General features: G+C 35.4%; 821 protein-coding genes, 3 tRNA genes, 2 other RNA genes, 8 pseudogenes and 3 riboswitches (2 of these 837 cut by a window edge). Of the genes and pseudogenes, 413 read left to right on the top strand and 421 right to left on the bottom strand.

Going from position 1 to position 922,746, the window contains the following annotated elements; genetic code table 11:
* Together SJY30_RS04960 and SJY30_RS04955 are read right to left on the bottom strand one after the other, a co-directional pair.
* Positions 1–1,282, bottom strand: partial view of a serine hydrolase domain-containing protein gene (locus tag SJY30_RS04960; protein ID WP_396634493.1) — the 5' portion only. 53 nt of this gene lie to the left of the window's left edge; only the first 1,282 of its 1,335 coding nucleotides appear in the window; it begins with the start codon at positions 1,280–1,282; its stop codon lies beyond the left edge, outside the window.
* A gap of 72 nt (positions 1,283–1,354) precedes the next feature.
* On the bottom strand, positions 1,355–1,759 hold the full coding sequence (locus SJY30_RS04955; protein WP_396634492.1) for a DUF2452 domain-containing protein: 405 nt from the start codon (positions 1,757–1,759) through the stop codon (positions 1,355–1,357).
* A 106-nt stretch (positions 1,760–1,865) separates the two neighbouring features.
* Here SJY30_RS04955 and SJY30_RS04950 point away from each other — a divergent pair, with 106 nt between their 5' ends.
* Genes SJY30_RS04950 through SJY30_RS04935 form a run of 4 tightly spaced genes read left to right on the top strand, consistent with a single transcriptional unit; the run spans position 1,866 to position 5,953 of the window.
* Complete coding sequence (locus SJY30_RS04950; RefSeq protein WP_396634491.1) at positions 1,866–3,377, top strand: FG-GAP repeat domain-containing protein; 1,512 nt, start codon at positions 1,866–1,868, stop codon at positions 3,375–3,377.
* A 5-nt stretch (positions 3,378–3,382) separates the two neighbouring features.
* The gene (locus SJY30_RS04945; protein WP_396634490.1) at positions 3,383–3,808 is read left to right on the top strand and encodes a 3D domain-containing protein; all 426 of its coding nucleotides are present in this window, start codon (positions 3,383–3,385) and stop codon (positions 3,806–3,808) included.
* A complete protein-coding gene (locus SJY30_RS04940) occupies positions 3,805–4,467 on the top strand; it encodes an N-acetylmuramoyl-L-alanine amidase (protein WP_396634489.1) in 663 nt (220 codons plus the stop codon). Before SJY30_RS04945 ends, SJY30_RS04940 begins: the two co-directional genes overlap by 4 nt.
* A gap of 22 nt (positions 4,468–4,489) precedes the next feature.
* Positions 4,490–5,953, top strand: coding sequence for a M14 metallopeptidase family protein (locus SJY30_RS04935; RefSeq protein ID WP_396634488.1), 1,464 nt, complete (start codon positions 4,490–4,492; stop codon positions 5,951–5,953).
* A gap of 70 nt (positions 5,954–6,023) precedes the next feature.
* Here the strand turns inward: SJY30_RS04935 and SJY30_RS04930 are convergent, their stop codons facing one another.
* A complete protein-coding gene (locus SJY30_RS04930) occupies positions 6,024–6,854 on the bottom strand; it encodes an OmpA family protein (RefSeq protein ID WP_396634487.1) in 831 nt (276 codons plus the stop codon).
* A 204-nt stretch (positions 6,855–7,058) separates the two neighbouring features.
* Entirely contained in the window at positions 7,059–8,150 is a 1,092-nt protein-coding gene (locus tag SJY30_RS04925; RefSeq protein WP_396634486.1) for a VWA domain-containing protein, read from the bottom strand.
* Positions 8,151–8,360: 210 nt separating this feature from the next.
* Here SJY30_RS04925 and SJY30_RS04920 point away from each other — a divergent pair, with 210 nt between their 5' ends.
* From SJY30_RS04920 to SJY30_RS04910, 3 genes are read left to right on the top strand one after another with little or no spacing between them, the layout of a single operon-like run.
* On the top strand, positions 8,361–9,368 hold the full coding sequence (locus SJY30_RS04920; protein WP_396634485.1) for an XdhC family protein: 1,008 nt from the start codon (positions 8,361–8,363) through the stop codon (positions 9,366–9,368).
* Positions 9,365–9,991 carry an NTP transferase domain-containing protein gene (locus SJY30_RS04915; RefSeq protein WP_396634484.1) on the top strand — a complete coding sequence of 209 codons (627 nt, stop codon included), beginning with the start codon at positions 9,365–9,367 and terminating at the stop codon, positions 9,989–9,991. The genes SJY30_RS04920 and SJY30_RS04915 overlap by 4 nt, the downstream gene beginning before the upstream one ends.
* Before the next feature lies 1 nt (position 9,992).
* Positions 9,993–11,081, top strand: coding sequence for an amidohydrolase family protein (locus SJY30_RS04910; RefSeq protein ID WP_396634483.1), 1,089 nt, complete (start codon positions 9,993–9,995; stop codon positions 11,079–11,081).
* 3 nt (positions 11,082–11,084) lie between these two features.
* Here SJY30_RS04910 and SJY30_RS04905 read toward each other — a convergent pair whose 3' ends face one another.
* Positions 11,085–11,231, bottom strand: coding sequence for a hypothetical protein (locus SJY30_RS04905; RefSeq protein ID WP_396634482.1), 147 nt, complete (start codon positions 11,229–11,231; stop codon positions 11,085–11,087).
* A 148-nt stretch (positions 11,232–11,379) separates the two neighbouring features.
* On the opposite strand from SJY30_RS04905, the gene SJY30_RS04900 reads away from it, so the two are divergent.
* Both SJY30_RS04900 and SJY30_RS04895 read left to right on the top strand, forming a co-directional pair.
* Positions 11,380–11,868: an RNA polymerase sigma factor gene (locus SJY30_RS04900; RefSeq protein ID WP_396634481.1), complete on the top strand. Its 489-nt coding sequence runs from the start codon at positions 11,380–11,382 to the stop codon at positions 11,866–11,868.
* 2 nt (positions 11,869–11,870) lie between these two features.
* Positions 11,871–12,470 carry a hypothetical protein gene (locus tag SJY30_RS04895; RefSeq protein WP_396634480.1) on the top strand — a complete coding sequence of 200 codons (600 nt, stop codon included), beginning with the start codon at positions 11,871–11,873 and terminating at the stop codon, positions 12,468–12,470.
* Between the two features lie 3 nt (positions 12,471–12,473).
* On the opposite strand, the gene SJY30_RS04890 is transcribed toward SJY30_RS04895, so the two are convergent.
* Entirely contained in the window at positions 12,474–13,091 is a 618-nt protein-coding gene (locus SJY30_RS04890; protein ID WP_396634479.1) for a GntR family transcriptional regulator, read from the bottom strand.
* Positions 13,092–13,261: 170 nt separating this feature from the next.
* Between SJY30_RS04890 and SJY30_RS04885 the strand changes: the two genes are divergently transcribed.
* The 3 genes from SJY30_RS04885 (at position 13,262) to SJY30_RS04875 (ending at position 16,758) form a co-directional block, all read left to right on the top strand.
* Positions 13,262–14,047, top strand: a complete 786-nt coding sequence (locus SJY30_RS04885; protein ID WP_396634478.1) for a hypothetical protein — start codon at positions 13,262–13,264, stop codon at positions 14,045–14,047.
* 1,289 nt (positions 14,048–15,336) lie between these two features.
* A complete protein-coding gene (locus tag SJY30_RS04880) occupies positions 15,337–15,795 on the top strand; it encodes a cold-shock protein (RefSeq protein WP_036154395.1) in 459 nt (152 codons plus the stop codon).
* A gap of 18 nt (positions 15,796–15,813) precedes the next feature.
* Positions 15,814–16,758: an EamA family transporter gene (locus SJY30_RS04875; RefSeq protein ID WP_396634477.1), complete on the top strand. Its 945-nt coding sequence runs from the start codon at positions 15,814–15,816 to the stop codon at positions 16,756–16,758.
* Here SJY30_RS04875 and SJY30_RS04870 read toward each other — a convergent pair.
* The gene (locus SJY30_RS04870) at positions 16,739–17,323 is read right to left on the bottom strand and encodes a pseudouridine synthase (RefSeq protein ID WP_396634476.1); all 585 of its coding nucleotides are present in this window, start codon (positions 17,321–17,323) and stop codon (positions 16,739–16,741) included. The two genes, SJY30_RS04875 and SJY30_RS04870, sit on opposite strands and share 20 nt — an antisense overlap.
* Positions 17,324–17,443: 120 nt before the next feature.
* Between SJY30_RS04870 and SJY30_RS04865 the strand changes: the two genes are divergently transcribed.
* Positions 17,444–18,997, top strand: coding sequence for a DEAD/DEAH box helicase (locus tag SJY30_RS04865; protein ID WP_396634475.1), 1,554 nt, complete (start codon positions 17,444–17,446; stop codon positions 18,995–18,997).
* Between the two features lie 94 nt (positions 18,998–19,091).
* Here SJY30_RS04865 and SJY30_RS04860 read toward each other — a convergent pair whose 3' ends face one another.
* The 4 genes from SJY30_RS04860 to SJY30_RS04845 form a co-directional block, all read right to left on the bottom strand.
* Complete coding sequence (locus tag SJY30_RS04860; RefSeq protein ID WP_396634474.1) at positions 19,092–19,478, bottom strand: hypothetical protein; 387 nt, start codon at positions 19,476–19,478, stop codon at positions 19,092–19,094.
* A 67-nt stretch (positions 19,479–19,545) separates the two neighbouring features.
* Positions 19,546–20,079 carry a carboxymuconolactone decarboxylase family protein gene (locus SJY30_RS04855; protein ID WP_396634473.1) on the bottom strand — a complete coding sequence of 178 codons (534 nt, stop codon included), beginning with the start codon at positions 20,077–20,079 and terminating at the stop codon, positions 19,546–19,548.
* A gap of 380 nt (positions 20,080–20,459) precedes the next feature.
* Complete coding sequence (locus SJY30_RS04850) at positions 20,460–21,302, bottom strand: helix-turn-helix domain-containing protein (protein WP_396634472.1); 843 nt, start codon at positions 21,300–21,302, stop codon at positions 20,460–20,462.
* A gap of 78 nt (positions 21,303–21,380) precedes the next feature.
* Positions 21,381–23,633, bottom strand: coding sequence for a TonB-dependent receptor (locus SJY30_RS04845; RefSeq protein ID WP_396634471.1), 2,253 nt, complete (start codon positions 23,631–23,633; stop codon positions 21,381–21,383).
* A 212-nt stretch (positions 23,634–23,845) separates the two neighbouring features.
* Between SJY30_RS04845 and SJY30_RS04840 the strand changes: the two genes are divergently transcribed.
* Positions 23,846–24,946, top strand: coding sequence for an alkene reductase (locus SJY30_RS04840; RefSeq protein ID WP_396634470.1), 1,101 nt, complete (start codon positions 23,846–23,848; stop codon positions 24,944–24,946).
* Between the two features lie 65 nt (positions 24,947–25,011).
* On the opposite strand, the gene SJY30_RS04835 is transcribed toward SJY30_RS04840, so the two are convergent.
* Entirely contained in the window at positions 25,012–25,296 is a 285-nt protein-coding gene (locus SJY30_RS04835) for a hypothetical protein (protein WP_396634469.1), read from the bottom strand.
* A gap of 183 nt (positions 25,297–25,479) precedes the next feature.
* Between SJY30_RS04835 and SJY30_RS04830 the strand changes: the two genes are divergently transcribed.
* From SJY30_RS04830 to SJY30_RS04820, 3 genes are all read left to right on the top strand, one after another.
* A complete protein-coding gene (locus tag SJY30_RS04830) occupies positions 25,480–26,109 on the top strand; it encodes an SDR family oxidoreductase (protein ID WP_396634468.1) in 630 nt (209 codons plus the stop codon).
* 146 nt (positions 26,110–26,255) lie between these two features.
* Complete coding sequence (locus SJY30_RS04825) at positions 26,256–27,446, top strand: PQQ-dependent sugar dehydrogenase (protein ID WP_396634467.1); 1,191 nt, start codon at positions 26,256–26,258, stop codon at positions 27,444–27,446.
* A 152-nt stretch (positions 27,447–27,598) separates the two neighbouring features.
* Positions 27,599–28,438, top strand: coding sequence for an aminotransferase class IV (locus SJY30_RS04820; RefSeq protein WP_396634466.1), 840 nt, complete (start codon positions 27,599–27,601; stop codon positions 28,436–28,438).
* 3 nt (positions 28,439–28,441) lie between these two features.
* On the opposite strand, the gene SJY30_RS04815 is transcribed toward SJY30_RS04820, so the two are convergent.
* On the bottom strand, positions 28,442–29,284 hold the full coding sequence (locus tag SJY30_RS04815) for a hypothetical protein (RefSeq protein WP_396634465.1): 843 nt from the start codon (positions 29,282–29,284) through the stop codon (positions 28,442–28,444).
* A 282-nt stretch (positions 29,285–29,566) separates the two neighbouring features.
* Between SJY30_RS04815 and SJY30_RS04810 the strand changes: the two genes are divergently transcribed.
* The 9 genes from SJY30_RS04810 (at position 29,567) to SJY30_RS04770 (ending at position 40,817) form a co-directional block, all read left to right on the top strand.
* Positions 29,567–29,758: a cold-shock protein gene (locus SJY30_RS04810; RefSeq protein ID WP_027067037.1), complete on the top strand. Its 192-nt coding sequence runs from the start codon at positions 29,567–29,569 to the stop codon at positions 29,756–29,758.
* A gap of 122 nt (positions 29,759–29,880) precedes the next feature.
* Positions 29,881–30,327, top strand: coding sequence for a KTSC domain-containing protein (locus tag SJY30_RS04805; RefSeq protein WP_396634464.1), 447 nt, complete (start codon positions 29,881–29,883; stop codon positions 30,325–30,327).
* Between the two features lie 31 nt (positions 30,328–30,358).
* On the top strand, positions 30,359–31,660 hold the full coding sequence (locus SJY30_RS04800; RefSeq protein WP_396634463.1) for a DEAD/DEAH box helicase: 1,302 nt from the start codon (positions 30,359–30,361) through the stop codon (positions 31,658–31,660).
* Positions 31,661–31,697: 37 nt separating this feature from the next.
* Positions 31,698–33,248, top strand: a complete 1,551-nt coding sequence (locus SJY30_RS04795) for an SDR family NAD(P)-dependent oxidoreductase (RefSeq protein WP_396634462.1) — start codon at positions 31,698–31,700, stop codon at positions 33,246–33,248.
* Between the two features lie 190 nt (positions 33,249–33,438).
* Positions 33,439–35,328 (top strand): hypothetical protein, encoded by a 1,890-nt coding sequence (locus SJY30_RS04790; protein WP_396634461.1) that lies wholly within the window; start codon positions 33,439–33,441, stop codon positions 35,326–35,328.
* 3 nt (positions 35,329–35,331) lie between these two features.
* Positions 35,332–36,165, top strand: coding sequence for a DUF2490 domain-containing protein (locus SJY30_RS04785; protein WP_396634460.1), 834 nt, complete (start codon positions 35,332–35,334; stop codon positions 36,163–36,165).
* Between the two features lie 21 nt (positions 36,166–36,186).
* A complete protein-coding gene (locus tag SJY30_RS04780) occupies positions 36,187–37,035 on the top strand; it encodes an MORN repeat-containing protein (protein ID WP_396634459.1) in 849 nt (282 codons plus the stop codon).
* 158 nt (positions 37,036–37,193) lie between these two features.
* Complete coding sequence (locus tag SJY30_RS04775; protein ID WP_396634458.1) at positions 37,194–40,193, top strand: WD40/YVTN/BNR-like repeat-containing protein; 3,000 nt, start codon at positions 37,194–37,196, stop codon at positions 40,191–40,193.
* A gap of 120 nt (positions 40,194–40,313) precedes the next feature.
* Positions 40,314–40,817 carry a GreA/GreB family elongation factor gene (locus tag SJY30_RS04770; protein WP_396634457.1) on the top strand — a complete coding sequence of 168 codons (504 nt, stop codon included), beginning with the start codon at positions 40,314–40,316 and terminating at the stop codon, positions 40,815–40,817.
* A gap of 95 nt (positions 40,818–40,912) precedes the next feature.
* Here the strand turns inward: SJY30_RS04770 and SJY30_RS04765 are convergent, their stop codons facing one another.
* The 3 genes from SJY30_RS04765 to SJY30_RS04755 form a co-directional block, all read right to left on the bottom strand.
* The gene (locus tag SJY30_RS04765) at positions 40,913–41,470 is read right to left on the bottom strand and encodes a DUF4494 domain-containing protein (RefSeq protein ID WP_396634456.1); all 558 of its coding nucleotides are present in this window, start codon (positions 41,468–41,470) and stop codon (positions 40,913–40,915) included.
* Between the two features lie 187 nt (positions 41,471–41,657).
* Complete coding sequence (locus SJY30_RS04760) at positions 41,658–42,332, bottom strand: LytR/AlgR family response regulator transcription factor (RefSeq protein WP_396634455.1); 675 nt, start codon at positions 42,330–42,332, stop codon at positions 41,658–41,660.
* Entirely contained in the window at positions 42,325–43,422 is a 1,098-nt protein-coding gene (locus SJY30_RS04755; RefSeq protein ID WP_396634454.1) for a sensor histidine kinase, read from the bottom strand. Before SJY30_RS04755 ends, SJY30_RS04760 begins: the two co-directional genes overlap by 8 nt.
* 189 nt (positions 43,423–43,611) lie before the next feature.
* On the opposite strand from SJY30_RS04755, the gene SJY30_RS04750 reads away from it, so the two are divergent.
* From SJY30_RS04750 to SJY30_RS04720, 7 genes are all read left to right on the top strand, one after another.
* Positions 43,612–43,893: an EF-hand domain-containing protein gene (locus SJY30_RS04750; protein ID WP_396634453.1), complete on the top strand. Its 282-nt coding sequence runs from the start codon at positions 43,612–43,614 to the stop codon at positions 43,891–43,893.
* Positions 43,894–44,040: 147 nt separating this feature from the next.
* Positions 44,041–44,760, top strand: a complete 720-nt coding sequence (locus SJY30_RS04745) for a DUF6090 family protein (RefSeq protein WP_396634452.1) — start codon at positions 44,041–44,043, stop codon at positions 44,758–44,760.
* 36 nt (positions 44,761–44,796) lie between these two features.
* A complete protein-coding gene (locus SJY30_RS04740; protein ID WP_396634451.1) occupies positions 44,797–45,840 on the top strand; it encodes a YHYH protein in 1,044 nt (347 codons plus the stop codon).
* Between the two features lie 11 nt (positions 45,841–45,851).
* On the top strand, positions 45,852–46,472 hold the full coding sequence (locus SJY30_RS04735; RefSeq protein ID WP_396634450.1) for a hypothetical protein: 621 nt from the start codon (positions 45,852–45,854) through the stop codon (positions 46,470–46,472).
* A gap of 237 nt (positions 46,473–46,709) precedes the next feature.
* The gene (locus SJY30_RS04730) at positions 46,710–47,501 is read left to right on the top strand and encodes a YHYH protein (RefSeq protein WP_396634449.1); all 792 of its coding nucleotides are present in this window, start codon (positions 46,710–46,712) and stop codon (positions 47,499–47,501) included.
* 5 nt (positions 47,502–47,506) lie between these two features.
* Entirely contained in the window at positions 47,507–48,130 is a 624-nt protein-coding gene (locus SJY30_RS04725; RefSeq protein WP_396634448.1) for a toxin-antitoxin system YwqK family antitoxin, read from the top strand.
* The gene (locus SJY30_RS04720; RefSeq protein ID WP_396634447.1) at positions 48,127–48,801 is read left to right on the top strand and encodes an SCO family protein; all 675 of its coding nucleotides are present in this window, start codon (positions 48,127–48,129) and stop codon (positions 48,799–48,801) included. Before SJY30_RS04725 ends, SJY30_RS04720 begins: the two co-directional genes overlap by 4 nt.
* 53 nt (positions 48,802–48,854) lie before the next feature.
* Here the strand turns inward: SJY30_RS04720 and SJY30_RS04715 are convergent.
* The 6 genes and pseudogenes from SJY30_RS04715 to SJY30_RS04690 all read right to left on the bottom strand — a co-directional run bounded on the left by SJY30_RS04715 (position 48,855) and on the right by SJY30_RS04690 (position 55,414).
* Positions 48,855–50,086 (bottom strand): annotated as a pseudogene (locus tag SJY30_RS04715) (IS3 family transposase).
* Positions 50,087–50,188: 102 nt separating this feature from the next.
* Positions 50,189–50,866: a type 1 glutamine amidotransferase domain-containing protein gene (locus SJY30_RS04710; protein WP_396634446.1), complete on the bottom strand. Its 678-nt coding sequence runs from the start codon at positions 50,864–50,866 to the stop codon at positions 50,189–50,191.
* A 42-nt stretch (positions 50,867–50,908) separates the two neighbouring features.
* Positions 50,909–51,907, bottom strand: a complete 999-nt coding sequence (locus SJY30_RS04705) for an NADP-dependent oxidoreductase (RefSeq protein WP_396634445.1) — start codon at positions 51,905–51,907, stop codon at positions 50,909–50,911.
* Positions 51,908–52,139: 232 nt separating this feature from the next.
* On the bottom strand, positions 52,140–53,537 hold the full coding sequence (locus SJY30_RS04700) for an NAD-dependent succinate-semialdehyde dehydrogenase (RefSeq protein WP_396634444.1): 1,398 nt from the start codon (positions 53,535–53,537) through the stop codon (positions 52,140–52,142).
* A gap of 18 nt (positions 53,538–53,555) precedes the next feature.
* Positions 53,556–54,296, bottom strand: coding sequence for an SDR family oxidoreductase (locus SJY30_RS04695; RefSeq protein WP_396634443.1), 741 nt, complete (start codon positions 54,294–54,296; stop codon positions 53,556–53,558).
* Between the two features lie 221 nt (positions 54,297–54,517).
* Entirely contained in the window at positions 54,518–55,414 is an 897-nt protein-coding gene (locus tag SJY30_RS04690; protein ID WP_396634442.1) for an AraC family transcriptional regulator, read from the bottom strand.
* Between the two features lie 163 nt (positions 55,415–55,577).
* On the opposite strand from SJY30_RS04690, the gene SJY30_RS04685 reads away from it, so the two are divergent.
* The 19 genes from SJY30_RS04685 (at position 55,578) to SJY30_RS04595 (ending at position 73,622) form a co-directional block, all read left to right on the top strand.
* Complete coding sequence (locus SJY30_RS04685) at positions 55,578–56,237, top strand: alpha-ketoglutarate-dependent dioxygenase AlkB family protein (RefSeq protein ID WP_396634441.1); 660 nt, start codon at positions 55,578–55,580, stop codon at positions 56,235–56,237.
* Between the two features lie 31 nt (positions 56,238–56,268).
* Positions 56,269–56,568, top strand: coding sequence for a putative quinol monooxygenase (locus tag SJY30_RS04680; protein ID WP_396634440.1), 300 nt, complete (start codon positions 56,269–56,271; stop codon positions 56,566–56,568).
* Positions 56,569–56,778: 210 nt separating this feature from the next.
* Complete coding sequence (locus SJY30_RS04675; RefSeq protein ID WP_396634439.1) at positions 56,779–57,453, top strand: NAD(P)H-dependent oxidoreductase; 675 nt, start codon at positions 56,779–56,781, stop codon at positions 57,451–57,453.
* Positions 57,454–57,461: 8 nt separating this feature from the next.
* Complete coding sequence (locus tag SJY30_RS04670; protein WP_396634438.1) at positions 57,462–58,469, top strand: zinc-binding alcohol dehydrogenase family protein; 1,008 nt, start codon at positions 57,462–57,464, stop codon at positions 58,467–58,469.
* Positions 58,470–58,600: 131 nt separating this feature from the next.
* Entirely contained in the window at positions 58,601–59,437 is an 837-nt protein-coding gene (locus SJY30_RS04665) for a DUF4437 domain-containing protein (protein ID WP_396634437.1), read from the top strand.
* A gap of 258 nt (positions 59,438–59,695) precedes the next feature.
* Complete coding sequence (locus SJY30_RS04660; RefSeq protein ID WP_396634436.1) at positions 59,696–60,169, top strand: Dps family protein; 474 nt, start codon at positions 59,696–59,698, stop codon at positions 60,167–60,169.
* 18 nt (positions 60,170–60,187) lie between these two features.
* Complete coding sequence (locus tag SJY30_RS04655; protein WP_396634435.1) at positions 60,188–60,457, top strand: UBP-type zinc finger domain-containing protein; 270 nt, start codon at positions 60,188–60,190, stop codon at positions 60,455–60,457.
* Positions 60,458–60,468: 11 nt separating this feature from the next.
* On the top strand, positions 60,469–62,115 hold the full coding sequence (locus SJY30_RS04650) for an FAD-dependent oxidoreductase (protein ID WP_396634434.1): 1,647 nt from the start codon (positions 60,469–60,471) through the stop codon (positions 62,113–62,115).
* Between the two features lie 12 nt (positions 62,116–62,127).
* Positions 62,128–62,994 (top strand): AraC family transcriptional regulator, encoded by an 867-nt coding sequence (locus SJY30_RS04645; RefSeq protein WP_396634433.1) that lies wholly within the window; start codon positions 62,128–62,130, stop codon positions 62,992–62,994.
* A 309-nt stretch (positions 62,995–63,303) separates the two neighbouring features.
* Positions 63,304–64,050: an enoyl-CoA hydratase/isomerase family protein gene (locus tag SJY30_RS04640; RefSeq protein WP_396634432.1), complete on the top strand. Its 747-nt coding sequence runs from the start codon at positions 63,304–63,306 to the stop codon at positions 64,048–64,050.
* Positions 64,051–64,246: 196 nt separating this feature from the next.
* Entirely contained in the window at positions 64,247–65,230 is a 984-nt protein-coding gene (locus SJY30_RS04635) for a zinc-dependent alcohol dehydrogenase family protein (RefSeq protein WP_396634431.1), read from the top strand.
* Between the two features lie 245 nt (positions 65,231–65,475).
* The gene (locus SJY30_RS04630) at positions 65,476–66,438 is read left to right on the top strand and encodes a 2OG-Fe(II) oxygenase (protein WP_396634430.1); all 963 of its coding nucleotides are present in this window, start codon (positions 65,476–65,478) and stop codon (positions 66,436–66,438) included.
* Between the two features lie 74 nt (positions 66,439–66,512).
* A complete protein-coding gene (locus SJY30_RS04625) occupies positions 66,513–67,301 on the top strand; it encodes an SDR family NAD(P)-dependent oxidoreductase (protein WP_396634429.1) in 789 nt (262 codons plus the stop codon).
* Between the two features lie 81 nt (positions 67,302–67,382).
* Positions 67,383–68,501 (top strand): esterase-like activity of phytase family protein, encoded by a 1,119-nt coding sequence (locus SJY30_RS04620; protein ID WP_396634428.1) that lies wholly within the window; start codon positions 67,383–67,385, stop codon positions 68,499–68,501.
* A gap of 184 nt (positions 68,502–68,685) precedes the next feature.
* The gene (locus SJY30_RS04615; protein WP_396634427.1) at positions 68,686–69,309 is read left to right on the top strand and encodes a MarC family protein; all 624 of its coding nucleotides are present in this window, start codon (positions 68,686–68,688) and stop codon (positions 69,307–69,309) included.
* A gap of 41 nt (positions 69,310–69,350) precedes the next feature.
* Positions 69,351–69,902 (top strand): NAD(P)H-dependent oxidoreductase, encoded by a 552-nt coding sequence (locus tag SJY30_RS04610; protein ID WP_396634426.1) that lies wholly within the window; start codon positions 69,351–69,353, stop codon positions 69,900–69,902.
* Positions 69,903–69,945: 43 nt separating this feature from the next.
* On the top strand, positions 69,946–71,853 hold the full coding sequence (locus SJY30_RS04605; RefSeq protein WP_396634425.1) for a monovalent cation:proton antiporter-2 (CPA2) family protein: 1,908 nt from the start codon (positions 69,946–69,948) through the stop codon (positions 71,851–71,853).
* Between the two features lie 353 nt (positions 71,854–72,206).
* A complete protein-coding gene (locus SJY30_RS04600; protein WP_396634424.1) occupies positions 72,207–72,824 on the top strand; it encodes a DUF6134 family protein in 618 nt (205 codons plus the stop codon).
* Positions 72,825–72,854: 30 nt separating this feature from the next.
* Positions 72,855–73,622, top strand: coding sequence for a patatin-like phospholipase family protein (locus SJY30_RS04595; protein WP_396634423.1), 768 nt, complete (start codon positions 72,855–72,857; stop codon positions 73,620–73,622).
* 11 nt (positions 73,623–73,633) lie between these two features.
* On the opposite strand, the gene SJY30_RS04590 is transcribed toward SJY30_RS04595, so the two are convergent.
* The 6 genes from SJY30_RS04590 to SJY30_RS04565 form a co-directional block, all read right to left on the bottom strand.
* Complete coding sequence (locus SJY30_RS04590) at positions 73,634–74,245, bottom strand: DEAD/DEAH box helicase (RefSeq protein WP_396634422.1); 612 nt, start codon at positions 74,243–74,245, stop codon at positions 73,634–73,636.
* 115 nt (positions 74,246–74,360) lie between these two features.
* On the bottom strand, positions 74,361–75,260 hold the full coding sequence (locus SJY30_RS04585; RefSeq protein ID WP_396634421.1) for an EamA family transporter: 900 nt from the start codon (positions 75,258–75,260) through the stop codon (positions 74,361–74,363).
* A gap of 140 nt (positions 75,261–75,400) precedes the next feature.
* A complete protein-coding gene (locus SJY30_RS04580; RefSeq protein WP_396634420.1) occupies positions 75,401–76,558 on the bottom strand; it encodes an iron-containing alcohol dehydrogenase in 1,158 nt (385 codons plus the stop codon).
* Positions 76,559–76,608: 50 nt separating this feature from the next.
* On the bottom strand, positions 76,609–77,241 hold the full coding sequence (locus tag SJY30_RS04575; protein WP_396634419.1) for a nitroreductase family protein: 633 nt from the start codon (positions 77,239–77,241) through the stop codon (positions 76,609–76,611).
* 10 nt (positions 77,242–77,251) lie between these two features.
* Positions 77,252–77,923, bottom strand: coding sequence for an NAD(P)H-binding protein (locus SJY30_RS04570; protein WP_396634418.1), 672 nt, complete (start codon positions 77,921–77,923; stop codon positions 77,252–77,254).
* Between the two features lies 1 nt (position 77,924).
* On the bottom strand, positions 77,925–78,509 hold the full coding sequence (locus SJY30_RS04565) for a TetR/AcrR family transcriptional regulator (RefSeq protein WP_396634417.1): 585 nt from the start codon (positions 78,507–78,509) through the stop codon (positions 77,925–77,927).
* A gap of 249 nt (positions 78,510–78,758) precedes the next feature.
* On the opposite strand from SJY30_RS04565, the gene SJY30_RS04560 reads away from it, so the two are divergent.
* The 3 genes from SJY30_RS04560 (at position 78,759) to SJY30_RS04550 (ending at position 82,683) form a co-directional block, all read left to right on the top strand.
* Entirely contained in the window at positions 78,759–79,970 is a 1,212-nt protein-coding gene (locus tag SJY30_RS04560; RefSeq protein ID WP_396634416.1) for a patatin-like phospholipase family protein, read from the top strand.
* Positions 79,971–80,091: 121 nt separating this feature from the next.
* The gene (locus SJY30_RS04555; RefSeq protein WP_396634415.1) at positions 80,092–81,132 is read left to right on the top strand and encodes a leishmanolysin-related zinc metalloendopeptidase; all 1,041 of its coding nucleotides are present in this window, start codon (positions 80,092–80,094) and stop codon (positions 81,130–81,132) included.
* A 198-nt stretch (positions 81,133–81,330) separates the two neighbouring features.
* The gene (locus SJY30_RS04550) at positions 81,331–82,683 is read left to right on the top strand and encodes a DEAD/DEAH box helicase (protein ID WP_396634414.1); all 1,353 of its coding nucleotides are present in this window, start codon (positions 81,331–81,333) and stop codon (positions 82,681–82,683) included.
* An 80-nt stretch (positions 82,684–82,763) separates the two neighbouring features.
* Here SJY30_RS04550 and SJY30_RS04545 read toward each other — a convergent pair whose 3' ends face one another.
* The 7 genes and pseudogenes from SJY30_RS04545 to SJY30_RS04515 form a co-directional block, all read right to left on the bottom strand.
* On the bottom strand, positions 82,764–83,624 hold the full coding sequence (locus SJY30_RS04545) for an RNA polymerase sigma factor RpoD/SigA (RefSeq protein WP_396634413.1): 861 nt from the start codon (positions 83,622–83,624) through the stop codon (positions 82,764–82,766).
* A 381-nt stretch (positions 83,625–84,005) separates the two neighbouring features.
* Positions 84,006–84,698, bottom strand: coding sequence for a nitroreductase family protein (locus SJY30_RS04540; RefSeq protein ID WP_396634412.1), 693 nt, complete (start codon positions 84,696–84,698; stop codon positions 84,006–84,008).
* A gap of 153 nt (positions 84,699–84,851) precedes the next feature.
* Entirely contained in the window at positions 84,852–85,766 is a 915-nt protein-coding gene (locus SJY30_RS04535) for a hypothetical protein (protein ID WP_396634411.1), read from the bottom strand.
* 5 nt (positions 85,767–85,771) lie between these two features.
* Entirely contained in the window at positions 85,772–86,191 is a 420-nt protein-coding gene (locus SJY30_RS04530) for a hypothetical protein (protein ID WP_396634410.1), read from the bottom strand.
* 425 nt (positions 86,192–86,616) lie between these two features.
* A complete protein-coding gene (locus tag SJY30_RS04525) occupies positions 86,617–88,644 on the bottom strand; it encodes an FAD-dependent oxidoreductase (RefSeq protein ID WP_396634409.1) in 2,028 nt (675 codons plus the stop codon).
* Between the two features lie 254 nt (positions 88,645–88,898).
* Positions 88,899–89,759 (bottom strand): outer membrane beta-barrel protein, encoded by an 861-nt coding sequence (locus SJY30_RS04520; protein ID WP_396634408.1) that lies wholly within the window; start codon positions 89,757–89,759, stop codon positions 88,899–88,901.
* A 318-nt stretch (positions 89,760–90,077) separates the two neighbouring features.
* Positions 90,078–91,379, bottom strand: a pseudogene (locus SJY30_RS04515) (Na+/H+ antiporter NhaC family protein).
* A 51-nt stretch (positions 91,380–91,430) separates the two neighbouring features.
* A riboswitch (SAM-I-IV-variant riboswitch) is annotated at positions 91,431–91,528 on the bottom strand.
* A 224-nt stretch (positions 91,529–91,752) separates the two neighbouring features.
* Here SJY30_RS04515 and SJY30_RS04510 point away from each other — a divergent pair.
* The 3 genes and pseudogenes from SJY30_RS04510 to SJY30_RS04500 all read left to right on the top strand — a co-directional run bounded on the left by SJY30_RS04510 (position 91,753) and on the right by SJY30_RS04500 (position 93,991).
* Entirely contained in the window at positions 91,753–92,592 is an 840-nt protein-coding gene (locus SJY30_RS04510) for an AraC family transcriptional regulator (RefSeq protein ID WP_396634407.1), read from the top strand.
* Between the two features lie 83 nt (positions 92,593–92,675).
* Positions 92,676–93,431: pseudogene (locus tag SJY30_RS04505) on the top strand (SDR family NAD(P)-dependent oxidoreductase).
* A gap of 26 nt (positions 93,432–93,457) precedes the next feature.
* On the top strand, positions 93,458–93,991 hold the full coding sequence (locus SJY30_RS04500; RefSeq protein ID WP_396634406.1) for a carboxymuconolactone decarboxylase family protein: 534 nt from the start codon (positions 93,458–93,460) through the stop codon (positions 93,989–93,991).
* Between the two features lie 126 nt (positions 93,992–94,117).
* On the opposite strand, the gene SJY30_RS04495 is transcribed toward SJY30_RS04500, so the two are convergent.
* The 3 genes from SJY30_RS04495 to SJY30_RS04485 form a co-directional block, all read right to left on the bottom strand.
* The gene (locus SJY30_RS04495) at positions 94,118–94,864 is read right to left on the bottom strand and encodes an SPOR domain-containing protein (RefSeq protein WP_396634405.1); all 747 of its coding nucleotides are present in this window, start codon (positions 94,862–94,864) and stop codon (positions 94,118–94,120) included.
* A gap of 122 nt (positions 94,865–94,986) precedes the next feature.
* Positions 94,987–95,361 carry a PleD family two-component system response regulator gene (locus tag SJY30_RS04490; protein WP_396634404.1) on the bottom strand — a complete coding sequence of 125 codons (375 nt, stop codon included), beginning with the start codon at positions 95,359–95,361 and terminating at the stop codon, positions 94,987–94,989.
* Positions 95,362–95,894: 533 nt separating this feature from the next.
* Positions 95,895–96,278 carry a Fur family transcriptional regulator gene (locus SJY30_RS04485; protein ID WP_396634403.1) on the bottom strand — a complete coding sequence of 128 codons (384 nt, stop codon included), beginning with the start codon at positions 96,276–96,278 and terminating at the stop codon, positions 95,895–95,897.
* 81 nt (positions 96,279–96,359) lie between these two features.
* On the opposite strand from SJY30_RS04485, the gene SJY30_RS04480 reads away from it, so the two are divergent.
* The 11 genes from SJY30_RS04480 to SJY30_RS04430 all read left to right on the top strand — a co-directional run bounded on the left by SJY30_RS04480 (position 96,360) and on the right by SJY30_RS04430 (position 105,399).
* Positions 96,360–96,764: a MerC domain-containing protein gene (locus SJY30_RS04480; protein WP_396634402.1), complete on the top strand. Its 405-nt coding sequence runs from the start codon at positions 96,360–96,362 to the stop codon at positions 96,762–96,764.
* A gap of 232 nt (positions 96,765–96,996) precedes the next feature.
* Positions 96,997–97,770 (top strand): DUF1080 domain-containing protein, encoded by a 774-nt coding sequence (locus SJY30_RS04475; protein WP_396634401.1) that lies wholly within the window; start codon positions 96,997–96,999, stop codon positions 97,768–97,770.
* Between the two features lie 88 nt (positions 97,771–97,858).
* Entirely contained in the window at positions 97,859–98,614 is a 756-nt protein-coding gene (locus SJY30_RS04470; RefSeq protein ID WP_396635308.1) for a DUF5995 family protein, read from the top strand.
* Between the two features lie 53 nt (positions 98,615–98,667).
* Positions 98,668–99,240, top strand: a complete 573-nt coding sequence (locus SJY30_RS04465) for a Crp/Fnr family transcriptional regulator (RefSeq protein WP_396634400.1) — start codon at positions 98,668–98,670, stop codon at positions 99,238–99,240.
* A gap of 14 nt (positions 99,241–99,254) precedes the next feature.
* Positions 99,255–100,436, top strand: a complete 1,182-nt coding sequence (locus SJY30_RS04460) for a low temperature requirement protein A (RefSeq protein ID WP_396634399.1) — start codon at positions 99,255–99,257, stop codon at positions 100,434–100,436.
* Between the two features lie 225 nt (positions 100,437–100,661).
* A complete protein-coding gene (locus tag SJY30_RS04455) occupies positions 100,662–101,144 on the top strand; it encodes a cupin domain-containing protein (RefSeq protein ID WP_396634398.1) in 483 nt (160 codons plus the stop codon).
* A gap of 34 nt (positions 101,145–101,178) precedes the next feature.
* On the top strand, positions 101,179–102,276 hold the full coding sequence (locus SJY30_RS04450; protein ID WP_396634397.1) for an L-dopachrome tautomerase-related protein: 1,098 nt from the start codon (positions 101,179–101,181) through the stop codon (positions 102,274–102,276).
* A gap of 132 nt (positions 102,277–102,408) precedes the next feature.
* Complete coding sequence (locus tag SJY30_RS04445) at positions 102,409–103,347, top strand: cyclase family protein (protein WP_396634396.1); 939 nt, start codon at positions 102,409–102,411, stop codon at positions 103,345–103,347.
* A gap of 19 nt (positions 103,348–103,366) precedes the next feature.
* Positions 103,367–104,575 carry an MFS transporter gene (locus tag SJY30_RS04440; RefSeq protein ID WP_396634395.1) on the top strand — a complete coding sequence of 403 codons (1,209 nt, stop codon included), beginning with the start codon at positions 103,367–103,369 and terminating at the stop codon, positions 104,573–104,575.
* A 263-nt stretch (positions 104,576–104,838) separates the two neighbouring features.
* A complete protein-coding gene (locus SJY30_RS04435; RefSeq protein ID WP_396634394.1) occupies positions 104,839–105,003 on the top strand; it encodes a Lacal_2735 family protein in 165 nt (54 codons plus the stop codon).
* A 42-nt stretch (positions 105,004–105,045) separates the two neighbouring features.
* Positions 105,046–105,399, top strand: a complete 354-nt coding sequence (locus tag SJY30_RS04430) for a DoxX family protein (protein WP_396634393.1) — start codon at positions 105,046–105,048, stop codon at positions 105,397–105,399.
* Positions 105,400–105,402: 3 nt separating this feature from the next.
* On the opposite strand, the gene SJY30_RS04425 is transcribed toward SJY30_RS04430, so the two are convergent.
* Positions 105,403–105,765: a DoxX family protein gene (locus tag SJY30_RS04425; protein ID WP_396634392.1), complete on the bottom strand. Its 363-nt coding sequence runs from the start codon at positions 105,763–105,765 to the stop codon at positions 105,403–105,405.
* A gap of 97 nt (positions 105,766–105,862) precedes the next feature.
* Here SJY30_RS04425 and SJY30_RS04420 point away from each other — a divergent pair, with 97 nt between their 5' ends.
* Positions 105,863–107,116, top strand: coding sequence for an NAD(P)/FAD-dependent oxidoreductase (locus SJY30_RS04420; protein ID WP_396634391.1), 1,254 nt, complete (start codon positions 105,863–105,865; stop codon positions 107,114–107,116).
* Between the two features lie 73 nt (positions 107,117–107,189).
* On the opposite strand, the gene thiH is transcribed toward SJY30_RS04420, so the two are convergent.
* The 6 genes from thiH to thiS form a co-directional block, all read right to left on the bottom strand.
* On the bottom strand, positions 107,190–108,302 hold the full coding sequence (gene thiH / locus SJY30_RS04415) for a 2-iminoacetate synthase ThiH (protein WP_396634390.1): 1,113 nt from the start codon (positions 108,300–108,302) through the stop codon (positions 107,190–107,192).
* A gap of 6 nt (positions 108,303–108,308) precedes the next feature.
* Positions 108,309–109,073, bottom strand: coding sequence for a thiazole synthase (locus SJY30_RS04410; RefSeq protein ID WP_396634389.1), 765 nt, complete (start codon positions 109,071–109,073; stop codon positions 108,309–108,311).
* A 1-nt stretch (position 109,074) separates the two neighbouring features.
* Entirely contained in the window at positions 109,075–109,728 is a 654-nt protein-coding gene (gene thiE, locus SJY30_RS04405) for a thiamine phosphate synthase (RefSeq protein ID WP_396634388.1), read from the bottom strand.
* 9 nt (positions 109,729–109,737) lie between these two features.
* On the bottom strand, positions 109,738–110,379 hold the full coding sequence (locus tag SJY30_RS04400) for a thiamine phosphate synthase (RefSeq protein WP_396634387.1): 642 nt from the start codon (positions 110,377–110,379) through the stop codon (positions 109,738–109,740).
* A 106-nt stretch (positions 110,380–110,485) separates the two neighbouring features.
* Entirely contained in the window at positions 110,486–112,345 is a 1,860-nt protein-coding gene (gene thiC, locus SJY30_RS04395) for a phosphomethylpyrimidine synthase ThiC (RefSeq protein ID WP_396634386.1), read from the bottom strand.
* A 62-nt stretch (positions 112,346–112,407) separates the two neighbouring features.
* Complete coding sequence (gene thiS / locus SJY30_RS04390) at positions 112,408–112,611, bottom strand: sulfur carrier protein ThiS (protein WP_396634385.1); 204 nt, start codon at positions 112,609–112,611, stop codon at positions 112,408–112,410.
* Positions 112,612–112,711: 100 nt separating this feature from the next.
* Positions 112,712–112,805, bottom strand: a riboswitch (TPP riboswitch).
* A gap of 274 nt (positions 112,806–113,079) precedes the next feature.
* Between thiS and SJY30_RS04385 the strand changes: the two genes are divergently transcribed.
* From SJY30_RS04385 to SJY30_RS04365, 5 genes and pseudogenes are all read left to right on the top strand, one after another.
* Entirely contained in the window at positions 113,080–113,973 is an 894-nt protein-coding gene (locus SJY30_RS04385) for a DUF4382 domain-containing protein (RefSeq protein WP_396634384.1), read from the top strand.
* A gap of 271 nt (positions 113,974–114,244) precedes the next feature.
* Positions 114,245–115,300, top strand: a complete 1,056-nt coding sequence (locus SJY30_RS04380; RefSeq protein WP_396634383.1) for a serine hydrolase domain-containing protein — start codon at positions 114,245–114,247, stop codon at positions 115,298–115,300.
* A 125-nt stretch (positions 115,301–115,425) separates the two neighbouring features.
* Positions 115,426–116,157 (top strand): annotated as a pseudogene (locus tag SJY30_RS04375) (NAD(P)-dependent oxidoreductase).
* Between the two features lie 19 nt (positions 116,158–116,176).
* Positions 116,177–116,743 carry a hypothetical protein gene (locus SJY30_RS04370; protein WP_396634382.1) on the top strand — a complete coding sequence of 189 codons (567 nt, stop codon included), beginning with the start codon at positions 116,177–116,179 and terminating at the stop codon, positions 116,741–116,743.
* 138 nt (positions 116,744–116,881) lie between these two features.
* Entirely contained in the window at positions 116,882–117,481 is a 600-nt protein-coding gene (locus tag SJY30_RS04365) for a DUF6642 family protein (RefSeq protein WP_396634381.1), read from the top strand.
* A 102-nt stretch (positions 117,482–117,583) separates the two neighbouring features.
* Here SJY30_RS04365 and SJY30_RS04360 read toward each other — a convergent pair whose 3' ends face one another.
* Entirely contained in the window at positions 117,584–118,462 is an 879-nt protein-coding gene (locus SJY30_RS04360) for a LysR family transcriptional regulator (protein ID WP_396634380.1), read from the bottom strand.
* 111 nt (positions 118,463–118,573) lie between these two features.
* On the opposite strand from SJY30_RS04360, the gene SJY30_RS04355 reads away from it, so the two are divergent.
* Both SJY30_RS04355 and SJY30_RS04350 read left to right on the top strand, forming a co-directional pair.
* On the top strand, positions 118,574–119,482 hold the full coding sequence (locus tag SJY30_RS04355; protein ID WP_396634379.1) for a DUF1338 domain-containing protein: 909 nt from the start codon (positions 118,574–118,576) through the stop codon (positions 119,480–119,482).
* 418 nt (positions 119,483–119,900) lie between these two features.
* Positions 119,901–125,921, top strand: coding sequence for an AAA-like domain-containing protein (locus tag SJY30_RS04350; protein ID WP_396634378.1), 6,021 nt, complete (start codon positions 119,901–119,903; stop codon positions 125,919–125,921).
* Positions 125,922–126,786: 865 nt separating this feature from the next.
* Here the strand turns inward: SJY30_RS04350 and SJY30_RS04345 are convergent.
* The 4 genes from SJY30_RS04345 to SJY30_RS04330 form a co-directional block, all read right to left on the bottom strand.
* Entirely contained in the window at positions 126,787–127,929 is a 1,143-nt protein-coding gene (locus SJY30_RS04345; RefSeq protein WP_396634377.1) for a hypothetical protein, read from the bottom strand.
* 183 nt (positions 127,930–128,112) lie between these two features.
* Positions 128,113–128,421, bottom strand: a complete 309-nt coding sequence (locus SJY30_RS04340) for a hypothetical protein (protein WP_396634376.1) — start codon at positions 128,419–128,421, stop codon at positions 128,113–128,115.
* A gap of 170 nt (positions 128,422–128,591) precedes the next feature.
* The gene (locus SJY30_RS04335) at positions 128,592–129,029 is read right to left on the bottom strand and encodes a hypothetical protein (protein WP_396634375.1); all 438 of its coding nucleotides are present in this window, start codon (positions 129,027–129,029) and stop codon (positions 128,592–128,594) included.
* 181 nt (positions 129,030–129,210) lie between these two features.
* Positions 129,211–129,405, bottom strand: a complete 195-nt coding sequence (locus tag SJY30_RS04330; protein ID WP_396634374.1) for a cold-shock protein — start codon at positions 129,403–129,405, stop codon at positions 129,211–129,213.
* Positions 129,406–129,911: 506 nt separating this feature from the next.
* Between SJY30_RS04330 and SJY30_RS04325 the strand changes: the two genes are divergently transcribed.
* Positions 129,912–130,382, top strand: coding sequence for an FKBP-type peptidyl-prolyl cis-trans isomerase (locus SJY30_RS04325; RefSeq protein WP_396634373.1), 471 nt, complete (start codon positions 129,912–129,914; stop codon positions 130,380–130,382).
* Here the strand turns inward: SJY30_RS04325 and SJY30_RS04320 are convergent.
* The 6 genes from SJY30_RS04320 to SJY30_RS04295 form a co-directional block, all read right to left on the bottom strand.
* Positions 130,375–131,616: a hypothetical protein gene (locus SJY30_RS04320; protein ID WP_396634372.1), complete on the bottom strand. Its 1,242-nt coding sequence runs from the start codon at positions 131,614–131,616 to the stop codon at positions 130,375–130,377. The genes SJY30_RS04325 and SJY30_RS04320 overlap by 8 nt on opposite strands.
* Positions 131,616–132,122, bottom strand: a complete 507-nt coding sequence (locus SJY30_RS04315) for a TlpA family protein disulfide reductase (RefSeq protein ID WP_396634371.1) — start codon at positions 132,120–132,122, stop codon at positions 131,616–131,618. Before SJY30_RS04315 ends, SJY30_RS04320 begins: the two co-directional genes overlap by 1 nt.
* A gap of 93 nt (positions 132,123–132,215) precedes the next feature.
* On the bottom strand, positions 132,216–132,644 hold the full coding sequence (locus SJY30_RS04310; protein WP_396634370.1) for a peptidylprolyl isomerase: 429 nt from the start codon (positions 132,642–132,644) through the stop codon (positions 132,216–132,218).
* 150 nt (positions 132,645–132,794) lie between these two features.
* Positions 132,795–133,337, bottom strand: a complete 543-nt coding sequence (locus SJY30_RS04305; protein ID WP_396634369.1) for a DUF4251 domain-containing protein — start codon at positions 133,335–133,337, stop codon at positions 132,795–132,797.
* Positions 133,338–133,394: 57 nt separating this feature from the next.
* Positions 133,395–133,721, bottom strand: coding sequence for a hypothetical protein (locus SJY30_RS04300; protein WP_396634368.1), 327 nt, complete (start codon positions 133,719–133,721; stop codon positions 133,395–133,397).
* Positions 133,722–133,838: 117 nt separating this feature from the next.
* Complete coding sequence (locus SJY30_RS04295) at positions 133,839–134,171, bottom strand: hypothetical protein (RefSeq protein ID WP_396634367.1); 333 nt, start codon at positions 134,169–134,171, stop codon at positions 133,839–133,841.
* Positions 134,172–134,399: 228 nt separating this feature from the next.
* Here SJY30_RS04295 and hpf (SJY30_RS04290) point away from each other — a divergent pair, with 228 nt between their 5' ends.
* A complete protein-coding gene (gene hpf / locus SJY30_RS04290; protein ID WP_396634366.1) occupies positions 134,400–134,702 on the top strand; it encodes a ribosome hibernation-promoting factor, HPF/YfiA family in 303 nt (100 codons plus the stop codon).
* 12 nt (positions 134,703–134,714) lie between these two features.
* On the opposite strand, the gene SJY30_RS04285 is transcribed toward hpf (SJY30_RS04290), so the two are convergent.
* Positions 134,715–135,056 carry a hypothetical protein gene (locus SJY30_RS04285; RefSeq protein ID WP_396634365.1) on the bottom strand — a complete coding sequence of 114 codons (342 nt, stop codon included), beginning with the start codon at positions 135,054–135,056 and terminating at the stop codon, positions 134,715–134,717.
* 423 nt (positions 135,057–135,479) lie between these two features.
* Between SJY30_RS04285 and SJY30_RS04280 the strand changes: the two genes are divergently transcribed.
* A complete protein-coding gene (locus tag SJY30_RS04280; protein WP_396634364.1) occupies positions 135,480–136,418 on the top strand; it encodes a TerC/Alx family metal homeostasis membrane protein in 939 nt (312 codons plus the stop codon).
* Between the two features lie 23 nt (positions 136,419–136,441).
* Here SJY30_RS04280 and SJY30_RS04275 read toward each other — a convergent pair whose 3' ends face one another.
* The 10 genes from SJY30_RS04275 to SJY30_RS04230 all read right to left on the bottom strand — a co-directional run bounded on the left by SJY30_RS04275 (position 136,442) and on the right by SJY30_RS04230 (position 145,621).
* Positions 136,442–136,696, bottom strand: coding sequence for an acyl carrier protein (locus SJY30_RS04275; protein WP_396635307.1), 255 nt, complete (start codon positions 136,694–136,696; stop codon positions 136,442–136,444).
* A 45-nt stretch (positions 136,697–136,741) separates the two neighbouring features.
* Positions 136,742–138,019 carry a beta-ketoacyl-[acyl-carrier-protein] synthase family protein gene (locus tag SJY30_RS04270; protein ID WP_396634363.1) on the bottom strand — a complete coding sequence of 426 codons (1,278 nt, stop codon included), beginning with the start codon at positions 138,017–138,019 and terminating at the stop codon, positions 136,742–136,744.
* Positions 138,012–138,461 carry a 3-hydroxyacyl-ACP dehydratase FabZ family protein gene (locus SJY30_RS04265; RefSeq protein ID WP_396634362.1) on the bottom strand — a complete coding sequence of 150 codons (450 nt, stop codon included), beginning with the start codon at positions 138,459–138,461 and terminating at the stop codon, positions 138,012–138,014. The genes SJY30_RS04270 and SJY30_RS04265 overlap by 8 nt, the downstream gene beginning before the upstream one ends.
* A 12-nt stretch (positions 138,462–138,473) precedes the next feature.
* The gene (locus SJY30_RS04260; RefSeq protein ID WP_396634361.1) at positions 138,474–139,256 is read right to left on the bottom strand and encodes an SDR family oxidoreductase; all 783 of its coding nucleotides are present in this window, start codon (positions 139,254–139,256) and stop codon (positions 138,474–138,476) included.
* An 18-nt stretch (positions 139,257–139,274) separates the two neighbouring features.
* The gene (locus tag SJY30_RS04255) at positions 139,275–140,330 is read right to left on the bottom strand and encodes a type III polyketide synthase (protein WP_396634360.1); all 1,056 of its coding nucleotides are present in this window, start codon (positions 140,328–140,330) and stop codon (positions 139,275–139,277) included.
* A gap of 24 nt (positions 140,331–140,354) precedes the next feature.
* Positions 140,355–141,062, bottom strand: coding sequence for a methyltransferase domain-containing protein (locus SJY30_RS04250; RefSeq protein WP_396634359.1), 708 nt, complete (start codon positions 141,060–141,062; stop codon positions 140,355–140,357).
* Positions 141,062–142,183 (bottom strand): NAD(P)/FAD-dependent oxidoreductase, encoded by a 1,122-nt coding sequence (locus SJY30_RS04245; RefSeq protein ID WP_396634358.1) that lies wholly within the window; start codon positions 142,181–142,183, stop codon positions 141,062–141,064. Before SJY30_RS04245 ends, SJY30_RS04250 begins: the two co-directional genes overlap by 1 nt.
* An 80-nt stretch (positions 142,184–142,263) precedes the next feature.
* Complete coding sequence (locus tag SJY30_RS04240) at positions 142,264–142,956, bottom strand: OmpA family protein (RefSeq protein ID WP_396634357.1); 693 nt, start codon at positions 142,954–142,956, stop codon at positions 142,264–142,266.
* Between the two features lie 26 nt (positions 142,957–142,982).
* A complete protein-coding gene (locus tag SJY30_RS04235) occupies positions 142,983–143,462 on the bottom strand; it encodes a lipocalin family protein (protein WP_396634356.1) in 480 nt (159 codons plus the stop codon).
* 182 nt (positions 143,463–143,644) lie between these two features.
* Positions 143,645–145,621, bottom strand: a complete 1,977-nt coding sequence (locus SJY30_RS04230) for a thiamine pyrophosphate-dependent enzyme (RefSeq protein WP_396634355.1) — start codon at positions 145,619–145,621, stop codon at positions 143,645–143,647.
* 122 nt (positions 145,622–145,743) lie between these two features.
* Between SJY30_RS04230 and SJY30_RS04225 the strand changes: the two genes are divergently transcribed.
* The 6 genes from SJY30_RS04225 (at position 145,744) to SJY30_RS04200 (ending at position 151,864) form a co-directional block, all read left to right on the top strand.
* A complete protein-coding gene (locus SJY30_RS04225; RefSeq protein ID WP_396634354.1) occupies positions 145,744–146,694 on the top strand; it encodes an isopenicillin N synthase family dioxygenase in 951 nt (316 codons plus the stop codon).
* A gap of 5 nt (positions 146,695–146,699) precedes the next feature.
* Positions 146,700–147,029: a translation initiation factor gene (locus SJY30_RS04220; protein WP_396634353.1), complete on the top strand. Its 330-nt coding sequence runs from the start codon at positions 146,700–146,702 to the stop codon at positions 147,027–147,029.
* Positions 147,030–147,139: 110 nt separating this feature from the next.
* On the top strand, positions 147,140–148,072 hold the full coding sequence (locus SJY30_RS04215) for a DUF1835 domain-containing protein (RefSeq protein ID WP_396634352.1): 933 nt from the start codon (positions 147,140–147,142) through the stop codon (positions 148,070–148,072).
* Positions 148,073–148,074: 2 nt separating this feature from the next.
* Complete coding sequence (locus tag SJY30_RS04210; RefSeq protein ID WP_396634351.1) at positions 148,075–148,941, top strand: nucleoside phosphorylase; 867 nt, start codon at positions 148,075–148,077, stop codon at positions 148,939–148,941.
* Positions 148,942–148,995: 54 nt separating this feature from the next.
* On the top strand, positions 148,996–151,032 hold the full coding sequence (ppk1, locus tag SJY30_RS04205) for a polyphosphate kinase 1 (RefSeq protein WP_396634350.1): 2,037 nt from the start codon (positions 148,996–148,998) through the stop codon (positions 151,030–151,032).
* Entirely contained in the window at positions 151,019–151,864 is an 846-nt protein-coding gene (locus SJY30_RS04200; RefSeq protein WP_396634349.1) for a substrate-binding domain-containing protein, read from the top strand. Before ppk1 (SJY30_RS04205) ends, SJY30_RS04200 begins: the two co-directional genes overlap by 14 nt.
* Position 151,865: 1 nt before the next feature.
* Here the strand turns inward: SJY30_RS04200 and SJY30_RS04195 are convergent, their stop codons facing one another.
* A complete protein-coding gene (locus SJY30_RS04195) occupies positions 151,866–152,294 on the bottom strand; it encodes a response regulator (RefSeq protein WP_396634348.1) in 429 nt (142 codons plus the stop codon).
* A 72-nt stretch (positions 152,295–152,366) separates the two neighbouring features.
* Positions 152,367–153,032, bottom strand: a complete 666-nt coding sequence (locus SJY30_RS04190) for a uracil-DNA glycosylase (RefSeq protein WP_396634347.1) — start codon at positions 153,030–153,032, stop codon at positions 152,367–152,369.
* Between the two features lie 157 nt (positions 153,033–153,189).
* On the opposite strand from SJY30_RS04190, the gene SJY30_RS04185 reads away from it, so the two are divergent.
* The 4 genes from SJY30_RS04185 (at position 153,190) to SJY30_RS04170 (ending at position 157,946) form a co-directional block, all read left to right on the top strand.
* Entirely contained in the window at positions 153,190–155,361 is a 2,172-nt protein-coding gene (locus tag SJY30_RS04185; protein WP_396634346.1) for a DNA mismatch repair protein MutS, read from the top strand.
* Positions 155,362–155,518: 157 nt separating this feature from the next.
* On the top strand, positions 155,519–155,923 hold the full coding sequence (locus tag SJY30_RS04180) for a thiol-disulfide oxidoreductase DCC family protein (RefSeq protein WP_396634345.1): 405 nt from the start codon (positions 155,519–155,521) through the stop codon (positions 155,921–155,923).
* 129 nt (positions 155,924–156,052) lie between these two features.
* Positions 156,053–157,147, top strand: coding sequence for a DUF748 domain-containing protein (locus tag SJY30_RS04175; RefSeq protein ID WP_396634344.1), 1,095 nt, complete (start codon positions 156,053–156,055; stop codon positions 157,145–157,147).
* A gap of 7 nt (positions 157,148–157,154) precedes the next feature.
* The gene (locus SJY30_RS04170; protein WP_396634343.1) at positions 157,155–157,946 is read left to right on the top strand and encodes a DUF1206 domain-containing protein; all 792 of its coding nucleotides are present in this window, start codon (positions 157,155–157,157) and stop codon (positions 157,944–157,946) included.
* Between the two features lie 6 nt (positions 157,947–157,952).
* Here SJY30_RS04170 and SJY30_RS04165 read toward each other — a convergent pair whose 3' ends face one another.
* Positions 157,953–159,254, bottom strand: a complete 1,302-nt coding sequence (locus tag SJY30_RS04165; protein WP_396634342.1) for a dicarboxylate/amino acid:cation symporter — start codon at positions 159,252–159,254, stop codon at positions 157,953–157,955.
* A 61-nt stretch (positions 159,255–159,315) separates the two neighbouring features.
* Positions 159,316–160,380 (bottom strand): chorismate synthase, encoded by a 1,065-nt coding sequence (aroC, locus tag SJY30_RS04160; RefSeq protein WP_396634341.1) that lies wholly within the window; start codon positions 160,378–160,380, stop codon positions 159,316–159,318.
* A gap of 227 nt (positions 160,381–160,607) precedes the next feature.
* Here aroC and SJY30_RS04155 point away from each other — a divergent pair, with 227 nt between their 5' ends.
* Entirely contained in the window at positions 160,608–161,474 is an 867-nt protein-coding gene (locus tag SJY30_RS04155) for a UDP-2,3-diacylglucosamine diphosphatase (protein WP_396634340.1), read from the top strand.
* Positions 161,475–161,477: 3 nt separating this feature from the next.
* On the opposite strand, the gene SJY30_RS04150 is transcribed toward SJY30_RS04155, so the two are convergent.
* Positions 161,478–164,393: an FAD-binding and (Fe-S)-binding domain-containing protein gene (locus SJY30_RS04150; RefSeq protein WP_396634339.1), complete on the bottom strand. Its 2,916-nt coding sequence runs from the start codon at positions 164,391–164,393 to the stop codon at positions 161,478–161,480.
* 90 nt (positions 164,394–164,483) lie between these two features.
* On the opposite strand from SJY30_RS04150, the gene SJY30_RS04145 reads away from it, so the two are divergent.
* Both SJY30_RS04145 and SJY30_RS04140 read left to right on the top strand, forming a co-directional pair.
* A complete protein-coding gene (locus SJY30_RS04145; RefSeq protein ID WP_396634338.1) occupies positions 164,484–164,963 on the top strand; it encodes a hypothetical protein in 480 nt (159 codons plus the stop codon).
* A 103-nt stretch (positions 164,964–165,066) separates the two neighbouring features.
* On the top strand, positions 165,067–166,185 hold the full coding sequence (locus SJY30_RS04140) for a redoxin domain-containing protein (protein ID WP_396634337.1): 1,119 nt from the start codon (positions 165,067–165,069) through the stop codon (positions 166,183–166,185).
* Positions 166,186–166,257: 72 nt separating this feature from the next.
* Here SJY30_RS04140 and SJY30_RS04135 read toward each other — a convergent pair whose 3' ends face one another.
* Positions 166,258–167,913 carry a hypothetical protein gene (locus SJY30_RS04135; RefSeq protein ID WP_396634336.1) on the bottom strand — a complete coding sequence of 552 codons (1,656 nt, stop codon included), beginning with the start codon at positions 167,911–167,913 and terminating at the stop codon, positions 166,258–166,260.
* Between the two features lie 127 nt (positions 167,914–168,040).
* Entirely contained in the window at positions 168,041–168,691 is a 651-nt protein-coding gene (locus SJY30_RS04130) for a rhomboid family intramembrane serine protease (protein WP_396635306.1), read from the bottom strand.
* 57 nt (positions 168,692–168,748) lie between these two features.
* On the opposite strand from SJY30_RS04130, the gene SJY30_RS04125 reads away from it, so the two are divergent.
* On the top strand, positions 168,749–169,645 hold the full coding sequence (locus tag SJY30_RS04125) for a lysophospholipid acyltransferase family protein (protein ID WP_396634335.1): 897 nt from the start codon (positions 168,749–168,751) through the stop codon (positions 169,643–169,645).
* A gap of 64 nt (positions 169,646–169,709) precedes the next feature.
* On the opposite strand, the gene glmM is transcribed toward SJY30_RS04125, so the two are convergent.
* Positions 169,710–171,098 (bottom strand): phosphoglucosamine mutase, encoded by a 1,389-nt coding sequence (gene glmM, locus SJY30_RS04120; RefSeq protein WP_396634334.1) that lies wholly within the window; start codon positions 171,096–171,098, stop codon positions 169,710–169,712.
* Between the two features lie 95 nt (positions 171,099–171,193).
* Here glmM and SJY30_RS04115 point away from each other — a divergent pair, with 95 nt between their 5' ends.
* The 7 genes from SJY30_RS04115 to SJY30_RS04085 all read left to right on the top strand — a co-directional run bounded on the left by SJY30_RS04115 (position 171,194) and on the right by SJY30_RS04085 (position 175,558).
* Entirely contained in the window at positions 171,194–171,790 is a 597-nt protein-coding gene (locus SJY30_RS04115; RefSeq protein WP_396634333.1) for an ACP phosphodiesterase, read from the top strand.
* A gap of 86 nt (positions 171,791–171,876) precedes the next feature.
* Positions 171,877–173,544 (top strand): gamma-glutamyltransferase, encoded by a 1,668-nt coding sequence (ggt, locus tag SJY30_RS04110; protein ID WP_396635305.1) that lies wholly within the window; start codon positions 171,877–171,879, stop codon positions 173,542–173,544.
* 74 nt (positions 173,545–173,618) lie between these two features.
* Positions 173,619–174,317 carry a hypothetical protein gene (locus SJY30_RS04105; protein WP_396634332.1) on the top strand — a complete coding sequence of 233 codons (699 nt, stop codon included), beginning with the start codon at positions 173,619–173,621 and terminating at the stop codon, positions 174,315–174,317.
* 78 nt (positions 174,318–174,395) lie between these two features.
* A complete protein-coding gene (locus tag SJY30_RS04100) occupies positions 174,396–174,590 on the top strand; it encodes a hypothetical protein (RefSeq protein ID WP_396634331.1) in 195 nt (64 codons plus the stop codon).
* Positions 174,591–174,638: 48 nt separating this feature from the next.
* Positions 174,639–174,992 carry a hypothetical protein gene (locus SJY30_RS04095; protein WP_396634330.1) on the top strand — a complete coding sequence of 118 codons (354 nt, stop codon included), beginning with the start codon at positions 174,639–174,641 and terminating at the stop codon, positions 174,990–174,992.
* A gap of 140 nt (positions 174,993–175,132) precedes the next feature.
* Positions 175,133–175,387 carry a hypothetical protein gene (locus tag SJY30_RS04090; protein ID WP_396634329.1) on the top strand — a complete coding sequence of 85 codons (255 nt, stop codon included), beginning with the start codon at positions 175,133–175,135 and terminating at the stop codon, positions 175,385–175,387.
* A gap of 9 nt (positions 175,388–175,396) precedes the next feature.
* Entirely contained in the window at positions 175,397–175,558 is a 162-nt protein-coding gene (locus SJY30_RS04085) for a GNAT family N-acetyltransferase (protein WP_396635304.1), read from the top strand.
* A gap of 9 nt (positions 175,559–175,567) precedes the next feature.
* On the opposite strand, the gene SJY30_RS04080 is transcribed toward SJY30_RS04085, so the two are convergent.
* Positions 175,568–176,335 carry an XRE family transcriptional regulator gene (locus SJY30_RS04080; RefSeq protein ID WP_396634328.1) on the bottom strand — a complete coding sequence of 256 codons (768 nt, stop codon included), beginning with the start codon at positions 176,333–176,335 and terminating at the stop codon, positions 175,568–175,570.
* Positions 176,336–176,474: 139 nt separating this feature from the next.
* Between SJY30_RS04080 and SJY30_RS04075 the strand changes: the two genes are divergently transcribed.
* From SJY30_RS04075 to SJY30_RS04065, 3 genes are all read left to right on the top strand, one after another.
* Positions 176,475–177,734, top strand: coding sequence for a putative DNA modification/repair radical SAM protein (locus SJY30_RS04075; protein WP_396634327.1), 1,260 nt, complete (start codon positions 176,475–176,477; stop codon positions 177,732–177,734).
* A 208-nt stretch (positions 177,735–177,942) separates the two neighbouring features.
* On the top strand, positions 177,943–178,719 hold the full coding sequence (locus SJY30_RS04070; protein WP_396634326.1) for a TIGR03915 family putative DNA repair protein: 777 nt from the start codon (positions 177,943–177,945) through the stop codon (positions 178,717–178,719).
* 211 nt (positions 178,720–178,930) lie between these two features.
* Positions 178,931–179,335, top strand: coding sequence for an OsmC family protein (locus SJY30_RS04065; RefSeq protein WP_396634325.1), 405 nt, complete (start codon positions 178,931–178,933; stop codon positions 179,333–179,335).
* A 13-nt stretch (positions 179,336–179,348) separates the two neighbouring features.
* On the opposite strand, the gene SJY30_RS04060 is transcribed toward SJY30_RS04065, so the two are convergent.
* Positions 179,349–180,353, bottom strand: a complete 1,005-nt coding sequence (locus tag SJY30_RS04060) for a sugar kinase (protein ID WP_396634324.1) — start codon at positions 180,351–180,353, stop codon at positions 179,349–179,351.
* Between the two features lie 181 nt (positions 180,354–180,534).
* Between SJY30_RS04060 and SJY30_RS04055 the strand changes: the two genes are divergently transcribed.
* Together SJY30_RS04055 and SJY30_RS04050 are read left to right on the top strand one after the other, a co-directional pair.
* On the top strand, positions 180,535–180,777 hold the full coding sequence (locus SJY30_RS04055) for a hypothetical protein (protein ID WP_396634323.1): 243 nt from the start codon (positions 180,535–180,537) through the stop codon (positions 180,775–180,777).
* A gap of 391 nt (positions 180,778–181,168) precedes the next feature.
* On the top strand, positions 181,169–182,209 hold the full coding sequence (locus SJY30_RS04050; protein ID WP_396634322.1) for an alpha/beta hydrolase: 1,041 nt from the start codon (positions 181,169–181,171) through the stop codon (positions 182,207–182,209).
* Between the two features lie 26 nt (positions 182,210–182,235).
* Here SJY30_RS04050 and SJY30_RS04045 read toward each other — a convergent pair whose 3' ends face one another.
* Positions 182,236–182,766, bottom strand: coding sequence for a hypothetical protein (locus SJY30_RS04045; protein WP_396634321.1), 531 nt, complete (start codon positions 182,764–182,766; stop codon positions 182,236–182,238).
* Between the two features lie 160 nt (positions 182,767–182,926).
* Here SJY30_RS04045 and SJY30_RS04040 point away from each other — a divergent pair, with 160 nt between their 5' ends.
* Positions 182,927–183,970, top strand: coding sequence for a ThuA domain-containing protein (locus SJY30_RS04040; protein ID WP_396634320.1), 1,044 nt, complete (start codon positions 182,927–182,929; stop codon positions 183,968–183,970).
* Positions 183,971–183,981: 11 nt separating this feature from the next.
* Here the strand turns inward: SJY30_RS04040 and SJY30_RS04035 are convergent, their stop codons facing one another.
* Entirely contained in the window at positions 183,982–184,449 is a 468-nt protein-coding gene (locus SJY30_RS04035) for a nuclear transport factor 2 family protein (protein WP_396634319.1), read from the bottom strand.
* 134 nt (positions 184,450–184,583) lie between these two features.
* Between SJY30_RS04035 and panB the strand changes: the two genes are divergently transcribed.
* Genes panB through SJY30_RS04015 form a run of 4 tightly spaced genes read left to right on the top strand, consistent with a single transcriptional unit; the run spans position 184,584 to position 187,207 of the window.
* Positions 184,584–185,402, top strand: a complete 819-nt coding sequence (gene panB / locus SJY30_RS04030) for a 3-methyl-2-oxobutanoate hydroxymethyltransferase (protein ID WP_036154808.1) — start codon at positions 184,584–184,586, stop codon at positions 185,400–185,402.
* Between the two features lie 43 nt (positions 185,403–185,445).
* Positions 185,446–185,913 (top strand): signal peptidase II, encoded by a 468-nt coding sequence (lspA, locus tag SJY30_RS04025; RefSeq protein WP_396634318.1) that lies wholly within the window; start codon positions 185,446–185,448, stop codon positions 185,911–185,913.
* Positions 185,914–185,946: 33 nt separating this feature from the next.
* A complete protein-coding gene (locus tag SJY30_RS04020; protein WP_396634317.1) occupies positions 185,947–186,645 on the top strand; it encodes an RluA family pseudouridine synthase in 699 nt (232 codons plus the stop codon).
* Between the two features lie 31 nt (positions 186,646–186,676).
* Positions 186,677–187,207 (top strand): DUF4252 domain-containing protein, encoded by a 531-nt coding sequence (locus SJY30_RS04015; protein ID WP_396634316.1) that lies wholly within the window; start codon positions 186,677–186,679, stop codon positions 187,205–187,207.
* Between the two features lie 8 nt (positions 187,208–187,215).
* On the opposite strand, the gene SJY30_RS04010 is transcribed toward SJY30_RS04015, so the two are convergent.
* Both SJY30_RS04010 and SJY30_RS04005 read right to left on the bottom strand, forming a co-directional pair.
* Positions 187,216–188,076 carry a DMT family transporter gene (locus SJY30_RS04010; RefSeq protein WP_396634315.1) on the bottom strand — a complete coding sequence of 287 codons (861 nt, stop codon included), beginning with the start codon at positions 188,074–188,076 and terminating at the stop codon, positions 187,216–187,218.
* Positions 188,077–188,091: 15 nt separating this feature from the next.
* On the bottom strand, positions 188,092–189,636 hold the full coding sequence (locus tag SJY30_RS04005) for a hypothetical protein (protein ID WP_396634314.1): 1,545 nt from the start codon (positions 189,634–189,636) through the stop codon (positions 188,092–188,094).
* Positions 189,637–189,781: 145 nt separating this feature from the next.
* On the opposite strand from SJY30_RS04005, the gene SJY30_RS04000 reads away from it, so the two are divergent.
* Positions 189,782–190,954, top strand: a complete 1,173-nt coding sequence (locus tag SJY30_RS04000; protein ID WP_396634313.1) for a 2-isopropylmalate synthase — start codon at positions 189,782–189,784, stop codon at positions 190,952–190,954.
* A 2-nt stretch (positions 190,955–190,956) separates the two neighbouring features.
* Complete coding sequence (gene leuB, locus SJY30_RS03995; protein WP_396634312.1) at positions 190,957–192,075, top strand: 3-isopropylmalate dehydrogenase; 1,119 nt, start codon at positions 190,957–190,959, stop codon at positions 192,073–192,075.
* Positions 192,076–192,077: 2 nt separating this feature from the next.
* Here leuB and SJY30_RS03990 read toward each other — a convergent pair whose 3' ends face one another.
* Positions 192,078–193,301: a peroxiredoxin family protein gene (locus tag SJY30_RS03990; RefSeq protein ID WP_396634311.1), complete on the bottom strand. Its 1,224-nt coding sequence runs from the start codon at positions 193,299–193,301 to the stop codon at positions 192,078–192,080.
* Between the two features lie 127 nt (positions 193,302–193,428).
* Here SJY30_RS03990 and pheT point away from each other — a divergent pair, with 127 nt between their 5' ends.
* Entirely contained in the window at positions 193,429–195,858 is a 2,430-nt protein-coding gene (gene pheT, locus SJY30_RS03985; RefSeq protein WP_396634310.1) for a phenylalanine--tRNA ligase subunit beta, read from the top strand.
* Here pheT and SJY30_RS03980 read toward each other — a convergent pair.
* Positions 195,845–196,489 carry a fasciclin domain-containing protein gene (locus SJY30_RS03980; RefSeq protein ID WP_396634309.1) on the bottom strand — a complete coding sequence of 215 codons (645 nt, stop codon included), beginning with the start codon at positions 196,487–196,489 and terminating at the stop codon, positions 195,845–195,847. The genes pheT and SJY30_RS03980 overlap by 14 nt on opposite strands.
* Before the next feature lie 149 nt (positions 196,490–196,638).
* Here SJY30_RS03980 and SJY30_RS03975 point away from each other — a divergent pair, with 149 nt between their 5' ends.
* Complete coding sequence (locus SJY30_RS03975) at positions 196,639–197,361, top strand: hypothetical protein (RefSeq protein WP_396634308.1); 723 nt, start codon at positions 196,639–196,641, stop codon at positions 197,359–197,361.
* A gap of 10 nt (positions 197,362–197,371) precedes the next feature.
* Here SJY30_RS03975 and SJY30_RS03970 read toward each other — a convergent pair whose 3' ends face one another.
* Both SJY30_RS03970 and SJY30_RS03965 read right to left on the bottom strand, forming a co-directional pair.
* Positions 197,372–198,499, bottom strand: coding sequence for a hypothetical protein (locus SJY30_RS03970; RefSeq protein ID WP_396634307.1), 1,128 nt, complete (start codon positions 198,497–198,499; stop codon positions 197,372–197,374).
* A 32-nt stretch (positions 198,500–198,531) separates the two neighbouring features.
* Positions 198,532–200,154 (bottom strand): ABC-F family ATP-binding cassette domain-containing protein, encoded by a 1,623-nt coding sequence (locus tag SJY30_RS03965; protein ID WP_396634306.1) that lies wholly within the window; start codon positions 200,152–200,154, stop codon positions 198,532–198,534.
* A 178-nt stretch (positions 200,155–200,332) separates the two neighbouring features.
* Here SJY30_RS03965 and SJY30_RS03960 point away from each other — a divergent pair, with 178 nt between their 5' ends.
* Positions 200,333–201,715 (top strand): transaldolase, encoded by a 1,383-nt coding sequence (locus SJY30_RS03960; RefSeq protein WP_396634305.1) that lies wholly within the window; start codon positions 200,333–200,335, stop codon positions 201,713–201,715.
* Positions 201,716–201,740: 25 nt separating this feature from the next.
* Here the strand turns inward: SJY30_RS03960 and SJY30_RS03955 are convergent, their stop codons facing one another.
* Positions 201,741–202,550: an SDR family oxidoreductase gene (locus tag SJY30_RS03955; protein ID WP_396634304.1), complete on the bottom strand. Its 810-nt coding sequence runs from the start codon at positions 202,548–202,550 to the stop codon at positions 201,741–201,743.
* 89 nt (positions 202,551–202,639) lie between these two features.
* Positions 202,640–202,738: signal recognition particle sRNA small type (gene ffs / locus SJY30_RS03950), an RNA gene on the bottom strand.
* A 133-nt stretch (positions 202,739–202,871) separates the two neighbouring features.
* Between ffs and SJY30_RS03945 the strand changes: the two genes are divergently transcribed.
* From SJY30_RS03945 to SJY30_RS03910, 8 genes are all read left to right on the top strand, one after another.
* A complete protein-coding gene (locus tag SJY30_RS03945) occupies positions 202,872–203,927 on the top strand; it encodes a glutaminyl-peptide cyclotransferase (RefSeq protein ID WP_396634303.1) in 1,056 nt (351 codons plus the stop codon).
* Between the two features lie 4 nt (positions 203,928–203,931).
* Positions 203,932–204,327 carry an acyl-CoA thioesterase gene (locus tag SJY30_RS03940; protein WP_396634302.1) on the top strand — a complete coding sequence of 132 codons (396 nt, stop codon included), beginning with the start codon at positions 203,932–203,934 and terminating at the stop codon, positions 204,325–204,327.
* Positions 204,328–204,344: 17 nt separating this feature from the next.
* On the top strand, positions 204,345–205,886 hold the full coding sequence (locus SJY30_RS03935; RefSeq protein ID WP_396634301.1) for a hypothetical protein: 1,542 nt from the start codon (positions 204,345–204,347) through the stop codon (positions 205,884–205,886).
* Between the two features lie 144 nt (positions 205,887–206,030).
* Positions 206,031–206,762 carry a LytR/AlgR family response regulator transcription factor gene (locus SJY30_RS03930; protein ID WP_396634300.1) on the top strand — a complete coding sequence of 244 codons (732 nt, stop codon included), beginning with the start codon at positions 206,031–206,033 and terminating at the stop codon, positions 206,760–206,762.
* 139 nt (positions 206,763–206,901) lie between these two features.
* Positions 206,902–207,081: a hypothetical protein gene (locus SJY30_RS03925; protein WP_396634299.1), complete on the top strand. Its 180-nt coding sequence runs from the start codon at positions 206,902–206,904 to the stop codon at positions 207,079–207,081.
* 89 nt (positions 207,082–207,170) lie between these two features.
* Positions 207,171–209,237: an ATP-binding protein gene (locus SJY30_RS03920; RefSeq protein WP_396634298.1), complete on the top strand. Its 2,067-nt coding sequence runs from the start codon at positions 207,171–207,173 to the stop codon at positions 209,235–209,237.
* Positions 209,238–209,282: 45 nt separating this feature from the next.
* Positions 209,283–209,951 carry a histidine kinase gene (locus SJY30_RS03915; protein WP_396634297.1) on the top strand — a complete coding sequence of 223 codons (669 nt, stop codon included), beginning with the start codon at positions 209,283–209,285 and terminating at the stop codon, positions 209,949–209,951.
* A gap of 153 nt (positions 209,952–210,104) precedes the next feature.
* Positions 210,105–210,743, top strand: a complete 639-nt coding sequence (locus SJY30_RS03910; protein WP_396634296.1) for a hypothetical protein — start codon at positions 210,105–210,107, stop codon at positions 210,741–210,743.
* Positions 210,744–210,771: 28 nt separating this feature from the next.
* Here the strand turns inward: SJY30_RS03910 and glyA are convergent, their stop codons facing one another.
* Positions 210,772–212,046, bottom strand: coding sequence for a serine hydroxymethyltransferase (gene glyA / locus SJY30_RS03905; RefSeq protein WP_396634295.1), 1,275 nt, complete (start codon positions 212,044–212,046; stop codon positions 210,772–210,774).
* Between the two features lie 248 nt (positions 212,047–212,294).
* On the opposite strand from glyA, the gene SJY30_RS03900 reads away from it, so the two are divergent.
* Positions 212,295–213,479: a hypothetical protein gene (locus SJY30_RS03900; protein WP_396634294.1), complete on the top strand. Its 1,185-nt coding sequence runs from the start codon at positions 212,295–212,297 to the stop codon at positions 213,477–213,479.
* A gap of 30 nt (positions 213,480–213,509) precedes the next feature.
* Here SJY30_RS03900 and ytxJ read toward each other — a convergent pair whose 3' ends face one another.
* Entirely contained in the window at positions 213,510–213,905 is a 396-nt protein-coding gene (ytxJ, locus tag SJY30_RS03895; RefSeq protein WP_396634293.1) for a bacillithiol system redox-active protein YtxJ, read from the bottom strand.
* A gap of 158 nt (positions 213,906–214,063) precedes the next feature.
* Between ytxJ and clpB the strand changes: the two genes are divergently transcribed.
* Both clpB and SJY30_RS03885 read left to right on the top strand, forming a co-directional pair.
* A complete protein-coding gene (clpB, locus tag SJY30_RS03890) occupies positions 214,064–216,664 on the top strand; it encodes an ATP-dependent chaperone ClpB (RefSeq protein ID WP_396634292.1) in 2,601 nt (866 codons plus the stop codon).
* A gap of 111 nt (positions 216,665–216,775) precedes the next feature.
* On the top strand, positions 216,776–217,369 hold the full coding sequence (locus SJY30_RS03885; protein WP_396634291.1) for a TetR family transcriptional regulator C-terminal domain-containing protein: 594 nt from the start codon (positions 216,776–216,778) through the stop codon (positions 217,367–217,369).
* 62 nt (positions 217,370–217,431) lie between these two features.
* Here SJY30_RS03885 and SJY30_RS03880 read toward each other — a convergent pair whose 3' ends face one another.
* Positions 217,432–219,069, bottom strand: coding sequence for a PorP/SprF family type IX secretion system membrane protein (locus SJY30_RS03880; protein ID WP_396634290.1), 1,638 nt, complete (start codon positions 219,067–219,069; stop codon positions 217,432–217,434).
* A gap of 84 nt (positions 219,070–219,153) precedes the next feature.
* Between SJY30_RS03880 and SJY30_RS03875 the strand changes: the two genes are divergently transcribed.
* Both SJY30_RS03875 and smpB read left to right on the top strand, forming a co-directional pair.
* Positions 219,154–219,696: a SixA phosphatase family protein gene (locus SJY30_RS03875; RefSeq protein ID WP_396634289.1), complete on the top strand. Its 543-nt coding sequence runs from the start codon at positions 219,154–219,156 to the stop codon at positions 219,694–219,696.
* A 69-nt stretch (positions 219,697–219,765) separates the two neighbouring features.
* Positions 219,766–220,227 carry an SsrA-binding protein SmpB gene (gene smpB, locus SJY30_RS03870; protein ID WP_348348682.1) on the top strand — a complete coding sequence of 154 codons (462 nt, stop codon included), beginning with the start codon at positions 219,766–219,768 and terminating at the stop codon, positions 220,225–220,227.
* Here the strand turns inward: smpB and SJY30_RS03865 are convergent.
* Positions 220,224–220,865 (bottom strand): protein-L-isoaspartate(D-aspartate) O-methyltransferase, encoded by a 642-nt coding sequence (locus tag SJY30_RS03865; protein WP_396634288.1) that lies wholly within the window; start codon positions 220,863–220,865, stop codon positions 220,224–220,226. The genes smpB and SJY30_RS03865 overlap by 4 nt on opposite strands.
* Positions 220,866–221,011: 146 nt before the next feature.
* Here SJY30_RS03865 and SJY30_RS03860 point away from each other — a divergent pair, with 146 nt between their 5' ends.
* From SJY30_RS03860 to SJY30_RS03830, 7 genes are read left to right on the top strand one after another with little or no spacing between them, the layout of a single operon-like run.
* The gene (locus SJY30_RS03860) at positions 221,012–221,986 is read left to right on the top strand and encodes a Gfo/Idh/MocA family protein (RefSeq protein WP_036154866.1); all 975 of its coding nucleotides are present in this window, start codon (positions 221,012–221,014) and stop codon (positions 221,984–221,986) included.
* Complete coding sequence (locus tag SJY30_RS03855) at positions 221,983–222,873, top strand: 3-hydroxybutyryl-CoA dehydrogenase (protein WP_396634287.1); 891 nt, start codon at positions 221,983–221,985, stop codon at positions 222,871–222,873. The genes SJY30_RS03860 and SJY30_RS03855 overlap by 4 nt, the downstream gene beginning before the upstream one ends.
* 23 nt (positions 222,874–222,896) lie before the next feature.
* Positions 222,897–223,550, top strand: a complete 654-nt coding sequence (locus SJY30_RS03850) for a YggS family pyridoxal phosphate-dependent enzyme (protein ID WP_396634286.1) — start codon at positions 222,897–222,899, stop codon at positions 223,548–223,550.
* 40 nt (positions 223,551–223,590) lie between these two features.
* On the top strand, positions 223,591–224,958 hold the full coding sequence (locus SJY30_RS03845) for an exonuclease domain-containing protein (protein WP_396634285.1): 1,368 nt from the start codon (positions 223,591–223,593) through the stop codon (positions 224,956–224,958).
* Position 224,959: 1 nt separating this feature from the next.
* Positions 224,960–225,820, top strand: coding sequence for an ion transporter (locus SJY30_RS03840; protein ID WP_396634284.1), 861 nt, complete (start codon positions 224,960–224,962; stop codon positions 225,818–225,820).
* A complete protein-coding gene (gene miaA, locus SJY30_RS03835; protein ID WP_396634283.1) occupies positions 225,813–226,733 on the top strand; it encodes a tRNA (adenosine(37)-N6)-dimethylallyltransferase MiaA in 921 nt (306 codons plus the stop codon). Before SJY30_RS03840 ends, miaA begins: the two co-directional genes overlap by 8 nt.
* The gene (locus SJY30_RS03830) at positions 226,726–227,214 is read left to right on the top strand and encodes a gluconokinase (protein ID WP_396634282.1); all 489 of its coding nucleotides are present in this window, start codon (positions 226,726–226,728) and stop codon (positions 227,212–227,214) included. The genes miaA and SJY30_RS03830 overlap by 8 nt, the downstream gene beginning before the upstream one ends.
* A 53-nt stretch (positions 227,215–227,267) precedes the next feature.
* On the opposite strand, the gene SJY30_RS03825 is transcribed toward SJY30_RS03830, so the two are convergent.
* From SJY30_RS03825 to SJY30_RS03765, 13 genes are all read right to left on the bottom strand, one after another.
* Positions 227,268–227,981 carry a response regulator transcription factor gene (locus SJY30_RS03825; protein ID WP_027067244.1) on the bottom strand — a complete coding sequence of 238 codons (714 nt, stop codon included), beginning with the start codon at positions 227,979–227,981 and terminating at the stop codon, positions 227,268–227,270.
* Positions 227,982–227,987: 6 nt separating this feature from the next.
* Entirely contained in the window at positions 227,988–229,571 is a 1,584-nt protein-coding gene (locus SJY30_RS03820; protein WP_396634281.1) for a sensor histidine kinase, read from the bottom strand.
* 83 nt (positions 229,572–229,654) lie between these two features.
* The gene (gene coaE, locus SJY30_RS03815; protein WP_396634280.1) at positions 229,655–230,239 is read right to left on the bottom strand and encodes a dephospho-CoA kinase; all 585 of its coding nucleotides are present in this window, start codon (positions 230,237–230,239) and stop codon (positions 229,655–229,657) included.
* The gene (locus SJY30_RS03810; RefSeq protein WP_396634279.1) at positions 230,236–231,201 is read right to left on the bottom strand and encodes a hypothetical protein; all 966 of its coding nucleotides are present in this window, start codon (positions 231,199–231,201) and stop codon (positions 230,236–230,238) included. Before SJY30_RS03810 ends, coaE begins: the two co-directional genes overlap by 4 nt.
* Positions 231,201–232,208, bottom strand: coding sequence for a glycosyltransferase (locus SJY30_RS03805; protein WP_396634278.1), 1,008 nt, complete (start codon positions 232,206–232,208; stop codon positions 231,201–231,203). Before SJY30_RS03805 ends, SJY30_RS03810 begins: the two co-directional genes overlap by 1 nt.
* 55 nt (positions 232,209–232,263) lie before the next feature.
* Complete coding sequence (locus SJY30_RS03800) at positions 232,264–233,070, bottom strand: enoyl-ACP reductase (RefSeq protein ID WP_133672896.1); 807 nt, start codon at positions 233,068–233,070, stop codon at positions 232,264–232,266.
* A 161-nt stretch (positions 233,071–233,231) separates the two neighbouring features.
* Complete coding sequence (gene recN / locus SJY30_RS03795) at positions 233,232–234,899, bottom strand: DNA repair protein RecN (protein WP_396634277.1); 1,668 nt, start codon at positions 234,897–234,899, stop codon at positions 233,232–233,234.
* Between the two features lie 55 nt (positions 234,900–234,954).
* Positions 234,955–235,848, bottom strand: a complete 894-nt coding sequence (locus tag SJY30_RS03790; RefSeq protein WP_396635303.1) for a DUF4835 family protein — start codon at positions 235,846–235,848, stop codon at positions 234,955–234,957.
* Complete coding sequence (coaBC, locus tag SJY30_RS03785; protein ID WP_396634276.1) at positions 235,841–237,046, bottom strand: bifunctional phosphopantothenoylcysteine decarboxylase/phosphopantothenate--cysteine ligase CoaBC; 1,206 nt, start codon at positions 237,044–237,046, stop codon at positions 235,841–235,843. The genes SJY30_RS03790 and coaBC overlap by 8 nt, the downstream gene beginning before the upstream one ends.
* A 5-nt stretch (positions 237,047–237,051) precedes the next feature.
* On the bottom strand, positions 237,052–237,378 hold the full coding sequence (locus tag SJY30_RS03780) for a DNA-directed RNA polymerase subunit omega (protein ID WP_036158283.1): 327 nt from the start codon (positions 237,376–237,378) through the stop codon (positions 237,052–237,054).
* Between the two features lie 17 nt (positions 237,379–237,395).
* Positions 237,396–238,223, bottom strand: a complete 828-nt coding sequence (locus SJY30_RS03775; RefSeq protein ID WP_396634275.1) for an outer membrane protein assembly factor BamD — start codon at positions 238,221–238,223, stop codon at positions 237,396–237,398.
* 119 nt (positions 238,224–238,342) lie between these two features.
* Positions 238,343–239,233, bottom strand: a complete 891-nt coding sequence (dapA, locus tag SJY30_RS03770) for a 4-hydroxy-tetrahydrodipicolinate synthase (protein WP_396634274.1) — start codon at positions 239,231–239,233, stop codon at positions 238,343–238,345.
* Positions 239,234–239,235: 2 nt separating this feature from the next.
* A complete protein-coding gene (locus tag SJY30_RS03765; RefSeq protein WP_396634273.1) occupies positions 239,236–239,769 on the bottom strand; it encodes a DUF6913 domain-containing protein in 534 nt (177 codons plus the stop codon).
* A 45-nt stretch (positions 239,770–239,814) separates the two neighbouring features.
* On the opposite strand from SJY30_RS03765, the gene SJY30_RS03760 reads away from it, so the two are divergent.
* The 8 genes and pseudogenes from SJY30_RS03760 (at position 239,815) to SJY30_RS03725 (ending at position 246,948) form a co-directional block, all read left to right on the top strand.
* Positions 239,815–240,600 (top strand): 5'-nucleotidase C-terminal domain-containing protein, encoded by a 786-nt coding sequence (locus SJY30_RS03760; RefSeq protein ID WP_396634272.1) that lies wholly within the window; start codon positions 239,815–239,817, stop codon positions 240,598–240,600.
* Between the two features lies 1 nt (position 240,601).
* A complete protein-coding gene (locus SJY30_RS03755; RefSeq protein ID WP_396634271.1) occupies positions 240,602–241,507 on the top strand; it encodes a bifunctional metallophosphatase/5'-nucleotidase in 906 nt (301 codons plus the stop codon).
* A gap of 14 nt (positions 241,508–241,521) precedes the next feature.
* The gene (locus SJY30_RS03750; protein WP_396634270.1) at positions 241,522–241,971 is read left to right on the top strand and encodes a GNAT family N-acetyltransferase; all 450 of its coding nucleotides are present in this window, start codon (positions 241,522–241,524) and stop codon (positions 241,969–241,971) included.
* A gap of 43 nt (positions 241,972–242,014) precedes the next feature.
* Entirely contained in the window at positions 242,015–242,437 is a 423-nt protein-coding gene (locus SJY30_RS03745; RefSeq protein ID WP_396634269.1) for a hypothetical protein, read from the top strand.
* A 798-nt stretch (positions 242,438–243,235) separates the two neighbouring features.
* Positions 243,236–244,078, top strand: coding sequence for a class D beta-lactamase (gene blaOXA, locus SJY30_RS03740; protein ID WP_396634268.1), 843 nt, complete (start codon positions 243,236–243,238; stop codon positions 244,076–244,078).
* Positions 244,079–244,204: 126 nt separating this feature from the next.
* Positions 244,205–244,819, top strand: a complete 615-nt coding sequence (locus SJY30_RS03735; RefSeq protein ID WP_396634267.1) for a fumarylacetoacetate hydrolase family protein — start codon at positions 244,205–244,207, stop codon at positions 244,817–244,819.
* A gap of 85 nt (positions 244,820–244,904) precedes the next feature.
* Positions 244,905–245,450: pseudogene (locus SJY30_RS03730) on the top strand (DUF4269 domain-containing protein).
* Positions 245,451–246,048: 598 nt separating this feature from the next.
* Positions 246,049–246,948 (top strand): helix-turn-helix domain-containing protein, encoded by a 900-nt coding sequence (locus SJY30_RS03725; RefSeq protein ID WP_396634266.1) that lies wholly within the window; start codon positions 246,049–246,051, stop codon positions 246,946–246,948.
* A 7-nt stretch (positions 246,949–246,955) separates the two neighbouring features.
* On the opposite strand, the gene SJY30_RS03720 is transcribed toward SJY30_RS03725, so the two are convergent.
* The 6 genes from SJY30_RS03720 to SJY30_RS03695 are packed head-to-tail and all read right to left on the bottom strand — an operon-like array spanning position 246,956 to position 252,435.
* Entirely contained in the window at positions 246,956–247,261 is a 306-nt protein-coding gene (locus tag SJY30_RS03720) for a hypothetical protein (RefSeq protein ID WP_396634265.1), read from the bottom strand.
* Positions 247,258–248,496 (bottom strand): cation:proton antiporter, encoded by a 1,239-nt coding sequence (locus tag SJY30_RS03715; RefSeq protein WP_396634264.1) that lies wholly within the window; start codon positions 248,494–248,496, stop codon positions 247,258–247,260. Before SJY30_RS03715 ends, SJY30_RS03720 begins: the two co-directional genes overlap by 4 nt.
* 6 nt (positions 248,497–248,502) lie before the next feature.
* Positions 248,503–250,494, bottom strand: coding sequence for an NAD-dependent DNA ligase LigA (ligA, locus tag SJY30_RS03710; RefSeq protein WP_396634263.1), 1,992 nt, complete (start codon positions 250,492–250,494; stop codon positions 248,503–248,505).
* A gap of 5 nt (positions 250,495–250,499) precedes the next feature.
* Positions 250,500–251,081, bottom strand: a complete 582-nt coding sequence (locus SJY30_RS03705) for a TIGR00730 family Rossman fold protein (RefSeq protein ID WP_396634262.1) — start codon at positions 251,079–251,081, stop codon at positions 250,500–250,502.
* The gene (gene prmC / locus SJY30_RS03700; RefSeq protein ID WP_396634261.1) at positions 251,078–251,947 is read right to left on the bottom strand and encodes a peptide chain release factor N(5)-glutamine methyltransferase; all 870 of its coding nucleotides are present in this window, start codon (positions 251,945–251,947) and stop codon (positions 251,078–251,080) included. The genes SJY30_RS03705 and prmC overlap by 4 nt, the downstream gene beginning before the upstream one ends.
* A 2-nt stretch (positions 251,948–251,949) precedes the next feature.
* Positions 251,950–252,435, bottom strand: a complete 486-nt coding sequence (locus tag SJY30_RS03695) for a GNAT family N-acetyltransferase (protein ID WP_396634260.1) — start codon at positions 252,433–252,435, stop codon at positions 251,950–251,952.
* An 87-nt stretch (positions 252,436–252,522) separates the two neighbouring features.
* On the opposite strand from SJY30_RS03695, the gene SJY30_RS03690 reads away from it, so the two are divergent.
* The 5 genes from SJY30_RS03690 (at position 252,523) to SJY30_RS03670 (ending at position 256,267) form a co-directional block, all read left to right on the top strand.
* Entirely contained in the window at positions 252,523–252,927 is a 405-nt protein-coding gene (locus tag SJY30_RS03690; protein WP_396634259.1) for a hypothetical protein, read from the top strand.
* Positions 252,928–253,092: 165 nt separating this feature from the next.
* The gene (ribD, locus tag SJY30_RS03685; protein ID WP_396635302.1) at positions 253,093–254,166 is read left to right on the top strand and encodes a bifunctional diaminohydroxyphosphoribosylaminopyrimidine deaminase/5-amino-6-(5-phosphoribosylamino)uracil reductase RibD; all 1,074 of its coding nucleotides are present in this window, start codon (positions 253,093–253,095) and stop codon (positions 254,164–254,166) included.
* A complete protein-coding gene (locus SJY30_RS03680; protein ID WP_396634258.1) occupies positions 254,159–254,761 on the top strand; it encodes an HAD family hydrolase in 603 nt (200 codons plus the stop codon). Before ribD ends, SJY30_RS03680 begins: the two co-directional genes overlap by 8 nt.
* Positions 254,762–255,646: an EamA family transporter gene (locus SJY30_RS03675; protein ID WP_396634257.1), complete on the top strand. Its 885-nt coding sequence runs from the start codon at positions 254,762–254,764 to the stop codon at positions 255,644–255,646.
* A gap of 18 nt (positions 255,647–255,664) precedes the next feature.
* Positions 255,665–256,267 carry an IMPACT family protein gene (locus SJY30_RS03670; protein ID WP_396634256.1) on the top strand — a complete coding sequence of 201 codons (603 nt, stop codon included), beginning with the start codon at positions 255,665–255,667 and terminating at the stop codon, positions 256,265–256,267.
* 3 nt (positions 256,268–256,270) lie between these two features.
* Here SJY30_RS03670 and SJY30_RS03665 read toward each other — a convergent pair whose 3' ends face one another.
* A complete protein-coding gene (locus SJY30_RS03665; RefSeq protein WP_396634255.1) occupies positions 256,271–256,669 on the bottom strand; it encodes an acyl-CoA thioesterase in 399 nt (132 codons plus the stop codon).
* A 202-nt stretch (positions 256,670–256,871) separates the two neighbouring features.
* Between SJY30_RS03665 and dnaA the strand changes: the two genes are divergently transcribed.
* From dnaA to SJY30_RS03650, 3 genes and pseudogenes are all read left to right on the top strand, one after another.
* Positions 256,872–258,296 (top strand): chromosomal replication initiator protein DnaA, encoded by a 1,425-nt coding sequence (gene dnaA, locus SJY30_RS03660; protein WP_396634254.1) that lies wholly within the window; start codon positions 256,872–256,874, stop codon positions 258,294–258,296.
* A gap of 12 nt (positions 258,297–258,308) precedes the next feature.
* A complete protein-coding gene (locus tag SJY30_RS03655; protein WP_396634253.1) occupies positions 258,309–258,761 on the top strand; it encodes a low molecular weight protein-tyrosine-phosphatase in 453 nt (150 codons plus the stop codon).
* Positions 258,762–259,483: pseudogene (locus tag SJY30_RS03650) on the top strand (SAM-dependent methyltransferase).
* 55 nt (positions 259,484–259,538) lie between these two features.
* On the opposite strand, the gene SJY30_RS03645 reads toward SJY30_RS03650, so the two are convergent.
* The 4 genes from SJY30_RS03645 to dapF all read right to left on the bottom strand — a co-directional run bounded on the left by SJY30_RS03645 (position 259,539) and on the right by dapF (position 262,653).
* Positions 259,539–260,168 (bottom strand): hypothetical protein, encoded by a 630-nt coding sequence (locus tag SJY30_RS03645; protein WP_396634252.1) that lies wholly within the window; start codon positions 260,166–260,168, stop codon positions 259,539–259,541.
* A 147-nt stretch (positions 260,169–260,315) separates the two neighbouring features.
* Positions 260,316–261,359 (bottom strand): endolytic transglycosylase MltG, encoded by a 1,044-nt coding sequence (mltG, locus tag SJY30_RS03640; RefSeq protein ID WP_396634251.1) that lies wholly within the window; start codon positions 261,357–261,359, stop codon positions 260,316–260,318.
* On the bottom strand, positions 261,359–261,883 hold the full coding sequence (locus SJY30_RS03635; RefSeq protein WP_396634250.1) for a GNAT family N-acetyltransferase: 525 nt from the start codon (positions 261,881–261,883) through the stop codon (positions 261,359–261,361). Before SJY30_RS03635 ends, mltG begins: the two co-directional genes overlap by 1 nt.
* Complete coding sequence (gene dapF, locus SJY30_RS03630; RefSeq protein WP_396634249.1) at positions 261,877–262,653, bottom strand: diaminopimelate epimerase; 777 nt, start codon at positions 262,651–262,653, stop codon at positions 261,877–261,879. Before dapF ends, SJY30_RS03635 begins: the two co-directional genes overlap by 7 nt.
* 127 nt (positions 262,654–262,780) lie before the next feature.
* On the opposite strand from dapF, the gene SJY30_RS03625 reads away from it, so the two are divergent.
* The 10 genes from SJY30_RS03625 (at position 262,781) to SJY30_RS03580 (ending at position 274,688) form a co-directional block, all read left to right on the top strand.
* Complete coding sequence (locus SJY30_RS03625) at positions 262,781–264,172, top strand: S1C family serine protease (protein ID WP_396634248.1); 1,392 nt, start codon at positions 262,781–262,783, stop codon at positions 264,170–264,172.
* A gap of 116 nt (positions 264,173–264,288) precedes the next feature.
* Complete coding sequence (locus SJY30_RS03620; protein WP_396634247.1) at positions 264,289–265,737, top strand: glyceraldehyde-3-phosphate dehydrogenase; 1,449 nt, start codon at positions 264,289–264,291, stop codon at positions 265,735–265,737.
* 145 nt (positions 265,738–265,882) lie between these two features.
* Complete coding sequence (locus tag SJY30_RS03615; RefSeq protein WP_396634246.1) at positions 265,883–266,506, top strand: tRNA (guanine-N1)-methyltransferase; 624 nt, start codon at positions 265,883–265,885, stop codon at positions 266,504–266,506.
* Between the two features lie 33 nt (positions 266,507–266,539).
* Positions 266,540–266,983, top strand: coding sequence for a GNAT family N-acetyltransferase (locus tag SJY30_RS03610; protein WP_396634245.1), 444 nt, complete (start codon positions 266,540–266,542; stop codon positions 266,981–266,983).
* A 17-nt stretch (positions 266,984–267,000) separates the two neighbouring features.
* On the top strand, positions 267,001–267,675 hold the full coding sequence (trmD, locus tag SJY30_RS03605) for a tRNA (guanosine(37)-N1)-methyltransferase TrmD (RefSeq protein WP_396634244.1): 675 nt from the start codon (positions 267,001–267,003) through the stop codon (positions 267,673–267,675).
* Positions 267,676–267,811: 136 nt separating this feature from the next.
* Complete coding sequence (gene rplS / locus SJY30_RS03600) at positions 267,812–268,162, top strand: 50S ribosomal protein L19 (protein WP_036154956.1); 351 nt, start codon at positions 267,812–267,814, stop codon at positions 268,160–268,162.
* Between the two features lie 646 nt (positions 268,163–268,808).
* On the top strand, positions 268,809–271,025 hold the full coding sequence (locus tag SJY30_RS03595; protein ID WP_396634243.1) for an NADP-dependent isocitrate dehydrogenase: 2,217 nt from the start codon (positions 268,809–268,811) through the stop codon (positions 271,023–271,025).
* Positions 271,026–271,138: 113 nt separating this feature from the next.
* Complete coding sequence (locus tag SJY30_RS03590; protein WP_396634242.1) at positions 271,139–273,538, top strand: TonB-dependent receptor domain-containing protein; 2,400 nt, start codon at positions 271,139–271,141, stop codon at positions 273,536–273,538.
* 3 nt (positions 273,539–273,541) lie between these two features.
* On the top strand, positions 273,542–274,462 hold the full coding sequence (locus SJY30_RS03585) for a DUF4249 domain-containing protein (RefSeq protein WP_396634241.1): 921 nt from the start codon (positions 273,542–273,544) through the stop codon (positions 274,460–274,462).
* On the top strand, positions 274,449–274,688 hold the full coding sequence (locus SJY30_RS03580; protein WP_396634240.1) for a DUF6095 family protein: 240 nt from the start codon (positions 274,449–274,451) through the stop codon (positions 274,686–274,688). Before SJY30_RS03585 ends, SJY30_RS03580 begins: the two co-directional genes overlap by 14 nt.
* Here the strand turns inward: SJY30_RS03580 and SJY30_RS03575 are convergent.
* Positions 274,685–275,377, bottom strand: coding sequence for a DUF4294 domain-containing protein (locus SJY30_RS03575; protein WP_396634239.1), 693 nt, complete (start codon positions 275,375–275,377; stop codon positions 274,685–274,687). The two genes, SJY30_RS03580 and SJY30_RS03575, sit on opposite strands and share 4 nt — an antisense overlap.
* A 104-nt stretch (positions 275,378–275,481) precedes the next feature.
* Between SJY30_RS03575 and SJY30_RS03570 the strand changes: the two genes are divergently transcribed.
* Both SJY30_RS03570 and SJY30_RS03565 read left to right on the top strand, forming a co-directional pair.
* A complete protein-coding gene (locus SJY30_RS03570) occupies positions 275,482–276,570 on the top strand; it encodes a M42 family metallopeptidase (protein WP_396634238.1) in 1,089 nt (362 codons plus the stop codon).
* A 21-nt stretch (positions 276,571–276,591) separates the two neighbouring features.
* On the top strand, positions 276,592–277,167 hold the full coding sequence (locus SJY30_RS03565; RefSeq protein ID WP_396634237.1) for an NUDIX domain-containing protein: 576 nt from the start codon (positions 276,592–276,594) through the stop codon (positions 277,165–277,167).
* Between the two features lie 27 nt (positions 277,168–277,194).
* Here the strand turns inward: SJY30_RS03565 and SJY30_RS03560 are convergent, their stop codons facing one another.
* From SJY30_RS03560 to rpsF, 8 genes are all read right to left on the bottom strand, one after another.
* On the bottom strand, positions 277,195–277,629 hold the full coding sequence (locus SJY30_RS03560; RefSeq protein ID WP_396634236.1) for an RbsD/FucU domain-containing protein: 435 nt from the start codon (positions 277,627–277,629) through the stop codon (positions 277,195–277,197).
* A 77-nt stretch (positions 277,630–277,706) separates the two neighbouring features.
* Positions 277,707–278,477, bottom strand: coding sequence for an SDR family NAD(P)-dependent oxidoreductase (locus SJY30_RS03555; protein WP_396634235.1), 771 nt, complete (start codon positions 278,475–278,477; stop codon positions 277,707–277,709).
* Between the two features lie 137 nt (positions 278,478–278,614).
* A complete protein-coding gene (gene hisS, locus SJY30_RS03550; protein WP_396634234.1) occupies positions 278,615–279,994 on the bottom strand; it encodes a histidine--tRNA ligase in 1,380 nt (459 codons plus the stop codon).
* A gap of 81 nt (positions 279,995–280,075) precedes the next feature.
* Positions 280,076–280,552: a DUF6495 family protein gene (locus tag SJY30_RS03545; RefSeq protein WP_396634233.1), complete on the bottom strand. Its 477-nt coding sequence runs from the start codon at positions 280,550–280,552 to the stop codon at positions 280,076–280,078.
* 61 nt (positions 280,553–280,613) lie between these two features.
* Positions 280,614–283,715 (bottom strand): TonB-dependent receptor domain-containing protein, encoded by a 3,102-nt coding sequence (locus SJY30_RS03540; protein WP_396634232.1) that lies wholly within the window; start codon positions 283,713–283,715, stop codon positions 280,614–280,616.
* Between the two features lie 103 nt (positions 283,716–283,818).
* Complete coding sequence (gene rplI, locus SJY30_RS03535; protein WP_036154978.1) at positions 283,819–284,271, bottom strand: 50S ribosomal protein L9; 453 nt, start codon at positions 284,269–284,271, stop codon at positions 283,819–283,821.
* A gap of 13 nt (positions 284,272–284,284) precedes the next feature.
* Positions 284,285–284,581 carry a 30S ribosomal protein S18 gene (gene rpsR / locus SJY30_RS03530; RefSeq protein WP_027067300.1) on the bottom strand — a complete coding sequence of 99 codons (297 nt, stop codon included), beginning with the start codon at positions 284,579–284,581 and terminating at the stop codon, positions 284,285–284,287.
* 5 nt (positions 284,582–284,586) lie between these two features.
* Complete coding sequence (gene rpsF / locus SJY30_RS03525) at positions 284,587–284,928, bottom strand: 30S ribosomal protein S6 (protein WP_036154980.1); 342 nt, start codon at positions 284,926–284,928, stop codon at positions 284,587–284,589.
* A 230-nt stretch (positions 284,929–285,158) separates the two neighbouring features.
* On the opposite strand from rpsF, the gene SJY30_RS03520 reads away from it, so the two are divergent.
* Positions 285,159–285,851: a LytTR family DNA-binding domain-containing protein gene (locus SJY30_RS03520; RefSeq protein WP_027067302.1), complete on the top strand. Its 693-nt coding sequence runs from the start codon at positions 285,159–285,161 to the stop codon at positions 285,849–285,851.
* Positions 285,852–285,906: 55 nt separating this feature from the next.
* On the opposite strand, the gene priA is transcribed toward SJY30_RS03520, so the two are convergent.
* Genes priA through nadC form a run of 4 tightly spaced genes read right to left on the bottom strand, consistent with a single transcriptional unit; the run spans position 285,907 to position 290,627 of the window.
* Positions 285,907–288,363, bottom strand: coding sequence for a primosomal protein N' (gene priA, locus SJY30_RS03515; protein ID WP_396634231.1), 2,457 nt, complete (start codon positions 288,361–288,363; stop codon positions 285,907–285,909).
* A gap of 2 nt (positions 288,364–288,365) precedes the next feature.
* Positions 288,366–288,755, bottom strand: coding sequence for a DUF2147 domain-containing protein (locus SJY30_RS03510; RefSeq protein ID WP_396634230.1), 390 nt, complete (start codon positions 288,753–288,755; stop codon positions 288,366–288,368).
* Between the two features lie 40 nt (positions 288,756–288,795).
* Positions 288,796–289,770 (bottom strand): YihY/virulence factor BrkB family protein, encoded by a 975-nt coding sequence (locus tag SJY30_RS03505; protein ID WP_396634229.1) that lies wholly within the window; start codon positions 289,768–289,770, stop codon positions 288,796–288,798.
* Positions 289,770–290,627 carry a carboxylating nicotinate-nucleotide diphosphorylase gene (gene nadC / locus SJY30_RS03500; RefSeq protein WP_396634228.1) on the bottom strand — a complete coding sequence of 286 codons (858 nt, stop codon included), beginning with the start codon at positions 290,625–290,627 and terminating at the stop codon, positions 289,770–289,772. The genes SJY30_RS03505 and nadC overlap by 1 nt, the downstream gene beginning before the upstream one ends.
* Positions 290,628–290,692: 65 nt before the next feature.
* Here nadC and rlmH point away from each other — a divergent pair, with 65 nt between their 5' ends.
* Positions 290,693–291,166 (top strand): 23S rRNA (pseudouridine(1915)-N(3))-methyltransferase RlmH, encoded by a 474-nt coding sequence (gene rlmH, locus SJY30_RS03495; RefSeq protein WP_396634227.1) that lies wholly within the window; start codon positions 290,693–290,695, stop codon positions 291,164–291,166.
* A gap of 25 nt (positions 291,167–291,191) precedes the next feature.
* Here the strand turns inward: rlmH and SJY30_RS03490 are convergent, their stop codons facing one another.
* The 6 genes from SJY30_RS03490 to SJY30_RS03465 all read right to left on the bottom strand — a co-directional run bounded on the left by SJY30_RS03490 (position 291,192) and on the right by SJY30_RS03465 (position 296,862).
* Positions 291,192–292,010, bottom strand: a complete 819-nt coding sequence (locus SJY30_RS03490; protein ID WP_396634226.1) for a type IV pili methyl-accepting chemotaxis transducer N-terminal domain-containing protein — start codon at positions 292,008–292,010, stop codon at positions 291,192–291,194.
* A gap of 165 nt (positions 292,011–292,175) precedes the next feature.
* Entirely contained in the window at positions 292,176–294,068 is a 1,893-nt protein-coding gene (gene serA / locus SJY30_RS03485) for a phosphoglycerate dehydrogenase (protein ID WP_396634225.1), read from the bottom strand.
* A 140-nt stretch (positions 294,069–294,208) separates the two neighbouring features.
* Entirely contained in the window at positions 294,209–294,868 is a 660-nt protein-coding gene (locus tag SJY30_RS03480) for an alpha/beta fold hydrolase (protein ID WP_396634224.1), read from the bottom strand.
* Positions 294,869–295,007: 139 nt separating this feature from the next.
* Positions 295,008–295,703 carry a DUF3307 domain-containing protein gene (locus tag SJY30_RS03475; protein ID WP_396634223.1) on the bottom strand — a complete coding sequence of 232 codons (696 nt, stop codon included), beginning with the start codon at positions 295,701–295,703 and terminating at the stop codon, positions 295,008–295,010.
* Positions 295,704–295,705: 2 nt separating this feature from the next.
* On the bottom strand, positions 295,706–296,311 hold the full coding sequence (locus tag SJY30_RS03470; protein WP_396634222.1) for a SatD family protein: 606 nt from the start codon (positions 296,309–296,311) through the stop codon (positions 295,706–295,708).
* A 98-nt stretch (positions 296,312–296,409) separates the two neighbouring features.
* The gene (locus tag SJY30_RS03465) at positions 296,410–296,862 is read right to left on the bottom strand and encodes a methyltransferase family protein (RefSeq protein ID WP_396634221.1); all 453 of its coding nucleotides are present in this window, start codon (positions 296,860–296,862) and stop codon (positions 296,410–296,412) included.
* Positions 296,863–296,921: 59 nt separating this feature from the next.
* Here SJY30_RS03465 and SJY30_RS03460 point away from each other — a divergent pair, with 59 nt between their 5' ends.
* From SJY30_RS03460 to SJY30_RS03440, 5 genes are all read left to right on the top strand, one after another.
* Complete coding sequence (locus tag SJY30_RS03460) at positions 296,922–297,509, top strand: non-canonical purine NTP diphosphatase (RefSeq protein WP_396634220.1); 588 nt, start codon at positions 296,922–296,924, stop codon at positions 297,507–297,509.
* A complete protein-coding gene (locus tag SJY30_RS03455; RefSeq protein WP_396634219.1) occupies positions 297,496–298,140 on the top strand; it encodes a DUF4337 domain-containing protein in 645 nt (214 codons plus the stop codon). The genes SJY30_RS03460 and SJY30_RS03455 overlap by 14 nt, the downstream gene beginning before the upstream one ends.
* Positions 298,141–298,300: 160 nt before the next feature.
* Entirely contained in the window at positions 298,301–300,115 is a 1,815-nt protein-coding gene (locus tag SJY30_RS03450; RefSeq protein ID WP_396634218.1) for a DEAD/DEAH box helicase, read from the top strand.
* 74 nt (positions 300,116–300,189) lie between these two features.
* Positions 300,190–300,960: a carboxypeptidase-like regulatory domain-containing protein gene (locus tag SJY30_RS03445; RefSeq protein WP_396634217.1), complete on the top strand. Its 771-nt coding sequence runs from the start codon at positions 300,190–300,192 to the stop codon at positions 300,958–300,960.
* Positions 300,961–301,011: 51 nt separating this feature from the next.
* Positions 301,012–302,703, top strand: a complete 1,692-nt coding sequence (locus tag SJY30_RS03440; protein ID WP_396634216.1) for an alpha-amylase family glycosyl hydrolase — start codon at positions 301,012–301,014, stop codon at positions 302,701–302,703.
* A gap of 10 nt (positions 302,704–302,713) precedes the next feature.
* On the opposite strand, the gene SJY30_RS03435 is transcribed toward SJY30_RS03440, so the two are convergent.
* The 3 genes from SJY30_RS03435 to SJY30_RS03425 are packed head-to-tail and all read right to left on the bottom strand — an operon-like array spanning position 302,714 to position 304,307.
* A complete protein-coding gene (locus SJY30_RS03435) occupies positions 302,714–303,079 on the bottom strand; it encodes a VOC family protein (protein WP_396634215.1) in 366 nt (121 codons plus the stop codon).
* 2 nt (positions 303,080–303,081) lie between these two features.
* Complete coding sequence (locus tag SJY30_RS03430) at positions 303,082–303,609, bottom strand: SRPBCC family protein (protein ID WP_396634214.1); 528 nt, start codon at positions 303,607–303,609, stop codon at positions 303,082–303,084.
* Between the two features lie 41 nt (positions 303,610–303,650).
* On the bottom strand, positions 303,651–304,307 hold the full coding sequence (locus SJY30_RS03425; protein WP_396634213.1) for a TrmH family RNA methyltransferase: 657 nt from the start codon (positions 304,305–304,307) through the stop codon (positions 303,651–303,653).
* A gap of 49 nt (positions 304,308–304,356) precedes the next feature.
* Here SJY30_RS03425 and SJY30_RS03420 point away from each other — a divergent pair, with 49 nt between their 5' ends.
* Entirely contained in the window at positions 304,357–305,043 is a 687-nt protein-coding gene (locus SJY30_RS03420; RefSeq protein ID WP_396634212.1) for an SIR2 family NAD-dependent protein deacylase, read from the top strand.
* Here the strand turns inward: SJY30_RS03420 and SJY30_RS03415 are convergent.
* Entirely contained in the window at positions 305,012–305,485 is a 474-nt protein-coding gene (locus tag SJY30_RS03415; protein WP_396634211.1) for a heme-binding domain-containing protein, read from the bottom strand. The genes SJY30_RS03420 and SJY30_RS03415 overlap by 32 nt on opposite strands.
* A gap of 34 nt (positions 305,486–305,519) precedes the next feature.
* On the opposite strand from SJY30_RS03415, the gene SJY30_RS03410 reads away from it, so the two are divergent.
* The 3 genes from SJY30_RS03410 to SJY30_RS03400 all read left to right on the top strand — a co-directional run bounded on the left by SJY30_RS03410 (position 305,520) and on the right by SJY30_RS03400 (position 308,565).
* Positions 305,520–306,083, top strand: a complete 564-nt coding sequence (locus SJY30_RS03410; RefSeq protein ID WP_396634210.1) for an adenylosuccinate lyase — start codon at positions 305,520–305,522, stop codon at positions 306,081–306,083.
* A 130-nt stretch (positions 306,084–306,213) separates the two neighbouring features.
* Positions 306,214–307,557, top strand: coding sequence for an adenylosuccinate lyase (purB, locus tag SJY30_RS03405; RefSeq protein WP_396634209.1), 1,344 nt, complete (start codon positions 306,214–306,216; stop codon positions 307,555–307,557).
* 126 nt (positions 307,558–307,683) lie between these two features.
* Positions 307,684–308,565: a mechanosensitive ion channel family protein gene (locus tag SJY30_RS03400; RefSeq protein WP_396634208.1), complete on the top strand. Its 882-nt coding sequence runs from the start codon at positions 307,684–307,686 to the stop codon at positions 308,563–308,565.
* A 76-nt stretch (positions 308,566–308,641) separates the two neighbouring features.
* Here the strand turns inward: SJY30_RS03400 and SJY30_RS03395 are convergent, their stop codons facing one another.
* From SJY30_RS03395 to SJY30_RS03370, 6 genes and pseudogenes are all read right to left on the bottom strand, one after another.
* Positions 308,642–309,451, bottom strand: coding sequence for a mechanosensitive ion channel family protein (locus SJY30_RS03395; RefSeq protein ID WP_396634207.1), 810 nt, complete (start codon positions 309,449–309,451; stop codon positions 308,642–308,644).
* A gap of 161 nt (positions 309,452–309,612) precedes the next feature.
* Positions 309,613–310,152 (bottom strand): DUF4252 domain-containing protein, encoded by a 540-nt coding sequence (locus SJY30_RS03390; RefSeq protein ID WP_396634206.1) that lies wholly within the window; start codon positions 310,150–310,152, stop codon positions 309,613–309,615.
* A 60-nt stretch (positions 310,153–310,212) separates the two neighbouring features.
* Positions 310,213–310,755: a DUF4252 domain-containing protein gene (locus SJY30_RS03385; protein WP_396634205.1), complete on the bottom strand. Its 543-nt coding sequence runs from the start codon at positions 310,753–310,755 to the stop codon at positions 310,213–310,215.
* A 106-nt stretch (positions 310,756–310,861) separates the two neighbouring features.
* Positions 310,862–311,416: a DUF4252 domain-containing protein gene (locus SJY30_RS03380; protein WP_396634204.1), complete on the bottom strand. Its 555-nt coding sequence runs from the start codon at positions 311,414–311,416 to the stop codon at positions 310,862–310,864.
* A 5-nt stretch (positions 311,417–311,421) separates the two neighbouring features.
* Complete coding sequence (locus tag SJY30_RS03375; protein WP_396634203.1) at positions 311,422–311,856, bottom strand: hypothetical protein; 435 nt, start codon at positions 311,854–311,856, stop codon at positions 311,422–311,424.
* Positions 311,843–312,353 (bottom strand): annotated as a pseudogene (locus tag SJY30_RS03370) (RNA polymerase sigma factor). Before SJY30_RS03370 ends, SJY30_RS03375 begins: the two are co-directional and overlap by 14 nt.
* Positions 312,354–312,575: 222 nt before the next feature.
* Between SJY30_RS03370 and SJY30_RS03365 the strand changes: the two are divergent.
* Positions 312,576–314,096 carry a S41 family peptidase gene (locus SJY30_RS03365; RefSeq protein WP_396634202.1) on the top strand — a complete coding sequence of 507 codons (1,521 nt, stop codon included), beginning with the start codon at positions 312,576–312,578 and terminating at the stop codon, positions 314,094–314,096.
* 27 nt (positions 314,097–314,123) lie between these two features.
* Entirely contained in the window at positions 314,124–315,593 is a 1,470-nt protein-coding gene (locus tag SJY30_RS03360) for a S41 family peptidase (RefSeq protein ID WP_396634201.1), read from the top strand.
* Positions 315,594–315,649: 56 nt separating this feature from the next.
* Here the strand turns inward: SJY30_RS03360 and SJY30_RS03355 are convergent, their stop codons facing one another.
* Positions 315,650–317,521 (bottom strand): TonB-dependent receptor plug domain-containing protein, encoded by a 1,872-nt coding sequence (locus SJY30_RS03355; RefSeq protein WP_396634200.1) that lies wholly within the window; start codon positions 317,519–317,521, stop codon positions 315,650–315,652.
* A 70-nt stretch (positions 317,522–317,591) separates the two neighbouring features.
* A riboswitch (cobalamin riboswitch) is annotated at positions 317,592–317,850 on the bottom strand.
* Positions 317,851–317,896: 46 nt separating this feature from the next.
* On the opposite strand from SJY30_RS03355, the gene SJY30_RS03350 reads away from it, so the two are divergent.
* From SJY30_RS03350 to SJY30_RS03325, 6 genes are all read left to right on the top strand, one after another.
* The gene (locus tag SJY30_RS03350; protein ID WP_396634199.1) at positions 317,897–319,069 is read left to right on the top strand and encodes an ABC transporter substrate-binding protein; all 1,173 of its coding nucleotides are present in this window, start codon (positions 317,897–317,899) and stop codon (positions 319,067–319,069) included.
* Positions 319,070–320,098, top strand: a complete 1,029-nt coding sequence (locus tag SJY30_RS03345) for a FecCD family ABC transporter permease (protein ID WP_396634198.1) — start codon at positions 319,070–319,072, stop codon at positions 320,096–320,098.
* A gap of 12 nt (positions 320,099–320,110) precedes the next feature.
* On the top strand, positions 320,111–320,896 hold the full coding sequence (locus SJY30_RS03340) for an ABC transporter ATP-binding protein (protein WP_396635301.1): 786 nt from the start codon (positions 320,111–320,113) through the stop codon (positions 320,894–320,896).
* 114 nt (positions 320,897–321,010) lie between these two features.
* Complete coding sequence (gene rmuC / locus SJY30_RS03335; RefSeq protein WP_396634197.1) at positions 321,011–322,360, top strand: DNA recombination protein RmuC; 1,350 nt, start codon at positions 321,011–321,013, stop codon at positions 322,358–322,360.
* A 34-nt stretch (positions 322,361–322,394) separates the two neighbouring features.
* Complete coding sequence (locus tag SJY30_RS03330) at positions 322,395–322,760, top strand: 6-phosphogluconate dehydrogenase (protein ID WP_396634196.1); 366 nt, start codon at positions 322,395–322,397, stop codon at positions 322,758–322,760.
* Between the two features lie 18 nt (positions 322,761–322,778).
* Positions 322,779–323,324, top strand: a complete 546-nt coding sequence (locus tag SJY30_RS03325; protein ID WP_396634195.1) for an acyl-CoA thioesterase — start codon at positions 322,779–322,781, stop codon at positions 323,322–323,324.
* On the opposite strand, the gene SJY30_RS03320 is transcribed toward SJY30_RS03325, so the two are convergent.
* From SJY30_RS03320 to zwf, 3 genes are read right to left on the bottom strand one after another with little or no spacing between them, the layout of a single operon-like run.
* A complete protein-coding gene (locus tag SJY30_RS03320; protein WP_396634194.1) occupies positions 323,305–323,586 on the bottom strand; it encodes a 6-phosphogluconolactonase in 282 nt (93 codons plus the stop codon). The two genes, SJY30_RS03325 and SJY30_RS03320, sit on opposite strands and share 20 nt — an antisense overlap.
* On the bottom strand, positions 323,498–324,031 hold the full coding sequence (pgl, locus tag SJY30_RS03315; RefSeq protein ID WP_396634193.1) for a 6-phosphogluconolactonase: 534 nt from the start codon (positions 324,029–324,031) through the stop codon (positions 323,498–323,500). The genes SJY30_RS03320 and pgl overlap by 89 nt, the downstream gene beginning before the upstream one ends.
* Positions 324,032–324,064: 33 nt before the next feature.
* Positions 324,065–325,597, bottom strand: a complete 1,533-nt coding sequence (gene zwf / locus SJY30_RS03310) for a glucose-6-phosphate dehydrogenase (protein ID WP_396634192.1) — start codon at positions 325,595–325,597, stop codon at positions 324,065–324,067.
* A gap of 184 nt (positions 325,598–325,781) precedes the next feature.
* On the opposite strand from zwf, the gene gndA reads away from it, so the two are divergent.
* From gndA to SJY30_RS03295, 3 genes are read left to right on the top strand one after another with little or no spacing between them, the layout of a single operon-like run.
* Positions 325,782–327,182, top strand: coding sequence for an NADP-dependent phosphogluconate dehydrogenase (gndA, locus tag SJY30_RS03305; protein WP_396634191.1), 1,401 nt, complete (start codon positions 325,782–325,784; stop codon positions 327,180–327,182).
* 10 nt (positions 327,183–327,192) lie between these two features.
* Positions 327,193–327,732, top strand: coding sequence for a DUF3124 domain-containing protein (locus SJY30_RS03300; RefSeq protein ID WP_396634190.1), 540 nt, complete (start codon positions 327,193–327,195; stop codon positions 327,730–327,732).
* A gap of 47 nt (positions 327,733–327,779) precedes the next feature.
* Positions 327,780–328,118: a ribose-5-phosphate isomerase gene (locus SJY30_RS03295; RefSeq protein WP_396634189.1), complete on the top strand. Its 339-nt coding sequence runs from the start codon at positions 327,780–327,782 to the stop codon at positions 328,116–328,118.
* Positions 328,119–328,129: 11 nt separating this feature from the next.
* Here SJY30_RS03295 and SJY30_RS03290 read toward each other — a convergent pair whose 3' ends face one another.
* Entirely contained in the window at positions 328,130–329,350 is a 1,221-nt protein-coding gene (locus tag SJY30_RS03290) for a Pycsar system effector family protein (protein ID WP_396634188.1), read from the bottom strand.
* A 39-nt stretch (positions 329,351–329,389) separates the two neighbouring features.
* Positions 329,390–330,667 (bottom strand): hypothetical protein, encoded by a 1,278-nt coding sequence (locus SJY30_RS03285; protein ID WP_396634187.1) that lies wholly within the window; start codon positions 330,665–330,667, stop codon positions 329,390–329,392.
* A 216-nt stretch (positions 330,668–330,883) separates the two neighbouring features.
* Here SJY30_RS03285 and SJY30_RS03280 point away from each other — a divergent pair, with 216 nt between their 5' ends.
* The gene (locus SJY30_RS03280) at positions 330,884–332,509 is read left to right on the top strand and encodes a long-chain fatty acid--CoA ligase (protein WP_396634186.1); all 1,626 of its coding nucleotides are present in this window, start codon (positions 330,884–330,886) and stop codon (positions 332,507–332,509) included.
* A 48-nt stretch (positions 332,510–332,557) separates the two neighbouring features.
* Here the strand turns inward: SJY30_RS03280 and carB are convergent, their stop codons facing one another.
* Positions 332,558–335,410, bottom strand: a complete 2,853-nt coding sequence (gene carB / locus SJY30_RS03275) for a carbamoyl-phosphate synthase large subunit (RefSeq protein ID WP_396634185.1) — start codon at positions 335,408–335,410, stop codon at positions 332,558–332,560.
* A gap of 89 nt (positions 335,411–335,499) precedes the next feature.
* Positions 335,500–335,661: a 50S ribosomal protein L34 gene (gene rpmH / locus SJY30_RS03270; protein WP_036155072.1), complete on the bottom strand. Its 162-nt coding sequence runs from the start codon at positions 335,659–335,661 to the stop codon at positions 335,500–335,502.
* Positions 335,662–335,928: 267 nt separating this feature from the next.
* Between rpmH and SJY30_RS03265 the strand changes: the two genes are divergently transcribed.
* On the top strand, positions 335,929–336,444 hold the full coding sequence (locus tag SJY30_RS03265) for a DUF2892 domain-containing protein (RefSeq protein ID WP_396634184.1): 516 nt from the start codon (positions 335,929–335,931) through the stop codon (positions 336,442–336,444).
* 2 nt (positions 336,445–336,446) lie between these two features.
* Here the strand turns inward: SJY30_RS03265 and SJY30_RS03260 are convergent, their stop codons facing one another.
* Both SJY30_RS03260 and SJY30_RS03255 read right to left on the bottom strand, forming a co-directional pair.
* A complete protein-coding gene (locus tag SJY30_RS03260) occupies positions 336,447–337,403 on the bottom strand; it encodes a lytic transglycosylase domain-containing protein (protein WP_396634183.1) in 957 nt (318 codons plus the stop codon).
* 65 nt (positions 337,404–337,468) lie between these two features.
* The gene (locus SJY30_RS03255) at positions 337,469–338,119 is read right to left on the bottom strand and encodes an alpha/beta hydrolase (RefSeq protein ID WP_396634182.1); all 651 of its coding nucleotides are present in this window, start codon (positions 338,117–338,119) and stop codon (positions 337,469–337,471) included.
* Between the two features lie 189 nt (positions 338,120–338,308).
* On the opposite strand from SJY30_RS03255, the gene SJY30_RS03250 reads away from it, so the two are divergent.
* Entirely contained in the window at positions 338,309–338,605 is a 297-nt protein-coding gene (locus SJY30_RS03250; RefSeq protein WP_133687887.1) for a GNAT family N-acetyltransferase, read from the top strand.
* A gap of 34 nt (positions 338,606–338,639) precedes the next feature.
* Here SJY30_RS03250 and mtaB read toward each other — a convergent pair whose 3' ends face one another.
* The 3 genes from mtaB to SJY30_RS03235 all read right to left on the bottom strand — a co-directional run bounded on the left by mtaB (position 338,640) and on the right by SJY30_RS03235 (position 341,645).
* Positions 338,640–339,968 carry a tRNA (N(6)-L-threonylcarbamoyladenosine(37)-C(2))-methylthiotransferase MtaB gene (gene mtaB / locus SJY30_RS03245; protein ID WP_396634181.1) on the bottom strand — a complete coding sequence of 443 codons (1,329 nt, stop codon included), beginning with the start codon at positions 339,966–339,968 and terminating at the stop codon, positions 338,640–338,642.
* A gap of 85 nt (positions 339,969–340,053) precedes the next feature.
* Positions 340,054–341,229, bottom strand: a complete 1,176-nt coding sequence (locus tag SJY30_RS03240; protein WP_396634180.1) for a GlmU family protein — start codon at positions 341,227–341,229, stop codon at positions 340,054–340,056.
* A gap of 146 nt (positions 341,230–341,375) precedes the next feature.
* Positions 341,376–341,645: a type B 50S ribosomal protein L31 gene (locus tag SJY30_RS03235; RefSeq protein WP_276492597.1), complete on the bottom strand. Its 270-nt coding sequence runs from the start codon at positions 341,643–341,645 to the stop codon at positions 341,376–341,378.
* A 182-nt stretch (positions 341,646–341,827) separates the two neighbouring features.
* On the opposite strand from SJY30_RS03235, the gene SJY30_RS03230 reads away from it, so the two are divergent.
* Genes SJY30_RS03230 through SJY30_RS03215 form a run of 4 tightly spaced genes read left to right on the top strand, consistent with a single transcriptional unit; the run spans position 341,828 to position 346,940 of the window.
* A complete protein-coding gene (locus SJY30_RS03230) occupies positions 341,828–342,355 on the top strand; it encodes a DUF4199 domain-containing protein (RefSeq protein ID WP_396634179.1) in 528 nt (175 codons plus the stop codon).
* Positions 342,356–342,401: 46 nt separating this feature from the next.
* Positions 342,402–343,361, top strand: a complete 960-nt coding sequence (locus tag SJY30_RS03225) for a glycosyltransferase family 2 protein (RefSeq protein WP_396634178.1) — start codon at positions 342,402–342,404, stop codon at positions 343,359–343,361.
* Between the two features lie 43 nt (positions 343,362–343,404).
* Positions 343,405–345,114 (top strand): phospho-sugar mutase, encoded by a 1,710-nt coding sequence (locus SJY30_RS03220; protein ID WP_396634177.1) that lies wholly within the window; start codon positions 343,405–343,407, stop codon positions 345,112–345,114.
* A complete protein-coding gene (locus SJY30_RS03215) occupies positions 345,114–346,940 on the top strand; it encodes an ABC transporter ATP-binding protein (protein ID WP_396634176.1) in 1,827 nt (608 codons plus the stop codon). Before SJY30_RS03220 ends, SJY30_RS03215 begins: the two co-directional genes overlap by 1 nt.
* Before the next feature lie 86 nt (positions 346,941–347,026).
* Here the strand turns inward: SJY30_RS03215 and SJY30_RS03210 are convergent, their stop codons facing one another.
* Entirely contained in the window at positions 347,027–347,611 is a 585-nt protein-coding gene (locus SJY30_RS03210) for a hypothetical protein (protein WP_396634175.1), read from the bottom strand.
* A gap of 139 nt (positions 347,612–347,750) precedes the next feature.
* On the opposite strand from SJY30_RS03210, the gene SJY30_RS03205 reads away from it, so the two are divergent.
* The 3 genes from SJY30_RS03205 to SJY30_RS03195 are packed head-to-tail and all read left to right on the top strand — an operon-like array spanning position 347,751 to position 349,263.
* Positions 347,751–348,293 (top strand): RNA polymerase sigma factor, encoded by a 543-nt coding sequence (locus SJY30_RS03205; protein WP_396634174.1) that lies wholly within the window; start codon positions 347,751–347,753, stop codon positions 348,291–348,293.
* 33 nt (positions 348,294–348,326) lie between these two features.
* The gene (locus tag SJY30_RS03200; RefSeq protein WP_396634173.1) at positions 348,327–348,833 is read left to right on the top strand and encodes a hypothetical protein; all 507 of its coding nucleotides are present in this window, start codon (positions 348,327–348,329) and stop codon (positions 348,831–348,833) included.
* A complete protein-coding gene (locus SJY30_RS03195; RefSeq protein WP_396634172.1) occupies positions 348,826–349,263 on the top strand; it encodes a hypothetical protein in 438 nt (145 codons plus the stop codon). The genes SJY30_RS03200 and SJY30_RS03195 overlap by 8 nt, the downstream gene beginning before the upstream one ends.
* Here the strand turns inward: SJY30_RS03195 and SJY30_RS03190 are convergent, their stop codons facing one another.
* Positions 349,264–350,286 carry a WD40/YVTN/BNR-like repeat-containing protein gene (locus SJY30_RS03190; RefSeq protein WP_396634171.1) on the bottom strand — a complete coding sequence of 341 codons (1,023 nt, stop codon included), beginning with the start codon at positions 350,284–350,286 and terminating at the stop codon, positions 349,264–349,266.
* Positions 350,287–350,441: 155 nt separating this feature from the next.
* On the opposite strand from SJY30_RS03190, the gene SJY30_RS03185 reads away from it, so the two are divergent.
* Positions 350,442–351,656: an RsmB/NOP family class I SAM-dependent RNA methyltransferase gene (locus SJY30_RS03185; RefSeq protein ID WP_396634170.1), complete on the top strand. Its 1,215-nt coding sequence runs from the start codon at positions 350,442–350,444 to the stop codon at positions 351,654–351,656.
* Positions 351,657–351,736: 80 nt separating this feature from the next.
* On the opposite strand, the gene SJY30_RS03180 is transcribed toward SJY30_RS03185, so the two are convergent.
* Entirely contained in the window at positions 351,737–353,329 is a 1,593-nt protein-coding gene (locus SJY30_RS03180; protein WP_396634169.1) for an amidohydrolase, read from the bottom strand.
* A gap of 167 nt (positions 353,330–353,496) precedes the next feature.
* The gene (locus SJY30_RS03175) at positions 353,497–353,997 is read right to left on the bottom strand and encodes a winged helix-turn-helix transcriptional regulator (protein WP_396634168.1); all 501 of its coding nucleotides are present in this window, start codon (positions 353,995–353,997) and stop codon (positions 353,497–353,499) included.
* A 275-nt stretch (positions 353,998–354,272) separates the two neighbouring features.
* Here SJY30_RS03175 and purL point away from each other — a divergent pair, with 275 nt between their 5' ends.
* Positions 354,273–357,986: a phosphoribosylformylglycinamidine synthase gene (gene purL / locus SJY30_RS03170; protein WP_396634167.1), complete on the top strand. Its 3,714-nt coding sequence runs from the start codon at positions 354,273–354,275 to the stop codon at positions 357,984–357,986.
* A gap of 79 nt (positions 357,987–358,065) precedes the next feature.
* On the opposite strand, the gene SJY30_RS03165 is transcribed toward purL, so the two are convergent.
* Entirely contained in the window at positions 358,066–360,663 is a 2,598-nt protein-coding gene (locus SJY30_RS03165) for a DUF6923 family protein (protein WP_396634166.1), read from the bottom strand.
* Between the two features lie 253 nt (positions 360,664–360,916).
* Between SJY30_RS03165 and SJY30_RS03160 the strand changes: the two genes are divergently transcribed.
* From SJY30_RS03160 to SJY30_RS03135, 6 genes are all read left to right on the top strand, one after another.
* Entirely contained in the window at positions 360,917–362,689 is a 1,773-nt protein-coding gene (locus SJY30_RS03160; protein WP_396634165.1) for an AMP-dependent synthetase/ligase, read from the top strand.
* A 301-nt stretch (positions 362,690–362,990) separates the two neighbouring features.
* Positions 362,991–363,422 carry a MarR family winged helix-turn-helix transcriptional regulator gene (locus SJY30_RS03155; RefSeq protein WP_396634164.1) on the top strand — a complete coding sequence of 144 codons (432 nt, stop codon included), beginning with the start codon at positions 362,991–362,993 and terminating at the stop codon, positions 363,420–363,422.
* A gap of 33 nt (positions 363,423–363,455) precedes the next feature.
* Positions 363,456–365,861: a 3-hydroxyacyl-CoA dehydrogenase NAD-binding domain-containing protein gene (locus SJY30_RS03150; RefSeq protein WP_396634163.1), complete on the top strand. Its 2,406-nt coding sequence runs from the start codon at positions 363,456–363,458 to the stop codon at positions 365,859–365,861.
* Positions 365,862–365,960: 99 nt separating this feature from the next.
* Entirely contained in the window at positions 365,961–367,151 is a 1,191-nt protein-coding gene (locus SJY30_RS03145) for an acetyl-CoA C-acyltransferase (protein ID WP_396634162.1), read from the top strand.
* A gap of 76 nt (positions 367,152–367,227) precedes the next feature.
* A complete protein-coding gene (locus SJY30_RS03140) occupies positions 367,228–369,039 on the top strand; it encodes an acyl-CoA dehydrogenase family protein (protein WP_396634161.1) in 1,812 nt (603 codons plus the stop codon).
* Between the two features lie 102 nt (positions 369,040–369,141).
* Positions 369,142–370,578 carry a pyridoxal phosphate-dependent decarboxylase family protein gene (locus SJY30_RS03135; RefSeq protein ID WP_396634160.1) on the top strand — a complete coding sequence of 479 codons (1,437 nt, stop codon included), beginning with the start codon at positions 369,142–369,144 and terminating at the stop codon, positions 370,576–370,578.
* Here SJY30_RS03135 and SJY30_RS03130 read toward each other — a convergent pair.
* Positions 370,567–372,369, bottom strand: coding sequence for a glycoside hydrolase family 15 protein (locus tag SJY30_RS03130; protein ID WP_396634159.1), 1,803 nt, complete (start codon positions 372,367–372,369; stop codon positions 370,567–370,569). The two genes, SJY30_RS03135 and SJY30_RS03130, sit on opposite strands and share 12 nt — an antisense overlap.
* Positions 372,370–372,472: 103 nt before the next feature.
* Between SJY30_RS03130 and SJY30_RS03125 the strand changes: the two genes are divergently transcribed.
* The 9 genes from SJY30_RS03125 to SJY30_RS03085 all read left to right on the top strand — a co-directional run bounded on the left by SJY30_RS03125 (position 372,473) and on the right by SJY30_RS03085 (position 383,620).
* Positions 372,473–374,686 carry a bifunctional alpha,alpha-trehalose-phosphate synthase (UDP-forming)/trehalose-phosphatase gene (locus SJY30_RS03125; RefSeq protein WP_396634158.1) on the top strand — a complete coding sequence of 738 codons (2,214 nt, stop codon included), beginning with the start codon at positions 372,473–372,475 and terminating at the stop codon, positions 374,684–374,686.
* A gap of 23 nt (positions 374,687–374,709) precedes the next feature.
* A complete protein-coding gene (locus tag SJY30_RS03120) occupies positions 374,710–376,233 on the top strand; it encodes a nuclear transport factor 2 family protein (protein WP_396634157.1) in 1,524 nt (507 codons plus the stop codon).
* Between the two features lie 4 nt (positions 376,234–376,237).
* On the top strand, positions 376,238–377,404 hold the full coding sequence (locus SJY30_RS03115; protein ID WP_396634156.1) for a nitrate/nitrite transporter: 1,167 nt from the start codon (positions 376,238–376,240) through the stop codon (positions 377,402–377,404).
* Positions 377,405–377,505: 101 nt separating this feature from the next.
* Positions 377,506–378,837, top strand: a complete 1,332-nt coding sequence (locus SJY30_RS03110; RefSeq protein ID WP_396635300.1) for a M28 family peptidase — start codon at positions 377,506–377,508, stop codon at positions 378,835–378,837.
* An 18-nt stretch (positions 378,838–378,855) separates the two neighbouring features.
* Entirely contained in the window at positions 378,856–380,463 is a 1,608-nt protein-coding gene (locus tag SJY30_RS03105; RefSeq protein WP_396634155.1) for a M1 family metallopeptidase, read from the top strand.
* Positions 380,464–380,569: 106 nt separating this feature from the next.
* Positions 380,570–381,685: a DUF2914 domain-containing protein gene (locus tag SJY30_RS03100; RefSeq protein WP_396634154.1), complete on the top strand. Its 1,116-nt coding sequence runs from the start codon at positions 380,570–380,572 to the stop codon at positions 381,683–381,685.
* Between the two features lie 142 nt (positions 381,686–381,827).
* Complete coding sequence (locus SJY30_RS03095; RefSeq protein WP_396634153.1) at positions 381,828–382,496, top strand: YkgJ family cysteine cluster protein; 669 nt, start codon at positions 381,828–381,830, stop codon at positions 382,494–382,496.
* A 9-nt stretch (positions 382,497–382,505) separates the two neighbouring features.
* Entirely contained in the window at positions 382,506–383,141 is a 636-nt protein-coding gene (locus SJY30_RS03090; protein ID WP_396634152.1) for an alpha/beta fold hydrolase, read from the top strand.
* A gap of 11 nt (positions 383,142–383,152) precedes the next feature.
* Positions 383,153–383,620, top strand: a complete 468-nt coding sequence (locus tag SJY30_RS03085) for a GAF domain-containing protein (protein WP_396634151.1) — start codon at positions 383,153–383,155, stop codon at positions 383,618–383,620.
* 67 nt (positions 383,621–383,687) lie between these two features.
* Here the strand turns inward: SJY30_RS03085 and SJY30_RS03080 are convergent, their stop codons facing one another.
* The gene (locus tag SJY30_RS03080) at positions 383,688–386,708 is read right to left on the bottom strand and encodes a ThuA domain-containing protein (RefSeq protein ID WP_396634150.1); all 3,021 of its coding nucleotides are present in this window, start codon (positions 386,706–386,708) and stop codon (positions 383,688–383,690) included.
* Between the two features lie 121 nt (positions 386,709–386,829).
* Between SJY30_RS03080 and SJY30_RS03075 the strand changes: the two genes are divergently transcribed.
* The 3 genes from SJY30_RS03075 (at position 386,830) to SJY30_RS03065 (ending at position 390,252) form a co-directional block, all read left to right on the top strand.
* A complete protein-coding gene (locus SJY30_RS03075) occupies positions 386,830–387,426 on the top strand; it encodes a YdeI family protein (RefSeq protein ID WP_396634149.1) in 597 nt (198 codons plus the stop codon).
* Positions 387,427–387,569: 143 nt separating this feature from the next.
* Entirely contained in the window at positions 387,570–388,994 is a 1,425-nt protein-coding gene (locus tag SJY30_RS03070; RefSeq protein WP_396634148.1) for an amidohydrolase family protein, read from the top strand.
* A gap of 13 nt (positions 388,995–389,007) precedes the next feature.
* Complete coding sequence (locus SJY30_RS03065) at positions 389,008–390,252, top strand: amidohydrolase family protein (protein WP_396634147.1); 1,245 nt, start codon at positions 389,008–389,010, stop codon at positions 390,250–390,252.
* A 342-nt stretch (positions 390,253–390,594) separates the two neighbouring features.
* On the opposite strand, the gene SJY30_RS03060 is transcribed toward SJY30_RS03065, so the two are convergent.
* Together SJY30_RS03060 and SJY30_RS03055 are read right to left on the bottom strand one after the other, a co-directional pair.
* Positions 390,595–391,221, bottom strand: a complete 627-nt coding sequence (locus tag SJY30_RS03060; protein WP_396634146.1) for a DUF998 domain-containing protein — start codon at positions 391,219–391,221, stop codon at positions 390,595–390,597.
* Between the two features lie 56 nt (positions 391,222–391,277).
* On the bottom strand, positions 391,278–392,177 hold the full coding sequence (locus SJY30_RS03055; RefSeq protein WP_396634145.1) for a sterol desaturase family protein: 900 nt from the start codon (positions 392,175–392,177) through the stop codon (positions 391,278–391,280).
* Between the two features lie 193 nt (positions 392,178–392,370).
* On the opposite strand from SJY30_RS03055, the gene SJY30_RS03050 reads away from it, so the two are divergent.
* Positions 392,371–392,847 carry a Dps family protein gene (locus tag SJY30_RS03050; RefSeq protein ID WP_396634144.1) on the top strand — a complete coding sequence of 159 codons (477 nt, stop codon included), beginning with the start codon at positions 392,371–392,373 and terminating at the stop codon, positions 392,845–392,847.
* A gap of 64 nt (positions 392,848–392,911) precedes the next feature.
* Here SJY30_RS03050 and SJY30_RS03045 read toward each other — a convergent pair whose 3' ends face one another.
* From SJY30_RS03045 to SJY30_RS03015, 7 genes are all read right to left on the bottom strand, one after another.
* Positions 392,912–393,565: a hypothetical protein gene (locus SJY30_RS03045; RefSeq protein ID WP_396634143.1), complete on the bottom strand. Its 654-nt coding sequence runs from the start codon at positions 393,563–393,565 to the stop codon at positions 392,912–392,914.
* 18 nt (positions 393,566–393,583) lie between these two features.
* Positions 393,584–394,000, bottom strand: a complete 417-nt coding sequence (locus SJY30_RS03040) for a VOC family protein (RefSeq protein ID WP_396634142.1) — start codon at positions 393,998–394,000, stop codon at positions 393,584–393,586.
* A 20-nt stretch (positions 394,001–394,020) separates the two neighbouring features.
* Entirely contained in the window at positions 394,021–394,566 is a 546-nt protein-coding gene (locus SJY30_RS03035; RefSeq protein WP_396634141.1) for a pyridoxamine 5'-phosphate oxidase family protein, read from the bottom strand.
* Positions 394,567–394,637: 71 nt separating this feature from the next.
* A complete protein-coding gene (locus SJY30_RS03030; protein ID WP_396634140.1) occupies positions 394,638–394,946 on the bottom strand; it encodes a hypothetical protein in 309 nt (102 codons plus the stop codon).
* Between the two features lie 140 nt (positions 394,947–395,086).
* On the bottom strand, positions 395,087–395,296 hold the full coding sequence (locus SJY30_RS03025) for a hypothetical protein (RefSeq protein WP_396634139.1): 210 nt from the start codon (positions 395,294–395,296) through the stop codon (positions 395,087–395,089).
* A 30-nt stretch (positions 395,297–395,326) separates the two neighbouring features.
* Complete coding sequence (locus tag SJY30_RS03020; RefSeq protein ID WP_396634138.1) at positions 395,327–395,629, bottom strand: hypothetical protein; 303 nt, start codon at positions 395,627–395,629, stop codon at positions 395,327–395,329.
* A 35-nt stretch (positions 395,630–395,664) separates the two neighbouring features.
* Positions 395,665–397,077, bottom strand: coding sequence for a carbon starvation protein A (locus SJY30_RS03015; RefSeq protein ID WP_396634137.1), 1,413 nt, complete (start codon positions 397,075–397,077; stop codon positions 395,665–395,667).
* A 69-nt stretch (positions 397,078–397,146) separates the two neighbouring features.
* Between SJY30_RS03015 and SJY30_RS03010 the strand changes: the two genes are divergently transcribed.
* On the top strand, positions 397,147–398,202 hold the full coding sequence (locus SJY30_RS03010; protein WP_396632131.1) for an IS110 family transposase: 1,056 nt from the start codon (positions 397,147–397,149) through the stop codon (positions 398,200–398,202).
* 382 nt (positions 398,203–398,584) lie between these two features.
* On the opposite strand, the gene SJY30_RS03005 is transcribed toward SJY30_RS03010, so the two are convergent.
* From SJY30_RS03005 to SJY30_RS02975, 7 genes are all read right to left on the bottom strand, one after another.
* Positions 398,585–398,935, bottom strand: a complete 351-nt coding sequence (locus SJY30_RS03005; protein ID WP_396634136.1) for a hypothetical protein — start codon at positions 398,933–398,935, stop codon at positions 398,585–398,587.
* Positions 398,936–399,197: 262 nt separating this feature from the next.
* Complete coding sequence (locus tag SJY30_RS03000) at positions 399,198–399,731, bottom strand: hypothetical protein (RefSeq protein WP_396634135.1); 534 nt, start codon at positions 399,729–399,731, stop codon at positions 399,198–399,200.
* Positions 399,732–399,857: 126 nt separating this feature from the next.
* Positions 399,858–400,025, bottom strand: a complete 168-nt coding sequence (locus SJY30_RS02995; protein ID WP_396634134.1) for a hypothetical protein — start codon at positions 400,023–400,025, stop codon at positions 399,858–399,860.
* Between the two features lie 603 nt (positions 400,026–400,628).
* On the bottom strand, positions 400,629–401,630 hold the full coding sequence (locus SJY30_RS02990) for a hypothetical protein (protein ID WP_396634133.1): 1,002 nt from the start codon (positions 401,628–401,630) through the stop codon (positions 400,629–400,631).
* Between the two features lie 403 nt (positions 401,631–402,033).
* Positions 402,034–402,759, bottom strand: coding sequence for a DUF2007 domain-containing protein (locus SJY30_RS02985; RefSeq protein WP_396634132.1), 726 nt, complete (start codon positions 402,757–402,759; stop codon positions 402,034–402,036).
* 155 nt (positions 402,760–402,914) lie between these two features.
* Positions 402,915–403,355, bottom strand: coding sequence for a hypothetical protein (locus SJY30_RS02980; RefSeq protein ID WP_396634131.1), 441 nt, complete (start codon positions 403,353–403,355; stop codon positions 402,915–402,917).
* Positions 403,356–403,470: 115 nt separating this feature from the next.
* Entirely contained in the window at positions 403,471–406,701 is a 3,231-nt protein-coding gene (locus SJY30_RS02975; RefSeq protein WP_396634130.1) for a S41 family peptidase, read from the bottom strand.
* A 68-nt stretch (positions 406,702–406,769) separates the two neighbouring features.
* Here SJY30_RS02975 and SJY30_RS02970 point away from each other — a divergent pair, with 68 nt between their 5' ends.
* The 8 genes from SJY30_RS02970 (at position 406,770) to SJY30_RS02935 (ending at position 416,846) form a co-directional block, all read left to right on the top strand.
* On the top strand, positions 406,770–407,450 hold the full coding sequence (locus SJY30_RS02970) for a methyltransferase domain-containing protein (protein WP_396634129.1): 681 nt from the start codon (positions 406,770–406,772) through the stop codon (positions 407,448–407,450).
* 1,050 nt (positions 407,451–408,500) lie between these two features.
* A complete protein-coding gene (locus SJY30_RS02965) occupies positions 408,501–411,737 on the top strand; it encodes a hypothetical protein (RefSeq protein ID WP_396634128.1) in 3,237 nt (1,078 codons plus the stop codon).
* A gap of 40 nt (positions 411,738–411,777) precedes the next feature.
* Positions 411,778–413,718, top strand: a complete 1,941-nt coding sequence (locus SJY30_RS02960; RefSeq protein ID WP_396634127.1) for a S9 family peptidase — start codon at positions 411,778–411,780, stop codon at positions 413,716–413,718.
* A gap of 33 nt (positions 413,719–413,751) precedes the next feature.
* Positions 413,752–414,480 (top strand): DUF2490 domain-containing protein, encoded by a 729-nt coding sequence (locus tag SJY30_RS02955; protein WP_396634126.1) that lies wholly within the window; start codon positions 413,752–413,754, stop codon positions 414,478–414,480.
* Between the two features lie 117 nt (positions 414,481–414,597).
* Positions 414,598–415,191, top strand: a complete 594-nt coding sequence (locus tag SJY30_RS02950; RefSeq protein ID WP_396634125.1) for a superoxide dismutase family protein — start codon at positions 414,598–414,600, stop codon at positions 415,189–415,191.
* Positions 415,192–415,265: 74 nt separating this feature from the next.
* The gene (locus SJY30_RS02945; RefSeq protein ID WP_396634124.1) at positions 415,266–415,802 is read left to right on the top strand and encodes an RNA polymerase sigma factor; all 537 of its coding nucleotides are present in this window, start codon (positions 415,266–415,268) and stop codon (positions 415,800–415,802) included.
* Between the two features lies 1 nt (position 415,803).
* On the top strand, positions 415,804–416,598 hold the full coding sequence (locus tag SJY30_RS02940; RefSeq protein WP_396634123.1) for an anti-sigma factor domain-containing protein: 795 nt from the start codon (positions 415,804–415,806) through the stop codon (positions 416,596–416,598).
* A gap of 65 nt (positions 416,599–416,663) precedes the next feature.
* Positions 416,664–416,846 (top strand): hypothetical protein, encoded by a 183-nt coding sequence (locus SJY30_RS02935; protein ID WP_299317897.1) that lies wholly within the window; start codon positions 416,664–416,666, stop codon positions 416,844–416,846.
* Between the two features lie 18 nt (positions 416,847–416,864).
* Here SJY30_RS02935 and SJY30_RS02930 read toward each other — a convergent pair whose 3' ends face one another.
* Positions 416,865–417,911, bottom strand: coding sequence for a VOC family protein (locus SJY30_RS02930; RefSeq protein ID WP_396634122.1), 1,047 nt, complete (start codon positions 417,909–417,911; stop codon positions 416,865–416,867).
* Complete coding sequence (locus SJY30_RS02925) at positions 417,904–418,608, bottom strand: glycosyltransferase (RefSeq protein WP_396634121.1); 705 nt, start codon at positions 418,606–418,608, stop codon at positions 417,904–417,906. The genes SJY30_RS02930 and SJY30_RS02925 overlap by 8 nt, the downstream gene beginning before the upstream one ends.
* Before the next feature lie 212 nt (positions 418,609–418,820).
* Here SJY30_RS02925 and SJY30_RS02920 point away from each other — a divergent pair, with 212 nt between their 5' ends.
* Positions 418,821–419,609 (top strand): DUF547 domain-containing protein, encoded by a 789-nt coding sequence (locus SJY30_RS02920; RefSeq protein ID WP_396634120.1) that lies wholly within the window; start codon positions 418,821–418,823, stop codon positions 419,607–419,609.
* A 126-nt stretch (positions 419,610–419,735) separates the two neighbouring features.
* Positions 419,736–421,979: an RND family transporter gene (locus tag SJY30_RS02915; RefSeq protein WP_396634119.1), complete on the top strand. Its 2,244-nt coding sequence runs from the start codon at positions 419,736–419,738 to the stop codon at positions 421,977–421,979.
* Between the two features lie 346 nt (positions 421,980–422,325).
* Here the strand turns inward: SJY30_RS02915 and SJY30_RS02910 are convergent, their stop codons facing one another.
* The 3 genes from SJY30_RS02910 to SJY30_RS02900 form a co-directional block, all read right to left on the bottom strand.
* A complete protein-coding gene (locus tag SJY30_RS02910) occupies positions 422,326–423,603 on the bottom strand; it encodes a tetratricopeptide repeat protein (RefSeq protein WP_396634118.1) in 1,278 nt (425 codons plus the stop codon).
* Positions 423,604–423,736: 133 nt separating this feature from the next.
* Complete coding sequence (locus tag SJY30_RS02905) at positions 423,737–424,504, bottom strand: DUF4331 family protein (protein WP_396634117.1); 768 nt, start codon at positions 424,502–424,504, stop codon at positions 423,737–423,739.
* Positions 424,505–424,525: 21 nt separating this feature from the next.
* Positions 424,526–425,236, bottom strand: a complete 711-nt coding sequence (locus SJY30_RS02900) for a DUF4331 family protein (protein WP_396634116.1) — start codon at positions 425,234–425,236, stop codon at positions 424,526–424,528.
* Positions 425,237–425,437: 201 nt separating this feature from the next.
* On the opposite strand from SJY30_RS02900, the gene SJY30_RS02895 reads away from it, so the two are divergent.
* Positions 425,438–426,643, top strand: coding sequence for an LETM1-related biofilm-associated protein (locus SJY30_RS02895; RefSeq protein ID WP_396634115.1), 1,206 nt, complete (start codon positions 425,438–425,440; stop codon positions 426,641–426,643).
* Positions 426,644–426,667: 24 nt separating this feature from the next.
* On the opposite strand, the gene SJY30_RS02890 is transcribed toward SJY30_RS02895, so the two are convergent.
* The 7 genes from SJY30_RS02890 to SJY30_RS02860 all read right to left on the bottom strand — a co-directional run bounded on the left by SJY30_RS02890 (position 426,668) and on the right by SJY30_RS02860 (position 430,697).
* Positions 426,668–427,432: a LytR/AlgR family response regulator transcription factor gene (locus SJY30_RS02890; RefSeq protein WP_396634114.1), complete on the bottom strand. Its 765-nt coding sequence runs from the start codon at positions 427,430–427,432 to the stop codon at positions 426,668–426,670.
* A gap of 34 nt (positions 427,433–427,466) precedes the next feature.
* The gene (locus tag SJY30_RS02885) at positions 427,467–427,832 is read right to left on the bottom strand and encodes a 2TM domain-containing protein (protein ID WP_396634113.1); all 366 of its coding nucleotides are present in this window, start codon (positions 427,830–427,832) and stop codon (positions 427,467–427,469) included.
* Between the two features lies 1 nt (position 427,833).
* Positions 427,834–428,172 carry a 2TM domain-containing protein gene (locus SJY30_RS02880; protein WP_396634112.1) on the bottom strand — a complete coding sequence of 113 codons (339 nt, stop codon included), beginning with the start codon at positions 428,170–428,172 and terminating at the stop codon, positions 427,834–427,836.
* Positions 428,163–428,453, bottom strand: coding sequence for a 2TM domain-containing protein (locus SJY30_RS02875; RefSeq protein ID WP_396634111.1), 291 nt, complete (start codon positions 428,451–428,453; stop codon positions 428,163–428,165). The genes SJY30_RS02880 and SJY30_RS02875 overlap by 10 nt, the downstream gene beginning before the upstream one ends.
* Before the next feature lie 21 nt (positions 428,454–428,474).
* The gene (locus SJY30_RS02870) at positions 428,475–428,756 is read right to left on the bottom strand and encodes a 2TM domain-containing protein (protein ID WP_368389755.1); all 282 of its coding nucleotides are present in this window, start codon (positions 428,754–428,756) and stop codon (positions 428,475–428,477) included.
* 143 nt (positions 428,757–428,899) lie between these two features.
* Entirely contained in the window at positions 428,900–429,352 is a 453-nt protein-coding gene (locus SJY30_RS02865; protein ID WP_396634110.1) for a pyridoxamine 5'-phosphate oxidase family protein, read from the bottom strand.
* A gap of 22 nt (positions 429,353–429,374) precedes the next feature.
* Positions 429,375–430,697, bottom strand: coding sequence for a 2TM domain-containing protein (locus SJY30_RS02860; RefSeq protein WP_396634109.1), 1,323 nt, complete (start codon positions 430,695–430,697; stop codon positions 429,375–429,377).
* A gap of 248 nt (positions 430,698–430,945) precedes the next feature.
* Here SJY30_RS02860 and SJY30_RS02855 point away from each other — a divergent pair, with 248 nt between their 5' ends.
* Both SJY30_RS02855 and SJY30_RS02850 read left to right on the top strand, forming a co-directional pair.
* A complete protein-coding gene (locus SJY30_RS02855; RefSeq protein WP_396634108.1) occupies positions 430,946–431,665 on the top strand; it encodes a hypothetical protein in 720 nt (239 codons plus the stop codon).
* Positions 431,666–431,897: 232 nt separating this feature from the next.
* Complete coding sequence (locus tag SJY30_RS02850; protein WP_396634107.1) at positions 431,898–432,545, top strand: SLATT domain-containing protein; 648 nt, start codon at positions 431,898–431,900, stop codon at positions 432,543–432,545.
* A 246-nt stretch (positions 432,546–432,791) separates the two neighbouring features.
* On the opposite strand, the gene SJY30_RS02845 is transcribed toward SJY30_RS02850, so the two are convergent.
* Positions 432,792–433,682, bottom strand: coding sequence for a LysR family transcriptional regulator (locus SJY30_RS02845; RefSeq protein ID WP_396634106.1), 891 nt, complete (start codon positions 433,680–433,682; stop codon positions 432,792–432,794).
* A 134-nt stretch (positions 433,683–433,816) separates the two neighbouring features.
* Here SJY30_RS02845 and SJY30_RS02840 point away from each other — a divergent pair, with 134 nt between their 5' ends.
* From SJY30_RS02840 to SJY30_RS02820, 5 genes are all read left to right on the top strand, one after another.
* Positions 433,817–434,209 (top strand): rhodanese-like domain-containing protein, encoded by a 393-nt coding sequence (locus SJY30_RS02840; protein WP_396634105.1) that lies wholly within the window; start codon positions 433,817–433,819, stop codon positions 434,207–434,209.
* Positions 434,210–434,221: 12 nt separating this feature from the next.
* Entirely contained in the window at positions 434,222–434,665 is a 444-nt protein-coding gene (locus SJY30_RS02835) for a GNAT family N-acetyltransferase (RefSeq protein ID WP_396634104.1), read from the top strand.
* Positions 434,666–434,898: 233 nt separating this feature from the next.
* Positions 434,899–435,465, top strand: coding sequence for a cysteine hydrolase family protein (locus SJY30_RS02830; protein ID WP_396634103.1), 567 nt, complete (start codon positions 434,899–434,901; stop codon positions 435,463–435,465).
* A 236-nt stretch (positions 435,466–435,701) separates the two neighbouring features.
* Entirely contained in the window at positions 435,702–436,163 is a 462-nt protein-coding gene (locus SJY30_RS02825; RefSeq protein ID WP_396634102.1) for a RidA family protein, read from the top strand.
* Between the two features lie 70 nt (positions 436,164–436,233).
* Positions 436,234–436,584: a nuclear transport factor 2 family protein gene (locus SJY30_RS02820; protein ID WP_396634101.1), complete on the top strand. Its 351-nt coding sequence runs from the start codon at positions 436,234–436,236 to the stop codon at positions 436,582–436,584.
* A gap of 220 nt (positions 436,585–436,804) precedes the next feature.
* On the opposite strand, the gene SJY30_RS02815 is transcribed toward SJY30_RS02820, so the two are convergent.
* On the bottom strand, positions 436,805–437,374 hold the full coding sequence (locus tag SJY30_RS02815; protein ID WP_396634100.1) for a peptidylprolyl isomerase: 570 nt from the start codon (positions 437,372–437,374) through the stop codon (positions 436,805–436,807).
* Positions 437,375–437,482: 108 nt separating this feature from the next.
* On the opposite strand from SJY30_RS02815, the gene SJY30_RS02810 reads away from it, so the two are divergent.
* Positions 437,483–438,607, top strand: coding sequence for a two-component regulator propeller domain-containing protein (locus tag SJY30_RS02810; protein WP_396634099.1), 1,125 nt, complete (start codon positions 437,483–437,485; stop codon positions 438,605–438,607).
* 99 nt (positions 438,608–438,706) lie between these two features.
* Positions 438,707–439,681 carry a carbon-nitrogen hydrolase family protein gene (locus tag SJY30_RS02805; protein ID WP_396634098.1) on the top strand — a complete coding sequence of 325 codons (975 nt, stop codon included), beginning with the start codon at positions 438,707–438,709 and terminating at the stop codon, positions 439,679–439,681.
* Between the two features lie 21 nt (positions 439,682–439,702).
* Here SJY30_RS02805 and SJY30_RS02800 read toward each other — a convergent pair whose 3' ends face one another.
* Positions 439,703–440,704 (bottom strand): LLM class flavin-dependent oxidoreductase, encoded by a 1,002-nt coding sequence (locus SJY30_RS02800; protein ID WP_396634097.1) that lies wholly within the window; start codon positions 440,702–440,704, stop codon positions 439,703–439,705.
* A gap of 53 nt (positions 440,705–440,757) precedes the next feature.
* Positions 440,758–441,027, bottom strand: a complete 270-nt coding sequence (locus tag SJY30_RS02795; protein WP_396634096.1) for an ArsR/SmtB family transcription factor — start codon at positions 441,025–441,027, stop codon at positions 440,758–440,760.
* 116 nt (positions 441,028–441,143) lie between these two features.
* Here SJY30_RS02795 and SJY30_RS02790 point away from each other — a divergent pair, with 116 nt between their 5' ends.
* The 6 genes from SJY30_RS02790 (at position 441,144) to SJY30_RS02765 (ending at position 446,512) form a co-directional block, all read left to right on the top strand.
* Positions 441,144–441,587, top strand: a complete 444-nt coding sequence (locus tag SJY30_RS02790) for a hypothetical protein (protein ID WP_396634095.1) — start codon at positions 441,144–441,146, stop codon at positions 441,585–441,587.
* Between the two features lie 120 nt (positions 441,588–441,707).
* Positions 441,708–443,180 carry a potassium/proton antiporter gene (locus SJY30_RS02785; RefSeq protein ID WP_396634094.1) on the top strand — a complete coding sequence of 491 codons (1,473 nt, stop codon included), beginning with the start codon at positions 441,708–441,710 and terminating at the stop codon, positions 443,178–443,180.
* A gap of 1 nt (position 443,181) precedes the next feature.
* The gene (locus tag SJY30_RS02780; RefSeq protein ID WP_396634093.1) at positions 443,182–443,556 is read left to right on the top strand and encodes a hypothetical protein; all 375 of its coding nucleotides are present in this window, start codon (positions 443,182–443,184) and stop codon (positions 443,554–443,556) included.
* A 108-nt stretch (positions 443,557–443,664) separates the two neighbouring features.
* The gene (locus SJY30_RS02775) at positions 443,665–444,144 is read left to right on the top strand and encodes a hypothetical protein (protein WP_396634092.1); all 480 of its coding nucleotides are present in this window, start codon (positions 443,665–443,667) and stop codon (positions 444,142–444,144) included.
* A 135-nt stretch (positions 444,145–444,279) separates the two neighbouring features.
* Positions 444,280–444,891 (top strand): alpha-ketoglutarate-dependent dioxygenase AlkB family protein, encoded by a 612-nt coding sequence (locus SJY30_RS02770; protein ID WP_396634091.1) that lies wholly within the window; start codon positions 444,280–444,282, stop codon positions 444,889–444,891.
* Positions 444,892–444,961: 70 nt separating this feature from the next.
* Complete coding sequence (locus SJY30_RS02765; RefSeq protein WP_396634090.1) at positions 444,962–446,512, top strand: NAD(P)/FAD-dependent oxidoreductase; 1,551 nt, start codon at positions 444,962–444,964, stop codon at positions 446,510–446,512.
* Between the two features lie 173 nt (positions 446,513–446,685).
* Here the strand turns inward: SJY30_RS02765 and SJY30_RS02760 are convergent, their stop codons facing one another.
* Positions 446,686–446,922 carry a hypothetical protein gene (locus SJY30_RS02760; RefSeq protein WP_396634089.1) on the bottom strand — a complete coding sequence of 79 codons (237 nt, stop codon included), beginning with the start codon at positions 446,920–446,922 and terminating at the stop codon, positions 446,686–446,688.
* Positions 446,923–447,423: 501 nt separating this feature from the next.
* Between SJY30_RS02760 and SJY30_RS02755 the strand changes: the two genes are divergently transcribed.
* Together SJY30_RS02755 and SJY30_RS02750 are read left to right on the top strand one after the other, a co-directional pair.
* On the top strand, positions 447,424–448,725 hold the full coding sequence (locus SJY30_RS02755; RefSeq protein WP_396634088.1) for a DEAD/DEAH box helicase: 1,302 nt from the start codon (positions 447,424–447,426) through the stop codon (positions 448,723–448,725).
* Positions 448,726–448,763: 38 nt separating this feature from the next.
* Positions 448,764–449,456 (top strand): Type 1 glutamine amidotransferase-like domain-containing protein, encoded by a 693-nt coding sequence (locus tag SJY30_RS02750; protein ID WP_396634087.1) that lies wholly within the window; start codon positions 448,764–448,766, stop codon positions 449,454–449,456.
* 524 nt (positions 449,457–449,980) lie between these two features.
* Here the strand turns inward: SJY30_RS02750 and SJY30_RS02745 are convergent.
* Together SJY30_RS02745 and SJY30_RS02740 are read right to left on the bottom strand one after the other, a co-directional pair.
* Positions 449,981–450,964 (bottom strand): SDR family oxidoreductase, encoded by a 984-nt coding sequence (locus SJY30_RS02745; protein WP_396634086.1) that lies wholly within the window; start codon positions 450,962–450,964, stop codon positions 449,981–449,983.
* Between the two features lie 38 nt (positions 450,965–451,002).
* The gene (locus SJY30_RS02740) at positions 451,003–451,383 is read right to left on the bottom strand and encodes a glyoxalase superfamily protein (protein ID WP_396634085.1); all 381 of its coding nucleotides are present in this window, start codon (positions 451,381–451,383) and stop codon (positions 451,003–451,005) included.
* A 126-nt stretch (positions 451,384–451,509) separates the two neighbouring features.
* On the opposite strand from SJY30_RS02740, the gene SJY30_RS02735 reads away from it, so the two are divergent.
* Positions 451,510–453,540 (top strand): S9 family peptidase, encoded by a 2,031-nt coding sequence (locus SJY30_RS02735; protein ID WP_396634084.1) that lies wholly within the window; start codon positions 451,510–451,512, stop codon positions 453,538–453,540.
* A 126-nt stretch (positions 453,541–453,666) separates the two neighbouring features.
* On the opposite strand, the gene SJY30_RS02730 is transcribed toward SJY30_RS02735, so the two are convergent.
* Together SJY30_RS02730 and SJY30_RS02725 are read right to left on the bottom strand one after the other, a co-directional pair.
* Positions 453,667–454,806, bottom strand: coding sequence for a peptidoglycan DD-metalloendopeptidase family protein (locus SJY30_RS02730; protein WP_396634083.1), 1,140 nt, complete (start codon positions 454,804–454,806; stop codon positions 453,667–453,669).
* A gap of 83 nt (positions 454,807–454,889) precedes the next feature.
* The gene (locus SJY30_RS02725; RefSeq protein WP_396634082.1) at positions 454,890–455,726 is read right to left on the bottom strand and encodes an alpha/beta fold hydrolase; all 837 of its coding nucleotides are present in this window, start codon (positions 455,724–455,726) and stop codon (positions 454,890–454,892) included.
* A gap of 127 nt (positions 455,727–455,853) precedes the next feature.
* Here SJY30_RS02725 and SJY30_RS02720 point away from each other — a divergent pair, with 127 nt between their 5' ends.
* The 5 genes from SJY30_RS02720 (at position 455,854) to SJY30_RS02700 (ending at position 459,240) form a co-directional block, all read left to right on the top strand.
* Complete coding sequence (locus tag SJY30_RS02720; protein ID WP_396634081.1) at positions 455,854–456,462, top strand: FMN-binding negative transcriptional regulator; 609 nt, start codon at positions 455,854–455,856, stop codon at positions 456,460–456,462.
* 100 nt (positions 456,463–456,562) lie between these two features.
* Positions 456,563–457,057: a CIA30 family protein gene (locus SJY30_RS02715; protein WP_396634080.1), complete on the top strand. Its 495-nt coding sequence runs from the start codon at positions 456,563–456,565 to the stop codon at positions 457,055–457,057.
* Positions 457,058–457,165: 108 nt separating this feature from the next.
* Positions 457,166–457,654 carry a DoxX family membrane protein gene (locus SJY30_RS02710; RefSeq protein WP_396634079.1) on the top strand — a complete coding sequence of 163 codons (489 nt, stop codon included), beginning with the start codon at positions 457,166–457,168 and terminating at the stop codon, positions 457,652–457,654.
* 152 nt (positions 457,655–457,806) lie between these two features.
* Complete coding sequence (locus SJY30_RS02705; protein WP_396634078.1) at positions 457,807–458,223, top strand: DUF2141 domain-containing protein; 417 nt, start codon at positions 457,807–457,809, stop codon at positions 458,221–458,223.
* Between the two features lie 81 nt (positions 458,224–458,304).
* Positions 458,305–459,240, top strand: coding sequence for a LysR substrate-binding domain-containing protein (locus SJY30_RS02700; RefSeq protein WP_396634077.1), 936 nt, complete (start codon positions 458,305–458,307; stop codon positions 459,238–459,240).
* A 3-nt stretch (positions 459,241–459,243) separates the two neighbouring features.
* Here the strand turns inward: SJY30_RS02700 and SJY30_RS02695 are convergent, their stop codons facing one another.
* Together SJY30_RS02695 and SJY30_RS02690 are read right to left on the bottom strand one after the other, a co-directional pair.
* The gene (locus tag SJY30_RS02695; RefSeq protein WP_396634076.1) at positions 459,244–459,663 is read right to left on the bottom strand and encodes a hypothetical protein; all 420 of its coding nucleotides are present in this window, start codon (positions 459,661–459,663) and stop codon (positions 459,244–459,246) included.
* A gap of 74 nt (positions 459,664–459,737) precedes the next feature.
* Positions 459,738–459,935, bottom strand: a complete 198-nt coding sequence (locus tag SJY30_RS02690) for a hypothetical protein (protein ID WP_036155302.1) — start codon at positions 459,933–459,935, stop codon at positions 459,738–459,740.
* 210 nt (positions 459,936–460,145) lie between these two features.
* On the opposite strand from SJY30_RS02690, the gene SJY30_RS02685 reads away from it, so the two are divergent.
* On the top strand, positions 460,146–461,414 hold the full coding sequence (locus tag SJY30_RS02685) for a D-alanyl-D-alanine carboxypeptidase/D-alanyl-D-alanine-endopeptidase (RefSeq protein WP_396634075.1): 1,269 nt from the start codon (positions 460,146–460,148) through the stop codon (positions 461,412–461,414).
* Here the strand turns inward: SJY30_RS02685 and SJY30_RS02680 are convergent, their stop codons facing one another.
* The 3 genes from SJY30_RS02680 to SJY30_RS02670 all read right to left on the bottom strand — a co-directional run bounded on the left by SJY30_RS02680 (position 461,415) and on the right by SJY30_RS02670 (position 463,248).
* A complete protein-coding gene (locus tag SJY30_RS02680; protein WP_396634074.1) occupies positions 461,415–461,915 on the bottom strand; it encodes a peptide-methionine (S)-S-oxide reductase in 501 nt (166 codons plus the stop codon).
* Positions 461,916–461,939: 24 nt separating this feature from the next.
* The gene (gene nudK, locus SJY30_RS02675) at positions 461,940–462,521 is read right to left on the bottom strand and encodes a GDP-mannose pyrophosphatase NudK (RefSeq protein ID WP_396634073.1); all 582 of its coding nucleotides are present in this window, start codon (positions 462,519–462,521) and stop codon (positions 461,940–461,942) included.
* Between the two features lie 73 nt (positions 462,522–462,594).
* The gene (locus tag SJY30_RS02670; RefSeq protein ID WP_396634072.1) at positions 462,595–463,248 is read right to left on the bottom strand and encodes a DUF2461 domain-containing protein; all 654 of its coding nucleotides are present in this window, start codon (positions 463,246–463,248) and stop codon (positions 462,595–462,597) included.
* A 135-nt stretch (positions 463,249–463,383) separates the two neighbouring features.
* Here SJY30_RS02670 and SJY30_RS02665 point away from each other — a divergent pair, with 135 nt between their 5' ends.
* The gene (locus SJY30_RS02665) at positions 463,384–463,656 is read left to right on the top strand and encodes a hypothetical protein (RefSeq protein WP_396634071.1); all 273 of its coding nucleotides are present in this window, start codon (positions 463,384–463,386) and stop codon (positions 463,654–463,656) included.
* A gap of 38 nt (positions 463,657–463,694) precedes the next feature.
* On the opposite strand, the gene SJY30_RS02660 is transcribed toward SJY30_RS02665, so the two are convergent.
* The 3 genes from SJY30_RS02660 to SJY30_RS02650 form a co-directional block, all read right to left on the bottom strand.
* Positions 463,695–464,492, bottom strand: a complete 798-nt coding sequence (locus SJY30_RS02660) for a TIGR00266 family protein (RefSeq protein ID WP_396634070.1) — start codon at positions 464,490–464,492, stop codon at positions 463,695–463,697.
* A gap of 67 nt (positions 464,493–464,559) precedes the next feature.
* Complete coding sequence (locus SJY30_RS02655; protein ID WP_396634069.1) at positions 464,560–465,069, bottom strand: hypothetical protein; 510 nt, start codon at positions 465,067–465,069, stop codon at positions 464,560–464,562.
* Between the two features lie 5 nt (positions 465,070–465,074).
* Complete coding sequence (locus SJY30_RS02650; protein ID WP_396634068.1) at positions 465,075–465,536, bottom strand: DUF4442 domain-containing protein; 462 nt, start codon at positions 465,534–465,536, stop codon at positions 465,075–465,077.
* A gap of 194 nt (positions 465,537–465,730) precedes the next feature.
* On the opposite strand from SJY30_RS02650, the gene SJY30_RS02645 reads away from it, so the two are divergent.
* The 7 genes from SJY30_RS02645 (at position 465,731) to SJY30_RS02615 (ending at position 472,094) form a co-directional block, all read left to right on the top strand.
* The gene (locus tag SJY30_RS02645) at positions 465,731–466,213 is read left to right on the top strand and encodes a DUF4870 domain-containing protein (protein ID WP_396634067.1); all 483 of its coding nucleotides are present in this window, start codon (positions 465,731–465,733) and stop codon (positions 466,211–466,213) included.
* 182 nt (positions 466,214–466,395) lie between these two features.
* A complete protein-coding gene (locus SJY30_RS02640) occupies positions 466,396–466,731 on the top strand; it encodes a PadR family transcriptional regulator (RefSeq protein ID WP_036158368.1) in 336 nt (111 codons plus the stop codon).
* Between the two features lie 2 nt (positions 466,732–466,733).
* Positions 466,734–468,524 (top strand): PspC domain-containing protein, encoded by a 1,791-nt coding sequence (locus tag SJY30_RS02635; protein WP_396634066.1) that lies wholly within the window; start codon positions 466,734–466,736, stop codon positions 468,522–468,524.
* A gap of 114 nt (positions 468,525–468,638) precedes the next feature.
* On the top strand, positions 468,639–469,370 hold the full coding sequence (locus SJY30_RS02630; protein ID WP_036155331.1) for a head GIN domain-containing protein: 732 nt from the start codon (positions 468,639–468,641) through the stop codon (positions 469,368–469,370).
* A 91-nt stretch (positions 469,371–469,461) separates the two neighbouring features.
* The gene (locus SJY30_RS02625) at positions 469,462–470,475 is read left to right on the top strand and encodes a dipeptide epimerase (RefSeq protein WP_396634065.1); all 1,014 of its coding nucleotides are present in this window, start codon (positions 469,462–469,464) and stop codon (positions 470,473–470,475) included.
* Positions 470,475–471,515: an aminotransferase class I/II-fold pyridoxal phosphate-dependent enzyme gene (locus SJY30_RS02620; protein ID WP_396634064.1), complete on the top strand. Its 1,041-nt coding sequence runs from the start codon at positions 470,475–470,477 to the stop codon at positions 471,513–471,515. Before SJY30_RS02625 ends, SJY30_RS02620 begins: the two co-directional genes overlap by 1 nt.
* Positions 471,516–471,647: 132 nt before the next feature.
* Entirely contained in the window at positions 471,648–472,094 is a 447-nt protein-coding gene (locus SJY30_RS02615; protein ID WP_396634063.1) for a hypothetical protein, read from the top strand.
* A 68-nt stretch (positions 472,095–472,162) separates the two neighbouring features.
* Here the strand turns inward: SJY30_RS02615 and trxB are convergent, their stop codons facing one another.
* Positions 472,163–473,146 carry a thioredoxin-disulfide reductase gene (trxB, locus tag SJY30_RS02610; protein WP_396634062.1) on the bottom strand — a complete coding sequence of 328 codons (984 nt, stop codon included), beginning with the start codon at positions 473,144–473,146 and terminating at the stop codon, positions 472,163–472,165.
* A 222-nt stretch (positions 473,147–473,368) separates the two neighbouring features.
* Here trxB and SJY30_RS02605 point away from each other — a divergent pair, with 222 nt between their 5' ends.
* Entirely contained in the window at positions 473,369–474,064 is a 696-nt protein-coding gene (locus SJY30_RS02605) for a LytR/AlgR family response regulator transcription factor (RefSeq protein ID WP_396634061.1), read from the top strand.
* Positions 474,065–474,070: 6 nt separating this feature from the next.
* On the opposite strand, the gene SJY30_RS02600 is transcribed toward SJY30_RS02605, so the two are convergent.
* The 5 genes from SJY30_RS02600 to SJY30_RS02580 form a co-directional block, all read right to left on the bottom strand.
* The gene (locus tag SJY30_RS02600) at positions 474,071–475,204 is read right to left on the bottom strand and encodes a formylglycine-generating enzyme family protein (protein ID WP_396634060.1); all 1,134 of its coding nucleotides are present in this window, start codon (positions 475,202–475,204) and stop codon (positions 474,071–474,073) included.
* Between the two features lie 48 nt (positions 475,205–475,252).
* Positions 475,253–478,444, bottom strand: a complete 3,192-nt coding sequence (locus SJY30_RS02595) for a glycoside hydrolase family 2 TIM barrel-domain containing protein (RefSeq protein ID WP_396634059.1) — start codon at positions 478,442–478,444, stop codon at positions 475,253–475,255.
* A 605-nt stretch (positions 478,445–479,049) separates the two neighbouring features.
* The gene (locus tag SJY30_RS02590) at positions 479,050–479,433 is read right to left on the bottom strand and encodes a VOC family protein (protein WP_396634058.1); all 384 of its coding nucleotides are present in this window, start codon (positions 479,431–479,433) and stop codon (positions 479,050–479,052) included.
* Positions 479,434–479,655: 222 nt separating this feature from the next.
* Complete coding sequence (locus SJY30_RS02585; RefSeq protein WP_396634057.1) at positions 479,656–480,069, bottom strand: VOC family protein; 414 nt, start codon at positions 480,067–480,069, stop codon at positions 479,656–479,658.
* Between the two features lie 4 nt (positions 480,070–480,073).
* Complete coding sequence (locus SJY30_RS02580) at positions 480,074–481,003, bottom strand: NAD(P)-dependent oxidoreductase (protein WP_396634056.1); 930 nt, start codon at positions 481,001–481,003, stop codon at positions 480,074–480,076.
* Positions 481,004–481,122: 119 nt separating this feature from the next.
* Between SJY30_RS02580 and SJY30_RS02575 the strand changes: the two genes are divergently transcribed.
* Positions 481,123–481,533 carry an Lrp/AsnC family transcriptional regulator gene (locus SJY30_RS02575; protein WP_396634055.1) on the top strand — a complete coding sequence of 137 codons (411 nt, stop codon included), beginning with the start codon at positions 481,123–481,125 and terminating at the stop codon, positions 481,531–481,533.
* 433 nt (positions 481,534–481,966) lie between these two features.
* Here the strand turns inward: SJY30_RS02575 and SJY30_RS02570 are convergent, their stop codons facing one another.
* The 10 genes from SJY30_RS02570 to SJY30_RS02525 form a co-directional block, all read right to left on the bottom strand.
* Positions 481,967–483,121, bottom strand: coding sequence for an SMI1/KNR4 family protein (locus tag SJY30_RS02570; RefSeq protein WP_396634054.1), 1,155 nt, complete (start codon positions 483,119–483,121; stop codon positions 481,967–481,969).
* 268 nt (positions 483,122–483,389) lie between these two features.
* Positions 483,390–484,151, bottom strand: a complete 762-nt coding sequence (locus tag SJY30_RS02565) for a DJ-1/PfpI family protein (RefSeq protein ID WP_396634053.1) — start codon at positions 484,149–484,151, stop codon at positions 483,390–483,392.
* A 57-nt stretch (positions 484,152–484,208) separates the two neighbouring features.
* On the bottom strand, positions 484,209–485,066 hold the full coding sequence (locus SJY30_RS02560) for an IS3 family transposase (protein WP_396632138.1): 858 nt from the start codon (positions 485,064–485,066) through the stop codon (positions 484,209–484,211).
* Positions 485,066–485,437: a transposase gene (locus tag SJY30_RS02555; RefSeq protein ID WP_024479941.1), complete on the bottom strand. Its 372-nt coding sequence runs from the start codon at positions 485,435–485,437 to the stop codon at positions 485,066–485,068. The genes SJY30_RS02560 and SJY30_RS02555 overlap by 1 nt, the downstream gene beginning before the upstream one ends.
* A gap of 185 nt (positions 485,438–485,622) precedes the next feature.
* Positions 485,623–486,318 (bottom strand): DUF4240 domain-containing protein, encoded by a 696-nt coding sequence (locus tag SJY30_RS02550; RefSeq protein ID WP_396634052.1) that lies wholly within the window; start codon positions 486,316–486,318, stop codon positions 485,623–485,625.
* A 134-nt stretch (positions 486,319–486,452) separates the two neighbouring features.
* Positions 486,453–487,106: a fructose-6-phosphate aldolase gene (fsa, locus tag SJY30_RS02545; protein WP_036155370.1), complete on the bottom strand. Its 654-nt coding sequence runs from the start codon at positions 487,104–487,106 to the stop codon at positions 486,453–486,455.
* A 55-nt stretch (positions 487,107–487,161) separates the two neighbouring features.
* Entirely contained in the window at positions 487,162–489,192 is a 2,031-nt protein-coding gene (locus tag SJY30_RS02540; RefSeq protein ID WP_396634051.1) for a transketolase family protein, read from the bottom strand.
* 518 nt (positions 489,193–489,710) lie between these two features.
* Positions 489,711–490,388, bottom strand: a complete 678-nt coding sequence (rpiA, locus tag SJY30_RS02535; RefSeq protein ID WP_396634050.1) for a ribose-5-phosphate isomerase RpiA — start codon at positions 490,386–490,388, stop codon at positions 489,711–489,713.
* Positions 490,389–490,503: 115 nt separating this feature from the next.
* Positions 490,504–491,391: a universal stress protein gene (locus SJY30_RS02530; RefSeq protein WP_396634049.1), complete on the bottom strand. Its 888-nt coding sequence runs from the start codon at positions 491,389–491,391 to the stop codon at positions 490,504–490,506.
* Positions 491,392–491,471: 80 nt separating this feature from the next.
* Positions 491,472–492,161, bottom strand: a complete 690-nt coding sequence (locus SJY30_RS02525; RefSeq protein WP_396634048.1) for a Crp/Fnr family transcriptional regulator — start codon at positions 492,159–492,161, stop codon at positions 491,472–491,474.
* A 116-nt stretch (positions 492,162–492,277) separates the two neighbouring features.
* Here SJY30_RS02525 and SJY30_RS02520 point away from each other — a divergent pair, with 116 nt between their 5' ends.
* The 11 genes from SJY30_RS02520 to SJY30_RS02470 all read left to right on the top strand — a co-directional run bounded on the left by SJY30_RS02520 (position 492,278) and on the right by SJY30_RS02470 (position 503,328).
* Positions 492,278–494,674 (top strand): heavy metal translocating P-type ATPase, encoded by a 2,397-nt coding sequence (locus SJY30_RS02520; RefSeq protein ID WP_396634047.1) that lies wholly within the window; start codon positions 492,278–492,280, stop codon positions 494,672–494,674.
* Positions 494,675–494,961: 287 nt separating this feature from the next.
* Positions 494,962–495,150: a cbb3-type cytochrome oxidase assembly protein CcoS gene (gene ccoS, locus SJY30_RS02515; protein WP_396634046.1), complete on the top strand. Its 189-nt coding sequence runs from the start codon at positions 494,962–494,964 to the stop codon at positions 495,148–495,150.
* Between the two features lie 145 nt (positions 495,151–495,295).
* Positions 495,296–497,494 (top strand): cytochrome-c oxidase, cbb3-type subunit I, encoded by a 2,199-nt coding sequence (ccoN, locus tag SJY30_RS02510; protein ID WP_396634045.1) that lies wholly within the window; start codon positions 495,296–495,298, stop codon positions 497,492–497,494.
* Between the two features lie 11 nt (positions 497,495–497,505).
* Positions 497,506–497,697, top strand: coding sequence for a CcoQ/FixQ family Cbb3-type cytochrome c oxidase assembly chaperone (locus tag SJY30_RS02505; protein ID WP_396634044.1), 192 nt, complete (start codon positions 497,506–497,508; stop codon positions 497,695–497,697).
* Positions 497,694–498,650: a cbb3-type cytochrome c oxidase N-terminal domain-containing protein gene (locus tag SJY30_RS02500; RefSeq protein ID WP_396634043.1), complete on the top strand. Its 957-nt coding sequence runs from the start codon at positions 497,694–497,696 to the stop codon at positions 498,648–498,650. The genes SJY30_RS02505 and SJY30_RS02500 overlap by 4 nt, the downstream gene beginning before the upstream one ends.
* Before the next feature lie 47 nt (positions 498,651–498,697).
* Positions 498,698–500,116, top strand: coding sequence for a cytochrome c oxidase accessory protein CcoG (gene ccoG / locus SJY30_RS02495; RefSeq protein WP_396634042.1), 1,419 nt, complete (start codon positions 498,698–498,700; stop codon positions 500,114–500,116).
* A gap of 18 nt (positions 500,117–500,134) precedes the next feature.
* The gene (locus tag SJY30_RS02490; RefSeq protein ID WP_396634041.1) at positions 500,135–500,581 is read left to right on the top strand and encodes a FixH family protein; all 447 of its coding nucleotides are present in this window, start codon (positions 500,135–500,137) and stop codon (positions 500,579–500,581) included.
* A 3-nt stretch (positions 500,582–500,584) separates the two neighbouring features.
* The gene (locus SJY30_RS02485) at positions 500,585–501,289 is read left to right on the top strand and encodes a sulfite exporter TauE/SafE family protein (protein ID WP_396634040.1); all 705 of its coding nucleotides are present in this window, start codon (positions 500,585–500,587) and stop codon (positions 501,287–501,289) included.
* A gap of 27 nt (positions 501,290–501,316) precedes the next feature.
* Entirely contained in the window at positions 501,317–501,808 is a 492-nt protein-coding gene (locus SJY30_RS02480) for a GTP-binding protein (protein ID WP_396634039.1), read from the top strand.
* A gap of 62 nt (positions 501,809–501,870) precedes the next feature.
* Positions 501,871–502,542 carry a DUF6851 domain-containing protein gene (locus tag SJY30_RS02475; protein WP_396634038.1) on the top strand — a complete coding sequence of 224 codons (672 nt, stop codon included), beginning with the start codon at positions 501,871–501,873 and terminating at the stop codon, positions 502,540–502,542.
* A 21-nt stretch (positions 502,543–502,563) separates the two neighbouring features.
* The gene (locus SJY30_RS02470; protein WP_396634037.1) at positions 502,564–503,328 is read left to right on the top strand and encodes a vanadium-dependent haloperoxidase; all 765 of its coding nucleotides are present in this window, start codon (positions 502,564–502,566) and stop codon (positions 503,326–503,328) included.
* An 80-nt stretch (positions 503,329–503,408) separates the two neighbouring features.
* On the opposite strand, the gene SJY30_RS02465 is transcribed toward SJY30_RS02470, so the two are convergent.
* Positions 503,409–504,230, bottom strand: a complete 822-nt coding sequence (locus SJY30_RS02465) for a universal stress protein (RefSeq protein WP_396634036.1) — start codon at positions 504,228–504,230, stop codon at positions 503,409–503,411.
* Positions 504,231–504,277: 47 nt separating this feature from the next.
* Complete coding sequence (gene hemN / locus SJY30_RS02460; RefSeq protein WP_396634035.1) at positions 504,278–505,639, bottom strand: oxygen-independent coproporphyrinogen III oxidase; 1,362 nt, start codon at positions 505,637–505,639, stop codon at positions 504,278–504,280.
* 187 nt (positions 505,640–505,826) lie between these two features.
* Here hemN and SJY30_RS02455 point away from each other — a divergent pair, with 187 nt between their 5' ends.
* Entirely contained in the window at positions 505,827–506,216 is a 390-nt protein-coding gene (locus SJY30_RS02455; RefSeq protein WP_396634034.1) for a DUF983 domain-containing protein, read from the top strand.
* Positions 506,217–506,222: 6 nt separating this feature from the next.
* Complete coding sequence (locus SJY30_RS02450; RefSeq protein WP_396634033.1) at positions 506,223–506,855, top strand: Crp/Fnr family transcriptional regulator; 633 nt, start codon at positions 506,223–506,225, stop codon at positions 506,853–506,855.
* A gap of 110 nt (positions 506,856–506,965) precedes the next feature.
* On the opposite strand, the gene SJY30_RS02445 is transcribed toward SJY30_RS02450, so the two are convergent.
* Together SJY30_RS02445 and SJY30_RS02440 are read right to left on the bottom strand one after the other, a co-directional pair.
* Positions 506,966–507,253, bottom strand: a complete 288-nt coding sequence (locus SJY30_RS02445) for a type II toxin-antitoxin system RelE/ParE family toxin (RefSeq protein ID WP_396634032.1) — start codon at positions 507,251–507,253, stop codon at positions 506,966–506,968.
* Positions 507,240–507,485 (bottom strand): type II toxin-antitoxin system ParD family antitoxin, encoded by a 246-nt coding sequence (locus tag SJY30_RS02440; protein WP_396634031.1) that lies wholly within the window; start codon positions 507,483–507,485, stop codon positions 507,240–507,242. The genes SJY30_RS02445 and SJY30_RS02440 overlap by 14 nt, the downstream gene beginning before the upstream one ends.
* 140 nt (positions 507,486–507,625) lie before the next feature.
* Between SJY30_RS02440 and SJY30_RS02435 the strand changes: the two genes are divergently transcribed.
* The 6 genes from SJY30_RS02435 (at position 507,626) to SJY30_RS02410 (ending at position 512,887) form a co-directional block, all read left to right on the top strand.
* Positions 507,626–508,426, top strand: coding sequence for a sulfite exporter TauE/SafE family protein (locus SJY30_RS02435; protein ID WP_396634030.1), 801 nt, complete (start codon positions 507,626–507,628; stop codon positions 508,424–508,426).
* A gap of 82 nt (positions 508,427–508,508) precedes the next feature.
* The gene (locus tag SJY30_RS02430; protein ID WP_396634029.1) at positions 508,509–509,924 is read left to right on the top strand and encodes a rhodanese-like domain-containing protein; all 1,416 of its coding nucleotides are present in this window, start codon (positions 508,509–508,511) and stop codon (positions 509,922–509,924) included.
* Positions 509,925–510,047: 123 nt separating this feature from the next.
* Positions 510,048–511,457, top strand: coding sequence for a rhodanese-like domain-containing protein (locus SJY30_RS02425; RefSeq protein ID WP_396634028.1), 1,410 nt, complete (start codon positions 510,048–510,050; stop codon positions 511,455–511,457).
* An 86-nt stretch (positions 511,458–511,543) separates the two neighbouring features.
* Positions 511,544–511,888: a rhodanese-like domain-containing protein gene (locus SJY30_RS02420; RefSeq protein ID WP_396634027.1), complete on the top strand. Its 345-nt coding sequence runs from the start codon at positions 511,544–511,546 to the stop codon at positions 511,886–511,888.
* Between the two features lie 96 nt (positions 511,889–511,984).
* Positions 511,985–512,605, top strand: coding sequence for a DUF3365 domain-containing protein (locus tag SJY30_RS02415; RefSeq protein WP_396634026.1), 621 nt, complete (start codon positions 511,985–511,987; stop codon positions 512,603–512,605).
* Positions 512,606–512,617: 12 nt separating this feature from the next.
* Positions 512,618–512,887 (top strand): cation transporter, encoded by a 270-nt coding sequence (locus tag SJY30_RS02410; protein ID WP_303599920.1) that lies wholly within the window; start codon positions 512,618–512,620, stop codon positions 512,885–512,887.
* Positions 512,888–512,919: 32 nt separating this feature from the next.
* Here SJY30_RS02410 and SJY30_RS02405 read toward each other — a convergent pair whose 3' ends face one another.
* Positions 512,920–513,795 (bottom strand): sterol desaturase family protein, encoded by an 876-nt coding sequence (locus SJY30_RS02405; protein ID WP_396634025.1) that lies wholly within the window; start codon positions 513,793–513,795, stop codon positions 512,920–512,922.
* A gap of 226 nt (positions 513,796–514,021) precedes the next feature.
* Between SJY30_RS02405 and SJY30_RS02400 the strand changes: the two genes are divergently transcribed.
* Together SJY30_RS02400 and SJY30_RS02395 are read left to right on the top strand one after the other, a co-directional pair.
* Positions 514,022–514,228, top strand: a complete 207-nt coding sequence (locus tag SJY30_RS02400; protein WP_396634024.1) for a DUF2892 domain-containing protein — start codon at positions 514,022–514,024, stop codon at positions 514,226–514,228.
* A 137-nt stretch (positions 514,229–514,365) separates the two neighbouring features.
* Positions 514,366–515,676: an FAD/NAD(P)-binding oxidoreductase gene (locus SJY30_RS02395; RefSeq protein WP_396634023.1), complete on the top strand. Its 1,311-nt coding sequence runs from the start codon at positions 514,366–514,368 to the stop codon at positions 515,674–515,676.
* 43 nt (positions 515,677–515,719) lie between these two features.
* Here the strand turns inward: SJY30_RS02395 and SJY30_RS02390 are convergent, their stop codons facing one another.
* Together SJY30_RS02390 and SJY30_RS02385 are read right to left on the bottom strand one after the other, a co-directional pair.
* The gene (locus tag SJY30_RS02390; protein WP_396634022.1) at positions 515,720–517,054 is read right to left on the bottom strand and encodes an OprD family outer membrane porin; all 1,335 of its coding nucleotides are present in this window, start codon (positions 517,052–517,054) and stop codon (positions 515,720–515,722) included.
* Between the two features lie 4 nt (positions 517,055–517,058).
* Complete coding sequence (locus SJY30_RS02385; RefSeq protein ID WP_396634021.1) at positions 517,059–518,096, bottom strand: c-type cytochrome; 1,038 nt, start codon at positions 518,094–518,096, stop codon at positions 517,059–517,061.
* A 186-nt stretch (positions 518,097–518,282) separates the two neighbouring features.
* On the opposite strand from SJY30_RS02385, the gene SJY30_RS02380 reads away from it, so the two are divergent.
* The 5 genes from SJY30_RS02380 (at position 518,283) to SJY30_RS02360 (ending at position 522,283) form a co-directional block, all read left to right on the top strand.
* Positions 518,283–518,810, top strand: a complete 528-nt coding sequence (locus SJY30_RS02380; RefSeq protein ID WP_396634020.1) for a DsrE family protein — start codon at positions 518,283–518,285, stop codon at positions 518,808–518,810.
* A 101-nt stretch (positions 518,811–518,911) separates the two neighbouring features.
* Positions 518,912–520,225 (top strand): cytochrome ubiquinol oxidase subunit I, encoded by a 1,314-nt coding sequence (locus tag SJY30_RS02375; RefSeq protein ID WP_396634019.1) that lies wholly within the window; start codon positions 518,912–518,914, stop codon positions 520,223–520,225.
* The gene (locus SJY30_RS02370) at positions 520,222–521,241 is read left to right on the top strand and encodes a cytochrome d ubiquinol oxidase subunit II (RefSeq protein WP_396634018.1); all 1,020 of its coding nucleotides are present in this window, start codon (positions 520,222–520,224) and stop codon (positions 521,239–521,241) included. The genes SJY30_RS02375 and SJY30_RS02370 overlap by 4 nt, the downstream gene beginning before the upstream one ends.
* A gap of 66 nt (positions 521,242–521,307) precedes the next feature.
* Positions 521,308–521,868, top strand: a complete 561-nt coding sequence (locus tag SJY30_RS02365; RefSeq protein WP_396634017.1) for a YeeE/YedE family protein — start codon at positions 521,308–521,310, stop codon at positions 521,866–521,868.
* Between the two features lies 1 nt (position 521,869).
* A complete protein-coding gene (locus SJY30_RS02360; protein ID WP_299800204.1) occupies positions 521,870–522,283 on the top strand; it encodes a DUF6691 family protein in 414 nt (137 codons plus the stop codon).
* A 14-nt stretch (positions 522,284–522,297) separates the two neighbouring features.
* Here SJY30_RS02360 and SJY30_RS02355 read toward each other — a convergent pair whose 3' ends face one another.
* The 15 genes from SJY30_RS02355 to SJY30_RS02285 all read right to left on the bottom strand — a co-directional run bounded on the left by SJY30_RS02355 (position 522,298) and on the right by SJY30_RS02285 (position 542,818).
* Positions 522,298–524,049, bottom strand: a complete 1,752-nt coding sequence (locus SJY30_RS02355; RefSeq protein ID WP_396634016.1) for a hypothetical protein — start codon at positions 524,047–524,049, stop codon at positions 522,298–522,300.
* Positions 524,042–526,255, bottom strand: a complete 2,214-nt coding sequence (locus SJY30_RS02350) for a tryptophan-rich sensory protein (RefSeq protein WP_396634015.1) — start codon at positions 526,253–526,255, stop codon at positions 524,042–524,044. The genes SJY30_RS02355 and SJY30_RS02350 overlap by 8 nt, the downstream gene beginning before the upstream one ends.
* A 23-nt stretch (positions 526,256–526,278) precedes the next feature.
* Entirely contained in the window at positions 526,279–527,583 is a 1,305-nt protein-coding gene (locus SJY30_RS02345) for a BatA domain-containing protein (protein WP_396634014.1), read from the bottom strand.
* A gap of 1 nt (position 527,584) precedes the next feature.
* Entirely contained in the window at positions 527,585–528,484 is a 900-nt protein-coding gene (locus SJY30_RS02340; RefSeq protein WP_396634013.1) for a DUF58 domain-containing protein, read from the bottom strand.
* 22 nt (positions 528,485–528,506) lie between these two features.
* The gene (locus SJY30_RS02335; protein ID WP_396634012.1) at positions 528,507–529,511 is read right to left on the bottom strand and encodes an AAA family ATPase; all 1,005 of its coding nucleotides are present in this window, start codon (positions 529,509–529,511) and stop codon (positions 528,507–528,509) included.
* A 12-nt stretch (positions 529,512–529,523) separates the two neighbouring features.
* Positions 529,524–530,144: a DUF4159 domain-containing protein gene (locus SJY30_RS02330; RefSeq protein WP_396634011.1), complete on the bottom strand. Its 621-nt coding sequence runs from the start codon at positions 530,142–530,144 to the stop codon at positions 529,524–529,526.
* Positions 530,145–530,240: 96 nt separating this feature from the next.
* Complete coding sequence (locus SJY30_RS02325; RefSeq protein WP_396634010.1) at positions 530,241–531,557, bottom strand: TldD/PmbA family protein; 1,317 nt, start codon at positions 531,555–531,557, stop codon at positions 530,241–530,243.
* A 25-nt stretch (positions 531,558–531,582) separates the two neighbouring features.
* Entirely contained in the window at positions 531,583–533,223 is a 1,641-nt protein-coding gene (locus tag SJY30_RS02320) for a TldD/PmbA family protein (RefSeq protein WP_036155444.1), read from the bottom strand.
* Positions 533,224–533,619: 396 nt separating this feature from the next.
* Positions 533,620–534,057 (bottom strand): DUF4262 domain-containing protein, encoded by a 438-nt coding sequence (locus tag SJY30_RS02315; RefSeq protein WP_396634009.1) that lies wholly within the window; start codon positions 534,055–534,057, stop codon positions 533,620–533,622.
* A 28-nt stretch (positions 534,058–534,085) separates the two neighbouring features.
* Complete coding sequence (locus SJY30_RS02310) at positions 534,086–534,835, bottom strand: LytR/AlgR family response regulator transcription factor (RefSeq protein WP_396634008.1); 750 nt, start codon at positions 534,833–534,835, stop codon at positions 534,086–534,088.
* A gap of 6 nt (positions 534,836–534,841) precedes the next feature.
* Positions 534,842–537,823, bottom strand: a complete 2,982-nt coding sequence (locus tag SJY30_RS02305) for a two-component regulator propeller domain-containing protein (protein ID WP_396634007.1) — start codon at positions 537,821–537,823, stop codon at positions 534,842–534,844.
* Between the two features lie 92 nt (positions 537,824–537,915).
* The gene (locus tag SJY30_RS02300) at positions 537,916–538,947 is read right to left on the bottom strand and encodes a hypothetical protein (protein ID WP_396634006.1); all 1,032 of its coding nucleotides are present in this window, start codon (positions 538,945–538,947) and stop codon (positions 537,916–537,918) included.
* A gap of 9 nt (positions 538,948–538,956) precedes the next feature.
* Positions 538,957–539,850 carry an SH3 domain-containing protein gene (locus tag SJY30_RS02295; protein WP_396634005.1) on the bottom strand — a complete coding sequence of 298 codons (894 nt, stop codon included), beginning with the start codon at positions 539,848–539,850 and terminating at the stop codon, positions 538,957–538,959.
* A 21-nt stretch (positions 539,851–539,871) separates the two neighbouring features.
* Positions 539,872–540,435, bottom strand: a complete 564-nt coding sequence (locus SJY30_RS02290; RefSeq protein WP_396634004.1) for a hypothetical protein — start codon at positions 540,433–540,435, stop codon at positions 539,872–539,874.
* Between the two features lie 235 nt (positions 540,436–540,670).
* The gene (locus tag SJY30_RS02285; RefSeq protein WP_396634003.1) at positions 540,671–542,818 is read right to left on the bottom strand and encodes a VIT domain-containing protein; all 2,148 of its coding nucleotides are present in this window, start codon (positions 542,816–542,818) and stop codon (positions 540,671–540,673) included.
* A gap of 195 nt (positions 542,819–543,013) precedes the next feature.
* Here SJY30_RS02285 and SJY30_RS02280 point away from each other — a divergent pair, with 195 nt between their 5' ends.
* Positions 543,014–543,475 (top strand): pyridoxamine 5'-phosphate oxidase family protein, encoded by a 462-nt coding sequence (locus SJY30_RS02280; protein ID WP_396634002.1) that lies wholly within the window; start codon positions 543,014–543,016, stop codon positions 543,473–543,475.
* 65 nt (positions 543,476–543,540) lie between these two features.
* On the opposite strand, the gene SJY30_RS02275 is transcribed toward SJY30_RS02280, so the two are convergent.
* Complete coding sequence (locus tag SJY30_RS02275; protein WP_396634001.1) at positions 543,541–544,299, bottom strand: sigma-70 family RNA polymerase sigma factor; 759 nt, start codon at positions 544,297–544,299, stop codon at positions 543,541–543,543.
* Between the two features lie 146 nt (positions 544,300–544,445).
* Between SJY30_RS02275 and SJY30_RS02270 the strand changes: the two genes are divergently transcribed.
* The gene (locus SJY30_RS02270; protein WP_396634000.1) at positions 544,446–546,953 is read left to right on the top strand and encodes a cation-translocating P-type ATPase; all 2,508 of its coding nucleotides are present in this window, start codon (positions 544,446–544,448) and stop codon (positions 546,951–546,953) included.
* Here the strand turns inward: SJY30_RS02270 and upp are convergent, their stop codons facing one another.
* Positions 546,954–547,607 (bottom strand): uracil phosphoribosyltransferase, encoded by a 654-nt coding sequence (gene upp / locus SJY30_RS02265; RefSeq protein WP_396633999.1) that lies wholly within the window; start codon positions 547,605–547,607, stop codon positions 546,954–546,956.
* A 280-nt stretch (positions 547,608–547,887) separates the two neighbouring features.
* On the opposite strand from upp, the gene SJY30_RS02260 reads away from it, so the two are divergent.
* From SJY30_RS02260 to SJY30_RS02250, 3 genes are read left to right on the top strand one after another with little or no spacing between them, the layout of a single operon-like run.
* A complete protein-coding gene (locus SJY30_RS02260) occupies positions 547,888–548,733 on the top strand; it encodes a universal stress protein (RefSeq protein WP_396633998.1) in 846 nt (281 codons plus the stop codon).
* Between the two features lie 16 nt (positions 548,734–548,749).
* Positions 548,750–549,592: a universal stress protein gene (locus SJY30_RS02255; protein WP_396633997.1), complete on the top strand. Its 843-nt coding sequence runs from the start codon at positions 548,750–548,752 to the stop codon at positions 549,590–549,592.
* 33 nt (positions 549,593–549,625) lie between these two features.
* Positions 549,626–550,465, top strand: coding sequence for a universal stress protein (locus SJY30_RS02250; protein WP_396633996.1), 840 nt, complete (start codon positions 549,626–549,628; stop codon positions 550,463–550,465).
* A gap of 18 nt (positions 550,466–550,483) precedes the next feature.
* Here the strand turns inward: SJY30_RS02250 and SJY30_RS02245 are convergent, their stop codons facing one another.
* Complete coding sequence (locus tag SJY30_RS02245) at positions 550,484–550,777, bottom strand: thioredoxin family protein (protein ID WP_396633995.1); 294 nt, start codon at positions 550,775–550,777, stop codon at positions 550,484–550,486.
* A gap of 119 nt (positions 550,778–550,896) precedes the next feature.
* Here SJY30_RS02245 and SJY30_RS02240 point away from each other — a divergent pair, with 119 nt between their 5' ends.
* The 4 genes from SJY30_RS02240 (at position 550,897) to SJY30_RS02225 (ending at position 554,438) form a co-directional block, all read left to right on the top strand.
* The gene (locus SJY30_RS02240; protein WP_396633994.1) at positions 550,897–551,730 is read left to right on the top strand and encodes a universal stress protein; all 834 of its coding nucleotides are present in this window, start codon (positions 550,897–550,899) and stop codon (positions 551,728–551,730) included.
* A gap of 5 nt (positions 551,731–551,735) precedes the next feature.
* Positions 551,736–552,584 (top strand): universal stress protein, encoded by an 849-nt coding sequence (locus SJY30_RS02235; RefSeq protein WP_396633993.1) that lies wholly within the window; start codon positions 551,736–551,738, stop codon positions 552,582–552,584.
* Positions 552,585–552,648: 64 nt separating this feature from the next.
* The gene (locus SJY30_RS02230; RefSeq protein WP_396633992.1) at positions 552,649–553,488 is read left to right on the top strand and encodes a universal stress protein; all 840 of its coding nucleotides are present in this window, start codon (positions 552,649–552,651) and stop codon (positions 553,486–553,488) included.
* A gap of 311 nt (positions 553,489–553,799) precedes the next feature.
* Positions 553,800–554,438, top strand: a complete 639-nt coding sequence (locus tag SJY30_RS02225; RefSeq protein ID WP_396633991.1) for a hypothetical protein — start codon at positions 553,800–553,802, stop codon at positions 554,436–554,438.
* A gap of 6 nt (positions 554,439–554,444) precedes the next feature.
* Here the strand turns inward: SJY30_RS02225 and cls are convergent, their stop codons facing one another.
* The 11 genes from cls to SJY30_RS02170 form a co-directional block, all read right to left on the bottom strand.
* Entirely contained in the window at positions 554,445–555,854 is a 1,410-nt protein-coding gene (cls, locus tag SJY30_RS02220; RefSeq protein ID WP_396633990.1) for a cardiolipin synthase, read from the bottom strand.
* A 212-nt stretch (positions 555,855–556,066) separates the two neighbouring features.
* Positions 556,067–556,252, bottom strand: coding sequence for a hypothetical protein (locus SJY30_RS02215; protein ID WP_396633989.1), 186 nt, complete (start codon positions 556,250–556,252; stop codon positions 556,067–556,069).
* Between the two features lie 666 nt (positions 556,253–556,918).
* The gene (locus tag SJY30_RS02210) at positions 556,919–558,073 is read right to left on the bottom strand and encodes a glycoside hydrolase family 5 protein (protein ID WP_396633988.1); all 1,155 of its coding nucleotides are present in this window, start codon (positions 558,071–558,073) and stop codon (positions 556,919–556,921) included.
* Between the two features lie 405 nt (positions 558,074–558,478).
* Positions 558,479–558,552: transfer RNA gene (locus SJY30_RS02205), tRNA-Pro, on the bottom strand.
* Positions 558,553–558,725: 173 nt separating this feature from the next.
* Positions 558,726–559,637: an alpha/beta hydrolase gene (locus SJY30_RS02200; RefSeq protein WP_396633987.1), complete on the bottom strand. Its 912-nt coding sequence runs from the start codon at positions 559,635–559,637 to the stop codon at positions 558,726–558,728.
* Positions 559,638–559,653: 16 nt separating this feature from the next.
* Positions 559,654–560,385 carry a M15 family metallopeptidase gene (locus SJY30_RS02195; RefSeq protein ID WP_396633986.1) on the bottom strand — a complete coding sequence of 244 codons (732 nt, stop codon included), beginning with the start codon at positions 560,383–560,385 and terminating at the stop codon, positions 559,654–559,656.
* 42 nt (positions 560,386–560,427) lie between these two features.
* Complete coding sequence (locus SJY30_RS02190) at positions 560,428–561,768, bottom strand: hypothetical protein (RefSeq protein ID WP_396633985.1); 1,341 nt, start codon at positions 561,766–561,768, stop codon at positions 560,428–560,430.
* Between the two features lie 341 nt (positions 561,769–562,109).
* Complete coding sequence (locus SJY30_RS02185) at positions 562,110–562,934, bottom strand: sugar phosphate isomerase/epimerase family protein (protein WP_396633984.1); 825 nt, start codon at positions 562,932–562,934, stop codon at positions 562,110–562,112.
* A gap of 7 nt (positions 562,935–562,941) precedes the next feature.
* Entirely contained in the window at positions 562,942–563,664 is a 723-nt protein-coding gene (locus SJY30_RS02180; RefSeq protein ID WP_396633983.1) for a gluconate 2-dehydrogenase subunit 3 family protein, read from the bottom strand.
* 3 nt (positions 563,665–563,667) lie between these two features.
* On the bottom strand, positions 563,668–565,389 hold the full coding sequence (locus SJY30_RS02175; RefSeq protein ID WP_396633982.1) for a GMC family oxidoreductase: 1,722 nt from the start codon (positions 565,387–565,389) through the stop codon (positions 563,668–563,670).
* 131 nt (positions 565,390–565,520) lie between these two features.
* Complete coding sequence (locus tag SJY30_RS02170; RefSeq protein WP_396633981.1) at positions 565,521–566,900, bottom strand: sialate O-acetylesterase; 1,380 nt, start codon at positions 566,898–566,900, stop codon at positions 565,521–565,523.
* 143 nt (positions 566,901–567,043) lie between these two features.
* Between SJY30_RS02170 and SJY30_RS02165 the strand changes: the two genes are divergently transcribed.
* Complete coding sequence (locus SJY30_RS02165) at positions 567,044–568,417, top strand: Gfo/Idh/MocA family protein (protein ID WP_396633980.1); 1,374 nt, start codon at positions 567,044–567,046, stop codon at positions 568,415–568,417.
* Position 568,418: 1 nt separating this feature from the next.
* Here the strand turns inward: SJY30_RS02165 and SJY30_RS02160 are convergent, their stop codons facing one another.
* The 7 genes from SJY30_RS02160 to SJY30_RS02130 all read right to left on the bottom strand — a co-directional run bounded on the left by SJY30_RS02160 (position 568,419) and on the right by SJY30_RS02130 (position 577,333).
* Positions 568,419–569,435, bottom strand: coding sequence for a LacI family DNA-binding transcriptional regulator (locus SJY30_RS02160; protein ID WP_396633979.1), 1,017 nt, complete (start codon positions 569,433–569,435; stop codon positions 568,419–568,421).
* 151 nt (positions 569,436–569,586) lie between these two features.
* A complete protein-coding gene (gene xylA, locus SJY30_RS02155) occupies positions 569,587–570,903 on the bottom strand; it encodes a xylose isomerase (protein WP_396633978.1) in 1,317 nt (438 codons plus the stop codon).
* A gap of 10 nt (positions 570,904–570,913) precedes the next feature.
* Complete coding sequence (locus SJY30_RS02150; RefSeq protein ID WP_396633977.1) at positions 570,914–572,401, bottom strand: xylulokinase; 1,488 nt, start codon at positions 572,399–572,401, stop codon at positions 570,914–570,916.
* A gap of 234 nt (positions 572,402–572,635) precedes the next feature.
* Positions 572,636–573,277 (bottom strand): response regulator, encoded by a 642-nt coding sequence (locus SJY30_RS02145; protein ID WP_396633976.1) that lies wholly within the window; start codon positions 573,275–573,277, stop codon positions 572,636–572,638.
* A 677-nt stretch (positions 573,278–573,954) separates the two neighbouring features.
* Positions 573,955–575,742: a PorP/SprF family type IX secretion system membrane protein gene (locus tag SJY30_RS02140; protein ID WP_396633975.1), complete on the bottom strand. Its 1,788-nt coding sequence runs from the start codon at positions 575,740–575,742 to the stop codon at positions 573,955–573,957.
* 65 nt (positions 575,743–575,807) lie between these two features.
* On the bottom strand, positions 575,808–577,034 hold the full coding sequence (locus tag SJY30_RS02135; protein WP_396633974.1) for a TolB family protein: 1,227 nt from the start codon (positions 577,032–577,034) through the stop codon (positions 575,808–575,810).
* A gap of 155 nt (positions 577,035–577,189) precedes the next feature.
* A complete protein-coding gene (locus tag SJY30_RS02130) occupies positions 577,190–577,333 on the bottom strand; it encodes a hypothetical protein (protein ID WP_157486566.1) in 144 nt (47 codons plus the stop codon).
* Between the two features lie 237 nt (positions 577,334–577,570).
* On the opposite strand from SJY30_RS02130, the gene SJY30_RS02125 reads away from it, so the two are divergent.
* Positions 577,571–578,023 (top strand): PA2169 family four-helix-bundle protein, encoded by a 453-nt coding sequence (locus tag SJY30_RS02125; protein ID WP_396633973.1) that lies wholly within the window; start codon positions 577,571–577,573, stop codon positions 578,021–578,023.
* Between the two features lie 172 nt (positions 578,024–578,195).
* Here SJY30_RS02125 and hpf (SJY30_RS02120) read toward each other — a convergent pair whose 3' ends face one another.
* The 5 genes from hpf (SJY30_RS02120) to sbnA all read right to left on the bottom strand — a co-directional run bounded on the left by hpf (SJY30_RS02120) (position 578,196) and on the right by sbnA (position 583,362).
* Positions 578,196–578,498, bottom strand: coding sequence for a ribosome hibernation-promoting factor, HPF/YfiA family (gene hpf / locus SJY30_RS02120; RefSeq protein ID WP_396633972.1), 303 nt, complete (start codon positions 578,496–578,498; stop codon positions 578,196–578,198).
* A gap of 104 nt (positions 578,499–578,602) precedes the next feature.
* Positions 578,603–579,001, bottom strand: a complete 399-nt coding sequence (locus SJY30_RS02115) for a VOC family protein (RefSeq protein ID WP_396633971.1) — start codon at positions 578,999–579,001, stop codon at positions 578,603–578,605.
* An 82-nt stretch (positions 579,002–579,083) separates the two neighbouring features.
* Complete coding sequence (locus SJY30_RS02110) at positions 579,084–580,571, bottom strand: Y4yA family PLP-dependent enzyme (protein WP_396633970.1); 1,488 nt, start codon at positions 580,569–580,571, stop codon at positions 579,084–579,086.
* The gene (locus SJY30_RS02105; RefSeq protein ID WP_396633969.1) at positions 580,528–582,345 is read right to left on the bottom strand and encodes an FAD/NAD(P)-binding protein; all 1,818 of its coding nucleotides are present in this window, start codon (positions 582,343–582,345) and stop codon (positions 580,528–580,530) included. The genes SJY30_RS02110 and SJY30_RS02105 overlap by 44 nt, the downstream gene beginning before the upstream one ends.
* Positions 582,346–582,348: 3 nt before the next feature.
* Positions 582,349–583,362, bottom strand: a complete 1,014-nt coding sequence (sbnA, locus tag SJY30_RS02100) for a 2,3-diaminopropionate biosynthesis protein SbnA (RefSeq protein ID WP_396633968.1) — start codon at positions 583,360–583,362, stop codon at positions 582,349–582,351.
* Between the two features lie 323 nt (positions 583,363–583,685).
* Here sbnA and SJY30_RS02095 point away from each other — a divergent pair, with 323 nt between their 5' ends.
* Together SJY30_RS02095 and SJY30_RS02090 are read left to right on the top strand one after the other, a co-directional pair.
* On the top strand, positions 583,686–584,150 hold the full coding sequence (locus SJY30_RS02095) for a (2Fe-2S)-binding protein (RefSeq protein ID WP_396633967.1): 465 nt from the start codon (positions 583,686–583,688) through the stop codon (positions 584,148–584,150).
* A gap of 46 nt (positions 584,151–584,196) precedes the next feature.
* The gene (locus SJY30_RS02090) at positions 584,197–586,401 is read left to right on the top strand and encodes a molybdopterin cofactor-binding domain-containing protein (protein ID WP_396633966.1); all 2,205 of its coding nucleotides are present in this window, start codon (positions 584,197–584,199) and stop codon (positions 586,399–586,401) included.
* 71 nt (positions 586,402–586,472) lie between these two features.
* Here SJY30_RS02090 and SJY30_RS02085 read toward each other — a convergent pair whose 3' ends face one another.
* Both SJY30_RS02085 and mqo read right to left on the bottom strand, forming a co-directional pair.
* Positions 586,473–587,306: a DUF6268 family outer membrane beta-barrel protein gene (locus SJY30_RS02085; RefSeq protein ID WP_396633965.1), complete on the bottom strand. Its 834-nt coding sequence runs from the start codon at positions 587,304–587,306 to the stop codon at positions 586,473–586,475.
* Between the two features lie 153 nt (positions 587,307–587,459).
* Entirely contained in the window at positions 587,460–588,935 is a 1,476-nt protein-coding gene (gene mqo / locus SJY30_RS02080) for a malate dehydrogenase (quinone) (RefSeq protein ID WP_396633964.1), read from the bottom strand.
* A 92-nt stretch (positions 588,936–589,027) separates the two neighbouring features.
* On the opposite strand from mqo, the gene SJY30_RS02075 reads away from it, so the two are divergent.
* On the top strand, positions 589,028–589,438 hold the full coding sequence (locus SJY30_RS02075; protein ID WP_396633963.1) for a hypothetical protein: 411 nt from the start codon (positions 589,028–589,030) through the stop codon (positions 589,436–589,438).
* A 92-nt stretch (positions 589,439–589,530) separates the two neighbouring features.
* On the opposite strand, the gene SJY30_RS02070 is transcribed toward SJY30_RS02075, so the two are convergent.
* From SJY30_RS02070 to SJY30_RS02040, 7 genes are all read right to left on the bottom strand, one after another.
* Positions 589,531–590,856 (bottom strand): DUF3570 domain-containing protein, encoded by a 1,326-nt coding sequence (locus SJY30_RS02070; RefSeq protein ID WP_396633962.1) that lies wholly within the window; start codon positions 590,854–590,856, stop codon positions 589,531–589,533.
* A 22-nt stretch (positions 590,857–590,878) separates the two neighbouring features.
* Positions 590,879–591,091 (bottom strand): DUF4266 domain-containing protein, encoded by a 213-nt coding sequence (locus SJY30_RS02065; protein ID WP_396633961.1) that lies wholly within the window; start codon positions 591,089–591,091, stop codon positions 590,879–590,881.
* The gene (locus SJY30_RS02060) at positions 591,088–592,026 is read right to left on the bottom strand and encodes an FAD:protein FMN transferase (RefSeq protein WP_396635299.1); all 939 of its coding nucleotides are present in this window, start codon (positions 592,024–592,026) and stop codon (positions 591,088–591,090) included. Before SJY30_RS02060 ends, SJY30_RS02065 begins: the two co-directional genes overlap by 4 nt.
* Before the next feature lie 43 nt (positions 592,027–592,069).
* Positions 592,070–592,510: a thioredoxin family protein gene (locus SJY30_RS02055; protein ID WP_396633960.1), complete on the bottom strand. Its 441-nt coding sequence runs from the start codon at positions 592,508–592,510 to the stop codon at positions 592,070–592,072.
* Positions 592,511–592,583: 73 nt separating this feature from the next.
* Positions 592,584–593,726 (bottom strand): efflux RND transporter periplasmic adaptor subunit, encoded by a 1,143-nt coding sequence (locus SJY30_RS02050; RefSeq protein WP_396633959.1) that lies wholly within the window; start codon positions 593,724–593,726, stop codon positions 592,584–592,586.
* 10 nt (positions 593,727–593,736) lie between these two features.
* Positions 593,737–598,074 carry a CusA/CzcA family heavy metal efflux RND transporter gene (locus SJY30_RS02045; protein WP_396633958.1) on the bottom strand — a complete coding sequence of 1,446 codons (4,338 nt, stop codon included), beginning with the start codon at positions 598,072–598,074 and terminating at the stop codon, positions 593,737–593,739.
* 77 nt (positions 598,075–598,151) lie between these two features.
* Complete coding sequence (locus SJY30_RS02040) at positions 598,152–598,553, bottom strand: hypothetical protein (protein WP_396633957.1); 402 nt, start codon at positions 598,551–598,553, stop codon at positions 598,152–598,154.
* Between the two features lie 388 nt (positions 598,554–598,941).
* On the opposite strand from SJY30_RS02040, the gene pta reads away from it, so the two are divergent.
* Positions 598,942–601,035: a phosphate acetyltransferase gene (gene pta / locus SJY30_RS02035; RefSeq protein WP_396633956.1), complete on the top strand. Its 2,094-nt coding sequence runs from the start codon at positions 598,942–598,944 to the stop codon at positions 601,033–601,035.
* 10 nt (positions 601,036–601,045) lie between these two features.
* Positions 601,046–602,233: an acetate/propionate family kinase gene (locus SJY30_RS02030; protein WP_396633955.1), complete on the top strand. Its 1,188-nt coding sequence runs from the start codon at positions 601,046–601,048 to the stop codon at positions 602,231–602,233.
* 99 nt (positions 602,234–602,332) lie between these two features.
* On the opposite strand, the gene SJY30_RS02025 is transcribed toward SJY30_RS02030, so the two are convergent.
* The 5 genes from SJY30_RS02025 to SJY30_RS02005 form a co-directional block, all read right to left on the bottom strand.
* Complete coding sequence (locus SJY30_RS02025; protein WP_396633954.1) at positions 602,333–604,270, bottom strand: OmpA family protein; 1,938 nt, start codon at positions 604,268–604,270, stop codon at positions 602,333–602,335.
* 9 nt (positions 604,271–604,279) lie between these two features.
* Positions 604,280–605,212 carry a type IX secretion system membrane protein PorP/SprF gene (locus SJY30_RS02020; protein ID WP_396633953.1) on the bottom strand — a complete coding sequence of 311 codons (933 nt, stop codon included), beginning with the start codon at positions 605,210–605,212 and terminating at the stop codon, positions 604,280–604,282.
* Between the two features lie 24 nt (positions 605,213–605,236).
* On the bottom strand, positions 605,237–615,448 hold the full coding sequence (locus SJY30_RS02015; RefSeq protein ID WP_396633952.1) for a gliding motility-associated C-terminal domain-containing protein: 10,212 nt from the start codon (positions 615,446–615,448) through the stop codon (positions 605,237–605,239).
* 929 nt (positions 615,449–616,377) lie between these two features.
* Positions 616,378–618,174 carry a ribonucleoside-diphosphate reductase subunit alpha gene (locus SJY30_RS02010; protein ID WP_396633951.1) on the bottom strand — a complete coding sequence of 599 codons (1,797 nt, stop codon included), beginning with the start codon at positions 618,172–618,174 and terminating at the stop codon, positions 616,378–616,380.
* Positions 618,175–619,449, bottom strand: a complete 1,275-nt coding sequence (locus SJY30_RS02005) for a ribonucleotide-diphosphate reductase subunit beta (RefSeq protein ID WP_396633950.1) — start codon at positions 619,447–619,449, stop codon at positions 618,175–618,177.
* A gap of 1,019 nt (positions 619,450–620,468) precedes the next feature.
* Here SJY30_RS02005 and SJY30_RS02000 point away from each other — a divergent pair.
* Together SJY30_RS02000 and SJY30_RS01995 are read left to right on the top strand one after the other, a co-directional pair.
* On the top strand, positions 620,469–620,828 hold the full coding sequence (locus tag SJY30_RS02000; RefSeq protein WP_396635298.1) for a hypothetical protein: 360 nt from the start codon (positions 620,469–620,471) through the stop codon (positions 620,826–620,828).
* Positions 620,829–620,907: 79 nt separating this feature from the next.
* The gene (locus tag SJY30_RS01995) at positions 620,908–621,384 is read left to right on the top strand and encodes a nucleoside deaminase (protein ID WP_396633949.1); all 477 of its coding nucleotides are present in this window, start codon (positions 620,908–620,910) and stop codon (positions 621,382–621,384) included.
* A gap of 20 nt (positions 621,385–621,404) precedes the next feature.
* Here SJY30_RS01995 and SJY30_RS01990 read toward each other — a convergent pair whose 3' ends face one another.
* From SJY30_RS01990 to SJY30_RS01955, 8 genes are all read right to left on the bottom strand, one after another.
* Positions 621,405–622,970, bottom strand: a complete 1,566-nt coding sequence (locus SJY30_RS01990; RefSeq protein ID WP_396633948.1) for a sugar porter family MFS transporter — start codon at positions 622,968–622,970, stop codon at positions 621,405–621,407.
* Between the two features lie 78 nt (positions 622,971–623,048).
* Positions 623,049–624,140, bottom strand: a complete 1,092-nt coding sequence (locus tag SJY30_RS01985) for a mandelate racemase/muconate lactonizing enzyme family protein (protein WP_396633947.1) — start codon at positions 624,138–624,140, stop codon at positions 623,049–623,051.
* On the bottom strand, positions 624,140–625,594 hold the full coding sequence (gene aldA / locus SJY30_RS01980; RefSeq protein ID WP_396633946.1) for an aldehyde dehydrogenase: 1,455 nt from the start codon (positions 625,592–625,594) through the stop codon (positions 624,140–624,142). Before aldA ends, SJY30_RS01985 begins: the two co-directional genes overlap by 1 nt.
* A 19-nt stretch (positions 625,595–625,613) precedes the next feature.
* Positions 625,614–626,384, bottom strand: coding sequence for an SDR family oxidoreductase (locus SJY30_RS01975; RefSeq protein WP_396633945.1), 771 nt, complete (start codon positions 626,382–626,384; stop codon positions 625,614–625,616).
* Positions 626,385–626,409: 25 nt separating this feature from the next.
* A complete protein-coding gene (locus SJY30_RS01970) occupies positions 626,410–627,426 on the bottom strand; it encodes a zinc-binding dehydrogenase (protein WP_396633944.1) in 1,017 nt (338 codons plus the stop codon).
* Between the two features lies 1 nt (position 627,427).
* A complete protein-coding gene (locus SJY30_RS01965; protein ID WP_396635297.1) occupies positions 627,428–628,564 on the bottom strand; it encodes a glycoside hydrolase family 117 protein in 1,137 nt (378 codons plus the stop codon).
* A gap of 854 nt (positions 628,565–629,418) precedes the next feature.
* Entirely contained in the window at positions 629,419–631,065 is a 1,647-nt protein-coding gene (locus SJY30_RS01960; protein ID WP_396633943.1) for a hypothetical protein, read from the bottom strand.
* Positions 631,066–631,374: 309 nt separating this feature from the next.
* A complete protein-coding gene (locus SJY30_RS01955; protein WP_396633942.1) occupies positions 631,375–632,418 on the bottom strand; it encodes a family 16 glycosylhydrolase in 1,044 nt (347 codons plus the stop codon).
* 293 nt (positions 632,419–632,711) lie between these two features.
* On the opposite strand from SJY30_RS01955, the gene SJY30_RS01950 reads away from it, so the two are divergent.
* Genes SJY30_RS01950 through SJY30_RS01940 form a run of 3 tightly spaced genes read left to right on the top strand, consistent with a single transcriptional unit; the run spans position 632,712 to position 635,436 of the window.
* The gene (locus tag SJY30_RS01950) at positions 632,712–633,695 is read left to right on the top strand and encodes a TRAP transporter substrate-binding protein (protein ID WP_396633941.1); all 984 of its coding nucleotides are present in this window, start codon (positions 632,712–632,714) and stop codon (positions 633,693–633,695) included.
* Positions 633,692–634,162 (top strand): TRAP transporter small permease, encoded by a 471-nt coding sequence (locus SJY30_RS01945; RefSeq protein ID WP_396633940.1) that lies wholly within the window; start codon positions 633,692–633,694, stop codon positions 634,160–634,162. Before SJY30_RS01950 ends, SJY30_RS01945 begins: the two co-directional genes overlap by 4 nt.
* Entirely contained in the window at positions 634,159–635,436 is a 1,278-nt protein-coding gene (locus tag SJY30_RS01940; protein ID WP_396633939.1) for a TRAP transporter large permease, read from the top strand. The genes SJY30_RS01945 and SJY30_RS01940 overlap by 4 nt, the downstream gene beginning before the upstream one ends.
* Here the strand turns inward: SJY30_RS01940 and SJY30_RS01935 are convergent.
* Genes SJY30_RS01935 through SJY30_RS01915 form a run of 5 tightly spaced genes read right to left on the bottom strand, consistent with a single transcriptional unit; the run spans position 635,419 to position 640,084 of the window.
* Positions 635,419–636,228 (bottom strand): alpha/beta hydrolase, encoded by an 810-nt coding sequence (locus SJY30_RS01935; RefSeq protein ID WP_396633938.1) that lies wholly within the window; start codon positions 636,226–636,228, stop codon positions 635,419–635,421. The genes SJY30_RS01940 and SJY30_RS01935 overlap by 18 nt on opposite strands.
* Before the next feature lie 3 nt (positions 636,229–636,231).
* The gene (locus SJY30_RS01930) at positions 636,232–637,350 is read right to left on the bottom strand and encodes a Zn-dependent alcohol dehydrogenase (protein WP_396633937.1); all 1,119 of its coding nucleotides are present in this window, start codon (positions 637,348–637,350) and stop codon (positions 636,232–636,234) included.
* Positions 637,340–638,608, bottom strand: coding sequence for an NAD(P)/FAD-dependent oxidoreductase (locus SJY30_RS01925; RefSeq protein WP_396633936.1), 1,269 nt, complete (start codon positions 638,606–638,608; stop codon positions 637,340–637,342). Before SJY30_RS01925 ends, SJY30_RS01930 begins: the two co-directional genes overlap by 11 nt.
* An 8-nt stretch (positions 638,609–638,616) precedes the next feature.
* A complete protein-coding gene (locus SJY30_RS01920) occupies positions 638,617–638,925 on the bottom strand; it encodes a 2Fe-2S iron-sulfur cluster-binding protein (RefSeq protein WP_396633935.1) in 309 nt (102 codons plus the stop codon).
* A 1-nt stretch (position 638,926) separates the two neighbouring features.
* Complete coding sequence (locus SJY30_RS01915; protein ID WP_396633934.1) at positions 638,927–640,084, bottom strand: cytochrome P450; 1,158 nt, start codon at positions 640,082–640,084, stop codon at positions 638,927–638,929.
* A gap of 197 nt (positions 640,085–640,281) precedes the next feature.
* Between SJY30_RS01915 and SJY30_RS01910 the strand changes: the two genes are divergently transcribed.
* Complete coding sequence (locus SJY30_RS01910) at positions 640,282–641,127, top strand: AraC family transcriptional regulator (RefSeq protein ID WP_396633933.1); 846 nt, start codon at positions 640,282–640,284, stop codon at positions 641,125–641,127.
* Positions 641,128–641,130: 3 nt separating this feature from the next.
* Here the strand turns inward: SJY30_RS01910 and SJY30_RS01905 are convergent, their stop codons facing one another.
* The 5 genes from SJY30_RS01905 to SJY30_RS01885 all read right to left on the bottom strand — a co-directional run bounded on the left by SJY30_RS01905 (position 641,131) and on the right by SJY30_RS01885 (position 649,882).
* Positions 641,131–642,522: a c-type cytochrome domain-containing protein gene (locus SJY30_RS01905; RefSeq protein ID WP_396633932.1), complete on the bottom strand. Its 1,392-nt coding sequence runs from the start codon at positions 642,520–642,522 to the stop codon at positions 641,131–641,133.
* A 14-nt stretch (positions 642,523–642,536) separates the two neighbouring features.
* Entirely contained in the window at positions 642,537–643,667 is a 1,131-nt protein-coding gene (locus SJY30_RS01900) for a 6-bladed beta-propeller (protein ID WP_396633931.1), read from the bottom strand.
* Positions 643,668–643,677: 10 nt separating this feature from the next.
* The gene (locus SJY30_RS01895) at positions 643,678–645,180 is read right to left on the bottom strand and encodes a DUF1501 domain-containing protein (RefSeq protein ID WP_396633930.1); all 1,503 of its coding nucleotides are present in this window, start codon (positions 645,178–645,180) and stop codon (positions 643,678–643,680) included.
* Between the two features lie 11 nt (positions 645,181–645,191).
* Positions 645,192–648,413 (bottom strand): PSD1 and planctomycete cytochrome C domain-containing protein, encoded by a 3,222-nt coding sequence (locus SJY30_RS01890; protein ID WP_396633929.1) that lies wholly within the window; start codon positions 648,411–648,413, stop codon positions 645,192–645,194.
* Between the two features lie 131 nt (positions 648,414–648,544).
* Entirely contained in the window at positions 648,545–649,882 is a 1,338-nt protein-coding gene (locus tag SJY30_RS01885) for a Gfo/Idh/MocA family protein (RefSeq protein ID WP_396633928.1), read from the bottom strand.
* 91 nt (positions 649,883–649,973) lie between these two features.
* Between SJY30_RS01885 and SJY30_RS01880 the strand changes: the two genes are divergently transcribed.
* The 9 genes from SJY30_RS01880 to SJY30_RS01840 all read left to right on the top strand — a co-directional run bounded on the left by SJY30_RS01880 (position 649,974) and on the right by SJY30_RS01840 (position 665,141).
* Entirely contained in the window at positions 649,974–650,849 is an 876-nt protein-coding gene (locus tag SJY30_RS01880) for a helix-turn-helix domain-containing protein (RefSeq protein WP_396633927.1), read from the top strand.
* Between the two features lie 112 nt (positions 650,850–650,961).
* A complete protein-coding gene (locus SJY30_RS01875) occupies positions 650,962–652,215 on the top strand; it encodes a glycoside hydrolase family 117 protein (protein WP_396633926.1) in 1,254 nt (417 codons plus the stop codon).
* 22 nt (positions 652,216–652,237) lie between these two features.
* A complete protein-coding gene (locus SJY30_RS01870; RefSeq protein WP_396633925.1) occupies positions 652,238–654,091 on the top strand; it encodes a DUF5060 domain-containing protein in 1,854 nt (617 codons plus the stop codon).
* A 389-nt stretch (positions 654,092–654,480) separates the two neighbouring features.
* The gene (locus SJY30_RS01865; RefSeq protein WP_396633924.1) at positions 654,481–657,774 is read left to right on the top strand and encodes a SusC/RagA family TonB-linked outer membrane protein; all 3,294 of its coding nucleotides are present in this window, start codon (positions 654,481–654,483) and stop codon (positions 657,772–657,774) included.
* 24 nt (positions 657,775–657,798) lie between these two features.
* Entirely contained in the window at positions 657,799–659,340 is a 1,542-nt protein-coding gene (locus SJY30_RS01860) for a RagB/SusD family nutrient uptake outer membrane protein (RefSeq protein ID WP_396633923.1), read from the top strand.
* A 75-nt stretch (positions 659,341–659,415) separates the two neighbouring features.
* Complete coding sequence (locus SJY30_RS01855; RefSeq protein ID WP_396633922.1) at positions 659,416–662,751, top strand: VCBS repeat-containing protein; 3,336 nt, start codon at positions 659,416–659,418, stop codon at positions 662,749–662,751.
* Positions 662,752–662,757: 6 nt separating this feature from the next.
* Positions 662,758–663,603 (top strand): family 16 glycosylhydrolase, encoded by an 846-nt coding sequence (locus SJY30_RS01850; protein ID WP_396633921.1) that lies wholly within the window; start codon positions 662,758–662,760, stop codon positions 663,601–663,603.
* Between the two features lie 7 nt (positions 663,604–663,610).
* Positions 663,611–664,024 (top strand): sulfatase-like hydrolase/transferase, encoded by a 414-nt coding sequence (locus SJY30_RS01845; protein WP_396633920.1) that lies wholly within the window; start codon positions 663,611–663,613, stop codon positions 664,022–664,024.
* Entirely contained in the window at positions 663,969–665,141 is a 1,173-nt protein-coding gene (locus SJY30_RS01840; protein ID WP_396633919.1) for a sulfatase-like hydrolase/transferase, read from the top strand. Before SJY30_RS01845 ends, SJY30_RS01840 begins: the two co-directional genes overlap by 56 nt.
* Before the next feature lie 29 nt (positions 665,142–665,170).
* On the opposite strand, the gene SJY30_RS01835 is transcribed toward SJY30_RS01840, so the two are convergent.
* The 12 genes from SJY30_RS01835 to SJY30_RS01780 form a co-directional block, all read right to left on the bottom strand.
* Positions 665,171–666,175: an L-rhamnose/proton symporter RhaT gene (locus SJY30_RS01835; RefSeq protein ID WP_396633918.1), complete on the bottom strand. Its 1,005-nt coding sequence runs from the start codon at positions 666,173–666,175 to the stop codon at positions 665,171–665,173.
* 33 nt (positions 666,176–666,208) lie between these two features.
* A complete protein-coding gene (locus SJY30_RS01830) occupies positions 666,209–667,252 on the bottom strand; it encodes an aldose epimerase family protein (RefSeq protein WP_396633917.1) in 1,044 nt (347 codons plus the stop codon).
* An 8-nt stretch (positions 667,253–667,260) separates the two neighbouring features.
* A complete protein-coding gene (locus tag SJY30_RS01825; RefSeq protein ID WP_396633916.1) occupies positions 667,261–668,706 on the bottom strand; it encodes a sulfatase-like hydrolase/transferase in 1,446 nt (481 codons plus the stop codon).
* Positions 668,707–668,720: 14 nt separating this feature from the next.
* Complete coding sequence (locus SJY30_RS01820) at positions 668,721–669,923, bottom strand: glycoside hydrolase family 117 protein (protein WP_396633915.1); 1,203 nt, start codon at positions 669,921–669,923, stop codon at positions 668,721–668,723.
* A 242-nt stretch (positions 669,924–670,165) separates the two neighbouring features.
* On the bottom strand, positions 670,166–671,884 hold the full coding sequence (locus SJY30_RS01815) for an arylsulfatase (RefSeq protein ID WP_396633914.1): 1,719 nt from the start codon (positions 671,882–671,884) through the stop codon (positions 670,166–670,168).
* Positions 671,885–671,959: 75 nt separating this feature from the next.
* Entirely contained in the window at positions 671,960–673,525 is a 1,566-nt protein-coding gene (locus SJY30_RS01810; protein WP_396633913.1) for an alpha-L-fucosidase, read from the bottom strand.
* Between the two features lie 171 nt (positions 673,526–673,696).
* Entirely contained in the window at positions 673,697–675,013 is a 1,317-nt protein-coding gene (locus SJY30_RS01805) for a family 16 glycosylhydrolase (RefSeq protein ID WP_396633912.1), read from the bottom strand.
* Positions 675,001–677,922, bottom strand: a complete 2,922-nt coding sequence (locus SJY30_RS01800) for a glycoside hydrolase family 2 TIM barrel-domain containing protein (RefSeq protein WP_396633911.1) — start codon at positions 677,920–677,922, stop codon at positions 675,001–675,003. Before SJY30_RS01800 ends, SJY30_RS01805 begins: the two co-directional genes overlap by 13 nt.
* 17 nt (positions 677,923–677,939) lie before the next feature.
* On the bottom strand, positions 677,940–679,619 hold the full coding sequence (locus SJY30_RS01795; protein WP_396633910.1) for a sulfatase-like hydrolase/transferase: 1,680 nt from the start codon (positions 679,617–679,619) through the stop codon (positions 677,940–677,942).
* Positions 679,620–679,623: 4 nt separating this feature from the next.
* Positions 679,624–681,024, bottom strand: coding sequence for a sulfatase-like hydrolase/transferase (locus SJY30_RS01790; RefSeq protein WP_396633909.1), 1,401 nt, complete (start codon positions 681,022–681,024; stop codon positions 679,624–679,626).
* A gap of 189 nt (positions 681,025–681,213) precedes the next feature.
* Complete coding sequence (locus tag SJY30_RS01785) at positions 681,214–682,779, bottom strand: arylsulfatase (RefSeq protein WP_396633908.1); 1,566 nt, start codon at positions 682,777–682,779, stop codon at positions 681,214–681,216.
* Positions 682,780–682,784: 5 nt separating this feature from the next.
* Complete coding sequence (locus SJY30_RS01780) at positions 682,785–684,263, bottom strand: sulfatase-like hydrolase/transferase (RefSeq protein ID WP_396633907.1); 1,479 nt, start codon at positions 684,261–684,263, stop codon at positions 682,785–682,787.
* 203 nt (positions 684,264–684,466) lie between these two features.
* On the opposite strand from SJY30_RS01780, the gene SJY30_RS01775 reads away from it, so the two are divergent.
* The 8 genes from SJY30_RS01775 (at position 684,467) to SJY30_RS01740 (ending at position 693,643) form a co-directional block, all read left to right on the top strand.
* A complete protein-coding gene (locus SJY30_RS01775) occupies positions 684,467–686,017 on the top strand; it encodes an alpha-L-fucosidase (protein WP_396633906.1) in 1,551 nt (516 codons plus the stop codon).
* Positions 686,018–686,103: 86 nt separating this feature from the next.
* The gene (locus SJY30_RS01770) at positions 686,104–687,111 is read left to right on the top strand and encodes a zinc-binding alcohol dehydrogenase family protein (RefSeq protein WP_396633905.1); all 1,008 of its coding nucleotides are present in this window, start codon (positions 686,104–686,106) and stop codon (positions 687,109–687,111) included.
* Between the two features lie 67 nt (positions 687,112–687,178).
* Positions 687,179–688,831 (top strand): UxaA family hydrolase, encoded by a 1,653-nt coding sequence (locus SJY30_RS01765; RefSeq protein WP_396633904.1) that lies wholly within the window; start codon positions 687,179–687,181, stop codon positions 688,829–688,831.
* A gap of 8 nt (positions 688,832–688,839) precedes the next feature.
* Complete coding sequence (locus tag SJY30_RS01760; protein WP_396633903.1) at positions 688,840–690,297, top strand: tagaturonate reductase; 1,458 nt, start codon at positions 688,840–688,842, stop codon at positions 690,295–690,297.
* A 17-nt stretch (positions 690,298–690,314) separates the two neighbouring features.
* Positions 690,315–691,142: an amidohydrolase family protein gene (locus SJY30_RS01755; RefSeq protein ID WP_396633902.1), complete on the top strand. Its 828-nt coding sequence runs from the start codon at positions 690,315–690,317 to the stop codon at positions 691,140–691,142.
* A gap of 3 nt (positions 691,143–691,145) precedes the next feature.
* A complete protein-coding gene (locus SJY30_RS01750) occupies positions 691,146–691,940 on the top strand; it encodes an SDR family oxidoreductase (RefSeq protein WP_396633901.1) in 795 nt (264 codons plus the stop codon).
* A 24-nt stretch (positions 691,941–691,964) separates the two neighbouring features.
* Positions 691,965–693,287 (top strand): L-fucose:H+ symporter permease, encoded by a 1,323-nt coding sequence (gene fucP / locus SJY30_RS01745; protein WP_396633900.1) that lies wholly within the window; start codon positions 691,965–691,967, stop codon positions 693,285–693,287.
* 11 nt (positions 693,288–693,298) lie between these two features.
* Entirely contained in the window at positions 693,299–693,643 is a 345-nt protein-coding gene (locus SJY30_RS01740; protein WP_396633899.1) for an L-rhamnose mutarotase, read from the top strand.
* A 43-nt stretch (positions 693,644–693,686) separates the two neighbouring features.
* Here SJY30_RS01740 and SJY30_RS01735 read toward each other — a convergent pair whose 3' ends face one another.
* The 7 genes from SJY30_RS01735 to SJY30_RS01705 form a co-directional block, all read right to left on the bottom strand.
* Positions 693,687–694,406, bottom strand: coding sequence for a 3-ketoacyl-ACP reductase (locus SJY30_RS01735; protein WP_396633898.1), 720 nt, complete (start codon positions 694,404–694,406; stop codon positions 693,687–693,689).
* 25 nt (positions 694,407–694,431) lie between these two features.
* Entirely contained in the window at positions 694,432–695,961 is a 1,530-nt protein-coding gene (locus SJY30_RS01730; RefSeq protein ID WP_396633897.1) for a Dabb family protein, read from the bottom strand.
* Positions 695,962–695,967: 6 nt separating this feature from the next.
* Positions 695,968–696,426 (bottom strand): heme-binding protein, encoded by a 459-nt coding sequence (locus SJY30_RS01725; RefSeq protein WP_396635296.1) that lies wholly within the window; start codon positions 696,424–696,426, stop codon positions 695,968–695,970.
* Between the two features lie 225 nt (positions 696,427–696,651).
* Positions 696,652–698,331: a sulfatase gene (locus SJY30_RS01720; RefSeq protein WP_396633896.1), complete on the bottom strand. Its 1,680-nt coding sequence runs from the start codon at positions 698,329–698,331 to the stop codon at positions 696,652–696,654.
* A gap of 19 nt (positions 698,332–698,350) precedes the next feature.
* Entirely contained in the window at positions 698,351–700,165 is a 1,815-nt protein-coding gene (locus SJY30_RS01715) for an arylsulfatase (protein ID WP_396633895.1), read from the bottom strand.
* A 13-nt stretch (positions 700,166–700,178) separates the two neighbouring features.
* Positions 700,179–704,378 carry a two-component regulator propeller domain-containing protein gene (locus SJY30_RS01710; protein ID WP_396633894.1) on the bottom strand — a complete coding sequence of 1,400 codons (4,200 nt, stop codon included), beginning with the start codon at positions 704,376–704,378 and terminating at the stop codon, positions 700,179–700,181.
* A 406-nt stretch (positions 704,379–704,784) separates the two neighbouring features.
* A complete protein-coding gene (locus SJY30_RS01705) occupies positions 704,785–705,648 on the bottom strand; it encodes an acyl-CoA thioesterase (protein WP_396633893.1) in 864 nt (287 codons plus the stop codon).
* Positions 705,649–706,375: 727 nt separating this feature from the next.
* Between SJY30_RS01705 and SJY30_RS01700 the strand changes: the two genes are divergently transcribed.
* The 13 genes from SJY30_RS01700 to SJY30_RS01640 all read left to right on the top strand — a co-directional run bounded on the left by SJY30_RS01700 (position 706,376) and on the right by SJY30_RS01640 (position 719,544).
* Entirely contained in the window at positions 706,376–706,978 is a 603-nt protein-coding gene (locus SJY30_RS01700; RefSeq protein ID WP_396633892.1) for a Crp/Fnr family transcriptional regulator, read from the top strand.
* 166 nt (positions 706,979–707,144) lie between these two features.
* Positions 707,145–708,959 (top strand): acyl-CoA dehydrogenase, encoded by a 1,815-nt coding sequence (locus SJY30_RS01695; RefSeq protein ID WP_396633891.1) that lies wholly within the window; start codon positions 707,145–707,147, stop codon positions 708,957–708,959.
* A 105-nt stretch (positions 708,960–709,064) separates the two neighbouring features.
* The gene (locus SJY30_RS01690; protein WP_396633890.1) at positions 709,065–709,838 is read left to right on the top strand and encodes an SDR family NAD(P)-dependent oxidoreductase; all 774 of its coding nucleotides are present in this window, start codon (positions 709,065–709,067) and stop codon (positions 709,836–709,838) included.
* Between the two features lie 39 nt (positions 709,839–709,877).
* Positions 709,878–711,092 carry an acyl-CoA dehydrogenase family protein gene (locus SJY30_RS01685; RefSeq protein ID WP_396633889.1) on the top strand — a complete coding sequence of 405 codons (1,215 nt, stop codon included), beginning with the start codon at positions 709,878–709,880 and terminating at the stop codon, positions 711,090–711,092.
* A gap of 59 nt (positions 711,093–711,151) precedes the next feature.
* Entirely contained in the window at positions 711,152–712,219 is a 1,068-nt protein-coding gene (locus tag SJY30_RS01680) for a phosphotransferase family protein (protein WP_396633888.1), read from the top strand.
* A 5-nt stretch (positions 712,220–712,224) separates the two neighbouring features.
* Positions 712,225–712,608 carry a hypothetical protein gene (locus SJY30_RS01675; RefSeq protein WP_396633887.1) on the top strand — a complete coding sequence of 128 codons (384 nt, stop codon included), beginning with the start codon at positions 712,225–712,227 and terminating at the stop codon, positions 712,606–712,608.
* A 54-nt stretch (positions 712,609–712,662) separates the two neighbouring features.
* Positions 712,663–713,418, top strand: coding sequence for an SDR family NAD(P)-dependent oxidoreductase (locus tag SJY30_RS01670; RefSeq protein ID WP_396633886.1), 756 nt, complete (start codon positions 712,663–712,665; stop codon positions 713,416–713,418).
* Positions 713,419–713,423: 5 nt separating this feature from the next.
* Positions 713,424–714,194 carry an enoyl-CoA hydratase/isomerase family protein gene (locus SJY30_RS01665; protein WP_396633885.1) on the top strand — a complete coding sequence of 257 codons (771 nt, stop codon included), beginning with the start codon at positions 713,424–713,426 and terminating at the stop codon, positions 714,192–714,194.
* A 73-nt stretch (positions 714,195–714,267) separates the two neighbouring features.
* Complete coding sequence (locus SJY30_RS01660) at positions 714,268–715,272, top strand: NADP-dependent oxidoreductase (protein ID WP_396633884.1); 1,005 nt, start codon at positions 714,268–714,270, stop codon at positions 715,270–715,272.
* A gap of 111 nt (positions 715,273–715,383) precedes the next feature.
* Positions 715,384–716,358 (top strand): NADPH:quinone oxidoreductase family protein, encoded by a 975-nt coding sequence (locus SJY30_RS01655; protein WP_396633883.1) that lies wholly within the window; start codon positions 715,384–715,386, stop codon positions 716,356–716,358.
* Positions 716,359–716,436: 78 nt separating this feature from the next.
* Positions 716,437–717,174 (top strand): 3-oxoacyl-ACP reductase FabG, encoded by a 738-nt coding sequence (gene fabG / locus SJY30_RS01650; protein ID WP_396633882.1) that lies wholly within the window; start codon positions 716,437–716,439, stop codon positions 717,172–717,174.
* A gap of 4 nt (positions 717,175–717,178) precedes the next feature.
* Complete coding sequence (locus SJY30_RS01645) at positions 717,179–717,643, top strand: MaoC family dehydratase (RefSeq protein ID WP_396633881.1); 465 nt, start codon at positions 717,179–717,181, stop codon at positions 717,641–717,643.
* Between the two features lie 80 nt (positions 717,644–717,723).
* Positions 717,724–719,544 (top strand): AMP-dependent synthetase/ligase, encoded by a 1,821-nt coding sequence (locus tag SJY30_RS01640; protein WP_396633880.1) that lies wholly within the window; start codon positions 717,724–717,726, stop codon positions 719,542–719,544.
* 252 nt (positions 719,545–719,796) lie between these two features.
* Here SJY30_RS01640 and SJY30_RS01635 read toward each other — a convergent pair.
* The 3 genes from SJY30_RS01635 to SJY30_RS01625 all read right to left on the bottom strand — a co-directional run bounded on the left by SJY30_RS01635 (position 719,797) and on the right by SJY30_RS01625 (position 722,151).
* Positions 719,797–719,874, bottom strand: a tRNA-Pro gene (locus tag SJY30_RS01635).
* Positions 719,875–719,913: 39 nt separating this feature from the next.
* Positions 719,914–720,002 (bottom strand) — tRNA-Ser (locus SJY30_RS01630).
* Positions 720,003–720,114: 112 nt separating this feature from the next.
* Positions 720,115–722,151: an HD family phosphohydrolase gene (locus SJY30_RS01625; RefSeq protein WP_396633879.1), complete on the bottom strand. Its 2,037-nt coding sequence runs from the start codon at positions 722,149–722,151 to the stop codon at positions 720,115–720,117.
* A 121-nt stretch (positions 722,152–722,272) separates the two neighbouring features.
* On the opposite strand from SJY30_RS01625, the gene SJY30_RS01620 reads away from it, so the two are divergent.
* Both SJY30_RS01620 and SJY30_RS01615 read left to right on the top strand, forming a co-directional pair.
* The gene (locus SJY30_RS01620) at positions 722,273–723,448 is read left to right on the top strand and encodes an acetyl-CoA C-acyltransferase (protein WP_396633878.1); all 1,176 of its coding nucleotides are present in this window, start codon (positions 722,273–722,275) and stop codon (positions 723,446–723,448) included.
* A gap of 17 nt (positions 723,449–723,465) precedes the next feature.
* Positions 723,466–724,218 (top strand): NlpC/P60 family protein, encoded by a 753-nt coding sequence (locus SJY30_RS01615; protein WP_396633877.1) that lies wholly within the window; start codon positions 723,466–723,468, stop codon positions 724,216–724,218.
* A 47-nt stretch (positions 724,219–724,265) separates the two neighbouring features.
* Here the strand turns inward: SJY30_RS01615 and SJY30_RS01610 are convergent, their stop codons facing one another.
* Both SJY30_RS01610 and gyrA read right to left on the bottom strand, forming a co-directional pair.
* Positions 724,266–725,528, bottom strand: a complete 1,263-nt coding sequence (locus SJY30_RS01610; RefSeq protein ID WP_396633876.1) for a tetratricopeptide repeat protein — start codon at positions 725,526–725,528, stop codon at positions 724,266–724,268.
* 40 nt (positions 725,529–725,568) lie between these two features.
* Positions 725,569–728,127 (bottom strand): DNA gyrase subunit A, encoded by a 2,559-nt coding sequence (gene gyrA / locus SJY30_RS01605; protein WP_396633875.1) that lies wholly within the window; start codon positions 728,125–728,127, stop codon positions 725,569–725,571.
* 259 nt (positions 728,128–728,386) lie between these two features.
* Here gyrA and SJY30_RS01600 point away from each other — a divergent pair, with 259 nt between their 5' ends.
* Positions 728,387–730,939, top strand: coding sequence for an ATP-dependent Clp protease ATP-binding subunit (locus SJY30_RS01600; protein WP_396633874.1), 2,553 nt, complete (start codon positions 728,387–728,389; stop codon positions 730,937–730,939).
* Positions 730,940–731,145: 206 nt separating this feature from the next.
* Positions 731,146–731,544 carry a hypothetical protein gene (locus SJY30_RS01595; protein WP_036155664.1) on the top strand — a complete coding sequence of 133 codons (399 nt, stop codon included), beginning with the start codon at positions 731,146–731,148 and terminating at the stop codon, positions 731,542–731,544.
* 12 nt (positions 731,545–731,556) lie between these two features.
* On the opposite strand, the gene SJY30_RS01590 is transcribed toward SJY30_RS01595, so the two are convergent.
* Positions 731,557–733,098, bottom strand: a complete 1,542-nt coding sequence (locus SJY30_RS01590; RefSeq protein WP_396633873.1) for an NAD(P)H-hydrate dehydratase — start codon at positions 733,096–733,098, stop codon at positions 731,557–731,559.
* Between the two features lie 268 nt (positions 733,099–733,366).
* On the opposite strand from SJY30_RS01590, the gene thrA reads away from it, so the two are divergent.
* The 8 genes from thrA (at position 733,367) to SJY30_RS01550 (ending at position 742,134) form a co-directional block, all read left to right on the top strand.
* On the top strand, positions 733,367–735,808 hold the full coding sequence (thrA, locus tag SJY30_RS01585) for a bifunctional aspartate kinase/homoserine dehydrogenase I (RefSeq protein WP_396633872.1): 2,442 nt from the start codon (positions 733,367–733,369) through the stop codon (positions 735,806–735,808).
* A gap of 23 nt (positions 735,809–735,831) precedes the next feature.
* Positions 735,832–736,758 carry a homoserine kinase gene (locus tag SJY30_RS01580; RefSeq protein WP_396633871.1) on the top strand — a complete coding sequence of 309 codons (927 nt, stop codon included), beginning with the start codon at positions 735,832–735,834 and terminating at the stop codon, positions 736,756–736,758.
* Between the two features lie 41 nt (positions 736,759–736,799).
* Positions 736,800–738,095, top strand: coding sequence for a threonine synthase (gene thrC, locus SJY30_RS01575; RefSeq protein WP_396633870.1), 1,296 nt, complete (start codon positions 736,800–736,802; stop codon positions 738,093–738,095).
* A 99-nt stretch (positions 738,096–738,194) separates the two neighbouring features.
* Entirely contained in the window at positions 738,195–739,280 is a 1,086-nt protein-coding gene (gene gcvT / locus SJY30_RS01570) for a glycine cleavage system aminomethyltransferase GcvT (protein WP_396633869.1), read from the top strand.
* Complete coding sequence (locus SJY30_RS01565) at positions 739,281–740,195, top strand: glutaminase (protein ID WP_396633868.1); 915 nt, start codon at positions 739,281–739,283, stop codon at positions 740,193–740,195. It abuts the gene before it with no gap.
* The gene (locus SJY30_RS01560) at positions 740,192–741,019 is read left to right on the top strand and encodes a sugar nucleotide-binding protein (RefSeq protein WP_396633867.1); all 828 of its coding nucleotides are present in this window, start codon (positions 740,192–740,194) and stop codon (positions 741,017–741,019) included. Before SJY30_RS01565 ends, SJY30_RS01560 begins: the two co-directional genes overlap by 4 nt.
* A 17-nt stretch (positions 741,020–741,036) precedes the next feature.
* The gene (locus SJY30_RS01555) at positions 741,037–741,327 is read left to right on the top strand and encodes a 4a-hydroxytetrahydrobiopterin dehydratase (RefSeq protein ID WP_036158489.1); all 291 of its coding nucleotides are present in this window, start codon (positions 741,037–741,039) and stop codon (positions 741,325–741,327) included.
* A 96-nt stretch (positions 741,328–741,423) separates the two neighbouring features.
* Positions 741,424–742,134, top strand: coding sequence for a YebC/PmpR family DNA-binding transcriptional regulator (locus tag SJY30_RS01550; protein WP_396633866.1), 711 nt, complete (start codon positions 741,424–741,426; stop codon positions 742,132–742,134).
* Positions 742,135–742,290: 156 nt separating this feature from the next.
* Here the strand turns inward: SJY30_RS01550 and SJY30_RS01545 are convergent, their stop codons facing one another.
* The 6 genes from SJY30_RS01545 to SJY30_RS01520 are packed head-to-tail and all read right to left on the bottom strand — an operon-like array spanning position 742,291 to position 747,502.
* Positions 742,291–742,818 (bottom strand): 1-acyl-sn-glycerol-3-phosphate acyltransferase, encoded by a 528-nt coding sequence (locus SJY30_RS01545; RefSeq protein ID WP_396633865.1) that lies wholly within the window; start codon positions 742,816–742,818, stop codon positions 742,291–742,293.
* Positions 742,819–742,876: 58 nt separating this feature from the next.
* Positions 742,877–744,004: an iron-containing alcohol dehydrogenase family protein gene (locus SJY30_RS01540; protein ID WP_396633864.1), complete on the bottom strand. Its 1,128-nt coding sequence runs from the start codon at positions 744,002–744,004 to the stop codon at positions 742,877–742,879.
* A gap of 5 nt (positions 744,005–744,009) precedes the next feature.
* Positions 744,010–744,708 carry an HAD family hydrolase gene (locus tag SJY30_RS01535; RefSeq protein WP_396633863.1) on the bottom strand — a complete coding sequence of 233 codons (699 nt, stop codon included), beginning with the start codon at positions 744,706–744,708 and terminating at the stop codon, positions 744,010–744,012.
* A complete protein-coding gene (kdsB, locus tag SJY30_RS01530; RefSeq protein WP_396635295.1) occupies positions 744,699–745,412 on the bottom strand; it encodes a 3-deoxy-manno-octulosonate cytidylyltransferase in 714 nt (237 codons plus the stop codon). Before kdsB ends, SJY30_RS01535 begins: the two co-directional genes overlap by 10 nt.
* Before the next feature lie 26 nt (positions 745,413–745,438).
* Positions 745,439–746,008 carry a DUF4126 domain-containing protein gene (locus SJY30_RS01525; protein WP_396633862.1) on the bottom strand — a complete coding sequence of 190 codons (570 nt, stop codon included), beginning with the start codon at positions 746,006–746,008 and terminating at the stop codon, positions 745,439–745,441.
* A 60-nt stretch (positions 746,009–746,068) separates the two neighbouring features.
* Entirely contained in the window at positions 746,069–747,502 is a 1,434-nt protein-coding gene (locus SJY30_RS01520) for an ATP-dependent RecD-like DNA helicase (protein WP_396633861.1), read from the bottom strand.
* A gap of 101 nt (positions 747,503–747,603) precedes the next feature.
* On the opposite strand from SJY30_RS01520, the gene SJY30_RS01515 reads away from it, so the two are divergent.
* The 3 genes from SJY30_RS01515 to SJY30_RS01505 are packed head-to-tail and all read left to right on the top strand — an operon-like array spanning position 747,604 to position 749,604.
* Entirely contained in the window at positions 747,604–748,254 is a 651-nt protein-coding gene (locus SJY30_RS01515) for a hypothetical protein (RefSeq protein ID WP_396633860.1), read from the top strand.
* Positions 748,232–749,068, top strand: coding sequence for a DUF3822 family protein (locus tag SJY30_RS01510; protein WP_396633859.1), 837 nt, complete (start codon positions 748,232–748,234; stop codon positions 749,066–749,068). The genes SJY30_RS01515 and SJY30_RS01510 overlap by 23 nt, the downstream gene beginning before the upstream one ends.
* A complete protein-coding gene (locus tag SJY30_RS01505) occupies positions 749,068–749,604 on the top strand; it encodes an RsmD family RNA methyltransferase (RefSeq protein WP_396633858.1) in 537 nt (178 codons plus the stop codon). Before SJY30_RS01510 ends, SJY30_RS01505 begins: the two co-directional genes overlap by 1 nt.
* Before the next feature lie 96 nt (positions 749,605–749,700).
* Here SJY30_RS01505 and rnpB read toward each other — a convergent pair.
* Positions 749,701–750,009, bottom strand: an RNA gene (rnpB, locus tag SJY30_RS01500) — RNase P RNA component class A.
* 109 nt (positions 750,010–750,118) lie between these two features.
* Between rnpB and SJY30_RS01495 the strand changes: the two are divergent.
* Positions 750,119–751,977, top strand: a pseudogene (locus SJY30_RS01495) (DNA polymerase III subunit gamma/tau).
* Here SJY30_RS01495 and SJY30_RS01490 read toward each other — a convergent pair.
* Genes SJY30_RS01490 through SJY30_RS01460 form a run of 7 tightly spaced genes read right to left on the bottom strand, consistent with a single transcriptional unit; the run spans position 751,972 to position 758,730 of the window.
* Complete coding sequence (locus SJY30_RS01490) at positions 751,972–752,319, bottom strand: transmembrane 220 family protein (RefSeq protein ID WP_396633857.1); 348 nt, start codon at positions 752,317–752,319, stop codon at positions 751,972–751,974. The pseudogene SJY30_RS01495 and the gene SJY30_RS01490 sit on opposite strands and share 6 nt — an antisense overlap.
* 6 nt (positions 752,320–752,325) lie before the next feature.
* Positions 752,326–753,699 (bottom strand): alkaline phosphatase family protein, encoded by a 1,374-nt coding sequence (locus SJY30_RS01485; RefSeq protein WP_396633856.1) that lies wholly within the window; start codon positions 753,697–753,699, stop codon positions 752,326–752,328.
* 1 nt (position 753,700) lies between these two features.
* Entirely contained in the window at positions 753,701–754,894 is a 1,194-nt protein-coding gene (gene eboE, locus SJY30_RS01480) for a metabolite traffic protein EboE (protein ID WP_396633855.1), read from the bottom strand.
* A gap of 5 nt (positions 754,895–754,899) precedes the next feature.
* Entirely contained in the window at positions 754,900–756,060 is a 1,161-nt protein-coding gene (locus tag SJY30_RS01475; protein WP_396633854.1) for a 3-dehydroquinate synthase, read from the bottom strand.
* Between the two features lie 7 nt (positions 756,061–756,067).
* Positions 756,068–756,967, bottom strand: coding sequence for a UbiA-like protein EboC (eboC, locus tag SJY30_RS01470; RefSeq protein WP_396633853.1), 900 nt, complete (start codon positions 756,965–756,967; stop codon positions 756,068–756,070).
* Position 756,968: 1 nt separating this feature from the next.
* The gene (locus SJY30_RS01465) at positions 756,969–757,877 is read right to left on the bottom strand and encodes a TatD family hydrolase (protein ID WP_084684702.1); all 909 of its coding nucleotides are present in this window, start codon (positions 757,875–757,877) and stop codon (positions 756,969–756,971) included.
* 1 nt (position 757,878) lies between these two features.
* Positions 757,879–758,730 carry an EboA domain-containing protein gene (locus tag SJY30_RS01460; RefSeq protein WP_396633852.1) on the bottom strand — a complete coding sequence of 284 codons (852 nt, stop codon included), beginning with the start codon at positions 758,728–758,730 and terminating at the stop codon, positions 757,879–757,881.
* Between the two features lie 121 nt (positions 758,731–758,851).
* Between SJY30_RS01460 and SJY30_RS01455 the strand changes: the two genes are divergently transcribed.
* On the top strand, positions 758,852–759,433 hold the full coding sequence (locus tag SJY30_RS01455; protein ID WP_396633851.1) for a tRNA-(ms[2]io[6]A)-hydroxylase: 582 nt from the start codon (positions 758,852–758,854) through the stop codon (positions 759,431–759,433).
* A gap of 8 nt (positions 759,434–759,441) precedes the next feature.
* Here the strand turns inward: SJY30_RS01455 and SJY30_RS01450 are convergent, their stop codons facing one another.
* From SJY30_RS01450 to SJY30_RS01395, 12 genes are all read right to left on the bottom strand, one after another.
* On the bottom strand, positions 759,442–760,332 hold the full coding sequence (locus SJY30_RS01450) for a Ppx/GppA phosphatase family protein (protein WP_396633850.1): 891 nt from the start codon (positions 760,330–760,332) through the stop codon (positions 759,442–759,444).
* A gap of 11 nt (positions 760,333–760,343) precedes the next feature.
* Positions 760,344–762,410, bottom strand: a complete 2,067-nt coding sequence (gene ppk1, locus SJY30_RS01445; RefSeq protein ID WP_396633849.1) for a polyphosphate kinase 1 — start codon at positions 762,408–762,410, stop codon at positions 760,344–760,346.
* Entirely contained in the window at positions 762,407–762,895 is a 489-nt protein-coding gene (locus tag SJY30_RS01440) for a histidine phosphatase family protein (RefSeq protein WP_036155722.1), read from the bottom strand. Before SJY30_RS01440 ends, ppk1 (SJY30_RS01445) begins: the two co-directional genes overlap by 4 nt.
* A 9-nt stretch (positions 762,896–762,904) precedes the next feature.
* A complete protein-coding gene (gene pdxH / locus SJY30_RS01435; protein WP_396633848.1) occupies positions 762,905–763,552 on the bottom strand; it encodes a pyridoxamine 5'-phosphate oxidase in 648 nt (215 codons plus the stop codon).
* Positions 763,553–763,630: 78 nt separating this feature from the next.
* A complete protein-coding gene (locus SJY30_RS01430) occupies positions 763,631–764,536 on the bottom strand; it encodes a ribonuclease Z (protein ID WP_396633847.1) in 906 nt (301 codons plus the stop codon).
* A 42-nt stretch (positions 764,537–764,578) separates the two neighbouring features.
* The gene (locus tag SJY30_RS01425) at positions 764,579–764,911 is read right to left on the bottom strand and encodes a ribonuclease Z (protein WP_396633846.1); all 333 of its coding nucleotides are present in this window, start codon (positions 764,909–764,911) and stop codon (positions 764,579–764,581) included.
* A 1-nt stretch (position 764,912) separates the two neighbouring features.
* Entirely contained in the window at positions 764,913–765,839 is a 927-nt protein-coding gene (locus tag SJY30_RS01420) for an aspartate carbamoyltransferase catalytic subunit (protein ID WP_396633845.1), read from the bottom strand.
* A 4-nt stretch (positions 765,840–765,843) separates the two neighbouring features.
* A complete protein-coding gene (gene pyrR, locus SJY30_RS01415; RefSeq protein ID WP_396633844.1) occupies positions 765,844–766,383 on the bottom strand; it encodes a bifunctional pyr operon transcriptional regulator/uracil phosphoribosyltransferase PyrR in 540 nt (179 codons plus the stop codon).
* 113 nt (positions 766,384–766,496) lie between these two features.
* The gene (locus SJY30_RS01410) at positions 766,497–767,225 is read right to left on the bottom strand and encodes a LytR/AlgR family response regulator transcription factor (protein ID WP_396633843.1); all 729 of its coding nucleotides are present in this window, start codon (positions 767,223–767,225) and stop codon (positions 766,497–766,499) included.
* The gene (locus SJY30_RS01405) at positions 767,222–768,256 is read right to left on the bottom strand and encodes a sensor histidine kinase (protein WP_396633842.1); all 1,035 of its coding nucleotides are present in this window, start codon (positions 768,254–768,256) and stop codon (positions 767,222–767,224) included. Before SJY30_RS01405 ends, SJY30_RS01410 begins: the two co-directional genes overlap by 4 nt.
* A 7-nt stretch (positions 768,257–768,263) precedes the next feature.
* Complete coding sequence (locus SJY30_RS01400) at positions 768,264–768,605, bottom strand: DUF4907 domain-containing protein (protein ID WP_396633841.1); 342 nt, start codon at positions 768,603–768,605, stop codon at positions 768,264–768,266.
* Between the two features lie 74 nt (positions 768,606–768,679).
* On the bottom strand, positions 768,680–769,672 hold the full coding sequence (locus tag SJY30_RS01395) for a Kelch repeat-containing protein (protein ID WP_396633840.1): 993 nt from the start codon (positions 769,670–769,672) through the stop codon (positions 768,680–768,682).
* 240 nt (positions 769,673–769,912) lie between these two features.
* Between SJY30_RS01395 and SJY30_RS01390 the strand changes: the two genes are divergently transcribed.
* Positions 769,913–771,253, top strand: a complete 1,341-nt coding sequence (locus tag SJY30_RS01390; protein ID WP_396633839.1) for a DUF4270 family protein — start codon at positions 769,913–769,915, stop codon at positions 771,251–771,253.
* On the top strand, positions 771,243–772,493 hold the full coding sequence (locus SJY30_RS01385) for an OmpP1/FadL family transporter (protein ID WP_396633838.1): 1,251 nt from the start codon (positions 771,243–771,245) through the stop codon (positions 772,491–772,493). The genes SJY30_RS01390 and SJY30_RS01385 overlap by 11 nt, the downstream gene beginning before the upstream one ends.
* Positions 772,494–772,945: 452 nt before the next feature.
* Here the strand turns inward: SJY30_RS01385 and rpsA are convergent, their stop codons facing one another.
* Complete coding sequence (rpsA, locus tag SJY30_RS01380) at positions 772,946–774,781, bottom strand: 30S ribosomal protein S1 (RefSeq protein ID WP_036155742.1); 1,836 nt, start codon at positions 774,779–774,781, stop codon at positions 772,946–772,948.
* A 265-nt stretch (positions 774,782–775,046) separates the two neighbouring features.
* Here rpsA and SJY30_RS01375 point away from each other — a divergent pair, with 265 nt between their 5' ends.
* Positions 775,047–775,427 carry a LysM peptidoglycan-binding domain-containing protein gene (locus SJY30_RS01375; protein ID WP_396633837.1) on the top strand — a complete coding sequence of 127 codons (381 nt, stop codon included), beginning with the start codon at positions 775,047–775,049 and terminating at the stop codon, positions 775,425–775,427.
* A gap of 50 nt (positions 775,428–775,477) precedes the next feature.
* Here SJY30_RS01375 and cmk read toward each other — a convergent pair whose 3' ends face one another.
* Both cmk and lon read right to left on the bottom strand, forming a co-directional pair.
* Positions 775,478–776,173: a (d)CMP kinase gene (gene cmk / locus SJY30_RS01370; RefSeq protein WP_396633836.1), complete on the bottom strand. Its 696-nt coding sequence runs from the start codon at positions 776,171–776,173 to the stop codon at positions 775,478–775,480.
* A gap of 28 nt (positions 776,174–776,201) precedes the next feature.
* Entirely contained in the window at positions 776,202–778,652 is a 2,451-nt protein-coding gene (gene lon, locus SJY30_RS01365) for an endopeptidase La (protein ID WP_396635294.1), read from the bottom strand.
* 261 nt (positions 778,653–778,913) lie between these two features.
* Between lon and SJY30_RS01360 the strand changes: the two genes are divergently transcribed.
* Genes SJY30_RS01360 through SJY30_RS01345 form a run of 4 tightly spaced genes read left to right on the top strand, consistent with a single transcriptional unit; the run spans position 778,914 to position 781,855 of the window.
* Positions 778,914–779,468: an RNA polymerase sigma factor gene (locus tag SJY30_RS01360; protein ID WP_396633835.1), complete on the top strand. Its 555-nt coding sequence runs from the start codon at positions 778,914–778,916 to the stop codon at positions 779,466–779,468.
* Complete coding sequence (locus SJY30_RS01355; protein WP_396633834.1) at positions 779,468–780,031, top strand: hypothetical protein; 564 nt, start codon at positions 779,468–779,470, stop codon at positions 780,029–780,031. Before SJY30_RS01360 ends, SJY30_RS01355 begins: the two co-directional genes overlap by 1 nt.
* A complete protein-coding gene (locus SJY30_RS01350) occupies positions 780,012–781,103 on the top strand; it encodes a hypothetical protein (RefSeq protein WP_396633833.1) in 1,092 nt (363 codons plus the stop codon). Before SJY30_RS01355 ends, SJY30_RS01350 begins: the two co-directional genes overlap by 20 nt.
* 26 nt (positions 781,104–781,129) lie before the next feature.
* Complete coding sequence (locus tag SJY30_RS01345) at positions 781,130–781,855, top strand: head GIN domain-containing protein (protein ID WP_396633832.1); 726 nt, start codon at positions 781,130–781,132, stop codon at positions 781,853–781,855.
* A gap of 46 nt (positions 781,856–781,901) precedes the next feature.
* On the opposite strand, the gene SJY30_RS01340 is transcribed toward SJY30_RS01345, so the two are convergent.
* From SJY30_RS01340 to glgB, 4 genes are all read right to left on the bottom strand, one after another.
* Positions 781,902–783,233, bottom strand: coding sequence for an MFS transporter (locus SJY30_RS01340; protein WP_396633831.1), 1,332 nt, complete (start codon positions 783,231–783,233; stop codon positions 781,902–781,904).
* Between the two features lie 61 nt (positions 783,234–783,294).
* Positions 783,295–784,104, bottom strand: a complete 810-nt coding sequence (locus tag SJY30_RS01335) for a M48 family metallopeptidase (RefSeq protein ID WP_396633830.1) — start codon at positions 784,102–784,104, stop codon at positions 783,295–783,297.
* Between the two features lie 36 nt (positions 784,105–784,140).
* The gene (locus tag SJY30_RS01330; RefSeq protein WP_396633829.1) at positions 784,141–786,543 is read right to left on the bottom strand and encodes a glycoside hydrolase family 31 protein; all 2,403 of its coding nucleotides are present in this window, start codon (positions 786,541–786,543) and stop codon (positions 784,141–784,143) included.
* Positions 786,544–786,626: 83 nt separating this feature from the next.
* The gene (gene glgB, locus SJY30_RS01325) at positions 786,627–788,522 is read right to left on the bottom strand and encodes a 1,4-alpha-glucan branching protein GlgB (protein ID WP_396633828.1); all 1,896 of its coding nucleotides are present in this window, start codon (positions 788,520–788,522) and stop codon (positions 786,627–786,629) included.
* A gap of 173 nt (positions 788,523–788,695) precedes the next feature.
* On the opposite strand from glgB, the gene SJY30_RS01320 reads away from it, so the two are divergent.
* The 4 genes from SJY30_RS01320 to SJY30_RS01305 all read left to right on the top strand — a co-directional run bounded on the left by SJY30_RS01320 (position 788,696) and on the right by SJY30_RS01305 (position 791,835).
* On the top strand, positions 788,696–789,277 hold the full coding sequence (locus SJY30_RS01320) for a collagen-like protein (protein WP_396633827.1): 582 nt from the start codon (positions 788,696–788,698) through the stop codon (positions 789,275–789,277).
* Positions 789,278–789,440: 163 nt separating this feature from the next.
* The gene (gene msrB, locus SJY30_RS01315) at positions 789,441–789,938 is read left to right on the top strand and encodes a peptide-methionine (R)-S-oxide reductase MsrB (RefSeq protein WP_396633826.1); all 498 of its coding nucleotides are present in this window, start codon (positions 789,441–789,443) and stop codon (positions 789,936–789,938) included.
* Between the two features lie 196 nt (positions 789,939–790,134).
* The gene (gene lpdA, locus SJY30_RS01310; RefSeq protein ID WP_396633825.1) at positions 790,135–791,526 is read left to right on the top strand and encodes a dihydrolipoyl dehydrogenase; all 1,392 of its coding nucleotides are present in this window, start codon (positions 790,135–790,137) and stop codon (positions 791,524–791,526) included.
* Between the two features lie 21 nt (positions 791,527–791,547).
* Positions 791,548–791,835: a DUF3817 domain-containing protein gene (locus tag SJY30_RS01305; protein ID WP_396633824.1), complete on the top strand. Its 288-nt coding sequence runs from the start codon at positions 791,548–791,550 to the stop codon at positions 791,833–791,835.
* Positions 791,836–791,952: 117 nt separating this feature from the next.
* Here the strand turns inward: SJY30_RS01305 and aroQ are convergent, their stop codons facing one another.
* Complete coding sequence (gene aroQ / locus SJY30_RS01300) at positions 791,953–792,369, bottom strand: type II 3-dehydroquinate dehydratase (protein ID WP_396633823.1); 417 nt, start codon at positions 792,367–792,369, stop codon at positions 791,953–791,955.
* 67 nt (positions 792,370–792,436) lie between these two features.
* Positions 792,437–792,955, bottom strand: a complete 519-nt coding sequence (locus SJY30_RS01295; protein WP_396633822.1) for an outer membrane beta-barrel protein — start codon at positions 792,953–792,955, stop codon at positions 792,437–792,439.
* Positions 792,956–793,166: 211 nt separating this feature from the next.
* On the opposite strand from SJY30_RS01295, the gene xerD reads away from it, so the two are divergent.
* A complete protein-coding gene (gene xerD / locus SJY30_RS01290) occupies positions 793,167–794,069 on the top strand; it encodes a site-specific tyrosine recombinase XerD (RefSeq protein WP_396633821.1) in 903 nt (300 codons plus the stop codon).
* Here xerD and SJY30_RS01285 read toward each other — a convergent pair.
* Together SJY30_RS01285 and SJY30_RS01280 are read right to left on the bottom strand one after the other, a co-directional pair.
* Positions 794,066–794,308 (bottom strand): hypothetical protein, encoded by a 243-nt coding sequence (locus SJY30_RS01285; protein WP_396633820.1) that lies wholly within the window; start codon positions 794,306–794,308, stop codon positions 794,066–794,068. The two genes, xerD and SJY30_RS01285, sit on opposite strands and share 4 nt — an antisense overlap.
* 405 nt (positions 794,309–794,713) lie before the next feature.
* A complete protein-coding gene (locus SJY30_RS01280; RefSeq protein WP_396633819.1) occupies positions 794,714–796,006 on the bottom strand; it encodes an NAD(P)/FAD-dependent oxidoreductase in 1,293 nt (430 codons plus the stop codon).
* Positions 796,007–796,106: 100 nt separating this feature from the next.
* Between SJY30_RS01280 and SJY30_RS01275 the strand changes: the two genes are divergently transcribed.
* The 3 genes from SJY30_RS01275 to SJY30_RS01265 all read left to right on the top strand — a co-directional run bounded on the left by SJY30_RS01275 (position 796,107) and on the right by SJY30_RS01265 (position 798,808).
* Positions 796,107–797,534, top strand: coding sequence for an amidohydrolase (locus SJY30_RS01275; RefSeq protein WP_396633818.1), 1,428 nt, complete (start codon positions 796,107–796,109; stop codon positions 797,532–797,534).
* Between the two features lie 124 nt (positions 797,535–797,658).
* The gene (locus tag SJY30_RS01270) at positions 797,659–798,153 is read left to right on the top strand and encodes an RNA polymerase sigma factor (RefSeq protein ID WP_036155776.1); all 495 of its coding nucleotides are present in this window, start codon (positions 797,659–797,661) and stop codon (positions 798,151–798,153) included.
* A 4-nt stretch (positions 798,154–798,157) separates the two neighbouring features.
* On the top strand, positions 798,158–798,808 hold the full coding sequence (locus tag SJY30_RS01265; protein WP_396633817.1) for a hypothetical protein: 651 nt from the start codon (positions 798,158–798,160) through the stop codon (positions 798,806–798,808).
* On the opposite strand, the gene SJY30_RS01260 is transcribed toward SJY30_RS01265, so the two are convergent.
* Together SJY30_RS01260 and SJY30_RS01255 are read right to left on the bottom strand one after the other, a co-directional pair.
* The gene (locus SJY30_RS01260) at positions 798,805–799,611 is read right to left on the bottom strand and encodes a lysophospholipid acyltransferase family protein (protein WP_396633816.1); all 807 of its coding nucleotides are present in this window, start codon (positions 799,609–799,611) and stop codon (positions 798,805–798,807) included. The genes SJY30_RS01265 and SJY30_RS01260 overlap by 4 nt on opposite strands.
* Positions 799,612–799,637: 26 nt before the next feature.
* Positions 799,638–800,279, bottom strand: coding sequence for an NUDIX hydrolase (locus SJY30_RS01255; protein WP_396633815.1), 642 nt, complete (start codon positions 800,277–800,279; stop codon positions 799,638–799,640).
* Between SJY30_RS01255 and SJY30_RS01250 the strand changes: the two genes are divergently transcribed.
* A complete protein-coding gene (locus SJY30_RS01250) occupies positions 800,278–800,997 on the top strand; it encodes a peptidylprolyl isomerase (protein WP_396633814.1) in 720 nt (239 codons plus the stop codon). The genes SJY30_RS01255 and SJY30_RS01250 overlap by 2 nt on opposite strands.
* A gap of 120 nt (positions 800,998–801,117) precedes the next feature.
* Here the strand turns inward: SJY30_RS01250 and SJY30_RS01245 are convergent, their stop codons facing one another.
* Together SJY30_RS01245 and SJY30_RS01240 are read right to left on the bottom strand one after the other, a co-directional pair.
* A complete protein-coding gene (locus SJY30_RS01245) occupies positions 801,118–801,729 on the bottom strand; it encodes a trimeric intracellular cation channel family protein (protein ID WP_396633813.1) in 612 nt (203 codons plus the stop codon).
* A gap of 3 nt (positions 801,730–801,732) precedes the next feature.
* Positions 801,733–802,458, bottom strand: a complete 726-nt coding sequence (locus tag SJY30_RS01240) for an RDD family protein (protein WP_396633812.1) — start codon at positions 802,456–802,458, stop codon at positions 801,733–801,735.
* 33 nt (positions 802,459–802,491) lie between these two features.
* Here SJY30_RS01240 and SJY30_RS01235 point away from each other — a divergent pair, with 33 nt between their 5' ends.
* From SJY30_RS01235 to SJY30_RS01210, 6 genes are read left to right on the top strand one after another with little or no spacing between them, the layout of a single operon-like run.
* The gene (locus tag SJY30_RS01235; protein WP_396633811.1) at positions 802,492–803,478 is read left to right on the top strand and encodes a stage II sporulation protein M; all 987 of its coding nucleotides are present in this window, start codon (positions 802,492–802,494) and stop codon (positions 803,476–803,478) included.
* Positions 803,441–804,379, top strand: a complete 939-nt coding sequence (locus SJY30_RS01230; protein WP_396633810.1) for a hypothetical protein — start codon at positions 803,441–803,443, stop codon at positions 804,377–804,379. Before SJY30_RS01235 ends, SJY30_RS01230 begins: the two co-directional genes overlap by 38 nt.
* Position 804,380: 1 nt before the next feature.
* On the top strand, positions 804,381–805,103 hold the full coding sequence (locus tag SJY30_RS01225) for a hypothetical protein (protein WP_396633809.1): 723 nt from the start codon (positions 804,381–804,383) through the stop codon (positions 805,101–805,103).
* A gap of 34 nt (positions 805,104–805,137) precedes the next feature.
* Complete coding sequence (locus SJY30_RS01220; protein ID WP_396633808.1) at positions 805,138–806,325, top strand: DUF4350 domain-containing protein; 1,188 nt, start codon at positions 805,138–805,140, stop codon at positions 806,323–806,325.
* Positions 806,315–807,313, top strand: a complete 999-nt coding sequence (locus SJY30_RS01215; RefSeq protein WP_396633807.1) for an AAA family ATPase — start codon at positions 806,315–806,317, stop codon at positions 807,311–807,313. Before SJY30_RS01220 ends, SJY30_RS01215 begins: the two co-directional genes overlap by 11 nt.
* A gap of 5 nt (positions 807,314–807,318) precedes the next feature.
* Complete coding sequence (locus SJY30_RS01210; RefSeq protein WP_396633806.1) at positions 807,319–808,653, top strand: DUF58 domain-containing protein; 1,335 nt, start codon at positions 807,319–807,321, stop codon at positions 808,651–808,653.
* A 1-nt stretch (position 808,654) separates the two neighbouring features.
* Here SJY30_RS01210 and SJY30_RS01205 read toward each other — a convergent pair whose 3' ends face one another.
* Positions 808,655–809,125 carry a hypothetical protein gene (locus SJY30_RS01205; RefSeq protein WP_396633805.1) on the bottom strand — a complete coding sequence of 157 codons (471 nt, stop codon included), beginning with the start codon at positions 809,123–809,125 and terminating at the stop codon, positions 808,655–808,657.
* A gap of 168 nt (positions 809,126–809,293) precedes the next feature.
* Between SJY30_RS01205 and SJY30_RS01200 the strand changes: the two genes are divergently transcribed.
* From SJY30_RS01200 to SJY30_RS01185, 4 genes are all read left to right on the top strand, one after another.
* Entirely contained in the window at positions 809,294–810,007 is a 714-nt protein-coding gene (locus tag SJY30_RS01200) for a pirin family protein (protein WP_396633804.1), read from the top strand.
* Between the two features lie 383 nt (positions 810,008–810,390).
* On the top strand, positions 810,391–811,650 hold the full coding sequence (locus SJY30_RS01195) for an ATP-binding protein (protein WP_396633803.1): 1,260 nt from the start codon (positions 810,391–810,393) through the stop codon (positions 811,648–811,650).
* Between the two features lie 88 nt (positions 811,651–811,738).
* Positions 811,739–811,957 (top strand): putative signal transducing protein, encoded by a 219-nt coding sequence (locus SJY30_RS01190; RefSeq protein WP_396633802.1) that lies wholly within the window; start codon positions 811,739–811,741, stop codon positions 811,955–811,957.
* Between the two features lie 89 nt (positions 811,958–812,046).
* Positions 812,047–813,281, top strand: a protein-coding gene (locus SJY30_RS01185; RefSeq protein ID WP_396633625.1) for an IS3 family transposase whose coding sequence is annotated in 2 segments (ribosomal slippage) — positions 812,047–812,383 and positions 812,383–813,281 — 1,236 coding nt in all. Because the reading frame shifts where the segments join, the coding sequence is not laid out codon by codon here.
* Positions 813,282–813,330: 49 nt separating this feature from the next.
* Here SJY30_RS01185 and SJY30_RS01180 read toward each other — a convergent pair.
* The gene (locus SJY30_RS01180) at positions 813,331–814,266 is read right to left on the bottom strand and encodes a DUF1080 domain-containing protein (protein ID WP_396633801.1); all 936 of its coding nucleotides are present in this window, start codon (positions 814,264–814,266) and stop codon (positions 813,331–813,333) included.
* A 196-nt stretch (positions 814,267–814,462) separates the two neighbouring features.
* Here SJY30_RS01180 and SJY30_RS01175 point away from each other — a divergent pair, with 196 nt between their 5' ends.
* Positions 814,463–817,894: a HEAT repeat domain-containing protein gene (locus SJY30_RS01175; protein WP_396633800.1), complete on the top strand. Its 3,432-nt coding sequence runs from the start codon at positions 814,463–814,465 to the stop codon at positions 817,892–817,894.
* 1 nt (position 817,895) lies between these two features.
* Here the strand turns inward: SJY30_RS01175 and SJY30_RS01170 are convergent, their stop codons facing one another.
* Positions 817,896–818,042, bottom strand: a complete 147-nt coding sequence (locus SJY30_RS01170; RefSeq protein WP_396633799.1) for a hypothetical protein — start codon at positions 818,040–818,042, stop codon at positions 817,896–817,898.
* Positions 818,043–818,126: 84 nt separating this feature from the next.
* Between SJY30_RS01170 and SJY30_RS01165 the strand changes: the two genes are divergently transcribed.
* On the top strand, positions 818,127–819,953 hold the full coding sequence (locus SJY30_RS01165; RefSeq protein WP_396633798.1) for a hypothetical protein: 1,827 nt from the start codon (positions 818,127–818,129) through the stop codon (positions 819,951–819,953).
* Here the strand turns inward: SJY30_RS01165 and SJY30_RS01160 are convergent.
* Both SJY30_RS01160 and mnmA read right to left on the bottom strand, forming a co-directional pair.
* Positions 819,943–820,884: an NAD(P)H-dependent flavin oxidoreductase gene (locus tag SJY30_RS01160; protein WP_396633797.1), complete on the bottom strand. Its 942-nt coding sequence runs from the start codon at positions 820,882–820,884 to the stop codon at positions 819,943–819,945. The two genes, SJY30_RS01165 and SJY30_RS01160, sit on opposite strands and share 11 nt — an antisense overlap.
* Before the next feature lie 89 nt (positions 820,885–820,973).
* The gene (mnmA, locus tag SJY30_RS01155; protein WP_396633796.1) at positions 820,974–822,164 is read right to left on the bottom strand and encodes a tRNA 2-thiouridine(34) synthase MnmA; all 1,191 of its coding nucleotides are present in this window, start codon (positions 822,162–822,164) and stop codon (positions 820,974–820,976) included.
* Between the two features lie 304 nt (positions 822,165–822,468).
* On the opposite strand from mnmA, the gene SJY30_RS01150 reads away from it, so the two are divergent.
* Complete coding sequence (locus SJY30_RS01150) at positions 822,469–824,496, top strand: fasciclin domain-containing protein (RefSeq protein WP_396633795.1); 2,028 nt, start codon at positions 822,469–822,471, stop codon at positions 824,494–824,496.
* A gap of 255 nt (positions 824,497–824,751) precedes the next feature.
* Here SJY30_RS01150 and yidC read toward each other — a convergent pair whose 3' ends face one another.
* The 3 genes from yidC to SJY30_RS01135 form a co-directional block, all read right to left on the bottom strand.
* Complete coding sequence (gene yidC, locus SJY30_RS01145; protein WP_396633794.1) at positions 824,752–826,605, bottom strand: membrane protein insertase YidC; 1,854 nt, start codon at positions 826,603–826,605, stop codon at positions 824,752–824,754.
* A 69-nt stretch (positions 826,606–826,674) separates the two neighbouring features.
* Complete coding sequence (locus SJY30_RS01140; protein ID WP_396633793.1) at positions 826,675–828,312, bottom strand: CTP synthase; 1,638 nt, start codon at positions 828,310–828,312, stop codon at positions 826,675–826,677.
* Between the two features lie 50 nt (positions 828,313–828,362).
* Positions 828,363–828,605 carry a DUF3820 family protein gene (locus SJY30_RS01135; RefSeq protein WP_036155820.1) on the bottom strand — a complete coding sequence of 81 codons (243 nt, stop codon included), beginning with the start codon at positions 828,603–828,605 and terminating at the stop codon, positions 828,363–828,365.
* A gap of 50 nt (positions 828,606–828,655) precedes the next feature.
* Between SJY30_RS01135 and SJY30_RS01130 the strand changes: the two genes are divergently transcribed.
* Positions 828,656–829,525, top strand: a complete 870-nt coding sequence (locus SJY30_RS01130; protein WP_396633792.1) for a hydroxypyruvate isomerase family protein — start codon at positions 828,656–828,658, stop codon at positions 829,523–829,525.
* Between the two features lie 406 nt (positions 829,526–829,931).
* On the opposite strand, the gene SJY30_RS01125 is transcribed toward SJY30_RS01130, so the two are convergent.
* From SJY30_RS01125 to guaA, 4 genes are read right to left on the bottom strand one after another with little or no spacing between them, the layout of a single operon-like run.
* Positions 829,932–830,468, bottom strand: a complete 537-nt coding sequence (locus tag SJY30_RS01125) for a DUF922 domain-containing protein (protein WP_396633791.1) — start codon at positions 830,466–830,468, stop codon at positions 829,932–829,934.
* A complete protein-coding gene (locus SJY30_RS01120) occupies positions 830,456–830,860 on the bottom strand; it encodes an OsmC family protein (RefSeq protein WP_396633790.1) in 405 nt (134 codons plus the stop codon). The genes SJY30_RS01125 and SJY30_RS01120 overlap by 13 nt, the downstream gene beginning before the upstream one ends.
* 1 nt (position 830,861) lies before the next feature.
* Complete coding sequence (locus SJY30_RS01115; protein ID WP_396633789.1) at positions 830,862–833,078, bottom strand: LysM peptidoglycan-binding domain-containing protein; 2,217 nt, start codon at positions 833,076–833,078, stop codon at positions 830,862–830,864.
* Between the two features lies 1 nt (position 833,079).
* Positions 833,080–834,612 (bottom strand): glutamine-hydrolyzing GMP synthase, encoded by a 1,533-nt coding sequence (guaA, locus tag SJY30_RS01110; RefSeq protein ID WP_396633788.1) that lies wholly within the window; start codon positions 834,610–834,612, stop codon positions 833,080–833,082.
* A 191-nt stretch (positions 834,613–834,803) separates the two neighbouring features.
* Here guaA and SJY30_RS01105 point away from each other — a divergent pair, with 191 nt between their 5' ends.
* From SJY30_RS01105 to SJY30_RS01090, 4 genes are all read left to right on the top strand, one after another.
* Positions 834,804–837,236 carry a TonB-dependent receptor domain-containing protein gene (locus SJY30_RS01105; RefSeq protein ID WP_396633787.1) on the top strand — a complete coding sequence of 811 codons (2,433 nt, stop codon included), beginning with the start codon at positions 834,804–834,806 and terminating at the stop codon, positions 837,234–837,236.
* A gap of 3 nt (positions 837,237–837,239) precedes the next feature.
* Positions 837,240–838,127 (top strand): DUF4249 family protein, encoded by an 888-nt coding sequence (locus SJY30_RS01100; protein ID WP_396633786.1) that lies wholly within the window; start codon positions 837,240–837,242, stop codon positions 838,125–838,127.
* Positions 838,128–838,205: 78 nt separating this feature from the next.
* The gene (locus SJY30_RS01095; RefSeq protein WP_036155832.1) at positions 838,206–838,931 is read left to right on the top strand and encodes an SIMPL domain-containing protein; all 726 of its coding nucleotides are present in this window, start codon (positions 838,206–838,208) and stop codon (positions 838,929–838,931) included.
* A 364-nt stretch (positions 838,932–839,295) separates the two neighbouring features.
* A complete protein-coding gene (locus SJY30_RS01090) occupies positions 839,296–839,841 on the top strand; it encodes a pyridoxamine 5'-phosphate oxidase family protein (protein ID WP_396633785.1) in 546 nt (181 codons plus the stop codon).
* On the opposite strand, the gene SJY30_RS01085 is transcribed toward SJY30_RS01090, so the two are convergent.
* Positions 839,838–841,211 carry an ArnT family glycosyltransferase gene (locus tag SJY30_RS01085; RefSeq protein ID WP_396633784.1) on the bottom strand — a complete coding sequence of 458 codons (1,374 nt, stop codon included), beginning with the start codon at positions 841,209–841,211 and terminating at the stop codon, positions 839,838–839,840. The genes SJY30_RS01090 and SJY30_RS01085 overlap by 4 nt on opposite strands.
* A 3-nt stretch (positions 841,212–841,214) precedes the next feature.
* Complete coding sequence (gene bshC / locus SJY30_RS01080) at positions 841,215–842,819, bottom strand: bacillithiol biosynthesis cysteine-adding enzyme BshC (RefSeq protein ID WP_396633783.1); 1,605 nt, start codon at positions 842,817–842,819, stop codon at positions 841,215–841,217.
* Positions 842,820–842,992: 173 nt separating this feature from the next.
* Between bshC and SJY30_RS01075 the strand changes: the two genes are divergently transcribed.
* The 5 genes from SJY30_RS01075 (at position 842,993) to SJY30_RS01055 (ending at position 850,559) form a co-directional block, all read left to right on the top strand.
* Positions 842,993–845,446 (top strand): M14 metallopeptidase family protein, encoded by a 2,454-nt coding sequence (locus SJY30_RS01075; RefSeq protein ID WP_396633782.1) that lies wholly within the window; start codon positions 842,993–842,995, stop codon positions 845,444–845,446.
* Between the two features lie 6 nt (positions 845,447–845,452).
* Positions 845,453–845,647, top strand: a complete 195-nt coding sequence (locus tag SJY30_RS01070) for a DUF4177 domain-containing protein (RefSeq protein ID WP_396633781.1) — start codon at positions 845,453–845,455, stop codon at positions 845,645–845,647.
* A 159-nt stretch (positions 845,648–845,806) separates the two neighbouring features.
* Positions 845,807–848,176 carry a DUF2339 domain-containing protein gene (locus SJY30_RS01065; protein WP_396633780.1) on the top strand — a complete coding sequence of 790 codons (2,370 nt, stop codon included), beginning with the start codon at positions 845,807–845,809 and terminating at the stop codon, positions 848,174–848,176.
* Entirely contained in the window at positions 848,160–849,386 is a 1,227-nt protein-coding gene (locus SJY30_RS01060) for a DUF3999 domain-containing protein (protein WP_396633779.1), read from the top strand. Before SJY30_RS01065 ends, SJY30_RS01060 begins: the two co-directional genes overlap by 17 nt.
* A gap of 216 nt (positions 849,387–849,602) precedes the next feature.
* Complete coding sequence (locus SJY30_RS01055; RefSeq protein WP_396633778.1) at positions 849,603–850,559, top strand: lipid A deacylase LpxR family protein; 957 nt, start codon at positions 849,603–849,605, stop codon at positions 850,557–850,559.
* Here the strand turns inward: SJY30_RS01055 and rimO are convergent, their stop codons facing one another.
* On the bottom strand, positions 850,560–851,864 hold the full coding sequence (gene rimO, locus SJY30_RS01050; protein WP_396633777.1) for a 30S ribosomal protein S12 methylthiotransferase RimO: 1,305 nt from the start codon (positions 851,862–851,864) through the stop codon (positions 850,560–850,562).
* A 51-nt stretch (positions 851,865–851,915) separates the two neighbouring features.
* Here rimO and SJY30_RS01045 point away from each other — a divergent pair, with 51 nt between their 5' ends.
* Positions 851,916–853,103, top strand: a complete 1,188-nt coding sequence (locus tag SJY30_RS01045) for a serine hydrolase domain-containing protein (RefSeq protein ID WP_396633776.1) — start codon at positions 851,916–851,918, stop codon at positions 853,101–853,103.
* An 83-nt stretch (positions 853,104–853,186) separates the two neighbouring features.
* Complete coding sequence (locus tag SJY30_RS01040; RefSeq protein WP_396633775.1) at positions 853,187–853,789, top strand: NAD(P)H-dependent oxidoreductase; 603 nt, start codon at positions 853,187–853,189, stop codon at positions 853,787–853,789.
* 9 nt (positions 853,790–853,798) lie between these two features.
* On the opposite strand, the gene SJY30_RS01035 is transcribed toward SJY30_RS01040, so the two are convergent.
* From SJY30_RS01035 to recR, 14 genes are all read right to left on the bottom strand, one after another.
* Positions 853,799–854,644, bottom strand: a complete 846-nt coding sequence (locus SJY30_RS01035) for a metallophosphoesterase (protein ID WP_396633774.1) — start codon at positions 854,642–854,644, stop codon at positions 853,799–853,801.
* A 15-nt stretch (positions 854,645–854,659) separates the two neighbouring features.
* Complete coding sequence (locus tag SJY30_RS01030; RefSeq protein WP_396633773.1) at positions 854,660–856,339, bottom strand: amidase family protein; 1,680 nt, start codon at positions 856,337–856,339, stop codon at positions 854,660–854,662.
* 4 nt (positions 856,340–856,343) lie between these two features.
* On the bottom strand, positions 856,344–857,165 hold the full coding sequence (locus tag SJY30_RS01025; protein WP_396633772.1) for a DUF2911 domain-containing protein: 822 nt from the start codon (positions 857,163–857,165) through the stop codon (positions 856,344–856,346).
* A gap of 59 nt (positions 857,166–857,224) precedes the next feature.
* Positions 857,225–858,181, bottom strand: a complete 957-nt coding sequence (ftsY, locus tag SJY30_RS01020) for a signal recognition particle-docking protein FtsY (RefSeq protein WP_036155858.1) — start codon at positions 858,179–858,181, stop codon at positions 857,225–857,227.
* Positions 858,182–858,268: 87 nt separating this feature from the next.
* Positions 858,269–858,421, bottom strand: coding sequence for a DUF4295 domain-containing protein (locus SJY30_RS01015; RefSeq protein WP_071340023.1), 153 nt, complete (start codon positions 858,419–858,421; stop codon positions 858,269–858,271).
* A gap of 35 nt (positions 858,422–858,456) precedes the next feature.
* The gene (gene rpmG, locus SJY30_RS01010) at positions 858,457–858,639 is read right to left on the bottom strand and encodes a 50S ribosomal protein L33 (RefSeq protein ID WP_027067805.1); all 183 of its coding nucleotides are present in this window, start codon (positions 858,637–858,639) and stop codon (positions 858,457–858,459) included.
* 21 nt (positions 858,640–858,660) lie between these two features.
* The gene (gene rpmB / locus SJY30_RS01005) at positions 858,661–858,900 is read right to left on the bottom strand and encodes a 50S ribosomal protein L28 (RefSeq protein ID WP_036155860.1); all 240 of its coding nucleotides are present in this window, start codon (positions 858,898–858,900) and stop codon (positions 858,661–858,663) included.
* 69 nt (positions 858,901–858,969) lie between these two features.
* Positions 858,970–860,220, bottom strand: a complete 1,251-nt coding sequence (locus SJY30_RS01000; RefSeq protein ID WP_396633771.1) for a competence/damage-inducible protein A — start codon at positions 860,218–860,220, stop codon at positions 858,970–858,972.
* Positions 860,220–860,558, bottom strand: a complete 339-nt coding sequence (locus SJY30_RS00995; protein WP_396633770.1) for an Hpt domain-containing protein — start codon at positions 860,556–860,558, stop codon at positions 860,220–860,222. Before SJY30_RS00995 ends, SJY30_RS01000 begins: the two co-directional genes overlap by 1 nt.
* Positions 860,558–861,169 (bottom strand): fumarylacetoacetate hydrolase family protein, encoded by a 612-nt coding sequence (locus SJY30_RS00990; protein ID WP_396633769.1) that lies wholly within the window; start codon positions 861,167–861,169, stop codon positions 860,558–860,560. Before SJY30_RS00990 ends, SJY30_RS00995 begins: the two co-directional genes overlap by 1 nt.
* Before the next feature lie 7 nt (positions 861,170–861,176).
* Positions 861,177–862,091, bottom strand: coding sequence for a carboxypeptidase-like regulatory domain-containing protein (locus tag SJY30_RS00985; RefSeq protein WP_396633768.1), 915 nt, complete (start codon positions 862,089–862,091; stop codon positions 861,177–861,179).
* A gap of 1 nt (position 862,092) precedes the next feature.
* Positions 862,093–862,869 (bottom strand): exonuclease domain-containing protein, encoded by a 777-nt coding sequence (locus SJY30_RS00980; protein WP_396633767.1) that lies wholly within the window; start codon positions 862,867–862,869, stop codon positions 862,093–862,095.
* 238 nt (positions 862,870–863,107) lie between these two features.
* Entirely contained in the window at positions 863,108–864,547 is a 1,440-nt protein-coding gene (locus SJY30_RS00975) for a 2-oxo acid dehydrogenase subunit E2 (protein ID WP_396633766.1), read from the bottom strand.
* A 90-nt stretch (positions 864,548–864,637) separates the two neighbouring features.
* Positions 864,638–865,258, bottom strand: a complete 621-nt coding sequence (recR, locus tag SJY30_RS00970) for a recombination mediator RecR (RefSeq protein WP_396633765.1) — start codon at positions 865,256–865,258, stop codon at positions 864,638–864,640.
* A gap of 203 nt (positions 865,259–865,461) precedes the next feature.
* Between recR and SJY30_RS00965 the strand changes: the two genes are divergently transcribed.
* Positions 865,462–866,949, top strand: a complete 1,488-nt coding sequence (locus SJY30_RS00965; RefSeq protein WP_396633764.1) for a sodium:solute symporter — start codon at positions 865,462–865,464, stop codon at positions 866,947–866,949.
* On the opposite strand, the gene SJY30_RS00960 is transcribed toward SJY30_RS00965, so the two are convergent.
* The 4 genes from SJY30_RS00960 to SJY30_RS00945 form a co-directional block, all read right to left on the bottom strand.
* Positions 866,946–867,305, bottom strand: coding sequence for a CoA-binding protein (locus SJY30_RS00960; protein WP_396633763.1), 360 nt, complete (start codon positions 867,303–867,305; stop codon positions 866,946–866,948). The genes SJY30_RS00965 and SJY30_RS00960 overlap by 4 nt on opposite strands.
* Before the next feature lie 393 nt (positions 867,306–867,698).
* Positions 867,699–868,709, bottom strand: a complete 1,011-nt coding sequence (locus SJY30_RS00955) for a beta-ketoacyl-ACP synthase III (RefSeq protein WP_396633762.1) — start codon at positions 868,707–868,709, stop codon at positions 867,699–867,701.
* A gap of 114 nt (positions 868,710–868,823) precedes the next feature.
* Positions 868,824–870,137: an ABC1 kinase family protein gene (locus tag SJY30_RS00950; RefSeq protein ID WP_396633761.1), complete on the bottom strand. Its 1,314-nt coding sequence runs from the start codon at positions 870,135–870,137 to the stop codon at positions 868,824–868,826.
* A 15-nt stretch (positions 870,138–870,152) separates the two neighbouring features.
* The gene (locus SJY30_RS00945) at positions 870,153–870,806 is read right to left on the bottom strand and encodes a TetR family transcriptional regulator C-terminal domain-containing protein (protein ID WP_396633760.1); all 654 of its coding nucleotides are present in this window, start codon (positions 870,804–870,806) and stop codon (positions 870,153–870,155) included.
* 370 nt (positions 870,807–871,176) lie between these two features.
* On the opposite strand from SJY30_RS00945, the gene htpG reads away from it, so the two are divergent.
* The 5 genes from htpG to SJY30_RS00920 all read left to right on the top strand — a co-directional run bounded on the left by htpG (position 871,177) and on the right by SJY30_RS00920 (position 877,563).
* On the top strand, positions 871,177–873,066 hold the full coding sequence (gene htpG, locus SJY30_RS00940; RefSeq protein WP_396633759.1) for a molecular chaperone HtpG: 1,890 nt from the start codon (positions 871,177–871,179) through the stop codon (positions 873,064–873,066).
* A gap of 97 nt (positions 873,067–873,163) precedes the next feature.
* Positions 873,164–874,582: a hypothetical protein gene (locus tag SJY30_RS00935; protein WP_396633758.1), complete on the top strand. Its 1,419-nt coding sequence runs from the start codon at positions 873,164–873,166 to the stop codon at positions 874,580–874,582.
* A gap of 154 nt (positions 874,583–874,736) precedes the next feature.
* Complete coding sequence (locus SJY30_RS00930; protein ID WP_396633757.1) at positions 874,737–875,372, top strand: MOSC domain-containing protein; 636 nt, start codon at positions 874,737–874,739, stop codon at positions 875,370–875,372.
* A 15-nt stretch (positions 875,373–875,387) separates the two neighbouring features.
* Entirely contained in the window at positions 875,388–877,181 is a 1,794-nt protein-coding gene (locus tag SJY30_RS00925; RefSeq protein WP_396633756.1) for a DUF885 domain-containing protein, read from the top strand.
* Positions 877,182–877,203: 22 nt separating this feature from the next.
* The gene (locus tag SJY30_RS00920) at positions 877,204–877,563 is read left to right on the top strand and encodes a MauE/DoxX family redox-associated membrane protein (protein ID WP_396633755.1); all 360 of its coding nucleotides are present in this window, start codon (positions 877,204–877,206) and stop codon (positions 877,561–877,563) included.
* A 50-nt stretch (positions 877,564–877,613) separates the two neighbouring features.
* Here the strand turns inward: SJY30_RS00920 and SJY30_RS00915 are convergent, their stop codons facing one another.
* A complete protein-coding gene (locus tag SJY30_RS00915) occupies positions 877,614–878,198 on the bottom strand; it encodes a hypothetical protein (protein ID WP_396633754.1) in 585 nt (194 codons plus the stop codon).
* Positions 878,199–878,413: 215 nt separating this feature from the next.
* Here SJY30_RS00915 and SJY30_RS00910 point away from each other — a divergent pair, with 215 nt between their 5' ends.
* A complete protein-coding gene (locus tag SJY30_RS00910) occupies positions 878,414–879,286 on the top strand; it encodes an AraC family transcriptional regulator (protein ID WP_396633753.1) in 873 nt (290 codons plus the stop codon).
* Between the two features lie 153 nt (positions 879,287–879,439).
* Positions 879,440–879,718, top strand: coding sequence for a TIGR03643 family protein (locus SJY30_RS00905; RefSeq protein ID WP_396633752.1), 279 nt, complete (start codon positions 879,440–879,442; stop codon positions 879,716–879,718).
* Here SJY30_RS00905 and SJY30_RS00900 read toward each other — a convergent pair whose 3' ends face one another.
* Positions 879,719–880,492, bottom strand: coding sequence for a S1/P1 nuclease (locus tag SJY30_RS00900; RefSeq protein ID WP_396633751.1), 774 nt, complete (start codon positions 880,490–880,492; stop codon positions 879,719–879,721).
* Between the two features lie 88 nt (positions 880,493–880,580).
* On the opposite strand from SJY30_RS00900, the gene SJY30_RS00895 reads away from it, so the two are divergent.
* The 5 genes from SJY30_RS00895 to SJY30_RS00875 all read left to right on the top strand — a co-directional run bounded on the left by SJY30_RS00895 (position 880,581) and on the right by SJY30_RS00875 (position 888,019).
* A complete protein-coding gene (locus SJY30_RS00895; RefSeq protein ID WP_396633750.1) occupies positions 880,581–882,842 on the top strand; it encodes a transglycosylase domain-containing protein in 2,262 nt (753 codons plus the stop codon).
* Between the two features lie 91 nt (positions 882,843–882,933).
* The gene (locus SJY30_RS00890; protein ID WP_396633749.1) at positions 882,934–885,132 is read left to right on the top strand and encodes a DUF5916 domain-containing protein; all 2,199 of its coding nucleotides are present in this window, start codon (positions 882,934–882,936) and stop codon (positions 885,130–885,132) included.
* Position 885,133: 1 nt separating this feature from the next.
* The gene (locus tag SJY30_RS00885) at positions 885,134–885,937 is read left to right on the top strand and encodes a Cof-type HAD-IIB family hydrolase (RefSeq protein WP_396633748.1); all 804 of its coding nucleotides are present in this window, start codon (positions 885,134–885,136) and stop codon (positions 885,935–885,937) included.
* Positions 885,938–885,969: 32 nt separating this feature from the next.
* Positions 885,970–887,244 carry a DUF819 domain-containing protein gene (locus SJY30_RS00880; RefSeq protein ID WP_396633747.1) on the top strand — a complete coding sequence of 425 codons (1,275 nt, stop codon included), beginning with the start codon at positions 885,970–885,972 and terminating at the stop codon, positions 887,242–887,244.
* An 82-nt stretch (positions 887,245–887,326) separates the two neighbouring features.
* Positions 887,327–888,019, top strand: coding sequence for a DUF4369 domain-containing protein (locus tag SJY30_RS00875; RefSeq protein WP_396633746.1), 693 nt, complete (start codon positions 887,327–887,329; stop codon positions 888,017–888,019).
* 58 nt (positions 888,020–888,077) lie between these two features.
* Here the strand turns inward: SJY30_RS00875 and SJY30_RS00870 are convergent.
* From SJY30_RS00870 to SJY30_RS00810, 13 genes are all read right to left on the bottom strand, one after another.
* Positions 888,078–889,312, bottom strand: a protein-coding gene (locus SJY30_RS00870) for an IS3 family transposase (RefSeq protein WP_396633745.1) whose coding sequence is annotated in 2 segments (ribosomal slippage) — positions 888,078–888,976 and positions 888,976–889,312 — 1,236 coding nt in all. Because the reading frame shifts where the segments join, the coding sequence is not laid out codon by codon here.
* Between the two features lie 102 nt (positions 889,313–889,414).
* Positions 889,415–889,687: a hypothetical protein gene (locus SJY30_RS00865; RefSeq protein WP_396633744.1), complete on the bottom strand. Its 273-nt coding sequence runs from the start codon at positions 889,685–889,687 to the stop codon at positions 889,415–889,417.
* A gap of 57 nt (positions 889,688–889,744) precedes the next feature.
* Entirely contained in the window at positions 889,745–890,707 is a 963-nt protein-coding gene (locus tag SJY30_RS00860) for a type I phosphomannose isomerase catalytic subunit (protein ID WP_396635293.1), read from the bottom strand.
* 84 nt (positions 890,708–890,791) lie between these two features.
* On the bottom strand, positions 890,792–891,199 hold the full coding sequence (locus SJY30_RS00855) for a 6-pyruvoyl trahydropterin synthase family protein (RefSeq protein WP_396633743.1): 408 nt from the start codon (positions 891,197–891,199) through the stop codon (positions 890,792–890,794).
* A 2-nt stretch (positions 891,200–891,201) separates the two neighbouring features.
* Positions 891,202–891,729: an isopentenyl-diphosphate Delta-isomerase gene (gene idi / locus SJY30_RS00850; protein ID WP_396633742.1), complete on the bottom strand. Its 528-nt coding sequence runs from the start codon at positions 891,727–891,729 to the stop codon at positions 891,202–891,204.
* 60 nt (positions 891,730–891,789) lie between these two features.
* Positions 891,790–892,743, bottom strand: coding sequence for a type IX secretion system membrane protein PorP/SprF (locus SJY30_RS00845; protein WP_396633741.1), 954 nt, complete (start codon positions 892,741–892,743; stop codon positions 891,790–891,792).
* Positions 892,744–892,748: 5 nt separating this feature from the next.
* Positions 892,749–894,770, bottom strand: coding sequence for a gliding motility-associated C-terminal domain-containing protein (locus SJY30_RS00840; protein ID WP_396633740.1), 2,022 nt, complete (start codon positions 894,768–894,770; stop codon positions 892,749–892,751).
* A 32-nt stretch (positions 894,771–894,802) separates the two neighbouring features.
* Positions 894,803–895,066: a hypothetical protein gene (locus tag SJY30_RS00835; RefSeq protein WP_396633739.1), complete on the bottom strand. Its 264-nt coding sequence runs from the start codon at positions 895,064–895,066 to the stop codon at positions 894,803–894,805.
* On the bottom strand, positions 895,047–906,266 hold the full coding sequence (locus tag SJY30_RS00830; RefSeq protein ID WP_396633738.1) for a beta strand repeat-containing protein: 11,220 nt from the start codon (positions 906,264–906,266) through the stop codon (positions 895,047–895,049). Before SJY30_RS00830 ends, SJY30_RS00835 begins: the two co-directional genes overlap by 20 nt.
* Positions 906,267–907,022: 756 nt before the next feature.
* Positions 907,023–910,733, bottom strand: a complete 3,711-nt coding sequence (locus SJY30_RS00825) for a beta strand repeat-containing protein (RefSeq protein WP_396633737.1) — start codon at positions 910,731–910,733, stop codon at positions 907,023–907,025.
* A 226-nt stretch (positions 910,734–910,959) separates the two neighbouring features.
* Positions 910,960–912,900 carry an OmpA family protein gene (locus SJY30_RS00820; protein ID WP_396633736.1) on the bottom strand — a complete coding sequence of 647 codons (1,941 nt, stop codon included), beginning with the start codon at positions 912,898–912,900 and terminating at the stop codon, positions 910,960–910,962.
* Between the two features lie 15 nt (positions 912,901–912,915).
* Positions 912,916–913,869, bottom strand: coding sequence for a type IX secretion system membrane protein PorP/SprF (locus SJY30_RS00815; RefSeq protein ID WP_396633735.1), 954 nt, complete (start codon positions 913,867–913,869; stop codon positions 912,916–912,918).
* A gap of 13 nt (positions 913,870–913,882) precedes the next feature.
* On the bottom strand, positions 913,883–917,545 hold the full coding sequence (locus SJY30_RS00810) for an Ig-like domain-containing protein (protein WP_396633734.1): 3,663 nt from the start codon (positions 917,543–917,545) through the stop codon (positions 913,883–913,885).
* Positions 917,546–917,934: 389 nt separating this feature from the next.
* Here SJY30_RS00810 and SJY30_RS00805 point away from each other — a divergent pair, with 389 nt between their 5' ends.
* Positions 917,935–919,524, top strand: coding sequence for a peptide chain release factor 3 (locus tag SJY30_RS00805; protein ID WP_396633733.1), 1,590 nt, complete (start codon positions 917,935–917,937; stop codon positions 919,522–919,524).
* 31 nt (positions 919,525–919,555) lie between these two features.
* Here SJY30_RS00805 and SJY30_RS00800 read toward each other — a convergent pair whose 3' ends face one another.
* Positions 919,556–919,870 carry a DUF3467 domain-containing protein gene (locus SJY30_RS00800; protein ID WP_396633732.1) on the bottom strand — a complete coding sequence of 105 codons (315 nt, stop codon included), beginning with the start codon at positions 919,868–919,870 and terminating at the stop codon, positions 919,556–919,558.
* A 56-nt stretch (positions 919,871–919,926) separates the two neighbouring features.
* Positions 919,927–922,746: the 3' portion of a DNA-directed RNA polymerase subunit beta' gene (gene rpoC / locus SJY30_RS00795; protein ID WP_396633731.1), read on the bottom strand. Its footprint extends 1,479 nt past the window's final position; the window shows 2,820 of its 4,299 coding nt (coding positions 1,480–4,299); its start codon lies beyond the right edge, outside the window — the gene reads right to left on this strand; its stop codon occupies positions 919,927–919,929.

The following is a 922,746-nucleotide window of genomic DNA, read 5'->3' as shown; positions in this document are numbered from 1 at the left end:
TCTGTTCTTTTAATCCGGTTCTGACGACCACAAGATCTTTTGAGGGTATAATGAAGATACGTTGCCCTTGAAATCCGTTTACAGAATACAAATCTCGTGGAATGTCTTCATACCTACCTTCGGCATTCAGCCAAAAGTGTGCACCGTAAGTTCCGTTAGAATTGATTGTAGGTTTTGCTACATAGTCTGACCAAGATTCTGAAAATATACGCTTCCCGTTCCAATCTCCCTTATTCAGATATAACAATCCAAATTTTGCCCAATCTCTGGTAGTTGCCCATCCGTATGAAGACAAAATATAGTTGCCAGATAAATCCGTCTCCAAGAGCATAGAATTCATTCCTATTTTATCAATCAGTTCTTTATATGGAAAATCTAAATATTCTTGATGGGAGCTGAATTGCTCTCTTAGAATACCAGACAGCAAATTTGTGGTGCCAGAAGAGTAGTTCCAAATTTCTGTTGGCATGGCTATTATTCTTTTATTACGTTGAGACAAAGTCATGTCAGAATCCAAGAAAAGCATTCGAGTAACATCTGAAATTTTAAAATAGTTCTCATCCCATTCCAATCCGCTTTGCATACGTAAAAGGTGATTCAATGTTATATTCGTTTTCGGATTCTTCATGCTGATTTCTCCAGAAAATGGCTTGTACTCCATATCAATTTTATCTTGATATTCTAAAATACCATAAAGCGTAGATAAAATACTTTTGGTCATTGACCACCCAAGAATTTTGGTATTCTTCGTAAACCCGCGAATGTAACGCTCTCCAATAATTTGATTTTTATGAACAACTAAAAGAGATCTTGTTTTTTGTTCTATATCCTTAAAAGCATTTTCAAAGGCGACCTCTAATTTATCATAAGCTACATTTTCTAAAACAGTATCGACAACACCGTTATTTCCATAGGGGAAAGGCAAGGTGTCTTTTACAATAAATCTATTGGGGACAATGTCGAAATTATGTTTAGCATATTCCTTATTGGTCAGTACTGCACCAATTCCTTCCTTATAAACTGCTGTTCTGGGCATAAGACCATATACCTTGGCCTTTGCAGATTTATTTTCATCTGACACCTCTGTATCTGCCAATTTAATCAAAGGCATATCATTATCGTTCAATGTAATGTCATCAGCATCTCTATTTGCAATAAAAACACTAGAAGCCATGTTTTTAGAAGCATAACCAGAAATTAGATTTAGTTTTGGGTAGTTAAAATATGCAGCGGCAATAATACCCACTAATACAATGCCTAAAATCAGCTTTGTTTTTCTCATTATTATAGTATTCTTTATGAAATTGAAATAAGCTGGTATTTTATTTTGATATATACTGCACTATTAACCCGATCATTTTATTTTTTCCCACGTTTTATCTGAAGTAAGCTTAAAACTACCAACATAGTCAAAGTTACATTCTTGAGGTAAAATCAATGATAGAAATGTACTTTCATCTTTTGCTTTATACAAATGGTATTCTTTACCAACAATAGGCTCAAAGCTGAATTTAGCACTGTATACTAGATTATTGTATTCAAAATTATCCATCAGTTTTTTATACGATTCTTGTAATGCTTCATATTCTGCCTTAAACTGATTATTGGCACTTACAATATGTGTATTCTTCCAAGAAGTTACATCTGGAGGAGTGATTTTTGGAGCCGATACTCCTGTTGCAAAAGGTGATAGTTTACCATGATACTCTTGAGTATCTTCATTGAAAACTACATTATCTGGTTTCTTTTCTTTTTTCATAGCCCTACAAATTTAAATAAAAGCAAGCATTTATATCTTGCTAGATTATAAACGTATGGGTATCTTCCATTTTCACTTATAATTTAAATACCATTATTGAATTCAAATGGATTTTAAGTCTTGTCTTTGCTTCATTTTATTGTGTTCGCTTTTTTCGTGTAATACGGAAAAGCCTTCTAGAGAAGTTGTTCTTTACAATAGCTATTGCGCTAGCTGTCATGTTGCTCCAGATATTCAATCATTACCTAAAAATATTTGGCAAGATTATGTTTTACCAGAAATGGGAGCTAGAATGGGTATTATTACACCAGAAAAACATCCCTACTATAAATTACCGTTTCATGAACAAATTGCTGTAATAAAAACAGGTGTATATCCTTCAAAACCATTGATACCTATAGAAAATTGGGACTTATTACAAAAGCATATTATTGAGCTTGCACCAGATAGTTTAAATAATGACAATGCCATTGTAGAAAGTACATCGCTATCTCAATTTAAAACCAAGCCCATTAGTCTTGATAGTATTGGAGGTAGCTTAATTACCTACATAAAAGTAGAGGACGATTCAAAAAATATAATTACGGGTACTCGTAACGGACAGTTAAACGAGTTTAACCTCAATAGAAAAACTTCTAAGTTATTAGGAGATTTTAATTCTGCCATAATTGATGCTAGAATACTTAACGATAGTATTTATGTCACAAATATGGGAAAGATGGACCCTAATGAAATCCCAAGAGGGCAATCTGTAGTACGCCATGGTAATGCTACCGCTGTTTTGCAAGATTCATTACATAGACCTGTACATGCCGTTTATTCTGATTTGAACAATGACGGAAATGAAGAAATTGTTATTAGTGAATTTGGAGATTTAAAAGGGAAACTGACTTTACTGGAAAAAGATAATTATGGTTTTTATAAAGAAAGAACGCTATTAGATGTACCAGGTGCATTAAGGGTTATACCTAAGGATATGAATAAGGATGGCAAAGATGATTTAGTGGTCATGGTGTCGCAAGGTGATGAGGCTGTTTATATTTTATATCAAGAGGATAACTTAGAATTTACAGCCAAGAAGGTAATACGCTTTAGTCCGGTTTACGGTTCTAGCTGGTTTGAATTAGTAGATTATAATGGTGATGGATTTGATGATATCATTACCGTTAACGGCGATAATGCAGATAAATCATTTGTAAACAAACCTTACCACGGTATGCGTATTCATATGAACGACGGTGAAAATAATTTTGAGGAAACCTATTTTCATCCTTTAAATGGAGCAACACGAGTAATAGCAAATGATTTTGATCAAGATGGTGATTTAGATTTGGCGCTCTTAGCTACCTTTCCTGACTATGAAAACCATCCTGAATATAATTTCGTGTATTTAGAGAATATAAACACTGAGCAATACCAATTTAAGCAGCAGCACTTTAACGACATTAAAATGGGGAGGTGGTTCTTAATGGATGCTGCTGATATTGATGCGGATGGTGATGAAGATATCGTTTTAAGTTCACTTACTTTTTCTTTTACGCCTGTACCAGAATATTTAGAAAAAGCTTGGAAAGAAAGTAAGACCGATCTTTTAATTTTAGAAAATAAGCTACATTAGTAGGTATGATAAAAAAATCTTCCATTATAATAATCTTGATAATAGCTTTAAGCTGTTCAGAGAAACCTATGGATGATAAGTATAATTGGGTTCCTATTAATGTTACCGCAACTGCGTATAACTCCCTGCCATACCAAACGTCTTATGAACACCCAGCTATTACTGCATGGGGAGATTCTATAAAACCCGGTCAAAAATGGATTGCTGTTTCTAGAGATTTATTAAAGAAAGGATTAAGCTATAATACCATGGTGAAGATAGATACCTTTGAGGGTATATTTTTGGTAAAAGATAAAATGCATTCTCGTTGGCGTAACCGTATTGATATTTATATGGGAGAAGATGTAAAGAAAGCCAAGGAATGGGGTAGACGTAAAATTACCATATCTTACGCTGTTGCTAAGGATAGCTTAGAAATTATTGAAGAATGAAACATCATATAATTTACCTTTTGTTCATTTGTATTTTAACTGCTTGTTCTTCTGCCAAAACTATTGTGGAGCATCCCATTACGTTTAATGAGGAGCGTAAAATATTGACGGTAGAATATCTACAAAATAGATATGGTTTAGAGCAAGATTCTCCTGAAATTGAACCTAAAATGATTGTTTTGCATTGGACGGTCATTCCCACTTTCGAAAAATCATTTGAAGCCTTTGACCCGGTAACCTTACCTAATTGGAGACCAGATATTAAAAATGTAAGCGGCTTAAATGTATCTTCTCAATTTATGGTAGATCGAGATGGTACTATATATCAGCTTTTACCAGAAACTACCATGGCGCGCCATGTCATTGGTCTAAACCATTGTGCTATAGGAGTAGAGAATGTTGGTGGTACCGAAGAGCTACCTATGACAAAAGCACAGTTGAATTCTAATATTTGGCTGGTAAAGTATTTGAAAGATAAGTATGATATCGATTATTTAATTGGACATTATGAATACAGCCTTTTTGAAAATCACCCACTCTGGTTAGAAAAAGATGAAGGATATAGAACTGTGAAAACCGATCCGGGAACCGAGTTCATGGGCAAGGTCAGGAATGCTGTCAAGAAATTGAATTTTAAAGAGTTACCAAAAACAAAATAGCAACAAAATAGAAGAACAATAAATGAAAAAATTATTACTCTCCATACTAAGCTTATGCACGTTTTCTGCATTTGGGCAATCAGACCATATTACCACTCAGTTGTACGACACTTATGAGAATTACAAAGAAAGTACCATTGGTAAAAGGCGAATTAAAAGAAACGACATACAACCCCTTATAGATAAGTTTTCTGCCAATGCTAAATTTAAAGTAAATACCGTAGGTAAATCTATTGGCGGTAAAGATTTAAGCTTGATTAGTATTGGTACCGGCGAAACCAATGTTTTTCTTTGGTCTCAAATGCATGGTAATGAACCAACGGCTACACAAGCTATTTTTGATATTCTTAATTTCTTTGAAAGTGCTGATTTTAAAGCAGAGAAAGATGCTATTCTTACCAATCTTACCGTTCATTTTTTACCAATGCTCAACCCTGATGGAGCCGAACTTTACCAACGTAGAAATTTGTTAGGGATAGATATTAATAGGGATGCGCTGCGTTTACAGTCCCCAGAATCTCAAACCTTGAAAAGAGTTAGAGATAGTCTTAATGCCGATTTCGGATTCAATCTTCATGATCAAAGCACGTATTATAATGCGGAACGTACGGAAAAACCAGCTACAATCTCTTATCTAGCTCCTGCTTATAATTATGAAAAAGATATTAATGAAACTCGTGGTAATGCCATGAAGATTATTGTTTTTATGAACGATATTCTTCAAAAATATGCTCCTGGGCAAGTAGGTAGATATAATGATGATTTTGAGCCAAGAGCTTTTGGAGATAATATTCAAAAATGGGGGACGAGTACTATTCTAATTGAATCTGGAGGATTTCCCGAGGATGTTGAAAAGCAAGAAATCAGAAAACTGAATTACACCTCTATTTTATCTGCCATTTATACTATCGCTCAAAAGTCTTATGAAGCTATCGATATTGATGAATACGAGAAAATTCCGGAGAACGATAGAAAGCTGTTCGATTTAAAAATTGTTGGCGCAAACTACGAACTTATGGGTAATACCTATAAAATAGATATAGGTATGAACCAGATCGAAGTTGATTACCCAGACCATAACTCTTTCTGGTATAGTAGTAGAATTTTAGATCAAGGTGACTTATCAACGTATTATGGTTACGAAACGTTAGATGCTACCGGTTATACAATCAAACAAGCAAAAGTGTACCCAAAGACTTTAAAAAACTTTAACGATGTGCAAGGATTAAATTTTACCGATATATTAAAACAAGGATATGGCTATTTACGTTTATCATCGTTCCCTGCTAAAAATATTAACTCACCTTACCCTGTTCATTTAATTGGCGAAAAATACACAGTTCCAGAATTGAATTTAATGCCGGGAATCAACCCGACTTTCTTCTTAGAAAAAGACGGAGTTATAGCTTACGCAGTAATTAACGGATTCTTAGTAGACCTTAATAAACCTCAGATCCAAGTACCAAATGCAATGATATTTAGATAACGAATTTAATTTTTAAACATAAAAAAAGGGAAGCAATGCTTCCCTTTTAATGTAAATAGAACTGTAATTCTTACATAGCATCTTCTGCATCTAAAAGAGCAAAGAATTTATCTAAGTTAGGTAAGATGATAATTTTAGTTCTTCTGTTCTTAGCCATGTTTTCTTTAGTGTCATTTTCTACTAAAGGTAAGTAGCTACTTCTACCAGAAGCGATTAATTGAGAAGGGTCAACATCATACTCTTTCTGTAATTTACGTACAATAGATGTAGCACGTTTTACACTTAAATCCCAGTTATCAGTAACCATTGGAGTGTTGATTGTTCTAGAATCCGTATGACCTTCAACCATAACTTCCATACTTGGCTCAGACTTAATTACGTCAGCCAATTTTTGTAAAATGTTGTTTGCTTTGCTGCTTACATTATAGCTAGCTGTGTTAAATAATAACTCATCAGAGATATTAATCATAACAACAGTCTTATCAATACTAACATTGATATCTTCACCTTCTTCAGAAATTGATTGTTTCAATTTATAAGAAACAGCCAAGTTCATTGAATCTTGTAATGTTTTTGCACCGGCTAATTTTGCAGGATCAACATTTTTCAATGTATTTCTCATCTTAGCTTTTGTATTGTTACTCATAACGGCAACATCATCAACACTTGTGAACTGGCTATCGTTCATCTCTTTTAACGAGTTGATTTTTGAATTGTACTCTTCTACACGAGCTTCAATTTTTGTCATTTGAGCTTGTAGCTCTTCTTTCTCAACTTGTGTCTTTTGTAATGTACTTTGAGTTTGAGATAAGTTATCTTCTAAAGCAACATATTTCTTTTTAGAAACACAAGACGATAAAAGTGCTACCGATACTATAGTAACTAAGGATAATTTTTTCATTTTGTTCTTTTTAATTAATATTAGTCTAATCGGTTTTATATACGGCACAAATCGATAAACGGATGTTTAAATGTTAATAAGAAAGAGCTTCGCCCTGCAAATTACTAGTGCAATGAGATGATTATCAATACGTTGTTTATTTCATATTAGAGCAAAAAAAAGAAGCATTTTCATGCTTCTTCTTATATTTTGTGTGAGAACTACCTATTCACAACCTCCTGTAAATCCGTTTGCACTAAACTTGGTCTGCACTGCACCTTGTCTAGAACCGGTATTGATTTCAATTGCTAAATTGTTTTCTCCGCTACCATCTCTTTTAGGGCTACAGTACTCAAATAAGTAAAAGCTATTGGCTCTTTCAGAAACCTTTTCAGAAATGTCTCTAAACGTTGTTTCCAATTCATCCTTATTGGTTGCAAAAACACTTGCTGTTTTACCTATGGCTGTTAAAACCTCAGTGTCTATTTCTGCTCCAAGACCTATACTAAAGAACGATATGTTAGCATTAGCCTCATTTACTTTCTTTAAAGCGGCATCCTCAGTATAACGTGAAGCTTGATCTGTACCATCTGTAAACAATACTACAGATGCAGCACCTATTTTACCACCTTCAGTAGATACTTTTACTAAATCAGACGCGATATCAGTGGATTTTATTACCGCACCATATAAATCTGTAGATGGGTCATTGCTGATATCATCTGTTATTCCGTCAACAGCTTCGGTAAGTTCAACTCTTGAAGATGTCAATTCATTTAACAAGTGTAATTCATCTTCACCATCAAACCAATAGATAGCCATTTTAACGGATTCATTAGCTGTTTCTGGCATAACTGCTTCAATGAAACTAGTAGAAGCCAATTTCAACTCTTCTAAGCTACTGCTCAATACACTATTACTTAAATCCAGTACTAGCAATGTGTTATTTGAGAAAATTTGAGAGTTTGGTGATATACGTGCCGATGATTCTGAAGTAGAAATCGTATTAAAACAATCGTCATTTCTACCTTGTTCATAAATTGTAAATTGATCTGCTGTTAAGCCAGGAACTGGATTTCCACCAGTATCGGATACTCTAAAAAATACAGATACTTTACCAGGTAGGGTAGTATATTGATCTTGTATAGATAGAACCAGTTCACCTTCTTCTAGTCCTAAACAATCATCTACCTCGATACCTTTTCCTAGTCCGTCTCCTTTATTTAGGTTTAAACTAACATCATCATCTGCATTACCACAAGAAACAAATAGTGCTATCACAAACAACACACTAAAAGACTTCAAGAAATTTTTCATATTAATTAATTATAGGTTCAACTAGCAGAACGGACAAAGTTTATTTAAATTATGGGGAATGAAAAAATAAATGTTAAAGATTGTTAAAACGGTAGATATTTGGTAGTTGAAATTAGGTGAACACCTTTATTTCCTTGGCTTTAAGGCAAATAGACTTGAGTGATATATGCATTAATTTTAGTACTTTAGAAGGTGTAAAATCTATGGTTAATGACTCATGAATTCAAGAAAATAATTAAGGAGTACAGCATTGCTAAATTGGCAAATTTAAAGTGTGTGCTTGCAACGGTCGTAGATTTAGATGGTTCTTCTTATCGTAAACCTGGGGTTCGTATGCTTATTCGTGAAGATGATGTAATGATAGGTGCTGTTAGTGGTGGTTGTGTAGAGAAAGAAGTTTTGTTTCAAGCACAATCGGTATTTGAGAATGGAATTACAAAACTAATGACCTATGATGGTAGGTTTAGATTAGGTTGTGAAGGTTTACTTTATATCTTATTGGAATCTTTTTCTCCAGATGAGGCTTTTATGACCGATTTTAACTTAGTTATAGAAAACAGGAAATCGTTCAAGCTTAATACATCTTATATAAAAGAATATGGCGATTTAGAAGGTTATGGTACATTTATAACTCTAAATTCAGTTACCTACACATTTAATTCCGGCACTAAGGAACAACAAAATAGTCTACACTTCTGCCAGACATTAGAACCTTGCCAACGCTTATTAATAATAGGAGGTGAGCATGATGCGGTTCAACTAGCCCATTTTGGATTAAGTATGGGATGGGAAGTGTACGTAGCCGTAACACCAAAAGAGAATAAAACTATTGCTGATTTTCATGGTATTGACGGATTATTGGACTTTGAACCAGAAGAATTTCCTGTTGAAACCATAGATAAGAATACCGCTGTTCTTTTAATGACACATAGTTATGTAAAAGACTTGAAGTATTTAATGAAATTAAAAAATAGCAAACCCACGTATTTAGGAATTTTAGGACCAATCAAAAGAAGAGAGAAATTGTTATCTGAATTATTGGAACATGATATGGATATTGATTTAGACTTTATTGAAAATATTCATGGTCCTGCAGGGTTGAATATTGGAGCTGAAACACCGCAAGAAATAGCAATATCTATTCTTGCAGAAATATTGACCGTAATTAGAAAAACACAACCCGTAATGTTGAAAGACAAATTGAAATCTGTTCATTGAAGAAAGATGTACATATAGCGGTTCTTATTATGGCAGCTGGTGCTTCTAGAAGAATGGACGGCATCAAGCAGTTAATGCCATGGAAAGATTCTAATTTCTTAATGGAAACCATTAAAACTGTTCAACAGACAAATGCAACATCAATTCATGTCGTACTAGGCTCAAACGCTGAATTTATCAGTGCTGAGTGTAATTTGAAAGAAAAAAATATTGAGATAATCGTAAATTCTAATTGGGAAAATGGGTTGGGCGAAAGTATTGCCCATGGGGTTAAAGTGTTACTTAAGCAAACACCTGGCTTGGACGGGATCTTAATTTGCCTAGCAGACCAGCCATTATTGAGTTCGGTATACTTAGATTCATTAATTGAAGAGTTTACAAAACATCCATCAAAAATCATTGCAACAAACTATCATAAAAAAGTAGGTGTACCGGCATTGTTTCCTAATTTGCTGTTCGAAAAATTAACTACTTTAAAAGGAGATTTCGGAGCCAAGGAAATTTTAAACAATGAAGGCAATGTAATTATTTCTTTGGATGCAGCAGATCAAATTATTGATGTGGACACAAACCTAGAATACCAAAATCTATTAAAGCGAACCAATAACTCACTTAACACTTAATATGATTAAATTAAAATATACATTCATTGTCCTTCTAACTACTTTACTATCCTCTTCAATATTAGCCCAAGAAATGGGTTTTGAAGAATATAACCCTACATCTACCTTAGTTGTTCCTGGTGGCGAAATTACCAAAGCAAAATTTCCTTTTATAGACGTTCATAGCCATCAACGAGATATGTCGGTCGAGGCTCTGAACGAATTAATTTCTCATATGGATGCTATGAACGAAGCCATAATGGTGAACTTAAGTGGAAGGTCTGGAGCAAGTCTCAAGGAGAAAATCGATAATATCAATAAAAGTTACCCAAATAGGTTTGTTGTTTTTGCCAATGTAGATTTTGAAGGAGCTAAAGATATGGAATGGGGCAAACAGGCTGCAGCCCAATTAGAACAAGATATAAAGAACGGAGCTAAAGGATTAAAGATTTTTAAAAGTTTAGGACTACGAAATAAAGATGCAGATGGTAATCGTTTGGCAATAGATGACCCCCGTTTAGACCCCATTTGGGCTAAATGTGCAGAAATGGGAGTACCGGTGTTAATTCATGCTGCTGATCCAAAGTCTTTCTGGGATGATATGGATGCTGATAACGAACGTTGGTTAGAATTAAAAACGCACCCTAGAAGAAAACGTACAGCTACTGACCCTGCGCCTTTCGAGCAAATTATTCAAGAACAACATAACGTGTTCAAAAAACATCCTAATACCAAATTTATAAATGCTCACATGGGTTGGCATGCTAACAACCTTAAAAAATTAGGAGAGCTATTAGATGAAATGCCAAATATGAATGTGGGTATATCTGCAGTAATTGCAGAGCTTGGTAGACAACCTCAGAATGCTAGGGCATTTTTTATTAAATATCAAGACAGGGTACTGTTCGGTAAGGATAGTTGGAAACCAGAAGAATTCCCTACGTACTTTAGGGTATTGGAAAGCAACGATGAGTATTTTCCTTATTATAAGAAGTATCACGCATTTTGGTCCATGTACGGATTGAACCTACCTGATGATGTGCTTAAAAAACTATATTACCAAAATGCGTTAAACCTAATTCCAGGATTAGATGCATCGCTGTTTAAATAGTAGTTATTCTTTTTTAAGTACAACGGCTTCGTCAACTACCGGAATATCTTTTACATCTTGAAAAATACCACATGAGACCTCTTTCTTAACTAAACTTCGTGTGGTTTTTCTTTTGGTCAACGCTTCAATTTCTGGATTTAAGAACTGCATACCTTATATTTATTTTTTTACTAAAACGCACATACATGTCTCATGTTGTATGAGTTAGCATGTTTTTACATTAATTTAAAAAAGAATTTACTTTAAAGTGTGACAAACTGTACAAAAGACATACTAATGGGTAAATAGATTTTTATAAATGCAAAAAGAAGAAGTCTTTACTGAATTAATACAAGAGCATCAGGCATTGTTATATAAGGTGACTTCAATTTACACCGAAAACAAAGAAGATCAAGATGACCTGTTTCAAGAAGTGGTCTACCAGCTTTGGAAATATTTTGACTCTTTTCGTAACGATTCAAAAATAACAACTTGGATGTATCGCGTAGCTATGAATACTTCAATCACATTTATTAAGAAAAAAAAGAGAAGACCAGATTCGGTCCCCATTGCAGATGTTTTTTTAAAGCAATCAGATACTAATGATGATGCGTATGACGAGCGATTAAAACTACTTTACCAGCATTTGAAGCATTTAAACACCTTAGAAAAAGGACTTATTTTTCTCTTATTAGAAGGTAAAAGCTATAATGAAATAGCAGACATTACTGGCTTGAGTGCCAGTAATGTTGGTACAAAGATATCTCGAATAAAAAAGAAATTAAAAACGAACATGACAAAACAGTAATCATGGAACTAGAAGAACTACAGTCCGCCTGGACACAATTAAGCGATGAACTAAATCATCAAAAAAAATTAACGAATAAAATCATATTAGACATGACCAAACAGAAATATCAAAACAAATTCACTACCATTACAAAGTATGAAACTTTAGGCGCTTTTGTCTGTTTTGCCATTTCATTTTTTGTTATTCTAAACTTTGGTAAATTAGATACGTGGTATTTGCAAGTTTGTGGCATACTTACTTTGTTATTTTTAATTGTACTACCTGTTATGGTGCTAACTACCTTAAAAACAATAAAGAACATAGATATTTTAAACGGCTCATATAAAGACAATTTAAAGTTCTACTTAAAGACTAAGAATAAACTTTTAAAATTGCAACAAGTAGGCATAGCTATCGGTTTTGTTGGACTCTTCTTTATAGTACCGGTCACGTCTAAAATTATTTCCAATAAAAATGTCTTCCTAACCAGTTTAAAAACAGAACAATATGTAATATTTGCTTTTACTATGATTGCTATGGTGTTTTTCTGCAAATGGGCATATAATGGTTACCTTAAAGTAACCCGTTCTGCACAAGAACTCTTACAAGATTTAGAGTAGTTTTTACTCGGTAAGTTTCTTCTGAACATAATTTAAAATCAACATCCAATTCATCTTTAGTAGGAGGGAAGCCGTAGGTACGTTATCGTCTGCAATTGCTGAAATAATGGATTCATGTTGATTGTCAGATTTGTTATAGAAAGAGTCATCATTTGTAAAGGCACGTTCATAAAAAAAAATACGTGTCTTTAGATCATGTAGTATTTTTAAAGCCAAGTCATTTTTGTAATTTTTGGTCAATAATCTATGAAACTCCAAATCTGCCTGTATTCTAGAAATAGCATCATTGGCATTTTCAAATACCTCTTGCTGTTCCTTAAGTTCAATAATATGTTCTTCGGTAAACTCTGAGTTTTCAATGGCCATGACTTCTAAATTTGCAACTAACTCATACAAATCTTCAGCCTCTTCAACATCTAATTCTGCTATTATAAATCCTCTATTGGGTACGGCTTTTATAATATGGGATTGTTGTAATTGGGTTAAAGCCTCTCTAATAGGAGTAACACTAACTTTTAAATGCCGTGCTAACGCTGCTAAATTAATGGTCTTTCCAGTTTTAAGATTACCTGTTGTCATTTCAGATAACAAATAATCCCGTACTTGATCTCTTAAGTTCATTTTTACCAGCATACATCAAATATAATATATCGTATACGATTTAATTCGTTTTAAGCATAACTTTTATAACCAAGTTCTATTTCATCGAAAATACAGCGTTAATATGCCTTCTATCAATACTATAATCCATTATTGAACGTTCCAAGGGTTCAACCTACAAATAAGAAAAAATGAAATATTTAAAATGGATATTTAAAAAGCCTATTATATTAATTACTGTTGTAGTTTTTGGTTATAGCTGTAGTGATGATGATACTGTTAATGAAGAAGTTAGTTTGACCCAATCAGATTTGAAAGCAGTATTAGAAATTGATGAAATTACCAATGGTGTTGACTTAGCACTTTTTAATTTAAATGCCAATGCTGAATCTACTGGTAAATCCTACAGTTTTGATTGTTATTCTGCCGTATATTCAGAAACCGGTTATGTTGCTACATTTAATAATTGTGTACTTAACGGTACCGAGAATGTAAATGGGGTGCTTACCGTAACTTATGATCTAGAGGATCAATCTGGTTCTTTTACTGCAAGTTATGATGATTTTTACATAGGAGACGTAAAAATTAATGGTTCAAGGTCGTTCGCATTTACCTCTAATATAGATAGTAGTGCAATAACCTTTGAGGTTACCAGTGATATGATTGCAGAGATGGAAGATGGTTCTATTATTTTTGATAAAGGTGTAAGGGCCACTACTTTAATTTTTGGAGAAGTAACTACTACGTTTAGTATTACGGGAAATTGGACAGTACAATATAAAGGGAACACCTATTATGTTACTGTAAATGATGCACTAACCAGCGCTATTATATGCTCTTATGTATCTGAAGGAGATATGGATTTAACAAAAAACGGATTAACAGTTAATGTTGATTTTGGAGATGCTACATGTGATGATGTAGCTACGTTAATTTACCCTAATGGAGTAGTAGAAGAGATTACATTAGAAGATTAAAACAATAATTTTACAAGAAAAAAAAAGGATAAGGCCGACAGGTTTTATCCTTTTTCTTTTTTTAGACTTAATCTCCGTCTAATTTATCCGTGTCTATTTAATATACAATTTGAAATAGAAGCTCATATTTAGATTTACATAAACTAGTGGGTATGATTTCTACTCGCAACCCATTGAATACGTTTGCTGTTTTTAAAATTGGAAAAAAATGTATTTCTTCTAGATTCTGTCGGTGTGTTTCTGATAAAAGTTCTCATGATGTTCGTTTTTTTGTCGGTGATTAGCCGAATTGATTAATGATTTAATATTGAATTAGGTATTCTTAGTGTGTATGATGTCTAGACGCCAACAATTGTATTCGTTTACTGTTTTTAAAATTGGTAAAAAATGAATTCCTTCTAGATTCTGTTGGTGTGTTTCTGATAAATGTTGTCATGATGTTCGTTTTTAGTTTCGGTGATTAGCCGTGTGATTGATGAATGATTGATGTTTTACTAATGAGTGTGATTTCTTGATGCTACCCATTGTACTCTTTTACTGTTTTTAAAACTTGAAAAGAAAGTGTTTCTTCTTGTTTCTGTCGGTGTGTTTCTGATGAAAGTTCTCATGATGTTCGTTTTTAGTTTCGGTGATTAGCCAAGTGATTGATGAATGATTAATTAAGGTATTATTAATGAGTGTGATTTCTTGATGCTACCCATTGTACTCTTTTGCTGTTTTTAAAACTTGAAAAGAAAGTGTTTCTTCTTGTTTCTGTCGGTGTGTTTCTGATGAAAGTTCTCATGATATTTGATTTTTAATTGATGATTAATAATTTTCTTATACTTACAAGACGACGAATGTTTTATTTTGTTACAGTACTATGCATAAAAAGGTACTATTTTTAACAAATTAATTTTATATTTTTAATTTAAAATACTAATAATCAGTGTTTTATGTTTTTAACCAAAAAATTAATTTTAACAATTCTTTTTCAAATTTCCTTTATTCTATAAATAATGGAATAGGAGAATGGGCAAAAAACCTTAAAATATTATTATATAATGTGATGACATATTCATTTTAAAAGGGAGTAGCTTAAAACTTTCATAGTTTGAGTCCTTATAATGCTAAATAATTGAAATACAAATCATATCTTTGTAAAATATTAAAGGGATGCACATAATTCTTGCAATGACCTTACAGCAAACGGAATAATAGTTTACTCAAAAACTTACCGTTCGTTATACACGTCAACACGTATTTCAATTCCTTTATTGCAAAATCTATTATTATCATTAAAATTACGAATGGCAAAATCGCAACAAACATTTAATAAAACTGAAAAAGAAAAAAAGCGCTTAAAGAAGCGTGAAGAAAAGAAGAAAAAAATGCTTGCTCGTAAAGCAGCTGCAAAAGAAAATGGTACTTCTGGTATTCCATTGGCTTATGTAGATTTCAATGGAAACTTGGTGGACACTCCGCCAGATCCAGCAATGAAAGTGGAAATTGAAGCTGAAGATATCGTTTTAGGTATTCCTAAGAAAGAAGAAGGTGATGTTGAAGAATTTGATCCGGTAAGAAACGGAAAGGTTTCTTTCTTTGATACTACTAAAGGCTTTGGTTTTATCATAGACGCAGAGAACAATGAAAAATACTTTGTTCATGTCAGTGGTCTTATTGATGAAATTATGGAAAACGACAAAGTTTCTTACGAGTTAGAAAAAGGCATGAAGGGCATGAACGCCGTTCGTGTTAAGAAGATTTAGTTCTAAATATTTTTAATGGTGAAAATGCAACGCAACACCGTTCTGGTAGTATTGTCATTTTTTGCCATTTATTTCATTTGGGGATCAACCTATTTATGGAATAAAATTGCAGTAACCGAATTACCTGCCTTTATGTTGGCAGGTATTCGTTTTGTTACAGCAGGTTGTCTAATTTTTATCATATCTAAGATATTAGGCTTCTCCCTTAAAATTACCAAACAGCAATTCAAGAATACTATTCTTGCAGGTTTTCTATTCCTAACATTTGGGAACGGAGTAGTTGTATGGGCGCTAAAATTTGTAGACAGCGGCTTTGCTGCATTAGAAGTTTCTGCACAGCCATTGGTTGTTCTGCTAATGATGCGGATTTTACAAGGCAAGAAAATACAACCTATGTCTGTTATTGGTGTAATTTTCGGTATCACAGGAATATTTTTGTTGGTCAGCCAGAAAGAAATTATTGCTCAAGAAGGCGCTATTTTAGGGATGGTATTGATTTTTATCTGTATGCTGAGCTGGTCTTACGGTAGTTTATTTGTTGGTAAAGCAGATTTACCTAAAAATTTCTTTGTAAATACAGGTTATCAAATGCTTACAAGCGGAATTTCATTATTAATCATCAGTACTTTATTTGGTGAAGAATGGATATCTCCTGCTTACTGGAGCACTCCGGTTATTACATCCATGTTGCTACTAATTATTTTTGGCAGTATACTTACATTTACTGCTTTCAATTATTTACTTCGTATCGTTTCCCCTGAAAAAGTTGCTACATCTACCTATGTGAACCCAATAGTAGCCATGACCTTAGGATGGTATTTTTTAAATGAAAATATTACATTACAGTCTGTAATTGCGTCTACAATTTTGCTTACCGGAGTATATTTTATCAACACAAAAAAGAGCCTCACTATTTTATCTCGCTTTTCTGGAAAACGAATTCCTAAGAAAGCGGAAGAATAATCTTTACAGGCTGTACTTCGCTTGGTTGCATTTTTTCTAATGTTATATCACCAATTCTTACCCGTATTAAACGTACTGTTGGAAACCCTACGGCCGCCGTCATTTTACGCACTTGGCGAAACTTACCTTCTGTAATTACAATACGTATCCATGAGGTGGGTCTATGCCTGCCAATTCGTAATTGTACATCAGCATCGGGCAGGGCAGGAGGTTCGTTTAGTATTATTACATTACATGGTTTGGTCAAATACTTTTTGCCGAATATGCCAATAGTTACTCCTTTAGATATTTCATTTATAGCTTCTGTGGTTATCAGCTCATCAAGCTGTGCTAGATATTCTTTTTCTATACCTGCTCTATTTATGGTATCACTTAATTTTCCATCCGTGGTCAATAACAATAGACCTTCAGATTTTTCATCTAATCTACCTACAGGCATTATTCCCTCTGGAAAATCATGAAGTTCTGTCAAAAATCGTTTTTTGCGACGTTGACGGTCTTCACCAGAAGTCATTTGACTTAGCACACCCACTGGTTTGTACACTTTATAATGTAAATGTTCCAATAATTTATACGTTTACGGCTAATATAGTTAACACATGGTCGCAAAAGGTACCCTTTTTAACCCATGTATTAGTAATGTTTTGCAGAGAATGTTACCTTTGTAAACTCCAGAGAAGATTTTATGCAAGAGACAGTTTTTGAATTACAAGATAGAAAGACCGATAAGGAACTTTACAGCTATCAACAAGGAGCTATTCAACAAATTTTTGACAAGTTCGATTCAGAACGAGAAGATTATCACCTTCTATACCAATTGCCTACCGGTGGTGGTAAAACAGTGATTTTTTCGGAAATAGTACGTCAATACCTCAAAAACCACAATAAAAAGGTTTTGGTAATGACACATCGTATTGAACTTTGTAACCAAACTTCTGCCATGCTTACTAGTTTTGGCGTTGTTAACAAGGTAGTAAACAGCAAGGCCAATCTTGATGACCATGAACGTTACAGTTGTTATGTAGCCATGGTAGAGACCTTAAACAATAGGTTGAACGATGACCAACTAGATATTTCCGATGTTGGTTTGGTAATTATTGATGAAGCCCACTATAATTCTTTCACCAAACTTTTTAAGTTCTTTGAAAACTCTTTTGTTCTTGGTGTTACGGCAACTCCTTTAAGTTCTAATAAGGACTTACCAATGAACAAAAACTATGATGAGCTTATACCTGGTGAAACCATAGAAAATCTTATAGCCAATGATTTCTTGGCAAGAGCGGAAGTATTTCAATATGACATGGGACTTACCTCTCTTGAAATTGGGTCAAATGGTGATTATACCGTAAAATCTTCTGCTGATCTTTATACTAGCCCGGCAATGTTAAATAAGCTTTTAGAAGCTTATACCAAACATTCTAAAGGTAAAAAGACATTGATTTTCAACAATGGTATTGAAACCTCTATACAGGTATACCATACTTTTCAAGCTGCAGGATTAAATATTATGCATCTTGATAATACCGCTACCAAAAAACAGCGTAAGCAAATATTAAAATGGTTTAAAGAAACACCTGATGCCATATTAACATCGGTAAGTATTTTGACTACAGGTTTTGATGAGCCTACGATTGATACTATTATCTTAAATAGAGCAACAAAATCGCTAACTCTTTACTATCAAATGATCGGTAGGGGCTCTAGGATTTTGAATAACAAATCTAAATTTACGGTTATAGATTTAGGTAACAACCTTTATCGTTTTGGACCATGGGGTGCAGATTTAGATTGGGGAGCTATATTCAAGTCTCCGAATTTCTACATGGACCGCATTAAGGATGACGAGGAAATTGAAAGTGATTTTAAGTTAGATTTATCTGAAGAGGTTAAGGCGGAATTTAAAAATTCTAAAGAAACCTATTTCGATATTAAAGAAACTTATAAAACAGCAACGTTTGCCGGAGAATCTTCTAAAGTGGTTTTAGAACGTTCTATTGCGCAGCATGCTTATATGTGTATTGAAAATAGTGAAGATGTTTACGATGCAATTGCTCTTGCTAAATTGTTAAAGGAAGATATTGATAATCGTATTCATGTATATGGTAAATGTATAAGCAAGAGTACTTATAATTTCTTAAGCTGGTTGAAAGATGATTACCAAAAGAAATTAAATGCTTATTTACGAGAAAATTTCGATAGGGTATTTGAAGATATCCATGGGCATCCGCCAGAAGATTAATCAAAGAAAAAAATTTTCTATTTCCATAGATATTATAAAAACAAAAAGGGCTGTTCTTTAAGAACAGCCCTTTTTGTCTATAGCTAATTACTTCTTATTCAACGATAAGACTGTATTGCGGAGTTGGGTTTAAAGGACAGAAATATACATATTCTCCTTTTTCCAATTTCGTTTCCTTAGAGTGACCTACAGTATTATTTTTAACCGCAGCTGTTACATATGCCGTTTGGATATGATTTTCTGGTTTAGAGACATCTTTTCCTTTTTTAACCAATACCAAACCAACATCTTTACCCACGTTGTTGTTCGCAACATCAAAAACATAAGTTCCCTCGCTAACTGTAATTGATTTTTGTGTAAACTCACCAGTTGTTTGCTCTAAAGCAATTTTCTTAACTGGTTGCTTCATCATTTTATCTTGAGCGTTTGCGTTGAAAGAAAATGCCAATACGATAACTAAAATTGATAATACTTTTTTCATGTGTTTAAAATTTAATGAGCTTTTGCTCTAATGAATAGATTAATAATTATTGTTTGTAAATTTGTATTTATAAAGCAACTGCCTCAGGAAAATCGACTGGCACCTGAGTAGTGCTATGTATGTAGTTTGATATTGTTTTGTCACCCACTAATGAAATGGTGTCAATTAAATTTGCTTTTGTATAACCGGCTGCAAAATAATTTTCTAAAAGTTTTTCATCTGTACGTCCTCTATTCTCTGTAACATTTTTTGCTAATTGAGCCAAAGCATCCAATTTGGAGTCAAAAGATGCTTTACCTGCTCTTAGTTCAAGAATTTGCTCATCAGTAAATCCGTTCATTTTACCTATTGCCGTATGTGCAGACAAACAATAGATACAGTTGTTTACTTCACTAACCGCTAAATTGACAACTTCTTTCTCTTTCGCAGATAATGATGTTTTTGCGTTGGCAAAATTCAAGTAGTTTTCTAATGCCGTATCACTATTTGCATATGTTGCATATAAGTTAGGAACAAAGCCCAAAGCTTTTTCTAAATTATCGAAAATCGCTTTATTGTTTTCGCTTACGTCTTCTCTTGTTGGTATATTAAATGTGCTCATATTTTTATCTTTAATTATTATTGATTTGTTCTTTAAATTATCTGGTACAAAGGTAGCTTCACTATGGAACTCTTATTAGGTAGAGACTTCCTTTCTACATGTCAATTTTTCCTTTATAAAAAAGAACCGAATGCTTTTGTTAGTCTTGAAGTACTATCAGAATCACAATAGTAATCTGACAAATGATTATGTTGACAATGCTTATCTACATTGATAGTGTTAGGTACAACCGTCTTCTTAGACGTAAATATTTCAATTAAATTGAAGATTGATTTGTGTTTTAAGTTCATGTCTTTGATGTTTTAATTCTACACTACAAAGAACTAGGTATTATGAATCTTAAAACGGGCAATTTTACCCGAGGTATTGTCAATTTTTCCCTAAAATGATTTTTTTAGTTGCTTCTTGAAATCAGACGGAGATTGCTGAGTTTGCTTTTTAAATAAACGACTTAAATAAGAGGCATCTTCAAAACCAATTTCATAAGAAATTTCTTTTGTGGTCTTATCTGTATAAATAAGTAATCGTTTTGCTTCAAGAATAATACGCTCATGAATAATTTGTAGGGGAGTGGTATTGAATTTTGAAAAGGTGTTTGAAAGTGTTTTAGGAGATTTAAATAACTTATCGGCATAAAAAGCAACCGAATGTTCTGATTTGTAATATTCTTCAACCAGCAAATTGAAGTTTCTGAGTAAATCTACTTTTATATCATTGGTAGCTTCACTAAACCCTTCTTTTGCTTTAAGTAGTCGCGTACTCATAATCATAAAACGAGCCATAAGCATACGAAGCATTTCTGCTTGAATGGTATCTTCGGTTTCTAGCTCATCAACAAACACCTCGTGCAGCGTATCAAACTTTCGTTGTTGTTTTTCTTCTAAATCTATAACGGGAATATGTGCGTTACTAAAAAACAATAACCCAGCGCAACTTACTTCTTGATCATGGTCTTTTATACAGTAAAACTCTCTGTTGAATTGATAGACGATTAAATTACTGCCTTCTGTATAATGTAAGAACTGAATTGGCGTTAATGCCAGCAAACTATGTTCTGAAATGGTATATGGAACACCATCGACTTCTATAGAAGCTTTTTGAGTAGTGGTTCTTATAAAAATATAAATCCCTGCTTGCTTTGGTTTTCTATAGGGTTCTAGTAATAATTCATTACCAATTTTCAGTAATCCACCAGTACTAAAATCTTTAAAAACTTCTTGCATGCTGCCTTGGTCTAAAAAAAGGATGATTCATTACAGAAGTAACAAATCATCCTTTTAAAATCTTTTTAGAACAACTCTTTAAAATCTAACAGCAACCTTGCCTCTTAAATAAAATGGAGTACCGGGAGTAAAATGAATTTCTTCGACAGAAGCTGGTTCATTGAATAATCTACTTTCGGTAGCGAATTGCGTTTCGTTCCATTCTGTATCAAAAAGATTTTCAACGATTACACCAACGGTCCAGTTTTTAATATGGTAGTTCAGGTTTAGGTCGGTAACAAAATATCCTTCCGCGACAATGCTATTATCTTCATTAGCCGCTCTATCACCTAAATATCTATAATTCAGGTTCCCTGAAAAATTGCCAATATCACTAAAAGACAATCCGCCAACAGCTGTAAAATCTGGCGCTAAAGGAATATAATCTTCACCGTCGACTTCTTCTGTACTTCTAGCATAGGTGTAATTAACATCACTATATACATACAACCAATCTAACATTTGGTAACGCGCACCAACTTCTACACCAACTCTTCTAGTTTTTCCACTTGGCTCAACAATACCTGCATCACCAACATACACAAACTCTTGATCTAAAAATAAGCCCCATAAGGTTGCGTTCAATACCAATTTATCCACTGGTTTAATTATAGTTCCGAAATCAACACCATATGCTCTTGGAAGAATATCTCTACCTTCATTTGCCGTAACAACACGGGCATCGTTTGAATGAAAACCTAAACCTGTTTTCAAGAATAATTGCCAGTCTTTATTTACTGCATAAATAGTGTTCAGTTTAGGACTCACTATTGCCTTGTTTTCGCTTTTGTTATCATATAATTGACTCAGTTTGTTTTCATAGTCGAAGTTGAAATAGTCGAAACGAACAGACGGATTAAAAGTCCAGTTACCTGTTTTATACTCACCGTCAACAAAACCGTACATATTGGTTTCATCTACATCACCAAAGGCAAATTGTTCTAAAACCGTCTTTCTGTTTAAAGTATGCTCTAAGGTTACATCATTTACGTTGTCGTTTCTAAAACCGATTCCTGCAGAATATTTAAATCTGTCATCTGCACCAACGGCTATATCTATTTGTTCAAAGACAGTTTCAGCTCCCATTACGGTTCTATCTTCATACTGGCGTATTTGGTCTCCATTTACTGGGTCTTCTAAAAAGAAGGTAAAATTTGAAAACAGTTCAAAATCATACTTACTCACAAAAGCCCTTGTTTTTAAGAACTGATCTTCACCTAGAAATTTAGTGTGATTCAACATTAAATTTGTTCTACTTGTTTGTCCGCCTTCAGTATCGTCTATAGCACCAAAACGACCTATTATACCTTGATCAATTGCGCGTTGTGGAATTTGTCCAGAAGCATCCCATTTACTTTGAAAATGCGATGCGGTCAAAGTTAATTCCTCTTTCCCTATATCCTTATAGTTATATCGTCCTAGAATATTTAAACGGTTAAAATTCTGTGGAGAATCAAATGGACCATCAGTTAAATACACCTCAGATGCTACATATGCGCTACTCTTACTACTTTCTAAAATATTGAAGAGACCTACAAATCTGTTTGTATTAAATTGTCCCGCTTCATAAGAAACCATACTCTTATCAATGCTTTTCTTAAGACTTAAATCTACATAACCAGCTGTATTGAAATCGCCTTTATCAGCGTAGTACGGACCTTTACCAAAGTTGATATTGTCTATAGTTTCTGGTATTACAAAGTGTAGATCGGCATACCCTTGACCGTGTGCATGCGATACCATATTTACTGGCATACCATCTACACTAAGTGCTACATCGGTACCGTGATCAATATCAAATCCTCTTAAAAAAATCTGCTCAGCTTTACCACCGCCGGCATGTTGACCTATTAACAGACCCGGCACTTTTCTAAGAATCTCTTGTGAAGATTTTACAGGGTCGTTCTGTACATCTATATTCACAATTTTACTCATCGCATCAACTTTAGAAACGACTACAACTTGGTCTAAATTAATGCTAGATTCTTCTAAAGAGATGCTAACTCCCTCTTTTAAATGGTCTTGATTTACTACAAGAATAAATGTTTTAAAACCTAAATTAGAAAAATAAATAGAGTCATTCACCGATGTAGAAGTGAGTGCAAATGTACCTGATAAATTTGTGTGGCTATGTTGACCTGATGTTTGATTAAAGATTCCTACATTTTCTAATGCAGTACCTTCAGTATCGGTAATATTACCTTTTAAAGTTTGGGCATTTACAATTGTTGTCGCACTTAGTATAAATAATAATATAGTAGACTGTAGTGCCCATTTGCGGCTATAAATCATAAAAAAAAGTTTAGAAAGGGTTGTTTTATCTCTACTTACGATAAAAATCTAGAAAGGTTTTATTTTTATTAGAAAAGCAAAAATATGATATAGGCGAAGCAATCTATTTTTTATACGTTTTATAACATTGTTTTAACGCTTAGAGTCAATAAACCACTTGTAATTATTTCAACTTTGTAAGACAAAAAATATACATTACAAAAAATACATATATGAGCGATCAAGCATTATTATCCCCTTTTCATAAAACTTTAAACTTAAGTAACAGGGTGGTTATGGCACCTATGACGAGAAGCAGAGCTGCTAATGAAGGCAATATCCCTACTGAAGATTTATATGTTTCCTATTATACGCAACGAGCTTCCGCAGGATTAATTATTACAGAAGGATCGCAGGTTTCTAAAGATGCCGTTGGTTATGTAAATACAGCCGGTATTCATTCAAAAGAACAAGTAGAAGGATGGAAAAAAGTAACGAAATCAGTACATGATAAGGGGGGTAAGATTTTCATACAACTTTGGCATGTTGGTAGAATGTCTCACCCAGATTTTCATAATGGTGAATTGCCTTTAGCGCCATCTGCCATAAACCCGAATGCACAGTCTTATACTCCAGAAGGATTTAAAGATACGGTTACACCAAAAGCCATGAGTATTGAAGACATTAAGCAAACGGTAGCAGATTTTAAGAACGCAGCTATAAATGCTATGGAAGCAGGCTTTGACGGTGTTGAGATTCACTCTTCCAATGGATACTTATTTCATCAATTTTTTAATGGAACGTCTAATCACAGAACAGATGAGTATGGAGGAAGCATAGAAAATAGAACTCGTTTCTTTTTTGAAGTGTTAGATGCTATTAAAGAGGCTATCGCACAAGAAAAAATCGGGGTTAGATTTAATCCATCTTTAAACGGAATGTTCGGTATTACTATGGACGAGGAAACGATTCCTACTTTTGAGCATATCATTAAAAAGTTGAATGACTATGATTTAGCTTATGTGCATTTATCTGAACCTTTTAACGATGTTTCTAATATACCGTTTGCAGTAAAACACATTGCTAAACATTTTAGACCTCTTTATAATGGTACTCTAATGATCAATGCAGGTTTTGACCAAGAATCTGGCAACAAGGTAATCGAAGAGGGTAATGCAGATTTGGTAGCATTCGGTAAACCGTTTATTTCCAATCCTGATTTGGTAGAACGGTTTAAACACAACTACCCATTAGCAGATTGGGATACCGATACCTTTTACACACCAGGAAAAGAAGGATATATAGACTACCCAACTTATGAAGAAAATAATTAAAATTCAAGACATAAAAAAAAGGGCAGCAAATGGCTGCCCTTTTTAATTTTACTCAGTAACACCTATTAAATATCATCATTATTATGTTCTAAATTTTCATTTTCAGCACCACCTAAACTATATAACTGGTTCTCTTCATCTTTTAAAGATTTTGAAACCTTATTTTGAGGAAGACTTCTACCAGGTATATCTAAATCTTTTCCAGCAAAATCAACTTTTCTATTTCTGTCGTATAATTGGCTATCATCACCATCATCCGTACGGGTGTTTTTCACCTTTTCTCCTAAAGCTTGTAAATCTTCTTGGGTAATATCAGAATTATAAGTCTCTGTTTTATTTTCAGTTTTCATATGTATATTTTTTTGAAAATTACCTTTTCTTATTTGTTCCTGTTAGCACAAAACAAATGGTTATGAGCTCAATTAAATAGGTTAGCTAAAAATGAGGAAACAAACGTTTAGCATTAAGATTTTCTTTTTACGAATTAATGATAGCTGTATATTTTAGTCATCTTGCAAATAAACAATTTGAAGATGGAAAATGTATTAGTTGCTGGTGCTAACGGTACCACAGGAAAAAAAATAGTTAACCTTTTAAAAAGTTCTCAATATTTTGAACCAGTAGCCATGGTGCGCAAAAAAGAGCAGCAAGAACAATTTGAAAAAGATAATATAAAAACGGTTTTAGGTGATTTAGAAAAAGACTTATCACATACTGTAGAAAATATTGACAAAGTAATTTTTGCTGCTGGTTCTGGTGGTAAAAAAGTGGTAGAAGTTGATCAAGAAGGCGCCAAAAGTTTAATTGATGTTTCTAAAAAAGCAAACATTAAAAAGTTTGTCATGTTAAGTTCTATGGGTGCAGATAATCCTGAAGAGGCTAGTGATTTAAAAGAGTACTTAAAAGCAAAACACAATGCCGATGAATACCTTAAATCTAAAAATTTAATGCACGCTATAGTTAGACCGGGATCTTTGACCAATGATGCTGGTACAGGTAAAATCGAGCTTAAATCTAAATTGAACAAGCAAGGCTCTATTACTAGAGATGATGTTGCACAAACACTGGTAAGGTCTTTACATGACGATGCTGCCATAAATAGTACTTTTGAAATTATACAGGGTGATACCCTTATAGGTAAAGCTATGGACGGCAACTCTTAAATATTAAAATATTGTTTGGTTGGTTAAAGTCTATCATAACTTGGTTATGATAGACTTTTTTTATTTATAATAACCTGCAACTACCTTTAAAAATCTAGATAATAAATCTTGTTGTGTATATTCGTATTAAATTAAACGACCTGAATATGAGAATTTCATTTTTAAGATTAGCTATGTTTTTATCCGTAGTTATAGCATTACACTCTTGTAAAGAAAACAAGAAAGGAGATAATAATAGTACGGAAAAAGAAGTTGAGCTTGATAGTACAGATTTAGCTTTACTAGAGCTGAATCTTCCAAAAGGTTTTCAAATTGAAGTATATGCTAGGGGAGTAGACGGCGCCCGTTCTATGGCAATGGGTGAGAACGGCACTTTGTTCGTAGGCACTAGAACAGAAAATAATGTATATGCTATACAAGACACCGATGGCGATTTTAAAGCTGACAATATTATAGTACTTGATACTATGGAAGTGCCTAACGGAATTGCCATGAGAAATGGTGATTTATATGTTGCACAACCAGGTAGCCTTTGGAAATATCCAAATATTGAAGACCAAATAGATGGTGAGTTAGAAAAGGAATTGATTTATGATGATTTTCCGACGGAATTTCACCACGGTTGGAAATACATAGCCTTTGGACCTGACGATAAATTATATGTACCGGTAGGTGCACCATGTAATATTTGTAACCGTACCGATGAAGATGAACGTTTTGCGACGATTTCAAGAATGGACCCTGATGGAAGTAATAGAGAGATTTATGCCAAGGGAATTAGAAATTCTGTCGGCTTTACGTGGCATCCAGATACAAATCAAATGTGGTTTACAGATAATGGTCGCGATATGTTAGGTGATGACATTCCACCTTGCGAACTTAATAAAGTTACCGAAGCTGGTCAGCATTTTGGGTATCCATTTTGCCATGGTGGCATTGTAAAGGATCCAGAATTCGGAGATCAAAGACCTTGCTCAGATTTTGTTGAACCTGCTCTGCAGTTAGGTGCTCATGTTGCGCCTTTGGCTATAAAATTTTATACAGGTACCATGTTCCCAGAAGAATATAAGGGCAAAGCTTTCATTGCAGAACACGGTTCTTGGAACAGAAGCAAGAAAGTAGGTTATAGAATTATGATGGTTGATATTGAAGATGGCGAAGTTATAAATAACGAGATTTTTATTGATGGCTGGTTAAACGAATCTGAACAAAAAGCTTCAGGTAGACCTGTAGATCTGTTAGTTTTAAAAGATGGCTCTATGCTTATATCAGATGATTATGGTGATGCTATTTATAGGTTATCCTATAGTAATACAGCTTTAGCCAGCAACAATTAATAAATAGATAAGATGTATAAAGAAGCAGCCGATAAGGCTGCTTTTTTTATGCAACTACATTAGAGTTAATTATTCTGTAACTATATTTATGTTAATTTATACATAGTTGTAACCTTATACTCCTTTAATACATAATAGGTTTTTAAAACAAAATGAGTTATCCAGATAAAGTTTATTTAAACGGACAGATTGTAGATTCTGCTGAAGCTAAAATTTCTGTCTTTGACCGCGGATTTATTTTTGGTGACGGTCTCTATGAGGTTATGGTTCAAATAAATGGAAATTTCTTTTATGAAAAAGAGCACCTTGCAAGACTGCAATCCGGTTTACATAAAGTTAATATTGATTTTGATGTAGCTATTCTTAAAAACGAAATACCCAAATTATTACACGCTGCTCAATTGACAAATTTGGACTGTATGCTATACATACAGATCACTAGGGGAGTGGCACCGCGACAACATTCTTTTCCGTCAAACATAAAACCAACAGTAATGATGTATGCTGTACCAAAAGTTTTACCTGAAATAAATTTGGTGAATGCACATGTAATTACAAGAAAAGATTTTAGGTGGTCTAGATGCGATATTAAAATGACCTCTCTTTTAGGAAATGTAATGCTGAACGAAGAAGCTATGCAGCATGAATGTTATGAAACCATTTTACATAGAAATGGCGTTTTTACAGAAGCATCTCACAGTAATTTATTTTTTCTAAAAGATGGAGCAGTATATACTCACCCAGCAGATGAGCATATTCTTAATGGTATTACCAGAATTGTAGTCATTGAACTATGCCACTTACTTGGTATTAAAATTATAGAAGAAGCCATTAAGGTAGCTGAAATTGATAGTATTGATGAAGCCTTCTTAACAGGTACCAGTACTCAAATTGCAGCTATTCAAAATATTGATGACCACCAGCTATATTCAGGAAATAAAAAAGGCCCTATTACAAAAAGATTGCAAGAGGCCTTTTTAAAACTAAAATAGGTTTTACTCTACCATAAAATAGGTAAAGAACTCATCTGTATTTTTAATGTTCATAAGGTTTAAAATATAGCACACTTCACTTAAATCAGAAAAATCCAATCCGCCTTCAGCAACACTTTTATTTAAATATCTGCCGTCCTTACCATTATATTCATTTCCTAAACGAATAGCAGTATTCCAAACTTTGGTCAAGTGTTCATCGTTTAATTTAGATTCCCAATCAACCTTGCCATCAGACTTTAAACCCGGTGTACCATTGCCCACTTCATTACCATCTGCTATTTTATGGTAGTCCGTTACAGTTTGAACATACTTTAATTTAATTGGTTCAGTAACAGATTCGTTCCAATCACTATGTTGAACTACATGAATACTTTCTCTTATATTTATTGCAAGGTTCTTTTCTGAAAACTTCTTAACCCAGTCTGCAGTAAAATCTGATTGCCCAGCTTCAGCTATCCAAATTGAACCGCCATTTTCAATAATATTTAATGCTTTAGTCACTACTTTGTCGATAGATGCTTCCCATTTCTTGTCCGCATCTGCCCAATTACTTTGAAACGCCATTTTCATTAATTCATTTGGCGGTACATATAATCCTTTTTGAATGCCATAAGTACCAGCAACAGCGAAGTAATTTAAATCTTTGTAATCTGGGTGTTTTAAAAGTGTTGCCAAACCGGCTGCAGTGTGTAAATCGTCTATATCTGTTTTACAATCTAATTGAACTAGCAGCAAATCTTTAGAAATATTGAATTTAGGTTCTTGGGCTATAACACTGTAAGAAATAAATAATGTATATAGTAGCCCAAACAGGACATTTTTGAACAAGAATAAGTTTTTCATTGAAATGAGTATTGTATGTTGTTATGAAGTTGTTTCTACTAAAGTATTATAAATTATGATTATACAATTGAACATAAATTCAATAAACCAGTTATTTTTTTAGATTTGGGATAGCTTATTTCAGAAATAATATGACCGCAAAACTTCTATTAACTCAATTTAAGTACGAAAACTCTTAAAGTCTTCACAAAAAACAGATATAAAAGAACTTTAAACGCTGTTTCTCAACTATTGGGGTCATCTTTGACCCTTAATAAGTATTATAAATTAAATTACATTACAATGAGTAAAGGAACAGTAAAATTTTTCAATGACACAAAAGGTTTCGGTTTTATCACTGAAGAAGGAGTTGAAAAAGACCACTTTGTACACATTTCTGGTTTAATCGATGAGATTCGTGAAGGCGATGAAGTTGAATTTGAACTTAAAGAAGGTAACAAAGGTTTAAACGCAGTGAACGTTAAAGTTATCTAAGACATATATACTTTCAAGTTTAAGAAAAAGCCCTTCAGAAATGAAGGGCTTTTTTATTACTCATTTTCAATGCTCTACGTCAAAATAAAGATGTAGTTTCGCACCCGCAAAAAAGCTGCATTATGAAGCGTATTAATGAATATAAGAAACTCTTCGGGGTTGAAAAAGAAATTGAACTTAAAGCTCTTAAGTCTACCTATAGAAAATTGGTAAAAGAATGGCATCCAGACAAATTTCAAGAGGGTGACGACAAAAGAGAAGAAGCAGAGGTTCAAAGCCGTCGTATTATTGACGGATACCACTTTTTAGTAAGTATCGCTCCTGAAACCAAAGAAGCTAATAAAGAAGTATACAACGAGTCTATAAACTCTGGCGTTGCCGATTTTCAGCATAATGGTTTGGTATTAGAAGTTACTTTCGTTGATGGTGCTACGTATGAGTATTTTGGCGTAACTAAACCTATTTTTCAGAAAATGATCAATGCTAACAAATTGAACAGATTCGCGAAAAGAACAATTTTCCCAAATTATTTGTACAGAAAATCGAAACGTGACCTTCAAGAGGCATAATCGTATATAAATTAATGGTTATCAAAGACGCATGAAAAATCAAAAAGAGATTTTATCAAAATTGAATATTGATGCGTTAAATCCGATGCAAGAGAGTGCGTTAGATGCTATCTCATCATCGAATAATACCATTTTAATTTCTCCGACCGGTACAGGAAAAACATTGGCTTTTCTTTTACCGGTTTTAGATATTTTAGACCATGACGACCCTGAAGTTCAGGCATTGATTTTGGTTCCTTCTAGAGAATTGGCCATTCAAATAGAACAGGTCATTCGTAATATGGGTACTGGTTTTAAAGTGAATGCAATTTATGGTGGCAGACCCATGTCAAAGGATAAAATTGAACTAAAACATACTCCTGCAATATTAATAGGTACTCCTGGTAGAATTCTTGACCATTTCTTTGCAGACCGTTTTACTAAAGATCATATTAAAACTTTGGTTCTTGACGAATTCGATAAATCTTTAGAAGTCGGCTTTGAAGAGGAGATGAGTGAGATTCTTGCAGAGCTTCCAAACCTTAAAAAACGTATTCTTACTTCCGCAACTGAAGGTGTTAAGATACCGAAATTTGTAGGTATGGAAAATCCGAAGCGTGTCAATTTTCTTAAAAATGATAGACCACCACAACTTACGATTAGCACTGTTATTTCAGAAGATAAAGACAAATTAAAAACGCTTGTTCAACTCCTAAAATACATAGGTGAAGAACCAGGCATTATTTTTTGTAATTACAAGGATAGTATTGAAAGTGTTAGTGATTATTTAAGCCAACAACGCATTCAGCATGAGTGCTTTTCTGGTGGTATGGAACAGAAAGACCGTGAGCGTGCTTTAATCAAATTCAGAAACGGCAGTAGTCGTATTTTGATTGCGACAGATTTAGCCGCAAGGGGAATTGACATACCTGAATTAAAATTCATTATTCATTACGAATTACCACATAGAATAGAAGAGTTTACCCACCGTAACGGTAGAACCGCGCGTGTAAATGAAAAGGGAACTGCATATGTTTCGCAATGGAACAAAGAATCGTTACCCGAATTCATTAAGAAATCCAAAGGAATAAACATAAGTAAAACCAATAGGATAGGAGACCCTATTTGGGAGACCTTATTTATTTCTGGCGGAAGAAAAGATAAAATATCAAAAGGTGATATAGCAGGACTTTTCTTTAAACAAGGAGGATTGAACAGAGAAGAATTAGGCGATATTGAATTAAAGCAAGATTGTGCTTTTGTGGCAGTGCCAAAGAACAAATCTGACCAACTTGTAAATCAATTGAACAATTCCCGTTTAAAAAAGAAAAAAGTGCGCATTACCGTACTTTAATAATTGTTAGTATTTTTGCCCTTTTTAAGGTAGTATGATGAAGGATAAACAACACGAAAACGAAACTGAAATCGATTTAACAGAGATTGAAAGTTGTATTAAAATTTTAAATAGATTGGTAAACGATACCAATCAGATATTTGAAATTCCAGAAGAGAGACGCATTGCCTTAATTAAAGTAGCTGGCCAATTGTCTCGCCCTAGTAAACAAGAGTTTGCGAAAAGGGTAAAAGATGCCAAAAGAAACGCTAAAAGAAAGCAAGCCGTTCGTGACAAGCATGCACGTAAAGAAACTGGTATTCGTAGTGCCCGTGAAGCTCATGTATTTGTTGCTCCTAAATTATTACCCGCTGCTGAATTGGCAAGCAAAGATTTACCAGAATTGACCACTCCCCGTAATTGTTACGTTTGTAAAACAGAGTTCACTAAACTTCATCACTTTTATGATACCATGTGTAGCGATTGTGGCGATTTCAATTATGCGAAAAGATTCCAAAATGCCAATGTAAAAGGTCAAGTTGCGGTTATTACGGGATCTCGTTTAAAAATTGGTTATCATATTACATTAATGTTACTGCGTGGTGGCGCAACTGTTGTTGCAACCACACGTTTTCCTATAGATTCGGCGCTTCGCTTTTCTAAGGAAGAAGATTTTATGGAATGGGGGCATAGACTGAAAATTCATGGTTTGGATTTACGTCATATACCTAGTGTTGAAATATTCTGCAATTTTATAGAGCAGCAATATGATAAGCTAGATATTTTAATAAATAATGCGGCACAGACTGTACGTAGACCGGCTGGTTTTTACCACCATCTTATGGCAAATGAAGAGAAAGAAATCTCTTCACTACCTAAGTTTGCACAAATGGTATTAAGTGATCATGAAAGTTGCTTACAAGAATTAAAAGGATTTAGTAAACAAGCATCACCAAATCAAAACATGCCGGTTACTTGGCACGGACCTGAACCTGGTATTGGTATACGAGCTTCTGCAAAGCTGTCTCAGATTCCGTATAGTTTTGATAATGCATTAGTAGCCCAAGAAGTTTTCCCAACGGGTGAATTAGATGCCGATTTACAACAAGTAGATTTGCGTAAAACAAATAGCTGGCGCTTAAAGTTAGGCGAAATAGAAACCACTGAAATGATTGAGGTTCAATTGGTTAATTCCGTAGCGCCTTTCGTTTTATGTAATCGCTTGGCAGAGTTGATGAAGAAAGAGAATACGGGACAGAAACATATTATTAACGTAACTGCGATGGAAGGTAAATTCCACCGTTTCTTTAAAGAATCTCGTCACCCACATACCAATATGGCGAAGGCTGCCTTGAACATGTTAACACATACTGCTGCTGGGGAATTAGCAAAAGACGGAATCTTCATGAATGCAGTCGATACGGGTTGGGTAACTGACGAAGACCCTGCAGAATTAGCTAAGAAGAAACAAGAAGTACACGATTTTCAACCACCCTTAGATATTGTTGACGGTGCTGCTAGAGTAATGGATCCACTTTTTGACGGTATCAATACGGGTAAACATTGGTGTGGTAAATTTTTAAAGGATTACTTCCCAATTGATTGGTAATAATATAATGATTTACAGTTTTTATTACTTCATTCTCAATTGTTTAAAAACATTTAATAAAAAGTTAATATTCTTACTGTTCTAATTTACTAGTCTGAATCTATTTTCGTTTTTTTGCGACATGATTAGGCTAACTATCAAAGTATTACTACAATTTCTTGTGTTCATTATCATCGGAATATCAATTCCCATGAATGCACAAGAAATACAAACCTATAACGGACCTTTACAAATAGGGAAGTATAACGGTAAAGCAACGTATTCTTATAAAATTGTTGAGAACGACACCGTTCTTGATGGCGATTTTACAGTACTACGTTCCAATCTTCAAGAACTCTTAGAGAAACAAGATTACTCCTTTCAATTTAAGGGTGCTTTCGTAGACGGTACGGCAAATGGTCCTTGGAAATTTCAATTCGGAGAATTCAATTCTAAAAGTCAGTCTGAGGTTATTGATTATCAATACCGTGTCTTAGTAAGTGGAATTCAGAAATCTGCTATCGGTAAAATTAAAATGGGTAAGCCCAATGGTAAATGGACTATTGTAGAAGAAGAAATTGAAAATTCCGAAATATCCAAGACCTTATTTAAAAGTGTTATTTCTTTTGATAATGGTGTACCACAGCAAAACTTTAGTATTAATAACGAAAACTATACATTGGTAGGTAGATTTCTACGAGATGGTTTGGCGCATGACGAGTGGTCCTTGTTTCCTTCTAATGGTATGGACCAATCTGAAAGCTGGTTTTTTAAAGATGGTCTATTACAATCTATTAGAGTAGATGATGAAAACGACCATAAAACTATAAAGGCTTACCAAGGGTATAACGGTAAAACTAAAATCATCAATCTAAACGCGGGTTATATTAATGCTTTAGAAATTCAACTTTCGCAAGTAGATGTTGATATTCTTCATCATAATAGTCTACCTGAACTTTTAAAGCAAAATGCAGCACGTTATCAAGAAGTAGATGAGATATTATCTCAATTGGGTAAATCAAAATTTCTACCAGAGTTAAAAGTAAAGGTTCCTTATTACCCGCTTGATTCCTTAGAAATCACTAAAGTTGATAGCATTGTATCTTATTATAAAAAAGCACATGAGTTAGGTGAGTCTATCTTGCATAATTCACAATTGAACATCTTAAGATTATCCGATAACAATACTGCTTATCAATATAATACGGTAGTTCAATTGAAGGAGAATTTCTTAAATCCTATTCAAGAAATTGTAAGTTATGATTCATTGGGCATATTGGAATACACTTCTCAAGAGCAATTAATCAATCATGTGTTTGCTAACGGACTTCCAAAACCTCAAATGGATATTGAGATACAAATAGATAGTGTTATATCTTCTAAATCTTATACAATTCCTTCAAGCGTTTCAATATCTGCTGACACTCCCAACATAGAAAAAATTGAAGCTGTTGCTAAAATGGGCTATGATGGTATATTATCTATTGCAAATGAAGTAAAAGAAACACTTGCTCAAGAAAAACGACAAAACGAATTGGCTAGCTTGGAAGAAGAAATCATTATTAGAAATGATTCAATGATGATTTTTATTGATTCTACCAGTTCAAATATTCCTTTAAAATACGCGACAGCCTTAAAGCAACTGAAGTCTTTTACCAGTAAAACCATAAACGACTATTCTAAAGTGAAATCTGCAGAAAACAGATTAGCTTCTGCTAGAACAACTGTTGAATGTCTAAATAATTTAAACGAGTTATCTAAGACGGTTTCACAAATGCCAGTATATCAAACTACAATTAAAGAAAGCTATACTGATAGAATTTGGAATCCGTTTATGGCAACTTTGATGGATGAGGATATTAAAAAACGAATAACATCAGCTTATTCAAAATCGCTAGAACCTTATTTCTTAAATGAGATAGACCAACACTTGTCTTGCGATAGCACTAAAGAATTAAACAGCACTATCAATGCTACATATACCAAGATTTTAGAATTAAAAGACCAGGACACCAAAAAACTTGAACGCAAGTTAAAGAGGCAAAAAGACCCTATTACTATATTAGAAATGTTGAATGTACAAAACACTGCAAAGCAATAGCCTATGAAAACGTTTCGTACATATAGTTTAAAGCTTAAATTCTTATTTTTGTTTTTTCTAGTATTTCAAGGATTTTCACAAGAGAAAGAGGCTGTAGAATTGCCTGAGTATTCAAAATATAAAGATTTAGGTACAAAGACCTGGATCAATACTTATGGTAATATTAGAATTGGTAAACGCTTATTTTGGGATGCGCAAACTCACCTTAGATTAGAGGAAACAGAAGCTACACCATTTTTTGGTCAGGTAGCCCAGGTATATAATAGACATGCCATTGGGTATATTCACTCTAAATATTTTAATGTTCGATTAGGTGGAGTTTTACGTTTAAATTTCAATACTGATGAAGCTTCTACAGATCGTAACTTAGTACCAGAATGGCGTATTTGGCATCAATATCAGTTTGCACAATCACTTGCAAGTATGATGATTTATCATCGTATTCGTATAGAACATAGATGGACGCAAGGTTTTGCCGAAAATAGTGAATACATCTTTAGAAATCGTTGGAGGTATATGTTTAGAATGAAAATTCCTCTGAACAATCACAAGTTAAAACCAAAAACTTTTTACGTTGCACCAGAGGCAGAATTGATCATGCAAAGTGGAAAAGCGGTTGTTGCAAGCCCTATGGAAGATTTACGATTAACCACTACACTAGGTTATATTCTAACGCCAAGATTAACAGTTGCGGCAGGAGCAATGTATTCCCAAGGGCAAGATTTAGCTAACGGAGGATATTATAAGCAAAGCTGGGCAATGAGATTTCATGTTTACTATTCTCCTGATTTTAGAAAGGTAAAGAACAAACTTCCTGAAATTCACTTAACGGACTAGAGGGTCAGTAATAAGAAAAGTATGAAAAAAAAGGATATTACATTATACAGTTTGCTTGCTATCATTTCTGCACTAGCTCTTTATTTCGGAGTTAAATCCAGTACTCTAGAAAATGAGATAGGGGAGAGTAGCAAGGCAAAAGAGGAATTGGATGTACTTGTAACCGGTAATAAAGAATTAGTGGCAATTGATTCTGTATTAATGGAAGGTGATTATAATAAAGCAATTGAATCTTATAATACCACACTTCAAAATCATGAAGAGCTGAACAGCGTTATTCCTTTACGGATTGCCCTGGCTCAAAAATTAATGCAAAATAATACGGTAAATACTTCTGAAAAGGGAACTGAAAAAATCTCTGTAGATTCAATTGCTATAGCTCCGGTTTCGCAAAGTGAAATAAGAAGTATTGATTCTCTTAATTTTGCCCTAGAAAAAGCACGAGTTCAGTTAAATAACATGCGTAAGCAACTGAACAATAAATCTTTTGGTGAATATCTGAGTTTTACTAGTAAAAAAGGAACTGGTCTACATTATGTAGGGCAAGTGAAAAACAATAAGGCCAATGGTGTAGGTATTGCTGTTCTTGAAACCGGTAGCAGGTATGAAGGTGAATGGAAAGATAATTTACGTGAAGGCAACGGTACTTTTTATTGGCCTGATGGTGAATATTATATTGGCAGCTATAAAGATGACATGCGAAATGGTGAGGGAACATATTTTTGGCCTAACGGTGAAAAATATAAAGGACAGTGGAAAAACGACAAGCGAAATGGCAAAGGTATTTTTCACAAGAAAGAAGGCTCTGTTATTAGTGGCATTTGGGAGAATGATAAGCTTAAGGAAGCGGACAAATTGAACAAAAAATAGTACCGGAATTTATTTTGCTTAAATTTTATCAAATAATTAGTTCTAATCTCAATAAAGAATTGTCAAAATAAGAAAATCGCAAAAATCATCTTGAACGTATGTTTTGCGTAATGGTTTAAGTAACTTTAGGTCTTAACCAAACTATTATTCAAACCTAAATGAAATCGTTCTTCCGTTACCTAGCCGTTGCATCATTTGTATGCATTTCTTCATCCCTTTTTTCTCAAGATTTTTCAGCATTGCAGTATCGTACTATTGGTCCGTCAAGAGGTGGTCGTGTTACCACGGTTACTGGTACACCTGTTTTACCTGGTACTTTTTATTTAGGAGCTTCAGGTGCTGGAGTATGGAAAACCGATGATTACGGTACATCTTGGAACAATGTTTCTGATGGTTTTTTTGATACGCCCTCTATTGGAGCTATTGAAGTTGCCGTCAATGACCCTAATATAGTTTATGTTGGTACTGGTTCTGATGGACTTCGTAGTAACATCATTAGTGGTAAAGGAGTTTATAAATCTATAGACGCGGGAAAAACCTGGGATCACATAGGGTTAGCAAAAGCAGGACAAATAGGAGCGGTTGAAATTGACCCTACCAATAGCAATATCGTTTGGGTTGCAGCAATTGGCGATGCATTTAAAGCGAATGAAGAACGTGGTATTTATAAAACTATAGATGGTGGTGTTACTTGGGAAAAGATGCTACACATATCTAACACAACCGGATTTGCAGATATAGAGCTATTACCCGGAAACCCTAATATTGTTTATGCTGCTGCTTGGAAAGCACAACGTACACCTTGGACTATCATATCTGGAGGAGAAAACAAAGAAGGAGGAATCTATAAATCTGTAAATGGCGGTAAAGATTGGATTAAACTAGAAACAGGATTACCACAAGGACTAATCGGTAAAATAGATTTAGCAGTTTCAGCAGTAGACTCAAGTATTCTTTATGCGGTAATTGAAGCTCCTGGTGATGAAGGCGGAGTATACAAATCTGTAGATCAAGGTAAAACCTTTGTACAGACATCTAGCAATAAAGGTTTGGTGAATAGACCTTTTTACTATACTAACATAGAATTAGATCCTACCAATCCTAATATAGTGTATTCAAATGCCAATCCATTATTAAAGTCTACCGATGGCGGAAAAAATTGGACGATGATGTCGGTTCCACACGGCGATAATCATGATATTTGGTTAAACCCTAATAATCCAGATTTACTAATACAATGTAATGATGGTGGTGCCAATGTTTCTCATAATGGTGGTAAAACATGGTCATCACAATTCAATCAGCCAACGGCAGAGATATATCAAGTTGCTGTGGATGACCAATATCCTTATTGGATCTATGGTGCACAACAAGATAATACCACCATTGCCATACCAAGTTCAGCACCTAGTGGAACTTCCGCTCAGGGTACGCAGGTTATGATTGAGGTAGGTGGTTGTGAAACTGGTCCGTCAATCCCAAAACCAGGAAATCATAATATCGTTTATAACAATTGCAAAGGTCGTTTTAGTGTCTATAACAAAATTACTGGAGTAGGTAGGGAATATTCTATTGGTGCTTCTAATATTTATGGTCATAATCCTAAAGATTTAAAATATCGTTTTCAACGTGTTGCTCCTGTTCATGTTTCGCCACATGATCCAGATGTTGTGTATATGGGTTCGCAGTTTGTGCATAAAACAAGGAACGACGGTGTTATTTGGGAAACCATTTCTCCAGATTTAACCGCATTTGAAGCTGATAAGCAAGTGATTTCCGGCAGTCCGATTACCAGAGACATTACCGGTGAGGAATACTACAGTACTATATATTCCATAAGAGAATCAAAAATTAAAAAAGATTTAATCTGGACAGGATCTAATGATGGTGTGGTTTCTTTGACTCAAGATGGCGGACAAACTTGGACGACCGTAACGCCTAAGAAAATGCCTAAAGGTGGTAGAGTGGAGTCTATTGAACCTTCTCAATTTAATCCTGCGATAGCATATATATCTGTAGATAGACATTTATTAGGTGATACTAGTCCGTATTTCTATAAAACGGTAGATTATGGTAAAACTTGGGAATTATTGAGTACTGCTACAAACGGAATTCCGTCTGACTATACAGCTAAAGTATTACGTGAAGACCCAGAAACCGAAGGTCTCTTATATGCAGGTACTGAATATGGCATGTTCGTTTCTTTAAACGATGGAAAAGATTGGAAATCTTTTCAGCAAAATTTACCGGTAACACCAATTACCGATATCATTAAACAAAGAGGCGATTTAGTTTTAAGTACCATGGGACGTGGTTTTTGGGTATTAGATAACATTACCTCTTTAAGAGATTCTGCTATTGCTAATTTAGACGATACTCCTGTATTGTTTCAACCAGATAATACCTTTAGATATCGTACGCCAAGAAGAGCAAAAGGATTTCCTGACTATCCTTCAACGGGAGTTCTAATTGATTACTACCTACCAAAAGAACTTAAAACCGAAGTACAATTAGAAATTTTAGATGCGAACAAAAAATCTATAGCAACTATTACTAGTGATTCAACAAAGGCAAAATCCACCAAAGAGGAAGTAGAAAATATGGGGCTCAGTATGTCTTTCACTTATTATGATACAAAACTTGAAACTAAAAAAGGCATCAATAGATTTCAGTGGGACATGAAACAAAAAGGAGCATGGAGCGACAAAGAATCTAGAAGCTACAAAAATGGACCATTGGTATTGCCAGGAACTTACACGGCAAGACTGACTGTAGGTAAAGAAACATTTGAGCAACCATTTGAAATTCTGGTTGATCCAAGATTAGCAGAAGAAGGCATCGATGAAACAATTATAAAAGAACATTTAGTTTTTGAAAACAAAGTGTTAACACTATTGACCCAGGCAAGAAAATTTCAATCGCAATTAGAGAAAGAAATCAAGAAAAGCACAGGAGACAGAAAAATTTCTTTAGAGAAAACATTAAAAGAAATCAAGAATGATGAAGGGGCTTATCCGCAGCAAATGCTAGTGCCTCAAATTGCCTATTTATCTTACATCGTTGGCGGTGTCGATAAAATACCCGGCAATGAAGAAGTAGAGCGTTTAAAAGAGCTTGAAGACCAATTGGCATCATTAAAATCTAAAACTGCATTATAGCTTTTAATCGATTTCATTATTAAATCGATATTTTGATATAATTCTTTGAGATAATTAATTCATCAATGTCATTAATACTATCCTTGGATCTATTTTACTTTTACTTAAAATTCAAATGTAATGAGCAGAGGGTTTGTAAAAGAAGAAGATCAGGAAGAGATACCTATGGTGCCGCCTAGGGCAGATTTACCTGACGGAGCCGTTAATTACGTTACCAAAATCGGGCATACTAATCTGTTGGCAGAAAGGAATGGCTTATTGGTTGAAAAAGAATCTTTACAACATGACAATGAGAATGAAAGACGTATTGCAAGTAATTTAATCAATGCTAAATTACAATTACTGAATGAGCGAATTGCAAGTGCTAAAATTGTAGACCTAAAAGAGCAACCACAAAATGAAATTCGTTTCGGTGCCACGATAACAGTAGTAATTGATAATGCAGAAACACCACAACAATTTCAAATAGTTGGTGTAGATGAGGCAAACATAGCGAAAGGTAAAATTTCGTTTCTATCACCTATTGCACGACTATTAATTTCTAAACATGTTGGTGATACTGCAACATTGAAATTAGGTAAAGTAGAACGTGTTTTTAAAATTATAGAGATATCGTACACGTAATAAACACAGTCATAAAAGCAGTAAACTTCATATTGATATAATTGAAAAGAGGACCCGATGGGTCCTCTTTTTTTATGCTATATATTTAAAAGTGCTTATTCTTCGCTTGACATTACATCACTCAACTCCAACTCTTCATCCATTGAATTATTAACAGGAACCGAATCTTTCAACACATTGAATTTTTCTACGCGCTCCATATCGTCTTCTTCACCAGAGAAATAAGGAAAAACATCCATAATTGGAGATTCTGCTATCGACGGTATAGAGTATTCACCCATAGTATCTTTCATTACACTTATGGTATTGTCATAGGCCTCTTTTACATCATTTGCCTGTATTAATAAATACATGTTCGTTTTACGTTCTTTACCGCTTTCTTCGTCAAAAGCAATTAAAGAAACTTTAGATTTAAACCACCTATCTGAATTTTCGAAGGGATGAATCTCAGCAAAATTCGCCACCTTAATATTAGTGATTTTAATTTCTTCGGTATCGCTTAAGTAAACCGACATTTCTTCGGTAATTCTACTCTCTGCTTCGGTATAAGAAATGGCATCAACCAAAAATGGCTCTGTTTTCACCTTTAACATTCCTGAAGCTTCGTCTAGCTTTCTATATTTTATTTTACACTCGTACCACGTTGCGCTCATAATTTCCTTTTATTTTGGGGTGCTAAATATACTTCTTAGTCATAGTTTGAAACGGCAAAAAAAGCAATAGATATTCACAATTTAAAAGAGATGAGTGTAGTCTACTTAAAATTAGACACTTAGAAATTTTAAATAAATTCTGAAATATTGAGTAATGGAATAGTATAAAACTGGAAAGAATTACGAATTAAAACAATTCATCTTTTACCCGGTCATAGTAAGAATCACTAACGGGTATCATAACATCTGACAGTAGTAAATCTCTACCTTTTAAGCCGGTTACACTGTTTTTATTAATGATATATGATCTATGCACCCTCATAAACATAGTACTGGGCAACTCTTGTCCTAAGGCTTTTAAACGTTGATTACTTATAATTTTCTTATCAGCCATATGGAAGGTAACATACTCGCTATCGCTAACTATATACTGAATATCTTCAAATTTCACCTTATGTAAATCATAGCCGGATTTAATAGTAAATGAATCGGACTTTTCTACTATTTTATTGCTTTTTACCTTATTTACAGCAGTAATAAAACGTTCAAACGTTATTGGTTTTAATAGATAATCTACTGCATTTAATTCATATCCTTCCAAAGCATATTGAGAGTATGCTGTGGTAAAAATTATCTTAGTATTAGCATCTACCATTTTAGCAAAATCAGTCCCCTTAATCTCGGGCATTTGAATGTCCAAAAACAATACATTTACATCATGTTCTTTCATTAATTGTAAAGCCTCTAACGGATTTTCAGCCTCACCTACCAAATTCAAAAAATCTAATTTTTCGACATAACTTATCAGTAGGGCTCGTGCCAATTCTTCGTCATCTACGACTATACAATTTATACTATTCATTCAACTGCAGTTTTAAATTCACTTTAAAAGCCTCTGTGGTTTCATTAATTAGTAATTCATGACGGTTTGGGTATAGAATTGCCAAACGTTTCTTTACATTATCTATACCAATACCGCCAACATCATCTTTTACTACCTTAAATTCAGGTTTACTGTTCTCTAGCTCAAAATCAATACTACTTTCGGTAGCAGTAATTTTAAGATTAATAAAGGTTCCTGTTACTTTTTCAATATTACTATGCTTTAAGGCATTTTCCAAAAAGGGTATAAATAACATAGGTACTATTTCAACATTCTGATTTTTAATAGAAAATAATGTATTTATAGGATATGTTTTACTACTCTTAAGACAAAACAATTTTATATAATTTTCAATATAATCTATCTCCTTGTAGAGTGGCACAATTTCTTGCTCGCACTCGTATAAAACATACCTAAGCATATCTGACAAGTAGCTAATACTCTGTTGTGTTCTTCCAGAATCTATAGCAGACAATGCATATATATTGTTCAAAGCATTGAATAAAAAATGCGGATTAATCTGTGATTTCAATAGCTTCAACTCTGTCTGCAAAGCCTCATTTTTATTGATTACGATTTCCTCTTCTTTTCGCCGAGCAAATAAAAATAGTTCAACAAGGGTAGCAATCACATAAGCTAAGGCAATTAGTAACAAATTGATAAAATACCTTGAAGGTGGTCTACGATTAATATCTAATGGTGGTCCATCTTCAAATCTAGGTCCCGTTCCTGGTCCGCCAGCTCCGGGTCCTTGTCCAAATCCAGGACCAGGCATCTGTCTTATCGTATTTTCAGATCCTAGTATCTGATCAGGAACAATATTGGTTAAAATTAGCGTGACCACAAAAACCGTAATTATAGAGACTATAGTAAATGCTATATACTTTTTTTTAAGTAATAATTGTGGAACCGTATAGTAAATCAATATCGCAATTACTACAATCTGAAATAAGAGTGCCAATCCATTCTCAACTGCAAATTGAATATCACTGCCACTAAAAATCCAAGCAATTGACCAAATCAGTAACCATAGGGCTACATGAAATATAAAATTCTTATGTCTGTTCATGATGCAAATAAAAGGAATAAAAATTCAAACATACCCCGTAAATATGGCGATAAATAGGTTATAATAAAGCGTTCGCTGTTTATTATATGGCATTCACTTAAAAGTAAACAGCAAATACTTAATGCGCTCATATTACATTGAAGTTTCTCACATCTTTGTATTCGAATATTAACTATAAAATTAAAATATATGAAACGTATTACTTTAAAAACAGGATTACTATTTGCAATGTTAGTTGCATTTGGAACTGTAGCTGTTAACGCACAATCTAGAGGAGAAAGAAAAGAACCACCTACATATGCCAAACTTTTAGAAAAGATGGATGCAGATGAAGATGGTCAGCTTTCGGAAGATGAAGTAAAAGGTCCTTTAAAGGATAACTTTTCTGAAATAGATGCCAATGAAGATGGTTTTATTTCAGAAGAAGAATTTGACGAGGCTCCAAAACCAAAAGGAAGACCTAGAAATTAATTTTTCTCTCATTTTAAATAAATATTTGAATCAATAATTTTTGTTGAAGTTAGCCCAAAGCTTCATGAGAAATTATGAAGCTTTAATTTAAAATAAGAAGGTAAATACAAAAGTATGGTCTTATTCAGAAAGGTTAGAAGTAAGTTATTGAAACTAGAAAAATTTAAAACGTATTTCATTTATGCTCTAGGTGAAATTTTATTGATTGTGGTGGGTCTTTTAATTGCCTGGAAAATCAATAATATGAATGAGACTAGAAAAAATAGAGTTGTTGAGATTAAAATATATAAAAGTTTAAGCCAAGAATTAGATACGAATTTGGTTGTTTTAGATAGTGCTATTGTAGAATACACAAGAAGTATACAAATGCTTCAAAATACCATTAATTATCTAGGAACACAGCCCAATAAATTAACACAGGATGCAAAATCTCTGATAGTAAATTTAAATTACAACAAGACAATAGTAAGAGATGAAGCCATTAATTCTATCAATGCTACCAATAAATTTGAGTTTATTGAAAGTGATTCACTTAAACAATTAATTTCTGCTTACCCTAACGAATTAGATAGTTTTAATAATCAACAAAACAAGATTGAAAATATAATTACAGATCGTTTGAAACCCGTAATAGAAAAACACATTTCTCTTATGGAAATTTTGCCGCAGAACAGTTATAATTATCAACGTATTAAAAATTTTGGGAATCAGTCTAATTACCCAGAACTACTTGTTAGTCGTGAATATCAAAATAGTGTAATAGACAGATTACTACAGACCAAGGGTCAATTGACGATTGCTAAAAACTTAAAAGAGAAAACAAAAACAATTGCCACAAAGTTGAATCAAGAATTGAACAGACCTTAATTCCTTTAAAATAATATCAATTTAAACCATTAAACTATGATACAGATAAATAAATATCACGTTTTAGCTTTCTCTATTTTCACCTTTGCCATTATGAGTTTTGTTGGCTGTAGTAGCGATGATGCCTCTTCAGATGATTTGGTGACCGAAGGTGGTGAAGATACTACTAATAATAACTCTACAGATGAAGAAACAAAAGTGGTAAGCGTAGATGCTACATTTTTTTATACCGAAGATGGGTCGGTTACCATAACCACGGTACCATGCACATTATCAGATGGTACAGAAACTGATTGCTATCAAATAGTAACTACCAGTCTACCTGGAGATCATGAAATGGGACCTTGGTGCCCCGGTAATATTGAAGATGATGCTACAGCAGGTGGTATTTGGCTAGAAGGCGGAGAAGTATATGATGTAGATGGTGCTTTCGTTGAAAATATGGCAACATTCTATAATGATCCAAATTGGTTGATGTACGATGCCAACGGTGATATTTATATTACCAATACCCAAGAAGATTGTGAAAATGCAGCCAACCCTAATGTTGGTGACGAATATGAGAATTTTTGTGTAGAATGTCTTCCTTCTTATATAACCGATCTAAGTCAGACTTGGACAATACCTATTACCCCTGTAATACAAGAAACAGCTGTATTTTTTACTACTGGTGGTGGACCAGGTGGTCCGGGAACAACTTCAGCTCCTTCAACACGTGGTGTTGCCTTAAATGGGATTGAATTTTCTGCTCCGGCGCCTGTTGATAATATATTGGGTGCTTATACATTAGCTCCTTTTGATGATGCTGGAGGACATATCAATGTTAATCAAGGATACCATTATCATGCTGCTACAGGTTTTAGCACAAAAATTATTCAAGAGGATGGTCATGCCGCTTTAATAGGTTATGCTCTAGACGGTTTCGGTATTTACGAACTAGCGGACAGCAGTGGTGAAGAGGCTACTGGCTTAGATGAATTAAGAGGGCATACAGATGATACAAGAGGTTATCATTATCACGTAGATGCAGCAGGGAACAATAACTTTATTGATGGATTAAAGGGTGCGTACGTAAATTAAAAATTAAGGATATGAAAAAGTATATATCAGTTTGTACCATAGTGCTATGTTCCATGCTAGGTTATGCTCATAACCCAGATGTCTCTACCACAATGTTAGTAGAGAAAGAAAATAATATTTGGGTACTTCAGATTAGTTCTTCCTTAACGGCTTTTCAGCAAGAAGTGCGAACACATTTTTCTGAAACTCCGTATAAAACCCCCGAGGAGTTTCAACAAATGGTATTGGAGCACATTAAAAACAATTTGGATATTAGCTATAACAATGGTTCAAAAATTACCTTTGGTCAAGGCATAGTAAAGCTAGGTCATGAAACTAAAGTCATATTCGAAGTATTTGGAATACCTTCTAATTTACAGTCCTTACAGGTAACAAACACCACCTTTAAGGACATTGGTAGAAGCCAAAGTGCATTATTCATTTTTAAAGATGGCTTCAGTAAAGATCAGTTTATCTTAAATAATGATAACGAGCATTCTTTAGAACTCAAAGCTAGCGGAAAAAAGTTTATTGAGTCTAACAAACTGAAAGCAAGCTTCAATTCTACATTTGCCATAATAATCGTAATTAGTCTTTTGGCATTCAGCTTTATCGTTCAAAAGACCATTCTTTCAAAAGTTACTATTAAATAGACAAACTATTACTATCAGTGACTAGATATTGATAATTACAGCATATTAAAAAATCATGAACTTTAAAACATCGGTCATTCACTTAATACAATCGGTAGTTCACTGATTATTGAAAATTCCATATAAACATATGATTATACTTGTGCTGTAAACTTAAATGGTCATAAAAAAAACACAGATATTTCCAACTAAGCATACATTGAACGACACTTATAACACCCCATTAAATCAATAATTATGAGAAAAAATAGTTTAAATAGAATACCAAAATCTTCGCTAATTATAGCCTTGTCATTTATAACACTTTTAGCATGTAGTAGTGATAGTGTAGATGATGATGTTCTTGAAGATATTGTAAGTTCTGATAGTGAAGAGGAAGATGAAGAAATTGCTACTGAACTGCATGCTGCATACAGTGCTTTTAATACAGATGCAGTTACTATTTATTTAGACGGATCTGAGGTAGTCATTGAGACCACAGGTTTGCCTAATCATGAAACTGTTTATTGGGGAGAGGGTAATTTTCTTTATAGAGAAGAAGATGATGTGGATAAAACCCCTAGCATTATGTCCAGCAATAATAATGCAACAACTATTCGTGTAGATGCTACTCCTAATTTAACGGGGAGCACTGTAGAAACAGAATTGAATACTATTGGTATAGCTGTAAGTGGTTCCTCAATTTTTAATGATCAAGAAGGTGGTGGGGCGTTAGACCAGGCTGCAGGCAGTTTAGACTGGACAGGTGCTCATATTGGTCCTGGAGTTTATCATTACCATTTAGAGCCTAAAGCTTTTACGGATGATGATGATAACCTAGTAGGTATATTATTGGATGGCGTTTTTCTTTACGGAAGAAAATGTAGTGCAACCGGAGATTATCCTACGGATTTAGATGCTTCTGGCGGACATACTTCCACTACACAATATACCGATGGTGAAGAGGAATATCACTACCATATCATTAATGAAGTATATTCAACAACAGGTTCACACTTGGCTTTTGCCGGTCCATACCAAGGATATTAATATTTATGAAATTCACTTCTCTTAATTTATTCGTTTCGCTTTTGTTCATTTCATTGAACAGCTGTAAACATGCACCTGAAACAACAGAAAATAAGGAAGAGCAATTGGTTATTGAAAATGTAACTAAGTTTAAGGAAGAATTAGAACTAAATCAATTAGAAGGTACATGGTATTACAAAAACTCACCTTATGAGGGGTATTCAATAGCCTTACATGAGAATGGAACTTTAGCTGAAAAGGTGGGTTTTGTAAAAGGAAAAAGAGAAGGGGTTGCTCAAAGATGGTCTGATACCGGAATTTTAAGATTAGAATACCATTATAAAAACAACCGTTTAGAAGGCATTTATAAAAGTTGGTGGGAAAACGGACAGCTGGCACAAGAAGCTACGTATGTAAACGGTAATATGGAGGGAGTAGAAAAGAAATGGTACGCAGATGGTCAATTAGCTAAAGAACGCCAGTTGGTCAAGGGGAAAGAAGAAGGTCTACAAAAAGCATGGTTGCAAAACGGAAACTTATACGTGAATTACGAAGCTAAAAACGGACGCATATTTGGTTTAAAAAGAGCAAATTCTTGCTATCAATTAGAAGATGAAGTTGTAATTAGATCAGAAAACGAATTATTATGAACAAGACGGTACTTTCTATAGTTGTTATACTTCTTTTTACTGCTTGTAAACAAACGGTAAAAAAAGAAAATATTCAGGTAACCGAAACCAGTAGGGTAGAGCACTTGCCATTTTATAATGATGAGTCATTTACACCTCATTGGATAACTCCAAATACGGAAGAAGAGAAGCAATTTCATAAAATTCCTGATTTTAAATTGATAAATCAGTTAGGCGATACATTGACCCAGAATTCTTTCGAAAACCAAATTTATATTACTGATTTCTTTTTTACTACTTGCCCTGGTATTTGTCTTAAAATGACGAATAATATGACCAAAGTACAAGAGGCTTTTTTAGACAATGATGAAGTAGCTATTCTTTCACATTCAGTAACTCCTTCAATAGATTCGGTATCCGTACTTAAAACATATGCCGAAAAAAACGGAGTAATAGATTCTAAATGGCACTTGGTGACCGGTGATAAGAACGAAATTTATAATTTAGGAAGAAATGAATATTTTGTGGAAAATGATTTAGGTATTCCTAAGGATATTAATGATTTCCTACACACAGAAAACTTTTTACTCATTGATAAGAACAAACACATACGCGGTATCTACAACGGACTCAACCGAGCTTCTATAGCGCAATTGATTACCGATGTTGAAGCATTATTAGAAGAAAGTTGATAGATTGATTAAATAGTGAGTCGTCCTAAAATAGGTTGACAGTTTTTAAATAATTAAATCAATCCTGCGAAGCTAGCTTCGCAGGATTTTTTGTTGTGTATAAAATTAGGTGTTTCATAATTAAGACTCAAGTGGGGTCTTTTGCTATTATACGTTTTTATAGATTCTTTGATAAGCTGTCTTAATTCTCTTGCTGTATTACATTTATGAATCAAGAACTCTGTTTTTAAAATACCATTTACACGTTCTGCTAAGGCATTTTGATAACAGTCGTATCCATCCGTCATTGATGGTATGACCTTAGATCTTTTTAGTTCTCTTTGGTATGTAGCAGAGCAGTATTGTAGACCTCTATCAGAATGGTGTATTAATCTGTTAGAAGTAACTCTATTCTTTACAGCCATTTTCATGGCTTTTACTACATTTTCCGTACTCATATCATCACTTAGATGATACCCCATAATCTTTCTGCTAAAAGCATCTGTAACTAGAGAGAGATAATGAGTTCTTTCTCTGCTTTTGATATAAGTTATGTCACTTACAAAATACTGTTCTGGTCTTGTAGCAACTGAACTTTTCATTAGATTAGGATACTTTCTTAGCCAATGTTTAGAATGAGTAGTTTTTGTATAGTTCTTTTTTGGTTTTATAAGCATTGATTCAGATCTGAGGTAATCGAAAAGTGCATCCCTACCTATCTTGACACCTACTATTTCAAACTCAGCCTTGAGCAGATAGTAGAGTTTTCGAGTACCAAGTCTGGGCATTTCTTGACGTATTTTTGAAACTAATGGTAATTTGAGCTAGTTCACGAGCTCTTTTATCAGCACGTTTTTCTGCTTGATAAACAGCTTGTCTACTTATCCCAAACAATCTACAGCAACGCGATAGGCTTAGCTCTTGTTGTTGTCGGACTCGTTGGATTGCTTGGGTGAATACTTTTTTCTGATGGAAGTACCATACTGCTGTTCAGAGATGTCGATCATCGTGTTAAGCACTTTGTTCTTGAGCTTCTCATCAGAGAGTTCTCGTTCCAAACGCTTAATTTTCTGAGCTGGAGTCTCTTTGGATTTTGGCATTTGATGCTTAATTGGGTTTGTCCAGTCTAAGGTACCGTGTTTACGCAACCAAACCAAAACAGTACTCCTGCCTTGAATACCATAAGCCTTTTGAGCTTGCTTGTAAGTCATCTCGCCCTTTTCTACTTGGGAGATGACGGCTAATTAAAGCCTAAATTGTAATCGCGCTGAATGCGCTTATTCCCTGGGTTCTCTGAAGGTTTCATAAATAAGTCGAATTTGTGTCAACTTATTTCAGGACGGGACATAGTAAACATAAAAAGCCCGTAAATTAACTTTACGGGCTTTTTCATTTAATATTCTGAATGCTATTTCAAAGCTGCCAATAACTTCTCTGCAACCAATTCAGATGATGCAGGATTTTGACCTGTAATTAAATTACCATCTTGAATTGCGTATGCTGCCCAATCTTCTTTTTTAGAATAGATTCCTCCATTTTCTTGTAACATGTCTTCTACTAAGAAAGGAACAACTTCTGTCAACTGTACAGCCGCTTCTTCACTATTTGTGAATCCGGTTACTTTCTTACCTTTTACTAAAGGATTTCCATCAGTTCCTTTTACACCCTTTAAGGCTGCAGGCGCGTGACATACAAATGCTACCGGTTTCGCTTGCTCATTAAATGTTTCAATCAATTTAATTGATGTTGCATCGTTCGCTAAATCCCATAAAGGTCCGTGACCACCTGGGTAGAATACCGCATCAAAATCAGAAGCATTTACGTCTGCTAATTTCTTTGTATTGTTTATAACGCTTTGCGCATCTTTATCATCCTTATAACGCTTTGTATCTTTTGTCTGAGCGTCTTCAGAATCACTACTTGGATCAATTGGCGCTTGACCACCTTTTGGTGTAGCTACCGTAATCTCAGCGCCTTTGTCTAATAATGCGTAATACGGAGCAGCAAACTCTTCAATCCAAAATCCTGTTTTTTTTCCTGTGTCCCCTAATTCATCATGAGACGTTAATACAAATAATATTTTCATTGTTACTTTATTTAAGTTATTAATTTATAGTTAATTAAATAGTTATACCTTAACTATCATTTTACCTTTATTCTTTCCATTCATCATATCTAAAAATGCTTGTGGCGTATGCTCAAAGCCTTCTACAATGGTTTCTTTGTAAGTTAATTTACCTTCACCCAACCAGGTAGATAATTGCTTCATGGCTACAGGGAATTTGTCCGCATAATTAGAAACTATAAAACCTTGCATTAATGCACTATTCTTCACCAAGAATGGTTGAACAGCTACTGCCATTGGAATTTCTGTTTTATTATATACCGATATAGCACCACAATTAATAATTCTTGCAAACTGATTGATATTGAAGAGAACAGCATCCGATATTGGTCCGCCTACATTATCAAAATAGATATCTACACCGTTAGGGGCTGCTTCTTTTATGGCAGCTTGCAAATCTTTAGTGGTTTTGTAGTTGATACCATGGTCAAAACTGAATTCTGATTTCAGCATCTCAACTTTTTCATCCGTACCGGCAATACCGATAACATTCAACCCTAGAATTTTACCTATCTGACCTACAACACTACCTACGGCTCCTGCAGCACCAGATACTACCAAAGTTTCGCCTTTTTTAGGCTTCCCAATTTCATGAAGACCTAAATAAGCTGTTAATCCCGTCATACCGACGATACCTAAATAAGCACTAAGTGGAGCTTTACTTTTATCTATTTTCTGCAAGCCTTCGCCGGTAGAAACCTGCTTTTCCTTCCATTGTAATAATCCTGATACAAAATCTCCTATACTGAAATTACTGTTTTTAGACTCAACTACTTCCGCAACCACGCCGGAGCTTATGGGCTCATCTAAATTAAATGGAGGTACATACGACTTCGCATCGTTCATACGACCTCTTAAATATGGATCAACAGAAATATATTTGGCTTCTAATAAAAGTTGACCTTCAGAAATGCTGGAATTTACATCAGTTTCAACAAATTCAAAGTCAGAAAGGGTAGGAGTACCTACCGGACGTTTTTTTAAATTAATGGACTTATTCATAAGTTTTTATTCAAATTCTATTCTAAATTATTGTCAAAGAGATAAATGATTGTAAATGCTATTATAGTTATACTTTGCTATAACATACATCACAATTTGAATCTATATCTTTTAAGACATTTCAAAGATATTACAAAAAAGAATGAACATTCATTTTTTAACGAAAGTTTATAAAAAACACGGTTATACTAAAAAAAAAGGGCAGTCATTTGACTACCCTTTTTTATACATTTTATTCATCATCTATTATTATGATGGACTTCACATTTACGAACTCTTTCATACCGAAACCGCCATGTTCACGTCCATAACCAGAGTCTTTTACTCCGCCAAATGGCATTGAAGGTTCAGCTAATCCGAAAGAATTAATAAAAACCATTCCTGTATCAAAATGTTTCTCGGCTAGTCTGGTAGCTTTCTCAACATCCTTCGAAAAAATTCCTCCACCAAGACCAAATCTACTATCATTTGCTATGCGCATAGCGTCTTCATTATCCTTTGCTTTTATTAGCGAAGCAACGGGTCCAAATAACTCATCGTCATAAGCGGGTTGACCTGGTTTTACATTACTTAGTATGGTAGCAGGGTAGAAGTAACCTTCTCCTTCAGGAATTTTTCCTCCGCACAATACATCGGCTCCTTTTTCTACACTTTCCTGTACTTGCTCTTGAATTTTATCTCTAAGATCTTCACGCGCCATAGGTCCTAACTCGGTATCTTCATTCTTAGGATCTCCAACTTTTAAAGCATCCATCGCCTTCACAAACTTTTCCTTGAACTCATCATATACTTTTTCTGTAGCGATAAATCTCTTTGCGGCAATACAAGTTTCTCCGTTGTTATAGATACGCCCCATTACACTTTTTTCTACGGCTAAATCTATATCTGCATCATCAAGTACCAAATAGGCATCATTACTACCTAATTCCAACACTGTTTTCTTTAATTGTGCACCGGCTTTTTCTCCAATTTTTTCACCTGCCACAGGGCTACCCGTTAAGGTAACACCACGTACCAGTTTATGCTCTATTATAGCGTTTGATTGCTCGTGCTCAATGACCATGACATTGAAAAGACCTTCTGGTAAACCTGCTGTATCAAAGATTGATTTCAATAATTTGGCAGTGCCTGTTACGTTAGAGGCGTGTTTCAATAAAATACTGTTACCTGCCATTAAGTTTACTATTGTATATCGTAATACCTGATAGCTTGGGTAATTCCATGGCTGTATTCCATATATAATCCCAATAGGTGAATATGTTATTATTCCTCTACCGTTATCTAACTTGCGTTCTTCGCTTTTTAAAAATTCTGGGGCATTCTCTGCTGAATAATTACAGATAGAAGTACATAAATCTACTTCATGATTGCTCTGTGAAAGCAATTTACCCATTTCATCGGTCATTAACTCAGCAAGTTCTTTCTTGTAGTTCTGAAGCTCTTTACCTATCGATTTTATAATCTCGCCGCGCTCTTCAATAGATTTTGTTTTCCATTTTAAAAAGGCTTTGTGAGACTGTTGAATGCTTTCTTCAACCTGTTCATCTGTCATGTAGGTGTGTGAAGCAATCTCTTTGCCCGTTGTGGGATTTATTGTCTTGAATGTATCTTGTTTTGTTGTCGTTGACATATTTTTTTCTTTAAATTATTATTGTTGCTCACTTGGTACCAAGTAAACGTCATTGATATTAACTCTTTCAGGCTGAGTTAATACATAGAAAATAGAATTCGCGATATCTTCGGCTTCTAAGGTTTCCATTTTCTGCATTTCTTTCATTTTTTCCTTAATATCTTCATCTGAAATGGTGCTCGTTAAGTTAGTGGCCACAGCACCTGGTTCAATAGATGTAATGTTGATGCCATATTTAGGTGCCAATTCTTGACGAAGCCCTTCTGAAAACATTTTTACCGCAGATTTTGTAGCACAGTATACTGCTCCACCAGGAAAATATCTATTTGCCGCCATGGATGAAATATTAATAATGTTCCCACCTTTATTTTCTTTTAATGCAGGTAAAACTGCTGCTACGCCGTTTAATACACCTTTAATATTGACATCCACCATTTTGTCCCATTCATCTGTTTTCAATTTTTCAACAAATGATAAAGGCATTAATCCGGCATTATTTACCAAGCCAGATACTTTGCCGTATTCTTGCTTGGTTTTTGAAACCACTTTTTCAAAGTCATCCTTTTTGGTTACATCACCTGGCACGACCAAAGCTTGACCTCCATTTTTTACGATGTCAGATTTTAGGTCGTTCAATTCATCTTCACTACGTGCCATTAACACTACTTTGGCTCCATTTTCTGCTAGTTTTACTGCAGTTGCTTTACCAATTCCGCTAGATGCTCCAGTTATAATTATTACTTTATCTTCTAAATTCATTGCGTCTTTTTTTGATTTCAAACCAAGTTACGCTGAATGAAAGATGTCTTTTAACTAGATTAAAATAAGAATTGACGGAAAAGGAAATGAATTAAAATTTACCGTTTGTGAGTTAAAAAAAACGGAGGATCTCATATCCTAATAATACACAATAGAACAAAATATATGCCTTAGCGAAAAAAGTAAATAGTGCCTTTGTAGTGAAGTTTAAAACTAATTATTTAAGCACTTATGGTAGATGTACAAGATGCTCTTTTTAATAACATGTATTCTCCTTTATTTTTAAAATCACGAATAGATGAACCTGTATAGCGCTTAAAGGTTTTTGAAAGGTGACTTACATCTGTAAAACCTAAATCATCTGCTATTTGGGTCAAGGTATAGTCTGAATTTAGCAGGCGAATTTCTACAAGCTTTAATTTTGCCTTAATGATATACTCTCTTAAAGACATGCTCACTTGCTTTTTAAAATATTCACTAACATAGGTAGGTGACATCATAAAAACATCTGCCAAGTTCTCAACTTTTAACAATTCTGTCTTATGAATATTAGAATTTATATAAGCGAGCATTTTAGTAATTCTATCATCTGAATTATTTTTTGCCAATTCAAAATAACTACTCTTTTTAATATTACGGATCAGAATTTCCAGTATACAAGTCATTAAACTAGTCACTAAATTTATAGACTCTTTCCCATAATTTCTAGACTCTTGAAGTATCATCTCAATAAGGTTTTCAAGATAATTACGGTCTAATTCGTTCTTAATGATATCACCCGGCAGCTGATTGTAATTAGATAATATGTACGATGCCTCTTTAAACCACTCATTTCTATCAATAGTTATTCTATTCGCATTTTTAAAGAAAGAATCGGTAAACTTTAAAAAGACAAAACGTGTCGGTTTTTCAATGGTAAAAGAATGGCATTTTAACGGAGGCAATAAAAATATGCTATTCTTGCCATAGGCATAATCATTGTAGTTGATGCACTGGGTACCTTCACCTTCCTTTATTAAAACCAGCTCAAAAAAATTATTCTTAACGGGTCGTTGTTTCCAATACGCCAACTCAATTTCTTGTATTTCAAAAGGTTTATACGCTTCTAATACTTGCATTTTTAGGATAATTAAGTGATATATGAACGAAAATAATGTAAAACAGTTACTCGTTACAGATATTAACCTTTATTTATACCATTTAAACCTCCGTAACTACTTCATGATACTATCAAAGCCAGTATCTTTGTAATAATAGATGATTACTAGATGTTATTTTCAAATGGATTTATTTAATCAAACCAATTTATTTTCAACAGAAGAAGTCCGTAAAACAGTATATGATTTACCAGGAGCGGATATTACGTTGTTCGAAAATTTCTTCAGCATTGAAGAGAGTAACAAGCTGTATAAAAGTCTACTTCATAATACGCCTTGGCAGCAAGAACAAATTAGCATTCACGGTAAATTGCTAGATTATCCTAGATTGACAGCTTGGTATGGAGATGTTGACAAAGACATTAAACACACGAATACAAAAAGTAAAATGCATTTGTGGAATAACGATTTACTTTTCATTAAAGAACGTATAGAAAAGGAAGTACCTATTAAATTTACACGCTGTTTGCTCAATTATTATCGCGACGGAAAAGATAGCGTAGACTGGCATCAAGATTATAAAGGAGAACAACGAAAAAATACGGTCATTGCTTCTGTTACCTTTGGTGCAACCAGACCCTTTCAATTAAAACATGTATCAAGAACAGATTTAAAACGATTGGATATTCCATTGGCAAATGGTAGCCTTCTATTGATGCAAGGCGCTACCCAGGAAAATTGGAAACATAAAATACCGAAGACCGCAAAACAGATTTCCCCAAGAATTAACCTAACCTTTAGGTGGGTCGGTCAATTTATCCGCTATCAATCTTTACTTTTATAGTTCTGACTTTAGAACCAATTTACAGCATCTTATGAAAAAATCTTATTTAACCTTAGTAGTACACATTTTAGTAAAAGAAGAATTTAGAGAAGAAATAAAAGCCGAGTTGCTAAAACTTGTTAGTCCCACTAGAGGAGAAGAAGGTTGTATTGCCTATGACTTACATCAAGATAACGATAACCCCAATCTGTTCTTATTTCACGAAAAATGGGTGAATCAAGATTATTTGACCAAACATTCGCAAAGTGACCACATTGCGGCCTATAGACTTGCTTCTAAAGATAAGCTTGAGAACGTTTCTGCTTATAAAATGACAGAGCTTACCAATTAGAATTGTAATTATAAAGGCTTAACATTAAATTAATGTATTAAAAACCGGTAATTTTACCTGTAATAAGCTCGTTTTGGCAATATTTTAAGATTTCGCCACTTAAAAACCTCTATTTATACCTTATTCTCCTTTTTTTGTACTCTATTTAGAGTGTTTTGTGTATATATCTTTGTCTTCATTAAATCTATCAATTACAAAAAAGACATAATAATGAATACTCCAAACATAGCACAAGAAGATATATTAAACGCATTTAACTACAGACATGCTACCAAAGAATTTGATGCGTCAAAAACATTAACCGATGAGCAAATCAACTTTATCTTAAAAACAGCAAATTTATCTCCAAGTTCATTTGGATTTGAACCTTGGCATTTTATCGTTGTACAGGATAAGGAATTACGCGAACTTTTAAAGCCTGTAGCTTGGGGCGCTCCCATAAAATTAGATACTGCTAGTCACTTTATTTTAGGTCTGGCAATGAAGGCGCCTATGGTAAAGCATAATGCGGCGTATATTGAACACATGATGAAAGAGGTAAAACAAATGCCCGAAGATGTGGTAGAAGTATACTCTAAGTTTTACAGAGAGTTTCAAGAGCGTGATTTTAACTTAGATACAGACAAGAAGTTATTCGATTGGTCATCAAAACAAACTTACATCGCTCTAGGTAATATGATGACTGCGGCTGCACTTACAGGAGTAGATTCTTGCCCTATAGAAGGTTTTCACCAGGAAAAAGCAGAGGCATTGCTTAAAGAGAAATTTGGCGTAGATACGGATAAATACGGTTTAGCTTTTATGGCTGCATTCGGGTACAGAAAGGCAGATCCGGAATTTCCTAAATCTAGAAGAACATTAGAGGACATCGTAACTTGGAAATAAGAACTAGTATGAAAGCAATAGGTTACAAAGAGAATCTTCCAATTGACAATATAAAGTCTTTACAAGATGTAGAATTGGAAACTCCAAAAGCTACGGGAAGAGATATTTTGGTAGAAATAAAAGCTATTTCCGTAAATCCGGCAGATTATAAGGTACGTGCAGGAATGCCTGCTGAAGGTGACAACTGGAAAGTTATTGGCTGGGATGCAACGGGAATTGTAACTGCTGTTGGAGAAGATGTAACCTTGTTTAATGTTGGAGATGAAGTTTGGTACGCAGGCGATTTTACTCGTCAAGGTAGTTATGCAGAATACCAAATTGTAGATGAGCGTATTGTGGGTAAAAAACCTCAAAGCTTATCTTATGCTGAAGCTGCTGCATTACCATTAACAACACTTACAGCCTACGAAATGTTGTTTGATAGATTACAGGTTTCTAAAGACGATGCCAATAAATCTATTTTGGTCATCGGTGCTGCCGGTGGTGTAGGTTCTATTTTGGTGCAATTGGCTAAAAAACTGACGAAGCTGAACATTATTGGTACAGCTTCTCGAGAAGAAACTACGTCTTGGTTAAAAGAATTAGGTGTAGACACGGTTATTAACCACAGAAATAAATTGAGCGAAGAGTTCGAAAAATACAATTTACCGGCTCCAGAATATGTAGTAAGCTTAAATGCTACGGAACACCACGTAGATGAAATTGCTAAACTGATTAAACCTCAAGGTAAATTCGGATTTATAGACGATCCAAAATCGTTAAATGTAATGCCTTTTAAAGGTAAAGCGGTTTCTACGCATATAGAGTTAATGTTTACACGCTCTATGTTTCAGACCGGAGATATGATTGAGCAGCATAATATATTGAACAAAGCTTCTGAATTAATCGACAACGGAACTATTAGAACTACGTTAGGAGAAAATTTTGGAACTATAAACGCTGAAAATCTTAGAAAAGCTCATGCTTTTTTAGAAACAGGTAAAGCAAAAGGTAAAATTGTTTTAGAAGGATTTTAAACACATTATCATAAATGTCACTTCGAGTGTTTTTATTGAAAAAGCATGGAAATAAAAATGTATCGAGAATTTGGGAACACGCTTGCTTTTCGATTTTAAACAATTTTAATAGAAAAATTAAAGATATCAAAATGAAAAAAACAATATTACTTGCATTAGCAATAATAGCAACGGCATATACAAGTGCGCAAACACCAACAACGGATCCTGCCAAATCTGTAAATGAGGTGGTAACGGCAGACAATGTAGAATGGGGTTGGTTAAACCCGTTACGTGGAGACAAAAGTCCGGCTGCCGGAAAACTATGGGGAGATCGTACAAAAAATGAACCTGCAGGATTTTTAGTGAAATTTAAAAAAGGATTTTCATCTCCACCACACATTCACAACATTACTTATAGAGGTGTAGTAATACAAGGTTTATTACACAATGACGATGAAAAAGCAGAAAAACAGTGGTTGCCAGCAGGATCTTATTGGCAGCAACCAGCAGGAGAGGCACATATTACAGCAGCTGATGATAACGAGAATATGGCTTTTTTGGATATTCAAGAAGGACCGTATTTGGTACAACCAACATCGGAAGCTTTTGATAATGGCGAAAGACCAATTAATGTAGACAAAACCAATATGGTTTGGCTAAATGCTAACGATATTGAATGGGTTTCTGCAAAAAGTAATGTTGAAACTGCCTTTTTATGGGGAAGCCACGAGAAAAATCAATTGCGTGCAACACTTTTAAGATTACCCGCAGGCTTCAGAGGTAAAATAAAAAATTTGAGTCCTAATTTTAGAGCAGTTGTTATTTCTGGTGGTATAACTCATCAGTTCTCTAAAAAGGAAACTAAAAGTCAATTAGATGCTCCTTCCTATTTTGGCGCAGAAGAAAACGCAACCTCAATCATTTCAACAGCTAAAGAAACGGTTCTTTATATTAGAAGTAATGGTGATTTTGAAGTGACTATGTAAACTATTTAGGTTTACATATTTCACTCATCGTCTTAGTAAACAACCCTATTACCTGTACGAACCAAGCTTAAACATGTTCATTTTTTTTAAGAATAGCATAATTCGTAAAACAAATCTTACAGATTAAAAAATAGCGATTGAAAGCATTAATAATTATTGTAAATGAGCTATTTACAAGTTGTGAAGAACTAGCAAAAATCAATTTCTATGCTTAATTTGTTTGAGAAGTTTAAGAATTAAATAAAAAGACAAGAAAATATGAAAACGAACATCGGAATTACAGAGGAAAATAGAGAAAAAGTCGCTGAGCACTTAGCAAAAGTTTTAGCGGATGAATATGTACTTTATACCAAGACCTTAAGGGCTCATTGGAATTTAGAAGGTATTGATTTTCATACAAAACATGTATTCTTTGAAGATCATTACAATGCTATTAAAGAATTTATTGATGGCGTAGCTGAACGTATTAGAAAAATAGGTCATTATGCACCAGGTACTCTAAAACAATTTTTAGAATTAACTCATTTATCAGAAGAAATAGAAGGTGATAATTCTAGTTTAAATTATATGAAAGAACTATTAGCAGATCATGATACTATTATAGTCGAAATCAGAAAAATTATACCAACTATTGAAGAAGATTTGAAAGACGTAGGTACAGCAGATTTCTTAACCGGACTTTTACAAGAACATGAAGAAATGGCTTGGATGTTACGTGCTAGTGTAAGTTAATTATAATAACAATATTTCATGGAGCAAGATGCATGTGTTCATATTAACGCTATTTCAGAATTAAAAACTGCTACTGAGCACGTATGTGAAGAATGTGTAAAACTTGGCGATGTCTGGGTACATTTACGTACATGTCAAGAATGTGGTGTTACACTTTGCTGTGACGATTCTAAAAACAAGCATGCTACCGCTCATTTCAATACAACAAGCCATCCCGTTATTAGTTCTGCCGAACCTAACGAGAGATGGCTTTGGTGTTATAAAGATGAAGCTTTTGTTTCGTATTAAACCAACCAATTATGATAGATCCTAAATATCCAGAACTTACCGATCTGCAAGTAGAGAAACTTAAATCTTACGGTGAAATCGAATTTTATAAAGAGCCCACCGTGGTGTTGGACTTTGGTGATCAACATTACGATTTTTTCGTAGTGCTTACTGGCGGAATTAGAATTATAGATCCTGACAAAAAAGATGACAGTCTTACCATTCATAGAAGGTATCAATTTTCCGGTTCAAGTAGTATTTTATCTCATAGAACGGTTGGTGTATGTGGAGAAACTTTAGAAAATACACAACTAATACGAATTAGTCCCGAAAAGCTAAAAAGTGCCATTGCTAAATTCAGCGATATTAGCGATGTACTTTTAAATGCCTTTTTATTGCGGGAAGATGCTCTTAAAAACAACGTTCAAGGTATAAAACTAATAGGTTCTGAACATTCTAATGAAACGTATGCTATCCGAGATTTCATGGATAAAAATGATATCTGGTATAATTTTATAGATTCTGACAGGGAGGATAGATTGGTACAAATGTTAGATACATTCAACTTAAAGGAATCGGATTTACCGGTATTGATCAATAGTCAGAATAAGATTTCTATTCGCCCATCAATTGATGAAATTGGTATGTGTACAGGAGTTCGGTTAGAACTAGATGATGAAATTTATGATGTTTTGGTCGTAGGCGCTGGACCTGCAGGTTTAGCTGCTAGCGTATACGCGTCTTCAGAAGGATTGAGTGTATTGACCATTGATAGTAATTCTCCTGGCGGACAAGCTGGCAAGAGTTCTAAAATTGAAAATTACCTGGGATTTCCCACAGGTATTTCCGGTCGGGATTTAGCCAACAACGGCTACATTCAAGCTCAAAAATTTGGCTGTACTATTTCGGTACCGCACAGAGTGGAAGGCATTGAACGTAAAGAAGGTTACTATGAAATCAACTCTAACAACACTTCAACCTTAAAAGCCAAAACGGTAATTGCTGCCACCGGCGCTGCATATAGAAGACTTGCTTTAGAGGGAATTGAAAAATTTGAAGGCTCTGGTATATACTATAGCGCCACATCTATGCATGCCAATATGTGCAAGAATACTGAAATAGGTATTGTTGGCGGTGGTAATTCTGCGGGACAAGCAGCATTATTTTTAGCCAATTATGCACACAAAGTTTATGTAATTATCAGAAATGAGGATATTGGTGCCAAAATGAGCGATTATTTGGTGCAACGCATCATCGCTTGCGAAAATATTGAAGTATTGACCAGTAGTAACGTGGTTAAAGTTGACGGGGATACGTATTTAGAAAAGGTTGAAATCAAAAAGAATGATACATTAATTGAGAATAACATCAATTACCTGTTCACTTTTGTTGGCGCCAAACCCTGTACCGAATGGCTAGACAATATTATCGATACCGATGAAAAAGGCTTTGTGCACACGGGTCTCACCATTTGCGATAATGCCCTTAAAAGCGAAACGGTATTCAACAATAGAAAACCTTATACATTCGAGACTAGTTTACCCGGACTCTTTGCTGTGGGCGATGTGCGTTCAGGTTCGGTAAAACGTGTAGCTTCGGCAGTAGGCGAGGGGTCTATTGTGGTGAGTGACATCCATAAGTTTTTAGCTCTGGAAAACGAAGTGAAAACCGTAAAGTAACCTTTTATATTCATGGCTAGAACTATTATAGAGAATATCGTGATTGCGAAATACAAAGACCAAACTTTTTTTGAGTTTTGTAAATACACGACCATTCGTTTTTTTGAAATTGTATATTTCGAAAAAGGAACAGGAACTATTAAAATAAACGGTAATACCGTACCCTATACTTCTAACAGTGTTTTTGTTTTTATTCCTGACGATATTTACATCGTAAACCCTGATTCTGCCACCACCACAGTGGCTATAAAATTTTTAAAGAGCTTTTTTAGAAAAACATCTGCGCTAAACGAAACTTTACCGGTTAACGATTGGTTTCGAAAAATCGAAGAAATACTAAATAGCGAAAGTCACCAGCTTCGTGAAATGCAATTTGAATCCGAATCAGATAGGTCGCACTTGGTTTCCTTAATAAATATGGTTGCGACTGAATATATGAGAGAGCAGACTTTTGATATTTTCATTATTCAAAATTCCGTATCGGTTATTCTACATCTTATTGCTAGAAATATTCAATTCATTAATACGGCAGATACGGTAAAGAATGTGAAGTCATCTAAAATTCAACAAATCATCAACTACATTCACGCCAATATTTACAATTCCGAATTGCTTACCACCAAAAGTCTGGCAGAGGAGTTTCATATGTCAGATAATTATATGAGTGAATATTTTAAAAAGCATACTGATGTTTCATTAAAGAAGTACATCATCAACTACAAGTTAAAACTTGTTGAAACCCGATTAAAGTATACCGATATGCAATTTTCAGAAATAGCATTGGAATTGGGCTTTACAGATTCCAGTCATTTGAACAAGACCTTCCAAAGCTATAAAAGAATGACTATCGGTGCTTATAAGGCTAGTATTTCTGTATAAACTTTACATAAAATATTTTAAGTCAGTATTAGTAATGGTTCAAAGTAATCGCTACTAATACTGGCTTTTTTATTTCATCTACTCAGAAAAATACCAATTACCTCTTTTTTTACCAAAACCACTTTGTTTTATACCCATTTTAAGCTTGTGTCCCCAAATACCTTTGTACTGTAATTAATACAGAACGAATATCAACCAAAAATAAAATATTATGGACTACAAGAATTTTAAACATTTACGGCAAAACAAACAGGAGGAATTTTAACAATTGATATCAACTTTGGACCAGTAAACGTACAAGGACAAGAAATGCTAGCAGATTTAAGCAGCCTTTGTTTACGCTTAGAAAGAGATAGAAGTGTAAAAGTGGTAGTTTTTGAATCTTCTAATCCAAATTATTGGGTATGTCATTACGATACGAACTTATTAAAAGATATGTCTACAGAAGCTGTTCCAAGAAACGAAGTACAATTATTGGACTTACAAGCTGTATTAGAACGCTTAAGCAACGTACCACAAGCAACTATAGCAAAAATTGAAGGTTTTGCAAGAGGAGGCGGACATGAAATGGCGTTAGCGTTAGATATGCGTTTTGCAGCTAAAGGAAAGGCTAAGTTCATGCAGATGGAAGTTGGCATGGGAATTTTACCATGTGGAGGTGGAGCGTCTCGTATGCCTAGACAAACAGGATTAGGAAAAGCACTAGAAATTATTCTAGGAGCAAGAGATTGGGATGCCGATGAAGCTGAAAAATTTGGGACTATAAACAAAGCATTAGACGCAGATGAAATTGGAGCTTATGTAGATGCCTTGGCGCAACGTATATCACAATTTCCAGCAGATTCTATTGCCGCTAGTAAACGTGCAGTATATGCATCTATAGATTTACCAATAAAAGAAGCTTTAAAAGAAGAAGCATACCAATTGTTTCAAGCTACGAGTAAAACTCCTGCAATAAAAAGATTTGCCTATGCAGATGATAACGGAGCACAGTTTGACCATAACAACCAGAAGAACTGGGAACAAATGGTTATGGATATTCAAGAAGTGAATTAAGGCGCTGAGCGCCTTGCGCAACACGCTTTAAGCTTAGCGCATATCGCTTTTAAATTTTTGAGTAAAGCGCGAAGCCTACTACGTGTAGCGCATAGCGTACAGCGAAAAACCAACAACCAACAACGAACAACCAACAACGAACAACGAACAACGAACAACGATTAAAGATTAACGATTAACGAAATAAAAAATAGATATGAAAGCAATGTTATTAAACAGTTACGGAGAAAATGCAAATTTTGAAGTTTCAGAAATAGCGAAACCAGCAATAAAAGAAAATCACGTTTTAGTGAAAATAGCGGCATCTAGTGTCAATACTATTGATATGATGATTAAAAATATGGGGTCAGATTTACCATTGTCACCAGCTTTACCAGCTTTATTAGGTATGGATTTTTCCGGAGTAATTGAAGCTGTTGGAGAAGGTGTAGAGGGTTATGCTGTAGGAGATGAAGTATACGGTTGTGCTGGTGGATTAGCAGATTTACCTGGAACATTAACAGAATACATTGTAGCCGATAGTAGTTTAATTGGTCACAAACCAAAAGACTTGACTATGCGCGAAACTGCAGCTTTACCTTTAGTAGCTATTACAGCTTATGAAGGGTTGACAAGAGCAGGCGTAAAAGCAGGTCAAAAAGTATTAATTCATGGTGGTTCTGGCGGTGTTGGTCATTTAGCAGTACAACTGGCTAAATATTTTGGAGCAGAAGTTTTTGCTACTGGTACAGGTGACAAACAAAAAGCAATTGTTGAAAAATTCGGGGCAACCTTTATCGATTTTAAAACTGAAGAGGTAGCAGATTATACAGCAAAATATACTGATGGTGGTTTTGACGTTGTTTTTGATACTGTTGGTGGTCCAAACCTGACAAGTTCTATGGAAGCGATTGCCTTAAACGGACACATCTCTACAACGGTTTCCTTGTTAGAAATCGATTTAACTCCGTTGCACTTCAAAGGTGCATCATTACACGTGGTTTTTATGTTGATTCCGATGTTACATAACTTCAAAAGAGAAGATCACGGTAGTATTTTAGAAAAATTAGCTGAAATTTCTAACGAAGGTCATTTAACTCCGATTGTTGATGAAAATCAATTTTCATTAGAGCAAGTAGGTGATGCTTACGCACACTTAGCTAGTGGTACAGCCATTGGTAAAGTTGTGGTTGAAAACTAAATAATAGTAAATAAAGTATGTAGTAGGATTAGAGTTGCAGGCTCTAAACATGTCGATTAATATGTTCTGTTGAATGCCCCAGAAATGGGGCATTTTTTTACTTTAAAACAAAACCTTGAAATTTACCTAAACAACCGTTTTTACTACCAAAAAATTACTGCTGTCTCATACTACCTTTGTTATCAGAATAAGTAATTAAAACCAAAAATACTTTTAAAGCGGTTTTGGTGAAAAACAAATATATCATGAAAACAATAACAAATACAAATGCACTCGCACAAGCTCGTGCGCTTACACTACCAACTCGCGAAGCTTCACTAAATCGTGATCCTTCTGTATCACAATTTTGGAATAGTAACCGAGAGTTGCTTGAAGATGCTTGGAGCGAATGGGAAATTGAAAACAAAGACGGTTTGCTAGTTCCTGATGAAACCTTACTTGACCCAAAATTAAGAAAAGCTATAAACGATGCTTGGGAAAATCCAGAAAAGGAAAATGCTGTTGCTGATTTATGGGAAGAGATTATTCCTGGGGTATATTCTGCTCAGTTTTTTGATTTGGAACGTCTAGCTGATTTTCGAAAATATCTGGAAGCTACGGTAAATTCTGAAATTCCAAGACGTGCACCTTATGGCATTCAGTTGAATCGTTATGGCGTTATGTTAGACCCACGTTCAGAGGGTCATCTTGCTGCACCTAATTTTCAGGCTTTTTATAACGAAATCATGGATCGCTATATGCGTCCGATCGCCCGTTTATTACTAGGTACCTATGGCTATGATAACCAAACCTTTGGTTTTTCTATTCAGTACAATCCAGATAAGGATAAAGATTTGCATGCCCATACGGATGCTTCTGCAGCTACCTTGAATATTAATATTAACTTACCTGAAGAAAAATTTACAGGTTCACAAGTCGATTTTCATGATCGATCAACAGGTAAAGTGGTTCAAACTATCTTTGAACCCGGTAAGGCAATAATTCATACTGGCAAAGTACCTCATGCTACCCATCCAATTACAAGTGGACAACGTAGTAACTTGGTTGTATGGCTGTATGGAGATCGTATGCAAATACCACGAGGAGGTGCAAGTAGTTATGGCAGCGTTGATAATTCAACATCAAAAGTTGTTGCGGCAGAAAATATTACGGCTCGCGAGCGTTGGAGTTTACCAGAAGGTCCCAAAGATACCTTTGCACCGTTTTAAAAATAAAAGAAAACAGAATTTTGGCAGAACATATTCTGCCAAAATTCCATTTATAAAATACTAAAGTCTAAAAAATGAAACATATATTAATTACGGGAAGCACAGACGGTATAGGAAAGTTACTCGCGCTTCGTTTGGCGAAAGAAGGTCATTTTATTGGCGTTCATGGTAGAACGGATACTAAATTAAAAGCTACTGTAACCGAAATCAAAGCGGAATCAAAGAATGACAATATAGTAGGTTTTCTAGCTGATTTCTCAAATTTGTCAGACGTTAAACAAATGGCAAAAGAAGTTGCTGAAAAAATGCCGAAAATTGATGTTTTGGTAAACAATGCCGGTGTTTTGAAAACTAAAACTGATACTGCTTCGAACGGAGTAGATGTTCGTTTAACTGTTAACTATTTAGCACCATATCAATTTACAAATGCGGTATTACCGTTATTGAAAAAGTCAGATACACCTAGAATTGTAAATCTTAGTTCTGCGGCACAATCTCCAGTTTCTTTAAGTGCATTAAAAGGTGAAATGAGTTTAGGGGCTAATGATGCCTATGCACAAAGTAAGTTAGCTTTGACCATGTGGAGTTTTGATTTAGCTGCGAAAGAACCTAGTATTTTGGTTGTTGCCGTAAACCCAGGTTCGTTATTGAATACTAAAATGGCAAAGGAAGCCTACGGTCAACATTGGTCTCCTGCAGAAAAGGGAGTAGATATTCTTTATGATTTAAGTATGACCGACAAAGCGAAAACAAATGCTTATTTTGATAATGATAAAGGAGGTTATGCTCAAGCACACCCAGATGCCTATGATGATGAAAAAATTGAAGAATTGGTTGAGTTAACGAAGAAATTGATTAAATAATTTTCGCTTGCTATAATTTGAAATGACCATAGTATTAGACGTACTTTCGCAAGTATAAATTTTAGTTTTCAAAATCCATACATGAGCTTTGCAGTACGAACATTTCTTTCAATAATAGGATTATTTATTGTTTCTGCTTGTGGTAATATTAAAAAATCACCACCAAAAGATACCGATATCAATTTGCATTTTATAGATGAATATGTTTTGCCTGACGAAACAATATTTGCCACCACTAGGGTAGGTGGGTTATCAGGTATAGATTATGCAAATGGAATTTGGTACGCCATTAGTGATGACAGTGATTTTCCCCGCTTTTATAGCGCCAATATTTCTTATGATATTAACGGATTTGATTCGATTGAAGTAACATCCGTTACTCATTTTAAAGATTCAATTGACGAAGTAATAACAAAAGGAATTGTTGACCCTGAATCTATAAGATATGATGATGGATGTGTTATTTGGACAAGTGAAGGAAATATAAAGAAAGGTCTGAGACCTTTCGTACGCATTTCAGATTCAGTCGGTAATTTTGTGAAAGAATTGAATCTTGCTAATCGCTATTTACCTAATGACAATTCAGACATGGGACCTCGCCATAACGGTGTTTTTGAAGGAATAACTTTAAGTCATCATAGAAAAGGGTATTGGGTTGCGATGGAGCTCCCTTTAAAAGAAGACGGAGTTGAACCTACTTTAGAAGAAACAGACTCACCTGTAAGAATAGTTTATATTAATAAAAAAACAGGGCATTCCGAAAAGGAAATAGTGTATGAATTGGACAAAGTTGCACGTCCTGCAGTTAACGGTGATACATTTGAACTAAATGGTATTGTAGAGATTCTAGAGTACGATACCAATAGATTTTTTGTACTAGAACGTTCTTATTCCATGGGATATTCTGATGGAGGAAATACAGTTAAAATTTACGATGTTGAGGCTTCAAAAGCGACTGATGTAAGTGGTATGAATAGTTTAAAAGGTGAGCGCTATACCAAAGTAACAAAGAAGCTTTTATTCAATTTTGAGAATATTAGAAATGAATTAACCAACGGTATTGTCGACAATATTGAAGGAATCTCTTTTGGTCCAGACTTTGCAAACGGTAATCGCTCTTTAATAGTGGTAGCCGATAATAATTTTAGCCTGTATGGTCCGCAACTTAATCAGTTTATATTGTTTGAAGTAGCTAGGTAACTTATATTTAATCGAATAACAGAAACCTAATCATGAATAACTTATTACCTGATTTTCATGAAATGTGATAAGTTCTTAAATAGCTGCATATTCAAGAAAATATAATTATTCTTTAAAGCTTTAAATAGTTTAGGAAGTTTCATTATAAATCTTGTTCTTGCACGATTAAATTCCGCTTAAAATAATGGATGATTTAATTACGTTTTCTATTGCTGTTTTTACTGGTTTTTTTGCCATTACTAACCCAATATCTAACATGACCGTTTTTCTATCTTTAACCCAAGGGGCAGATGAAAAAACGAAAGCCGATATCAATAAAAGAGCAAATTTAATTGCCTTTATCATTGTATTGGTATTTGTCCTTTTAGGAAAATATATTTTCGAATTGTTTAATATTAGTATTCCCGCCTTTAAAATTACAGGTGGTATCTTAATATTTTATATCGGTTTTGACATGCTGCAATCAAAACAATCTAATGTAAAGAACATCAAACACGTAAATATTGATGAAAATATTGCTGTTTCACCCTTGGCAATTCCTATTCTAGCTGGTCCTGGCACTATTGTAACCGCTATGAACTTTGTTTCTAATTCGCAACCTGTTCATATAGCAATCGTTATCGCTGTTTTCGGTTTCATGAGTATACTTACTTATCTGACTTTTAGGCTTAGTAACTTAATTGTGCGATTGGTTGGTTACAACGTTATTTCTGTTATCGGTAAGATTATGGGTTTAATTATTGCCATCATAGGAACGGGTATGATTATCGAAGGAATAAAAATTTCCTTTAACCTGATTACAAAATAATACCTAAATTAAAGGATACTTTTTTTACAACGAATTGGAATATGAAGAAGGTACTTGTTTTATTTGCCCACCCAAAGTTTGAAAAATCAAGAGCGAACAATGTATTGGTGAATTATATCAAAGATAAAGAAGGTGTCACTTTTCATGACTTATATGAAGAATATCCAGATTTTCATATTGATGTTCCTTTTGAAAAAAAGCTGTTAGCGGAACATGATGTTATTATTTGGCATCATCCTATGTATTGGTACAGTTGTCCGCCGTTATTAAAACAATGGATTGATATGGTGTTGGAATTCAATTGGGCATACGGTCCAAAGGGAAAGGCATTATCTTCTAAAATTTGTTTAAACGCTATTACCACAGGGGGCAACAAAGAATTATATTGTACCCAAGGAACAAATAGCTATACCATTACCGAGTTTTTAAGACCTTTTGAACAAACTGCCAATTTGTGTTTAATGCACTATCAAAAGCCATTTACCGTTATGGGCACTTATAAATTATCTGATGAAGATCTTAAGATTTACGGGGAGAATTATAGCATGTTAATAGATCAATTACAAAATAAAGAAGCCATTGTAACCACATAAAAGGTATTTAGTTTTATAAACTTAACCAACCAACTAACCAATTATGACCGGAAGTCTACTTTTTGATGCCATTGTTTTTTTATTGGGAGCAATCATTTGCGTTTCAATAGCCAAAAGATTAGGTCTAAGTTCTGTTTTAGGGTATTTAATTGCCGGCGTTTTAATAGGTCCGTATGTTTTAGGTTTTATTGGTGAAGAGGGAGAAGATATTCTTCATTTTGCTGAGTTCGGGGTGGTGGTGATGCTATTTTTGATCGGACTCGAAATTGAGCCAAAGAAATTCTGGAATATGCGTAAAGCAATTGCCGGTATGGGCGGATTGCAGGTTGGGGGTACCATGATCATAGCGTTCATATTTTTTACCCTTTTAGATTTTGAATGGAAAGTAGCCTTGGTTATTTCTATGGCAGTAGCATTATCCTCAACTGCCATTGCAATGCAGACTATTGATGAAAAAGGACTCATGGAGACTACCTTCGGTAATTCGGCATTTTCTATATTGCTATTTCAAGATATCATCGTAATATTCATGTTAGGTGCAAATCCTTTACTTTCAAATTCTGATAGTGAAGCTGCCATAGACAGTCATGAAGCATCCGGTAATCTTTTAGACGGCTTGCCCATGGGCTACCAAACACTGGCGATTATCTTATCTGTAGTGTTAATTATAGGTGCAGGTCAATATTTGATCGTACCCATGTTACGAAGAGTTGCAAAAACAGGAGTTAGGGAATTGTTATTCGCCTCTGCTTTGTTAATTGTATTCAGTATATCCTATTTAATGGAATATGTTGGTCTATCACCCGCTTTAGGTGCGTTTTTAGGTGGCGTTGTACTTTCTAGTAGCGAATACAAACATGAACTTGAAAGTAATCTTGAGCCTTTTAAAAACCTGCTATTAGGTTTGTTTTTTATAGCTGTTGGCGCATCTATTAATTTTGTGGTCATTGCTAAAATTCCGTTGACCATTGGCGGTATATTACTAGCAGTAATATTGATTAAAGCATTAATACTATTTATTACCGGTAAAGTATTTAAACTTAAGCTTGACCAAAATCTACTACTAACATTTAGCTTGGCGCAAATTGGGGAGTTTGCATTTGTTCTGCTATCCTTTGCATTTCAATTGAATATACTGGATCAGGAACAGATGGATATTATGCTTGTAATAACAGCCCTGACCATGTCCATTACCCCAATCATAAGTATTATAAACGAACGATTTATATTACCAAAAATTGGCACAAAAGAGTCCATTAAAAGACCCATGGACCATATTGCAAAATCTCAAAATGTTATTCTGGTCGGCTTCGGTCATTTTGGTAGTACGGTTGGTCGTTTTCTAAGATCTCATGGTATTGAAGCCACTATTCTAGACCAAGATTCTAACCGTGTTGACTTTCTTCGTAAAATGGGGTTTGAAGTATATTACGGCGACGCCACACGTATAGATCTATTAGAATCTGCAGGTATTGCACAAGCTAAAATATTAATTTGCGCAATTGACAACCCTAGTGTTACCAAAGAAATCACAAAAATGGTAAAAGAAAAGTACCCGCATGTTGAACTCATGATTCGTGCTCAAAATCGGTATGATGCCTATGAATATTTGAATATGGGCTTCGAAAATATTTATAGAGAATCTCTAGATACATCTTTATCATTGGCCAAAGATGTATTGAGCAAGCTTGGCTTTAGAAAATATACCTTAAACCAACAGGTACAGAATTTCATTAAATATGATGAAACAAGTTTAAGAAGATTGGCAGCTGAACCAAAAGGAGAAGAGAACTATATTTTTAAAGCTCGTAAAGAATTAGAGGAGCAGGAACGATTGTTGGAAGAAGATTTTAAAAGGGGTATCGTCGAATACGATAATCATTGGGACAGTGAATCTATTAGAGAGGTATTAAAAGACCAACAAAATAACAATTCTTCACCTACCAACTAAAGTCTTCTAAAAGGCTATTTTGTACTTCTATAAAATAGGCTAATTCATAGACAGAATGTGTCAATTCGTCTATTTCTAACTCGATAACCAGCTTATCGATCAAGCCACAAGTGCATTTACATTTCAAAGTATTGAACGTTAAATTAAAGTTTAACCTTTTAAATTTAAAACGTTGAAAACAAATACCAAAACATATGTAGTACTAGGATTATTTATTATTGCATTCGCTTTGCCAAGTACAGCACAAATAAGTAAAAGAACAACATGATATTCGTTAGGTTTATAAAAACCCAAATTACTTACTTTTACCTTAGCATTGCAGATTGCAATTAAGAACCCCTTTACACGTAAAGATGTCATTAATCAATCATTTCATTTTAGTATGTACGTTTCTTTTTTTAGGATCAATTGATTCTATATCAAAAGATGTAAAGCCCCTAAAAAACACTATTTTCTTTGATATTGTACATAAAGACAATGTAATAGGTAGTTTAAAAGCTTCAAAAACCATTAAAGATTCTAAAATTCATTACCAAAGTGTAACTACCATAAACACGCGCATCTTCAAAGAAATAGATGTAAATTATTTGTACAATGTTATCTATGAAAATAATAAATTGAAGAGGGCTAATGTACTTATAGATGTCAACGATAAACCCTATGCCGACATTCTTACCAATTGGGAAATAGATTATTACCAGATTTCAAAAAACGATAAAAATGAGTTAGTGATTCAAGAAGATATTAAGTACGCTACCATATTGCTATATTTTGTGGAACCAGTAGACATAGAACGGTGCTATTCTGAACAAGATGGAAGTTTTAATACGATTATACCTTTAGGCAATCATTCGTACAAAAAAATAAATGCTAAAAACAACGAGAATATTTATCATTATAAAGATGGCTTTTTAGAAAAAGCGGAAATAAATGGAGGATTGATAAAATTCAATATTGTTGCTCAAAAATGATTATTTTAAGAAATATAACGTAGAACAGTTATGACAAATACCGGATTAGTACTTTCAGGCGGTGGCATACGTGGTGTAGCACATATTGGTGTAATAAAAGCCTTGGAAGAACATGGTATTTATCCAACCCATATATCTGGTACTAGTGCGGGTTCTATTGTTGGCTCATTATATGCAGGTGGTGTAAAATGGGAAGATATTTTAGAATTCTTCAAAGTAATTCCTATTTTTCATGCCAAAAGATTCGCTCGTAAAAAACCCGGTTTTATAGACACCGAGAAGTTTTATGATGAATTTAAAAAGTTTTTCCCAATCGACAAATTTGAATCACTTGCTAAGGAGCTTTTTATAACAGCTACGGATATCGTTAAAGGGGAATTAAAGATTTTTGATACTGGTGAATTGATAAAACCAGTGCTTGCATCTGCAACTTTTCCTGGTGTTTTTTCGCCTGTTAATATTAATGGGTCTTTCTACGTAGATGGTGGTGTATTGAACAACTTTCCTATTGAGCCTTTACAACCACACTGCGATAAAATAATAGGCAGCTATGTAAACGCGCTAAAATCCAGTAAAATAAAAGATTTTAAACATTCGTACAATGTATTGGAAAGAGCGTATAAAATAAAATCAGCATCAGAATCCATAGCAAAATTTTCAGAATGCAATTTTGTAGTTTCTCCCGAAGAGCTTTGTGAATATGCAACTTTTGATATGAGATCTATAGATGCCATATTTGATATTGGCTATAATAGTACTATAGATGTGCTACGCAAACAAGGATATTCTAAGCAATAGGAAGGCTTATATTATAGCTTTACATGACTAGCACGTTCCATAAAATAATCTTCAAAACGCTCTAATTTAGGATGCTTTTTTTCTGAATATATCACATATTGACATTTCATAATACTTTGTGCAACCGTAATCATTGCTGTATAGTCTGATTTCTGAATTAAAAAATCACCATCATCAATACTACAGATCTTCAATTGTGACGTACTTACCCCATTCAATAAAAACAACTTGTGTAGGGTAGTAGGTGTTGTTATAAGTATATCTATACCTTCAAATATTTCTGATTTTTGAATATCGATATGCAATTCCTTATAACTGGCATATAGTCTCATATCCGTATACTTGGTAAATTCAAAAAACTCATCATAAAGTTCCAGTACCTTTTCTTTATTCTCAACCACAACAACAGCTCTTGGCGCATTGCCTTCGGCTTTACATTTTAGTTTCTGTAATGTTGTCAATATTAAGGTTGTAGTTTTACCACTTTCCTTTGGAGCTGTACAATATACATTTGCTCCGCTTTTAATTACGGGAATACTTTTCTTCTGGAAAGAAGTTGGTTCTGTAATGGAAAGGTATTCTAGTCTTTCTAATAAGTGTTGATTCAGTTTCTTAAATGACATTTGCTACTTTAAACTAATTAAACATACTATAATGCTACAAAGATACAGTCTACCAACGGGCCAACCTTATTATAGCACTCTATTTTCTTGTGAGAAGAAAGCAATACAGAATTTCTTATGAATAAAGAATAAGAAAGACACCAAGCAAAATACCCGTTAACGGCACTAATTTTTTACGCTTATTTTGTTCTTTAAAGATAAAACCGCCAACGACTACAGCTATCAATATTTGACTACGCTTTATGGCTGAAAGTAGCATTATCAATGCATCTGGATCTTGTAATGCTTTAAAATAAAAATAGTCTGCCGTTTGTAAAAGAATACCCACCGTAGGTATTGTCCACCGCCATTTAAAAGATCCTTTTAAATTAGCATTGGTAGCTCTTGTAATGACCACTACCATTCCTATAATCAACATGGTGTAAGTACAGAACCAAAATTGAAGGGTAGGGGGATTCAGATTTAAACTTTGTATTAAGAACTTATCATACAAACCACTTGATGCTCCTAAGAAGGTAGCTCCAATAATTGCATATATCCATTTATTACTTTTAAAATGAATACCTTCTTTTTTACCAATTCTAGAATAAAGAAATACTGAAAAAATAATTAGGAAAAACCCAATCCACTGCCAGAAATTAGGTCTTTCCTGATAAATGAAAATCGCACCGATAAAAGTAAAAAACGGACCTGCAGAACGTATTGGGGTTACAATGGTAATGGGCAAGTGTTTTAAAGCTTGATATGCCAATATCCAAGAAGAAGCCATGATCATGGCTTTTATAATTATGAACCCATGTGTCTTCAAAGAAATATCAGATACAAATAAATCAATTTCCTGTAATTCTTCAGGATAGTATTTTGAACCTACGAACAGTGGCAAAAACAATAAAAAACCAGCGATTAAAGTGCCTAAAAGAACAGAAAAGGCATCATTACCTTGTACGGCATGTTTTTTACATAAGTTATGTAATCCTAAAAAAAGCGCTGCTAAAAGTCCGAGGTACATCCACATAATGCGCGCGAAGATATTGGTTTTTGACTATTCTGCCTTCGAGATAAGACATTCATATGTGATTTTTAATTGGCACAACCAGAAATAAAAAAAGGGCTGTCTAAATTAGACAGCCCTTTCTAAAAAATACTTTGCTTAATCTAATAAGCCATTTTCACAATCTTCTGTGCATCTTCTGGCATTAAAGCTTGACGTTCACCTAATTTCCATCCACGATCTGTAAATCGCTTAGAAATTTCTTCAGCAGTGCCTTCATACTCTTTAGTGTAATCAGACAACTTGGTATCTATACCTAACTGTTGAAAAAATTCTTCGGTCTTTTCAATGGCAGCATATGCTTTGTCATCGATACTACCTTGGGTAATATTCCAAACGCGTTCACCGTACTGAGCTAATTTTTCTTTTTTAGCTTCAAAATTATATTTGTAGTGACTTGGTGCAATTACAGCCAATGTACGTGCGTGGTCAATACCGAATAAAGCAGTTAACTCATGACCCATCATATGCACAGCCCAATCACCAGGCACTCCTTTTTGTATTAATCCGTTCAATGCCATTGTACAGCTCCACATAAAATCTGCTGCTGGTGTATAATCGGTAGGATCTTTCAATACTTTAGGAGCAACTTCAACTAATGTCTGCAAAATACTTTCTGCAAATCTATCTTGTAAAGATGCACCTATTGGGTAGGTCATGTATTGCTCCAATACATGTGTGAAAGCATCTGTAATTCCGTTTGCTAATTGACGTTCAGGAATTGAACTAATAACCTGTGGGTCTAAAATTGAAAACTCAGGAAACAATCCTGGTCCGCCCATTGCCAGTTTTTCTTTGGTTTCCGCTCTTGTAATTACGGCACCTGAATTCATTTCAGAACCTGTTGCAGGCAAGGTCAATACGGTCCCAAAAGGCATTCCTTTTTTGGTTCTCACCTTTTTAATAAGTATATCCCATGGGGTGTCTCCATCATAAACCGCTGCTGCAGATAAAAATTTTGTTCCATCTATAACAGACCCACCACCAACTGCTAATAAATAGGTGATGTTTTTGTCCTTTATTACCTGTAAGGCCTCCATTAGTAAGGCATATTCAGGGTTGGCAGGTATACCACCAAACTCTATAACATCTACATTAGACAACGCTTTGGTAACTTGTTCGTAAATACCATTTTTCTTGATACTACCGCCACCGTAAAGCATTAATACTTTAGCATCTGCAGGAATTTCACTTTCTAATTTCGCTATGGTATCCTTTCCAAAAATAATCTTGGTAGGGTTCTTAAATTCAAAATTGTTCATTTTCTCTCTTCTTTTTAAATTGTACTATCTATTTATGGTTTGATAAACGATTACTCTATAACCGTTACCAAATCTTTCATTGGTTTTCTAACCTTTACTAGATTAACCAACCAATCTTCACTTTCATTTCTATAACCTAGTGGTAACAAAACAGCACTACGTAATCCTTTTTCGCGTAAGCCTAAAATTTTGTCTACCGCAGAAGGATCAAAACCTTCAATTGGAGTAGCATCTACCTCTTCAAAAGCTGCAGCCGCTATCGCTTGTGAAAAAGCGATATATGCTTGTTTCGCAGCATGGTTAAAGTTTTCTTCTTCATCTTTTTGTGGATAAGAATCTAGCAACATCTTACGATAGTTTTCCCATCCTTCGTTCTTAAAACCTCTAATCTCATTGGTTAGATCGAACATATAATTGATTCTATCTTCGGTATAGGTATCCCAAGCTGCAAAGACAAGTAGGTGTGAACAATCTGTAATCATAGATTGGTTCCAAGCTACAGGTCTTATCTGTTCCTTAATATCTTGGTTTTTAACCACTATAATTTCAAAAGGCTGTAAGCCGCTTGAAGTTGGGGCCAAACGCGCTGCTTCTAAAATACGTTCTACTTTATCTTCGGCTACTTTTTCACCGTTCATAGCCTTAGCGGCGTATCTCCAATTTAATTTATCTAATAATTCCATTTTAATCTTTCTATTTTAAGTTGCGTTTTGCTAATTGTTCTATATCGTTAGATGTTATAATAACATCGGTATTACTCGTTGTATTTGCTAAATTCAACATCGCCTGAGCAATGCTTTCTGCATTGATAATTCTATATTTTTTCAACGGACCAATAAATAAGGGCTGAATGGCTTTAAATACTATTAGTCCTATTTTTTCAAGTGTTCGTTGTTCATCTCTTTCCCCGCCAATTAATGACGGTCTTAAAATTGATGTATGGGGTATGCCTTGGTTGACAACATCTTGCTCCATTTCTCCCTTTGTTCTATTATAGAACACCTTACTTTTTTTATTTGCACCCATTGCAGATACCACTAAGTAGGTGGATATTCCGTTTTCTTTCGCCAATTTTGCTGCAGCAACAGGTATACCGTAATCAATGTCTTTGTAACGTTTTTTATCTGGAGTTTTCTTTGCAGTAGTACCTATACAACAATACACTTCGTCTGCTGTAAATTCTTTTCTAAACTGTTCTAAGTCTAAAAGATTTCCTATAAACTGCTGTACTTTACTTGGCAAGCCCTCAATTCTGGATCTAGAAAATAATTTTATAGTATCGTACCTATCGTCAATAAGTAATTTCTTCAACAATAATCCTCCTGTTAAACCCGAAGCTCCTAATATGATGGCTGTCTTTTTCATTTTATTTACACGTTTTAATGCTGCTCCATGCAGCTTCATAAGCCTGGTCTAAATGCTCCTTATCCAATGTTACAGAACCTCGGTTTTGAGTAATCATTAAAAATGAAAGCGGATTTATTGAATAGGCATATAACATATAATCTGACAATGGTTTTATAACACCCTCTTTTTTACCACGTGCCCATAAATCGAGTAGGGGTTGCAAGTGCTTTATGCCTTCTTTCCTGCTAGCTTCATCTATCATTGGGGTATTATCACATTGCGCTAGAAACATGGCATCGGCGCTTTCCTTTAACTTGAACTCAGCTATACGTTTCCAAATTACTTTAAATCCTTCTTCAACCGGCATGGTTTCATCATATGTGGCAAATGCATATGCGGTATAATTAGCCTTTACCTCTATATAGGTTTTATTTACCAGATCTTGTTTGTTTTCAAAATATAGATATATGGTGGCAGGAGATACACAGGCCATTTTTGCAATCTTACTCATTGGTGTGGCATGAAATCCATCATTGTTCACCAACTCAATAGTTGCATTAATTAATGCGTTTCGTTTATCTATGCTTTTCTGTAATGCTGCCATAACTATGATTTCTTGGTACAAAACTACAAAAAATGAACGTTCATTCTTTTTTATTAACACAACTTTAATTTAAATATCGTGGTGGGATCAAAAAAAACATAATATCCTTATAATTTCTAAGAAGATTCTACAAACAAGTTATTTCTTATTTCTCTAATTTTAGAAAGCGCAATAAAGGTAGTTCCCACGTCCTTTTTTTGAATTTTTAAATTGAATCTCTTAACTTGATTTCCTAAATTATTATTTAAGATGTACAAAATTCTATCTCTTGACGGTGGTGGCAGTTGGGCTATTATTCAATTACTTACCTTAAAAGATAGATATGGCAATTTAACGGGTCACGATATTTTAAGAAAATTTGATCTTGTAATTGCCAATTCGGGTGGTAGTATCGTTCTTGCTGCTTTAGCTGAAAATTATACCATTGACAAAGCCATTTCACTTTTTAAAGAACAGAAAAACCGAGAGCTTATTTTTCATAAGAACTCTTTTAAAGATCGTTATTTTCCTGTTGACTATTTAGGACTTTTTAATGCGGGATTTGGACCAAAATATAGTACTACCAAAAAAAAGGAAGCTTTTGAAAATCTATTCCCACAGATTGATGAAATACAAATGGATGAAATTCCTAAACTCATTGGTAAAGCATCCCTCAAAATAGTTATTGCCACATATGATGCTTTAAATAATCGTGCAAAATTCTTTAAATCGTTCTCAACAAACCCAGATACTTACGATTCCGTTAGACTTACACAAGCTATAAACGGATCATCTAACGCCCCTGTTCAATATTTCGATTTTCCGGCACGTTTTAAAGCGAAGCAAAGTGATATATATTATGAGTTATGGGATGGTGCCTTAGGCGGATTCAATAACCCTATTCTAGCCGGAATCATAGAAGCCTATAAGCTAGGAGTGGATTTAAAGACCTTGCGCATAGTTTCGCTTGGTACAAGTAATTCGCTGATGTCTGCAGATGCTAAAAAAAACTTTTGGGACTGGAAACAGATTGCGGTAATATTTAGGAGAAAGAAATTTGCTTTTTCTAAATGGAAACCACAATTCAATTTCTTTAAAGAAACCGTATTGCACCAAGCAAAAACTATTTTATACCAACCACCAGATACGGCCAACTATATTGCTATGATGTTTTTACAGGTAGCTACGAACAAAGCACTTAACGAGCAAATTATACGTTTATCACCTTTAATTCATTATGATGAACACACCGAAAACTCAATAATTCCTTTAGTTCAAGATTTATATAAATTAGATATGGATCTAACTAAAGATGAAGAAATTGAAACATTGATCAAATGTTTTGATGCTTGGAAACGCGGAAAACTATATAATCAGCCTATAGAATTCAAAGTGGAACGAAATAATAATCTATCTCTCATCAAAGGCGATAAATGGTATCGAGAGGGTGTGGATAGGTGGAGGAGTTGGGAAAATGTATAAATTCATATTTTATTCAGCGAAATGCCGTAAAATATTATTTATTGTGTTAAATTTAACATTAATGTAACATTGTTCATTTACAACGGCACTGTTATATATTAATTTTTAACACTATATTTTTATGAAGAACACTTTTAAAAAAACTAACAAATTTTTGACTTTAGGTTGCGCTTTTGGTGTATTATTATTCACTTCTTGTACAGACGAAACATCGGTATTGAATGCAGAAGAATCGCAAGAAGCAAAACCTTTGGAAATCGCTTTAAAAGCGCCAACAAATTCCCCTATTATCATAGATGATCTTGGAGTTACAGATTTGCAAACGGCAAAATCAAGTAATGCTACCAAAGGTCGTTACAACATTACATTAAAGTATTTATTACCTCCTACGGAAAGACAAGTTGAAGTATTTGAAGCTGCTGCAGCAAGATGGGAACGTATAATCATCAAAGATGTGCCAGATGTTGCTGGTCCAATACCTTCAGCTTTTGCCGGTTTTCCAGATATTGATGCTATCGATGATTTGGTTATTGAAGTAGCTTTGGCACCAATTGATGGACCTGGAGGAATTTTAGGTCAGGCAGGACCTCAATTCGTAAGAACGGAAGATTTTCTGTCCTTGACAGGAGTTATGTTCTTTGATGTTGAAGATTTAGATTTTCTTGAAGAGATCGATTTGTTCGAAGAAGTTATCGTACATGAAATGGGTCATGTTTTAGGCGTAGGTACACTTTGGAACACGGCTCCGTTCGGATTTGACAGAACGCTAAGAGCAGGACCTGATAGCAATCCTTACTTTACTGGTAAAAAAGCAAATGTATTCTGGAACGCAGAAGGTGGTACAGATGAATTACCAATTGAGAATATGGGTGGTCCTGGTACAGCATTAGGGCACTGGAGAGAGTCTACCTTAAATAATGAACTTATGACAGGCTTTTTAAATCTTGGAGAAAATCCTTTAAGTAGAATAACAGCTGGATCTATGAGAGATTTAGGTTATAGTTCAGCTTCTGTTGGAGAGTCTTATGACTTACCTCGAGGTACTCAAGGTGTTGACATCAATGATCTTGGTGATTTTGGAACTGATGAAAATCAAGGTTTAAATATTGCTAAAATGGAAGAATTAGTTCCGTTAAGAGGTTTTGTAAACGTTAAAAAGTAATGCTAAAATAGTATTGGTTTTTACTGAGAACACTACACATACAAAGCTTGCATCATTAAATTATGATGCAAGCTTTTTTTATTATATCCTAAATAAAACTTATTTCTCTTAAATCATCCTAATTACTTTAATTATAACCTTTTGTCGCTAATACCCTTACCTAGTAAAAGTGTACCTATCTTTGCATAAAATTATTTTATGTCAAGCCAATTTGCGGATTTAGGAATCAATATTGAAATTCAACAGAGTTTAAAGGAATTACAAATTTCTGTACCTACAGATATACAGAAAAAATGTATTTCTGTTGTTCTAAATAAAAAAGAAGACCTTGTTGCATTGGCAAAAACCGGTACGGGTAAAACCGCTGCTTTTGGCTTACCATTACTGCAATCAATCAAAACGGAAAGTTCAGTCTTACAAGCTGTTATATTGGCACCTACTAGAGAATTGGCACAACAAATACACGCCAACCTAATTTCATATGCAAAATATAGTCCGGCAATATCAATTGCCGCAGTATGCGGTGGTATACCAATAAAACCTCAAATAGAACGCTTAAAAGAAGATACTCATATTGTAGTAGCTACGCCTGGTCGTTTAGTTGATTTAGTGAAACGCGAGGCTATTGATATTAAGAAATTAAAGTACTTGGTTTTAGATGAAGCCGATGAAATGGTCACTGCTCTGAAAGAAGATTTAGATACCATTATCGAAGGTATTCCGAAATCTCGCCGTACACTTTTGTTTACGGCTACCATGTCTGGAGCTATAAAGCAGTTGGTTCAAAATTACATGTCTAAACATGTGGTACATGTAGAAGCTGATATGTCTACCGTTGGTCATCAAGGTATTGATCATAAATATGTGGTAGTTGAGCCCATTGAAAAATTAGATGTGCTTATGCACTTTTTAAATACAAAAGAAGGGCAACGTGGCATCATTTTCTGTAAAACAAAAGCGGCAGTAAATAAGTTGGCTAAAAAATTAGCTATAAATAAATTTTCATCAGGTGCTTTGCACGGTAGTTTATCTCAAGGGATCAGAGACCGAATAATGGGGCAATTCAGAGAAGGGTATATCGATATATTGGTAGCTACCGATTTAGCCGCGCGTGGTATCGATGTAAAAGAACTTGGGTACGTAATTAACTATCATTTACCTGACACTTACGATGCCTATGTTCACCGTAGCGGAAGAACCGCCAGAGCAGGGGAGAAGGGACTTTCATTAACCATTCTACAAAAAGAGGAAGTTGCAGAAGTATTTGATTTTGAAAAAGAATTAGGTATTTCTTTCTCAAAATACCAAAAGGCAGATGCACAGAGTATAGAAGAAAACAATACATTGCTTTGGGCAAAGAAAATATTTAAAACCAAACCTAACCGCGAGGTATCTGAAGAATTTAAAACTAAAGTAAGAACCATTTTCCATCACTTGACCAAAGACGAATTGGTAGAGAAAATATTGGCGAACCATATAGCCCAAACTACTAGTCTACCTATAAAACCTGAAGAGCCGAAAAGGAAAAAAAATAAGAATGGGAACAGTTAATAGTTTTCGTTTACAACATCTTAATGCATAAAAAAGCCGACTTAAATAAGTCGGCTTTTTAATATATTTTAAATTGTCTTCTACAAATATGCTTTCAGTACTTCGTTTTGAGATTTATTTCGAAGCTTACGAACGGCCTTCTCTCTTATCTGTCGTACTCTTTCTCTTGTTAGATCAAAAAGCTCTCCAATTTCACTTAAACTTTTAGGACTTCTTTCTCCAAGACCATAATACAGCTTAATAATTTCACTTTCCCTATTCGGTAACGTATTTAACGCTTGATCAAGATCTGTTTTAAGAGAATCCATCATCATATTGGCATCGGGTCTGTTTGCGTCTTTATTACTTACTACATCATATAAGTTAGACGATTCCCCTTCCTGAAAAGGTGCATCCATAGACAAGTGCTTACCTGAATTCTTTAAAGCAAGTTTTACTTGTGTGCTACTCATATCAAGTTCTCTAGCTATTTCAGTAGTACTTGGTGGTCTTTGTAACGATTGCTCTAGCGTAGAAAATACTTTATTGATCTTACTAATTTCCCCAATTTTATTGAGTGGAATACGTACCATACGAGATTGCTCAGAAATAGATTGCAGTATAGATTGTCTGATCCACCATACGGCATATGATATAAACTTAAAACCTCTGGTTTCGTCAAAGCGTTTTGCTGCCTTTACCAAACCAATGTTTCCTTCATTGATTAAATCTGAAAGTCGTAAACCGCTACCTTGATATTGTTTTGCCGTAGATACTACAAAACGTAGGTTGGCGTTTACTAATGTTGTTAGGGCAACTTGATCTCCTTCACGTATTCTTCTTGCCAGCTCCACTTCCTCTTCGGCGGTAATCAAATCAATTTTTGATATTTCTTGAAAGTACTTTTCTAATGATTTAGTGTCTCTGTTTGTAATTTGTTTGGTGATCTTCAGTTGCCTCATATATTATTTTGTTTTTTATAGTTACTATAATTTAAATTTTTTTTGATGAATTCCTAGTAAAATTTAATATTTATTAAAATTATATTAGTAAAATATTGAATTTGGCTAATTAATTTCATCAATTTACTACTGAGTAGTGTTATTTTATCAAATTAATAAAATTAAGGGAATCTCTTTTAGGATGGAGAAAAGGAACTCTATTTATGCACACAGAATGATTCATATTTTGCATACAATATTTAAGTGTTTTTTTGAGGTCGAGGTTTCATCTTATAAATTTAAGATTAATAAAAAGGAAACAGTTTTATACTTTTAATTTAAAAATAAAAATCCTATCTAAATTTCTATTAGATAGGATTTAAAATATCTTTACTTAAAGTTTTACTCGTAAAATTCTGAAATAGCTTCTATCGGTTTTCTTTCAATATTTGGTACGTAAGTTGGCGTCTTAGGGTAACCTACTGGCAACAGCAAAAATGCTCGTTCATTGCTTGGTCTATTCAATAGTTTTGCCAAAAAATTCATGGGGCTAGGAGTATGAGTCAGTGTAACTAAACCCGCATTGTGTATTGCAGTTATTAACATACCTGCGGCAATGCCTACAGATTCATTAACGTAGTAATTATTTACCTTTTTACCATCGTTATCTAAATCATGTACTTTCTTAAAAACGATAATAAGCCACGGTGCATCTTCTAAAAAGGGCTTGTACATATTTGTACCCATCGGCTCAAGATCTTTTAACCAACGGTCGCTCATTCTACTTTCATAACTTTCCTTTTCTTCTGCTTCGGCAGCCTCTCTGATCTTTGCCTTTAATGTAGTATTAGAAACAGCACAGAAGGTCCAAGGTTGTTTATGCGCACCAGACGGTGCGGTAGAAGCCGTTTTTATTAAAGTTTCAATTACTTCTTTTGGTACAGGTGTACTTGCATATTCTCTAACGGATCTTCTTTCATCTAAATGTTTATAAAAGTCCTCACTTTTGACAATGAGTTCTTCTTTCGACAATGCATTTTCTTTATAAAGTACATGTGTATGCCCGTTAATAGATATATGAGATTCAGTTGCCATTTTTGAAGTAAGGTTTTAATTGCAAATTCTATTCTCAAAGATATTGCTTTTTCATTGATCTTAAAGGCTGTACAAATCGACTTTAGAATGGGTTTTACTATATGTTAATTATCAGTGTATACGCCTTTTAATGATATAGTTTACAGTATTCGATTAATTATAAGATGGCAATTCAACAACATAAGAATCTACAGAAGTATCATTTTCGCTACCGCTCCAATCAGAACCAAAAAGTACTCGTGTACCTGTTGGGCTAATAACCGCATGTGGTTCTCCCCAATAATTGAATTCCTCTTCATCTGCTCTATGATGCCCTATTCTATATACTTCAACATTACCTGGCTCAACACGAGCAATCACTAGCTCTTGATCTAACAATGCCTGACCATCTCCTTCAAAGCCTATCATTGAAGCAGCAATCCATCCCGGGTTTTTATGGGCTACTGCAGAAATATGGGTTCCCTTTTTTGGATATGCATATCCTAAATCTTCTGATATAACCGGTAAACAATCACCTGTATTTAAATCATAAGCAATGATATTTCCTTGGCATCCACCATTTGGTCCTGAATCAAAACTAACGGAAAAATCGGTATCCGTACCATCTACCATTTTTCCTAAACATGAATGCTCTGGTTTACTCTTATTTAGTCTTGCTTTAAAATTACCGTCGGCATCATATGACGATACATTATGATAAAACAAGCTTCCACTAGGTGCTGGCATAGCTGCTGTATAGTTTACATCATCTAGATTGAAGGTTACAAGTTCTTCAGTTGAAAATCTATAGGAATACGTTTCGCTATTATCAAATCTAAAGCCTATAACATCAGAATCCCAAGACATCATTTGTACATCATTGCCCATACTGATGCTTCCCGTATTATTAGTAAGTTCTTTTAGATTCACAAGCACCTCCTTATTCCCAGAAGACACGGAGTACTTTATAAATTCATCTGTAACCGAGTCTAAATAATATAGAATATCAGGGTCGTCAAAATCCCAAAATAATTGGTCCAAATCATCTGGGCGCACATCATCTAGGTTCCTAATAAACCCATAATTCATTCCGCCTAACAATTGATGTACTCCATTAATTTGGTCATATAAATCATTTTAGATTCATCGGCGTTCCATGCCTGTATATTACTATACATAGGTTTTATTACACCGCCAGTACCAGCATTTGAAATTCTACGAATAATAGTTCCAAAAGACGGATCTACTATAGTTTCTAAATAATCTGGTTTTGCAATATCTTGCATAGGGTGTGGTGCAAGGTCGTTTGCAATAAGTGTGGTTACTACGTCTACTGGTGTTGTATTTTCATTAGAAGTTGTCTCTAAATCTTCCACATCTTCAACCGATTCTTCTACGGTCTCCGTTTCAGTATCACTACTAATATTTTCCAACAAAATGGCTTCTTCATTGGTACAACTTAATAAGGCACAACTGAGACTTAATAACCATAGGTAATTCTTAGATTTTCGCATAGCGTTATATTTTGGGGTTATGCTATGTACGTTTAGAAATATGGATGTAGTTGTTAAAGCAATGGTTTTCTGAAATTTGAGTTTTATTTTTCGATTTTTAAGGTCTTAAAAATGTATCGTAAAAAAGTAGTTTTCAGGTTAGTTTTAACACTAATTATAACACTCACCATTGGTTGTCGTAGTGATAAAAGTGATTTGAAAGAGGAAGTAGCGATTGCGATGAATTAATACCTCAATATACCTCTAGAAAAAGGAAATATTTTAACAGGTGTTAGTTGAGACCGATATAGATGGGGACTTAGGTTCCCCATCAGGCTTTATGGATTCTACCGATAAAATTTTAAAACTAACGAATGAAAACGGAGCGTTCATATCTCTAGAAGATTAATTCATTTTACCATATGACTTCACTTGTTTTTGTAACATTAAATTTCCGCAGCTAATCTACAAGCCTGATTTATAGCACGTTTAGCATCTAATTCGGCAGCAACATCTGCACCACCAATTACATGTACATTCATGCCTTTTGTCTGCAATGGTTCTAAAAGTTCTTTAAATGGTAATTGCCCTGCACAAATAACCACAGTATCTACTGCAAGTATTTTCCGTTCATTATTTTGAGTATAGTGCAAACCTTCATCATCTATTTTAGTATACTGCACTTCATTGATAAACTGTACATTTTTCTTTTTCAATGTTGACCTATGAATCCAACCTGTGGTTTTACCCAAATTACCACCAAACTTACCTTTGCTGCGCTTAAACATATATATTTCTCTAGGCGAGGGCTGTATTTCGGGTTGTATATTCTCAATTCCACTACGAGCTTCTAAAGTCTTATCAATTCCCCATTCTTTGAGCCAAGCATTGATATTTAATGCCGTACTTTCACCTTCATGGGCTAAATATTCAGATACATCAAAACCAATTCCGCCAGCACCGATAACGGCAACACGCTTGCCTACGGGTTTTTTAAATTTTAATACATCTATATAGTTAAGAACTTTTGGGTGGTCTACACCCTCGATTTTCGGAGTTCTTGGTTGTATACCAGTCGCTAAAATAACTTCATCAAAGTTGCCATTCTTTAAGTCTTCGGCAGAGACTCTAGTATTCAATTTTACAGTTACATTATGCAACTCTAGTTGTTTATTGAAATAACGAATGGTTTCGTAAAATTCTTCTTTACCCGGTATTTGCTTAGCCAGGTTAAATTGGCCGCCAATTTCTTTTTCGCCATCAAAAAGAGTAACATCATGCCCACGTTGTGCTGCGATTGTAGATGCAGCCAATCCTGCCGGTCCTGCACCAACAACGGCAATTCTTTTCTTTGTTTCTGTTGGATTATAATTAAGGACTGTCTCATGACAAGCTCTTGGGTTTACCAAACAACTAGCAACCTTTCGTTGAAAAACATGGTCTAAACATGCTTGATTACAACCAATACAGGTGTTTATCTCATCTGCCTTATTTGCTTTAGCTTTATTGACCCACTCTGGATCTGCTAAAAATGGTCGTGCCATTGAAATCATATCTGCATGACCTTCCGCTAAAACTTGCTCAGCAGTTTCAGGCATATTTATTCTATTAGACGTAACTAACGGAATAGATAATTCTTCTTTCATCTTTTTGGTCACCCAAGTAAATGCCGCTCTAGGTACCGATGTTGCAATAGTGGGTATACGGGCTTCATGCCAGCCAATTCCTGTATTTATGATTGTAGCTCCGGCTTTTTCTATTTCTTTACCCAAGGCTACCACTTCTTGCCAAGTGCTTCCCTTTTCTACCAGATCTAACATTGATAAGCGATAAATGATGATAAAATCTTGGCCTACCGCTTCTCGTGTTTGTTTTACTAATTCAATTGGTAAACGCATTCGGTTTTCATAACTACCACCATAATTATCGGTACGTTTATTAGTTCTTTCTGCAATAAATTGATTAATTAGATATCCTTCAGAACCCATAATTTCTACGCCATCATAACCCGCTAGTTTTGAAAGTTTAGCCGAATTTACAAAATCACGTATGGTACGATTAATACCAGATTTATTGAGTTTAAATGGCTTGAAAGGGGAGATGGGGGACTTGATAGCCGATGGCGCCACCGCAAAAGGATGATAGCCGTACCTACCGGCATGTAGTATTTGCATACAGATTTTACCACCTTCTTTATGCACGGCATCGGTAATGACCTTATGATGTTTCGCATGCTTTTTAGAGCTCATACGTGCAGATAAAGGGCCTGTCCAACCTTGCACATTGGGCGCTATACCGCCGGTTACAATTAATCCGACTCCGCCTTTTGCCCGTTCGGCATAATATGCGGCAATTTTATCTATTCCATTTTTTTTTTCTTCTAAGCCGGTATGCATAGAACCCATTAAAATTCGGTTCTTTAGGGTGGTAAAACCTAAATCTAAAGGCTCAAAAATATGTTTGTATTTGGTCATTTCACTACTAATTAAATTCAATTTACTATGCATGCATAATAGTTCAATATACGTTTAAAAATTGAACAACATCATATATGCTATATTTTTTTGATTCAATTACCTACAAACCATTATAAAATATCTTTACAATTACCTGTGGTTCATAGAGCTGAACAAAGTATTATTAGTGTGTACTATTTTACTAGCAGATATAATAAAACCCCTATTAAACTATTGTTCAATAGGGGTTCAATATTCTAGCTCTTGAAGTGTTATTCTTTATTAGCCTTTGCAAATTTATAGGTAATACCAATATTTAGCCCGAAAGAAGAATAAGGAACTTTTTGAGATAACTCTTTTGTAGTATCTGTATTCGTATTCGACAATTCATCTACATAAGTCGTTTTCTTGTTAATACCTTCTGGTAAATTATCAATGGAATAAAAACCACTAACGGCAACCGTATCATCTGGAAGTTTAATATCTGTATTAAATTCTGAAATTTCTGAGTCTTTACGCTTTAAACTAATACCGTAATACTCTACTTCTGCAAAAAGACTAAAGTTAGCATCTAAATTATGTCTATAACCAAGCGCACCTACAAATCCTAAAGGAAAGTGGCCATGAAAGTCTTCTTTGTAATTGGTCTCGGAATATGACCCGTTAGGTACACCTAAAGCTTCGGCCTCTGCTTCAGAAAATACAGATTTTTGATAGATAACCCCCTCGGTTTTTCCTCCTAATTTTATCAAGGCTCCAAAACGCCCGTAAATATTGTTGGTAAATTTGTATACCACAGATGCAGAAGCACCAAAAGCACGTGCTCTTGCCACTGCATTAACTTCTGTAGATGGTAAATCTACTATAGAAACATCTTGATCGGTACCATGTAAATACCCCACGCCTAAATCGAAACCAAAAGAATCATCAAAGAAATAAGTTCCTCTAAGTTGAAAATTTGTTCCCTCACCGTAACTTCCATAAGAGTTTTCCATTGTAGAAGTATTAATGCGTTCTCCTAATTTCATGGTCGCGCTACCAATTGCATATCCAGAACTTGCAGATACCTGCCATTGCCCATAAGAAATAGTACTTACCAAAACAGCTGCACAAACAGCGATCAAGTGTTTCATAATAAATGATTTATAAATTGAAAATGGATTAAAAACTAATTATATTAAAATAAAAGAAAATTACACTAGTGTCTGACTAGCAACGTTTTAAAGAGTTATAGAAAAACATGAGCATCTCTATTGTCAGTGTCTTTTAAATTAGTTTATCAAAATTACTTTTTTAGGCAACCTTCCCATATCTATGTCTGTAGTTTAACATTCAATTTAAAATTCACATTTAATTTCTATATGATTTTTATCAAAAAATCAAAAAACAGGAAGTTATATCGAACATAATCACATTTTATTGGGAATTTATAACTCTTTCAACAGTTAGCCTTAAGCATTATTCTTTGCCCTAAGACCAATAAATAACAGTGTGTAAATAAAAAGCAATACCAAATACCAAGTGTTGCTTACCAAATCTAAATAATCGATTTTTCCTTTAGAGAAGCTTAAAATCATTAAGACCTGTGCTCCATAAGGAAGCAAACCTTGAAAAATACATGCGAAAATATCTAAGATAGAAGCCGTCTTTTTATTATCTAAATGATACTCGTCATTAATGGTTTTTGCAATTGGTCCGGCAATTATAATTGAAACGGTATTATTGGCTATTGCCATATTAATTGTACTCACTAATGTGGCTATACCGAATTGTGCCGATTTCTTATTTTTTATCAGCTTTCTAATATTGACCAATATAAATTCAATTCCACCATTTCTTTCTACCAATGCCGCCAATCCTCCGGTCAATAAAGACAAAAGAAATATTTCTGTCATATTGGTAAATCCCGTGTAAGCGATTTTGCCGGATTCAATCAGAGTAAAATCTTGATAAACAAGACCTAGTACAACTGCAGCTATAGCGCCTAGTAAAAGCGTTACAAAAACATTGACTCCAACAATAGACAGAACAATCACCAATACATACGGTAAAATCTTTACAATATCATAGTTATAAACGGTGTTTTCAGATGTAACGGATTCTAATCCTAAGCCTTGAAAAATTAATATGGCGATGGTAAATATCGCTGCTGGCACAGCAATTTTAATATTCTGTTTAAACTTATCGCTCATTTTACAACCTAAAGATTGAGTTGCTGCAATAGTTGTATCTGAAATTACAGATAAGTTATCACCGAACATACTACCGCCCAATAACGCCCCGCATAAAATTGCCAGCTCTGCATTGCTTTCTTCGGCTAAACCTACTACTATTGGCGCCAACGCTACGATAGCGCCAACAGAAGTTCCTGTTGAGACAGATAAAAACCCGGAAATAATAAAAATGCCCACATATATGTATTATATAGCTATAAGATCTAAACCAAGGTTTACAATGGCATCTACACTACGTGTTTCATAGGTAATTGCTGCAAAAGCACCTGCCAATAAATAGTTAAGGCACATCGTTAATATCTTATCATCTCCACAACCTTTTAAAAGCGTATCGATTTTATCTGATATCGATTGCCTAAATAGTATGAACGCTACTACAATACCCACAATAACCGCAATAGGAGCGGGTAGGGCATAAAAATCATTTTGATAAATGCCTACACCTAAAAACGTAAATACAAATACGAACAAGGGTATTAAGGCAGAAAATTTTGGGATCTTGTTTTTGGTACTTTCCATTTCTCTTTCTTCATAATCAAAAAAGGAAATAGCTAAAAATTAGAAGGATTATGAACTAACATTTGTTCCAATTAATTGGCTTATCTATTTAGCACCTTGCTTGTTTTTGCAGGTTGCTATCTCCTTTTTTGAGATTCTTGATAACAATTTTAAGGCGGCAAAAATAAAACATAATACCGCTTGGCAAATCTTAAAAAAGGTTAATTTATCAATACCTATTTTTTAGAATATGCCGACGAAGCTTTTAATGAAATCGATTATTAATACATGCCACTTACCATAATTTATTTGAAAGTTTCTATTTATAAATACGTCTTAAAAGGTGCACGAATATAATTTTATTATTGATTTGGAGAATATTAAAAAATACCACTTGCACAAAGATGATTATTCGAAATTACATTTCGATTTTCTTGATGCAGAAGCTTATTTTCAAAAACATAGTACACCAAGTTCAAAACCACATAATCACAGCTTTTATCAAATTATCTGGTTTAAAGAAAAAGGCAGACACTATATTGATTATCAAGTAGTAGAACATAAAGAGAATACCTTGTTCTTTATTAATAAAAATCAAGTACACTATTTCTGTCCAGATTCACCAAACAAGGGACAGCTATACCATTTTAATGATTATTTCATAGAACGTTTCAATACTGATTTAATGAAACGGTTTTCTTATTCCATATTTAATGAAATTGGAAATCCGTTTGTCACCTTGTCCGCTGTAGATGTCAAAAAGCTTACTATGCTTTCCTCTGCTATAGACATAGAATTAAAGACCAAAAATTATTTTCACAAAGAACAGGTATTCTCTTTTTTTCAAACTTTATTATTTCAAATTGAACGATTAAAGAAAAAACAAAATGCTTTTGGTGTAGATACAGATAAGGAACACTATACAGCATATCAATTTAAACAACTCATTTATGAAAATATGGAATCTTTTTTAAGCCTAGATGAGTATTGTACCAAACTCAATATCAATGTTAAAAATTTAACCTCATTAAGTAAAAAATATCTGTTAGATACACCAGCGAACATTATTCGTCAACTAAAAATCTTAGAAGCCAAGAGAATGCTGGCAAACCATAAGATTACGGCTAAAGAGGTTGCATATGCCATAGGCTTTGATCAACCAACCTATTTTACAAAGTATTTTAAAAAAGAAAACGGACTTACACCCAAGCAGTTTCAGGCATCATTACCCTAATTTACCATAGGTTTGCGCTTAATTACCATTTTTACCCATGACATCTCATGAACTTTGTATCAAATAAAAAAAATACAAAAATCATGAAAAAGCAAGCATTGATAATTGGAGGAACTACTGGAATGGGAAAAGCCACCACTAAACTATTAATAAATGACGATGTAGAATTGATCGTTGTTGGTAGACCTGGTAAAAATTTGGAAAGTATTGAAAAAGAACTTTCTTCTATTGGTTCAATAAAAACGGTAGCTCTTGATCTTAGTGACCTTACAGCTGTTCAAGAATTTACTAATTCTATTAAGGAAATCGCTCCTGATTTAAAATATCTTTTAAATGCTGCCGGTTATTTTAGTCCTAAACCGTTTTTAGAGCATACCGAGCAAGATTACAACATCTATCATGACTTCAACAAAGCATTCTTTTTTATTACCCAGGCCGCTGCCAATGTAATGAAAGATAATGGAGGTGGTTCTATTGTAAATATAGGATCTATGTGGGCCAAACAAGCCATTAAAGCTACGCCTTCATCTGCTTATTCAATGGCTAAAGCTGGTCTTCATAGCTTTACTCAACATTTAGCAATGGAGTTGGCAGAATTTAATATTAGGGTAAATGCAGTATCTCCTGCAGTAGTAGTTACTCCAATATACGGTGCCTTCATAGAATAAGATAAAATTGAGGAAACATTACAGGGTTTCAATGCTTTTCACCCAATTGGCAGGGTAGGTAGACCACATGAAATCGCCAAAACCATTCACTTCTTATTATCTGATGAAACTGCATGGGTTACAGGTGCTATCTGGGATATTGATGGCGGTGTTATGGCAGGTAGAAATTAACACATCTCTAATTTTAAAATATAAAAATGAGCACATTTCCGATATTAAAAAAAGAAGATGTAAGTGAAGCGAACAAGGAAATTTTCAATAACCTTGAAAAGGGATTAGGATTTGTACCAAATATATATGCCGCTATGGCACATTCAGATAATGCCCTAAAAGACTACTTACAATTCTCAAACGCTAAAACTTCTTTAACGGCTATTGAAAAAGAAGTAGTTGATCTGGCCATTAGCCAAGTTAATGGTTGCAGGTATTGCCAATCTGCACACACTGCAATTAGCAAGATGAAAGGTCTTAATGATGATCAGATTTTAGAATTAAGACATGGTAAAGCTTCTTGGGACAAGAAGTTGAATGCCTTATCTAAAGTTTCTAAAGAAATAGCAATCAATAGAGGTAAATTGAGCAATACAAGTTTAAACGCATTCTATGATGCTGGCTATACCAAAGAGAACTTGGTTGATTTAGTAATCGCAGTAGGTATTATTACTGTAACAAATACTTTTCACAATCTAACGGATGTTGAAATAGATTTTCCTTTAGTTGAAAGTATTTAATAAAATCTTTGAATTGATCGAAGGTTCTACATAGATAAATAGAATTTTACTTATTAAAAAAAGGCTAGAATTGCTTCTAGCCTTTTTTTAATTTCCTTTATCCAAATATTTTATTTGAATAAGACCCTATCTCTTTTTAACCCAAGAATCAATACCGAAAGCTTTATTTAATTCTGATATAAGTTGCTTCTTATTAGATTTGTTCGAGCAATCAACAGGTACGCTTATATAAGTTAAACCTTTTGGGTATGCGCCTTGTTCATGTGTGTACCCTAAAGCTTTTAGTTTTTTAATAATTGTAGCTATGTTATTCTGATCTTTAAAAACACCCACCATAGCCATACAGTTCAATTCTATAGTTGTATTGGCTACTGATGCTGTTTTTGAACTCTCTGTTAATACATCTTCTTTTTCTACAATCGGTTCTTTAATTTCTTTTGACCCAAAACCAGTATTTACTGTGTCTAACATTGTTTTTACAGATTCAGTCGACAATGTATTTTTAGGTTTATCTACTATTTCTTGCTTAATGTAAGAGTCTACTTTATCATCTACTAAATCAGCCTCTGTAAGTGTCGTATCAGAAATAATGATCGCTATTTTCTTATTAGGATCAATTGCATCTTTTGCAGGTATTGTCACCGGCATATAAGTGTCTGAATTTTTATATACGTACTCTCGATCTTCTGAATGATATGAATCAGGTAATTGTTCTTTCGATGTTTCCAAATCAGGAGTAGCCTCTGTCATTTCATTCTCATTATTAAACATATACATGTAGATGAAAATAGAGAATAGGGCTATTACGGCAATGGCAATTGCAAAGTCCCATCTACCTTGTTTAGTACTAAAAATATCTTTATCGGGGGTCATGGTTATGTGTATGTTTTGAGATACAAGAATTTACTAAAAAAGTAAATATAACCAATCTAAATATTATCTATGCCCATAAGATGCTATTGCCATGTTTAATTATTGGCAAGAAAGTTACAAGTTCAACTAACTTTTTTACCGTACATATGATAGTAAACGGAATCTATAGCATGGTGTATATCTGTTTTTGTAAATGGTTTGCTAATAAAATCTATACAACCAAGCTCTCGTGCCACTTCTTCAAATTCTTGTTTAGTAGAAGTTGAAATAAAAGGCAACCTATTACTGAACATTTCTAAGAACGATAGTCCGTTCATTCCAGGCATTTCTATATCGGAAATAACAAATTGTGGTTTATTTATCTGTATATGCACCCAGGCATCATATGAGTCTTCAAAGACTGTAACCTTACCAACCAACGGATGCGTTTTGGCAAGCTTTTCTGCTAATGACAACCACAAATGGGAGTCATCTACAATTACTAATTCAAGTTTCATTTTTCTGAGTTTGAGGTTTGAAAGACGAAAAGTACCCCATTGCTTCAGATATATAAATTAATTCTGTTGAAAGGTGTAAAAGTATCCGTATACGTTAAAATAAGATGTAAAGAATACTATTAAATGGATAATTTTAGAAGAACCTACGTCCCTTCGAAACACAATAATTAATAGCGAACAACCTCAAAATAAACCTATTAAACATTGTATCAAAAACACAGTTTCTATATCCACACAAGGGTCTGAGTATTTAATTTTCAATTGTCGAATAAATTAAAATTCGGGCTATTGTTATCAATAACCCGAACTTACCTTTATAGCTTTTTTAAATTCATTCCACTAAAAAAATGCAATCATCAATGTTATTAGCAATGTTGGAAAAATTAATTTAAGCCAGCTAAATTCACGACTTACTTGATAAAATTTAACATTGTGTTTTGTCCAGTCTACCGAACTCTCTGATTTTTCACTGAACATTTTGTCATAAAAGCCCAATCTTAGATTTTTATGAAGTTTCCATCGAATCTACATTTTTATGACACAAAACACTCTTCACATCTGCCCTGAATCAATAACTGCGTAACTTCAATTTTTCTGTTAGGTATTTGTGGTAGTGGTACGGTAAAGGTCAAACAATCTACCCTTCCACAGCTAAGGCATTGAAAATGGGGATGCACATCATTATGCTCAGTGGAAGTACAACCATTACATTTTGCATACCACTTTAAGCCTTCTTTCCCTAAAAAAGAATGTAGAATACCATCATCTTCTAACTTGTCTAAAACACGGTAAATAGTGGTTTTATTAAAGGTATCACCCAACTGTTCAATTAATGCTTTTGCAGAAATAGCTACTGAACTAGTATTGAATTCATTAAGTAAAACTTCTACTGCTTTAGTCTTTCTAATTACTCCCATAAAACAAATATAACGCAACCTTGTTGCATTAACTAATATTATATCTACATTTGCAACTTAGTTGTATTAACAAAAACTTCAATGATATTAATTAAACAAAAATCTGACCTTCTTGGCACTGTTGCAAGCTCGTTATGTTTAGTGCATTGCATAGCGACCCCATTCCTTTTTTTAGCACAAGCAGGTTCAGCAGCTTGTTGTGACAGTCCGCCGACATGGTGGAAATTTATGGATTACCTGTTCTTGGTAATTTCATTTTTTGCCATTTTGTGGTCCACAAAAAATACAACGCTTACATTAATAAAGCCTTTAATGTGGTTAAGTTATATCATGTTATCAATTATTATTCTAAATGAAAAACTAGAGTTATTTTATATACCCGAAGCTGTCATCTATATTCCTGCTGTTGGGTTAATCATATTACACCTGTACAATAGACAATTTTGTAAATGCAACACTGAGAAATGTTGTATACATGAATCTTAAAAAGCACCTAGAAATTATTAGTCTATTATTATGAACAATGTACTACCCTACGTAATGCTTAAGTAATTAGTGGTTAAAGGGAAAACTGCCAATTTTCATATGACTTTTAATTGTAGCATACAATTACAATACTTTTCAAGTCTAAATATTAAATTATTTTAATTTGCAATCATTACTTTAGTTAAGACATTACCTATCGGTACTCAATAACCCATAATTTTAGAATATACCAATGACCAAATATTCCCTTTATACTTTACTGATTTTGCTGTTCGCTTTCAATTCTTGTAAAACTGAAAAGAAAAAAGATTTTACAATTGAACGTTCTAAAGATATAGCAGCTAAAAACAAGGCTCACAATGAATTATTGGATATTGAAAAGGAACAGGGTTGGAGCTTACTTTTTGATGGTAAATCATTAGAAGGCTGGCATCTTTTCAATAAACCAGATTCTACACAATTCTCGGCGTGGGAAGTTAGAGACGGAATGATATTTTGTAATGCTACGGATGAAAGTAAATTGTTTGGAGATTTAGTGACCGATAAGGCTTATGAAAACTACGAGTTGCAATTCGATTGGCAAATGGCACTTAGAGGAAACGGTGGCGCATTTATCAATGTGCAAGAAACCCCTGATTACAAAGCAACTTACAATACTGGTGTTGAGTACCAGTTATTGGAACCTGAACATATGGATACCAAAACTCCTTTAAAAAGACCTGGAACGATTTGGGGATTAGCGCCACAATTAAATACTGTGGAAGCCAACCCAGTTGGGCAATGGAATACCACACGAATTATTCAACAAGATGGTAAAATTCAGTTTTACCTCAATGGCATACTAACTGCCGAAGAAGTAATAAACTCCGCCGCTTGGAAAAATAAAGTTGCCAACTCAAAATTTAAAGATGCACCTGGCTTCGGTAAAGCAACCCAAGGTAAAATTGCATTTCAAAATTGGTATTTTGAATCTTGGTTTAGAAACATAAAAATCAGGGAATTATAAAAATCTATTTTATAGTATTTAAACTATTAGAAATGAATACTTTTAATGTAATTTAAAACATAGCATTCATAAATTTCATTTTTAGAAAATCAGCCGACCGACCACCATACAAGAAGTCTTACATCAATTAGACGAAATCATAGATAATGCCATCGCCAACAATGATCGTATTGGGTATTTCGCTTTTTTATACCGAAGGGTAACTGCAGAAATATTAAAAGAAGTTCAATTAGGTAATTTTGAGGATAATGCCCGTATGGAAACTTTTGATGTTGCCTTTGCCAACTACTATATAGATGCTTACAAAGGTTATACAACAAACCAACCGATCAGTAAATCTTGGCAATTTGCATTTGATACCAAAAACGATCTATTGACCATTTTACAACATATTATGTTAGGTATCAATACCCACATTAATCTTGATTTAGGATTAGCAGCAAGCGCTGTAATGCTAGGCAAAGAAATAATGGAAATCGAAAAGGACTTTAATACGGTAAATACCATTCTTGGCAATATCGTCAATGAAATGCAAGACCGCCTTAGCCGTGTATCTCCTTTATTATTTTTACTAGACATCGCCGGAAAGAATACCGATGAAGAAATCATTAACTTTAGTTTAGCCAAAGCCCGCGAATTATCATGGATTAATGCAAATCTACTTTGGGGATTAGGCGATGGTCACCAAGATGACGCTATTCATCAAATGGACAACACCGTGTTAAGACTTGGCGAATTCATAAAAGCCCCAAAATCTAAAATTGTTACTTACGCTCTAAAGTTTTTAGGCAAGTTTGAAGAAAAGAATGTAGGTCTGGTAATTTCCAAACTAAAAGCTGATTAACCATAATTCAAACTTTATTTCCGTTTTTAATTAAGTAAAGATAAATTTGCTTTATGGAAGACCAGTTACAGTTACTAAGACAACATTTTGAAGAAATCGTTTCTTTAACTGATGACGAATGGAATCTTATTAAATCGCACTTTGAATTTAAAAGTCTTAAAAAGCACCAATTCTTAATACAAGTAGAACAACCTGTAGACTTTGAATATTGGATTATCAAAGGCTTGGTAAAAGCGTATTCCATAGACGAAAAAGGCAAAGAGCACATTCTTCAATTTGCTATGGAAAACTATTGGGTGAGCGATCATTACGCTTTTCAACATCAAGAACCAGGTACTATTTTTGTAGATTGCCTTGAAGATTCTGAGTTCTTTTGTTTGTCTTTAGAGAACAGAGAGAAAATTTGCTTAGAAGTACCAGCAGTTGCCAACTTCTTCAGAATTAAATCAAACCACGGTTACATCAATCTGCAACAAAGAATCTTGTCTTTGCTTACCATGACCGCAGAAAGCAGGTATGAGTACTTATTAAATAAGCTTCCATTATTAATACAACGCGTTCCTAAAAAATTAATCGCTTCCTATTTAGGTGTATCTAGAGAGACTTTAAGTCGTTTTAATAATTAATTATAGGGTTAGTGATGAAAAATAACTTGTTTATAAAACCAATAAAAATTAGAAGTGACCAAGAAAAGCATAGACAAGCTACATGGATTGAGCTTTTTATCGATTTAGCCTTTGTACTTGGTATTTCACAAATAGGAGAAGTATTTTCAGAAGGATTTAATGGCAACACCATAATTTACTATGGGCTTTTATTTCTTTTGTTTTTCTGGATTTGGAATCGGTTTACGTGGTATGCATCAATGTATGACAATGATGATGTACCCTATCGTATATCTTATTTAACACTTATTTTTCCTGTTCTAGGTATAGCGAGTGAAATTGAAAATATTCTATTAGGTAATTTTTATAACGCAATACTTTATTATCTATCCATAAATCTAATTTTGATTTATTTATGGAGTAGAGTACTTCGTAAAGCTGAAAAGTACCTTGGCAACGCCAAGTTCTTTTTGGGTGGATATTTAATCAGTACAGTTCTTATAGTCACCTCTTTATTTTTATCTACTCACTTTCAAATTATTTTTATCATAATAGGTTTTCTATCAGAATTATTAGGACCGGTTTTAGGTTGGTATGTTAATAGAAGTAAAATACCTATACACTCAAATCACGTAATAGAAAGACATGGCTTATTTACAATTATTTTACTAGGGGAATGTTTAGTGGCAATTTTTTCAAATTTTAACAGTGTCATACAATCAGAGTATTGGTATATTCTTATTGTTTCATTTGTAATTATACTATGTTTATGGTGGTTGTATTTTGATTGTGGTTATGGCTATTCTTCTAAACTCTCAAAAAACGCCGCCAGAGTTTTTGAATTTGGCTATGGTCAATTTTTCGTTTATCTCTCGGTTGCACTTGCAGGAATAGCTCTAGAGTATTCCTTACATAGCATCAGTGGTCATTCTGTCCACTATGATATTTTACCCGGTCAAATTGTTATGTGTTCTGTTGGTTTTTTTATTTTCGCACTAAGTGCTGTGCAACTATTTGTCTCCAAGGATAAACCTTTCTTGGTATATGTACCTAGAATTTTGGTTAGTATAACACTTATTGGTTTGGGGGTATTATCTATTTTAAAACAAAATAAAAATTTTATAGTTTTTACTTTGTTTTTACTGTTGCTATTAACAATTAATGATGTGTACCAATGGGCTAAATTTAATTTGGAAAAGTCTAAAAATCAAACATAAATTGCCTTGAGTTTTTTCCATATATAAATAGAAATAGGAGCTAGAATTATCAAAAACTAATTGCTTTTGATTACACGTGTAGTATTTCGACAGCTATATTCTTCAGTATTAATAATTATTTCATAATCAAAAGTGATATACATCACAAAAAATCCGTGATGTATGTCCTCGCACACCCCTTTGTTTTCATAGAATTTTGTATCGAACAATTAAATACAATGTACTATGAAAACTACAAGAACACTTTTTCTATTATTTACAGTTATTGCCATAGGCTTTAACGCTTATGCGCAAGAAGACAAAAGACCGTTAATGGGTAACTCTTACGGTATTATCAATATTGATGAATACGTAACACTACTTCCTAAAGACCACAACGGTATCATCAAAGACATCAGACTATTAGACCGTGAACACGCAGGTGTTAGAATCTTTCGGTTATATGACGAAGTGCCTATGCACTACCACGCAAAATCTGATGCTTACCTCTACATTTTAAATGGCAAAGCAGAATTTTATGTAGCCGATAAAGGTCCTGTTGTTGCAGGAAAAGGAGACTTATTGTTTTGGGGAAAAGGCACAGCACACGGAAACGGAAAAATTTTAGAAGGTCCATTAGACGTACTCGTTTTTGACGCAATAGCCAGAGATCCAAGCGATGTTATTTGGGTAGACCCATCAACGCAAAAAAAGTTTTTTGGCAACTAAGTAAATCATATTCAATTTTAAAAAAATAATAACGATGAAAACAGTAACAATTATAAAAACAGTCTTGTTCGCATTTGTAATGAATTTTACACTATTAGCACAAGCACAATTAGAAACTATAGCAATATTTCCAGAATCTAGACCAGGGAATATAACAGTGTCTAATGACGGGAGAATATTTGTAACAATGAGTGCCTTAAGCGCTTCAAAATATATGGTGAAAGAAATTTTACCAAGTGGGGAAGCCATTCCGTTCGGAGATAAAGAGTGGATTGTAAAACCAGAAAATGGAAGTATAAAAGGTATCAATTCAACCATCGGAATTCAAGCTGATGCAAATGGAATCCTCTGGGTATTAGATATGGGTAACGTAAAGCAAAATCAGGCCCCCAAATTAGTTGGATTTGATTTAGTTACCGGTAACGTAACAAAGGTGTTTCCTATTCCGAATACGGTATTGTCATCAAAACCTTTTTTACAAGATTTTGTGATTGATGTAAAAAATAACACTGCTGTAATTGCAGATATGACCGATGCCTTAAATCCGCCAATTGCACCAGCTTTTGTCGTGATTAACTTAGAAACAGGTTATATAAGACGAGTTCTGGAAGGGGATGCGTCATTTTTGCCTGCTGATGAACCAGTAAAAATTCACGGTAGATTAGTATCGCATAAAAGAAAAGACGGTACTACCATCCAGCCAAGATATCCATTAAACCCAATTTCTATAGATGATGAAAACAAGTATATCTACTATGGTGCAATGGGAAATACTAAGATTTACCGCATTTCGTCTGCTGTTTTAGCGGATGAAAGCAAGCAAGATAGCGACCTTAATAAGTACATCGAGTTTTATGCCAACAAACCAAAATCTGACGGATTTAAAGTGGGTGCAAACGGAAAAGTATATGTAACCGATGTTGAAAATTCAGCCATTGTAGAAAGTACGCCTTCTGGAATGAAAACCATTGCGCAATCCAAAAAAGACCTGTCTTGGCCTGATGGTGTTGCCATACACGGAAACTATTTGTATATCGTAGCAAATCAGCTTCATAATCTGCCTTTATTAAATGAAGGAAAAGATGCCAGTAAACCACCTTATTTGGTATTAAAAATGAAGCTTCAAGATTAAATAAAATTAAAAGTAAAGTGATGTATGCGCAGTATTAAATGTGACATACATCACTTTAAAATGGTGATGTACATCCTCGCACACACCCTGCATTAATCGGAAATTTGTATAAGAAATTTAAAACATATTAAAATGAAAACAATAGTAAATACATTAAAAACAATTGCCTTAGCAGCTACACTTTTTACTGCTTTAAGTACAAACGCGCAACAAGTACCAACGTCACCTTATGGTGAAGACGATGAAATTGGTGCACTTAATCTTTTAAATGAAGAAACAGTTTTGGATGCCGTAAAATTGGTTAAAAAAGGAAAAGTATACCGCTTAGGAATGGTAGTAAATGCAGAAACTGCAGCTTTCCGCCACAGATATTTTCATATAGAAACGTTGCAACCAGAAACTGCTGCTGCAGGTTCTAATAAATTCACCTACGTAGATGATCAATTGATTGGTTGGACAGGTGTTGGGTCTCAAATAAACGGATTGGCACATTATGGTAGAGACAATGTGCATTATAACGGACATAAAGTTGAAGATTTTTTAACCGTTTCTGGTGTTAAAAAATTAGGGCTAGAAAAATTACCTCCAATTGTAACTAGAAGTATTGTTTTAGATATGCGCTCTTACTACAATCAGGATATTGTAAAAGAAGGCACTGTTTTTACAGTAGAAGACATTGAAAAAGTAGCCAAAAAACAAGGCATTGAAATCCGTAAAGGAGATGTGGTTTTGTTTTACACAGGATGGACCAAATTAATGGGTAAAGATGACAAACGCTATTTAGCTGGCGGACCTGGAATTGGTACGGAAGCTGCACATTATTTAGGTAAAAAAGGAATTGTTGCAGCAGGTGCAGACAACTGGTCTTTTGAAGCAGTACCACACGAAAACAGCGAACTTTCTTTTCCTGTAAATCAAATGATGGCAACCGAATACGGTGTACAAGTATTGGAAAATATTCTTGTAGATGAGTTGGTTGAGGATAAAGCTTGGGAATTCCTTTTTGTATTAGGTCACCCTTTATATGAAGGCTCTACGCAAGTACAAATAAACCCTGTTGCCATTAAATAACAAAAAACAATTAGAAATTATGGAAACATCAACAATACATAGAGATACTACGGTAGCCAAAAAGAAGCGTTTACCAGCAGCATTATGGGCATTGACCATAAGTGCATTTGCCATAGGAACAACGGAATTTGTAATTGTAGGTTTATTATCTACCGTTGCAAGTGACCTAGGCACATCATTAACATCAGCAGGATTATTAGTAAGTCTGTACGCCATTGGTGTTGCTATTGGTGCACCCATATTAACTGCATTAACAGGTAAAATTCCAAGAAAACAATTATTAATGGGTATCATGTTACTATTTATAATTGGTAACGGTTTAGCAGCTATCTCACCAAGTTTTGAGTTGTTGCTATTATCTAGAGTTGTAACAGGTTTTGCTCACGGTGTATTCTTTTCTATCGGGTCTACCATTGCAGCGAGTTTAGTACCTAAAGATAAAAGAGCAACTGCAATTTCGATAATGTTTGCCGGTCTTACGGTAGCCATTGTAACCGGAGTGCCTTTAGGAACATACATCGGTCAGAATTTTGGGTGGAGAGCAACCTTTATTGGTGTTGCTTCATTAGGATTAGTAGGTGCAATAGTTAGTTTGGCTTTGGTTCCTAAAAATATCAAACAATCGGCTCCATTACGACTTATAGACCAATTAAAAGTGATTAAGAATCCGTCTATTTTATTGGTGTTAGCCATTACTGCATTTGGTTATGGTGGTACCTTTGTCACCTTTACCTACTTAACTCCGCTATTAGAAGAAGTAACTGGTTTCTCTTCAAATATGACTAGTGTATTTCTTTTAATTTATGGTATTGCCATCGCAATTGGGAATATCATAGGTGGTAAAGTCTCTAACAACAAACCAGGCAAAGCCTTATTGGTCATGTTTGCTTTACAAGCCATCGTATTGTTTGTGTTATACTTCACCGCTTCTAGTCAGATTTTTGCCATCGTGACCTTGTTTTTTATGGGAATCCTAGCCTTTTCAAACGTACCTGCATTGCAATTATACGTGGTGAAAATGGCGGAGAAATACTTGCCAGGAACCGAAGATGTAGCATCTGCCTTAAACATTGCAGCTTTTAACGTCGGTATTGCTATCGGCGCTTATGTAGGCGGAATGGTTGTAGAATCGAGCTTGGGTATTGAAGCAACACCTTGGGTAGGTGGTATGCTGGTGATTGTGGGTTTCTTGTTAACCTTGGTTTTATTCAAAAAAGAAAAAATATAAATCGTTCACTCGCATTTTACTATTGAGATTGTTGTTTATTCAATTTATCTCAATAGTATTTGTTTTTAATCAGAGTGAATTTTAAAATCAAACCTTACTTTATTACTACGCATTTTTAGAAGAATGTTTAAGGTCTAGAAGTCAAAGGTGGTTTAAATTGAACATTTTACCTTAATTGTTCAACAATAATTAAAAATAATTAAACATTTAGTATATTTATATTAGTTAAGGTTATAACCATTAATTTAAACTAAAATTAAATTATGTTCGGTATATTTAAAAAGAAGTCTGAAATCGATAAGCTACGTGACCAATACGCAAAGCTCTTAAAAGAAGCCCATACTTTATCTACAACAAATAGGAAAATGAGCGACCAAAAGACTTTTGAGGCAGATCAAATCATGAAGAAAATCGAAGAATTATCGTAGATAAGATCAAAACAATAATAGTTGTCATTTTAAATCCACTCAATGATCATACTTAATGTTGCGGTATTTTTATCCAGCTTTGCTTTTATATATTATGGTTTTGAATGTTTGACCTCACAGAAAATGAAAGACGAGTTTGCGAGATTTGGTTTAAATAACCAACGCATGCTTACTGGTTACCTTCAACTACTAGGAGGGTCAGGACTTTTATTGGGGTATTTCTTTTCTCCAATATTGGTTTTTGTATCTGCATCTGGTTTAGCACTGCTTATGTTTTTAGGCTTCGGTGTTAGAATTAAAATCAAGGACAGCATAGCAGAATCACTACCCTCATTCATCTTAGGACTAATTAATGTATTTATTTCGGTAAGCTATTATAATCAGCTCAATTTTTAGTCTTTATACAAAAGCAATTACCAAACATAATGTCAAAAATAAAGCTGCAGGAAAAGATTTAAACAAAGGGTCTTTAATTTTAAAATGCATTACAATAGAACCTAACAGTAAAGCTGCCAAACCCAACGCTGCCGGTTGTGTCAATACAGGCACCCAAATACCTATTAAAAGTAAAATCGCTAACGTTACTTTTAAAAAACCAACAACATAACACATCATTTCCGAAAGACCGTAGACCTTAAATTCCTCTATAATCGTTTTTGCATTTCCACCACGCCATTTGGTTTCTTTTTTATTCTGTATCAGCCAAACGTTCAATATGCTAAGACCAACTATTATTTGACAAACAATAATTAAATAATTCATTTTAAAGTAGTTTTGTAGTAAAGGTCATTATCAACCCTATTTCAAAAATACAAATTTTGTTTATATTTATACAATATTAGTTAAACAAAATTGTAAAATGAATAAACAGGATTATAAAATACATATTGTAGGTGCCGGAATTAGTGGCTTAACGGCAGCAACTGTGCTTGAACAAAACGGATATTTTCCTGTAATAATTGAAGCTAGCGATAGGGTAGGCGGTAGAGTTAAAACAGATATTGTAAACGGGTATCAGTTAGACCACGGCTTTCAAGTATTATTGACCGCATATCCGGCTGCTCAAAAATATCTTGACTATGAATCTTTAGAACTGCAGAATTTCTTGCCTGGAGCATCCATTTTTAAAAATAAAAAACAAGAAATAATCGGTGATCCGCTTAGAGATGCATCTTTATTATTTTTAACGCTGTTAGCTAGCGTAGGTACTGTTTCAGATAAGTTTCAAATTCTTAAGTTAAATACCAACCTAAAGAAAAAATCCATCCAAGAAATTTTTTCAGGTGAAGCGCAAACGACATTGTCTTATTTGACCGATAAAGGTTTCTCTTCTAAAATAATAGATAATTTCTTTACTCCTTTTTTTAGCGGAATTTTTCTAGAAGACGAGCTAGAAACTTCTAGTAGAATGTTCGAGTTTGTATATAAAATGTTCGGTGAAGGTGATGCTGCAGTACCAAAAGGAGGGATGGAAGAAATTCCTAAACAACTACTCCATCATTTAAAAAATACGGTTATTAAATATAATACCTCTGTATCTTCTATTAGCGATGACAAAATTAAACTTGGCAACGGAGAAGAAATAGAAAGTGATTTTATCATTGTCGCCACAGAAGCAAGTAACTTGATTCAAAATTTAAAGAATCAAGCCATTGAATGGCAGAGCAGTGATACACTGTATTTTGAAACAGAAAATAGAACGATTAAAAAGCCTTTAATTGGTTTGATTGCCAATAAAAGTGCTGTCATTAATAACATCTTTTATCATACTAGTCTTGAAACAACTACAAATACAGATAAAGAATTACTTTCTGTTACGGTTGTTGATAATCAAGGTTTATCTGGTAAAGCTTTAATAGATCAGGTACAAAAAGAATTAAAAGATTTATGTGGTATTACCTCTTCTAGGTTTATAAAACACTATCGTATACCTAAGTCACTACCAAAATTAGGTGAGTTGAACTATAAGATTTCACCGTCTGAAACACGCTTAACGGAAACCATTTATTTAGCGGGAGACGTTCAATTAAACGGTTCGTTAAATGCGGCAATGTTGGCGGGAGAAAGTGCAGCTCTCGGTGTACTGGAAAACTTAGAAGGTTTGTTTAAATAATAAAGCTTAAAAAAAGGCTCAATAAAAACAGTTAATTCGTGGTTATCACTATTTCTTAGCATTTAGCGTTGCGTTATTCCCAATTATTAGCCCAATCTTTCCAGACCACATCAAGTCCTTGCGACTTTAGCATAGCGGTGATTTCTTCCGTAGGTCTTTCATCGGATATTTCAAACTGTTCTAAAGATTCGGGCGCTACGGCATACCCACCGGGATTGGTTTTAGATTCCGCGCTAATTGAGGTGATTCCTAAATTGACAATATTATTTCTAAAAATTTCGCTTTCGCGGGTAGAAATGGATAATTCTACATCTTCATCCAATAATCTAAAGGCACAGATGAGTTGCACAAGATCGGGATCGGTCATTTCAACCTTCGGTTCCAATCCACCGGAATGTGGTCGTAATCTTGGAAAAGAAATGGAGTACTTGGTTTTCCAATACGTTTTCTGCAAATACTTTAAGTGTAAGGCAGTAAAAAAGCTGTCGGCTCGCCAATCTTCCAAGCCAAATAAAGCCCCTAATCCAATTTTGTGAATTCCGGCTTTACCCAATCGGTCTGGAGTATCCAATCGAAAATCAAAATTAGATTTCTTGCCTTTTGGGTGGTGTTTTTTATACTCATCCCTATGATAGGTTTCTTGATATACCAATACGGCATAGAGTCCGCTTTCTAACAATTGCTCATATTCATCTTGTAGCAAAGGCTGCACCTCTATGGTTATATTGGCAAATTGCGAACGAATCAGTTTTAAGGCATTATCGATATAATCCACACCAACTGTTCTATTTGCCTCACCTGTCACTAATAAAATATGGTCATAGCCTTTAGATTTTATATAGGCTACTTCTTTTAAAATTTCAGAGTCGGTCAAGGTTCTACGCGGAATTTTATTGGTCATACTAAAACCGCAGTAGGTACAAATGTTCTGGCATTCGTTACTTAGATACATGGGTGAGTACATTTGTATGATATTGCCAAAGCGTTTTTTTGTCAGTTGGCGACTCAATTGCGCCATTTGCTCCAAATAAGGTTTTGCAGCGGGCGATATCAATGCTTTAAAATCCTCTAAATCTCTTTTCGTATTTCCCAAAGCCCGTAATACATCGTGCTCGGTTTTAGAAAAAATACTTTGTAAGGTTTGATCCCAATTATAAGTATCGAAAATATCCTTAAAACTGCCCATATTACTTTAATTCAAAAAACTGGTTAACGGACTACTGGCTGCTGCTTTTTTGTGAACTACCGGAGCCAACTTTGCTTCATATGCCATTCTACCGGCGGCTACTGCCATTTTAAATGCTTTTGCCATTTGTACAGGATTCTGGGAAACCGCTATCGCCGTATTGACCAAAACGGCATCTGCCCCCATTTCCATAGCAAATGCAGCGTGCGAAGGTGCCCCGATCCCGGCATCTACAATTACCGGAACATTACTTTGATCAATGATGATTTCTAGAAAATCTTGCGTTTTCAATCCTTTATTACTTCCTATAGGGGCACCTAAAGGCATAACGCACTGAACACCCACTTCTTCCAGACGTTTGCACAACACGGGATCCGCATGTATGTATGGCATAACCACAAAACCTAACTTCACCAACTCTGTTGCTGCTTTAAGCGTTTCAATAGGGTCGGGGAGTAAGTATTTTGGATCGGGATGTATCTCTAACTTCACCCAATTGGTTTCAAGAGCCTCACGAGATAACTGCGCTGCAAATACCGCTTCTTTTGCCGTACGCACTCCCGATGTATTCGGTAACAAATTAATATGTGAATGGTTTAAATGCTGTAAAATGTCATCTTGCTCATCTTCAACGTCCACTCGTTTTAAAGCCACCGTAACCAATTCACTTTCAGAAGTTAACAAAGCTTCTTTCATTATCTTAGATGAACTGAATTTTCCCGTTCCCGTAAACAATCTGGAGCTAAACTTTTTATCTGCTATCTGTAACATATTATTTTCTTTTTTCTTCGGATATCCAACGTTGCTCGTCAAGCGGACCTCCATTGATCAATTTTTTCAACTCTGGTACCTTATTGAAATTACGGGTCACCTCACCAGACATGGCAATGCCATGTACACCTGTTTTCATAATTTCATTAATATCTTCTGCAAGAATACCGCCAATGGCAATAACGGGTACTTGCGCTTTCAGTTCTTCGAGTATGGTCAAGTAACCGTTTAAGCCCAAGACGGGACTCAAATTTTTTTTGGTCTCTGTAAATCGAAAAGGACCTAGACCTATGTAATCCACTTTCTTTGCGACTAAAGCTTCACAATCTTCAAGCGTATTGGCGGTGCCACCGATTATTTGCCAAGACGCTAGTTCTTTTCGGGCGGTAACAGGGCTAGTATCGGTTTTACCCAAATGCACTCCGTCTGCTTTAACCGCTGCCGCCACTTTGTAGTAATCATTGACAATTAATCGTGTTTGATATTTAGAGGTTATTTCCCTTGCTTTTTGTGCCGTACGCAACACTACACTTTCTGGCTGATTTTTTAGTCGTAATTGCACCAATTCAATACCAGAGGTACAGGCTTTTTGAATATGCTCTAAATGCTCTTGTGGTGTTTTACCTTGAGAGATATAATGTAAGGTTGGTATCATATTTTTTAACTATAACTTATAATTTTTATTTCTGATGGATGCTTTCTTCTGCTCCTGAACAGCAGTATCATAGTGCTTTTTCAGCGACACAAAGCTCTCTACCGGTTTTTCCATATTCCACACTCCGCCTAACACTCCGATGCCCTTATAACCGAGCGCTAACGTTGGTTTTACCGTTGCATTGTCAATACCGCCCATACCAACGATCAATTTATCAATAGTGTTAACATCGAACCCTTTACCCTTGTATCCTTTTTTAGAAATGGATGAAAAAACGGGACTCAGTAAATGATAATCGAATTCAAACTCGCAATCTTCTAAAACTTTTGGATCGTGAAAAGAAGAGCTTATGGTTTTACCGTACATATCTAAGCTTTTGAAATACTGACCAAGGTTGTCAATATGGTCTATTCGCATTTGCTCTTGAAAATGTAAACCTTTGAGATTGTAATCATTGATCAATTGATGATGTAAGTGCACCACGATTCTATCATGATATTTTGAATCAATCGCATTCAAATAATCGCAATGTTCTTCATAGTTTTTAAAGGGTTTTCTCAAATGATAATAATTCAAGCCCTGCTGAAACAGTTCATGTAAAATGGCTATCTCGTTGGGTATATCTTTTTCTGGTGCTATTACTACGATCATTTTTTCTGAGTTAAGGATTGCAATGAAAATCCTTTTGCTTTTTCTGCAAAAGATTGAAGTGGAAAGCCTGCCCACGCTTTTTTCGCGTGGGAACTTTCTTATGCATTTACAGGTAGACTTCTGAACCTTTTTGTTTAAACTCTTCTGATTTTTCGTCCATACCCTTTTGTATTACTTCGTTATCTACAATATCATTGGCAGCGGCAAAATCACGTACTTCTTGAGAGATTTTCATGGAGCAGAACTTTGGTCCGCACATAGAGCAAAAATGCGCTATTTTGGCACCTGCGGCAGGTAAGGTTTCATCATGATATTCGCATGCGCGTTCGGGATCTAGCCCCAAATTAAATTGATCTTCCCACCTGAACTCAAAACGGGCTTTGCTCAATGCATTGTCTCTATGTTGAGAACCGGGGTGCCCCTTTGCCAAATCTGCGGCATGGGCAGCTAATTTATACGTTACCACACCCACACGAACATCTTCTTTGTTAGGCAACCCCAGGTGTTCTTTTGGCGTTACATAGCATAACATGGCACAGCCGTACCAACCTATCATGGCGGCACCTATACCAGATGTTATATGATCATAGCCCGGTGCAATATCGGTCGTTAAAGGGCCTAATGTGTAAAATGGCGCTTCATCGCAGACATCGATCTGTTTTTCCATATTTTCTTTAATCATATGCATGGGTACGTGCCCAGGACCTTCAATGAAACATTGAACCTCGTGCTTTCTAGCGATCTGGGTCAATTCTCCTAAGGTCTCCAACTCTGCAAACTGTGCCTCATCATTGGCATCTGCCACTGAACCTGGGCGTAGCCCGTCTCCTAAAGAAAATGCAACGTCATATTGTTTTAGTATCTCGCAAATATCTTCAAAATGCGTGTATAAAAAACTTTCTTTATGGTGCGCCAAACACCATTTTGCCATAATTGACCCACCACGGGACACGATACCGGTTACTCTTTTGGCCGTCATAGGCACGTAGCGTAACAAAACCCCAGCATGTATGGTAAAGTAATCTACTCCTTGCTCTGCCTGTTCTATTAAGGTATCTTTAAAAATCTCCCAAGTAAGATCTTCTGCAACCCCGTTTACTTTTTCAAGTGCCTGATAAATTGGTACGGTACCAACGGGAACGGGAGAGTTGCGAATGATCCATTCACGGGTTTCATGAATATTCTCGCCCGTTGATAGATCCATAATATTATCTGCGCCCCAACGGCATGCCCATACGGCTTTTTCTACTTCTTCTTCAATAGAAGAGGTTACGGCAGAATTACCGATATTGGCATTTATCTTTACCAAAAAATTACGCCCCAAAATCATAGGTTCTGCCTCTGGGTGGTTAATATTAGACGGTATTACGGCACGACCTCGAGCTACTTCTTCTCGTACGAATTCGGGTGTAATTTTATCAGGAATAGATGCCCCGAAATGCTCGCCCTTATGCTGTTTTCTTATTTGCGTCATTTCATCTATACGCTGATTTTCACGTATAGCAATATATTCCATTTCTGGGGTAATGATTCCCTTTTTTGCATAGTGTAGTTGGGTAACGTTTTCTCCTTTTTTAGCCCGTAACGGTTTCTTCAGCAACTTAAAACGCATGTGATCTAAACTTTTATCGTTTAATCGCTCGTTGCAGTATTTAGATGAGAATGTATCCAATTCTTCTACATTACCTCTTTCCCTTATCCAGTTTTCCCGTATCCTTTCTATACCGGCATGTACATCTATAGCTATATTGGGATCGGTATAGGGGCCAGAAGTATCATATACGGTTACCGGTTCATTGGGTGTTTTCTTTTTGGTCATTGAATCTATGGTATCCGTCAGGGTAATTTCGCGCATGGCTACTTTGACCTCAGGATATAATTTACCTGGCACATAGATTTTTTTGGAATTTGGAAATGGTTTACGGGTAATGCCACCTTGTTTTGGTGCTGTGTCCTTATTTTTCATCTTGGCGATAGTGTTGTTTGGTTTTTATTTCTTTATGCTGTTTCTTAAAATACGAGGATTGATCAACCACCTTGGGTAGCCCTAATGACCAGAACTTCATCATTTTGTTGCAGCGTAGTCGTGTTCCACACTGTTTTGACAATGATATTTTCGTTGACGGCTACGGCTATACCGTTTACCGAAATACCCAGTTCACTAATGATTTCTTGTAAAGTAATAGTTGCCTTAAAGAGGCGAGGGGTGTCGTTTACGATGATGTTTATCATTTTTAAATTGCTTTATCAAAGCGCAAAGTGCTACTTTGATGTGTTTACGATGTAAACGGAGTGCATTAAAAAATGAATTGAAAAATGGAAAGTACAGGTATTGAACCCGTTAACTTTTCCCTACGTTGATATTAATCAAATCAGGTTCTAAGGATATTTCTCAAACTATGAAATAGCTACTCCTAAAGTTTACATGGCTAAGTTAGGAAATTGAAAGCTAACCTGTGCTTTACAGCTAAAAAAAATTGCTAGACTAAATAGATACCTACATTTTTAGATATTTGACTACCCAAAAAACTTAATCAAGAGTAGTATCAAATTTTTAATAATATGTATTACAACACCTTTAAATATCGAAAAACATGCTATACATCGAATAACTTTAATTTCAGGCAAGATTCTGCCGTTATTAGTTGTTTGAATTAATAGAGTACGCTAATTTTAAAACAAACCTACAAATTGATAAAAATGAAATTTATAAAATCTAACATTTTAGTTATTGCATTTATTACCTTCAGTACCCTAATAATGAGTTGCTCAGATGACAATGACGTAACTTCTGATTATGGCAGGCTATCGGTTAAATTGACCGATGCGCCCTTTCCTCATGATTTGGTAGCCGAAGCCAATGTCACCGTATTCAAGATCGATGCCAGGTACAAAGGTGATGTAAATTTAGATGAGGAAATGATCGATAGTACAAGTACATCGGTAGAAACAGATGGTGATAACCGGTTTATCGTACTTATGGAAGACGAGGTGCAAGTAAACCTTTTAGAGCTTACCAATGGTGTTACCGAAAATTTAGCCAACCTAGAAGTACCTGTTGGTACATACGACCTAATTCGTGTTTATGTGGAAGGTGTAAATGTGGTACTTAAAGATGGTACTATTTATGATTTAAAAGTACCAAGCGGATCACAATCAGGAATCAAAGTTTTTGTTAAACCTGGTATAACCGTAAATGGCGGATTGACATCTGATCTTTTATTGGACTTCGATGTTAGTAGGTCTTTTGTAGCAAAAGGCGGTACTCGAAACATTACCGGCTTTAATTTTAAACCGGTGATCAAGGCAAGTAATTTATCTACTGCAGGAACACTTGTAGGTTTTGTTACCGAGTTACAAGAAGAAACACCCGTAGGTGTTGAAGGTGCTCAAATAGCCTTATTTAGTGCAGATACGCTAAATACGACTACCTTTACCGATGTTGATGGCAGTTATATGCTTATGGGATTAGATGCGGGATCTTATACCGTTGAAGTCGAAAAGGATGGCTATATCATGCAAACCGCAGATAACGTTCAAATTGATGCCGCTAATAAAACCGTTCTAGATTTTGAACTGTCTATAGAAGATTAATAATTACGCTCTATTTATATACGAAGCGGGATAATTATCCCGCTTTTTTTATGGGCACTAATTTCAACTGAGACTACCTTTTTAAAATAATTAATGCTGTAACCAATTGAATAATAAGTTTATAAGAAAAACCATTCACTAAGGCATCACTTATTAAAAACGTAAATCTCTCAATTCACACTCAATAAATTACAGTTCAGTAAGTCCCAATTCATTTTTATCCTGAATCAAAATATATTTACATCATACAAAACACCAATGGGACAGCATCATGAAACATACCAAACCAAAGACCAGTAAGAAAAAACAAATATTCAGAATCATATTATTTGCCAGTACCTTCATTTCTTTATGGTTTGTACCGTGGATTTTAGTGAAAGCTTGGATCTTACCCTTACCGAATACGGTACAAGAGCAAGTAGATCAAACCTTAGGTTACGGATTTGACGGAGTCATTGTATATGTAGATGAAGCCGGTAAACCTCCTGCGTTTTATGGCGCTGGTTATCATAATACTGAAAATAAAATTCCCGTTAACCCAAAAGCACTTTTCAAAATTGCCAGTATCAGTAAATTATATGATGCCGTAGCAATTACCAAATTAGTCCATGACAACCGTTTATCGCTTGATAAAACTCTTGCCGATTACTTTCCTGAGCTTGTTGAACAAATTGAAAATGCAGAAAAGATCACCGTTAGAATGATGGTACAGCACAGAAGCGGCATCCCTAATTTCACCGATACACCAAACTTCTGGAACGAGCCGCCAAAATCTAGTGAAGATGCTTTAGCTCTTATTTTGGGTAAGCCTGCTGATTTTGCACCTGATGCTGACTATGCCTATTCCAATACCAATTATCTATTGCTTTCCATGCTAGTAGAAAAGGTAACCGGCAAGCCTAATTTTCAGTTTATAAAGGAAAACATACTAGTGCCCTTGAATCTTCATAATACTTACGGCTCTATGAACGAAATAGATATGGATGATTTAATGAGCGGCTATTATGTTGGTGTTGAAAAGGATATTAAAACGACCGATTATCGCTCTATGATTGCATCTGCCGAAGATGTGGGAATCTTCTTGAAATCTTTAAACGATGGCAGTTTACTTAATGAAAAAGAGATGAAAATATATGCATCTATCTACGAATTTAATCATGGAGGATTAATACCGGGCTACCAAAGTATGGCTGAATATCATAAGGATATTGACGCCGTAGTGGTTCAATTTATGAACACGACCGATTTTGAGGGCTATCATTGGAATTTACTACAAATTACACATAGTAGAGTGGTTAAAATATTACGTAAAGCAAAACAACTATAAAACCTTATAACTAACTTAAAATTAAACATATACAGACTAAAATCTGTAACAATTTTAGTATTTCATCGTCTTACAATCAAATCATCAATCAAATCTTCAATCAATCAATCAATCAATCAATCAATATGAAAGTTTTAGTGGTCGGCGCCAGTGGCGCCACGGGTAGTCAGTTAGTAGCACAACTTCTTTTGCAACAGCACTCCGTCAAAGTAATTGTACGTTCTTCTCATAAGCTCCCGAAATCATGGAAGAACAATGACAATATTCAAATTATCACTGCGAGTATTGCAGCATTAAGCAATGCTGAAATGGAAAATATAGTCAAAGATTGCGATGCTGTAGCATCGTGTTTAGGGCATAATTTAACCTGAAAGGGAATCTATGGCCAACCCAGAAAATTGGTTACCGATGCTACAAAACGCCTATGCGATGCCATACAAGCCAATACATTAGAACGTACTACAAAGTTTGTTCTAATGAATACGACCGGAAACCGTAATCGTGATTTGGACGAACGGATTTCTTTTGCACAAAAATGTGTCATAGGTCTGCTCCGCCTATTACTTCCGCCTCATGTAGATAATGAAAAGGCGGCAGATTATTTAAGAACCCAAATTGGTCAAAACAACAAAGCCATTGAATGGGTTATTGTAAGACCAGACGGATTAATAAACGAAGAGCAGGTTAGCGATTATGAAATTTTTCCTTCACCTACACGTAGCGCCATATTTAATGCTGGTAAAGTGAGCCGAATTAATGTCGCTCATTTCATGGCTAGTCTCATTGGTGATAATAAGCTTTGGAATAAATGGATAGGGCAGATGCCGGTTATTTATAATTCATCGCAAGACAATTAATTAAATAGCATATAACAAGATGGAAAGACTTATAAAACAGTTAGAAAAACAACATTCAGGCATAAAGGTTCTAGCCCTTTTTTTACTCACCAATATCGTTTATGCGTATATGCTTTTAGTTACCATTCCGGCAACGATGGAATTCTCGAACGGATTACAATTATTGGATATGATGCCCACAGGATATGATTTAGAGGTTGTAAAAACTCTTTTCAACACATTAGGAGATACCGGTCGCCAAACGTATCTCATCAAACAAATTCCTGTAGATATGATGTACCCATTACTCTTTGCTATTTCTTATGCTGCAATACTGGCTTATTTCCTCACCAAACTACCTAAATTGAGCCCTAAATTCCTTTATCTGTGTCTATTACCCATAATTGCGGGTATAGCGGATTATTTTGAAAACATCGGTATTATTACCATGCTAAATGCCTACCCAACTGTTACAGAGACTTCTGTAAACATCACCAGTATATTTTCAATTATTAAAAGTAGTGCTACCACTATTTATTTTTTAGTTTTAATGGTCGTCTTGATGATACTTGGTTTTCGTGAGTTGAAATCTAGAAGCAAAAATTAGCTACATTAACAAAACCCAATAACTATCAATGGGAGGGAGGCACTACCTATTACCAACCATATTTATCCCAAAAACGCTAAAAAGAATAAAACAGTTGCAGTAATTTTGTATTTCATACACCCCAAATAATACAAAAGCTTGTTAGAGAAAAGAAGACAATTACCCCAAGAACAATTAACAGATGAAGACCATTTCATTTACTGTTTAGAAGGTGTCGATGATATAGAAACCGAACAACTTACCGAAGCACAACAAAGCTTGGAACAGCTCGCCATGAAATATGGCATTGCAAGTATCTACAAAACGTGCGATACCATAGAAGGACTAGAAGATAGTCTAAACGCATTGGTGTTAGATGATCATAATTTTAAGGATTATGAGATTATTTATTTAGTGATGCATGGCGAAGCAAATAGTATCTGTCTAAATGATTACTACTATACCTTACAAGAAATTGCAGAAATCTTTGAAGGTCGTTTAAAAGGCAAAATCCTGCATTTTTCAAATGCAAAAATCCTGGATTTTGACGAAGAGGAAGCCCAGTACTTTTTAGATATTACAAACGCCAAGGCCGTTTCTGGCTACGGAAATGCTCGTAACGGTGTAAGCAGTGCAAATCTTGATAAAGCATTCTTTAACTTATTCAAAGAAGATGATGATATGTTCGAGGTCGTAGAAGAGCTGCACCAAAGACATTACAATGTCTGTAAAATGTTGGATTTTAGATTGTATTATTAGAAACGCCATCAAACTCTCATTAAATTTTGATTCTATAGTAACATGTAGAATCAACTGGAGTTCTCTTTAATTAAACTTATAACTTTTCAACTTAAAACGAGATTACAAAATCTTTAAAAAATAAGGCAGAGCTATATTTGTATTTGCCTTCTTCCAAACCGCAAATAGCTCGGTTTCCTGTGGTACACTGTTTAATTCAATAAATTTAATGTTATCGTTCTTGTCATCTCTAAGAGAGTTGGGTACTATAGAAACACCCAAACCGCCTGCTACCAATTTAAAAATAGTAGGGGCATGTATGGATCGATGTGATATTTTAGGAGCAAAACCATGGTCATTGCAAAGCGCTACAATTTGGTCATAATACATTTGACTATTCTCATTTGGGAACAGAACAAAAGACTCCTCTGATAATTGCGAAACGTCTTTAAAATTCGCTTTAGATATGGCATGTTCTTTAGGTAGAACCAAGGTGAATTTTTCTTTGAATACCGACTTAATTTCCATGGCAGGGGAAACAATATTAGAGCGTATGAACCCAATATCAATGCTGCCTGCTTCCAAAGCGGAAAGCTGATCAGTGTTACTTAGATCGTTCAGGTAAAATTCTATATTCGGGTGCGTCTCGGTAAATTTTTTAATAATAGGAGGCAGGTATTTTTGCATGGCGGAACCTACAAATCCTATTTTAAGTAATCCTTGTTTGCCAGAAACCGCAGATTTCCAACGTTCCATAGACACCGTAGCCTGATTTTGAATCAGCACCGCTTCTTGTTTAAAAAGAATTCCCTCAGCACTTAAACGTACCTTTCTATTGGTGCGTATAAATAATTTCTTCCCCAAAATAAATTCTAAACGCTGTATTTGTTGGCTTAAGGCAGATTGAGATATGTACAATTTCTCTGCCGCCTCTCGGTAATGTAAGGTATCTGCCAATACCAAAAAGTAGTGGAGGTGTCTAAATTCTAATTGATTAGTCATACTTATCAATAAACATACAATGTTAATTGTTTATTGTTAAAATAGACAAGAACTTTGTACAATAATTATAGCTAAACTAATCTTACCATCAAATCTTAATACCTGCGGACTATGAATTTTGAACAGAATACTGCTTTAGATAAAGTGTTAACAGCTTTGTTTCTTCCCTATAAAAAAAGTGTAACCGATGTAGAAAAAATTACCAATGCAATGATCGATGCCAATATGATCGCTAACGAAAATGAGATTATAAACGATCATATAGCGTTTCGTACACTTGGTGTTCCTAATTTGGGGATTTCTTCTTTTGAAAAGATATTTTTACACTACGGATATTCTAAAATGGATTCCTATCACTTTGCTGCTAAAAAATTAGATGCCTATTGGTATGCACCGCCAAGTCCAGAATATCCTAGAATTTTTATTAGCGAGTTAAGAGTAGAGGACCTTTCTAATCAAGCGCAACGTATCATTTCTGAATATACCAACACCATCATCGCCGACCCGATAGATGCCATTGATTTAGACGACACCCAGGCTGTTGGAGATTTTTTCTATAAGCCTTTATGGAAGTTGCCAACATTAGCTGATTTTCAAAAACTATCGGAGGAAAGTGAATATGCAGCTTGGGTAATTTACAACCGCTATTATTTAAATCATTATACTATTAGCGTTCATGATTTGCCTTCTCCATACAATTCCCTAGAGGTTTTCAATGAATTTTTAAAAGGATTGGGAATTGTCCTAAATTCATCTGGCGGAATTATAAAAACCAGTAATGATGGCTTATTACGTCAAAGTAGTTCGGTAGCCGAAATGGTAGACGCGACTTTTGCCCATAACGAAAAAATGAAAATTTCAGGAAGTTATGTGGAATTCGCAGAGCGTTCTATACTACCGGAATTTAAGTCTTTAGACAAGAATGATATTCAAAGGGAGCACAGAAGAGAAGGTTTTGAAGCTGCAAATGCTGATAAAATCTTTGAAAGCACCTATTTAGAGCAAACTTCTAAGAAGTAATAATTTTTACTATCGAATAGCGCCAGTTTGTTGAATTGGCTCAATATTCGCAATAACTTACCGCTATTTTATATCACGACAAATTATGATTCATTTTTTGAATTATAATGTTCCGCTTTATGTAACTATAACTTCGGTTACGGCATAAAATATGAAGGTCTGGGAGACCTTAATATTTTTAAGCGAGATGGAGCGCTGGCAAAGTTGTTACAATCTTCATTGATTTTTTTCTTTCTAAAAACTTTCTTCTCTAAAGGTAATGGAATACTTATTATGCGAACCGACGGTAGGAGGGAGGTCAATGTCTGTGGAATGGTTTTCTTACTATAATTTTTATTTATATAACGGATTTTCGTAATTGGTTACTTGTTAAAAATCTTTATATTTCATTTCTTAATTTTTAAATCTGAAATGAAAAATGAGCGATGATAATTCAGGTGAAGTTGCAGCAATTGCAGGATATTTTAAGCAATACGAAGTATTCGCCACTAATATCTATGATTATTTATTGAATAACAAAATCGAATGGATTGAATTAGCTTGTAGTGAAGCAGGTAAATTGGATGATGTTTTGATAGGGTTAGAGGATAAAATAATTGCTTATCAAGTCAAAAATATTGCTTCATCAAAATTCTCTTTTTCATCCTTTACTTCTTCTGAAACTGAAAGCATCTTAGAGGGCTCATTTATAGGTTGGAAAAAACTAAAAAATCAATATCCCAATCACAAAATTGATGCTAAACTAGTTACATCGCAAAGTCCATCTGAAAATGATAGAATAGGCTCTTATAGAGGGAATCCTAAACCGACATTTAAAAAATTTATTTCCAATTTTTGGAGTAAAATAAAGTCAGGAAATTATACTCTTGATAATTTGCCACTTGCTTGGAAGGCCGTTTTTGAGGAGCTTAAAACTAAAACAGAAGCTAGTGAGGGCGACTTAATTCAATTCATCAAAGATTTTGAGTTCATTTTTGAGTATGACACAAATAATGTGCAAATTTTAGACAGTTACATATGGAATAAAAGGAAGATAGATATTGATAAAATTGCCAAATCTATATTTGAAATAATTGGGCGTAATGGAAATGTTAAATTAACCAAGGAGAAAATACTTACCGAATTTGGACTTGGGCATAGGTATGAAACCCATTTCAGACATTCATTTTTTATTGATGAAATACATTATCAACCAATAAATGATACCCTTGAGAAACTAAATGAATTGACTGAAATCGATGATAGAGGTTATATTGCACTAATTGGAAACGCTGGTTCTGGAAAATCAACCTTGCTAACAAAATGGATAAGTAACTCTAATCATAAAATTCTCAAATATTACGCATATGTAAACAAAGACATGAACTATAGTTCTGGTTTTCGAGGAGAAGCGAAACTGTTTTTAAAAGATTTATTGGTCCAAATTAGAGAAAAAGGTGTTTCCTTACAGGATAGATTGCCGACAAATGATATTGAAGACCTTCAAAAACATTTTAAGGAAGAGCTTGAGAAAATTTCTTGGAGCGGTGTAAAAACATTTATTTTAATAGATGGATTAGACCATATCGAAAGGGAACAAAATATAAATAAAAGTTTAATATCTATTCTTCCTTTACCAGAACAAATCCCTGAAAATATATATTTCATACTTGGAACAAGAACGATAGAAAGATTAGATGACCTTCCTCCAAGAATCAAACTTGATTTAATGGATAGGGATAGAGTAATTACTATAAAACCTCTATCTGAAGAACAAGTCGATAATCTTGCAAAATCATATGATTTAACCCTAAATCAAAATCAGTTAGAAAAGCTTTATTTTAATTCAAAAGGACATCCTTTATTTCTGAGATATACAATAGAAGAAGTTTTAAGTAAAGGATATCAGAATTTTGAAAAAATAATTGATGGAAATATTTTTAGTGGAGATATTTATGATGAGTATAGGGTGTTCTGGAGTAGCATTAAATCAAATGCCAAGTTTGTTGAACTGCTAGGAATCTTATCAAGATTTAGATATTCTTATATAGATATTAAACTATTATCCAATTTCTCATTCTCAAGAGAAGAAGCCGAAGAAGCAAAAAGAATGGCCGAACATTATTTCTTTAAAAAAGGAAACTTATGGCAATTTTTTCATAACAGCTTTAAAGAATTTCTTATTGAAGAAACAGCCAAAGATATATTTTCAGCCGAATTCAATAATAGCTTAAATACTCAGTATCATCTAAAAATATATGAGGGTATAAAAGACATAGATGATGAATACAAATGGAACATTATTTACCATTTGTTTCAAGCTGAAAAGTTTGATTTAATAGCCGAAATGGTATCTCAGGAGTACTTTAGAGAACAATGGTTTGCCTATAGAAATACTAATTATATTAAAGATGACATTAAGCTCGTAGCCCAAGCGAATGGTTTTACGAAAAACATAAAATCTCTTCTAATTTGTTCTCTATCGGAATACGAACTTAGACAAAGAATTAACAATTTTACTCCAAGTTTGTATTATGAAACCTATCATGAACTATCAATGATAGACTTAGCAAATTCTTTCATATACAATAATGTAGAGTTATTTGTAGAAAAAGAAGTCGCATTAGATTATTGCTTATTACTATATAAGAAAGGCTATAATGAATTAGCTAGAGAGATTTTTCAAAAAGCTGAACCTACTTATATATTAAACAACGTTAAGGAAGTATCGGCTAGAAAAATGTCCAGAGAGTCTGTATATCAAATAGACGAAATTGATTTGATTAGTACTTGGGCTAAAGCTTCAAGTTTATTTAACCCTGTTGAGGAGATTGTTGAAAAGTTAAGACTTTTTGAAGTTGTAAAAGAATACCCTGCGGATGAAGGAAGAGATGTTCTATCTGAATCCATTAATGAGATTTTACATTTTAGAATTGCTGAGAATGATTGGGAAGGTCTCAAGGAACTTATCCTTTCTGTTCAAAATCTAAGTATCGGTGGAGATTTATTCTTCTGCTACTTTGAGATTGTTTGGAATTTGAAAAATGAAGATGATTTTTATGTGTACTGTAAAAGCGAACTTTCAAAATGGAAGGTAACCAATAGCAATATAATTAATCTTAGATTGGCCCTATTTCACGTACTAATCAATAAAGATTTAGAGAAAGGAAAGATTGTTTTTGAAAAATTAACGGAACCAATAAACAAGGATATAGGTAGTTCAATTAACCATTATAATTTATACAATTACGTTTTCAATTATTCAAGGCTATACTATATAATTCATCAAGATTTTTCGGTTAATACCATTACTCTCATACCAGATTTAAGAAGTCGATATTTAAAAGCGTTTTGCAATGAATATGCGGAACTAGGTAAATCATACGCTTATATTCATCATGAAAAAAAGGAAGCTTCGATTGAATTCGTTTATAGGCTAAAGCAAATATTCAATTATTTCCATAATCATGTTACAGATAGAGGATATGAATATTCAATTCATGAAAATAAAGCAGATATCATAAATCTTATCTTAAGACTTTCTTCAAAAATTTCAGATGAATTATTAAATAACATACTTTCTGAAGTTTCCCTTGAATGGAATAAAAATGAGAGGTATTGGAGAGAGGGCAAACAGCAAGAAGTAATAGATTGGGTTATTAAATGTCAAAAGAATAATAATTGGTGCATAAATCATTTAAAAAGGCTTGACAAGTCAATTTTCCAAGATGGGTATAATACGGACAGAATTGAAAAAGGAGTATATCAAATTAAATTATGGTCGCTATTAGGTAAAATTGAGGAAGGAAAAGAAATTTTAAGTCAGTTAATGGAAATTTCACTCGATGTTAGAGGAGAAAAAGACAATCAAATCGATTACCTAGTCGATTGGTTAGGGAAGTTTGAGGAAGTGGATTCTAATGAGTTAAAATATTATTTAGAAAGGTTAGATTCAATTTATCAAAAAGTTAATTCAGCTTCACATACACCAGCCAAAGAAATTTTCACTTATTCACTTAAAAAGGGCAATGGGTTTGAAATGTTCAAGTATTTGTTAATGGAAGGGCTTGTCGAATTAAATGATGGTATAGAAATCTTATTAGAACACTTTCTTAGGCAGTTTCCAGAGAAGAGGTCTCTGATAGTTACTTTATATATAAGATTAGTCATCGCATTTGATAATAATCATCATAGTAGAAATAGCTTTTTTAATAATTTATTAAAGCTTGATTTATCAATTTTAGAAATTAAAAAAATAGTTAAGGATATTAAGGTTTATGCAATTCTGGAACATCAAAATGATTATTTGGGCAAGCTTATAAAATATTGTAATAACAATGAGTTTGATTTAACGGAAACTGGATTGAATGATTTAATGATTAAAGAAAATCGAGACACAAGTTCTCATTTAACTCTTCAAGATGGGACAACTTATTCTAAAGATGAAGCAATTGAATCGTTTAAAGATTATAATCAATTGGTTGAAGCAATGAGGAGCGAGAAAGAGCATGGCTATTTTCGGTGGATTAGTGTTATTGAAAAACTATATCCACATTTAAGTTTGGTAGAATTAAAATCAATACTCGAAATAAAAAAATTCGATAGTACTGATTTGATTAAGATTGCGAATTTTTTTTATGATAAAAGAGACTTTGATACTACAAAACAAATAATAGAAAATGCATTAAGTCAAGCTACTTATAATAGCTGGGGAGAAGTATATGATGATGGTTTAAGGGTTAAGGCGTACTCTCTATATCATAAAATTGAAGACCAAGAATTTGTTCAAAATAAAGCGCTAAAAGATTTTTCTGAAAACTTTAAAATTGACCATGAATCTATTATTGGTAAGTATGATTCTATATTTAAACTTATGTCCGATGACGTGGAGATTGAAGATATACACAATGAAATTATTAACTATAGAACCCAACTTTTAAAATCTCATTATATAACAGAAGGAACTCCTAAAATAGACGGTGATTTAACAAAAGAAGAACTACTTTATCAAACTATTATTTTCTTAGTGGAAATACCATGTAGGTTTGATGATTTTATCAATGAAATTTTACTAAACAACTTTCATGACAACAAAGATTTAATCAAAGTATTGTTGCAAAAAATATATGTCAAACAGTACTACAACACTTTCATAAAACTTGTGGCAGGTATTAGTTTAATTGATGTTGAGTACTTAAAAGAGTTTTCAACTGAGATAACTAAGATGCTTAATCATGAAAGATTTGATATTCACAATATAGCCATTAGAGTTTTGAGAAGAATGGATATGGACATAGAAAGTTTATTTGATTTAAAAACAAAGAAAGAACCCTTGACTTATACCTTAAAATTGGAAGGGAAAGGCGGTTTGATTCTAAGTGAAGAAGAAAGAATTGAAAGAATTGACAAAAGAGGTTATTTGCCCGAAACTGAAAACCCAATTGAATATGTTTGGATATATAGAGGAGAACTAGAATTAATAAGTGAAAGCACAGAGTACGAGCTAATTAATTTAGCTACAAGAGTAGTGCAACATTCAAAAAATAATGTTATCCCCGAGTGGTATAGAGACTTATCGGAAGAAGAATTAAGAAATTTGTTTGATAATAGATTTAGAGTTAGAACCACATATTTAAGACCAAGAAGTCAAGCAGTAATAAATGGGATGATGATTGTCTTGAAGGAATTAGTAGAGCTTAAAAAAATTGATAAAGAGTTGGCGATATATATATCAAATATTTTTGATGAAGCCTTATACTATCTAGCGCCTTATGAAAAGCCACAGTTTATATCATCGATATTAAAAAATGACAACTACGCACCATCTGCTGATAAAAAATGGGCTCATGAAATATCAGATGAATATTTAAATGAAACATTAAAGTTTGAAATTACCGAGGACTATATTGTTCTTGCAGAAACGACCATGATTAAAGGTCAGGGTGACGGGTATACAACTGAAAATCGTCAATCTTTCGTTGATGTATATGACAATCAAGTCGATTCTAATTTAATATTTTCAAGTATAAAGAAATGTTATTATGAGAATTATGAATTTGGGGATACTACAAGTAGTATTTGTTATTATAACTGGTTAATGACTTTTAACAACAAAAGGAATTGGTTGGCTTTTAACGCTGATTTAGCCAGATTTATGGGTTTGAAACTAAGTTCTGAAGGGAGTTTTAGATGGTTGGACGCAGATGACCAGTTGGTAGTTGAATCCGTTCATTGGCAATCAGGAGAAGAATACAATAATAGTCGAAACTTACATTCGGAAACGGGAAGTGGTTGGCTAGTTGTAATTACAAAAAAAGGGTTTGAAAAACTTAAAAAAGCTTTAGGACAAGAAACTCTATATCAACATAAAAGAATTGAAAGAGAGTTAAAGTTTATTCAACGCAACTATGATACCTATATACATGAAAGGGATTTTAATTATAAAATAGTAGAATTGTAAGGGTTTATAGTGAATTCTGGATTCAAATTTTTAAAATTACCTTGGTCTTGGCCGGCCTAAGAGAATTTTAGCTAAATAATAGGCGAGGGGAGCGGCCATATTCTAGAGGGCTGGTACTAAGGTTTGTTGTCCAATTTAATGTTTCAAAGAGTTCAAAGCGGTCTTAAGAGTTAGAATGCTTTCTAGAATATAGCGACTGACCCGAACACCTGCCTGCCGGCAGGCAGGTTGTTTCTAAATTCCGATAACTATCGAAACTGTAAGCCTTGATTTTCTTGACTGCCGACAGTCAGGTTTGTTTCGCAGCTACATCATCTCGCTCAAAGTATACTTTGCCGTATCAATAAAAAAAGTTAAACATTACACTTAATGGTTACAATTTTTAAATTCTATTTTACATAATATTAGAAGTGCCTAAAGAAAAGATTCAATGATGACGAGAGGTTAGCAAGGGCTAAGAAATTATCTCACGAGATTTTTAAGCTGCCGAGAATGCTTTAGAAAAAAATATGATGTACATTTTATCGAATACTCAAATTTTAAATGTAATTAAAAGTCTTGCTTTTAAATTCGTGACAAACAAGATTAGCCAGTGGCTGATATTATTTGGTGGCGAGATGAAACGATTGACTTAGTTGCCTAAATTAGAATATAGTTAAACTTACCGTAGTTTCGTTTTTACATAATTACTTAGTTATAATTCTCCTGCGGACCTTATAACGTAACTATGTAAAATAGCGCGGAAATGCGCTATCCACAAAACTACTATAATTGTTCTATAATTTATATTATGTAAAATAGACTTTTTGAGACTCCACTATTGTATACTTATTTCATTGCAATTGTCAACATTCAAAACCTTAAGTTATTTAGGCATAAACTTATTATGATCAGACTTATCGAAATCTTTTTGTGTACCAGATTTCAGTTCATCTAGTTTTGCTTTTTCTTCTGCAGCTTTAATCATTTCTGGAGTTTCTTGTTCTTTACTTACCCAAAATTTCCACCAAGGTTTAGATTTCTTGGTCGTCGCCGGTGCTTTTTTCTTTACAGCAACTGGTTCTATGTTCTTAATGGTTTCTTTGACAACTTCTTTTGGTGCATTTATTGGCTTAGATTCACTTGGTATGGCCGTCGCTGTTGGAGCTATTAGTATACCATCATGCAAAAACTTAAACTGTACTTTACTTGATGCCAATGCCTGAGAAATGGTTTGTAGCATTTCGTTCTTCTCAATCTGCTCTATGATAGAATTGCATTTATTAATTAAAGTTTCATCTTTAACAATAGCCTTACTTAATTTAAAGGTTATTTCACCGCCAAAAGATTTACGTTGCAATATCATAAGCATAACCTGCTGAAAAGATGTATTTATATCGGTTACCAGTTCTTCTATATTCTTACTTTTTAGTTCAATACCATAGTTTTGCGCCTTATTCTCAGAAATAACAAAATTATCTTCCGATTTATTTTCTGGTAATTTCTCTCCTCCCATGGCAACCACTTCTCCATTTTGAACCAAAAATACCTTATCTGAAATAGGATCTTGCTGCGGATTATCAAAGTACTGTTTTACGACCACTGGTAGCTTTAAACGCATCTCTGAATTAGCATCTATAGCCATCAACATACCTTTAAAAGGAATACCAACCATCAGCGTATCGCACTTCAGCTCTGCCGCAATCTTAATCATGAAATCCTTATCCAATATCTTTTCACTGGCGTATTCATTACCTTCGGCAAATAGTATTTTTGACCCCTCTGCATCTGTTATTTGATATGCTACATCTATTGCTTTTAAATTCGTAAGCGCCTCTTTCTTAATTCCCGGAAATCTATTATATAAATCTGACTCATCCGAAGCACCTTCATACACTATGGCATTACCGCTATCTTTACCATAAACCACAACAGGAGCTATAATGTCATTAAATAAAAATTCTTTAAACTGTAGTTTTTCGTCTTTACTGTAATTAGCTGTTTTTAAGATAGGTAATAACGTCTCCATTAAAAGGTCATTTAAAATTGTGGTTATATATACAACTTTTGTATACACGTTTTAGTGTACCAACTCCCCTATTTCAAATACTTGTCACTACCCTATTATATCTTAAATAATTAGCACACAACAAATAGGCACAAAAAAACCGCTCATTTCTGAGCGGTTTTCATAAATATTATACGGTTTATGTTATCGGTTTAAAACATACTTTGCTACTTCTAATTCCAAATCATAACATTCTTCTATTTGGCGTTCTATATCATCCATACTTTCCATAATAGAAATATCGTTCTCTTTCAATATTTCAAGTAAAGCATCGGTGCTATTCGCTGTACGATGTATCGTAGTTTTTAAATCTTCCTTTTTTTCAAAGCCTTTAGAGGTCTGTGGTTCATATAAATAAGATTCCATTTTCAATAATAGTTGCGCTACCGATTTTCTTTTTCTTTCTAATTCGGATAAAACAGTTACTTTTTGGGAACTCAATGAAATTTTCATAAACCAATTATTTTATTGAATTAACGTGTCATATTACAATTGATTGTGTTTAAAAATGAATTTTCCTCAAAAATTAGACCTAATACACAAAAAACCATATAAAGTTTTTAAATAAAAAAACCGCTCATTGCTGTACGGTTTCATATGTACTATTAGAAAAGTAATTACTCTTAGAAAAGTCCTTTCGCCTTATTAAGTAAGCTGCCAGCATCGCCACCAACTAAACCGCTAAGACTTTCTAAACTGAATGCAGCGTCTGAAGCTTCATTCGATTCAAACTTTTCTTTAAGGCTATCTACTAAACCTGGTGCTACATTACTAGCTTCCGCTTGTGCCTCTTCCGCATTCATACCTTTGCTCTCTAGTATTTCAGCTAGTTTACCTTTCAAATTTTGAACGATGCCACTGTCTTCTGTTGCATTACCGTCATTTGAAAATAAGCTTGTTACCGCACTTAAATCGCCGGCACTTACTTTTTCCATAAGACTGTTGATCAGCGAAGATGCTCCCTCTTCAGCAGCTCCGCTAGTTGCTTCAGAATTTAAAGAATTTGCGCTCATTGTTTCTTGCAATTTTTGAATTGCCATTTGCTTTAATTGATCTAACATAGTGTTTATAATATATATAGTTAATAATGGTATTACATTTGGTTAACAAGGCGTTACAAGATTGCACTTACCTTGAGATATCTATAAAGATAGTAGACATTTAATAGAAACGGCTGCCTAGCACCGCATTTGGGTTTTTACCAAATAAAAAGTCCGTCATTGCTGACGGACTTTTTGAAGTTTATTCTATAACTCTAACGTTAACTGCGTTTAAACCTTTTTTTCCTTGGGTTAGTTCGAATTCTACTTCATCGCCTTCGCGAATCTCGTCGACTAATCCTGAAATGTGAACGAAATGATCGTTCGTTGAACCTTCTTCCGTAATAAAGCCATAGCCTTTTTCATCATTGAAGAATTTAACTGTTCCTGTACTCATAAATGTAATATAATTTGATATTAATAATTACTTGTGAAATTGCAATTATAATGCCAAAAATTAAAAACTATCTTAATTTTATTTTTTTATACCAGCTGCATATGAGGTAATGGGTATTACATATCATATAGAAAACTTACCGATCCAACCCTAGTAGAATCCCCATTTTACAAGGAATTTTAAAAAAATTAGGATCACTTAAATAAATGCTTTATTTTAGTATCGTAAAATAATAAACGTGACGACCAAACCTAACTTTGTGCTCTTATCCGAAAACAATACTTACTACGTTGAGTACCTTATTGGGCATCTTGTTTTAGCGAACAGTATTACGGAAGCTGTTATATTTGAATCGCAATCTCAAGCCATAAAGTTTCAAAAATACCTATACAAGAATTGTAGTGTTCGCTTTTCTGTAAATACCTTTATCGCTTAATCTATATCCTTTAAAAGATTGTAATTCCATTTACCATCATTCATAACACTAACTTTTCAAAATTCTTATCATGAAATATATTGCGTTACTTTTTATAGCCATTACAATGGTTTCTTGCCTTTCTAACGACAATGATCCTGTAACGACGGAACCCGTTGATTATACCGAAATAAACGAGAAGGAAATTAACGAATATTTGACCGCAAATGAATTAAATTCTGAAACTACAGCCTCTGGCTTACATTATATTATCGAGAATTTAGGGGATGGGCCTAAACCTGCATCAGAAACCGCAAATGTTACGGTAGCCTATAAAGGTTACTTTTTGGACGGTACTGTTTTTGACCAAAATAATAACGGCTTTAACACTGACCTTAATAAGGTTATTGCAGGTTGGACAGAAGGTATACAACTATTTAACGAAGGTGGTAGCGGCGTATTACTGATACCTGCTCACTTAGGTTATGGTAGTTTTGATTTCAGCGGTATACCTGGTGGATCGGTTTTAATTTTTGACATTGAATTATTATCGGTTAATTAAACGAAAACGCATCAATAGACATCTTTGCTGTACGTACTTGTGTAACTGAGCCCACTTGCTCGGTCCACGCAAAATAGAGGGTTTCTTCAACCATTTCCATTTGAGGGAATCCAGATTTACGGGAATCTGCCATTTCAGTAATCAATTGTTTCTTGGAAGTTGTGCCATCTTTATGTACATTCATAGCTATGAATAATGCGGTTTTGTCATTGGCTTCCATCCAACTTACAACAGCTTGGTCTTCATTCATCCATAACACATCTACCCGACCCATAATAGCGCCTTCCGCAACTATGACCGGTTTTGTAAATTCGGCTCCACCATCCGAAGAAAAAGCAATTTGTACTTTTTGTTTTTTTGATGCTCCGGTAAACCATGCTACTACCAAATTATTCCCCAAAGCATCTACTTTAGGTCCGTTGACCGGGCAGCCTTTTATCTGCCAATCATCTTTATGAATTACCTTGGGTGCAGTCCACTCCCCTTCCACTTGACGAACAATACTAATATCTCGAATTTCATTATCTGAGCGATCTCTATAGATTACAACAGGACCATTATCGGTTATTGCGGAAGTTGTCTGGCAGCAATCGCAGGTTCGTGCATCCAATTCATATTCCTGCAATAGTTCTCCCGTTACAGAAACCACACCTGCTCTAAGTGTCATAGCTCCTCGCTCCCCTGCTTTATTTTCTTCGGTATTTCTACCATCTAACCAATTCACAAAAAAGTTATTGTAATATGGCACGATGCTTACAAATCCATGCTCCGTAGGTGTACCATCTGTATGTAAAGGCATGTCTGTTTTCCAAACAGTTGCACCTTTAGGCTTCACGTTTATCTTTATATCATATGAATAGGTGCCTTCAGTAGATTTTTTTAATATGTGAGACCATAAATAACCGTTGTTTTCGGTAATCATAGGGTAATCTGCCCAATTTACGAACCAATCTGTATCACTCAGTACATTTTGTGCTTCTTGCCACTCGCCATCAATCAATTCTGAAAATCGCATGGTAGAAATAGTATCATTGGAAGTTTCTACCCATGAAAGTAATGCTACATCTTTATTGGACATTAGGTGTGGCAATGCACTTGATGCCGAAGCGGGAGATTTTATTTCTTGCACTACAGCTACCGGCACTTCTGCCTTTGGTATTTTTGATTCTTCCTTGCAACCCATAAGCAAGCTAGCTACTACAAAAAGAACTACGGAACTAATATTTAATCGCATTACTGTACTGCTCTAAGTTTTTCAATCATTTCTGGACTATCCCATTTCAATCCGCCATCAAAACGCAATACCTTCTCCCCTAACTTATTATATATAAATGTTGCTGGAAGGGCACTTACATTTTCTTCTGCATACACACCATTAAATTTTATAAATTCTAACTGAAATCCGCGTGACTCTTTAAACTTCACGATCTTTTCTATGGACTGATCAGACGCAAATAGAAAAACATAATTTTCATTAGCTAATATGGTTTGGGCTTTTTCCATTTCCGGCATTTCTTCTATACATGGCCTACACCATGTAGCCCAATAATTTAGCAAAACTCGCTTACCCTTGTAATCGCTTAATTCTATAGGGTTACCCTCTATATCTTCATAAGTAGAAGTAGCCACTTTTTCTGAAATGGTTTCCTTTTTTTCAGGTTGGGGCTTCGTGATTTTTTTCTCTTTACAACCTATAATCACAATCGCGGTAATAAGGAATATCAGTGTTCTTAAATGCATATTCAAATATACCATTTAGCACTATGAAACCTATAGGCTTAGAAACAAAAAAACCGCCTTGTAGGCGGTTTTTCTTATAATGTGCAATACGTTTTATTGAACTTCAACCAATTCTAATTCAAAGGTTAAATCTTCACCTGCCAATGGATGATTTGCATCTACAACGATGTCATTTTCGTTTACTTCCGCAACACGTAATTGTCTTTCGCTACCATCTGCATTTGTTGCCATAAGTGCCATATCTACTTTTGGTTCCATATCTGCTGGTAAATCAGATTTTTGAACTGTTTGAAAAAGCTCTTTTTGCTTTTCACCGTATGCATCTTCTTTAGCGATAACGATAGTTTTCTTATCATTAACCTCCATATCAAGCAATCCTTTTTCAAAACCTGGTATTAAGCTACCTTGTCCTAATTTTACATCTAATGGCTCTCTACCTACTGAACTGTCAAATGTTTGACCATTACTTAGTTTACCCGTGTAATGTACTTTTACTTGACTATCTGCTTTTACTTTACTCATACTATTGAATTCTACTATTTAACAAAATTGAAGTACAAAGGTATTGTTCTTAATAGGGAATAACGAAGATTATAGTAAAACCTTCCGTTTTTAGGCGCTTCTTAACATTATTGGAGGAAAAATACGGGTAAATTACTAGTTTTAAACAGGTTATTGCCCTTTATCAATAGCATTTACACTACCGTTATACTGAATCGAATTTCTATTTGCCATATTCACAGAAATTACACAAGACAAATTGGGAAAGATATCTACATACACCATATACCTGTCTGATGAATTATTTATTTGAAAGCTGATGGTATACTTTTGCTTATCTGTATTGAATTCTTGAACATAATTCTCCCGAAGTCCGTTGAACTCTATTCCTGTAGCAGAGCCATAACCACCTCCAAATTGACGCTCACCAAAATAAGGTAAATTAGCCGATACACTATCACCTTCTATCTCTAAAAAATTACCGGTACCTGTTAAATCTATGCGTGAAATAGTACTACCAGGAGGAACAAGTCCGCCATTAGCAATTGCAGCCATACCTTGTGTTACCATCGGATTTGCAGAAGTAGCCGTAAATTCAAAACTTTTCGATGAAACTAAAGCATGAATAGGGTGTGAATCGCTAATAATCGTTTTTGACGACTTGCAACTGCATAACATAAAAAAGACGCTAAATAATAAAAGTGGAGTTTTCATAAATACGATGTGTTCATTCTCTTTCTACACCACGAAATCTATGCCAGAAGATAAATTTCAATCTTCAAATTCTTCTTCTTCAAATTCTGTATTTACCAAAACCGATCTCTTAAAGTCAACAGTTCTAGATTCTTTATATAATGCCTTGATCATACGTTGACGCTTTCGGTCAGATATATTTAAAGTATCCAATCCTTTAATCTTTTGCTTTAACGCCTCTCTTTGCAGCATTACAGCAGTTTCATAATTAGGTTCGAACTGAAACATTACCGGACCTTCGTCTTCTTCATTGGGCTTTGTAGTGGTAGAATCTTTCGATTGGGCGTACGACAAAGTAGTACAGAAAAATGTGCAGCAAATAGCTAGCCGCATAAAACTTTTCATATCAAATTCATTAATGTTCTAGGTCTAAATTAGTAACATTATTTTAAAATGATACATAAACAAGCATGTAATAGAGAAATAATTATATCTTTTACCAATTACCTAAGAAATAGGTATTTAAACGGACTGTTTTGCCTGCATTGGTTTTCTGAATTTCAAGGTATATTCCATAAAATCAAATTCTAGTTCTGAAGTTTCTCGAATATGATAATTCACCATTTTAAACTGTTCAGGTAAAATTTCATTTGTGGACTTCAAATATTCTAAAAGTAACTTATTCGCCTGAGAGAGTTTCGAAATCCTACTCTTTAAATACGCTTTGGTTTCAAATAATGCTACTGTAGTTGGTTCATATAAATAAGATTCTACCCTAGTTTTAAAATGGTGGATAGTATTTTTACAACGTTCCACTTTTCCTAAACAGGTAGATTTATCTTTTATATTCTCCATAGCAATCAATTTTAAAAAATTGTAAGAATTTACTTCAAGATAAGAAAATAGGATTATATTTAAACCATGTTTTCGTAAGTTTAACTTTACTTTAAAATAAACGCCATTTAGCTAACGTTTTAAAAACAAAAGGGTTAATAAAACTTAACCTTTACAACGATTAATATTAAGTTTTTTTTAATTGTAATATATTGTTGAAATGAGTACCTTAAACTAAACTTTTAGCCTATGAATATTAATTTTGAATACGATGATGTTAAAGCAAGCAACCGATTAGAGATAATGGCTGCTGAGAAATTAGAGAAATTATTGGATAAATTCGATTTTATCGTTAGATCAGATGTTTTCTTTAAGAAAGAAAACACCTCTTCTCCAGATTCAGGTATGGTGTGCAACATACGTTTGAGTGCTCCGGGTCCTCGCCTATTTGCACAGTCGTCTTCAGATAGTTTTGAAGCAGCAATTGCTTCCTCTATTGAAGATTTAAAAAGACAATTAGAAAAAAGAAAAGCAAAAATGCAGTCTCATTAGACTGCATTTTTTTTATTGTTCCATCTTATCCTCCGAATCAGTATGGTTCGCAATTACAGATTGTACCCGTTCTGAGAATGGATTCTTTTTCAATTCTTGAATTAAACGCCTTCTTCTTGCATCAGATATATCAATAGAATCTAGAATTTCTTTCATTCGGTATTGATGTGCCAAACGACTTTGCCTTAAAGCTACTCTTTCAGAAGCAGTTAATACATAATCAGTTTCAAACTGATTCAAAAGCATCCGTTGTTTTACCCTTGCATCTGACTTTAAGGAATCTTGTGCGTGAGCTTTTTGCAAACCCAAAATAAGGCATAGCAAAAAACCACAAAAAATGGTTAGTTTTTTCATTTTAATAGCTTGTTCTACCCTAAATTTAAGACAAAAAAATTATACTTCTCTTGATTTCAAAATAAAATTGCACTTCATCGAGTAAAAAATGTCCTTTATCCGACAGAATACATTTATTACATTTTTAGGGCTTAAAACCTATTGATTATCAATACGTTGAAAAAACTTACGTATTATGTTGTCTACTTTAAAGTTGACAAAATAATGCTTATATCTACATTTTAGCAGTACTACCATCAATTTATAGCTTCAATTTTTAAGATTAAATTATTACAGGATTACATTAATGAAATATATTTATCTATTCGATATTTGTCATCCAAAAAGAAATATTTAAATATTGATTTATAATAGTTGAACATTTTTAAGAAATGGAATTGTTAAAGTCAATTTTTAATACCTTTGCAACTTCAAAAAAATTCTATGATAGTCTGGATCGCTTTTATTGCATTTGTTCTTATTTTCCTTGCCTTGGATTTGGGTGTTTTTCACAAGGATGAACATGTTATAAAGTCTAAGGAAGCCGGAATCTGGACCGCTATTTTCGTAACTGTGGCTTTTGCTTTCAGCGGCATAATCTATTGGGTTTTTGATGCTGGGATTGTTGCCAACCCAACGGGACTGACTCCCAACGACGCTGTATTAAAATATATTACAGGGTATCTTATTGAACTTTCTCTTAGTGTAGACAACGTTTTTGTTATTGCAGTGATATTTTCTTCTTTTAAGATTCCGCCATTATACCAGCACCGCGTGTTATTTTGGGGAATTTTAGGTGCTATTGTCTTTAGGGCTTTAATGATATTCTTTGGTGTGGCACTTATTACCAAGTTTGAATGGATTATTTATGTATTCGGGGTATTCTTGCTTTATACCGCATTTAATATGTTAAAGGGTGATGACGATGATTTTGATCCGAAAGACTCTTTTGTATTTAAGCAGATAAAAAAAATATACCCGGTTACTACGACTATGCACGGTCATGATTTCTTTGTAAAAAGAATGGGACTTAATGCTGCTACTCCCCTATTTGTAGCCCTTATTGTTATTGAACTTACCGATATACTTTTTGCCTTGGATAGCATACCTGCAATTCTAGCCATTACCGCAGATCCTTTTATCGTATTTACCTCTAATATATTGGCTATTTTAGGATTGCGTTCTATGTACTTTTTAATTTCAAGAATGCTAGAGAAATTTAAGTATATCAACTACAGTTTGGTAGTCATTCTCGCTTTTGTAGGGTTGAAGATGTTGTTCTCCAATTATATACATTTACCTGAATGGGTTTCATTGACCGTAATCTCAGTTTCATTAGTTGCAGGTATACTAGCCTCTGTACTAATTAAGGATAAAGCATAGATTTCCATAAGAACTCAAAAGTTTTATTTTTCCAATAGCTTGGTGTCGATAATTGCCATGGCATCATTTACTGTTTGCATTTTTTCCATGTCTTCATTTTCTAGACGGATGTCGAAAGCATCTTCTACATCGAGCACAATATCGACAAGATTTGCAGAGTTGATGTTTAAATCGTTCATGAAGTGACTTTCCTGTTCAATGTCAGTAATTGCAACGTCTTCGGGAAGATAGATTTTAATAATCTCTTTCAATTTTTGGTATTTTTCTTCTTTAAACATATATAAATTCAATTAAAAATACTATTTGGTATAATTATGTTTTTATTAATCTTTATTAAATGCCTTAAATATAACACAAGCATTTACATCCCCGAATCCAAAACTAGCTTTTGCGATTACTTTGGGAGTATATTTTTTTGTTTTCCGTGGGATGCAAGATTCTGATATCAGCTTTGAAATCTCCGGATGAATATCTTCACAGTTCACATTCTTAAAAACTACCTGCTCTTTAAACTGTAATATGGAAGCAACACTTTCAATACTACCAGCGGCAGCCAAACAATGACCCACCGAACCTTTAAATGAATTGATGTACGGAAAATCTTCATGTGCTCTGCCTAACGCTTTACTCCAATTTTCTATTTCTAGTCCGTCTTTAGATGTTGCGGTCAAATGACCGTTAATAACATCTATATCAGAAGCTTCAATTCCTGAATGGATTATGGCATTTCTAATACAACGTTGCACCGCCATACTATTTGGTGCGGTCATGGACCCTTGCCCAATTTGTCCGCCACTATTGATTTCTCCTCCCATTACCTCTGCATAGATATGGGCACCGCGCTTTTCTGCGCTTTCCACGGACTCTAATACCAATGCTCCTGCTCCACTACCAGGGATGAATCCGCCAGCTGTTGCACTCATAGGTCTACTTGCCTTGGTTGGATTGTCGTTATATCCGCGAGGTAAAATTCGCATCGCATCAAAACCACCCCATACATACGGTCCACTATCACTACAACTACCTGTCAACATAATTTCAGCTTTCCCTTGACTAATTCGGTCATAAGCCATTAGTATACCCTCGGTACCCGTGGTACATGCTGCGGAGTTCGTGGTAACTTGATTTCCGCAACCTAACAAACCACCTAAATAGGCACTTATGCCGCTTGCCATAGTCTGTGTTACCGAAGTACTGCCAAGCCTACGTACATTGCCCTCATCAATTAAATGAATGGCTTCCCTAAATTTATCGACGCCTAAAATGCTCGTTCCAAAAATGATTCCGCGGTCCCAACTTGACTCATCTGTTGTATTTTTCTCTAAACCGGCATCTTTCCAAGCATCCATTCCAGCGATTACACCATACACGATTCCCGTTGCATTCAGCCCTCTGCGCTCTAAAGGCGTAAAGTAATTATCTATAAGCTTATCTTTTACCAAAGGTTCTCCCGCTACTTGACAACCAAAACCAAGCTTCTCTAAATTGGGTTGATGCCGTAATCCGCTTTTACCATCTAGCAAAGCAGTTGTAAAATCAGTAAGTCCTACTCCGTTTGGTGCACATACGCCCAACCCCGTAATTACAACGCGTCTATTCATTTGCTATACCTATCATGCCCGCTAAAACTCCTTTACAGACCAGTTTATCGTCTTCATTATACATTTTTACTTCACATTTTATTTTCTGAAATCTAAAGTAGACTAATTCCGAAACCACCTTAACACGTTCACCAGGAAAAACAGGTTGCAAAAATTCCATTTGTGAGCTGCTCATACCTATCGCCATATTCCCTATCTCAGACTTTTTCCCTAATAGATATATACCCAAACATACCAAACCGATTTGTGCACAACATTCGGTTAAAATCACTCCCGGTGTAACAGGATTGTTTTTGAAATGACCTTTATAAAAATCTGCATCGGGTGAAAACCTATAAGTACCCTCAGCGCCTTTAGCATCTACATGCAAAATCTCATTTACAAAAAGAAATGGTTCCGTGTAGGGTAAACGATTCAATATCCAATTATAAGACTCTTTCATCAGCTATAAAAATTACATCAAACTTTCGCCGCCATCAACTTTTATGACGGTTCCCGTAATCCATTTTGCTTCATCCATAGTTAACAAATACACTGCATTTGCAACGTCTTCGGGCATAGTCAGTCTGTTCTGCGGATTTCTTTTTAATGCATTTTCTTTTATTTTCTCGTACTCGGGAATCATAGATAAAGACTTTGTCATAGTAATACCTGCTTGTATGCAATTTGCCTTTATACCCATTGGCGCAAACTCCAAAGCAATACTTCTGGTCAATGCCTCTAAGGCTACTTTAGCCACTGAAACTGCACTGTAATTTGGTAATGCTTTTGTATTCCCCTCACTTGTAAATGATATAATGCGAGCATCATCAGCAAACAAATCAGCCATTGCCAGTGCTTTGGTCCAATCGTACAAACTCAAGGCCATAGCATCAAAAGTGATTCTAAAATCGGTATCGACCAAAGTTGGTCTATTTTCTGAATACATGGGCTTCAACGTTCCTTTTGCAACACTATGTATCATCACTTTTATCTGATGCCTTTCCGGTAACTGTTGCTGCATATCTGAAATGATAGCTGCCCGTTTATCGGCATTCAATACATCTACATTCATTGCTATCAACTCATTTCCGTAAGAGCGAATTTCATCAAAATCTTTTTCTATCTCATCCATTGCCGCACGGCGATCACGATGCATGATTATAATATGATAGCTGTGACTTGCTAATTTCTTTGCCGTAGCCAGACCAAGTCCACTACTTCCTCCTAATATTAAAGCCCAATAGGTATTTTTCATAATTGTTCTTTGATTATACTACCACTCTATCAATACCCGTTGTGCCGAGAAACCGGGACCAAAACTCAATATCAAACCTTGCTCACCTGCTGCTATGTTTTTTTCTAAAAAACGCTCTAAGACGTACAAAACAGTAGCACTGCTCATATTACCATAAAGACGTAATACCTCACGGGTATCATCAATATTTTTACCTAAAGCACCAAATAGCGATTCTACTGTTTGTACTATCTTTTTTCCGCCAGGATGAAAAATTAAATGGTCCACTTTTTTGATATCACTTCCATACTTTTCTAAAAACGGATGTACGATATCGGCAAAATGATTAGAAATCGTTTCTGGTACCGCCGGATCAAGAATCATTTTTAAACCATGATTGGTTAAATCAAATCCCATCATTTGTGTAGCATCCTTAAAATGATACATTTCTTCTCCTATTATCTTGGGACCTACAGCATCTTCTTCAGAGGACAACAACACGCAGGCTGCCCCATCACCGAAAATAGCGGCGCTCACCATATTCGCCATTGAATAGTCTTGTAACTGAAATGTTGCTGTGGGACTCTCAACAGAAACTAATGCGATACGCTTACTAGGATTTGATTTTAAGAAGTTATGGGCATAAATAAGTCCCGATACGCCAGCTGCGCAACCCATCTCCGTTACAGGAAGCCTAACCACATCTTGCCGCATTCCCAATTCATTTATCAAATAGGCATCTAAGGACGGAATCATAATGCCCGTACAACTTACCGTAATAATATAATCGACTGAAGACGCATCCCAATCACTTTTCTTTAATGCGTTTCTGAGTACATTGGCACCCATGCGCTTAGCTTGCTTACTGTAAACTTTGTTTTTATCTTCAAAGGAAGTCGTTATGAATACGTCTTCAGGTGGCATAATAGAATACCGCTTATCTACAGCAGCACCCTCAAAAATCTTTACGACCTTTCTAGAGAAACGCTCCTCTTGTCCGCTTAGCCAGAATTCTACAAGCGGTATAATATCCTTGGTATCTCTAGAATACGGTGGCAGTTCTTTGGTAACACTAACAATTCTTGTATGATTCATAGTTATTCTTAATCTTCAATCTACCTATTTATTTTTTAAAATCCATACATATCTAAAAGCCCATTTCCATTTAATGATATGAGATGCATTGGTAACCTGGGTAGCAAAATGCTGTAATTCTTCTTTTTTAAATGCCCTACGGATGGATAACAGTCCGTCTTTCTTTGCAATCTTCGTTTTAATGAAAAAGAAACTGAATGCTTTAAATAAATAATAGGCTATGGGACTACGCTCCAAATCATTTATGACCACCCCTAGTTTTGCGATATCTACGAACCGATTCACAAACTTAATTACGCCTTCATCCGAAAAATGATGCAAGGTCAAAGTCGTCATTACCACATCAACATCCCATCCAGAAAAATCAGCACTTAAGATGTCGGTATTCATGTAACTAATCTCAGGGTAATCCGCCGAATATTGCTTTGCTAATTGTAAGCCCTGTTCATTAAAATCTACACCAATCAATTTAAGGGCTACATTCCGCTTTCTTGCTTGTTCAGCTAGCTTTCTAAGCATAGTTCCTTCCGCACAACCCATGTCTAAAATCGTATACGATTCTTCACCTTCCTTTTCAAGTAACTCAAATACAGCATCTAAGGTAATACTATAGCCCCCAAGCAACCTATTTACCCTATTAATGTCTTGTAATATCGTTTCCAACTCATCAGTGGTACCTGAAAAGGTATCCATAATCTCCACTTCACTACTTCTTTGCGTAAAATCTACCATTATGATATTAGTTCTCCATGGGTTTTAGAAATAATAAACTTCAATAATGATTTCGATTTTCCGACGGATTTAATTCCCATGGATACTAATCTCTTATTCATTAAAATGCTCTGTAATTTTCTACCGAACCACAAACGTTTACCAAAAGCTTTTGACCAAGCCTTTTTATAATCTATTTCCAATTCATTGCGATTATAACCAGATTCGTTAACATATTTTAAAATCAACTCTGAAGCTATTTTTGCACTATGAATAGCCATGGCCATACCATTACCACAAAGTGGATGTATAAGCCCTGCCGTATCGCCACACATTAGCATGTGATCTACCACGTTATCTTTTTCGTCAAAGGCTATTTGAGCAATGGTCATAGGTTTCTCAAAAATAGGAGCTGCATTTGACAGAAACTCTTGTAAATATGGGTTTTCAGCAACCACAGCGGTATTGAAACTTTGAATATCCTTGTATTCTTTAAAACTTTCATAATTAACTAGATAACAAAAATTGACCGCTCCGGTTTCCGTTTTTGATAGTCCGCCATAACCACCATTAAAATTGTGTAAAGCCACTACATCTTCTTGAAAATCTTCAAGTTCATAATGTGCCTTAACCGCTAACCAAGATTGCTTTTTCTTACTGAAGTCTCTATTTAAAGTTTTATCAATAACAGAACGTTTACCATATGCACCTATGGCTATTTTAGAAGAATAGCATCCAAACTTAGTTCTGATGGTAAAAATGTTTTCTTTGAAAACTGTTTCAATCACTTTTTCAAAATAAAACCGTACACCAAGTTCCTGTGCTCTTAAGTATAACAATTGGTCAAGCGCATATCTACTTATACCAAATCCGCCCAAGGGTAAATCGGTCTCGGCAATATATCCGTCTGCTGTACTTATTTGAAATTGTGAAATATCCTTAGCCCCATTAGCCTTTAAGTCAACTCCTAATCGTTTTAAATACGGTTCAATTTCTTTAGATACATATTCACCGCAAACCTTATGATGTGGATATTGCTGCATTTCAATAACGGCGACATTCAATCCTTCCAAAGCCAAATGAATAGCAGCAGTCAAACCTGCCAATCCACCTCCAATAATTAGTATGCCATGCTCTTTCACTGCATGGAAGTTACACCAAAAACAAAAAAGCCCCGCAAATGCAGGGCTTTAATTTTAACTCAATACTAAATTTATGCTTCTTAGTTAGTTTGTGTTTGTGCTTCTTGTTTTAAAGACTCACTAGCAACAATTGCCAACTCTACGCGTCTATTTTTAGCTTTACCCTCAGTAGTAGTATTATCTCCAACAGGTTGTGCTTCTCCATACCATTTTGTATCAAAACGGCTTGCATCTATACCTTGACTGACCAAATAGTTCGTTACAGATTCGGCTCTTTGCTTTGACAAGTTTAAATTATACTCATCTGCACCGGCACTATCCGTATGTCCTTCAACCAAAATATTTGATTTTGGATATTCCTTGAATATACTTACCAATTTATTCAAAGTAGTTGCTGATGTACCTTGCACATTACTTTTGTTGGTATCAAAATAAACACCGGCATCTTCATTAAAAGTAACATTAATACCTTCACCAACACGTTTTACTTCCGCACCAGGAATTTCTTCTTCAATGCGCTCTGCTTGGCGGTCCATTCTATTACCAATGTAACCACCTGCAGCACCACCTATTGCGGCTCCTAAAATAGCACCAAGTGCGGTATTATTTCCGCTACCTACATTGTTACCCAATACCCCACCGATAACTGCTCCTCCCGATGCACCGATGACGGCTCCTTTTTGTGTTTTATTTGCGTTTTTTACTGTACTACAGCTCATGACCAAAGCAAGAGCAAGAAAGTAACTAGTTCTACGTAATATCATTGTTTTCATATGCTTATTTTAAATTTTAAGTAGGTTTATTTTTTACTGAATTCGTAAACGACATTTACCGGAGCGCCTTCTACCATGACATTAGATTTTAAAGTCATAGCATTTTCGGTTAGGTTTTCAATATTTAATCGGTAACCTGCACCTCCAGAAATATCTTGATTTTTTGCATTTATAAATTTAAACTGCAATTGACTGGTGTAGTTTTCTTCACGCTCCACAACAGACCATCTAATGTAACGATCTCCACCGGTACAAAATGTTGATGGGGCAATTGTATATCGACCCGTACTATTGTTATCACGAAAGAACCACTCACTGCCTTCTAGGCATATATCTTCCACATCATTGAATAATACAGCTTTTACATTTCCAGTATTCCCTTCAAAAGAAACATTGTTCAATGCCCATGTGCCGCTTAATAGGTTGCGTTTTGCTCTAGCGTCTTTAGACACTGAACATGAAAATGCCAGAAGTACCGTTGCAAAAAGTAAAATTATTTTTTTCATAAATAAAATTGTTTAGGTTTAATCTTTATACGTTTAATGTATTTTACTGGACTATGAAATATTAATTTTTCGACCAATAACACTGCAAAGATGCCTCTAAACAATGCTACTTATTACCTCTTTCAACAAAATTGTTGACCGGTTTACGACCTATAAGAATATGAAGTGCTTAGTTGACTCAATCAGTAAGCAATCAGTTCCTTCAAATCAGATTCAAATCTAGACTTGGCAAGGTATTGCTGTTCTAAGTTAGCATCAAAAGGAATAGGAGTTTCCAAACTACCCACTCTTTTAATGGGTCCATCTAAATACTCAAAGCAATTTTCCATTACCATAGCAGAAATATCACTGGCAATACCACCAAACAAGCTATCTTCTTGAAGAATAATCAATTTTCCTGTTCTTACGACTGAATCATAAATAGCCTTGGTATCCAAAGGCTGTAAGGTTCTTAAATCTAAAAGGTCTGCTCGTATTTCTGGATTATTCTCCAAAGTTTCTAATGCCCAATGCACACCAGCACCATAGGTTACAATGCTAACCTGATCACCTTGTTTTAAAAGACTTGCCTTACCTAATGGTAACGAATAGTAATCTACAGGGACTTCTTGATAGATACTTCTGTACAATGTCTTGTGCTCAAAAAACAGAACAGGGTTCGGATCTTCGATTGCAGTGGTCAACAAACCTTTTGCATCATAAGGAAATGCAGGATAGACTACTTTTAGACCGGGAGTTTTAGTGAACCACGCTTCATTAGTTTGTGAATGAAATGGTCCGGCAGCAACACCACCACCACAAGGCATTCTAATTACAACATCTGCTTTTTCGCCCCAACGGTAATGACTCTTCGCTAAATAATTAACTATAGAGTTAAATCCGCTACTTGCAAAATCTGCAAATTGCATCTCCACAACCGCCTTCATTCCGTTAATGGATAATCCCATAGCTGCCGATACAATTGCCGACTCACAGATGGGTGTATTACGTACGCGCTCTTTGCCAAAGTCATTTACAAAACCGTCGGTTATTTTAAATACACCACCATACTCTGCAACGTCTTGCCCCATGATGACAAGATTGTCAAATTTCTTCATAGACTGTCGCAACCCTTCAGAAATAGCATCGACTAGACGAATATTGGTTACAAATCTACTTGGTCTAATTTCTTTTAAATCAAATTTTTGATATACCTCACTTAATTCTTTACTTTCATTAGGTGTAATCGTATCTTCACTAAAGGCTATTCTTAGATGTTCATCTATTTCAGCCTGAATATCTGCCTTGTAATTGGCTATACTTTCTTCAGTCAACAACTTCTCGTCAATAAGATATTGGGTATAATTCTCTAAGGGATCTTTCTCTGCCCAAGTATCTAAAAGCTCTTGAGGTACATATTTTGTTCCGCTTGCTTCTTCATGCCCTCGCATGCGAAAAGTTTTAAATTCTAACAACACCGGTCTTGGATTTATTCTCATATCCCTAACCAAATGAGAGACTTTAAAGAAAACTTCTAGGACATTATTACCGTCGATGATATGGGATTCCATTCCGTAAGCGACACCTTTATCCGCAATATTTTTACAACGAAATTGCTCTTCTACAGGAGTTGATAATCCATAGCCATTATTCTCTACACAGAAAAGCACAGGTAAATCCCACACAGAGGCCACATTCAGCGCTTCATGAAAATCTCCTTCGCTGGTTCCTCCTTCCCCTGTAAATACAGCGGTAACCTTCTTTTCCTTTTTTAATTTATGTGCAAGTGCTATACCATCTGCCACCCCTAATTGCGGACCTAAATGTGATATCATCCCTACAATCTTAAAATCTTGTGTGCCAAAATGAAAACTACGATCTCGCCCCTGGGTGAATCCACTTGCCTTTCCCTGCCATTGCGCGAATAATCTATACAACGGAATCTCTCTTGTCGTAAAGACTCCGAGGTTTCTGTGCATGGGAAGTATGTATTCCTCACTACTTAAGGCAGAAGTAACACCTATGGAAATTGCTTCTTGACCAATGCCACTAAACCATTTAGAAACCTTGCCTTGACGTAGCAAAATCAACATTTTCTCCTCAATCATACGAGGTTTAAGCATTGATTTATAAAGTGTTAACTTAATATCTTGAGCTACTTTAAAATCGGTGTAATTCATTAATCTGGTCAGTTTATGCTATTAAAATATAAATGTAACAAAAATGCTTATAGCAAGTATCGATTATAACAACGCTTATAAATGGACAATAATTATTAATTTTACGTAAAATCTTTTAAAGTATGAGTTTAGTACCTAGTGTTGATTTGACGGATTTTCTTTCGGAAGACCCAAAAAGAAAACAAAAGTTTATTGATGAAATTGGAAAAGCATTTGAAGATATAGGATTCGTAGCATTAAGCGGACATTTTTTATCCGAGGAATTTGTGGATACCTTATATTCGGAAATTATGGAATTCTTTGATTTACCTAGTGATGTAAAAGATGGATATGAAATAGAAGGTATTGGTGGGCAACGCGGTTATACTTCATTTGGTAAGGAGCACGCTAAAGGTAGAAAAGAAGGCGATTTAAAAGAGTTTTGGCATTTTGGACAATATGTAGAAGATAATGATGAATTAGAAAAGGAATATCCTGCAAACGTCATAGTAAAAGAACTTCCAAAATTCAACGAAGTAGGAAAAGAAACTTACAAAAGACTAGAGAAAACCGCTAGATACGTGTTAAGGGCTTTGGCTTTACATTTAAATTTAGATGAATTTTATTTCGATGATTTCATTAAAAATGGAAATTCAATCTTGCGACCTATACATTATCCACCAATTACATCTGAACCTAAAAACGCAGTAAGAGCCGCAGCGCACGGAGACATTAATCTTATAACCCTATTGATGGGCGCGCATGGAAAAGGATTGCAGGTACAAAACCATGACGGAGAATGGGTCGATGCCATTGCTAGACCAGATCAATTAATGATCAACGTTGGCGACATGCTTTCTCGCCTTACAAACAACAAACTTTTGTCTACCATACATCAAGTAGTTAATCCGCCAAGAGAACTATGGGGCACATCTAGATATTCTGTTCCATTTTTCATGCACCCTGTTAGTGAGATGCCTTTAAATTGCCTGGAGAACTGCATTGACGAAGACCACCCCAAGCTGTACGAAGATATTACAGCTGGCGAATTTTTGCATGAAAGATTAATAGATCTTGGGTTAATTAAAAAGTAATTATTATGGATCTTAAAGACCAGTTAAAGAACTTATTTCCCGATCATGAGGCTGAGGAAACTCCCGTTGAAAAATTAACGGATAACCCTATTTGGCTTCAAGATGACCCTATTATATGCAAGTATGAAAAACGTAAAGGCAAACCGATAACAATTTTAGAAGGATACAACGGCGCCGATGAAGATTTTAAGAAACTAGCCAAAGAATTGAAGACCAAACTTAGTGTAGGAGGCAGTTTTAAGGATAATAAAATTATTATTCAGGGCGATTATAGGGATAAAATTATGGCAATACTTAAAGATAAAGGCTTTTCTGTGAAGCGAGTAGGTGGTTAAATATCTAAAAATTCTACCTTAAAATTTCTATTTGCTTTCTGTTAAATAATTTTATAACGTTGTTATTAGTATTATTTTTAATCTAACAAACAACCTAAAACAAACCTGGTATGAGTTCTCTCTTGCACATAACCAATGGCGATGTTTTCACCGAACGTCTTCAAAATTTGAAAATAGATGGCGATGTCATTACATGGCGCGAAATGCTATGCGAAGGACAAACGCTACCTAATGTGGGTACGGAATCTTTTTGGAAAGCTCGTTTTGAGTTCCTTCATAAAAATTATAAGGTTTCTAAATCTTGGTTCATAGAAAAGACCCTAAAAGAATACAGGTCTTTATGTAGCCACAAACAACAAGACCACATCGTGCTTTGGTTCGAGTATGATCTTTTTTGTCAGGTAAACATGCTTGCTGTAATTAGCTGGTTGTTAACGCACAGAAAATACGCCCAAATATCATTGGTCTGTAGCGGTAAAGAAGACAATACCGATAAATTATATAGTCTTAACGAACTTTCTGACCAACAATTAATGGGGCTATATAACAATAAAAAGGTGTTGTCACAAGATGATACGGAGTACGCAGATTATGTATGGCAATTATATTGCAGCAACAATCCTATTCGTTTAGAAAACTTAACGGACTTTGAAAATTATCAATTTGATTACCTAGGTGATGCCGTTAAGACTCATTTAAAACGTTTCCCTAGCATCAACAACGGTTTAAATGAAATGGAGAATACCATTTTACAACTTGCAATTGACAGGAAACCAAAATCAAAAACGGAATACATGGATGTTATACTTAAAAACCAGGGTAACCTCGGTTTTTCTAACACACAATATGACCGTGCAATAACAAGGCTGAAACCGTTAATTACAAGTCTTAACCCTGTTCGTCTTTCTAAAAAAGGAAAGGAGATTTTAGATGGTCAAACCAGCTATTATTCTTGTATTCAAGACAACGACGTGTATTTAGGGGGTGCTTTAAAGTACAATTTCCTTTACAATACCAATACTAACCGAATCTTAAAATTATAAGCATGCAACTAAAGCCTGCTGAGCTAGTCATCAACGAAGATGGCAGCATCTACCACCTTAACTTACTACCAGAAGATATTGCAAACACTATCATTACTGTAGGTGACCCAGATAGGGTTCATCAGGTATCTCAACATTTTGATACTATTGAAGTAAAGAAAGGAAAGCGTGAGTTTCACACCCATACGGGACATTTAAACGGCAAACGCATTTCAGTTATTTCTACAGGTATCGGTACAGACAATATCGATATCGTTTTAAACGAATTAGACGCCCTAGTAAATGTAGATTTTCAATCTAGAACGCTTAAAGAAAAACATACTTCTTTAAATATCATTAGAATCGGTACAACGGGTGCCATACAACCAGATATTCCCATAGATTCTTTTTTGATCAGTAAATATTCTATTGGGTTTGATGGCTTATTGCACTTTTATGAGCATGATAAAATCAACTTTCCAGATATAGAAGATGAATTTATCGCACATACCTCTTGGGATTCTTATAAAGCGAGACCATACGTACTCTCTTACTCAGAAAAACTTGGCAAATTGTTTAGCGATAATCGTATACGATTAGGTTTCACGGCAACAAATACCGGGTTCTACGGTCCACAACAACGCCAATTAAGAATTAAGCCTAGCCAAATGGAATTAATGGAGAAGTTATCGACCTTCAAATTCAAAGAGCTTAAATTAACCAACCTAGAAATGGAAACTTCAGGTATCTATGCCTTGGCACAACTCTTAGGTCATGAGGCGGTTTCTATGAATTGTATTTTAGCCAATAGATCAACAGGAGAATTTTCAGTTACGCCTACAGAATCGGTTGATTGGTTAATAGAATTTTGCTTGAACCGATTGGCTTAACATACTTTTACAATATTTTGATATTGTACTTCTTATTTTTACGCAAACCTTATCATGAAAAAAGACAACTTTAAGCATAGAGACATAAATTGGCTTTATTTTAATGAACGTGTTTTGCTTGAAGCAAAAAGTACCGACACGCCATTATTGGAGCGACTTAAATTTCTAGCAATTTTTTCATCCAATTTAGATGAGTATTTTAAAGTTCGTGTTTCGCAGTTGCGTCAAATTAAGCATTTAGATAAAAAGTTTCGCAAGAAATTAATGTTCAAGGCCAACACCACGTTACAGCATATACTTAAAACAATTAATGAGCAGCAAATTGAATTTGGTAATGTAATCAAAGCTACACTTGCTGAATTGGAAACACATCATATATATGTTCGCAACCTCTCTAACTTTACCAACGAACAAAAGCAATTCTTAAAATCGTTATTTGACGAACGTATAGAAGAATTTTGTGCGGTCCACAAAGAAAACTTAGAATTAACCGATGGAGCCCTTTATTTAGCTGTTGCTCACCCTAATCAAGAATATAGTATTGTTGAGATACCAACCCAAGATCAAGACAGATTTATAAGTTTACCTGGAGCCGGACACCAATTTTGCTATTTAGATGATGCCATTCGATTGAATATTCAAAAATTAATACCTCAAAAAGAAATTGTTGGCTGCTATTCTATTAAACTTTCAAGGGATGCTGAACTCTATTTAGAAGATGACTATTCTGATGTAGAATTAGTCGAAAAAATCTATAATTCGCTAGATAAACGTTTATACGGACAAGCAACGCGTTTACTTTATGACGAAGCAATGCCCAATTGGTTGCTAGAATCATTGAAGAGGGATTTTAAATTGGGAACCGTTGATTTATCACCCGGTGGAGCATATCATAATTTGTCTGATTTCTTTTCTTTTCCACTTCCGGAAGGAACGGAACATTTACAATATCAGGATAAACCAGCTTTATCACATCCAAATTTATCTACAACCGAAAATATCTTTGATTGCATAGCTGCAAAAGACCAATTGGTACATTTTCCATATCAAGATTTTAAGGTAGTGGAAGATTTCTTGACCGCAGCAGCTACAGACCCTATGGTCACCACTATAAAAATGACTATCTACCGTATTGCAAAAACCTCTACGCTAGCAGATGCTATTTTAACTGCATTGGATAATAATAAAGAGGTCACTTTATTTGTAGAAGCCCAGGCTAGGTTTGACGAAGCAAATAATATAAAATGGGGACGCATTTTTGAGGAAAAGGGAGCCAAAGTCATTTTTAGTATCCCTCAAGTAAAAGTACATTCTAAAATTGCAATGGTTTTCAGAAATGAAGATGACAAAGTAAAACGATACGCATACATAGGTACTGGTAATTTCAATGCTAAAACTTCCAAAATATATTGTGATCACGGGCTATTCACCGCCAACAAAAAAATAACCAAAGATTTAGGGCAGGTTTTTCAGGTTTTGGAGCGAAAAATAATAGTTCCAAAGCTAAAACGTTTATTGGTTTCTCCTTTTACCACCAGAATTACATTTTTAAATCTAATTCAAAACGAAATAAATACTGCACGAGAAGGCAAAAAAGCAGCCATTACCGCAAAAATGAACAGCCTTGAGGATTCTGATATGATCAGGGCATTGTACCGAGCCGTTAATGCTGGTGTAGAAGTAAGACTGATCGTTAGGGGATTCTGTTGCTATTTGACCGCCAATGATGATCTTAGTGAGGGTATGAAAGATAATGTTTACATCACTAGTATTGTAGATCGCTATTTGGAACACGGCAGAATTTACCTGTTCGAAAATGAAGGCGATGAATTAATGTATATTGGTTCTGCAGACTGGATGACCCGTAACCTAGACCGAAGAATTGAGGTTTTAACGCCTATACTAGATGCTGATATTTTTGAGGAATTAAAGCACATTTTAACCTTGCAGTTAAATGACAACCAAAAAGCCCGTGTATTAGACTTAGAAAACACCAACACAAAAGTAGCGCAATTACCCAATGAAGAAAGTATACGCTCTCAGTATGCCATTTACGATTACCTTAAAAACAAACTAGATGAAAACCGTTAGAATTATAGGTGTACCAGAACATTTTAATCTTCCTTGGCACTTGGCTATCGAAGAAGGGGCTTTTGAAGAAAGAGGAATTAATTTAGAATGGACTGAAATACCCGAAGGTACAGGTAGAATGAGTGAAATGCTTAAAAATAAGGATACCGACCTTGCAATCATCTTGACCGAAGGTATTGTAAAAAGCATCACTGAAGGCAATGAAGTGAAATTTATACAAGAATATATTGCCTCTCCCCTTCTTTGGGGTATTCATGTAGATGCTAAAAGACCTTTTACTGCGCTAACCGATTTAAAGGATACTACGGCTGCTATTAGTCGTTATGGTAGCGGAAGCCACCTCATGTCTTACGTTCAAGCCACAGAGATGGGTTGGGATATCAAAAAATTGAAATTTGAATTGGTGAACAATCTCGATGGTGCCGTTCAAAGTTTATCTTCTGGTAGTGCCGATTATTTTATGTGGGAACGTTTTACCACTAAACCCCTAGTAGATAGCGGTGTTTTTAAACATTTAGGTAATTGCCCTACACCATGGCCTTGTTTCGTTTTGGTAGGTACTGATTCATTTTTAAAAGAAAACGAAAGTATATTGAATCATATACTTGAAATCATTAACATGTATACCGTCGAGTTCAAACAAATACCTAGTATAGATGCTACCTTAGCCAATAGATATCATCAAAAGTTAGAGGATATACAAGAATGGTTGCAATTTACGCAATGGAGCCAAAAGCAACTACCGGAAAATACCTTGAAAAGAGTTCAGCATACTTTGAAGGAACTAAATTTAATAGACAAAATAGTTCCCGTATCAGAAATATTAAAGTAAACTAGATTGCCGCTAAGCTAAAATGTTTTTGAATCAACGCTTTAAACGTATCATCGGAAAGAGGTTTTTGAGCAAAATCGGCAATATACTTATTGGCAATTGCGCGCTCTTTATCTTCTTTGTTATCACTTATGGTAACTAGAACTATCGTGATTTGCTCTTTTAATTTTTTAGGTACAAGATCCTCGTAAGCATCCATAAATTGCCAACCATCCATAACCGGCATTCTCAAATCCAACATGACCATACATGGCAATTCTAATTGCTCTTGACCTTTACCGAGAATGAAGTCTATGGCTTCTTGGCCATTTAACGCAGAATTGATGTTTACATCCATATCCAATTTATTAATAAAGATGGAATGTAAGAAGTTGCTCGCATCGTCATCATCTACCAACAAAATGGTATTTAACCTGTCTAAATTATTCATAATGAGTTGTTATTAAGTTAGAAACCCAAAATTGTACCCCAAAGTACAATCAAAGTCTAATAAATATCTAACTTACCAAGTTATGCTTTTATTGTATACATCATCCAATATTTTATTACACGACGAAAAATGTTGGTTTCCAAACCAATATCCACGATTGGCACTTAAAGGTGAAGGGTGACCTGATGACAATATAACATGTTTTTCTGCATCTATAAGTTTCATTTTCTTCTTTGCAAAGCCTCCCCACAACATAAAAACGATTTTTTCGCTATTTTCTGAGAGTTTTGAAATAACTGCATCGGTAAAAATCTCCCAACCTTGTTTTTGATGGCTTCCGGCTTCATGCGCCCTAACCGTAAGCGTAGCATTTAATAGCAAAACACCTTGTTCGGCCCATCGCTCTAGATTTCCGCTTTCAGGATAGGGAATATTTAAATCGCTTTCAATCTCCTTAAAAATGTTTACTAACGAAGGTGGATGCTTTATACCGTCTTTTACAGAAAAACACAATCCATTCGCCTGTTCAGGACCATGATAAGGGTCTTGACCAATAATTACTACTTTGGTATCCGGAAAAGCGCAATAATTAAAAGCTGAAAAAATATCAGAAAATTTAGGATAACACGTGTATTGGTTATATTCTTTTTGCACAAATTGCATCAAGTTTTTAAAATAAGGCTTATCAAATTCTTGCTCCAATTGATTTTTCCAACTTTTATCCAATTCTATATCCATAGCTTTTCTCTTAAACCGATTTAAAATCAAAGTTACTATTAACCTTGTCGTAAATCAATGCCTATTCAATATCGCCCAACTTCCACTGAGTTCAGCGTATTCAAGTTTATAAAATTTCATTGTCAATGCGTACCTTTGCAATTCATTTAAATAGAACGTGGCAAACATACATACGAAAACATTACAAGATTTAGAATTCCCTTCTGTATTACAACAAATTTCTGCGCGTTGCCATACTGAACTAGGTAAACAAGCGGCATTGGAAATTGCTCCGTTTATTACTGGCGAGGTCATTAAAGTAGAACTAGGCAAAACAGCAGAATATTTATCGTCGCTAATTAGTGAAAACCGAATTCCCAATCATGGTTTCGACGCTATTAATGCCGACCTGAAACTTCTAAAAATTGAAAATACAACGCTAGAGTTACAAGGATTCAAAAGAATTGCAAGCATATGTACCACAGTTGTTCAGCATCAGAAATTCTTTAAAAAATTTAAAGAGTATTATCCGCTTTTATATGATTTTGCCATAGCATTGGAACAGAATACCGAAATTCCCATATTGATCAATAATGTTATCGATCGGTTCGGAGAGGTCAAGGATAATGCATCTAACGAGTTATTTGTCATTAGAAGGCAAATTAATGCCGTTCGTGGAAAAATAAGCCAAAGCTTCGGCTCTGCATTGAACACCTACCAATCATCAGATTATTTAGATGAAATTAGGGAGTCTGTAGTGGAAAATAGACGAGTTTTAGCGGTTAAGGCAATGTATCGCAAGAAAGTGAAGGGTGCCGTAATGGGTACTTCTAAAACCGGGAGCATCGTCTACATTGAACCTGAAGCTGCTCTAAAATATAGTCGCGAACTCAATAATCTGGAATTTGAAGAGAAGGAAGAGGTTCAGCGCATACTTAAACAATTAACGAACCAAATAAGACCATTTAGAGCGCTTTTAAGCGACTATCAGAATTATTTAACTCAAGTAGACGTAATTGCCGCAAAAGCAAAGTACGCAGAAGATATTAACGCCCTATTGCCAAAAATCAATTCTGACAACAGATTGTTTTTGCGAGATGCATATCATCCACTGCTTTTTTTAAATAATAAGCGCAAAGGTGAAAAGACCTATCCGCAAACAATTGAACTGCATGACGAAAATAGAATCATAGTCATTTCCGGTCCCAATGCTGGCGGTAAGAGTATAACATTAAAAACCATAGGTCTACTTCAAGTAATGCTTCAAAGCGGAATGTTGATTCCCGTTCATGAGAGAAGTGAAGTTTGCTTTTTCAAAAAGATTCTAACGGATATTGGAGACAACCAAAGTATTGAAAATCATTTAAGTACATACAGTTACCGCTTAAAGAACATGAACCAATTCTTAAAGCGTTGCGATAATAACACTTTATTCCTTATCGACGAATTTGGTACTGGAAGTGATCCAGAATTAGGCGGTGCCCTTGCCGAGGCTTTCTTGGAAGTGTTCTACGAAAGAGGCTCATACGGCGTAATCACAACTCATTACGCTAATTTAAAAGCATTGGCCAACGAATTACCGCACGTAACCAATGCAAACATGCTTTTTGATGGTAAAACACTAGAACCTACCTTTCAATTGATTTTAGGACAAGCAGGAAGTTCGTTTACATTTGAGGTTGCCCAAAAGAACGGCATTCCCTATTCTCTCATTAACAAAGCCAAAAAGAAAATAGAGCGCGGCAAAGTTAGGTTCGATGCTACTATTGCCAAACTGCAAAAAGAACGGAGTAAAATGGCACAAACGGGCTCAAGGTTAAAAGAGGAAGAAAACAAGGCCAGGGAAGAGAACGAAAGATTGGAAAAGCTAAATGCTAAGATAAAATCTAAACTAGAAAACTACCAAGAACTTTATGATCATGACCAGCGTATGATTCAACTGGGCAATAAAGTTAATGTTGCCGCAGATAAATATTTTCAGGATAACAAAAAAAGACCTTTGGTTTCAGAATTATTGAGAATCGTTGAAACCGAAAATAGCAAGCGAAAGAAGAAATCTGCAAATCAAGCCAAGGCTGAGCGAGCTAAAAAAGCAAAGGTGGCTCAAGAAGTTCAAAAAGAAGTAAAGGTTATTCGTGAGAAGAAGAAGGTTGAAAAGAAAAAAGCCATTTTCAAGGAAAAGAATAAACCAAGACCTGTTTTTAAAATTGGTGACAGAGTTCGTATGTTAGATGGTAAAGCTGTAGGCAGTATAGATTCGCTTGAAAAAGGGAAAGCTATTGTCAACTATGGCATATTTACTACCAATGTTAGTGTAGACCAACTTGAAATGGTCCAAAAGAAGAAATAACGCTATATTTCAGCTAGTTACAAATAATCGTATACGATTATTATGGGTTTTTAAAACTACTTTTAGTAGTCATTTCCATTTAATTTTGGAATAATAATCGCGATTTATTATAGAAATGTTATGAGTTGTTGATTAAAAATTGTTTTAATTTTACAAGGTGAATTCAAATAAAAAAATCATTCTTTTTGATGGTGTTTGCAACCTATGCAACAGTAGTGTTCAATTTGCTATAAAGCGAGATGAAAATGATGTTTTTAGATATGCTGCTATTCAAAGTGAAACTGGCGAAAGGTTATTGACCGAACGAAATATAGATACCAATAAAATTGATTCCATCATTCTTATTGAACCCAATATCGCCTATTACACAAAATCTACCGCTGCGCTGGAAATCGGGAAAGATCTGAAAGGACTTCGCACTATTTCATCCATTTTACTTTGGCTTCCCGAGTCATTTAGGAATATCGTATACGATTTTATTGCCGCAAATAGGTACAAATGGTACGGTAAAAAAGAGGCTTGTATGGTTCCTACTAAAGAACTGAAAAACAAATTCTTATAATTAGTATTTATCAGCGGGTTGCACCTTTTTTAATTCTGATATTAAAACTTTTATCTCAATCACCCCATAATTCTATACTTCTCATTTCATTGCCTTATATTCTGGTCGTTGGATATTAAAGTGAATAGTATGAGCAAAGTAAAGAGAAAACGCTACAAGAAGAAAAGATATGTATTACCGGTAGTATTCATATTACTTGTTATTATTATTCGTTTGTCTCTCCCCTATCTTGTAAAAGATTATGTTAATAAAGTTCTTGCAGATATACCTGGTTATTATGGTCATGTTGAAGATATCGATATTTCGTTAATCAGAGGAGCATATACTATACACGGTATGTTTCTAAATACTGTTGAGGGTAATACTGAAATACCTTTTTTAGATTTTAAGAAAACCGATATCTCTGTTGAATGGAATGCTTTGTTCAAAGGTAGAATCGTTAGTGAAATTGAAATGCAGCAACCTACGATTATTTACGTTTTTGAAGATCAACAACAAGACACCACCACAGTAGCAGATACGAAAGATTGGACCAAAGCCTTAACTGATCTGGTGCCAATCGATATTAATCAATTAACTATAAAAGATGGAAAATTTGCTTTTGTACAACTGCAAGCGAACCCAAATATCGATTTAAATTTAACCAATGTACAGTTAACCGCTTCTAACTTAAGAAATGTTATAGAAAAGAGCAGGACTTTACCTTCGTCCATTAACGCGACCGCAATTTCCATCGGTAACGGAGATGTATATCTAGACGGCAAAATGAATTTGGTAAAGGAAATACCAGATATGGATATCGAATTTGGTTTGGAGAATGCCAATGCTAAAGCACTTAACGATTTTACAAACCATTACGCCGGTATAGACTTCGATGAAGGTTCTTTTGATCTATTCGGAGAACTTGCCATTGCCGACGGTTACATGAAGGGCTCTTTTAAACCTATTTTAAAGAATGCCAAGCTAATCGGAAAGGATGATGGTTTTCTTAAAACCCTATGGGAAGGATTTGTAGGCTTTTTCAAATTCGTTCTAAAAAACCACAAAAAAGATACTCTTGCCACCAAGATACCCGTTGAGGGCAATTTAAACAATGTTAAAACCCGAGTTTTGCCTACGATAACAAGAATATTTAGAAATGCATGGATTCAAGCTTACAAAGATGTCATTGATGACGATCTTGATTACCAAGATGCCACGCAAGGTGCAGATATGCGTAAATGATAAAACCATGAATCGAAAAATAAAGAAATTAGCCTTGATTGGTTATGTAGCAAAAGGAGCGGTATATATTACAACGGGTATTCTAACATTTTTGACCACTATTGATATGGGTGGTCAAAAGGCAGGTAAATTATCTACTATTGATTATTTGGAACAACAAAGTTTTGGTGCATCTATTGTTATATTATTAGGGCTAGGGCTGTTATGCTATGCTTTATGGCGATTATTACAAGGTATTACAGATCCCGAAGGTATTGGTGCCGATCCTAAAAATATGGCTAAGCGGATTGGCTTTGCGATAAGCGGAATCATTTATGCTGGTCTGGGATTTATAGCTATTGCTGACGCATTGGATTTAAATCTCTTTTCTGGAAACGAAAATTCAAAATCATCTTTTCTTACCGGTACTACAGGTTCTTTAATATTCATGGGAATTGGGATTGGATTAGGTTTAAAAGGTATATATCAATTCATCAAGGCATTTAAAGGTGAATTTCTTGAACCATTTAAAATAGACTCCCTTGCTTCTATCAATAAAAGAAAATTTATCAAAAGAATTGGTTATGCAGGTCTCATTTCTAGAGGCATTGTAACGAGCATTGTCTCCTATTTCTTCATTAGAGCAGCAATAAATATCAAAGAGTCAGGCTCCGAAGAACTTAAAGGCACTTCAGAGGCTTTCTTTTTTATCCAAAATCAAATGTTTGGCAAATATTTGTTAGGTACGGTAGCTTTAGGCTTGGTTTGTTACGGACTGTTTATGTTCAGCACGGCCGCTTATCGCAGATATGATGACTAAACCAATTTATTTTTTGTAATTATCATCCCAATTCTTGACTTTCGGTTCGTTTAACTTACCTACCGATTTTGCTACCATCATAGAAACAGATGCATCTCCAGATACATTTATGACCGTTCTGCACATATCTAAAGGTCTATCTACGGCGAATATCAATGCCAGACCTGCTTCAGGTATACCTGCCTGAGCAAGAACTATGACCAACATGACCATACCGGCTCCTGGTACGGCAGCACTACCTATAGAGGCTAAAGTCGCTGTTACGATTATACCTAATTGTGCGGATAAACTTAAATCCATACCAAAAGCTTGGGCTATAAAAACAGCAGCAATGGCTTGGTATAAACTTGTTCCATCCATATTTATGGTAGCTCCGATAGGGAGTACAAAACTTGTTACTTCTTCATCTACACCTAAGTGCTCTTCTACCCTTTCCATCGTTACCGGTAAGGTGGCGGCGCTTGAACTCGTAGAAAAAGCCAATAGCTGAGCCGGTGACATACCTTTCATAAAAGTACTGGGAGACGTTTTGGTAAAAAGCCAAACCATTATTATGTAAACCCCTAGCATTAGCGAGAGCCCAAGAACAACACAGAATGCGTACCAGGCCAAGGCTTTGAATAAATCTAGACTTGGCGATTCTACGATCAGTGCAGCCAACAAGGCAAAAACACCATATGGCGCTGCAAGCATTATTAAATCTATGAGTTTTAGAATGACTTCATTAAATCCATCAAAGAATTTTTTAACCGGTGTTGCCTGCTCTTCGGGTATTAAAATAAGCCCTATACCAAAGAAAATGGCAAAGAAAATAACTTGTAGCATGTTTCCATTATCAGAGGCTGCTGCAAAAATGTTACTTGGCACCAAATCTTCCAAGGCTTGTAAAGGACCAGCTTCCTTTTGTTTTTCTGCCTTACTTTTAATGGCATCGGCATCTCCTTTATAGTTATTTACCAACTCTATTCTAGTAGCCTCTGTAATCGAAGAACCAGGTTTTACTACGTTTACGACACCTAAACCAATGGTGACCGCTATCACCGTTGTAGCTATATAAATACCAATGGTTCGCCCGCCCATTTGAGAAAGTTTCGATATATCCTTTAAATCGGATACCCCTTTTATTAAGGATCCTAATATGAGAGGAACCGCAATAAGCTTTAATGAGTTGATGAAAATATTGCCAAATGGTTTTATCCAATCCGAAATAAAATTTGGTCCCCAATCTAACTGAACCATAGCCAAAGCAAATAACACTCCCGCTAGCATACCTATTAGAATTTGCCAATGCAACTCAAGCTTCCTCATATAATAATTAGTTTAGGGAAGTAAGATAGTATTTTGCCTTTAAAAGTGCTAAAAACGTACCCTATAATTTAATGGTACGGTTAAGAAGTGTATAGTCTGCCAATACTAAAGCCGTCATAGCTTCCACTATTGGCACTGCTCTTGGCACTACACAAGGGTCATGCCTGCCCTTACCTTGAGTTTTAACGGTATTGCCCTCTTTATCAATTGTTTCGTAACCTTGTATAACGGTAGCCACTGGTTTAAAGGCCACATTAAAATAAATATCCATGCCGTTACTTATACCGCCTTGAATACCACCACTGTGGTTGGTCTTGGTAGAACCGTCATTATTAAACTGATCGTTATGTTCGCTACCTTTCATCTTAACTCCCTCAAAACCACTACCGTACTCAAAGCCCTTAACTGCATTAATAGACAACATGGCCTTGCCCAACTCTGCATGCAATTTGTCAAAGACGGGTTCCCCTAAACCAATTGGTACATTTTTGGCAACACAAGTAATGATTCCGCCAATGGTATCTCCGTCTTTTTTAATGGATTTGATATATTCTTCCATTTTAGAAGCCATTTCTGTATCAGGACAACGCACGTCATTTGTTTCCGTTAGCGATAAATCCAATTCAGTGTAATGCTTGCCCAAACCCATATCCCCTACTTGAGATACAAAGGCCTGTATTTCTATTCCTTTCAAAAACTGTTTTGCTATGGCACCTGCCACTACTCTACTCGCTGTTTCACGAGCAGAACTTCTACCACCACCACGGTAATCCCTAAATCCATATTTTTTATCGTACACGTAATCTGCATGCGATGGCCTGTATGAATCTTTGATGTGACCGTAATCCTTGGATTTCTGATTGGTATTGTGAATTGCAAAACCAATTGGCGTACCCGTAGTTTTCCCTTCGAATATTCCAGAATAAAACTCTACTTCATCTGGTTCCTTACGTTGGGTAACAATGGCAGATTGACCAGGTTTACGACGATTAAGGTCATTTTGTATGGCCTTAAAATCAATTTCTATTTCAGATGGACAACCATCAATAACTCCACCAATAGCTCTTCCATGAGATTCTCCAAACGTGCTTACCCTAAATATGTTCCCAAAGGTATTTCCGGCCATAATAACTATGTTCTAAATGATATATTACTGGTTGTAATATTTACAATTCAACTAGACTCAAAGGTAAATCTTAAATGCTGGAAAGAAAAATTTAAAAAGTGGTTAATGTTAGCTTAACCTTACTCTTTTGTGATAATAATTATTTAACGTTATCATTAGATAATAATGACCACTTAAGTGGTTGTACAATGTACTGTTAGGTTTAGTTTTGTTTAAAAATTATCCCCTTGAAAAAACGCAGACTCGAAATTGTAGTTTTATCAGACGTACACCTAGGATCTTATGCATGCCATGCCGAAGAATTATTAACGTATTTATCAAGTATAGAACCTAAGACCCTTATTCTTAACGGAGATATACTTGATGCAAAGAAAATGCGCAACAATTATTTTCCGCCCTCTCACCTAAAAGTGATCAAAAAAATATTCTCGTTGGCAGCAAAGGGCACCGTTGTTCATTATATTACTGGTAATCGTGATGAACCTTTTCGTAAAATAGACGACATATACATGGGGGCTATACAAGTTTCCAATAGACTTTCCTTAAAACTTAACGGTAAAAACACACTATTTTTTCATGGTGATATTTTTGACTTTTCATTTCGCCATTCACATTGGTTATTAAATTTTGGGGGATTTGGTTTTGACACACTGTTAAAACTGGCAAAATTAAAGACTAAAGGATTGGCATTATTTGGAAAGAAAAATAAACCTTTCTCTAATCCAGAATTAATAAATGGCAATCGTGATCCCGAGCAAATTGCATTGTTCGAAAAAAATGTTGCCAAAATGGCCATTAAACAGCATTATGACCATGTCGTATGTGGACATAGCCATGCCCCTAACAAACAACTTTTTGAAACAAAAAAAGGAGAGTGCTTATATCTAAACTCAGGAGATTGGGTTAAGCATATGACAGCCCTTGAGTATTCATTTAAACGTTGGAAACTATACCGCTATGAAAATGACAAGCTAACTTCTTTCTATATGGATGAAGAATTAAAGGCTATGAACATGAACGAACTTATAGCAACGATTACACAACGTAAGCAGAGGGAAATAAATCAAAAAGAAAGAAATGGTCTTAACGACTAGGTATTACACTAAAGCTTCTTTCAATATACTTACCGGATGTTTTGCTATTCTCTTGGTACCATCAAATATTTGATGCCTACAACTAGTACCGTTGGCTGCAATTATTGTTTCAGCGGATGATTTTTTTACAGCTGGAAATAATTTTAAAGACCCGATTTTCATACTGGTTTCATAATGTTCTTCTTCATAACCAAAAGAACCCGCCATGCCACAACAACCAGATGCAATAATGGTGACCTTGTAATTCGTAGGAAGATTCAAAACATCAAACGTAACTTTTTGATTACTCAATGCTTTTTGATGACAATGGTTATGAATTTTTATATCTCTATCTTCTTCTGTAAAGTCGGATGAATTTAAATTTCCATTTTCAATTTCTTTTGCCAAAAACTCTTCTATCAAAAATGAGTTATCGGCTATTTTATTCGCTATTTCTTTATTCGATGTCATACGTTTGTATTCATCTCTAAAAGACAAAATGGCCGACGGCTCTAAACCTAAAATAGGCAAACCTGCATCTGCAAACTTTTTTAATTCTTGGGTATTCTTAATCGCCAACTTTTGAGCTTGCTTTAAAAAGCCTTTTGAGAGAAACGTTCTTCCACTTTCTGCATAGTATAATTCAATTTCGTAGCCAAGTTTAGATAATAGCTCAATTGCATCTTTACCTACTTCAATATCTAAGTATTTAGTGAATTCATCTATAAATAAAACGACTTTACTCTTTAACTTAGTCGACTGACCACCATATTTTTGTAAGTGTTTATCGAAATTAAAGCTATAAACCTTTGGTAAGGTTCGTTCTTTAGCCACTCCGCTAGTCTTTTTCAATAATCCACCAAGAATTTTGGAATCATAAACAGCATTTGTTAAACCAGAAACCTTACTCCCCAATCCATTTAACTTGGTATTATACGCAAATAATTTACCTCTTAAAGAGTACCCGTTAGCCTCTTGATATTGATATAAAAACTCTGCTTTTAAAGTGGATACATCTACGTTACTTGGACACTCACTTGCACAAGCCTTACAGCTTAAACAAAGATCAAAAGCTTCTTTGATTTCTGGACTGTCAAAACTATTTTTCGCCAAACTACTTGGGTTCGTCAAAAACTCTCTCAAGGTATTTGCCCTGCCTCTAGTAGTATCTTTTTCATTTTTGGTTGCGTGGTAACTTGGACACATGCCACCGTTCATGTGGTGGGTCTTTCTACAATCACCACTTCCATTACATTTTTCAGCTGCTTTTAATATCCCTTCGCTATCCGAAAAATCCATCAAGGTCTCTATCTCCGGTTCTTTACGGTCAACCTCGTACCTAAAAGACTTATCCATAGGATAGGCATCTACAATCTTACCTGGATTAAAAATACCTTTAGGATCAAAATAAGTTTTAATCCTTTTAAGAAGTTCATAGTTCTTATCACCTATCATAATAGGGATAAACTCCGCACGAACGATACCATCACCATGCTCTCCGCTAAATGAACCCTTATATTTTTTAGTCAATTTGGCAACATCTGTGGTTATGTTTCTAAATAAACTTACATCTGTTGACTTTTTAAGATTTAGAATAGGTCTTAAATGCAATTCACCAGCACCTGCATGAGCATAGTATACCGCGCTCTGACCATAACCTTTCATAATTACCGAAAACTCCGTAATAAAATCCTTTAGATCCGGCAGGGCTACCGCAGTATCTTCTATGCAGGCAACGGCTTTCATATCCCCAACAATATTTCCTAACAGACCCAACCCTGCTTTTCGCAACTCAATGGCTTTTGGTATTTGATCACCATATAGCACAGGATTGGAATAACTGAGTCCAGATTTGGCTATAGTCCGTTGTAATGATGCTACAGCTTCTTTTAGTTCAGCTTCTGTGTGTGCAGATACTTGTAGCATTAATAACGCAGCTGGGTCACCTTCTACGAAAAAACGGTTTGCCAATTGCGCCCTGTTATTCTTTGTACAATCTAAAATGACTTTATCCATCATTTCACATAATTGTAATGGATGTTCCATAACAGGAACTACATCCATTAAGCAATCTTGCAAAGAGGTATAATGCGTAACTACCATTACAGATAATGCCGGTGGAAGATCATCTAATTGAATCGTTATTTCAGTTGTAAAAGCTAAGGTTCCTTCACTGCCACACAGCAATTCTGCCATATTAAAATAAGGCAATTCCCCTCCTAGCACAACTGATTTCAATAATTCGTCTACAGCATATCCAGTACTTCTTCTATGAATTTCAGGCTTAGGAAAATGCTCTTTTATTTCAGATGCTATATCTATATTATCTAGCTCTTTAAAAATATTCTTATAAAGTGATGATTCAAGTGAACTACCTAGCTGTTTTTGCTTGAATTCGGTTGCTGTTATCCTTCCAAACTCAGCTTCGCTACCGTCTGAAAGTATGGTTTTCATTGAAACAACCTTATCTCTGGTTACCCCATATTGTATAGATGTAGTACCAGAAGAATTATTACCTACCATACCACCTACCATACACCTATTAGAGGTTGACGTATTGGGTCCAAAAAACAATCCGTATGGCTTTAGATATTGATTCAGCTCATCTCTAATTACCCCTGGCTGAACTGTTACTTGTTTCTTAACTTTATCCAGACTTATGATTTTGGTAAAGTGTTTTGACACATCGACCACCAAACCATCACCCACACATTGCCCTGCCAAAGAAGTACCTGCCGTTCTAGGTATAAGCGAAACGTTTTGCTCGTTGGCAAACTTTATTATTTTTTTGATATCATTTACGCTTTTTGGAAAAGCAGCTCCTAACGGTATTTTTCTATATACCGAAGCATCTGTAGCGTAAAGAGTTTTGGTGAGATTGTCAAAACGGACATCTCCTTCTATATCTTGTTGTAACTTTGACAGCGAATTATTATTCAACGTAACACAATTTTGATTGCTAAATTAAGTTTTATTGTGTGAGCTACATTACAAATAGCCTCATTTTTCATCACAAAAAAGAACAACTATATGAAGATTTTAAAAGGTATTACCGTATTCATTTTTATGGCAACCTGTTCGCTATCTGCCCAAGAAATCGCGAATCATGCCTTAGGATTACGTTTAGGAGATAGCGACGGTTTTGGTGCAGAGGTCAGCTATCAAAAATCATTAACACGAGACACAAGACTTGAATTTGATCTAGGATGGCGAGATAGCAGAAATTTCAACGCCTTTAAATTAGCCGGCCTTTACCAGTGGGTACGACCAATAGAAGGTGATTTTCAATGGTATTACGGAGTTGGAGGCGGATTAGGAAGTGTGGATTTTCCTGGTGACGATGGCGGGCTATTCGTTTTCGCAGCCGGTGATATCGGTATAGAATATAATTTCGATATTCCTTTGATTCTATCTTTAGATTTTAGACCCGAATTAGGGGTTACAGGCTATAACGGGTTTTCCGATAATTTTGACTTTGATATCGGACTCGGTATACGCTACCAATTTTAACACCGAATATTTTATTCTTAAAAAGACCTTTGGCCATTGCGTTAGAGGTCTTTTTTTATATCCTATATATAAGTACATTTGCAACTTAACCTAAGTGAAATTTATGAAACATAGTATTTTAATACTGCTTGCAGGAGCCTTATTGTTCAGCTGCAACTCAAAACCAGAAGGGTTTACGCTCAATGGTAAATTAAGAGGCGAAATGACAGATGGCACTCGTGTTTTCTTGAAAAAAATAGGAGAAAACAATCAACCAATGGAAGTTGATACCGCCACTACGACAAATGGTGAGTTTACTTTTACCGGAAAATCCGATATCCCAGAGCTTCATTACATATTCGTTGAACAATTACCTGGGTATACCGCTGTTATACTTGAAAACGGAGAGATTCAATTTAGCGCACAAAGAGATAGTATGGGCTTTGCAGATATAAGCGGAACTTTTCAAAATGACACTTTCGCAGATTATATGGAGCAATCAAGAGAGATATCTCTTCAAGCACAATCTATACAACTAGATATGAAATCTGCATCTGGAGAGTCTGCTTTGGCACTACAAGATGAAATGAAAGAACTTCAAGAAGAGTACAAAACTTTTGAATTGGACTATGTAAAAAGTCACCCTAAGGCATTAATTTCAGCTTTAGTATTAGATAGAGCCGTTGCTACCAAAGCAGTTGAACTAGAAGAAGCCGAAGAAATTTACAAAACGCTTTCAGAAGAGATCAAAAACTCTAAACCCGGAAAGCAAATACAAAAAGGTATTGAAAAACTAAAGGCTTCTGAGGCTGCTGGCAAAAACTCAAGCATTGGCGCTAAGGCTCCTGAATTTTCAGGTCCTAGTCCTGACGGAACCGAACTTGCCTTAAAAGATGTAATGGGAAAAGTCACCTTAATCGATTTTTGGGCAGGATGGTGCAGACCTTGTAGAGCTGAAAACCCTAATATCGTTGCGGTTTACAATAAATACCATGACAAAGGTTTAAACGTTTTAGGTGTTTCTTTAGATAGAACCGAAGAAGCTTGGAAAAAAGCAATTGCGGAAGACGGATTGGTTTGGAACCACATCTCTAACATCGCATACTTTGATGATCAAATTGCCAAGCTTTATAATGTTGATGCCATACCCGCTGCATTCTTATTGGATGAAAACGGAGTTATCGTTGCCAAAAACTTAAGAGGTCCTGCACTTGAAGCTAAAGTTGCCGAACTTTTGAATTAAGATATTAGTATAAATGAAAAAATCCCCAAGGTGAATGCCTTGGGGATTTTTTTTGTTTATATTTTATTCTATTTAGAACTTATTATAATAATCATTGAACGTTCCGGTAATGGTTGCGCCATTGGCTTTCGATACAGAACCCCATATGGCAGCTATAGGATTATCACCCAAGAACTCCAATGTTGCTCCTTCCTCTAAAATTATATCTCCATATACAGCCATGGTACCTTCAACCCTAAGTGTTGATCCGGCTTTAACGATAACATCTCTTTGACGATTTGCCCTACCTATGACGATAGTACCGTTCATCTCGAATAAACCATTTTCATTTATAGTCAAATCTTCTTTAACCGTCCAAGAACCACATAGTAATAAAGAACCGTTAACGGTAATCGAGTTAAATCTTTTTGAACCTGAAAATGCTTCCTCATTTCCTTGAGCAACTGTATAGGTAGAGCCACCGCTAAATGTCGCTAAATTTTCACAGCTACTTACTAAGCTTTCTGTCGGTCTATTCAATTTTATAATTTGAAAACCTGATTTTCCTGATGCGGCAAAAATATAATCACCTTTAGACGCTACATAATTAATTGAGCCTGTTAGCTCAATAACACCTACGGCAGAAGCATCACTACCCATATTCTCAGACAGACTCAATCCACCAGCTCCATTTGCCATCAACAAAATATCCTCGTTAACCGCAACACCATTGGTAACAATTTCACCTGGCTCTGCATTTTCAGGACTTGTAAGTATGGGTAGATAATCTATAAAATTACCTGACGCTGCACTGTAGACACCGGCTCCTTTACTACCTTCAGAAACAATAATTTTGTCATCTGAGAAATCTAGGGTTCTTTTAGCATCAATACCGAAATCAGAATCTATACTTATACTTCTAACTTCATTTAAAGTTACATCTAAGAAACTTACACCGCTTGCCGCATCTAACACAGCCATTTCATTTCCATTATACGCCACAGAACGTAAATCTGAAAAAGCGGCTTCACTTATAACACTTAAATCATTTTTGTCATAAACTACAACAAAACCATTTTGCCCACTGGTTACCACTGCTTTGTTATCTATAATACGAACATCTGTACCATTAAAACCTTCTTGAAAAGCATATGTTATATTGGATGTATTAATTCTACCACCACTAACCTCTATTTTAGCGATTAAGGAATTTGCTGTAGCCGTAACAGATTGTTCAGCATCTACACCACCTGCAACATAGATGTAACCATTATCGTAAGCAATGGAATTTAAATCTGCATTGGTGTAATAAACCCTAGATGTTACTACAGGATTATTAGGGTCGCTTATATCTATTACATCTACTGCTCCTACATAATCCATACCAACGGTATTGTAGGATACATAACCGTAATTACCATCTAAAACTACATGTGTAGCTGCTAAGTTCTCACCATTAGTGAACGATGGTGGTGCAATTTGAGCAACTAAGGTAAGCGGATAATCACCGGCCTCTTCTTTGCCCGTTAAACCGGATCTTTTTGCACTGTTTGTTGGATCTTCATAAATATCCAATACTCCGGCACGCTCGAAACTAACACTATTATCAAGCTTAGATTGATTCGTTTCGGTTACTAAATTATCTTCTGGATTTTCAAAAACTGTGGTTTCATCACTACAACTTGCCGCAAAAAGCGAAACGAAAATAGTGTAAATCCATACTTTTCTTACAGATAAGTTTGATTTCATTTTAATTGGGGTTTTTCAACTAACGACCCCTACCGCCCTATTGTTGTCTATATACAGGGAAAAACGATGAAATACACATTTTTAAGGTAAAATATACACTTTATCTATAAAATCATTAAAAAGTAATCTAAATCTTACCCATTTTCTCTAAAACCAACAGCAACAAAATAGGTAAAGCAAGTAAACCAACCATAAGGGTATCTGTTTGCAATAAACTAGGCATAAATAATAGTGTAGTCAAATAACCTCCTATTGCACCACCAAAATGTGCAGTATGCCCAATATTACCCAATCTTTTTTTCATGCCATAAATAGAATATAACAAATAGCCAATACCCACAACATAAGCCGGTACAGGAATTGGAATAAACATTATGCCCAAACGCATCTCTGGCTGAAGTAGAATGGCGGAATATAAAACACCGGTTACCGCACCACTCGCCCCCACAGCCGAATAATAGGGTTCGTCTTTATGAAAACTCAATGCTAGCAGACTACCGCCTAAAAGACTTACACCGTATATAATCAAAAACTTTGTAGTATTAAACCAATTGATAACAACACCTGCAAAGAAAAAAAGAGTCAACATATTAAAAAGCAAGTGAGAAACATCTACATGTAAAAAGCCCGAAGTTGCCATACGGTCTTTTTGCCCCGCCTTGATCGCCCCAATACTGAATTTATATCGCTCGAAAAAAGTGGTATCGTTGAAACCCTTTATCGACACTAATACATTTGCCGCTATTATCGCTATGGTCGCTATATCCATGTTGTACATTGTCCACCCTTTATTTGGCGTCAAATATAGTTATATTTGCCCATAATTTTTTTGAGAATGCAACTATTGGCCTTTGTTTTAATCTATCCGTTTTTATGGGTAGTTTCTATTTTGCCACATCGACTATTTTACGGTTTATCCGATATTGCCTGTTTCTTCATATACCGTGTATTTGGTTATAGAAGAAAAGTGGTTCAAGAAAACTTAAACTTGGTATTCCCCGACAAGTCTAATGAAGAACGCCATCGTATTGAAAAAGATTTCTATAAACACCTTTGTGATATGTTTTTAGAAATGGTAAAAACAATGAATTTAAGCAAAGAGGCCGTTGCCAAAAAATACCACCTTGTTAATCCAGAAGTTTTACTGGAGATAGAAAAAGAACGAAGCATTATTATTTTATGTGCACATTATGCCAATTGGGAATGGAATGTTAGCATCAACAATTATGTTAACTCTAAAGGATATGCGGTTTACCAAAAAATCAACAACTCTTATTTTGATAAATTTATCAGAAAAGTAAGAGCACGCTGGAATACCACTTTAATAACCCAAGCACAAACTGCAAAAACGGTTATTCAGAATTATAGAAATAATATTAGAGCGACTTACGGTATGGTCAGCGACCAATCTCCACAAGCGCACAAAGCTCATTATTGGACAGATTTCATGGGTATCACCGTACCAATTTTTAACGGCGGAGAAGCTTTGGCACGCAAAACCGGATTGGCTACCGTTTTTCTAAAAGTAAGTAAGGTAAAGCGCGGGCACTACAAGGCTGAGTTCACCCCTATTTCCATAAATAGCAAAGAAACCAAAGAACATGAAATTACGAACAAATTTTTAAGACTTACCGAAGAGCAAATAAGAGAACAACCAGCATATTACCTATGGACCCACAAACGATGGAAACATAGGGGTAAACAGCCAGCAGCATTTGCCGATGTTCTTTAAAATGAATAAAAAAACCGGAAGTAGTTGAACTGCTTCCGGTTTTTTATATCAACTGGTTTTAAAACTATAAACCTGCTATAGCCTTTATTTCTCCGATTATTCTATCTGCAAGACCATCTGCTTCGGTCTGACTTTTAGCTTCCGTATAAATTCTAATAATAGGCTCTGTATTAGATTTTCTAAGATGCACCCAGTTTTCAGCAAAGTCAACCTTTACACCATCAATCGTAGAAATTTCTTCAGCAGCATACTTCTCTGCCATAGACTTCAAAATGCCATCCACATCCAAACCAGGTGTTAACTGAATTTTCTTTTTACTCATAAAGTAGCTTGGGTAGCTCGCTCTAAGCTCTGCCACTGTACCACCTTTTTCAGCCATCAACATTAAAAATAACGCTGTACCTACCAAAGAATCTCTACCGTAGTGACTTTCTGGGTAAATGATACCTCCATTACCTTCACCACCAATAACGGCATTATTCGCTTTCATTTTAGTAACTACATTGACCTCACCTACTGCCGCAGCTTCATAGGTACCACCGTGTTTTTGTGTAATATCTCGTAAGGCACGAGAAGATGAAAGGTTAGAAACCGTATTACCTTTGGTTTTGCCCAGTACATAATCGGCACAAGCAACCAGTGTATATTCTTCTCCAAACATTTCACCATCGTTACTTATAAATGCCAAACGGTCAACGTCTGGATCTACAACGATACCGAAATCTGCTTTTTCTTTAACTACTAAATCGCAAATATCTTTTAAGTGCTCTTTTAATGGCTCTGGATTATGTGGAAAATGACCGGTAGGCTCACAATACAACTCAACCACTTCCACTCCAAATTCCTTTAAAAGTTTTGGTATCGCAATTCCTCCTGTAGAATTCACTCCATCAACCACAACTTTAAATTTCGCTTTTTTCACCACTTCGGTATCTACCAAAGACAGGTTTAAGACTTCATCTATATGTATATCGATATAACTGCCATTCTTGTTTATTTCCCCTAAATCATCGACATCTGAAAAATCAAAATCTTCTTTTTCTGCTATTGCCAAAATTTTAGCACCTTGGGCAGCATCTAAAAATTCTCCTTTTTCATTCAATAGTTTAAGTGCATTCCATTGCTTCGGGTTATGACTTGCGGTTAAGATGATACCACCATCAGCATTCTCCATGGGCACCGCTATTTCAACGGTTGGAGTTGTAGATAAATCTAAATCTACCACATCTATACCTAAACCTACCAAAGTAGAAACTACAAGGTTTTGAATCATTTCGCCAGACAAACGTGCATCACGACCAATAACGACTTTCAACTTATCCTTTTTAGAATAGTCTTTCAACCAAATTCCGTAAGAAGCCGCAAACTTTACTGCATCAATAGGTGTAAGATTGTCTCCTGGCTTTCCTCCTATGGTTCCTCGTATTCCTGAAATAGATTTTATTAGTGTCATATAATCTTAATAAGTTTTTTGCAAATATAAACGTATCATACTAATCACTATTGCCCTTCTTTGTAAATTCGACACTACAAGCATAATTTGATCCAATGAATTTCTTAGCACATATTTATCTCTCTTTTAATGATAAAGAAATAACCATAGGTAATTTTATAGCTGATAGTATTCGTGCCAATAAATTTGAACACTTACCTACTAGAGTTCAAAACGGTATAAAATTACATCGATATATAGACTCATATACCGATTCTCATCCAATACCTAAAATAAGCAGCAAACGCCTTCATGCAAATTATAGCCATTACAGTAGGGTTATCGTTGACATTTATTACGATCATTTTTTAGCCAAAAATTGGTCTACATATTCAGATGTTCCATTAGATATTTTTGTAAATGATTTTTATGACCTTTTAGAAGACAATTTCGAGATATTACCTATTGGTGTCAAGAAGATGATGCCTTATATGATTACCGACAATTGGATTTTCAATTATTCTAAAATGGACGGAATTGCTCGTGTACTGAACGGTATGAACCGTAGAACGAACAATAAATCTAAAATGAATTCTGCAATCATTGACCTTGAAGAGCATTACGATGCTTTTGAAGCAGAGTTTACCGAATTCTTTGAAGAGCTAATTACTTTTTCAAAACAAAAATTCAAATCATTTACAAATAAAAAATAATTATTAAAATATATGAACCAATATTTTAAACTCAATTATTTAAACTATAAATTTAACTAACTATGAACCAACTAAAATTAGTATTAATGCTTACCGCATTCGTAATTTTTAGCAGTTGCAAAGAGAATCTTGCAACACCAACAGGCACAGTTACCGAAAAAGCAATGGTAGTATCTGCTCGCGAAGAAGCCTCTAAAATAGGTAGTGATATTATGGAAAAAGGCGGTAATGCTTTTGATGCCATGGTAGCCACAGAAATGGCTTTGGTAGTCGCATATCCTTTTGCGGGAAACCTTGGCGGCGGAGGATTCATGGTATATAGAAAAGCAGATGGTGAAGTCGGTGCCTTAGACTATAGGGAAAAAGCTCCTTTATCTGCACACAGAGACATGTATTTAGATTCATTAGGTAACGTAATTCCCGGTAAAAGTACTTTAGGCGCCACTGCCGTTGGTGTACCCGGTACAGTTGCAGGTATTATTGAAGTGCATAAAAAGTTTGGTTCACTTCCTTTAGAGGAAATCATGGCTCCGGTGATTGCTCTAGCTGAACGTGGTGTAGTAGTTACCGCTAATCAAGAAAAACGCTTGGCTAGTCAACGAGATAAATTTATAGAAGTTAACAGTGACAGTACTAAGTTTGCTACAGAATTCAAAACAAATGACACTATTAAATATCCTGCATTGGCAAATACATTTAAAAGCATTGCAAAGTATGGTAGAGACGGATTCTATAAAGGTGAAGTAGCTCAAAAACTTGCCGCTTTCATTCAAGATAAAGGGGGGTATATTACTGAAGAGGATTTAGAAAAATACCAGGCGGTATGGAGAGACCCAATTACATTCAATTATAAAGACCTGCATATCATTTCTATGAGCCCGCCCAGTAGCGGTGGAGTAACCATCAACCAAATATTCAAAATGATGGAAAATTATGACGTTGCTAAATTTGGTCACAATTCTCCAAAAATGATTCAATTATTCACAGAAGCTTCTAGAAGAGCTTATGCTGACAGAAATTACTTTTTAGGTGATCCTGACTTTGTTGAAATTCCGTATGATAAATTATTGAGTGACGATTACCTAGCCGAAAGAATGGCTGATTTTTCTTTTGACAGGGCTACTAAATCTTCTGAAGTTGAACATGGCAATATAGAAATCGTAGAGAGTATGGAAACCACCCACTACTCTATTGTAGATCAAGAAGGTAATGCCATATCGGTCACCACGACACTTAACGGCGCTTACGGCTCTAAATTATATTCAGATGAGCTTGGTTTCTTTTTAAACAACGAAATGGACAATTTCAGCTCTAAAGCAGGCGTACCCAACATGTTTGGTCTTGTAGGTGCCGAGGCAAATAGTATTGCTGCAGAAAAAAGAATGTTGAGCAGTATGACCCCAACTATTGTTGAACGTAATGGCAAATTATGGATGGTTGTCGGAACTCCAGGAGGATCCACAATAATTACCGCTGTGGCACAAACTATTTTAAATGGATATGAATTTAAAATGAGTATGCAAGATGCCGTCAACGCCCCTCGTTTTCATCATCAATGGTTACCGGATATGGTCATTTTTGAACCGGACGGATTTTCTTCTGAATTAAAAGAAGAAATGAAATCTAAAGGATATATCATTAACGAAGAAAGAACACCTATTATAGGTAAAGTCGATGCTATTCGAGTTTTAGCAAATGGCAAACTTGAAGGAGGCGCAGATAAACGTGGAGATGATGCCGCTGTTGGTTTTTAATCAACTCTTAATTTGATTTTATTCAGGTTTTAAATTTTATACAACAATTTATTATTGAAATATTTAAACACATTATGCTAAAGAAATTATTTAAGTTATTAGGTATCCTTTTTTTACTAGCTGCAATAGGCTACGGAATATTATATTACCTCTATAACGAACCTTTGCCCACCGGAGAATCTGGACCAGAAGCTGATGCTTTGGCATACAGAATGTTCGATGCACTTAATTATAAAAATTATAACAACACAAAGGTATTGGAATGGTCTTTTAGAGGCGACCACCATTACATCTGGAATAGAGAGAAGGAGATTGTTACCGTTTCTTGGGACGACATTGTTGTTCAATTAGATTTAATAACCCCTTCTTCAAGTACAGCAACTATTAACAATGCATCTGTTGCTTATGAAAAAACACAAGATTTAATTGAAAAAGCACAAAGTTATTTTAATAATGATTCTTTCTGGCTTGTAGCTCCATTTAAAGCTTTTGACCGAGGTGCCGAACGATATTTAGTGGATATGGAAGATGGCTCAGAAGCATTATTGGTTACATATACCCAAGGCGGTGATACCCCGGGAGATTCTTATATGTGGATTATTGAACCTAGCGGAAGACCTAAGAGCTTTAAACTTTGGACAAAAATCATACCTATTGGCGGTGTAGAAGCTACATGGGAAGAATGGGTAAAAACAGAAAGCGGCGTCTTTTTACCTACACAACACAAACTTGGTCCACTCTCTATTTCTATGGGCGAAGTTAGTGGGCGATAACCACTATGATATTGCTCCAAAACAAAAAATAATAGGGCTTACTGAGTTAGCTTAGGACACCAACATAAAATCATTTTCATGCAAGATTATAAATTTCCATTAGATTTTACTTTCCACATTGGCACTTTATCAAATGATTTTTCGGCCGTAGACGCCAATGGAAAAATGGTTGCGTATGTAAAGCAAAAGCTTTTTAAATTCAAGGAGAATGTAGGTATTTATAAAAATGACAGTAAAACCAATTTACTATACAATATTAAAGCTGATAGGTGAATTGACTTCCCTGCATGCTATTCCTTTTCTGACCCTACCGGTAAAGAGTTGGGTAAAATAGGTCGTAAAGGATGGGCTTCTTTATGGAAAGCGCATTATGAGGTGTTTAATCAAAATAAACAATTAAAATTTACCATTAGAGAAGAGAACGCCTGGGTAAAAGTAATGGATGGTTTGGTTGGTCAAATTCCTATTATCAACCTATTTACAGGTTTATTTCTTAATCCCGCTTACTTAGTCATCAATGGAAATAATGAGACAGTGGTGCGCTTATCTAAAGAAAAATCATTGGTTGGTCGCCGTTTTAAGGTTAGTGAAGTAAAAAAACTGAGCGGTAATGATGATGATATTATCATAATGAGCTTAATGATGATGGTATTGCTAGAACGTCGTAAAGGCTAAACCCCTGTAAGTTATTAACATATACCCCCTTTGACTTTAAAAGTATACGAAGCTTGAGAAATCATTTTAGAATTTTTTAGAAGACTACCTAAATGATGAAAAATGAAGTAATTTTAAGTTCTTAAAGAAAATTTTAGGTTATGGAAATTAAATTAATCACACTCAATGAAGTCACATCAGACATTCAATCTCAACTTACGGAACTATATAAGCAATTAAATGCAGATTTGACGCAATTGGATATTGCGAGTGCATTATCTGATTACAACACCACTGAGGCCGTAATCTGTATGGATGAAGATAAATTAGTCGGTATTGCTATGATGGCAAAATACAAGGTAGTATCCGGTCATAAAGGTATGATAGAAGACGTAGTTGTTTCCTTTGACTATTGAGGTCAAGGCATTGGAAGAAAGCTAATGGAAAAACTACTAGAACAAGCAGAATCATCAAAACTAGATGATGTATTATTATTTAGCGGTCACCACAGAACCGCTGCAATTTCCCTATATAAAAGTTTAGGATTTAAGCTGAAAGAAAGTGGAATGTATATTAAAAAATATTAAAGCTATAGTTTAATTAACCTTCTTAACGTGTTGTAATTGATCTTTTAACTCTTTCATAGACTCTTGCAATTGTCGTAGTAGTCCGCTATCGGTAGTAGCATCTACATTAAACGTTATTTTACTACTTACTTCCCAAATTTCTTGAATTTGAAAAGGCTTAATATCATAAGGTGGATATGTTTCGTTCAAAGAAATTAATGTTACATTATTTGAATTTGGTCGCTTCTCAACCTTTTTAACCATTATAGAATCTTGTAAAACTACCACGTACATTTTATTCGCGCTTATATAGTCTATATGTTCAATAGCCCTAGCTAAAACCCACTCACCCGGATGTAAATTCGGCAACATACTATCACCCTCTACCTGAAACCCGCGATAAGTTGCATTTCTAAATTCTGGAATAGGTAAATCAAAAGCCGGTAATTGTTGATACCAACTGGTATCGGAAATATTTTGTGGATATCCTGCCGCTGCTTTCGCATTCACCAAAACCATGTTATCCCTTTTCGCCGAATCTACCGTTACCACCTTAGGTATTACGCTTGTCTTAGACGTCTCTAAATACTGTTCCTCACTCTCACCAAATAACCACAATGGGTTGATCTTAAACTGCTTTAATAATTCTGAAACCACCTTACCGGAAAGTTTTGTTCTACCTCGTTCTATATCTGCAGTTGTACTAGAGACTCCGATTAACGTAGCAAAATCTGCCTGTGTATAACCCAGTTCCCGTCGTAAATCCGTAAATCGTTTTAATGTCAATTCGTTTTCCATAATATAGCTTGGTATCAATCAAGTATTTAGCATTCTTGATACTTCAAATATAGTGATTATGGATTATATCCAAAATATTATTTGGATTATTTCCATAATTAGGAATTATTCCATAATTTTGGATTAATTACAAATTGATATGGATTTTAATAGAATAAAGGAAAAATTAAATATACTCGCGGATGCCGCTAAATATGATGTGTCTTGTTCTAGTAGCGGTAGCAACCGTAAGAATAAGGATAATGGCTTAGGAGATACCGGAAACGGAATTTGCCATACATATACAGAGGACGGTCGCTGTGTTTCTTTATTAAAGATCCTACTGACCAATCATTGCATTTTTGATTGCGCCTATTGTGTAACACGTAAAAGTAACGACATACAACGAGCTGCTTTTAAAATTCAAGAGGTGGTGGATTTAACCATCAATTTCTATAGAAGAAATTACATAGAAGGTCTGTTCTTAAGTTCTGGTATATTTAAAAGTGCCGACCATACGATGGAAAGACTAATTGCTGTGGCTAAAAAATTGCGTGAAGAAGAAAATTTTAACGGATACATTCACTTAAAGTCTATACCAGGCGCCAGTGATGAACTAATGTACGAGGCCGGTTTGTATGCTGATCGTTTGTCGGTCAACATCGAAATCCCCACTATCTCCGGCCTTAAACTATTGGCTCCAGACAAAAAACATGAAGATTTCATTAAACCTATGCAAAAAGTAAAAGATGAAATTATTCGTTATAAAGAAGAGCGAAAAATTATTAAAAGCACTGCCAAATATGCCCCTGCTGGGCAAAGTACCCAAATGATAGTAGGCGCAACTGGCGAAAGTGATAAGGATATCATGTACTCTGCAACTCATTTTTACAAGAATTATAAAATGAAACGCGTGTATTACTCTGGTTACGTACCCATCTCTACAGATAGCAGATTACCTTCCTTAGGTTCCGAAGTTCCAATGCTTCGTGAAAACCGACTATATCAAACAGATTGGCTACTTCGTTTTTATGGTTTTAGCGTGAACGAAATCTTAGATGCGGACAATCCTAATTTAGATATGGATATAGACCCCAAACTAATGTGGGCACTTAGAAACCTAAATTATTTTCCTGTAGACATTAATAAAGCCGAACCACGAATGTTAGCAAGAATTCCTGGAATAGGAATGGGGTCTGTTCATAAAATTATAAGTGGTAGAAAGTACCGTAGTTTAAACTGGGAACATCTTAAAAAAATGGGAATAGCGCTTAACCGAGCTAAGTATTTTATCATCTGTAATTCCAATGATTGGGAACGAAGAGATTTAGATGCTTCCACGATAAAGGGAAAGATATTACAATCTCAAAATGGAAAATTCAAAAATCAATATAACAATCAATTATCATTATTTAACTAAAGTATAACTTAATAAATATTTTCGACTATGGAAAATCTAAACAACACTCTTGATTCACAGAATTTATCAATTTTTAGTACTGTGGTTGACCGTAGTCAAAGTCAAATTTTAGCCCTGGGATACCAAATGGTATTATTAAAAACTAAAATTAAGAAAAGGCTAAAAATTGTATCTCGAATCTTTTTCTTCAACTTCTAAAACTGTTTATATGAATACTTCAAAAACTTTAGTTTACGATGGTAGTTTTAATGGTTTTTTAACCGCTGTTTTTGTCGGCTTTGAACAAAAATTATCTCATGCCGATATTCAAAAAAACAGTCAATTTCAAAGTGGACTGTTTGCTGATACCGAAACTATTTTCACCAATATTGATAAAGCACAACGCGTTTGGAACGGTGTGCTAAAAAAAAGTAATTCGGCAATAAAGAACATATACTTTGCTTTTTTAAGTGAGCAGAATAATATTGAGGCCCTAATCTACCATTATATTCAAAAGTTAATGGGAGGCAGGTATCTAGGCGCTACGGATTTTAGCGATGCGGGTGTTTTAAAGATTAACCAATTAGCGCATAAAGTAGGAAGAGAAAAGCATAGAATGGAGGCTTTTGTACGGTTTCAATTGACCAAGGATGATGTTTATTTTGCCAATATAGAACCAGATTTTGACGTGTTGCCATTAGTATCCAAACACTTTAGAAATAGATATGCGGATCAGCAATGGATTATATACGACCTAAAACGCAAATATGGTATTTTTTATGATTTACAAACCGTAGAAATTATTTCGCTTGATCTTACTGATATTCATACTAACAGTATGGAGAAGAGCGATGCCTTTACCCATGAAGAATATGAATATCAAGACTTGTGGAATAACTACTTTAAAAGCACCACCATTAAATCTCGTATTAATACCAAATTACATGTACAACATGTACCAAAGCGTTATTGGAAATACTTATCTGAAAAAAAGGAAGCGGTATAATATATAAAGAAACGGACTTATACACTATATTCTCATGTTAATACCAAATTTTCTCTAACAGACAATTAAACCTTTTCTTCGCTATACTCCTATTAAAACTTATGTGGTGATATAAATCATCTTTTAATTACAACCATACATGTAAATTTGATATTTATAATACTTATGAAAGCAACCTAGACTGTAGCTTTTTATAAAAATTAGCTTTACCATGCACTATCAAATTTCTGCCACTTCCGTTTTTAACAATGATGCAAGTATACTTGTTAAAGAAGCCAATATTAACTTTGGCACTACCGTTAAAACGGCAAACGGTCTTCCTAATCCTGCAGAATTGTTCTTAGGTTCATTTGCTGCTTGCATGCTTAAAAATGTAGAGCGCTTTTCTGAGATGATGAAGTTTACTTATAAACGAACAACATTAGAGGTAAAAGCAGAAAGACTTGATAACCCGCCTAGAATGGATAATATAGTGTATAGTTTAACCATTTTTAGCGACGATATTAAATTAAATACATCGCTTTTGAAAAAGAATATTGAAAAACACGGCACAATTTATAATTCTGTAAAACTATCATGCAATATATCGGGTACGATTAATACCATTCTCCAATAAAAGAAGCTTTAAACTATCGCTTAAGTCTTCCGGTAATATTTCCTGCAATTATATTATTGACCTCATTAACGGTAGCAAAATTGACGTCTCCTTCATAGGTATGTTTTAAAGCACATGCAGCGCTGGCAAACTCCATAGCTTTATAATCTTCATATTCTTGTAACCCATAAATTAGTCCTGCCGCAAAAGCATCTCCCGTACCTATACGATCAACTACATGGGTAATGTCAATATCTTCGGTTTCCCTAAACTCATGACCGTTCCACATTCGTGCTCTTATTTTATGCCAAGAGGAGTTCAGAGACGTCCTTATTTTATCGAATACTTTTTCAATACTTGGAAATTCTTTCATTAACTGCTTGCTAGCCTCAATAAAGTCATCATTTTCATAACCAAAGTCCGTTCCTAAAACCTCGTTGATTTCATTTACACCTCCAATAAATATGGTAGAATAATTTAGTAGTTCTATAAGTGCTTCTTTAGGGTCTTGACCATATTTCCATAAACCACTACGGTAGGTTGGATCAGCAGAAACAGCTAAACCTTTTTCCCTAGCTAATTTTAAACCCTCTTTTAATACGTCAAAAGCTCCTTGAGATAAGGCTGGTGTTATCCCTGTCCAATGTAACCATTCGCCTCCTTCCAATGCAGTTTCCCAGTTAACTTTAGATGAATCTATTTCAGAAAATGCGGAATGGGATCGGTTATAAGAAATCATGCTAGGTCTAATTACGGCTCCCACCTCTAAAAAGTAGACTCCCAAGGGTCTTTTAGATTTAACTACCGCTGATGTATCTACTCCAAACTTTTGAATATAGGTCAAAGCAGTATCTCCAATAAAATCATCGGATACGGCACTAATATGTTTTACATTCCCTCCAAAATTAGAAATGGAAATTCCTACATTCAATTCTGTTCCTCCAAAAAAAAATTCAACAATATTAGATTGAACAAACTTCTTATTACCCCTTGGTGAAATTCGCATTAATACTTCACCGAATGTAATGACCTTACCCATAATATAAATTTTATCCTAAAATAGCCATTGCACAATTAAAAACCATAGTTGTTAAAAAATATATCAAAACAAGAGATAAATGAATGATATCTATGCAACAAAACTGTTATGAAATACTACAATTTATATAATACCTATGTTATAAGTGCAACCTTCTTCCTTATTTATTTACTTTGTTTATATGAAGTCTACAATAAAACATGAGTGGAGAAAAACGGAGAAAGGTATTTATATGCCAAAAAATAAACCTGAGCTCATTAATGTTCCAAAATTTCAGTATTTGAGCATACATGGAGAAGGAAATCCAAATAGTTCTCTTTTTACAGAACATATTCAAACTTTATACAGCGTCGCTTATACTATTAAAATGACTTTGAAAAAAATGACAATTGTACCTGAAAAGTATATGGATTGGACGGTTTAACCATTAGAAGGTAAATGGGATATTTCTGAAAGTGCAAAAAAGAATTATAAAGGCGTACTAAATAAAAATGAACTGGTTTATAATTTAATGATTAGGCAACCGGCGTTTATTTCTATTGATTTTTTTAATGAAATGCTAGAACATACTAAAAAAAAGAAACCACAAAGACTTTTAGAACGTATACAGTTTATAAAGAAATTTATTTATCTGATTTTAGAAAGGTTGCTGAAGAGAAGTTAAAAACCGTTTTACGTTTTCAATTAGAGGTATAAAAATTTATGCAATATATCATAAAGCAAAATAAAAGTTAAGACAGGCACCTTACACCAATAATTAGAAATAGGAAAAATATCTTCGTAGCACCCATATTCATCATCAAATCATCAACAAAATGCAATTAAGGAATATCATTTTCTTTTTCATATTACTTACCACTAGTACATCTTTTGCTCAAAAAAAAATTGCTGAAGCTAAGTTTATTAGTATTGGTGGTATTGAACAGTGGATTACCATTAACGGAAGTGACATCAGCAACCCTGTAGTGTTGTTAATACATGGTGGTCCGGGTAGTAGTATGAGTCATTTTAAAGATGATATCTATGCTGAATGGCAGAAAGAATTTACCATTGTTCACTGGGACCAGAGAGGTGCCGGTAGAACATTTGGCAGAAATTGCCCTAAAGAAATCAATGATGAATTCTATATTAACAATCTGCTATCTATTTCAGATATGACCAATGACGGTATTGCTGTTACTCAATATATACTTAAACGTTTAGGTCAAAGAAAAGTGATATTGATGGGCACTTCTTGGGGTTCAATTCTTGCTACGAAAATGGCGCAGAAACATCCAGAATTATTTCATGCCTATATTGGTCATGCTCAATTTGTGGATTTTACTAGAAATATTGATGACGCCTATTCACATGTATACAAAATAGCAAATATTAAAGAAGATACCCCTACCCTTTTAAAACTTAAAGATTTAGGTCCGCCTCCTTACCAAAAAGCTAAAAACTACGGTCAACTTTTACGTGTAGTAAAACAGTTTGAAAAAGAATTTGCAGATCCTGCCCCATCTAACTGGTGGAAAATTGCTGCAGAATACGAAAACAATGAAGATAGTAGAGATAGATATAACGGTGATGATTACTCCTTTTTAAACCTTGTTGGTGACCAAACTATTGGCGTACCCTCCATGGTCAGCAACATAGATTTTAACAAAACCGCACTAACCTTTAAACTACCAATATTCATGATTCAAGGGGAACATGATATTTTATGCTCTCAAGAGTTGAACAAACCTTATTTTGAAAAAATTAGGGCTCCAAGAAAAGAATATGTAATCGTTTCTAATGCAGCCCATGGATTTAATGAGCATATTGTAAAGAAGCAATATGAAATTGCAAAATCGCTCCGTGTGCAAAATTGAAATATGCAATCTTCAACACAAAAGAGCTACTTACCTGATCTCTCACCAATAAAATGGTCGCTTTTTGCTTTAAAGAGCACATTAAATGTGGTTAAACTACCATAAATACGGGTAATGTACTGCTGTAAGTCTATTTTTTCCTGATCATCTAAATTCTTACTTGAATTTATTTTTTGCTCCATAACACGTATACGATCACGTACCATTACTATTTTATGAAAAAATGTATTAATAGGTATTTCTTTGTTACTACCGCCGCTTTCACCTGGCTCTAAAACTATATTTCCGCCTTTCCATTTATCTGCAATAGCTACACGCTGGGTTGCATCACTCCATTTTTGTAAAATAGCAACCAATGAACTTTCTACATCAAAAAAACTTACGGTATCCACTTCATTATCAATAGCTTCAATAACTTCAAAATCAGCATCAATCTCAATAGTTTCCAATCCTTTATCCATGAATGCAACCCAATACATATTGCTAGACACATTAGTGATTACTCCCTTACCATATTCTGCATGTAATATTCTAGATCCTATTCCTAATATTTTCATTGTACTTTAATTTTGTTTCATGCTAATTTAAGATCAGTTTTTATCATCAGCAAAAAGAAATCTACTTTTTGTTCTTTACTTATTGTAGTCTGTTTTTTGCCATCTTAACTTCTTCATGTACATTTAAAGTCAACTTTAGAATTAACCATAACACACCAACATGAAAAATTTAATGGCAGTTGTTTTATTTAGCTTTTTACTTACAGCTTGCGGAGAAAGAAAAAAAGAAACTGTAGAGCAAGTTCAACCACCGGCTAAATTAAAAGCTTTGATTATTGACGGACAGAACAACCACTACGTCTGGCCAAAAACTACCATGATGATGAAAGATTATTTAGAACAAACTGATTTATTTACCGTAGATGTTCAAAGAATGGACTCTGTTTGGTTGGGTATTAAATATAATAAGGATAGACCAGAAGCTTACCATTCATTTATAGAAACTTACCCATTAGAAGATAAGACCTATCATATTTCCGAGAGTCCGATTCAGACTTCAGACTTTACATTTAATTTCAATGATTATGATGTTATTATTTCTAACCTAGGTGCCGATTCACCATTGTGGCCAGAGGAAACTAGAAAGGATTTTGAAGCCTTTATGAATAACGGTGGTGGTTTAGTGGTTGTTCATGCAGCCGACAATGCTTGGGGAGAATGGGAAGAGTACAATAAAATGATCAGTTTAGGTGCATGGGGAGGACGTGATGAGAAGTCTGGACCGTATGTATATTATAACGAAGCAGGTAAAATTATAAAAGATCCGTCTGAAGGAGTTTGTGGCTCTCACGGACCGCAGTATGAATTTCAATTAACAACTAGAGCCCCTGAACATCCTATAATGAAAGGCATACCAGAGAAGTGGTTGCACACACCAGACGAAATGTACGAACGTATGAGGGGACCATTCGAAAACGCTACAATATTGGCAACTGCTTTTGCGGATGTGGAGAAAAACGCTCCGCCGTGGGACCCTAACGTAAAGGGCTTAGGACAGAATGTACCGCAGTTAATGGCTATTAATTATGGTAAAGGACGTGTATTTCACTCTACATTAGGGCATTTTGATTACTCGATGGAATGTGTTGGTTTTATTACAACTTTACAACGTGGTGCTGAATGGGCAGCAACAGGAAAGGTTACTCAAGAAGTTCCAAAAGATTTCCCATTAGCTGATGCCTCAAATTCAAGACCGTGGAAATAGTATGTTATAAATTAGTCTGAAACCGGCTTGCAATCTTCCTTTCTTCTAGAATCAACTAGATAAATAATTTTCCAAGCATCTTCTTCTTTAAATAGTTGAAAGGAGTTAACGCCGCAATGACTGAATTCGCCATTGTACCAAAATTCATATGGCGCCCAAACGTGCGCCATACCGCCATCAATTTGTATTTTATAATCCAGAATCTTTTCATGAAAAGGTATAGAATCTGGTGTGGTAATCATAAAATTTATTAAATCATTAAAATTTGTATCACGAACGATCATCTTGCCTAGCACATTTAAATTTACCGTTTGCATTTTAATATCGGCATCTACAACACCCTTCATCGCAAATTCATTTTTACCATTTAAAGCATAAAAAAAAGTCTCTACCGCATACTTTACCTTTACCTCTTCTTCTATTTGGGCATTAACCAAACTATATGTCAAAAATGCAAATAGAATAATGATATTTTTCATGTTTCCGCTTCAATTACTGATTCACTGTAAAATTAATTAAATATTAATTGTAATCTTTTAAATGGATTCTATATCGTTAATGCTTAATCTCAGTAAAACTCCTTACTTTTATGCTTGTTAATCAATATTGAAATATGTCTGTAGCTAAAAAAGAATACAAAAGAGTCACTGTAAAATCATTAGTAGAAATGAAGAAGAACGGAGAGAAAATCTCCATGTTGACTGCATACGACTATTCAATGGCCAAAATTGTAGATGCCGCGAAAGTCGATGTTATTTTGGTTGGCGATTCCGCTAGTAATGTAATGGCCGGTCATGAAACGACTTTACCTATTACATTAGATCAAATGATTTATCATGCTTCTTCTGTTATTAGAGCAATTGACAGAGCATTGGTCGTGGTTGATTTACCATTTGGAAGTTACCAAAGTGATCCCAAGGAAGCTTTGCGTTCTGCTATTAGAATTATGAAAGAAAGTGGTGCACATGCCGTAAAATTAGAAGGCGGCGCAGAGATAAAGGAATCTGTTAAAAGAATTCTTGCCGCTGGTATACCCGTAATGGGGCATTTAGGTTTAACACCACAGTCCATCTACAAGTTTGGCACCTACACGGTTCGTGCTAAAGAAGAGGAAGAAGCTGAAAAATTAATGGAAGATGCCAAATTACTAGAGAAACTAGGATGCTTTGGTCTGGTTCTAGAAAAAATACCAGCTCAATTAACAAAAAAGGTCTCCGAAAGCTTAACCATACCAACCATTGGTATAGGTGGTGGTAAGCACGCTGACGGACAAGTTCTTGTAGTGCATGATTTATTAGGAATGACACATGAATTCAATCCTCGTTTTCTACGTAGATACATGAACCTTTATGAAGAAATGGGCAATGCCATTTCTAATTATGTAAGCGATGTAAAAAGTCAAGATTTCCCTAATGATGAAGAGCAGTATTAAATAACAAACACTTTTGAAGCGTTCTAAATATTTTAGTAAATTCTTGATTCTAATCATTGTTTTAATGACGGTTGGTTGCGATCAAGTATCTAAAGAACTAACACGCCAAAAAGTAGAGCCAGAAGTTTTTATTCCTGTTATAAAAAATCATTTGATTCTTACAAATGTGGAGAATACAGGTGCTATGCTTGGCTTTGGACAGGACTTCCCTCCTATTTTAAAGAGATTTCTGCTACAGGCATTACCAATGTTATTACTATTGATAATGCTCTATAGAATTATGAGCAAACCCAATTTAAATTTTCTATTGATTGTTGCCTTTGCTTTGGTCATAGGTGGCGGATTAGGAAATTTAATAGACCGAATTGCTTATGGGTCCGTCACAGATTTCTTTCAGATTAGATTAGGCGTACTGAGAACGGGAATATTCAATATGGCTGACGTCGCAGTAACCATTGGCGTTATTATGTTTATATTTTTAATAATAAGAGGAAAAAAACTGGCAATTTAGGTAGTACAATAATTAATTAGATAAGACTAAAATTTGTCGAAAAAACAACATTCTACCGTAGATAACCTTCAAGTACTATTTGAAGACAATCACTTAATAGTAATCAACAAACGCCCTGGTGATATCGTACAAGGTGATAAAACTGGCGATAGACCGTTAAGTGACACCGTAAAAGCATTTCTAAAGAAAAAGTATAACAAACCCGGCAATGTATATTTAGGAGTTGTGCATCGTTTGGATCGCCCTACATCTGGTATTGTAGTATTTGCCAAAACCTCTAAAGCTTTACCTAGGCTAAACAAAATGTTTGCAGAGAAAGATGCAAAAAAAACCTATTGGGCAGTGGTAAAAAATTGTCCAAACGAAGCTGAGAAAAGATTGGTTAATTATATGAAGCGAAATACGAAACAAAACAAATCTTACGCCCACATCAAAGAAGTTCCAGATAGTAAAAAGGCAATTTTAACGTACCGCATCATAAAAAAATTAGATAGATATTTCCTTTTGGAAGTTGATTTGGAAACTGGTCGTCACCATCAAATAAGGTCACAGCTTACTGCCATTGGCAGCCCTATTAAGGGCGACTTAAAATACGGATTTGACAGAAGCAATGCTAACGGCAGTATTCATTTACATGCTAGAAAACTGCGTTTGATACATCCGGTAAAAAAAGAACCTCTAGAAATTATAGCTCCTCCTCCAAATGACCCTATTTGGAATGCGTGTCTTTAATTTTCTTACTTTTAGCACAAACACTATAACCATGTTAAAGAAACTTTTCGTCTTAATTATATTCTTAGTAATTACTTCTTGCGGTAGCTACAACTCTATTGATACATTTTATAACGCACATAAAAATGATAATCAAGTTACCGCGGTGCGTGTACCACAATTCATGTTATCTATGATAAGTGAAATCTCTCCAGAAATGAAAGCTATGGTAGGAAATACCAAAGATTTAAGATACATGCAATTTCCAAGCACAACGGCAGATAGAACCCAATTTTTAAATCAGCAAATGAACGGCATTACAGGTAACTCTTTTATTGAGGTATTTAGAAAAAATGATAATTTAAAACGTAATGTAGTTTCTGTACGTGAAAAAAAGAATTCAGTAAAAGAGATATTGATTTACAACAACGATAACCAAAACGGTTCGTTTTTATATTTCAATGGTGATTTTGACCCTGTAAAAGTTAGAGAGATGGCTAAAAATGAACAGTTTACCAAATTCGGAGATAATATAATCAATCAATTTGGAGCTAGCACACCCGGTATCAATTCACAGAACTAAGAATAACTTTAAGTCGGTTTTTTAGAACGTATACTTTCTATTACCACCGAACTTAAAATAAGTATACCTCCTAAAATTGTCGTTCCTTTTGGTATTTCAGATAAGAAAATAGCTCCTATCAAAATGCCATAAACAGGTTGCACACTACTCAATATACTTACGGTTGTAATATTGAAATGCTTAAACGTCATCAAGAACATGGTATGACCAATTGCCGTTGTTAGCACTGCTAGTGCAACCAAAACTTCCCATTGATTTAAAAGCGTACTTGTTGGTACCGAAAATAAGAAAGGAAATAAAACAACGCCAACAATTGCAGTCTGATATGTCATCAACATTGAACCATTATATTTTGAAACTTTTTGCTTCAAAATAATATTGCGCAACGCGTATGCAAGAGCAGAAAATACGCCAAAACCGATAGCAATGGTATATGAATTTTCAAAATCTAAGGTGGGACTAAGAAAATACATTCCGGTAAGCACTAAAAAAGCAAGTAGTAAATGCACTAATTGAAACTTGGTTTTTAAAAGAATAGGTTCTAAAAACGCCGTTATCACTGGGTATGTAAATATAGAAAGCATACCTATTGCCACATTAGATAACTTTAATGCGTAGAAATAAGTTACCCAGTGTACTCCCATTAATATTCCACTTAGAAAAATTACCGGAGCATCTCTTTTATCGATTTTTAAACTGAATCCTTTCCATTTACAATATAGGAACAATGCCAAAAAAGCTAGTATTGCCCTGGCACCAATTGCAACAGGCACCGACAACTGAACATAGCGTCCTAAGGCACCAGACGTAGCTACAAAAAGCATGGCGAGGTTAATTTCCAATAAATGCTGAAGGTGATTACTTTTCATCTACATAAATTTCACCTAACGTGATTTTTTCAACGCTTTTTCTCGCATAATTTGAGAAACAGGTTTATTCTGCAAATGACTCTCTAACCATGATAAAATATCCAAGTATAAGAAAGCCCTTTTTTCATACGGATGATCCTCGTACTTTTTAAGTTCGTTGTATAATTTTTGAAATTCAGCTTTTAACTGGTTAGGGTAAATACCGCCTAAACTTCTAAGAAACTTGATCATCTCTTTTTGTACGGCATGCATATCATCCATCTTCAATAAAAACTTATACGTGCTTTTTAATTGAACTTCTAAATGATAGTCCATACCCGCCTCATAATGAGCAACTAAACTTAACACACGCGCAAAACACATTAGGTCTTCTCGCATTTTTAAGTTCTTATTCTCAATAATCTTTTTTAAATATTGAATACAGGTTTTATTATCTCCAATACCAAAATACAGACATGCTATTTTATAATAAAGAACCATTACATGGTGCACATCTATTCTATCTCTATGCTTGTTGATACCATATTCAATAATCTTCACCAAGTACAACCCTTTTTCAAAAGTACCTTCAAGAAAATGCAGGTTTAATTTATTGGCATTTAAATACATAAATACCAGAGAATTAATATTGTCGTTATTTGGAAATTCTTTTTCTTTTATTGTAATCTCCAAACGCTCCAAAACTTCCTTAAACTGAGAACTATACTGAACATAAAAAAGAGATTCTAACAAATAATGATTCCCTTTTAAGAAGAACACCGGATTTAGATAAATCATGTCCTTATGATCATAGAAAAGATCTACCCATTTACTGGCATATTTAAAACAAGACAAGAAATCTTGGGTTAAAAAACTATACCATAAATGAGCTTTGTATAGCCATAACTTTTCTCGAAAGCCTAAATCTTCAATATTATATAAAGGTAAGTGGTCATTAAAATATGTTTTAACCTTTTGATAATCTTCATCGCTGCGCACATAACCTACTTTCAACATCATACCATATAGCTGTAAAGATAAATTTGACAGCTTACTGGTCATTACATTATGACCCGATAATTCTTTGGCCTGTATAGCTAGTTCATCTGCTCGATCAGGTATACTTCTTGTAATGTACTGAGTTTCAATTATCTTTTCTAGCTCAACAATTTCATAAGCTATATTCTTCTCTTCATTCTCAATAGCGATGCCCTTTACTTTATCCAAAATTTTCAAACTCTGTTTGTAAAGACCTTTTTGATATAAAATAGTGGCAAAATCTAACTGTTCCCTTATTTGAACCCTTATATTCTGATTAACAGGATTTAGCCTTAAACTAACCAATATTTGCTTATATAAATGTGCTTTTAAATTTGAAAGTTGCGCTTTCTTGACAATACCACTTTCCAATATCGTTTTCTCATCATAGAGTTTAATTTTATCCAATAAATTGAACAGCGCCAAAAATTTGGCGTCGGTATTCACCCCTAATCTGCCTACATAAAGCTTAAATTGACGCTTCTCAGATTTAGAAAGTGATTTAACTAAAACGAACAAAGCATCTTTATGCGCATTTGTCATCGTAAAAAATTGAGTTTAAATTATTGAAATTCAATGTTTTATACACCTAAAAAACTGACTTAACGTTGTAAACATGTTTACAAATTTTCTAAGCCTTATGTTTAAGGTTATATATTCGTTTGACGAGTAAAACTACGTAAATAATATGAGTAAAGATATCGTTCAAATATTTGACACAACTTTAAGAGATGGAGAGCAAGTACCGGGCTGTAAATTAGACCGTGAACAAAAATTGGTCATTGCTGAGCGCCTAGATGTACTAGGTGTCAATGTAATTGAAGCCGGTTTTCCTGTATCTAGTCCAGGTGATTTTAAATCTGTTGAAGCCATAGCCAAGCTCGTTAAAAACGCTACTGTTTGTGGATTGACACGTGCGGTCAAAAATGACATTGAAGTTGCAGCAGAAGCTCTTAAACATGCTAAAACACCAAGAATACACACTGGTATTGGCACATCTGACTCTCATATTAAATTTAAATTCAATTCTAATAGAGATGCTATCATAGAACGTGCGGTTTCTGCCGTCGGCTATGCAAAAACCTTTGTAGAAGATGTGGAGTTTTACGCAGAAGATGCCGGTCGTACAGATAACGAGTTTTTAGCCCGTGTTTGTGAGGCGGTCATTAAAGCCGGGGCGACCGTTCTTAATATTCCTGATACTACAGGGTATTGTTTGCCAGATGAATATGGTGCTAAAATTAAATACTTACGTGAAAATGTAAAAGGAATAGACAAGGCCATACTATCATGCCATTGTCATAATGATTTAGGATTGGCAACTGCAAATTCTATTGCCGGTGTCATTAACGGCGCAAGACAAATTGAATGTACCATAAATGGTATAGGTGAGCGCGCAGGTAATACTTCTTTAGAAGAAGTTGTTATGATTATGCGCCAACATCCAAATTTAAATTTTGACACTACTATAAATAGTAAATTACTTTACGATACCAGTTTAATGGTTTCTCGTAAAATGGGTATGATGGTACAACCTAATAAAGCTATTGTAGGTGCCAATGCATTTGCTCATAGCTCTGGTATTCATCAAGATGGCGTCATAAAAAATAGAGAAACTTATGAAATTATTGACCCTGCGGATGTAGGTGTTACCGAATCTTCTATTGTTTTGACCGCTAGAAGTGGTAGAGCTGCCCTAGCCTATAGAGCTAAAATAGTGGGTTACGAATTAACAAAAACACAATTAGATGACGTGTATCAAGAATTCTTAAGATATGCGGACACTAGAAAAGAAGTAAAAGATGATGATATTCATCAAATCATAGAGACTTCAAATATAGATTTACAAAGTATTAGCTAATTATGCATTTAGACATTGCGGTTTTAGAAGGAGATGGAATTGGACCTGAGGTCGTTGAACAATCAATTAAGTGCTTACGTTCTGTTGAAGAAACTTTTGGACATAGCTTCACCTTTAAAAAAGGACTTATTGGGGCGACTGCCATAAAACAAACAGGTAGCCCATTGCCAAAGGAGACTCTAAAATTATGCAAAAGCACTGATGCCACTTTATTTGGTGCTTTGGGTTTACCGGAATTTGATGATGACCCAAAAGCAAAAGTATGGCCAGAGCAAGGTCTACTAAAATTGCGTAAAAAATTAGGATTGTTCGCCAATATTAGACCTGTAAAGGTTTTTCCTTCGTTGGTAAAACAATCACCACTTTCAAAAACCCAAGTACAGAATACAGATTTAGTTATTTTCAGAGAGCTTGCCGGCGGAATTTACTACGGTGAAAAATCTGTTGATGAAGAAAAGAATTCTGCTACTGACACTTGTACTTATACAGAATCAGAAATTAGCAGAATTGCGCATTTGGCATTTAAATCTGCCCGTTCAAGAAAAAAGAAGGTGACATTGGTAGATAAGGCCAATGTACTTGAAACATCTCGTTTATGGCGACGTGTGGTACGTTCAATATCTGAAAGTTACCCAGATGTAACATTAAATTGCCTATTTATAGACAATGCCGCTATACAGATGATTTTAAACCCTTCTCAGTTCGATGTTATTTTAACCGATAATATGTTTGGTGATATTCTTTCTGACCAAGGTAGCGTTATTGCAGGGTCTATAGGACTTTTACCTTCGGCATCGGTAGGACTTGAGTACGCCATGTTCGAGCCCATACATGGTTCTTATCCAGATGCAGCAGGTAAAAACATCGCTAACCCCGTAGCTTCAATCTTGAGTATGGCCATGTTATTACAACACTTTAAAATGAACGAAGAATCTGATGCCGTCGTTGCTGCAGTTTTAAAATCATTTTCCAAGAAAATCGTTACTCCAGATATTTTAGGAAGCTCTAAATATGGCACCAACTATGTAGGTGATTTTATTGCCGACAACATCATGGAATTAGACGGAAATTTCAATATCAACGATGAAAACATCGGGCTAGGAAAATCTACGATTATCTAGTTTTATTCGTTTTGCAATTTAGTGATGAGTTGATTAAAATCTGTTTTAAACTCTTCGTATTTATCACCCGTTGCAGGACCATTAAAGCCTGTATGAATTTTTCTAACCTTACCTTTTTTATCGATAAATATGGTGGTAGGATAAGAAAGTACATGGTTTAACATTGGTAACTTCTCTTGAGCTTTTTGTTTGTCATAGGTGCCATATTGCGCCAATAAAATAGGATAGTTAACACCTACCCTATCTTTTAATCTTTTTATTCCTTTAATTGCTATTTCCTTGGTTTTGGCTGATTCAAATGCTAAACCAATAACCTCAATGTCACTATTGTCCTTTAAATAATCCACCAAAAATTTGGTTTCATCCAAACAATTAGGGCACCATGTTCCCAATAACTGAACAATAACGGTCTTGTCTTTATATTTTTCATCACTCAAAGAAATCATTTTGCCTTCAGTATCAGGAAAAGTGAAAGCCAATTTGTCATAACCCTCATTTAAAAAAGTTAATGAATCCGGGTCTGGCAATTCGAAACCGTCATTTCTAGTAGCAACAAAAGGTTCTTTAAAATGATTGCCTGAGTAAAAAACACCGTTCATGGTAGAATCTGTAATCCTGGCATTGAACAAAAAAGCATGCGCACCGTCAAAAGCAGATAATTTTAGAGAATCACCATCAACTACACCCTCTAAAAACCTGTAATCTCCTGTTGTAGTTCTAAAGGTACCGGTTACCTTATCATTTTCTTGCAAGAATATTCCTTTACCTACATACTCTTCCTCTAAGTTTGGACTAAAATACGTTTCCCAAATACCCGAGATATTTTTATTTAAATTTTCGCTTGTGATTTTGAATCTTTCCTCTATTCCATATACCGCTTTAAATGGTACAATTCTTTCTAAACTTTCTTTGACAAACTGACCTTCAATAGTATTTTCAGTGAAAGTACCTGCCAAATACCCTTCAAAAACCGGTGTCTGCATTATTATAGAGTCACCCTTTATTTCTATTTCGTCTATATCAATTACTTCTTCGGCATTAAATACCTGCATTGCATAACCCCCATCGGTATTCTTATTAACTTTTAAATTAAAAGGCAATACTTGATTATCCATTACCTCTAACTCTACAAGCCATTGGCCTTCAGATAATCGAACATCTTGTCTATTCTCCTTACATCCAACCAACAACATTAAAACCGACAGTAATCTAATACCAAATTTCATAGCTCATTTTTAAATTAACTTCTAATAAACAATTAAAAAGGCAGAATTAAAAATTTAAATAAACAGTTCATAGCTTATTGAATGTATTAGGGCATTGTTTTATCTTTGCGAACTATAAATTTTTTGAATGAAAATATCATATAACTGGCTTAAACAGTTCATACAAATAGATTGGGAATCTAATAAAACCGGAGAACTTTTAACCGATTTAGGTCTGGAAGTTGAAGGAGTGGAAAAATTTGAATCTGTTAAAGGCGGATTAAAAGGTATTGTTGTAGGTCACGTATTAAGTTGCGAGAAACATACAAACGCCGACAAACTCAATGTCACTATGGTAGATATTGGTTTAGATGCCCCAGTACAAATTGTATGTGGAGCAAAGAATGTTGCTGCTGGCCAAAAAGTACCGGTTGCTACAATCGGCACCACACTATATACCGCTGAAGGTGAAGCTTGGACCATTAAAAAAGGAAAGATAAGAGGAGAGGAAAGCTTTGGAATGATCTGCGCAGAAGATGAGTTAGGTCTTGGTACTAGTCATGATGGTATAATGGTCCTTGACAAAAAACTTAAAGCCGGTACACCATGTTCAGACGTTTTCGATATTGAAGAAGACGAGGTTTTTGAAATTGGCTTAACCCCGAACAGAGCAGACGCTATGAGCCATTTTGGTGTAGCAAGAGATTTGAAAGCCGGACTCAAACAAAAGGAAATCACAAAAGAATTGATTACCCCTTCTACAAGTCATTTTAATATAAACGATAGGTCTCTAAAAGTTGATATTGATGTAATAAATACCGAGTTAGCCCCACGTTATTGCGGAGTTACCTTAAGTAATCTAATTGTTCAACCATCTCCTACTTGGCTGCAAAACAGACTTAAAGCCATAGGTCTTACACCAAAAAACAATGTGGTAGATGCCACAAATTACGTTTTACATGAACTTGGGCAGCCATTACATGCTTTTGATGCTGCAAAAATCAAAGGAAACAAAATAGTTGTCAAAACATTAGATAAGGGTACTAAATTCACGACACTTGACGGAGTTGAAAGAACGTTACATGAAGATGACCTGATGATATGCGATAGCGAAAAACCATTGTGTTTGGCAGGTGTATTTGGAGGATTAGGGTCTGGAGTTACAGAAGAGACTACTTCAATATTTCTAGAAAGTGCTTATTTCAATCCTGTATCCATAAGAAAATCAGCAAAAAGACATGCGTTAAATACAGATGCGTCTTTTAGATTTGAACGTGGTATCGATATTGAAAACGTAGAATACAGTCTTAAACGTGCCGCTCTTTTAATTAAAGAAATTGCCGGTGGAGAAATAACGTCTGACGTTTACGACCTTTACCCTAAAAAACACCCGAATTTTGAGGTGTTCTTGGCTTTTGAAAAAATCAATAAGCTGATTGGGCAAGAAATACCAAAAGACACTATTAAATCAATATTAGCATCTTTAGACATTAAGGTCAAAAACGTAACTGAAGCAGGTATGGGTCTTGAAGTACCTTCTTACCGTGTAGATGTTCAAAGACAAGTAGATGTCATTGAAGAGATTTTAAGAGTTTACGGGTATAACAATGTAGCTTTTGGTCAAAAATTAAATGCATCTATTGCAACTACCGAGGCAGCCGCAGATCATACCATTCAAAACACGATTGGTAATGCATTAGCATCAAAAGGTTATTACGAAATTTTGACCAATAGCCTAACAAACCCTGATTATACTTCATTATTGCAAGACGAAGATGAGGAACGTAAATCTATAGAAATCATCAACCCACTAAGTGGCGATTTATCCATTTTAAGAAAAACTTCTTTATTTTCGGCATTGGAAGCCGCCAGTTATAATATTAATCGTAGAAGAGCGAATCTCAAATTATTCGAATTCGGAAAAACTTATTATGCCAAAGGAGACAAAAGAATTGAACCGAAATATTTAAGTATATTAATAAGCGGAGACTCAATACCGGATAGTTGGACAAATAAAGCGGTTGCCACAAACTTTTTTGAACTCAAAGCTATAGTACAAACAGTACTTTATAGACTAGGGTTAACCGATTTAAAAAGTAAGCCAACTACTTCAACTTTATTTTCTGAAGGATTATCATTGACCCATAAAAAGAAAGAATTGGTTTCTTTTGGGCTGATAAAAAAATCAATACTAAAACAATTTGATATAAAACAAGATGTGCTGTTCGCTGATTTTGATTGGGGTGCTGTTCTAAAAGAAATTGAAATATCACCGGTAGCTTATAAAGAAATTCCAAAACACCCAGAAGTAAAGAGAGATTTTGCGCTTTTACTTGACAACAAAGCTAGTTATAAAGAACTGTACGACCTTGCATTCAGCGCAGAGCGTAAACACCTAAAAGATATGACGCTTTTCGATGTATACGAAGGAAAGAACTTACCACAGGGAAAGAAATCTTATGCTGTGAGCTTTACATTACAAGATGATAAAAATACTTTAACGGAAAAGCAGATAGAGAAAATAATGTCTAAGCTACAGCATACATACGAGCGTAACCTAGGTGCTACTTTACGTTAACCAAAGCATTTTTTCCAGGAACTAAAACGGTATCTACTTCATGTATGATGCCGTTAGACTGGTTGAAATCTGCCGTAGTTATTACTGCACTATTACCAAATGTGTCTGAAAGAACTATGTCTATACCTTTTAAAGTCGCCGTTATTTTTTCTCCTTGAATGGTAGTAAACTTTGCAATACCATTACCCCTGCACATTGCTTTTAATATTTTAGAAGCAGATAGCTTATCTGCAATGATATGAAAAGAAAGCATATCTTTTAATGCTTTCTTATTTTTAGGATCATATAATCTATCGATAGTATTTTTTGATAATTTTTCGAATGCAAGATTAGAAGGTGCAAAAACAGTAAACTCTCCCGTATAATCTAAGATTTTATCTAGATTTGTTGCTCTTAGTGCATTCAACAACGAAGAATAATTAGCATAAGACTCCGCTCGTTCCAATATTGACTTTTCGGTTTGAATAGTTGAAATAAACTGCTCGAATTCAATATTAATTACATTATCCTGTGCATTGGTCTCTACCCCAATAAATAGGGAGCACAGGGACACGAGGAATGTCCATATTTTCATGATAGTTGGTTCTTTAGGGCTAAATGTTCTTAAAATCGATAAACTGTTCGATTTCATCGTCAATATACAATTTGTATGCCTTAGATACCTAACCGATATTCCTCATTTAATTTCTTTTAACATTTTATTAACTTTTTATTAAGTTAAACAAGATTTTTCAAAATTCACTAATTGTTTAACTTTGAGTGTATTGCTAAAAAAAGATTATGCTTTTACCTAAAACGAATATTGAACAAAAGTTATCTAAAGTTAGAAATAAGCAGATTTTATCTGATGAGACAAGAATGAAAGAAGTCTATGACATTCTTTCTAATCTTGATAATGAACTAGAGAGAATTGAAGATAATATCACAACCAGCAGGGGTATTCCATTTAATAATTTCAATATTGATTTATTGGATAGTGGAAAGATTTATCACATTGACGAAATCAAACAAATTTGCATCGATTATAGATTACGATTTTTAGATACAAAATATTTTAAAGGACAAATTCCCGCAGAGGCGTTGTCTATAATAAAAACGTTAGAGAAAGAACATGACCTGGAAATAAAAGCGTTTAAAATAATAGCCCCGTCTAAACTTTTTAAACTTGAAGATAAAGACGATCCATTATTATTTGCGCCTATAGGTAATGGCTACCACTATTTAATACACCAATGGGGCAACGACTTGCACCCATTACGTAAATTATTAATGTGGCCGTTTAAAAGTATTGTTAACCTTGCTTTTTTAGTTTTTTTAATAAGCTTTGTAACCACATTACTTATACCTGACGGACTGTTTTCTAAATCAAGTTCAAATGCTCAATTTTGGATTTTGTTCTTCTTCATGTTCAAGTGTATTGCCTCGGTAGTAATATTTTACGGATTTGCAATGGGCAAGAACTTTAATCCGGCTATTTGGAACAGCAAATACTTTAACAGCTAAGACTATTATACTATTTGACAAATATGGTTTTAGGTACACCATCTAAATCAATATTATCAATTAATTTAAAATCAGGAGCTGGAGTAATTCTTAAAATACCACCTTTATCTGTCTGACCATTTTTCTCATAGCCTATTAGAATATAATTGTTCTTTTCATCGTAAGCAATTGCCGATGTATTTGCTATACTATATTTCATATTTAACTCAGTATCTGTCAAGAAATTTTCAAATATATATACAACGGTACTATTCTTTTCAAAGTCGTAAATTGCCGGCACCTCTTCTATCTCGGCACTTGGCATGTTTTTTTGAAAATAAAACTTACCGCTATTATCAATATAATAATCCGTCGTAGTTATAAAACCCGGTTCGGTATTCTCACCATAAGTAGTGTACGACTTATCTAAAGTAACTGGGTCTAAAATAGTGTGAAATTCTGGATAGCTGATAATAACATCTCCACTGCTATTGGCAAATAAACGCTGTGCATCTAAGCCCAAATCCAATTCCATTAATATTTCATTGGTATTCAAGTCTATTACAAATAAATAAAATTCATCTGTAATGAATTCGTTCATTGTCAACACAAATAATCTATCAGTTGAAATGACTACATTAACGGGCTTTTTGTTCAAAGAAATTTCGGTCGGGTCATTGACCGAACCAATTAGTGAATTGGTACGCACAACAAATTGTTTGTCCTTACCAAGCAATTCTTTCTCGTAAGCTATTGCCAACATCTCATTTGAATGAGCCATCGATAGCACATCTATATCACATGGATTAATATCCTCAAAAACCGATACTGATTCAGAGGTAGCATTTTCGGCATTGAACCATTGTAATGTTGCCTTACAATTGCTTGTCGCATAATAGCTTATGCCTGTTGGAGTTCTATACGTTATAGCGTTTGAAGGAATATCATTAAATGAACTCAATGTACTTTTTACAGCAAATTCTTCGATACTAGATCCAACAACAACCCCATTCAAAAAATTGTTATTTTGAATAAATACAGTGTATTCAACTTTACTATCCGTAATTATTAATTCTTCATCAACTTGATCAGAAGATTTTTCGCATGCAAAGAAACTAAAGGCCAGCACAAAGCAAGCCACATATTTGTAGATTTTCATAAAACATCGATTTGGGTTAATCTATTCTATGCTTATTCAGCGTACATTTTGTTACGCTGATCTTTTAAAGCCTTGTCAGACATATATTCATCAAACGTTGAATACCTATCAATGTTGCCTTTAGGAGTTAATTCTATGATTCTATTTGCAACTGTTTGTGCAAACTCATGATCATGTGTAGTTAGCATTACAGTTCCTTTAAAGTTCTTAAGAGAGTTGTTGAATGCCGTAATACTTTCCAAATCTAAATGGTTTGTAGGTTCATCTAACATTAATACGTTGGCACGCATTAACATCATTCTACTTAACATACATCTTACTTTTTCACCTCCTGAAAGTACCGTACATTTCTTAAGCGCTTCTTCACCGCTAAATAGCATTTTACCCAAGAAACCACGTATATATACTTCTTCGCGTTCTTCCTCGGTTTTAGCATATTGGCGCAACCAATCTACTAAATTGATGTTACTTGTAAAAAAATCGGAATTATCTGCTGGCAAATACGATTGGGTTGTAGTAATACCCCATTGAAAGGTGCCTTTATCCGCTTTTTTGTTACCATTGATAATTTCATAGAATGCAGATGTTGCTCTAGAATCCCTTGAAATAACGGCAATCTTATCACCTTTTGCCAGGTTGATATTTATGTTATCGAAAAGCAGCTCTCCTTCATCTGTTGATGCTGAAAGTCCTTCTACATTTAATATTTGATCACCGGCTTCTCTCTCGCGATCAAAAATAATTGCAGGGTACCTTCTACTTGAAGGTTTAATATCATCTACTTTTAATTTAGACAACATTTTTTTACGTGAGGTTGCTTGCTTACTTTTTGCGACGTTTGCACTAAAACGAGCAATAAATTCTTGTAGTTCCTTTGCTTTTTCTTCTGCCTTCTTGTTTTGTTGCGCACGTTGACGAGCTGCTAATTGGCTACTCTCATACCAAAACGTATAGTTACCTGAATATAAATTTAATTTTCCGAAATCTATATCACCGATATCAGTACAAACCGTATCTAAAAAGTGACGGTCATGACTTACTACTATTACGGTATTTTCATAATCTGCCAAGAAATTCTCTAACCAACTAATTGTTTCATAATCCAAGTCGTTGGTAGGCTCATCCATAATCAACACATCTGGATTACCGAACAATGCCTGTGCCAAAAGTACACGTACCTTTAACTTTGAATCTAACTCAGACATCAAAGTAAAATGCATGTCGGCATTTATACCTAAGTTAGACAATAAAGCGGCCGCATTACTATCTGCGTTCCAACCGTTCATTTCTTCAAACTTTACCTGCAACTCCCCTATTCTATCTGCATTTTTATCATCATAATCAGCATACAGGGCATCAATTTCCTTCTTTATTTCATAAAGTGGTTTATTACCCATTACCACAGCCTCTAAGACCGTAAAATCATCGGCAGAGTTATGGTTTTGCTCTAATATTGACATTCTTTTGCCAGGTTCTAAATGAACATGACCAGAAGTGGGATCAATTTGACCTGCAAGAATTTTTAAAAAAGTAGATTTACCAGCACCGTTGGCACCAATGATACCGTAACAATTACCTTGGGTAAAAGCAACGTTTACTTCATCGAACAATACTCGTTTTCCAAATTGAACAGAAAGATTAGAAACAGATAACATAGAAACAAAAATTTAAAAATCCGTGCAAAAATACTGAATTTATAGGCTTGGGGTACCTAGTTTTGTGTCAAATTCCATAAAAGATTCTTAAGTTACTTATATGAACATTTAACTAGCTATTAACAAGTACTGGTGTTTTGGTTTGTTATTTTTGAATGTTACCAGTTCCATATACTATATGATAAGAATTTTACTCTCTACATGTGTAGCTCTTTTAGTGGGTTGTTCAACCGCAAAAAAGGATTCTGACACCGTACTTTTTGCCGGTGAAATCGTTAATCCTACGAGTGACCAAGTAATTTTATTAAAAGGAGGAATTAAAGTAGACTCTGCTAAACTTGACGACAAAAACCGATTTAAGTTTAGACTTAATTCTATTGAAAACGGACTGTACCATTTCAATTTAGCCCCAGAACATCAATACGTTTATCTAGAAAAAGGTGATAGCCTTATGGTAAGGTTGAATACCATTTATTTTGATGAGTCTTTAGTTTTCTCTGGCAGTAATGAAGAAACGAACAATTTTTTACTAGAGTTATTTTTGGCTACCGAAGAAGAGGATGCTGATATGTATTCTGAATATTACAAATTAGAACCTTTAGATTTTTTGGATAAGGTATCTTCTTTAAAACAAGATAAGGTCGATAAATTAGCCGAGCTAAATTCTGAGAGTCAGCTTTCTAATGAAGCTATAAAATTATTGAACGGCAGTATAAATTATACGTACAATAGGTATAAGGAAATTTACCCTTTTAGACATAAAAGCAAAACTGCAGAAGAAAATTTTCATGAGTTGCCCCAAAATTTTTATGATTATAGAAATCAATTAAATTATGGTGATAATACTCTTACATACCTTAGACCTTATTATGATTTTATGAAAGCTCATTTAGGCAACTTAGCATATATGAGCTGCCTTAAAGGTTGCACTAAAGAACACAAACAAAAAGGTAAACAGTTACATTACAAAAAACATAAACTACACCTAATAGACAGTCTGGTAGTCGAAAAAGAATTAAGGGATAATCTTTTTAGAAATGTTGCTTTTGATTACCTTCTTAAGAAAAAAGATGCGCCTGAAAACACAGAGATTTTCTTAAATGAATTCAAAAAGGTTTCTAAAAACAATATGCATATCGAAGAAATTGAAAATCTTTATCAGGGTATAGCAAATCTTCAACCTTCTAAGACTATACCTAACCTGAACGTTATAAATTTTGAAAACGATACTACCACGCTAACTGAAATAGCAGCAGATCGAAAAGTATTATTTTATTTCTGGTCTGGCACTAACCGCAGACAATACAAAAACATTTTCAAAAGAATAGCCATACTCAAAGAGAAAAAGCCCGACCATGAACTTATTGGCATCAATATTAAAACAGAATATGCTCAGTGGAAAAACATCATTGCCAACCAAGGTGTTGACCCTTCATTACAATATCAAAGTAACGACTTTAAAGAATTAACTGAAAAACTGGTTTTATACCCTATGAACAAAGCAATAATCACTGATAATTCGGTTATTGTAGATGGTTTTTCCAATATTTACAATAATTAAGACATTGTCACTTTTTTAAGGGGAATCAATGTGAACTATGATTCATAAGTAGCTTCTCGAACCAAAGACCAGGTAGTAGATTTTTAAGCGTCAAAGAGAATTTTTGAATAAATGAACCTACCTTATAATGCGGCTTCGGGTTTTTAGTCTGTATTATTTTTGCTATTTTTTTTGCGACATCTGTAGGATCACCTCCACTATCAACATCTGCATCAATAGCCTCTAAGGTATTCTTATATGCCTTTTTATATGCAGAATCATCATAAACCGGAGTATGATATCTACCAGAAGCAATATTAGTTGCAAAATCGCCGGGTGCAAGCGTAGTAAGATGAACTCCAAAAGATTTTGTTTCCATTCTATAACTTTCCGTTACAATCTCTAAAGCCCCCTTAGAAGCTGAATAAATACCTCTAAACGGTAACCCCATATAACCTGCAATAGATGTAATGTTAATGATAAGACCTTCTTTCTGCTCACGCATTACAGGCAAAACAGTATTCATCACATTTAAAGGTCCGTTGAAATTGGTTGCAAATGCTTTTAATACTTCCTCATGTGGTGTTTCTTCCATAGGGCCAGTTATACCTACCCCAGCATTATTGACCAATACATCAATTCTACCTTCAAGTTCAAGTAACGATGCAATACAACTTTTAATAGTGTCTATATTTCTAACATCCATCTCTAAAAGTGGAAAATCAGAAAATGAAGGATATTTACTTTTGCTGCGTGTTGTACCGTAGACTTTATAGCCTTTTTCCTTTAAATGTATACCTATTGCTTTGCCAATACCTGAAGACCCACCTGTAATTAGTACTACTTTTGTTTTCATTTTATAGAAAATAAGCGATGCTAAACGTTATATAGAATTGGTTATGAATGTGTTACCTAAAAATAAAACATTTCACTTTAGGGCACAAAAAAAGGCAAGCTACCTACATCGCACCGCTACGACCGTATACCCTTGCTGCGTTCCCACCCTGGGGGATTCTACAGGAGCTGGTCGTGTAGGACTTGCCGGGTGCAAATATACAATCTTTTAAAACTTTGACAATCCTTTAGTTTCTTATTTTTATGAATTAAATTGCCTATAAATAACAAGAAAGCCTTCTTGTAGTCAAATACTACATCAACTTAAACACCCATTTTCTTAATGAAAATTATTAATTATTTCTGTATCGTTCTTATTACCAGCTTATTTACTGCATGTGGCAGTGGCAATCAAAAAGCTTCTTCCCTATTCGAGATCAGTTTAGAGAAAAATGTAAACCAGGTTCAACTAAATCAAGAAATTGGTATAAGTATTAAAAATAAAAAGGAAAAAGAGATAGAAAGCGTAGCATATAGCATTGACGGCATGCCTATTCCTCTTAATAATGATAAAATAAAATTTAATTTACCAACTTTAGGAAACAAAGTGTTGACCGCGAAAATCACTTTTGATGGAGAAACCGTAGATATCAACAAAAACCTAAAAGTACTTTCAGATAAAGCTCCTGAAATTTATACGTATACTATTATTAAAGAATACCCGCACGATACAAAATCTTATACACAAGGCTTAGAATTTCATAATGACACCTTATATGAATCAACTGGTAAAAAGGGGCAATCATTTTTAAGAAAACTAGATTTTAAATCAGGTAAGGTATTTGAGCAAATAGATTTAGACGAAACTTATTTTGGAGAAGGCATCACTATATTAAATAATAAAATCTTTCAACTTACTTGGCAAAGTGGATTAGGGTTTATTTATGACCTAAACACATTTGAAAAATTGGATAATTTTCAATACGGAAAAAGTCGCGAAGGCTGGGGATTAACCAATGATGGCTCTAAAATTTTTAAAAGTGATGGTACAGAGAAAATTTGGTTTCTAAATCCTGATACCATGACAGAAGAAGGATATATAGAAACCGTAACCAATTCTTCTATTTTTAATTCTGCTAATGAGTTGGAGTATGTTGACGGTAAAATTTACGCTAACGTATATCAAAAACCTAGCGTAATGATTATAGACAGCAAAACAGGTGCCATTGAAGGGGTTATTAATTTCAGCGGATTGAGCGATATGATTACCAAAACCGAAAATTGGGATAAAACCAACTACGTGCTTAATGGAATAGCGTATCACCCTGAACGAAAAACATTTTTTGTTACCGGAAAGTTTTGGGACAAAATGTTTGAGGTGCAAATTGAGAAAAAATAGCAATATGGCATTTCAAAAAGAGCTCATTGTTTCACATGACGACCTAGACGATTTAAATCATGTCAATAATGTACGCTATGTACAGTGGATACAGGACATCTCTAAAGAACATTGGCAAACAGTTGCTACTACAAAAATGCAGCAAGATGTCATTTGGGTAGTTCTAACGCATCATATAGAATATAAACGTGCAGCAGTATTGGATGATCCTATTATTATATCAACTCACATAGCATCAAGTTCTGGCGCTAAATGTGTTAGAATTGTAGAGATGAAACACGGCACAACTAATAAATTACTGGTTAGATCAAGTACAGAATGGTGTCTTCTTGATAGTAAATCCTATAGACCTATACGAATTCCTGAGGAGATCAAAGAAATTTTCCTTAAACTTAGATGAAGTAAAACCTTTTTATTGTGCACCTTAGAATCTTGATTATACTTTCTGCCCTATTTGCTCTTCTTTGGGGTACTTCATGTAGAAAAGATTTTGAATACGCTGAAAGTAATGGTCACCTTTCTTTTTCTAGAGACACCGTTTACCTTGACACTGTTTTCTCAAACGTAGGTAGTAGTACGTATACTTTAAAAGTGTATAACGATACTAAAGATGACATCATAATACCTAATATATCTCTTAGAAATGGTAGCGAGAGCTTTTACAGACTAAATGTTGATGGTGTTGCCGGCAAAGAATTTGTAAACACACCAATTTACGCTGAAGACAGCCTTTTTGTATTTGTAGAAACTACAATAGATATTACTGATAATTCACTCAATGAATTACTTTATACCGATGCCATTCTTTTTGACAGCGAACCATTTCAGCAAACCGTTGAATTGGTAACACTGGTAAAAGACGCTATATTTCTTTATCCTATTGATGCTAATGACAATGTTGAAACTATAGTTTTATATAATGATGAAACAGGTAATCCTATAGAGATAGAAGGTTTTGAATTACCCGACACTCACTTAAATTTTAATAGAGAAAAATCATACGTTATCTATGGATATACTATTGTACCAAAAGGTAAAGAACTAGTTATTGACCCTGGTACAAGAGTTCACTTTCATGAAAACTCGGGTATTTTAGTACAAGAGGAATCTACCATTACTATTAATGGCGAATTAAGTTCTGACGATATTCTATTTGAAAACGAAGTTATATTTGAAGGAGATCGATTAGAGCCAGAATTTGATGATATTTCAGGACAATGGGGCACAATCTGGATTAGTGCAGGCAGCACAAGCAACACCATTAATCACTTAACTATAAAAAATGCCGAATTAGGATTATATGTAGAAGGACAAACTAATGAACCAGAAAAAACATTGACCATCACCAACAGCCGCATTGTTAATAGCTCTAGATATAATCTTTGGGCCAGAAGCGCGAACATTGACGCTTCTAACCTAGTTTTAGGATCATCTGGCAATTCATCTCTTTTAATTGAAAACGGTGGTAGCTATTCTTTTACTCATGCTACTATTGCAAATTATTGGAACAAGGGTTTCAGATTCAACCCCAGTGTTACCATAAGTAATACTTCTAAAACCAATAGCGAAAACGGTTTTGATTTGCTTGAAGCGGATTTTAAAAATTGCATCATTGATGGTAACAGCTCTAATGAGATTTCCCTTCAAGCAAACAACGAACACGCATTTAATTACACATTTCAAAATTGTTTTATAAGGTTTGATATAAATCAATCTGCAACCAACGAAGATATACTTTATGATTTTGAAAACGAAGAGCACTATCTTAACGTAATTCTTAATGGAGAGTTAGACTATTTTAGTCCTGTAGATAATGATTTTAGAATTGGATTGGACTCTGAATTAATCAATAAAGGTGACATTAACTCCGCCATTACCACCCCGTTTGACATTATAGGAACTGCTAGAATTCCCGATCCTGATATGGGTGCTTATCAATCAATAGAGAAAGATCTATAAGCCAATCTGACAATAATTTGAAGGTTTTTTCTCTCAGAACCCCTATAGGTGCTGATTTTATAAACATGTCCTTGGTTTTTATAAGGACATTCTAGGTATTCCTTTTCTAACCTATGTTTAATTTCGTAGTACACACCATTTTCATTGAGCTACACATACACCATAATAGACCAAGATGCTGTTTCTAATTTGCAGTTAAATGCATTTTTAGAAGAATACGGTGATTTTGAGTTTTTAAATACGACAAGCAATCCTTCTGAAGGATTGAATGATATCTTAAAGTATTCCCCAGATATAGTTTTCATTAATCTGAACAACGATTATGCTTCTGTATTTTTAATGGTAACAGAGATTCACCAGTACCTTAAAGAGCTCCCAATTTTAATTGGTATTGCTTCAACAAAAAACTACGCTTACGATGCTATAAAAAATGGCTTCTTCGATTATTGGCTTCAACCCTTTAATGAATTTGATATTCGTAAGTCTTTATTGAAATTGAAAAAAAGAATACCAAAAGAGAAGGAGCCCGCTACAATTTGTTTAAAATCATATAATGATTTTCAGTATTTAAATACAAACGATATTCTTTACTTAAAGGCAGATAACAATACCACCGAATTTTTCATGAAAGACGGTACAATTATTAATGCGTTTAAAACGTTAAAAACTTTTCAAAACACTTTGCCTGAGAATTTTATGCGTATTCACCAAAGTTATATTGTAAATACAAGTTATGTTTCTCGTATAAATTTCGGAAAATCTATCTGTGCAATTAAAGCAGTAAACGAGAATATTCCTTTTTCAAAAACATATAGAGAGAATATGAACAACCTTAAGAATATTCTTTCTAAAAACACTCTTTCTTCATTAAATTAAAGAATTCTCTCACAATTGACTCGTTTACTAACAGAATCAGGTCATCTACTTAAGACTTAAAATACGCTATTCTTTGCTAAACGAACGGTAGTACTTTGGTAGTATCATAAACCAAAAACCCCTAAAAAACAGAAACAGTATGAAAAAAGTTACAAGTATTTTAGCAATTGCATTAATGGCATTAGGTATGGCTACAGTAGTCATTGAAAACACAGCTAACGAATTCGATTTTCTAAATGATATTTCTAATGCATTGACATGTAATGATTGTGATGCACCAAAAGACGATAGAGGAAATTCAACAATGAAAATTGCATAAACAAGATTTAAAATATTAAAAAGCCTTTAACGAGTTCGTTAAAGGCTTTTTTTATACCTTGGTTTTTTCATACCCTTAAAATCATTTTTTTGAACAAACCTCATTTTTTCATAATACTACTACTATTACAATGCTTTAGTTGTTCAAAAAAAGAACCCGCTAAGTCTGTACAAGAAACAACAAACTCAAAAGATAGTATCTCTATCTGGATAGCTGAAAGTAATAATACCAAAACTACTGAAGAACAAAAATTAGCGCTACAACTAAAAGCTTTTAACCTAGCGGAAAATACAAACAACGATTCCTTAAAAGCATTATATTTCTCTAAACTATCGATTGACCAAAATTTTATTACCGATAGCTTATTGTACCGTAAAGTAAATAAAAATGCCATTTCCGTAAATAAAAGAATTAATGATTCTGTAGGAGTAGCAAACGCTTACTGGGATTTGGGAGCTTTCTTAAACAAAAGAACTATAAAGGATAGTGCATTTTTTTATTACGGAGAAGCACTAGATATATTTGAAACTACTGAAGATAAATATAGTGCTGGGCAATTGCATTTGAATATGGCGGTCATTCAGATGAAAATCAAAGATTATATAGGCAGCGAAGCAAATACCATAAAAGCTATTGAACATTTTAAATCAATTAAGAACGACATTAAACTATCTAATTGTTACAATATTTTAGGTATCGTTTTAAATGATTTAAAAGAATATGATAAATCACTTTCTTATTACAAAGAATCATTATTTTATTTAAAAAAAACTTCTAATTCAAAAATTGAAGAAGCCAGTCTAATTAATAACATTGGAGTTACCTATAGGAATAACAAACAGTATCCACAAGCAATTGAAAATTTTGAGAAAGTTTTAAGCACAAATAACTTATATACCAAGAGCCCAGGCCTATATGCTAAAGCAATGAGTAATCTTGCCACTGCAAAATTATATAGTAAAGACACCGTAAACGTTGAACGTTTATTAATTAAAGCCATAAAAATAAAAGAAAAATTAGATGACACCGGCAGTTTGGCGTCGAGCTACCATAGTTATGCTGAATATAAGGCTTACGCCAGAGATACATTAATGGCAATTAGCAAGGCTAAATTGGCAGAAGAATTATCAATTACAGGTAATTCAAATGAGCAGCTTTTAAAAACATGGCAATATTTAGCGATTTTAGATAAGCAACATGCTTCTGACTATTTCCAAAAATTCACAAAACTTAACGATAGTCTACAAATTGCAGAACGTAAACAATTGAACAAATTTGCCCGTATAAGTTTTGAAACTGATGAATTTATTGCCGAAAATATTGAGCTTGAAAGTGAAAAAGAAACGCTGTCAAAACAAAAACAAATTTGGATCGGCATTGCTACAGGATTCTTTTTACTTGGTTTATCTATCTATATTATAATTAACCAACGCGCAAAAAACCAGAAACTTAAATTTGATCAGCAACAACAGGCGAACAACCAAGAGATATTCAATCTAATGTTAATGCAGAAGCAAAAGGTTGATGAAGTTAAGCGTTTAGAACAAAAGCGAATTTCAGAAGAATTACATGATGGGGTTCTTGGTAAAATGCTTGGCGCTCGTATGATTCTTACCGGTTTAAACAAGCGCGCAACAGACGAAGCAATTCAAGAAAAATCTAAAGCACTTGGGTCTTTACAAGAAATTGAGAATGAAATTAGGTCTATCTCTCACGAATTGAGTCATAGTGCATATCAAAAAATAAATAATTTTACAGATTCTGTAGAAACACTTCTTGCCAGTAACAAGATTAAGAAAATCAAAACTATCTTTATTTATAATGAAGATGAAAACTGGGATAGCCTAGATGGTGAAATTAAAATTAACGTATATCGCATTATTCAAGAAACCTTTCAAAATGCCATAAAACATTCTAAGTGCTCATACTTTGAGGTTACTTTTTATAGAAATGATGTTGATTTTAAAGTTATTATGAGCGATAACGGAATTGGATATAACGTTAACAAAGGAAAAAAAGGAATTGGTATTAGAAATGTAACCTCTAGAATAGACAAGCTAAACGGCACCTTACATATAGATTCCGCTGAAGGGCAAGGAACAACTATTTCTTTGAATATTCCAATTAAAGTCAATATTAAAAAAAATGAGAAATAATAATACGTAATTTTATAACGTTAATAAAGAATAGAATCTTAAACTATGGACACTATAAGAATTTTAGCGGTAGATGATCACGAAATGACAGCGCTTGGATATAAATATATCTTAGAAGATTCTGATTTTAAAAATTTTAACGTTAAGGTAGAAATTGCAACTAATTTTGAAAAGGGTAAGGCTAAGATAGAAAGTTCTAAACGCGCAGTGCCTTATGATATTATTCTTTTGGATATTCAATTATTCTCACCAGAATCAAAAGACCCTAGAACCGGTATTGACCTAGGAATGGTCGCAAGAGCAGAAGTACCTAAATCTAAAGTGGTATTTATGTCTTCTTATAGTGATAATTATAGAATCAATAATATTTTCAAAACCGTAAACCCAGATGGGTATATGGTAAAGTCAGAAATTGATGAAATGTCGCTCAAAACAATGGTAGAGACCATTGTGGGTGAATCTCCTTATTACACCGCTAGTGCGCTATCTGCCATACGTCGTAGAATGTCTACAAATATCGTTATAGATGAGCAAGACCAAAAAATACTTTACCACCTTTCTCAAGGCATACATACTAGAGATATAGCACCGTTAATAGGTTCAGCGAATACGACGGTAGAGTCAAGAAAAAGACAGCTTAAAGCTCTGTTCGATGTAAAAAACGGTAATGATCTGGCGCTCATAAACGAAGCAAAAACCAGAGGTTTCCTGTAACGATGAAATATATAAATATTTGATAATCAGTAATTTAAAAATTAATTTTAAATTTTATCAGTATATCCTCCATAATTCTAAGGTTTTCCTAGGTAAGATTATAAAGAGAGAAAAGTATCTTTATACTATAGAATGCTATAAATTTCCACCTATATGCCTTTTAATTACGAAAATTTTATCAATAATTCTAAATTAGAATTTACAAAGAAAATTGCCGGTATAGATGATTTTCTTTCCGATATTGGTTTTTATTACTTTTCTGATGTAAAGCTGAACAATAAGCATATCACTTTTAATTCTATTAGTTTAGTTTTGGAAGTATCATGTAATTTAGACTTACTTGAACTACTATCACACTTTAATACAGGTAGATGGGGTAATAGTGGTACAGAAGAATCTCCATTACAACATGCATTAGATGTTTTAGATTTAAAAAACAAGTACTCCATAGATATTGAAGAACTTACCTTTTTTTTAAATGATACCAGTATTGTTATTAAGCGTATTTACGACAGAAGTATACCAAGACAATTAAATGATATTTTAAAGCAAATTGCATTTAACTATGTTTTTTTAACAAGAGGTCTTACTCAAAAACCATATGAAATCTTTGTTCCAATATTCGAAGATATTATCGAGAATATAGATGCAAATGAAGAACCAACTAATACCGCTCCAAAATCATATTCTGAATTCTGGGGAATCTACCTTGACAAGGAAGACGAAGCATCTATTTACGATGTTCATAAAAATACTTACGTAAGAGGAGATTTAGAGTTTTTATCGGAATAAAAACTCTAAATCTTTTTTTAATTTTTAATTAAGCATTAAAAATTGGTCTAGTATTCATCATTGCATTTACTTTAGACCTTACTTCTTTTATAATAGCTTCATTTTCAGGATTTGAAATTACCTGATCAATTAAATCTACCACTTTTTCCATATCGCTTTCCAATAAACCCCTAGTGGTAATTGCTGCAGTTCCAAAACGAATACCAGAAGTTACGAATGGCGATTTATCATCAAATGGAACCATATTTTTGTTCGCTGTAATATCTGCTAAAACTAAAGCCTTCTCTGCATCTTTACCTGAAATATCTTTATTTCTAAGATCAATTAGCATCATATGATTATCAGTACCATCAGAAATGATATTATAACCACGCGCTACAAAAGATTTAGCCATTGCATCGGCGTTTTTCTTTACCTGAGCTATATATGTAGCATATGAATCTGTCAATGCCTCACCAAAAGCAATTGCTTTACCAGCAATAACATGCTCTAAAGGACCGCCTTGATTTCCTGGAAAAACAGCCAAGTCCAATAAAGCGGACATTTTTCTTAAGTTTCCATTTTTCAATTTTATCCCAAATGGATTTTCAAAATCCTTGCCCATCAATATCAGTCCACCTCTAGGTCCCCTCAATGTTTTATGAGTAGTTGTAGTTACAATATGACAATGAGGAATTGGGTTATTTAAAAGGCCCTTCGCAATCAATCCTGCTGGGTGAGAAATATCGGCAAGAAGTATAGCATTTACACTATCAGCAATCTTACGAAAACGCTCAAAATCCATATCTCTAGAATATGCAGATGCACCGGCGATTATTAATTTTGGCTGCTCTTTTGTGGCTACTTCTTGAATTTTATCATAATCCAATCTTCCTGTTTCTTTATCTACACCATAAAATACCGGAGTATACAATCTACCTGAAAAATTTACAGGAGAGCCATGTGTAAGGTGACCACCATGAGATAGATCAAAACCTAAAATTTTGTCTCCTGGCTTTAAACATGCATGATACACAGCTGCATTTGCCTGAGAGCCTGAATGTGGTTGCACATTGGCATATGCTGCACCAAAAAGCTCCTTAGCCCTATCTATTGCTAATTGCTCTACTTTATCTACTACTTCACACCCACCGTAATATCTTTTTCCAGGGTAACCTTCGGCATATTTATTTGTAAGTACAGAGCCTTGCGCCTCCATTACTTGCGGACTAGTAAAATTTTCAGAGGCAATCAATTCAATTCCGTTGATTTGACGTTGCTTCTCTTCTTCAATAAGATCAAAAATTGTGGTATCGCGTTGCATGGTACTTTATCTTTTAAATAAGTAACAAAAATACAAATAGCGTAAGTAATGAAATATAAAAAAGAGTACAATCACATAACTTTTTTATCAAAATAAGTTAATAACTATCCATTGGTAAGATGCTTACAATCTACTTACCTCTAGTAATTCATCGAAAATATACTATACTTAATCGCTTTGCGTTTAACAATAACACTTTTATGGCATGGCTGTTGAATAGTTATTATAAATTCTAAAAAATAATAGATATGAAAAAATTTCTACTATTTAGTTTGATCGGACTACTACTTGCATGTAGTGGTGTTAAAAAAACACAAGAGGCTCTTAACTCTGGCAATTATGAAACCGCCATTAACAAAGCGGTAATGAATATTGCAGAAAATAAGACCAAAAAAAGCAATCAGCAATACATTATTCTTTTAGAAGAAGGATATAAAAAAAATACTGAGAGGGAGCTGCAGCATATTAAATTTTTAAAAAAAGATGGCAATGCGGCAAACTATGAGGAAATATACAACAGTTACAATAGATTAAAATCTATTCAAGAGCGTATTCGCCCTTTACTGCCATTATATATACAAGACGAAAACAGAAAAGCAAATTTCATTTTCAAAAATTACGGTGATGATTTACTGGCCGCTAAAGCTGAGTTATCTGAATTTTTATATTCAAATGCCACTGCTTTACTTAAAGACGCAAACTATAAATCCGATTTTAGAAAAGCTTATAACGATTTAAATTATTTAGATGAAATCAACCCTAATTACAAAGACGTAAAGGTCAAAATAGACGAAGCGTATTTAAAAGGACTAGATTACGTTATCGTTAACATGACGAATAATACAGATCAGATTATACCAAAAAGGCTAGAAGATGAATTATTAAATTTAAATACTTACGGATTAAATTCTAATTGGACAGAATACCACACCAATAGAATACAAAATCAATTGTATGACTACCAAATGGAAGTGTCTTTTCAAGATATCAATATTTCTCCCGAACAAATTAGAGAGAAGCAAATTAGTAAGGAAAGACAAATTAAAGATGGTTACACCTTTGTTGAAGATCGTAATGGTAATGTAGTAACAGACAGTCTTGGCAACAGCATAAAGGTCGATAAGTTTAAAATCGTTAGATGTGATTTCTATCAATTTACACAGTTTAAGAGCGCCCAGGTAACGGGTGTAGTTAGTTTTATTGATTTAAAAAAGCAACAGAAAGTAAATCAATACCCTCTTTCAAGTCAATTTGTATTCGAGCATGTTTATGCAAATTATGATGGGGATAAAAGAGCGCTAGATAATGACTTAGTATCTCTTTTACAACTTGCAAGGGTGCCATTCCCCAGCAACGAACAAATGGTCTATGATGCAGGAGAAGATTTAAAGAATAATCTTAAGACCATATTGAATACACAACGTTTCAACTAGTAAAAAAGCCCCGTATTAACGGGGCTTTTTTTATACATATTGTTCTAGCTTAATATCTGATATCGCCCCATGCGAATCATGAATGACCACTACCCCATTCTTAATAATTAAAAGTTGAGGAGATTGATGCATCACTCCAAATTCTGAAGCTACTGCATTAGAAACATCCCTATTCGCCAACAAATCTAAGAAGTAAAGATCCATTTGCCCATCTTCCAAACCATAATTGCTTTTAAACATATTTAAAACCATTCTACTGATTCCACAAGATGTGGAGTGCTTAAATATTACCTGAGGTCTACCTTTAGAGGCTATTTTGATATTATTTAGTTGATCTACAGTATTAAGAGGTATCCAAGGAATTTCAGATGAATTTTCTCCATCATCACTCTTTGAACCACCAAATAAACCACCAAATATTCCCATAAAATTCTTAATTTAATATTGTCTTTTCAACGAACAGCAACTGACTAATTGTCATTCATTTTTTATAATCAACAGCCATTTTGTCTTACAGATACTATTGGTAAGGTTGTTGACTATTTCATATCAAAAGTATTACAAATAACATAAACCGAAAGAAAATGAATATAAATAATTTCACTATAAAATCACAGGAGGCTATTCAACAAGCCCAGCTGATTGCCCAAAATCAAGGACATCAGCAAATTGAGAACGAACATATATTTAAAGCCCTTACCGAGGTTGAAGAAAATGTGATGCCCTTTTTAATCAAAAAATTGGGAATCAACTTTTCTTTGGTTCAACAAATCATTGAAAAAGAGTTAGCTAGCTTTCCTAAAGTGGAAGGTGGCGATATTCAATTTTCAAGAGAAGCCGGTAAAACTTTAAACGAGGCAAGTATCATCGCCAAAAATATGGAAGATGAATATGTTTCTATAGAACACCTCTTTCTAGCTATTTTAAAATCTAAAAGTAAAATAGCCCAAATTTTAAAAGATCAAGGAGCAACAGAGAAGCATCTTATTGCTGCTATTAGCGAATTGCGAAACGGAGAGAAAGTTACTTCTCAAAGTGCCGAAGATAGTTACAACTCACTAAAAAAGTACGCCAAGAACTTAAATGAACTTGCTGATAGCGGTAAACTAGATCCGGTTATTGGTCGTGATGAGGAAATTCGTAGAATCCTTCAGATTCTATCGAGACGTACAAAAAACAATCCTATTCTTGTTGGTGAGCCAGGTGTTGGTAAAACCGCTATTGTAGAGGGTTTGGCACATAGAATAATTCAAGGAGATATTCCCGAAAATCTAAAGGATAAAGTAATTTACTCCCTAGATATGGGCGCCTTAATTGCAGGTGCCAAATACAAAGGGGAATTTGAAGAACGTTTAAAAGCAGTTATAAAAGAAGTTGTGAGCGCAGATGGTGATATCATCTTATTTATTGATGAGATACATACACTAGTTGGTGCAGGTGGCGGTCAAGGAGCCATGGATGCTGCAAATATTCTTAAACCAGCGCTAGCAAGAGGTGAGCTGAGATCCATTGGTGCAACGACATTAGATGAATACCAAAAGTATTTTGAGAAAGATAAAGCCCTAGAAAGAAGGTTTCAAAAAGTTGTCGTAGACCAGCCAGATACCGAAAGTGCAATTTCGATTCTTAGAGGTATTAAAGAGAAATATGAAGCACACCATAAGGTTCGCATTAAAGATGAGGCGGTTATTTCTGCAGTAGAACTATCGCAACGATATATTACAAATAGATTTTTGCCGGATAAGGCTATTGATCTTATGGACGAGGCGGCTTCTAAACTTAGAATGGAAATTAATTCTAAACCTGAAGAATTAGATGTTTTAGATCGTAAGATTATGCAGATTGAAATTGAAATTGAAGCAATCAAACGCGAAAACGATAAGCAAAAATTAAAGATATTAAATCTAGATTTAGCTAACATAAAGGAAGAACGAAACGAAATTTTTGCTCAATGGGAAAGTGAAAAATCGGTTGTTGACAATATTCAGCAGACAAAATTGGATATTGAGAATTTTAAAGCCGAAGCCGAACGTGCCGAAAGAAATGGTGACTATGGTAAAGTAGCGGAAATCAGGTACGGTAAAATTAAAGAAGCACAGGAAAACCTGACTAAATTGCAAGATGATCTTGCCGAGCAGCAACATGCAGGAACCCTGATTAAAGAAGAGGTCACTAGTGATGATATCGCTGAAGTAGTCGCAAAATGGACAGGTATACCTGTTACTAAAATGTTGCAAAGTGAACGCGAAAAACTATTAAAGCTTGAAGAGGTGCTTCATAAACGCGTAGTTGGTCAAGAAGAAGCTATTGAAGCGGTTTCTGATGCTATACGAAGAAGTAGAGCCGGTTTACAAGACTCTAAAAAACCTATTGGTTCGTTTCTTTTCCTAGGAACAACAGGTGTTGGTAAAACCGAGTTGGCTAAAACATTGGCATCTTATTTATTTGATGATGAGAATGCCATGACAAGGATAGACATGAGCGAATATCAAGAAAGACATTCGGTCAGTAGACTTGTTGGTGCACCTCCAGGATATGTAGGTTATGATGAAGGCGGACAATTAACCGAAGCCGTGCGTAGAAGACCATATTCTGTGGTGTTGTTAGATGAAATAGAAAAAGCACATCCAGATACGTTCAACATCTTATTACAAGTATTGGATGAAGGTAGACTGACAGATAATAAAGGTCGTGTTGCAGATTTTAAAAATACGATTATCATCATGACCAGTAATATGGGTAGTGATATCATTCAAGATACCTTTGAAAATGCAGTAGACGTTTATAGCGCAACTGAAGCTGCTAGAGTTGAAGTACTAGGTTTATTAAAGAAAACTGTAAGACCTGAGTTTATAAATAGAATTGATGACATTGTCATGTTTACTCCTTTAACAAAAGACAACATCAAAGAAATTGTAAGACTTCAACTAGATAGTTTAAAGAAAATGTTAGACCATCAACAAATTACTTTAGATGCTACAGAAGAAGCTATAGATTATTTGGCAGAGAAAGGTTACGACCCGCAATTTGGCGCAAGACCTGTAAAAAGGACAATCCAAAAAGAGGTTCTGAACAATATGTCCAAAGCTTTGCTAAGCGGAGAAATTAAAGCCGATAGCGTTGTATTACTTGACGCCTTTGAGAATGGTCTAGTTTTTAGGAATCAAGAGGAAATTACAGTCTAAATTTTAAAAATTTGTTAGAAAAGCGTTCATATGAAATATATGAGCGCTTTTTTTATGAACAATATATACCATACAGTATAGATTATTTATCTTTACATAAAACAGTCTATTATGTCAACCAAAGCCGAAAGAACTACCGCATTTATTATTGAGACTGTCGCACCTGTATTCAACAAACATGGGTACGTAGGCACCAGTATGAGCGATTTAACCGACGCCACCAATTTAACTAAAGGTGCACTTTACGGCAACTTCGAAAATAAAGAGGCTCTTGCCTTAGCTGCGTTTGAATACAATAGAAGCTTATTGCTTACTGGTATCGATGAGCACTTATCAATTGAAGGTAATGCCATGGCTAAAATTGAAAATCTTCTTGACTTTTATAAAAAGTATGACATTTTTACAATGAAAATGGGTGGTTGCCCTATTTTAAATGTTGGCATAGACGCTCAACACAATAACAAACTACTTGCTGCCGCGGCAAAAGAAACAATTAAGGAAATTGAGGGCAAAATAGCCTTGGTCTTCGAAAACGGCATTAATAACGGAGAGTTTAAACTACCAGTTTCGCCACTACAGTTCTCAAAACAACTCTTCACGATTATTCAAGGAGCAATTTCAATGGCTACCATTACAAAGGACCGTAAATATTTATTGAACACGGTTACGTATTTAGATGTATTAATCAAAAGAGAATTAAAGTAAATTTCAATACTATTCTTGACTTTGTACTAATAAATAACATTATCTGACAACGGATAAGTTTTCTACTCACCCGTTACCCTGAATATCCATATTTTATCAGTGTATTTTCCTCCAAGTTTGGAATCTCTTGCTTCTCTTGCACCTTTTATGAAGTTGTATTTAGCCAGGTATACGTAATTATATTTATTCTTTTGTCTAAAGAACGATTTAGCATCAATCCCCTTCTTATGCATATCCGCCAAGAAAGCATCCAAGTACTTTTTAGTACCAAATACATTTGCTATCAGGTAATATCCAGGCTCTAAAGAACCCTCTTTAGTTACTTCTTCATATTTCTCTCCTGCTCTTACCTTTACAACTTCATTTCTCATTGCCATGGCTTCACTTTGTGCAATTGAATCTTGTCTCTGCTTTTGGGCTAGTGCTACAGCGGCAGCCTCCTTTTTCATTACTGCTGCTATTGAATCTTGCTGCTTCTGCTGTTTTAAAGCTTTAGCTGCTGCTATTGCTTGTTCTTTTCGTGCAATTTCTATAGAATCTCTTTTTCTTCTAATATCTCTCCTAGATTCCTTAACAACCAATTTAGAAGTATTCGTGACATTTTGAATGGAATCTTTAATTCTCTTACTTTCTATAAGAGCTAAACGCTCCTGCTTTTTTGATTCTCTTTTAAGAGCTAACTTTTCTGCTTTAGACAGTTCATTAGATACAACGGTATTCTCTTCTTGTTTAACTAGCGCTCCCTCTTTTTGTTTTTTCTCTTCTGCAATTAATTGTTCTTCAAGTTTTTCTTCAGGAGTTTGTAGTGTTCCTAATTTATAAGATGTCACCAATTCAAACGATGGATCTTGACCTTTTAAATCTGAACTTGTGCCTACTTCTATTAAGGCACCAAAAGAGAAGCGTTTAAAGAAACGCCCTCCTACACCACCGGAAAAGCCGTAGAAACTATTATAACCTGCTTGCGCCCAATATTTGTTGGTTGTTAACAATGCCGTCATTCCCACTTGATTGTCTAGTCCCGGAATAGTCTTATAATACAGCATAGGTCTTAAAACAGAACTATCATCCGTGCTCAATACACTAACGGGAACATCATAACTTACCAAAGCTTGAAACATTCTATCTTCAGGACTTGTATTTCGTTCATTGGAAGAGAAATTATAGTCAAATAAATTCTCAGATACCAAACCAATATTGAATCTATCAATACTCAAATTAACTCCTGGTGCCATTTGCAGAATAAAATCATTTTCTGCTGTAGTCTGTAACGGGTTAGGAATAAAAAAGCGATCATCTGCCAATTTCTGTTGAAAAGCAAAAACGTTTAAACCAACTCCTAAAATAATACCTTCACTCAACTCTATTGTATGAGCGTAGTTAAGAGCCGCACCGGTATTTAAGAAGATTCCTGTATTATGCTGAAAAAAACCAACACCAGCAGCAGATACATCATTTAGTCTTGCTGTATAATTCAAGAATAATGAAGTTGGGTCCGCATCATAAGATTGCCATTGCCATCTAGTCCACAATGCTACTGAAGAGGGGTTATTACGGTCTAAACTATAAGCAGGATTTATTAAACTACTGTTATATTCAGTAAGATTTTGTTGCCTAAAATCAGTAGGAAGTACGACTTCTTGAGCCTTTATACCTAGAACTACAAAACCAATAAGAAGTGCCCCACAAATTTTTTTCATATGCAAAAAAACAAAAAATAGACTATTTATAGTACTATTTTGAACTAATTTTAGTTATTAAATCAATACACCAAACAAAATTTCATGAAAGCATTAAAAATTGTTCTTTTAATTTTTCTGGCAATCAATCTTTCCTGCAAAGATGAGCCAGTTATTGATACATCGCAAGAAGAAACTTCAATTTCGACATTTTATCTTATAAGACATGCCGAAAAGAATAGAAACAATCCTGATGATTCTGACCCTGAACTCAACCAAAAAGGTTTGGGCAGGGCTATGCATTGGGCAGAAATTCTTGCCGACACAGAGTTGAACGCTATTTATTCTACAGACTATAACAGAACCGCAATGACAGCAGCACCTACTTCTGTTAAGCAAAATATTGATGTGCAGTATTACGACCCTAGCACTATTGACATTGCTCAATTTAAAGCCGACAATTTAAATAGCAATGTTTTAATCGTTGGTCACAGTAACAATACTCCTGAATTTGTAAATAAATTAATTGACAAACAAAAGTATTATGACATTGATGATAGCGAAAACGGAACTTTGTTTATCGTTAAGATCATTAACGGCATATCTTCAGTAGAAAAATTAATTTTCAACTGTAACTGTCCAGATTAAAATAATATCGTTAGCAATAACTTTTAAAAGGCTAAGACATTCATTCAAATGTTCTTACTTTTGCCTGTGATGCAGAATACAATAAACATTAAGAACAAAAGAGCTCGTTTTGAATACGAGCTTTTAGATAAATATACGGCAGGTATCGTTTTAGCCGGTACCGAAATTAAAGCTATCAGAGAAGGTCGCGCGTCTATTTCAGAGAGTTTTTGTGAATTCAATGATAGAGATGAGCTATTTGTTATTAACATGCAGATAGACGAATATTCCCATGCATCTCACTTTAACCACAAACCAAAAGCTGCGCGTAAATTACTATTACAGAGAAGAGAACTTAAAAAACTCAGTAAAGAAGTAAATACCTCTGGTTTAACCATAGTACCCCTTCGTGTTTTTGTAAACGAAAGAGGCTTTGCTAAAATGCAAATTGCATTAGCGAAAGGTAAAAAACTTTACGATAAAAGAGAATCTATAAAAGACCGCGACAATAAGAGAGATCTTGATCGTATAAAGAAGAATTTTAACGGCTAGTTTTTATTCTCTAACAATGGTACAAATCTAAATGAACCGTATTCTGTCTTAGAGAATTCCTTTTCTGTAGTTCTCACGAACAATGTCATTATCTGTTCTTCAAAACCTATGGGTATCACCAACCTACCCCCTACTTTTAATTGCGATAATAAAGCTTTAGGAACCGAAGGTGCGCCTGCGGTTACAACAATACGATCAAATGGAGCTTCTTTAGGCAAACCTTTATACCCATCCCCGAAAATGACCTGTTTAGGACGGTAACCCATTTTTTTGAAGAAAATATTAGTCTTTTTAAATAATTCCAGCTGTCTTTCAATGGTGTAGACTTTTACCTTTAATTTCAAAAGTACTGCGGTCTGATAACCACTACCGGTACCAATTTCCAAAACTTTTTGCCCTGGCTCAAGTTCTAATAATTCAGTTTGAAAAGCAACGGTATACGGGTGAGAAATTGTTTGGTTCGCAGCAATAGGAAAAGCTTTGTTTTGATAGGCATGCCCCTCAAAACTACTATCTATAAATAAGTGTCTAGGTATTTCTCTAACAGCATCCAGAACACTTTTATCAGCTATTCCTTTGTCTATCAATACTTGCGCTAAATGGTTGCGCATTCCCCTGTGTTTTAAGGTATCTTTCAATGGTAGTCGGTTTGTCCTTCAAAGTTAATAAAGTTCTTTAAACGACGGAAGAACCAACGAAAACTTATATTTATTTTTTCTAAAATTGAAATCTTGCATAGGATAAAAGTACCTAACTATGCGTATTTTTGAGGAAAACGAAACAAATGTTAAAAGTTGGTGTTTTAGGAGCTGGGCATCTAGGTAAAATCCACCTTAGACTTCTAAATGAATCTAAAAAATATGAACTCGTTGGTTTTTACGATGCCGATAGTTCTAATGGAGAAAAGGTTAGTTCGGAATTTGGATATACTTATTTCAAAAGTCTTGATGATTTAATTGATGCCGTTGATGTCGTTGATATTGTAACCCCTACCCTTTCGCATTACGATTGTGCAAAAAAAGCCATCGAAAAAAGTAAGCATATTTTTATTGAAAAACCTATTACACACACCCTAGAAGAAGCTAATTCACTACTTGAACTAGAAGAGGAATTTGGAGTAAAGGGACAAGTGGGACATGTGGAGCGTTTTAACCCTGCATTTACTTCTGTAAAGCACGCTATAAAAGACCCCATGTTCATTGAAGCCCATAGATTGGCTGAATTTAATCCACGAGGCACCGATGTGCCCGTTGTTCTAGATTTAATGATTCACGATATTGACGCTATTCTAAGTGTTGTAAATTCTGAAGTAGTACAGGTAAATGCTAGCGGAGTTTCGGTAATTAGTCAATCTCCAGATATTGCAAATGCCAGATTAGAGTTTGCTAACGGATGTGTAGCAAATTTAACGGCTAGCAGAATCTCTTTAAAGAACATGAGAAAATCTCGTTTCTTTCAAAAAGACGCTTATATCTCGGTAGATTTTCTTGAGAAGAAAGTGGAAGTCGTGAAAATGAAAGATGCCCCTAAAGAACCGGGAGATTTTGATATGATTCTACAAAACGCAGAAGGTATTAAAAAACAGATTTATTTTGAAAACCCATCTATCGAGACTAATAACGCTATTTTAGATGAGCTAGAATCTTTCGCAGACGCTATAAACAATAACACAACTCCTGTTGTAAGTTTAAAACAAGGTACACAAGCGCTAAAAGTTGCGCTACAAATTATTGCAGCATTTAATCCAAATAAAATATGAAGACAATTGCAGTTATAGGTGCAGGAACAATGGGCAACGGAATTGCCCACGTATTTGCCCAAAACAAATTTCAAGTTCACTTAATTGATGTTTCTAGAGAAGCTTTAGATAAAGGTCTTGCCACCATAGCCAAGAATTTGGACAGAATGGTAGCTAAAGAAAAAATAACGATATCCGATAAAGAAAATACACTAGCAAATATCAAATCTTTTACAGAATTGAAAGCAGGCGTATCAAAGGTAGATCTTGCTATTGAAGCTGCCACGGAAAATGTAACCATCAAATTAAAAATTTTCAAAGAGCTTGATGATGTCTGTGATGCAAATACCATTTTAGCATCGAACACTTCTTCTATTTCCATAACTCAAATTGCCGCAGCTACCAATAGACCTGAAAAAGTTATTGGAATGCATTTTATGAATCCGGTTCCCATAATGAAATTAGTGGAGATTATTAGAGGCTATAGCACTTCTAACGAGACCACAACTTCAATTATGGAGCTTTCTAAAGAATTAGGAAAAATACCGACAGAAGTGAACGACTACCCTGGTTTTGTTGCTAACAGAATTTTAATGCCTATGATCAATGAAGCTATTGAAACATTGCATCATGGCGTTGCAGGTGTTGAAGAAATAGATACGGTAATGAAATTAGGTATGGCGCACCCTATGGGTCCGTTACAATTAGCGGATTTTATAGGATTAGATGTTTGCCTTTCTATTTTAAACGTGATGTATGACGGATTCAAAAATCCTAAATATGCACCATCCCCATTACTTGTAAATATGGTAATGGCAGGAAAAAAGGGAATAAAATCCGGTGAAGGGTTTTACGATTATTCCGCAAACAGAAAAGCTGAAGTTGTATCAAATCAGTTCACTAAATAAAGCATTCTAGAATTGAAGTTTATATGTCTATAAAAGAAAACCTATTAGCCATTAAAAAAACCATTCCTGATACCGTAACCTTAGTTGCCGTATCTAAAACAAAACCAATGTCATTTATTCAGGAAGCTTATGATGAGGGGCAACGTGTTTTTGGAGAGAACAGGGTTCAAGAAATGACAGAAAAGTGGGAGAACCTACCAAAAGATATTGAATGGCATATGATCGGTCATTTACAGCGCAATAAAGTCAAATACATGGCTGAGTACGTTTCTTTGGTTCATGGGGTTGACAGCCCAAGATTATTGGCAGAAATTAATAAGCAAGCAGAAAAACACAATCGTACCATCTCATGTTTACTTCAGGTACATATTGCCGAAGAAGACACAAAATTTGGGTTTAATGAAGAAGAAATACTTGAATTGGTAGCCAACGAAGAATTTAAGGCTTACAAAAATGTAAAGATTGTAGGTCTAATGGGCATGGCAACCTTTACTGATAATGACGATCAGGTTCGCAAGGAGTTCAGCGGTTTAAAATCACTTTATACAAAACTTAGTAATAACTATACCGATTTTACTACCCTCTCTATGGGTATGAGTGGTGATTATAAAATCGCAATTGAAGAAGGCAGTAACATGGTACGTATAGGAAGTAGTATCTTTGGGTCTAGAAATTAATATCTAAAACATTACTACCCCACAAATTATATTATAATACATGTACGCAATTTTAGATATTGAAACTACCGGAGGAAAATTTAATGAAGAGGGAATCACCGAAATTGCTATTCACAAATTTGATGGACAAAAAGTAGTTGACAAATTCATTAGCTTAGTAAATCCTGAAAGGGATATACAACCATTTGTGGTTAAACTAACAGGTATCAATAGTAAAATGCTTAGAACGGCACCTAAATTTTATGAGGTTGCCAAACGTATTATCGAAATTACGGAAGATACCGTAATTGTAGCCCATAATGCCCAGTTCGATTATAGAATTCTAAGAACCGAATTTAGACGTTTAGGCTATAATTTTGAACGCAAAACCCTTTGTACCGTAGACCTATCTAAGCTTTTGTTACCAGATGCGGAATCATACAGTTTAGGTAAATTGGTACGATCCCTAGGTATACCGGTAAGTGATAGACACCGCGCTAATGGCGATGCTTTGGCAACTATAAAATTGTTTAAACTTTTACTTGCCAAAGATTCTGAAAAAATAATAATCAAAGACACTATAAGAAAAGAAACCCAAGGTGAACTTTCTGAAAAACAATTGGATATTGTGCGAGACCTACCGAACAAAACCGGAGTGTTTTATATGCATAATAAAGATGGAGACATTATTCACCTTAGCAAAACAAGCGATATAAAAAAGAGGGTCAATCAGATATTCACCAAGACCAATGATAAATCTAGAAAGCTAACCAAGGACACCAAAAAAGTTACTTTTGAACTTACGGGTAATGAACTTGTTGCTATTTTAAAGGAACATGAAGAACTTTTAAAACTGAGACCTAAATACAGTAGCATTCCTAAAAAAAGAATGTATAGCCACGCTATTTGCAAAAGCATAAACGAAAATGGTTATTTTTCTTTAGACATTAAACCTTATAGAGAATGTAAAGAACCATTAGGGCTTTTTAACGGTGTATTCAGTGCTAAGAATTATTTATATAAAATTACCAAGGAATTTGGTCTTTGCGAAAAAGTAAACGGTATCAGTGAAGCTCGAAATAATTGTTCCGCCTATGATGATGGTAATTGTAAAGGCGCTTGTATAAACAAAGAAGACGTTGAAGAATACAATAAAAGAGTTATTGCCGCAACTACACAAAACAGCATTAAAGCAAATAAGGTTGTTGTGGTTGACAAGGGTAGAGAAATTGGGGAACAAAGTGCTATTTTGCTTAAAAATGGTTCTTTAGTAGGATTCGGATTCTATGATTTGAACTATCAAATAAATAATATTCATATCTTAGAAAGTATAATTACACCAATGAACGGTACTCGTGATGCTAATTATCTTATTGAATCTTATTTGAGAAAGAAGCGGGTACTTAAAATAATTGAAATAAACGATTAGTTTGAAGCAAGACGAAAAACTATCACCTTGGAAACATAAAATTCATGAAATAATTTATGAAGCAGATACCCCTATGGGTAAATTGTTCGATATTATTCTCTTCATAATTATCATTTTCAGTGTTATTCTTATCATGCTAGAAAGTGTAAAAGCTATTGACGCAGAATACCATGAAATTCTATTTGTACTTGAATGGATCGTTACCATTTTCTTTACCATTGAATACATAGCACGAATTATTTCTATAAGAAAACCCAGTGCCTATATATTCAGTTTTTACGGTATCATAGATTTCCTATCTACTATACCACTTTACATTTCCTATATTTTTGCGGGATCACAAGTTCTCTTAGCCGTTCGCGCATTTAGGTTATTACGTGTTTTCCGTATTTTAAAACTTGCTCGTTTTCTAGGTGAAGCTTCTCAATTAAAAAGAGCATTAAAAGCGAGTAGAGCGAAAATTACCGTATTTCTATTTGCCGTACTTATCGCATCTGTTATGATGGGTACTCTAATGTATTTGGTAGAGGGTGATGAAGCTGGTTTTACAAGCATACCTACAAGCATATACTGGACCATTGTTACACTAACTACTGTTGGTTATGGCGATATTGCTCCTATAACACCACAAGGGCAAGCAATTGCAACGATAATTATGCTATTAGGTTATGGTATCATTGCCGTACCAACAGGTATGGTTACTGCTGAATTCTCTAAACAAAATAGAGATGACACTTCTAATCTAAAAGAATCTGGGAGTTACGTTCATGTGAATACACAATGTTGCCCAACATGTAGCAAAGAAGGTCATAGAGATGATGCTACTCATTGTTATAACTGTGGATCTATTTTAAATGAATAAAATTCTTATATCGGTAGTTGGACCAACAGCCATCGGGAAAACCAAATTGGCTATAATTTTAGCTCAACACTACAGTACAGAAATTATATCAGCCGATTCTAGACAGTTTTTTAAAGAAATGAATATTGGTACTGCCGTACCAAGTTTAGAAGAGCTATCTCAAGCAAAACACCATTTTATACAACATAAGAGTATTACCGAACAATACACTGTGGGTGATTTTGAAAGAGAAGCCATTCAAAAACTATCCGATCTTTTTAAAGTTCATGATGTGGTAATTATGGTTGGTGGTAGTGGTTTGTATGTAAATGCTGTTACGGATGGACTAAACAACTTCCCTACTGTAGACCCATCGATTCGTGAAGATCTAAATACCAAATTGGCAGAAAATGGTATTAAAGCTCTACAAAAGAAGTTAAAACAATTAGACCCTACATATTTTGAAAAGGTAGATATTTATAATCCCCAAAGAGTGATCAGGGCGTTAGAAGTTACCATTGGTAGCAGTACTCCCTATTCATCGTTCTTGAACAAACCAAAAACAAAAAGAGCATTTAAAGTTCTTTCTGTAGGTCTTAAAGCTGAGCGACCTTTAATTTATGAACGCATAAATCAACGTGTAGACCTAATGGTTGAAGCTGGTCTCTTAGAAGAAGCTAAAAGCTTAATTAATTATAAGGACTATAATGCTTTGCAAACTGTAGGCTACAAAGAGCTTTTTAATTATTTCGATGATGAATGGACCTTAGAGTTCGCTATATCTGAAATAAAGAAAAATACACGACGATTTGCTAAAAGACAACTCACTTGGTTTTTAAGAAACAAGGACACCAAATGGATTGAGTATAATTATACACCTAAAAGTCTTTTACAAGAAATTGATAATGAAATTGTAAATTTAAAACATGGTTAAAAAGCAAATCTTATTCTTAATGGGTGTTTCCGGTAGTGGCAAATCTACCATTGGTCAACTGTTAGCAGAGAAATTACAATTTCCTTTTTTTGATGGTGATAGTTTTCATCCAGAAGCGAACGTGAAAAAAATGAGAGAAGGTCAACCATTAAACGATGATGATCGCCAGGGTTGGCTAGAGAAACTTAATGAGGTAGGTATTGAAAATTTAGAGACTGGCGCTGTTATAGTTTGCTCTTCCCTTAAGGAAAAATACAGAACTATACTTGGCAAAAATTTAGAGAACAAACATCAATTTGTTTTTTTAGATGGTAGTTTTGAACTCATAGAAGCCCGACTAAACAAACGAGAAAACCATTACATGCCAAAAGGCTTATTGCAATCTCAATTTGATGATCTTGAAACTCCAAAAGATGCACTTACAGTTTCTATAGATCAAACTCCCAATGAAATTGTAAAGGATATTATAGAAAAGTTATAAAACAAAAAAGCATCCCAGTAGGACGCTTTTTTATTTTATAGTTCTTGGTAAGATTACTCACCTTCAGTCTTTACAACTAAACGGAAACCTTCACCATGTATGTTCAATATTTCAACTGTATCGTCAACCTTAAGATACTTACGTAGTTTAGCAATATAAACATCCATACTACGAGATGTAAAATAGTTATCATCTCTCCATATCTTAGTCAGCGCAAGCTCTCTTGGCATTAAATCATTTTCATGTAAAGCCAATAAACGCAATAACTCATTCTCTTTTGGAGAAAGTTTGATTGATTCCTCATCTTTATATTTCAAGAATCTTAATTTAGAATTCAAGTGGAAACCACCAATTGTAAATTCAAATTTCTTGCTATCCGCCAATCCGTTAGAAGCTTTTCTTTGAAGAATCGCTTTTAATTTCATAAGTAGAACTTCAGAATCAAAAGGCTTGTTCAAATAATCATCTGCACCAGCTTTATATCCTTTAAGAACATCTTCCTTCATTGTTTTTGCCGTCAAAAAAACAATTGGAACATTCTCATTCTTTTCACGAATTTCTTTCGCTAACGTGAAACCGTCCTTATAAGGCATCATCACATCTAAAATACAGATATCATAATTATCTTTTTTGAACTTCTCAAATCCTTCCATTCCATTCTTGGCCAAAGTGACATCAAAGTCATTCATTGACAAATAATCCTTCAATACAATCCCAAAATTTGGGTCATCCTCTACTAAAAGTATTTTCTTGTTTATTGTTTCCATATATTTTTATATTAACGGCAGTTTTATGTAAAATGTACTTCCTTTTCCTTTTTCACTTTCGGCATATACTTCGCCTTGGTGGTCTTCTACTATTTTTTTAACGTAAGACAATCCTAATCCATGTCCTTTAACGTTGTGCAAATCTCCTGTATGCTCTCGATAGAATTTTTCAAATACTTTCTTGACCACAGCCTTGCTCATACCAGCACCTTGATCTTGCACTTTTATTATAATATAATTTTTAGCTCTTTCTGTAAATACATCAATTTTTGGTGCTTCTTCAGAATACTTGATCGCATTGTCCAACATATTTACAATTACATTGGTAAAATGCATTTCATTCGCTAAAACTTCACATCGTTCAGCATCTAAATGTGTGTGTATATATCCGCCTCTATCATCAACTATTAATTGAACGTGAGTAATAGCGTCTTCTATAATGTCGTGAACGTTAACCCTATCCTTACTAATATCAAGCTGATTCTTTTCAAGTTTAGAGATTCTTAATACATTTTCAACTTGAGCATGCATTCTCTTATTCTCATCTCTGATCATCTGTAAATAGCGCATAACCTTTTCTTGATCAGTTATAATCTTAGGGTTTCTAATCGCTTCAACAGCAAGATTAATAGTCGCAATGGGAGTTTTAAACTCATGCGTCATATTATTAATGAAATCTGTCTTTATTTCAGATATCTGCTTTTGACGTATCAACTGATAAATTGCCCCTGCATAAGCTACCACTATGATAATTGTAAATAACAGCGAAAGAAGCGCCAGACCTAAAATAGACTGTACCAAGAATCGTTTTTTCTTTGGAAAGGAAACTAACAAATCGAAATTTGATACTCCTTCAAAATCCACAAACATGGGAGATTTATAGATGTTTGATTCTGCATATTTAAATTTGGTAGATTTCACTTTGGTCGGTAGACCATTGCTATACACTCCATACTCAAAAGCAATATCAACACCTCTGTTCTCCAATTCTCGTTGCAGCAACAATTCAATTTCTTGCTTGGAAACACGCTTATGAATAGGTACACGCTTTGCATGAACCATAAACATCTCTTCCATGGCGGCCTTTTCCATTTTGTTAAGACCCCCAATTTTTTCAATCCTTTGAATAGGATTAAAACGTGGCGTATTTCCTTCTAAATCAAAATCTTCCCTAAAAATCGATGTAGTTCGTTTACTGGTAAAATTTTTAATGATAGTGGTATCCGCACCATCACTACTATCAAAGAACGTAGACGAAATACCATAATCTTCTTCTAATATACCGTGTTCATACAGTAATATCTCATTAGAATTGATATCCCTATCAATAAAGAAAAAATTAGTCAGCTGAGCACCTTTAAGCTCTCCTCCAATACTATCCTTTGCATGTAAATACCTATCGAAGTAGTTTTTAGATTCTCTTTCGGTAATTTTATTGGTGACGCTGTTCAATGCTTCTGAAACACTACTAGAGAATTGTTCTTCTCCACTATCTATGGATTTGCTAATCCAGAAACTTTGAACGAAAATCAGACCAATAAGTGAAAGGCTCATTAAAACCACTAAGAGCACAAATAACTTTTTGTTCATTGGGTGTTAAAATTAAAGATTTAACAGTTAGAGGGTAGTACGTTTAACCTAACCTTAACAAAAATGTTAAAATTGCTAAATTACTAACAGTCAGAGAGGATAGATGCGTGAACTTGTAGCACTTTTGACCTAGTTCTTTCTAAGTCAGTATTTTCAATTACATAATTGGCTAATTCTAATTTTGTTTCATCATCAAGTTGATTGTTCATACGTGCTTCAACCTGCTCTCTTGTAGTGTTATCCCTATCTAACACGCGATTGACACGGACTTCTTTGGGAGCGGTTACCAATATGACATCATCATAGAGTTCTTGTGCCTTATTTTCAAACAACAAAGCTGTTTCTTGAATTACATAGTTTGTATCTTGATCACTTGACCAATCTATAAAATCTTGCCTCACCACAGGATGCACTATATTATTGAGTTTTGCCAATAATTCTGCATCATTAAAAACTTTACCAGCTATATATGATCTGTTTAACGTACCACCCTTAAAAGCCTCTTCCCCTAATAAAGCAACTAATTGGTCATGTATAACTTTGGAAGTATTCATTAAGTATTTCGCACGTTGATCTGAATCATAAACTGGAATACCTAACTCTCTAAACATAGTAGCTACCGTAGATTTTCCGCTACCTATTCCTCCTGTTAAACCTATTATCATCATTCTCTTCGAAGTATAAATTCAACTTCATTTGTGCTGATTACAGCATTGTTTAAACTTCTTGGATACTTTACCAATTTTACAGATAAGGTATTCTCATTCTCTTTTGAGAGCCTAGCATAATCTGCCTCTACAGAAAAATCTCCTACTTCCAATTCCTTCAAATGCTCTAAAGTACCCTGACACCGGACTTCAACTATTTCTGGAAAAGTACGAACCTTTACATTTTCTGGTAGGTTGATTACCTGAACAGGAACTTCTATTACTTGTTCAGAAAATTTAACCACCTTACCAGAGAGTCTAACTTTTTTATTTGAAAAAGTTGTTCCTTTTAATTGTTCCGGTAATTGTAAGGCTATTTCATTTGAGAATGAAGTATTTATATAATCAGACTTAAACAATGTCGTTCTAATTTGTTTTATAGTATCAATTTGACTTTTAGGGCCTGAAATTTGAATTGAATCCGGCACTACTTCAATCTCCCCTTCCAGAATGTGGTTTGATGCAAAGGTCATGTCTACCATTGCTTTTACTGGTACTTTCTTTGTTTCTAAAGATGTAAAATCAAAATATATAGCATCACTATCAAAATCTGTTAGTATGCTATAATTATTAAGCTGAGATTCTAACTGAATTCTAATTTGGTCTGATGTTAAATAGTAGGCACCATCTTTATGCATCACCTTACTAACATCTAACTTTACCTGCTTGGGTTTTAATTCATATCCTAAAAATTGAAATCCAGCTGCTTGAAGACGTACTTCAATTTCATCTTTTGGAGTATTTGCTAATAAAAATTCGTCCGGAACATTTACATATTCCACTTGAAAAGTAGTGTTATTTGTATAGGTAAGCGATAACTTATTGATTAACCAAGCGAGTGAAGCACACAACAAGAACACAAGAAAGACTTTTACCTTTCTTTTCTTTAGTCCTGTTTTTATCCACTCTACTAAACGTTCCATCAATTCACTCTAAAAAATAATTTCGGAAAAATTTCCTCTGGCTTTTTATTTGAAGAATTAATATACAAGGTTGATTTTAAAAATCCGTATCCATATCCAAAAAATTGTATCGCTGTTGCTACCAGTGATAAAATTGCCACTTTTAAATTACGAGTTTTTAAAAGCGCATCTATAAACAAAACTAAAAAGAATGTTGAATATATAAACCACGGAATTTTGAAACCTACCAATGCCAATAATACCGATACCAAAAATCCTAAACAAAATACAGTTGGAAACCAATAGGTAATCTTCTTGGTCTCTGGATGCCACTTATTCAATATAGGGCGTACCATACCAAATTTATTTACCTGAATATAAAATTTGTTCCAGTCTATTCGCCTTTTATGATACACAAATGCTTCTGAAATCAATTTAGTTCTATACCCTTTATTCCAAATGCGTATGGTTAGATCTGGATCTTCACCGGGGTGAATATTTCCATAACCGCCTACTGTACTAAAAGCTTCTTTAGAGATACCCATATTAAAACTTCTGGGCTGAAATTTATCCACTGCTTTTTTACCACCACGAATTCCGCCTGTGGTCAAAAAAGAAGTCATAGCATAGTTAATTGCTTTTTGAACGGTAGAAAAAGATTCATGTGCCGCATCCGGACCGCCGTAGCAATGCACATAATCTTCTTGTAAACTCTTTTCTGCTTCTACAAGATACTGCGATGGCAAAATACAATCAGAGTCCAATACTATAAAGTAATTGCCATTTGCCCTAGCCATACCGTAATTTCTAGAATCACCAGGACCAGAATTTGGCTTCTTATAATATGAAATAGTTAGATCATCTACATACTCACCTATAACTTCTTCAGATGAAATAGTAGAACCGTCTTCGACGATAACCACCTCAAAAGTTTTGTCATAGGTTTGTAAACGTAGACTATCCAACAGTTCCTTAATTTCGTTGGGTCTATTGTATACGGGAATGATAAAAGAAAACGATAAGTCCATTTTTACGCTCCTTAAATGAATAGGCTCCAATGAAATTGGAATATTAAAATCTTGATTAAAACTTCTCTATAACTTCTTGACTAACTCCTGTATTAGAGAAACCACCGTCATGAAACAAGTTCTGCATTGTCACCTTTCTGGTAAGATCAGAGAATAAGGTTATGGTATAATCAGCACAATCTTGAGCTGAAGCATTACCTAACGGAGACATTTTTTCCGCATAACTGATAAAGCCGTCAAAACCTTTTACTCCTTGTCCTGCAGTTGTTGCAGTTGGTGATTGCGAAATGGTATTTACACGTACGTTTTTCTCTTTACCAAAGAAATAGCCAAAGCTACGGGCAACAGATTCTAAATACGCTTTGTTATCTGCCATATCGTTATAATCCGGAAATGTTCTTTGCGCAGCCATATAAGTCAAAGCAACAACACTACCCCACTCGTTCATAGCATCCGCTTTATAAAGTGATTGTAATACCTTATGAAAAGAAAGCGCAGAAACATCCCATCCTTTAGCCGTAAAATCATATTTTTCATCTGTATAAGCACGACCTTTACGTACATTAACAGACATACCGATTGAATGTAGTACGAAATCTATTTTACCTCCTAAAATTTCAACTGCCTTTGCAACTAAATTATCCAAGTCTTCAACACTTGTAGCATCTGCAGGTATAATTTCTGATCCTGTTTCTTTTGCCAATTGGTCTATCTGACCCATTCTCATAGCAATTGGGGCGTTTGTCAAAACAAAAGTACCACCTTCTGCGTGTACCGTTTGCGCTGTTTTCCACGCAATAGAATTTTCGTCTAATGCTCCAAAAATAATTCCCCTTTTACCTTTTAATAAGTTATATCCCATGATGGTTGATTCTATAGTTAGATTTAAAATTCAAAGATATCCAAAATATGTTAATAGAGAATTTAAGTACTACTTAAAAACCCTAAAACAACAGTCTTAATGTAGTCGCGTAAAATCTCAATCGGCACAAGACCAATCACATTTTTCAAAAATGTAATGTTTTATATATTTGAAGATGCACTTAAAAGTTCTTTTGCATGTGCCAATGCAGAATCAGAAAGATCTTTACCGCTTAGCATATGAGCCAACTCTACCACTCTTTCATCATTGGTCAGCTGCTTTAAATTGGTCATTGTACGCTCTTTACCTTCGGTTTTAAAGACTTTGAAATGGTTGTTTCCTTTTGATGCTACTTGTGGTAAATGCGTAATAGAAAATACTTGTAGATCCGCACTCATATCTTTCATAATATCTGCCATGCGGTCAGATATTTCCCCAGACACTCCAGTATCTATTTCATCGAACATTATAGTTGGCAACTTTTCATACTTGGCAAGTATGGATTTGATCACCAACATTATTCTTGACAATTCACCACCAGATGCTACTTTCTTTAATTCGCCATAACTACCACCCCTATTGGCGGTGAATAAAAATGAAAGCTCATCTTTACCTGTAACTGTAAACGCCTCGGCAGCGCTTAATTTTATTTCGAACGATGCACTTGGCATACCTAATAGCCCCAAATCGGATTCCAATTTTTTCTTAAGTTGAGGAATTACCGAATTTCTTTTTTCGCGTAACAGAACAGCCTTTGATTCCAAAACAGCTTCCATCTCTTCTATTTCCTTTGTTCTAGCTGCAATTTTATCATCTAAATTGGCAGTTTCAAAAACTTTATCAGCAAGATCGTTCTTAATGCTAATCAACTCAGCTATATCGCTGACATTATGCTTTTTCTGTAAATTATACAGCAGCTGTAATTTATTATTCACCTGTTCTAGCTGATCAGGGTTCGCCTCTACCCCTTCTTGAAGACGCTGCAATTCTGAACTCACATCATCTAGTTCTATCATTACGGATTTTACACGCTCAAACAAATCTTTGTAGCTAGACCCAAAATCTATCAGTTTTGAAAGTGATTGGCGCATTTCTGTTACTAAAGTCAAAACCCCTATTTGCTCATCATTGAACAATTGGTCTCCTTTAGATAACTGCTCCATAATCAACTCCACATTGTTCAGCTGCTCATATTCTTGTTCCAGCTCTTCAATTACTCCTGCTTTTAAGGGTGCTTTTTCTAACTCTTCCAGCAAAAACGTGTTGTAATCTTGTTCTTTGTTGGCTGTGCTTTGAAGTTCAATAAGTTTCTCTAATTCCTTCTGCGCTTTACGATAAGTTTTTAAATCTTTTCTATATGCCGTTAATCTTTTTTGATTGTTTGCGAGCGCATCTACCAATTTTAACTGAAAGTCATTTTCAGTAAGCTGCATAGTTTGATGCTGAGAATGAATATCTATTAGGTTTTCACCCAATGTAGATAAGACCCCTAAAGTTACCGGAGTATCGTTTACAAATGCCCTAGACTTACCACTTGGTAAAATCTCTCGCCTAATGACCGTACTATCATCATAGTCCAAATCATTTTCTTCAAAGAAACTCTGGAGTCCGTATGTGTCTATCTTAAAGGTACCTTCGATAATACATTTCTGATCTTTAACCCGTAAAGAACTTAAATCTGCACGTTTACCTAACACTAAAGATAATCCGCCAAGTAAAATAGATTTACCGGCGCCAGTTTCACCGGTAATAACCGTGAAACCTCTATTGAAGTCTACTTCTAGACAATCAATTAATGCGTAATTAGAAATGGAAAGGGTTGAAAGCACACGTTAGAATTTTAGATTCACAAAGGTAATCTATAATTCCGTTTTGTAAAATGGTTCAATATTTAATATCGTTCCAAGTTGTAGCGTATAAAGGAGCAATTTTATTTAAGGTTTCTTTCAGCTTTATAATATCAACTTTTGGTCCATCAGAGAAAATATTCTTTATCTCTTCTGATTTTGCATCAAAAAAAGTTGAAATCAAAAAGGCATTGGGCCTTCTATTGATCATGGTCTGAAAAAGATTCATTGTACCTGCGATTACTTGCTTACCCGTGCTGTTGTTATCAGGCAATATATCTAGCCCTTTTCTGTGGTAGTTATACATAGCAATACGGTACTCCCTATAGGTATTCGATAAAAGATTATCAATTAATTCAAATCTACTTCTGTTAGAATCGGCTGACTGGCTCCATCCCGCAGAGTTACTACCTTGTGCCTGTGTAACAATATTCTGTGCTTTTCTAAAAAACTCAGTTCCGCCTTCCAATGAAAACGTATCGGCATCTAAACCTAATATAACATATGCGTAATACGCCATGACACTAACCAAATTAGACTCGAACTGATTCTCATTGAAAATCATCGGCTGAAATTCTATGTATTGAAAATTGAACGCATTGTCCTTATAATTAAAAACCGGTGTAGCATATGAAGTATTATAAACAGGTCTTGAAGACTGTATTTGAATATTACCACTAAAGCTATTTGATTCGTAAGAGGTGATAGTAATGAACATTTGCGCATTTACCCTTTCATTCTCTTTATAAACTCTATTTGTCCACTTGGTTTTATTGATAAAATCATTCAACGAACGCTCTAATGTCTTAAAAATCTGCTGATCACCTTGAGTAAGCTGATCTGAATTGACCGTAACCGTACAAGTTAATTCTTGAGCTTTTATATTTAATCCAATAAAGGTGAAAAGTAATAGAAATACTGCCTTACGCATATCGTCTTTTAATAATTTCATTGAAGATATCCACGGCAACTTCTGCCTTGGTCTTTAGTTCAAACGCTGTAATGTTAGAATTGGTATCTATAAATGAAATTTTATTGGTAACGCCGCCAAAACCAGCGCCTTTATCCCGCATAGAATTCAATACGATGGCATCTAGGTTTTTACGCTTTAGTTTACCTTTTGCATTTTCAATTTCGTTTTCAGTTTCTAGAGCGAAACCAACTAAGAACTGATGCTTTTTATGATCACCGAAGGTTTTTAAAATATCTTTATTCTTTACCAATTCAATAGTAAAGTTTTCTTCGGATTTTTTAATTTTCTGTTCTGCAATGGTTTTAGGTCTATAATCTGCAACCGCTGCTGCACATATAACAATATCAGATGTTTCATAATGCATTTGAGCACTATGATACATATCGTCAGCGGATACCACATTGACTACGTGAATATAATCATGAGTAACAGATAAGTTTGTTGGTCCGGTCACCAAATACACTTCGGCACCAAGGTTTGCAGCTGTTTTAGCGAGTTCAAACCCCATTAATCCAGAAGAATGATTTCCTATAAAACGTACAGGATCAATAGCTTCATAGGTTGGACCTGCAGTAATTAACACTTTTTTACCTGACAAAGGCAAGCCTTCCGATAGTCGCTTCTTTATAAAGCTTATGATATCTTCAGGCTCGGCCATTCTACCTTCCCCATGTAAACCACTGGCAAGTTCTCCACTTGTTGCAGGTATAATCATGTTACCAAATGAAGCAAGAGCATCTAAAGAACTTTTTGTGCTTGGATGCTTATACATATCCAAATCCATAGCCGGAGCAACGAAAACCGGACATTTAGCCGATAAATAGGTAGCCATTAAAATATTGTCGCAATTACCTGTTGCCATTTTAGACATGGTATTTGCAGTAGCTGGCGCAATCAACATCAAGTCTGCCCAAAGCCCCATTTCTACGTGATGATTCCAATCTACCGTATTCTCTTCTGTCTTAACAAAATCAAGGACTACGGGATTTTTTGCTAAAGTAGCAAGGGTGAGCGGGGTAACAAAAGAGCTGGCGCTATCGGTAAGTATGACCTTAACGTTAGCGCCAGCTTTTATAAATAAACGAACTAAGAATGTTGTTTTATAAGCAGCAATTCCTCCGGTAATTCCTAAAAGAACATTTTTGCCGTTCAACATATTTCTTAAGCGTCTTTTTCTGTGTTTCTATGGTAGATTTTATCCATCAACCACTCTTCTACCGCCATTGCGTGTGGCTTAGGTAATTTTTCGTAAAACTTAGAAACTTCGATTTGTTCTTTGTTTTCAAAAACTTCTTCTAAACTGTCACTATAAGTAGCAAACTCTTCCAATTTCTCTAAAAGCTCTTTTTTAATTTCAGAATTGATCTGAACAGCACGTTTTGCAGCAATTGAAATAGCCTCGTAGATATTTTCAGTTGGCTCATCAAACTCATTACGGTTAATAGTTACCGTAGATACCGATGCCTTAGAGTTTTTTAAATCGTTCATATTCATAATTAAATTATTTATTTTGATTCAACGGTCTGCGCTTGCATACGTTGTAATTCTTTATCGATTTTTTCAATTAAATCTGTAGCTTCCTTATCGAATTTAGATTCTGGAAACTGCTTTTTCATTGCAGCATGTGCCGCCTTTGCATTTATTAAACGCTCTTCCTTTAACTGCTCAAAACTATTTACAGCCATATGTGTTAACGCTTCAACCTTTACAAACATTGCCTCTTCCCTAAACGGAGAACCAGGATTATCTGACACAAAGTTATCACTAGCCGCTACTGCAGATTTAAGCATATCATAATTGAACTCGCCCAATTTATTATACTGCTTTAATATCTCAAACGCTTTTTCCTCTTTCTTTGTTGTAAGTTCTTGCGCCATAGCATTTGCTTCTGCATAGAACTCAGATTCAGAATATGTGTTAATGAAATTCTGCAATTTCAATAACGCCTTGTCCGTATCGGTCTGATCTAAAGAATAATCTGGAGATAACTCATAGAAACTTTTAGCCCCTAAAAAACTAGCTTCTACCATTTTGTCACTTTTAGGATATGATTTCACAAAACGCTCAAACTGGTAGCCTGCCATGTTGTAATCTCCTCGCATAAAATAACTGTTAGCTAAGAAGAACATAACACGCTCACCTTGAGGCTTACCTACATACTTGGGCGCAATTTGCTCAAGTAATCTATTAGCCCTTCTAAAGTCACCTTCTTCGTAGAAAGTTTCGGCCATGTCGTATTTCGCTTTTACATCATCGTTCTTAAGTACTTTTTGGTACTCGCTACAAGATTGTAAAGCAATGGCAATCAATAGTAATGGAAAAACTCTCCTCATTTTAAAAAACATTTTGCAAAATTAGTGATTATCAATGGATTTAAAAAACATTTTAAACCAATAAAAGTACAGGCTTTACACCACAAGAATGTCCTACTAAGTGAAGATTTAACGAATATTTATGCTGGTATGCGTATCATAGATTCCATAAATGAAACAATTCTATGCTTTAAAGCATCACTTGCCGTAATTAATGGTAACCTCACAAAGGGTTTTGCCAAGCCTAAATATTCAAAAATAACTTTGATACCTGCTGGGTTTCCTTCTTCGAAAATCAACTTCATACCATCTTGCATTTTGTAGTGGTAGCTATAGGCTACTTCTGTATTACCATCTAATCCTTCATGAACCATTTTTGAAAATTCTTCTGGTAAACCTTGACCAATAACTGAAATTACCCCGTCACCACCGGCAACTATTGTTGGTAATGCCGAAATATCATCTCCAGAAAGTACTAAGAAACCTTCTGGTCTTTTTGATATGAGTTCCTGAACTTGAGTCATATCTCCGCAAGCTTCTTTAACCGCAACGATATTGTCAAATTTCTTTGCCAAGCGTACTACTGTCTCTGGTAACATATTACTACCGGTACGACCTGGTACATTATATAAAATAATAGGTAAGGGCGATGCTTGCGAAAGTGCTGCGAAATGTTGATAAATACCTTCTTGCGTAGGTCTGTTGTAATAGGGTGAGACAGATAAAATGGCATCATACGCAGATAAATCTGCAGACTTTAGCTCTTCTACCAATGCCATGGTATTATTACCACCTATACCGATTACTAAAGGCAAAGCACCTTGGTTTGCTTCTTCTACGGTACGCATGACCAATTGCTTTTCTTCTTTTGATAAGGTTACCGATTCAGCAGTGGTTCCTAAAACCACCAAGTAATCTATGTTGCCTTCAATATTAAAAGCTACAACTTTTTTAAGAGCCTCTACATCTACTAATCCATCTTCTTTAAAAGGCGTTATTAACGCTACTCCTGCCCCCCTTAAATCTTTCATAATTAAATCTCTTTAAAAATGCCCAGGTACTTTTTCAATTCTTTTTTAAATATCTGAAAGTCCTTTAATGGCGTATCTAACATTAAATCATTGTAAGTAGGTCCCACTTCTTTGAACCCTACTTTTAAACGAGCCTTCGCTTTCACCGACATTAAATTCAACAACAAGCAATCCTCATTATAATAATTCACTAATAGGTCATATTCCCGTCCTAAAAACTCTAGGGCATAACTATTTTCAATTTCACCGTTCCACCCTAAGTCCTTATCTGAAAAGACAGGAGTGGCATATGGCGAGTTTTTATCGAAAATGCGCTTATATCCAATAATTTTAACTGCATTGGGGTGCAATGACAACTCTTCTTGAAACTGAAAAAACACTTCAGATTTCTCAAACCTATCTAAATCCACAATACAACCTACAGAACGTATTCCTTTACCCTCACGCGTTACAGCAACTGGTGTTGCCAACAGTTGTTTTAATATTTTACGGCCCGATTTCCGTTTAAACTTGTCCTTAATTCCTTTTAAAAACATGTATTTTTACATTTAGACAAATGTAAATAATATCCCTGCAACTATATGGCGAAGTTAAAACACTTTGGTAATTTAAATATAAAACATTATGTTATATTTATAACATTTCTTGGTTTGGTATCTTGTAATAGCAATGCTGAACACCTTACTGAACTGACTGGCAGTCAAATAGCAATTGACACCACTTATGCTACAGTTGATAGTATTCAAAAATTTATTCAACCCTATCATGATCGTGTTGAAAGTATTTTAGATAGTACATTGACATATGCACCTTATGTTATTTCAAAAACCGATGGTAAATTCAATACAACCGCAGGTAATTTAATGGCGGATATTGTACTTAGTGAGACCAATCCTATCTATAAAAAACGTACCGGAAATAGTATTGACCTGGTGCTTTTAAACCATGGCGGTATAAGATCGATTATCTCTAAAGGAAATGTTACTTCTAGAACAGCTTATGAAGTCATGCCGTTTGAAAACTCAGTGGTTGTCGTAGCACTTAAAGGTACATCTTTATTAAAGTTGGCAGATTACCTTGTTAAGTCTAAAAGAGCGCACCCTGTTGCAGGTATGCAGCTTATTCTCAATAAAGACAATTCGGTCAAATCTTTTACGATAGACGGAAAACCTTTAGATAAAGACAAAACTTATAATGTAGCCACATCAGACTATTTAGTTACCGGCGGTGATAATATGAGCTTTTTTAAAGAAGCACTTTCTAAAACGGAAACCGATTATAAAATACGTAATGCCATGATAGATTTCTTTTCTAAAGTGGATACCCTAACCCCAAAAGTAGACTTAAGATATTATCAATTACAGTAAAATGGAAAGAAGAAAATTTATACGAAACACTGCCGCATCCACTAGCCTATTAACCCTTGGTGGTTTGGGACTAAATTCTTGCAACGTATCTAAAAAGAAACACATTACCATTTTACACACCAATGATGTGCACAGTCATGTTGATGCTTTCCCCAACGACCATGCAGATTTCCCCGGGTTGGGAGGCTTGGCGCGTAGAGCGGGTTTAGTAGACAGTATAAGAAAAGAGAATCCGAATACTTTTCTTTTTGATGCGGGCGATATTTTTCAAGGTACCCCCTACTTCAATTTTTATGGTGGTGAACTAGAATTTAAATTAATGAGCATGCTTAATTATGATGCCATTACAATTGGAAATCATGATTTTGATAATGGTATTGACGGACTCTTAGCTCAAATGCCCTACGCTAAGTTTAATTTTATAAGTGCCAATTACGACTTTTCCAATACCGTTTTAGACGGATTAACAGAGCCCTACAAGATTTATGAAAAAGACGGAATTAAAGTTGGTGTCTACGGATTAGGGATTAAACTAGACGGTTTGGTTACAAAACAACTCTTTAAAGAGACTGAATTTCTTGACCCTTATGAATTGGCTACCGATATGGAAACCAAGCTTAAAGAAGAGGAAAAATGCGATTTGGTTATTTGCCTTTCTCATTTAGGATACGAATATAATTCTCAAAAACCAGATGATTTAAAACTTGCCAAAAGAACAAAATACACCGATTTAATTATTGGCGGGCATACCCATACCTTTCTAGATAAACCAACTATTGTTACGAACGCCGCAGAACGAGATGTATTGGTAAATCAAGTAGGTTGTTTTGGGGTAAATTTGGGTAGAATTGATTTCTATTTTGATAATAGCACTGTTAACGCAAACGGTTATACAATTAAAGTCTAAAAAAGAGACCTCTTATGCTTTACTATAAACGTTGCGCTAGCGATAACGAAAACTTTAAAGAATTAGTTGCCTTACTTGATGCTGATCTGGCACTACGAGATGGAGACGAGAATGTTTTTTATGCACAGTTTAACGGTATTGATGCGTTGAAAAATTGTGTAGTTTTTTATTCTGATGAAACCCTTGTTGCATGCGGTGCATTCAAGAAATTCAATAAGGATTCCGTTGAAATTAAACGAATGTATGTACAACCAAGTTTTCGAGGTAAAGGCATTGCCTCAAAAACACTCGTTGTATTAGAAGAATGGGCAAAAGAATTAAACTATTCATACGTTGTATTAGAAACCGGATTACGCCAGCCGGAAGCCATAGCACTTTATAAAAAGAATAATTACACAATTATCGATAACTACCCTCCGTACGAGCACATGGCAAATAGTGTTTGTTTTAAGAAGGTGTTGTAGATTTTCAATTAATACAATTATAAATAACAATCTAACAAGTAAAATGAAATACAATTATTGGTTTATAATTACCCTTTTTATAATTTCATATAATGCAAATTCGCAAAAATGTAAGGTTTCGAAAGACCCTTTCACAAATAAAAAGACTGTTGAATTTAAGTTTAAGGAAAGGTTGATCTTTTTTGAACTTAAAAATAGTGCAGTTAGATTCGAATTTGAATTTAATTTTTCTGGAGAAAGAGATTTTGTTTTCAAAAAAGGAACTAGTATTTATTTTAAATTTCAAAGTGGGAAGATGCTTGAGATAAAATCAGACAGAGATTGCCCACCTACTATTGAAAATAAAGGTAAAGCAACTTCAGCACCTGGTGGCTTCTCATTTCCCGATAAAAATTTCACTTCCTACTTTCTTTCCTTTAAATTAAGCAGAGAAGAATTGGAGATACTTTCAAGTGAAAGTATATAATATATCAGAACTCCGCATGTTAATGGCGGGCAAAGAGACATGGAGGCTAAAGGTTGGGTAAAAAAGAAAGCTAAAGCAATTAAAGATGGTTCCGAATGCATGATTTTACATTTGTAAAAGGAGAAATTTTATCCCGTAATATTTAGTGTTTTTTGGAATTAAGTACAAAATGCTTTATAGTTTCTTTAGATTTAATAAAGCAATCCCAATTGTTTTTGTTATTCATTCTCGAATATATTTTAACTAACATCAAAAAGTAATTTTCTGAATGGGTTGCTGTAACAATTTTTAAAATTGGTTATCTCTTATGAAAACCAAACCATGAAAAGAATTTTTACAGCAATCTTTACACTTATATCTGTATAGAACTACGCTCAAACAAAAACAGATTATCTTAAAACCAATCGCATTGACATAAAAAAGGGTGAGCTCAAATTTTCTCAACAAAATTTTAACATCATTGATTCTGGAGTCTACCATGGCAGAATAAAAACCGAGGTCGCTGAGCATGCCTTATTTGCTTCTTAATCGAAGGATAGTACTATTAAAATATTAATTATTTTAAACAGAAATTAGCGTAAATCACCTTTAACGTGTTTTTACAGACCAGTGAAAACTTATATTAATAGACTCGGAAAACAAGCATCCTTTTTGAAGAAATGAAATAAGCACGTGGTTGTAAAATGACTGATTAAGCAATATTGTAACTTCATCACTATTTTCGGGTCAATGGTTTTAAATAATATAAAACCGATTGATAATTATTATATTCATTTTTTAATACAACTCAATTACTAAATGAAAATAGGTATACTGCTATTTCTAATCGTTTGTATCGCTTCTTGTAAAGACCAAAAGAATACTTCACTTTTGGATGAATCAAAATCGAATAGTACTAAAATAAATAAGTTTGAATTTCAAACTATAATTGATTCTAATAATGTTAAAGGATCTGTTTTAATCTACGATTCATATAATAACACCTATTATTCCAATGACTTTGAGTGGGCTACACATGGTAACTTACCCGCATCCACTTTTAAAATCACAAATAGTATTATTGGCTTGGAAACGGGAGTTATTGAAAGTGACAGCACCATCTTTAAATGGGATGGTAAAGAGAAATGGTCAAACTTTTGGGAGCAAGACCTAGTTCTACGAGATGCCTTTCAGTTTTCATGTGTACCATGCTATCAAGAAGTTGCTGCCAAAATTGGAGTTCAACGTATGAACGAGTATGTTGAAAATTTACAATACGGAAACCTAAAAATAAATGCTGATAACATCACCGATTTTTGGTTAGAGGGTGATTCTAGAATTAGCCAAATGCAGCAAATAGATTTTCTAAAACGATATTTCAATGACCAGCTACCAATATCCAAGAGAACCAAGAATATTATGCAAGATGTCATGTTAAATGAGAAAACAACTGATTACAAGCTCAGTGGTAAAACAGGATTGTCTAATACCAACAACCAATATAATGGCTGGTTCATTGGCTTTATTGAAGTTAAAAACCATGTTTATTTCTTTGCAACCAATTTAGAACCTATTGATAACAATATAGACCTTAACAATTTTATAAAAACTAGAAAAGAGGTTACCCTTGCGGCATTAAAAGAGTTACAGGTCATTAAATGATTTGATGATATCAAATAGTCTTAAAACAAAAATGCAGATTCTTGTGATTTCAATAAAAAGAGGTTACTACACTTGATTTAATCATTAATTTCACTCCAAAAATAAATATACACTAACACCACAAGCATGAAAATTATAGGTATAGGCAAGAATTACGTAGTTGATAAATCTGAAATAGACGGATTAAAGAATGATACGCAACTCATATTTACAAAGCCAGATTCTTCTTTAGTCACTGATAGTAAAGATGTGGAATTTCCTGCAATTACCAATCAACTGATTTACGAAGTAGAATTAGTGATTAAAATAGGAAAAACGGCTAAAGATGTTACCGTAGAAGAGGCTAATTCATACATCTCTGAAATAGGTATTGGTATTGATTATACCGCAAAAGATGTACTTACTGCTAGTAGAGATAAAAAAGGACCCTGGGCTTTGGCTAAAGGTTTTGATGGCGCTTCACCTATTGCTGGTTTTAAGCCTGTTGCCGATTTTCCAGAATTAGACAACATTAATTTTGACTTAGTAATTAACGGTGAAAAGAAACAGGTTGGTAATACTGGATATATCATTTATAACTTTGCTGAAATCATGAGCTTTGTTTCTACATTTATGACATTGAATCCTGGTGATATGATATTCACAGGAACCCCTGCTATAGGTGCAGGTGAAACATTTAAAGGTGACCATTTACAAGCTTCTATAGAAGGAGAGTTATTATTGGATTTCAAAATGATTTAAAAGAATATATGAATCACGATTTATATTTATAGTTCATCTGTATTTGTAAATCGTGATTTTGTACCATAAAAATAGTTGACTATAATTGACCATTGATTTTGAAAATATAGATTATTTAAAAATCGGAAATGAGCGACAAGTAAGCGCGTATAATGACATTATACAGCACAAAATTCTAGAACATCTTAAATTGTACTCGCCTATTGTAACTGGTACCATACCCATTGAAATAGATATACCCGAAAGTGATGTTGATATTATTTGTGAATGTAACGACCATGATAAATTCGCTTCTGTTGTAACTCATCACTTTTCTAAAATGCAAGGCTTTCACATTTATTCAAGTAAGTAAAACAATAAAAAAGTTACAATTGCGGAATTTAAAACCGACCATTTCTTATTTGAGATATTTGCTCAAAACACTCCTACCAAGCAGCAAAATGCATATTTACATATGATTACCGAGCATGCTATTTTGAAAGAAAAAGGTAAAAACTTTAAACAAGAAATTATAAAACTAAAAGCTAGCGGTTTAAAAACCGAGCCTGCTTTTGCCAAGTTATTAGGTATAGAAGGAGACCCTTATGAAGAACTTTTAAAGTTAAACCAAAATTCTATGATTAATAATTAATTATAGAATCATAACTTTCTAAGAACTAATATTTTTTACTTGAAAGAACCAAGAAGAAAATAGAGTTAGGTTTACCTCAACATAGTCAGATTTTTTTAAAACTTAGATTTAATCCCCTATTCAATTAACAAAACATCGAATTGATTACCCGTACTAACCACAATACATTTTTGTTGACTTTATATAACCCAGGTTAATATTGAAGACCAAATTATTGATACATCGCCATTTGTTGATGTTGATCAATTATAAAATCAAGCCTAGCTTCTTCGACAAATATGTTATATTAAATTTATTCTTACTTGTTATATTGTAAATTCGTACATACTTATTACTTAATAGTGTTTGAATGAATTTTGTTTTCCTCCTAATAGCAATCTTCGGATTAATTTTAACTGCCTTAATACTTTTAAAAAAGGACGTTAATAAATTACCTCAGCAATTTTTAGCTTTCTTCTATTTTATTTTTTCTCTTTACAACCTTCAAACATACATTATTACCGATGGTTTGTTAACCCAATTTAGATGGTTTTATTTCTGGCCTTTGCTTCCTTACAGTATCATTACTGTACCTATATATTTTTATTTTAAATCAGTAATGGATGATAAGTTTATATGGAAATGGCAATACCTATTACTTTTTGTTCCATTTATGATAAGCCTTATTGATATCGTCATTGTTTTCTCTAAACCGGCATCTTACTATAATCAGATTGTGGAAAATGCCATTAATTTCCCTAGCAAACGTTTTAGTGCACAATATGGATTGTTAAGTTTAAATGAACATTATAGTCTACGTCATTTATGGCAAATAATATATTTGCTATCTCTTATACCCTGGTTAAGAAAATTTTTAAAAATAAATCCGAATGATAAATTAAAGGTCATTCTTAATAGATGGTTGCTTTTGTTTTATTCCGCATTAATCTTAATGGCTTTTATTACTTTGTTTTTTGGAATAGAAAGAATGTTAGGTCTCAATACTTTGAATATATCAGCAACGAGCTTATACCGTTTACAGATTATATTGCTTCTAGTCTTATTACTGATTAGCATTGCTCCTTTATACTTTCCTTCTATTCTCTACGGATTTCCCAAAAATCAATTATTGATATCATCCTCTATTTCAAATGATACCAATGTAAGAGAACGGATATATGGATTAGATAATAAGGAATTACAAAAGTCACTCACAAGAATAGAACAACAAGGTGCATTTTTAAAACCAGGTTTCAACCTAAAAGCGTGTGCAGAACTTTTACATGTGCCACCCTATCATACAGCCTATTTTTTCTATCAGACTAAAGGCATCAGTTTTACTACTTACAGAAATAATATAAGAGTAGAAAAAGCAAAGCAGCTTATCGATTCGGGGTTTCTAGAATCGAATGATCTATATACTCTTATTTCTGCATGCGGATTCAGTAGTAAAAGTGATTTCGAGAAGACTTTTGAAAGATTGACAACTACTAGTTACCACGTATATAAATTAGGGTGATTACATACTAGCCATTATTTTCTAAAATATAATTAACAATCACCTTAAGCTCTTCGTCTAAGGTAATTGTTGGATATTCTTTTTTTGCCAGCCTGTACCAATATCCGGGATTAAAACGGTCGCCTTCTTTTCTATGCAAATAGGCATGTAACCAACTACCTAAAGTATTATGCATATCCTGTGCTATGTTATGAGAAGCTTCCCAATCGCCTTTAGCATCGTACCAAGCCGCTTTTAATGCCTCTGGCCAATCTTTTGGAACACCGGAGAGTTCTAAACTTCTTTCAAATTCTACGTAGGTCTCCGGTTTCATTTTACTACCCGTTTAATAAGTTTTTCTACCGTTAAGCCTTGTCCTATAATAGAGAATACAACAACTATATAGGTTATTACCAGAAACGCATCTCTATACATTTCATCAGATAAACCTAATGCCAATGCTATAGAAATACCTCCACGCAAACCACCCCAGGTCATCACTAAATTAGTTTTCGGAATAAAATCTAGTTTCTTTTCAAAGAATTTAATAGGAATCAATAACGATAAATATCTACAAATCAATACTACAGGAATAGCCAATAACCCCGCAATCACATATTCTGTTTCAAAAGACAGTACAAGCATTTCCATTCCTATTAAAACAAATAGCAAAGTGTTCAATAAAATATCTAACAGTTCCCAAAATTTATCTACATAGGTTTCGGTCGTTTCAGACATTGCAGAGTCACGCACCGTATCATTACCCACTACCAAACCTGCAGCAACCATGGCCAAAGGGGCTGACAAATGGAATTTTTGCGCTATCAAAGTACCTACCATTACCGTTGCCAAGGTGATGATTACTTCTATATCATAATCATCTATAGATTTCATGAGTTTCCATGTTCCCCAACCTAAGGCTAGACCTAATGCCAACCCACCGATTACCTCAACTCCAAAAAGTTCTAAAATATCTAACGGACTAACAGCTACTTCTGTTGCCGATGCAAGCTGAAAAATAGTTAAGAAAACAACTACCCCTACCCCGTCGTTGAACAATGATTCTCCTACAATTTTAGTTTCCAGTTTCTTTGGCGCTCCTGCTTTTTTTAATATTCCCAATACGGCAATGGGATCTGTAGGTGAGATTAACGAACCGAACAGCAGACAATAGATAAAAGAAATATCCATTCCTATCAATTGTAGTAAATAATACATGCTTGTACCTACTAAAAAGGTAGATACCAACACCCCTAAGGTTGAGAATACCAATATAGGCCAACGCTGTACTTTTAATTGCTCGAAATTGGTATGTAATGCACCTGCGAACAACAAAAAACTCAACATAATATCAAGCAGTACAGATTTAAAATCTATTTGGGTAATAATATATCGTTCCGCGTTGATCAAGGTGTCATCGATATAACCTATTAAAAAAACTGCCAATGTAAACAGAATTGTAATCAGCATTAAGCCAATACTGTTAGGTAGTTTTAGAAAACGAGCATTTATAAAACCAAAAATTGCCGATAGAAATACTAATACTGAAATTATTGTAAAAACGTCCATAGTTGTTTATGCTAACATGTTTATAAAATCTTGCTCACTGATAATCGGTATGTCCAACTTCTCTGCTTTGGTTCGCTTACTTGGCCCCATTTTATCTCCTGCAACCAAAAAACTGGTCTTTGATGATATCGAAGAACCTACCTTACCACCATTATCTTCTATTTTCTTCTTAAGTTCATCTCTACTCAATATCTCAAAAACACCTGATACTACAAAGGTTTTCCCCGCTAAAGTATCGGTCTGGTTTTGTAATTTCTCTGCAGATATTTCTAATTGCACTCCGTAACTACGTAATCTTTCTATGGCATCTTTATTCTTTTCATTTGCAAAAAAGTCTATCACACTTTGTGCTATACGATCACCTATTTCATCTACCGAAGTCAAGTGCTCTATAGTTGCTTCTTTTAGCGCATCTATATTCTTATACGCTTTTGCCAATTTCTTTGCCACGGTCTCCCCTACAAAACGAATACCTAAGGCAAACAATACACGATCAAAAGGCACTTTTACCGATTCTAATACTCCTTTGACTAAATTTTCGGCGGACTTCTCAGCCATTCGCTCTAGAGGTAAAATATCTTCTTTGGTGAGTTTATACAAATCTGCATAATCGTCTATTAAACCTTCTTTAAATAACAACTCTACAGTCTCACCACCTAAGCCCTCGATATCCATTGCCTTTCTTGAAATAAAATGCTGAATACGACCCGTTATCTGTGGAGGACAACCATATTCATTAGGGCAGTAATGTTTAGCATCGCCTTCTGTTCTAGTCAACGCTGTTCCACATTCCGGACATTGATGTATATACTCGGTAGGTTCGGAATCTGCAGGTCTTTTGGTAAAGTCAACAGCTATAATTTTTGGAATAATTTCCCCTCCCTTTTCTACAAATACGGCATCACCAACACGAATATCTAATTTTGCTATTTGATCTGCATTATGCAATGAAGCTCTTTTGACCGTTGTACCAGCCAATAAAACAGGTTCTAAATTCGCCACAGGTGTAATTGCCCCTGTACGCCCTACTTGATATGTAATTTCATTCAGGGTTGTAGAAACTTGTTCCGCCTTAAACTTATATGCCATTGCCCATCTTGGAGCTTTAGAAGTAAAGCCCAATTCTTCTTGATTCTGAAGACTATTTACTTTGATTACTACTCCGTCTGTTTCATATGGCAATTCATGTCTTTTCACATCCCATTCCTCTACAAATGCCATAACTTCATCTGTGGTTTGACAAAGCTTTGCAACGGTTGGCACTTTAAAACCCCATTCACGGGCTTTCTCTAACATGTGAAACTGAGAATCTATATTCAAGTTTCTACCTACTATACTATATAACAAACACTCTAACGGTCTTTCTGCAACAGCACTACTATCTTGAAGCTTTAAACTGCCTGAAGCTGTATTTCTAGGGTTCATATATGGATCTTCGCCGTTTGCTATGCGCTCTTCGTTCATTTTCATGAATCCGTCAAAAGGCAAAACGATTTCTCCACGTATATCAAACTTCTCAGGGTAATCTCCCTTAAGTTGCAGCGGAACAGATTTTATCGTTTTAATATTATTGGTAACATCGTCTCCCTGAATTCCGTCACCACGAGTAACCGCCTTTATCAGTTTTCCTTTTTCATAGGTAATACTGATAGATGCACCGTCGTACTTTAACTCGCACGTAAAAGCAACAGGCACATCGCCTAGGTTACGCTGAATACGTTTCTCCCAATCTTCTAAATCTTCTTTGGAGTACGAATTATCTAAAGAATACATTCTGTGCTCATGAACTACTGTCGCAAAATTCTTAGTGATCATTCCACCAACACGAAGTGAAGGTGAACTGGCATCATAGAATTCCGGATGTTTTGCCTCCAAATCCTGTAATTCTTTCAATTTCATATCAAAATCATAATCAGAAATGGTCGGAATATCCAACACATAGTAATTATGATTATGCTCTCGTAACTCCTTTCTTAGTGCTTCTATTTTTACCTTCATATTCCTTAAAGCTGCTCTTTATTAATCCACTTTGGTGTTGGTAACGGAATGTAATTTTCCATTTTTTCTAGTAATGAATTTATATCATCGTCCACCAAAATAGTATTTATATGTTCTTGTTTTACAAAACCTTCTTTGACCATATCATGCATCATCTTTAAAAGGGAATCATAAAATCCGTTTGTATTTAATATTCCTATCGGATATTGATGTAATCCCAATTGAGACCAGGTCAACATTTCAAAAAATTCCTCCAAGGTTCCAAATCCGCCAGGTAGCATTAGTATTCCGTCAGATAGATCATGCATCTTCAATTTACGTTCATGCATGTTTTGGGTAACTATTAATTCTGTTAACCCCTCATGAACCACTTCTTTCTTTTTTAGAAATACAGGAATTACTCCTATCACCTTTCCTCCATTGTTTAATACTCCTTCAGCTACTTTACCCATGATGCCTATTTTAGCACCACCATAAACTAATTGAATATTATTCTTCCCGAAAGTCTCTCCTAATTCTGATGCCTGTAAACCATATGCAGAATCAACACCTTCACTACTGCCGCAAAAAACTACAATACTTTTCATTTTCTTATTCCTTTTATCATGCGGTCATTGCCAAACATATCTTTACGTAACTCTATAGTCTTAAAATTAGATTCTTCTAATAAACTCATCGTTTCTTTACCTAAATACTGATTAATCTCCAAATACAAACATCCGTCTTCATTTAGATGGTCAGCTGCAAAATTAACTACTGCGCTATAAAACTTTAACGGGTCTTCATCAGGAACAAAAAGTGCCAAACCAGGCTCATGGTCTATGACATTATTCTGCATTTCTTCTTTTTCTAATTCTCGCACATATGGCGGATTAGATATAATGATATCAAACTTCTGGTCTAATTCTTTTGTTACCGTTTCTTTATCCAGAGACAGTATATCCACTTTGAAAAAATTTACGCTAGCACCAAGTAATCGGTTATTTTCATCTGCTACTTTTAAAGCTTCCGTAGAAATATCCAACCCAAATACTTTTGCATTCGTCAAATTCTTATCCACAGAAATTGGAATACACCCACTACCTGTACCCATATCCAAAATAGTCAATGATTGTTTTACATCTTTTACATCATCCAATATCCAACGAACCAATTCTTCAGTTTCAGGTCTTGGTATTAATACATGTTCATTGACCTTAAAATCTAGGTCCATAAAATATGATGTTCCAATAATATGCTGAATAGGATTTTCTAGTTTTAATTCAGATAAGGCTTGAAATATAACAGTCTCCTGTTCTTTATCTATAATCAACTCTGGTTGAATTGCCAGAACAAAACGTTCTAAATCAAAATAATGCTCAATTAGTAAATAGAAGAAACTATTTACCTCGTCCTTACCATAAATAGCATCTAATTCTAAATGAAATATATTTTTAATCTCCTTTAATAACACAGTTACAATTTTTTAAGCATGAATACAGGACAAGAATAATGACCCGTATCTCCCATTCTGCCTTCTATATATTCAAAGCCCATTTTCTTGTATAATTTCTGAGCAGCTTCCATACTAGGTAATGTCTCTAGATAACAAGAATCAAAGCCATATTCTTTGGCACGATTTAAACAAACGCTTATCATTTTATGCCCTAAACCCTTACCTCTAGCCTCTTTCAAAAAATACATTTTCTGAAGCTCACTTACATTACCCTCATAATTATCTAATTGAGCTATACCTGCACATCCCAAAATAGAACCATTCTCTTCTACAACAAAATAAGTTGCCTTAGGCTTCTCATAATGTTCAAACATGTTATCTAATGAAGGGTCTTCATATGCTGTCCCCACTTTTGGAACACCCATATCAGCTAATACCTGTCGTATAACTTTGGCTACTTGAGGGTTATCTTCCTTTCTAATTTCACGGATAATTACATTTTCCATAAGAATAAGGCAATAGGTTTTAAAGTACTATTTTTGAGGTGTGAAGATACGTTTTGTTAACAATTATTAAAAAACAGACCTTTAGTTATGTTCAATTTTTTTAAAAAGAAAAATACCCCTCCTGAATTTGAATTTATAAAATCATACCCACATAAGGATAAGTACTTTTCACGTGTAAAAAAATGGGACTGGTTAAATACCGAACAAATTAATCTATTTGAAAAAGACCATACCGGAAAGATTAAAATAATAACAATGGATTATTGGTCACAAGAAATGTTTTTAGATGCAGATGGAAAAACAACAATACAAGAATATTTACATGTTCTTATAAAACAATTTCAAGATAGTAAAATGAAAATTCCAAAAGATTTGGATGAGTTTATGATAGAAACTTTGTGGAGTTTAAAAACTGATTTAGGAGCTATAGAATTTACAGATTCACCTTTTGAAATCGATTCTGAATTTAAAAATCCCATTTCAAAAAATTAACTATTGAGAAAATTGAGTTGTTTAGAAATAAATACGAACGTTGTGGTTAATTAATTAGCTTAAAATTTAAAGTTATATATCTGACTATACTTACCATTGATAAAATTAATTTAATTAGAAAGCTAAAGTTTGATGTCCATTAATAATCTAGATACCAACAATTCAATGCCGTTAAATAGAGATGCGCTTTCTACCGATGAAACCTATATGCTTCGTTGTATACAGATAGCAAAGAACGGACTAGGATCAACAGCACCCAACCCTATGGTAGGCGCTGTAATTGTGCATAATGATAAAATTATTGGCGAAGGATTTACTAGCGCATACGGTGGCTCTCACGCTGAGGTCAATGCAATTAACTCCGTTTCTGATGTTTCGCTTTTAAAATCATCTACCATTTATGTAACCTTAGAACCTTGTTCTCATTACGGTAAAACTCCGCCTTGTGCAGATTTAATCGTAAAAATGGGAATACCTAAAGTTGTTATAGGTTTAAAGGACCCGCATGAAAAAGTAGCCGGTAAAGGAATTAAAAAATTAGAAGAAGCAGGTTGTATTGTACTAGTTGGTATTCTACAAAAAGAATGCGAGGAACATCACAAACGCTTTCTTACTTTTTTCACTAAAAGACGACCATACTTAATTTTAAAATGGGCAGAAACCGCTGACGGATTTATTGCTCCTGAACGGTTAAAACGTGGAGAAGAGAAGAAACCCTATTGGATCACTAATACAAAATCGCGACAATTAGTACATAAATGGCGAAGTGAAGAGGCTGGTATTTTGGTAGGCACGAATACGGTCTTAGATGACAATCCGCAATTAAACCTAAGAGATTGGGACGGCAAAGCACCAACACGCATAGTATTAGATAGAAGCCTAAAAATAACAACGGATTATCATGTTCTTGACGGAAAGCAAAAAACCATAATTTGCACCGAAATAAATGAACGCAAAGATGATATTGCCGAAGTAACTTATAAAGTCTTAGATTTTAATTCTAACATACCACAACAAATGTGCGATATGATGCACGAAGAACAAATACAAAGTGTCATAATCGAAGGCGGATTACAAACACTTCAAAGTTTTATTGATGCTAACCTTTGGGACGAAGCAAGAATTTTCAAAGGAACAAACAGATTTTCTAAAGGTATTGCCGCACCCAAAATATCAGGACGAAGACTAAAACAAATTCAAATTTTAACCGACCAACTAACCATAATACGTAATGATTAAAAATATCATATTTGATTTTGGAGATATCTTCATTAATCTAGATAAGCAAGCCCCTTTATTAGAAATGGCAAAATTCGGATTCACCGAATTGACCCCGGAATTGGATACTATTTTTAAAGAATACGAAATGGGATTAATGGAGTCTGATGAATTTGTTAATCGAATACAGGGTATTTTTACCAATGCTTCTGAAGATCAGATTAAAGACGCATGGAATTCCATTATTTTAGATTTTCCTGAAGAACGCTTAGAATTCATTGAAAAATTAAAAAACGATAATAAATACCGATTGTTTTTATTAAGTAATACCAATGATTTACACATAGACAAAGTGAAAGAATCCATGGGATTGGAACGCTTCAAGAGATTTAAAAACTGTTTTGAGGTTTTCTACCTATCTCAAGAAATGAAAATGCGCAAACCTAATGCAGATATTTATGAATTTGTCTTAAAAGAAAATGAATTAAATGCAAATGAGACGTTCTTTTTAGATGACACTAAAGAAAATACAGATGCCGCTTCTAAGCTAGGTATACATTGCTGGAATCTTCAAGTGGGTAAAGAAGATGTTCTAGAAACTTTAAGCCATCTCTAAATGATGTATTTAGCGCTTAGCATTCTTTTTTCAAGTCTAATCTTCGTTATTTTTAAATTGTATGCCAAATATCAGGTTCAAACGATATATGCCATAATTACCAATTACTTTGTTGCTTGCACTGTAGGTATCATTTATTATGATGAGCCCATACACCTTGCTGAAATACCACAGAAAAGTTGGTTCTGGGGAAGTGTCGCTTTAGGTCTTCTTTTCATACTGATATTCAATTTAATGGCAGCCACCTCTCAGAAACTGGGAGTATCCGTTGCTTCGGTTGCTACAAAAATGTCGTTAACCATACCGGTGCTATTCGGAGTGTTCTTCTATAAAGAATCACTTGGAGTATTAGAAATTATAGGAATCATATTAGCCTTATTAGCCGTTTACTTTACTTCATTAAAAGAAAAGAAAATCAAAGCAGAGAAATGGGCTTTTGCACTACCTGTTTTGGTCTTTCTAGGTTCAGGTACTATCGATACCAGTATAAAGTATTTTCAAGATGCACATATGCCCGAAGAGGAATATGCCTTGTTCTCAGCTACGGTTTTTGCCGCTGCAGGTATATTCGGTTTATTCTTCATAGCATTTAAATCTACCAAGCAACGACTTAAAATTAATTTCAAAAATATACTTGGCGGTATTTGCTTAGGTATACCTAATTATTTTTCCATCTACTTTTTATTAAAAGCGCTACAACATCCTACGTGGAACAGTGCTGCGGTTTTTACCATAAACAATGTTGCTATTGTTATGTTCTCAACTTTGCTTGGTATTTTACTTTTCAGAGAGCGCCTAACAATCAAAAACTGGTTTGGAATAGGATTGGCTATCTTTAGTATCATTCTGGTCGCTTTTGGTCAGCAACTAATGACTTTCATTTAAAATATACCGATTACTACAATGGACGACTATAAAACAATCGCCAAACCATCTGGTCCTATTTTGTTCAAAGAGCGAAAGAGCAAGTTTTATGGCTATTGTTTTCCTGTTTCTGATGAAGAAACGATTAAAGAACATATTGAAGCTCTTAAAAAAGAATATCCCACAGCAAACCACGTATGCTATGCTTGGCAAATGGGTATTGAAACAAAATCATATCGCGCCAATGACGATGGTGAACCAAACAATTCTGCCGGTATGCCCATTTATGGTCAATTACAATCTTTTGATGTAACAAATACCCTAGTTGCAGTTGTTCGTGTTTTTGGTGGCACAAAATTAGGAGTAGGCGGATTAATAAGTGCTTACAAAGAAGCCGCTAAGCTAGCGTTGGAAAATGCTATAATAGTTACCAAGGTTTTACAGCAACAATTATCAGTAACTTTTGAATATTCAGAAATGGATGTTGTAATGCGTTTGGTAAAAAAACACCAATTGAATATCGTATCTCAAGATTTACATTTAAAATGCAAAATGATACTCTCTATCAATAAGAGTGATTTCAAAAAAACAATGAACCTTTTAAAAGCTCATCACAAATTAGAAATAAGGGAAATTGAATAATTTTTAATACTCCAATTTATCTAAAAGTATTTGCGGACATCTAGTAGGTCTTTTACGCTCCATATCCATAAAAACCAAAACGGTATTTGCCGTAGCTAATAATTCTCCTGCCTCATTCGTAATTTCATAATCAAATTCAATTCTTACAGCCGGTTTTTTATTCAAAATAACTTTAACGGTTATTAAATCATCATACAAAGCCGACTTCAAATATTTTATGGACAAACTTATTACCGGAAGCATAATTCCGCCTTCCTCCATGCTTTTGTAGGAAATACCCAATGCCCTTAACCATTCAACTCTTGCCAATTCTAAATATTGAGCATAGTTACCATGATAGACAACCCCCATCTGGTCAGTTTCTGAGTATCTAATTCGAAAAGAAATTTCGTTTGTTCGCATTTATTTCAAGTAAAAAGTATATATTTAAAAGCTCCCCCTTTGAGTAAGCGAACATGAGAAAAAAAAAGGTCAAATTCAATGACATTCGATTTTTTTTTTCAATATTTTGTTCACATATTTGCCCAAGTTGAACGAGAACCTATATTGATTTTTTCTAATCACTTATAGCTCAACACTAACCATTAAAAGAGTATAATTTATTATGAGTGTTACTGCAAATTCCGTATGGAAAAACTGTTTGGTGTTTATTAAGGATAATATCCAACCGCAGGCATTCAAAACATGGTTTGAGCCCATTAAACCGATTAAACTTTCAGAGAAAGCATTAAGTATTCAAGTGCCAAGTAAATTCTTTTACGAGTGGCTAGAAGAACATTATGTTAAACTTTTAAAAGTTGCTTTAACCAAAGAGTTGGGTGAATCTGCAAAGTTGGTCTATATTATTAGAATGGAAAACACCTATGGTAACAAAGAGCCTTTTACAGAAAAGATTCCAAGTTCCAACAGAGGTGCAATGGCGGCCCAAGAAATGGATGTTCCGATTAAATCTAAAAATCCAGAATTACGCAATCCGTTCGTAATTCCGGGTATTAGAAATATCAAAATAGAATCGCAGTTAAATCCTAATTATAACTTTGACAATTTCCTTGAAGGTGACTCAAACCGATTAGCCAGATCTGCCGGTATGGCCGTTGCCAATAAACCAGGTGGCACATCTTTTAATCCGTTATTGGTTTTTGGTGGTGTAGGTCTTGGAAAAACTCACTTAGCTCATGCTATTGGTGTTGAAATAAAAGATAAATACCCTGAACGTACTGTTTTATATATTTCTGCGGAGAAATTTACACAACAGTATATTGAATCCGTTAAGAAAAATACCAGAAATGACTTTATTCATTTCTATCAGTTAATAGATGTATTGATTATTGATGATGTACAATTTCTATCAGGTAAATCTGGTACGCAAGATGTATTCTTCCATATTTTCAACCATCTACACCAAAACGGAAAACAAGTTATTTTAACTTCAGATAAAGCGCCTGTAGATATGCAGGATATTGAACAACGTTTACTTTCTCGTTTCAAATGGGGATTATCGGCAGAATTGCAGAGTCCTGATTACGAAACAAGAATCTCTATCCTAAAGAATAAATTATATAGAGATGGTGTTGAAATACCTGAAGATATCATTGAATATGTTGCTAAACATATTAAAACAAATATTAGAGAATTAGAAGGTGCCATTATTTCCCTAATAGCACAGTCTACTCTAAATAAAAGAGAGGTTACTATTGAGCTTGCTCAACAGGTTGTAGAAAAGTTTGTAAAGAACACCAAACGCGAAGTATCTATCGACTACATACAAAAAGTAGTTTCTGATTACTTTGAAATGGACGTTGCCACTTTACAATCTAAAACAAGAAAAAGACACATTGTACAAGCAAGACAATTAGCCATGTTCTTTGCCAAGAAGTTTACTAAAGCTTCATTAGCAAGTATTGGTTCGCAAATTGGAAAAAGAGATCATGCAACTGTTTTACACGCATGCAAAACTGTTGACAATCTTGCCGAAACCGATAAGCAGTTTCGCAAATACATAGATGACCTTACTAAGAAATTTTCTTAAAACTTACGTTACATGAAAGTGTTGATGGTTTGCCTGGGTAATATATGTAGGTCTCCATTAGCAGAAGGCATTCTAAAAAGTAAAGTTGACGCTACTAAAATTTTCGTAGATTCGGCAGGTACCGGAGGTTATCATATTGGTAATGCTCCTGACCCAAGATCGATTAAGGTAGCCCATGAACATGGTTTGGACATAAGCTCTCAAATTTGCAGAAAATTTACCGTTTCTGATTTTGATGCTTTTGACGTCATATACGCCATGGATAAAAGTAACTATGCCAATATCATAAGTTTAGCAAGAAATAATGATGAGGTAGAAAAAGTAAAGCTTATTTTAAATGAAATAAGTTTATCTGATAAAGAAGTGCCAGATCCATATTATGATGCTGAAGACGGATTTGAAAATGTATTTCAAATGATCGACCAAGCTTGCGATCGTATAGCAGCGAGATTACAAAGTAAATAAATGAGTGTGCAAAACGGAAAAACAGGACAAGTATATTTAATACCTACAACATTAGGCGATATGCCACCTTTAGAGGTTTTACCAATCTCAATTAAACAAACAATTGAGAAATTAGACCACTACGTGGTTGAAAATGAAAAAACCGCTCGCCGTTTTATCAAAAAAATCAGCCCTAGAAAATCGCAACCAGACTTAAAACTATTTGTTTTAAACAAGTTTACGGAACCTGCCGAGATTCCAAGTTTTTTGAATCCGTGTTTAGAAGGTTTCGATGTAGGAATACTTTCTGAAGCCGGTTGCCCAGGTATAGCCGATCCAGGCGCTGCAGTAGTTAAAATTGCACACGACAAAAATATTCAAGTAATACCTTTGGTTGGCCCTCTTCCATTCTATTAGCTTTGATGGCAAGTGGCATGAACGGTCAAAATTTTGCTTTTAATGGCTACCTACCTATTGATAGTTCTGACCGTAAAAAGTATATCAAGAATTTGGAACGCAGGTCTAAAGAAGAAAACCAATCTCAACTATTTATTGAAACACCCTACCGTAATAACAAAATGCTAGAAGAGCTTATTAAAACATTAGCTCCAAGCACAAGAATATGCGTAGCTGCCGATATTACATTACCTACGGAATATATTAAAACCAAGACTGCTATACATTGGAAAAAAGAGAATGTAGATTTACACAAAAGACCTGCTATCTTTATCATTCAGGCATAAAAAAACCTTGACAAATAAATGCCAAGGTTTCCCATTTTCATATCTACTTAAACTCTTATATTCTAGGATTACGCTTTCCCTCTACCATAGAAACATCATAACCAGCAAACTTTTTCATGTAATTGGAAATACTGGTACCATAACCATCCGAAAGCTCCATACGACCGTGAGATCTTAGATACAACTTTACATTACCAGGTCCTGCTAAATGTGCAGCAGCCAAAATACCGGATTCCGTTATTTGAATGCCATTCATTTTTACACCAACATAACGCTTAATATCTCTTCTTAAAATCCATTTGTTACGTGACGTGTTCACCTGAAATACTTTCTCTTGCAACACAGGGTTGCTCAAAAACTGATCGCCATCATAAACACCAACCAACTCTAGCGTACCTAGACCAAATTGATACTTACCCAAGTAACCAAAAGTATTTATCACAAAATAATTGCCTTGAGACTCTTTAAAAGCCAATGCTTCTTTAAAGCCTATAAATTGACTACCAAGAAACGGGGGAGCGATTTGATAATTTGCCAATAAAGCCTCTTCCTGAGGATAAGAAACCAAAAAAGATTCCTTCACTTTTAACTGCTTAGGCACTTCAACCGTAAAAGGTTTAAACCCATAACCAGATAAAACAAAAATCACAATCAGAGGACAACTTGCTAATATCCATCTTCTCATATCATATATTTCTTAAGACTTACGGCGACTACTATTTGCTTGCTTAAATTTCTGCGGCAAAGGTAGACCTGAATTTATAAGACTTTAAGAAGGTTCTGTTAAAAGAATACAGATTTAGTTAAGAAGTTCTAAAATTCGGATGAAAGCTTACCTCTTGATTTTCTGAGCGTTGATCCATCGGATGTACTGCGCTTTATTTCGGTTGTGTTGCGTTAAATTCTCTGCAAACATGTGATAACCGAACTTTTCTACATTTGCTACAAAATAGTAATAATTGTGCTTTTTAGGGTTCAAAACCGCATCTATTGCAGTAATATCGGGCATTGCAATAGGACCAGGTGGCAAACCTGCATATTTGTAAGTATTATATGGAGAATCCATTTCTAGATCCCTGTAGAGCACTCTTTTAATTATAGTATCAAAATTTCCCGTTTCTTTCTTAATTGCATAAATAACGGTAGGATCTGCCTGCAACAACATTTTCTTTCTTAATCGATTCAAATAAACCCCTGCAACCGTAGGTCTTTCATCAACTTTTGCGGTTTCTTTATGAACAATAGATGCTAAGGCAATTACCTCATTTGGCTTTAAACCAAGAGCACTCGCTTTGTCTTTACGAGTATCGGTCCAAAAGCGATTGTATTCTTTTAACATTCTACCTCTGAATGATTCTGCAGATGTATTCCAAAAGAACTCATAGCTATTAGGGATATACAATGCTATTTTATTGGCGTCGTCAAATCCGTTTGCCTTCAAAAAATCTTTATCATTGAAAGCCGCGACCAATGAAATGCTATCCGCCTCGATCTGACCTGCAATTCTTCCCGCTAAATCATTGATATTTTCTTGATTGTTAAATGACACTTTAACAGGTAAGTTTCCACTTCGTAAAGAATTTACAATCTCATTATTGTTCATTCCCTTACCTAATCTATACCTTCCTGCCTTAATATTACCTAAATATCCTTTTCTATCTGCAGCTGACTCAAAAGAATCAAAATCTTCCAATACGGGAGAAAGTCGTTCTTTTAAATCCTCAATAGAAGCATCCGTAGGTATGAAAACTATAGCTTCTTCATTATTCAAACTAGTGTTCGGAGTAAAGAAAGTTCCGTAAACCGTATAGGCAAAAATTCCGCCTCCAATTAAACCTAAGAGCACTATGCCCAGTAAAATACGTTTGATGTACATTAATTATTTATTTTTTGCAATAATACTTCATTCTTATAGGTATCCTTAAACCGTACCCAATCTTTCTTAACTCCAATTTCTTGAAATCCTAGTTTTTTGAATAAATGCAGACTTGGTGCATTCTCCTCTAAAATATTTGCGTAGATCTGCTTTAACCCCAAAACATTAAATAGGTAAGTACACAATAGCGTAATAGCCTCTGAACCTATTCCCCTATTTCTTTGACCCTCATCTAATACGATTATTCCAATTCCTGCCCGATTATGATTTGGCTCAAAATCAAAAACATCAATTAAACCGACAGCTTTATGATCTTTAGAACATATTACCAGCCTTAATTGCTTTACATCATAAATATCTCTGTGAGCACTATCTAGGTAAAGTTGCAACACATCTTTAGAATACGGTGTAACCGTACCGCTCACTTCCCAAACACCGGTATTATTCTCAAGTTCGTACAAAAAATCAAGATCTCTTTGCTCTAAAGCCCTTAAATATATTTGTTCTCCTTTTAATGTTACCACGTTAGCTCTCCTTTAAATACTTGCTTCGCCTCTCCTTTAAGAAATATATTACTATACACACCGTCCTCTTCTTCAAAGGTCACTTCTAGCTGACCACCTAATGCATTGACCGCAATGCTCTTATCTTTTGTATTACCTAGGTGATACATACTTAATGCAACTGCAGTTACCCCTGTACCACATGATAAAGTTTCATCTTCAACGCCACGTTCATAGGTTCTTATATCAAATCCGCCTTTGGTATTTGCCTCTACAAAATTGATATTACTACCCTTTTCTCCGTAGACACCATAACGCATTCGCGCACCTTCTTTAGTGACATCAAAAGACTTTAAATCGCTCACCATTTGCACATGGTGCGGCGAGCCCGTATTCATAAAGAGGGCACTTGATTTCTCTTTTATTTCTTTTACATCTATCATTTTAAGACTTACCACATCATCTATAATGGTTGCTTCATGAAGCCCGTCTACAGCAATAAAAACAGTATCCTTCTTTATAATTTCTAGAAAATGGGCAAATGCAACAATGCATCTTCCCCCATTACCACACATACTACTCTCGTTTCCATCGGCATTATAATAGACCATTTTAAAATCGGTAGCCTCGTCATTTTCCAGTAAAATAAGTCCGTCAGCACCTACCCCAAATCTTCTATGGCAAATTTTAGCTATTAATTCGGTATTATCCTTCGGAAATTCTTCGTTTCGATTGTCGATCATCACAAAATCATTACCGGTACCCTGATATTTATAAAATGTATTTTCCATACTATAATAAAGTCTCAAAGATAGCACATAATTACGTTTTGCTTGGTAGTTAAAAAGTAGTTAAACGCTTATGAAATAGTATAAAAACGAGTAATTTTGTGCATAATACGTTAAATCTTTGATAAATATGAAAAGAATAGCAAGTCTCTTGTTTATATCTGTTTTCGCCGGTGCAATTACATTGGGTGCTTACAAACTATTTTTCGAGAAGGAAAATTTCACCGTCATTAGTCAAGAAAACAATGGCGGTATTGTAAATGCAAGCTACACACCAACTTCTGCAAGAGGTGCCGGTATCAATGAGGTGGATTTTACCGTTGCGGCCGAGAATACCGTTAATGCCGTGGTCCACGTAAAGAATATCACTATAAGTAAAGCTCCTACCACTATTTTCGATGTTTTTTATGGAACCAGTAGAAGTGCGGTACCACAAGTAGGAACTGGATCAGGTGTAATTATATCTTCTGACGGATACATTGTTACCAATAACCACGTCATCAACAAAGCCACTCAATTACAGGTAACTCTAAACAACAATAGAACATACAAAGCCGAATTGATCGGTACCGACCCAAATTCTGATATTGCTTTAATAAAAATCGACCCTAATGAAAAGCTACCTTACTTAGCTTTCGGCGATTCTGACCATACCAAAATTGGCGAGTGGGTGTTAGCCGTAGGTAATCCCTTTAACCTAACTTCCACTGTTACCGCAGGTATCGTTAGTGCTAAAGCTCGTAATCTTGGCAAAAATCAATCTTTCATACAGACCGATGCTGCTGTAAACCCAGGTAATTCTGGTGGTGCCTTAGTAAATACTAATGGCGATTTAGTGGGTATCAATACGGCTATTACCTCACAAACAGGTTCTTATGTAGGATATTCTTTCGCAGTACCTAGTAATATTGCAAAAAAGGTCGTTCAAGACATATTGGAATACGGTAACGTTCAAAAAGGATTTATGGGCATTAGTCCTGCTCCAGTAAATACCAGAGATGCTATAGAAAGAGGTATCAATAATATCGACGGAGTGTTTATTGAATTGGTAGAAGAAGAGTCTGCAGCGGAAGAAGCTGGAATCGTTGTCGGTGATATTATTAAAAAAGTCGATGAAATTGATGTACATAAATATCCTGATTTAACCGGATATCTTTCAACAAAAAGACCAGGCGACACTCTAGAATTTATTGTTGATAGAGATAAAGAACTACTTACACTTCCTTTAATATTAAAAGAAAGACAGAAGTTAATAGTACCTGAAATGGGTTTAGAAGTTAGAAACCTGACCGAACACGACAAGAAGGTTTACAAGACAACATCTGGTGTAAAAATCACCGGAGTACCTGAAAGATACAGAGGTTACGGCTTGTCTGAAAAAGTAATTGTCAAAGTAGACGATTATGAAATAGGAAATATCGATGACGCTTACACCGCTTTTGCAAGCATTTCTAAATATGGAAAAACGGTTATTGTTATGGTAGGCTCAAATGGTGAAAGAGACCGACTGATCTTTCAATAATAATTCAAGTAAAAAATACAGCCTTCGTAAAAACGAGGGCTTTTTTTTGAAAAATATTTATTTTAAGTGGTTAATTTTTCTAGTTTTGTGCGAATTCTAAAAATAATCAACAAATTATGGCTCCACAAACCACATTTGAAAAAGAGCTGGCATTTCAAGCAGATCGCAGAAAAGCTACGACTGAATTTATCAAAATCGTTAGCGATTTATGGTACGATAAATCTATTGAAATTGTCCTTTTTAAAAATCAGGTTATCGACAAAAATGTAAGTGACATTATTCATTTACATGAGTACGCAGGTGAATTTGTACAGAAACCGATATCTATTTTTGATTCCGTAGAAATTCTTCGGGCTATTTCAGATATGATGCTTCCGCCATCGAAACTGGATATTGGCAAACTAACCTACGAATACCATTCTGACACTAACATCTTAAACAACGTAAAATCTTTTGTAATAGATAAATTACAATCGGCACAAGATTTTAAAAATATAGAACCTAAAGATGTTGTCTTATACGGTTTTGGTAGAATAGGAAGATTAGTTGCCAGAGAATTAATGTCTAAAACAGGTAAAGGCAATCAATTACGATTAAGAGCAATTGTAGTAAGAGGCAAACCAAGTATTGAAAACCTTGAAAAAAGAGCAAGTTTACTTAGAACCGATTCTGTACATGGTATTTTTAATGGTACGGTAAAAGTTGACTACGCCAATCTAAAACTTATTATCAACGGCACAACGGTACATGTTATTTACGCAAACATGCCCGAAGAAATCGACTATACCAAATACGGTATTAACGAAGCCTTGATCATTGATAATACCGGCGCTTTCAGAACCAAAGAACAATTGGAAAGACACCTGCAAGCAAATGGATCATCTAAAGTGCTATTGACTGCACCAGGAAAAGAAGTACCTAATATTGTGCACGGTGTAAATCATTTAGAAAATGATCCCGATAACACCAACATTTTTTCAGCAGCATCTTGTACAACAAATGCCATTACACCAATACTAAAGGCTATTGAAGAAACTTTAGGTATCGAAAAAGGACACTTAGAAACTATTCATGCATATACCAACGACCAAAACTTGGTAGATAATATGCATGGTAAATATAGAAGAGGTCGCGCAGCCGGACTAAACATGGTAATTACCGAAACCGGTGCTGGAAAAGCGGTTACAAAGGCATTACCTTCATTAGATGGTAAACTGACATCTAACGCTATTAGAGTTCCTGTTCCTAACGGTTCTTTAGCTATTTTAAATCTTGATGTAAATCAAAAAACATCTTTAGAAGGCGTAAATAGTATGATTAAAAAGTATGCGTTAGAAGGTGATTTGGTAGAACAAATTAAATACTCTTTAGATAAAGAATTGGTATCTTCAGACATTATAGGCACCTCTGCGCCATCTATTTACGACAGCATGGCAACTATTGTATCGGAATCTGGTAAAAACGTTGTTCTTTATATTTGGTATGACAATGAATACGGTTATTCTCACCAAGTAATTCGTTTGGCAAAGTATATTGCAAAAGTTCGTCGTTTTACCTATTATTAATCGTCATATTGAAAACATCTATTTGATGATTTCTTACGTAATTAAATAAACAGTTTTATGCTTTGTACTTTTTTTTCTTTATTCAATAATTATAAAGTACTTTAGTCGACTCTAAATTATTCAAATTAACCTAAGAATCTATTACATGAAGTTTTATAGAATACTATTGTTACTGGTCTTTATTTTAGCTAGTAATGTACAATTTGCACAAGATACTGAAGAAGAGCAAGATAAACTATCTCTTGACGAAGGTCCGATCAGCAATCAGTTCGATTATATTGCAAAACGTTCAGGAAATTATAGAGCCGATGGTGTTAGATACGAGGTGGTAAAAGAAACCAATCTTTTTAAAATACGTAGAAATGTTTTGGATTCCATAGCCGCTATGAATAAAAAAACTGGCGAGCTTAAAACTACTATTGCAGAGCACGAAACTACTATTACATCCTTAAATAAAAAATTAGAAGAAACTACTACTAATTTAGGGGCGGTTACCGAAGAAAAAGATAGTATGTCTTTCTTAGGTCTACCTGTTTCAAAAGGGACTTATAATTTTGTTCTTTGGACAATAATTGGAGCATTGTTTTTAACGCTAGGTTTATTTATCTATAAATTTAGAAATAGTAATATTTTAACCCAAGAGGCAAAACAAAACCTTTCTGAACTAGAAGTTGAATACGAAGACCATAGAAGAAGAGCTTTAGAGCGAGAGCAAAAAATAAGTAGGCAACTACAAGATGAAATTAACAAGCAGAAGAAAACTAAATAATTAAAAGCTCCTTTATGGAGCTTTTTTTTTGATATGACACAAATAAAAAGAATTACAATAGCAGAGATCAACGACATCTTATCTCTTTTTGATGGATATAGAGTGTTTTATAAAATGGATTCGGACATCGATGCTACCACCAAGTTTTTAAAAAATAGAATTGCGAAAGAAGAATCTATCATATTTGTAGCGTACAAAGACAATATAGCCGTAGGTTTTACACAATTATATTACACTTTCTCTTCTGTAAGTTTACAAGAATCCCTCATTTTAAATGATTTGTTTGTTCATGCGGATTATAGAGGAAAATCTATTGGTGAACAATTACTTTTAAAAGCGCAAGATTTTTGCAAACAGAATAGCTATAAAGGACTAGCATTGGAAACAGCTATTGACAATCCTGCTCAAAAATTATATGAGAAATTAGGATGGGAAAAAGATTACCATGCTTTTCACTACTTTTGGCAGGTTAAATGATGATGCAAGATTAAAAGATGCGAATAGATATTATTACCGTATTACCTGAATTACTGACCAGTCCGTTTGAAGCCTCCATTTTAAAAAGAGCCATTGATAAAGGATTAGTTGAAGTCCACTTTCATAATATTAGAGATTACACCTCTACCAAATACCGTAATGTTGATGACTATCAGTTTGGCGGTGGTGCAGGTATGGTTTTAATGATAGAACCAATAGACAAGTGCATTACCGAATTGAAGTCGCAACGAGACTATGATGAAGTTATCTACATGACTCCTGATGGCGCTACCTTAAATCAGAAAATGGCAAATACACTTTCTATGGTAGAGAACATTATAATTCTTTGCGGGCATTATAAAGGAGTAGACCAACGCGTAAGAGATGCTTTCATCACCAAAGAAATATCTATTGGAGATTATGTATTATCCGGCGGAGAGTTAGGTGCTGCAGTGCTTTGCGATTCTATTATTAGACTACTACCTGGTGTATTGAACGATGAAACTTCTGCCCTGACGGATACTTTTCAAGACGGTTTATTAGCCCCGCCGGTATACACCAGACCTGCGGTATATAAAGGAATGAAAGTACCGGATGTATTATTGAGCGGAAACTTTGGCAAGATTGAAGAATGGCGCGAAAACCAGGCACATGAGCGCACAGAAAATTTGCGACCAGATCTTCTAGAGTAGCATATTTATAATTCTTTAAGAAAAAGCATATAAATGCTTGTATGTTTTAATTTTAATATTAATTTTGCACCCTGTTAGAACAACCTCTGACGATAATCGTGAATGTTGCTTTAATTTAATTCCAATTAAATAGACAATGGAATCATTAATAAAATTTGTACAAGACGAGTTCGTAGCTAAAAAAGATTTTCCAAAATTCTCTGCTGGTGATACAATCACAGTATACTACGAAATTAAGGAAGGTGAAAAAACAAGAACTCAGTTCTTTAAAGGTGTTGTAATACAACGTAGAGGTTCTGGTTCAACAGAAACTTTTACTATCCGTAAAATGTCAGGTACCGTAGGTGTTGAGCGTATCTTCCCTGTAAATTTACCAGCATTACAAAAAATTGAAGTTAATAAACGTGGTAAAGTACGTAGATCTAGAATTTACTACTTCCGTGAGTTAACTGGTAAAAAAGCTAGAATTAAAGAGGTAAGAGGATAAATTTCTCTCCATTATAATATTGAGCACTGTTTCATTTTTTGAGACAGTGCTTTTTTTATGAACAAAAGTGAATAACCCCTGTTCATAAAGTGTTGATTAATAAATATTTATAAATTTTACATTTGAATTGTAATTTTTTGTAAATTGTAGTGTAATCAAGAAATTGGAGTGACGAAAAAACCAATTTTAAAATTACTACGAAGTTTACGTTCTTACGTATTGCTGTTCTAATTAAACATTTAATTAATATTGAATGAAGTAATTTTTAAGACTATAAGCTGTCGCCTATAGCACTTAAAATGAATTGAATTATAGAAAAACTATATACTAGGTTTCTATTTTACAATAAAAATGGCAAAGAAGAAATGATGTGTAGATGTTAGGTTACGTACCTGAGAATCGAAAAACATTTTAAAACGTTGAATTAGTGAAGCGGGTGCAATCAAGGGTTGCCGTTCTAATAAAAAATTAGAACAAACTGTCCGTAAGCTTTTTCTAAAAAGCCATATCATTGTATGCGTACATTGATATGGCTTTTGTTATTTAACAAAACTTCTTCCCTAGCCTTAAATATTAAGGCATCTCCACGTTTTAAAACTTTTAGAATATCGTATATTTGTTCCGCTTAAATTAAAACAAACTGCACATGTCCAAAATTTTTTACACTAAAACAGACGAGGCGCCAGCTTTGGCAACAGAGTCTTTTTTACCTATCGTTAAAGCATTTACCAAATCATCAGGAATAGAAATTGAAACCAAAGATATTTCTTTAGCTGGTAGAATTGCCGCTACATTCCCCGAGCTTTTAACGAAAGAACAACAAGTGACCAATGATTTGGAAGAATTGGGCAATATGGCAAAACAGCCTGAAGCAAACATTATAAAATTACCTAATATTAGTGCTTCTGTTCCGCAATTGAACGAGGCTATTAAAGAATTACAATCTAAAGGTTACAAATTACCTAACTACCCAGACGAGCCTAAGAATGACGAGGAGAAAGAAATTAAGGCAAAGTATGACAAAATCAAAGGTAGTGCAGTAAACCCTGTATTGCGAGAAGGTAACTCTGACCGTAGAGCACCTAGAGCCGTAAAAAACTATGCAAAGCAAAATCCGCATAGTATGGGTGCTTGGAGTGCTAGCTCTAAAACGCACGTTGCTTCAATGGGTGAAGGCGATTTTCAGGCAAACGAAAAATCCTTGACATTAAACGAACCTACTACGGTTCAAATAAAATTGGTGTCAGAGGGTTCTGAAACAATACTTAAAGACAACCTTGGCTTGCATAAAGGTGAAATTATCGATGCAACGGTAATGAATAAAACGGCTTTATTAGATTTCTTACAAAAAGAAATCAAAGATGCTAAGGATAAAGGTGTTCTCTTCTCTGTGCATTTAAAAGCCACCATGATGAAGGTGTCGGACCCAATTATTTTTGGTCATGTTGTAGAAACTTTTTTAAAACCTGTCTTTGAAAAATATGCAGACACTTTTGACACTTTAGGTGTTAGCCCTAATGACGGTTTAGCAAGTCTATACCAGAAAATCGATAAACTTCCAGCTAGCGAAAAAGATGCTATCAACAAAGATCTAGATGAAGCCCTTGCAAACGGCCCTGATTTAGCTATGGTAAATTCTGATAAGGGAATTACCAACCTTCACGTTCCTAGTGATATAATTATAGATGCCTCTATGCCTGCTATGATTAGAAACTCTGGTCAAATGTGGAACAAAGAAGGTAAAGCGCAAGACACTAAAGCCGTTATTCCTGATAGTAGTTATGCAGGAATATACAGTGCAACTATAGACTTCTGCAAAGAGCATGGTGCTTTTGACCCAACTACCATGGGTACTGTACCAAACGTAGGACTTATGGCTCAAAAGGCTGAAGAATATGGTTCTCATGATAAGACTTTTGAAATAAAACAAAACGGAACCGTTCAAGTTGTTGACATAGCAACTGGTAAGGTTTTAATAGAACATTCTGTAAGTACTGGAGATGTTTGGAGAATGTGTCAAGTTAAAGACGCACCTATTGAAGACTGGGTAAAATTAGCCGTATCAAGAGCTAAAGCAACGAATGACCCTGCTATTTTCTGGTTAGATGAAAATAGAGCTCATGATGCTGAACTAATTAAAAAAGTAAATACTTACTTAGCAAAAGAAGACACTGCTGGTTTAGATATTCAAATAATGTCTCCAATTAAGGCTACTGAATTTACTTTAAAAAGAATGAAGGCAGGTAAAGATACCATATCGGTTTCGGGTAATGTTTTACGTGATTACCTTACTGACCTTTTCCCGATTTTAGAGGTTGGTACAAGTGCAAAAATGCTTTCTATTGTTCCTTTAATGAACGGAGGCGGACTATTTGAAACAGGTGCTGGAGGTTCTGCTCCAAAACACGTAGATCAGTTTATAGAAGAAGGACATCTTAGATGGGATTCTTTAGGTGAATTCTTAGCTCTAGGGGTATCATTGGAATTCTACGGAGAGAAAAATTCAAACACAGCCGCTAAAGTTCTTGGCGACACTTTAGATAGCGCCACAGAGAAATTTTTATTGAACGATAAATCTCCGTCAAGAAAAGTAAAAGAAATAGATACTAGAGGTAGCCATTTCTTTTTAGCTAAATACTGGGCAGAGGCTTTAGCATTACAAGATGATAATGCTGAGTTAAAAACAATATTTTCTAAAGTTAGTGCAGAAATCAATTCTAAAGAATCTCAGATTCTTACGGAATTAATAGATGCTCAAGGTTCTAAACAAGACATAGGCGGTTATTACAAGCCAGATGCTGCTCTTGTTGCTGAAGCTATGAGACCTAGTAAAACTTTAAATGGTATTTTAAACTCCATTTAATCTTATAAGAATATTTACAAAAGACCTTTAACTTTAGTTAAGGGTCTTTTTTTTGTCTTTTAATTAGTTGTAGGAGTGTACCCTATTTCTAAGTATTTTTACTAAAAAAATTGATGAAAGGATATTTACCGTTTATTCTCATCTCATTGCTTTGCTACTCTTTTTCTTTACAGGGGCAACAAAAATATACCTTAAGTGGTTCAATTTCTGAATCTAGCAGTAACGAAACGCTTATAGGTGTTACGGTTGCCATACCCGAATTAAGTACCGGTGTCACGACAAATGAATATGGTTTTTATTCTATATCCTTACCTGAAGGCACATATAAGGTTCTTATTAGCTACTTAGGCTTTGAAGATATCATTAAAGAAATCGAACTAACCGAAAATAGACGTATAGATTTTTTATTAGAAGAAGAAGCCGAACAGTTAGAAGAGGTCGTGGTAACCGAAAATGTGGAAAAGATGGATATTAGAAAACCACAAATGAGCGTTAACACACTTTCAATGGGTACGGTTAAAAAAATACCGGTAATTCTAGGTGAAGCCGATGTTATCAAATCCATATTGCTATTACCGGGTGTTACCAATGCCGGTGAAGGTGCTTCTGGATTTAATGTTCGTGGCGGGGCAGCTGATCAAAATCTAATCTTATTAGATGAAGCCATTATCTTTAATTCATCACACTTATTCGGATTTTTTTCTGTTTTTAATCCCGATGCCATAAAAGATGTAAAACTCTATAAAGGTGGTATACCTGCACGTTATGGTGGTAGAGTTTCATCGGTATTGGATATATTTCAAAAAGAAGGCAATAGTAAAGAATTTAAAATGAACGGTGGTATTGGTGCCGTTGCAAGTAGATTATTAATAGAAGGGCCTATTAAAAAAGATAAAGCTGCATTTCTTATTGGCGGTAGAGGATCGTACGCCCATCTTTTTCTTCCTCTTTTCGATGTGGACAATACCGCCTATTTTTATGACTTGAACACTAAATTAAATTACAGATTAAACGATAAGAATAATATTTTTCTATCTGGTTATTTTGGTCGCGATGTCTTTGGCATCAATGATAGTTTCGTTAATACCTACGGTAATACTGTAGGTAACTTTAGGTGGAACCACTTATTCTCAGACAAGTTATTTTCGAACTTATCTTTAATATATTCCGATTATTATTACGGACTTAAATTAGGTTTTGTTGGATTTGATTGGAACTCGGGCATCAAAAATTTCAATATCAAATATGACCTTAAACACTATGCAACCGATAAATTACAAGTAAACTATGGCTTAAACAACGTGTACTATCAATTCAACCCTGGAAAAATAGAACCTAGTAGTGACGAGTCTGGTATCTTAGAAGAGCAACTCATCCAAAAATATGCTAATGAATTTGCCGCTTACGTAGATTTTGAACACAGAGTAACCGACAATCTGAGTTTGGGTTACGGATTACGTTTTAGCCATTTTATGAGACTGGGTCAAGATGAGCTTAATGTATACGCAAATGACAACCCTGTTGAATTTGACCCTTTGTTGTTAATTTATAAAGAAGCCGAACCTATTGATGTTATTAATCCGGGAAAAGGAACCACATTATCCAACTTCAGTAATTTTGAACCAAGAGCATCTTTATCATACACATTAAACGAGACCAGCTCCATTAAAGCTAGTTATACAAGATTGGCTCAATATTTACACTTATTATCAAATACAAGCTCCCCTACTCCTTTAGATGTATGGACGCCCAGCGGGCCTTTTACAAAACCACAATTGCTAGATCAATATGCCTTAGGATATTTTAAAAATATAAACGAAGGGGATTTTTCTTTTGAAACAGAGGTTTTCTATAAGGACGTTCAAAACAGAATAGATTATATAGACGGGGCTAATTTAATTGCCAACAATGCCATTGAACAGGTTATTTTAAATGGTGAAGCAAGAGCCTACGGACTAGAAGTTTTACTACGAAAAAACGAAGGTAAACTTCAAGGTTGGTTAGCATATACTCTATCTAAATCAGAGCAGCGAACGCCAGGTAGAACATCTTCTACAGATAATGGTCGCAGTAATATTGAAACCGGTATAAATTTTGGAAATTGGTACAACACACCTTATGACAAAACCCACGACATCTCTATGTTCTTAAGCTATGATGTAAATGGCAAATGGAGTTTTAGCGGTAATTTCACCTACCAGACAGGTCAACCTACCAACTACCCAATCGGTCAATTTCAGTTTCAAAACTTAACCGTACCTTATTACGGTCTTAGAAATACACAGCGATTACCGGCATATAATCGCTTAGACCTGTCGGCCACATTAACTCCTAGAAAGAATAAAACCAGAAAAATAAAAGGAGAATGGGTTTTTAGCCTATACAATGTTTACAATAGAAGAAATGCAGCCTCTATCAACTTTAGAAGAAACGATAATACTGGCGCGAACGAAGCCGTTCGTACATCTGTATTCGGCATCGTACCTGCAGTTACCTATAACTTTAAATTATAATTAATGAAAAGCTATATATTTCTAATACTTACAGTTATATTTTTCGCATCATGCGAAGATGTTGTTGAAGTAGAGCTTCCTGAAAACGATACCAGACTTATTGTGAACGGGGTAATTAGAGTTAATGAAAACGAAGAATATCTACCAATTGAAATAGTGGTTTCAGAGAGTAGTTCCTTTTTTGAAGAAAATACTGTTGCAACCATTAAAAGCGCTATCATTTTTTACGGTACTCCCAGAGAAGATGCTCCAGAAATTTTAGAAGGTGGCGGAGTATCTAATTTAGCGGAAGTTGAACCTGGAAGCGGAAAATGGGTTCCGGACCCTTCATTCGATAGCGACCAAAGAATTAGAGTTGACAATATCGACGAAGGTGATGTTTTTCAATTGATAATCACAACAGACGATGAGCAATACTTGGCAACTACCACCTATGTAAAATCGGTACCAATAGACTCTTTAGAACAAGGTGAAGAAACTCTTTTTTCAGGTGACGAAACAGAAGTTATCGTAGCGTTTACCGATCGTGCAGGTAGCGACGATTTTTACCTTTTAGATTTAGATTTTGGTGAATTTCTAGTAACTGAAGATGAATTTTACCAAGGGCAGACATTCGTGTTTTCTTATTTCTATGACAATGAACTTGAACTAAACACCAGCTCTGTAGTAGATGTCAGTCTTATTGGTGTAGATGAGTCTTTTTACAATTATATGAACCAAATTATAGTACAGTCCGGTGGTGACCAAGGTCCTTTTCAAACACCTGCTGCTACGGTACGTGGCAATATTATAAATATTACCGGTATCGATAATGACGAAAATGTTGACAATGTTAACAACACAGATAATTATGCCTTAGGTTACTTTGCAATCGTAGAAGAATATAAAGACAGTATAACCATAACAGAAAATGAGACGAACTGATAAAGATGTACTTGTTAACGGCTTAAAGAAATTGGCAATTACCGTAGTTCTTATGTTTACCGCCCCAATAGTTTTATGGCAGGCGTTTAAAAATCAAGAACACTTTTTATTTTGGCCTGTATGTATCATTGGCGTAATCCTTGCGTTCTTTGCAGTTAGAACAGGTTTTAAAGGTATTATGACAATAATGGACTCCATGTTCGGAAAGAAACAAAAATCATCTTAATCTTTAGGTATTTTTGTAGTTCTCTTCCACTTATTATACAACTTATCATAGTCGTAATCTAAAACAGTTTCTTGCCGCTCTAATTTACCTTTAGAGAAAGCACGTTGTAAAATATCTTCAATTAAGTAATCTTCCTCAATTAGATCTGGGTGAAATTCTTCTTTGATACTAATACTAAAAAGCTTTGCCGTGGTATTGTACCAAAATGCACGCCATCCGTTTCTTAAATCCTTTACCAAATCAAAAGCCGTAGTACCTGTTTGCCTATAAATTAGTTTAACTAAAATTTGACCCTCTGTACGCGTTAATTTTTTCAACTCTTCAGAAAACTCCTCTTCAATAAACTTCTGTACTTTTTTAGTGTACTTTTTACGTTTACGATTGTTCTTCATATTCGATAGACTATCGTTCAACTCTACCAAACGCTCTGCCGCCATTTTTGCATACGGATATACTTTTTGCGTTTTTCTACGTAAAATGTAATACCGTAATTTTTCGTCGTAAGATGAGAATTTAAGTTTACCAAATACATAAGCTTCTTGCAAGGCTATTGAACTTTGAACCAAAGAATCACCAGCAACAATAATCATCTTTTCCGTAATGGAATCAAGTTCCTGTTCTTCAACCTGGGCATTGCATATGGTCATGCTGCTGAATAGTAAAAAAAGAAGTAAAAAGTTATATTTCATTACCATAGGCTTAACAAAAGTCTTGCCAAAATTAACGATTATTAAAGAAGGTTATTACTAATACAACGCTAATATTCTTAAGTTTGTATTCTAAACTTATTTTAATGGCTAATAAAAAAATAATTACTAAAAAGTCTGAAGACTTCTTTGAAAAATACCTGAATAATGCTGCCCCTACAGGATATGAGTGGGAAGGGCAAAAAATATGGATGGACTACCTAAAACCTTATGTAGATACATTTATTACCGACACATATGGTACTGCTGTGGGCGTTATAAACCCTGATGCTAAATATAAAGTAGTTATTGAAGGACATTCTGATGAAATTTCTTGGTATGTAAACTATATCACAGATAACGGTTTAATTCATGTCATTAGAAATGGTGGTAGTGATCACCAAATAGCTCCTTCTAAATGGGTCAATATCCATACTTCTAAAGGAATAGTAAAAGGTATTTTTGGCTGGCCTGCGATTCATACCCGTAAAGGAGATAAAGAAGAAACTCCGAAAATCGAGAATATTACGGTTGATGTTGGTGCCACAAATAAAGAAGAAGTAGAAAAACTAGGGGTCCACGTAGGTTGTGTAATTACTTACCCAGACGAATTTCAAATTCTTAACAAAAACAAATACGTTTGTAGAGCTATAGACAATAGAGCTGGCGGATTCATGATTGCCGAAGTTGCTCGTTTATTGCATGAGAATAAAGTTGAGTTGCCATTTGGACTTTATATAACAAATTCTGTACAGGAAGAAATAGGTTTACGTGGTGCTGAAATGATTACACAGACTATTAAGCCAAATGTTGCCATTGTAACAGATGTTTGTCATGACACCACCACACCTATGATTAAAAAAGAGGTACAAGGTCATACAGAAATTGGTGCTGGCCCTGTAATTTCTTATGCGCCTGCAGTTCAAAACAAGTTGCGCGAACGTATCATTAAAACAGCTGAAGATAATAAGATACCATTTCAAAGAATGGCCGCGTCTAGATCTACAGGTACAGATACCGATGCTTTTGCCTACAGTAATGGCGGAGTTGCTTCTGCATTGATTTCTTTGCCCCTACGCTACATGCACACAACGGTAGAAACAGTTCATAAAGATGATGTTGAAAATGTAATTCGTTTAATCTACGAAACACTCTTAACAATTAAAGACGGAGAAACTTTTAGCTACTTCGATTAAATTTATATAATCCCTCTTTTATTGGAGGGATTTTTTATTTCTATGGATGAATTAATAGACATTCTTGATGCTGACGGTAACATGACCAATACAACTGCCATGAAATCCGAAGCGCATAAAAACGGTTGGTTTCATCAAACCGTTCATATTTGGTTTTATACTTCAGATGGAAAAATTCTAATCCAACAACGTGGTAAAGAGAAAGATGTATATCCGTTACTGTGGGATGTATCCGTTGCCGGACATATTGGTGCTGGAGAGGACATCATAACATCTGCATTACGTGAAGTACAAGAAGAAATAGGTTTGACAATTCTACCTTCTGATTTAGAAAAAATAGGCATTTTCAAATCCGTAAAAAAGCATTCTGAAATATTAAAGGACTATGAATTTCATCATACATTTATTACTAAGCTAAAATTACCTTTTAGTGCACTTCAAAAACAGGACAGTGAGGTTGAGGCATTAAAACTAGAGTCGATAAAACAATTTAGCAAAGCAGTGATAGACACTTCAAAATACAATTATGTTCCCCATGATATTTCTTATTATAAGACTATACTTAAAGAAATATCCAGTAGAAACAAAAATGTATAGCCTTTATTTTCTTCTAAAAATGTTCAATTAAAAACCAGATTCTTCAGCCATTTTTACAACGCCAACAGTTAAAATCAAATTAGCGAAACGTCTTTGCTCACCTGTTTGAATAATCAGCGTGGTGTTTTCATCTCTAATTTTATCATAAAAAGCCCAACGTTCCATTTCATCCCAAGTCACATCTCCCAACAAATTTTTATTGGCATCATGAATTTCTGCATTGGCTTCTGCAGGCTTTTCCATTACTATAGCACCTTGTACAGGACAAACTTCTAATACACCTTCCAACACAGTAAGTGCATCTAACAATCCAGGGCGAAAGTTTAAATGGACCGTTGTTGAATTAGGACCTGTCATTGCACCAACAGGTAAATTACCATCTGCAATAACCACTTGCGCAAAATGACCTGAGCGCCCAAGCGCTTCCATAATTGTAGGATGAATAACCGGAGTCTTAAGCATAATTATATTTTTATAAGTATGAGAATAAAAAACTAGTCACCCTAAAGCGACTAGTTTTACAATGATTTTATCGAATATTACATGTTGTAAACTCCGCCATTTATATCAAGCGTAGCTCCAGTAATAAAGCCATCATATTCAGAGGCTAAATACAACACAGCTCTGGCAACATCATCTGCATTACCAGCTCTTTGAATGGGAATACCTTTTGTAGTTTCTGCTGCAGATTCTTTGGTGGTATGTGTATTGTGAAATGAGGTACCTAAGATAAGTCCTGGTGCAACTGCATTAACTCTTGTTCCCTGAGGTCCCAATTCTGATGCAAGTGCCCTTGTATAGGTTAAAATAGCTCCTTTACTGGTAGAGTATACCAATGATCCAGGGTGACCGCCTTTACGCCCAGCTAAAGATGCCAAGTTTACAATGCTACTATTTTCATCCTTTGCCAAATATGGTGCTGCTGCTCGTGTAACGAACATCATTGAAGTCAAATTAATATCCATCACCTTGTGCCAAAATTCTGTTTCCATTTCGCTTAGCAACTTTCTAGCTACTAAAGACCCGGCATTATTTACAAGAATATTTAGACCGCCTAAAGCTTCAACCGTTCTTTCAACTAATGCGTTTGCATCTTCTTCTTTAGTTAAATCTCCAGATATTGCAATTGCTTTTAAACCCTTATCGGTCGCGTACTTTACCAATTCATTTGCAGTATCTGAACTAGAAAAATAATGAATAGCAACATTGGCACCGCTATCAATAAAGTGCTTGGTAATTGCCTCTCCAATTCCTTGAGCACCGGCTGTTATGAGTATATTTTTTCCAGATAATTTGTTACTGTTCGTCATGACGTTATAATTATAAAACTTGATTCAATATTGATTTAATCCTATATTAATTGTACAATATAAAATTGCACAACCAGATTGGTTAACCAAATATAATCAAAAATGACTCACTAAACTTTTATCTGATTTTAAAGTAGTTAGCTCAAGTAATTTACAAAGTCTGCAACTTTGTTTAAACTATACTTTTCTTGTGTACCTTTTTTCATGTTTTTTACAACGAATGAATTCTCATCCAACTCTTGTTCCCCAATTAAAACTACATAAGGTACATTACGATTATTAGCATATTTCATTTGCTTTTGCATCTTAGCACTAGAAGGATAGATATCGGCTTTAACACCTTGCTTACGTAATTGACTTACCAGTTTTAAGGCAGCCATAGCTTCTTTATCTCCAAAATTGACACATAGCACTTGTAGAGATTGGTCAATTGCCTCTGGGAAGAGCCCTAAATCTTCTAACACCAAATAAATACGATCTAGACCAAATGATATACCTACTCCACTTACGTTCTTCAAACCAAAAATACCGGTAAGGTCATCATAGCGACCGCCACCGCCTATAGATCCCATTTTCACACCCTCTGGCGCTGCAACCTCAAAAATAGCTCCTGTGTAATAATTAAGCCCGCGCGCAAGAGTAACATCTATAGATAAATTAGCGGATTGCAAGCCTAAAACAGCTATGGTTTCTAAAATAAAACGAAGTTCTTCCAAACCTTTTTTACCTTCTTCAGAATCTTTCAATAAGGCATCTAAACGCTCTAATTGCTCATCGTTACTACCTTGAGGTAAAAATAATGGAGATGCTTTTTCAATTGCTTCCTCAGAAATCCCTTTAGAAAGCATTTCTTTTTTAACTCCGTCCTCCCCTATTTTATCCAGCTTATCTAAAGCAACGGTAAAATCTATAAGTAAATCTTTAGCTCCGATAACTTCTGCTATACCTGCTAATATTTTTCTATTATTCATTTTTATGGTTGCCCCTTCCAATTTTAATTCGGAAAATACGGCATCATATAACTGAATCAATTCCACCTCTTGTAATAAGGAATCTGACCCCACTACATCGGCATCGCATTGAAAAAATTCTCTAAATCTTCCTTTTTGCGGTCTATCCGCTCTCCAAACGGGTTGAATTTGATAACGCTTAAAAGGGAAATCCAACTCGTTTTGGTGCATTACTACGTACCGTGCAAAGGGAACGGTTAAATCATAACGCAAAGCTTTTTCAGTAATCTTTGGAGCAATACTGTTTGAATTTTTATCTGTGTAAGTAGCATCATCTACCTTTCTAAGAAAATCTCCAGAATTCAAAATCTTAAAAATCAATCGATCACCTTCTTCTCCATATTTACCCAATAACGTATCTGAATTCTCAAAAGAAGGTGTTTCAATAGGCTGAAAACCATACGTTTGAAAGTTTCTTTTAATGATGTCAAATATATAATTACGTTTTGCAATTTCTGATGGATTAAAATCGCGGGTTCCTTTTGGTATGGATGGTTTCTGTGCCATTATTTTTTATTGTATTACAAATATAGCCTTCAAATAACTAAGACAATATTTCTACAGTATGAATACTAGATTATTATTGTTTTATTTGGTAACGATTACTTTTTCGAACCATTTATACAATTCTCCTTTTGTTATAACCGCTCCTTGCTGAAGTAACAAAAACTTGTCTACATTTTTATCATCAGTATAAGCTTTTGCCGCTGTCAAGTATTCTACGAAATCTGATTGCCAATTTCTCTTGAACCAGTCAAAACCTATTGAGGTAGTTAAATCAATCTCAGGATTCATCACTTTTACCGATATCAATTTCATTTCTTTTTCGGTTAAATGAAAAAGGTGCATTTGCTTATCTGAAATATTCTCTAAATAAGAAACTTTACTCAACACTCCTTCCCATACCAAATCGCTAAAAATATCTAACTCCTCCTCAGCTACTTCTGGTTTATCCTTTTTTATAGTTTCCCATTCATCGCCAGTAATAGATTGTGTTGCCAGAAAATTTATAAATTCTGGATGCAACTCTTCTAATTGCTCTTTTGTTAGCCTCGTATATTTCATTTTGCAAAAATAAAAAGCCCCAACATATTTGTTAGGGCTTTTACAACTTAATTTTAAAAACTTAGAAGATATATCTCAATCCTACTTGTGCTTGCCATCTAGATAACAAACTAGCATCAAAACCAAAGGTTTCAGTCAAATCTGGACTAAACGTATATGTTGGCACGTTTGTATCCGCATCTACAGACACACCAATTGGTTGTACTGCATTAGGCTGTTGTACCAAGCCCCAATCAGAACTGATCATATTACCAATGTTCAACACATCAACACTAAATTGAATGGTATTGGTTTTACCTTCAGATACTGTGATTTTATAGTCTTGTAAGAACTTAACGTCCCAACGACCTCTCCATGGCGCTAAAGCTCCGTAACGCTCTGCATATTGACCTCTACGACCACTTAAGTAATCGTCTTGAGCAATATATGCATCAAAAGCTGTTCCTTGACCGGCACCAGAAAATTGCATTTGACCTATTTCTGCAGATGTGGGCACATAAATTAGGTCATTGATACCAGAACCGTCACCATTAATATCACCACCATAAGTATAGTTGAATCTACCACCTTGAGCATATTCAAAGAACGTAGAAAGTGTAGTAGCCCATTTACCGTATTGCCAGTTTTTACTAGCTACACCAATAAATCTATGCTTATCTCCATATTTTGATGGCGCTAGTACATCTGCATTGGCATCATTGATAATTGGGTTACCTGCAAAAGCATCTGATGTTATCTCTGCTTCAATTGAATTCACATCTTTAGCATCTAAATAACTATACGCCATCATAGCATACAAACCATTGCTGAAGTTTTTCTGAGCTTTTATAGATGCATTCCAAATTCTTCCTTTATTAGAGTTTGTAAAAACATAAGGACCAGCCCCTAAACCAAAGCTGTTTAATAAATCTCCTTCAGTATATGTTGCTCTTGTATCAACACCAGATAAATTACCTGATGGCGAAGTCAATGCCCAGTTTTGTACGTGAGGACCATTGATATCTTTTGTATACGATACATCTGCAGTTAACACAATACCATTATCTAAACGCTTATCTGCACCTAAATTTGTTCTCCATACTTGTGGAAACTTATAATCTGGATCAACAGCCTGCAAGAAAAATACGTCTGGAGAAGAAATCTGATTTCCTAACCATACGAATGGGAAACGACCGGTAAACAGACCAGATCCACCACGCAATTGTAATGATTTATCATCATAAACATCATAGTTAAAACCAACTCTTGGTGAAATCAACCAATCGTTAGAAGGCATTTGCGTGTTATCTATGAATACGGTTTCACCTGTATTAGGATTTTGGTATGGCTGATCAGCTATAACAAAACCTCTATCAATAACATCTTGTGCTTTCTCTGCAGAGTCAAAGAACAAAGGCTTATCAAAACGAACACCGTATGTTAATTTGAATTTCTCATTTACATTCCATTCATCTTGAACATAAAAAGCCAATTGACCCACATTCGTTTCTGCCAATGCCCAACCTTCACCATCTGGTACAGCATTATTTGCATTAAATGTTGCTTGTGGACCAGCAAAATCATAAGATGATGCATCAAAATCCGCGATATCTACACCTCCAAATAAATCAAAACCATAAGCGGTTAGGTTAAATGAATTATCGAACATAAATTTCTCCAAAGAAAAACCAACTGTATACGTATGGTCTCCCTTATAAAAATTTAAGTTGTTAGTAATCTGCAGTACTTTTTGATCTAGTCTGTTATTTGCGGAAAATGGTTCATGACCGGCAATAATATAGTTAGAACCATCTTTTGTAATGTTTATAGAAGGTGCTGGAGTAGAAAACGGATTTCTATAATCGTCAAAGTGGGTATACCCAACTTGTAACTTGTTTGAAGCCGTTTCCGATAAAGTCGAGTTCAATTCAACTTGAATAGACTTTAAGTCATTATTTATCTCATATCCTGAATTCTGAAACTGTAATGTGTTTGCATTAGGACCTCTAAATTGTATTGCCGTTGGGTGCGCAGGTTTCTCTTTTGAAGATTTCAAAAAGTTATAAATAACAGCCAAACGGTTATTATCATTAATATTCCAATCTAATTTAAAAAGACCTTTGGTGGATTCTGCATCATGTGTAAAACCTTCATAAGCTCCTGGATTATAACCCACCGCCAATAACTGATTTTGTACATTAATTAAGTCACTTTCCAATACCCTAGATTCGTTAATTGCACCAGAACCTGTATTTGGCACCCATCCGTTAGTACCTAAATCTGTACGTTCATCTCTTTCAAAGTTTGCGAAAAAGAATAATTTGTTTTTTACAATTGGTCCTCCAATACTAACTCCGTACTGACTTTGATCAAGTTTAGGCTTAACGATGTCATCGCCTTTAATCTTACCACCGGTCATATCTTCATTTCTGAAAAAACCATACACCGTACCATGAAATTCATTAGTACCACTCTTTGTAACCGCATTTACAGAAGCTCCTGTAAAACCAGATTGAGTAACATCATATGGTGCCGTAGATACTTGAATTTGCTCAATTGCATCTAAAGATATTGGTTGTGAGTTTGTTTGACCACCTGGTGTAGCTGCATCTAAACCGAAAGGGTTGTTGAAAATTGCTCCATCCAATGAAAAGTTGTTGAACTGGTCATTTCTACCTCCAAAAGAATTACCACTAGCGGTAGGCTCTAAACGTGTAAAATCTTGTGCTGAACGTGAAATAGTTGGCAAACGAGTTAATTCTCTTCTACCTACACTAGTTTCTGCACCTGTTCTATCGCTACTAAAAGTACCTGAGCGATCAGAAACAACCGTTACTTCGTCTAATGCCTGACTTTCACTTGCCAATTTAACATCAACGTTGAACGTTTGCCCTAAAGACAGATTTACGTCTGTAAGTTGATAAGGCTTAAAACCTACATAAGAAATTTCAACCGAGTAAGGACCACCAACACGAAGGTTCAATAGGTTGAATCTACCATCTTCATTGGTAATTGATCCGTATTTTGTTCCTGTTGGGGTGTGAATAGCGACAATATTAGCGCCAAATAGTGGTTGATCTTGATCATCCATTACCAAACCTCTTATATTAGAGGTAGTAACCTGACCATAGGTTGCACTTACAAAAAGTAGCAACAACAATTGAAAAAGCAAGCTGTTTTTCATTTTAATTGGTTTTGAGTTATTTATGAGTTCTTTAACAAAAATACCAATAAAAAAAGAGCTATGCACGCATAGCTCTTTTTAATTTATCAACTTAGATAGTTAATTATTTCTGTTCGGCAACTACTTCGAAACCAAAATCAACAATTACCTCACGGTGTAATCTAATTTGTGCATTGTAAGGTCCAGTTCTTTTAACTGCACCACCTTGAATGCTAATGAATTTTTTGTCAATTGAATGACCTTCTTTTTCAATTGCATCAGCTAAATCACCATTAGTAACAGAACCGAATAATTTATCGGCTGCACCAGTCTTAGCAGTGATTTTCAATTCTAAAGCTTTTAATGCTTCTTCTACTTTCTTAGCAGCATCAACAACTTTTTTATCTTTATGTGCTCTTTGCTTTAAGTTCTCAGCTAAAACTTTTTTAGCAGAAACAGTAGCCATAGTAGCTAAGCCTTGAGGTATAAGGAAATTTCTTCCGTAACCGTTCTTAACATTTACTACGTCGTCTTTAAAACCTAAATTTTGTACGTCTTCTTTTAATATAAGCTCCATGATTCTTTTCTTATTATTTTAATAAATCAGCAACATATGGCATTAACGCCAAATGACGAGCTCTCTTTACGGCTTGTGCCACTTTTCTTTGATACTTCAATGAAGTTCCTGTAAGTCTTCTAGGTAACAATTTACCTTGCTCGTTTACCAACTTCAATAAAAAATCAGCATCTTTATAATCTACGTACTTAATACCAGATTTTTTAAAACGACAATACTTCTTCTTAGTGTTGGTCTCAATGTTTAATGGAGTAAGATATCTGATCTCTCCATCTTTCTTTCCTTTTGCCTGTTGTTGTAATGTTGCCATAATACTTAAGCTTTAGCGGTTTTGTTTCTTGTTCTTCTTTTTTCTGCCCATGCAATTGCGTGCTTGTCCAATTTAACGGTCAAGAAACGCATAACACGTTCATCTCTTCTAAACTCTTGTTCGTAAGGTGTAACTACCTCACCAGAGTTAGTAAATTCAAACAAGTGGTAAAATCCACTTTTTTTGTTTTGAATAGGATAAGCTAACTTCTTTAGCCCCCAATTCTCTTTAGCTACCATTTTGGCGCCATTGTTAATTAAGAAATCTTCGAATTTCTTAACTGTTTCCTCTATCTGAACATCAGATAGAACGGGATTCAAAATGAAAACAGTTTCGTAATGGTTCATATTATATTTGTTTTTAAGGAGTGCAAAAATAGATATTTTTTTAAAATAATTATAAGAAATATGAATATTCTTCGTTATTGAATGGTAACAACATATAAAATTAATCCAAATCTTAAATATTATATCATTACCAATTACACGATCAACAGCGCATTGTTCACATCTTTTGTTGCAGTTCAGCATGTTTTTTCGGTTATTTGTCGATGATTTAACCCCACAAATCAACCCTTATGAAGTTAAGAAGTATCATCGTTGACGACTCATCCATGCAAAGGATGGCCGTTGCCAAGTTGGTAAACAATCATCCGAATTTGACTATGGTAGCTGAATACAGTAATGCTATCGAGGCTAAAAACGGAATCAAGAACCATGAGATAGATCTTATTTTTCTTGATGTTGAAATGCCAATCATTACAGGATTCGACCTACTAGAGTCCCTAGAAAACAGTCCTCAGGTAATTTTGATTACCGGTAAACCAGATTATGCACTTAAAGCATTTGACTATGATGTAACGGATTATTTACATAAACCGATTACCATGGCACGTTTTGACGCATCTGTCAAAAGAGCTGTAGCAAATTACGAACAATTGCACAGAGTCAATGAAGACGAAGAGCATATTTTTGTAAAGAGTAACCTAAAGAAAAGAAAGGTTATCTTGAATGATATTAAGTGGATCGAAGCACTTGGTGACTATATAAAATTAGTAACTGACGAAGCTAATATCGTAATCTTATCAACAATGAAATCTTTTGAAAAGCAATTGCCAGAAGATAAGTTTTTAAGAATTCACAAATCATATATCATTAACCTAGAAAAGGTTGAAAAATTCAACAGTAAGAATGTTGAAGTTAGCGGTAGATCAATACCTCTAAGTAGAAATAAAAAGACAGAACTAGCCGAAGCGCTAAGTAACGTATAATATATGGTATAATTTTACTTTCAAAAAAGACCGCTAATTAGCGGTCTTTTTTAGTTTATATATGGTCTACATTATATATGACCCTTACACTTCTATACATTGCCACGGCTTTAAATGATTTTTCTATTCGTCTAATATTCGCTTTTGTTTGCGCAAGTGAATGTGCTTTTTGAACTTTGATTACAATATGTTTCAAATATTGATTTCTAATTCTTGCTACCGGCGGATATTCCGGTCCTAATACGGTACCTCCAAAATTAGTACGTAATGCACCTGCAAACCAATCTGCAGCTTCATTTAGAATATTGTAATTTTTATGTTTAAATGTAACTTTGATAATTCTATTTACCGGAGGATATTTAAACTGCTCCCTTTCATATAATTGTTCTGTATACATACCCTCATAATCACCGGTGGTTACCTGTTTTAATATTTGGTGATACGGATTATAGGTCTGAATAATTACACGACCTCTTTTCTTGGTGCGCCCTGCCCTACCCGATACTTGAGTCAATAATTGATAGGTTCTTTCATGAGCACGGTAATCTGGGAAATTCAAAAGTGAATCTGCATTCATTACACCCACCAAATTCACGTTTCTAAAATCTAGCCCTTTAGTTACCATTTGGGTACCTACCAAAATATCCAATTCTTGCTGTTCAAAAGCGGTAATGATCTTTTCGTAACCGTGTTTACCTCGCGTAGTATCCAAATCCATTCGACCTACTTTAGCTTCGGGAAATAATTCAGAAACTTCATTCTCTATTTGTTCGGTACCAAAACCTTTGGTATCCAAATCTGGACTACCACATGCAAAACAAATTTCGGGCAATGCTGTATGATGACCACAGTAATGGCAACGTAATTGTTTTCTATATTGATGATAGGTTAAACTAACATCGCAATTTGGGCATTGCGGCGTATGACCACATGTTAAACACTCCATTAACGGTGCAAAACCCCTTCTATTCTGAAAAAGTATGATTTGTGCACCTTCTTGCAGGGTCTCTTCCATTTCCATAAAAAGACGTTCAGAGAAATGACCTTTCATTTTCCTTTTTCTCGATGCTTCTTTAATATCGACTAACTCCATCTCAGGCATGAGCACATTACCATAACGTCTGGTTATTTCTGCATAGCCGTATTTACCTGTCTGCGCATTGTGGTAGCTCTCTACACTTGGTGTTGCAGAACCCAACAGAATATTTGCTTTATGTAAATGTCCTAAAACTATTGCCGCATCTCTTGCATGATATCTTGGCGCAGGATCAAATTGCTTAAAAGAACTCTCATGCTCTTCATCTACAATGACCAACCCCAACTTACTAAATGGCAAGTACATTGCAGATCTAGCCCCAATAACTAATTGAGCCTTCGGTTTTGCCTGCAAAACATTTTGCCAAACTTCTACACGTTCTTGTACATTATACTTAGAATGGTAAATAGCGATTTTTTCACCAAAATACTCTTGCAGTCTACTAATCAATTGTGTGGTCAAAGCAATTTCAGGCAAGAGATATAATGCTTGCAAACCTTTTTCTAAACATTCTTCTATCAGCTTTACATAAACTTCGGTCTTACCAGAAGATGTCACTCCTTTTAACAAGGTAACTTTCCCCGTTTCGAATGAAGATTTAATATCTGTCAGCGCAGCCTGCTGGTATTCATTTAATTCTTTAGTTTCAGAATTATCTGCTTCACCGTCATAATTTATCCGATCGGTCTTAATGTAATATTCTTCTAGAATACCCTTATCTACCAAAGACTTTATCACTGATTTAGAGCTATTGCTAGATGCTTCAAGTTCAGTAACCTTGATCGGATGCTGACTTCTACCCTGTAACTGAAATAAAGAAAGTACAACTTGACTTTGCTTTGGCGCCCTGGTCAATGTTTTTAAAAGTTCTTCTAGTTTTTCGTCGGATGTATGCTCTGCACCTAATTTTACATACCTAACCAACTTTGGCTTGTATTGCTCATACACCTCTTCTTTTAATACGATTACTTTCTTCTCCAATAGTCGCTGAAGAATTGGCAAGACATTTTTACGCTCTATAATGGCGGAAACTTCTTGAACTTTCAATATAGTTTGATGTTGCAAAGCTTCGAACACCAAAAACTCATCATCTAAAAGATTGGTTTCGTCTATTTCATATTCCGTATTTCGAAGTACCAATGTTTCGCTCTCCAATAAAAATGCACTAGGAAGTGCACTGCGAACAACTTCGCCTAAAGTACACATGTAATAAGACGCTATCCATTCCCAATGTTTTAATTGAATTGGGTTTACAATTGGGTAATCGTCTAATAATTGATGTATTTCCTTTGCCTCATAGACTTCTGGTGGATTCTGATGAATACTCTGAACTACACCGGTATATATTTTTGATTTACCAAAAGGCACCGCTACACGCATTCCCGGTTGCAGTAATGCTGCCTCTTCAGCCGTTACACTATACGTAAAACTTTTTTCTAGAGGAATTGGTAATATTACATTAATAAAGTTCGCCATAGTTATCCTTCCACCCGTAGCCATGTTTGGGTTCTATAGATAAACGCCAAATAACCACGGACTTTCAACTCATCTGGATTATCTGGATTTAACCATATCTTAAACCGAAAAGTCATTGCTTGCTCTGGATCAAATAAACGCTTTCCTTTCCATTCCCCATCATCATTAACCTCGCCACCGGTAATAATTTCCATACCGGTTACAGGTTTATCTTTTAAGTCTCCGTCACATTTATCACATATTCTATCTTCTTGCCCTTCTTCCAAAATCTTAACAACCTTGCCATACATTAATCCGTCTTTTTTATAGATTTCAATAACGCCTTTTGGCAGACCGGTGCGGTCATCAATAGTTTTCCACGTGCCAAAAACCGACTGTGCAGAAATGCTCATTGAAATAAATAATGTAAAGAGAATAATTAGTTGTATTGTTTTATTTATCATTTCTTTTAGTGAATTTACGTAATATGTTGAGAGATGCATTCAGCTCAAAGCCAAGTAGCAATATATTAGAATTTAACCATATGTAGACCATTAAAATCAATAATCCTCCTAACGCTCCATATAATTCATTGTATCTAGCGAACTTTTCAACATAAATACCGAAAAGATATGAGGTTAGCAAAAACAGTACTGTTGTCATTAAAGCGCCAAAAGAAAAAAACTTTGCCTGCTTACCTTCACTAGTTCCAAAATAATAAAGTATGGCCGTCGTCAAATACGATAGTATAATAAAGAACAACACCTTTGCGATCTGCACACCCACCACTTCATCTTCGCCTAAGGTATACCCACCTCGCTTGGCGGCAAACTCAGATAAATAGCCTAGTACATAAAACTCAAAATAGATATACGCTATAAAACCAACAATTACTAAAATTCCTAAAATCAAGCCTACCATTAAAGCATATAAATATTGTCTGAAAAAATGCCGTGTCAGCTCTATATGGTATGATGTTTCAAAGCCACCGAATATGGAATTAACCCCGTTCGCAATTAAAAAAATAGATAGTAGAAAAGCAGATGACAACAAGCCACCTCGCTTCTGATCTTTTATCTGTGTAAATACTTCACCAAAATAATCACCTGTTGCACTCGGTAAAAAGGACTCTAAAAACAATTGGAACTGCACATCAAAATCGCCATGCTCAATACTTATATATGATACCAAAAAAGGAACTAACGTTACCATAAATATTATCAACGGAAACAGCGCCATAAAAAGACTAAAAGCAATAGCACTTGCACGCGTAGACAACGTACCCCTTAATATACCAAGCACATACATCTCAATTAGGTCATAAACAGAAAGCCCTTCAAAACCGGGTAGCCTGATTTGTTTTAAAAATCTAACGAACCAATTTACAATAGGTATTTTCTCTAGCTTTTCTTCGACCTCTAAAGACATTAAACCGCTTTTAAACTCAAATCTAAATTATAAACCGAATGCGTCAATGCCCCTGAAGAAATATAATCTACCCCACATTCTGCATACTCACGTATGGTCTTTTCATTGATACCACCAGAAGATTCGGTTAAACACGTATTACCTATTAATTTGACCGCAGTACGCGTATCGTCATAATTGAAGTTATCGATCAATATTCTATATACGCCCTCTGACTCTAAAATTTCCTTGATCTCATCTAAGTTTCTAGCTTCAACGATAATCTTTAAATCACGACCCGTTTCTTTTAGATAGTTCTTTGTCTTATTGATTGCTTTGGTAATACCGCCTGCAAAATCAATATGATTATCTTTTAACATGATCATGTCATACAACGCAAATCTATGATTTTCGCCACCTCCAATTTTTACCGCCCACTTCTCTAGCGCACGTATACCTGGGGTAGTTTTTCTAGTATCCAAAATCTTTGTACCCGTACCTTTTAAAAGGTTAACGAACATATTGGTCTTTGTAGCTATTGCACTCATTCTTTGCATAGCATTCAACACCAAACGTTCTGCTTTTAATATACTTTGTGAACTACCTTCTACATAAAACACAATATCACCGTGACTTACCGAAGTACCATCTTCTATCAATTTCTCTATCTTTAAATTAGGGTCAACAAAATAAAATACAAGTTCAGCAAAGTCTACCCCAGCAATTATACCTTCATCTTTGACCAATAATTTTGCTTTACCTGTCGCGGTATCCGGTATACATGCCAATGAACTGTGATCACCATCACCTACATCTTCTCTAATGGCATTTGCTATGATTAATTTTATTTCTTCTTTAAATTGTTCTTCTGAAATCATATGTATTAAGTCTATTGTATTGCTAATTTACAAATCCATTTGCGAAATTGATTTACTTTTGGCATATGACTATAAAACTTTTAGCCATTGGCAAAACCGATAGCTCTCAATTACAAGAGCTCATTGAGGTATATCAAAAACGATTGAAACATTACATCAATTTTGATATTGAATTGATACCTGATTTAAAAAAAACAAAAAATCTTTCGGAAGACCAACAGAAAGACAAAGAAGGTGAGCTTATTCTTAAAAGATTATCTGCTACAGATGTTTTAATACTTTTTGATGAAAAAGGAAAACAATATACCTCTGTTGAATTTTCTACCTTTTTACAAAAGAAGATGAATTCTGGCATTAAGCAAGTAGTATTCTTAATTGGCGGGCCTTACGGTTTCAGTAACGAAATATATGCGAAAGCTTCTGGAAAAATAAGTTTATCTAAAATGACCTTTAGCCATCAAATGGTTCGCTTATTTATAACTGAGCAAATTTACAGGTCGTATACCATTTTAAAAAATGAACCTTATCACCATCAATAGTATCCTTAATGAGCATTATTTCTGCTTAGGCTTGTTTTTCAAGAGATTTCACCATATTCTCAGAAACACCTTCTAAATCTGTAAGTTCTTCCATTAGAAAAGAGATAAGCTCTTCTTTATGCTCCACATTCTTTTCAATTTTAAGCACGTGATTGTAGTTCTTAATATTTTTCATGTGCCCATTAAAAGCATGTGTTTGGTGCCACGCTATTTCTTTTAATTTCTGATTTTGACTTGTGATTTTTTTAATTGAAGGGTTGATAAAAAAGAATATTTCCAATATTAAAATCAGTAAAGAAAAAACGGCCAGCTCTAGTTCTATAATCATCAATGTACTAATATCCTCTTCTGAAGCTTTTTGAAATTGACCCACTATAGTATCCATAACCACAAGAAATTTATCTGCTTCTGCAGATAAGATTTCTAAATCAATTAATTCTAATTTATTAAAGTCGTTTGTTGATTCTAGTATGAAATTTAGATGTGGTTCTAACCTATCAAAGTTTTTTTGAATTTCAACATTGTCCAATTTTGGAATACCTGTGGCATCATTTCCACTTTTCAAAGCTCTATTGGCATTAGAAATTTGAGTCATTGCCAAACGTAACTTACCGTAGTCGCAAGTACCGAACCTACATTCGTAAACGCTCTTAACTATTGATTGTGACAACATTCTTTGCCTACCTGCCACATTTATTCTTAAGGCATCTTGCCGCTGTCTAGCTAAAGAATATTGTATTATAGACTGTATTACTATCGTTAATACAATTACCGTAAAAACCAGCAGATAATAGTTATTGAAACTTTTACCAGATTTTAATTTCGATAAAATCTTTTTCCACATAATTAAAGATATTTCCTACAAACAATAGTTGTGTCATTATCATAACCTTTAAGATTTAGAAATGTTGTAACAACTAACAAAAAATTGAACAAAAAAAGTGCAAGTTTCTCAACTTGCACTTTAAAATATTTTTTTGAATACTAAATCATATATATCAAAAGAAAACTAGTACAATACCCTAAACTTAATTGTATTCTCAACTTTTCTTAAAGCCTTGATTACATCTTTATTATATTCTTTATCTAAATCGGTAATTACATAACCCACTTCACTATCCGTAGAAAGGTATTGACTTGAGATATTTAACTCATACTCTGCCAAAACCTTATTTATTTTAGCCATAATACCCGGTACATTCTTATGGATATGTAAGAATCTGTGAGATTTATTTTGTTTTGGCAAACGAATATTCGGGAAATTAACCGCATCTACCGTGTTACCAGAGTTAATGTAATCCATAATTTTATTAGGAACAAAATCAGCAATATCACGCTGTGCCTCTTCTGTACTACCACCAACATGCGGTGTAAGAATCACATTAGGAAAACCTTGTAATTTTGTTTGAAACTCACCATTACTTCTTGGCTCATCGGGGTAAACGTCTACCGCTGCACCACCTACATGACCACTTTTTAAACCATCTGCCAAGGCATCGATATCTACAACGAAGCCTCTTGAAAGATTAATTAACATGGCTCCTTTTTTCATTTGCTTTATTTCACGCTCGCCTATGAAATTCTTGTTTGCCTTATTATCATCTATATGCAAGGTAACAACATCAGATACATTTAATAAATCTTCTAATGAATTACATTTAACGGCATTACCTAAAGCCAATTTATCATCTACATCATAATAATACACACGCATACCCATAGCTTCTGCTAAAACCGACAATTGTTTACCGATGTTACCATAACCAATAATACCTAAGTTCTTACCACGAACTTCTCTTGATCCTGCCGCAGTTTTTTGCCATTGCCCTTCATGAATTTCGCGACTACGATCAAATACACTTCGCATTAGCATAATAATTTCACCAATAGCCAATTCTACTACAGACCTGGTATTACTATAAGGAGCATTGAAAACTACAACACCTTTTTTCTTGGCAGTCTCTAAATCGATTTGAGTGGTACCTATACAAAAGGCACCGACTACCAATAATTTATCGGCAGCGTCTAAAACCGTCTGTGTCACCTGTGTTTTAGAACGAATACCAAGAACGTGAACGCCCTTAATTTTTTCTAAAAGTTCTTCTTCAGATAAACTATGTTTAATCAATTCAACGGAGAAACCGTCTTCTGATAAATTATCGAATGCAGCGGTGTGCACGTTTTCTAATAATAGAACCTTGATTCTATTCTTTGGGTACGAGATATTTCTTGGCAACTTGTTCACAAATAAAAATTCATCTAAACTTGGTGTAACATAATCCGCATTGTCAGCGGCTTTTTCTCTATGCACGTTTTCGGTATATGCAAAAAACTTATCTGCAATACCTGCTTCGCGCATTACATAATCACTGTAACCATCTCCTATTACTTGAACTTCACCGTCCAAATCCATCTGCTTTAGACAATCGATCTTGCCGTTATGCTGAGATAGTACATTCTTTTCATCGAAACCGACGATATTTCCGTCTTGGTCGAATTTAAACGTATTTGCATACACTCGATCAGATGGTATATTGTATTCTTTTACAATAGGATCAATAAACTCTTTGAAACCACAAGATATTACATAGATATCATCCGCGTACTTTTCAAAAAACTCTTTATTAGCGGCGATGGACTTAGAAATTTTGTTTCTAAGATTTTCTACCAAACCGTCTAAATCTTCTTTTTTAGCATGTAATAACTTAATTCGACGTTCCAAAGACTCAGTAAACGAAATATCACCGTCTATACCTAAATTGGTAATTTTCTGTATTTCTTTAATAACTTCGTCTTTGTTGGATCTTCCTTCTAAAGTCATTTCGGCAAGAACATCCAATGCCTCTACCCTAGTCAACGTACTGTCAAAATCAAAAACGTATTTTCTACTAACTTCTACCATTATTCTCTTTTGGTTGGATAAGAATTTTTGTTATTAAAATAAGAAGCAAAAGTAAAAATTTAATTTATCCTGATAAATGTTATCTTGTAAATAAAACAAAAAGGTTATGTTATGATGTAATTTGACAAAATGACAAACTTTTAGTCTAAAAACTGAAGAACCGATAATGAGAATTCTTTTGTTTTATATGTACCATTATGATTGCCGGGCACTCTTTTTAAGCTACCAAATTTAAAAGCGTTACTTAATTCTTGCGCATTACCGTTATCATTATCATCATCTCCACAAATAACCAATACATCAACTCCAATTTCATTTAGCTCACTTATTGCTGTTACCGGTTGATACTTTTGCTGTAAGTGCAACGATCGTAAATCTGCATTAATAGATTTAGCATAGTCTACAGCACCTTTGGTTATTTCATTTACATCGCCATTAAAAGCTTTAGCGAACATGATTCTTCTGTCCCAATTTGGGTTGGTAAAATCTATTCCCATTCCGCCCAGAACCGCTTTTTCTATTTTATTTTCTAGGGTAAGTAATTTTACCAAGACAATACTTCCCCTAGAATAACCTATTGCCTTATATTTCTCAACATTTAGATGATTCATCAGCAGTATTAAATCTTTTACTTCGGCATTGTTTTGATATGCTACTTCCCTTTGCGGCTTATCAGAATCACCATTGCCACGTAAATCGGGAATGATTACTCGGTAACCGGCATCAATCAAATCTTTTTTTAGAGCTGTTTTTTCCCAAGATTCTCTAGAGTTTATAAATCCGTGTAATAATATAACCACCTCACCTTTACCTTCATCGGTTTAGACAATCTGTACACCATCAAATGATTTAAATTTGTTTGATTGAGAGTTAATTACATGAGAGAAGATTATTAGTAAAAAACAGAGTAAAAAATATCTTTTGGAAATTATTTCTTATTTAAGATATATACAGAAGACCTGCTAATATAGCTAAACCAAAACTCACTAAAGTTCCTATTAAAATGTACTCTGTTAGCTTTCTATTATTGCGTTCTTTTAGGTCATTGAATCTAAAAACCGATTTTGCAGTTATCAATAAACCAATAACTTCCCACCTACCAAGCACTATAAAAATCAGAACAAATAAACGTTCTATTATACCAATATACTTACCGGCATTGGGGAGCGATTTGTGATCTGTTTCGATTTGATTAGACATTCCTTCTAAAATCATACCCATGATAATTGCTGCCGGATAGGTTACAAATACAATTGCCGTTACCAAGTACCAATCTAAATTTTCGAATAGCGATAAAGTATGAGCATATAAATCGGTATAAAAAGCACAACAATAAATAACAAGAATATGTAATACTTGATCTATAAAAAAAGGAACATTTTTACTCTTGAACAATTCATTGGCATACAGTTTTAGCACATCTATACCAAAATGTGCTACGGTAACGGTCAATGCTATTTTAAAAAGTGACAAGTCCCATAAAAGAAGCATATATAAAGCGAAATGTAATAGTACATGCCCGTATAGAAATTTAGATTTTAACTTATTCGCTTGTTTGTGAAGTACCCATCTTGTAGGTTGTAAAACGAAGTCTCCAATTAAATGAGCCAATATTAGTTTTATGAAAATCAACATATTTATTTACCGGTAATTAATTCTTTATAATATGACAATACATCTAAAACCAAATCTAATCTTGCTCTTTTTAAACGCTGACTTACAGCAGACTGTTTGATACCCAACTGTTGTGCAATTTCTTTTTGTGAATATTGCGGGTAGTCTAGCGACAATGTTACAATTTCAGCAGAAACAACACTCCAATTATCCATAAAATCCAAAGCTAAACGTAACATTAGATTCAATGTACGATCATGTTCTATTTCTCCGGTTGCAATACTTAGGTTGACCTTACTTTCTTTAAGTGTTTCAAAATTACGCCCAGAACGCTGATATGCTGGTCCGTTAGATTCTGTTACACCAGTGCCAATATAGGTCTCCAAACCTATACCTATGCCCATTCTTACATCTAAGCCTTTAATTGTTTTCAGCATTGCTTTTATACGAATAGCCGTGAACAAGGCATTTTTTTCTGTAACCTTTAATTGAAATTCATCACCACGATAAATCTCCCAATTCATTGGCGATGCTCCAAATTGTTTGAAATAATCCTTTAATAAATCCATCCATTGAGCACTAGGGTGGTTTTCAGAATTAATTATATCTCCGGTAATTATAGCTATCATGATTATTAGTTAAAACGCTAATATATTAAATTATAAGCAAATTAGATAATATTTGTCATTATAAGCGTAGTCAATAATGTAAACAAACAAAACTCGAATTAAAACCAGCGTCTGGTTAAGATACAATAATCTTTAAAGGAACGCCCAAATTTATTTAAGAGAATGCGTTCTTCTGGTATAATCTGAAAACGGTTCATATAGCTTACAAACCCCGCAGCGATCAATATGTTAAAAGCATTACCCAAAAATACACCTAAGGCCAATAGCAAAAGTAGTAGCGCTAAATACATAGGGTTTCTAGAAAATTTAAAGATGCCATTAACCACCAAGTTAGAAGCTTTATCTGGTTGAGTTGGATCTATGGTGGTACTTGCCTTTCTAAATTGAAACAAAGCGAAAAGTGCGATTACTACTCCCAAACCGATCAAAATCTTTGTTAGCAATAGCCTACCAAAAAAATCGAAATAACCGATCGGTAAAAATTTTGCCAACAAATACATCAACAATCCAAAACATACAAACACTAAAGCAGGTGGTACTTTTAACTCCATTTTATAAAATTACTACTTTTGCTGCTGTAAATTCACAAACCAGATTCCAAATTGTTCCCATGAAGCTCGTTTTTGCTACTCACAATCCCAACAAATTAAAAGAAGTTCAACCTTTGGTCCCTTCCCAAATAGAACTTATAAATTTAGAAACCATAGGCTGCACTACAGATATACCGGAAACAGCGACTACTTTAGAAGGTAACGCCAAAATAAAAGCGGACTTTGTAACCGATAACTATGAACTATCTTGTTTTGCAGATGATACAGGACTTCTAGTGAAATCGCTCAACGGAGAACCCGGCGTATATTCTGCCCGTTATGCCGGCAGCCATAATGACGCAAACGCAAATATGGACAAGCTATTGGAAAATCTTAAAGGCAAAAAGGATAGATCTGCATACTTTAAAACCGTAATTGCTTTAAACCTCAATGGTAAAACACATATATTTGAAGGAAAAATCGAAGGTGTGATCACCGAGAACAAAAGCGGTAAAAACGGCTTTGGATATGACCCTATTTTTCAACCAAACGGGTATAAAGAAACATTTGCCGAATTACCGCTAGCCACTAAAAATGAAATAAGCCACAGGGCACAAGCATTTAAAAAACTGATTGCATATTTAAACAGTATTCATGTTACAGGGTAAAAAAAATAATGAAACGGTAGAGGTATCGGTTGCATCTGAACGTGCAGAAGCTATAGGCGGTGTACTTATAGCACTATTCGCTGCACTAATGGCCATATCACAAATGGTAAACGGCGAGCTAGAAGAAGAGATGATGATCGCACACAACAACGTTGTAAGTTATTCTAGTTGGTATCAATCTAAAAGTATAAAAGAAAGCTTAAAGGAAAGTGAACTCGATTATTTAAGCGCTTTAATTGAAAGTGGTATTGTTACAGGTGATAAAATTGAGCCGATCGAACTTAAAATGGCGCAAGTTGAGAAAAAAATAACTAAATACAAGTCAGAAAAAACAGAAATACTTTTAGGTTCTTCTGTGGTAGGTAAAGAAAACTGGGTTCAGGACATTGAAGGTAAAATGGGAAAAATCACCGGAGTAAAACAATGGGAAAAACTAACCCAAACCTATGATTACGCTACCAAAAAATTTGACTACGCACTACTATTTTTTCAAATCTGTATCGTTCTAGGTGCCGTATGTATTATCATATACGACAATCCTGTTTTACAAAAGGGACTTATAGGCTTAATGATCATCTTTGGTATTACAGGTACTTTTCTTTCTATATATGGCTATACACTGGCACCGTAAGATTACTTTTCAATTAAATTATACCGATTCAATTATTAGCAGTACCTTTGCCGCTTAATTAACGCCGCTGGTATAGCATGTGTTGCCCTGAGTCTAAATAGGTTATATACGATAATCGCTCTATGCAACATTCATATTTGCGATTTAGTATAACATATTTATGACAAAGTTTGAAGCACTGGGACTAGAAAAGTCCTTATTAGATGCTATTACTGATATGGGTTTTGAAACCCCATCAGAAGTACAAGAAAAAGCAATCCCAATTTTATTGGAAAGTGAAACCGATTTAGTTGCCCTAGCGCAAACAGGTACGGGAAAAACCGCAGCATTTGGTTTTCCATTAATTCAAAAAATAGATAGTAATAGTAGAACCACACAAGGTTTAATACTATCCCCTACTCGTGAGCTTTGCTTACAGATTACCAAAGAAATGCAAGCGTATTCTAAATACGAACGTAATGTCAATGTAGTTGCCATTTATGGTGGTGCAAGTATTACAGAACAAGCAAGACAAATTAAAAGAGGTGCTCAAATTATTGTAGCTACCCCAGGTAGAATGAAAGATATGATCAGCAGACGTCTTGTTGATATCTCTAAAATCGACTATTGTGTTCTTGATGAGGCAGATGAAATGCTGAACATGGGCTTTATGGAAGATATTAAAGAAATTCTTTCTGGCACACCTAATGATAAATCTACATGGTTGTTCTCTGCAACAATGCCTAGAGAGGTAGCAACCATTGCAAAGAAATTTATGCACTCGCCACAAGAAATTACTGTGGGAGCTAAAAATTCTGGTGCATCTACTGTACAACATGAATATTATGTTGTTGGTGGTAGAGATCGTTACCCTGCATTAAAAAGATTGGCAGATACCAACCCAGATATATTTTCTGTAATTTTCTGTAGAACAAAACGTGATACTCAAAAAGTTGCTGAAAAATTAATAGAAGACGGTTACAATGCCGGTGCATTACACGGAGATTTAAGTCAAAACCAAAGAGATTTGGTAATGAACTCTTTCCGTAAAAAGCAGATTCAAATGCTTGTTGCAACTGATGTTGCCGCACGTGGTATTGATGTTGATGATATTACACACGTTATAAACTATCAATTACCAGATGAGATTGAAACATACACTCACCGTAGTGGTAGAACCGGCAGAGCTGGTAAATCTGGTATCTCTATGGTAATCGTTACACGTAGCGAGCAACGTAAGATAAGAGCAATTGAGAATAAAATCAATCAGAAATTTCTAGTAAAAAAGATTCCTACGGGAATGGAAATCTGCGAGATTCAATTATATCATTTAGCAAATAAGATTAAGGATACAAAAATTAACGATGATGTTGATGCCTACCTACCTGCAATCAATGATGTCTTAGAAGGTATTGATCGTGAAGAATTGATTAAAAAAATAGTTTCTGTTGAGTTTACAAGATTCTTCAACTATTATAACAAATCTAAAGACTTAAATTCTTCTGATAACGGTAGAGACCGTGACAATGGTAGAGCAGAAATACCTACTAGTGGCGCAGTACGTTACTTTGTTAATGTTGGTGAAAGAGATGGTTATGATTGGATGTCCTTAAAAGATTTCATTAGAGATACTGTAGGCTTGGGTCAAGAAGATGTTTTCAAAGTTGACGTAAAAGAGAGTTTTTCTTTCTTTAATACAGAGGCTGAAGTAACTCAAAAAATTCTAGATAAGTTCACGGACTTTAAAGTTGACGGTAGATTCGTAAACGTTGAAGTTTCCAAAAACCCTGGTGGTGGCGGTAACCGACGAAGAAGCGGCGGTGGCGGCGGCTTTAGAGGAAAAAGAAGTGGCGGCAGAAGAGATGACGATCGTGGCGGAAGAGGCAGAAGAGATGGTGGCGGCGAGTCTAAAGGAAGAAGACGTGACCGCAGCGAATCTAGCAGTCCTAACTCCGGGAAAAGACGTAGCAACAAAAGAAAGGGAGATTTCTTTTAGTTAATTGTATATTAAAAATACGCTTCGGCGTATTTTTTTTGTTTTGTTTGCAACCTAATTACGTAGTTAGTACAATGAAATACTTATTATCGCTCACATTTATAATGTTATCCTTTTTAGGGTTCTCACAAGAAACGGAAGAAGGTCAACGCCTTAATGCCGTTGTTATAAACGCACAATCTAACGAACCACTAGAGAGTGTTCACGTTGTAAATCTTAACCAAGTTTTTGGAACAATTACCAACGAGAAAGGTGAATTTTCAATTACAGCAGCAGTAAACGATACGTTATATTTTTCCTTTTTGGGTTTTAAGTCTCAAAAAATCAGGGTAACGAACGATATGTTCAAATTTGAAAATACTGAAATAGCATTAACAGAGCTTGCTTATGCTCTTGAAGAGGTTATTGTTAGACCATATCAGCTTACCGGGTATCTTGAAATTGATGTTAAGAATCTTCCAATCAATAATGCTTATCAGTATAGTATTTCTGGCTTAGGGGTGAGCTATGAAGGTGGAAATAAAAACCCAAGTGCAGTTACAAAGGTTTTGGGCGCCATATTAAACCCAGCGGATTTACTGCGAAATCTCTTTGGAAAAAAACCTGCGCAAATGCGTAAACTGAGACAAATGAGGGAAGATGAAGACATTAGAAACCTTCTCGCCTCTAAATTTGACAGAGAAACACTTACCGAGTTCCTTCAATTGGAAAAAGTAGATATTCAAGATATATTAAATAACTGTAATTATTCTAAATCTTTTATCACTACAGCCAATGATCTTCAGATACTTGACGCTATAAGTAGTTGCTATGAGGAATACAAAGTTCTCAATAGAAAGAAATAATATTTTTAAAAGTGAATTCCTTGTTATAGCTTTATTGCAAATAATAGGGAAATGAAAAACGTATTCTTACTAGGGCTAATATTTATAGCATTGGTTTCTTGCCAACCCAAGAGCAAGGAAAAATCAGAAACAATTGCCGTAGCTAAAGATTCCGTTGAAGTCCCCAAAAAAAATCCCAATTTTCAATGGGAAGCCGCTACCGTTTACTTTCTTCTTACAGACCGTTTCAATAACGCAAATACAGCAAATGATTTAAATTTTGAACGTGATGAAGAAACCGGAAAACTAAGAGGTTTTTTAGGAGGGGATATTCAAGGGATTACCAATAAAATTAAAGAGGGATACTTCACCAATCTTGGTGTTAATGCTATTTGGTTTACTCCTGTGGTGGAACAAATTCATGGCGCGACTGATGAAGGCACTGGAAACACTTATGCGTATCATGGCTATTGGGCAAAAGATTGGACAGCCCTAGATCCTAATTTTGGAACTAACAACGATTTAGACACACTAATAAAAACAGCTCACGAAAACGGAATCAGAATTTTATTGGATGTTGTTTTGAATCACACTGGTCCTGTTACTGAAGAAGATCCCGTTTGGCCAGATGAATGGGTACGCACCTCTCCTACTTGTGAATTCACTACTTATGAAAATACTACAGCCTGCACATTGGTAGCAAACTTACCAGATATACGGACCGAATCTGATGCTGCCGTAAATTTACCAGATGCCTTACTTGCCAAATGGAAATCTGAAGGTAGATTAAGCGAAGAGCTAGATGAACTTGAATTATTTTTTGACCGGACTGGTTACCCTAGAGCTCCTCGTTTTTATATTATTAAATGGCTTACCGATTACGTTAATAAATACGGTGTAGACGGTTTTAGAGTAGACACCGTAAAGCACGCTAATGAAAACTCATGGGCAGAGCTTTACAAAGAAGCTACACTGGCATTTGAACTTTGGAAAAAGAAGAATAAAGACAAGGTTTTGGACAACAACCCTTTTTATATGGTTGGTGAAGTTTATAATTATGGTATTTCTGGTGGACAGGAATTTGACCTTGGCGACAAAAAAATAAACTACTTTGATAACGGCTTCAAAAGTCTTATAAACTTTGAACTAAAGACCGATGCTAAAAAAGATTATGAAACTATTTTCACAAAATATAGCAAACTACTACATACTAAGTTTAAAGACAAAAGTGTATTAAATTACCTTACCTCTCATGACGACGGTCAGCCATTTGACCAAGAAAGAGCCAACCCAAAAAGGGCTGCTAATGTACTGTTACTTACTCCAGGAGCTTCACAAATCTATTATGGCGATGAAACTGCCCGTAATTTGATCATTGAAGGCACACAGGGTGATGCAACATTACGTTCTTTCATGAATTGGGAAGAATTAGACAGTATACCTAAAGTAAAGGAAACGCTTACCCATTGGCAAAAACTTGGAACTTTTAGAAATGACCACCCAGCAATAGGCGCAGGTATTCACAAAAAAATCTCAAAATCCCCATACGTTTTTAGCAGGTATTTCGCTAAAGATGAATATGTAGATAAAGTCGTAATTGGTTTAGACCTTGCAAAAGGAAAAAAGACCATATCGGTTAAAGGTATTTTTGGTGATGGAACAAAACTTTATGACCGTTATTCGGAAACCGAAGTTATAGTAGAAAATTCTAAAGTTGTTTTAGATAACGATTCTGAAGTTGCCTTACTGGAGCTAAAAAACTAAGGGTCACTTACTAGGAATTTGAATGTACGGCAATTTTATTTCCTTCCGTGTCTTTTAATAGACCCATAAATCCGTGTCCTTCGCCTATTTCGGTTTTGGGCTGTAATACTTGTCCGCCTGCTTTTTCAACCTTGCCTAAAACAGTTGCAGCATCTTCACATGCCAAATATACTAGCACGCCATCAGTTAAACTAGGCACATACTGCTCATGCTGTACCAAAGCCCCGTTTGCCTGACCAATAGTTTGTTTATCCGGGAACAATCCCATTACAAATTCCCCAAAATTATTTACCGTAATGGAAACATCTAAGATGGATTCATAGAACTTTTGAGCTCGTTCCATATCTGCTACGGGAATTTCAAACCATGCTATCATATCTATTTATTTAAATTAGTTTTTAGATTCTCCAGTCCTGCTTCAAAATCCTTGCCTACCATTTTATCCATTGACATGAACAACATCATAATACTCATAGGAAACTTATTCTTTCCTGAAAAACCCCATGTAACTTTACTTTTATTTACTTCATACTCTTCAAGCGTCATATAACAATCAGATTGAGACTTATAGGGCTTTAAAAATCGTAAATCTTGTTCAATACGCTCACCTTCCACTATTCTAGTAATTTCTTGCTCCCCTTCACCTACCTCCTTATTACCGTTCCAATGGCTGGTAGCACCTACCTCTCCATCAACTCCGGTAAAACTAAGCTCCATATTTGGGTCTTTTCTAGCCCATGGCGACCATTCTTGCTGTTTCTTTAAATACTTTAAATGACTCCATACTTGTTGCGGTGGATGTTCTAATTCTATGCTTCTAGAGACATGATAACTTTTGGGAGCTATTAATGCCAGTAAAATAATCAATACCAAAATTACTCCTAGAATTATGAATACAGTATACATATTTTAGTTAATTAGTTGTTGATGAACAAGTTAAACAAAAATTAATTATCAGACTTATATCTTTCTAAAATGTCATCAATACTTTTAATTGACTTTTTTGTCCAATCCAACCGTCTTTCCAACATTTCTTCTTCTGTTAGTCTCCACGCTACATCTGATGCTTTTAATTGCGAGGTTAAATGTTGTAGAATAATAGCCGCAGAAACAGATATATTAAGACTCTCTGTAAAACCAACCATCGGTATTTTTAAATAAGCATCTGCATTTTCTAGCACATAATCGCTTAACCCGCTTTTCTCGGTACCAAAAAACAATGCTGTTTTACCATCTAACTTAAAATTTTGTAATAATGAACTATCTGCATGCGGACTAGTAGCGACGATTTTATATCCCGTTTCCCGTAACGAATCAATTGTTTGTTTTGAATTTTGATACCGTTTTATATCTACCCATTTCTGAGCTCCCATAGCAATTTCTTCATCTAAATGTTGACCGTTTCTATCTTCTATTAAATGAGCGGTTTGCACACCAAAAGATTCACAACTCCTTACCACCGCACTGGTATTGTGCATTTGAAACACATCTTCAACAGCAACGGTTAAGTAATTTGTTCGTTGTGCCAATATATCAACAAACCGTTGTTTTCTATTTTCAGAAATAAATTCTTCTAAATACTCTAAAAGCTTCACATCAATCATACGCCCAAGATAAGAAAAGTATATTTTTATACATATTTAGAACTTTGCCATGAAAAACATTGTCATATTAACAGGAGCAGGAATTTCTGCCGAAAGCGGATTAAAAACATTTAGAGATGCCAACGGTTTATGGGAAGGCCATGATGTTATGGAAGTTGCCACACCTGAAGGGTTTCAAAAAAACCCAGAACTGGTTTTAGAATTTTACAATCAAAGAAGAAGACAATTACTTACCGTTGAACCTAATGCCGCACACAAGGCTTTAGTTGATCTAGAAGCAAATTTTAATGTACATATTATCACCCAAAATGTAGATGATCTACATGAACGCGCAGGTAGTTCTCAGGTACTTCATTTACATGGCGAATTATTGAAAGCTAGAAGTATGAACTCTACCAGTGAAATCTTTGAACAAAAAAATGATTTATTATTAGGCGATACCTGTAAAAACGGATATCAATTAAGACCACACATTGTCTGGTTTGGTGAAGCCGTACCTCTTTTAGAAGACGCAATCTCTATCACCGAAAAAGCAGATTATTTGATTATTATAGGAACTTCTATGCAAGTATATCCCGCAGCAAGTTTAATAGATTTTGTTGACAGCGCAACGCCCATTTATTTTATTGACCCAAAACCTGCCATATCAAAAACCCATAAAAACAATTTGACCATTATAGCCGAAACTGCAGTAGCAGGAACGCCTAATTTGGTTGCTTCCCTAATTGATAGATGATTCTAGTCTGCCTTACCCATTCAACTAACTTAACCTCTTCGTTGGCGGTAAGTTCAGAATCTTTATGGAATAGGGTATATTGAGACAACGGCATATTACCATTGACTACTTCTTCCTCTATCTCTTCCAACAAATGATCTTTCTTATCTATAGAGTAATTTTCCCACTCAGAAAAATTTAGGTGTTCTTTACCTTCTTTAACATGATCTGCTAACAAAAATGAAATAGGCGCTATATTGTTGTACCACGGGTACTCTGTATTGTTGCTATGACAATCATAACAAGAAGTTTCAAATACGTTTTTAAGTTCTGGCGTAGGATTCGTCTGCGTTATAAAAGCCTCTGTATGGTTACCTGCTGTGATATTTTTGGTAGGACTGAAAAATTGCATGGCAATAAACACAACAACTACACCTAGGCTAATTTTTTTTAGTAATTTCATATTTGGGGGAAATGAAAAATAAAGATACAATTTTATGACAAAGGAAGAGCTTAAAGAAGCACTGAATTATGTTAGCGCCTCAAGAGAAAACCGTAGTAAAATGGCATCTAAAATTGAAGGTGACCCTAAGCTAATTCCTATTCTCATTGAAATAATAAAGGATGATATAGAGCCAATTTCATGTAAAGCTGCATGGGTGCTAGAATATGTAGCTAAAAAAGATTTGCAGCTCATATATACACATATTGATCCTTTCCTTAATTCCCTAAAACATATTTCTTTAGAATCTTCCATACGTCCCGCTTCAAAAATTTGTCAACTTCTTACTTTAAATGAGTTTCCTAAAAAATCTAAAACAACTCTACAAACTTTATCTGTTAGTCAATTAAATATAATTACAGAATCTGCCTTCGATTGGCTCATTGGCGAACACAAAGTTGCACCAAAAGCTTATTCCATGACTACGTTACTTTTAATAGGAAAAAGGATAAAGTGGATTCACCCAGAACTTAGTCAAATACTAAAACAAAGTTACGAATGTGGTAGTGCCGCATATAAGGCACGCGCCAGAATGACTTTAAAGGTTTTAGAGAAATAAGTAAAGGAATTAAAAAGCCAGCTCTCATTGTTCATTAAATGCCATATTTTGACCATAACTTAAAGCAAATAAGGTTTTAAACTTTAATGCGTTTAGGTATATTTGCCCCTTAATAATTTAACCATTGACTATGTCTCTAAATGCATTAAATGCCATTTCACCTATTGACGGTCGTTATAGCTCTAAAACCAAATCATTATCTGCTTACTTTTCTGAAGAAGCTTTAATAAAATATAGGGTTAGAGTAGAAATAGAATACTTTATTGCGCTTTGCGAGATTCCATTACCACAACTTTCTAATTTCGATACTTCAAAGTTTGATACACTTAGAAAAATATATACCGATTTCTCTACTGCCGATGCCCAAGAAATCAAGGAAATAGAAAAAACCACTAATCATGATGTTAAGGCTGTTGAGTACTTTATAAAGAAGGCGTTTGACACATTAGGCATTTCAGAATTTAAAGAGTTTATCCATTTCGGATTAACTTCTCAAGACATAAACAACACAGCTATTCCACTTTCTATCAAAGAAGCAATGAATGATGTTTATGTACCTCAATATTTTGAGCTAGTTGAAAAACTAGATGTATTAACTTTAGAATGGTCAGATATACCAATGTTGGCAAGAACACACGGCCAACCAGCTTCACCTACCCGCTTAGGAAAAGAAGTTATGGTTTTTGTTGCGCGTTTAAAAGAGCAGTTTAATTTATTGAACGATATTCCTAGTGCCGCTAAATTTGGTGGAGCTACAGGTAATTTCAATGCTCATTTAGTTGCATATCCATCTATAGATTGGAAAGCATTTGGACAAGAATTCGTTCAAGAAAAATTAGGACTTCAACATTCGTTCCCAACTACTCAAATAGAACATTACGATCATTTGGCTGCTTTATTTGACGGTCTTAAGCGTATCAACACCATTATCTTAGATTTAGATCGAGATTTTTGGACATACGTGTCAATGGATTACTTCAAGCAAAAAATTAAAGCAGGTGAAGTTGGATCATCGGCAATGCCACATAAGGTTAACCCAATAGATTTTGAAAATTCTGAAGGTAACCTGGGTATAGCAAATGCTATTTTTGAGCACTTATCCGCTAAACTTCCGGTTTCTAGGTTGCAAAGAGATTTAACCGATAGTACCGTATTAAGAAACGTGGGTGTTCCTTTTGCACATACAATTATCGCTTTTCAATCTACTTTAAAAGGCTTGAACAAACTACTCTTGAACAAAGAGAAATTTGAACAAGATTTAGAGAATAATTGGGCTGTTGTAGCAGAAGCCATTCAAACGATATTAAGACGTGAAAGCTACCCTAACCCTTATGAGGCTTTAAAAGGTCTTACACGTACCAACGAGATAATCAATAAAAATTCTATAGCAAACTTCATAGATACACTAGAAGTTTCTGACGAAATAAAGAATGAGCTAAAACAAATATCCCCTAGTAACTATACTGGTATTTAAGCCTGTTTTAATGCATTAAAACTTTTCTTTAGTCCATATACTTCATATCGCCCGTTTTGGGCGATATGCATTTTAGATTGTGTCACTCATCATATATATTACAAGTGAACACAAAACTAAAATTGCATGCAAACAAATTTCTCAGTTGAAGAATCAGTTAGTAATCTATGGGAAAAACTAGATGGTTGGTTAGAATCTATTGTTTTAAAATTACCAAATCTCGCTATGGCGATTTTGGTAATGGTTCTTTTCTATTTTCTAGCAAGAGGGATACGCAAAGTTCTTAAAAGAACGATATTAAAAAAAATACATCAGGTTTCCATTCAAGAAATCATAGCTAAGGTGGTATTCGTTACCATTATTTTAATAGGGTTCTTCATAGCCCTAGGTGTCCTAGACCTCGACAAAGTATTAACGAGTATTTTAGCAGGTGCAGGTGTCGTAGGTCTTGCCGTTGGTTTGGCTCTACAGGGAACACTTAGTAATACTTTTGGCGGACTAATACTTTCTTTTATGCCGCAGCTTAAAATCAATGATTTTATTAATGCCGATGGCGTGTCTGGCTTTGTTACCGAAATAAGTCTACGAAACATTATATTAAAACAACCAGATAACAATGTAGTGGTTATACCCAATTCTAAATTCATAGATGGCTCGTTCACCAATTACTCCATGAATAAAAGAAACAGAATTTTTGTGAATTGTGGTGTTGGTTATGAAAGCGATTTACAAATGGTAGAAGACTTGACCGTAAAAATCATTAAGGATAATTTTAAACAGAACGATGACGAAGAGGTAGAATTCTTTTTTACAGAATTCGGTGACAGTTCAATTAACTTTATGGTACGTTTTTGGGCAGACTGTATCAATGTAAAACAAGAACACGCGGCAAGACACAAAGCCATTAAAACCATCAAGAAACATTTTGATGAGCGTGATGTCAATATTCCATTCCCAATCAGAACATTGGACTTCGGAAAAAACAATCTACAGATTGCTAAAGATTAAATACCTATCATAGAGCTAAATTAAAAAAGCCCGTTGAGCAAGTTCAACGGGCTTTTAATCAACTAACTAGACTAATTTATTTACTAATATTAACTTCGTGTGGGTAAGGAATTTCAATACCTGCACTATCCAATGCATTTTTGGTTCCTTCAATTGTTGCAAAGTATACATCCCAGTAATCTTCTGGCTTACAGAAAGGACGTACAACTAAGTTTACAGAGCTATCTGCCAATTCAGATACGTTAACTGATGGAGCAGGATCTTGTAATACTTGTGGATTTGCCTTCAACATAGCTAATAAAACATCTTTTGTTTTTTGCAAATCAGAACCGTAGTCTACACCAACTGTAGTATCAACCCTAATCTTACCTTCTGCAGTATAATTTACAATGTTACCGTTTGCCATTGCACCATTAGGAACAATTGCAAGCTTATTTTCTGGTGTTATTAATTTCGTAGTAAAAATCTCAATTTCTTTAACACTGCCAAGAACACCTTGTGCTTCAATTAAATCTCCTATTTTATAAGGTTTAAAGATGATAAGTAAAACACCACCGGCAAAATTAGATAAAGACCCTTGCAATGCCAAACCAATTGCCAAACCTGCTGCCGCTATAACTGCTGCAAAACTGGTAGTTTCAACACCTAATGTTGATATAACTGTTATAATTAAGAAGATTGTAAGTGCCCATTTCACTAGACTTAACAAGAACTTCTGTAATGATTCATCGTAATTCTGTTTGGTCATCCCTTTTTTAGTGACACCAATTAACTTTTTTATCACCCAAGATCCAATGATATAAATAACAATAGCCAAAAGAACTTTTGGTCCATATTCCATTGCCATTCCAATTCCTTTGTCAATCCATACTTGTGCTTTTTCCATTTTTTAATGTTTGTTAGGTTGTTTATAATATATTCTCATTTATTATGACACCAATTTTATTGATTGGTCACATGAAAATATAGGTAAACCTTAATTTTAGCAAATAAAAAACCCGCTACATTTACGTAACGGGCTGTATTTAAATTAAATATACCTTTAATTTAACTTTTAAATAAATCTTCAAGTTGTTCTAAACCTTTTCCTTTGTAATCAGATTTTTCTACTGCCTTAATTAATTGCATTAAACTTGCTGGGTTCATATTATCGCCCAAAACCCTAACCAGTACCAAACCTTTTTCATCATTGTCGCCGTATATAACGAGTTCATCAATAATGTCATCATCGCCTTTTAATTGTATAGTGGCTTTTCCAAATGGTGTATTCATTTTCATTAACTCACTGAAATCATCACCTTTAAGTATAGAATTTATCGCATTTTTCTGAACTAGATAATCTGCTTCGTTTTCAGGTTTTTTCTGAAATGCTAAAATGTTTAATTTCTTTAATGATGACGCCGCCTCTTTTTCAGACTCGGTCAAATTCGCTGTTTCCAAATTTAACAGGCTAGAAGGCAAATCAAAAGACATAAAATTAGGGTTCTCAGCATTTGCAATATAATATTGCTGTAAACTCTGTTCTGAAGAGCATGATGTTATGGCTAAACCGATTACCACCATTATTGCCCAATATACATTTTTCATACTATGTTTTTAAAATTAGAAAAAGGCCTCCTTTCCATAGAAGACCTTTATAAATCTGTATTATTTTCCCGATGCCTTGTTCAAATCTTTAGGCAAATCCATTTTACTGGTCAGCGTTCCTATTTTATTTAAATCGATATCACCGGTAAGGCTCACTAAAACCGTTTCCAGCTTTCTTCCATTACGCCCTACTTCTACATTTTCCAAACCACTAACAAACATTAATAATTCTGATACATGATCTTTCTTTTTACCGTCTTTTACATAAAACTTTACGTTGACATCTTCATCTTTAACACGCATTAACTCCTCCAATTTAGAAGATTTAAGGTATCTTTTAACCGTTGAAGACATATCTGCAGAAACTGATGAATCTTCGGTCATAAAAACCTTTACGTTTCTTAATCCGCTGGCTATTTCCATAAATTCTTTAGCCTCGGCGTCATCACTCATTCCTCCAAATTTGGAAACAAGGTCTATCATACCTTTGTTTACGATTACAGACCCTACATTATCCATATCTTCATATTTATCAAATACAGATTGTGAAAAACCCAATGCGGGTAAAATTGCCATTAAAAATACTACTGCTACTTTTCTCATGATTGTTGATTTTAGTGCCGCTACCTAATTTAGGTTTTGGCGATTGATGAATTGATATTTATTTTAATAAGAGTGCATAATTTATAACCACAACACTCTTAAATTTTTAATTTCCCTTTTTTGCCGCCTTACCTAATTGATCACCACCTGGTAAATCCATTTTGTCGGTCAACTTAGATACTGATCTTAAATTGATATCACCGGTCAAAGACAGTAGCACTGTTTCTAATTTTTTACCATTGACATCTATATCCATATCTTTAAGACCAGTAACGAACATTAAAAGTTCTTTTACATGATCACTATCCTTACCTTCCTTTACGTAGAACTTTACATTAGAACTACCGTCACGAACTCTCATTAGTTCTTCAAAAGATGAGCTTTTAAGCCTATTCGTTACCCAACCATCTACATCTTTAGATATTGCTGCGTCTTCTGTAGTAATTACTTTAAAACTGGTAATTGAGTTTACCAGCTCAAAAAATTCTTTTGCCTCTGGATCATCTGAACTTACGCTCATTTTGCCTAACATTTGAAACATTTTTGGTTGCATGGCAACAAAGGTTACCTTATCATTATCCTCATATTTCTCAAATATATCTTGAGCATTGATTATTACAGGGGCTAACACCAAAAGTGTTAATACTAGTATCTTTTTCATTTTAATTATTTTTTCGTTAAAAATTTATTCGTTGTTTTTTCAAATTCCTCTAAATGGTTTAGTTGTTCTGTACCCTTATTGAAATTCATTGCTAATAAGGCCATTGCCTCTTTTGCAGATTCTATTTCCTCTGGTGTATACTCATCTGCTAAAGTAACTGGAGCCGGTGTAGGCTGATAAAAATAAAGCCCTACCGTAAAGACTGCTATTGCTGCAACGGATACCCATTTCAAATAATTTTTTCTAGGTTTTAATGGCACCTGCTTTGTAAAGCGTTCTTCTTTTGCTTTTGTAAAGTAATTGAACAAAGGTGCGTGTTGCTCTAAATGAGGAGCAATATCATCCCCTGAAAAATACGTTCTAAGCGTTTCTTCTTCTGCAACTGTTGTAGTTGCTTCAAAATACTTTTCTATTAATTTTTCTATTTTATGCAATTCCATAATTATGCTTTTCCATTAATTTTTCCCTAACGGTTTTTCGAGCTCTTGATAAAGCTACACGTACTGGCCGTTGGTTTCATATCCAACAATTTTTCTATTTCTTCATATTCATACTGTTCCACATCTCTCAATTGTAATACCATTTTTTGTTGTTCAGGTAATTCTTCCATAATTCGTTCTACCCAATTGATGCTATCTTTTGCTTCTAACTGACCTTGAAGAGATGTATTAGCATCCGTATAATTTGTATGTACCAATTTCAAATTACCGGCTTGCTTAGATTTTAATCTATCCAAACAAAAATTCTTGGTCATGGTCATGGCAAACGCTTCTACATTTTTATAGCTCTCCATCTTATTCTTCTTAGACCACAACTTAATTAATATCTCTTGTGTTGCATCTTCGGCTTCTTCCGTAGAAACCAATAATCTTTTGGCCATACGGAACAACTTATCCTTGAATGGTAATACAGTATTTAAAAACTCCGCTTGTTTCATTTTGGTTTGGCTGTTCGTAAACTTTCTTATCGGTTTACAAAAAGAAGACGATACTGAACGATTTTTGTTACAATTAATTTTTATTTCTTTGACTTGTAAGTAAATTTAACATCCTTATACTAATTATATACGTACTTAATTAAACGTTTATTTTCAGCATAATAATCGATACTCCATAATTTTGAGTATTTATAACCTTGAATTATAATTTAAAAAGAAGCTATGAAGAAATTTTTCTTGTCCCTCCTTTGTTTAGGAGTTATTGTTACTTCTTGTAATAATGATGATGACACTATTATTGAAGAAGAAGAAATTGAAACTCCCGAAGAAGAAGAAATCGCAGAAGTAGATATCGAAGTCCAAAACTTTTTTTGGCAAACCTTAAATTTATATTATTTCTGGCAGGGTGATGTGCCAGATTTGGCAGACGATCGTTTTGATACACAGACGGCGTTTGAAGAATATTTATCAGAAAATGAAGACCCCGAAGCCTTTTTAGAGAATAAACTATTGTTTTCTGAAGACCGATTTACCTTTTATAGTGATGACTATACCGAATTAGTTAATAGTTCTGCGGGAGTATCTAAAAGTAACGGATTACAATTTGGGTTAGGTCGTATAAGCGGTACTGATGATTTATTTGGCTTTGTGGAATATATCGTAAAAAATTCTGATGCATCTAATCAAGACATTGAAAGAGGTGACTTGTTTATTGGTGTTGACGGCCAAACAATAACGGTAGATAATTATATTGAATTACTTTTTGGCGACAATGACACCTATGCCTTGAATATGGCTGAAATTGTTGACGGTGGCATTAGCCCGAGTGACAGAAAAGTTACTTTGACCAAATCTGAAGGCTTGGTTGAAGACCCCATTCACGTAAGTAATGTTATAACCTCTGGAGATAAAAAAATTGGTTATTTAATGTATAACCAATTTGTATCAGGCTCTGAAGATGCTTTGAACGCTATTTTCGCTGACTTTTTATCACAAGGTGTTAATGAAATGGTGTTAGATTTAAGATACAACCCTGGCGGTAGAGGTTCAACGGCTGCTGTTTTGGCAAGTTTAATAAAAGGGACTAATACCTCAGACTTATTGTATAAAACAGTTTATAACGCAAAATTACAGGCGCAGTTCGACGCCAGTTCTACAGAGAATTACTTTGTTAATACCACAGGAACTTTTGATGGAAATTCTGATGCACCTCTAAACACATTAAACCTTAGTACTGTTTACATCATTGCCACAGAAAGTTCTGCTTCAGCGAGTGAATTGGTAATGGTAGGTTTAGCACCTTACATGAATGTTATTCATATTGGCGGTACTACTGTTGGCAAAAACCAAGGTTCAGTTCTATTTGTTGACGACCCAGAAGGTGGTAATGTTTATGATCCTGAGAGAGTAGAAAACATCAACCCTAATGTTCAATGGGGCTTGCAGCCAATTATAAGTCAAGTTGAAAATAGTGCTGGTTTCTCTGATTATGTAGATGGTTTGGTACCAGATATTGAACTAGGTGAAGATGTTACTAACTTAGGTGTACTTGGAGATGAAAACGAACCATTGCTGGCTAGAGCTATTCAAGAAATAAATGGAAATGGCGCAAAAAGGAATTTTGAAGTAGTCATTCCTGCGAACTTAGTTTCCAGTTCTAAGCTTTTCGACCCAAGAAATACTTCATTACTTTTAAATAACAGCGTACCTATTTCTAAAATTCCTGTAACTGAAGAGAAATAAATTTAAAATATTTCAGTTTCCCTAACTATGAAGAAGATATTAGTATTATTAGTTGCTGCAATAGCATTCTCTTGCTCTAAAGATGATGATTTATCTTTACCGAATTCCGTAGATCCTGATGGCTCTGCTGATGTTGAAGTGCAAGATTTTATGTGGAAAGCCATGAACTTTTGGTATTTCTGGCAAGCAAATGTTGATGATTTGGCAGATGACCGTTTTGAAAATACAGACACAGGAAGAGCTGAATATACCGCGTTTCTTGATTCTGAAGATGACCCTGCCGCTTTCTTTGAAAGTAAATTACAGTATATAGAAGATAGATTCAGTTTTTATAACGAAGATTACCGTGAACTAACCAATTCACTTGCAGGCATTTCTAAGAGTAACGGATTAGAATTTGGTCTTGTTCAGTTTCAAGACAGTGACGAGATTTTTGGTTTTGTTCGCTATATTATTCCTAATTCAAACGCTGCAACGGTAGAGATTCAACGTGGAGACCTTTTTACAGGAGTTGACGGACAGACGCTGACTACATCTAATTATATTAATTTACTCTTTGGTGAAAATGATACCTACACCTTAAATATGGCAGATTTTGATAATGGTAATTTTACACCTAACGATGTAGAAATTACGCTTACCAAAGAAGAAGGTTTAGCCGAAAACCCCGTACTACTTTCTAAATCATTTACAATTGGTGGTGAGAATATCGGTTACATTTTATACAATCAATTTACTAATGAGTATGATGATGATTTATATTCTGCTATTAAAGATTTAAAATCTGCAGGCATTACCAATTTGGTAATGGATTTACGTTATAACCCAGGTGGATCAGTAAATACTACACGCTTATTGGCCAGTATGATTTACGGTACCAATACGTCTGATTTATTTTTAAGAAAGCGCTATAACGATAAGCTTCAAGAGCAATTCAACGATAGCCAATTAGAGATTTATTTTGCAGATAAGGTTAACGGAGAAACTATAAATTCATTAGGTTTAACCAAACTGTATGTACTAACCTCATCAAGTTCCGCATCTGCAAGCGAATTATTGATAAATAGTTTAGAACCTTATATAGACGTCATTCAAATTGGTGATGTAACTAGAGGAAAAAATGAATTCTCCACTACCCTAGTCGATGATCGTGATAATTCATACTTGTACACTCCATCTAGAGTGAACGAAATTAATCCTGATAACCAATGGGCAATTCAACCTTTAATAGGTAGAAACGAAAATGCCGATGGTTTTTTTGACTTTACAAGCGGTCTACAGCCAGATTATGAGTTAAAAGAAGATTACAGTAATCTTGGAATTTTAGGTGAATTAAACGAGCCTTTGTTAGCTAAAGCGATAGAGATTATTACGGGGACTACAGGTAAACGTGACTTTACAGTACACCACCCTATCAATATATTTAGCAGCTCTAAAGAAAATAGCCTTATGAGCGATAAAATGGTTGATGATACTGTTTATGATTTAGAGTTCTAAAATACACCAAATCATAAAAGAAAAAAGGACAGCCAATCGGCTGTCCTTTTTTTTAATTACAAACTCAACTTAAACCCAAATCGAACATTTCTACCCTTCGTAGTAAAAGAAACCACTTCAGTATATTCTTCGTTTAAAATATTATCCACAGCTAAAAACGCTATTAAATTTGTACAAAACTGATGCCTCAATTGTAAATTGGCCAAACTAAAACTATCTAAAGTTACGTTTGAAAATGTAGCAAAATCAGTATCGGTTCGATCGGATACGTACTGATAAGAGAGTCCGACAAATGTCTTCTCTTTTATAGTATACCCTATAGTAGCGTTAATTTTACTTTTAGGTACTCTCAATGTCAAATCTTCTTTTGAATTGGTATAAGTATAATTAGCATCAAAAGTTAGCCCTTTAACTAGTTCTGAATTAAAGCCTACTTCTACCCCATCGAAATGTGCTGTTTCAGCAGAATTTCTATACTGACTTTCAAAAGTTGTAAAATCAATTGTAACAAAATCAATTCTGTCTTCTTCGGTTCTATTAAAATAGAGTGCATTAATGATAAACGCATCTGAAATTTTAAATTCAATACCTCCTTCTAAAGTAGTATCTTCTTCTGGATCTAAACCAGGGTTCGCCCCAAACGGACCATATAATTGCGATAAGTTTGGTGCAATGTATGAAGTTGCATAACTACCCATAAACTTTAAATACCCATCATTAATACTAATTCTGTATGACGGATTAATATTATAAATGAAATTAGAACCGTATTCGCTGTGATTGTTTAATCGAACACCAGCATTTACATTAATTCCCTGCTCGCCTACGTATACCGCATTTAAATAAGGATCTACCGTATTAGAATCGTATTCCTCGCTAAACAAAGTTTGATTGTCTATATAATTTACACCAACTATAGTATGAATGTTATCTGAAAACGTGTACTTGTTAAAAACATCTAATACATAAGATTGTGAGTTATAAGTTGCCGGAAAGCTAGATTCGAACGATCTCGTAATCTGATTATATGCTGTATTTACATTAATACTTCCGTTTTCATACCCAAATTTAGAACTTAACCCAAAACGCGACTGCTCACTTGTAAAATAGTAATCAGCATCTTCAATAGGAAAACCGTTATCAAAATCGCTATTCAATTTATTATAGAAGGCCGTTGCGTTTATCTCAAAGCGTTGAGAAAATTGATACCCTACTTTTAAGTTACCATCTATTCTAGAAAGTTCGTCTGACTCCCTACCTATTGCAGCCGATAATCCATCTGTAAATTGATGTCCTCCAGATGCTAAAACTGATAATTTTCCATGCTTAGCTGTTAAGTTTACCGTATTCGAAATATCAGAAATATTATAATTCTGATCATCTTCCGTTTGGTTGGTTCCAAAACTTGAAATAACATCAAGTGCAAGACCTTCTTTCTTCGCTTTCTTCGTCGTAATATTAATTACTGCCGTTGCTGCTGAATTTCCATAAAGCGTGCTCGCTGCGCCTTTTAAAATTTCAATACTTTCAATTTGAGCAGCGTTCAATAATCTTAAATCATACTCTGCACTTGTGCTCGATGGATCAGATACTTGAATACCATCGATAATAATTAGTACTTGACGATTATTACCACCCCTAACAAAGGCCGAAAGGTTCTGACCAGCATAACTTCTGGTACCGTTAATTTCAATTCCGCTTTTAGTGTTGATAATTTCAGCAACTGTACGTCCCTGATTTTGTTCCAATTCTTTTTGAGAAATGGTAATTACGGTCTTACCCGAATTTTCACGCTTTAATTCAAAACGCGAATCACTAACGACAACCTCATCTAATTGTAACGTTTTTGTAGAATCTTGCTCTTGCTGTGCTCCTACCTTTGCACATAACAATACAGTGACCGCAGGCCACAATAAATAATTTTTCATTCGTTTAAATTCATAAACGGGAGCGTAGTATGTCTGTACCCATACGCAAACCTTTATCCCGAAAGTTTAACAATGTTCGTTTGAATAAGGCAGGTCTCCTGACTTGTTTAATACTATTCTGCCTTCCCATGTTTTCCAAACCCGTTTGGATCCCAAAGTGACTTTGAAGAAAATAGTACCTTCTTAAAAAGAAGTATCAAACAAAATCTATTTGCCAATAGATAGGTTCGAAATAAACTTACAGTTGCGGGAACAGCTCTAGATTTTCACTAGATTCCCTTTTAATCTCATTACAAAAAGTAACGAGAACCAAAATTCACGGCGAAAGTAAACATTTAGTTTAATCTTTCCACGTAAACTTTTATAATACTACTTTTGAAAAATAGACGAACTACCACTATGTTTAAAAGCTTACTTTTTATAGGTTCCCTTCTTTTTTTATGCGGATGCAAGCAGAAGAAAAAAGAAACAATTTTCAATAATGCCAATGATAGCAGTACTTCTATAGAATATGCCAATGGTTTTAAAATTGAAACCCAAAGCAATGGTATTACTATCATTAAGGTCTTAAAACCTTGGGCAAATGCAGAGACTACACACACATATGCTTTGGTTCCTAAAGAAATACAAGCAAGCATCACCTTAAACAAAAATGATTATGATGCCATAATTGCAACTCCTGTAGAACATATTGTGGTGACCTCTACAACTCATATTCCAGCTTTAGAGGAATTGGGAGTTTTACATCAACTTATTGGCTTTCCAGATACCAAGTACATTTCTTCTTTAGCTGCACGAAAATTAATTGATGCCGGAAAAATAAAAGAATTAGGCATCAATGAAAGTTTAAATACCGAAGCTGTTCTTGCACTGCAGCCAGACTTGATCTTCGGCTTTGCAATCAATGACGGTAACAGCACCTATGAAACTATACAACGTGCTCATATTCCGGTAATATATAACGGCGATTGGGTAGAAGAAACGCCCTTAGGAAAAGCGGAATGGATCAAATTCTTTGCTCCTTTTTTTAATAAAACCAAAAAAGCCGATATTATTTTTAATAAAATTGAAACTTCTTACCTAGAAACAAAAAAACTAGCTGCTGAAGTTGAAAATAAGCCTACGGTTTTGAGCGGAGCCATGTTCAATGATATCTGGTATTTACCTGGCGGAAAAAGCTGGGCTGCGAATTTTCTAAAAGATGCCAATGCAGATTACCTTTGGAGCGCTACAGATGAAAACGGAAGTCTTTCTTTAAGCTGGGAGAGTGTTCTTGATGTGGGTAAACATGCCGACTACTGGATCGGACCTGCACAATTAGCCACTTACAAAGAAATGGAAGCATCAAGTCAGCATTATACACAGTTTGATGCATTTAAGAATAAAAAAGTATTTACAACCGCAAATACAAAAGGTGAAACTGGTGGAACTTTTTATTATGAATTAGCCCCACAGAGACCAGACCTTGTATTAAAAGATTTAATCCATATTTTACACCCTGGATTATTACCCGATTATGTACCCTATTTTTTTAAACCACTGCTTTAATTGTCAAAACAATATACATATAGCTTTCATTTTATAACCTTGCTGGTAGTATTGCTTTTATGCTTTGTTATCAATATATGTTTGGGCTCTGTAAACATTTCGTTTATTAAGACAATACAAGCATTATTTGGAACGGTTACTGAAGATTCTTCTTATTATATCATTTGGGAATATAGACTACCAAAAGCCATAACAGCCATATTGGTCGGTGGCGGTCTCTCACTTAGCGGATTGTTAATGCAAACCCTCTTTAGAAATCCTTTAGCCGGACCCTATGTACTTGGTATTAGTTCTGGTGCTAGCCTGGGTGCCGCCCTATTAATTATGGGGACATCGCTGTTTTCTGGCGTATTCACCTTTTCAACCTTCAATGATATTTCCTTGGCGATTGCATCTAGTCTTGGTAGCTTTTTGGTATTATCATTAGTGCTTGTGGTTGCGGCAAAAGTAAAAGATACCATGGCTTTACTGATTATAGGGCTTATGTTTGGCAGTATTACCGCTGCTATTGTTAGCGTACTTTCTTATTTCTCTAAAGCTGAAAAATTGCAACAATACATTTTTTGGTCTTTTGGCAGCCTAGGTAATTTATCATGGATGCAATTATTGATAATTGCGCTCTGTGCGATAACAGGTATTTTTCTCAGCATCATATCCATAAAACCACTAAATGCTTTTTTACTTGGTGAAAATTATGCCAAGAGTCTAGGGATAGGGTTGAAAAAATCGCGGTACATCATCATAGTAGCTACAGGGTTACTCGCAGGATCTATTACCGCCTTTGCCGGACCTATTGCCTTTGTAGGCTTAGCCGTGCCACATATTAGCAAACAAATATTTAATACTACAGATCATAAAATTCAAATTCCTGCCGTACTTTGCTGTGGCGCCATTTTAATGTTACTATGCGACACCATTGCTCAACTACCTGGCTCGGTGAGTGTTTTACCAATAAATGCCATTACTAGTATTTTTGGAGCTCCGGTGGTAATTTGGTTATTGGTTCGTAAAAGAAAAATGATATTCTAACTTTAAACTGACATCATCACTACAAGCACAAAACATAGCACACTTTCAATCAATCAATTAACCGTTGGGTATGATGACAAAGTTATTGTTTCCAACATTTCTTTTGAATTGATTAAAGGAGAACTAGCGGCTATTGTTGGTATCAACGGAATTGGAAAATCTACTTTATTACGCACTTTAGGCAATTTTCAACCAAAAATTTCCGGTTCTATATTAATTGAGGGAAAAGATTTATCTACTTATAATGAAATACAATTAGCATCTAAAATAAGTGTAGTTCTTACCGAATCTATTGCATCAAAAAATTTATCTATTTATGAGCTATTGGCTTTAGGCAGACAACCATACACCAATTGGCTAGGTAAATTGACCGACGATGATATTTCTATCATAAATAACAGTATTGACCTTTTAGAATTAGAACCTTTTCTAGATAAAAAATGTTTTCAACTGAGTGACGGACAGTTGCAACGTGTACTTATAGCCAGAGCTTTAATTCAAAATACCGATATTATTTTGTTAGACGAGCCCACTACTCACTTAGATTTATACCACAAAGTTCAAATTTTAAAGCTGTTAAAAACTATTGCCCATAAAACCAATAAAGTAATATTATTCACAAGTCATGAAATTGAACTTGCTATTCAATTATGTGACAAAATGTTGATTTTAGACGGAAGAGAAAATGCATTTGATGAGCCTTGTAAATTAATAGAGAACAAAAATTTTGATACCCTATTTCCTAAAGACACCATTTCTTTTGATGCAAATACCGGTTCTTTTAGAATTAAAAAGTAGTTATTTCATCATTTATAAGAAATTCAATTAGGTATGTTAATTAAAAACAGACCACCTCTTTTAATCTTTACTGCCCAAACAAGTATCTTTACCTGAGAATATTCCAATACATTAATGAACGAAATTTATATTTACTTGATCATCGGTATCCTCTGCCTTGCCATTGGATATTTTTTAGGTAATTATATTCAGCTTTTAAAAACAAAATCTAGGCAAAGCACATTAGAAGAAAGAGAGCAGCAAATGCTCAATAACCTTTCTGTTTTTCAAGATAGATTAAAAGATAGCGAGACACAAAAAGTACAACTACAGTCAGACAAAGAACAGTTAGGCAACCAAATAGTTCGTTATCAATCGGATATAGAAAATTTACAGCTTAAGAATAGAGAGCAGAAAGAGGAAGTTGAAAAGCTTCAAGAGAAATTCACTAAGGAATTCGAAAATCTTGCCAATAAAATACTGGAAGAAAAAAGCTTAAAATTTACAGAACGAAACGAGAAAAACATCAAAGACATTCTTACTCCATTAAATGAAAAAATTCTTCTTTTTGAAAAGAAGGTTGAAGAAAGTCAAAAAGAAAACATCAGTATCCATTCTGCCTTAAAAGAGCAGTTACTTAATCTACAGACCCAGAATATAAAAATTACTCAAGAAGCAGAGAACCTGACTAAAGCATTAAAAGGTGACAGTAAAATGCAAGGCAATTGGGGCGAGCTTGTATTGGAGCGCGTATTAGAGAAATCGGGTTTGGAAAAGGACCGCGAATACAACGTGCAACAAAGTTTTACTCGTGAAGATGGTAGCCGTGTATTGCCAGATGTTATCATAAACTTACCAGATGGCAAAAAAATGGTGGTGGATTCTAAAGTATCCTTAACCGATTACGAGCGTTATGTAAATGCTGAAGATGATTTTAAAGAGAAGTATTTAAAAGACCACCTAAACTCATTAAGAAGGCATGTAGATCAACTATCCGCCAAAAAATATGAAGATTTATATGAAATGGAGAGTCCGGATTTTGTTTTAATGTTCGTACCCATTGAACCTGCATTTGCAATTGCCATCAATCAAGATAGTTCTTTATACAATAAAGCTTTTGAGCAGAATATTATTATTGTTACTCCTTCAACACTTCTTGCTACATTGCGCACAATTGATAGTATGTGGAATAATGAGAAGCAACAACGAAATGCTATTGAAATAGCGCGGCAAGCTGGTGCTCTTTATGATAAATTCGAAGGCTTTGTTGGCGACTTAATGAAAGTAGGCAAAAAAATGGATGATGCTAAGGATGAATACCGTGGCGCAATGAACAAATTGGTCGATGGGCGCGGTAATATTATCACTAGTATAGAAAAGCTTAAAAAAATGGGTGCGAAAGCGAAAAAATCCATTCCGGAATCTCTAATTAAACGTGCCGTTGAAAATGACGATTTCGAAGAAGAACCTAAATTAAAATTATAAAACCATCCATTAATTATATATTAAAACTAAACACATGAAAAAGATAGTATCATTACTTTTATTAAGCGTAGTAGTTATCGGTGCGCTGTATTATGCCTTTATATACTTTGTTACCTTTAGTGAAGGTGTACGTTCAGGAGAACTTATTAAAATAAGCCGTAAAGGAGTTATAGCTAAAACTTGGGAAGGCGAAATAAGCCAAGGTATTTCAGGCGCTCAAATATTCTCTTTTTCAGTATTGGATAAAGACAAAGATGTAATTGAAAAGTTACAGGAATATCAAGGTCAATATGTTAAAGTAAGTTACGTAGAACGTTATGCAACTTTCTTTTGGCTGGGTGACACTAAATACTTTGTTACCGAGGTACATGCAGAAAAATCACCTCATTTTAGAAATTAAGAAAGAAATAGAAAGACCATGGAAAAATTTAAAAGTGTAAAAGCGTCTAGAGTTTCTATTACAGAGTTAATGCTACCTTCCCACTCCAATTTTGGAGGAAAAGTGCATGGCGGGTATATATTGAACCTAATGGATCAAATTGCCTTTGCATGTGCTTCTAAACACTCTCAACAGTATTGTGTAACCGCTTCCGTTAACCGAGTAAACTTTTTAAACCCTATTGAAGTTGGCGAACTAGTAACCTTGAAAGCTAGTATAAACTATACGGGTAGAACTTCTATGGTAGTTGGTGTTCGTGTAGAATCAGAGAATATTACATCTGGCACTAAAAAGCATTGTAACTCGTCGTACTTTACCATGGTAGCAAAGGGAACAGATGGTAGAAATGTTCCCGTACCAGGTTTAATTATTTCTGACGACCAAGGTATTAGAAGATTTGCTCGTAGTAAATACCGTAAGCTAGAGGCTCAAGAAAGAGATACCAAATTTGAATCTAAATCCTTTAATTCAGAAGAATACATTAAGGAATTGGAATCTGAAAATATCAAGATTGAAATGAAGTAAGAAGCTTTGCCGCGGCAGCATCTAAAAACCAGACCAAGTCTTTTGTTTTAGGTGCTACGTGACTTGCCGGATAATCTAAATATCCTTCTTCCCTATCCACTATTATTTTCACTTTTTCAGCCTTACTTTCCCCTGTTACCAAGAAAGCAACAGTTTTAGCATTGTTTATGATTCTACCAGTAAGAGATACGCGTCTTTGACCGGATTCTGGGTGAATGGCCAGCCTCACAATTATCTGGAGAAACCCAAAGATTAATTTCATGAGGAAATATTGATGCCGTGTGCCCATCGTCTCCCATACCAAGAATCACTAAATCGAATTGAGGTAGACCTAATTCTTTTGGCAATTCTTTATCCAATAGCTCGCCATAACGCTTAGCTTCCGTTTTTGGATCATCTTCACCTTTTATTCTATGTATATTTTCTTCTGGTATATCTACCTTAGAAATAAGGTGCTCAACGGTCATTTTATAGTTACTTTCATCATCGGTAGGTGCTACACATCTTTCGTCTCCCCAATATAAATGAATGTTCTTCCAATCTACATCATCAGCAAATTCCTGCGCTAGAACATCAAATACAATTTTAGGGGTACTGCCACCTGATAAGGCAATATGAAAATCTTTCTGAGTACCCGATTTTTCAATCAAATACTTAGAAAAGTCTTCAGCAACCTTTACTTTATTTTGATAAACTTTTAATTCCATCTTAACTAAATACTTTAATTAACTTTCCAACAACTAGCAAATTACACAGTAACCAGATTCATCTGCCAAATTCTCGCAAGGGTTTCTCCACTCGCCTACACCTTCAATAAGCTCATTTGCATTCTCTGGTCCCCAAACTCCGGCCGCATAACCGTACATTTTAACATCCTTACCGTTATTCCAATAATCTAAAATTGGATCAACAAATGCCCAAGCAGCCTCTACTTCATCTGCTCTTGCATATAAAGTAGTATCGCCTTGCATTGCATCTAACAACAAACGCTCATAAGCTTCCATTACATTTGTTTCTGTTAAACTAGAATAATAGAAATCCATATTCGCTCGCTCAACCTCAAACCCCTGCCCCGGAACTTTTACTCCGAACTTAATTAAAATACCTTCATCTGGTTGAATACGAATGACCAACTTGTTATCCTTATTGCTGATACCAGATTCTTTAAAAATTTGATGATGCGGTGTTTTAAAATGTATGACCACCTCGGTTACTTTAGTAGGCATGCGTTTTGCCGTTCTCACATAAAAAGGAACATCTGCCCAACGCCAATTATCTACAAAGAACTTAACTGCCGCAAAGGTTTCTGTGGTTGAATTTTTATCGACTCCGTCTTCTTCGCGGTATCCTTTTACTTCTTTACCTTCTATTTTAGAAGCTACATATTGAGCTCTAATGGTATTTTCATAAAGTGTCTTTTCATCGTTCATTATCTTGAGGGACTTCAATGCCTTCAATTTCTCATTACGAATTTCTTCTGCATCAGCACTTAACGGAGGCTCCATTACGATTAGCGCAACAATCTGCAATAAATGACTCTGAAACATATCTCTTAATGCTCCAGATTTATCATAGTATCCACCCCTTTTTTCAACACCTACACTTTCAGCATTTGTAATTTCTACATGGTGAATATAATTTCTATTCCAAAGTGGCTCAAAAATGCTGTTGGCAAAACGAGTTACCAATAAATTCTGAACTGTTTCTTTTCCTAAATAATGATCGATCCTAAATATCTGACCCTCTTCAAAATAGGTGTGCAAACCATCATTTAGTTCTTTAGCTGATTCTAAGCTATAACCGAATGGTTTTTCGACAATAATTCTTCTCCAACCGGTAGTTTCATCATTTAGACCCTGATCAGACAAATTTTTTGCTATCGGTTCATATAAACTTGGTGGTGTAGACAAGTAAAACATGTGGTTGCCTTGCGTACCATATTTTTGATCTAAATCTGAAATACGCTTTTCTAAACGCTCGTACGATATATCGTAATCCGAACCCAAATCTTCATAAAAAAGCTTATCAGCAAACTTCTGAATATAATCCGCATCAAATTCTTCACGCTCCTTTTCCAAATAAGGGCTTTCTAAAACCACCTTATTCCTAAATTTTAAATCGCCTAAATCACTCCTACTTACACCCAACACCACAAAATTATCAGGTAAGTCATTTCCCTTATATAAATTAAATATAGCCGGTATAAGTTTTCTTGCCGTTAAATCTCCAGATGCCCCAAAGATTACGAGCATATGATTTTCTGTCTTTTTCATTATAGGTTGATATTCTTTATTCTTCAAATATCTTAAAAAGTAAGCCATTATCGGGCGTTATTAAGATACAATTTGGATTTAAAGTCAATATTTTAAATTATTTTTGGTTCACATTATGTTACTAACAATAAATAATTAAAAATTGTAACATTTTGATGTATTCTAATTATAAAACATTCAATTTATGTACGATTTTGGTTTAGTAGGTCTTGGAGTAATGGGACAAAATTTTATTCTCAATGTTGCCGACAACGGATTTTCTGCCTACGGATATGATTTAGATGATGAGAAAGTAGAGGCTTTAAAGACCTTAGGAGGAGATGTAGACAAAGTTAGTGCATCTAGCAACATAAAAACATTCGTAAAAAACCTTAAGCAACCACGTAAAATAATGCTTTTGGTACCTGCTGGTAAAATTGTTGACGGAGTTATAGAATCACTATTACCACATATCGATAAAGGAGATATTATTATTGATGGTGGAAATTCTTTCTTTACCGATACCGACAGAAGAGAATCTTATTTGCAAGAAAAAGGAATTAACTTTTTTGGCGCAGGAGTTTCTGGTGGTGCAAAAGGTGCCCGTAAAGGCCCTAGTATTATGCCAGGTGGTTCAAAATCTGCTTACGAGCATATTAAACCAATTTTTGAAGCTGTATCCGCTAAATATAACGGCGAACCATGTGTTGCTTATTTAGGTCCAAAATCTGCCGGTAACTACGTAAAAATGGTTCACAATGGTATAGAATACGGATTAATGCAGTTGACTTCTGAAATTTATGATGTTCTTAAAAAAGGAGGAGATTATAATAATGATGAATTACATAGCACTTTTGCAAAATGGAATTCAGGAAGATTACAATCTTTCTTAGTTGAAATTACTTCTGAAATTTTCGAACAAAAAGATGATTTAACAGATGGTAGCTTAGTTGATCAGATATTAGATAAAGCAAAACAAAAAGGAACCGGTAAATGGACAAGCCAAAATGCAATGGACCTCGGTATTCCTGTACCGTCGATAGATGTGGCTGTTAGTATGCGTGAACTTTCCGCTTTAAAAGACGAAAGAATTAAGGCCGACGCTTTATATGACAGACCAACTGTAGTGCATATGGATAAGGAGAAGTTAGAAGTTCTAACAGAAAAGGCATTATACTTCTCGTTTATAATCACCTATTCTCAAGGTCTGCACCAATTAGCAGATGCCTCTAGAGAGTATGGTTACGACTTAGATATTTCTGAAATCGCTAAAATATGGAGAGCAGGTTGTATTATACGTGCCGGTTTATTAGCAGATATTACAGAGGCATTCAAAGCTGAACCTACATTGTCAAATCTATTACTTTCTCCAAATTTTGTAGATAACGTAAAAGAAACGGTAGGTGCTGCAAGAGAATTGGTTGCATTTGGGGCTAAAAACGGTATTCCGTTACCTGGCCTATCAAATTCACTTACCTATTTTGATGCGTATACATCAAGTAAATTACCATTAAACCTAATTCAAGCGCAACGAGATTACTTTGGATCTCATACTTATGAGCGTTTGGATCGTGAAGGTATTTTTCATACAGAATGGGAAGATTAAATAACATCATTTGAAAAAATTACATATATCTTTTAGTAGCATTTGCCTTTTAGCTGTTTTCACAACTACAATACTATCTTGTAAGCAAAAATCTAAAGAAGAGGTTCCTGTAGAAATACTGGATAATCATACTTTAGACAGAACGGCAAATGCTACTTTAAATGATTCTCTTACCAGGCAAGTGTATGTTCCTATATATTCTGATATTTACAATCAGACCAGAGATTCAAGAACCTTGCTTACCGCTACTTTGAGCATTAGAAATACCAGCTTAAAGGATAGTTTGTTCGTTAGTAAAATTGACTATTACAATACGGAAGGTGATTTGGTACGAAGTTATATTGACTCCCCTATTTACCTAACCCCAATGGAATCTATAGATTATGTTATTGAACAACAAGATACTTCTGGTGGTAGTGGCGCTAATTTTTTAATTGATTGGTATTCCAAAAAACGATTGAACCCATTGTTTCAAGCTGTAATGGTTGGCGGTTTAGGTGCTCAAGCCTTTTCTTTTACTACGGATGGAATTGAGATTATCGAAGAATAGCTTTTACTACTAAACAGAACTAAAGTCTTATTATCACACTAACCTACATGTATTCTATTTATATTATTGAATTGTCTAAAAAAGTGTTCACCGAAAACAAAAAATTTCGGGAAGCTAATCCGCAGTTCAACGGAGTATTAGAATGTTTATATGTTGGTATGACCAGTAAAACACCAAAAGAACGTTTTAACCAACATAAGAACGGTACTTTAAGCAAAAAAGGGCACAACATTTCTTCTAAAATTGTACAGAAGTACGGTTTATATTTAAGGGGTAGCCTATTTAATCACCTAGACCCTATAAAATCAAGAGCTGAAGCATTAAAAATGGAAGAGCAGCTGGCGCTTGAGCTTCGCCGCAAAAGATACGCAGTTTGGTACAATTAGGAATAAATCGGTTATTTTGGCAGAGGTGTTACAGCATCTAAAAGTTCATCTTCCATACCGTAATATTTTAGTGCAAAGCCAAATGCTATAACAGATAAAATTACACCAATTAGAAATACGGTATACGTCCACCGTAATAACCTATATTTCTCTTGCAATACTTTCCCCAGATAATACAAATCCATACTCAAAGAATCATAAATAGATTCTTTATTTTTTATAATATCTCTTAGTTTCGATTTAAAGTCTGCCAGCTCCATAGTATGAAAATTTCCGAAGAACAAGAAATTGGTATCCTTCTTCTTAATTTCATCTACTACAACATTTGTATTATCCACCTTTGGTCTTGTTGCCAGTACTGACATAATCATTGAAGCGATGCTAAATAGAACAAATATTACCGTTGGATAAATGAGATATGAATTTGAAGGGGAATCCAATTTTGGTATCAAATTTGCCAATAACAAAGAAATGATAATTGCATTTACAGACAATAGAATATTCGCCTTGGTATCTGCAATATCACTCAATTTAATATGATTTCTAAGCTCTATACGATATAAGGATTGAATAGCCCTTTGCGGACTCTCATCTTTTAACCTAGCCTTTAAAATTTCTTTTTTTTCTGTTTTTTCAGCTTTCTGTAATCTAGATATTAACGATAAGATATTTTCTTCTTTCTGCTCTTGCCAATTTTCCTTCGCAAAGTCGGTATAATATCGATGCTCTATTCTAAGCTTTTCTAAATAATTTAATCTCCATGTATATAAATCAGGATTGTTGTCATTAAAATTCTCCAATTCCAGTCGCAATAATTGAAGCAGCTCTTCAAAATCTTCAGATGCGTAAAACCAGGTACATACATCCTTTACAATTGCTTCGGCATCATTGATAGGTTTATCATTTTTCCATGCACTTTCTATTAATTGAACTACAACATCAATATCTTTTTGTACACATTTTTTTTCCTTCAAAAAAGTAGTAGCCAAATGTATACTTTCTTGAATATAATTATCGTAATCTATAGCATAACCTGAATGAAGAAACCATATTGCCAAAAGTACATTATTTGCATTTATACTTTCATCAGTTGAAAATTCCAATACCTTTTTGGCTTTGTTGACGGTTTTATTTGCATACCCCTGACTATGAAATAGAAAGTTCTTATTCATCTGTTCAGACAACAAATTTTTTATATATTTTTCAGATGCTACTACGGTAGTTTCATTCATAACTTCAAGTTTGTTGCTTTTTAAAATTTTACGCGAAGACTACTCTCCAATACAATTAAAACATGTCATTTGAGCTTCGGTCATCTTCCCATCTTCAGACCCTTTTAAAGCTTTGGTCAATACTCCACTTTTTACTAAATCTTGTTGAAATAAAATAGCATAGTCTATAAGATGGTCTCGTCTGCTTTTAATTTTAGTAATGAGTTCTTTTCCATCCAATTTATAAATCTCATCTGGCCATACAGAGAAAGATGACGCTATAGCCTCATCAGTTAATAATTGCTGTAATTTTTTAGCCTCTTCTTCAAATACAGATTGTGGAATATCTCGCATAAAATAAATATCAAATGGAGAAATAAGACCGGACAAAAAATCGATTTCTTTTTCAAAAGATTGCACTTCTGGCAGAAATGCGTTATTAGAAATTATAGTTGGTAAAACACCTTCTAAATTAAAAAAGGCATTATCTCGATCACATGGTAACGGAATTGCATTTATAGAATCCCCAACATGCTCTATTGCCCAACCCCATTGCTTGGCATGACGATCCCAATCACCTATCAACAAATCAAATAAACGTGCTCTAACCAAAGAACTTACATTAATACTAACTCTGTTCGGATACTTAATTTTCAACTCCTGTAACTCTTCTGTATCCATTAAAAAATCAACATTTTTAATGTTCAACCAGTTTGCATTTCCCTTGGTTTCATATTCTAAGAGAAAAAGTCGGTTCCCATATTTAGCATTATAATCTGATAACTGCTCCTGCTTTGGCACAAATACCAACTTTGGATTTGTGTTTAGAATTTTTGCTTTTTCCGAAAGTTTTGCTACCACCAATGCAGCATAAGGGTGTTGTGCAGAAATACCATCCACAACAATATTTTCTATACCCAATGTCTTAGCTACTTTTGGCACTAAAGGCGAAGGGTCTTTAGAGACACTACGCAATGTCATTAAAGTACCATCATCCTTTTGCAGTTTTAAAGAGTGCGTTTGTTTACCGCCACCTTCTTCCAAAACCTTTACATTACCAGACATATCATTTAAGTACAAAATAGGAACGCTAACAGGTGCAGACCATGCCTTTCTATACTGCTCGCCCTGCATTACGTTTTTTAGACTATTACCTTCATATAAAGTACTTGCCGCAACTAGTACAGAGTCATATTTTTTAAAATCAATTTCATTAACATCAGCAGCACCTATAATTTCACAAGTATCAAATATTCTATCAGTACTAGATAATGACCAATAGGTCAATCCCAAGAATACCGATAATAAAAGGACTACAATGAATACTACTTTTTTCAATCTCTAGAAATTTATTTCTTCGAAACAAGTTTACAGATAAATAGTAGTTATGGATTATCTGATAAAATTATTTTTTTAATCTAAAAGAGTATACGCCACATTATGAGCGAACCATAATATATTCACTACTTATAATGTTAAAATTGTGACGATTTCTCATTTTAAATTCATTAAATTTATTGGTCAAGCAATTATTATAACTTAAAGCATGCTTTTATGAACGGATTAATAATGGATTACCCACTAACCACCACTACCATATTAAATTATGCAAGGAGTGCTTTTCCTGACAAAAAATTAATCTCTTATCTACCAGATGGAAGCCGGCATGAATACACCTACGGTCAGTTATACAAACGCTGCTGCCAGCTTGCCAATGCATTGAGGAATAAACTCGGTATCACTAAAGGCGATATGGTAGGCACTTTTGCTTGGAACCACTATCAACACGTGGAACTGTATTATGGAATTCCTGGTATTGGTGCCGTCTGTCATACAATCAATATCAGATTATCATCTCAACAAACAGAATTTATCATCAATCATTCTGAAGATAAGGTCATTTTTCTTGATGCTACCTTGGTTCCCCTTTTAGAAAAAATTGCACCTAAATTAGAGACCGTTGAAAAGTTCATAATCATCAACGCCCCAAAAGGTTTTACTACAACCCTACCAAATATTATACATTATGAAGATTTAATTGGAGAGCAATTGGAATCTATAGAATGGCCTGAACTAAATGAAAATGATGCCAGCGGTATGTGCTATACCAGTGGTACCACTGGCATGCCTAAAGGCGTGCTATACTCCCACAGATCTACCTATTTACACGCAATGACAATTCTCACACCAAATGCGGGCAATTATAGCAACAGGGATATTATACTACTCATTGTTCCTCAATTTCATGTCATGGCTTGGGGTTTTCCTTACATGTGTCTTTTAACAGGTTCAGATATGGTCATGCCCTCTTTACACTTAAGACCAGATGCTATTATTAGAATTCTAGAAAGCGAGAATATAAATAAGGCCAACGGCGTACCATCTATTTGGAGAGGTGTTTATGAGGAAATGAAAAAAAATCCGCCAAAGAAGAAATTGGCTTTAGAAGAATATTTAGTTGGTGGCTCAGCATTATCGGCAAGTCTTATAGAAAACTTTGAAAAGGATTTTGGTATAAAAGGGGTTCAAGCCTGGGGTATGACAGAAACCTCTCCACTTGGCACCGCCAGTAGACTTCAGAAAAAACATGAAAGCCTAAATGAAAAAGAGCAAATTAAAATACGAGCCAAACAGGGAATTGAATTTCCAGGTATAGAAATGCGCATTGTTGGCGATGACGGAAAAGTAGCAACACGAGATGGTAAAACGATGGGAGAATTACAGGTAAAAGGTGCCTGGGTTATTAAGTCTTACTTTAAGACCAATAGCAGAGACAATTTCACTAAAGACGGTTGGTTTAGAACAGGTGATGTCAGTACTATTGATGAAAATGGATATATGGAAATAACCGATCGAACAAAAGATTTGATTAAAAGTGGTGGTGAATGGATTTCTAGTGTTGCTCTGGAATTAGCTTTAATGTCTCACCCAAAAATTAGAGAAGCTGCCGTAATTGCCATACCTGATAAAAAATGGTCAGAAAGACCTTTGGCTACATTAGTTTTAGCTGATACTGATAATCATGTATCTGTTGAAGAACTAAAAGAATATTTAACTAAAGATTTTGCCAATTATCAAATTCCCGAGAACTATACCTTTATTGATGAAGTACCAAAGACCAGTGTAGGTAAATTTGACAAAAAAGAAATAAGGAGATTATACGCAGAAGGGAAACTCTAATATCTTTAAAGTTTCCCTCCTACTTATAACATCAGTCCTATAATCGGACTATTTACTTAAGTACATTTTACGTCTAGCATAAAGGTTATAAAACTCATCATCTTTTAAGCTATCAATAAATAAAATGCTTTCTCCTGTACTTTTCATTTCAGGACCTAAATTCTTATTTACATTAGGAAATTTGTTGAAAGAGAATACCGGTTGCTTAATTGCAAATCCTTCTAATTGAGGATTGAAATTAAAATCTTTAACTTTCTTCTCACCTAACATCACCTTAGTCGCATAATTTACATAAGGTTCTTTGTATGCCTTTGCTATAAAAGGAACCGTACGAGATGCCCTAGGGTTCGCTTCAATAATGTAAACGATATCATCTTTAACAGCGAATTGTATATTGATAAGACCTACGGTGTTTAGAGCTAAGGCAATTTTCTTAGTATGATCTTTAATCTGTTGCATTACAAATTCACCTAGATTAAAAGGTGGTAAAGTTGCATTAGAATCTCCGGAGTGAATTCCACAAGGTTCAATATGCTCCATAATACCAATAATATACACATCTTCTCCGTCGCAAATGGCATCAGCTTCCGCTTCAATTGCTCCATCCAAATAATGGTCCAACAACAACTTATTGTTTGGTATTTTTCTAAGAAGATCTACAACATGCTCCTCTAGTTCCTCTTTATTAATTACAATTTTCATTCCCTGACCACCTAAAACGTATGACGGTCTTACTAAAAGTGGAAAATCTAATTCATCTGAAAGCGTCAGTGCCTCATCTGCAGTTTCTGCAACACCGAATTGAGGGAAAGGAATATTATTTTCCTTTAAAAGATCAGAAAAGTTACCTCTGTCTTCCGCCAAATCTAATGCCTCAAAACTAGTTCCTATTATCTTAACACCATATTTAGAAAGCTTTTCAGCCAACTTAAGAGCCGTTTGCCCACCTAACTGAACAATTACCCCCTCTGGTTTTTCATGGCGTATAATATCATAAATATGTTCCCAGAAAACTGGTTCAAAATATAATTTATCTGCGGTATCAAAATCGGTAGAAACCGTTTCTGGGTTACAGTTAATCATAATAGTCTCATAACCACACTCAGCAGCTGCCAATACACCATGTACACAGCAATAATCAAATTCAATACCCTGACCAATTCTGTTTGGTCCAGATCCAAGAACTACAATTTTCTTTTTATCTGTTACTATACTATCATTTTCTACATAACGGGTACCATCAGGTTTCTCTATTTCTTCTTCAAAAGTAGAGTAATAGTATGGTGTCATTGCCTTAAATTCCGCAGCACATGTATCTACCAATTTATAAACTCTATTTATGTTAAGCTCGGTACGTTTATTATACACTTCACTTTCGTAACAATCTACCATATGGGCAATTTGTCTATCTGCAAAACCTTTTTGCTTTGCTTCTAACAATAGGTCTTTTGAAAGTGTGGCAATCGTATACTTAGAAATCTCTTTTTCCAAAAAGTAAAGCTCTTCATATTGCTTTAAGAACCACATATCTATCTTGGTGATTTCATGTATGCGACTTAAAGGAATTCCCATTTGTATGGCATCATAAATAACAAAAACACGATCCCAACTTGGTACAGTAAGCTTGCTAATGATTTGCTCGTAATTCTTATAACCTTTTCCATCGGCACCTAAACCATTACGTTTGATCTCTAAAGATTGTGTTGCTTTATGAAGTGCTTCTTGAAAAGAACGCCCTATACCCATTACTTCACCCACAGATTTCATCTGCAAACCTAAAGTGCGGTCAGAACCTTCAAATTTATCAAAGTTCCAACGTGGTATTTTTACAATTACATAATCTAACGTTGGTTCAAATAATGCCGATGTTGATTTTGTAATTTGATTGTCCAACTCGTCAAGCGTATAACCAATAGCTAATTTAGTTGCTACTTTTGCGATAGGATAACCTGTCGCTTTTGAAGCCAATGCCGATGATCTAGATACTCTAGGGTTTATTTCAATTGCTATAATTTTCTCTTCTTCGTCCGGACTAACAGCAAACTGTACATTACATCCTCCTTCAAAATCACCTATACTACGCATCATATGTATAGCCATATCACGCATTTTTTGGTAAGTCCTATCCGATAGGGTCATTGCTGGTGCAACTGTTATAGAGTCTCCGGTATGGATACCCATTGGATCCATATTCTCAATAGCACATATAATAACAACATTATCATTTTTATCCCTAAGAAGCTCTAACTCATATTCTTTCCACCCCATAAGGGCTTTATCGATCATCACTTCATGAATTGGGGAAATCTCCAGACCATAACTCAACTGCTCATCAAAATCTTCTGGTTTATAAACAATTGACGCTCCTGCACCTCCTAATGTATATGAAGCTCGTATTACTAATGGAAAACCAAACTCTTGAGCTATTTCTTTACCTTTTAAGAAAGATGTCGCTGTTGCCTGTGGTGCCATGCCAACACCTATTTTTAACATTAGTTCTCTAAATTGCTCTCTATCTTCAGTAATGTTAATAGCATCGATATCAACACCTATCAACTCTACACCGAAATCTTCCCAAATTCCTTTTTTATCTGCTTCAATACAAAGATTCAATGCCGTCTGACCTCCCATAGTTGGTAAAACCGCGTCAATCTGAGGGTGTGCTTTCAAAATCTCTAAAATTGATTTTGTAGTCAATGGTTTTAAGTACACATGATCAGCCATTGAAGGATCTGTCATAATCGTTGCAGGATTACTATTAATTAAAATAGTCTCTATACCATCTTCACGTAACGAACGTAGAGATTGACTACCTGCATAATCGAATTCACATGCTTGACCGATAACAATAGGACCTGATCCTATTAGTAAAATGGAGTTTAAATCTTTTCTTTTTGGCATTTTATAACAATTTAATATGGGAATTGGACAAAAAAAAGGTGCTACTTTCAGAAAAGTAACACCTAAATATTTTTAAAACAATGAAATCATTATTTTTTATGGCTTGGTTCAGAGGAAACAGTTAATTTCTTTCTTCCTTTTGCTCTTCTTCTTGCAAGAACTTTTCTTCCATTAACGGAAGCCATACGCTCACGAAAACCGTGTTTGTTCTTTCTTTTTCTCTTTGATGGTTGAAACGTTCTCTTGCTCATCGCCTATATAATTAAATGCTTTGTATTAATTTTGAAATTTGCCCTTTTCATTGGACGGGTAAAACTGGGCGCAAATATACAAAGAGTTTTTGCTTTAGCAAGGGTTATGAAAAAAAATATTTTTATAAATCCGTACGTCACAAAACGAAGCTTTTGATTAATTTTGCCCGAATTGAAATTTAGCGCTGTAATCGCTTTATTTTAATAGGGTTTCAATAAAAACCAAAAAGCTTTTTTAACCATCAACTAGATTAATAAACTTAAAATATGTTCAATAAAAATTTAAAATTAATCATAGCCGGACTCATAATCGCCTATTCTGTGTATCAATTTATAGAAGGTAATATTGGAAATGGCATATTTTTAATCTTGTTATCCTTAATTTTTATCTTTCTTTATTTTAGAAACGAGATTATTCTTTTAGCTTTTTTAAAAATGAGAAAGCAAGATTTAACCGGTACTAAAAATTGGCTAGATAAAATTAAAAATCCTGAAGCGGAATTAACTGTTAAACAACAAGGATACTACAACTACCTACACGGCATCATTTTTTCGCAAACCAATTTGACCCAAGCAGAGAAGTACTTTAAGAAAGCCCTTAAACTTGGATTAACGATGGATTATGATGTTGCTATGGCTAAATTAAGCTTAGCAGGTATATCAATGCAAAAACGCCGTAAGAGAGAAGCAACTATGCTACTAAACGAGGCTAAGAAATTGGATAAAAATAATATGTTGACGGATCAAATTAAAATGATGCAACAACAAATGAAGAAAATATAATTCTATTTAGTTTCTCTGTAATATCCTTTATTAGGAATTTCTATAGTATACTTTTTACGAGAATTATTATTTAAATGCGCCTCTCTCAACCAAGGATTGTGGCGCTTTAAAATTTTATAGTTGATTTCATATTCTTGTGCAAAATCGGCAAAATTACTTACTGGTTTATCTATTTCAACATTGAATGTCGGTACCGCTTCGTACATATCTTCTTTTTCGATATGAAAACCATACTTTTCTGGATTGGACAAGATTTCTTTAATTGCCATAATTCTAAATACATATCTACCGGTTTCGCTACCAAGTAACAAATCCCAGTAATTATCTACTTGCTGAATACCCATGTATTTATTAATAGCTCCAGGACCTGCATTATAAGCTGCTGCAGTTAAAGCCCAACTACCATATTTATTTTTCCATCTATTCAAATATTTACAAGCTACCTCTGTAGACTTTTCTAAATGGTAACGCTCGTCTACGTTTGAGTTCACTTCTAACCCATACTCTCTACCTGTTTCTCGCATTATTTGCCAAAAACCAGTTGCACCTGCTGGCGAAACTACATTTGTTAAACCGCTTTCTGCTACAGCTAAATACTTAAAATCATCTGGAATGCCATTTTTCGCTAAAATTGGCTCAATAATAGGAAAGAATTTATTTGCTCTTTTAATCAATAGAACTGCATTAGATTGCCAATACGTATTTACCAAAAATTCGCGATCTATACGCTCCAATATTTCAGGATCTGACTGAGGAACAACTTCTCCTGCAAAATTTAGGTTCTCTGGTATATCTATAGATGATATTTTATAAGCTTTAGCTACATTTTTCTGAACACTATCATTTACAACCACTTTGTCATTACTTGCAACGCCATCCGTATTTCCCACAGCAAATATCAATGTACCCGCAACAAATACAACACCCAACAACATCAATATATTTTTAATAGTCTTCATGAATTTTATCTTTTATTTTATTTCTATCAACTTTCTTGTCTTTCAAAGGTATATATAGAACTATTTTATTCCAAAATAATTGTTGCCAAGTTCTCGTTAAACCACTTTGCCCTATGTATGATCATGGTATGGGTGCCGTTGGATACAGGAATGCAGTTACTAATATTTTCTATAGGAAAAACGGTATCTTTTTCGCCATGTATATGCACTAACCTCTCACATGGTACCTCTTGCTTCCAATTTACCAGCTCGTTTATAGACCAATCTATATAACCTTTGTCTCTTACGGATAAATACTTTTCATATAACGAAAGACGCTTGGTTACACTTTCACCAAAAGCATACTTTGCAAGTAATTCTACATTATTGACCAAACCTGTTGGAAGAAGTTTATGAACACTCGTATATCTTGCAAACAACATACGTTTTGGCAACTCATACCTTGTTTTTACGCTAGAAATAATTATCACCTTTCTAACATCAATGAAATTAGTCATTTCTTGAACTAGGAGCCCTCCCAATGACACCCCTAGCAACACCACGTTCTTATGCTGTATTTTACTACACATATGTTTAGCATATTCACTAAACGAAATACCCTTTGTAGGAATATTCCATTCTAGTAAATGAAGCTTAAAACTTTCATCTGGAAGTTTGATATACTCAAAAATAGCAGGACCTGCTGCCATACCAGGCATACAATACACATGAATCATAATAGCTAGTATAGTTACGAAACGTATTAAAAACTAGGAAATTAAGTATTTTTTAACTACTTTTGTAAGATAATGCGAAAAACTCATGTATTCACATGAGTTATATTCTGTACGGCATTTATTAAAGACTAATTACGATATGAGAACATCGTAATTTTTTTGTCTAATAACAACACTAAAATTATCTATATGAACGATGTTATCATTAATGACAACTCTTTTCTGCGTCAATTCGAAACTACCGTAGATGGTCATTTAGCCAGAATTGAATATTCTTCTCAAGAACGCAAGGTATTCCTTACCAAATTAGTTGTTCCAGAAGAAATTACAGATGAAGATTTCAGAGAAAACTTTATCAAAGCCGTTCTAAGTATTATTCAAGAAAGAAATCTTAGAGTTGTTCCAACAAGTCCTCATATAGCAGGATTTCTTCGTAAAAACAGAAGACAGTACAAAGAGATGTTACCAATTGGTATTCGAATCTAAAAAATTTAAAAGCCTTTCAATTGAAAGGCTTTTTTTACGCTTCTATTTTTTCATTTACAAATTCGAATCTCACTAACCCATCTGCATCAATCTCGGTAAGCTTTACTTCATGCAATGTGTTTACCAATTCTGGATTCCATGGAGATTTCACTTTTACGTAATTCTCGGTAAACCCGTGAATATACCCTTCTTTATTTTCCCCTTCAAATAACACCGTTAATTCATTTCCAAGCTGACTCTCATAGAATGCACGTCTTTTCTTTACTGATAGTCCACGCAACATTCTACTCCTTTTACTCCTTACCTTATTAGGTACTACACCATCCATAGTAGCAGCAGGCGTATTATCTCTTTCTGAATAAGTGAAGACATGTAAATACGAAATATCTAAATCATTCAAAAAATGATAGGTTTCTAGAAAATGTTCCTCGGTTTCTCCCGGAAACCCCACAATTACATCAACACCAATACAGCAATTTGGCATTACCTCCCTAATCTTTTCAACCCTTTCTTTATAAAGGTTGGTCATATAGCGACGCTTCATCAACTTTAGAAGATCATCACTCCCACTTTGTAAAGGAATATGAAAATGGGGTACAAAAGTTTTACTTTGAGAAACAAACTCAATTGTCTCATTCTTTAATAAATTTGGCTCTATAGATGAAATACGCAAACGATGAATACCATCTACGTCATCTAATGCTTCAACCAATTCTAAAAAAGTATGCTCATGCTTTTTATTACCAAACTCACCTTTACCGTAGTCACCTATATTTACTCCGGTTAAAACAATTTCTTTAATTCCTTGCTCAGAAATATCCGCAGCATTTTTTAAAACATTTTCTAAAGTATCGCTTCTAGATATGCCACGTGCTAACGGAATTGTGCAATAGGTACATTTATAATCGCACCCATCTTGAACTTTCAAGAAAGCTCTTGTTCTATCGCCAATAGCATAACTACCAACGTAAAAATCAGCATCGGCTATTTCACAAGAATGAACCTTGCCGTGATCATTTTTGGTTAAATCATTTATGTAGTCAGTGATTTTAAATTTTTCCGTTGCGCCTAAAACCAAATCTACTCCGTCTACATCAGCTAATTCTTCTGGTTTTAATTGTGCATAACAACCAACAGCTGCTACAAAAGCATCAGGATTTATCTTTTGTGCTTTTTTTACAATAGTTTTAAATTTCTTATCGGCATTATCGGTTACAGAGCATGTATTAATTACATACATATCCGCTTCTTCTGAAAAATCTACCCTATCAAACCCCTCATCTGCAAAACTACGGGCTATGGTAGAAGTTTCCGAAAAATTCAACTTACACCCCAAAGTGTAAAAAGCCACCTTCTTCTTCATCTAAATAATCTATTTGAATGTGCAAAAATAATTAAACTAAACTCAGCCATAAAATTCCAATTCGCTGAATTTCAGACTTAACTACTTAATACTTTCTCCATTTCTTTGTTAATTCGAAAACGTGGGTTAGAATATCAGCTTCAACTTCATTAAACTCCACCCCTCTTCTAGCCATCATCACCTTAGCAGCATCAAATGCTTTTGCTGGCTGATATGCCGTAAACCCAGACGCTCCGCCCCAGCTAAAACTTGGAACAAAATTTCTAGGAAATCCTGGAACATATATATTGGAATTCACCCCAATTACCGTTCCCGTATTAAACATGGTATTAATAGCGGTCTTACTATGATCACCCATCATAAGTCCGCAAAACTGCAATCCCGTTGGCTCAAAACGCTCTGTTGCGTAATCCCACAAACGGACTTTAGCGTAATTATTTTTAAGATTGGAATTATTGGAATCCGCGCCAATATTACACCACTCTCCTAGTACGGCATTCCCTAAATAACCTTCATGACCCTTACTTGAATATCCAAAAATGACGGAATTACTTACTTCACCACAAACTTTACTATAAGGTCCAATAGTAGTAGCACCATAAAGCTTACCTCCCATTTTAATTATAGCATTATCACATAGCGCTAAAGCTCCACGAACAAGACTACCTTCCCAAATTTCAGCATTCTTTCCTAAGTAAATAGGTCCGTCAGTAGCATTTAAAATACTAAATTCCACCTTCGCTCCCTCTTCTAGGAATATACGCTCTGGATGTATTAATTTATTGGTATCTGAAATTGGCTGACTCTTTCTTCCTTTTGTAATAAAATCGAAATCAGACTGTAAGATATCTGCATTTTTATCGAAAATATCCCAAGTATTATTGATTTGAACCAAATCATTTTTGAATTCTATAACAGTAAAACTACTTAACTCATCAGAATTTTTAACCGATGCACTAGAATAAGCTATTATTAAATCACCTGACTTTACTACCTCATTCTTTTTTAACGAATGAATTGTTTTTATTAAACTATCGGACGGCAAAACCGAAGCATCTATGAATATATTTGAATCTTCTAATTTAACCGGATACTTAATACTCAAATATTCTTCAGTTAAAGAAGTTACTGAGACCTTTAAATAAGCTTCCCATCGTTCTTTCAAGGTCATTATACCTATACGTATTTCAGAAACGGGACGCGTAAATGTAAAAGGTAAAAGATGATTCCTACGAGGACCATCAAAAAGAATAAAGTTCATACAAGATGATTTTTTTTTTCAAAATTAACAAATAACCCTAAAGCATCTATACATTATAGATAACTTCCTTTATTTAAAAGTTAAATGCAAAAGAAACGCCTTCGAAAATTTCGAAGGCGTTATATTTATTAGAAGAAATAAAAATACTATTCTTCTTTTTTCTCTTCTTTAACAAATTTCTTGTACTTGTTCTTGAACTTATCGATACGACCTGCTGTATCCAATAATTTAGATTTACCAGTGTAGAAAGGATGAGAAGTTCTTGAAATTTCCAATTTAACTAATGGATACTCAACTCCGTCAACTTCTAAAGTCTCTTTAGTATTCGCTGTTGATTTTGTTAAAAATACCTCTTCGTTAGACATGTCCTTAAAGGCCACGATTCTATAATTTTCTGGGTGTATGTCTTTTTTCATTTTAAAAACTTTAACGCACCCATTCCGACGGGCACTCATTTTAAGGCTGCAAAAATAGTGAAATTCTACAAACAGACAATTACAAAACTAAAAAAAATATTAAAATTTAATTTTATCACTTTTGTAACATATTATCTCAATAACATACTAATATACAAAACAACCTATAATCATTATATATCATGGAAGAAAATCAACCTAAAACAGGAAAATTTGCAAGAACATACGGCTTAGTATTAGGTATACTTACCATCACCTTTGCCGTAATGCTATATGTAGCAGGCTTACAATACGAACAAAGTCTTGCGCTATTTGCTGTGAATATAAGCATAATGGTAGGTGTAATTGTATTTGGAATTTACAAGTTCAGAGAGGCGAACAACAATTTACTGACCATAAGCGAGGCAATAAAAGTTGGAATAGGTATTGCTTTGATTGGAGCAATTATAGGAATCATTTATCAAATGATATTTATAAATGTTATTGAACCTGATTTCATGACTAATATGATGGCTGCCCAAAAAGCGGAAATGATTTCTAAGAACCCTAGTATGACCCAAGATGAAATTGACGCAGCTGTCAAAATGATGGAAAACTTTTCTGGTCCATTTTTAAGTGCTGCAATTAGTTTAATCAGTGCTTTATTTTTTGGGCTAATAATTTCCCTTTTAGGTGGTTTAATCTTGAAAAAAGAAGAAGCTGCTTATTAATGCTAAGTAATTGTAGTATTTTTGGAGACAATACCAGAAGTCGCGCATGCAATTATCAATAGTAATTCCTTTACTTAACGAAGAAGAGTCACTTAAAGAACTTCATGATTGGATTGTATCTGTAATGCAATCCAATCATTTTTCATATGAAATACTGTTCGTTGATGATGGTAGTACAGATAATTCTTGGAATATCATTTCAGAATTGTCAAATCAAAATCCTTCGGTAAAAGGAATCCATTTTTTACGTAACTACGGAAAATCACAAGCATTACATGCCGGTTTTAAAGCCGTAAGCGGAGATGTTATTATTACTATGGATGCCGATTTACAAGATAACCCTGAGGAAATTCCGGAGTTATATCATATGATAACCAATGAAGGCTATGAATTGGTTTCTGGATGGAAAAAGAAACGGTACGACTCTATCATTTTTAAAAACACACCATCAAAACTATTTAATTGGGCAGCTAGACGCACATCTGGCGTACGACTTCATGATTTTAATTGTGGCTTAAAAGCATACGCAAAAGACGTTGTTAAAAACATTGAAGTCTCTGGTGAAATGCATAGATATATACCCGTGCTTGCAAAAAACGCAGGTTTTTCTAAAATTGGAGAAAAGGTCGTAAAACATCAAGCTCGTAAATACGGTAAAACAAAATTTGGAATGGAACGTTTCATTAATGGATTTCTAGATTTATTGACCATTTGGTTCGTATCTAGATTTGGTAAACGACCTATGCACTTATTTGGCGCGTTAGGCGTTTTAATGTTTTTAATCGGGTTTGGATTCGCCATCTATTTAGGTATAGATAAGTTATTCATCAACAAGTTTGGAAGATTGATTACAGACCGCCCACAATTTTATATTTCACTGATAGCCATGGTCATAGGAACTCAGTTGTTCTTAGCAGGGTTTATAGGGGAAATATTAATACGTTCTAAAAAAGAAGAAAAAAGATATATCGTTTCAGAAGAATTAAACACAACACTTTTAGAATAGTAAAATTCTTACTAACTTAAATGCACATAAAACTATAAACCAAATGGATAACATCCTTGATACCGCTAAAACCTGGTTAACCGATTTTTTCGACCCAGCTGTAAAAAAAGAAATTGAACACCTTATCGCTAACGACAAAGAAGAACTGAACGACCGTTTCTATAAAAATATGGAATTTGGTACCGGTGGTATGAGAGGCGTTATGGGCGTAGGCACAAACCGTATTAATAAATATACCTTAGGTAAAAGTACACAGGGTCTTAGCAACTATTTAAATAAAGTCTACAAAGGCGAGGAAATTAAAGTAGTTATCGCTTTTGATTGCCGTCATAATAGTGACACACTTGCAAGAACGGTGGCAGAAGTCTTTTCTGCCAACAATATTAAAGTTTACTTATTTTCAGATTTACGTACTACCCCAGAACTTTCGTTCGCGGTAAGACATTTAAATTGTCATGCGGGTATCGTATTAACGGCATCACATAATCCACCAGAATACAATGGTTACAAAGTGTACTGGACAGACGGAGGACAAATTGTACCACCACAAGATGGAGAAATTATTTCTGAAATCAATTCTCTTGATTTTGAAGATATAAAATTCAGCCCCAATGATAGCCTTATTGAAGTAATAGACAAAGAAGTTGATGAAGCTTTTATATCCCAATCTGTTGCAGCAGGTAATTTTAATGCCGCTGGAAAAGATGACTTTAAAATTGTATTCACCTCATTACACGGAACTTCAATTACCGCTATTCCAGAAGTATTAAAACGTGGTGGGTATGAAAATGTAACTATCATTGAAGAACAAGCTAAACCTGACGGAAATTTCCCTACGGTTAAATCTCCCAACCCAGAGGAATCAGAAGCACTTTCTATGGCGGTTAAAAAAGCTGAAGAAATTGGTGCAGATATGGTTGTGGGTACAGATCCAGATAGTGACCGTTTAGGTATTGCCGTTCGTAATCTTGATGGTGAAATGGAAATTGTTAACGGAAACCAAGCTATGGTTTTAATGACAAAATTCCTTTTAGAAAAGAAAAAAGAAATAGGATTTAAAGGCAATGAATTTATTGCGACTACTATAGTTTCTACCCCAATGATGGAAGCTATGGCCAAGGCATACGGCGTAGAGTTTAAAACTTCTCTTACCGGGTTTAAATGGATCGGTAAAATGATCAAAGATTTTCCAGATTCTGAGTTTATTGGTGGTGGTGAAGAGAGCTTTGGTTATATGGTAGGTGATTTTGTACGCGATAAAGATGCGGTTACCTCTACCCTATTGGCATGTGAAATTGCTAGTCAAGCAAAAGCTAATGGTAGTTCTTTCTACAAAGACCTAATTCAATGTTATGTTGATTATGGCTTTTACAAGGAACATTTAGTTTCTATTACCAAAAAAGGAATTAGCGGTGCTGAAGAAATTAAGCAAATGTTGATAGATTTCAAGGAAAACCCTGTAGAATCTGTTGCGGGTTCTAAAGTAAAGTGGATTGAAGACTACAACACGTCAATTGCTAAAAACGTTTTAACTGGCGAAGAGAAAACTATTGATATTCCAAAATCTAACGTTTTAATTTACGAAACCGAGGATGGAACTAGAATAGCAGCAAGACCAAGTGGAACAGAGCCAAAGGTAAAATTCTACATCAGTACAAATACCAAATTAGAAAAAACTGAAGATTATAAAAAAGTGGCAGCAGAACTTGACAATAAAGTCAAGAGTATTCTTGCTGAGCTTAATTTAGCTTAATGAACTATTTCAAAAAGATTCTTCGCTTTGCGAAGCCTTATAAGATATATGCAGTTTTAAATATTATATCTAACATCTTTTATGCACTGTTTTCAACATTGGCAATGATTTCATTATTTCCAATGTTGACAGTGTTATTTGACAAAACAGAAGAAGTATACACTAAACCGAAATGGAATGGCATATCTGAAATAAAAGATTTCGGCATAGACTATTTAAACTATTTTGTAACGGAAAGAAGTAAAGATAGCGACCCTGGAGAAGTGCTCTTGTTCATGGTTGGTTTAATTATCACTATGTTCCTTCTAAAAAATCTTTTTAACTATTTAGCTATGTATTTCATTACGTTCTTACGTAATGGCGTACTTAAAGATTTACGTAACGAACTCTACGAAAAGACTGTAGAATTACCTATTTCCTATTATTCTGAAAAGAGAAAAGGCGATACTATAGCCCGTATCACCTCTGATGTGTTAGAAATTCAACATTCATTTTTGTCCATTTTAGAGCTGATTGTCAGGGAACCGTTAACTATAATTTTTACAATTATAGCCATGCTCTCTATTAGTCCGAAATTGACTTTGTTCGTTTTTCTATTTCTTCCGCTTTCGGGTTTTTTGATTTCCTTAATCGGAAAATCGTTAAAACGAAAATCTGACAAGGTTCAAAGTGAGCAAGGTTACTTTCTATCTATTCTTGAAGAAACCTTAGGAGGATTACGAGTTATAAAAGCCTTTAATTCAGAATCTGTATTTGCAAAGAAATTTCAAGCTTCAACTAAACGTTTTTTTAATTTTTCAAATAGCCTGCTAAATCGACAAAATTTGGCATCCCCTACAAGTGAATTTTTTGGTATTGCAGCCATTGGCGTAATTCTATGGTATGGCGGACAAATGGTCTTAGTGGAAAAAACTCTTGAAGGCAGTTTGTTTATTACTTACATGACTTTGTCATATCAAATATTAACTCCTGCTAAAGCTATTAGTAAAGCTTCTTACAGTGTTAAAAAAGGTAACGCAGCAGCAGAACGTGTAATGGAAATTTTAGAAACTGAAAATCCTATTTCTGAAATTGCAAATCCTATAAATCAAGAAACCTTTGATACAGCTGTAAACATTAACAACATCTCTTTTAAATACGAAGATGATTATGTATTAAAAAATTTTAACTTAACAGTTGAAAAAGGGAAAACCGTTGCCCTAGTTGGGCAATCTGGTAGTGGTAAAAGTACCATAGCCAATCTTGTTACTCGCTTCTATGATGTTAATGAGGGTGAAATTAGCATTGATGGCAACAACATTAAAGACCTTAGTAAAAAGTCTTTACGTGGTTTACTGGGGTTAGTTACACAAGACTCTATCTTATTTAATGACACGGTTAAAAACAACATCGGATTAGGAAAAGAGAATGCCACTGATGAAGAAATTATAGAAGCTGCAAAAATTGCCAATGCACATGATTTTATAATGGATTTACCCAATGGCTACGATACCAACATTGGTGATAGCGGCAATAAATTAAGTGGCGGACAAAAACAACGCCTATCTATTTCTAGAGCGGTTTTAAAAAATCCTCCAATCATGATTTTAGACGAAGCCACCTCTGCTTTAGATACCGAAAGCGAGCGCTTGGTACAAGATGCTCTTGAAAAGATGATGAAGAACAGAACTTCTATTGTTATTGCACATAGACTTTCTACTATACAAAATGCAGATACTATTGTTGTACTTCAAAAGGGAGAAATAGTTGAACAGGGTACTCATGCAACGCTATTAGAGCTAAATGGTACTTACAAAAAACTTGTACAAATGCAATCTTTGGTATAAATTTTTATACCAAATTATTCCTAAAAATTATACATTAAAAAAGCCATCTTTTCAGATGGCTTTTTTAATGTATTTTTGATTCTAAACTATCGAGCCACTTTAATATCTACAATCATAATTTGACCGTCGTTACTTTTCATTTTAATAGCACCTTTATGTCCTGCTGCATTCTCAAATAATACAATAGTCGGATAATCTTGAGGACCCATTGCCTCATCTTCATTCTCAATAACTAAGTCAACAAGTGCACTTTCGTCAGTTATAGCATCAAATTCCTCAACCGTCATTTGATCTGCCGTATTTTCCATTTTGGTCGTTGTACCACCTTCTATTTGCTCATCTTGAAACAAATCATCAGGACTCATCCAAAATAAGAAACCAGGATTTGACGGACTCATATCATACCATGCCAAATCAATAGTTGGTGCAATTTCAGCATCAATTTCATTATAAGTGTATAAACTTCCGGTTATTGTAGAAAAGAATCGTTTTGAGTCCAATCCTTCTGTATCTACTTCAAATTCAACATTTTCATAAAGCATAAAACTAGCAAGTTCTGCAACTTCCTCTTCACTTTGCTCCATAACATCTTCGTCATCATTACTACATGATATTATAGATAATGTAGATACAAAAAGACACATCAATAAAAAATTTTTCTTTAAAGTCATAAAATTAAGTTTTGGTTTATTTTAGAACGAATAGATTAGTAAAATATTAGGTTTAGATGCAAAAAGCATTAAAACTTAATCAAAAGATTAAACCTTTGTTTAACTTCATAGTCTAAGGATAAACAAACCTCAATTCTAGGTGATCGAAGAGGAAGAATTAGTATTAGATTTAAAAACAAAAAGCAAGCAGGCGCATGCTTTTGAGGTATTGGTAAATACCTTCAAAGAGCGGCTGTATTGGCAAATACGAAGTATTGTACTAAATCACCAAGACGCAGATGATGTTTTACAAAATACCTTTATTAAAGTTTATAAAAACATAGACGGATTTAAAGGAGACAGCAAACTTTTTTCTTGGATGTACCGTATTGCAACTAATGAGGCTTTAAATTTCATAAAAAAACGAGCTAAACTGCAAGGAGTTTCTGATACTGATTATCAAGATAAATTGGTATCTAACTTAGAAGCAGATGTATATTTTGAAGGTGATGAAATTCAACTTCAACTTCAAAAAGCTATTGCAACGCTTCCTGAAAAACAAAAGCTAGTTTTTAATATGAAATACTTTCAGGAGCTGAAATATGAAGAAATTTCAGAAATACTGGACACTTCCGTAGGTGGTTTAAAAGCATCATACCATTTAGCTGTTAAAAAACTAGAACAGTATTTGAAAGAAGATTAAACCTTTTATATAATTGATTGTCAAACTAGTATCATGAATAAAAACAAAAATAATCCGTTTAAAACTCCAGAGGGCTATTTCGATAGCTTTGAAGATAAACTAATGGATAAATTATCTAAACCAGAAAGCGTTATCCCAAAGGATAGTGCATTTGAAGTGCCTGATAATTATTTTGAGTCTTTCCATGATACTCTTAAAGGAAAACTTGAGAATGAGCCAAAAGTGATTCCGCTTTTTCCTATTAAAAAAATAATAGCCGTAGCTGCCTCAATTGCCGCTATTGTGCTCATAGCTTTAAATTTTAATTGGAATACTCCAAGTGAATTAACTTTTAGCGATTTGGCGAATACCGATATTGAAGCCTATTTTGAAAATAATGATTTTGAACTTTCACCATATGAAATTGCAGAAGTATTACCTGTAACGAATACCGAATATTCAGATATTTTAAACTCACCTTTAGAAAGTGATCACCTTTTAGATTACTTAAATGAAAATGTAAGTGATTTCGATGAACTAAATATTGACTACAATGAATAAATTTATAATAATCATATTCTTATTTGTAACCACTTTCTCTTTTGGACAGAGAAACCAAGATTGGGAGAAAATAAATACTTTAAAAGTAGCTTTCATTACTGAAAAGCTTTCTTTGAATACCAAAGAAGCCCAAGAGTTTTGGCCAGTATATAATGAGTACCAAAAGAAAAGAAATGCTTTACGTAAAAAAAGTCATCATGAAATTAGAAGTAAAATCAAAGACTCTGATGCCTTAACGGAAAAAGAAGCCAAAAATCTCTTAGCATTACATATTCAAATTGAAGAGGAAGAAGAAGCTTTGGATACTAATTTTCTTAAAAATGTTAGTACAGTAATTTCAGCTAAGAAAACACTGCTATTATTAAGATCAGAAGAAGAGTTTAAGCGTCAATTAATGAAGCAATATCGCCATAACAAGGGCGGTAAATAACTACTTAAAGATTAATTTAGATATACGATTCTTACCAGCAGCATAGGCGATGGAATCATTTTTAAAACGTATAGTAAAGAAAGGCTCTTTTGATAGTTCTTTCCAACTTTTACCCATATCAGATGAATACGATATACCTGTAAAACCTATAGCTACAAGCCCATTTCCATTAGTACCTGGCACAAATTGCACACAACTTTTGTAACCCGGTGCAATTCCGTCAGCTACCAAGTTCCAAGTTTTTCCTCCATCTTTGGTAATCGCTTTATTAGCTACAGCATTATCTGGGTCAGTGTAATCTCCGCCAATGGCAAATCCTAAATTTTCATCATAGAAATCTATGGAATAAATACCCTCTGTTGCTTCCGTATTTCTGATGGGAGTTTGATAAGTTTCCCATGATTCCCCCTTATCCAAAGAAAACAGAATTCTTCCAGTTGTGGTCGCCATCCAAATAGTATCCCCTATTGTTTTGATATTAGTGTTACTTGCTGCATAAGCTCCTTCACCATCAATACCTTCCGGTAATTGAGAGCATGGCAATTTTGTCCAAGTAAGTCCACCATCCAAAGTTCTAATAACACTTAAACATCCGTTTACAGAATCTCCTATGGCAATTCCGTCCTTATCGTTCATAAAAGTCATGGCATCATAAAAAACACCTTCTCCCTCCTCTTTATAAACTAGCTCCATTCTACCGTTTTCCCCTGTTTTATAAAGGAGTGCAGGCGACTCAATTGAAAGCATAAAAAAATCGGTATTCGTATGAGCTACTGCCCTAAACGAAGGTACACTTGTGTGGTATTTTTCGATATTTGCCCGTACTTTACCAGTAACCAAATCCACAGTACCAAACGTGCCTTTATTTGCAGCGAATGCCAAACTATTACCCATCAATTCTATAGCCCTAATACTTAAAGAATCTGAATATATGGTTTCAATATCTACCGTATTAAACGTAGTTGGATGCTTACTTTCTGAACATGAACACATCAAAATGATTAAAAGAAAAATATAACGCATAGGATTATGGTATAAAGTTGCTCAAAAATAAATGGAATCGCTTCTAAAACAATACCTTTGCAGCCATAAATTTTTGAAGGACATAAGCCTATCTAATCGATAATCAATACAATGACGGCTTCAAACCTTCTGATAAAGTAATAATAGCTACTCTAATGAAATTACACAGAAATTTGGTGTTTGCCGTAATAGACGCCTTAAACCTTATCTTCAACGAAAACGAATATGCCGATAAGGTGGTTCAAAAAGTACTACGATACGATAAGCGATGGGGCTCTAGAGACCGAGGTTTTATTGCCGAGACCACTTATGAAATGGTACGCTACAAACGTTTATATACTGAAATAGCAGAGGTAAAAGCTCCTTTTAGCAGACCTGATCTTTTTCGTATGTGGGCTGTTTGGGCAGTTTTAAAAGGTATTAAATTACCAGATTGGAAACAGATAGAACCTACACCTGAGCGAAGAATTAAAGGAAAATTCGACGAGCTTTCTCAAATTAGAAAATTTAGAGAAGCTGTGCCGGATTGGATCGATGAGTTATGTGAAAAAGCTTTGGGTGAAAAATTATGGACCGAAGAGCTAGCCAAACTAAATCAGCCTGCAGAAGTAATATTGCGTACCAATACTTTAAGAACAAACAAAGAAGAATTGCGTAAAGCATTATTGGACGAAAATATTGTTGCCGAACCTATAAGAGGGTATGCCTCTGCCTTAAAATTGGTTGAAAGAGCAAATGTTTTTGTTACCCAAGCTTTTAAAAACGGAATGTTCGAAGTACAAGATGCTTCATCACAATTGGTTGCCGAGTTCTTAGATGTGGAACCTGGGCAACGTGTGGTTGATACTTGTGCCGGTGCCGGTGGAAAATCACTACACTTAGCGGCATTAATGGAAAACAAAGGGCAATTGATTTCTATGGATATTTACGGCAGTAAATTGAAAGAACTTAAAAGACGTGCCAGACGTAATGGCGCACACAATATTGAAGTTCGCGAAATAGATTCTACAAAGGTATACAAGAAACTTTATGGTAGCGCCGATAGAGTACTTATTGATGCACCCTGTACGGGGCTTGGAGTACTAAGAAGAAATCCGGATTCTAAATGGAAAATGAAGCCTGAATTTCTTGATAAAATTGTAAAAACCCAGCATGAAATCATTAGAAACTATAGTAAAATAGTGAAACCAGGCGGAAAAATGGTTTATGCTACTTGTTCTATTCTTCCTCAAGAAAACAGCCACCAAGTGCAGTCTTTCTTGAAGTCTGAAGAAGGAAAAGATTTTACTTTGGTAAGAGACAAAAAGATATATGCTTCTAAAAGTGGCTATGATGGCTTTTATATGGCCTTGCTAGAAAAAAGTATTTAAGCCTTAGATGCATATAAATAAAAAAGCCTTTAAATTTGAATGAATTTAAAGGCTTTTTTTGGCGGATAGTATTTAGTTACCTAATCTTTTAAAGTAGGATATTCAATACCCAATTGCTCCAAATAAGTATCGTACTTTGTTTCGTCATAATAGTATTTTTCCAATTCTGAACGAAACTGATCTTGCTTATCCTTGTTCAAATAAATTGGAGGTAAATCACTTTCAGAAATCATAGGGCGATACTTTGTCTCTTTTTGCTGCTCGTTATTAAAATAATCCCATGCACCTTCTAATAAATCTGGCTTCAATAAAAAGTCTATTATAGTCATAGCCTCTACTTTTGCACCTGCCACTACCCCTTTATGGGCAATTGGTGTTGCCATTGTTATAGCGTTACTCCAATGATGCCCTTGCAATCCTGGGATGTTAGATGGATACCTCAACGTTACCGTGGGTACCTTCCAAGAAATATCGCCAATATCATCTGATCCACCACTAATTGGTTCCAAGACCGGCAGTCCTAATTCTGCCAATTTAAGCGGTAAACCTTCTATCTTTTCAGAATTCACTTCTTTTTGCACTGCCTTAGCCAGTTGTTGATCTGCTTCAGACCAATCTGGCAATCCTACTTCTTTTATATTGGAATACATAGTTTCTGCAATGACCTTATTATAATGTCTTGGCCATGCCGTACCTAAAACCTTAGAAGTCATTGTAGTTCCTGTCATTAATGCTGCGCCTTTAGCCATATCATTAGCCATGGCGTACATTTCCATAATTCCCTCATACTTAATATCTCTAAAATAGAACCATACCGCCGCTTTTGACGGTACCACGTTAGGTTGATCACCAGCATCCGTAAAAATAGAATGCGAACGTTTTAAAGGATGTAGATGCTCTCTCTTATAATTCCAAGCAATATTCATTAACTCTGCAGCATCTAAGGCACTTTTACCTCTCCATGGCGAGCCTGCGGAGTGAGCAGCTTCACCATCAAACGAATATTCTACAGATATTAATCCCGTACCTCTTGTTGGTCCATAAGAAACACCAAGATTATTACCAACATGTGTGAAAATGCACATATCAATATCATCAAAACGCCCATCTCTTACATACCATGCTTTAGCAGCCACTAGCTCTTCTGCAATACCTGGCCATACCAGTAAGGTTCCACCTATATTTTCGCGTTCCATTATTTTCTTTACCGCAAGGGCCGAAGTTATATTCATAGGTATACCGGAATTATGACCTTCGCCATGACCCGGTGCTCCTTCAACTATCGGCTTGTGATAAGCAACTCCTGGATATTGAGATGCCTTAGGTATACAATCCACATCACTACCCAAAGCAATTGTTGGTCCTTCTCCATTACTCCAAGTGGCGAACCAAGCTGTAGGAATACCAGAAATCGAGTGCTCTATTTCAAATCCGTTTTCCGCTAAAATTCCAGTTAAGTATTTAGAAGATTCCACTTCCTGAAATCCTAGTTCTGAAAAGCTAAAAATCTTATCGACCATAACCTGAGCAAGCTTTTTGTTGTCATCGACCAACGCCGCTACTTCGGTTTTTAATTTTTCAATTTGTTTTTTTGACTTTTTCTGCTTCGCATAAGTAAAGCTTAAGGTGAGTAAACAGCATGCGACTGCTAATAGCGTAGTTCTTTGTTTCATGATGGTTTTTTGAATTAGTTGCTAGAAGTTACATAAATTGATGATTACATATGCATAAACAATCAATTTTTGTCTAATTCAAAACCTAAGTAATCTATTTTAAAATAATACGGATTATACACGGCATTAAAATCCATATTTAAAAACTTAGAATAATTTTCAAAAAACTAAAAAAGTGGCAATTGCTGATTTTGTGGAACTTTTGGAGCTTCCTTTTCTTCAGCATCTTTTTTAATCTTCGGAGTTTCCTTTGCTTTTGGCGCTTCTTTTACTTCTGGTACCTCTGTTATTTCTGGCTCTTCGTTTATTTCTGATATTGTATTGACTTCTACAACTTCTGATATTACTACCGTCTCAGCTAGTTGGTTCTGTCCCCATTGAGTTATTGCTTCAACAACCGGAAGTAGTGATTTACCCAACGATGTCAATGTATATTCTACACGTGGCGGAATTTCACCATATAAAGTACGATCCAAAATACCAGAACGCTCTAAAGACTTTAATTGCTTGCTTAACATCTGCCGATTAATGCCTTCTATTTCCGAAAAAAGCTTATTAAATCTATTGGTACCTTTATTAACGTGATACAGAATAATTGGCTTCCACTTACCACCTATCATTTCCATACCATAATCAAGTGCTTGAGTCTCAATATTTTGTTTCGCCATACTATTTGCAATTTTCCAACAATTAAATTATACTGTAAATTAATAAACTTAACTTTAGTCTAACAAACATACTATTTATATGTTTATAGTTAAAATCTAATTTTCAGACTTTAAAGTATTGCTTTATAAATATTTTAAAGCCAGCCAATAAAGATAAAACAAAATCTTACTTATTTCATTAACAATTACTGTTTAAAAGTGTTTCAATTTACCGTAAATAGTAGCTAGTAAAGTCTTAATTTTGTAATTCAAAAATCAATACCAGACACACTACAATGATTCACTTTTTTGGGGAACCTAGCAAAAAGGTTTTTGCGGTACAGACCGCTAAGGAACTATCATCTGAAGATATAAGTAAACTTATATGGTTGTTCGGCAACCAACCTAAAATAAATGCGGCGTCTCTTGACGCCTTTTTTGTTGGTCCTAGAGCCGCAATGATTACTCCTTGGAGTACCAATGCCACTGAGATTACTCAAAATATGGGAGTTTCGGGAATTATTCGGATTGAAGAATTTAATGCCGTAGCAGAAGAATTTTCAGGATTCGACCCTATGATTTCTCAGAAATACAGCACATTAAATCAAGAGGTATTCGATATTCATATAGCACCAAAACCTATCTTAAATATTGAAGATATCGCTGCCTTCAACAAACAAGAAGGCTTAGCCCTTAACGATGAAGAAGTTGATTATCTAGAAAACCTGAGCAAGAAATTAGGTAGAAAACTTACCGACTCTGAGGTATTCGGGTTCAGCCAGGTAAATTCTGAACACTGTAGGCACAAAATATTCAATGGCACTTTTGTCATTGACGGTGAAGAAATGCCTTCTTCGCTATTTAAGCTGATTAAGAAAACTTCTCAAGAGTTTCCTAATGATATCGTTTCTGCTTACAAAGACAATGTTGCGTTTGTAAAAGGACCTAGAGTAATGCAATTTGCTCCCAAAACAGCAGACAAGCCAGATTACTATCAGGAGAAAGAGTTTGACTCCGTAATTTCTATTAAGGCGGAAACACACAATTTCCCTACTACTGTAGAGCCTTTTAACGGTGCCGCAACTGGTGCGGGTGGAGAAATAAGAGATAGACTAGCTGGAGGTAAAGGTTCTTTACCTCTTGCTGGTACGGCTGTTTACATGACAGCATACTCTCGCTTAGAAAAAGAAAGACCTTGGGAAAAGGGAATGAAAGAAAGAGATTGGCTATACCAAACACCAATGGATATTCTTATAAAAGCTTCTAATGGTGCTTCTGACTTTGGGAACAAATTTGGACAGCCTCTAATTTCCGGATCGGTTCTTACGTTCGAATATGATGAAGCTTCTACTCCGTTTGAATCTTCAGAAGATAAGACTTCGGCTTCGCTCAGTCACCGTAGGCTGGGTTACGATAAAGTAATAATGCAAGCAGGTGGTATTGGGTATGGTAAAGTTGAGCAAGCTATTAAAGATAAGCCAGAAACAGATAACAAAATTGTAATTCTAGGTGGCGACAATTACCGTATAGGTATGGGCGGTGCCGCTGTTTCTAGTGCTGATACGGGTGAATTTAGCTCTGCTATTGAACTTAATGCCGTACAACGTTCTAATCCTGAAATGCAAAAAAGAGCTGCCAATGCCATTCGTGGTATGGTAGAAAGTGATGAAAACACCATTGTTTCTATCCATGATCACGGAGCCGGCGGACACCTGAACTGTTTATCTGAACTTGTAGAGGAAACTGGTGGTAAAATAGATTTAGATAAATTACCTGTTGGTGACCCTACCCTATCCGCTAAAGAAATTATAGGAAACGAATCTCAAGAACGTATGGGTCTTGTAATCGGTAAAAATGATGTAGACCTCTTAAAACGAATTGCTGACCGTGAGCGTTCACCAATGTATGAAGTTGGTGATGTTACTGGTGACGACCGTTTTACTTTTGAATCTAAAACCAACGGTGCTAAGCCTATGGATTTAGCGTTGTCAGATATGTTCGGTAGCTCTCCCAAAACAGTGATGACAGATAGTACCGTAAAACGCGATTATAAAAATGCAGCGTATTCATTGGAATTTTTCCATGATTACCTGGATGCCGTTCTTCAACTAGAAGCCGTTGCCAGTAAAGATTGGCTTACAAACAAGGTTGACCGTTGTGTTGGTGGTCGTGTTGCAAAACAACAATGTGTTGGTCCGTTACAACTACCGTTGAACAACTGCGGGGTAATGGCGTTGGATTTTAAAGGAAAAGAAGGAATCGCCACTAGTATTGGGCACTCTCCTATTTCTGCATTGATTGACCCTGCTGCAGGTAGTAAAAATAGTATTGCGGAATCATTGACCAATTTGGTTTGGGCTCCGCTTAAAGACGGATTAGCTTCTGTATCACTTTCTGCCAACTGGATGTGGCCTTGCAAAAATGAAGGTGAAGATGCACGACTATACAAAGCTGTACAGGCTGTATCTAATTTTGCTATCGATTTAGGCATTAACGTACCTACGGGAAAGGATTCCCTTTCCATGAAGCAAAAATATAAAGATGGTGATGTTATCTCTCCTGGTACCGTAGTAATTTCAGCTGCCGGTAATTGTAGTGATATTACTAAAGTGGTTGAGCCAGTTTTACAGAAAGGCGCTGGTTCTATCTACTACATCAACCTATCTAAAGATAACTTTAAATTAGGCGGTTCTTCTTTTGCCCAAACTAGAAATAGTATTGGCAACGAAACTCCTACCATCACTGATTCGGCTTACTTCAAAACTGTTTTTAATTCTATTCAATCTTTAATTAAAGAGGATAAAATAGTTGCAGGACATGATGTTGCTTCTGGCGGATTAATTACGACTTTATTAGAACTTTGTTTTGCCGATACAAATTTAGGAGCTCAATTAGATTTAACCGGACTTGGAGAACCAGATACAATTAAAGTATTGTTTTCTGAAAATGCAGGTATTGTTTTTCAATCTAAAGATGATAGCGTTGAAACTATATTGAAGTCTAAGAATATTGATGTCAGAAAAATTGGAACAGTTTCTAATGAAGCAACACTTACCGTTAAAAACAACGGTATGGAAATGGGACTTAACATTGAAAGCCTTCGTGACACTTGGTTCAAAACATCGTACTTACTAGATAATCAGCAAACTGCAAACGATTTAGCAAAAGATAGATTTGATAATTATAAAGTTCAGCCTTTACAATACAAATTTCCAAGTTCAGCAGCTATAACACTACCAAACCGTTCAGAAATTTCAAGTAGACCAAAAGCAGCTATTCTACGCGAAAAAGGAAGTAATTCTGAGCGTGAAATGGCAAATGCTATGTATTTAGCAGGATTTGATGTAAAAGACGTTCATATGACCGATTTAATTTCTGGTCGTGAGAATTTAGAGGATATTCAATTTTTAGGTGCTGTTGGTGGTTTCTCCAACTCTGACGTGCTAGGTAGTGCAAAAGGATGGGCCGGAGCTATTAAGTATAACGAGAAGGCAAACACGGTTATAAAAAACTTCTTTGCCAGACCAGATACGTTATCTGTAGGTATTTGTAACGGATGTCAGTTGTTTATGGAGTTGGATTTAATTAATCCTGAGCATGAATCCCACGGTAAAATGACGTACAACGATTCTCATAAGCACGAGAGTAATTTTACATCCGTAGAAATTCAGAAAAATAACTCTGTAATGCTTTCTTCTTTAGAAGGTAGTAAACTTGGAGTATGGATTTCTCATGGTGAGGGTAAATTTGCTTTACCACTATCTGAAGAGAATTATTATATTGTAGCTAAATATGGTTACGAAGGTTACCCGGCAAACCCGAATGGTAGTGATTTCAACACCGCTATGCTTTGCGATAAAACTGGTCGTCACTTAGTAACTATGCCACATATAGAACGTTCTATCTTTCCATGGAACTGGGCACATTATCCAACGGATAGAACTGATGAAGTTTCACCATGGTTAGAAGCGTTTAAAAATGCTAAAACGTGGGTTGATAATCAGAAATAGCCATTGCATATTCATAAAAAAGCAAAAGCTGTGCACTCCCATGTCTGGGGTACACAGCTTTTTTTACAACCAAAACGTATTATCTAACCAACAATCTACCGCTCCATGTTTTTTCACTAGAGTTTTGTAGTTTGTATAGGTATAACCCTGGGAATAAGTCTTTTCTTTTTATCGTTATTTCATTCTGCCCTGCTACACTTTCACCTTCCATATGGTGGTTACCAAGTAATCTGCCACTCAAAGAATAAATATCTAACTGATAGGTATCTGCCTTTTCTTCAAAAAAGTATAAACTAGAACTTTCTATCATTGGGTTCGGATATACAATTGACTTATTCAAATCTGAATCTACAAACTCTTGACCCAGCTCACGATTATGAAAATCTATATTTTGTAGCTCGATAGACTTCTCTTCTGCATATCCATTTTCGGCAACTAGATTAAAGGAAAGTACTTTTATATCAGAGAAATCAGTACCCGCATCTAAGTCATTTTTAAAATCGGTTGCAGATAAGGTATATTCACCCATTTCACCATCTAAGCCAATACTAGTTTTATATATTGAACCGTCACCCTTTATCAACTGCACATCTAAATTACCGGTTCCTTTTGCCTCAAAACTTACTTTACCATAATCACTTAAATTTACAGCGGTAAACCTAGGGCTCAAAGCACGATACACACCTAAATAAGTACTTGTAGTGCCTTCTAATTTTATATTTCTTTCTATAGGATAACCATCACCTACATAAGGACCATCGGCGGGCAAAACTTCATACGTTTCAACATTGGTATCATTTGCCAAGTCATCTAGACCCCATGGTGCATCTGCTACGAACAAGTCGTCTGGCGTGGTACCTAAACCTGCACTTATTCTAAAACCAAGATCGAACAAGGTGCCGGTTTTAAGAGCAACGGCATCTAAATATCCATCTATATCCGCTGATACCCCCAGCACTTCGGTATCACTGGTTTCAGTAAGCTTTAAGCCACCCTCCAAGTTAATACTTTGCGAATTATTATTGTTTACGATATTCAGTAACACTTCACCATTTTTATAGCTTGCCGACTTTACGAATACCGGCGGAGGCGTTGACCCGTTGTACTGCGTGATATCAGCATTAACCTCTAGTAGATTTAAAATTTCATCTGCCAATAACAATAAATCGTCTACGGAATTCGACCAGATTTGAAAATTGTAATAAGATGTCTCATTGGCATAGGCATCAATATTCCAATGCGATTCTATCGTAAATTTATCATCGTCATTTACTCTTGCTGAAAAAGTCAATGCGAATTCTAAACTACCATCAGGTTGTTTAATGATCGACTTAATAAAATCTTTTTCACGTAATTGAATATTAGAAACCGATAATAATTGCGCACCAAGAAAACGATCACAAATGAACTTGCTATGCTCATAAACCGCATTATCTGTTTTAATGACCATTAACGACCCTAAATTTTCAGTACCGCTTAGATAATCAACCGAATAAATATCGGAGGCGTTTGTTAAATCGAGTAAATCTGAAGGCGAAGATTCTATAGTACTTGTTTCACCAACGATACCCAGTGGCACTAAACTGCTTAAAGGAATTTCATTTATCGCGGTTTTAGAACTTAATCCGTAATAAGCATTCTTAACTACTTTTTTTGCCGTTTCTTTATTAAAGACATAATTGGATTTAGCCCTATTAAAATTTCTTTTACTAATTAAATTCGCCAATCTATCATTACTTTCCAAGCCTCCTTTACTGGCACTGGAAGTAGTAACGATTACAGGGCATGATGCCACACCAGAACATGAAGGATCGTCGCAATCCACTAGTCCATCACCATCATCATCTATTCCGTTCATACAATCTTCTTGCGGTACGGGAGCTGTTGGGCAACGTGCACCATCATTACTAGAAGCTGCCGGACCAAACGCAAAAATATTAGAGTTCATATTTCCATTAGAAATATCTTGAACATTCTCTATTTTATATACAGACCCGGTTTGGTTAGCAGATATGTAAAAGTTACCATCTACATCAAAATAAACCGCACCAAAAGTGTAGCTTAAACCTTCAAGAATAGGCACTTCCCCTAAATTATAAACCTTACCGGTTGCAGGGTCGATTTTATATAGTTTTCTTGATTTCCCTTCTACTGTGTATAAATTGCCATCTGCAGCATTAAAAGCCCAATCTGCAATACCAAGACTTTGACTTAATTCAAATGCACCCAAATATTCTAGATATGTTGGCGAAGCAGGATTGATATCGACTTTGAAGTAAGAGAAACCTCCTGCCTTAAAATAATAAACACCATCAGGTGAAATATCACCGACATATTTATTACCTGTTGGTAATTCTGGAATTGTATATTGATTTACCGTGTAATCTTTTCCAATTCTTACAATTGTGCTTGATGGGGTAGATAGGTATCCCCATAAATAACCATCGGTTGCATTATAACCAACACCGTTTACATTGCCCGGTGTTATATTTTCTGCAACTAAATAAGAACTACCCGACGCAAGATCTAAGGCATAAATATCATTATATTGAAACAAATATGCATTGTAATCGCAATTGAACGGTTCGGTTTTAGCACTAATGCCAAATGGTAAAATAATACCGGCAATGATGATTGTTAACTTTAAGTACAATTTAGGTAAGTAGTTTTTTTCCATTATGCTACAATTTGGGACAAATAATATTTCTCAAATCTAAAATATATTTTTAAAGAATTTTCTTACAAATATTTAAGACGTATACATAACACGTTCAAATACAATTTATTGTAGATAAATGGTAAAATTCGACGTATGATATGCTAATAAGCTCTAATTAAGAATATTGTAATGAGATGCTGATTTATTTAACAATACAATTTTAAAATATGGAGTTCTTTCACTATTTTGCAATTCTTATTAGAAATTAAGTATGCAAAAAGTTACCCGTCTTTTTGACTTTCCATATTATCAGCTTGAAAAGCATGCCTTAAAAGAGGCATTGGTGTCAAAAACAAATGGCGAGTGGATTAAAACATCTACTCAAGAATACATAGATAGAGCAAACACTATTAGTCGAGGGCTTTTACGCCTTGGGGTAAAACCCAATGACAAGATTGCCGTAATATCACTTACCAATAGAACGGAATGGAATATTATGGATATTGGCATTCTTCAACTAGGCGCACAAAATGTTCCAATTTATCCGACAATCTCAGAAGAGGATTATGCATATGTGCTAAATCATTCAGAGGCAAAATTCTGTTTTGTTTCTTGTAACGAAGTACATGAAAAAGTATCTGCAATTAAAGATCAAGTTAAAAGTTTAGAAAATATTTATTCTTTCGATGAACTTTCTAACTGCGATAATTGGGAAAAAGTTCTTGAATTAGGTGCCGATACATCTAACCAAGGCGAGGTAGAAAATTTAATGAACACGGTTACACCTAATGATCTGGCAACATTAATCTATACCTCTGGTACGACCGGTAGACCTAAAGGTGTTATGCTATCACATAACAATTTGGTAACTAACGCTATTGAAAGCTCTAAACGCTTTCCAATAGAAGATGGCAAAACCAAAGCATTAAGCTTTTTGCCCCTTTGTCATGTTTATGAAAGAATGTTGATTTACCTATATCAATATAGAGGGGTTTCTATTTATTATGCAGAGTCTCTTGAGAAAATAAGCGACAACCTTAAAGAAACCAGTCCGCATGTAATGACAGCGGTTCCTAGACTTTTAGAGAAAGTATACGATAAAATATATACCAAAGGTACAGAGCTTACCGGCATAAAGAAGAAATTGTTCTTTTGGGCGGTGGACATAGGACTGGAATATGAACCATATGGACAAAATGGTTGGTGGTATGAAAAGAAACTATCTATAGCGAGAAAATTAATTTTCAGTAAATGGAAAGAAGGTTTAGGAGGAAACCTTGGCTTAATAGCATCTGGTAGTGCCGCATTGCAACCACGATTATCAAGAATATTCAATGCTGCTGAATTCGGACTAATGGAAGGCTACGGACTATCTGAAACTTCGCCGGTAATATCAGTAAACGATATGCGCGAAGGAGGATTTAAAATCGGTACTGTTGGTAAACCCATTGGACAAACCGAAGTCAAGATAGCCTCTGACGGTGAAATCTGTATTAAAGGCCCGCAAGTAATGATGGGCTATTATAAAGATGAAGAAAAAACCAAAGAGGTCATTGTAGATGGTTATTTCTTAACTGGGGATATCGGTGAACTGGACAGCGAAGGATTCTTAAAAATTACCGACCGCAAGAAGGAAATGTTCAAGACCTCTGGTGGTAAATATGTAGCGCCACAGCTTTTAGAAAATCGTTTTAAGCAATCAAGGTTTATTGAACAGATTATGGTTGTTGGTGAAGGTGAAAAAATGCCCGCAGCTTTAATTCAACCAGATTTTGAGTTTTTAAAAGAATGGGCTTCAATACATCATATTACAGTTTCTGACAACGCCAGTCTTATAACCAATGAAAAGGTCTTAAAACGATATCAACAAGAAATTGATGAGGCAAATGAAAAATTTGCGAAATGGGAGAAAGTAAAACAATTTAGACTTACACCAGATGCATGGAGTATGGAAGGCGGACACCTTACCCCTACCATGAAGTTGAAAAGAAAAATTATCAAGCAGAAATACATGGCGCTATATAATGACATCTATGAGCATTGATAGTATTTAAAAGCTATTTTACAGGTAATAAAAACACCCAATTAAGATTCAGAAATGATACTTACTTGGGTGTTTTTAGTTATAAATGTTCATTTCATTAATCGCAATACCATATAATGAATACTTCATTCTAATCCTATATAGTCAATAAACACACCGCTATATTATGTAAATGGCAAAATATCATATAAATAATTATGAACTACTATTTCTCTATAATTACTTCTTAACTAAAATTTAAACTAAATTTATTATGCATGCATAATAAATTTTCTTATATTTGAAAACCAACTAAAAGAGTATGAAAGATGCAACAATAGATTATGCATTAAGAGCTACTTGGCAAGCAGTAGCAAGAATGTATAATGAAGAAGCAAAGAATTTTGATTCTACTATGGCTGTTGGCTTTACCTTATTGAGTATTGATCCAAAGACTGGCACACCATCTACTTCACTAGGTCCAAAAATGGGAATGGAGGCTACGAGCCTTTCTAGAATTTTGAAGAGTATGGAACAAAAAGGTTTAATACTAAGAAAACCAAACCCAAAGGATGGCAGAGGGGTTCTTATTTACTTAACCGATTTTGGTTTGGAAAAAAGAAATGATTCAAAAAGTACCGTTTTACGATTTAACGAGGCAGTAAAAAATGAAGTCACCGAAGAAAAATTAGAATCTTTTTTTGAAGTCACCGATGCCATCAATAAGCTTATTGCAGACAAAAAATTATTTTAAAACAACTTATCAAATTAATACAGCATAAAGTACATGAACAAGCACATTAAAAAAGTAGCAGTAATTGGCTCAGGAATAATGGGTAGCGGTATTGCCTGCCATTTTGCAAATATTGGCGTAGAGGTTTTATTGTTAGATATTGTTCCTCGTGAACTAAATGACAAAGAAAAAGCGAAAGGTTTAACCTTAGAAGATAAGGTAGTTCGTAATAGAATGGTTAACGATGCTTTAAAAGCAGCGTTGAAATCTAAACCATCTCCTATTTACCATCAAAATTTTGCAAATCGCATCACAACAGGAAACTTGGAGGATGATATTGCAAAGGTATCTCAGGTAGATTGGATTATCGAGGTTGTTGTTGAACGTTTGGATATCAAAAAACAAGTGTTCGAGAATCTTGAGAAGTACCGTACACCTGGTACACTTATCACTTCTAACACTTCTGGTATTCCAATCAAATTTATGTCTGAAGGCAGAAGTGAAGATTTTCAAAAACATTTCTGTGGTACTCACTTTTTTAATCCTGCACGTTATTTAAAACTTTTTGAAATCATTCCTGGTCCAAAAACAGATGCAGATGTATTGAGTTTCTTAAATGGTTACGGTGAAAAATTCTTAGGTAAAACTTCTGTTGTTGCTAAAGATACACCTGCATTTATAGGTAATAGAATAGGGATATTCAGTATTCAAAGTCTTTTCCATATGGTAAAAGATATGGATATGACAGTAGAAGAAGTAGATAAATTGACAGGTCCTGTTATTGGCAGACCAAAGTCAGCTACATTTAGAACTGTTGATGTTGTTGGGTTAGATACACTTGTGCACGTTGCAAATGGTATTTATGATAACTGTAAAGACGATGAGCGTCACGATTTATTTAAACTACCTGGTTTCATCAACACAATGATGGAAAATAAGTGGTTAGGAAGTAAAACGGGACAAGGTTTTTACAAGAAATCTAAAAATGATAAAGGCAAAACTGAAATATTAACGATTGATTTAGAGACGATGGATTATCGTTCTAAAAAGAGTGCGAAATTTGCCACTTTAGAGTTAACAAAAACAATTGACAAAGTGGTTGATCGCTTTGCTGTTCTTTGTGGAGGAAAAGATAAAGCAGGTGAATTCTACCGTAAGAGTTTCGGGCAGTTGTTCGCTTATGTTTCTCATAGAATACCTGAAATAACAGATGAACTTTATAAGATAGACGATGCTATGAAAGCTGGTTTTGGTTGGGAACATGGTCCTTTCCAAATTTGGGATGCCGTTGGTCTAGATAAAGGTCTTGAATTTATCAAAGCTGAAGGGTTAGAAGCTGCAGCTTGGGTTCAAGAAATGAAATTTACAGGTAAAGATTCTTTTTACTCCGTAAAAGAAGGAAGCACTTATTTTTATGATATTCCGAAAAAATCCATGGAAAAGATTCCTGGTCAAGATGCGTTTATCATATTAGATAACATTAGAAAATCAAAAGAGGTATTTAAAAATGCCGGTGTTGTTGTTGAAGATTTAGGTGATGGAATTTTAAATGTAGAGTTCCAATCTAAAATGAATACAATTGGTGGTGATGTTTTAAATGGCCTGAACAAAGCCATAGACATGGCCGAAAAAGATTTTCAAGGTTTGGTTGTTGGTAACCAAGCTGCCAATTTCTCTGTAGGTGCAAATATTGGTATGATTTTCATGATGGCGGTTGAGCAAGAATATGATGAGCTTAACATGGCTATTAAATACTTTCAGGATACGATGATGCGTATGCGCTACTCCTCTATTCCTACTATCTCTGCTCCACATGGTATGGCATTAGGTGGTGGATGTGAAATTTCATTACATGCAGATAAGGTTGTTGCGGCAGCTGAGACGTATATGGGTCTTGTTGAATTTGGAGTTGGTGTTCTTCCTGGTGGAGGTGGTTCAAAGGAAATGGCTTTACGTGCTCAAGATACTTTCAAGAAAGGTGATGTGGAATTAAACGTATTGCAAGAGTACTTCTTAACCATTGGTATGGCTAAAGTATCTACTTCTGCTTACGAAGCTTTTGATTTAGGATTACTTCAAAAAGGTAAGGATATTGTAGTGGTCAACAAAGACCGACAAATTGCAACTGCAAAGGCGCATGCCATGTTAATGGCAGAATCTGGTTATACACAACCAGCAGCCCGAAACGATATCAAAGTATTGGGAAAACAAGCGTTGGGTATGTTCGTAGTTGGTACTGACTCTATGGAGGCTAGCCATTACATTAGCGAACATGACAAGAAAATCGCTAATAAACTTGCCTACGTGATGGCAGGTGGCGATTTATCAGAACCTACGCGAGTATCCGAGCAATATTTATTGGATATAGAGCGTGAAGCTTTCTTATCGTTATGTACCGAAAGAAAAACTTTGGAGCGTATTCAGCATATGTTGAAAACGGGTAAGCCGTTACGTAATTAGAAATACGTAGCTATTAACCTCTGGTGATAAGCCAGAGGTCAATTATAAAACAACAATTAAATGCTAATAGCTAAAAGCTAATAGCCTAAAGCATAAAAAATGAAAACTGCATATATAGTAAAAGGATATAGAACTGCTGTTGGAAAAGCTCCAAAAGGGGTTTTCCGTTTTAAGCGTACAGATGAATTGGCTGCCGAAACCATCGAATATATGATGAAGGAATTGCCGCAATTCGACAAAAAACGTATTGATGATGTCATCGTAGGTAATGCAATGCCAGAAGGTTCTCAAGGTTTGAACATGGCAAGGCTAATTTCGTTAATGGGATTGGACATTGTAGATGTACCAGGTGTAACGGTAAATAGATTCTGCGCATCAGGTTTAGAGACTATTGGTGTTGCTGCTGCTAAAATTCAGGCCGGTATGGCCGATTGTATTATTGCTGGTGGCGCAGAAAGCATGAGTTCTGTTCCTATGACCGGTAACAAACCAGAACTAAACTATGACTTGGCAAAATCCGGTCATGAAGATTACTACTGGGGAATGGGTAATACTGCTGAAGCTGTAGCAAATGAGTACAAAGTATCTAGAGAAGATCAAGATAACTTTGCTTACAATTCTCATATGAAAGCATTGAAAGCACAAGCAGAAGACCGTTTTCAGAGTCAGATAGCTCCTATTGAAGTTGAGGAAACTTATTTGGATGCTAATGGAAAAAAAGCACATCGTAAATATACAGTTACTAAAGATGAAGGACCTAGAAAAGGAACTTCGGTAGAGGTTCTAAATAAACTTCGTCCTGTGTTTGCCGCTGGTGGAAGCGTAACTGCCGGTAACTCATCCCAAATGAGTGATGGTGCAGCATTCGTATTAATCATGAGCGAGGAAATGGTAAAAGAATTAAATATTGAGCCTATTGCTAGATTGGTTAATTATGCAGCTGCAGGTGTACCACCAAGAATTATGGGTATTGGACCTGTTGCCGCCATTCCAAAAGCATTGAAGCAAGCAGGATTAAAGCTAAACGACATAGATTTAATTGAATTGAACGAAGCATTCGCTTCACAGTCGTTAGCCGTAATGCGTGAATTGAATATAGATCAAGATATCGTAAACGTAAATGGTGGTGCTATTGCACTTGGTCATCCTTTAGGATGTACGGGAGCAAAGTTATCTGTTCAGTTATTTGATGAAATGCGTAAAAGAGATATGCAAGGCAAATACGGAATGGTTACCATGTGCGTAGGTACAGGTCAAGGAGCTGCAGGAATATTTGAATTTTTAAATTAACAATTTTACTAATTATTATTAGAGTATTTACTGAATACTTTATTCTAATTACTTTATACTAAATACTATTTATAACATGAGTACAGATACAGCAAAAAAAGATATTCTTAGAGGAGGACAGTTCCTTGTAAAAGAAACCAATTGTGAAGATGTTTTCACACTTGAAGATTTGAACGAAGAGCAACGCATGATGCGTGAGAGTACCAAAGAATTTGTTGACAGAGAGCTTTGGGCACATTGGGAGCGTTTTGAAAATAAAGATTATGCTTTCACTGAAGAAACTATGCGTAAAGCTGGTGAGTTAGGATTGTTGAGTGTTGCTGTACCAGAATCTTATGGTGGTATGGGAATGGGCTTTGTTTCTACTATGTTAGTATGTGATTACATCTCTGGAGCTACTGGTTCTTTCAGTACTGCTTTTGGTGCGCATACAGGTATTGGTACAATGCCAATAACCCTTTATGGATCTGAGGAGCAAAAACAAAAATATGTACCAAAATTAGCTTCTGGAGAATGGTTTGGCGCTTATTGCCTTACTGAGCCAGGTGCTGGTTCTGATGCAAATTCAGGAAAAACGAAAGCTGTACTTTCTGAAGATGGTAAATCTTACAGTATTTCAGGACAGAAAATGTGGATTTCAAACGCAGGTTTCTGTAACATGTTCATCGTATTTGCACGTATTGAAGACGATAAAAACATTACTGGTTTTATTGTTGAAAATGACCCTAGTAACGGAATTACTTTAGGTGACGAAGAAAAAAAATTAGGTATTCACTCCTCTTCTACTCGTCAAGTTTTCTTCAATGAAACAAAAGTTTCTGTAGAGAATATGCTTTCTACTAGAGGAAACGGATTTAAAATTGCAATGAATGCTTTAAATGTTGGCCGTATTAAATTAGCTGCTGCTTGTTTAGATGCACAACGAAGAGTTATTGGAGAAGCTACAAAATATGCTAACGAGCGTATTCAGTTCAAAACTCCTATCATGAATTTTGGCGCTATTAAATCTAAGATTGCTGACATGGCTACTAGTGTTTATGTTGATGAATCTGCGAGTTACAGAGCTGCCAAAAATATTGAAGATCGTATTGCTATTCGCGAAGCTGAAGGGAATACACACCAAGAGGCGGAATTGAAAGGTGTTGAAGAATACGCTATTGAATGTTCTATTCTTAAAGTAGCAGTTTCTGAAGATTGTCAAAATACTACGGATGAAGGAATTCAGATTTTCGGTGGTATGGGCTTTAGTGCCGATACGCCTATGGAATCTGCTTGGAGAGATTCTAGAATTGCACGTATTTATGAAGGTACCAACGAAATCAATAGAATGTTGGCGGTAGGTATGCTTGTTAAAAAAGCGATGAAAGGTCATGTTGATCTTTTAGGTCCTGCAACTGCTGTTGGTGAAGAGTTAATGGGTATTCCTTCTTTTGATACTCCTGATTTTTCAGAATTATTTGCTGAGGAAAAAGATATTCTAAAAAGATTAAAAAAGGTATTTTTAATGGTTGCCGGTTCTGCCGTTCAGAAATATGGTCCAGAATTAGAGAAACACCAACAATTAATGTTGGCGGCATCTGATATTCTTATTGAGGTATATATGGCAGAATCTGCTTTATTACGAACAGAGAAAAATGCAAAACGTTTTGGCGAAGAAGCACAAGCTACACAAATAGCTATGTCTAAATTATATTTATTCAATGCAACTGAAACTATCATCAATAAAGGAAAAGAAGCTATTATTTCTTTTGCTGAAGGTGATGAGCAAAGAATGATGTTAATGGGACTTAAACGTTTTACAAAATATACAAACTACCCTAATGTAGTTGCCTTACGCACACAAATTGCCGATAAGGTTGCTGCAGACAACGGTTATACGTTTGACTAATTCAGATTACCTTTTGTTGTTTGGTAACTTGAATATTAAACCGTCCCAACTGGGGCGGTTTTTTTGTTTGGTAAACATTGATATTGCGACTATTTTTAAACTATGAACAAGAAATTACTAGAGCAGGTTTATAACACTTCAGATTTTAATTCAAACGGGCATCAATTAATTGATCAACTGACTTCACATTTACAGGATAAGCTACATACATCTTCCCGTAATGCCATTGATTGGAACAATCCGGAAAATGAACTTGAATTTTGGAGAGATTTTTTATCTAACGGAAATAGTGAGGATTTGTTCAAAGAAATCACCAATAGAACCACACATATTCACCACCCACATTATATTGGTCATCAAGTGAGTCCGTCTGCGCCCATCACAGCATTAACAAGTTTAATTAGTTCTTTATTAAATAATGGAACAGCGGTTTATGAAATGGGAATGTCTTCAAATGCAATTGAGCGAATTATTGTAGAGTTCATTTGCCAAAAAATTGGGTTCAATGATTTTTCAGGAGGATTTTTAACTTCTGGGGGAACCTTAGCGAACCTAACTGCATTATTGAGTGCTAGAAAAGCCATTACAAAGCAAGATATCTGGAATGAAGGCAATCAAAATCAACTGGGAATTATGGTGAGCGAAGAAGCTCATTACTGCGTTGATCGGGCCGCAAGAATCATGGGATTAGGCGAACAAGGTATTATTAAAGTTCCTGTTACAAAAGGGTTTAGCATGGATACCGATGTTCTAGAAACCAAACTTAATGAAGCAATTGAAAATGGTATAGAAATATTTGCTATTGTTGGTAGTGCACCTTCCACTGCAACTGGAATATTCGATAATCTTGAAATCATAGGTGAGTTTGCTAAAAAACATCATATCTGGTTCCATGTAGACGGTGCCCATGGTGGAGCGGGAATTTTTTCTAAAAAATATAAGTATACCCTTAAAGGTATAGAGCAAGCGGACTCAGTTGTAATTGATGGACATAAAATGATGATGATGCCGGCATTGACCACTGCCCTACTCTTTAAAAACGAGATTAACGCAAAAACTACTTTTAGTCAAAAAGCAGATTACCTATTATCTGATTCTGAACATGAAGATTGGTACAACTCTGGTAAACGCACATTTGAATGTACCAAAAACATGATGGGTATTCACTGGTTCACACTCTTAAAACTATACGGAGAAGAAGTCTTTGACGCCAATGTCACCCATCTTTATGATATGGGTGCGCTATTTGCAAATTTAATTGATCAAGAACGAAATTTTGAATTGGCACTTCAACCAATGTCCAACATAGTATGTTTTAGATACTGCCCACCAAATTCAGATACAGAAAGTCTAAACGCCTTAAATATAAAAATTCGCCAATTTCTTTTAGAAGATGGCGAATTTTATATTGTGCAAACGAAGTTAAAAGGAATACACTATTTACGTATTACCGTTATGAATCCCTTTACGACAGAGCAACATTTTAAAGCCCTAATTAATAAAATCAAGGCTTATGTCAACGATTTATTATTCTCTTAGAGACTCCATCATTTGATCTTCACTATCCTTTTTAGAGAAGTTAATAGCACACTCTATCAGGGCTAAATGTGAGTATGCTTGAGGGAAGTTTCCTAACAATCTTTTGGTCTTAAAATCAATATCTTCACTGAACAGACCTAAATGATTACTATAACTCAATAATCGTTCAAAATATTCAAGTGCTTTCTTGCGTTCTCCAATTTTGAACAAGCTATTTATATACCAGAATGTACATACTGTAAATGAGGACGATGGCAAACCAAAATCATCTTCATTCTTATAACGGTATAGCAACCCGTCATTACTTAATTCTTTACCGATTGCATTAACCGTTTTTACATAGCGCTCATCTTTAGCTTTTACACATCCATAAGATTCCATCAATAATACGGAAGCATCTAGCTCTTTGGAACCGTAAGATTGCGTGTATGCCCCTACTTCCTCATTCCATGCATTATCATAGATATCTTTCCAGATTTCAGCTCTAATTGGTTCCCATTTTTCAATTTTATGTTTTTTACCGAACATCTCTGCCACTTTTATAGCACGATCTAAGGCTGTCCAACATAATACTTTCGAGAAGGTAAAATGCCTGTCTTCAGCACGAAACTCCCAAATACCTTTATCGGCATCTTTCCAGTTATTGCTAACGATCCAAACGATTCCTTTTGTTATCGCCCATAAATCCTCGCCATTCTCAATATCAATGCTGAATTTCACCATCTGCTCATATATCACATCCATCAGAATACCATAAATATCATTCTGTTTTTGGTGGTATGCCGCATTACCAATACGTACTGGTTTTGAGCCTTTATAACCAGCTAAGTGTTCTAGTGTTTCCTCCGTTAGTTTTTTCTCCTTATTAATTCCGTACATAATTTGCAGCTTCTCTGCTTTATCCGGAATTAAATCTATAATGAATTGTAAATAGCGTCTAGCTACATTCTTGTGCCCTAGTTCAGATACAACCTTAATTACCATAGATGCATCACGTATCCAACAGAAACGATAATCCCAGTTACGTACTTCACCAATAGTTTCTGGTAATGAAGTCGTTGCCGCCGCAAGTACGGCTCCGGTTTTATCATAGCTCAAAAGCTTTAATGTTAATGCACTTCTAGAAATCTCATCGTTAAACTTTTTATACGTTGGTGTCAAATTCGTCCAATTCAACCAATATACCTTAGTATTCTGTAAATCTAAATACGCTCTTTCCGTAGTCGGTAGCAGTAATTTTTCATTATACCCCATTAACATAAACTCATCTTGAACGAGCTCTAACTGAACACTGTTGGCAACTGACTCTTTATTAAATGATGTATACAAGAAAACGGTATCAAATTTTACGTCATGGGTAAGACTAGCAATAAAATCTTTTTTAATAAAGGTTTCCGTAGTACCCATTGCATATTCTAACTTTGGATCATACAATACAGAAAAGCTAGGTTTACCCGATATATGCTTAAAATAGCGTACCAGTTCTGGCGGAGAATGATACTTTTTCTCCTCTTTACGGTATCTAGGCATAAAATCATGAATTTCAAAATGGTCGTTACCAGATTTGAATGATGTGATTAAAATATTTGTAAACTGTTCATATTTCTGTGAGATTTCATAGCTGTCATCTACATTAATCTCAAAACTTCCACCAATATTTTCATCTAATAATTTGGCAAATACCGACGGACTATCAAATTCTGGTAAACAACACCAGTCTATACTTCCTGTCTTTGAAATTAATGCCGCACTTCTACAATTCCCTATTATTCCGTAGTCTAAATTATCCATTCAATAAAAATCTTGATTCATATGAGGTTTCAATTGGTATTGCCCTCCTTTTTCCCGAAATTTAGAGAAATAAATATCAAAAAGTAGCAAAAAAAACTCTTTTATGGCGAAAACTATCATTATCTCAAATAGACTACCTGTACAATTACAAATTAGCAATGGAGACATTACTGCAGTGCCAAGTGTAGGTGGACTGGCTACTGGAATGAAATCTGTACACTCTGGCGGTGATAGCCTTTGGATCGGTTGGAGCGGATTGACGGATGAAGAAATACCAGAAGAGTTGATACCAAAAATCGATAGCGCACTCGCTGAACACGGTTCTTCTAAAGTTAACTTGACAGAAAAAGAGGTCGAGGGATTTTACTATGGATTTAGCAATAGGACCGTTTGGCCACTTTTCCATTATTTTTTAGAGTATTCTGAGTTTGAATTGGAAAGTTGGGAAATTTATAAAGCGGTAAACCAAAAGTTTGCCGATGCCATTCTAGCAAAAGCGGATAATGAAGATACCATTTGGATTCATGATTACCAGCTGATGTTGGTACCACAAATGGTACGTGCAGAAAGACCGGATATATCTATCGGGTTCTTTTTACACATTCCTTTTCCTTCATTTGAAATATTTAGAACATTACCATGGCGTAAAGAAGTTTTACTAGGTTTGCTGGGTTCAGATTTAATTGGTTTCCATACCTATGACTACGAACGTCACTTTTTAAGCTCTGTACGTAGACTATTGGGCTTAGAAGTTAGTTTTAATGATATCTATCTTGATGATAGAGTGATTAAAGTAGACTCCTTCCCAATGGGTATTGATTATAAAAAATTCAGTGAAGCGGCCAAAGAACATTCCCAACGCAGCGAAACTGAAAAATCTGAACTGCAAAAAAGATTGGACACTCATAAAAAATCTGCACCTGATGCTAAATTCTTTTTATCTATTGACCGCTTAGATTACACTAAAGGTATTGCAAAACGTTTAAATGCCTTCGAGTATTTCTTGAATAAATATCCACAATACAAAGAGAAAGTAAGACTTATTATTCTTGCCGTGCCTTCACGTTCCAATGTGCCACAATACCAATTGCTAAAACGTGAAGTAGATGAGTTGGTAGGTCGTATAAACGGAGAGCTTTCAACCGTTAGCTGGACCCCAATTTGGTATTTCTACAGATCTATGCCCTTCGATAATTTGATTGATTTATACACTTCTTCAGATATTGCTTGGTTAACGCCAATTAGAGATGGTATGAACTTGGTAGCCAAAGAATACATTGCTACCAGAACCGATAAGACGGGAGTACTAATTCTTAGCGAAATGGCTGGTTCTGCCAATGAAATGAACGAATCATTACTGATTAACCCTAACAACTTTGAACAAATAGCAGATTCGCTTTATGAGGCTATCAATATGCCTGAAGAAGAGCAAATTTCTAGAAATACCCTATTACAAAAGCGATTGGAACGTTATAATGTAGAAAGGTGGGCTAACGACTTTATGAATTCCCTAGTGGGACAACAAGAGAAAGATCAAACCTATAAGTCCAAAAAACTATCCGAAAGTCTTATGGATACGGTAATGGATGACTATAAAAAAGCCAAAAGAAGATTAGTATTCTTAGACTACGACGGTACTTTAGCAGGTTTTCACCCAGACCCGCAAAAGGCATCTCCCGACGAAGAATTGTACAAGCTTTTAGACCAGATATCATCTCAACCAAATACAGATATGTATTTAATTAGTGGTCGGGATAAAGAAACGTTTACTAAATGGTTCTTACCAAAAAAATACAACATGATTGTTGAGCATGGTGTGTGGATCTCGCAAGGGGGCGAAGAGTTTAGAATGTTAGAAACCGTAAAGAAAGACTGGATGGAGAAGATTTTACCGGTATTGGAATCTTTTGTTGATCGTACTCCCGGTAGTTTTATTGAAGAGAAAAATTACTCTTTAGCATGGCATTACAGAAAAACAGATCCTGATTTTGGTCAAAAGCGTTCTGTAGAATTAAATACGGTACTTACTAGTCTTATTGCCAATGACGATTTAAGCGTGTTAAACGGTAATAAGGTAATGGAAATAAAAAGTAGTAATGTGAATAAAGGTAGAGCATCTATGCGCGTGTATACGGAACACGAGTACGATTTTGTTTTCGCTATTGGCGATGATTGGACAGATGAGTTTATGTTTCAAGAACTGCCCGAAGATTCTATTACTGTGAAAGTAGGACGCCAAAAAACGCAAGCAAGGTATTTTGTTGATAACACAAAAAATGTTCGTACAATTTTGAAAAGATTTGCCGACGAAGGATAACGCTATTCATATTCCACAAAACAATGAAACAAATTCTCAATTTTGCATTTGTAAGCGTTTTTTTCTGCCTTAACTCTTATGCCCAACAAGGCACTGAAGTTTATGTGACAGATTTAAATAGGCCAAATGATTCTTTAAAAATTGGAACTCCAATTAATATTTCTAACAACGAAGGTTATGATAATCAGCCTTCGTTTTTTTCTAATGACAAAATTCTATTCGCATCAACTAGAAATAATCAAACTGATATTGCTCTTTATGATGTAAGGGATAAAACAACAACTTGGCTTTCCAATACACCCAATGGCAGTGAATACTCTCCTTTAAAAATTCCTGAGAAAGTGGCTATTTCAGCCGTGCGTTTAGATGAAGATGGTTTACAACGTTTATATGAGTATAATATAAAGACAGGTGAATCAAAGATTTTAATACCAGATTTAAAAGTGGGCTATCATGTTTGGTATACTAAAGATATCATCGTATGTACGGTATTAATTGAAAATCGTATGGATTTGGTAGTGTATAACCTAAAGGAGAACACCCATTTTACTGCACAAAAAAATGTAGGTAGGTCATTGCATAAAATCCCCAATACTGAGCTAATTAGTTTTATAGCAAAACGCGGCCAAAATGCCATTGTTAAATCGCTAAATCCTAATTCTAAAGAAGCTAAGGATATTATTAATCTTTTAGGGGATAGCGAAGATATTTCTTGGATGAACGATGGTCGATTGATTAATGCCTATGAATCCATAATTCTGTCCTTTGATCCCAAAGTGGATACAGAATGGAAATTAGCATACGAAATCAATGATCCAGATGTCAACGGAATCTCTAGATTAGCGATTAGTCCAAAAGGAAAATACCTAAGTTTTGTTTCAAAAGATTCACAAAAAAGTATTGTTAACAAGCAAGTAGAAACCTTTAATGCGCGAGACGTAAAAGCATTTGCCAATTGTTTTTCCAAAAATGTTGTAGTTAAAAACTACCCAAGGGACACACTGTACGTTGGACGGGAAATTTTAAAGGAAAAGTATCAAAACTTTTATGACCGTACGCCAAATATTGATGTAAAAGTATCTTCTAGAATTCATTTGGGAAAGACTATTATAGATAAAGAACAGATAACCATTGGCGATAGACAATTTCATCAAGTTGCCATTTATGAGGTTGACGGACTTATAAATAGCATGACTTTCTTAAAAGATACGTCAATCGATAAAAATCCAGAAGTACCTGTACAATATCAACTTGAAGCTTATAATGCTAAAGACATCAATGCCTTTTTAAGTTCTTACGCCAAAGACGTGAAAGTTTATGGTGCTAACGGCGAACTAAGAACAGAGGGTATTGAAAATATGCGAAATGACTATGATCGCTTTTTTAGTACTACCACAGACCTTCATTGTGAAACTAAGAATAGGATCGTAATCGGTAATATAGTTATTGATGAAGAATTCATAACCATAAAAGGGGATTCTTATACTGCAATAGGTATTTATGAAATTGAAAATAATAAAATAGCCAAGGTTACTTTTTTACATTGATCTATTGAAGCAAAAGCTACATATTCTCCCCATCATAATTCTTTCGCAATTTGCCTGCACCTCTACTTGGTTTGCCGGTAATGCGATTATTGAATCACTGACTAAAAAGTTAGATTTTGGTCCTGAAATAATTAGTTATGTCATATCATCCGTTCAATTCGGATTTATAGTAGGTACATTAATTTTTGGCATTCTTATGATTGCGGATCGTTTTTCACCCTCAAGGGTGTTTATGATTTGTGCGTTTCTTGCTTCTATTTCAAATCTATCTTTAACCTACCCGCAATTAAATGTGGGCGGATTGCTATTAGCCAGATTTAGTACAGGATTCTTTTTGGCAGGCATCTATCCCGTAGGTATGAAAATAGCCGCAGATTATTATGAGAAGGGTTTAGGCAAAGCACTGGGATATTTGGTAGGTGCCTTAGTTCTTGGTACAGCTTTTCCTTTTTTGATTAAAGGAAGCCCATTTGCAAGTCATCCAGATAAAGTAATTATGTTAACCTCTGGTATTACCGCTTTGGGCGGTTTATTACTCTTCTTACTTGTACCCAACGGACCCTACAGAGTTGCAAGCGCAACATTGAAGTTAAGTGCAGGACCCAAGCTTTTCCAAAATTTTGAATTTAAGAAAGCTGCATTCGGCTATTTTGGGCATATGTGGGAACTTTATGCTTTTTGGGCATTTACACCTATTGCAATTCAATGGTTTGCCATAAAGTCCGGCAGTAATATTTCCGTATCACTATGGTCTGGAATCGTTATAGCGCTCGGCGGATTATCATGTGCCTATGGCGGCATACTTTCTCAGCGCATAGGTAGTAAGAAAGTGGCTCTTGCAGCCTTAATAGCATCCGGCTTTATATGCTTGATCTCGCCATTGCTATTTTCGCTTCCCATCTATTTATTCTTAGTAGGTTGGTGTTTATGGGGTATTGCAGTTACTGCAGACTCACCCCAATTTTCAAATTTAGTGGCATCCGCAGTAGCTCCAGAATTAAAAGGCACTGCTCTTACATTGGTAAATTGCATTGGTTTTGCTATTACAATCATCAGTATACAACTTCTAGGATCACTTCAATCGATCATTCCTATAACTCTTTTATTTATCCCTTTAGCTATTGGTCCGTTATTAGGAGTATACTATTTACTGGCAAAAAAGAATAACTAATGCCTACATACTTTGTTTATGATAATTATGGTCAGCCCTATATTTTACTTAAATTTAGAAACCGATTACCTATACTAACATTACTCACCAAAAAACTTGCAATGAAAAAGTTCTTATTACTCACTCTATTAACCTCAGCTATTACGCTAACAGCGCAAACAGATCAACGTATTTATGATATTATCGATGCCGTTTCTGCTGAGCGTATTGAAAACGATGTTACCAAACTTGCCAATTTTGGAACCAGACATACTTTAAGTGACACTGTCTCAACTACGAGGGGAATTGGAGCTGCTAGACGTTGGATCAAAGGTGAATTCGAAAAAACCTCTACTGAATGTCAAGGTTGCCTAAACGTTTTCTTTCAAAAAGATTTAGTCAAAAAAGGCGCAAACGATCGCATTGTAAAAGATGTGGAAGTAGTGAACGTTCTTGCCATACAAAAGGGAACAAAATACCCTAATCGCTATATTATTATGAGTGGCGATATCGATTCTCGCGTTAGCGACCCTAATAACTATACAGATGATTCGCCCGGTGCCAATGATAACGCCAGCGGTATGGCAGGTACGTTAGAAGCTGCTCGTGTTTTGTCTAAATATAAATTTGAAAACAGTATCATTTACATGGGGCTTTCAGGTGAAGAGCAAGGTCTTTTTGGCGGTGGCGGTATTGCCAAATACGCTAAAGACCAAGGCTGGGAGGTTATTGGTATATTCAATAATGATATGATCGGTAACATCAAAGGTGTGGATGGTACCATTAGTAATGTTGACTTTAGAATTTTCTCTGAGCCAGTACCACCTACTGAAACAGAAAAGCAACGTAAAGCCAGGCGTTTTTACGGTGGCGAAGTAGATGGTGTATCTAGACAATTGGCACGCTATGTTCATAAAAACGTAAAGCAATACATGCCAGAAATGAATCCAATGATGATCTATCGTTTAGATCGCTTTGGTCGTGGTGGTCACCACAGACCTTTCAATGATGCTGGTTTCCCTGGTATTCGTATTATGGAAGCTCATGAAAACTATACACAACAGCACCAAGATATCCGTGTTGAAGATGGTATTGCCTATGGCGATGTTCTTGAACATGTAAATTTTGAGTATGCCGCTAAATTAACGGCTGTTAATGCTATAAATATGGCATCTATAGCTTGGGCCCCTCCTTCCCCTAAAACCGTCAAAATTGGTGGTATTGTTGAACCTGCAGCCAAATTTCAGTGGAGTAAAGTTGATGGTGCCAAGGGATATAAAATATATTGGAGAGATACGACCTCCCCAACATGGGATTACAGCAGATACGTGGGCGATGTTTCTGAATTTGTTTTGGAAGGCATTGTTATCGATAACTTCTTCTTTGGAGTTTCTGCGGTTAGTGAAGACGGATTTGAGAGTCCGGTTGTTTTTCCTAACGGAATTTTCAGATAAACCAAAACCACGTAACTCATGAAAAAAATTATAGCTACACTGGCTTTAGGCATATGCTCTTTTTCACAGGCACAAACCTTTACTAAACAAGATACCCTTAGAGGCAGTATTACCCCTGAACGTGAATGGTGGGATTTAAATTATTACCATTTAGATATTGACGTGAATCCTGATGATAAATTTATCAGCGGAAGTAATACCATTCGCTACAAAGTATTAGAACCTCATCAAGTACTACAGGTAGATTTGCAACCGCCATTGCAAATTGAAAAAGTGACTCAAGATGGTGAAGAATTGGAAGTTGTACATAACATAAATGCTCATTTTATTCAACTTGTAAAACCCCAAAAAGAAGGCGATTACAATGAAGTTGTTGTTACGTATTCCGGTCACCCAAAAGAAGCGGTGAGAGCTCCTTGGGATGGTGGATTTTCTTGGAAAAAAGATTCAAATGGCAAAGACTTTGTAGCTACCTCTTGCCAAGGTCTGGGCGCTAGTGTATGGTGGCCAAACAAAGACCATATGTATGACGAGGTTGACAGTATGTTAATCAGTGTAAAAGCGCCTAAGGGATTAATGAACGTATCTAATGGTCGTCTTAGAAGTGTTGATAAAGAAACCAATACCTACAACTGGTTTGTTTCCAACCCTATTAATAATTATGGTGTTAATGTAAATATTGGCGATTACGTTCATTTTGATGAGATATATCAAGGAGAAAAAGGTGCCCTTGATATGGATTATTATGTTTTAAAAGACAACCTAGAGAAAGCTAAAGAACACTTTAAGGATGCTCCCAAAATGATGAAAGCTTTTGAATATTGGTTTGGTCCGTATCCGTTCTATGAAGATTCTTTTAAACTAGTTGAAGTTCCATATTTAGGTATGGAACACCAAAGCTCGGTTACTTATGGCAATCAGTACAAAAAGGGTTATTTGGGTAGAGATTTATCCAATACGGGTTGGGGTCTAAAGTTCGACTTCATTATTATTCATGAAGCCGGTCACGAATGGTTTGCCAATAACATCACCTATAAAGATGCTGCAGACATGTGGGTCCATGAAGGGTTTACCTGTTATTCCGAAAGTTTATTCTTAGACTACCATTACGGTACTGAAGCTGCAAATGCCTATGTACAGGGTATTAGAAACAACATCAGAAATGACAAACCTGTTATTGGCATTTATAATGTAAACCATGAAGGTAGTGGCGATATGTATTATAAGGGTTCAAACATGCTACACACCTTACGCCAAATTGTAAATGATGATAGAAAATGGAGAACCATTTTACGCGGCCTCAATTCAGAGTTTTACCATAAAACCGTAACTACCGATGAAATCGAAAATGTCATCGCCATAGGTATGAAAAGAGATTTAAAACCTTTCTTCGATCAGTATTTACGAACCACAAAAATCCCTGTTTTCGAATACAATGTAAAGGGCAAAAAAATAGCGTATCGCTTTACCAATACCGTTGACAATTTTTCCATACCCTTAAAAGTGTACATCAACGACATCGCAGTTTGGATAGAACCTACTACGGAATGGAAAACCGAGAAAATAAAAGGCAATTTAACTTCATTACGAGTAGATCCAAATTTCTATGTTGAAACCAAAAATTAGATTACTTTTTATTTCGTATTGATATTTAGCGTTCATCTTAATTTATATAAGGTCAATTTCTTTTTTTAATTACAGTAGTTTTGCTGCTGTCATTTTTTAACGCTACATGAAAAAAGCACTTGCCAGATATAGAAATAGTGCCTTCAGAAATTTTATAAGAAGGCACTCAAAATATGCGCCAATTATATTTTTCGTTGGCGGATTTATATTTGACACCTTGACCCTTGGTCGTATTGACCGTACCTATGACTTAACGGTATTATGTCTGCATATGACCTCGTTATCTATAACGCTATATCTCTATAACCTTGTGGATGATGGAAAATGGAAAAATACCTTTCTTGAACGATACGAAGAATATTTACCCCTTGCCATTCAATTTTTTTTCGGTGGGTTATCTAGTGCCTATGTCATCTATTTTTCAAGAAGTGTTTCTTTATCCAAAACAGCATCGTTCTTTATCATTCTTGTTTTACTACTGATTGCAAATGAGTTTTTAAAAAAACGAATTTCAAACAAATACCTTCAATTTGGGGTTTACTACTTTATTAGCTTCACGTTTTTCACATTTATGATTCCTGTATTTATAAAGGAACTGAATACTACAATTTTCTTGATTTCAGGAGCAGTCAGTTTAATTAGTACATTAGTTCTTCTCATTATTATCTATAGTAAAAGCCCAAGTACCAGAAGGGAGATTAAACTGGGTAAAATGGTTTTTATCATCATTTCCATTTACGGTATTATTAACCTATTCTATTTCCTAAAATTGATTCCGCCCGTACCCCTGGCATTAGATAAAGGAATTGTGGCTCATGAAGTTATTCAAAAAAACGGAAACTATGAGGTTACTTATGAGTCTGAGGAATCTTTAATTTTTTGGCGTAAACATAAATTGGATTTTAGTTATTCTCCAGACCAGCGTGTGTATATTTTTTCTTCCATTTTTGCGCCTACGGACTTAAAGAAGTCCATTTTTCATAGATGGAGAAGGTATAATACATATACCAAAGAATGGGAAAACGTTGATGATATAGGTTACGATATTACCGGCGGTAGAGATGGTGGATTTAGAGGATATACTTATAAAACCAATGTAACACCTGGTGAATGGGAAGTTCAAGTGCTTACTGAGGAAGAGCAAGTGTTGGGTGTTATAGGTTTTGAAATAAAAACTAGAACCGATCAAAATCCTTTGCGACTCAAAACCTCAAAATTTTAGGATTTCACACTGTTTACATCATAAATTTTTAACTCTTTAAACAGAGCTAAATAATTCCGTTTTACCTGAAACCATTAATATTATTTTTAATTGTTAGGGGTGTGAAAACATAGACTACCTTCGTACAACCTTAATCTCATAAGTGACAATATATCAAAAAGTTCAAGCGGTTAATCATATTTTCAACCAATTGGATAAGGAGTTAGGCTCCTTTCAACAATCTACAGGACTTAGCTGTGTAGCCAATTGTGGTCTATGTTGTTTAAAACCGGACATCAATGCTACTGCATTAGAGTTTTTACCACTAGCCTATCACCTATTAATACATGGGGAGACGGAGCGATGGTTAGAAAAACTTCAAAATAATAAAGACAATAAAATATGTCCTGTATTAAACGAAATCATCACACCTGACTCCAAAGGCTATTGTTCTGAATATGCGCATCGCGGACTCATTTGTAGACTGTTTGGTTTTTCTGCTATGTTGCACAAAAACAATAAACCCATATTAGTTACTTGCAAACCTATTAAAGAACAAAAAACCGAAGCTTTTAATAAGGCCAATGCTCATATTGCAGCTAATAAAAATTATCCACTTATTAGTAATTACTATATGCAGCTGCGCTCTATAGATGAATCTTTAGGAGAAGAATTGTTCCCAATAAGAATTGCAATAGAGAAAGCCATCCATGCCGTTTTAGCATATTACGCCTATAGAGAACTACCCAGTAAAGACAATATAGTTAAATGTAGATTACTTAAAAAAGAGATTAAGCGTACCTTTATCAATAGTTTAATAATCGTTACATAAAAGATTATTTTGAAAATATACGCTATTAGTGGTTTAGGTGCTGACCAAAGAGTTTTTAATCATTTAACTCTAGATTTTGAATTGATCACTATAGATTGGATTACTCCCCACCAAAACGAACATATTAAAGAATATTCTAAAAGGCTTAGTAGTGTTATTGACACCAATGAAGCGTTCTGTTTGATAGGTGTTAGTTTCGGTGGATTAATTGCAACGGAAATAAGTAAAATGCTTCAACCGAAAAAAGTAATTCTTATTTCTTCTGCACAAACAAAAGATGAGTTAAGACCGATTTATAATTGGGTCGGCAAATCTAGAATTTTAAAATTTATTCCTACGTTTCTATTTAACCCACCAAGGTTTCTTGCTAAATATATTATGGGAGCCAAAAATTCTAAATTGTTTTATGAAATATTGGATGATACGGATTTTAGCTTTGTAAAATGGGCGTTACAAGAATTTACCGCATGGCAAAACACAGCACGATCCTCAAGAGTTCTTAAGATAAACGGTACAAAAGACAAATTGATTCCGCCCAAAGGTACTACTAGAACAAAGCTTATTGAAGGTGGAGAACATTTTATGATTGTAGATAACGCAAATGAAATCAGCAAAATCATTAATTTTGAACTTAGAAATACTTAGCTTAAAACCATATGAACAATCCTAAAGAATTCTTAGCAATTGTTAGCGCCGAACTAAAGGAGAATACTCCAAACTGGGACAATCTTCTAAAATTGATTTTAGAGCATTTTAAATGCGCTACCGGTACGTTACATTTTTTAGATAAAGCGTCTTTACTACAGCTTCAATCTCAAGTAGGTATTCCTGAGTTTTTAATTCCTAAACTATCTACTATTCCTATTGGTAAAGGTATGGCGGGTATTGCGGCAGAAAGAAGAAAACCTGTTGAAATGTGTAATCTACAGACTGATGATTCTGGTGTTGCTAGACCATCGGCAAAAGATACCAAAGTAGAAGGATCATTAGCTGCACCGTTAATGTATAGTGATAATTTATATGGAACTATTGGTATTGCTAAACCGGTACCTTATGATTTTACCGAAACCGAGATGGACTTACTCATGCAGATTGGTGAATTGATAAGCAAAAAATTAAGCTAACATTCTCACTCATATAAATAAAAAAAGCCCGCTGATTAGCGGGCTTTTTAGTTGGTTAAAATTGTTATTATTTTTCCTTTTTGGCAGGTATGGCAACAGATTTAGAACCTGTAAGCGGTATAGTACCTTCGGCACCTGCATCTGTATAGCTAGCCGTAATCACCAACATATTACCCGGTGCAGATGATTCTGCCGTTATAGTTCCTTTTGCAGGTAATGATTTCTCTTTTTTATCATCTCCGTTCAATGAAAGAATATACAATCCGATCTGTCTAGTTTCATCAGTTGTAATATTTGGGTGTGCAGGCATAGTTACTTCTCCCCAAACTCCTGAACCACCTGTTTTCATTTTACCTTGCAAGTATTTCAAGGCATCTTTACGCTCTTTGTACTTTGCTGCAATATCCTTGTAATTTGGTCCTATAGAAGCTTCTGCTTCTTTATGACATGTTTTACAATCCATTGCTTGGGTCAGCGCTTTGCCAGTAACGGTTGCAGAGACTTGTTGGTGTCCCATACTCATAGCCACCTTATCCATTCCTTCTAAATAGTCCACACTTACAAATATATTGTCGCCATCAATTTCAGTACCATCTGCATCAGTTACAGAAACATCGTATGCAATTTTCTGACCTGGTAAGTAAAATACCGGTGCATTATCACCTAAAGAAATAGTAACCTCTGGTCTTGAGTTCCCTGCGACTATACTAGTACTTTCACTAATTGCCTCTTCTCCCTTATCATCTGCTACAGTTACCTTTAAATTATAGACTCCTGCATCTTCATAGCTATAGCTGACTTGTGGCTCTGTAGTTTCTTTGGTCTCACCGTTACCAAAATCCCATATATATTTTATGGCATCATCTTCACGGTCACTTGCTTTTATAGTAGCAGAAACGATTAACGGAGTTTTTCCCGCTGTTTCACTAACCATTACTTCACTGATTAACGGTGGTCTATTACCTCCGTTAAATTCAATATATCCTAAAGAAGAATTTGCATTTTGAGAGAACCAACCACTACCGTATTCCAACAGATAGATTTTACCGTTAGGACCTACTTCCATATCAATTAAACTATTGACCTTAACCTCAGGAGCAAAAGGTTCCATTTTACTGAAATCTCCATTTTCATCTAAATGAACGGCAAACATCCAACCCCGCATCCAATCATAGATAATTACCTTTCCGTCATAATAACTCGGTAGTTTTTCGTCACCTTGGTACATATCTGAGTAGTAGGTAGGTCCTGCCATTGCATTTCTACCTCCTGTAGCTGTTTGCGGGAAATCTTGAGAATCTACGTAGGGATAATATACATACGCTGGCATTGCAGGTGGCAATTCTGTTAAACCCGTATTATTACGAGAGTTATTTATAGGTTTTTCAGGATCAAATGCCTCACCTGTTTTACCTGTTTCATAGTCGTATGCATTATATGCAAAATTGTTACCTATAAACAATGGCCAACCAAAGTTACCTGCTTTTTTAGCTTGGTTCATTTCATCATACCCTCTAGGTCCTCTTACACCTAAACTATCGGCTCTAGCATCAGGACCGACATCTCCCCAGTACAGATATCCTCTTTTCATATCTATAGATATTCTATACGGATTTCTGTGACCCATGGTATAGATTTCTGGTCTCGTTTTATCTGTTCCTACCGGAAATAAGTTTCCTTCTGGAATATCGTACGTACCATCTTCTTTCACTTTAATTCTTAAAATCTTTCCACGTAAATCATTGGTGTTTCCTGAAGAACGACGAGCATCATACTGCTCATGACCTGGAATATCATTTAAAGGCGCAAATCCGTTATTTACATATTTCACTCCTTTTTCATTAAATGGTGTTGAATTATCCCCTGTAGAAAGATATAAAAAACCATCTGGACCAAAAGCTATTGAACCTCCCGTATGACAGCAAATTTCTCTCTGACTGTCTACATCCATTATTACTTGTTCAGACGCTTCATCAAACTTTCCATTCTCAAATTTAAATCTTGACAAACGATTAATCCACTTATCACCTGTTGGGGAATAGTATAAGTAGATCCAATGGTTATTCGCATAATCTGGATCTTTTTGCAAACCCATTAATCCTTCTTCTGCATTAACGCCTGGTGTATTTAAAGTTTTGCTATAGACATCTAACTTTAATACTTCATTAAGCTCTTTTGTTTCATCATTGTATAGTATTACTTCTCCCCTACGCTGAGCCACAAGTACATCTCCGTTAGGTAAAACCGTCATTTCAGTAGGTTCAAAAAACTGACCTTCGCTCAAAGTTACTTTTGCAAAACGATCTGCATCCGGTGGTATTTGAGAGGTCACTTTAGAAAAGTCTAATTCCAAATTTTCACCTATGGCATATTCGATTCCGCCTAAAAGATGCTTTAAAAATAAATCTTCAGAAAAGCTGGCATCGGCATGACCGCCACCTGTGTAGAATGCACGACCACCATCAAAATCATGGTACCAAGCAATGGGATGAAAATCTCCATTTTGCCCACCCTCATAAGTAGACTCGTCTAAAGTCATTAATACATTTACATCTGGATTGATGTTTTTGTAGTTATACAATTCATCTGTTCTTGTCCACACAGAGTCGGTAAAAAACTGTGTAGCTTTAAAGTTCTTGTCTTTAATAATGAAATCAGCCGTTGGCATTCCCTTTGGATGGCTCAAAAATTGTGCTCCTGCTAAATCATTATACCAACCCCAATCATACTCTGTATCCGCCGCGGCATGTACACCAACATAACCACCACCAGCTTGTATGTAGCGCTCAAAAGCTGCTTCTTGGTATTGATCTAAAACATTACCTGTTGTACTTAAAAAGATTACCGCAGCATATTTTTTTAGATTATCATCTGTAAACAGTGCTGCATTTTTAGTGGTGTCAACGGCAAATCCGTTTTCTATTCCTAGCTTTTGAATGGCTGCAACACCAGCAGGTATTGATTTGTGTTCAAATCCCATAGTTTTTGAGAATATCAATACCTTGGGTTTTCCTTCTCTTTTATTGCCACCGCAAGAGACAATAATAAGCGCAAAGCCTAAAAGCAGCGCATTGAAGATTTTTTTCATACGTTAGTTGTTGTTAAGTTGAGTAAAATATTGCTAAAAATAGGGCGAGTTACTTTATTAACCAATACTTTATTTTAATCATTGTACTTTTATGATACATTATTAACCATATGGTACTATTATGCTAAAAATACCGGAGCTGTATTTTAAAAATGACATTGAATTTAAGGATTGGTTGCACAATAATCATACGGAGCACACAGGTGTTCATCTCATTTTTTACTCCGTTGCCCATGAAAATGAAAGTATGCGTTGGGAAGAAGCTGTGCGGGTTGCATTATGTTATGGCTGGATCGATAGTACGGTCAAAAGTTTGGGCAATGGCAAAAGACGGCAATATTTCTGTCCTAGAAAACCTAAAAGTGTATGGAGCAAGGTAAACAAAGATCATATCAAAGAATTGAAATCTAGCGGACTAATGCATGCAGCAGGACTAGCATCTATAAAGGTTGCCAAAGCCAACGGTTCCTGGTCTTCTCTAGATGATGTAGAGAACGGTGTTATTCCCCAAGAGCTACAAATGGCATTTGATAAAAATCCTAAAGCTTTTACCAACTTCAACAACTTTACACGCAGCCAACGTAAAAGCTACCTTTATTGGTTAAACCAAGCAAAGCGCGAAGAAACAAGAAACAAAAGAATTGAGGGAATCATTCAACACGCCGCTGAAAATATTAAATACCGAGATGGTGGCGGTTGGCAATCTGATAAAAAATAAAAATTATAGGTCTTTTACTATTACATTATAAAAAGACCATACGTTCATTATCAATGCAATAATTCAATTTGGATAATACTGCATATGCTAATATTCACCATATTTTCTTTTTATCTTAACCATATAAAATTGCCTTAAATACTATGAATTTATCGAAATTGATATGTGCATTAACCTGTTGTTCTCTTCTAATATTTACGGGCTGCAAAAACGAAAAACAAACCAAATATGACGTTCTTATAAAAAACGGAAATGTAATTAATTTGGAAGATGGTTCTATTTCTACGGTTAGTATACTCATCAACAATAATAGAATAACCAAAATCAGTACTGATACCAGTTTAACTAATATTGTGGCAAAGACTACTATTGATGCTACAGGTAAATTTATAGTACCAGGCTTTTGGGATAATCACACTCATTTTAGAGGTGGAGATTCTTTAATAAATGCAAATAAAAACTTCTTAAAGCTCTTTATGGCAAATGGCATTACAACAGTTCGTGATGCCGGTGGTGATCTTACCTCATCTGTTTTAGAATGGCGAAGGGCTATTGCGAACAATGAATTGGTAGGACCCACCATTTTTACATCGGGACCAAAAATTGATGGACCAGGAGGTACTTGGGCTGGCTCGTTAGAAGTAAATACTGATGAAACTATTACTAAAGCTTTAGATTCTTTGCAATCTATACCTTCTGATTTCGTAAAGATTTATGATAGTCGCATTTCTGGTGAAGATTACTTAAAGGTGATACAAGAAGCCGAAAAACGAAATTTAATTACATCGGGACACATGCCCTTTACAGTGGAGCTTGACGCTACTATTGATGCAGGTATTGATGCTGTTGAACATTTATATTACATTATGAAAGGGTGTTCTAACAATGAGAAAGAAATCACCCAAAAACTGATAGCTAAAGAAATAGGGTTTTGGGATGCCATGCCCCTACTCCAATCTTCATTTTCTGACTCGACCGCTTTAAAAACATTCGAGCATTTAAAATCGAATGACGTATTTGTGGTACCTACACTACATATTGGCGGAGTGCTTAGCTATTTAGATGAAGTTAATCATACGAATGATGCCTATTTAAAGTATATGAGCGACGGTATTCGGCAAACCTATAAAGGTAGGATTGACCGTGTAAAAAATGCAACAGATAAACAAGTTGCCGATAGAAAAGCTTTGGACCAATTCTTTGGTAAACTTGCATTGAAATTAAACGAAAACGGAGTATCTCTTTTGGCAGGTTCCGATAGTGGTGCTTACAATAGTTACACCTACCCTGGTATTTCATTACATAAAGAAATGGAAGCTATGGTAGCTACAGGAATTCCTCCACTAGATGCGCTTAAATCTTCTGCATATAACGGTGCTAAGTTTTTAAAGCAAGATGCTGATTATGGAACTATTTCTGAAGGTAAAATTGCTGATATTGTTTTACTCAACAGTAATCCTTTAGAAGATATTAAAAGTACCAAAGACATCTTTATAGTTCTTTCCAATGGAAATCAACACACAAAAACCGACTTAGATAATTTATTGACCTCTGCAACTGCCAACTAAATTCAACTCAATTATGAAATCATTTTTATTTGTTTTTATTTTCTCTTCATATGCTTGTTTTGCTCAAACACTCTTAAAACCAGACCGCATATTCGACGGTACCGAAATGCACAATGATTGGGTGGTTTTAGTGGAAGGAAATCAAATTTCGTATGCAGGTAGTGCTAACGGAATAACCCTGCCGAACAACACCAGAGAAATAGATTTGACCGGCAGTACTTTAATGCCTGGAATTATTGAAGGTCACTCCCATGTTTTATTACACCCATACAACGAAACCGATTGGAATGATCAGGTTCTAAAAGAATCGCCTGTTGAACGTGCAGTTAGAGGTACCGTTCATTTAAAGAATTCTTTAATGGCCGGGGTAACCACCATGCGAGATTTGGGTGCGGAAGGTGCCGGTTATACTGATGTTTATTTGAAGAAAACTATTGACAAGGGAATTATAGACGGACCACGTTTATTGGTTGCCGGACCTGCAATTGTAGCTACAGGAGCATATGGACCAAAAGGATTTCACGACGGTGTAACTGTGCCCTTAGGTGCTGAAGCTGCAAGTGGCGTTGATCAGTGTATTGAAACCGTTCGCAGACAAATGGGAAACGGTGCCGATTTAATAAAAATATATGCCGATTATCGCTGGACTCCCGGTGCCGATTCTAAAGCCACATTTTTACAGGAAGAAATTAATGCCATGGTTGCAACTGCTACTACAGCAGGTAAATATGTAGTTGCACATGCCGGTACACCGGAAGGTATGAAAAGAGCTATTCTTGGTGGCGTGGAAACCATTGAACACGGTGACGGAGGAACTATGGAGATTTTTAAAATGATGAAAGAAAAAGGTATTGGCTTGTGCCCTACTATAGCCGCAGGCGATGCCATAACACAATACCGAGGATGGAACAAAGCGACCGACCCAGAGCCTGAGCGTATTCAACAGAAACGCAAGTCTTTTAAAATGGCACTGGATTCTGGTGTACAAATTGTATTTGGTGGTGATGTAGGTGTTTTTACTCACGGAGAAAATTACCGTGAAATGGAATTGATGGTAGATTACGGAATGAAGCCTTTAGCGGTATTAAAATCTGCTACCTCTGGTAATGCCAGTATGTTTCATTTAGACCAATTAGGAAGCCTTAAAGAAGGGTTTTTAGCTGATATTATTGCCGTAAAAGGGAATCCGGTAGAAGATATCTCTTCTGTGAAAAATGTATCTTTTGTAATGAAAGATGGGGTAATTTATAAGGAGTAGTTGTTGGTTGTTGGTTGTTGGTTGTTGGTTGTTGGTTGTTGGTTGTTGGTTGTTGGTTGTTGGTTGTTGGTTGTTGGTTGTTGGTTGTTGGTTGTTGGTTGTTGGTTGTTGGTTGTTGGTTGTTGGTTGTCACTTCGCTTTCGCTCAGTGACCTTTATAGAATGTCATTGCGAGCGCAGTGGGGCTATCTGCTCTTTTGGAACACGTTCGCTTCGGCTAAGCTCAGTGATCAAAAATCGTTTTTCGTTTTTCGTTGTATTTAATACTAACTACTTTGTACCTCATACTTAGTACTTTTTACTTAATACTCTTTACTTAATACTTTGTACTCGACACTTAATACTATTTTCCCGTATCCGCGCCAATTCGCAACGCACTACAAACCATAAAAACAATAAAAGAGGTTTCTATTGTCCGTTGTAAAATTCCTCTGTAACCTGAATTGGGGTCGGAAAATAGAGAGAATATAAAAATGCCACTTACTATTCCCGTGATCATTGCTATTTGAGATAAACGCTCGTAGTTCTCAAATTTCTTTAACCCTAATCCTATGCCAATTAAACAAATTGGAAAAAAGATATAAGTCAATGAAGCCACTGCATTATGTATAAGTTGTGCAAGACTAGAGTTGATGACATCTGTTGGGCACCCGGCATCACACGGAAATATTCCTACCAAAATAGTTCCTAGTCCGTAGAATAATGCTAACCCGAAAAAACCGGCTACGATGAGTTTTGAACTTGGTAGTTTTCTGGGGGCACTAAAACAGAAAATGGTAATGAGAATTCCGCTAGGTATATATCCGAAGTATTGCAGGTATCGTCCGTACTCCGTGTTTATTGCAAAAGATTCACTTATGTACTGACTTACTACACTGTAGTCTTCTATTAATAATGGACCAACGATGGCGGCTATCGCAAATAAAATTACTCCTAAAATTCCTATGTATGCTACTAGTTTATTGGTCATTCTACTGGTGGTTGGTTTTTATATGACGCTCAAAAGACCTTTATGTTACATAAAAATTATAATTCTGCCTTATTATGCTCTTCCCACTCCCTTCTCAAATCTGTAGAAAGCATACTGGTGCCATCATGTTTCCAGCCTGGTGGTTTTGTCAAATATTTAAAGCGGTTTACAATGGAGGTTTTAGAAGTGAAAAAATCTCCCAGCATCTTGTACCACTCTCCAAAAGCTATTTTTATAGGATTGTAGGTATCGATATTTGTAACCAAACCGTAAACCGGTTTTTCCACCTCTGGTTCAAAAGTGCCAAATAACCTGTCCCATATTATGAAAATTCCAGCATGGTTTCTATCTAAGTATTGCGGATTGGTAGCATGGTGCACCCTATGGTGACTAGGCGTATTAAAAACAGCCTCAAACCACTTGGGCATTTTAGTAATGAATTCGGTATGAATCCAATATTGATAGATGAGACTGACGGACATCTGCACCAAAACCATCACCGGATGAAAACCAATGAGAATTAATGGCGTCCAAAAAATGAAGGTGTAAAATCCTCCAGACCACGATTGCCGTAATGCGGTGCTTAAATTGTAATTTTTTGAGGAATGATGCACCACATGACTCGCCCAAAAAAATCGACTTATATGACTAGTTCTATGAAACCAATAATAACATAAGTCTTCTGCAAAAAGAAGTATTAACCAAGACCACCACGCAAAAGGGATTTCAAATAGATGCCAAAAATTATACAACAAGTAGAAAAACCCCAATGCAATACCTTTGGTAATTAAACCTATAGCAACATTACCCAAGCCCATTACAATAGATGTACCGGCATCTTTAAACTCGTAGTCATGTAATTTTATTTTTACCGATAGTATAACTTCCAAGATAACAGTCACCGTAAAAAACGGAATGGCATAGTGTATTAAATTAGGAATTTCAGGAATTTGCATGCTTATATAATGTCATATTAACCTCCCTAATTTACGAATCTAATTTGTGAACTACAATTACTTTAAAAAGCAACAATTATCATTCATAAAATTCAATAATAGTATAAGCAAAACATATAGCTTATGTAACTTATGTTACCCATAAACATTGACTTTGTGCGTAATTTTACACTATAATTAAAACAACAGAATTATGGAAACTTTAAATAAAAACGTGGGATTAGGTCAAGATTATAAAATAGAAATCAGTGATAAACTAAATGTTCTTTTAGCTAATTATCAAATTCATTATATGAATTTGAGAGGTATGCACTGGAATGTAAAAGGGAGCAATTTTTTTCTTTTACATGAGAAGTTTGAAGACTTATACACTGAAGCTACGGAAACCGTTGATGAGATTGCAGAACGCATTTTAACTTTAGACCAGAAGCCTTTGCATACGTTTGAAGATTACTTGGACAATAAAACCATTAGAATTATCAAAGAAGTGTCTGACGGTGCTACCGGTATTTCTTTACTTATAGATAACTTAAACGAGTTATTAATTCAGGAAAGAGAAATTTTAGAAATCTCTTCTGATAACAATGATGAAGGTACTGCAACTTTAGTTAGTGATTTAATATCCGGACAAGAAAAATTAATCTGGATGCTTAAATCTACATTAAAATAAGCAACATTTTCAGTTATACAAAAGGGCAAAAATCTATCAAGATTTTTGCCCTTTTTTTATTGTATTAAACTTGGCTGAAATTAGTACCTCTGCCTGTTCGTTTTTCTATTTCCAAAGCTCTTTTGTAAAACTCACGAAATTGCTCTTTACTATATTTTGCCCGCATAGCAGATAGCACATCAGATAGACCAAGGCTGCACCAATCCCACAGCATGGTATCAAAATTATAGGCGTACATTTGATTTTTCACCTCGGCTCTTATAGTATCTACTTCATTTGCTGTGAATCCGTTTTCTAGAAGTCTTTCTAAAGCTCGTTGCTCATTTTCTTTGGTAAACTCCGTATCTAGATAAGGCTCTAGAATCCAATCCCAATTCCAATTTTGTGGTATAAGTCTAATATTGTTACTATCTGCAAACCGTTTTAGTTTTTCTTTGAGTTCTAACGAAATAAATATGATATCGTTTTTTACGTGCACTTTGCAAACTGTAAAATCAACCGACATGCAATCTATATCCTTAGCAGAAAGTATAGCTGTTGGGTATGCAATTGATGGCTCAAACGGATATTTAGTAATTACAATTTCACTTTCCCGTATTTCAGATTCCCCAATACCACATAGTAGTTTTTTAGTATTGAAAAACTTTAAAGACCTATTAGAATTCAATGAAAATTCTTTCCTCTTAAAATTGAATATGTCTTTTAGAAATTTCCACATAGTAACCAAACAAAAATTCTATTGTTGCTGCTGTTGTTGTTGCATTTCTAATGGTTCTAACAGATCCCAAAGGTTCCCATATAGGTCTTCAAAAACCGCTACCATTCCATAGGGCATTTTTTCTGGTGATCGTACAAATTTAATTTTGCGTTCCATCATTTTGTAATAGTCCCTCCAAAAGTCATCAGTATACAAAAACAAGAATACGCGACCACCTGTTTGATTTCCAATACTTGCCAGCTGTTTTTCATCATCTGCCTTTGACAGTACCAAAGAACATTCTCTTGATCCTTGTGGTGCCACAATAACCCAACGTTTACCATCGTCCAAGTCGGTATCTTCAACCAGTAAAAAATCTAATTTGTTGGTATAAAAATCAATGGCTTTATCGTAGTCATCTACTACTAGTGCTATACGTGCTATGCTTTGTTTCACTCTGTATTTCTTTCTATTGATTAATTACCAAGAATATTCGTTTCAAATCCGTCTATGCTTTTGGTATTCTTATTTTTCCAGTATGCTTTAATTTTTTCTTCTCCCTGCTTACTAGACCAATCGTTTAAGGTGGTGCGTTCTTCCTTAAAATCCATGAACGGAACAGCAAAACCGCAAGATGTCTGTACCAGGTCTACCTGCATTTCAATAATCTGTCTAGCGCCGGTATTCGCAGGAAATAGGTCTACATACTTTGCAAACTCTTGATCCCTTTTATGGTATATACCCGCAGTACCATACAATCGTAAAATTATAGGTTTTCCTTCAAAGGCGCAGAACATAATGGTCATTCGGTTGTTCTTTATCAAATGTGCCGCAGTTTCATTACCGCTACCGGTGAGATTTAGCCAAACTATTTTATTTTTATCGATTACCCGAAATGAGTCCGTTCCCTTTGGGGACACATTTACATTCCCCTCAGCAGCAGCCGTACCCACAAAAAATATCTTTTGCTTTTCTAAGAATTTTTGTAAATCGGGAGTGATGCATTCTAGTTTCTTTCCCATGTTTATTTGTTTAGTGGCTTTTGATTATATGTTATTTGACCTAAGTGAAACTATAAAATTCTAAAACAATATTACAGATAATTCAGATCTATAAACATCCAAGCATATAATAGCAACTTCAAGGTCATTACTACAGCGAAAGAAGCTAGTAAACTATATAAAAACTTCTTCTTGTGATTTTTAAATTTACGGTTTATATAGTACACTTGAACAGAAATAAACAGTAACAAGGCAACAATAGCCAAGCCTATCGCTGTATAAAAATAGAACACCATAACCATGTCCTCAAGGATGTTAAATACTACATTGAGTGCTTCTAAAATATCGTCTACGGATTGAAATCCGCTACCACTCGTAAAACCGTCATTCGTAGTGAACAATACTCTTATTTCAATAAGAAATAACACTGCATTGAACAGGATATAAAGTATGAACCAGGATATCTTTTTGAGTATTTTAATCAATATTTATTCTTTAAATCTTAATTCCATTTGTTACGGAGAGTATGCTTAGTTGATCATTACTCTTGAATCACCCCCTCAATTTCCTTTTGCAAACCTCTTTCCGTAACCATAATATCCTGCATCATAAACATTATAAGTTCTTTTTTGTCAAAACTGGTGTCTTTTATATTTGGATAAAGGAAACGCATTAAAAATTGAGTTTTTGATGTCAACAACTCTGTGTGATCTTCAATATTTGCCAAAGCGGAAACTCTATCGTATTCCAACAATTCAATTTTTGAACTAGAAATAGCTTTTCAAGAACTAATTCTAATTTGAGGTATTTGAACTCCATTGACTTTCATCATGACATCGAAAATAGAAATTGTATCATTCTTTTTGTAAAATTCTAAGGTGTCGATTAGTGTTTGCTGTTGAGGCATTTTTTTCTTAATGTCTTCGTTGGTCTCCTTCAGTTCCTTTTCCATTGATACAAAGATTTTATTCATATACTTTGCATCTTTACGATCTTCATTCCAATTATTGATAAAAAGTGCTATCAAAATACCGACAATAATCGTAAGTATCTCTTTAAAAAATTCTATAATAGTTTTATTCATATTGTAAGTTTAGTTGGTATTGAAATATCATGTAATTACAACGCACTTGTTCCATCTTTCAACTTTCTAAAAAATAGCACTGTTAGTACAGCAGAAATTCCAACACCTATCCAATTAGAAATTTCAATATCCAATCCTAAACCAACATTTGGGTCATAAAAAATATAGGAACCAACCACAGTTGTAATAAAAAATGCCGGAACCAATGCAATAATATAATGCGTTTTCTTTTGATATAAATATACAGCACCGATCCAAAGAGCAATGGCAGCAGTTACTTGATTTGCCCATGAGAAGTACCTCCATAATAGTTGAAAATCCATATTTGTAAGTATAAATGAAACGATAAAGAGCGGAATAGCTACCATAAATCTATTCTTTAATACTTTCTGGTCTATATTCAAATAATCTGCAATAATCATGCGTGCCGCTCTAAAAGAAGTGTCTCCTGATGTAATAGGTAATACGATTACACCCAAAACGGCTATGGTACCACCAATGGTTCCTAAAGAAATGGTAGCTATTTTATTCACCACAGCGGTTGGTCCGCCATTTTGTAAAAGCTCATTTAAAGAATCTCCATCTAAAATACTCATAGACGCCGCTGCCCAAACCATGGCAATAGCGGCTTCAAGTATCATCATACCATAAAACACTTTTCTACCATCTTTTTCATTGTTGATGGTACGTGAAATTATGGGAGATTGCGTAGCATGAAAACCTGACAAGGCACCACATGAAATGGTCAAGAAAATTACCGGAAAATAAGGTATGTTCTGCGGATGCATATTTTGAAATGTAAGCTCTGGAATAGGATTGCCTACAACGAACATGCCTATGCAAATACCAATGGCACTTAATATGAGCAGCAAACCAAGCACAGGATAAATTTTACCTATGATTTTATCTATTGGTAATAAGGTTGCAACTATGTAATAGAGGAATATGGCGAATAGTACAATGGTCAAATAGCTTGTTTCTGAACCTATAACATCATTAATCATATTTGCGGGAGCAGTCACAAAAACCGTCCCTACTAAAATTAGCAGTAATAGCGCAAAGAAGTTTACAACGTGGCTAAACGATTTTCCTAAAAAACGAGATGCTAGTGCCGGTAAATGTGCACCACCGAAACGTAAAGAAATCATACCGGTGAGGTAATCATGTACAGCACCAGCAAAGATGGACCCAAGCACGATCCAGATAAATGCGATGGGACCATACAAAGCACCCAATATGGGACCAAAAATGGGACCTACACCTGCAATATTCAGAATTTGAATAAAAGCATTTCTATTACTGTTCATGGGTACAAAGTCCACCCCATCTTCCATAGTATGTGCGGGAGTTTCTTCTGTTTTATTTGGTTGAAATGTTTTATCTACAAATCTGCCGTAGATGATATAACCTAACACCAATAGGATAATGGATGTAATAAATGTAATCATGAGGGTGTTTTAGCATCGATGAAAAAGCAGCAAGTCGAGTATCTTTAAAGTTCTCTAAAACAATAAGATATGAACACTCAACAAACTGCTTGCCCGAAGTTATACATTGGTATCGATATTCACAAACGAAGTTGGAAAGTACATTGTGCAACAGATCTGTTCGCTGGTAAGTCTTTTAGTATGTCACCCGACCCAAAGCAATTACATAGTTATGTTTCAAAACATTTCAAGGAGTATGAAGTTACCGTAGCTTATGAAGCTGGTTGTTGCGGTTACCACGCTCATCGTTGTTTTGAGAGTTACGGTTGGCGAAGTCTGGTAGTCAATCCAGCAGACATTCATAGAAAGGGCAAAGAGAAACATACCAAGACCGATAAGATAGATGCGCAGTTGATAGCGAGAGAGTTGAAGGATAACCGATTGCAGAGTATCATAGTGCCGGACAGGAAACGTGAAGAACTTCGTAGTCTGTTCAGACGCAGAAATGACCTTGTAAAGGATTTCAGAAGGGTCAAGAGCTATATAAAGATGCAATTGTTGTATTTCGGAATCAGGGAACCTGAAGAGTTCGACAATGACCATTGGAGCCATAAATACAGAAATTGGTTGGATGATATAATGTTCGAGTACCCAACGGCGAAGGCCACATTAGAGAGTAGAATGCGTTTCTTCCGTTTTGTGGACCAAGAGCTTCGCGATGTGTCCACACAGCTAAGAAGGTACTGTAAAGTGAATTATAAGAAGGATTATCTATTACTGAGAAGTATACCTGGTATCGGAGGTATCGTGGCCTGTGGCATATTATGTGAACTAGGGGATTTAAGACGTTTCAAAAACATTAAACATTTGGCAGGTTACGTAGGTCTGGCACCAAGTATGTATCAAAGCGGAAACAGTCAAAGGACAATGGGAATGACCCCACGTGCAAACCGCTTATTGAGAAGTTATTTTGTAGAGGCATCTTGGCAAGCGATACGTGCAGACCCCGTAATGCAGGCCTATTATCGTAAACATCAAGGCAAGAACGTAAAAAGTATCATTGTCAAAGTAGCTAGAAAGCTACTAAGTAGAACCTTGGCGGTAATTAAAACAGAAGTTCCATATACCATTGGGGTTATTGAATAATAAGCAGAAAAACTAATAAAATAAAAATCATAACAAAGCTCTAATATAGTAGTGAGAACCGTATCACAAAACAAAACCCGTGACCTGTACTATTTAGGATCACATTTTTAGCAAGTGACCGGTTTTATTATAATTTATAATCATACAGATGCCGGTGACGTTTCAAGTTTCGAACCGATCACACATAGGAGTGCGAGCAAGTTATATTAAAAGAAAAAAAGGTGGTTTAAGGCAAAAAAGAAAATATTAATTAACTTTAAGAAACTGGACTAAGGCTTTTCATAGGAGGTTTTTGTTTTGAGCCTGTTAATGGATTTATTAACGAAGTCTGGTCTTCAGTTCAACAATTAATAACCAGTCTCAATTCAAAGCAAACTTAATTTTATTTTTTAAGATTCCGTTGAAATAAATGCTTGATAGTCCTTTTTGGAATATTTTCTAAATTCAAATCCTTATGACCAAATTCTATTGGTAGTAAATATTGGCTATTGTTATGCTCTTTTATTACATAAACTGTTCTAATTTTCAATATTGAATCTGATTTATAATCAATAATTTCCTTTGTTGTAGTTCGTTTTTTTCTACCTGTATAAACTTCTAATTTAACTTTAATTGGTTTAAGCGTAAGGATGGAATCCAAAAGCTCATACTTTCCATAATAATCTTTAAAAATACTTTTCCCTCCATAATCACTGATGTCATTCTGTATTTTGATGAATTCATTATTATTCAATAAAACAATTTCGGCAACATTATTAATTCTATAACTTTTAAAAGATAATGAGTCTCCTTTTTTAATTAGATTGTTCTTTAATTCATTTAACTGAGCCTAAGACTGATTCATGCTCATTAAAAAAAAGATTATATAAAATATATTTTTCATAAAATGTAAATAACGTTCTAGTTTTTACTTGCGCCTAAATGAAAAAGCCAGTTGCGAAACCTAGTACCAATTTTATACTTAAACCTTTAAGCTCTTCTTGCAATAGGCATTCTTACCCAACGTTTTTCCCTTTTTTCATTAATAATTTTGAAATTCTATTGTTATTGGTTAAAAATATAGCTCCAATAAAAATATTAAATCCACAAGTAAACCACCTGTTATAGTCGATAGATAAGTTCAAGATTATCCTTGAACTTTCGTCCAATTTGTTTGTCCAAACTTGCTTTTTAAACTCTAAAAAACAGTAGTTTAAAAAGGGAGCAATATTGTCAACGATCATTAAAAGTCCAATTATTATTATTATTCCAAATTTAAAAAGTCCAACCTCGTTTAGATTTTTCATATCAATTATTTGGGAATCAAACCCTTTACTAAGTCTAAAGAATTTAATTAATCTATCCGTTTTGAACAGAAAAAAGAAAACAATTAATCCTATAAGAACCAAGTGAATTATACTAATTATAAATTCGAACAAATCAAATCCAAAATTAACCGTCATTCTTGGCTGTAATCGATATATAAGAGTTGTAAAACAATAAATTCCAAAGATTTTAATTATAACTCTGAAAAGGTCAGTTATGGTCATTCTATCAGTTTTTTAAGGTATTTAAGCTGCTATTTTTCGGACTAATTCTGACTTTAAATTTATAAAACTCATATTTGTTTAAGAACAGAGCTAAAATATTAGTCTACTTAGTTGGCTGAAACAGTTTTATTTTTTTATCCGCTCAATAACAAACATGATAACCACTGACAGAATAGCCACTACAATTGCTTTAACCCAGTCAATTTCATCTTTTGCAAAAGCATCATAAATAATAAAACCGGTTGCGAAACCTAATACGAATTTTAAATTTTGAAGAGTGAATAAGTTTTTCATTTTGTGGTGGATTAGCTAAGGAACTAATGTTAGTCATCCCCAGCAGATTCAAACATTGTCCAATTTGTGTTACTTGCGTTATATGTTATTGGCAATAGTATTTTTTACTATTATTTCACTAAGTTTTTGAATATCAGCTTCCTTAATTTCATTCAAGTCAAACGTAACTGTAATGCCGCTGTCTTTTTAATTTGATTAAAACTCTATGATTTTGAAGCCCAAGAGTAAATTCTTATAACAGCTCCTTTTTTGTTCCATTGAACATAATTTTTAAACCAAAACATTTTACTGAAATATATCACTTGTAGAAAAAAACCAATAGCACTTATTCTTTTGTTCAGTTTTGGATTTTCAAATTCAAATAATTCAAAAATACCCACCAAAATAAAAAATAAAGAAAGGAATAGAATGAATATCCAAATCCAACTTTTCATATTGTCAAAATGTATCTTTTTCTTTTCCATTTCCGTTCAAATGATATTATTGCTTAAGCTCCGTAAGATAAGTAGGATAATTGTGGGCGTGAGAAGTGTAGAAAGGTATTAACAATTTTATTTTTATATGATTTGCTACAGTACATGTTAGCATTGTATAAAAGATTAATCATTTAATTAGTTCCCCTTTATAATTATAGTTTTCCCTTTTTATGTATTCTCCATTTTCGTCATAGATATATTTAGACTTTACTCTTACCTTCTCATCTTTGGTCTGCTTACCATATCTATCGTAATATAGCACCTCGTTTCTTGACATATTTTTATGATATGTTACAATTCCCATAGCTTTTTCTTTAGAAGGGTACCCTGATTCATCCGTAAAGTAAAAACGTTTATTCTTTCCGTATTCATTAAAATCCCTCATGTCAACTTTAGCATAACCCAAACTGGAACTATTAGCTAATTTACCATGACTATTAATAAATTCTTCTCCATAGAATTGACCGTTCTGATCCATATGGAAAATAACTTTTGCATAGCCATACTTTCCATTTTCCAGTATCCCCTCTTCATTTCTATTTTGACGTGATGATATGAAACCGTCTTTATTATAGGTGAAATGAGTAACTTTAAATCCATTTGGGTCTGGTATAGTGTCAAGGTTTGAGTTAAATCTAATTTCCGTCAATCTCCTATTTTGATAATCTCTATCCACTTTGTAGATTGCAACACCGTATTGGTTTATTAATCTGCCTTCATGGTTATAATTTTCCTTTCTTACCCAAAAGCCAGACTCATTTAATAAATATTTGTGTAACCAGATACCACTTGCATTTATAATTCTTTCTTGCTTTTTATTTTTAAATATTTCCTCATAATAATTGTCATAATATTTTCTTTCTAAAATATGTGCTCCAAAATTTGAATTTGAACTTTTCTTGCCTGCAACAAAATACTCTACCGTTTTTAGCCTTTCATCATTGTCGAAAGTAACTTTATAGCAATTAATTGATTTGATTTCATCTTCTGACAATTTTATAGTAGGCTTAACCGTTCTATTGGTATGGTCAGAATTCCAATTCATATAGTATCCACTTTCATTTTGACTATAAATTTTTAATGCTGCAATAAGTGCAATTACCGTAAAAAAAATTTTCTTGTAATTCATTATGTTTCTTTTGCTTGTTTTTAATGGTTTAGCTAAACGTAGCGCGGAGGCGAAAAAGCTTTTCGTTTCCTTCTGCCTGCCGTTAGGCAGGTCTATGCATGAAGCTAAAGGTTAATGTTTAGTTTTATTTTTTCTTCTCTAAAGCTAGATCCAGAAGATTTGCTGGCTTTATAAAAATACGCAAACCTTAGCTTTTATAATCTAATCTCGTATTGTTTATAGGTTGTTTTAGCACATGTTCTTTATGGTTTAAAATCCGTCTCACAGTCATAGCAATGACTTTTTTTCGAAATAAATGTAAGGGGAATTCCAACAAAGAGTATAGCTATAGCCATTGCTCTTCTTGATGGTTTGGGTTTTGAAACTTCCGTTGAGCCACAACTTGGACATTTTAATTCTTTCATTAATAGTTTCCACGCATTAGATTTGAACAATAAATAGTTAATGACTCAGACTTCAGGATTAATTCTTTTTGGTTAATCTCATATTCATATTTTCTTTCAAGCAGAAAGTCCAATGTGTCAATTTCCGAAACTTTCATAACATTGTTTTCTAGTTTCCATTTACCATTTATTCTAGATGAATTAAAACCAGGAAATTGTACATTTCCAGTAGTTTCAAAGTTTAATTTCTCCGAGCATGCACCAACGAAGCGAATTTGTATTTGATCCGATAAGGTATACGGAACGTATTCTTGGTTTTGATAAACTATGTAATCCACACACCAATTTCGCTTGGTTAAGAGTTCTAAATCAGTCGGACGATTTAAATATCGATAAACGAATAAAGTCGAGGCTAATATGATAATAATGGTAACCAACGAAAAAAGTAAAAATTTCATTCTTTTTTGAAATTTTGGGTTTTCGATTGTCTTTTCAATTTCACTTTGTTCAGGTTGTTTTTCCTTTTCTGCAAGTCCACTTTCCTCTATAATTTCCCTAGCTCTTTCTAAATTAGATTCCGCTACTTGAAGTCGCACACCACCGATTGCTTGTGAAAGAAAATTATGTACCTGAACGGTATTTTCGTCGAGAACTCTACAATCAATATCTTCTGATTCTAGTTTAGATTTGACCACTGCCAGTTCGGTAGGGAACATGAAGGTCATTAAGGTTTTAAAATTTTCCAATATTTCTGAAATATGTGCTAAGGGTCTCGGAAAACCGTCAGTACGGATTAATATGCGTTAATTTTTGGTTTAGCATAAGCCTAAGCAATTCCGAATGGATTCGGAGGTAGTCGAATTCGCAGTAATTACGGTTATACATTGATCTGCGCAGTTTTTTAATCAACTATAAACATTTTTTCCATTCCGTTTTTTCCATTTTGGTAAATATAATTTCCTTTTCTCTCAAAAATTAGATTTGCTTTTTCTCCGGTTTTTTTGTCGATTTCCCAGTATTTATTTCCCTCAAATATAAAAACAGCAGACGAGCCATCTTGTCCGTTGCTAAAATCATAAACTTTATTTCCTCTTTTTTCTAAAAATAAATCTTTCGAATTATTTTTTCCAACCGCATATAATTTAGTTCCCTCAATAATAAATACTTTTCCGCCTTTTTCTCCTTTTTTAATTTCATAAACGCCTTCTGAAATAATTTTTCCAGCCTCGTCTGCAATTTTTTCAGTTAAAGTTTTGTCAGGTGCTGTTTCATCTTTTTTATTTTCCGATTTGCAAGATGTCAAAAGCGCAATTACAGTTAATAAAGTCAATAATTTTCTCATAATTTGTATTTTAGCTTAAATTTGTTTCAAATTGCTTAGAACAATCCGATAAGCATACCAAGGTACGTTTATCCCTTTTAAATTATTCGTTTAAAAATTCTAAATAAGCGAAACACTACTCCACCTCCTTCATCAACACCTCAATAGATTTCTCCAATTGCTCATCAATACCTTTTGCAATTACTTCCGGCTGATTTTTCACAATAATTTCTGGGTTGGTTTCATTGTTTTCCATCCATTCGCCTGATTTGTTTTTAGCACTTACGGGTACTACGCCCCAAACGCCACCATTGGGTAAACGTTCCCAACCAGCAAAGCTACAGGTACCCGGCACAGGCATACCCACTGTTTTACCGATCTTCAAATCGACATAGCCACTTGCAAAACAAGATCCATCACTGTACATAGATTCATTGAACATCGCCAAGGTCGGTTTTGTCCATCTAGAGGTTGGTTCGCCACCTACTACCCTAGCCTCTGTTTCATAAGATAGAAATGGAATTCCGGTAAAGAACATTGCCAGATCGGCTACCAGGTCTCCACCGCCATTAAAGCGGGTATCTACAATAACTCCTTTTTTATCATTGAATTTACCCAGCATTTCTTCATAAATGGTACGGTATGGTCCGTCGCTCATGCCTGGTATGTGTACATAGCCCAATGTACCGTTACTTTTTGCCAATACTTCTTTTTCATTATTTTTTACCCAACGATCATATAGCAATCCGTTTTCTACACGTAAAGAAATAGGCTTTATGGTCAACTGTTTTCTCTTGCCTTTTTCATCGACAATATCTAGCAATGTAAAATTGCCCGCAATTCGGTTTAGGTAGAAAGCGGCATCGGTAGACTCGCCTATGGTAACACCATTGATTTGCTTGATTATAGTACCTGGCTGTATATCAAATCCTGCTTTGTCTAATGGTCCGCCTTTAATGACTTCCGTAATTTTCAATCCGGCACCTTTATAATCGTAATCCATGAAAACACCTAACGATGCTGTTTGATCTCCGTTTTCGATATTGGCGGAGAAACGACCTCCGGCGTGACTCACATTCAGCTCGCCTAACATTTCTGAAACCATTTCAGAGAATTCAAAACCATTACCAATATGCGGTAAGTACTTCTCGTATTCGGTACGCATCGCTTTCCAATCTATACCGTGAAAATTTGAGGTGTAGAAAATACCGTTGGTACGCAACCAAATATGATCGAACATATACTTACGCTCTGCATCGGCATCTAAAACCATTTCTGCCTTTACTTTTACCGGTTCTGTCTTACTAGTGGCTACATCAACTTTAGATATACTACCGTCAGATAATAAGAACAGTTGCTCTTTCTTGGCATCCCACTGTAAACTTCCTGATTTCGCATCTAAGGCTATAAGCATTTTCGTACTCTTGGTACGTATTTCGGTTTCCCAAAGATTCAATCCTTTTTCAAACTTGGTCAGGTAATACAGTTTTTCTCCGTCTTTAGAAAGTACGGCATCTGACAGTTTAGAGGAGTGTATGGTTAAACGCGCTTTTCTGCGTTCTACATCTTCCAAATCGAATTTCACCGTTTTTACTTCCTTTTTTTCGTCTTTCTTAACTTTCTTCTTTTTATCATCAGATTTGGCTTCGTCCTTTTTTTCTTCGGCAGCCTCTTTTATCATTTTCAACAAATCGTATTCTTCTTTTGTATTATTGAACTTATCCCAAGACTCTTGGTTCAAGAACATGGTATACACATCTGTTTCAAAAGAACCACTGGTCGCATAACTTTTAAGTCCGTCGCGATTAGAGAAATAGATAATCTGACTACCATCGTTCACCCATTTAGGTAAAAAATCATAATAACCGCTTTGAGTCAAGTTTTTACGCTGTTTACCATCTTTAGAAATCAAAAGCAACTCGGTATTATTCAACGAAACACTCCAATCTACCAACAGCCACTTACTATCCGGACTCCACTGGTAATACTGATCACCGTCTTGCATGTGAATCACATTGTCAGGAGTCATTAAAGTAGTAATTTCTTTCGTTTTCAAGTTCTTCACCTTTATCGTTCTTCTACCTTCTACATAGGCAACATAGGTGCTATCTGGCGAGAATTCGGGCAAATAGATATCTTCTTTTGAAGTGACCAATGTATCTTCTTTGAATAACGTTGCCGCAAAGAAATAAGGTTCTTCTTTTCGGACTTTAGAAGATGTAAATATGCTCCATTTACCATTACGTTCACTAGAGTATGCAACAGATTTACCATCAGGCATAAACTTTACAAATCGTTCTTGTTCTGGGGTATTGGTGATACGTTTTGTCAATGAACCATCTACCGAGGTTACAAAGACTTCTCCTCTGCTGATAAAAGCGATTTCTTTACCATTAGGTGCAACATCCATTTCTTGAACACCACCGTTTACAGATACATATTTTATAGAATTACTGTCTTCTTGCGTTCTAACTATTATTTCTACCTTCTTAGCACCTTCACCGGCTTTTAGCGTATAAATTTCTCCATCATAACCAAATGCCAAAGTATTTTCACCAATACTTAATGAGCGAACCGGATGTGTCTTTAAACTGGTATGCGCAGCAATTTCAGGCGGTCCCGTCAACGACATGGAAAAGACATTAAAAGTACCTTCTTGCTCGCTTAAATAGTAAATGGCACTACCATCTTTTGAAAATACCGGATTGCGGTCTTCTCCTTTAAAAGTGGTAAGTTGTTTATGTTTTCCGGTGGATGGGTCATACGACCAAATATCTCTAGTTATAGCAGAAGTATGATGCTTTCTAAAGGTATCTTCATATCCCTTCTTATCGTGATACACCATCTTGCTACCATCGGTATTTACTTGTGCATCTTCTACGGGCACGGTCAACACTTGACCAACTCGCCCACCACTTACGGGAACGCTATATAATTCGGGCTGCGAACCTGTTGGGTATTGGCGATGCTCCACTATATCTAACCGATTTGCACCAAATAACACATCTGAATCATCGGCAGAAAAACTATAGGGAGTTTCGTCATTACTATGATAGGTTAATCGTGTTGCTTCGCCGCCTTGGGCATCCATCACATAAACATCAAAATTGCCATATCTATTAGAGGCAAATGCTATCTTATTTCCATTTTTACTCCAAACTGCTTTATAATCATGGGCAGAATGATAGGTTAACTGCTTTGCTAAACCACCTTCTGCAGGTACCGTAAATAGATTGCCTTTATAAGTAAATGCTATTGTAGTACCATCGGGAGAAATTGCTGGGTAACGCGCCCATTTAGGATTCGTTTGTGCCGTGCATACATAAGTTAAGCATACCGTTAAGGCGGTCAAAAAAGAATATTTCATACGTTTAGTTAGTTGGTCTATAGTAGTTTCGAAAGATAAGGATTACAATTCTTTGCTACAATCTATGTATGGTCATTGGTATGCTTTTGTACATACTTTGCCAAAACCCAACAAATCTGTATAAATTTACTATCGCAGATAATCATGATACCACAGTGAAAGAAGAAGAAAATTATTGGACACAGCGTTATACCGAAAAACAAACAGGTTGGGATATTGGCTACCCTTCTACCCCTATTAAAGAATACATTGATCAGTTAACCGACAAGACCATTCAGATTTTAATACCGGGAGCCGGAAATGCGTATGAAGCGGAATACCTGTGGAAAGCAGGATTTAAAAACATTCATATTTTAGATATCTCTAAAATTCCGTTACAAGAATTCAAAAAAAAGAATCCGAATTTCCCAGACGAAAATATGCATCAATCAGATTTTTTCGAATTCAAAGGGCAGTACGACCTTATACTAGAACAGACTTTTTTCTGCTCTTTTGTGCCCACTGACACCAATAGAAATACCTATGCCAAACACATGGCTGAACTACTAAAACCAAAAGGAAAATTAGTGGGACTCTGGTTTAATATTCCCTTAACCGACAACATGGAAAAACGCCCATTTGGCGGAAATAAAGATCTGTACACCAATTATTTATCACCCTATTTTAAAACGATCACTTTCGATCTCTGTTATAACTCTATTAAGCCTAGGCAAGGGAATGAGTTGTTTGGGATTTTTGAGGTTCGTTGATGGTTGTCCGTTGTCCGTTGTCAGGTCACTTCGGCTACGCTCAGTGACCTAAACACCTATTGTCCGTTCGAGCGCAGTCGAGAACTATTGGTGTCCCAAATTGACAGATTGCAACGTCGCGAAAAGCTCCTCGCAAAGACGTCTTTAAAACTGCAAACTGTTACTGCCTACTGAAATACGCTCAGTGACCTAGACAATGTTGTAACTAATAATCATAGAAACATTAATTAAACAGGTTGCTTCGCGCCTCGCAAAGACGTTTACGATAATCACATAGTATAACTGCAACTGAAAACTGGTACTGCCTACTGAAAACTCACAACAAGCCGCTTTATCACTTCGGCTACGCTCAGTGACCTGACTAAAATCTTGTCCGTTCGAGCGCAGTCGAGAACTTTTGGTGTTCCAAACTAACAGATTGCTTCGTGCCTCGCAAAGACGTTTACGATAATCACATAGTATAACTGCAACTGAAAACTGAACACTGAGAACTGATACTGCCAACTGAAACTGAACACTCATAACTAGCCGCATTATCACTTCGGCTCCGCTCAGTGACCTGACTTAAATCGTGTCCGTTCGAGCGCAGTCGAGAACTATTGTTGTTTCACTTAAACAGATTGCTTCGTGCCTCGCAAAGACGTTCACGAGGATTGCATAGCATAACTGCCTACTGAATACTGTTACTGCCAACTGAAACTGAACACTCACAACAAGCCGCATTATCACTTCGGCTACGCTCAGTGACCTAAACACCTATTGTCCGTTCGAGCGCAGTCGAGAACTATTGTTGTTCCAATTCAACAGATTGCTTCGTGCCTCGCAAAGACGATTAAAAAAACTGCAAACTGAAACTGACATTAACGAAGAACCAACAACGAAGAACGAACAACGAAGAACGAACAACGAAGAACGAGCAACGAAGAACGAGCAACGAAAAACTGTTAAAGAATTACGGATAATTCAAAACCGCATACTGTTAACATCCTTTTAAGAATACTTCCCTTTCTTTTCCGCTATTTTTAAGCACATAACTAACAAACCACTCAAATGACTTCAAGATTACTCTCCTTGCTGGTGCTTTTTGCAACTTTTTTCGTTTCTGCACAAGAATTTAAAATGGACATGGTACAAGACATGAAACCCCGTAACATCGGTCCCGGTGGTATGAGTGGTCGTGTTACCAGTATTGATGTCGTAAATTCCAACCCTGATATTATGTATGTAGGTACCGCTTCTGGCGGATTATGGAAATCTACTTCAGGAGGCATAAAATGGGATCCTATTTTTGATAAAGAAGTAACCGCTTCTATTGGTGCCGTTGCCATTCAGCAAAGTAACCCGTCTGTAATTTGGGCTGGTACAGGTGAAGGTAATCCCAGAAATAGTTTGAATGGTGGCTACGGGGTATATAAATCTCTCGATGGCGGTAAGACCTGGAAATCTATGGGTCTTGAAAAAACGAGACATATTCATAGAATTAAAATCGACCCAATGAACCCGAATACGGTTTATGTTGGTGCCATTGGCTCTCCTTGGGGCGAGCACCCTGAACGTGGAGTCTTCAAAACTACTGATGGTGGCGAAACTTGGGAGAAGGTTCTTTTTGTAAATAACAAAACGGGGGTTGCTGATCTTATTATGGATCCAACCAACCCAAACAAGTTAATCGCTGCCATGTGGGAACATAAGCGTGAGCCTTGGTTCTTTAATTCTGGTGGTTCTGGTAGTGGTCTATACATTACCCATGATGGTGGTAAGAATTGGAAAAAACTTAGTGAAGAAGATGGTCTGCCTGCTGGCGATTTGGGTAGAATTGGTGTTGCCATTGCTCCTGGTAAGCCCGATGTTATTTACGCTTTAGTGGAAGCGAAAAAGAATGCGCTGTACAAATCTGAAGATGGCGGATTTAAATGGAAGAAAATCAATGATAAGAACGATATCGGTAATAGACCTTTTTACTATTCCGAAATATATGTAGATCCTGAAAATGAAAATAGAGTTTTTTCTGTGTTTACATACGTGAACGTTTCGCAAGATGGTGGTAAGAACTTTACACAATTAATGCCTGCTTACCGTGCAGATAACGGTGTTCACCCTGATCACCATGCATTTTGGATTCACCCAGAAAACGGACAGTTTATGATGGACGGTAATGATGGCGGATTGAATATTTCTAAAGATGGTGGAAAAACATGGCGTTTTGTAGGTAACCTACCGGTTGCGCAATTTTACCATATAGCAACTGATAATGAGTATCCTTATAATGTATACGGTGGTATGCAAGATAATGGTAGCTGGAGAGGACCTGCTTATGTTTGGAAAGCTCAAGGAATTCGTAATAGCTACTGGCAAGAAATAAGTTTTGGTGATGGTTTTGATGTGGTACCCGATCCTGTAGATTCTAGATATGGTTATACCATGAGTCAGCAAGGTAACGTACAACGTTTTGACCATGTTACGGGTAATAATTACATTGTACGCCCTACTCCGCCAGATGCTGAAACTGAACTTCGCTTCAACTGGAATTCGGCAATTAGCCAAGACCCTTTTGATAATAGCACCCTTTATTTTGGTAGTCAGTTTGTACACAAGAGTACAGACAAGGCATTGACTTGGAAAGTAATTTCTCCGGATTTAACTACGAACGACCCTGAAAAGCAAAAGCAAAGTGAAAGTGGCGGATTGTCCATGGATGCAACGGGAGCAGAAAACCACACTACTATTTTGGTAATTGAGCCATCACCTATTGAAAAAGATATGTTATGGACAGGTTCTGATGATGGTCGTGTACATTACACTCAAAATGGTGGAGAAACTTGGACCGAGGTAACCGCAAATATTAAAGGCCTACCAAAAGGAAGCTGGATTCCGCAAATAAAAGCATCTACCCGTAATAAAGGTGAAGCACTTTTAATCGCTAATGATTATAGAAGATTCAATTACACTCCGTATGCATACCGCACTAAAGATTATGGTAAAAGCTGGACAAGAATTGTTGATGCTTCTGATGTAGAAAGCTATACGTTATCAATCATAGAAGATCCTAAGAATCCGAATTTGGTATTTTTAGGTACCGATGATGGCTTATATGTTTCTTTCAATGCAGGTGAAAAATGGCAAAAATGGACCGAAGGTTTCCCAACGGTTTCTACAAAAGATTTAGCTATTCACCCAAGAGAGCATGATTTGGTGATCGGTACATTTGGTAGAGCTGCATGGGTTTTAGACGATATTCGTCCCTTACGCGCTTTGGCTGCTGATGCAACCATTCTAAATAAAGACATCGAATTATTTACGCCTCCAACGGCATATCAAGCTGCTTATCAACAACCAACAGGAAGTCGTTTCGGTGGCGACGGACTGTATCAAGGTGAAAACAAAAAGTCTGGCGCTATGATTACCTATTATCTAAAAGAAGGTAAGAAAGCTGCTAAAAAAGGAAATCCAAAGGGTGATAAAAAAGAGAAAGATGCCGAAAAGACATCCGAAGAAAAAACAGAGAAAGTAGAATTAACAGGAGTTCAAAAGAAAGACTCCGTACAGTTCGATTTTTACGATGGCGATAGATTAATTCGTACCTTAAAATACAAGACTCCGGAAAAAGCAGGTTTCCATAGAATTTACTGGAGAATGGATGAAAAAGGTGCGGACAGACCTTCAAGAAAAGTAATTACCAAAAAGAAAGAATCTGGCGGTTTAGATGTAAAACCAGGAACTTACACTATCAAAATGCTTTTTGGTGATATGGAAGAAGAAACTAAAATTACAGTAGCTTCTGACCCTCGTTTAAACGTTTCTACCGTAGCTATCAACGAAGCGTATGACAACGGAAAAGTTCTAGAATCATACATGCAAAAAGCTGCGGATGCCGTTCAGCAATTAGCAAAAAGTAAAGATACCGCAGAAAAGTTTCAAAAAGAACTAAAGAAGGAAGATGATAAAAAATACAAAGAGCAGATAGATGCTTCTAAAGATATCATCAAACAAATAGATTCTGTAACTGCAATCTATTTAGGCAAAGTTGATAAACGACAAGGTATTACCCGTAGCAAAGAGATGACGGTAATGCAGCGTTTACAAATTGCAAGACGTTATGTTGGTTCTAGACAAGCAGGTATGACAGCTACAGAAAAGCAGCTTATGCAATTTGCAAAAGAGGAACTAGAAGGAGCTCTAGACGAAACTAATTCATTTTTCTCTACTAACTGGAAAACTTACAGATCAGCTATGGAAAGCTTAGAGCTTTCTCCGTTCAAGGAAGTCGATACTTTTAGCTTAAAATAATTCTCATAATATTAGGCATACTCACTTAAAACCATCAATTATGAAAAAATTATTCGCTTGTTTTGCCATAGCTCTTATATGGAGTTGTACAGAAAAAAAAGAAGTTCAAAAGGAGGAGCAAAAAGAAGTAGAAATCACCAAAATACCCAATAAATATTCCATAAAACAAATGATGGATAATGAAGCTATTTCTGGAGGTAGTTTTTATCGTGATAATTCTAAATTATTGGTTTCAAGTAATAGGTCTGGTATATATAACATGTACACCGTGCCTACCACAGGTGGTGAGTTAACGCCCATAACACAATCTGACAGTGCTTCTATTTTTGCGATTTCCTATTTTCCTAGAGATGAGCGAATGCTTTTTAGTATGGATGGTAATGGTGATGAAATATACCATATCTACATCCGTAATCTAAATGGTAGCCTTACAGATCTTACGCCAGCCAAAGGTGCTAGGGCTAGTTTTCAAGGATGGGCAGAAGATGACCAAAGTTTCTTTTTTACATCGAACAAGCGAGATGCAAAATACATGGATCTGTATCAAATGGATTTTCTTAATTATTCGCCTAAATTAATTTTTAAGAATGAAGAAGGATACGAAATTGGAAACCTTAGTAAAGATGAAAAATATCTGACGTTGGGTAAATCTTTAAATACCAACGATTCAGACTTATACCTATATGACCTATCCACAAAGAAGAAAATTAAGATCAATAAAACGCAAAGTGCGAATAGTAGTCAAGATTTTTCTCCCTCTGGCGATGAACTGTATTACACCACAGACGAAGGCAGTGAGTTTTCATACTTAATGAAGTATAACATTGCATCTGGCGCGACCGAAAAAGTGATTACCCGTGATTGGGATATTTTAGGTAGTTACTTTACAGATAATGGCAGTTATTTGGTCACCTATATCAATGAAGATGCAAAGAACACTATTGAAGTGATGGATGTAGCCACTATGAAGAATATTGATTTACCTGAGTTTGATGCCATGGCAATAACCAATGTAGATTTCTCAAAAGACGAAAAATGGATGCGTTTTTACGCAGGTGGCTCACATACTCCAAGTAATTTATATGTCTATAACCTAGAAACGAAAGAACAGAAAAAATTAACAGATGTTCTGAATCCTGAAATTAAGATAGATGATCTTGTTTCTGCTGAAGTAGTTCGTTATAAGTCTTTTGACGGAGTAGAAATACCCGCCATTTACTATAAGCCTAACCAAGCAAATGCCGATGCAAAAGTACCCGCTTTGGTTTGGGTTCATGGAGGACCGGGCGGACAAAGTAGACAAAATTTTAGTTCTTTCATTCAATACCTTACCAATCATGGGTATGCTGTACTTGCTGTAAACAACCGTGGAAGTAGCGGCTACGGAAAAACGTTTTACCAAATGGATGATCTAAACCATGGCGATAAAGATTTAAAAGATTGTGTTGAAGGTAAAAACTGGCTTGCGGCTCAACCTGAAATCGATGCCGATAAAATTGGGATCATAGGTGGTTCTTATGGTGGTTATATGACCATGGCCGCATTGACATACACTCCTGAAGAATTTGCAGTTGGTGTTAACTTGTTCGGAGTAACCAATTGGATAAGAACACTAAAAAGTATACCACCATGGTGGGAATCTTTTAAAGATGCTCTTTATTTAGAATTGGGTGATCCCTACAGTGCAGATTCTGTTCGTTTAAAAGAAATCTCACCTCTTTTTCATACCGATAAGGTAACCAAACCTTTAATTGTACTGCAAGGTTCGCAAGATCCACGTGTGTTACAAGTTGAATCAGATGAGATTGTTGCAGGGGTAAAAAAGAACGGAGTTCCTGTAGAATATGTTCTTTTTGAAGATGAAGGACATGGTTTTGTCAAAAAAGAAAATCAGATCGAAGCCTACAGTAGGGTTTTAGATTTTTTAGATTTGTATTTAAAGAAAGATAAAGCCACCCCAATTGAGGCGGGTGAAGAATAAATCTAAAAATAGAGTTACACCTTAAATTAAAGAATGAGGAAAGTTATTACGTTACTAGTATTATTAACAGCAATTAGCCATACCAATGCCCAAAGTGAAGTTACTGGTGAAGACGATTTTGGTAGTTGGTTCATGTATTTTGGAACCAATAAAATTGCCGATAAATGGAGTATACATACCGAAGCGCAGTTTAGATATTATGAAATGGCATCTAACTTTAATCAGTTATTGCTGCGTACGGGAGTAAATTATCATATTAATCCTAATGCTATTGCCACTTTGGGGTACGGTTTTATTGGTACCGACCCTACCTTTAGGGAATTTGATGTTCTTGGTGATGATGCCATTTTTGAAAATAATGCTATTTCAGAGCATCGAATTTTTGAGCAGTTTATTCTAAAAAACAAAGTATGGGAATTTAAATTTGAGCATCGCTACCGTTTAGAGCAACGCTTTGTTCAAAACAACGCCACCGGTATCAGTAATACATTACACAGAGCTCGCTACAGAATTCAAATGACCTTACCCCTAACCGATATTTTTTTCCTGAATTTCTATGATGAGATCTTTATCAACCTACAAGACGATGCCTTTGGTCAAAACCGTGCGTATGCTGCCTTGGGAGTTAATGTAATCGAAGATTTAAGTATGCAATTTGGGTATTTAAAAAATCACTTTAGCGAGACTAATTTTGACCGTTTTCAAGTAGGCTTATTTTATAACACAGATTTACGTGGCATTTTTAAAAAGAAGGAGAAATAGGTTGAAATCGCTTAGATTCCTTTACTTAATTCATTCCTGTTAAAATCAATTGGAAATGAGCAAATGGAATAACTTTTAATATGTAACTTTATCGAATAACCTTAAAATACTGTAATAATGAAAATATTTAAAATTGAATTGGCGTTGCTAGCACTACTGTTAGCTTTTGGATGCAAAGAAGTTAAAAAAGAAGCATCTGAAGCCAAAGAAGAAGTTGAAGAATTGATGGATGAAGCAAAAAATGAAATGGATGAGGATGAAACCGTTGTTAAATTTATGCTAGAACCAAAAAGCGATAGTAATGTAAAAGGTGAAGTAACCTTTACCCAAGATGATGATGAGGTAGAGATGGTAGCCATGTTATCTGGCTTGTCTGAAGGCGAGCACGCCATTCATATTCACCAAACTGCAGATTGTACTGCAGCCGACGGTTCTTCTGCAGGAGGACATTGGAACCCAACAAACGAACCACATGGTAAATGGGGTGCCAGCGAAGGATACCATAAGGGCGACATAGGTAATTTTACCGCTGATGCCGAAGGTAATGCCACCGTTGAGTTTGAAACTGATGAGTGGTGTATTGGTTGTGACGATGAAAATAAAAATATATTGGGCAAGGGTGTTATTGTACACCAAGGTGTAGATGACTACACTTCTCAACCTAGTGGTGCCGCTGGTGCACGTGTAAGTTGCGCTGGTATAATTGAATAGAGTCAATAAAAAATATGATAAAAGCTGTTCTTAGAACAGCTTTCTTTATTTTTATCCGATTTAAAAAATTTCATATGCAATTAGACCTTTTGGTTGACCAATTCAAAAAGAAAGACCCCTCGGCTTTCGAAAAGCTATATGGCATGTATAGTGAAAACATTTGTGGTGTTATAAATACTATCGTTAAGAACGATGCACGTTCGCAAGAAATATGTCAAGATGTATTTATTAAAATCTGGAATAACTGTGATAGTTATAACTCAGGTAAAGGAAGATTTTTTACATGGGTTTTGAATATCGCCAGAAATGCCGCTATCGACGAAATACGCAGTAGGTCGTATAAAAATGAAAAAAAGAACCTTAGTGCAGATTACTTCGTAGGTATTTTACAGCACAAGGAAGAAGAAGAAACTTCATCTGTAGACACTAAAGGTCTTAGAAACTTAGTAAAGAATTTAAAGGAAAAATGTGTTCAGATCATTGAACTGTTATATTTTAGAGGATATACGCAAAAAGACGCTGCAGAAGAATTAGAAATTCCGATAGGTACTGTAAAAACAAGAAACAGAAGTTGCATTTCCCAATTGAGGGATAATATGGTCGTAAGATAGTATGGATTTAGAAAAATACATAGCATCGGGAATTTTGGAGCTTTACATAGCCGGTACACTTTCAGAAAAGGAAAATCTGGAAATTGCCAATTACGCTAAAGAGTACCCAGAAATTCAGAAAGAAATAGAAGCTATTGAAGCTTCAATATTAGAGTTGTCTAGAAAGGCATCACCTGGTTATAATTATTCATTTGCAGCATTAATGAATAGAATCAATGGTGAGGTCAAGGTAGTTGATATTAATGAGAAGCGTAGCTCACCGTTCTTATCCTATATTGGTTGGGCGGCATCTGTTCTATTGGCAGTAGGTCTTTTTTGGATGTATCAGCAGAACCAAGATTTAAAATCTGATATTGAAATTGTAGAAAAACAAAATGTAGATTTAGAACAGCAAATTGCAGATACCGATTCTTCATTAGAACAAACTCAAGAACTTTTAAATACCCTGCGTGACCAAAATATAAGCGTTATAGCGTTAGGAGGACAGGAAGTTTCACCTACTTCTTACGCCAAAGCGTATTGGAACAAAGAAAATCAAAAGGTATTTATAGATGCAAAAGGTCTACCTGAACCACCAGATGGTTTCGTATACCAGGTTTGGTCTCTTAAGCTTTCTCCGCTCACCCCTACCAGTATGGGGCTGCTAGAAGATTTTGCTGCGGATGAGAACAAGGTTTTTGCGTTGAATAACCCTAACGATTCTGAAGCATTCGGTATTACCCTAGAACCTGCAGGTGGTAGCGATTCTCCAACATTAGAGCAATTATATACGCTTGGTGTAGTAGCGGCTTCTTAAAAATTAATTTCAAAGTATAATGGGCGGTTTTTAAAAACTGCCCATTTTTTTACTATTTTGCCACCATGGATTTAAAGAAACTTTTTGGAACCGTTTTAACCCTATTAGGTATTGGCGGACTTGTTTATACTGCAATTTTATTTGGTAATAGTACTGGCACCACTAAGCAGCTAATCGTTTTTGGCGTATTGGGTGCTATATTTTTCTTCTCAGGAATAGGATTAATCAGAAATACCAGTAAGAACTAAAACGGCAAATGTTTTAGATTACCTATCTTTCTTTACCCGACTAAAACTTAAACTTTTTACCAACCATTTCGGTAAGGTTTTATGCGGATTCCTCTTTTTAAGATTCAGAAACAACCCTAATGATTTTAGAATGGGTACTTTATGCGTTTCTACCAATTCTATCAACGTACCATCGGGATCTTCCATATAACTGAAATGACCCGCGGCATCGCCCATATCAAAACTATTGGCACTGTCTACGGTAAAAGGATAACCATTTGTCTTTGCTTTTTCTCTGATTAAACCCATACCCGACACATCAAAACATAGGTGTATGTACCCCAAGTCTCCCCACAACCTATTTTCAAATATATTAATTGGTGTTCTATCTAAAACCTGAATAAGTTCTAGTTCTGTAGGACCAAGAAGATCTCCGAATCCGCCAACGGACTTTCGTTCTTGAGAAAGAATTACTCTTCTATATTTTTCTGTGGTATTATCGTTTTCAAGTGTTTCAATAGTATCGTGTGCTTTTACGGTATACCCTAACATCGAACTATAAAATTCGATGGAATTTTTCATATTACTAACGCCAATTACAGCGCCTAGCACTCCCCCATTTTTTGATGGTTGTTCGCAAAAAACATAATGATCTTCAACCATTTGAACCCTATTACCAAAAGGATCGGTGAAATAAAAACTAGATCGATATGAATGACTGATCGCTGAGAGGTTAGACACTTCTAAATCCCTCAAATACGAATGCATTTCAATCAGGTTTTCACATCTAATTTTCATTGCATAAATACCTAAATCCCCAAGCTGTATAGGATTAATAGCAGCAGTGGGAGTCCGATTTTTGAACTGCCAAATTTCCAATCCGCCGCCACCCTTCATATTTAACGATAAGTAGGCTTCTCGTTTTTCAGCCTTACCATTGGTATACCTTGTCATCAATGAAGCAACAGCCTCATCTTCAAACAGCAAAATATCAAAACCCAAATGCTTTCTATACCAATTAAACACTTTTTTTACATCGAGAACACCAATCCCAATTTGCTGAATTCCGTTTATAATCTCAACCATTGTATGGGGTACGTATCAATTTGTTATGGAGTGTTTTGAGTTTATAACTTGGGTATCCAAATTTAAAAAGCACTACTAAGAGAAGGTTTGAAAGGTTTACACGCAAGTAAGAGTTAGATTCATATTTACGGGCAGAAACTATCAAGTCATTTTTAACGATGGTATAGGGTACATTTTCTTTTTTCATCCTTCGGAAAAACTCAAAATCTTCCATTAGAACCTGATGCTCATCAAACTTCCCCAATTGGTTAAAAACCTCTTTTTTAATGAAAAGACATTGATCTCCGCCACCGGTAAACAATCCGTCCTTCGCCGTGAACAATGCATTTACACGCAGGTACCATTTGTCTTTATCAAACTTATATGAAAAAAAGCCTGCGTCATTTTCATTTTCCAAACTAGTTAAGATATCATCTATAAAACCGCTGGGCGGTACAACATCTGCATGTAAAAAAGTGAAAATTTTTCCTTTGGCAATTTGAGAAGCCTCGTTCATTTGGGCCGCCCTACCTTTATTTGTGCAATATAGTAACTGTACTTTTTTGTTACATTCCAAATTCTCAATAGCATCTGAATTACCCGGCGATATGGCTATTATAATTTCTAAGAGTCTTTCATGCTCTAAAAAACAGGCAACATTAAAGAGTCGTTGCAGGTTATTAAATTCGTTATGTGCCGGTATTATTATACTTATCATAGAAATAACCAAGTCATAGTTGCTTTCAATAGAACGAAGACTATCAAATATTTATATTTACGCCTTACTTACGCAAATTGCACAAAATAGTTTTAAAACTGCCTTAAAAATTTTAAAATAAATTAATGTAATCAATTAAATAAAAATTCGACGAACATTGCACGAACCTTTAGACTATTATTACGTAGCTATAGATATCATAAATTAGTACTATGAAACTTAAATTTTATTTTCTTGTTACGTTATTTGCTTTATCATGCACAGCAAAAACCAACCTTCAGGCACAAACAGAAACCGAAACCAAAACAGATTTCAACGAATTATCCGAATCGTTTTTACAACGGATAATAGATGAAAAAGATACGCAAGAAATACAAGATATTTTAGCGAACACATCTATTGAAGAATTGGATAATGCTTTAGATACCAATGATAAGCGATTGGCTTTTTGGCTGAATATTTACAATGGCTATATTCAAGTGATTTTACAGAAAAATCCAGAATTGTATGATGACCGAGGTAGTTTCTTCAAGTTAGAGCAAATAAAAATTGCCGGCGAAACGGTTTCGTTCGCAAAAATAGAGCACGGTCTCATTAGAAAATCGCAATGGGAATATGGCTTAGGCTATATACGCAAGTGGTTTCCGAATAAATCTGAACGTAAATTAAGGGTAGACGAACCTGTTTTTAATGTTCATTTTGCTTTAAATTGTGGAGCAAAAGATTGCCCGCCGGTAGCAATTTACGAATGGCAACGTTTGCAAGAACAGTTGAATATCGGTACCAAAAGACTATTAGAAAAAACCAGTGAATACGATAGTGAAACAAATGTGGTTAAAGTTACTTCGCTTTTCAGTTGGTTTAGAGGCGATTTTGGCGGAAAAGGCGGCATCAAGAAAATATTAAAGGAAAACGAAATTATACCTTCTACCAAAGGTGTCGATATTGAATACACTAATTACGATTGGACTCTATATCTTGATAATTTTATTGAACTGTAATTTGAACATCAATTTAAGAGCGCTAGTTATTATTAAAGAAATTTACTTCGCTCTTAATCGTCTCTTTTTACCATGTTTACAATGTAGAGTGGTAAATTTGTAACCAAAATAGATATTATATATTCTATGAAGGTTAATTTCGGCTTTCTTAAAAAGCTTTTTATCGTACTGTTTATCTTGTTAGGCGTGCTAGCCGCATCTAAGCTTGATGCGCTGCAATTCTCGTTCGATTTTAGCCAATTTTTCCCCGAAGAAGATCCTGATCTAGCCTTTTATGACGATTATGTAGAAGAGTTTGGTACAGATGATAATTTCTTGCTTATTGCAGTAAAGAATGAACCAAATGTTTTTCAGAAAGAATTTTTAAACAGTTTTCAAGCATTTTCTGAAGAGAGTAAAACTTTCGAATATGTTCTAGAAAGTAGTTCGTTAACCTCGCTATCTTACCCGCTTAAAACTTCTTTTGGCTATACCACACTACCCATTATTCATGTTGACGACCCTTCGCAATACCAAAAAGACTGGAACAAAATAAAAGAAGATTCTCTTTTTATCAACGTACTTGTCGATGAAAAACGACAATCTTTGGTTGTAGCTCTAGAGACTGAAGATAATTTAGATTACAAGCAGTCTGAGCTTCTTCTAAATAGCATTAGGTCTTCTCTAAAAGAACATAATTTACCCGATTATCATATACTAGGCAGGGCTTTCTTTTATGAAGCCATTGTTGAAATGCAAAAAAGCGAAGTACTTACAACCACTATTGTAGCTTCTATTTTAGTTTTTATAATTCTTTTACTGGTTTACCGAAGTATGCCCGTGGTTTTAATATCTGTTTTTTCGATTGCCATGTCGCTTTTGCTCTTTATGGGGCTATTGGGTTGGCTAGGTAAAGAACTGAACGCCATGGCAGCATTCTACCCAGTACTTATGCTTATTGTAGGTACTTCTGATGTTATACACCTTACGGATAGTTACATTAGAAAGTTACAAACAGGTATACCAAGATATAAGGCAATTACCTCTTCGCTTAAAGAAGTGGGCATGACCACCCTACTGACTTCAATAACCACAGCAGTGGGTTTTGTGACATTGCTTTCATCTCGTTTGGTAAGTATTCAAGAATTTGGCATTAACGCTGCTATTGGTGTACTTGTAGCTTATGTAACCGTTATTTTCTTAACAGGATCATTATTGATTTTTTTACCCGAAAAATCACTCATAGGGCGTAAAAGTATTTCTCAAAATTGGGTAAATTACTTATTAAAGGTCAATACGTTTACCAAAAACTATCCAAAGGCAATAATAGCGGGCACATTCGTTTTTATAGCTATGTGCGTTCTAGGTATTTATTTGGTACAGACCAATCAAGAATTAAAAAATACCCTGCCTGCAGAGAGTAAGATAGCCATGGATTTCGATTACTTTCAAAATAACTTTTCTGGCTTTAGACCTTTGGAAATTGCCGTTATGAGTACCGAGGGTAATAAGGTGACAGATTTTAAAGTAGCCCAGGAAATAGAAAAACTTTTAGTTTATTTAAAAACATTTAAAAGTATTGGCAACCTACAATCTTCAAACCTACCTTATAAAATTTTCAACAAGGCGAACAACCTCAACAGCGCTGCATACTTTACCCTACCCAAAGATGAAAAGACGTTTTTAAAATATCAAAAAGACACACGTAAATTCGCTCGTAAACAGTTAATTAAATTTGTAAATACCGATGAAACCATTGGCCGCATCAATGGTAGATTACAAGATATAGGTACAGATAATTTAAAAGTGGTTTACAATGATATCGAGCATTTTTCTAAAACCCAATTAGACACTTCTCTCGTTGCTATAAAAGTTACGGGTAAAAGTATATTGTTAGATAAAAATTCCGAATACATTAGAAGTAGCCTTTTAGAGGGGTTACTTTATGGGTTATTGGTCATTGGTGTTATTATGGCCTTTGTATTCAAGGATATAAAGATCTTTCTTATTTCATTGGTTCCAAATGTTCTACCTATTCTATTTGCCGGCGGAATGCTTGGGTTTTTAGGGATACCGCTAGAAGCATCGCTCTCTGTAGTATTCGCCATAGTTTTCGGTATCGCCGTTGATGATACCATTCACTTCTTAGGAAAATATAAACTAGGTATTAGCCAAGGATTGGATAAAGAGGCCGCACTTGAAAAAACATTTGCACAAACCGGTAGAGCACTGGTTATTACAACCATTATTCTCTTCTTCGGATTTATGGTGATGTTATTCTCCATACATCAACCTAGTGTAACCATAGGGTTGATTATAAGTGTAACCTTGGTAACAGCTTTAATACTGGATTTGCTATTACTACCTGTACTACTAAGAAAACTGATTTAGTTAGCCTTATTGGTACGATCTAATGTTTTCTGTAAAGACCTATAGGCTAATATTGTTTTGCCAACCATTAAAATCATTAAGCTAATCCATAATGTAAAGAGTAGGTATTCCATAACACTAATTGTTTTACTTGATTACTAATTCTAGTTCACATATTTAAGATGCTGGGGCATTTTAAATGTATTTGGTCGATAAATATATACATTTCATCTATACGCCTGTTAAAAAAATCCAAATTTTCGATGAAATGCGTAATAATAACAGCGCCACGATTTTACGTCGCAGCGCTGAAAAAAAAACAATCCAACCTAAAACAAACATGAAATGAATATAATTGGGCAATCAATTACAAATCATGGACTTGCTTTTCCATACCGGGACCTAATTCATAAATGGCCCCAATTAATTCTCCTTTTAATTCTTTGACTCTTTCTTCTTTTCCATTCGCTTTATATACCTCAGCAGCCTGGTACAACAATGCAGGTTCAAATGTTTTACCGTATACGTAGGTATCCATAATTTCCATTGCTTTCTCTTTGTCTCCGTTCTTTAGAAGACTATACCCCAACCAGCTATAAGACTCTGGCGTTGGTCTATTATACACTTCTCTCTGTGCCAAAATCAAGGCACTATCATACTGTTTTGTTTCGCCTATGTAAAGACCTAAGTTGTATGCATTGTACATATCTCCATAAGCCTTGTTCTTGACTTTTGTAAAATATTCATCCAAATTTTTTGTTCTTATCAAGTCGTTACCTATATGATCTGCTATTTCTGCTTTTAATAAGAAATAATCTGGAGCATTATATGTTTTGGTGACCGAATCTAAAATACGAATTGCCTCTTCTGCGTTCTTGTCGTTTGAGAATACGATCCATGCAATTCCCTTTTTGGCATATGCATTGCTATTGTCAATCTCTAATGCCTTTAAATATTGATGGTAAGAATCTTTAATTCTACCGGCATGCCCATAGTAATCACCAAGGTTAGTATAGCTCCATAGCATTAAATCTTTATTCTTCGCCAACTCGGCTTTCGTTCTGGCCTTTTCCATAAAATTTATGGTCGTATCTAAATCACCTTTATAATCGTTCCATTTAGCTACACGAATCAAATAACCGAAATCTGACATGTTCTTTAAACTATCTAAATAGCTTTCTGCCTTATCGTAATTACCTAGTTCCATATGAAGATCAAAGTACAAACTTTGGGTCTCTGTTTTACCTCCACCTATTGCCGCGGCAGAATCTGCCAACTGCAATGCTTCTTTAAAGCGATGCTGAGAAATAAAATTTCTAGCTAATGATCTGTAAAAACCGGGTTTACCAATATTTGCGATATCAACGGCTTTTTTTAAGCTTTTTTCTGCTTTCATTAAAAACTCGATATCACCGGTTTGTTTAAAATATCTATTATACTCCCCGCCTACTACGCCAAAACTGGTTAGCTGCATACTGTCCGGTCTTATCTTAGAATTCCATAAATCAAAATATTTCGACGTGGTCTTTATCTCGTTTGCTACTAAATACTTGTCGTAGTCTTTTTTATTAGCAACTGCGTCTTGATTTTTGGTACCACATGATGATACCAGTATTACTATTATTAAAAGCTTAATTAATTTCATAAGGTTGTTTTTTTGTGGATCGTTTAAAATAAGGGGAGTCTTTTCAACTCCCCTTTCCCTTCTTTTTCATAAACAATTAGGGTATGTGCCTATCTTACCTACATTTAACAATAGGTAAGATGAAAGCAACTTTTTATTCTGGCGCGCCCAAGTATGGGAACGTAGTACCTACAGTAGCGGTTAGCCCAACGCCATCTGAGGTTAATCTTGGTAAATCTGCCATACCATCATCATCGGTATCTTGACCACTAAAACGATTTCCTTCCATACCACCGAACAATAATATCAATGACACATCAATTACATCATCTTGAGGAGTTCTTCCTGTCAACGCAACCTCATCACCATCTGGAACCAAAATTCTACCATCATCATCTGCATCTGTACCTGGGTTAAAATATGTAGTCGGTAAATTGGGAGCAACCTCTAGTACATCGGCAGCTAAATATCCTGTCAATGTAGGTGCATCTAATCCTAAAATGTTGTTCTCATAGTTTACATCTGCAGGGTCAGCTCCTAATATGTTCGCATAAACATCATGATATGCCTCTAACCTTGCTTCAAAACCTGCTTGAAAAGTAGCTGCCATTTCTGAAGGAATAGACACGTTATGTGCATCTTTAATATCTCCATCTGCACTTAATACGGTATTAATACCTGGTCTACCCATAAAATCTACTTGGGCATACGTACCTGTAAAGTCTGGTGCCATTGGCTCCATTGCATCTTCACATGGTGCACATGTACCGCCACAATCTACTCCGGTTTCATCACCGTTCATTATACCATCATCACATGTTGGTGTAATTACTACTGGTGTGTTGTCATCATCGCTACAAGAAGCTAAAGCTGCTACTGCCAAAAGAGACAAAAACGTATATTTTATATTTTTATATTTCATCGTTATATTTTTAAGAGTTTATTATTGTTTTACGTTTGTAGTTACCCATGTTTTGTACACTTCTAAACCAAGTGCATTCTGACCAGTTGTAGCACCTAAAAGACTATTCGGAATTTCAACAACTACGGCCATTGTATTGGCACCGTCAAAAGCATCAACAGCAGTTTCATCGTCGTCATCGGTAGAATTTGGATCACCAGCCGGTTTAAAACCTAAAGGGGCCGTACCACCAATAACTTCATTGAATTGAAAGAAATCAAAGAAAAAAGCATCTTGTCTAGGCCCTGCAAATAAAGAAACTCCGCTATCGGTAGTTTCTACAATAGCAGTTTCTGCAGAAATATCTACCGAACCTAATGGTGCATCTACCATAATCGCTCCGTTTAATCCTGTTTCGCTAGGCGCAACCGGACCAAAGAAATACATTTTACCATCTCTTGGTATTGCCTGTATTACTAAATCTTCTACCAAATCATTATCGGTATCGATATTGATTTCCAATAATACATTCTCATCAAATGTACCATAAGCCAAATCTGGCAATACATTAGATTGTAGATCTACCGCAAAAACGGTATTGTCTGAACCTTCTGTTGGTTCAAAAGCATAAAAATCGGCAATGTCTGCCGTGGTTCCCATAGAGCTAGGCGCATCAATATGATCTGCCGCAACTAAAAGACCTCCTACTAGAGCCAATGCCCCAAGTCCCATAAATAATTTTGATTTTTTCATTATCTCTTTTTTTAGATTAGAATCACCCTTACTTACGGAGTTAAAAACGGAAGGTTCATTTTTTTTAAAAAATATTAATTTTTTATTTTTAGCTATGCCCTTAGAATTATAAAAAAACCTTGGTATACCCTATTATGTAACTATTTGTAAATAAACGTGAACTAATAAATAGCTAACTTTGCAGTGTTAAATTATTAAGATATGAATCCGTCTTCCTCTGGTTGGATCGAGAAATATGGTTCGGTTGTTCAAAAACACCAAGACGAATTTCCAACTTTTGAAGTGTTATACTCTACGCTTAAAAAAAGCGGATTCGTATATGGGCTAAATTCTAGTATACCAGGTTTCATTGAATTGGAGCACACCCTATCTGAAGACGAAAAAGCGAAAATCAATTTATTACACGCCCTATACTTTACCTACCGTATTAAAGGTGACAAAGATTATTCGATTTTTATAGAGCGGGTATTTAAATTTTACGAAATACTGAATATTAGCCGAGCAGGTTTTTTTGACAAGTGGTTTACCGGAAACAAAACTTCTGCCAAGCTTGAAAAACTCATGACTTCAAGAATTTATATTGAAGACAATATTATCAGTAAAACTTTCAATAGTCTTATTACCAATTCTCTTTTATTTATTGATGTACTGCTTTTTAAGCTTTTTTTAAATGAATCTATTGATTTAAAGAAGAAAGCTGAAGAGATAGAATACCTAGCCATCAACATTACATATGATGCCTTAAGCTCTAAAGAGCAAGACAGAAAAGATAATAAGCTTTCTCAACTATTAGCCTCTTCGTTAACCTATATTAATTGTGCAGAGAGTAGTTTTGATGGATCTTACCGTAAAAGATTGCTTGATAATAAGGACAACTGGGAAAATAAATACTTGCTTGACATAGCTTGCCTTACGGTTTGGGAAGATCATTCTTTAGATTATACCGAATCTGAATTTATCTTCGGAATAGGAAAAGACTTAGGATTCGATAGAACCATTATCTCAACATCAATTACCGATGTTACCGAGTTCTTTAAACTCAATTTTGATGTCATACCCTATTTAAAGGAAAAGAACCTAGCACAACAGTTTTACGACAGTATGGGTAAAATCGTAAAGAAGTTGATTCTACGAAATAGCAAACGCCTGCTTAAAGAGCTTTCACAAAGTGCAGAGTTAGTTGCCCTGCTGTCAAAATCTACAGTTAGGGATTTAAGTAATGAAGAAAAGAAAAAGGTACAGAATCAACTTTTAGATATTTTTAAAAGTATTCCGTCTTTAGCTATATTCATACTACCTGGCGGAGCTATTTTACTTCCGATATTCATTAAACTGATACCCAAGCTATTACCATCGGCATTTGATGAAAATAGAATTGACGAGGAAGAAGATTTATATCGTAAATAACTTAATATCAGTATATTAATTATTTTATTCTAACCAAAGCTTAAAGTCTTTTACTTTTTCTCTACTCACAATAATTTCATGATCAGGATTGTTCTTTAGCTTGATTTGTAATCTAGAATTGGTGTAAGATACAATGTCCTTAATGTGATCTATATTCACAAAGAACTTTCTACTGACCCTAAAGAACATCTGTGGTTTTAGTTCCTCTTCTAGCTGTTCTAAAGTAGTATCCAATAAATAATTGCGACCATCTTTAGTAGCCGCATATGTACCTTTGTTTTCACTATAAAAACATTCTACATCTTCTGCATTTATAATTTTTAAATGCTGACCTACCTTCGCCGTAAATCGCTTTTTATATTCGCGCTCGAGCGGATTTACCAATAATTTCTTGATATCTTCAAAATCTAAAGCGATTTTACTTGGCTCATTTGCAGACTTAAACAGCTTTCTATATTTATTGACCGCCTGCTCTAGATCTTCATCATCAATAGGTTTCAATAAATAGTCTATACTATTCAATTTAAATGCTTTAAGGGCGTACTCATCAAAAGCGGTAGTGAAGATGATAGCACTGTGAACCTCTATAACATCAAAAATCTCGAATGAGAGTCCGTCCGATAATTGAATATCCAAGAAGATTAAATCTGGGTGTTCATTGGTCTGAAACCAATCTATGGCCTCTTCTACAGAATGTAGCATTGTAGAAACGGTCAAATCTAAACTATCTAACATTCTACCCAACCTGCGTGCTGACGGTTTTTCATCTTCTATTATAATGGTTTTCATGGTCTGGTTTTATGGTTTACTAGAATTATATGCTTTAATCGTTATATGAATTTATGTATTTCTGAATCTTACGTTCCTCCCACCTCTTCATGTACGCTGAGATATTGCCATAAACAATAATTCCATGAATAGCCAGTATTATCCCCCAAACAATGGTGGTACCGTAGACATTCCAGTTTATCCAATCTAAAAACTCAGGATTACCGAATGCTTCTTTACTTACCAAAATGAAAACGAACTTATGTCTTAAGACGTACAACATGATATTTATAATCAAAAAAACCAATACGTGATTATAGAAGCGCTTTATACTTGCCACTTTCTCTTTTGCTCTTTCATACTTAGAAAAACTACTGTCCTCGCCATTAGAAAGATAATCGTTTGCTCGTTCAGTTTTCATTTTATCTATATTTTTCAGCATCTCGTTTATCTTGCTCTACATATTTATTGATCTGGCGCTGCTCCCAATCTTTGCTAAAGAAAGGACTATATCCAAATACTCTAGCGGCATGAAATGCCAAACCTATTCCCCAAAAAAACGGAGTAGTTAAAGTACCGATGTTAAATAAAGCCTCTGTGAACGAAGCTCCGCCAGACATAATCCCCATAATGGTAATTGTCATAATAAACAGATTTACGAGTACGTAAACAAGTAAGTGAATATAAAACCCCTTTATCTCTTTTACCTTCTTTTGGGCTCTTAGTAATTTATCCGATTGTTCAAATTCATTTAGCTCCATCTTCTTGTATTTTCCTCTTTTTGTAAAAACTCTTGTAATTTTCTTTCTTCCCAGTCTCTGCCCGTAAACGGATTCAAGTTAAAGATTTTATTTGCTTTAAAAAACAGGCTAATACTTAAACCGAATACTACCCAAAGAAACCAGGCATTTCTCCATTCATTAAAATAATAATTGATTGTCGCTACAATTATGATGGTTACGATAGCCGATCCTACTTTTCTATAAAATTTTCTAATTTCTTCAACTCTTGCTTTTGCTCTTGTATATTTTGTGTTTTCCATGATCTTTAGTCTTTTAGGTTATTATTCTTGCATGAATTCTTTGATCTTTCTTTCTTCCCAATTCTTACCGAATAACGGGTTATAGTCAAAGGCATAAAGTCCGTTCATTAATAGACCGAATCCCCAACCAAGTGCCGGAAAAATAAACCAAAGAAAACTTGTAGTATTATAATTGATATATGCTAAAAATGGTATGACGATACAGTAGGCCAATAAATTACCGTAAAAGCCTTTTATAGCTTGTACTTTTTCTTTTGCCTTTTCATACTTATAATTGCTGTCTGTTGTGAAGTTTGATTCCATCTTTTTAAAGTTTTAGTGATTACTAATTTATTTCTATACTTCAAATTTCGGCAGATCGTACAGGTTTTGAAAAAATGAAATACCCAGTTGTAATTTTTCACGACTGAATTGTAGAAAGCATGTTCTTAGACTATTTAGAGACCTTAAAATCCGTAGTTTTTCTTTGCGCTGGCAATCTGGTCCTCTTCTGTAGTTTCGGGGAACAGTATGTATTTAGGAGCAATTATAGGCTTAGCACTGGTAATGCTAATCTTCGTTATTGAACTAAAAGGGAACTTGCCTTCGGTTAATACCAACAATACATTTTTCATCTTAGCGTACTCTTTACTAGCTGCTGTAATAATTTCAGCCTCTCCTTTCAATTGAAAGCCTTTCTGCATTAAAATATCTATAAAGCTGATACAGATGTGTTTATTTTGTTGAATATTCTTAACTGTTTGTGGTGAAGCTATATTTGCTATTATAATCATGTTATCTCCAAAACAACTGAATATTTCTTTGGGTGACACGTTAGGTATGTTATCGGCAGAAGAGGTTGCCAACCAGCATAATACACTATCGCTTATAGCTGCTTTTATCTTTTTTGTTAGCTTCATAGTGTTTCACTTTAAAATTCATTCAGAATCTATCATCTTCCATATATTGTTTTATTTTTCTTTCTTCCCAGCCTTTACCAAACAGCGGATTATAACCATATGCTTTTAAACCATGGGCTATTAAACCAATACCCCAACCCATAGCAGGGAAAATAACCCAAACAAAACTGGTCGTCTTAAAATTTATATAGGCAAGAAAAGGTATAACAATACAATAAGAAGTAAGGTTACCATAGAATCCTTTAATGAGTTCTACCCTTTCTTTCGCTTTTTCATAGCGCTTAGCGCTTATATGCGAGTCTTGTGTTTCTCGAAAAGAAATTGCACTCTTAAGCATAGGTAAACGCACCTTAAACTCTTTAGCGGTCTTAAAAATCTGCATTTCCTTTTTTGTAAGAATGGCATAACGCTGACGAATGTTCTGTAGCCCCACACCACTACTCTTTTTAACTACTTGTTTTTCTTGTAAATTGTTGACCACATACAAGTACCCGTCTTCTTCATATATTCTAATATGTAATGGTTTTGAAGAGGTTACCACATTATGCTTTACCGCATTCTCTAATAACAACTGTAGGGATAATGGTACTATTTTAGCCTCAGGATCTAGTGCCTCATCAGGAATTTCAAATACGATACTATCTTCAAAGCGCATTTTTAGAAGACGCACATAGGTTCTTGCAAATTTTAGTTCTTCGTCAACGGAAATAAGATTTTTGCTCTTCTGCTCCAACACATATCTATATACTTTTGAAAGCGAAGTCGTAAATTTTTGTGCCTGCATAGGATCTTCTTCTATAAGGCTGGTCAATACATTTAGGCTATTAAAAAGGAAGTGAGGATCTAACTGATTCTTTAAAGCATCGAACTTTGCAGACGCTGAACCTGCAATAATTTTTTGTTCTTTTACCTTGGTATCTTGTAAGGCTTTATAGAAATAAAAAGCATGTAAAAACAATGAAACTACTAGGGTAACCAATAGCGCATAGAAGTAATATTGTATCCTTTCCCCGGCTACGTACTGTTCAAAGCTTTTACCAAATATATAGATTTCAGTAAACGCTCTTACAGCGCCAAACCCTAATACCGTAAGTACAATAGAGCCAGCGGCACCGTACCATAACCGTTTTTGGGTTTCATTCTCCCATGTATACTTTTGAGAGATATAGTCACTGAAATACATATTCAACATAGATAGCACAAAAGAGTAAAGAAAGGCTATACCGATAAATTGTAATTCGCCATACGTGGTTATATTTTCCCAATCTGATAAAAGCAGCCGAACCAGTTCCATAACTAAGGTTATGATCAATGCTGTTCTAACTACCTTTAAAAAACTACTCATGTTTGTAAGCTTAAATTGATTGCTTTCTAATTTTTAAAATTAGGGATTTCCTTTTAGAAGTCTATTTATTTTTATAATTGCCCTAATAAAAGCAAACATGAAACTTTTTCTACTTAATTAATAAAAATATATTCTGAATTGTACTATCTAGTAGCTGAACTGTATTTTAAACTAACTGAAACTATTGTTATCTAATTGATATATAATATTCTTGATCATTAATATTTTATAAAAGATATATATAACATATGTTTGATATATTCTATATTGGAGGGATATATAACATTAGTGTTATATATACTATTGTTGTGTTTCATACTAAAAAAATCCAAATGGAAATAAACAAACTAGAAAAATCACTTTTTTCCAGATGGGCGAAAAGAAGACCAGAAATGGCTAAAGATGGAGTGATTAATGAATCTGAATACACAAAATGTAAAATAAAAGTTTTATACATTTTGAAAGAGGTAAATGACTGGAAAAATGGAGACTTGAGGGAGTTTGTTGCAAAAGGTGCTAGATGGAGAACTTGGAATAATATTGCGAGATGGCAAAACGGAATTCAAAATTACTTCGACAATGGAATTACAACGTTTAAAAATTCAGTAAATGAGAATGACCGAAAAAAAATCTTAAAAACAATTGCTGTTTTAAATTTAAAAAAGGAATCTGGTGGACCATCATCTAATATGGGGCAAATTTGGCACCACGCTAATGAAGATAAAGATTTATTAAAAGAACAAATTGATTTATACGATCCGAATATAATCATATGTTGCGGTACGGGCGGAATTGTTTCAGAACTTCAATTATTTGAAAACATCGGAGAGTTTAAGAAAACCTCAAACGGTACTCTGTTCGCTAAGAGCGAAGAAAAACTAGTTATTCAGTATTTACACCCACAATGTAGAAAAAACAAAAAACTTCTATTTGACAATTTACTAAGTTCAATAGAGGAAATAAAATAAGTACGAAAACACAACAATGGCTATAGCAAATAGGGCAAAAAGTGAGTAACTTTATGCTTAAGGCATATTTACTAAGTCCGCCAAATCTTTTGGATTTGTCAATTAAAAAAGAAAAAAATAATTACAAAACAAAAAGCTCTGGCTAGCAGACCAGACGGAAACGAAAAGATTCCTTGCCTGCCCTACTTGCCATAGCCGAGACGTTACCACACATTTGAGAAAAACATAGCGAATGACAAAAAGTTTTGAGAAAGAAAAAGGAAAGGAACATTTAGACAAAGGATTTCTTGAGGAACTAAAACATAAAATTTGGTCTACTAAAGGAACTCGATTTACAGCTGATACTCGATTAAAAACAATCGCAAAGTATTCAACTTTGAGTATAAGTTTTCTTTCTGCTTACCTGATAATTTTTGGATTGGTATCTGTTTATAATTTATATAATCCAAATGCGATTGATGCGAATGTAATAGCATTTACGATTACAGCCTTGTCTATTTTAGTATTAGTTTTTTCATTAATAGAAAACGCACAAAACTATCCTGTAAAAGCTAAAAATTTTCACGATTGTGCATTGGATTTAGCTGACTTATATAATGAACTTCAAAATTATAAGTCTTATGAAGAAAATGCTTCTGAAAACGAAAAAATGGAATTTTGCAATAGAATTCAAAAGGAATATCAAAATATATTACGACGCTATGAAAACCACGACCCAATCGATAATAACAAATTCAGAATAAAATTTCCAGATTATTATAAAGTAAAATGGTACGATTGGATATGGACACATATTTTATATTTTGTAAATACTCGTTTGATTTACATTGTAATGATGTTAATTCCCGGCTTAATTTTATATTTTATAATAACGAAATAATTCGAACAGCTCGAAATGTAACGCAGAAAAACGTGTAGTACCAACGTATACAACTCATAGCTAGTCAGTTGCTTAGTCGAAATTAAGGTGTGTTTGGAAAGTCGACAAATTTTTATAATTGACGATTTCCAAAAAAAAAGATAAATAGTAAAATATAAAAATCTGGCTTGTGTTTTATCCAAAAATTCTCGCTTATTTCAGTGCTACATATCATATACGAGACCGCCATCGGCAAACTCAAAAAAATTATTCCTTAGAAAAATCCTCTTCGAAATTGGAAATAAAATCATTGACATATTTTTTGATTTTATCCGCTTTGCGAAAAACCAAATAATGAGTTCTCTTCAATCCGTTTTTTCCAATTCTTTTAAAAATCAAATCGTCAGAAAGTTTAAAAGATTTTAACGCCCATTTAGGCATACACATTATTCCCATATTGGCATCAACCATTTCCAACGCGACTTCGGTTAGAGGAATTGCAGATATCTTTCGTGGCGTAATTTTATTAGGCTTTAAAAATTGCTCGTAAACCGAGACTGTTTCCAAAGGAAAAGAATGGATGATCAAATGTGCATTCGAAAAATCATTTACATCCAAAAAATCGACACTGTTCAAAGGATTTTCTTTATGCATTATTGCAAAAATCTCATCTTCATACACCTCAATACTAGACAAAATCTCGTTTGCTGGTTTTGAAGTAACTATTGCAATATCAATATCATTCGACAAAATCTTCGAAATTGGTTGATGTGTAGCTTCAAGAATCAAATCAACTTCTATATCTGGATATAAAAGCCCCATTTTTTGAATAAAACTAGAAAGACCTTGATAAAAACTGTAACATTCCGTACTTACTTTAATAGTTCCGGCAGAACCACTTCGTAACTGCTCAATGCTCTGAAAACCCTTTTCGATACTTTTAAGAATAGAATTTCCTAATTTGTAAAGTTCGCCACCTTCATCGGTTAATTGCCATTTATTCCGTACCCTATTAAAGACCTTGAACCCTAAACGTTCTTCTAATTCCTTTAACTGATGGCTCAACGCCGATTGCGTTAAAAACAACTTTTCGGCAGAATTGGCAATACTACCTTCTTCCGCTATTGTTTTTATCAACCTAAAATATTTGATTTCCATAAGGGGCTAAGTTAATTATTTGTTTAAACGCTGTAGCTGAAAAAAATTCAGTCTTAGAATTAAAAGCTTCAGGTTCAATATTTGAAATTGGAGTTCAGGCAGCACTAATTTTGACGAAACAAAAACATAAAATCATGCAAAAACAAATTGAATTTTACGAAAACAAACTTGCTTACGAAATGGACCCATCTGATTTATGGGACGCTTTGGAGAACAACGAAAACATGGTAGCTTTAGATGCCCGAAAAGCTTTTGGTTTTGAAAAAGAACGCATTCCTACTGCCATTAACATTCCGCACAGAGAGATGAACGCAGAAAACACAAAACATTTGGACAAGTCAAAAACCTATGTTTGTTACTGCGACGGAATCGGCTGTAATGCCTCAACAAAAGGCGCGTTGAATATGGCAAAACTCGGTTTTAAGGTAAAAGAATTGATGGGAGGAATAGAATGGTGGAAATTTGACGGCTATGCAACTGAAGGTACGAACCCTACAAATGGTTCAAAAATGGAATGTGCCTGTTAAAAACCACTAAGGATGGAAATAAGATTTGCCGAAAAAAAAGACTTGCCACAAATTATCGAATTATGCGCTGAGCACGCTGATTACGAACGAGCGGAATATGAAGTAAAGAATAAAGCTGAATTATTGAACGAGTATATTTTTGGTCAAAATGCCAGTGTAAAGTGTTTGGTAGTAGCACAAAAAAATTCGATTATTGGGTATGCTACTTTTATGAAACAGTTCTCAACTTGGAACGCCGGTTTTTACATCTATCTTGATTGCCTATACCTAAAAGCAGATTCTAGAGGATTAGGCTTAGGGTCAAATCTTATGAAAAAAATCAAAGAATACGCAAAGGCAGAAAATTGTATTGTCATACAATGGCAAACCCCTAATTTTAATCGAAAAGCAATAGATTTTTATCGAAAAATCGGTGGGACCTCCAAAACTAAAGAAAGGTTCAGCCTAGAAATCTGAGAACGGAAAAGCCAGTAAATAACAATGGGCATAAGAAATAAAAAGCTTTGATGCTTGCCCAGGTGTAGCTGCGTAAACGAAGTCTACAAAGCCTTATTTTGAGTTTTATCATTAAATTTAAAAACAAAAAATAAGGCTTAATCATATGCCAAAAAAAAAATGGCTTATGTTCAAAAATTTAGTGAACTGCCCGTATACTAACCATTGTACTTAATTTAAAAAACAACTACACAATGAAATTAAGAGATAATAATCCTGCACTAATTTTAGTCGATGTACAAAAAGCATTTTTAGACGAAGAATATTGGGGAGGAAATAGAAACAACAAAAACGCTGAGATCGTTTGCGGCAAAATTTTGAAGAAATGTAGAGAATTGAAATTACCTATATTTCATATTAGACATAGCTCCACGAATCTAAAATCCAAATTAAACCCAGCAAATAAAGGATTCGAATTTAATGAAAATGTAACACCCTTGGAAAATGAACCAATCGTTACTAAAGAAGTTAATAGTGCATTTATAGGAACTAACCTTAAAAAGCAACTAGATCAATTAAGCATTGACACGCTAATTATTGTAGGTATAACTACAAATCATTGTGTATCTACAACAACTCGAATGGCAGGTAATTTTGGCTATGAAACGTATTTAATTTCAGATGCTACTGCAACATTTGACAGAATTGGTATTAACGGAGAAAAATATGACTCTGAAACTATACATTTGACAACACTCGCTAATTTAAATGAAGAATTTGCAACTGTTTGGAACTATGATAAATTAATATCAGAGCTATAGTAAAATGATCAAAGAAATAAAAGCCTTTTATGTATCATTCATAAGAGTTAAATTAAATGTCTCAGGGGTATTTGCCAAGAGCGTCAAATAATTAGTATTCATCTTTTAGAATAGAAAAATAATAAGCTTTAGCTTCATCGCAGACCTGTCTGCCGGCAGGCAGGCGGAAACAAAAAGTTTTCTAAATATCGTACTACGCTCTGGTAAATCGTTGTGCACCAAATTAAATAAAACAAATGAGCCCAATTGAAATATTAAAAACTATCGGACTTCAATTACCTAATATATCAACGCCAGGAGGAAGTTACGTTTCTGTAAACATTAGAGAAAATATAGCTTACATAGCTATTCAATTTCCAATTTTAAATGAAGAATTTAAATTTCAAGGACGTTTAGGAAATGAAATTTCGACCGAAGATGGTTACAAGGCGATGGAATTATGTGCCTTGAACGTTTTAGCTCAAGTGAACAAGAAAATAGGGTTTGATAAAGTTGTTGGACTAAACCATATAGACGCATACTTTCAACCAAGTAAAGATTGGGATGAATCGCCCAAAGTAGTTGATGGGGCTTCAGACTTATTCGTAAAGGTGCTTAAAGAAAAAGGTAAACATTCTAGAGCAATTTTTGGAGTTGAAAAGCTTCCTCGAAATTTTAGTGTGGGACTAACAGCTTCATTCACCATTAAAAAAAGTTAGCATCATCAGCGGAAGTAAATTTTCAATATTAAAACAAAATAAGCTAAATCAATAGAAGAAAGCCTGCCTTATGAATGAGATATTAAAAAAGGAAGTATGCCTTTCATATTTGAAAAAATATGCGGAAAAGGACCTAAACAATATCGAAAAAATGTTTTCTGAAGACATTGTATTACGTGACTGGAAAATTCGCGTTGAAGGAATAAAAGATGCACTTGCAGAAACACGTAAAAATTTTGAAAATGCAGATACAATAGAAATTGAAGTGCTATCTACATATGAAAACAAAAACACCGTAGCGGCAGAATTGAAAATTATAGTTGACTCCACTGAGATACTTTATGTTGTAGATGTAATAACCATTAATTCTGAAGGTAAAATATCTTCAATTCGTGCATATTTAGGTAGAGGCGATAGTTAAATGAAACTAAGAACTAGCTATTGGAATGAAATTAAACGCTATTTTCATTTCGGATTGAAAAATAAAAGTGCTACAAAAGATAGGATTACCTACGTTGCCGAAAGTAAATACCAATTTGCTTTGTACTAATTATAGCAGAACATTTTTAACTTCAGGAGATAAAATAGCCTAATCTTAAAAAAGTATTTTTTAGGATTACATTACATAAACCACAAATATTCTATTGTTTAAGGTCATGCCGTAATTCTTTTAATCTTTTAGAGGATACCTTCACTATTGAAATATCTAATGGTAAAGGTGTAATCGGCGTATCAGTTGAATCTTTTGGTACACCAACTAATTCGTCAACTACATTCATCCCTTTTAAAACATTACCAAACACAGTATAATCACCATCTAAGCGATGTAGACCATCTTTATTTTGTACAATATAAAACTGACAACGAGCCGATAATTTTTCGGCATTGCCATCTCGCCCTGCTCCTACTGCACCATAAGTATGTGTAAGTTTTGAATCAAATTCTGGCGCTAACAAATATTCGGGGTCATTAAATCCTTCCGGAGTATCTGGGCAACCACCTTGTGCTACAAAATCTGGAATTACCCTATTAAAGGTCAACGAATCCCAATAACCTTCATTTGCTAATGCTATAAAACTTGCTTTATGATTGGGAGTCTCGTCATGCAACCAAACCAAAATTTCTCCTTTTGGAGTGTCTATTTTACCTATTTCATATGATTTACATGCCGTAAACAATACAAATACCATCAAATACTTTAAACACTTCATGTAGCTATTATTTAGTAGTCAGTTAAAGTAGTAAAAATTGATGTGATAAAATTTACACTTAAATTAAAAGCAGCTAAAAATTGGTTAATTTCAAGCAAAAAATTGAAGATGAGCATTAATAACAAAAGATTTATTATCGGTTTTTCTTCAACAATTACCATTCTATTCTTAGTCATTATCGTTTCCTGTAATGGACAACAAAAAAAACATTCTCACAGTGTCATCAATAAAACAGCAGGAACATCATTTAAAGATTCGTTGTTACAACAAACAGAATTAACTAAAAATAAATATCAAAGTCCATTTCTTCAATCAGAAATCAATATTCCCATAAGCGAATTTGTTCGGAGGATATTTCAAGATAAAAGTGGAAATCTATGGTTTGGCACCAATGGAGATGGTGTTGCAAGGTATAACGGTTCTACTCTTGATTATTTTTCTATCGATGAGGGTTTTGGTGGCGTCGCTGTTAGGGGAATCATTGAAGATAATGACGGAAATATTTGGTTTGGCACCGAACGCGGTATAACAAAATTTAATGGCAGTTCTTTTATAAATTTTACAGAAAAAGATGGACTTAACAATAATAATGTCTGGAGTCTTTTTATGGACAGTAAAGGTATCATTTGGATAGGTACTTTAGAGGGAATAAATTTATTTGATGGTCAAAAATTTACTTCGTTTACTTTACCAGAATCCAAACCAGATTACAACAGAGGTGTTACAAGTGCTAAAATAGTTCATAGTATAATGCAAGACAGTAAGAATACGATGTGGTTCGGTACTAACGAAGGTGCTTATTATTATGATGGAAAATCATTATTTAATCTTTCAGAAACCGACGGATTATGCAATAACGCTATTAATGACATTTTAGAGGATAAAAATGGTAACATTTGGTTTGCCACTCATTACGGAGGAGTTTGTTTTTGGGACGGAAAATCTTTCACTAAAATTGCTACAAAAGAAAGAGAAAACAGTACTGAAGTTTGGAGCTTATTTGAAGATACAGCTGGTAAAATTTGGTTTCCCATTGAAAGTTTTGGTGTTTACAGATACAACGGTACAATAGCAACAAATTACAACGAAAAAGACGGACTTAAAAGTGGCGCTATACAATGTATATTTGAAGATAATGAAGGGAGAATTTGGCTGGGCGGCTATATGGGATTGTTCCGTTTTGACGGAACTTCTTTTTATAGCGTAAGTCAAAATCAAATCTTAAAATATTAAATTTCAACTATTTAAAAATTAAATGCTTATTAACTATAAATTAAAGTTGATCTTTAAAAGAAAGATAAGTCTTAGAAATAATATTATTACACGTTAAAAATGACTAAAATTATAGATACTCCAGAACAAAACAACCTCAAAATAGGTATGGCTCAAATCTCACCAGTTTGGCTTAATAAAGAAAAGACGATTGATAAAATCAAGGATTATATCATTAAAGCTGGTGAAGATGATTGTGAGCTTGTAGTTTTTGGTGAAGCTCTATTACCTGGCTATCCTTTTTGGGTTTCCATGACGAATGGTGCTCAGTTTGATTCTAAAGTGCAGAAAGAAATTCATGCTCATTATGTTAAAAATTCCATTCAAATAGAAGCGGGTGAATTAGATGATATCTGTGTGCTTGCAAAGCAACAAAAGATTGCCATCTATTTAGGATTAATGGAGCGTGCAAAGAATAGAGGTGGTCACAGTATTTACTGCTCGCTAGTTTATATCAATAGTGATGGTGAAATTAAATCGGTTCACAGAAAATTACAGCCAACCTACGAAGAGCGACTTACATGGGCGCCTGGTGATGGTAATGGTTTACGAGTTCACGAATTAAAAAACTTCACCGTTGGTGGATTAAATTGTTGGGAAAATTGGATGCCTCTTCCACGCACAGCCTTATATGGTTTAGGAGAAGATTTGCATATTGCCGTCTGGCCAGGTTCCGATTACAACACTGCTGATATTACACGGTTTATCGCAAGGGAATCTAGATCGTTTGTAGTTTCCGTTTCTAGTTTAATGAGCAAAACCGATTTCCCTAAAGACACACCACACTTAGATACTATTCTTGAAAACTGTCCTGATACTTTGGCAAACGGAGGTTCTTGTATTGCCGGGCCGGATGGAGAATGGATCTTACCACCGGTTATCGACAAAGAAGGTCTTATTACAACGACAATAGATTTTAATAGGGTGCTTCAAGAAAGACAGAATTTTGATTCCGTTGGGCATTATTCACGACCAGATGTAACAAAACTCACCGTTAATAGAGAACGACAATCTACCGTTGAAATAAAAGATTAAAACAGAGAGCAGTTATTTCTGCTATCCATTCAGTTCTTTCATAATTTCAGCAAACAAATGGTAAGACTTAATACGGTCTTTGCCATCATAAATATTGGTTACCGCTATAAGTTCATCTACTTGCGTATCTGCAATAAATTGTTGTACCTGCTTTTTAACGGTCTCTTTACTTCCAATAAATGAATACTTCAACATTTGTTGTACAGACGGATTCTGACTTAATTCGCGTATATCTTCTGTCATATCTACTGGTGGCTGCATAAAACCTCTATTTCCTGTCAACAAACCAACGATCATTTTGTAAAGCGATGTTGAAATACGTTCTGCTTCTTCATCGGTATCGGCTACGATAATGTTCACCCCTGCCATAGTATATGGCTTTTCTAACTCACTCGATGGCTGAAACTCATTGTGATAAATTTGCAAGGCATTCATTAAGTGTGTCGTTGCGAAGTGACTGGCAAATGCATAAGGCAATCCTTTTTTAGCTGCTAAGTGAGCACTATCTGTACTTGAGCCTAAAATATATAAGGGCACCTCCACACCTTCCGCCAAAGTAGCACGTACTTTTGCACCTGCATTTTCAGTAGAAAAGTAACGTTGTATTTTTTCAATTTCTAAAGGAAACGACTGTGCTGCCTGATAAAAATCTGAACGTATGGCTTGTGCCGTCAATTGATCCGTACCTGGCGCGCGACCTAGACCCAAATCTATTCTGTTCGGATATAGAATTCCTAATGTCCCAAATTGCTCTGCTATAATTAATGGGGAATGATTTGGCAACATAATTCCGCCAGATCCTACATGTATCGTTTTCGTTTCTTCGGCAATCTTTCCTATTAATATAGATGTTGCGCTACTACCTATAGCTATGGAATTATGATGCTCTGCCAACCAAAAACGGGTATAGCCAGATTCTTCCGCTGCTTGCGCAAGAGCTACGGAATGATCAAAAGTGTCTTTTAGCGTAGTACCCTCAGATACTATAGCTAAATCCAATATAGAATATTTTATATTTTTCATTTAGATAAATTCATTTATATATTTAAAAGTATCTATATATCTATTTAAAAAAATTAAAGGTTTTGTAACCTCAACAAGTAATTATCCCACACTTCATGATTCAAGGTATAATTATAATTACGACCTATTTTGTGTTTGTTTATCAAGCCTGCTTCTACAAGCTTTTTTACATGGTGACTAATAGATGGTTGTGCTAAATCAAGCAAATTACAGGCTTTGGTACATTCTACCTTACCTTGGTTATTTTGCATGTACTGCAACAATTTCAACCGATTTACATCACTTAACGCCTTAGAAATTTTCTCAACCTGTTTTAGTTCCATGATGTGTTTAATATATTGATACATGCAAATGTATTTATAAATATTAATTAAAAATAAAAATTGGCAAGACCTTAATAATGATTAACTTGACCTTAAGAATAATACTACAACTATAAATGAATAAAATCACTCAAGCACCCCATATTGCCTTTTGGATTATAATTCCGATTTTACTTTTAATTCCGTTTCTAAATTTTGACAAAACATTTGAAATTAATATTCATGACACTTATTATGTATTTGATATTATTTATATAGCTATAATTTTATCAATATTTTCAGGATTTATAGGGCTTGGATATTGGGTGATTTTCAAAATAAAAATGCAACTAATTAATTGGCTAACCCTTGTACATGTGATTGTAACAATTTCAGGATTCCTTGCTATAATGATTATTAATCTTTTTACACCTGAATTAATTCAGGATGATTCATCTTCTAATTTTGCATCTTTTCTTGGATTTCGGACAATATCATTTTATACCATTTCCATATTAATTTATACACAGCTATTCTACCTTTTTAATATCATAATTTCTCTTTTTAAAAAATCGATTTAATCGGTATAATTTATGCGTAATTGTCAACATGTTAACATTGTGCCAAAGCTTAGCAATTACATTGGTTTTTTAATAAATGATTTAACTTTACCGTATTAAAATCAATACTCACAACCACCAATGAATCTTACCATAGAAAACATACTTCTAGTAGGTTCTCTTCTGCTATTTATTAGCATTATAGTAGGTAAGACCTCCTATAAGTTTGGGGTACCTACATTAATCCTTTTCTTGGCTATTGGTATGCTGGCAGGTTCTGATGGTATTGGCGGCATTCAGTTCGACGACCCTAAGCTTGCACAATTCATTGGTATAGTATCTCTTAACTTTATTCTCTTTTCTGGTGGATTAGATACCAACTGGAAATCAGTAAAACCGATTTTAAAAGAAGGTTTGGTACTTTCTACCTTAGGCGTTTTACTTACTGCACTTACATTAGGTACTTTTGTGTACTACATTACAGATTTTACCATTTACGAGAGTATGCTTTTGGGATCTATAGTTTCATCAACCGATGCCGCCGCAGTCTTTTCCATATTACGTTCAAAGAACTTAGCGTTAAAAAGCAACCTTAGACCTACATTAGAACTAGAAAGTGGTAGTAACGATCCTATGGCCTATGTACTAACACTTGCTTTTTTAACCTTGGTCATTAATCAAGATTTAAGTGTTCTTTCCATCATGCCCCTATTTTTGCAACAAATGATACTGGGGGCTATAGGTGGATTTGCTTTTGGTAAATTGAGCGAGATTATCATCAATAAAATTAAACTTGGTTTTGAAGGTTTGTATCCGGTATTGGTAATCGCTCTAATGTTCATCACCTTTTCAGCTACAGATGCTGTTGGTGGTAACGGATTCTTAGCCATTTACATTTGTGCCGTATATTTAGGTAATCAAGATTTAATACATAAATCAACCATTTTAAAAATGTTCGATGGTATGGCTTGGTTAATGCAAATTGTATTATTCCTAACCTTAGGATTACTGGTTTTTCCGTCGCAAATAATTCCATATTTAGGCATCGGATTACTAATTTCAGTATTCCTCATTCTAGTAGCAAGACCAGTTGGTGTTTTATTGAGCCTCATGTTCTTTAAAATGAAAATGGGACGTCGGTTTTATATTTCATGGGTGGGTTTACGAGGAGCAGTGCCTATTGTATTTGCCACCTACCCCCTACTTGCAGGTATTAACAAGGCGAATATCATTTTCAGCATTGTATTCTTCATATCGGTATCATCAGTACTAATTCAAGGTACTACATTGTCTATTTTTGCGAAATGGCTGAATGTTGCTTTGCCTGACGAAGTGAAACCTATTGCAGAAAATGACAGGTATATTCTCAATCTACCGAAATCTGCCATGGAAGAAGTTATAATTTTGCCAAATAGTTTTGCGGTAGATAAACGTATAATAGATTTGCACTTACCAAGGGCGTCATTCATTGTTATGATCAAACGAGATGGAACTTTTGTTAGACCTGGCGGTTCTACTACTATTAAAGCTAATGACATTCTAGTGTTTCTGCTAGATAACGATGAAAGTTTAAAAGAAGTTACTGTAATTCTCGACCAAGCGGTTATTGCTTAATATGAAAAGTACAAATAACATATTTAGAGTTCTTTTACTCGTTACAATTTATTGTTTCGGAATATATAGTTCTGCAAATACGTTACCATTTTCTAAAGAGGTTTTAGGAAGCCTAAGCAGTAATAAGCAATCCTTATTCAAAGAATCTACAAAGACATTATCTCCGCATGCACAGCAATCTGAAATTTCAGTTTCTGATGTTGCCGAAGTATCATCTCCGAATTACAAATTACCGTTCACAATTTTCAACTCACATTTAAATAACAGTGAGTTACGCTTTGTAGCAAAAATTAAGCAGTACCAACTGTTTGCTAATACGTTATTGATAAGACATAGAAAGTCTGATCTCATCTTCCCGTTCCATAGTTTCTGGTAATACATTTTTTTAAAGGTCATCATTTTGGTAACCACATGTAACTATTTGATATGGTGTTATTTAAAACATCATACAGAAAACAATATATCATATTTAAAAAATTAAAAAATGGAATTAGGAATAGCCGCTATTGGTTTAGCATCCGTTGCACTTTGTGCAATGCCTTTTGTTGTAACTAGCAGAAGTAGAAAAACGAAAGAAAAACAAATGATGACATCTCTTAACGATGTTGCCAGTAAACATAATTGTAAAATAACGGAACATGAAATTTTTGGTCACTACGCCATAGGTGTTGATGCACAGAAAAAATTCGTATTCTTTATTTCTAAAAATGGTGATGTTTTAAATCAGCAATACGCCGATTTATCTACCATTAACACCTCTGAAATTGCCAACATCGGCAAATCGTATGCTAGAAAAGAGAAAATAACAGAGCGTTTACTTTTGAATCTTTTTTCTAAAAAGGCAAATGAACCCGATACCGTTTTTGAATTCTATAATGCTGAAGTAAACTATCAATTGAGCGGAGAGTTTCAGTCTATAGAAAAATGGAACAAGGTGATTAAGAACTTGCTTAAAAGCAATTAGTATACATCAACAGAGTTCTCTTTAATTATAAAAGCGAGTAGATAATCTCATAAAAAAAGGTTAGCTATTCGCTTTTGTTTTTTAAAGCGTTAAAATTTTATTAGCTTGTAAAAGCACATCTGCAATAATTAGAAAATGAAATTATTTGATATAAAGGTTGACCATAGTAAAAACTTACTTCCGAAGGGTGGCACAGTTAATTACTACGGAAAAATACTTATCCAACAGGAAGCTGAGAAATACCTAGCCAAGCTGCTTAATAACATAGTTTGGAAGAATGATGAAGCTATCATCTTTGGTAAAAAGATTATTACCAAACGTAAAGTAGCTTGGTATGGCGAAAAACCATTCGAATATACTTACTCTAATACTACAAAACAGGCTTTACCATGGACGACGGAATTACTGGAACTGAAACATAAAATAGAACAAGAAACGGGAGAAACCTTTAACTCGTGCCTTCTAAACTTATATCACGACGGTAGCGAGGGTATGGCTTGGCACAGCGATGGAGAAAAAGACCTAAAGAAGAACGGAGCCATTGCTTCTCTTAGTTTTGGCGATGAACGCAAATTCGCTTTTAAACATAAAGAAACTAAAGAGAAAGTAGAATTGGTTTTAGAACATGGCAGCTTATTGATTATGAAAGATGAAACGCAAACAAATTGGTTACATCGATTGCCGCCAACTACTAAAAGTAAAAACCCTAGAGTAAATTTGACTTTTAGAACTATTGTGGAAAAATAGAACTACAATTCTCCTTAGCATTTTTGATTGGCTAGCGTGCTCATCATAATTTTTACTTTAATTTTGCAGTATGGTCAGAAATGTACAGTTGCGGTTATCATTAAAGGAAGAAGGCACACCTAACGGATTAGAAATTCGCGTGGCAAAGTACTTGGGACTCAAAGATGGCAACTTTAAAATTAAGGTACTTCGTAAATCTATAGACGCTCGTAAACCTAAAATTTTCTTTAATTACAAACTGGCAATTTATATCAATGAACCCGCCCCTAGCGATACTCTTGATTTTAAATATAAAGATGTCTCGAACGCAAAACCAATTCATATTGTTGGTTTCGGACCTGCAGGTATGTGGGCGGCGCTGCGTTGTTTAGAAATGGGTTATAAACCTATTGTTCTTGAACGAGGTAATAATGTAAAAAATCGTAGAAGAGATTTAAAAGCCATTAATCAAGATCATCAGGTTAACCCAGAAAGTAACTATTGTTTTGGTGAAGGTGGTGCCGGTACGTATTCTGATGGAAAATTATATACACGTAGCCTTAAACGTGGCGATGTTCGTCGCATATTTGAAAGTTTAGTTTTTCACGGTGCTACCGACCAGATTTTGGTAGATGCCCATCCGCATATTGGCACGAACAAACTGCCTAAAATTGTACAGAATATTCGTGAAGTAATTCAGCATCATGGAGGTGAAATTCACTTTAATACTAAGGTGACCGATTTCATTATTAAAGACAATACCCTAAAAGCGATAGTTTTAAACGAAACCGATGAAATGGCTGTTGAACGTGTGATCTTGGCAACGGGACATTCAGCTCGCGATATTTTCGATTTACTTCATAAAAAAGATATTGCTCTTGAAGCAAAGTCATTTGCTATGGGAGTTCGTGTAGAGCATCCGCAGCATATTATAGATAGTATTCAGTACCACTGTTCTGGTGACCGTAGCGAATTGCTACCAGCAGCTTCATATAGCTTGGTGGAACAAGTGAAAGACCGTGGCGTGTATTCATTCTGCATGTGCCCTGGCGGATTCATAGTTCCTGCTGCAACATCACCTGGTGAGGTCGTGGTGAACGGAATGTCTCCGTCAAAACGAAATAATCTATATGCAAATTCGGGTATCGTGGTTGAAATTAACGTGGATAAAGATATTCCCAAGTACGAAAAATTTGGAGCGCTTAAAGGATTGGAATATCAAAAGAACTTAGAACGATTGGCTTTTACATCAGGTGGAAGAACACAAACTGCTCCCGCACAACGATTGACGGATTTTGTAGAAGGAAACCTTTCTGTAGATTTAAATCCTACTTCATATCAACCAGGACTCAACTCTGCTCCACTACATTCACTATTACCCAAACTTATAGGCAGTAGATTACGCCAAGGCTTTAAAGCCTTCGGTGATAAAATGCATGGCTATTATACGACTGAAGCAAATATCGTAGGAGTAGAATCTAGAACCTCATCACCGGTTAGTATCCCAAGAAATGAAAAATTAGAACACCCTGTGATCAAAGGTCTTTTTCCTTGTGGTGAAGGTGGTGGTTATGCTGGTGGAATCGTTTCTGCCGCTATGGACGGAGAACGTTGCGCCGAAGCTGCAATGGCTGGACTTTAATTGGTTGTTGGTTGTTCGTTGTTGGAAAATAAAATTTTGCGTAGCTAAATTGTTATTGCCTGTAGTCTTTCCTCTCTACTCTATTTTCTCTTTTCTACTTTATACTTTGTACCTAATACTTAATACTCATTACTCAATACTGTAAACCATAACTGGCAACTGAACAATAGAACTTACGCCATCTTAGGCTTGTTCGCTTTAGTCAAAAAGTTCAAATCCCTTTTGATTCTTGAGTTTTTGAATTTGTATAGTCTAGCTACTTCTGTATTAGATTCAGCTTTTACTTCATTCACAGTTTCTGTAACAATACTCATTTCAATAGTTTCAACCTTTACTTCTTCAGTAGAGTTCTGTGCTTGAGCAGTAAAGCTTAAAAAGATGATGAAGATTGTTGCGATTATTGTTTTCATGACTTGCGTTTGTTACAATAATAGAACGCCGCAGACCTTGTTTTACTAGGTGATGAATCGCTGAAAAACCCCTAATACTCGTTACTTGACACAAGTTCGGGTAAAGTGTAAAATCGCATCGATAAACGACAGCAACCCAAAAAACACCTTACCGATAATTGAGGTCGTTAACCGACAAATGATGTTTTAAATACAAGTTTAAATACAAGCGTAAACTCAAAAATTAAGTTCAGAATGAGTTGTTCGTTGTTCGTTGTTCGTTGTTCGTTATTAGAAATTATAATATTTAGCTACGCTAAATACGCTTGATCAAGAACTAATCAAAAAAATCTATTCTCTATATTCTATTTTCTAAACTCTTAATACTTCTTACTTTGAACTACCTAGCACTTCTTACTTAATACTTATTACTTAATAATTTGTACTTTGCACTTCGTACTTTAATCTCACTTTATATTTCCTTCCACATTAAAGCGTACCTTTGCATCTTATTAATATTTTATGACATTTAAAGAACTCGGCCTAGCCGAACCAATCCTAAAAGCATTAGAAGCTGAAGGATATACTCACCCTACTCCAATTCAAGAACAATCTATTCCTATATTACTCCAAGGCAAAGACCTTTTGGGAGTTGCGCAAACAGGTACTGGTAAAACAGCGGCCTTTGGTATTCCGATCTTACATCAGTTATACGAGGGTATCAGTTTAAGACAGACAAAGCGAAAAGTAAAAGCTCTTATTGTAACACCTACCCGTGAACTTGCTATTCAAATTAGCGAAAGTCTTACCGCATATGGTAAGTATACAGGGCTACGAAATACCGTTATTTTTGGCGGAGTAAAACAAGGGAAACAAGTAAACGCACTTAGAGGTGGCGTAGATATTTTAGTGGCTACTCCGGGTCGTTTATTAGATTTAATGAATCAAGGTTTTATTTCTTTTAGAGATTTAGAGCACGTAGTACTTGATGAAGCTGACCAAATGTTGGACATGGGCTTTATTCACGATATCAAGAAAATCATTGCAAAATTGCCCCCTAAAAGACAATCATTGTTCTTTTCGGCGACCATGCCAAAAGACATTGTGGAGCTTTCTAGAAAAATGTTGGGCGATTTTGAACGCGTTACTATTAAGCCAGAACAAGCTACAGCAGAAAAAGTTGAACAGGGAGTTTATTTTGTTAGCAAAGCGAATAAGCCTAAACTTTTAATTCACCTTATTAAGGAGAATCCTGAAAATACCTTAATCGTATTCTCAAGAACCAAGCATGGCGCAAATAAGATCGTAAAGAAATTGGACCAAGCTGGCATACGTTCTGCTGCTATTCACGGTAACAAATCGCAAACGGCAAGACAAAAGGCATTAAAAGCTTTTAAAGACGGAGATCTAAAAGTTTTGGTTGCTACGGATATCGCCGCAAGAGGAATTGATGTAGAGGACTTATCGTTAGTAGTAAATTACGATTTACCTAATGTATCTGAAACTTATGTTCACCGTATTGGTAGAACTGGGCGTGCAAATGCTAGTGGTATAGCACTTTCATTTTGCGATAAAGAGGAAAGAGCTTATTTACGTGATATTGAGAAATTGATAAAACAATCTGTACCACGTATGCCAGAACATCAATTTGTAGATGCCGATACGCCTTCTGATGATCAACCGATGCCACCGAAAAAAAAGCAAGGCAATTCGCGTAACAAAAATAGAAACAGAAATAGACCTGGTGGTAACAACTTTAGAGGAAAGAACAATAGAAATACAAGTAGACCAAAAAAAAGAAATGACTCTAGCAGAAGCGAATAGCTTCTGATAGTGTCATATTCATACTAATACTTCTCATTATGAAAAAGCAAATGGTGATTTACGGTAGCGGTCGCCATACCGTACCATTCTTAAATTATATTGCTAAAGCTACTGGCAAGGAAAAACCGAATATGTGTTTTATTCCTACCGCCAGTGGAGAAGACGAGCAGTATATTGCTTCTTTCTATGATGTTTGCTCTCAGATAGATGTTACTCCACATGTTCTTTCAGTTTGGATCAACTCTTACGACCAAAAAGAATCTTTCGAGGAGATTATTTCTCGTATGGATGCTATTATTGTTGGTGGAGGTAACACCTTGAATATGCTTGCCATCTGGAAAGCCCAAGGTATTGATGTTGCACTTAAGAAAGCTTATGACAATGGCGTAGTTATGGGTGGCGGCAGCGCTGGTTCTTTATGCTGGTTTAATGGCGGTACTACAGACTCTAGACCCAAGGAATTAAGTATCGTTGGTGGTATGGCGTTTATTGACAAAAGCCACTGTCCGCATTACAATTCTGAAACTTCACGTAGACCTTTGTATTTCGATAATATTAAAACAGGCAAACTATCGGATGGTTACGCCTGCGACGACCGTTCTGCCATTCATTTTATAGATGGTGAAGTTCATACTTCAGTTTCCTTAAACGATGAAAATCATTCTTATTACGTGTATTTGAAAGATGGTGAAATTGTTGAAGAATTGATACCGAGTACTATTTTATCTTAGGTACTTAGAGTTACAACGGTTGTAATTAATTTTTCCATTGTAACAATTATCAAATTATTATACATTAGAAACCCACCCCTAGCCCCCCCCAAGAGGGGAATAGTTTGAACATAATTTTATTCCTTCGCGATAAATTTCACTTATCGCTTTTAAATTACTTTTTAATCAAACTAGTAATCAAAAACGTGTATCTCCCCTCCTGGGAGGGATTAAGGGGTGGGTAATACGGATGGTGAATTATTCTAACAATCCACTCATCAACTTTTAATTTTTTTCAAACAAACACCCTAAACTATCATATAGAACAACTTGTGAAATTACACAGTTGAAACCCACCCCTAGCCCCTCCCAAGAGGGGAATAGTTTGAACATATTTTTTAATCCTTCGCGATAAATTTCACTAATCGATTTTAAATTACTTTTTAATCAAACTCGCAATCAAAAACGAAAATCTCCCCTCTTGGGAGGGGATTAAGGGGTGGGTAATACGGACGGTGAATTAAACTACTTGTTCTCTCGAAAAACTACAAACCTTTATAAGCCTTCAACACATTCTCAATTTTAGCCTCGGTGTCTTCATCTATATTCTGATGCTCTGGATTCTCTTTCAACCATTTAACAGTTCTTTTAATTCCTTCGGAAAACGGAATAGTTGCCTTAAAACCAGGTACAAAGGTTTTAATTTTCGTATTATCGAACAAAACACTTTCTCCTTTATCAGCCAATAACGTTCCAGTAAATGATGGTTCAACTTTACATATAAAGTCTGATGCTATGTGTTCTACTTTAGCTTCTTTACCCAATGCATCGGCTAGGATTTTATAAATCATATTCCAGCTTAAAACCTCATCTGAAGTAATGTGAAATGCGTGACCGATTGCTGTTTGTAATCCTAATAATCCAACAAAACCTTTTGCAAAATCGTCTGAATGGGTTACCGTCCATAGCGATGTACCGTCGCCGTGAACAATAATTTCCTTTCCGTCTAAAATTCGCTGTGCCGTGTTATATTTATCAAATCCTCCGATTGCAATTGGTATTACAGTATCATAGGTCAATGAAGGTCTAACAATCGTGATTGGAAATCCTTCTTCTCTATACGCTTTTTGTAATCGGTCTTCACATAGTATTTTATTCTCAGAATAGTCCCAAAGCGGATTATGTAGCGGAGTAGATTCCGTAATTACAGGATAACTTAAAGGGGTTTGATAACAAGATGCCGAGCTAATAAAAATATATTGCTTGGTCTTCCCTTTGAATAATTCAATATCACGCTCAATATCATCGGGAGTAAAAGCTATCCAGTTCACCACCACATCCCAGTCGTGCTTCTTAAGTTCAGTAAGTTCTTCCGGTTTGTTAATGTCTCCAATAATAGAATGTGCACCTTCAATCTCAACTTTGGCTTTTCCCCTATTCAATACATATAATACTATTCCTTTGGCTACAGCCAATCTACTGCTTGGTGTACTGATATTCCCTGTTCCTCCTATAAATAATACCTTCATTTTTATATTTTTATTCTGATAATCAATTTAATAACACGCTACACATCTCTATAAAATGTCAATCCGTTTTTGAAAGGGTCATAAAAGGCAAACTCTCGTGTACCCCAGGCTGTTTCCCTTAACAAGGTATGTGCATGAAAAACATCTACCCTAGAATACTCATTATATAAGGCTTCGATATTTTGAGAGACAATACGTAACAATGGTCTGTCCATTTCCACTTCCCACATTTTTTTATCGTGCCATTGCAAATGAATTTCTATATCATCTCTTAATATACCTGCGTATTTAGGGTTCTTAGCATCATCGGCAAAAGCAATTCTAAAGCCCAATCTATTCATATAAAAGTCTAGCGCCTCAACAACATCCCAAACTGGTAATACAGGATGAATTTGATGTAAAAATCCTTTTTCTTCCATATTGTGAAAATACAAAAAGGATTAAAAAATTGAATATTAATACTTACTCAATTCTACAAAATACCGATTCATTTATTTAAGTATTTCGCTATCTTCATAGCATAGTTTCAAACCAAACTCTACACTATGAAAATTTTTATTAAAACACTCTTTCTTCTATTTTTTACGACATCGATTACCGCCCAAGTTTCTTCTAATCTTGAGCTTACCGATATTTTTAATATGGAGTATGTTTCTGACCCTCAGATTTCTCCTGACGGTAGTAAAATTATCTATGTTAGGAACTTTAAGGATATTATGACCGATAGAAATTTATCGAACCTTTGGATTATTAATTATGATGGTTCGCAAAATAGACCTTTGACTACTGGTAACCAGAACGACTACTATCCTCGTTGGTCGCACGACGGTAAAAAAATCATCTTTAAATCGAACAAAGAAGATGAAAAAATGAAATTGTATCTCATGTGGATGGATACTAAAGAGATTGCCCCATTAACCAATACACCAAAAGCTCCTAGTGCCGTAAGTTGGTCTCATGATGACCGTTACTTAGCTTTTACCATGTTTGTACCAGAAGCTGAACAATCTATTGTAAAACTACCGGCAAAACCAGAAGGCGCAAAGTGGAATACCCCGCCAACTTATATCGACAAATTAAATTATAGAGGTGACGGTCAAGGTTATATAAAAGGTGGACATACGCAAATTTTCACCTTATCTATCGATGGTGGCACACCTAAGCAATTGACGACAACAAAGTTTGACCATGGTGCTCCTGTATGGGCAAAAAACGACAGAACGCTTTATTTCTCTGCAAATTTTAATCCTGATGAAGCCTTTGAGCCTGCCAATAGCGAAGTGTATGCCTTGAATATTGCTACGGCAGAAGTTTCTCCATTAACATCTAGATATGGTCCTGATAGTTCTCCACAAGTATCCCCTGATGGAAAAATGATTGCCTACACCGGTAACGATGATAAGTTGCAAGGGTACCAGATCACAAATCTTTATGTAATGAATACCGACGGAAGCAATTCTAAACTTCTTTCTGGAAATTTTGATAGAGATATTGCCAATGCACAATGGGCTAATGACGGCAAAGGTCTTTATTTTCAATATGATACGGAGGGTGCTACTAAAATAGGGCATATCACATTAGACGGTAAAGTAACCGCCCTTGTTGAGGGACTTGGCGGATTGTCTTTAGGAAGACCTTATAATGCTGGTGATTTTACGGTTTCTAAAAATTCAAGATTCGCCTTTACGTTAGGAAATACCGAACACCCATCAGACCTTGGAGCTGCCGATAAAAAAGGTTCTAAGCGATTAACTTTTGTTAATGATGACCTTTATTCTTTTAGAGATTTAGGCAAAACCGAAGAAATTTGGTGGGAGTCTTCATTCGATCAACAGAAAATTCAAGGCTGGGTGGTGACTCCGCCAAACTTTGACCCTAATAAAAAATATCCTTTTATTCTTGAAATTCATGGCGGACCATTTACCAGTTACGGTTCTGTATACAGTGCAGAAATACAAGCTTACGCTGCTGCTGGTTATGTGGTGCTGTACAGTAACCCACGTGGAAGTACCAGTTATGGTGCTGAATTTGGGAATTTAATACACCATGACTACCCTAACCATGACTATGAAGATCTTATGAGCGGTGTTGATGCCGTTATTGAAAAAGGATATATCGATACCGACAATCTTTTCGTGACCGGAGGTAGTGGCGGTGGAGTGCTTACCGCTTGGATAGTGGGAAAAACAGACCGATTTAAGGCTGCCGTTGTTGCAAAACCGGTTATCAACTGGACAAGCTTTGTACTATATGCCGATGGTGCCGCATTTTTCTCGAAATATTGGTTCGGCAAGAAACCTTGGGAAGATCCAGAAAACTATTTTAGACGCTCTCCATTAATGTACGTTGCCAACGTAACTACCCCAACCATGCTATTAACCGGAGAAGAAGATTACAGAACACCTATTGCAGAATCTGAGCAATTCTATACTGCATTAAAATTAGAGGGAGTAGAAACGGCTATGGTACGTATACCAGGTGCAGGACATGGTATCGCCAACAGACCTAGCAACTTGGTAGCCAAGATTGCAAGTGTTCTTGCTTGGTTTAAAAAGTATAAAGATACAGACCAGTAAAACATTTATTTCATCATTTACCTGTATTCGTAATGACTAATATGAACTAATACGGTATCGATAAAACCGATAAAGCCTTTTAATTTTAAAAATTAAAAGGCTTTTTTTTATTGTTTTATGTAGCGGTCAATCAATTTCAGAAATTAAACCTTTATAAATGAAAGCTCCTTTACCGTCTTTTAATCGAACATGTGCCCAATTTTCTGTGTACCCTAGTAGTGACACTGTATCATTTCGCTTGATTTCGCCCAAAATTGTACCCGAAACAGTTGGTGCATTTCTAATATTAGCAACTTTGGAAGATATCTTTGAACGTTCAGCCATACCAATTAAAGGTTTATAACTTAGACGCTCTGTAACTTTAACAAATGGTAGTGGATTTATCGCTCCTTTACCCGTTTTATAAATACCAAAATGCAAGTGCGGTGCAGTGGTTCTTGCATTACCCGTATTACCAACTAAACCCAAAGTATCACTAATTTCAACTTTGTTTCCCGTTGAAACCAAAATAGTATCTAAATGGGCATAATAAAGAGATTCGCCAAAAAGTCCCGCTTTAAGCCAGACTTGCTTTCCTCCTAAACCTCTTTCTCCTGTAGAGCTAACCCTACCTGCTACGGCTGCAACAACTGGTGTTTTTCTTTCCGCAAAAATATCTATACCCTCATGACTTCTTGCTCCACCATCTCTTGCCGCTCCCCAAAAACTTTGAACCGCACTATTGCCTTTTCCTAAAACGGGAAAACCAAAACTAGGCGTATTATAAATTTCAACGGAAAATAAACCTTGCGACTTTAATTCTGGTAGTATTAAAACCTTATACACCCCGCTTTCTACAATCGTAAATTTTAAGTTGTTCTCGCCATAATTATTATGCATAACGTCTTTTAGGCCACCATCTTCGTTTAATTTCAATAGGTCAATAAAACATCTTGTACCTAATATTTCATTATTGATAATTATATTAAATATGACCCCTTCCTCTAAAAATAGATTGTAGGTGTATACCACTAATCGATTTTTAAAATATGCACCCTGTTCTACATAAGGTAAGCGAATTTGTAAACTATCGTTTTTACTAGCTAAAAATTCTTTATGCCACTTATTATAGCTCAAAGAATCTTGTTTCTCAAACTCCCTTGCATATAATTCTCTAGCGGTAGGTTTTACAAAAACATCGGTTATATTTCTTATTTGATTACAGCTGGACACAGCGATAATCATTACGATCATAAAAAACGTTCTAACTTGTAGTCCTATTTTCATTGAATCTATTGTTTTACAGATATATAGAAATAAAAAAAATCGAATCAAAAATGATTCGATTTTTTTTACAAGAGTATTGTTAATTACTTTTTTAAGAACGAAATCAATATTTCATTCAACTCATCTGAGTGGGTTACATTGAGTCCGTGTGGGGCACCTTCAATAACCTCTAACGTACTATATTTAATACCGTCATGTGCCTGTTTTGCCGACGTCTCTATAGGTACGGTAGCATCAGCATCTCCATGAACTATTAATGTCGGTACCGTTACATTTTCCAACTCTGGTCTAAAATCGGTATGCATCCAAGCTAACGCTGCTTGTATAGTTGCCCTTGGCGATGCAAATGAAGCAATGGTAAAATCGTAATCTAATTGCGCCTGACTTATTCTTTTACCTTCGTTTTCCTCAAAATTATAGAATCCTTTATGAAATTTTTCTTTTAAGAAGCCTACTCTATCTTTCTGTAGCATATCTATAATTCCATCTAAAGCTTCTTCTGGTACTCCCGCTGGGTTATCTGGTTTTTGTTTTACTAGCGGAACAATTGAACTTATCAATGCTGCTTTAGCTATTCTACTAGAACCGTAATCAGTTAAATAACGAACAACTTCTCCTCCACCCATTGAAAAACCAACGATAACGGCATCCTTTAAATCCAATTCTTCAATGATTGCATTTAAATCACTCGCTAATGCTGAATAATCGTAAGCATCCCATGGGGAAGACGATGTTCCAAACCCTCTACGGTCATACGATATACAACGATAGCCTTCCTCTACTATCTTCCATACTTGTTGTTCCCAAGACTTACGACTTAATGGCCACCCATGAATTAAAATCACCGGTTGTCCACTTCCGTAATCCTCATAAAATATATCTACTTTTTCTTTTGCTTTTGTATTTGTTATAAAAGGCATATTCTCGTTTTAAAATTCATAGACAAGATAATTAGTATCACGTTAATTATGTAACACGAAAGATTAAATAATTGGTTCTAAAACCATTTGCTCAAAACAGTTATATTTACGCAGAAAACCAGACCACATGTTTATACCTGAGCACTATAAAAATACGGACACTAAAGAGATTCATGATTTTCTAAAAAATAATAGTTTCGGTATACTCATAAACACCATAGAAGGAAAACCTTGGGGTACGCACATTCCTCTAGAACTATCAAAGAATTCAGAAGATAAAGATATCTTGGTAGGCCATATTGCCACGGCGAATTTGCAAAGTAAAAACTTGGTAGATGGTGACGAAGTACTCTGTATTTTCAATGGTCCGCACAGCTACATATCTTCCTCATGGTATAAAGAAGAAGAGGTTCCTACTTGGAACTATATAGCCGTTCATGTCTATGGTACCATAAAAATTCAAACATCAGAAGAATTGCTTCGATCTTTACATGAGCTGGTAGATAAGTATGAACAACAGTCAGAACATCCTATCTCGTTAAATAACATGTCCAAAAAAACAATGCGACAGGTAAAAGGGATAATTGGTTTTGAAATTGAAATCAATGACATACAGGCTGTCAACAAACTATCTCAAGGTAGAGAACATGATCACCAAAAAATCATACATGAACTTGATAATCAAGGTTCCCCAGAAAAAGCTGTCGCGGAAGAAATGAAAAAACGAATGCCTTAAAATCATTTAAACCAGTTAATATAAAATGGTTTAGAGTGTTTATGCTATCTTCATTTCATCTACTTTTAATTATAGTAATTATTTCTTTAAACCTATAGCAATGAGCGAAGTGAAATCTATTTATAAATTCGATAAAAATTTTAACCGTAAAGAATGGCAAATTGTCAATGATGGTGTTATGGGCGGTTTATCAATGGGGCTCATTCAAGTGAATCTTGAAGGTAACGGTGTTTTCAGCGGACATGTATCTCTTGAGAACAATGGTGGTTTTTGCTTAGTTAGACATGATTTAGAGCGTATTCCAGTAGATGCCTTTTCTAAATTTGTTATCACAATTAAGGGTGATGGAAAAAAATATGCTTTCCGCTGTAAATCTGGAGAACACCAAAGACATACCTATAGCTTTGATTTTAAATCTAGCAATGAATGGCAAACGATTGAGATTCCTTTTGATGAGATGGAAGCGGTTTTTAGAGGTGAAGAATTAAAATTACCCAACTACCACGGCGACTTTTTAGCTCAGATCGCTTTCATTATAAAAAATGGTGTTGAAGAAGATTTTACCCTCGAAATAGATAGTATTGCATTGAAATAATGCGAACCTCACTTTTAAATTAATCATTTTAAAAAAATTGAACATTGATTTTTATCATCTATAAATTCCTTAAATTTTTATAAGTTTAAGTAACCAATACTTAAACCTATGTACCATCAGCTACAACCCATTAAAAAATTAATTATTCCGTTTAGGGTAGATGCATTATTGCCTAATTTTCTAATATTGATACCTAGGGCAATCACTGGCTATCTTCTTTCTTTTGTTTTTGCAATAAATAAATTTGGTACTCCATGGACTCCTGATTCCATGGGTTTAGCTTATTTTGAGGTTTCCGATTGGTTTGTTGCATTAGTAACACAATTTGGATTTCCATTCTCTTTAATGCCAGAATTGTTCGCTTGGTCTGCGGGATTAACAGAGGCTCTTGGTGGTATTTTATTGATAATAGGATTAAATACGAGGTTGACCGCATTCTTTATTACCGTAACTATGTTCACTACTATAGTCTGTAGACCATGGGATGGTTCTTGGAACATAATACCCACATTTATTTTTTTCTGCTTAGGCTTATTTTTTATGGGCTTCGGCTCTGGAAAATTTGGACTTGATTACTTAATTACAAAAAGGATATAGAAATTCACTTCTTTTAAAATCAGAGTTTTTTGTAACAGTACTCCCTTATTACAGTTCAGTAACACATTTCTACAATTGGGTTCATCACTTTTTTAAAACATGCATTTATAAGGCATCTTTGAAGCATCAATTAATCTTTAAAACCTTATAAAATGAAAAAGTTATTATTTACAATTACCGTATTTGCAATGAGTTTTACAATGAATGCCCAAGAAGAAACCGGCATAACATTAACCGTCGTTATCGAAAATGTATTGAACAATGAAGGTCATATATTAAGTGGATTGCATAATGAAACAACCTTTATGAAAGCGGAAGATATTAAAACCAGTAAGAACAAAGCTGAAGCAGGAGAGTTGATTTTAACTTTTGAGAACATACAACCTGGTGATTACGCATTTTCAGTATTACATGATGCAAATGACAATAACCGAATGGACTTTGCAAACAATGGCATGCCTACAGAAGATTATGCCATGAGCGGTAGATTACCAATTGGTGCCCCAACTTTCAGTGAAGCAAAGTTTACCATAGAAGGTGAGGATAAAGAATTATCGCTTCGTTTTTAGAGGTTGTTTAATATTTGATCATCTGTTGCCAATAGGTTATCATAATGGTTTTTAGTAATTTTATAACCTTATACTATATACATGACCATTACTCAATTACAATATGTGCTTGCCGTTGCTGAATACAAAAATTTTACACTCGCCGCCGAGAAGAGTTTTGTAACGCAACCAACTTTAAGTATGCAAGTACAAAAGCTTGAAGATGAATTAGATATACTTATTTTTGATCGTAGTAAAAAACCAATCACTATTACCGAAGTCGGTAAAAAAATTGTAGCACAGGCAAAAAATATTGTAAACGAGGCGGCACGTATAAAAGATATTGTAGAGCAAGAAAAAGGATATATTGGTGGGGATTATGTTTTGGGAATCATCCCAACTATAATGCCCACTTTATTACCGATGTTCCTGAAGAATTTTATCCAGAAATATCCGAAGGTAAACCTGATTATCAAAGAACAGAATACCGAGAGCTTAATTCAAAATATTGAAGACGGGCATATTGATGCCGCCATTGCCGCAACACCTTTAGAGGTAGATTTCATTACCGAAAGACCTTTATATTATGAGCCTTTTGTTGGTTATGTACCAAAAGAACATCGTTTAGGGAATAGTACACAGATTACACCAGAAGATTTAGATATTGAAGACATTTTACTACTACAAGACGGGCACTGTTTTAGAGAAGGTGTTTTAAATCTTTGTAAAACTCCAAAAATTGGCGGAGATCATTTTAGTTTGCAAAGTGGAAGTTTTGAAACGCTAATCAATCTTTCTAATGAAGGATTGGGTATGACGCTACTACCCTATTTAAATACGTTAGAACTTGATGATGTAAAAAAGAAAAACCTGAAGTATTTTAAAGAACCTTCGCCTGCACGAGAAGTTAGCCTTATTTACCACAAAAAAGAACTAAAGGTGCAGATTACGGAAGCTTTACGAGATGTTATTACAGGTATTGTTCGTGGTGCAATCGCTTTTCAAGATGTTAAGATTATAAGCCCTATTCACAAATAATACCTATTGTTTTTCAAACCTGTACAAACAACCTTCAATGCATATACCTGGGTAAGATGGCGATAGCGTTAATCTTGTTTTACGCTCATTGAAATCTGCGCTATAGCCTAGTGTATCTTTTTCATTTTCGGTTACAAAGTACAGATAAAGCGCTTCGTCTGTAATTTCATAATCGCCAGAATTCAGTACTTCTTTATTAAAATCGGTTCTTTCATATGTACCCAATTCATCGAAGAAATAGCGATACCCTTCTTCAACATCTTTCCATTCGGTAGCACCACCAGGACTAACATAAGAAGCTGTCAAAAGCCACTCACCTACCAAACTAGTATCGTCAACAGGTGTGTCATCATAAGGCATGTCGTCATTTTGACATTGCATTAAGAATAACAAAAATATCGCAACCGTAAATTTAATAGCCATTGTGTCTTTTAATGTAAGATGCAAATAAAGCTATAGGTTGCGTAAAAAAAAGAGCCACTTTACGTGGCTCTTTATTATGCTTTTAAATAAACTAAACTTTGATGTAATTCTGGTTTATCAGTTATAAAACTTTCTAACCAAACTTTTAACTCCTCTACCTCTTCGGGTAGTAACGTCGTTAAGGCTTTTTTCAACTCTTTACAAAATAGTAAGGTATCAAAACTAACCTTTTTAAGTACTGTTTTACTATACTCTAGCATAGACTTAGACATTTTGTTGATAGATTAATAGATTTGTTGTTGTTGTTGTTGTTGTTGTTGTTGTTGTTGTTGTTGTTGTTGTTGTTGTTGTTGTTGTTGTTGTTGTTGTATAAAGGTAAACAGAAATGCAGTTGTAATATTGTATACAAAAAGTTAAAGTAATTACTTACATGTTAAATTTTTATCGCATTCATAAGTATGCAATTTTGTAATTTCGAATTCATGAAAAATTTTCTTTTTATTATAGTTATTTTAATACTTGTTTCCGCCTGTACCTCAACAAAATCTATTATACGAAAAGATTTTAACCAACAGTTGTCATCTTCATTTTATCAAAATCAGTTTACCGGTGTTTTGGTAATAGATGCAGAAACGAAAGACACTATTTATACCAATAACAGTCATAAGTATTTTATTCCTGCCAGTAACACCAAAATTTTTACACTTTACGCAGCGCTTAAAACCTTGCCAGATCAGATACCGGCTTTGAAATATATTGAAGCAAATGACACTTTGTATTTTGAAGGTACTGGAGACCCTTCTTTTTTGCATCATTATATAAAAGATTCCACAACTCTAAAATTTCTTGAGAGATATAACAACCTGATATTTGTTGCTAACAATTTTCAAGATGAAAAATACGGACCAGGTTGGGCTTGGGACGATTACCAGTACTATTATTCTGCAGAGAAAAGTGCGCTACCCATAAATGGTAATGTAGTGATGACGTATAGGAATCCGGAGCTTATGGTTTCTCCTGCTTATTTTAAGGACAGTGTTATTCAATTGACAAACAAGAATAACCGAAATGAATTTTCTAACACCTTTTACTATCCAACTCAGTCTAGATATACTCTTGAAACGCCGTTTATCACGAGTAACTTTACTACCAAATCAATTTTAGAGAGTCTATTGAATAAAAAAGTAGGAATGAGTACTGCTATGCCCTCTGGAAAAAAACAAACTTTGTATGGTATTTCATCAGATTCACTGTACATGAGAATGATGCACGAAAGCGATAATTTTATTGCAGAACAGCTTTTACTCGTATCTGCAGGTGTTCTCACAGACACCTTAAATGGGAAATTATCTAGAAGTTATATTTTAGAAAATGAACTAAAAAATTTAAAACAAGAACCTAGGTGGGTAGATGGATCGGGACTCTCACGATACAATTTGTTTACACCGCAAAACATGGTCTCGGTTTTAGACCGGTTACATGAAATGGTACCTCAAGAGCGTTTATTTTCTATTTTCCCTGCCGGGGGATTATCGGGTACTTTAAAAAATAGATTTGCAGGAGACGAGCAACCTTATATCTATGCCAAATCTGGAAGCCTTAGTAATAACTACTGCCTTAGCGGATACTTGGTTGCAAACTCAGGAAAAACATTGATTTTCAGTTTTATGAACAATCACTTTAAACAATCTACATCAGAAGAGCGAAATAGGCTTGAACAAATGCTTCAAACACTAAGAGATACCTACTAACTATTGAACTTTTGTTGAAACATGTTTGGTATATTTCTCTTTGAACAACTTAATTTTAGGGGAAATATGAGTTCTACAAAAAGGCTTCTCTGTATCGTTAAAATAGTAATTATGGAAACGTTCTGCAGAGGATTTAAATACCCCAAATGGAATAACTGCGGTAATCAACGGAGTTTCAAAATCTTGTTGTAACTCTTTCATAATAACAGCTAAAGTCTTTTTATCATACTTATTAAAGTAATAAATACCTGAACGGTACTTTTTTCGCATAGAATGATTTTCGGTGCTTTTATGGGTGTCTAAATGAATAGCTACTAAATCTTTTAATTCTATAATCGAAGCATTATAGTGAACAATTACAGCCTCGGAAAAATCTGTTGGGTTCTCCTTCGGAGCAATGAAGCCTTGTTCCACTTTTTTAACACCGTTGAGTGACATAAATACCGCTTCGGTACACCAATGACAACCACCTCCAAAACCGACTTTAAAGATTTTATGCATATTAGAAGAGTCGCTTATAAAACTTTAAACTAACGAAGTCAACTTTGCATGCTGTAACAGCATAATGGTTTTTGCATCTTTAATTTCTCCACTAGCCACCATTTTCATAGCATCATTAAAATCTAACTCTAAAACCTCGATATTTTCGGTTTCATCATCTGCACCACCGCCATCGCTTACTTTCATGCTATCATCATACTCACCAACAAATAAATATAAAATTTCAGTAACAGATCCGGGCGACATATAGGTTTGAAATACCTTTTGAACATTAGTTATTTTATACCCGGTTTCTTCTTCGGTTTCTTTACGAACACAATCGGCAGGGTCATCGCCATCTAAAAGTCCAGCGCATACCTCTATCATCATTCCGTCTTCATTACCATTCACATATGTTGGCATTCGAAATTGCCTGGTAAGCACAACGGTCTTCTTTTCTGAGTTATACAATAAAATAGCAGCACCATTACCTCTGTCGTAAGCTTCTCTATGTTGAGTTTCCCATGTACCATCAGGCTTTTGATACTTATAGCTGTATTTATTAAGTGTATACCAGTTATCTGATAGCAATTTCTTTTCTACGTCTTTTATGCTTCCGTTTTTCAATTAACAAGTTTTAACCATTGATGTATAAATATACCGAGAATCATAAAAATAAATCGCTAATCGTTTGAAAATATTAAACTGTAATCGCCTTGTTCAAATAACGCCTAAACGGAAGCATTTCTTTATAAGCGTTTATTAGTTCATCATCAAAAGAAGCCTTTTTGGTTTCTTTTGTGAAAAACTCTTGAAAAACGGCAAAAGTCTTATTTTTGAGCAGTTCTATATGTTTATGATCTTTATCAAAACCTTTGGGTGCGTTGGTTAATTTGGCATCTTCGTATAGATTACCGAAACGAGTTTTAAAAGATTTATTTTTCAATATTTTCACTAATTCTTCTCCGTCATAATCTATAGCATCACGAACACTTCGCAATACTTTTGGTTCTGGTCGCCATAATCCGCCTGCGAAAATGCAACGTTCAATACCTAGTTCAAAATAGAAATCTGCTGTCTTAGGTTTTTTGTCAAATCCCGCTCCGAAATGGTCTTTGTATACCGGTTTGTTAGGGTGAAACATCAGATTATTATTAATACGGTTAATTCCCTTTTTACCTGGCGTATCATAATACTCATCATCAATAGCCGACAGTCTTTTATTCATACTATTAAGCCAATCGATATACTCATTACGAACTTGATGGTACCATTTACGATTGGCATCCATCCATTCTTTAGAATTATTTTTCTGTAATTCTTTTAGAAATTCTATTTGATTTTGAAAACTCATTCTTTGGTTGTTGGAAAATTAAAATATAAACTCAAGCTCAAAAATCAAATTCAAACTCAAGTTCAAACTCAAGTTCAAGTTCAAAAATCAAACTCAAACTCAAACTCAAAAAATAAATTCAAATGTTTTTAAACTTTGTACTTAGTACTTTTTACTTTGTACCTTCTGCTTTTGGCTTTTGGCTTTTGGCTTTTGGCTTTTGGCTTTTGGCTTTTGGCTTTTGGCTTTTGGCTTTTGGCTTTTGGCTTTTGGCTTTTGGCTTTTGGCTTTTGGCTTTTGGCTTTTGGCTTTTGCAATAACTACAATTTAGCTTCGCTAAATTCTCCTAAAATGCCTGAATCAAAACAAGTATATTCTCTATATTCTTTATTCTCTTATCAAAATATAAACAAACTACTTAATACTTAATACTTTGTACTTTTTACCTAGTACTTTCCACTTAATTCTTAAAACCCATTATCTCCGCCAACAATGTCACCAAGTGTACCTAGAATACTACCTTCTCCTTTATCTTTTCCTCCTCTTGGTATTGATGCTAGCACTCTTCCGGCTAATCTGCTAAATGGTAGTGATTGAATATAAACAGTTCCTGGTCCGCGTAAGGTTGCGAAGAATAAACCTTCTCCGCCGAAAACTGTATTTCTAATTCCGCCAACGAATTCAATATCGTAATCTACTTCTTTCGTAAAACCAACGATACAACCGGTATCTACTTTTAAAACTTCACCAGGAGCCAATGTTTTTTTAGCCAATGTGCCACCTGCATGAACGAAAGCCATTCCGTCGCCTTCTAATTTTTGCATGATGAAACCCTCACCACCAAAAAGTCCGCGACCTAATTTCTTTGAAAACTCAATACCAACGGATACTCCTTGTGCTGCGCATAAAAAAGCATCTTTTTGACATATAAAGCGACCGCCCATTTCAGATAAATCAATTGGTAGAATTTTACCCGGATACGGGGAAGCAAAACTAACTTGCTTTTTACCCTGACCTATATTCAAAAATGCCGTCATGAACAGACTCTCACCTGTCAACATTCTTTTTCCTGCTGAAAAAATCTTACCTAAAACGCTATTGTCTTGATTGCTACCATCACCAAAAATGGTGCTCATTTTAATATCGGTATCCATCATCATAAAACTACCAGCTTCGGCTACAACTGCCTCTTGCGGGTCTAGCTCTATTTCAACGTATTGCATTTCTTCTCCAAAAATCTCGTAATCTATTTCGTGGGCATTCATTCTTATATTGTTTTTGATTGATGCTTATAAGTTGATGAAAAGAAACTTTTGTTACAGCTAAACCTTATTATTTTGAAAGAGATTTTAATAATTGTTCTGCCTTTTGCGAGCCAATTAGGTATTTTTCACCATTGATAAGTGTAATAGCTACTCCTTCCCCACCCTTTACATTATAGACTGTACCGTACTTTTTGGTTTTTCTGATACCATACCCTACAAAATTATAATTAACTATCTGTTTTTCTACTACTTCATTAAAATCAATGACTTTGCTAAAAAATAGTAGATGATGAATTTTTATATCCTTATCTGAAACCAATACTTTAAGTTTTGATAACGCAATAAATAATATGGTAGCTACATAAATTAGGAAACCAATAAACTGAATAATAGACACACTACCCGATACCCAAGAAACACTTACATTTCCTGAATCACCAGAAGTGTAACCGCTAAATACATATAGAATAATACCTAAAAGATTAAAAAATGCTAAAATTATTGGAGCAAGTATGATCAACCACAGCCACCATTGGGTAAATTTCTGAGTTTCTTTGAATCTTATTGCTCTTTTCATTGAAATTACTTTTTCTGCTTCAATCTAACCGTCCATTCAAACTTAAAGGTACTTACCACTACTCCATCTGCATTTACTCCTACAGATTTCATCCAAATTGTTTGTCCTTCTCCGGTAGCAATCGTTTTATCTAAAGCTTCTTTAATTAAGTGTCCGTCTTCACAAGTAAATGTAATTCTACCTGTTGCTTTCTTTGAAAAATTTGCGGTGTTGTTCGCTACCAACATAGAAATTTTCTTTCCTGTTGCTTCAATTTGGTCTATCATTAAAGCCCCGGTCGTCAATTCTGCTGCCATACCTTGAACAGTCCAAAACATAGAATTAAACGGATTCTGATTGAACCATCTGTGCTTTACCGTCACCACTGACCTGTTTTTATCTATTTCCTTTAAACGTACCCCGCACCACCATGCAGACGGTAGCTTAAAAAAGGAGAACATATTGATTTTACTAGGTGTTACCGCCATTTTATTCTAAAATTTGGGTAAAAATAGCTATAATTTACTCCATTCTAAAATGTTAAAATATTGTTAAATATTAGTACTATGCGTTACATAGTACCTTTTTTTAGACATATATTTGCATAGGAAGTTAATAGGTAATCAAAGTAATTAGCTTTCGCATAGTATTAAAATCAATCATCATCAGTAACGAATCAATCATGACAGAATCAGTAACAAAGCACGAAAGAAACCTCTCTGCATTAATACATGCAAGTACGTTTTCTAAATTCTTTATTCCGTTCGGGAACTTCATCATTCCCTTAGTATTATGGACAGCGAACAAAAAAGAATATGAGTTTGTGGATCATAACGGTAAACAAGCTTTAAATTTTCAAATAAGTATACTACTCTACTCTATTCTTGTAGGTATGGTTAGTATTCCATTTTTCTTAGGCGGATTTTTACCTAACATTTTCGACTTTGATAATTTCGGACTAGTCAACTCTCATAGTTTCAACAGTATCAACTTCAATTTTGACACCGATGATCTATTTGGTCCGTGGATGGTTCCTGTTGCACTACTAGGTCTCGCACAATCGGCATTATTTATTATCAACATCGTGTATACCATACTGGCTACTATAAAAACAAATGAAGGGGAAGTTTTTGAATATCCTTTCACTATAAAATTTATTAAATAGCATCATCAGCTTACATTATATATTGGGTATTCATCACACCCTTAAGAGTTTATTAATCAATCAAAAATCAATCAGGATGTTTATTCATCGAACAAAAAACGAACAGTTAACCTATGCAGACAATAGAGACAATGGAGCAATCTCCCGGGAAAGCGGGACTGCATAAAAAGCAAAAAGAGATTATGAATGTAGAAAATACAAAAGCACAAATGCGTAAAGGGGTTTTGGAGTATTGCATCCTGTCCATTTTAAATGGGCATGATAAATATGCTTCTGAAATCTTAGCTACGCTAAAAGATGCTAAAATGCTTGTAGTGGAAGGTACTATATATCCGCTACTGACCAGATTAAAGAATGCAGGACTTCTGAACTACCGTTGGGAAGAATCTACTTCTGGACCGCCAAGAAAATACTATACATTAACCGAGACCGGTAAAATATTCCTTAAAGAATTAGATACCACTTGGGACGAATTAAGAAAAGCCACCAACCTGGTAACCAACTCAAAAAACAGCTAATCATGAACAAAACAGTAAATATAAATTTAGCAAACATGCTCTTCCATATAGACGAAGAGGCATACAATATAATGCGTAGGTATTTAGAATCTGTAAAACGTTCTTTTGCCAACACACCGGGCAGCGATGAAATCATTGCCGATATAGAAGCTCGTATAGCCGAACTTTTTCATGACAAATTAGAGAATGAAAGACAGGTTATCACTCAAAAAGAAGTAGATGAAGTTATTGCCATTATGGGGCAACCAGAAGATTATATGGTAGATGAGGACATCTTTGAAGATGAACCTAAAACCAAGTCTGCTTATACTAAAGAAAGAGTAAAAAAACTATATAGAGATACAGAAAAGAAATATGTTGCGGGTGTATCTGCAGGCTTAGCACATTACTTTGGTATTGACCCATTGTGGATTAGATTACTTTGGATTTTCTTGACCATTTTTACATGGGGCGGATTTATCTTCATTTACGGATTACTTTGGATCCTTATTCCTGAAGCTAAAACTACGGCTCAAAAATTAGATATGAGCGGTGAAACGGTCAATATCAGTAATATTGAGCGTAAGGTTAAAGAGGGTTTTGATGACGTAGCGGATCGTGTAAAAAGTGTGGACTATGAAAAAGTAGGCGACACCGTCAAAAAAGGAGGTAAAACAATTTTTGACACCTTTGGTGATATTGTAATGTTCCTATTCAAAATCTTCGGTAAATTCATTGGTATACTTTTGGTTATCATTGGTGCCGCAACATTGATCGGTCTTTTTGTAGGCATGTTTACCGTTGGTATTTTAGATATCATTCATGTACCTGGTATTGACTTTTACAATGTCGTAAACTCTACCAACCTACCTATTTGGGTAGTATCGTTATTGGCATTTTTTGCCATTGGTATTCCGTTTTTCTTCTTAATGTATTTAGGATTAAAAATATTGGTAAACAACCTAAAGTCTATTGGTACGGTTGCTAAATTCTCATTGTTAGGTTTATGGTTGATCTCAATTATATGTTTGGTCATATTCGGCATTAGAGAAGCTGCAGCACACGCATATACCGGTAGCACATCTGTAGAAGATGAGATTACAACAGTAATACCAACCGATACTTTGAACATTAGATTGGTTTCTACGGACGAGTATGATCATGAAAATGATATGAATCTGGGAGATACTTTTCTTTCTTACGATGAAGCGGGAAATAAAATTTTAGTTTCTGATGATGTAAGATTTCGTATTCGTAAATCTAAAGATACCCTGGTTCGTGTTCAAGTTAGAAAAGAAGCGGACGGCCCATCTAATAGAGAAGCAAAGGATATCGCCAGTCAAATCGTATATGAATATGAAGTAAGTGGTAATACGATTTCTTTTGATGACTTTTTAACCACACAGGTTCCTAAGTTTAAAGATCAAGAAGTTCGTGTAAACATATTTTTACCGGTAGGTACTATTCTAACTTATGACCAGACAAATTCTAGAGATTGGATTACGACCGTTAATACTGATAGAGATGTTGAAGGCCTAGAAGGCTATATCTGGAAAATGACCGAAAGCGGAGAGCTTGAATGCCTAGACTGTCCTGAATTCATTGAAATGGAAGATGAAGATGACGACAGCTCTAATCGCATCAACATCAATGAAAATGGTATAGACATTAATATCAACGATAATGGTGATAAAGGAAAAATCATCATCAACGAAAATGGAATAGACATTGACGTTAACGATAATGGAGAATCATTTAAAATGAAGTTAGACGAGAACGGTGTAAAGGTTGACACAAATGATAGTATCAATTAATTACAGTTCAGACATCTAAAACAACAATTCAGTATTTAATACTAGTAAGAGAATAGAAAAAAAATCATTTTTACATCATCATAATATATTAATCAATCAAAAAAACGAACAATCATGACAACTTTAGTAAGAATAACAGTAGCACTCGTATTAGCCCTATTACTTTCATCTTGTGGCTTTGACATTAACTTCGGCGATTTTGGATCTGGCGAAAAAGGCAATGGCGTAGTTGTTGAAGAAACCAGGGAAATTACCGGTGAGTTCACAGAAGTTTCCAGTTCTGAAGGTTTAGAAGTATTTGTTACCCAAGGCTCTGATTTTGATATTGCAGTTGAAGCAGATGAAAATATTATTGACTTGATCGGTACCGATATTAAAAACGGAAAATTAAGAATTCACAGTATAGAGAATATTGGTAGAGCAACCAAAAAAGTATACGTGACCATGCCTAATGTAACCAGCTTACGTGCATCTAGTGGAGCTCACTTAACTACTGAAAATAAAATTCAGTCAGATAAATTAGAGGTAGATGCAAGTAGCGGTGCCATTATCAATGCAACCGTGCTTGTTACCAATATGGATATAGATGCCAGTAGCGGTGCAAATATCTCTTTAGAAGGTACAGCAAAAGAAGTTTATGTAGACGCAAGTAGCGGAGCAAATATTAGAGCTAAAGACTTAACAACTTTAGTAGCTAATGCAGATGCCAGTAGTGGTGCAAATATTAGCATTGATGTTACTGACAATTTAACAGCTGAAGCTTCTAGTGGCGCCAACATATCATACAAAGGTGATCCTTCTGTTCAAAAGAACAAATCGGTTTCTGGTAGCGTGCACAAATACTAATAATCACATCAATCAATTCAACTTTAAAACCCGCTGAAATATCAGCGGGTTTTCATTTTTTAGTTAATGAACTCATCTGTATATTAGTAGTATGCAAGTACACTTAAAAAAATATACATTACCATTAAAGCACACCTTCAGTATTTCAAGAGAATCTCATGATTTTCAAGATACTATGATCGCTTCTTTATCTTTAGACGGAAAAACAGGATATGGAGAGGCAACCTCTAATCCGTATTACAAAATTACCACGCAGAGTATGATGGATGAAATTAACGCCATATCCTCTGAAATAGAAGCATTTGACTTCACAAAGCCAGAAGTCTTTCATGCATTTTTAATAAGTAAAGGATTATCAAACTTTGCTATCTGCGCTTTAGACTTGGCTGCTCATGACCTGTATGGAAAATTACTAGGTAAACCCTTGTACGAGATTTGGGGCACAAGCATTGAAAAATACCCTACTACAAATTTTACTATCGGGATTGCATCAATTGACGTTATGCTAGCCAAAATGAAGGAGATGCCCTGGCCTATCTATAAAATCAAATTAGGCACTAGTGATGATGTTGCCATTGTTCGCGAATTACGAAAACATACAGATGCTATCTTTAGAATAGATGCCAATTGTGCTTGGACGGCAGAAGAAACTATTTTTAACGCTCCGCTCTTAAAAGATTTGGGAGTGGAATTTTTAGAACAACCATTAAAAGCTGATGATTGGTCTGGTATGGAAGAGGTTATGCACCATAGTGTGTTACCCGTAATTGCCGATGAAAGTTGTATTGTAGAAAGCGATGTAGAAAAATGTGCGCTACATTTTAGTGGTGTAAATATTAAACTGACCAAGTGTGGCGGACTCACCCCTGCCCTACGTATGATAAAAAAGGCTAAGGAATTAGGTATTAGTGTTATGGTTGGTTGCATGACAGAATCTACCGTAGGCATTTCAGCTATTGCGCAGTTGATTCCGCAATTGGATTATGTAGATATGGACGGTGCTTTGTTATTAAAAAGTGATATTGCAACGGGCGTTCATATTGAACCTGACGGTAAAGTTATTTTCCCAAAACTTGCCGGTAGCGGTATACAATTGTTAGATTGATGTTTACGATTGATGAATTTCCTGATAGAACTATTGTCATAAACGGTAAAGAATACCTATACTTTGGTGGTACCTCTTATTTAGGATTACAGACCGATGCTGATTTCCAGTCCATATTCATCAAGAACATCAAAAAATATGGCACAGCTTACAGTGCTTCCCGTAAATCTAATATTAGAATTTCCATTTTCAATGAAGTTGATGCCCACCTAGCAGAAATAGCGGGTAGTGAAAGTTGTGTAACCATGTCCTCTGGTTATTTAGCAGGACAATTAGTTTGTGATTATTTCAGCAATAACGATTATCAGTTATTCTATGCCCCAAATACACACTCGGCATTATACAGAAACAAACAAAAGGTACTTGAAAATTGGATTGAACTTGAAAATGCCATTAAAACAAATACAAACAAAATACCCGTTCTTTTTCTAGATAGTATTGACTTTAATGGCGATAATTATCCCGATTACACTTTCCTTAAAAATCTCGACTTAACCGATATTATTCTTGTCGTTGATGATTCTCACGGAATTGGAATTACCGGAAAAGATGGCGGTGGCAGTTTTAGGTTTTTACATACACTTCAACCAAAAGAGCTATTGGTTTCTTGCTCTTTAGGAAAAGGGTTTGGTATTCAAGCGGGAGCGATATTTGGAAGTAATAATATAATTAATGCGCTAAAAAACACCCGCTTTTTTGGAGGTGCAAGTCCCGCAACACCTGCTTCTTTAGCAACTTTGAAGGATGCTGAAGAACTTATTAGTTCAAAAAGAGCTCAATTACATAAGAATACCGAGCTTTTCATATCAAAATTATCAAATTCCTCACTTTTTGTGTCTGCAAAAGGGCATCCTACCTTTAATTTTCAAAATAAAGCATTAGCCAATTATTTAGAAGATAATGGTATTATAGTAACCTACTTTAAATATCCTACAGAAAATGATTCCCTAATGAGTCGTATAGTTTTGAGCGCTTATCACACAGAAACAGACATTTTTAAACTTTGTACTATTCTTAATTCATACTCTCCAAATCTATAGTAATTATCATAATTATCTGTTTATCATTATGTTATTCTTAATTTTAGTATGTAATTTTTATTAAATTCTGATATATAATTCGTATCTTTTTATTACACATTCAACTCTTTTATTAACTAACACCTTATCACTATGAAAAAAATTATAGGTTTGGTATTGTTGATGCTCATATTGGTTTCAGCAGCCTCTACAAATTCTATCAATGAAAACTACATGCACACCATACAAGGAACTTGGGAGCTAGAAAGTTTTTATAATTACGACGGACAACAAGTTATAGATACTGTACCTACAGCAGATGGGTACAGACAGGTTAAAATGTACTATAACGGTAAAATTATGTGGACCAGATATGTACCAGTTGACAAAGTAGGTAGATTTGGTTACGGCACATATAATATCACAGATGACCAACTCATGGAAACCTTGGAATACGGTGATAACGAAATGATACAAGCCATGGATACCATGCGTATTTTCACCTTTGAACTTCAACTTAGTGATGACAGGTTCAGTCAAATTAGCTTGGATGAAGAAGGGAATAGAACCTTCTCTGAGAACTATGTAAGAATAGACTAACTAAAATCAATCTAAAAAAAAGAGCCCATTCAAATGAATGGGCTCTTACTTCTATATAAAATTATCTCTTACAATTTATATTGGTCTGCAACTGCTTCTTCAACAGAACCAATAGACGCTAAATAGCGTTCTGCATCTAAAGCTGCCATACAACCTGACCCAGCTGCCGTAACCGCTTGTCTGTACTCTTTATCTTGTGCATCTCCACTTGCGAAAACACCTGGCAAATTAGTTTTTGTCGATTTACCTTTAGTGATAAGGTAACCAGTTTCATCCATATCTAATTGACCTTTGAAAATATCGGTATTCGGCTTATGACCGATTGCGATAAATATACCTGTTATAGCTATTTCTTCCTTTTCGCCGGTTTGGTTGTTTACCATACGTAGACCTTCAACAACTTGGTCTCCTAAAACCTCGTCAACTTCTGTATTGTAACGTACGTCTATATTCTCAATGGCCTGTATTCTATGTTGCATAGCCTTAGAAGCTCTCATCTCATCTCTACGAACCAGCATGGTTACTTTATTGCAAATTTTTGCCAAATAAGATGCTTCTTCTGCCGCGGTATCTCCCGCACCAACAATTGCCACATCTTGCCCTTTGTAGAAAAAACCATCACAAACCGCACAAGCAGATACCCCACCGCCACGTAAACGTTGCTCGCTAGGTATATTTAAATATTTAGCCGATGCACCTGTAGAAATAATGATAGTCTCCGCTTCTATTTCCTTATCGTTATCTGCAACAACCTTGTGTATACCTCCCTTTTCCTTCGAAAACTCTACTGAGGTAATCATACCGATTCTTACTTCGGTACCAAAACGTTCGGCTTGTTGTTGCAATTGTACCATCATGGTAGGCCCATCGATACCCTCTGGATATCCTGGAAAATTATCTACTTCAGTTGTGGTGGTCAATTGACCCCCTGGCTCCATACCTGTATACATAACAGGTTTTAAATCTGCACGGGCAGCATAAATTGCCGCAGTATACCCTGCAGGGCCAGATCCTATAATCAATGTTTTTACACGTTCTATTTTATCAGACATAATATCAAGTGGTTCTATTAAATTCTCTATTACAAAAGTAGGTTTTTGAGCTAAAAACTTACAATATAGTTATCAAAAGTTTTTATACGAATATTAGCTATGAAGATAACTATTTACTATTTTTCGCCTGTTTTTCTAACTTTTAAGAATTTATTAAATTTAGAAAAAACGAACTTTCCCCCATTCTTTACGTATGTACAGTAGAACTTATATGATTATTGAATGAAAACCTTTAAATGCGCAATTATAGAAGACTCCAACACACAGCGGATGCTTCTAGAGCAAATTTTAGATAAAAATAAAAACTTAAAAGTTGTACATTCTTCTAGTGCAACGAATGAGAGTTTGGCTCTGGTAAATGATCTAAAGGTAGATTTTTTATTTTTGGATATTGAAATGCCTGTCATGAACGGATTCGAGTTTTTAGCCGGACTCACCATACAGCCACAAGTTATTATCACCAGTCATGATCAAAAATACGCGCTTGATGCTTTTGAGTTCAATGTCACTGATTTTCTTTTAAAACCATATAGTAATTCAAGATTCGATACCGCAATCGCAAAAGCAATCGATAAAATCAAGGCTATTAAAAAGAAACAGCCTGAGAGTAAATTAGTGGTAAAGCACAATCTTAAACAAGTTGAACTTAATGTACATGGTATTTTATATGTGGAAGCTCTAGGCGACTACGTTAAGGTCGTTACAGAAGAGCGCAACTATGTTATTTTATCTACCATGAGCGCTTTTAACAAAAGATTGGAAGCCGATAAATTTATCAGAATCCATAAATCATACATCGTTAACCTAAAAATGGTGGAACGTTACAACCACGAGTTCATCGAAATCAAGAACAAAAAAATACCGATCAGCCGCGCTAAAATCGTAGAATTAGATCAACTATTAAACTGCATAGATTAAGATCTATTATTCAGTTATCATATCTACTGTTGCAACTGTTCTAAACCCGGTATGTTCTAAAGAAGAGTCCATACTAGACCCCATTCTAGCAGATACACGGTAACTTGCACAATAAGATGCACTGCATAAGAACGAACCTCCTTTTATTACACGTTCTTTTGCTAGCGGATTATTTGGCGTAAACGGACTTTCCGCTCCTTTAGGGTTCACCAATACCGTATTTGTAGCTTTTGTTTCTTTATAGTAAGTAGTATTATACCAATCACTCGTCCATTCCCAAACATTACCTGCCATGTCGTATAGCCCATATGCATTTGGTGGATAAGATTTTACCGGCGCACGCAACTCAAAACCGTCTGCAATTGTGTTTTCTACTGGAAACTCGCCCTCCCAGGTATTTGCTTTTTCTTCTAAAACAGATACATCATCGCCCCAATTGTAGATGGTACCATAAGAACCTGCTCTAGATGCCAATTCCCACTCTGCTTCTGTTGGTAAACGTCTATTTGCCCATTCGCAATATGCCAAAGCATCTTCGTAAGATACTTGTACCACCGGGTAATTATCTTTTCCCTTAATACTACTTTTAGGTCCGTTTGGGTGTTTCCAATCCGCACCAATGGTCCAGTTCCACCACTGAGAGAAATCGTATAAATTAGGTACGGATGATTTTGCTTTTTTAAACGTCAACGAACCTGGTTTTAGAATAGAGTCATGTGGCTTTTCTGTACCGGCAGGCACTTGTTTTTTCAACTCTTCCCAATCTATTCCCCTTTCTGCGACCGTAACATAGCCTGTAGCTTTCACAAATGCGGCAAATTGGGCGTTGGTTACTTCTGTGGCATCCATAAAAAATCCGTCAACTATAACATCTATAGCCGGTTTTTCATGATCCATTGCAACCTTATCGCCGTTTACCGCTCCTTGTTTAAAAGTTGCACCAGAAACCCAAACCATACCTTCCGGCGTGGTAACACTTTCAGGTTTTTCACCTAACAATTTATATTCAACTGTAGGAGCAGGCTTTTCTACCTTGGCTTTTGCTTCTTCTTTTAATACGTTCTTCTTGGTTTCTGGCTTACAGTTAACCATACTCAATAACAGCAAACCCAAGCCTAAAAACTGTCCTTTTTTATTCATACCCTAAATATACTTTCTCCTATTTAAATTCTGATATATTTTATGAATTTAACGTATCGGACTAATTACGTAATCAAAAGAAAGGTTTTCTGGTTGTATCTGATATTTTTCCATTGGTAGCAATCCCCAGCTATTATCTCCACCAACACCCATTTGACTGTGATCTATATTAATATTTATTAAGTCTCTTGTAGGTATATCATAAGTATGCTGCTGTCTTTTCTGCATACCTTCATCAAAATCTGAATTTAATTGATGGTGTGCACTGAAAGAAAACAATTCTGGAGCAGTGATTTTTATTCCTTTCCCTTCCCTATTTTCAAATGACAAGGTTCTAATATCCGTTCTGTTTCCATTTTCCTGCGGACGGATATATTTAAAATATAAATCGGATACACTAGCGTTATATACACCAACTAGAGCAGAAGTATTACGATCTACATAATTTTCATGCTCTCCACTACCATACCATTCTACCTGATCGTAACTGTTATCTATAATTAGGTTATTTCCAAATCTTGGTAAAATTGGCAAGTCGTTTTCAATACCCATCATCTTAGTACTTACCAATATTTCGCCTTTTGTATTAATGGTATACATTACGGTTACCTCTCCATTTACCGCAGGTAAACTATAGGTGGCATTCAATTGTAAATCGTTTCTAATTTTAAACGGATTAGCGGTAAGCCTAACAGCGTCTATAACCTTCTTACCTTCATTAGATTTAACTATTAGACTCTTTAGCTTTTGAGTAACTGTAGCATCTTTCCATTTCTTCAAACGTTTAGGCATATTGTAGCCATAATCATTATCGTTAGGTGCTCGCCAGAAATTTACGGTCGGTCCTTTTTGTAATAGATTACCCTGTCCATAATCTATAGAAGACAATGTACCGTCTTTACTATTGAAACCGATTTCAAATCCGTCTCCTGTAACGGTAATGATATCTTGTTTTTTAGTCACTTTTAATCCGTCAATATTTTCTTCGAAAACAGATGGTTTAAAATCCGTTAGTTGAAATTGCTCATACGCCAATAAGTAGTGTTCAGGTAATAAGGCACTTTCTTTTTTTGTGGTCATATACACATTCAAATGATATTCAGAACCTGTATTTGGTAATTCTAGTAAGTCTATTCGAATTTCTTTAGTTTCATACGCCGCGATATCGACATCAGCAATTTTTCCCTTACCTACTTCTACCCCATTCTCTAACAATTCCCATGAAAAAGCATATTCCGAAAGATTCGTAAAATCATACATATTTTTCAGACTGATTTTTCCAGATTTCGGATCCTCAGCTGTAAACTTTACATATTGATATACTTTCTTAACCTCATACAAAGCCGGATGCGCAGAACGATCAGGATCAACCAAACCATTCAGGCAGAAGTTATTATCGTTCTGTAATTCCGCTCCGCCTAAATCTCCTCCAAAGGCATAAAATTCTACGCCTTCATCATTTATTGCTTTTATACCTTGATCTACCCAATCCCAAATGAATCCGCCTTGCAATACATCATACTTTTCAATAGCATCCCAGTACTCCTGTAAATTACCAACGCTATTTCCCATAGCATGGGCATATTCGCATTGAATTAAAGGTCGCTTTGGGTTATTTTCAGCATAAGCAATTGTTTCATCCACCCGTGCGTACATAGGCGCTTGTATATCGGTATTCGAGAAATTTGTCGCTCCTTCATACTGTACTGGTCTAGTGGTATCGTTTGCTTTCAACCAATCATAAGTATCAAAAAGGTTTTGACCATTACCGGCTTCATTACCTAAAGACCATGTAACAATCGAAGTGTAATTTTTATCTCTTTCGAACATTCTAATAGTTCTATCTAAATGCATTTCTCTCCACTCTGGTCGGTATGCCGGGTGAATGGCAATTGCGGCTTCATCGCCGTCTAAACCTTGGTTGGTTGCACCCATACCATGAATTTCAATATTGGCTTCATCAACTACATAAAATCCGTATTTATCTGCCATTCTATAGAAAAACTCGTTCTTTGGATAATGGCTGCAACGAATAGCATTGATATTATTTTGCTTCATTACCTGCATATCTTTCAAGGTAACTTCTTCGCTAATCACATGACCGGTAACCTCATCATGATCGTGCAGGTTTACACCCTTTATCAAAACCGGCATACCGTTTACCAAAAACTGATTGTTCTTAATTTCTATTTTTCTGAATCCGATTTTAGAACTGATTGCTTCGGTAGTATTTCCTTTTTTATCCTTCAAGGTAAATAGTAGCGTGTATAGATTTGGCTTCTCTGCATTCCAAGTTTTTACATTGGGAATTTCTTGTGCGAATTTCACTGTAGTCGCACCTTCAATAATGTCTACCTTTTGATCTACTTTAAAGACTTCTTGTGCCCCATCTAATAAAGTAATTTCTACTTGAGCACTTTTTTGCTTTTTGCCCGTATTTGCCAGTTCTAAATCTAAACTAAATTTACCGTTCGTATAGGTTTCATCTAAATCTGCCACCACAGTATAATCTTTAATGGTCGTTTTATTGGTGGCATACAGATAGACATCTCTATCGATACCGCTTAAACGCCAAAAATCTTGATCTTCTAAATAACTCGCATCTGACCAACGTAATACTTGTACAGATAAATCATTTTCGCCCTCTTTTAAGTATTTACCAATATTGAATTCTGCAGGTGTTTTGCTACCCTCACTATAGCCAACCATTTGTCCGTTAACATAAACATACATGGCACCGCTTACACCACCAAAATGTAAATACACTTCTTTTACTTCCCAGTTTTCAGGAATTTCAAAACTACGTTTGTAACTACCTACGGAGTTGATATCGTGAGGAATAAATGGAGGATTCTTAGGAAATGGATACACCACATTTGTATATATCGGTGTACCGTGACCCTTTAATTCCCAGTTAGATGGCACCGTAATTTTATCCCAACCAGATGTATCATATCCTGATTTATAAAAAGTAGTTGGGCGCTCTGGTACACTTGCCGAATAGTTAAAATACCACTCTCCATTTAAAGATTGATAAAAAGAAGAATTCTCCCAGCTTTCATTTGCTAAAGCCGACTCTGCATTCTTATAACGATATAAAGATGCTGTTGGCTCTTCTCTATTAATTTGAAAAATTTCTGGATTCTCCCACTCCGGATTTTCCCATTTTGGGGCTTGCGCGTTTATAAATACGGTGAATAAAAAGATGCCGAGTACGCAAATTTTAATGCAGTTTTTCATGTTCAAGTAAGTTAGTTTTAAAATATACGAATTCATCAACAGAATAATGATTTCGTAATTTTAGAGATTGTTATCAACGAAATTAGCATTGAAGTACATAAAATATTGAGCACTACAAATAATTTCATCTTTGCAAAATACAACTAAACTTGTATTTCTGAAAACGATAATATCCTTCACAGTTCTTCTAAGTAGAGGTATAACAAAGCTATTATCCATAACCGCTTAATAATGCGTATTGTAGCAACCAAAAATAAGGTTTTCATTTTTTTAAGCGCTATACCCCTATTGTAACTTAAAACTTACATAAGCATACACCTTGTAAATTCTACTTAATTCGTATCAGCACTTTTATGTTTGGTTATTGATCTGTATGGTTTGGCTATGAATAGTACGGGAGCAAACTAGCGTTTGCTTTCCGCCCCACACATAGCGAAATCTTTTGGTTTTGTTTTTTTCTGTAAAGCGAGATCCCAAAGATTTGGCGACACTATAAACCTGCCTGCCGGCAGGCAGGTATACACAGACCTTGGCGTTTAAGCCCGAAACCCGTATTGTTTATAGGGTGTATTGTAAACTGGCTTTTCCGTCCGAGTAAAGTCCATTTACTTATAATCCAAGACTTGTTTTTCGAATGTAGAACTGTCTTTAAATGCACATAAATTACCATCAGGGTCTAGGAATTTTGCTATTGTACCCCACGAATGTTCTTGATAGTCCACCGTTATATTGTTCGAAGTCAATTTGTCCGCAAGTATTTTTACGTTTGGGACATTCATGCGCAAACACATTTTTGCCCGTTCCGTTCCAGTTTTTTGTCCGTTATATTCATCATCCAATTCCACCATCAAATATGCTTGTCCGAATTTAAAACAAGTTAGATTTTCACTCACAAACATTCTTTTAAGACCTAAAATATTTTCATAAAAATCGACACATTTTTTGTATTCAAGAGTATATAATATTATTCCGGTTCGGTCAAATTCCATGATACAATTATATTTTTTTTAGCTTTTTTACAAAACATCTATAAAGTTAATTAAAAGAAACTTGAACCAGTTAAAAAGCAATTCGCTTCTATTGTATATGTTGTTGAAATGATACATTTTATAAAATTTAAACTTCATACAACAGTCGCTTAATCACTATTCAAAAAACTCTAGGTTTAACATAAAAGCCCAAAGTTTTTTTTTGTAATCTGTAGGTAATTGTCATTCAAAAATATAGTCATTATCTACAAAACTCTTAAATTCCAACGGGTTATTACTATAGTCTAAAATAAACAAGGTTTGTTGCTCTCCTTTTTTATTTTGATATCTCTTCTGTGGTTTTATTATAAACGCAATGTCATGTTTCTCTAATCTATCTTTTATGACCTTAAAAATCGTATTATTTACAATACAACCAAAATGCGGAATAGGAACCTTTAAGTCTTCCACTCTTCCACAATAGTCTAGATTAGGTATATTATCTGATACATGTGCAGACAATTGGTGTCCGAAAAAATTAAAGTCAACCCAGCTCTCTGTTTGCCTACCTAATTCACATCCTAAAACAATATGATAAAATTTAATGGTACTTTTTATATCCTTTACTTTAAAAGCAAGATGAAATTTTGTTTCCATAATCTTAATATCCTTTTTTTAATGATACTACGTTTCTTAATTCTTCATTTTTCAAAAACAACTTGTAATTTTCGGTAATTTGCTCTGTAGCTGTTTCTACATTTGTTAAGCTTGCTACATGCGGTGTTATTTGAATTTTTGGATGCCTCCAAAACCTATGTTCTTTAGACAAAGGCTCGTTTACAAAAACATCTAAAAACGCCCCAGATAATATAGCATCATCAAGTGCATCTATTAAATCAGCATCAACTACATGTTCTCCTCTACCAACATTAATTAGAAATGAACCTTTGGGTAATTTTTGAAAAACGTTTTTATTTAAAATCCCTTTGGTTTTATCAGTTAACGGCAATAGATTAATTAGATAATTTGAATTATCTAAAAACGAAACAAATTCACTTTCTCCACTATAACTTTCTACATTTGTAATCTGTTTTTTAGAGGTACTCCAACCTTTGACACGAAAACCTACTTGCGCAAATTTTTCAGCAACATAACCTCCAATTTTTCCTAAACCCAAAATAGAGATGGTCGTTTCATCTATAGTTTTATAGTTATGCTGTTTCCAAGTATTCGCTGCTTGCTGTTGTATATAAGTTTTGGCATTTTTTAAATCTAACAGAACAATGGCGAGTAAAAATTCCCACATATCGTTTGATAACCTTTCATCAACTATACGTGTAATTATATTTTCGCTATTAATTTTCTGCGAAGCAGTAATATGCTGAATTGAAGCGCCTACGGATTGGATAATTTTTATATTGGGAAACTGCTCGAACACATGTTTGATCGGCTTCCAACATATTACAAAATCCACTGTCTCTTTATTCTTTACATTTGGGTATACTTCAATTGTAGCATTCGGTAATTTTTTCTTTAATGCCTTTTTCCAAGGTTTAGGGTCTTTGTTTTCAAAGATTAGTACTATACTCATACATTTTAGGTTTGATACAAATGTATTATATAGCCCTTAGAGCCAAAAATCGATTAATTTGTAATTATTTATATTTACAGTCGATTACGTTTATTTTAAATAAAATATAGATTGATTCAATGGTAGACGATATAGATTTACAACTTATTGATATTTTAAAAGAAAATTCACGATTGTCCTTTGCTGATTTAGGCAGAAAAGTGAATTTATCTCCATCAGCTGTAAGAGATAGGGTTCAAAAATTGGAAGAACATGAAATAATTAAAAAATATAGTATACAATTAGACCATAAAAAACTTGGAAACGATATAGAAGCTTTTATTCTCTTGAAAGTTTTTCCTGGTCAACTCAAAAATGTCCTTGAAAAAATAAATGATTTTAAAGAAATTAAGGAAGCACATAGAATAACGGGCAATCAAAATATTCACTTAAAAGTCGTTGTGAAAAATCAAATATGCTTACAAGAATTATTAGACCAGTTTATGGTTTTTAGTGACACTAATACTTTTCTCATATTATCTAAAGTATAGTGCTAATAATTGTTAAAAGTTAGTATAAAAGTAGAAAGATCTTACTATTCGATTACCATTTAAACTTAGACTTATTTCTTAAAATACACCCACTTTGAGTTTAAAATTTAAGCCTATATTTTTTAAACACTTTGTCCATTTTCGAGCTGTATAGAAAAGCGTTTTAGCTTGGTTCCAATCCATTCCCAAGGGGTTACTCTATTTGCCCAAACCAACAGAACCTAGTCAAGAACTCTTAAAAGGCTTATGCCTATAGTAATTCTTAAATCTATGTCTATTGCGTATTGTATTCTAATTTTTTCTAGTGTTTAAATAAATGAGCAATAGCGGATTTATACTCAAAAGCCTTTCGGTTTTGCACTGACTTTTGTTTTCTTTTAAATACTCATTTATCTTTTAAACCGCTTATATTTATGTACCGTATTAAACAAAATTATTTTTCAAAACCATTATTTAAAACATCTTTGCCGTCATTTATTTGTTGCAAAAAATCAGTTAGATTTTCTGCTAAACATCTAATTTTTATCTCATCTGCTCCAAAGGCTATGATTTGTCCAGATGTGCCTTTGCTACCAGGTGCAAAGTCCATAGCTACAAAATTACCTCCACCATCTGTCATAAAAGGAATCCAATAAGGATTGGTGTACATTCCTATAGTTTTTCTGCCATCGGCAGAGTTGTTTCCTGTCAAATCGACAAGCATCCAGTTAGGGTCATCATAAATTTTTTTCCAATTTTTCCATTCCTCTATAATTTCATTAAGTGTCATCAGGTTAAATCCGTTACTATTCAAACGAGCATTGGGTATTTGATAAAACGTTTTAAGGTTTTCTGGAAAATCAAATTCTGTAAGTTCTTTAAACTCTTGGTATTCTTTTGAGTAATTTGAAATTTCAATAGGTTTAGATACTTCAACATCTACCAACTGTTTCCACAAGGCAAATAATCTTTCTTCGTCAAATTGGGGTAATTCCGTTCGAATGTATTTTTTAATATAATTCTGTTTTTCTTTGGCAATTTTTGCTTCTTGGTATTGTTTAGGTGCATTTTTATATAAATAAACTCCCATATTTTCATAAGGTTTATTATCTATCAACATACCAGAATTTACCCATTTCTGTGAAAATTGTCCTTTACCTAAAGTAAGCATAAACTGTGGATTAGGATTAAGTTCTGGTTGCCTTTCAAATTGACCATTATTCTTATATTCCTCAAGTGTTTGATATTGATTTTCAAATATGAAATCCATCCATAATTTAAAATTACCTTTATTTTCAAAATGCATAGCAACTATTTCTTTGTTAGACAAATAAGCAAAAGCATCATAAGGTAATCGATCGCTTTTCGGTGTAATAATGAATAATTTTAAAACCTTATTTTCTAATTCGCCTGATAATCGCTCCAATAAAATATCCCTAAACCCCATTTTGTCATAAGCTTTGTAGTTTCTTGATGTTGCCCTTTTGTGATCAGAATAATCTTTAAAGTCAAGTTCTGGAATTCTTTCAAATGAAATTCTATTGAATTCAATATCTTGAAAATTCAATTTTTTCAATTGATTGTTATAGGGAATGGATTCTGTGTTCATTTTATTCGAGCAATCGATAGTTATGAGAATTATGAATATCCAATATTTCATTTGGTTTTAATTACACTTAACGTATTTGAGTATGGAACGTAGCGTGCAAAAAGACACTAACTTTTCGGATTAACACAGAGCCGAATTTTTATATTTTGTTTTAATTTTTCTCTTTTTAAAAGCCAAATTAAAAATTTGGCGGTCTTAGTAAATAAGCACAAACCTTTCGATTAAGCACTTATTAGCTATGTTTTATACACCGTGTTGTAAGCCGTTTTTATTCTGTTTTACTAATCAATTTCAGAACTTCATCAGCTACAAATTTCCCGCTATTTGCAAAAGAGGCTGTAATTAGTCTATTTTCAGAATCAACGATTTCATAATTTGTTTTCTTTTCGTGATTATATACTTTTAGATTAGCACCTCTTTTTTTTAATTCGGTTTCCATATCATAAGGTAACAACTTTCCATAATCTGATTGTTTCATTATATTTTTTTCATTCCACGTAGGAAAACTTGTCATTGTTTTGTTTTTTACCAGATATTCACCTGATTTTAATTTCACATCGATAAGTGTAGCAGTTCCGTGACCGATTGTCCCAATAATTCCACCTGAATCATATATTTCCGATATTACACGAAGAATGTCTGCATTTTTATGAGTGTCCCAAAATTGTCCATATCCTCCTGGAATTATAACAGTCGAATATTCCTCAGGATTTATTTCTATTGGTTTTAAACTATTTTCCGTTTTCTTTTTGAATAATTTACTTTTGATGATTGATTTAACTAAACTTGTTGTATCTCCGCTATGATAAATTGGGATTTTTCCTCCTTTCGGCGATACAATATCAATTTCAAGATTTTTTTCAGAGAATTTATTGAAAGGAATTGCCAATTCAATTAAATAAGTTCCATTTGGTTCATTTTTCATTTCATTAACGTTGGTTGTAATGAAAAGTACTTTGGTTTTTTCATTACTTTTATTACAAGAAATGATCAAAAAAGACAATAGTAATATTGTAAAAATCTTATTCATAGTTCTATTTTTATCAAATGTCACGTCCTAAAATACGGCTACAGGTTAATATTAGTTTTAGGCGGCATATTGATGCACGTAATTAGGTGTTTTATAATCTAAAGATAAATGCAATCTTTTAGAGTTGTATAGTTTGATTGCATTTTTGGCTGCTTTTTTAGCATGAACCACACTGGTAAATGTCTGGTCAAGAAAAAATTCATCTTTTAGAATACCGTTTACCCTTTCGGCCAGGGCGTTTTCGTAGCAATGGTTTTCTTCGGTCATACTGATCTTGATTTTCTTTCTTTTTAGTATTTGGGTATAGACATTACTGCAATATTGAATACCTCTGTCCGAGTGATGAATAAGTCGGTCAATGTTCTTGGCATTGTAAATAGCCTTATTTAAAGCTCTGACACAACCTTTTAGTTCTAGGCTATCACTTAGGTCATATCCAACGATTTTACGTGAGTACATGTCCGTTATCAATGCTAGGTAACAGAATCCTTTAATGGTTCTGATATAGGTTATGTCGGAAGCCCATACTTGATTGGGTCTATTGATTTTCAAGTCTTTTATGATATTGCCATACTTGTAAAAGCGGTGATATGAATTGGTGGTTCTAGAGGAGTATTTCTTTCTTCTAATGAGCAATCGATTTTCTCTTAGGATACGGAACAGCTGGTCTCTGCCTACTTTTAAGTCGTACTTATGAAACTCATCTTTTAATGATCTCATGAGTTTCCTGGTACCTTCTCTAGGTAGTGTTCTTCTGCTTTTCCGAACAAGTTCGATTATATCCCGTTCTATCTGTTTTTTGATAACAAAACGTTTTTGGTATTTGTAATAGGCATCTCTTTTCAGATCAAAGGCATTACAGATAGTACCAATTGAATACAGCCTTTCATTACGGTTTATCGGTGCTACTTTCATCAAGGCTTTATGTTTAAGTTTTTTTTTAATTCTTCAACATCTCTATAGCCCAGGTTCTCGGCAGCTACCTCGAGATAGCTATCGGTCACCAGTTTGTCCAGGTCCTTTTTAATAAGAAGGTCCTTAAGTTGTTTCAACTCTTTTTGAAGGGCTTTGATACGGGAAAGTTCGTCGTCTGTTTGCACGGTTACACGGGTGTTCATTAAATCTTTACGGTCATACTTCTTGATCCATACGTTTATAGTACTGGATTGTATACCGTAAGTTAATGCAATTTGTCTTTTTGAATGGTTTCCTTTGGTAAGTTCTGCCAAGACTTTGAGCTTGAAGCTCTCACTATAGCGTTTTACATATCCATCATTTTTATACATATACTTGAAGTGTTTTGTATACATATTTCAGGACGGGTCAAAATGTTCGTTAACGTGTTTGTATATGGTTTGTTGCGTGGTTTAGCACGTAATTTAGCAAATAAAAACTGAAAAGAAAATCCGTGAGGATTTTCGTAAGTAGGCTAGAACTAGCAATAAATTATATACGGTGTTGCCACCAGTTTTTAATTCCACATTTTCTCAAATAACTTCGGGCAAATCGCTTTCATAGTTTCAGGTTCTTCCTCTTTCCAAGTAAACTCAAAATTCGGATAATTCCCTTCGTTAGTTTTGAAATCATCAGATATATAATCGTATAGTTCTTTCCCTGTTTTATTTTCAAACGCAGTTAATGCAACATACCAAAAACTTTCAAAATCATAATATTCTTCGCCTTCTACAAATTCCGAAATTAAACTGTCTGGATTTTCCTTTGCTTTATAATATGTGTCTTTTCCTCGTGATATAATCCAATTTCTAAAATATTCAAACCCATCGTCCGAACAACCACCATTCATTATATATCCAGCACACCACATTTCAGAGTTATAAGTATCGTAAAGAAGTTTGTCAGTTCTTAATCGGAAACCAATCATTTGTTTTGGTGTCAATTTTTCAATTTCTTTGACTAAAAACCTTTCTTGAGCATTTTTATTTTTAGTATTCTTTACTGAAGAGTCGACTATATTCCAAAATATTGTTTCGTCCAACATTTCACTCGTTTTCTCAATTTCTTGATTATAATTTTTTGGTGTTTCTTTTTTGGTTGATTCTTTCTTTCCAAAAAGTTTGTCAAATATTCCCATTTGGTTATTATTTTTCGTGTTTTGATTACAACTTAATATCAAAAATGATGTAAATATTATTGTCGTGAGTTTCATTTTTCAAATTGGTGGCAACAATCTTATATGTGCACAATTGCACATATATCTTTTATATCCCTACTAATATAAAACAAAAAAACCATCACTTTTCAGTGATGGTTTTTAATATTAAATTGATTAAATCTTACGATTTAGTTTCCTTTTTGGTAATCTGCCAAGAACTTTGCCAAACCGCTATCAGTTAATGGGTGCTTTAATAGTCCGGTAATTGAACTTAAACCACCGGTCATAACATCAGCTCCAATTTTAGCACAGTCTATAATATGCATTACGTGACGTACAGATGCTGCTAATATTTCAGTTTGGTAACCGTAGTTATCATAAATCATACGAATATCTGCAATCAATCCTAATCCGTCTGTTGAGATATCATCTAAACGACCAATGAAAGGCGATACGTATGTAGCACCTGCTTTCGCAGCCAATAATGCTTGACCAGAAGAGAATACTAACGTACAGTTAGTTCTATATCCTTTATCAGAGAAATACTTGATCGCTTTTACTCCTTCTTTGATCATAGGTACTTTAATTACAATCTGCGGGCTAATTTTAACCAACTTCTCGCCTTCTGCGATCATACCTTCGTAATCTGTTGAAATAACCTCTGCACTTACGTCACCGTCAACTACATCACAAATTTTCTTGTAATGTGCCAATATATTGTCTGCACCTGTAATGCCTTCTTTAGCCATTAAAGATGGGTTTGTTGTAACCCCATCTAAAATACCCATATCTTGAGCTTCTTTGATCTCGTCTAAATTCGCTGTATCTATAAAAAATTTCATATCGTCTTAGTTTAAATTTATTATGAATGTCTTTTGGGCATCCCCTAAAGATTATTTACTTTAAAAAATCTACTACTTGTTGGTATACTTGCTCTCCCGTAAATCCGAATTTCTCGTCAAGTACCGTTGCCGGTGCAGAATAACCGAAATGCTCTAAACCGAATACTTTTCCGTTTGGTCCCGCTAATCCTTCCAAGTTTACAGGTAGACCTGCCGTAAGGCCGAATACTGGTTTGTTTGGCGGAATCACTGCTTCTTGGTATGCTTCTGACTGTTGTCTAAATATACCTTCTGACGGAATAGATGCGATGTTCACTTTCAAACCTTCTTTCTCCTCCAATAATTTTGTCGCCGCTACCAAAGTAGAAACCTCAGAACCGTTCGCAATCAAGATAATATCTGGATCGGCTACTTCTTGTACCAAGTAACCTCCTTTTTCAGCGTTTAAAGCTTCCTCATAGCGATTACCGCTTTTTGCAGGTACATCGCCAATACCTTGTCTAGATAAAATAAGTCCGGTAGGAGTTTTTTGGTTTTCCATTGCCATTTTCCAAGCTACGTTGGTTTCTTGAGAATCTGCAGGACGCAACGCTACGAAACTTTGCTCGTGGCTATGGTTCTTTAATTTCTCTAACAGACGTATTTGAGCTTCTTGCTCAATTGGTTGGTGTGTTGGTCCGTCCTCTCCTACTCTAAAGGCATCATGTGTCCAAACAAACTTCACCGGTAATTCTTGAATACAGCTTAAACGAATTGCTGGCTTCATATAATCAGAAAATACAAAGAATGTTGCTACTACTGCCATTACCCCGCCGTGAAGCGCAATACCGTTTGCCATAGTCGCCATGGTCAATTCAGCAACCCCAGCCTGTAAAAATGCTCCAGAGAAATCACCTTTCTTTAATACACTGGTTTTCTTTAAGAACCCGTCTGTTTTATCACTGTTCGATAAATCTGCAGACGATACGATCATATTCTCTACATTCTGCGCCAAGTAAGCCAATACATTAGATGAAGCCGCTCTTGTAGCCTGACCTTCTTTTTGCTCGATAGAACTGAAGTCTAGGTTTGGTAATTTACCTTCTAAGAAACCATCTAATTTTGCAGAAAGCTCAGCATTTTCTGAACGCCATGCATCAATCTCTCTTTTCTTAGCCTGTGCTTCGTCTTTCTTCTTATTGATAATGCCTTCGTAGTACTCCTCTACTTTTGAATAAATATCAAAAGGGTTATCTACATCTGCACCTAAATTAGCCAAGGTTTTCTCATAATCTGCACCTGTATTGCCAATTGGCTTACCGTGTAGTTCTGTATACCCTTCATACGGAGTACCATCTGCAGTTACACAACCTTTACCCATAATCGTTTCACCGATTATTAAAGTTGGTTTTTCTGTTTCTGCATTGGCATCGGTAAGTGCTTTTCTTATTTGATCATGATCATGACCGTCAATAGTTACTACTTTCCATCCCCATGCTTCATATTTCTTGGCAGTATCTTCTGAAGTTACCTCATCTGTTTTTGATGATAATTGAACATCGTTAGAATCGTAGAACATGATAAAGTTGCTTAAGCCTAAGTGACCTGCAATTCTACCTGCACCCTGAGAGATTTCCTCTTGTACACCTCCATCAGAAATAAAACCATATATCTTATGGTTCATCCAATCTCCAAAACGTGCCTTCAAGAAATTAGCGGCTACTGCTGCACCAACACCCATGGTATGACCTTGACCTAAAGGACCGGATGTATTTTCAATACCTCTTGCAACATCAACTTCTGGGTGACCAGGAGTTACCGATCCCCATTGTCTAAAATTAGATACATCGTCTTTAGAGTAATTACCCAAAAGATAATACTGAGCGTACATTAAAGTAGATAAGTGCCCTGCATCCATGAAAAAACGGTCACGGAAAGGCCATTTCATATCAGAAGGATCGTAGTTGAAAAATTCAGAATATAAAATGTGCATGTAGTCTGCTCCTCCCATTGGCCCACCTGGGTGTCCAGAATTTGCCTTTTCTACCATCGCTACAGCTAATGCCCTTATATTGTCGGCTGCTAATTGATCTAGTTCCTTGTTCATTATATTATTAGATTATTTTTCAGGTTCGTGTTTATTTTACTATCTACAAAATTCTCCCCCAAAGATACTTTATAATAGGCGCTAATTAAAATATTTCAACTAACATAATTCTATAGTATTCAAGTATTAAACCGCTGATTACTTCTTAATTAACACAATACCTCTCTCGAAAGGGTTTTCGGAAAATGCAATATCTTCTTGATTTTGACTCTATAGCAGTTTAGCTCCTATAAATTAAGGAGTTACCAGTTAGTACTAGTTGATTTTTCTTTTATGGGATTTGAAAAGAAATGTACCCAAATGTGAAATGCACACAACAGTCTTTATCATCTTAAAAAGTAATATCACATTATATAGACATTCTGTATCCTTGAAAAAAAGCATTTTCAGCTCTTTCAACATCAAACCTATGACATGTGGATGCTAAAATGAATACAGTTCAAAGTACAGAAAACCGTAACCTGTGATTGGTTTTACCTGTATATGTTTATTCAGACAGTATATAAAAAGCCTAATCGCTATCTCTTTTTCACCATAGCCTGGTCCCCTTTTCCTATAATTACCAAATCAGTTGAAGTCAAGAATAAACCGGTTTCTACTATACCGGGTATGGTTTTTAATTGTTGCTCTAAATCGGTCAACGTTATATCAGTGTCCCAAATATCAATATCAACAATATCGTTGTTCTCATCGGTCTTATAGTCGTCATTGCCGTTCTTTCGTTGTACCGGGCTTAAGCCTATACCTCTCAATTCTTCAATAATCAATTGGGTTGCGAACGGTATGGTCTCAACAGGTAACTTGAACTTACCCAGTTTAGAAACACTTTTAGAGGAATCTGCAATTATAATATTCAAATTAGAATTATGGGCAACGATTTTTTCGCGTAATAATGCTCCGCCTCCTCCTTTGATCAATTGAAAATCTTCATCAACCTCATCTGCACCATCTATGGTAACATCCAGCCTTTTTGCTTCTGCAAGTGTTATTACATCAATACCCAGCTTAGTTGCTAGTTTCTCTGTTTCGTTGGAAGTTGCCACGGCTTTGATTTCCATGCCGTTTTGCACCATTTCACCAATTGCTTCAATCATAAAAAATGCCGTAGAACCTGTCCCTAGTCCAACTGTCATTCCTGACTTTACATATTTTACCGCCTCTAATGCTGCTACTTTTTTTTCGTTTACCGCGCTCACTTTTAGTACAAATTATAGTTTATCTGATGCTAAAGATATTTAGAAATAATAGATAGCATTACCCAAACTATAAAGTAATATTCAAAAAATTACGATTTAGACCTTTTAAACCACACTAAGAAAAAAGGTTATAACGGCTAACACTGGTGTTATTCTCAACAAGTTGTAATGATAATAAAGGAACATGACAGCAAAATGTAGACCTACCTACGATATAATCATTACATAAATTTCTTAGATAACCGTTTACATTATTAGACATAACAAGCAATTGGCAGTTAGTATGATTAACATAGCTTTTTAAAGTAGGGCTTAAAGAAGTTTCTGTATCCAATTTGTAAAAATCATGAGAGATGCCGCCTAACTTATCAGTAATAATTTGATGATTTATCTGCTGTAATTCCATTATCTGATCAGTTGTATTTTGCATACTCGCAATTTGTATCGCGCTATTAAAATACTTTGCCAAATTTACCACAGGGTTTAATTCATCTCCCTTAAATAAATGATTTTGTTCTGAAATGACGGAGATGGAATGCAAATTTTCAAATGGAACCCTTGGCGGAATTACCATTACAGGACACTGATAGCCATGATTTAATATTCTTACCGTATTTCTGCCAAAAAATATAGTTTCATCATCAGCACCACCGCTAGCACTCATAATGATATAATCAATTTTTCGATCTTCTACCACTTCTTCAACTTCATCTACCAACATTGAAAAAGTAGAAATAGCGGTGTATTGATGAAGCGCATTTCTGTATTCTTTTTTAATACGATGTATCGTTCTACGCAACCCTTTTTCTGAGGCGGATTTAGCAGAACAACCCTTGTTCATATCCGATACCCTACCTGCCATTAAGCGATTACTGTGCATTTCTGGTGTGTAGGCATTTAAGAAGTAAAATACACATTCAGATTCTGCAAACAATTGCAAGGCATACTTTGTTGCGTTCCATGCTGCTAACGAGAAATCGGTCGGTATTAAAATATTTTTCATAAATGAGGCTCATCATTTGACTATAAAAGTAGTTTCACCAATGAATTGAAACTATGACATTTATCAACTTCGACAATTATTTAAAAACCATCTACAAGTTCTTGTAAGATGTCCTCTTCTAAAACTCCGATCTTTTTCCCTTCTGTCTTTATAAGTCCCTTTTTCTTAAACTCCGAAATCATACGTATTAAAGATTCGGTTGCAGCCCCTACTATATTGGCATAATCATCTCTACTTAAGGTCAATGACAGAAATCCGTTTTCATCTTCTCCGTAATTTTTCTTTAAATATATAAAGGCTTCCGCTAGGCGTTGTTTTACCGTTTTCTGAGACATATTCACAATAACATCATCTGCCTCTTTTAAGTCATGAGCCAAATGACGCAATACTTCCAAAGAAAAATTAGGATTCGTATTCAGGGTATTGGATATTATTTCTTTTGGTATAAAACAAACTTCCATATCATTTATGGCCATAGCACTTAAATTGGTAAAATCTTCAGCAATAACAGAACGTTGCCCCATTATCTCGCCTTTATTGGTCAATTTTACAATTTGCTCTTTACCATTGCTGCTTAATTTAGACAACTTTGAAACACCGTTTCTAACACAAAAAACGCCATCTAATTTTTGCCCCTCTATAAATAAAGCTTCTCCCTTTTTAATCTTCTTGGATATTTTAGCGTCCGATACCCTTTTTAATTCGTCTTTGTTCAATGCACGGAGTGAATTAAATTGTCTAATGATACAATTCTCACATCTATTTTCCATGGCTACATTTTTAAATATGTAGCAAAATTACACAAGCCCCTAATTGTAATAAGTGACAATTATCATATTTTAAAAAGTGTTTCATTTTCACCTTTGTATCATATTAGTTAATAATTATGCAGGCAGATACATGTTTTCATTGCGGTGACCCTTGTGATAGACAGCTTATAACATTTGATGAAAAATCATTTTGTTGTGCGGGTTGTAAAACCGTGTATGAAATTTTCTCTACAAACGATCTATCTCATTATTATGAACTACAAGAAGCCGCAGGCTCTACACCTAAAGCCATTGAAGGAAAATATGATTTTTTGGATAATGAAGAAATCATAGCTAAACTTACAGAATTCAATGACGGTAATATTCAAATCATTAACCTATATATACCGACTATTCACTGTAGTTCATGTATTTGGATTTTAGAGAATTTGAATAAACTGAACAAGCACGTTACTAACTCTCAGGTAGATTTTCCAAAGAAAACCATTAGGGTTACTTATAAAAATGAAGATTTCAGCTTAAAGAACTTAGTCTTGCTCTTAGCGAAAATAGGGTATGAACCTTATATTTCACTAGAAGACTTTGAAGGTAAAAAGAAAATAACGGATCGTAGCCTGATTTATAAACTTGGCGTTGCCGGCTTTGCTTTTGGTAATGTGATGTTTTTATCTTTTCCAGATTATTTTGACCTTGGATCTAGTGCTGCTTCTGGCGGTGAGTATTGGCTGAACAAATATCAAGATTTATTTAGATGGATGATGTTCATCTTTTCTCTACCCGTTGTCTTCTATGCCGGATGGGATTATTTTGTATCCGCTTATAAAGGGTTACGGGCTAAGCTTTTAAATATAGATGTACCTATTGCCCTTGGCATTTTAGTACTATTCTTAAGAAGTACGTATGACATCGCCTTTAACTTGGGGAGCGGGTTTTTCGATTCCCTTACCGGACTCGTATTCTTTCTACTACTAGGTAAATTTTTTCAACAAAGAACCTATAGCTTTTTATCTTTTGAGCGCGATTATAAATCATACTTCCCTATTGCAATTACCAGACTAAATTTAAAAGGTAAGGAAGAAACCGTACCTGTTCAGGAAATTGAAAAGGGTGATAGAATAATGATCCGTAATGAAGAGATGATTCCCGTTGATGGTACTTTGGTATATGGTAACGCACAAATAGATTATAGTTTTGTTTCTGGCGAATCTGAACCTGTGTCCAAAGAAATTGGAGAACAAGTTTTTGCAGGCGGTAAGCAACTGAACGGTGTTATTGAAATGATTGCTTTAAAATCTGTTTCTCAAAGTTACCTGACCCAATTATGGGGCAACGCTGTTTTTAAAACGGATAAGGTAACCACTTTTCAAAACCTTACCGATAGCATTGGTAAACGTTTTACCATTGCCGTACTTTCTATTGCATTTATTGCAACCGCTTTTTGGCTTTACTATGATCCGTCTAAAGCTATGAACGTTTTTACAGCGGTATTGATTATTGCTTGCCCGTGTGCCATAGCATTGGCCTCACCATTTACCTTGGGTAATATGCTACGTATTTTCGGTAAAAAGAAATTCTATATTAAAGACACCCAAACTATTGAGCGTTTGTCAAAAATAGATACTGCTATTTTTGATAAAACGGGTACCATTACCACTTCTCAAAAAAGTACGGCCCATTATGAAGGTATGCCATTATCTCCTGAAGAAGAATCTATTTTAAAGAACACTATAAGAGCTTCTAACCACCCTTTAAGCAGATCTTTATATGATCTACTTAAAGAGCAGAATATCATTACATTAGACGAGTACGAAGAACATGTAGGTAAAGGACTTGAAAGCTCTAAAGACGATATAAACATGAAGATCGGCTCTGCCAATTTTGTAGGTAAAGGCAGTTCAGAAAATCTATTGGATACCTCTATATACATCAGCTCTAACGATGCCTATAAAGGAAGGTATGTTTTTCAAAATCAATATCGTGACGGACTTTCAACTGTATTCAAAAACATGTCAGCATCAATGAATCTAGCCATACTTTCTGGTGATAACGAAGGGGAAAAGGAACGCTTAGAAGCATTACTACCAAAAATGACTCCGTTATACTTTAACCAAAAACCAGAAACAAAACTAGACTTCATAAAATCGTTACAAGAACAAGGTAAAAAAGTTTTAATGGTAGGCGACGGATTAAATGATGCCGGAGCTTTGGCACAAAGTAACGTGGGCATTGCCATATCTGAAAATATCAATGTCTTCTCCCCTGCTTGCGATGCCATTTTAGATGCCTCTAAATTTCAGCAACTCTACAGCTATATACTTGCATCTAAAAAAGCAATGCGCATTATAAAAATGAGCTTTGTTTTATCTTTACTTTATAACTGTGTAGGACTTTATTTTGCCATTACCGGACAGCTAGAGCCAGTAATAGCCGCTATTTTAATGCCTTTAAGCTCTATCAGCATCGTTATTTTCACTACGCTAATGACAAACCTTATTGGCAGAAAACTTTCTTAAAACAGTTTTGGGCAACACAAAGCCCATGTTATTTTTTAAAGAAACAACCGTTTTGGTTTAACAACGTATCACTTCAAAAAATTTATCGGCTTTTTTAACAAATAAACTATTCATATCATCTATTTCCACAGACTGTTAAAGTTAACAAAATCAATACTTAACAACTATCAAATCACCCCATAACCTATTAACCTTTTTTACTTTTCTAAGAATTTTTTTAAAGTATGACAATTGTCATTTTCTAAGGTTGACAACCCTCTTATTTTTACACCATAATTCAGGTAGGTATGAGTGTTATTTATATTTTATTGGCAATTAGCCTTGTGGTGGCAATTATCTTTTTTGTCGCTTTTATCGTATCGGTCAGGCAAGGACAATATGATGATGCTTACACACCTTCTGTACGTATGCTTTTTGAAGATGAACTGGTGAAACCTATGAAGGAAACAGGAAATGTCGTGAAGAGTGAAGAGTGAAGAGTGAAGAGTGAAGAGTGAAGAGTGAAATAATAAATGAACGGGTGGAACATATGCAAATTAATAGGAGTCTCATCTCTATTTTCTTTTCTCTCTGTTCTCCATTTAATAAAAATAAAATCCAACTAAATAAACAAGTATAATTATGGAAGTACAGCAGTTTTATTACGATAACAAAATCGTGAAAAATTTCCTTTATGCAACCATGTTCTGGGGCATTGTGGGTATGTCTGTAGGCTTATTGTTAGCCTTTATGTTCATGTTCCCCAATGTAACCGATGGCATATCATGGTTAAGTTTTGGTCGCTTGCGCCCGTTGCACACCAACGCGGTAATTTTTGCATTTGTAGGTAATGCTATTTATGCAGGAGTATATTACTCTACACAACGTCTATTGAAAGCACGTATGTATAGTGATTTTTTAAGCAAATTTAATTTTTGGGGATGGCAGTTGATTATTGTTGCAGCTGCAATTACATTACCGCTAGGTTATACAAGCTCAAAGGAATATGCCGAACTTGAGTGGCGTATAGATTTAGCCATAGCAGTGGTTTGGGTAGCATTTGGTGTTAACCTAATAGGCACCATGATCAAAAGAAGACAGCGTCACCTTTATGTGGCTATCTGGTTTTATTTGGCAACCTTCGTTACGGTAGCCGTACTTCATATTTTCAATAGTTTAGAGCTACCTGTAACCGCATTTAAAAGTTACTCTGTGTATGCGGGTGTACAAGATGCATTGGTACAGTGGTGGTACGGTCATAATGCAGTTGCATTTTTCTTGACTACACCTTTCTTGGGTCTTATGTACTATTTTGTACCTAAAGCTGCAAACAGACCAGTATACTCTTATAGATTATCTATAGTACATTTCTGGTCATTGATTTTTATATATATCTGGGCGGGTCCACATCACTTACTATATTCTGCTTTACCGGATTGGGCACAAAATTTAGGGGTTGCCTTTTCAATTATGTTACTGGCTCCATCTTGGGGTGGTATGATCAACGGTCTACTAACATTAAGAGGTGCATGGGATAAAGTACGTACCGATCCTGTTCTTAAATTTATGGTCGTTGCAATTACCGGTTATGGTATGGCAACTTTTGAAGGACCAATGCTTTCACTTAAAAATGTAAACGCAATTGCCCACTTTAGCGATTGGATCATTGCTCACGTGCACGTAGGTGCATTAGCTTGGAACGGATTCTTGACCTTTGGTATGATCTACTATTTGGTACCTAAAATGACCAAGAACAAATTATTCTCTATTGGTTTGGCAAATTTTCATTTCTGGATCGGTACACTAGGTATTATTCTATACGCTTTGCCGATGTATGTTGCCGGGTTTACCCAAGCCTTAATGTGGAAAGATTTTAACCCCGATGGTACGTTGGTTTATGGTAACTTCTTAGAAACCGTAAACGAGATTATGCCAATGTATTGGATGCGTGCCATAGGTGGTAGTCTATATATTGTAGGCGCATGTGTTATGATCTACAATGTAGTACGTACTATTAAAGCTGGTAGCGTTATAGAAGATGAACTGGCAGAAGCAGCAGCACTTACAACAGTTTCTAAACGTAGAACCGCTGGTGAAACTTTTCATACTTGGTTAGAGCGTAAACCTATTCAATTGACCATTTTAGCAACAGTAGCTATCTTGATCGGTGGTATCATACAAATTGTACCTACCATTTTGGTAAAGTCAAACATACCTACCATTACTAGTGTAAAACCATATACACCATTAGAACTAGAGGGTCGTGACCTATATATTCGTGAAGGTTGTGTTAGTTGTCACTCACAAATGGTTCGACCGTTTAGAAGTGAGGTAGAGCGTTATGGTGAATATGCCAAGGCAGGTGAATTCGTTTATGACCACCCATTCCTTTGGGGTAGTAAACGTACAGGTCCAGATTTATTGAGAGTTGGTGGTAAATACTCCGACAACTGGCACTTGAACCATATGTACGATCCGCAAAGTACATCATCTGGCTCTATCATGCCCGCATATGCTTGGTTGGTTAGAGATGAGCACGACAGAAGCGACATACAGGCAAAAATGGAAGCTATGGTTACTTTAGGTGTTCCTTATAAAGTAGAGGATATTGCAAATGCCCAAGCGTCAATGGATGCTCAGGCAGAAAAAATTGAAAAGAACTTATATAGTGATCCCGATTTTGCGAAATCTTACGAGGCAGACAAAAAATATGCTGCCGAAAACGGTGAAGAATTCATAGAAATGCGAGACCGTGAAATTGTATCCTTAATTGCATACCTACAACGTTTGGGTACCGATATTAAGATCAAGGAAACCGGTGAATTATTATCTGATAACTAAAACAAAAAATCATGTTCAAATTTGTAAAAGGTTACATGGAAACTATTGATGGCGTAGCAACCTACCCCATGATATCATTACTGATCTTCTTTGTGTTTTTCACACTTTTATTTTGGTGGGTCATTACAGCGTCAAAATCATATATCAAAGAAGTTAGCGAATTGCCTTTAGAAGAAGATAACCAACAAAACAACTCATTATGAAAAACAATACAGCATGGTGGTTAAGAATAACCGTCGCCTTTTTTCTGGTCATAGTATTTATGGAAATTTACATTGATAGCGGCGATAAACCTGCTTTTATAGCATACCCAACAATGATGTTTGGCTTTATGGCACTCATTTTATTGCTTTTAATAGCAATAGCCTTTATAGTTCAAGCTATTGAGAATGTTATGTATAACACGCTTGACGAAGAAGCCAAACTTCGTTATCTAGAAGCCAAAGAAGAAAAATGGGAATGGACCTGGGGTAAAAAAATGTACAACAAAATGTTGGGCAGTAAACCCATTGAGTCAGAGGAAGAAATCATTCTTGACCACAACTACGACGGTATACGTGAACTTGACAATAATTTACCGCCTTGGTGGGTGTATTTGTTCTATGCTTCTATCGTTTTCGGTGTTATATATCTAGCTCGTTTTCATGTGTTTAATGATTATGACCAAGACCTGGAATATGAACAAGAAGTTGCCGCTGCTCAATTAGAAATTGAAGCCTACAAAAAAACGGCTAAAGGGCTTGTCGATGCAAATACTGTTGAGTTGTTGACCGACGCTTCTGATATTAGTGCTGGTAAAGGCATTTTTGAAAGTAACTGTGTTGCCTGTCACATGGCAGATGGTGGCGGTGGTATTGGCCCCAACCTAACCGATCAAAACTGGATTCTTGGCGGAGGCATTAAAAATGTTTTCAACACCATTTCAGAAGGTGGTCGTGACGGTAAAGGTATGATCGCTTGGAAACAGAACTTAAAACCTGCCGAGATTGCTCAGGTAGCTAGCTATGTTCTAACTTTTCAAGGTACCGTGCCAGCCAACCCTAAAGCGGCAGAAGGTGATATTTGGGTAGATCCTAATGCGCCAGCCGAAGAAGTTCCGGTTGAAGTGGAAGCAACAGAGGTAGTTATTGATTCGGCTGCGGTTACAATGAACTGAGTACAGTGAGAGGGTAATACCTCTCAAAGCCTATAAAGAGAGAAACAATGTCACAAGATCAAGATAATTTTAGAGATTCCATCGGTACCATTAAAGAAGATGGTAAACGGGCTTGGGTTTTTCCAAAAAAACCAAGTGGTAAGCTTTATGAATACCGTAAGTATGTAAGCTATGTACTTCTTCTTTTCTTGATTGCGTCTCCCTTTATAAAAATAAACGGCAACCAATTCTTGATGTTCAATGTATTGGAAAGACGTTTCAACATCTTCGGGTTTCCATTTTATCCTCAAGATTTTCACCTCTTTGTCATTTCAATGATCATAGGTGTGATTTTTATAGCACTGTTTACTGTTGCCTTTGGACGTATTTTCTGCGGATGGATGTGTCCACAGACTATTTTTATGGAAATGGTTTTCCGTAGAATAGAGTATTGGATAGATGGTGATCGTGGTGCGCAAATAAAATTAGACCGACAAGAATGGAATGCCGAGAAAATACGTAAGCGTGTATTAAAATGGTTTATATTTTTTATCATTTCGTTTGTTATTGCCAATGTATTTCTTGCATATCTTATAGGTAGTGATCGTTTAATACAATACATCACAGATGGTCCTGCCCAGCACCTAAGTACCATGGTATCTTTATTAATCTTTACAGGTGTATTCTATTTTGTATTTGCCTGGTTCAGAGAGCAAGTTTGTATCATTGCCTGCCCTTACGGTCGTATGCAAGGGGTTCTTCTTGATAATAAATCTATCGTAGTCGCTTATGATTATGAACGTGGCGAAGCTGAAAACGGCAGAAAAAAATGGCGTAAAAACGAAGATCGTGAAGCATTAGGTAATGGCGATTGTATAGATTGTAACCAATGTGTAAACGTTTGCCCTACAGGAATTGATATTAGAAATGGAACGCAACTAGAATGTGTAAACTGTACTGCCTGTATTGATGAGTGCGACACTATTATGGAAAAAGTGAATCTGCCAAAAGGCTTGATTCGCTATGCAAGTGAAGTTGAGATTACCAAGAAAGAGAAGTTCAAATTTACTCCTCGCCTAAAAGGATATACCGCTGTTCTTGTAATTTTAACGGGAGTTCTTGTTGGTATGATGTTCTTAAGAAATGATCTAGAGGCTAATATTTTAAGATTACCTGGTCAGCTTTACGAACACAAAGAAGGCAATATCATTAGTAATGTATACACCTATAAATTAATGAATAAGACTACCAAAACAGTAGAAGACGTTCATTTTGAATTGATATCGCCAAAAGGAGAAATTAAATTGGTGCGTAACGAGAATTTTAATGTAGATGCAGAGGCTTTAGCAGAGGGTACCCTATTCATTGAGATTAACCAGTCTGCCTTAAGCGGAGATAAGAACAACCTTAAAATTGGGGTGTACAGTAATGATAAGTTAATTGAGACCACTACGGCTCGCTTTTTAGCACCACGTAGTTATAAATAATGCTTAAACAGAAATATTATGAAGATTAATTGGGGTACCGGTATTGTAATTGCCATAGTAGCATTCATTAGCTTTATTATGTTTTTTGTAATTACAATGACTACCAGTCATGATGCTAATCATGATTTGGTTACTGAAGAATATTATAAAGCCGAACTTGGTTACCAGAAAGAAATAGATGCTGAAAGAAATGCCAGTATTGCCGCTTCACAAATAGAAATCAAAAAATCTCCAGAGGGTTTACTCGTAATTTTTCCTGATGGATATGATGATACCAATGTTAAAGGTATCGTATCCCTATATAGACCATCCAACAAGAATTTGGATTTTAACTTGCCCATTAGTTTATCCAATTCACATTTGCTCATACCTGACAATCAATTGTTGGATGGTCGTTGGGATATAAAAGTTTTTTGGGAACACGAAGAAAAAGAGTTTCTTCATAAAGAGGGTATTACATTTTAAATTATGCTATTATCTGCCCTCATATTAGGTCTTATGGGAAGTTTGCACTGCGTTGGTATGTGCGGACCCATTGCCTTTATGCTTCCGGTAGATAGAACCAATAATTACAAAAAATTCGGACAGATATTTATCTATCACTTTGGGCGTTTACTTGCCTATGGTATCATTGGTCTTGTATTTGGTCTATTAGGAAAAGGATTGTCCATCTTTGGAATACAACAAAAACTTTCTATCGCTATTGGTATTATAATGATACTGGTTGTTTTAATTCCGTATAACACCTTCAATAAATACAATCTTTCAAAACCCATTTACAAAATCATATCAAAGGTTAAGAATCAATTAGGCAAAGAGCTTAAAAAAAAATCTCCAGATACCTTCTTAACCATAGGTTTCTTAAACGGATTTTTACCCTGCGGTCTTGTATACATGGCTCTTTTTGGATCTATTGCAATGGGTGATGCTTTACAAGGTAGTTTATACATGATGCTATTTGGGGTAGGTACTTTACCCCTAATGACCGCCGCCATATATTTTAGCAATCTATTAAAAGGGGGCATCCGACAAAAAGTACAAAAAGCCATTCCTGTTTTTGTCATTATCATTGGTTCACTTTTTATTCTTAGAGGTCTTGGCTTGGGTATTCCTTATGTATCCCCTGCTCCTGTTACACAATTAGTATCTAGTGCCATAGAATGCCATAATTAATGGCGATATCCAAATAAATCTATTCATATGAAACCGTTACCGAACGAGATTGTACTTCGCCCCAGGTTTCAATTGCAGATACCAAAAAATAAAGAAAATGTTCTTAGCAAGTTTGAAGGATTAAAACAGGACCCTTTTTTAGTGAAACGACTAGATGACCATGTATTTATCAAATTCAATCAAAAAGAGCATCACTTTTGGTCGCCACAATTACATTTAGAAATAGATGAAGTAGATGATATCAGCTGTAAATTATATGGCGTCTTTGGTCCTAACCCTACCCTATGGACCTTCTTTATGTTTGTACACTTTATAGTCGCTACTTTATTTATAATTATAGGTATTTGGACATATTCAAGTGCATCTTTAGATAAAAATTACCACATACAAGTTGGTCTTATGGTGCTATTGGTACTCATATGGTTTGTGTTATATTTCGCCGGTAGAAGCGGTAAAAAGAAAGGCAAGCCACAAATGCAACAATTACTGGACTTAATGCAGAATGTTCTTACAGCATAAATTTTACTTTTTTTAAACTCCTCACTATATTTAAAATACCAGAATAACTAATGAACAAACGAATGAAACACATATTACTTTTAGTACTAACACTACTATTTTTTAGTATAGAAATTACTATTGCCCAACAAAAAAAAGAAGAACCAAAAGGTGTTGAAAATGTTGCCTATAAATGGGGTAAAATGGCTTTGAATGCAACAGCATCGGATACTGAAAAATTTAAACCCAGACCAACAATTACTTCTCGATATTTAGGATTAATTTTCATATCTATTTTTGACGCGTGGTCACGCTACGACGAAAATGCAATACCGGTTTATTTAAAAAATACCGAAAGAAGACCTATAGCAGAGCAAACACTTTCTAATAAAGAAATTGCTATTAGTTATGCCGCTTATGGAGCCATGAAAGAATACTATTATTCTGATACAGAAATGTTTAGAAAGTTTATGGTTGAGTTAGGTTTAGATCCTGACAATACATCACTAGATGCTACTACTCCTGAGGGCATAGGAAACTTAGCTGCAAAAGCAACTATTGAAGCTAGAAAAAATGACGGGAGTAACCAATATGGTGAAGTAGAAGGTTCTAAAGGAATGCCATATTATGATTATAGCAATTATTCCCCAGTAAATTCGGCAGATGAAAATACCGACATTAACCGTTGGCAACCTAAATATTTCTCTGATGGACATGGTGGACAATATGCACCCGGATGCCTTACGCCCTACTAGCAAAAAGTAACACCGATTACAATGACATCTGCCAACCAGTTTAGACCAGGACCACCACCAATGTACGGTTCTGAGCAATTGAAAAAAGAGGTTCAAGAAGTGGTTGAACTGCAAGCCAACCTTTCTGATGAAGATAAAGCGTTGGTAGAGTTTATGCGTGATGGACCACAATCTGTTCAACAAGCCGGACATTGGCTAAAGTTTGCACAGGACGTTTCTCGTCGTGATAATCACAATCTTGATCAAGATGTAAAAATGTATTTTTTAACTGAAATTACCGCCATGGATGCCTTTATAGCTTCCTGGGATTCTAAAATGTTTTACGACTATGCACGCCCTTATGCTTTGGTTCACGAATATTATAAAAATCAAACTATAAAAGCTTGGGGCGGACCCGGAGTTGGAATTGTAGAAATGAAAGGGCAAGAATGGAGACCATACTCTCCAGATATCTTTTTATGTCCGCCATTCCCTAGTTATACTTCTGGGCATAGTACCATAAGTGGTGGTTGCGCAGAAGTACTACGACTATTTACCGGTGATGAGTACTTTGGTGAATCTGTAGAATTAACACCTGGAACTTTAACTGAGAATGATTCTACTTTTTTCGGAAAACCAGTAACCATAACTTTTCCCACATTTACAGAAGCGGCAAATATGGCTGGTATGTCTAGAGTTATGGGCGGTTATCACATTCAAGCGGACAATGTAGCCGGTTTAGAATTAGGTAGAGATGTGGCTAAACAAGCATGGAAATTCTATAATGAGCATTTAGGCAATCGATAAGTGTTTCTAGAAACAGCCTTAAATAAATAAACCCAAGGCTTTCGCCTTGGGTTTATTTTTGTTTACAGTTAGATTAATATCTATATTTTAAAAGTGATAACCGGTATTCTAGCATGGTTTACTACATCTTCGCCAATACTACCATTAAATAAATGTGAAATACCCTTACGACCGTGAGTAGGCATTGCTATGGCATCTGCTAAAATGGTATTTCCATAATTGAGAATACCTTGTTCTACGCTGTAATCGTTGTAGATTTCTACTTGTTGTGCCGAGTTGGCCTTAGTTAAAAACTTGTTTATTTTTTGATAGGCATCTCTATTACTCAAGAACTCATCATTTGGCGTATTAATGAAAACAACCTCCATACTAGCTCCTAACATTTCCGCAAATTCTTTTGCTTTTTGAAAAGCAGGTAAATTATCATCATTAAAATCGCATGCAAATACAAAACGATCTAAACTTAAATTTGTAATCTCTCCTTTAATTACTAAAACAGGCACGGTAGCGTTACGAACTACTTTTTCAGCATTAGAACCAATAAACATTTCTTCCAGTCCGCTAGCTCCATTAGAACCCATTACTATTAAGTCTGCATCATGTTCTTTTGCAATGCTATCCAACTCACTAAATACTTTATAATGTTTAATTACCGGAGTTACGGATAAGCCTTCTAAATATGGTTTTTCTAAAAATTCTTTTAAATTCTTTTCTGCCAATTTCACTAGAAAAACGGTCTGCTCTATATACATACCATCTGGTGATGATAAAATAGCCTGATTTAGTTCTAGCATATGAACTACCAATAGCTCAACATCATGTTTTTTAGCTAAATCTGCAGCTGCTTTTAGTGCTTGTTCCGATTGTTGTGAAAAATCTGTAAGTACGATTATTTTTTTCATGGTAATTTTATTTAGCGATAATTAAGATTAGAGACTTTTTACTATTATTAAATTGTCATAGAAAACAACTTGGTTTCTGGTTTTTTCTTTTGCAATGGTAAATCAAAAGCCATACACACATTTCTGACGAACGGTCTACCCTTTTCGGTAATTTGAAGACTGCCTGCGGTAATGGTCACTAATTGATCTTCTTCCATTTCCTTTAATCTGTCAAGAATACTATTCATTTGCGGCAGATGTAATTTATATTCGCTCCAAGAGGTTTCAAACTGACACATTAAATTTAATATATGCCTTCTTATGATTTGGTCTTCATCCGATAAAATATGACCTCTATATAATGGAATAATATCGTTTTCCACTAAATTTTGGTACTCTTCAACATTCTTTACATTTTGCGCAAAACCGTACCAACTGTCACTTATACTAGATGCCCCTAAACCTACCATTAAGTGGGTATTAGAACTGGTATAACCCATAAAATTTCTATGTAAATCACCGTTTTCCATAGCCTTATAAAGTCCGTCAGTAGCTAAGGCAAAGTGATCCATTCCTATTTCATGATAACCAAATTTCAACAACAGTTCTTTGCCTACTTCATATTGTCTTCTTTTCTCATCTCCCGCAGGTAAATCCGCATCATTATAACCACGTTGACCATTACCTGCTAACCAAGGCACGTGAGCATAGCTATAAAAAGCAATTCGGTCAGGTTTTAATTCCTTAGTTTTTTCTATAGTGTATTCCACATGTTCTAATTTTTGATGTGGAAGTCCAAAGATGATATCATGACTCACAGATTCATAGCCTATTTCTCTAGACCATTCTGTTACATTCTTTACATTTATAAACGGTTGAATTCTATGTATTGCCTTCTGTACCGTTTCATTGTAATCTTGAACACCAAAGCTCACTCTTCTAAAACCAACATCATACAAAGCTTGTAAGTGCTCTTTGGTAGTATTGTTTGGGTGACCTTCAAAACTAAACTCGGCATCAAATGCTTTATCTGCCAATCTCAAAATGCCGTCAATTAAGTATTTTAAGTTCTCTGGGTTAAAAAAAGTTGGTGTTCCCCCACCTAAATGCAACTCTTTAATAATTGGCTTTTCATCAAACATAGCACTATATAGTTTCCATTCTTTTAAAACAGATTTTATATAAGGCAATTCAACATCATGTCTTTTTGTAATACGCTTATGACATCCGCAAAACGTGCACATACTTTCACAAAATGGTAAATGTATATACAGACTGATACCAGATACAGAATTGCTAACGTGAAAACTCTTTTTCACCGAAGCTTCCCATTTTTTTCCTGAGAAGGTATTAATGTCCCAAAAAGGAACTGTAGGGTAACTAGTATATCTAGGTCCTGGTACATTATACTTTTGAACAAGCGAACACATAAACTTTTAATTTAGTCACAAACATACATGTCATTGCCTGTATAAAATATGATTTATATCAGTTCAGCTATTTATGAAAAAAGATAACTTTCAAGAGAAACTAAAGCACCAATAGACCGGCTTATGTAACCAATGTTACAATACTAAAAAGTAAGATCTAATAGTTTTGTTTTTAAATTTAAAAAGCATGTTACCACAGGGTTCTAAATTGTACAGTATTATTTTTTTGAAATGCCCACGATGCCACAAAGGTGAGTTCTTTGAAGCTAATCCTTATAAATTAAGTAACTTCAATAAAGTAAAGGAGCGTTGCCCAAAATGCGATTTAAAATATAGCATTGAACCTAGTTTTTACACGGGTTCTATGTACGTGTCATATGCAGTTGGTATTGCTGTAGCTGTTGCAGCATATGTTTTGACCTTGATTTTTGGTTTAGAGCTTTCTATAGGCGCATTATTTGTAGTAATAGTTACCGCTTTGGTATTGGCAATGCCTTGGATCGCTGCTGTTTCTAAATCTATTTGGGCGAATATATTTTTTAAATTTGATAAAGAAATAGCAAACAACATTAATTAACCAAGAATGATTCAAGACTTAAAGGAAGAATACGGAAATATCTTTGAAGAAGAGCTGATCAATGAAATTGTACAGGTAGGTACGTTTAAAGAAGTACAAGAAGGTTATAAATTCATGGAAATAGGTGACTACATTAGAGGTATGCCTTTATTGATATCTGGAGTCATTAAAATTTTAAGAGAAGATGAAGATGGCGATGAACTATTGCTGTACTATCTAGAAAAAGGCGATACCTGTTCTATGACCATGGCTTGTTGTATGGGCGACAAAAAAAGTGAAATAAGAGCTATAGCCGAAACAGATGCAAAATTGATTATGGTTCCTATTCAGAAAATGGAAGAATGGACCGGGAAATATAAATCTTGGAGAAACTTTGTTTTCAATAGTTATCATGTTAGATTAAATGAACTTTTAAGCACTTTAGATAATATCGCTTTCCAAAAGATGGATGAACGCCTAATTGGCTATCTAAAAGAAAAAGCCAGAGTAACAAAAGACAATATTATTCATAGTACCCATCAAGATATTGCCTACGACTTACATAGTTCTAGAGTCGTAATTTCCAGACTTTTAAAGAAGCTTGAAGAAATGGGAAAAATTAAACTTCACCGTAACTATTTAGAAATTTTGGATTTATAATGCCTTTGTGCTAAGAACAAAATGTTTAGCAATCTAGTATCTACTTTTAATTTTTTAACAAAAACAGTGTTGCTTAGGTTGTGTTGGCTATAGTGCTTTTCGTGTTCCGTTTAGAGCATATTATTTACATCTTGTTTTCCGACAATTGCCATTATGTCAACAATATCATTATCAATTTTGAAGTAAATACTATCCGAACCGCAAACACATCTTCGATACCCTCCTTTAATAAATTCGACAGATTCGAATGAATATGGTCTTTTTGCTATAATGTCAAAATATTCGAAGAATGTTTCAAAATATTTATCCGCTTGTTGCATTCCAAATTTAACGACTCCGTACCGATGAATCCGTATTAGGTCTTTTTTAGCGTCGTTACTTAACCTATACTTTGTCATTAAGCATAGCCTTGGATTGCGCTAAAATTTGCTCTTTGCTGTCATTGGTAAATCCGCTATTTTCAGCCTTTTCCAATTTAGCTCTAATCCAGTCAATTTCGATTTGTTGGTTTCTTGCCTGACGAATTAGGTCATTTACAAGTTCGCTTTTGCTTGAATACTCTTGATTGTCTACTTGCGTTTTTAACCACTCATCATTCGGTTTTGTGAAAGATATGCTCTGCCTAGCCATGAGAATATAATTTTGATGCTAATTTACACCAAAAATGAACCAAATTCAAATTTTTGTAATATTGCAGCTAATACCTCTGTAACTAATGTTACTGCGCAGGTTTCCGCACCACTCTACTTTTGTGATATCAAATACATCACATGGAAATTTTGCAAATTCTTGGTTATATCAGTGCCTTAATTATAGGTATTTCATTAGGCTTAATTGGTGGTGGCGGTTCCATTTTGGCGGTTCCTGTTTTAGCTTACCTATTTTCAATTAATGAAAAAGCTGCAACCGCTTACTCCCTTTTTATTGTTGGTGCAAGTGCATTGGTTGGTGGTTGGCAACAGCATTTAAAAGGTTATGTAGATTGGCGTACTGCCATCGTATTTGGTATTCCCGCTATTATTGGTGTTACCCTGGTAAGATACTATGTGGTCCCTGCAATGCCCGATGTTTTATTTCAAATTGAACACTTTCAATTTACACGTAGAATGGCAATGTTCGGTCTCTTCGCCATTTTAATGATTCCTGCTGCTTACGCTATGCTTAAAACTGAAAAGAATACGACCAAAGTTGGCAATGTCTCTTATAACTATCCATTGATCTTATTAGAGGGACTCATAGTAGGTAGCATAACCGGATTAATTGGCGCTGGTGGCGGATTCTTAATTATTCCCGCATTGGTGATATTGGCGAATGTTAAAATGAAAGTTGCCGTAGGTACTTCTTTAATCATAATTGCCATTAAATCTTTAATGGGTTTCTTTTTAGGCGATGCAATGAACATGCTTATCAATTGGAAGTTTCTTGCCATTTTTACATCATTATCTTTTGTCGGTATTTTTATCGGTAGTTACCTCAGCAACTTCATAGATGGTAAAAAATTAAAGAAAGGTTTCGGCTATTTTATTCTTGTTATGGCTGCCTTTATTTTCTACATGGAATTCTTTAAATAAAATTTCGCTTATGTGACTAATGTCACTGTACACGTTTTAAAGAAAGGGTAATTTTATGTTGTAAATCAAAATATAAAACAACATGAAAGTAGAACAAATTTATACAGGATGTTTGGCACACGCTGCCTATTATATAGAAAGTAATGGTGAAGCTGCAGTATTTGATCCGTTAAGAGAAGTACAGCCATACCTTGATCGTGCAAAAAAAGACAATGCGAAAATCAAATACGTTTTTGAAACCCATTTTCATGCAGATTTTGTAAGTGGACATTTAGATTTACAAAAAAAGGTAGGTGCAGAAATTGTATTTGGTCCTGGTGCAAAACCTAATTATAAAGCTACTACGGCAAAGGACAATCAAATCTTTAAAGTGGGTGATTACAAGGTAAAAGTGATTCACACGCCTGGTCATACAATGGAAAGTACCACTTACTTATTAATAGATGAAAAAGGAAAAGAGCATGGCATTATCACTGGCGACACCTTGTTTATCGGTGATGTTGGTAGACCAGATTTAGCACAACACGTAGTAGCGGATTTAACCGAAGAAAAGCTCGCTGGTTACCTATACGATTCTCTACGCAATAGAATTATGCCACTGAGCGATGATTTAATTGTGTACCCTAATCACGGTGCAGGTTCTGCTTGTGGTAAAATGATGAGTAAAGAAACTACCGATACGTTAGGGCATCAAAAGAAAGTAAACTATGCCTTAAGACCAGATATGACCAAAGATGAGTTTATCAAAGAACTTTTAACAGGACTCACAACGCCTCCTGGGTATTTTCCTAAAAATGTTTTAATGAACATTCAAGGGTACGAGAGTTTAGATAAAATTATGGATCGTGCCACTACCCCATACAGTCCCGAAGCTTTTGAGGCTGTTGCAAATGAAACTGGCGCCTTGGTTTTAGATACCAGAAATGCAGAAGATTTTTCTAAAGGTTTTATTCCTAATAGTATCAATATAGGACTTGAAGTTAGTTTTGCGCAATGGGTTGGTGAAATGATACCAGATATTAAACAAGAAATTTTATTGGTCACTTACAAAGACAAACAAGAAGAAGCCATTACCCGTTTAGCAAGAGTTGGCTATGATCATACCGTTGGCTTTTTAGATGGTGGTTTTGATACATGGAAAAACTCAGGAAAAGATTTTGAGGTAAGCAAAAGAATTAATTCCGATGAATTAGAAGCTGAATATAAAACGGATAAACCTTTAATCATTGATGTTAGAAAAAAGAGCGAATTTGATTCTGAACACGTGGTTGGTGCAATCAACGTACCATTAAATGAAATTAACCAGCATCTATCTCAGTTTCCAAAAGACAAGCCCTTTGTTTTACATTGTGCCGGTGGGTATAGGAGTATGATCGCAGCTTCAATTTTAAAGCAAAGAGGATGGAAAGATTTTACTGATGTTAGAGGTGGTTTTGAAGCTATTTCAAAAACAACACTACCTAAAACCGCATATGTTTGCCCATCAACACTTTTGTAATATTCAAGACTAAATCAGCGCTGAAAAATCAGCGCTGTTTTACTTCTAAATACCTATGTAACCTAAGTTACTGTGTAGTCCTTTTTACCATTGTAGTTTTGTATCAATAATAAATATGAACTTATGAAAGTAGAACAAATATATACGGGTTGTCTTGCGCAAGGTGCTTATTACATTGAAAGCAATGGCGAAGTCGCCATTATTGATCCTCTACGAGAAGTACAGCCTTACATCAAAAAAGCTACGGCAGACAATGCTAAAATCAAATATATTTTTGAAACTCATTTTCATGCAGATTTTGTTAGTGGTCATGTAACCTTGGCCAAAGAAACTGGTGCAGAAATCATATATGGTCCAAAAGCGAATCCGTCTTTTGAAGCTATTATCGCAAAAGATAATCAAGAATTTAAACTAGGGGATATTAGTATTACCGCTTTGCATACACCTGGTCATACAATGGAAAGTACCACGTATTTATTAAAAGATGTATCAGGTAAGGACTATGCTATCTTTAGCGGAGATACCTTGTTTTTAGGTGACGTTGGCAGACCAGATCTTGCTCAGAAAATGGGCGAACTAACTGAGCGTGACCTTGCCGGATTCTTATTTGACAGTCTACGTGAAAAAATTATGCCTTTAGCAGATGACGTAATCGTTTACCCTGCCCATGGTGCCGGTTCTGCATGTGGTAAGAATATGATGAAAGAAACAGTAGATACCTTGGGCAACCAAAAGAAAATGAATTATGCCCTACGTGCAGATATGACGAAAGAAGAATTTATTGATGAAGTCATAAACGGCTTACTGCCACCACCTCAATATTTTCCTTTAAATGTAAAATTGAACAAAGAAGGGTATGAAGATATAAAAGAAGTCTTGGTACGTGGTACAAGAGCTCTTTCTCCAAAAGCCTTTGAAGCTGCGGCAAATGAAACCGGAGCCATAGTTTTAGATGTTCGTCATCAAGATGATTTTGCTAAGGGCCATATTCCACGTTCCATATTTATAGGCTTGGATGGTAGTTTTGCCCCATGGGTAGGTGCATTGATCGCAGATGTAAAACAACCTATTGTACTGGTAACTCCAGTTGGTATGGAAGAAGAAGCGGTTACTAGATTATCAAGAGTTGGTTTTGATGGTACGCTAGGATATTTAGAAGGCGGCTTCGATGCTTGGAAAAAAGCTGCAATGGAATATGATACTGTAAGCCAGGTAGATGCAGGTGAACTTAAGAAAGCTATTGAAACCGATCACGTACCGGTATTCGATGTTCGTAAAGAATCTGAATACCTTTCTGAACATATTATCGATGCTAAAAATACACCGCTAGATTTTCTAAATGATCATTTAGCCGAGTTTCCAAGCAAAACTTCATTTTATGTGCATTGTGCAGGTGGTTACAGAAGTATGATCGCATCATCTATTTTAAAAAGTAGAGGAATTCATAATCTTATAGATGTAAAAGGCGGATTTAAAGAAATTAAGGAAGCTGGTATACCAGTGACTGAATTTGTTTGTCCTACTACATTATAATTTTTATTGGTTGGTTAAAGAAAGGAACGGTCATATACCAAGACCGTTTCTTTCTATTGTTGAATATTAATTTTAAATAAAATACTATGTCATTTTTAAGTTCACTCTTTGGTAAAAAGGAAGAAACCGCAGGTAATATCACTATACTGAACAAGAACGAATATGCTACGCAAATTATAGCTAATAATATCAAACCTATTGACGTTAGAACACCGTCTGAATATAATGGTGGTCACATTAAAAACGCTATAAACGTTGACTTTTTTAACGGTGGTAACTTTAATGCTTACTTTGAAAAAGTAAATAAAGAAAAACCGGTATACGTATATTGTAGATCAGGTGCAAGAAGCCAAAAAGCAGCTCGTAAACTATTAAAAATGGGCTTTACACAAGTATATGATCTTAAAGGAGGTTATACTTCATGGAATTAAAATCAAAAGCTATCTTTAATAGGTGGCTTTTGGCAGTTTTATCTACTGAGGATCATAAAATTCGAAGGCAATCAACATAGTTTAAATGTGATACTTATGAAAAATATCTTTTTAATGTTAGCGATTATTTTTGCAATTGGCTGTAAAGATTCTCCAAAGGTTAAGCAAGAAGTTCTAGAAAATACTGACAATACCTCTTTGTCTGAAATAGATACTAAAATAAACGATAGCCTACTTTTAGAAAAAGGTAAATTGTATGCCCAAACTACCCAGAAAGTATTAGGTAAGAATCTTATGCTCAACATTCAAAAAAATGGTCCATTAGGTGCTGTAGCGTTTTGTAATGAAAAGGCATATCCTCTAACAGATAGTATGGCAATTGTTCATCATGCTAAAATTAAAAGGGTAAGCGATAAACCTAGAAATCAAAATAATAAAGCAAGTAAAAAAGAGCTTGAGTATATTGAGTTTTTTAAATCAAAAATTAATAACAACGAGTCTTACGAACCTATAGTAACAAATGAGAATGGAACAACTAATTTCTATTCCCCTATTGTAACTAATACCATGTGCCTAAATTGCCATGGTGTACCAGAAACAAATATCGACCCAAAGGTTACCCAACTTTTGAACGATAAATACCCATATGACGAAGCTGTAGGCTATAAAGAAAATGAGGTTAGAGGCATTTGGAGTATCAGTTTTAAAGACGAATAAAATAAATAAGATATGACATCAGTAATTCCTATCCAAAATTTAAAATGTGGTGGCTGTGCCAAAACAATTATTTCTAAATTAGAAGAGATCCCTACCATAACCAATGTATCGGTATCAGTAGAATCATCATCAGTTTCTTTTGATGCTTTAAAACAGGAAGATATTGCTACTGCAAAAACTAAATTAAAGGCTATTGGCTACCCAAGTCTAGATCAAGAGAATTCAGTACTATCAAAAGCGAAGTCCTTTGTAAGCTGCGCAACAGGTAAACTATCAGACTGATTTTGAAAATCTAAAGAAGAAGTAATTACGTATTACTTCTTCTTTGTTTTAAACCCATGGGTCATCTGCCCTAAAAAGTCTTGCGGTAAATTCTCATCTCCTGGGTAACCTAATTTAACATCTCCGCTATCTTCCGGTATATAGTTCGTTTTAAATATATAATCCCACAGGCTTAAGCTGATTCCGAAATTTACACCATAAGTACCCTCTGGCAAATCATATGCGTGATGGTACAAGTGCATAACCGGATTATTTAAAATATACTTCAAAGGTCCCCATGTAATTTTAATATTAGAATGGTTAAAATGACCAATTGCTATAGCGGCAAAATGGACGATATAGGCTTGTTCTGGCTCAAAACCGCCAAGAATCATTACACCAAAAGTCTTCAGCGGTTTGTATAGAATATTCTCCATCCAATGGTAACGTAAATGAGCTGCAAAGCCCATTTCTTTTACACTATGGTGTACTTGATGAAACTTCCATAGAAATGCATACTTGTGTAATAATGTATGTGTAAACCATTGCACAAAATCTAATACGATAAAGAACAATAACAACTGCCCCCACATTGGCCAACCAGAAATATCTATTAATGCCAAACTATTTGCTTTTACACCAATATCACTAAAAAACACTTGTAGTAATTTATAAATACCACTTATGGCTATGGCAAATAGAAAGAAGTTGAAGAACATATAAAAACCGTCTAACCAAAAGTCTTTTCTAAACACCCCTTGTTGTTTTCTCCAAGGAAAAACAATTTCTAACAGCCAAACTATAAGCGATATAGATATTAAACCCCAAAAGTAATTAAGATACCAGGGCACTTGAAAAATGATTGATTTCCATGTCCAACTTAAAGTTCCTGTTATCGCATTTAAAAACGCTTCTATATATGCTTCCATTCCTATAACGCCTTTTGCAAAAATACTGTAATAATTATGGCCTTGCTGTAACTAAAGTTACATTAAAAACCACGGTCAGCCATTAGTTTTGAGGTGACCAATATCATATGTCACATTCTTAGTTTATAGTACTTTGGTAAAGTATAAGATGTATCAAGTACTATAACTATTGATTATGTCTACTATATAGTGTCAACATTACAAATAATATTTAAAAAATAATATCATGAAAAAGAATATGGGAACCACAGACAAATTCATAAGATTTATTATTGCAGCGATACTTTTGATTGCATTTTTCACAGAAGCCATAACAGGCGTTTTGGGTTATGTGGCATTAGCAATAGCAGCTATTTTCATTTTAACTTCTTTTGTAAGTTTTTGCCCTCTGTATACACTATTTGGCGCTAATACCTGTAATATAAAAAAATAAGGCTAGCCTAATTATAATGTTTTATTTTAGAAATACATCATTATGAATTATGAGCTTCATTATTCTATGTAACATTTGTTACATAATATTTATTTTGTATCTGTTATATTTATCAAATTCATAAAAATAAAAGCAAAATGAGTTCACATCATCAGGTATTAATTATTGGGGGAGGTACTGCAGGTATCATGGTAGCAGCACAGCTTCTTAATCAAAAGAAAGCAAAAGACGTTGCAATTATTGAACCCGCAGATACGCATTATTATCAACCTGCATGGACTCTAGTAGGTGCCGGCACCTATGACTTTGACAAAACTGCCCGCCCAATGTCATCGGTTATCCCAAGTAATGCTATTTGGATAAAAGATAAGGCAACAGGTTTCGACCCCGAAAATAATATTGTACACACTGCCACAAATGGAGATATTACATATGATTACTTGGTAGTTGCACCAGGTCTTGGGTATGATTTTAGCTTAGTGCCTGGCTTAGGCAAAGCTATAGATAAAGGTGTTGTATGCAGTAATTATACAAACCCTAAACATACTTGGGATGTTATTAAAAACTTCAAAGGTGGTACCGCACTTTTTACGCAACCAACAACCCCGATTAAATGTGGTGGAGCACCCCAAAAAATAATGTACTTGGCAGAAAGTCATTTTAGAAAAAGTGGAATTCGTAAAAAAACCGATGTCATTTTCGCTACTGGTGGTACTGTTATTTTTGGCGTAAAGAAAATAGCAAAAACCTTAATGGAGGTAGTTGACCGAAAGGATATTAACCTAAGGTTTCATCACAAACTTGTGGCTGTTGATGGTGATAAACAAATTGCCTGGTATGAAATGGGTCAAGAAATTACCGCTGGTGGTTGTGTGGTTATCTCTAGCAACAAGGTCGATGACTTAAAATTAGACGAAAAATTTCAATATAATTATAAGGACGTAAAAGTTAGCGTTGATGGCAACCGTTATGGAATTCATTATGATATGATGCATACCGCTCCACCTTCTGTAGCTCCCAAATTTGTAAAAGATTCAACTTTAGTCAACGCTGCGGGTTGGTTAGATGTTAACCATCAAACTATGCAACATAATAGCTATGCCAATATCTTTGGCTTAGGAGATGTCGCTGCCTTACCTACTGCTAAAACAGGAGCCGCAATTCGTAAACAGGTGCCTATCGTAGTTGACAACTTAAACCTTTTAATGAATAGTCATAAAATGGGAACTAAATCTTATAACGGATATTCTTCTTGCCCACTAGTAACGGACTATGGAAAAATGGTGTTAGCAGAATTTGATTATGATAACAACTTTACGCCAGATCCCAAATTGAAAAGAATGCTCATAAACGATTCTTCTAAAGAGCACTGGAGATTATGGATGCTAAAAAAATACGGACTACCCTACTTATACTGGAATAAAATGATGAAAGGTCAAGATGTTTAATTTTAAAAAATCTCTGTATACACAGAGATTTTTTTTATACCCTTTAAAAATTGTAATTAAGAATGACATCTAAGTGAAACATATCTACCTTATTAAAATATAGATTGGCATTGTCCGGTATATCACCATTACCAATTTTAGAGGTCAACAACAGTTCTGGCCATAAGCGTTTGAACTTTTTAATATCGAAGAAAATATCAAGATTAATATGCGTATAATCTGGCATAGCATACTTATTTAAAGTAGCATCGGTTGGATCTGGTTTCCAATGTTTTCCAACACTTAAGATCGACATAAGATTTAGATCTTTTGAAATGGTAAAGTCTTTTTTATAATTGAATACCAAAGCATGATTGTCTGCTGAACCTTCGCTACGTTCTCGCTTTTGAAAACTGAATAAATCTTCTCTACCCCATTCTCTTGGCGATATAAATTGACCGTGCGGTAGTATTCTATTATATGCCAAAGAAACCAGTCCTACTTTATTTTTATACCCAATTTTCAAGCCTAAAACATCTGCAGTTTTCTGATTATAATAGCGAAGTGAATCTACACTGCTACCACCTTCACCCATCTTATTTTGATGTAACCACTCCCCTTCTAACGTCAACGATTCAGATATCTTATATGCAGGTTTTATATAGAACGAATTGAATATATTGTCTACATATTGGTTCCATATTTTTACATTAAAATCGTTAGTTACTTCAAAATCGACATTTGCCAATAAAATATAATCGGATGTCGTGTTGTCTGTATATTGAGATGCACTACCAAGCTTATTTCTACCTACAGGGTATGTACCTATACTTTCACCAATACCATAAAACTCTCCCGTGGAGCGTGGTGCTATTTCATTTAATATTCCAAACTGAAACGATGTCTTTTGATTTTTGTATTTATACCAAAAACCTTGAACCAAAGTGGGTATCATTCTACCATCTTCAGGATTAATTAAGGGCGTATTTATTTTCATCCGCCCAAGCGTAAATGAATGATGAGCTAGGTGATATTTTGCATACAGTTCTCCTAATAGAAAAACAGCATCATTTTTTAAATCTATCCTATCAAAAAGTCCTTCTTCATATCTACTTAATCTACCTGTAGTAGCATCTGCAATAGTTAAATCTTGCAGACCCAAATTTGTTGAATTATATAGAGCAGCCCCTATTTCCAAACCCTTAAATAATTTATACTGATATTTAAGTTTACCTCCTGTCGCTAAAGCATTAAAGTCTTTTAATTCCCTTTTATTTGACGTCATCATGTAATACGTTCGCCATTGTCCAGATAGGGTTCCTTTATTCTTTACCGCAACAGTATCTTGTGCCATTGAAAATATAGGCAAACAAAAAAAGAACAGATATACTAATCGCATGGGGTTACTTTGTTTTGGTAATTCCGTATTCCTTTTTGTAAAAGTCCATTATCGGTAAAAAAGGTCCGTATTTGTGCTGTTCTGGAGAAAAATCGTCTACCCACGGACCATAAGGCGTAGAAACCGGTTTTAGTTTCTTGTCAGGATAATCGTTTTCGGTATTTAATTTATGTGGTCTAGAAAAACTATTGATATATCCTGCTACATGATACGCTTCTTCATCGGTTAGTTTGGGGTTATCCCAAGTAGCTTGTAGATATGGCATGTTGCTTTTAATAAATTCCGCAGATGTAATCACCCTATTCATACCTGCACCATCGTTAAAACTATCCGGACCCCAAAGTGGTGGATACGTGTAGCTTTTACCATCGACCGCATTAAGAACTCCCGCTCCATTTTCACCATGACAGATGATACACTCTTTTTCATATACCTGACTTCCCTTTTCTAGATTTACCGCTACAGAAGGTATCTTTATTTTTGGATATCCTTTAAACTCTGCCTTTCTATTGTCGGGTACATCTTCGCTCAACCAATTCATATATGCCACAATCGCTTTCATTTGGTCAGAATCTCCCGGAAGCATTTTGCCGTTCATACTACGCTCCATACACCCATTTATTCTATCTTCAATAGTACCTACTTTATTACCTCGGCCACCAAACTGAGGAAATCGTTCAATAATACCTACCCAAGAACCAGAGCCCGCCTGTGTCCCTTTTTGTAAATGACAGTTGGCACATGCCAAATTATTTCCACTATATCGATCTTCTGCACGCGCCGCATTCGGTCCCATATACTTTGAGGTTTCTGCAATAAGGTAATACCCCTTTTTCACTGTCGCAGACATAGTAGGTAATTCTGCCATGGCATCTTTAGGTTGCCAATCATCGTTAGCTGCTATTTCTTCAGCTTCAATAATTATATCATTTTCGGTGCTTGGTTCATAAGTAATCAACCATGTAAATACAATGCCTACCAAAACAAAGACTATCACAAATAGCTTAAAAAGTTGTTTTGCCAATACCTGTAGTTCATTCATAGAAATGTAATGTTAGGCTAATTTAAATAACGAATCTATAAATTAACCTTGTATGTGAAAGTAACTCAGGTTACAATTACGTTAAAAACTTTAATTTACTTTTATTCCTTTTAAAAATAGCGGACATTAGAGATAAATAACATTTACATTCTAACTACACTAGCTATTTTAAAATCTCAAGAACACATGAAAAAAGCACTTCTAATTGCAATAGTACTTATGGCAGCAAAAATGACAACCGCCCAAGATTGGACCACACCCATTATTGATGGTTATGGGAAAATTAAAGAATTTAAGGATGTTGCCGTTCAGGCTGACCCTAACAAAGAATATAATCTTGTATTTGATCTTAAAGATGAACGTGAGTTAGATGGTATTAATGTTGGCTATTTTAAAATTGCTAGAATGATAAATATGTTAGGTGCAGGTGGTGTTTCTGCCGATAAAGTAAATATAATCGCTGCTGTACATGGTGGAGCTACTTTTACTGCCTTAAACGAAGCTAAATACAAGGCTAAATATGAAAAGGAAAATCCAAATGAAGCGGTAATAAAGTTATTAAAGGATTACGGGGTAGAATTCTATGTGTGCGCACAAGCTACCGCTGCTAGAGATATTACCGCTGAAGATTTAAACCCGAATACAGAACTAGGACTTTCTGCTATGATGGTTCTTGCCAATTACCAAATGGACGGGTATACTTTTATGCCATAATAGTTAGTTTTAATACTAATTTTTTGTTTTATGCAACCAATGTAACATAAGAAAAATACACCGTTTCGTATCTTTGTAGTCATTCGTAAAAAAGGTTGATTATGGAAAATATAGATGCTGCAAGATTACAAATGGCGTTCACTCTTATTTTCCATATTGTTTTTGCCTGTATTGGTATGGTGATGCCATTTTTCATGGTAGTTTCGCATAAAAAATGGTTAAATACGCGTAATCCAATTTACCTGACCTTAACGAAGTCTTGGCAAAAAGGTGTTGCCATTTTCTTTGTCACGGGTGCAGTATCTGGCACTGCTCTTTCCTTTGAACTTGGTCTTCTTTGGCCAGAATTCATGAAGCATGCAGGACCGATTATCGGTATGCCATTTTCTCTTGAAGGTGCCGCATTTTTTGTGGAGGCCCTCGCGTTAGGATTTTACCTTTACGGATGGAAAAGGATACCTGAAAAATTTCATTGGTTTACAGGAATTATTGTAGGTGTTTCTGGCGTAATGTCTGGTATACTGGTTGTATCTGCCAATGCTTGGATGAACGCCCCATCTGGTTTTGATTATATCGATGGAGAATTTTTGAATATTGACCCTGTAAAAGCGCTGTTGAATCCTGCTTGGTTTACACAAGCCTTGCACATGACTTTGGCAGCATTTACCGCAACCGGATTTGCAGTTGCCGGTATTCATGCTTATCAAGTATATAAAAAACGGAATGTTGAGCTTCACAAGAAGGCATTTAAAATAGCAATTACATTTGCAGCCATTGCTGCTATCTTACAACCTTTAAGTGGCGATTTATCAGCCAAGGATATTGCAGAAAGACAACCCGTTAAATTAGCTGCAATGGAAGCTCACTATGAAACCAAAAAAGGAGCTCCGCTCTACATTGGCGGAATTGTAGATAGCGAAAAACAAGAAGTTAATTATAAAATAGAAATTCCCAATGCGCTATCATTTCTTGCTTTCGGAGATTTTAATGCCGAAGTAAAAGGTCTGAATGACTTCCCTAAAGATGAGCAACCTAACGTTGCCATGGTTCATTACGCTTTTCAGACCATGGTAGGTTTGGGTTCGCTTCTAATGCTAGCTGGTATTATATTTTTCATAGCTAAATTCAAAAAGAAATCGTGGTTTGATCTGCCAAAATTTTGGCTCTTATTTTCCTTACTTGCCCCCATGGGTTTCATTGCTCTTGAAGCTGGCTGGATCGTTACCGAAGTTGGTAGACAACCTTGGATCATTCATAATATTATGAAAACCAAAGATGCCGTTACCCCAATGCCAGGTATCGTATTCAGCTTGTACACATATATTGCCGTTTACACCATATTAACAATTGCGGTTACTTGGTTAATGGCAAGACAAATTAAATTTTTGAACAGTATTAAAATTGATCAAGCATGATATACGTTGTACTAGCTTTTCTTGCTGTTTCTTTATTTCTTTATGTTTTATTGGCAGGTGCAGATTTTGGTGCGGGAATCATTGAATTGTTTTCGTCAAAGGAAAACCAAGCCATTAATAAAAAGACCGTATACCAAGTTATGGGGCCCGTTTGGGAAGCAAACCATATTTGGATTATCATATTGATCGTGATTTTATGGATTGCCTTCCCCCATTACTACAACATTTTAGTGCTCGCACTACATATTCCGTTGACCTTGGTGTTACTGGGTATAACCCTTAGAGGCGTGGCGTTTGTTTTTCGTTATTATGATGCGTATAAAGACAGTTCACAAATTTTATATGATTGGATGTTTAAAACCTCAAGTCTAGTTACGCCAATATTCTTAGGCCTTACCATGGGCGGCGTGGTCAGTGGAGATATTATCAATCCGTCGCAAATGGAGCAACATAGTTTTTTGGAAGTTTATGTACACTCTTGGTTGAATGTTTTTTCAATTTTAACCGGTTTTTTCTATGCTGCCCTCTGTGCATTTTTGGCTTCCGTTTTTCTTATTGGTGAGGTAGACGACTTTAGTAAGACCATGTACATGAGAAAAGCCTCTATTGCCACCATTGTCGTAGTTTCTTTAGGTTTTATTACATTACTCTATGGGTATTTTACAAACATTGCCTTTGTGGTAAATTTTATTGGAAATATATATTCCATTTCTGCTATTATTTTATCCGGAATTTTGTTGTTCCCTTTGTGGCAGAGTATTAAAACGGGACGAAGAATTATATCTAGAACATTAGCGGGACTCCAAATATTCTTAATCCTATTTGCAGCAACTATTACGCATTTCCCAAACATTCTTTTCACCACGACCGGAAGCATAAGTATTCTTGAACAACCTGTACCTGATAGTGTTATGAATGTTTTAGGAATTTCACTTCTAATTGGTGGTGTTTTAATCATACCCGGTCTCTTCCATTTATTAAAATCTTTTAAGTTAATTAAAATATTAGAGCGTTAGTTTCTGTAACATTAGTTACCTACCAAGTCTTTTTTATTCCATTTCTTTGCATTTTAATTTATTTCTATGAATTTACTATACGATCCCTGGCCGTGGTATGTGGCAGGACCTTTAATTGCCCTAACTATGTTTATCTTATTATATATAGGTAAGCAATTTGGCATGTCATCTAACCTTAGAACCATGTGTTCCATTGGCGGTGCAGGCAAATACTCCGATTTCTTTAAGTTCGATTGGAGAGCTCAACGATGGAATTTAATTGTTGTGATCGGTGCTATTATTGGCGGCTTTATCGCTTCTCAATTCATGTCCAATAACACGGTTATTATAAATCCTGATGTTGCGCAACAACTTTCAACTGATTACGGAATTGAAAGTGCCGGCGAGGCTTATTTGCCTACGGAGCTTTTTGCAATAGAAAACCTTAGCGACCCTTTTGTGTTGGCTGTTTTAATTATTGGAGGATTCTTAGTGGGCTTTGGTGCTCGTTATGCTGGGGGCTGTACCAGTGGGCATGCCATATCCGGATTAAGTAATTTACAGTTGCCTTCCCTAATTGCCGTTATCGGTTTCTTTATTGGTGGTCTAGTCATGATTCACTTGTTATTCCCTCTAATATTCAGTTAATATGAAATATATAAGTTATTTGACCATAGGTATCTTTTTCGGTATCATCATGTATAAATCTGAAGCTGCATCGTGGTTTCGTATTTATGAAATGTTTCAGTTTGGGTCTTTCCATATGTATGGGATTATAGGTTCTGCCCTTGTTATTGGAGTGATCGGTGTGCAAATCATCAAAAAATATAAGATAAAAGCGATTGGTGGTAATGAGATGAATTTACACCCTAAAACTAAAAGTGTTGCCCGTTATTTAATTGGTGGTATTATTTTCGGATTAGGTTGGGCATTAGCTGGTGCTTGCCCCGGACCAATGTATGTACTTGTAGGTGCTGGCTACTACTCTATTCTGGTTGTTATTGGTGGAGCTCTTTTAGGTACTTTCGTTTACGGATTGGTAAAAAATAAATTACCTCATTAAATTAATAAAGTGATTTAGCCTTCGGCGGATAATTTTGGTGAAAGCCATAACCACCCTACCCCTAATAAAAAGAGGATATAAAATACTAGTAGAGAAACAGGACGGTCCACAACAACCGTCCTGTTTTTTAGAGTTTCTTTTTCGAATTGATTTTTATTTGCTGCTATGTTCGCGGTACTTTTTAAAGCTTTCCAATCTTTATGTTCAAAAACATAGTATGAGAAGTTCGTACTATCATTTTCAACTTGCATTGAATTCCAACCTGTTTTCTTCGGATAAACAGTACCTGAATAGTGACTAGGCAGCAATACATTTTGAACAAGCGATACCGAAATACTATCTTTATTTATAATACCGAACTCCTCTAAATTTGTTCGAATCTCAAATTGAAATGGCTCGTCTATTCTAGGAAATTTCGTATTGGATTGCCATGAAACTACCTGCCCTTTCTTCTTTGCAATCTTATCTAAAATGGTGGTCCAAACACCATGGTATACTTCACTTTTACCATTCAACAAAAGCTGATAACTATTTAATAGTGTTGTTGTTGCAATTTTACCATTTCCTATTTGTCTATACGCTGCCAAGTTTGATGCTCCGCCTAAATGAATTGACTCTACTAATAATTGCTCATTAAACTTATACGGGTACTTTTCTGTTTCTGCAGCATAAACTGGTAATTTCACAGTGTTCATCCTATCACGTTTAAAATTAAAATAAGCATCGTTGTTTCGACTATTAAACAGAAAATCACTTGGTTGAATAAATAGTCCTAAGCCTTGTTCTTCAATACTTGTTTCAAACCTTTTTCTAATAGTATTTCCAAGACCCGTATATGTTTCAGCATCAACAATTACAATATCAAAATTTTTAAGGGTCTCTTTGGTAAACTGATATATAGGTAGCGTAGGCGTATTGAAATATTCAAACTTATATTTCCCTTTTGTCAACTGACTTCTAACAATAACTTCATGGCCAGATTCAGCCAAGAAATTCTTTAGATATTTGGTCTCAAACGTGGGGAAGGTATTTAAAATCAAAACCCGTAACGGTTCTTTTCTCATCACCTCTATAGGTAACGGATTCGTTTCTAAAACAACACCTGTGCTATCTTTAACAGCGAATTGATATACATAAGCTCCAGCTACTTTTGGACGAGTCTTCAGGTTAAAATCCGCATTCTTATCTTCAGTAATCTGAATAGAGTCTAACCCGTTATTCCTTGAATCTTGTAGTACTAAAAATGACTTTTCAATTGGTTGAGAATAACTTCCAGAAACCTTTAATTCTTCACCTAATACAAGCTGTTCCGTGTAGTTCAGTTGTGTTACTCCCATTGGAGCAGCATTAGGAATGTAGGTAGTTGGAATACTATCGAACAAATAAAAATCATACGGTTCTACACCATCACCTAGTACAATAACATTGGTAAGTGAATCGAGCTCTTTACGAATCGATTTTTTAGGATTATAATCTAAAACCTTTATTCCCTCATAACGGTTTAAAAGACTGTCTCTTATTATCCCATCAAAATTATTGGTCAACACTACTGCCTGACTATCATTAATTTCCACCTCTTGTGTAGGCTCTAGAATTAACACAGCCAATGCCAAGACGGTTATTAAAGCAACAATAGTATTTACTACAAACCGACCACTATGCTTAGTCTTCCATTCTTTCCAAACATAGCTATTAAAAACTACTAATCCGCCAAGTAAGATGGGGATCATGAGCTCTTTTTGCAAAAATGAGAATCCATCAATCATACACCTCTAGTTGTTTTAGAAATAATGAATTGATGTCATCTGTATACTCTTTTTTAGCCCCAGGTATTTGTGGTGTTTTGGGTAAAGCTGCTAATAATCCCTTTTGTACGAATTTATAATTAGCCATTGTACGCTCCGTATTATTTTCAATTCCTTTTAAACCCTGTAACACTTGTAAATACTTACTTGGGTTAAGTATAGCCAATTGAGCCAATTCATTGCCTGCAGCTGCAAAAAGGGAATTATCAGCCTCATTAAAAGTGCTTTCTTGCTGAATGAACTGTTCTAAGCGAGCAACTGCATTCTCAAGTGCTTCAAAAGGACTTTCCACCTCTTGAGATTCGTTTTTTCTGTAATTTTTAATATCCTTTATTTTACCGGTAAGTCTGCTGTCCTCCTTTATTGGTGGTGGATCAAAACCTATTCTGTGTACATAAATACGAGCACTGTTTTTTATTTCTTGAATATATTTTAAAGCTTCATATTGAAATGGTAATGACTTTTCTGGCTCGTTTAATCGTAGGTGTAATTCGGCATCCCACATAATGCTTAATGCCTTTCTTAATTTTGTTTTCAAAGATTCTTCAAACAGAGTAGATTCCTCAGGATCATCATGATTATGAAGATAGTCGTGTAATGGATCTTCTGCTTCTTCGGGATCATTTTCTTCATGATGTTCATGCTGTTTTACCAAGTTATGCTCGTTATCGTCATCATGGTCATGCATGAATTCTTTTATTACATTTTCTTGATCTTCAGCATGATCATGGTCCTCACCTTCTTCATCGCTTTCGATCCCTTCTGGAGCTTCTTCCATTTCAGATTCATCGCCCATAAACTGACCATATTTTAAGCGCAACGCTTTTTGGTCAAACCCCAGTTCATTACTTCTCGACTTAAATTCGGTCATCGTAATGCTCGGTTTATCTTTTATCAACTTCTCGGTATCGATAATCAACTGTCGCTGACTTCTAAAATAATCGGGCATTTGATCTACGCCCAAAGTTCCTTCCACACCATATTGCTCACCAACAGTATCTTTAATTACAGCGAAATATGTTTCACTTCGTGCTACGTTTCGTTTTGGCTGTTTTTCATCAAAGGCTTCGATATAGAAATAGAGCTCATCGCCTACTTCCATTTTCAGGGCATTTAAATCCAGTGTTTTGGTTGCTCGTATTGATTTCGTTCCTTTTAAAATGGTTTCCTTAAAATTCAATTTCTCTTCCCTAAACTTGACCGATTCTCCCGATCCTTTACTTACAGTTGCTATGATATAAGCTTCGTCAATTCCGTAATCATCGGTAATTGCACTTTGCAGTTGTACCACCTTTTTATCAGAAAAATCAAAATACGTGTACTGCTCCAATCCTAAAATCTCTATTTCTGGAGGATTATCTGGTATCGCTTCCAACGAGAATAAATCTGATGTAAATTCAATACCGTCTTCATTCTTGAATTTGAAACTATAAAATCCCGATTCTAACAATACTTGCTTAATACGATACCCGTTTTCACCTTTTTGCAACGGAATTAGTTCCCCCATGCGGTCTAGGTAGACTTCATGAACAGGATTATCAAATTTCAACAACCACTGAACTGTAGCGTCAGCAATTGCCTTAATATTTGGGTTGCTTACCACAATAGTTCCTTTTCGTGTATAGGATGGATAAGTAACACTAATATCTTGACTAGAAATTTTTGGAATGATGGACTTCTCACTAATACTATCTGTTGCTATAAACTGAAATTGTGTTTCGTTAGTAGCATTCCTTAAAACGCTTTCTACGCTTTTAAACAAGTCTAATTTCTGAACCACAATACCAAGTAATACCAACCCTAGCGTAACCATTAGCGCCTGTTTTAATTTATTAGGCGGATGAATAGCACCTAGCCTTTTGCTAAGCTCTTCTGATACTTTATAGCGTTGTAATTTGGCGAGATTTGATAATGTATCTTCTGGCTGCAACAATAGTCCCGTACTAAACGATGCTTCATCTACATGTGCATCTATATAAGTGCTTGTGGTAGCTAAATTATGTTTCCAAGGCTTCTGTATAAAAAGCACTGCGACTACCGCAACTACAAAGCTTAAAACGCCAAGCCATAGATTTTTCGATACTAAATAGAAAAGAACAGCAATACCTACAGCATACAAGGCAGCTTCTGCGTATGACAAGATTTGCCATCGCCTGTGAAATTTCATCAAGTGTAGTTTACCTGATTCCATTACTGTTTTCGTTTATAAGCCACAAAGCGTTCTACAATCAATAATACTAGCAGAACAATCCATAAATACGGATTCAGATTCCAGCTGGCTTGGTGTGTTTTCGATTCTTTATTATCAATAAAATTTGTTTTTAAATCTGCTTCGGCAACTGTACGAATATCAGCATTAGCTTGTAGTTCACGTAGCTCTTCATCGACATCTAAAATGCTTAGTAGGTTCTCTGTTAATCGCCCGGAGACTGCATTTTCTGTCGTGATTCTTTCTGTTATATAAAATGTACTTTCATTTTCACCATTTGTTATTAGTGAATTAGAAATGGAATCGTTCTTAAATATAAGTGTCTTTCGAGCTGTAACTGGAGCAGGCTTAGTGCTCAACCAAATCATTAAATCCGCTTCCTTATTCTCCAATAGTTCGCTATCTAAAAAACTTTCGACTTTTATTTCTCTATTCAAGTAAATCGATAAAGCCTCCAATGCTGCTTCAATATAGGTTTTATCGGTACTTAGACTATCGGCGTAAGCCAAAGAAACTTCTAAAGCAGATTGTTGAATTAAAGGGACTTTTACTGAGTTTAAACTTGAGCTTGAACTTGAAACCTGTAAACTATCACCATTTGATGTCAGTTGGTATGCATCTCCTATTTCAATATTCTTCTTTGCTATTTTTGAAATCACCGAACTATTGCTAGCTGTAAATATGGTAACACTTTCCTCAGTCTGATATGCTAATAAAGGCTTCTCAACAGTTTGAGCCGAATCCAAAACTATCCAATTGATATCATGATTGGTTTCTGGCCTAGCTCCTTTTAATCCTTTTGCATATCCATGGGTAAAAACAATAATACTATCTGTTTGCAAAGCATTCATTTCTGATGCTAACGACCAGTAATCGGCACTTTTAAAATCTTCTGAATTGGCATATTTAATATCGTTTTCAGGTAAACCTGATTGTAACAATCTTATCTCTTGATCTGCCTGTAAATCAATAAAACGAGCCATGAAATTTTCATTCTTTGCTAATTCAGGTTCAATAATATAGGTCAGTTTGCTGTTGTTTACCTTTGATTTCCAATGCGGTTTTGCCATGACCAAAGTAATCAGCGAAATAATTGCCATACGCAGTAGCAGCAACCACCATTCGTTTAATTGTATACTACTAGATTGTCTTGATTTTGATTCTGATAGCAGTTGAACACTACCAATTTTTATAGTTTTCGCTTGCTTTTTACTCCATAAATGGATGGCTATCGGAACCAAAAGTCCCAATAAAGCCCATAAATATGAAGGTTGTGCGAATGACATATTAACCGAGTCGTTTACGTTGTTTTAAAAATAATAGTAATGCTTCACCCAAGTGTGCATCCATACGAAAGACATGGTGATCAATACCATTTGAAAGTAATTCTTCTTTAACCTTTTTCAATCTACTTTCTAGGGCAGCCAAATATGCTGTTTTAGCTTTTTCGGTATCTACTTTTACTCGTGCCCCTGTTTCCCAATCTTCGAAAGTGATGTTGGGACCGTAATTAAAATCCATTTCAGCTGATCCCATCACCTGTAGTACCACAACTTCATTTCTGGCAGATTTTAATCCTTTGATAAACTTTGAAATCTCCTCACCTGTTTCATACATATCGGTTAAAAAGAAAATCAATTCTTTTCCTCCTCTATTCGGAATGCGTTTATTAGAAATATGGGTTTCTGGCCATTTACCAGAATTAGAAAGATTAATTAATTCTAGCAGCAATCTGTTGTAATGCTTTTTATCTGCCTTGGGGTAAATACTGACCACATCATTTTCATTGAGTGCGAAAAGACCAACAGCATCTCCTTGCTTATGAGCCATATATGCTAGTGTAGCCACCAAGAGACGTACAAAATCAACCTTCGACAAATCCTTTTCTTTATGCAGCATTGAAGCACTGGCATCGACAATAAACTTAATGGTTACCTGACTTTCTATCTCTGACTGTTTAATGTAATACCTGCCCGAACGTGCCAACATTTTCCAGTCCAGCAATCGTAAATCATCACCTGGTTCATAACCTCTATACTGACTGAATTCCATACCAGGACCCACACTTGCACTTCTATTTAAACCAGACGTAAAGCCCTCGACCACAATTCGTGATATCAAGGAGAGTCCCTCAACCGTATTGATGACCTCTGGTTTTAATAAATCGTGATAGTCCTGTTTTGCCATGTACTAGGTAATGGAGCGTTGTTTATTTGCCTTTTATTTCAATTGTGTTCAATAAATGCGTTGCTACTTTATCTGAAGTTATGCCTTCTGCCTCTGCCCTGAAATTCACCAACACCCTATGGCGAAGCACTGGTAACGCTACACTTTTAATATCGTCTAACGTAACCGATAACCGACCTGATAACAATGCATTAGCCTTTGCCGTTAAGATCATTGCTTGACCTGCACGCGGACCTGCGCCCCAATCTACCCAGTCTTTAACATAAGAATCTGTTGTGGTTTCCGGTCTTGTAGCACGAATCATATCACTCACAAAACTGATGAGTGCATCGCTTATAGAAACTTCGCGAACTAACTGCTGCAATCGTACAATATCATCACCAGAAATAACCTTATTCAGTTTCTTTTTTATACCTCCGGTAGTTGCCTTTAATATTGTTTCCTCATCTTTCTGAGTAGGATATCCAATTTTTATATATAGTAAAAAACGATCTTGTTGTGCTTCCGGCAAAACAAAGGTTCCCGATTGTTCTATAGGATTTTGTGTCGCTAGAATAAAGAACGGTTTATCTAAAGGATATGTTTTATCTCCGTAAGTAACCTCAAATTCTTGCATCGCTTCTAACAATGCCGCCTGTGTTTTCGGTGGAGTACGGTTGATTTCATCCGCCAGGATAATATTGGAAAAAATAGGTCCTTTATTGAACTTAAAGAACTTTTTGCCTGTGGTATGGTCTTCTTCCAATATCTCTGTACCGATAATATCCGAAGGCATTAAATCGGGTGTAAACTGAATACGTTTAAACTTTAAATCGATGGCATTTGCCAAAGTTCTGATCATTAAGGTTTTTGCTAAACCGGGTACTCCTTCTAACAAAGCATGACCACCGGCTAAAAACGTAATCAATAATTGCGATACGGTTTCTTCTTGACCGATAATCACCTTTCCTATTTCTTGCTTTAAAGCATTCAATTTACTGGAAAGCACTTCCACCTCATCTGCAATACGTTGTAATTCTTTATCCATTCAAAAATGCGTTTATGAGGTTAAGGCGTACATGACGATGTTTACCCCAAACCGTGTATTGTCTATTTTATACCAACGTTTATTTCTAAAATCATAATCCCATTCGCAGCCGTAATCTTTATTACTATACAGCACCCCTATTCTTCCATTGATGACAATTGCCTTTAAATAATCATGCACCAAATCATCTCCCCAGCCGTTCAGCTCTTGTGATGTGGTTGGCGGACCGTCTTCAAAGTCAAAGAATATGGTATAGATTTCGTGGTCGATGGGTATTTTTTTTAATGCGGAAGGACCAAATATTTCTTCCATTTGGCGTTCAAAAGATTTAGCGAACAATCCGTCTATATCATGATTGCAATCATCTGCAAAAACGAAACCTCCGTTACGCACATATTTCTCAAAATTCTCTTGTTCCTTTTTAGTGAACTCCACCAATTTATGTCCTGAGATATAGCAAAACGGACTCTTAAAAATATCATCGCTGGCGAGGGTGATTATCTTTTCTTGAGTGTCTACTTTTAATGTAGTGTACTCTACCAATGAATTCAACAAATTAGAAGGCATACGTTGATCCACATCCCAATCGCCGGACTCATACTGTAATCTCGTGAAGAAAAATTCGTTACTCAAGGGCAATTGATTTGTGTTTTTATTCCGATAGAAAAAAGAAAAAACTGGTTGTCGTGACGTGTCACAAACAACCAGTTTAGATATTCATAATGTCATTTATACGGCATCTGAAAGACTGGTGAACGTAAAGTCACGAACCTTCATATATGGTATTAGATTACCATTGATACGTACTTGTTGCCCAAGGGTTTCCAAATTGTTTAACATGATGATCGGACTTTCATTAAACCTGAAGTTTTTTACAGGGTATTTAATTTCTCCGTTCTCGATGTAAAACGTTCCATCCCTTGTTAGTCCCGTATATAATAAGGTCTGCGGGTCAACGCTACGTATGTACCATAAACGTGTTACCAGAATTCCCTTTTTGGTACTCTTGATCAATTCTTCTAAACTTGCATCGCCACCGGTCATAATTGCGTTAGACGGAAAAGGAACTGGCTCAACACCTTTCTCTTTCGCCCAAAAACGATCATAAGCCAAGTTTTTAACAACTCCGTTTTCAATCCAGCTTGTCTTTTTAATTGGTTGCCCTTCGCCGTTCCAAGTTGCTGTAGGCACTTCCGGATTCAATGGGTCTGAATAAATATTAACGCGTTCGTCAACTATTTTCTCCCCAATTTTATTTTTACCATCTGGTGCAGACATAAAGCTTCTACCTTCATCTGCAGAACGTGCATTTAATGATCTAAACATATTACGCAACAAATCTGCCGATGCAGCTGGTTCTAATATCACTGTATATTTACCTGGCTCTATAGCTTTTGCTTCTCTAGATAATATTGCCTTGTCAATTGCTGTTTTTGCAGCTTCATTAGCATCGAACTTATCTACATCGTTAAAATCTCTTTTAACCCAACCAGAACCGGTACCGTCATTGGTACGCATGGTTACCGTAAAATCGACATCTGTAGATTGGTTGTAAGCGAACAATCCCTTAGAATTGATCATTGCATTAAAACCAGCGGAATCATTTAAAAAACCTGCTGCGGTAACATCTTTTGCAGCTGCAGGAACAATACTGCTGCTCGCTACTTCTGCTCTATATTCCGGAGTTACATTGGCAGTTGATTCACTATATGTAATTGCTTCATCATACATTTGCGGACCTAAAGGTTCCATAAACTCAGGATTCTCAGGAGATAATTGCGCCAATTCCTCGGCTCTTCTTACTACCTTTTCTAATGATGCATCATCGAATTCATCAATAGTTGCCGTACCTGATTTTTTACCAAAACTAGATTGTACCGCCAAACTTTGATTGGAACTGTACCCAGATGTAGATACCGTATTTCGTGCATATCTTATATTACCGCTGTTATAACCGCTTAAATTTATCTCGCAGGTATCGGCTTTGGAAAAGCTCAATGCTTTCTCCAATATTTTTCTTGCTTCTTCTTTTGTATAAATTGCCATTGTTGTTCTTTTTTGAGTGAAACAATTAAATGTTTCTACCAGTGTTAATTACGTTTACATCATTGAACCTGGCAGTAGAACTACCATGAGATACTGCGCTCACCTGAGAAGGCTGCCCTTTACCATCGAAGAATGTACCGAACAAACGGTAATCATCTTTATCGCAAATCTTAACACATGAATTCCAAAACTCTTGGGTATTTGATTGGTATGCTACATCTTCTAACATGCCCACGATTTCACCATTTTTAATTTCATAGAAAACAGTACCACCAAATTGGAAATTGTAACGTTGCTGATCTATGGAATATGATCCACGACCCGCTATATAAATACCTTTCTCTACATCTTTGATCATTTCAGAAATAGAATATTTCTCTTTGCCCGGCTCTAAAGAAACATTAGGCATACGCTGAAACTGAACATCGTCCCAGCTTTGTGCGTAGCAACAACCGTGAGATTCCTCTTCACCGATCATATGTGCTTGGTCACGTATCGCTTGGAAATTTGTCAGTACTCCGTTACGTACCAAATCCCACTTCTTAGCTTTCACTCCTTCATCATCATATCCAACAGCCCCTAAAGAACCAACTTGGGTCTTATCTGCAACAAGGTTTACAATATCGCTACCGTATTTAAAATTGCCCGATTTCAACTTATCTAAAGAGGCAAAACTAGTACCGGCGTAATTTGCTTCGTAGCCTAATACTCTATCCAATTCTAATGGGTGACCTACAGATTCGTGAATAGTCAGTCCAAGGTGATTCGGCTCTAATACCAAATCATATTTACCGGCATCAACGGACTTTGCCGTTAGTTTTTCTTTAGCTTGTTTCGCTGCCATAGTAGCATCTTCTACCATGTCATAACTATTTCTGTATAAACGTAACCCTGCAGGACCTTCAAGTTTTTCAGATTCTAATCCGTCTAAATACTCATACCCCATACCTACGGGAGCACTCATATTCTCTCTAGTCTTAAAAGTACCAGCAGCCTTGTCAACTGCAGTTACCCTTAATGTTGGCCACAAACGGTGTATATCTTGATCTATATAAGAACCATCGGTAGATGCAAAGTATTTTTGTTCATTTACCATGAATAAAGCGGAGTTCACAAAGTTTGCTCCGTTATCTAAAGCGGCTGCATTTGCGCTTAATAAAAGGTCTACCTTTTCTGAAACAGGTACTTCTTTAAAATCCTTTTTGATTGGTGTTTTCCAAGAAACTTCTCCGTAAGCATTTACGGGAGCCAATTTTACCGGCTCTTTTTGAATTTTAGAATTTGCTTTGGCAATTGCAACAGCTTGTTCTGTAGCTTTTTTAATACCGTCTTCGGTAACGCTATTGGTTGAGGCAAAACCCCAAGTTCCATTAGCAATAACACGAATACCGATACCGAAAGATTCTGTATTTACAACATTCTGTACTTTATCTTCCCTAGTAAAAACATATTGGTTCAGGTACCTACCAATTCTGGTATCTGCATATGTTGCTCCTAAAGATTTGGCGGTGTTCAATGCCACATCTGCCATTCTCTTTTTTACCAAGGTATCCATACCAGGTTCTAGTAAAGCCTCCGTGGGGATGTCATTTCCTAGCAATAATGATGGCATCATTAGTGCTCCGGCACCCAACCCGGCGTACTGTACAAAATCTCTTCTTTTCATGTGTTAGTTTTATAGTGTTTCAATGTTGTTAGCGTTGTTCTTTAAGAAAACAACTATTTCTAAGCTTACCATATGTAATAAGGACAACTCGTGAATATCCCTTCTTACGGTTAGTTTGAAATATGTAACTGAATTCGTGCCCTCTAAAAATAGTTAGGCTTTTGAAACTATTATGTTAACCTTAACATAAATTATAACAATTAGTACCGCTTTTGAGAATACTATAAAATTGGGGTAGTGATTTTTTGTTCTTCGGAAGGGTGAATTGAAAAATAAAGGATGGGCAGTCTTGATTAGATTTTTAAAATAATAAATATAAATTTAACTAGCCATGATTATCGCCGATATAATTAAAATCAGAAGCCATTTATTGATAATATCAAATTAGTTTTACTTTTAAAATATCTTCTGATCATATTTGTAATTCTTCTCATTTGGAAAATTACCTTTTAAATCAGGAAAAATTAATTGCAAATATTTATAGTCTCTTTTGTCATAATATTTTATTGAACTTAAAACATATTCAGTCAAAACCTCATTTGCAACTTCAACAAAATAAACTGGAAAAATATCAATTAACCCAACTATTTTCTTATTTAATGGTACGGTTCCGTCTTTATATTTATCTGTGTAATTACGAACTAAAGTTGACGTTAAACCATTAGGTAGTCCTGATATAATTAGTTCTGGTATATTGAAATTTTCGTAAATCCCAGTTGAATAACCAAAAGGAGTAAATCCAATTTTCTCCATAACATATGTTGTGTTATATCCATATTTAGAAATATTGGTGTTAACCTTTTTAAAATATTTGTCTTTTTGATTTTTATCCATATTAGTTTTCAATAGTTTAAAATTCCCCCTACCTATGCATCTTATCTAAAATCTCAATAATCTCAGTTTTCTTACGAACAGAAACAGGAACATTCTCTCCATTCTTCAACATTAAATAACCTCCATCGGTTTTTATATAGGCACTGATGCATTGCAAGTTGACCAAATGACTTTGATGAACACGTACGAAATCGTGACTACTTAAAAGTTCTGCGAAGTACTTTAAGGTCTTTGTTACAAATATCTTGCGTTTGTCTTGAAGATGAAAAATGGTGTTATTACTATCCGATTCACACCTTATTATATCATCTAAACTGACAATGATAATTTGATCTAGCGTATGTAGCGAAATCTTGTTCGGCTTTTTCTCTGGCGCTGCAATAGTTTCCTTTAAAATCTGTAAACGTTCTTTATTGGGTTGTAACTGCTCTTTTGCTCGTGAAATGGCTAGGCTTAAATCGGCATTTGAATAAGGTTTTAATACATAGTCGATTGCGGCAAACTTGAAAGCACGAATTGCAAATTCATCACTTGCAGTTACGAATATGATTTTGGATTTTAAATCCGGAAAAATCTCTAAAATATCAAAGCCCGTACCATCACCCAACATAATATCCAAAAACAGAATATCTGGCTGATTCTTACGCAGTACCTTGGCGGCTTCCACTACACTCTGGGCCGTTGCGATAATTTCAATTTCTGGGTGTTGCGTCTCAATATCCTTCTTTAAAAGGGTTAACGCGTCAATCATATCTTCTACTATTATCGCTGTATGCATAGGTGTTTAATAATCTGTTAGTAAAGGTATTTTAAAAGTAATCTTGGTACCTTCAATACTACCATCTTCATTTTTGATTTCACTGATATGCAGGGTATTGGTACCTGCAATTGATTCTAGCCTTTCTTTGGTAACGGTCAATGCCATAGATTGATGGTCTGTTTTTGGCTTTTCGCTTTGAGATTTGAAAATACCTAATCCGTTATCAATAATACTACATTGTAAATGGGTCTCGCTAGTACTAAAACCTATCTCAAGTTTGCCCGGTTTATCGCCTTTCAATATACCATGTCTAATTGCATTTTCTACAAATGGCTGAATTAACATTGGCGGAATCAATATCTCTTCTGCATCGGGGTTGGTTTGAACATCAATTGTATACTCAAAAGGTCTCTGAGCCATTAACTGCTCTACTTCTACATAATGCCGCAACGCCTTAATTTCTTGGTCTAAATTAATATGTTCTTTTCTAGAATTCTGTAGTGTTTCTCTCAATAATATGGCGAAGCTGTTTATGGTGGCATCCATCTTTTCTGGCTTTCTGCCTGCCATCGCTTTTACTCCATTCAACACATTGAATATAAAATGCGGATTCATTTGTAATTGAAGCGCTTTCTGCTCTAAGGTTAGCAGGTAATTCTGTGTTTTCAACCGTTCTTGCTCCGCTTTGTTCTTAGCTTTTATCTTACGAATATAATACCATCCTATACCTAACAATACAACAATTGCCAATGCTAAAACTGACCATTGAAACCAGTCTTTTTTATACAGCGGACTATCAATAAAAAAACCGAAATTTATAGGTTCACTTTCTTGCCATCTGTAATTTCTAGATTGTACTTGAAAATTATGAGATCCATAAGCCAAACCCGCAAAATTTTGCTTGTTCTCTTTTACCCACGGACTCCACTCCGTTTCATCTAATCGTGTTCTGTACTCAATTTCATTTGGGTGATCCACATCTACCGTTCTGAATGAAAAACCTAGTTGCGTTTGTTCGGGCGTTAATTGTAACACCTTGTTACTATTTGTCCAGTCTTTTAGAACTATAGAATCTATACTTTTATACCGCTCTTCTACTCCCGTAAAATAAACTGTTGGCGGTAAAGATGCCTTTTTGCTTTCACTAGGCACATGTTTAGTCAATCCGTAAATGGCACCAAACCATAGATTTCCAAAGTCATCTTTATCTACGGCATTTATGCAGGTTTCTATTCCTAAAAACCCGTCATTTCTACCAAAGTGATAGACGTCTAAAATTTCGTTATCAGGATTTAATTCTATTTTATCCACTCCCCTTTCGGAACCTGCCCACATGTACCCTTGGTCATCGAAAATGAGCTGATAAATGTTATTAGAAGACAAATTCTTGTTTCCTTTTAATTGTTGAAAATTTACAGGGTTTGTGCTATTTGCATACCAAATACCCTTACCCGATGTACCTAAGAAAATAGTATCGTCATGAAACAAAATGTTATTAACTGCGGTCTGTTGCTCTAAACCGGTTTCAATACTGGTCACCTTGTTATTTTCTATATATCCTAAATGACCATTTTGTGTGGAATACCACAGATTACCATCTGGTGCTTTTACCATGCCTTTTATCAGCATATCGGTAATACCACTTCGCTTAGAAAAGGTTTTTCTAACCACAAGGCTGTCATTATTTGAATAGTAATTGAATTTCACAATACCGTGGGCATAGGTTGCCGCCCAGATATAATCATCTTCGGCAATTACGGTACGTACCCAATCTGACGGAAAACCTTTGCTTTCATCAATGATATGATTGGTGGTTCTTTCTACGGAAACCGTATCTATCTGTATCAAAAAGGTTTCACTAGAGGAAAAAACCAAACTATCGACCATTTTAGTTTCTCGAAATAAAAGCCCTCTATTGTCTGATCCTGCCCAAATATTGCCTTTTGAATCGCTATCGATTGTCTTAATTTTGACATCGAAAAAAGTACCCTTACTTGGTAAGGAATGAATACCCGAAGAATCTATTTTTGCCAAACCAGCTTCTGATGTGGAAAACCATAATCCGTCTGCAGCATTATGCACGGCATAAACCCGATTTCCTTTAAGACCTGATCTTTGATTATAGTGCTTAAAATTATTCTGAAAGTACTTGTAAAATCCGCCACCAGATGTTGCAATCCATAAATTGCCATTGTCATCTTTGACTACCTTACGTATATGCGGAGTTGCCAAACCACTAGCTGTATTCAGTTGCTTGACCTCAGCGAATTTATTCGTTTCTACAATCGCAATTCCCTCATTATCAGTTGCTATCCATAATTCATCTTTATTTTGGATTGACATGGAATTGATACGCGATGGTTCTGACATTAGAAACTTGTCATCGTTAATTTCTTGATCAATGATAAAAATACCGTCATCGAAAGTCGCCGCAATTATTTTGTTTTGATGTGCAATAACGGACTTGAAGTTATTGACTTCTAATTTTATTTTTTCTGTTGCTGAATCGCTTAATTCATTCAGTTTCCATAGCCCGTTATTGGTTGCTAACCAATAGTCATTTCCATCAAAAAGAATGGAATTGATTTCGCTAGCATCTATTTCAGGATTGATAACAACCTTACTTAATTCTTTGTTTTTAGAATAGCTATAGAGTCCTTTTTTGGTACCCACATACAGCACATTTCCAGTAGTGTAGATTTGAAGAATTTGTGGGGAATTAAAATTTACAAAGTTGTTCTTTATTTTTATGGAAAGTCCTTTTCTTGTTCCCACAAAAAGAGAGTCATTTGCGGTATATAAGGCATCAATATAATTAGAAAGTAATCCATCACTTTCATTCCATACTTCAAATGTTTCTCCGACAAAATTTGCCAATCCGCCACCTTGGGTTCCTAGCCATAGATAACCCATTTCATCTTGTACAATATCATATACTTGAGACTGCGGTAAACCATCTGCAATGGTATATGCTCGTAACTGGCTATTTTGCGCAGCTAAGTGCATTGTTTCAAAAAAACAAAATACCAATAAGACGTATGTTCTAAGCAGATTCAAATATGTGTTCTATTTTAAGTAATTACCTAACGTTATATTGCCTATAATATTTGATACAATGACGGGTCTCGTATGTTTGTATTTTGGTACTCACTAGTATCATTAGCCTGCAAAATAGGTGCCAATACACAGAGTACAGTCGTTTTACCTTTAATTTTAAGTGTATTGCCTTTTACACTGCTTCTCCAACGGAATTTTTCTATCGGAATGTTCAATTTAAACAATACCTCAGCCATTTCTGGAGATTCTGATATCCAATCCATTATTGCTTCTTTGTCTTCTAAAGTAGGTATATCATTTGTGTTGTCAAAAGTAAATTCCCAATCTACCGGTATATTGAATTTAAAACTATAGGCTTTACCAAATGAAGTTTCTTGTCTTGTCTTTAATGCCGTAAACCAATCGATAGCTACATCAGGATATTCTTGTTGAAACTCTTTTGCAAGATGCGCAGGACCCAAAGATTCTGCTGTTGGATAGTAGCCGTAATAAGGCTTTGCCAAATAATGATCGGCATATTTACCGCCGAATACATTAAAATATGAGGACGCCACTACTTGCTCTACTTTAAACGTATTTTTCAATTCTTGAAGTAAGGGTTGATTTTCCCCTAATCCGCACGAATGAAATATGATTTTAGAGCCACTGGTAACATCATTACAAATTGTTTCTATGCTATTCGCACGAATGGCATTCTGCAAACTTTTCTCCGTAATACGCTCACCATTCTCCCTGATTTTCAACGACATGCCCAACCAGGCATTACTATGACTTACAATGTGTATTTCTTTAAAACGTACTTGATTTTCTTCTGCATTATTTAAATAACCTACAATCTCATCAATAGCATATAAGCTATCTACAATTGGCATTCCTTGTTTTTCAAAATACTGCTTGGCATTGCTATAATAGGTGTTATCACCTTCATCAAAACCAGCAATAAAAACAATAGCTTCTTGTACCATTTCTTTTTTGGTAGGTGAAGCAAGTGCCGCCTCCGACTGTTGCGAAAACGGCTTCTTACTACCTAGCATTAGCACACTAACCAATACTATAATTAAACACTTATTCATAATTATTTTTTAAAAGTCTATACTAACTAAAGCATCATCCTTAATCTCACGAACTTCTTCTTTTTTGGTCAACTTAGAGCCATTCCATACATACGAAGTGGTAATGAATTCTACGTTGTTTTGAGCCAATGCATCATCAAGTGTTTTGATGTTTTTTGTAATGGTCGTTTTCAGTAAAATAGTACTCTTAACGCCTTGCATATCCGACGGAAAAACAAAAGACTCGGTCTTTAAGTAATTGGTGTCTGCATAATCTATTAAATCCGCCACTTTCTTGAATCTACCATTATTCCAAAATAGGTAGCTTTTACCTACTTGGTAACCTGTGTCTTTATCAGCTAAATCTACCGTAATCACATCTTCTACATTGAACAAACCTAAACTACCGTGGTTTTCAATATGAACCGGAATCGCAGCCAAACTATCTAACACCATTTTGTCTAATTGTTGTCCGTTTTTAAAGGCACGTAATTGGTATTTTACTTCTGTAATACCTGATTCGTTTTTGGCGCTACTTTCATAACCGTACACAAACTTCACTTGGTTGTCTGCAATACTCCCAAAAGATTTTTGAGCGATCATACCTCCCCAAACCCATCCGGTTTCATTGCCTGTAGTTACTCGGTACCAGTGACTATTGATGCCATCTATTTCTTTAGAGTACATGCTTTTTTCCCACAGTACCATTTTAGTTCCAATATCTAGAAGTGTTACTTTTTTACTTCTAACAGATGGCTTTTCACGAAGAAATACTTTGTGAGCCAATAAATACTCATAAGTCAGTTCTTCTGCAGGAATATCTTTATCCATCACTTCAAATTCTACTTGTTCTATACTTTGGGCGAACATGTTTACAAATGCAAATAAGCATAGGAATAAGGCACTTTTCTTCAAATTTTTCATAATTCTAAATTTTAAGGGTTATTAATAATTAATTGCTGTTATAGCGTCTTCAGTATCAAAATCATCGTCGTTCCAGGCGATGCTTCTAAGTACTTTAATGTCTTTAATAGTAGCTGTTTCTGTGTATTCTAATGCTGCTCTTAAAATGGTTCCTTCTTTACCGAATAATTGGTTAGGAAAAATGTAGTGTATGTCTAAAATAGGTTCGTAGGCATACTCATTTTTTATACTTGGCAACGCGATAAAATCATTGTCATTACTTACCAAATAATAGTACTCTTCTGTACTTGAACAACAAGCGTTATATTCTAGTGTTACTTTTAAGATTTCATTGATATCTTCTAAATCCGGATTACTTAAAACCGAGATGCGTATTTCATCTAATAAACCGAAATCTGAGATAGATAATGTTGCCACAAGACGCTCTGGATTGTTTGATTCGATTATATCTACCAACCAGGTGTCTTCCTCTTCTTGACCACTACTTCTTTGGTTTGTAATATCGTAGGTATCCGTTAATTGAAACTCCTGTGCATTGGTGATACAAATGCTGAATAAAAAGGCGAATAAGATTAAATTTTTCATACTGTTATTTTTAGTTGTTTTCTTTCTACACTACTAAATTACAGTAGAGACAGCGCTCTTAAGAGGGTGTTCTAGTATTCGTAGCACCTCATCTAGAATTCGTTGAATATGCTGTAATTATTTATTCTGCACCTGTTCTTTATTGAGTTTATTACAAAAGAAAAACCTGCAAGATTTTACAAATCTCACAGGTCTCCTCCTCCTTTCGGAGAACCAACTAACAAAAACTAACTACCTATTTTTTCAACGTTAACGTCATTTCTTTTTTAACGGATTTTAAACTGATTTTCTCCAATTCTGATTGCATAGTTTTATCAATTGTCCAGCTACCATTTTCTAGTTTCTCTACACGTATCACCTTGCCTTGTTCATTGAATTTTATGCGTAAGCTTTCATACTTTTTTAAGTACTCGGTTATTAGTTTGGTATACATCACTTTGAACTCCATCGTCAATTGTCTTTTTACATTCTTCTCTATTTCGTTTTCAAAATCTATGGTAAATGTGCGTTTAAATTTGCTACTCTCTTTTACCTCAGCTTCTGCACCAACGGCTGAATTATTTACATTGTTAGGCATTGGTAACGGTTGCTTCACTTTGGTCAATGAGCCGTCCTCATTTACTATGGCTTCATCTACCGCTACAAAAGAAGTGTAGTTGGTAAGTAGGTTGTATTTTAACCCTAAAGCAACTACCTCACCTTTTACGTCTTCATTGAACAAGTTTTTATAATCATCTAACTCCGCTATTTTCTTTCTTGCCCATAAGTAACGTAATGCTTTGTTCTGCTTACTTAAATGCCCATCAGATACATTATACACTTCTCTAAATCGCTTTTTACCTTGATAGCCGGTTACTATAATTTTCCCTTCTGCCTTGCCCCTATATTTTCCATGGATAACTACTGGTCTTGCCGCAAATACATCTGGTATACTCTTTTGGGCTAGGTCATACATATCAAAGCCTTTTGATTCTATTTTTACTCGTGTTAATAATGGTGTAGAAATGTATTTAGCAAAGTCTTTGGCTACTTCTGCCGCTTCTTCAGATGTCGTTGCAATAAAGGATTCACTATTAGAAACCTTTGCCATACCTTCTATTAAATACCTATTGACGCTAGAACCGATACCGAATGTAAATACATTGGCTTTATCCAAATTTGAGCTGATCAGCTCAAAAGCTTCTTTTTCTACACTTACATAGCCGTCAGTGATAATGACCATAGAACGGGCACTTCCCATATCTTTTCTAGGTAATTTATATGCCTCGTGTAATGCACCTAATAATTGGGTGCCACCACCGCCTTGACCATCGGATAAAAAACGAATGGCTGCTTCAATATTCTGCTCGGTCGATTCTACCGGTGTGGGGCTAAAAACAGTTGAACTAGATGCGAATAACTGAACATTGAAGGTGTCGCTCATTCGTAAATTGCAAAGTAGGTTTCGCATTAATTGTCTTGAAACTTCTAAAGGGTATCCGTTCATAGAACCAGATACATCTACAATAAACAAGTACTCACGTGACGGAATATCTTCTAACTCCACATTTTTACTTGGCTCCATTTGATAGGTAAAGAAATTCTCGTCTTCGCCCTCATACATCAACAATCCCGTTTGTATCTGGTTACCTCTTAGGTTGTAATTTAAAATGAAATCTCTGTTCGACGGATTTATATTATCCTCGGATAAAAAGACTTCTGCTGTTTTCGCATTAGGATGCTTTACGGTTACTTTATGACTAGTGCTATTTATATTCTGAATGATCATACCCGCATTCAAGGTTACCGTCATATCAAAATCAAAACTATCTGCAATACCCTTTGCCGTGTATGGCATATTGAAACTCTCTTCATTTTGAGTGCTCTCACCAGTAAACCTTGGACCCACAACACCTGGTGCTATAAATTGATATTCCCCATTTACAGGCACCAATATTTCTGTGTAATAGATATCTATGGCAATTTCATCGCCAGGCATAATATTACCCACATTCATTTTAAACACGTTGGGTCTGTCTTGGTCTAACTTCGCTGCTCGCTTGCCTTCGCTTAAAGCCGTTTCATATACTTTTTGGGCTTCTTGCTTTTCAAATATTTTGGCATTTACAATACGGTTACCAATAGTCATCTGCATTTTATGCACCGCTGCCTGTGTAGAAAGCGGAAATATGTATTTAGCTTCTATTGCCTCTGCTCCCTTATTTTGATATACCTGCGTTACCCTAACATGAGCAATAGTACCAGATATTTCAACTTCTGTTTTTGAAGATTTTAAAGGAATAACCGCATCTTCTGTAGATACCAATAAATACGGACTTTCATTATCTTGAGAAAAGCCTGTGAAGATGGTGCAACACAGTAAAAAGGTGTAAAGTAGTTTCATGATCGTAGTTTTAGATTATTATTATTTGAAGTCAAATCTAACTGCGAACTACTCGTAAAATGGGTGCCTTTTAGTATTCGTTGGCTATGAACTAGAATTCGTAGTTCACTTTAGCTTTTCAACTACTGACGAATATCATGTATCACTAATTCAATCATTTATACTTTTATCGCATCAACAAAAAACAATAAGGTCATGAGAAGAAATTTAGATGAAAAGGAATGTGTAGCATTACTAAAGCTAAACTACATTGGTAGACTCGCCTATATTTCTGGTGGATGCCCACATATTGTACCTATTAACTATTTCTACGATTCAGATACAAATACTCTTACAAGCTATTCTTCTGAAGGTCATAAGATTCAAGAAATGAGAAAAAATACAGCTGTTTGTTTGTTTATTGATGAAATCGTCTCTATCGCAAAATGGAAATCGGTTTTAGTTCAAGGCACTTTTGAAGAACTTTCGCGTATTGACGCCAAGCATATGCTACATGAATTTTCTGAGGGAGTCAAGAACGTTATCTTAGATAAGTATGGAGAACATCCGAAATACATCAGTGAATTTTCTGCAAAAATTGATAATCAAGATAAACCAATTGTTTTTCGTATTCATATTAACGAAATGAATGGTAAATCAAGAAAAGCAGATATCTAAAAACCGTAATAATCACTATTAGAATATTATAAAAACTCCCGAATTTATTTAGAGTTTTTGCAATCTTAATTGCTATCTATAAGAAATCTCTTCTCGAAACTATTCTTAAGCAGTTGTCTTGCAGATGCCAACAACTCTTCTACCTGTTCTTGGGTTGTTTTACGTATGTACGCTATTTCTTCTGTAGTTAAACCCTCGTTAGTAAAGAGTTCAAATACCGTTCTCATTGGCAGGTTCATTTTATCTAATATTAATTGTACATGGTTATATATACGTTCTTTATCTAATGTAGCATCTAACTTATCTGCCAATTTCTTTTCTTCCTCGGTTATAAATACATGATTAAGAGAATAATTGCTTTTATCTAAAGACTTATCATCCATCTCATCTAAAAGTAAAAAGTCACCATCGGCGTCTTGTGTATAATTTTCTTCCATGGCATCCCATTCTGGTTTGGAATAGGTATCTATATTATCAAAAAATACATGATCAAACTCCTCCTCTACCAAACTATCCTCTAATAGCTCATCTACTTTTTTGAATAGAAAAACATGCAATTCATTTTCACTTTTTATATCATCGATATTATCATACACTTCTATAAAAAGTTGATCTGTAAAATCGCTGGGGTTAAACATACCTTTATTTAACTTTCCATTTGCAATGGCACTATTCAACCTTTTAGACACATATCTGTAAATTTGAGGGAGTACCTTTAATAGTTCTGTATTGAAAGATTCTCTATTCTCTTTTCGTTTATAAGAGACCAGTTTAGAATACGTTTCTTTCATTATTATTCTTATATCATTCATGGCAGTTTCCATAATAGTTTATTTTTAAGGTTATTACACTATAAAATTGCAATCTTATAGGCGTAAATCATATGATAAATATCAGTGACTTCCCTAAAGATTTCAGATACCTTAGTACTTGATATGCCTTTTACAAATTAGTACCGAAAAACAATAATATGATCAACCCTACCGACTTTGGAATTACCGGACTCACAGACCAACAGATTGATGCTTCTAAAGAAAAACACGGTGTAAATTCTTTTAATTACAAAAAAGAAAATAGCTTTTTAAATGCCCTAAAAAGTATTGCTAAAGAGCCCATGGTCATATTATTACTCATAGCTTCATCTATATATTTCATAACCGGTAATTATGGTGATGGCGTTTTTTTGGCTTCTGCCATTGTTCTTGTTGGCTCCATATCGCTATTTCAAGATTCTAGAAGTAGAAAGGCTCTAGAAAATCTCGAAAACCTTACCCACCCAAAAAGCAAGGTCATACGTAATGGTGCCGTTGTAGAAATTGATAGTCAAGATATTGTTGTTGGTGATTTTCTTATGGTTGAAGAAGGCACTACCATTTCTGCCGATGGCGTTATAGTTCACTCAAATGATTTTTCTGTAAATGAATCCATATTAACCGGCGAATCACTTTCTGTATATAAGGACGCCACAAGTACAGATAATTTAATTTTTACAGGAAGTACCGTTGCTAGCGGATTGGCAATTGCCCAAATTACAGCAATTGGCAACTTAACCAAACTGGGAAAAATAGGCAAAAGCCTTGAAGACATCACCGAAGAAAAAACACCTTTGGAACTGAAGATTTTCAACTTCGTGAAATTAATGTCCATCTTGGGCGGCGTTGTATTTCTACTCGTTTGGGGAATAAATTACCTGCGTTCTGGTATTGTACTAGACAGTTTACTAAAGGCATTGACCTTAGCCATGAGTATTTTACCTGAAGAAATTCCTGTAGCATTTACCACTTTCATGGCATTAGGCGCGTGGCGATTAATGAAAATGGGAATCGTCGTAAAACAGATGAAGACCGTTGAAACCTTAGGTAGCGCAACTGTTATTTGTACTGATAAAACGGGTACTATTACCCAAAACAAAATGGCTTTAGCCAAACTGTTCACATTAAAGACCGGTAACATAGTAAACACTAAAGATATTTTAGGCGATAATGAAAAAGAACTTATAACTACTTCTATGTGGGCAAGTGAACCAATACCATTTGACCCTATGGAAATTGCAATACATAATGCATATGGTACCTTAACAGATAACGATGAGCGCCCCAATTATAAAATGGTTCATGAATACGCCTTAGGTGGTAAACCGCCAATGATGACCCATGTTTTCCAGGATGATGAGGGCAACCAAATTATTGCCGCTAAAGGTGCGCCTGAAGCTATTATAGCAGTAGCCAATCTTACTACTTCTGAAATTGAAATGATACAAAACACACTTACCGAATTAGGTAAAGACGGATTTAGAATGCTTGCCGTGGGCATGGCGATATTTGAAGGAGAAAATTACCCAAAAGAACAACAAGATTTTAAATTTGATTTTAAGGGAATTATCGCCTTCTATGATCCGCCAAAAGAAAACATCTCACAAGTTTTGAAGGACTTTGATAGTGCTGGCATACAAGTGAAACTGGTTACTGGTGATAATGCTAATACCGCTATGGCAATCGCCAAACAAATCAATTTTAAAGGATACGAAAAATGTATTTCTGGCGATGAGTTAATGCAACTAACAGATACCGAATTACAAGAAAAAGTAAAGCACATCAACGTATTCTATAGAATGTTCCCCGATGCGAAACTGAGAATTGTAAATGCATTAAAGAAAAACAATGAAGTTGTTGCCATGACCGGTGATGGTGTAAATGACGGCCCTGCTTTAAAGGCTTCACATATTGGTATTGCCATGGGTAAAAAAGGCACCGAAATTGCCAAGCAAGCGGCATCCCTTATTTTGGTTGATGATGACCTATCTAGAATGGTAGATGCCGTTGCCATGGGTAGAAAAATATACACCAACTTAAAAAAGGCAATTCAGTATATCATCTCTATACACATACCCATCATTCTTACTGTATTTATACCCTTGGCGTTACGGTGGATCTATCCAAATATATTTTCACCCTCCCATGTTATTATTTTAGAATTGATTATGGGACCAACATGCTCTATCATTTTTGAAAATGAACCTCTAGAGAAGAACCTCATGTTCAAAAAACCGAGACCTTTTTCAACTACTTTCTTTAACTATAAAGAATTAACTACCAGTGTTATACAGGGTTTAGCAATAACTATGGGTGCATTAGTAATTTATCAATATACAGTGGCTGTTGGGTTCTCTGAGAATACGACTAGAACTATGGTTTTTACGGTGTTAATAGTCGCCAATATCTTTTTGACTTTAGTCAATCGTTCTTTCTATTATTCCATATTTACAACCTTGAAATACAAAAATAATTTGGTTCCGCTAATTATAGGTTTAACGATCATTCTTTCATTAGCGATAATCTATATACCTGTGTTAGCCATCTTTTTTGAATTTGAAAGTCTAACGCTATCTCAGTTAGGTTTGACCATTATTATAGGTGCCATCTCCGTTCTTTGGTACGAATTTGTAAAAGCAGCAAAACGCGCTAAGAAAAAAGTATGATTATAGCTTTTCGCCATATGCTAAATCACCAGCATCGCCTATACCCGGTATAATGTAACCGCGAGCATTCAATTCTGGATCTACTGCGGCAATCCATAAGTGAGTATCGGTTGGGAAAACACTTTTTACAAAGTCAATACCTTGCTGAGAGCCTATAACAGAGACAATATGAATTTGTTTGGGCGTACCATGTTTTTGTAGACCTTCCAATACATTTTCTAAGGTTCTGCCTGTTGCTAACATAGGATCTGTAAGTACAAGAACCTTACCTTCTAAAGAAGGTGCAGCAAAATAATCGACTACAACTTCAAAATCATCTTCGTTGTTTTTATGTTTACGATAGGCTGATATAAATGCGTTTTCAGCCGCATCAAAATAATTTAAAAGCCCTTGGTGCAATGGTAAACCTGCTCTTAATATAGAACATATAACTACTTGATCTTGGCTTAAATGCATGGTCTTATTACCAAGCGGAGTTTCTATATTTTTAGAACTATATGATAGTTCTTTACTGAATTCATAACCGAGTACCTCTCCTATACGCTCTATATTTCTACGAAATCGCATAGGGTCTTTTTGAATCTTTACATCGCGTATTTCTGAAATAAACTGGTTGAGAACTGAATTTTGGTCTCCTAAATTATGAATGGTCATAAATGCTATTTTTTAAGGTACTGCTTTCAAAAATAAAACTTGTCATTATGAAAATGGCTATTAACGACCTCAAGTTTTTTAAAAATATAATGAAACTGTATACGACAATATATTACCCATACTATCTTCATCTAGATTTACGATTGTCTTTCTTTTTGTTAAAATATTGAAAATCAGCTACTAAAAAGCAAAACTTATGATTTGCTTTTACTGCTTATGATATTTATCATAGGTTTTTTTCATACCCTCCAATACTTTTAAGTATCAATAAAAGAAAGCTATGAAAAATATTCTCATTCCTACAGATTTCTCGAGCAATGCTGATCACGCGATTGCATATGCCCTTAATATTTTTAAGTGTGAGCGTACCAATTTTTATTTTATACATGCATATGCAGATGAAGTATATGGACCATATCATAATGTAGACAAGGATACATTCGACAAACAAAAAAATAGTATTGCTGAAGAATCTGAGAATAAATTACAGAAGCTTGTTGCGGATACGCAAACAAAAACACATAACCCGCTTCATAAATACGAGGCAATTTCATCTTTTGAATCTCTGGTTGATGCCATTAACGATTTTGCCGATTCAAAAAATATCGACTTAATAATTATGGGTACCAAAGGTAAAACCGCCAGTTCTAAAATCACCTTTGGCAGTAACACCGTGCAAGTATTTAAGTACGTGAAATGTCCGGTTTTGGCTGTACCCGATCAATATAGTTATAACCAACCTAAGAAAATACTATTTCCAAGTAACTACATGCTTCCTTATAAACGTCGAGAATTAAAACTACTGGATATTATGGCAGGAGAGTTCAAAGCAGAGGTTATTAGTTTATACATCTCTGACTTTGAAGATTTAAGTCTTAGACAACTAGATAACAAAAAATTCTTAGAAGAATCTTTACCCCATGCTAGATTATCATTTACAAGAACCGGTGTCAAGAACAGGGCACATGCGATTACCGAATATATAAAAGAGCATGATATAGATTTACTAGTAATGGTTAACTCAAGACATTCTTTTTTAGAAGATTTACTATACCAATCCACTATTGATGAAATGGGTCTTTCATCTACTATTCCGTTTATGGTAATGCAAAATCTACCCCGCTAATTAAAGTTATTCTACTATGAAAAAGATACTGATTACAACAGATTTCTCAGATAATGCATGGAATGCCATTTTTACTGCATTAAAAGTGTACACAGAAGTAGATTGTCATTTTTACTTACTGCATGCTTATGAACCAACACCTTTAAATTTAATGGGCTCCAAAAGCCAACAAAGGATGGGTGTTATATATGATTCGCTTTCAAAATATTCTGTAGAAGAACTCCAAGAGGTGCTCTCATATCTAGAAAAAAACCACAAAAACGCAAAGCACCAATTTACGACGTTATCAAAACCAGGAAATTTAGAAGACGCAGTGGAGTCTGTATTGAACAAAAATGATATCGACATGCTAATTATGGGTACACAAGGTGCCACTGGTGCCAAAGAAGTTTTCTTAGGTAGTAACACGGTAAAAGTATTAAATCTAATAAAAAGCATTCCCATTCTTGTGGTACCGACCGGTTTTAATTTTCAAAGCCTAAAGTCAATACTTTTCGCAACTGATTTTAGCGCACCCTACACCAAAAATTTATTTGACCCTATTATCGAGCTTAGTAAGCTTTGGAATGCCAATATTGAAATAGTGCATGTGGCTATAGAATTCATTTTAAATGATCATCAAGAGGCACATAAAGAAGTTTTAAAGGAACGATTAACCGGGTTCGATATTAAATTTAAGAACATACCTTTTGAAATCAATATTTCTAAGAGTATTGACCTGTATGCTGAAGAGAAAAATTCAAGCTTCTTGACCATACTACGCCATCAACATACTTTTTGGGAGAATGTTATAGGCGAACCTGTTGTAAAAAAAATCGCTTTTCATTCAAAAATTCCGGTTTTATTCTTACCCCAGTAACAGGTCATCTTTTCTAATATTTAAACTACTACAATGAAAAATATACTAATACCTACAGATTTCTCAGATAACGCTTGGAACGCATTGGTTTACGGAATTTCTTTTTACCAGAAAACACACTGTAATTTTCATATTGTTCACGTTAATGCCATTAATACAACTGCTAGTGGAGAAGCTGCGATGTACGTATCTCCAGAAATTTTAGAGACCTCAATATTGGCAGAGAGTAGAGAACAACTTAAAGCTCTTAGTAAAAAAATAGAACAACTACCACTAAACGTTAAGCATGAATTTCATTTTAAAGCTATCTATGGCTTTTTAACTGATCAGCTTAAAGATTTTGTCAAAGAAAAGAGTATTGAACTTATAATAATGGGTACAAAAGGGGCCTCTGGTCTTCAATCTGTGGCTATGGGTAGTAATACAGGTAATGTTATTACAAAAGTACCATGTACATTATTAGCTGTACCAGAGGATGCTACTTATGATAAAGTAGAAGAAGTAGGTTTTCCGTCCGATTTAAATTTATCATACGACGTTAGAATACTTGATACCATCAAAGATATCATCCTGCTAAAAAAATCTGCTTTACGATTGCTATATGTTTCTAGTAAAGGTGAAGAACTAAGTGCTAATCAACTAAAAATTAAAAATTTATTCCTAGATTATTATAAGGAAATGGAATGCACCTTTCACGAAGTTACAGGGAAACATATAGATGAATCTGTTCAATGTTTTACAGAAAGTAGAGATCTAGATATGCTCATAATGGTCGCAAAAAATCTAAACTTTTTAGAGCGTATTCTATTTAGACCGACTGTTGAAAAAATAAGCTATCACACGAAAGTGCCATTCTTAGTCATACACGAATAATACTGAATAGCTTAAGCATTACATATGCTCTTTTATGGCTATTCTAATATCTTCGATTGGCATTACACCTGTATGCCGCCAAAGAGGTGTACCGTTCTTAAAAAGTATTAAGGTCGGTACACCTTTAATTTTATATCTTCTTACTTTTCCCTTTTCAATTTCTACATCTATTTCAATGCTTTGTATTGCTTCACCGAACTCCCCAACCACTTGGTCTACAACTGGTCTTAATAATTTACAAGGTACACACCAAGGTGCATAAAAATAAACCAATGTAGGGGTAGTCGAACCTATACTTTTTCTAAATTTCATTTACATCGATTTTGTATTTGCTTCTTAATACTAGCTATTAAAAAAAGAACTACTAATGACCAATATCATACTATTTGTAATCTACAGTACCTAATTTTAATTCATCAAATGACAGTACTATGACACGTATTCTATTTCCCACAGATTTCTCTCAAAACTCCTTAACAGCAATACGTTACGGACTCACTTTATATAAAGATATAAAATGTACTTTTTATCTTCTGAATAGTTATATGCCACCTGTTTACCATACCGAATATTTAATGGGGAGTCCGGCGCAAATAGGTCTTGGAGATCTTGTACAGCAGAATTCTCAAGACAACCTTGAAAACCTCAAAGAGAAATTACTAAAAGAATTTGATAATCCTTTACATACTTTCATTACCCATTCTGCGCTAAACGTGCTTTCTAGTGAAGTTACCAGAACGGTGGAAGCCGAGGGTATAGATATTGTTGTAATGGGAACCCAAGGCGCTACAGGTGCCAAAGAAATTTTGTTAGGTACCAATACAGTGCACGTTATCAAAAATTCTAAATGTCCAGTTTTGGTCATTCCTTCAAAATTTGAATACGAAGCACCTACGCAAATACTTTTCCCAAATGATTTTGAAGTGTCATTAGATAAAAAAAGTTTGGCACAATTATTAAAGATCACCAATTCTCACGTATCGCAAGTAAATGTAATGCATGTTGATACTGGGGATGTTCTTACTCCTACTCAGGAAAATAATAAAAAACAATTGAGTAAAGTATTATCTGAGAGCGGATTTTTCCATGAAGTTAAATGTAATGAGATTATTGCGGCCATAAATGAATTTCAGATAAAGCAAAAAATAAACTTATTAGTCATGGTACAAAACAAGCATACCTTTTTAGAACGTTTGTTTATTGAGCCTGTAATCAAGAAAATAGGCTTTCATGTAACAGTGCCATTTTTAGTAATTCCACAATAATAACTATGAAAACCAAAAACATTCTTGTAGCAACAGATTTTTCTAATAAAGCCTATAACGCGCTTTTTTATGCTACCCAAATTTTTGAATCAACAGCATGCACATTTCATATAGTTCATGCCTATGATGATATTATTTTGAGTGCAAAAAACGCACTATTTACAGGTAAGAAAGAGATGGAGCTTTTAGAAAAACAATCTCAAGAAAACTTGACAAAAACAGCACATAAAATTGTACTTGACACGGGTAATGAAATACACAAATTCAATACCATTTCTAGTAATGGAAGTCTTGCCAGTGTAATATCCAAAACGATTGATACTCATGATATTGATTTGGTAGTTATGGGTAACAAAGGTAAAACAGGCGCCAAAGAATTATTTATGGGCAGCAATACCATTCAAATTGCCAATACTATTACTACATGTCCCATTCTGGCCATACCTAGAGAGATTGCCTTTAAACCTATTGAAGAAATCGCTTTTGTTACCGATTATAAAAAAGGATGTACTAAAAATTCGATTTCTATGTTGTTAGATATCGCGTCAATTTCAGATGCTTCAGTTGCAGTTCTGCATATTAATGAAGAGGAATTAATGACTTCTAAACAGGTATCCAATCAAAAACTATTAGATACCTGCTTATTAAATACACCGCACAGCTATGATGAGATTTGGAACTATGCCGATAAGGCAAATGTTATTCAGGATTTTATAGCTGAAAGAGAAATCAATATGTTGGCAATGGCGTATCATAGAAGAAAATTCTTTGAACGTTTTTTACATGAACCCGTAATTATGGATTTAAGTATCTATGCCACTATTCCGTTTCTGATTCTACCGGTACAAGACTGATATTTATCATAGTTATTCAGTTAACTGGACAATATATTTATAGAACAATCTAAATCATTTAACAATGAACAAGCGTATTTTAATACCTACCGATTTTTCTAAAAATGCTTTAAACGCAATTAGATATACTGTTGATTTGTACGCCAAATTAAACTGTGACTTTTATTTTTTAAATGTATTCAGTTTTGAAAAGTACACTACTAATAGCTTAAATATACCAGAAGAAGGGAGCGCCGTATATGAGCAAGCAAAAGAGGATTCTGAAAAAAACTTTGTGAAGCTATTAGATACCTTGGCCTTACACCCAGAAAACCTTAAGCATAATTATTATACCGAATCTACATCTAATTTCCTATCAGAAGCTATAAAGAAAATTATAAGTGAAAAAGACATTGATTTAGTGGCTATGGGAACAAAAGGGGCTACCGGATCTAAAGGTGTGTTATTTGGTAGTAATACTGTAATGGCAATGGAAAAAATCAGGGAATGCCCAGTGCTTGCAATACCTGAGCATGTATCATTTATGTCTCCTAAAGAAATTGTTTTTCCTACAGACTATAAAGATGTATACAAAAGATCAGAATTTAGATACCTTATAGAATTGGCTAATATGCATCATGCTGAAATTGCCATTTTACATTTAGAAAAGAATAAAGGACTTACTAAAACTCAACAGAGCAACAAGCAATTGTTATCATTAATATTAAGTGAGACCGCACACCAATTTCACACACTTACCGAAAAAAATCTAGGTAAAGGTATACAGAGCTTTGTTGAAAGTAGAGAAAGCGATATGGTGTCTTTCATAAACCGTAAACACTTCTTTTTTGGAAATGTTTTCTCTAGACCCTTAATTAAAGAGATTGGTTATGATAGTGATGTTCCCATACTAGCATTACATTAAGATGTTTTAGAATTGATACCTACAGACAAATAAAATAATCATAACATATTTTAGACATCCTTGGTTGATTGATGTCTAAAGTTAAACCGTCAAAGAATTCACTTCATAGGCGGTTTTTTTATTACAAATTTTTGCATTAAGATTTAGAGATAATAGCGATTCAACTGCCATATTTATAATTTGAAGAAAGTATTGACCTATTCTTTAATATGCATTTATATTCTTGTTTACTGTAATAGAGAACTGATAATAGTCATTTTTACAAGTTCGTGTATAAAGTATCTTCGAAAAAAATAAAACATACCTGTGCCATGAAAAAGTTTATTGTTTTGTTCTCTTTAATGTTGATGGGCTGTTCTTCTATTAGTTTAGTAGAAAACTGGAAAAACCCAGATATCGTAATATTCAATGCCAATAAGGTCCTAATTGTAGGTATGGCACAAAATGATGATACACGAGAAGATTTTGAAACCAAATTACAAAAAGAATTTACTAGTAGAGATGTAGAAGCATGGCGCAGTATAGACATTTTCGACCTTTCGCTGACCGATTCCCGTAAGACCGAAAAAGAACTAGACGATGTGGAACAAAGTCTTTTAGACAAGGATTTTGACGCTATTTTACTTACCAAAATCATAGGGTCTGAAAATCGCGAGAACTTTGTAAAATCTATCTCTAGATGGGATGACCACCAGTCTAGATTCAACGATGATTATTTAGAACATCAAGGTATTTATTACGATGACAACTACTACGACCAATATACAATTTATCATGCAGAGACTACTTTATATTGCATTTGTGAAGGTAAAGAAAGAGCTATGATATGGAGGGGAATCATCGAAATCACTGAGCCTAACAATATTGATAAGGCAATTAAAGATTACGTTAAAATGATTATCGTTGCGATGGAAGATCAAGATTTGGTTTTTACTTCTCAAGTGGAATAAGTAAATCTAGAACAACGGACTCAGTACTTTGCCAACACCTTCTTTAAGCTTTTTGCCCCAAGACCTTTTAATATATTCATCATAAAATAGCTCATTGCTTATTTTACAATCATTTAAAAAGTCTTCTTTTAAGAGCTTAGCCATTTTTTCATGATACATAATTGCATTTACCTCATAATTTTGCTCAAAGCTTCGGTCATCTAAATTTGCTGTACCTATGGAAGATATGGCGTCGTCGCTCACCATAATTTTACTATGTAGAAAGCCGTCAGGGAAAAGATATATCTTAATACCTGCTTTTAAAAACAGCTCAAAATAAGAATGTACAGACCAACTTACCACCTGGTTATCTGCCTTTTCAGAAACTAGCAACCTAACATCTACCCCACTCAATGCTGCAGTTTGCAATGCCCTTACCAATGCCTGCCCTGGTATAATATATGGGTTGGTAATATAAATATAGTTCTTGGCCATATTTATCATAGAAAAATAAATTTGCTCTAACACCGGAAAATCATCATCTGGTCCACCGGCAACAATTTGTACCAATTCATTAGTATTGGCATCTGGTTCAGCAGGAAACGGAAGTTTTATAGGTTCTAATAATTGTGTACTTACCAAGTACCAATCTGTCATAAAAACTTGATCTAGTTGTGTGGCTGAAGCACCTTTAAGCCTTAAATGCATATCGTGCCATTTACCTAGACCTACTTGACCTTTTAAATATTTATCAGAAACATTAATACCACCTGTAAAAGCAACTTTGCCATCTACAACGATGATTTTTCGGTGGTTTCTAAAATTTAAGGAATAAAAATACCTCCCAAACTTGAATGGTAGAAAAGAATATACTTCTACACCAATTTCTATAAGTTTCTTTAGATATTTCTTGCTTAAAGAAAAACTACCGATACCATCATAAATTAACCTAACAACGACTCCATGAGCAATTTTTTCCTCAAATAGTTTTAGTAATCTAGTAGCTAAGTCCCCGTCTTCAAAAATGTAATATTGAATATGTATTCTGACTTTTGCTCCTTCTAATGCCTCAAATATTGTTTCAAAGGTTGTTTTGCCGTTTTTCAGAATTTTCAGATCATTACCTGAAGTTGGTGGAAAATGAGAATTCTTATAACTAAGTGTCATCAATTTACCATACTTACCATCAAATACATTTTTCTGTTCGGCATTTGGCTTAGGTAATCTTTTGAACAAGTCTTTTTGATTCTGAATAAGTTTGTACCTTCTTCTATTTCGACCTAATAATAAATAAAGAAAAATACCACCCACAGGCAGTGCAAAAATGGTTAAAAGCCAAGCCAAACTTTTGGTTGGTTTTGCCCCATATAACAAAATCGACAATACTATAGACAATGCTAGTAATACATAAATACCAATAAAAATTGAAGTCCACATCTAATGCTTTTTAACAAATTTTTTTCAATTGTCTAATTTGTTTAAACTACAATTTAAGTATGATTAGGTTATAAAAACATGATAAATATTAGGATCCCTATAACGTGACCAGCATTATGCGCAAATTTAGACGGGTTTTCCATATCTAACAATGTAGAGAATTAAAAACAGAGCATAAAAAAACCGAGATTTTCATCTCGGTCTTTTCTAAACTATTTTAAAGCCTTTCTAAGTTTTGCTTTTTTGTTTTCAAGCCTTTTGACCGAAGTGCTCAACTTGCTTTTTACTTTTTTGATTTCACTTTTCTTAGCATTTTTCTTTTTTGCTTTCTTTAATTCGCTTTTTAGGCTTTCTACTTTTTTAGCTGATTTGGTAACTTGTTTAATCTCTGCTTTCATTCCTTACTTAATTTATATAGTGTTTAATTTAAAAACTTAGTTATAAAATTGTAGTCCGCCCTGTAATATACAACACAAAGCTAGCTAGTTTATGGTTTTTATCGTTACAACCATACCACCACAGTGTAATTTAATTTACACAAAATTAACATTAAATTTACATTGATCCAACATTTTTACTAATTTATTACTTCAAGTGAAACTAAAATCCTACAGGTTTTATAAGTTCAATCAACTTTAGATAAAGATGGCTTTGTTTATAATTTTTCAACTCTTCTACCCAAAAACATTATACTGTAACTGAATTAATTTGATAATACATTTATATGATTTGGTAAATTAATAGCTAAAAGAATATGAAGTAATGAAATTAAATTTTAAAAGAAAGCTCTAATGAAACTACTAATACAAACAGTAATGGTTCTGAACCATATCCGTTTTAAACGAAAACTCGTAACCCTACCTGTTAGCAAACCCGTACAGAGATCTGATTATTATACAAGAATACCTTAAAAATCTTAGTTATAGTTAGACTAAGCAACGTGCTTGTTAAACTAGAAAACTCTATCTAAAGATTTTAAGGTATGTGATAAATTAATGGGCTATACTTTTGCGGAAATATTATAGTTATTTCTATTATCATGTGATTGCTAATTAATCTAAAAATTACCTCGTAGCGTTGACTATAGCTTCTGCAATTTCTGGGTAAACCCATTCTAATGTGTTCCTATTGAAAAGACCAAATTCATCGGCATTACCATTGTCCCACCAAATAGGACAAATACCGCGCTCAGCGCATAACTCAGCATAATATTCTGCATGTGCTAAACGATCTGCCACGTTATTTGCAAATGTAGAGCCCCATTCCCCCATTACTACTGCCCTATCTTCGGTCTCGAACTTATCTTGAATGGTATTAAATTCTTGTGTTAACTGCTCCTTATCAGCGTCTGAACCCCAAGTTAAATCAGTACCCGCTAAAGAGAATAAATAAGGGGAATAACTATGAATAGATACAATTATATTTTCATCATTATTAGGAACTAGATAATCTTCTAAGACATTGTCACCAGTGCCTGCGGCATAAGTAGAAACCATAATTTTTCTAATTGCATTGTTGCCTCTCGTAGCACGGATTGCATCAACACCTACTTGGTGATATTGATTTACAACATCTCGACCTTCGGCAGTACCACCTTCCCATTCTTCAGGAGACCCTTCGTGGCGTGGCTCATTTAACGTTTCAAATATTACATAGTCTCCATAAGGTTTAAACCTGTTGGCTATCTGTGTCCATGTTTTTGTTAATCGTTCTTTTACAGCTGGTGCATTTTCATATGTAGGTACAATCCACTCATCATCATGATGAATATTGATGATGACATACATGTCATTACTTAAAGCAAAATTTGCTATGTTTTCTACCCTATCTAACCAATCCGATTCTAATATATAATCTGGCGCATCGCCTGTATGAAACCGCCAAGTAACAGGTAATCGTAAGGTTTTAAATCCTTTTTCAGCAACTGCATCAATCATTGCCTTTGTGGTTATAGGATTTCCCCATGCGGTTACATCTATATCTTCAGTGTCAAGAGTATTACCCAAATTCCAACCAGAGCCCATGTCCAGCACAAATTCTTTGGGCGATATATCTCGCATATCACCATTAATGACTTCACTAGGCATACCATCGTTTTCAGGGGTTTCAATACCGTCGGCACCTTCTGTCGAACTATTATTTACTTGATTTTCTGAACTTGAGCATCCTATGAAAATAGTAATACTGAAAAGAATTAAAAACGAGAAAAAATTTTTCATTTGTGGCTTCTTATCCAAAGAACAAATCGTGTGTGATTATTGCACACTTGTGACTTGTTTTTAAATTAATGAAATATAAGCAATTAAGAAATGAAATGCTATTTAAGACAAATACGTACTTTATTAAGGTTTTCTTGATTAAAGCGTGATTTAGATAACACTAATAAACCCTCGGTGCAAATAACAAAATGAAGGCTATCGCCTTCTTACTTTTTTGATTCCAATCGCTTACATAGGCAGAACAAAAGAGGATTTAGATAATCCTTATAAACCCTCGTTGCAAATGACAAAGTGAAGGCTATCGCCTTCTCACTTTTTTGATTCCAATCGCTTACAAAAACTATGTTTTTGACACTTTTGTAACCAAAAAAGTGAACCATTCACATGGTTCACTTTATCGCTTTGTCGGGATGACAGGATTTGAACCTGCGACCACTCGACCCCCAGCCGAGTGCGCTACCGGACTGCGCTACATCCCGAAAATTCAATGGAAGAAAATCTCCCTGATTTTATCTAGTTTTTCAACTGCCTAAGATTCACTGTAGTGCAGTTCGTCTTGAGCGGAGTCGAAGGGCTACATCCAGAAAATTCCGATTGCAAAAATAGAGAAGTTCTATAGATTAGAATCTATCTTTTACAAAAAATTGAAATACTATCTCAAAGAAACGATCCAGTCTATCATACGCTCACCCCAATCTTTTAAATGCTCATCATGTAAACCTAATCCGAATCCGTGACCGCCTTTTGGGTAAATATGCATCGTTGCAGAAATACCTTTATCCTTTACCGCTTTATAGAATAACAAGCTATTTTCTACGGGTACTACGGTATCATCTGTGGCATGGAGTAAAAAAGTTGGTGGTGTTTGTTCGGTAACTTGTTTTTCATTCGAAAAATACTCTACCATATCAATCATAGGGTTCTCGCCTATTAAATTATTCTTTGAACCCTGGTGTGTCACTTCGCCAAATGATATTACTGGATACCCTAACGCCATAAAATCTGGTCGTGCACTTTCTTCATCTATACCATCAATTGACTCATAAACCTTTTCATTAAAATGTGTTCCTAAGGTAGATGCTAAATGTCCGCCAGCTGAAAACCCAATTATTCCAATCTTATCAGAGTCTACATTAAATTGTTCTGCGTTAGCACGAACAAGCTTTACCGCTCTTTGAGCATCTATAAGTGGCACGTACTTTTTGTCGATCTGTGATACATCTGACGGTAAACGATATTTTACCACTATCCCAGCAATACCATTGCTGTTTAAAAATTTTGCAATATCTGTACCTTCCCAATCATAGGCTAAAATTCCATATCCGCCACCAGGAAAAATTAAAACTGCTTCTCCTGTTGCATCTCGTTTTGATGGTAAATACACCTCAATAGTAGGGACTTGAACTTTGCTAATTCGTAAAATTTCCTTTTGCTCATGTACTTCTTTTTCTAAGCTCTTTATCTGGTTAGGAATTTTATCTTTTGGCCATAATTGCATAATGGTATCTTGCGCAGCGGCATTACCCATTATAATCAGCATTAACAACAATAGTGTGTTTTTCATACGTAGTCCACTAAGGTTATTCGCAATCCCATTTAAAGTTGGCTATAGGGTCATGCGATGCTCCTTGTAAATTATAGTGCCACCACTCTGTTCTGGTAGACCAAAACCCATGTTTTTCCATGGTTTCCTTGAGTAACTTTCTGTTATCTAAAATTTCTTGAGGTAAGTCAAAATTATCATGATATGCGCGTTTACCAAAAAAATCAAAATCTGACGGCATTTTCACTTCATCACCATCTAGTGTAACCAAAGTAATATCTACTGCTCCTCCCTTATTATGAATAGAACCTTTAACTGGGTTTGCTACGTACTGCGGATTAGGTACTATTTTCCACATTTTATATTGTACAGAATTAGGTCTGTAGCAATCATAGAACTTTATTTTTACTCCGTGCTTTTTAAATTCTTCATTGGCTTTTAGCAAAGCCTTTACCGTTTTTGCCCTGGTATAGCATTCACCACAATCGTATACCTGCTCTTTCAAAAAATTATTATCTGTAGCATATCTTAAGTCATACGCAAAGCCATCGCTATAGTCTGCTAATCGCACGAATGTAGTATCTGAAACCCCTTCTAAGCTTTTAAATACAGGTTTCTCTACTTTAGGTTCTATTATGGAATCTATTACAGTTTCTAAAATTTTCTTTGTATTGGCAGTTGTACTTGTATCTTTTGTTTCTTCTTTACACCCAACACAAAACATCAAAATTGACAATATCAATACTCCTAAAAATCTAATCTTAAACATGTTCTAATTTTATTTAGGTTTCAAGATACAGATTTTTAACTATTAATTATCTGGAGGAAAAAGGACGATTGTTTCTAAAATATCTGGTTGATCATTAGAAGAATCTAAAATATTACCTAATAAACTTTGGTAAGTTCTTCCTTGAATTTCAAGGGAAATGGAATATAAATTTATTTTATCTAAAAAAAGATTTGAATATTTTTCAATAATTTCTTCTGGTAGTTTACCTACTGTATGCATTTTTTTATTTGTAGTGTTTACCGTCCAATCGGTGTAGACATAACTTCCATCTTGAAAATTTTCTTCATATTTCCAATTACTTCCTGACCTAATAAAACTTATATCTGTATCAAAACTAAAGTCATAAACAGTTTGGTTTTTCACCGAGAAAGTAGGTTTTTCCAAAATTCTAATTTGCTCTAAAGGCAGTTGACTTTTTTCATAATATCGATAAGCATATCCGCTATTCATGGTAAGATGAAAAGAAGTTGTATAATAGTCAAAACCTGGAATATAACCAATTCGGGACATTTCAGGTGAATTAAAATCAAGCTCAACTACCATTTCAAATTTATTGCCAAATTCACTCTTAGTTTCGAAACCTCTAGATACACTAAACAAGTATGAATTCTCAGGCAATTGTGTTTCCAAAGTACTTGTGAAATTCTGATAATCATTATAGTCTAAAACTAATTGATCAGTTGTTTCATCAACTTCGAAAAAAATATATTTCTGACTTCCTTCATTATCTCCAATATAATATAAATAATTATTGTTGGGGGTAAGTTCAATATTTTCGAGGATTATTTCATCTGAGTCAATTGGATTGTAATTTGCGGTCACCACACGTTGTTCGCCATAAATATTATATTTCTTTACACCAGGAATATTCGTTACGGTAATTGAATAGGGTTTACTTTTAGAACTATTAATTTCTAGCTTTTTGTTATTATAATCACTTTTCAAGTTATCCATTGCACTATTAAATTCAAAATCAGAATGGGTTGCAAAACTCCAGTCCATACCGATAGGAATATCGGTATAAGTTTGTAATCTGTTAATAGTCGAATTATTATTCTGAGATAATGTAAGTGAAGTTATTACTAAACTCTCAGTTGCAATAAGAGTAGTATCAAGAGCGGTAAACACTAAAATATCGTCTTTTTCATAAGCTTGATAATCTAATAACTTCCCATTTTGATTGTGAATAACCAACCAATTGTCTGATTCCGAAGTTTCAATATAAGAATTAGGCTTATAGGTAAAATATGTTATTTCATTTGACAACTCTAATTCAGGACTTATTTGATTTGTCTCTTCAATTTTGTCACAATTTGTAAAAATCAATATTAATAGAATCGATATATATTTAATTATTTTCATCTTTGAAATATTGATTTTTTATTTAATATTAATCCATTATGATTTTTCGAAGGATTAAAAATACCCAAATGGATTCATTGATAAAGAATAACGTAGTATGCATGATAACTATTGTAACCACAAGATTCTTACTTCAATAATTATATTATAATCTTTTGAAGAAATAACAAAACAGAGCTAACCTAAATAACTATATTAGAATTATTAAAAATGTGAATTCTACTTATTCTTTCTACTACTTGCTATTGTTTTTTTAGTATGTTTTTCTAAAAAATAGATAAATAAAAAAACCTCCTATTCAATTAAAAATAGAAGGTTTTGCATTCAAGTTGGTAGTTGGTTTACTTCAAGGTTTTTAAATACGTCAGGCTCTTTGGAACTTGGGTCACCACATTTTTAGATTCATCTTCTATAAACATGTATTCAATACCTAATTTTTTAGCCTCTGCAACTATGCCTGCAATATCTATTTGTCCTGTTCCCAAGACAACATTGGTATCATCTTCTTCATGACCGGTATTATTACCTTCAATACCTTTTTCCATATCCTTTAAATGTAACAGCGTAATTTTCTTAGGATATTTCTTCATTAACGCCAACGGATCTGCACCACCATGTTGCGCCCAGAATACATCTAGTTCAAAAGTAAAGTCTTTAGCATTCTGTGCCATATAGTCAAACAATGTTCCATTTTTATAAGGTCTAAATTCATACCCATGCGGGTGATACGCCAATACGAGTCCGTTCTGTTTTAAAATCTTGCCAGCTTTATTGAAGACTTCCGTGGCATGTTTGGTTTCTTCTAGATCCCATTTGTTATCATCATGAGGTACCCATGCACACATTACATATTTAGCTCCAAAATCTTTGGCATTTTCTATGACCTTGTCTACATCATTCTCCAAGTCATCGAACCCAGCACCTACACTCACTACCTCTAGATCACTTTCATCTATTAAAGCTTTAAAATCTTCCAATGGCATATCATAGGTTTCGCCACCTTCAATTTTGGTTATTCCCCACTCATTAATCAATCCTAGGGTATTAGAAACATCAATTTTAAATTGATTTCTAAGGCTATATAACTGTAAACCTACCTCTTGGGCTTGCGCTAAAAAACCACTACCCAAAAGGATAGTGGCAATCATTATTTTTTTTATCATCATTTATCAATTACGTAAGTAAATTTCCTTCGTCATCCCACTCTGCCTTAACATTACGCTGACTTTGGTCTACGCACTTGGCTATCCATTCTGGGTCATAAGCAACACCGTGTTGGTCTAATACATCTTGCGGCACACCATCCCAAACGTTTGGTGAATTTCCCTTATAACCTAAATCCGCAATACCAACTTTAGAAGTATAGTAACCTGTAACGGTTAAACCACGCATGGTATAGAAAAATTGAATTTCTAATGGTTGCTCGCTTAAAGGTTTCTCTGTATCATGCCAGCAAATTTCATCGCAAATCTGTTTTTTCTGCTCTAAGGTAGCCGACTTAAATTCAGTACCAAATTCAGTATTGCTCTTATGATCCAACCACATTAAGCCTCCTAATAGTATAGGAGCCATTTCTGGAATATCTTTACCCATAAATTCTACTAGCGCTGGCACTTCAGCCTCTATAGGACCACCATGTGGCTCTTTTGGAGGTAATATCACTACACTTAAAGCTGCAATAGTTTCCATCTCATGCTCGTTGAACAATTGCTCTGCATTTAACTTTTCTATACGTTCTAATTCTGCCGGTGTTCTGCCAAAATACTTTTCACTACTAGCTACTATATCTTGATCTACAGATTCGCCATTTTCAGTCTTACATGAATTGAAGACTAGCCCAGATGTTGCCGCAGCACCACCGAGTATTAAAGTTTGTAAACTCTTTCTTCTATCCATCATTTAAATATTTTGTGCCTTTAATTGTTCAATGATATAATCTGATGCTCTCCAAGAAAGCGCCATAATCGTCCAAGTACAGTTCTTATCCGCTTGAGAAACAAAAACCCCTGCATCTACTATAAATACATTGTCCGCATCATGTAACTGTTGAAACTTATTGGTAACCGATGTTTTAGGATCATCTCCCATTCTAGTAGTACCAACCTCGTGAATAATCTCACCTGGTTTGTTTAATCCGTAATCTTTATCCTTACCTGGTTTTTCACCTAAATAATGACCACCCATATTATGAATAATCTCTTCAAAGGTATCTTGCATGTGCTTCGCCTGATTTACCTCGTATTCTGAATGTTTATAGTTAAAATTCAAAACAGGAATACCAAATTGATCTACGGTCGTAGGGTCAATTTCACAGTAATTGTCCTTATAAGCAATCGCTTCGCCACGACCACCAAATCCTATTACAGAACCGTAGTATTTCTTTACATCATCACGTAAGCTATCTCCATATCCTCCAGATTTTAATCCGAAGTATTGGTTCATGGCATTCGGGTCCCAACCAAAACCGTAGTTTGGCTGACCCATACCACCCCAAACTTCTATGTGATATCCTCTGGGGAAATTTAATTTAGAATTATCTCCCCACCATGGTGAGTACACGTGCATACCACCTACACCATCTTCATTATATGAAGTTTTTCTGTTCATTAACCCAGGTATTACGCCCGATGCACTTGATCCTGTTGAATCATGTAAATACCTACCAACAAGGTTGCTACTATTTCCTAATCCGTTAGGGTGTTGCTTACTTTTAGAGTTTAAAAGTATACGTGCAGAACTACATGCAGATGCAGCCAGCACGACCACTTTACCTCTTAGTGTATATTCTTTTCTATCTTCTTTGTTAATGTACGATACACCTGTAGCCTTACCTTCTTCGTTGGTAAGAACCTCACGTACCATTGAATTCACAAATAGTTTTACTTGACCTCCACTCTTTTGAGCGGGAAAGATCAAACAACTACCTGCTGAGAAATCAGCATATATCTGACATGATCTGCTACATTGCCCGCAATAAAAGCAAACCCCACGATCTTCGTTAATTCTTTTGGTCAACATTGAAAGTCTCCCGGGAATTACCGGTATGTTCGACTTCTTTGCGCCATTGATATAAAACAGTTCGTGTAATCTTGGTTTCGGGGGAGGAAGAAAGAATCCGTCAGGATCGTTTTCTCTACCTTCATTGGTGCCAAAAACACCAATTAACTTGTCTAATTTATCGTAATATGGTTTTACATCTTCGTATCCTATTGGCCAGTCATCTCCATGACCATCACGCGATTTTCCTTTAAAGTCTTTTGGTCCGAAACGTAACGAAATACGCCCCCAGTGATTTGTTCGTCCTCCAAGCATTCTTGCTCGCCACCACTTAAATTCAGTGCCTTCTGCATGCGTATATGGCTCTCCTTCTACTTCCCAATCTCCCCAAGACATATCCCATTCACCAAAGGCACGGGTTGTTCCTGCTCCTCTTCTTGGCGAATCATATGGTTGTTTTAGTTGGGTCATGGTTTTTGGGTCGGCAGGGTCAAAAAACGGACCGGCCTCTACAACTGCTACGTTTAAGCCTGCATCTGCCAATTGTTTGGTAGCCATACCACCACCAGCTCCTGAACCTACGATGATTACATCAAAGATTTCTGAGGATTCTTTTATTTGCATAATTTGAGATTAGTTGATGATTACAATTTAATTCTTTATTAAAATAAGAGCCTTGTTTTTAGCTGAATAACATGCGTTACTGGACGGACGGATATTTTTTAAGCACCATAGTCCATTTTTTAGCAATTTGGTTATTCACTAACAAAGGTTGAAGCAGGCAATCCAGCAGCATTGAACAAAGTTCCTATGTCGGTACTTTTAAAAGCATATCTTACACCTGTCGGATTTTTCACTTCTTTTGAGCTTAATATTACTTCTTCGTTTTTCAATTTTGCCTTTGCAGGAAACCATTCTCCGGCTGCATTTGAAACTTCAAAAAATGTTATTTTCTTTCCTTTATTATATAATCCGTCCGCGTTGCTGAAGCTCACTTTTAACTGATTACCGTCTAATTCAAATGATTTGTAAAGCGGACCATAAACTTCTTGATCTTGTAATAATCCGTAGTGATTTTTCAATGCGATATTCGCCAATCGTAAGCCTACATCTTGCTTGTTCAATGGATGAATATCTTCTGTGGTACAAATATCACTAGTCATCGCCATTCCTATATTTTTCAATGCTAAAGTTCTTCGTTGCTGGTCGCGTACCATACCACCCGCAAACTCTTGGTCATACTTAAATGGCGCAATTTGCACGTAATAAAACGGAAAATCGTCATTCCATTCTGCTCGCCAAGATGTAATCATTTTACTAAAAAGTTCATGGTAGCTTTCTGCGTTTGCTGTATTGGCTTCCCCTTGATACCAAAGAACGCCCGCTATTTTAAACTTGGTTAAAGGTGCCGTCATTCCATTATATAATGTAGATTTCTCAACAGTTACCCATTTATTTGTCTCGACCTTTTTATGTGCTTCAACCAATTCTGGGTGTGCTTTGAAAACATTGTCTGGTGTCCATACCTCAGCGCTTGATGCGCCCCATGCGTTATCTATTAATCCTATGGGAATATTTAATTCTTTTTGAACTTTTCTCGCAAAGAAATAGGCGACCGCACTAAAGTCTTGCATGGTTTCAGGTGAACAAGCTACCCAAGTTCCCGCTACATCTTCTTGAGGATATTTAGCGGTTCTCTTGGCAACCGTGAACAATCGGATATTGGGGTAATTGGCATGATCGACTTCAAAATCTCTATTTGCAATTTTACTGTTTGCACTCCATTCCATATTACTTTGTCCAGAACAAAGCCACACCTCACCTATTAAAACATCTTTCAAAGTAATTTCATTGCTTTTCCCTTTAAAGATTATTTGAAATGGCCCGCCTGCTTCAGGTGTTTTTACTGTAATCTTCCATTTTGCATCATTGCCAGTTTTGACGTCAACAATCTTATTGTTCCAACTTGTATAAATCGTAAATTCTTCATTAGGATCTGCCCAACCATACAAGAACACATCGGTTTCGCGTTGCAATACCATTTCATTAGAGAATATTTTAGGAAGTGTAATTTCAGCTTTGGCAAAAGTTGTCATCACCAAGCACAGCAACATCAAGGTATAGCGCAAATTCATGTAGTCATTAAGATTTTGATTTAAATATACTTAAATAAGACACACGTTAACAAATTCACAATCAATCAATGCTGTTTTTAAAGTATTCGCTATATTAACTACATTATTCGTCTTGTTTGTAATCTACTTAAACTCAACTTGTCATGCCTAACCAGCCAACATTACTAAAACGTCGAAATTTTATTAAAGCTGCTTCGGCATCTTTACTATTTACTTCTTTACCCGCCTTCGGATTCAAATTTTTCGCGAACGAAAAGCAAAAAAAAGTAGCACTTATTGGCACTGGTTGGTATGGCACTGGAGATTTATTACGTCTTATTCAAGTAGCGAATGTAGAGGTGATTGCGCTGTGCGATGTTGACACCAATCAATTAAATACTGCGGCACATTTAGTTTCTGAGCGGCAAAAAAATGGTAAAAAACCAAAACTTTTTTCTGATTATAGAGCTATGCTGAAAAGCAATCAATTAGATATTGTTCTTATTGGCACACCTGATCATTGGCATGCCTTAACGTGTATTGAAGCACTTAAATCTGGAGCTCATGTGTATGTTCAAAAACCCATAAGTGTTGATGTTATGGAAGGTGAGGCTATAGTCGCTGCCGCTAGAAAATTCAACAGAGTTGTACAGGTGGGTACTCAAAGAAAAAGCACACCGCATTTAATAGAAGCTAAAAAGAAAATCATTGATACGGGTTTACTTGGAAAGATAGGGCATGTAGATATGTGCTGCTATTATCACATGCGTGCAAATGGGAATCCGCCTGAGCAAGAAGTACCAGATTTCTTTGATTATGATATGTGGACAGGTCCCGCACCTATTAGACCTTATGATGGTCTACCACATAAAAGATGGTGGCGTACATTTCGTGAGTACGGAAACGGAATTACAGGTGATATGTGTGTGCACATGCTAGATACCGTTCGTTGGATGCTAGATTTAGGATGGCCCAAACGTATTAGCTCTGAAGGTGGAATATTTGTTCAGAAGGATGGTAAATCTAACATCTCTGACACACAATCTGCAGTGTTTGAATATGACGGACTTAACTGTAATTGGCAACATAGAACATGGGGAAACCCTGATGATCCGGAATATCCTTGGGCATTTAAAATCTATGGAGAAAAAGGTGTTCTAAAAGGTGATGTAATGAAGGCTGAATTTGTACCCGTAGATGGTAGTGAATCTATTCGTTTTGATGTTCTTTATGAAAAAGAGAAATACCCTGAAGACTTATCTGAAAAAGACATTGAATTACATGCCGCACCCGCAACTCGTAGGCATATGATAGATTTCTTAAATGCGATTAAGAACAATACAAAACCCGTTGCCGATATTGAAAACGGACACATTTCTACCGCTAGCTGTATTTTGGCAAATTTATCGATGGATTTAAAAAGACCTTTAGCGTATGACCCACAAAGTAGAACGGTAATAAACGACCCAGAAGCTACTGCATTATTGCAACGAGACTATCGTGGACAATGGGAACACCCACACCCAGACACGGTGTAAATTATTGTAATTTTTTGGTGGAATCCCTTACCAGCAAGCTCGTCTTCACAACTTTAGTCTCGTAAGGCAAACCAGGATTTTTAATTCTGTTTATCAGTAGTTTAGCTGTTTGCTCGCCTATATATTTACCATGCTGACTTACCATTGTAAGTGACGGAGTTACGTATTTAGATAACTGTCCGTTTGTAAAACCAATGATCGAAATATCATTTGGCACGTTATATCCTCTTGCCTTTACCACTTCTAAAACTTGAACAGCAATGAGTTCATCTATACCTATAATCCCATCTATGGTTTTATAATTCAGTAAAAATGACATCAATAAATCTAAATCATCTTTAACTGTCAAATTAATAACCAACTTAGGATCAAACGGAATATCTAATTCTTCTAACGCTTTCTTATACCCTAGCAATCTTAATTTACCAACGCTTGAACTAGATATAGGGTTAACGACCGCTATATTTTTACAGCCAATATTTATTAAATACTTAGTAATTTTATAGCCTGCTTCAAGATCATCTACAACTACTTTATCGCACTGCACATTTTCTGAAACCCTATCAAAAAGCACTACAGGAATATCATTATTGATTACATCTATTAGTGCTTCATGCGTGTCTTCATTCTGGCTTTCTTCCGCTAGAGACATAATAACACCATCTACCGTACCGGCATCAAAAAATTCTAGCGTCTTTGTTTCTTTTGCTTTAGACTCGTTACTAATGCAACTTATAATATTATAGCCACTTTCATTTGCCACTTTCTCTATACCATATAGCACCTGAACAAAAAAGTAATTTAAAATATTGGGCACAACAACACCAATGGTCTTTGTGCTTTTGTTCAATAGATTAAGTGCCAACCTATTAGGCTTATAATGCTTTTCTTTTGCGTATGCCTGAATTTTTACCTTTAGGTCATTGCTAATCTCATGACTATCATTTATCGCTTTTGAAACGGTAGAGATAGAAACGCCAAAATGCCCGGCAATATCCTTTAAGGTTACTTTTTTCATAATTTATACTGCAAAATAACAGATTTAAATTGACATTTAAATTATGTAGAAAAAGCAAAATGTCCCTGAGGTAAAAACCTAGGGACATTTTGATTCCTTTTAGATAAACTCCAATACCCAAAAAGCTACGATACCTAAAGGGATAAAATAATTATATGTATTGATTAATGATGTTCTCAAACAACTCTTGCTTACCACTCTGCAATTCCAACTCACCATTTTCTTTGGCAATATTGTAAAGATCTTTCATATTTAACTTACCGGTTTCAAAATCTTTTCCTTTACCAGAATCAAAAGAACTGTATCTGTTTTCACGTAACTTGTTATATGAAGACGATTCAATAATTTTATCTGCAGTGATCAAAGCTCTTGCAAAAGTATCAGCACCACCAATATGTGCGTGGAAAACGTCTTCCAAATCCGTACTGTTTCTTCTTATCTTGGCGTCGAAGTTTACTCCGCCACCTTGCAATCCACCAGCTGCTAAGAATACCAACATGGCTTCTGTCGTTTCTTGAATGTTATTTGGGAACTGATCGGTATCCCATCCATTTTGATAATCACCACGGTTCGCATCCATACTACCTAGCATACCAGCTTTTGCCGCTACTGCTATTTCATGCTGAAAAGTATGCTGTGCCAATGTTGCATGATTTACTTCAATATTCATTTTAAAATCGTTCTCCAAACCATATTCTTTCAAGAACCCAATTGCGGTGGCACAATCAAAATCATACTGATGTTTCATTGGCTCCATAGGTTTTGGCTCAATAAAGAAATTGCCTTTGAACCCTTGGCTACGGGCATAATCTCTTGCCATAGTCAAGAATTGACCCATGTGATCGACTTCGCGACCCAAATCCGTGTTCAACAAAGACATATAACCTTCTCTACCGCCCCAGAAAACATAATTCTCACCACCTAAGGCTATGGTTGCATCTAAGGCCAATTTAATTTGACCACCTGCTCTTGCCAATACATTAAAATCAGGATTGGTAGCAGCACCGTTCATATATCTTGGGTTTGAGAAACAGTTTGCCGTACCCCAAAGTAATTTCTTACCAGATTCTTTTTGTTTTTCTTTTAAGTAGTCAGTGATCGCTGCCAACCTCTTTTCAGATTCTGCAAAAGTTGGTGCTTCTTGAATTAAATCGAAATCATGAAAACAGTAGTAATCAAATCCTATTTTATCAAAGAATTCAAAAGCAGCATCTGCCTTATCTTTTGCTGCTTGTATGGCATCAGAGGATTTATCCCATTCAAAACTCTGTGTACCTGGACCAAATGGATCTGAACCTTGACCACAGAACGTATGCCAGTATGCCGTTGAAAACTTAAAGTGATCACGCATGGTTTTACCTGCCACTACTTGATCCGGATTATAGTATTTAAAGGCTAAAGGATTGTCAGATTCCTTTCCTTCAAATTTAATTTTGTCTATTCCTTTAAAATATTCCTTGTTTGCCATTATGTTGATTTTATAAGTTGTTCAATATTAATTCCAATTCATTTTTCCAAGTTGCATATGCTTCTTGGTATGCCGATTTATCTTTCTTCGGACTAAAAGTCATTACATAATCATTATCTAAAATTGCCTTACCGAATGCTTCAAAATCACCTTTATAGAGATTCGCAGCTCTTGCCGCACCAATTGCCCCTGTAGTATCATAAATTTCAATATCATACCCAATTAAGGTTGCCACAGTATTCGAAAAAATTTCTGAACGAAAAAGATTGTCGTTACCGGCACGCATAACATTCACTTTTATACCGTCTGACTCCATGATTTCCATACCGTAGACAAATGAAAAAGCAATGCCTTCTAATGCAGAACGACACAAATGACCTTTACCGTGATTATTTAAATTTAGGTTGAGAATTCTTGTACCAACATCTTTGCTTTTCAACATTCTTTCAGCACCATTACCAAACGGAATCATAGTTACACCATCTGAGCCAATTGGCACTTCATTTGCCAATGCATTCATCTCTTCATAAGATGCAACGTTAAGATTATTCAATAACCATCTGTATTGAATACCCGCTCCATTAATACAAAGTAGTTTACCAATTCTGGCTGGTTTACCAGGTGAATAATTTACGTGTGCAAAGTTGTTTACACGAGAGCTTTCTTTTACTGAAAGATTATCTGTCACGGCATATACGACACCCGATGTACCACCAGTAGCAGCAACTTCTCCAGGATTAAAAACATTTAATGTCAATGCGTTATTTGGCTGATCGCCTGCTCTATATAATATGGGTGTACCCGTTGATAATCCACTTTCTTTTGCCCCTTTTTCATTTACTTTAGATTGTACTGAAAAAGTATCTACGATATCAGGAATCATTTCCTTATCCAAACCATACTCATCTAATACCAAATCAGCAATTTCATCCTTTTTAAAATCCCAAAAAATACCTTCTGATAAACCAGATACGGTTGTATTTACCACACCAGATAATTTATAGGCGATGTAATCTCCAGGAAGCATCATCTTATAAATCTGCGCGTAGATTTCAGGTTCATTTTCTTTGACCCATTTTAATTTAGAAGCTGTAAAGTTTGAAGGGGAATTTAGAAGATGTGTATCGCAAGTTTCTGCACCTATTTCTTCATAGGCTGTTTGACCAATGCCTACTGCCCTACTATCACACCAAATTATAGATTTTCTTAGGGCATTTCCTTCTTTATCAATAAGCACTAGACCGTGCATTTGATATGATATTCCGATACCAGATATATCAGATTTGCTAATATTTTCTTGTACACATAATTTCTCGATACCGCTACAAACGTAGCGCCACCAATCTTCTGGACTTTGTTCCGCCCAGCCATTTTTTACAGCTTCCATAGACATTTCTGTCTCTGGCTCTGTAACTACTCCAACACTTTTTCCCGTTGAAGCATTTACCAAAGCAATCTTAATAGATGAACTTCCGATATCTAATCCTAAATGGTACATAAATACTATAAATTGGTTTGCTGTAATAAGTTAAACCAAAAATAGGTACTATACCGACCATTCGATATTTGTACTACGAAAAAGTATCGTCGATCAAATTATTAAAAATATAATGATTTTAAATACAATTCATAATAAACTGAATTTCAGATACTTGAACCTATTCTAAAAATCAATTTATTTTCGAAAAGGTTTTCGTACTAGGCTAGAAATCAATGGGTAGCAATTCGAACTTTAATACTGTTCTAATTGATTTTGAAGCTGCTCTAACTTTGAAAGTGCTTCAGATTTTGAATTTACATCTAGCTTCAAATAAATATTCTGAATGTGAAAATTAACCGCACTGGGCGTTACAAATAACTTTTGCGCAATCATTTTATAAGTTGCTCCTTGACATAGAAAGTCTACAATCTGATTTTCTCTTTCCGAGAAAAACGCAAATGTCTTTCTATGAAAATTGCTAATGATTTTCTTAACGATATCATTGCTCATAGCGGCACCTTCAGTTTCTATGCTACGTAAAGCATGTTCTAATTTATCTAAAGTCAATGGTTTTGTCAAATAACCGTTTGCTCCTTTCTTGAATGCATTTTTAATAATGTCAAAATCATTGATTTCACTGAACATGATGATTTTTACTTCCCAGTCTTTTTTCTTGAAAAGCTTAATGGCATCTACCCCATTCATATCTTCCAATTCAATTTCCGATAGAACAATATGGGGTTTGGTAAACTTGTAATCTTTAATAGCATTTTTGGCAGATGTATAACTGCCTACCACTTCATAACCATCAATATCTTCGAAATGATTTTTATAAACAGAATGTAATGTGATATCTTTTTCTAATACAATTATTCTAATATTTGAATTTTTCATGATTTCCATAGTTTTTGAAGCTATCGTTCAAAATAAGAACAATAACCAACGTTAGTTTTGAGTAATCTCAAGAACCTATTAAAAGGTTTGAATAACCAAACAATAGCTATGTTTTATAAACCAATAGTGTATGCTACAAGTTCATTTTTACATTAAAAATCGACAAAGGTCGCCTAGAAGAACAGTCAAAAATAGACCGCTTGTCGCTATTGTTCAATTAAAATATTAAGTCATAAACGAATAATCGTCAATGAGTTAATTCATTAAACCGAGGCGTTTGCCAAACTTTGAATCATTGAGATTTCGGAGTTCTAAAATGATAGAAATCTTGTGAAGAAAAAAATGTGTTTTGAAACCGGAATTTAGTAGGATAAATTCTTTCATGGTTGGGGGGATTTGGGGTTATACAATTGGGTTTGAATCTTTTGGTGATCGAAAGATATATATTAAAATAATATACCCGTTGAAAACATCAGAATTTTCGTTCAAATGCACCATTTAACAATACAAAACGGTCATTCATCGATTGTTAACCCTTAGTTTAACCGAAAAATAACCTCTTAAAATAAAAATAAAATAAAGGAGGGGCCCCAGTTATCCCCCCGGACAACACCCCTCCTTTTATTAACAATTCAAATCAACCATATAACCGTAAAGGCTTATAGATTTTTAATAAATTACTCTATGCTTATATCATCATCTTCAAAAGTATTAGATGCCGTAGCTGTTGTTTCGCTTACTTGCATGATCCATTTCTCTTGATTGTATTTTCCATTTAAATTTGTGCTTGCAGCCATTTGCGCATCGTTTTTGTAATCGTAGTCTGCCAAATACACATAATACAAGCCGTTTTCTTTATTGTAAAATTGTTTAGGATCTAATCCTTTTTCACGTAATTCTTTCATGAAAGCATTCATATACTTTGTTTGGCTGTATACATTTGCAATTACATAGTAACCAGAATTCATATCTATTACATTAGCATCTACCAACATCTTTACCGGTAACTCTTTAAAATTATCTCTTGTGGATGGAAATTCTTTAAAATTCGCTCTTCTAGATGAAGTTGATGTAGTATTCGATACCACAGATGAAGCTTTCGGTGTTTCTGCCGCGAATGCATTTGCAGGTTCTGTAACAAAATCGATGGCATCGTCATTTAAATTATTAGAAGCATAAGATGTGTTTTCTTCTGCGCTAAAATCTTGTAAAGAGCTCTTTATAGTCGTATCAATATCATTACGTAACATTCTAACAATTAACTCGAATCGTTCTTCAAATGCCGCAATTCTTTCATTTTCAATAGAATCTTGACGTAAGATCAACTCATCTAAAATAATTTTGTTCTCATAGGCCAAGCTGCTTTCTGAAACTGGAGCAGATAAGTTAGAAGTTGCTTCTTGTCTCTTACGACCAGATTTTCTGGCATTATCACGTTCTTCAATTAAATGAGCTATCTGCTCTTCATAATTACGTACTATATTATCTATTTGATTGTCTGATGAATTATCGGCGACCGAGATAGCCAAATCATCATCTTTGAATTTATAGGCTAAAGTAATTTCATGATTCCAACCTAAATTGGCATCTTCATTCGATAAGTCTTTCTCCATTAAATACCCTAAAGACATTTTCTCACTAAGGTTAAAACCAACACCTGCCGCTACACCATACTCTTCATCTATCGTAGTTTGCAACCACCCGTAGTTTGGCATGTCTAGTAATAAAGAACCAAAGTAATACAGACTACCATCATAATTCTGACCTACTTGCCCCATTGGCATTAGTCGGGCATTTTCAAATAGTCCTCTTGAGTGTTCAAATGAGTGTGTATATTGTACCGATGCCTTTACACTCTTGGTAGACAATTCGGTTAAAAATTCGTTTGTTGTTTGGTTGTATTTAAAAAGGTCTTCTGCATAGAACCCAAAATCGAACTTACCTAAAGACAAGTTCATACCCGGTTGTATGGCAATTTTACTTTCTTTACGTGCATCTGCCAATTGTGGATCGTCTTCACTTACTACAATTCTATTTTTATCTAAACCTTGATTAAAATAGGTGACATTGGTACCGAAGGTCAAGACAGATTTCTCTCCTAAACGCACAGATGATGCGTAGTTGGCATTGAATCCGAATTCTTGCACAACGCCAGACCACTGACTGTAAACACCAATACCTACTGCGGTATGGTCATTTAACTTGTTGCTGAACCCTAGAAAATAGTTTTGGCTATTATCATCGAAGGTTGCATATTGATTTCTATGTAGAATGTTTAAATATGATTTGTTCTCACGTACCAAAGAGAACGTTGGGTTTATAAAAAACCTGTTGAAGAATAATTGGTTGTGGTACGTACTGCTTGATCCTAAATTTGCATTGGTTTCTTGACCTTTTACTGTTTGGACAAGAGCCAATAAGAATAAAGCAATAAGAAAACTATTGATTTTATAAGGACTTTCCATAACGATTGATTTTGTGATTAGATTTGAATTGGGGAAATGAATTGGGGGAAATGAATAATGGGTGGTTATTCATCTTCGAAAACAGAACTTGAATATTGCGTTCGTCTATCTGAGTTAAAGGCTTCTAAGAAGCGATCATCCCTATACTTATCATTTATAGGCTTATCACTTAAATTGAAAGCTACATTTTGGGTGTACTTACCTTGTGCTATTCTATTAGATACTACATAGCCAGAACCATCGCTTTGTAAAAGATTTACCGAATATTCATCGTAAGAACTGTTTATAGTATTACCCATGTTTACGGCAAGACCAACACTACGTTGCCCTACTTCTACCATGAAGACATCTAAACCACCGTAACCATCCCTACCGTCTGATGCAAAAACCAGACTACCATTAGAAACAGGATTTGGAAGAACATCATTCTTTGCTGTATTTACTTTTGAACCCAAGTTTTTAGCTTGACCTAACATGCCGTTTTTTTGAATAGTCGCTACATAAATATCATACTCGCCAAAAGTACCTGGCATATTAGACGCGAAGAACAAACGAGTACCATCTGGTGATATCGCCGGATGCTTTGCCGAATAATCACCCGGGCATACCGCAACTTCGGTGATTTTTTTCCACTCACCATTAACTTTATCGGCTTTGTAAATTTTGTGTATTTCTTTCTTTTTTGAGAACATACCGGTTGTAGGTTTTCGGTATGTGGTTTTACTGTAGTAGGCTGTGTTACCTCCATTTGTCAATGCTACCGGTGGGGCATATTCACCAGTAGTCTTTACAGGAACTGCCCTGTTAGAAGCATACTCTTTGGTAGTGCCTTGATTGTCCCAAGGTAAAAAATTACTTCTATTATTAGAGGTAAGACGAGATGGCACAACGTTTCGTGTCATTTTGTAATCGTCTTTAACTAACTCTGTCCAGTTTTCATCTGCTAACTCATTCTGAACTTCTTTACCTAACTGAGATACGGCATGGTCAAATCTTTTCTGATAACTTCTTTTTAAAGTACCATCTTCAGAGATTTCCATTAATCTACCATACCAGTATAATGCATTTGCATATTTCTTGGTCAGGAAATTAGCATTACCTAAATCTTCGAAAATCTCTACATCAGAAAAACCAAGATTCTTAAGTTTATTATAATTTTCTGTACGGTTTGTGACTTGCTCAACCTTTCTCTGTTGAAAACTCGTACTGTTGTCATTGTAGGCCAAATCTTGGCCGTAACCCATGGTTGCCATACAAGCAAACAAAAGGCTAATTTTAATTGAATTGTTCATGTTACTAGATTTTGGGGATTAATACTCCAAAGGTCTTATAACTCATTCAATCGGTTATTAATAAAAATTCATAGGTTTTTAAAAATTTACTAAACAATTAAATCAAAAAATCCATTTAATTATTTAATAATCAGATATTTACGAAAATTATTAGCTTATTTTCTAACCTGTTTATTTTTTCTTTTATCTGAAATGTAGGTATAACCTAAATATGCCAATTGTAAGCCTACCGCTGCCATTTTCAATTTTCTACTTCTTACTAATAATTTTGCTACTCCAAATAGTGGTGATAATCCCATAATCTTTTTTTTATTGTTCTCGACCAAATTAATAGCAGATGCCTTTTCAGCTTAACTCAATCCCTAAAAATGATATACCAATACACTAAACAACCCCAATGTTTACGGTATTTGGCTGTTTATTGTATAGAGCAAAAGCGATATTTTTTATAGCTAAGTATAACGGTTATATACACGTAACTTAGTAAAAGAAAATTTGTTTAACCATAGACCATGGGGTCTAGTAAAATTTAATATATGAACACCGATATAAAAAAAATCGAAGAACATTTAAAAGATTTAATCAGTAAAAACGAAGATGCAATCAAAGGATTTGAAAAGGCATCGGAGAATTCAAAGGATGTAGGAATCAAAAGTTATTTCGAAAAAAAGATTATAGATCGTATGCAATTTTTAAAAGAACTAAGAGCATCGGTACCAGAGTTAGAATTAGGTAGTGTACAGATTGAAGGAAGTGCAGCAGGAACATTACATAGAACTTGGATGGACATTAAAGCATTTTTTGCAGAAGATAATGATGAAGCCATGCTAGAAGAAGCCATTAGAGGCGATAAAGCGGCTATAAACGATTATGACAATGCACTAACAGAGGTTATGATGCCACATAGATTAAAGGAAATCATTAGAGCACAAAAAGAACAATTACAAAATGCTTTGGAAACTACTGAAGTATTGGAAGATTACAGATAGTAAATCTTTAATCAATTAAAAAAGCCCTTGCAAATTGCAAGGGCTTTTTTGTTGCCATTAAAACTTGTTATTTCTTAACTCTATTAGATTGTTCGGCACATTTCTTTTTTAACCAATTTTTATAAAATTTTTTACCAAAATAAAGTATTAATGCTTTTTTCATAATAGCGTATTAATATGTTTTCATTTTATCTTTTCTCTTCTTCAGTTGTCTTTCTAATTCACTTACTGATTCTATAACCGATTCTTCAAAGTTCTCATTACTGGCTTCAGCGAAAATTCTTGGTCCTGGTACACTTAAACGTATATTACAAATCATGCCAGTTTCATCAGATGATGTATTTTCTTGTTTAAGAAAAACATCTGCCCTAATAATGTCATTGAATTTTGTATGAAGTTTGGTCAACTTCTCTTCTGCAAAACTTTCTAATCTTTGACTAGCGGTTACGCCGTCATATTCATATATAATATCCATATCTTTTATTTTAATCTAAAAATCGAGGCTTAACTCCAAGGAGTTTTGCCCCGATATTTTAATATTCTTAATTCTAAAATCTCAATTACTTAATAACGTGTGGTCTACTTATCTACGTTTACCATCCACCCTATTCCAAACCGATCCGTACATCTACCAAAATGTCCCCATTCTCGTTCTCTAAACTCGTGATGTATCTGACCGCCACTAGACAAGTCTTCAAATAACTGTTTACCCTCATCCAAGCTATTGGTATCAACACTCATATTAATCTGGTTTCCATTATTCAATGGCGTATCTGGTGCAGCATCGTATGCCATAAAATGCACACCCTTGCCTTTTAATTCTGCGTGTTGTAATTTTTGGCGAAAAGATGACGGTACATCTATTTTCTTATCCTCGTATGTTTGTTTATTTTTAATATCTGCATCGAATAGATTTCCGTAGAAATTCAATGCTTCTTGACAATTGCCGTTGAAGGCTAAATATGCTTGTGTTTTCATGATTATTATTTTTATACAAATTACCCAAAACCACAAGTTTACCTTGTCTTAAAAGACATAGTTATTGATGCATTTAACAATACTATTCTAGCACAATCTTATTATCATCTATAAACTGAAAAAAAGATAATTTTTCATTGGATCCGGTAAAAATTAAATTGGTAGTCAAATCAAACAAATGTGCTTCCGTTTCAAAAAAGTGCATCATGTAACCTGCCGTATTTACAAAGGCAACATACTCCCCTATTGCCGGCAATCTTGGTAAGGTTATTTTTCGTTTCAACAATACATCTCTTTCCAAACAATAAGCTCCTGTAAAATATACATCTACATGCTCAATTTCTTCAATTTCAGAATTGTAGAGCATAAATGGATCTAATAGAAAATCTGCGCTAGAGCTCATCATCTGGCTCATATTCATTTCTAGACCAACCAACCATTGTCCTCTTGCATCTTTTTTTCTGTGGATGACCTTGGCCACTGTCATACCTACTTGATCCAATAAAGAACGACCAGGCTCAATGCGTATTTCTATATCATTTTTGAGCAATAAAGATGCTACCGACAATCCAGATGCATCATCGGTAAAATCCAGTACTTCTTTTATAAAGGAACCTTTATTTATTTTATTGAAGTACGGGTAGGTATTGCGCTTTCCGTTCAACTTACCATCTTCCAATCTAAAGCCTAATCCGTTATTATTAAACGTAATATCATTGTTCTGATTTATTACAACTTCCTTTAATTTTTCATTGAAATCAATCCATTCTTCCTCATCTTCTAAATAATTCATTAAAATACCGCCGCCTATATCAATAAAGGTAATAGGATATCCTTTTTCCTTTAAAGCTGATATCATATGAATGCTAGCAATTAAACTGATACTTCGTTGATGTGTAGAATAACTATCTAAATGAAAATGAAGTCCGGTTACTTCCAGTAAATCAAAAGTTTTACCGTCACCTACGTAAGAAGCAATAAAATCTACCACCTCATCTACATCAAATCCAAAACGACTATAAAGTTTCTCGCCATCAACTTTAAATCCGCTAATTCGAAAACCAACATTTGCCTTTCTATTCAATTTAGCGGCTACAGTTTGGGTCAATCTACATTCATCTTCATTATCTAAAATAATGGGTACTCCATTTTTAATTGCCAGTTCTATCTGTGCTTCGGTCTTTATGGCTGCAGTCAATACTAAATTTTCAGCATTTCCGCCCAATGCCAGAGACTGTTCCAGTTCTTTAAAGCTGGCGGTATCTACACCTATACCAGATGCAAATGCCTGTTTTACCAAACCTTTGGATTTGTTCGCTTTTCTAGCGTAAAAAATTCTATACTTTAATCCGTACGATTGAAAAACCTGCTGATAGTTTTCGCAATTTTTATTGAAAGATGGTAAATGATGTATATTTATCGGTGAACCATATCTTTCCATCAAACCTCTAACAACCGCTTGGTCATTAAATAGTTCATGCATCCAGTCAGAAGTTTTTGGGGTTAATTGATATTCAGGTTTTCCCTTAAAATACATGTTCTTGTCTTTCATATTTTTCAATTCTTTCATCTTTCTCTTTAATTGCTTCACAAACATATTTTGCCCAAACCGATGCAAAATCATTTCGGGTTCTTGACAGGGTATCGTTATCACAGGTTATGCCTTCTGTAGGGGTTCCATAAAATGAAATGTCGTTGTTGACATAACCATTAACGTCTATAGCATTTCCGTCTTTATTAATTTCTATACAACCTGGTTTATAACTAGTCTTTGATTTATTTTCGAATTCACGAATTAGTCCGTTTTTCAATAAATTCTGATAAAGTTCATTTTCAAATCTACCTTCTTTAGCTCTTGATATTGTGGCATTTACTACATAATCTATCTGCGTTCTCTGACCGTTTTCTATATGTAGACTAAAATTATTATCGGAATCGTCTTTCGAAATAGTTGCAGATTTGGCATAAGTAAAATCTAAAACCCCTGCTTTACTTAAGGCTAATATTTTTTTCATGTTCTTTACTGGCGGACCGTAAGATAACCGGTTAAACAAGCCGAAATAATACGAATCAAACTCCCTGTGCGAAACCGCATCTAAACCTCCAAAACTGTAAAGCTCATTAAAAATCGGACTGATTTTACGCCATGTAGCAACAGCTGATATGAGCGGACTTTTTTCCTCTCCATTTGCAACCTCATCAATCAAATACTGCATGTAATCTTGAATTTCATCAGTTGATAAGACAGACTTCTCTTTAAACGGATTTACTATAGTTTCCCAATTGAAAACAGGAGCGTCTGGATAGTCCTCATGAAAATATTTTACCTGTTTTTCCATCACCGAAAAATCGGTATCAAAATAAAACTGATGACCATAATTTTTGAACAGTACAGTGTAATATGAAAAATAAAATTCTTTCTTAATTAGGGGCAACAGCCTACTATGAAAATTAATAGGTCTATGTTGTTTTAGATTCGTTATTACCTCTTCGGTTAAAAAAAACAATTCCAAATCAGCCGTCGCTAAACCATTTCTTGGTATCATAGGTACACCTGTTCTTGAGAACGGGTATATTTTATGAGGCTCTTTCCCTGATGAAATATATTTTAAATCTCCTGTTTCATTTTTTATAAAATTACCTCCTCTGCCTTCTGTCAAAGCCAAAATTGCATCTATTGCCGTTAACCCGAAACCTTTTATCGCTACCAAAGATGGTGAAGAGATATACTTTAATTTTTCATTGGTAGGGTAAATAAAATCAATCTTATTACCTGAATTATCACTTTGGTTTTTTTGAGTCTTAAAAGAATGGTGACCCGTTGTAAATAGGACTTTGTTACAAGTAATAGCTTCTAGCTCACCGCTTATCTTATCCGAATAAAACACCTTATAATCATCATCCTCTTTTATCATATTAGTTACCGTACCAATGTGGGTAACTACCTCAATGTTCATTGGCAATTGTTCCAATACGAATTGATAACAATCTACCAAATAATCACCTACTAGAGCTCTTGGAGCATATGTTCCAGAAGCAACAGCGTTATATCCATTATCCGTTAGCCATGTGACAAAATCCGGGGTTTTAGTAGCCGATGAAAAAGGTTCTTTCAAGACCCAACTATTGATATTACGGTTGGCGTAATTCATTATTAAGTATTCTGGCTGATCTGATCTATATACATCGCCTGACGCTAAAAATGATGTGTTATTAAAAATATGAATTCGTACGGTTCTCGAAATTTTGGCTTTATTTAAATAAGCTATCAATCTTTCAAAACCATAAAAACCCTTAGGTCCGAAACCTATTATACCAATTTTATATTTGCTATTGTTATTCATAGACTAGGCTACCTTCCACCCTCCTAACGGAGTAAAAGCATTTCTACTTTCCGGCAATTCTTTTAATAACCATTCTTGATTATAAATGGTATCTAAATAACGTTCTCCACGATCACATAAAAACAACGCACAGTTACTACCATCCTCTATTTTTTTACTGTACTTTTTTACGGCACTTATCATACCTCCAGAAGAACCACCACATAAAATAGATTCATTTTCCAGCAATGACCAGCATCCTCTTGCGCAGTCAACATCATCTACATATACATAATCGTGAATCTTGTTGGTATCTAAAAATTGGGATGGTACGCCAGCCCCATGCCCCGGAATTAAGCGTTTTAATGGTGGTCCACCAAATAAAACACTACCAACGGCATCTACGGCAATGATCTTAGTGTTTAGGTTGTTTTCATTAATATAGTCTGCACAGCCCATTAATGTACCACAGGTGCTTGTAGCCACAAATAAGTAATCTAATTCCCCGTCTAAAGAATCCATGATCTCTGTCATTGTTTTATGATGTGTTAAGGGGTTGTCTTTATTACCATACTGGTTAGACCAAAAGCTATTAGGAATACTAATTAACAGGTATTGTACGCGTGCCAATCTTGCCGCTAGAAAACCGCCATCTTCTTTTGGTTCTGTAACTTTTTCTATGCGGGCACCATATGTTCTAAGAATTTTCTCTGTGTGTAAATTTAATTTCGGATCCACAACTACAATCAATTTAAGACCATAGTATAAACATGCCTGAGCCAAACCTACCGCCATGTTTCCTGAACTTGATTCTATAACTGTATCTCCCTTTTTTATTCTACCATCTGCAAGTGCTTGTTGTAATATAAATAGGGAAGTTCTGTCTTTAATGCTCCCCGCAGGGTTTGCCGCTTCTAGCTTACCAAAAAGGTTGAACCTACTATGTTCAAATATTTTATTTAATTGAACCAAAGGTGTATTACCAATGGTGTTTATTATAGATTCAGATACAGTGTCTGGTATATGTTGTGCTATCATATTGAATAGATTAGTTTTAATACAAAAAACATGGATTGTTTACGTGCTTAAAAATACTTGGATATACACTCTTTGTATATCACTATTCAATAATTAAATAACTCTTTCGGTTTAAAGCTAAAAACACAATGGAAAACGATATTTTCAAGTACACATCCAATAAATATCACACACATCTCATTACCAATTGATTACACAAACCTTTAGATTATGATGATCTATATTTTATAAAATAAATTTTTAAGATTTTTTCTCCTTTAATCTCGGTCATTTTTCTAAAAAAATACCTAATTTCAAACAACTTAAACAAATAGGAAAAACGAATGGCAAATTTCAGTTTAAAAGTTAATGGAGAAACCAAAGAAGTAGATGTAGACCCTTCTACACCAATGCTTTGGGTATTACGAGATCATTTAAAATTGGTAGGTACAAAATTTGGTTGTGGTATTGCCCAATGTGGAGCATGTACCGTTCATTTAGGTGATAATGCCGTTCGCTCTTGTCAGCTTCCGGTTTCTGCAGTGGGCGAACAATCCATCACTACTATTGAGGGACTTTCTGAAAACGGAGATCATCCGGTTCAAAAGGCTTGGTTAGAAGAAGATGTGTACCAATGCGGTTATTGCCAAGCAGGTCAGATTATGAATGCCAGTGCGTTTTTAAAGCGAAATCCTAATCCTACAGATACTGAAATTGAAGATGCTATGAACGGTAATATCTGTCGTTGTGGTACTTATACGCGAATTAAGAAAGCAATTAAAAATGCTTCGAGTATTTCTAACGCGTAATTATAAGCCCACAGTGTTGGGATTTTAACCTTCAAAAAATAAACAGATGACACTTATTAAAACAACATACAATAGACGTTCTTTCTTAAAAAGCGGTACGCTTGCCGGTGGTGGTATGATTTTAGGATTCAGTTGGCTAGCATCTTGTAAGCCTACCCCAGAACAAGTTAGTAACATACCAAAAGAATGGTTCGATATAAATAGCTTTCTTAAAATTGGCGACAACGGCATGGTGACTATTATGTCGCCTAACCCAGAAATAGGACAAAATGTAAAGACCTCTATGCCCATGATCGTGGCAGATGAACTTGGTGTGGATTGGAAAAATGTAATCGTAGAGCAAGCCCCTTTGAATACCGATATTTTTCAAAGACAATTGGCAGGTGGTAGTCAGTCTATCCGTGTTGGATGGTCTGGGTTAAGAATGGCAGGTGCTACTGCTAGACATATGTTAGTTGCTGCAGCTGCAGAGGCATGGCAGGTTGATGCTTCTGAAATTACGGTTGATGCAGGTGTTATAACTCATACCGCATCAAACAATTCAGCCGGATTTGGTGATATGGCTTCTAAAGCAGCTACGATGACCGTACCTGAAGAGGTGAAACTTAAAGAAATAAATGATTTTGATATTATAGGGACCGATAGACGAAATGTTGATGGTCCAAGTATTGTTACCGGTAAACCTTTGTTCGGTTTAGATATTCAAGAAGAAGGAATGATGATCGCCATGATCGTACACCCACCTGCTTTCGGCATGACCTATAAATCAATGAATGCCGATGCTGTAAAATCTATGCCAGGTATTAAAGATGTTTTTTCTTTTGATGCATATAAAGATGATACAGAGAAACAATGGTCTGATGGCGGTGCCATTAATAAGCTTGTTGCCATTGTTGGTGAATCTACTTGGCAATGTATGCAGGCAAAAAAGGCATTGAATGTGGAATGGGAAGCATCTTCTGCTTTAGAAAGTACAGAAGGGCATGATGAAGCATTGACCAAACTATTGAACACATCAGCTAAACAGCCAGCTCGTAAAAATGGTAATGTAGCTAGTGCATTTAAAAAAGCGGATAAGGTTATAGAGCGCTCCTATAGCGCTCCTTTTTTAGCGCACAATACCATGGAGCCAATGAACTTTTACGCAGATGTTACTGCTGAAAGAGCTTTGCTTAACGGACCAATACAAACTCCTGAGTTTTTAGAAAAGACATTGGCTTCTAGACTAGGAATGCCAGTTGAAAAAATTGATATTAAAATGAGCCGTATGGGTGGCGGATTTGGTCGTCGTCTCTATGGAACTTTCGGTGTGGAAGCTGCGGTAATTTCACAACACATGAAAGCACCTATTAAATTGGTGTATACGCGTGAAGATGATATGACCCAGGGTACCTACCGCCCAACATATAAAGTAAAATATAAAGCAGGTTTAGATAAAGAGGGCAATTTAATTGCATGGCACGTTAAAGGTGCGGGGTCTAATGATGATCTACTTTTTGAAAATAGATTTCCGGCTGGTGCCGTCGATAACTATCTAGCTGAAAAATTCAGTTTAGAAACAAATGTAACCACAGGTGCTTGGCGTGCGCCACGTTCTAACTTTGTTGCCGGTGCCGAACAAGCATTTTTAGACGAAGTTGCCGAAGCTGCAGGTAAAGACCCTATAGAGTTTAGATTGACATTATTTGACAGGGCGATTAAAGATCCTGTTGGCGAACCTGAAAAAAACGACTACGATCCGGCACGTTATGCGGGTGTACTTAAGTTAGTAAGGGATAAAGCTGGTTGGGACGGAAGTCAAAAAAACGGTATCGCGAGAGGTGTTTCAGCTTACTATTGCCACAACTCTTACGTTGCGCAAGTTTTAGACATGTCTACCGATACAAAGTCACCAAAGGTCAATAAAGTATGGTGTGCCGTAGATTGCGGAATTGTCATTAACCCGATGGCCGCAAAAAATCAAATTGAAGGCGGAATCATCGATGGTATCGGTCACGCTACTTATAGTGAAATGACATTTGAAGACGGTAAACCTCAACATAAGAATTTTGATACGTATCGCTTAATACGACATAAAGAAGCACCGAAAGAAATTGAAAGCTTTTTTGTTGATAACGGGATAGACCCAACCGGCTTAGGAGAACCTTCTTTACCACCTATAATCGGAGCATTGGCAAACGCCTTATACAAAGCAACAGGTCAAAGACATTACAATCAACCGTTTATTACCGAGAAATCTGTAATAGGTTAAAACCCTTATGCTATTGTAAACGAAAACGCCGAAATCTTAGATTTCGGCGTTTTTATTTTCTTTTAGCCAACTTATATTTTAAACTTTAATACCGCTCTAAAATAACTTCTAGAATTATTGTCGATTGTGAGCAATGTATTATTGTTGCCATCTTCCAACCTATTACTTAAACTAAAATTATATGCGGCACGTACATCTAATTGCAAATGGTTCGTAAAATGATATTCGTATTGAAGACCACCGTTAATTAATGACATATTTATCAATTCCGCATACTCCTCACCATTTATCAAAGCGCCGTTTTGTATGTTAGAGGTAAATCCGTCTAATTGCGCAAAAAGCTTAAAGCGGTGTTTATCTGTAAGATGGTATTGTAAATTAGTTTTTGGCACTCCCAAATTAAATGACCAATCGGGTCTGATTTTTTTATAATAACTAATAAAAGGTAACGGAAACACATACCCCCTATTTTGTGAATAGGATAAACCAACAATTAGCCGCGATGGCTTATCGATATTATCTTCAAAACTTTTAATAAAAACGATGTCTCCCGAAAAAACCAAGTCATTGGCATTTAAACTTTTCGCGGTTAAATTAGTACTAATACCCGGTTGAAACCTTAGCCCCAATCGCCAGTCGTTTTTTAATGGTTTTGTATACCCAAAAGTGAAATCCAATAATTTGAAATCATTCAATAAATTTCGATCAAATGGGAGCTTATCATTTTTAAAGCGTAGATGAACGTTGCTATAATCAATTCCTAAAAGTAAATACTGCCCTTCCTTTTTTAATTTTATTGGGTAATTGACAAGAAATCTTGAGCGCGTATATTCTACATCTGACCCTTTATTGGGAATAAAAGTAAAATCTAAACGAGCCAAATCACTTAATTGTGCATGTCCCACAAAACTTATAATTAATAGAAAAAATAGAAGGAATCTAAATCGCATTTATTATTGATTGCATCTTTGGTAAAAAATGATAATGCAAGATCCGTCATATTATTGTATTGACTTAGTGCTATTAAGTATAAAACTATCTTAAATAAATTAAGGTAGTTATAATTCTAAAACCTGGGTTACGCGTTCAAGCTGAGCATCAAACAATTCTTTGGTAACTTCTTTTTTATAAAAAGGCACCATTTTACTCAGTTGCTCTTTTCCTTTTTCAGATGTTGTTAATTCTGGAAAAGCTTTTTCAAGTACATCTAGCATGATCTTTACTGAAGTTGATGCTCCTGGCGATGCCCCCAACAAACAAGTAATTCTACCATCCTTACTACTTACTAGCTGTGTACCAAATTCTAACGAGCCACCTTCAAACTCATCTTTCTTAATTGTCTGCACGCGTTGCCCAGCAACCATAATTTCCCAATCTTCGCTTTTGGCATCTTTAAGAAATACTCTTAACGAATCCATTCTATCTTCAAAACTCATAGCTACTTGTTCTACCAAATATTTTGTTAGCGGTAAATTGTGCCAAAACACACCCCACATTGATGGTATATTATCAAAATTTATCGATTTCAATAAATCTAAATATGAGCCTTCTTTTAAAAACTTGGGACTAAACCCTGCAAACGGACCAAATAACAATTCTCTTTTACCATTGATAAAACGTGTATCTAAATGAGGAACCGACATTGGTGGATCCCCAATACCTGCTTTGCTATATACTTTGGCATTATGCTGATTAATTATATCTGGATTTTTACATACCAACCACTCCCCGCTTACCGGGAAACCACCATAACCATCCTTTTCATCAATCTCTACTTTTTGCAATAATAACAAACTACCGCCGCCAGCACCTATAAAAACATGTTCGGCATCTACCGTATTCTTAGCACCTGTATTTAGATTTTCCATTTTTACCAACCACTCTACATCATGATCGGGATCAATATCTTCTACTTCGGTATTGAACAATACTTTAGTATCATATTGTTTTTCTAGAATATCGAATAATTGGGCTGTTAACGAACCGTAATTCATTTCTGTTCCTCTATCAATTCTAGAAGCCGCCATAACCTCATCTTCGGTTCTATTGTGCATCATCAACGGAAACCACTGCTGCATCTTTTCTACTTCTCTTGTAAACTCTATGGTATTGAACATAAAATGCTCTTTAAAAGCTTTAAATCGATTTTCAAGGTAGTCGGCATTATCTTTCCCTTTTACCCAGCTGTGATGTGGTACCGGAGTAATAAATGATTTTGGATCCTTAATAAGTCCTTCAGCTACCAAAAAAGACCAATATTGTTTAGAGGTTTCAAATTGCGTACAAATATTTATTGCCTTTTTAATTTTGACATGACCATCTTCATCTTCTGGTGTATAATTAAGTTCACATAAGGCAGAATGACCTGTACCGGCATTGTTCCAAGCAGCTGAACTTTCTTGTGCCACTTTATCTAATCGTTCAACGATCAGCACATTAAGATCTGGCTTTAACTGTTTTACCAATAATGCCAGCGTAGCACTCATGATACCCGCACCTACACAAATAAGGTCATATTCTTTTCTCAGTTCCATTATCTCTACATTTTTACTACTAAGTTGGTAATAATTTGTAACAATATTTTATTCAAGCTACTAATTAGTTATTAATCCTAAAATAAATATCATTGAATACAAAAATATTAATGACTTTTAGCTCCTTGTTTTTAGCGATTATGGGGCTAACTATTTCTTTTTTGCCAAATGAACTAATTAACTATCTAGACATTGAATCAAATATTATAACAATACTTTTCATAAAAATCTTAGGTGCATTGTATATGGCGTTTGGAATTTTAAATTGGATGGCGAAAGGAACATTATTTGGAGGAATTTACAATAGACCAATTACTATGGGGAATTTAATGCATTTTGGAGTTGGAGCAATTGCATTAGTAAAAGTTGCATCTAACAGTGCCAATTATTCAGAAATTTTAATTCCTTTAACAGTAATTTATATAATTTTCGCGCTATTTTTCCTGTACATTTTTAAAACCAGCCCTGCTACTATAAAAGGCAAAAACAATTCACAACAATAGGATGTTTTAAAACCAATGTCTAGAATTCAAGTAAAATTTTATTTAGTAAATATGCGTTCAAATACCTAAAACGAAAATACCTATACCTTAAACTAGTCCATCACAAACTTAAACCCTGCGGTGATAATGCTAGAACTAAAGGTAGTATCCCTATCATATTTATAAAACTTCAAATCAATACTTTTAAGTCCCAATTTCCAGATATGCATTTTCGTGAAAATATCTGTGTAAGAAACGCCCATACCAAATTGGTTTGCCGAATATTTTGACAAATCATAATCTGAGGTATAAAACGTATCTGTAGAAAGTGCTTCTTCATAACCAAAGAAATAATCTGCCGCAGTTTGTTGGTAATATCGATACGAAGGATAAACCGTAAACTTATCTGTAAGCTTAATAGGCACCTCTACACTTGCTGTGTGGGAGTTTATGCCCCAATCATCATAGTAATACCTATAGAAGCTTCTTACAACCACCGTTTCATTAATATACCAGTTTAAACGACCGCCGGCAGCAACCTTAAACCTGGTATCCGGTAATTGCTCTATGGCATCTGCCAATTGAAAATTATCTATAAACGAATCTGCGACATCGCTGAAATAAACCCTTTGAAAAGGTGTGGACAACAAACCTTCTTGCTGAATAAAATCTAATGCTAATGAACCTTGTAGATTCTTGCTTAAAATTTGAGAAAAACCGAATCCCACGGAATATGAATTTCTCGTTTCATCAGAAAATTCATTGAATATGGGGCTGTAATTGGTATTACCCGTAATTGTATTATTACTAAATAGTCCATTCGCCAAACCATTAGCTCCACTTGCAAAAGGTCTCAACTCTGTAGGATAAATTGCCGTCCATCTATCTAAATAGACATTGGCATTTACACTAACCTCCGTATTCTTTTCATTAAACAACTTTGTTAATCCACCACCGAAACCTAATGAGAAATAATCGTATTCTGATGATACCGATAGTTTACCTGACACAATTGTATTTCTATCATCTGAACTATGACTATAAGAACCAGATAAACTTGACCAAGTATCTGAACTAGAAGCGCCAGAACTTGCTACAAAAGGATCTGCCGGATCGCCACCATCAAAAGGACCTACATTACTAGAAGAAGCTGATGTATATGCGGAAACGCCTGCATCTATGGTAAGAACATCGTCATCGTTTAGAGGAATAGACACTATGAAAGTACCTGTGAAATCTGTCAACTCTTCCGTACCCAAACCACCGCTTACCGCAGCATTGTCGCCATCTTGGGAATAGTAACTTGTTAAAAAATCTACCTCAGTAGTTTCTAAAACACGCTTTTTGTATGTTTTTACAGAATCTTGAGTTTGTTGAGCATAATTCATCGTGAACACGAATAAAGCCGCTAAAGAAACTGTTATTTTAAATATTTTCATTTTACAAAAATTATATGCTATACTAATTACAGCCGCAGCCACCACCAGTTTTACCTCCGTTTGCACCTGCTGCAGCTTCTCTGTAAGAATGAGCAGTAGTTAAATTGCGGTCTACCTTTTTATCCTGCAAAACCATATCTGGATCATTAATATTAATTTTTTCGTACTCCTTCAACACGGTACAGCTATTAAAAGAAGCTGCTATCAAGGCAAAAATTAAAATCTTTTTCATCATGACTTTTCTATTTCTATATTCTTTGATGTGATAATATTTCCTTTTTCATCTATGATAATACACTCCACTTGTGATAATTGTTCTATTCTATTTAAGCCGACTTCTATACCCATAACAAATACCGATGTTGCCAAGGCATCAGCTAATTCTGCTTTGGGAGCAAATACGGTAACACTAATAATACCCGTTGCCGGATAACCACTTCTAGGATCAATTATGTGGGTATATCGAATATTATTGAAATTCACATACTTCTCGTAATTACCCGATGTTACTACTGCCCCATTTTGTATCGGTAATAATGCAAAAACCTTATTCTTATTCATAGGGTTGGTTATGGCAACTTTCCACTCTTTACCATTGGGCTGTTTTCCCCAAGTATTCATATCGCCAGATGCATTAATGATACCTGCAACAACGCCTTTAGATTTCAAAAGCTCTTTTGCCTTATCTGCGGCATACCCTTTACCAATGGCTCCGAAACCAATTTTCATTCCGGCTAACTTCAGAAAAACGGTATGGTTCTCTTTATCTAAAATAATATTGTGATAACCCACTTTAGCAACAGATGCCTGAATGGACTCTTCTGATGGCATAACGGTCATGCTACCATCAAACTTCCAAATGTTATCCATAGAGGCATAACTAATATCAAAAGCCCCATCTGTCAGCTTAGAAATACCTATTCCCCGTTGTATTAAATTGAATAATTCTATATCAACTTGCACTGGCTTAATGCCAGCATTTCTATTAATTTTTGATGTCTGCGAGTTTGGATCCCAAGAAGAAATCAGCTTTTCTATTCTTGTTATTTCACTGATAGCCATGTCAATATATACATCGCCTTCAACAAGATCTTTAGCCACTACGGTAATATCAAAACGACTACCCATTAATTTAATGGTACGCTTATAAGGCTCTTGGGCATACAGCATACCAACAGAAAAAAATAATACTATGAGAGTTAGTTTCTTCAATCTATTTTATGAATGAATTCAATTCTTGTATGTACTCTTTGGGTGTCAGTTTCTTGTAACTGGTTTCACCATAGACTTCACCATTGGCATTCATAACCACAACAAAAGGAAAAATTCCTTGTCTGTTATAATTTTCAGCCAATGCCTTGTTTTTATTCAATTGCTCCTCTGGCAACGCATTCTTTTTTCTACGAGGAAAATCTGCCTGTAACATTACATAATGCTCTTTTGCATATTCTTTAAACTCATTTGTAGACCATATTGCCCTATCTAATTTAATACAAGGTGCACACCAATCTGAACCTTGAAAAACTAGTATTATTGGCAGATCATTAGTTTCGGCAAGTTTTTTAGCTGTTGTAAAATCTGTATTCCAGTCTTGCGCTGTTATTGAACTAAAACTAATCACTGCAAATAACAGAAATACTATATATTTTTTCATATCCATTTATTAAACTAACTTGTACTAAGTCAATTATTCCATCAACAACTTTCTTTTTACTACCATATTAAAGTTATGCTCCTATCAGGCTAAACGCACCTTTTGCCAAAAATTGTGCATCTTGTTTAAAAGTCGATGAATTACTGAACGAGGTTTTATTCTTATAACTACTTAAGATTTCGACAGGTACTTGTTTAAAATAATAACTACCGTCTTTTTTTTCATCTAATACCAATACATAAGCCTCGTTATCTACTACTGCAATAGCCTCTGAAGGCAACGACATTTGTTTTGATGTTTCTGTAATAATATTCGCCTCTACGAACATACCAGTTAAAAAGTTAGCTTCATCTTCATTTTCTATATGTGCATGCACTTTTATGGTTCTATTTTTACCAATTGAAGTACCTACCAAATGGACTTCTGCCTTGTACATCTCTTTTGAAGCTTCTGGTATCTTAAATTCTACCACCTGATCTTTTTTCACTTTCATAATATCTTTTTCAAAAACCGAAAGTTCTAAGTGAATGTGGTCATTATTAATAATCTCCATAATTGAAGTTGCCGGAGAAACATATGTACCTTTTGAAACATTTACGCTTGTAATACTACCTTCAATAGGTGCATAAATTGAGGCTACCGAACTTATATTTCCTTTTTCTACTTGTTCTGGTGATATATTCAACATACCTATTTGCTTTCGTAGTCCGTTGTACTTTGCTACTCCTGTTTTATAATCGCTCTCTGCTTTTAAAAAGCTTTTTTTTGATGTTATATTTTCCGCTACCATTGTTTGCTGACGTTCGTACTCTGCCTTTAAATAACCCAACTGCCCATTCACCTCCATATACTGCTGTTGTAAGGATACAAACTCCGGATTTTCAATGGTAACCAACAACTGCCCTTTACGTACTTTGTCTCCTATTAACAAAGGTGTGGTTTTAATATAGCCACCCATAGTTGCATTGACCACCGCTCTATTTTCTGGTGGTACGTCTATCATACCCGAAGTCTTTACCATTACAGGAAAATCACTTTCAGTCATACTAGCAATCTCCATTTTATTCTGGTCGAATTGTGCTTGCGTAATTTGAATTCGGTCATCTGTTTGTGCCTCAGATGCGCCATTATCACTTGAATTATTTGCCTTGTCTCCACAACTTGAAATTATGCCGAGAATGAAAAGGGTTACTATTTTGTATATATATTTTTGCATGATGCCCTATTTATAATGTTAAGAAATTAATGTCTGTAGCGGTTTGGTTATATTCTTTCAACTTATCTAGATAGCCTAATTTTATATCATAAGCACTTTCTAAACTCTGTATATATTGATAGAAATCAATTTCACCATTTCTAAAGCTGATGTTCGCGGTCTTCAATATTTCATCTGATAGCTCTGCACCTTCGTTCTCATAGTAATTCAGTGAATTTTGAATCTGTACGATTTGTTGCCTTAAGATTTCTTGCTTCGATTTTATCTGGATTTTATATGCGACGGACTCAGCTACCGCTCTTTCTTTGGCAATTTTAGATGCCTTGATTCTAGAGGCGCTACCACTAAATAATAGCGGAATCTTTAGCCCTAGTTGATAACCCAAAAGATTATCGTTCAATTCTGAATTTGTTCCTTGAAAATAAGCTAAACTAATATCTGGTAATAGTTGCTGTTTTTCTAGTTTACGGGCTGCAGCCATTAATTGCATTTTATTCTCATAATATACTGACTCAGGCGTAGCATCTACATTTACATCTTTAATGTCAATTTTCAGGTTCATTTCTTCGGAAATAACCAAACTATCTTTTGCCTGAATTAATTGCAACAAATTGGCATACGACGCGGCAACATGTTGAATAGCTTGTTGATAGTCTAAATTGATTTTTCGTTGCTTAGAAGCTGCGGTTATTTTCTCTAAATAATTAGTTTCCCCCAGTTCATACCTTCTCGCTGCTACCTTTGAAAAATTGGCATACAAACTATCTAGCCTTTTATAGACTCTAACTTTTTCTCTTGCAATTTGATAGTCGTAATAGCCTTTGGTAACATCTCTAGTTATTGCCTTACGCTGAATATCATATTCACTTTGCACCAAAGTAGTTTTCACCTTATTGACTTTCTTTTCAGAAAAATAAGCAGTTGGAAAACGAAAATCCTGCTGAACTCCAAATACCTTTAATGGCACATCATTTATGGCAAGGTTATTCTCATCATATTCATAATACACATGGGTTTTATTGAACATAAATGCGCTATTTATCAATGCTTCAGATTCATCAACTTTTAACCGACCAGCTTTTAACCCCATGTTATTTTCAATAGCAAGAGGAATTAATTCATCAAGATTCTGACTTTTTGATTCTTGCGCCGATGCTCCAATTGAAATAAGCAATGCAATAAAAGCAATACCATTTTGCAATGTGGTTTTAGGAATTGGCTTTCTTGAATTCTCATGTTTATCGAAAATGGAATACAACACCGGTAATACTACTAAAGTTAATATGGTTGCCGTAAACAAACCACCGATAACTACGGTTGCCAATGGTCGTTGAACTTCTGCACCTGCGTTGGTAGATATTGCCATAGGTAAAAAACCCAGAGCAGCGGCTGATGCTGTCAATAATACCGCTCGCAACCGATCTTTTGCACCTTGTTTTATTAAATCGTCTAAACTCTCAAAAGAATATTTTTTCAGCTCTTTAAAATGCTCTATCAAAACAATACCATTTAATACTGCGATACCGAACAACGCGATAAACCCTACTCCCGCCGAAATACTGAACGGCAAGCCTCTCATCCATAATAACAATACACCACCTACTGCTGCCAGCGGAATTGCCGAATAAATCATTAGGGCTTCTTTTACCGACTTAAATGCGAAGTATAGCAATACAAAAATGAGTACAAGTGCTATAGGTACTGCCACTAATAAACGGTCTCGGGCACTTTGTAAATTTTCAAATTGACCGCCATAGGTAATGGTATACCCTGCTGGTAATTTTACATTTTCATTAATTAATTTCTGAACATCATCTACAACCGATTGTAAATCTCGATTACGGACATTTACACCTACCACTGTTCTTCTCTTGGTATCATCTCTTGATATTTTTGCAGCACCTTTTTTATAGGTAATATCTGCCAGCTCGCTTAAGGGAATCTTTCCTCCGTAAGGCAAATCAACGTACAAGTTTTTAAGGTCGTCAATATCTTGTCGTTTTGCTTTATCTAATCTCACAACTAAATCGAACCGTTTTTCACCTTCAAAAACATTACCTGCAGTTTTTCCGGCAAATCCCATAGAAACCATATCATTCAGTTCTTGAATATTTAATCCGAAACGTGCAATTTTTGCACGATCATAATCAACACTCATTTCAGGCAAACCTGCTATTTTCTCTACACTAATATCTGCAGCTCCTTCAACGTCTTTAATCAATGCTCCGATTTCATTTCCTTTTTTAGCCAAAACATCTAAATCAGGACCGAAAATTTTAATAGCAATATCTGCACGGACACCTGTAATCAGTTCATTAAAACGCATCTCTATAGGCTGCGTAAATTCTACTTCCATACCTGGTATAATGGCTAATGCCTCTTTGAACTTATCGGCTAGCTCATCTTTAGATTTTGCACTTGTCCACTCCCCTTTCGGTGCCAACTTTATGATGACATCACTTTCTTCCATAGACATAGGATCGGTTGGTACTTCGGCGGCTCCAATTCTAGTGACTACCTGCTGAACCTCTGGAAAATTATCTAGTAAAATTTTCTCGATCTCAGTAGTAATTTTAACCGTTTTACTTAATGAGGTTCCTGTTTTTAAAACTGGTTGAATAACAAAATCGCCTTCATCTAAAGTCGGTACAAACTCGCTGCCCATATTCGTATATAAAATTGTAGCCCCAATAAGCAGTATGGCCGCAATGCCCAGAACAACTCTCTTGCTTTGCAAAGCCCAGTTTATAATAGGCTCATATTTCTTATTCAACCATTTCATTAAACGAACAGATATATTTTTGTCCGACTCTTTTGATGGTTTTAAAAAGATTGATGCCGCAACAGGTACATAGGTAAAACATAAAATCATTGCCCCAATCAATGCGAAACTAAAAGTCAAAGCCATAGGCTTGAACATTTTACCTTCTACTCCGCTCAACGATAGAATGGGAATAAAAACAATGAGTATAATCAACTGCCCAAAAATGGCAGAATTCATCATTTTAGAAGCTCCGTTAAATGTAATTTCATCTTTTAGCTGCTGTTGCTCTGTTTTGTGCAAAGCATTTATTTCCTGCTGTTTTCTTGTGATTTCAAAGGCTATAAATTCTACAATAATTACGGCGCCATCTATAATAATACCGAAATCTATAGCCCCTAAGCTCATTAAATTGGCATCTACACCAAATATGTACATGAGCGATAACGCGAATAATAAACACAGGGGAATTACAGAGGCGACCACCAAACCCGACCTAAAATTACCAAGCAGTAATACCACGACAAAAATGACAATTAAACACCCTAGTATTAAATTCTCGCTTACCGTAAATGTAGTTTTTGCAATAAGCTCGCTTCGTTCTAAAAACGGATTAATAAATACGCCCTTTGGCAACGAAGTTGAAATTTCCGCAACACGTTTTTTTACCGCTTCAATTACTTTTTTAGAGTTTGCATCTTTCAACATCATTACTTGCCCCAGTACCTTCTCACCCTCGCCATTACCGGTAATCGCACCAAAACGAACTGCGCTACCAAAGTCAACGGTAGCAACATCTTTAATATAAATTGGTAGTCCATTTTTAGTTGTTATAACGATATTTCCAATATCTTCAAGTGATGAGATCAATCCTTCACCACGAATAAAAAAAGCCTGATTTACCTTTTCAATATAACCGCCACCCGAAACACTATTGTTAGTTTCCAACGCTTTAAAAACATCACTAGCAGTAATGTTCATGGCATTTAGTTTTTGGGTATTTATAGCTACTTCATATTGTTTTAGAAATCCGCCCCATGTGTTCACTTCTACTACACCGGGTATACCGGATAATTGGCGTTTTACAATCCAATCTTGTATGGTCCTTAATTCAGTAGACGTATATTCATTTTTGTACTCTGGTTCTACTTCTAAAACGTATTGATAAATTTCACCCAGCCCAGTTGTAATAGGTCCCATTTGTGGCGTACCAAAACCTGCTGGTATTTTCTCTGAAGCTGAAGCAATTTTCTCGGCAATAAGCTGCCTGGGCAAATACGTTCCCAAATCATCTTCAAAAACAATAGTAACAACAGACAAACCAAACTTAGATACCGAACGAATTTCTTTGACTCCCGGTAAGTTTGCCATTTCAAGCTCTACCGGATATGTTATGAATTGCTCCATATCTTGTGTAGATAAATTACGTGATGTTGTTATTACCTGAACCTGATTATTGGTAACATCTGGCACAGCCCCAATAGGTATTTGTGAAAGTGCAAATAAACCGTACCCAATAATAAATACGGTAAATAGAAGAACAATAAGCTTATTCTTTAAACTGAAATTAATGATATGTGATAGCATCTTTTCATATAAATCAATGTGAAGCGCTCAAATTCATAAGGATGAATCTGAACTAATAAATTAAAAAATCGATTGTATTATGAAATGCGGGGCGGCTGTAAAATGCCTTGCGAGTGTAATGAAGAAGATGGTGCTTGGTAATAGAAATTTGCGTCTGAATAATCTGAAAACTCTAATACATTTAATTCTGACTTATAGCTATTAATAAACACGTCGGCAACAGAAATATGTGATGCACCACTATGATTAAAAGGTAACTTTTCGTGATCTTTCTTTTCTTCTTGATGATCACGTTGATGGTCTGCTTTTAATTCACCATAATGTTTAGAGAGAAATACAATGATATTATCGCCATATTGTTCATTATGAAATTGAGCATGCTCGATTAATTCATCTAACTGAACAATATCATCAAAATGCACACCAAAACTTTGCAGCATGATGAGCGATGATAACAGTATGGAAAACAGTTTATTCACGTTAGTAAAATTAATAAAATTTTTAGTGTTAATTATTTAAATTCACTTTAAACTAAGTTTAGATTTTGGCATAAACCATGTAATTTTTTTAAGCTGCCAAAGCACTCCATATCTTTAAAAAACGGCTATTATTAGTTACTACCGTATCAGACCAACTATTTTTCAACTATAATAATAGCGTACTGCTTAACAATAATACGTAATATGAAAATAGTTGTAAATTATAATTATATGAGATTTGTCATAAATAACCCTGCTTACTGTTATTAATTTTGACTATTTATGAAAATAATGAGCAAACTATAAATATAAATGTCAGATTTTCATTTTGTAAGTCCTAATCCATCAAGAATCCTATAAATTTGTTAAACACTAATCCCTTTTACACGTGAGTAAAGCTATATATATTGTTACTACAGAACCTAATAGTGGAAAATCTATTGTCTCATTAGGCCTAATGCAACTTCTTTTAGGTAGAACTGCCAAAGTAGGCTATTTCAGACCCATTATCGACGATGTGCCCAATGGTAAAACTGATAACCACATAGATACTGTTCTCAGCTACTTTAATGTTGATATGAAACCAGAAGAGGCTTATGCATATACGCGTAGCCAAGTGGTTCAATTAAAGAACCAGGACAAAGACGACGAAATTGTAGGGCATATTATACACAAGTATAAAACCATTGAGAATAAATTCGATTTCGTCTTGGTAGAAGGAACCGATTTTTCTGGAGAAGGTGCTATAATCGAATGGGACATCAACGTACTTATTGCAAAAAATTTAGGGATACCTGCAGTTATTCTCGCAAGCGGAAAAAATAAAACCTTAGATGAGTTAGTGGGCAACCTTTATATGGCATACGATTCTTTTAAAGAGAAAGGTGTCGACGTCTTGTTAATTGTTGCCAATAAAATGCAGCCGGAAAACGTTACTATGGTTTCTGACGGACTAAAAGAAAAATTACCTGATGACGTTTTGGTGGGAACCATACCGGTAAACACTGTTTTAGGTAGCCCTACACTAAAGGAGATTGCCCAAGAACTTGATGCCAAAGTTCTTTTTGGTGAAGGTTATATTAACAATCAAGTTGGGAGTTTTAGTGTTGGTGCCATGCAACTACGCAATTATTTAACACACCTAAAAACCGATAGTCTTGTAATAACCCCAGGGGATCGTGCAGATATTATTCTTGGAGCGTTACAGGCAAATATTTCAACTAATTACCCTAGTCTTTCCGGTATCGTGCTAACTGGTGGGCTACTTCCAGAAGATTCTATTATTAAACTGATTGAAGGACTTTCAGATATTATCCCCATTTTATCGGTTGCAAGAGGTACGTTCTATGTTACCAACAAAATCGGTACTATAAGACCGCGTATTTATGCTGAAAACACCGAGAAAATACAAACATCTATTCAAGAGTTTGAGAAACATGTACCTACCCAAGAATTGGCTGAACGGTTAATTACATTCAAGGCTAAGGGCATTACCCCTAGAATGTTCCAATATAACCTTTTGCAAAAAGCTAAATCTTCTAAAAAACATATCGTGCTACCAGAAGGTTCGGATGAAAGAATTTTAATGGCGACAAAAATGCTAATTGATGCCGATGCCGTTAACATTACCCTTCTAGGAAATAGAGAGCAAATTGTTTCAAAAATCACTGAACTAGATATTGATCTAGATGTTAATACTATCGATATTATCGACCCGACAACATCCGAACAATTTTTAGATTACGCCTCTACTCTATTTGAATTACGTAAGCACAAGAACGTAAACTTGGCAATGGCTAAAGATTTAATGGAAGATGTATCGTACTTTGGTACTATGATGGTTCATAAGGGGCATGCTGACGGTATGGTTTCCGGTGCAGTTCATACCACCCAACATACTATTAGACCAGCTCTTCAGTTCATTAAAACAAAACCAGGGGTTTCTATAGTATCGTCTATATTTTTTATGTGCCTACCCAATAGAGTTACCGTTTTTGGCGATTGTGCTATTAATCCTAACCCAAATTCTGAACAATTATCTGAAATTGCCATATCATCTGCTGCTACAAGTGCCGCATTTGGAATTGAACCTAAAGTAGCTATGCTTTCCTATTCATCAGGTGCTTCTGGCGTCGGCGAAGATGTTGATCGTGTACGTAAGGCCACTGAAATTATTAAAGAGAAAAGACCTGATCTTAAAGTAGAAGGTCCTATTCAATATGATGCTGCGGTAGATGCTAAAGTCGGACTTAGTAAATTGCCGGATTCTGAAGTTGCAGGGCAAGCTAGCGTCTTTATATTCCCTGATTTAAATACAGGTAATAACACGTATAAAGCAGTACAAAGAGAGACTGGGGCGTTAGCTATCGGACCAATGTTACAAGGCTTAAACAAACCTGTTAATGATTTAAGCCGTGGCTGTACCGTAGATGATATTTTCAATACCGTAATAATAACTGCTATTCAAGCAGAAGGATTTTAAACCAATTTTCATGAATATTTTAATTATAAATTCCGGCAGTTCTTCTATAAAATATCAACTTTTAGAAATGCCTTCCTCTAGAGTTATCTGTGTTGGCTCTATAGAGCGTATTGGTAGTACAGATGCCATATCAAACTATAGAACAGATAACAATAAAGTTGAAAAAATTTATGAAATAGCAAACCATAAAGCCGGGCTAGAACGAATTACCTCACTTTTATTAGATGCCGAAATCGGTGTACTTAAAAGTACCGAAGAAATCGATGCTATTGGACATCGTGTGGTACATGGCGGAAGTGATTATACGGCTACGACATTAGTTACAGAAGAAGTAAAAGAAAAAATAAAGATTTTATCTCCACTTGCCCCTTTACACAACCCTGCCAATTTAGAAGGTATTTTAATGGCAGAACAAATATTTGCGATCGCTAAACAAATGGTCGTTTTCGATACCGCTTTTCATGGCACCATGCCTGTTAAGGCTAAAAAATATGCAGTTCCTAATGAATTATATGAGAAAGACGGAGTTCAAGCTTACGGATTTCATGGTACTAGCCATAAATATGTATCGGAAAAAGCAAATGAATATTTAAATAACCAGCATACTAAATTAATTTCCATTCACTTAGGCAACGGGTGTAGCATTACCGCAATTCAGGACGGAAAAAGTATCGACCACAGTATGGGCTTCGCTCCTTCAAACGGAATTGTTATGGGTACCAGAAGTGGTGATATTGACCATTCCATCATTTTTTATATGGTAAACACACTGGGTTACGATTTAAATGAAGTAAGCGAACTTTTAAATAAAAAGAGCGGAATGTTGGGACTTACAGGTTTCAACGACCTTAGAGATATTGAGGAAGAAGCAAGTAAAGGGAATAAACAATGCATTTTGGCACTTGAAATGAATGCTTACCGAATTAAAAAATATATTGGTGCATACACCTCTGCCATGAACGGTTTGGATGCCATTATATTTACTGCGGGTATTGGTGAAAACTCTAGCTTAATGCGTCAGTTAATTTGTAAGGATATGGAATACTTTGACCTTAATTTAGATGATTCTAAAAATGATCTTAGAGCATCTAATCTTAGAGAGCTAAATACAGAAGATTCTAAAGTCAAAATTTTAGTCATACCTACAAATGAAGAATTAGAAATTGCAAAGCAGGTATACCAATTATTATCGAAATAGTCTTACTAAATATTTATCTCAGATTAGTTAAGATTATCAATAAAAAAATAGCTAAGAGCAATGCTCTTAGCTATTTTTTCGTTTTAGTTTTATATTTTTTTACTCTACCACAATAAACTCTGACCTTCTGTTGAGTTGATGTTTCTCTTTGCTACATGGTACATTGTTGCTACAGTTGTTCGTAAGCTCCGTTTCGCCATAGCCCTCATATGAGATCCTGTCGCTAGGGATGCCAGCCGCTATGACGTAATCGGCTGTTGCCTTCGCCCTGTTCGCCGATAATATCATGTTGTACGCATCTTTAGCACGTGAATCGGTATGCGAGCGTACCTGTACGTTGACACTTGGGTATTCGTTAAGGTATGCCAGAACCTTTTCTATACTGATCTTGGCATCTTCCCTGATGAAGTACTTGTCGAAATCGAAGTAGATCGGTTCTATGTTCAAGTATTTTGCAAGGTCGGTGCCTACAGGTGCCGATGGGTCGACTTGTGCCAGTACGATTTCTATGCCCATGGCATCTTCTGCTTTGACGGTCATGAAGGTCTTGTTGCCTTCTTCGTAGTCCGCTTTGGTCGCTACTACCCTGTAACTTCCTTCCGCGCAGTTGCCTTCCATTTCGAATGCTCCGTTCTCGTCAGTGCTCGAGCTAGATATCACTTTGTTATCCTTGTCGTATACCGTTACCGATGCATCGGTTAACAGTGCATTGGTCTTCTCGTCCTTTACGATTCCCGTAATATTCGTATGGCAGGTGAAGTCGAGCGGGGTCATTTCCACAAAACCGTAGATATCGTCATTGCCCTGTCCTCCTTTTCGGTTCGATGCGAAAAAGCCTTTCTTCGTCTCTTCGTTTATAATGTACGAGAAGTCGTCTTCCTCCCCGTTCAATGGGCGTCCAACATTGTAGATCTCTCCCGTTTCATTGTTCAGATCCGTTGCGAAAACGTCAAGTCCCCCTAGTCCCGGATGCCCGTCAGAAGAGAAATATAGTTTATCCGATTCCGTTACGAACGGAAAGGTCTCCCTTGCCTCCGTATTGATTCTTGGTCCAAGGTTCTTCGGTGTACCGAAACTACCGTCCGTGTTGATGTCCACCACGTAGATATCCGATTCCCCTTTCGTTCCCGGCATGTCCGAGGCGAAGTATAATTTGGTTTCATCGTTGTTCAGCGTTGGGTGTGCCACCGAGTAGCTGTCCCCGTTAAAGGGCAGTTCTTCGATATTGTTCCATTCGCCTTCTATCAATTTTGCCCTATATATTTTTAATCGGCTTACCCCTTCTTCGTCCCTTTCGAACTTGCCTTCGTCTGAGTTGTTACGCGTAAAGTACATCGTCTGTCCGTCCTTGGTGAATGCCGTTGACGATTCATGGGTCTTCTTGTTCAATCTTTTACTGAGCTTGTCTACATTGGTGAAATTTCCTTGGTCGTCCTGTGCCGCTTTGTATAGATTTAAAAACGATTCGTTGTTCCATCTATGGATGTTCTTCGTTAACAGTCCGCTGTCCCTTGCCGTCGAGAACACCAATCCGTCTTCATAGAACGAGGGTGCAAAGTCCGATACCTTCGAGTTCAACCCGATGTTCTTCAGTTCGTACCTGCCCGAGCGTTCCTCGATCTGTTCCAGGTAATCCTGGTTATCGCTATATAGTAATCCGCGTTGATCGTTCGATCTTGCGTTCTTGAACTTGTTCATCCACTGATCGGACTCTCCATACTTTTCTAAAGATTTTAGCGTCTGTGCATATCTGTACATATATTCCGGGTCGATATCCGCTCCTTCAAGTGCGAACAGTTTGCCGTACCAGCTCGATGCCTCTTCGTAGTTCGCGTTCAAATAGTTTGCGTTCCCTAGGTTCTTGTACACCTCTTCTTCGGTATACCCGTCCTTTACCAATTGCTCGTACGATCGTATCGCGGAGGCATAGGCGTAGTCCGTGAATTTTGTATCCGCTTTTTGTATCTTCTTGTCCTGTGCGCTTGCCATCATAGCCATTACCGCCAGGCCGTAAAAAATATATCCTGTTTTTTTCATGTCGTTTTTTTAAAAGAATCTTGGGGTGATCACTCGTTTGTACTTGTTCAAGAATTCATATCTCAACATAATCTCGAAAGACCCGTCGTTGAACCTTGTCGCTCCTAGATCGGTGGTTTCCTTATCGTACGCCAGACCGAGCATCAACTGGTCGGTCATCTGAAAACCGAACAGGGCGCTGATCGCCGCGTCCCAGCGGTACGCCGCTCCCAAGGAGAACTTGTCGTTGAAAAGGAAGTTCGCGCTCAGGTCTACCTGTAAAGGTGCCCCCTTTACAGCTTTTACAAGTGCCGCAGGCTTGAACTTTACGTTCGGGTTCAGGTCGAACACGTACCCCGTGATCAGATAGAGGTTCATACGCTCTTGCGCGATCAAACTCGAACTGTTCGAATCGGAACTGTCGAAATGCTCGGTCTGCAGAAAGTTGGGTACCGATAGCCCTGCATAGAACTGGTCCGTATGGTAATAGATCCCAGCTCCGAAGTTCGGCGAGAACTTGTTGTCGATGTTCGGCAGGTTGCTCTCCGCCCCGTAGTTCCTAAGTTTCGTGAAGTCCACGTTGAACAGGTGACCGCCCGCTTTTAGACCGAACGACAGTTTCCCTTCCTCAGAGGTGTTCACCGTATAACTGAACGCCGCATCGATATAGGTATCCTGGTTGGTGCCGTTACCTATCTCGTCGTTCACTACCGATAGTCCCAATCCTACATGTTCGGATACCGGGGTATGGAAGTTCAACGTCTGTGTCGTCGGTGCGCCGTCAAGGCCCACCCACTGAGAACGGTGAAGTGCCGCTATGCTCAACACTCCCCGTGAACCCGCATAAGCTGGGTTCACCGATATCGTATTGTACATGTACTGCGTGTACTGCGCATCTTGCTGGGCATGGCCCATAAAGAGTCCCGTAACGGTAATTATAATAGCTAGAAAATATTTGTTCATCGTATCTTTTTTAAAGGGGATTTTTTATCTGTTTATGTATAGGTAACCCGACTTGTTCAAGTTATCTCCGTTGTTATTATACTTGATTACATAGAAATACACGCCCACTGGTAATTCTTCATCTTGACCAATGGTAACTCTACCATCAGATGCTCCCCTGAATACATTGGTGTTGTTGTCGTAGCCGCTCATCTCGTATACCACGATTCCCCAACGGTTATAGATCTGTACCGTATTGTTAGGGAAAGACTCGATATTTTCTATTCTGAAAAAGTCGTTCGTACCGTCACCATCAGGTGTAATGACCTCATTGGCTACTGCAATACCAGAATTAACTACTTCTGCATTACAACCGGCATCTAAGGTTGGAACACCGCCAATTGAATCACATGGGTCCAATGGATCAGTGCCGTCTTCGACCTCTTGACCATCCGGTATAGTATCACCATCGGTATCCGCATTATAAGAACCTGTACCTATAGCATCTTCTTGGGATGTCGTCAGACCATCTCCATCACAATCACTATCTGGCAATGCTGTACCACCTACATGGTCACAATCATCTAAAGGATTTGTTCCATCCAATAATTCCTGTCCATCTAAAATACCATCATCATCTGAATCAGGATCATTAGGATCTGTACCTAAAGATGCTTCTTCATCAGTTGTCAATCCATCTTCATCACAATCCGAAGTTCCTAATGGAGCTCCTCCATTTGAATCACAATCGTTTAGTGGATCTGTGCCATCAGAAATTTCTTGACTATCTGAAATGCCATCTCCATCTGTATCTTCATTATAAGGATCTGTACCGTTAGTAACTTCAGTTCCATTTACAATACCATCTCCATCACAATCTGCAGAAGCCCAAATGGTGTTACTTTCAAAATACCCTGTATAACCAATTGCTTGTTGTGGATCACATGGATCTAATAAATCCGTACCATTTGTTGTTTCTAAATCATCTGAAACACCATCTCCATCAGTATCATTGTTGTAAGGATCGGTACCATTGGTAACTTCAGTACCATTATCGATTCCATCACCATCACAATCAGCAGCTGCCCAAATAACATTACTTACATCGTAACCATCATAACCTGCTACTTGAATTGGGTCACAAGGATTTAAAGGATCCGTTCCATTCGAATCTTCCAATCCATCAGTTATACCATCTCCATCTGTATCTGTGTTATAGGCATCGGTTCCGTTTGTAAATTCAGTTCCATTATCAATTCCATCACCATCACAATCAGCCGCTGCCCAAATGGCATTATCTGCATCATAACCTGTGTAACCTGCAACCTGGATTGGAGCACATGGATCTAACGCATCAGTATCAATATCATCAGGAACACCATCTCCATCGGTATCCGTATTATATGGATCTGTGCCGTTAGTAACCTCTGTACTATTAATAATTCCGTCTCCATCACAATCTGCAGCTGCCCAAATAGCATTGCTGACATCATAGCCCGTATAACCAGCTACTTGAATAGGATCACAAGGATTCAATGCATCAGAGCCATTAACTGTTTCTAAATTATCTGAAACACCGTCACCATCCGTATCATTATTGTAAGGATCTGTACCATTTGTATCTTCCACGCCGTTAGTTATTCCATCACCATCACAATCAGCAGCTGCCCAAATAGCATTACTTGCATCATAACCTGTATAACCTGCTGTCTGAACCGGATTACAAGGGTCTAAAGCATCTGAATCAATATCATCAGGAATTCCGTCGCCATCGGTATCCGAGTTATAAGGATCGGTACCATTGGTATCTTCTGTTCCATTTATTACTCCATCCGAGTCACAATCAGCTGCTGCCCAAATGGCATTGCTTGCATCGTAACCTGTATAACCAGCCGCTTGAACCGGATCACATGGATTTAATGCATCTGAATCCATATCATCTGGAACTCCGTCTCCATCCGTATCCGTATTATAAGGGTCTGTACCGTTGACCACTTCAGTACCATTAGTAACTCCGTCACCATCACAATCAGCAGCTGCCCAAATAGCATTACTTGGATCGTAACCTGTATAACCTGCTGCCTGAACAGGGTCACAAGGATCTAAAGCATCTGAATCAATATCATCAGGAATTCCGTCGCCGTCAGTATCATTATTATAAGGGTCTGTACCATTGACCACTTCTGTTTCATTAGTGACTCCATCTCCGTCACAATCAGCAGCTGCCCAAATAGCATTACTTGCATCGTAACCTTCATAACCTGCTGCCTGAACTGGATCACAAGGATTCAAAGCATCAGCATCTGTGTTGTCAGGAACACCATCACCATCAGTATCTGTATTATAAGGATCCGTTCCATTGGAATCTTCTGTTCCATTTGTTATCCCGTCTCCGTCACAATCAGCCGCTGCCCAAATGGCATTGCTTGCATTGTAACCTGTATAACCTTCAATCTGAATTGGATTACAAGGATTGGTTCCTTCAGCATCAGCATTGTCAGGAACACCGTCACCGTCAGTATCCGTATTATATGGATCTGTACCATTAGAATATTCTACTCCGTTACTTACACCATCTCCGTCACAATCTGCCGTTGCCCAGATAGCATTACTAGCATCGTAACCTATGTAACCAGCTACTTGAACTGGATCACAAGGATCTAAGGCATCACTATCCGTATTATCTGGAACGCCGTCTCCATCCGTATCCGTATTATATGGATCTGTACCATTAGTCACCTCTATACTATTGATTATTCCGTCACTATCACAATCCGCAGCTGCCCATATGGCATTGCTAACATTATAACCTGTATAACCTGCTGCCTGAACCGGATCACAAGGATTTAATGCTTCACTGTCCGTATTATCAGGAACACCATCACCATCGGTATCGGTATTATAAGGGTCGGTACCATTGGTATCTTCCGTTCCATTTAATACCCCATCATTATCACAATCTGCAGCTGCCCAAATAGCATTGCTTGAATCGTAACCTGTATAACCTGCTGCTTGAACTGGATCACATGGATTTAATGCCTCACTGTCCGTATTATCGGGAACGCCGTCGCCATCTGTATCATTGTTATATGGATCGGTACCATTGGTATCCTCCGTCCCATTCGTTATTCCATCAGAATCACAATCAGCTGCTGCCCAAATAGCGTTGCTTGCGTCGTATCCTGTATAACCAGCTGCCTGAACTGGATCACAAGGATTTAATGCGTCACTATCCGTATTATCGGGAACACCATCACCATCAGTATCGGTATTATAAGGATCGGTACCATTGGTATCTTCTGTTCCATTTGTTACTCCATCATTATCACAATCCGCAGCTGCCCAAATAGCGTTGCTTGCATCGTAACCTGTATAACCAGCCGCTTGAACTGGATCACAAGGATTTAATGCATCTGAATCAATATCATCAGGAACTCCGTCACCATCGGTATCCGTATTATAAGGGTCTGTACCATTAGTTACTTCAGTACCATTTATTACTCCATCCGAGTCACAATCCGCAGCTGCCCAAATAGCATTGCTTGCATCGTAACCTGTATAACCTGCTGCCTGTACCGGATCGCAAGGGTCTAAAGCGTCACTATCAGTATTATCGGGAACACCATCACCATCGGTATCGGTATTATATGGATCGGTACCATTAGTTACTTCAGCACCATTTGCAATTCCGTCTCCATCACAATCCGCTGCTTCCCAAATAACATTGCTCGCATCGTAACCTGTGTAACCTGCTGCTTGAACTGGATCACAAGGATCTAAAGCGTCGCTATCCGTGTTATCAGGAACTCCGTCTCCATCCGTATCGGTATTATAAGGATCGGTACCATTGGTATCTTCTGATCCATTGGTCACGCCATCACTATCACAATCTGCAGCTGCCCAAATAGCATTGCTAGCATTGTAACCTGTATAACCTGCTTCTTGAATAGGATCACATGGATCTAAGGCATCAACGTCCGTGTTATCGGGAACGCCATCGCCATCGGTATCGGTATTATATGGATCTGTGCCATTGTTATCTTCAATTCCATTGGTCACGCCATCTCCGTCACAATCAGCCGCTGCCCAAATAGCATTGCTAGCATCGTAACCTGTATAACCTGCAGCCTGCACTGGATCACATGGATCTAGGGAATCCGTATTATTGGTTACCTCGGTTTCATTATTCACTCCATCACCATCACAATCACCAGTATTCCAAGTTGCTGAAGGTGCAACTGTTGTACTACCGATAATATAGCTACATAAGTCTAGAGGGTCTGTACCATTTATATTAATTTCAGTTCCATCCAATACACCGTCGCCATCAGAATCTGCATTTGTAGGATCTGTACCTGCGGTAATTTCTTCATCTGTGGTTAAACCATCATTATCACAGTCGCTTGTTCCTAATGGACTTCCTCCATTAGAATTACAATCATCTAACGGATCCGTTAAATCAGTTTTCACTTCCGTTCCATCTAAAATTCCGTCGCCATCAGTATCTGGATTAGCAGGGTCCGTTCCCGCTGCGGTTTCTTCATCATTGGTAAGACCATCACCATCACAATCATTGGTGCCCTGTGGACGCCAATCTGGATGACCATTATCGACACATGGGTCAGTATCATCAATATCTGCTAAATCACAAATATTATCATTGTCCAAATCTTGACATTCAGGAGTCTCTATAGACAAAATAGCATCTGCACAAATTGCACCACTACAAACTCTGTAATCTATAGTTACTGTGGTGTTATTTTCTGCATTGGTAGGCGTATAAGAAATTTCACCTGTTGTTTGGTTTATTACAATGGTACCCGCTGCACTACCTGTACCTAGGTCTGTAATTATACTACCCGGTAAAAAGTCGTCATTGAATAAAATATTTATTGTTTTCTCAACCAGTACCGTGGCTGTGGTATAATCATCTGTTGCTGTTGGAGCAAAAGGATTAGGATCTGTACCATTATTGTTTCCATCATCATCACAATCCGCAGCTGCCCATATTGCATTGCTTGCATCGTATCCTGTATAACCAGGAGCTTGTGCCGGCAAACATGGATCTAGAGGATCTGAATCCGTACTATCGGGAACACCATCACCATCGGTATCGCCACTGTATGGATCTGTTCCATTGGTATCTTCCGTTCCGTTTGTTACTCCGTCAGCGTCACAATCTGCAGCTGCCCAAATGGCATTGCTAGCATCGTAACCTGTGTAACCTGCGGCCTGAACCGGATCACAAGGATTTAAAGCATCAGCATCTATGTTGTCAGGAACACCATCACCATCAGTATCGGTATTATAGGGATCAGTTCCATTGGAATCTTCCGTTCCGTTTGTTACTCCGTCACCGTCACAATCCGCAGCTGCCCAATTGGCATTTCTAGCGTCGTAACCTGTGTAACCTGCTACCTGTGCAGGGTCACATGGGTCCAATGCATCACTGTCCGTATTATCGGGAACACCGTCTCCGTCGGTGTCCGTATTGTAAGGATCCGTACCATTGGTATCTTCAGTTCCGTTAGTCACGCCATCATTATCACAATCAGCAGCTGCCCAAATAGCGTTGCTTGCATCGTAACCTGTATAACCTGCGGCCTGAACCGGATCACAAGGATCTAAAGGAGCTGAATCCGTATTATCAGGAACACCATCACCATCAGTGTCGCCACTGTATGGATCTGTTCCGTTGGTATCTTCCGTTCCATTTGATACTCCGTCAGCGTCACAATCCGCAGCTGCCCAAATGGCATTGCTAGCGTCGTAACCTGTATAACCTGCTGTTTGAACCGGGTCACATGGATCCAATGCATCACTGTCCGTATTATCGGGAACGCCGTCACCATCGGTATCGGTATTATAAGGATCCGTACCATTGGTCACTTCAGAACCATTGGTCACTCCGTCACCATCACAATCCGCTGCTGCCCAAATGGCATTGCTAGCGTCATAACCTGTATAACCTGCAGCCTGAACCGGATCACAAGGATCTAGAGGAGCTGTATCCGTACTGTCGGGAACACCATCACCATCAGTGTCGCCACTGTATGGATCTGTTCCATTGGTATCTTCCATTCCGTTTGTTACTCCGTCAGCGTCACAATCAGCAGCTGCCCAAATAGAGTTGTTAACATCGTAACCTGTGTAACCTGCGACCTGAACCGGATCACATGGATCCAATGCATCACTGTCCGTATTATCGGGAACGCCGTCACCATCGGTATCCGTATTATAAGGATCCGTTCCATTGGTAACTTCCGTTCCGTTTGTTACTCCGTCACCATCACAATCCGCTGCTGCCCAAATGGCATTGCTAGCGTCATAACCTGTATAACCTGCGGCCTGAACCGGATCACATGGATCCAATGCATCACTGTCCGTATTATCGGGAACACCATCACCATCGGTATCCGTATTGTAAGGATCCGTACCATTGGTATCTTCCATTCCATTGGTTACGCCATCATTATCACAATCAGCAGCTGCCCAAATAGCGTTGCTCACATCGTAACCTGTATAACCTGCAGCCTGAACTGGATCACAAGGATCTAAAGGAGCTGAATCCGTATTATCGGGAACACCATCGCCATCAGTGTCGCCACTGTATGGATCTGTTCCGTTGGTATCTTCCGTTCCATTAGTTACTCCGTCAGTGTCACAATCCGCTGCTGCCCAAATGTCATTGCTCGCGTCGTAACCTGTGTAACCTGCGGCCTGAACCGGATCACAAGGATCTAGTGCATCAGCATCTGTATTATCGGGAACACCATCACCATCGGTATCTGTATTATAAGGATCGGTACCATTGGTCATTTCAGAACCATTGGTAACTCCGTCACCATCACAATCCGCTGCTGCCCAAATGGCATTGCTAGCGTCATAACCTGTATAACCTGCGGCCTGAACCGGATCACATGGATCTAAAGGAGCCGTATCCGTATTATCTGGAACACCATCACCATCGGTATCCGTATTGTAAGGATCCGTACCATTAGTATCTTCCGTTCCATTGGTCACGCCATCATTATCACAATCCGCTGCTGCCCAAATGGCATTGCTAGCGTCATAACCTGTATAACCTGCGGCCTGAACCGGATCACAAGGATCTAAAGGAGCTGAATCCGTATTATCGGGAACGCCGTCTCCATCGGTATCCGTATTATAAGGATCCGTTCCATTGGTATCTTCCGTTCCGTTTGTTACTCCGTCACCATCACAATCCGCTGCTGCCCAAATAGCATTGCTCGCGTCGTAACCTGTGTAACCTGCGGCCTGAACCGGATCACATGGATCTAGAGAATCTGTATTATTGGTAGCTTCGGTTTGATTATTCACTCCATCACCATCACAATCAGCCGTATTCCAAGCTGCAGAAGGAGTTTCCGTTGCGCTAGCAATATCATAACTACATAGGTTTAAAGGATCGGTTCCATCTACGTTTATTTCCGTACCATCCAATACACCATCTCCATCAGAATCCGGATTTGTTGGGTCTGTACCTGCAGTTGTCTCTTCGGCTTCCGTTAATCCATCATTATCACAATCACTTGTACTTAAAGGAGTGCCACCAATAGACTCACAATCGTTTGTTGGATCTGTATTATCTATATTTACTTCTGTACCATCGTCTATACCATCTCCATCACTATCTGCATTATAGGGGTCAGTACCTGCCGTTGCTTCTTCATCATTTGTTAAGCCGTCACCATCACAATCATTGGTACCTTGAGGCTGCCAATATGAATCACTTTGAGGAGCACACGGATCGTTGATAGTAGATGCATCTTCCGCAACATCACAAACATTATCACCATCTGCATCTGCACATGCAGGAATAGTAATGAAGTATGTAGCTGTATCACATACACTACCGTTACATACGCGGTAATCTATGGTAACCGTACTAGGATTTTCGCTTACTAAAGCTGTATATGTAATTTCACCTGTTGCTTGATTGATAGCTATAATACCAGCTGCAGTACCTGTACCTAAATCTGTAATAGTGCTACCAACTAAAAAATCATCGTTATTTAAAATATTGAATACTTTTGCTACCCCTACATCTGCATTAGTATAATCATCTGTAGCAGTTGGCGCAAAAGGATTTGGATCAGTATCATTTATGTTACCATCATTATCACAATCCGCAGCTGCCCAAACTGCATAATTTTCAGCTGTAGTCAAAGGAACTGTTTCGTTGGTAACCGAACAAGGGTCTGATGGATCTGTACCATTTGAAACCTCTGTTCCATTTGTTTCTCCATCACCATCACAATCAATAGCATTCCAAATTGGATCTACATTTGCCGTATTTTGATTTGAACTATATACACAAGGATCGTTAGGGTCTGGATCACTTGTATCTGGATCTCCGTCACCATCATCATCACTATTTTCTATTATTATAGTTTCTTCTAAATCGTCTAATGTTTCGTTGGAGTCTACCTGATCCTGACTATTAGAAACCGTATTCGTAATCGTAATCTCTTTTGTAGTCGCCTCAATTGCATCTGGTGTGGCTACAATGGTCAACGTTTGTCGTTCTCCTTTTGTCATGGTACCAATACTCCAGTTTGGAGCAGTCCATGATCCTGAAGATGGCGTGGCACTAGTCAATGACAAACCTGAAGGTAAAACATCGTTTATAACTACATTCGTAACATCATTAATACCTAAGCTTTCAACTGTAATTGTAAATGTTACCGATTCGTCTTCCGAATAGACATTTTTATCAGCTGTTTTTGCAACCGCTATATCTGGGTTGCAGTAATACATATTTATTACATTAGAGTCATAAAAACATCCACCTGCTGAAACCTTTACGAAGTAATCACCAATTTCCGTTGGAGTTATTGTCGATGAATTAGCACCTGGAATCAAAACATTATCCTTATACCATTGATAGGTATCAAAATTACTTACCAGTGCTATTTCACCACCCAAACATCCTCCTCCTGAAATGGTATAATCTACTACTGGTACCGTATCAAAACCAGAAAAATATCCACCGATTCCTAATGCTCCGCTCAGACCAACTACACCTACAGCAATTGGACCTGTAGATTCTACGGAAACATTTCCTGTAAGATTTGGCAGGTAAAAACTCTTCCAGGGTAATCCTGTTGCAATTTGAGCAGTTGGTAATGTAACCGTACCGTTACCATCTGTTACGATAATATTTTCATCTAGAGTAGTTGTCGAAGCCAAAATTGTAAGTCCGCCAGAGATATTTACCCCAACGAGATCTTCAATATTTACAATATTGCTTAAAGTATTAGGTAACAAACAGTTGACAGGTGCAATAAAGTTTAATCCTGTTGTGGCAACACTTGTACTACCTGCTAAACTTTGATAGGCATATACGTTATTAGAAGTAGTGACCGTAATATTACTACCTGCTGTTGAACCTGAATAATTAGAACCTGGTATTAAATAGTATTCTCCTTCGTTAATCGTGGCAATTGGTGTTGAAGACCCATTAACGAATATATCGGTACCATTAACTGTACCTATTATTATTGGAAATTCTAACCTATCTGAACCACCACCTCTTATAAAAACATATTCTCTACCTAAACTCTCTATAGGCACAGGTTGATCAATACCAGCATCTTGAGCATTTGAGGTAGCAACTACACCTACTAAAATATTACCATTACTGATAACAATATCTTTGTCAGATAGTATATCTGCTCCTAACCATCCATCTTTATTTGCATCTACACCGGCTCCCCTACTTTCTACAACATAACTTTGACCTTTATTCAAGGTTACCGTTATAACATCATCCTTAAGTCCAAAAACGTTATTCTGTAATCTAAATTCACAATTTGGATCATAGTCAGATATAGTTACCGTAGTATTGTCTTCGGTTGCCATAATACCCAAAGTGGCATTATGAATATTTCTATTACGTATTAATGGAACCCCACCCCATTTAAAATGCGTACCGAATGCGGCTCTACCTTTGGCAGTCAATGACGCACCTTGAGCACTATTTCTACCTCTATAGTTTACATAGAATTTTTCACCCCCCGGTGCTTCAAACCGAAGTCCACTATCACTTAAAACAATTCCTACATTGGTTGCATTTACCATTGTGATATCATTATTGCCATTAGGCAAAGGATAAACATATGGATTGGAATTAGATACACTTACAATAACCGGTACTGTAGATGTACCTTGATAGATATATACATCGAAAGGTGTTGTTTCTGGTGTAGATAAATAAACAGCTTGATTATTCATATCCGCAGCTCTTTGTCTTAGAGGCGGTAAATAGTGTAAATCACTAAGCTGTGCATAGGATCCAGCGATTGTAAAAATTAAAAAAAGAAATGTTATACAGTTCTTAATTACAGAAGTCTTTATATTCATGGCAATTATTTGAAGACCCAAACTAGATTCTAAAATCTAGTTGGTAATGTGTAAAATATTATAGTATTCTAACTTTTAGATATGTCAGATTCATTCAATAGCATAACTGCTAGAAGAATTTGACCTTTTAAAAAAAAATCAAATTTTATTTAAGAAATTTATATTTGAAGACCAATATGTCGTTTTGTATCGACCAGTAAACTGAAAGTTTCTTTTGACCATAATGGACAAAAATGATAATAATTGAAAATCGAAAAAATTCATAGCAGGGGATTTTTTTGATGTATAGTTTTTTTTTATAAAATATAAATTGAACTACAAAAAATATGTTATTATTTTAAAGATACTTACCGACACATGTATAAGAAGATAAAATGTTGTGAGATAAGAGAGAAGTGTATGTAAAACTGCAATTATTGTATACCAATAATAAGACAAAAAGAGCATTTTATCGATAAGCCCTTTAAATTCAATACTTAACGACTAATTTTTATTTTCAAATAAAAATTAGAAAATATACCGCCTTTATCATGTTATTAAACGGATAAAGAATGTTTTTTCTCTGATATTAATTGGGATTTCAATATGTAGAAAAGGGTTAAATTTTAAAATTCTTACAAAGAAAAACAAAATTTTTTATTACAGTACATTTGATTAATTGAAAGAAAAAAATCCAATTTAATTGTGATTTTTAAATAGAATAAATTCATTTTAATAAATAAAAAATGGTGTATAAACAAAGCTTGATTGCCTTGTTAATACACCACTTTCAATAAATCTGCTATTGAACTTATAAGACTCTATGCCTCACAACTAGCACAATCTTTCTTTTGTTTGAACTTTTGTGCCGCGTTCATGCTATGTTGGTAGTACAATGACTTCAACCCTAATTTCCATGCAGTTACATGTATTTTATTGATTTCTTTAACCGGCATATCTGGGTGAACAATAATATTTACCGACTGCCCTTGATCAATATGGTTTTGTCTATTCGCTGCCTGATAGATAATATCCATCTGATCAATTTCAGAATATGTTTTAAATACGTCTTTCTCTAAATCTGAAAGGAAATCTAAATGCTGAACCGAACCGTCAAAATCACGAATACTATGCCATACTGCTGTGGTATTCATTCCTTTTTCCTCTAAAAGTTCAATCAAGAAAGGATTTCTAATAGTAGTTTTCACTTTGGCGATATCCTTTACATATGTATTCGACCATATTGGCTCAATACCTTGAGATACTTGACCAAGTATAAAAGCTGAAGATGTCGTTGGAGCAATTGCATTCAATGTTGCGTTTCTTCTGCCGTAACCCTTTAATACTTCTGGCTCACCAAACTTCTCTGCTAACTCTTCTGAAGCACTGTATGATTTATCTTTTATCGTTTTAAATATTTCACTATTTAAATTGTATGCTTCTTGACTGTTAAAAGGCAACATTTTAGATTGCAACAATGAATGCCAACCTAATACACCTAAACCTAAAGCACGGTTATCTTTCGCAAAATTATATGCTCGCTCCATAAACAAGAACGTTTGGCGATCTTCACGACTTTCTGAATCACGGTATACCTCTAATTTCTCACAAAACTCAGTAATCACGGCATCTAAAAAGAATACCATTGTTTCTACAGCATCGGTATCTTTCCATTTATCATAATGAAGAACGTTTACAGAAGATAGTACACATACGAACGACCATTCGTCGCTTGATGGTAACATAATCTCTGTACATAAGTTACTTGCGTAAACCTTATGTCCTTTTTCTTGGTACACATCTGCAGCACCATTATTAGCATTATCCTTAAAGAAGATATATGGGTAGCCCATTTCACCTCTTCTTTGCAATACTTTTGCCCAGATAGAACGCTTCTCGTTATCACCATCGACCATTTCTTGCATCCACTCATTTGTAACTGTTACACCATGAGTCAATTCTTGAATAGGGTTACCTTCAGTTCCTATTTCCAAGAATTCTTTAATGTCTGGGTGCTCTACAGGTAAATACGGAGAAAAACGACCACGACGAACAGAACCTTGACTTACAACATCTACCATAGATTCAAAAAGCTGCATGATATGTACCGCTCCAGAAGCTTTACCATTATTCTTTACCTCTGCTCCTCTATGTCTAATGTTACCAAAATAACCAGATGTACCACCACCTAACTTAGACATCATCCCTACTTCTGACTGCGTATATAGAATATTGCCCATATCATCGGATATGTTAGAACCGAAACAGCTAATTGGCAATCCTCTTTCTTTTCCAAAATTAGACCAAACCGGAGATGCCAATGAGTAAAAACCTTCACTCATATATCCGTAAAATTTGTCTGAAAAACCGGGCATGTTCAATATTTGCTCAGCTCTATCCGCAATTTCGCGAATACGGGTTTCAGCAGAAACTCCTGGAGATAAATAACCAGAAGCCAAAAAGTTACGGCTATCTTGATTTAACCACTTAAAACCTTCATCATTATCTTTCTTCAAGCTATCAAGGGCTTCCTTTCTAGCTTGTACAAGTTCATCTGAACCATTCAATTTTACTACTTCTTGAATGCTAGTCTCTAATTTAATTTTTGAATCGTTCATTTAAAATAAGTCGTCACTGGTTATACTTTGTGTTCTTTTGCTATAATTGATAGAGCGCTTTACGAAGAAATCTCCATGTTTTGTACCGATAATTTCATCATCAAACCATTCTGTTTGTGATAATAATTCTTCGTCTACGTCAAATATTTTTTCAATACCAATACTTTCTATAGAATCGTTAAATCTCTTTTTAATGAATTCCTTAACTAAGTTCTTAGGCAAGAAATCAATTTCACCCGCTTCGAAAATCCAATCTATGACATCACTTTCAGATGCAAAGGCTTCTTTACACATATCTTGAACAGATGCGTGGAATTCCTTATTGAACCATGTAGGGTTTTCATCTTTTATAATGTTAATGATATCTATACCAAAATCACCATGTATCTGCTCTTCTTTAGAAGTTGCCTCTACCACATTAGAAATACCTTTGAACATATTCTTATGCTTATTGAAAGCCATAATGATCAAGAACTGAGAGAATAACGATACGTGCTCTATAAATAAAGAGAACAATAAAACCGATTCTGCATACTCTTGATTATTCTCGCTCTTAGAATTCTTTAGGGCTGTTTCTAGGTAATGTACCCTTTTCATGATTACAGGTTTCTTCTTCAAGTTTTTAAACTCTTCGTTCAACCCTAGTATTTCCAATAAATGCGAGTAAGCATCATGATGTCTTACTTCACTTTCAGCGAACGTTGCACCTACCGATCCAATTTCTGGCTTTGGCATTTTCTGATAGATATCGCCCCAAAAACTTTTTACCGCAACCTCTATTTGAGAAATAGCAAGCATTGTGTTTTTTATTGCGTTTCGCTCAATATCCGTCAATCCCGTTTTAAAATCTTGTATATCACTAGTAAAGTTAAACTCTGTATGAATCCAATACGAATGTCTAATTGCCGATACATATTCATATAACGCAGGGTATTCATAAGGCTTAAGATTTACACGTTTTTCAAAAACATTTGACTTTCTTCTCTGCGCTTGTTCATTTCTGTAGATAATGTATGCTTTGGCTACATCAAAGAAACTGCCTTCCATTAATTTATTTTCAACGAAATCTTGAACTTCCTCTACTGTAGGAATATAGCTGGCATCGACTTCTTTTCTTTCCAATAGTGCCAAATGAACATTATTTGATATAATTTCGGCATCACTGGGTCCACCATGTTCTACAGCTGTCATAGCCTTTAAAATGGCGTTTGTAATCTTGTGTAAATGGAAAGGTTTTGTTGAAAAATCCCTTTTTATGACTTCTGTTATCTTCATGTTAATACAAAGTTAAATTAGTGGGTAATTAAGCGAGGTGTAAAGTTCGAAAATTAATCATCTTAATTTTACATTTACTGCGTTAAGCTTTTAACAGGGTTATCAACAATTTGTTTTTTCGCATAAAAAATATGGTTAAAATCCGTTCTTAAACACAATTTTAATTTACTGAAAATCAATTATTTAAAATTATTTATTTAAATTTTGAAATGAAATATCTTTAAAGAAACACTTCAGCTAAAACTTTTTTAAAAGTTTTTTTTCGTTCTTTTTCATAAGCTATTTTTTATAAAAAACCACTATCCATGTTCATGTAAATTTTATATTAAAATTTACATGACTTTAAGTAGTTTTCCCTCAATTAAATAGCAAAATTCACATGAACCTAAGCATTATATTTTTAAACTTAAACCACAACTTTAGAAAGCTCTCTAAAAATACTTTTTATAGATTATTCTGTCTTTTGCAGCACCAAAACTTTAAGAATGCACTTCTGAGTAAATAATGGCATTTTTTGTAAGAATTTTTGAGATATAGCGATTTAATGCCGAAATTTTCATAAGCTATTCTTTTTCATTTTCGTCATTTATATAGTACAAATTATGATACTCATTTTCAGAAATAGTTTTAAATGAATATATAATTCTAAGTCATTTTAGTGTGGAAAATTTTGCTCTTTAAATGTGTATGTTGATGGCTTAGGTTATTTTATCGCTTGTATAGATAATTTACTATTAGATAACTGGCAATATACTTCTAACTTAATGTGATCTTTTTTTGACCACTATAAATTGTACCTTTTTATCTAAAGGAATATCAGTATCGTCATTTCCTTTTAATAACAAACTAAAGTATAACTCTCTTAAAATAAATTGAAGATTTTACGTTGATTGTGTATTCTTAAAATTGCCATGTTATTATATATGTTGTATAATAAAGTCACGCCATTCATATTATAAACAGCATCAGAAAATAAATCCATTTAATATTTAATACTTTTGAAAAAGGAAACAGCATATATGACCATTGAAGATTTAGTTGGAGAATATAATATCTTAGGAGGCAACCAAGATGCCGAACAGCATTCTTACAAAGGAAAACTGATTTTGTCTTTAGATGATAATACCAGAATAAATGCCAACTGGACTATAGGCACTAATCAACAACAAACAGGCACTGGATTTTTTAAAAACAATATTCTAGTTATCAACTTTAGATACACTGGTGAAGACCGTAATATTTATAAAGGTGTTGCTGTTTATCAATGTATCAGCAAAGATATTTTAGACGGATTTTGGTCTGAGAAACATGGTAATCCTCTTTATTTAGGAGAAGAGCGCTGTTTTAGGGCAAAGTCAAAATCTATGATGTTAAACTAATAATCGTATACGATAGAAAACTAAAGTTAATACTATTTTATTCCTGTAATTTTGTAAGTACAATTTTAAATAAGTTACAATGACGAAAGACCATGAGTTTTTTATGAGAAGAGCCATTGAAATGGCAGCAAAGGGAATGAACTCGAACGCCGGCGGACCATTTGGTGCCGTTGTTGTCAAAGATGGAGAAATTATTGCGGAAGGCCATAATAAAGTTACCTCTACCAATGACCCAACAGCACATGCAGAAATGGTGGTGATTAGAGATGCCTGTAATAAACTGAATTCTTTTCAGCTAACCGATTGTATTATTTATACTTCTTGCGAACCATGCCCTATGTGCTTTGGTGCTATTTACTGGGCTAGACCTAAAGCTGTGTATTATGGTTGTGATAAAGCTGATGCAAAAACCATTGATTTTGATGATCAATTTATTTATGATGAACTAGAAGTTGAAATGCAAGACAGACAAATTCACTTTAAACAAATGTTACAAGGCGAAGCTGTTGAAGTTTTCAATAACTGGGCTTCTAAACATAATAAAACGAAGTATTAATAAAATTAAGATAAAAGATATTAAGGGGATTTCACTAGCAACCTCTCCAATTCTTCTAGTGATTTCCCTTTTGTTTCCGGCACTTTTACTACGATAAACAATAATCCTATTATTGCACAAATTGCATATAATAAAAAGGTAAGTGAATTACCAAGATTGGTTAATTGCCAAGGAAAAACCAGTTGTACCAAAAAGGCAAACGTTAGGTTTACCAAGCCTACAAAAGAAATTGCGAGTCCGCGGATACGGTTTGGAAACAGCTCTGAAAACAGTACCCACATTACAGGACCGATCGATACGGCATAAAAGGCTACAAACAACAAAATTCCACACAAAATAAGTACGGAATTCATATTTGCAGAAGCTGTAACCAATGCAGCTTCATATTGTTTTGCTTTTTCATCTCCTAAAACATTTGCAATGGCAGCTTTGAAATCTAAATCAGAGGTAAAAGTCTGACTTTCTATTGCCCTTAGTTTTTCAATTGCCAATTCATTAGGTAAACTTGTCAAAGCTTCACTATCCAAAGTATAGGTAGCATTCTCAAAACCATATGCTAATATCAACATAGAAATTGCCATACCAACCATACCATAGACCAACATTGGTTTTCTACCAATCTTATCTATAATTTTCATAGCAATTACAGTAAATACCAAGTTCACCAAACCAACAAGAATGGCTTGTAAAAATGATGCATCAGTTCCAATACCGGTTTGCTCAAAAATCAATGGTGCGTAAAACATTACAGAATTGATACCCACCAACTGTTGAAAAATCGCAACGATAATACCTACTAAAATAACCAGGCGTATATTCTTTTTAAATAACTCGCCAAATCGTAAGTTCTCTTTTCTACCTTCTTGAAGAATACTCTCCTCAATTGATTTCATTTGCGTTGCGGCCTCTTCTAGACCTACGAACTTTTGTAACGTTTGTTTAGCCTGCTCTAAAGAACCGCGCATTGACAACCACCTGGGACTCTGTGGTACACTGAACAAACCTAAATAATAAAATAGCGCAGGTAATACCTCTAAACCAAGCATCCAACGCCAGTTCCAGGTTTTTAAATTGATTGAATTCACCCAATCATAATTGCTTTCTCCCAATTTCAAGATTAAGTAGTTTGTGAAAAAGGCAGCAGAAATACCAATGACTATGTTCAATTGATTAAAGGATACCATCTGCCCTCTTTTTTCGGGCGGACTAACTTCTGCGATGTACATTGGTGCAATTATTAAAGCTGCACCAACTGCAAAACCACCAATCAACCTACCGATGATGAGCATGGTAAACGTGGTAGAAAATGCTGAAAAAAGCGCCGATATAGCAAATAACAGAGCTGCATATTTTAATACCGACCGTCTGCCAACCTTATCGCTCAAGGGTCCGGCAATGAACGTACCAAGTGCCGCTGTCAAGGTTATTGAACTCACCAGCCAACCTAATTGAATATCGTTTAGGGCAAATTCTTTTTCTACGAACTTTAAGGTACCAGAAATTACGGAGGCATCAAAACCAAGTATAAAGCCACCTAAGGCCACTATTGCTGCAATTTTCGTTACATAACTTTTATCTACCCCCATTTACCGTACAAATTAATGTTACTATTAAAAAACAATGCTCCATATTAAATGGAGCATATATCTTTATGTTAATTAAATTTAGCTTTTAAAAGGAGCCAATTTTTCCCAATCGAAAACAACACCTGTACCAGGAGTGTCGGGAGCTACCGCTCTATGATTCTCCACGACCAAAGGTCTTAAGGTATATTGATCTATTGGAAAACTATGCACCTCTAACCAACCCGCATTTGGTTGTGACGATACCAAACTTACATGTAATTCTTGCATACCATGACTACAAACAGGTATGTTGTGCTCATTAGCCATTTGGGCAACTCTTAGCCAACCTGTTATACCACCACAGTTAGAGGCATCTGGTTGAATAAATGATAGTTTAGATTGAGCAAATGCATATTCAAATTCATGAATAGTGTGCAAATTTTCACCCATGGCCAAAGGAAAACCTGTACGATCAACAATTTCACCGAACCCTAAATAATTATCGGGTATTATCGGTTCTTCAAACCAAGTAATATCATATTGCTTAAAGCCCTCTATAGCTTTGATTGCATTTTCAACGGTCATTGAATAATTGGCATCGACCATAAAAGTAACGTCAGGACCAACAAATTCACGTACCGCTTTTATGCGCTCTAAATCTTCTTCTAGATTATCTCTTCCTATTTTTATTTTCACGGCATTGAATCCGTTATCCAAATAGCTTCTCATATTGTTTAAAAGCTTAGGAATAGGAAACTGCAAATCTATACCGCCACAATAAGCCTTACAAGTATTATCGGCACCACCAGCCATTTCATGCAAAGGCTTATTCGCTTTTTTACAGCGAATATCCCAAAGGGCTATATCAATGGTTGAAATGGCGAACGAAGCTATACCTCCCCTACCCACATAATGAATATGCCATTCCATTTCTTCATATAACTCCTCTATTTTTGATCCATCCTTTCCTATTAGAAAAGAGGTGAAATCTTTTTCTACCATGGCTCTGGTCGCATGACCGCCTTTGCCACCAGTATACGTATATCCAGTACCTTCAGAACCATCTTCTAGAGTAATGGTAGTAGTAACCAATTCAAAATGAGTATGATCGCCGTGCTTGGCATCATTCATTACTTCTGGTAACGGAACCTTAAATAATTGACAATCAACTTTTGCTATTCTTGTACTCATTAGGCTTTATGTCTTACGTAAAACGTTTTCTTTTCCATATACTGCTCAAATCCGTATTTACCGTCTTCACCACCAGACCCACTTAACTTGTAACCGTTATGAAAACCTTGGTGCTGCTCTCCGTGACCACGGTTTACATAAATTTCCCCATACTCAAGTTCATCGTTACAACGCATGATCTTATTCATGTCATTAGTAAATATCATGGCTGCCAGACCGTATTCACAGTCATTTGCATAACCAATTACCTCATCAAAATCCTTAAACTTTAATACAGGTAAAATCGGTCCAAAAGACTCTTCATGCACGATGGTCATATTTTGGGTTACATCTGTTAAAACAGTTGGTTCGAACCAGTAGCCTCTATCAAATTCCCCGCCAGTTAAACGCTTACCGCCCGTGGCAATAGTAGCGCCCTCATCTACACTTACTTTTACCAAATGCTCCATATGCTCCAACTCGCTTTTATTCACTTTTGGCCCCATGTCGGAATCTTCTAGCATTGGATCACCAACCTTAAGTGCTTTGGTCTTTTCTATAAATTTATTCATAAAGGTTAAATAAATATCTTCGTGAACATACATACGCTCATTACAAGTACACACTTGACCACAATTATCGAATCTTGAATGCAATGCAGCGTCTACGGCAGCATCTATATCGGCATCTTCAAATACTATAAATGGTGCTTTTCCACCTAATTCCAATTGTACATGCGTTAAATTTTGAGCTGCCATTTTAGCTATTTGTTGACCTACCGGTGTTGAACCGGTCATGGTCACCATTTTTGTTATAGGGTTCTCTACCAAAGCGGTACCCATTGCCCTACCCGGTCCGGTGATAATATTCAACAAACCATCTGGCAAACCTACCTTTTTAGCCAAGTGACCTAGCTCTAAAGTTGCTAACGGAGTTTCCGATGTTGGTTTTACCACAATAGCATTACCTGCTACCAAAGCCGGACCTATTTTTCTTCCTGCTAATGCCAATGGGAAATTCCATGCCGTAATTGCCACAACTACACCACGTGGTATTTTTTGGATCCAGATCTGCTCATTTGGATTATCAGAAGGGATGATATCTCCTTCTATTCTTCGTGCTCCTTCACAAGCATATTCTATAAAAGAAGCGGTAACGGCAACTTCCATTTTAGCTACCTTTAGCAGTTTCCCCTGCTCTTTCACCAATAGTTCTGCCAACATATCTGCATTGGCCTTTATTTCTTGTGCAAATTTGTAAAGTAGTTCTGCTCTTTGCCTTGCAGGTACTTTTTTCCATTCTTTCTGTGCCTTATCTGCAGCTGCCAAGGCTTGCTCTGCCTCTGCAACAGTTCCATTTTGAACCGTTGCATAAACTTCTTCCGTCGATGGATTTACAATATCGATGGTTTCGCCAGAGGTTGAAGTAACCCAAGCTCCATCTATAAACATTTTGTATTCTTTTATTGATGCCATTTTTCTGTTTTTAGTTTGATTATCTACCCATCCAACCTCCGTCTACCAGAGTGATGCTACCGTTCATATATGCTGCTGCGTCCGAAGCTAAAAAGACTACAGGACCTGCAAAATCTTCAGGTTCGCCCCAACGCCCTGCAGGTATTCTTGCAAGAATTGAGTTAGCGCGCTCTGGATTATTACGTAATGCCTCTGTATTATCGGTACTTATGTAGCCCGGTGCAATAGCATTTACATTTACGCCACTACCTGCCCATTCATTTGCGAATGCCATAGTCAACTGACCTATAGCTCCTTTACTAGCCGCATAACCCGGTACTGTAATACCACCTTGGTAGGTTAATAAAGATGCCGTGAAAATTACCTTTCCTGATTTACGTCTCACCATTTCCTTACCTATTTCCCTGGTTAAGATGAATTGGGCATTTTGGTTGACCTCGATTACTTTGTCCCATAACTCATCTGAGTGTTCCACAGCCGGTGCCCTTAATATGGTACCCGCATTATTTACCAAAATATCTATAACAGGAAAGTCATTTTTTACATCGGATATAAAACCGTACAACGCTTTTCTATCACTAAAATCACATGCATAGGCTTTAAAATCTCTACCTAATGCTTTTACTTCCTTTTCTACATCACTACCGCTTGCCTCTAAGGTGGCACTTACACCAATGATGTTTGCACCAGCCTCTGCAAGTCCTACAGCCATAGCTTTACCTATACCTCTTTTACAACCGGTTACCAATGCTGTTTTTCCTTTTAAACTGAATTTATCCAGTACTCCCATTTTCTTATAAAATTTTAGTTCTTAGTTAAGATTGACAATCCATCAAGACTTTTAATCCGTCAGGGTTTTTATCTATATTTTCAAATACCGTTTGTATGTTCTTTAGCGGCTGTACATCTGTAATCATATCATTAAACGGCAATTCGTTCGCTGTAATTAAGCTTATGGCCTTTTCATAGTCTTCTTTCTCATATACTCTAGCTCCTATAAGTTTTAGTTCTTTCCAAAAGAATTTAAAAAGATCAACTTCTTTCTTTTGACCATGTATGGCAACCATTACTATTCTACCTCTAATACCGGCAACCTCTGTCATAATATCTAATGCCGGTTGCACCCCTGCAACCTCGAATACGACGTCTGCGCCCTTATCATCGGTCTTACTCTTTACATAAGCCACCAAATCAGTATTTATTGGGTTTATAGCATCAAGACCTAATTCTTTTGCCTTTGCTATTCTAGTTTCATTTACTTCGGATACGACAACCTGAGCGCCTTTTTCCTTGGCTACCAAAGCGACCAAAAGACCAATAGGTCCACCGCCCAAAACTACTGCGGTCTCACCTGCTTTTAATTCGCCCATGCGCACGTCATGAACGGCTACCGATAATGGTTCTATTAAAGCTGCCAATTTTAAATCTGTTTCTTCTTTTAATTTATGAAGTGTAAAAGCTGGCACGTTCCAGTACTGTTGCATAGCACCCGGGCTATCAATACCTATAAACTTTAGCTCCTCGCAAATATGATTAAATCCTTTATCTGATGGTTTTACTTTTCTATCATCTAATGGCCTAACTACAATTTTATCACCTACGTTGTAACCGTCTACGCCTTCGCCTATTGCATCAATTGTTCCTGACATTTCATGACCAATGGTCTCTGGTATACTTACACGCTTATCCATCATACCATGATAGATATGTACATCTGTACCACATACACCTACGTATGCCACTTTTATTCTAACTTCCCCCTTTGCAGGAGCTTCCATTTCTTTTTCTATTACAGAAAATGTTTTATCGCCTTTGTACTGTGTTGCTATCATTTTATATTGCTTTTTCTCCTATTGCTGTATGTGATGTTTTATTATATGCTGAAAATCTTTGTATACTTTGATAGTCATCGTTATTGTAAATGTGGGTCAATCCCCATTTCAGTATTTCTACTGGACTATCATTAGTGCTCACCGTTCTATTTAAACCTATTGCGTGTGGTGCATTTTGAATGCTCGATACAATTTCAAAATTAATACCGTCAGGTGACCATTGAATGGTATTTTTCTCAGGTCCGTCAGTTGTAATCAATGACGCTATACCATCATTATAGGGCCACACACAAATTTCATGACCACTATTGCTGATGGGATTGTATACCGATTTTTCGTAGGGTCCTAAAGGATTATCCGCAATGGCGACACCATGTCTAATTTGACGACCACCAAACGTAATCTGCTCACCCATCTGCTCTCCTTTATAATACAGATAAAATTTACCTTTATAAGGTAGAATACATGGATCATGAACCTTATGACTATCAAAATCTCCTTTTTTTTCGACTTTAAACCTATTATCTTCCTCACCCGACCATACACCGTTATCGGCGGGTGAAAGAATCGGTTCCGGTAATTTGTGCCAAGGACCATTTGGAGAATCTGACCAAGCTAATCCTACTTGATTTTTTACCCTAACGGTATATGGACTTTTAACGGTTTGGTAACTGAGGTAATATTTACCATCATGTTGCATTATCTCTACCGTAAAGACTGAACGGTCATCAAAAGAACCAGAATCTCCTCTTTTAACGGCTATTCCTTCTTCTTTCCATGTCCAACCATCTTTAGAAGTGGCATACCATATATCGCAACGATCCCAAGGAAAAACTTTATCATTTTCAATGTCTCCGGCAAAACCTTGTGTAGGACCTATACTTTTGCTGTACCATACGTAATACATACCGTTTTCTTTTATAATGGCGCTAGGATCTCTTCTACAGACCCCTTCTTCATATGCTAAATCTCCCAATAAAGGTTTTAACGGCTCAAATTCTACAAACCATTCATTGCCAACATCTGGCCATTCTAATGCGCGTTTTGATGCTGCACTTAAAAATTGTGCATTGGAAATACCTAAATTGTCTAGGCGTTCTTTTGAAATATTTTCTTTTTTAATCGCTAGTTTATTTATGGTTTACACGGATTTTTATCCATTTACTAAAATGCTAAGCTGTCTATCTAAATAATTATTTGTTGTTGATTGGTAAAATATGACACAGGCAAAAACCAAAAGTTAATGCGATTATCAAATACTTACTTTTTACTTTCCAACAATTTCATTTTTACAATTTTTTATATAGACGATTATCATTTCGATAATGAGAAGCAATTTAGAAATAACAATTCATCTACATTAAAATAGATACTGAACAAAAACTGTACATGTATTTAAAAGGATAAAACAGTAATACCAAGCCCTACTTTTTCAATTGAAAACTAACACTTTTATACTTCTATTTGCGCAACATATTAGTTAAGAAACACTACATATGATCAAACGGATAAAAAGCGTAAACACTAATATCACATGCTAAATACAAAGTACCCCCATAACCATCTTGCCACACAAACAATAACTATATTAACAAGAACACTAGGCAAAAACTTTTAAGGTCTAGTTTTTGTTCAGGCAATATTTATAAACCTAAATAGAAGCTTGAAATTTAAACGACCACAATTGTAACAGTAGTTGTTTGAAGAAAAAATTTATGTGCGTTAATATCAAGGTAAAATCATAATTCAACGATATTTAAGAAATAAGCAAGAATTAAGATTAATATAATGGTACCGTAAATAACACTCTTAAGTTTATCAAAGCTTTTCCCTGATTATATATGCAGTATTACATTGGTTAAGTCGGTTCGCTACTTTTATTCTTGAACTATATATTTAAATATCAAATTGCAACGAATACGCATATATAAATGAATATCATCAAAGGTATTATTCAACAATAATAGCGTAATGATGTATTATGGCATACCCTTATAAATGGGCGATAAAATCTTCAAGATTTTCTTTTCTTTCCAGTTTTAATTTTTTGCGTAATCTATAACGTGTTGTATGTACAGATTCTACAGATATTCCTAATAGCCTAGCCATATCTTTACTAGAAAAATTCAATTTTATAAGAGCACAAACTTTGTGATCACTTTGTGTTAGGTTCGGGTATTTCTTTGTTAATTTTTTATAGAATTTTTCATTGACTGCCGTAAACCTCAGTCTAAATTCCTCCCAATTATTATTATTGTTCACAGAGATGGTTCGCAATAATTTATTGATTTCTGTCTGACCAAGATTATCTTTATTAGATTTTAATTTTTCCTTTAAATCTTTTAAAAACTCATCTTTCTCTACAAGTTGAAGCACCGAAGCAGCTAGTTCTTTATTCTTCAACTCTAAAAGCTCGTTAGCTTTTTGAATCTCTAATTCTTTATTTCTTCTAATCAGTTGTTTCTCTAACTTATGCTTATTTCGTAAGTGTCTAAAAAAGAAGAATGCCAATATTAAAATAAAAACTATAGCGCCTGACAAAATTATGCGCTGTAACATTGAAATTTTTTCCTCTTGTTTTAGTTTTTCGAATCGTTGTTTTTGTATTAAATCTAATTGGCGTTGTTTTTCGATTCTAAATTCATCTCGAATTTCTAGCATAGATTTATTTTTAGAACTTCTGCCATCAAAAAAGAGTGCATCTAATTTCTTTGCTATTTTTAAATTCTCATATGCTTTTTGATAATTACCCTGCTTCTTATAGTGCTCTGTTAATCGCTCATAAATAAGAGGTGTAAAATCAATATGACGATTATACTTCTCTGATATATCTATAGCCTTCTCATAATACTTGACACCGTTGTACAAATCTCCTAAATTCTGCAACACGTCTCCCCAATAAGTATAAACTAAAACCATGTAGGTTGGTCTATGTTCCAAAAACCAAGGTTCTACACTTTTAAACAACTCAAGTGCTTCTTCATTCCGACCTTTTTTAGATAAAATAAACGCCTTCTCAAAATTCAATTGAGGCATTGGTAGTTGATTCTTTACCTCTTTGTAATATATAAAACAGCTATCTAAATACTTGCTTGCCATTTCTGGCATATCAAACTCTCGATAAGTACTTACAAAAGCGAAATAATTATGCACTAAATACGCTGGTGCCGTTCTGCCTTCGTTGACCATTTCCTTTCTTATCTTCAAAGCCTGATTTAAATATTTCAAAGACTCTTTCTCTCTTTTATAAAAGCTATAGAATCTACCAAGTCGCCATGCGATAAGTGCGTCTAAGGAATCATTTTTTATTTGCTCTGCCAATGAAAGTGATTGCCAAAATAAATCATATGAATTGGCATAATCTGCACGATGACCATACACATCTGCCAATTGCATTAAAACGTCAATACCTTTTAACGTATCCCCATCACGCAACAAGCTTTTATGTTTTTCTTCAAGTTCTTTAATTGCCGCTGTTGAACCCTCATATTCTTTTCCATACGGAAGTATGAAAAAATCGTCATCGTCTTTGTTTATGCTGTCAGTAACTTGTGCAAAGAGTGTACAATTAAACAGAAAAATGATGACAAATAAAACTTTATCAATATTAGGATTTAAACTAGAAATAAGGTGTTTCACAACTGTACAAATAGGTAGTTATTATATGTTTAAATATACAATAACTAATTGATTATAATTTTTTATTTAAAATGCTAGACAAAGAAGTTAACCTAAAGTGCAAATCGAACAGGTTGTATCAATAACAGTAAAATAGTCTATTGTTTTTTAGTGATTTATTTTTTTAAACAAGTAAATTCTGCGAAATAGATATTAAACATTCAGCTCTACCTTCATTATCACTAGACATAGATAACCTTTGGTCAAGAAAGCAAAAAAAGAGCATGGTTACAACCCCATGCCCTTAACTAAATTAAAATAAACTAACAACTATTTTTCCACTGGCTTATAAATTCTAATCCAGTCTACCTTAAGTGTATGTCCTTCGGTGTCCGAGAGCTCATTATCCGTAGGCGTATATGTATCTGCTTGATTGCCTGATGCAGGACTAGACCTCCAATCCTGATCCTCTACATCTATAATAATATCCATTTCTTTACTTAAGCCTGTACGAGTATCATTACTCATATCACCAGGGTTGGTAGCATTGGTATAAAACAAAGGGTCTATTTGTTCTTTACCTTCTACGGTTCTTACCAACTCACCGTCTATATAATACTCCAAATGCCATGGATCTCTCCAGTATACACCGTAAGTATGATAATCTTCCCTCCATTTTATATTGTCTTTCATATACCAAGTACCGGCATCTTTTGGTTGATAATCTTGAAAAGGTTCCCTTATAAATACGTGGTGACTTATATGCATTCTTTCCTCATACCATGAATGACTTGCTTGAGCACTTTCTGAAAATTCAGCTCCGTAAGCCTCCATAAAATCAATTTCTTGGGTATCATCAGGACTTAACATCCAAATACCGTTAGCCAAAACGGAATTCATGATTTTTGCTTTGACCTCAATATATACAGGGTATTGTACTCTCGTTTTATTGGTGATACATCCTGTACTTATTTTGTTAGTTCCTTCTTTTCTTTTTGCCGGTATCTGCAATAGACCGTCTGCAACAAAGGGTATATCTCTACTCCACTCCGTTAATCCTGGTCCAGACCAATTATTATGGTAAAAGTCATCCCATTTATTAAAAAAGGCATCACCTTTATTTCCTGCAGGTGCTTCATAATTAAAATCATCTGAAAAATCTTGAAATTCCCATTCCAATCCAGAACCTGGGTCTGCAGGTACTGCCATAGTACTATAATCTTCTTCTACATCATCTTCTGCCTCTACTTTTTGGTCTGAGTTTTCAACCTCATCTTCTTTAGGTTCAATAGGTACGTCTGAGCTCGAACTACAATTAGATGCAGTTAATAAAAAAAGAAATAATGCCGAAAGCACTAAAAATTTGAATTTCATGAGTGAGTTGATTTTAAGCTTGGATATAATTACTTTTTCAAGGTACGCTTATGTGGTTTATCGAGTAAATAAATCAACTAGACAAAAACTAACATTGTACTGAACATTTACTGATACGGGTATTTTAAAAGAATACACGAATAGACCAAATAATAAGACCTGTCCTTTAAAATAAGGGCATCACCTATATAAAATTGTCTAGACCATTAAAATGGCCACAAAAAAGAACACTATAAAACCCATTAAAATTTTGTACTTTAAAAGTGAATTACACCAACTAAACCAAGAATAAAATGTTTTTAAAAAGAGCAGCAGGCATTTTTCTGTGCTTCTTAGTGATCAGCTTATATAGCTGCAAGAACAAAAAGCAAGAACCTTATGTTTTAAAAGCAAGTCTGCTGGTCAACGAAGACCATTCGTGGCACAAAGCCTTTGTATTTTTTAGCGAACGATTAAAAGAGAAATCGAACGGTAGATTATTACTCGAGACTTTCCCTTCAGAACAACTGGCCAAAGAAGTTGAAGCCATTCGAATGATCCAAGCTGGTGTTTTAGATATGACCACCACTAGTTCCCTGCTTAGTAATTGGACAGAGATAATGACCTTTTGCGAATTACCCTTTCTATTAAAAACGCCGGATGATGTAGAAATTTTAATGCAAGGGCCTTTAGGAAAGCGCATTTCACAAGTAATGGAAGAAAAAACCGGTCTAAAGCCCTTAGGCTATTTTCAAGCAGGTGTTCGGCAATTAACTTCGAACAAACCGATAAGGCATCCTGATGATTTACAGGGTTTGATTTTACGTGTACCCAATGTTCCTTCTTTTGTCACCGCTTGGGATGCCCTTGGTGCCAAAACCACACCAATGGCTTTTTCTGAAGTCTTTACCTCTTTACAACAAGGTACTATAGATGCCCAAGAAAATCCCCTGGCACTTATTAAAGTTTCCGGCTTCTATGAAGTCCAAAAATATGTAAACCTCACCAACCACGTCGTTAGTTGGACCTACCCGGTTATCGGCGAAAAATCATTTGAAAAATTACCTAGTGATTTGCAAGCTATCTTTTTAGAGGCTGCCGAGGAAATGATTACCTATCATCAAGAATTGTTCTTAGAAAACGAGAAAAAAATTAGAGCTGAACTTGAAGTTAAAGGAATGGTTTTTATAAATGTTGACAATGCCGCTTTTATTGAAAAATGTGGTTCCGCCATATATGAAACGCTATCTCCTGAAATGCAAAAAACCTATGACACCGTTAAAAAAGATTTACCATGATATCTTTCTTTAAGTTTTTTAGAAAAGCAATGAAGTGGGGAACTATCATTAGTACCTTACTGTTTATAGCAATTACACTAATTCAAATTTACGGACGCTTTTTTATGACAAAAGCCCCATCTTGGACAGAAGAAGCTGCGAGAGTGGCGTTTATTTATGCCATTGCCTTCGCTGCTGGATTAGCCGTTAGGGGTACGTATTATGTAGACTTCGGTTTTTTGGTCGAAAAGTTTAGTACCAATACCCAAAATATAATCAAGTTTTTTATCTGGGCTGTGACCACGGTCTTTGTTTTAATATTTACCTACCACGCCATTGATTTTCTATTGATGGGAACCATTGAAAAGTCTCCAAGTTTAAAGTATAGAATGGCTATATCCTTTTCAGGAATTGCCATTATGGGACTTTCTATACTGGTGCATTTGATTTACGAGAAACCTAAAAGCAATAAACCCTCTAAAATATGATTGCCATACTACTTATTGTTTTTGTTATTTGCCTTTTAATGCGATTTCCTATCGCTTTTTCATTGGGAATTTCATGTATGATTTTTTTAATCTGCAATGGTACCGACCTTATCATCATGCCCATGAAAATGTATTCCGGAATAGATGTTTTTGTGTTACTGAGTATACCCGGTTTCATTATTGCCGGTAATCTTATGAACCAAGGTGGGTTGACCTCTAAAATCATAAAATTCTGTAATCACCTTATTGGTCATGTGCCTGGCGGACTTGCTTTGGCAAACATTGGTTCTTCTATGTTGTTTGCAGGTATTTCCGGTACGGCAATTTCAGATACCGCGAGTATTGGTTCCGTAATGATACCAGCCATGAAAAAGGAAGGTTATGATGCCGATTTCGCTTGTGCCGTAACCGCATCTTCTTCTACCGTAGGACCAATAATTCCTCCAAGTGTACCCATGATTATCGCTGCTACGCTAAGCGGACTTTCGGTAGGCAAGTTGTTTTTAGCAGGAGCTTTACCCGGCTTATTATTGGGTGTTGCTATGTTGGTACTCACCTACTACATCGCCAAAAAAAGAAATTACCCCAAATACAAACGAAGTTCTTTTAAGCAAATATTTAAAGGGTTTATAGATACGTTTTGGTCTTTGTTAATGACGTTTATCATCCTATTCGGAATCATTGGTGGAGTTTTCACACCTACCGAAGCATCAATCATTGCAGTACTTTATGCCTTTTTAGTCGGCACTTTTGTGTATAAGCGACTTAACTTTAAAAAGACCATGGTTATTTTAATCGATGCCATGAAAACATCTGCCAGCCTAATGGTCCTTATTGGCTTTGCCAACTTATTTGGGTATATCCTGGTTTCTGAAAAAGTACCTCATGAGATTTCAAATATGATTTTAGGTTTTTCAGACAACAAATATGTGGTGCTGCTACTTATTAACCTACTCTTAATTTTAGTGGGTACGTTTATGGAAACCATAGCAGCACTTTTAATTCTATTCCCAATTTTATTAAAGGTGGCTTTAAGTGTAGATATAGATCCTATTCATTTTGCTATTATCGCATTACTCAATTTAATTATCGGGTTGACCACCCCACCATTAGGGGTATGCTTATTTGTAGCGTCGGGTATAGGAAAAGTTCCTTTAGAAAAAGTAAGCAAAGCGAATTTGCCTTACCTAGGTATTAGTTTTTTAGTATTGATTTTAATCACCTTATTTCCACAAATAACACTGTTTTTACCAGACTTATTTATGGGCGATTGAAGCATTAAAAAACAAATAGGTTTTACGAACATGTTCTTGCCAATACTCCCATTGATGCCCACCACTAAACTCTGTGTATTCATGCGGTATTCGCAATTCGGTCAATTGCGCATGCAAATCTCTATTACCATTAATCAGTTGATCTGCTTTGCCACAATCAAACCGTAATGGTGGCAATGTAGTTTTATTATCCGTAATTATATCTACCACGTTAGGTTGGGTTGCATTTTCGGTATAATCACTTAAAGGTTCTTCTACAAAAAGTTCCATTTCTTCTAATTTAGTAATGGCACTGTGTGCAGAAATAGCACTAAACTTATCAGAATATTTTGCGCCCAAACTTAAAGCACCATAACCTCCCATGGACAACCCACCAATACAAAGTTTACTTTTATCACCCGCTTCCGGAATGTTTTCTTGAATAGCCAATGGTACATCTTCAACAATCCATTTTGCAAAATCTTTGTTGTGATGTGGAAAATAAGCAGAACCATCTCCCCATAATCCATCCGAAGGCATAGCTATAATTGCCGGTGCTATTTCTCCATTTTGCATCATTTCGTGTGCCGATTTATGTGCACCTCCTTTTAGAGCCCAAGCCCATGCGCTACCATAAACCCCATGTAACAAACTATAAATAGGTAAATTCTTGAGTGGCTTTTCGCTTTTTGGAACAAATACACAGATATCTCCCCTACCCTTTAAATTCGGCGTTTTTACCGTTAGAAATCGGAGTCCGTCAAACTCAAAATTTGCATCCGAAAGTTCTATGGTTCTAAATGATCCTTGCATAGTTTATTTAAAAACAATTACACCTTTTGCGTTTTTACCTTTCAACATATCATCAAAGGCTTCATCAAGTTGGTGCAGTTCATATTCTTTGGTTATCATCTCATCTAACAATAATTCCCCCTTTTTATACAAGCCCATGATTTTAGGAAAATCTATTTGTGGGCGACATTTGCCATAAAGCGGATTCATATAAATTTTATCCCACTCGAACAAACGCATATCAATAGTTATTTCTTCTTCTATACCACTAACTTGCACTGCCGTACCGGCATTGCGCACCATGGCTAAAGGGGCAGCACCAAGTGCAGGAATAGCAGTACACTCAAAGGCATAATCTGCTAATTTGTAACCAAGTAGTTTTTTTACTTCAGATGCCGCATTTAGCAATCCCTCATCATCTTTTTGGGCTAGAATAACATCTGTAGCTCCAAACTTTTTAGCCATTTCCAATTTATTAGGATTGATGTCTATCGCAATAATCCTATTGGCTCCTGAAATTTTACAAGCATTGATCACATTTAAGCCAACACCACCACAACCCAAAATTACAGCCGAACTACCTGCATCTAATTTTGCGGCGTTAACTACGGAGCCGTAACCCGTCATGACCCCGCAACTAACTATAGCGGCGGCTGAAAAATTCAATGCCGCTGCTTCCACCTTTACCAAGGCAGAGGCTTTCACTAAAACATATTCACTTAAACAACCTAAATTAAATGAGCGCTCAATAGCCTTGCCTTTCCATTTGGTACTTTCTAGGTTTGCATGCCCAGGAGTATGTCCATTACCACCAGCCACTACGGGAGAATTGTTATCGCAAATATGCTGATTACCTTCTTGACATTGAAAACAATGCATACACGGTGTCGCCCAATTCAATATGACTTGATCTCCTACTTTAAATTCTAAATTTCCATTGCCTACTTTTTCTACTATACCTGCACCTTCATGCCCCATAACAATAGGCTTGCCCCATGAAAGGGAGTCATAGTCCGTATGGCAGAGTCCGGCTGCTTTCATTTTTACCAAAACCTCATCGCTATTGGGCTCATCAATGGTTATGGTATCTATATTAAACTTTCCATCACCTGTGGCAATAGCTGCTTTTACATTAATGGGCATTTGTTTCGGTTTTAATTAAGTTATTGGGTTTAAACGGAATTGTATGATCAGCTATTTTAATTGGGTCTACCAAAGTATTATTTTTTATAAACTTACCCCCTAACACAAAGGCTTTACCATTGTTAACGGCGTCTACAGCAATTAAGTCATCATTCTTAAAATACCATATAGAAAAACAATCTTCCTTATCAGCCTCCGTACGAACAACCAAATTCGTATATCCTTTAGATAATCCTACCATCTGCAATTTTACGTGAAACTGATCTGACCAAAACCAAGGTATGGCACTATATTGCTGTGCTTCACCAACCACATTTGCCGCAACTATTTTTGCCTGATCTACGGCATTTTGCACACTTTCCAACCGCATCCATGCTTCATATTTGGGATGATAAAATTGGGCAACATCTCCAATGGCATACACATCTTTCACTGAGGTATGTAAATTTGCATCTACCTTAATGCCGTTATCAATTTCAGCACCTATTTCTTCCGCTAAAAGTGTATTTGGTTTTACGCCAGTACCTACAATTAAAACATCTGCAGAATATACCTTGCCATTACTACATTTAATTTCTATAGAAGTTTCCTTTTCCTCTATTTTAACAACAGATGTACCCGTGTAAATTTCAACTCCATTTGCCGTATGTAATTCTTGAAAATAATTGGCTAATTCCAAAGGAGCTACGCGTGCAAGAATACGTTCTTCACGTTCTAAAACGGTAATATCACCACCCATTTTCTTTAAAGAAGCTGCGGTTTCCAGCCCAATATAACCACCACCAATTATTACAACTTCTTTGTTGGCACTTGTCTTAAAATCTTGTTGTATTTGCAGGGCATCAACCGCATTACGTAATACCCTTACTTTTTTACAGGCTGATATTCCTTCAATAGGTGGAATTATTGCCGAGGCACCAGTAGCCAATACAAGCTTATCATAGTCTAAAATTTCTCCCGTACTCAAAGCTACCGACTTCTGTTTTTCATCAACCTTAATTACACTAACACCTAATTTTAAGGTAATGTTTTCTTCTAGGTATCTCTCTTTAGCAAATAATGGTTTAAAGCTAGAAGTTTCTACATCTTCTATGGATAAATAGTCTTTGGACAAGGGTGGTCTGTGGTAGGGCAAATACTCATCGGCATCAACCAAATAAATAGCACCCAGCCAACCTTGTTTTCGAAGTTCTAGAGCACAATTGGCACCAGCGTGACTTGCCCCTATAATTACGCAATTTAATTTTGTAGTATCCACAAGTATATTTAGTTAGCCACATTTACGGTTATACCATCAATGGTTTCTGAAATAGGAATTTGACAGCATAATCGGCTATATTCGTTTACGTTATCATCAAACTCGAGCATATCCGACTCTATTTCAGTTGGTGCTTCTAATTTTTGATAGATTGCTGGTGCTACATGTACATGACAGGTAGCACAGGAACATACACCTCCACAATCGCCATCTATACCGGTAACCTTATGCTTTACAGCCAGCTCCATTAAACTACCAGTACTTGCTTCTAGTTGTATTTCTTCTCCTGCCTTGGTGATATAGGTTATTTTAGCCATCTTATTTTGCGTTTAGTTTTATAATTAGTTCATTAAAGCCCACCTTACGTTTATGAGCTCCCCAATCTTCAATATTTTCTGCGGCATCCATAATTTCAACAGTACTTACCTTTTCAGTAAATACTCGTAAAAACACTTTCATCAATTGCCTTGCATGTGTAGCTCCCAAACATTTATGGGCACCAAAACCGAATGCTACATGCGGATTCATTTTGCGATCCAAAACAATCTCGTTCGGATTATCAAATACACTTTCATCTCTATTGGCAGATGCCCAACATAAGGATACACGGGTATCTTCTTTTACAACGTGCCCGCTAATTTCTTTCTCTTCTTTTACCACTCTGCCCATATGCGTCAACGGAGAAAAATAGCGCACGAATTCTTCTATTGCCGTATTCACCAATGTGGGATTATCATGCAATTTCTCAATAGCTTCTGGATGTTCTGCTAAATAGGCTATGGTATTGGTCAAATAATTAATAACCGTATCTCTGCCCCCAGCAAAAGTTAAAATAAGTACCCCTTTCACCTCCTCTTTGGTCATTTTACGACCTTGATATTCCGAGTTCAGTAAAACGGAATACAAACTGTCATTAGGTACTGCAATGACCTTATCTATTTCAGCATCTATATAATCATATAAAATAGAAGCTTTATCCGCATCTAAATCAGAATCTTCACTTCTAAACACATGCGTTCCCCAAGAAATCCAAGTTTGCGCTTCGGTTAAAGGTATGTTCAGCAATAAGGTCAATGCTTTTGATTGTATGGGTAGCGACAATTCTGAAATGGCTTCTATACTTCCTTTTTGCAGTACACGTTCGATTTCTGCCTCAACAATCTGCGTTAGTTTATTTTCATAATCGGGATCTAGAGGGCGTTTGAACCAATCTTCTACCAAGGCACGATATTCTGTATGCTCAGGCGGATCTACTTCAAACGGAATTTGCCTAGTATCTCTAATATTTACTTCTGATGGAACTACAATTCTGCCTGGCTTAGCAGCAGAACTAAAACCTTTGGTATTATGTGCCGTTTTCCTAACATCTTTAAAGCGTAACAACATGGTTACTGGGTCGTTTTGGTCATTAAAAGGACAAGTTCCCTTGGCTTTCCTTGTGTCTTTAAATGCATCGGAAAAATTGCTTGCGCTCATTTAGGTCTCTAATTTTAAATATTTACAATTAATAAAGACCATCTTTTACTAATTCAATAAAATTACACTGGTCTTACTACAAAAATCTTAAATAATTAGACTTCTGCTATAGTCTATATTTGCAATTAATTAATCTATATTATCATTATTTTAAAATAAATTGACATATATTGATATAATAGTAAATATTAATACCTATGAAACCACAGTTAGAAGCCATACCTTTTTCAGAGAATAGTAATATTTTGGCATACAAATATGTGGACAGCCATTTTGATGCGCCTTGGCATGTACACCCACAATGCGAATTAACCTATATCGAAAAGAGTAAAGGCACTAAATTTATTGGTGATTATGTTAGTGGCTATGAACCGGGTGAATTGGTGCTTTTAAATTCTAACTTACCCCATTGTTGGAAAAATGAGAGTTCTGCCGATGCTAAAAGCGTATCCATAGTAATTCAATGGAATAAGGAAATATTCACTTCAATTTCAGAATTGGATGCCCTACATCATATGATGCAACAAGCAAGTAGAGGTATTCTATTTAATGAAGTTGCTACAGCTTCCATATTATCAAACCTAAAATCATTGCCCAATCTCAAAAGTGCAGAACAGTATTTAGTTTTATTATCCATTTTACTGGATCTCTCCAAGGCTGATTTCACCACTTTATCAAATGCAAAATTCACCAAAGAACTACCGTGGGCACATAATAATAGAATGGCTATTATTCATGATTTTGTCTCTGCCAATTACCACACAGCTATAACTTTACAGCAGGTTGCAGCTATGGTCAACCTTTCGCAGCAAGCATTCTCGCGTTTTTTCAAAAAAATGATGGGTAGATCGTTCTTCGTATACCTCAACGAATACCGTATAAATTTAGCTGCGAAAATGCTGATTGATACCGATATGACCGTTGCGGACATCGCCTACAAATGCGGATTTGAAACCCTGCCGTTTTTCTTCAAGAAATTTAAACTACAATATAATATTACTCCCAATTTATACCGTAAACAACACGCCACCGAGAACAAATAATATTTAAGCGCCTGAAATAACTTTTAACTGAGAGTCTGCCGATAATTGCTCAATGGCATCTGTACTTATTTGTGTTTGCCAGATGTACACCTTTTTCAAGTTTGTCATCTTTTTTAATGTCGGTAATACGCTATTGGTAATATTGTTATTATAAATATTCAATGATTCTAAACTATTTAAAGACGCCAAAGGTTGTATGGCGGCATCTGTAATACTTGTATTATCCAAAACCAATTTTCTAAGATTTGTAAAACCTGAAATTTGATTCATTATGGTATCAGACAATTCATTTCCTCCAAAATCCGCCCATAATATTTGATCTTTTACTGGGATTAATGACTGAAAGTGCTCTTCCCATTCACTCATATTCGATGCATTAATTTTATTATCATCTAAAGTAATTTCTACTAGACCAGAACCGTCTATAAGCTCTCTCACCTTAAAACCTGCTGCCGTAATAGTATTTACAACATCCATATTTAAAGGATTAGCCGTTGGCAATACTTCCGAAGAACCTTGACCAACGCCCGCGGCTGCGAAACCTAAAGTCGATGCTGCATATGCCAATACATCTTCAGGCACTTCTGTTGCACCTAAAGTCGCTACTTCATTTGCTTGCCCATGTTCTATCCAAAATTTGATCAAGGCACTTTCTTGTTCCGTTAGTGGGGTTTTACCTTCGGGCGGCATTACATCGTCATGATGTTCTGGCAGGGTAATTCTTCGTATCAACTCTGAGCCTTCAACTTCGCCCGCCGTGAAGATGGCACCGCCATCTCCACCTAAAGCCATGGCTTCAAAAGTATGCATTGCTAAACCGCCTTTCTTTTTAGATTCATTATGGCAGCTTACGCATTTTGCCTCAAATACCGGTTTTACTAAATAAGGATAAACGGTAGCTTCTTCTAACTTTGCCAATTGGGGCAAAGGCTCCTCTTTTTCCCTAAATGGTGCGTATTTTACCAGATAATCTTCCCCGTGGGTTAAATTTCCTCCATAATGTCCTGTTACACTTAATAGAATCACCATTACGGTCAACAAGGCTAAATTTGGTTTTGCTTTTTGTAAGATGGCAATTTTAAGTACACCCGATTTTAATGCCCAGGCAAAAAACGCAAGAAGTGTTGTGCCAATACCGAACCAAAAGTGCCCGTTCAGCATATCTTCGTCATAACCGCCACTTTGCGATAACATATAGCCCAAAATACAAGCAACCGTGCCAGAAATAGCACCGAATAAAAGTGCCAAAGGTACGGCAGCGTTCAGATGCTTCATATTAGTAAAATTATTTGCCAATTCTAAAATTAAGGCAAACATTAAAAACCCTATAGGCAAATGCACCACCAATGGATGAAACCTACCTAAGAACAAAACAAAATCCGATACTTCTTGCATACTACTTTTTGATATTAAACACGCTCTAATTTATAGGGAGCGGAATGGTTTGCATTCCATTGGCAGATGTATAAATTTTTATCTTCATCTACACACACATCATGACCATGTAAAATAGGTTTTTCGTCTAACTGATAGCTCTTTTGTAATATCCCATTTTTATATGCTGGCTCGGTACCACCAGGGTTAGATACCACCTTGTCCCCTTCCATTACGGTCACAAAGCCGGTGTGGTCTTTCCAATTTGTTTTACCAACTTTAGGCTGAGACCAACAAACCCCGGCATATAAATTATCGTCATCAAAAACTGCTCTACATACCTGCATATTAGGCATTTCCACTGTTTTAACATACTTACCATCTAAGGTGTAGTATTTAAAACACTCTTGAGATCTTGATGTTACTACTACCATTGGATTGCCCTTTTCCCTATAATCTATTGCTACCCCATGGGCACTCACCAATTTGTAATTAGGGTCAGGATTCTCGGTTCCGCCCCAATGGCGAATGTACCTTCCATTACTATCATATTGAATAATTCTACTTTCCCCATAACCATCGGCTACATAAATATCACCGTTAGGTCCAATCGCCGTTTCAGTTGGACAAAATGATTCTTCTGATTTGTAGATCCCTATAGTCATTGGGTGACCAATATCGAACAACACCCTACCATCTACAGTAGTCTTGGCTACGCGACCATTATGTTTTATCATTTGATTGCCCTTACCCAAAGCCCAACCAGAATCGGTAATATAGAGCATGTCTTCGCCACCTTCATCGTGCAAAGTCAATCCGTGACCTCCTTGGTATGCCGTGCCCCAATAATCCAATAATTTCCCAGATTTTTCAAAAATCAAAATGTTGTTCTGCGGATGATCGCCTACCATGATCAACCTTCCTTTGCTATCCATAACCATTTCATGGCAGTTTAACAGAGGGATTCTAGTAGCACTAATTTGCGCCCAATTTTTAGTGAGCTTATACTTATAATCGCCATGGCCTAAAATGGTTTCCGTCTCGTTCAATAAACGATCAGTATTCTTTTTGCTACCAATTACAGTGGCTCCAAATGCCGTAGAAGTTGTTGCCAACGCTGTACTTGCCAACCCGGTAGTTTTTATAAAATTTCGTCTTGTGGACATCTTTAATATGTTAGGTTAAAATATCTTTGACCACATGGCCGTGCACATCTGTTAATCTAAATCTTCTTCCTTGATGTTTAAAGGTTAAACGTTCGTGATCAACACCGAACAAATGCAATAAAGTGGCATGAAAATCGTGCACATGTACCGGGTTTTCAGTTACATTGTAACTAAAATCATCGGTCTGGCCATACGTCATTCCTGGTTTTACCCCAGCTCCCGCCATCCACATGGTAAATGCTTTTGGGTGATGATCTCTACCATAATTCTCTTTGGTCAATTGCCCTTGTGAATATACCGTTCTACCAAACTCGCCACCCCAAACAACTAGTGTATCTTCTAACATACCACGTTGCTTTAAATCTTTAATCAATGCCGCTGTGGCCTGATCGGTCTGTTTTGCTTTAAATTTTACTCCGTTAGGGCAACCAATATGTTGATCCCACCCTTGGTGGTATAGTTGAACAAATTTTACTCCCTTCTCCAATAATTTACGTGCCATTAAGCAGTTCGCCGCATAGGTACCAGGATCTTTACTGTCCTTTCCATACATTTCAAATATATGCTCTGGCTCATCTTTAGTGTCCGTAACTTCTGGTATAGAGGTCTGCATGCGGAAAGCCATTTCGTACTGCGCCATGCGCGACTGTATTTCCTTATCTCCATATGCATCATGCTGAATACTGTTTAGCTTACCTAAATAATCTAACATTTGTTTACGATCCTTACCGTCATAATTATCAGGATTATTCAAGTACAATACCGGGTCTTTACCAGAACGAAATTGTACCCCTTGGTGTTCTGTTGGTAAAAAACCATTACCCCACAAACCAGCTTTCAGCGGCTGCCCTGTGCCATTTTTAGATACCAAAGTGATGAAAGTGGGCAAATTCTCATTATCCGATCCCAAACCATAACTTAACCAAGAACCTATTGACGGCCTACCCGGTAATTGATGCCCGGTCTGCATGAACGTTACCGCCGGGGTATGATTTATTTGATCTGTTTGCATTGATTTCACAAAACACAAATCATCCACAATCTCGGCAGTATGTGGCATAAGTTCACTAACCCATGCTCTGGATTCCCCATGTTGTTTGAAATCGAATATAGATGGTGCAACGGGCAGGGTAGATTGGCTACCGCTCATACCCGTAAGGCGCTGACCACCAATGATGGTCTCTGGTAAGTCTTTACCGAACATATCTACCAACCCGGGTTTATAATCAAATAAATCTAGCTGCGATGGTCCTCCACTTTGAAACAAGTAAATTATTCGTTTGGCTTTGGGCAAATGATGGGGCAAACCTAGTTTGTTACGCGTAAAATTATTTACCGAATCGCTAGAATTGCCAATAGCGCCCCATGCCTTATCCGCACCGAGCAAACTGCCCAATGCCAAAGCACCTATGCCTAAAGAAGTTTTCTTTAAAAAATGTCTACGGTCCAATTGTTTTTCAATATCTTGAAAATCCTTATTATTAGAGCGTAATGGATCATGATGGTCGCACATAATGTCTTCTTTTATCGTTTGGTAATAAATGCATCTGAATTAATAATGGTAGATGCTACCACGGCATTAGCTGCTACTAGGGCAATATCATCTGTAAGTGCTATTTTGTATTCCCCAATACTTATCCAGCCCTGTGCTTTTGAATTATTATTTTTAAACTTTTCAAATTCTGTATGCTGCAGATCGGTTAGTATGGTCAATTCTTGTTTCTTGATGGTTCTGCCGGTAAGTTTTTTATACGTTTTTGCTATTCCCTCCTCTATATTTTTATAATCTACCATCTTTTTACCCAGAACCCTTGCCGCTTCAACGAAGGTTGGGTCGTTTAGCAGCACCAACGCTTGTAACGGTGTATTCGTTTCTTGCCTTCTTGTTGTACAAAGATCACGAGACGGTACATCAAAAGTAGAAATGGTAGGATGCGGCACTGCCCTTTTCCAAACCGTGTATATACTTCTTCTATATAGTTCTTCGCCTTGCCCTTGTGCATATTCATCTCCGGTTACCCGCCATAAGCCCGGTGGTTGATACGGGTACACACTCTCCCCTCCAATTTTTTCGTTCAATAAACCTGAAGCAAAAAGCGCATTGTCCCTTAACATTTCACCGGACAGTCTTTTAGACGGTCCTCTGGCCAATAGTCTGTTTTCGCCATCTAGCTCTAACAAATCAGCACTGGCAATACTACTCTGTTGATAAGTATTGGACATCACTATTAGTTTATGCAACGCTTTTACGTCCCAACCAGATTCCATAAACTCTATGGCAAGCCAGTCTAATAATTTGGGATGTGATGGTAGTTCTCCCTGATTTCCAAAATCTTCTACGGTTTTTACGATTCCGGTTCCAAAAAGATGTTGCCAATATCTGTTAACGGTAACTCTAGCTGTTAACGGGTTGTCTTTATCAGTAATCCATTTTGCCAAACCGATCCTATTTTTTTCGAACTTATCGGAAAATGGAAAAATGGCCTCTGGTGTATTAGGAAAAACAGAATCGGTAGGTTGATCGTACTGACCACGATCTAAAAGATACGCTTGCCTTTTTTGCTTGCTCTCTTTCATTACCATAATCTGCTTTACATTATCCGTACTATCTGCAAGTACCAAGCGATTCTTTTCCAATTCCTTAATTGCTTTACTATACTTTTTGGAATTGACGGAGATATAATACTGCTTTAATTCAGATTTTTCATCAGCCGTTAAACTGGCATAAGACTTCTCTTTTAAAGTAGACAAATGTTGTTTATTGGAGATTTGTAACACTTCTATTGGTGTTAGCTCTTTTTCAAAAACAATAAGATTATCTACAACGGCACCTCGTATTCCTTTACCTCTCCAGACCGCACCTACTCGCAAGCCTGGCTCTATAATAGGGCTGTTCTCATATAATTGCAGTCCATGAAAAATAATGTCTTTGTACAGATTATCATACAGCGTTTTGGTTCTTAGTTTTTTACCGTCCATATAAATAGATACACCATCTGCCTTACTGCTGCCGTTATAGGTAAGGGTTAACTGCACCCATTTTTCTTTCGGAATTTCCTCTAAAGATTCTACTACCAAAGCGTTATCTGACCAAACGTGTGCCAATAAAGCCTCTATTTTATTATCTTTTATTTTAAGGTGATAACCTCTGAAACTATGCAATTCAGGACTATTCATTTTATGAAAAATCACTCCGGTTTCAAGGTCTGTCGGTACAAAAACCTCTATGCCAATAGAAAAAGACTCTGCACGTTGGTAAATGCCAATTTTATCTAGATCTAACCAAGTATCGCCATCCATGAACAATCCTTTACCATGACTACCTTCTTTATAAACCGGTTTTTCATTATCTACGAATTGTTGGCGCATACGAATGTTGTTTTTGCCATTACCGCCAATAGTATTTAATAATTTTCCCTGATCAAAATTCATAGCAGCCACTATATTATCAGGTTTTGCCGAAATAGAGATTTCCTTATATTTTTCTTGTTTTAGCCAATCTTCAGCCTTTTCCGCTTCAGTTTTAAAAGTTTCAGTTACTTTTTCCTCTTTTTCACTTACCAAGGTTTCTAAATACGCCAATACTTTTTCTTGCTCATCCGTTGGGATCATCATGGCCGGTACCGGTGTAGCATTATCCCATGATATAAGTCCGGTTTCATCTACATTGTTAAAGAAACTGAACATTTCAAAATAGTTCTTTTGAGAAATCGGGTCATATTTATGATCATGACATTTGGCACATTCCATGGTCAAACCTAAAAAACCCTGACTGGCAACATGAGAGCGATCAGCTACATATTCTATCCTAAATTCTTCGTCGATAATACCACCCTCCATATTTTGTGGATGCAAACGATTAAAGGTAGTTGCCAGTTTTTGTTCTCGCGTTGCGTTAGGTAACATATCCCCTGCCAACTGCCATAATATAAACTGGTCATAAGGCATATTTTCATTGAAAGCCTTTATTACCCAATCTCGGTAAGGCGAAGTGTCTCTATACCTGTCTACACTATAACCATGGGTATCTGCATATCTTGCCAAATCCATCCAGTCTAACGTACGTTGCTCTCCATATTTTTCTGAAGCCAACATACGATCTACCTGTTTTTCAAAGGCATTGGGCGAATTATTGTTTACAAATTCCTCAATATGTTCTAAAGTTGGCTGTAAGCCCGTTAAATCTATAGAAGCTCTACGCAACAAGGTCTCTTTATCTGCCTTTTCAGATAATTTCAAATCATGTGGTACTAATTGTGCGATGACAAAATTATCTATGGGGTTGGCTACCTGCTCTTCATTATTGATTTTGGGAATCTTATGTTTTTCAGGCTTTAAGAATGCCCAGTGGTCTTTATACTCGGCACCATCTTCTATCCACTTTACCAACACCGCCTTTTCTTTATCTGTAAGCGTTAAATGAGAATCTGGAGAAGGCATTATTAAATTAGGATCTGTAGTCATTATTCTATGGAACATTTCACTTTTACCCAATTTACCGGGCACTATAGCAAAATTTCCTGGATTCTCAGATAATTCGGAATAGGCCGTCTCTGCCGAGTGCAATTGCAGACCACCCTTTATATTACCGGCATCCGGTCCATGACATAGGTAACATTTATCTGAAAGAATAGGTTTCACATGCTGATTAAAATCTAATGTTTTCGGCAATGCTTCATACTCCAAAGCTACTTCTTCTGGCAACTCGGGTCCGCCACAAGAGGCTACCAATACTACTATTGGCAAAAGGAAAAATCGTTTTAACATGTGCATTTATTTCTGTTGTTTTCAGTTTAGTCAAATCTATAAGAAGAGTAACGGCCGTACAATACCAAAAAAAGGCTAAAATATGTACATTTCCGACATACGAGTTTATTCTAAAATCTGCGTTCTTTTCTTGACCGTAATCGGTTAGCTTCAGAATCTTTGAAAAACTTTTCTTTTTCAGAATTCCACTGCAAAGGCCTATTCAATTTATATGCAATGTTGGATAAATGACATATACTGGCACTTCTATGTCCTGTTTCCACATCGCAAATAGGTGTACCTCCATTTTTGATAGCATCTAACCAGTTACTGTAGTGATTTTCAGAACGAATTAGTTTTTCATTCAAGGATGTATAATCGGTATCTAACAAGCTAGCTGGTGTTGTTTCAAAATATCCTCTACTGATATCCATTTGACCATCAGTACCAAAGAAACGCACACCCCAGCCCTTGCCAAAATCTTTATGCTCAACCTCTATACCATTTGCATAATATATTTTTAAACCTCTCACTGCAGTTGGGTCTGCTGGAGGCACTAGTTCTACTGGTCCCGTATGATCCATTCCCAAAGCCCATTGCACGATATCGAACATATGTGCGCCCCAATCAGATAGTATACCGCCACCCGTTTCTTCAAACAAACGCCAGTCTGGCCAAAACTTTACATCATTGTTCGAGGGTGCCAGTCTATGATTATAATTTAGCAGTGGCGCAGGACCACACCAATTGTTCCAATTAATTTCACTTGGCATGGCTTCTTCGCTTAAATCATATGCCTTTGCAGGATCACCTACATTTACCTCTACACGCTTTATTTCTCCCAGATAACCATTTCTAACCAGTTCGCATGCTTTTCTAAAACTATCCCAAGACCGCTGCATGCTACCAACCTGTAATACTTTACCTGAACGTTCTACCGCTTTCACCATATTTCTTCCTTCCTTAATATTATGGGAAAGTGGTTTTTCGCAATAAACATCTTTATTTGCTTTTAAGCTATCCATTACATGTTTAGCATGCCAATGATCTGGTGAAGCTATTACTACGGCATCTATTTTCGAATTCTCTAATAATTCGTTATAATCTAAGTAAGTATCTACCGTATTTTTTCTAGTCGATTCAAATATCTTCAAATGACTATCGGACACATGATTTACAAACCATTTGTTCTTTGTAGTCCACACATCTGAACATGCTATAATTTCCGCATTGTTCTTTATAAAATTCTTAGCCAACCCTCTACTTTGTTTTCCCAATCCGATAAATCCTAAATTTATTTTATCGCTAGGTGCTACAAACCCTTTCCCCAATACATGTCTAGGAATAATGGTAACTGCCCCGGCAGCTAAAGCTGTTCTCGTAATAAAATTTCTTCTTGATAGTTGTATATTATTTTTGTTCAATTCCGACTTTTTCACCACCTTAGAGTTCGTATTATCTTTTTTCATCTGTTATATAATTGGTTGTATCTAAAGTTAAATTACTTGTATCAAGAGCTCTTATACATATATTCTTTTAAGTACAACAAATGTTTTTATTATGCTAGAACTGATACAATCGCTTAAAATAAGTCTGTTACATACAGGCTACGCCAAACTGGGCAAAGAATGGAATTTTGATAATGTCATTAGTCCGTTTACCCGCTTATTTTATGTAACCAAGGGTTCTGCCACCGTTTATCATAACAACAAAACCTACACCTTAAAGCAAGGGTATATGTACCTTATTCCCAGTTATGTATACAATACGTATAGATGTGAAGATTATCATGAACAGTTCTACATTAGTTTTTTTGAGGAAATAAGAACGGGATTATCCATTTACAATTTAAGATCCTTTATTTACGAAGTACCCATTAATGAGGGCGATCATTTATTTTTTAAGCGTTTAACGAACATGTACCCAAAAAGAAACATCGTAAACAGTGATCCTAAAGCGTACTTGCATAAACCACAAGAACTTTTACGATTTAATAAAGACAATGCCCAGATGAAGACACAACGCTATCTAGAAACCCAAGGTATATTGACCATATTACTTTCTCGCTTTATTAAAAATGAGCCCGCCAATAACTCTAACATCTCATCTTACGGAAGGTTAGATGATGTTCTATTTTACATTGCCGAACATTTAGACCAGGTACTAGAGGTGCAAGATTTAGCAAAAAGATACCACATGAGTGCCGATCATTTTTCTAGACTATTTTTGCAACAGTTTGCAATGAGGCCTTTAAAATATATACAGACCAAAAGAATTGAACGTGCACAATTATTGCTCTGGACCACCAATGATACATTAGAGGAGATTTCACATAAAATAGGAATGGAAAATTTATCCTATTTCTCTAGAACTTTCAAAAAAATAACGGGAGTTACCCCTGGAAAATATCGCAAAAACCAAACTTCTACTCTCTAATAATCATTTGTGGTACTGTTTTGATCACTTGTTGCATTAATGACCACAGCACTTAATTTAGGTGCTGGGTATTTACTTTATCTTGAATCATAATTAAATACACTTTGTAATTATGAATTTAAAGCGCGTTACCCTTCTACTTTTTTTTGCTTTTTTAGGTTATTCAACAAATGCCCAAAAAGCTTTTCCTTTTCATCTGCCCAAAGAGAAACCCGATCAGCCATTGAGCCTTGCCATGCAACGGAATTATGATCAATATTTAGCTCCACGCCCAGAAGATAACGAACTTTATTCTCAATTTAAATACACCGAGTTAAAGGGATTTGATTATAATAATGGCGACGGTACTATTTCTAGAAGAGACCCTTCTAAAGTTATATTCCACAATGGTAAATATTACGTTTGGTACACATACCGACACACTAGTACTCCGCCGCAAGGTGCTGACAAAAGCAACGATACCATACCTTCTAGCGACTGGGATCTTGCCGAAATCTGGTATGCTACCAGTGAAGATGGAATAACTTGGGAAGAACAGGGCGTAGCTATAAAGAGACCTGAAAAACCCCAAGTAGGATGGCGCTCTGTTTCAACGACGGACATCTTGGTTTACAAAGGCAAATACTACCTTTACTATCAAGGTTTTATGGAGGCAAGTGGAAAAAGAGGTGATGACTGCCCCGTTGCTGTTTCGTATGCCGATTCTCCTGACGGACCTTGGACAGCCCACAACGAAATTGTAATTCCTAATGGGGATAAAGGTGCATGGGACCAATTTTCTATTCACGACCCATACCCGCTGGTTTATAACGATAAAATATATTTATACTATAAGTCCGATTTTGATGGAGACCCTAAGTTGGTGCGCATGCAAGGTTTGGCTACCGCAGACAACCCGCTTGGTCCGTTTACCAAAAGCCCCTTAAATCCGGTATTGAATTCTGGGCACGAAACCACATTATTCCCATTTAAAGAAGGTATTGCCGCATTGGTAATCAAAGACGGTAACGAACATTTTACCATTCAATATGCGCCCGATGGTGTTAACTTTTCTATTGCAGCCATTACCAACTCTTTAATGCCAATTGCTGGCGGACCATATATTCCAGATGCCTTCACAAACACTGATTATGGCAAAGGTATTACCTGGGGAATATCTCATGCCATTACAGCGGGCAGCAAAGGCAAACAGTATTCTATTTTAATGCGATTTGACTGCGACTTAAGTTTAGAGATCGATGATCAAGAAATGAAAACCCATTCTAATATTTGGCATTACAAACCAAGTGATTTTTATAAACTAGGATTAAGCAAAAAGCAGCAACAGCGTATTGAAGCTCAAAATAAAGCTGTTAAGGAAAAATAAGATGCTATTAAAACCTACCATCATGAAATGCGCTATCATATTTAAGTATCTATTATTATCTCTAGGCTGTTTGTTTATAAACTACTCAGTCGCCCAAGATTCAAAAACCAATATCAACTATCAACTTGAAGGAGAGCTTAAAAAATGGCATAAGGTTACCATAGTATATGACGGTCCGCATTCATCTGAGCAGGCAGAAATTAACCCTTTTACCAATTACAGATTCAATGTTCGCTTTACACATAAGGCTACCAATAAAACTTACCTAGTACCAGGATATTTTGCTGCTGATGGAAATGCCGGTGAGACTTCTGCCACTGCAGGAAATAAATGGAAAGTGCATTTTGCGCCCGATGAAATTGGTGAATGGGGTTTTAAAGTGGATTTTAGAAAAGGAAATTGGAGTGCTATAAGTGATAAAGAAGATACAGGAGTAAGTGCAGCATTTATGGATGGCCATACAGGTAGTTTCACTATTGCCCCAACCGATAAAAAAGGGATAGACTTTAGAGCAAAAGGTAGATTGCAATATGTTGGTGAGCGTTATTTGAAATTTGCTGAAACCAACGAATACTTCTTAAAACAAGGCGCAGATGCTCCTGAAAACTTTTTAGCTTATACAGATTTCGATGGTACTTTTCACAACGATGGTCATGGCGATAAATTGGTAAAGACATGGTCTCCACATATTCAAGATTGGAAGACTACTGACCCGGTTTGGAAGGGTGATAAGGGAAAAGGAATGATTGGGGCGCTTAATTACTTATCTAACAAAGGTCTAAATGCCTTTTCTTTTTTGACCAATAACATTAAGGGTGATGATAAAAATGTATTTCCATATGTTGATTACAATACTTGGGACCGCATGGATGTATCAAAATTAGACCAATGGGAAATTGTTTTTAGTCATGCACAAAAAATTGGACTGTTTTTACATTTTAAAACCTTAGAGGTAGAAAACCAAGGTCTGTTGGATAATGGCGGAGTTGGTGCCAATAGCAAGTTATACTACCGAGAATTAATTGCACGCTTTGGACATCACTTAGCTCTAAACTGGAATCTTTGCGAAGAAAACGGTGAGTGGGTAAAAAACCCTACAACCCCACCACAAGATACTATGCAGCGCCTGGCAATGGCGCATTATTTTAAAACTCACGACCCCTACCATCATCACTTGGTCATTCATAATGGGAAAAAATTCGATGATTTACTAGGAGCCGAATCTGGTATTACAGGACCATCCGTTCAAACCCATAGAGCCGATTTTGGTAGTATACATAAAGAAGTATTACATTGGTTAGCCGCTTCAAAAAAAGCGGGCAAGCAATGGGCGGTAGCTGTAGATGAACCGGGTGACGCACAATACTCCCTCTTACCTGATAACGAAAACCCAGATCATGACCTGGCAAGAAGAAACGGACTCTGGGGAACACTAATGGCAGGTGGCTGGGGCAACGAATGGTATTTTGGATACAAACATGAACATTCTGACCTTACCTGCGAAGACTACCGTTCTCGAGATTTATTTTGGAATCAAGCCCACAATGCCTTGCAGTTTTTTGAAGAAAATAATCTTTCTTATTGGGAAATGGAGAACCATAACCAGCTGGTTGGTAATTCAGAGAACAAAAACACAGTTTACTGCCTAGCAAAACCCAATGATTCTTATATCATTTACTTGAATAGCGTAGGCTCTACAGTTTTAGACCTAAGTGCATCAAACAATACTTATAAGGTGCAATGGTACAACCCAAAAACAGGTGGAAAGCTAAAAACTTCGAAAATCAAAAAGGTATCGGGCGGTCAAAAAGCGGACTTAGGCAAAGCTCCAAACAACAAACAAAAAGATTGGGTAATTCTTCTTACTAGAGCATAACTACGCTGTCAAAAATTGATTTTAACCCCTCATTAGTTCTTCATGTTGAAATTTTGAGGATTTATTATTTATACCAGAAACTATCACAATCATTTCATTTCAAACTAAAATCCTGTTTCCCTATTTTGGATTTTCACATTAGACGCATCCACGTAGCCGCTGTTTTCAAAATTGACCACATCAAATCAAAAAAAAAAACGCATTTAATACTAGAATTAATTGATAATCAACTAATACAAATGGTTTTAACTAATTAACCATTTATTACCAAATGAATAAAATAGCTACTTAATTAATAACAAAAACCATATGTAATGGTCTCTAAATCATTTGTTCCTTAAAAAATCAACATTTTTTTAAATATTGCGGTAACTGAAAATGAACAAACTATGCGAGTAAAACAAATTAACTCAAAAACACTTTGGTTCTTATTATTATACTTTATAGTAAGCATCAATTTAATGTATGCCCAAGACATAATTGTCAAAGGTAATGTAAGCGATGAATCAGGTCCGTTGCCTGGAGTATCGGTTATCGTCAAAGGTACTACCACTGGTGTAGCTTCAGATTTTGATGGTAATTATGAAATTAACGCCAGTACTAATGATGTTCTTGTTTTTACCTATTTGGGTTATAAAACAAAAGAATTGGCTATTAATGGTAGAACAAACCTTAATGTAGAATTGAACACTGACGTCTCTGCATTAGACGAGGTGGTCATCATAGGTTATGGTAGTTCTAAAAGAAAAGATTTAACAGGTTCTATTGTTTCTGTAAAAGGAGAGGATTTAGATAAAGTGGCACCTGTTTCGTTCGAGGGTGGTCTTGCAGCTAGGGCATCTGGTGTACAAGTTGTACAATCTGGTGGTGAGCCAGGTTCTGGTTTTAATATTAGAATTAGAGGTGGTAGCTCAATTACAGCAAGTAACGACCCACTTTATGTAATAGATGGTTTTGCATTACAAGGTAATACCGCTAGTACTTCAGTAGGTATCGGTAATTCATCTACTAGTCCGCTTTCAACCATTGATCCTAGCTCTATCGAATCTATCGAAGTGCTAAAAGATGCATCGGCAACTGCGATTTATGGTTCTAGAGGCGCAAACGGTGTAATTATCATTACTACAAAGCAAGGAAAGAAAGGTAGGGCTTCTCTTAATTTCGAAACATTTACAGGTGTATCTACCTTAGCGAGACCATTGGATCTAATGACCGGTCAAGAGTACGTCGATTTCTGGAACGATTATTTCCCATGGAATCCAGAAGCGGAAGACACCTACACCAGAGCATTTAGATATGATGATGGCACACCATTGGATTTAAGCGATTCAAGAGTGCTCGTAACAGACTGGCAAAAAGAAATTACAAGACCAGCGATTACCAAGAGCTATAAGGTGTCTATGAGTGGTGGTGGTGACAAGAACACCTATTCAGCTTCTTTCTCATACCTTAATCAAGAGGGGATCGTAAAAACATCAGATTTTGAAAGATACAACGGTAACCTTAATATCAATCAAAATATCAGCGACAAATTAAAAGCCGGTATGAACCTTAATTTAGGTATCAATAAAAATAACGGTATCGTTAATGCAGCCAATGAAAATGGTAATGGTAGAAATGGTATTATTACCAGTGCCATACTCTTTACCCCGGTACAAGGTATCAACAGATATGATGATGCCGAATATGATGAAAACGGTCGTATAATCTCGGTTAGAGATGGCGATATTACCAATCCTTTGGCTACGCTTGAGTTCAACCAAAATAAAAGAACTGCCTTTCAATCTTTTGGTAGTGTATTTCTTCAGTATACCTTGGCAGACGGACTAACTTTTAAATCTTCCGTTAGAGGTAATATTTCATCAGCTAAAGGAACAGCTTACTTTTCTGAAAAAATTAGCTGGGGTAGAACAGCCAACGGTAGAGCATTCGTTAACAATAATATTGGTACCGGTATCATAACAGAACAAAATTTAAATTTCAATAAAACATACGGTGACCATAACTTAAACGCTACGGCGGTATATGAAGAACAACAGAATACATTTGAATTCAACAATTCGGCAGCAACCGGTTTTGATCTCCCTGGCGTAAATCTAGACAACCTAGGTTCTGCCACGGAGACCTTACCAAACTCCTCTGGGTTTACAAAAACAGCTTTACAATCATATTTGGCAAGAATCCAATATGGCTACAAAGGTAAATACACGTTAAATGCCAGTGCACGTTATGATGGTTCATCTAGATTTGCAGAGGGTAAAAAATTCGGATTTTTTCCTTCTGTTGGTGTTGCTTGGAACATAGCAAATGAAAATTTCCTTAAAGACAACAATACTTTAAATCGCTTTAGAATTAAGGCTAGTATTGGAGAAACAGGAAACACCGCAATTGGATCTTACCGTTCTTTTGCACAGGCAGGTGTTGCCAGCGCAATTTTAAACGGAAGCCAATTGGTAACCGGGGCAGCTATTCAACAATTGGCCAACGAAGAACTTACTTGGGAAACTACCCAACAGTTTGATGCCGGTCTTTCTGTAGGTATGTTCAATGATAGAATCTCTTTAGAAGCGGATTATTATCGTAAAGAAACTTCTGATCTTTTATTAGAAGTTCCATTACCATCAACATCCGGATTTAAAACCGTATTTAAAAACTTAGGAAAAGTTGAGAATAAGGGTCTTGAATTCGCTTTGAACACTGTAAATTTTGACAATGAGAACTTTGGATGGACCACTAACTTTAATATCAGTTTCAATGACAATCAAGTATTGGATTTGGGTGATGCCGACCAGTTTTTAGTGAGGTCTATAGGTGACAACCAAATACAAGATGACTATATCGTAAAAGTTGGAGAATCATTAGGTTCTATGTATGGTCTTGAAGTCGATGGCATTTATAATTATAGTGACTTTGCCGCCTTTGATGGTTTATCAAATGAAGAAGCTGCCGCTAAAGTTAGACAAGATGCAGAAGATCAAGGTCTGCTTTGGTACGATGTAGTTTACGAGCTTAAAGAAGGTACGGTGCTGTCTTCTGGACAACCAGACAATACCCAATACAGACCAGGGATGCCAAAATTTGCAGATCAATTGACCGTTGACACCAATGGTGATGGCATACCTGATGAGGCAGATGGTATTGTAAATTCAGATGATCGTAAAATTATAGGTAACGCATTGCCAAAGCACTTTGGTGGTTTCACAAATAATTTTAGATATAAAAATCTAGACCTATCCGTTATTACACAATGGTCTTATGGTAATGACATATATCTTAAAAGTCTTAACAAAGGTACAGCACAGGCAATTCCTTTTTTAAATAAATATGGCAGAGTAGCCAACCGCTGGACACCTGAAACTCCTGATACCGATATTCCTTCTATTTGGGGAAATGGTGATGCAGGTATTAATGGATCGGCTTATTCATCATTTATTGAAGATGGATCTTATTTTAGAATAAGCAATGTTACCCTAGGTTACGAATTGCCGAACAGGGTCAAAAATACGATAGGTCTTAAAAGTTGTAGAGTTTATGCAGCAGTAGACAACTTACACGTATTTACCAAATACTCGGGTTATGATCCAGATGTAAGTGTTGGTAACAATCAACTTACACCAGGGCTAGATGCAGATTCCTACCCAAGATCAAGAACGATAAGATTAGGTGTAAGTGTGGGATTCTAATTTAAAGAACAAAAAAATTAAAAGATGAAAAAAACAAAATTTTACGGATTAATGACCTTAGCGGCAGGTTTGCTATTGGTAGCTTCGTGTGATGATGATATATTAATTGAATCACCTAGCAACTTTCTAACTCCAAATGCTTTACTGGTAGATGCTAAAGGTGCAGAAACTTATTTAATAGGAGCATATGATGCTGTACAACCCATAGTATCTTCTGGCGGTAACGGTAAAGACGGTTGGGCCATACATTGGGGTACCATTGCCGCAGACGAAGTAGTGTCGCCACCATGGGCAGGTAATAGAAAATTTATTTATCAGCATCAATTAACACCTTCTAACGGTGTTGTGCGCTCTGTATGGGAAAATTTATATGTTGCCTTGAACAGAATTAACAGTACAATTGATCGTATTGGCGCTATGACAGAAGATCAAATCGATAATGACACTAAAAATAAATATGTTTCCGAAGCAAAATTCTTAAGATCCATGGTATTATTTTCATTAGTTTCTAGCTATGAAAATATTCCACTACTTACCAGTGAAACTAAAGACTTAGAATCTGTTGAGGTCAGTCAGGCCACGCCAGAGGAAACTTATAATTTTATTGTACAAGATCTACAAGAGGCCGCTTCCTTTTTACCAAATGAGCAAGGCGGCGGACGCGCAACCTTGGGTGCCGCAAAAGCACTTTTGGGAAAAGTTTACCTTCAAATGAGCGGTTTTCCATTAAACCAGACCGATAAACTGGCTAGTGCAGAAACGGTATTAAAAGAAGTTATGGACAGTGGAGTTTACGATTTACTACCAAATTATAGAGAGGTTTTTGACCTTAATAACGAGCAAAGTGTAGAGATGGTGTATTCTATTGGTATGGACGGACCTGCTCGTAGCGAAGGGGGTTTATTAAGTACTTTTTACGGACCTAACGGTAATGTTAATAATGGCGGTGGCTGGGGTACTTGCTTCATCAACCATTCTTTTGAGGCTTCTTTTGATAGGGAAGATGTTAGACTATATAATAATATTGCCAAGCATAACGCAAATCAATCTACACCAGAACAAGGATTTTCTGATCCTGAATCGCGTACCGTACCCATGAATAACTGGAGAGGATGGAAATGGCACGCAGAAAAGCCGAACAGCTACCCTAATGACACACCGTTTGACAATCCTTATATTAGATATGCAGATGTACTTTTAATGTATGCCGAAGCTCGTAACGGCCAAGGTAAATTGACGCAAGCCGATCTAGACATGACCGTTAACAGATTAAGAGCCAGAGCTAGAATGACACCAGATGCGGTACCAGACATGGTAGTTGGCTCACAAGATGAGATTGCCACCGCGCTTTTAGACGAGCGTAGAAAAGAATTGTGCTTTGAAGGATGGAGACGTAACGATCTTATTCGTTTTGGCGTTTACCTTGAATCTATATCGGGCATTACACAAGGCGGACCAAATGCCGGTGATCCAGGACCTGAATTTCAAGATTTTGAAATTAGGTGGCCTATTCCACAATCAGAATTGGACATTAACCCGAACCTTGTTCAAAACCCGGGTTATTAATGCAATACCTTAAATAACTAAATAAATAAGCCTATTCAATTTTAATGAATAGGCTTTTATGCTAATTAACCTCATATGCTCATTAATCGTTTCTTTTCTAAAAACTTACTTTCCATTAGTCTAACTACTTGCCTTTTGTTGGTTGGTTGTGAACAAAAAGATGCAGAAAAAGAAATCACTAACAAAACAAAAACACCTTTATTTAAACTAATAGAACCCGAAGAATCCGGTATTCAATTCAATAACAAGATTGAAGAAAATTACGATAATTTTTTCGCCATTTTTAACTACGTATACAATGGCGCAGGTGTAGCAGTTGCAGATATCAATAATGATGGATTATCCGATATCTATTTTACCGCCAATGAAGCTCCTGATAAATTATACCTCAACAAAGGTGATTTCACATTTGAAGACATTACAACGTCAGCAAATTTGACCAAACAAGATAGTTGGCATAACGGTGTAGTTATGGCAGATGTAAATGCAGACGGCTTAACAGATATCTATGTCTGTAGGGGTGGTTGGCAAGATACACCACAGGAAAGAAGCAATCTTTTATACATAAATCAAGGGGACAACACTTTTAAAGAATCTGCCGCTGACTTCGGATTGGCAGACGAAGGGTTTTCGGTAATGGCATCCTTTTTTGATATGGATAACGATAATGACTTGGACCTCTACCTTACCAATCGACCAGAACATTTTTTTCTCAACTACCAGCAGGTTTTAGCCGGTAAGGCCGATGAAAATGATTTCTATAGAGACAAACTCTATATCAATAATAACGGAAAATTTGAAGAAGTAGGCAAACAAAAAGGTATTACTAGCAATTTTGGTTACGGACTAGGATTAGTTACTTCTGATGTGGATAAAGACGGACAAGTAGATCTCTTTGTTGCCAATGATTATCTAGAACGAGATTATTTATATATGAACCAAGGCAATGGTTCTTTTAACGAGCAATTAAAATCGAGATTTAATCATATACCGTTTTACGCCATGGGTGTAGATATAGCAGATTTAGATAATGATGGCTGGGAAGATATTATTCAATTAGAAATGATGCCAGAGGACTATGAACGATCTAAAACCACGATGGCAGATATGAATACACAGCTGTTCAATAGCATGAAAAACAATGGTTTTCATTATCAGTATATGCACAACATGCTTCAAAAAAACCGTGGTAATGGTTTTTTTAGTGATGTATCGCAGTATTCGGGCATTGCAAAAACAGATTGGAGCTGGGCTTGTTTGGCAAGTGACTTCGATAATGACGGTCTAAGGGATATTTTCATTACAAACGGATTCAAAAGAGATATTTGGGATAAAGATGCTACCATAAAATTTAGGCAATATATGCAGAGTGCCGAAGCATCTAAACGAACCAATGAAGAAAATACACAGCATATTATTTCGCTTTTTAAACAGAACAAAATTTCGAACTACCTCTATAAAAATGAAGGCGATTTAAAATTCACGAATATGAGCAAAGCTTGGGGCTTAGATCAACAAAGCTTTTCTAATGGTGCCGCTACTGCAGATTTAGATAATGACGGCGATTTGGATTTAATCGTGAATAACGTTGATGATCCTGCCTTTATTTATGAAAACCTTAGCAATTCTAAAGATAACGGATATCTTAAAATAAAGCTCAACGGTCCCGCAACAAACAAGGATGGTTTAGGAGCAAAAATCACACTAAAAACCAACGACAGCATACAGTTTCATGAATTCAAAACTGTTCGTGGCTATCTTTCTTCGGTAGAACCAATTATACATTTCGGGCTTGGAAAAACGACCAAAATAGACTCCCTAACCATTGCCTGGCCAGACGGCAAAGAGCAGCAACTGCATGATATCGCTACCAATAGAACAATTATCGTCGATTATAAAGATGCCTTACAGGCTTTAGAAAAGTCTACGATCAAAGAAACCCTATTTGTAGATGCAACCAGCACTTCTTTCTCATCGGTCTACAAACACCAAGAAAATGAATTTGATGATTTTAGAATTCAGGTATTACTGCCTCACAAACTTTCTAACGAAGGACCTTGTATTGCCGTTGGTGATATTAACAATGATGGTTTAGAAGACTTTTATGTTGGTGGAGCATCTGGCAGTTCAGGTGCTATTTATTATCAAACTGCTAAAGAATCCTTTGTAAAAAAAGACAATGCCATTTTATCTGGTGACGCAAAATATGAAGATGTTGATGCCGTATTTTTCGATGTAGATAATGATCAAGATCTTGATCTTTATGTGGTAAGCGGTGGTAATGAATTTTCCCAAAACTCTCCTTTTCTTCAAGATCGACTCTACCTCAACGATGGTAAGGGTAATTTCACTACGAAAAAAGAGCTGATTATAAGTGCAGAAAGTGGTGGTTGCGTACTGCCTTTTGATATTGATAATGATGGTGACCTAGACCTTTTTGTTGGCGGTAGGCTGGTTCCTGCAAAATATCCAAAAGCTCCAAGAAGTATTATTCTAAAAAATGAAAATGGAAACTTTACCGATGCTACAGCAGAGTTGGCTCCTGAACTGGAGTTTATTGGCATGGTAACAGATGCCACATACTCGGATATTGATGGTGATAATAATAAAGAACTTATCGTAGTTGGTGAATGGATGCCTATTTCAGTATTTAAAAACAGTAATGGCAATCTTGTAAATGAAACGCACTCCTACGGTTTAGACAAAACTAATGGTTGGTACAATACGGTTACCTCCGTAGACATTGACCAAGATGGCAGTAATGAACTTTTAGTTGGTAATCTTGGAATAAACTACAAGTTTACGGCAAGCGAAAAGAAACCATTTAAGGTCTACGCTAGTGATTTTGACCAAAACGGTACAAATGATATTTTTCTAGCGAAAGACTACAAAGGTAGACAAGTACCTATAAGGGGTCTACAATGTAGCTCGGAGCAATTACCAGGATTGGATCGAAAATTTAAAACCTTCACTCAATTTTCAAAATCTAACCTTAGGGAAATTATTGGGGAAGGTATTGATAATGCGCTTCAACTAAATGCCTATGAATTCGCAAGTGTTCTTGTAAATTTTGAAAATGGAAATGCAAAACTAGCCCCACTTCCCTACCCTGCTCAGTTCTCAAGTGTAAATGGTTTTATTACAGGCGATTTTAATGCGGACGGACTTACGGATATCGCATTAGCTGGAAATAAATTCGAATCTGAAATTGAGACTACAAGAGCAGATGCTTCTGTCGGGTTAGTATTATTAGGCACAAAAGAAGGAAATTTTAAACCTCAAAACCGTTTGTCTAGCGGATTCTTTGCCCCTAAAAACGTAAAAGCATTAAAATCAATTACACTGGCCAACGGAAAAACAGGGATCCTGGTAGGCAATAATAATGACGAGATACAACTATTCAAAAATTGATAAAATATGAAATTGATAAAAAGACTATTCTTATGTTCAGTCGTAATGTACTGTTTCAATATAACAGCACAAACGCCCGAACCTCCTAAAGGATATAAATGGGTACCAAATGATAAATTTACCGATGAATTTGAAGGCAATTTATTAGACACCAGTAAATGGTACGCTAGATCACCTTATTGGGTAGATGGTAGACCTCCGGCTACTTTTAGGGCTTATTCCGTATCTGTGAAAGATGGTAATCTCCAAATAAAAAATACAGTTTTAGAGAACGACAAGAAATATAACATTGCAGGCGGTGCCGTAGCTTCGGTTGCAAAAGATGCACTTTATGGCTATTTTGAAACCAGAATGAAAGCTTCTAGTATAAGTATGTCTTCTACCTTTTGGCTAAAGAATAAACCAGACACCAAAGTATGTCCGTTTGAAGTGCAAGAATTGGATATTGTAGAAGTTGTTGGTCAGCAAAAAACGGGTGGTGACTTTAGAACCAAATTAAGATCGAATACACATACCTTTTATACGGATTGCGATGGGGCTAAAACTGTGAAGTCACAAAAAGGAGTCGTCTCTGAAATTAATCCGCCGGCAAATGAAGCATATCATGTGTACGGTTGTTGGTGGGTAGATGCCAACACCATAAAAATTTATTTAGATGGCGAATACAGAACTACCATGAACCCTAGTACATTTTTTAGGGAAACACCGTTCAATAAACCCATGTACATGCATTTGGTAACTGAAACATACAATTGGGAAACACCTCCAACACCAGAAGAATTAGCAGACGATAGTAAAAATACTACCTATTATGATTGGGTACGAGCCTATACTTTAGTGCCAATTAAATAAAAACAACATGCGTCGATTACATCCTACAATTATCCTATTTTTCATTCTTTTTACTTTAGTTCTCCGTGCTCAAAAAAAGCCAAACGTAGTTGTTGTTTTAGTAGACGATTTAGGTCTTGGAGATGTATCGTACTATAGAAAAGCACATTCAGATTCTATTATTGTTGAAACTCCTGCAATTGATGCCTTAGCAAAAAACGGAGCCGTTTTTACAAATGCGCATGCTCCCGCTGCACTTTGTGCACCATCACGATATGCGATAATGACGGGAAACCATTGTTATAGAAGTGATGCCCCATGGGGAGTTTGGGGTAGTTATGAAAAAAGTCCTATCAAAGAAAACCAGCTAACACTTTTCCAAACTAATGAAGCAAGCGGGTTACCAAACCGCCTTTTTTGGGAAATGGCATATTGGTGGTGATTTTCTAAAAAAAGATGACCCAAATACTATTTATCGAGGTCCAAGAAACAAACCCGAACTAGATGTAGATATCAAAAAAATCGTAGGTGGCGGACCACGCTATCAAGGGTTTGATTATGCGCTTTCTTTCCAAGCCGGTATTCAAGATGTGCCTTATGCTATATATGAAAACAGTGTATTCAAACCTATTGCAAGAAATTCTGAAATCACTTTCATATCCCAAGCTAAAATGGATAAGATCGGAGTGAAATTGGACAAAGCAGAAGGTTTAGGCGATAGTAATTGGAACCCGCATGACATGGGACCATTATTGGTAAAAAAGGCAATGGATTATATTGATGCGAATGCATATAAAGACAAACCGTTCTTTATGTACTATTCCGCCTTAGCCGTTCATTTACCACACACCCCAACCGATGAGTTAAATGGAATTAAAATAGCCGGCACCACACCTTCAAAACATTTAGACTTAGTTAAAGAATTAGATGTACAAATACAAATGTTGATCGATTCTTTGAAAAAGCAAGGTATTTATGATGATACCATTATTATGCTGACTTCTGATAATGGCGGACTTTTAAGAATGAATACCTTAAAGTCTGGGCACAGACCAAGTGATATTTATAGAGGCGGAAAAAACCAAGCTTATGAAGGCGGTAATCGTGTTCCGTTCATAGTATCTTGGAACAATCATTTTAAACATCAGATAAACGAAAGTCCGGTTCTTGGTCTTGACATTATGGCAACACTGGCTGAGTTAAATCATATTGAGATTTCTGCTGACCAAGCTTTAGATTCATCTAGTTTATTACCATTACTTGAAAATAAATCTGAAGATTTAGATAGAGTTATTTACACTCAAAGCGGTACAGGCAAAGAAGTTATGTTGATTAAAGATGGTTTTAAATTGATTTTACAAGTGGACAAATCCGATAAAAGCAACCATACCCAAACACCGATAGCTCTTTTTAATCTAAATGATAATCCAGGTGAATTAGAAGCGCACAATTTGATTACAAATGCAAAATATCAACCAAAAATAAAAGAGTTGGCTACCCTTTACCATGCCACAAGAAAAAGCGGAAGACCTACAGCCTCCCGCTTTGTGAACAATTAGCACTTTAGCTACAAAGAACAAAAATCTTATTAGCTTATTCCGTTTGAATATGCTACTACTACAATACCAGATATCATTAGCGCAAGACCGGCGTATAAAAAGCTTTTTGCCTTTGATGACGCATTAATCCATTCTTTGGTAATTAGACCACTAACAATTGCAGTAGCTACCGATGATGTATTGAAAATAGCATACCCTACGGTATTACCAGAACTTCCTAACTTAAATGCCGCGTAGGCGAACAACGCCGATGCCGCATAATGAAATACTGCCATGACTAAAATCAGTACTACATTTTTACCGAACGCAGGCGTCTTAAAATTGCCCCAAGCATTATTTTTACTTAATTGCCATAAGAAATATGCAGTCATCACTATACCTCCACTTAAAAATATGGGGAACATTACAGCTACTGCCGTAATCCAATCCGCATTACCTTGGGCAATACTTGCTTCATGCAAATATGGTCTACCTGCTGCATTGGCATAGCTGAACCCCGTCGCCAATAACCCACCTACTATGGCAATCATAATACCGGTAACCATTGATCCTTTTTTGTCAGTTGTACCAGCTTCATCCTTTTCTCTTAAAATACCTGCCCTACCATTTAGAATAACACCAACCAAAACGATAAAAATTCCAATTAAAATATAGGTTAGTACGTTTGTAGGAGGCAAACCATCTTCAATAAATGGCAGTAACGATCCTACTAATATGATAGTTCCAATAAAAATGGAAAAACCTAAAGACAGACCAATGTGGTTAATGGCCTTACTCCACATCATAACTCCAATTCCCCATAAAAAACTGGTCAGTCCCATCTTTACCCATATATCCATTGGCATGTTTCCAAATATTTCCCCAAACCCGTTTATGAGGGTCAAAGAGGCTATAATCGGCACAACGAACATGGTGAGCAGAAAAAATAAGCTCCATGTGTTCTCATATTTAAAGTCTTTTGTAAATTTCTCTGGCAAGGCATAAAGACCCAGCATTAGTCCGGCAAAAATTGCCAGCGATACTCCTTCTATCATCTTAATTAGATTTTGGTTTAGTTGATTTATTGGTTACCAGCCAAATTTAAAAATGGTAGTACTATGGTATGTTTCATCTTTTTCTAAAATACTCTTTGGAGCATTTGTAATATTGGGTCCATTGGGGTAACGGTGTGTCTCTAAACACAAACCACGGTACTTTCCATATTGTAGACCAGACTCTCTTTTTAATTCGTCTGAAGTATATTTACCGGTATAAAATAGCATACCAGGTTCGGTTGTATATACTTCTAGACTTCTGCCGCTAGTCTCTTCATTGATTTCAGCTACCTTATCCAATTTAAAGTCTTTATCTTCAAATAAGTAATAGTGTTCAAAACCGTCTTCCATGTCGTTCTGAACTTCGCCAATGACCTTAGCTTTTCTTAGATCGTCTGGCTTGTCTATAACTGATATATTAGTACCTGTTGCCGCTCCGGTATCATCCCAAACTTGTCTTTTATCCGATGCAATTTGTACGGTATGTTTTAATATATCATCTTTAAACCCTGTTAAGTTAAAGTATGAATGATTAGTGATCGTGAAAGGTGTTGTCTGATCTGTAGTTGCCTTATAATCTATCTTTAATTCGTTTGCATCGGTCACACTAAATGTAACCAAGACATCAACATTACCAGGAAAGCCCTCTTCTAAGTGTTCACTTTTTAATTTCATGGATACGGCCGCTTGGTTTTTACTGAAATTTTCTATTGACCATAATCTCTTATCGAAACCAATTTTACCACCATGTAAATTATTATCCCCAACTATTTTATTCAATTGATAGTCAATACCGTTCAATGAAAATTTTGAATCTTTTATTTGAGAGCAGTATCTACCTACGGTACCACCAAAATAAGGGGCATTTGAATTGTATTCCGATAAAAAATAACTGCTAAAATCATCAAAGCCACAAACAACCTCTTCTATCTTACCATTTTTATCAGGAAATTTTATGGAGGTTATAGTTGCCCCATAACTTGAGATTTTAACCTCTACCCCATTGTTATTGTTCAATGTTACCAACTGTACGGTATTGGTTTCAAAGGTTCCGAAATTTTGTATGCTTGTTTTCATTTTATGCGTTACTCTTTATTAATCGTGATTTTTTTAGCACTGTATTGATCCATACGTTGTGCAGCCTTGCCTTCAAATTTGCGTTGTAATTGCCATTTCGGTCGTTCAAGACCTAATTCCCATTGAAACAGCTTTTTATACATTGCCTTAACTTTGTCTGGATACTGTAATGCTAAATCATATTGCTCGGCTATATCTTTAGATATATCGTATAACTCGGCAGGTCTATCGGGGTAACGAATTAATTTCCAATCAAATTCTCGTATAGCTCCCCTATTTTCCTTCTTCCAATATAAAAACTCATGAGGTCTCCCTTCTTTTTCATTTTTAAAAAATGGCAAAAGATCTACACCATCTAAATGCTTTAATTTATGTTGCTCTACACCCGCAACTGCACTGAAAGTTGGGTACATATCCAATAAAGAAATCGGATGATCAAAGGTTATATTCTTTTGTAGATTTCCTTTCCAAGAAATCAAAAAAGGTACACGTATACCCCCTTCAAGATGATTGGCTTTTGTGCCGCTTAAAGGTTTGTTCAATGAGGAGTTGGAATCACTTGGTCCTCCATTATCATTTGTGAATACGATAATTGTATTTTCTAAAAGATTCAATTTTTCAAGTTGATCAACCACCTTACCACAAGCCCTGTCCATAGCCAAGGTCATTGCCGCTAACGTTTTTCTTTTACCCCTAAGATCAGGAAATTGATCTAAGTCTGTTTTATTTGCCTGCATCGGTGTATGCACCGCGTTAAACGATAAATAAACAAAGAAGGGTCGGTCTTTATGTTGAGCTATAAATTGATTGGTTTTATCTGCCAAATCATCGGTTAAATAACCGTCATGTTCTAAAAAATTACCGAAACCTCGTTCTAACCTATTTTCATCTTTATCTATTGGGTTGTTTTCATCATAAGGCATAAAGCTTCTAGCACCTCCCCTAAATCCGTAAAATTCATCAAAACCTCTTTTGGTTGGATGAAACCTATCTGCATTACCCATATGCCACTTTCCAAAAATAGCGGTGGCGTAACCTTGCTCATGCAGCTCAGTGGCAATGGTTCTTTGATTAAGCGGCAAACCCATATCATCGCCCGTTGCACCACTTGCGCTCATATAACCCGGCACGTTGTTTTCTTCAAAACCGAAACGCTGCTGGTACATACCTGTTAAAAACCCTGCTCTAGAGGGCCCACAAACAGCTGCACTTACATATGCTTGCGTACATTGTATACTTTCTTTTGCCAAAGCATCTAACCTAGGCGTTTTAAATTCTTTACTTCCTTGAAAACCAAAATCGGCATATCCGGCATCGTCAGAAAGGATTAAAACAATGTTCGGCTTTTTCTGAGCTATTAAGCATTGTCCTATTAAAAGAAAAGCTAATAACAAGAATTTGCCCGATTGTGAACACCATTCATTATCAAACACCTTATGGACCTTGATTTTCATATGAAATATATGTGCTAGTATTTCTTCTTTTTACGAGATGTAAATCGCATAATACTTTGATAATCGCTACTGTTATATACGTGGGTCAACCCCCATTTTAAGACTTCGGTCGGTTCTTTCTCACTATCAACCGCTCTATTTAAACCTATGGCGTGTGGCGGACTCGGAATAGAAGACATTATGTTGAAATTTACGCCGTCTGCCGCCCATTGTATCGTATTTTTCTCAGGACCATCTGTTGTTATTAATGATGCTATACCATCATTGTATGGCCATACACATATTTCATGCCCACTATTACTTATAGGATTGTAAGGTGATTTTACATAAGGACCTTTAGGATTATCTGCAATAGCGACACCATGTCTAATTTGACGACCTCCAAAAGTGATCTCCTCTCCCATTTGCTCACCTTTATAGTATAAGTAGAACTTGCCATTGAAAGGAAGAATGCACGGATCATGCACTTTGTGGCTATCAAAATCTCCCTTCTTCTTAACGGAGAAGCGATCATTAGGATCATCGCCTTCCCAAACACCATTGTCTGCGGGACTTAAAATAGGTTCTTTACTCTTAGTCCAAGGTCCGTTAGGTGATGTAGACCAAGCCAAACCAATTTGATTTTTCACCCTCTTATTATAAGGCGATTTTACGGTCTGGTAACTTAGGTAATACATATCTTCATGCTTCATGATTTCTACCGTAAATACCGAGCGATCGTCATATTCACCTTTTTTACCCCTTGCTACCGCTATACCTTCTTCTTTCCATGTAATACCATCTTCTGATGTAGCATACCAGATGTCGCAACGATCCCAAGGAAATACTTTTTCATTTTCCACATCACCATCAAAACCTTGAGTAGGTCCTTCTCCTTTTGAATACCACACATAGTACTTACCATCTTCCATGATCATAGCACTTGGATCTCTTCTTATAACACCTTCTTCATATGCCAAATCCCCTTTTAACGGTTCTAATTGATTAAATTCTAAAAACCACTCATCTCCCAAATCAGTTGGCAAGGCCAATGCCCTTTTTGATGCATCACTTAAATGGTCAACATCGGTAATACCTAAATGGTCTATTTGTTGTTGGCTTATTGACTTGGTATCATTTTTCTCTTGGGTGTTTTCAGACGGCTTATCAGCTTTCTCTTGGCAACTTACAAATACCGATAAAACATAAATACCCAACAATGTTTTAATTATTCTCATTTATGAAATAAAATTTTAGATTTTATTAATTTTTTTAGCAAAAATATTATGCATTACACAAAGCGGTAATTTATAATACCATTCTTAAAGCTTACTATTTTATAACTAGACATTAACTGAACAAATCATTAATACATTCAGCAACAATTATTTATGATCCATTACACTAAAACTTAATTAACTAAAATGCACCTACTCATCATCAATCATTATCCTTAATATCATATACAAACAGTAGCATATCAGATTTTTTTGATATAGGTATAATAGACTCCGTATGCATCAGTGCCAAATAAAAAATCGGTTTCCAATAATGTTTTTCCTTTTTCTAAATACACTTCAAAATCTATTGACGCTTCATTCGCATTTATAGATTTTTCCAATATTTGATTGGCTATTTGTGTCCTCACTTTATCAGGAGAAATGGCGACATACTCAAAATTTGATTTAGGATGTTTGCCGGGTACTCCTAAAACAGGACCAGGGACTTCTTTTGACCAGCGCATACAAGAGATTTTATACGTACCCGCCGAAGCAACTTCTATGGCATACCTATTATTTTTATTTTTTACGCCTGCGGCCACTTGTTCGGTTTTCCAAATACCGCTATCGTCTCCGATGGCATGTTGAATGGTTAATTTTATTTCTTTTTGATGTTCAGAACCTATTATGGTAACCGGTAATTCGGTAAATACATCATTAGCCATAACCGACATATAAAAAGTGGCATTCTTACTCCTTAAATCTTTAACCAATTGCGGATGTTCTTTTGCCAGGTTTTGCTTTTGCCCTATGTCATCAATGATATTATAAAGCTCTTTCCCCTTTAGTAATCGCCATTCGTTCTGTAAAACAAGTCCGTCATGTTCTTGTGTGGGTGGTCTCCAGTCTTGTCGGTTTTGCAGAAATAGTGCTCGTTCTCTTAAACTTGCATTCGTATTCTTTAATACAGGAGAAAAATCGATTCCGTCTAAACTCAAACTATCTGGCACATTCAATGCACATAAATTTGCCAAGGTTGGGATAAGGTCTATATGAGCCGCCAGTTCATTATTGTCTTTTCCTCCTTTAATTTTCGCTTTAGGATATCGAATAAAAAACGGAACCCTATGTCCACCTTCTTCCTTCTGACCTTTTATTCCTTTAAATCCTTTATTATATCCTAAGTTATCAGCTGTACGATACCCAAAGCGCGTACCGTTGTCTGACATGAAAATAACAATGGTATTCTTTGCTAATTTCTCTGCTTTTAAGAACCGGTTAAGTTTGCCAAAATTCTCGTCAATATTGGCTATCATGCCATAGAGATCGGCACTAACTATTTGTTTTCCTTCTAAATGTCTATACGGGGCAGCATATTTTTCATCGACATATAGCGGGTCATGAGGCGCATTTAAAGGCAAATACACGAAAAAAGGATGGTCTTTGTTTTGCTTAATAAAATTTATCGCCTCATTGAACCAAACATCGGTACAATAGCCCTTAAATTGTTTGGGTTCGTTGTTTACATAATATACATCATCAAAATAGTCATTACCCCAATAATCGGACAATTCCCCAATACCTCCTGCCAAATGATGTATGGCCGTATCGAAACCAGCATCGGTTGGTCGATTAGGATAGTTATCCCCCAAATGCCATTTGCCGAATAGGGCGGTTTTGTACCCGTTTTGTTGAAAAACATCTGCCATTGTCACCGAATTGGAAAGGGCATCCCTACCCTTATACGTTGCCCAAGCCCCATTATTTATAGGATACTTTCCGGTCATTATTGCAGCTCTAGTGGGTGTGCAAAGCGGCGATACATGAAAATTGGTCATTCGTACGGCATCATCGTAAAAGGCATCTATTTCCGGTGTTTTTAACCACGGGTTGCCATGTGCCCCTAAATCTCCAATACCTTGGTCATCGGTAAGTACTAAAATAACATTGGGTCTATCTTGTGATTGCAAGGAAAACATACAGCCAATACCTATGTAACATAAACCTATTATCACCTTTTTTGAAAGTAAGACCGTATAATTTACCATCAGAAATCAATCTATATGTGCTTCAACGTCACCACCAATATCATTCTCTCTGTAACCTTCTAAAGTTATTTTAAAGGCATGCGCATATTTTGAAGGAAAGGAAGTTGGTTTTTGAATAACAAGTCCTTTTTCGTTGCGTTCCCAACTTAATTTCTCGTTGCTCCCTATTAATTGCACATTAAGAATTTTAGAATTTAAGACGCCAATATCAGTAGAAAGTGTCTTCATTGTAATTGCCGATTTTGGTTCGTCTAAAACAATGGCAAAAATTTCTTTATCTCCTTTTTTGGTATACCGAATGTCTTTTTCTTGATATTCGATTTTTAACTTTTCCTCTACCTTGTGCCCACCTTCTGGCAACCTTGTTGGTCCTTCGCCAAATACCGTCCAAGGGCGTGTGTCATAAATAGCTTCGCCATTAATTGCTAACCAAGACCCCATATCTGTTAGTAATTGTTGCATTTCTGGCGGAATACTTCCATCTGGGTTTGGTGGTACGTTCAATAACATTAATCCGTTTTTAGCTACAATATCCGCAAGTATATCTATGAGCTCATTAGCTGTTTTAAACTTTGCATTTGGTCTATAGAACCAAGCTCCGGGAGAGGTATCGGTTAACCAAGCATTCTGTTTGGGTTGATTTGGTCTACCGCGCTCATAATCCTTAATAGCGACATCTTCGTTAAAGGTTGCTTCTTTATAACAAACCGCTACTTCTTTTCCCCACTCTTTGCCCTTGTTATAGTAATAGGCTAAAAATTTAAGTCGGTCTTCTTCGGGTAAACTCTCTAACCACCAATCGAACCAAATAATATCTGGTTGGTACTTATCTATGTATTCTTTTAAACTAGCCCACCATGCAGTCATAAAAGCCTCATCTGGCGTGTCATTGTCCAAACTATGCGGGTTGGTATACAAGTCATAATCCTTCGGGTTTATATTACCGTGGGCATGTGCAGGACCAAAATATTTCCAGGTAAATGCATGGTGAAATGACCCAATAAAACGCATTCCTTTATCATTTATCTCCTTTTTCAGTGCTGCAGATGGATCAATACCTCCATAATTCATAGAATTCCAACGGGTTGCTTTACTATCCCACATAGCAAAATTATCATGGTGCATAGCTACAGGACCTGCAAATCGTGCCCCAGATTTTGCAAATAGATCTGCCCATTCTTTGGCATCGAAAGCTGTGGGAGAAAAATCTTCTATGATTTCTATATATCCCTTTTTAGAAGGCTTTCCGTATTTCTTTTTATGATGAATGTAATTGTTACTTGGCTTACCGTTTTTGGTTTCAATAATTTTTCCGTCATTATACATCATCATTCCATGCCAACCTGCATAATGTTTGTTCGGTTCAGCACCCTCAAATGCACTTGAAACGGGACCCCAATGTGCATAAATGCCCAATTTGGCATCTAAGAACCAGTCTGGCGTAGCATTTACGTTGGCTAAAGATTCCCAACTTTCTTCATACTGTTCAGTTTGTGCAAGAAGGTTTGACTGTAAACTTGCACCAACAATCACAGCCAGCACACCTATTTTTTTACCAATGTTTTTTTTCATTTGTACTATTTTAAATCTTATCTAAACGTGTTTTCAAGTCTTTACCTTTTGGAGCCTAAGTACCCATATTAAACATTAAGGGACTGAACAAGAATAGTACGATTTGCTCGAAAACAACACTACAAATGACCCATTTAGGGTTATAAATGGTTTTGAAGGTAGATTATTGACCTACTTGAATTTTAAAATCAGGTTGTTGCGATCCAAAATGGTTTTATCTTCTTCGTTTATGTACTGTAACTTCGCTAGAAGTCTATAATCACCGCGCAAACGCAAAGTATTATCCAAATGTAGATTATGACGAAAATGACCATAACCTGGTAGCAATTTCACCTTATCTGTTACTATTTTGTTATCATCGTTATCATAGATTTCCAGCACTAGTTGCCTTGATTCGTTTGCCTTATAGGAAATAGGAACTTCTATGTTCAAAGTATTTTTGACATTTATCGCTACCGTATCAAAAATTACGCTCTCTTCATATAACTGCAGTTGCTTTTCTAAAGGTTGATGTGCTACTTCTTTTGAAATATCTTCTAAGGTATAGGCTCGTACCCAATCATAATACACCACATTTTTACTTGGATCAGAAAGTTCTTCTTCATCGGGAAGCGCTATCCAAGGAAAAGGATAAGTCTCGGACACCAAGCGCATATACATGGGCTGATCAAATGGTTTTTCTTTTACCTTATCATAAAATTTTTGATGCTTAGGTTCGCGATGGTCATAGTAATAACTTGCAGTACTCTCATTTCGCCACCAGCCACCATATACGTGAAAATTTTCGGAAGTTACTTCATCATCTTCGAAACGGACTTGAGCCGCTCTACGATCATGTCGTTCCCCTTCACAATCGGTATACCAAAAATGACTGTTGGAATGCATTCCGCTTGCAAAATAATCGCCGCTAAAATCACCCGTTCTACCAACCGATTCATGAATATCCCATTCCAGACCATATGCATCGCAGTCATTAGGTCCTTTAAAATTACCAACAGTAGAAAACCAGAATGTGGTAGACATAGTCGTTGCTGCCGCTTTTACCCGTGTTTCAAAGTAGCCAAATTGGGTTTTCTTTTTTGAAACTACCGCAGCTCCTGCAATTGAAAAGGTCATTTCTTTGCCATATGCTTTAATTACAGTGTCTTGTGACATTTTCTCCCCTTTTAATTGCAAAAAACCGTCAGCTACAGATACTTGCGATTTCATAAACAAACCTGGTTCACGCCCTATCCATGTAGGGTGATGATCTAACCACCTGGTAGTATCCAACTCTGTACCATTAAATTCATCTGAAAAATCCCGATTCATAACCCATCTTTTTCCCAGTGGTGGTTTTGGCGGACCCACACGTACATCTTCCTTTTCGGGACTATAATTTTGTCCTTTTACTTCACCAGTGAACATACCGAACAATATGAACAGCAAACACACTATCGTAGTTATATGTGATTTCTTTTGCGCTTGTGGACTGTCTATCTCTTCCATTCTTGCAGTTCTATTCCATTTAACCAAATTCCTTTTCCTGTGGTACCTTGAATACTTACTTTCGCTGTTCCCTCATCCTTTACGGTAAATATGATCGTATTTTTACCCGGCTCACTAAACTGCATCATTTTACCTTCTGTTACCAAAACCTCTTTGGAATTGTCCCCTGCCGTTACAGTTAATTTTCGCTCGTAGGGAATATTCAAAATTTTAATTTTCTTTAGTTTCTCCTTGTTAGGATCCATTTCATCAGAATTACTTTTTGGTGCATGATGATAGGTACTCATCTTGTAACGACCCTTTGGTAAGCCTCTAAAACTAATAGTTAATCCTTTTTCATCAATACCAAGTACACCATCGCCATATACGTATCCGTATTTACCAATAACATTCATTTCACCCAACCAACGCAATACACCATCTGTACTGTTTGTAGCTAAGCTTACTTCCGCATTATTACATTCTGGTAGCTTATAGCTCTTCTTTTCTTCGTCATTTCCGTTCCAAAAATCCCAACCAAATTGTACCAACTGGTCATTGGCACCCATGTCTATTCTAATTTTCTTAAAATCGTAAATAGGTTTTGCATTCGCTGCCAAGACATTTGGATTATATGACGTTGATTGCATAGTAGTATTAGCTGATTTCAAGCCTTTGGCACTTGCTTTGATTTTAACTTCACCAGCTGTAGTACCTGCTTTTATCAATGCCGGTGCAATACCATATTCGGTAAACATAGGGTTGGCATTAATAGCGGCACCATCGCCTACAACTGTTGCATTTTTGTTGACAGAAAAATTCACCTTACCCTTATAATCGGTAATTGGAGTTCCATTTTTATCTACCACCGTGGCATATGCCATAAGTATATCGGCACCATCTGCGGTAAACTGTCTACCTAAGGTATCTAGCATTAATTCGATGGCATAAGGTTGACCCGCAGTTTTATGAACTACTTCTTTTGTTTTTCCGTCCTTAAAAATGGCTTTGGCTTTTACTTCCCCATCTGCATATTTTAAATTTTTGAATAGGAACGGAGCATGATGCAACCCTTCATAAATAGTGTCTTTTGATGGTGATTTAGTTTCAATAGTTTTACCATTTACACTCAATTCCACACTTTGTGCATTACTAAAAACCGTGATGGAATCTTGACCTTTTTTCCACGTTTCCAACATGTACACAAAAGGTTCTTTTCTAAGCTCAGCCTTGTACCAATATAACTCTGGTCTTGGGTTTCTAAAAATGGTCATTCCGCCACTTCTGGTTCTGTCAATTTCATTTTTTGCTTTATCATGGGTTGGATGAAAAGTGTAATACGCATGGGCAGTCCAAGAGATCAAACCCGTCATTAACGAATCTTTTCTGAAAGGAGCCAAAGCTTCTGGACCAACGCGACCTTCCATGGCGAACATAGGTTCTGAACGATCCCAAATGAAAGGTCCGTAAAGCATATTGGCATTGATATCCGTTAGACCCGATGTTTGCCAGCCCGTCCATCGCGAACCTTGCGACGCAGTAAGCCTTGTTGGGTCTTCTTGCTTAGCGGTATTATGGGCAAGAGGCACATAACCTCTATGGTTTATACCACCGCCCCAAATAATTACAGAAGGATGATTTCTATGATTTCGAATCATAACACGTTCCGATTGTTCAAAATTACTCCACCATTCTTTATCAGTACTCATTGAAACCCATGAAGGTGCTTCTTCATAAACCAAAATACCCAGCTTGTCACAAGCATCTAAAATGGCATTATCTTGCGGATAATGCGCCGTTCTCATAATATTGAAGCCGAACTCTTTAAACTGCAGCATATCTTTATAGTGTAGTGCATCTGGTACAGCATCGCCTATATATGGATAATGCTGATGCCTGTTGAACCCCATTAGTTCTATCGGTTTTCCATTTAGCATAAAACCACGATCAGGATTCAATTCAAATTTTCTAATGCCCAGATTATTTTCGACAACATCTACAGATTTATCATCGACCAAAACTTCTGTATTTACACGATACAGGTTAGGATTATCTACATCCCACAACTGAACATTATCTTCTAAACTACCTATTTGGTCAAACTCATAATCATTATTTTGCGCAATGGTTGCATCATTAGTCAGCTTTAGAACCACGAGCCCTTCTGCATCTATTATTCTTGTTACCACGGTTACTTTTGCCGGTGAATTGCTTGTATTTTTTACGACGGATTTAATATCTATCGTCGCGTTCTTATTCACCACATCTACCGTTGGTGAGGTTATGGTTACCCCTGCACGCTTGGCTTCCCAATTGAAACCAATATGCACCGGATGCTTTTCAACCAAATACACATCTCTATACAGACCACTAAATTTTACATAATCGAAAGGACCCGGATCTGGCGGAACAACCGTACTTCTTCTATTATCTGCCAAAACGGTTACTTGATTGTCTTTTCCCTTATCTACATACCCTGTAATATCAAAATGAAACGGTGTGTAACCACCTGTACCATGTTTGCCTACATGCCTACCGTTTACCCAAACATCGGTTACTTGGTGCACGCCTTCAAACTCTAGAAACACCTTGTTGTTGTTCTGCGGTACAGTAATGGTTTTTCTGTACCAACCTACATTTCTATGAAATTCTAGTTGTGTTTTTTCATCTTGCAAACCATCTAAAGCCAACGATGTTAATGCTAGGGTATGGGGAACATTTACGGTTTCCCAAGAAGCATCATCCGTATTGGTTTCGTAATAGGTAGCATTTGGATTACCCAAGTGAAATTTCCAACCCTGATTGATACTTACCTTGGTACGTTCCGTATCTGGATACCCGAATGGAAGTTCTTGTGAAAATGCCCCCGTAGTTAACAAGAGTGTGATTAAAAGACCTAATAGTGCCTTGTTAGTGTTTTGGTTTGTCATTTCTGATAAATTCTGAATTATTTAGGTTCTATGATTACGCCACGTTCTGCTTCACTGTCAGATGTATATCGCAATACTTTTGGTGCTTCATCGCCTCTGGCAAATGTTATTTTCTCTTTCCACACAGCTCTTAGTTTTTTCAACACCGATGCATGTTGGGCTAAGTGAGCCAAGTTGGTAGTTTCGTCCGGGTCATTTTCCAAATCGAACAACTCTTCATAAACTGCTTGCTCGCCTTGTAAAGGACCTTCTACAAACGAACGATACAAGGCGATATCTGGATCATGAACTTTATACAACATCGCCGTCATCTTAATACCCATTTGCTTTGCGGTCTCAATCTTCTTTTGTGCCGAAAAATTTTCGTTCTTGTAGTACCTTATATATTTCCAGCGTTTATCTTTCACTGCTTCACATCTTGGATTTCCAAACTGGGTAGACCATAAATTTTCTGTGTATAAATAGTTTCTAACGTCGCTTTTTTCTTGTGATAATAGTGGCGATAAATCTCTACCTTGATATGTATCTGGAATTTCAATTGCCGCTTTTTTAAGTAAGGTTGGCGCAATATCAATGCTTTGTACAAGAGCGTCGGACTTTCTACCTCGGTTCGCTTTTTTCTCGCTTGGATCATAAATAATTAATGGTACATGCGTAGTAATCTCGTAGCAAAGGGCTTTACCGCCAATGCCGAATTGCCCCATAAACAAGCCATGGTCAGAAGTAAAAACGATAATCGTATTCTTGTCTAACTTTTGTTTCTTTAGGGTTTCTCTTAATTCCCCGATCATACGATCTATGCCCGCCATCGCCTGTAATTTTAATCGGTAACGAGTTAACAAACTTTCGGGTGTATCTACATAATCATAACCTTCTTGCCTATCACCTGTTTTATGAATTTCTGGCGGTAGTTTTGGTTGTTTAATATCTTTTTTGGCAATGTAGTTTCTGGGTAAATCCAGCTCTACATCATTATACAAGGTTTTGTAAATAGCATCATCACTATCGCGCTGTGCCATAGTAGATGCACTTGCATCATGTGGTAAATTAAAGTTGACCGAAAGTACAAATGGCTTATCTTTTGGCCTTTGATCCAAGAACTTTTGTGCGCCTTGTAATTTTTGTTCATTAGATAAAAAATCTGAAACTCCCTCGCTTACAATTTCTACTTGTGTATCATCTGTTGCGTTTTTAAAAATTTCGTGTCTGTCTTTTGGGTAAAAGCTTAAATGTCCATGACCGGCATACCAATAATCAAAACTCTTATCCATTAATCCGCTGGTATAACCACCATCGCCCACCGGCAAATGGTTTTTACCTATCCAGCCAGAATAATAGCCATTGTTACGCAATACCATAGGATAGGTGTTGTTCCACCCTTCTTCTGACATGCTGGTGCCAGAATTGAAATTTACACCGTGCTTACGTTCAAACTGACTGGTTAAAATGCTTGCCCTACTTGGGGTACAAATGGCGCTGGTAATATGTGCGTTGGTAAACAATACTCCATCGCCTGCCAACTTATCAATGTTGGGTGTTTGTACCACTTCATTACCGGTACACCCCATCATACCATAACTCTGATCATCGGTTAAAATGAAAATAATATTAGGTTGTTCTTGAGCTTGTACTAATTTAAATATCAGCAGAGTACATAAGAATACTAAGGATCTGGGAAATTGTGTATTTACATTCATATACCTAATTTTTTGGTCTAAGTGATTTTTGCCTAATGGCTTTGTATTTTTTCTCTTCTTTAATAACATTTTCGGCATGGGGATCAACCCAACCTGGTGCCATATTATTACTATCCCAATCTTTATACAGGGTTTCTAATTTTGAAACAATCTCAGGATAGTTTGAAGCAATATCATAACGTTCTAAGGCATCGGTTTTTAAATTGAATAACATGGTTTTGTCTTTATAAGCACTTTTGTACAATTTATAATCTTGATGCCTAACCGCATATTCAAATCCGCCAACTGAACGCCAAAAAAGTGTTTCATGCGGTTTTTCATTTTCATACTCTAAATAAGGAAGAAGGTCTACACCATCTAACTGCTTTTCATGCTCCGTTTTGCCTCCGGTCGCAGATAGTAGTGTGGGAAACAGATCCAAAGAACTTACTACCTCATCATATTTTTTATCGGCTTTTATCCGATTTTTCCAAACCATGAAGAAGGGTACTTTTATACCACCTTCAAACAGCATTCCTTTATGACCTCTATTGGGACCATTGGAAGCTTGGGTGGCGCGCCCACCGTTATCGCTCAAGAAAACCAAAATGGTATTTTCTTTAAGTCCGTTGTCTTGCAAATACGAATTTATTTTACCAACACCGGCATCTACCCCATTTACCATGGCAGCATATACGCTTCTACCACCATATTCTATATGTTTGGTTTCTTCTAAGTATTGCTTGGTGGCATGGTCTGGAGCATGTGGTGCGTTGTATGCCAAATAGATAAAAAATGGTTTACTCTTGTTTTCTTCCATAAAAGTGATGGCTTCCTTAGTAAAATCATCTGTTAAATACGATAATTCTGTTTCTGGTACTTCAACATTATTTCGGAATATTGTTCGTAGCGGGCCATTAGGTGTTCCCCAATAATTCATTGATCCCCCGGCAAAACCGAACCAATGGTCAAATCCTTGTTGTGGTGGGTGTAGACTTGGATGGTCACCAACGTGCCATTTTCCAATTGCACTCGTTACATAACCTTGTTCTTTTAAAGCTTCTGAAATTATCTTTTCAGAAAGAGGCGTACCTACGGAAGCGTCATTCTCGCCATCATATGGCATATTACAATCATGCCCAAAACGTGCTTGATACCTGCCAGTTAAGAGTCCCGCTCTAGATGGAGAACAATATGGATGAGATACATAACCGTTATTAAAAATGACACCTTCTTTCGCCAAGGCATCTAAATTTGGTGTAGGTATATCTGTACCACCATTAAAACCAACATCTAACCAACCCTGGTCATCTGTTAAGATGACAATGATATTGGGCTTAGGTGTATTCTTCGGTTTTTGAGCATTACAAATAATACCTAAAAACCCTAGAAATAGTAATATGGATAATTTATAAGATTTGATCATAATCGCGTTCTATAGCTCTATCTGATTAAAAGTACGGGTTAACTTCAAATGCGTGAAACGTTTAAAACATGTGTGGCATTGTTTAGAACATTTGTTACTGGTAAAGCATCTTTTTAACGGTCAAGACTTCTACACGAACAAAAAAGCACCCTCTCGGGTGCTTCTAACAAATAAAACTAACAATTATCATTAATGTAATTCCAACTCAGGCACCGATGCATTATCGACCCCTCTCTTATTCTCGTATTCTTCTTTGAGCTCCTGTAATTTTTCAGGATTTTCTTTTGCTATATTCTTTTGTTGACCTAAGTCGTTTTTCAGATTATATAACTGATAAGACTCATCATTACCCAATTCTATATTTACCTGAGTGTTAACGGCACTGCCTGGATATGGGGGTATAAACGCCCAATCTCCTTTTCTCAAGGCGGTTCTACCACCTGCCTCTATAATTAAATGGTCTCTACCTTCATCAGATTTCCCCATAAAAACATCCAATAAATTTTCGCTATCCGGCAGATTAGATGTGGCTCCCGTTAATGCTGCGAGAGATGCATAAAGATCTATTTGACACACCAACGCATCTGATGTTTTTGGCGCTATTTTACCTTTCCAATACACCGAAAATGGAACTCTTGTTCCTGCTTCAAATAGGCTGTATTTTCCCCCTCGTAAACCTCCTCTTGGTGTATGCTTTCCTAATTTCTCTACGGCATCATCATAATAACCGTCATTTAAAACGGGACCGTTATCGCTTGTAAATACGATTAAGGTATTTTCCAATACACCTTGTTTTTCCAGTTCCTTTACAAACTCACCGATCATCCAATCTGCCTCTACAATTACATCACCTCTAGGTCCCATTCCCGATGACCCTACAAATCTAGGATTAGGAGTTCTTGGCACGTGCGGTTGCTGTAATGCATAATACAAGAAAAACGGAGCGTCTTTATGATTCTTAACGTATGCCTTGGCTTTTTCCAAAAAATGGTCTGCCATGTCTACATCGCTCCATTTTGCGGCTTCGCCTCCTTTCATAAATCCAATTCTAGGTACGCCGTTAACAATACTCTGGTTGTGACCATGATGCCATTTCATAGTAGTCAATTCCGGATTATCCTTACCTGTTGCCTCTCCCTCAAAATTAGTTTTGTAGCTAACTTCTATGGGGTCGTTAGGGTCTAAGTTATCAACCTTACCGTTATCTATATAAACCGTTGGCACCCTATCTTGTGTGGCAGCTAATATGTACGAATAGTCAAAACCTAGTTGGTTGGGACCGGGAGTAATTTCTTGGTTCCAATCTACATTGCCATTTCCTAATCCTAAATGCCATTTGCCCACTATACCTGTTTGATAGCCTTGTGATTTCAGCATTTTGGGCACTGTCGGTTGGTCTGTATCTATTATTAACGGAGCCGTGCCGGGTAATATTTGTGCATTTACACGCCAAGGATATTCACCCGTAAGTAAGGCATATCTACTTGGAGTGCATGTTGCAGAACTCGCGTAACCAGAGGTAAATTTTATACCTCCATTTATTAGCTTGTCCATATTGGGTGTTCTCAATTCGGTAGCTCCGTAAGCACCTACATCACCATAACCTAGGTCATCCAAATAAATAACAACAATATTTGGTTGCTTATTTTCAGCTTCTTTTGTCTCTTTTTTATCGCTCTTTTCTCCACATGACACAAAAAGGAATATGGCTAAAAGGCCTACTAGATGTTTTAATGTTCTATTTGAAATACTCATCTTTATTATTTGTTGGTTGCTTTATATTCGTTTATCATTTTATGAAAGCCTATTTCTTCCCCTGCCAACATTCTGGTATAAGCTTTTGGCTTTTCTTTTTTCACCCACTCTAACACATCTACCGATTCTGCGTTTACGGGGTTGTAAATTTCCGTTACCGGAGTAAAGGCATTATTATAATCTAATGTCTGTTGTCTCATTTTTTGCAAAACCACTGCATATTCAGCATCTAAAACTAAATTATTTAGTTCAAAAGGATCCTTTTCCAAATCGTACAATTCTTCTGTGGGTTTTACACCAAAGAAAATCGATTCGTTTTTATTCAATTTACCCTCCTCTTTTAACCTTCTCATGACATGCACCGCAGGTCTGTAAAATTCTAAGTACGCTTGGTGGGCATCCCAAGGAATTTCTGGCTTAAAATTGCGTATATATTTAAACTTATCGGTCGTTATGGCTTTGCTTTTTTCCGGAATTTCATCCCATAAATCGCGAGAAGCAAATACCTCTGATCGATCAAACTCTTTATCCAAGAACGATTTTCCGGTCATAAAATCAGGTATTTCAACTTGTGCCAAATCTAAAATTGTTGCCGTTATATCTGTTGAGCTAATTATTCTATCATCTATTTGCCCTTTATCAATTCCTTTTGGCCACTTCACCAATAACGGAATACGCAAACCAGAATCATGTAAATAACCCTTACCTCTTATATTGCATCTGCCATTATCTCCTATAAAAATTACTACCGTATTTTCTGCAAGACCTTTTCTCTCCAATTCATTAAAAAGCATTCCCATTTCGGCATCCATGTATTCCATCTGGTCTAAATACTTGGCCCAGTCTAATCGAATAACCGGGTCGTCTGCTAAATATGGAGGAAGTTCAACATCATCAGGATTTACTGGATGCTTTGATTGTGCCCTAATATCATCCCACCAATCTCCACGGTGGGTTACGTTTAGTGTTATCTGCGAGAAAAACGGAGCATCTTTAGGTAGAAACTCATCGTACTTATCGTAAATACCAAAATTTGATTCTCCATCCCAGGTGCCAATAGGTGTATGTTTAAAATTCACATCAATCTTCCTTCCTTTTCCACGTACATCTTTATGCCCCAATATAGTCGTGTACCCTGCATCCCTTAATAATTGTGTAAACGGTACAAATGGTTTTGGCAATACCACATCTCTATTGCTGCGGTGATTATGGGTATTACTTTTCTGCTGGTGCGTACCCAAGATCATGGCAGACCTGCTTGGTGAACAAATAGGATTGGTCACAAAACAATTATTAAAACGAATGCCGTCTGCAGCCATTTGATCTAAAAAAGGTGTGTTCACAGCTTTAGTGCCGTAACATGCCAGATCCAGACTAATATCTTCTGCCATTACCCAAATGATGTTAGGTCTATTTTTTCTACTTTCTTGACTCATTAAAAACTGAACAGCGACCAAAAGAATGTATAAAAGGGACTTTTTCATTTATTTTAAGAATTGAATTTTATATACCTTATTCATTTAAACATTAAATATATCCCAAAGAAATACATATAAAACTTAATAAAAAACAACGATAACCATTTGTTGTAATCATTAAAACATCTGTTATGAATTCGATAAAACAAAAAACGGAATTTAGCAGCTCTTACTTGAAATGACCTTTAACAAACGATTACCATATGATTATGACCAAATATTTTATTTACCCTTTACTCTTCATACTATTAGTTGTAAGCTGCAAATCAAAAACCGAAAAAGCAGACAACGAAACTATTGAAACAACAAAACGTTTTGAGCCTAATTGGGAATCTATAAAAGAAAACTATAAAGACCCAGATTGGTTCAACGATCAAAAGTTTGGCATTTTTATTCATTGGGGCGCTTATGCCGTACCAGCATTTACCTCTGAGTGGTACCCAAGAAGTATGTATATGGATTCCGCTACTTTTACCGCTCAACTTAAACATCAACATTTAGGGCCCAATGAAGTGTACCTATATCACAAAGATAAATACGGTGATCAGAAAAATTTTGGCTACAAAGATTTTATCCCTCAATTTAAAGGTGAGAAATTCAATGCTACCGAATGGATAGATATCTTCAAAAAATCTGGCGCCAAGTACGTTATTCCCGTAGCTGACCACCATGATGGTTTTGCCATGTACAAGTCTAATACAACACGATGGAATGCTGTAGACATGGGACCGAAAAAAGATATTCTAGGAGAATTGTTTAAGGAAGGCCGTAAAGCGGGACTTATTATGGGAGCATCTTCGCACTATGCTTTTAACTGGTCTTTCTACAATAAAAAAGATCATTTCGATACTACTGACCCTGATTTTGCAGACCTGTATTCCACAAAAGGAAAAGACCTAACCGAACCTGTTTCTGAAGAATTCAAAGAGTTATGGTGGAATAGAACGGTGGATTTAATCGACAATTATCAACCACATATTCTATGGTTCGATTTTTATTTGGACATACCCGATTTTAAAGAATATAGACCAAAACTAGCGGCATATTACTATAATAAAGGATTGGAATGGGGCAAGGAAGTGGTTATCAATGACAAAAACTTTGACCATGAAGCTTTTCCTGAAGGCACTGTAATTTACGATTTAGAAAGAGGAAAATTACCGGGAATTAGAAAACTGCCTTGGCAAACAGATACTTCTATCGGTAAAAACTCTTGGGGTTATGTTACCAATTGGGAGTCAAAAAACACGAATGAATTAGTAGACGACCTAGTTGATATTGTATCTAAAAACGGAAACCTTCTTTTAAATATTGGTCCAAAAGCGGATGGTAGCATTCCTGAAGATCAACAAAAGATTCTTTTTGAAATTGGAGATTGGTTAAAAGTAAATGGTGATGCCATTTATGACACGGAATATTGGACCGTTTTTGGAGAAGGACCTACGGAAGTTAAAAAAGGACACCACTCTGAAGGTGACAACAAAGGATTCACTTCTCAAGATATTAGGTTCACGAAAAAAGATAATAAGCTATATGCTATTCTTTTAGCATGGCCAGAAAATAATGCCGTCACCATTAATTCATTAGCATTGGACAATGATATCGTAGAGGGTATGGATATCAAATCTATCAAACTATTAGGTAGTGATAGCGAAATTGAATACCAACAGACCAAAAACGGACTTGTCATAGATAATCTTGGTAAGAAGATAGGTGACCATGCCTTCTCTTTAGAGATTACCATGGCAGATAACATATAAAAAATTATTGTTGAGTTAGTTTTTTTAAGCAGCGCACCTTTAACAAGGTGCGTTTTAAAACTTCTGAATACTTAGAACACACGAGAATGAAATATATTACTTGCGAAGAACCTGGCACATTTACCCTTAAAGAAAAAGAGGCTCCAATAGCAAAAGCAAACGAGGCGACTTTAAAAATAAAAAGGGTCGGTATCTGTGGTACCGATTTACATGCTTACGGCGGTAACCAGGCGTTTTTTAAATACCCACGAATTTTAGGTCATGAATTGGCTGCAGAGATTATTTCCATAGCGCCAAATGAAAAAGGGTTGAAGCAAGGTGATAAAGTAGTGGTAATGCCATATGTAAGTTGCAATAACTGTGTTGCCTGTAAAGCAGGTAAAACTAATTGTTGTACCAATATTAAAGTACTGGGAGTACATACCGATGGTGGTATGCAAGAGATTATAACGGTACCCATAGATTTATTGTTACCGGCAAACAACCTGAGTCTTGAACAAATGGCTATTGTAGAACCCTTGGCCATTGGTGCGCATGCATTACGAAGAGCACAAATTACAAAAGGAGAAACCGTTGCGGTTATTGGTTGTGGTCCTATTGGGATCGGAATTATGAAATTGGCACAATTACAAGGTGCCAAGGTAATCGCCATTGATGTCAATCAACAACGTTTAGATTATGCCAAAGACAAAATCGGTGTAGACTTTATTGTCAAAGCTGATGATGATGCGGTCGCAAAAGTGAACGAAATTACCAATAACGATTTAGCCACAGCTGTTTTCGATGCCTCCGGTAATAAATTTGCCTTGGAAAGCGGACCAAATTATATGGCACATGGGGGGCAATATGTATTGGTAGGTTTGTCTAAGGGCGACCTAACTTTTAACCACCCGGCAATACATGCAAAAGAATCTACCATTATGTGCAGCAGAAATGCAACCTTGGCCGATTTTGAATATGTTATTGATGTAATAGACCAATTTCCAATAGCATCTTTTGTTACCCATACCGTCCCATATACTGAAATGATCACGAATTTTGATTCTTGGCTCAATCCTGAAACAGGCGTTATAAAAGCCATGGTGACTTTCTAGATCAATCAATAGGTATTAACACCCACACAGTTTTGTTTCTGTTCGAGAAACGTTTGTAAATTAATTTATGGATAAAAGATTTTTACACATTCACCCAAAAGATAATATTCTTGTTGCCTTACAGGATATACCAGAAGGTGCGCAAATAATTCATAAAAACATAACCATTCCTATCCCAAAAAAGGTGAAGGCCAAACACAAATTTGCCCTCTACCCTATTGAAAAGGATGCTTTAGTATATATGTACGGTTCTATTGTTGGTAAGGCTCTCGTACCCATTAAAATTGGGGAGGCAATTACTACTCAGAATTTGGTCCATGCAACGGCCAGCTATCAAGTAGCAAACCAACATTGGAAATTTACACCACCGGATATCGATAATTTTAAAGACCGAACTTTCATGGGTTACCACAGAAAAGATGGTAGCGTTGGTACTGCAAATTATTGGTTGGTAATCCCATTGGTTTTTTGTGAAAATAGAAATGTGGATGTATTGAAAACAGCATTGTTAAAACCCTTAGGATACAAAACCTCTGCTGCCGATATTATTTCTACTGAAACCCTTGTAAAGCATTATAAAAACCAGGAAAGTAAAGAAACATTCCTAAATAGTGATATAATAAAACCTGAAATCCCCAATACGGACGAACAGGTTTTCCCTAACGTAGATGGTATTAAATTTTTAAACCATGATGGTGGTTGTGGAGGTATAAGGCAAGATAGCGATACGCTTTGCAATCTTTTAGCGGGTTATATTACCAACCCAAATGTAGCCGGTGCTACCGTATTAAGTCTTGGCTGTCAAAACGCTCAGATCCCTATACTGGAAGATGCCATTAAAAAAAGGGATGCTCAGTTTTCCAAACCCTTGGTTATTCTTGAGCAGCAGCAAAGTAAAAGCGAAAAACATTTTATAGAAGACGCCGTTAAACATACCTTTTTAGGTTTAATAGAAGCTGACAAAACCAAACGTAGCAAAGCACCACTTAGTAAACTAACCCTCGGCTTGGAATGCGGTGGTTCAGACGGGTTTTCAGGTATATCTGCCAACCCTGCCTTGGGGCATGTTTCAGATATGTTAGTGGCTCTGGGTGCATCAACCGTACTTGCTGAATTTCCAGAACTAAACGGTGTAGAACAAGAACTTTTAAATAGGTGCCAAACCAAAGAAAATGCAGAAAAATTTGCAGGGTTAATGCAAACCTATTCCAAACGTGCCGAAGAAGTGGGATCAGGATTTGAGAATAATCCGTCTCCAGGTAATATAAAAGACGGACTCATTACCGACGCGATGAAATCTGCCGGAGCTGCTAAAAAAGGAGGAACCTCAATTGTTACCGATGTTCTCGATTATACAGAACCGGTAACAAAAAAAGGCTTGAATTTACTGTGTACACCAGGTAATGATGTTGAAAGTACTACTGCTCTTGCAGGGTCTGGTTGTAATATAATTTGCTTTACTACAGGTTTGGGTACACCCACCGGTAACCCTATTGCCCCAACAATCAAAATATCAAGTAATACCATACTTAGCGAGCGTATGGCAGATATCATAGATTTCAATACTGGCGGTATTATCGAGGCAAAAGCTACCATTGAAAGTAAGGGAGAAGAATTGCTGGATTATATTATTGCCGTAGCAAGTGGAGAAAAAACACCTAACGCAGTACGTTTAGGTCAAGATGACTTTATTCCTTGGAAAAGGGGAATATCACTTTAAAAAAGTATATGAAAGTATTAAATAGTAGCGCATTTCAAAGCCGTAAATCATTACCGATCAAAGTAATGCAATTTGGCGGTGGCAACTTTTTAAGGGCGTTTGTAGATATCAGTATTCAAAAAATAAATAGCGCTACAAACTTCAACGCAGGTGTTGCCGTTGTAAAACCTACAGAACGTGGTGATTATAAAGCGCTAAAATCGCAAGACGGTCTATTTTCCGTTAATCTTGAAGGGTATGCAAATGACAAGTTCGTTCAAGAATTAACATTGGTAGATTGTGTGCAAAAAGTGGTAAATCCGTATACGGAGTGGGATGCTTATTTGTCACTTGCCAAGCTTCCTGATTTACGTTTTATAATATCGAACACTACGGAAGCGGGAATTGTTTTCAATGCCGATGATGCCTTTGACAGCAATCCGCCAAAAGAGTTTCCTGCAAAGCTAACGGTTTGGCTTTTTCATCGCTTTAAACATTTTAAAGGCGACGCGGATAAAGGTTGTATGTTCTTACCTGTTGAGCTTATTGAGAAAAATGGAGAGGCATTAAAGGATTGTATTTTACAATATGCGCAACAGTGGCATCTTGGTAAAGCTTTTAAGTATTGGATCGTTCATTCCTGTACTTTTTATAACACCTTGGTAGACCGTATAGTTTCAGGGTACCCGAAAGATAAAATTGAACAAATTGAAGCTAAACTTGACTATACAGATCAACTTGCCGTTACCGGTGAACTCTATCATAGTTGGTTAATAGAAGGACCAGAAGATATTTTAGCCGAATTTCCTTTTCATAAAACTGATTTAAATATTGAATTAGTAACCGACTTGGATTCTTATAGAAATTTAAAAGTTCGTATTCTAAACGGCGCACATACGTCAATGGTTCCCGTTGCATACCTTTTAGGGCAACGTTTGGTTAAAGATGCCATGGACAATGTTTTAGTTGTTAATTTCATTAAAGGTGTATTGATGAATGAGGTACTACCTACTTTAGATTTTCCTAAAGATTACAAACAACAATTTGCCAATGATGTGCTTACCAGGTTTAAAAATCCTGCTTTAGAACATCAATTGATCAGTATTGCATTGAACAGTACCTCAAAATTTGTGACACGTTTACTTCCTACATTAAAAGATTACCTAGAAATAAAAGGAAGTCTTCCCGCAAACATCACATTTGCATTAAGTGCCTTGATTCGCTTTTATGAAGGGAATTTTAATAATGAAAAGATAGACCTAAACGATAAGTCTTCAATACTTGAATACTTCTCCAACACTTGGCAGCAATTCAGAGAAAATAATATTGATCTAAATACACTGACCTCACAAATATTGGGCAATACCGATATATGGAATGAAGACCTCAACCAGATATCAGGATTAACGAGCAACGTAACCCATAATCTCAGCAATATAGAACAGTACGGATTTGAAGAAGCCATAAACCTAATAAACCAAAAATAACAAAAGACAAACTGACTATGACGATAGATGCACATCAACATTTTTGGCAGTATGAACCTCAAAAGCATGCTTGGATAGATGATGACATGGCTGTTATTAGAAGAGATTTTATGCCAAGAGACCTTATTACCGAATTAAAGGTAAATGAGATTGATGGATGTGTTGCCGTACAAGCGGACCAAACCATAGAAGAAACCAATTTTTTAATTGATTTAGCATCAGAAAATGACTTCATAAAAGGCGTTGTTGGTTGGGTAGATTTTCGTGCTTCTACCATTAAAAAGGATTTGGAAAGGTTTAGTAACAATACAATTGTCAAAGGATTTAGGCATGTGGTACAAGGCGAACCCGACCCAAACTTCTTATTGAGTAAACCTTTTTTAAACGGAATTAAACAACTAGAGCAATATGGCTACACCTACGACATTCTAATATTTCCGCATCAACTTGGGGCAACTTTAGAGTTTGTAAAGCAATTTCCAAATCAAAAATTTATGATTGACCATATAGCAAAACCCTATATAAAAGATGGTTTTTATGATGGATGGGCAACATTGATGAAAGAAATAGCATCACACGAAAATGTGTATTGCAAATTATCGGGCATGATAACGGAAGCGGATTATAACAATTGGAAGCCTAACGATATTATGAGATATCTAGATCTTGTTTTAGCCTCTTTTGGAGCTGATAGATGTTTATTTGGCTCGGACTGGCCGGTGTGTTTAGTTGCTGGTAGTTACGGTCAAGTAAAAGAACTGATCACCAATTATATTACAAATTTTAGCACCGATGAAAAGGCTAGAATAATGGGTAACAACGCGGTGGAATTTTATAATTTATAAAGTATGGATTTAAGACTAAAAGATAAAATAGTAGTTATAACAGGCGCTGCAGGCTTAAGAGGAAGTATTGGGCAAACCATTGTAGAAGAATTAGCCAAAGAAGGCGCTATACCGGTAATAGTATGTAGAAATGACCGAGGATTCGAATATGAAAAAGAATTACAGGACAAAGGTGTGGACAGCATTTTTGTAAAGACCAATTTAACCGATGTTGCCCAAATAGAAAAAGCTGCCAAAATCATTGGTGATAAATATGGTAAAATAGATGCCTTGATCAATAATGTAGGCGTAAACGATACAGTGAGTTTAGACGATAGCATTGAAAAATTTATGCGTTCGTTACAATTAAATTTGGTAAGCTTTTTTGCCATGACCAAATTTTGTTTGCCCTATCTTAAAAAAGCAAAAGGTAACATTTTGAATGTAGGTTCGAAAGTTGCACTTACAGGACAGGGCGGCACTTCTGGCTATGCCGCTTCAAAAGGTGGTGTATTAGGTTTAACGCGTGAATGGGCGGTAGATTTGATTCCGTTTGGCATACGATCTAACGCATTGATCATTGCCGAAAGCTGGACGCCTGCCTATGAAAATTGGATCAATAGTTTAGATAACGGAGATGAGAAATTACAATCTATCGTTAAGAACATTCCGTTAGAAAATAGAATGACTTCTCCGCTTGAAATATCAGACGCCGTATTATTCGCAATTTCCGAAAGGTCATCGCACACAACTGGGCAATTTATAACCGTTGATGGCGGCTACGTACATCTGGATCGTTCTTTACTTTCCGAAAAATAAATTCACCTTAACCAACCACTCTATATGAATTCATCTGAAAAAATACCCGTAGTTTCCAAATCTGTTTTGGTGCCTTTTATCTTGATTACTTCGCTATTTGCTTTGTGGGGCTTGGCAAATGACATGACCAACCCGATGGTACGCGGTTTTCAAAAAGTACTGGAACTCACCAATACACAGGCATCGTTGGTACAATTGGCTTTTTATGGCGGTTATTTTACCATGGCCATACCTGCAGCGTTATTCGTAAACAAATACTCTTATAAAAAAGGGGTGCTTTTGGGCTTAGCGCTTTATGCCTTGGGGGCATTATTATTTTACCCGGCAGCCGCTTTTGAAAGCTATCCGTTTTTCTTATCGGCATTATATGTGCTTACCTTTGGGTTGGCTTTTTTAGAAACAACTTCTAACCCCTACATTCTTTCTATGGGTGCCGAAGAAACAGCAACAAGACGATTGAACTTTGCACAAATGTTTAACCCCATGGGTTCTATTTTAGGCTTATTGGTGGCTCAGAATTTTGTGTTGGGCGCTTTACAATCTGATGATACTACGGCAGACGGGACACCTATTTACGATACCTTATCGGAAAGTGCAAAGGCTGCCATCAGAACATCTGACCTAGAAATTATCAGAAATCCGTATGTGCTTTTAGGGGTTGTAGTCCTTGTTTTTTTCGTGTTGATCAGCGTGGTCAAAATGCCACAAAACAAACATCAAGAAGCTAAGGTTGTTTTTAAAGATTCGGTTAAACGTTTATGGAAACAACCAAAATTTGCTTTTGGAGTGGTTACACAGGCATTTTATGTAGGTGCACAAATTATGTGTTGGACCTATGTGTACCAATATGCCGAAACGTTGGGCATAGATGCAAAATCTGCTGTTTGGTACGGACTGGCAGGTTACATTGTTTTTCTTGTGGGTAGAACAATAGGTACTGCGCTTATGGCTAAAATAGATTCGGGTAAATTATTAATGCTTTTTGGCTTAGGCGGAATGCTGACTTTACTAGGAGCAATATTCTTGCCCGGTATGTTAGGTATCTATTCCTTAGTGGCTACTTCATTATTTATGTCCATCATGTTTCCAACTATCTATGGTATTGCTTTAGAAGGGCAAGGAGAAGATGCTAAATTTGGCGCTGCCTTTTTGGTAATGGCCATTGTTGGTGGGGCACTACTACCCTTCTTACAAGGTTACATGCTAGATTTAGGTGGTGTGGGCTATGAAGATATAATTATACTGGGCGTGACAGAAATGCGCTTTTCTTTTATACTATCGCTAATCTGCCTTGGTGTAGTTGCCTTTTACGGTAGAACGGTCTATAAAAAATATCACACCAACTAATTAGCTAATTTATGAGTAGTTCAAAAAGACTTTGTTTTTCATGCGATTTAAAAGATAATCCCGATTTAATAGCTGAGTATAAAAATTACCATGCAAAGGGAAATGCTTGGCCAGAGATTACCAAGAGTATTAAAGATGCCGGTATCATAGATATGCAGATTTATCTCATTGGTAATAGAATGTTCATGATTATGGAGGTTGATGAAACATTTGATCCTATTAAAAAAGCTAAAATGGATGCCACAAACCCTAAAGTACAAGAATGGGAAAAACTAATGTGGAAATTTCAACAAGAACTTCCTTGGGCTGAAAAAGGAGAAAAGTGGATTGCATTAGAACAGATATTTCAATTATAACCAACTAAAAAAAGCTACTCTAACGAGTAGCTTTTTTTATGATTTATGGGTTGGTGGACCACAATGCCGCTGATTTGAGCATTGCCCTTCTAGGTAACTTTAACCCCGATACAATGAGCTCGGCAAAATCACTGGGCTGTAATGTATTTTCTTCACTGCCTTTTTTCGCAAAACCAAGCTCAATGGTCATGTCTGATTCTATAGTACTTGGTGTCATCGTAATTACCCTAATATTATGTTTGCGCACTTCTTTCATAAGGGACTCTGACATACCTACAACCGCAAACTTAGATGCGGAATAAGCAGATACATTAGGGTTTCCATTAAGACCCGCCGTAGAAGCTATATTGACAATATCACCGCTACTACGTTCTACCATTTGCGGCAACACTTCTTTGGTCACATAATACATGCCCATAAGATTGGTCTGTATCATTTGTTCCCACTCGCTTACCGGCATTTCTAAAAATGAGCCTACACCTGCAATACCAGCATTATTGACCAAAATATCTATATGACCCATGGTATCTATAATACTTTTAATCCCTTCTTTTACAGAATCATAATTGCCAACATCAAAGACAGCGTACATAGCTTTTATACCCAATTCTTGCAATTCCACTACCGTGGTCTTTAAGTTTTCCTCATTTCTACCTGTTATAGCAATAGAAACGCCTTCTTGTGCCAAAGCAATAGCCGTGGCTTTACCCAAACCTCTTCCACCACCGGTTATTAGCGCTGTTTTATCTCTTAAATTTTCCATTTTCTTTTTTCGTTCAGTTTCTTTATTACTCTTTATCCGTCCAGAAATCCGTTACCAAAACACCGCCAATGATAGGTCCGACTTTCTTTACCAAATTTAGATGTGTTTTATGGAACAAGTACTTTTCCCTGCCATGTTCATCATTAAAAGTAATGACAAAAGTATGCGTAAATCCATCACTATGACCTTCGGTGCTATCGTTTTCTCCCCATTCTATATCCACGATTTCCGGTATGGTATTCTTTAAATTCAAAAAAGTCTGTACTGCCTCGTCTACCTGCTTTTCGGTAGCATCTTCAGTATATTTTAAGTTTACGATATGTCGCAACATTTTTCCTTCGCGTTCTATTTTTGGCGCAATCTCATAACTGGCCACCTTGTTCAATTCAAAACTCATGGAACCGGCCACTAATAAATTTTTACCGTCTATTTCCAATGCGCGTAATCCGTAATAAATAGGAAAGCCTGTCTCCAAATAATTTAACGGACTCAATTGTCCCTCAGCATCCAATCTTAACAACTGAATGCTTGCATCGTCTCGAGTACCTACGGCGAATATGGCAGAATCTTCGGTCACCGAAACTACTTCTATACGGGTCTGCCCTTGTAATTTGGTAGTTTCATCGTCCTTTAAAACAAAATGCGGAACCAACGCACCTTTTCTATTCACCTTAAATACACTTACGCCATCACCATGGTAATAAAAATCCGTATTCTTGATGAATCCGTTTTGTTCGTAATACTTATGATGCCTATGCCCTACCACTACATAATGGTTATCGCCAATAGTAGCTCCTGTTACAGGGTATGCGCCTGTTAGATAGCGATCTGTGGTATTATCATCAATGTTGTTCACATTTTTAAATGTACCATCCTCGTTAATTCTAAAACTACTTACACCATTATCTTGAAAACCACTGGTATATAAATATGTTTTGCCCTTTACCTCATGAATGAACATACCAATAATACCATCTGTATGCAACTCATCGGTATCTTTCATAGATTGTACATGAGTGAGCTCCCCATCGTCGTGAATTTTAAAACTACTCAACCCCGGAGTCTCTTCAAGACCTCCTATGAACAAGTAGGATGCATTTTTCATGTGAACTACCTGCAAAGTAATGGCAACACCTAAATGTGTTTCTGATGTATCTTCAACCAACGCAACCTGTTTTAGTGAACCATTATCCTCAATTTTAAAGGTCTCTATTACGTTACCATATTTGTTGGCAATAAAAAGAAAGTCGGTACCATTAATATGATCTGCCACCATACCTCTTGCCGGACCTTTTTGTTTGTATAATTCGTGATTGCTTACCGGAGTTAAAATACCGTCTGCATCAATTTGAAAAACATCTACATTACCTACACCACCGGCATACACAAAATGCTTTCCGTTTTTTTCGTAGCTAGTAATGGAAACCGTATTCTTCCCTGATATATCTTTAAAATCTTTTCGATATAACATTGGATTCGTTACATCTTGTGCTTTGGTCAACGTACTTATTAACAGTATTAGCGTGACCAATGCGGCTTTCATATGAATTTTCATTGTGTTCTAGTTTTTGGTTAAAATTGATGCTGCACCAGCATTTGCAATAATTCTATCTTCTTCTATGGTACCGCCGCTAACGCCAATGGCACCAATTATCTTACCGTTTTTATTTTTTATGGGCACCCCGCCCGGAAAAGTCATAAGTCCGCCATTACTATGCTCAATATTATAAATGATACCGCCAGGCTGTGTTAATTCGCCCAACTCGCCCGTATCAATATCAAAATAACGTGCTGTTTTGGCTTTCTTGATGGCTACATCTATACTGCCTAAAAAAGAATCGTCCATTCTAACAAATGATTTAAGATTTGCACCTGCATCTACCACAGCAATATTTACCAAAACATTCATAGACTCCGCTTTTTGCTTTGCTATTTCCAAGGCTTTCATAGCTTGGTCGTGACTAATATCAAACGGATTTTGTGCATTTAACTGTATGGATATCAATGCGATGAACAGCATAATTCCATATTTTTTGATTTGTTCGGTCAACATAGTTTTGTATTTATTGGTACTACTTTACAAAAATCAAAAACCAATTGCATAAAAAAGTTGAACTAGTTCAACTCTGTTGAAATTATTATATTTTTTTCTTCCCAAAACCTCTAAAAACAAAACTAGCTACTGTACCATTTTCTAAGGTTCAGTAGCCAGTGCAATGTATTTTTAAGATGATGAAATAGTTATTTAATCATTCCAATGCTTGTCTATGACCTTTTGTATGTGCGGATAATTTTTATCGGTTTCGTTCAGTTCTTCTCGCACCTTCACCAATTCTTCTTTTAAATTAGCTATTACCTCTTTATACTTAGGGTCATTGTAGGCATTGTTCATTTCTTTGGGATCGTTCTTTAAATCATAGAACTCCCAAGCCACTGGTGTTTTATTGGTAAAATCATTACCCCAGCTTGCTTTATTATATTCAACGTTGGGGTCGTCTGTATCTACCCAATACCTGCCGTAAAAGAATATTAACTTATAATCTTTGGTTCTTAGTCCGAAATGTGCCGGATTCTGATGTCTGTGCGCCAAATGCATCCAATAACGATAATAAGTAGATTGCGGCCAGTCTTCTGGTTCCTCCCCTGTTTCCAAAATTGATTTAAAACTATTGCCTTGCATATAATCTGGTGCGCTACCTCCTGCTAGTTCAATAAGTGTAGGAGCAAAATCGGTATTATTGACCATAGCATCTGAACGTGTACCTGCTTTAATTTTCTCAGGATAACGAACAAAGAAAGGCATACGCATAGATTCATCGTACATCCACCTTTTATCGATATAATCATGTTCCCCTAACATAAAACCTTGATCACCGGTGTACACAATGATTGTATTCTCTAACAAATCATTTTCCTCCAAATATGTAATCAACCTTTTTACATTGTCATCTACCCCTTTAACACAACGCAAATAGCGTTTTAAATAATCTTGATATACCTTTGAGGTTATCTCTTTTTCCTCTGGTGTTAACTGCCATTTTTTATGCTCATCTGTCCCAATTGTATTTTGATCTCTATACTGCTTGTAAATAGAGCTATCGGTATAAATATTCATGGCTTGATTACGAATTAAATTTCGTCTAGAAACCGATGAACCAATAATACGCGTAAGCGAATCGTTCATACCTCTAGTAGCTACCGAGCCATTGTTTTTATTATCATATAAACTCTCTGGTTCTGGAATAAAGGTATCTGCCAAATAATCATCATAACGCGGAGCATTTTCAAAATCATCATGAGGTGCTTTATAATGATGCATTAGAAAGAAGGGCTTTGATTTATCCCTACCCTTATCTAACCAATCTATGGTATTATCAGTGATAACATCAGTAGAATGACCTTCTGTTTGCACTACATTGTTTGGCCATTCTTGCTCTCCACGCACTCTAAAATCGGGATTAAAATATTTGCCTTGAACCGGAAGCACCTTGTAGTAGTCAAATTCGGCAGGTTCATCATGCAAATGCCACTTACCGATAATTGCAGTTTCGTAGCCCAATTTTTTCATCTCTTTCGGCAAATATTGCTTCGCTGGCGGTAACGCACCTTCCAAATCTAACACTCCGCTTGTTTGCGCTCTTTGCCCAGATATTATAGCTGCCCTACTTGGTACACAAATAGAATTGTTTACAAAAACATTCTCCATCAACATACCCTCATTTGCCAACTTATCTAATGTCGGCGTCGGGTTCAAAGATGCCAACCTACTACCATAAACGCCCAAACCTTGGGTAGTATGGTCATCTGCCATAATGAAAATGATATTTGGCTGTTTTTTTTCTTCTTTACCATCTGTCGATTTTTCGTTACTGGCCATAGAAGAAAGCACCAAGGCGAACATTAAAATTTTAAAGACTTTTTTCATTCTGATATGTATTGAGCTTTTATTTTTTTACGATGGATAGATAGTATGCTGGAAATTGTACATTGTCTTCAGTGGTAAAACTTGCAGAAAGATTATATGATCCCTTTTTTAAGTATTGCTGTAATTGCACATAGGTTCTATTTCCATCAGTATCTATATTCTTTTTATTATCTCCAATTTGAATACTTGCCGAGACTATCTCTATTCCAACGCCAGCTGACAAACCGTCTTTATTGGATGTTGATGGAATGGGATTCGTATTATCGTTAATCTTTAAATTTGATTCCGTTGGGTATCTACTTAAATTAAATTGGTACAAACCTTCTTCTTCTACATGCACCAAATAATATCCTTCAGGCTTCAGTTCTCCTTTGCGAATTAAATTTTGATTCCATGGTATAGCATCCTCTGAATGTAAATCATGAATGGTCACCAACACTGGCTCTTTACTAAGGTTATGCAACGGAATGCTAGCATAGTGCATATCTTTTTCTGTGCTTGTCCACCAATCTTCATAAAACGCTTGCATATTCTTTACTCGCTCTGGAAATTTCGAACTCAAGTCTTCTGCCTGACCAAAATCGGTATCCATGTTGTAAAGCTCGTTGCCGTTAACCAAGCGCCACTGACCTTGCATAACGCAACTATTTCTGTCTTTTACAGGCCATTGCAAACGTTGGGTATCTACTACCAACATTCGGTCCTCTAATTTCTTGTTCGGATAAAACACTTTAGAAACATCGGTACCATCCAACTCATTTTTTGGAGTAAAGTCCATGCCACAGAGTTTTGCTAACGTAGGCAACATATCTACATGAGACACTAGATCATTGCTCTGTTTTAACTTATCGGCTGTTATATTTCCTTTTGGCCAATGGATTAAAAACGGCACTCTATGACCGCCATCATAAGGACTACTCTTTGTTCCTTTTAAATTCGCATTATAACCCGTAACCGTTCCATTTTTCTTGCCGATACCTGCCGCCGTACCATTATCAGTAGTAAATATCAAAATCGTATTTTCCAATTTCCCCGAAGACTCCAAATATTCCATCAGCTTACCTATATTGTTATCTATATTGCTGATCATTCCATAAAATCTTTTTTGTTTTTCATTTAGATCAGCATCTGCATACATCTCTAAATATTCTTGTGGAACGTTAAAAGGGCCATGAGGTGCATTTAAAGCTAGATATGCAAAAAAGGGAGTATCTTTCTGATCTTCAATATATTTTACAGTTTCCTTGAACCAGACATCTGTACAATACCCTTCAAACTTTTCGGGCACCCCATTTCTAAAATAAGTGTCATCAAAATAATCGTTGTTCCAATAATCGGGTGTTTGCCCTATGCCACCACCGCCATGATATAAGGCATCTTTAAAGCCCCTATCTTGTGGTCTATACGGATAATTATCGCCTAGATGCCATTTACCGAACATGGCCGTATTATAGCCGTTATCTTGAAAAACTTCTGAGATGGTTTTCTCTTCTTTGTTCAATATAGAGCAGCCACCAATGGTATGCCAGGTATTGTTTCTATTACTATTACGACCGGTAAGCAAACCGGCTCTAGATGGTGTACAGGTCGTACCCACATGAAAATTGGTAAGCTCGGTAGACCTTGCCGCTAAGGCATCGATATGGGGCGTTTTAATTATGGTGTTACCGTGAAAACCAACATCACCGTACCCCTGATCATCTGTCATAATAAAAATGACATTCGGTTTGTGAAATGCATCTGAACTTATTTCAGAACCACTTTCTTTACATGAAGCGGTAATTATTACAATTGTACATAAAACGAAAAAAAATGTTTTGATGGTTTTGATCATTGACTATATGTTCTTATGATTCTTGTTCTACCTTGGTCTTTTTAATATACTCGCTGGGTACTACACCAAATTCTTTTTTAAAACATTTAGAAAAATAAGATGCCGTATTAAAACCTGTTCTAAACATAATTTCCTTTACGGAATAGTCGCTGTTATCCAATAATTGAATGGCTCGTTTTAAACGAATATTTCTAATAAATTCACTTGATGACAGACCGGTAAGTTCTTTGAACTTTAAGTATAGGTTACTTCGACTATGTCCCATTTCTTTCACCAGCATCTCTACATTAAAATCGGTATTCATCATGTGCTTTTCTACCATCTCAACCGCTTGCTGTAAAAACTTTTCATCTAAAGATGTCACGGTAACCTCTTTTGGTTGTAGCGTAATTTCTTTCTTAAATCGTTTACGAAGTTCTTCCCTATCTTTAAGTATGTTGGCTACCTTAAGCTCTAAAACCTGAACATTGAACGGCTTCTTTAAATAGGCATCGGCACCGTGCGACAAACCTTCTATCTCACTTTCTTGCGAAGTTTTAGCGGTTAACATAATTACCGGAATGTGGCTGGTGATATTGGTAGTTTTTATTGTTTCACAAAACTCAATACCACCCATTACAGGCATTACTACATCGGTAATAATAATATTCGGCAATACTTTTTTGGCAATCTCCATACCACGTTCACCATTATTGGCTTCAAAAACCGTGTAGGTCTTACCCATTACTTGTTTAATGAACTTTATAATATCTGGATTGTCGTCTACGATAAGTAACACCGGATTTTTAGACCTAACCTTAGATAAATTGTAATCTTCTAGTTCATCATTTAAGTCTATTGCCAGTGACTCAGCCTCAGACGATCGTACCAGATAATCATTGTCCGTTATTTCTTTACAACTAATATCTTCTGCAGCTTCATACGCTTGCTTATCCGTTGGTAAAATAACCGTGAAACAAGAACCACCACCCTCATTATTATCTACAGAAATGCTACCTAAATGTAGCTCTACCAAACTTTTGGTAAAGGCAAGACCAATACCAACGCCTTTAGAGTTTACTTTCTCATTTTCTTTCTCGGTATAATATTTTTCGAATATGATGTTCTTTTTAATATCAGAAATTCCCAAGCCGGTATCTTTTACTTTTATGACCACGTTCTCTTTTTCTGAAAACTCCTCTGTTTCAGTATCGATTACCACAGTGATTTCGCCTCCTTCGGGAGTAAATTTGAATGCATTAGACAATAGATTATTAATGACTTTCTCTAAAGCATTGTGATCAAAATAGGTTTTATAATGTTCTTCTGAAGAAACAATATTAAACTTGACCGATTTATTGAAAGCCAATAACTGAAAGGGCTCTGCTACTTCTTTAATAAAAAAGACAATATCCGTATGCCTTACGACCAAAGACATTTTACCTTGATTTATTTTTCTAAAATCTAACAATTGATTCACCAATCTTAACAGGTAATTGGTGTTTTTATGCATGAGTTGATATTGCTCTTTTAAACCAGATGCCTCCATATCGTCTTTTCCGCTAAGCAAATATTCCAACGGTGCTTTAATCAATGTCAACGGAGTTTTAAACTCATGGGATATATTCGTGAAAAAATCAAGTTTTAATGTCTGTAACTCATCATTCTTCTCTTTTTCCAAATACTCCAATTCTAATTGATGCTTTTTAGAATTACTGATGATTGTAAATCTCCATAAACCTGCGAGTAATAATAAAAACAGTAAACTGTAAATGATGTAAGCTATGGTAGTTCTATGAATTGGCGGCTTAACCGTTAGGTTTAATCTATAGGGTGTGGTATCCCATAAGCCATCATTATTTGACGACTTCACCTGTAAGGTATAATTACCAGGTTCTATGTTCGTGTAAGTGGCAAATCTTTTATCGGAACCGGTGTACACCCAATCGGTATCAAAACCCTCTAGTTTGTATGCAAACTGATTCTTTTCTGGTGCAGAAAAGTGTAATGACGAAAACTCGAACGAAAAGCTATTTTCACTATAATTCAGTGTAATATCTTTGACTTCAGATATATTCTTATCCAATAAAACCCTACCATTTACTTCTTCACCTACAGCAATCTCCTCATTGAAAATCGAAAGCTTGGTGACCACTGTTTCGGGCGATGTTTCGTTATCGTATATTTCTCTCGGATAAAATGCGTTAAAACCATTAATACCACCAAAAATCAATTCCCCATCCTTGCGTTTTACCGCTGCCAATTCTTGAAACTCACTGTCTTGCAAACCGTCTGCTACATCAAAGTTTTTGAAAACTTCTTTCTCGGTATCGAACATGGACAAGCCTTTATTTGTAGAAATCCACAATTTTCCCTGTTCATCTTCCAAAATTGCCTTAATGACATTATTTGGCAACCCTTGCGCTATACTATAAGTTTTGAAAGTAGCCGAATCACCATTTTCACCGGGAATTAATTTATTCAATCCACCACCAAATGTACCCACCCAAAGCGCTCCCTTTCTACTCTCAAATAGAGATAATATGTAATTATGGCTTAGTGAAGACGGGTCGTCGTTTTCATTCTTATAAACTTTAAATTTCGGTTGTTCTTTGTACTTTTCGGTTATGGTCAACTGACTAAGACCATCGCCTGTAGCGATCCATATATTTCCCTTACTATCTTCATAAATATTTCTAATTATATTGTTTGATAAGGAATTACGACCATTAGAATTTTCTTGAAAGTTCTGCTTTAAATATTCGCCGTTATCGTCTTTTATCCATCGATATAAACCGCCTGAATATGTACCTATCCACAAATTATCATGAGAATCGTTCAACAAACTAAAAACACTACGTTGTAGACCCTCAAAACCAACTTCTTCAGCAATACTGTTTTGAGGATTTGTAATATCTATTCTAAATAAATAAGGATAAGTTTGACCGCCCTCTAAAAGATATTTTCTGCCTTTATAAGTAATCTCCTCTAAGGCAAATACTTTTCGCAACTTGTTATTTGAAGTAAAGGTGGAATACTTCTCTTTACCAGTATCTGTTCTATTTAAGCCACCACCTTCTGTACCTACCCAAAGTGTACCGTTGCTATCTTCAAAAATTGCCCTAATTTTATCATAGCTAAGACTATTTTTTCTTAAGTCGCGTTTAACATGCTTAAAACTTTTTCTGTTGGGGTCAAACTTGTTTACCCCACCACCATTGGTACCTACCCATAAAATACCTGTTCTATCAATATATAAAGAGGTTATAACATTTTTACTAATACCATTTTCATCTTCTGGTCGATACCTGAACGACTTTATTAAACTAGGCAGTTTTAAACTGGAAGAATTATCAAAATAATACAGCCCGTTGTCGGTACCTGCCCAAATATGATTTTGGTCATCAAAAGCCAATGATGTGTATTTACCATCTGAGATTTTTATAAATTCAGCGTCTTCCCCATTTCCTTGAACAAATAGACCTTGACCAGTACCAATAATCAATTTATTATATCGGTCTTGAGCTATTACACCAACCGATTCCGTACCAAAACCTATTTCATCGCTGATTAGTTTAAAATAAGATTTGCCCTGAGCATCGAGCTTTAGCTGATATATACCCAAATGACCGCCTAATAACAATTCGCCATCAGAATTTTCATAGATAGAGTTAATTACACTACCGTCTTGTTGCCCCCCTATATCCTCAATTACAAATTTGAACTTTTGAAACTTAACACTATCGACAGATACCGATAGGTCTACCATATTGACGTCTTCTTTAGTGGCAACCCACAATCTATTTTTACTATCTATATATAGTTTGGTTACATAGTCGCTAGAAATACTATATTCATCGTCTTTATCGAACTTAAATTGCTTAAAAGTTTCTCTCTCTTTATTGTAATAAAACAGACCGTCACCTGTACTACCTATCCATAAATTTCCCTTATCGTCACCGGTCATGGCATAGATAAGATTACTATTTATGTTGGTGCTTTTTTGATCTGGTTTAAATACGGTAAAAGAATAGCCGTCATATCTATTTAAACCATCATGTGTACCAAACCACATATAACCATACGTATCTTGATAGATGCAGTTAACATCACTTTGAGAAAGACCATCATCAGTACCAATCTGATCAAAATAAAAATTTTCTTGAGCTTGTACCACAAGACTACATAAGCATACGATAAGTATGAAATACCGCTTCAATTTTACGGATGCCATTAGTACCTTAAATTGTCCTTTTATACACAATTTACTTAGTATTGCTTGAGCTAAAATTGGGAGAATATTCATGAACAATAAAAATGATAAAATTTATACTAATCCTATAAATGAAATGATTTCATATGTAGAAGATATGGTTTAAATTAAAGACATATGGTGATTTACCAACCTCATCGTAATTTAACCATACTGTATTAAATATTACATAAGACACTTAAAGTAAAGTACTTAAAAATAAACTATAGCATATTCAATTATTTTAAATCACTATTCATCTAATTAATAGAAATAAGAATTATGACGTAAAGTAGATAAACATGATATATAGCAAATGCTTTCTGATAATCACTTTATTTAAGGACTACAAAACCACCTACATCTAAAATAAACTTGAAAAAATATTCTATTGAATACTCTGCCTCATCAATCCTTCTTGGGCTACAGAAGCAACCAAAACACCTTTTCTATCATAAACACTACCTCTTGCAAAACCACGAGAGTTAGATGCACTTGGGCTATCCATACTATATAACAACCATTTTGTAATATCAAAGTCTCTATGAAACCAAATAGCATGATCTAAACTGGCGTAAAACGTTTCTCCTTTATTCAACTCTTCTCGGTGTGGCAAAGTTGCCGTCGTCAGCAAATTATAATCAGAGGCATAGGCCAATAACTGTTGCTGCATAGGCAAACTAATTTCAGTAGCATCAGAAGTTTTAAGCCAAGTATTAAAGAAAGGAGAACCATTCTCTACCAACTGTGTGGTAAATTTTTCTACTGGTTTAAATTCGAACACCTTAGGCTGTATCGCTTTAAGTCTTTTATATGCTGTAGGATGTAAATCTTTTATCTCTTCAACCTGTTCTAAACTTGTCGTTAATTTCTCTGGCGGAATTAAATTGGGCATTGGAAACTGATGGTTTACTCCGTCAGTTTTTACCTGAAAAGATGCCGCCATATTAAAAATAGCTACTCCATTTTGTTTCGCCACTACTCTTCTGGTAGTAAAACTGCCCCCATTTCTAATGGTATCTACCTCATAACGAATAGGATATCTCAAGTCTCCACCCAAAATAAAATAACCATGTAACGAATGGGCTATACGATCTTCTGGAACAGTTTGATAAGCAGCATGTAAAGATTGTGCTAACACTTGCCCTCCAAAAACCCTTCCCCAAGGTGCTTGGTAGTTTTGTCCTTCAAATATGGTTTCTTCTATTTTTTTTAGAGTTATCAACTCTACTAATTCCTTAATTGTCTGCATGTATAGTAACTAATTGTAAGTGGAACAATTTAAGTATAAAAAATAAAAGTTAGTATTCACATTCATTGAATTTCAACAACAATTTTACAAAGTAGATGTATTCAATTTAAGATGAACAGCATACAATATCTAAAACCTACTGCCAATGAAAATATAATTAAACGAAACTTTAAAATAAGAAGAGCATCAAATGAAAAATATGAACGCTCCTAATTTTTAAATTACTTTATTTATGTAGTGTCAAGATAAAAGTACGGCGCAGTTCGACCTTGCTGTTTATTTCCTCTAACCTTCTACTCTACTTTTCTAAGTTGACAAACCCTATGAAAATGGTTACCCCCCTCTTTTCTAAAGTAAGCACATATCTAACAAATGTTACTACCCAACTTGATATAACCTGAATTAGATACCACTAGTTGGCATTTTATATGCTCGCAAATTTTTGTTTACATTATATTTTTCTTCTGAATATGGATTCTTCAAAAGCTACATTACAAAGTAAAACAATACTTACCAAATTAGTTTATATCATAAATGATAGTCAAAGATCAAAAAAGACCGAAAACTAATACTTCAAGATAATCTTTTTAATTTCAATACAATAGATAAACGAATCTGAAACTTATACTTTAAAAAGAAGGTTGTTTCTCGAATTGCTAATATTTAGAAATCAATAAATACAACAAAATCCTTATATTTATGGAGTCCCAAAAGGTATTTATAAATAATGAATGCACCCACCAATACAGATTATTTACAAAATCTAAAAAACAAAATTCTTTCATATACAGAAGTTGACGAAGAGCTTTTGAACCAATGGTTACGCTACTATAAAAGAATTGATGTTAAAAAAGGAGATACATTAATTTCTCCCGGTCAAATAGTGGATCACTTTTACTATGTTGCTAAAGGATGTATTTACTATTATAAATTAGAAGACGGTGAGCAAAAAGTACTAGAGTTTTATACAGATGATATTTTCTTTACAGACCTACCCGCTTATGTAAAAGAAACAACTTCAGATTATTATTTAAGAGCTTCTGAAAACACCGTCGTCTACGGCATTTTAAAGACAGATGGTGAAAGTTGTTTCGAAAAATCTCATCAATTGGAACGTTTCGGCCGACTATCAATGCAAGAAGCATTTATGAAAATTTTTACCCGGGTAGAGCGATTAAGCAACAGAACCAATGAAGAACGTTATTTGCGTTTATTGGAGAAAAGACCTGATCTACTTCAAAGGGTGCCACAGTACCTAATTGCTTCATATTTAGGGCTAACCCCTGTAGGACTTTCAAAGATTAGAAAGCGAATTAGCATTTCTCAATAAATCCAGCTTTTTTAAGAACTACTCATTTTAAGCCTACTTTAGACCTTATATATTATCATAATCGCAAAATTTTAACTTAAATTTTTATTTTATTAAACTGGTTTAATAAGTTTCATATGAATTAATTCTAAATTGTCGTACGATAATTTCAAAGACAAAATTAGATATGGCAAACCAATATGTAGATTTAGAAACCCTAAAATTTTTACTTTACAAAGTACATAACATAGAAGAAGTTTTAGAGCAGGAACGATATGCCGAGTATGACAAAGAGTCGATAGAAATGCTCTTGAATTCTGTTAAGGACTTTTCTGATAAAGAACTCTTTCCGTATTTCAGAGAAATGGATGAACAACCTGCCCATTTTAAAGATGGTGAAATTGTTGTTCATCCACAGGTAAACAAATACATGAAGGCAGCTGGTGAAATGGGCTTTATTTCGGGCTCTTTTTCCTATGAAGATGGCGGTATGCAATTACCACAAATGGTCTTGAATGCTTCTGCTTTTATTCAAGAAGCCGCTAACAATCACCTTCCTGGTTATGTTGGACTTACGGTTGGTTCTGCCGAATTAATAACTCATTTTGCAAATAAAGAATTAAACGAAACCTATGTGCCTAAAATGATGGAAGGTACTTGGGGCGGTACTATGTGTTTAACAGAACCACAAGCTGGTAGTTCATTATCGGATATTGTAACTTCTGCTACCCCAGATGGCGATTCATATAAAATTCACGGACAAAAAATATTTATCTCTGGTGGTGATTACACCGGTGCCCAAAATATTGTTCACTTGGTTTTAGCCAGAATAAAAGGTGCTCCTGCCGGTACTAAAGGAATTTCACTGTTCGTAGTACCTAAAAAGAGACCAACGGAAGACGGAGGTTTAACTCCCAACGATGTAACTACGGTGGCTGATTTTCAGAAAATGGGACAGCGTGGTTATTGTACAACACACCTGTTCTTTGGTGATAAAGAGGATTGCAAAGGCTGGTTAGTTGGTGAACCTAACCAAGGTCTTAAATATATGTTCTTGATGATGAACGGTGCAAGAATCGGTGTTGGTAGAGGTGCTGCGGCAATTGCCACGGCTGCTTACCACGCTTCTTTAAATTATGCAAATGAAAGACCTCAAGGGCGTAAGTTGACCAGTACCGGAAAAAAAGATGCCAATGAAGAGCAAACACTCATTATTAATCACCCAGATGTAAGAAGAATGTTATTGTTACAAAAAGCAGTATCAGAAGGTTCTTTGAGCCTTATCTTTTTAGCAGCTAAATATCAAGATCTTTCATTATCAAGTACAACAGCTGATGACAGAGAGAAATATAGATTGCTATTGGAAATTTTGACTCCCGTTGTTAAAACTTATCCATCAGAAATGGGCAAAGCATCGGTAGATAATGGCTTACAAGTTTTAGGCGGTTACGGTTTTTGTTCAGATTATATTTTACAACAATACCTAAGGGATATTAGAATTTTTGCGCTTTACGAAGGTACTACGGGGATTCAATCTCAAGATTTATTGGGTAGAAAGATCACCATGATCAATGGTAAAGCTTTACAATTATTATCCGAAGAAATCAAAAACTCCATTACAGCTAGCATGGCACATGATTCTTTAGCGCCTTACGCTAAGAAATTAGCTTCTAAATTAGAATTAACACAAGAGGTATTACAATCATTAATGGGCTTTGCCATGAAAGGTGATTATCAACGTTTTTTAGCTGATGCTACTCCATTTATGGAATTTTTCAGCAACATTTTAATTGGTTGGTTATGGTTAGATTTAGCCAGAGAAGCGCAAAACGCCCTAGTAACGGGCAATACCGATAATAGCACAGAATTCTATGAAAGTAAAATTCATACCATGCAATTTTATTTTAAATATGAATTACCAAAAACTTCAGGGTTAGCAGAAATTTTAAAAGATAATAGGGAAGCCTTAACCATAGGTACAGATAAAGAAGTATTTGCATAATTTACTGCACTAGCCATTAACATGAAAGCAGTTTAAGAGGCATCTTACAAAGGTGCCCTTCTGCAATCATTATTTTATTAAACAAATAGCAACCAATAGTATAAAATGAGTATAACAAAAAGATTTGATGTTACTGGAAAAGTAGCGATAATAACAGGCTCTAGTAAAGGAATCGGACTTTCTATAGCAAAAGGATTAGCTGAAAATGGTGCAAAAGTGGTTATCAGTAGCAGAAAACAAGATGCTGTTGATACCATAGCAAAAGAATTGAACGAAGCTGGCTTTGTTGCAGTGGGTATTGCATGTCATATTGGTGATCCAGACCAATGCGAAGCTTTAATCAATAAAACCATAGAAAAATATGGCCGAATAGACATTTTGGTAAACAACGCTGCTATTAATCCATATTATGGCCCCTTAGAAGATACTGATAGCGAAGTTTTCGATAAAATCATGAATGTAAATGTAAAAGCGCCTTGGTTGCTTTCAAACTTAGCACAACCGCATATGAAGACACAAGGTGGTGGTAGCATTATCAATATCTCTTCGGTAGAAGGAATTCACCCTGGTTTTAATCTTGGTTTATACAGTGTTTCTAAAGCAGCCATGATCATGCTATCGAAAAATCAAGCAAAAGAATGGGGTAGACATGGTATTCGTTCTAATGCGGTTTGCCCTGGCTTGGTAAAAACAAAACTTAGCGAAGCGCTTTGGTCAAATGATAAATTGGCGGCCGGTTACAAGGCTGTTGTTCCATTGAGAAGAATTGCCGTACCTGATGAATTAGCGGGCATTGTAATGCTTTTAGCCTCTGACGCCGGCTCTTATATGACAGGCGGAGAGTATGCCGTTGATGGTGGTTATTTAATCTCTGGATAAAGCAAATATTAAATCTTAAGTTGATAAAATAAAAAGCTAATGAATTTCGAACATAGCGAAAAAGCAATTGCATTACAGAAAAAAGTACAAGCTTTTGTTGATGAACACATTCTTCCGGTAGAAGCTGAGGTTGATGCTTTTCATCACCATCCGGATAATGCCTGGAAAAAATGGCCAGGATTAGAAGGCTTAAAGCAAAAAGCGAAAGATGCTGGTTTATGGAATCTATTTCTACCTAAAGCTTACGGCGAATTGAGTGCGGGGTTAACAAATTTAGAATATGCACCGTTAGCTGAAATAATGGGTCGTACCATATGGGTTCCAGAAATATTTAATTGTAATGCCCCTGACACGGGAAACATGGAAGTACTTGCCAAATACGGTTCTCCTGCCCAGCAAGATAAATGGTTAAAGCCTTTAATGAATGGTGAAATACGTTCTGCTTTTTTAATGACTGAACCAGAAGTTGCATCTTCTGATGCAACGAATATTGAGACCTCTATTGTTGCCGATGGCGATGAATATGTTATAAATGGTAAAAAGTGGTGGTCGTCAGGTGCTATGGATCCCAATTGCAAAATTAGTATTGTAATGGGAAAAACAGATTTTGATGCCCCAAGACACCAGCAACAGAGTATGATTTTAGTTCCTATGGATACCCCAGGTCTAAAGATCATTAGACACTTACCTGTTTTTGGGTATTCCGATTCTCCAGAAGGGCATGCTGAAATTTTATTGGAAAATGTTCGCGTACCAAAAGAAAATCTATTGGTAGGTGAAGGACAAGGTTTTGCTATTGCTCAAGGCAGATTGGGACCAGGTAGAATTCATCATTGCATGCGCCTGATCGGTATGGCACAAAGGTCTCTTGAAATTATGGCAGAGCGTACCACAAAACGAAAGCCTTTTGGTAGAACATTAGACACCTATAGTAGCATACGACAAGATATTGCCAGTTCTGCGTGCGAAATAGAACAAACACGATTACTAGTACTATCTGCTGCGGATAAAATGGACAGACTGGGTAATAAAGAGGCAAAAGATCTAATTGCGATGATAAAAATTGTTACACCAAAAATGACCTTAAAAGTAATTGACAGAGCTATTCAGATTTTAGGGGGTATGGGTGTTAGCAACGACACTCCTTTAGCACACTTCTATGCAGCTGCAAGAACCCTTAGATTGGCAGACGGACCTGATGAGGTGCATATGAGCCAACTGGGTAAAAATGTCATAAAAAGATATGCCAAATAAATAAAACGATAATTAAAAATTTAAAAGCTTCCCTCCTACTTGGGAAAGAAAATAAAAATATGAATATAAAACCGGTTAGAAAAGGTGAAGAATTACAAGAAATCAATCTTAAGAAATTTTTTATTGAGCATAACTTGATCGCAGATACAGAAAGTCAGCTTCACGTTGAACAATTTGCAAATGGTTTTTCTAATCTTACTTACTTATTAAAAATTGAAGATAAGGAATACGTCTTACGTCGACCTCCATTTGCTGCACCAAAACGAGGACACGATATGAGTCGCGAATACAAGGTTATTTCAAACTTAAATACTGTATTCGATAAAACCCCTAAAGCATATACATATACTGAAGACACTACAATTATTGGAGCTCCATTTTACATCATGAGTAAAGTAAAAGGGATTATCCTGACTGCTAGAGAGGCACATAAATTACAAATTACTCCACTAGAGTTTAAGACCATTTCCAATACATGGCTAGATACTTTTGTAGCTTTTCACGCAATAGATTACAAAGCAGCAGGATTAGAAAACTTAGGCCGTCCTGAAGGTTATGTGGAGCGGCAAGTAACCAATTGGAGCAAACAATATGTAGCTGCCGCAACAGATGATGTCCCTACTGCCGGGAAAGTCATGAAATGGATGGCAGAAAATCAACCCAAAACCTATGATCACACTTTAATACACAATGATTTTAAATATGACAATGTGGTTTTCAAGGACAATAGCTGGAAAGAAATTGCAGCTATTCTAGATTGGGAAATGTGTACCCTTGGTGATCCTTTAATGGACCTAGGTACTTCTTTAGGGTATTGGACCACGTATGCAGACCCAGATTTCATGAAGCAAGGCCTGCAGTCCCCAACGGTTATGGAAGGCAATCCTCTTCGTGCAGAGGTTGTACAGCAGTATGCCGTAAAAAGTGGACGAAATGTAGATAACCTAATTTTTTATTATGCCTACGGGTTGTTCAAAATTGCTGTAATCGCTCAGCAAATCTACTATCGCTATAAAAATGGACATACGAGCGACCCAAAATTTGCGCACCTAAACAAAGCATCTGAATTATGCTGTAAAACAGCTTGGGAGGCAATTCAAAAAAAACAAATCGATAATTTATTTTAAAATATTTGAAAACAACATCGCATCATAAAATCAATCAAGAACAGTTAAAAGCCTTTTCGCTATTACCTGTTGATAAACCTGTGGTGATGATGAACTTGCTAAAATTTAAAGATACGGTTGCAGAAACCGGATTATCTGGAGCAGAATCTTATAAAGAGTATATGAAAGCGGCTATGCCCTACTTTCAAAAAGCGAACGCTGAAATTCTTTATTTGGGAAAACCTCAACGAACATTGATTGGACCAGAAGACGAAATTTTATGGGACAAAATATTACTTATAAGATATAAAACTCCGGTTGATTTTTTAAAAATGATTACAGCAAAAGGCTATCCCGCACATTTAAGAGATCAGTCTTTACAGGATTCCAGATTAATTCAATGCCATTGAAAATTTGAGATTTAAAATATAAGCACTTAGAATACTAAGGTTAAAATAGAATAAATGAATTTAGAAGATAAAGTAGTAATTATTACTGGTGCCGGAAGCGGTATTGGTGCAGCAGCAGCTAAACTGTTAGGTGAACGCAAAGCAACCGTAGTGGTTTCAGACATCAACTTGAACAATGCCGAAAAAATTGCTGAAGAAATCAAAAAAAACGGTGGCAAAGCATTTGCCATAAAAACCGATGTCACAAAATATGAAGAGGTAGAAGAACTAATATCTCAAACAGTATCAAAATACGACCGTGTTGATGTTATTGTAAACAATGCCGGCATTGGTGGCAAGCATCAATTAAAAACTGCAGAGCACACACATGAAGATTGGCATAATGTTATTGCCGTGAACCAAACAGGGGTCTTTTACTGCATGCAAGCAGCTCTTAAACAAATGACGAAGCAAGGTCATGGCAACATAGTCAATGTAGCTTCTTTAGCGGGGCTTAAAGCCTCCGGAAATAATCTTTCTTACAGTGCAAGTAAATTCGCCGTGGTGGGTATGACGAAATCCGCAGCTTTGGAATATGGCAGTAAAAATATTCGCATTAACGCAGTTTGCCCAGGTTACACACATTCTGCACTATTGGATCAACTGCTAAGCGTTAGGTCTGACATGGGAGATTTGCTTAAAAGAATGATCCCTATGAAGAGATTTGGTGAAGCCAATGAAATTGCAGAAGGCATTTGTTTTCTGGCTTCTGATAATTCTAAATTTATGACAGGACAAACATTAACTCTAGACGGAGGAACTTCCTTATAACAATTATGAAAACATTAGAAATTACATATAAAGACGAGTACGCGATAGTACAAATGAACCGTGGAAAGGTAAATGCCATTAATGCGGAAATGGTTTCAGAAATGAGAGAAACCTTCAAATCTATAGCTGTAAATGACCAGGTAAAAGGTGTAATACTTTCCGGTCAACCTCATTATTTTTCCGCAGGGCTAGACTTAATTGAACTATTTCAATATGACAAAAATCAAATTAGTGATTTCTTTTCCGCCTTTGGTAGTTTGTATTTAGAACTGGTACAATTTAAAAAACCTCTTATATCTGCAATAACCGGTTATTCTCCTGCTGGAGGATGCGTTTTAGCAGTTGCCAGTGATAATAGGTACATGGCAGATGGGGAAAAATATGTTATAGGACTCAACGAGGTTGCCGTAAATATTCAGATTAGTCAAAACCTAACAGAGGTCTATGCCTTTTGGATGGGTGACGGATTAGCAAGCAGATATATTTTAGAGGGAAAATTGTTAACTGGTAAAGAAGCGCTTTCTGCCGGTTTGGTAGATGAATTGGTTCCGTTAGAAAATGTTTTGGAACGTGCTGAAAAGCAAATGCGCCTTTACATGAAAGCAGACCAGCAAATATGGAGAAATACCAAAGCGAAAATCAGAAAACATCTTCTTGAAAAATTAGATGCAAATGGAGAAAACTCCCTAAAAGAAGCAGCAGAACTTTGGTGGAAACCCGAAATACGGGCAAAGATGAAAGCTTATGTAGAAAGCTTTTCCAGTAAAAAAAAATAAACAAGCAACACTCTTAAATTAAAAGTAAATCAGATTCTGACTCTTATCAGATTGATCATAAAATAACGAACTCATGAACAAACAATTATTATTTGTAAAAAGACCAACAGGAGACGCAGATGCCTCTACATGGTCATTGGTGTCTAATCCTATCCCTAAAATAAAAGAAGGAGAAGTATTGATACAACAACATTATGTCTCGCTTGACCCTGCTATGCGCGGTTGGATGAATGAAGCAAAATCATACATACCGCCTATGGAAATAAAGTCGGTAATGCGAGCGGGTTCTGTTGGTCAGGTAATAGAAGCTAACAATCACCCAGAATTCAAAGTAGGTGATTATGTTGCCGGTTATGCCGGTGTGCAACAATACATTGCTACAAATGCAGACGGCTATTACAAAGTAGACCCAAAACTGGCACCATTACCCACTTACATTGGCACTTTAGGAATGCCTGGAATGACCGCATACTTTGGCATTACAGAGGTTGGTAAATTAAAAGAAGGTGACATTGTTTTAGTTTCGGGTGCAGCAGGTGCCGTTGGTAGCATTGTTGGGCAGGTTGCAAAAATAAAGGGATGTAAAGTAGTAGGGATTGCAGGCGGTACCGATAAATGCAAATACGTTGTTGACGAACTAGGTTTTGACGCTTGTATTGATTATAAAAATGAAGATGTTAAACAACGATTGAAGGAAGAATGCCCTAAAGGTTTAGATATCTATTTTGATAATGTTGGTGGCGAAATACTTGACATAGCCTTAGGTAGATTGCGCATGAACGCAAGAATAGTTATTTGTGGGGCCATATCACAATACAATAATAAAACTGCAGTGAAAGGCCCTAGCAACTACCTATCCTTATTAGTAAACAGAGCAAGCATGACAGGTATGGTTGTTTTTGATTATGCCGATAGATATGCTGAAGGTGCTAAAATTTTAGGTGGCTGGATGGCACAAGGAAAACTAAAAAGCAAAGAGGACATCTACGAGGGAATTGAAAATTTCCCCGAAACCTATAGCCGGCTTTTCTCTGGTGACAAGATGGGTAAATTGGTGTTGAAAATAATTGAGGAATAAATAATAAAATACAAGAGCAAATACAAAAATCAATTTCAGAAAGACAAAAGCTGAAATTTGAATTTGAATTGGTAGTTGAGTTTGACTTTTAAATTTTGAATTTTAATAGGTATGAAAGCAATACGGTGTAAAAAATTTGGTCCCCCTTCTTCTTTATCACTAGAAGAAGTCGATAATTTAAGTCCGAAAGCAAAAGAAGTTTTAGTAGAAGTAAAAGCATGTGGATTAAATTTTCCCGATACATTGATTATTCAAGGTCTGTATCAGTTTAAACCAGAATTGCCTTTTACACCGGGTAGTGATGTAGCCGGCATCGTTAAGGAAGTTGGCGAGGGAGTCTCGCATTTAAAAGTGGGTCAAGAAGTATTTGGTTTTGTAGCACATGGTGGCTTGGCAGAAGAAGTTCTGATACCTTCTAACGCATGCTTTCCAAAACCTCCCCAAATGGATTTCCCTATTGCAGCTTCATTCTTGATGGCTTACGGTACGTCATATCATGCGTTAAAAGACAGAGGTAATTTGAAAGAAGGAGAAACACTTTTGGTTTTAGGCGCTTCTGGTGGTGTAGGCTTGGCAGCTGTTGAAGTAGGAAAGCTTATGGGTGCAACAGTTATTGCAGCAGCCTCAACGGATGACAAGTTGGCTCTATGTAAAAAATATGGTGCCGATGAAATAATAAATTACACCACACAAGACCTTAAAGCTTCTATAAAGGAATTAACAGATGGTAAAGGTGTAGATGTTATATATGACCCTGTTGGCGGAACATATTCAGAAGCCGCTTTTAGAGGTATAGCACGAAATGGCAGGTATTTAGTAGTAGGGTTTGCCGCAGGCGATATCCCTAAAATTCCGCTTAATCTTCCCCTTTTAAAAGAAGCTTCGATTGTAGGTGTTTTTTGGGGCGCCTTTGCAATGAAAGATGCTAAAGCGAATATGCAAAATACAATGGCTTTAATGAAATGGCATGCTGAAGGTAAACTAAAACCACATATCCACGCCATTTATAATTTGAAAGATACCGCCACGGCACTTGAAGAAATGACCGATAGAAAAGTGAAGGGTAAATTGATTGTTAAAACCTGAAAGAGAAAGTACCAAACAGCGAAGCATTCTTAACATAACAATTCTATTAAAAATATAAGAATAACGAAACAGAACATCATGAGATTAGAAAACAAAATAGCAGTAGTGACAGGCGGTTCTAGAGGTATAGGACAAGCGATATCAGAACTTTTTGCTAAAGAAGGTGCAACCGTAATCATAGTTGATTTATTGACAGAGGGGCAAAACGTAGCAGATGGTATTAACGCTAGTGGCGGTAAAGCAGAATTTTACGCCGTATCAGTTACCGACAAAACGGCTATTGAAAGTCTTTTTGCATCTATAAACGAAAAGCACGGAAAACTGGATATATTAATAAATAACGCAGGGATCACAAGAGATAAAACTCTTGAAAAAATGAGTGAAGAAGAATTTGATTCTGTAGTAAACGTAAATCTAAAAGGTGTCTTCTTATGTACCCAGGCCGCAGCACCTTATATGAAAGCCAATAAATATGGTAGAATAGTAAGTGCAGCTTCTAATGTTGGGTTAAGGGGCAATTTTGGTCAAACCAATTATGCCGCAACAAAGGCAGGAGTAATTGCTATGTCAAAAACATGGACTATGGAACTGGGTAAACACGGAATTACCGCCAATGCAATTGCGCCTGGTTTCACAATGACAGATATGGTTGCCAAAATACCAAAAGAACATTTTGCTGCTATAGAAGCAAGTATCCCGTTAAAGACCGTTGCACAACCCATTGATATTGCCTATGGATATCTATACCTGGCATCTGAAGAAGCTCGGTTTGTTTCAGGAACATGTTTAACCATAGATGGTGGCACTTCAAGATAATAGTATGGCAAAATTAGAGATAGAAGATTTTGAGGCATTTAAAGCTCTAGTGGGAAAACCACTTCCTGAAGGTGATTGGTTGACAATTACCCAAGAAATGATAAATGACTTTGCAAAGGCTACCGGAGACCATCAATGGATTCATGTAGATGTTGAAAAAGCGACCAAACACTCCCCTTTCAAAAAACCTGTGGCACATGGTTTTATGTCGATTTCTATGCTTTCAAAATTGTTAGAAGATCTTATTTCGGTAAAGTCAGTTAAAATGGGGGTTAATTACGGATTGAATAAAGTTCGGTTTCCAAGTCCCGTTTTAGTTGATAGCCGCATTCGATTAGTAGGCAGTATTGCCAACATTGAAGCATACGGCGATACCGGATTAAAAGTAACATGGAACTGTACCGTTGAAATTGAAGGTTCAGAAAAACCAGCCTGTGTGGCAGAATTTATCAGCCTTATGTTCTCATAAGCCCTTAATAATCATAGTTATGTAAATAAAATCTATTAAATATTTTTCGTATTTTAAACTAGCAAAAACAAACAGAAGCAATGACCAGACTCTTTGACCTTTTATACAATCAACTTGAAAATCATCCATTAGAAAATTCCATAAATGGTCGAGATGCCTCTGGAAAATGGCAATCGTATAGCTCACGGCAAGTAAAAGAGGCTGCCGAAAATATGGCATCTGGCTTATTACACCTTGGTCTACAACCAGGAGACAAAGTTGCGTTGGTAGTTTACAAAAACAGACCCGAATGGATGATTTTAGATTTTGCCATGCAAATGACCGGTATTATAAGTATTCCCTTATACCCTACTATTAGTGTTGGCGAGTATGAATATATTTTAAACGAAGCCGAGGTAAAAGTAGCTTTTTGCGGTGGCGGAGATTTGTACGCCAAATTAAAAGCATCACAAAAAAATGTAACCACTTTAAAGCAGATCTATACATTTGACAAGCAAACCGACAAACCTTACTGGCAAGATGTTTTTAATGATTCCCTATTTGTAGAAGTTGAAAAAATCAAAAAAGAAATTACTGGCGAAGATTTAGCTACTATTATATATACATCTGGTACCACCGGAAACCCTAAAGGGGTAATGTTGTCACACAAAAATATACTACACGTAGTAAAAAGTACAACTACACATTTACAGGCGAAACCCGGTGAAAATGTATTAAGTTTTTTACCATTATGCCATATATATGAGCGTACAGTTTCTTTAGTATATTACTATAAAAGCGCTCAAATCTTTTTTGCAGGCACCGATAATTTAAGCGGACCCAATGGAGATTTAGCTGCGGTTAAACCCGTTACCTTCACAACCGTTCCAAGATTATTAGAAAAGATATACGAAGCCATTTATAATAAAGGGCTAGCCTTAGACGGCGTAAAAAAGAAGCTCTTCTTTTGGGCTTTGGCATTAACAGATGATTATGAATTGAACCAAACTTTATCTTTTGGCGCTAAATTGAAATGGAAAATTGCCGATAAACTCATTTTCTCAAAATGGCGAGAAGCACTTGGAGGAAATTTAAAAGCAGTAATTACAGGTGCTGCGCCTTGTCCAATTAAAATAATGCGTGTTTTCTGCGCAGCAAAAATTCCTATTCGTGAAGGTTACGGACTCACGGAAACCTCACCGACATTAAGTGTAAATACTATGGAGCCGGGCGGTGCCTTATTAGGCTCTGCAGGTCCACTTATTGATGGAGTCGATATTGTGATTGACCAAGATGGCGGGGATTACAGAGAAGGTGAAGGTGAGATTTTAGCCCACGGTCCTAGTGTAATGATGGGCTACTATAAAAAACCAGAGGTAAATGCTCAAGTTTTCTGCCAAATCGATGGCAAAAGATATTTTCGTACAGGTGATATCGGTATGCTTGTAAAAGGATCAACGGGACTAGAATTCTTAAAAATCACTGACAGAAAGAAAGAATTACTTAAAACTTCTGGCGGTAAATACGTTGCACCGGCACCTATTGAAAATAGAATAAAAGAAGAGTTCTTGGTAGAACAAATGATGGTTATTGGTGATAAACAAAAATTTGTCTCTGCTTTAATAGTGCCTGCTGTAGAAGCATTGAAAAGCTATTGCCATAAAAAGGATATTCCTTGGACCAGTTTAGATGAAATAGCAAAGCACCCCAAGGTACTAAAGCGATATCAAAAAATAATTGATAGATACAACCCTGAATTTAGCCACGTAGAACAAATTAAGAAGTTTAAACTTATTTCTCAAGAATGGCTACCAGTACATGCAGATGGTGCAGCTGCAGAATTGACACCTACCCTTAAATTAAAGCGTAGGGTCATAAGAGAGAAGTTTAGCGCTGAGATTATGGATATATATGCTGAATAATAGAAAAACAAAGAATCAACCTTCGTTACAGAAAATTTATAGTTCTTGATTTACATGAACTACGCTAATCTTTATCGGATTTTTATAATCTCTATTATTCAATTGGCAATGTCAGTTATAATTTAAGCGTTTAACCGTCTGTACTTAAGCTGTATTAACAGATATCTGCGCTTACTTTTCAAATAATACAACAAACATCCTTAAAATGAAAAAACCCTCGCAAATCAAATGATTTACGAGGGTAATTAAAATTGGTCGGGGTGGCAGGATTCGAACCTGCGACCTCCGCGTCCCAAACGCGGCGCGATAACCGGGCTACGCTACACCCCGAATTGGTTATCAAAAAATATGTCTCTCAACATATTGTTGCGGAGAGACAGGGATTCGAACCCTGGGTAAATGTTTCCACCTACGACGATTTAGCAAACCGCTCCTTTCGGCCACTCAGGCACCTCTCCAGTAATTCTTCAATGAACTGTTGCTCTAAATAGCGGATGCAAATGTAGTAAGTATTACTGATTATACACAACTATTTTTAATGTTTTTTTTCAATAAAAAAATACATCCCTGTTACTCAGGATATTCCACTCGCAAATGATAAATATTTATGAGCTTTTGTTTGAATATTTTCTTGATTGTTTCTATTTCTTTGAACGTAATGTCTGCATTCAAAAATTGATTTGCTTTCATTTGACCCGAAATTATTTTATCTACAAACTCATCAATAATTAAAAAAGTAGGATTCTTTAAACTCTTTGATGCCGCTTCTACAGAATCTGCCATCATTAATATTGCAGTCTCTCTAGAGAATGGCAACGGACCAGGATACCTAAAATCCTCTTCATTTACATCTTCTTCTAATTCTTTCTGTTTCATGTAGAAATAAAATACCAATGTGGTACCATGGTGAGAACGTATAAAATCTATAATACGATCAGGTATATTGTTCTTTCTGGCTATCTCTATTCCCTTTATGACATGATCTATTATAATACGCGCACTGTCTTTAGGACTAAGCTCATCATGCGGATTCACATTCGTCACCTGGTTCTCCGTAAAGTAAGTAGGATCGTTCATTTTACCAATATCATGGTATAATGCTCCTACCCTAACCAACATAGCATTTGCTCCAATTTCATTAGCAGCTGCTTCAGCCAAATTGGCGACCTGTAACGAATGATGAAAAGTTCCTGGTGCTTTGTTAGATAATTCCTTTAAAAGCTTAGAATTGGTATCTGACAACTCCAATAAGGACACATCTGACACCAGCCCGAAAACTTTTTCATAGATATATATCAAGGGCTGTACAAAAAGGGTAATCATACCATTTAACAGAAAAAGCCCCAATGTGTACCATTCAATATCACTTAAGTCTCCTTCGTGTATGGTATGAAAAGCTAAATATCCAATAATATAAATCAATGTTATTTGACCAACACTAACAAATAGGTTTGCTCTTTTATACAGCTCAGATACCGTCAAAATTGTAACGATACCTGTAATAATCTGCAGAAATATATACTCAAAACTGTTGGGTACTACAAAACCTAAAATCAGTATGGTCAATACATGTACAAACAAGCCTAACCTAGCATCGAAAAAAGTTTTTAAAATCAGCGGAAGTATACATAACGGCACAACAAACACTAATTGATCATTGTACTTAATAACCATAGTGGTAATAAATACCATCAATAAAATATTGAAAAATATAAAAGTGACCTTTACATTATTATCGTAAACGGTTCTGCGGTATTTTTTCAAAAACAAAAACAACATAATAAGCACTAGTGCAACCAAAACAGTATACCCTATCAATATATAATAATAGTTGTTTGCCGTCCATAACTCAGATTCGTATTCAGATTTTAACGACTCTAATATCTTAAGGTTTTCTGCCTCTACAACTTCTCCTTTAGCAATGATCAACCTTCCTTGATCTACTGTTCCCCTTGTATATGATAATTTAGATAAAGCTTCTGCCCTAGCTTTTTGGGTGAGACTATTATCAAAACTTACATTGGGGGCAATAATATCAAAAAATAATGCCTGAGTGTCTTTTTCAAAAGCAGCTAAATTATTCTCTGCTAGAACTTTACTTACCAAGTTGTTGATTTCGTTTACCCTATAGAAATCTGAAACCCTAACTTTTCTAGCTTCATTATCTTTAACCAAATAAATATAATTCCGCTGAACTTGCTTACCATTATTTTGTAAAATTCCCTTGGCGTACACCGAATCTAAGACCACTTTAGAAAAGTATTTTAAACGCGATTTTTGATTATCACCAAGTGCAGCCCTACCCCATTTATTTTCAAATTTTTGTTCAAATTCTTTTGCAACATTGCTTACCTCAGCCTGATCATATCTATAATATGGCAACTGATTACTTTCAATAACCTGTTTTTCTTTTTCAATTTCCGCATCGGTTTTTTGAATTGAAAAATCAAACGGAGCATATAGATTTTCAAACTGCCAAGGTTTCCCTTTTTGAAATTCGTATTTGAACTTCCCTCCCTTAGGCAAGAAAAACACAATAAATGCAACTGCTACAAAATAGAGTATATACTTGAATATGAGCGATTGCTGTTTGTAAAGATTATCCAAAAGAAAATTGTATTAGGTTCTTCAAAAATAGAAAATTATAAACTGATAACTAGTAATTGAAACGATATCCCTTGGGTTGCTATAGAATTTAGTAATTTCGTGTAATCAAATAATTGAAAACATGAAAGAAGTCGTTATCGTATCAGCCGTAAGAACTCCAATAGGTAGTTTCATGGGTGGATTATCAACAGTTGCCGCTCCAAAACTAGGCGCAATTGCTATTGAAGGCGCATTGAAAAAAATCAACCTTTCACCTACATTGGTAGATGAAGTAATAATGGGAAATGTAGTGCAAGCCGGTACAGGTCAAGCACCTGCTAGACAAGCTGCTATATTTGCCGGTATACCAAACACCGTTCCTTGTACAACTATAAATAAAGTTTGTGCCTCTGGTATGAAATCGGTAATGCAGGGTGCACAAGCAATTGCTTTAGGCGATGCCGATATTATTGTTGCAGGCGGCATGGAAAATATGAGCTTAATACCACATTATGTTCATATGAGAACCGGCACTAAATTTGGACCTTCTTCGTTGATTGACGGAATGCAAAAAGACGGTCTTGTAGATGCGTATGATGAGAATGCCATGGGTGTTTGTGCTGATGCTTGCGCTACCGAATATGAATTCAGTAGAGAAGATCAAGATGCTTATGCCATACAATCGTACAAAAGATCTGCAGACGCCTGGGAAAACGGAAAATTTGACAATGAAGTTATACCTGTAGCTGTACCACAAAGACGTGGAGAACCTAAAATGGTTACCAAAGACGAAGAATTCAGCAATGTTTATATTGAGAAGATTCCGAATTTAAGACCTGCATTTTCAAAAGACGGAACGGTAACCGCTGCCAACGCTTCTACAATTAATGATGGTGCTGCTGCATTGATTTTAATGAACAAAGAAAAAGCGGAAGAGTTAAAATTAATACCACTAGCTGTAATCAAAAGTTATGCTGATGCAGCTCATGAACCTGAGTGGTTTACTACAGCTCCTGCAAAAGCATTACCAAAAGCTTTAGCAAAAGCTAATCTAAAATTAGAAGAGATTGATTTCTTTGAATTTAACGAAGCTTTCTCTGTAGTTGGGCTTGCCAATATGAAAATATTAGGTCTAGACGACAAAAATGTAAATGTAAACGGAGGCGCTGTTTCTTTAGGACATCCATTAGGATGCTCTGGTGCACGAATCTTAATTACATTATTAAATGTATTGGAACAAAATAATGCTAAACTAGGTGCTGCCGCAATATGTAACGGTGGTGGAGGTGCTTCAGCTATAATTGTTGAAAAAGCATAGGCGCATAAAATTTGTATATGCAATACGGTATTTGTCAATTAAGCATTGTTCCTGTAAGAAGTACTCCAGACGAGGCATCTGAACTGATCACCCAACTTTTGTTCGGTGAACATTATAAGGTTCTCGAATGCAGAAAAAAATGGTCTAGAATAAAGACCGTTGCCGACAAATGTGAAGGTTGGATAACGAACAGTCAATTGACTTTTATATCTGAAGATGAGTTTAATGACATTGAGACTAACAAAGTGATAAATCATGTATCCGAATTAATATCGTTTGTAGAAGATGCTAATCATATTTTAACACCGATATTAATTGGATCTTGTATACCCGATACTCAGTCGTTACCTCACCATTTTAATGGTAAACTTATCGACAAAGCACAAACAAAAGAGAACCTTGTAAAAATAGCATTGCTTTATTTAAACTCACCCGAATTAAAAGGAGGAAAATCTCCTTTTGGTATTGACAGTGCGGGCTTTACACAAATGGTGTACAAAATAAACGGACACCATCTTTTAAGAACTGCAGAGAGTCAATCTAAACAAGGTACAGCCTTAAGTTTTGTAGAAGAAAGTGAGGAAGGAGACCTAGCTTTTTTTGATAATGCTCTGGGGGAAATTGACCATGTAGGTATTATTATGAAAAATAATTATGTAATTCATGTGAACGGAAAAGTTAGAATTGACCGTTTAGATCACACCGGCATATACAATAACGATCTTAGAACATACACCCACCAATTAAGGGTTATTAAAAAGATTGTATAAAAAAAGGCCCTTTAAAAGGGCCTTTAATTTTAATGGTGAGCTTATTATTACTCCCCTAACATCTTCTTCATTTTCATGAAATTCTCATTATCACCCATTGCTCCATAAATATTTTTAAGCTGAGTCATAACATTTTCATTTTCTGGATTGCTCTTTAACGCATCTTCCAATACATCTGCACCTTGCTTAAACAAACCATCTTTCTTTTCTTTTAACTCATCATATCTTGCAATGTCAGCTCTAGAGTTACCTAAAGAATTCATTTCATCAATTAACTTGTTACCTTCGTTTACATAAGTAGTAGAAAGGTTTAAGTAAGCATTAGTATACTCAGGGTTCAACTCAATAGCTTTTTTATAAGATACACGAGCATCTTCATAATTCTCTTGCTCCATGCTAATTACACCAACGTTATAGTGTAAATCTGGATTATCAGGAGCCAATGCAATTGCTTGAGCCATCAATTCTTTAAACTTATCCTTATTCCCTTGATTGAAATACAAGTTAGCTTCGTTCAAAATAAGGTTTACATCTTCTGGATCGTTTTTTCTTGCTGCTTGATAAGCCTCTAAAGCTTTCTCATCTTGACCTAATTGCGTGTAGATCAAAGCAGTATTTTTAACGATTTCAGCTTTTTTAGATGGTGTTTTTTCATCTACAGGATTAGAATAAGTACCAGACTTAACCATTAGATCACGCTGAACTTTATCCATTTCTTCAACTTCACCAGAAGCAGCGTTTGTAGCCTTGTAGACCATACCACCACCATCATAACCAACTTCTTGAAGCTTGTTATAATAGTCCAATGCCATTTCATAATGCCCACCGTTTACAGCACTACCTGCCGCATAGTATAAGTAAGATGTATCTCTTGGACTAAGCGTGTAGCTCATGTACAATTTCTCGGCAGCTTCTTTAAATTTGCTATTGCTATTGTCACTTACTGCAGAATTAACAAGATCAGCAGTCAATGCAGCCATGTATTGGTTAGTTTCTGAAGTATATTTCTGCTTACCGGAAGCTTCTTCGATCTCAACTACTTTTTTGAAAGAATTAGCAGCTTTTTCGAATGCCTCATTGTTTCCTTTTTTAGCTAAGTCGTTATATATCTTACCTCTTGTAAAATAATACTGTGCTTGTGTTTTTTGATCGGCAGCAGCAATAGTACCTGAAGCAGCTTCCAAAGCTGTTTGTGCAGTTGCAGCATCACCACCTTTCAATGCCTTTTCAGCAGCCTTTATTTCATTTTTTTGAGCAAAACCGACCATTGTAAATGTCAGTGCCGCTACAAGTAATAATCTATTCTTCATTTTTAATATATTAATTATTAGTGTTTACTTTTAAACAATGTTACCCTTCAGTTTCAGGACTATCCGTGTCTGTACTTTCTTCGGAATCAGAAGTATCAATCTCCGTGCCATCTTCAGCATTTACCTCTATATCAAGTATTTCAGCTTCTTCTAAATCATCCTCATCCTTCATAACCTTCGCTACTGCAGCAATAGAGTCGTTACCCTTAATGTTAATCAACCTAACGCCCTGTGTTGCTCTACCCATTACACGTAAATCTTCTACGCTCATACGTATTGCAATTCCAGATTTATTGATAATCATTAAATCGTCAGAATCGGTAACGTTTTTAATTGCTACTAGTCCGCCCGTTTTATCGGTTACACTAATAGTCTTAACTCCTTTACCTCCTCTATTGGTAACTCTATAATCATCAATACTTGATCGCTTACCATAACCTTTTTCCGAAACAACTAATATTTCATCTTCAAAATTATGAACGGAAACCATACCGATTACCTCATCCTCGTCATTTGCTAAAGTAATACCACGAACACCAGAAGCATTTCTACCCATTGGTCGGGTTTTACTTTCTTCGAAACGAATTGCTTTACCAGATTTAAGTCCTAAGAAAATCTCACTAGAACCTGTAGTTAATTTAGCCTCTAACAATTCATCTCCTTCACGAACGGTAATGGCATTTATACCATTTTGACGTGGTCTTGAATATTGCTCTAAAGATGTTTTCTTAACAACACCTTTCTTAGTAGCCATAATAACATAGTGCGCATTGATGTACTCTTCGTCCTTTAAATCTTGTGTACAAATAAAAGCTTTTACACTATCATCTTGTTCAATATTTATAAGGTTCTGAATTGCACGTCCTTTTGATGTTCTACTTCCTTCCGGAATTTCAAACACACGCATCCAGAAACATTTGCCTTTCTGAGTAAAGAACAGCATATATTGGTGATTGGTACCTACAAATAAATGCTCTAAGAAATCTTCATTTCTTGTAGAAGATGCTTTTTGACCAACCCCACCTCTATTTTGTGTTTTGTATTCACTTAAAGGAGTTCTTTTAATGTAACCCGCATGAGAAATAGTAATAACCACTTGCTCATCTGGAATCATATCTTCCATGCTAAGATCACCACCTGCAATGTTAATTACAGACCTTCTTTCATCTCCATATTTACCTTTAATCTCAAGAAGCTCATCTTTAATGATGTCCATTCTACGCTCCTTCTTATCAAGAATATCTTTTAAATCTGCAATAAGAAGCATGATTTCATCATATTCGCTTCTTAACTTATCTTGCTCCAGACCAGTAAGTTGACGAAGTCTCATCTCTACGATTGCCTTCGCTTGAATTTCACTTAATTTGAAACGTTCTATTAAATTTGCCCTTGCTTCATCAGCGTTTTTAGAGGCTCTTATTATAGCAATTACCTCATCGATATTATCTGATGCAATAATTAAACCCTCTAAGATATGAGCACGATCTTCAGCCTTCTTTAATTCGAACTGCGTACGCCTAACGACAACCTCATGTCTATGCTCAACGAAATAATGAATCATTTCCTTGACATTCAACAATTGAGGTCTTCCATTGACCAATGCAATGTTATTGACACTAAAAGATGTTTGTAATGCCGTATATTTAAACAGCATGTTCAACACAATATTAGGAATAGCATCCCTCTTTAAGATGTAAACGATACGCATACCGTTTCTATCGGATTCATCTCTAATATTGGCAATACCTTCCAATTTTTTATCATTGACAAGATCGGCAGTTTTCTTAATCATGTCTGCCTTATTGACCTGATAAGGAATTTCGGTAACAACAATACATTCGCGACCTTGAACTTCTTCAAAAGTTGCTTTTGCACGCATTTTTACACGTCCTCTTCCTGTATGAAAAGCTTCTTTTACACCATCATAACCATAAATAGTACCACCAGTTGGAAAATCCGGTGCTTTAATATGTGTTATAAGCTCATCTATCTCAATATCGTTATTATCTATATACGCAACCGTACCATCTATTACCTCAGATAAGTTATGTGGTGGCATATTGGTCGCCATACCTACAGCAATACCAGATGCACCGTTCACCAACAAACTTGGCACCCTTGTAGGCAGAACCGTCGGTTCTTTTAAAGAGTCATCAAAATTCAATTGATAATCTACGGTTTCCTTTTCTATGTCAATTAGCATATCGTCTGCAATCTTACGCATACGGGCTTCCGTATAACGCATTGCCGCAGGGCTATCACCATCAACAGAACCAAAGTTACCTTGACCATCTACCAACATGTAACGCAAACTCCATTCTTGAGCCATACGCACCATGGCATCATATACCGAAGTATCACCATGTGGGTGATACTTACCTAAAACCTCCCCAACAATACGTGCAGATTTTTTATGTGAGCTATTACTTCTAACTCCTAATTCATGCATTCCGAAAAGAACTCTTCTGTGTACGGGTTTTAATCCATCCCTGACATCTGGCAGGGCTCGTGACACAATGACCGACATTGAGTAATCAATGTAGGCAGATTTCATTTCCTCTTCAATATTAATGGGAATCAATTTTTCACCGTCAGCCATTTTAAAATCTTCTGTTTTTTAATTAGTAAAAAAGCATGCCAATATACTTAAATCCTGAGCGTTTTAAGAATAAGTGGATTTAATAATATTATTTTTTATTAACACTTGGCATAGTTATGTTAATTTTTACTTTTTATCAGTATTTGGACACTATTAAAGCCACATTTAATGGGTTTTACAATAACTTTAACGATTATAGGTACGGTATTTGCCATTGATTGAATCATATTTAGTAATTTTATAGTAGATAATATAGTATATGGATGATAATTTTTCCCCAAGAGTTAAGGATGTAATTGCTTATAGCAAGGAGGAAGCATTGCGACTTGGTCACGATTTTATCGGTACCGAGCACCTCATGCTAGGGCTTCTTAGAGATGGAAACGGGAAGGCTATAAGCATTTTAGATGCTTTGGAAGTTGATCTGGAACACCTACGTAGAAAAGTAGAAATACTTAGTCCTTCTAACCCTAACGCCAGTGGCGTACAAAAAGATAAAAAGAATCTGCACCTAACAAGGCAGGCAGAGCGTGCATTGAAAACCACATTTCTAGAAGCTAAACTTTTTCAAAGTTCTTCTATAAATACAGCACACCTTTTACTTTGTATCCTTCGAAATGAAAATGACCCTACTACGAAGCTTTTACATAAACTAAAGGTGGATTATGACGGAGTTAAGGAACAGTTTAAATTTATGATTACAAGCGATGACGATATGGTAGACGGCCCAACGGCCGAATCTTTCCCTAGTGATTCTGAAGATACGAACGAAGGTAAAGAAAGTACTTTCGGTGCATCTTCTAGTCAAAAAGGTACCAAGAAATCTAAAACCCCCGTATTAGATAATTTTGGTAGAGACCTTACCCAAATGGCTGAGGAAAATAAATTGGACCCAGTTGTTGGTAGAGAAAAAGAAATAGAAAGGGTTTCTCAAATTCTTAGTAGAAGAAAAAAGAACAACCCATTACTTATAGGTGAGCCTGGCGTGGGTAAAAGTGCCATTGCAGAAGGTCTTGCCTTAAGAATTATAGATAAAAAAGTTTCTAGAATTCTTTATAATAAAAGAGTTGTTACACTTGATCTTGCTTCTTTAGTTGCCGGTACAAAATACCGCGGACAGTTTGAAGAGCGCATGAAAGCAGTAATGAACGAACTAGAAAAGAATGATGACGTTATTTTATTCATTGATGAAATTCATACTATTGTAGGTGCAGGTGGAGCTACCGGAAGTTTAGATGCTTCCAATATGTTTAAACCAGCATTAGCTAGAGGTGAAATTCAATGTATTGGCGCCACTACCCTAGATGAATACAGACAGTATATTGAAAAGGACGGTGCTTTAGAAAGACGTTTTCAAAAAGTTATCGTTGAACCAACTTCAGTTGATGAGACCATTGAAATTCTACACAATATAAAAGGTAAATACGAAGATCACCATAATGTAACCTACACTGATGAAGCTATTGAAGCTTGTGTTAAGTTGACCAATAGATACATGACTGATCGTTTTTTACCGGACAAAGCTATTGATGCTTTAGATGAAGCTGGTTCTCGTGTACACATTGTAAATATGGATGTTCCAAAACAAATTCTTGAATTGGAAAAGAAATTAGAAGATGTACGTGAGCTTAAGAACAGTGTTGTTAAAAAGCAGAAATATGAAGAAGCCGCAAAGCTTCGTGATGACGAAAAAAGTCTAGAAAAGGAACTTGCCATCGCTCAAGAGCGCTGGGAAGATGACAGCAAGCTTAACAAAGAGACCGTTAGTGAAGACAATGTTGCAGATGTTGTTTCTATGATGAGTGGAATTCCTGTAAATAGAATTGCACAAACAGAAAGTAATAAGTTGGCAGGTTTACCTGAACTTATTAAATCTAACGTTATTGGTCAAGATGATGCGGTTGCCAAGGTTTCTAAAGCGATACAACGTAATAGAGCCGGACTTAAAGATCCAAACAAGCCAATTGGTTCGTTTATCTTTTTAGGTCAAACAGGTGTTGGTAAAACACAATTGGCAAAAGTTTTGGCTAAAGAACTTTTTGATTCTGAAGACGCACTTATTCGTATAGATATGAGTGAGTATATGGAGAAATTCGCCATCTCTAGATTAGTTGGTGCACCTCCAGGATATGTTGGTTACGAAGAAGGTGGTCAATTAACTGAGAAAGTTAGAAGAAAACCTTACTCTGTAATTCTGCTTGATGAAGTTGAGAAAGCGCATCCAGATGTATTCAATATGTTGTTACAAGTATTGGATGATGGTTTCTTAACAGATAGTCTTGGTCGTAAAATCGATTTTAGAAATACCATTATTATAATGACTTCTAATATTGGCGCTAGACAGTTAAAAGACTTTGGTCAAGGTGTCGGTTTTGGTACGGCTGCCAAAAAGTCACAAGAAGATGCACATCAAAAAGGTGTTATTGAAAATGCTCTGAAAAAAGCTTTTGCTCCTGAATTCTTAAATAGAATTGATGATGTAATTGTTTTCAACGCTCTTGAAAGAGAAGATATTCACAAGATCATTGATATTGAATTAGCGAAGTTATTCAAGAGAATCAAGAATATTGGTTATCACTTGAACCTTACTGACGAAGCTAAGGATTATATTGCAGAGAAAGGCTTTGACAAACAGTATGGAGCTAGACCGCTAAAAAGAGCAATTCAAAAATATATTGAAGATGCACTTGCGGAAGAAATAGTGAATTCAAAACTTAAAGAAGGAGATAGTATTTATATCGATCTTGATAAGAAAAGTGAAGAATTGACTATAAAAATTGAAAAAGCAGAGGAAGAATCACCTAAACCATAGGTATTCTTACTTTACTATCATATATATAAGGAGCCCTCTGTAGGGCTCCTTTTTCGTACAATTCAATCTCAATTGTAAGAATACAAATACACTGATTGGTAGGTATACGCAGTATGAACGATATTTTCGCGTTTAAACTAAAAATTTACCCAGAAAATGCAGTTCCTTTTACTTTCGCTTCAGACACACTATATAATACAAGAAGAATGAAGTTAGGATCTACCAAGAAAAAGGTAATTGTGCGGGAGTACGAATTAGAAACCGGAAAAATTCAAGTTTATGATAATTATATGGTATCCATCTTTGACGAGGGAGCTACACTAACTTTAGAAAGAGCGTATCAGATTATCGGTATATCTGAAATTCATTTTAGAGACAGAAACTTTGGTTTTATAAGTTTACGTAAAAATTCTTTTGCCATAGACCCTACTATATATAACTACCTTAAGCAATTAGACAACCTTAAAGCTTTTGCAATCGTATCAGTAAAAGAGATAGATATGCATAACTTTAAGATTGAAAAACTGTTTTATAAAAAACCAATGAAGTTTTTCATTGAATTTGACAATGCATTAAAATGGGTTAAAAGAAGAGTTAATTCTTAATAAGAATCAATTTTATTGATTTTCTTCCTCCACTACAGGTTGTTCAGGTATTTTAAATAAATCCAAATATGCACCAGCAATATTATCTATAAGATGAGAAGCTGTTAAAGATTGAAAACCTGTAGATTCTACAGCAATATCACCGGCTCTACCATGCAAGTAGACTCCAAATATTGCAGCATCTAAAGCAGGATAACCCTGAGCTCTTAGACCTGTAATCACACCTGTTAAGACATCGCCACTTCCTGCAGTAGCCATACCGGGGTTTCCGGTTGTATTTACATAACCTTTGTAATTCTGAACCACAATGGTATGTGCACCTTTAATAACTATTATACACTTATATTTTTTTGAAAACTTTTTGACCTTGGTTAATTTTTCAAAGTCGTCTTTCCATTTTCCAATTAATCGTTCTAGCTCTTTTGGATGCGGAGTTAATATAGCATCTTCAGGTAAATCTTTTAATAACTCTTTATTCTGAGAAAGAATATTTAGCGCATCCGCATCTATTACTAATGATGCCTTATTACCTTTTAAAAAATTAGATAAGGCTTTCACTGTAGGTTCACTTGTCCCAATACCAACACCTACTCCTATAACTGACGGCTCTAAATCAAACTTAATATCCGTGAGTTCATTTTCATCCGTATCCGTTAAAACCATTATTTCAGGCAATGAGGTTTGTAAAATGTTATATCCTATTTTTGGAACATATGACGTTACAAGACCGCTACCTGAATACAATGCCGCTTTAGATGAAAGACATACGGAACCCATTTTACCATAACTACCACCAATTAGTAATGAATGTCCGTAAGTACCTTTATGACCATATTTTTCTCTAGATTTATATAAAGTTAGCACTTCATTTTTACCTATTAATTCATAATCGGTTTCCGTAACTCTTAGATATTCTGGGTCCAAACCTATATCCAAAACCTCCCATTGTTCAATATACCTACCTGTTTCCGGTAAAAAGAACACCAATTTTGGAGTTTGAAAACTTAATACATAATTTGACTTTATTATAGATTCAAAATCTTCGGGACCTTTATCTGTAAATAATCCTGACGGAATATCAATAGATAGAATAAAAGCTTGAGAATTATTTAAATACTGAATTACTTTTGTCACCCAAGCGTCTGGTGTTCTATTTAATCCAATTCCAAAAATTCCGTCTACAATAATATCCTCCCTGCCAATTTCTGGTAGCTCATCATCACAATTCATAAAATGAGGCCATACCTTACGATCTTTCAATCTATCTAAATTTATCAGAAAATCTTTTGATCGCTTTTCACTGTAATTTATAACGTATACTTCTACATTATAACCATGGTCTACTAGATGCCTGGCAAGGGCAATACCATCACCCCCATTATTACCAATTCCACAGAATAAATGTATTTTAACGGGAGCTCCTTGCATACGTAAATGCATCCAATTGAAGAGTTGTAAAGCAGCACGTTCCATTAACTCATTACTTTCTATTTCCTCTTTTTTAATAGAAATCTGATCTGCTTTATAAATCTGTTTTGCGCTATATAATTTCATTCTTTATTGTATTTATATCTAAAAAATAACTATTCCGTAAAAAATTGTGGAATGATTTGTTTAAGTTATCAAATGTACTACTTTTGATTTTCAACCATTAGTATTTATGGACTGCTATAAAACAGACATAACATTCGATTTCACTTCAGCTACTATTACTTATGGTACAACTACGGCTTGTTTCACCCTTAGGGGTTAAATACTATATATCTCCGTACCCGTGTTTAATTACACCATATCTTAAATTACAAAGTCAATATTTCATATCATGAAAGTTCTAAAATTTGGTGGTTCATCTGTAGCCAAACCTGAAAATATAATTAAAATTAAAAATATCATCTCTAAGTACAACGACCCTATAATTCTGGTTGTTTCTGCATTAGGTGGTGTAACGGATCTTTTACTAGAGGCTGGATCCTTAGCTTCTGTCCAAGATGAATCCTATAAAAAGATTCTAAGCACATTAGAAGAAAGACATCTTTCTACCATTAAAGAGCTTATGCCGGTTACAGCACAAAGCAAGGTACTTAGCAAAGTAAAAAGCGAGTTCAATGTATTGGAAACTCTTTTAGAAGGCGCCTTTTTTATCGGAGAAATAACTCCGAAATTATCTGACAAAATAGTTAGCTACGGCGAACTTCTATCTTCATATATTATTAGCGAATATCTAATAAGTGAAAAACTGGATACTGAGTTTAAAGATAGTAGAGAGCTTATAATCACGCATAAGCTTAACGGTAAAAATGTGGTCAATTTTGCAAAAACCAATGCTAACTGCGTAGATTATTTTAAAGTTTCAAATAAAAAAATAACTGTTTGCCCTGGATTTATAGCTACTTCTGAAGAAGGAATTTCTACTACACTAGGCAGAGGTGGATCTGACTATACTGCTGCAATTTATGCTGCCGCCATTGATGCGGATGTTCTAGAAATTTGGACAGATGTAAGCGGAATGTACACTGCCAATCCAAAAATGGTGAAACAAGCCAAAGCTATACCACATATTTCTTATGAGGAAGCAATGGAACTTTCTCATTTTGGCGCTAAAGTACTTTACCCACCTACAATACAGCCCGTATTATCTAAAGGCATATCCATTGTTATTAAGAACACCTTTAGTCCTGATGAAGCAGGAACATTAATTACAAAATCTAAAAACGAAAAAGGAAAGACCGTTCGTGGAATAAGCCATATTGGCAATATTGCCTTGTTATCTTTAGAAGGACCAGGAATGGTAGGAATACCAGGGATTTCTAAACGTTTTTTTGAAGTACTTTCACAAGCGGATATTAGTGTCGTATTAATTACACAGGCTTCTTCTGAACATTCCATTTGTGTAGCCATATCTGCGGACGATGTTGAAAATGCAGTACACATAGTAAATGAAGCCTTTGAATATGAAATTGAAAGAGGTCGCATAAAAGAAGTAATTCCTGAAAAAGATTTAGCCATTGTTGCGCTAGTTGGTGATAACATGAAAAGCCATCAAGGATTGAGCGGTAAAATGTTCAGCACTCTTGGTAAAAACAATGTAAATATTAGAGTCATTGCGCAGGGTGCATCTGAAAGAAACATTTCGTGTATAATAGATGAAAAGGATGTAAAAAAAGCACTAAATGCATTGCACGAAGAGTTTTTTGAAGAAAACATTAAGCAATTAAACCTATTTGTAATGGGTGTTGGTAATGTTGGAGCTAAATTTTTAGAGCAAATTAAAGAGCAACGTAAATTCTTGAAAGAGAATTTAAAATTGAATATTCGAGTAATTGGTATGTCTAATTCTAGAACTATGCTTTTTGATGAAAAAGGAATAGACTTAAATGATTGGTCAGCCAAACTTGCCGAAGGTGAAAAAGCCGATAAGGTCAAGTTTTTAGAATTAGTAAATAGTTTAAATTATAGAAATAGCATCTTCGTTGATAACACAGCAAGTGAAGAGGTTTCCAAAACATATAGCGAATATTTAGGTAATAGCATATCAGTAGTTACTTGTAATAAAATTGCATGTTCTTCTGCCTACGAGAACTATTCAAATCTTAAATCATTGGCAAGAACTTATAACGCGCCATTCTTATTCGAAACTAATGTTGGCGCCGGTTTACCAATTATTGATACGTTAAAACATCTGATTGCATCAGGAGATAAAATATTGAAAATTCAGGCTGTATTATCTGGTAGCTTGAACTTTGTTTTCAATAACTTCAATGACAAAACTACCTTTCATGATGTGGTAAAACAAGCTCAGGAAGAGGGGTATACGGAACCTGATCCAAAAATTGATTTAAGTGGAGTTGACGTAATGCGTAAAATATTAATTTTAGCTCGTGAGAGTGGAAATCAATTAGAAATCAGCGACATTACCAACAATCCATTCTTACCTGAAGAAAGTTTAAACACAGCTAATAATAATGAGTTCTTTGCTTCTTTAATACAAAACGAAGCTCATTTTCAATCTCTATTTACCAGCGCAAAAAATGCAGATAGCAAATTGAAATATGTTGCTCAATTTGATAATGGCAAGGCTAGTGTTGGTTTACAGGAAATACCTAGGGGACACGATTTTTACAACCTAGAGGGTAGCGATAATATTGTTTTATTCTATACTGAAAGATACCCAGACCAGCCAATGATCATTAAAGGTGCTGGTGCTGGTGCAGCTGTAACGGCTTCAGGTATATTTGCGGATATCATACGTATTGGTAATTTCTAAATTTCATAAATAATATATTCATTATGAACCAGAATGAAATTAAAGTTTTTTGCCCAGCAACGGTTGCAAATGTTTCGTGCGGATTTGATGTTCTAGGTGTTGCCCTAGACTCGGTCGGTGATGACATGGTCGTTAGAAAAGTATCTAAAAAAGGTATTTTCATTACTAAACTTACCGGGCAAGATCTACCAAAAGAAACTTTAAACAACGTAGCTGGTGTAGCCGGAAACGCTTTTTTATTGGCGTCTGATTATGATGGGGGATTTGAAATTGAAATAGATAAAAAAATAAAACCAGGCAGTGGTATTGGTAGTAGTGCCGCTAGTTCTGCAGGTGCCGTATGGGCAATGAACCATTTATTGGGAAATCCATTTAGTAAGACCGAACTGGTGAAATTTGCCATGGAAGGTGAACGTTTGGCCAGTGATGTTGCTCATGCAGATAATGTAGCCCCTGCCCTATTCGGTGGTTTTACACTTGTACGTAGCTATAGTCCGTTAGACGTGATTGACATTCCCGCACCATCAGAATTATATGTAACCATAATTCATCCGCAAATAGAAATAAAAACTTCAGATTCTAGAAAGATTTTAAAAACTACTATTTCTATGGAAACCGGAATTAAACAATGGGGTAATGTAGGTGGCTTGGTTGCAGGGTTGTTCAAAGAAGATTACGACTTAATTGGTCGTTCTTTAGAAGACTATATTGTAGAACCCATCCGTTCTATCTTAATTCCCGGTTTTGATGAAGTTAAAAAAGTTTCTTTAGAAGCCGGTGCTTTAGGCTCTGGCATCTCAGGATCTGGACCATCAATTTTTGCGTTTAGCAAAGGAAACGAAACAGCTATAAAAGTTGGTGATGCAATGAAAACCGTTTACGATAAAATCGGTATTGCTTACGAAATACACGTATCAAAAATTAATATGGAAGGTGTTAAACTATTATAAGTTGGACATCACTACAATCATAACATTTAAAAATATTCAGCTTGAAATTCTATAGTTTAAATAATTCAGCGCCTCAGGTTTCTTTTGATACCGCCGTAATTAATGGTATTGCTCCTGATAAAGGTTTGTACTTTCCTGAAAAAATCAACCCACTACCAAATTCTTTTTTCGAGAACATAGAGAACTTCTCTAACGAAGAAATTGCATTTAAGGCAATACAACAATTTGTAGAAGGTATAGTGCCTGACGATGTGTTAAAAGACATTTTAAAAGAGGTATTGGACTTTGATTTTCCGGTAGTTGAAATCACACAGAATATTGCCACACTAGAACTATTCCACGGTCCTACGATGGCTTTTAAAGATGTTGGTGCTCGTTTTATGGCGCAATGTTTAGGTTATTTTTCCAGGTCTACAAAAAATGAGGTTACCGTACTTGTAGCTACTTCTGGTGACACTGGTGGCGCAGTAGCTAATGGCTTTTTAGGAGTAGCAGGTGTGAACGTAATTATACTCTACCCTAGCGGAAAAGTGAGCGATATTCAGGAAAGACAACTAACTACTTTGGGTAAAAATATTACTGCTTTAGAAGTAGATGGTACTTTTGATGACTGCCAAGCTATGGTTAAAAATGCTTTTTTAGATAAAGAACTTCTGGACAATATGAAGTTGACTTCTGCAAATTCCATTAATGTTGCCCGTTGGTTGCCACAATTATTCTATTTCCTTTTTGCTTACAAGCAAGCGAAATCAAAAGGTAAAGAAATAGTGTTTTCTGTTCCTTCAGGTAACTTTGGTAATATTTGCGCAGGATTAGTAGCTCAACGTCTAGGAATGCCTGTAAAACATTTTGTAGCCTCTACGAATGTTAACGATACCGTACCTCAGTTTATGCTTACAAAAGAGTACACTCCTAAACCATCAACAGCTACAATTTCCAATGCTATGGATGTAGGCGACCCTAGTAATTTCATAAGAATCAGGCATTTGTTTCAAGATAATTTTGAAGCATTAAAAGAGAACCTTTCCTCCTATCCTTTTAATGACAATCAAACAAAAGAAGCCTTAAAGGAAATTTATAATATCAACGGATACATTGCCGATCCTCATGGTGCTGTAGGTTACTTGGGTCTAAAGAAATATCAAGAAACGCACCCTGAAACTTATGGTATTTTCCTAGAAACTGCACACCCAGTTAAATTTTTGGATATTGTTGAGGAAACCTTAAATGAGAAATTGGAAATCCCAACACAAATTGAAAAAGTAATGGGTAAAACGAAAAAATCAATTAAGATTTCAACCTATGAAGGACTCAAAGATTTTCTATTAAAATCGTAGACCCTAATTAAAGGTTACAATATTTTCCCAAATCAAGGTTTAGCCACATTTGCTTCTATTTATTTTCGATAAATTTGTATCGCTAATAAATAGAATAAGATGAAAAATACTGCGCTTACCACAACACACGAATCACTTGGTGCCAAAATGGTACCATTTGCCGGTTACAACATGCCCGTTTCATACGAAGGTGTAAATGCCGAACATGAAACAGTTCGTAATGCTGTTGGGGTTTTTGATGTATCGCATATGGGCGAGTTTTTAATTTCTGGACCAAATGCATTAGGCTTGATTCAGAAAGTTTCTTCTAACGATGCATCTAAATTGACCATTGGTAGAGCTCAGTATAGCTGCCTACCTAATGAAACTGGTGGTATAGTAGATGACCTTATCATTTATAAAATTAAAGAAGAACAATATTTGCTAGTGGTGAACGCTTCAAATATTGAAAAAGACTGGAATCATATTTCATCTTACAATACAGATTTAAAAGCAGATATGCGAGATATCTCTGAAGGATATTCGCTTTTAGCCATTCAAGGTCCTAAGGCTGTTGAGGCGATGCAATCTTTGACTTCTGTTAATTTAGCCGATATAAAATTTTATCATTTTGAAGTTGCCGATTTTGCAGGAATAGACAATGTGATTATTTCTGCAACTGGATATACTGGATCTGGTGGATTTGAAATTTACTGTAAAAATGAAGAGGTTAAACAAATATGGGACAAGGTTTTTGAAGCCGGAGCGGATTTTGGAATTAAACCAATAGGACTAGCAGCTAGAGACACACTTCGTCTAGAAATGGGATACTGCCTTTACGGGAATGATATTGATGATAATACATCTCCTTTCGAAGCCGGATTAGGATGGGTAACCAAATTCACCAAAGAGTTTGTAAACTCTGAGGCTTTGGCAAAAGAAAAGCAACACGGTCCAGAACGCAAATTAGTAGCTTTTGAATTAGATGAACGTGGCATACCAAGACATGGTTATGATATAGTTGATGGTAGCGGAAAAACTATTGGTGTTGTAACATCTGGTACGATGTCGCCTTCTATGGGAACCGGAATCGGACTAGGGTATGTTCCACCGATATTTACGGAAGTAGGTAGTAAAATCAATATTCAAATAAGAAAGAAAGCTGTATCTGCAACTATAGTTAAATTACCATTTTACAAAAAGTAAATGATAGATTTTCAACGCATTCTTACCGCTATAAATGAAGCTGCATCCAATGAGAAGGAAAGGGGAGAAATTGCTGATTACATTCCAGAGTTAGCAAAAGTAGATGTAAATAATTTTGGTATACACCTCATAGACAATCTGCAGAACGACTTTTCTGCAGGAAATTCAAACGAACTATTTTCAATTCAAAGTATTTCTAAAGTTCTTACATTATCTATGGCATTAAGCCTTATTGGTGAAGACGTTTGGAAACGTGTTGATGTTGAACCGTCTGGTGATCCATTTAACCATCTATCGCTATTAGAATTAGAAAACGGAATTCCAAGAAATCCCTTAATAAACCCTGGCGCTATAGTCATTGCAGATATCTTGGTTTCACAATTGAAGAATCCGAAAGAAGATTTTCTAAACTACGTTAGGAATATTGCAGGTGATAACACAATAGATTATGATGAAACCGTAGCACTTTCCGAAAAGAAAACAGGATTTCGAAATTTTGCAGCTGCCAACTTATTAAAATCTTATGGCAATTTAAATAATGAAGTAGATGTTGTACTAGACTTCTATTTTCATCAATGTTCACTTGCCATGAATTGCGCACAGCTAACACATATATTCTACGTTTTCATGAATCATGGTAAATGTAGAAGAAACAAAACATATTTAACATTATCTCAAGTAAAACGAATTAATGCCATAATGCTAACATGCGGATTCTATGATGAAGCAGGTGAATTTGCTTTTGAAGTTGGTTTACCTGGCAAGAGTGGTGTTGGTGGCGGTATTGTAGCATTACTACCAAATAAATTCTGTGTAGCTACATGGTCTCCCGGTCTCAATCCTAAAGGAAATTCTAAATTAGGAATGCTAGCCCTAGAAAAATTAACCACAGAAACTGAACTTTCTATTTTTTGAAATTAGACTCTAAAAAAATACTGATTCTTGGCGGAAGCGGATTCATAGGTAATGCAATTTACAAAGAGCTTTGTAATTATTTTGACACCTATGGCACCTATTGTCATGCCGCAAATTCTTTTTCATCTAACAAACAATTTATACATTATAATTTAGAGGAAGATGATATTGTTGAAATATTAGAAGAACTGAAACCACAGGTTATAGTTTCCGCATTAAGAGGTAATTTTGCAGCCCTAGTTATTGCACATAGCCATATCGCAGAATACGTTTTAAAAGAAGACTGTAAAATTTACTTTATATCCTCTGCCAATGTTTTTGATGCCTATAGTAAATATCCATCCTATGAAATGGACAAGACTTTATCTGAAAGTGTGTATGGCAGACTGAAAATTAAGATTGAAAACATGCTGCTTAGGTTACCAAAAGATAAAATGGCTATTTTAAGAGTTCCTATGGTTTTTGGTAACAGCTCTCCAAGAGTAAAGGATATGAAAAAAGCGATTATAGCTAACGAACCTGTGGAGGTCTTTCCTAATTTGATATTAAATGTCTCTAATGATGACAAGCTAACCCAGCAAATTCATTATCTTATAAATAGAAACAAAACAGGTATTTATCATTTAGGAAGTAATGACTTAACACATCACGAAGATTTTATTAAAGAAATATTAGAACGTGTTGGCAATTTTAACCCAATAATCAAAAGGGTATATACTACCAATGAAGATAGATATTTGGCAGTTTTACCAAAGACCAATACATTACCTAAAAATTTACAGTTTACTTTTCAAGATATTATTGACCATCATGTTTTAAATTAGCAGCAATTATGAAAGAAATGGAAAAATTTACTGACCAGCAAATAGCAGATTATTTGGGTCAATTGGACGGATGGGAATATGTGGATGGTGCCATAGAAACCACATTTGAATTTAAAAATTTCAAAGAAGCCTTTTCTGTAATGACAAGAATTGCATTTGAGTGCGAAGCTCAAGATCACCACCCAGATTGGAGCAATGTGTACAACACCCTGAATATTCGTTTAAACACTCATGATGCCAATGGTGTTACCGAAAAAGATTTTGTTCTAGCTAGAACTATAGAAGATATAATAGAAAGTGAATTTTAATAACCAATACTAATAGTTAAAAATGGTAATCATGAAATTTATTCAATGATTTCTGAACATTGACCGTTTTTGTACATTTGTTTAAAATAATTTACCATGGGAAGAGCTTTTGAGTTTAGAAAAGCACGTAAAATGAAAAGATGGTCAGCAATGTCCAAAGCCTTTACTCGTATTGGCAAAGATATTGTAATGGCAGTAAAAGAAGGAGGACCAGATCCTGATTCAAATTCGCGATTAAGAGCGGTCATACAAAATGCCAAGTCGGTCAACATGCCGAAAGACAATGTGGAGCGCGCTATAAAAAGAGCGAGTGATAAAAGTCTTGGTGATTATAAAGAAGTTCTTTTTGAAGGATATGCTCCTCATGGTATAGCTGTTCTAGTAGAAACCGCTACAGACAACAATACTAGAACCGTTGCTAACGTTAGAAGTTACTTCAATAAATGCAACGGTAATTTAGGCACTTCGGGTTCTGTTGAATTCATGTTTGACCACACCTGTAACTTCAGAATTCCAGCTGAAGGTTTGGACCCTGAAGAAATAGAATTAGAATTAATTGACTTTGGCGCTGAAGAAGTTTTCGTAGACGATGACGGAATATTAATATACGGACCCTTTGAAAGTTTTGGTGCACTTCAAAAAGAATTGGAGAACCGTGAAATTGAAATTTTATCATCAGGCTTTGAACGTATACCACAAGTGACAAAGGCACTTAACGAAGAAGAAACTGCCGATGTAGAAAAGCTTCTAGAAAAACTAGAAGAAGATGATGATGTACAGAACGTATATCACTCTATGCAGGAATAAGCTTTATCAAGTTATATAATAAAAAAGGAGACCTAGTTGGTCTCCCTTTTTTGTTTTAGACTAGGCTAGTTTATGAATTCTATTGTCGCTGAATCAACATTTGTTGTTAAACTTCAAAAGTTTTTTATTTACCAGACACATAACACTTTACTCTTTTCAATGCTTCCCCGCTACCCCATCAAAAAAAGCATGATATTTTTTAAAGTCGGCTTCTTTATCTTCTGTTGGGATAATAGGTTCAGATAATTTTATTTCCTTTTTGCCATAGTCAAACGCAACTAGTACAATAGGTACATTAGCAGTTTTAGCTATATAGTAGAATCCTGTTTTCCATTTTTCTACTTTTTTGCGTGTACCTTCTGGGGACAATGCTAACCTGAATTTTTTTCGTTCACCGAATATGGCCGCGGTAGCTTTTACAGTATCATTGGTTTTGGTACGATCTATAGGTGCTCCACCTGTCCATCGAAAAAACCAGCCAAAAGGAGGCTTGAACAAACTTTTCTTACCAACGTAATTTATTTCTTCTTGCCAAACTGCACGAATCAATAATCCTAATAGAAAATCCCAATAACTGGTATGCGGTACCACAATAGCAACAAACTTATCTAAGTGAGAAGGGAACTTTCCATTCAGTTTCCATCCTAGAATTTTGTAATATATAAATTTTGCTATTTGCTGCATAAGACTAAGTTGTAGGGTATAATATTAATTAGCCTACTGATTAAATAAATGATATAAACTATATTTTTTGATAAATAGCTTTAAGCTTTTCAGGAGTAATGATTGATTTCCATTCTTCCCCTAACGCATTTTCCCATAAAGGTTCCATACCCATAGCAACAGAAATCATAGTATCCATTTCTGCGGTTGTCAATTTTGAGCATATCTGTTTTGGTAATACTATTTGATGCTTTTCAAGCATTTTGTTGAACACCTCTACTCCTTCCGGATAAAATTCTTCCAAATATTGAAAAACAAGACAATTACCTATTCCGTGCTTTACACCTAAAACGTAACCCAAACCATAACTCATAGCATGTGCTACGCCAACTTGTGAATATGCAATACTCATACCACCATGCCAAGATGCCATCATCAGCTTCTCTCTACTTTCCGATTCTTCTATATCTTCTAAAAATACTTCTTTACAAAGTTCTAATGATTTCTCTCCATAACTTTGACTAAAAGCATTTAGAAATGTTCCGTTCAAAGATTCTACACAATGTATATAACAATCCATACCTGTATAAAACCATTGTTCCTTTAATACACCCTTAGTTAACTCTGGATCTAACAAAACCTGATCAAAAGTGGTATAATCCGAATTTATACCCAGTTTCTTTTCTGGACCCATTAACACTGTAGTTCTTGAGACTTCTGCACCGGTTCCACTTATTGTGGGTATACCTACATGGTAAATTGATTGCTTATTCACTAAATCCCACCCTTGATATTCTGATGCGCTACCTTTATTGGTTAGCATAATAGCCACTGCTTTTGCTAAATCCAATAAAGTACCACCACCTATACCTATAATACCCGATGGCAATTCGGTGAATTTTTCCTGTATCATTTTAACAAGAGCATCCACTTGTTCAGTTTTGGGCTCTTCTTCTGCAGAAATCAATATAATCTGATCACAAAAAATGCTTGGTATCCTACTTATAAGTTCAGTATTCTCAAAAACATCATCTACCAAATAAATCATTGGTGCTTCTGAATGCTTTCTTTTTGGCATTAAAATATCGCCTAGGGTATTAAAACTTCCTTTTCCATAAACTACTCTTGGCACCATTGGAAAATTTCTAAACTCCTCCGATGCTTTTGTTGGTATTTTCTTCAATGTCAATTGTTTATTCACGTCCATCTCCATTACACATATTCCAAAATATCCGTTAATGTAGAAATTGTCATGTATCCCTTATTCTCTATCGGTCCTTTTACCTCTTCGTGTTCCCATGTAGTATGAAAGGGTACATGTATGGCGCGTGCACCTAATTCTACTAATGGTAAAACGTCTGATTTCAGAGAATTACCTATCATTAAAAACTCACTTGGCGCTATTTGTAAATGCTCTAATAGATCACTGTAATTTTTTTCCTTTTTATCGCTCAATACTTCTACATGATGAAAATATTCCGATAATCCTGATCGTTCTAGTTTTCGTTCTTGATCTAAAAGATCTCCTTTTGTCAAGACAATTAATCGGTATTTATCATTTAAGCTTTTTAAAACATCTTCTACTCCATCCAATAATTCTACGGGCTGGGTAATCATATCTTTTCCCAAATCTAATAGTGCACTTATGGTTTTGGATGAAACTTGATTATTAGAAAGTTCTAAAGCACATTCTACCATAGAAAGCACAAAACCCTTTATGCCGTATCCGTATAAATCTAAATTCTTTATTTCAGTTCTAAAAAGTTCTTGATCTATCTTATTCTTGGTTTCATACTTCTCCAATAAATTAGCGAACTTATCTTCTGTATCTCTAAAGTAAGTCTCATTTACCCAAAGGGTATCATCAGCATCAAAACCGATTACATTAATTCTGTCAAAATTTATTTCCATGCTGCTTGAGCTTTCTTTAAGTCTTCAGGAGTATCAATTTCTATGCCCTGAACATTCGTTTCTACCATTTTAATTTTTTTACCGTATTCCAAATAACGAATGGCTTCGATTTTCTCCGTTGCTTCCAATTGCAACATAGGTAACCTTTGAAAATCCATTAAAGCACTTTTTCTAAAAGCATATATACCTTTGTGCTTATAATATATGGTGTGGTCACTTTTTGCTCTTGGATAAGGTATAGGTGACCTTGAAAAATACAGTGCAAAATCTCTATTATCCACTATTACCTTTACCGTATTCGGATTATTGATTTCTTCCTCATCTGTAATTTTCACCATTAGAGAAGCTAAATCAATTTCTTTATGAATATCATCTTCAAAAACCTTCATCACCCCTTCTAAGCTTTCCCTATCTGTAAACGGTTCATCTCCTTGAACATTTACGATAATATCAACATCCATCTGCATAACGGCCTCTGCAATACGATCACTACCACAATCATGCTCTTTTTTACTCATGATCGCCAAACCACCTGCTTTAACGATAGTATCATAGATTACCTCACTATCTGTAACCACGTATACTTCATCAAACAATTTGGTATGTACTGCAGCTTGATATGTTCTTAAAATGACCGGTTTACCAGCTAAATCTTGCATTAGCTTCGCAGGAAATCTTGATGCCGCATAACGGGCAGGTATCATTGCTATTTTCTTCAACTACTTTTATTTTATGTTTTTGCCTTTGGTCTTAAGCTTCTGTATATCCTAAAAATGACAACCAAAATGATTATGACCAAAACCGCTGCTAAGATAGGTGCAAATATCGAGGCGACCGATACTAAAGCTGCAGTACCTGTTTCTACCGTAGTAATTAGCGGATTCGCCAAACCACCTGTGGTGGCTGTAGATGCCAATCTTCCTGTTGCCCCTGCCCCTTTAATTGCCGTAGCTGTACCGCCACCAGCTATAATAGCCAATGACCACGTTATTACTGGATCTAAATCTGCAACTGTTGAAACCATAACCGCTGTACCTGCAATTGCCGCCAAGGGTACTGCAATACTATCTAACAAATTATCGAACCAAGGGATGAAATAGGCGAATATCTCTAATAATGTAGCTACACCTAAAGTTAGCACAGCTACCAAACTTCCTATCCATTGCCAATTATCATTTAATTCCCATACTCCAAAATAGGAAGCTAAACTCAAAGCAAATAAGGGTAGAAATACCCTAAAACCCACAGATGCAGCTAAACCTATCCCTAAAAAAATACTTAAAACCGTATCTGTTGTCATATCCTATATACTATTTGCGAAATTTTTTGTTGTATCAATAATTACTAAAATAACCTTTTCTTAATCAAGAAAAAAATCGTCTTTAAAACCAATAAGATACAACTTGCTCTTTGCTCTGGTTACCGCGGTATACAACCAACGCAAGTATTCTTTATCTATCCCATTAGGCAAATATGGCTGTTCTACAAAAACGGTATTCCATTGTCCCCCTTGAGATTTATGACAGGTTATGGCGTACGAGAACTTTACTTGCAACCCATTGAAGTACTTGTTATTCTTAACCCCTAAAAACTTCTTGTACTTTGAACTTTCATGTGCGAAGTCTTTCATGACTTCTTGATACAACCTATTACCATCTTCATAAGACAACGACGGAGATTCTGCCGTTATGGTATCTAACAATAATACGGTTTCAAAAGGTGGCATATTAGGGTAATCTACCATCTTCACTCTAACCTCTGCAAATTTGAACGTAAAAATCTCCTTGATATCAAATATTTCTAGAATCTCTATAATATCTCCGTTTGCAATAAAACCAGCTTCTGTGCTTGGCTTCAACCAATAATAGTTATTCTTAACCACCATCATAAAATCGCCTACGGCAATATCATTCTCTAAAAATAATATGCGTTCTCGAATATTCTGATTGTAAAGATTTGCACGTTTATTTGAGCGTACAATAAATGCCGTTTCCTCTTTTCCGTTTTCTGAGTATGAACTGTCAATGGCTTCTTGAATTTCATTACCATCTATTAAGCGTACTATATCAGTGAACGGATCTACATCAAATTTAAAATCTTCAAAGAATTCACTTTGTAATTGTTCTCTTAATAAGGTAGCATTTGCTAAAATTCCTGAATCGCCTGCTTGCCTAACTACTTCATTCAATTCTAAACGAACCACTTCTTTATTATAATTAAGTGAAAGTTTATCGCCATCCAAAGCTGGACTCAACACTAAATGTACCGGAGGTAATTGCGCGGTGTCTCCTATTAGTAACAACTTACATTTGTGACCAGAGTACACGAACATCATTAGGTCATCTAATAACGAACCGTTTTCAAATAATTTAGAATCTGCAGCTGTATCCGGTATCATAGATGCTTCATCAACTATAAATAAAGTATCCCTATGTTTATTAGGTGCCAAAACAAACTGTACTCCACCTCCACTTTGTTTCTTCGGAAAATATATTTTTCTATGGATGGTAAATGCCTGTGTTTTTGAATAATTTGACATCACTTTTGCCGCTCTCCCGGTAGGTGCCATGAGCACAGCTTTCTTCTGAACCTTCCATAAACTGTTTACTAAAGTGCCTATTAAAGTAGTTTTACCGGTACCTGCGTAACCTTTTAACAAAAAAACTTCATCCTTGACCGTTGAAAGTGTAAACTCAGCCAATTTTTGCAAAGCCACTGATTGTGTGGCAGTTGGTGTGTGAGGAAATTTGGATTCTAGTATACTATAGAATGATGCGGGTGTCGTTGGTTTCATGTGCCTTCAAAGATAAAGATGATTTTTAGCCTAAAAACTTTTACGATTAAAAAAAAATTGTAGATTTGTGAAGACCACTAAATAAAAATAACACATACGAAATGAAGACCATAATACAAATTGTACTTTGGATTGGATGTATCGCTTTAGGATACTTTATTTACAACTCCATTACTGGACCAATCAAATTTAAAGAAGTAAAAATAGAGCGTTATTCGCAGGTTATCGCCAAATTGAAAGACATCAAAAACTCTCAAGAGGCTTACAAAACTGTGAATGGCAAATACGCAAATGACTTCAATAGTCTTATTCGTTTTATCGACACTGGTAAATATGTAATTACCCAGCAGAGAGATTCTTCTTTCATGGAGTTTGACAAAGCATACGGTATTGATATGTTGAAAGAAATGAAAATCATTGATACATTAGGAACTGTTTCTGTAAAAGATTCACTTTTCAAAACCGATACTAGATACAAAAACTTAATGGATGTACCTACAGCTGCAAATGGTGAAAAGTTTACAATGAAAGCTGGATTTGTAGAAAAAAGTGGATATAAAGCTCCTGTTTTTGAGGCAAAAGTTGATAAAGAAGTTGTTCTTTACGATCAGCCAAAAGATTTATTATCTCGTGAAAAAGCAGCCTTAAGTGTAGAAGAAGTAAATGGATCAACTATTTATGTAGGTTCTTTAGATGAAGTTAGCACAAGCGGTAACTGGCCTTCCATATATGACAAAAAAGTTAAAAAATAGTAGCTTAAATATAGCGGATAAAAATTTTAAAAAATTGTCCATTCAGGTTAGCTTGAATGGACTTTCTTTTTGTGTAGCAGATACTGTTTCGCAAAAATTGTTGATTTCTGACAGAATCGATTTTTCTGATGAAAAAAACCCGATGACCGCTAAAGATGAATTGGAAAAGCTTTTTCAGAAGCATGATATAGAAAACATGCAGTTTGATGAAGTAGTTGCTGTTCATAGAAATACACTTTTTGGTCTGGTGCCAAAATCATTATTCAACCCTAATCATTTAAATGAATACCTTAAATTCAATACCAAGGTATTAGCAAATGATGTTTTAGCTTATGACGAGGTAGAAAATCATGATTTGGTAAATGTGTATGTGCCCTATGTGAACATTAACAATTACATCTACGATCTTTTTGGCGAGTTCGATTTTATGCATAATGGCACAGTGTTATTACAATCTTTGCTAAATAACCAAACACAGAATCAAGAAATTACATGTTTTGTACATGTGAACAAAGAGCAACTAGATATTACCGTTTTAAACCAACGTAAACTTCTTCTGTACAACAGCTTTAAATACCAAACAAAAGAAGACTTTGTCTATTACTTATTATTCGTAATCGAGCAATTAGAATTAGACCCAAAGACCGTAGTTGTAAAACTATTTGGAGATGTTGAAGAAGATGATGAAACTTATCAACTTTGCTATACATATATTCAGCATATCAGCATTTTTGAACCATCAGCAGCTCAACTATTAAAACTTGGAGAACCTTCAACAGGCTCAATAGATTTCACCCTCATTAATACTATATAATGCGCATCATATCAGGAAAACATAAAGGTCGTCATTTAATGGCCCCTAAAAAACTACCTGTTAGACCTACAAAAGATATGGCTAAAGAAAGCTTGTTCAATATTTTGAACAATAGCTACTATTTTCCAGACCTTAAAGTTCTTGACCTTTTTGCAGGCACCGGTAATATTAGCTACGAATTCTCTTCTAGAGGTGTTGAAGATGTACTTGCCATTGATGCACACTCTGGCTGTATTCAATTTATTGACAAAACAGTTGAATTGCTAGACATGAATATTCGTACTTTAAAAAGTGATGTGTTTAGTTTTCTTCAAAGAAATATGGAGAAATTCGATATCATATTCGCTGACCCCTTCTACGATATGGAATTAGCCGATTTTGAAAAATTGCCCAAACTAGTTTTTGAAAATGATCTTCTCTTGGAAGACGGCGTATTAATTATTGAACATTCTAACCGTACCAGTTTAGCAGAATTTCCACACTATAAAAATTCTAGAAAATACGGTGGAAGCGTTTTTAGCTTTTTTGAGAAGTAATTTTTTAAAAGACCAGCCTTAGTTTTTAAATGTAAAGAATCTTAACTACACTCAAGGTTGTTACCATTAGGTAAATTTCGCACTTACCATTTCAATAAAAAAAGCAGGCCATAAGCCGGATTCTGTATTCTGAAAAAATCAGAATTCCTTATCATTTATCTAGGCAAAGGGTTACCCCAGAGCTCTAACCGCCTACCCTTCGGCTTGAGCGTGCAGCCCTCAAACACCGATTTACATGACGTTTCACCGTATAGAGTTTACCTGGTTTCACTACAGCCGAACTGTACTTGCTTTCTGTTGCACTTGTCCTCACATCTCTGCGGACGGGCGTTACCCGCTATACTGCACTATGGTGTCCAGACTTTCCTCTCCCAATTACTTGGCAGCGATAAGGTGGCCTGCTGAGCGCAAATGTACTGTAATTGTTGATAACTAAGGATGATCTCTTTTCTTTATTCTCGTTAGAATTAATGGCTATAATTATATTTGTATAAGTTTAATTAGAGATAGAATTTTGGAACCATTTATTGTATCGGCTAGAAAGTATAGACCCCAGACATTTAAAGATGTTGTGGGCCAACAGTCTATAACCAATACACTACAGAATGCAATAGACCAAAATCACCTAGCACAAGCTTTATTATTCTGTGGACCCAGAGGTGTTGGTAAAACTACTTGCGCACGTATTTTGGCAAAACAGATAAATTCTGATGGTACCGAAAAGGAAAATGAAGATTTTGCCTTTAATATTTTTGAACTGGATGCCGCCTCAAATAACTCCGTAGACGATATTCGTAATCTTATCGACCAAGTACGTATACCACCACAGGTAGGTAAATACAAAGTATATATCATTGATGAGGTGCATATGTTGTCTCAGTCTGCTTTCAACGCTTTTCTAAAAACTTTAGAAGAGCCACCAAAGCATGCTATTTTTATTTTGGCAACAACAGAAAAGCACAAAATCATACCTACTATTCTTTCTAGATGTCAAATTTTCGACTTTAAAAGAATTACCGTTAAAGATGCTGCCGAGTATTTAAAATACATTGCTCAAAACCAAGGTGTAAATGCTGAAGATGATGCACTACATATCATTGCCCAAAAGGCAGATGGCGCTATGCGTGATGCCTTATCTATTTTTGATAGAGTAGTCAGTTTTTCCGGCTCAGAGCTTACACGTAAAGCAGTAACTGAAAATTTAAATGTCTTAGATTACGATACTTATTTTGAAGCTACAGATTTAATCTTAGAGCATAATATACCTGGCTTACTTATATTATTCAACAAGACATTATCTCTTGGTTTTGATGGACACCATTTCATATCTGGACTAGCATCTCATTTTAGGGATTTAATGGTATGCCAGCATCCTGATACTATTAACTTGTTAGAAGTTGGCGAAGCAGCGCAACAATTATATAGAGATCAAAGTAAAAGGACTGCTCCCTCCTTTTTATTACAAGGTTTAGAGATTTCAAATGACTGTGATTTGAAGTACAAAACAAGTAAAAATCAACGCTTACTTGTTGAGCTTACACTTATGAAACTTGCCTCTATCAATTTTGATGGAGAAAAAAAAATCCTGAATCCGTAGCTCTTAACAATAAGACTATTGATTTCATTGCCCCTTCCGCATTTTACAACCAAGCGCCAAAAGCGCCTAAAAAAGAATCTGAGGTTAAGCCTGTAAGCGGTAATCAACCGGCAGTTACCCAAACTAATGTTCCTAAAGAAACAAATGTTGTAAACAAGACTTCCGCAACTACGGTAGAAGGTAAAAAACCTGTAGAAGCTGTTGAGACACAAGTAGCACCGATAAAAACTAAAGAACCTCAACAAAATACTGAAAAATCAACGTCAGCGGAAACCAGTACTGACGTTAAAAAACCAATTATTAATCGTCCTACCAAAAGGGTTTCTGGACTTTCAATTTCTAGCTTAAACGCTAAGAAACAACACGAACTGAACAAGATTGAGGTTGTTATTGACGAAAATAACTTACCTAAAGAACCATTCACTGAAGAAGAACTTCGTAAACATTGGGCAGATTTTATTGAAATCATAGATAAGAAGGGTCAAAAAATCCTTGCTTCTAACTTGCATTCAGATATTCCTAAACTAAAAGAGGGCTTCGCTATTCATTTAGAGCTTCCAAACAGTACAATGAAAAAGGAAATAGAACGTGAACAGTTCGAATTGATGGAGTATTTACGGGCTAAACTGAATAACCATTTCGTTCATTTAGTTATTAAAGTCAATGAAACTACAGCTACTAAATTTGCTTTTACACCCGAAGAGAAATACGAGAAACTAAGAGAGAAAAATCCGGTGATTGATTTATTGAGACAGGAATTCGATTTGTTCTTATAGCTTTCTCTTAATTCTAAAAGCAAATACTAAAAGAACTATTGAAATAATCAGAAGTCCAAAAGCCTCTCGCCCTAATTCTACAGTAACGATATCTCCATCATTTAAATCGAATCCTTGAAAATCTGAAGGATAAAGGTAAACGAAGCCAACAAAAGCAAATATTCCTAATATCAACGGTACTATATAGCCTATTTTATTTAATGCGAACAACAAAGACATTAAAGCCGCAACGCCATAGATGATAATCCAATGTAACGAGTCTGGATCATTGTATTGTAAAACAGCGCCAACAGAAAATAAAATGGCAAAAACGTAGCCTAAGATCTTAAATAATAGATTCATTTGAATTTAGTTTAATAAGTGATTTTCAATAAGATCACGCACTTGTACAGCACTAATTCTTTGATCGTTATCGCCAGTTAAATGGTTACTAATGAATATAGGAAAATCTTCTTCTTCTTCAGTTAAACGACCGTGTGACCCTTTAATTAGAGTTGCATCAATTGGGATGATATTCATGACGGTTCTGAAACCCAGCTTCTTCTTTAGTAGCTTACCAACCACTTTGGCCATTACCAATTTATCCTTGGGGTCTGTCATCATTTCAACCGGATCGTAGCCTGGTTTTTTATGAATATCAACCATTCTTGCATAGTCCGGTGCTTTTGCATCATTTAGCCAGAAATAATACGTAAACCAAGAATCTTTATCAGCTACCACCACTATATCGCCACAGCGTTCATGATCTATATGATAAGTTTTTAAATCTTCTCCATAAACTACTTTTTCTACACCTTCGACAGCTTTAATCAATGTAACAACCCGTTCAATATCTTGGGTATTCTTGCAATACACATGTGCAATTTGATGGTCTGCAACGGCAAATACATCACTTGCCCCTGCATCTAAGAGCTCTAATCCTCTTTCTTCACGCACAGCTATCAAACCTTCTTTACGTAATACGCGATTAAGATGAATGGGTCTGTTTACATTTGTAATTCCGTATTCAGAAAGCAGTATCACTCGGGTATCAAGTGCCTCATAATGTTGCACTAATTGTTCCACTACAGCATCTATCTCATTTAAATCTTTGGATATGATATTAAAATCAAGTCCATATCGCTGTAAATTATAATCTAAATGCGGTAGATAAATAAAGGTTAGGTCTGGATTATGTTTTTTATCCGTCAATAAAGCAGCATCTGCAATCCACTTTGATGAATTAATAGTTGTTTTAGGTCCCCAAAACTCAAACAATGGAAAAGTACCTAATGCTTTTTGCATATCGTCACGCAAGTCAGCTGGATGAGAATACACATCTGGAATTTTTCTACCGTCTGCCAAATAATTTGGTCTTGGTGTTAGACTATAGTCAACATTACTATACATATTGTACCACCAAAAATGATTGGCACAAGTAAAATCAGGATGTTGCTCTTTAATATCATCCCAAATTTTTGGCTGCTCCACCAATTTGTTAGATTGTCGCCAGAATTTTACTTCGCACTCATCTTTAAAATACCAACCATTACCAACAATACCATGTTCTGATGGCCATTTACCGGTAACATATGTAGATTGTACAGCACAAGTAACACCTGGCAGTACAGGTTCTATATATGATGACTGACCTTTTTCTAAAAATGATTTTATAAACGGAGTGTGTTCACCTATCAATCGCTTCGTTAATCCTACTACATTTATGACTACCGTTTTCTTCATATTACATATGTGATTTAAACCACTCTATTTCGCGAATTATGGATACTGATAAATCTTGTTTTAAATCTGCAGGAAGAACATCCCAAGTATAGGTTTCTATTTCTAGATGTTCAGATATAGAATCAATTTTTAGATAATCCATCGTTTTTAGAATATGGTCTTGAGTTGAAAACAGTTCGCCATATTTTTCCGTGAAAATAGGAACGTGATAATGCGCACGTAGTTCTTTATGATTTCTCTCCCCTTCTAAAACTAAAGGCAAATCACTATACGTTTTTACTTTGCCATCGATTTTCTCTGTTACTTGATGTAAATAAGTTGGCTCATTAAATTGGGATAATTCTTCCCAAATACGTTCATCATTGGTTCCATTAAAAAGAATTTTCAATGCGGCACTTACTTGAATTTTTCCTACCCTAATATTGTTTGCCTTGAGCTTTGCAAAGGTATCCGTTGGCTCTTCATAAGCTAGTGAGAAATGGCAAACATCATAACAAACCGTGATGTACTTTTTAATTAATGCTTCTGCTTCATCGGGATTTAATCCTAATTCCTGCTTAAAATATGCAATTCCCAAAGGCACTAGATAATCGGAATAAAACATCAATACCTCATCACTATTTTCCAGTAATCCGTCTGGTTCTGGTTCAATATCTAGATGCAAATATGTTTCTGTAGTTTGTTCAATTTCAAATAATTGCTTAGCAACTTTGAGCATATTTTTAGCACCAACTTCAAATGTATTTTGTGTTTCGCTTTCTGTTTTATGCCAATATTTATAGGTAATGGGTGAAGTTGAAATTCCGCCATTCATTCCTTCAGGGATTAACACCGACAATTGACGAAACAATCTCTTTGTATACTTTAAACGGTCATTAGTAGTCCAATCTGGAGCATGCACCATATCTTTTACACGTTCATCGTGAAAATTACCATAAGGAAATCCATTCATGGTAAATACATAAAGATTATTGTCGTGTAACCAACTTTTAAAGTGAGACATGTTTTCACCTAAATCAAGCTCCTCACTCGCTTTATTAGATAAGCGCAGCCCCAAACCAAAAGGTTGTTTTTTTGAAACTTCTTGCTTTATACCGGGTACATGGCTTTTAATACTCTCAAAAGTACTTTTCCAATCTTGCCCAGGGTGAATGTTAGTACAGTAGGTTAAATGAAAGTTATCTAGTAGCTGCATTGAACTTAATTTAATGCGAATTGATGATTCAATTTTGTTATCGCCTGTGCCATTAGCATCATATCAATGGTATGAACATCATGTTTGACTCCTAAGTCAGAAATTAGAGTAATTGTCAACTGACCACCCAAATGCTCTCTAAACTCTTCTATACCATCTAATAAAGACTGAATTTCTTCTTCACTTTCAACAGGAAGCGATAGATCAAAACCTATAGCAATCATTACATCTAATATGTATTGTAAATCTTCTTCAGAAATTAAGCCAATAAGTTGTGCATAGGTGACGTCTAATGCGATGCCTTTTGCTACAGCTTCTCCATGTCTTAATTCATAATTGGTCATGAATTCCATTTTGTGAGCAGCCCAATGTCCAAAATCCAAAGGTCTTGATGATCCTGATTCAAATGGGTCACCACCTTGGGCAATATGGTGCATATGCATTTCCGCACACTTATAAATGACATATTGCATAGGTTCCATTTCCTTATTTTTCAAAGCCGTGGCATTATCCGCTATATATTTGAAGAAGGTCTTATCTTTAATTAACGCTACTTTTATAGCTTCGGATATACCGGAAATCCAATCTCGCTGTTCTAGAGTTTCCAAAAAATTGCTATCGTTAATAATGGCAAATGGCGGGGCAAATGTTCCTAAGAAATTCTTCTTCTTAAATGCATTTACACTGTTCTTTACACCAACGGCAGAATCGTTCTGAGATAAAACCGTAGTAGGTATCCTGATCAACTTTACTCCCCTATGTGCAATAGCTGCAGCATAGCCAACCATATCTATCACCGCACCACCACCGATAACTACAACGAATGAATGGCGACAAATTTTACTTACGTTGACTCCTTTTAAAACGGATTCAATGGCGTCATCACTGTTCTTTACCTGCTCGCCACCCGGTAAAAGTAGTGTATTAGTGTACTTTATAGTTTGCTGATGTTTTTCGCAATATTTTTCAATCTGATTTATTAATGCAGGATGATGCTTTTCAACTCCGTCATCCAATACAAAAAGAAGCTTAACAGGCTCAAAATCTTTATAGTCTGCAATTAAGTTTGCGAACAAAAGATTTTCTAAATCAAAGAGTCCTGAAGTAAAATACAACTGATAATCATATTGTACTTGAAAAGACTGTTTTATAGGTTGTAATTGCATAGGAATTTTATGTTACTGCAAATAATTTAGACAATAGCATTGAAATCGGTAATAACAATAATACTGCTAACGCCAAATACCAATTAGAAAAACCGGCTACCCAGCAAGCATTCATTACGACTAACGATAAAACACCTCCCATAACCGCTTTCTTAATATTCTTAGGGGAATTCTCTTTGTATGCTTGTAATAATGGCTTATAAATCAAATACCCGAATAAAAATAAGAACGGCAATAAGACCACGATACTGTCTTTCTGTTGCATTACAATTAACGTAATAGATAGTATAACTATTGCATACAAAATACCAGCCCAAACAATATGCTTTTTATTGTTACCATGTACTTCTCCTCTACTTATTAATGTAATGGCAAAAATATAAACTACTGGCACCAATGTTATATACCAATTTATAAGAGTTCCTAAAATTGACATTCCCATTAAAAGGTTCAATCCCCGGCAAATACCCATATTCAAAGGTCCGGCGAAACTGAATTGCTTGAAATACCCGTCATAGGTTAAAATTGCAATGGTCAAGGCAACTGAAATGAGTCCGGATAACATACTACACTTAAATGCCAAATTAATACCAATCAACATTAGTATAGTACCAAAATAAATAGCTTCACGTTTTGGTACCAGTCCGCTAGGTATAGCCCTTTCCGGTCTTTCAACAGCATCTAAGGCTGCATCGAAAACATCGTTAAAAACCACTCCGCCAGCATACAATGCTACCGAAGAAAAGACCAATAAAAGTACGTCACCACTTTGCTCGGTTAGAAAACCGAGTACGTCTATGGTACTTAAATATAATGCAATGGCAATACCTGCCAATATATCCGCTGCTGCAGTTGGCAAATTTGCGGGTCTCGCTAAAAGAGCAAAACCCATTAATTTATCTTTCATTTTAGGTAATTTGGTCTTCGTCTATTCTTGGTTTCTGACCTCTTAAAACACTATTATCATTAAATAGTTGTGATTGGTTAATGCTATCTGGCTGTAACCAATGTGCTTCTTTCATTTTACCGTTTTTACTAAACGCATCTAAAGCGTTTTGGTAACAGGTCTTTCTTACATCTTCCATAGAAATACCTCTTTTCAGCATTAAATTAGCTGTCTTTGGCACTGCTAGAGGGTCACTAACGCCCCAATCTGCAGAGCTATCTACGATAATGTTAGAACTTCCAAATTTTCTAACTACTTCTACCATACGTTCATTACCCATTTTTGTTTTTGGATAAATAGTAAACGCAGCAATAAATCCGCGGTCAAGAACTTCTTTTACCGTTTCTTCATTATTATGGTCAATAATTACATTGGCAGGATCTAAACCATGCTCCAAACATACTTCCATACTTTTTATGGTTCCTGCTTTTTTATCTCGGTGCGGTGTATGTACTTGAACGGTCATATCCAATTCTTTAGCCATATCAAGTTGCATTCTAAAGAACTTATCTTCTGCAGGAGTTTGATCATCGTAACCTATTTCACCAATAGCAACTACATTCTCTTTATGTAGGTATAAAGGCAATAATTCAATTACCTGCTCTGCCAAGGCTTCATTGTTGGCTTCCTTAGAATTTAAACCAATAGTACAGTAATGTTTAATACCGAATTGGCTAGCCCTAAAAGGCTCCCAACCTACAAGACTACTAAAGTAATCTTGAAAAGAACCAACTTGAGTTCTTGGCTGACCAAGCCAAAATGAAGGTTCTATTACCGCCACAACACCCGCAGCCGCCATTGCTTCATAATCATCTGTTGTTCTTGACGTCATGTGAACATGTGGGTCAATAATCATCATTTTATCTTCCATTCTAATGTTGTTTAATCTTATTCCAAGTTATCTGCCCGTCTGCTATTTTGTGTTTTAGCTCTGGTTTACTATTTAAAAGTGCCATTGCTTTATCATTCTCTGATAGATAACAACAAAGTGCTCCGGCATTATTTTCTATTACATCATCACTATTAAGAAGCTTCTTCATATCATTCAAAAGTTCTTCATTCAAAAACTTTGAAACTGGTCTCCAAAATAACGGGTCTATTTTTCTACCCGCAGCCCATCTTTCATGTGCATAATCAGATATTATTCTTGTTAAATCTTGATTTGCCCTTTCGTCAATAGCTTCTATTTGAGAAAGGTCACGCTCCATAAATGCCGCTTTCAAAAACATTTGGTTCCACTGTTGGTCATTGAAAAACTTTGCAGGGTAAGGATTGTTCAATGATATGGCATCAAAAATAGTAGCAATATTTGTTCTTAAAGCTTCTACCGCTGTTTGTTTGTAAGCCTCAGGATTTGGTAATAAAATCAAGTACTTGAGAAATGTTTCTAACTCACTTGTATCAGCTACCTGTATAATGTTCGCTACCTTGGGTGTATAATATTGCTCATCTTGCCTTATAACTTCTGACAATAAATAAATACGTGCAATCTGAAGGATATTTGCGCTATGCGCGCTAAAATAACGGGCACTTTCAGAATCTTGACTTTCAAATGAAATTGGTTTCACCCCTTCAAACTTTACATTTAAAAGGCTGTAAGTCATAAATAAGTCTTTTGAAGACTTATCATCTGCCAATTTTTCAATTTTACCCTTTAACCAAGCAACACTTTCTGCATTTCCATATTTTATTAATATATTCTGAATATCTTCTTGATTGTGCATTTTAAAAAATAGGATTGATCTTACTTCAAAAATAATTATTATTCAGCAGTAAGTCGTCTAGGTTTTTGATTAAAATTGGTGAGGTCTTCAAAATCTTTCTAATTTTGGAAAAAAGTAAATTATGCTGGGCTTAAAACTACCTACCGACCCTAGATGGGTTAATATTGTCGAAAAAAATATTGACGAAATATTGACCGATCATGCGTACTGCGAGCAAAAAGCGGCTAGTACTGCAATCTCTTTAATAGTATCTTTTCCTGAATATACTGAGCTAGTTACAGAAATGGTTGCTTTATCCAGGGAAGAAATGGGTCATTTTAAAATGGTACACGATCTTATTTTACAACGTGGCAATACTTTAGGTAGAGACCGTAAGGATGATTATGTAATCGAGCTCATTAATTTTTTTCCAAAGGGAGGAAGCAGAACCACCCAACTGGTTCATAGATTGCTTTATGCCGGACTAATTGAAGCCCGTAGTTGTGAGCGTTTTAGGTTGCTTTCTGAAGAATTGGAAGATAAAAAATTAGCCGATTTCTATCACAAATTAATGATCAGTGAAGCTGGACACTATACGATGTTCTTAAAATTTGCCCGTAAATATGGTGAACTAGAAGAAGTAAACAAGAAGTGGGACAGCCTTTTGGAATATGAAGCCCAAATCATGAAAGACCTAGGCACTAAGGAATCTATTCACGGTTAAATCTTAATTTACTTGTTCTCAGAGTTATATAAATCTTTAATTATACCATCCGATAGTCCGATTTTGGGTACATGAATTTTCTTTGCTCCACTCCATTTTGCCGCTGAAAGAAATATTTTAGTTGCCGGAATGATAACGTCTGCCCTATCGGGATTTAAGCCTAATTCTGATATTCTATCATCATAACTTAAGCTATCTAAAAAATGGTATTGGGCATTCAGCCATATATAAGATAATGGTTCGCCTTCTTTTCTACCTGATAACTTATGTAACTTATTGATATTACCGCCAGAGCCTATGATAGATAACTTAAGCTTGTCCTTTAAATTAAACTTTATCCATTCTTCTAATTTTTTCCAAGTTTCTGGTTTCACCATATCGTTCAAAAGTCTTACCGTACCCAACTTAAAAGATTTTGAGACTTTAATATTTCCATTTGAAAATAAGGTAAACTCAGTGCTACCTCCACCAACGTCTATATATAAATAACATTGATCATCTTTTATTAAATTCTTTAAATCTGTTGAGGCAATAATAGCAGCTTCTTGCTTACCATCTATCAAATCTATTTTTACCCCAGATTCTTGAACAACCTTCTCAATTATTTCATTCCCATTATTAGCTTCTCTCATGGCAGATGTCGCACAGGCTCTATATTTCTCAACACCAGCGACTTCCATTAAAAGCTTAAAAGCCTTCATGGTCTTAATGAGTCGTGCTTCATTAACTTCAGATATTTCACCTACCGTAAACGAATCTTCACCTAAACGTACTGGTACCCTTACCAAAGCACTTTTTCTAAATTGAGTCTTTTTACCTTTATCCTCAATAACATTGTGTGTAAGTAACCTAATGGCATTAGAGCCTATATCGATCGCTGCAAATTTTCTTACCTTCAATAGACCTCTTTTTAAGATTCTTGTTTATTCGCATAATACTCATAGGTAGCAAATTGAGACCTTATTCTAGGTAACGTTGTCTTTCTATAGGCATTATCTTGTGATAAGTTGAATACACGCGCTTTCGTATTATCTTTCCAACAGATATCAAAAGTATCCATTAATTCTTCTTTAATATCCTTATCGTAAATTGGGCAACCTACTTCAACTCTATAATCAAGATTTCTAGTCATCCAATCTGCAGAGGAAATATACATTTTTGTATCACCCCCATTCGCGAATGCAAAGAAGCGGGTATGCTCTAAAAATTTATCTATTACACTTATCGCTTCTATGTTTTCACTCATACCTTCAACCCCTGGTATTAAGCAACATATACCTCTTATGATCAACTGGGTCTTTACCCCTGCTCTACTTGCTTCATACAGTTTATCTACCATCTTGTAAGAGGTAAAACTGTTCATTTTAATCTTGATAAAAGCTACTTTACCTTGTTTGGCATTTGCTATCTCATTATCAATCAATTTCATGAATGCATTTTTGGTATAATGCGGAGAAACAATAAGGTGTTTGTATTTATTGATTTTATAAGTAGTCTCAAAAAAATCAAAAACCTTATTCAACTCTTTCAATATAGAATCATCTGCCGTAAATAATGTGAAATCAGTATAAATTCTTGCCGTTGATTCATTAAAGTTACCTGTACTTACAAATCCGTAGCGTTTTAAAGAATTACCTTCTTCTCTCTCTATCAAACATATTTTACTGTGTACTTTTAAACCTGGTACTCCGAAAATAAGTTTCACCCCTTCTGCCTGAAGTTGCTCTGCATATTCAATATTCGCTTGCTCATCAAAACGAGCTTGAAGTTCAATCTGTACCGTTACCTGTTTTCCATTTTTAACCGCGTTTATTAGAGAGGCCGCAATTTGAGAATTACTTGCCAGTCTATATACCGTAATCTTAATAGTACGTACTTTAGGGTCTAATGCAGCTTCACGCAAAAACTTTAGTACATAGGTAAAGGTGTGATAGGGAGTATACTGCAAATAGTCTTTTTTAGCTATGCTTTCCAAAATACTACCCTCAACACTAAGACCTTTTACTGGCAACGGTATTATCTTATCGTACAGTAAATCTTTTCTACCTAAACTAGGAAAGCCCATATAATCTCTACGATTGTGATATCTACCACCTGGTATAACACTATCCGTATCTTCTATATTCATCTTCTCTTTAAGAAAAGTCAAAGTATCCCTACCTATACTTTTATCATAAACAAAACGAACGGGATCACTGATTTTTCTATGCTCTACGCTTGATGATATTTTCTCAATGAAACTCTTACTTAGGTCATTGTCAATATCCAACTCGGCATCTCTAGTAATTTTGATCATGTGAGCAGAAATAGACTCGTACTCAAACATGGTAAAAATATTTCCTAAGCAGTATCTAATTAAATCATCTAGTATAATGATATAACTTTTATCACCTTCATCTGGTAACACCACAAAACGATCTATCCCCTTAGGTATTTCAATTAATGCATAGCGTTTTTCTTTCTTACTTTCCTCACTTTTAATAACCATTTTTACAGCTAAATACGCCGCCGTATCTTTTAAGGTAGGAAAACGCGTAAGATCATTTAAGATGATAGTCATTAACTGCGGACTTACTTCTTTTAAGAAATAAGCTTTCACGAATTCTTTTTGATTTTCGTTTAATTCCGTTTCCTTGATGATAAAAATATTCTTACCCTCAAGCTCATGCTCAATTCTTCTAAGAATAGTTAAACTCTTGGTTTGCTGCTCAATTACAATATTTGTAATCTCCTCTAAAAGGTCTTTTGCTTTTTCACCTCCTAAAACACTTTTACCTGTTTTACCGGCTTCAACTATTCGCTTTACAGTTGCGTAACGAACTTTAAAAAACTCATCTAAGTTATTTGAGAAAATACCTAAAAAACGAAGTCTTTCAATTAATGGAACATTCTTATCCGCGCTTTCTTGTAATACACGCTCGTTGAACCATAACCAACTTATTTCTCTATTTACGTACTGGTTGTTATTTTTTATCATGCTTTTAGTTGCTTCGGAAAAATGGTTTGTATTGTTGAGCCTTTATTAACATTAGCCCAGGTATTTTCATTGAATTGCAAATGAACAAATCCGCTAGTAGGCACATTGTCAATATGCTTATCTCCCATAGAATTTGCTAAATGGGTAAAGGTATGGTTGTGTCCAAAAAGAAAGACATTATCTAAATTATCATCTAAATCTTTAATAAACTGGAATACTTGATTCCCTGAAAAATCATACAGATGCGCATCTACACTACAATTCTCTAACGGATAATTCAGAATTCGCAAACAAATCATACAGGTATGAAACGCCCTGTTTGCCGGACTCGTATATACATGATCTATTTTTAAATTTAGTTTGGAAATTTCTTCGCCTACCAAACGGGCGTCAGAAATTCCTCTTTGCAATAATGCCCTGTCTTCATCGCCAACATTTAGCTCCCAAGAAGATTTACCATGGCGCATTAAAAATAGATTCTTCATTTTACTTATTTAAGGAGCTAATCGCTCAATTTTCCAATCATATTCATTTGTAAGGGAGTACCTAATACGATCGTGCAATCTATTAGGTCTTCCTTGCCAAAACTCCATAGAAACCGGTCTTACCAAATAGCCACCCCAATGGTCTGGTCTTTCAATTTCCTTACCTTCATACTCTTTCTCCAACTTGGTAAGTTGATCTTCTAAAACAGCTCTTGAGTCTATTACCGTACTTTGATCGGAAACTATCGCTCCTAACTTGCTTCCGTCTGGTCTTGAATCAAAATACCCATCAGATAGATTTTTAGGTAGTTTTTCCGCAATGCCTTTTATGATTACTTGACGTTCTAAATTTGCCCAGAAAAAAGAAATACAGATATTTGGGTTTGCACTAATGGCACGGCCTTTCTCACTATTGTAATTCGTATAAAAGATAAAACCTTCGTGAGTATATTTTTTTAGAAGTACTACCCTACTTTTAGGAAAACCATCTAAACCAACTGTAGATACCGTCATGGCATTTGGTTCATCTACTCCATCAGATTTTTCAACCTCATAGAACCATGTTTGAAAAAGTTGAATTGGATTGTCAGATATACTGTCTTCCATCAACGCACTTTTCTCGTAAGATTTCCTGTAATCGCCTAAATCTTTTTGCATCATTTTCGTGTTAAAAACAAGATAAACAAAGTTCTAAAAAGAAAGGAAAATAAACGTTATAAAAATATATTTTATGGCTTAAAAATCAAAAGTCTTACCATCATCGGCAAGAAGTACATTAGGAAAAATTGTTGAAGCTTCTTCTTTAAATAGTGCTATTGATTTGTATCGAGTAGAATAATGACCTAATACCAAGGTTCTTACATTAGCATCTCTTGCTACTTTTGCCGCCTGCATAGCTGTAGCGTGCTTAGTTTTTGTTGCCAATTCTGCCTCTGACTCTAAAAAAGTAGATTCATGATACAAAACATCAACATCTTTAATCTTTTCAGCTAAGCTTTCATCATAAACAGTATCACTACAAAAAGCGTATGATTTTGGCTTTGGCGGATTAAAAGTTAATGTATTATTGGCTATCACCTCTCCATTATCTAAAGTAATATCCTTACCATTTTTTATATTTTGATAATATGCCTTATCAATACCATATTCCTCAGCAGCTTCAATATTCAGTTTTCGCTTTCCAATTTTTTCCTGAAACAAGTAACCATTTGTATAAATTCTATGATCTAACGGTATTGTAGTAACACTAATTTTACTATCCTCAAAAATAAGTTCAGATTTTTTACTTGATAGTTCATGAAACAACAGAGGGTAATTGGTCCAAGAATCTCCCAACTTTAAAAGTAAAGTTATCGCCTCTTTTATTCCTTTAGGACCATAAACATGCAACTCTTTCTCCCTTCCCAACAATCTCATTGTAGAGATAAAACCGGGCAGCCCAAAAAAGTGGTCTCCGTGCAAATGAGAAATGAAAATATGATTGATTCTAGAGAACTTTATTTTATGCCTTCTCAGCTCTACTTGAGTACCCTCACCACAATCAATTAACACAATATGGTTGTTGATTTCTAGCACTTGAGATGTAGGGTTCGTAAGTGTTCTTGGTGTTGCCGCATAACAACCCAATACAGTAAGATGCATAAAAAAGTACTTAAGTATTCCTATTTACAATTCAGGGTTGTTTTAAATACCCAAATCACGTTCTATTTCTTCCATTTCAACAATGTCCCTAGCTTCTTGAAGTGTAGGCACTAAATTGATTTCTTCTGGTACGTCATCATAAGACACCTTATCAGACACCAACACAAAAGACTGTTCATTCTCTTTATGTTTTCTAGCCATTTCTAAAAATGAAATAACATTATATGGCGTAAGCTCAGAGAAACTCAATAAATCTAACACCAAATTATCATTCTTTAATTTGGTATATTCCTTATCCAAATTTTCCAAAAAAAGCTCAATAGAAATTTCTTCCTGAGAGACAATTATCAACGATCCTTCTTTAGTAAAAATCATATCATTTAATTTTAGATGCTAACAAATAAATCACTGCCATACGTATGGCTACTCCGTTTTCAACCTGATTCAGAATTATTGATTGTTTTGAATCTGCAACGTCACTTGTAATTTCTACACCTCTGTTTATAGGACCCGGGTGCATGATTACAATTTCTTTATCCAAACTATCAAGTATTTTTTTATTGACTCCGAATTGCTGCGTGTATTCTCGTGTTGTCGGAAAATAAGATATATCTAATCTTTCGTTCTGTATACGTAACATATTAGCAACATCGCACCACTCCAAAGCTTTTCTTAAATTGGTTTCTACACCTACACCTAATGATTCTATATGCTTAGGCAACAAAGTTTTAGGTCCACATACCTTAATATTTGCTCCTTGTAATTTGAGAGCAAATATATTTGAGAGCGCCACCCTTGAGTGAAGAATATCACCTACGATAACAACATTTTTACCAGCAACATCACCAAGTCTTTCTCGTATAGAATAAGAATCCAGTAATGCCTGTGTTGGATGCTCGTGCGCACCATCTCCAGCATTGACAATAGATGCATTTACATGCTTGGATAAAAATATACCCGCCCCAGGGTTTGGATGCCGCATGACTACCATATCTACTTTCATAGATAAAATGTTATTTACGGTATCAATTAAGGTTTCTCCTTTCTTAACAGAAGACTGACTGGCAGAGAAATTAAGAACATCTGCAGACAATCGTTTTTCTGCAAGCTCAAAAGACAATTTTGTTCTGGTACTATTCTCAAAAAATATGTTGGCGATAGTAATATCTCTAAGCGAAGGAACCTTTTTTATCGATCGGTTGATCACTTCCTTAAAATGATCGGCAGTTTCAAAAATAAGCTGAATATCGGTTTCCTTTAGGTATTTAATTCCCAGTAAGTGTTTAACACTCAGTTCGCTCATTTTCTTATCTATTTACTAAATATATAACATCTTCCCCGTCATTTTCTTCCCACATCACCTTTACTTTCTCATCATTGATCGCATCTACCTGACGACCTCTGTAATTAGGCTGTATGGGTAAATGCCTGCTAAATCTACGGTCTATTAAACACAATAATTCTACATCTTTGGGCCTACCAAAAGATTGCAACGCAGTCAATGCTGCATTTATACTTCTACCCGTATATAAAACATCATCAATTAAGACCACATTCTTATCTTCAATCAAGAAATCGATTTTGGTTTTCGTTGCCTCTAAGGTTTTCTCTCCCCTTCTAAAGTCATCGCGATAAAAAGTGATATCCAAGAAACCTAAGTCTATATGCTTTACCTTATATTCTTCTTTAAGAATTTTATTTAAACGTTCAGCAAGAAACTTACCTCTAGGCTGAATACCTATTAATACGGTATTTTCAAAATTTAAATGGTTCTCAAGAAGCTGACAAGCCAATCGATGCAGGATGATATTTATTTCTTTGGAAGAGAGTAAAACTTTTTGACTCATAATAGGCACCCGTGCTTTTAGCTAAACAAAAATAGATAATTCTATCTAAACTTTGACCCCTTAAATTATGAAGTAAATTCTAAAAATTAAATTTATTGAGCTGAAACCATATTCTATAAGCCCAAAATGGAAAAGAAAGCTTCTTTATGACTTTCACCAATAGGTATACGCATATCGTTTATAACAATTCTATTGCGCTGAACGGTTTTAATATAATTTACATTAACAAGATAAGATTTATGCACCCTAAGAAACTGATTAGAAGGCAACTTACTCATAATCTCTTTAAAACTCATTAAGGTAAGAATGGTCTTATTGGTATTGGTAATATGGATTTTTAAATAATCTTTTAAACCCTGTACGTACTCAATTTGGTCTAAATCAATTTTTATACTCTCATATTCTGCCTTTACAAAAATGAACTTTTTTTCTACTGAATTATCGCCTGTCGATGAAAAAACATTTGCCTCCATAATAGTTTTTTGTTTTTTAGAAATTAAATCTTGTACTCTTGATACCGACTTTATAAAACGATGATATGGTATTGGCTTTACCAAATAATCTACCGCATTCAATTCAAAACCATCAACGGCATATTGAGAATATGCCGTTGTAAAAATAAACAAGGGCTTATTGTCTAGCGTGCCCATAAAATCAATTCCATTGATCTGTGGCATCTCTATATCACAGAAAATTAAATCTATTTTCTTCTCCTTAATTTCTGTTATAGCATCTAACGGATTGGTATAGGTATTTACCAATTCTATAAAATCTAGTTTTTCACAGTAGCCTGAAAGTATTTCAATTGCCAATGGCTCATCATCTATAATTATACATTTCATAGGCTTGATTGTTTTTGGTAAATAGTTAATGATACTTCATAATCTTTACCGTCATTATCAACTTCAAGATTATGCAACCCCGGATAAATCAATTCTAATTGATTTCTAATATTCTCTAAGCCTATACCCGAATTTTTGGTAGGCTCTTTAAACACTCCTATTTTATTCTTAACATTTAAATAAACAGATGTATCTGTAATGACCAAGGCAATTTTCACATAGGTCTTACCTTTATAGTCGGTACCGTATTTAAAGGCATTTTCTATAAACGAAATAAATAGTAAAGGTGGTACTGCCCTACCCCTATCTTCTCCTGTTATCTTTAGGGATACATTTTCACTATCAGATAGCCTTAAGCGCTGTAACTGTATATAACTTTTAATATAGTCTAGCTCTTTATTTAAAGGAACCAAATCTTTATCTGCCTCATAAATCATATACCGCATCAACTCAGACAGGTCTACAATTGCTTCTGATGTATCTGGTGACTTTTTTACGGAAAGCGCATAAATTGTATTTAGTGAATTGAATAAAAAATGCGGATTCAATTGTGCCTTTAAAAATTGTAACTCTGATTTTATACTTTCTTTTTCAACCGACAAACGTAGATTCTCATTACGTTTCCACTCTACATACATTCTCAAGATAGCACTGATCACATATGGTATACCAAGGCTAACGAAAGACCTATAATAAGGCATGATCATAATACCACGTGGTCGTTCCCAATCCATAAAAAAATTCTCGGGAAATCTGGGCTCATAAAAATGATTTAACAGTAAAGCCGAGATAATTAATAAGCCCAACGATATCATTAAATAAGACAACACACTTTTTTTCAACAAAAACTCCGGTACCAAATAGAAGTAGTTAAAATAAAAAAGAATGATAATTACAATAATCTTGGGGAATACATCTGAAGGAATGGGTCTTACATCATTTAAAATAGGATAAAATGTGAGTCCGTATAACAATATCCATAAACTAATATGGACAACTATTTGAACCCTATTTTTAATGATCGATTCCATAAATAAATTACTGAACTACCGCAGTAGAAATATTCAATTCCACCAAATCCGATGGTAATAATACCGGTGATTTACCTTCCTCTAATTTTAACAATACCAGATTTACTGTTTTTTGGGCATCTTCCTCAGATACAAATTTTTGCTTGCCCGGAAAACCAGGAATGTACTCTTGTAAAATCACAATCTTATCACCGCTCATTATCTGATAGCCAAAACCATCATTTAGATTTACCACCTGACCATGAAATTGTTGATTATTATCTGTTGTAATTTGATTATAAATAGAATAGCCAAGCCCAAGCGCCAAAAATAACACAAGAAGGCCCCAATATTTTGTAGTCAAAATCATAAATAAATGTTTAAAAATGGGTCAATCCACACAGATTGACCCAAAAAATTAACAATTGCACTCACTATGAAAAATTAATCTTCCTCTTCGTACTCATCTTGTGGAAAGAATTCATCTAAATCATCTAGGTATAAAGTACCAGTTCTACCCATACCAATAAATACACGACTACCATTAGAAAATGCTATCGCATCTTGTCTTGTTGCTCCCTCAAAAGAAGTTTTTTGCTCCCATACATCAGATACCGGATCATATTCCCAAACCGTATTGGTTGCGCCACCTAATTCACCAGTTGCTATATAGCCGTAACCATCTAAAGTAAACCCAACGGCATTACTTCTTTGTATAGCGTAATCATCCTCTTCATCAAGATCCAGTTTTGAGGTCCAACTTTCAGTAGCAGGATCAAACACCCAAAAATCATCTAGATAAACTCCGTTAGAAATTCCTGTGCCTAAGTACACTAAACCGTCTATTGTAAATGTTGTAGCGGATCGTCTTTTATTTCCTCCAAAACCTACTAATTCTGACCAAGTATCACTCGCTGGGTTATATTTATAGAAGTCTTTTCTATCGTTTTCTCCATCATAACCCGTACCCACATAACCAAAACCATTGACACCAAAACCAACAGCACTTCTTCTAGCAGTTGGTAAAGAAGCAATTTCCGTCCATGTATTAGATGCGGTATCATAACTATAGAAATCAGTTAATTCGTCAACACCGTCATAACCAGATCCAATGTAACCTGTACCGTCAATTTCAAAACCTACTGCTGCGTTTCTAGCAACACCGGGAAAATCCGCTTTTTGAGACCAGTAATCACCTTCAATATCATATGCCCAAAATGAAGCTAAGTAATCATCACCATCATATCCTACGCCCATGTAACCAACATTGTCAATTGTAAAGCCAGATACGCTGCTTCTTGGGCTACCATCAAATACAGATTTATCTACCCAGTTTCCTAAATCGTCACCGTCATCATCACTTGAACAACTTGTAATTACCATGGCCAATAACGCCATACCAGTAATTTTGTACACATACGATTTTCTTTTATTCATTACTTTTTGTTTTAAGGTTCTTTCTTTTCAAGATCAAATCTACTAGAGACCCTAGTGTTCAAAAAAACACAATAGATTAAGATTGGTTTTTAACATACCAAACCCTAGTTTTTATCTACGAACACAAACATTTCATTAATAGTTCAAATAATAGAGTTTATCCCTTAACATTCACGATTCGTCTATTCAGGTTTTTACAACCACGCTTGGTATTTAGTTTTGAGAAAAATTAATTTCTAAATGAAGGTGTTATTAAACAAAGTACGTGCGCTCTACATCATTATAGTAGGCGGTTTCCTCACTATTGCTGTTCATTCTTGCAGTGACGATATTTATAATGATTCAGAGTTTGTTGCCGGTGAAACTTTCACAGACAGTAACATTCGCCTTATACTAATAGACACTTTAACGGTTAATACGTCTACTATGAAGTTTGACAGTCTTGTTACTTCAGAATCTACCAGAATACTAACAGGAAAATATATCGATGAAGTTTTTGGAACCGTAACCGCCTCTAGTTACATGCAATTTTTACCAGAAACCTATACCATAGATTCAGAAGCGGTATTTGACAGTTTAGTTATGGTCTTGGGCTATGATAATTATTATTACAATGACACACTACAGAAAAACACCTTACACATTAAAAAAATAACCGAAAACCTTAATCCAGAAAGTAATGATTACTTCTATAATGCAAGTAGTATAAGCTATGACGAAGCTGATCTTGGGTTTTATGAATACACTCCTAGACCGTTGGCAGGTGATTCTATTACCATAAAGCTCGTAGATGATTTTGGAACAGATGTATTCTCTCAACTTCAAGAAAAGAACATTGTAAATTCTGACGAGTACCGAGATTATTTTAAAGGTATAGGCATTATACCTGACGAAACGGACAACGGTTCTATCATCGGTTTTTCAAAATCTTCAGAAAACACATACTTAAGACTGTATTACAGTACAGATACCGAATATGAGTCTGAGCAAGATTATTTAGATGTGCAAATAAATGCTGCAACGACTCCTATCCCCTTCTTTAACAGAATTACGGTAGAAGATCCTATAACACCTTTACAAACGCTTACAGATAGTAAGATAAATTTAGCTAGCTCGGATTCTGACAACAAAAGCTATATACAGTCTGGCGTAGGTATTGCCATGCGGGTACAATTTCCAAGTATACTTAGCCTGTATGATATACCTGGCAGCGGCACTATTTTAGATGGTACTCTTAAAATTAAACCCGTAGCACAGTCTTATAATGACAATCTAAAACTAAGGGACACCCTTGCCGTCTATGTGGTTGACCAAAACAATGAATTAACAGAAACCTTGTCTTCTACCTCTTACGCTATTCTTAACAGGGATAATCAAGAATTTAATGACATCTACTATGAAATTTCATTAAGCTATTATTTAGAGGAGCTACAATTGAGAGATAGAGATTTAGACGATGCATTAATTCTACTTCCCGTAGATTATAATTCTTCTGTTGATCGATTTATTATGAGTGGGAATGGAAATGGAGAAAACGAAACAATTTTAGAATTAACATACGGTATATACGATGAAGATTAACCAAATAATATTTTTTACCATAGCAGCACTGTCAGCTTTTTACCAGTCTTCGGCACAGTCTGAAGCTTTAACCAGCTCACCATATTCGCTTTACGGATTAGGAGTAATCAACCAAACCAGTATTGGCAAATTCAATAGTTTAGGTTACAGCGGTATTGGTATAAAATCTCCGTATGAGCTAAACAATCTAAATCCGGCAAATTATGCCTTAATACCTCAAAACTCTTTCTTGTACGATATTGGAGTTACAGGTGAATTTAATAGCTACAGTAATACTTCTTCAGCCGAAGATAAATCAAATGTAAACTTTTCCAACCTAGCTTTCGGATTTAGAATAATGGAAAATTTAGGTGCTGGTATTACCATGGTACCTTATAGCGATGTTGGTTATTCAATACTTGGCGTAAGTAGCAATATTGAGGGATCAACAGATTCTTTTGAAAGTATCGTTACTGGATTGGGAGGCCTTAACGATATTAAACTTAATGTTGGTTATGCAATCATCCCAAAATTAAGATTAGGCCTAAGTGCTTCATTTCTATTTGGAAATATAGAAGAGACCGAATCTTTCATCTACAACTCCTCTACCTTTGAATCTATTGAGAAAACAAATTACAGCGGAGCAAGACTAGGGTTTGGTCTTCAATATGATGTTAATGACAAGATAACCATTGGTAGCACCGTCCAATTACCTACAAGCTTAAACGGTAATCTAAAAAGGTCTGTAGACAAATCTATATCTGGAATAGATATTTCTGTTGAAGATGAGAGTTCTGATAATGTTTCTGATTTTAAACTACCTCTTGAAATGGGTTTTGGTCTTAGCATAAAACCTATAGAAGAACTGACATTTAGTGCAGATTATAAGAAAAACTTTTGGACAGACACCAATCAATCCGAAAACATTGGCAGTTATGTAGACCAAGACATTTATGCCTTCGGACTGGAATTTATACAAGACCCTACCAGTTACAAATATGGTCAAAGACTTGCCTATAGATTAGGGTACAATTATGATAATGGTTACTTGGCAATAGGCGATAATAAAGTGGAAGGTTACAACTTTACCTTAGGTATAGGTATACCAACAAGTAGAGGTACACACTCCATGATTAATCTTTCGTATAGTTATGGCTCTAAAGGACTTTTACAAAATGTATTGGTGAAAGAGAAATTTCATTTAGTAACCTTAAACTTGAGCTTAGAAGACATCTGGTTTGTAAAGAAAAAAGTGTATTAATTTAAGTACCGAAACTAATAGTGATTAAAATAAAAATCGAAATTAATTAAGACCTCCATTAGTAATTCATTTTTTTAGAACCCTAATAGGAACTGAAATTGTGGATATTAAAAAAAGCCCAGATGAATAATCTGGGCTTTTGTATTTAAGCTTGTTAAGCGCACATTAGTTAAGTTTGGCACATATCAAACCCAACCACCCATAACCTTGGAAGCTTTTAGAATTTTGTTTACATCTACTTGTAGGAGCCTATATACATTAGTTAGTTCCTAATTATAAATTGCAACTAACTTATTTTTCCAAGCTTCTTATGTTCATCTTATTTGGCAATATAAATGGTTTTAATAGGTATAATAGCGCTATCAAACTCCATAATTTTGAAAAACAAAAAGCCCGGATATAAATCCGGGCTTTTACTTATTATCCTTTTTCAAGGATATAAACTAATGAAATTACTTCTTCTTAGAATCAGCTTCCATTTTGTCTTTCAACGCTTGTAGTGCATCGTTAGCATCACCTAAAGTAGGCTTAGCTTCATCTGCGCTAGCTGCTTGTCTTTTGACAGCTGCTTTTACATTACGTTGCTCTTCTTCACGGAAAATAGCAGTATGACTAGCTACTACACGTTTGAAGTCTTTATTGAACTCAATAATCTTGAATTCAGCTTCATCGCCTTTACCTAGTTTCTTACCATCTTCTTTCTCTAAATGACGTTGAGGAATGAATGCAGTAATATCTTCGTTAAATTCAATTGTTGCACCTTTATCAACTACATCAGAAATGGTTGCCGTATGAACTGTACCCAAAGCGAATTCAGTTTCATATTTATCCCATGGGTTTTCTGTAGTCTGCTTATGACCTAAGCTTAATTTACGACCATCAACATCTAATTCCAATACTTCAACTTCTAAAGTATCACCTACGTTAGTAAACTCAGATGGATGCTTGATTTTCTTAGTCCAAGAAAGATCAGAGATATAAATTAAACCGTCAATACCTTCTTCTAGTTCAACGAAAACACCAAAGTTTGTAAAGTTTCTTACAATACCTTTATGCTTAGAACCTACAGGGTATTTAGTAGTAATATCAGTCCAAGGGTCTGGAGTCAATTGCTTGATACCAAGAGACATTTTACGATCTTCACGATCCAATGTCAATACAACTGCTTCAACCTCATCACCAACTTTTACGAAATCTTGAGCTGAACGCAAGTGCGTAGACCAAGACATTTCAGAAACGTGGATAAGACCTTCAACACCTTCAACAACTTCAATGAATGCGCCGTAATCAGCTATAACAACAACTTTACCTTTTACCTTATCACCAATCTTAATTTCATCAGATAAAGCTTCCCAAGGGTGCTTCTCTAATTGCTTAAGACCTAATTGAATTCTAGATTTGTTTTCATCAAAATCAAGAATTACAACATTTAATTTCTGATCAAGCTCAACAACCTCGTTCGGGTGGTTGATTCTGCTCCAAGAAAGGTCAGTAATGTGAACTAAACCATCAACACCACCAAGATCAATAAACACACCGTAAGAAGTAATGTTTTTAACAACACCTTCTAATACTTGTCCTTTTTCTAATTGGCTAATGATTTCTTTCTTCTGTTCTTCAATATCAGCTTCAATAAGCGCTTTATGAGAAACAACAACGTTCTTAAATTCGTGATTGATTTTCACAACCTTGAATTCCATTGTTTTGTTTACATACTGATCGTAATCACGAATAGGCTTAACATCTATTTGAGAACCCGGTAAGAAAGCTTCAATACCAAATACGTCAACGATCATACCACCTTTAGTTCTGCACTTAACAAAACCACTAACGATTTCTTCTTTGTCATGAGCCGCGTTAACACGGTCCCAAGCCATAATAGTTCTCGCCTTTCTGTGAGATAATACTAATTGACCACTTTTATCCTCACGAATATCAATCAATACCTCTACTTTGTCACCAACTTTTAAACCTGGGTTGTAACGAAATTCGTTTAACGAAATTACACCTTCAGATTTTGCGTTAATATCAATGATAGCTTCTCTATCAGTAATATAAACAACCTTACCTTCTACTACTTCCTCATCGGCAGTATCTACGAAGTTTTCGGCAACTAATTCTTCAAATTCCTTTAATTTAGAATCATCAACACGCTCAATACCTTGCTCGTATTTTTCCCAGTTAAAGTTTTCTAAGAATTCTTTTGGATCTTGCTGTGGAGTTTCAACAGCTTGTTGTGTTGCTTCGGTAGTAGCTTCTACCTCTGCGTTTGTTTTTTCTTCAGCCATTTGCTGATTAATAATTTGTATTCCATAACCTTATCAAGACTTAGGCAACAACTATGAAAGTAGTTATAATTATTTGTTTATCTAATCCCTTTTTCTCTTGACTTCCTTGCAAAAAAGGTGTGCAAAAATAATCATTTTATTTAAATTAGACAACAGAACTAATTATTACACGTTCATTTATGGATTATGGCATGATTTTAGAGCAATTCATCTTAAATATGCTTATCTTAGAAGTATTATAATAACCATTAAAAAAAGTAAATTTATGAGTGTTAAGGCAAAATATCAAGGTGTATTGGATCTTGGTGAGCAATTAGGTATAAAAGACGGCAATGTAACTGTTGAAGGTGATGTTCTAAAAGTAAAAGGACAAGCAAAAACGCCTTATGAAAAAGACCTAATGTGGGATAAAATTAAGCAACTAGGTGGTGAAAGTCCTTCTGACATCAAAGCGAACATTACCGTTGAAGATGATTCTGTTTATCACAGACACGTAGTTAAAGGTGGTGAGTCTTTGAGCAAAATTGCAAAGCACTATTATGGTGATGCAATGAAATACAAAGCTATTTTTGAAGCAAATACGGGTATCTTGAAAAATCCGGATGTAATTCATCCTGATCAAGTATTGGTTATTCCAAACAAATAATATTCAATTGTATATAAATGAAAAGAGGTTAGCATTGCTAACCTCTTTTTTTATGCTTGCTTCTCAATAACCCGAAGCGAATGTTCATAGATTCTTTGAAACTGGTCTTCTAGCCCTAAATCACTATTATCGAACTCAATAGCATCTTCTGCCTTTTTTAAAGGTGAAATTGCACGGTTACTATCTATATAATCTCTTTTTTGAACATTTTCAAGAATATCTGAATACTCTACATCTTCTCCCCTATCCAGCAATTCTTTATATCTTCTAACCGCTCTCTTTTCTGGTGAAGCCGTCATGAAAATTTTAAGTTCCGCATCAGGGAAAACAACGGTACCAATATCCCTACCATCCATAACTATACCTTTATCTTCACCCATTGCCTGTTGCATGGCAACCAGCTTTTCGCGTACAGCTTGTATAACGGAAACCGGACTAACATTCTTGGATACCGGCATGGTTCTAATTTCTTTCTCTACATTTTCACCATTCAAATACATTTCGGCAAAACCTAAATCCGAATTAAAAATAAAATTCAATTCAATATCACCTAAAGATTTCACCAATGCATCTTCATCTACTTTACCTGCATCTATAAAACCAGATTTCATAGCAAATAATGTAACCGTACGGTACATTGCACCTGTATCTACGTATACATATTCTAACTTTTTAGCTAGTTGTTTAGCCAAAGTGCTTTTTCCTGTAGAAGAGAATCCGTCGATTGCAATGGTGATTTTTTTCATCGTCTCAAAAATATAAAGAAAAGCTAAATTATAACTTCTTTGCGTTCTTAACTTTGACATCTGTGATTGCGATATCAATTACTTCAGACATTTCTTTTACGTAGTGAAAAGTAAGTCCTTTCAAGTAAGATTCTTTAATTTCCTTAATATCACGCTCATTATCCGCACACAAAATAATTTCTTTGATCTTTGCTCTTTTAGCTGCAAGAATTTTTTCTTTTATTCCGCCTACAGGCAACACCTTACCACGTAAGGTAATTTCACCCGTCATTGCCAAACTCTTTTTTATTCGTTTTTGAGTAAACAAAGAAACTAAAGAGGTCAACATGGTAATACCTGCACTTGGCCCATCTTTTGGCGTAGCACCTTCTGGCACGTGAATGTGTACATTGTACTTTTCAAAAACAGACGGATCTATACCAAAATGTTCTGCATTAGATTTTATGTATTCCATGGCAATGGTAGCAGACTCTTTCATGACTTTACCTAAGTTACCGGTAATACTCATAACACCTTTACCTTTTGACAGTATAGATTCGATAAACAAAATATCACCCCCAACACTAGTCCAAGCTAAACCTGTAACCACACCTGCAACTTCATTATTTTCATATTTGTTACGCTCCATTTTTGGCGCGCCCAATACTTCTATAATATCTTCATTGCTCACCTTAATATCATACTCTTCTTCTGTAGCAATAGATTTAGCGGCATAACGAACCATTTTGGCTATTTGCTTTTCTAAAGAACGCACTCCAGATTCGCGAGTGTACCCTTCAACAATTTTCTCTAGTTGTGGCTTTCCTATTTTTAAGTGACTAGCATCTAAACCATGCTCTGTTAATTGCTTTGGCAATAAATGCTTTTTTGCGATTTCCACTTTTTCTTCAATGGTATAACCAGTCACATTAATGATTTCCATACGGTCTCTAAGTGCCGGCTGAATACTACCTAGATTATTGGCGGTAGCCACGAACATAACCTTAGATAAATCATAGCCCAACTCTAAAAAGTTATCATGAAAGTCACTATTCTGCTCGGGATCCAATACCTCTAACATTGCAGATGATGGATCACCTTGATTGCTGTTGGATAGTTTATCTATCTCATCTAATATGAACACAGGGTTTGAAGTACCTGCCTTTTTAAGACTTTGAATAATTCTACCTGGCATTGCACCTATGTAAGTTTTACGGTGACCTCTGATCTCAGCTTCATCCCTTAATCCACCAAGTGACATACGCACATATTCTCTACCCAATGCCTCAGCAACTGATTTACCTAAAGATGTTTTACCAACTCCCGGAGGTCCGTAAAGACATAAAATTGGAGATTTCATATCATTTCGCAGTTTTAATACTGCTAAATATTCAATGATCCTTTTCTTAACATCTTCTAAACCATAATGATCACGGTCTAATATGCGTTGTGCTCTTTTTAAATCGAACTTATCTTTCGAATATTCTTTCCATGGTAAATCTAAAAGAAGGTCTAAATAATTTCTTTGAATAGAATATTCCGCAACTTGCGGATTCATTCGCTTCATTTTAGACAATTCCTTTTCGAAATGCTCTTTTTCTTTCTTGCCCCATTTCTTTTTCTTTGACCTCTCTTTCATTTCTTCAAGCTCCTCATCATAAGAAACGCCACCCAATTCTTCTTGAATGGTTTTCATTTGCTGGTGCAAGAAGTATTCTCTTTGTTGCTGATCTAAATCATTTCTAACTTTAGACTGTATATCGTTCTTAAGCTTTAGTTTTTGCATTTCAACATTCATGTACTTTAATGTTGCCAATGCTCTTTCTTGCAAGCTACCGATCTCCAACAAATCTTGTTTTGCCTTTACATCTAAATTCAAATTAGAGGATACAAAATTTATCAAGAACGAATTACTTTGAATATTCTTTATAGCAAAAGATGCTTCACTAGGAATGTTTGGATTATCCCTAATGATTTTTAAGGCTAATTCTTTGATAGATTCAATAATAGCCAAAAATTCCTTATCGTTCTTTTCCGGTCTTACTTCTTCCGTCTCCCTTACCGTTGCGGTAAAATATGGCTTTTTGGTCAATACCTCAGCAATCTCAAAACGCTTTTTACCTTGTATGATTACTGTAGTGTTACCATCGGGCATTTGTAGTACACGTAGTATTCTTGCAACCGTACCCAAGGTGTTGATATCCTGCACATCTGGATTTTCGGTTTCCTCATCTTTCTGTGAAACCACGCCAATAACCTTAGAGCCATTATTAGCATCTTTTATCAATTGTATACTTTTATCTCTACCTGCAGTAATAGGAATTACCACACCTGGAAAAAGTACTGTATTTCTTAAAGGTAAAATAGGTAATGTTTCTGGCAAAGTCTCACTGTTCATTTGCTCCTCATCTTCTGGGGTCAAAAGTGGTATTAGCTCAGAATCTTGATCTATTCCTTGTAAAGACATATTGTCAAAATTTGAAAATTTAGAATCTTCCATACTCATATATCGGTCATTCTGTCATTAAAAGAACAGAACTTTATTTTTATAAATTATACATAAATACTGTAATAGCAATGAAAACTAAGCGAATACAGCTTTTTACACCTTCAATTGCACATATGTATTTCAATTCTTGTGCCAACTGATTTATTTCATTTTAAAAATTGAACTTTATAAAAAGAAAGAATTTTTAATAATAATCCTAACAAACTGTAACAAACCGTAAATTGAATCATCTTTCAATAAACCAATCACTTTTTGAGCCAACAAAAGGAACATATTGATGAGCTAGTGCAATTGTGCTTAGCCGGTAAACAGAGTGCACAGCTAGAAGTGTACAACAGGTATTACAAGGCTATGTTCAATACATCTCTAAGAATTGTAAAAGACACTGCCCAAGCAGAAGACATTATGCAAGAATCATTTTTAAGCGCATTTACGAAACTGCATACTTTTAAAGGGGAAGTAACTTTTGGATCTTGGTTAAAACGTATTGTTATCAACAACAGCATTCATCATTATAGAAAGCAACAAAAAAAGAATGAAGTTGCTTTAGATGAAGTATTGTACAAGGTCGAAGATAATGACGGAATTGCATCTGACCATGTGTTTACAGAACTAAAGGCTCAAAAAGTGATGGAAACCATGAAAGATTTAAAAGACAATTACAGAATTTCTTTGACCTTACATCTAATTGAAGGGTTTGATTATGATGAAATTTGCGAAATCATGAACATTAGCTATGCCAATTGCAGAACTACTGTTTCAAGAGCCAAAGAAAGTCTTAGAAAAAAATTAATACTCGCTGTCTAATGAAGAAAGATACTATTGAGGAGCTTTTTATCGAGCTACAGGACAAAATGGATTATGTGGAACCCACCATTGGGCACCAACTACGATTTTTAGAAAAACTAAATGAATCTAAAGGTGTGGCAACGCTTGCTCCTAAGAAAAAGAATCCTTGGGTGCTATTTTTATCAGTTGCCGCTTCTTTTGCTATTCTATTATCTGTTGGAATATTTCAACTTAATACGGCTAGTAGCATTGAAGATCAGGTTGCAGAGATTTCACCTGAAGCTTCTAAGACCCAATTTTATTTTGCAAACCTAATCGAAGAGCAGATCAACGAACTGAATTCTGAAAAATCACCAGAAACAGAAAAAATTATTAATGATACTATGGCGCAATTGAAAAAACTTCAATTAAACTATACAAAAATGGAACAAGATCTTTTAAACGGTGGAAATAGTAAATTAATACTAAGCGCCATGATCACCAATTTCCAAACTAGAATAGACCTTTTAAACGAGGTAATGATACAGATTGAAAATATTAAATCAATTAAAAAATCGAATGATGAAAACTTTACTATATAAATACACTTGGCTATTAATGTTAGCGTTCACAACAGTCGCTACTGCCAACAACACCTCTTTTGACGGTAAGCATACAAGAGAGAAAACCATAAAAAAAGAGTTCAACGTTAACGCCAACGCATTGCTCAAAATAGATAACTCTTACGGTAATTTAAATATTACTTCATGGAACGAGAATAGGGTCGTTATTGAAGTTCATATTAAAACCAACGGAAACAATGAAGATAAGGTTCAGAAAAAATTAGATGAAATATCTGTTGACTTTGAAGCTAGTAGCGAACGCGTATCTGCAGAAACTATCTTCAACAAAAGTAGTAATGGCTGGGGATGGAGCTGGGGAAATAACAACAATGTTAATATGCAGATCAACTACACCATTAAAGTGCCGGTTAAAAACAATGTAGACCTTAGTAATGACTATGGTAATATTATATTAGATAGAATAGATGGTCATGCCAGAATTAGTTGTGACTACGGTAGATTAGAATTAGGAGAGCTTAGAGGGCGCAACAATAAATTAAATTTCGATTATACTTCTAAATCTACAATAGGCTATATCAACAGTGCCGAAATTAGAGCTGACTACTCTGGTTTTACTATTGATAAAGCCGGAAACCTTGCTATAAATGCCGATTATACAAACGCCAGCATTGGTACTATGGATAATTTGGAATACACCAGTAATTATGGAAATATGGATGTTTCTGAATTAAAAGATATAGATGGTAACGGCGACTATATAACCGTAAAACTAGGTGTTGTACATGGTGATGTGTCCATCCGTGCAGACTATGGTTCTGTACGTATCAACGAACTAGCTGCGGATGCCGGTAATGTAGAAGTAAGAACAGACTATACAGGAATAAAAATTGGGTACAACAGCGAATATCATTTTGATTTTGACATATCTACCAGTTATTCTGGAGTTAGCGGAAAAGACGATTTTACTATTAACATCAGTACTGAAAAATCTTCCGATAAACATTACGAAGGCTTTTACGGCTCTAAAGGGAGTGGTAATAGAATGACATTGTCCAGTGATTATGGTGGAATAAGTTTTACAAAAAAATAAATATCAATCAATTAAAAATGAAAATCATGAAAAAATTAAGTGTATTACTATTTGCAGGATTCATATCCCTTTCCTGTTCAGCACAATGGGGAAAGACCATTAAAGGAAATGGAAACAATGTTACCATTGAAAGAAACACCGGTGATTATGACGGGGTAGCCGTATCTGGCTGGTTCGATGTTGACTTGGTTTCTGGCAACGAAGGAGAAATTACCTTAGAAGGAGAAGAAAATCTATTGGAATATATTATTACCGAAGTAAAGGATGGCAAATTGGTCATTAAAACAGAGAAAGGCGTTAACCTAAAATCAAGCAATTGGAAATCTGGAATTCATATTACAATACCAGTAGAATCAATTAGCCACGTTGCTTTATCTGGTTCTGGTGATATCGTCAGTAAGACAAAAATCAAAGCAGATAAATTTAGTACCGCAATGTCAGGATCAGGAGATATTACTTTAGATATAGATTCTAATTCAATTTCAGCCTCAATGTCTGGATCTGGAGATATTTCTTTAAGTGGTAAAACCACAGACTTTGAAGCTACTATTTCTGGTAGTGGCGATATTGAGGCATACAACCTTGAAGCTGACAATGTAGACGCTACGGTATCTGGCTCTGCAGATATACAGGTTACCGCAAACAAATCTTTAAAAGCGAGGGTTTCTGGTTCCGGTGATATTTCTTATAGAGGTAACCCTGAAAAGGTAAATACCAAAACCTCTGGTTCTGGAGACATTTCCAAAGGATAAAAGGATAAAACCAAAATAGCGAACAATCAATTCAATACAGCCTCTTTTAAAGGGGCTTTTTTGATTCTTTAACCCTGGTAAGCAAAAACATTCCAATTAAGAAGAATATACCTAAGAATATAATTGAACTTCTCATGCTGCCTGTTCTTTGCGCTATTATTCCATAAAGAAAAGTACCAATGATTATCCCTATTTTTTCAGCTACATCATAAAAGCTGAAGAATGAAGTGGTGTCTGTAGTCTCCGGTAAAAATTTTGAATACGTAGATCTTGACAGTGCCTGTATACCTCCCATAACCAAACCTACGCAACCGGCGGCAATATAGAAATCTGTCGGTGTAATAACAAAATAGGCATATATACAAATGCCTACCCAAAAGGCATTGACAACCATTAAGGTTTTAATGTTTCCATATTTTTCCGATGCTCGTGCAGTTACCGTTGCACCTAGTATTGCTACCATTTGTATGACCAATATACTTACTATCAAACCTGTTGTACGTTCAGAATCTGTTCCCCATGCTATTTCTTCTTCTCCAAAGTATGTAGCGATTAACATTACAGTCTGCACGGCCATACTATATACAAAAAAGGCACCTAGATATCTTTTAAGTTTTACCTGCTCACCAAGTTGATGCCATACTAACTGAAGCTCTTTGAATCCGTTTAAAACAATATTGGTTCTTTTTCCCTCTTTCTTATATCCTTTTGGCAGATAGTAAAAGCTGTATTGTGCAAAAAGTATCCACCAGATACCTACAGTTACAAAGGAATATTTCATTGCCTTTATTTCTGCAGCACCAGCTTCATCCGTAGTGATACCAAAGAAGTCTGGTTTCATTACCATTGCCAAGTTAAAAATGAGCAAAATCACACTACCAACATATCCTAAGGTAAAGCCTTTGGCACTAATCGCATCTTGTTGTCTTGGAAAAGCTACATCGGGTAAATATGAATTATTGATAGCAAAACTGACCCAAAATCCCACCAGTCCGAAGAAATAGCATGCTAAGCCTATGTATATATTTTCTAAAGAAAACCAGTATAAGCCAATGCATGAGAGTCCACCTAAGTAACAAAAAAATTTCATGAACATTTTTTTATTACCGAGATAATCTGCAATACCAGACACTAAGGGTGTAACAATCGCTATAAAAACAAATGCCAAAGAAGTAGTATAACTTATTAAAGGAGCACGGGCTATATCACCGCCAAAAACGGTTACTTTTTCAATGTCGGCAACTCTAAAAAGTGCACCGTAAAATATTGGAAAAACTGCCGAGGAAATTACTAAACTATAAACCGAATTAGCCCAATCGTAAAAGGCCCATGCGTTCAACAATTTTTTACTCCCTTTTGCAATTATAGTTTTTCCCATATATAAAAATAAAAAGCCGTTCATTTCTGAACGGCTTCAATATACAATAATCATTAAGGTTTTACTTGAATTTCGTTACCCCAAATTTTGCTGCTTCAGCAGCAGCATCTGGCGCCCAGGCAGTTAGGTTATTAATTCTTGTGTCATTAGAAGGGTGCGTACTCATAAATTCTGGCGGAGCCTGACCACCGCTGTTTGCCTTCATTCTTTTCCAAAGCTCTGCAGCTTCATAAGGATCATAACCTGCAATGGCCATAATCTGCAAACCAATTCTATCGGCCTCTGTCTCGTGGCTTCTACTAAATGGTAACATACCCAAATATTGTGTGCCTACCCCATATGCTTGGTTGAACAGCCCTAATGTCTGTTGATTTTTAATTGCAACGTTACCTGCCACTGCACCTAATTGTTGCAAGGTTCCTGCACTCATACGCTGTGCTCCATGATCAGCCAATGCATGAGCTACTTCATGCCCCATTACAACAGCTACACCTGTTTCTGTTTGGGTAATTGGTAAAATACCGGTGTAAAATACAATTTTACCCCCTGGCATACACCATGCGTTAACGGTCTCATCTTTTACCAAGTTATACTCCCACTTATAGTCTGCCAAATAACCCGGATGACCGTTTGCAGTCAACCAACGCTCTGCAGCACTAGAGATACGCTGACCTACCCTTGTTATCATTTGGGCATCTGTAGTACCGGTTACCACGTTGTTTTCTGTTAAAAATTGATCATATTGTGCAAACGCAGATGGAAAAACCTGACTATTAGGATAAAAATTTAAAGTTTTCTGACCTGTAAAAGGGTTAACCTTACAAGCGGATACGCCGATAAAGACGAATACGATTAGTAGTAATTTTTTCATTTTATTAAATTTAGTTAATGGCGTTAAACTACAAAGTTATTGTTTTCCTGATAAATGCAATAAGGTAAAATTTTTGCTTATTAGCAAATCATGATTATCATTTATAGATATATCGTGTAATGCCACCTCTTCATTATCTATCATTACCTTATCGATTTTAAACGGAAGGCCATGAAAATTGAGTTTCATTTTTTCATATTCAGTCTCAAAGGTGCCATCTTTAAACAATTGAATGGTCAAAGAATTATCCTTTCCGGTCAATTTATAATTACTTAAAGAATATCTTCCTTTTTTATAATCATAACCATTCGAGGCGTCTTCATAAACTTCTGATGTTTCTATACCTTCCTTAAAATACACCTCTAACAATAATTCTTCTATTTTCTTTTCACCAACATATTGTTGAACTGGATATTTTGGAATGATTGCGCCGGCTTTTACGAAGACAGGAAGCATATCTATTTCTGCAGCAACCCATTTTTCTTTTCCCCCAACTACATACTCGTTAGTCCAAAAATCGTACCATTCTCCACGAGGCATATACATTCTACGCCCTTGTGCGTTAGGTTCTTGTATAGGACAAACCAATATTTTTTCCCCAAAAATAAACTCATCTGTTCTAAAATGGGTTTGATTATCTTCTTGATCAAAGAACACCAAAGACTGGATCATTGGGATGTTTTCTTTTACGTATTTATAAAACATAGTATATAAATACGGCAACAATTGATAACGTAGATTTACAAATTTTCTAACGATATCGGTAATCTCGGCACCAAATGACCATGGCTCTTGATCACCATGATCCCCGCTGGAGTGTACTCTACAAAACGGATGAAAAACACCTAGCTGTATCCACCTTGCAAATAACTCTCCATCTGGTTGTTCGGCAAATCCGCCAATATCCGAACCTACAAAAGAGTAGCCAGTTAAACACATGCGTTGTACCTGCACGTTGGCTATCCATAAATGTTCCCAAGTAGCCACGTTATCTCCTGTCCAAGTAGAAGAATATCTTTGTGTACCGGCAAACGCGGCTCTTGTTATTACAAATGGTCGTTTAGGATAGACATATTTCTTAACCCCTTCATAGGTTGCCCTAACCATTTGCATGCCATAAATATTATGCGCTTTTCTGTGTGTACAAGGGTGACCGTCATAATCATGTCGCGTATCTAAAGGTGCCGTTTTTGTAGGTACTTCCATTACCGCCGGTTCGTTCATGTCGTTCCAAACAGCATGCACACCTAATTCTGACATAAATTCTTTATATAACTCTGCCCACCATTCTCTTACCTCTGGATTTGTAAAATCTGGAAAATTACACTCACCCGGCCATACCTTACCGTGCATTAAGGGTCCATCTCCCCTTTTACAGAAATAGCCATTCTCTAAAGCTTCATTATAAATCCAATAATTACGATCTACCTTTATGCCCGGATCTATCATTACAACGGTCTTAAATCCGTCATCCTCCAACTCTTGAATCATTCTTTTTGGATCAGGAAAATGATTTTTATCCCAAGTAAAACATCTAAACCCGTCCATATAATCGATATCCAAATAAATAGCATCGCATGGTATTTGCAATCTTCTAAATTCGTTTGTAATATCTTTTACGTTACTCTCAGGATAATAACTCCATTTAGATTGATGAAAACCTAATGCCCACATTGGCGGTAATTCTGGTGTACCTGTAAGACTAGAATATGAGCTTACTACCTTGGGCATATCCGGTCCAAAAATGAAGTAATAATTCATTTCACCACCATCTGCCCAAAAACTGGTTATATTTCTTCGCTCTTGAGAAAAATCGAAACCTGTTCTAAAACTGTTATCAAAATAAATACCATAGGCCTTGCCTTTATTCAAGCCAATATAAAATGGTATTGCCTTATAAAGGGGATCTTGTTCTTTTGCAAAGGCAAATTGATCGGTAACCCAGTTTTCTACTCTTTTACCTTTTAAGTTGCTATGCATGGCCTTATCGCCCATACCATAAAAACTCTCACCTGATTGGGTTATTTTACTCAATTTTACGGTGTTGCCGCCATATTCATAATTTTCTTCCCAATGAAAACCTAGTTCATCTTCACAGATGATATTACCCTCTAAATCAGAAATCTGGGTTCTTAAGGTCATTTTATCCACCAAAATACTCAGTCTGGCCGTAGATACTATATACTCGGTATCGGTCTCTACAACCTCTAATCTACTATAACCCATTGTAGCATCTGGGTCTATTGCATAAGAAAAATCTGGTTCAAAATTATAGTTTGTAGCATACCTAAATCTAATAATGCTACCTCTTAATATTGTTATCTGCAGCACCACACCATTAGCAGTGGTAAAATATAATTTATCTGAGTCTTGCGAAAATTCAACGATATGGTTTGGGTATAAATTACCTTTATACTCAAGCTCTGTATTTGTGATCATGAACTAATAAATTAAAAAATATCAAATTAATAGTACTACAGAAATACTCTAAAATTGCCGATTTATTGTGCAATTTTCTAAAGTTATTTCAGTATTACAATGCCTAATGGGGGAATTGTAATTTCAATCGATTTTTTATAACCATGAGATGCCTTAGTAGATGACTTTACCTTGCTATTGACATTACCGCCACCACCATACTTGGCAGCATCACTATTTAATACTTCTGTTAGTTTCCCTTTTTTAGGGTTGCCAATTCTATAATTTTCTCTTGGAACCGGTGTAAAATTACAGGCAATTATCAAATCATTTTTCTCATCATGACCCTTGCGAACATATGTAAGCACAGAATTTTCGTGATCACTATAGTCGATCCATTGAAAACCTTCTGGACTAAATTGCTTCTCGTACAATGCCGGCGAGCTTTTATATAAATGGTTTAAATCTTTAACAAAATCTTGAATTCCTTTATGCCCATCGTACTGCAATAAATGCCAGTCTAAACTTTGCTCAAAATTCCATTCTGCCGTTTGACCGAATTCACCACCCATGAACATTAATTTGGTACCCGGGTGTGTAAACATATACCCAAACAACAATCTTAGATTCGCAAAACGTTGCCATTCATCTCCTGGCATTCTATAAACCAATGACTGCTTACCATAAACTACCTCATCATGAGAAAAAGGCAACATAAAATGCTCGGTAAAAGCATAGGTCATACTAAAGGTTAAATCGTTTTGGTGGTGTTTTCTATAAATAGGTTCTTTTTTAAAGAATTGCAACGTATCGTGCATCCACCCCATCATCCACTTCATACCAAAACCTAACCCACCGTGTTCCACAGGCTTAGACACACCTGTAAATGCAGTAGATTCTTCAGCAATGGTCTGTACTCCGTCAAAATTAGAATAAACGGCCTCATTCAATTCACGTATAAATGACATCGCCTCCAAATTTTCGTTGTTACCATACATATTCGGCTCCCATTCACCATCTTCCCTAGAATAATCTAAGTACAGCATAGAAGCCACAGCATCTACTCGTAGACCGTCTACATGAAACTGATCTAACCAAAAAATGGCATTACTTATAAGAAAAGCCCTAACCTCATTTCTACCGTAGTTAAAGATCAGACTTTTCCAATCTGTATGATACCCCTTTCTTCTATCTGGGTGCTCATATAAATTTGAACCGTCAAAAAAACCTAGTCCATGCGCATCTTCTGGAAAATGAGAAGGTACCCAGTCTAAAATTACTCCTATATCATTTTGATGAAAGGTATCTACCAAAAATTTGAATTCTTCTGGAGAACCAAATCTTGATGTTGGTGCAAAATAACCTGTAAGCTGATAACCCCAAGATGGATCATAAGGATACTCCATAACAGGCATAAACTCAACATGGGTATACCCCATTTCCTTTACATAATTTACAAGGTCTATTGCAAACTCTTTATAGGTCAAAAACTTATTCTCTGCATTTTTCTTCCATGACCCTAAATGCACTTCATAAACGGAGTATGGTTTGTCCAATCCGTTTTTATCTTTTCTATACCCCATCCAAGCATCATCTTTCCAATCATGCTCGGCAGTCCAAATTATAGATGCTGTATTTGGCGGGTGCTCACAATATCTTGCAAAAGGATCTGCTTTCTCTGTCCAAATATCATTGTTATTAGACTGTATCTTATATTTATAGATTTCGCCTTTTCCAATATTAGGTATAAATCCTTCCCAAATACCGCTAGAATCCCATCTAACATTCAATTGGTGTTCCTCAACATTCCACGAATTAAAATTACCAACAACAGATACAGATTTTGCTGACGGTGCCCATACCGCAAAGTAAGTACCGGCTATTCCATCTACTTCTACCAAATGTGACCCCAATTTTTCATAAAGTCGATAATGCTTACCTCCTTTAAAAAGATCAATATCAAAATCAGTAAAAAGTGAGTGAACTTGAACGTTGGGCATATGAAGTATTTATTTTTGTAAATCTAATCATCTTTTAAAGACAACCGACTTCAATTCTTCTTTGTTGTTAATTTAGCAGTTAATATCCGATTTAAATATCTAAATACCAAAAATGGAACGCTTTTTGAAACAACATTTCAAAATTAAAACTCAAACCGAAAAATTATAACATTATGAGAAAACTAAATTTATTTATTGGAGCACTAGCAGCCTTATTTATTATATCGTGTGAAGGACCACAAGGACCTCCGGGATTTGACGGATTTGATGGCGCTGACGGATTTGATGGGATAGATGGTGTAGACGGTGCAGACGGGATTAATATATTAGGTCAAGTAGTAGATATTGAAGGTACCTTTACCTTAGATAATGACTATTCTATATTTTACGAATTTCCACAAAGTATAGAAGTTTTTGAAACCGATGTGGTTTTGGTTTACATGCTTTGGGATGTTACCGAAGATAGCAATGGTGAATCTGTTGATATTTGGAGATTAATGCCACAAACAAGAATTCTAGATCAAGGACTTCTACAATATAACTATGACTATACTTTTTTAGATGTAAATATATTCTTAGAGTCGGATTTCGACCTAGCTACTTTACAAGCAGGCGATACTGATAATCAGGTTTTTAGAATTGCTGTATTACCGGCAGAATCAACAACGGGCAAATTAGATACTTCAAACATTAATTCTGTAATGGCTCATTTAGGTGTTACCGAAGAACAAGTACAAAAAGTAACACTACAATAATATCCCTGGGTAAATTAACCTATTTAAGCTAAAGCCTTTGAGCATTTCTCAAAGGCTTTTTTATTTCCAATTATTAAAACTTTAACTTAAAAATCCTCGTACATATATTACATTGAAAGGAATAGGTAATTTCGCCGACAGAATTAAAAAAAAAATTGAAAAAATGAAAATTAATATTGTAATTGCCCTATTAGTACTTTTTGTAAGCTGTAAAGGTACTTCTCAAGAAAAAGAGATGGAAACCTCAACCAAAACGAGTGATAAAAAAGAATTTGCCGTACAAAAAACGAATAGCGAGTGGAAGAAGGAGTTAACAGATTCTGAATATTACGTACTTCGTGAAGCCGCAACTGAAAATCCATTTACCAGCGAGCTTTTAGATAATAAAAAAACGGGAACCTACGTTTGTGCCGCCTGTGCCACTCCCCTATTTAAGAGTGATACAAAATTCGATTCTGGTACCGGATGGCCAAGTTTCTATGAAGAAATCAAAGGCAACGTAGCCTATGATGTAGATTATAAAATCGGCTACAAAAGAACCGAAGAACATTGCGCCACTTGTGGAGGTCATTTAGGTCATGTTTTTGAAGACGGTCCAAACCCTACGGGTTTACGTCATTGCATAAATGGTGTAGCCTTAGATTTTGTTCCCGCAGAATAGTTTTCTACTATAAACATTAGATACAAGAGGCCTTTAAAGGTCTCTTTTTCATTTCTATCATATTCATAGCAAACTGACTAGACCTGTTTCAAAATATCACAATTTCATAATAAAGGTCATATTTCAAAATCCTACAATCAATCTCAATTAGGTTTTGTATTTTTGCAGTTCAATAAAAACTACAAAAAATCAAAATATGAGCACTTTCGATATTATCGTTTTAGGTAGTGGTCCTGGCGGATATGTTACCGCAATTAGGGCTGCACAATTAGGCTTTAAGACTGCCATTATTGAAAAAGAAAGTTTAGGCGGCGTTTGCTTAAATTGGGGTTGTATACCTACCAAAGCTTTGTTGAAATCTGCACAAGTATTTGAATACTTGAAACATGCAGAAGATTACGGTTTAAAAATCAAAGGTGCAGATAAAGATTTTGATGCTGTAGTCAAAAGAAGCCGTGGCGTTGCCGAAGGCATGAGCAAAGGTGTTCAGTTCTTGATGAAGAAGAATAAAATTGAGGTTATTAAAGGTTACGGTACTTTAAAGCCAGGAAAGAAAGTTTCTGTTAAGGCTGAAGATGGTTCTACTACTGAATACAGTGCCAGTAATATTATTGTAGCTACCGGAGCTAGAAGTCGCGAACTTCCGAGTTTACCACAAGACGGTAAGAAAATTATTGGTTACAGACAGGCAATGACCTTAGACAAGCAACCAAAGAAAATGATCGTTGTTGGTAGTGGCGCTATCGGTATTGAATTCGCTTACTTCTACAACTCTATGGGTACCGAAGTTACCGTTGTTGAATATTTACCTAATATCGTACCTGTTGAAGATGAAGATGTTTCAAAGCAATTAGAAAGAAGCTTCAAAAAAGCGGGGGTTAAAATCATGACTTCTGCAGAGGTTACTTCTGTTGACACCTCTGGCGATGGTGTAAAAGCTACCGTTAAAACAGCTAAAGGCGAAAAAGTTCTTGAAGCTGATATCGTATTATCTGCCGTTGGTATTAAAACCAATATTGAAAATATAGGATTAGAAGATGTTGGTATCGCTACCGATAGAGATAAGATTTTGGTAAATGATTACTACCAAACCAACATACCAGGATACTTTGCCATAGGTGATGTTACACCAGGACCCGCACTAGCACACGTTGCTTCTGCAGAAGGTATTTTATGTGTTGAAAAAATAGCGGAAATGCACGTTGAACCCTTAGATTACGGTAACATACCTGGCTGTACGTACTGTTCTCCAGAAATTGCTTCTGTTGGTTTAACCGAAAAGCAAGCTAGAGAACAAGGTATTGAAATTAAAGTTGGTAAATTTCCTTTCTCTGCAAGTGGTAAGGCAAAAGCTGCCGGTGCCTCTGAAGGATTCGTTAAAGTTATATACGATGCCAAGTATGGCGAATGGCTAGGTTGTCATATGATCGGTGCTGGTGTTACCGATATGATCGCCGAAGCGGTTCTAGGTCGAAAACTTGAAACCACTGGGCATGAAGTATTGAAAGCCGTTCACCCACACCCAACAATGAGCGAAGCTGTTATGGAAGCGACTGCAGCGGCTTATGACGAGGTTATCCATTTATAATTAATTACAATAAACTATAGCATGTTAAAATTATTTCGAGCAACGGCAATTTTAGAAGGAATCTCTTATTTGGCGTTGTTCGGAGTAACCATGCCTTTAAAATATTGGGCAGAAATACCAGAACCTAATAAGTTAGTCGGTTACGCCCACGGCGTACTTTTCATTGCCTTTATCGCCCTAACTTTAATCGTGGGGTTTACCCATAAATGGAGCTTTAAAAAGATATTTATTTTCGGTATAGCTTCATTGCTACCTTTTGCTACTTTTTACGTGGAGGAGAAATATTTAAGAACCGAAGACAACGCTTAAGAATCATTTTCCAATAAATTAGAACTCACTCTTACAGAAAACCCTTAAAATTGCGATAATGGTTAATTTTAAGATATAGAAATAAGTGCGAGAAGTGTTTTTATATTTTTACACTAGCTAAAATAAAAAACTCTCAATAGCAAGATCATAACTTTTTAAACCAAAACCTAATATTACACCATTTGCAGCTGGCGATATATAAGATATATGCCTAAATTCTTCACGCTGATGTGTATTAGATATATGAACTTCTATTACAGGAGTTTCAACTGCTTTTACAGCATCGCCAATACCCACCGATGTATGTGTGTACGCTGCGGCATTCAAAACGATACCATCATATGAAAAGCCGGTTTCCTGTATTTTAGAAATCAACTCACCTTCTATATTTGATTGAAAATACTCCAATTCAACATCTTTAAATTTGAATTGTAGTTTTGAAAAGTAATCTTCAAAAGTTTCTGAACCGTATACTTCTGGCTCCCTTTTTCCTAATAAATTTAAGTTGGGACCATTTATAATGATAATCTTCATATATCAAAAATAACGAATGTTACCTTACAATGAATTAGAAATATGAGAAGTAAACTATAGTATTTCTTTAGCGACGCGTTCTATATTTAGGCTCGAAATTGTAAACGATACCCAAGGTCACTGTAGACCATGTTGTTTCTTCAATATCTATACCAGTATAAGAAAGATTGACCTCTACACTTGAACTCATTAAATATGCAATTGTAGGTCTGTAGTAAAGACCGCCTTCGTTACCATCACTTATTCCCATGGCGTAACCTACATTCCCTCCAAACGAGAAATAATTTGATGTCCAAAAACGAACCCCTGCAGACAGTGGCAAAAACTGAACAGCCTCTTGCTCTTCTCTAATAATAGTTGTTTGAAAGGTTTCCGCAAAACCATGTATATAACCTACTGCCGGACCTATATCCACTACTTCACCTAAAGGATACATATAGGAGAAATCTGCCCCAAGGACGACACTTACCGCTTCATTATAATCATCTAACGGAATACCTCCTTGAATACCGAACTTAAAGCCTTCTTGAGCAAAAACTCCGGTTGAAAGACATAAGGCAAATAATAAAATGAAAAACTTATTCATGGTATGGTTGGTTTATTTTCTTCAAAAATAAAGGTAAGACTAAGCTTATAGGCATCTTTGTTGTGAACACCGTGAAAGTAGTTGTGCATTTTACATTTAGGTAGGTTATACGTTATATAAATTAGAAAATTTACACCAAATAATTCTGCATTTTTTTCTAAGCGCTATAATTTATGCCCTACAGAATTTATGTATTCTCTATCTTTAAACCATGAATTGGAAACACGCGCTAAAAGATTACACCACCTATTTAAAACTTGAGCGTGGTCTGTCTAAAAACTCTATTCAGAGCTATACTATGGATATTGAAAAGCTAATGTCTTTTCTCGAAAACCACAATATAAACGCTACGCCTATTCTAATTGACAAAAGCACTGTTCAACAGTTTATTTATGAAATTGCCAAAGTGGTTAACCCAAGGTCACAGGCACGTATAATATCAGGACTCAAAAGTTTTTTCAACTATCTTATTTTTGAAGATTACAGAAAAGACAACCCATTAGATTTAATAGAATCGCCTAAAATTGGACGCAAATTACCTGATACACTTTCTGAAAATGATATAGATAAATTGATTAGTGCTATAGATTTAAGCTCAGCCGAAGGAGAACGCAACAGAGCTATGTTAGAAACTTTATATGGCTGCGGACTTAGAGTTTCTGAACTAATAGGATTGAAAATTTCTGACCTTTTTTTTGAGGAAGATTTTATTAAGGTTACCGGCAAAGGAGACAAACAACGCTTTGTACCTATTAGTGCTGTGAACAAGAAATACATTGATATTTATAGAAACGAAATTAGAGTTCACTTAAAAATACAGGAAGGGTTTCAAGATATTCTATTTCTTAACCGACGTGGCAGGCAACTTACAAGAGCAATGATATTTACCATCGTAAAAAACTTAGCCATAACAATTGACTTAAAGAAAAGTATTAGCCCCCATACCTTCAGACACTCTTTTGCTACTCACTTACTAGAAAACGGAGCTGATTTACGCTCTATTCAACAAATGCTGGGTCATGAGAGTATTACTACTACAGAAATTTACATGCATGTAGACCGTTCGCATTTAGCAGAGGTCATGAATACGTATCACCCTAGAACAAATCATTAAAATTTCCACTTACTACCTATTGTAAGTGCAGCAGGCGTTACTACATGCTTTTCACCAAAAGCACCTATGCTCGGGTTGTTGAATTGTACATTAGTCTTCAACTCAATCATTAAATCAGGATCAACATCATATCCTATCCCGGTAGCAAAACCAATACGATATGGTGTTTGTGCAACACCTGCATTTTCCGTAGCTATCCCTGCTTCTAGCCCACCAAGTAAATATAATCGTTTATTCATGTATACTTTAGCTAATACGCTGGATCTAAATCTTTCACTTAATATATACGTATCATAAAAACCTTGAAGTTCTAATTGAAACGATTTTGAAACTCCGTATTGCACCATAAACGGCTTATGAACATCACCAATTGCAGAAGCAGGATATGCGTTGCCCGGTTATAGATATTCCGGTTAATGACGATGGTAAGTTTGTTACTGGCGGTTCTTCTACTTCCTGACCTTTAGAAACAATTACAAATAAGAATAGAAAACTATGTACAAGAACTTTCATAGGTCAAATATCGGTTATTGAAATAAATTCCTACAAAAGATATTTTAAAAATAAGAACCAACGAAATACTTGGCAAAAATTTAACTTCCAAGCATTTAGAAAACTTCTATCCTACATAAATTGAAAAACTCCTAATCTTTAAACTGACTATAGTCTCTTTGAAACGGACGGATGATTAATCGTGCTTCACGATCAAAGCGAATGTAGTTATATACCCAATTGATAAATACGACCATTCTGTTTCTGAATCCGATTAAGAAAAAAAGGTGTACGAACATCCAAACAAACCAAGCAAAAACACCTTGAAACCTAAATTTCTTAATATCGCAAACCGCTTTGTTTCTTCCAATAGTAGCCATACTACCTTTATCAAAATACACAAACGGCTGCATAGGTCTGTTCTCTATTAGATTTATTAAATTTTTACCCAATAAATTTCCTTGTTGAATTGCCGGTTGCGCTACCATTGGATGCCCACGAGGATTATCTTCTGTCGCCATGCAAGCAATATCACCAATAGCGAATATCTCTGGATGACCTATTACCTGATTATATTCGTTTACATTTATTCTATTACCACCTGCAATAACATCTTCTGCATCTAAACCTTTTATACCAGCTCCTTTTACCCCGGCAGCCCAAACTACGGTTGCCGCATCGAATTTAAGATCTGTTTTTGTGGTAACCGTTTTGCCATTATACCCGGTAACACGAACTCCTTTCCATACTTGCACTCCTAATTTTTCTAAGAAGTCCTCTGCTTTTTTCGATGCTTGCGCACTAAAACCCGGCAATAAGCAATCTCCTCCTTGCACTAAATTTATCTGCGCCCTTCTGGTATCTAAATCAGGATAGTCTTTTGGTAAAATACCTTTCTTTATCTCTGCCAAGGCACCAGACAACTCTACCCCTGTTGGTCCACCACCTACAATTACGAAATTCATTAACGCGTCTCTTTCATGATAATCATCTGTAAGTAGCGCTTGTTCAAAATTCTCTAATATTAAACTACGTAGATTCAACGATTGTGGAATAGACTTCATGCTCATCGCATTCTTTTCAATCTCCTTATTACCAAAGAAATTGGTCTCAGAACCTGTCGCCACCACTAAATAATCGAAACTGATATCACCGATATTCGTATTTACTTTTTTACTTGCGGTATCTATATAATCAACCTCTGCTAAACGAAAATAAAAATTATCGTAACCTATCAAAACCTTACGTAAAGGGTATGCTATAGAATCTGGCTCAAGACCGCCTGTAGATACTTGATATAATAATGGTTGAAAAGTATGGTAATTGTTCTTATCGATAAGAACGACCTGTACTTCTTGCTTACTTAATTTTTTAGCGAGAGAGACTCCGCCAAAACCACCACCTATTATCACAATTCTAGGATAGCTCGAAAGAGGTATGTTCATAGTATGAATACTTAAATGCTAAATTAAACAAATGGACTTCTACTTTAAAATAATAATGTGTTTTTAGTATCTTTAAAAGATAACTCAAACAAATAGCACCATGCGTAAAACCCTTATTTTATTGGTAGTACTCGGTACTTCCTTTTATTCGATGAACGCTCAAAAGAGCGAAAAAGATATTATTAAAAATTTAGAGCAAAAAAGTGCCGAATACGGAATTATAGCTCAAAATATTTGGGAATTCGCAGAAATGGGATACCAAGAAGAACAAAGCTCCGGTCTTCTTCAAAAGACCTTACAAGATGCTGGTTTCACTATAAAAAAAGGTGTTGCCGGTATACCAACTGCTTTTATAGCAGAATACGGCAGTGGTAGTCCTGTAATTGCCATAATGGGCGAATTCGATGCCTTACCCGGTCTTTCTCAAAAAGCGGTCTCTGAAAAAGAATCTGCCGGTGCCGCGGCAGGTCATGCATGTGGGCACCATTTATTCGGTACGGCCTCTACAGCTGCTGCCATTTCAACGAAAGATTGGTTAGAAGCTAACAACTCTAAAGGAACTATACGTTTTTACGGTACACCAGCGGAAGAAGGTGGTTCAGGAAAAGTATATATGGTTCGCGAGGGACTTTTTAATGATGTAGACATTGCTCTACATTGGCACCCTGGAGCACAAAATGCAGCAAGTGCCGGCGCAGCTTTGGCTAACAAATCGGCTAAATTTAGATTTCACGGTATTTCTGCTCATGCCGCGGCATCACCAGATAAAGGTCGTTCTGCTTTAGATGGTGTTGAAGCTATGAATATGATGATAAATATGATGCGTGAGCATATACCACAAGAAGCTCGTATACATTATGTTATTACAGATGGCGGTAAAGCACCTAACGTAATCCCTGATTTCTCAGAAGTATATTACTATGCCCGACATAATAGACGTGACGTAGTTATAGAAATTTTTGACCGTATGGTAAAAGCTGCCGAAGGTGCTGCATTGGGTACCGGTACAACTATGGATTATGAAATGATCGGTGGCACGCATGAATTACTACCAAATCTTACTTTACAGAAAGTGATGCACGAAAACTTATCTGAAGTTGGCGGAATGGAATATACAGCAGAAGAAAAGGCTTTTGCCGATAAAATCGCAAAATCATTAGGTCGACAAAAGGCTGATCTTGCTACGGCAAAAAGTGTACAACCATACAAAACCGAAGCTAAAGCATTTGGTTCTACAGATGTTGGCGATGTTAGTTTCACCGTACCAACTGTTGGTTTTAGTACTGCTACTTGGGTACCAGGCACACCTGCGCATAGCTGGCAAGCAGTTGCCGCTGGCGGAACATCTATTGGTAACAAAGGCATGATGATCGCTGCAAAAACATTGACCATGACCGCAATTGATTTATTCAAGGATAAAAAATTGGTAGCATCTGCCAAAGCTGAGTTCTTAGAAAAAAGAGGTACAGATTTTAAGTATATACCGCTTTTGGGGGATAGAGCTCCTGCATTAGATTACAGAAAATAATTTTAGAGGTATATACTATAAAAAGTGCCAAAGTCAATTTTGGCACTTTTTTTATTTAATTAAAGAATTCTTGTAACAAATAAAACTTTTGTTAGACTAACATGCTAACAACAACCAACCAATAGTGAAGAAAGACCTTGAACACAAATTTGTGACCGAGCTACAGGACAATCAAAATATTGTCCATAAAGTCTGTACACTGTACACAAATGACCGCGACTCTCACAATGATCTGTTTCAAGAAATCACTATTCAATTATGGAAAGCATACCCTAAATTTAGAGGCGATGCAAAGTTTAGTACATGGATGTATCGTGTGGCATTGAATACCGCCATCACTTTATACCGAAAAAATAAGAGAAGAATTGATACCGCCGATTATGAGTCTATAATTTTTAAAATCAAGGCAGATGAGTATGATGAAACCGAAGAATTGCAATTAAAGCTTATGTACAAAGCGGTAAAGCAATTGAACGATGTTGACAAAGCATTGGTTTTTTTATATCTGGAGGATAAAAATTATACTGAAATCTCAGAAACTTTGGGTATTACCGAAGTAAATGCACGAGTGAAGATGAATCGTATCAAAACAAAATTAAGAACCATTTTGAACCCATAAGAGTATGACGGACGAACTGGAATTATTGAAAAAAGACTGGCAGAAAAAGGAATTTAACGTTCCTAAATTGAGCTATGATGAAATACATAAAATGATATGGAAGAAATCTTCCTCTATCGTTAAATGGATACTTATTATAAGCGTACTAGAATTTACACTACCCCAACTTCTGTATCTTTTACCTTCTTATAAAGATGGAATGGAAATTTATGAAAATATAGGTATTGCAAAATATTTAAAAGTATTATCTGGTTTAACCTATTTGATAGCATTTTACTTCATCTTCCAATTCTATAAAAGATTTAAGGAAATCTCAGTTTTAGATAATTCTAAAAACCTGATGAAGAAAATAATAAAGACCAGAAAAACCGTTAAACACTATGTTATCTTTTCTTTGTCTATGATTATGGTTACAATAATCGTAATGATCATAGGCGTTTATCTGAACGATAATATCATCTCAGCTTTCCCTGAACTAAAAGATAGTCTAGAAAACATATCTGCAGAAAAGCTAAAAATTACCATTATGCTCTCTATAGGTATTTTTGGTATTATCTTAACCCTAGCAGTTGGTGGAATCTACTTTTTACTTTATGGTCTATTACTTAGAAAACTGAAGAACAACTACAGTGAACTAAAACATTTAGCAGTTTAAGACTGTCGCCATTTACGCTGTTTATTTTCTTCTTCGACCGCTAATAATTCTTTTTTAGAAATCACCTTTAAAAATGAAGGGTGCTGCTCAATGGCATATTCTAGTTTCTCTATTATGGACTCAGAAGATTCATTCTGATAATCGATCTGTAAGGGTTCTTTAATGACTAAAGATTGGAGTATTCCTTTTTTCTTAACCCGTAATCCTTTCTTGTCAAAAGAACGCCTGAAACCGTCTATAACCACCGGCACTACAACAGGTTTGTATTTTTTGATAATATGTGCCGTACCTTTTCTTAGTGGTTTCCAAGGTGTTGTCGTACCTTGAGGAAATGTGATTACCCAACCATCGTTTAAAGCTTTACCAATACTAGAGATGTCGCTCATTTTCACCTGTCTCTTTACATCTTTCCCTTCTGAACGCCAAGTTCTCTCTACACTGACAGACCCTGCATATGCCATAATTTTGGTCAATAGACTTTTACTCATGGTCTCGGCAGCCGCGACATAATACATATTCAATTTGGGTTGCCATATATAACCTAAATTTTTAATAGAATCTTCCCTACCGCTTAAACTGGCATTGAATACATGAAACATAGCTACAACATCAGCAAAGTATGTTTGATGGTTACTTACGAATAGTACATTTCTATCAGGTAAATTTCTAATTATATCAGAGCCTTCGATTTCTAACGTATTAAAACCCTTATAGCGCTGATGCGACAGTAAGGCCAAAATACGAATTAGCCATTTTTTTATATATAAGTTATGCCCAAAAGGGTTTTTATCAAATAATCCCATAGAATGCTAAAATAAATAAATATGCCTTACAACACTTGTTTTAATAACTCTTTAATCTCGTTCAACATCATTGCAGTAGCACCCCAAACAATATAACCGTTTAATTTAAAGGCAGGTACTTCAATATCTACAGCATAAGATGTAGTTATTTTTTTAGAGACCACTTTTGCTTCATCTAAGAAATCGAGTATTGGAACTTCTAGAATTGACTCTACCTCAGTTTCTTGTTTGACAAAGGGTTTGGGCTCTTTATAAAGCCCTATATATGGCTGCACGATAAAATTACTTGGCGGTATAAAAATTTCTGAAATTTCTTTCACCAAAGTAACGTCATTTGGCTCAACCCCTACTTCTTCAAAGGTTTCCCGTAGTGCGGTGTTCAACAAACCATCATCAGTCTTTTCCGCTTTACCGCCCGGAAAACCTACTTGATTAGAATGAACGCCCTCATACGTTTTTCTCAATATCAACAGAAGATTGGTATTTTGATTTACCGTTGGATAAAACAATGCCATAACTGCCGCCTTTCTTGGATTCTTCTTTGAAAGGTTAATTCGCTGCAAATCTTCAATACGACTTTCTGGTGCCATTTTGTACTGTGAAGCTTCTCCCGGTAGCGGTAGATCCTTTATTTTTGATATTCGTTGTTCAAAAAAATTGAAATCCATGCGTTCACTTAAATTCAATATATTCCTTTTCGTTGCTATTGTAGCTTTTAATAGCTGCAAAGATACCCCTAAGAAGATTGACAATACAACTTCTAAATCATCGACTGCATTAGACTCTACTAAAATTACAGAAAAAGAAGTTATAATAGAGAAGCAAGAAGAAGCTTTTGAACTGACCGAAGACAATGCTATAGATTTCTTTTTCAACTACGAAAAAACTTTAAAATCGAATAAGGTTAAAATCACTACAAACCTAGGTAGCTTTACCATAGAATTATTTGAGAACGTGCCCTATCATAGGGCAAATTTCATTTATCTGACCGAAAAAGGTTATTTTGATTACACTCAATTTCATAGAGTTGTGAAAAATTTCATTATTCAGGGTGGAAATTCCGATGATGAACGAACCGGAAAGAAAAGAAATGATTTAGGAAGATATTTATTACCACCTGACACCCGAAAAGGTCATAAACATCATAGAGGTACTGTTTCTATGCCTAGTAGCGAAATGGACAACCCTCATATGTTGGCCAGCCCTTTTGAATTTTTTATAGTGGTAACCGACCCTGGATCTTATCATTTAGATGACGAGTACACTCCTTTTGGTAGAGTTATAGAAGGTATGGACGTAGTTGATAAAATTAATAATGTACCGGTTGAAAAAGGTGATTGGCCTTTACAGAACATTTACATTGAAAAAGCCGAAATCTTAGAGTAGTAGTTTGTTGTTCGTTGTTCGTTGTTCGTTGTTCGTTGTTCGTTGTTCGTTGTTCGTTGTTCGTTGTTCGTTGTTCGTTGAAGCACCATTATTTGGCTTCGCCAAATATTTTAAAAAAACCTATATTTCTTTGTGATATATATTTGGGAGCGAAATTTTAAAACGTACCGCCAATATCCTCATAATGATAATAGTTACAATTGCCATAGAATAGGCTATGGTATTTTGTATTGGAAATTGAATTAAAAGAAAATATACCAATCCGCCCAAAATACATACCGTTGCATAAATTTCCTTTCTAAATATTACCGGTATTTCATTACATAGAATATCTCTAATTACCCCACCAAAACAAGCTGTGATCGTACCTAAAGCTATACACATTACAATTGGTAAATCCGCGGCTAAACCTTTTTCAATACCCACCATGGTGTACAGTCCGATACCTATAGTATCAAAAAGAAATAGTGACTTTCTAATATATTTCAATTGCTTTACAAAAATAACCGCCAACAGAACGGTAACTACAATAATCAACAAATGCATAGGTGCGTTCAACCAACCAACAGGTCTAATACCAATTAATAGATCACGCAAAGTGCCTCCACCAACGGCTGTTACAAATGCAATGATAAAGACACCAAATGCATCTAGCTTTTTATCCATAGCAACCAAAACTCCTGATATGGCAAATGCGATAGTTCCTAAAATATCAATGATAGCATAAAACATTGATTATATCTTTTGGGTAAAGTAATTATAATCTTTTAGCACGGTATCCAAATATTGAACATCATACAATTCTGAATTGTTCTGCAATATACTATCTACTTTATCTCTAAGTGCTTTAAGTGTTTTAAAATCATTACTTTTTTTAGCTATACCAAAGGTTTCTTTGATCAGTCTTACATCTTTATCGGTCAACATGGTAACGTTAACAAATGTGGGCACATACGTATCTTCTACTTCTTCTAAAATGGTATGAGAAACTTTTGTTTTGTTCTTAGTACTTATCACCACAGTACCAGCTGCGGCATCACCCAAGCGTTGTCTTTTTTCTGAAAATAAAATAGAAAGTATACCTATAGAGCCTACAAAAATCCAAATATCTACCAAACGAAGCATCCAACGAATTAAATAATTGCTCCAGTTTACCGGCGAACCATCAACTGAGACTACCCGCATCTTCATAATCATTTTACCAACAGTTCTTCCATTAAATATAATATGCATCAATAAACTGTAAAACATTGCTGGTAAAGAAATTAAGCCCACAATACCTCTCTGTGTCCATCCATCATTATAAACATAACCCACTGCATCGCCAATAAAATCGACCAGAATATAATAGAGATATAATATAAATGCATCTATAAAAAATGCCACAATTCGTTCACCAATACCAACAATAGTATAATTAAGGTTAACATTTTGCGTTGTATTGATTTGAAGGTTATTCATTAAGTCTTAAATTTAACAAGGTAAATATAGTTTATGCGCGAAGCTGCTTTTGTAAAGCAAAATAAGGAAAAATGGATAGCATTCGAAAAAGCTATCAACCTTGGTGCTGCTTCTAACCCAGATGAACTTGTCAATGGCTACATTCAACTAACAAATGATTTAGCCTACGCGCAAACGTATTACGCAGAAAGTAAGACTTTATTGTATTTAAACGAATTAGCTTCTCAGGCTCATCAAAAAATATATAAGAATAAAAAAGAAAGCAAAAACCGAATTCTTAGCTTTTGGCTTTATGAATTCCCACTTTTTTTCAAGCAATATCATTACACATTAGGTATCGCTTTCATAATATTTATAATAGCTTCTGCCATTGGTTCATTATCTGCTTTGAACGATTCTACCTTTGTTCGTTTAATTTTAGGTGATGCATACGTAAACGAAACCCTAAATAATATTGCTAACGGCGATCCTGCCGCCATCTATAAAGGTGGTAGTGAAATTGGCTCATTTTTAGGTATTACTATCAACAATATAAGAGTTGCATTTCTTGCATTTGCTTTTGGAGTAATAACCAGTATAGGCACTGGCTATATTCTTTTCAGTAACGGAGTAATGCTTGGTGCATTCATCACCTTCTTTTATACAAAAGGGGTTTTCTTTGAAGCGAATAAGCAAATATGGCTACATGGTATCATAGAAATTTCAGTTATTATCATTGCGGGGTGCGCTGGCTTAATAATGGGCAATAGCATACTATTTCCTAAAACGTACTCTAGACGTGTTTCCTTTATGAAAGGTGCAAAAGATGGACTAAAAGTTGTTGTCAGCACTATTCCGTTTTTTATCATTGCCGGCTTTATTGAAGGTTTTATTACACGATATACAGGTATGCCAAATTGGTTGGCATTTCTTATTATAGGCGCGTCTTTATTCTTAATCATATTTTATTATATCGCATACCCGATTATACTCAACAACCAACATGAAAGACAATTACATACCGTTACGGGTAAACCGTGATTTTGGCGGAATCGTATCCGTTTATTTCGACTTTTTTAAACAGAATATTAAAAACTTTACCAATGTTTTTATAAACTACAATGGTGTTTTTTTAATAGGTCTATTAATTACTAGTTACTTATTGGTATCTGGCTTTTTAGGGATGATCGCACAAGAATCTAGCAGTAATTCATTTGCCAACGGTACAGAGTTTGAACAAGACTATTTTATCTACTTAGGCATTGGCGGCTTTTTATTCGTCATTATTTTTTTAGGTGTCGCTTTCTTGAACTATTCGTTATCTACTAGTTACATGATTAAATACGTTGAGACTAGAGATAAAAACGTTGATAAAAAAGTGGTTTGGCAACTGGCAAAGAGTCAATTTGGAAATATCTTTTTATTCGTATTATTACTTATTCCTATTTATTTTGTGTTTCTCATTGCCGCCATTATTTTGGCTATTATCCCAATTGTGGGGTTTATTGGGCAATATATAGTTCAATTCTTTTTAACCGCATGGGTAGGTGTTTCTTTTTTTGACATGTTACAAAAGAAAAAAGGAGTAACAGAAGCTTTAGGTGAAGGTTGGAAATTAGTAACCACTAACTTCTGGAAATCTGTAGGTGTCAACTTTATCTTAGGTCTCTTATTAGGTATTTTACTAATGATCGCTTTAATAGTACCTGGCATTATCATAGGTATCTATACCTTTCATGTTGTTGAAAATAACGTAGACTATTCACATTCCATAGTTTCTACAATTGTATACACCTTAGGCACGTGTATTGTACTAATAATTGCGGTGTACGGTCAATGCCTTAGTCAATTTGTAAATGGTGTCTTATATTATGCCCTCTATGAAAAAATATACAACGAAAATACTAGAGCTACCATAGAACAAATAGGTCAAAACGATTAAATTGAAGTATATTTTTCTTATCACATTCTTCCAAGTAACCATTCTCTGCACTTTTGCCCAGGGTACAAATGATAGTATCATAAAAATTGATTCTTCGTCAATATTGAACATTAGGACCAATGAAAAAGATTTGTCAAGAAAATATACTGGTGATGAGTTTAATTATACATTTAAAACAGGAGAATCTCAAAACTTGCTGGCGCGATTCATAAATTGGGTGGGACAAGGATTGAGTAATATTTTTGGTATTAACATTTCACCGCAAGTATTACAAATCATTGAATATCTCATTTATTTTTTACTGGTAATTCTTGCTATTTACCTCATCGTTAAGGTGCTGATCAACGAAAATTTTAATTCACTTTTTCAGAAAAAAGTAAAGACCATTAACGACATCAACTTAACAGAAGAACATATAGAGGGTATTGACATTAATAAGTTACTGACCAAGGCAATTGAGAGTAAGGATTATAGACTGGCTATACGCTACCAGTTCCTACTTACATTACAAAAGTTATCTAAAAGTGATATTATAGAATGGCATTTTGACAAAACAAACTCTGACTACCTTTCTGAAATAAAACCACCTGAAATACAAAAAGGGTTCAAACAAATAGCCTACCTATATGATCACATATGGTATGGTGAACAAACTATAGATAATATTAAATACACGAAATCGGTTTTGGATTTTGAATCGATCAACAAACAAATTCAAACATAACTTGGGTAAGCGTTCTAAAATAATACTTGGGCTTTTGATTGCGGTGCTAATTGGTATCATCGTGACAGAAATTGTGCGTCCTAGACCCATCAATTGGAGACCGTCTTACACATCGGTTTCTAAAATTCCGTTTGGCTGTTTTGTTCTGTTTAACGAACTACCAAACATATTTTCGAACAACGAAATTGAATCTGTCGAAAATAGCATGTACGATATTCTAATTCAACGAGATAGCTCCATACGCTCCAACTATTTAATCATCAATGATTTTGTCTATTTAGATGAGCAAGAGACTAATCAAGTTTTAAAATATGTAGCTGACGGCAATCAAGTTTTTATAGCTAGCAACAATCTTACAGGTCAATTAGCTGATACATTAAATATTGAAATCAGACAACAATATGACATTCAAGAAGATTCTGTAAAAGCTTCGTTTACCAATCAAAATTTTGAACAAGAACATTTCTATTTTACAAGAGGTGTTGACCCAAGTTATTTTGCAAGTGTAGATACCTTAAAAACAGAAATTCTAGGACACCTACAGTTTAAGTCTTCTACCTTTTTAGAAAATAACGTAGATGAAATTAAAGTTAGACCCAACTTTATCAAAACAACTTTTGGCAAAGGAAATTTCTTGATAAATACCTTACCAGTTGCCTATACCAACTATTACGTTTTGGGTGATAATAGTAACTACAGTGTTCAAAGTTTTTCCTACCTAAACGACGAACTTTTGTATTGGGACGATTACAAGAAATCTGGCAGAAAAGTTATTACTTCACCTATGCGGTTTATATTGAACCAGCCTGCATTAAAATGGAGTTATTACTTACTTGTCATAGGTCTGCTGCTTTTTGTAATATTTAAAGCAAAAAGAGAACAGCGAATCATACCTATTATTAAACCTTTAGAAAACTCTTCTGTAGAATTTGCAAAAACTGTGGGATCACTATATTATCAACATAGGGATTATACTAATTTGAACCATAAAAAGATAACTTATTTTTTAACGCACATTAGAAATAAGTACTACCTAAACACTTCAGTTTTAGATGAGAATCTAATAACCCAATTAAGTGCTAAAGCAGGTAAATCTATAGAAGAAACAAAAGCTTTAATTGAACTCATACTTAATCTAAAAAACAAAACGGTACATACTGAACAGGATTCTTTAACCCTAGTTCAGAAAATAAATACATTTAAACAATCTTATGGAAGATAATACACAGGATGAAAACAACGTAGAATTTAATTCGCGCATTGATCTCTCTAAATTACAAGAATCTGTAGCCAAGGTTAAATCTGAATTAGGAAAAGTAATTATAGGTCAACAAGATATGATCGAGTTACTGATTGTTTCTATTTTGGCAAATGGGCATTCACTTATTGAAGGCGTACCTGGTGTTGCCAAAACAGTGACCGCAAAGCTTTTGGCAAAAACAATGAACGTAGATTTTAGTAGAATTCAGTTTACGCCAGATTTAATGCCAAGTGATATTATAGGTACTTCCATTTTTAATGTAAAAACCTCGGAATTTGAATTTAAAAAAGGTCCAATTTTCTCTAATATTATTCTAATTGATGAGATAAACCGTGCACCTGCCAAAACCCAAGCCGCTCTTTTTGAAGCTATGGCGGAACGACAGATTACTATTGATGGAAATGAATTTGAAATGCAGCCTCCATTTTTGGTATTCGCAACACAAAACCCTGTTGAGCAAGAAGGCACATATAGACTGCCAGAAGCTCAATTAGACCGTTTTCTATTTAAGATAAATGTACACTACCCAACTTTAGAAGAAGAAATACAGATACTTGAAAACAAACACCAACAGAAAAATAAGAACGTTGAAGCACTAATAGATTCCGTTCTTTCAGCCGAACAGATCGCAGCTTATCAATTAGTGATAAAAGATATTATCGTTGAAGATAACTTACTCAAGTATATTGCCGCTATCGTGAACAATACTAGAACAAATGCTAATTTATATTTAGGTGCATCGCCAAGAGCTTCAATAGCAATTTTAGATGCTTCTAAAGCCGTTGCAGCCATTAACGGAAGAGATTTTATTACTCCCGATGATATTAAAAAAGTAGTAGGTCCTATTCTAGGTCATAGAATTATCTTGACCCCTGAAAGGGAAATGGAAGGCTATACTGCTGAGAAGATGATTAGCGACCTTATTCAAACTATAGAAATTCCAAGATAATCATCGTGAAAAAGGTTTTCAAAAATATATTTCTTCAAAAAAGATTCTTTCTGGCTTTGACAGTAATCATCTTGTGCTTTTTAATATCCTATATTTTTGAAAATGTATCTTTTGTAGCCAAGCTTCTCTTTTATCTATTTTTAGCCCTTACAATTGTAGACATTATCCTTTTATTTTTATCTAAAGGAACCATAATTGCCGATAGAATTGTACCTGACAAACTTTCTAATGGTGATGAAAATAAAATCAAAATCAAGGTTACTAATCAATACCTATTTACAAGCCATGTAAACATCATAGATGAACTTCCTTTCCAATTTCAAAAACGCGATTTTAATTTTCATAGCGTATTAAAATCAGGAGAACAAAAGTTTTATAATTATAATGTAAGACCTGTTGAACGAGGAGTTTATAGTTTTGGAAATTTAAACGTATTCGCTACATCCCCCATTGGGTTTTTGGCTAAGAAATATACATTTGACCAAGATAAAGAAGTACCTGTTTATCCATCCTTTTTACAACTTCGTAAATATGACCTTTTAGCTTTTAGCAATCGCTTATTTGAATTCGGAATTAAAAAAATTCGACGTATTGGCCATACGATGGAGTTTGAACAAATTAAAGATTACATACAAGGTGATGATATTCGTAATATAAATTGGAAGGCAACGGCAAAAAGAGGTCAGTTAATGGTCAACCAATTTCAAGACGAAAAATCGCAACCTATTTATTCTATTATAGACAAAGGTAGGGTAATGAAAATGCCTTTTAAGTCCCTTAGCTTATTAGATTATGCCATCAACGCCACTTTGGTCATAAGCAATATTGCACTTAAAAAGAATGATAAAGCGGGTACGTTCGCTTTTAGTAATAAAATTGAAAACAGGGTTGTTGCCGAACGTAGAAGTTCTCAAATGAACCTTATTTTAGAAACACTATATAATCTGGAGACCAATTTTGTTGAGAGCGATTTTAGTAGATTGTATATTGATACAAAAAGACATTTACCTCAAAGAAGCCTGCTATTATTATACACTAATTTTGAAACCTTAGATGCTTTACATCGTCAATTACCTTATTTACAAGCAATAGCCAAACAACATTTATTGGTGGTCATTTTCTTTGAGAATACAGAGTTATTTTCTTTTGCACAAGAGAAACCAAATAGTACTCTTGAAGTTTACGAACAGGCTATTGCAGAGAAATTTATCTACGAAAAACAATTAGTAGTAAATGAACTAAAAAAGTATGGTATACAGACTATTTTAACTAAACCTGAGGATTTAACCATTAATACAATTAATAAATATTTAGAAATAAAAGCGAAGGGACTTTTATAGTCTACCGAAGAAGATAAGCAGCCTGCAATTCTGAAGAAATATCACCAGTTCCGTTTTCTACGAATACGGGTAACTGAATTTGATTAGTATGGTCTATCTGTGCAACTAGGCAACCACAACTTTTGCCTCTTCTATAACTTCCTCTACCATTACTTCCGCTCCCAGTAAAAACTTCCAAAGCCAAAGCAGATATTACTCCCCCTAACGTGGTAAATACAACATCTCTTGTTTCCCAATCTGCTCCTCTTGAAGAATCATAGATAGCCTCTTTTGCCAGACCTGCAGCAAAAGCACCGCCAACCGCTCCTGTCCATCGCCAAACTGTATTTCCATTAGAAAGCTTGTTAGCTGCGTATCCGCCTACTCCACCAATCACTATACCTGCACCTAAATGTTTGGCAGCATCAGCGCTTGTTTGGGCGTAAGAACTATAAAAAAAGAATACTAAAATTAAACTAATTACGTATTTCATTTAACGAGGGGATTTTTGTGAATAACGTTTTTATTTAAAGAAAAGTATGTTTGCCAACAAAAGGCATTAATAAAAACCGAAGTATTTCATTGTAATTTTAAAGCAGTAGACCATAGTATATTTTATCTCTAAATCACGACTAAAAATTTATCTAAAAAAATAAAGAAAATGAAAACTATAATACATACATCTGACACCAGAGGTCATGCAGACCACGGTTGGTTAAACTCATACCATAGTTTTAGTTTTGGAAATTACTATAATCCAGAACGAATGAACTTTGGAGCATTACGTGTATTAAATGATGATACGGTAGCTGCAGGTCGCGGGTTTGGAACCCACCCACATAGAAATATGGAAATAATATCTATTCCTTTAGAAGGTGATCTTCAACATATGGATGATATGGGTAATTCTACTGTTATAAAGTCTGGTGATGTTCAAGTAATGAGTGCCGGTACGGGAATTTCACATAGCGAGTATAACAAGAACAAGGATCAAGAGGTCAAGTTCCTTCAGATTTGGATTATACCAAATAAAGAAGAGGTTACCCCGCGTTATGACCAAATCTCTATTGCTGATATTGCTACCAAGAACAGCTTGTATCAAGTACTTTCACCTAACGCCGATGATGCAGGTGTATGGATTCATCAAAATGCTTGGTTTCATCTTGGTGATTATGAATCTGGAACAACAGATTCTTACGATTTTAAGAAGAAGGGAAACGGAGTATATATTTTTGTAGTAGATGGAGAAATAGAAATTACAAATCAGAAATTAAATAAACGTGACGGATTTGGAATTTGGGAAACTGATACTTTTGATTTCAAAATAAATAGAAAATCTAAAATACTTCTCATGGAAGTTCCTATGACTTTTTAAAAGGTACTTTAGAATCTTCTTTCTAAATGTTTATATACTAATAGATACTAAATAAAGGTGTCTTTTTTAGTAATAAACGCTGCTACTTTATTATATTTAAGTAAAATATGATGTGATTAATACCTCCCCCAACTATTCATATTTTTTTAAATCAGATTTAACTTAAATCATAGAATAATTGATTCTTAAGTGAGTTTCTACACATAAATAGAAATCAATCTTAAAAATTGAAAACGTCATTATAAACTAAATTAAATAGTTTGCCAAAACTTAATACGACTTCAAAAAATAACAGTCAAAAAAGCAGAAACTTTTTGGACGAATTTGGTCTTATAACCATCGTGTCAAGTATTTTCACTTTTGTAGTGTTTATATATACGCTAATGTTTCATTCATATACCGAGCAGATTTTAGCAGGTATCGTTGCTATTGGTTTCGGAATAGGGTTCTTATTAAATCGTTTAAAACTTCACCATGCAACTAGAATTTACATGACGTTGTTTCCGCCGGTGATGTTTATGACCTTAATATTTTTGATAGGAGGCTTTTTTGGTCAGGCAGTTGCATTTGCTACTATGGGTTTTTTAGCATTTATAGGTTTTAGAAGAAACCCTAGATTAAGAAACCTGATAATTGTTTTTGATATTCTAGCATTTATTATTCCTACCGTTTATATCTCTATTTACGGACCAATTTTAGGAACTATTGATGTACCCTTTGATGAAATATTTGCTTTTTTGGCCTGTTTAGGTTGGCTTTCACTAACCTTTAGAATGTATGACCAAAATAAAACCAGAACATACACTACAGATCTAGAAAATCATATTGAAGCTTTAAAAGAAAGTGAGTTAAATTTAAAAAAAGCTCAAAATGATTTAAAACTTCAAAACAGTAAATTAGCCGTTTTAAACAATGAACTTGAATTAAAAAACACTCATATTGAGGAATTTACATTTATCGTAACCCATGATTTAAGGGGACCACTAAATAACATCAATGTTATTGCCACAGAATTGGAAAAACAACATGCTATAGCTAATTATGCGAATTTTAGTAGTTATTTAAAACATTTGCAAGGCAGCTCTACGAGACTGACAAACTTGGTGGAAGGACTTTTAAAATATGCCGAAATCGGAAACTCTAGCGGGTTGGAAACCGTTGATACCTCAGAAATAGTTCAACTAGTGCTAGATGACCTTTCAGAAAAAATAAAAGAGACAAATGCAACTATAAATATTGGTGAACTACCAAAAATTACAGCGAGACCAAATGATATAAGAATGCTATTTCAAAACTTATTGCACAATGCATTAAAATTTAGACCACAAACCAAAGATCCTATTATAACCATAGCATCCAAAAAAAGAGAGAACGAATTTCTTTTTAGTGTTGCTGATAATGGTATTGGTATTCCAAAAGAGCACCATGCAAATATTTTCAATGCGTTTCATAAACTACATAATCAATCTAAATTCGAAGGTTCAGGGATTGGGCTTTACGGAAGTAAGAAAATAATTGATCATCATTTAGGTAAAATATGGGTAGAGTCAGAAGAAAATGTAGGTAGCACCTTTTATTTTACAATTAACACTAATTTATTAGAACAAGAAGATATTCAAGAACAGGCTATTAATGTTAATTAAAATATATCATTAGATTCAAATTTGAAACTATTTACGCATTTCAAAAAATAGAATGATCTTAAAAAACAATTAACTAAAACAAATTACAATGGACTCAAATTATATAAAAGTATTCGGTGGCAATAGCATTGCAGCACATCGCGTAGAACTTGCATTAAAAGAAAATAACATTGAACCTATTCTTAAAGATGAAACTGAATCTGCACGCTTAGCAGGTTTTGGCACTCCACTACCTGAGTTGGTCGAAATATTTGTGAATAAAGATGAAGAAGTTAGAGCTTTGGCTATAATTACTGAAATCAACTAAGATTAATAAAAAAGCCTCCAATTTTGGAGGCTTTTTTATTAAACATATTGTCCCGTCCTGAAATAAGTTGACACAAATTCGACTTATTTATGAAACCTTCAGAGAACCCAGGGAATAAGCGCACTCAGCGCGATTACAATTTAGGCTTTAAATTAGCCGTCATCTCCCAAGTAGAAAAGGGCGAGATGACTTACAAGCAAGCTCAAAAGGCTTATGGTATTCAAGGCAGGAGTACTGTTTTGGTTTGGTTGCGTAAACACGGTACCTTAGACTGGACAAACCCAATTAAGCATCAAATGCCAAAATCCAAAGAGACTCCAGCTCAGAAAATTAAGCGTTTGGAACGAGAACTCTCTGATGAGAAGCTCAAGAACAAAGTGCTTAACACGATGATCGACATCTCTGAACAGCAGTATGGTACTTCTATCAGAAAAAAGTATTCACCCAAGCAATCCAACGAGTCCGACAACAACAAGAGCTAAGCCTATCGCGTTGCTGTAGATTGTTTGGGATAAGTAGACAAGCTGTTTATCAAGCAGAAAAACGTGCTGATAAAAGAGCTCGTGAACTAGCTCAAATTAAACCATTAGTTTCAAAAATACGTCAAGAAATGCCCAGACTTGGTACTCGAAAACTCTACTATCTGCTCAAGGCTGAGTTTGAAATAGTAGGTGTCAAGATAGGTAGGGATGCACTTTTCGATTACCTCAGATCTGAATCAATGCTTATAAAACCAAAAAAGAACTATACAAAAACTACTCATTCTAAACATTGGCTAAGAAAGTATCCTGATCTAATGAAAAGTTCAGTTGCTACAAGACCAGAACAGTATTTTGTAAGTGACATAACTTATATCAAAAGCAGAGAAAGAACTCATTATCTCTCTCTAGTTACAGATGCTTTTAGCAGAAAGATCATGGGGTATCATCTAAGTGATGATATGAGTACGGAAAATGTAGTAAAAGCCATGAAAATGGCTGTAAAGAATAGAGTTACTTCCAACAGATTAATACACCATTCTGATAGAGGTCTACAATACTGCTCTGCTACATACCAAAGAGAACTAAAAAGATCTAAGGTCATACCATCAATGACGGATGGATACGACTGTTATCAAAATGCTTTAGCAGAACGTGTAAATGGTATTTTAAAAACAGAGTTCTTGATTCATAAATGTAATACAGCAAGAGAATTAAGACAGCTTATCAAAGAATCTATAAAAACGTATAATAGCAAAAGACCCCACTTGAGTCTTAATTATGAAACACCTAATTTTATACACAACAAAAAATCCTGCGAAGCTAGCTTCGCAGGATTGATTTAATTATTTAAAAAATGTCAACCTATTTTAGGACGACTCATATCTTATAAATCTATCCTTTACTCAAAGGTGTTATCTCTAACTTTCTAAATTCTACAGGACCATGATCTCCTTGTATCATTATTGGTCCGGCTTCTGCTTCATTATTATCCAGAGCGCCCCCTGTCATTGCTTCAATATTCTGATTTGAAATTATCGTTTTTCCATTTGCTACAATCGTTACTCTTCTACCTATTAAAGTAATGTCATACGTTTGCCACTCCCCTGCTTTCATAGCCGCGTTTTCATTTGGTGTAAGTAAACCATAGATTCCTCCAAAATAAATTGAAGAAGGCTCTAACCCTATATTATCCGCTATTTGAACTTCGTAGCGACCACGTAAATACAAACCGCTATTACTCCCTTCTGGGTATCTAAATTCTGCATATAGTTTAAAATCCTTGAATTTTTCTTCTGACACTAAGTTTACTCCGGGTTTTGAGCTAGTCAATATACCATCTAAAACCGCCCATTGATTTCCTGGTTTCATCTCCCATCCTTTCAAGTTTTTCCCATTAAAAAGCTTCACGGTCTTGCCCTCTTTGGCATTGTCATAATACGGTAGTTTTGGCGATTTTGTAGCCGTCCAATTATACGTTTTTCCATCTACATAAATCATGGTTCCTGTTAAACCTTCTCCTTCTATTTTGCCTTCAAATTCCATATTGGCAGCTCCTGGCTCCCACTGTGGCGGAATTTCAAATGAAAATAATTCTCCATGCTTTTCAATCTCTGCAACTGGTCTTGCGCTACCAAACGCATACGTAAATCTACCGATCAAAGTATTGGTACCAGAATGTCTAATTTCTAACCACGATGGTAATTTTTTGCCTTCTTGATCAATGGTCAAGTTCCATTTTCCTTCTAACGGATGACCTTCTTGGGCTTGTAGTAGGTTTAAATTGAAAGCCATCAAAAAAATGAAAGCAGCTGTTTTTATAGTATTCATATAATTATTGGTTTGATAAGTAATCAAATATAAAAGAACTTTTGAACACACTTTCTTAACATTGAAATAAATTGTGTTTAAAATGCAAATTGATTAATCTATACCATAAATGGTTAATAGTTTAGCAACTATTCATTTTCTCCCTTCATTATCTACTTTATTCGCTAAATTTAAGTATCAATTTAACCAGACGACAATGACATTCTTTAAAAAATTCTTTCTAGGGACCATATCCCTATTATTTCTTTGCGCTTCTTGCATAAATAAAAAGCCAATTGAAATACCTTTAACCATACAACAAGACAGTACCGACCTTATTGAAATGGCAAAACTTGCCAGAGAAACTATAACGGCAGATGTGGCAGATGGACTTGAACTACGTCTTTGGGCTTCAGATTCCTTGGCTCCAGATCCAATTGCGCTGGATATTGATAATAAAGGCAATATATACATTACCCGTTCTAATAGAGCCAAAAATTCGGAATTCGATATTCGTGGACATAGAGATTGGATGACGGAATCTATCGCCCTAGAATCCGTAGAAGACAGAAGAGCTTTTCTGCATAAAACTTTTGCTCCTGAACTTAGTGAGGAAAATGAGTGGCTTCCAGATTTAAATAATGACAGCATTCATGACTGGCACGACCTTGCCGTTGAGCAAGATGAAATTTGGATGTTACAAGATACCGACAATGATGGCATTGCAGATATTTCTACACAGATCATGACTGACTTCAACGATGAAATCAATGATGTCGCCGGCGCCCTTTTAGTGCGCGATGAAGATGTTTTTGTTGGTATAGGACCTGGTATGTATCGCTTAAAGGATACTAACGGTGACAAAATATTAGATGACAAAACCAGTGTTGCAGAGGGTTTTGCTGTGCACATTGGTTTTAGCGGTCACGGAATGTCTGGCGCTATTGAAGGCCCTGATGGCAAGATATATTGGGGTATAGGAGATATTGGTGCAAATATCACTACCGTAGATGGTGAAAACCATAAGTATCCAAATGAAGGGGTAATCGTAAGATGTAATCCTGATGGGACAGATTTTGAGGTTTTCGCCCATGGTCTACGTAATACACACGAGTTTGTTTTTGATGCTTACGGAAATATAATTTCATCAGATAATGACGGTGACCACAAAGGCGAAAGCGAACGTTTGGTTCATATAGTCGAAGGTTCTGATGCCGGATGGAGAGCAAATTGGCAATATGGAAAATATACAGACCCAAAGAACAATGGCTATAATGTATGGATGGATGAAAAATTGTTCACTCCTCATTGGGAAGGTCAGGCCGCTTACATTATGCCTCCCATCCAAAATTTTCATAACGGACCTACCGGAATGATATATAATCCTGGCACTGCTTTGGGTAAAAAATGGATGGACAAATTTTTCTTAGTAGAATTTGTAGGAGACCCAAGCAGGTCCCATATTTGGTCGTTCGACCTACAACCAAAAGGCGCTTCGTTTGAATTGAAAAGCGACAAATCTATTCTATCGGGAGTATTACCTACAGGTATTGATTTTGGACCAGATGGCGCACTATATCTTGCCGATTGGGTAAACGGCTGGGGCACTAAAAATTACGGTAGAGTATGGAAACTAGACGTTACCGAAGAAACCAATGATCTTGCCAAAGAAAGGCTAAGAACACAACAGTTAATGACCCATAATTATGAGGAGGAAAAGACTGATAGTTTGGTCAGCTTACTATCATATGGCGATATGAGAATTAGACAAAAAGCTCAGTTTGAACTTGCTAAAAGAACCTTTTGGGGCTACAGAGCTTTAGAAAAGGCAATAATAGAGGAAGAAAACCAATTTGCACGTATACATGCTATTTGGGGTATTGGGCAAATTGCGGCAAACGATGCAAATGAAGCTCAACCCCTACTAAATTTATTGCATGATGAAGATCCAGAAATTATAGCCCAAAGCGTTAAAGTACTGGGAGATTTACGTTATGAAAAAGCTGCCGATAGTCTTATTTCACTAACTACCCATAAAAATGACCGTGTAAAATTCTATGCGGCGCAAGCCTTAGGAAGATTAAAATATGAAAATGCCATTGACCCATTATTGGCAATGATTGAAGCCAATAATGATCAAGATTTATATTTGAGACATGCCGCTGTTTTAGCCTTAGCCAGAATAGGAAATGCCGAACCGCTTTTAGCGCTTGCCAATAGTGAAAATAGAAGTCTTAGAATTGCAGCTGTTATGGTTCTTAGAAAATTACAAGATCCAAAAATATCCATATTCCTTTCTGATAAGGATGAATATATTGTTACCGAAACTGCAAGAGCAATAAATGATGACCTCTCTATTGAAGCTGCATTACCTGCGCTAGCGGCTACACTGAACAACGAAAAATTTGAATCAGAACCGTTGTTACGTAGAGCAATTAATGCCGCGCTACGTGTAGGTGGCGATGAACAATTAGAATTTCTCATCAATTTTGCCAAACGAAAAAACGTCTCTAGCGATTTACGTGGTGAGGCCTTAGCCGCATTAGGCACATGGAACAATCCTTCACTTTTAGACCGTGTAGACGGGAGATATAGAGGCGAAATCATAAGAGAAAACGGACAATTAGAAGAAAAGATAAAAAAAGACATACCAGCATTTCTTAAAGAGAGTCATCCCGAAATATTAATTGGAATTTCAAAAACTATCAGTGCTATCGGTATCAACTCTTACAATGATGATTTGTATGCTATATTTAAATCGAACAGATCACCTGAAGTTAGAACTGCGGTTTTAAATGCCTTGGGGCAATTAAAATTTAATAAAATGGAGACTGCAATGTCTATAGGTATGAAAGATAAGAACGAACAGGTAAGAACTGCAGCAGTTGGCTTATTGAGCCAATTAAACGTATCAAAAGAAAAACTACCGAATATTGTTGACCCCATATTTAAAAAAGGTTCTGTATCGGAGCAACAAAGAATGTTGAATGTTCTTGGAGACTTACCAGATGAAAAAAGTAATGCCATACTTACCAGCCTTATTAATAAAGCTAGTAGAAATCAATTAAAGCAGGGCATATTATTAGATTTAATGGAATCGGTGAAAGCGACCGAAAATCCTGAACTAATAGCACAATTAGATCATCTTAAAAAAGCAGGGTTTTCTGCTGATTCTTTCCAAGAAACTCTCTATGGAGGAAACTGGTGGGCAGGGAGATCTGTTTTCAACAACAATCCTACGGCGCAATGTGTACGTTGCCATTCAGTAAATGGATCCGGTGGTGAAGTTGGCCCTAAATTAGATAATATTGGCTCTATTTTAAATAGACAACAATTACTGGAAGCCTTAATAGAGCCAAGTGCTAGATTGGCCCCTGGTTATGGAACCGTTACTATTACCTTGAAAGACGGACAAAAAGTCAAAGGGGTTTTAATTGAAGAAAATGATAAAGAGCTTTTGCTGAGAACATCTGAAGCTGAACCTTTAAGGGTTCCTTTAATGAGAATTGCCAGCAGAGAAAATTCCATGTCTGCCATGCCCGCTATGGGACGCATGATATCAAGAAGAGAACTTCGTGATCTTATAGAATATCTTGGCTCTCTAAAAAATAAAAAACGAATTATCGTAGGGGAAGATAAAGAAGTATAATCTATAAAGAGGAAAGTTCTGCTTTCCTCTTTTCGAATTCTCTCATCAACTGTTTTACAATTTCACCTGCAGGTTTAATCTCGTGTATTAAAGCTGATGCTTGACCAATTTCTAGTTCACCATTTTCTAAATTACCAAGTCGATACATATTTTTTTTTGGCATGTTAATTGAGAATGTTACGTTACTCCAAATGCACTTTTAACTCTTAAAACCTACTTTTAAACCACTCTTATGAAAAAAGGTATTTTATTAGTTTTAGGCTTTTCGTTTTTGTTATTTTCTTTTCTTCAATGCAATCCCAAACCAGATTTAATAGTTAAAACTCATCAAGAAGACCCATTTACAGAAACCATGACTTCAAGTCAATATTTTAAGATTGATGCTAAAAAAGATACAGTAATTTCGGGTAAAAACGGTACTATAATCGTATTTCAAAAAGGAAGTTTTTTAGATTCTGAAGACAATATTATTACAGAAAATATTAAAATCGAACTTACTGAATTCCTAACCATAGATGAAATGGTTTTAAGTAATCTAACAACTACTTCAAACGGAAAGCTTTTAGAGACTGACGGAATGATTTATTTTAATGCAACTAATAAAGGCAGACAACTATTTGTGAATCCTGAAAAACCAGTATTTGTAGAAGTACCTACTAACGATAGAAAATCAGGAATGTCAGTTTATAAAGGCTTGCGAGATAAAAATGGGAATATGAATTGGGTAAATCCAATTCCGATTGAAAATTATCTTAATCCCTTAGATTTGTTTACGTTAGACTTTTTACCCGACGGATTTGTTGAAACTTTAGAAAAAGAAATGCCTTTTCTTAATCACCAGAAAGTGAATGAAAAGTTTGTTGATAGTTTATATTATAGCCTATACTTTAAAACTGGAAATGAAATTATAGAAGAAACTATACCAGATACAAATGTTAGCGAATCCTATCATGATAAAGAATATGAAACAGAATTAGATTCAACACACTACTCAGAATTAGACAATTCAGTTAACTATGGAGTTGATCCTGCTGCAATTAAAACAATAAAAAATAATCAGTTTCAAAATACAATAATTGCCACAAAACAATTTGAAGAAAGACTTAAAGTCATGTTCAAAATATGCCGTTCAGATATCATTGATATATATACCCATAACCTGGATAAGAATTTATGGGAACTTGACAGTATTGCAGCTAGCTTATTAGACGATAATATTTATCAAGAGGATTTTAAAAAATTTACATCTCAAAAATGGACTAAAATAAAGGTTCCTGATAAAAACTTATTGCTCTTAAAAAATTATTATGAAAATAGATTGCAATCGGTTAAAAATGAATTAACAAAGCAACGTAACAAAGCCGTCAAAGCTAATAATGAGAAAACGAAAAAGGCTAAAGAACTAGTTAATAATTATAAAGAATTATTGAATAAAAGAGAAGCCTATCGAATGACTGGATATGGTTTTGAACTTACAAATACTGGTTGGATTAATATTGACAGAGGAACAATGTCCAAAGATTGGGAATATGCACCATTAGAATTTTTAGTTTCAAATAGAAATAGCTTTGACAGAACATATGGCTATGTCATGTTTACCTCAATAAAAAGTCTTTATCGTTTAAAAACAAATGATTCTAAAACGTTCTATGTTGGTAACCAAACCCAAAAAGAAATGGTAATGCCTAAAGGTGAGAAATCAATGGGTATAATTATCGCATATAAAAACGATCAAGCTTTCATAGATGCTATTGATTTTAAAACAAATAACGACAGTCTATTGAAATTCAATCTTGTCGAAAAATCCACCCGAGAAATTAAGAGAATATTAGCTCAATTTGATAATGTAACACAAGAGAACTCTATACTAGAAGACCTAAAATATTTAGATGAAATTTACATTGAAGAATTAAGACAAGATAAATTGTTAAGAGAAGAATATGTAATGAGCCAGTTATGGTCAGTTTCACGTGCAATTGATACATCATATATGCAATATGATAAAACCTATGCGATTGATATGCTTGTAGAAAGGTGCTTAAATAATTTCAAAAAATAGCAACCTGATTTTTGGCATTATTAAACTCCCTCATAATATCCTTAACAATTTCACCAGCAGGCTTAATGTCATGTATTAACACTGATACTTGACCAATTTCTAGTTCGCCGTCTTCTAAGTCGCCTAAGAACATACCTTTTTTAGCACGACCTCTACCTAAAAGTGATTTCAACTGATCGGTAGTTGCTCCGTTAGCGTATGCTTTTTGCACTTCGTTATAGAATTTGTTTTTAACTAAACGAACAGGTGCTAATTCTTTTAATGTCAACTGCGTATCCCCTTCTTTGGAATTGACCACTACCTCTTTGAAACTCCTATGATTCGATGCTTCTTCACTAGCTACAAATCGGCTGCCCGCTTGCACTCCGTCTGCACCTAAAACCATGGCTGCTAACATGGCACTACCATTGGCAATACCTCCTGCTGCAATTAAAGGAATAGTTATTTTTTCTTTCACTGCAGGAATCAAAACCAAAGTTGTTGTTTCATCTCTTCCATTATGACCGCCTGCTTCAAAGCCTTCCGCTACAATTGCATCTACCCCGGCATCCTGTGCTTTTAATGCAAATTTCAAGCTACTTACCACATGCACTACGATAACACCCTTTTCTTTTAGAAAGGAGGTCCAAGTCTTAGGGTTTCCTGCTGAAGTAAACACAATTTTTACACCCTCTTCAATGATAATATCCATCAACTTATCAATATCAGGATACAACATAGGAATGTTTACTCCAAAAGGTTTTGAGGTTGCTTTCTTGCATTTTTGAATATGCTCTCGTAAAACATCAGGGTACATGCTTCCGGCACCAATAACTCCCAAACCTCCAGCATTTGATACAGCACTGGCTAGTCTCCATCCGCTGGTCCAAATCATTCCTCCTTGAACAATTGGAAATTCTATATTAAAAAGTTCGGTAATTCTATTTTGCATGTATTTGATAAATTTTAAAAATCTCGATTATCGCGTAAAAACTTTCATTTTAAAGATATCATTATAACTCTTAAAATGTAAGCTCCTATTTAAGATATAACACCAGATCCTATTAGATCATCATCTAAATACCAAGCCACAAACTGGCCCTCGGTAATTGCAGATTGCATTTCTTTGAAATCTACGTACATACCACCTTCCACTCTATAAATAGTAGCTTCTTGAAGTTCTTGACGGTACCTAATACGCGCTTTTACTTCTAATTGCTCATCAATATCTAAGGCTAGATCCGTACGTACCCAATGTATTTCTTCATCCTTTACAAATAAAGTTCGTCTATACAGCCCCGGGTGTGCTTTACCCTGACCTGTATAAATAATATTCTCATTAACATCGGTATCTATTACAAATAAAGGCTCTTTTGTTCCACCCACGTGCAGCCCTTTTCGTTGCCCTTTGGTAAAATAGTGCGCACCTTGATGCTCACCAACAACCTTACCGTCTGTTAAATGATATACAGGTTTCTCCGCGTAAAACTCTAATTCAGAGTTTTTATCATTGAAATTAGGTGTTGCGCGTTCGTAAGCTTCGAACCCAGCAGGAACTTCAACAATTTTACCTGTTTTTGGTTTTAACTGTTGTTGTAAAAACTCCGGCAATCTAACCTTACCTATAAAGCATAAACCTTGTGAATCTTTTTTATCAGCAGTTATCAAATTCATCTTTGCTGCAATTTCCCTAACCTGCGGCTTGGTCAACTCCCCTATTGGAAATAATGTTTTTGATAATTGCTCTTGCGATAATTGACATAAAAAATAAGACTGATCTTTATTACCATCTTTCCCCGCTAACAACTGGTAGGTTTCGGTACCGTCTGTATTTTTGATAGTGCCCTTTCTACAATAATGACCGGTAGCTACGTAATCTGCCCCAAGCTGCATAGCTATTTTCATAAAGACATCAAACTTGATTTCCCTATTACAAAGCACATCAGGATTTGGGGTGCGTCCCATCTCGTACTCCTTAAACATATAATCAACTATACGCTCTTTATACTCAGTACTTAAATCTACTGTTTGAAATGGTATACCTAACTTCTCCGCAACGATCAACGCATCATTGCTGTCTTCTAACCACGGACATTCTTCTGATATCGTTACCGAATCATCATGCCAATTCTTCATAAACAAACCAATGACATCATAACCTTGTTCCTTTAAAAGGTATGCCGCTACGCTTGAATCTACTCCTCCAGAAAGTCCTATTACTACTTTTTTCATTTCTTCTTCTTGGTCGATACAAAATTACGAAATTTCATTTCAAAGTCTATTTTTTTAAAACACTGCTTTTCGTGTAAACCTTTAACGATAAGCCTAGTAAAATTCAATACTCAGCCAATTTTATTTTTACTTAAAATTTTTTTGAGTTAAAAATATTTTGTTAAACTTTTTTAAAAATTAGTTAAACATTAAATAACTAGAGTATTTTTGATTTTGTAGATGTTTTACTACCATATATACATTTTATCAATTTAAAAGTTAAACATCTTTCATATTTAATTAAACAATCCTTAAAAACACAATTATGAAAAAAATGTTGAGATTACGAAATTTTTTACTGCTGCTTACCATCACATTGGTTACTTGGTCTTGTAGTGACGATGATGATGTGGAACCTATGACAGCTAACGAAATGAATATTGTTCAGACCGCTCAAGCGGAAGATGCACTTTCTTCATTGGTTGCCGCACTTACTACCGCAGATAATTCTGAAGGAACCGATTTAGTTGGTACATTGAGTTCTGACGGACCTTTTACCGTTTTCGCCCCAACAAATGATGCCTTTACGGCCCTATTAAATCAACTAGATGATTTTGAATCATTATCCGATTTTGATACAGATGAAGAAAGAGCAATTTTAACCTCTATTCTAACCTATCATGTAGTATCGGGTGTTGCTGCAAGTTCTTCTGACCTTAGTAACGGAATGACAGTTACTACTGTTCAAGGTGAAGATTTGACCATTAATATAGATGGTGACGTTTTTATTGATGATGCTACTGAAGTAAATGCAAAGGTTCTTATTGCAGATGTTGAAGCTAGTAACGGAGTGGTACATGTTATCGATAAAGTAATGTTGCCACAAGCAATTATCGACGCTTTAAACGGCGAAGAAATGCCTGAGGAAAACGGAACTTTAGTTGATATAGTAGTAGCTACCGAACCATTATCGCTATTAGAAGCTGCAGTAATCAAAGCTGATTTGGTTGCAACTCTTAGTTCTGACGGTCCTTTTACCGTTTTTGCTCCTACCGATGATGCTTTTGTTGCGTTATTGGAGGTTCTAGGTGATGATTACAATAGTCTTGATGATTTTGATACCGATGAAGAAATTGCTTTATTAAAGAATATCTTATTATTTCATGTGGTTGCAGCAGAAGTAAAATCAACTGATTTGGCTGCAGGGCAAGTTGCTACGGCTTTTGAAAATAATAGCGTTGAAATTATAGCTTCGGGCGACACGTTTGTTATAGGCGATGCTTCTGATACTGATGCAAATATTACAGGTGTAGACATTATGGCATCTAATGGTATTGCACATACTATAGATAAAGTCTTATTACCACAAGCTGCTATAGATTTCGTTACCAGTCTACAATTAAAAACTATCGTTGATACCGCTGTTGCGACAAATGATTTAAGCTTATTGGTAGATGCCCTTGTTCAAGCTGACGCCGGTTTGGTAGAAACTTTAAACGGTGAAGGTCCTTTTACCGTTTTTGCACCGACAAACGCTGCTTTTGCCGCTTTACTAGAAACATTAGGTGATGATTTTAATAGTCTTGCAGATTTTGATACTGAAGACGAGAAAGCACTTTTAACTAAAGTATTAACTTATCACGTAGTTGCCGGTACTGCTGCCTTTTCAACTGACTTAACTAACGGGCAAGCTATTGAAACCGTTCAAGGTGAAAACGTAACAGTGGTATTAACCGACAATGGTGTTCAAATTATGGATGCAACCGAAACCAACGCAAATGTAGCTTTGGCAGATGTAGCAGCTACGAATGGTGTTGTACACGTTATCGACAAAGTAATTTTGCCACAAGAGGTTTTAGATATGTTAGCCGCAATGAGTTTAAAAACAATTGTAGAGATTGCTGTTGAAACAGACGATTTAAGTTTATTAGTAGACGCTCTTGGCCAAGCAGATGCTGGGTTGGTAGAAACATTAAGTGGTGACGGACCATTTACGGTATTCGCCCCAACAAACGATGCTTTTGTTGCTTTATTAGATTCTTTAGGTGAAGATTACAACAGTTTGGCAGATTTTGATACAGAAGCTGAAAAAAATCTATTGGTGACCATTCTTACATATCATGTTGTTTCTGGTACTGCAGCCTTCTCAACTGATTTAAGTAACGGACAGTCTATTACAACTTTTCAAGGTGAAAATGTAGGTATCAATATTAAAGAAGATGGTACTGTACATGTTGAAGATGCAAGTGCAGATAATGCTACTGTAGTTATGGCAGATGTAGAAGCTAGTAACGGTGTAGTTCATGTAATCAACAAAGTACTTTTACCGCAGGCAGCACTTGATGCGCTATAATAAATACGATTCAATTGAACACAAAAGAAAACCTTCCTACAAATAGGAAGGTTTTTTTATGCCTTTAAATGGCTAACATCATTATACACTCTTTTAACATACAATAACCCAACCTTGACAACTAACTTTTTATAGAACCTTAAATTAATTACATCTTTGACATCCCAAATCTTACCAAACCAAGCCTTAACCAATGGCAAAAGCCCTTTCAAAATTGAAAGGGCTTTTATTTTTATATAGGTATAGGAAGTTTATTTAATTCTTCTTCTGCGCTTCTGCTTGCTCCATCATTTCACGCATTTTCTTTTGAAACTTGTTCTCCTTTTTAGGTTTCTTCTTATTCTCTTGTATTTGAGCATGTATCTTATCATTATCTATGATAACATTCTTAATGACCAACATAATACCTATGGTAATTAAGTTAGACACAAAATAATACAAACTTAAACCACTCGCATAGTTGTTAAAGAAAAACAACATCATAAATGGCATTAGATACATGATAAACTTCATGTTAGGCATACCAGGTTGTGTTGGCATGTTCTGACCCGTAGTCATATTCATGTAAAAGAAAATCGCTATGGAAGCCAATATTGGAAACAAACTTACGTGGTCTCCATAGAAAGGAATTGAGAACCCTTCTGGGAATTGATAAATAGTATCAAAAGACGAAAGGTCATCTGCCCATAAAAATGATTTCTGACGTAATGCGAACGATGTTGGGAAAAACATAAAAAGCGCATAGAAAATAGGCATTTGAATGACCGCGGGTATACAACCACTCATGGGGCTGACCCCAGCCTTGCCATACAATTTCATGGTTTCTTGCTGCTTCTTCATCGCATTGTCTTTGTACTTCTCCCCTAACTCTGTGATTTCAGGTTTCAACACCTTCATCTTCGCTTGAGATAAATACGACTTATAGGTTACCGGCGACATTGCCAAACGAACTAAGATCGTCATGATAACAATTGCTATACCGTAAGGGAAATAGGTACTGATCAGACCATAAAAAGGTGTAAACACATAACGGTTGATCCAACCGAAAATACCCCAACCAAAAGGAATAGAATCTACTAAACCTAAATCTTCGTACTGAGATAAGGTATCGACATCGGTAGGACCAAAATACCAATGTAACTCTTTAGATATTTCTCCGCCTTCCAATTCCACAGGTAAAGCAGATGCATATTCTTTAGTAAAACCAAAGGTTCTACTTTCTTCTTCCACTAAATTAACAGAAGTAAGATCACCGCCTTTAAAAGGCTCATCAGCTGCTAGAATACTGCTAAAAAAGTGCTGTCTGTATGAAATCCACTTTATATCTTCTTCAGTTTCCTCGTCATCACTTCCTTCAGAAAGTTTACTTATTTTACCATCTTCATGGTTATAGGTTAAACGCGTATACCTGTTTTCATACTGAATACTTTTTGAATGGCGTATCCCTTTTAATTTCCAATCTAAGGTTACTGGCTTACTTGTACTAATAACATTGTCCAGACCTTTAGACTTGATTGTAAAGTCAACTAAATAATCGTTCGGCTTAATAACATATCTATACTCTAAGTATTGATTACCTGATGTCTTAGCTTTTAATGATAATACCTTATTACCATTGTCATTTGACATTGTTGGCTCAAAATATAAATCTTGAGTATTCAACGTTCTATTATCAGAAGTGGCAAAATCCAATCCGAAAGAAGCATTACCATCCTTTATTAAATATACAGGTACAGAATCATAGGTAACGAATTGTTTCATTTTCGCTTCTACAATTTGTCCGCCTTTATTACTAATCTTTAATAAAAGTACTTCATTTTCAAAAGTAGTAATGTCATTAGAAGGTTTTGTAAAACCAAAAGCGCCAAGTTTACCTTGGTAATTGGCAACTGCAGTAGAATCTTGTAAATCTAATTGCGGTACATCATTGATAACAGTTTCTGTTCCTGAATTTTCTGATGCCTTTGCAGCCTCTACTTGTTCTTGCTTTGCCTTTTCTGCCTCTAACTCTTCTGGAGTTGGTTGATTTTGGTAAAACATGAAGATGAGTATTCCAAAAATAAGCACGAAGCCAATTATGGATTGTACATCAAATTTCTTTTCTTCCATGTGGTATTTCTAATTAATTGGGAATATTTTGAGTTTTTAAGAAAGCAAATATATGTCCAAATATGGTGTTTATGCCAATGTGGCATTAGTTTGTGCATTTTTATGCTCTAAAGCAGCCTTAACCAAGCCAACAAACAATGGATGTGGATTAGCTACCGTACTCTTATATTCTGGGTGATACTGCACGCCAATAAACCAAGGATGATCTTCTAACTCTACAATTTCAACCAAATTGGTTTCTTTGTTAAAACCTGTTGCCTTTAGACCTGCATTCTCTAATTGCTCTAAATAAGCATTGTTAAACTCATATCTATGACGATGACGCTCAGAAATTTGAGACTCACCATTATACATTTCTTTAACAAGGCTACCTTCCTTCAATTCACAATCCCACGCGCCTAAACGCATTGTACCACCTTTATCGGTAATACTTTTTTGTTCTTCCATAATGCTAATTACCGGATCAGGAGTGTTTTCATCCATTTCTGTAGAATTTGCATTTGCAAGGCTTAACACATTACGTGCATATTCAATAACCGCCATCTGCATACCTAAGCATATCCCCAAAAATGGAATATTCATTACACGTGCATATTCAACAGCCTTCACTTTACCTTCTATACCACGCTCACCAAAGCCTGGTGCTACCAAAATAGCATCCAATCCTTTTAGCTTGTTCTCATAGTTGGCAGCCGTAATGTATTCTGAATGAACAGATTTTACTTTTACTTTTACCTCGTTAGCAGCTCCTGCATGTATAAAAGCTTCCAGAATAGATTTATATGAATCTTGTAGCTCTACATACTTACCAACTAAACCTATAGTAACTTCATCTTTTGGGTTCTTATGTCTCGCCAAAAACTCGTTCCAACGACCTAAATCTGGAGCTACTTCATTAGGCAATGCCAATTTCTGTAAGGTTACGGTATCTAAACCTTCTTCTTGCATTAATAACGGCACGTCATAAATTGTAGATGCATCAATACTCTGTATGACCGCTTCACGCTTTACGTTACAGAAAAGTGCTAGTTTATCTTTAATATCATTAGAAATCTCATGCTCTGTTCTGCACACCAAAATATCGGCTTTTATACCGCTTTCCATTAATGTTTTTACAGAGTGTTGTGTAGGTTTGGTCTTTAATTCACCTGCAGCTGATAAATAAGGTACCAAAGTTAAATGAATTACAATAGCATTGTTATCACCAAGTTCCCAAAGAAGTTGACGAACCGCTTCAATATATGGTAAAGATTCAATATCACCTACCGTACCACCAATTTCAGTAATCACGATATCATATTCACCACTTTTACCTAAAACCTGAACACGTTCTTTGATTTCATTTGTAATGTGAGGAACCACTTGTACGGTCTTACCTAAAAATTCACCTCTACGTTCTTTTTCAATAACGCTTTGGTAAATTCTACCGGTTGTAACATTATTCGCTTGAGAGGTACGAACATTTAAAAAACGCTCATAATGACCTAAATCTAGATCTGTTTCTGCACCATCATCAGTTACATAACATTCGCCATGCTCATAAGGGTTTAAAGTTCCTGGATCTACATTAATGTAAGGATCTAGTTTTTGAATGGTAGTTTTGTAGCCGCGAGATTGCAGTAATTTCGCCAAAGATGCAGCAATGATGCCTTTTCCTAACGAAGAAGTAACGCCTCCCGTAACGAAGATGTATTTGGTTTGTGCCATGTATCAATTTCTATGTTACGGGACACAAAGTTACAAATTGAGGTGAGAACTTAACGGGTTTCCTTAGGAAAATGTTTTTGTATTTTTCGAATTATCGATTCTAAGCCATTTGTTTTGATTTCCAACATAGATTGCAACAAATCTCCCAATTTACCATCAGGAAATCCTTTTTGTTTAAACCATACCAAATAAGGTTCTGGCAAATCTATTAGATACCTCCCCTTAAACTTACCAAATGGCATTCTGTAATGTGCCAATTCTATTAATTTTTCCTTATCAGGATTTATTTCCATTTTTTAATCTAAAAAAATTATCTTTAAAAAATCAACATCTCAAAAACAACATGAAACGAAGAAATTTTATTGGAACCTCGGCGGCGGCGTCTGTTGGTTTCTTAACTACATCTGCTACAGCAGCTAACAAAAATAAAAACGAAGTTACCGCCAAATTAAAGTACAATATAAACCATAGTGTTTGTTATTGGTGCTATGGTAGCATCCCTTTTGAAGATTTTCTAAAAAATTTAGTAGAACTTGATATAAGATCTATTGATCTTGTAGGACCAGATGAATTTCCACTTCTAAAAAAATACAACATCCATGCCTCTATGTGCTGGGGTGCCGGTATGGGTATTACTAAAGGTTTTAACGACCTCTCTTTACATGATGAGCTTATTGCAGACTACGAACGCGTTATTCCGTTGGTAGCTGAAGCCGGCTACACTAACCTTATATGCTTTAGTGGTAATAGAAACGGAATGAACGATCTAGTTGGTTTACGTAACTGTGCCATTGGATTAAAAAAATTAATGCCTTTGGCTGAAAAGCACGGTGTTGTTTTACAGATGGAACTTTTAAACAGTAAGGTGGACCATAAAGACTATATGTGCGATACTTCTGAGTGGGGCGTTTCTCTTTGCGAAGCCATAGGATCCGAACATTTTAAACTGCTATACGATATTTACCATATGCAAATAATGGAGGGCGACATTATAAGAAATATCGAAAATTACCACCAATACTACGGACACTACCACACAGGTGGAAACCCCGGTAGACACGAAATCGATGAAACACAGGAAATATTCTACCCTGCCGTAATGAAGGCTATTTTAAAAACAGGTTATACCGGTCACGTAGCACAAGAATTCGTACCAAGTTGGGAAAACAAAATAGATGCTCTAAAACAAGGTGTTACTATTTGTGATGTGTAGTTCATCCAATTAATTAGTGAGCTGGTTCGTTAGTGAGCTGGTTCGTTAGTGAGCTGGTTCGTTAGTGAGCTGGTTCGTTAGTGAGCTGGTTCGTTAGTGAGCTGGTTCGTTAGTGAGCTGGTTCGTTAGTGAGCTGGTTCGTTAGTGAGCTGGTTCGTTAGTGAGCTGGTTCGTTAGTGAGCTGGTTCGTTAGTGAGCTGGTTCGTTAGTGAGCTGGTTCGTTAGTGAGCTGGTTCGTTAGTGAGCTCTTTCTCAAAAAACAGCAAGCTGTTTTTTTTTGAAGAAACTTACTTCTCCTTTTCTATACAAGAAGATTGTTGATGTTATTTTAATGAATTCTTATAACTCGAATCTAAAACTAATAAACTATTTCACTAATTCACTAATTCACTTTTAAACCATTAAGCTAAGATTTGATTAAAGCCTCTTCTATCTCTTTTACCCAACGTTCTTGTACAGGTAGATTTCTAGAATAGTTGGTTTCTGAATCGTATTTATTTTGAAAATCATTTAGTTGGCGAATGGTAGCCTTGTAGATTTTACGAATCTCTTCTTTTACGTTCTTGGTAAATTTTGCCTCTGCCAATTTCTTTCGCAATTTGCGCGCATAGAGTTCGGTAATATCAAAATGCAATTGTTCGTGTAGTAAGGTTATGTCATTACAGAGCGCCGGTTTATACCATGACTTTGTTGGATAAAAATAGGCGAACACCTTATAATCTACCTGTAATTCATTATTCTCGTAATAAGTGGAAAAGCGATAGGTTATGCCACTTGCCGTGGTTGCTGCTGCTCTAGAATATATAGGAGCAGCTCCTTTAAAATCGTTCCAAGTAAATCTAAAATCAGGTTCCCAAGACACTACTTCTTGACTCTGAACATTAGAGATGCTCAGTAGCGCTAAAAGAAATATAATAAAATGTACCTTTTTTATAAGTCCCAATTATAAGTGATTACTTTCTCGATATCTGGATGTAAACTATAATGCACAGGACAAGTGTTTGCCGTGTGCAACAAAATTTTTCTGTTCTTATCTGATATTTCTTTTGGCAAATGAACCTCAACTTCTATTTTAGAAATTCTTCTTGGTGAAGCTGCCATATGTTTGGTGACAGATGCCGTAGTGCCTTTTAGGTCTACTTCCAATCCGTTTGCTTTAATGCCCATCATTGTCAACATACAACTTGCCAAACCTGTAGCAACGGTATCGGTAGGTGAAAATGCCTGTCCTAATCCGTTATTGTCTACCGGTGCATCCGTAACGAAAGAATCGTTCGATTGTAAATGAATACATTCTGTTCTTAACTCGCCGTTGTAAGTAACCTTTGATGTCATTCTACTCTATTGTTTTTATTCTTAAATCATCCATCATCATAATATAAGACGACTGATTATAATAACCAGCTACTCCTTTTCTCTGGTAATTGAATTTATTACCACTGTATTCCGTTTCACCAATAAATCTTGAAACATCTATTAGGCTATTATTATATGCTAGTTTCAACAAAAGATCATAAGTAAGATCAAATCCTCTTACCGCATATTTATCTGGATCGTCGCCAAAACGTTTTCTATATCGCTCAACAAATGAATTATTGGCTACCTGACGATTTACAGAAGGATACGTAAATTTTAAGTTGGATAAATGCGTATTCGAAATCACATCTTTTTCAAATGCCGAATTCATATCTGTAGTAAACATACGTACACTCACGTTATCCTTACCCAATAAAGGGTCAAACGCGGTATTATTAAATGAATTTAATATAGATACAACACTGGCAATCAATTTATAATTATCAGATTCTACAAAGACCCAGTTAGGTACTTGATCAGATAATAAGGTTTGCAATTTATCTCTGTTAATACCAATATTCTTCTCTTCTTCTTTTACAACAACTACTTTAGCTGTCGGAAATCTTTTAAGAATAGCATCTTTCTCCTTTGCATTATCCTCATCCGCTATGATCAAAAGTGTTTCTTCCGTATGGTTGGCCTCTACATAATCTAGCATATGTTTCCACAACACTTCTTCATCTGTATATGAAAAGAAAACATTATCTAAACTTAACTCGCTTTTAGCAGGTACTGGCGCTACAACAGGAACATTAAATTTAGATGCCTGTACCGCAGTTTCTTTTAGTGACGGCATATCTAAAGGACCAAAAACAGCACTGTAGCCACCTAATTGCTCGCCTTGTAAAACTTGCTTTGTCCTAGCTAAATCCAATTGATTATCAAAAGTTTTAACATCTATAGAAACCCCTAATGATTTCATAGAATCAATTGCTACCAATGCCCCAGAATAAAGCCCTAAACTATATTTTAAGCTATTTCTATTGTCAATTATTTTTTCAGTTGCCGCTTTGTTACTTAGATCAAGTTTATCTAATCTAAAAGGTAACAAGAACAGTACTTTTGGTTTTACGGTAACATTTATACTATCCAATAAATTTACCTTATCTAAAACCAACGCATTTCTAACTTCAAAATCACCAACCTTGTCTTTTGGTAATTTTAAAACCATACCTGCTTTTAGACCGTCTTTTAAATCAGGATTCAAAGCAACCAACTCTGCCCAAGTCATTCCGAATTTTCTAGTTAATCGAAATTCATTTTGCTTTGGTTTCACCTCATAAAAAATGTAGTTATCCGTATTAATTTCACCTGTGGCTACTTTTTGCTCAGGAATACGAATAATCATACCTTCTTTCAATCCGCCTCTCTCAGTAATCTCAGGATTTAGACGAACTATCTCGTCTGACTTTACTTCAAACTCCTTTTCTAAACGATAGAAATTCATTTTGGCAGGCACTGTATATGAAGTATATAATTGAGTTACCTGATTTTTTACGGTACTACCCGCAATTTTAGGCATCATTAATTCGTAGCCTTCTGATAAATAATTATTTGCCGTAGACAACCCAGGGTTTAGCTCTAGCATTCGCTCTATGGTTATACCATATTTATGCGCTATACTCCACCTTGTTTCTTTTGCCGCAACAATGTATTTTTCCAAATCATCAGTATTACCTGTAACCTCTTCCACCTTAGGAGCGCGGTATTTAGGAATACGTAAATCCATCTTCTTTTGAAGTGGTGAAGCGTACAACTTTGGATTATATTTTTTCAGCTCATCTTCTGTTATATTATACATTTGAGTGATGCCAAAAATGGTTTCTTTTTTCTTGACACGATGCTCCGTATAACCTATAGGTTCTCTTGCCTTAACAGAGTCCTGAACAACCGTAGTATTCGTAGTCGTCGTTACTGTAGTTGAAGTTGGGGTATTAGATATAGGTGCACTTGTCTGCTCCACAATCTTTTTACCAGGCACTACCAATATGGTATTGGACCTTAGCTTCTGACCTTCCTTAATTTCTTTATTATACTGTAATATACTTGACGTTGAAACTCCGTACATTTTAGAAATGCTTTCTAAAGTCTCTCCTGATTTTACTTGATGGGTATCGAATTTTTGTGCCATTGCCGTGCAAGACACCAATAAACAAAACGACCCTATTAAGTAAATTTGATTAAACATATATTTCATACTATTCCCATTCTATTGTTGCTGGCGGCTTTGAACTTATATCATATACGACACGATTGACCCCAGGGACTTTATTAATAATATCATTTGATGTTTTTTGCAGAAACTCATACGGCAGATTCACCCAATCGGCAGTCATACCATCCGTACTTTCTACAGCTCTAAGTGCAACACATTTTTCATATGTACGCTCATCGCCCATTACACCAACACTATTTACAGGTAATAACATCGCACCTGCCTGCCATACTTTATCGTACAGATCCCATTTTTTTAATCCGTCTATAAAAATGGCATCTACTTCTTGCAAAATAGCCACTTTCTCTGGCGTTATATCGCCAAGGATACGAATTGCCAAACCAGGACCTGGAAAAGGATGCCTACCCAACAATGCCTTGTCGATACCTAAGCTAGCCCCTACTCTTCTTACCTCATCCTTAAATAACATCTTCAAAGGCTCTACCACTTTCAATTTCATATAATCTGGCAAACCACCAACATTATGGTGACTCTTTATAGTTTGGGACGGACCACCTGTTGCAGAAACAGATTCTATAACATCAGGGTAAATAGTACCCTGTGCCAACCATTTTGCATTCTCAACTAAATGTGACTCATCATCAAAAACTTCTACAAATACACGACCAATTGTTTTTCTTTTGGTTTCTGGATCACTCTCACCAGCTAAATCATCCAAAAAACGTGCCGAAGCATCTACACCTTTTACATTTAAGCCCATACCCTCGTACTGCTTCAACACATCGGTGAATTCATTTTTTCTTAAAAGACCGTTGTTTACAAATATGCAATGCAGGTTTTTCCCTATCGCCTTATTTAATAATACTGCTGCAACAGAAGAATCTACACCACCAGATAAGCCTAAAATCACCTTTTCATCACCGATCTTTTCTTTTAACTCCGCTACCGTTTTGTCTACAAAGGCATCCGGAGTCCAAGTTTGTTCCATTCCGGCAATGTGCACCAAGAAGTTCTCCAAAACCTGTTTTCCATCCTTAGAGTGATATACTTCAGGGTGAAACTGAATTGCATATGTTTCTTCTCCCTGAAACTTAAAAGCTGCATTTTCTACATCATGGGTACTTGCCAGCAAGGTTGTATTTTCTGGCAAATGCTTAATAGTATCTGCATGGCTCATCCACACTTGGCTGCCTGTTTCTACGTTATCAAAAAATGGTTCGTTTTCCTTAATAAAACTAAGGTTAGCTCGACCATATTCCCTTGTATTGGATTTTTCTACACTACCACCGTGAAAATGTGCCAAATACTGTGCACCATAACAAACGCCCAATAATGGTTTTTTACCACGTATTTCAGACAGATCCGGGTGAACGGCATCTTCGCCCCTAACCGATAAAGGAGATCCAGAAAGAATCACCGCTTTATACTCAGAAAGGTCTTTTGGTAGTTTATTATAAGGTTTAATTTCAGAGAAAATATTTAGCTCACGTACGCGTCTTCCAATCAATTGGGTGTATTGTGAACCAAAATCTAGTATCAGGACTTTATTTTGCATGGGCAAAAATAGCAAAAACCAAATGTTGAAACCATCTTATTTCGGTTATATTTTTTAACAAATAGTTTTAAAATTGAAATTCCTTTACACGTCATCAAATCATAATAAAAGATGAATTGTATTTTTCTTAACAATCAGTGTAGGAAAAATCTACTTATTTTTAGGCACCATTAATAAACAACACTAGCCTTTTGAAAAATAAGATATATCACAGCTTATTTTTCCTAGGACTTATTTGCAAGTCTTATGGAAAAGTAGCTCACACAAGTTCTAATGAAAATTGCTTTAATGTAGATATCAACAATTATCAAGAACCAAAAAACAGCTTTACCATTAGTGGTTACATTACCGAAAGCGGTAGTGGAGAAAATCTCTTAGGTGCTTCTATTTATGTTCCTGAGCTAAAAAGAGGAACAACTACAAATGACTACGGTTTTTATTCGCTTTCACTGCCAAAAGGAAAGCATATCGTTTACATTTCTACAATTGGGTACACTACAGTAATTAAAGAGATTGACATTAATAATGACCTCTCTTTAAATATCACTCTTGAAACAGACACGCAATCGCTTGATGAAGTTACTGTAAGTGCTGATAGTAAAGTAAAAGAAAGTAAGGTCACACAAATGAGCAAAATACAAATCAACCCTTCTACAGTAGCTGATATACCTGCATTACTGGGTGAAAAAGATGTATTAAAAACATTACAATTATTACCCGGTATACAAGCGGGATCTGAAGGAAGCTCTGGTTTCTTTGTACGTGGTGGTACGCCAGACCAAAACCTAATTATTCTAGATGATGCAGTGGTATATAATTCAAATCACCTATTTGGATTCTTCTCTGTATTTAACGGTGATGCCATAAAATCTGTAGAAGCATTTAAAGGAGGATTCCCTGCCAGATTTGGAGGTAGATTATCATCTGTCATTAAGATAGACATGAAAGATGGAAATAAAGAAAAGCTATCGGGTAAAGTAAATATTGGTCTTATATCTTCATCTATGCTTTTAGAAGGACCAATTAATAAAGGTAAAACATCATTTATTTTTAGTGGAAGACGCACCTATGCAGATGTTTTGGCTCAACCGTTCCTTTCTGAGGAAAATGGTAAAGGCGGATACTATTTTGCCGATTTAAATTTTAAAATACATCATATTTTTAGCGAAAAAGATAAACTATATTGGAGCAACTATTATGGCAGAGATAAATTTTATAGTTCATTCAAAGACCAGTTTACTGATGAAAAAGTGAAGCTGGGGTGGGGAAACATTACCTCTACATTACGTTGGAATCATCAATTCAATGATAAATTATTCTCAAACACCTCATTAATATATAGTAATTACGACTTCAATATATCTAATGAATATACAGACACTTTTGATGATAATGTAGTTGAGTATTTATTTAAGACCAATTCGGGTATAGAAGACTTTACCCTTAAAAGCAGCTTTGATTATTACCCTAACAGCAAAAATACATTGCGTTTTGGAGCAGAAATTACTAATCACAGCTTTACACCACAACGCGTTCTTTTAAAAGATACATTCGCTGATAATATAGATAAAACAGAAGAACTTAATTCTTTGGAAGGGGCTCTATATATGGAAGATGATTGGAAAATAACCGATAAGCTTAGGTCTTCGCTTGGTTTAAGACTAAGTTATTTTAATTATAATAACACAAACTATATTAACCCAGAAACAAGGTTGGGTTTATCATATAGTTTAAAACCAGATTTAGCACTAAAAGCTTCTTACGCTAAAATGAATCAGTACATTCATTTATTATCCAGCTCTGGAATTGGACTACCTACAGATTTATGGGTCTCCTCTACTGATTACGTAAAACCACAAACTTCCCAGCAATTTGCTGTAGGTATTGCCAAAGATTTTTTTGAAAAAGATTATTCCCTATCCCTTGAAGGATATTATAAAAACATGAATAATATTATCGCTTACAAAGAGGGCGCGTCATTCTTAGCATTAGATAACCTAGAATCTGGTGCAGACTTAGATTGGGAAGAGAATATTACCGCTGGCGAGGGTTGGGCCTATGGTGCAGAAATACTTTTTAGAAAGCAAACCGGTAAACTTACAGGTTGGTTGGGTTATACACTTTCATGGTCAGAAAGACAATTTGACGAATTGAACTTTGGCAATAAATTCTATGACCGTTATGATAGAAGACATGACATTTCTGCGGTGGGTATTTACAAACCTAGCGATAGATTTACATTTTCTGCTACTTGGGTGTTATCTACAGGTAACAATTATACCTTACCTAATTTACAAAGAATAGAAGGCACCTTCCCCATTGGCGGTTCTAACTTTTTTAATAGAGGTTTACAAGATATTACTACACAACGTAATAACTTTAGAGGGGAAACAAGTCATAGATTAGATTTAGGATGGCAATTTCATAAAAAGAAAAAGAAAGGAAGAGAACGTACTTGGGCAATTTCACTTTATAATGCCTATGCAAGACAAAACCCCTTTATTTATACCGTAGACTACAACAACTACGATTTCAACGACCCTAACGCAACAGAAGAAAAAGAGCTTACAAGAACTTCTGTACTCATTTTAATTCCTTCAATAAATTATATATTCAAATTTTAAGATATGAGAAAAGCATTACTCGCACTATTAGGATTATATCTTTTATTCATAGGATGCCAAAAGGTTGTAGATGCCGATGAACTTTTAGACACAGAAGAGCAGGTTTCTATTATTGGCTATATTTCACCACAAGATACCATCTTAAAAATATCTGTCACTAAAGCGCTACCCGCCATAGGAACTCCGGTTAAAGTAGACCAAGATTATCAATTTCCCGAAGAATTTCTAATTAAAGACGCTTTGGTCAACTTGTCAAACACCGAAGGACAAAGTGTTGTTTTAGATTATGATAATGAAACAAATACTTATGTAACCAGCGCTACAAATTTACAGATTACACATGGCCATACTTATAACTTAAAAGTAATTGTAGCAGAAAAAGAGTTTAATGCGTCCTGCCAAATTCCTAAACAGCTAGAGGCAATAAATGAAATCATTGAGTTTCAAGAAGACGAATATGGCTATGAATTTGCTGTGATCAATGTAAACTTTATGGATTTTTCAGATGAAAACAATTATTACATTTTAGGTGGATATATTAGCAGTACCATTCAATTTGAGAATGAAGAACCATTTGAAGATATTTTTCCGTTATATTTTGATGACGATGAATTTTTAACGGACAATTTAGGCAATGGCGCTCAGTTAAATGGTAAAACTGAAATTTATGCCGATAGCGAATACTACTCTGATGTTTCGATAACCTTACAAGTCGCCCATACAGAGAAAGTACTTTTTGATAATCTAAAAGCTTCTCAAACAAATAGTGATGCCGATGGTAATCCATTTGTAGAATATGTGATTGCTCCTAACAACATTTTAGATGAAGGTGCCATTGGTGTTTTTTCTGGATACAGTGTTACTGAAAAGGTTATTGATCTTAAAGATTAGTTATTGCCATTATACCTCTATTGAACATAAAAATAATGACTAGCTTAGCATAAGATGATTTGACAATACTATTTTTTCATGAAACACATTAGTGCAATTATTTTTGGAGCAGCAATTGTTATCGCTGCATATTTTTTAGGCAACGCATATATACAAAGGGCGAACCCGCCACAAATGATATCCGTTACCGGTTTGGGCAATGAAAATTTCACCTCTGACCTCATTGTTTGGGAAGGTCAATTTTCTACAAACAGTACCGTATTAAAAACAGCTTTTGATCAATTAAACCGCGACAAAGATATTGTTCGCCAATATTTAACCTCTAAAGGTATTGATGCGAACAGCATAATCTTCAATAGTGTACAGACTACAGAAATGCGAGATAACCAATATGAAAATGGAAATTATGTTGGTAGTATTTTTAGAGGATATCAATTAATTCAAACTCTAAAAATAGAATCTGAAAACGTTGCTTTGATAGAAGGTGTATCTAGAGAAATTACCGAATTATTGAACAAAGGAGTCCAATTCAACTCTTCACCACCAAGATATTACTATACCAAATTAGCCGACCTTAAAATTGAAATGATCTCTAAAGCTACCGAAGATGCTAGAATACGTGCCGAGAAAATAGCGGAAAATGCGGGTAGTAATTTAGGAGATCTAGTTTCTGCCAATATGGGCGTATTTCAAATTACAGGTCAAAATTCTGGAGAAGATTATAGCTGGGGCGGTGCATACAATACCTCATCTAAAAATAAAACAGCATCTATTACCATGCGCCTAGAATACAAAGTAAAGTAATAGTGTTACTTTGATCAATATTACATAGTGATCTGGGAAAGAATAATTTAAATAATATTAATTCTTTAAATATAAAAGCCCGGTAATCTTCAACCAATTATCAAACCGAATACTCAAAAATCTTTTTCATAACAATCTGTATTCAACCATTAAGTCGATACTTTTCTATATAACTTACATTCATTCAAAAAAAAGCTCAGGAATTACACTTAGCTTTCTAATACATCGAAAACCAAATTCAAGCCAAAGCTTAAAAATTGACCTTAATCAATTTCTTTTCAAAGCAATTACTTATTTAACAACTAACCCATCATCTACCCTATTATAAAATTCATTTATTTTTACCTTTAGATAAATTAACTGTATGATCCATTCATTTTTTGAAGAATTAAGTACTGAATTACAAAACGGAGTAAATGAAAAAGGGCATCCGTTCAGATTCATTGCCATGGCAACAGTTGGCAATGAAACTATCGCTCGTTTACGTACTGTAGTGTTACGTGAGATTACCGAAGATTTGCGAATTACGATATATACCGATAGCCGTACCCAAAAGATGAAACATATTGCCCAGAACAATCAGGTTAGCTTTCTACTTTATCATCCTGAAAAAATGCTACAGTTAAAAGTTGAAGGTACCGCACAAATTGTAACGAATACAGAAAGATTAAAAACAACTTGGCAAACTATACAGCCTAATAGTAGAAAAGATTACATTACCCAAACTACACCTGGAAGCCTTATTAAAAATCCAGATAATGTTGAATATATTGAAGAGAAGAATTATTTCAGCATCATTGATATTACACCCACAAAGATCGAATACCTAAAGCTTAAACGTCCTAATCATATTAGAGCTTTATTTAAGAATGAGGATAATTCTTGGAACGGGGAATTTCTTGTTCCTTAATTGATATAGAAATAAAGATTTTCCATATCCTTTCCAAAAACAATTAAACTATCTACTGGTGCGGTCTGTTTCATTGCGGATCTATCAATCCTTATTTCAACTTCTTTCTCATGTTTCAATTCTATAAGGGGTAACGAATAGTCATCTGCCGAAAATATTGTTCGTTCAGGATGCAGTAATCGTACATTACCTGCATAGGTTACATTAGGAAGCACCCATTGATAATGATCATAATTCTCGCTCAACTTACTGGCAATAGGATCAAAACCAAAATGAACAGAAGAAGGTATGTTCAACACTTTCTCTATTGGCGTTCTAAGTGTTTGTAAAAAAACTACAGCTACAAAAACCCAAAACCCAACATTAATTAACTTCTTGTTATTTTTAAAACTAACAGACTCTAGCAACAAAACTACAAAAGGAATAAAAAGTGGTAATAGCCATCTTGTTTCTACTTTCTGACTTTGAAAAACAAGAAAGAACAAGCCAACCACAACTAACTGCGCCAAGAACATTTTAGAAAACCAGTTTAAATTTTGCTTATTAAAAGTGATCCATTTTGAGAAGTAACTGATACCTATTACCAATAACAAAGGGAATGACAAAGCAAATAATCCTTTTACATAAATTAGAATCGGTATCAACGAAAACCCCGATTCAAATTCTTCTATTCCTATTTTATCTTCAATACTAGAAGCCAAAAAAGTTTGAAACCCTTCAGGACCCAATAGCCAATATACATGTGGCGCAATTAACAGGCAAGAAAGCAGCATAGTTATCAGTATTTTGGGATTGAAAACTATAGCCCGCAATTTTGAGTCCCATAAAGAAACCAAAGCAAACGCTACCAGAAAAAATGCATAGTTGTATTTAGACATGAAACCTACACCCACAACAAAACCTAGTAATAGATAATTTAATATGGATTTTCGTTGCATCAATAACTGTATGCAATAGTAAGACGCAACTAAGCTTAAACACAATAGACTGGTATGTGAAAGCCTTCTAAAAGTAAAATCTATGAATACTGGTATGAAGACCAATGCTAATACAGGAAGTTTTGATGTATACTTATCAGGTATTCTAAGTATTGAAAATTGATACAATAGCAGTATTATACCAGCAAATAATAATCCCCTTAGTATAGAGAATGAAATTTTACTAACACCAAATATGGTATTGAAACCATACTGCAACCATGTATAAAGTGGTGGTTGATCATCATACCCCCAACGAAACCATTGCGAGTAATATGCCTGTTCAGCGTCTTCTAATTCTAAGGCACTTTTAAAAAATGTAATTAAGGTTATAGCTGAAAATGATAAAAAAGCAAGGACGGTTATCTTATTTAGAGATGCGTTCTTGCCCATCGCTTATTTTTGGGTAATAACCGTGAAACTTAAATCTAGCGGATTTAAAGCTTCAAATAACATAGGCACTAAGTCTTCGCCATAAGCCAAATAAAACTCAGAAAAATTAGATTGCCGTTCTTGAAGCGACTGATTTGGGAATATTTCATTTTGCAATTCTGTCATACGAACTACGTGATCTTTCAACTTTCTTTTTTGCGCTTGCAACAAGCGTTTTTCTAAAGCATCCAGTCCTTTTTTCTGCTTTACTTCTTGTGCTTTTACAGCTCCTAGAAAAGATTTATCGGTCTTTTCGGCAAGTACGTACATATCTTTAAACTGTTCTTCCAATAATTTTTTCTGTGGTGAAAAATCGATATCGATATTTGAAATTTCTCTAATCTTTTTATTGATAAGACTATTTTGCTTCAAGAAAATGTCAGATTTGGAAATATTCATTTTCTCTAATTTTTCAGCTTGCTTCTCGGTAATGATCAGCGCCGAATTTCTAACCAGCAAAATTGGAAAAGGAACATCCATAGCCTCAAATGCCGATTTTAATTCAAACCAATAGGCAATCTCACCGCCACCACCTATATAACATAGATTCGGCAAAATTACTTCTTGGTATAAAGGTCTAGCTATTACGTTGGGAGAAAAACGCTCTGGGTGAGCATTCATCTCTGCAACTAATTCCTCTTTTGTAAATGATATATTCGTTTCATTTACTAGGTAGTTGCCCTTACTTTCTATAATTCTTTCGCGAACACCCTCTGCTAAATAGAAATAATTGATTTCACGCGGATTAACCTGTATAGGATAATCCGATGATATATTTTCAATCTCAGTAATACTTTCAGATACTTTCTTGAACGCAGTTTGTTCAAAAATATCTTTCTTCATGTAAGGCACTAATGTCCTTTTCAAATCTATATCATCACCATCAACAATGACTAGCCCGTAATCCTTAAAAATTTCATTTGCCAAAAATCGGGTTGCATCCGTTAAGTTATCATGCTTTAAATAGGCGTTTTCAAATAGTTCTTTCAGCACCTTGGCATTCTTACTATCACCAATGGTTCTTGAATACAATGAAAAAACCTCCTCTAGCCCATCCGTAGGTAAATGCCCTACTGCGCCAGATGCCTCTTTATTCCACTGAAATTTTAATCCTTTGAAATTAAAATAATTGATTTCATCAAAATCATGATCTTCCGTAGCCATCCAATAGATAGGTACAAAATTACTATTTGGAAATTCCTTTTTTAATTGCTTGGTCAAGTTGATCGTAGAAATGATTTTGTATAAAAAATACAACGGACCCGTAAAGAGATTTAACTGATGACCGGTAACAATCGTAAACGTATTCTTTTCTTTTAACAACGCTATATTAGCAGCCGTACCCTTAGAAGTATCTGTATTTTTATATTGGTTTTGCATTGAAGAATGCAACACATCTCTTTGGGCTTGGGTAAAATGCTTCCCCTTTTCTTCTATCTGCCCTTTAAAACCTTCAATATCGGGAAACCGATTATATAATGGTTTAAGCTTAGTATCCGCTGCAGTGTAATCGCAAATTAATTTCGAAAAATAACCCGTTTTTGCTAAGGGCAAACAATCAATATCCATATAAAAAGTAAATACTTGGTAAATATAAAACCCTTTCGTCTTACATTTCCTAAATATAAGTTAATTACCGTTAGTATTAAATACTTGAATTCTCGTCAAAATACGCTGCAAATGGAGATTATTTTGCATTTATTTTAATAGATTTGGCTGACTCAGAATACAAACAACGCTATATGAAACTAATTCTACGCTACACATTATTTTTAATTCCCTTTCTAGGTTTATCCCAATTAAAATCCCCATCAGAATTTTTAGGTTATGAACTAGGAACTCAATTTACCAGACATCATGAGGTTGTTGATTACTACCAATATTTAGCCGAAGCGGAACCTCAGTGCATGAACCTTATGGAATACGGTAAAACCAATGAAAGAAGACCTTTATTATTGGCTACTATTTCTACAAAGGAAAATATGCAAAATCTTGATAAAATTAAGGAAGAGCACATGAAAGGTATTAATGGCGAAGGATCACCAGATAAAGCAATTGTTTGGCTTAGCTATAATGTTCATGGTAATGAAAGCGTAAGTACAGAAGCGTCAATGCAGACTATATATGACCTTTTCACTACTAAAAGCAATTACTTAGAGAATATAGTAGTATTGATAGATCCGTGTATTAATCCAGATGGTAGAGATCGTTATGTAAACTGGTACAACCAATTTAAAAATTCGCCCAACCAAGTAGATCCTAATAGTAAGGAGCATCATGAGAATTGGTGGAGTGGTCGCAGTAACCATTATATGTTCGATCTTAACAGAGATTGGGCTTGGCTAACACAAGTGGAAAGTCAACAACGTTTAAAGCAGTTTAATAAATGGTTGCCTCATGTACACGTAGATTTTCATGAGCAAGGTGTTGACAACCCATATTATTTTGCCCCTGCCGCAGAGCCTTTTCATGAGGTAATTACGGATTTTCAAAGAGAGTTTCAAGAAACCATAGGTAGAAACCACGCTAAATATTTTGACGAAAATGGATGGTTCTATTTTACAAAAGAGGTGTTCGATTTACTTTACCCTAGTTATGGTGATACCTACCCTACCTATAATGGTGGTATTGGTATGACTTATGAACAAGGTGGTAGCGGTCGTGCTGGCTTAGCCATTACAACAAGTATTGGAGACACCCTTACTTTAAAAGATAGAATAGCGCATCATCTAACTACAGGTTTATCTACCGTAGAAGTAGCATCGAAAAACGTTTCTAAATTAAATGATGAATTCAAGAAATTCTATCTTAACAAAAACTTCAAATACAAAAGTTATGTATTGAACGGTAATCCAGATAAAATTGAGGCTCTAGCAGATTTGTTAAGCAAGCATGAAATTGAATACCAAGCAGGTTCAAACGCTACAGTCAAAGGCTACAACTTTGCTACAGGCAAATCTGGTTCATTAAAAAGTACTGACAAGAGTTTGGTGATTTCTTCAAATCAGCCGAAAAGCACCTTGGTCAAAGTACTATTTGAGCCAATGGCGAAATTAAGCGATTCTGTAACCTATGATATTACCGCATGGTCTTTACCTTATGCTTACGGATTGGATGCTATTGCAAGTGAAAGCAATTTAAACGGTTCAGCGCCCTCACTAAATAAATCTGAAGTCAATAGTTTTAAGGCAGACAAGTACGCTTATTTGGCAGACTGGAACAGTATGAAAGACGCTAGGTTCTTGGCTGAATTATTACGCAACAAGGTACGTGTGCGTTATGCCCACAAACCATTTACATTAGATGGCATTTCTTATGATCGTGGTACATTGATCATCACAAAAGGAGATAACAAGCATCTAAAGAATTTCAACGAAGTTCTTAGAACTGCATCTACCAACCACTCTAAAAATCTAACTTCTACCAACACAGGTTTCGTAGAAAGCGGTAAAGATTTTGGTTCTGGTTATGTTGATGTATTACAAGATTTAAAAATTGCCGTACTATCTGGAGAGCCCACCTCTACCCTACGTTTTGGAGAAATCTGGAACTTTTTTGAACAACAACTAGACTACCCTATTTCTGTATTGGACGAGGCTTATTTTGGTCGTGTTGACCTTGCGAAATATGATATTTTAATATTACCTGACGGTCGTGGCTACAACAGTTTCTTAAGCACATATAATAAAGAGAAAATCATGGACTGGGTTAAACGTGGCGGAAAATTAATTGCCATGGGTGGCGCAATTGACGGTATTACTGCTTCTGATAAAGATTTTGAACTATCTGAAAAAGAAATGCCAAAAGATACTTCTACTACTATTGAATCTTTCGAGATTTCTGAGAGAGAACAGATAAAATCAGCAATTACTGGCGCTATTTTTAAAGCAACGGTTGATAATACAAATCCGTTGGCTTATGGGTATGACGACACTTATTTCACCCTTAAACTGGGAGCTCGTGCTTATAATTTCTTAGAAAACGGAAGTGCTGTTTATTTAAGTGAAGGTGCCAATGAACCCGTATCAGGATTCGCAGGTAGTGAAGCAAAAAAGAAGATTGCCGAAACCTTGATCTTTGGGACAGAGGATATGGGTCGCGGACAAGTAATATACATGGTAGACAACCCTTTATTTAGAGGTTTTTGGGAAAATGGAAAACTATTTTTCGCCAATGCCCTATTCATGGTTAAATAAACAAATATGAAAGAATATAAAGTTGAAACACTCATTTTCTACTCGAAATTTACTTTTGACAAAAACCATTTAGCGAAGTCATCAAATAAAGCAATTCAAGATAAACTAAACGAATATGCTAAAAATGGATGGCGTTTGGTATCTACGGATACTACCGAATTTGGCATGGCTATGTATATTTATCTGTATTTTGAAAAGTAAAAGAACACAAATAAACATCTAGTTTAGATATCCCTGAAACGGCTAAAATTGTTTTAGGGATGTTTTATTTTATGGCTACATGGTACTTTTCCCAACAAATTCGCATCTTTTGCGTTTAAAATAGAAGACACTAACCTGTTAGTGCAAAAACCACCACCAATGCCAAACAACCAAGATCAATTAAATGCATTAATGCAAAAGTTAGAACTGCTTTTAAAAAAGCAGCAAGACTTTAATATTGAGGTAAATGAAATTCGTAGGGATATTCAAATTCTTAGAAATACCCAGGCAATAAAATTCAACGAAAAGCCTACCGAACAAACAACTAAACCTGAAGCGGCGAGTATTGAAAAAGAGGCTGCAATAACTGATAAAGTAGTAGAAATTGAAACTCCCGCTCCAGTTCAAGCTCTAATAGAAATTGCTTCTATACAAGAAGAACCTAAAAAAATTCCTGAAAAGAAAATAAAACTTCCAAAAGGCAAATCTAACCTTGAGAAGTTTATTGGGGAAAATCTTATCAATAAAATTGGGATACTAATTACCGTGATCGGTGTTGGTATTGGTGCAAAATATTCTATTGAAAATAATTTAATTAGTCCGCTAACCAGAATTATACTTGGGTATTTAGTAGGTATTGGCTTATTAGGATTCGGATTTAAGCTAAAAGCAAAATACATAAGCTACAGCGCTGTTCTTGTAAGTGGTGCTTTGGCTATTCTCTATTTCTTAACTTATATCGCTTACGACCTTTATGGGCTATTCCCACAGATGGTAGCGTTTGGTATTATGCTATTATTTACTGTTTTCGGGGTCGTAGCCGCACTGAGTTACAATAAGCAGATCATTGCCCATATTGGCCTAGTAGGAGCTTACGCAGTACCTTTTCTTTTAAGTAATGATTCTGGCAATGCTACTGCACTATTTAGTTATATCGCCTTAATTAATATCGGACTCTTAGTTATTTCGTTTAAAAAATATTGGAAAGCACTTTATTACGTTGCATTTGCGTTCACCTGGCTTATTTATGGATCTTGGTATGCATTCTCAAGCAATGATGTAGATTTCTATATTGGCTTTGGCTTTTTAGTGCTATTCTTCACATTGTTCTACGCTACGTTTTTAGCGTTTAAATTAATAAAATCCGAAAAATTCCAAGTTGCTGATATTATTCTAATCATGCTGAATTCGTTCATATTTTACGGATTTGGTATTGCCTGGCTCTATAATTATGAAGGTGGAGAATTTTATTTAGGTTTATTCACCCTATTGAATGCACTTATTCATTTTGTGATAACGGTAATTATCTTCAAAAGAAAATTAGCCGATCGAAAGCTATTCTTCTTAACCTCTGGGTTTGTACTTACGTTTATTACCATAGCGGTACCTGTTCAATTAGATGGCAATTGGGTAACATTATTTTGGGCTTTTGAAGCCGCATTATTATTTTGGATTGGGCGCACCAAAAAAGTCAAATTCTATGAATACCTTTCCTATATTTTGGTTGCTCTAGCATTCTTAAGTTTAACGATGGATTGGGCAGCAAGGTACTCTTATTTGCATACCACAGATGGATGGAGCCTATTATTAAACACTACGTTTTTAACTTCGATCCTTTGCGTTGCCGTATTCGGATTCATGAATTGGATTCAAACAAAATTCAGCACTGAAAAACCTTCAATAGTTCAACAGATAATGACATTTGGTATTCCTGCTTTGTTTATAGGAACCCTCTACTTTGCCTTCTATCTTGAAATAGAACAGTATTGGAACAATGCCTTTCAATTATCTAAAATAGAGATATCAAGTACCTCTGGCGAATACCCGGAATACAACTACAATCTCAAAAATTTTGAAGCTATTTGGTTAATTCTATATACCATGTTTTTTATCAGCGTTTTAAGTTTCGTAAATATTTTAAAAATCAAAAACAAGATATTAGGAATTGTAGCCTTAGGCTCCGCGCTTTTAATAACTTTAATATTCCTTACTAACGGACTTTATACCTTAAGCGAGCTTCGTGAAAATTACCTTTCACAGCAACTTACAGAATTTTACAATGTAGGAGCATATAACATATACATACGCTATATTTCATTTGTATTTCTTACACTTCTTCTATTCGCCATTTATAAATTAGCACAGCAAGAGTATTTAAAATTCAATTATAAAATTCCGTTTGAAATTCTAATGCATACCACTATTATATGGGTAGCAAGTAGCGAATTATTAAATTGGATGGATATATCCGGATCTGAACAATCTTATAAGCTAGGTCTAAGTATTCTTTGGGGCGTATATGCGCTACTTCTAATCGCATTAGGTATTTGGAAAAAGAAAAAATACTTGCGAATTGGTGCTATTATACTATTTTCTATTACGTTAATTAAGTTGTTCTTCTATGATATTTCATCTTTAAATACTATTTCTAAGACCATCGTATTTGTATCATTGGGTGTCTTATTATTGATTATATCATTTCTTTACAACAAATACAAATACATTATTTCAGATGAGACTGAACAATAGCTTTTTAACAATACTTGCCTTTTTATCTATTTCAGTTTGTTTCGGACAGATGGATTCCTATTCTAAAAAGATAGCGTTAAAGGGTATCGAAAATCAATGGCATACTATTGAAGTACCTAACCAAGTATTTGAAAATGTAAATGCCAACATGAGCGATATTCGCGTTTATGGGGTTACCGCTACCGATACTATTGAAGCACCGTACCTGCATAAAGTTTCTAAAGCTGAAGTTTCCAATTCAGAGGTTTCTTTCAATCTAATAAATAGCGTCAATAATTCTAAAGGTTACTTTTATACTTATGAGCTACCCCAAAAGGAAACTATCAATGAGATACTACTAAACATAGAAGACCTAAATTTTAATTGGGAAATTACACTAGAAGGTAGTCAACATCAGAAACAATGGTTTACTATTCTAGAAGACTATCGTATTTTATCTATTAATAATGACCAGACAAACTATTCGTTTACCACATTAAAGTTTCCAGATGCTAGCTTTAGATACTATAGAGTATTCATAAAGAGTAAAGAAAAGCCAAATCTAACATCTGTACATATTACTAAAAAGGCTAAAAAGGCGGCCACTTATCGCGATTATGAGGTTAGTGATTTTAAAATTTCTATAGAAGACAAAAAAACGATTATAGACATTGATTTAATAAACCGTGTACCCCTCAACCTACTAGATTTTACGGTCGATGATAAAATTGATTACTACCGATCAATTTCTATTCAGTATTTGGTTGATAGCGTAAAGACTGAAAAAGGTTATTACCACAATTACAGACCTTTAGCTACAAAGACGCTTTCTTCAATGGAAGATAACAGCTTTCAATTACCTGGTACATTAACACAAAAACTACGTGTTATCATCTTAAACAATGATAATCAACCTTTAAAAATTTCTGATGTGAAACTTAAAGGATACCTACACACGTTAACCACACGTTTTACAGAACCGGCTACTTACTATCTGGTTTACGGTAAACCTAATGGCAACTTTCCTAATTACGATATATCAAAAACCACGGTTATTTTACCAGATAATATTACAAAACTAGATTTTGGTAGCGTGGTAGAAATACCTAGACCAGAAACTGAAACAACCAATCCTTTACTTGAAAACAAATGGTGGTTGTGGGTTATTATTGGTGTTGTAATCGCTTTGCTAGGGTATTTTACCATTGGCATGATGAAGAAGGAGCTTTAGATTTTTATCAAATGATTTGCTTTTTAAAGTGGACATAACTGATTTTTAAAATCAAATATCAACTAGTTACATAACTAAGTTCAAACAAATCTTTCTGATCTGGGAATCAATAATTAAACCATGTTTACATAAATTATAATCTCATGTAAAAGTGGTTGATATAATTTAACTTACCAATAGACAAAACCTTCATAAATTTACATCGTAAGTAGTGTAATGAGATATTACATTCTATTACTGCTTCTACTTCCAACTGTTCTTTTAAGTCAAAAAATAGACCATCTTGCCTCTTTCAGAGATATGGGTAGTAAAAGCTATTTCCGATTTAATTATGACAATGATTTCTTCGCTGCATCAGATAAAAATTACACGCAAGGCTATAGTTTTGAGTATGCAAATCTAAGCTTAAAGAAAAATCCAGTAAACCATATTTTCATCAAGCCAAAAGGTAATCACTTCACTTACGGATTATCAGTAGAACATATCGGCTATACACCTAGTGATTTTGTTAGTCCAGATATACAAATTGATGATAGACCCTTTGCTGCTGCTATATACCTTAAGAGTTTTGCTATTGCAACAGATACCATTAAAAAATCAAGATTATCTCAATCGCTAAGTTTAGGACTTATTGGTCCGGGGGCATTTGGCAGAGAAATGCAAACAGTAATTCATAAACTTATTGAAAACAAAACTCCCGGTGGTTGGGACAATCAAATTCAGAACGAGTTAGTGTTGAACTATAAAATTGGCTACGAGAAACAAATATTCAATTATAAAAACATAATAAATACACAAGCAATAACTTCGCTACAATTAGGAACTTTATTTACAAATGCATCGTTGGGATTTAATTCTACTATCGGACTATTATATCATCCGTTCTCTAGAAACAGTACACCTTCAAAGTTTAAATTTTATGCTTTTGTACAGCCAACAGTTCATGTCGTTGGTTTTGATGCCACCTTGCAAGGCGGCATTTTCACCAATGATAACCCCTATACCATTTCTTCAAAAAATATAGAAAGGTTAACCGCACAAATCGACTACGGACTCATTATAAAGTACAGAAAATTATATCTAGAATTTAGCCGAACATCAATTACCAAAGAGTTCACGTTTGGTAATTCTGCCAAATGGGGCGGTTTTAAAACAGGTTTTTTATTTGATTAATTACACAACAGGTTCACCGTAAAGGTCAAAGTCAGCCGCTTCTGTAATCTTAATATTCACAAACTCACCTTGCTTTACATAATGCTCAGTTGCATCTATCAACACCTCGTTATCAACATCTGGAGAATCAAATTCTGTTCTTCCTACAAAGTAGTTACCTTCTTTACGATCTATGATGCAACGAAACGTCTCCCCTACTTTCTTTTGGTTCAATTCCCAAGAAATTTGAGATTGAATTTCCATGATAATATTGGCACGCTCTTGTTTTACTTCTTCTGGTACATCGTCTACCAAAGTATAGGCATGAGTATTTTCTTCATGGCTATAGGTAAAACAACCTAAACGCTCAAAACGCATGGCAATTACCCAGTTTTTAAGAATCTCGAAATCTTCTTCAGTTTCACCAGGGTAACCAACAATCAAAGTAGTTCTAATGGTCATTTCCGGTACTGCAGCTCTAAACTCCTTTAACAACTTGGTTGTTTTCGCTTCTGTGGTACCGCGACGCATACTTTTAAGAATACGGTCAGATATGTGTTGTAATGGAATATCTAAATAGTTACAAACCTTTGGTTCTCTATTCATTACATCTAATACATCCATCGGAAAACCTGCAGGAAACGCGTAATGTAAACGTATCCATTCTATACCTTCTACCTTAACCAAAGCTTCTAAAAGCTCAGCAAGGTTTCTTTTCTTATATAAATCTAACCCATAATACGTTAAATCTTGAGCAATTAAAATAAGCTCTTTTACACCTTTTGCCGCAAGTTTTTCAGCTTCGGTCACCAATTCTTCAATTGGAGTACTCTTATGCTTACCACGCATTAAAGGAATTGCACAGAAAGAACAAGGTCTATCACAACCTTCTGCAATTTTCAAATACGCATAATTCTTAGGTGTCGTCGTCAAACGCTCACCAATCAACTCATGTTTATAATCTGCACCCAGTGCTTTCAACAAACCTGGTAACTCACTCGTACCAAAGTATTCGTCAACATTAGGAATCTCTTTCTGTAAGTCTGGTTTGTAACGCTCACTCAAGCAACCAGTAACAAAAACTTTATCTACCGCACCTACTTCTTTCTTTTGAACATATTCTAAAATGGTATTAACACTTTGCTCTTTTGCATTGGCAATAAAGCCACAGGTGTTAATTACGACTATGTTTCCTTCTTCTTCATGTACAACTTCTTTGTCATTTGCCTTTAATTGGCCCATGAGTACTTCAGAATCATATACATTCTTTGAACAACCTAGAGTTACTACGTTGATTTTGTTCTTCTTAAGGGTTTTTGTCCTCATAATTTAAATTGGGGTGCAAAAATACGATTTGGGTACTTAAAAACGTTAGATATGGACAAATTTACTTGTAATCTTTATTTGATTACAGTTTATCAAGACCCAAATCTTAAATTAACCATGAAATTCTCCCAATATTTCAGGCTATTCGCCCTATCATTAATTGTAGCTTCATGCTCCAAAGATTCTGAACCTACATCAGAAACTAGTAAAAGTGGCGTACCTCCCGAGGTATCACCTATACCTACAGAAACTTATTTCCCTCCAATTTCAAGAGCCAGCGAATGGGAAACCATATCTATGGAAACCTTAGGTTGGAACGAAGATGAAGTAAGTAATCTATACTTCTTCCTAGAAAACAATAACACCGATGCTTTTATTATCCTAAAGGATGGCAGAATAGTAATAGAAAAATATTTTGGCGATTTTAAGTCTGATGACAATCATGCATGGAACTCTGCCGGAAAAAATTTAACGGCAATGCTTACAGGTATTGCACAAGAAGAGGAATTTCTTAAAATTACAGATACCACATCTACTTATTTAGGTGAGGGCTGGTCAAGCATGCCTTTAGAACAAGAACTGAATATTACCATAAAAAATCAATTGACGATGACTACTGGTCTAGATTATACAGGGGATGATATTTTCTGTACCGAACCAGAATGTCTGTCTTACTTAAATGATCCTGGCACATTTTGGTATTATCATAATGCACCATATACATTATTGGATGATGTCATTGCCAATGCTACCGAAACCGATTTTAATTCCTATTTCTCAGAAAAAATCAAAGAACCAATTGGCATGCAAGGTCTGTTCTTTAAAGTAGGATACAATAATGTATTCTTTAGTTCTGCACGAAGTATGGCTCGTTTCGGAATTTTAAATTTGAATCAAGGTAACTGGGACGGAACAGCCATTCTATCTGACCAGAGTTACTTTAACGCCATGATCAATAGTTCTCAAGATTTAAATCCTTCTTACGGATATTTGTATTGGTTAAACGGTAAAAGTAGTTTTAGACTACCAAGTACTGTAGAAGAATTTACAGGTAGCTTAATACCTAATGCCCCTGCCGATATGTATGCCGGACTTGGATTAAACGACCAAAAATTATATATGGTGCCAAGCCAAGATTTGGTAATCGTACGTATGGGCGGTGCTAGTAATGAAGAACTTTTAGGACCTTCTAGTTTCGATAATGAAATATGGGAGCTAATCAATGCTATCATCGATTAGTTTTTCTTTCTATTTAAACACATCTTATATTCGTAGTCTACACTTAGCAAATAAGTATGCTTACTTTTGTATAAAATTGTAAAATGGATTTTAGAAGTATTGCAGAAAAAAGATACACTACACAGAAATATAATGTATCTAGAAAAATCTCAAATTCAGATATTGAAGATTTAAAACACATTCTAAAATTAAGTCCGTCTTCTATTAATAGTCAACCCTGGTTATTCACATTCGTTTCTAATGAACAGGTGAAAAATGCCTTAGCTGATGCTTCATATTCTAATGCGCCTAAAATAAAAAATGCTAGTCATTTGGTCGTTTTTAGTGTTATGGATAATCTTGAGGAATTTGAAAAACGTGTTGAAGAAAATTTACTTGAAAATTCTATAAAGTTTTACAAGCAATACATAAAAACGCAATCAAAAGAGAAAACGGTTAATTGGTTATCTCATCAAGTGTATATTACGTTAGGATTCTTTTTGGCCGCATGTGCATCTATGGAAATAGACTCGACTCCTATGGAAGGTATAGACGTTGCTAAATACAAGGACATACTTAGTATTGAAGATCACAAGGTTTTATTTTCAGTGGCAATTGGCTACCGTGATGAACAGGATACTACACAACCTAATTTAATAGGTAAATCTAGATTGGCTACAGATACCGTTATTCAATCAATTGATTAGTTTAAAATTTTAAACTTCTTTAGCCAATTTAAATACCGTAATTTCTGGTCTTACATTAAAACGCACTTGACGCAAACAACCTAATGCGCTATTAATATACAGTGTTCTTTCATCTTTTAAATCTTTAATACCGGCATCGTAATTTTTGTTTTTAACAGGTAAAATAAGTGGCGGCAAAAAAGGAGGTTTAACTTGTCCGCCATGAGTATGACCAGAGAGTATCCAACCCTCAAAATTATTCCAAACAGGAAGATCACATACATCCGGATTATGACATAGGGTAATATTTGCTTTCTCAGGATTGTATTTTGCAATAGCTTTTTCAGGATAAAAATTACTTCCCCAAAAATCATCCATTCCCAAAAAATTGAGTCCGTTAATTTCCACTGCATCATTTCGTAACATGGTTACCCCTACATCTTCTAAACTCTTCGTGATTTTTTGCGCGACATCATCTTCTACAAAATCAATACCGTAATCGTGATTACCTAATATACCGATGGTACCCAAAGTGCCTTTAACCACAAATTTCAATACCTCTTGCAACTGGTTTAGTTGTTCATTATCTTCATAGGTAACATAGTCACCGGTATACACCACAAAATCAGGATTCAATTCTTGGGCTTCTTTGAATGAATCTATGATGTATTGATAATCAAAAGAATTGCCAATATGCATATCACTTATTTGCATTACCGTTTTACCAACCAGTGAATCCGGTAAGTTCTTCAAAGGCATATTTACATACACAAACTGCATCCAAAAAGGCTCTATTTGCCAACTGTACAATCCTGTTAACAAACCTAACCCCGCTACCCACTGAAAAGTCTTTTTGAAAAAGCTTCTTCTTTGCATTTTAAGTAGTCAAATTTAGTTTTGATAGTCTTTAGGTGTCACACGCTTTTGAAATTTGTCTTCATAGGATTTCCCCAACCTCAAAAGTTGCGCCTCTGAAAACTGTTTTCCAATAAAAGTTAAGCTTATTGGCTCACCCGATATTTTATACCCCATAGGTATCGTCAAAGCAGGGTATTTGGCAACTGCAGCATAACCTGCGTGGTAATTATTAATAGATAAAACAGCATCCAGCTTGTACTTATCCATCGCTGTATCGAAGAAAGTTCGTCCATTTGTTTCAAGATTAGATTTTATCTCCTCTAATTCGGTCGTTGTAGTAGAATCTGAAAGTATACCATTGAATAATGCTTGACCATATGGTATTCTAACCAATGAATCTGTATTATTAAATGCCACCGCATCTGTAATTGAAGAAATTCTCACTAACTCAGGGTTGGTATACTCCTTTAGATACGACTTTAAATCATTTCGCATATCAATATTTAAAATACTTAGAAAGCCATTCATGGCAACTTCTGGCGGTGTAAACGTTACAATTGTTGCGCCAGCTTCTTTTAAATCTTCAATGGTTTGTTTATAAATACTATCAGTCTCCATCAGTTCTTTAATAGCACCCAATCTCATTTCTGAAAAAGGTATGGGATGTAATCCTGCAGATAAAACACCCGGAAAATTATCTTCTACAGAAGCGGCATCCAATTTATCATAACCCAACATAGCAGATAATAAAATGGCATTATCCTTAACGTTCTTTGTCATAGGACCGGGAGTATCTAATGTGCTAGAGATAGGAACTATACCTGACCTACTCAATAAACCTATAGTTGGTTTTAAGCCTACTACAGAATTTTGACTACTTGGTGATAAAATAGAACCCGAGGTTTCCGTACCTACTGCTGCAACGGCATAATTTGCCGCAACGGCCGTACCACTTCCAGAACTTGAACCACCTGTTTCAAAGACTCTTCGCCCGTAAGGATTCAAAGTTTGACCACCATAGGCACTATACCCAACTGGGCAACCTGAGCATAAAAAATATGCCCATTCACTTAAATTTACCTTTCCTAAAATCAAAGCACCGTTCTTTTTTAATTGTTGAACGATAAACGAATCGTCAACTTCATTATCCATTAAAGCAATTGAACCCGCCGTCGTTTTCATACCCAATGTATTAATATTGTCTTTCAGCAAAATAGGCATACCATAAATTGGGTGCTGAACTTGAGCCGCTATTCCTTTTTCATTCTGCCTATCTAATTCACGGGCTTGCTCTACTACATCTTTATTAAGAGCAATCACAGTATTTAAAGTTGTCGCATTATCCAGTTCATACTTATAAATACGATGTAAATAAAACAACACTAGATTTTCATAAGTAAGCCTACCCTCTTTTATATGATTTCTAATAACAAAAATATCTTGTTCCAAAATCATGGGAAGCAACTCTTTATACTGAGCCTCAGTAAACTTAGAAACCTCTTCAAACAAAGGCATAAAAACCTCATTCTTATCTAATACCTTAGATTGAATCAGCTTGTACTGCATACGTCCATTCTCGTGATCAGCATTGTCAGCAACTTCAGTAGAATCATTATAGGGAGTCCAAAGAACTACTTCCTCTTTTTTCGTTTCTTGCTTGTTCTTACATGCACTTATAACAATGATGATTAATAATAATACAAGTTTTTTCATACTGTTATTTATTTGTTTGAATACTTTTCCACTTCATTATATCATTCTTGTTCAATCGAACAAATTCATCTTTTCCTTCTTTTTCGGCTAGATTTATGGAAATGTTGGATGCATTGATGGCAGCTTCATATTCTTTTAAATCTCCCAATATTAACGATCTCACCCTATGAAAGTAGTATGTATCACCACCCAATTCAATTGCTTGATCAACATAATCAAGTGCCTTTTTGGGGTGCAAATCCTGCTCTTGATAATATCGTGCAATTTCGTAATAAGTTTGTGCAGTGGGTTCTTTTGATAATAATTCATCTATCTGTTCTTGCATAATAGATTTTGTATCAAACATAATAAGAATTACTACTTGAGTAGTTCCCCAATTTAAATAAATTGATGCTTGGTTGTGATCAATATTATCGAACGAAATTAAAAATGTCTCCTGAAAATCGTTGTTATGTGTGGGCGTAACCGTAAACCGTAATGCATCTTCTTCAGCATTGTAATTTGCCCTGCCATCTCCCCAATGTGTAGTATTGTTATGAAAAACTATTTGCCATTCTTCTTCCTCAGGAAAAGCATATAGGGCATAAGTACCTTTAGCAAGTTTATTTCCATCTATTAAAACATCAGTACTAAAAGTAATTTTAGTAGATTCATTGGCTCCTACCCTCCAAATACGACCGTTAGGTACTAAACCAGATTCACCATTAGGTTGATTGCCAAATAAAGTGCGACCCTTAGCAGAAGGTCTTGAATATGCTATAGTAATTTTTGAAAGCCCGACTTCTTGTTCAATCTTAGCAAACGGACTAGCTTTCGGGTGGTTCATTTGCCCCCAACTCAGACTACATATTAAAAGAGGAAGTATGAACCAGCCGTATCTCAATTTTAAATTTTAAAGAATGAATCTACAAACTCGTGCTTATTGAATGCCTGTAAATCTTCAATACCTTCACCTACACCAATATACTTCACCGGAATTTTGAATTGATCAGAAATTCCGATAACAACACCACCTTTTGCCGTTCCATCTAGTTTGGTGATGGCTAAGGCAGTTACCTCCGTAGCCTTTGTAAACTGTTTTGCTTGTTCAAATGCATTTTGACCCGTAGAACCATCTAACACCAATAATACTTCATGCGGCGTATCTTCAACTACCTTCTGCATTACACGTTTAACCTTGGTCAACTCATTCATTAAGTTCACCTTATTATGCAAACGCCCAGCCGTATCTATGATAACTACATCGGCATCTTGGGTAACGGCAGAACTCAACGTATCAAAAGCAACGGATGCAGGATCACTTCCCATTTGTTGTTTTACAATGGGCACATCTACACGATCAGCCCAAACTTGTAACTGATCAATTGCAGCTGCTCTAAATGTATCTGCAGCACCCAACACTACTTTTAAACCCTGGTTTTTAAATCTATGTGCCAACTTACCAATAGTGGTTGTTTTACCAACACCATTTACACCAACGACCATTATTACATAGGGCTTTTTATCTTTTGGTATCTGAATATCGCCAGTTTCGCTGTCATTAGTTTCAGAAAGCAGACCAGCAATTTCAGCTCTTAAAATAGAGTTAAGCTCATCTGTACCTACATACTTATCTCGAGCTACCCTTGCTTCTATTCTTTCAATAATTTTCAATGTAGTATCTACACCAACATCTGAAGAAACCAGTACTTCTTCAAGATTATCTAAAACATCATCATCAACTTTAGACTTACCGGCAACTGCTTTTCCTAATTTAGAAAAAAAGCTTGTTTTTGTTTTCTCCAAACCTTTATCTAAGGTTTCCTTTTTCTGAGAAGAAAATATTTTTTTAAATAAACTCATTTTTGATTGTATGGTTAGTCAAATATAAAAAATTAAAAAGCCCCTTTCGTAGGAAAGGGGCTCAATAACTACTAAAAGTTATATTTCTTATTTCTTGGCAATCCAAGCATCTACCAATTCTGGTGGCATTACTTGCTCTACAAAAACGTAAGCACCTGATTTTGGTGACTTAACCATTTTTATAGCTTTTGTCAATCTTTTAGAACTTGTCTGTAAACTTGCTACGGTTTTCTTAGCCATGACTTATATTTTTTGTGATTCTCTAAAGTGAAAATCTATTTAATTTCTTTGTGAAGGGTCATTCTCTTAAGAATAGGATTGAATTTTTTAATTTCCAATCTCTCAGGAGTATTCTTCTTATTCTTGGTAGTGATATATCTTGAAGTACCTGGTTGACCAGATTCTTTATGCTCAGTGCATTCTAATATAACTTGTATTCTATTACCTTTCTTTGCCATCTTATCGCTCTATTTTCCAGATTACTTAATAACGAATCCTTTTGCTTTTGCTTCTTTTAAAACAGCAGATATACCTTTCTTATTGATACTTTTTAAAGCTCTTGTAGATACTTTAAGAGTTATCCAACGGTCTTCCTCTGGAATGTAAAAACGTTTTTTAGATAGATTTACATCAAATCTTCTTCTAGTTTTATTAATGGAAAACGAAACATTGTTTCCAAACATCGCCTTCTTACCCGTAATTTCACAAACTTTTGACATCGTGCTGACTTTTTCTTTTAAACAGGGTGCAAATTTATATCTTTTTTATCGTTCCAACAACAATAAAGATCACATTTTTAAAATTTCTTTTTGAAGAAGCTCAAATGCCTTATTTACAGACTTTTCCACAACTCTCTCACGGGTGCTTCCCATTTGAAATTTTTGTACATATTTTGACTTCGGACCATCGATCGCAATAAATACCGTTCCAACCTCTGCATTTGAATCTCCTTTTGTAGGTCCTGCATTACCAGTTGTTGCTATTGCATAATCGGTTTTTAGCAATTCTTTTGCCCCTTTTGCCATTGCCGTAGCAACTTCTGCACTAACTACAGAATATTGATCTACAATTTCTTTAGGTACATTCAATACATTTATTTTTGCTTCTGTAGCATAACTGACCACACTTCCTTTAAAATAATTGGACGCACCAGGTATTGAAGTAATCTTCTCGGCAATTTTACCACCTGTAAAACTCTCTGCAGTGGATAAGGTTAAATTTTTGCTAGTTAATAATTTCGCTACAATCTCTTCTATACTTTCGTCATCTTCAAGACCAAATATAATATCATCGATTAAAGGGTGTAATTTTTCAATTTCAGCGTTCATCGCCGTTTCCAACTCATAAAGACTAGGTCCTTTACCCGATAAACGCAACCTCACTTTACCTAGATTAGGTAAATAAGCTAATTTTATATTAACTGGCAATGCACCTTCCCAAGCCTCTATACGTTTGGCAATTGCACTTTCTCCCAAACCATAAGTAACTACAGTTCTATGGATAATATGTGGTCTTTTATAATAAGATGCCAATTTAGGAATCACAGATTCCGTCATTAGGTGCTTCATTTCAAAAGGCACACCCGGCATAGAAATAAACGTAACTTCATTTTCCCTTATCAGCATACCAGGAGCGGTACCATTGGCATTATGCAAGACTTCTGCCTTACTAGGTACTAGAGCCTGCATCCTATTAATATCGGATATTGGGGTATTACTTATATATTTAGCGAACAGTTCTTCTACATGTGCCAATACCTCTGTATTCTCAACAAGGGTATCATTAAAGAACTCACATAAAGTATGTTTGGTAATGTCATCTTTTGTAGGACCCAGACCACCTGTGATGATGACTACATCTACGCGTTCTGATGCATCTTTAAAAGCATTTAATAAATGTTCGCGTTCATCTTGAATAGAAGTTATTTGATAAACCGAGATACCAATCTTATTTAACTCCTTACCAATAAATGCGGAATTAGTATCAATAACTTGACCGATGAGAATTTCATCGCCAATAGTAATAATTTCTGCAAGCATTATAACTGGAAGTCATTTTTTAATTCTGCCACAACCTGATTGATATCGGTTTTCAGCATCGGAAATCTTTTCTCGATCTCTGCCATATTAGCCTCTTGCTTACCTAAAGTTTCTAACTCCAAGGCTATGGCACGTGTTTGCTCCATCCCCAATAAATCTACATTAGGCTTAATTTTATGTGCAAGCTTATAGACTTGTACATGGTCTTTTTCCTCCAGTGCTTTCTCCAAGGCTTGTAAATCTTCTGGAACTTCTTCCAAAAAAACAGATATAACAGAATTTATAAAATCCTGATCCCCCTCTGCCATCTCATTAATCTTATCCAGGTTATAAATCATTATTTAATTTTTAAGGTAAAAAGTTGTTTATCTTCCAAACTACCCGTAAGATAGTCATTTGGACTTATCTTGCCAACACCCGCAGGTGTTCCTGTAAAAATAATATCTCCTTTTTTTAACATAAAGAACGTTGAAACATAGGCAATTATTTCATCAATCTTCCAAAGCATTAAACTAGTATTGCCATCTTGAACGACTTCACCATTCTTTATCAACTTAAAATTTAGATTATTAATATCTTCATAATCAGTTTTAGGAAGCCATTCCCCTATCACGGCAGCACCATCAAACCCCTTTGATTTTTCCCATGGCAACCCCTTGTCTTTTAATTTAGATTGCAAATCTCTTGCGGTAAAATCTATACCCAATCCTATTTCGTCATAATAAGTAGGTGCAAATTCTTTAGCTATATGCTTACCTACTTTTTTAATTTTAACCAAGACCTCAACCTCATAATGCACATTATCTGTAAATTCTGGAATATAAAAATCTTGCTGTTTAGGCAAAACAGATGAATCTGGCTTTATAAAAACCACAGGTTCTTCCGGTCTTTCATTCTTTAACTCATCAATATGTGCTGTATAATTTCTACCTATGCATATAATTTTCATCCCAGACTTATTTTTTCTTAGACAATTTTAAACTGATGGCAGGAATTAAGTTTTCATTATTACCAGGTGCCTTTATCCCAAATTCATTCCACTCGCCCATACCGTAAACCATAGTTTTAAAATTCTGATTCTTTTGATATACCGCAGCAAATGTAGGTGCAAAACGATCTTCCACTACATTCTTATTTGTAATGGCATGTTTGTACGTATTTGTATACCAATTATAAGGAAGGAAAATCCACTCTAGCCCTATATACACACCTTCGTCTGGCATTCTTATACCCATGCTTGAAAGATCTATGGAAACATAATCTTCTTTTGTAGAGCTCTCTAATATGATGCTTTTGCGAATTAAATCGTGATTTGGTTTACGTGTCTTTTTATCTACATCATAAACACGAAGTCTAAATTTAGACGAAGCTCTTTTAAACTTGCTATTCTGTTGTACATGAATAGTTATTTTCTGTAGATACTTTTTGGCAGCACCTATATTTGGAAAATACAAAGCCAATACCCAAGGGGTCTCTGCAGACGAGAATCCACTTTTAATACTATACGAACTCACAGGATTTAACACCTGTGAATCACCCAAACTTTGAGAAACCACCACCTCTTCAAGCTCAAAGGTTTCTTCTTTCATGTAAATCTTCTTCTTTTCAGAAATTACCTTTGCAGGCATAATGGTGTCTTTAAAGCCCAATGCCGAAATATGCACGTCTCGCTCTAAATATGATTCAGGTACATCTATATAAAAATAACCTTCTTCATCACTAGAAGTTCCTTTAAGCGTTTTTAAAAAACTTATGTTGGCGTATGGTACGGCAGTTTTCGTTTTATCATCATATACATGACCCTCGACCAAAACTTCTTGGGCATGACCAATACCCATTATCATTAAAAACAATACTAAACAAATTCGCATTTTAACTTAATTTATTATTGAGTTTGCTCAGTTTAATTTGAGTAAGGATCTTTTTAGTATACAATGGAAAATCCGCATTTAGCATCCAGCCAAAATAACCTGGTTCATTTTCTAAAACCGCATGTACTTTTTTGCCCTTATGCTTACCAAAAGAGAAAACTTCTTCACCTTCCTCATCCAACGCTATAAAACCTGCGAAATCTACAGATTGCTTTCTTCTTGAGAATTCTGATAGTTTTTTTATATTGTTTTCTAAATCAGGATACCTATCTAACTGAGAAAGCAACACCTCGTAAGTAGCATTGGTATCTGCCGCGGCACTGTGGGCATCGGTAAGGTCTTTATCGCAATAAAATTTATAAGCAGCTTCTAGGGTACGTTTTTCCATTTTATGAAAAATGGTCTGTACATCTACAGATACTGTATTTTTCATATCAAAATCTATATCTGCACGTAATAGTTCTTCTGCCAACAAAGGAATATCGAATCGGTCAGAATTAAATCCGCCTAAATCACTATCCTTTATAATCTTATAAATTTCTTTAGAAAGTTCTTTGAAGGTTGGCTCGTTAGCCACTTTTTCATTGGTAATACCATGAACGGCAATTACCTCTTCCGGTATCACCATTTCAGGATTTACCAACCACGTTTTACTTTCTTTTTTACCGTTAGGGTATACTTTTAAAATCGCTATTTCTACAATACGATCTTTTGCTACATTAACCCCAGTTGTCTCTAAATCAAAGAAACAAATAGGTCTGGTAAGCTTTAATTCCATAAGTGTTTAACTTTTAACAAAAATACACTTTCGTTTTTTAGACACATAAAATTACTCGCGATTAATTTTATTTCAAATCAAAAAGCTGAAGAAAATACGGATTTGCCTAAATAGTCAATCAATTTTACACTACCCAAACTAACAGGTACAATGAATTAAAAACTATATAATAAGAAAAAAAATACCCCATTACACATTTCGTATAATGGGGTATTGTAATTATAATATCTCTTTAGGCTTACACCTCTCTATTAACGTCCCAACCTTCCAGATAGTCTGCAACAGCTTTGGCGAACATACTACCTAAAGCGCCATTAACCACTCGGTGATCATAGCTATGAGATAAATACATTTTGCTACGCACTGCAATTACATCACCTTCTGAAGTTTCAATAACCGAAGGAATTTTTCTTATAGCTCCCAATGCCATAATACCTACTTGTGGCTGATTGATGATAGGAGTTCCGAACACACTACCAAACGTACCAACATTGGTTACCGTATAAGTACCACCTTGTACCTCATCTGGCTTAAGCGCATTGTTTCTAGAACGGTCTGCCAAATCATTTACGACTTTAGCTATACCCAATAAATTTAACTGATCCGCATTTTTTATAACCGGAACTATCAAATTACCATCTGGCAGGGCTGCGGCCATACCTATATTTATATTCTTCTTTTTTATAACGTTATCACCATCAACTGAAATATTCATCATAGGATATTTCTTTAATGCCACGGCAACAGCTTCCATAAAAATCGGGGTAAACGTAAACTTCTCACCTTCTCTTTTAAAGAAAGCATCTTTGATTTTATTTCGCCATGTAACGATATTGGTTACATCTACCTCTATAAAACTCTGTACATGTGCAGATGTAGAAACACTATCTGCCATATGCTTGGCAATCAATTTGCCCATTCTCGACATTGGTATTACCTCATCGCCACGAGAAACCTGCATTTTCGGTTTTTCTGGAGCAGGTTTTGGAGCAGTAGTCGATTTAGGTTTGGCAGGTTCTGTTTTAGCGGTAACCGCAGGTGCCGTAACCTTTTCAGGTGTAGATACCGTAGCTGGTTCTCTAACTGGCACTTCAACCCTATGCTGCACAACTTCCCTTTTTGGAGCTGCTACCTTTTCTACCGATTTACTTTCTCCTCTGTTTACATAATTTAGAATGTCATCTTTGGTGACCCTACCATCTTTTCCCGTACCGGGAATAGTTTCAAGAACTTCAAAAGAGATACCTTCTTCTCTTGCTATGTTCTTAACTAAGGGAGAGTAAAAACGATCAGAAGTTCCATTCAACTGCGCTGTAGATGTCTCTGCCCTAGCGTGCATAACCGCTGATTCTGCCGCCACAACCATTTCTTGAAGAACCGGCTCTGGTTCTGCTATTTCTTGAACGGTTTCTGTAGCATCACTTACATCAACATCACCACTTACTTGAATTATAGCTACCGTTTGACCGACCTCTACCACATCATCAACATTAAAGCATTTTTCAATTAAAACACCATCAACCTCACTTGGCACTTCACTATCAACCTTATCCGTAGCAATTTCAAAAATGGCCTCGTCCATCTCAATCGTATCACCTACCTCTTTCAACCATGACGTTAATGTTGCTTCTGCAACACTCTCTCCCATACGTGGTAGTTTCAATTCAAATTTTGACATATCGATAATTTAAAGCTTGTTTTGTTTATGTTTTTTGCAAAAATAATAAAATAAATACCTTTTTATTGATATTTAAACGAAAATCAAGTGCTAATCTTGTCTTAACGACCCCTCAAATGGCACCCTATTCAAAATACTTCGTCCTAAAGTGACCTCATCAGCATACTCCAATTCATCGCCAACCGCTATTCCTCTTGCTATGGTAGACGTTTTAACATCCAACCCCTCTATCTGTCTAAAAATATAAAAATTGGTAGTATCGCCCTCCATGGTAGAACTCAACGCAAAAATCAACTCCTTTATTACGCCTTTTCTCACTTTATCTACCAAAGTTCCTATTTTCAAATTTTGTGGACCAATACCTTCCATAGGAGATATTTTACCACCAAGAACATGGTACTTACCTCTAAATTGACCTGTATTTTCAATTGCCATGACATCCCTAATATCTTCAACGACACAAACCAATGCGCCATCTCTTTTAGGGTTGGCACATATTTCGCACATTGTTGTATCTGAAATATTATGGCAATTTTCACAAAATTGAATTTTACCTCTTAAATCTACCAAAGATGTAGATAGATTTTCTGTACGTTGCTCTGGCTGTTTTAATAAATGCAATACCAAACGTAATGCAGTTCGCTTACCAATACCCGGTAATTGCGAAACTTCATACACTGCGTTTTCCAATAATTTCGATGAAAAATCCATAAGATAATATGGGTATAAATTTACGATTAAACTTATAATGCTAATCGTATAGTTTTCTTAAATTTTAACAAAACTACAGCATAATCGACGCTATCAGCTATAATAGTATAAAAGAGATACATTCTTGTCGTTACTATCAATGCATTTTAAACTCTTTGGGCGGCGTCATTTAACTTTTTGTAATTTGGCGCAAATTTAACAACATGAACGCCTCTCATATTTTACTTCTAATTACCGGCTACTTTGTTTTGCTGTTGGTTATTTCATACTTCACCGGCAAAAACGATTCTAACGAAGATTTTTTTAAAGCTGGTAAACAGTCGCCATGGTATTTGGTTGCATTTGGTATGGTGGGCGCCTCTTTATCTGGTGTTACCTTTATTTCTGTACCAGGATGGGTTAAGGCTTCTGAATTCAGTTATATGCAAGTTGTTTTTGGATACTTTTTAGGTTACATGGTTACGGCATTTGTATTACTACCTGTTTATTATAAACAGAATGTAACCTCTATTTATCAGTATTTAGATGATAGATTTGGCTTTGTAAGTTATAAGGTGGGCGCTATCTCATTTTTTATCTCAAGAGTTCTGGGCGCTGCTTTTCGTTTATTTCTAGTTGCTATTGTTCTGCAACAATTCGTGTTCGATGCTTGGAACGTACCTTTTGAAATCACTGTTGTTCTATCGATATTGCTAATTTGGATTTATACCTTTAAAGGTGGAATCAAAACAATTGTTTGGACAGATACTTTGCAAACTTTATTTATGTTGGTATCCGTAGGGTTATCCATTTATTTCATACTGGAAAAAATGGATTGGACTTTTATGGAATTCTTGAACTCGCCAGAATTAGGTCAGTATAGCAAAACCTTTTTTACTGACGACCTTTCTTCTAAAAACCATTTGGTAAAATCGTTTTTAGGTGGAATGTTCATTACCATTTGTATGACAGGACTTGATCAAGATATGATGCAAAAAAACCTGACATGTAGAAACTTAGGAGAAGCTCAAAAAAATATGGTCAGCTTCAGTATCGTACTGGTCATAGTTACTTTTGTTTTCATGCTTCTCGGCGCTCTTTTATTTATTTATGCAGATACATATAATATAGCCTTACCACTTATGGATGGCTCACCGAAATCTGATCTTTTATTTCCAGAAATTGCACTTAATAGTGGTTTAGGCATTACAGTTGCCGTTACGTTCATGTTAGGTTTAATTGCAGCTGCTTACAGTAGCGCAGACAGTGCACTTACCTCATTGACCACATCATTTTGTATAGATTTTCTAGGTACGGAGAACAAATCTGAACATGTGGCTAAAAAGACCCGTAGAATAACACATGTTGGCATGAGCGTTCTATTAATTCTAGTAGTAATCTCTTTTAAATATATATTGGATAAAAATGTAATTGACGGGCTGCTCACTGTTGCCTCATACACCTACGGTCCTTTATTAGGGTTATTCTCCTTTGGCATTTTCACCAAACATCAAGTAAAAGATAAATATGTATGGATCGTGGCTCTAATTTGCGTATCCATAATACTCATTTTAGCAAAACTACCTAGTGACTTTTTTGGTGGCTATGTCTTCGGTTATGAACTTTTACCATTGAATGGTCTGATGACTTTTATAGGATTATGGCTTATTCGCAAAAAAAATACTGTCGCCAGCATTAACGATATCACTTAATATTGACCAGTACCTAAAAGTACCAAAGTACAAGCAACATCTACCTCTATACCGCTACTTTCCAACAACTTATAAAACTCTGGGTTTTCTGTTCCCGGATTAAAAATTACTCTATTCGGTGCCAGCGAAATTATCTCCTCATAATATTCTTCTTGTCTATTTGGATTTATATATAGGGTAATTGTGTGAATATCGTTAAATTTGTCTAGATTGTTACTGATATTTACACCAGAAACCGTACCTTCTCTTAAACCATAAGCCAAGGTTTCTACGCCCGAATCTACTAATCGATGAATTGCTATATTGCTGTATCGATTTGGTTTTAAGGAGGCTCCGAAAACTAGAGTCTTTTTCATAATATTAGATTGTTAAAAATTGATTAACTTGTAACTATTAAGACAATATTTCGTCTATTAAAATAGTTAAGTATTCTTACAAGATTATAATATTGTTGGTAACGCTATATGTTTATAGTTAATGGTTAGTGTTTAGTATAGCCTATCAACATGTTGAAGCCCGACTTCCAATTTATTTAGGAATGTTCGGGTTTCTTTTTTTTTAAAACTTGACAGACACTTACCATAATAACTGCACTTCATTTTTTCGATAAAACGAAAGACGAAGTAACATTTATAACATAATTACGTCTATTACTTTATATAGGGAGTTTAATTAAGAAGATTGGTTGGTTTTTTCTTATTAAGTAAAACTATATAGCACCCATAGCCAAAACTATGGGTGCTTTATTTTTACCATCTAATAATGACACTGCCCCAGGTAAAACCACTACCAAATGCAGCTAATACTACCAAGTCTCCACTTTTCACCTTACCTTCTTCCCAAGCTTCTGTAAGTGCAATAGGGATAGATGCAGCTGTAGTGTTACCATATTTCATAATATTATTGAAAACCTGGTCATCACTTAACTGGAATTTCTTTTGAATAAATTGAGATATTCTCAAATTCGCTTGATGCGGAACCAATAAATCGATATCGGTCGCATTTAATTTATTTTTTTCTAAACCTTCTACAATTACCTCACTGAAACGAACAACTGCATTTTTGAATACAAACTGACCATTCATATGTGGAAAGTAAGATTCATCATTTGGATCATTGTCCTCCATGATATCGGTTACCCATCTGTTACCCATACCAGGCGCTATAAGAGAAAGCTCTTCTGCATGCTGACCTTCTGAATGTAGGTGTGTTGACAATATACCTTTGGTAGTATCTTCTTCTCTAGTTAAAACTGCCGCACCGGCCCCATCACCGAATATTACAGAAACTCCCCTACCCCTTGTGGTCATATCCAAACCATGAGAGTGAAGTTCTGACCCTATAACAAGTACATTTTTATACATACCTGTTTTAATATATTGATCAGCAATAGATAATGCATACACAAAACCAGAACATTGATTTCTAACGTCTAATGCACCTACGGTTTTAATTCCTAAATCTCGTTGTACCAATACACCAGGACCAGGGAAATAATAATCAGGACTCAAAGTTGCAAAAATGATAAAATCAATATCATCCTTATCTATACCAGCTCTTTCAATGGCAACTTTAGCGGCTTTTACACCCATAGTCGTGGTGGTATCTCCATCGCCCCTAATTACATGTCTTCTTTCTTTAATACCGGTTCTTTCTTGAATCCAAGCATCATTAGTATCCATCACTTTTGACAAATCATCATTTGTCACTACGTTTTCAGGTACATAATGACCTAAGCCGATTATTTTTGAATTATACATAGTATTTTTTTAATCCTGATAAAACTCAGGTTGAATTAGTGTTGCAATATAAACAACTATTGAGAAATTTTTTAAAAAATATAACAATCATCTATTATTAAAATAAGCGAGAAATTACAAGTTCAAATATTTCTGATAGTCGTTAACTTTTATATTCGATTTTAAATCATGCAGAAGATTATATAGACCAAAGAAAGTACGATTCATATACAAGAAGTGCTTAGACCCTCTATTTCCATTCATTTTACGTATTTGCTTATCTGAAGAGAATTGTTCTCCCAATGCCGCAATTTTGTCCCAAAAAACCTCATCGCCAAAATAAAAATCATCTTCATGAAAAGGTGATGTAAACAAACTTAATAATTGATGAAATATGGATTTGAAAAATGATATTTCTTCGGGTGTATCATTAGGCATCAATATTTCAAGCTCGTATAACTTTTCTGTAAACTTTTCATCATTTGATATCACCTCTGGTCTTGCCAATTCAAAATACGGTACATAGAAAGTATCCGGTACTTCTTTAATACATCCAAAATCAATAGCGATAAGCTCCTCATTATCATTCACCAAAAAATTACCTGGGTGCGGATCTGCATGCGCTTTTCTTAAGCCGTGAATTTGAAACATATAGAAATCCCACAATGCCTGACCTAACTTATCTCCTGTTGCCTGAGAAAAATCAGTTTTTGTAAATTCACTCAAGTGTTTACCGGTCATCCAATCCATTGTTATTATACGTGAACTAGACAATTCTGTATAATATTTGGGGAAATTGATATTAGGTATTACCGAACATGCTTCGGTAATCTCTTTACTTTGTGCTACTTCTAAAATATAATCTGTCTCTTCTACCAGTTTATTTTCAACTTCTTTGAAATATTTATCTGAATCTTTGCCTTGAAGATTGAACATACGAATAGCAATAGGCTTTACAATCGCCAAATCGCTGCTTATACTTTGTGCTACACCTGGGTACTGAATTTTTACCGCTAAATTTTTACCGTCTTTGGTTGCTTTATGCACCTGACCTATACTAGCTGCATTAATAGAATCTTTATCGAACGTATCAAAAACTTCTTCTGGATACTTATCTAAATACTTCTTAAATGTCTTTCTAACCAACGGTGCCGATAAAGGGGGAACTGAAAATTGCGAAAGTGAAAACTTTTCTACATAAGCATTAGGCAGTAAATTTTTCTCCATGCTCAACATCTGGGCAACCTTAAGCGCACTACCCTTCAATGATTTTAACCCGTCATATATATCTGCGGCATTATCTTCGTTCAACTCGTCTTTAGTCGTGTCGGGATTTATTATTTTCTTACCCAAATACTTGGCATAATTACCACCAATCTTAGCTCCGGTTTTCACCAGCTTGCTTGCACGCTCTATTTTTCCGGTAGGTATTTTATCAAGTGTTTTCAAATCGTATGAGTTAGATTAGGCAAAGGTTTCTTTGTAAAGAAATTTCCCAAAGTCTAGAATATTCTCTAGTGGTGTGTTATCGAATACATCAAAAATGGTGTTTACAGATTTTTCAATAGCAACATCTGTTTTTTCAAATGCGGCAGAATCATCCGATTTCCAAAAATTCATTAAAAACATAGTCTGTAACCATGCCCCTTCTGAAAACAATTGCGGGTTGTGTTTCGTAATTTTTAAATTCTTGTCTGCATTTCCATCTGCAATCAAACCCTTAGAGAATTCTTTAATATTTTTTCTAAGTCCTTTTAACTGCTCCAAATTTTTAAACTGTCCAGAAGCACTATCCATTATGAATAAGATATAACTTCTATTCAATGTCATTACTTCAAAAAAGGTATAGAAAAACGTAAGCATCTTTTCTCTATTGGTAAAATCTTGATACTCTTTATTTTTCTCTATCACACTAACCGTGTTGGTGTAAAATGTATTCCAAATACCTTTCTTGATGGCTTCTATCGATCCAAAGTGAAGATAAAAATCTGACTCTTCAATAGCATTTACTTTACAAAATTTATAAACTGTTTTAGGTAACTTCTCGTTTTCTAAGACGTAGTCCATAAACATTGTTATAATCGTCTCTTTTGTTACTTTTTTAGCTTTTGCAGGCATATCGAATAATTTTTATTTAAGGTACGATGTAGATTTCATAGTTAGAAGTTTTAGCCGAACATTAGCTTATATTTAATAAAAACGTGCTATCAGATGATAGCACGTTCCTAAACAACCTAACCAATAAATAATCAACATGTGATTATGCTTAAAATTCTTTTTCATAGCATTTTTTCATAACCACAATACAAATATACATTATGTTTAACTTTTTTTACTATTTCATAAACAAAAATATATGTTAAACTTTTAAAGGCAGTAAACTGTCAGTTTGTCACAATAAGATATTATGGTATTTTTTTTGACCAATAGCAACGAACAATCATTATTAACAATGGCCGCACTGACTGCGGCGAAAAAAATATAAAAAATGGCAACAGGTAAAATTAATGTGTCGGTAGACAACATTTTTCCACTGATCAAGAAGTTCTTGTATAGTGATCACGAAATTTTTCTAAGAGAATTAATTTCTAATGCAACAGATGCAACCTTAAAAATGAAGCACTTGACCACAATTGGCGAGGCGAAGGTTGAATATGGCAACCCTATTATAGAGGTTAAAGCAGACAAAGAAGGCAAAAAACTACATATCATTGATCAAGGTCTTGGTATGACAGAAGAAGAAGTAAAGAAATACATTAACGAGGTAGCTTTCTCTGGTGCAGAAGAGTTCTTGAACAAATATGAAGACTCTGCTAAAGATTCAGGAATTATCGGTCATTTCGGACTTGGATTCTATTCTGCGTTTATGGTTGCCCATAAAGTAGAGATCATCACCAAGAGTTTTAAAGATGAGCCAGCGGTTCATTGGTCATGCGACGGATCTCCAGAATTTATTATGGAACCAGCTGAAAAAGAAACCCGTGGTACAGAAATCATTCTTCATATCGCAGATGATTCTACCGAGTTTTTAGAAGATGGTAAAATAAACGAGCTTTTAACAAAGTATAACAAGTTTATGCCTATTCCGATCAAATTCGGAATGAAAACTGAAACTTTACCAAAGCCTGAAGGCGCAAAAGAAGAAGATCCTGCGCCAACGCAAGAGGTCGATAATATCATTAACAACCCTAACCCGGCATGGACAAAGCAACCTGCAGATTTAAAGCCAGAAGACTATAAGAGTTTTTACAGAGAGCTTTACCCAATGCAATTTGAGGAGCCTTTGTTCAATATTCACTTAAATGTAGATTATCCTTTTAATCTTACGGGTATTTTATATTTTCCAAAACTTTCTAACGATTTAAATCAGCAGAAAGATAGAATTCAACTATACCAAAACCAGGTATTCGTTACTGATAACGTTGAAGGTATTGTTCCTGAATTCTTAACCATGCTACGTGGTGTTATAGATTCTCCAGATATTCCGTTAAACGTATCTCGTTCGTATTTACAGGCTGATGGTGCAGTTAAGAAAATATCTTCTTACATCACTAGAAAGGTGGCTGATAAAATGAACTCGCTGTTCAAAAATGATCGTGCCGAGTTTGAAGCGAAGTGGAACGATATCAAAATCGTTATTGAATACGGAATGCTTTCTGAAGATAAGTTCTTTGACAAAGCAGATAAGTTTGCACTTTACCCAACCGTAGATGGTTCTTACTTTACGTTTGAAGAGTTGCAAGAGAAAATAAAAGATGCACAGACAGACAAAGACGGAAAAACAGTTATTCTCTACGCATCTGACAAAGAAGCACAACACAGTTATATTGAAACTGCAAAGGCTAAAGGTTACGAAGTATTGCTATTAGATTCGCCAATCATCGGTCACTTAATGCAGAAGCTAGAAAGCTCTAAAGAGAATATTTGTTTTGCTCGTGTAGATGCCGATCATATTGACAAATTGATCCAAAAGGAAGAAACTCAAATCTCTAAATTATCTGAAGAAGAAAAAGAGACTTTGAAGAAAGAATTGGAAGAAGCTATTACCGATAAAAGCTTTACCGTTCAATTAGAAGCTATGGACAGCGATTCTTCTCCGTTCACAATTACAGAGCCTGAGTTTATGCGTCGTATGAAAGAAATGCAACAGACCGGCGGTGGCGGTGGTATGTTTGGCATGGGTTCTATGCCAGACATGTATAACCTGATCGTTAATACGAATCACCCATTGGTTAGCGAGTTTTTGAATACAAAGACAGCGAAGAAAAAAGAGCGATTGATCAATCAATCACTTGACTTGGCGAAGTTATCTAAAGGCTTACTTAAAGGTAAAGCTTTAACAGATTTCATTAAGCGTAGCTACGAGATGGTAAAGTAATTTCCATTTCCTATAATCTTAAGAAAAGCCACTACATTTTTTGTAGTGGCTTTTTTGTTAAATGTTGTTATCTTTCAATTGAGAAATCACTGACCAAATGAAAAACGACTACCGTAGTAATCAATTTAAAAAACTACTGGATAACCTACAGCAAGAAAGCTGGCAACTGGAGCTCATTATTTCTGGGTTTGCTATTTACGGATTAATAGCTGGATATGATTCAATAGAATTAGAATATTTGAAAGCTGTTCAAAAAGAGGAAGGTTTTAATAGTTTTATGTTAAGCATACTTTTAACAAGCATGTTAATATTGATAGGTGTTTTATTAACACACGTTATAATAAGAGGTTTATGGATTGGCGCAATTGGATTAAGATATGTTTCCGGTGATATTGATTATGAAAGCTTGAATTATTCAGAAAAATTCTCAGATTTTTTAAAAGAAAAGGTAGGTTCGTTTGATCATTATATTTATAGACTTGAGAATATTTGCAGCACCTTATTTGCGCTAGCTTTCTTAATGATTTTCTATTTAATTTCATTTTTTATGGTCATAGGTATTATGGTTGTGACTATAAGTTATCTTGAAATAATCAAATCTATTTCTGAAACGTTTTATGAATTTATAAATGGGAGTTTCATTTTTATTTACGTATTCAGTATCCTATTATTATTGATTGATTTTCTAGGAGCTGGTATTTTAAAAAAGTACAAATGGACATCAATAATATACTATCCAATTTATAGGATATTTAGCTACATTACTCTTTCGTTTTTATACAGACCCTTAGTATATAATTTCTTAGATCAGAAAAAAGCGCGTTGGATCGGTATATTAATAGTACCCGTTTATTTTATAGTTTCATTTTTTTCTTCTGGTTTTGGTACGTTACGATCTAACTACCTAGACCATCAACAAAACACTTCTCAACAATTTACAGGTAAAGAAAATTACGAAGACCAATTATTAGAAGATATTGATATGGTGAATTTTGCCTCAATACCATCTAAAATTATAGAAAAATCCTATTTACCGGTATTTATAAACTATACTAATTATATGGAAGATGCTGTTTTTAAAAATGACTCTACACTTTTACCCGAAGAAGATGAAAGAGGCTTTGGCTTTCATTTAACTAACATGCAGTCAGCTTCAGGTTTAGTTAGTTTTCAAGTTGCACCAATAGACAATCTCGAAAATCAATCTAAATATTTAAAGGTATTCGATTCTATTTTCGAACTTCAAATAGACTCAAAAAAACAAGTTTATAATTTTAATTTGACTAAAAATAGACAAGAACAGTTTGGTTTTGAAACTATTTTAGATATTGAAGAATTATCAAGAGGAAAACATTTTCTTAGAATAATCGGTCCGGACGAAAAGGAAAAAGGAGTTTTTGAAAGAGATACGCTGATTACCATCCCCTTCTGGTACTTCCCAGAAAATAGCTCATCACAAAATGTTCAAGATACTAGCATATTACTAGACACTGTGACAACTAAGCAATACAAATAGTCTAATTTCTAAATTTAGAAATTAGCAAATATGAAGCATAAAAATCTATAGTTAATCATTTACATAAGCTGTTTTTAACCAATTTAGTAACAGTTTGGTCAACTTTAGGTAAACCTTTGATTATAAATACTAGTGCTTTTTTTATCTTCACCATATGAAGGTGATTTCAACGAACATAGGAGATGCAGTAACTTTTGAGTGGAACGGTGCCAAAGAGCAAACCGGTATCTTCAAATATCCAACTTCTAAAAGTTTATTTCTAACTAAAAATGACGTTAAAGATGACACTGTAATAGACCGTGTTCACCATGGTGGCACCAACAAAGCATGCTATCTTTTCTCTGCCGACTACTATGATTATTGGAAGAATCTTTACCCAAATTTAGAATGGGATTGGGGCATGTTTGGTGAAAACCTAACCGTAGAAGGTCTTGATGAATCTAAAATTCGTGTTGGCGATATTTATAAACTAGGCAAGGCGCTCGTACAAATTTCTCAGCCACGTGAACCTTGTTATAAACTTGGCGTCCGTTTTGGCACACAAAAAATCCTTAAAGAATTTATCACCCATAATCACCCAGGTACTTACGTAAAAATACTAGAAGAAGGTCTTGTAGCTGCCGGAGATGAAATGGTATTAATGGAACAATCTGAAAATACATTTACCACTCAACAATTTTATGAATTGATCTTCGCAAAAGAAAAATCAAAAGATTTACTGGAACTATTCATGACCAACGAAGCTGTACCGCAATACAAAAAGGACAGGTTCAAGAAATACCTATCATAATTTTAATATACATCAATGAAAAAGATACTTATAACATTTACCCTAATTTTTGGGCTACAGACTCAAGCGCAATTAAGAACGAACGGTGAAATTTCTACCAATCCCACGGTACATAATATTGGCTTTGTAACCTTATTGGCTCATTATTATGACGACGGTTTAAAATTGAATCCGTTAAACGCTACTTTTCAAGGTGATAATAGATTCAATGACACTTTACCAAATTTTCTTTCTGATAGTTACAAGAAAGAACTGGTCAACTATTACCAAACCTATTTAGAAAAAGCGGAGAAATTTGACAATTCGCAACTTTCTGAAAGTGAGCTAATGTCCAAATCTATATTAAAATGGGAATGTGAAGTAAATTTAGAGGGACTAGCTTTTGAGCAGTACACTCCAATAGACCAAATGTGGTCTATGAATTTAATGATGGGGCAATTAGCCGGTGGCACAAGTGCGCAACCTTTTGAGACTACCGAAGATTATATAAACTGGAGCAAGCGTTTAGAAGATTATGAAGTCTGGTTACACTCAGCCAAATCTAAAATGCAAGAAGGTATAAAGGCTCAAAATGTTTTACCTAAATCGCTTATCAAAAAAGTATTACCTCAACTAGCCAGTGTTGCTAACACCGAACTTGAAGACAACTTGTTTTACAGTCCGATTAAAAACTTCCCTGCAGATTTTTCCGACTCAGATAAACAACGATTAACCGAAATTTATACAAATGTAATTACCAATAAAATAATTCCTGCATACAAAGAACTTCATGATTTTATGGCTACCGAATATTTAAATGCAGGTAGAGAAACTAGTGGTATCCAAGGAATACCAGACGGTGATGAGTACTACGCGCATCAAATTAAGCTATATACCACTACTAATATGACTGCTTCAGAAATCCATGAAATTGGATTAAAAGAAGTCGCTAGAATTAGCGCTGAAATGGAAGCTGTTAAAAAGCAAGTAGGTTTTAAAGGTGACCTAAAAGCGTTCTTTAATGAAGTTCGTAACAAAAAGGAACTGATGCCTTTTAAAGACCCACAAGAGGTTATCGATAATTTCAATGACATCCACAAAAGAATGATGCCTAAGGTAAATGCTTTATTTAGCAAACAACCTAAAACTCCTTTTGAGGTAAGACGAACAGAGGCTTTTAGAGAAGCTTCTGCCAGTGCAGAATACAACCCTGGTTCTTTAGATGGTACCAGACCTGGAATATTTTATGTTCCTATACCAGACGTTACCTCTTACAACACCTACTCTGATGAAGACTTGTTCTTGCATGAGGCTATACCAGGGCACCACTTTCAAATTTCACTGACACAAGAAAATGAAAATTTACCCGAGTTCAGAAAAACACTTTGGTATAGCGCATATGGCGAAGGTTGGGCTTTGTACACAGAATCTTTAGGTAAAGAGCTAGGTTTGTACACTGACCCATACCAATATTTTGGTATGCTTGGGGCAGAAATGCACCGTGCTGTTCGTTTGGTCGTAGATACTGGTTTGCATTCTAAAGGATGGTCTAGAGAAAAAGCAATTCAATATTCTTTAGATAACGAAGCAGAATCCGAGGCTAGTATTACCGCAGAAATAGAAAGATATATGGCAAATCCTGGTCAGGCACTATCCTATAAAATAGGTCAGCTAAAAATCATGGAACTTCGTGCTAAAGCCGAAGCTAATCTTGGTAAAGATTTTGACATTAAAGTATTTCATGAGAAAGTTTTAGAAGTAGGGTGCGTACCGTTAGCGTTACTTGAAGAAAAAATCATGAATTGGATTTCCGCAAACACCAAAGCTTAACATATTAAACTTTAAAATACGTATGACTTATCCGTGGCACTTATATGTAATGGGCGCAATCTATATTTTTGCGGGCTTTATGCATTTTATAAAACCTAAGATATACCTTAGAATTATGCCACGCTACTTACCTGCTCACAAAGCTTTGGTTCTGCTAAGCGGTGTAGCAGAGATTGTTCTAGGTATTGGTCTATTTTTTAAAAAGACCAAAAACTTTTCCATTTATGGCATTATTGCTATGCTTGCCGTATTCTTATTGGTGCACTTTTATATGTTGTCTAGCGAAAAGGCAAGTGCAGGATTACCAAAGTGGGCGCTTTTACTGAGATTGCCAATACAATTTGCTTTAATGTATTGGGCTTTTATGTACTTAAAATTATAGCAAAAAAAAGGGGACGCTCCCGTCCCCTTCTTAAATCAACTTAAATCAACTTAATTAACAACAAACTCTTCAGTATATGTTTTACCTGCAGACTTAACGGTAACCGTGTAAGTACCAGGGAAAGCATCTGTGAAATTGAATGCTTTTTCAACAATCAACTCATCTGCTACTTCTTGTGTAAATACTGTTCTACTTTCTGTATCGTAAATCTTGATAGACATATCTGCTCTATCTAAGTTTAAATAGTTCATGAAGATCATATTATCAGTCTTTCTAAAGAAAGGCTTGATCTCTTCATCAGATTCTACGATTTTCACATTATCGTTATCTAAAACGATTGTATATGAATATGCTGTCATATTATCATCGGCAGATAAGAAGTATACTCCATCCGTCAAATCTTTAAGGTTTAATTTCTTGCTAAACTGACCTTCGGTCATTTTTTCTGAATAAATAACATTTAAATCAGAATCCATTAACTTAACCTGTACACCATTTGTAGATGCATCCATTGTTAAAACCACACTCTTGGCTTTACCCGCAGATAATAGGTTTAATTTTGGCTCTCTTGCCATGCCTGCTACTGTAGCTAACATAAAGGCAACAACTGTTGTGAATTTTACTAGGTTTTTCATAATATAAATTATTTAAGGGTTAATGATAATTTACACTACAAACATACAGCCGTTATAAAGCTCTCACTACATCATATTTTCCCTATTTGTGTGCTATTTTAACCACTTCATATATCCATTATTACCCTATGGTTAAGATGCCACATATTTTAGTTAATTTTGCAAAGAACATACAAATTAGAAGGATTAATTTTATAGTATAATCCCCTAGTATCATGGTAAAACAAAAACCTACATTCGAAGCTATTAAACCAGATTTTGGTCATTCTTTCACTTATCAGAAGTTTGATGAACATCGATTGAATAAAAATAACCTTTGGCACTACCACCCAGAATTGGAGTTAGTATATGTAAATGGTGGCTCTGGTAAAAGGCAAATCGGTAGTCATGTATCATATTATACGAATGGTGACCTTATATTAATAGGTAGTAATCTACCTCATTGCGGCTTTACAGATGCCCTTACCGGTAATACTAGTGAAACGGTTGTTCAAATGAAGTTAGATTTTCTGGGTCCAGACTTCTTTAGCCTTCCCGAGATGAAAAAAATTGCAAGCTTGTTTAATAGCGCTAGTGGCGGAATTGCTTTTTCTGGGAAGACAAAACGGAAAATAGGAGATAAAATGGAAGTTTTGGAATATCAGACAGATTTTCAAAGACTATTATCCATCCTTAATATATTAAACGAACTCGGTAATTCAGATGATATGCGGTTATTGAATGCGGAAGGTTTTTCATTTACCACAGACGTTAAGGATAATGACCGTATTAACATTGTATTCAATCACGTTAAAAATAATTTTAGAGAAGAACTTACCCTAGAGGAGATATCTTCTATGGTAAGTATGACTATACCGTCTTTCTGTAGGTACTTTAAAAAGATTACGAATAAGACTTTCGTACAATTTGTAAATGAATATAGATTGGTACATGCTTCTAAGCTACTTGCAGAAAAGCCTATGAGTATTACGGAGGTTTGTTTTGAATGCGGATTCAATAACTTTTCTCACTTCAATAAATCTTTTAAAGCATTTACAGGTCAAAATCCGTCAGAGTACAGGAATGAGTTAAAGAATGTTATGGTGTAAAAGTTATACCTTATATATAGTACTAAAATTTTAAAGCTTCTAAATGGTAAATTCCACCTCATTTAGAAGCTTTTTTTTCCTATTTTTTTGAGTTATAAAAAAACGGATACGTGTTCTTCACTATTTATTTTCATGTAGTACCTTTATACCGCTATGATAAAAGAATTTACAGAAAGAGAATTAGATCGTATTATTGAGATGGCATGGGAAGACCGTACGCCGTTTGAGGCCATTACATTTCAATTTGGTATTAGCGAACAGGAGACTATTGAAGTCATGCGTCGCGAAATGAAACCAAGTAGTTTTAGAATGTGGCGCAAACGTGTTCAAGGTCGCGCTACAAAACATGCTAAATTAAGATCCGATGAAATGGACCGATTTAGATGTTCTAGACAACGCCACATTACAGGAAATAAAATATCTAAACGATAATTATTTAAATGCCTCGTTCAATACTGCAGCAAGGCGAACTCCGCCTTTTTGCAATTGATCTTCTACGGTATGCCACCAATCATAACTATAACGGTAGCTTAGTTTTTCACCTGACTCAACAGAGGCATAAACTTTCTCTGCCAATTGGTGAGATTCCTCAACCCAATCAAGCAAACTTCCGCTCTGTAGAAATTTTATTTGTTCCTTTGACATTTCTGGGTATTCCGTAGCCAGTTCTGTAAAACTCATTCCGTTTTCATCAATCATATTAGAATCCCATACTCTATGTAAGTTAGTTCCGTTACCAAACCATTGTAGCTGAATATCGTTACCACCTTTGTCCTCTACCCTTCCTACATGCATAGGTTGGTGTAGATCTCCAATTAAGTGAACCAAGAATTTTAGATAAAAAGCTTTATCTTCTTTACTGCTGTTTTCGTCCTTTATAATTTCCAAACATGTATTAACCCCTTGTACCAAATCCCCATATTCATTCTTCTCTATTTCTTCATAGGTTTTTCCAAACGGAATATTTACATAATGCCATGCACTGAATTTACGGTATGTTCGATCAGATTTTATTTCATCACCAAAATTGGCAACAGCAGCCAAACTCTCCCCCTCCAATAAATCTTCAATAGCACGTTTTGCCTTTTTACTTAAATACTGTTCCGCAACTTCACCAACAACCCTATGTCCGGTTTTTGACCAATACATATCATTTGCAAAAGTGAAATTCGATACCAAAAAAAGTAAAATAATATAATTTTTCATCACTAAAATTTTGCCCAAAAATAGTACAACAAATTTTAAGGCATTGTTAAAACTTGGTAAGATTAAATTTATATCTGAACTTGCAGGCATGAAGAAGAAGACGAGAAAATCATCTAAACGAAAATTTAGTATCCGCAAATTAATCGGCTTAGGTATTCTGGGTCTTTTTGCCCTGTTCATTCTATTCATTGTTAGTGTTAATATTGGTTTGTGGGGGAAAATTCCTTCTAAAAAAGAACTTTCAAATTTTCAATATCAAATGGCATCTGAGGTTTTTACCGCAGATAGTGTGTTGATCGGTAAATATTATTTGTACGATAGACAACCTGTTACCTTTCAAGATTTTCCTGATCATTTGATACAGGCATTAGTTGCCATTGAAGATGAGCGTTTTTATGAGCACTCTGGTGTGGACATCAGAAGTTTGGTTAGAGTAGGTTTTAAAACCGTACTATTAGGCGATAATTCTTCTGGTGGTGGCAGTACCCTTACCCAACAGTTGGCAAAAAATTTATATCCCAGAAAAGAAAGGAATAAAACGAGTATAGTAGTCGATAAGGTCAAAGAGATGATTATTGCCAAAAGGCTGGAAAAGATTTTTACTAAAGATGAAATTCTAACTAATTATTTAAATACAGTTTCCTTTGGCGATAATACTTTTGGTATTGAAAGTGCCGCGCTAAAATTTTTCAATTCCAGAACTAAAGATATAACCGCCCCCCAAGCAGCAACATTAGTGGGTATGCTAAAGGCTACTTATGGTTACAACCCAAGAATATTCCCAGAGAAAAGTCTTGGCAGGCGTAATTTAGTATTGCGTGCCATGTATAACAATGATTTTATTACCGAAGAACAGGTTACGAAATTCTCGCAAGAAGGTCTTGGTCTCGATTATAGGGAGTTTGATTACAATGCCGGAATTGCACCTTATTTTAGAGAAGAGGTCCGCAAGGAAATGCTAAACTGGATCACAGAACAAAACGAAGCTGATACAGATTACAACATATACACTTCAGGATTAAAAATTTACACCACCCTAAACTACAAAATGCAAAAATTGGCTGAAGAAGCCATGGTTGACCACATGACCAAATTGCAGCATAGTTTTGAAAAAAGCTATGGTTCTAACGCTCCTTGGTTAAAAGACAATAAACTGATAGAAAAAATAGCCAAACGAACACCAACGTATAAAAGGCTGCAGCATTCTGGCTTATCGCATACCCAAATTATAGATAGCTTATCTAAAAACAAACAAAAAAGAATTTTTAAATCATGGCAAGCAGATGAAGAAATAACAGCCAGTACTATCGATAGTATTCAGCATTACGCCAAATTCTTAAATACGGGCTCTTTAGCTGTAGACCCTACTAATGGTGATATTTTGGTATGGATCGGCGGTATTAATTTTGAACAGTTTAAATATGATCATATTTCGCAAAGTAAACGCCAGGTCGGCTCTACATTTAAACCCATTGTTTACACAACTGCTGTAGAACAAGGTGTTTCTCCATGTACCTATTTCTCTGCCGAAGAAATAGAATATGATAATCTAAAGGGTTGGTCACCTTCTAACTCTGGTAATAAGGACGAAGCGTACCTCAACTATTCAATGGAAGAAGGTCTTAGCAATTCCATCAACACCATTGCTGTAAAAGTATTGGAAAAAGCCGGTATTGATAATGTATTAAACATGGCTAAAAAAATGGGTGTTGAAGACAAATTACCTAAAGAAGCTTCTATTGCCCTTGGTACTGGTGAAATCAAAATCATCGATTTGGCACAAGCGTATACGAGTTATGCAAATAATGGCAAGCATATTCAACCAAATTTGATTAAAAGCATTTCTAATCATAAAGACTCCATTTTAGCTGAGTTTAAGCCCAAATTGAACGAAAAAGCCGCTTTTTCTAAAGAAACTAGTCAGATAATGATTGAAATGATGAAATCTACGGTCAATTCTGGAACGGCGGCTAGACTTAGAAATACATACGGACTCAAAAATGACATTGCCGGTAAAACAGGTACTACCCAAAATAATAAAGATGCTTGGTTTGTTGCCTTGACCACTAAACTGGTTCACATTACTTGGGTGGGTCTTGATCAACATGAAATCGGATTCAGTAATACGAGTATCGGGCAAGGTGCAAATGCCGCTCTACCCCTATTTGCACTTTTGATGCAAGAATTGAACAAAGACAAAGATTTTAACATCTATACAAAATCTAATTTTCCAAAACCTTCTACTTCTGTATTAGAAGTATTGAATTGCGACCCCGTTAAACGTGACGGATTCTTTAAACGTCTTTTTAAAAATCCGAATAAAAAGAAAAGTAAAAAATTTAAAGGGTAACTCTTTACTAAGAATATAACTGCAATTATAGTTTGGCATTTTTTTAACAAAACAAAATCTTAAATTTGGTTATCTAACAAACTCAAACCTAATGACCAAATATTTAAGTACCCTCGTACTTATACTTTTATGCTCTTCTTTACATGCACAAACCTCAGAAAAATCATTTGTTGTAAAAGAAACTAATGATAAAATTACGCCTGACGGAATTCTTAATGAGCCTGTTTGGGAAAATGCAGAATACGCAGAAGATTTTTGGCAGTTTTTTCCTCTTGACACTGTGCAAGCAAAAAAACAAACCGAAATTAAAATGTTATATGACAAATCTAACCTTTACGTTGGTATTACTGTTTATACAGCTGGTTCAGATTACTCTATTCAATCTTTAAAAAGAGATTTTAGAGCAGGTAACAGTGATAATATCACTTTGCTTTTTGACACCTTTAACGACGGCAATAATGCTTTTCTATTTGGCATCAATCCGTATGGAGTTCGTCGTGAAGGACTAGTTTCCGGCGGTGGATTGAACCTTAACGGATTTACCATTTCATGGGATGTAAAATGGCGCGGAGATTCTAAAATTTATGACGGCTACTACACTGCAGAAATGGTAATTCCCCTAACCGCTTTTAAATTTAAGGAAGGTGAAACCAAATGGCGATTTAATAGTTACCGTTTTGATACGCAGTCTAACGAAAACAGTACGTGGACCAATATTCCTCAAAACCAGAATATCTACGGACTTACTTTTATGGGCGACATGATTTTTGAAAAACCTTTAGGCAAATACCGTACGCCCCTTGCTGTTATACCCTATGTAAATTTCGGTTCAGACAAAGATTTTGAATTGAATTCCGCAGACACCAAATTTAATTTCGGTGGCGACGCCAAAATAGCTATAGGCAACAGTATGAATTTAGATGTTACCGTAAACCCCGATTTTTCGCAGGTAGAAGTTGATAACCAAATTACCAACCTCACACGTTTTGAAGTGTCATTACCTGAGAAAAGACAATTTTTTATAGATAACAGCGACCTTTTTGGAAGTTTTGGTGGTGGTAGAGATGCTAATCCGTTTTTCTCTAGACGTATAGGTATTGCAAGAGATACTGCTGACAATACTATAGAGAATAAAATTATTGGTGGTGTACGTTTAAGTGGTAAGCTTAATAAAGGACTAAGATTAGGCTTTCTAAACCTACAGACTGCAGAAGATTTGGATCAAGAAATAGTTTCTAACAACAATACCATGTTGGCACTTCAACAAAATGTTTTTGGGCGATCAAATATTGGTATGTTCTTTATCAATAGACAATCATTTGAAGATTATGAATTTCAAGATCCTGAAGATCGTTATAATAGAGTTGCCGGAATTGACTATAACTTAATATCGAATAATAATATTTGGAATGGTAAATTCTATTTACACAAATCTTTTGCCCATAATGCCGGTAAAGCTAATCTTTCATCTGGTGCATTTATGCAGTATAATTCTAGAAATTGGAACTTTTTTGAAGATATAGTTTACATAGGCGAAGATTTTAGGTCTGATCTTGGTTTTATAAGAAGAACAGATATTTTTAAGACCGCAACTATGATCGAGCGTGTTTTCTGGCCAGAAGATAGCGCATTACAAAGCCATAGTTTTCAATTTTTCCCTGTGCTTACTTGGAGCCCAGATAATGATTTTCTTCATACCGATTATAATTTAAGGGGAGCATGGCAATCTAAATTCAACGACCAATCAGAAATCAACGCTTCTTATACACACTCGTACACGTATCTTTTTGATGAATTTGATCCTACAGGTTTAGATGATGCCATACCATTGCCCGGTATGCTTGGCTACCATTATAATTTTGTTTCTCTAGAATATCGATCAGATAGAAGAAAACGATTCGCCTACAGTATTGAACCTACTTTGGGTAGTTTTTTCAATGGTGACAGGTTCTCCTTAAGGGGACAATTGTCGTTAAGATTTCAACCTAAAATCTTTTTATCGCTAGACATGAATTACGATAAAATATCATTACCAGACCCCTATTCAAGTACCGATATATGGCTAATTAGTCCTAAAATTGATGTTACCTTTAGCAAATCCATATTTTGGTCGACACTTGTGCAATACAGTAATCAAAGAGATAACTTAGGTTTCAATTCTAGACTTCAATGGCGTTTTGCTCCTTTATCTGACTTATTTATCGTTTATAACGATAATTATTTTGTCAACTCTTTTGAACCAAAATATAGATCGATTAATCTTAAATTGACCTACTGGTTAAATATCTAATATGAAGTATAAAATTTTGTGTTCAGATTTAGACGGAACCTTACTTTCTACAAAAAGTGATGTTTCGCTAAATGCTATAGAGCAAATAGGTAAAATAAAAAATGAAACCAAAATCATACTTGTTTCTGCCAGAATGCCCAGTGCAATGTGGTATATACAAGAAGACCTAGGTATTACAGATCAGCCCATTATTTGCTACAATGGGGCGTTGGTTCTATCAGGTAATAAAGAACTTAATTCGGTATTTATCCCTATTGATATTTTAAACACCATCAGGGATTTGTGTGTGGGACTAGAAGCCGATTTAGGATTGTATTATAGTAATGAATGGTTTGTACCTAAAACATCTGTACGTGTAGAAAAAGAAATTAAATACACCAAATCTACCCCTGTATTTCAAGACACCGAGCAAACTTTACAAAATTGGCAAGAGCGTAAGATAGGTGCGCATAAAATTATGCTAATGTGTACGAAAACCAGCGCAGATATTTTGATGCCAATTCTTCAAGAAAGATTAGGTGTTTCTCTTAATTTATACCGTTCTAATGATACCCTTATCGAGGTTGCCCCAAAATCCGTTTCTAAACTTTCTGCAATTAAACTACTTATGGAAGAACATGAAGCACTAACAGATATCATTGCCTTTGGTGATAATTACAACGATATTGAAATGCTTGAAAATGTTGGCTGCGGTGTTGCCGTTGCCAATGCAAGAGATGAAGTTAAAGCTATTTCAAATGATATCACATTAGAAAATACCGCAGACGGAGTAGCACATTACATAGCTAATAACTTGGTTTATTAATTATATTTGAAAATACAACTTACTTATATTTTATGCCATACCTATTTGCACAACCTTTGATAACGAATGATACAGTAGTCTTTGGACTGTTAGCACTTTGCCTAGGTTTTATCTTTTACACATCTAGTTTAAAAACTGGATTTTGGAGTAAATTTTATTCTATTGTACCAGCAGTACTTATGTGTTATTTGTTACCGGCAATATTGACCAGTACCGGTATTGTTTCTGATGAGATCTCAAATTTATATTTTATGGCAAGTAGGTATTTACTACCTGCAGCGCTTGTTCTTATGACGTTGAGCATTGATATAAAAGCAATATCAAACTTGGGCTCTAAAGCTATTATTATGTTTTTAACCGGTAGTGCAGGTATTATTATAGGCGGACCCATTGCCATACTTATTGTTTCTATTTTCTCACCGGATACTGTTGGCGGAAATGATTTTGATGCCATTTGGAGGGGACTTTCCACTATTGCAGGTAGTTGGATCGGTGGTGGCGCCAACCAAGCTGCGATGTTAGAAATATTTCAATATAATCCGGAGAAATATGGTGGTATGGTTTTGATAGACATCGTGGTTGCGAATGTTTGGATGGCGATTGTACTTTTAGGAGTTGGTAGAACAAAAAGAATTGACGCATGGTTAAAAGCGGATACCTCGGCTATTGAAACTTTAAAAGTAAAGGTGACGGAGTTTACTGAAAAAATTACCCGTGTACCTACTATGAACGATTATATGATTATGCTGGCCCTAGCCTTTACAGCGGTTGGAATAGCTCATTTTTTCGGTGACCATATAAGCACTTATTTGGAAAGTAATTTTGATGCCGTTAGCGACAAAAAAAGTTTCCTTTCGTTCTTAGGATCCGCTTTCTTTTGGATGGTGGTTATCGCCACCGGCTTAGGTATAGCACTCTCCTTTACCAAAGCCAAAAATTACGAAGGGGCAGGCGCCAGTAAAATTGGCGGTATGTTCATTTATATTCTAGTAGCGACTATTGGTATGAAAATGGATTTAAACAAGGTACTTGAAAACCCAGGCTTAATAGCAGTTGGCTTTATTTGGATTGCCATTCATGCAGGTTTAATGATATTGGTCGCAAAACTCATAAGAGCTCCCTATTTCTTTTTAGCGGTAGGTAGTCAAGCAAATGTTGGTGGTGCCGCTTCCGCTCCTGTGGTTGCTGCAGAGTTTCATCCATCATTAACTTCGGTTGGTGTCCTATTAGCTGTTTTAGGCTATGTTGTAGGTACCGGTGGTGCCTTACTTTGTGCTTATTTAATGGAGGTAGCCTCTAGCTTATAAAAAATCATAGTTACTAACAAAATAAAGGGTTGGCGTTCTTTATTATCAAATTTTATAGATATTTGCGCCCTAAATAATAAGAATGAAAAAAATACTATTTGTTGTTGCCGCACTGTTGGCATTGAGCTCATGCGGAGATAATGCAGAAGAAACGATGATTGTAAACGGTAAAATAAAAGGACTTAAAAAAGGGACGCTGTATTTACAACATGTACCAGACTCAGTACTAATTACTGTTGATTCCCTTGCTATAAACGGAGATGGAAATTTTTCTTTTAAAACCAAATTAACGAGTCCCGAGATATTCTATTTATACTTAGATAAAAAAGATAATAACGATATCAACGACCGCATTACTTTTTTTGCCGAACCAGGTACGATAACTATCAATACCGATTGGAATACGTTTGATACTACTGCAAAAATTACAGGTTCGGAATCTAACGAAAAACTAAAAGAATATAAACAGACCATGAGTGGTATCAACAAACGAAATGTTGAGATTATGATGAATGCCGCTCAACCAGATGGCGAATTAAGTAAATTAAGTATAGATTCATTGGCGAATATCAGCAATAGAAATACACAAAGAGGTTATGCATTCGCAATCAACTTTGCATTAAATAACAAATCGTCGTTTGTAGCCCCATACATCGCTTTAAAAGAAATACCTGATGCCAATGTTAAATATTTAGATTCTATCTACAGCGTACTATCACCAGAGGTAGCTGAATCTAAATATGGTAAAGAGTTAGCCACTTTTTTAAAGAAATAATCGTTAGAACTCAATTTGTACTGAGTCGTCCTAAAATAGGTTGACAGTTTTTAAATAATTAAATCAATCCTGCGAAGCTAGCTTCGCAGGATTTTTTGTTGTGTATAAAATTAGGTGTTTCATAATTAAGACTCAAGTGGGGTCTTTTGCTATTATACGTTTTTATAGATTCTTTGATAAGCTGTCTTAATTCTCTTGCTGTATTACATTTATGAATCAAGAACTCTGTTTTTAAAATACCATTTACACGTTCTGCTAAAGCATTTTGATAACAGTCGTATCCATCCGTCATTGATGGTATGACCTTAGATCTTTTTAGTTCTCTTTGGTATGTAGCAGAGCAGTATTGTAGACCTCTATCAGAATGGTGTATTAATCTGTTGGAAGTAACTCTATTCTTTACAGCCATTTTCATGGCTTTTACTACATTTTCCGAACTCATATCATCACTTAGATGATACCCCATGATCTTTCTGCTAAAAGCATCTGTAACTAGAGAGAGATAATGAGTTCTTTCTCTGCTTTTGATATAAGTTATGTCACTTACAAAATACTGTTCTGGTCTTGTAGCAACTGAACTTTTCATTAGATTAGGATACTTTCTTAGCCAATGTTTAGAATGAGTAGTTTTTGTATAGTTCTTTTTTGGTTTTATAAGCATTGATTCAGATTTGAGGTAATCGAAAAGTGCATCCCTACCTATCTTGACACCTACTATTTCAAACTCAGCCTTGAGCAGATAGTAGAGTTTTCGAGTACCAAGTCTGGGCATTTCTTGACGTATTTTTGAAACTAATGGTTTAATTTGAGCTAGTTCACGAGCTCTTTTATCAGCACGTTTTTCTGCTTGATAAACAGCTTGTCTACTTATCCCAAACAATCTACAGCAACGCGATAGGCTTAGCTCTTGTTGTTGTCGGACTCGTTGGATTGCTTGGGTGAATACTTTTTTCTGATAGAAGTACCATACTGCTGTTCAGAGATGTCGATCATCGTGTTAAGCACTTTGTTCTTGAGCTTCTCATCAGAGAGTTCTCGTTCCAAACACTTAATTTTCTGAGCTGGAGTCTCTTTGGATTTTGGCATTTGATGCTTAATTGGGTTTGTCCAGTCTAAGGTACCGTGTTTACGCAACCAAACCAAAACAGTACTCCTGCCTTGAATACCATAAGCCTTTTGAGCTTGCTTGTAAGTCATCTCGCCCTTTTCTACTTGGGAGATGACGGCTAATTTAAAGCCTAAATTGTAATCGCGCTGAGTGCGCTTATTCCCTGGGTTCTCTGAAGGTTTCATAAATAAGTCGAATTTGTGTCAACTTATTTCAGGACGGGACATACCAAATAAAAAAGCATCCTAATAAATTAGGATGCTTTTTTATTTTAAGTAAAAGGTAAACTATACCAACTTGTTCAGGTCATCGACCAATTTAGTGGCTTTTGTTTCCAAGTCTTTTCTTACTTCTTTGAAATGTGCTTTTTTGTTCTCAACATCATTTTTGTTGATTTTAGCAACTAATTCGTCAAAAGTAGTAAACGCCTCATTTATAATAGCATTACCTTCTTTAGAGTAAGTTGTATGACCTTTAGTAGCCTCTACTATATCAACACCTTCTATAATGTCTCCAAGAACATTATTTATATCTTTCTTTAAATTTTTAATACTTGCCATCTCTAATTATTTTTTGCAAAAATACAATTTTTACACTGCTGTATAGATAATTAGTCCTTAAATAGTAACCTCTAACAATTTAGCCCCTTTTGATTGTAAGGAAATCTTTTGTGTCAATGCTGGTAATAATACTGTCTCCCCACTTTTGATCGAAACTTCGCCTTCAGCGGTTTTAATGGTAGCTTCACCACCAACACACATAAAAATGGTAAATGAATCTCGCTGAGCCGTATCTAAATCTAAATTTTCCGTTAGTTCAATGAAGTTAGTTTTAAAGTATGGGCAATCTACCATTGTATTCACCTCATTCTTATCTTGACCGTAAGAGACTTTAAAATCATCTTTCTTTTCGTAATCAACGGCATCTAAAGCTAAATCTGTATGCAATTCACGTAGGTTACCATCTTTATCTTTTCTATTAAAATCGAAAACACGATACGTAACATCTGAAGTTTGTTGTATTTCCGCCAACATCACCCCTGCCCCAATAGCATGAATTTTACCTGTATTTATGAAGAACGTATCGCCTTCTTTAACTTGCTCATAATTAAGAAGATCAAGCAAGGTATCATTAGCAACACTTTCAGCATATTCTTCTTTGGTAACATCTTTGTTGAAGCCAACAATTAGTTCTGCTTTAGGATCTGCATCCATAATGTACCACATTTCGGTCTTACCAAAAGAATCATGACGCTCTTTCGCCAAAGCATCATTTGGGTGCAATTGAATGGACAAATCTTGTTTAGCATCAATAAACTTTATAAGAATAGGAAATTCTTTTCCAAAGCGTTCTACTACACTTTTACCCAACAATTCTTCTGCATTCGAATCTATAAGATCTAGTAGTGACTTACCCTCTAAACTACCATTGGCAACGACAGAGATATCTCCTTTAACGGTAGACAACTCCCAACTTTCGCCGGTAATATCACTTTCTATGGGCTTACCAAAAACTTCTTTTAGCTTAGTACCGCCCCAAAGTCTTTCTTTTAAAATTGGTCTAAATTTTAGAGGATGTATCATTGTATTTTGTATTTGTTGGTATCTATTAATTAATTAGATAACGCATAATTAAGAATTTTCTTACAATTATATTTTTTTTAATTATCCTGAAAATGTCACAAAATTTCTAGGCGTTTCATAAAGTACGACTTCCAAATCTTGTGATTCTAAAATATGTGGTCTTAACTTTTGCCAGATAACTACCGAAATATTTTCCGCAGTAGGGTTTAAAGTTTTGAACTCCTCAACCTCAATATTTAAATTCTTATGATCTAAATAGTCTTCAATCTCTACTTTGATCAGATCTTTTAACACCTTCATATCCATAACAAAACCAGTTACAGGATCTATCTCTCCTGTAACACTTACAACTAACTCATAATTGTGTCCGTGGAAATTTGGGTTGTTACATTTACCAAAAATCTCAGTGTTTTTGGTATCGTTCCAATCTTTCTTATATAACCTATGCGCAGCATTAAAATGCGCCTTTCTACTGACTTTAACCTTCATAGTTACGCTGACATATTAAATAAATGTTCGTAATACTTGTCAAAGATGATTTTAAACCAAGCCGTATACTCATTAGGATTATTGGAAATATCATCTTTTATTGAGGCTGGAGACATCCATTTGTATGCCTCTACTTCATCAGGATTTATGTTTGGCTCAGCATCATAACTACCTATCATTACATGATCCAATTCATGCTCTGTTAATCCATTATCGAAAGGAGCTTTATAAATGAAGGAGAACAACTCTTTTAATTCTGCCTGAAACCCCATTTCTTCTTGAAGTCTACGTTTACCGGCTTCAATATTAGACTCTCCTACCCGCTGATGACTACAACATGTATTTGTCCATAACAATGGTGAATGATATTTAGATGCCGCACGTTGTTGCAACATAATATCTCCTTTTTCATTCGTAATAAAAACGGAAAATGCTCTATGTAAAACTGCCTTTTCATGGGCTTCCATTTTAGCCATAGTGCCTATTTGCTCATTATTTTCATTTACTAGAATTACCTGTTCTTCCTTCATAAGGTAAAAATAAGGCCTTTTAGGTATTTTTCGTAACGATGAATATATAAAAAGAAAAATCTAGAAGAAACGTGGAGATTTTAAGTTGTTCTTGGTCATAATGAAATCGTATCTGAAAATTATCTCGAACGACCCATCATTAAATGCAGTATTACCAAGGTCTGTTGTTTCCTTATCATACGCTAAACCAATTAAAAATTTATTAGAGACATTGAAACCTGCCATTCCGCTAAATGCGGCATCCCATCTGTAGGCTGCTCCTAAAATAAACTTTTCGTTAAGCATAAAGTTTGCCGATAAATCAACTTGTAATGGTGCTCCTTGCACCACTTTTGTCAACAATGCCGGTTTAAATTTTAGAGACTCATTCAAATCCCAAACATAACCAGTAATCAAATAAAGGTTCATTTGTTCTTTAGCCGTTGAAAGGTTGGTTTCTTGAAAATGAGATGTTTCTAAAAAACGGGGTACGGATAAACCTGCGTAGAATCTTTGGGTATGATAATAAACCCCAGCCCCTATATTAGGAGAAAGTCTATTATCGATATCTTGCTGTAAGGTTGGATCTGTTGTATATTGATTCAATTCTGAAAACCTAACATCCAACAAGTTAGCACTTGCTTTTAATCCAAAACTTAACCTCCCTTCAGTTGAAGTATAAACGGTATAAGAAAAATCGATATCAAAATTAGTTTCTGAAGTTGGTCCTATTTCATCGTTAACAATGGATAAACCTAAACCAACACCCCTATACCCTATAGGTGAATGCACATTAATGGTTTGTGTAGTTGGTGCACCATCTAAACCAACCCACTGAGAACGATGCAAAGCACCTATACTTATGTGACCTCTAGACCCTGCGTATGCTGGGTTTACACTAATAGTATTATACATATACTGTGTATACTGTGCATCTTGCTGACCATAAGATAACACCCCAAAACAAATGGCTGCTATAACTGCAACTTGTTTTAGAATATTATTTGTGAATAAGGTTATATATGTTTTCAACATTCTTATTATCTATTTATATAAATGTAACCCGATAGTGTTTCCGATTCTCCGTTCGGCATTTCATATTCTAGAATATAGAAATATGTACCTACCGGCAACCTACTATCTACATCAACGGTTACCCTACCTTCAGATGTTCCATCAAAGACATTACCTTCAGTATTATATGCTTTTGTCATATATACCGCAACACCCCATCTATTATAGATTTTCAGTGTATTGTTAGGGTAATTCTCTAAACCATCGATTCTAAGAACATCATGAATGCCATCACCGTTAGGTGTAATAACGTTGAAAATTTCAATTTCTTCTTCTAGCTCACCTAAATCTGAATCTAAGTAGTTTGGTATACCATCTTCATCAGAATCGTCATCTACGTAATCGCCATTTAAGTTGACATCTTCATCTCGGGTTTCAATACCATCGTCATCGTCATCTGTATCTCTATAATCAGACTCTTCATCACTATCGGTGTTTGGAAGCTGCGCATATGGATTGTCGATTTCATCATTTACATCTGTATCAACAGCAATTGCACCTTCATAACCATCATCCAATCCGTCATTATCTTTATCTGAACCAATCATAACAACATCCGCAATACCATCATGATCATAGTCATGAGCTTCAATAGCATCTAGTACATTATCATTGTCACTATCCTCATCTAAGTAATCTGGTAGGTTATCACCGTCAGTATCCACAGGGAATATTCCAGTTAAACCATTTACTTCATACGCATCATCTAAACCATTGGCATTTAAATCGATCCCAGAAGGTGGAATGTAATCTGCCGTCGCCTGAGCTTCAACATTATCTGGTATACCATCGCCATCTGCATCGATATCTAAATAATCTGGAAAGCCGTCACCATCAGAATCTGTTGGGTCTGTAGATGGGTCATTATCACCATCTAAATTCAGATCTTCAAAACTATCAACGATACCATCATCATCACTATCCAAATCAACACCTAACGGGTTAATTAAAATTGTTATGGTCGATGTGCTACAATTACCTACTGTATCACAAACGGTATAATCAAAAGCATCTGTGCCTAAGTAATTATTATTCGGGAAATATGTCGGAATATCATCTGATGGGTCATTCGGTGTACCATTATCATCAACAGTTACCGAACCATTCGCTGGTTGCGTTACGCTAAATGTACCATCTGTAGGTAAATCATTATCGTTTATTTGCCATGTATCTATTGCTGTAATTGCATTGATATCAATTGCTATAGAATCATCATTAGTATCTAAAATTGGTAATACTTCTACAGTTACGGTTGCTGTACTACAATCTCCATAAGCATTACAAATGGTATAATCAAAAGTGTCTGTACCATTGAAATCTACATCTGGTGTATAGGTTACTATATCATCCATAGGATTGTTCGGTGTACCACCATCATCAATGGTTACCGAACCATTTGCTGGATCAGTCGTTGTTAAGGCTCCTACATCAGGTAAATCGGCATCATTTCCATAAATGTCTATAATTACCGGTACTTCCTCGTCTGTAGTTACTAAATCATCTTCTAAATCTGCAGCCTCAGGCAAACACACCACCGTAAAATTTGGTAGACTAAACGTATTACCTGCTTTGGTTACTAGAGCTGTATATTTTATCACTGCATCGGTAGCAATGACCATTGGGCTTAGTTGATCACCTGGTAATGGCGGACTCCAACTTACCGAAGCTGTGCTTGGTACGTTAGAAGTGATATCCATAGTTACTTCATTGTCTGGATTATTACAATCTGTTACAATAAAATACCCTGTTGCATTAGAGCCACATAAGGTACCGTCATAGGTTGCAAGGTAAATACCCGGTTGGGTTACTTCGTAAAAAGAATCTGTACCGAGTATCGTTGCCGTGTCCGAAGCTTCATACCAACGAAAGTTATTTTGATCACTATCCGTAGGTGCCTGCAGTAAGAACTGGGCATTAGATACCAACACTCCCAGTATCGTAGTTACGATACTGAGGAATATGGTTTTATATATATGCGTTTTTTTCAAATCGATTTGGGATCTATGCTTTATTAAGCTAATTATTTGGCTACAAAAACTACATTAATCAATGTATTATAATCCGTTGGTGCAGCAATAACATCATAAGTCATTTCACCTAATGCATCAACACTTACGTTAGCAAAAACAGTATCATCAAAATAAGTAACGTAGTAATATAATTCAGTATTAGCATACGTTGGTATAGCTGCTGGTGCCCCTGTACTAACTACTGAAGGCGTACCATATTGAGATAAGTATTCTGCATGTAAATCTATTTTTCTATCAGTACCTGTTGTTGCCACATCTACCTCTATAAGAAGGCGGATAGAAAATATCAGGTCTCGTATTGGCAATTAAATAAGGTGTAGCCGCACTACCATCGCCTGTTACACTAATGTCGGTACCAGCTGTTACGATAGTCTCAGAACCATCTGCCGTTGGCAAGGTTACACTCGTAGCATCGCCTGTTAAACTTAATACGTTTCCACTTATCGTTAGATCTTGTTCGTCCGTGTTGTCTAAATATCCTGCCAAATCTACGGTCGTACCATCGTTCGTTAAACTCAAGGTATTACCTGTCAAACTTAGATCCTGCTCATCGGTGTTGTTAGGAACATCTATAGTGTAAGGACTCGCTATCGTTCCCGCCCCGTTCACTACGGTGTTCGCGCCATCATTGATCAACGTCTCCGAACCATCTGCCGTTGGCAAGGTTACACTCGTAGCGTCGCCTGTTAAACTTAATACGTTTCCACTTATCGTTAGATCCTGCTCGTCCGTGTTGTTCGGAACATCGATGGTATATGGACTCGCTATCGTTCCCGCACCGTTCACTACGGTGTTCGTGCCATCATTGATCAACGTCTCCGAACCATCTGCCGTTGGCAAGGTTACACTCGTAGCGTCACCTGTTAAACTTAATACGTTTCCACTTATCGTTAGATCCTGCTCGTCCGTGTTGTTCGGAACATCGATGGTATATGGACTCGCTATCGTTCCCGCACCGTTCACTACGGTGTTCGTGCCATCATTGATCAACGTCTCCGAACCATCTGCCGTTGGCAAGGTTACACTCGTAGCGTCACCTGTTAAACTTAATACGTTTCCACTTATCGTTAGATCTTGTTCGTCCGTGTTGTCTAAATATCCTGCCAAATCTACGGTCGTACCATCGTTCGTTAAACTCAAGGTATTACCTGTCAAACTTAGATCCTGCTCATCCGTGTTGTTCGGAACATCGATGGTATATGGACTCGCTATCGTTCCCGCACCGTTCACTACGGTGTTCGTGCCATCATTGATCAACGTCTCCGAACCATCTGCCGTTGGCAAGGTTACACTCGTAGCGTCACCTGTTAAACTTAATACGTTTCCACTTATCGTTAGATCTTGTTCGTCCGTGTTGTCTAAATATCCTGCCAAATCTACGGTCGTACCATCGTTCGTTAAACTCAAGGTATTACCTGTCAAACTTAGATCCTGCTCATCCGTGTTGTTAGGAACATCTATAGTGTAAGGACTCGCTATAGTTCCCGCCCCGTTCACTACGGTGTTCGTGCCATCATTGATCAACGTCTCCGAACCATCTGCCGTTGGCAAGGTTACACTCGTAGCATCGCCTGTTAAACTTAATACGTTTCCACTTATCGTTAGATCTTGTTCGTCCGTGTTGTCTAAATATCCTGCCAAATCTACGGTCGTACCATCGTTCGTTAAACTCAAGGTATTACCTGTCAAACTTAGATCCTGCTCATCGGTGTTGTTAGGAACATCTATAGTGTAAGGACTCGCTATCGTTCCCGCACCGTTCACTACGGTGTTCGTGCCATCATTGATCAACGTCTCCGAACCATCTGCCGTTGGCAAGGTTACACTCGTAGCGTCACCTGTTAAACTTAATACGTTTCCACTTATCGTTAGATCCTGTTCGTCCGTGTTGTCTAAATATCCTGCCAAATCTACGGTCGTACCATCGTTCGTTAAACTCAAGGTATTACCTGTCAAACTTAGATCCTGCTCATCGGTGTTGTTAGGAACATCTATAGTGTAAGGACTCGCTATAGTTCCCGCACCGTTCACTACGGTGTTCGTGCCATCATTGATCAACGTCTCCGAACCATCTGCCGTTGGCAAGGTTACACTCGTAGCATCGCCTGTTAAACTTAATACGTTTCCACTTATCGTTAGATCCTGTTCGTCCGTGTTGTCTAAATATCCTGCCAAATCTACGGTCGTACCATCGTTCGTTAAACTCAAGGTATTACCTGTCAAACTTAGATCCTGCTCATCGGTGTTGTTAGGAACATCTATAGTGTAAGGACTCGCTATCGTTCCCGCACCGTTCACTACGGTGTTCGTGCCATCATTGATCAACGTCTCCGAACCATCTGCCGTTGGCAAGGTTACACTCGTAGCGTCACCTGTTAAACTTAATACGTTTCCACTTATCGTTAGATCCTGCTCGTCCGTGTTGTTCGGAACATCGATGGTATATGGACTCGCTATCGTTCCCGCACCGTTCACTACGGTGTTCGTGCCATCATTGATCAACGTCTCCGAACCATCTGCCGTTGGCAAGGTTACACTCGTAGCGTCACCTGTTAAACTTAATACGTTTCCACTTATCGTTAAATCCTGTTCGTCCGTGTTGTTAGGAACATCTATAGTGTAAGGACTCGCTATAGTTCCCGCACCGTTCACTACGGTGTTCGTGCCATCATTGATCAACGTCTCCGAACCATCTGCCGTTGGCAAGGTTACACTGGTAGCGTCGCCTGTTAAACTTAATACGTTTCCACTTATCGTTAGATCCTGTTCGTCCGTGTTGTCTAAATATCCTGCCAAATCTACGGTCGTACCATCGTTCGTTAAACTCAAGGTATTACCTGTCAAACTTAGATCCTGCTCATCGGTGTTGTTAGGAACATCTATAGTGTAAGGACTCGCTATAGTTCCCGCACCGTTCACTACGGTGTTCGTGCCATCATTGATCAACGTCTCCGAACCATCTGCCGTTGGCAAGGTTACACTCGTAGCATCGCCTGTTAAACTTAATACGTTTCCACTTATCGTTAGATCCTGTTCGTCCGTGTTGTTCGGAACATCGATGGTATATGGACTCGCTATCGTTCCCGCACCGTTCACTACGGTGTTCGTGCCATCATTGATCAACGTCTCCGAACCATCTGCCGTTGGCAAGGTTACACTCGTAGCGTCACCTGTTAAACTTAATACGTTTCCACTTATCGTTAAATCCTGTTCGTCCGTGTTGTTAGGAACATCTATAGTGTAAGGACTCGCTATAGTTCCCGCACCGTTCACTACGGTGTTCGTGCCATCATTGATCAACGTCTCCGAACCATCTGCCGTTGGCAAGGTTACACTGGTAGCGTCGCCTGTTAAACTTAATACGTTTCCACTTATCGTTAGATCCTGTTCGTCCGTGTTGTCTAAATATCCTGCCAAATCTACGGTCGTACCATCGTTCGTTAAACTCAAGGTATTACCTGTCAAACTTAGATCCTGCTCATCGGTGTTGTTAGGAACATCTATAGTGTAAGGACTCGCTATAGTTCCCGCACCGTTCACTACGGTGTTCGTGCCATCATTGATCAACGTCTCCGAACCATCTGCCGTTGGCAAGGTTACACTCGTAGCATCGCCTGTTAAACTTAATACGTTTCCACTTATCGTTAGATCCTGTTCGTCCGTGTTGTCTAAATATCCTGCCAAATCTACGGTCGTACCATCGTTCGTTAAACTCAAGGTATTACCTGTCAAACTTAGATCCTGCTCATCGGTGTTGTTAGGAACATCTATAGTGTAAGGACTCGCTATCGTTCCCGCCCCGTTCACTACGGTGTTCGCGCCATCATTGATCAACGTCTCCGAACCATCTGCCGTTGGCAAGGTTACACTCGTAGCGTCGCCTGTTAAACTTAATACGTTTCCACTTATCGTTAGATCCTGCTCGTCCGTGTTGTTAGGAACATCGATGGTATATGGACTCGCTATCGTTCCCGCACCGTTCACTACGGTGTTCGTGCCATCATTGATCAACGTCTCCGAACCATCTGCCGTTGGCAAGGTTACACTGGTAGCGTCGCCTGTTAAACTTAATACGTTTCCACTTATCGTTAGATCCTGTTCGTCCGTGTTGTCTAAATATCCTGCCAAATCTACGGTCGTACCATCGTTCGTTAAACTCAAGGTATTACCTGTCAAACTTAGATCCTGCTCATCGGTTCCTAAACTACTCAAAGGAACATCAAAATCAGTACCCGCTTCAGTTATACGAAGGTTTGGTCCCACAACTCCGAAAGAAGTTATTAGCTCATTTGTATCACTAGCATCGCCAGGAATTGCACTGCCACCAACAGGCTGCCAAGCTCCAGAATCATAAACATATAATTGACCCGAATCGGTATCAACATACGTTGTACCCTCAGCTGGTGTTCCTGTCGGACCGCCATTTCCTCTTTGTGTCAATTCGTTTGTCGAATCATTATCTCCATCAACATAGTCAACTGTATAATTACCATTGCCATCATCCGTTACAGAAATATCTCCTAAACCCGAAACTGTTTCCCTGTAATCTGATAAATCTATAGCCGTAGCTGTAGGGTCATTTGTTAAGGTTAGGTTATCACCTATTAATTGCAAATCTTGTTCATCAGTATTAACTAATCCAGATAAATCAATATCAGTAGCTGTAGGATTGTCGGTAATATTTAAAATCTGAGTTGCAGGATCGTATGTTAAATCTTGAATCTCATTAGTTTCATCTTCATCAGAATCCGTAGAATTTACCGTATAATTTCCATTACCATCATCATCAACGGTTATAGCTCCTGTACCTGCAGTTACTGTCTCGCTCAAAGATGATAAATCGACATTTGTAGAGCTTCCTCTTTCTATATCTATCTGTAGCTGATTTAAACCGTTTAATGTCGCTCCTGTCAAATTTTGATTATCACTGCTATTATTCGCTAAATCTGCAATAGCCTCTTCTACGGTTGTTTCATTAACCAAATCTCCATCAACGTCTATAGGTGTTACTAAATCTACCTCTGCCGCATTTTGAATTTCGTTAGTATCACTCTTATCACCGTCTACATAATCGACCGTGTATTCTCCACTTCCATTATTGGTTACAGAAATATCACCTGTACCAACTACCGTCTCTCTGTAATCAGATAAGTCAATTGCAGTTGCAGTTGGGTCGTTGGTCAACGTTAGGTTATCTCCCGTTAATTCTAAATCTTGAATCTCGTTGGTATCATCATTTACATAAGGAGTTAAATCAACTGTGGAAGCATCATTGGTCAAACTCAAGATATTTGTGCCGCTATTTAGCTCCAAATCTTGATTGTCACTGCTACTATTCGCTAAATCTGCAATAGCTTCCTCTACGGTTGTTTCATTAACCAAATCTCCATCAACATCTAATGGAGTAACTAAATTAACTTCGGATGCAGTTTGATCATCGGTACCATCGAAACTAGTGGTTGTATTGTTTTCAGATACATAGTCAAAAACACCATCTGCATCTGCATCACTTAATGTTGTAACTGATTCATTAATATCTACAGCTGTTATACCTGGCTCAGAAATAGTTGCAATTCTGTTACCTGCAGTTGTGTTAGATACACTAACATCATCATCAGCAAGGTTATCTACATATGCCTTATTAACAGCATCGTTTGCATTTACAGGTGTACCTACATCTGTAATAACAATACCTCCTGCACTTGGATCTCTTAATAGTACCTCTTCTAAATCTTGTAATTCGTTTTGATCATCTTTATCTAAATCTAATGCTTCACTTGCCGTGATAGCATCCGACAACTCCGTGTCAGTCGCCAAACTTGGATCGGCACTGAACTCCGTACCTACAAGGTTCAAGCCTGTACCCGCAGTATACTGCGTATCGGTATCCAATGAACTTGCCGTTACAAATTCCCAGTCCGTACCATTCCATTGTATTAAATCACCAGAATTATTACCTGCCGCTAATTTACCTAAGGTAACTGCATCATCTGACAAATCTGTAGTTTCTACTGCTCCCGGAGCTATCTCATTCGATGTAATTCCATCATCTGAAACTGCCAACCTTAATGGGTCACCTGTAGAACCTGCTCCAGATAAAGTCAATGTTCCATTTGAAGAACCAACGACTTCGTTACCAATTATTCCGTCATTTTCTGTTACTGTTACCGAACCTAAATCTATTAGAATCCAATCAGTTCCGTCCCACTGCATTACTTGACCAGTAGCAGTACCATTTGCTAACTTTTCCAATGCAACTGCATCATTTGCTAAGTCTGAAGTTTCAACTGCACCTGCCGCTATTTTATCTGTAGTTATTGCATTATCCGATACATCTAAAGTAACATCCTTAAATAATGAATTGTCTCCGCCTGTAATATCTATTGTACTATCGGTTGAAGAAATTGTTCCATCTGCGATTGCCGATTCATCAACTTCCAATGCTCCTGTTGTCGCATTTTGCGTTAGTCCCCCTCCGGCTACATCACCGTTTATCGTTGCTGCATTTACTGCATCTGCCGCGATATCCGCACTGGCTATTGTACCGTCTAAAATTTCTGTCGTTGTGATAGCATTATCTGCCATTTTTGCGTTGGTAATAGCATCATCTGAAACATCTAAAGTAACATCCTTAAACAATGAATCGTCTCCGCCTGTAATATCTATAGTACTATCGGTCGATGAAATTGTTCCATCTGCGATTGCCGATTCATCAACTTCCAATGCTCCTGTTGTCGCATTTTGCGTTAGTCCCCCTCCGGCTACATCACCGTTTATCGTCGCTGCATTTACTGCATCTGCTGCGATATCTGAACTGGCTATTGTACCGTCTAAAATTTCTGTCGTTGTGATAGCATTATCTGCCATCTTCACATTAGTAATTGCGTCATCCGCAATAGTAAGTGTTACATCATTTAATGTTGAATTTGCTCCTCCTGTAACATCGATATCAGTTGATATAATACTTCCGTCACCAATTATATCAGTAGGATCTACGGCAATAGTATATTCCGTATTATTTCCTGTTACTAAAGGTGTAATATTGATTCCTGTCCCCTCTACAACCGTTGTAGTTGTTTGGTTTGCCTGTATTGCAGAGGTTAAATCTAAAGCTGTTGAAGCTTCTCCGTTTACCGTACTTACTAATTCATCACTACCATTTAAAGTAAGTGAGTTACTATTTATAATTGGCACTCCTACTCCTGTAACACCGTCAACTGTTGTAGTCAATGTGTTTATTGTACTTGTGTTGGAAACTGTTGTTGCTGGAATTAAAGAACTTGCAGCTATATACTCCCAGTCTGTTCCATTCCATTGTATTAAATCACCAGAATTATTACCTGCCGCTAATTTACCTAAGGTAACTGCATCATCTGACAAATCTGTAGTTTGTACTGCTCCCGGAGCTATCTCATTCGTTGTAATTCCATCATCAGAAACTGCCAACCTTAATGGGTCACCTGTAGAACCTGCTCCAGATAAAGTCAATGTTCCATTTGAAGAACCAACCACTTCGTTACCAATGATTCCGTCATTTTCTGTTACTGTTACCGAACCTAAATCTATTAGAACCCAATCAGTTCCGTCCCACTGCATTACTTGACCAGTAGCAGTACCATTTGCTAACTTTTCCAATGCAACTGCATCATTTGCTAAGTCTGAAGTTTCAACTGCACCAAGTGCTATTTTATCTGTAGTTATTGCATTATCCGATACATCTAAGGTTACATCCTTAAATAATGAATCGTCTCCGCCCGTAATATCTATTGTGCTGTCAGTAGATGAAATTGTTCCATCTGCGATTGCCGATTCATCAACTTCCAATGCTCCTGTTGTCACATTTTGCGTTAGTCCCGCTCCGGCTACATCACCGTTTATCGTTGCTGCATTTACTGCATCTGCCGCGATATCCGAAGATTCCACTGCACCTGTCGCTATTTTATCTGTAGTTATTGCATTATCCGATACATCTAAGGTTACATCCTTAAATAATGAATCGTCTCCGCCTGTAATATCTATTGTACTATCGGTCGATGAAATTGTTCCATCTGCGATTGCCGATTCATCAACTTCCAATGCTCCTGTTGTCGCATTTTGCGTTAGTCCCGCTCCGGCTACATCACTATTTATTGTTGCTGCATTTACTGCATCTGCCGCGATATCTGCACTGGCTATTGTACCGTCTAAAATTTCTGTCGTTGTGATAGCATTATCTGCCATCTTTGCATTGGTAATAGCATCATCTGAAACATCTAAAGTAACATCCTTAAACAATGAATCGTCTCCCCCTGTAATATCTATTGTGCTGTCAGTAGATGAAATTGTTCCATCTGCGATTGCCGATTCATCAACTTCCAATGCTCCTGTTGTCGCATTTTGCGTTAGTCCCGCTCCGGCTACATCACTATTTATTGTTGCTGCATTTACTGCATCTGCCGCGATATCTGCACTAGCTATTGTACCGTCTAAAATTTCTGTCGTTGTGATAGCATTATCTGCCATCTTTGCATTGGTAATAGCATCATCTGAAACATCTAAAGTAACATCCTTAAATAATGAATCGTCTCCGCCTGTAATATCTATTGTGCTGTCAGTAGATGAAATTGTACCATCTGCGATTGCCGATTCATCAACTTCCAATGCTCCTGTTGTCGCATTTTGCGTTAGTCCCGCTCCGGCTACATCACCGTTTATCGTTGCTGCATTTACTGCATCTGCCGCGATATCCGAAGATTCCACTGCACCTGCCGCTATTTTATCTGTAGTTATTGCATTATCCGATACATCTAAGGTTACATCCTTAAATAATGAATCGTCTCCTCCTGTAATATCTATTGTACTATCGGTCGATGAAATTGTACCATCTGCGATTGCCGATTCATCAACTTCCAATGCTCCTGTTGTCGCATTTTGCGTTAGTCCCGCTCCGGCTACATCACCGTTTATCGTTGCTGCATTTACTGCATCTGCCGCGATATCCGAAGATTCCACTGCACCTGCCGCTATTTTATCTGTAGTTATTGCATCATCCGATACATCTAAAGTAACATCCTTAAATAATGAATCGTCTCCGCCCGTAATATCTATAGTACTATCGGTCGATGAAATTGTTCCATCTGCGATTGCCGATTCATCAACTTCCAATGCGCCCGTTGTCGCATTTTGCGTTAGTCCCGCTCCGGCTACATCACCGTTTATCGTTGCTGCATTTACTGCATCTGCCGCGATATCCGAAGATTCCACTGCACCTGCCGCTATTTTATCTGTAGTTATTGCATTATCCGATACATCTAAGGTTACATCCTTAAATAATGAATCGTCTCCTCCTGTAATATCTATTGTACTATCGGTCGATGAAATTGTTCCATCTGCGATTGCCGATTCATCAACTTCCAATGCTCCTGTTACCGCATTTTGCGTTAGTCCCGCTCCGGCTACATCACTATTTATTGTTGCTGCATTTACTGCATCTGCCGCGATATCTGCACTAGCTATTGTACCGTCTAAAATTTCTGTCGTTGTAATAGCATTATCTGCCATCTTTGCATTGGTAATAGCATTATCCGATACATCTAAGGTTACATCCTTAAACAATGAATCGTCTCCTCCTGTAATATCTATTGTACTATCGGTCGATGAAATTGTACCATCTGCGATTGCCGATTCATCAACTTCCAATGCTCCTGTTGTCGCATTCTGTGCTAATCCCGCTCCGGCTACATCACCGTTTATCGTTGCTGCATTTACTGCATCTGCCGCGATATCCGAAGATTCCACTGCACCTGCCGCTATTTTATCTGTAGTTATTGCATCATCCGATACATCTAAAGTAACATCCTTAAATAATGAATCGTCTCCTCCTGTAATATCTATTGTACTATCGGTCGATGAAATTGTACCATCTGCGATTGCCGATTCATCAACTTCCAATGCTCCTGTTGTCGCATTTTGCGTTAGTCCCGATCCGGCTACATCACCGTTTATCGTTGCCGCATTTACTGCATCTGCCGCGATATCCGAAGATTCCACTGCACCTGCCGCTATTTTATCTGTAGTTATTGCATCATCCGATACATCTAAAGTAACATCCTTAAATAATGAATCGTCTCCGCCCGTAATATCTATAGTACTATCGGTCGATGAAATTGTTCCATCTGCGATTGCCGATTCATCAACTTCCAATGCTCCTGTTGTCGCATTTTGCGTTAGTCCCCCTCCGGCTACATCACCGTTTATCGTCGCTGCATTTACTGCATCTGCTGCGATATCTGAACTGGCTATTGTACCGTCTAAAATTTCTGTCGTTGTGATAGCATTATCTGCCATCTTCACATTAGTAATTGCGTCATTCGAAATAGTAAGAGTTACATCATTTAATGTTGAATTTGCTCCTCCTGTAACATCGATATCAGTTGATATAATACTTCCGTCACCAATTATATCAGTAGGATCTACGGTTATAGTATATTCCGTATTATTTCCTGTTTCTAAAGGTGTAACGTCTATTCCTGTCCCTTCTACAACTGTTGTAGTAAGTTCACTAGATGTAATAATACCGTCTAATTCTTCTAATGCAGATTGTACATCATTTGCGGTGATGTTGCCTGCAGGGGTTACCTCAACTTCACCTGCATTTTGATTATCAGTAACCATTGTCCAGTTTGTACCATCATACACATACAATTCATTTGATGCAGTGTCTAAATAAGTTACTCCAGGATTATCATTTGCTGGCGCACCTACCGGAACTCCATTACCGCTTGTTGTAAGTTCATTGGTAGGATCAATGTCTAAATCCAAAGCATTATTTGCTGCTAAATCTGCTATTGCCTCTTCTACTGTTGTTTCATTTACCGTATCGCCATCTACATCTAAAGGATTGGTCAATAATACTTCTGTACCTTCTTGATTATCGGTATTTACCAACGCAGCTATATCCGCTAAAGGAACAGAAACAATAGCACTCTCAGAATCTATAATATCCAATGTACCATTTACACTATTTACTGTAAAAGTTACATTCGTAGTATTTGTATCAATTGCAGCAGCTATATCAGCTAAAGGAATAGATACCGTACTTAAATCACTATCGGTCAAAATTAGGTTTACTCCATCTTCTGTTAACGAAGCATTGGTGGTGTTATCATCCGTAGACGTTAACTCCCAAGTGGTTCCATTCCAATAGTAAATAGTTCCTGTATCTGTATTTACATACAGATCTCCTAAATCTGCACCTGCTGGAGTTGTTACCCCTGGCGCTGATACATCGGTACCCTGCAGTACTTCACAATTACATTGATCTTCTAGGGTCACAGTTGTCTGCGCCATAGAGATACCTGATATTAGTAAAGTAAATAGCACCATCATAAATTTAATGGTATTACTTAGCGTTGTAGTAGTTTGAGTCTTCATACTTTTATTATTCAATTCCACTTTCAAAAATTCGTTGGTCATATAGGTTTTTCAAAATGTGCTTTCCAGAATTATCCAATCCTTTTTTATAACAAGGCGGATCACTGGTAACCACACTATACAAATATTGATTTTAAGTAGTGCTCCTTAAAATAAATGTTGTGTAAGCCAATATTTACGCTATATACCTCTATAAAGGTGAGGTTTGGCTTTGTTAAATCTTTATGATTTTTGATTGTTGTTCGTCGAAGATGCGCTGCTATTCGGGTAGTTATCGTTATTGGGAAAAACTAAAAAATTTTCGTTTTCCTTTTTCAAACAGCTAAAAAATTTGGATAAAAAGAACGTGTGAAAAGGCTGATTTTAATTCGAAATTTGATTTTTCACAACCATTTCCTTTAGGTAGACACCCTTATTTTTATCAATAGAAATACACGAAAAAAATGAAATGTAATTAGTTGGGCTTTATACGGTATGGTAATTCGCTTGTTTGTTATTACCGTTCTAACTTTTACAAAAAGTCAGAATTCATAAATTGAACAAATGATCTAATTGTATTACCACACTCTACCAATGGCAAATGCGACTTATCTTGTTATAATTTTACAACGTTTATATGAACACGTTTAAAGTAAGAGTTACACTGTCCTTTATCATACCTATTATAACTTAATACGTCTTATACTTGCTTAAAGTCAAGATAGTATTGCGCCAATTTTTGGACATAAAAAAAGTGTGCTTTACCACTTGAAAATTAAGTAGTAAAGCACACTTTTTCTTTTTTTATTGGAAAAAAAATTAATTTTTCTTTATCCTATATGTTATTCTTCTGTTTGTAATTACCGTATAATTTTCAATTATGCTAAAAGGTGAAAATTCTGATGTTGAATTAGATAATGTAGCCGTTGATGTTATGTAATTACCAACATTTATAGGTAATGACATAGGTATTACAAACTTAAACTTATTTGTATTATCAGTATTGTTATCTAAATCAGTATATGGCGTTACCATTGAGAACAAATCTGCCCCGCTACCTTCGGTAACTGTACCAACATAAACTTGACCTTCACCGTAATCTGTAGATAAACCCAATTGATTATCTCCTTCGGTCGCTGTACCTTGATTTACATCGGTTAAAAATATTTCAATGGTAGCTCCTGGTCTTGACCAACCTTCTACCACTAAATTACCTCCTGACATAAACGCTCCTGATATTATAGGAAAGTTCAATAATCCGTTAGGACCTATATCTGAATCACCTGAATCATTTAAGGTGACTCCATCTCCCAGAGCATCTGATAGATCCAAATCAATACCTAAAGCTGGACTTGCAGTACCATTAGCATAAATTGAATTTTGGGAAATTAAATTTCCGCTAGTAGTACCCCCAGAAACAATAATTCCTGAGCCACCGTTAGACGCTATTATATTTTTTGAAATGGTTGAATTATTACCGTCTAGTTTGATACCTGCATTAGCAATGACTCCAGCACAAAGACCTCCGTTTTGACCTGAAGTTAAAATGGTATTTTCATTAATCATTAAATTGCCTGCATGGCCATCAGCATCAATACCAATTGCACCTGCTTTTTCGATTAAATTGCCCGTAATAGTAATACCTGAACCATTTTGAATCGTAATATTATCAAAGCACTCCAATGTACCGTTTTCTGTAATTTGATTTCCTTGAATTAGCGTACTTGTACCGCCATTAATTAAAATACCCGCATCTGAAGCTGTAGCTATATAGTTTTCGCTTATTACTATTTCACCACCAACAACTTCAACGCCATAATTAATATTACCAGAATTATTACCTAGTGCATTTACACCAATAAGGTTATTTGTGACTAAAGCACTACCAGAACTTATACGAATACCTGCATTATTATTTGCATAAACCGATACATTTCTAATTGTGGTATTTTGGGCTGTAATTCTTATGACGTCGCCTGCATTTCTTTGAATCTGAATTTCTGGATTATCATAACTGGGTAACGTAATTGCCGAGACCCCAACTGTAGTGCCCCCAAGACCTGTCGTTCCAGTATTTGTATTTCCAGAATACGCGGTTTGTGTTCGACCATCAATACTTGTTGTATCATCTGTTATTATTGGCAACGTAGAAGTATTAGATATAAATATATCAAAACGACCTGATGCATAATTTGTATCTGCAACCCTACCCTGAGCATCACCTGAAGGTGGTATCATAAAAATAGAAACATCTTCACCTGCTATTGGGTCAAAAATTGAATTCGCCTCAATATCCAAACCTGTATTTCCTAGCGCATTTGAGTTGACTATAAATTGGTCTAATGACCCTTGCCCATCATTATTTGTATTAACAATGGTATTAAAGTTATAGCCAAAATTTAAACCAACGATACCTTCATTGGCAATTGCCACGTTAGAAACTGTATTTGCATTGGTAAGAGAGCCTACCGCAGCATCTGGAAAAGAAGGATTAGATCCACCTACTTCATTTATAGGCGTAAATCCTGTTAATGTTGCATAATCTGTGCTATAGGTTGAGACACCTAAACATGCACTACAGGTTGCCCCATTATCTCTCGTTGATTTTACAGTGGCGTCAACCACCCTAACCTGATAATTTCCATTAGCCATACCTCCGAAAACATACTGCCCTTGATCATCAGTGATAGAAGTTCTAATTAACGTATTACTAGCATCATACAATTCTAAAATTGCTCCTTCTACTATTTCACCAGATGATGCAACTAAAGATCTACCATCGCCACCACCATAATTAACATCTTCAAAAACGTGCCCTGTAATAATGTTAGAAGGCACCTTTAACAATACCGCATTCATGATCACATAATCTTGCCCGACATTAACCGTAGTTGTAGCTGAAGTCTCACCCACACTAATATAAGTAGATACATCAAAAGTATCAAGATCAAGCCCGTAAGATGTAGTATTGTTAACTGCTGGTAAAACGGTATTATCGAAAATTGTTGAATTAAAAGGATTACTTTTTATAGTACCATCATTATCTCCATCATTAACCAAAGGGTTATTTGGAGAACTTGGTGTACTAAATATAAGTGACTCATTGTCAAATAGGGTTTTATCACCTTCCCAAGATAATATTGTCGTTTTAGCCCCTAAAGAACCAATAGAATAGAAACCGCTTAATGTGAACGAACTTGTAGCACTACCTGACGGATAGTTTGCGCCACTATCACCATCATAACCTTCATATAAATTTATAGTTACAGCAGGTAATGAAGGTTCTTGGTAAAACACCATCATTGACCAACCCCCTAATACTGTAGAAGTTGCACAATAAGCCCCACCATTATCAATGATTAAACCAGAAAAATCAAATACATTTGTCGAAGGAGATGCAATACCGGTAACAATTGATGTTACATCGGCAACATACCCATAAAACTGTAAATTATCACCATTAAAATTTAAAGCTGATCCATATATTTTTGATGCCTTAACATTAACTCCTTCAAAAACTACATTGTCATCTGGCACTTGACTTGAGTGTGACCAATATAAATACGCCTTATCTATTACTGCCCCTGTCGGTATTGGCGAAAGCAGCGTATTGGAAGAGGCTGTATTTATACTACACGGATCAATATCATTTGTATTAGACCTTAGAGAACCACCTGTTGTGGAATAATCGTAATACCCGTTAAATTCATCTGTTAATACTAATGGTGCATTATTAGGTATAGGTACATCTGTATCTGTAATAGAAATACTAGTTGATACTGGATTTACTGAATAACCTCCGGATACATTTGAAAAGTTAATAACAAAGTTCTCTGTACTTTCACCATAATCATCATTAATTATAGGTACTGTGATTTGACGCGTCTGTCCAGATACCCCAGAAAATGACAAAGTACCAGAGGTGTTCGTATAATCAAGTCCATTCAAAGCAGAACCATCTGCAGTTGCATAATTTACTGTGAAAGCCGAAGTATTTGCTCCGGTATAGGTAACTTCTATAATTGCATTACCTACTTCCTCTGCTACAGTGGTATTACCAATATTTAAACTAAGTGAACAGTAACTTATAGCGTCTACACTAAATGAATTATTTCCATTTCCAGACTCATCTTCAAATAACAAGTAACCAGTAGTTCGACTTGTTGTATAAGTTACATCTACTGCAGTACCTTCTGGTGTATTCGTTGAGCTATATTGAACCCCATTATTGTACCCGGTTCCCTCCTGATCAGAATTAGATACTAATAAACGTGCATTTTTGGAATCCCTTCTTAATCTAATAGTTATTTGTGTACCTGCTGCAACTGGATTATCTAGATGCACCACTAATTGAGCGTTACTACCAAATACCGTATAACTATTATTTGGCGCACCTAATATTTGATTTGTATTTGTAATATTTGCGGGGAAACTTGTAGCTACAGCATATTCAGTATTTGGGCATTGCGCCTGTACCAAATGTACCGCAGAAAACAAGAGTATAAACGTTAATGATATTTTATTAATCAAAATTTAACCTTTGGTTAGCGTTAAAACAAAATTATTTCACGTTCAAAAATAGAGATACAGTAGCTTGAAATGAAAATTATGTTGTATAATTCATAAAAGCTAGAGTGAACGCCTATCAAACCAATGTATAAGCACCATAATAGACTGTTAAAATTAACTTTAACGTATAAAAAAAAGCAGCTACCATTAGGTAACTGCTTTCTATTTCTTAAAAATTAAATGTAGTTTATTCTAATATTATAAACTCTGACCTTCTATTAACATCATGCTTTGCTGCAGAACATTTAACACCATCTGAACACTCATTTAGTAATTTAGTTTCTCCAAAACCTTCACTTACCAATCTGTCTTTTGATATTCCTTTTTTGATCATATAGTTCACTGTAGATTCTGCTCTTTTACCTGACAACCAAAGGTTATATTCTTCGGTACCTCTACTGTCAGTGTGCGCATTGACCTTTAATTTTAAACTAGGGTATTTTTCCATAGCAGCAATCACCTTTTCAATTTCAACTTCTGAATCTTTTCTGATATTGTATTTATCGAAATCAAAATAAATGGTACTCAATTGAAGAAGTTTAGACAGGTCATCACCGAAACCTGCTGTAATATTATCTCTTTCAAGATAAAAATCGATAATCTTTGGTTTACCGTCGGATGTACCTATATATTCTTCAAATGGAACGTAACCTTCTTTTAAAGCTCTTACGAAATTTCCTTTATTGCAATCTAATTCTAAGTTGTAATTACCATCTGAATCGGTAATTGTAGATAAAACTTCTTTGTTATCTTCATCAATAACCTTAACAGTTGCTCCAACTAATACTTCATTTGAAATTTTATCTCTTACAGTTCCCGTAATTTTCTGAATACAATCAAACTCTAACGGTCTAGTCTCTGTAAAACTATATATATCATCATAACCCAAGCCTTCTACACGATTAGATGCTACATAACCTGTTCTCAACTCTTCATTAAAAATAAAAGTGAAATCATCACTATTACTATTTACAGGTTTACCAACATTTAAAACCTTTCCCGTAAAATCTTGTCTTTTAATTTTGGTAGCAAATACATCTAATCCCCCTAACCCTGGATGCCCATCTGAAGAAAAATACAATATCTCTTCACTGGTTATATAAGGAAATGTTTCTCTTGCTTCAGTATTAATATTTGAACCTAAATTTTGAGGTGTACCAAATGTACGGTCTTCATTAATTGACACCATATATAAATCTGAAGCACCAAGGGTACCAGGCATATCAGAAACAAAATATAAAGTTTTTTCATCTGGACTTAAAGCCGGATTGGCAGTGGAATAAGAATCGCTATTAAAAGGTAGTTCTTCCACTTCTCCCCATACACCCTCGTCAGTTAATACAGCTCTTAAAATTTTTAATCGAACAATGCCTTTATCATCTTTTACCGTTTTGCTTTTCTCAGAGTTGTTTCGAGTAAAATACATTGTTTGACCATCTTTGGTAACTACAGATGTAGATTCGTGATAGCGTGTATTTATATTTTCATCTATTTTTTTTACATGATCGATCGATGAACTATCTGCATTTACTACATATAAATCTAAAAAATCTTTTGCATTCCAAGTGTGACGATATCTTGCAAAGTTACCAGTATCCCTATCAGAAGAAAAAATTAATCCTTCCTTATAAAAAGATGGTGCAAAATCTGAATAAGGTGAATTATATTCAAAAGGACCTAAATTATATCTACCTGAATTCTCCTCAATTTCCGACATAAAATCTCGATCTTCATCAAATGTCGTAGCGCGAACATCACTAGAAGTTACTTCTATAAATTTATTCATTATAGATTTAGAAGTATCATACTCACCTATTGTCTTTAATGATTGGGCATATTTAAAATAATCTTCTGGTGTTACCTCTGAAGCGTAGTCAGCCACTAACTTCTTATACGTTTCTGCAGCATCGGTATAGTCTGCATTATAATAATATGAATTTCCTAATTTTCTTAATAAATCTGCAGAAACATATCCCTTGTCCATTACCTTTTTATAGATATCTATAGCAGGGCTAAAAGAATATGAATCAAACTTTTCATTACCTTTTTGAATTAGTCGCTCTTGAGCATTAACTAATCCTTGAATAAACAATAAGGCTATTATTAAAAATTTTACTGTATGCTTCATATGTGAGTTTGCCATTTAGAAAAAACGAGGTGAAACCAATTTTTGAAAAGATTTTACCAATTCATATCTTAAGAGTACTTCAAATGATCCGTCGTTAAACTGTGTACCACCCAAATCTGTAGTTTCCCTATCGTACGCCAAACCAATCATGAATTGATCTGAAATTTGAAATCCTGCCATTGCACTAACAGCAGCATCCCACCTGTAAGCAGCACCTAAGGTAAATTTTTCATTAAACATAAAGTTTGCAGAAAAATCAACTTGCAAAGGAGCTCCTCCTACTACTTTAGTCAATAAAGCCGGTTTAAATTTTAGGTTTCCATTCAAATCGAATACATAACCTGTAATTAAATAGAAGTTAATTCTGTCTTTAGATAAAAACTGAGTATCATTTGCATCTCGTTGCGAACTATCAAAATGCTCAGTTTGAAATAAGTTAGGTGCAGAAAGACCTGCGTAAAACTTAGATGAATGGTAATAAAGACCCACACCTACATTAGGTGAAAACCTGTTTTCAATATTATCAGTTCTTACAACTTCCTCATCAAAATTTCGAAGCTGACTAAAGTCTAAATTCATTAAATTACCACCGGCCTTTAATCCAAATGATAATTTACCCTCGGCAGATACATCTATGGTATAGGAAAGAACAGCATCAAAATAAGTCTCTTGAACGGCACCTTCACCTATTTTATCATTTACAATTGAAAATCCATACCCTAGTTTACTATTTCTAATAGGCGACTGAATATTAAATGTCTGTGTTGAAGGTGCTCCTTCCAAACCTACCCATTGGGATCTATGCAGCCCTGTTAAACTCAACTGACCCCTTGAGCCCGCGTAAGCAGGATTAACACTCATTGTATTAAACATATACTGAGTATACTGGGCATCTTGTTGGGCAATGGCGCTACTAAATATCAGCAACAAACCTCCGAATAGAATTAAGAACTTATTTTTAATATTCATATTTTATAAACTATTATCGACTAATATAAAGATATTCACTATCTACTTTGCTTTCTCCGTCAAAGGTAGTATAATCAAATATATAGAAATATATTCCGGCTGGAAGATAATCATCTGTACTTAAAGTAGACCTTCCTCTTGACCTACCATCAAATACATTATTTTGATTATTATAATTTTCACCTTCGTAAACAGCAACACCCCATCTATTAAAGATTTTTAAAGTACTACTACGAATTTTATCTACCCCTCTAATGAATAGGAATTCATTTTTACCATCACCATTTGGAGTCACCATTTGATTTACTTCAATAGGACTATCATCTGAGTCTGTAGCATCATTATCTACAACCAATATTTCTACCGTAGCCGTATCACAATTACCTTCCGCATCGCAAACGGTATACTGTATTACATCGGTTCCTTCGAATCCATCATTTGGAGTATATGTGATCGTATCGTCTGATATATCATCAGGTGTACCACCATCGTTGATTTCAATCGTTCCGTTTGCCGGATCAGTTACCGTTAACGTACCATCCGAAGGAATACCAAAATCATTATCAAGAATATCGATTTCTATTGGAGTATCTATTGGCGTTGAAACAGAATCATCTACAACATCAAGAGCAACAGGCTCCCCTACAGTAATAGTTACCGTAGCAGTATCGCAATTACCTTCCGCATCACACACTGTATACTCTATTACATCGGTTCCTTCAAAACCATCATTTGGAGTGTACGTAATTGTATCATCTGAAATATCATCAGGTGTACCTCCGTCGTTGATTTCAACCGTTCCGTTAGACGGATCGGTTACCGTTAAAGTTCCGTCGGTTGGAATCCCAAAATCATTGTCAAGAATATTGATTTCTATTGGAGTATCTACTGGCGTTGAAACAGAATCATCTACAACATCAAGAGTAACAGGCTCTCCTACAGTTATAGTTACCGTAGCAGTATCGCAATTACCTTCCGCATCACACACTGTATACTCTATTACATCGGTTCCTTCAAAACCATCATTTGGAGTGTACGTAATTGTATCATCTGAAATATCATCAGGTGTACCACCATCGTTGATTTCAACCGTTCCGTTTGCCGGATCGGTTACCGATAAAGTACCATCTGTAGGAATACCAAAATCATTGTCAAGAATATCGATTTCTATTGGAGTATCCACAGGTGTAGAAACTATATCATCAATAGCATCCAAATCTTCCATAGGTACACTATCAGGATCTAAATAGTCCGGAGTGCCATCATTATCGCTATCATCGTTGGTAGGGTCGCCATCATTGTTCGCGTCCTCGTCCGGAGTATCGATACCATCGCCATCATCATCAAGATCACGGTAATTTACATCTTCCGTACCATCCGTATCGGGAAGATCGTTCGCCGGATCGTCTATCTCATCGTTTACATCGAAACCATCGTTCACATCAGAACCCTCGTAACCATCGTCAAGTCCGTCACCATCCGTATCCATACCTGTATAGGTCTGATCGGGAATTCCGTCAAAGTTGAAGTCGTTACCCTCGTTGTTATCAAAAACTAAATCATTATCACTATCCAAGTCGATATAATCCTCAGTGTCCGTATCGTCCGTATTTACAGGTGTAAGTCCATCAGGATATGCGCTATTGACACCATCGTTCGAAGCATACGTTGCGGCATCGTCCTCGTTTGGCGCTATATAACCTTCCGTTGTCTGTGCCTCAACATTATCCGGAATGCCATCATCGTCGCTATCGATATCCAAATGGTTCGGTAATCCATCATTATCAGTATCCAAAGGATCTGACAATGGGTCGTTGTCACCATCTAAATTAGGGTCTTCGACACTGTCCAAGATACCATCGTTATCATCATCGAGGTCAGCACTGTCAGGAACCCCATCACCATCGGTATCAGGTCCAGGACTGTTAGGATCTAAATAATCAGGTATACCGTCATTATCGCTATCATCGTTGGTAGGATCGCCATCATTGTTTGCGTCCTCGTACGGAGTATCGATACTATCGCCATCATCATCAAGATCACGGTAATTTACATCTTCGGTACCATCCGTATCGGGAAGATCGTTCGCCGGATCGTTTATCTCATCGTTTACATCGAAACCATCGTTCACGTCAGAACCTTCGTAACCATCGTCAAGTCCGTCACCATCCGTATCTACACCTGTAAAGGTCTGATCAGGAATTCCGTCAAAGTTGAAGTCATTACCCTCATTATTATCCGGTACAGAATCGTTTTCACTATCCAAATCGATATAATCCTCAGTGTCCGTACCGTCGGTATTAACAGGCATAAGTCCTTCTGCATCGTTTGTATCATAAGCATTGTCAAGACCATCACCATCATCATCAAGACCAATAGGTAACACATAACCTTCAGTAGTCTGAGCTTCTACATTATCTGGGATACCATCATTATCAGAATCAATATCCAATCTATCTGGATAACCATCATTATCAGAATCTACATCTTCACTAAAAGAAACTGTTTGAGGGTTTACAAAATTATCTAAACAAGAAAATTGAATTCCTGATTGCCTAGGCACATTGGTAGTAAAATTATCTAAAGTCTGAGTTTCTATGCCAAAGCGAAAAACGAACGTATTTATATTTACAAATTCTACTGCTACATTTACCGAAGGATTTAAATTTGAAATACCATCATATTCACTCATTCCACCATTAATTAATAAACCTCCTGAGGTATAATTAATACCAACATCAGTTGGATTGTCGTAAGTATAACTAGCTGGGGTATCAAATCTATTAAATTCTTGATATTGATTATTACCATCAACATCAATAAAATTAGCTATCAATTCGTCTAAAAAAGCTTTTTCCGTAGTTCCTGTTTTTACCATTGAAATACGTAAATCAACATAAGGCCTTCTTACCAAATCGGTAGTGGTAAATTGGATTTCTGGTTTGAAGAATTCTGGATCAACAGAATTTTGATCTAAAGTACTTATTTGCCCATTTACAATTTTTTCAATTGTTACCAACGCATCAAGATTTTCTGATATATTTGAAAACCTATAGATAGCACCTTCACTTAGGCTCTCTCCAGATTCCAAAGTAGGAGCATTACTAAAATTTAACTCTGGTACCGTATCACAATCAAAATCTGTACTAAGCTCACTAGATTCCAGATTATCTAATATACCATCATTATCTGAGTCTACATCTAAATAATCAGGAACACTATCTAAATCAGTATCTACAGGAACAAGACCTTCACCGTTTCCAGGCGAGGATTCATATCCGTCATCCAAACCATTTTGATCAACATCTATACCTGATGGGAATATAATATTATTTGAAACCTGAGCTTCAATACTGTCCAAAATTCCGTCATTATCAGAATCTATATCCAAATAATCTGGAATATTGTCCCCGTCTGTATCAGTTGAATTTGTTTGATGATTGAAATCACCGTCAAGATTCATATCTTCTTTCGAATCAATTATACCATCACCATCATCATCAATATCTTCCGAATCGAAAATCCCATCCCCATCGGTATCCGCGGAATACATATTTAAAGAATTATATTCTACCGTATTAACAGAAGAGAAAGACAACGTTAAAAATAACGAAGTAATAAGAAGAAAACCTTTTATCAAAAAAGGATAGCGTAATTTAAAAGTAATTTTACCCATAAGTGTTAGTGTTTTACTAATCACCATGGCATTTGGCAGTGTTTTTTTTTAATGTTCGTTATAAGAAAGTGGGGCTGTCTTATTTAACGATGCTAAGATATATTATAATTGAATCAACTCAAATTCTTTTTCGATTAACCAAGGGAATAAAGGGGTAATCGACAGAACAAGGGTAAAAATTAATTAAGAATATTTAACATTTCAATAGTATTTACGAGGAATTCTTAATAAAAGACTATAAAAAATCAAACAATAGATACTTTATTTACATATTAGCACGTAACTCACAGTTAATCAGTTTTATACACAATAAAATAAATTTTCCCTTTCAGCAAAATTTCATAAATCTTAAGAATTGAATTTGTATTACTTTTGTACAAATTTTGAATATGACCTTTAAGCAACAAATAGCACGTAGAAGAACTTTTGGAATAATTTCTCACCCAGATGCAGGTAAAACTACATTAACTGAAAAATTATTACTTTTTGGTGGTGCAATTCAAGAAGCGGGAGCTGTTAAAAACAATAAAATAAAAAAAACCGCTACCAGTGATTTCATGGAAATTGAAAGACAAAGAGGTATTTCTGTAGCCACTTCTGTTCTTGCTTTTAATTATAAGGACAAGAAAATCAACATTCTTGACACCCCAGGTCACAAAGACTTTGCTGAAGATACTTTTAGAACTTTAACTGCAGTTGATAGTGTAATTGTTGTTATTGATGTTGCCAAGGGTGTTGAAGAGCAAACCGTAAAACTCGTTGAAGTTTGTAGGATGCGTAAAATACCAATGCTGGTATTCATTAATAAGTTGGATAGAGAAGGGCAAGATGCCTTTGACCTATTAGATGAATTAGAACAAAAATTAGGACTTTCAGTTACTCCTCTGAGTTTTCCTATTGGCATGGGTTATGATTTTAAAGGTATATACAACATTTTTGAAAAAAATATCAATCTCTTTAGCGGTGATAGCAAAAAGAACATTGAAGAGACTATTGCTTTTGACGATGTTGCAAATCCGGAGTTAGATAAAATTATAGGAAGTAAAGCAGCATCTGAATTAAGAGACAATTTAGAATTGGTTTGGGGTGTTTACCCAAGTTTTGACAAAGAACTATATCTTAAAGGTGACCAACAACCTGTATTCTTTGGTTCTGCGTTGAACAATTTTGGTGTTAGAGAGCTATTAGACTGTTTTGTTCATATAGCACCTACCCCACGTTCAAAAAATGCAGAAGAGCGTCTTGTTGAAGCAAATGAAAAGGAAATGACAGGTTTTGTTTTTAAAATCCATGCAAACATGGATCCTAAGCATAGAGATAGGTTAGCTTTCATTAAAATCGTGTCTGGCACCTTTGAAAGAAATAAGCCTTACTTACATGTTAGGAATGGAAAAAAATTAAAGTTCTCAAGTCCTAATGCATTTTTTGCCGAAAAGAAAGAAATTGTAGATATTTCATACCCAGGAGATATTGTAGGGTTGCATGATACAGGTAATTTTAAAATTGGAGACACCTTAACAGAAGGCGAAAGTCTACATTACAAAGGCATTCCAAGCTTTTCTCCCGAACATTTTAGGTATATTAACAATGCCGATCCTATGAAGTCCAAACAACTCTACAAAGGTATTGACCAATTAATGGATGAAGGTGTAGCTCAATTGTTTACTCTTGAATTAAATGGTAGAAAAGTTATTGGAACTGTAGGTGCTTTACAATTTGAAGTTATTCAATATAGATTGGAACATGAATATGGAGCTAAATGTAGTTACGAGAACTTTAATGTTTATAAAGCATGTTGGGTAGGCACAGAAAACAGAAAAACAGATGAGTTCAAAGAATTTGAACGTGTAAAACAAAAATTCTTGGCAAAGGACAAAAAAGGTCAATTAGTGTTTTTAGCAGATTCCCAATTCTCCCTGCAAATGACGCAGCAAAAATATCCATCTGTAAAACTACACTTTACCTCTGAATTCGAATAAAAAAAGCCCAACTTATAAAGTTGGGCTTTTTTTATGCTTCACCAGTCGGACCAAAATTCATTGGTATTGAAGGTTGTTCATAATCCTTTATTGTACCATTAGCTTTTTCAAACCGTTGTACATTATCATTCAATGCTTTTAAAAATTTCTTAGCATGTTGCGGGGTAAGTATAATTCTACTCTTAACCTTTGCCTTTGGAGCTCCTGGCATCATACTAATAAAATCAACTACAAATTCAGAAACTGAATGATTAATTATAGCTAGATTAGAATAAATTCCTTCTGCCAACTTCTCATCCAATTCAATATTAATTTGTTTTTGACTCGGATTCTTATTGTCACTCATATTATAGTTTAATTAAAAAAATAACCCCCAAATAAAATTTGAGGGTTAGTATAAAATTAGAATCTTAATGCCTCTTTTCTGGCCATTATTTCATCATATTCCTCTTTGGATCCTACAATAATGCTATCATAGTCTCTCATACCCGTACCAGCCGGAATCTTATGACCAACAATAACATTCTCCTTAAGACCTTCCAATGTATCAATCTTACCACTTACAGCAGCTTCATTTAACACTTTAGTCGTTTCTTGGAACGATGCAGCAGAAATAAATGATTTCGTCTGTAACGATGCCCTTGTAATACCTTGTAGTATTGGAGTTGCAGTTGCTGAAACAGCATCTCTAGCTTCAACCAATGCCTTATCTCCACGTCTCAATAAAGAATTTTCATCTCTTAACTCTCTAGGAGTAACAATTTGACCTGGTTTAAGGTTATCAGAATCACCTGCTTCCATTACTACTTTCTTACCAAAGATTTCATCATTTTCTCTAATGAAATCATCTTTATGAATCAATTGATTCTCTAAGAAGATTGTATCACCTGGATCTTGAATTCTTACTTTACGCATCATTTGTCTAACAACGACCTCAAAGTGTTTATCATTAATCTTCACACCTTGTAATCTATAAACTTCCTGAACTTCATTCACCAAATACTGTTGAACAGCCGATGGTCCTTTAATAGCCAAGATATCTTCTGGAGTAATAGAACCATCAGACAGTGGCATACCAGCTCTAACATAATCGTTTTCTTGTACTAAGATTTGATTAGAAAGTTTCACTAGATATTTCTTAACCTCGCCTAATTTAGATTCAATGATAATTTCTCTATTACCTCTTTTAATCTTACCAAAAGAAACTACACCATCTATTTCAGATACTACAGCTGGGTTTGAAGGATTTCTTGCTTCGAATAATTCAGTAACTCTTGGAAGACCACCTGTAATATCACCTGCCTTAGCAGATTTACGCGGAATCTTAACCAGAGTCTTACCTTCCTTAATCTTATCTCCATCATCTACCATAATATGAGAACCTACAGGTAGGTTGTACGAACGTAAAGTTTCACCTTTAGCATCTTGAATCAATAATGTTGGTATCAACTTCTTGTTTCTAGATTCAGAAATTACTTTTTCTTGGAAACCGGTTTGCTCATCGATTTCAACTTGATAAGTTACACCTTGTTCTATATTCTCGTAAGCAATTTTACCTGGGAATTCTGAAACGATAACACCGTTATATGGATCCCAAGAACAGATTACATCTCCTTTAGCAACCTTAGCTCCATTTTTAATGAACAATTGCGAACCGTAAGGAATATTACTTGTACTTAAAGTAATACCAGTTTTGGCATCAACAACTTTTATTTCACTAGTTCTAGAGATTACGATTTCAGCAGGATTACCATCTGAACCTTCACCAGTAACTGTTCTTAAATCTTCAATTTCAGCAACACCGGAGAATCTTACTTCTAGCTTGTTATCTTCAGAAATGTTACCTGCAATACCACCTACGTGGAATGTTCTAAGTGTAAGCTGTGTACCAGGCTCACCAATTGACTGAGCAGCAACAACACCTACGGCCTCACCTCTTTGTACCATTTTATTGGTTGAAAGGTTTCTTCCGTAACATTTAGCACAAATTCCTTTTTCAGCTTCACAAGTAAGAGCAGAACGTACTTCGATTTTCTCAATCGGAGATGCTTCAACTCTCTTCACATCAGCTTCCATTATTTGCTGACCAGCTTGAAGAACCAATTCTTCGGTCATTGGGTTATATACATCATGTAATGATACACGACCTAAAATTCTTTCACCTAAGCTTTCAACGATTTCTTCATTCTTCTTAAGCGCCTGAACTTCTACACCTCTTAATGTTCCACAGTCTTCAGTGTTAATAATAACATCTTGAGAAACATCTACCAATCTTCTTGTTAAGTAACCAGCATCTGCCGTTTTCAAAGCGGTATCCGCAAGACCCTTACGAGCACCGTGAGTAGAAATAAAGTACTCAAGAATAGAAAGACCTTCTTTAAAGTTAGAAAGAATCGGGTTTTCAATAATCTCCCCACCACCGGCAGTAGATTTTTTAGGCTTAGCCATCAAACCACGCATACCTGTTAACTGACGAATTTGTTCTTTAGAACCCCTTGCACCAGAATCAAGCATCATATACACCGAGTTGAAACCTTGCTGATCCTCACGGATACGTTTCATCGCCAACTCTGTTAATTGAGCGTTAGTAGATGTCCAAACATCAATAACCTGATTATATCTTTCATTGTTAGTAATAAGACCCATATTATAATTGGCCATAATACCATCAACCTGAACATTGGCTTCACCAATCATGTCCATTTTTTCAGCAGGAATAATAATATCCCCTAAACTAAAGGACAATCCACCTTTGAAAGCGAATTCATAACCCATAGTCTTAATCTTATCCAAGAATGCAGCTGTAACAGGAACACTAGTTACCGCTAAAATATCACCAATAATATTTCTTAAGGCTTTCTTGTTTAATACCTGATTAATAAAACCTGCTTCTTCTGGTACGTGATTGTTGAATAATACACGACCAACAGTTGTAGGTATAATTTTATAAACCAGCTCTCCTTCTTCATTAAAATCCTTCGCTCTAACTTTTATACCTGCATTAAGATTTACCATACCTTCATTAAAAGCAATCTCCACCTCTTCTGCTGAGTAAAATGTTAAACCTTCACCGATAATTGGCACTTCTGGTGTTGATTTACGCTCTTTGGTCATATAATACAGACCCAAGACCATATCCTGTGATGGTACTGTAATAGGTGAACCATTAGCAGGGTTTAATATGTTTTGAGAAGCAAGCATCAATAGTTGTGCTTCTAAAAT

Source organism: Maribacter sp. R86514 (genome assembly GCF_044597005.1).
Taxonomy (GTDB): domain Bacteria; phylum Bacteroidota; class Bacteroidia; order Flavobacteriales; family Flavobacteriaceae; genus Maribacter.
Note: the sequence above shows the minus strand (reverse complement) of the source record. Positions and strands in the feature narration are given on the sequence as shown.

What these genes read in the sequence shown, in the direction of transcription:
- SJY30_RS04955 (WP_396634492.1), bottom strand. Translation starts at nt 1,759, where the DNA reads ATGAAAAAAGAAAAGAAACCAGATAATGTAGTTTTCAATGAAGATACT.
- SJY30_RS04950 (WP_396634491.1), top strand. Translation starts at nt 1,866, where the DNA reads ATGGATTTTAAGTCTTGTCTTTGCTTCATTTTATTGTGTTCGCTTTTT.
- SJY30_RS04945 (WP_396634490.1), top strand. Translation starts at nt 3,383, where the DNA reads ATGATAAAAAAATCTTCCATTATAATAATCTTGATAATAGCTTTAAGC.
- SJY30_RS04940 (WP_396634489.1), top strand. Translation starts at nt 3,805, where the DNA reads ATGAAACATCATATAATTTACCTTTTGTTCATTTGTATTTTAACTGCT.
- SJY30_RS04935 (WP_396634488.1), top strand. Translation starts at nt 4,490, where the DNA reads ATGAAAAAATTATTACTCTCCATACTAAGCTTATGCACGTTTTCTGCA.
- SJY30_RS04930 (WP_396634487.1), bottom strand. Translation starts at nt 6,854, where the DNA reads ATGAAAAAATTATCCTTAGTTACTATAGTATCGGTAGCACTTTTATCG.
- SJY30_RS04925 (WP_396634486.1), bottom strand. Translation starts at nt 8,150, where the DNA reads ATGAAAAATTTCTTGAAGTCTTTTAGTGTGTTGTTTGTGATAGCACTA.
- SJY30_RS04920 (WP_396634485.1), top strand. Translation starts at nt 8,361, where the DNA reads ATGACTCATGAATTCAAGAAAATAATTAAGGAGTACAGCATTGCTAAA.
- SJY30_RS04910 (WP_396634483.1), top strand. Translation starts at nt 9,993, where the DNA reads ATGATTAAATTAAAATATACATTCATTGTCCTTCTAACTACTTTACTA.
- SJY30_RS04905 (WP_396634482.1), bottom strand. Translation starts at nt 11,231, where the DNA reads ATGCAGTTCTTAAATCCAGAAATTGAAGCGTTGACCAAAAGAAAAACC.
- SJY30_RS04900 (WP_396634481.1), top strand. Translation starts at nt 11,380, where the DNA reads ATGCAAAAAGAAGAAGTCTTTACTGAATTAATACAAGAGCATCAGGCA.
- SJY30_RS04895 (WP_396634480.1), top strand. Translation starts at nt 11,871, where the DNA reads ATGGAACTAGAAGAACTACAGTCCGCCTGGACACAATTAAGCGATGAA.
- SJY30_RS04890 (WP_396634479.1), bottom strand. Translation starts at nt 13,091, where the DNA reads ATGAACTTAAGAGATCAAGTACGGGATTATTTGTTATCTGAAATGACA.
- SJY30_RS04885 (WP_396634478.1), top strand. Translation starts at nt 13,262, where the DNA reads ATGAAATATTTAAAATGGATATTTAAAAAGCCTATTATATTAATTACT.
- SJY30_RS04880 (WP_036154395.1), top strand. Translation starts at nt 15,337, where the DNA reads ATGGCAAAATCGCAACAAACATTTAATAAAACTGAAAAAGAAAAAAAG.
- SJY30_RS04865 (WP_396634475.1), top strand. Translation starts at nt 17,444, where the DNA reads ATGCAAGAGACAGTTTTTGAATTACAAGATAGAAAGACCGATAAGGAA.
- SJY30_RS04860 (WP_396634474.1), bottom strand. Translation starts at nt 19,478, where the DNA reads ATGAAAAAAGTATTATCAATTTTAGTTATCGTATTGGCATTTTCTTTC.
- SJY30_RS04855 (WP_396634473.1), bottom strand. Translation starts at nt 20,079, where the DNA reads ATGAGCACATTTAATATACCAACAAGAGAAGACGTAAGCGAAAACAAT.
- SJY30_RS04850 (WP_396634472.1), bottom strand. Translation starts at nt 21,302, where the DNA reads ATGCAAGAAGTTTTTAAAGATTTTAGTACTGGTGGATTACTGAAAATT.
- SJY30_RS04845 (WP_396634471.1), bottom strand. Translation starts at nt 23,633, where the DNA reads ATGATTTATAGCCGCAAATGGGCACTACAGTCTACTATATTATTATTT.
- SJY30_RS04840 (WP_396634470.1), top strand. Translation starts at nt 23,846, where the DNA reads ATGAGCGATCAAGCATTATTATCCCCTTTTCATAAAACTTTAAACTTA.
- SJY30_RS04835 (WP_396634469.1), bottom strand. Translation starts at nt 25,296, where the DNA reads ATGAAAACTGAAAATAAAACAGAGACTTATAATTCTGATATTACCCAA.
- SJY30_RS04830 (WP_396634468.1), top strand. Translation starts at nt 25,480, where the DNA reads ATGGAAAATGTATTAGTTGCTGGTGCTAACGGTACCACAGGAAAAAAA.
- SJY30_RS04825 (WP_396634467.1), top strand. Translation starts at nt 26,256, where the DNA reads ATGAGAATTTCATTTTTAAGATTAGCTATGTTTTTATCCGTAGTTATA.
- SJY30_RS04820 (WP_396634466.1), top strand. Translation starts at nt 27,599, where the DNA reads ATGAGTTATCCAGATAAAGTTTATTTAAACGGACAGATTGTAGATTCT.
- SJY30_RS04815 (WP_396634465.1), bottom strand. Translation starts at nt 29,284, where the DNA reads ATGAAAAACTTATTCTTGTTCAAAAATGTCCTGTTTGGGCTACTATAT.
- SJY30_RS04810 (WP_027067037.1), top strand. Translation starts at nt 29,567, where the DNA reads ATGAGTAAAGGAACAGTAAAATTTTTCAATGACACAAAAGGTTTCGGT.
- SJY30_RS04805 (WP_396634464.1), top strand. Translation starts at nt 29,881, where the DNA reads ATGAAGCGTATTAATGAATATAAGAAACTCTTCGGGGTTGAAAAAGAA.
- SJY30_RS04800 (WP_396634463.1), top strand. Translation starts at nt 30,359, where the DNA reads ATGAAAAATCAAAAAGAGATTTTATCAAAATTGAATATTGATGCGTTA.
- SJY30_RS04795 (WP_396634462.1), top strand. Translation starts at nt 31,698, where the DNA reads ATGAAGGATAAACAACACGAAAACGAAACTGAAATCGATTTAACAGAG.
- SJY30_RS04790 (WP_396634461.1), top strand. Translation starts at nt 33,439, where the DNA reads ATGAATGCACAAGAAATACAAACCTATAACGGACCTTTACAAATAGGG.
- SJY30_RS04785 (WP_396634460.1), top strand. Translation starts at nt 35,332, where the DNA reads ATGAAAACGTTTCGTACATATAGTTTAAAGCTTAAATTCTTATTTTTG.
- SJY30_RS04780 (WP_396634459.1), top strand. Translation starts at nt 36,187, where the DNA reads ATGAAAAAAAAGGATATTACATTATACAGTTTGCTTGCTATCATTTCT.
- SJY30_RS04775 (WP_396634458.1), top strand. Translation starts at nt 37,194, where the DNA reads ATGAAATCGTTCTTCCGTTACCTAGCCGTTGCATCATTTGTATGCATT.
- SJY30_RS04770 (WP_396634457.1), top strand. Translation starts at nt 40,314, where the DNA reads ATGAGCAGAGGGTTTGTAAAAGAAGAAGATCAGGAAGAGATACCTATG.
- SJY30_RS04765 (WP_396634456.1), bottom strand. Translation starts at nt 41,470, where the DNA reads ATGAGCGCAACGTGGTACGAGTGTAAAATAAAATATAGAAAGCTAGAC.
- SJY30_RS04760 (WP_396634455.1), bottom strand. Translation starts at nt 42,332, where the DNA reads ATGAATAGTATAAATTGTATAGTCGTAGATGACGAAGAATTGGCACGA.
- SJY30_RS04755 (WP_396634454.1), bottom strand. Translation starts at nt 43,422, where the DNA reads ATGAACAGACATAAGAATTTTATATTTCATGTAGCCCTATGGTTACTG.
- SJY30_RS04750 (WP_396634453.1), top strand. Translation starts at nt 43,612, where the DNA reads ATGAAACGTATTACTTTAAAAACAGGATTACTATTTGCAATGTTAGTT.
- SJY30_RS04740 (WP_396634451.1), top strand. Translation starts at nt 44,797, where the DNA reads ATGATACAGATAAATAAATATCACGTTTTAGCTTTCTCTATTTTCACC.
- SJY30_RS04735 (WP_396634450.1), top strand. Translation starts at nt 45,852, where the DNA reads ATGAAAAAGTATATATCAGTTTGTACCATAGTGCTATGTTCCATGCTA.
- SJY30_RS04730 (WP_396634449.1), top strand. Translation starts at nt 46,710, where the DNA reads ATGAGAAAAAATAGTTTAAATAGAATACCAAAATCTTCGCTAATTATA.
- SJY30_RS04725 (WP_396634448.1), top strand. Translation starts at nt 47,507, where the DNA reads ATGAAATTCACTTCTCTTAATTTATTCGTTTCGCTTTTGTTCATTTCA.
- SJY30_RS04720 (WP_396634447.1), top strand. Translation starts at nt 48,127, where the DNA reads ATGAACAAGACGGTACTTTCTATAGTTGTTATACTTCTTTTTACTGCT.
- SJY30_RS04710 (WP_396634446.1), bottom strand. Translation starts at nt 50,866, where the DNA reads ATGAAAATATTATTTGTATTAACGTCTCATGATGAATTAGGGGACACA.
- SJY30_RS04705 (WP_396634445.1), bottom strand. Translation starts at nt 51,907, where the DNA reads ATGAATAAGTCCATTAATTTAAAAAAACGTCCGGTAGGTACTCCTACC.
- SJY30_RS04700 (WP_396634444.1), bottom strand. Translation starts at nt 53,537, where the DNA reads ATGTCAACGACAACAAAACAAGATACATTCAAGACAATAAATCCCACA.
- SJY30_RS04695 (WP_396634443.1), bottom strand. Translation starts at nt 54,296, where the DNA reads ATGAATTTAGAAGATAAAGTAATAATTATAACTGGAGCATCTAGCGGA.
- SJY30_RS04690 (WP_396634442.1), bottom strand. Translation starts at nt 55,414, where the DNA reads ATGCAAGTATTAGAAGCGTATAAACCTTTTGAAATACAAGAAATTGAG.
- SJY30_RS04685 (WP_396634441.1), top strand. Translation starts at nt 55,578, where the DNA reads ATGGATTTATTTAATCAAACCAATTTATTTTCAACAGAAGAAGTCCGT.
- SJY30_RS04680 (WP_396634440.1), top strand. Translation starts at nt 56,269, where the DNA reads ATGAAAAAATCTTATTTAACCTTAGTAGTACACATTTTAGTAAAAGAA.
- SJY30_RS04675 (WP_396634439.1), top strand. Translation starts at nt 56,779, where the DNA reads ATGAATACTCCAAACATAGCACAAGAAGATATATTAAACGCATTTAAC.
- SJY30_RS04670 (WP_396634438.1), top strand. Translation starts at nt 57,462, where the DNA reads ATGAAAGCAATAGGTTACAAAGAGAATCTTCCAATTGACAATATAAAG.
- SJY30_RS04665 (WP_396634437.1), top strand. Translation starts at nt 58,601, where the DNA reads ATGAAAAAAACAATATTACTTGCATTAGCAATAATAGCAACGGCATAT.
- SJY30_RS04660 (WP_396634436.1), top strand. Translation starts at nt 59,696, where the DNA reads ATGAAAACGAACATCGGAATTACAGAGGAAAATAGAGAAAAAGTCGCT.
- SJY30_RS04655 (WP_396634435.1), top strand. Translation starts at nt 60,188, where the DNA reads ATGGAGCAAGATGCATGTGTTCATATTAACGCTATTTCAGAATTAAAA.
- SJY30_RS04650 (WP_396634434.1), top strand. Translation starts at nt 60,469, where the DNA reads ATGATAGATCCTAAATATCCAGAACTTACCGATCTGCAAGTAGAGAAA.
- SJY30_RS04645 (WP_396634433.1), top strand. Translation starts at nt 62,128, where the DNA reads ATGGCTAGAACTATTATAGAGAATATCGTGATTGCGAAATACAAAGAC.
- SJY30_RS04640 (WP_396634432.1), top strand. Translation starts at nt 63,304, where the DNA reads ATGCTAGCAGATTTAAGCAGCCTTTGTTTACGCTTAGAAAGAGATAGA.
- SJY30_RS04635 (WP_396634431.1), top strand. Translation starts at nt 64,247, where the DNA reads ATGAAAGCAATGTTATTAAACAGTTACGGAGAAAATGCAAATTTTGAA.
- SJY30_RS04630 (WP_396634430.1), top strand. Translation starts at nt 65,476, where the DNA reads ATGAAAACAATAACAAATACAAATGCACTCGCACAAGCTCGTGCGCTT.
- SJY30_RS04625 (WP_396634429.1), top strand. Translation starts at nt 66,513, where the DNA reads ATGAAACATATATTAATTACGGGAAGCACAGACGGTATAGGAAAGTTA.
- SJY30_RS04620 (WP_396634428.1), top strand. Translation starts at nt 67,383, where the DNA reads ATGAGCTTTGCAGTACGAACATTTCTTTCAATAATAGGATTATTTATT.
- SJY30_RS04615 (WP_396634427.1), top strand. Translation starts at nt 68,686, where the DNA reads ATGGATGATTTAATTACGTTTTCTATTGCTGTTTTTACTGGTTTTTTT.
- SJY30_RS04610 (WP_396634426.1), top strand. Translation starts at nt 69,351, where the DNA reads ATGAAGAAGGTACTTGTTTTATTTGCCCACCCAAAGTTTGAAAAATCA.
- SJY30_RS04605 (WP_396634425.1), top strand. Translation starts at nt 69,946, where the DNA reads ATGACCGGAAGTCTACTTTTTGATGCCATTGTTTTTTTATTGGGAGCA.
- SJY30_RS04600 (WP_396634424.1), top strand. Translation starts at nt 72,207, where the DNA reads ATGTCATTAATCAATCATTTCATTTTAGTATGTACGTTTCTTTTTTTA.
- SJY30_RS04595 (WP_396634423.1), top strand. Translation starts at nt 72,855, where the DNA reads ATGACAAATACCGGATTAGTACTTTCAGGCGGTGGCATACGTGGTGTA.
- SJY30_RS04590 (WP_396634422.1), bottom strand. Translation starts at nt 74,245, where the DNA reads ATGTCATTTAAGAAACTGAATCAACACTTATTAGAAAGACTAGAATAC.
- SJY30_RS04585 (WP_396634421.1), bottom strand. Translation starts at nt 75,260, where the DNA reads ATGTGGATGTACCTCGGACTTTTAGCAGCGCTTTTTTTAGGATTACAT.
- SJY30_RS04580 (WP_396634420.1), bottom strand. Translation starts at nt 76,558, where the DNA reads ATGAACAATTTTGAATTTAAGAACCCTACCAAGATTATTTTTGGAAAG.
- SJY30_RS04575 (WP_396634419.1), bottom strand. Translation starts at nt 77,241, where the DNA reads ATGGAATTATTAGATAAATTAAATTGGAGATACGCCGCTAAGGCTATG.
- SJY30_RS04570 (WP_396634418.1), bottom strand. Translation starts at nt 77,923, where the DNA reads ATGAAAAAGACAGCCATCATATTAGGAGCTTCGGGTTTAACAGGAGGA.
- SJY30_RS04565 (WP_396634417.1), bottom strand. Translation starts at nt 78,509, where the DNA reads ATGGCAGCATTACAGAAAAGCATAGATAAACGAAACGCATTAATTAAT.
- SJY30_RS04560 (WP_396634416.1), top strand. Translation starts at nt 78,759, where the DNA reads ATGTACAAAATTCTATCTCTTGACGGTGGTGGCAGTTGGGCTATTATT.
- SJY30_RS04555 (WP_396634415.1), top strand. Translation starts at nt 80,092, where the DNA reads ATGAAGAACACTTTTAAAAAAACTAACAAATTTTTGACTTTAGGTTGC.
- SJY30_RS04550 (WP_396634414.1), top strand. Translation starts at nt 81,331, where the DNA reads ATGTCAAGCCAATTTGCGGATTTAGGAATCAATATTGAAATTCAACAG.
- SJY30_RS04545 (WP_396634413.1), bottom strand. Translation starts at nt 83,624, where the DNA reads ATGAGGCAACTGAAGATCACCAAACAAATTACAAACAGAGACACTAAA.
- SJY30_RS04540 (WP_396634412.1), bottom strand. Translation starts at nt 84,698, where the DNA reads ATGGCAACTGAATCTCATATATCTATTAACGGGCATACACATGTACTT.
- SJY30_RS04535 (WP_396634411.1), bottom strand. Translation starts at nt 85,766, where the DNA reads ATGAATTATGGGTTTATTAGGAACCTAGATGATGTGCGCCCAGATGAT.
- SJY30_RS04530 (WP_396634410.1), bottom strand. Translation starts at nt 86,191, where the DNA reads ATGCGAAAATCTAAGAATTACCTATGGTTATTAAGTCTCAGTTGTGCC.
- SJY30_RS04525 (WP_396634409.1), bottom strand. Translation starts at nt 88,644, where the DNA reads ATGACCAAATACAAACATATTTTTGAGCCTTTAGATTTAGGTTTTACC.
- SJY30_RS04520 (WP_396634408.1), bottom strand. Translation starts at nt 89,759, where the DNA reads ATGAAACACTTGATCGCTGTTTGTGCAGCTGTTTTGGTAAGTACTATT.
- SJY30_RS04500 (WP_396634406.1), top strand. Translation starts at nt 93,458, where the DNA reads ATGAGCACATTTCCGATATTAAAAAAAGAAGATGTAAGTGAAGCGAAC.
- SJY30_RS04495 (WP_396634405.1), bottom strand. Translation starts at nt 94,864, where the DNA reads ATGACCCCCGATAAAGATATTTTTAGTACTAAACAAGGTAGATGGGAC.
- SJY30_RS04490 (WP_396634404.1), bottom strand. Translation starts at nt 95,361, where the DNA reads ATGAAACTTGAATTAGTAATTGTAGATGACTCCCATTTGTGGTTGTCA.
- SJY30_RS04485 (WP_396634403.1), bottom strand. Translation starts at nt 96,278, where the DNA reads ATGGGAGTAATTAGAAAGACTAAAGCAGTAGAAGTTTTACTTAATGAA.
- SJY30_RS04480 (WP_396634402.1), top strand. Translation starts at nt 96,360, where the DNA reads ATGATATTAATTAAACAAAAATCTGACCTTCTTGGCACTGTTGCAAGC.
- SJY30_RS04475 (WP_396634401.1), top strand. Translation starts at nt 96,997, where the DNA reads ATGACCAAATATTCCCTTTATACTTTACTGATTTTGCTGTTCGCTTTC.
- SJY30_RS04465 (WP_396634400.1), top strand. Translation starts at nt 98,668, where the DNA reads ATGGAAGACCAGTTACAGTTACTAAGACAACATTTTGAAGAAATCGTT.
- SJY30_RS04460 (WP_396634399.1), top strand. Translation starts at nt 99,255, where the DNA reads ATGAAAAATAACTTGTTTATAAAACCAATAAAAATTAGAAGTGACCAA.
- SJY30_RS04455 (WP_396634398.1), top strand. Translation starts at nt 100,662, where the DNA reads ATGAAAACTACAAGAACACTTTTTCTATTATTTACAGTTATTGCCATA.
- SJY30_RS04450 (WP_396634397.1), top strand. Translation starts at nt 101,179, where the DNA reads ATGAAAACAGTAACAATTATAAAAACAGTCTTGTTCGCATTTGTAATG.
- SJY30_RS04445 (WP_396634396.1), top strand. Translation starts at nt 102,409, where the DNA reads ATGAAAACAATAGTAAATACATTAAAAACAATTGCCTTAGCAGCTACA.
- SJY30_RS04440 (WP_396634395.1), top strand. Translation starts at nt 103,367, where the DNA reads ATGGAAACATCAACAATACATAGAGATACTACGGTAGCCAAAAAGAAG.
- SJY30_RS04435 (WP_396634394.1), top strand. Translation starts at nt 104,839, where the DNA reads ATGTTCGGTATATTTAAAAAGAAGTCTGAAATCGATAAGCTACGTGAC.
- SJY30_RS04430 (WP_396634393.1), top strand. Translation starts at nt 105,046, where the DNA reads ATGATCATACTTAATGTTGCGGTATTTTTATCCAGCTTTGCTTTTATA.
- SJY30_RS04425 (WP_396634392.1), bottom strand. Translation starts at nt 105,765, where the DNA reads ATGAATTATTTAATTATTGTTTGTCAAATAATAGTTGGTCTTAGCATA.
- SJY30_RS04420 (WP_396634391.1), top strand. Translation starts at nt 105,863, where the DNA reads ATGAATAAACAGGATTATAAAATACATATTGTAGGTGCCGGAATTAGT.
- thiH (WP_396634390.1), bottom strand. Translation starts at nt 108,302, where the DNA reads ATGGGCAGTTTTAAGGATATTTTCGATACTTATAATTGGGATCAAACC.
- SJY30_RS04410 (WP_396634389.1), bottom strand. Translation starts at nt 109,073, where the DNA reads ATGTTACAGATAGCAGATAAAAAGTTTAGCTCCAGATTGTTTACGGGA.
- thiE (WP_396634388.1), bottom strand. Translation starts at nt 109,728, where the DNA reads ATGATACCAACCTTACATTATATCTCTCAAGGTAAAACACCACAAGAG.
- SJY30_RS04400 (WP_396634387.1), bottom strand. Translation starts at nt 110,379, where the DNA reads ATGATCGTAGTAATAGCACCAGAAAAAGATATACCCAACGAGATAGCC.
- thiC (WP_396634386.1), bottom strand. Translation starts at nt 112,345, where the DNA reads ATGAAAAATAAGGACACAGCACCAAAACAAGGTGGCATTACCCGTAAA.
- thiS (WP_396634385.1), bottom strand. Translation starts at nt 112,611, where the DNA reads ATGATAAACATCATCGTAAACGACACCCCTCGCCTCTTTAAGGCAACT.
- SJY30_RS04385 (WP_396634384.1), top strand. Translation starts at nt 113,080, where the DNA reads ATGAAATTTATAAAATCTAACATTTTAGTTATTGCATTTATTACCTTC.
- SJY30_RS04380 (WP_396634383.1), top strand. Translation starts at nt 114,245, where the DNA reads ATGAAACATACCAAACCAAAGACCAGTAAGAAAAAACAAATATTCAGA.
- SJY30_RS04370 (WP_396634382.1), top strand. Translation starts at nt 116,177, where the DNA reads ATGGAAAGACTTATAAAACAGTTAGAAAAACAACATTCAGGCATAAAG.
- SJY30_RS04360 (WP_396634380.1), bottom strand. Translation starts at nt 118,462, where the DNA reads ATGACTAATCAATTAGAATTTAGACACCTCCACTACTTTTTGGTATTG.
- SJY30_RS04355 (WP_396634379.1), top strand. Translation starts at nt 118,574, where the DNA reads ATGAATTTTGAACAGAATACTGCTTTAGATAAAGTGTTAACAGCTTTG.
- SJY30_RS04350 (WP_396634378.1), top strand. Translation starts at nt 119,901, where the DNA reads ATGAGCGATGATAATTCAGGTGAAGTTGCAGCAATTGCAGGATATTTT.
- SJY30_RS04345 (WP_396634377.1), bottom strand. Translation starts at nt 127,929, where the DNA reads ATGGAGACGTTATTACCTATCTTAAAAACAGCTAATTACAGTAAAGAC.
- SJY30_RS04340 (WP_396634376.1), bottom strand. Translation starts at nt 128,421, where the DNA reads ATGAAAATTTCATTGAGTTCCCAAAAAGTAACTGTTTTATCCGAATTA.
- SJY30_RS04335 (WP_396634375.1), bottom strand. Translation starts at nt 129,029, where the DNA reads ATGTTAGATCAATTAAAGCAAATGGCAATTCAAAAATTGCAAGAAACA.
- SJY30_RS04330 (WP_396634374.1), bottom strand. Translation starts at nt 129,405, where the DNA reads ATGAGTACAGGAACAGTTAAATTCTTCAATGATGAAAAAGGCTATGGC.
- SJY30_RS04325 (WP_396634373.1), top strand. Translation starts at nt 129,912, where the DNA reads ATGAAATATATTGCGTTACTTTTTATAGCCATTACAATGGTTTCTTGC.
- SJY30_RS04320 (WP_396634372.1), bottom strand. Translation starts at nt 131,616, where the DNA reads ATGCGATTAAATATTAGTTCCGTAGTTCTTTTTGTAGTAGCTAGCTTG.
- SJY30_RS04315 (WP_396634371.1), bottom strand. Translation starts at nt 132,122, where the DNA reads ATGCATTTAAGAACACTGATATTCCTTATTACCGCGATTGTGATTATA.
- SJY30_RS04310 (WP_396634370.1), bottom strand. Translation starts at nt 132,644, where the DNA reads ATGAGTAAAGTAAAAGCAGATAGTCAAGTAAAAGTACATTACACGGGT.
- SJY30_RS04305 (WP_396634369.1), bottom strand. Translation starts at nt 133,337, where the DNA reads ATGAAAACTCCACTTTTATTATTTAGCGTCTTTTTTATGTTATGCAGT.
- SJY30_RS04300 (WP_396634368.1), bottom strand. Translation starts at nt 133,721, where the DNA reads ATGAAAAGTTTTATGCGGCTAGCTATTTGCTGCACATTTTTCTGTACT.
- SJY30_RS04295 (WP_396634367.1), bottom strand. Translation starts at nt 134,171, where the DNA reads ATGGAGAATATAAAAGATAAATCTACCTGTTTAGGAAAAGTGGAACGT.
- hpf (WP_396634366.1), top strand. Translation starts at nt 134,400, where the DNA reads ATGAATATTAATTTTGAATACGATGATGTTAAAGCAAGCAACCGATTA.
- SJY30_RS04285 (WP_396634365.1), bottom strand. Translation starts at nt 135,056, where the DNA reads ATGAAAAAACTAACCATTTTTTGTGGTTTTTTGCTATGCCTTATTTTG.
- SJY30_RS04280 (WP_396634364.1), top strand. Translation starts at nt 135,480, where the DNA reads ATGATAGTCTGGATCGCTTTTATTGCATTTGTTCTTATTTTCCTTGCC.
- SJY30_RS04275 (WP_396635307.1), bottom strand. Translation starts at nt 136,696, where the DNA reads ATGTTTAAAGAAGAAAAATACCAAAAATTGAAAGAGATTATTAAAATC.
- SJY30_RS04270 (WP_396634363.1), bottom strand. Translation starts at nt 138,019, where the DNA reads ATGAATAGACGCGTTGTAATTACGGGGTTGGGCGTATGTGCACCAAAC.
- SJY30_RS04265 (WP_396634362.1), bottom strand. Translation starts at nt 138,461, where the DNA reads ATGAAAGAGTCTTATAATTGGATATTGAATCGTTTACCCTACACGGAA.
- SJY30_RS04260 (WP_396634361.1), bottom strand. Translation starts at nt 139,256, where the DNA reads ATGAAAAATACCTATTGGGCTTTAATATTAGGAGGAAGTAGTGGACTT.
- SJY30_RS04255 (WP_396634360.1), bottom strand. Translation starts at nt 140,330, where the DNA reads ATGAATCATACAAGAATTGTTAGTGTTACCAAAGAACTGCCACCGTAT.
- SJY30_RS04250 (WP_396634359.1), bottom strand. Translation starts at nt 141,062, where the DNA reads ATGGTAGATTTTACGCAAAGAAGTAGTGAAGTGGAGATTATGGATACC.
- SJY30_RS04240 (WP_396634357.1), bottom strand. Translation starts at nt 142,956, where the DNA reads ATGAAAACAATGATATTACGTAGAACTAGTTACTTTCTTGCTCTTGCT.
- SJY30_RS04235 (WP_396634356.1), bottom strand. Translation starts at nt 143,462, where the DNA reads ATGAAAAAAATAATTTTACTTTTTGCAACGGTACTTCTGGCATTTTCA.
- SJY30_RS04230 (WP_396634355.1), bottom strand. Translation starts at nt 145,621, where the DNA reads ATGAATTACACCGATTTTAAAGTAGCTCAAGATATTAAGTTAACACTT.
- SJY30_RS04225 (WP_396634354.1), top strand. Translation starts at nt 145,744, where the DNA reads ATGAGTTTAGTACCTAGTGTTGATTTGACGGATTTTCTTTCGGAAGAC.
- SJY30_RS04220 (WP_396634353.1), top strand. Translation starts at nt 146,700, where the DNA reads ATGGATCTTAAAGACCAGTTAAAGAACTTATTTCCCGATCATGAGGCT.
- SJY30_RS04215 (WP_396634352.1), top strand. Translation starts at nt 147,140, where the DNA reads ATGAGTTCTCTCTTGCACATAACCAATGGCGATGTTTTCACCGAACGT.
- SJY30_RS04210 (WP_396634351.1), top strand. Translation starts at nt 148,075, where the DNA reads ATGCAACTAAAGCCTGCTGAGCTAGTCATCAACGAAGATGGCAGCATC.
- ppk1 (WP_396634350.1), top strand. Translation starts at nt 148,996, where the DNA reads ATGAAAAAAGACAACTTTAAGCATAGAGACATAAATTGGCTTTATTTT.
- SJY30_RS04200 (WP_396634349.1), top strand. Translation starts at nt 151,019, where the DNA reads ATGAAAACCGTTAGAATTATAGGTGTACCAGAACATTTTAATCTTCCT.
- SJY30_RS04195 (WP_396634348.1), bottom strand. Translation starts at nt 152,294, where the DNA reads ATGAATAATTTAGACAGGTTAAATACCATTTTGTTGGTAGATGATGAC.
- SJY30_RS04190 (WP_396634347.1), bottom strand. Translation starts at nt 153,032, where the DNA reads ATGGATATAGAATTGGATAAAAGTTGGAAAAATCAATTGGAGCAAGAA.
- SJY30_RS04175 (WP_396634344.1), top strand. Translation starts at nt 156,053, where the DNA reads ATGAGCAAAGTAAAGAGAAAACGCTACAAGAAGAAAAGATATGTATTA.
- SJY30_RS04170 (WP_396634343.1), top strand. Translation starts at nt 157,155, where the DNA reads ATGAATCGAAAAATAAAGAAATTAGCCTTGATTGGTTATGTAGCAAAA.
- SJY30_RS04165 (WP_396634342.1), bottom strand. Translation starts at nt 159,254, where the DNA reads ATGAGGAAGCTTGAGTTGCATTGGCAAATTCTAATAGGTATGCTAGCG.
- aroC (WP_396634341.1), bottom strand. Translation starts at nt 160,380, where the DNA reads ATGGCCGGAAATACCTTTGGGAACATATTTAGGGTAAGCACGTTTGGA.
- SJY30_RS04145 (WP_396634338.1), top strand. Translation starts at nt 164,484, where the DNA reads ATGAAGATTTTAAAAGGTATTACCGTATTCATTTTTATGGCAACCTGT.
- SJY30_RS04140 (WP_396634337.1), top strand. Translation starts at nt 165,067, where the DNA reads ATGAAACATAGTATTTTAATACTGCTTGCAGGAGCCTTATTGTTCAGC.
- SJY30_RS04135 (WP_396634336.1), bottom strand. Translation starts at nt 167,913, where the DNA reads ATGAAATCAAACTTATCTGTAAGAAAAGTATGGATTTACACTATTTTC.
- SJY30_RS04130 (WP_396635306.1), bottom strand. Translation starts at nt 168,691, where the DNA reads ATGTACAACATGGATATAGCGACCATAGCGATAATAGCGGCAAATGTA.
- SJY30_RS04125 (WP_396634335.1), top strand. Translation starts at nt 168,749, where the DNA reads ATGCAACTATTGGCCTTTGTTTTAATCTATCCGTTTTTATGGGTAGTT.
- glmM (WP_396634334.1), bottom strand. Translation starts at nt 171,098, where the DNA reads ATGACACTAATAAAATCTATTTCAGGAATACGAGGAACCATAGGAGGA.
- SJY30_RS04115 (WP_396634333.1), top strand. Translation starts at nt 171,194, where the DNA reads ATGAATTTCTTAGCACATATTTATCTCTCTTTTAATGATAAAGAAATA.
- ggt (WP_396635305.1), top strand. Translation starts at nt 171,877, where the DNA reads ATGCTTACCGCATTCGTAATTTTTAGCAGTTGCAAAGAGAATCTTGCA.
- SJY30_RS04105 (WP_396634332.1), top strand. Translation starts at nt 173,619, where the DNA reads ATGCTAAAGAAATTATTTAAGTTATTAGGTATCCTTTTTTTACTAGCT.
- SJY30_RS04100 (WP_396634331.1), top strand. Translation starts at nt 174,396, where the DNA reads ATGCAAGATTATAAATTTCCATTAGATTTTACTTTCCACATTGGCACT.
- SJY30_RS04090 (WP_396634329.1), top strand. Translation starts at nt 175,133, where the DNA reads ATGGAAATTAAATTAATCACACTCAATGAAGTCACATCAGACATTCAA.
- SJY30_RS04080 (WP_396634328.1), bottom strand. Translation starts at nt 176,335, where the DNA reads ATGGAAAACGAATTGACATTAAAACGATTTACGGATTTACGACGGGAA.
- SJY30_RS04075 (WP_396634327.1), top strand. Translation starts at nt 176,475, where the DNA reads ATGGATTTTAATAGAATAAAGGAAAAATTAAATATACTCGCGGATGCC.
- SJY30_RS04070 (WP_396634326.1), top strand. Translation starts at nt 177,943, where the DNA reads ATGAATACTTCAAAAACTTTAGTTTACGATGGTAGTTTTAATGGTTTT.
- SJY30_RS04065 (WP_396634325.1), top strand. Translation starts at nt 178,931, where the DNA reads ATGCACTATCAAATTTCTGCCACTTCCGTTTTTAACAATGATGCAAGT.
- SJY30_RS04060 (WP_396634324.1), bottom strand. Translation starts at nt 180,353, where the DNA reads ATGGGTAAGGTCATTACATTCGGTGAAGTATTAATGCGAATTTCACCA.
- SJY30_RS04055 (WP_396634323.1), top strand. Translation starts at nt 180,535, where the DNA reads ATGAAGTCTACAATAAAACATGAGTGGAGAAAAACGGAGAAAGGTATT.
- SJY30_RS04050 (WP_396634322.1), top strand. Translation starts at nt 181,169, where the DNA reads ATGCAATTAAGGAATATCATTTTCTTTTTCATATTACTTACCACTAGT.
- SJY30_RS04045 (WP_396634321.1), bottom strand. Translation starts at nt 182,766, where the DNA reads ATGAAAATATTAGGAATAGGATCTAGAATATTACATGCAGAATATGGT.
- SJY30_RS04040 (WP_396634320.1), top strand. Translation starts at nt 182,927, where the DNA reads ATGAAAAATTTAATGGCAGTTGTTTTATTTAGCTTTTTACTTACAGCT.
- SJY30_RS04035 (WP_396634319.1), bottom strand. Translation starts at nt 184,449, where the DNA reads ATGAAAAATATCATTATTCTATTTGCATTTTTGACATATAGTTTGGTT.
- panB (WP_036154808.1), top strand. Translation starts at nt 184,584, where the DNA reads ATGTCTGTAGCTAAAAAAGAATACAAAAGAGTCACTGTAAAATCATTA.
- SJY30_RS04015 (WP_396634316.1), top strand. Translation starts at nt 186,677, where the DNA reads ATGTTAAAGAAACTTTTCGTCTTAATTATATTCTTAGTAATTACTTCT.
- SJY30_RS04010 (WP_396634315.1), bottom strand. Translation starts at nt 188,076, where the DNA reads ATGAAAAGTAATCACCTTCAGCATTTATTGGAAATTAACCTCGCCATG.
- SJY30_RS04005 (WP_396634314.1), bottom strand. Translation starts at nt 189,636, where the DNA reads ATGACAAATGCGCATAAAGATGCTTTGTTCGTTTTAGTTAAATCACTT.
- SJY30_RS04000 (WP_396634313.1), top strand. Translation starts at nt 189,782, where the DNA reads ATGAGTAAAGATATCGTTCAAATATTTGACACAACTTTAAGAGATGGA.
- leuB (WP_396634312.1), top strand. Translation starts at nt 190,957, where the DNA reads ATGCATTTAGACATTGCGGTTTTAGAAGGAGATGGAATTGGACCTGAG.
- SJY30_RS03990 (WP_396634311.1), bottom strand. Translation starts at nt 193,301, where the DNA reads ATGAAATTTGGTATTAGATTACTGTCGGTTTTAATGTTGTTGGTTGGA.
- pheT (WP_396634310.1), top strand. Translation starts at nt 193,429, where the DNA reads ATGAAAATATCATATAACTGGCTTAAACAGTTCATACAAATAGATTGG.
- SJY30_RS03980 (WP_396634309.1), bottom strand. Translation starts at nt 196,489, where the DNA reads ATGAAATCGAACAGTTTATCGATTTTAAGAACATTTAGCCCTAAAGAA.
- SJY30_RS03975 (WP_396634308.1), top strand. Translation starts at nt 196,639, where the DNA reads ATGCTTTTACCTAAAACGAATATTGAACAAAAGTTATCTAAAGTTAGA.
- SJY30_RS03970 (WP_396634307.1), bottom strand. Translation starts at nt 198,499, where the DNA reads ATGAAAATCTACAAATATGTGGCTTGCTTTGTGCTGGCCTTTAGTTTC.
- SJY30_RS03965 (WP_396634306.1), bottom strand. Translation starts at nt 200,154, where the DNA reads ATGTTATCTGTTTCTAATCTTTCTGTTCAATTTGGAAAACGAGTATTG.
- SJY30_RS03960 (WP_396634305.1), top strand. Translation starts at nt 200,333, where the DNA reads ATGATAAGAATTTTACTCTCTACATGTGTAGCTCTTTTAGTGGGTTGT.
- SJY30_RS03955 (WP_396634304.1), bottom strand. Translation starts at nt 202,550, where the DNA reads ATGAAAACAAAAGTAGTACTAATTACAGGTGGGTCTTCAGGTATTGGC.
- SJY30_RS03945 (WP_396634303.1), top strand. Translation starts at nt 202,872, where the DNA reads ATGAAAATTATTAATTATTTCTGTATCGTTCTTATTACCAGCTTATTT.
- SJY30_RS03940 (WP_396634302.1), top strand. Translation starts at nt 203,932, where the DNA reads ATGGCATTTCAAAAAGAGCTCATTGTTTCACATGACGACCTAGACGAT.
- SJY30_RS03925 (WP_396634299.1), top strand. Translation starts at nt 206,902, where the DNA reads ATGAAAAAAGTTACAAGTATTTTAGCAATTGCATTAATGGCATTAGGT.
- SJY30_RS03915 (WP_396634297.1), top strand. Translation starts at nt 209,283, where the DNA reads ATGGACACTATAAGAATTTTAGCGGTAGATGATCACGAAATGACAGCG.
- SJY30_RS03910 (WP_396634296.1), top strand. Translation starts at nt 210,105, where the DNA reads ATGCCTTTTAATTACGAAAATTTTATCAATAATTCTAAATTAGAATTT.
- glyA (WP_396634295.1), bottom strand. Translation starts at nt 212,046, where the DNA reads ATGCAACGCGATACCACAATTTTTGATCTTATTGAAGAAGAGAAGCAA.
- SJY30_RS03900 (WP_396634294.1), top strand. Translation starts at nt 212,295, where the DNA reads ATGAAAAAATTTCTACTATTTAGTTTGATCGGACTACTACTTGCATGT.
- ytxJ (WP_396634293.1), bottom strand. Translation starts at nt 213,905, where the DNA reads ATGGGAATATTTGGTGGTTTATTTGGTGGTTCAAAGAGTGATGATGGA.
- clpB (WP_396634292.1), top strand. Translation starts at nt 214,064, where the DNA reads ATGAATATAAATAATTTCACTATAAAATCACAGGAGGCTATTCAACAA.
- SJY30_RS03885 (WP_396634291.1), top strand. Translation starts at nt 216,776, where the DNA reads ATGTCAACCAAAGCCGAAAGAACTACCGCATTTATTATTGAGACTGTC.
- SJY30_RS03880 (WP_396634290.1), bottom strand. Translation starts at nt 219,069, where the DNA reads ATGAAAAAAATTTGTGGGGCACTTCTTATTGGTTTTGTAGTTCTAGGT.
- SJY30_RS03875 (WP_396634289.1), top strand. Translation starts at nt 219,154, where the DNA reads ATGAAAGCATTAAAAATTGTTCTTTTAATTTTTCTGGCAATCAATCTT.
- smpB (WP_348348682.1), top strand. Translation starts at nt 219,766, where the DNA reads ATGCAGAATACAATAAACATTAAGAACAAAAGAGCTCGTTTTGAATAC.
- SJY30_RS03860 (WP_036154866.1), top strand. Translation starts at nt 221,012, where the DNA reads ATGTTAAAAGTTGGTGTTTTAGGAGCTGGGCATCTAGGTAAAATCCAC.
- SJY30_RS03855 (WP_396634287.1), top strand. Translation starts at nt 221,983, where the DNA reads ATGAAGACAATTGCAGTTATAGGTGCAGGAACAATGGGCAACGGAATT.
- SJY30_RS03850 (WP_396634286.1), top strand. Translation starts at nt 222,897, where the DNA reads ATGTCTATAAAAGAAAACCTATTAGCCATTAAAAAAACCATTCCTGAT.
- SJY30_RS03845 (WP_396634285.1), top strand. Translation starts at nt 223,591, where the DNA reads ATGTACGCAATTTTAGATATTGAAACTACCGGAGGAAAATTTAATGAA.
- miaA (WP_396634283.1), top strand. Translation starts at nt 225,813, where the DNA reads ATGAATAAAATTCTTATATCGGTAGTTGGACCAACAGCCATCGGGAAA.
- SJY30_RS03830 (WP_396634282.1), top strand. Translation starts at nt 226,726, where the DNA reads ATGGTTAAAAAGCAAATCTTATTCTTAATGGGTGTTTCCGGTAGTGGC.
- SJY30_RS03825 (WP_027067244.1), bottom strand. Translation starts at nt 227,981, where the DNA reads ATGGAAACAATAAACAAGAAAATACTTTTAGTAGAGGATGACCCAAAT.
- SJY30_RS03820 (WP_396634281.1), bottom strand. Translation starts at nt 229,571, where the DNA reads ATGAACAAAAAGTTATTTGTGCTCTTAGTGGTTTTAATGAGCCTTTCA.
- coaE (WP_396634280.1), bottom strand. Translation starts at nt 230,239, where the DNA reads ATGATGATAATAGGTTTAACAGGAGGAATAGGTAGCGGAAAATCTACG.
- SJY30_RS03810 (WP_396634279.1), bottom strand. Translation starts at nt 231,201, where the DNA reads ATGGAACGTTTAGTAGAGTGGATAAAAACAGGACTAAAGAAAAGAAAG.
- SJY30_RS03805 (WP_396634278.1), bottom strand. Translation starts at nt 232,208, where the DNA reads ATGGACTTATCGTTTTCTTTTATCATTCCCGTATACAATAGACCCAAC.
- SJY30_RS03800 (WP_133672896.1), bottom strand. Translation starts at nt 233,070, where the DNA reads ATGGGATATAACTTATTAAAAGGTAAAAGGGGAATTATTTTTGGAGCA.
- SJY30_RS03790 (WP_396635303.1), bottom strand. Translation starts at nt 235,848, where the DNA reads ATGCGTAAGGCAGTATTTCTATTACTTTTCACCTTTATTGGATTAAAT.
- coaBC (WP_396634276.1), bottom strand. Translation starts at nt 237,046, where the DNA reads ATGTTGAACGGCAAAAATGTTCTTTTAGGAATTACCGGAGGAATTGCT.
- SJY30_RS03780 (WP_036158283.1), bottom strand. Translation starts at nt 237,378, where the DNA reads ATGAACGATTTAAAAAACTCTAAGGCATCGGTATCTACGGTAACTATT.
- SJY30_RS03775 (WP_396634275.1), bottom strand. Translation starts at nt 238,223, where the DNA reads ATGAGGAGAGTTTTTCCATTACTATTGATTGCCATTGCTTTACAATCT.
- dapA (WP_396634274.1), bottom strand. Translation starts at nt 239,233, where the DNA reads ATGAAAGATTTAAGGGGGGCAGGAGTAGCGTTAATAACGCCTTTTAAA.
- SJY30_RS03765 (WP_396634273.1), bottom strand. Translation starts at nt 239,769, where the DNA reads ATGTTTTTAAAAGGAATTAAGGACAAGTTTAAACGGAAATCGGGCCGT.
- SJY30_RS03760 (WP_396634272.1), top strand. Translation starts at nt 239,815, where the DNA reads ATGGCGAAGTTAAAACACTTTGGTAATTTAAATATAAAACATTATGTT.
- SJY30_RS03755 (WP_396634271.1), top strand. Translation starts at nt 240,602, where the DNA reads ATGGAAAGAAGAAAATTTATACGAAACACTGCCGCATCCACTAGCCTA.
- SJY30_RS03750 (WP_396634270.1), top strand. Translation starts at nt 241,522, where the DNA reads ATGCTTTACTATAAACGTTGCGCTAGCGATAACGAAAACTTTAAAGAA.
- SJY30_RS03745 (WP_396634269.1), top strand. Translation starts at nt 242,015, where the DNA reads ATGAAATACAATTATTGGTTTATAATTACCCTTTTTATAATTTCATAT.
- blaOXA (WP_396634268.1), top strand. Translation starts at nt 243,236, where the DNA reads ATGAAAATAGGTATACTGCTATTTCTAATCGTTTGTATCGCTTCTTGT.
- SJY30_RS03735 (WP_396634267.1), top strand. Translation starts at nt 244,205, where the DNA reads ATGAAAATTATAGGTATAGGCAAGAATTACGTAGTTGATAAATCTGAA.
- SJY30_RS03725 (WP_396634266.1), top strand. Translation starts at nt 246,049, where the DNA reads ATGGATGATAAGTTTATATGGAAATGGCAATACCTATTACTTTTTGTT.
- SJY30_RS03720 (WP_396634265.1), bottom strand. Translation starts at nt 247,261, where the DNA reads ATGAAACCGGAGACCTACGTAGAATTTGAAAGAAGTTTAGAACTCTCC.
- SJY30_RS03715 (WP_396634264.1), bottom strand. Translation starts at nt 248,496, where the DNA reads ATGGACGTTTTTACAATAATTTCAGTATTAGTATTTCTATCGGCAATT.
- ligA (WP_396634263.1), bottom strand. Translation starts at nt 250,494, where the DNA reads ATGAAGGTAAAAATAGAAGCACTAAGAAAGGAGTTACGAGAGCATAAT.
- SJY30_RS03705 (WP_396634262.1), bottom strand. Translation starts at nt 251,081, where the DNA reads ATGAAAAGTATTGTAGTTTTTTGCGGCAGTAGTGAAGGTGTTGATTCT.
- SJY30_RS03695 (WP_396634260.1), bottom strand. Translation starts at nt 252,435, where the DNA reads ATGGAAAATGTAATTATCCGTGAAATTAGAAAGGAAGATAACCCTCAA.
- SJY30_RS03690 (WP_396634259.1), top strand. Translation starts at nt 252,523, where the DNA reads ATGTTCAATTTTTTTAAAAAGAAAAATACCCCTCCTGAATTTGAATTT.
- ribD (WP_396635302.1), top strand. Translation starts at nt 253,093, where the DNA reads ATGCCGTTAAATAGAGATGCGCTTTCTACCGATGAAACCTATATGCTT.
- SJY30_RS03680 (WP_396634258.1), top strand. Translation starts at nt 254,159, where the DNA reads ATGATTAAAAATATCATATTTGATTTTGGAGATATCTTCATTAATCTA.
- SJY30_RS03675 (WP_396634257.1), top strand. Translation starts at nt 254,762, where the DNA reads ATGATGTATTTAGCGCTTAGCATTCTTTTTTCAAGTCTAATCTTCGTT.
- SJY30_RS03670 (WP_396634256.1), top strand. Translation starts at nt 255,665, where the DNA reads ATGGACGACTATAAAACAATCGCCAAACCATCTGGTCCTATTTTGTTC.
- SJY30_RS03665 (WP_396634255.1), bottom strand. Translation starts at nt 256,669, where the DNA reads ATGCGAACAAACGAAATTTCTTTTCGAATTAGATACTCAGAAACTGAC.
- dnaA (WP_396634254.1), top strand. Translation starts at nt 256,872, where the DNA reads ATGAGTGTTACTGCAAATTCCGTATGGAAAAACTGTTTGGTGTTTATT.
- SJY30_RS03655 (WP_396634253.1), top strand. Translation starts at nt 258,309, where the DNA reads ATGAAAGTGTTGATGGTTTGCCTGGGTAATATATGTAGGTCTCCATTA.
- SJY30_RS03645 (WP_396634252.1), bottom strand. Translation starts at nt 260,168, where the DNA reads ATGAGAAGATGGATATTAGCAAGTTGTCCTCTGATTGTGATTTTTGTT.
- mltG (WP_396634251.1), bottom strand. Translation starts at nt 261,359, where the DNA reads ATGTACATCAAACGTATTTTACTGGGCATAGTGCTCTTAGGTTTAATT.
- dapF (WP_396634249.1), bottom strand. Translation starts at nt 262,653, where the DNA reads ATGGAAAATACATTTTATAAATATCAGGGTACCGGTAATGATTTTGTG.
- SJY30_RS03625 (WP_396634248.1), top strand. Translation starts at nt 262,781, where the DNA reads ATGAAAAGAATAGCAAGTCTCTTGTTTATATCTGTTTTCGCCGGTGCA.
- SJY30_RS03620 (WP_396634247.1), top strand. Translation starts at nt 264,289, where the DNA reads ATGGCTCCACAAACCACATTTGAAAAAGAGCTGGCATTTCAAGCAGAT.
- SJY30_RS03615 (WP_396634246.1), top strand. Translation starts at nt 265,883, where the DNA reads ATGAAGTTTTATAGAATACTATTGTTACTGGTCTTTATTTTAGCTAGT.
- SJY30_RS03610 (WP_396634245.1), top strand. Translation starts at nt 266,540, where the DNA reads ATGACACAAATAAAAAGAATTACAATAGCAGAGATCAACGACATCTTA.
- trmD (WP_396634244.1), top strand. Translation starts at nt 267,001, where the DNA reads ATGCGAATAGATATTATTACCGTATTACCTGAATTACTGACCAGTCCG.
- rplS (WP_036154956.1), top strand. Translation starts at nt 267,812, where the DNA reads ATGGAATCATTAATAAAATTTGTACAAGACGAGTTCGTAGCTAAAAAA.
- SJY30_RS03595 (WP_396634243.1), top strand. Translation starts at nt 268,809, where the DNA reads ATGTCCAAAATTTTTTACACTAAAACAGACGAGGCGCCAGCTTTGGCA.
- SJY30_RS03590 (WP_396634242.1), top strand. Translation starts at nt 271,139, where the DNA reads ATGAAAGGATATTTACCGTTTATTCTCATCTCATTGCTTTGCTACTCT.
- SJY30_RS03585 (WP_396634241.1), top strand. Translation starts at nt 273,542, where the DNA reads ATGAAAAGCTATATATTTCTAATACTTACAGTTATATTTTTCGCATCA.
- SJY30_RS03580 (WP_396634240.1), top strand. Translation starts at nt 274,449, where the DNA reads ATGAGACGAACTGATAAAGATGTACTTGTTAACGGCTTAAAGAAATTG.
- SJY30_RS03575 (WP_396634239.1), bottom strand. Translation starts at nt 275,377, where the DNA reads ATGAAATATAACTTTTTACTTCTTTTTTTACTATTCAGCAGCATGACC.
- SJY30_RS03570 (WP_396634238.1), top strand. Translation starts at nt 275,482, where the DNA reads ATGGCTAATAAAAAAATAATTACTAAAAAGTCTGAAGACTTCTTTGAA.
- SJY30_RS03560 (WP_396634236.1), bottom strand. Translation starts at nt 277,629, where the DNA reads ATGCTTAAGACTCCGGTTATTCATCCTACAATTATGGAAGCGCTTGGG.
- SJY30_RS03555 (WP_396634235.1), bottom strand. Translation starts at nt 278,477, where the DNA reads ATGACGAACAGTAACAAATTATCTGGAAAAAATATACTCATAACAGCC.
- hisS (WP_396634234.1), bottom strand. Translation starts at nt 279,994, where the DNA reads ATGGCACAGAAACCATCCATACCAAAAGGAACCCGCGATTTTAATCCA.
- SJY30_RS03545 (WP_396634233.1), bottom strand. Translation starts at nt 280,552, where the DNA reads ATGAAATATACGAGGCTAACAAAAGAGCAATTAGAAGAGTTGCATCCA.
- SJY30_RS03540 (WP_396634232.1), bottom strand. Translation starts at nt 283,715, where the DNA reads ATGAAAAACAGCTTGCTTTTTCAATTGTTGTTGCTACTTTTTGTAAGT.
- rplI (WP_036154978.1), bottom strand. Translation starts at nt 284,271, where the DNA reads ATGGAGCTTATATTAAAAGAAGACGTACAAAATTTAGGTTTTAAAGAC.
- rpsR (WP_027067300.1), bottom strand. Translation starts at nt 284,581, where the DNA reads ATGGCAACATTACAACAACAGGCAAAAGGAAAGAAAGATGGAGAGATC.
- rpsF (WP_036154980.1), bottom strand. Translation starts at nt 284,928, where the DNA reads ATGAACCATTACGAAACTGTTTTCATTTTGAATCCCGTTCTATCTGAT.
- SJY30_RS03520 (WP_027067302.1), top strand. Translation starts at nt 285,159, where the DNA reads ATGAAGTTAAGAAGTATCATCGTTGACGACTCATCCATGCAAAGGATG.
- priA (WP_396634231.1), bottom strand. Translation starts at nt 288,363, where the DNA reads ATGGCGAACTTTATTAATGTAATATTACCAATTCCTCTAGAAAAAAGT.
- SJY30_RS03510 (WP_396634230.1), bottom strand. Translation starts at nt 288,755, where the DNA reads ATGAGCATTTCTGCACAGTCGGTTTTTGGCACGTGGAAAACTATTGAT.
- SJY30_RS03505 (WP_396634229.1), bottom strand. Translation starts at nt 289,770, where the DNA reads ATGTCTTTAGAGGTCGAAGAAAAGCTAGAGAAAATACCTATTGTAAAT.
- nadC (WP_396634228.1), bottom strand. Translation starts at nt 290,627, where the DNA reads ATGATTTCAGAAGAACAATTTAAAGAAGAAATAAAATTAATCATAGCA.
- rlmH (WP_396634227.1), top strand. Translation starts at nt 290,693, where the DNA reads ATGACTATAAAACTTTTAGCCATTGGCAAAACCGATAGCTCTCAATTA.
- SJY30_RS03490 (WP_396634226.1), bottom strand. Translation starts at nt 292,010, where the DNA reads ATGTGGAAAAAGATTTTATCGAAATTAAAATCTGGTAAAAGTTTCAAT.
- serA (WP_396634225.1), bottom strand. Translation starts at nt 294,068, where the DNA reads ATGGTAGAAGTTAGTAGAAAATACGTTTTTGATTTTGACAGTACGTTG.
- SJY30_RS03475 (WP_396634223.1), bottom strand. Translation starts at nt 295,703, where the DNA reads ATGTTGATTTTCATAAAACTAATATTGGCTCATTTAATTGGAGACTTC.
- SJY30_RS03470 (WP_396634222.1), bottom strand. Translation starts at nt 296,311, where the DNA reads ATGATAGCTATAATTACCGGAGATATAATTAATTCTGAAAACCACCCT.
- SJY30_RS03465 (WP_396634221.1), bottom strand. Translation starts at nt 296,862, where the DNA reads ATGGAGTTAAAAGTACCACCTGCTTTAGTGTTTGTATGTTTTGGATTG.
- SJY30_RS03460 (WP_396634220.1), top strand. Translation starts at nt 296,922, where the DNA reads ATGAAGCTCGTTTTTGCTACTCACAATCCCAACAAATTAAAAGAAGTT.
- SJY30_RS03455 (WP_396634219.1), top strand. Translation starts at nt 297,496, where the DNA reads ATGTTACAGGGTAAAAAAAATAATGAAACGGTAGAGGTATCGGTTGCA.
- SJY30_RS03450 (WP_396634218.1), top strand. Translation starts at nt 298,301, where the DNA reads ATGACAAAGTTTGAAGCACTGGGACTAGAAAAGTCCTTATTAGATGCT.
- SJY30_RS03445 (WP_396634217.1), top strand. Translation starts at nt 300,190, where the DNA reads ATGAAATACTTATTATCGCTCACATTTATAATGTTATCCTTTTTAGGG.
- SJY30_RS03440 (WP_396634216.1), top strand. Translation starts at nt 301,012, where the DNA reads ATGAAAAACGTATTCTTACTAGGGCTAATATTTATAGCATTGGTTTCT.
- SJY30_RS03435 (WP_396634215.1), bottom strand. Translation starts at nt 303,079, where the DNA reads ATGATAGCATGGTTTGAAATTCCCGTAGCAGATATGGAACGAGCTCAA.
- SJY30_RS03430 (WP_396634214.1), bottom strand. Translation starts at nt 303,609, where the DNA reads ATGTATACTGTATTCATAATTCTAGGAGTAATTTTGGTATTGATTATT.
- SJY30_RS03425 (WP_396634213.1), bottom strand. Translation starts at nt 304,307, where the DNA reads ATGATTGATGTGAAGCTTTTAGAGTATTTAGAAGAATTTATTTCTGAA.
- SJY30_RS03420 (WP_396634212.1), top strand. Translation starts at nt 304,357, where the DNA reads ATGAAAAACATTGTCATATTAACAGGAGCAGGAATTTCTGCCGAAAGC.
- SJY30_RS03415 (WP_396634211.1), bottom strand. Translation starts at nt 305,485, where the DNA reads ATGAAATTACTAAAAAAAATTAGCCTAGGTGTAGTTGTTGTGTTTATT.
- SJY30_RS03410 (WP_396634210.1), top strand. Translation starts at nt 305,520, where the DNA reads ATGACAAAGGAAGAGCTTAAAGAAGCACTGAATTATGTTAGCGCCTCA.
- purB (WP_396634209.1), top strand. Translation starts at nt 306,214, where the DNA reads ATGTCTCTAAATGCATTAAATGCCATTTCACCTATTGACGGTCGTTAT.
- SJY30_RS03400 (WP_396634208.1), top strand. Translation starts at nt 307,684, where the DNA reads ATGCAAACAAATTTCTCAGTTGAAGAATCAGTTAGTAATCTATGGGAA.
- SJY30_RS03395 (WP_396634207.1), bottom strand. Translation starts at nt 309,451, where the DNA reads ATGGAAAAAGCACAAGTATGGATTGACAAAGGAATTGGAATGGCAATG.
- SJY30_RS03390 (WP_396634206.1), bottom strand. Translation starts at nt 310,152, where the DNA reads ATGAAAAATGTATATTGGGCAATAATGGTGGTAATCGGTTTAGCCATA.
- SJY30_RS03385 (WP_396634205.1), bottom strand. Translation starts at nt 310,755, where the DNA reads ATGAGAAAAGTAGCAGTAGTATTTTTAATGGCAATTTTACCCGCATTG.
- SJY30_RS03380 (WP_396634204.1), bottom strand. Translation starts at nt 311,416, where the DNA reads ATGAAAAAGATACTAGTATTAACACTTTTGGTGTTAGCCCCTGTAATA.
- SJY30_RS03375 (WP_396634203.1), bottom strand. Translation starts at nt 311,856, where the DNA reads ATGGAATTGCATAAAATAGAAAAATTAATAGAAAAGTATTTTGAAGCA.
- SJY30_RS03365 (WP_396634202.1), top strand. Translation starts at nt 312,576, where the DNA reads ATGAAGAAATTTTTCTTGTCCCTCCTTTGTTTAGGAGTTATTGTTACT.
- SJY30_RS03360 (WP_396634201.1), top strand. Translation starts at nt 314,124, where the DNA reads ATGAAGAAGATATTAGTATTATTAGTTGCTGCAATAGCATTCTCTTGC.
- SJY30_RS03355 (WP_396634200.1), bottom strand. Translation starts at nt 317,521, where the DNA reads ATGAAAAATTATTTATTGTGGCCTGCGGTCACTGTATTGTTATGTGCA.
- rmuC (WP_396634197.1), top strand. Translation starts at nt 321,011, where the DNA reads ATGAACGAAATTTATATTTACTTGATCATCGGTATCCTCTGCCTTGCC.
- SJY30_RS03330 (WP_396634196.1), top strand. Translation starts at nt 322,395, where the DNA reads ATGAAAAAGATAGTATCATTACTTTTATTAAGCGTAGTAGTTATCGGT.
- SJY30_RS03325 (WP_396634195.1), top strand. Translation starts at nt 322,779, where the DNA reads ATGGAAAAATTTAAAAGTGTAAAAGCGTCTAGAGTTTCTATTACAGAG.
- SJY30_RS03320 (WP_396634194.1), bottom strand. Translation starts at nt 323,586, where the DNA reads ATGAAATTAATCTTTGGGTTTCTCCAGATAATTGTGAGGCTGGCCATT.
- pgl (WP_396634193.1), bottom strand. Translation starts at nt 324,031, where the DNA reads ATGGAATTAAAAGTTTATCAAAATAAAGTAAAGGTTGCTGAAGACTTT.
- zwf (WP_396634192.1), bottom strand. Translation starts at nt 325,597, where the DNA reads ATGAAAAAGACAGAAAATCATATGCTCGTAATCTTTGGGGCATCTGGA.
- gndA (WP_396634191.1), top strand. Translation starts at nt 325,782, where the DNA reads ATGTACGATTTTGGTTTAGTAGGTCTTGGAGTAATGGGACAAAATTTT.
- SJY30_RS03295 (WP_396634189.1), top strand. Translation starts at nt 327,780, where the DNA reads ATGTATTCTATTTATATTATTGAATTGTCTAAAAAAGTGTTCACCGAA.
- SJY30_RS03290 (WP_396634188.1), bottom strand. Translation starts at nt 329,350, where the DNA reads ATGAATGAAACTACCGTAGTAGCATCTGAAAAATATATAAAAAATTTG.
- SJY30_RS03280 (WP_396634186.1), top strand. Translation starts at nt 330,884, where the DNA reads ATGAACGGATTAATAATGGATTACCCACTAACCACCACTACCATATTA.
- carB (WP_396634185.1), bottom strand. Translation starts at nt 335,410, where the DNA reads ATGCCAAAAAGAAAAGATTTAAACTCCATTTTACTAATAGGATCAGGT.
- rpmH (WP_036155072.1), bottom strand. Translation starts at nt 335,661, where the DNA reads ATGAGCAAGAGAACGTTTCAACCATCAAAGAGAAAAAGAAAGAACAAA.
- SJY30_RS03265 (WP_396634184.1), top strand. Translation starts at nt 335,929, where the DNA reads ATGTTCAATAAAAATTTAAAATTAATCATAGCCGGACTCATAATCGCC.
- SJY30_RS03260 (WP_396634183.1), bottom strand. Translation starts at nt 337,403, where the DNA reads ATGAAGACTATTAAAAATATATTGATGTTGTTGGGTGTTGTATTTGTT.
- SJY30_RS03255 (WP_396634182.1), bottom strand. Translation starts at nt 338,119, where the DNA reads ATGATTCATGTGTATTGTATGCCTGGTATGGCAGCAGGTCCTGCTATT.
- SJY30_RS03250 (WP_133687887.1), top strand. Translation starts at nt 338,309, where the DNA reads ATGAACGATGTTATCATTAATGACAACTCTTTTCTGCGTCAATTCGAA.
- mtaB (WP_396634181.1), bottom strand. Translation starts at nt 339,968, where the DNA reads ATGAAGAAGAAGGTGGCTTTTTACACTTTGGGGTGTAAGTTGAATTTT.
- SJY30_RS03240 (WP_396634180.1), bottom strand. Translation starts at nt 341,229, where the DNA reads ATGAACTTTATTCTTTTTGATGGTCCTCGTAGGAATCATCTTTTACCT.
- SJY30_RS03235 (WP_276492597.1), bottom strand. Translation starts at nt 341,645, where the DNA reads ATGAAAAAAGACATACACCCAGAAAATTATAGAATCGTGGCCTTTAAG.
- SJY30_RS03230 (WP_396634179.1), top strand. Translation starts at nt 341,828, where the DNA reads ATGGAAGAAAATCAACCTAAAACAGGAAAATTTGCAAGAACATACGGC.
- SJY30_RS03225 (WP_396634178.1), top strand. Translation starts at nt 342,402, where the DNA reads ATGCAATTATCAATAGTAATTCCTTTACTTAACGAAGAAGAGTCACTT.
- SJY30_RS03220 (WP_396634177.1), top strand. Translation starts at nt 343,405, where the DNA reads ATGGATAACATCCTTGATACCGCTAAAACCTGGTTAACCGATTTTTTC.
- SJY30_RS03215 (WP_396634176.1), top strand. Translation starts at nt 345,114, where the DNA reads ATGAACTATTTCAAAAAGATTCTTCGCTTTGCGAAGCCTTATAAGATA.
- SJY30_RS03210 (WP_396634175.1), bottom strand. Translation starts at nt 347,611, where the DNA reads ATGACTTTAAAGAAAAATTTTTTATTGATGTGTCTTTTTGTATCTACA.
- SJY30_RS03200 (WP_396634173.1), top strand. Translation starts at nt 348,327, where the DNA reads ATGAATAAAAACAAAAATAATCCGTTTAAAACTCCAGAGGGCTATTTC.
- SJY30_RS03195 (WP_396634172.1), top strand. Translation starts at nt 348,826, where the DNA reads ATGAATAAATTTATAATAATCATATTCTTATTTGTAACCACTTTCTCT.
- SJY30_RS03190 (WP_396634171.1), bottom strand. Translation starts at nt 350,286, where the DNA reads ATGCGTTATATTTTTCTTTTAATCATTTTGATGTGTTCATGTTCAGAA.
- SJY30_RS03185 (WP_396634170.1), top strand. Translation starts at nt 350,442, where the DNA reads ATGAAATTACACAGAAATTTGGTGTTTGCCGTAATAGACGCCTTAAAC.
- SJY30_RS03180 (WP_396634169.1), bottom strand. Translation starts at nt 353,329, where the DNA reads ATGAAACAAAGAACTACGCTATTAGCAGTCGCATGCTGTTTACTCACC.
- SJY30_RS03175 (WP_396634168.1), bottom strand. Translation starts at nt 353,997, where the DNA reads ATGGCGAAACAAAATATTGAGACTCAAGCACTTGATTATGGTATGGAA.
- purL (WP_396634167.1), top strand. Translation starts at nt 354,273, where the DNA reads ATGATTCACTTTTTTGGGGAACCTAGCAAAAAGGTTTTTGCGGTACAG.
- SJY30_RS03165 (WP_396634166.1), bottom strand. Translation starts at nt 360,663, where the DNA reads ATGGAAAAAAACTACTTACCTAAATTGTACTTAAAGTTAACAATCATC.
- SJY30_RS03160 (WP_396634165.1), top strand. Translation starts at nt 360,917, where the DNA reads ATGCAAAAAGTTACCCGTCTTTTTGACTTTCCATATTATCAGCTTGAA.
- SJY30_RS03155 (WP_396634164.1), top strand. Translation starts at nt 362,991, where the DNA reads ATGAAAGATGCAACAATAGATTATGCATTAAGAGCTACTTGGCAAGCA.
- SJY30_RS03150 (WP_396634163.1), top strand. Translation starts at nt 363,456, where the DNA reads ATGAACAAGCACATTAAAAAAGTAGCAGTAATTGGCTCAGGAATAATG.
- SJY30_RS03145 (WP_396634162.1), top strand. Translation starts at nt 365,961, where the DNA reads ATGAAAACTGCATATATAGTAAAAGGATATAGAACTGCTGTTGGAAAA.
- SJY30_RS03140 (WP_396634161.1), top strand. Translation starts at nt 367,228, where the DNA reads ATGAGTACAGATACAGCAAAAAAAGATATTCTTAGAGGAGGACAGTTC.
- SJY30_RS03135 (WP_396634160.1), top strand. Translation starts at nt 369,142, where the DNA reads ATGAACAAGAAATTACTAGAGCAGGTTTATAACACTTCAGATTTTAAT.
- SJY30_RS03130 (WP_396634159.1), bottom strand. Translation starts at nt 372,369, where the DNA reads ATGGATAATTTAGACTACGGAATAATAGGGAATTGTAGAAGTGCGGCA.
- SJY30_RS03125 (WP_396634158.1), top strand. Translation starts at nt 372,473, where the DNA reads ATGGCGAAAACTATCATTATCTCAAATAGACTACCTGTACAATTACAA.
- SJY30_RS03120 (WP_396634157.1), top strand. Translation starts at nt 374,710, where the DNA reads ATGAAACAAATTCTCAATTTTGCATTTGTAAGCGTTTTTTTCTGCCTT.
- SJY30_RS03110 (WP_396635300.1), top strand. Translation starts at nt 377,506, where the DNA reads ATGAAAAAGTTCTTATTACTCACTCTATTAACCTCAGCTATTACGCTA.
- SJY30_RS03105 (WP_396634155.1), top strand. Translation starts at nt 378,856, where the DNA reads ATGAAAAAAATTATAGCTACACTGGCTTTAGGCATATGCTCTTTTTCA.
- SJY30_RS03100 (WP_396634154.1), top strand. Translation starts at nt 380,570, where the DNA reads ATGAAAAAAGCACTTGCCAGATATAGAAATAGTGCCTTCAGAAATTTT.
- SJY30_RS03085 (WP_396634151.1), top strand. Translation starts at nt 383,153, where the DNA reads ATGAACAATCCTAAAGAATTCTTAGCAATTGTTAGCGCCGAACTAAAG.
- SJY30_RS03080 (WP_396634150.1), bottom strand. Translation starts at nt 386,708, where the DNA reads ATGAAAAAAATCTTCAATGCGCTGCTTTTAGGCTTTGCGCTTATTATT.
- SJY30_RS03075 (WP_396634149.1), top strand. Translation starts at nt 386,830, where the DNA reads ATGCTAAAAATACCGGAGCTGTATTTTAAAAATGACATTGAATTTAAG.
- SJY30_RS03070 (WP_396634148.1), top strand. Translation starts at nt 387,570, where the DNA reads ATGAATTTATCGAAATTGATATGTGCATTAACCTGTTGTTCTCTTCTA.
- SJY30_RS03065 (WP_396634147.1), top strand. Translation starts at nt 389,008, where the DNA reads ATGAAATCATTTTTATTTGTTTTTATTTTCTCTTCATATGCTTGTTTT.
- SJY30_RS03060 (WP_396634146.1), bottom strand. Translation starts at nt 391,221, where the DNA reads ATGACCAATAAACTAGTAGCATACATAGGAATTTTAGGAGTAATTTTA.
- SJY30_RS03055 (WP_396634145.1), bottom strand. Translation starts at nt 392,177, where the DNA reads ATGCAAATTCCTGAAATTCCTAATTTAATACACTATGCCATTCCGTTT.
- SJY30_RS03050 (WP_396634144.1), top strand. Translation starts at nt 392,371, where the DNA reads ATGGAAACTTTAAATAAAAACGTGGGATTAGGTCAAGATTATAAAATA.
- SJY30_RS03045 (WP_396634143.1), bottom strand. Translation starts at nt 393,565, where the DNA reads ATGTGGAAATTTCTAAAAGACATATTCAATTTTAAGAGGAAAGAATTT.
- SJY30_RS03035 (WP_396634141.1), bottom strand. Translation starts at nt 394,566, where the DNA reads ATGGGAAAGAAACTAGAATGCATCACTCCCGATTTACAAAAATTCTTA.
- SJY30_RS03020 (WP_396634138.1), bottom strand. Translation starts at nt 395,629, where the DNA reads ATGAATAAAACTATTATAGAATTTTTTAAAGAGATACTTACGATTATT.
- SJY30_RS03015 (WP_396634137.1), bottom strand. Translation starts at nt 397,077, where the DNA reads ATGATTACATTTATTACATCCATTATCCTATTGGTGTTAGGTTATATC.
- SJY30_RS03010 (WP_396632131.1), top strand. Translation starts at nt 397,147, where the DNA reads ATGAACACTCAACAAACTGCTTGCCCGAAGTTATACATTGGTATCGAT.
- SJY30_RS03000 (WP_396634135.1), bottom strand. Translation starts at nt 399,731, where the DNA reads ATGACCATAACTGACCTTTTCAGAGTTATAATTAAAATCTTTGGAATT.
- SJY30_RS02995 (WP_396634134.1), bottom strand. Translation starts at nt 400,025, where the DNA reads ATGAAAAACTTATTCACTCTTCAAAATTTAAAATTCGTATTAGGTTTC.
- SJY30_RS02990 (WP_396634133.1), bottom strand. Translation starts at nt 401,630, where the DNA reads ATGAATTACAAGAAAATTTTTTTTACGGTAATTGCACTTATTGCAGCA.
- SJY30_RS02980 (WP_396634131.1), bottom strand. Translation starts at nt 403,355, where the DNA reads ATGAGAAAATTATTGACTTTATTAACTGTAATTGCGCTTTTGACATCT.
- SJY30_RS02975 (WP_396634130.1), bottom strand. Translation starts at nt 406,701, where the DNA reads ATGAAATATTCTTTTTTGACCGCCTTAACGGTATGCTTAACTTATGTA.
- SJY30_RS02970 (WP_396634129.1), top strand. Translation starts at nt 406,770, where the DNA reads ATGGTCATTGGTATGCTTTTGTACATACTTTGCCAAAACCCAACAAAT.
- SJY30_RS02965 (WP_396634128.1), top strand. Translation starts at nt 408,501, where the DNA reads ATGACTTCAAGATTACTCTCCTTGCTGGTGCTTTTTGCAACTTTTTTC.
- SJY30_RS02960 (WP_396634127.1), top strand. Translation starts at nt 411,778, where the DNA reads ATGAAAAAATTATTCGCTTGTTTTGCCATAGCTCTTATATGGAGTTGT.
- SJY30_RS02955 (WP_396634126.1), top strand. Translation starts at nt 413,752, where the DNA reads ATGAGGAAAGTTATTACGTTACTAGTATTATTAACAGCAATTAGCCAT.
- SJY30_RS02950 (WP_396634125.1), top strand. Translation starts at nt 414,598, where the DNA reads ATGAAAATATTTAAAATTGAATTGGCGTTGCTAGCACTACTGTTAGCT.
- SJY30_RS02945 (WP_396634124.1), top strand. Translation starts at nt 415,266, where the DNA reads ATGCAATTAGACCTTTTGGTTGACCAATTCAAAAAGAAAGACCCCTCG.
- SJY30_RS02940 (WP_396634123.1), top strand. Translation starts at nt 415,804, where the DNA reads ATGGATTTAGAAAAATACATAGCATCGGGAATTTTGGAGCTTTACATA.
- SJY30_RS02935 (WP_299317897.1), top strand. Translation starts at nt 416,664, where the DNA reads ATGGATTTAAAGAAACTTTTTGGAACCGTTTTAACCCTATTAGGTATT.
- SJY30_RS02930 (WP_396634122.1), bottom strand. Translation starts at nt 417,911, where the DNA reads ATGGTTGAGATTATAAACGGAATTCAGCAAATTGGGATTGGTGTTCTC.
- SJY30_RS02925 (WP_396634121.1), bottom strand. Translation starts at nt 418,608, where the DNA reads ATGATAAGTATAATAATACCGGCACATAACGAATTTAATAACCTGCAA.
- SJY30_RS02920 (WP_396634120.1), top strand. Translation starts at nt 418,821, where the DNA reads ATGAAACTTAAATTTTATTTTCTTGTTACGTTATTTGCTTTATCATGC.
- SJY30_RS02915 (WP_396634119.1), top strand. Translation starts at nt 419,736, where the DNA reads ATGAAGGTTAATTTCGGCTTTCTTAAAAAGCTTTTTATCGTACTGTTT.
- SJY30_RS02910 (WP_396634118.1), bottom strand. Translation starts at nt 423,603, where the DNA reads ATGAAATTAATTAAGCTTTTAATAATAGTAATACTGGTATCATCATGT.
- SJY30_RS02905 (WP_396634117.1), bottom strand. Translation starts at nt 424,504, where the DNA reads ATGAAATATAAAAATATAAAATATACGTTTTTGTCTCTTTTGGCAGTA.
- SJY30_RS02900 (WP_396634116.1), bottom strand. Translation starts at nt 425,236, where the DNA reads ATGAAAAAATCAAAATTATTTATGGGACTTGGGGCATTGGCTCTAGTA.
- SJY30_RS02895 (WP_396634115.1), top strand. Translation starts at nt 425,438, where the DNA reads ATGAATCCGTCTTCCTCTGGTTGGATCGAGAAATATGGTTCGGTTGTT.
- SJY30_RS02890 (WP_396634114.1), bottom strand. Translation starts at nt 427,432, where the DNA reads ATGAAAACCATTATAATAGAAGATGAAAAACCGTCAGCACGCAGGTTG.
- SJY30_RS02885 (WP_396634113.1), bottom strand. Translation starts at nt 427,832, where the DNA reads ATGAAAACTGAACGAGCAAACGATTATCTTTCTAATGGCGAGGACAGT.
- SJY30_RS02880 (WP_396634112.1), bottom strand. Translation starts at nt 428,172, where the DNA reads ATGGAGCTAAATGAATTTGAACAATCGGATAAATTACTAAGAGCCCAA.
- SJY30_RS02875 (WP_396634111.1), bottom strand. Translation starts at nt 428,453, where the DNA reads ATGGAAAACACAAAATATACAAGAGCAAAAGCAAGAGTTGAAGAAATT.
- SJY30_RS02870 (WP_368389755.1), bottom strand. Translation starts at nt 428,756, where the DNA reads ATGGAATCAAACTTCACAACAGACAGCAATTATAAGTATGAAAAGGCA.
- SJY30_RS02865 (WP_396634110.1), bottom strand. Translation starts at nt 429,352, where the DNA reads ATGAAGCTAACAAAAAAGATAAAAGCAGCTATAAGCGATAGTGTATTA.
- SJY30_RS02860 (WP_396634109.1), bottom strand. Translation starts at nt 430,697, where the DNA reads ATGAGTAGTTTTTTAAAGGTAGTTAGAACAGCATTGATCATAACCTTA.
- SJY30_RS02855 (WP_396634108.1), top strand. Translation starts at nt 430,946, where the DNA reads ATGTTTGATATATTCTATATTGGAGGGATATATAACATTAGTGTTATA.
- SJY30_RS02850 (WP_396634107.1), top strand. Translation starts at nt 431,898, where the DNA reads ATGACAAAAAGTTTTGAGAAAGAAAAAGGAAAGGAACATTTAGACAAA.
- SJY30_RS02845 (WP_396634106.1), bottom strand. Translation starts at nt 433,682, where the DNA reads ATGGAAATCAAATATTTTAGGTTGATAAAAACAATAGCGGAAGAAGGT.
- SJY30_RS02840 (WP_396634105.1), top strand. Translation starts at nt 433,817, where the DNA reads ATGCAAAAACAAATTGAATTTTACGAAAACAAACTTGCTTACGAAATG.
- SJY30_RS02835 (WP_396634104.1), top strand. Translation starts at nt 434,222, where the DNA reads ATGGAAATAAGATTTGCCGAAAAAAAAGACTTGCCACAAATTATCGAA.
- SJY30_RS02830 (WP_396634103.1), top strand. Translation starts at nt 434,899, where the DNA reads ATGAAATTAAGAGATAATAATCCTGCACTAATTTTAGTCGATGTACAA.
- SJY30_RS02825 (WP_396634102.1), top strand. Translation starts at nt 435,702, where the DNA reads ATGAGCCCAATTGAAATATTAAAAACTATCGGACTTCAATTACCTAAT.
- SJY30_RS02820 (WP_396634101.1), top strand. Translation starts at nt 436,234, where the DNA reads ATGAATGAGATATTAAAAAAGGAAGTATGCCTTTCATATTTGAAAAAA.
- SJY30_RS02815 (WP_396634100.1), bottom strand. Translation starts at nt 437,374, where the DNA reads ATGAAGTGTTTAAAGTATTTGATGGTATTTGTATTGTTTACGGCATGT.
- SJY30_RS02810 (WP_396634099.1), top strand. Translation starts at nt 437,483, where the DNA reads ATGAGCATTAATAACAAAAGATTTATTATCGGTTTTTCTTCAACAATT.
- SJY30_RS02805 (WP_396634098.1), top strand. Translation starts at nt 438,707, where the DNA reads ATGACTAAAATTATAGATACTCCAGAACAAAACAACCTCAAAATAGGT.
- SJY30_RS02800 (WP_396634097.1), bottom strand. Translation starts at nt 440,704, where the DNA reads ATGAAAAATATAAAATATTCTATATTGGATTTAGCTATAGTATCTGAG.
- SJY30_RS02795 (WP_396634096.1), bottom strand. Translation starts at nt 441,027, where the DNA reads ATGGAACTAAAACAGGTTGAGAAAATTTCTAAGGCGTTAAGTGATGTA.
- SJY30_RS02790 (WP_396634095.1), top strand. Translation starts at nt 441,144, where the DNA reads ATGAATAAAATCACTCAAGCACCCCATATTGCCTTTTGGATTATAATT.
- SJY30_RS02785 (WP_396634094.1), top strand. Translation starts at nt 441,708, where the DNA reads ATGAATCTTACCATAGAAAACATACTTCTAGTAGGTTCTCTTCTGCTA.
- SJY30_RS02780 (WP_396634093.1), top strand. Translation starts at nt 443,182, where the DNA reads ATGAAAAGTACAAATAACATATTTAGAGTTCTTTTACTCGTTACAATT.
- SJY30_RS02775 (WP_396634092.1), top strand. Translation starts at nt 443,665, where the DNA reads ATGGAATTAGGAATAGCCGCTATTGGTTTAGCATCCGTTGCACTTTGT.
- SJY30_RS02770 (WP_396634091.1), top strand. Translation starts at nt 444,280, where the DNA reads ATGAAATTATTTGATATAAAGGTTGACCATAGTAAAAACTTACTTCCG.
- SJY30_RS02765 (WP_396634090.1), top strand. Translation starts at nt 444,962, where the DNA reads ATGGTCAGAAATGTACAGTTGCGGTTATCATTAAAGGAAGAAGGCACA.
- SJY30_RS02760 (WP_396634089.1), bottom strand. Translation starts at nt 446,922, where the DNA reads ATGAAAACAATAATCGCAACAATCTTCATCATCTTTTTAAGCTTTACT.
- SJY30_RS02755 (WP_396634088.1), top strand. Translation starts at nt 447,424, where the DNA reads ATGACATTTAAAGAACTCGGCCTAGCCGAACCAATCCTAAAAGCATTA.
- SJY30_RS02750 (WP_396634087.1), top strand. Translation starts at nt 448,764, where the DNA reads ATGAAAAAGCAAATGGTGATTTACGGTAGCGGTCGCCATACCGTACCA.
- SJY30_RS02745 (WP_396634086.1), bottom strand. Translation starts at nt 450,964, where the DNA reads ATGAAGGTATTATTTATAGGAGGAACAGGGAATATCAGTACACCAAGC.
- SJY30_RS02740 (WP_396634085.1), bottom strand. Translation starts at nt 451,383, where the DNA reads ATGGAAGAAAAAGGATTTTTACATCAAATTCATCCTGTATTACCAGTT.
- SJY30_RS02735 (WP_396634084.1), top strand. Translation starts at nt 451,510, where the DNA reads ATGAAAATTTTTATTAAAACACTCTTTCTTCTATTTTTTACGACATCG.
- SJY30_RS02730 (WP_396634083.1), bottom strand. Translation starts at nt 454,806, where the DNA reads ATGAAAATAGGACTACAAGTTAGAACGTTTTTTATGATCGTAATGATT.
- SJY30_RS02725 (WP_396634082.1), bottom strand. Translation starts at nt 455,726, where the DNA reads ATGCCTTTTATAACAAATACAAAAGCAAAAGAAAAAGTAGATATATTT.
- SJY30_RS02720 (WP_396634081.1), top strand. Translation starts at nt 455,854, where the DNA reads ATGTTTATACCTGAGCACTATAAAAATACGGACACTAAAGAGATTCAT.
- SJY30_RS02715 (WP_396634080.1), top strand. Translation starts at nt 456,563, where the DNA reads ATGAGCGAAGTGAAATCTATTTATAAATTCGATAAAAATTTTAACCGT.
- SJY30_RS02710 (WP_396634079.1), top strand. Translation starts at nt 457,166, where the DNA reads ATGTACCATCAGCTACAACCCATTAAAAAATTAATTATTCCGTTTAGG.
- SJY30_RS02705 (WP_396634078.1), top strand. Translation starts at nt 457,807, where the DNA reads ATGAAAAAGTTATTATTTACAATTACCGTATTTGCAATGAGTTTTACA.
- SJY30_RS02700 (WP_396634077.1), top strand. Translation starts at nt 458,305, where the DNA reads ATGACCATTACTCAATTACAATATGTGCTTGCCGTTGCTGAATACAAA.
- SJY30_RS02695 (WP_396634076.1), bottom strand. Translation starts at nt 459,663, where the DNA reads ATGGCTATTAAATTTACGGTTGCGATATTTTTGTTATTCTTAATGCAA.
- SJY30_RS02690 (WP_036155302.1), bottom strand. Translation starts at nt 459,935, where the DNA reads ATGTCTAAGTCTATGCTAGAGTATAGTAAAACAGTACTTAAAAAGGTT.
- SJY30_RS02685 (WP_396634075.1), top strand. Translation starts at nt 460,146, where the DNA reads ATGAAAAATTTTCTTTTTATTATAGTTATTTTAATACTTGTTTCCGCC.
- SJY30_RS02680 (WP_396634074.1), bottom strand. Translation starts at nt 461,915, where the DNA reads ATGCATAAAATCTTTAAAGTCGGTTTTGGAGGTGGTTGTCATTGGTGT.
- SJY30_RS02670 (WP_396634072.1), bottom strand. Translation starts at nt 463,248, where the DNA reads ATGAGTTTTCAAAATCAAATAGAATTTCTAAAAGAATTACAGAAAAAT.
- SJY30_RS02660 (WP_396634070.1), bottom strand. Translation starts at nt 464,492, where the DNA reads ATGAATGCCCACGAAATAGATTACGAGATTTTTGGAGAAGAAATGCAA.
- SJY30_RS02655 (WP_396634069.1), bottom strand. Translation starts at nt 465,069, where the DNA reads ATGAAAAGAGCAATAAGATTCAAAGAAACTCAGAAATTTACCCAATGG.
- SJY30_RS02650 (WP_396634068.1), bottom strand. Translation starts at nt 465,536, where the DNA reads ATGGCGGTAACACCTAGTAAAATCAATATGTTCTCCTTTTTTAAGCTA.
- SJY30_RS02645 (WP_396634067.1), top strand. Translation starts at nt 465,731, where the DNA reads ATGACAGAATCAGTAACAAAGCACGAAAGAAACCTCTCTGCATTAATA.
- SJY30_RS02640 (WP_036158368.1), top strand. Translation starts at nt 466,396, where the DNA reads ATGAATGTAGAAAATACAAAAGCACAAATGCGTAAAGGGGTTTTGGAG.
- SJY30_RS02635 (WP_396634066.1), top strand. Translation starts at nt 466,734, where the DNA reads ATGAACAAAACAGTAAATATAAATTTAGCAAACATGCTCTTCCATATA.
- SJY30_RS02630 (WP_036155331.1), top strand. Translation starts at nt 468,639, where the DNA reads ATGACAACTTTAGTAAGAATAACAGTAGCACTCGTATTAGCCCTATTA.
- SJY30_RS02625 (WP_396634065.1), top strand. Translation starts at nt 469,462, where the DNA reads ATGCAAGTACACTTAAAAAAATATACATTACCATTAAAGCACACCTTC.
- SJY30_RS02620 (WP_396634064.1), top strand. Translation starts at nt 470,475, where the DNA reads ATGTTTACGATTGATGAATTTCCTGATAGAACTATTGTCATAAACGGT.
- SJY30_RS02615 (WP_396634063.1), top strand. Translation starts at nt 471,648, where the DNA reads ATGAAAAAAATTATAGGTTTGGTATTGTTGATGCTCATATTGGTTTCA.
- trxB (WP_396634062.1), bottom strand. Translation starts at nt 473,146, where the DNA reads ATGTCTGATAAAATAGAACGTGTAAAAACATTGATTATAGGATCTGGC.
- SJY30_RS02605 (WP_396634061.1), top strand. Translation starts at nt 473,369, where the DNA reads ATGAAAACCTTTAAATGCGCAATTATAGAAGACTCCAACACACAGCGG.
- SJY30_RS02600 (WP_396634060.1), bottom strand. Translation starts at nt 475,204, where the DNA reads ATGAATAAAAAAGGACAGTTTTTAGGCTTGGGTTTGCTGTTATTGAGT.
- SJY30_RS02595 (WP_396634059.1), bottom strand. Translation starts at nt 478,444, where the DNA reads ATGAAAAACTGCATTAAAATTTGCGTACTCGGCATCTTTTTATTCACC.
- SJY30_RS02590 (WP_396634058.1), bottom strand. Translation starts at nt 479,433, where the DNA reads ATGGAATTTGACCGAACCGGAATAATATTATATACTCTTGAATACAAA.
- SJY30_RS02585 (WP_396634057.1), bottom strand. Translation starts at nt 480,069, where the DNA reads ATGGAAACAAAATTTCATCTTGCTTTTAAAGTAAAGGATATAAAAAGT.
- SJY30_RS02580 (WP_396634056.1), bottom strand. Translation starts at nt 481,003, where the DNA reads ATGAGTATAGTACTAATCTTTGAAAACAAAGACCCTAAACCTTGGAAA.
- SJY30_RS02575 (WP_396634055.1), top strand. Translation starts at nt 481,123, where the DNA reads ATGGTAGACGATATAGATTTACAACTTATTGATATTTTAAAAGAAAAT.
- SJY30_RS02570 (WP_396634054.1), bottom strand. Translation starts at nt 483,121, where the DNA reads ATGAACACAGAATCCATTCCCTATAACAATCAATTGAAAAAATTGAAT.
- SJY30_RS02565 (WP_396634053.1), bottom strand. Translation starts at nt 484,151, where the DNA reads ATGAATAAGATTTTTACAATATTACTATTGTCTTTTTTGATCATTTCT.
- SJY30_RS02560 (WP_396632138.1), bottom strand. Translation starts at nt 485,066, where the DNA reads ATGAAAGTAGCACCGATAAACCGTAATGAAAGGCTGTATTCAATTGGT.
- SJY30_RS02555 (WP_024479941.1), bottom strand. Translation starts at nt 485,437, where the DNA reads ATGTATAAAAATGATGGATATGTAAAACGCTATAGTGAGAGCTTCAAG.
- SJY30_RS02550 (WP_396634052.1), bottom strand. Translation starts at nt 486,318, where the DNA reads ATGAAACTCACGACAATAATATTTACATCATTTTTGATATTAAGTTGT.
- fsa (WP_036155370.1), bottom strand. Translation starts at nt 487,106, where the DNA reads ATGAAATTTTTTATAGATACAGCGAATTTAGACGAGATCAAAGAAGCT.
- SJY30_RS02540 (WP_396634051.1), bottom strand. Translation starts at nt 489,192, where the DNA reads ATGAACAAGGAACTAGATCAATTAGCAGCCGACAATATAAGGGCATTA.
- SJY30_RS02530 (WP_396634049.1), bottom strand. Translation starts at nt 491,391, where the DNA reads ATGAAAAATATTTTAATACCGACCGATTTCTCGTTAGCAGCATGGAAC.
- SJY30_RS02525 (WP_396634048.1), bottom strand. Translation starts at nt 492,161, where the DNA reads ATGGAAAATAGATGTGAGAATTGTATCATTAGACAATTTAATTCACTC.
- SJY30_RS02520 (WP_396634047.1), top strand. Translation starts at nt 492,278, where the DNA reads ATGCAGGCAGATACATGTTTTCATTGCGGTGACCCTTGTGATAGACAG.
- ccoS (WP_396634046.1), top strand. Translation starts at nt 494,962, where the DNA reads ATGAGTGTTATTTATATTTTATTGGCAATTAGCCTTGTGGTGGCAATT.
- ccoN (WP_396634045.1), top strand. Translation starts at nt 495,296, where the DNA reads ATGGAAGTACAGCAGTTTTATTACGATAACAAAATCGTGAAAAATTTC.
- SJY30_RS02505 (WP_396634044.1), top strand. Translation starts at nt 497,506, where the DNA reads ATGTTCAAATTTGTAAAAGGTTACATGGAAACTATTGATGGCGTAGCA.
- SJY30_RS02500 (WP_396634043.1), top strand. Translation starts at nt 497,694, where the DNA reads ATGAAAAACAATACAGCATGGTGGTTAAGAATAACCGTCGCCTTTTTT.
- ccoG (WP_396634042.1), top strand. Translation starts at nt 498,698, where the DNA reads ATGTCACAAGATCAAGATAATTTTAGAGATTCCATCGGTACCATTAAA.
- SJY30_RS02490 (WP_396634041.1), top strand. Translation starts at nt 500,135, where the DNA reads ATGAAGATTAATTGGGGTACCGGTATTGTAATTGCCATAGTAGCATTC.
- SJY30_RS02485 (WP_396634040.1), top strand. Translation starts at nt 500,585, where the DNA reads ATGCTATTATCTGCCCTCATATTAGGTCTTATGGGAAGTTTGCACTGC.
- SJY30_RS02480 (WP_396634039.1), top strand. Translation starts at nt 501,317, where the DNA reads ATGAAACCGTTACCGAACGAGATTGTACTTCGCCCCAGGTTTCAATTG.
- SJY30_RS02475 (WP_396634038.1), top strand. Translation starts at nt 501,871, where the DNA reads ATGAAACACATATTACTTTTAGTACTAACACTACTATTTTTTAGTATA.
- SJY30_RS02470 (WP_396634037.1), top strand. Translation starts at nt 502,564, where the DNA reads ATGACATCTGCCAACCAGTTTAGACCAGGACCACCACCAATGTACGGT.
- SJY30_RS02465 (WP_396634036.1), bottom strand. Translation starts at nt 504,230, where the DNA reads ATGAAAAAAATAATCGTACTTACAGATTTTTCACAACAATCGGAACAA.
- hemN (WP_396634035.1), bottom strand. Translation starts at nt 505,639, where the DNA reads ATGTGTTCGCTTGTTCAAAAGTATAATGTACCAGGACCTAGATATACT.
- SJY30_RS02455 (WP_396634034.1), top strand. Translation starts at nt 505,827, where the DNA reads ATGTTACCACAGGGTTCTAAATTGTACAGTATTATTTTTTTGAAATGC.
- SJY30_RS02450 (WP_396634033.1), top strand. Translation starts at nt 506,223, where the DNA reads ATGATTCAAGACTTAAAGGAAGAATACGGAAATATCTTTGAAGAAGAG.
- SJY30_RS02445 (WP_396634032.1), bottom strand. Translation starts at nt 507,253, where the DNA reads ATGACAAAGTATAGGTTAAGTAACGACGCTAAAAAAGACCTAATACGG.
- SJY30_RS02440 (WP_396634031.1), bottom strand. Translation starts at nt 507,485, where the DNA reads ATGGCTAGGCAGAGCATATCTTTCACAAAACCGAATGATGAGTGGTTA.
- SJY30_RS02435 (WP_396634030.1), top strand. Translation starts at nt 507,626, where the DNA reads ATGGAAATTTTGCAAATTCTTGGTTATATCAGTGCCTTAATTATAGGT.
- SJY30_RS02430 (WP_396634029.1), top strand. Translation starts at nt 508,509, where the DNA reads ATGAAAGTAGAACAAATTTATACAGGATGTTTGGCACACGCTGCCTAT.
- SJY30_RS02425 (WP_396634028.1), top strand. Translation starts at nt 510,048, where the DNA reads ATGAAAGTAGAACAAATATATACGGGTTGTCTTGCGCAAGGTGCTTAT.
- SJY30_RS02420 (WP_396634027.1), top strand. Translation starts at nt 511,544, where the DNA reads ATGTCATTTTTAAGTTCACTCTTTGGTAAAAAGGAAGAAACCGCAGGT.
- SJY30_RS02415 (WP_396634026.1), top strand. Translation starts at nt 511,985, where the DNA reads ATGAAAAATATCTTTTTAATGTTAGCGATTATTTTTGCAATTGGCTGT.
- SJY30_RS02410 (WP_303599920.1), top strand. Translation starts at nt 512,618, where the DNA reads ATGACATCAGTAATTCCTATCCAAAATTTAAAATGTGGTGGCTGTGCC.
- SJY30_RS02405 (WP_396634025.1), bottom strand. Translation starts at nt 513,795, where the DNA reads ATGGAAGCATATATAGAAGCGTTTTTAAATGCGATAACAGGAACTTTA.
- SJY30_RS02400 (WP_396634024.1), top strand. Translation starts at nt 514,022, where the DNA reads ATGAAAAAGAATATGGGAACCACAGACAAATTCATAAGATTTATTATT.
- SJY30_RS02395 (WP_396634023.1), top strand. Translation starts at nt 514,366, where the DNA reads ATGAGTTCACATCATCAGGTATTAATTATTGGGGGAGGTACTGCAGGT.
- SJY30_RS02390 (WP_396634022.1), bottom strand. Translation starts at nt 517,054, where the DNA reads ATGCGATTAGTATATCTGTTCTTTTTTTGTTTGCCTATATTTTCAATG.
- SJY30_RS02385 (WP_396634021.1), bottom strand. Translation starts at nt 518,096, where the DNA reads ATGAATGAACTACAGGTATTGGCAAAACAACTTTTTAAGCTATTTGTG.
- SJY30_RS02380 (WP_396634020.1), top strand. Translation starts at nt 518,283, where the DNA reads ATGAAAAAAGCACTTCTAATTGCAATAGTACTTATGGCAGCAAAAATG.
- SJY30_RS02375 (WP_396634019.1), top strand. Translation starts at nt 518,912, where the DNA reads ATGGAAAATATAGATGCTGCAAGATTACAAATGGCGTTCACTCTTATT.
- SJY30_RS02370 (WP_396634018.1), top strand. Translation starts at nt 520,222, where the DNA reads ATGATATACGTTGTACTAGCTTTTCTTGCTGTTTCTTTATTTCTTTAT.
- SJY30_RS02365 (WP_396634017.1), top strand. Translation starts at nt 521,308, where the DNA reads ATGAATTTACTATACGATCCCTGGCCGTGGTATGTGGCAGGACCTTTA.
- SJY30_RS02360 (WP_299800204.1), top strand. Translation starts at nt 521,870, where the DNA reads ATGAAATATATAAGTTATTTGACCATAGGTATCTTTTTCGGTATCATC.
- SJY30_RS02355 (WP_396634016.1), bottom strand. Translation starts at nt 524,049, where the DNA reads ATGATTGATGGATTCTCATTTTTGCAAAAAGAGCTCATGATCCCCATC.
- SJY30_RS02350 (WP_396634015.1), bottom strand. Translation starts at nt 526,255, where the DNA reads ATGAAATTTCACAGGCGATGGCAAATCTTGTCATACGCAGAAGCTGCC.
- SJY30_RS02345 (WP_396634014.1), bottom strand. Translation starts at nt 527,583, where the DNA reads ATGTCATTCGCACAACCTTCATATTTATGGGCTTTATTGGGACTTTTG.
- SJY30_RS02340 (WP_396634013.1), bottom strand. Translation starts at nt 528,484, where the DNA reads ATGGCAAAACAGGACTATCACGATTTATTAAAACCAGAGGTCATCAAT.
- SJY30_RS02335 (WP_396634012.1), bottom strand. Translation starts at nt 529,511, where the DNA reads ATGGATAAAGAATTACAACGTATTGCAGATGAGGTGGAAGTGCTTTCC.
- SJY30_RS02325 (WP_396634010.1), bottom strand. Translation starts at nt 531,557, where the DNA reads ATGGCAATTTATACAAAAGAAGAAGCAAGAAAAATATTGGAGAAAGCA.
- SJY30_RS02320 (WP_036155444.1), bottom strand. Translation starts at nt 533,223, where the DNA reads ATGAAAAGAAGAGATTTTGTACAGTACGCCGGGTTGGGTGCCGGAGCA.
- SJY30_RS02315 (WP_396634009.1), bottom strand. Translation starts at nt 534,057, where the DNA reads ATGGATAAAAATCAAAAAGACAAATATTTTAAAAAGGTTAACACCAAT.
- SJY30_RS02310 (WP_396634008.1), bottom strand. Translation starts at nt 534,835, where the DNA reads ATGCATACAGCGATAATAGTAGAAGATATGATTGACGCGTTAACCCTT.
- SJY30_RS02305 (WP_396634007.1), bottom strand. Translation starts at nt 537,823, where the DNA reads ATGCACTTAGCTGCGCAAAATAGCCAGTTACGAGCATATACCATTGCA.
- SJY30_RS02300 (WP_396634006.1), bottom strand. Translation starts at nt 538,947, where the DNA reads ATGAATAAGTGTTTAATTATAGTATTGGTTAGTGTGCTAATGCTAGGT.
- SJY30_RS02295 (WP_396634005.1), bottom strand. Translation starts at nt 539,850, where the DNA reads ATGAAAAATTTGAAGAAAAGTGCCTTATTCCTATGCTTATTTGCATTT.
- SJY30_RS02290 (WP_396634004.1), bottom strand. Translation starts at nt 540,435, where the DNA reads ATGAAAAATTTAATCTTATTCGCCTTTTTATTCAGCATTTGTATCACC.
- SJY30_RS02285 (WP_396634003.1), bottom strand. Translation starts at nt 542,818, where the DNA reads ATGAAACTACTTTACACCTTTTTACTGTGTTGCACCATCTTCACAGGC.
- SJY30_RS02280 (WP_396634002.1), top strand. Translation starts at nt 543,014, where the DNA reads ATGAGAAGAAATTTAGATGAAAAGGAATGTGTAGCATTACTAAAGCTA.
- SJY30_RS02275 (WP_396634001.1), bottom strand. Translation starts at nt 544,299, where the DNA reads ATGGAAACTGCCATGAATGATATAAGAATAATAATGAAAGAAACGTAT.
- SJY30_RS02270 (WP_396634000.1), top strand. Translation starts at nt 544,446, where the DNA reads ATGATCAACCCTACCGACTTTGGAATTACCGGACTCACAGACCAACAG.
- upp (WP_396633999.1), bottom strand. Translation starts at nt 547,607, where the DNA reads ATGACCATTCATAATTTAGGAGACCAAAATTCAGTTCTCAACCAGTTT.
- SJY30_RS02260 (WP_396633998.1), top strand. Translation starts at nt 547,888, where the DNA reads ATGAAAAATATTCTCATTCCTACAGATTTCTCGAGCAATGCTGATCAC.
- SJY30_RS02255 (WP_396633997.1), top strand. Translation starts at nt 548,750, where the DNA reads ATGAAAAAGATACTGATTACAACAGATTTCTCAGATAATGCATGGAAT.
- SJY30_RS02250 (WP_396633996.1), top strand. Translation starts at nt 549,626, where the DNA reads ATGAAAAATATACTAATACCTACAGATTTCTCAGATAACGCTTGGAAC.
- SJY30_RS02245 (WP_396633995.1), bottom strand. Translation starts at nt 550,777, where the DNA reads ATGAAATTTAGAAAAAGTATAGGTTCGACTACCCCTACATTGGTTTAT.
- SJY30_RS02240 (WP_396633994.1), top strand. Translation starts at nt 550,897, where the DNA reads ATGACACGTATTCTATTTCCCACAGATTTCTCTCAAAACTCCTTAACA.
- SJY30_RS02235 (WP_396633993.1), top strand. Translation starts at nt 551,736, where the DNA reads ATGAAAACCAAAAACATTCTTGTAGCAACAGATTTTTCTAATAAAGCC.
- SJY30_RS02230 (WP_396633992.1), top strand. Translation starts at nt 552,649, where the DNA reads ATGAACAAGCGTATTTTAATACCTACCGATTTTTCTAAAAATGCTTTA.
- SJY30_RS02225 (WP_396633991.1), top strand. Translation starts at nt 553,800, where the DNA reads ATGAAAAAGTTTATTGTTTTGTTCTCTTTAATGTTGATGGGCTGTTCT.
- cls (WP_396633990.1), bottom strand. Translation starts at nt 555,854, where the DNA reads ATGTGGACTTCAATTTTTATTGGTATTTATGTATTACTAGCATTGTCT.
- SJY30_RS02215 (WP_396633989.1), bottom strand. Translation starts at nt 556,252, where the DNA reads ATGAAAGCAGAGATTAAACAAGTTACCAAATCAGCTAAAAAAGTAGAA.
- SJY30_RS02210 (WP_396633988.1), bottom strand. Translation starts at nt 558,073, where the DNA reads ATGAAAAATTTTTTCTCGTTTTTAATTCTTTTCAGTATTACTATTTTC.
- SJY30_RS02200 (WP_396633987.1), bottom strand. Translation starts at nt 559,637, where the DNA reads ATGAAAAACACACTATTGTTGTTAATGCTGATTATAATGGGTAATGCC.
- SJY30_RS02195 (WP_396633986.1), bottom strand. Translation starts at nt 560,385, where the DNA reads ATGTTTAAGATTAGATTTTTAGGAGTATTGATATTGTCAATTTTGATG.
- SJY30_RS02190 (WP_396633985.1), bottom strand. Translation starts at nt 561,768, where the DNA reads ATGAAAATAATTAAATATATATCGATTCTATTAATATTGATTTTTACA.
- SJY30_RS02185 (WP_396633984.1), bottom strand. Translation starts at nt 562,934, where the DNA reads ATGATGATAAAAAAAATAATGATTGCCACTATCCTTTTGGGTAGTGGT.
- SJY30_RS02180 (WP_396633983.1), bottom strand. Translation starts at nt 563,664, where the DNA reads ATGGATAGAAGAAAGAGTTTACAAACTTTAATACTCGGTGGTGCTGCG.
- SJY30_RS02175 (WP_396633982.1), bottom strand. Translation starts at nt 565,389, where the DNA reads ATGCAAATAAAAGAATCCTCAGAAATCTTTGATGTAATCATCGTAGGT.
- SJY30_RS02170 (WP_396633981.1), bottom strand. Translation starts at nt 566,900, where the DNA reads ATGAATTTGCGCTATACCTTGATGTTGCTGTGCTTGGTGATGACAACT.
- SJY30_RS02165 (WP_396633980.1), top strand. Translation starts at nt 567,044, where the DNA reads ATGCCTAACCAGCCAACATTACTAAAACGTCGAAATTTTATTAAAGCT.
- SJY30_RS02160 (WP_396633979.1), bottom strand. Translation starts at nt 569,435, where the DNA reads ATGAAAAAAGTAACCTTAAAGGATATTGCCGGGCATTTTGGCGTTTCT.
- xylA (WP_396633978.1), bottom strand. Translation starts at nt 570,903, where the DNA reads ATGGCAAACAAGGAATATTTTAAAGGAATAGACAAAATTAAATTTGAA.
- SJY30_RS02150 (WP_396633977.1), bottom strand. Translation starts at nt 572,401, where the DNA reads ATGTACCATTTAGGATTAGATATCGGAAGTTCATCTATTAAGATTGCT.
- SJY30_RS02145 (WP_396633976.1), bottom strand. Translation starts at nt 573,277, where the DNA reads ATGAAAAATTCAAATATTAGAATAATTGTATTAGAAAAAGATATCACA.
- SJY30_RS02140 (WP_396633975.1), bottom strand. Translation starts at nt 575,742, where the DNA reads ATGGAAAGTCCTTATAAAATCAATAGTTTTCTTATTGCTTTATTCTTA.
- SJY30_RS02135 (WP_396633974.1), bottom strand. Translation starts at nt 577,034, where the DNA reads ATGAACAATTCAATTAAAATTAGCCTTTTGTTTGCTTGTATGGCAACC.
- SJY30_RS02130 (WP_157486566.1), bottom strand. Translation starts at nt 577,333, where the DNA reads ATGGGATTATCACCACTATTTGGAGTAGCAAAATTATTAGTAAGAAGT.
- SJY30_RS02125 (WP_396633973.1), top strand. Translation starts at nt 577,571, where the DNA reads ATGAACACCGATATAAAAAAAATCGAAGAACATTTAAAAGATTTAATC.
- hpf (WP_396633972.1), bottom strand. Translation starts at nt 578,498, where the DNA reads ATGGATATTATATATGAATATGACGGCGTAACCGCTAGTCAAAGATTA.
- SJY30_RS02115 (WP_396633971.1), bottom strand. Translation starts at nt 579,001, where the DNA reads ATGAAAACACAAGCATATTTAGCCTTCAACGGCAATTGTCAAGAAGCA.
- SJY30_RS02110 (WP_396633970.1), bottom strand. Translation starts at nt 580,571, where the DNA reads ATGAAAGAATTGAAAAATATGAAAGACAAGAACATGTATTTTAAGGGA.
- SJY30_RS02105 (WP_396633969.1), bottom strand. Translation starts at nt 582,345, where the DNA reads ATGAATAACAATAGCAAATATAAAATTGGTATAATAGGTTTCGGACCT.
- sbnA (WP_396633968.1), bottom strand. Translation starts at nt 583,362, where the DNA reads ATGATAGCACAACATATACCAGACACTGTATCTGAATCTATAATAAAC.
- SJY30_RS02095 (WP_396633967.1), top strand. Translation starts at nt 583,686, where the DNA reads ATGGCAAATTTCAGTTTAAAAGTTAATGGAGAAACCAAAGAAGTAGAT.
- SJY30_RS02090 (WP_396633966.1), top strand. Translation starts at nt 584,197, where the DNA reads ATGACACTTATTAAAACAACATACAATAGACGTTCTTTCTTAAAAAGC.
- mqo (WP_396633964.1), bottom strand. Translation starts at nt 588,935, where the DNA reads ATGGAACTGAGAAAAGAATATGACCTTATTTGTGTAGGTGCGGGTATC.
- SJY30_RS02070 (WP_396633962.1), bottom strand. Translation starts at nt 590,856, where the DNA reads ATGAAAATATTTAAAATAACAGTTTCTTTAGCGGCTTTATTCGTGTTC.
- SJY30_RS02065 (WP_396633961.1), bottom strand. Translation starts at nt 591,091, where the DNA reads ATGATGAAAAAGATTTTAATTTTTGCCTTGATAGCAGCTTCTTTTAAT.
- SJY30_RS02060 (WP_396635299.1), bottom strand. Translation starts at nt 592,026, where the DNA reads ATGCTGTATGCCCAAGAGCCTTATAAGCGTACCATTAAATTAATGGGT.
- SJY30_RS02055 (WP_396633960.1), bottom strand. Translation starts at nt 592,510, where the DNA reads ATGAAAAAATATATAGTATTTCTGTTATTTGCAGTGATTAGTTTTAGT.
- SJY30_RS02050 (WP_396633959.1), bottom strand. Translation starts at nt 593,726, where the DNA reads ATGCAAAAATATATATACAAAATAGTAACCCTTTTCATTCTCGGCATA.
- SJY30_RS02045 (WP_396633958.1), bottom strand. Translation starts at nt 598,074, where the DNA reads ATGCTATCACATATCATTAATTTCAGTTTAAAGAATAAGCTTATTGTT.
- SJY30_RS02030 (WP_396633955.1), top strand. Translation starts at nt 601,046, where the DNA reads ATGAATATTTTAATTATAAATTCCGGCAGTTCTTCTATAAAATATCAA.
- SJY30_RS02025 (WP_396633954.1), bottom strand. Translation starts at nt 604,270, where the DNA reads ATGAAAAAAACAGGATATATTTTTTACGGCCTGGCGGTAATGGCTATG.
- SJY30_RS02020 (WP_396633953.1), bottom strand. Translation starts at nt 605,212, where the DNA reads ATGAACAAATATTTTCTAGCTATTATAATTACCGTTACGGGACTCTTT.
- SJY30_RS02015 (WP_396633952.1), bottom strand. Translation starts at nt 615,448, where the DNA reads ATGAATAATCAAGCTGTTTATTTATCTACACCAGAAACAACACCTTTC.
- SJY30_RS02010 (WP_396633951.1), bottom strand. Translation starts at nt 618,174, where the DNA reads ATGAACGATTCAAAAATTAAATTAGAGACTAGCATTCAAGAAGTAGTA.
- SJY30_RS02005 (WP_396633950.1), bottom strand. Translation starts at nt 619,449, where the DNA reads ATGAAGATAACAGAAGTCATAAAAAGGGATTTTTCAACAAAACCTTTC.
- SJY30_RS02000 (WP_396635298.1), top strand. Translation starts at nt 620,469, where the DNA reads ATGACCATTGAAGATTTAGTTGGAGAATATAATATCTTAGGAGGCAAC.
- SJY30_RS01995 (WP_396633949.1), top strand. Translation starts at nt 620,908, where the DNA reads ATGACGAAAGACCATGAGTTTTTTATGAGAAGAGCCATTGAAATGGCA.
- SJY30_RS01990 (WP_396633948.1), bottom strand. Translation starts at nt 622,970, where the DNA reads ATGGGGGTAGATAAAAGTTATGTAACGAAAATTGCAGCAATAGTGGCC.
- SJY30_RS01985 (WP_396633947.1), bottom strand. Translation starts at nt 624,140, where the DNA reads ATGAGTACAAGAATAGCAAAAGTTGATTGTCAATTATTTAAGGTTCCG.
- aldA (WP_396633946.1), bottom strand. Translation starts at nt 625,594, where the DNA reads ATGGCATCAATAAAAGAATACAAAATGTTTATAGATGGAGCTTGGGTT.
- SJY30_RS01975 (WP_396633945.1), bottom strand. Translation starts at nt 626,384, where the DNA reads ATGGGAGTACTGGATAAATTCAGTTTAAAAGGAAAAACAGCATTGGTA.
- SJY30_RS01970 (WP_396633944.1), bottom strand. Translation starts at nt 627,426, where the DNA reads ATGATAGCAACACAGTACAAAGGCGATAAAACATTTTCTGTAATAGAA.
- SJY30_RS01955 (WP_396633942.1), bottom strand. Translation starts at nt 632,418, where the DNA reads ATGAAATTCAAATTTTTAGTGCTTTCGGCATTATTTCTTTTTTTATTA.
- SJY30_RS01950 (WP_396633941.1), top strand. Translation starts at nt 632,712, where the DNA reads ATGTTTTTAAAAAGAGCAGCAGGCATTTTTCTGTGCTTCTTAGTGATC.
- SJY30_RS01945 (WP_396633940.1), top strand. Translation starts at nt 633,692, where the DNA reads ATGATATCTTTCTTTAAGTTTTTTAGAAAAGCAATGAAGTGGGGAACT.
- SJY30_RS01940 (WP_396633939.1), top strand. Translation starts at nt 634,159, where the DNA reads ATGATTGCCATACTACTTATTGTTTTTGTTATTTGCCTTTTAATGCGA.
- SJY30_RS01935 (WP_396633938.1), bottom strand. Translation starts at nt 636,228, where the DNA reads ATGCAAGGATCATTTAGAACCATAGAACTTTCGGATGCAAATTTTGAG.
- SJY30_RS01930 (WP_396633937.1), bottom strand. Translation starts at nt 637,350, where the DNA reads ATGCCCATTAATGTAAAAGCAGCTATTGCCACAGGTGATGGAAAGTTT.
- SJY30_RS01920 (WP_396633935.1), bottom strand. Translation starts at nt 638,925, where the DNA reads ATGGCTAAAATAACCTATATCACCAAGGCAGGAGAAGAAATACAACTA.
- SJY30_RS01915 (WP_396633934.1), bottom strand. Translation starts at nt 640,084, where the DNA reads ATGAGCGCAAGCAATTTTTCCGATGCATTTAAAGACACAAGGAAAGCC.
- SJY30_RS01910 (WP_396633933.1), top strand. Translation starts at nt 640,282, where the DNA reads ATGAAACCACAGTTAGAAGCCATACCTTTTTCAGAGAATAGTAATATT.
- SJY30_RS01905 (WP_396633932.1), bottom strand. Translation starts at nt 642,522, where the DNA reads ATGCAAGAAGTATCGGATTTTGTTTTGTTCTTAGGTAGGTTTCATCCA.
- SJY30_RS01900 (WP_396633931.1), bottom strand. Translation starts at nt 643,667, where the DNA reads ATGTCCACAAGACGAAATTTTATAAAAACTACCGGGTTGGCAAGTACA.
- SJY30_RS01895 (WP_396633930.1), bottom strand. Translation starts at nt 645,180, where the DNA reads ATGTGCGACCATCATGATCCATTACGCTCTAATAATAAGGATTTTCAA.
- SJY30_RS01885 (WP_396633928.1), bottom strand. Translation starts at nt 649,882, where the DNA reads ATGAAAAAAGATAATACGAACTCTAAGGTGGTGAAAAAGTCGGAATTG.
- SJY30_RS01880 (WP_396633927.1), top strand. Translation starts at nt 649,974, where the DNA reads ATGCTAGAACTGATACAATCGCTTAAAATAAGTCTGTTACATACAGGC.
- SJY30_RS01875 (WP_396633926.1), top strand. Translation starts at nt 650,962, where the DNA reads ATGAATTTAAAGCGCGTTACCCTTCTACTTTTTTTTGCTTTTTTAGGT.
- SJY30_RS01870 (WP_396633925.1), top strand. Translation starts at nt 652,238, where the DNA reads ATGAAATGCGCTATCATATTTAAGTATCTATTATTATCTCTAGGCTGT.
- SJY30_RS01865 (WP_396633924.1), top strand. Translation starts at nt 654,481, where the DNA reads ATGCGAGTAAAACAAATTAACTCAAAAACACTTTGGTTCTTATTATTA.
- SJY30_RS01860 (WP_396633923.1), top strand. Translation starts at nt 657,799, where the DNA reads ATGAAAAAAACAAAATTTTACGGATTAATGACCTTAGCGGCAGGTTTG.
- SJY30_RS01855 (WP_396633922.1), top strand. Translation starts at nt 659,416, where the DNA reads ATGCTCATTAATCGTTTCTTTTCTAAAAACTTACTTTCCATTAGTCTA.
- SJY30_RS01850 (WP_396633921.1), top strand. Translation starts at nt 662,758, where the DNA reads ATGAAATTGATAAAAAGACTATTCTTATGTTCAGTCGTAATGTACTGT.
- SJY30_RS01845 (WP_396633920.1), top strand. Translation starts at nt 663,611, where the DNA reads ATGCGTCGATTACATCCTACAATTATCCTATTTTTCATTCTTTTTACT.
- SJY30_RS01840 (WP_396633919.1), top strand. Translation starts at nt 663,969, where the DNA reads ATGAAGCAAGCGGGTTACCAAACCGCCTTTTTTGGGAAATGGCATATT.
- SJY30_RS01835 (WP_396633918.1), bottom strand. Translation starts at nt 666,175, where the DNA reads ATGATAGAAGGAGTATCGCTGGCAATTTTTGCCGGACTAATGCTGGGT.
- SJY30_RS01830 (WP_396633917.1), bottom strand. Translation starts at nt 667,252, where the DNA reads ATGAAAACAAGCATACAAAATTTCGGAACCTTTGAAACCAATACCGTA.
- SJY30_RS01825 (WP_396633916.1), bottom strand. Translation starts at nt 668,706, where the DNA reads ATGAAAATCAAGGTCCATAAGGTGTTTGATAATGAATGGTGTTCACAA.
- SJY30_RS01820 (WP_396633915.1), bottom strand. Translation starts at nt 669,923, where the DNA reads ATGAGAATAATTAAAACATTGTTGGGTATTTATGTTTTATCGGTATTT.
- SJY30_RS01815 (WP_396633914.1), bottom strand. Translation starts at nt 671,884, where the DNA reads ATGTTTTCCTTGCAATCACAAGATAGACCCAATGTTATTTTAGTACTT.
- SJY30_RS01810 (WP_396633913.1), bottom strand. Translation starts at nt 673,525, where the DNA reads ATGAAAAAAAACATTGGTAAAAAAATAGGTGTGCTGGCTGTGATTGTT.
- SJY30_RS01805 (WP_396633912.1), bottom strand. Translation starts at nt 675,013, where the DNA reads ATGGAAGAGATAGACAGTCCACAAGCGCAAAAGAAATCACATATAACT.
- SJY30_RS01800 (WP_396633911.1), bottom strand. Translation starts at nt 677,922, where the DNA reads ATGACAAACCAAAACACTAACAAGGCACTATTAGGTCTTTTAATCACA.
- SJY30_RS01795 (WP_396633910.1), bottom strand. Translation starts at nt 679,619, where the DNA reads ATGAATGTAAATACACAATTTCCCAGATCCTTAGTATTCTTATGTACT.
- SJY30_RS01790 (WP_396633909.1), bottom strand. Translation starts at nt 681,024, where the DNA reads ATGATCAAATCTTATAAATTATCCATATTACTATTTCTAGGGTTTTTA.
- SJY30_RS01785 (WP_396633908.1), bottom strand. Translation starts at nt 682,779, where the DNA reads ATGAGTATTTCAAATAGAACATTAAAACATCTAGTAGGCCTTTTAGCC.
- SJY30_RS01780 (WP_396633907.1), bottom strand. Translation starts at nt 684,263, where the DNA reads ATGAAAAAGTCCCTTTTATACATTCTTTTGGTCGCTGTTCAGTTTTTA.
- SJY30_RS01775 (WP_396633906.1), top strand. Translation starts at nt 684,467, where the DNA reads ATGACCAAATATTTTATTTACCCTTTACTCTTCATACTATTAGTTGTA.
- SJY30_RS01770 (WP_396633905.1), top strand. Translation starts at nt 686,104, where the DNA reads ATGAAATATATTACTTGCGAAGAACCTGGCACATTTACCCTTAAAGAA.
- SJY30_RS01765 (WP_396633904.1), top strand. Translation starts at nt 687,179, where the DNA reads ATGGATAAAAGATTTTTACACATTCACCCAAAAGATAATATTCTTGTT.
- SJY30_RS01760 (WP_396633903.1), top strand. Translation starts at nt 688,840, where the DNA reads ATGAAAGTATTAAATAGTAGCGCATTTCAAAGCCGTAAATCATTACCG.
- SJY30_RS01755 (WP_396633902.1), top strand. Translation starts at nt 690,315, where the DNA reads ATGACGATAGATGCACATCAACATTTTTGGCAGTATGAACCTCAAAAG.
- SJY30_RS01750 (WP_396633901.1), top strand. Translation starts at nt 691,146, where the DNA reads ATGGATTTAAGACTAAAAGATAAAATAGTAGTTATAACAGGCGCTGCA.
- fucP (WP_396633900.1), top strand. Translation starts at nt 691,965, where the DNA reads ATGAATTCATCTGAAAAAATACCCGTAGTTTCCAAATCTGTTTTGGTG.
- SJY30_RS01740 (WP_396633899.1), top strand. Translation starts at nt 693,299, where the DNA reads ATGAGTAGTTCAAAAAGACTTTGTTTTTCATGCGATTTAAAAGATAAT.
- SJY30_RS01735 (WP_396633898.1), bottom strand. Translation starts at nt 694,406, where the DNA reads ATGGAAAATTTAAGAGATAAAACAGCGCTAATAACCGGTGGTGGAAGA.
- SJY30_RS01730 (WP_396633897.1), bottom strand. Translation starts at nt 695,961, where the DNA reads ATGAAAATTCATATGAAAGCCGCATTGGTCACGCTAATACTGTTAATA.
- SJY30_RS01725 (WP_396635296.1), bottom strand. Translation starts at nt 696,426, where the DNA reads ATGCTGTTCATCGCATTGATATCCATACAGTTAAATGCACAAAATCCG.
- SJY30_RS01720 (WP_396633896.1), bottom strand. Translation starts at nt 698,331, where the DNA reads ATGAAAAAAGTCTTTAAAATTTTAATGTTCGCCTTGGTGCTTTCTTCT.
- SJY30_RS01715 (WP_396633895.1), bottom strand. Translation starts at nt 700,165, where the DNA reads ATGATCAAAACCATCAAAACATTTTTTTTCGTTTTATGTACAATTGTA.
- SJY30_RS01710 (WP_396633894.1), bottom strand. Translation starts at nt 704,378, where the DNA reads ATGGCATCCGTAAAATTGAAGCGGTATTTCATACTTATCGTATGCTTA.
- SJY30_RS01705 (WP_396633893.1), bottom strand. Translation starts at nt 705,648, where the DNA reads ATGCAGACAATTAAGGAATTAGTAGAGTTGATAACTCTAAAAAAAATA.
- SJY30_RS01700 (WP_396633892.1), top strand. Translation starts at nt 706,376, where the DNA reads ATGAATGCACCCACCAATACAGATTATTTACAAAATCTAAAAAACAAA.
- SJY30_RS01695 (WP_396633891.1), top strand. Translation starts at nt 707,145, where the DNA reads ATGGCAAACCAATATGTAGATTTAGAAACCCTAAAATTTTTACTTTAC.
- SJY30_RS01690 (WP_396633890.1), top strand. Translation starts at nt 709,065, where the DNA reads ATGAGTATAACAAAAAGATTTGATGTTACTGGAAAAGTAGCGATAATA.
- SJY30_RS01685 (WP_396633889.1), top strand. Translation starts at nt 709,878, where the DNA reads ATGAATTTCGAACATAGCGAAAAAGCAATTGCATTACAGAAAAAAGTA.
- SJY30_RS01680 (WP_396633888.1), top strand. Translation starts at nt 711,152, where the DNA reads ATGAATATAAAACCGGTTAGAAAAGGTGAAGAATTACAAGAAATCAAT.
- SJY30_RS01670 (WP_396633886.1), top strand. Translation starts at nt 712,663, where the DNA reads ATGAATTTAGAAGATAAAGTAGTAATTATTACTGGTGCCGGAAGCGGT.
- SJY30_RS01665 (WP_396633885.1), top strand. Translation starts at nt 713,424, where the DNA reads ATGAAAACATTAGAAATTACATATAAAGACGAGTACGCGATAGTACAA.
- SJY30_RS01660 (WP_396633884.1), top strand. Translation starts at nt 714,268, where the DNA reads ATGAACAAACAATTATTATTTGTAAAAAGACCAACAGGAGACGCAGAT.
- SJY30_RS01655 (WP_396633883.1), top strand. Translation starts at nt 715,384, where the DNA reads ATGAAAGCAATACGGTGTAAAAAATTTGGTCCCCCTTCTTCTTTATCA.
- fabG (WP_396633882.1), top strand. Translation starts at nt 716,437, where the DNA reads ATGAGATTAGAAAACAAAATAGCAGTAGTGACAGGCGGTTCTAGAGGT.
- SJY30_RS01645 (WP_396633881.1), top strand. Translation starts at nt 717,179, where the DNA reads ATGGCAAAATTAGAGATAGAAGATTTTGAGGCATTTAAAGCTCTAGTG.
- SJY30_RS01640 (WP_396633880.1), top strand. Translation starts at nt 717,724, where the DNA reads ATGACCAGACTCTTTGACCTTTTATACAATCAACTTGAAAATCATCCA.
- SJY30_RS01620 (WP_396633878.1), top strand. Translation starts at nt 722,273, where the DNA reads ATGAAAGAAGTCGTTATCGTATCAGCCGTAAGAACTCCAATAGGTAGT.
- SJY30_RS01615 (WP_396633877.1), top strand. Translation starts at nt 723,466, where the DNA reads ATGCAATACGGTATTTGTCAATTAAGCATTGTTCCTGTAAGAAGTACT.
- SJY30_RS01610 (WP_396633876.1), bottom strand. Translation starts at nt 725,528, where the DNA reads ATGAAGAATAGATTATTACTTGTAGCGGCACTGACATTTACAATGGTC.
- gyrA (WP_396633875.1), bottom strand. Translation starts at nt 728,127, where the DNA reads ATGGCTGACGGTGAAAAATTGATTCCCATTAATATTGAAGAGGAAATG.
- SJY30_RS01600 (WP_396633874.1), top strand. Translation starts at nt 728,387, where the DNA reads ATGGATGATAATTTTTCCCCAAGAGTTAAGGATGTAATTGCTTATAGC.
- SJY30_RS01595 (WP_036155664.1), top strand. Translation starts at nt 731,146, where the DNA reads ATGAAGTTAGGATCTACCAAGAAAAAGGTAATTGTGCGGGAGTACGAA.
- SJY30_RS01590 (WP_396633873.1), bottom strand. Translation starts at nt 733,098, where the DNA reads ATGAAATTATATAGCGCAAAACAGATTTATAAAGCAGATCAGATTTCT.
- thrA (WP_396633872.1), top strand. Translation starts at nt 733,367, where the DNA reads ATGAAAGTTCTAAAATTTGGTGGTTCATCTGTAGCCAAACCTGAAAAT.
- SJY30_RS01580 (WP_396633871.1), top strand. Translation starts at nt 735,832, where the DNA reads ATGAACCAGAATGAAATTAAAGTTTTTTGCCCAGCAACGGTTGCAAAT.
- gcvT (WP_396633869.1), top strand. Translation starts at nt 738,195, where the DNA reads ATGAAAAATACTGCGCTTACCACAACACACGAATCACTTGGTGCCAAA.
- SJY30_RS01565 (WP_396633868.1), top strand. Translation starts at nt 739,281, where the DNA reads ATGATAGATTTTCAACGCATTCTTACCGCTATAAATGAAGCTGCATCC.
- SJY30_RS01555 (WP_036158489.1), top strand. Translation starts at nt 741,037, where the DNA reads ATGGAAAAATTTACTGACCAGCAAATAGCAGATTATTTGGGTCAATTG.
- SJY30_RS01550 (WP_396633866.1), top strand. Translation starts at nt 741,424, where the DNA reads ATGGGAAGAGCTTTTGAGTTTAGAAAAGCACGTAAAATGAAAAGATGG.
- SJY30_RS01545 (WP_396633865.1), bottom strand. Translation starts at nt 742,818, where the DNA reads ATGCAGCAAATAGCAAAATTTATATATTACAAAATTCTAGGATGGAAA.
- SJY30_RS01540 (WP_396633864.1), bottom strand. Translation starts at nt 744,004, where the DNA reads ATGGACGTGAATAAACAATTGACATTGAAGAAAATACCAACAAAAGCA.
- SJY30_RS01535 (WP_396633863.1), bottom strand. Translation starts at nt 744,708, where the DNA reads ATGGAAATAAATTTTGACAGAATTAATGTAATCGGTTTTGATGCTGAT.
- kdsB (WP_396635295.1), bottom strand. Translation starts at nt 745,412, where the DNA reads ATGATACCTGCCCGTTATGCGGCATCAAGATTTCCTGCGAAGCTAATG.
- SJY30_RS01525 (WP_396633862.1), bottom strand. Translation starts at nt 746,008, where the DNA reads ATGACAACAGATACGGTTTTAAGTATTTTTTTAGGGATAGGTTTAGCT.
- SJY30_RS01520 (WP_396633861.1), bottom strand. Translation starts at nt 747,502, where the DNA reads ATGAAACCAACGACACCCGCATCATTCTATAGTATACTAGAATCCAAA.
- SJY30_RS01515 (WP_396633860.1), top strand. Translation starts at nt 747,604, where the DNA reads ATGAAGACCATAATACAAATTGTACTTTGGATTGGATGTATCGCTTTA.
- SJY30_RS01510 (WP_396633859.1), top strand. Translation starts at nt 748,232, where the DNA reads ATGACAAAAAAGTTAAAAAATAGTAGCTTAAATATAGCGGATAAAAAT.
- SJY30_RS01505 (WP_396633858.1), top strand. Translation starts at nt 749,068, where the DNA reads ATGCGCATCATATCAGGAAAACATAAAGGTCGTCATTTAATGGCCCCT.
- SJY30_RS01490 (WP_396633857.1), bottom strand. Translation starts at nt 752,319, where the DNA reads ATGAATCTATTATTTAAGATCTTAGGCTACGTTTTTGCCATTTTATTT.
- SJY30_RS01485 (WP_396633856.1), bottom strand. Translation starts at nt 753,699, where the DNA reads ATGAAGAAAACGGTAGTCATAAATGTAGTAGGATTAACGAAGCGATTG.
- eboE (WP_396633855.1), bottom strand. Translation starts at nt 754,894, where the DNA reads ATGCAGCTACTAGATAACTTTCATTTAACCTACTGTACTAACATTCAC.
- SJY30_RS01475 (WP_396633854.1), bottom strand. Translation starts at nt 756,060, where the DNA reads ATGCAATTACAACCTATAAAACAGTCTTTTCAAGTACAATATGATTAT.
- eboC (WP_396633853.1), bottom strand. Translation starts at nt 756,967, where the DNA reads ATGAAAGATAAATTAATGGGTTTTGCTCTTTTAGCGAGACCCGCAAAT.
- SJY30_RS01465 (WP_084684702.1), bottom strand. Translation starts at nt 757,877, where the DNA reads ATGGAAGATAAAATGATGATTATTGACCCACATGTTCACATGACGTCA.
- SJY30_RS01460 (WP_396633852.1), bottom strand. Translation starts at nt 758,730, where the DNA reads ATGCACAATCAAGAAGATATTCAGAATATATTAATAAAATATGGAAAT.
- SJY30_RS01455 (WP_396633851.1), top strand. Translation starts at nt 758,852, where the DNA reads ATGCTGGGCTTAAAACTACCTACCGACCCTAGATGGGTTAATATTGTC.
- ppk1 (WP_396633849.1), bottom strand. Translation starts at nt 762,410, where the DNA reads ATGATAAAAAATAACAACCAGTACGTAAATAGAGAAATAAGTTGGTTA.
- SJY30_RS01440 (WP_036155722.1), bottom strand. Translation starts at nt 762,895, where the DNA reads ATGAAGAATCTATTTTTAATGCGCCATGGTAAATCTTCTTGGGAGCTA.
- pdxH (WP_396633848.1), bottom strand. Translation starts at nt 763,552, where the DNA reads ATGCAAAAAGATTTAGGCGATTACAGGAAATCTTACGAGAAAAGTGCG.
- SJY30_RS01430 (WP_396633847.1), bottom strand. Translation starts at nt 764,536, where the DNA reads ATGCATCTTACTGTATTGGGTTGTTATGCGGCAACACCAAGAACACTT.
- SJY30_RS01425 (WP_396633846.1), bottom strand. Translation starts at nt 764,911, where the DNA reads ATGATTTTTACTAAAGAAGGATCGTTGATAATTGTCTCTCAGGAAGAA.
- SJY30_RS01420 (WP_396633845.1), bottom strand. Translation starts at nt 765,839, where the DNA reads ATGAGCGAACTGAGTGTTAAACACTTACTGGGAATTAAATACCTAAAG.
- pyrR (WP_396633844.1), bottom strand. Translation starts at nt 766,383, where the DNA reads ATGAGTCAAAAAGTTTTACTCTCTTCCAAAGAAATAAATATCATCCTG.
- SJY30_RS01410 (WP_396633843.1), bottom strand. Translation starts at nt 767,225, where the DNA reads ATGAAATGTATAATTATAGATGATGAGCCATTGGCAATTGAAATACTT.
- SJY30_RS01405 (WP_396633842.1), bottom strand. Translation starts at nt 768,256, where the DNA reads ATGGAATCGATCATTAAAAATAGGGTTCAAATAGTTGTCCATATTAGT.
- SJY30_RS01400 (WP_396633841.1), bottom strand. Translation starts at nt 768,605, where the DNA reads ATGATTTTGACTACAAAATATTGGGGCCTTCTTGTGTTATTTTTGGCG.
- SJY30_RS01395 (WP_396633840.1), bottom strand. Translation starts at nt 769,672, where the DNA reads ATGAATAAAAGAAAATCGTATGTGTACAAAATTACTGGTATGGCGTTA.
- SJY30_RS01390 (WP_396633839.1), top strand. Translation starts at nt 769,913, where the DNA reads ATGAAGGTGTTATTAAACAAAGTACGTGCGCTCTACATCATTATAGTA.
- SJY30_RS01385 (WP_396633838.1), top strand. Translation starts at nt 771,243, where the DNA reads ATGAAGATTAACCAAATAATATTTTTTACCATAGCAGCACTGTCAGCT.
- rpsA (WP_036155742.1), bottom strand. Translation starts at nt 774,781, where the DNA reads ATGGCTGAAGAAAAAACAAACGCAGAGGTAGAAGCTACTACCGAAGCA.
- SJY30_RS01375 (WP_396633837.1), top strand. Translation starts at nt 775,047, where the DNA reads ATGAGTGTTAAGGCAAAATATCAAGGTGTATTGGATCTTGGTGAGCAA.
- cmk (WP_396633836.1), bottom strand. Translation starts at nt 776,173, where the DNA reads ATGAAAAAAATCACCATTGCAATCGACGGATTCTCTTCTACAGGAAAA.
- lon (WP_396635294.1), bottom strand. Translation starts at nt 778,652, where the DNA reads ATGGAAGATTCTAAATTTTCAAATTTTGACAATATGTCTTTACAAGGA.
- SJY30_RS01355 (WP_396633834.1), top strand. Translation starts at nt 779,468, where the DNA reads ATGAAGAAAGATACTATTGAGGAGCTTTTTATCGAGCTACAGGACAAA.
- SJY30_RS01350 (WP_396633833.1), top strand. Translation starts at nt 780,012, where the DNA reads ATGAAAACTTTACTATATAAATACACTTGGCTATTAATGTTAGCGTTC.
- SJY30_RS01345 (WP_396633832.1), top strand. Translation starts at nt 781,130, where the DNA reads ATGAAAAAATTAAGTGTATTACTATTTGCAGGATTCATATCCCTTTCC.
- SJY30_RS01340 (WP_396633831.1), bottom strand. Translation starts at nt 783,233, where the DNA reads ATGGGAAAAACTATAATTGCAAAAGGGAGTAAAAAATTGTTGAACGCA.
- SJY30_RS01335 (WP_396633830.1), bottom strand. Translation starts at nt 784,104, where the DNA reads ATGAAAAAATTACTACTAATCGTATTCGTCTTTATCGGCGTATCCGCT.
- SJY30_RS01330 (WP_396633829.1), bottom strand. Translation starts at nt 786,543, where the DNA reads ATGATCACAAATACAGAGCTTGAGTATAAAGGTAATTTATACCCAAAC.
- glgB (WP_396633828.1), bottom strand. Translation starts at nt 788,522, where the DNA reads ATGCCCAACGTTCAAGTTCACTCACTTTTTACTGATTTTGATATTGAT.
- SJY30_RS01320 (WP_396633827.1), top strand. Translation starts at nt 788,696, where the DNA reads ATGAGAAAACTAAATTTATTTATTGGAGCACTAGCAGCCTTATTTATT.
- msrB (WP_396633826.1), top strand. Translation starts at nt 789,441, where the DNA reads ATGAAAATTAATATTGTAATTGCCCTATTAGTACTTTTTGTAAGCTGT.
- lpdA (WP_396633825.1), top strand. Translation starts at nt 790,135, where the DNA reads ATGAGCACTTTCGATATTATCGTTTTAGGTAGTGGTCCTGGCGGATAT.
- SJY30_RS01305 (WP_396633824.1), top strand. Translation starts at nt 791,548, where the DNA reads ATGTTAAAATTATTTCGAGCAACGGCAATTTTAGAAGGAATCTCTTAT.
- aroQ (WP_396633823.1), bottom strand. Translation starts at nt 792,369, where the DNA reads ATGAAGATTATCATTATAAATGGTCCCAACTTAAATTTATTAGGAAAA.
- SJY30_RS01295 (WP_396633822.1), bottom strand. Translation starts at nt 792,955, where the DNA reads ATGAATAAGTTTTTCATTTTATTATTTGCCTTATGTCTTTCAACCGGA.
- xerD (WP_396633821.1), top strand. Translation starts at nt 793,167, where the DNA reads ATGAATTGGAAACACGCGCTAAAAGATTACACCACCTATTTAAAACTT.
- SJY30_RS01285 (WP_396633820.1), bottom strand. Translation starts at nt 794,308, where the DNA reads ATGAATAAACGATTATATTTACTTGGTGGGCTAGAAGCAGGGATAGCT.
- SJY30_RS01280 (WP_396633819.1), bottom strand. Translation starts at nt 796,006, where the DNA reads ATGAACATACCTCTTTCGAGCTATCCTAGAATTGTGATAATAGGTGGT.
- SJY30_RS01275 (WP_396633818.1), top strand. Translation starts at nt 796,107, where the DNA reads ATGCGTAAAACCCTTATTTTATTGGTAGTACTCGGTACTTCCTTTTAT.
- SJY30_RS01265 (WP_396633817.1), top strand. Translation starts at nt 798,158, where the DNA reads ATGACGGACGAACTGGAATTATTGAAAAAAGACTGGCAGAAAAAGGAA.
- SJY30_RS01260 (WP_396633816.1), bottom strand. Translation starts at nt 799,611, where the DNA reads ATGGGATTATTTGATAAAAACCCTTTTGGGCATAACTTATATATAAAA.
- SJY30_RS01250 (WP_396633814.1), top strand. Translation starts at nt 800,278, where the DNA reads ATGCGTTCACTTAAATTCAATATATTCCTTTTCGTTGCTATTGTAGCT.
- SJY30_RS01255 (WP_396633815.1), bottom strand. Translation starts at nt 800,279, where the DNA reads ATGGATTTCAATTTTTTTGAACAACGAATATCAAAAATAAAGGATCTA.
- SJY30_RS01245 (WP_396633813.1), bottom strand. Translation starts at nt 801,729, where the DNA reads ATGTTTTATGCTATCATTGATATTTTAGGAACTATCGCATTTGCCATA.
- SJY30_RS01240 (WP_396633812.1), bottom strand. Translation starts at nt 802,458, where the DNA reads ATGAATAACCTTCAAATCAATACAACGCAAAATGTTAACCTTAATTAT.
- SJY30_RS01235 (WP_396633811.1), top strand. Translation starts at nt 802,492, where the DNA reads ATGCGCGAAGCTGCTTTTGTAAAGCAAAATAAGGAAAAATGGATAGCA.
- SJY30_RS01230 (WP_396633810.1), top strand. Translation starts at nt 803,441, where the DNA reads ATGAAAGACAATTACATACCGTTACGGGTAAACCGTGATTTTGGCGGA.
- SJY30_RS01215 (WP_396633807.1), top strand. Translation starts at nt 806,315, where the DNA reads ATGGAAGATAATACACAGGATGAAAACAACGTAGAATTTAATTCGCGC.
- SJY30_RS01205 (WP_396633805.1), bottom strand. Translation starts at nt 809,125, where the DNA reads ATGAAATACGTAATTAGTTTAATTTTAGTATTCTTTTTTTATAGTTCT.
- SJY30_RS01200 (WP_396633804.1), top strand. Translation starts at nt 809,294, where the DNA reads ATGAAAACTATAATACATACATCTGACACCAGAGGTCATGCAGACCAC.
- SJY30_RS01195 (WP_396633803.1), top strand. Translation starts at nt 810,391, where the DNA reads ATGTTTCATTCATATACCGAGCAGATTTTAGCAGGTATCGTTGCTATT.
- SJY30_RS01190 (WP_396633802.1), top strand. Translation starts at nt 811,739, where the DNA reads ATGGACTCAAATTATATAAAAGTATTCGGTGGCAATAGCATTGCAGCA.
- SJY30_RS01180 (WP_396633801.1), bottom strand. Translation starts at nt 814,266, where the DNA reads ATGAATACTATAAAAACAGCTGCTTTCATTTTTTTGATGGCTTTCAAT.
- SJY30_RS01175 (WP_396633800.1), top strand. Translation starts at nt 814,463, where the DNA reads ATGACATTCTTTAAAAAATTCTTTCTAGGGACCATATCCCTATTATTT.
- SJY30_RS01170 (WP_396633799.1), bottom strand. Translation starts at nt 818,042, where the DNA reads ATGTATCGACTTGGTAATTTAGAAAATGGTGAACTAGAAATTGGTCAA.
- SJY30_RS01165 (WP_396633798.1), top strand. Translation starts at nt 818,127, where the DNA reads ATGAAAAAAGGTATTTTATTAGTTTTAGGCTTTTCGTTTTTGTTATTT.
- SJY30_RS01160 (WP_396633797.1), bottom strand. Translation starts at nt 820,884, where the DNA reads ATGCAAAATAGAATTACCGAACTTTTTAATATAGAATTTCCAATTGTT.
- mnmA (WP_396633796.1), bottom strand. Translation starts at nt 822,164, where the DNA reads ATGAAAAAAGTAGTAATAGGACTTTCTGGAGGAGTAGATTCAAGCGTA.
- SJY30_RS01150 (WP_396633795.1), top strand. Translation starts at nt 822,469, where the DNA reads ATGAAAAAAATGTTGAGATTACGAAATTTTTTACTGCTGCTTACCATC.
- yidC (WP_396633794.1), bottom strand. Translation starts at nt 826,605, where the DNA reads ATGGAAGAAAAGAAATTTGATGTACAATCCATAATTGGCTTCGTGCTT.
- SJY30_RS01140 (WP_396633793.1), bottom strand. Translation starts at nt 828,312, where the DNA reads ATGGCACAAACCAAATACATCTTCGTTACGGGAGGCGTTACTTCTTCG.
- SJY30_RS01135 (WP_036155820.1), bottom strand. Translation starts at nt 828,605, where the DNA reads ATGGAAATAAATCCTGATAAGGAAAAATTAATAGAATTGGCACATTAC.
- SJY30_RS01130 (WP_396633792.1), top strand. Translation starts at nt 828,656, where the DNA reads ATGAAACGAAGAAATTTTATTGGAACCTCGGCGGCGGCGTCTGTTGGT.
- SJY30_RS01120 (WP_396633790.1), bottom strand. Translation starts at nt 830,860, where the DNA reads ATGACATCAAAGGTTACTTACAACGGCGAGTTAAGAACAGAATGTATT.
- SJY30_RS01115 (WP_396633789.1), bottom strand. Translation starts at nt 833,078, where the DNA reads ATGAAATATATGTTTAATCAAATTTACTTAATAGGGTCGTTTTGTTTA.
- guaA (WP_396633788.1), bottom strand. Translation starts at nt 834,612, where the DNA reads ATGCAAAATAAAGTCCTGATACTAGATTTTGGTTCACAATACACCCAA.
- SJY30_RS01100 (WP_396633786.1), top strand. Translation starts at nt 837,240, where the DNA reads ATGAGAAAAGCATTACTCGCACTATTAGGATTATATCTTTTATTCATA.
- SJY30_RS01095 (WP_036155832.1), top strand. Translation starts at nt 838,206, where the DNA reads ATGAAACACATTAGTGCAATTATTTTTGGAGCAGCAATTGTTATCGCT.
- SJY30_RS01090 (WP_396633785.1), top strand. Translation starts at nt 839,296, where the DNA reads ATGATCCATTCATTTTTTGAAGAATTAAGTACTGAATTACAAAACGGA.
- SJY30_RS01085 (WP_396633784.1), bottom strand. Translation starts at nt 841,211, where the DNA reads ATGGGCAAGAACGCATCTCTAAATAAGATAACCGTCCTTGCTTTTTTA.
- bshC (WP_396633783.1), bottom strand. Translation starts at nt 842,819, where the DNA reads ATGGATATTGATTGTTTGCCCTTAGCAAAAACGGGTTATTTTTCGAAA.
- SJY30_RS01075 (WP_396633782.1), top strand. Translation starts at nt 842,993, where the DNA reads ATGAAACTAATTCTACGCTACACATTATTTTTAATTCCCTTTCTAGGT.
- SJY30_RS01070 (WP_396633781.1), top strand. Translation starts at nt 845,453, where the DNA reads ATGAAAGAATATAAAGTTGAAACACTCATTTTCTACTCGAAATTTACT.
- SJY30_RS01065 (WP_396633780.1), top strand. Translation starts at nt 845,807, where the DNA reads ATGCCAAACAACCAAGATCAATTAAATGCATTAATGCAAAAGTTAGAA.
- SJY30_RS01060 (WP_396633779.1), top strand. Translation starts at nt 848,160, where the DNA reads ATGAGACTGAACAATAGCTTTTTAACAATACTTGCCTTTTTATCTATT.
- SJY30_RS01055 (WP_396633778.1), top strand. Translation starts at nt 849,603, where the DNA reads ATGAGATATTACATTCTATTACTGCTTCTACTTCCAACTGTTCTTTTA.
- rimO (WP_396633777.1), bottom strand. Translation starts at nt 851,864, where the DNA reads ATGAGGACAAAAACCCTTAAGAAGAACAAAATCAACGTAGTAACTCTA.
- SJY30_RS01045 (WP_396633776.1), top strand. Translation starts at nt 851,916, where the DNA reads ATGGACAAATTTACTTGTAATCTTTATTTGATTACAGTTTATCAAGAC.
- SJY30_RS01040 (WP_396633775.1), top strand. Translation starts at nt 853,187, where the DNA reads ATGGATTTTAGAAGTATTGCAGAAAAAAGATACACTACACAGAAATAT.
- SJY30_RS01035 (WP_396633774.1), bottom strand. Translation starts at nt 854,644, where the DNA reads ATGCAAAGAAGAAGCTTTTTCAAAAAGACTTTTCAGTGGGTAGCGGGG.
- SJY30_RS01030 (WP_396633773.1), bottom strand. Translation starts at nt 856,339, where the DNA reads ATGAAAAAACTTGTATTATTATTAATCATCATTGTTATAAGTGCATGT.
- SJY30_RS01025 (WP_396633772.1), bottom strand. Translation starts at nt 857,165, where the DNA reads ATGAACCACCCGAAAGCTAGTCCGTTTGCTAAGATTGAACAAGAAGTC.
- ftsY (WP_036155858.1), bottom strand. Translation starts at nt 858,181, where the DNA reads ATGAGTTTATTTAAAAAAATATTTTCTTCTCAGAAAAAGGAAACCTTA.
- SJY30_RS01015 (WP_071340023.1), bottom strand. Translation starts at nt 858,421, where the DNA reads ATGGCTAAGAAAACCGTAGCAAGTTTACAGACAAGTTCTAAAAGATTG.
- rpmG (WP_027067805.1), bottom strand. Translation starts at nt 858,639, where the DNA reads ATGGCAAAGAAAGGTAATAGAATACAAGTTATATTAGAATGCACTGAG.
- rpmB (WP_036155860.1), bottom strand. Translation starts at nt 858,900, where the DNA reads ATGTCAAAAGTTTGTGAAATTACGGGTAAGAAGGCGATGTTTGGAAAC.
- SJY30_RS01000 (WP_396633771.1), bottom strand. Translation starts at nt 860,220, where the DNA reads ATGCTTGCAGAAATTATTACTATTGGCGATGAAATTCTCATCGGTCAA.
- SJY30_RS00995 (WP_396633770.1), bottom strand. Translation starts at nt 860,558, where the DNA reads ATGATTTATAACCTGGATAAGATTAATGAGATGGCAGAGGGGGATCAG.
- SJY30_RS00990 (WP_396633769.1), bottom strand. Translation starts at nt 861,169, where the DNA reads ATGAAAATTATATGCATAGGTAGAAATTATACAGCACATATTGATGAG.
- SJY30_RS00985 (WP_396633768.1), bottom strand. Translation starts at nt 862,091, where the DNA reads ATGCGAATTTGTTTAGTATTGTTTTTAATGATAATGGGTATTGGTCAT.
- SJY30_RS00980 (WP_396633767.1), bottom strand. Translation starts at nt 862,869, where the DNA reads ATGGAATTAAAGCTTACCAGACCTATTTGTTTCTTTGATTTAGAGACA.
- SJY30_RS00975 (WP_396633766.1), bottom strand. Translation starts at nt 864,547, where the DNA reads ATGTCAAAATTTGAATTGAAACTACCACGTATGGGAGAGAGTGTTGCA.
- recR (WP_396633765.1), bottom strand. Translation starts at nt 865,258, where the DNA reads ATGGATTTTTCATCGAAATTATTGGAAAACGCAGTGTATGAAGTTTCG.
- SJY30_RS00965 (WP_396633764.1), top strand. Translation starts at nt 865,462, where the DNA reads ATGAACGCCTCTCATATTTTACTTCTAATTACCGGCTACTTTGTTTTG.
- SJY30_RS00960 (WP_396633763.1), bottom strand. Translation starts at nt 867,305, where the DNA reads ATGAAAAAGACTCTAGTTTTCGGAGCCTCCTTAAAACCAAATCGATAC.
- SJY30_RS00955 (WP_396633762.1), bottom strand. Translation starts at nt 868,709, where the DNA reads ATGTATAATTCAAAAATAATCGGCTTAGGTCATTATGTACCTGAAAAC.
- SJY30_RS00945 (WP_396633760.1), bottom strand. Translation starts at nt 870,806, where the DNA reads ATGCCTGCAAAAGCTAAAAAAGTAACAAAAGAGACGATTATAACAATG.
- htpG (WP_396633759.1), top strand. Translation starts at nt 871,177, where the DNA reads ATGGCAACAGGTAAAATTAATGTGTCGGTAGACAACATTTTTCCACTG.
- SJY30_RS00935 (WP_396633758.1), top strand. Translation starts at nt 873,164, where the DNA reads ATGAAAAACGACTACCGTAGTAATCAATTTAAAAAACTACTGGATAAC.
- SJY30_RS00930 (WP_396633757.1), top strand. Translation starts at nt 874,737, where the DNA reads ATGAAGGTGATTTCAACGAACATAGGAGATGCAGTAACTTTTGAGTGG.
- SJY30_RS00925 (WP_396633756.1), top strand. Translation starts at nt 875,388, where the DNA reads ATGAAAAAGATACTTATAACATTTACCCTAATTTTTGGGCTACAGACT.
- SJY30_RS00920 (WP_396633755.1), top strand. Translation starts at nt 877,204, where the DNA reads ATGACTTATCCGTGGCACTTATATGTAATGGGCGCAATCTATATTTTT.
- SJY30_RS00915 (WP_396633754.1), bottom strand. Translation starts at nt 878,198, where the DNA reads ATGAAAAACCTAGTAAAATTCACAACAGTTGTTGCCTTTATGTTAGCT.
- SJY30_RS00910 (WP_396633753.1), top strand. Translation starts at nt 878,414, where the DNA reads ATGGTAAAACAAAAACCTACATTCGAAGCTATTAAACCAGATTTTGGT.
- SJY30_RS00905 (WP_396633752.1), top strand. Translation starts at nt 879,440, where the DNA reads ATGATAAAAGAATTTACAGAAAGAGAATTAGATCGTATTATTGAGATG.
- SJY30_RS00900 (WP_396633751.1), bottom strand. Translation starts at nt 880,492, where the DNA reads ATGAAAAATTATATTATTTTACTTTTTTTGGTATCGAATTTCACTTTT.
- SJY30_RS00895 (WP_396633750.1), top strand. Translation starts at nt 880,581, where the DNA reads ATGAAGAAGAAGACGAGAAAATCATCTAAACGAAAATTTAGTATCCGC.
- SJY30_RS00890 (WP_396633749.1), top strand. Translation starts at nt 882,934, where the DNA reads ATGACCAAATATTTAAGTACCCTCGTACTTATACTTTTATGCTCTTCT.
- SJY30_RS00885 (WP_396633748.1), top strand. Translation starts at nt 885,134, where the DNA reads ATGAAGTATAAAATTTTGTGTTCAGATTTAGACGGAACCTTACTTTCT.
- SJY30_RS00880 (WP_396633747.1), top strand. Translation starts at nt 885,970, where the DNA reads ATGCCATACCTATTTGCACAACCTTTGATAACGAATGATACAGTAGTC.
- SJY30_RS00875 (WP_396633746.1), top strand. Translation starts at nt 887,327, where the DNA reads ATGAAAAAAATACTATTTGTTGTTGCCGCACTGTTGGCATTGAGCTCA.
- SJY30_RS00865 (WP_396633744.1), bottom strand. Translation starts at nt 889,687, where the DNA reads ATGGCAAGTATTAAAAATTTAAAGAAAGATATAAATAATGTTCTTGGA.
- SJY30_RS00855 (WP_396633743.1), bottom strand. Translation starts at nt 891,199, where the DNA reads ATGAAGGTTAAAGTCAGTAGAAAGGCGCATTTTAATGCTGCGCATAGG.
- idi (WP_396633742.1), bottom strand. Translation starts at nt 891,729, where the DNA reads ATGAAGGAAGAACAGGTAATTCTAGTAAATGAAAATAATGAGCAAATA.
- SJY30_RS00845 (WP_396633741.1), bottom strand. Translation starts at nt 892,743, where the DNA reads ATGTTGAAAACATATATAACCTTATTCACAAATAATATTCTAAAACAA.
- SJY30_RS00830 (WP_396633738.1), bottom strand. Translation starts at nt 906,266, where the DNA reads ATGACCAACGAATTTTTGAAAGTGGAATTGAATAATAAAAGTATGAAG.
- SJY30_RS00820 (WP_396633736.1), bottom strand. Translation starts at nt 912,900, where the DNA reads ATGAAGCATACAGTAAAATTTTTAATAATAGCCTTATTGTTTATTCAA.
- SJY30_RS00815 (WP_396633735.1), bottom strand. Translation starts at nt 913,869, where the DNA reads ATGAATATTAAAAATAAGTTCTTAATTCTATTCGGAGGTTTGTTGCTG.
- SJY30_RS00810 (WP_396633734.1), bottom strand. Translation starts at nt 917,545, where the DNA reads ATGGGTAAAATTACTTTTAAATTACGCTATCCTTTTTTGATAAAAGGT.
- SJY30_RS00805 (WP_396633733.1), top strand. Translation starts at nt 917,935, where the DNA reads ATGACCTTTAAGCAACAAATAGCACGTAGAAGAACTTTTGGAATAATT.
- SJY30_RS00800 (WP_396633732.1), bottom strand. Translation starts at nt 919,870, where the DNA reads ATGAGTGACAATAAGAATCCGAGTCAAAAACAAATTAATATTGAATTG.